At 54.1% G+C, this 915,847-nt stretch carries 857 protein-coding genes, 19 tRNA genes, 3 rRNA genes, 2 other RNA genes, 5 pseudogenes, 1 CRISPR repeat array and 1 riboswitch (1 of these 888 running past the window's edge); of the genes and pseudogenes, 465 read left to right on the top strand and 421 right to left on the bottom strand.

The genetic code is table 11. From position 1 onward, the window contains the following. Together purD and purH are read right to left on the bottom strand one after the other, a co-directional pair. Positions 1 to 1,144: the 5' portion of a phosphoribosylamine--glycine ligase gene (gene purD, locus ACMGGS_RS04710; protein WP_414165234.1), read on the bottom strand. It extends 149 nt beyond the left edge of the window; 1,144 of the gene's 1,293 nt are visible here — the first part of the coding sequence; the start codon lies at positions 1,142 to 1,144; its stop codon lies off the left edge, out of view. 15 nt (positions 1,145 to 1,159) lie between these two features. After that, positions 1,160 to 2,749, bottom strand: a complete 1,590-nt coding sequence (purH, locus tag ACMGGS_RS04705) for a bifunctional phosphoribosylaminoimidazolecarboxamide formyltransferase/IMP cyclohydrolase (RefSeq protein ID WP_414165233.1) — start codon at positions 2,747 to 2,749, stop codon at positions 1,160 to 1,162. A 561-nt stretch (positions 2,750 to 3,310) separates the two neighbouring features. On the opposite strand from purH, the gene ACMGGS_RS04700 reads away from it, so the two are divergent. The 6 genes from ACMGGS_RS04700 (at position 3,311) to ACMGGS_RS04675 (ending at position 8,956) form a co-directional block, all read left to right on the top strand. Further along, positions 3,311 to 4,852 (top strand): 16S ribosomal RNA (locus tag ACMGGS_RS04700). A gap of 70 nt (positions 4,853 to 4,922) precedes the next feature. Beyond that, positions 4,923 to 4,999: transfer RNA gene (locus ACMGGS_RS04695), tRNA-Ile, on the top strand. A 104-nt stretch (positions 5,000 to 5,103) separates the two neighbouring features. Next, positions 5,104 to 5,179: transfer RNA gene (locus ACMGGS_RS04690), tRNA-Ala, on the top strand. A gap of 175 nt (positions 5,180 to 5,354) precedes the next feature. Then, a 23S ribosomal RNA gene (locus ACMGGS_RS04685) occupies positions 5,355 to 8,261 on the top strand. 92 nt (positions 8,262 to 8,353) lie between these two features. Continuing rightward, positions 8,354 to 8,469: ribosomal RNA gene (gene rrf / locus ACMGGS_RS04680) — 5S ribosomal RNA — on the top strand. Together the 16S, 23S and 5S rRNA genes with 2 tRNA genes alongside form the textbook arrangement of a ribosomal RNA operon. A gap of 67 nt (positions 8,470 to 8,536) precedes the next feature. Next, on the top strand, positions 8,537 to 8,956 hold the full coding sequence (locus tag ACMGGS_RS04675) for a YjaA family stress response protein (RefSeq protein ID WP_414165232.1): 420 nt from the start codon (positions 8,537 to 8,539) through the stop codon (positions 8,954 to 8,956). Between the two features lie 15 nt (positions 8,957 to 8,971). Here ACMGGS_RS04675 and ACMGGS_RS04670 read toward each other — a convergent pair whose 3' ends face one another. After that, positions 8,972 to 9,412, bottom strand: coding sequence for an acetyltransferase (locus ACMGGS_RS04670; RefSeq protein WP_414165231.1), 441 nt, complete (start codon positions 9,410 to 9,412; stop codon positions 8,972 to 8,974). Between the two features lie 155 nt (positions 9,413 to 9,567). On the opposite strand from ACMGGS_RS04670, the gene metA reads away from it, so the two are divergent. From metA to ACMGGS_RS04640, 6 genes are all read left to right on the top strand, one after another. Beyond that, positions 9,568 to 10,497, top strand: a complete 930-nt coding sequence (metA, locus tag ACMGGS_RS04665; RefSeq protein WP_414165230.1) for a homoserine O-succinyltransferase MetA — start codon at positions 9,568 to 9,570, stop codon at positions 10,495 to 10,497. 271 nt (positions 10,498 to 10,768) lie between these two features. Then, the gene (gene aceB / locus ACMGGS_RS04660) at positions 10,769 to 12,370 is read left to right on the top strand and encodes a malate synthase A (protein ID WP_414165229.1); all 1,602 of its coding nucleotides are present in this window, start codon (positions 10,769 to 10,771) and stop codon (positions 12,368 to 12,370) included. Between the two features lie 29 nt (positions 12,371 to 12,399). After that, positions 12,400 to 13,704, top strand: a complete 1,305-nt coding sequence (gene aceA, locus ACMGGS_RS04655; RefSeq protein WP_414165228.1) for an isocitrate lyase — start codon at positions 12,400 to 12,402, stop codon at positions 13,702 to 13,704. 126 nt (positions 13,705 to 13,830) lie between these two features. Continuing rightward, positions 13,831 to 15,591, top strand: a complete 1,761-nt coding sequence (gene aceK / locus ACMGGS_RS04650; RefSeq protein ID WP_414165227.1) for a bifunctional isocitrate dehydrogenase kinase/phosphatase — start codon at positions 13,831 to 13,833, stop codon at positions 15,589 to 15,591. A gap of 192 nt (positions 15,592 to 15,783) precedes the next feature. Continuing rightward, positions 15,784 to 16,050, top strand: a complete 267-nt coding sequence (locus ACMGGS_RS04645) for a type II toxin-antitoxin system Phd/YefM family antitoxin (protein WP_414165226.1) — start codon at positions 15,784 to 15,786, stop codon at positions 16,048 to 16,050. A gap of 15 nt (positions 16,051 to 16,065) precedes the next feature. Then, entirely contained in the window at positions 16,066 to 16,359 is a 294-nt protein-coding gene (locus ACMGGS_RS04640; RefSeq protein ID WP_414165225.1) for a type II toxin-antitoxin system RelE/ParE family toxin, read from the top strand. 22 nt (positions 16,360 to 16,381) lie between these two features. On the opposite strand, the gene iclR is transcribed toward ACMGGS_RS04640, so the two are convergent. Beyond that, on the bottom strand, positions 16,382 to 17,209 hold the full coding sequence (gene iclR, locus ACMGGS_RS04635; RefSeq protein ID WP_414165224.1) for a glyoxylate bypass operon transcriptional repressor IclR: 828 nt from the start codon (positions 17,207 to 17,209) through the stop codon (positions 16,382 to 16,384). Positions 17,210 to 17,389: 180 nt separating this feature from the next. Here iclR and metH point away from each other — a divergent pair, with 180 nt between their 5' ends. The 3 genes from metH to ACMGGS_RS04620 all read left to right on the top strand — a co-directional run bounded on the left by metH (position 17,390) and on the right by ACMGGS_RS04620 (position 23,348). Continuing rightward, positions 17,390 to 21,073, top strand: a complete 3,684-nt coding sequence (metH, locus tag ACMGGS_RS04630) for a methionine synthase (RefSeq protein WP_414165223.1) — start codon at positions 17,390 to 17,392, stop codon at positions 21,071 to 21,073. A 36-nt stretch (positions 21,074 to 21,109) separates the two neighbouring features. Then, on the top strand, positions 21,110 to 21,565 hold the full coding sequence (locus ACMGGS_RS04625) for a hypothetical protein (protein ID WP_414165222.1): 456 nt from the start codon (positions 21,110 to 21,112) through the stop codon (positions 21,563 to 21,565). A 151-nt stretch (positions 21,566 to 21,716) separates the two neighbouring features. Continuing rightward, positions 21,717 to 23,348, top strand: a complete 1,632-nt coding sequence (locus tag ACMGGS_RS04620) for a Na/Pi cotransporter family protein (protein WP_414165221.1) — start codon at positions 21,717 to 21,719, stop codon at positions 23,346 to 23,348. 154 nt (positions 23,349 to 23,502) lie between these two features. On the opposite strand, the gene ACMGGS_RS04615 is transcribed toward ACMGGS_RS04620, so the two are convergent. Continuing rightward, complete coding sequence (locus tag ACMGGS_RS04615; protein WP_414165220.1) at positions 23,503 to 24,222, bottom strand: SDR family oxidoreductase; 720 nt, start codon at positions 24,220 to 24,222, stop codon at positions 23,503 to 23,505. A gap of 382 nt (positions 24,223 to 24,604) precedes the next feature. On the opposite strand from ACMGGS_RS04615, the gene ACMGGS_RS04610 reads away from it, so the two are divergent. The 3 genes from ACMGGS_RS04610 (at position 24,605) to ACMGGS_RS04600 (ending at position 27,572) form a co-directional block, all read left to right on the top strand. Continuing rightward, positions 24,605 to 25,468 (top strand): LysR substrate-binding domain-containing protein, encoded by an 864-nt coding sequence (locus tag ACMGGS_RS04610; RefSeq protein ID WP_414165219.1) that lies wholly within the window; start codon positions 24,605 to 24,607, stop codon positions 25,466 to 25,468. A gap of 124 nt (positions 25,469 to 25,592) precedes the next feature. Further along, the gene (locus tag ACMGGS_RS04605; RefSeq protein WP_414165218.1) at positions 25,593 to 26,360 is read left to right on the top strand and encodes an enoyl-CoA hydratase/isomerase family protein; all 768 of its coding nucleotides are present in this window, start codon (positions 25,593 to 25,595) and stop codon (positions 26,358 to 26,360) included. A gap of 90 nt (positions 26,361 to 26,450) precedes the next feature. Then, complete coding sequence (locus tag ACMGGS_RS04600; protein ID WP_414165217.1) at positions 26,451 to 27,572, top strand: alkene reductase; 1,122 nt, start codon at positions 26,451 to 26,453, stop codon at positions 27,570 to 27,572. A gap of 162 nt (positions 27,573 to 27,734) precedes the next feature. On the opposite strand, the gene ACMGGS_RS04595 is transcribed toward ACMGGS_RS04600, so the two are convergent. Next, positions 27,735 to 28,211 carry an N-acetyltransferase family protein gene (locus ACMGGS_RS04595; protein WP_414165216.1) on the bottom strand — a complete coding sequence of 159 codons (477 nt, stop codon included), beginning with the start codon at positions 28,209 to 28,211 and terminating at the stop codon, positions 27,735 to 27,737. 92 nt (positions 28,212 to 28,303) lie between these two features. Between ACMGGS_RS04595 and ACMGGS_RS04590 the strand changes: the two genes are divergently transcribed. Then, on the top strand, positions 28,304 to 29,236 hold the full coding sequence (locus tag ACMGGS_RS04590) for a LysR family transcriptional regulator (protein WP_414165215.1): 933 nt from the start codon (positions 28,304 to 28,306) through the stop codon (positions 29,234 to 29,236). A 248-nt stretch (positions 29,237 to 29,484) separates the two neighbouring features. Here ACMGGS_RS04590 and ACMGGS_RS04585 read toward each other — a convergent pair whose 3' ends face one another. Next, positions 29,485 to 30,465, bottom strand: coding sequence for a hypothetical protein (locus ACMGGS_RS04585; RefSeq protein ID WP_414166197.1), 981 nt, complete (start codon positions 30,463 to 30,465; stop codon positions 29,485 to 29,487). Between the two features lie 408 nt (positions 30,466 to 30,873). Between ACMGGS_RS04585 and rluF the strand changes: the two genes are divergently transcribed. Continuing rightward, positions 30,874 to 31,749: a 23S rRNA pseudouridine(2604) synthase RluF gene (gene rluF, locus ACMGGS_RS04580; RefSeq protein WP_414165214.1), complete on the top strand. Its 876-nt coding sequence runs from the start codon at positions 30,874 to 30,876 to the stop codon at positions 31,747 to 31,749. On the opposite strand, the gene ACMGGS_RS04575 is transcribed toward rluF, so the two are convergent. After that, on the bottom strand, positions 31,746 to 32,018 hold the full coding sequence (locus ACMGGS_RS04575; protein WP_414165213.1) for a DUF3811 domain-containing protein: 273 nt from the start codon (positions 32,016 to 32,018) through the stop codon (positions 31,746 to 31,748). The genes rluF and ACMGGS_RS04575 overlap by 4 nt on opposite strands. A 277-nt stretch (positions 32,019 to 32,295) precedes the next feature. Here ACMGGS_RS04575 and ACMGGS_RS04570 point away from each other — a divergent pair, with 277 nt between their 5' ends. After that, positions 32,296 to 32,634: a helix-turn-helix domain-containing protein gene (locus ACMGGS_RS04570; protein ID WP_414165212.1), complete on the top strand. Its 339-nt coding sequence runs from the start codon at positions 32,296 to 32,298 to the stop codon at positions 32,632 to 32,634. A 15-nt stretch (positions 32,635 to 32,649) separates the two neighbouring features. Here the strand turns inward: ACMGGS_RS04570 and ACMGGS_RS04565 are convergent, their stop codons facing one another. From ACMGGS_RS04565 to panS, 5 genes are all read right to left on the bottom strand, one after another. Continuing rightward, positions 32,650 to 33,408, bottom strand: coding sequence for a DeoR/GlpR family DNA-binding transcription regulator (locus ACMGGS_RS04565; RefSeq protein WP_414166196.1), 759 nt, complete (start codon positions 33,406 to 33,408; stop codon positions 32,650 to 32,652). A 49-nt stretch (positions 33,409 to 33,457) separates the two neighbouring features. Beyond that, a complete protein-coding gene (locus ACMGGS_RS04560) occupies positions 33,458 to 34,258 on the bottom strand; it encodes a Cof-type HAD-IIB family hydrolase (RefSeq protein ID WP_414165211.1) in 801 nt (266 codons plus the stop codon). Positions 34,259 to 34,281: 23 nt separating this feature from the next. Next, positions 34,282 to 35,121, bottom strand: coding sequence for a histidine biosynthesis protein (locus ACMGGS_RS04555; RefSeq protein WP_414165210.1), 840 nt, complete (start codon positions 35,119 to 35,121; stop codon positions 34,282 to 34,284). A 28-nt stretch (positions 35,122 to 35,149) separates the two neighbouring features. Continuing rightward, entirely contained in the window at positions 35,150 to 36,736 is a 1,587-nt protein-coding gene (locus ACMGGS_RS04550; protein WP_414165209.1) for a PTS sugar transporter, read from the bottom strand. 246 nt (positions 36,737 to 36,982) lie between these two features. Beyond that, entirely contained in the window at positions 36,983 to 37,921 is a 939-nt protein-coding gene (gene panS, locus ACMGGS_RS04545; RefSeq protein WP_414165208.1) for a ketopantoate/pantoate/pantothenate transporter PanS, read from the bottom strand. A gap of 284 nt (positions 37,922 to 38,205) precedes the next feature. Between panS and ACMGGS_RS04540 the strand changes: the two genes are divergently transcribed. Next, entirely contained in the window at positions 38,206 to 38,772 is a 567-nt protein-coding gene (locus ACMGGS_RS04540; protein ID WP_414165207.1) for a serine acetyltransferase, read from the top strand. Between the two features lie 48 nt (positions 38,773 to 38,820). On the opposite strand, the gene rtcR is transcribed toward ACMGGS_RS04540, so the two are convergent. Continuing rightward, positions 38,821 to 40,404, bottom strand: a complete 1,584-nt coding sequence (rtcR, locus tag ACMGGS_RS04535; RefSeq protein WP_414165206.1) for an RNA repair transcriptional activator RtcR — start codon at positions 40,402 to 40,404, stop codon at positions 38,821 to 38,823. 483 nt (positions 40,405 to 40,887) lie between these two features. Here rtcR and ACMGGS_RS04530 point away from each other — a divergent pair, with 483 nt between their 5' ends. Continuing rightward, positions 40,888 to 42,024, top strand: coding sequence for a slipin family protein (locus ACMGGS_RS04530; protein WP_414165205.1), 1,137 nt, complete (start codon positions 40,888 to 40,890; stop codon positions 42,022 to 42,024). Continuing rightward, a complete protein-coding gene (locus ACMGGS_RS04525) occupies positions 42,024 to 42,809 on the top strand; it encodes a DNA polymerase beta superfamily protein (RefSeq protein WP_414165204.1) in 786 nt (261 codons plus the stop codon). The genes ACMGGS_RS04530 and ACMGGS_RS04525 overlap by 1 nt, the downstream gene beginning before the upstream one ends. A 13-nt stretch (positions 42,810 to 42,822) precedes the next feature. Here ACMGGS_RS04525 and ACMGGS_RS04520 read toward each other — a convergent pair whose 3' ends face one another. The 20 genes from ACMGGS_RS04520 to ACMGGS_RS04425 all read right to left on the bottom strand — a co-directional run bounded on the left by ACMGGS_RS04520 (position 42,823) and on the right by ACMGGS_RS04425 (position 57,041). Next, positions 42,823 to 43,278 carry a hypothetical protein gene (locus tag ACMGGS_RS04520; protein ID WP_414165203.1) on the bottom strand — a complete coding sequence of 152 codons (456 nt, stop codon included), beginning with the start codon at positions 43,276 to 43,278 and terminating at the stop codon, positions 42,823 to 42,825. After that, positions 43,275 to 44,012, bottom strand: a complete 738-nt coding sequence (locus ACMGGS_RS04515; protein ID WP_414165202.1) for a DUF4376 domain-containing protein — start codon at positions 44,010 to 44,012, stop codon at positions 43,275 to 43,277. Before ACMGGS_RS04515 ends, ACMGGS_RS04520 begins: the two co-directional genes overlap by 4 nt. Continuing rightward, complete coding sequence (locus ACMGGS_RS04510) at positions 44,012 to 44,965, bottom strand: phage tail protein (protein WP_414165201.1); 954 nt, start codon at positions 44,963 to 44,965, stop codon at positions 44,012 to 44,014. The genes ACMGGS_RS04515 and ACMGGS_RS04510 overlap by 1 nt, the downstream gene beginning before the upstream one ends. A gap of 2 nt (positions 44,966 to 44,967) precedes the next feature. Then, complete coding sequence (locus ACMGGS_RS04505; RefSeq protein WP_414165200.1) at positions 44,968 to 45,684, bottom strand: phage tail protein I; 717 nt, start codon at positions 45,682 to 45,684, stop codon at positions 44,968 to 44,970. After that, positions 45,677 to 46,792, bottom strand: a complete 1,116-nt coding sequence (locus ACMGGS_RS04500; RefSeq protein WP_414165199.1) for a baseplate J/gp47 family protein — start codon at positions 46,790 to 46,792, stop codon at positions 45,677 to 45,679. The genes ACMGGS_RS04505 and ACMGGS_RS04500 overlap by 8 nt, the downstream gene beginning before the upstream one ends. Beyond that, positions 46,783 to 47,142 (bottom strand): GPW/gp25 family protein, encoded by a 360-nt coding sequence (locus tag ACMGGS_RS04495; protein WP_176918721.1) that lies wholly within the window; start codon positions 47,140 to 47,142, stop codon positions 46,783 to 46,785. Before ACMGGS_RS04495 ends, ACMGGS_RS04500 begins: the two co-directional genes overlap by 10 nt. A 99-nt stretch (positions 47,143 to 47,241) precedes the next feature. After that, the gene (locus tag ACMGGS_RS04490; RefSeq protein WP_414165198.1) at positions 47,242 to 48,027 is read right to left on the bottom strand and encodes a phage baseplate assembly protein V; all 786 of its coding nucleotides are present in this window, start codon (positions 48,025 to 48,027) and stop codon (positions 47,242 to 47,244) included. Between the two features lie 9 nt (positions 48,028 to 48,036). After that, positions 48,037 to 49,077 carry a phage late control D family protein gene (locus tag ACMGGS_RS04485; RefSeq protein ID WP_414165197.1) on the bottom strand — a complete coding sequence of 347 codons (1,041 nt, stop codon included), beginning with the start codon at positions 49,075 to 49,077 and terminating at the stop codon, positions 48,037 to 48,039. Next, complete coding sequence (locus ACMGGS_RS04480; RefSeq protein ID WP_414165196.1) at positions 49,065 to 49,274, bottom strand: tail protein X; 210 nt, start codon at positions 49,272 to 49,274, stop codon at positions 49,065 to 49,067. Before ACMGGS_RS04480 ends, ACMGGS_RS04485 begins: the two co-directional genes overlap by 13 nt. Further along, positions 49,274 to 50,227, bottom strand: a complete 954-nt coding sequence (locus ACMGGS_RS04475; protein ID WP_414165195.1) for a phage tail protein — start codon at positions 50,225 to 50,227, stop codon at positions 49,274 to 49,276. Before ACMGGS_RS04475 ends, ACMGGS_RS04480 begins: the two co-directional genes overlap by 1 nt. Further along, positions 50,227 to 52,512 (bottom strand): phage tail tape measure protein, encoded by a 2,286-nt coding sequence (locus ACMGGS_RS04470; RefSeq protein WP_414165194.1) that lies wholly within the window; start codon positions 52,510 to 52,512, stop codon positions 50,227 to 50,229. The genes ACMGGS_RS04475 and ACMGGS_RS04470 overlap by 1 nt, the downstream gene beginning before the upstream one ends. Positions 52,513 to 52,608: 96 nt before the next feature. Continuing rightward, positions 52,609 to 52,737 (bottom strand): GpE family phage tail protein, encoded by a 129-nt coding sequence (locus ACMGGS_RS04465; protein WP_176918715.1) that lies wholly within the window; start codon positions 52,735 to 52,737, stop codon positions 52,609 to 52,611. Further along, on the bottom strand, positions 52,697 to 53,014 hold the full coding sequence (locus ACMGGS_RS04460) for a phage tail assembly protein (RefSeq protein ID WP_414165193.1): 318 nt from the start codon (positions 53,012 to 53,014) through the stop codon (positions 52,697 to 52,699). The genes ACMGGS_RS04465 and ACMGGS_RS04460 overlap by 41 nt, the downstream gene beginning before the upstream one ends. A gap of 47 nt (positions 53,015 to 53,061) precedes the next feature. Beyond that, positions 53,062 to 53,586, bottom strand: a complete 525-nt coding sequence (locus tag ACMGGS_RS04455; RefSeq protein WP_176918713.1) for a phage major tail tube protein — start codon at positions 53,584 to 53,586, stop codon at positions 53,062 to 53,064. Next, a complete protein-coding gene (locus ACMGGS_RS04450; RefSeq protein ID WP_414165192.1) occupies positions 53,586 to 55,013 on the bottom strand; it encodes a phage tail sheath subtilisin-like domain-containing protein in 1,428 nt (475 codons plus the stop codon). The genes ACMGGS_RS04455 and ACMGGS_RS04450 overlap by 1 nt, the downstream gene beginning before the upstream one ends. Beyond that, positions 55,003 to 55,200: a hypothetical protein gene (locus ACMGGS_RS04445; RefSeq protein ID WP_194207245.1), complete on the bottom strand. Its 198-nt coding sequence runs from the start codon at positions 55,198 to 55,200 to the stop codon at positions 55,003 to 55,005. The genes ACMGGS_RS04450 and ACMGGS_RS04445 overlap by 11 nt, the downstream gene beginning before the upstream one ends. After that, positions 55,197 to 55,652, bottom strand: a complete 456-nt coding sequence (locus ACMGGS_RS04440; protein WP_414165191.1) for a Gp37 family protein — start codon at positions 55,650 to 55,652, stop codon at positions 55,197 to 55,199. Before ACMGGS_RS04440 ends, ACMGGS_RS04445 begins: the two co-directional genes overlap by 4 nt. A gap of 162 nt (positions 55,653 to 55,814) precedes the next feature. Further along, positions 55,815 to 56,132, bottom strand: a complete 318-nt coding sequence (locus ACMGGS_RS04435; RefSeq protein WP_176918709.1) for a hypothetical protein — start codon at positions 56,130 to 56,132, stop codon at positions 55,815 to 55,817. Between the two features lie 10 nt (positions 56,133 to 56,142). Further along, positions 56,143 to 56,751 (bottom strand): transglycosylase SLT domain-containing protein, encoded by a 609-nt coding sequence (locus ACMGGS_RS04430; RefSeq protein WP_414166195.1) that lies wholly within the window; start codon positions 56,749 to 56,751, stop codon positions 56,143 to 56,145. Between the two features lie 2 nt (positions 56,752 to 56,753). Beyond that, on the bottom strand, positions 56,754 to 57,041 hold the full coding sequence (locus tag ACMGGS_RS04425) for a putative holin (protein WP_414165190.1): 288 nt from the start codon (positions 57,039 to 57,041) through the stop codon (positions 56,754 to 56,756). Positions 57,042 to 57,630: 589 nt separating this feature from the next. Between ACMGGS_RS04425 and ACMGGS_RS04420 the strand changes: the two genes are divergently transcribed. Further along, on the top strand, positions 57,631 to 57,978 hold the full coding sequence (locus ACMGGS_RS04420; RefSeq protein WP_176918707.1) for a Mor transcription activator family protein: 348 nt from the start codon (positions 57,631 to 57,633) through the stop codon (positions 57,976 to 57,978). Positions 57,979 to 58,020: 42 nt separating this feature from the next. Here ACMGGS_RS04420 and lysC read toward each other — a convergent pair whose 3' ends face one another. Continuing rightward, entirely contained in the window at positions 58,021 to 59,382 is a 1,362-nt protein-coding gene (lysC, locus tag ACMGGS_RS04415) for a lysine-sensitive aspartokinase 3 (protein WP_176918706.1), read from the bottom strand. Positions 59,383 to 59,687: 305 nt separating this feature from the next. On the opposite strand from lysC, the gene pgi reads away from it, so the two are divergent. From pgi to psiE, 6 genes are all read left to right on the top strand, one after another. Next, positions 59,688 to 61,337, top strand: a complete 1,650-nt coding sequence (gene pgi / locus ACMGGS_RS04410) for a glucose-6-phosphate isomerase (RefSeq protein ID WP_414165189.1) — start codon at positions 59,688 to 59,690, stop codon at positions 61,335 to 61,337. A gap of 335 nt (positions 61,338 to 61,672) precedes the next feature. Beyond that, on the top strand, positions 61,673 to 61,915 hold the full coding sequence (yjbE, locus tag ACMGGS_RS04405; RefSeq protein WP_176918704.1) for an exopolysaccharide production protein YjbE: 243 nt from the start codon (positions 61,673 to 61,675) through the stop codon (positions 61,913 to 61,915). A 65-nt stretch (positions 61,916 to 61,980) separates the two neighbouring features. After that, positions 61,981 to 62,619 carry a YjbF family lipoprotein gene (locus ACMGGS_RS04400; RefSeq protein ID WP_414165188.1) on the top strand — a complete coding sequence of 213 codons (639 nt, stop codon included), beginning with the start codon at positions 61,981 to 61,983 and terminating at the stop codon, positions 62,617 to 62,619. Continuing rightward, the gene (locus ACMGGS_RS04395) at positions 62,616 to 63,353 is read left to right on the top strand and encodes a capsule biosynthesis GfcC D2 domain-containing protein (protein ID WP_414165187.1); all 738 of its coding nucleotides are present in this window, start codon (positions 62,616 to 62,618) and stop codon (positions 63,351 to 63,353) included. The genes ACMGGS_RS04400 and ACMGGS_RS04395 overlap by 4 nt, the downstream gene beginning before the upstream one ends. Further along, entirely contained in the window at positions 63,353 to 65,449 is a 2,097-nt protein-coding gene (locus ACMGGS_RS04390) for a YjbH domain-containing protein (RefSeq protein WP_414165186.1), read from the top strand. Before ACMGGS_RS04395 ends, ACMGGS_RS04390 begins: the two co-directional genes overlap by 1 nt. 323 nt (positions 65,450 to 65,772) lie before the next feature. Beyond that, on the top strand, positions 65,773 to 66,183 hold the full coding sequence (gene psiE / locus ACMGGS_RS04385) for a phosphate-starvation-inducible protein PsiE (RefSeq protein WP_103677341.1): 411 nt from the start codon (positions 65,773 to 65,775) through the stop codon (positions 66,181 to 66,183). A 90-nt stretch (positions 66,184 to 66,273) separates the two neighbouring features. Here the strand turns inward: psiE and malG are convergent, their stop codons facing one another. From malG to malE, 3 genes are all read right to left on the bottom strand, one after another. Further along, complete coding sequence (gene malG / locus ACMGGS_RS04380) at positions 66,274 to 67,164, bottom strand: maltose ABC transporter permease MalG (RefSeq protein WP_176920910.1); 891 nt, start codon at positions 67,162 to 67,164, stop codon at positions 66,274 to 66,276. Between the two features lie 14 nt (positions 67,165 to 67,178). Continuing rightward, positions 67,179 to 68,723 carry a maltose ABC transporter permease MalF gene (malF, locus tag ACMGGS_RS04375; RefSeq protein ID WP_414165185.1) on the bottom strand — a complete coding sequence of 515 codons (1,545 nt, stop codon included), beginning with the start codon at positions 68,721 to 68,723 and terminating at the stop codon, positions 67,179 to 67,181. A gap of 90 nt (positions 68,724 to 68,813) precedes the next feature. Then, entirely contained in the window at positions 68,814 to 70,004 is a 1,191-nt protein-coding gene (malE, locus tag ACMGGS_RS04370; RefSeq protein ID WP_176920908.1) for a maltose/maltodextrin ABC transporter substrate-binding protein MalE, read from the bottom strand. Between the two features lie 368 nt (positions 70,005 to 70,372). Between malE and malK the strand changes: the two genes are divergently transcribed. The 5 genes from malK to ubiA all read left to right on the top strand — a co-directional run bounded on the left by malK (position 70,373) and on the right by ubiA (position 75,496). Then, positions 70,373 to 71,482, top strand: coding sequence for a maltose/maltodextrin ABC transporter ATP-binding protein MalK (gene malK, locus ACMGGS_RS04365; protein WP_176920907.1), 1,110 nt, complete (start codon positions 70,373 to 70,375; stop codon positions 71,480 to 71,482). Positions 71,483 to 71,557: 75 nt separating this feature from the next. Further along, positions 71,558 to 72,895, top strand: coding sequence for a maltoporin (locus ACMGGS_RS04360; RefSeq protein ID WP_414166194.1), 1,338 nt, complete (start codon positions 71,558 to 71,560; stop codon positions 72,893 to 72,895). Positions 72,896 to 73,002: 107 nt separating this feature from the next. After that, on the top strand, positions 73,003 to 73,935 hold the full coding sequence (gene malM / locus ACMGGS_RS04355; protein WP_414165184.1) for a maltose operon protein MalM: 933 nt from the start codon (positions 73,003 to 73,005) through the stop codon (positions 73,933 to 73,935). A gap of 174 nt (positions 73,936 to 74,109) precedes the next feature. Continuing rightward, positions 74,110 to 74,646 (top strand): chorismate lyase, encoded by a 537-nt coding sequence (gene ubiC, locus ACMGGS_RS04350; RefSeq protein WP_414165183.1) that lies wholly within the window; start codon positions 74,110 to 74,112, stop codon positions 74,644 to 74,646. Further along, the gene (ubiA, locus tag ACMGGS_RS04345; protein ID WP_414165182.1) at positions 74,621 to 75,496 is read left to right on the top strand and encodes a 4-hydroxybenzoate octaprenyltransferase; all 876 of its coding nucleotides are present in this window, start codon (positions 74,621 to 74,623) and stop codon (positions 75,494 to 75,496) included. Before ubiC ends, ubiA begins: the two co-directional genes overlap by 26 nt. A gap of 130 nt (positions 75,497 to 75,626) precedes the next feature. Here ubiA and plsB read toward each other — a convergent pair whose 3' ends face one another. Next, positions 75,627 to 78,047, bottom strand: a complete 2,421-nt coding sequence (gene plsB, locus ACMGGS_RS04340) for a glycerol-3-phosphate 1-O-acyltransferase PlsB (RefSeq protein ID WP_414165181.1) — start codon at positions 78,045 to 78,047, stop codon at positions 75,627 to 75,629. A gap of 129 nt (positions 78,048 to 78,176) precedes the next feature. On the opposite strand from plsB, the gene ACMGGS_RS04335 reads away from it, so the two are divergent. From ACMGGS_RS04335 to ACMGGS_RS04325, 3 genes are all read left to right on the top strand, one after another. Then, positions 78,177 to 78,545 carry a diacylglycerol kinase gene (locus tag ACMGGS_RS04335; protein WP_414165180.1) on the top strand — a complete coding sequence of 123 codons (369 nt, stop codon included), beginning with the start codon at positions 78,177 to 78,179 and terminating at the stop codon, positions 78,543 to 78,545. 109 nt (positions 78,546 to 78,654) lie between these two features. Beyond that, positions 78,655 to 79,263 carry a transcriptional repressor LexA gene (gene lexA / locus ACMGGS_RS04330; RefSeq protein ID WP_176920901.1) on the top strand — a complete coding sequence of 203 codons (609 nt, stop codon included), beginning with the start codon at positions 78,655 to 78,657 and terminating at the stop codon, positions 79,261 to 79,263. 218 nt (positions 79,264 to 79,481) lie between these two features. Further along, positions 79,482 to 79,691 carry a CsbD family protein gene (locus ACMGGS_RS04325; protein ID WP_176920900.1) on the top strand — a complete coding sequence of 70 codons (210 nt, stop codon included), beginning with the start codon at positions 79,482 to 79,484 and terminating at the stop codon, positions 79,689 to 79,691. Between the two features lie 78 nt (positions 79,692 to 79,769). Here the strand turns inward: ACMGGS_RS04325 and zur are convergent, their stop codons facing one another. Then, positions 79,770 to 80,282 carry a zinc uptake transcriptional repressor Zur gene (zur, locus tag ACMGGS_RS04320; protein WP_414165179.1) on the bottom strand — a complete coding sequence of 171 codons (513 nt, stop codon included), beginning with the start codon at positions 80,280 to 80,282 and terminating at the stop codon, positions 79,770 to 79,772. A gap of 256 nt (positions 80,283 to 80,538) precedes the next feature. Here zur and ACMGGS_RS04315 point away from each other — a divergent pair, with 256 nt between their 5' ends. The 4 genes from ACMGGS_RS04315 to pspG all read left to right on the top strand — a co-directional run bounded on the left by ACMGGS_RS04315 (position 80,539) and on the right by pspG (position 82,746). Next, positions 80,539 to 80,856, top strand: coding sequence for a type II toxin-antitoxin system RelE/ParE family toxin (locus ACMGGS_RS04315; RefSeq protein ID WP_276159131.1), 318 nt, complete (start codon positions 80,539 to 80,541; stop codon positions 80,854 to 80,856). 69 nt (positions 80,857 to 80,925) lie between these two features. Continuing rightward, entirely contained in the window at positions 80,926 to 81,222 is a 297-nt protein-coding gene (gene nadS / locus ACMGGS_RS04310; RefSeq protein ID WP_414165178.1) for a NadS family protein, read from the top strand. Between the two features lie 134 nt (positions 81,223 to 81,356). Continuing rightward, the gene (gene dusA, locus ACMGGS_RS04305; protein WP_414165177.1) at positions 81,357 to 82,367 is read left to right on the top strand and encodes a tRNA dihydrouridine(20/20a) synthase DusA; all 1,011 of its coding nucleotides are present in this window, start codon (positions 81,357 to 81,359) and stop codon (positions 82,365 to 82,367) included. Positions 82,368 to 82,503: 136 nt separating this feature from the next. Next, entirely contained in the window at positions 82,504 to 82,746 is a 243-nt protein-coding gene (gene pspG / locus ACMGGS_RS04300; RefSeq protein WP_414165176.1) for an envelope stress response protein PspG, read from the top strand. Positions 82,747 to 82,911: 165 nt separating this feature from the next. On the opposite strand, the gene ACMGGS_RS04295 is transcribed toward pspG, so the two are convergent. Beyond that, the gene (locus ACMGGS_RS04295; RefSeq protein WP_414165175.1) at positions 82,912 to 83,895 is read right to left on the bottom strand and encodes a quinone oxidoreductase; all 984 of its coding nucleotides are present in this window, start codon (positions 83,893 to 83,895) and stop codon (positions 82,912 to 82,914) included. Positions 83,896 to 83,958: 63 nt separating this feature from the next. On the opposite strand from ACMGGS_RS04295, the gene dnaB reads away from it, so the two are divergent. The 8 genes from dnaB to ACMGGS_RS04255 all read left to right on the top strand — a co-directional run bounded on the left by dnaB (position 83,959) and on the right by ACMGGS_RS04255 (position 91,126). Continuing rightward, positions 83,959 to 85,365 (top strand): replicative DNA helicase, encoded by a 1,407-nt coding sequence (gene dnaB, locus ACMGGS_RS04290; protein WP_176920893.1) that lies wholly within the window; start codon positions 83,959 to 83,961, stop codon positions 85,363 to 85,365. 38 nt (positions 85,366 to 85,403) lie between these two features. Next, positions 85,404 to 86,483: an alanine racemase gene (gene alr / locus ACMGGS_RS04285; protein ID WP_414165174.1), complete on the top strand. Its 1,080-nt coding sequence runs from the start codon at positions 85,404 to 85,406 to the stop codon at positions 86,481 to 86,483. A 23-nt stretch (positions 86,484 to 86,506) separates the two neighbouring features. Further along, a complete protein-coding gene (pnuC, locus tag ACMGGS_RS04280; protein ID WP_414165173.1) occupies positions 86,507 to 87,064 on the top strand; it encodes a nicotinamide riboside transporter PnuC in 558 nt (185 codons plus the stop codon). Beyond that, the gene (locus ACMGGS_RS04275) at positions 87,061 to 88,071 is read left to right on the top strand and encodes an AAA family ATPase (protein ID WP_414165172.1); all 1,011 of its coding nucleotides are present in this window, start codon (positions 87,061 to 87,063) and stop codon (positions 88,069 to 88,071) included. The genes pnuC and ACMGGS_RS04275 overlap by 4 nt, the downstream gene beginning before the upstream one ends. A gap of 70 nt (positions 88,072 to 88,141) precedes the next feature. Further along, on the top strand, positions 88,142 to 89,335 hold the full coding sequence (gene tyrB / locus ACMGGS_RS04270; RefSeq protein ID WP_414165171.1) for an aromatic amino acid transaminase: 1,194 nt from the start codon (positions 88,142 to 88,144) through the stop codon (positions 89,333 to 89,335). A gap of 195 nt (positions 89,336 to 89,530) precedes the next feature. Then, positions 89,531 to 90,244 carry an acid phosphatase AphA gene (aphA, locus tag ACMGGS_RS04265; RefSeq protein ID WP_414165170.1) on the top strand — a complete coding sequence of 238 codons (714 nt, stop codon included), beginning with the start codon at positions 89,531 to 89,533 and terminating at the stop codon, positions 90,242 to 90,244. Positions 90,245 to 90,353: 109 nt separating this feature from the next. Next, positions 90,354 to 90,770 carry a secondary thiamine-phosphate synthase enzyme YjbQ gene (locus ACMGGS_RS04260; RefSeq protein WP_414165169.1) on the top strand — a complete coding sequence of 139 codons (417 nt, stop codon included), beginning with the start codon at positions 90,354 to 90,356 and terminating at the stop codon, positions 90,768 to 90,770. 2 nt (positions 90,771 to 90,772) lie between these two features. Then, on the top strand, positions 90,773 to 91,126 hold the full coding sequence (locus tag ACMGGS_RS04255) for an MmcQ/YjbR family DNA-binding protein (protein WP_414165168.1): 354 nt from the start codon (positions 90,773 to 90,775) through the stop codon (positions 91,124 to 91,126). A 1-nt stretch (position 91,127) separates the two neighbouring features. Here the strand turns inward: ACMGGS_RS04255 and ACMGGS_RS04250 are convergent, their stop codons facing one another. The 3 genes from ACMGGS_RS04250 to uvrA form a co-directional block, all read right to left on the bottom strand. Continuing rightward, on the bottom strand, positions 91,128 to 91,457 hold the full coding sequence (locus ACMGGS_RS04250) for a hypothetical protein (RefSeq protein WP_414165167.1): 330 nt from the start codon (positions 91,455 to 91,457) through the stop codon (positions 91,128 to 91,130). Positions 91,458 to 91,459: 2 nt separating this feature from the next. Beyond that, positions 91,460 to 91,900 carry a hypothetical protein gene (locus ACMGGS_RS04245; protein WP_414165166.1) on the bottom strand — a complete coding sequence of 147 codons (441 nt, stop codon included), beginning with the start codon at positions 91,898 to 91,900 and terminating at the stop codon, positions 91,460 to 91,462. Positions 91,901 to 92,042: 142 nt separating this feature from the next. Continuing rightward, on the bottom strand, positions 92,043 to 94,865 hold the full coding sequence (uvrA, locus tag ACMGGS_RS04240) for an excinuclease ABC subunit UvrA (RefSeq protein ID WP_414165165.1): 2,823 nt from the start codon (positions 94,863 to 94,865) through the stop codon (positions 92,043 to 92,045). A 248-nt stretch (positions 94,866 to 95,113) separates the two neighbouring features. On the opposite strand from uvrA, the gene ssb1 reads away from it, so the two are divergent. After that, positions 95,114 to 95,659 carry a single-stranded DNA-binding protein SSB1 gene (gene ssb1 / locus ACMGGS_RS04235; RefSeq protein WP_414165164.1) on the top strand — a complete coding sequence of 182 codons (546 nt, stop codon included), beginning with the start codon at positions 95,114 to 95,116 and terminating at the stop codon, positions 95,657 to 95,659. Between the two features lie 66 nt (positions 95,660 to 95,725). Here the strand turns inward: ssb1 and ACMGGS_RS04230 are convergent, their stop codons facing one another. Then, a complete protein-coding gene (locus ACMGGS_RS04230; protein WP_414165163.1) occupies positions 95,726 to 96,007 on the bottom strand; it encodes a YjcB family protein in 282 nt (93 codons plus the stop codon). Positions 96,008 to 96,820: 813 nt separating this feature from the next. Here ACMGGS_RS04230 and ACMGGS_RS04225 point away from each other — a divergent pair. Then, positions 96,821 to 98,410, top strand: a complete 1,590-nt coding sequence (locus ACMGGS_RS04225; RefSeq protein WP_414165162.1) for an EAL domain-containing protein — start codon at positions 96,821 to 96,823, stop codon at positions 98,408 to 98,410. Here ACMGGS_RS04225 and soxS read toward each other — a convergent pair. Next, positions 98,395 to 98,724 (bottom strand): superoxide response transcriptional regulator SoxS, encoded by a 330-nt coding sequence (soxS, locus tag ACMGGS_RS04220; protein ID WP_414165161.1) that lies wholly within the window; start codon positions 98,722 to 98,724, stop codon positions 98,395 to 98,397. The genes ACMGGS_RS04225 and soxS overlap by 16 nt on opposite strands. A gap of 85 nt (positions 98,725 to 98,809) precedes the next feature. Here soxS and soxR point away from each other — a divergent pair, with 85 nt between their 5' ends. The 4 genes from soxR (at position 98,810) to ACMGGS_RS04200 (ending at position 103,523) form a co-directional block, all read left to right on the top strand. Then, complete coding sequence (gene soxR, locus ACMGGS_RS04215) at positions 98,810 to 99,268, top strand: redox-sensitive transcriptional activator SoxR (RefSeq protein WP_414165160.1); 459 nt, start codon at positions 98,810 to 98,812, stop codon at positions 99,266 to 99,268. 47 nt (positions 99,269 to 99,315) lie between these two features. Next, the gene (locus ACMGGS_RS04210; RefSeq protein WP_414165159.1) at positions 99,316 to 99,984 is read left to right on the top strand and encodes a glutathione S-transferase family protein; all 669 of its coding nucleotides are present in this window, start codon (positions 99,316 to 99,318) and stop codon (positions 99,982 to 99,984) included. Between the two features lie 391 nt (positions 99,985 to 100,375). Continuing rightward, on the top strand, positions 100,376 to 101,725 hold the full coding sequence (locus ACMGGS_RS04205; protein WP_414165158.1) for an NCS2 family permease: 1,350 nt from the start codon (positions 100,376 to 100,378) through the stop codon (positions 101,723 to 101,725). A 151-nt stretch (positions 101,726 to 101,876) separates the two neighbouring features. Continuing rightward, on the top strand, positions 101,877 to 103,523 hold the full coding sequence (locus ACMGGS_RS04200; protein WP_414165157.1) for a Na+/H+ antiporter: 1,647 nt from the start codon (positions 101,877 to 101,879) through the stop codon (positions 103,521 to 103,523). Between the two features lie 206 nt (positions 103,524 to 103,729). Here the strand turns inward: ACMGGS_RS04200 and ACMGGS_RS04195 are convergent, their stop codons facing one another. Then, entirely contained in the window at positions 103,730 to 104,617 is an 888-nt protein-coding gene (locus ACMGGS_RS04195) for a LysR family transcriptional regulator (protein WP_276159110.1), read from the bottom strand. A 104-nt stretch (positions 104,618 to 104,721) separates the two neighbouring features. Here ACMGGS_RS04195 and ACMGGS_RS04190 point away from each other — a divergent pair, with 104 nt between their 5' ends. Both ACMGGS_RS04190 and ACMGGS_RS04185 read left to right on the top strand, forming a co-directional pair. After that, positions 104,722 to 105,132 (top strand): CidA/LrgA family protein, encoded by a 411-nt coding sequence (locus ACMGGS_RS04190; RefSeq protein WP_414165156.1) that lies wholly within the window; start codon positions 104,722 to 104,724, stop codon positions 105,130 to 105,132. Further along, the gene (locus ACMGGS_RS04185) at positions 105,125 to 105,814 is read left to right on the top strand and encodes an LrgB family protein (protein ID WP_414166193.1); all 690 of its coding nucleotides are present in this window, start codon (positions 105,125 to 105,127) and stop codon (positions 105,812 to 105,814) included. The genes ACMGGS_RS04190 and ACMGGS_RS04185 overlap by 8 nt, the downstream gene beginning before the upstream one ends. A 152-nt stretch (positions 105,815 to 105,966) precedes the next feature. On the opposite strand, the gene actP is transcribed toward ACMGGS_RS04185, so the two are convergent. From actP to acs, 3 genes are all read right to left on the bottom strand, one after another. Continuing rightward, positions 105,967 to 107,616: a cation/acetate symporter ActP gene (gene actP / locus ACMGGS_RS04180; RefSeq protein WP_414165155.1), complete on the bottom strand. Its 1,650-nt coding sequence runs from the start codon at positions 107,614 to 107,616 to the stop codon at positions 105,967 to 105,969. Beyond that, a complete protein-coding gene (locus ACMGGS_RS04175) occupies positions 107,613 to 107,927 on the bottom strand; it encodes a DUF485 domain-containing protein (RefSeq protein ID WP_176920872.1) in 315 nt (104 codons plus the stop codon). The genes actP and ACMGGS_RS04175 overlap by 4 nt, the downstream gene beginning before the upstream one ends. A gap of 74 nt (positions 107,928 to 108,001) precedes the next feature. Then, positions 108,002 to 109,960, bottom strand: coding sequence for an acetate--CoA ligase (gene acs, locus ACMGGS_RS04170; protein WP_414165154.1), 1,959 nt, complete (start codon positions 109,958 to 109,960; stop codon positions 108,002 to 108,004). A 414-nt stretch (positions 109,961 to 110,374) separates the two neighbouring features. On the opposite strand from acs, the gene gltP reads away from it, so the two are divergent. Next, entirely contained in the window at positions 110,375 to 111,688 is a 1,314-nt protein-coding gene (gltP, locus tag ACMGGS_RS04165; protein ID WP_414165153.1) for a glutamate/aspartate:proton symporter GltP, read from the top strand. A 63-nt stretch (positions 111,689 to 111,751) separates the two neighbouring features. Here gltP and ACMGGS_RS04160 read toward each other — a convergent pair whose 3' ends face one another. The 9 genes from ACMGGS_RS04160 to ACMGGS_RS04120 all read right to left on the bottom strand — a co-directional run bounded on the left by ACMGGS_RS04160 (position 111,752) and on the right by ACMGGS_RS04120 (position 121,240). Then, positions 111,752 to 111,904 carry a Hok/Gef family protein gene (locus tag ACMGGS_RS04160; RefSeq protein WP_176920869.1) on the bottom strand — a complete coding sequence of 51 codons (153 nt, stop codon included), beginning with the start codon at positions 111,902 to 111,904 and terminating at the stop codon, positions 111,752 to 111,754. A gap of 360 nt (positions 111,905 to 112,264) precedes the next feature. Next, a complete protein-coding gene (locus ACMGGS_RS04155; protein ID WP_414165152.1) occupies positions 112,265 to 112,417 on the bottom strand; it encodes a Hok/Gef family protein in 153 nt (50 codons plus the stop codon). Positions 112,418 to 112,743: 326 nt separating this feature from the next. Next, positions 112,744 to 114,891 carry a formate dehydrogenase subunit alpha gene (fdhF, locus tag ACMGGS_RS04150; protein ID WP_414165151.1) on the bottom strand — a complete coding sequence of 716 codons (2,148 nt, stop codon included), beginning with the start codon at positions 114,889 to 114,891 and terminating at the stop codon, positions 112,744 to 112,746. Between the two features lie 266 nt (positions 114,892 to 115,157). Further along, positions 115,158 to 116,087, bottom strand: coding sequence for an allose kinase (gene alsK / locus ACMGGS_RS04145; RefSeq protein WP_414165150.1), 930 nt, complete (start codon positions 116,085 to 116,087; stop codon positions 115,158 to 115,160). Beyond that, positions 116,071 to 116,766: a D-allulose 6-phosphate 3-epimerase gene (gene alsE / locus ACMGGS_RS04140; protein ID WP_414166192.1), complete on the bottom strand. Its 696-nt coding sequence runs from the start codon at positions 116,764 to 116,766 to the stop codon at positions 116,071 to 116,073. Before alsE ends, alsK begins: the two co-directional genes overlap by 17 nt. A 24-nt stretch (positions 116,767 to 116,790) precedes the next feature. Beyond that, a complete protein-coding gene (gene alsC, locus ACMGGS_RS04135; RefSeq protein WP_414165149.1) occupies positions 116,791 to 117,771 on the bottom strand; it encodes a D-allose ABC transporter permease in 981 nt (326 codons plus the stop codon). Next, on the bottom strand, positions 117,750 to 119,282 hold the full coding sequence (gene alsA / locus ACMGGS_RS04130; RefSeq protein WP_414165148.1) for a D-allose ABC transporter ATP-binding protein AlsA: 1,533 nt from the start codon (positions 119,280 to 119,282) through the stop codon (positions 117,750 to 117,752). The genes alsC and alsA overlap by 22 nt, the downstream gene beginning before the upstream one ends. A 75-nt stretch (positions 119,283 to 119,357) precedes the next feature. Further along, entirely contained in the window at positions 119,358 to 120,293 is a 936-nt protein-coding gene (gene alsB / locus ACMGGS_RS04125) for a D-allose transporter substrate-binding protein (protein WP_414165147.1), read from the bottom strand. A 56-nt stretch (positions 120,294 to 120,349) separates the two neighbouring features. Continuing rightward, the gene (locus ACMGGS_RS04120; protein WP_194207201.1) at positions 120,350 to 121,240 is read right to left on the bottom strand and encodes a MurR/RpiR family transcriptional regulator; all 891 of its coding nucleotides are present in this window, start codon (positions 121,238 to 121,240) and stop codon (positions 120,350 to 120,352) included. Positions 121,241 to 121,602: 362 nt separating this feature from the next. Between ACMGGS_RS04120 and rpiB the strand changes: the two genes are divergently transcribed. Beyond that, positions 121,603 to 122,052 (top strand): bifunctional allose-6-phosphate isomerase/ribose-5-phosphate isomerase RpiB, encoded by a 450-nt coding sequence (gene rpiB, locus ACMGGS_RS04115; protein ID WP_414165146.1) that lies wholly within the window; start codon positions 121,603 to 121,605, stop codon positions 122,050 to 122,052. 8 nt (positions 122,053 to 122,060) lie between these two features. Here the strand turns inward: rpiB and ACMGGS_RS04110 are convergent, their stop codons facing one another. Together ACMGGS_RS04110 and ACMGGS_RS04105 are read right to left on the bottom strand one after the other, a co-directional pair. Then, positions 122,061 to 122,522 (bottom strand): phosphonate C-P lyase system protein PhnH, encoded by a 462-nt coding sequence (locus ACMGGS_RS04110; protein WP_414165145.1) that lies wholly within the window; start codon positions 122,520 to 122,522, stop codon positions 122,061 to 122,063. Positions 122,523 to 122,731: 209 nt separating this feature from the next. Then, positions 122,732 to 123,067 (bottom strand): zinc ribbon domain-containing protein YjdM, encoded by a 336-nt coding sequence (locus ACMGGS_RS04105; protein WP_176918794.1) that lies wholly within the window; start codon positions 123,065 to 123,067, stop codon positions 122,732 to 122,734. A 522-nt stretch (positions 123,068 to 123,589) separates the two neighbouring features. Here ACMGGS_RS04105 and crfC point away from each other — a divergent pair. The 7 genes from crfC (at position 123,590) to ACMGGS_RS04070 (ending at position 132,387) form a co-directional block, all read left to right on the top strand. Continuing rightward, on the top strand, positions 123,590 to 125,932 hold the full coding sequence (gene crfC, locus ACMGGS_RS04100; protein WP_414165144.1) for a clamp-binding protein CrfC: 2,343 nt from the start codon (positions 123,590 to 123,592) through the stop codon (positions 125,930 to 125,932). Beyond that, positions 125,929 to 126,816 carry a diguanylate cyclase regulator RdcB family protein gene (locus ACMGGS_RS04095; protein ID WP_414165143.1) on the top strand — a complete coding sequence of 296 codons (888 nt, stop codon included), beginning with the start codon at positions 125,929 to 125,931 and terminating at the stop codon, positions 126,814 to 126,816. Before crfC ends, ACMGGS_RS04095 begins: the two co-directional genes overlap by 4 nt. 284 nt (positions 126,817 to 127,100) lie before the next feature. Next, positions 127,101 to 128,603 (top strand): glycine betaine/L-proline transporter ProP, encoded by a 1,503-nt coding sequence (gene proP, locus ACMGGS_RS04090; RefSeq protein WP_414165142.1) that lies wholly within the window; start codon positions 127,101 to 127,103, stop codon positions 128,601 to 128,603. 182 nt (positions 128,604 to 128,785) lie between these two features. Then, positions 128,786 to 129,529, top strand: a complete 744-nt coding sequence (locus ACMGGS_RS04085) for a GntR family transcriptional regulator (RefSeq protein WP_414165141.1) — start codon at positions 128,786 to 128,788, stop codon at positions 129,527 to 129,529. Between the two features lie 277 nt (positions 129,530 to 129,806). After that, a complete protein-coding gene (locus tag ACMGGS_RS04080; protein WP_414165140.1) occupies positions 129,807 to 130,739 on the top strand; it encodes a DUF6772 family protein in 933 nt (310 codons plus the stop codon). 10 nt (positions 130,740 to 130,749) lie between these two features. Then, positions 130,750 to 131,085: a hypothetical protein gene (locus tag ACMGGS_RS04075; RefSeq protein ID WP_414165139.1), complete on the top strand. Its 336-nt coding sequence runs from the start codon at positions 130,750 to 130,752 to the stop codon at positions 131,083 to 131,085. A 3-nt stretch (positions 131,086 to 131,088) separates the two neighbouring features. Then, complete coding sequence (locus ACMGGS_RS04070; RefSeq protein ID WP_414165138.1) at positions 131,089 to 132,387, top strand: MFS transporter; 1,299 nt, start codon at positions 131,089 to 131,091, stop codon at positions 132,385 to 132,387. Between the two features lie 30 nt (positions 132,388 to 132,417). Here ACMGGS_RS04070 and ACMGGS_RS04065 read toward each other — a convergent pair whose 3' ends face one another. The 5 genes from ACMGGS_RS04065 to ACMGGS_RS04045 form a co-directional block, all read right to left on the bottom strand. Further along, positions 132,418 to 133,773: an HlyD family type I secretion periplasmic adaptor subunit gene (locus tag ACMGGS_RS04065; protein ID WP_414165137.1), complete on the bottom strand. Its 1,356-nt coding sequence runs from the start codon at positions 133,771 to 133,773 to the stop codon at positions 132,418 to 132,420. Continuing rightward, the gene (locus ACMGGS_RS04060) at positions 133,760 to 135,946 is read right to left on the bottom strand and encodes a type I secretion system permease/ATPase (RefSeq protein WP_414165136.1); all 2,187 of its coding nucleotides are present in this window, start codon (positions 135,944 to 135,946) and stop codon (positions 133,760 to 133,762) included. The genes ACMGGS_RS04065 and ACMGGS_RS04060 overlap by 14 nt, the downstream gene beginning before the upstream one ends. Before the next feature lie 108 nt (positions 135,947 to 136,054). Next, the gene (locus tag ACMGGS_RS04055) at positions 136,055 to 137,407 is read right to left on the bottom strand and encodes a TolC family outer membrane protein (protein ID WP_414165135.1); all 1,353 of its coding nucleotides are present in this window, start codon (positions 137,405 to 137,407) and stop codon (positions 136,055 to 136,057) included. Between the two features lie 176 nt (positions 137,408 to 137,583). Next, the gene (locus tag ACMGGS_RS04050) at positions 137,584 to 139,050 is read right to left on the bottom strand and encodes a hypothetical protein (protein WP_414165134.1); all 1,467 of its coding nucleotides are present in this window, start codon (positions 139,048 to 139,050) and stop codon (positions 137,584 to 137,586) included. Beyond that, a complete protein-coding gene (locus ACMGGS_RS04045; RefSeq protein WP_414165133.1) occupies positions 139,041 to 142,178 on the bottom strand; it encodes a hypothetical protein in 3,138 nt (1,045 codons plus the stop codon). The genes ACMGGS_RS04050 and ACMGGS_RS04045 overlap by 10 nt, the downstream gene beginning before the upstream one ends. A gap of 121 nt (positions 142,179 to 142,299) precedes the next feature. On the opposite strand from ACMGGS_RS04045, the gene ACMGGS_RS04040 reads away from it, so the two are divergent. Further along, a complete protein-coding gene (locus ACMGGS_RS04040) occupies positions 142,300 to 142,599 on the top strand; it encodes a hypothetical protein (protein ID WP_414165132.1) in 300 nt (99 codons plus the stop codon). 369 nt (positions 142,600 to 142,968) lie between these two features. Here ACMGGS_RS04040 and ACMGGS_RS04035 read toward each other — a convergent pair whose 3' ends face one another. Genes ACMGGS_RS04035 through ACMGGS_RS04020 form a run of 4 tightly spaced genes read right to left on the bottom strand, consistent with a single transcriptional unit; the run spans position 142,969 to position 147,704 of the window. Next, a complete protein-coding gene (locus ACMGGS_RS04035; RefSeq protein WP_414165131.1) occupies positions 142,969 to 143,310 on the bottom strand; it encodes a tryptophan synthase subunit beta in 342 nt (113 codons plus the stop codon). 15 nt (positions 143,311 to 143,325) lie between these two features. Then, positions 143,326 to 145,281 (bottom strand): cyclic di-GMP receptor LapD, encoded by a 1,956-nt coding sequence (gene lapD / locus ACMGGS_RS04030; RefSeq protein ID WP_414165130.1) that lies wholly within the window; start codon positions 145,279 to 145,281, stop codon positions 143,326 to 143,328. A gap of 9 nt (positions 145,282 to 145,290) precedes the next feature. Beyond that, positions 145,291 to 145,989: a cysteine protease LapG gene (lapG, locus tag ACMGGS_RS04025; protein WP_414165129.1), complete on the bottom strand. Its 699-nt coding sequence runs from the start codon at positions 145,987 to 145,989 to the stop codon at positions 145,291 to 145,293. Between the two features lie 23 nt (positions 145,990 to 146,012). Continuing rightward, complete coding sequence (locus ACMGGS_RS04020) at positions 146,013 to 147,704, bottom strand: Mur ligase (protein ID WP_414165128.1); 1,692 nt, start codon at positions 147,702 to 147,704, stop codon at positions 146,013 to 146,015. 205 nt (positions 147,705 to 147,909) lie between these two features. On the opposite strand from ACMGGS_RS04020, the gene ACMGGS_RS04015 reads away from it, so the two are divergent. Further along, a complete protein-coding gene (locus ACMGGS_RS04015; RefSeq protein ID WP_414165127.1) occupies positions 147,910 to 149,337 on the top strand; it encodes a UDP-N-acetylmuramoyl-tripeptide--D-alanyl-D-alanine ligase in 1,428 nt (475 codons plus the stop codon). 104 nt (positions 149,338 to 149,441) lie between these two features. Here the strand turns inward: ACMGGS_RS04015 and phoC are convergent, their stop codons facing one another. From phoC to ACMGGS_RS03995, 4 genes are all read right to left on the bottom strand, one after another. After that, on the bottom strand, positions 149,442 to 150,188 hold the full coding sequence (phoC, locus tag ACMGGS_RS04010; RefSeq protein WP_276159076.1) for an acid phosphatase PhoC: 747 nt from the start codon (positions 150,186 to 150,188) through the stop codon (positions 149,442 to 149,444). Positions 150,189 to 150,460: 272 nt separating this feature from the next. Then, a complete protein-coding gene (locus tag ACMGGS_RS04005; RefSeq protein ID WP_414165126.1) occupies positions 150,461 to 151,825 on the bottom strand; it encodes an efflux transporter outer membrane subunit in 1,365 nt (454 codons plus the stop codon). A 3-nt stretch (positions 151,826 to 151,828) separates the two neighbouring features. After that, positions 151,829 to 154,936, bottom strand: coding sequence for an efflux RND transporter permease subunit (locus tag ACMGGS_RS04000; protein ID WP_414165125.1), 3,108 nt, complete (start codon positions 154,934 to 154,936; stop codon positions 151,829 to 151,831). Beyond that, a complete protein-coding gene (locus ACMGGS_RS03995) occupies positions 154,936 to 156,063 on the bottom strand; it encodes an efflux RND transporter periplasmic adaptor subunit (RefSeq protein WP_414165124.1) in 1,128 nt (375 codons plus the stop codon). Before ACMGGS_RS03995 ends, ACMGGS_RS04000 begins: the two co-directional genes overlap by 1 nt. Before the next feature lie 611 nt (positions 156,064 to 156,674). Between ACMGGS_RS03995 and ACMGGS_RS03990 the strand changes: the two genes are divergently transcribed. Beyond that, a complete protein-coding gene (locus tag ACMGGS_RS03990; RefSeq protein ID WP_414166191.1) occupies positions 156,675 to 156,830 on the top strand; it encodes a helix-turn-helix domain-containing protein in 156 nt (51 codons plus the stop codon). A gap of 19 nt (positions 156,831 to 156,849) precedes the next feature. On the opposite strand, the gene ACMGGS_RS03985 is transcribed toward ACMGGS_RS03990, so the two are convergent. The 6 genes from ACMGGS_RS03985 to aspA form a co-directional block, all read right to left on the bottom strand. Further along, positions 156,850 to 156,925: transfer RNA gene (locus ACMGGS_RS03985), tRNA-Phe, on the bottom strand. Between the two features lie 91 nt (positions 156,926 to 157,016). Further along, positions 157,017 to 157,592 (bottom strand): transcriptional regulator, encoded by a 576-nt coding sequence (locus tag ACMGGS_RS03980; RefSeq protein WP_414166190.1) that lies wholly within the window; start codon positions 157,590 to 157,592, stop codon positions 157,017 to 157,019. Positions 157,593 to 157,627: 35 nt separating this feature from the next. Continuing rightward, positions 157,628 to 159,367: a protein-disulfide reductase DsbD gene (locus tag ACMGGS_RS03975; protein WP_414165123.1), complete on the bottom strand. Its 1,740-nt coding sequence runs from the start codon at positions 159,365 to 159,367 to the stop codon at positions 157,628 to 157,630. Next, positions 159,343 to 159,666: a divalent cation tolerance protein CutA gene (cutA, locus tag ACMGGS_RS03970; protein ID WP_414166189.1), complete on the bottom strand. Its 324-nt coding sequence runs from the start codon at positions 159,664 to 159,666 to the stop codon at positions 159,343 to 159,345. The genes ACMGGS_RS03975 and cutA overlap by 25 nt, the downstream gene beginning before the upstream one ends. A 94-nt stretch (positions 159,667 to 159,760) precedes the next feature. Then, positions 159,761 to 161,062: an anaerobic C4-dicarboxylate transporter family protein gene (locus ACMGGS_RS03965; RefSeq protein WP_176919218.1), complete on the bottom strand. Its 1,302-nt coding sequence runs from the start codon at positions 161,060 to 161,062 to the stop codon at positions 159,761 to 159,763. Between the two features lie 113 nt (positions 161,063 to 161,175). Further along, a complete protein-coding gene (gene aspA / locus ACMGGS_RS03960; RefSeq protein ID WP_176919219.1) occupies positions 161,176 to 162,612 on the bottom strand; it encodes an aspartate ammonia-lyase in 1,437 nt (478 codons plus the stop codon). Positions 162,613 to 162,949: 337 nt separating this feature from the next. Between aspA and ACMGGS_RS03955 the strand changes: the two genes are divergently transcribed. Next, complete coding sequence (locus tag ACMGGS_RS03955) at positions 162,950 to 163,420, top strand: FxsA family protein (protein WP_414165122.1); 471 nt, start codon at positions 162,950 to 162,952, stop codon at positions 163,418 to 163,420. A 31-nt stretch (positions 163,421 to 163,451) separates the two neighbouring features. On the opposite strand, the gene yjeH is transcribed toward ACMGGS_RS03955, so the two are convergent. Further along, the gene (gene yjeH, locus ACMGGS_RS03950; protein WP_414165121.1) at positions 163,452 to 164,699 is read right to left on the bottom strand and encodes an L-methionine/branched-chain amino acid transporter; all 1,248 of its coding nucleotides are present in this window, start codon (positions 164,697 to 164,699) and stop codon (positions 163,452 to 163,454) included. A 230-nt stretch (positions 164,700 to 164,929) separates the two neighbouring features. On the opposite strand from yjeH, the gene ACMGGS_RS03945 reads away from it, so the two are divergent. The 3 genes from ACMGGS_RS03945 (at position 164,930) to ACMGGS_RS03935 (ending at position 167,398) form a co-directional block, all read left to right on the top strand. After that, positions 164,930 to 165,223, top strand: a complete 294-nt coding sequence (locus tag ACMGGS_RS03945) for a co-chaperone GroES (RefSeq protein WP_043081801.1) — start codon at positions 164,930 to 164,932, stop codon at positions 165,221 to 165,223. 43 nt (positions 165,224 to 165,266) lie between these two features. Next, positions 165,267 to 166,913, top strand: a complete 1,647-nt coding sequence (gene groL / locus ACMGGS_RS03940; protein ID WP_414165120.1) for a chaperonin GroEL — start codon at positions 165,267 to 165,269, stop codon at positions 166,911 to 166,913. Positions 166,914 to 167,044: 131 nt separating this feature from the next. Next, the gene (locus ACMGGS_RS03935) at positions 167,045 to 167,398 is read left to right on the top strand and encodes a DUF4156 domain-containing protein (RefSeq protein WP_176919223.1); all 354 of its coding nucleotides are present in this window, start codon (positions 167,045 to 167,047) and stop codon (positions 167,396 to 167,398) included. A gap of 44 nt (positions 167,399 to 167,442) precedes the next feature. Here ACMGGS_RS03935 and yjeJ read toward each other — a convergent pair whose 3' ends face one another. Together yjeJ and epmB are read right to left on the bottom strand one after the other, a co-directional pair. Beyond that, positions 167,443 to 168,303: a YjeJ family protein gene (gene yjeJ, locus ACMGGS_RS03930; protein ID WP_414165119.1), complete on the bottom strand. Its 861-nt coding sequence runs from the start codon at positions 168,301 to 168,303 to the stop codon at positions 167,443 to 167,445. A gap of 187 nt (positions 168,304 to 168,490) precedes the next feature. Beyond that, on the bottom strand, positions 168,491 to 169,519 hold the full coding sequence (gene epmB, locus ACMGGS_RS03925; RefSeq protein WP_414165118.1) for an EF-P beta-lysylation protein EpmB: 1,029 nt from the start codon (positions 169,517 to 169,519) through the stop codon (positions 168,491 to 168,493). 40 nt (positions 169,520 to 169,559) lie between these two features. Here epmB and efp point away from each other — a divergent pair, with 40 nt between their 5' ends. Both efp and ecnB read left to right on the top strand, forming a co-directional pair. Beyond that, positions 169,560 to 170,126: an elongation factor P gene (gene efp, locus ACMGGS_RS03920; protein WP_103678629.1), complete on the top strand. Its 567-nt coding sequence runs from the start codon at positions 169,560 to 169,562 to the stop codon at positions 170,124 to 170,126. Positions 170,127 to 170,350: 224 nt separating this feature from the next. After that, complete coding sequence (gene ecnB / locus ACMGGS_RS03915; RefSeq protein WP_049839023.1) at positions 170,351 to 170,497, top strand: lipoprotein toxin entericidin B; 147 nt, start codon at positions 170,351 to 170,353, stop codon at positions 170,495 to 170,497. 49 nt (positions 170,498 to 170,546) lie between these two features. Here ecnB and ACMGGS_RS03910 read toward each other — a convergent pair whose 3' ends face one another. Further along, positions 170,547 to 171,152 (bottom strand): response regulator transcription factor, encoded by a 606-nt coding sequence (locus tag ACMGGS_RS03910; protein ID WP_414165117.1) that lies wholly within the window; start codon positions 171,150 to 171,152, stop codon positions 170,547 to 170,549. A 255-nt stretch (positions 171,153 to 171,407) separates the two neighbouring features. Between ACMGGS_RS03910 and sugE the strand changes: the two genes are divergently transcribed. Then, positions 171,408 to 171,725: a quaternary ammonium compound efflux SMR transporter SugE gene (gene sugE / locus ACMGGS_RS03905; protein WP_414165116.1), complete on the top strand. Its 318-nt coding sequence runs from the start codon at positions 171,408 to 171,410 to the stop codon at positions 171,723 to 171,725. On the opposite strand, the gene ACMGGS_RS03900 is transcribed toward sugE, so the two are convergent. The 5 genes from ACMGGS_RS03900 to frdA all read right to left on the bottom strand — a co-directional run bounded on the left by ACMGGS_RS03900 (position 171,722) and on the right by frdA (position 175,653). Beyond that, a complete protein-coding gene (locus tag ACMGGS_RS03900) occupies positions 171,722 to 172,252 on the bottom strand; it encodes a lipocalin family protein (protein ID WP_414165115.1) in 531 nt (176 codons plus the stop codon). The genes sugE and ACMGGS_RS03900 overlap by 4 nt on opposite strands. A gap of 107 nt (positions 172,253 to 172,359) precedes the next feature. Then, complete coding sequence (frdD, locus tag ACMGGS_RS03895; RefSeq protein WP_414165114.1) at positions 172,360 to 172,719, bottom strand: fumarate reductase subunit FrdD; 360 nt, start codon at positions 172,717 to 172,719, stop codon at positions 172,360 to 172,362. A gap of 10 nt (positions 172,720 to 172,729) precedes the next feature. Continuing rightward, a complete protein-coding gene (gene frdC, locus ACMGGS_RS03890; RefSeq protein WP_414165113.1) occupies positions 172,730 to 173,125 on the bottom strand; it encodes a fumarate reductase subunit FrdC in 396 nt (131 codons plus the stop codon). Between the two features lie 10 nt (positions 173,126 to 173,135). Then, positions 173,136 to 173,870: a succinate dehydrogenase/fumarate reductase iron-sulfur subunit gene (locus ACMGGS_RS03885; protein WP_414165112.1), complete on the bottom strand. Its 735-nt coding sequence runs from the start codon at positions 173,868 to 173,870 to the stop codon at positions 173,136 to 173,138. Then, on the bottom strand, positions 173,863 to 175,653 hold the full coding sequence (gene frdA / locus ACMGGS_RS03880) for a fumarate reductase (quinol) flavoprotein subunit (RefSeq protein ID WP_414165111.1): 1,791 nt from the start codon (positions 175,651 to 175,653) through the stop codon (positions 173,863 to 173,865). The genes ACMGGS_RS03885 and frdA overlap by 8 nt, the downstream gene beginning before the upstream one ends. Before the next feature lie 297 nt (positions 175,654 to 175,950). Here frdA and epmA point away from each other — a divergent pair, with 297 nt between their 5' ends. From epmA to ACMGGS_RS03860, 4 genes are all read left to right on the top strand, one after another. Then, on the top strand, positions 175,951 to 176,928 hold the full coding sequence (epmA, locus tag ACMGGS_RS03875; RefSeq protein WP_414165110.1) for an elongation factor P--(R)-beta-lysine ligase: 978 nt from the start codon (positions 175,951 to 175,953) through the stop codon (positions 176,926 to 176,928). A gap of 163 nt (positions 176,929 to 177,091) precedes the next feature. Beyond that, complete coding sequence (yjeM, locus tag ACMGGS_RS03870) at positions 177,092 to 178,582, top strand: glutamate/gamma-aminobutyrate family transporter YjeM (RefSeq protein ID WP_414165109.1); 1,491 nt, start codon at positions 177,092 to 177,094, stop codon at positions 178,580 to 178,582. A 228-nt stretch (positions 178,583 to 178,810) separates the two neighbouring features. Beyond that, positions 178,811 to 179,377 carry a Panacea domain-containing protein gene (locus tag ACMGGS_RS03865; protein ID WP_414165108.1) on the top strand — a complete coding sequence of 189 codons (567 nt, stop codon included), beginning with the start codon at positions 178,811 to 178,813 and terminating at the stop codon, positions 179,375 to 179,377. Beyond that, positions 179,377 to 179,778: a hypothetical protein gene (locus tag ACMGGS_RS03860; protein ID WP_414165107.1), complete on the top strand. Its 402-nt coding sequence runs from the start codon at positions 179,377 to 179,379 to the stop codon at positions 179,776 to 179,778. Before ACMGGS_RS03865 ends, ACMGGS_RS03860 begins: the two co-directional genes overlap by 1 nt. Positions 179,779 to 179,810: 32 nt before the next feature. On the opposite strand, the gene mscM is transcribed toward ACMGGS_RS03860, so the two are convergent. The 3 genes from mscM to rsgA all read right to left on the bottom strand — a co-directional run bounded on the left by mscM (position 179,811) and on the right by rsgA (position 185,269). Next, a complete protein-coding gene (gene mscM, locus ACMGGS_RS03855) occupies positions 179,811 to 183,137 on the bottom strand; it encodes a miniconductance mechanosensitive channel MscM (RefSeq protein ID WP_414165106.1) in 3,327 nt (1,108 codons plus the stop codon). Positions 183,138 to 183,157: 20 nt separating this feature from the next. Continuing rightward, positions 183,158 to 184,120, bottom strand: coding sequence for an archaetidylserine decarboxylase (gene asd, locus ACMGGS_RS03850; RefSeq protein WP_414165105.1), 963 nt, complete (start codon positions 184,118 to 184,120; stop codon positions 183,158 to 183,160). Between the two features lie 96 nt (positions 184,121 to 184,216). Further along, on the bottom strand, positions 184,217 to 185,269 hold the full coding sequence (rsgA, locus tag ACMGGS_RS03845; RefSeq protein ID WP_176919238.1) for a small ribosomal subunit biogenesis GTPase RsgA: 1,053 nt from the start codon (positions 185,267 to 185,269) through the stop codon (positions 184,217 to 184,219). A gap of 129 nt (positions 185,270 to 185,398) precedes the next feature. Between rsgA and orn the strand changes: the two genes are divergently transcribed. The 4 genes from orn to ACMGGS_RS03825 all read left to right on the top strand — a co-directional run bounded on the left by orn (position 185,399) and on the right by ACMGGS_RS03825 (position 186,412). Next, complete coding sequence (orn, locus tag ACMGGS_RS03840; protein WP_103678616.1) at positions 185,399 to 185,944, top strand: oligoribonuclease; 546 nt, start codon at positions 185,399 to 185,401, stop codon at positions 185,942 to 185,944. A 191-nt stretch (positions 185,945 to 186,135) separates the two neighbouring features. Beyond that, positions 186,136 to 186,211 (top strand) — tRNA-Gly (locus ACMGGS_RS03835). Positions 186,212 to 186,235: 24 nt separating this feature from the next. Next, positions 186,236 to 186,311: transfer RNA gene (locus ACMGGS_RS03830), tRNA-Gly, on the top strand. A gap of 25 nt (positions 186,312 to 186,336) precedes the next feature. Then, positions 186,337 to 186,412: transfer RNA gene (locus tag ACMGGS_RS03825), tRNA-Gly, on the top strand. 270 nt (positions 186,413 to 186,682) lie between these two features. Here ACMGGS_RS03825 and queG read toward each other — a convergent pair. After that, a complete protein-coding gene (gene queG / locus ACMGGS_RS03820) occupies positions 186,683 to 187,822 on the bottom strand; it encodes a tRNA epoxyqueuosine(34) reductase QueG (RefSeq protein WP_414165104.1) in 1,140 nt (379 codons plus the stop codon). Here queG and nnr point away from each other — a divergent pair. From nnr to ACMGGS_RS03690, 26 genes are all read left to right on the top strand, one after another. Next, complete coding sequence (gene nnr / locus ACMGGS_RS03815) at positions 187,821 to 189,347, top strand: bifunctional ADP-dependent NAD(P)H-hydrate dehydratase/NAD(P)H-hydrate epimerase (protein WP_414165103.1); 1,527 nt, start codon at positions 187,821 to 187,823, stop codon at positions 189,345 to 189,347. The genes queG and nnr overlap by 2 nt on opposite strands. Next, complete coding sequence (gene tsaE / locus ACMGGS_RS03810) at positions 189,340 to 189,801, top strand: tRNA (adenosine(37)-N6)-threonylcarbamoyltransferase complex ATPase subunit type 1 TsaE (protein WP_414165102.1); 462 nt, start codon at positions 189,340 to 189,342, stop codon at positions 189,799 to 189,801. Before nnr ends, tsaE begins: the two co-directional genes overlap by 8 nt. A gap of 16 nt (positions 189,802 to 189,817) precedes the next feature. Further along, positions 189,818 to 191,176: an N-acetylmuramoyl-L-alanine amidase AmiB gene (amiB, locus tag ACMGGS_RS03805; protein ID WP_414165101.1), complete on the top strand. Its 1,359-nt coding sequence runs from the start codon at positions 189,818 to 189,820 to the stop codon at positions 191,174 to 191,176. 9 nt (positions 191,177 to 191,185) lie between these two features. Then, a complete protein-coding gene (gene mutL, locus ACMGGS_RS03800; RefSeq protein WP_414165100.1) occupies positions 191,186 to 193,030 on the top strand; it encodes a DNA mismatch repair endonuclease MutL in 1,845 nt (614 codons plus the stop codon). After that, positions 193,023 to 193,973, top strand: coding sequence for a tRNA (adenosine(37)-N6)-dimethylallyltransferase MiaA (gene miaA, locus ACMGGS_RS03795; RefSeq protein WP_414165099.1), 951 nt, complete (start codon positions 193,023 to 193,025; stop codon positions 193,971 to 193,973). Before mutL ends, miaA begins: the two co-directional genes overlap by 8 nt. Before the next feature lie 88 nt (positions 193,974 to 194,061). Then, positions 194,062 to 194,373 (top strand): RNA chaperone Hfq, encoded by a 312-nt coding sequence (gene hfq, locus ACMGGS_RS03790; RefSeq protein ID WP_176919246.1) that lies wholly within the window; start codon positions 194,062 to 194,064, stop codon positions 194,371 to 194,373. A gap of 73 nt (positions 194,374 to 194,446) precedes the next feature. Continuing rightward, on the top strand, positions 194,447 to 195,727 hold the full coding sequence (gene hflX, locus ACMGGS_RS03785; protein WP_176919247.1) for a ribosome rescue GTPase HflX: 1,281 nt from the start codon (positions 194,447 to 194,449) through the stop codon (positions 195,725 to 195,727). Positions 195,728 to 195,824: 97 nt separating this feature from the next. After that, a complete protein-coding gene (gene hflK, locus ACMGGS_RS03780; RefSeq protein ID WP_414165098.1) occupies positions 195,825 to 197,081 on the top strand; it encodes an FtsH protease activity modulator HflK in 1,257 nt (418 codons plus the stop codon). 2 nt (positions 197,082 to 197,083) lie between these two features. Continuing rightward, positions 197,084 to 198,088, top strand: coding sequence for a protease modulator HflC (hflC, locus tag ACMGGS_RS03775; RefSeq protein ID WP_176919249.1), 1,005 nt, complete (start codon positions 197,084 to 197,086; stop codon positions 198,086 to 198,088). 78 nt (positions 198,089 to 198,166) lie between these two features. Further along, positions 198,167 to 198,364 carry a DUF2065 domain-containing protein gene (locus ACMGGS_RS03770; protein WP_176919251.1) on the top strand — a complete coding sequence of 66 codons (198 nt, stop codon included), beginning with the start codon at positions 198,167 to 198,169 and terminating at the stop codon, positions 198,362 to 198,364. A 100-nt stretch (positions 198,365 to 198,464) separates the two neighbouring features. Further along, complete coding sequence (purA, locus tag ACMGGS_RS03765; protein WP_176919252.1) at positions 198,465 to 199,763, top strand: adenylosuccinate synthase; 1,299 nt, start codon at positions 198,465 to 198,467, stop codon at positions 199,761 to 199,763. Positions 199,764 to 199,929: 166 nt separating this feature from the next. Further along, the gene (gene nsrR / locus ACMGGS_RS03760; protein WP_414165097.1) at positions 199,930 to 200,355 is read left to right on the top strand and encodes a nitric oxide-sensing transcriptional repressor NsrR; all 426 of its coding nucleotides are present in this window, start codon (positions 199,930 to 199,932) and stop codon (positions 200,353 to 200,355) included. A gap of 38 nt (positions 200,356 to 200,393) precedes the next feature. After that, entirely contained in the window at positions 200,394 to 202,850 is a 2,457-nt protein-coding gene (gene rnr, locus ACMGGS_RS03755; protein ID WP_414165096.1) for a ribonuclease R, read from the top strand. Between the two features lie 372 nt (positions 202,851 to 203,222). Further along, on the top strand, positions 203,223 to 204,224 hold the full coding sequence (locus tag ACMGGS_RS03750) for a D-cysteine desulfhydrase (RefSeq protein ID WP_414165095.1): 1,002 nt from the start codon (positions 203,223 to 203,225) through the stop codon (positions 204,222 to 204,224). Further along, complete coding sequence (locus tag ACMGGS_RS03745; protein WP_414165094.1) at positions 204,221 to 204,946, top strand: aspartate/glutamate racemase family protein; 726 nt, start codon at positions 204,221 to 204,223, stop codon at positions 204,944 to 204,946. The genes ACMGGS_RS03750 and ACMGGS_RS03745 overlap by 4 nt, the downstream gene beginning before the upstream one ends. Positions 204,947 to 204,971: 25 nt before the next feature. After that, the gene (locus tag ACMGGS_RS03740; protein WP_414165093.1) at positions 204,972 to 205,973 is read left to right on the top strand and encodes a glycine betaine ABC transporter substrate-binding protein; all 1,002 of its coding nucleotides are present in this window, start codon (positions 204,972 to 204,974) and stop codon (positions 205,971 to 205,973) included. After that, on the top strand, positions 205,970 to 206,740 hold the full coding sequence (locus ACMGGS_RS03735) for an ABC transporter permease (RefSeq protein ID WP_103678521.1): 771 nt from the start codon (positions 205,970 to 205,972) through the stop codon (positions 206,738 to 206,740). The genes ACMGGS_RS03740 and ACMGGS_RS03735 overlap by 4 nt, the downstream gene beginning before the upstream one ends. After that, complete coding sequence (locus ACMGGS_RS03730; RefSeq protein ID WP_414165092.1) at positions 206,740 to 207,519, top strand: ABC transporter ATP-binding protein; 780 nt, start codon at positions 206,740 to 206,742, stop codon at positions 207,517 to 207,519. The genes ACMGGS_RS03735 and ACMGGS_RS03730 overlap by 1 nt, the downstream gene beginning before the upstream one ends. A 35-nt stretch (positions 207,520 to 207,554) precedes the next feature. Beyond that, positions 207,555 to 208,772, top strand: a complete 1,218-nt coding sequence (locus ACMGGS_RS03725; RefSeq protein ID WP_414165091.1) for a M20 family metallopeptidase — start codon at positions 207,555 to 207,557, stop codon at positions 208,770 to 208,772. A gap of 23 nt (positions 208,773 to 208,795) precedes the next feature. After that, entirely contained in the window at positions 208,796 to 210,358 is a 1,563-nt protein-coding gene (locus ACMGGS_RS03720) for an ABC transporter substrate-binding protein (protein ID WP_414165090.1), read from the top strand. A 12-nt stretch (positions 210,359 to 210,370) separates the two neighbouring features. Continuing rightward, positions 210,371 to 211,327, top strand: a complete 957-nt coding sequence (locus ACMGGS_RS03715; RefSeq protein ID WP_414165089.1) for an ABC transporter permease — start codon at positions 210,371 to 210,373, stop codon at positions 211,325 to 211,327. Then, on the top strand, positions 211,327 to 212,184 hold the full coding sequence (locus tag ACMGGS_RS03710) for an ABC transporter permease (protein WP_414165088.1): 858 nt from the start codon (positions 211,327 to 211,329) through the stop codon (positions 212,182 to 212,184). Before ACMGGS_RS03715 ends, ACMGGS_RS03710 begins: the two co-directional genes overlap by 1 nt. Further along, the gene (locus tag ACMGGS_RS03705) at positions 212,177 to 213,169 is read left to right on the top strand and encodes an ABC transporter ATP-binding protein (RefSeq protein WP_414165087.1); all 993 of its coding nucleotides are present in this window, start codon (positions 212,177 to 212,179) and stop codon (positions 213,167 to 213,169) included. The genes ACMGGS_RS03710 and ACMGGS_RS03705 overlap by 8 nt, the downstream gene beginning before the upstream one ends. Beyond that, positions 213,166 to 213,966, top strand: a complete 801-nt coding sequence (locus ACMGGS_RS03700; protein ID WP_414165086.1) for an ABC transporter ATP-binding protein — start codon at positions 213,166 to 213,168, stop codon at positions 213,964 to 213,966. The genes ACMGGS_RS03705 and ACMGGS_RS03700 overlap by 4 nt, the downstream gene beginning before the upstream one ends. A 95-nt stretch (positions 213,967 to 214,061) precedes the next feature. Continuing rightward, positions 214,062 to 214,793, top strand: a complete 732-nt coding sequence (rlmB, locus tag ACMGGS_RS03695; RefSeq protein ID WP_414165085.1) for a 23S rRNA (guanosine(2251)-2'-O)-methyltransferase RlmB — start codon at positions 214,062 to 214,064, stop codon at positions 214,791 to 214,793. A 282-nt stretch (positions 214,794 to 215,075) separates the two neighbouring features. Next, the gene (locus tag ACMGGS_RS03690) at positions 215,076 to 216,698 is read left to right on the top strand and encodes an isovaleryl-CoA dehydrogenase (protein WP_414165084.1); all 1,623 of its coding nucleotides are present in this window, start codon (positions 215,076 to 215,078) and stop codon (positions 216,696 to 216,698) included. Here the strand turns inward: ACMGGS_RS03690 and ACMGGS_RS03685 are convergent. The 3 genes from ACMGGS_RS03685 to bsmA all read right to left on the bottom strand — a co-directional run bounded on the left by ACMGGS_RS03685 (position 216,695) and on the right by bsmA (position 218,187). Continuing rightward, complete coding sequence (locus ACMGGS_RS03685) at positions 216,695 to 217,417, bottom strand: GH25 family lysozyme (RefSeq protein ID WP_414165083.1); 723 nt, start codon at positions 217,415 to 217,417, stop codon at positions 216,695 to 216,697. The two genes, ACMGGS_RS03690 and ACMGGS_RS03685, sit on opposite strands and share 4 nt — an antisense overlap. Positions 217,418 to 217,466: 49 nt before the next feature. Further along, entirely contained in the window at positions 217,467 to 217,730 is a 264-nt protein-coding gene (gene yjfN, locus ACMGGS_RS03680; protein WP_414165082.1) for a DUF1471 family protease activator YjfN, read from the bottom strand. Positions 217,731 to 217,875: 145 nt separating this feature from the next. Continuing rightward, complete coding sequence (gene bsmA, locus ACMGGS_RS03675; RefSeq protein ID WP_176919269.1) at positions 217,876 to 218,187, bottom strand: biofilm peroxide resistance protein BsmA; 312 nt, start codon at positions 218,185 to 218,187, stop codon at positions 217,876 to 217,878. A gap of 206 nt (positions 218,188 to 218,393) precedes the next feature. Here bsmA and yjfP point away from each other — a divergent pair, with 206 nt between their 5' ends. Beyond that, a complete protein-coding gene (gene yjfP, locus ACMGGS_RS03670) occupies positions 218,394 to 219,122 on the top strand; it encodes an esterase (RefSeq protein ID WP_414165081.1) in 729 nt (242 codons plus the stop codon). Here yjfP and ulaR read toward each other — a convergent pair. Next, the gene (gene ulaR / locus ACMGGS_RS03665) at positions 219,119 to 219,874 is read right to left on the bottom strand and encodes an HTH-type transcriptional regulator UlaR (protein ID WP_176919271.1); all 756 of its coding nucleotides are present in this window, start codon (positions 219,872 to 219,874) and stop codon (positions 219,119 to 219,121) included. The two genes, yjfP and ulaR, sit on opposite strands and share 4 nt — an antisense overlap. 121 nt (positions 219,875 to 219,995) lie before the next feature. After that, positions 219,996 to 221,060 (bottom strand): L-ascorbate 6-phosphate lactonase, encoded by a 1,065-nt coding sequence (gene ulaG / locus ACMGGS_RS03660; RefSeq protein ID WP_414165080.1) that lies wholly within the window; start codon positions 221,058 to 221,060, stop codon positions 219,996 to 219,998. 357 nt (positions 221,061 to 221,417) lie between these two features. Here ulaG and ulaA point away from each other — a divergent pair, with 357 nt between their 5' ends. The 10 genes from ulaA to rplI all read left to right on the top strand — a co-directional run bounded on the left by ulaA (position 221,418) and on the right by rplI (position 227,510). After that, the gene (gene ulaA / locus ACMGGS_RS03655) at positions 221,418 to 222,818 is read left to right on the top strand and encodes a PTS ascorbate transporter subunit IIC (RefSeq protein ID WP_414165079.1); all 1,401 of its coding nucleotides are present in this window, start codon (positions 221,418 to 221,420) and stop codon (positions 222,816 to 222,818) included. A gap of 11 nt (positions 222,819 to 222,829) precedes the next feature. Continuing rightward, on the top strand, positions 222,830 to 223,135 hold the full coding sequence (gene ulaB, locus ACMGGS_RS03650; RefSeq protein WP_176919274.1) for a PTS ascorbate transporter subunit IIB: 306 nt from the start codon (positions 222,830 to 222,832) through the stop codon (positions 223,133 to 223,135). A 9-nt stretch (positions 223,136 to 223,144) separates the two neighbouring features. Continuing rightward, positions 223,145 to 223,612 (top strand): PTS ascorbate transporter subunit IIA, encoded by a 468-nt coding sequence (ulaC, locus tag ACMGGS_RS03645; protein ID WP_414165078.1) that lies wholly within the window; start codon positions 223,145 to 223,147, stop codon positions 223,610 to 223,612. Between the two features lie 12 nt (positions 223,613 to 223,624). Further along, positions 223,625 to 224,275: a 3-keto-L-gulonate-6-phosphate decarboxylase UlaD gene (gene ulaD, locus ACMGGS_RS03640; protein ID WP_176919276.1), complete on the top strand. Its 651-nt coding sequence runs from the start codon at positions 223,625 to 223,627 to the stop codon at positions 224,273 to 224,275. Between the two features lie 9 nt (positions 224,276 to 224,284). Beyond that, positions 224,285 to 225,139, top strand: coding sequence for an L-ribulose-5-phosphate 3-epimerase (locus ACMGGS_RS03635; protein WP_414165077.1), 855 nt, complete (start codon positions 224,285 to 224,287; stop codon positions 225,137 to 225,139). After that, positions 225,139 to 225,825: an L-ribulose-5-phosphate 4-epimerase gene (locus ACMGGS_RS03630; protein WP_414165076.1), complete on the top strand. Its 687-nt coding sequence runs from the start codon at positions 225,139 to 225,141 to the stop codon at positions 225,823 to 225,825. The genes ACMGGS_RS03635 and ACMGGS_RS03630 overlap by 1 nt, the downstream gene beginning before the upstream one ends. A gap of 247 nt (positions 225,826 to 226,072) precedes the next feature. Further along, positions 226,073 to 226,468, top strand: a complete 396-nt coding sequence (gene rpsF / locus ACMGGS_RS03625) for a 30S ribosomal protein S6 (RefSeq protein ID WP_006686337.1) — start codon at positions 226,073 to 226,075, stop codon at positions 226,466 to 226,468. Positions 226,469 to 226,474: 6 nt separating this feature from the next. Continuing rightward, on the top strand, positions 226,475 to 226,789 hold the full coding sequence (gene priB, locus ACMGGS_RS03620; protein ID WP_176919497.1) for a primosomal replication protein N: 315 nt from the start codon (positions 226,475 to 226,477) through the stop codon (positions 226,787 to 226,789). A 4-nt stretch (positions 226,790 to 226,793) separates the two neighbouring features. Then, positions 226,794 to 227,021 (top strand): 30S ribosomal protein S18, encoded by a 228-nt coding sequence (gene rpsR, locus ACMGGS_RS03615; protein WP_176919496.1) that lies wholly within the window; start codon positions 226,794 to 226,796, stop codon positions 227,019 to 227,021. 39 nt (positions 227,022 to 227,060) lie between these two features. After that, the gene (gene rplI / locus ACMGGS_RS03610) at positions 227,061 to 227,510 is read left to right on the top strand and encodes a 50S ribosomal protein L9 (protein WP_176919495.1); all 450 of its coding nucleotides are present in this window, start codon (positions 227,061 to 227,063) and stop codon (positions 227,508 to 227,510) included. A gap of 61 nt (positions 227,511 to 227,571) precedes the next feature. Here rplI and ACMGGS_RS03605 read toward each other — a convergent pair whose 3' ends face one another. Further along, complete coding sequence (locus ACMGGS_RS03605; RefSeq protein WP_176919494.1) at positions 227,572 to 228,207, bottom strand: LysM-like peptidoglycan-binding domain-containing protein; 636 nt, start codon at positions 228,205 to 228,207, stop codon at positions 227,572 to 227,574. Between the two features lie 228 nt (positions 228,208 to 228,435). Between ACMGGS_RS03605 and fklB the strand changes: the two genes are divergently transcribed. Then, positions 228,436 to 229,056: an FKBP-type peptidyl-prolyl cis-trans isomerase gene (gene fklB / locus ACMGGS_RS03600; RefSeq protein ID WP_194207129.1), complete on the top strand. Its 621-nt coding sequence runs from the start codon at positions 228,436 to 228,438 to the stop codon at positions 229,054 to 229,056. A gap of 307 nt (positions 229,057 to 229,363) precedes the next feature. Then, positions 229,364 to 230,776 carry a D-serine/D-alanine/glycine transporter gene (gene cycA, locus ACMGGS_RS03595; RefSeq protein ID WP_194207128.1) on the top strand — a complete coding sequence of 471 codons (1,413 nt, stop codon included), beginning with the start codon at positions 229,364 to 229,366 and terminating at the stop codon, positions 230,774 to 230,776. A gap of 83 nt (positions 230,777 to 230,859) precedes the next feature. On the opposite strand, the gene ytfE is transcribed toward cycA, so the two are convergent. The 4 genes from ytfE to ACMGGS_RS03575 form a co-directional block, all read right to left on the bottom strand. Continuing rightward, a complete protein-coding gene (gene ytfE / locus ACMGGS_RS03590; protein ID WP_414165075.1) occupies positions 230,860 to 231,522 on the bottom strand; it encodes an iron-sulfur cluster repair protein YtfE in 663 nt (220 codons plus the stop codon). Positions 231,523 to 231,604: 82 nt separating this feature from the next. After that, positions 231,605 to 232,576 (bottom strand): DMT family transporter, encoded by a 972-nt coding sequence (locus ACMGGS_RS03585; RefSeq protein ID WP_414166188.1) that lies wholly within the window; start codon positions 232,574 to 232,576, stop codon positions 231,605 to 231,607. A gap of 72 nt (positions 232,577 to 232,648) precedes the next feature. After that, a complete protein-coding gene (locus ACMGGS_RS03580) occupies positions 232,649 to 233,473 on the bottom strand; it encodes an AraC family ligand binding domain-containing protein (protein ID WP_414165074.1) in 825 nt (274 codons plus the stop codon). 81 nt (positions 233,474 to 233,554) lie between these two features. Then, positions 233,555 to 234,403 (bottom strand): SDR family oxidoreductase, encoded by an 849-nt coding sequence (locus tag ACMGGS_RS03575; RefSeq protein ID WP_414165073.1) that lies wholly within the window; start codon positions 234,401 to 234,403, stop codon positions 233,555 to 233,557. A gap of 89 nt (positions 234,404 to 234,492) precedes the next feature. Here ACMGGS_RS03575 and ACMGGS_RS03570 point away from each other — a divergent pair, with 89 nt between their 5' ends. Then, positions 234,493 to 234,873, top strand: a complete 381-nt coding sequence (locus ACMGGS_RS03570) for a winged helix-turn-helix transcriptional regulator (protein WP_176919488.1) — start codon at positions 234,493 to 234,495, stop codon at positions 234,871 to 234,873. Positions 234,874 to 235,112: 239 nt separating this feature from the next. On the opposite strand, the gene ACMGGS_RS03565 is transcribed toward ACMGGS_RS03570, so the two are convergent. Continuing rightward, the gene (locus ACMGGS_RS03565) at positions 235,113 to 237,056 is read right to left on the bottom strand and encodes a bifunctional 2',3'-cyclic-nucleotide 2'-phosphodiesterase/3'-nucleotidase (protein ID WP_414165072.1); all 1,944 of its coding nucleotides are present in this window, start codon (positions 237,054 to 237,056) and stop codon (positions 235,113 to 235,115) included. 189 nt (positions 237,057 to 237,245) lie between these two features. Between ACMGGS_RS03565 and cysQ the strand changes: the two genes are divergently transcribed. Beyond that, positions 237,246 to 237,989, top strand: a complete 744-nt coding sequence (gene cysQ, locus ACMGGS_RS03560; RefSeq protein ID WP_414165071.1) for a 3'(2'),5'-bisphosphate nucleotidase CysQ — start codon at positions 237,246 to 237,248, stop codon at positions 237,987 to 237,989. Here the strand turns inward: cysQ and ACMGGS_RS03555 are convergent. Continuing rightward, the gene (locus ACMGGS_RS03555; RefSeq protein ID WP_414165070.1) at positions 237,979 to 238,536 is read right to left on the bottom strand and encodes a YtfJ family protein; all 558 of its coding nucleotides are present in this window, start codon (positions 238,534 to 238,536) and stop codon (positions 237,979 to 237,981) included. The two genes, cysQ and ACMGGS_RS03555, sit on opposite strands and share 11 nt — an antisense overlap. 323 nt (positions 238,537 to 238,859) lie before the next feature. On the opposite strand from ACMGGS_RS03555, the gene ACMGGS_RS03550 reads away from it, so the two are divergent. Next, positions 238,860 to 239,066 carry a DUF1107 domain-containing protein gene (locus ACMGGS_RS03550; protein WP_049838959.1) on the top strand — a complete coding sequence of 69 codons (207 nt, stop codon included), beginning with the start codon at positions 238,860 to 238,862 and terminating at the stop codon, positions 239,064 to 239,066. Positions 239,067 to 239,284: 218 nt separating this feature from the next. On the opposite strand, the gene ACMGGS_RS03545 is transcribed toward ACMGGS_RS03550, so the two are convergent. The 6 genes from ACMGGS_RS03545 to ACMGGS_RS03520 all read right to left on the bottom strand — a co-directional run bounded on the left by ACMGGS_RS03545 (position 239,285) and on the right by ACMGGS_RS03520 (position 246,880). Further along, positions 239,285 to 240,622: a CNNM domain-containing protein gene (locus ACMGGS_RS03545; RefSeq protein ID WP_176917263.1), complete on the bottom strand. Its 1,338-nt coding sequence runs from the start codon at positions 240,620 to 240,622 to the stop codon at positions 239,285 to 239,287. 178 nt (positions 240,623 to 240,800) lie between these two features. Beyond that, positions 240,801 to 242,348, bottom strand: a complete 1,548-nt coding sequence (locus tag ACMGGS_RS03540) for an MFS transporter (protein WP_414165069.1) — start codon at positions 242,346 to 242,348, stop codon at positions 240,801 to 240,803. 79 nt (positions 242,349 to 242,427) lie between these two features. After that, the gene (locus ACMGGS_RS03535) at positions 242,428 to 243,450 is read right to left on the bottom strand and encodes a Gfo/Idh/MocA family protein (RefSeq protein WP_414165068.1); all 1,023 of its coding nucleotides are present in this window, start codon (positions 243,448 to 243,450) and stop codon (positions 242,428 to 242,430) included. A gap of 10 nt (positions 243,451 to 243,460) precedes the next feature. Further along, positions 243,461 to 244,528: a Gfo/Idh/MocA family protein gene (locus tag ACMGGS_RS03530; protein WP_414165067.1), complete on the bottom strand. Its 1,068-nt coding sequence runs from the start codon at positions 244,526 to 244,528 to the stop codon at positions 243,461 to 243,463. Next, positions 244,525 to 245,709 (bottom strand): Gfo/Idh/MocA family protein, encoded by a 1,185-nt coding sequence (locus ACMGGS_RS03525; RefSeq protein WP_414165066.1) that lies wholly within the window; start codon positions 245,707 to 245,709, stop codon positions 244,525 to 244,527. The genes ACMGGS_RS03530 and ACMGGS_RS03525 overlap by 4 nt, the downstream gene beginning before the upstream one ends. 16 nt (positions 245,710 to 245,725) lie before the next feature. Further along, positions 245,726 to 246,880 (bottom strand): Gfo/Idh/MocA family protein, encoded by a 1,155-nt coding sequence (locus ACMGGS_RS03520; protein WP_414165065.1) that lies wholly within the window; start codon positions 246,878 to 246,880, stop codon positions 245,726 to 245,728. 190 nt (positions 246,881 to 247,070) lie between these two features. On the opposite strand from ACMGGS_RS03520, the gene ACMGGS_RS03515 reads away from it, so the two are divergent. Together ACMGGS_RS03515 and ACMGGS_RS03510 are read left to right on the top strand one after the other, a co-directional pair. Further along, positions 247,071 to 248,141 carry a LacI family DNA-binding transcriptional regulator gene (locus ACMGGS_RS03515; RefSeq protein WP_414165064.1) on the top strand — a complete coding sequence of 357 codons (1,071 nt, stop codon included), beginning with the start codon at positions 247,071 to 247,073 and terminating at the stop codon, positions 248,139 to 248,141. Between the two features lie 272 nt (positions 248,142 to 248,413). After that, a complete protein-coding gene (locus ACMGGS_RS03510) occupies positions 248,414 to 251,008 on the top strand; it encodes a hypothetical protein (protein ID WP_414165063.1) in 2,595 nt (864 codons plus the stop codon). 53 nt (positions 251,009 to 251,061) lie between these two features. Here ACMGGS_RS03510 and msrA read toward each other — a convergent pair whose 3' ends face one another. Continuing rightward, positions 251,062 to 251,700 carry a peptide-methionine (S)-S-oxide reductase MsrA gene (gene msrA, locus ACMGGS_RS03505; protein WP_194207112.1) on the bottom strand — a complete coding sequence of 213 codons (639 nt, stop codon included), beginning with the start codon at positions 251,698 to 251,700 and terminating at the stop codon, positions 251,062 to 251,064. 210 nt (positions 251,701 to 251,910) lie between these two features. Between msrA and tamA the strand changes: the two genes are divergently transcribed. From tamA to mtgA, 6 genes are all read left to right on the top strand, one after another. Continuing rightward, a complete protein-coding gene (gene tamA, locus ACMGGS_RS03500) occupies positions 251,911 to 253,644 on the top strand; it encodes an autotransporter assembly complex protein TamA (RefSeq protein ID WP_414165062.1) in 1,734 nt (577 codons plus the stop codon). Continuing rightward, positions 253,641 to 257,417, top strand: a complete 3,777-nt coding sequence (gene tamB / locus ACMGGS_RS03495; protein WP_414165061.1) for an autotransporter assembly complex protein TamB — start codon at positions 253,641 to 253,643, stop codon at positions 257,415 to 257,417. Before tamA ends, tamB begins: the two co-directional genes overlap by 4 nt. A 2-nt stretch (positions 257,418 to 257,419) precedes the next feature. Next, positions 257,420 to 257,764 carry a gamma-glutamylcyclotransferase gene (locus ACMGGS_RS03490; protein WP_176918076.1) on the top strand — a complete coding sequence of 115 codons (345 nt, stop codon included), beginning with the start codon at positions 257,420 to 257,422 and terminating at the stop codon, positions 257,762 to 257,764. Between the two features lie 132 nt (positions 257,765 to 257,896). Then, complete coding sequence (gene arcB, locus ACMGGS_RS03485) at positions 257,897 to 260,227, top strand: aerobic respiration two-component sensor histidine kinase ArcB (RefSeq protein ID WP_414165060.1); 2,331 nt, start codon at positions 257,897 to 257,899, stop codon at positions 260,225 to 260,227. 237 nt (positions 260,228 to 260,464) lie between these two features. Further along, positions 260,465 to 261,118 carry an isoprenoid biosynthesis glyoxalase ElbB gene (gene elbB, locus ACMGGS_RS03480; protein ID WP_414165059.1) on the top strand — a complete coding sequence of 218 codons (654 nt, stop codon included), beginning with the start codon at positions 260,465 to 260,467 and terminating at the stop codon, positions 261,116 to 261,118. After that, positions 261,115 to 261,843 (top strand): monofunctional biosynthetic peptidoglycan transglycosylase, encoded by a 729-nt coding sequence (gene mtgA, locus ACMGGS_RS03475; protein WP_414165058.1) that lies wholly within the window; start codon positions 261,115 to 261,117, stop codon positions 261,841 to 261,843. The genes elbB and mtgA overlap by 4 nt, the downstream gene beginning before the upstream one ends. On the opposite strand, the gene yrbL is transcribed toward mtgA, so the two are convergent. The 12 genes from yrbL to ACMGGS_RS03415 all read right to left on the bottom strand — a co-directional run bounded on the left by yrbL (position 261,840) and on the right by ACMGGS_RS03415 (position 270,375). Next, complete coding sequence (yrbL, locus tag ACMGGS_RS03470; protein WP_176918072.1) at positions 261,840 to 262,475, bottom strand: PhoP regulatory network protein YrbL; 636 nt, start codon at positions 262,473 to 262,475, stop codon at positions 261,840 to 261,842. The genes mtgA and yrbL overlap by 4 nt on opposite strands. A gap of 478 nt (positions 262,476 to 262,953) precedes the next feature. Beyond that, on the bottom strand, positions 262,954 to 263,226 hold the full coding sequence (gene npr / locus ACMGGS_RS03465) for a PTS phosphocarrier protein NPr (RefSeq protein ID WP_176918071.1): 273 nt from the start codon (positions 263,224 to 263,226) through the stop codon (positions 262,954 to 262,956). Further along, positions 263,223 to 264,074, bottom strand: a complete 852-nt coding sequence (gene rapZ, locus ACMGGS_RS03460) for an RNase adapter RapZ (protein ID WP_176918070.1) — start codon at positions 264,072 to 264,074, stop codon at positions 263,223 to 263,225. The genes npr and rapZ overlap by 4 nt, the downstream gene beginning before the upstream one ends. Before the next feature lie 45 nt (positions 264,075 to 264,119). Beyond that, the gene (ptsN, locus tag ACMGGS_RS03455; RefSeq protein ID WP_176918069.1) at positions 264,120 to 264,608 is read right to left on the bottom strand and encodes a PTS IIA-like nitrogen regulatory protein PtsN; all 489 of its coding nucleotides are present in this window, start codon (positions 264,606 to 264,608) and stop codon (positions 264,120 to 264,122) included. 57 nt (positions 264,609 to 264,665) lie between these two features. Continuing rightward, the gene (gene hpf / locus ACMGGS_RS03450; protein ID WP_176918068.1) at positions 264,666 to 264,953 is read right to left on the bottom strand and encodes a ribosome hibernation promoting factor; all 288 of its coding nucleotides are present in this window, start codon (positions 264,951 to 264,953) and stop codon (positions 264,666 to 264,668) included. Positions 264,954 to 264,975: 22 nt separating this feature from the next. Then, complete coding sequence (gene rpoN / locus ACMGGS_RS03445; RefSeq protein ID WP_414165057.1) at positions 264,976 to 266,409, bottom strand: RNA polymerase factor sigma-54; 1,434 nt, start codon at positions 266,407 to 266,409, stop codon at positions 264,976 to 264,978. A gap of 92 nt (positions 266,410 to 266,501) precedes the next feature. Next, a complete protein-coding gene (lptB, locus tag ACMGGS_RS03440; RefSeq protein ID WP_103676736.1) occupies positions 266,502 to 267,227 on the bottom strand; it encodes an LPS export ABC transporter ATP-binding protein in 726 nt (241 codons plus the stop codon). 6 nt (positions 267,228 to 267,233) lie between these two features. After that, entirely contained in the window at positions 267,234 to 267,788 is a 555-nt protein-coding gene (gene lptA, locus ACMGGS_RS03435; protein ID WP_414165056.1) for a lipopolysaccharide ABC transporter substrate-binding protein LptA, read from the bottom strand. Then, positions 267,757 to 268,332 (bottom strand): LPS export ABC transporter periplasmic protein LptC, encoded by a 576-nt coding sequence (lptC, locus tag ACMGGS_RS03430; RefSeq protein WP_414165055.1) that lies wholly within the window; start codon positions 268,330 to 268,332, stop codon positions 267,757 to 267,759. Before lptC ends, lptA begins: the two co-directional genes overlap by 32 nt. Continuing rightward, a complete protein-coding gene (gene kdsC / locus ACMGGS_RS03425; RefSeq protein WP_176918064.1) occupies positions 268,329 to 268,895 on the bottom strand; it encodes a 3-deoxy-manno-octulosonate-8-phosphatase KdsC in 567 nt (188 codons plus the stop codon). The genes lptC and kdsC overlap by 4 nt, the downstream gene beginning before the upstream one ends. A gap of 14 nt (positions 268,896 to 268,909) precedes the next feature. Next, entirely contained in the window at positions 268,910 to 269,896 is a 987-nt protein-coding gene (gene kdsD / locus ACMGGS_RS03420) for an arabinose-5-phosphate isomerase KdsD (RefSeq protein ID WP_414165054.1), read from the bottom strand. 38 nt (positions 269,897 to 269,934) lie between these two features. Beyond that, positions 269,935 to 270,375, bottom strand: coding sequence for a hypothetical protein (locus tag ACMGGS_RS03415; RefSeq protein ID WP_414165053.1), 441 nt, complete (start codon positions 270,373 to 270,375; stop codon positions 269,935 to 269,937). A gap of 93 nt (positions 270,376 to 270,468) precedes the next feature. Here ACMGGS_RS03415 and mlaF point away from each other — a divergent pair, with 93 nt between their 5' ends. From mlaF to murA, 7 genes are all read left to right on the top strand, one after another. Continuing rightward, positions 270,469 to 271,281 (top strand): phospholipid ABC transporter ATP-binding protein MlaF, encoded by an 813-nt coding sequence (mlaF, locus tag ACMGGS_RS03410; RefSeq protein WP_414165052.1) that lies wholly within the window; start codon positions 270,469 to 270,471, stop codon positions 271,279 to 271,281. Positions 271,282 to 271,288: 7 nt separating this feature from the next. Beyond that, the gene (mlaE, locus tag ACMGGS_RS03405; RefSeq protein WP_176918061.1) at positions 271,289 to 272,071 is read left to right on the top strand and encodes a lipid asymmetry maintenance ABC transporter permease subunit MlaE; all 783 of its coding nucleotides are present in this window, start codon (positions 271,289 to 271,291) and stop codon (positions 272,069 to 272,071) included. Between the two features lie 4 nt (positions 272,072 to 272,075). Next, positions 272,076 to 272,627 carry an outer membrane lipid asymmetry maintenance protein MlaD gene (gene mlaD, locus ACMGGS_RS03400; protein WP_414165051.1) on the top strand — a complete coding sequence of 184 codons (552 nt, stop codon included), beginning with the start codon at positions 272,076 to 272,078 and terminating at the stop codon, positions 272,625 to 272,627. 18 nt (positions 272,628 to 272,645) lie between these two features. Continuing rightward, positions 272,646 to 273,281: a phospholipid-binding protein MlaC gene (mlaC, locus tag ACMGGS_RS03395; RefSeq protein WP_176918059.1), complete on the top strand. Its 636-nt coding sequence runs from the start codon at positions 272,646 to 272,648 to the stop codon at positions 273,279 to 273,281. Beyond that, positions 273,281 to 273,574 (top strand): lipid asymmetry maintenance protein MlaB, encoded by a 294-nt coding sequence (mlaB, locus tag ACMGGS_RS03390; protein ID WP_414165050.1) that lies wholly within the window; start codon positions 273,281 to 273,283, stop codon positions 273,572 to 273,574. The genes mlaC and mlaB overlap by 1 nt, the downstream gene beginning before the upstream one ends. Before the next feature lie 124 nt (positions 273,575 to 273,698). Next, a complete protein-coding gene (ibaG, locus tag ACMGGS_RS03385; protein WP_103676726.1) occupies positions 273,699 to 273,953 on the top strand; it encodes a BolA family iron metabolism protein IbaG in 255 nt (84 codons plus the stop codon). A gap of 168 nt (positions 273,954 to 274,121) precedes the next feature. Continuing rightward, complete coding sequence (gene murA / locus ACMGGS_RS03380) at positions 274,122 to 275,381, top strand: UDP-N-acetylglucosamine 1-carboxyvinyltransferase (RefSeq protein ID WP_176918057.1); 1,260 nt, start codon at positions 274,122 to 274,124, stop codon at positions 275,379 to 275,381. A 43-nt stretch (positions 275,382 to 275,424) separates the two neighbouring features. Here murA and sfsB read toward each other — a convergent pair whose 3' ends face one another. Together sfsB and ispB are read right to left on the bottom strand one after the other, a co-directional pair. Next, positions 275,425 to 275,700, bottom strand: a complete 276-nt coding sequence (gene sfsB / locus ACMGGS_RS03375) for a DNA-binding transcriptional regulator SfsB (RefSeq protein WP_176918086.1) — start codon at positions 275,698 to 275,700, stop codon at positions 275,425 to 275,427. 186 nt (positions 275,701 to 275,886) lie between these two features. Beyond that, the gene (gene ispB, locus ACMGGS_RS03370; protein WP_414165049.1) at positions 275,887 to 276,858 is read right to left on the bottom strand and encodes an octaprenyl diphosphate synthase; all 972 of its coding nucleotides are present in this window, start codon (positions 276,856 to 276,858) and stop codon (positions 275,887 to 275,889) included. A gap of 257 nt (positions 276,859 to 277,115) precedes the next feature. Here ispB and rplU point away from each other — a divergent pair, with 257 nt between their 5' ends. From rplU to opgB, 5 genes are all read left to right on the top strand, one after another. Then, a complete protein-coding gene (gene rplU / locus ACMGGS_RS03365; RefSeq protein WP_176918055.1) occupies positions 277,116 to 277,427 on the top strand; it encodes a 50S ribosomal protein L21 in 312 nt (103 codons plus the stop codon). A gap of 19 nt (positions 277,428 to 277,446) precedes the next feature. Then, positions 277,447 to 277,704, top strand: coding sequence for a 50S ribosomal protein L27 (rpmA, locus tag ACMGGS_RS03360; RefSeq protein ID WP_000940593.1), 258 nt, complete (start codon positions 277,447 to 277,449; stop codon positions 277,702 to 277,704). A 127-nt stretch (positions 277,705 to 277,831) separates the two neighbouring features. Next, positions 277,832 to 278,803 (top strand): DMT family transporter, encoded by a 972-nt coding sequence (locus tag ACMGGS_RS03355; protein WP_194207092.1) that lies wholly within the window; start codon positions 277,832 to 277,834, stop codon positions 278,801 to 278,803. Beyond that, the gene (cgtA, locus tag ACMGGS_RS03350) at positions 278,800 to 279,975 is read left to right on the top strand and encodes an Obg family GTPase CgtA (protein ID WP_176918053.1); all 1,176 of its coding nucleotides are present in this window, start codon (positions 278,800 to 278,802) and stop codon (positions 279,973 to 279,975) included. The genes ACMGGS_RS03355 and cgtA overlap by 4 nt, the downstream gene beginning before the upstream one ends. 313 nt (positions 279,976 to 280,288) lie before the next feature. After that, positions 280,289 to 282,622, top strand: coding sequence for a phosphatidylglycerol--membrane-oligosaccharide glycerophosphotransferase (opgB, locus tag ACMGGS_RS03345; protein WP_414165048.1), 2,334 nt, complete (start codon positions 280,289 to 280,291; stop codon positions 282,620 to 282,622). 86 nt (positions 282,623 to 282,708) lie between these two features. Here opgB and dacB read toward each other — a convergent pair whose 3' ends face one another. Further along, positions 282,709 to 284,142 carry a serine-type D-Ala-D-Ala carboxypeptidase gene (gene dacB / locus ACMGGS_RS03340; RefSeq protein WP_414165047.1) on the bottom strand — a complete coding sequence of 478 codons (1,434 nt, stop codon included), beginning with the start codon at positions 284,140 to 284,142 and terminating at the stop codon, positions 282,709 to 282,711. A gap of 237 nt (positions 284,143 to 284,379) precedes the next feature. On the opposite strand from dacB, the gene greA reads away from it, so the two are divergent. Further along, the gene (gene greA, locus ACMGGS_RS03335) at positions 284,380 to 284,856 is read left to right on the top strand and encodes a transcription elongation factor GreA (protein WP_176918050.1); all 477 of its coding nucleotides are present in this window, start codon (positions 284,380 to 284,382) and stop codon (positions 284,854 to 284,856) included. A gap of 151 nt (positions 284,857 to 285,007) precedes the next feature. Here the strand turns inward: greA and yhbY are convergent, their stop codons facing one another. Then, positions 285,008 to 285,301 (bottom strand): ribosome assembly RNA-binding protein YhbY, encoded by a 294-nt coding sequence (gene yhbY, locus ACMGGS_RS03330; RefSeq protein ID WP_103676718.1) that lies wholly within the window; start codon positions 285,299 to 285,301, stop codon positions 285,008 to 285,010. 126 nt (positions 285,302 to 285,427) lie between these two features. On the opposite strand from yhbY, the gene rlmE reads away from it, so the two are divergent. The 18 genes from rlmE to ACMGGS_RS03240 all read left to right on the top strand — a co-directional run bounded on the left by rlmE (position 285,428) and on the right by ACMGGS_RS03240 (position 303,118). Then, positions 285,428 to 286,054, top strand: a complete 627-nt coding sequence (gene rlmE, locus ACMGGS_RS03325; RefSeq protein ID WP_176918049.1) for a 23S rRNA (uridine(2552)-2'-O)-methyltransferase RlmE — start codon at positions 285,428 to 285,430, stop codon at positions 286,052 to 286,054. A 102-nt stretch (positions 286,055 to 286,156) separates the two neighbouring features. After that, complete coding sequence (gene ftsH, locus ACMGGS_RS03320; RefSeq protein ID WP_194207088.1) at positions 286,157 to 288,070, top strand: ATP-dependent zinc metalloprotease FtsH; 1,914 nt, start codon at positions 286,157 to 286,159, stop codon at positions 288,068 to 288,070. Between the two features lie 109 nt (positions 288,071 to 288,179). Beyond that, positions 288,180 to 289,028: a dihydropteroate synthase gene (folP, locus tag ACMGGS_RS03315; RefSeq protein ID WP_414165046.1), complete on the top strand. Its 849-nt coding sequence runs from the start codon at positions 288,180 to 288,182 to the stop codon at positions 289,026 to 289,028. Next, complete coding sequence (gene glmM / locus ACMGGS_RS03310; protein ID WP_414165045.1) at positions 289,021 to 290,358, top strand: phosphoglucosamine mutase; 1,338 nt, start codon at positions 289,021 to 289,023, stop codon at positions 290,356 to 290,358. The genes folP and glmM overlap by 8 nt, the downstream gene beginning before the upstream one ends. A 660-nt stretch (positions 290,359 to 291,018) precedes the next feature. Further along, on the top strand, positions 291,019 to 291,729 hold the full coding sequence (locus ACMGGS_RS03305) for a type IV pilus major pilin (RefSeq protein ID WP_414165044.1): 711 nt from the start codon (positions 291,019 to 291,021) through the stop codon (positions 291,727 to 291,729). A gap of 84 nt (positions 291,730 to 291,813) precedes the next feature. Next, positions 291,814 to 293,703 (top strand): type II secretion system protein, encoded by a 1,890-nt coding sequence (locus tag ACMGGS_RS03300; RefSeq protein ID WP_414165043.1) that lies wholly within the window; start codon positions 291,814 to 291,816, stop codon positions 293,701 to 293,703. 26 nt (positions 293,704 to 293,729) lie between these two features. Next, positions 293,730 to 294,152, top strand: coding sequence for a TcpQ domain-containing protein (locus ACMGGS_RS03295; protein ID WP_414165042.1), 423 nt, complete (start codon positions 293,730 to 293,732; stop codon positions 294,150 to 294,152). 13 nt (positions 294,153 to 294,165) lie between these two features. Continuing rightward, positions 294,166 to 295,623, top strand: coding sequence for a type II and III secretion system protein (locus tag ACMGGS_RS03290; protein WP_414165041.1), 1,458 nt, complete (start codon positions 294,166 to 294,168; stop codon positions 295,621 to 295,623). Positions 295,624 to 295,634: 11 nt separating this feature from the next. Further along, positions 295,635 to 296,177: a pilus assembly protein gene (locus ACMGGS_RS03285; RefSeq protein ID WP_414165040.1), complete on the top strand. Its 543-nt coding sequence runs from the start codon at positions 295,635 to 295,637 to the stop codon at positions 296,175 to 296,177. Positions 296,178 to 296,180: 3 nt separating this feature from the next. Continuing rightward, positions 296,181 to 297,098, top strand: coding sequence for a hypothetical protein (locus ACMGGS_RS03280; RefSeq protein ID WP_414165039.1), 918 nt, complete (start codon positions 296,181 to 296,183; stop codon positions 297,096 to 297,098). Then, positions 297,086 to 297,742 carry a hypothetical protein gene (locus tag ACMGGS_RS03275; protein ID WP_414165038.1) on the top strand — a complete coding sequence of 219 codons (657 nt, stop codon included), beginning with the start codon at positions 297,086 to 297,088 and terminating at the stop codon, positions 297,740 to 297,742. The genes ACMGGS_RS03280 and ACMGGS_RS03275 overlap by 13 nt, the downstream gene beginning before the upstream one ends. Further along, on the top strand, positions 297,739 to 299,277 hold the full coding sequence (locus ACMGGS_RS03270; protein WP_414165037.1) for an ATPase, T2SS/T4P/T4SS family: 1,539 nt from the start codon (positions 297,739 to 297,741) through the stop codon (positions 299,275 to 299,277). Before ACMGGS_RS03275 ends, ACMGGS_RS03270 begins: the two co-directional genes overlap by 4 nt. Further along, positions 299,261 to 300,289: a type II secretion system F family protein gene (locus ACMGGS_RS03265; protein WP_414165036.1), complete on the top strand. Its 1,029-nt coding sequence runs from the start codon at positions 299,261 to 299,263 to the stop codon at positions 300,287 to 300,289. The genes ACMGGS_RS03270 and ACMGGS_RS03265 overlap by 17 nt, the downstream gene beginning before the upstream one ends. Continuing rightward, on the top strand, positions 300,289 to 300,474 hold the full coding sequence (locus ACMGGS_RS03260; protein ID WP_414165035.1) for a hypothetical protein: 186 nt from the start codon (positions 300,289 to 300,291) through the stop codon (positions 300,472 to 300,474). The genes ACMGGS_RS03265 and ACMGGS_RS03260 overlap by 1 nt, the downstream gene beginning before the upstream one ends. A 13-nt stretch (positions 300,475 to 300,487) precedes the next feature. Next, entirely contained in the window at positions 300,488 to 301,327 is an 840-nt protein-coding gene (locus ACMGGS_RS03255; protein ID WP_414165034.1) for a prepilin peptidase, read from the top strand. Next, positions 301,327 to 302,478: a M23 family metallopeptidase gene (locus ACMGGS_RS03250; protein WP_414165033.1), complete on the top strand. Its 1,152-nt coding sequence runs from the start codon at positions 301,327 to 301,329 to the stop codon at positions 302,476 to 302,478. Before ACMGGS_RS03255 ends, ACMGGS_RS03250 begins: the two co-directional genes overlap by 1 nt. 210 nt (positions 302,479 to 302,688) lie before the next feature. Next, positions 302,689 to 303,021, top strand: coding sequence for a preprotein translocase subunit SecG (secG, locus tag ACMGGS_RS03245; protein ID WP_049838900.1), 333 nt, complete (start codon positions 302,689 to 302,691; stop codon positions 303,019 to 303,021). Positions 303,022 to 303,031: 10 nt separating this feature from the next. Then, a tRNA-Leu gene (locus ACMGGS_RS03240) sits at positions 303,032 to 303,118 on the top strand. 132 nt (positions 303,119 to 303,250) lie between these two features. On the opposite strand, the gene argG is transcribed toward ACMGGS_RS03240, so the two are convergent. Then, the gene (gene argG, locus ACMGGS_RS03235; RefSeq protein ID WP_276158954.1) at positions 303,251 to 304,594 is read right to left on the bottom strand and encodes an argininosuccinate synthase; all 1,344 of its coding nucleotides are present in this window, start codon (positions 304,592 to 304,594) and stop codon (positions 303,251 to 303,253) included. 342 nt (positions 304,595 to 304,936) lie between these two features. Between argG and ACMGGS_RS03230 the strand changes: the two genes are divergently transcribed. From ACMGGS_RS03230 to ACMGGS_RS03170, 13 genes are all read left to right on the top strand, one after another. Continuing rightward, positions 304,937 to 305,013 (top strand) — tRNA-Met (locus ACMGGS_RS03230). Between the two features lie 207 nt (positions 305,014 to 305,220). Then, the gene (gene rimP / locus ACMGGS_RS03225; protein WP_176920756.1) at positions 305,221 to 305,673 is read left to right on the top strand and encodes a ribosome maturation factor RimP; all 453 of its coding nucleotides are present in this window, start codon (positions 305,221 to 305,223) and stop codon (positions 305,671 to 305,673) included. A gap of 27 nt (positions 305,674 to 305,700) precedes the next feature. Continuing rightward, positions 305,701 to 307,188, top strand: coding sequence for a transcription termination factor NusA (nusA, locus tag ACMGGS_RS03220; protein WP_176920757.1), 1,488 nt, complete (start codon positions 305,701 to 305,703; stop codon positions 307,186 to 307,188). 24 nt (positions 307,189 to 307,212) lie between these two features. Beyond that, positions 307,213 to 309,897, top strand: a complete 2,685-nt coding sequence (infB, locus tag ACMGGS_RS03215; protein WP_194207084.1) for a translation initiation factor IF-2 — start codon at positions 307,213 to 307,215, stop codon at positions 309,895 to 309,897. Positions 309,898 to 310,036: 139 nt separating this feature from the next. Then, positions 310,037 to 310,438: a 30S ribosome-binding factor RbfA gene (gene rbfA, locus ACMGGS_RS03210; RefSeq protein WP_276158950.1), complete on the top strand. Its 402-nt coding sequence runs from the start codon at positions 310,037 to 310,039 to the stop codon at positions 310,436 to 310,438. Continuing rightward, positions 310,438 to 311,382: a tRNA pseudouridine(55) synthase TruB gene (truB, locus tag ACMGGS_RS03205; protein WP_414165032.1), complete on the top strand. Its 945-nt coding sequence runs from the start codon at positions 310,438 to 310,440 to the stop codon at positions 311,380 to 311,382. The genes rbfA and truB overlap by 1 nt, the downstream gene beginning before the upstream one ends. Positions 311,383 to 311,532: 150 nt before the next feature. Further along, the gene (gene rpsO, locus ACMGGS_RS03200; RefSeq protein WP_176920761.1) at positions 311,533 to 311,802 is read left to right on the top strand and encodes a 30S ribosomal protein S15; all 270 of its coding nucleotides are present in this window, start codon (positions 311,533 to 311,535) and stop codon (positions 311,800 to 311,802) included. 245 nt (positions 311,803 to 312,047) lie between these two features. Further along, positions 312,048 to 314,183 carry a polyribonucleotide nucleotidyltransferase gene (gene pnp, locus ACMGGS_RS03195; RefSeq protein ID WP_414165031.1) on the top strand — a complete coding sequence of 712 codons (2,136 nt, stop codon included), beginning with the start codon at positions 312,048 to 312,050 and terminating at the stop codon, positions 314,181 to 314,183. Between the two features lie 108 nt (positions 314,184 to 314,291). Next, positions 314,292 to 315,176: a lipoprotein NlpI gene (gene nlpI, locus ACMGGS_RS03190; RefSeq protein WP_194207081.1), complete on the top strand. Its 885-nt coding sequence runs from the start codon at positions 314,292 to 314,294 to the stop codon at positions 315,174 to 315,176. A 105-nt stretch (positions 315,177 to 315,281) separates the two neighbouring features. Then, on the top strand, positions 315,282 to 315,362 hold the full coding sequence (gene yrbN / locus ACMGGS_RS03185; protein WP_100249910.1) for a protein YrbN: 81 nt from the start codon (positions 315,282 to 315,284) through the stop codon (positions 315,360 to 315,362). Continuing rightward, positions 315,355 to 317,292 (top strand): DEAD/DEAH family ATP-dependent RNA helicase, encoded by a 1,938-nt coding sequence (locus tag ACMGGS_RS03180; RefSeq protein ID WP_414165030.1) that lies wholly within the window; start codon positions 315,355 to 315,357, stop codon positions 317,290 to 317,292. The genes yrbN and ACMGGS_RS03180 overlap by 8 nt, the downstream gene beginning before the upstream one ends. A 139-nt stretch (positions 317,293 to 317,431) precedes the next feature. Beyond that, complete coding sequence (gene mtr, locus ACMGGS_RS03175; protein ID WP_414165029.1) at positions 317,432 to 318,676, top strand: tryptophan permease; 1,245 nt, start codon at positions 317,432 to 317,434, stop codon at positions 318,674 to 318,676. A gap of 35 nt (positions 318,677 to 318,711) precedes the next feature. Further along, the gene (locus tag ACMGGS_RS03170; RefSeq protein ID WP_414165028.1) at positions 318,712 to 319,425 is read left to right on the top strand and encodes a L,D-transpeptidase family protein; all 714 of its coding nucleotides are present in this window, start codon (positions 318,712 to 318,714) and stop codon (positions 319,423 to 319,425) included. Here the strand turns inward: ACMGGS_RS03170 and ACMGGS_RS03165 are convergent. From ACMGGS_RS03165 to ubiU, 3 genes are all read right to left on the bottom strand, one after another. After that, entirely contained in the window at positions 319,418 to 320,425 is a 1,008-nt protein-coding gene (locus ACMGGS_RS03165) for a luciferase-like monooxygenase (RefSeq protein ID WP_414165027.1), read from the bottom strand. The two genes, ACMGGS_RS03170 and ACMGGS_RS03165, sit on opposite strands and share 8 nt — an antisense overlap. A gap of 78 nt (positions 320,426 to 320,503) precedes the next feature. Further along, positions 320,504 to 321,382, bottom strand: a complete 879-nt coding sequence (locus ACMGGS_RS03160; protein WP_414165026.1) for a U32 family peptidase — start codon at positions 321,380 to 321,382, stop codon at positions 320,504 to 320,506. 8 nt (positions 321,383 to 321,390) lie between these two features. Next, on the bottom strand, positions 321,391 to 322,386 hold the full coding sequence (ubiU, locus tag ACMGGS_RS03155) for a ubiquinone anaerobic biosynthesis protein UbiU (protein ID WP_176919810.1): 996 nt from the start codon (positions 322,384 to 322,386) through the stop codon (positions 321,391 to 321,393). A gap of 218 nt (positions 322,387 to 322,604) precedes the next feature. On the opposite strand from ubiU, the gene ubiT reads away from it, so the two are divergent. Further along, positions 322,605 to 323,129 carry a ubiquinone anaerobic biosynthesis accessory factor UbiT gene (gene ubiT, locus ACMGGS_RS03150; RefSeq protein WP_414165025.1) on the top strand — a complete coding sequence of 175 codons (525 nt, stop codon included), beginning with the start codon at positions 322,605 to 322,607 and terminating at the stop codon, positions 323,127 to 323,129. After that, a complete protein-coding gene (locus ACMGGS_RS03145) occupies positions 323,123 to 323,626 on the top strand; it encodes a GNAT family N-acetyltransferase (RefSeq protein WP_414165024.1) in 504 nt (167 codons plus the stop codon). The genes ubiT and ACMGGS_RS03145 overlap by 7 nt, the downstream gene beginning before the upstream one ends. Here ACMGGS_RS03145 and ACMGGS_RS03140 read toward each other — a convergent pair. Further along, positions 323,613 to 323,888: a GIY-YIG nuclease family protein gene (locus ACMGGS_RS03140; RefSeq protein ID WP_414165023.1), complete on the bottom strand. Its 276-nt coding sequence runs from the start codon at positions 323,886 to 323,888 to the stop codon at positions 323,613 to 323,615. The two genes, ACMGGS_RS03145 and ACMGGS_RS03140, sit on opposite strands and share 14 nt — an antisense overlap. A 54-nt stretch (positions 323,889 to 323,942) precedes the next feature. Between ACMGGS_RS03140 and ACMGGS_RS03135 the strand changes: the two genes are divergently transcribed. Then, positions 323,943 to 324,386 carry a YhbP family protein gene (locus ACMGGS_RS03135; RefSeq protein WP_176919814.1) on the top strand — a complete coding sequence of 148 codons (444 nt, stop codon included), beginning with the start codon at positions 323,943 to 323,945 and terminating at the stop codon, positions 324,384 to 324,386. Here the strand turns inward: ACMGGS_RS03135 and ACMGGS_RS03130 are convergent. Continuing rightward, complete coding sequence (locus ACMGGS_RS03130; RefSeq protein ID WP_414165022.1) at positions 324,366 to 324,884, bottom strand: type 1 glutamine amidotransferase domain-containing protein; 519 nt, start codon at positions 324,882 to 324,884, stop codon at positions 324,366 to 324,368. The genes ACMGGS_RS03135 and ACMGGS_RS03130 overlap by 21 nt on opposite strands. 128 nt (positions 324,885 to 325,012) lie before the next feature. Between ACMGGS_RS03130 and ACMGGS_RS03125 the strand changes: the two genes are divergently transcribed. Then, a complete protein-coding gene (locus tag ACMGGS_RS03125; protein WP_414165021.1) occupies positions 325,013 to 325,660 on the top strand; it encodes an NAD(P)H-binding protein in 648 nt (215 codons plus the stop codon). Between the two features lie 75 nt (positions 325,661 to 325,735). After that, entirely contained in the window at positions 325,736 to 326,770 is a 1,035-nt protein-coding gene (locus tag ACMGGS_RS03120) for a permease (RefSeq protein ID WP_414165020.1), read from the top strand. 164 nt (positions 326,771 to 326,934) lie between these two features. On the opposite strand, the gene dolP is transcribed toward ACMGGS_RS03120, so the two are convergent. The 4 genes from dolP to ACMGGS_RS03100 are packed head-to-tail and all read right to left on the bottom strand — an operon-like array spanning position 326,935 to position 330,623. After that, positions 326,935 to 327,510 carry a division/outer membrane stress-associated lipid-binding lipoprotein gene (gene dolP, locus ACMGGS_RS03115; RefSeq protein WP_176919818.1) on the bottom strand — a complete coding sequence of 192 codons (576 nt, stop codon included), beginning with the start codon at positions 327,508 to 327,510 and terminating at the stop codon, positions 326,935 to 326,937. Positions 327,511 to 327,519: 9 nt separating this feature from the next. Then, entirely contained in the window at positions 327,520 to 328,110 is a 591-nt protein-coding gene (gene diaA / locus ACMGGS_RS03110; protein WP_103676689.1) for a DnaA initiator-associating protein DiaA, read from the bottom strand. A gap of 21 nt (positions 328,111 to 328,131) precedes the next feature. Then, positions 328,132 to 328,521, bottom strand: a complete 390-nt coding sequence (locus ACMGGS_RS03105) for a YraN family protein (RefSeq protein WP_414165019.1) — start codon at positions 328,519 to 328,521, stop codon at positions 328,132 to 328,134. After that, positions 328,479 to 330,623, bottom strand: a complete 2,145-nt coding sequence (locus ACMGGS_RS03100; protein ID WP_414165018.1) for a penicillin-binding protein activator — start codon at positions 330,621 to 330,623, stop codon at positions 328,479 to 328,481. The genes ACMGGS_RS03105 and ACMGGS_RS03100 overlap by 43 nt, the downstream gene beginning before the upstream one ends. A 61-nt stretch (positions 330,624 to 330,684) precedes the next feature. On the opposite strand from ACMGGS_RS03100, the gene rsmI reads away from it, so the two are divergent. Then, positions 330,685 to 331,548: a 16S rRNA (cytidine(1402)-2'-O)-methyltransferase gene (gene rsmI, locus ACMGGS_RS03095; protein ID WP_414165017.1), complete on the top strand. Its 864-nt coding sequence runs from the start codon at positions 330,685 to 330,687 to the stop codon at positions 331,546 to 331,548. Positions 331,549 to 331,636: 88 nt separating this feature from the next. On the opposite strand, the gene ACMGGS_RS03090 is transcribed toward rsmI, so the two are convergent. From ACMGGS_RS03090 to ACMGGS_RS03060, 7 genes are all read right to left on the bottom strand, one after another. Continuing rightward, the gene (locus ACMGGS_RS03090) at positions 331,637 to 332,410 is read right to left on the bottom strand and encodes a DeoR/GlpR family DNA-binding transcription regulator (protein ID WP_414165016.1); all 774 of its coding nucleotides are present in this window, start codon (positions 332,408 to 332,410) and stop codon (positions 331,637 to 331,639) included. Between the two features lie 111 nt (positions 332,411 to 332,521). Beyond that, on the bottom strand, positions 332,522 to 333,565 hold the full coding sequence (gatD, locus tag ACMGGS_RS03085) for a galactitol-1-phosphate 5-dehydrogenase (RefSeq protein WP_414165015.1): 1,044 nt from the start codon (positions 333,563 to 333,565) through the stop codon (positions 332,522 to 332,524). 45 nt (positions 333,566 to 333,610) lie between these two features. Then, entirely contained in the window at positions 333,611 to 334,987 is a 1,377-nt protein-coding gene (locus ACMGGS_RS03080) for a galactitol-specific PTS transporter subunit IIC (RefSeq protein WP_176919828.1), read from the bottom strand. A 4-nt stretch (positions 334,988 to 334,991) separates the two neighbouring features. Continuing rightward, positions 334,992 to 335,276 carry a PTS galactitol transporter subunit IIB gene (gene gatB / locus ACMGGS_RS03075; RefSeq protein ID WP_176919829.1) on the bottom strand — a complete coding sequence of 95 codons (285 nt, stop codon included), beginning with the start codon at positions 335,274 to 335,276 and terminating at the stop codon, positions 334,992 to 334,994. Between the two features lie 29 nt (positions 335,277 to 335,305). Continuing rightward, entirely contained in the window at positions 335,306 to 335,770 is a 465-nt protein-coding gene (gene gatA, locus ACMGGS_RS03070) for a PTS galactitol transporter subunit IIA (RefSeq protein ID WP_414165014.1), read from the bottom strand. 18 nt (positions 335,771 to 335,788) lie between these two features. Continuing rightward, the gene (gatZ, locus tag ACMGGS_RS03065) at positions 335,789 to 337,060 is read right to left on the bottom strand and encodes a tagatose-bisphosphate aldolase subunit GatZ (RefSeq protein ID WP_414165013.1); all 1,272 of its coding nucleotides are present in this window, start codon (positions 337,058 to 337,060) and stop codon (positions 335,789 to 335,791) included. A gap of 119 nt (positions 337,061 to 337,179) precedes the next feature. Continuing rightward, the gene (locus ACMGGS_RS03060; protein ID WP_414165012.1) at positions 337,180 to 338,034 is read right to left on the bottom strand and encodes a tagatose bisphosphate family class II aldolase; all 855 of its coding nucleotides are present in this window, start codon (positions 338,032 to 338,034) and stop codon (positions 337,180 to 337,182) included. A gap of 442 nt (positions 338,035 to 338,476) precedes the next feature. On the opposite strand from ACMGGS_RS03060, the gene ACMGGS_RS03055 reads away from it, so the two are divergent. The 3 genes from ACMGGS_RS03055 to ACMGGS_RS03045 all read left to right on the top strand — a co-directional run bounded on the left by ACMGGS_RS03055 (position 338,477) and on the right by ACMGGS_RS03045 (position 339,964). Continuing rightward, the gene (locus tag ACMGGS_RS03055; protein ID WP_414165011.1) at positions 338,477 to 338,788 is read left to right on the top strand and encodes an antibiotic biosynthesis monooxygenase; all 312 of its coding nucleotides are present in this window, start codon (positions 338,477 to 338,479) and stop codon (positions 338,786 to 338,788) included. Positions 338,789 to 338,841: 53 nt separating this feature from the next. Next, positions 338,842 to 339,297 (top strand): GNAT family N-acetyltransferase, encoded by a 456-nt coding sequence (locus tag ACMGGS_RS03050; RefSeq protein ID WP_414165010.1) that lies wholly within the window; start codon positions 338,842 to 338,844, stop codon positions 339,295 to 339,297. A 277-nt stretch (positions 339,298 to 339,574) separates the two neighbouring features. Further along, positions 339,575 to 339,964, top strand: coding sequence for a hypothetical protein (locus ACMGGS_RS03045; protein WP_414165009.1), 390 nt, complete (start codon positions 339,575 to 339,577; stop codon positions 339,962 to 339,964). Positions 339,965 to 340,617: 653 nt separating this feature from the next. Here ACMGGS_RS03045 and ACMGGS_RS03040 read toward each other — a convergent pair. Next, positions 340,618 to 341,280: an epoxyqueuosine reductase QueH gene (locus ACMGGS_RS03040; RefSeq protein ID WP_414165008.1), complete on the bottom strand. Its 663-nt coding sequence runs from the start codon at positions 341,278 to 341,280 to the stop codon at positions 340,618 to 340,620. Between the two features lie 278 nt (positions 341,281 to 341,558). Here ACMGGS_RS03040 and sitA point away from each other — a divergent pair, with 278 nt between their 5' ends. From sitA to ACMGGS_RS03005, 7 genes are all read left to right on the top strand, one after another. Next, positions 341,559 to 342,461: an iron/manganese ABC transporter substrate-binding protein SitA gene (sitA, locus tag ACMGGS_RS03035; RefSeq protein WP_414165007.1), complete on the top strand. Its 903-nt coding sequence runs from the start codon at positions 341,559 to 341,561 to the stop codon at positions 342,459 to 342,461. A 3-nt stretch (positions 342,462 to 342,464) separates the two neighbouring features. After that, positions 342,465 to 343,292 carry an iron/manganese ABC transporter ATP-binding protein SitB gene (sitB, locus tag ACMGGS_RS03030; protein WP_414166187.1) on the top strand — a complete coding sequence of 276 codons (828 nt, stop codon included), beginning with the start codon at positions 342,465 to 342,467 and terminating at the stop codon, positions 343,290 to 343,292. Next, entirely contained in the window at positions 343,289 to 344,146 is an 858-nt protein-coding gene (gene sitC / locus ACMGGS_RS03025; protein WP_414165006.1) for an iron/manganese ABC transporter permease subunit SitC, read from the top strand. Before sitB ends, sitC begins: the two co-directional genes overlap by 4 nt. Next, the gene (gene sitD, locus ACMGGS_RS03020) at positions 344,143 to 345,000 is read left to right on the top strand and encodes an iron/manganese ABC transporter permease subunit SitD (protein WP_414165005.1); all 858 of its coding nucleotides are present in this window, start codon (positions 344,143 to 344,145) and stop codon (positions 344,998 to 345,000) included. The genes sitC and sitD overlap by 4 nt, the downstream gene beginning before the upstream one ends. Before the next feature lie 199 nt (positions 345,001 to 345,199). After that, positions 345,200 to 347,008 (top strand): hypothetical protein, encoded by a 1,809-nt coding sequence (locus ACMGGS_RS03015; RefSeq protein ID WP_414165004.1) that lies wholly within the window; start codon positions 345,200 to 345,202, stop codon positions 347,006 to 347,008. Positions 347,009 to 347,166: 158 nt separating this feature from the next. Next, a complete protein-coding gene (locus ACMGGS_RS03010) occupies positions 347,167 to 348,003 on the top strand; it encodes a DMT family transporter (protein ID WP_414165003.1) in 837 nt (278 codons plus the stop codon). Positions 348,004 to 348,218: 215 nt separating this feature from the next. Then, the gene (locus ACMGGS_RS03005; protein ID WP_414165002.1) at positions 348,219 to 349,112 is read left to right on the top strand and encodes an NAD(P)/FAD-dependent oxidoreductase; all 894 of its coding nucleotides are present in this window, start codon (positions 348,219 to 348,221) and stop codon (positions 349,110 to 349,112) included. Positions 349,113 to 349,193: 81 nt separating this feature from the next. Here the strand turns inward: ACMGGS_RS03005 and ACMGGS_RS03000 are convergent, their stop codons facing one another. Continuing rightward, entirely contained in the window at positions 349,194 to 349,742 is a 549-nt protein-coding gene (locus tag ACMGGS_RS03000) for a winged helix DNA-binding protein (protein ID WP_414165001.1), read from the bottom strand. Positions 349,743 to 350,007: 265 nt separating this feature from the next. Here ACMGGS_RS03000 and ACMGGS_RS02995 point away from each other — a divergent pair, with 265 nt between their 5' ends. The 3 genes from ACMGGS_RS02995 to ACMGGS_RS02985 are packed head-to-tail and all read left to right on the top strand — an operon-like array spanning position 350,008 to position 352,740. Beyond that, on the top strand, positions 350,008 to 350,730 hold the full coding sequence (locus ACMGGS_RS02995) for a DUF969 domain-containing protein (RefSeq protein WP_414165000.1): 723 nt from the start codon (positions 350,008 to 350,010) through the stop codon (positions 350,728 to 350,730). After that, positions 350,727 to 351,713 carry a DUF979 domain-containing protein gene (locus tag ACMGGS_RS02990; protein ID WP_414164999.1) on the top strand — a complete coding sequence of 329 codons (987 nt, stop codon included), beginning with the start codon at positions 350,727 to 350,729 and terminating at the stop codon, positions 351,711 to 351,713. Before ACMGGS_RS02995 ends, ACMGGS_RS02990 begins: the two co-directional genes overlap by 4 nt. 31 nt (positions 351,714 to 351,744) lie before the next feature. Continuing rightward, positions 351,745 to 352,740, top strand: a complete 996-nt coding sequence (locus tag ACMGGS_RS02985; protein ID WP_414164998.1) for a DUF2891 domain-containing protein — start codon at positions 351,745 to 351,747, stop codon at positions 352,738 to 352,740. A gap of 105 nt (positions 352,741 to 352,845) precedes the next feature. Here the strand turns inward: ACMGGS_RS02985 and ACMGGS_RS02980 are convergent, their stop codons facing one another. Next, positions 352,846 to 353,493 carry a glutathione S-transferase gene (locus ACMGGS_RS02980; RefSeq protein ID WP_414164997.1) on the bottom strand — a complete coding sequence of 216 codons (648 nt, stop codon included), beginning with the start codon at positions 353,491 to 353,493 and terminating at the stop codon, positions 352,846 to 352,848. Between the two features lie 320 nt (positions 353,494 to 353,813). Between ACMGGS_RS02980 and ACMGGS_RS02975 the strand changes: the two genes are divergently transcribed. Both ACMGGS_RS02975 and ACMGGS_RS02970 read left to right on the top strand, forming a co-directional pair. Next, positions 353,814 to 354,791 carry a DUF1852 domain-containing protein gene (locus tag ACMGGS_RS02975; RefSeq protein WP_414164996.1) on the top strand — a complete coding sequence of 326 codons (978 nt, stop codon included), beginning with the start codon at positions 353,814 to 353,816 and terminating at the stop codon, positions 354,789 to 354,791. Between the two features lie 26 nt (positions 354,792 to 354,817). After that, positions 354,818 to 355,849, top strand: coding sequence for a methionine synthase (locus tag ACMGGS_RS02970; protein WP_414164995.1), 1,032 nt, complete (start codon positions 354,818 to 354,820; stop codon positions 355,847 to 355,849). 270 nt (positions 355,850 to 356,119) lie between these two features. Here ACMGGS_RS02970 and ACMGGS_RS02965 read toward each other — a convergent pair whose 3' ends face one another. Further along, positions 356,120 to 357,430, bottom strand: a complete 1,311-nt coding sequence (locus tag ACMGGS_RS02965) for a methyl-accepting chemotaxis protein (RefSeq protein WP_414164994.1) — start codon at positions 357,428 to 357,430, stop codon at positions 356,120 to 356,122. A gap of 252 nt (positions 357,431 to 357,682) precedes the next feature. Here ACMGGS_RS02965 and ACMGGS_RS02960 point away from each other — a divergent pair, with 252 nt between their 5' ends. Beyond that, positions 357,683 to 358,630: an alpha/beta hydrolase gene (locus ACMGGS_RS02960; RefSeq protein ID WP_414164993.1), complete on the top strand. Its 948-nt coding sequence runs from the start codon at positions 357,683 to 357,685 to the stop codon at positions 358,628 to 358,630. Positions 358,631 to 358,687: 57 nt separating this feature from the next. On the opposite strand, the gene ACMGGS_RS02955 is transcribed toward ACMGGS_RS02960, so the two are convergent. Further along, on the bottom strand, positions 358,688 to 360,988 hold the full coding sequence (locus ACMGGS_RS02955; protein WP_414166186.1) for a TonB-dependent siderophore receptor: 2,301 nt from the start codon (positions 360,986 to 360,988) through the stop codon (positions 358,688 to 358,690). Between the two features lie 379 nt (positions 360,989 to 361,367). On the opposite strand from ACMGGS_RS02955, the gene ACMGGS_RS02950 reads away from it, so the two are divergent. Beyond that, entirely contained in the window at positions 361,368 to 362,159 is a 792-nt protein-coding gene (locus ACMGGS_RS02950) for an MBL fold metallo-hydrolase (RefSeq protein ID WP_414164992.1), read from the top strand. Between the two features lie 60 nt (positions 362,160 to 362,219). Here ACMGGS_RS02950 and ACMGGS_RS02945 read toward each other — a convergent pair whose 3' ends face one another. The 3 genes and pseudogenes from ACMGGS_RS02945 to ACMGGS_RS02935 form a co-directional block, all read right to left on the bottom strand. Continuing rightward, complete coding sequence (locus ACMGGS_RS02945; RefSeq protein WP_414164991.1) at positions 362,220 to 362,861, bottom strand: TetR/AcrR family transcriptional regulator; 642 nt, start codon at positions 362,859 to 362,861, stop codon at positions 362,220 to 362,222. 41 nt (positions 362,862 to 362,902) lie between these two features. After that, positions 362,903 to 363,148, bottom strand: coding sequence for a YmjA family protein (locus tag ACMGGS_RS02940; RefSeq protein WP_414164990.1), 246 nt, complete (start codon positions 363,146 to 363,148; stop codon positions 362,903 to 362,905). 83 nt (positions 363,149 to 363,231) lie between these two features. Next, positions 363,232 to 363,306 (bottom strand): annotated as a pseudogene (locus tag ACMGGS_RS02935) (oxidoreductase); the annotation flags it as partial. 141 nt (positions 363,307 to 363,447) lie between these two features. Between ACMGGS_RS02935 and ACMGGS_RS02930 the strand changes: the two are divergent. Beyond that, the gene (locus ACMGGS_RS02930) at positions 363,448 to 364,209 is read left to right on the top strand and encodes an AraC family transcriptional regulator (RefSeq protein WP_414164989.1); all 762 of its coding nucleotides are present in this window, start codon (positions 363,448 to 363,450) and stop codon (positions 364,207 to 364,209) included. On the opposite strand, the gene leuA is transcribed toward ACMGGS_RS02930, so the two are convergent. After that, complete coding sequence (gene leuA / locus ACMGGS_RS02925) at positions 364,199 to 365,869, bottom strand: 2-isopropylmalate synthase (protein WP_414164988.1); 1,671 nt, start codon at positions 365,867 to 365,869, stop codon at positions 364,199 to 364,201. The genes ACMGGS_RS02930 and leuA overlap by 11 nt on opposite strands. A gap of 118 nt (positions 365,870 to 365,987) precedes the next feature. Next, on the bottom strand, positions 365,988 to 366,278 hold the full coding sequence (locus tag ACMGGS_RS02920; RefSeq protein WP_414164987.1) for a SelT/SelW/SelH family protein: 291 nt from the start codon (positions 366,276 to 366,278) through the stop codon (positions 365,988 to 365,990). Positions 366,279 to 366,498: 220 nt separating this feature from the next. Between ACMGGS_RS02920 and ACMGGS_RS02915 the strand changes: the two genes are divergently transcribed. From ACMGGS_RS02915 to ACMGGS_RS02895, 5 genes are all read left to right on the top strand, one after another. Beyond that, positions 366,499 to 368,871, top strand: a complete 2,373-nt coding sequence (locus tag ACMGGS_RS02915; RefSeq protein WP_414164986.1) for a TonB-dependent receptor domain-containing protein — start codon at positions 366,499 to 366,501, stop codon at positions 368,869 to 368,871. Between the two features lie 77 nt (positions 368,872 to 368,948). After that, the gene (locus ACMGGS_RS02910; RefSeq protein WP_414164985.1) at positions 368,949 to 370,001 is read left to right on the top strand and encodes a hemin-degrading factor; all 1,053 of its coding nucleotides are present in this window, start codon (positions 368,949 to 368,951) and stop codon (positions 369,999 to 370,001) included. Then, a complete protein-coding gene (locus ACMGGS_RS02905; RefSeq protein WP_414164984.1) occupies positions 369,998 to 370,816 on the top strand; it encodes a heme/hemin ABC transporter substrate-binding protein in 819 nt (272 codons plus the stop codon). Before ACMGGS_RS02910 ends, ACMGGS_RS02905 begins: the two co-directional genes overlap by 4 nt. Beyond that, the gene (locus ACMGGS_RS02900; protein ID WP_414164983.1) at positions 370,816 to 371,811 is read left to right on the top strand and encodes a FecCD family ABC transporter permease; all 996 of its coding nucleotides are present in this window, start codon (positions 370,816 to 370,818) and stop codon (positions 371,809 to 371,811) included. The genes ACMGGS_RS02905 and ACMGGS_RS02900 overlap by 1 nt, the downstream gene beginning before the upstream one ends. Next, positions 371,804 to 372,583 (top strand): heme ABC transporter ATP-binding protein, encoded by a 780-nt coding sequence (locus ACMGGS_RS02895; protein ID WP_414164982.1) that lies wholly within the window; start codon positions 371,804 to 371,806, stop codon positions 372,581 to 372,583. The genes ACMGGS_RS02900 and ACMGGS_RS02895 overlap by 8 nt, the downstream gene beginning before the upstream one ends. Positions 372,584 to 372,608: 25 nt before the next feature. On the opposite strand, the gene nadS (ACMGGS_RS02890) is transcribed toward ACMGGS_RS02895, so the two are convergent. The 3 genes from nadS (ACMGGS_RS02890) to garD form a co-directional block, all read right to left on the bottom strand. Then, positions 372,609 to 372,911: a NadS family protein gene (gene nadS / locus ACMGGS_RS02890; RefSeq protein WP_414164981.1), complete on the bottom strand. Its 303-nt coding sequence runs from the start codon at positions 372,909 to 372,911 to the stop codon at positions 372,609 to 372,611. A gap of 36 nt (positions 372,912 to 372,947) precedes the next feature. Continuing rightward, a complete protein-coding gene (locus ACMGGS_RS02885; RefSeq protein WP_414164980.1) occupies positions 372,948 to 373,271 on the bottom strand; it encodes a type II toxin-antitoxin system RelE/ParE family toxin in 324 nt (107 codons plus the stop codon). A gap of 216 nt (positions 373,272 to 373,487) precedes the next feature. After that, the gene (garD, locus tag ACMGGS_RS02880; RefSeq protein WP_414164979.1) at positions 373,488 to 375,059 is read right to left on the bottom strand and encodes a galactarate dehydratase; all 1,572 of its coding nucleotides are present in this window, start codon (positions 375,057 to 375,059) and stop codon (positions 373,488 to 373,490) included. Positions 375,060 to 375,467: 408 nt separating this feature from the next. Here garD and ACMGGS_RS02875 point away from each other — a divergent pair, with 408 nt between their 5' ends. The 12 genes from ACMGGS_RS02875 to tdcG all read left to right on the top strand — a co-directional run bounded on the left by ACMGGS_RS02875 (position 375,468) and on the right by tdcG (position 389,695). After that, positions 375,468 to 376,799, top strand: coding sequence for an MFS transporter (locus ACMGGS_RS02875; RefSeq protein ID WP_414164978.1), 1,332 nt, complete (start codon positions 375,468 to 375,470; stop codon positions 376,797 to 376,799). Between the two features lie 28 nt (positions 376,800 to 376,827). After that, positions 376,828 to 377,598 carry a 2-dehydro-3-deoxyglucarate aldolase gene (gene garL, locus ACMGGS_RS02870; protein ID WP_103676624.1) on the top strand — a complete coding sequence of 257 codons (771 nt, stop codon included), beginning with the start codon at positions 376,828 to 376,830 and terminating at the stop codon, positions 377,596 to 377,598. Between the two features lie 27 nt (positions 377,599 to 377,625). Then, entirely contained in the window at positions 377,626 to 378,516 is an 891-nt protein-coding gene (gene garR / locus ACMGGS_RS02865) for a 2-hydroxy-3-oxopropionate reductase (RefSeq protein ID WP_194207031.1), read from the top strand. 104 nt (positions 378,517 to 378,620) lie between these two features. Further along, a complete protein-coding gene (gene garK, locus ACMGGS_RS02860; RefSeq protein ID WP_414164977.1) occupies positions 378,621 to 379,766 on the top strand; it encodes a glycerate 2-kinase in 1,146 nt (381 codons plus the stop codon). A gap of 32 nt (positions 379,767 to 379,798) precedes the next feature. Continuing rightward, an RNA gene (rnpB, locus tag ACMGGS_RS02855) (RNase P RNA component class A) lies at positions 379,799 to 380,176 on the top strand. Positions 380,177 to 380,910: 734 nt separating this feature from the next. Next, on the top strand, positions 380,911 to 381,846 hold the full coding sequence (gene tdcA / locus ACMGGS_RS02850) for a transcriptional regulator TdcA (protein ID WP_414164976.1): 936 nt from the start codon (positions 380,911 to 380,913) through the stop codon (positions 381,844 to 381,846). 96 nt (positions 381,847 to 381,942) lie between these two features. Next, positions 381,943 to 382,932: a bifunctional threonine ammonia-lyase/L-serine ammonia-lyase TdcB gene (tdcB, locus tag ACMGGS_RS02845; protein WP_414164975.1), complete on the top strand. Its 990-nt coding sequence runs from the start codon at positions 381,943 to 381,945 to the stop codon at positions 382,930 to 382,932. A 22-nt stretch (positions 382,933 to 382,954) separates the two neighbouring features. Further along, positions 382,955 to 384,286: a threonine/serine transporter TdcC gene (tdcC, locus tag ACMGGS_RS02840; RefSeq protein WP_414164974.1), complete on the top strand. Its 1,332-nt coding sequence runs from the start codon at positions 382,955 to 382,957 to the stop codon at positions 384,284 to 384,286. 30 nt (positions 384,287 to 384,316) lie between these two features. Continuing rightward, positions 384,317 to 385,525, top strand: a complete 1,209-nt coding sequence (tdcD, locus tag ACMGGS_RS02835) for a propionate kinase (RefSeq protein ID WP_414164973.1) — start codon at positions 384,317 to 384,319, stop codon at positions 385,523 to 385,525. 25 nt (positions 385,526 to 385,550) lie between these two features. After that, complete coding sequence (gene pflB / locus ACMGGS_RS02830) at positions 385,551 to 387,845, top strand: formate C-acetyltransferase (protein ID WP_414164972.1); 2,295 nt, start codon at positions 385,551 to 385,553, stop codon at positions 387,843 to 387,845. A gap of 1 nt (position 387,846) precedes the next feature. After that, positions 387,847 to 388,242 carry an enamine/imine deaminase gene (locus tag ACMGGS_RS02825; RefSeq protein ID WP_414164971.1) on the top strand — a complete coding sequence of 132 codons (396 nt, stop codon included), beginning with the start codon at positions 387,847 to 387,849 and terminating at the stop codon, positions 388,240 to 388,242. Between the two features lie 88 nt (positions 388,243 to 388,330). Next, positions 388,331 to 389,695, top strand: coding sequence for an L-serine ammonia-lyase (gene tdcG, locus ACMGGS_RS02820; protein WP_414164970.1), 1,365 nt, complete (start codon positions 388,331 to 388,333; stop codon positions 389,693 to 389,695). A gap of 47 nt (positions 389,696 to 389,742) precedes the next feature. Here tdcG and ACMGGS_RS02815 read toward each other — a convergent pair whose 3' ends face one another. The 3 genes from ACMGGS_RS02815 to ACMGGS_RS02805 form a co-directional block, all read right to left on the bottom strand. Further along, positions 389,743 to 389,940 carry a hypothetical protein gene (locus tag ACMGGS_RS02815; RefSeq protein WP_414164969.1) on the bottom strand — a complete coding sequence of 66 codons (198 nt, stop codon included), beginning with the start codon at positions 389,938 to 389,940 and terminating at the stop codon, positions 389,743 to 389,745. A gap of 25 nt (positions 389,941 to 389,965) precedes the next feature. Then, on the bottom strand, positions 389,966 to 390,667 hold the full coding sequence (locus ACMGGS_RS02810) for a pirin family protein (RefSeq protein WP_414164968.1): 702 nt from the start codon (positions 390,665 to 390,667) through the stop codon (positions 389,966 to 389,968). A gap of 61 nt (positions 390,668 to 390,728) precedes the next feature. After that, positions 390,729 to 391,889, bottom strand: a complete 1,161-nt coding sequence (locus tag ACMGGS_RS02805) for an RNA-guided endonuclease TnpB family protein (protein ID WP_414164967.1) — start codon at positions 391,887 to 391,889, stop codon at positions 390,729 to 390,731. Positions 391,890 to 392,100: 211 nt separating this feature from the next. Between ACMGGS_RS02805 and ACMGGS_RS02800 the strand changes: the two genes are divergently transcribed. Beyond that, positions 392,101 to 392,997 (top strand): LysR substrate-binding domain-containing protein, encoded by an 897-nt coding sequence (locus ACMGGS_RS02800; RefSeq protein WP_176919877.1) that lies wholly within the window; start codon positions 392,101 to 392,103, stop codon positions 392,995 to 392,997. 68 nt (positions 392,998 to 393,065) lie between these two features. Here the strand turns inward: ACMGGS_RS02800 and ACMGGS_RS02795 are convergent, their stop codons facing one another. From ACMGGS_RS02795 to ACMGGS_RS02785, 3 genes are all read right to left on the bottom strand, one after another. Then, a complete protein-coding gene (locus tag ACMGGS_RS02795; RefSeq protein ID WP_414164966.1) occupies positions 393,066 to 393,425 on the bottom strand; it encodes a DUF805 domain-containing protein in 360 nt (119 codons plus the stop codon). Positions 393,426 to 393,630: 205 nt separating this feature from the next. Then, positions 393,631 to 393,999: a DUF805 domain-containing protein gene (locus tag ACMGGS_RS02790; RefSeq protein ID WP_414164965.1), complete on the bottom strand. Its 369-nt coding sequence runs from the start codon at positions 393,997 to 393,999 to the stop codon at positions 393,631 to 393,633. 112 nt (positions 394,000 to 394,111) lie between these two features. Next, complete coding sequence (locus tag ACMGGS_RS02785) at positions 394,112 to 394,471, bottom strand: DUF805 domain-containing protein (protein WP_414164964.1); 360 nt, start codon at positions 394,469 to 394,471, stop codon at positions 394,112 to 394,114. Positions 394,472 to 394,793: 322 nt separating this feature from the next. On the opposite strand from ACMGGS_RS02785, the gene yiaK reads away from it, so the two are divergent. Further along, positions 394,794 to 395,810, top strand: a complete 1,017-nt coding sequence (gene yiaK / locus ACMGGS_RS02780; RefSeq protein ID WP_414164963.1) for a 3-dehydro-L-gulonate 2-dehydrogenase — start codon at positions 394,794 to 394,796, stop codon at positions 395,808 to 395,810. 43 nt (positions 395,811 to 395,853) lie between these two features. Here the strand turns inward: yiaK and ACMGGS_RS02775 are convergent, their stop codons facing one another. The 10 genes from ACMGGS_RS02775 to ACMGGS_RS02730 all read right to left on the bottom strand — a co-directional run bounded on the left by ACMGGS_RS02775 (position 395,854) and on the right by ACMGGS_RS02730 (position 403,060). After that, positions 395,854 to 396,840 carry a glutathione S-transferase family protein gene (locus tag ACMGGS_RS02775; protein ID WP_414164962.1) on the bottom strand — a complete coding sequence of 329 codons (987 nt, stop codon included), beginning with the start codon at positions 396,838 to 396,840 and terminating at the stop codon, positions 395,854 to 395,856. A gap of 454 nt (positions 396,841 to 397,294) precedes the next feature. Next, complete coding sequence (locus ACMGGS_RS02770) at positions 397,295 to 397,687, bottom strand: DoxX family protein (protein WP_176919883.1); 393 nt, start codon at positions 397,685 to 397,687, stop codon at positions 397,295 to 397,297. A gap of 221 nt (positions 397,688 to 397,908) precedes the next feature. Next, on the bottom strand, positions 397,909 to 398,205 hold the full coding sequence (locus ACMGGS_RS02765) for a YqjK-like family protein (protein ID WP_414164961.1): 297 nt from the start codon (positions 398,203 to 398,205) through the stop codon (positions 397,909 to 397,911). Further along, entirely contained in the window at positions 398,202 to 398,600 is a 399-nt protein-coding gene (locus tag ACMGGS_RS02760; protein ID WP_414164960.1) for a phage holin family protein, read from the bottom strand. The genes ACMGGS_RS02765 and ACMGGS_RS02760 overlap by 4 nt, the downstream gene beginning before the upstream one ends. 2 nt (positions 398,601 to 398,602) lie before the next feature. Further along, positions 398,603 to 398,908 carry a DUF883 family protein gene (locus ACMGGS_RS02755; protein WP_414164959.1) on the bottom strand — a complete coding sequence of 102 codons (306 nt, stop codon included), beginning with the start codon at positions 398,906 to 398,908 and terminating at the stop codon, positions 398,603 to 398,605. A gap of 40 nt (positions 398,909 to 398,948) precedes the next feature. Beyond that, positions 398,949 to 399,317 carry a DUF1090 domain-containing protein gene (locus ACMGGS_RS02750; protein WP_276158876.1) on the bottom strand — a complete coding sequence of 123 codons (369 nt, stop codon included), beginning with the start codon at positions 399,315 to 399,317 and terminating at the stop codon, positions 398,949 to 398,951. 150 nt (positions 399,318 to 399,467) lie between these two features. Continuing rightward, entirely contained in the window at positions 399,468 to 399,851 is a 384-nt protein-coding gene (gene mzrA / locus ACMGGS_RS02745; protein WP_414164958.1) for an EnvZ/OmpR regulon moderator MzrA, read from the bottom strand. Then, positions 399,851 to 400,519: a DedA family general envelope maintenance protein YqjA gene (gene yqjA / locus ACMGGS_RS02740; protein WP_414164957.1), complete on the bottom strand. Its 669-nt coding sequence runs from the start codon at positions 400,517 to 400,519 to the stop codon at positions 399,851 to 399,853. The genes mzrA and yqjA overlap by 1 nt, the downstream gene beginning before the upstream one ends. Before the next feature lie 336 nt (positions 400,520 to 400,855). Then, positions 400,856 to 401,632 (bottom strand): transcriptional regulator ExuR, encoded by a 777-nt coding sequence (gene exuR / locus ACMGGS_RS02735; RefSeq protein WP_414164956.1) that lies wholly within the window; start codon positions 401,630 to 401,632, stop codon positions 400,856 to 400,858. A gap of 126 nt (positions 401,633 to 401,758) precedes the next feature. Next, entirely contained in the window at positions 401,759 to 403,060 is a 1,302-nt protein-coding gene (locus ACMGGS_RS02730; protein ID WP_414164955.1) for an MFS transporter, read from the bottom strand. A gap of 474 nt (positions 403,061 to 403,534) precedes the next feature. On the opposite strand from ACMGGS_RS02730, the gene uxaC reads away from it, so the two are divergent. The 3 genes from uxaC to ACMGGS_RS02715 all read left to right on the top strand — a co-directional run bounded on the left by uxaC (position 403,535) and on the right by ACMGGS_RS02715 (position 407,089). After that, complete coding sequence (uxaC, locus tag ACMGGS_RS02725) at positions 403,535 to 404,947, top strand: glucuronate isomerase (protein ID WP_414164954.1); 1,413 nt, start codon at positions 403,535 to 403,537, stop codon at positions 404,945 to 404,947. Positions 404,948 to 404,965: 18 nt separating this feature from the next. Further along, positions 404,966 to 406,453, top strand: coding sequence for a UxaA family hydrolase (locus ACMGGS_RS02720; RefSeq protein WP_276158870.1), 1,488 nt, complete (start codon positions 404,966 to 404,968; stop codon positions 406,451 to 406,453). A gap of 81 nt (positions 406,454 to 406,534) precedes the next feature. Next, a complete protein-coding gene (locus tag ACMGGS_RS02715) occupies positions 406,535 to 407,089 on the top strand; it encodes a YgjV family protein (protein WP_176919894.1) in 555 nt (184 codons plus the stop codon). Positions 407,090 to 407,105: 16 nt separating this feature from the next. Here the strand turns inward: ACMGGS_RS02715 and sstT are convergent, their stop codons facing one another. From sstT to ACMGGS_RS02690, 5 genes are all read right to left on the bottom strand, one after another. After that, on the bottom strand, positions 407,106 to 408,350 hold the full coding sequence (gene sstT / locus ACMGGS_RS02710; protein WP_414164953.1) for a serine/threonine transporter SstT: 1,245 nt from the start codon (positions 408,348 to 408,350) through the stop codon (positions 407,106 to 407,108). Positions 408,351 to 408,610: 260 nt separating this feature from the next. Then, positions 408,611 to 409,576, bottom strand: a complete 966-nt coding sequence (locus ACMGGS_RS02705) for a TerC family protein (protein WP_414164952.1) — start codon at positions 409,574 to 409,576, stop codon at positions 408,611 to 408,613. Positions 409,577 to 410,003: 427 nt separating this feature from the next. After that, positions 410,004 to 411,002, bottom strand: coding sequence for a Gfo/Idh/MocA family protein (locus ACMGGS_RS02700; protein WP_414164951.1), 999 nt, complete (start codon positions 411,000 to 411,002; stop codon positions 410,004 to 410,006). A gap of 100 nt (positions 411,003 to 411,102) precedes the next feature. Next, positions 411,103 to 411,795, bottom strand: coding sequence for a vancomycin high temperature exclusion protein (locus tag ACMGGS_RS02695; RefSeq protein ID WP_414164950.1), 693 nt, complete (start codon positions 411,793 to 411,795; stop codon positions 411,103 to 411,105). 89 nt (positions 411,796 to 411,884) lie between these two features. Then, positions 411,885 to 412,376 (bottom strand): M48 family metallopeptidase, encoded by a 492-nt coding sequence (locus ACMGGS_RS02690; protein WP_414164949.1) that lies wholly within the window; start codon positions 412,374 to 412,376, stop codon positions 411,885 to 411,887. 85 nt (positions 412,377 to 412,461) lie between these two features. Here ACMGGS_RS02690 and rlmG point away from each other — a divergent pair, with 85 nt between their 5' ends. Next, positions 412,462 to 413,598 carry a 23S rRNA (guanine(1835)-N(2))-methyltransferase RlmG gene (gene rlmG / locus ACMGGS_RS02685; protein ID WP_414164948.1) on the top strand — a complete coding sequence of 379 codons (1,137 nt, stop codon included), beginning with the start codon at positions 412,462 to 412,464 and terminating at the stop codon, positions 413,596 to 413,598. On the opposite strand, the gene ACMGGS_RS02680 is transcribed toward rlmG, so the two are convergent. The 4 genes from ACMGGS_RS02680 to ACMGGS_RS02665 form a co-directional block, all read right to left on the bottom strand. Continuing rightward, on the bottom strand, positions 413,595 to 415,613 hold the full coding sequence (locus ACMGGS_RS02680) for an FAD-dependent oxidoreductase (protein WP_414164947.1): 2,019 nt from the start codon (positions 415,611 to 415,613) through the stop codon (positions 413,595 to 413,597). The two genes, rlmG and ACMGGS_RS02680, sit on opposite strands and share 4 nt — an antisense overlap. 288 nt (positions 415,614 to 415,901) lie before the next feature. Continuing rightward, the gene (locus ACMGGS_RS02675) at positions 415,902 to 416,966 is read right to left on the bottom strand and encodes an ABC transporter ATP-binding protein (RefSeq protein WP_414164946.1); all 1,065 of its coding nucleotides are present in this window, start codon (positions 416,964 to 416,966) and stop codon (positions 415,902 to 415,904) included. A 13-nt stretch (positions 416,967 to 416,979) separates the two neighbouring features. Continuing rightward, complete coding sequence (locus ACMGGS_RS02670) at positions 416,980 to 418,353, bottom strand: phosphomannomutase CpsG (protein WP_414164945.1); 1,374 nt, start codon at positions 418,351 to 418,353, stop codon at positions 416,980 to 416,982. Between the two features lie 27 nt (positions 418,354 to 418,380). Then, the gene (locus ACMGGS_RS02665) at positions 418,381 to 419,436 is read right to left on the bottom strand and encodes a LacI family DNA-binding transcriptional regulator (protein ID WP_414164944.1); all 1,056 of its coding nucleotides are present in this window, start codon (positions 419,434 to 419,436) and stop codon (positions 418,381 to 418,383) included. A 173-nt stretch (positions 419,437 to 419,609) separates the two neighbouring features. Here ACMGGS_RS02665 and ACMGGS_RS02660 point away from each other — a divergent pair, with 173 nt between their 5' ends. Genes ACMGGS_RS02660 through ACMGGS_RS02630 form a run of 7 tightly spaced genes read left to right on the top strand, consistent with a single transcriptional unit; the run spans position 419,610 to position 426,152 of the window. Beyond that, on the top strand, positions 419,610 to 420,899 hold the full coding sequence (locus ACMGGS_RS02660) for an ABC transporter substrate-binding protein (protein WP_414164943.1): 1,290 nt from the start codon (positions 419,610 to 419,612) through the stop codon (positions 420,897 to 420,899). A gap of 9 nt (positions 420,900 to 420,908) precedes the next feature. Beyond that, positions 420,909 to 421,775, top strand: a complete 867-nt coding sequence (locus tag ACMGGS_RS02655) for a carbohydrate ABC transporter permease (RefSeq protein WP_194206997.1) — start codon at positions 420,909 to 420,911, stop codon at positions 421,773 to 421,775. Then, positions 421,776 to 422,603: a carbohydrate ABC transporter permease gene (locus ACMGGS_RS02650; RefSeq protein ID WP_176919916.1), complete on the top strand. Its 828-nt coding sequence runs from the start codon at positions 421,776 to 421,778 to the stop codon at positions 422,601 to 422,603. Between the two features lie 10 nt (positions 422,604 to 422,613). Beyond that, on the top strand, positions 422,614 to 424,200 hold the full coding sequence (locus ACMGGS_RS02645; protein WP_414164942.1) for an alpha-amylase family glycosyl hydrolase: 1,587 nt from the start codon (positions 422,614 to 422,616) through the stop codon (positions 424,198 to 424,200). Next, positions 424,181 to 425,239 carry a glycoside hydrolase family 130 protein gene (locus ACMGGS_RS02640; RefSeq protein ID WP_414164941.1) on the top strand — a complete coding sequence of 353 codons (1,059 nt, stop codon included), beginning with the start codon at positions 424,181 to 424,183 and terminating at the stop codon, positions 425,237 to 425,239. Before ACMGGS_RS02645 ends, ACMGGS_RS02640 begins: the two co-directional genes overlap by 20 nt. Beyond that, positions 425,240 to 425,947 carry a DUF1861 family protein gene (locus ACMGGS_RS02635; protein WP_414164940.1) on the top strand — a complete coding sequence of 236 codons (708 nt, stop codon included), beginning with the start codon at positions 425,240 to 425,242 and terminating at the stop codon, positions 425,945 to 425,947. It begins immediately after the preceding gene. Continuing rightward, a complete protein-coding gene (locus ACMGGS_RS02630) occupies positions 425,898 to 426,152 on the top strand; it encodes a DUF1861 family protein (RefSeq protein WP_414164939.1) in 255 nt (84 codons plus the stop codon). Before ACMGGS_RS02635 ends, ACMGGS_RS02630 begins: the two co-directional genes overlap by 50 nt. A 157-nt stretch (positions 426,153 to 426,309) precedes the next feature. Here ACMGGS_RS02630 and ygjG read toward each other — a convergent pair whose 3' ends face one another. After that, entirely contained in the window at positions 426,310 to 427,701 is a 1,392-nt protein-coding gene (gene ygjG / locus ACMGGS_RS02625) for a putrescine aminotransferase (protein WP_414164938.1), read from the bottom strand. Positions 427,702 to 428,120: 419 nt separating this feature from the next. On the opposite strand from ygjG, the gene ACMGGS_RS02620 reads away from it, so the two are divergent. Further along, on the top strand, positions 428,121 to 429,641 hold the full coding sequence (locus ACMGGS_RS02620; RefSeq protein WP_414164937.1) for a methyl-accepting chemotaxis protein: 1,521 nt from the start codon (positions 428,121 to 428,123) through the stop codon (positions 429,639 to 429,641). Here the strand turns inward: ACMGGS_RS02620 and ACMGGS_RS02615 are convergent. Beyond that, positions 429,638 to 430,159, bottom strand: a complete 522-nt coding sequence (locus ACMGGS_RS02615) for a PadR family transcriptional regulator (RefSeq protein WP_414164936.1) — start codon at positions 430,157 to 430,159, stop codon at positions 429,638 to 429,640. The two genes, ACMGGS_RS02620 and ACMGGS_RS02615, sit on opposite strands and share 4 nt — an antisense overlap. A 216-nt stretch (positions 430,160 to 430,375) precedes the next feature. Here ACMGGS_RS02615 and ACMGGS_RS02610 point away from each other — a divergent pair, with 216 nt between their 5' ends. Then, entirely contained in the window at positions 430,376 to 431,149 is a 774-nt protein-coding gene (locus ACMGGS_RS02610) for a siderophore-interacting protein (protein WP_414164935.1), read from the top strand. A gap of 33 nt (positions 431,150 to 431,182) precedes the next feature. Here the strand turns inward: ACMGGS_RS02610 and ACMGGS_RS02605 are convergent, their stop codons facing one another. The 9 genes from ACMGGS_RS02605 to ACMGGS_RS02565 all read right to left on the bottom strand — a co-directional run bounded on the left by ACMGGS_RS02605 (position 431,183) and on the right by ACMGGS_RS02565 (position 441,234). Further along, complete coding sequence (locus ACMGGS_RS02605) at positions 431,183 to 431,938, bottom strand: IclR family transcriptional regulator C-terminal domain-containing protein (RefSeq protein ID WP_176919924.1); 756 nt, start codon at positions 431,936 to 431,938, stop codon at positions 431,183 to 431,185. A 141-nt stretch (positions 431,939 to 432,079) separates the two neighbouring features. Next, complete coding sequence (locus tag ACMGGS_RS02600) at positions 432,080 to 433,087, bottom strand: HoxN/HupN/NixA family nickel/cobalt transporter (RefSeq protein WP_414164934.1); 1,008 nt, start codon at positions 433,085 to 433,087, stop codon at positions 432,080 to 432,082. Between the two features lie 12 nt (positions 433,088 to 433,099). Next, positions 433,100 to 433,759, bottom strand: coding sequence for a nickel pincer cofactor biosynthesis protein LarB (larB, locus tag ACMGGS_RS02595; RefSeq protein ID WP_414164933.1), 660 nt, complete (start codon positions 433,757 to 433,759; stop codon positions 433,100 to 433,102). Further along, positions 433,756 to 434,592, bottom strand: a complete 837-nt coding sequence (locus tag ACMGGS_RS02590; RefSeq protein WP_414164932.1) for a hypothetical protein — start codon at positions 434,590 to 434,592, stop codon at positions 433,756 to 433,758. Before ACMGGS_RS02590 ends, larB begins: the two co-directional genes overlap by 4 nt. 9 nt (positions 434,593 to 434,601) lie before the next feature. Continuing rightward, positions 434,602 to 435,864, bottom strand: coding sequence for a LarC family nickel insertion protein (locus ACMGGS_RS02585; protein WP_414164931.1), 1,263 nt, complete (start codon positions 435,862 to 435,864; stop codon positions 434,602 to 434,604). 21 nt (positions 435,865 to 435,885) lie between these two features. After that, positions 435,886 to 437,178, bottom strand: a complete 1,293-nt coding sequence (locus tag ACMGGS_RS02580) for an MFS transporter (RefSeq protein ID WP_414164930.1) — start codon at positions 437,176 to 437,178, stop codon at positions 435,886 to 435,888. 51 nt (positions 437,179 to 437,229) lie between these two features. After that, positions 437,230 to 438,546, bottom strand: coding sequence for a lactate racemase domain-containing protein (locus tag ACMGGS_RS02575; protein ID WP_414164929.1), 1,317 nt, complete (start codon positions 438,544 to 438,546; stop codon positions 437,230 to 437,232). 174 nt (positions 438,547 to 438,720) lie between these two features. Beyond that, positions 438,721 to 440,241: a UxaA family hydrolase gene (locus ACMGGS_RS02570; protein WP_414166185.1), complete on the bottom strand. Its 1,521-nt coding sequence runs from the start codon at positions 440,239 to 440,241 to the stop codon at positions 438,721 to 438,723. 84 nt (positions 440,242 to 440,325) lie between these two features. Beyond that, complete coding sequence (locus ACMGGS_RS02565) at positions 440,326 to 441,234, bottom strand: dihydrodipicolinate synthase family protein (RefSeq protein WP_414164928.1); 909 nt, start codon at positions 441,232 to 441,234, stop codon at positions 440,326 to 440,328. Positions 441,235 to 441,575: 341 nt separating this feature from the next. Between ACMGGS_RS02565 and ACMGGS_RS02560 the strand changes: the two genes are divergently transcribed. Together ACMGGS_RS02560 and ACMGGS_RS02555 are read left to right on the top strand one after the other, a co-directional pair. Further along, complete coding sequence (locus tag ACMGGS_RS02560; protein WP_414164927.1) at positions 441,576 to 442,676, top strand: glycerol dehydrogenase; 1,101 nt, start codon at positions 441,576 to 441,578, stop codon at positions 442,674 to 442,676. A gap of 225 nt (positions 442,677 to 442,901) precedes the next feature. Further along, the gene (locus tag ACMGGS_RS02555; protein ID WP_414164926.1) at positions 442,902 to 444,212 is read left to right on the top strand and encodes a diguanylate cyclase; all 1,311 of its coding nucleotides are present in this window, start codon (positions 442,902 to 442,904) and stop codon (positions 444,210 to 444,212) included. A 39-nt stretch (positions 444,213 to 444,251) separates the two neighbouring features. Here the strand turns inward: ACMGGS_RS02555 and ACMGGS_RS02550 are convergent, their stop codons facing one another. Next, positions 444,252 to 444,461 (bottom strand): tautomerase family protein, encoded by a 210-nt coding sequence (locus tag ACMGGS_RS02550; RefSeq protein ID WP_414164925.1) that lies wholly within the window; start codon positions 444,459 to 444,461, stop codon positions 444,252 to 444,254. Between the two features lie 19 nt (positions 444,462 to 444,480). Beyond that, on the bottom strand, positions 444,481 to 445,215 hold the full coding sequence (locus ACMGGS_RS02545; RefSeq protein ID WP_414164924.1) for an SDR family oxidoreductase: 735 nt from the start codon (positions 445,213 to 445,215) through the stop codon (positions 444,481 to 444,483). Positions 445,216 to 445,346: 131 nt separating this feature from the next. Here ACMGGS_RS02545 and ACMGGS_RS02540 point away from each other — a divergent pair, with 131 nt between their 5' ends. Then, positions 445,347 to 446,237, top strand: coding sequence for a LysR family transcriptional regulator (locus ACMGGS_RS02540; RefSeq protein ID WP_414164923.1), 891 nt, complete (start codon positions 445,347 to 445,349; stop codon positions 446,235 to 446,237). 6 nt (positions 446,238 to 446,243) lie between these two features. On the opposite strand, the gene ACMGGS_RS02535 is transcribed toward ACMGGS_RS02540, so the two are convergent. From ACMGGS_RS02535 to ACMGGS_RS02525, 3 genes are all read right to left on the bottom strand, one after another. Continuing rightward, the gene (locus ACMGGS_RS02535) at positions 446,244 to 446,687 is read right to left on the bottom strand and encodes a GFA family protein (protein WP_414164922.1); all 444 of its coding nucleotides are present in this window, start codon (positions 446,685 to 446,687) and stop codon (positions 446,244 to 446,246) included. Positions 446,688 to 446,987: 300 nt separating this feature from the next. Then, entirely contained in the window at positions 446,988 to 449,456 is a 2,469-nt protein-coding gene (locus tag ACMGGS_RS02530) for a membrane-bound PQQ-dependent dehydrogenase, glucose/quinate/shikimate family (protein ID WP_414164920.1), read from the bottom strand. Positions 449,457 to 449,686: 230 nt separating this feature from the next. Then, the gene (locus ACMGGS_RS02525; protein WP_414164919.1) at positions 449,687 to 450,430 is read right to left on the bottom strand and encodes a sulfite exporter TauE/SafE family protein; all 744 of its coding nucleotides are present in this window, start codon (positions 450,428 to 450,430) and stop codon (positions 449,687 to 449,689) included. 115 nt (positions 450,431 to 450,545) lie between these two features. Between ACMGGS_RS02525 and ACMGGS_RS02520 the strand changes: the two genes are divergently transcribed. Then, a complete protein-coding gene (locus ACMGGS_RS02520; protein ID WP_414164918.1) occupies positions 450,546 to 451,430 on the top strand; it encodes a LysR family transcriptional regulator in 885 nt (294 codons plus the stop codon). Between the two features lie 30 nt (positions 451,431 to 451,460). Here the strand turns inward: ACMGGS_RS02520 and ACMGGS_RS02515 are convergent, their stop codons facing one another. After that, positions 451,461 to 452,297: an oxidoreductase gene (locus ACMGGS_RS02515; protein WP_414164917.1), complete on the bottom strand. Its 837-nt coding sequence runs from the start codon at positions 452,295 to 452,297 to the stop codon at positions 451,461 to 451,463. 183 nt (positions 452,298 to 452,480) lie between these two features. Here ACMGGS_RS02515 and ACMGGS_RS02510 point away from each other — a divergent pair, with 183 nt between their 5' ends. Then, positions 452,481 to 453,371 (top strand): AraC family transcriptional regulator, encoded by an 891-nt coding sequence (locus ACMGGS_RS02510; protein ID WP_414164916.1) that lies wholly within the window; start codon positions 452,481 to 452,483, stop codon positions 453,369 to 453,371. A 129-nt stretch (positions 453,372 to 453,500) separates the two neighbouring features. Beyond that, positions 453,501 to 453,902, top strand: coding sequence for a RidA family protein (locus ACMGGS_RS02505; RefSeq protein ID WP_414164915.1), 402 nt, complete (start codon positions 453,501 to 453,503; stop codon positions 453,900 to 453,902). Here ACMGGS_RS02505 and ACMGGS_RS02500 read toward each other — a convergent pair. Beyond that, the gene (locus tag ACMGGS_RS02500; RefSeq protein ID WP_414164914.1) at positions 453,874 to 454,803 is read right to left on the bottom strand and encodes a LysR family transcriptional regulator; all 930 of its coding nucleotides are present in this window, start codon (positions 454,801 to 454,803) and stop codon (positions 453,874 to 453,876) included. The genes ACMGGS_RS02505 and ACMGGS_RS02500 overlap by 29 nt on opposite strands. A 92-nt stretch (positions 454,804 to 454,895) precedes the next feature. On the opposite strand from ACMGGS_RS02500, the gene ACMGGS_RS02495 reads away from it, so the two are divergent. Then, on the top strand, positions 454,896 to 455,729 hold the full coding sequence (locus tag ACMGGS_RS02495; protein ID WP_414164913.1) for an SDR family oxidoreductase: 834 nt from the start codon (positions 454,896 to 454,898) through the stop codon (positions 455,727 to 455,729). Positions 455,730 to 455,734: 5 nt separating this feature from the next. On the opposite strand, the gene ACMGGS_RS02490 is transcribed toward ACMGGS_RS02495, so the two are convergent. The 4 genes from ACMGGS_RS02490 to ACMGGS_RS02475 are packed head-to-tail and all read right to left on the bottom strand — an operon-like array spanning position 455,735 to position 458,215. Next, positions 455,735 to 456,058: a helix-turn-helix domain-containing protein gene (locus ACMGGS_RS02490; protein ID WP_176919940.1), complete on the bottom strand. Its 324-nt coding sequence runs from the start codon at positions 456,056 to 456,058 to the stop codon at positions 455,735 to 455,737. Between the two features lie 52 nt (positions 456,059 to 456,110). Beyond that, positions 456,111 to 456,566, bottom strand: a complete 456-nt coding sequence (locus ACMGGS_RS02485) for a PTS sugar transporter subunit IIA (protein WP_414164912.1) — start codon at positions 456,564 to 456,566, stop codon at positions 456,111 to 456,113. Beyond that, on the bottom strand, positions 456,566 to 457,930 hold the full coding sequence (locus ACMGGS_RS02480; protein WP_414164911.1) for a PTS galactitol transporter subunit IIC: 1,365 nt from the start codon (positions 457,928 to 457,930) through the stop codon (positions 456,566 to 456,568). The genes ACMGGS_RS02485 and ACMGGS_RS02480 overlap by 1 nt, the downstream gene beginning before the upstream one ends. A 3-nt stretch (positions 457,931 to 457,933) precedes the next feature. Beyond that, positions 457,934 to 458,215, bottom strand: a complete 282-nt coding sequence (locus tag ACMGGS_RS02475) for a PTS sugar transporter subunit IIB (protein ID WP_176919943.1) — start codon at positions 458,213 to 458,215, stop codon at positions 457,934 to 457,936. Between the two features lie 351 nt (positions 458,216 to 458,566). Here ACMGGS_RS02475 and ACMGGS_RS02470 point away from each other — a divergent pair, with 351 nt between their 5' ends. After that, the gene (locus tag ACMGGS_RS02470) at positions 458,567 to 459,433 is read left to right on the top strand and encodes an SDR family oxidoreductase (protein ID WP_414164910.1); all 867 of its coding nucleotides are present in this window, start codon (positions 458,567 to 458,569) and stop codon (positions 459,431 to 459,433) included. A gap of 138 nt (positions 459,434 to 459,571) precedes the next feature. Beyond that, the gene (locus ACMGGS_RS02465; RefSeq protein WP_414164909.1) at positions 459,572 to 460,177 is read left to right on the top strand and encodes a methylthioribulose 1-phosphate dehydratase; all 606 of its coding nucleotides are present in this window, start codon (positions 459,572 to 459,574) and stop codon (positions 460,175 to 460,177) included. A gap of 39 nt (positions 460,178 to 460,216) precedes the next feature. Here the strand turns inward: ACMGGS_RS02465 and ACMGGS_RS02460 are convergent, their stop codons facing one another. Further along, positions 460,217 to 460,759 carry a 1,2-dihydroxy-3-keto-5-methylthiopentene dioxygenase gene (locus ACMGGS_RS02460; protein WP_414164908.1) on the bottom strand — a complete coding sequence of 181 codons (543 nt, stop codon included), beginning with the start codon at positions 460,757 to 460,759 and terminating at the stop codon, positions 460,217 to 460,219. After that, entirely contained in the window at positions 460,756 to 461,445 is a 690-nt protein-coding gene (gene mtnC / locus ACMGGS_RS02455) for an acireductone synthase (RefSeq protein ID WP_414164907.1), read from the bottom strand. The genes ACMGGS_RS02460 and mtnC overlap by 4 nt, the downstream gene beginning before the upstream one ends. Before the next feature lie 307 nt (positions 461,446 to 461,752). On the opposite strand from mtnC, the gene ACMGGS_RS02450 reads away from it, so the two are divergent. Next, entirely contained in the window at positions 461,753 to 462,295 is a 543-nt protein-coding gene (locus ACMGGS_RS02450; RefSeq protein WP_414164906.1) for a stationary phase growth adaptation protein, read from the top strand. A gap of 252 nt (positions 462,296 to 462,547) precedes the next feature. Here ACMGGS_RS02450 and ACMGGS_RS02445 read toward each other — a convergent pair whose 3' ends face one another. Continuing rightward, on the bottom strand, positions 462,548 to 462,733 hold the full coding sequence (locus ACMGGS_RS02445; RefSeq protein ID WP_414164905.1) for a YlcI/YnfO family protein: 186 nt from the start codon (positions 462,731 to 462,733) through the stop codon (positions 462,548 to 462,550). 304 nt (positions 462,734 to 463,037) lie between these two features. Between ACMGGS_RS02445 and ACMGGS_RS02440 the strand changes: the two genes are divergently transcribed. Next, the gene (locus ACMGGS_RS02440) at positions 463,038 to 463,478 is read left to right on the top strand and encodes a hypothetical protein (protein ID WP_414164904.1); all 441 of its coding nucleotides are present in this window, start codon (positions 463,038 to 463,040) and stop codon (positions 463,476 to 463,478) included. A gap of 55 nt (positions 463,479 to 463,533) precedes the next feature. Here the strand turns inward: ACMGGS_RS02440 and ACMGGS_RS02435 are convergent. Then, a tRNA-Ile gene (locus tag ACMGGS_RS02435) sits at positions 463,534 to 463,609 on the bottom strand. A gap of 125 nt (positions 463,610 to 463,734) precedes the next feature. Here ACMGGS_RS02435 and mug point away from each other — a divergent pair. Next, positions 463,735 to 464,241 carry a G/U mismatch-specific DNA glycosylase gene (mug, locus tag ACMGGS_RS02430; protein WP_414164903.1) on the top strand — a complete coding sequence of 169 codons (507 nt, stop codon included), beginning with the start codon at positions 463,735 to 463,737 and terminating at the stop codon, positions 464,239 to 464,241. Positions 464,242 to 464,290: 49 nt separating this feature from the next. Here mug and ACMGGS_RS02425 read toward each other — a convergent pair whose 3' ends face one another. The 4 genes from ACMGGS_RS02425 to rpsU all read right to left on the bottom strand — a co-directional run bounded on the left by ACMGGS_RS02425 (position 464,291) and on the right by rpsU (position 469,043). Then, positions 464,291 to 464,854, bottom strand: coding sequence for an NADAR family protein (locus ACMGGS_RS02425; protein WP_414164902.1), 564 nt, complete (start codon positions 464,852 to 464,854; stop codon positions 464,291 to 464,293). Between the two features lie 60 nt (positions 464,855 to 464,914). Then, the gene (gene rpoD, locus ACMGGS_RS02420) at positions 464,915 to 466,756 is read right to left on the bottom strand and encodes an RNA polymerase sigma factor RpoD (protein ID WP_194206936.1); all 1,842 of its coding nucleotides are present in this window, start codon (positions 466,754 to 466,756) and stop codon (positions 464,915 to 464,917) included. A 208-nt stretch (positions 466,757 to 466,964) separates the two neighbouring features. Beyond that, entirely contained in the window at positions 466,965 to 468,710 is a 1,746-nt protein-coding gene (dnaG, locus tag ACMGGS_RS02415; protein WP_414164901.1) for a DNA primase, read from the bottom strand. Positions 468,711 to 468,827: 117 nt separating this feature from the next. Continuing rightward, positions 468,828 to 469,043 (bottom strand): 30S ribosomal protein S21, encoded by a 216-nt coding sequence (gene rpsU, locus ACMGGS_RS02410; protein WP_001144069.1) that lies wholly within the window; start codon positions 469,041 to 469,043, stop codon positions 468,828 to 468,830. A 236-nt stretch (positions 469,044 to 469,279) separates the two neighbouring features. Between rpsU and tsaD the strand changes: the two genes are divergently transcribed. After that, positions 469,280 to 470,293, top strand: a complete 1,014-nt coding sequence (gene tsaD, locus ACMGGS_RS02405; protein ID WP_414164900.1) for a tRNA (adenosine(37)-N6)-threonylcarbamoyltransferase complex transferase subunit TsaD — start codon at positions 469,280 to 469,282, stop codon at positions 470,291 to 470,293. Positions 470,294 to 470,552: 259 nt separating this feature from the next. Here tsaD and ureG read toward each other — a convergent pair whose 3' ends face one another. The 9 genes from ureG to plsY form a co-directional block, all read right to left on the bottom strand. Continuing rightward, on the bottom strand, positions 470,553 to 471,170 hold the full coding sequence (ureG, locus tag ACMGGS_RS02400; protein WP_414164899.1) for an urease accessory protein UreG: 618 nt from the start codon (positions 471,168 to 471,170) through the stop codon (positions 470,553 to 470,555). Between the two features lie 9 nt (positions 471,171 to 471,179). Next, on the bottom strand, positions 471,180 to 471,854 hold the full coding sequence (locus ACMGGS_RS02395; RefSeq protein WP_414164898.1) for an urease accessory protein UreF: 675 nt from the start codon (positions 471,852 to 471,854) through the stop codon (positions 471,180 to 471,182). Continuing rightward, entirely contained in the window at positions 471,855 to 472,307 is a 453-nt protein-coding gene (ureE, locus tag ACMGGS_RS02390) for an urease accessory protein UreE (RefSeq protein WP_414164897.1), read from the bottom strand. Between the two features lie 9 nt (positions 472,308 to 472,316). After that, the gene (ureC, locus tag ACMGGS_RS02385; RefSeq protein ID WP_414164896.1) at positions 472,317 to 474,020 is read right to left on the bottom strand and encodes an urease subunit alpha; all 1,704 of its coding nucleotides are present in this window, start codon (positions 474,018 to 474,020) and stop codon (positions 472,317 to 472,319) included. Then, positions 474,013 to 474,333: an urease subunit beta gene (locus ACMGGS_RS02380; RefSeq protein WP_414164895.1), complete on the bottom strand. Its 321-nt coding sequence runs from the start codon at positions 474,331 to 474,333 to the stop codon at positions 474,013 to 474,015. Before ACMGGS_RS02380 ends, ureC begins: the two co-directional genes overlap by 8 nt. A 9-nt stretch (positions 474,334 to 474,342) precedes the next feature. Beyond that, the gene (locus ACMGGS_RS02375) at positions 474,343 to 474,645 is read right to left on the bottom strand and encodes an urease subunit gamma (RefSeq protein WP_176918590.1); all 303 of its coding nucleotides are present in this window, start codon (positions 474,643 to 474,645) and stop codon (positions 474,343 to 474,345) included. A 9-nt stretch (positions 474,646 to 474,654) separates the two neighbouring features. Continuing rightward, positions 474,655 to 475,482 carry an urease accessory protein UreD gene (locus tag ACMGGS_RS02370; protein WP_414164894.1) on the bottom strand — a complete coding sequence of 276 codons (828 nt, stop codon included), beginning with the start codon at positions 475,480 to 475,482 and terminating at the stop codon, positions 474,655 to 474,657. Positions 475,483 to 475,602: 120 nt separating this feature from the next. Further along, on the bottom strand, positions 475,603 to 477,069 hold the full coding sequence (locus ACMGGS_RS02365; protein ID WP_414164893.1) for an MFS transporter: 1,467 nt from the start codon (positions 477,067 to 477,069) through the stop codon (positions 475,603 to 475,605). Between the two features lie 270 nt (positions 477,070 to 477,339). After that, positions 477,340 to 477,978: a glycerol-3-phosphate 1-O-acyltransferase PlsY gene (gene plsY / locus ACMGGS_RS02360; RefSeq protein WP_176918593.1), complete on the bottom strand. Its 639-nt coding sequence runs from the start codon at positions 477,976 to 477,978 to the stop codon at positions 477,340 to 477,342. Between the two features lie 107 nt (positions 477,979 to 478,085). Here plsY and folB point away from each other — a divergent pair, with 107 nt between their 5' ends. Together folB and bacA are read left to right on the top strand one after the other, a co-directional pair. After that, positions 478,086 to 478,454: a bifunctional dihydroneopterin aldolase/7,8-dihydroneopterin epimerase gene (gene folB / locus ACMGGS_RS02355; RefSeq protein WP_414164892.1), complete on the top strand. Its 369-nt coding sequence runs from the start codon at positions 478,086 to 478,088 to the stop codon at positions 478,452 to 478,454. A gap of 96 nt (positions 478,455 to 478,550) precedes the next feature. Beyond that, entirely contained in the window at positions 478,551 to 479,372 is an 822-nt protein-coding gene (bacA, locus tag ACMGGS_RS02350; protein ID WP_103677026.1) for an undecaprenyl-diphosphate phosphatase, read from the top strand. Positions 479,373 to 479,382: 10 nt separating this feature from the next. On the opposite strand, the gene ACMGGS_RS02345 is transcribed toward bacA, so the two are convergent. Both ACMGGS_RS02345 and ACMGGS_RS02340 read right to left on the bottom strand, forming a co-directional pair. Next, positions 479,383 to 480,624 carry a multifunctional CCA addition/repair protein gene (locus tag ACMGGS_RS02345; protein WP_414164891.1) on the bottom strand — a complete coding sequence of 414 codons (1,242 nt, stop codon included), beginning with the start codon at positions 480,622 to 480,624 and terminating at the stop codon, positions 479,383 to 479,385. Positions 480,625 to 480,691: 67 nt separating this feature from the next. Next, positions 480,692 to 481,312, bottom strand: coding sequence for a TIGR04211 family SH3 domain-containing protein (locus tag ACMGGS_RS02340; RefSeq protein ID WP_176918596.1), 621 nt, complete (start codon positions 481,310 to 481,312; stop codon positions 480,692 to 480,694). Positions 481,313 to 481,541: 229 nt separating this feature from the next. On the opposite strand from ACMGGS_RS02340, the gene ACMGGS_RS02335 reads away from it, so the two are divergent. The 4 genes from ACMGGS_RS02335 (at position 481,542) to glgS (ending at position 487,600) form a co-directional block, all read left to right on the top strand. Then, the gene (locus ACMGGS_RS02335; protein ID WP_414164890.1) at positions 481,542 to 482,843 is read left to right on the top strand and encodes an inorganic triphosphatase; all 1,302 of its coding nucleotides are present in this window, start codon (positions 481,542 to 481,544) and stop codon (positions 482,841 to 482,843) included. Positions 482,844 to 482,864: 21 nt separating this feature from the next. Further along, positions 482,865 to 485,723, top strand: coding sequence for a bifunctional [glutamate--ammonia ligase]-adenylyl-L-tyrosine phosphorylase/[glutamate--ammonia-ligase] adenylyltransferase (gene glnE, locus ACMGGS_RS02330; protein WP_414164889.1), 2,859 nt, complete (start codon positions 482,865 to 482,867; stop codon positions 485,721 to 485,723). A gap of 52 nt (positions 485,724 to 485,775) precedes the next feature. Further along, on the top strand, positions 485,776 to 487,209 hold the full coding sequence (hldE, locus tag ACMGGS_RS02325) for a bifunctional D-glycero-beta-D-manno-heptose-7-phosphate kinase/D-glycero-beta-D-manno-heptose 1-phosphate adenylyltransferase HldE (protein WP_414164888.1): 1,434 nt from the start codon (positions 485,776 to 485,778) through the stop codon (positions 487,207 to 487,209). 208 nt (positions 487,210 to 487,417) lie between these two features. Continuing rightward, positions 487,418 to 487,600 (top strand): cell surface composition regulator GlgS, encoded by a 183-nt coding sequence (gene glgS / locus ACMGGS_RS02320; RefSeq protein ID WP_176918600.1) that lies wholly within the window; start codon positions 487,418 to 487,420, stop codon positions 487,598 to 487,600. 39 nt (positions 487,601 to 487,639) lie between these two features. Here the strand turns inward: glgS and ubiK are convergent, their stop codons facing one another. Further along, the gene (gene ubiK / locus ACMGGS_RS02315; protein ID WP_414164887.1) at positions 487,640 to 487,942 is read right to left on the bottom strand and encodes a ubiquinone biosynthesis accessory factor UbiK; all 303 of its coding nucleotides are present in this window, start codon (positions 487,940 to 487,942) and stop codon (positions 487,640 to 487,642) included. 117 nt (positions 487,943 to 488,059) lie between these two features. Beyond that, positions 488,060 to 488,208, top strand: a riboswitch (FMN riboswitch). Positions 488,209 to 488,299: 91 nt separating this feature from the next. Between ubiK and ribB the strand changes: the two genes are divergently transcribed. After that, a complete protein-coding gene (ribB, locus tag ACMGGS_RS02310) occupies positions 488,300 to 488,953 on the top strand; it encodes a 3,4-dihydroxy-2-butanone-4-phosphate synthase (protein ID WP_414164886.1) in 654 nt (217 codons plus the stop codon). A gap of 81 nt (positions 488,954 to 489,034) precedes the next feature. Here the strand turns inward: ribB and ACMGGS_RS02305 are convergent, their stop codons facing one another. Together ACMGGS_RS02305 and zupT are read right to left on the bottom strand one after the other, a co-directional pair. Next, complete coding sequence (locus tag ACMGGS_RS02305; protein WP_414164885.1) at positions 489,035 to 490,021, bottom strand: IS110 family transposase; 987 nt, start codon at positions 490,019 to 490,021, stop codon at positions 489,035 to 489,037. Positions 490,022 to 490,294: 273 nt separating this feature from the next. Next, the gene (gene zupT / locus ACMGGS_RS02300) at positions 490,295 to 491,068 is read right to left on the bottom strand and encodes a zinc transporter ZupT (protein ID WP_414164884.1); all 774 of its coding nucleotides are present in this window, start codon (positions 491,066 to 491,068) and stop codon (positions 490,295 to 490,297) included. 195 nt (positions 491,069 to 491,263) lie between these two features. Between zupT and ygiD the strand changes: the two genes are divergently transcribed. Then, entirely contained in the window at positions 491,264 to 492,052 is a 789-nt protein-coding gene (gene ygiD, locus ACMGGS_RS02295) for a 4,5-DOPA dioxygenase extradiol (RefSeq protein ID WP_414164883.1), read from the top strand. Between the two features lie 329 nt (positions 492,053 to 492,381). On the opposite strand, the gene ACMGGS_RS02290 is transcribed toward ygiD, so the two are convergent. From ACMGGS_RS02290 to tolC, 3 genes are all read right to left on the bottom strand, one after another. Beyond that, positions 492,382 to 493,542, bottom strand: a complete 1,161-nt coding sequence (locus ACMGGS_RS02290) for a glutathionylspermidine synthase family protein (protein ID WP_414164882.1) — start codon at positions 493,540 to 493,542, stop codon at positions 492,382 to 492,384. 5 nt (positions 493,543 to 493,547) lie between these two features. Beyond that, the gene (locus ACMGGS_RS02285; protein WP_176918435.1) at positions 493,548 to 494,219 is read right to left on the bottom strand and encodes a DUF1190 family protein; all 672 of its coding nucleotides are present in this window, start codon (positions 494,217 to 494,219) and stop codon (positions 493,548 to 493,550) included. Positions 494,220 to 494,360: 141 nt separating this feature from the next. Beyond that, the gene (tolC, locus tag ACMGGS_RS02280) at positions 494,361 to 495,797 is read right to left on the bottom strand and encodes an outer membrane channel protein TolC (protein ID WP_414164881.1); all 1,437 of its coding nucleotides are present in this window, start codon (positions 495,795 to 495,797) and stop codon (positions 494,361 to 494,363) included. A 204-nt stretch (positions 495,798 to 496,001) separates the two neighbouring features. On the opposite strand from tolC, the gene nudF reads away from it, so the two are divergent. The 5 genes from nudF to parE are packed head-to-tail and all read left to right on the top strand — an operon-like array spanning position 496,002 to position 500,400. Further along, positions 496,002 to 496,634, top strand: coding sequence for an ADP-ribose diphosphatase (gene nudF, locus ACMGGS_RS02275; RefSeq protein ID WP_414164880.1), 633 nt, complete (start codon positions 496,002 to 496,004; stop codon positions 496,632 to 496,634). Continuing rightward, positions 496,631 to 497,053: a DUF1249 family protein gene (locus ACMGGS_RS02270; protein WP_176918438.1), complete on the top strand. Its 423-nt coding sequence runs from the start codon at positions 496,631 to 496,633 to the stop codon at positions 497,051 to 497,053. The genes nudF and ACMGGS_RS02270 overlap by 4 nt, the downstream gene beginning before the upstream one ends. Positions 497,054 to 497,077: 24 nt before the next feature. After that, the gene (gene cpdA, locus ACMGGS_RS02265; RefSeq protein WP_414164879.1) at positions 497,078 to 497,905 is read left to right on the top strand and encodes a 3',5'-cyclic-AMP phosphodiesterase; all 828 of its coding nucleotides are present in this window, start codon (positions 497,078 to 497,080) and stop codon (positions 497,903 to 497,905) included. Further along, a complete protein-coding gene (gene yqiA, locus ACMGGS_RS02260; RefSeq protein ID WP_176918440.1) occupies positions 497,905 to 498,480 on the top strand; it encodes an esterase YqiA in 576 nt (191 codons plus the stop codon). The genes cpdA and yqiA overlap by 1 nt, the downstream gene beginning before the upstream one ends. A gap of 27 nt (positions 498,481 to 498,507) precedes the next feature. After that, a complete protein-coding gene (gene parE / locus ACMGGS_RS02255; protein ID WP_414164878.1) occupies positions 498,508 to 500,400 on the top strand; it encodes a DNA topoisomerase IV subunit B in 1,893 nt (630 codons plus the stop codon). 1 nt (position 500,401) lies between these two features. Here parE and ACMGGS_RS02250 read toward each other — a convergent pair whose 3' ends face one another. Then, complete coding sequence (locus ACMGGS_RS02250) at positions 500,402 to 501,250, bottom strand: AraC family transcriptional regulator (RefSeq protein WP_414164877.1); 849 nt, start codon at positions 501,248 to 501,250, stop codon at positions 500,402 to 500,404. A 163-nt stretch (positions 501,251 to 501,413) separates the two neighbouring features. Here ACMGGS_RS02250 and ACMGGS_RS02245 point away from each other — a divergent pair, with 163 nt between their 5' ends. The 3 genes from ACMGGS_RS02245 (at position 501,414) to ACMGGS_RS02235 (ending at position 505,930) form a co-directional block, all read left to right on the top strand. Beyond that, positions 501,414 to 503,240 (top strand): DUF2264 domain-containing protein, encoded by a 1,827-nt coding sequence (locus tag ACMGGS_RS02245; protein WP_414164876.1) that lies wholly within the window; start codon positions 501,414 to 501,416, stop codon positions 503,238 to 503,240. A gap of 225 nt (positions 503,241 to 503,465) precedes the next feature. After that, on the top strand, positions 503,466 to 504,728 hold the full coding sequence (locus ACMGGS_RS02240) for an oligosaccharide MFS transporter (protein WP_414164875.1): 1,263 nt from the start codon (positions 503,466 to 503,468) through the stop codon (positions 504,726 to 504,728). 11 nt (positions 504,729 to 504,739) lie between these two features. Then, entirely contained in the window at positions 504,740 to 505,930 is a 1,191-nt protein-coding gene (locus ACMGGS_RS02235) for a glycoside hydrolase family 88 protein (protein ID WP_414164874.1), read from the top strand. Between the two features lie 157 nt (positions 505,931 to 506,087). Here the strand turns inward: ACMGGS_RS02235 and ACMGGS_RS02230 are convergent, their stop codons facing one another. The 4 genes from ACMGGS_RS02230 to qseB all read right to left on the bottom strand — a co-directional run bounded on the left by ACMGGS_RS02230 (position 506,088) and on the right by qseB (position 509,132). Beyond that, a complete protein-coding gene (locus ACMGGS_RS02230) occupies positions 506,088 to 506,402 on the bottom strand; it encodes a putative quinol monooxygenase (RefSeq protein WP_176918446.1) in 315 nt (104 codons plus the stop codon). 36 nt (positions 506,403 to 506,438) lie between these two features. Next, positions 506,439 to 507,020 carry an NAD(P)H-dependent oxidoreductase gene (locus ACMGGS_RS02225; protein ID WP_414164873.1) on the bottom strand — a complete coding sequence of 194 codons (582 nt, stop codon included), beginning with the start codon at positions 507,018 to 507,020 and terminating at the stop codon, positions 506,439 to 506,441. A gap of 106 nt (positions 507,021 to 507,126) precedes the next feature. After that, positions 507,127 to 508,476, bottom strand: coding sequence for a quorum sensing histidine kinase QseC (gene qseC, locus ACMGGS_RS02220; RefSeq protein WP_414164872.1), 1,350 nt, complete (start codon positions 508,474 to 508,476; stop codon positions 507,127 to 507,129). Then, a complete protein-coding gene (qseB, locus tag ACMGGS_RS02215; RefSeq protein ID WP_414164871.1) occupies positions 508,473 to 509,132 on the bottom strand; it encodes a quorum sensing response regulator transcription factor QseB in 660 nt (219 codons plus the stop codon). The genes qseC and qseB overlap by 4 nt, the downstream gene beginning before the upstream one ends. A 143-nt stretch (positions 509,133 to 509,275) precedes the next feature. Here qseB and ACMGGS_RS02210 point away from each other — a divergent pair, with 143 nt between their 5' ends. From ACMGGS_RS02210 to ACMGGS_RS02190, 5 genes are all read left to right on the top strand, one after another. Beyond that, complete coding sequence (locus ACMGGS_RS02210; RefSeq protein WP_414164870.1) at positions 509,276 to 509,674, top strand: YgiW/YdeI family stress tolerance OB fold protein; 399 nt, start codon at positions 509,276 to 509,278, stop codon at positions 509,672 to 509,674. Between the two features lie 118 nt (positions 509,675 to 509,792). Beyond that, a complete protein-coding gene (gene parC, locus ACMGGS_RS02205) occupies positions 509,793 to 512,051 on the top strand; it encodes a DNA topoisomerase IV subunit A (protein WP_414164869.1) in 2,259 nt (752 codons plus the stop codon). 176 nt (positions 512,052 to 512,227) lie between these two features. Next, entirely contained in the window at positions 512,228 to 512,965 is a 738-nt protein-coding gene (gene plsC / locus ACMGGS_RS02200; protein ID WP_414164868.1) for a 1-acylglycerol-3-phosphate O-acyltransferase, read from the top strand. Positions 512,966 to 513,025: 60 nt separating this feature from the next. Continuing rightward, the gene (gene ftsP / locus ACMGGS_RS02195; RefSeq protein WP_414164867.1) at positions 513,026 to 514,438 is read left to right on the top strand and encodes a cell division protein FtsP; all 1,413 of its coding nucleotides are present in this window, start codon (positions 513,026 to 513,028) and stop codon (positions 514,436 to 514,438) included. Between the two features lie 140 nt (positions 514,439 to 514,578). Further along, entirely contained in the window at positions 514,579 to 516,750 is a 2,172-nt protein-coding gene (locus ACMGGS_RS02190) for a YgiQ family radical SAM protein (protein WP_414164866.1), read from the top strand. Positions 516,751 to 516,791: 41 nt separating this feature from the next. Here the strand turns inward: ACMGGS_RS02190 and ACMGGS_RS02185 are convergent, their stop codons facing one another. From ACMGGS_RS02185 to ACMGGS_RS02170, 4 genes are all read right to left on the bottom strand, one after another. Further along, entirely contained in the window at positions 516,792 to 516,914 is a 123-nt protein-coding gene (locus ACMGGS_RS02185) for an LPP leucine zipper domain-containing protein (RefSeq protein WP_414164865.1), read from the bottom strand. Beyond that, entirely contained in the window at positions 516,911 to 517,459 is a 549-nt protein-coding gene (locus ACMGGS_RS02180; protein ID WP_414164864.1) for a hypothetical protein, read from the bottom strand. The genes ACMGGS_RS02185 and ACMGGS_RS02180 overlap by 4 nt, the downstream gene beginning before the upstream one ends. A 153-nt stretch (positions 517,460 to 517,612) precedes the next feature. Further along, complete coding sequence (locus ACMGGS_RS02175) at positions 517,613 to 518,080, bottom strand: HIT family protein (protein ID WP_414166184.1); 468 nt, start codon at positions 518,078 to 518,080, stop codon at positions 517,613 to 517,615. Beyond that, positions 518,080 to 519,069, bottom strand: coding sequence for a DUF3828 domain-containing protein (locus ACMGGS_RS02170; protein ID WP_414164863.1), 990 nt, complete (start codon positions 519,067 to 519,069; stop codon positions 518,080 to 518,082). The genes ACMGGS_RS02175 and ACMGGS_RS02170 overlap by 1 nt, the downstream gene beginning before the upstream one ends. A gap of 157 nt (positions 519,070 to 519,226) precedes the next feature. On the opposite strand from ACMGGS_RS02170, the gene ACMGGS_RS02165 reads away from it, so the two are divergent. Then, the gene (locus ACMGGS_RS02165) at positions 519,227 to 519,682 is read left to right on the top strand and encodes a carboxypeptidase regulatory-like domain-containing protein (RefSeq protein ID WP_414164862.1); all 456 of its coding nucleotides are present in this window, start codon (positions 519,227 to 519,229) and stop codon (positions 519,680 to 519,682) included. Here the strand turns inward: ACMGGS_RS02165 and dkgA are convergent. Together dkgA and yqhD are read right to left on the bottom strand one after the other, a co-directional pair. Next, positions 519,667 to 520,494: a 2,5-didehydrogluconate reductase DkgA gene (gene dkgA / locus ACMGGS_RS02160; protein ID WP_414164861.1), complete on the bottom strand. Its 828-nt coding sequence runs from the start codon at positions 520,492 to 520,494 to the stop codon at positions 519,667 to 519,669. The two genes, ACMGGS_RS02165 and dkgA, sit on opposite strands and share 16 nt — an antisense overlap. A 101-nt stretch (positions 520,495 to 520,595) precedes the next feature. Further along, positions 520,596 to 521,759 carry an alcohol dehydrogenase gene (gene yqhD, locus ACMGGS_RS02155; protein WP_414164860.1) on the bottom strand — a complete coding sequence of 388 codons (1,164 nt, stop codon included), beginning with the start codon at positions 521,757 to 521,759 and terminating at the stop codon, positions 520,596 to 520,598. Between the two features lie 172 nt (positions 521,760 to 521,931). On the opposite strand from yqhD, the gene ACMGGS_RS02150 reads away from it, so the two are divergent. Next, a complete protein-coding gene (locus ACMGGS_RS02150; RefSeq protein WP_414164859.1) occupies positions 521,932 to 522,831 on the top strand; it encodes an AraC family transcriptional regulator in 900 nt (299 codons plus the stop codon). A 32-nt stretch (positions 522,832 to 522,863) separates the two neighbouring features. Here ACMGGS_RS02150 and yghB read toward each other — a convergent pair whose 3' ends face one another. Next, complete coding sequence (gene yghB, locus ACMGGS_RS02145) at positions 522,864 to 523,523, bottom strand: DedA family general envelope maintenance protein YghB (protein ID WP_194206879.1); 660 nt, start codon at positions 523,521 to 523,523, stop codon at positions 522,864 to 522,866. Between the two features lie 132 nt (positions 523,524 to 523,655). Then, complete coding sequence (gene metC / locus ACMGGS_RS02140) at positions 523,656 to 524,843, bottom strand: cystathionine beta-lyase (protein ID WP_414164858.1); 1,188 nt, start codon at positions 524,841 to 524,843, stop codon at positions 523,656 to 523,658. A gap of 249 nt (positions 524,844 to 525,092) precedes the next feature. Between metC and exbB the strand changes: the two genes are divergently transcribed. Further along, positions 525,093 to 525,827: a tol-pal system-associated acyl-CoA thioesterase gene (gene exbB, locus ACMGGS_RS02135; protein WP_414164857.1), complete on the top strand. Its 735-nt coding sequence runs from the start codon at positions 525,093 to 525,095 to the stop codon at positions 525,825 to 525,827. 6 nt (positions 525,828 to 525,833) lie between these two features. Next, the gene (gene exbD / locus ACMGGS_RS02130; RefSeq protein WP_176918470.1) at positions 525,834 to 526,259 is read left to right on the top strand and encodes a TonB system transport protein ExbD; all 426 of its coding nucleotides are present in this window, start codon (positions 525,834 to 525,836) and stop codon (positions 526,257 to 526,259) included. 229 nt (positions 526,260 to 526,488) lie between these two features. On the opposite strand, the gene ACMGGS_RS02125 is transcribed toward exbD, so the two are convergent. The 3 genes from ACMGGS_RS02125 to ACMGGS_RS02115 form a co-directional block, all read right to left on the bottom strand. After that, positions 526,489 to 527,385, bottom strand: a complete 897-nt coding sequence (locus tag ACMGGS_RS02125; protein WP_414164856.1) for an SDR family oxidoreductase — start codon at positions 527,383 to 527,385, stop codon at positions 526,489 to 526,491. A gap of 88 nt (positions 527,386 to 527,473) precedes the next feature. Next, complete coding sequence (locus ACMGGS_RS02120) at positions 527,474 to 527,947, bottom strand: cytoplasmic protein (protein WP_414164855.1); 474 nt, start codon at positions 527,945 to 527,947, stop codon at positions 527,474 to 527,476. Beyond that, the gene (locus tag ACMGGS_RS02115; protein WP_414164854.1) at positions 527,928 to 528,332 is read right to left on the bottom strand and encodes a hypothetical protein; all 405 of its coding nucleotides are present in this window, start codon (positions 528,330 to 528,332) and stop codon (positions 527,928 to 527,930) included. Before ACMGGS_RS02115 ends, ACMGGS_RS02120 begins: the two co-directional genes overlap by 20 nt. Positions 528,333 to 528,432: 100 nt before the next feature. On the opposite strand from ACMGGS_RS02115, the gene ACMGGS_RS02110 reads away from it, so the two are divergent. Both ACMGGS_RS02110 and ACMGGS_RS02105 read left to right on the top strand, forming a co-directional pair. Further along, the gene (locus ACMGGS_RS02110) at positions 528,433 to 528,936 is read left to right on the top strand and encodes an ESA_00282 family adhesion-associated protein (protein ID WP_414164853.1); all 504 of its coding nucleotides are present in this window, start codon (positions 528,433 to 528,435) and stop codon (positions 528,934 to 528,936) included. A gap of 202 nt (positions 528,937 to 529,138) precedes the next feature. Beyond that, the gene (locus ACMGGS_RS02105; RefSeq protein WP_414164852.1) at positions 529,139 to 530,776 is read left to right on the top strand and encodes a methyl-accepting chemotaxis protein; all 1,638 of its coding nucleotides are present in this window, start codon (positions 529,139 to 529,141) and stop codon (positions 530,774 to 530,776) included. Between the two features lie 45 nt (positions 530,777 to 530,821). Here ACMGGS_RS02105 and yghU read toward each other — a convergent pair whose 3' ends face one another. Both yghU and ACMGGS_RS02095 read right to left on the bottom strand, forming a co-directional pair. Beyond that, on the bottom strand, positions 530,822 to 531,688 hold the full coding sequence (gene yghU / locus ACMGGS_RS02100; protein WP_414164851.1) for a glutathione-dependent disulfide-bond oxidoreductase: 867 nt from the start codon (positions 531,686 to 531,688) through the stop codon (positions 530,822 to 530,824). A 40-nt stretch (positions 531,689 to 531,728) separates the two neighbouring features. Next, positions 531,729 to 532,286: a DsbA family protein gene (locus ACMGGS_RS02095; RefSeq protein WP_414164850.1), complete on the bottom strand. Its 558-nt coding sequence runs from the start codon at positions 532,284 to 532,286 to the stop codon at positions 531,729 to 531,731. Between the two features lie 153 nt (positions 532,287 to 532,439). Between ACMGGS_RS02095 and gss the strand changes: the two genes are divergently transcribed. After that, positions 532,440 to 534,302, top strand: coding sequence for a bifunctional glutathionylspermidine amidase/synthase (gene gss, locus ACMGGS_RS02090; RefSeq protein ID WP_414164849.1), 1,863 nt, complete (start codon positions 532,440 to 532,442; stop codon positions 534,300 to 534,302). Between the two features lie 39 nt (positions 534,303 to 534,341). On the opposite strand, the gene ACMGGS_RS02085 is transcribed toward gss, so the two are convergent. The 3 genes from ACMGGS_RS02085 to ACMGGS_RS02075 all read right to left on the bottom strand — a co-directional run bounded on the left by ACMGGS_RS02085 (position 534,342) and on the right by ACMGGS_RS02075 (position 538,687). Beyond that, positions 534,342 to 535,745 carry a DUF1996 domain-containing protein gene (locus ACMGGS_RS02085; protein WP_414164848.1) on the bottom strand — a complete coding sequence of 468 codons (1,404 nt, stop codon included), beginning with the start codon at positions 535,743 to 535,745 and terminating at the stop codon, positions 534,342 to 534,344. 149 nt (positions 535,746 to 535,894) lie between these two features. Continuing rightward, entirely contained in the window at positions 535,895 to 537,721 is a 1,827-nt protein-coding gene (locus tag ACMGGS_RS02080; RefSeq protein ID WP_414164847.1) for a glycoside hydrolase family 15 protein, read from the bottom strand. Between the two features lie 72 nt (positions 537,722 to 537,793). Next, complete coding sequence (locus ACMGGS_RS02075) at positions 537,794 to 538,687, bottom strand: SDR family oxidoreductase (RefSeq protein ID WP_414164846.1); 894 nt, start codon at positions 538,685 to 538,687, stop codon at positions 537,794 to 537,796. A 415-nt stretch (positions 538,688 to 539,102) separates the two neighbouring features. On the opposite strand from ACMGGS_RS02075, the gene ACMGGS_RS02070 reads away from it, so the two are divergent. Beyond that, the gene (locus tag ACMGGS_RS02070) at positions 539,103 to 539,954 is read left to right on the top strand and encodes a hypothetical protein (RefSeq protein ID WP_414164845.1); all 852 of its coding nucleotides are present in this window, start codon (positions 539,103 to 539,105) and stop codon (positions 539,952 to 539,954) included. Between the two features lie 93 nt (positions 539,955 to 540,047). Here the strand turns inward: ACMGGS_RS02070 and ACMGGS_RS02065 are convergent. Continuing rightward, positions 540,048 to 540,123 (bottom strand) — tRNA-Phe (locus ACMGGS_RS02065). A gap of 105 nt (positions 540,124 to 540,228) precedes the next feature. Then, positions 540,229 to 540,948, bottom strand: a complete 720-nt coding sequence (locus ACMGGS_RS02060) for a DUF554 domain-containing protein (RefSeq protein ID WP_414164844.1) — start codon at positions 540,946 to 540,948, stop codon at positions 540,229 to 540,231. Positions 540,949 to 541,455: 507 nt separating this feature from the next. On the opposite strand from ACMGGS_RS02060, the gene ACMGGS_RS02055 reads away from it, so the two are divergent. Continuing rightward, positions 541,456 to 543,588, top strand: a complete 2,133-nt coding sequence (locus tag ACMGGS_RS02055; RefSeq protein WP_414164843.1) for an ornithine decarboxylase — start codon at positions 541,456 to 541,458, stop codon at positions 543,586 to 543,588. A gap of 38 nt (positions 543,589 to 543,626) precedes the next feature. Here ACMGGS_RS02055 and ACMGGS_RS02050 read toward each other — a convergent pair whose 3' ends face one another. The 4 genes from ACMGGS_RS02050 to ACMGGS_RS02035 all read right to left on the bottom strand — a co-directional run bounded on the left by ACMGGS_RS02050 (position 543,627) and on the right by ACMGGS_RS02035 (position 548,534). Continuing rightward, the gene (locus tag ACMGGS_RS02050) at positions 543,627 to 544,349 is read right to left on the bottom strand and encodes a GntR family transcriptional regulator (RefSeq protein WP_414164842.1); all 723 of its coding nucleotides are present in this window, start codon (positions 544,347 to 544,349) and stop codon (positions 543,627 to 543,629) included. Between the two features lie 227 nt (positions 544,350 to 544,576). Further along, on the bottom strand, positions 544,577 to 546,835 hold the full coding sequence (locus ACMGGS_RS02045) for an alpha-xylosidase (protein WP_414164841.1): 2,259 nt from the start codon (positions 546,833 to 546,835) through the stop codon (positions 544,577 to 544,579). Between the two features lie 10 nt (positions 546,836 to 546,845). After that, positions 546,846 to 548,201 (bottom strand): PTS sugar transporter subunit IIC, encoded by a 1,356-nt coding sequence (locus ACMGGS_RS02040; protein WP_414164840.1) that lies wholly within the window; start codon positions 548,199 to 548,201, stop codon positions 546,846 to 546,848. A 33-nt stretch (positions 548,202 to 548,234) separates the two neighbouring features. Continuing rightward, positions 548,235 to 548,534 carry a PTS sugar transporter subunit IIB gene (locus ACMGGS_RS02035; RefSeq protein WP_414164839.1) on the bottom strand — a complete coding sequence of 100 codons (300 nt, stop codon included), beginning with the start codon at positions 548,532 to 548,534 and terminating at the stop codon, positions 548,235 to 548,237. A 260-nt stretch (positions 548,535 to 548,794) separates the two neighbouring features. Between ACMGGS_RS02035 and ACMGGS_RS02030 the strand changes: the two genes are divergently transcribed. Continuing rightward, the gene (locus tag ACMGGS_RS02030; RefSeq protein WP_414164838.1) at positions 548,795 to 549,673 is read left to right on the top strand and encodes an ROK family protein; all 879 of its coding nucleotides are present in this window, start codon (positions 548,795 to 548,797) and stop codon (positions 549,671 to 549,673) included. 46 nt (positions 549,674 to 549,719) lie between these two features. On the opposite strand, the gene mltC is transcribed toward ACMGGS_RS02030, so the two are convergent. The 3 genes from mltC to mutY are packed head-to-tail and all read right to left on the bottom strand — an operon-like array spanning position 549,720 to position 552,209. After that, positions 549,720 to 550,802: a membrane-bound lytic murein transglycosylase MltC gene (gene mltC, locus ACMGGS_RS02025; RefSeq protein WP_414166183.1), complete on the bottom strand. Its 1,083-nt coding sequence runs from the start codon at positions 550,800 to 550,802 to the stop codon at positions 549,720 to 549,722. Between the two features lie 45 nt (positions 550,803 to 550,847). Then, positions 550,848 to 551,123 carry an oxidative damage protection protein gene (locus tag ACMGGS_RS02020; protein WP_176917298.1) on the bottom strand — a complete coding sequence of 92 codons (276 nt, stop codon included), beginning with the start codon at positions 551,121 to 551,123 and terminating at the stop codon, positions 550,848 to 550,850. A gap of 27 nt (positions 551,124 to 551,150) precedes the next feature. Then, the gene (gene mutY / locus ACMGGS_RS02015) at positions 551,151 to 552,209 is read right to left on the bottom strand and encodes an A/G-specific adenine glycosylase (protein ID WP_414164837.1); all 1,059 of its coding nucleotides are present in this window, start codon (positions 552,207 to 552,209) and stop codon (positions 551,151 to 551,153) included. 148 nt (positions 552,210 to 552,357) lie between these two features. On the opposite strand from mutY, the gene trmB reads away from it, so the two are divergent. The 3 genes from trmB to ACMGGS_RS02000 are packed head-to-tail and all read left to right on the top strand — an operon-like array spanning position 552,358 to position 554,171. After that, the gene (gene trmB / locus ACMGGS_RS02010; protein ID WP_194208347.1) at positions 552,358 to 553,077 is read left to right on the top strand and encodes a tRNA (guanosine(46)-N7)-methyltransferase TrmB; all 720 of its coding nucleotides are present in this window, start codon (positions 552,358 to 552,360) and stop codon (positions 553,075 to 553,077) included. Beyond that, positions 553,077 to 553,403 carry a YggL family protein gene (locus tag ACMGGS_RS02005; protein WP_414164836.1) on the top strand — a complete coding sequence of 109 codons (327 nt, stop codon included), beginning with the start codon at positions 553,077 to 553,079 and terminating at the stop codon, positions 553,401 to 553,403. Before trmB ends, ACMGGS_RS02005 begins: the two co-directional genes overlap by 1 nt. 51 nt (positions 553,404 to 553,454) lie before the next feature. Further along, positions 553,455 to 554,171, top strand: coding sequence for a DUF2884 domain-containing protein (locus ACMGGS_RS02000; RefSeq protein ID WP_414164835.1), 717 nt, complete (start codon positions 553,455 to 553,457; stop codon positions 554,169 to 554,171). Between the two features lie 70 nt (positions 554,172 to 554,241). Here ACMGGS_RS02000 and ACMGGS_RS01995 read toward each other — a convergent pair whose 3' ends face one another. The 7 genes from ACMGGS_RS01995 to ACMGGS_RS01965 form a co-directional block, all read right to left on the bottom strand. Further along, a complete protein-coding gene (locus ACMGGS_RS01995; protein WP_414164834.1) occupies positions 554,242 to 555,600 on the bottom strand; it encodes a gluconate:H+ symporter in 1,359 nt (452 codons plus the stop codon). Between the two features lie 143 nt (positions 555,601 to 555,743). After that, positions 555,744 to 556,757, bottom strand: a complete 1,014-nt coding sequence (locus ACMGGS_RS01990; RefSeq protein WP_414164833.1) for a PdxA family dehydrogenase — start codon at positions 556,755 to 556,757, stop codon at positions 555,744 to 555,746. Between the two features lie 769 nt (positions 556,758 to 557,526). Continuing rightward, positions 557,527 to 558,663: a radical SAM family heme chaperone HemW gene (gene hemW / locus ACMGGS_RS01985; RefSeq protein WP_414166182.1), complete on the bottom strand. Its 1,137-nt coding sequence runs from the start codon at positions 558,661 to 558,663 to the stop codon at positions 557,527 to 557,529. Then, positions 558,656 to 559,249, bottom strand: coding sequence for an XTP/dITP diphosphatase (locus ACMGGS_RS01980; protein ID WP_414164832.1), 594 nt, complete (start codon positions 559,247 to 559,249; stop codon positions 558,656 to 558,658). The genes hemW and ACMGGS_RS01980 overlap by 8 nt, the downstream gene beginning before the upstream one ends. 7 nt (positions 559,250 to 559,256) lie before the next feature. Next, positions 559,257 to 559,547: a DUF167 family protein YggU gene (gene yggU / locus ACMGGS_RS01975; RefSeq protein ID WP_414164831.1), complete on the bottom strand. Its 291-nt coding sequence runs from the start codon at positions 559,545 to 559,547 to the stop codon at positions 559,257 to 559,259. After that, positions 559,544 to 560,110: a YggT family protein gene (locus tag ACMGGS_RS01970; RefSeq protein ID WP_414164830.1), complete on the bottom strand. Its 567-nt coding sequence runs from the start codon at positions 560,108 to 560,110 to the stop codon at positions 559,544 to 559,546. Before ACMGGS_RS01970 ends, yggU begins: the two co-directional genes overlap by 4 nt. Positions 560,111 to 560,128: 18 nt before the next feature. Further along, positions 560,129 to 560,833: a YggS family pyridoxal phosphate-dependent enzyme gene (locus ACMGGS_RS01965; protein WP_414164829.1), complete on the bottom strand. Its 705-nt coding sequence runs from the start codon at positions 560,831 to 560,833 to the stop codon at positions 560,129 to 560,131. A 17-nt stretch (positions 560,834 to 560,850) separates the two neighbouring features. Between ACMGGS_RS01965 and ACMGGS_RS01960 the strand changes: the two genes are divergently transcribed. Further along, a complete protein-coding gene (locus ACMGGS_RS01960; protein WP_414164828.1) occupies positions 560,851 to 561,828 on the top strand; it encodes a type IV pilus twitching motility protein PilT in 978 nt (325 codons plus the stop codon). Here the strand turns inward: ACMGGS_RS01960 and ACMGGS_RS01955 are convergent. Continuing rightward, positions 561,825 to 564,083 (bottom strand): FAD-dependent oxidoreductase, encoded by a 2,259-nt coding sequence (locus ACMGGS_RS01955; protein ID WP_414164827.1) that lies wholly within the window; start codon positions 564,081 to 564,083, stop codon positions 561,825 to 561,827. The two genes, ACMGGS_RS01960 and ACMGGS_RS01955, sit on opposite strands and share 4 nt — an antisense overlap. A gap of 70 nt (positions 564,084 to 564,153) precedes the next feature. Between ACMGGS_RS01955 and ACMGGS_RS01950 the strand changes: the two genes are divergently transcribed. Together ACMGGS_RS01950 and ACMGGS_RS01945 are read left to right on the top strand one after the other, a co-directional pair. Then, positions 564,154 to 564,843 carry an IclR family transcriptional regulator gene (locus ACMGGS_RS01950; RefSeq protein ID WP_414164826.1) on the top strand — a complete coding sequence of 230 codons (690 nt, stop codon included), beginning with the start codon at positions 564,154 to 564,156 and terminating at the stop codon, positions 564,841 to 564,843. Between the two features lie 241 nt (positions 564,844 to 565,084). Beyond that, positions 565,085 to 565,765, top strand: a complete 681-nt coding sequence (locus ACMGGS_RS01945; RefSeq protein ID WP_414164825.1) for a LuxR C-terminal-related transcriptional regulator — start codon at positions 565,085 to 565,087, stop codon at positions 565,763 to 565,765. Here the strand turns inward: ACMGGS_RS01945 and ruvX are convergent. From ruvX to metK (ACMGGS_RS01905), 8 genes are all read right to left on the bottom strand, one after another. Beyond that, entirely contained in the window at positions 565,762 to 566,178 is a 417-nt protein-coding gene (ruvX, locus tag ACMGGS_RS01940; protein WP_414164824.1) for a Holliday junction resolvase RuvX, read from the bottom strand. The two genes, ACMGGS_RS01945 and ruvX, sit on opposite strands and share 4 nt — an antisense overlap. After that, positions 566,178 to 566,741 (bottom strand): YqgE/AlgH family protein, encoded by a 564-nt coding sequence (locus tag ACMGGS_RS01935; RefSeq protein WP_414164823.1) that lies wholly within the window; start codon positions 566,739 to 566,741, stop codon positions 566,178 to 566,180. The genes ruvX and ACMGGS_RS01935 overlap by 1 nt, the downstream gene beginning before the upstream one ends. Positions 566,742 to 566,899: 158 nt before the next feature. Beyond that, positions 566,900 to 567,847, bottom strand: coding sequence for a glutathione synthase (gene gshB, locus ACMGGS_RS01930; RefSeq protein ID WP_176917314.1), 948 nt, complete (start codon positions 567,845 to 567,847; stop codon positions 566,900 to 566,902). Between the two features lie 12 nt (positions 567,848 to 567,859). Next, complete coding sequence (rsmE, locus tag ACMGGS_RS01925) at positions 567,860 to 568,591, bottom strand: 16S rRNA (uracil(1498)-N(3))-methyltransferase (RefSeq protein WP_414164822.1); 732 nt, start codon at positions 568,589 to 568,591, stop codon at positions 567,860 to 567,862. Between the two features lie 41 nt (positions 568,592 to 568,632). Continuing rightward, complete coding sequence (endA, locus tag ACMGGS_RS01920) at positions 568,633 to 569,340, bottom strand: deoxyribonuclease I (RefSeq protein WP_414164821.1); 708 nt, start codon at positions 569,338 to 569,340, stop codon at positions 568,633 to 568,635. Between the two features lie 93 nt (positions 569,341 to 569,433). Beyond that, the gene (locus ACMGGS_RS01915; protein ID WP_414164820.1) at positions 569,434 to 569,934 is read right to left on the bottom strand and encodes a SprT family zinc-dependent metalloprotease; all 501 of its coding nucleotides are present in this window, start codon (positions 569,932 to 569,934) and stop codon (positions 569,434 to 569,436) included. Between the two features lie 75 nt (positions 569,935 to 570,009). Beyond that, positions 570,010 to 571,404 carry a galactose/proton symporter gene (gene galP / locus ACMGGS_RS01910; RefSeq protein WP_194208334.1) on the bottom strand — a complete coding sequence of 465 codons (1,395 nt, stop codon included), beginning with the start codon at positions 571,402 to 571,404 and terminating at the stop codon, positions 570,010 to 570,012. Positions 571,405 to 571,805: 401 nt separating this feature from the next. Beyond that, positions 571,806 to 572,960 carry a methionine adenosyltransferase gene (metK, locus tag ACMGGS_RS01905; RefSeq protein WP_414164819.1) on the bottom strand — a complete coding sequence of 385 codons (1,155 nt, stop codon included), beginning with the start codon at positions 572,958 to 572,960 and terminating at the stop codon, positions 571,806 to 571,808. A gap of 649 nt (positions 572,961 to 573,609) precedes the next feature. Between metK (ACMGGS_RS01905) and yqgB the strand changes: the two genes are divergently transcribed. From yqgB to speB, 3 genes are all read left to right on the top strand, one after another. After that, on the top strand, positions 573,610 to 573,756 hold the full coding sequence (gene yqgB, locus ACMGGS_RS01900) for an acid stress response protein YqgB (protein WP_414164818.1): 147 nt from the start codon (positions 573,610 to 573,612) through the stop codon (positions 573,754 to 573,756). Continuing rightward, positions 573,749 to 575,722 carry a biosynthetic arginine decarboxylase gene (gene speA / locus ACMGGS_RS01895; RefSeq protein ID WP_414164817.1) on the top strand — a complete coding sequence of 658 codons (1,974 nt, stop codon included), beginning with the start codon at positions 573,749 to 573,751 and terminating at the stop codon, positions 575,720 to 575,722. The genes yqgB and speA overlap by 8 nt, the downstream gene beginning before the upstream one ends. A 247-nt stretch (positions 575,723 to 575,969) precedes the next feature. Further along, positions 575,970 to 576,890 (top strand): agmatinase, encoded by a 921-nt coding sequence (gene speB, locus ACMGGS_RS01890; RefSeq protein WP_176917322.1) that lies wholly within the window; start codon positions 575,970 to 575,972, stop codon positions 576,888 to 576,890. 213 nt (positions 576,891 to 577,103) lie between these two features. Here the strand turns inward: speB and ACMGGS_RS01885 are convergent, their stop codons facing one another. After that, positions 577,104 to 577,862: a M48 family metalloprotease gene (locus tag ACMGGS_RS01885; protein WP_176917323.1), complete on the bottom strand. Its 759-nt coding sequence runs from the start codon at positions 577,860 to 577,862 to the stop codon at positions 577,104 to 577,106. Positions 577,863 to 578,142: 280 nt separating this feature from the next. On the opposite strand from ACMGGS_RS01885, the gene tkt reads away from it, so the two are divergent. The 7 genes and pseudogenes from tkt (at position 578,143) to ACMGGS_RS01850 (ending at position 585,040) form a co-directional block, all read left to right on the top strand. After that, positions 578,143 to 580,134 carry a transketolase gene (tkt, locus tag ACMGGS_RS01880; protein WP_414164816.1) on the top strand — a complete coding sequence of 664 codons (1,992 nt, stop codon included), beginning with the start codon at positions 578,143 to 578,145 and terminating at the stop codon, positions 580,132 to 580,134. A gap of 305 nt (positions 580,135 to 580,439) precedes the next feature. Continuing rightward, positions 580,440 to 580,883: a PTS mannitol transporter subunit IIA gene (gene cmtB, locus ACMGGS_RS01875; RefSeq protein WP_414164815.1), complete on the top strand. Its 444-nt coding sequence runs from the start codon at positions 580,440 to 580,442 to the stop codon at positions 580,881 to 580,883. A 27-nt stretch (positions 580,884 to 580,910) separates the two neighbouring features. Further along, the gene (locus ACMGGS_RS01870; protein WP_414164814.1) at positions 580,911 to 582,311 is read left to right on the top strand and encodes a PTS mannitol transporter subunit IICB; all 1,401 of its coding nucleotides are present in this window, start codon (positions 580,911 to 580,913) and stop codon (positions 582,309 to 582,311) included. A gap of 2 nt (positions 582,312 to 582,313) precedes the next feature. After that, entirely contained in the window at positions 582,314 to 583,591 is a 1,278-nt protein-coding gene (locus tag ACMGGS_RS01865; protein WP_414164813.1) for a zinc-binding dehydrogenase, read from the top strand. Beyond that, positions 583,588 to 583,740, top strand: a pseudogene (locus tag ACMGGS_RS01860) (fructose-bisphosphatase class II); the annotation flags it as partial. The gene ACMGGS_RS01865 and the pseudogene ACMGGS_RS01860, both read left to right, overlap by 4 nt. Positions 583,741 to 583,826: 86 nt before the next feature. Beyond that, entirely contained in the window at positions 583,827 to 584,336 is a 510-nt protein-coding gene (locus ACMGGS_RS01855) for an MltR family transcriptional regulator (protein ID WP_414164812.1), read from the top strand. Next, a complete protein-coding gene (locus ACMGGS_RS01850) occupies positions 584,333 to 585,040 on the top strand; it encodes a nucleoside/nucleotide kinase family protein (protein ID WP_414164811.1) in 708 nt (235 codons plus the stop codon). Before ACMGGS_RS01855 ends, ACMGGS_RS01850 begins: the two co-directional genes overlap by 4 nt. Here the strand turns inward: ACMGGS_RS01850 and ACMGGS_RS01845 are convergent. The 5 genes from ACMGGS_RS01845 to ACMGGS_RS01825 are packed head-to-tail and all read right to left on the bottom strand — an operon-like array spanning position 585,000 to position 588,090. Further along, positions 585,000 to 585,683 carry an ABC transporter ATP-binding protein gene (locus ACMGGS_RS01845; protein WP_414164810.1) on the bottom strand — a complete coding sequence of 228 codons (684 nt, stop codon included), beginning with the start codon at positions 585,681 to 585,683 and terminating at the stop codon, positions 585,000 to 585,002. The two genes, ACMGGS_RS01850 and ACMGGS_RS01845, sit on opposite strands and share 41 nt — an antisense overlap. After that, positions 585,677 to 586,369 (bottom strand): ABC transporter ATP-binding protein, encoded by a 693-nt coding sequence (locus ACMGGS_RS01840; RefSeq protein ID WP_414164809.1) that lies wholly within the window; start codon positions 586,367 to 586,369, stop codon positions 585,677 to 585,679. Before ACMGGS_RS01840 ends, ACMGGS_RS01845 begins: the two co-directional genes overlap by 7 nt. Continuing rightward, entirely contained in the window at positions 586,351 to 587,064 is a 714-nt protein-coding gene (locus ACMGGS_RS01835) for an energy-coupling factor transporter transmembrane component T (protein ID WP_414164808.1), read from the bottom strand. Before ACMGGS_RS01835 ends, ACMGGS_RS01840 begins: the two co-directional genes overlap by 19 nt. Next, entirely contained in the window at positions 587,065 to 587,643 is a 579-nt protein-coding gene (locus tag ACMGGS_RS01830; protein ID WP_414164807.1) for an ECF transporter S component, read from the bottom strand. 21 nt (positions 587,644 to 587,664) lie between these two features. Further along, a complete protein-coding gene (locus tag ACMGGS_RS01825; protein WP_414164806.1) occupies positions 587,665 to 588,090 on the bottom strand; it encodes a PPC domain-containing DNA-binding protein in 426 nt (141 codons plus the stop codon). A 373-nt stretch (positions 588,091 to 588,463) separates the two neighbouring features. On the opposite strand from ACMGGS_RS01825, the gene epd reads away from it, so the two are divergent. The 4 genes from epd to mscS all read left to right on the top strand — a co-directional run bounded on the left by epd (position 588,464) and on the right by mscS (position 593,068). Continuing rightward, positions 588,464 to 589,483, top strand: a complete 1,020-nt coding sequence (epd, locus tag ACMGGS_RS01820) for an erythrose-4-phosphate dehydrogenase (RefSeq protein ID WP_414164805.1) — start codon at positions 588,464 to 588,466, stop codon at positions 589,481 to 589,483. A gap of 49 nt (positions 589,484 to 589,532) precedes the next feature. Then, positions 589,533 to 590,696, top strand: coding sequence for a phosphoglycerate kinase (gene pgk, locus ACMGGS_RS01815; RefSeq protein ID WP_176917334.1), 1,164 nt, complete (start codon positions 589,533 to 589,535; stop codon positions 590,694 to 590,696). A 102-nt stretch (positions 590,697 to 590,798) separates the two neighbouring features. Then, positions 590,799 to 591,878, top strand: coding sequence for a class II fructose-bisphosphate aldolase (fbaA, locus tag ACMGGS_RS01810; RefSeq protein WP_414164804.1), 1,080 nt, complete (start codon positions 590,799 to 590,801; stop codon positions 591,876 to 591,878). 314 nt (positions 591,879 to 592,192) lie between these two features. Continuing rightward, positions 592,193 to 593,068, top strand: a complete 876-nt coding sequence (gene mscS, locus ACMGGS_RS01805) for a small-conductance mechanosensitive channel MscS (protein ID WP_414164803.1) — start codon at positions 592,193 to 592,195, stop codon at positions 593,066 to 593,068. A 51-nt stretch (positions 593,069 to 593,119) separates the two neighbouring features. Here the strand turns inward: mscS and dctP are convergent, their stop codons facing one another. Beyond that, positions 593,120 to 594,100, bottom strand: coding sequence for a TRAP transporter substrate-binding protein DctP (gene dctP, locus ACMGGS_RS01800; protein WP_414166181.1), 981 nt, complete (start codon positions 594,098 to 594,100; stop codon positions 593,120 to 593,122). Between the two features lie 269 nt (positions 594,101 to 594,369). On the opposite strand from dctP, the gene argO reads away from it, so the two are divergent. The 3 genes from argO to ACMGGS_RS01785 all read left to right on the top strand — a co-directional run bounded on the left by argO (position 594,370) and on the right by ACMGGS_RS01785 (position 596,583). Then, positions 594,370 to 595,005 carry an arginine exporter ArgO gene (argO, locus tag ACMGGS_RS01795; protein WP_414164802.1) on the top strand — a complete coding sequence of 212 codons (636 nt, stop codon included), beginning with the start codon at positions 594,370 to 594,372 and terminating at the stop codon, positions 595,003 to 595,005. Positions 595,006 to 595,095: 90 nt separating this feature from the next. Then, entirely contained in the window at positions 595,096 to 595,854 is a 759-nt protein-coding gene (locus ACMGGS_RS01790) for an oxidative stress defense protein (RefSeq protein ID WP_414164801.1), read from the top strand. Positions 595,855 to 596,097: 243 nt separating this feature from the next. Further along, positions 596,098 to 596,583, top strand: a complete 486-nt coding sequence (locus tag ACMGGS_RS01785) for a type III toxin-antitoxin system ToxN/AbiQ family toxin (protein WP_414164800.1) — start codon at positions 596,098 to 596,100, stop codon at positions 596,581 to 596,583. Here ACMGGS_RS01785 and argP read toward each other — a convergent pair. Then, entirely contained in the window at positions 596,580 to 597,473 is an 894-nt protein-coding gene (argP, locus tag ACMGGS_RS01780) for a DNA-binding transcriptional regulator ArgP (protein WP_276158623.1), read from the bottom strand. The two genes, ACMGGS_RS01785 and argP, sit on opposite strands and share 4 nt — an antisense overlap. Positions 597,474 to 597,637: 164 nt before the next feature. Here argP and rpiA point away from each other — a divergent pair, with 164 nt between their 5' ends. Further along, on the top strand, positions 597,638 to 598,297 hold the full coding sequence (gene rpiA / locus ACMGGS_RS01775; protein ID WP_414164799.1) for a ribose-5-phosphate isomerase RpiA: 660 nt from the start codon (positions 597,638 to 597,640) through the stop codon (positions 598,295 to 598,297). 264 nt (positions 598,298 to 598,561) lie between these two features. Next, positions 598,562 to 599,794, top strand: a complete 1,233-nt coding sequence (serA, locus tag ACMGGS_RS01770) for a phosphoglycerate dehydrogenase (RefSeq protein ID WP_194208311.1) — start codon at positions 598,562 to 598,564, stop codon at positions 599,792 to 599,794. A gap of 29 nt (positions 599,795 to 599,823) precedes the next feature. On the opposite strand, the gene ACMGGS_RS01765 is transcribed toward serA, so the two are convergent. From ACMGGS_RS01765 to zapA, 3 genes are all read right to left on the bottom strand, one after another. Further along, positions 599,824 to 600,420, bottom strand: coding sequence for a 5-formyltetrahydrofolate cyclo-ligase (locus ACMGGS_RS01765; protein ID WP_414164798.1), 597 nt, complete (start codon positions 600,418 to 600,420; stop codon positions 599,824 to 599,826). A 15-nt stretch (positions 600,421 to 600,435) separates the two neighbouring features. Then, positions 600,436 to 600,619: non-coding RNA, 6S RNA (gene ssrS / locus ACMGGS_RS01760), on the bottom strand. Between the two features lie 41 nt (positions 600,620 to 600,660). After that, positions 600,661 to 600,990: a cell division protein ZapA gene (gene zapA, locus ACMGGS_RS01755; protein ID WP_049838699.1), complete on the bottom strand. Its 330-nt coding sequence runs from the start codon at positions 600,988 to 600,990 to the stop codon at positions 600,661 to 600,663. 168 nt (positions 600,991 to 601,158) lie between these two features. Here zapA and ACMGGS_RS01750 point away from each other — a divergent pair, with 168 nt between their 5' ends. The 8 genes from ACMGGS_RS01750 to ACMGGS_RS01715 all read left to right on the top strand — a co-directional run bounded on the left by ACMGGS_RS01750 (position 601,159) and on the right by ACMGGS_RS01715 (position 611,220). After that, positions 601,159 to 601,737, top strand: coding sequence for a UPF0149 family protein (locus ACMGGS_RS01750; RefSeq protein ID WP_176920983.1), 579 nt, complete (start codon positions 601,159 to 601,161; stop codon positions 601,735 to 601,737). 21 nt (positions 601,738 to 601,758) lie between these two features. Next, complete coding sequence (gene pepP / locus ACMGGS_RS01745) at positions 601,759 to 603,075, top strand: Xaa-Pro aminopeptidase (RefSeq protein ID WP_414164797.1); 1,317 nt, start codon at positions 601,759 to 601,761, stop codon at positions 603,073 to 603,075. Further along, on the top strand, positions 603,072 to 604,238 hold the full coding sequence (ubiH, locus tag ACMGGS_RS01740) for a 2-octaprenyl-6-methoxyphenyl hydroxylase (protein ID WP_414164796.1): 1,167 nt from the start codon (positions 603,072 to 603,074) through the stop codon (positions 604,236 to 604,238). Before pepP ends, ubiH begins: the two co-directional genes overlap by 4 nt. A 53-nt stretch (positions 604,239 to 604,291) precedes the next feature. Next, complete coding sequence (gene ubiI / locus ACMGGS_RS01735) at positions 604,292 to 605,494, top strand: FAD-dependent 2-octaprenylphenol hydroxylase (protein ID WP_414164795.1); 1,203 nt, start codon at positions 604,292 to 604,294, stop codon at positions 605,492 to 605,494. Positions 605,495 to 605,870: 376 nt separating this feature from the next. Next, complete coding sequence (gcvT, locus tag ACMGGS_RS01730; protein WP_414164794.1) at positions 605,871 to 606,965, top strand: glycine cleavage system aminomethyltransferase GcvT; 1,095 nt, start codon at positions 605,871 to 605,873, stop codon at positions 606,963 to 606,965. Between the two features lie 22 nt (positions 606,966 to 606,987). Beyond that, positions 606,988 to 607,377: a glycine cleavage system protein GcvH gene (gene gcvH / locus ACMGGS_RS01725; protein WP_414164793.1), complete on the top strand. Its 390-nt coding sequence runs from the start codon at positions 606,988 to 606,990 to the stop codon at positions 607,375 to 607,377. A 154-nt stretch (positions 607,378 to 607,531) separates the two neighbouring features. Next, entirely contained in the window at positions 607,532 to 610,405 is a 2,874-nt protein-coding gene (gene gcvP, locus ACMGGS_RS01720) for an aminomethyl-transferring glycine dehydrogenase (RefSeq protein WP_414164792.1), read from the top strand. A 71-nt stretch (positions 610,406 to 610,476) separates the two neighbouring features. Next, positions 610,477 to 611,220 carry an SDR family oxidoreductase gene (locus tag ACMGGS_RS01715; protein ID WP_414164791.1) on the top strand — a complete coding sequence of 248 codons (744 nt, stop codon included), beginning with the start codon at positions 610,477 to 610,479 and terminating at the stop codon, positions 611,218 to 611,220. Between the two features lie 157 nt (positions 611,221 to 611,377). Here the strand turns inward: ACMGGS_RS01715 and ACMGGS_RS01710 are convergent, their stop codons facing one another. Next, positions 611,378 to 612,811 (bottom strand): 6-phospho-beta-glucosidase, encoded by a 1,434-nt coding sequence (locus ACMGGS_RS01710; RefSeq protein ID WP_414164790.1) that lies wholly within the window; start codon positions 612,809 to 612,811, stop codon positions 611,378 to 611,380. Between the two features lie 115 nt (positions 612,812 to 612,926). Continuing rightward, on the bottom strand, positions 612,927 to 613,655 hold the full coding sequence (locus tag ACMGGS_RS01705) for a MurR/RpiR family transcriptional regulator (protein ID WP_414166180.1): 729 nt from the start codon (positions 613,653 to 613,655) through the stop codon (positions 612,927 to 612,929). Positions 613,656 to 613,926: 271 nt separating this feature from the next. Here ACMGGS_RS01705 and trhA point away from each other — a divergent pair, with 271 nt between their 5' ends. Continuing rightward, complete coding sequence (trhA, locus tag ACMGGS_RS01700) at positions 613,927 to 614,586, top strand: PAQR family membrane homeostasis protein TrhA (RefSeq protein ID WP_414164789.1); 660 nt, start codon at positions 613,927 to 613,929, stop codon at positions 614,584 to 614,586. A 40-nt stretch (positions 614,587 to 614,626) separates the two neighbouring features. On the opposite strand, the gene ygfZ is transcribed toward trhA, so the two are convergent. After that, positions 614,627 to 615,610, bottom strand: coding sequence for a tRNA-modifying protein YgfZ (gene ygfZ, locus ACMGGS_RS01695; RefSeq protein ID WP_414164788.1), 984 nt, complete (start codon positions 615,608 to 615,610; stop codon positions 614,627 to 614,629). 248 nt (positions 615,611 to 615,858) lie between these two features. Between ygfZ and sdhE the strand changes: the two genes are divergently transcribed. Further along, positions 615,859 to 616,125 carry an FAD assembly factor SdhE gene (sdhE, locus tag ACMGGS_RS01690; RefSeq protein ID WP_176920972.1) on the top strand — a complete coding sequence of 89 codons (267 nt, stop codon included), beginning with the start codon at positions 615,859 to 615,861 and terminating at the stop codon, positions 616,123 to 616,125. Then, positions 616,106 to 616,516 carry a protein YgfX gene (locus tag ACMGGS_RS01685; RefSeq protein WP_414164787.1) on the top strand — a complete coding sequence of 137 codons (411 nt, stop codon included), beginning with the start codon at positions 616,106 to 616,108 and terminating at the stop codon, positions 616,514 to 616,516. The genes sdhE and ACMGGS_RS01685 overlap by 20 nt, the downstream gene beginning before the upstream one ends. A gap of 10 nt (positions 616,517 to 616,526) precedes the next feature. On the opposite strand, the gene fldB is transcribed toward ACMGGS_RS01685, so the two are convergent. Further along, positions 616,527 to 617,048 carry a flavodoxin FldB gene (fldB, locus tag ACMGGS_RS01680; protein WP_414164786.1) on the bottom strand — a complete coding sequence of 174 codons (522 nt, stop codon included), beginning with the start codon at positions 617,046 to 617,048 and terminating at the stop codon, positions 616,527 to 616,529. A gap of 101 nt (positions 617,049 to 617,149) precedes the next feature. Between fldB and xerD the strand changes: the two genes are divergently transcribed. The 5 genes from xerD to lysS all read left to right on the top strand — a co-directional run bounded on the left by xerD (position 617,150) and on the right by lysS (position 623,330). Next, positions 617,150 to 618,046 (top strand): site-specific tyrosine recombinase XerD, encoded by an 897-nt coding sequence (xerD, locus tag ACMGGS_RS01675; RefSeq protein ID WP_414164785.1) that lies wholly within the window; start codon positions 617,150 to 617,152, stop codon positions 618,044 to 618,046. A 24-nt stretch (positions 618,047 to 618,070) separates the two neighbouring features. Continuing rightward, positions 618,071 to 618,784 carry a bifunctional protein-disulfide isomerase/oxidoreductase DsbC gene (gene dsbC / locus ACMGGS_RS01670; protein WP_176920968.1) on the top strand — a complete coding sequence of 238 codons (714 nt, stop codon included), beginning with the start codon at positions 618,071 to 618,073 and terminating at the stop codon, positions 618,782 to 618,784. A 5-nt stretch (positions 618,785 to 618,789) separates the two neighbouring features. Continuing rightward, the gene (recJ, locus tag ACMGGS_RS01665; RefSeq protein WP_414164784.1) at positions 618,790 to 620,523 is read left to right on the top strand and encodes a single-stranded-DNA-specific exonuclease RecJ; all 1,734 of its coding nucleotides are present in this window, start codon (positions 618,790 to 618,792) and stop codon (positions 620,521 to 620,523) included. A 181-nt stretch (positions 620,524 to 620,704) separates the two neighbouring features. After that, positions 620,705 to 621,803, top strand: a protein-coding gene (prfB, locus tag ACMGGS_RS01660; RefSeq protein WP_414164783.1) for a peptide chain release factor 2 whose coding sequence is annotated in 2 segments (ribosomal slippage) — positions 620,705 to 620,779 and positions 620,781 to 621,803 — 1,098 coding nt in all. Because the reading frame shifts where the segments join, the coding sequence is not laid out codon by codon here. A gap of 9 nt (positions 621,804 to 621,812) precedes the next feature. Continuing rightward, on the top strand, positions 621,813 to 623,330 hold the full coding sequence (lysS, locus tag ACMGGS_RS01655; RefSeq protein WP_414164782.1) for a lysine--tRNA ligase: 1,518 nt from the start codon (positions 621,813 to 621,815) through the stop codon (positions 623,328 to 623,330). A 49-nt stretch (positions 623,331 to 623,379) separates the two neighbouring features. Here the strand turns inward: lysS and idi are convergent, their stop codons facing one another. From idi to ACMGGS_RS01635, 4 genes are read right to left on the bottom strand one after another with little or no spacing between them, the layout of a single operon-like run. Further along, positions 623,380 to 623,928 (bottom strand): isopentenyl-diphosphate Delta-isomerase, encoded by a 549-nt coding sequence (idi, locus tag ACMGGS_RS01650; RefSeq protein WP_414164781.1) that lies wholly within the window; start codon positions 623,926 to 623,928, stop codon positions 623,380 to 623,382. 55 nt (positions 623,929 to 623,983) lie between these two features. Further along, positions 623,984 to 624,700: a DUF554 domain-containing protein gene (locus ACMGGS_RS01645; protein ID WP_414164780.1), complete on the bottom strand. Its 717-nt coding sequence runs from the start codon at positions 624,698 to 624,700 to the stop codon at positions 623,984 to 623,986. Between the two features lie 33 nt (positions 624,701 to 624,733). Beyond that, positions 624,734 to 625,315, bottom strand: a complete 582-nt coding sequence (locus tag ACMGGS_RS01640) for a UbiX family flavin prenyltransferase (RefSeq protein WP_414164779.1) — start codon at positions 625,313 to 625,315, stop codon at positions 624,734 to 624,736. A 10-nt stretch (positions 625,316 to 625,325) separates the two neighbouring features. Then, a complete protein-coding gene (locus ACMGGS_RS01635; protein WP_414164778.1) occupies positions 625,326 to 626,810 on the bottom strand; it encodes a UbiD family decarboxylase in 1,485 nt (494 codons plus the stop codon). Positions 626,811 to 627,026: 216 nt separating this feature from the next. Between ACMGGS_RS01635 and ACMGGS_RS01630 the strand changes: the two genes are divergently transcribed. The 3 genes from ACMGGS_RS01630 to ACMGGS_RS01620 all read left to right on the top strand — a co-directional run bounded on the left by ACMGGS_RS01630 (position 627,027) and on the right by ACMGGS_RS01620 (position 628,877). After that, a complete protein-coding gene (locus ACMGGS_RS01630; RefSeq protein WP_414164777.1) occupies positions 627,027 to 627,929 on the top strand; it encodes a LysR family transcriptional regulator in 903 nt (300 codons plus the stop codon). A gap of 93 nt (positions 627,930 to 628,022) precedes the next feature. Then, on the top strand, positions 628,023 to 628,724 hold the full coding sequence (actS, locus tag ACMGGS_RS01625; protein WP_414164776.1) for an amidase activator ActS: 702 nt from the start codon (positions 628,023 to 628,025) through the stop codon (positions 628,722 to 628,724). A gap of 79 nt (positions 628,725 to 628,803) precedes the next feature. Beyond that, positions 628,804 to 628,877: transfer RNA gene (locus ACMGGS_RS01620), tRNA-Gly, on the top strand. 71 nt (positions 628,878 to 628,948) lie between these two features. On the opposite strand, the gene ACMGGS_RS01615 is transcribed toward ACMGGS_RS01620, so the two are convergent. The 9 genes from ACMGGS_RS01615 to ACMGGS_RS01575 form a co-directional block, all read right to left on the bottom strand. Next, positions 628,949 to 630,859 carry a TIR domain-containing protein gene (locus tag ACMGGS_RS01615; protein ID WP_414164775.1) on the bottom strand — a complete coding sequence of 637 codons (1,911 nt, stop codon included), beginning with the start codon at positions 630,857 to 630,859 and terminating at the stop codon, positions 628,949 to 628,951. Positions 630,860 to 630,889: 30 nt separating this feature from the next. Next, positions 630,890 to 631,726 carry a hypothetical protein gene (locus tag ACMGGS_RS01610; RefSeq protein WP_414164774.1) on the bottom strand — a complete coding sequence of 279 codons (837 nt, stop codon included), beginning with the start codon at positions 631,724 to 631,726 and terminating at the stop codon, positions 630,890 to 630,892. A 128-nt stretch (positions 631,727 to 631,854) separates the two neighbouring features. Continuing rightward, a complete protein-coding gene (locus ACMGGS_RS01605) occupies positions 631,855 to 632,190 on the bottom strand; it encodes a hypothetical protein (RefSeq protein WP_414164773.1) in 336 nt (111 codons plus the stop codon). Between the two features lie 582 nt (positions 632,191 to 632,772). Next, positions 632,773 to 633,606 carry an alpha/beta fold hydrolase gene (locus ACMGGS_RS01600; protein WP_414164772.1) on the bottom strand — a complete coding sequence of 278 codons (834 nt, stop codon included), beginning with the start codon at positions 633,604 to 633,606 and terminating at the stop codon, positions 632,773 to 632,775. Positions 633,607 to 633,618: 12 nt separating this feature from the next. After that, a complete protein-coding gene (gene bla, locus ACMGGS_RS01595; RefSeq protein WP_414164771.1) occupies positions 633,619 to 634,485 on the bottom strand; it encodes a class A beta-lactamase in 867 nt (288 codons plus the stop codon). Then, positions 634,482 to 635,453, bottom strand: a complete 972-nt coding sequence (locus ACMGGS_RS01590) for a hypothetical protein (protein ID WP_414164770.1) — start codon at positions 635,451 to 635,453, stop codon at positions 634,482 to 634,484. Before ACMGGS_RS01590 ends, bla (ACMGGS_RS01595) begins: the two co-directional genes overlap by 4 nt. Before the next feature lie 2 nt (positions 635,454 to 635,455). Further along, entirely contained in the window at positions 635,456 to 635,848 is a 393-nt protein-coding gene (locus ACMGGS_RS01585; RefSeq protein WP_414164769.1) for a hypothetical protein, read from the bottom strand. Positions 635,849 to 635,859: 11 nt separating this feature from the next. Further along, positions 635,860 to 636,723 carry a subclass B3 metallo-beta-lactamase gene (gene bla / locus ACMGGS_RS01580; RefSeq protein ID WP_414164768.1) on the bottom strand — a complete coding sequence of 288 codons (864 nt, stop codon included), beginning with the start codon at positions 636,721 to 636,723 and terminating at the stop codon, positions 635,860 to 635,862. 7 nt (positions 636,724 to 636,730) lie between these two features. Next, entirely contained in the window at positions 636,731 to 637,870 is a 1,140-nt protein-coding gene (locus ACMGGS_RS01575) for a Bcr/CflA family efflux MFS transporter (protein ID WP_414164767.1), read from the bottom strand. Positions 637,871 to 637,963: 93 nt separating this feature from the next. On the opposite strand from ACMGGS_RS01575, the gene ACMGGS_RS01570 reads away from it, so the two are divergent. Continuing rightward, a complete protein-coding gene (locus ACMGGS_RS01570) occupies positions 637,964 to 638,728 on the top strand; it encodes an AraC family transcriptional regulator (protein WP_414164766.1) in 765 nt (254 codons plus the stop codon). 19 nt (positions 638,729 to 638,747) lie between these two features. Here the strand turns inward: ACMGGS_RS01570 and ACMGGS_RS01565 are convergent, their stop codons facing one another. The 5 genes from ACMGGS_RS01565 to ACMGGS_RS01545 all read right to left on the bottom strand — a co-directional run bounded on the left by ACMGGS_RS01565 (position 638,748) and on the right by ACMGGS_RS01545 (position 646,322). Further along, positions 638,748 to 639,533: a cytochrome d ubiquinol oxidase subunit II gene (locus tag ACMGGS_RS01565; RefSeq protein WP_414164765.1), complete on the bottom strand. Its 786-nt coding sequence runs from the start codon at positions 639,531 to 639,533 to the stop codon at positions 638,748 to 638,750. After that, positions 639,530 to 640,885: a cytochrome ubiquinol oxidase subunit I gene (locus tag ACMGGS_RS01560; protein ID WP_414164764.1), complete on the bottom strand. Its 1,356-nt coding sequence runs from the start codon at positions 640,883 to 640,885 to the stop codon at positions 639,530 to 639,532. Before ACMGGS_RS01560 ends, ACMGGS_RS01565 begins: the two co-directional genes overlap by 4 nt. Next, on the bottom strand, positions 640,878 to 641,363 hold the full coding sequence (locus tag ACMGGS_RS01555; protein ID WP_414164763.1) for a DUF1641 domain-containing protein: 486 nt from the start codon (positions 641,361 to 641,363) through the stop codon (positions 640,878 to 640,880). The genes ACMGGS_RS01560 and ACMGGS_RS01555 overlap by 8 nt, the downstream gene beginning before the upstream one ends. Continuing rightward, positions 641,363 to 644,338: a formate dehydrogenase subunit alpha gene (fdhF, locus tag ACMGGS_RS01550; protein WP_414164762.1), complete on the bottom strand. Its 2,976-nt coding sequence runs from the start codon at positions 644,336 to 644,338 to the stop codon at positions 641,363 to 641,365. Before fdhF (ACMGGS_RS01550) ends, ACMGGS_RS01555 begins: the two co-directional genes overlap by 1 nt. 154 nt (positions 644,339 to 644,492) lie before the next feature. Further along, the gene (locus ACMGGS_RS01545; RefSeq protein WP_414164761.1) at positions 644,493 to 646,322 is read right to left on the bottom strand and encodes a glycoside hydrolase family 15 protein; all 1,830 of its coding nucleotides are present in this window, start codon (positions 646,320 to 646,322) and stop codon (positions 644,493 to 644,495) included. Between the two features lie 418 nt (positions 646,323 to 646,740). Here ACMGGS_RS01545 and ACMGGS_RS01540 point away from each other — a divergent pair. The 4 genes and pseudogenes from ACMGGS_RS01540 to ACMGGS_RS01525 all read left to right on the top strand — a co-directional run bounded on the left by ACMGGS_RS01540 (position 646,741) and on the right by ACMGGS_RS01525 (position 650,883). Continuing rightward, positions 646,741 to 647,969 (top strand): annotated as a pseudogene (locus ACMGGS_RS01540) (PocR ligand-binding domain-containing protein). 15 nt (positions 647,970 to 647,984) lie between these two features. Further along, positions 647,985 to 649,037, top strand: a complete 1,053-nt coding sequence (locus ACMGGS_RS01535; protein WP_414164760.1) for a response regulator — start codon at positions 647,985 to 647,987, stop codon at positions 649,035 to 649,037. Positions 649,038 to 649,168: 131 nt separating this feature from the next. Next, positions 649,169 to 650,350, top strand: a complete 1,182-nt coding sequence (metK, locus tag ACMGGS_RS01530; RefSeq protein ID WP_414164759.1) for a methionine adenosyltransferase — start codon at positions 649,169 to 649,171, stop codon at positions 650,348 to 650,350. Positions 650,351 to 650,370: 20 nt separating this feature from the next. After that, positions 650,371 to 650,883: a BMC domain-containing protein gene (locus tag ACMGGS_RS01525; protein WP_414164758.1), complete on the top strand. Its 513-nt coding sequence runs from the start codon at positions 650,371 to 650,373 to the stop codon at positions 650,881 to 650,883. A gap of 85 nt (positions 650,884 to 650,968) precedes the next feature. Here ACMGGS_RS01525 and ACMGGS_RS01520 read toward each other — a convergent pair whose 3' ends face one another. From ACMGGS_RS01520 to ACMGGS_RS01450, 15 genes are all read right to left on the bottom strand, one after another. After that, positions 650,969 to 651,871, bottom strand: coding sequence for a permease (locus ACMGGS_RS01520; protein ID WP_414164757.1), 903 nt, complete (start codon positions 651,869 to 651,871; stop codon positions 650,969 to 650,971). Positions 651,872 to 651,973: 102 nt separating this feature from the next. Then, the gene (locus ACMGGS_RS01515) at positions 651,974 to 652,891 is read right to left on the bottom strand and encodes a glycyl-radical enzyme activating protein (RefSeq protein WP_414164756.1); all 918 of its coding nucleotides are present in this window, start codon (positions 652,889 to 652,891) and stop codon (positions 651,974 to 651,976) included. A 102-nt stretch (positions 652,892 to 652,993) separates the two neighbouring features. Continuing rightward, positions 652,994 to 655,543, bottom strand: a complete 2,550-nt coding sequence (gene grpM, locus ACMGGS_RS01510) for a glycyl radical diol dehydratase GrpM (RefSeq protein ID WP_414164755.1) — start codon at positions 655,541 to 655,543, stop codon at positions 652,994 to 652,996. A 158-nt stretch (positions 655,544 to 655,701) separates the two neighbouring features. After that, on the bottom strand, positions 655,702 to 656,001 hold the full coding sequence (locus ACMGGS_RS01505; RefSeq protein ID WP_414164754.1) for a BMC domain-containing protein: 300 nt from the start codon (positions 655,999 to 656,001) through the stop codon (positions 655,702 to 655,704). 24 nt (positions 656,002 to 656,025) lie between these two features. Continuing rightward, positions 656,026 to 657,534 carry an aldehyde dehydrogenase family protein gene (locus ACMGGS_RS01500; protein ID WP_414164753.1) on the bottom strand — a complete coding sequence of 503 codons (1,509 nt, stop codon included), beginning with the start codon at positions 657,532 to 657,534 and terminating at the stop codon, positions 656,026 to 656,028. Between the two features lie 48 nt (positions 657,535 to 657,582). Then, positions 657,583 to 658,368, bottom strand: coding sequence for a propanediol utilization microcompartment protein PduB (pduB, locus tag ACMGGS_RS01495; protein WP_276158575.1), 786 nt, complete (start codon positions 658,366 to 658,368; stop codon positions 657,583 to 657,585). Between the two features lie 21 nt (positions 658,369 to 658,389). Continuing rightward, positions 658,390 to 658,671, bottom strand: coding sequence for a propanediol utilization system shell hexameric protein GrpH (gene grpH, locus ACMGGS_RS01490; protein ID WP_103675147.1), 282 nt, complete (start codon positions 658,669 to 658,671; stop codon positions 658,390 to 658,392). A 185-nt stretch (positions 658,672 to 658,856) separates the two neighbouring features. Beyond that, a complete protein-coding gene (gene tdcD, locus ACMGGS_RS01485; protein ID WP_414164752.1) occupies positions 658,857 to 660,074 on the bottom strand; it encodes a propionate kinase in 1,218 nt (405 codons plus the stop codon). Positions 660,075 to 660,101: 27 nt separating this feature from the next. Beyond that, positions 660,102 to 660,602 (bottom strand): GlcG/HbpS family heme-binding protein, encoded by a 501-nt coding sequence (locus tag ACMGGS_RS01480; RefSeq protein WP_414164751.1) that lies wholly within the window; start codon positions 660,600 to 660,602, stop codon positions 660,102 to 660,104. A gap of 22 nt (positions 660,603 to 660,624) precedes the next feature. Next, a complete protein-coding gene (locus ACMGGS_RS01475; RefSeq protein ID WP_276158572.1) occupies positions 660,625 to 660,897 on the bottom strand; it encodes a EutN/CcmL family microcompartment protein in 273 nt (90 codons plus the stop codon). 2 nt (positions 660,898 to 660,899) lie between these two features. Then, entirely contained in the window at positions 660,900 to 661,613 is a 714-nt protein-coding gene (locus ACMGGS_RS01470; protein WP_414164750.1) for a flavoprotein, read from the bottom strand. 11 nt (positions 661,614 to 661,624) lie between these two features. Then, a complete protein-coding gene (gene pduL / locus ACMGGS_RS01465; protein ID WP_414164749.1) occupies positions 661,625 to 662,293 on the bottom strand; it encodes a phosphate propanoyltransferase in 669 nt (222 codons plus the stop codon). 101 nt (positions 662,294 to 662,394) lie between these two features. Next, complete coding sequence (locus ACMGGS_RS01460) at positions 662,395 to 663,510, bottom strand: 1-propanol dehydrogenase PduQ (protein WP_414164748.1); 1,116 nt, start codon at positions 663,508 to 663,510, stop codon at positions 662,395 to 662,397. Positions 663,511 to 663,743: 233 nt separating this feature from the next. Continuing rightward, positions 663,744 to 664,493 carry a hypothetical protein gene (locus tag ACMGGS_RS01455; protein WP_414164747.1) on the bottom strand — a complete coding sequence of 250 codons (750 nt, stop codon included), beginning with the start codon at positions 664,491 to 664,493 and terminating at the stop codon, positions 663,744 to 663,746. 224 nt (positions 664,494 to 664,717) lie between these two features. Beyond that, positions 664,718 to 665,947 (bottom strand): amino acid permease, encoded by a 1,230-nt coding sequence (locus ACMGGS_RS01450; RefSeq protein WP_414164746.1) that lies wholly within the window; start codon positions 665,945 to 665,947, stop codon positions 664,718 to 664,720. Positions 665,948 to 666,155: 208 nt separating this feature from the next. Between ACMGGS_RS01450 and ACMGGS_RS01445 the strand changes: the two genes are divergently transcribed. The 5 genes from ACMGGS_RS01445 (at position 666,156) to ACMGGS_RS01425 (ending at position 672,169) form a co-directional block, all read left to right on the top strand. After that, a complete protein-coding gene (locus ACMGGS_RS01445) occupies positions 666,156 to 667,337 on the top strand; it encodes an acetyl-CoA C-acetyltransferase (protein WP_414166179.1) in 1,182 nt (393 codons plus the stop codon). Between the two features lie 518 nt (positions 667,338 to 667,855). After that, a complete protein-coding gene (gene kduI, locus ACMGGS_RS01440) occupies positions 667,856 to 668,692 on the top strand; it encodes a 5-dehydro-4-deoxy-D-glucuronate isomerase (protein ID WP_414164745.1) in 837 nt (278 codons plus the stop codon). A gap of 61 nt (positions 668,693 to 668,753) precedes the next feature. Continuing rightward, positions 668,754 to 669,515, top strand: a complete 762-nt coding sequence (gene kduD, locus ACMGGS_RS01435; protein ID WP_414164744.1) for a 2-dehydro-3-deoxy-D-gluconate 5-dehydrogenase KduD — start codon at positions 668,754 to 668,756, stop codon at positions 669,513 to 669,515. Between the two features lie 448 nt (positions 669,516 to 669,963). Continuing rightward, a complete protein-coding gene (locus ACMGGS_RS01430) occupies positions 669,964 to 671,382 on the top strand; it encodes a sugar porter family MFS transporter (RefSeq protein WP_414164743.1) in 1,419 nt (472 codons plus the stop codon). 94 nt (positions 671,383 to 671,476) lie between these two features. After that, a complete protein-coding gene (locus ACMGGS_RS01425) occupies positions 671,477 to 672,169 on the top strand; it encodes an aspartate/glutamate racemase (RefSeq protein WP_414164742.1) in 693 nt (230 codons plus the stop codon). On the opposite strand, the gene ACMGGS_RS01420 is transcribed toward ACMGGS_RS01425, so the two are convergent. Continuing rightward, positions 672,156 to 673,082, bottom strand: a complete 927-nt coding sequence (locus ACMGGS_RS01420) for a LysR family transcriptional regulator (RefSeq protein WP_414164741.1) — start codon at positions 673,080 to 673,082, stop codon at positions 672,156 to 672,158. The two genes, ACMGGS_RS01425 and ACMGGS_RS01420, sit on opposite strands and share 14 nt — an antisense overlap. 115 nt (positions 673,083 to 673,197) lie before the next feature. On the opposite strand from ACMGGS_RS01420, the gene lysA reads away from it, so the two are divergent. Beyond that, entirely contained in the window at positions 673,198 to 674,460 is a 1,263-nt protein-coding gene (lysA, locus tag ACMGGS_RS01415) for a diaminopimelate decarboxylase (protein WP_414164740.1), read from the top strand. Here the strand turns inward: lysA and ACMGGS_RS01410 are convergent. The 6 genes from ACMGGS_RS01410 to ACMGGS_RS01385 all read right to left on the bottom strand — a co-directional run bounded on the left by ACMGGS_RS01410 (position 674,421) and on the right by ACMGGS_RS01385 (position 681,206). Then, positions 674,421 to 675,467, bottom strand: coding sequence for a LacI family DNA-binding transcriptional regulator (locus tag ACMGGS_RS01410; RefSeq protein ID WP_414164739.1), 1,047 nt, complete (start codon positions 675,465 to 675,467; stop codon positions 674,421 to 674,423). The genes lysA and ACMGGS_RS01410 overlap by 40 nt on opposite strands. 140 nt (positions 675,468 to 675,607) lie before the next feature. After that, positions 675,608 to 676,576 (bottom strand): ABC transporter ATP-binding protein, encoded by a 969-nt coding sequence (locus tag ACMGGS_RS01405; protein WP_414164738.1) that lies wholly within the window; start codon positions 676,574 to 676,576, stop codon positions 675,608 to 675,610. Next, positions 676,573 to 677,553 carry an ABC transporter ATP-binding protein gene (locus ACMGGS_RS01400; RefSeq protein WP_414164737.1) on the bottom strand — a complete coding sequence of 327 codons (981 nt, stop codon included), beginning with the start codon at positions 677,551 to 677,553 and terminating at the stop codon, positions 676,573 to 676,575. The genes ACMGGS_RS01405 and ACMGGS_RS01400 overlap by 4 nt, the downstream gene beginning before the upstream one ends. Then, the gene (opp4C, locus tag ACMGGS_RS01395) at positions 677,550 to 678,497 is read right to left on the bottom strand and encodes an oligopeptide ABC transporter permease (protein WP_414166178.1); all 948 of its coding nucleotides are present in this window, start codon (positions 678,495 to 678,497) and stop codon (positions 677,550 to 677,552) included. The genes ACMGGS_RS01400 and opp4C overlap by 4 nt, the downstream gene beginning before the upstream one ends. Continuing rightward, on the bottom strand, positions 678,497 to 679,456 hold the full coding sequence (locus ACMGGS_RS01390) for an ABC transporter permease (protein ID WP_414164736.1): 960 nt from the start codon (positions 679,454 to 679,456) through the stop codon (positions 678,497 to 678,499). Before ACMGGS_RS01390 ends, opp4C begins: the two co-directional genes overlap by 1 nt. 46 nt (positions 679,457 to 679,502) lie before the next feature. After that, positions 679,503 to 681,206 carry an ABC transporter substrate-binding protein gene (locus ACMGGS_RS01385; protein ID WP_414164735.1) on the bottom strand — a complete coding sequence of 568 codons (1,704 nt, stop codon included), beginning with the start codon at positions 681,204 to 681,206 and terminating at the stop codon, positions 679,503 to 679,505. 338 nt (positions 681,207 to 681,544) lie between these two features. Between ACMGGS_RS01385 and ACMGGS_RS01380 the strand changes: the two genes are divergently transcribed. The 4 genes from ACMGGS_RS01380 (at position 681,545) to ACMGGS_RS01365 (ending at position 686,428) form a co-directional block, all read left to right on the top strand. Continuing rightward, complete coding sequence (locus tag ACMGGS_RS01380) at positions 681,545 to 682,879, top strand: PTS sugar transporter subunit IIC (protein WP_414164734.1); 1,335 nt, start codon at positions 681,545 to 681,547, stop codon at positions 682,877 to 682,879. A gap of 7 nt (positions 682,880 to 682,886) precedes the next feature. Continuing rightward, positions 682,887 to 684,314 carry a glycoside hydrolase family 1 protein gene (locus ACMGGS_RS01375; RefSeq protein WP_414164733.1) on the top strand — a complete coding sequence of 476 codons (1,428 nt, stop codon included), beginning with the start codon at positions 682,887 to 682,889 and terminating at the stop codon, positions 684,312 to 684,314. A 105-nt stretch (positions 684,315 to 684,419) separates the two neighbouring features. Further along, entirely contained in the window at positions 684,420 to 685,193 is a 774-nt protein-coding gene (locus ACMGGS_RS01370; RefSeq protein WP_414164732.1) for a GntR family transcriptional regulator, read from the top strand. Between the two features lie 254 nt (positions 685,194 to 685,447). Then, complete coding sequence (locus ACMGGS_RS01365) at positions 685,448 to 686,428, top strand: IS110 family transposase (protein WP_414162998.1); 981 nt, start codon at positions 685,448 to 685,450, stop codon at positions 686,426 to 686,428. Between the two features lie 315 nt (positions 686,429 to 686,743). On the opposite strand, the gene galR is transcribed toward ACMGGS_RS01365, so the two are convergent. After that, positions 686,744 to 687,751 (bottom strand): HTH-type transcriptional regulator GalR, encoded by a 1,008-nt coding sequence (gene galR / locus ACMGGS_RS01360; RefSeq protein ID WP_414164731.1) that lies wholly within the window; start codon positions 687,749 to 687,751, stop codon positions 686,744 to 686,746. Between the two features lie 414 nt (positions 687,752 to 688,165). On the opposite strand from galR, the gene aas reads away from it, so the two are divergent. Continuing rightward, on the top strand, positions 688,166 to 690,325 hold the full coding sequence (gene aas, locus ACMGGS_RS01355; protein ID WP_414164730.1) for a bifunctional acyl-ACP--phospholipid O-acyltransferase/long-chain-fatty-acid--ACP ligase: 2,160 nt from the start codon (positions 688,166 to 688,168) through the stop codon (positions 690,323 to 690,325). After that, positions 690,318 to 691,517, top strand: coding sequence for a lysophospholipid transporter LplT (lplT, locus tag ACMGGS_RS01350; protein ID WP_176920936.1), 1,200 nt, complete (start codon positions 690,318 to 690,320; stop codon positions 691,515 to 691,517). The genes aas and lplT overlap by 8 nt, the downstream gene beginning before the upstream one ends. Before the next feature lie 142 nt (positions 691,518 to 691,659). Here the strand turns inward: lplT and ACMGGS_RS01345 are convergent, their stop codons facing one another. The 3 genes from ACMGGS_RS01345 to mutH form a co-directional block, all read right to left on the bottom strand. Then, positions 691,660 to 692,700, bottom strand: coding sequence for an NADP(H)-dependent aldo-keto reductase (locus tag ACMGGS_RS01345; RefSeq protein ID WP_414164729.1), 1,041 nt, complete (start codon positions 692,698 to 692,700; stop codon positions 691,660 to 691,662). 123 nt (positions 692,701 to 692,823) lie between these two features. Then, positions 692,824 to 693,042: a YgdI/YgdR family lipoprotein gene (locus ACMGGS_RS01340; RefSeq protein WP_049838639.1), complete on the bottom strand. Its 219-nt coding sequence runs from the start codon at positions 693,040 to 693,042 to the stop codon at positions 692,824 to 692,826. A 130-nt stretch (positions 693,043 to 693,172) separates the two neighbouring features. After that, complete coding sequence (mutH, locus tag ACMGGS_RS01335) at positions 693,173 to 693,868, bottom strand: DNA mismatch repair endonuclease MutH (protein WP_414164728.1); 696 nt, start codon at positions 693,866 to 693,868, stop codon at positions 693,173 to 693,175. Between the two features lie 680 nt (positions 693,869 to 694,548). Between mutH and rppH the strand changes: the two genes are divergently transcribed. The 12 genes from rppH to recD all read left to right on the top strand — a co-directional run bounded on the left by rppH (position 694,549) and on the right by recD (position 712,851). Then, a complete protein-coding gene (gene rppH, locus ACMGGS_RS01330) occupies positions 694,549 to 695,079 on the top strand; it encodes an RNA pyrophosphohydrolase (protein WP_176920933.1) in 531 nt (176 codons plus the stop codon). A gap of 12 nt (positions 695,080 to 695,091) precedes the next feature. Then, positions 695,092 to 697,338: a phosphoenolpyruvate--protein phosphotransferase gene (gene ptsP, locus ACMGGS_RS01325; RefSeq protein ID WP_414164727.1), complete on the top strand. Its 2,247-nt coding sequence runs from the start codon at positions 695,092 to 695,094 to the stop codon at positions 697,336 to 697,338. 148 nt (positions 697,339 to 697,486) lie between these two features. After that, the gene (gene lgt, locus ACMGGS_RS01320; RefSeq protein ID WP_414164726.1) at positions 697,487 to 698,359 is read left to right on the top strand and encodes a prolipoprotein diacylglyceryl transferase; all 873 of its coding nucleotides are present in this window, start codon (positions 697,487 to 697,489) and stop codon (positions 698,357 to 698,359) included. 6 nt (positions 698,360 to 698,365) lie between these two features. Then, entirely contained in the window at positions 698,366 to 699,160 is a 795-nt protein-coding gene (thyA, locus tag ACMGGS_RS01315) for a thymidylate synthase (protein WP_414164725.1), read from the top strand. A gap of 298 nt (positions 699,161 to 699,458) precedes the next feature. Then, on the top strand, positions 699,459 to 699,923 hold the full coding sequence (locus ACMGGS_RS01310) for a prepilin peptidase-dependent protein (protein ID WP_414164724.1): 465 nt from the start codon (positions 699,459 to 699,461) through the stop codon (positions 699,921 to 699,923). Further along, positions 699,914 to 700,477 (top strand): prepilin peptidase-dependent protein, encoded by a 564-nt coding sequence (locus tag ACMGGS_RS01305; protein ID WP_414164723.1) that lies wholly within the window; start codon positions 699,914 to 699,916, stop codon positions 700,475 to 700,477. The genes ACMGGS_RS01310 and ACMGGS_RS01305 overlap by 10 nt, the downstream gene beginning before the upstream one ends. Beyond that, complete coding sequence (locus ACMGGS_RS01300; RefSeq protein ID WP_414164722.1) at positions 700,474 to 700,881, top strand: DUF2509 family protein; 408 nt, start codon at positions 700,474 to 700,476, stop codon at positions 700,879 to 700,881. The genes ACMGGS_RS01305 and ACMGGS_RS01300 overlap by 4 nt, the downstream gene beginning before the upstream one ends. Further along, positions 700,866 to 701,189: a prepilin-type N-terminal cleavage/methylation domain-containing protein gene (locus ACMGGS_RS01295; protein ID WP_414164721.1), complete on the top strand. Its 324-nt coding sequence runs from the start codon at positions 700,866 to 700,868 to the stop codon at positions 701,187 to 701,189. The genes ACMGGS_RS01300 and ACMGGS_RS01295 overlap by 16 nt, the downstream gene beginning before the upstream one ends. Before the next feature lie 12 nt (positions 701,190 to 701,201). Beyond that, complete coding sequence (gene recC / locus ACMGGS_RS01290; protein WP_414164720.1) at positions 701,202 to 704,570, top strand: exodeoxyribonuclease V subunit gamma; 3,369 nt, start codon at positions 701,202 to 701,204, stop codon at positions 704,568 to 704,570. Positions 704,571 to 704,585: 15 nt separating this feature from the next. Next, on the top strand, positions 704,586 to 707,474 hold the full coding sequence (gene ptrA / locus ACMGGS_RS01285; RefSeq protein ID WP_414164719.1) for a pitrilysin: 2,889 nt from the start codon (positions 704,586 to 704,588) through the stop codon (positions 707,472 to 707,474). Continuing rightward, positions 707,471 to 711,013, top strand: a complete 3,543-nt coding sequence (gene recB / locus ACMGGS_RS01280; protein ID WP_414164718.1) for an exodeoxyribonuclease V subunit beta — start codon at positions 707,471 to 707,473, stop codon at positions 711,011 to 711,013. Before ptrA ends, recB begins: the two co-directional genes overlap by 4 nt. Beyond that, entirely contained in the window at positions 711,013 to 712,851 is a 1,839-nt protein-coding gene (recD, locus tag ACMGGS_RS01275) for an exodeoxyribonuclease V subunit alpha (protein ID WP_414164717.1), read from the top strand. Before recB ends, recD begins: the two co-directional genes overlap by 1 nt. Before the next feature lie 9 nt (positions 712,852 to 712,860). Here recD and argA read toward each other — a convergent pair whose 3' ends face one another. Further along, positions 712,861 to 714,192 carry an amino-acid N-acetyltransferase gene (argA, locus tag ACMGGS_RS01270; protein WP_176920921.1) on the bottom strand — a complete coding sequence of 444 codons (1,332 nt, stop codon included), beginning with the start codon at positions 714,190 to 714,192 and terminating at the stop codon, positions 712,861 to 712,863. 228 nt (positions 714,193 to 714,420) lie between these two features. Here argA and amiC point away from each other — a divergent pair, with 228 nt between their 5' ends. Continuing rightward, positions 714,421 to 715,674 (top strand): N-acetylmuramoyl-L-alanine amidase AmiC, encoded by a 1,254-nt coding sequence (amiC, locus tag ACMGGS_RS01265; RefSeq protein ID WP_414164716.1) that lies wholly within the window; start codon positions 714,421 to 714,423, stop codon positions 715,672 to 715,674. A gap of 186 nt (positions 715,675 to 715,860) precedes the next feature. On the opposite strand, the gene ACMGGS_RS01260 is transcribed toward amiC, so the two are convergent. The 3 genes from ACMGGS_RS01260 to ACMGGS_RS01250 form a co-directional block, all read right to left on the bottom strand. Beyond that, a tRNA-Met gene (locus tag ACMGGS_RS01260) sits at positions 715,861 to 715,937 on the bottom strand. 47 nt (positions 715,938 to 715,984) lie between these two features. Next, positions 715,985 to 716,061, bottom strand: a tRNA-Met gene (locus tag ACMGGS_RS01255). A 47-nt stretch (positions 716,062 to 716,108) separates the two neighbouring features. Next, a tRNA-Met gene (locus tag ACMGGS_RS01250) sits at positions 716,109 to 716,185 on the bottom strand. Between the two features lie 206 nt (positions 716,186 to 716,391). On the opposite strand from ACMGGS_RS01250, the gene mltA reads away from it, so the two are divergent. Further along, the gene (mltA, locus tag ACMGGS_RS01245) at positions 716,392 to 717,507 is read left to right on the top strand and encodes a murein transglycosylase A (protein WP_414164715.1); all 1,116 of its coding nucleotides are present in this window, start codon (positions 716,392 to 716,394) and stop codon (positions 717,505 to 717,507) included. Positions 717,508 to 717,582: 75 nt separating this feature from the next. Continuing rightward, positions 717,583 to 718,386 carry a tRNA cyclic N6-threonylcarbamoyladenosine(37) synthase TcdA gene (tcdA, locus tag ACMGGS_RS01240; RefSeq protein WP_414164714.1) on the top strand — a complete coding sequence of 268 codons (804 nt, stop codon included), beginning with the start codon at positions 717,583 to 717,585 and terminating at the stop codon, positions 718,384 to 718,386. Between the two features lie 128 nt (positions 718,387 to 718,514). On the opposite strand, the gene csdE is transcribed toward tcdA, so the two are convergent. Then, positions 718,515 to 718,961, bottom strand: coding sequence for a cysteine desulfurase sulfur acceptor subunit CsdE (gene csdE / locus ACMGGS_RS01235; protein WP_414164713.1), 447 nt, complete (start codon positions 718,959 to 718,961; stop codon positions 718,515 to 718,517). Further along, positions 718,961 to 720,166, bottom strand: coding sequence for a cysteine desulfurase CsdA (gene csdA, locus ACMGGS_RS01230; RefSeq protein ID WP_414164712.1), 1,206 nt, complete (start codon positions 720,164 to 720,166; stop codon positions 718,961 to 718,963). The genes csdE and csdA overlap by 1 nt, the downstream gene beginning before the upstream one ends. A 192-nt stretch (positions 720,167 to 720,358) precedes the next feature. Here csdA and ACMGGS_RS01225 point away from each other — a divergent pair, with 192 nt between their 5' ends. The 4 genes from ACMGGS_RS01225 to rlmM all read left to right on the top strand — a co-directional run bounded on the left by ACMGGS_RS01225 (position 720,359) and on the right by rlmM (position 723,359). Further along, on the top strand, positions 720,359 to 720,586 hold the full coding sequence (locus tag ACMGGS_RS01225) for a YgdI/YgdR family lipoprotein (protein ID WP_103675203.1): 228 nt from the start codon (positions 720,359 to 720,361) through the stop codon (positions 720,584 to 720,586). Between the two features lie 347 nt (positions 720,587 to 720,933). Continuing rightward, positions 720,934 to 721,851: a glycine cleavage system transcriptional regulator GcvA gene (gene gcvA, locus ACMGGS_RS01220; RefSeq protein WP_176920917.1), complete on the top strand. Its 918-nt coding sequence runs from the start codon at positions 720,934 to 720,936 to the stop codon at positions 721,849 to 721,851. A 19-nt stretch (positions 721,852 to 721,870) separates the two neighbouring features. Next, entirely contained in the window at positions 721,871 to 722,266 is a 396-nt protein-coding gene (locus ACMGGS_RS01215; RefSeq protein ID WP_176920916.1) for a DUF423 domain-containing protein, read from the top strand. Further along, the gene (gene rlmM, locus ACMGGS_RS01210) at positions 722,259 to 723,359 is read left to right on the top strand and encodes a 23S rRNA (cytidine(2498)-2'-O)-methyltransferase RlmM (RefSeq protein ID WP_414164711.1); all 1,101 of its coding nucleotides are present in this window, start codon (positions 722,259 to 722,261) and stop codon (positions 723,357 to 723,359) included. The genes ACMGGS_RS01215 and rlmM overlap by 8 nt, the downstream gene beginning before the upstream one ends. 45 nt (positions 723,360 to 723,404) lie before the next feature. Here rlmM and xni read toward each other — a convergent pair whose 3' ends face one another. The 5 genes from xni to queF all read right to left on the bottom strand — a co-directional run bounded on the left by xni (position 723,405) and on the right by queF (position 729,829). Beyond that, complete coding sequence (xni, locus tag ACMGGS_RS01205; protein ID WP_414164710.1) at positions 723,405 to 724,160, bottom strand: flap endonuclease Xni; 756 nt, start codon at positions 724,158 to 724,160, stop codon at positions 723,405 to 723,407. A gap of 177 nt (positions 724,161 to 724,337) precedes the next feature. Further along, positions 724,338 to 725,705, bottom strand: a complete 1,368-nt coding sequence (locus tag ACMGGS_RS01200; protein ID WP_414164709.1) for an L-serine ammonia-lyase — start codon at positions 725,703 to 725,705, stop codon at positions 724,338 to 724,340. A gap of 52 nt (positions 725,706 to 725,757) precedes the next feature. After that, entirely contained in the window at positions 725,758 to 727,047 is a 1,290-nt protein-coding gene (locus tag ACMGGS_RS01195; protein WP_176919373.1) for a serine/threonine transporter, read from the bottom strand. A gap of 457 nt (positions 727,048 to 727,504) precedes the next feature. Beyond that, positions 727,505 to 728,869 carry a nucleotide 5'-monophosphate nucleosidase PpnN gene (gene ppnN / locus ACMGGS_RS01190; protein WP_194208237.1) on the bottom strand — a complete coding sequence of 455 codons (1,365 nt, stop codon included), beginning with the start codon at positions 728,867 to 728,869 and terminating at the stop codon, positions 727,505 to 727,507. 114 nt (positions 728,870 to 728,983) lie between these two features. Beyond that, positions 728,984 to 729,829 carry an NADPH-dependent 7-cyano-7-deazaguanine reductase QueF gene (gene queF / locus ACMGGS_RS01185; RefSeq protein WP_414164708.1) on the bottom strand — a complete coding sequence of 282 codons (846 nt, stop codon included), beginning with the start codon at positions 729,827 to 729,829 and terminating at the stop codon, positions 728,984 to 728,986. 68 nt (positions 729,830 to 729,897) lie between these two features. Between queF and syd the strand changes: the two genes are divergently transcribed. From syd to ACMGGS_RS01145, 8 genes are all read left to right on the top strand, one after another. Then, a complete protein-coding gene (gene syd / locus ACMGGS_RS01180; protein WP_414164707.1) occupies positions 729,898 to 730,443 on the top strand; it encodes a SecY-interacting protein in 546 nt (181 codons plus the stop codon). A 635-nt stretch (positions 730,444 to 731,078) separates the two neighbouring features. Further along, complete coding sequence (locus ACMGGS_RS01175; RefSeq protein ID WP_414164706.1) at positions 731,079 to 731,408, top strand: YqcC family protein; 330 nt, start codon at positions 731,079 to 731,081, stop codon at positions 731,406 to 731,408. After that, positions 731,408 to 732,187, top strand: coding sequence for a tRNA pseudouridine(65) synthase TruC (gene truC / locus ACMGGS_RS01170; RefSeq protein ID WP_414164705.1), 780 nt, complete (start codon positions 731,408 to 731,410; stop codon positions 732,185 to 732,187). Before ACMGGS_RS01175 ends, truC begins: the two co-directional genes overlap by 1 nt. A 15-nt stretch (positions 732,188 to 732,202) precedes the next feature. Next, a complete protein-coding gene (locus ACMGGS_RS01165; protein ID WP_414164704.1) occupies positions 732,203 to 732,652 on the top strand; it encodes a flavodoxin in 450 nt (149 codons plus the stop codon). 447 nt (positions 732,653 to 733,099) lie between these two features. Beyond that, on the top strand, positions 733,100 to 734,452 hold the full coding sequence (gene gudP / locus ACMGGS_RS01160) for a galactarate/glucarate/glycerate transporter GudP (protein ID WP_414164703.1): 1,353 nt from the start codon (positions 733,100 to 733,102) through the stop codon (positions 734,450 to 734,452). Between the two features lie 2 nt (positions 734,453 to 734,454). Further along, positions 734,455 to 735,795, top strand: coding sequence for an enolase C-terminal domain-like protein (locus ACMGGS_RS01155; RefSeq protein WP_414164702.1), 1,341 nt, complete (start codon positions 734,455 to 734,457; stop codon positions 735,793 to 735,795). Positions 735,796 to 735,812: 17 nt separating this feature from the next. After that, on the top strand, positions 735,813 to 737,153 hold the full coding sequence (gene gudD, locus ACMGGS_RS01150) for a glucarate dehydratase (RefSeq protein WP_414164701.1): 1,341 nt from the start codon (positions 735,813 to 735,815) through the stop codon (positions 737,151 to 737,153). A 79-nt stretch (positions 737,154 to 737,232) separates the two neighbouring features. Further along, on the top strand, positions 737,233 to 738,375 hold the full coding sequence (locus ACMGGS_RS01145) for a glycerate kinase (RefSeq protein WP_414164700.1): 1,143 nt from the start codon (positions 737,233 to 737,235) through the stop codon (positions 738,373 to 738,375). A 39-nt stretch (positions 738,376 to 738,414) separates the two neighbouring features. On the opposite strand, the gene barA is transcribed toward ACMGGS_RS01145, so the two are convergent. Continuing rightward, positions 738,415 to 741,162, bottom strand: a complete 2,748-nt coding sequence (gene barA, locus ACMGGS_RS01140; protein WP_414164699.1) for a two-component sensor histidine kinase BarA — start codon at positions 741,160 to 741,162, stop codon at positions 738,415 to 738,417. Between the two features lie 57 nt (positions 741,163 to 741,219). Between barA and rlmD the strand changes: the two genes are divergently transcribed. The 7 genes from rlmD (at position 741,220) to eno (ending at position 749,775) form a co-directional block, all read left to right on the top strand. Then, entirely contained in the window at positions 741,220 to 742,518 is a 1,299-nt protein-coding gene (gene rlmD, locus ACMGGS_RS01135; protein WP_414164698.1) for a 23S rRNA (uracil(1939)-C(5))-methyltransferase RlmD, read from the top strand. A 52-nt stretch (positions 742,519 to 742,570) separates the two neighbouring features. After that, positions 742,571 to 744,808: a GTP diphosphokinase gene (gene relA, locus ACMGGS_RS01130; protein ID WP_414164697.1), complete on the top strand. Its 2,238-nt coding sequence runs from the start codon at positions 742,571 to 742,573 to the stop codon at positions 744,806 to 744,808. A 171-nt stretch (positions 744,809 to 744,979) separates the two neighbouring features. Beyond that, positions 744,980 to 745,267, top strand: coding sequence for a type II toxin-antitoxin system ParD family antitoxin (locus ACMGGS_RS01125; RefSeq protein ID WP_414164696.1), 288 nt, complete (start codon positions 744,980 to 744,982; stop codon positions 745,265 to 745,267). Next, the gene (locus ACMGGS_RS01120) at positions 745,233 to 745,529 is read left to right on the top strand and encodes a type II toxin-antitoxin system RelE/ParE family toxin (protein WP_414164695.1); all 297 of its coding nucleotides are present in this window, start codon (positions 745,233 to 745,235) and stop codon (positions 745,527 to 745,529) included. Before ACMGGS_RS01125 ends, ACMGGS_RS01120 begins: the two co-directional genes overlap by 35 nt. 214 nt (positions 745,530 to 745,743) lie before the next feature. Continuing rightward, on the top strand, positions 745,744 to 746,535 hold the full coding sequence (gene mazG, locus ACMGGS_RS01115; protein WP_414164694.1) for a nucleoside triphosphate pyrophosphohydrolase: 792 nt from the start codon (positions 745,744 to 745,746) through the stop codon (positions 746,533 to 746,535). Positions 746,536 to 746,760: 225 nt separating this feature from the next. Then, complete coding sequence (pyrG, locus tag ACMGGS_RS01110) at positions 746,761 to 748,398, top strand: glutamine hydrolyzing CTP synthase (protein ID WP_414164693.1); 1,638 nt, start codon at positions 746,761 to 746,763, stop codon at positions 748,396 to 748,398. Positions 748,399 to 748,476: 78 nt separating this feature from the next. Beyond that, on the top strand, positions 748,477 to 749,775 hold the full coding sequence (eno, locus tag ACMGGS_RS01105) for a phosphopyruvate hydratase (RefSeq protein ID WP_176919364.1): 1,299 nt from the start codon (positions 748,477 to 748,479) through the stop codon (positions 749,773 to 749,775). A 51-nt stretch (positions 749,776 to 749,826) separates the two neighbouring features. Here eno and ACMGGS_RS01100 read toward each other — a convergent pair whose 3' ends face one another. Beyond that, positions 749,827 to 750,651 (bottom strand): MurR/RpiR family transcriptional regulator, encoded by an 825-nt coding sequence (locus tag ACMGGS_RS01100; protein WP_414164692.1) that lies wholly within the window; start codon positions 750,649 to 750,651, stop codon positions 749,827 to 749,829. A 168-nt stretch (positions 750,652 to 750,819) separates the two neighbouring features. Between ACMGGS_RS01100 and ACMGGS_RS01095 the strand changes: the two genes are divergently transcribed. From ACMGGS_RS01095 to queE, 3 genes are read left to right on the top strand one after another with little or no spacing between them, the layout of a single operon-like run. Then, positions 750,820 to 752,376 carry a maltose/glucose-specific PTS transporter subunit IIC gene (locus tag ACMGGS_RS01095; protein ID WP_414164691.1) on the top strand — a complete coding sequence of 519 codons (1,557 nt, stop codon included), beginning with the start codon at positions 750,820 to 750,822 and terminating at the stop codon, positions 752,374 to 752,376. Continuing rightward, positions 752,373 to 753,080: an N-acetylmannosamine-6-phosphate 2-epimerase gene (locus ACMGGS_RS01090; RefSeq protein ID WP_414164690.1), complete on the top strand. Its 708-nt coding sequence runs from the start codon at positions 752,373 to 752,375 to the stop codon at positions 753,078 to 753,080. Before ACMGGS_RS01095 ends, ACMGGS_RS01090 begins: the two co-directional genes overlap by 4 nt. Before the next feature lie 54 nt (positions 753,081 to 753,134). Beyond that, positions 753,135 to 753,806, top strand: coding sequence for a 7-carboxy-7-deazaguanine synthase QueE (queE, locus tag ACMGGS_RS01085; protein WP_194208221.1), 672 nt, complete (start codon positions 753,135 to 753,137; stop codon positions 753,804 to 753,806). 492 nt (positions 753,807 to 754,298) lie between these two features. Further along, positions 754,299 to 756,096: a CRISPR direct-repeat array (repeat unit 29 nt; unit sequence GTGTTCCCCGCGCCAGCGGGGATAAACCG). An 81-nt stretch (positions 756,097 to 756,177) separates the two neighbouring features. On the opposite strand, the gene queD is transcribed toward queE, so the two are convergent. After that, positions 756,178 to 756,540: a 6-carboxytetrahydropterin synthase QueD gene (gene queD, locus ACMGGS_RS01080; RefSeq protein WP_414164689.1), complete on the bottom strand. Its 363-nt coding sequence runs from the start codon at positions 756,538 to 756,540 to the stop codon at positions 756,178 to 756,180. A 302-nt stretch (positions 756,541 to 756,842) separates the two neighbouring features. Between queD and cysJ the strand changes: the two genes are divergently transcribed. From cysJ to cysH, 3 genes are all read left to right on the top strand, one after another. Further along, entirely contained in the window at positions 756,843 to 758,648 is a 1,806-nt protein-coding gene (cysJ, locus tag ACMGGS_RS01075) for an NADPH-dependent assimilatory sulfite reductase flavoprotein subunit (protein WP_414164688.1), read from the top strand. After that, a complete protein-coding gene (gene cysI / locus ACMGGS_RS01070) occupies positions 758,648 to 760,360 on the top strand; it encodes an assimilatory sulfite reductase (NADPH) hemoprotein subunit (protein WP_414164687.1) in 1,713 nt (570 codons plus the stop codon). Before cysJ ends, cysI begins: the two co-directional genes overlap by 1 nt. 220 nt (positions 760,361 to 760,580) lie before the next feature. Further along, complete coding sequence (gene cysH, locus ACMGGS_RS01065; RefSeq protein ID WP_414164686.1) at positions 760,581 to 761,315, top strand: phosphoadenosine phosphosulfate reductase; 735 nt, start codon at positions 760,581 to 760,583, stop codon at positions 761,313 to 761,315. 91 nt (positions 761,316 to 761,406) lie between these two features. On the opposite strand, the gene ACMGGS_RS01060 is transcribed toward cysH, so the two are convergent. After that, positions 761,407 to 762,450 (bottom strand): aminopeptidase, encoded by a 1,044-nt coding sequence (locus ACMGGS_RS01060; protein ID WP_414164685.1) that lies wholly within the window; start codon positions 762,448 to 762,450, stop codon positions 761,407 to 761,409. Positions 762,451 to 762,697: 247 nt separating this feature from the next. Here ACMGGS_RS01060 and cysG point away from each other — a divergent pair, with 247 nt between their 5' ends. The 11 genes from cysG to ACMGGS_RS01005 all read left to right on the top strand — a co-directional run bounded on the left by cysG (position 762,698) and on the right by ACMGGS_RS01005 (position 771,542). Next, positions 762,698 to 764,104, top strand: coding sequence for a siroheme synthase CysG (cysG, locus tag ACMGGS_RS01055; protein ID WP_414166177.1), 1,407 nt, complete (start codon positions 762,698 to 762,700; stop codon positions 764,102 to 764,104). Between the two features lie 9 nt (positions 764,105 to 764,113). After that, the gene (gene cysD, locus ACMGGS_RS01050; protein WP_414164684.1) at positions 764,114 to 765,022 is read left to right on the top strand and encodes a sulfate adenylyltransferase subunit CysD; all 909 of its coding nucleotides are present in this window, start codon (positions 764,114 to 764,116) and stop codon (positions 765,020 to 765,022) included. A 9-nt stretch (positions 765,023 to 765,031) separates the two neighbouring features. Further along, positions 765,032 to 766,459, top strand: a complete 1,428-nt coding sequence (gene cysN / locus ACMGGS_RS01045) for a sulfate adenylyltransferase subunit CysN (RefSeq protein WP_414164683.1) — start codon at positions 765,032 to 765,034, stop codon at positions 766,457 to 766,459. After that, positions 766,459 to 767,064, top strand: coding sequence for an adenylyl-sulfate kinase (gene cysC, locus ACMGGS_RS01040; protein WP_414164682.1), 606 nt, complete (start codon positions 766,459 to 766,461; stop codon positions 767,062 to 767,064). Before cysN ends, cysC begins: the two co-directional genes overlap by 1 nt. Positions 767,065 to 767,115: 51 nt before the next feature. Next, complete coding sequence (locus ACMGGS_RS01035; RefSeq protein ID WP_414164681.1) at positions 767,116 to 767,439, top strand: DUF3561 family protein; 324 nt, start codon at positions 767,116 to 767,118, stop codon at positions 767,437 to 767,439. 175 nt (positions 767,440 to 767,614) lie between these two features. After that, on the top strand, positions 767,615 to 767,926 hold the full coding sequence (ftsB, locus tag ACMGGS_RS01030; RefSeq protein ID WP_414164680.1) for a cell division protein FtsB: 312 nt from the start codon (positions 767,615 to 767,617) through the stop codon (positions 767,924 to 767,926). Positions 767,927 to 767,944: 18 nt separating this feature from the next. Beyond that, the gene (gene ispD / locus ACMGGS_RS01025) at positions 767,945 to 768,655 is read left to right on the top strand and encodes a 2-C-methyl-D-erythritol 4-phosphate cytidylyltransferase (RefSeq protein WP_414164679.1); all 711 of its coding nucleotides are present in this window, start codon (positions 767,945 to 767,947) and stop codon (positions 768,653 to 768,655) included. Continuing rightward, positions 768,655 to 769,134 carry a 2-C-methyl-D-erythritol 2,4-cyclodiphosphate synthase gene (ispF, locus tag ACMGGS_RS01020; RefSeq protein ID WP_176919348.1) on the top strand — a complete coding sequence of 160 codons (480 nt, stop codon included), beginning with the start codon at positions 768,655 to 768,657 and terminating at the stop codon, positions 769,132 to 769,134. Before ispD ends, ispF begins: the two co-directional genes overlap by 1 nt. Beyond that, positions 769,131 to 770,180: a tRNA pseudouridine(13) synthase TruD gene (truD, locus tag ACMGGS_RS01015; RefSeq protein ID WP_414164678.1), complete on the top strand. Its 1,050-nt coding sequence runs from the start codon at positions 769,131 to 769,133 to the stop codon at positions 770,178 to 770,180. Before ispF ends, truD begins: the two co-directional genes overlap by 4 nt. After that, positions 770,161 to 770,919 (top strand): 5'/3'-nucleotidase SurE, encoded by a 759-nt coding sequence (gene surE, locus ACMGGS_RS01010; RefSeq protein WP_414164677.1) that lies wholly within the window; start codon positions 770,161 to 770,163, stop codon positions 770,917 to 770,919. Before truD ends, surE begins: the two co-directional genes overlap by 20 nt. Beyond that, on the top strand, positions 770,916 to 771,542 hold the full coding sequence (locus ACMGGS_RS01005) for a protein-L-isoaspartate(D-aspartate) O-methyltransferase (protein WP_414164676.1): 627 nt from the start codon (positions 770,916 to 770,918) through the stop codon (positions 771,540 to 771,542). The genes surE and ACMGGS_RS01005 overlap by 4 nt, the downstream gene beginning before the upstream one ends. A 100-nt stretch (positions 771,543 to 771,642) precedes the next feature. Here ACMGGS_RS01005 and ACMGGS_RS01000 read toward each other — a convergent pair whose 3' ends face one another. Beyond that, on the bottom strand, positions 771,643 to 771,789 hold the full coding sequence (locus ACMGGS_RS01000; protein ID WP_414164675.1) for a peptidase: 147 nt from the start codon (positions 771,787 to 771,789) through the stop codon (positions 771,643 to 771,645). On the opposite strand from ACMGGS_RS01000, the gene nlpD reads away from it, so the two are divergent. Together nlpD and rpoS are read left to right on the top strand one after the other, a co-directional pair. After that, complete coding sequence (gene nlpD / locus ACMGGS_RS00995; protein ID WP_414166176.1) at positions 771,719 to 772,810, top strand: murein hydrolase activator NlpD; 1,092 nt, start codon at positions 771,719 to 771,721, stop codon at positions 772,808 to 772,810. The genes ACMGGS_RS01000 and nlpD overlap by 71 nt on opposite strands. Positions 772,811 to 772,870: 60 nt before the next feature. Then, complete coding sequence (gene rpoS, locus ACMGGS_RS00990; RefSeq protein WP_103675254.1) at positions 772,871 to 773,863, top strand: RNA polymerase sigma factor RpoS; 993 nt, start codon at positions 772,871 to 772,873, stop codon at positions 773,861 to 773,863. A gap of 48 nt (positions 773,864 to 773,911) precedes the next feature. Here the strand turns inward: rpoS and pphB are convergent, their stop codons facing one another. The 4 genes from pphB to ACMGGS_RS00970 all read right to left on the bottom strand — a co-directional run bounded on the left by pphB (position 773,912) and on the right by ACMGGS_RS00970 (position 780,385). Further along, entirely contained in the window at positions 773,912 to 774,568 is a 657-nt protein-coding gene (pphB, locus tag ACMGGS_RS00985) for a protein-serine/threonine phosphatase (protein ID WP_414164674.1), read from the bottom strand. Between the two features lie 100 nt (positions 774,569 to 774,668). Continuing rightward, positions 774,669 to 777,230 carry a DNA mismatch repair protein MutS gene (gene mutS, locus ACMGGS_RS00980; RefSeq protein ID WP_414164673.1) on the bottom strand — a complete coding sequence of 854 codons (2,562 nt, stop codon included), beginning with the start codon at positions 777,228 to 777,230 and terminating at the stop codon, positions 774,669 to 774,671. A 280-nt stretch (positions 777,231 to 777,510) separates the two neighbouring features. After that, positions 777,511 to 778,851 carry an MFS transporter gene (locus ACMGGS_RS00975; RefSeq protein WP_414164672.1) on the bottom strand — a complete coding sequence of 447 codons (1,341 nt, stop codon included), beginning with the start codon at positions 778,849 to 778,851 and terminating at the stop codon, positions 777,511 to 777,513. A gap of 22 nt (positions 778,852 to 778,873) precedes the next feature. After that, complete coding sequence (locus ACMGGS_RS00970) at positions 778,874 to 780,385, bottom strand: sulfatase-like hydrolase/transferase (RefSeq protein WP_414164671.1); 1,512 nt, start codon at positions 780,383 to 780,385, stop codon at positions 778,874 to 778,876. 156 nt (positions 780,386 to 780,541) lie between these two features. On the opposite strand from ACMGGS_RS00970, the gene ACMGGS_RS00965 reads away from it, so the two are divergent. After that, entirely contained in the window at positions 780,542 to 781,462 is a 921-nt protein-coding gene (locus ACMGGS_RS00965; RefSeq protein ID WP_414164670.1) for a LysR family transcriptional regulator, read from the top strand. 43 nt (positions 781,463 to 781,505) lie between these two features. Here the strand turns inward: ACMGGS_RS00965 and ACMGGS_RS00960 are convergent, their stop codons facing one another. Both ACMGGS_RS00960 and ACMGGS_RS00955 read right to left on the bottom strand, forming a co-directional pair. Further along, on the bottom strand, positions 781,506 to 783,191 hold the full coding sequence (locus tag ACMGGS_RS00960) for an arylsulfatase (RefSeq protein WP_414164669.1): 1,686 nt from the start codon (positions 783,189 to 783,191) through the stop codon (positions 781,506 to 781,508). A 191-nt stretch (positions 783,192 to 783,382) separates the two neighbouring features. Further along, positions 783,383 to 784,552, bottom strand: coding sequence for a hypothetical protein (locus tag ACMGGS_RS00955; RefSeq protein ID WP_414164668.1), 1,170 nt, complete (start codon positions 784,550 to 784,552; stop codon positions 783,383 to 783,385). Between the two features lie 628 nt (positions 784,553 to 785,180). On the opposite strand from ACMGGS_RS00955, the gene ACMGGS_RS00950 reads away from it, so the two are divergent. The 13 genes from ACMGGS_RS00950 (at position 785,181) to ACMGGS_RS00890 (ending at position 799,387) form a co-directional block, all read left to right on the top strand. After that, complete coding sequence (locus ACMGGS_RS00950) at positions 785,181 to 786,908, top strand: sulfatase-like hydrolase/transferase (protein WP_414164667.1); 1,728 nt, start codon at positions 785,181 to 785,183, stop codon at positions 786,906 to 786,908. Positions 786,909 to 786,967: 59 nt separating this feature from the next. After that, positions 786,968 to 788,194: an anaerobic sulfatase maturase gene (locus ACMGGS_RS00945; RefSeq protein ID WP_414164666.1), complete on the top strand. Its 1,227-nt coding sequence runs from the start codon at positions 786,968 to 786,970 to the stop codon at positions 788,192 to 788,194. A gap of 51 nt (positions 788,195 to 788,245) precedes the next feature. Beyond that, the gene (gene licT / locus ACMGGS_RS00940) at positions 788,246 to 789,079 is read left to right on the top strand and encodes a BglG family transcription antiterminator LicT (protein WP_414166175.1); all 834 of its coding nucleotides are present in this window, start codon (positions 788,246 to 788,248) and stop codon (positions 789,077 to 789,079) included. 149 nt (positions 789,080 to 789,228) lie between these two features. After that, entirely contained in the window at positions 789,229 to 791,094 is a 1,866-nt protein-coding gene (gene bglF / locus ACMGGS_RS00935; RefSeq protein WP_414164665.1) for a PTS beta-glucoside transporter subunit IIABC, read from the top strand. A gap of 12 nt (positions 791,095 to 791,106) precedes the next feature. Continuing rightward, positions 791,107 to 792,501, top strand: coding sequence for a glycoside hydrolase family 1 protein (locus tag ACMGGS_RS00930; protein ID WP_414164664.1), 1,395 nt, complete (start codon positions 791,107 to 791,109; stop codon positions 792,499 to 792,501). Between the two features lie 270 nt (positions 792,502 to 792,771). Beyond that, positions 792,772 to 793,206: a RidA family protein gene (locus tag ACMGGS_RS00925; protein ID WP_276158494.1), complete on the top strand. Its 435-nt coding sequence runs from the start codon at positions 792,772 to 792,774 to the stop codon at positions 793,204 to 793,206. A 3-nt stretch (positions 793,207 to 793,209) separates the two neighbouring features. After that, on the top strand, positions 793,210 to 793,884 hold the full coding sequence (locus ACMGGS_RS00920; RefSeq protein WP_414164663.1) for a DUF1028 domain-containing protein: 675 nt from the start codon (positions 793,210 to 793,212) through the stop codon (positions 793,882 to 793,884). 18 nt (positions 793,885 to 793,902) lie between these two features. Continuing rightward, complete coding sequence (gene argE, locus ACMGGS_RS00915) at positions 793,903 to 795,057, top strand: acetylornithine deacetylase (RefSeq protein ID WP_414164662.1); 1,155 nt, start codon at positions 793,903 to 793,905, stop codon at positions 795,055 to 795,057. Between the two features lie 180 nt (positions 795,058 to 795,237). Continuing rightward, the gene (locus ACMGGS_RS00910; protein WP_414164661.1) at positions 795,238 to 796,386 is read left to right on the top strand and encodes an ABC transporter ATP-binding protein; all 1,149 of its coding nucleotides are present in this window, start codon (positions 795,238 to 795,240) and stop codon (positions 796,384 to 796,386) included. A gap of 18 nt (positions 796,387 to 796,404) precedes the next feature. Further along, positions 796,405 to 797,388: an NAD(P)H-quinone oxidoreductase gene (locus tag ACMGGS_RS00905; RefSeq protein ID WP_414164660.1), complete on the top strand. Its 984-nt coding sequence runs from the start codon at positions 796,405 to 796,407 to the stop codon at positions 797,386 to 797,388. After that, entirely contained in the window at positions 797,385 to 797,999 is a 615-nt protein-coding gene (locus tag ACMGGS_RS00900; protein WP_414164659.1) for a glutathione S-transferase N-terminal domain-containing protein, read from the top strand. The genes ACMGGS_RS00905 and ACMGGS_RS00900 overlap by 4 nt, the downstream gene beginning before the upstream one ends. Positions 798,000 to 798,011: 12 nt before the next feature. Next, entirely contained in the window at positions 798,012 to 798,461 is a 450-nt protein-coding gene (locus ACMGGS_RS00895) for a type II 3-dehydroquinate dehydratase (protein ID WP_176919334.1), read from the top strand. Then, positions 798,458 to 799,387, top strand: coding sequence for a 2-hydroxyacid dehydrogenase (locus tag ACMGGS_RS00890; protein WP_414164658.1), 930 nt, complete (start codon positions 798,458 to 798,460; stop codon positions 799,385 to 799,387). Before ACMGGS_RS00895 ends, ACMGGS_RS00890 begins: the two co-directional genes overlap by 4 nt. Positions 799,388 to 799,399: 12 nt before the next feature. Here ACMGGS_RS00890 and ACMGGS_RS00885 read toward each other — a convergent pair whose 3' ends face one another. Continuing rightward, positions 799,400 to 800,362 (bottom strand): LysR substrate-binding domain-containing protein, encoded by a 963-nt coding sequence (locus tag ACMGGS_RS00885; RefSeq protein ID WP_414164657.1) that lies wholly within the window; start codon positions 800,360 to 800,362, stop codon positions 799,400 to 799,402. A gap of 343 nt (positions 800,363 to 800,705) precedes the next feature. On the opposite strand from ACMGGS_RS00885, the gene ACMGGS_RS00880 reads away from it, so the two are divergent. From ACMGGS_RS00880 to ACMGGS_RS00860, 5 genes are all read left to right on the top strand, one after another. Further along, the gene (locus tag ACMGGS_RS00880) at positions 800,706 to 801,737 is read left to right on the top strand and encodes a polyamine ABC transporter substrate-binding protein (RefSeq protein ID WP_414164656.1); all 1,032 of its coding nucleotides are present in this window, start codon (positions 800,706 to 800,708) and stop codon (positions 801,735 to 801,737) included. 53 nt (positions 801,738 to 801,790) lie between these two features. Next, positions 801,791 to 802,645: an ABC transporter permease gene (locus ACMGGS_RS00875; protein WP_414164655.1), complete on the top strand. Its 855-nt coding sequence runs from the start codon at positions 801,791 to 801,793 to the stop codon at positions 802,643 to 802,645. A 1-nt stretch (position 802,646) separates the two neighbouring features. Further along, positions 802,647 to 803,465 carry an ABC transporter permease gene (locus ACMGGS_RS00870; RefSeq protein ID WP_176919330.1) on the top strand — a complete coding sequence of 273 codons (819 nt, stop codon included), beginning with the start codon at positions 802,647 to 802,649 and terminating at the stop codon, positions 803,463 to 803,465. A 115-nt stretch (positions 803,466 to 803,580) separates the two neighbouring features. Continuing rightward, complete coding sequence (locus ACMGGS_RS00865) at positions 803,581 to 804,831, top strand: flavin-containing monooxygenase (RefSeq protein WP_414164654.1); 1,251 nt, start codon at positions 803,581 to 803,583, stop codon at positions 804,829 to 804,831. A gap of 64 nt (positions 804,832 to 804,895) precedes the next feature. Next, positions 804,896 to 806,059, top strand: coding sequence for an L-lactate dehydrogenase (locus ACMGGS_RS00860; protein ID WP_414164653.1), 1,164 nt, complete (start codon positions 804,896 to 804,898; stop codon positions 806,057 to 806,059). A gap of 85 nt (positions 806,060 to 806,144) precedes the next feature. Here the strand turns inward: ACMGGS_RS00860 and ACMGGS_RS00855 are convergent, their stop codons facing one another. The 7 genes from ACMGGS_RS00855 to ACMGGS_RS00825 form a co-directional block, all read right to left on the bottom strand. Next, positions 806,145 to 807,941 (bottom strand): thiamine pyrophosphate-requiring protein, encoded by a 1,797-nt coding sequence (locus ACMGGS_RS00855; RefSeq protein ID WP_414166174.1) that lies wholly within the window; start codon positions 807,939 to 807,941, stop codon positions 806,145 to 806,147. A gap of 91 nt (positions 807,942 to 808,032) precedes the next feature. Then, on the bottom strand, positions 808,033 to 810,189 hold the full coding sequence (locus tag ACMGGS_RS00850) for a putative bifunctional diguanylate cyclase/phosphodiesterase (protein WP_414164652.1): 2,157 nt from the start codon (positions 810,187 to 810,189) through the stop codon (positions 808,033 to 808,035). Between the two features lie 140 nt (positions 810,190 to 810,329). Further along, a complete protein-coding gene (locus ACMGGS_RS00845) occupies positions 810,330 to 811,616 on the bottom strand; it encodes an MFS transporter (RefSeq protein ID WP_414164651.1) in 1,287 nt (428 codons plus the stop codon). 93 nt (positions 811,617 to 811,709) lie between these two features. Beyond that, positions 811,710 to 812,171 (bottom strand): RidA family protein, encoded by a 462-nt coding sequence (locus ACMGGS_RS00840; protein WP_414164650.1) that lies wholly within the window; start codon positions 812,169 to 812,171, stop codon positions 811,710 to 811,712. 18 nt (positions 812,172 to 812,189) lie between these two features. Continuing rightward, positions 812,190 to 813,350 (bottom strand): M20 family metallopeptidase, encoded by a 1,161-nt coding sequence (locus ACMGGS_RS00835; protein ID WP_414164649.1) that lies wholly within the window; start codon positions 813,348 to 813,350, stop codon positions 812,190 to 812,192. Between the two features lie 18 nt (positions 813,351 to 813,368). Continuing rightward, positions 813,369 to 814,448 carry an alanine racemase gene (locus tag ACMGGS_RS00830; protein WP_414164648.1) on the bottom strand — a complete coding sequence of 360 codons (1,080 nt, stop codon included), beginning with the start codon at positions 814,446 to 814,448 and terminating at the stop codon, positions 813,369 to 813,371. Positions 814,449 to 814,464: 16 nt separating this feature from the next. After that, positions 814,465 to 815,136 (bottom strand): transcriptional regulator, encoded by a 672-nt coding sequence (locus ACMGGS_RS00825; protein WP_414164647.1) that lies wholly within the window; start codon positions 815,134 to 815,136, stop codon positions 814,465 to 814,467. Positions 815,137 to 815,704: 568 nt separating this feature from the next. Here ACMGGS_RS00825 and ACMGGS_RS00820 point away from each other — a divergent pair. The 4 genes from ACMGGS_RS00820 (at position 815,705) to ACMGGS_RS00805 (ending at position 817,490) form a co-directional block, all read left to right on the top strand. Further along, the gene (locus ACMGGS_RS00820) at positions 815,705 to 816,025 is read left to right on the top strand and encodes a hypothetical protein (RefSeq protein WP_414164646.1); all 321 of its coding nucleotides are present in this window, start codon (positions 815,705 to 815,707) and stop codon (positions 816,023 to 816,025) included. Positions 816,026 to 816,224: 199 nt separating this feature from the next. Next, complete coding sequence (locus ACMGGS_RS00815) at positions 816,225 to 816,467, top strand: hypothetical protein (protein WP_414164645.1); 243 nt, start codon at positions 816,225 to 816,227, stop codon at positions 816,465 to 816,467. A 386-nt stretch (positions 816,468 to 816,853) separates the two neighbouring features. Then, positions 816,854 to 817,054, top strand: coding sequence for a hypothetical protein (locus tag ACMGGS_RS00810; RefSeq protein ID WP_414164644.1), 201 nt, complete (start codon positions 816,854 to 816,856; stop codon positions 817,052 to 817,054). Positions 817,055 to 817,187: 133 nt separating this feature from the next. Next, entirely contained in the window at positions 817,188 to 817,490 is a 303-nt protein-coding gene (locus tag ACMGGS_RS00805) for a hypothetical protein (protein WP_414164643.1), read from the top strand. 153 nt (positions 817,491 to 817,643) lie between these two features. Here ACMGGS_RS00805 and ACMGGS_RS00800 read toward each other — a convergent pair whose 3' ends face one another. Next, positions 817,644 to 818,555: a LysR family transcriptional regulator gene (locus ACMGGS_RS00800; protein ID WP_414164642.1), complete on the bottom strand. Its 912-nt coding sequence runs from the start codon at positions 818,553 to 818,555 to the stop codon at positions 817,644 to 817,646. A 22-nt stretch (positions 818,556 to 818,577) separates the two neighbouring features. After that, on the bottom strand, positions 818,578 to 819,555 hold the full coding sequence (locus ACMGGS_RS00795) for an MBL fold metallo-hydrolase (RefSeq protein WP_414164641.1): 978 nt from the start codon (positions 819,553 to 819,555) through the stop codon (positions 818,578 to 818,580). A gap of 184 nt (positions 819,556 to 819,739) precedes the next feature. On the opposite strand from ACMGGS_RS00795, the gene treZ reads away from it, so the two are divergent. From treZ to ACMGGS_RS00780, 3 genes are all read left to right on the top strand, one after another. After that, complete coding sequence (gene treZ, locus ACMGGS_RS00790) at positions 819,740 to 821,527, top strand: malto-oligosyltrehalose trehalohydrolase (protein ID WP_414164640.1); 1,788 nt, start codon at positions 819,740 to 819,742, stop codon at positions 821,525 to 821,527. Next, the gene (gene treY / locus ACMGGS_RS00785; RefSeq protein ID WP_414164639.1) at positions 821,524 to 824,052 is read left to right on the top strand and encodes a malto-oligosyltrehalose synthase; all 2,529 of its coding nucleotides are present in this window, start codon (positions 821,524 to 821,526) and stop codon (positions 824,050 to 824,052) included. Before treZ ends, treY begins: the two co-directional genes overlap by 4 nt. Before the next feature lie 282 nt (positions 824,053 to 824,334). Further along, positions 824,335 to 824,679, top strand: a complete 345-nt coding sequence (locus ACMGGS_RS00780) for a nitrous oxide-stimulated promoter family protein (protein WP_414164638.1) — start codon at positions 824,335 to 824,337, stop codon at positions 824,677 to 824,679. Positions 824,680 to 824,892: 213 nt separating this feature from the next. On the opposite strand, the gene flhA is transcribed toward ACMGGS_RS00780, so the two are convergent. From flhA to hypA, 6 genes are all read right to left on the bottom strand, one after another. Further along, positions 824,893 to 826,968, bottom strand: coding sequence for a formate hydrogenlyase transcriptional activator FlhA (gene flhA / locus ACMGGS_RS00775; RefSeq protein WP_414164637.1), 2,076 nt, complete (start codon positions 826,966 to 826,968; stop codon positions 824,893 to 824,895). 77 nt (positions 826,969 to 827,045) lie between these two features. Continuing rightward, the gene (hypE, locus tag ACMGGS_RS00770; RefSeq protein WP_414164636.1) at positions 827,046 to 828,056 is read right to left on the bottom strand and encodes a hydrogenase expression/formation protein HypE; all 1,011 of its coding nucleotides are present in this window, start codon (positions 828,054 to 828,056) and stop codon (positions 827,046 to 827,048) included. Beyond that, complete coding sequence (gene hypD, locus ACMGGS_RS00765) at positions 828,053 to 829,174, bottom strand: hydrogenase formation protein HypD (protein ID WP_414164635.1); 1,122 nt, start codon at positions 829,172 to 829,174, stop codon at positions 828,053 to 828,055. The genes hypE and hypD overlap by 4 nt, the downstream gene beginning before the upstream one ends. Then, positions 829,174 to 829,446, bottom strand: coding sequence for a HypC/HybG/HupF family hydrogenase formation chaperone (locus tag ACMGGS_RS00760; RefSeq protein WP_414164634.1), 273 nt, complete (start codon positions 829,444 to 829,446; stop codon positions 829,174 to 829,176). Before ACMGGS_RS00760 ends, hypD begins: the two co-directional genes overlap by 1 nt. Further along, positions 829,437 to 830,309, bottom strand: coding sequence for a hydrogenase nickel incorporation protein HypB (gene hypB / locus ACMGGS_RS00755; RefSeq protein ID WP_414164633.1), 873 nt, complete (start codon positions 830,307 to 830,309; stop codon positions 829,437 to 829,439). Before hypB ends, ACMGGS_RS00760 begins: the two co-directional genes overlap by 10 nt. Before the next feature lie 3 nt (positions 830,310 to 830,312). Beyond that, positions 830,313 to 830,663 carry a hydrogenase maturation nickel metallochaperone HypA gene (hypA, locus tag ACMGGS_RS00750; protein ID WP_414164632.1) on the bottom strand — a complete coding sequence of 117 codons (351 nt, stop codon included), beginning with the start codon at positions 830,661 to 830,663 and terminating at the stop codon, positions 830,313 to 830,315. Between the two features lie 210 nt (positions 830,664 to 830,873). Here hypA and hycA point away from each other — a divergent pair, with 210 nt between their 5' ends. The 10 genes from hycA to hycI all read left to right on the top strand — a co-directional run bounded on the left by hycA (position 830,874) and on the right by hycI (position 839,504). Further along, positions 830,874 to 831,341, top strand: coding sequence for a formate hydrogenlyase regulator HycA (gene hycA / locus ACMGGS_RS00745; protein ID WP_414164631.1), 468 nt, complete (start codon positions 830,874 to 830,876; stop codon positions 831,339 to 831,341). 82 nt (positions 831,342 to 831,423) lie between these two features. Beyond that, complete coding sequence (locus tag ACMGGS_RS00740; RefSeq protein WP_414164630.1) at positions 831,424 to 832,032, top strand: 4Fe-4S dicluster domain-containing protein; 609 nt, start codon at positions 831,424 to 831,426, stop codon at positions 832,030 to 832,032. Beyond that, the gene (gene hycC / locus ACMGGS_RS00735) at positions 832,029 to 833,876 is read left to right on the top strand and encodes a formate hydrogenlyase subunit 3 (RefSeq protein WP_414164629.1); all 1,848 of its coding nucleotides are present in this window, start codon (positions 832,029 to 832,031) and stop codon (positions 833,874 to 833,876) included. Before ACMGGS_RS00740 ends, hycC begins: the two co-directional genes overlap by 4 nt. 2 nt (positions 833,877 to 833,878) lie before the next feature. Next, positions 833,879 to 834,805 (top strand): respiratory chain complex I subunit 1 family protein, encoded by a 927-nt coding sequence (locus ACMGGS_RS00730; RefSeq protein WP_414164628.1) that lies wholly within the window; start codon positions 833,879 to 833,881, stop codon positions 834,803 to 834,805. A 12-nt stretch (positions 834,806 to 834,817) separates the two neighbouring features. Next, positions 834,818 to 836,527, top strand: a complete 1,710-nt coding sequence (gene hycE, locus ACMGGS_RS00725) for a formate hydrogenlyase subunit HycE (RefSeq protein ID WP_414164627.1) — start codon at positions 834,818 to 834,820, stop codon at positions 836,525 to 836,527. A 9-nt stretch (positions 836,528 to 836,536) separates the two neighbouring features. Then, entirely contained in the window at positions 836,537 to 837,079 is a 543-nt protein-coding gene (hycF, locus tag ACMGGS_RS00720) for a formate hydrogenlyase subunit HycF (RefSeq protein ID WP_414164626.1), read from the top strand. Continuing rightward, on the top strand, positions 837,079 to 837,846 hold the full coding sequence (locus ACMGGS_RS00715) for an NADH-quinone oxidoreductase subunit B family protein (protein WP_414164625.1): 768 nt from the start codon (positions 837,079 to 837,081) through the stop codon (positions 837,844 to 837,846). Before hycF ends, ACMGGS_RS00715 begins: the two co-directional genes overlap by 1 nt. Next, positions 837,843 to 838,253 carry a formate hydrogenlyase maturation HycH family protein gene (locus ACMGGS_RS00710; RefSeq protein WP_414164624.1) on the top strand — a complete coding sequence of 137 codons (411 nt, stop codon included), beginning with the start codon at positions 837,843 to 837,845 and terminating at the stop codon, positions 838,251 to 838,253. Before ACMGGS_RS00715 ends, ACMGGS_RS00710 begins: the two co-directional genes overlap by 4 nt. A gap of 60 nt (positions 838,254 to 838,313) precedes the next feature. Beyond that, entirely contained in the window at positions 838,314 to 839,009 is a 696-nt protein-coding gene (locus ACMGGS_RS00705) for a class I SAM-dependent methyltransferase (RefSeq protein WP_414164623.1), read from the top strand. A gap of 39 nt (positions 839,010 to 839,048) precedes the next feature. After that, positions 839,049 to 839,504 (top strand): hydrogenase maturation peptidase HycI, encoded by a 456-nt coding sequence (gene hycI, locus ACMGGS_RS00700; RefSeq protein WP_414164622.1) that lies wholly within the window; start codon positions 839,049 to 839,051, stop codon positions 839,502 to 839,504. Positions 839,505 to 839,663: 159 nt separating this feature from the next. Here the strand turns inward: hycI and ACMGGS_RS00695 are convergent, their stop codons facing one another. Together ACMGGS_RS00695 and ascF are read right to left on the bottom strand one after the other, a co-directional pair. Further along, the gene (locus ACMGGS_RS00695; protein ID WP_414164621.1) at positions 839,664 to 841,091 is read right to left on the bottom strand and encodes a 6-phospho-beta-glucosidase; all 1,428 of its coding nucleotides are present in this window, start codon (positions 841,089 to 841,091) and stop codon (positions 839,664 to 839,666) included. Then, entirely contained in the window at positions 841,088 to 842,548 is a 1,461-nt protein-coding gene (gene ascF, locus ACMGGS_RS00690) for a PTS cellobiose/arbutin/salicin transporter subunit IIBC (protein WP_414164620.1), read from the bottom strand. Before ascF ends, ACMGGS_RS00695 begins: the two co-directional genes overlap by 4 nt. A 243-nt stretch (positions 842,549 to 842,791) precedes the next feature. Between ascF and ACMGGS_RS00685 the strand changes: the two genes are divergently transcribed. From ACMGGS_RS00685 to hypF, 4 genes are all read left to right on the top strand, one after another. Next, positions 842,792 to 843,805 carry a substrate-binding domain-containing protein gene (locus tag ACMGGS_RS00685; RefSeq protein WP_176919292.1) on the top strand — a complete coding sequence of 338 codons (1,014 nt, stop codon included), beginning with the start codon at positions 842,792 to 842,794 and terminating at the stop codon, positions 843,803 to 843,805. Between the two features lie 145 nt (positions 843,806 to 843,950). After that, entirely contained in the window at positions 843,951 to 844,496 is a 546-nt protein-coding gene (gene hydN, locus ACMGGS_RS00680; RefSeq protein ID WP_414164619.1) for an electron transport protein HydN, read from the top strand. Positions 844,497 to 844,532: 36 nt separating this feature from the next. Next, positions 844,533 to 846,683, top strand: coding sequence for a formate dehydrogenase subunit alpha (gene fdhF, locus ACMGGS_RS00675; protein ID WP_414164618.1), 2,151 nt, complete (start codon positions 844,533 to 844,535; stop codon positions 846,681 to 846,683). A gap of 10 nt (positions 846,684 to 846,693) precedes the next feature. Continuing rightward, positions 846,694 to 849,018, top strand: a complete 2,325-nt coding sequence (gene hypF / locus ACMGGS_RS00670) for a carbamoyltransferase HypF (protein WP_414164617.1) — start codon at positions 846,694 to 846,696, stop codon at positions 849,016 to 849,018. Between the two features lie 266 nt (positions 849,019 to 849,284). On the opposite strand, the gene norW is transcribed toward hypF, so the two are convergent. Together norW and norV are read right to left on the bottom strand one after the other, a co-directional pair. Continuing rightward, positions 849,285 to 850,418 carry an NADH:flavorubredoxin reductase NorW gene (gene norW / locus ACMGGS_RS00665; RefSeq protein ID WP_414164616.1) on the bottom strand — a complete coding sequence of 378 codons (1,134 nt, stop codon included), beginning with the start codon at positions 850,416 to 850,418 and terminating at the stop codon, positions 849,285 to 849,287. Further along, positions 850,415 to 851,863 carry an anaerobic nitric oxide reductase flavorubredoxin gene (norV, locus tag ACMGGS_RS00660; protein ID WP_414164615.1) on the bottom strand — a complete coding sequence of 483 codons (1,449 nt, stop codon included), beginning with the start codon at positions 851,861 to 851,863 and terminating at the stop codon, positions 850,415 to 850,417. The genes norW and norV overlap by 4 nt, the downstream gene beginning before the upstream one ends. 185 nt (positions 851,864 to 852,048) lie before the next feature. Here norV and norR point away from each other — a divergent pair, with 185 nt between their 5' ends. Further along, entirely contained in the window at positions 852,049 to 853,566 is a 1,518-nt protein-coding gene (gene norR, locus ACMGGS_RS00655; RefSeq protein ID WP_414164614.1) for a nitric oxide reductase transcriptional regulator NorR, read from the top strand. Here the strand turns inward: norR and gutQ are convergent. The 7 genes from gutQ to srlA all read right to left on the bottom strand — a co-directional run bounded on the left by gutQ (position 853,563) and on the right by srlA (position 858,663). Beyond that, entirely contained in the window at positions 853,563 to 854,528 is a 966-nt protein-coding gene (gene gutQ, locus ACMGGS_RS00650) for an arabinose-5-phosphate isomerase GutQ (protein ID WP_414164613.1), read from the bottom strand. The genes norR and gutQ overlap by 4 nt on opposite strands. Beyond that, a complete protein-coding gene (srlR, locus tag ACMGGS_RS00645; RefSeq protein WP_176920000.1) occupies positions 854,521 to 855,294 on the bottom strand; it encodes a glucitol operon DNA-binding transcriptional repressor SrlR in 774 nt (257 codons plus the stop codon). Before srlR ends, gutQ begins: the two co-directional genes overlap by 8 nt. 66 nt (positions 855,295 to 855,360) lie before the next feature. Beyond that, positions 855,361 to 855,720, bottom strand: a complete 360-nt coding sequence (gutM, locus tag ACMGGS_RS00640) for a transcriptional regulator GutM (RefSeq protein ID WP_414164612.1) — start codon at positions 855,718 to 855,720, stop codon at positions 855,361 to 855,363. Between the two features lie 246 nt (positions 855,721 to 855,966). Then, a complete protein-coding gene (gene srlD / locus ACMGGS_RS00635) occupies positions 855,967 to 856,746 on the bottom strand; it encodes a sorbitol-6-phosphate dehydrogenase (RefSeq protein ID WP_414164611.1) in 780 nt (259 codons plus the stop codon). A 17-nt stretch (positions 856,747 to 856,763) separates the two neighbouring features. Continuing rightward, on the bottom strand, positions 856,764 to 857,126 hold the full coding sequence (gene srlB, locus ACMGGS_RS00630; protein ID WP_414164610.1) for a PTS glucitol/sorbitol transporter subunit IIA: 363 nt from the start codon (positions 857,124 to 857,126) through the stop codon (positions 856,764 to 856,766). An 11-nt stretch (positions 857,127 to 857,137) separates the two neighbouring features. Continuing rightward, entirely contained in the window at positions 857,138 to 858,103 is a 966-nt protein-coding gene (locus ACMGGS_RS00625; protein ID WP_414164609.1) for a PTS glucitol/sorbitol transporter subunit IIB, read from the bottom strand. Beyond that, entirely contained in the window at positions 858,100 to 858,663 is a 564-nt protein-coding gene (srlA, locus tag ACMGGS_RS00620; RefSeq protein ID WP_194208155.1) for a PTS glucitol/sorbitol transporter subunit IIC, read from the bottom strand. Before srlA ends, ACMGGS_RS00625 begins: the two co-directional genes overlap by 4 nt. 253 nt (positions 858,664 to 858,916) lie before the next feature. Here srlA and mltB point away from each other — a divergent pair, with 253 nt between their 5' ends. From mltB to luxS, 17 genes are all read left to right on the top strand, one after another. Further along, positions 858,917 to 859,993 (top strand): lytic murein transglycosylase B, encoded by a 1,077-nt coding sequence (gene mltB, locus ACMGGS_RS00615; RefSeq protein ID WP_414164608.1) that lies wholly within the window; start codon positions 858,917 to 858,919, stop codon positions 859,991 to 859,993. Between the two features lie 270 nt (positions 859,994 to 860,263). Beyond that, positions 860,264 to 860,920 (top strand): metal ABC transporter ATP-binding protein, encoded by a 657-nt coding sequence (locus ACMGGS_RS00610; RefSeq protein WP_414164607.1) that lies wholly within the window; start codon positions 860,264 to 860,266, stop codon positions 860,918 to 860,920. Further along, positions 860,917 to 861,777, top strand: a complete 861-nt coding sequence (locus tag ACMGGS_RS00605; RefSeq protein ID WP_414164606.1) for a metal ABC transporter permease — start codon at positions 860,917 to 860,919, stop codon at positions 861,775 to 861,777. The genes ACMGGS_RS00610 and ACMGGS_RS00605 overlap by 4 nt, the downstream gene beginning before the upstream one ends. Before the next feature lie 15 nt (positions 861,778 to 861,792). Then, on the top strand, positions 861,793 to 862,671 hold the full coding sequence (locus tag ACMGGS_RS00600) for a metal ABC transporter substrate-binding protein (protein WP_414164605.1): 879 nt from the start codon (positions 861,793 to 861,795) through the stop codon (positions 862,669 to 862,671). 128 nt (positions 862,672 to 862,799) lie between these two features. Further along, a complete protein-coding gene (pncC, locus tag ACMGGS_RS00595; protein WP_414164604.1) occupies positions 862,800 to 863,297 on the top strand; it encodes a nicotinamide-nucleotide amidase in 498 nt (165 codons plus the stop codon). Positions 863,298 to 863,388: 91 nt separating this feature from the next. Beyond that, positions 863,389 to 864,453, top strand: a complete 1,065-nt coding sequence (gene recA / locus ACMGGS_RS00590) for a recombinase RecA (protein ID WP_414164603.1) — start codon at positions 863,389 to 863,391, stop codon at positions 864,451 to 864,453. Between the two features lie 132 nt (positions 864,454 to 864,585). Further along, positions 864,586 to 865,086: a recombination regulator RecX gene (gene recX, locus ACMGGS_RS00585; RefSeq protein WP_414164602.1), complete on the top strand. Its 501-nt coding sequence runs from the start codon at positions 864,586 to 864,588 to the stop codon at positions 865,084 to 865,086. 128 nt (positions 865,087 to 865,214) lie between these two features. Beyond that, positions 865,215 to 867,842: an alanine--tRNA ligase gene (alaS, locus tag ACMGGS_RS00580; protein WP_414164601.1), complete on the top strand. Its 2,628-nt coding sequence runs from the start codon at positions 865,215 to 865,217 to the stop codon at positions 867,840 to 867,842. A gap of 358 nt (positions 867,843 to 868,200) precedes the next feature. Further along, entirely contained in the window at positions 868,201 to 868,386 is a 186-nt protein-coding gene (gene csrA, locus ACMGGS_RS00575; protein ID WP_000906486.1) for a carbon storage regulator CsrA, read from the top strand. A 313-nt stretch (positions 868,387 to 868,699) separates the two neighbouring features. Beyond that, a tRNA-Ser gene (locus tag ACMGGS_RS00570) sits at positions 868,700 to 868,792 on the top strand. A 3-nt stretch (positions 868,793 to 868,795) separates the two neighbouring features. Then, positions 868,796 to 868,872, top strand: a tRNA-Arg gene (locus ACMGGS_RS00565). A gap of 62 nt (positions 868,873 to 868,934) precedes the next feature. Next, a tRNA-Arg gene (locus ACMGGS_RS00560) sits at positions 868,935 to 869,011 on the top strand. Positions 869,012 to 869,071: 60 nt separating this feature from the next. After that, positions 869,072 to 869,148, top strand: a tRNA-Arg gene (locus tag ACMGGS_RS00555). A 62-nt stretch (positions 869,149 to 869,210) separates the two neighbouring features. Then, positions 869,211 to 869,287, top strand: a tRNA-Arg gene (locus tag ACMGGS_RS00550). Positions 869,288 to 869,403: 116 nt separating this feature from the next. Next, positions 869,404 to 869,970 carry a fructose-1-phosphate/6-phosphogluconate phosphatase gene (gene yqaB, locus ACMGGS_RS00545; protein WP_414164600.1) on the top strand — a complete coding sequence of 189 codons (567 nt, stop codon included), beginning with the start codon at positions 869,404 to 869,406 and terminating at the stop codon, positions 869,968 to 869,970. A 147-nt stretch (positions 869,971 to 870,117) separates the two neighbouring features. Further along, complete coding sequence (gene gshA / locus ACMGGS_RS00540) at positions 870,118 to 871,674, top strand: glutamate--cysteine ligase (protein WP_414164599.1); 1,557 nt, start codon at positions 870,118 to 870,120, stop codon at positions 871,672 to 871,674. 225 nt (positions 871,675 to 871,899) lie between these two features. Then, positions 871,900 to 872,415 (top strand): S-ribosylhomocysteine lyase, encoded by a 516-nt coding sequence (luxS, locus tag ACMGGS_RS00535; protein ID WP_176919987.1) that lies wholly within the window; start codon positions 871,900 to 871,902, stop codon positions 872,413 to 872,415. 36 nt (positions 872,416 to 872,451) lie between these two features. Here the strand turns inward: luxS and ACMGGS_RS00530 are convergent, their stop codons facing one another. From ACMGGS_RS00530 to ACMGGS_RS00475, 12 genes are all read right to left on the bottom strand, one after another. Continuing rightward, positions 872,452 to 873,567, bottom strand: coding sequence for an AAA family ATPase (locus tag ACMGGS_RS00530; protein WP_414164598.1), 1,116 nt, complete (start codon positions 873,565 to 873,567; stop codon positions 872,452 to 872,454). Next, positions 873,564 to 874,271, bottom strand: a complete 708-nt coding sequence (locus tag ACMGGS_RS00525) for an RNA ligase family protein (RefSeq protein ID WP_414164597.1) — start codon at positions 874,269 to 874,271, stop codon at positions 873,564 to 873,566. Before ACMGGS_RS00525 ends, ACMGGS_RS00530 begins: the two co-directional genes overlap by 4 nt. A 230-nt stretch (positions 874,272 to 874,501) precedes the next feature. Next, positions 874,502 to 876,040 (bottom strand): multidrug efflux MFS transporter permease subunit EmrB, encoded by a 1,539-nt coding sequence (emrB, locus tag ACMGGS_RS00520; protein ID WP_176919984.1) that lies wholly within the window; start codon positions 876,038 to 876,040, stop codon positions 874,502 to 874,504. A gap of 15 nt (positions 876,041 to 876,055) precedes the next feature. Further along, the gene (emrA, locus tag ACMGGS_RS00515) at positions 876,056 to 877,228 is read right to left on the bottom strand and encodes a multidrug efflux MFS transporter periplasmic adaptor subunit EmrA (RefSeq protein WP_414164596.1); all 1,173 of its coding nucleotides are present in this window, start codon (positions 877,226 to 877,228) and stop codon (positions 876,056 to 876,058) included. 126 nt (positions 877,229 to 877,354) lie between these two features. Then, positions 877,355 to 877,885 carry a transcriptional repressor MprA gene (gene mprA, locus ACMGGS_RS00510; protein WP_176919982.1) on the bottom strand — a complete coding sequence of 177 codons (531 nt, stop codon included), beginning with the start codon at positions 877,883 to 877,885 and terminating at the stop codon, positions 877,355 to 877,357. A gap of 90 nt (positions 877,886 to 877,975) precedes the next feature. Then, on the bottom strand, positions 877,976 to 878,311 hold the full coding sequence (gene ygaH / locus ACMGGS_RS00505) for an L-valine transporter subunit YgaH (protein WP_414164595.1): 336 nt from the start codon (positions 878,309 to 878,311) through the stop codon (positions 877,976 to 877,978). Then, entirely contained in the window at positions 878,301 to 879,047 is a 747-nt protein-coding gene (locus ACMGGS_RS00500) for an AzlC family ABC transporter permease (RefSeq protein ID WP_414164594.1), read from the bottom strand. Before ACMGGS_RS00500 ends, ygaH begins: the two co-directional genes overlap by 11 nt. A gap of 101 nt (positions 879,048 to 879,148) precedes the next feature. After that, on the bottom strand, positions 879,149 to 880,318 hold the full coding sequence (locus ACMGGS_RS00495) for an MFS transporter (RefSeq protein WP_414164593.1): 1,170 nt from the start codon (positions 880,316 to 880,318) through the stop codon (positions 879,149 to 879,151). A gap of 127 nt (positions 880,319 to 880,445) precedes the next feature. Next, positions 880,446 to 881,441, bottom strand: a complete 996-nt coding sequence (gene proX / locus ACMGGS_RS00490; protein WP_414164592.1) for a glycine betaine/L-proline ABC transporter substrate-binding protein ProX — start codon at positions 881,439 to 881,441, stop codon at positions 880,446 to 880,448. Between the two features lie 68 nt (positions 881,442 to 881,509). Continuing rightward, on the bottom strand, positions 881,510 to 882,595 hold the full coding sequence (gene proW, locus ACMGGS_RS00485) for a glycine betaine/L-proline ABC transporter permease ProW (RefSeq protein ID WP_414164591.1): 1,086 nt from the start codon (positions 882,593 to 882,595) through the stop codon (positions 881,510 to 881,512). Continuing rightward, positions 882,588 to 883,790: a glycine betaine/L-proline ABC transporter ATP-binding protein ProV gene (gene proV, locus ACMGGS_RS00480; RefSeq protein WP_414164590.1), complete on the bottom strand. Its 1,203-nt coding sequence runs from the start codon at positions 883,788 to 883,790 to the stop codon at positions 882,588 to 882,590. The genes proW and proV overlap by 8 nt, the downstream gene beginning before the upstream one ends. Before the next feature lie 363 nt (positions 883,791 to 884,153). After that, positions 884,154 to 885,161, bottom strand: a complete 1,008-nt coding sequence (locus ACMGGS_RS00475) for a LacI family DNA-binding transcriptional regulator (RefSeq protein WP_414164589.1) — start codon at positions 885,159 to 885,161, stop codon at positions 884,154 to 884,156. A gap of 191 nt (positions 885,162 to 885,352) precedes the next feature. Here ACMGGS_RS00475 and ACMGGS_RS00470 point away from each other — a divergent pair, with 191 nt between their 5' ends. Then, positions 885,353 to 886,447 (top strand): 1,4-beta-xylanase, encoded by a 1,095-nt coding sequence (locus ACMGGS_RS00470; protein WP_414164588.1) that lies wholly within the window; start codon positions 885,353 to 885,355, stop codon positions 886,445 to 886,447. A 40-nt stretch (positions 886,448 to 886,487) separates the two neighbouring features. Here the strand turns inward: ACMGGS_RS00470 and nrdF are convergent, their stop codons facing one another. The 5 genes from nrdF to ACMGGS_RS00445 form a co-directional block, all read right to left on the bottom strand. Then, positions 886,488 to 887,450 (bottom strand): class 1b ribonucleoside-diphosphate reductase subunit beta, encoded by a 963-nt coding sequence (gene nrdF / locus ACMGGS_RS00465; RefSeq protein WP_414164587.1) that lies wholly within the window; start codon positions 887,448 to 887,450, stop codon positions 886,488 to 886,490. Between the two features lie 10 nt (positions 887,451 to 887,460). Beyond that, complete coding sequence (gene nrdE, locus ACMGGS_RS00460) at positions 887,461 to 889,605, bottom strand: class 1b ribonucleoside-diphosphate reductase subunit alpha (RefSeq protein WP_414164586.1); 2,145 nt, start codon at positions 889,603 to 889,605, stop codon at positions 887,461 to 887,463. Further along, positions 889,578 to 889,988: a class Ib ribonucleoside-diphosphate reductase assembly flavoprotein NrdI gene (nrdI, locus tag ACMGGS_RS00455; RefSeq protein WP_414164585.1), complete on the bottom strand. Its 411-nt coding sequence runs from the start codon at positions 889,986 to 889,988 to the stop codon at positions 889,578 to 889,580. Before nrdI ends, nrdE begins: the two co-directional genes overlap by 28 nt. Beyond that, on the bottom strand, positions 889,985 to 890,245 hold the full coding sequence (gene nrdH, locus ACMGGS_RS00450; RefSeq protein WP_414164584.1) for a glutaredoxin-like protein NrdH: 261 nt from the start codon (positions 890,243 to 890,245) through the stop codon (positions 889,985 to 889,987). Before nrdH ends, nrdI begins: the two co-directional genes overlap by 4 nt. 239 nt (positions 890,246 to 890,484) lie before the next feature. Next, positions 890,485 to 890,814: a DUF883 domain-containing protein gene (locus ACMGGS_RS00445; RefSeq protein WP_276158298.1), complete on the bottom strand. Its 330-nt coding sequence runs from the start codon at positions 890,812 to 890,814 to the stop codon at positions 890,485 to 890,487. A gap of 162 nt (positions 890,815 to 890,976) precedes the next feature. On the opposite strand from ACMGGS_RS00445, the gene ACMGGS_RS00440 reads away from it, so the two are divergent. Next, positions 890,977 to 891,327 (top strand): DUF2002 family protein, encoded by a 351-nt coding sequence (locus ACMGGS_RS00440; RefSeq protein WP_176919544.1) that lies wholly within the window; start codon positions 890,977 to 890,979, stop codon positions 891,325 to 891,327. A gap of 10 nt (positions 891,328 to 891,337) precedes the next feature. Here ACMGGS_RS00440 and alaE read toward each other — a convergent pair whose 3' ends face one another. Together alaE and ACMGGS_RS00430 are read right to left on the bottom strand one after the other, a co-directional pair. Further along, on the bottom strand, positions 891,338 to 891,787 hold the full coding sequence (gene alaE / locus ACMGGS_RS00435) for an L-alanine exporter AlaE (protein WP_414166173.1): 450 nt from the start codon (positions 891,785 to 891,787) through the stop codon (positions 891,338 to 891,340). A 442-nt stretch (positions 891,788 to 892,229) separates the two neighbouring features. Beyond that, the gene (locus tag ACMGGS_RS00430) at positions 892,230 to 892,409 is read right to left on the bottom strand and encodes a hypothetical protein (protein WP_414164583.1); all 180 of its coding nucleotides are present in this window, start codon (positions 892,407 to 892,409) and stop codon (positions 892,230 to 892,232) included. 173 nt (positions 892,410 to 892,582) lie between these two features. Here ACMGGS_RS00430 and ACMGGS_RS00425 point away from each other — a divergent pair, with 173 nt between their 5' ends. Then, positions 892,583 to 892,741 carry a YqaE/Pmp3 family membrane protein gene (locus ACMGGS_RS00425; RefSeq protein WP_103678479.1) on the top strand — a complete coding sequence of 53 codons (159 nt, stop codon included), beginning with the start codon at positions 892,583 to 892,585 and terminating at the stop codon, positions 892,739 to 892,741. 17 nt (positions 892,742 to 892,758) lie between these two features. Here the strand turns inward: ACMGGS_RS00425 and ACMGGS_RS00420 are convergent, their stop codons facing one another. Next, a complete protein-coding gene (locus tag ACMGGS_RS00420) occupies positions 892,759 to 893,298 on the bottom strand; it encodes a 2-oxo-tetronate isomerase (RefSeq protein WP_414164582.1) in 540 nt (179 codons plus the stop codon). A 203-nt stretch (positions 893,299 to 893,501) separates the two neighbouring features. Between ACMGGS_RS00420 and ACMGGS_RS00415 the strand changes: the two genes are divergently transcribed. Together ACMGGS_RS00415 and lysM are read left to right on the top strand one after the other, a co-directional pair. Then, positions 893,502 to 893,897 carry a YdeI family stress tolerance OB fold protein gene (locus tag ACMGGS_RS00415; RefSeq protein ID WP_414164581.1) on the top strand — a complete coding sequence of 132 codons (396 nt, stop codon included), beginning with the start codon at positions 893,502 to 893,504 and terminating at the stop codon, positions 893,895 to 893,897. Between the two features lie 221 nt (positions 893,898 to 894,118). Then, positions 894,119 to 894,559, top strand: a complete 441-nt coding sequence (gene lysM / locus ACMGGS_RS00410; protein ID WP_176919539.1) for a peptidoglycan-binding protein LysM — start codon at positions 894,119 to 894,121, stop codon at positions 894,557 to 894,559. Between the two features lie 269 nt (positions 894,560 to 894,828). Here lysM and fhuE read toward each other — a convergent pair whose 3' ends face one another. Further along, the gene (fhuE, locus tag ACMGGS_RS00405; RefSeq protein WP_414164580.1) at positions 894,829 to 896,985 is read right to left on the bottom strand and encodes a ferric-rhodotorulic acid/ferric-coprogen receptor FhuE; all 2,157 of its coding nucleotides are present in this window, start codon (positions 896,983 to 896,985) and stop codon (positions 894,829 to 894,831) included. Between the two features lie 284 nt (positions 896,986 to 897,269). On the opposite strand from fhuE, the gene zigA reads away from it, so the two are divergent. From zigA to ACMGGS_RS00390, 3 genes are all read left to right on the top strand, one after another. Further along, positions 897,270 to 898,496 carry a zinc metallochaperone GTPase ZigA gene (zigA, locus tag ACMGGS_RS00400; protein ID WP_414164579.1) on the top strand — a complete coding sequence of 409 codons (1,227 nt, stop codon included), beginning with the start codon at positions 897,270 to 897,272 and terminating at the stop codon, positions 898,494 to 898,496. Positions 898,497 to 898,585: 89 nt separating this feature from the next. After that, positions 898,586 to 898,945 carry a hypothetical protein gene (locus ACMGGS_RS00395; RefSeq protein ID WP_414164578.1) on the top strand — a complete coding sequence of 120 codons (360 nt, stop codon included), beginning with the start codon at positions 898,586 to 898,588 and terminating at the stop codon, positions 898,943 to 898,945. 19 nt (positions 898,946 to 898,964) lie between these two features. Further along, on the top strand, positions 898,965 to 900,149 hold the full coding sequence (locus ACMGGS_RS00390) for an NAD(P)/FAD-dependent oxidoreductase (protein ID WP_414164577.1): 1,185 nt from the start codon (positions 898,965 to 898,967) through the stop codon (positions 900,147 to 900,149). Between the two features lie 29 nt (positions 900,150 to 900,178). Here ACMGGS_RS00390 and ACMGGS_RS00385 read toward each other — a convergent pair whose 3' ends face one another. From ACMGGS_RS00385 to ACMGGS_RS00360, 6 genes are all read right to left on the bottom strand, one after another. Next, a complete protein-coding gene (locus tag ACMGGS_RS00385) occupies positions 900,179 to 900,895 on the bottom strand; it encodes an oligogalacturonate-specific porin KdgM family protein (protein ID WP_414164576.1) in 717 nt (238 codons plus the stop codon). Positions 900,896 to 900,985: 90 nt separating this feature from the next. Beyond that, a complete protein-coding gene (aztD, locus tag ACMGGS_RS00380; protein ID WP_414164575.1) occupies positions 900,986 to 902,224 on the bottom strand; it encodes a zinc metallochaperone AztD in 1,239 nt (412 codons plus the stop codon). A 36-nt stretch (positions 902,225 to 902,260) separates the two neighbouring features. Continuing rightward, entirely contained in the window at positions 902,261 to 903,208 is a 948-nt protein-coding gene (gene aztC, locus ACMGGS_RS00375) for a zinc ABC transporter substrate-binding protein AztC (RefSeq protein WP_414164574.1), read from the bottom strand. A gap of 57 nt (positions 903,209 to 903,265) precedes the next feature. Beyond that, on the bottom strand, positions 903,266 to 904,108 hold the full coding sequence (gene aztB / locus ACMGGS_RS00370; protein ID WP_414164573.1) for a zinc ABC transporter permease AztB: 843 nt from the start codon (positions 904,106 to 904,108) through the stop codon (positions 903,266 to 903,268). Then, entirely contained in the window at positions 904,109 to 904,810 is a 702-nt protein-coding gene (gene aztA, locus ACMGGS_RS00365) for a zinc ABC transporter ATP-binding protein AztA (protein WP_414164572.1), read from the bottom strand. 187 nt (positions 904,811 to 904,997) lie between these two features. Then, the gene (locus ACMGGS_RS00360) at positions 904,998 to 906,971 is read right to left on the bottom strand and encodes a PhoX family protein (protein ID WP_414164571.1); all 1,974 of its coding nucleotides are present in this window, start codon (positions 906,969 to 906,971) and stop codon (positions 904,998 to 905,000) included. Positions 906,972 to 907,152: 181 nt separating this feature from the next. Between ACMGGS_RS00360 and ACMGGS_RS00355 the strand changes: the two genes are divergently transcribed. Together ACMGGS_RS00355 and ACMGGS_RS00350 are read left to right on the top strand one after the other, a co-directional pair. Beyond that, on the top strand, positions 907,153 to 907,590 hold the full coding sequence (locus ACMGGS_RS00355) for a hypothetical protein (RefSeq protein WP_414164570.1): 438 nt from the start codon (positions 907,153 to 907,155) through the stop codon (positions 907,588 to 907,590). Between the two features lie 186 nt (positions 907,591 to 907,776). Continuing rightward, positions 907,777 to 908,337 carry an Ail/Lom family outer membrane beta-barrel protein gene (locus ACMGGS_RS00350; protein ID WP_194208118.1) on the top strand — a complete coding sequence of 187 codons (561 nt, stop codon included), beginning with the start codon at positions 907,777 to 907,779 and terminating at the stop codon, positions 908,335 to 908,337. 63 nt (positions 908,338 to 908,400) lie between these two features. On the opposite strand, the pseudogene ACMGGS_RS00345 reads toward ACMGGS_RS00350, so the two are convergent. The 8 genes and pseudogenes from ACMGGS_RS00345 to ACMGGS_RS00310 all read right to left on the bottom strand — a co-directional run. Beyond that, a pseudogene (locus ACMGGS_RS00345) lies at positions 908,401 to 908,532 on the bottom strand (secretion protein HlyD); the annotation flags it as partial. A gap of 304 nt (positions 908,533 to 908,836) precedes the next feature. Continuing rightward, positions 908,837 to 909,166, bottom strand: coding sequence for a TA system toxin CbtA family protein (locus ACMGGS_RS00340; protein WP_343178703.1), 330 nt, complete (start codon positions 909,164 to 909,166; stop codon positions 908,837 to 908,839). 20 nt (positions 909,167 to 909,186) lie between these two features. Next, positions 909,187 to 909,504, bottom strand: a complete 318-nt coding sequence (locus tag ACMGGS_RS00335; protein WP_343178702.1) for a type IV toxin-antitoxin system YeeU family antitoxin — start codon at positions 909,502 to 909,504, stop codon at positions 909,187 to 909,189. Positions 909,505 to 909,521: 17 nt separating this feature from the next. Beyond that, complete coding sequence (locus ACMGGS_RS00330; RefSeq protein WP_343178701.1) at positions 909,522 to 909,743, bottom strand: DUF987 domain-containing protein; 222 nt, start codon at positions 909,741 to 909,743, stop codon at positions 909,522 to 909,524. Between the two features lie 8 nt (positions 909,744 to 909,751). Further along, positions 909,752 to 910,234 (bottom strand): JAB domain-containing protein, encoded by a 483-nt coding sequence (locus ACMGGS_RS00325; RefSeq protein WP_414164569.1) that lies wholly within the window; start codon positions 910,232 to 910,234, stop codon positions 909,752 to 909,754. A gap of 8 nt (positions 910,235 to 910,242) precedes the next feature. Continuing rightward, a complete protein-coding gene (locus ACMGGS_RS00320; RefSeq protein ID WP_414164568.1) occupies positions 910,243 to 910,704 on the bottom strand; it encodes an antirestriction protein in 462 nt (153 codons plus the stop codon). Between the two features lie 93 nt (positions 910,705 to 910,797). Further along, positions 910,798 to 910,890 (bottom strand): annotated as a pseudogene (locus ACMGGS_RS00315) (DUF905 family protein); the annotation flags it as partial. A gap of 367 nt (positions 910,891 to 911,257) precedes the next feature. After that, entirely contained in the window at positions 911,258 to 912,145 is an 888-nt protein-coding gene (locus ACMGGS_RS00310) for an AraC family transcriptional regulator (RefSeq protein WP_144812388.1), read from the bottom strand. 136 nt (positions 912,146 to 912,281) lie between these two features. Here ACMGGS_RS00310 and ACMGGS_RS00305 point away from each other — a divergent pair, with 136 nt between their 5' ends. From ACMGGS_RS00305 to ACMGGS_RS00295, 3 genes are all read left to right on the top strand, one after another. Continuing rightward, complete coding sequence (locus ACMGGS_RS00305; protein WP_144812391.1) at positions 912,282 to 913,025, top strand: SDR family NAD(P)-dependent oxidoreductase; 744 nt, start codon at positions 912,282 to 912,284, stop codon at positions 913,023 to 913,025. Between the two features lie 13 nt (positions 913,026 to 913,038). Beyond that, a complete protein-coding gene (locus ACMGGS_RS00300) occupies positions 913,039 to 913,440 on the top strand; it encodes a VOC family protein (RefSeq protein WP_144812394.1) in 402 nt (133 codons plus the stop codon). A gap of 81 nt (positions 913,441 to 913,521) precedes the next feature. Beyond that, on the top strand, positions 913,522 to 914,517 hold the full coding sequence (locus ACMGGS_RS00295; protein WP_414164567.1) for a saccharopine dehydrogenase family protein: 996 nt from the start codon (positions 913,522 to 913,524) through the stop codon (positions 914,515 to 914,517). A gap of 51 nt (positions 914,518 to 914,568) precedes the next feature. Here ACMGGS_RS00295 and ACMGGS_RS00290 read toward each other — a convergent pair whose 3' ends face one another. Both ACMGGS_RS00290 and ACMGGS_RS00285 read right to left on the bottom strand, forming a co-directional pair. After that, complete coding sequence (locus tag ACMGGS_RS00290; protein ID WP_180256370.1) at positions 914,569 to 915,309, bottom strand: SDR family oxidoreductase; 741 nt, start codon at positions 915,307 to 915,309, stop codon at positions 914,569 to 914,571. Continuing rightward, entirely contained in the window at positions 915,306 to 915,788 is a 483-nt protein-coding gene (locus tag ACMGGS_RS00285) for a nuclear transport factor 2 family protein (RefSeq protein ID WP_144812405.1), read from the bottom strand. The genes ACMGGS_RS00290 and ACMGGS_RS00285 overlap by 4 nt, the downstream gene beginning before the upstream one ends. Positions 915,789 to 915,847: the final 59 nt, after the last annotated feature.

The following is a 915,847-nucleotide window of genomic DNA, read 5'->3' as shown; positions in this document are numbered from 1 at the left end:
CACCGTTGGCCAGAACCTGATCGTTATCCGCAAGCTTCGTTCCGGCATGGAAAACTTTGCCGCCGGCCACTTCTTCCAGCGGCAGACCGTGGATCACATCGCCGGTGCGATAATCACCCGGATAGCCACCCGCCGCGATCACCACGCCCAGCGCTGCGCGTTTGTCCCATTCTGAGGTTTTCTCGTCCAGCTTGCCTTCGCAGGCGGCGAGACACAGATCAACCAGATCGGACTCCATACGCAGCATGATGGGCTGGGTTTCCGGATCGCCAAAGCGACAGTTAAATTCGATAACTTTCGGGTTGCCCTGCTTGTCGATCATCAGCCCGGCGTAGAGGAAGCCGGTGTAGGTATTGCCTTCGGCTGCCATACCTTTCACCGTTGGCCAGATGATCCGTTCCATGGTGCGCTGGTGAACGTCGCTGGTCACCACCGGTGCAGGGGAATAGGCACCCATACCGCCGGTGTTTGGACCGGTGTCGCCATCGCCCACACGCTTATGATCCTGACTGGTGGCCATCGGCAATACGTGCTCGCCGTCAACCATCACGATAAAGCTGGCCTCTTCGCCGTCAAGGAACTCTTCGATCACAATCCGGTGGCCGGCGTCGCCAAACGCGTTGCCTGCCAGCATGTCGTGAACGGCGGCTTCTGCCTCGTCAAGCGTCATCGCGACGATAACGCCTTTCCCTGCCGCAAGACCGTCAGCTTTAATCACGATCGGCGCGCCTTTTTCACGCAGGTACGCCAGCGCAGGCTCAATGTCGGTGAAGTTCTGATATTCCGCCGTCGGGATAGCATGACGGGCGAGGAAATCCTTGGTAAAGGCTTTGGAGCCTTCCAGTTGGGCGGCACTTTCTGTAGGGCCAAAAATCTTCAGACCCGCGGCGCGGAAGGCATCGACCACGCCGATCACCAGCGGCGCTTCCGGGCCGACGATGGTCAGGTCAATCTTCTCGTTTTGCGCGAAATTCAGCAGTTCAGGAATATCTGTCGCGCTGACGGCGACATTTTGTAGCACTGGTTCAAGCGCCGTGCCCGCATTGCCCGGCGCAACGAATACGGTTTCAACCAGCGGCGACTGTGCCGCTTTCCACGCCAGCGCGTGCTCGCGTCCGCCGTTACCAATTACTAATACTTTCATCGTCTGCTCCGTGGATTAATGGCGGAAATGGCGCATATCGGTAAAGATCATCGCAATGCCATGTTCATCGGCGGCGGCAATCACTTCTTCATCACGGATAGAACCGCCAGGCTGGATCACGCAGCTTACGCCCACGGCCGCCGCGGCATCAATACCATCGCGGAACGGGAAGAAGGCATCGGAGGCCATCGCAGACCCTTTTACTTCCAGCCCTTCATCGGCGGCTTTAATCCCGGCGATCTTCGCAGAGTAAACACGGCTCATCTGGCCTGCGCCGATGCCGATGGTCATCTTCTCTTTAGCGTAAACAATGGCATTGGATTTAACGAACTTCGCCACCTTCCAGCAGAACAGCGCATCGCGCAGCTCTTGTTCGGTCGGCTGGCGTTTAGTGACCACGCGCAGTTCGCCTTCTGTCACCATACCCAGATCGCGATCCTGAACCAGCAGGCCACCGTTAACACGTTTGAAATCCAGGCCAGGCACGCGCTCCGCCCACTGACCGCAGGTCAGGACGCGCACGTTCTGTTTGGCGGCGGTGATTTTCAGCGCCTCGTCGGTTGCCGAAGGGGCAATGATCACTTCCACAAACTGACGGGAAATGATGGCCTGCGCCGTGTCGGCATCCAGCTCGCGGTTGAACGCGATGATGCCGCCGAACGCCGAGGTCGGGTCGGTTTTGTACGCGCGATCGTAGGCATCCAGAATAGAGGTACTGACCGCCACGCCGCACGGGTTGGCGTGCTTAACGATGACACAAGCAGGCTCGTTGAATTCTTTGACGCACTCCAGCGCCGCGTCGGTATCTGCAATATTGTTATAGGAGAGTGCCTTACCCTGCACCTGCTGCGCGGTCGCCACGGAGGCCTCTTTGACACTCTCTTCTATATAGAAGGCGGCCTGCTGGTGGCTATTCTCGCCGTAGCGCATATCCTGCTTTTTAATAAAGTTCAGATTCAGGGTACGCGGGAAGCGGCCTGATGCTTCTTTATTGTCGCCGTGATAGGCCGGAACCATGCTGCCGAAGTAGTTGGCAATCATACTATCGTAGGCGGCAGTATGTTCGAAGGCTTTGATAGCGAGGTCGAAGCGGGTATCAAGGGTCAACGACCCCTCATTACTGTCCATTTCATTAATAATGGCGTCGTAGTCGCTGCTCTTCACCACGATAGCGACATCTTTATGGTTCTTGGCAGCGGAGCGCACCATGGTCGGGCCGCCGATATCAATATTCTCTACGGCGTCTTCCAGTGAACACCCTTCACGAGCAACGGTCTCGGCAAACGGATAAAGGTTAACGACCACCATATCAATAGGCGCGATCCCGTGTTTTTCCATAATGCCATCATCCTGACCGCGACGGCCAAGGATACCGCCGTGTACTTTTGGATGCAGGGTCTTCACGCGTCCATCCATCATTTCCGGGAAACCGGTGTAATCGGAAACTTCAGTCACTGGCAGACCTTTCTCTGCTAACAGCCGGGCGGTGCCCCCTGTAGACAGTAGCTCCACACCGCGTGCGGAAAGTGCCTGGGCGAATTCGACGATACCGGCTTTGTCAGAAACACTGAGCAGAGCGCGGCGGACTGGACGACGTTGTTGCATGGTAAATCCCCTGGATTTGCAAATTACAGAGAGCGTTAGGTGAATTTTCTCGTAAAAACTCAGCTAACGCCCCAGGCGGGGCATCCTTCATTTTGCGCGAGCATTGTAACGAAAACGTTTGCGCAACGCTCGCGAATTTTCGTCCTTTTAACGATCTGTGGATAATTCTGTGTGTAAATGGGTATAACCAGGTGTTTTGCTGTGGAATGCAGCAGTCAGTCATTTTTCTGTAATTTAGGGGTTGCGGGCGCTCGAGAACTCCCTATAATGCGCCTCCATCGACACGGCGGATGTGAATCACTTCACACAAACAGCCGTTTCGGTTGAAGAGAAAAATCCTGAAATTCAGGGTTGACTCTGAAAGAGGAAAGCGTAATATACGCCACCTCGCGACGGTGAGCTGTAAGCCGCGTCGCAACTGCTCTTTAACAATTTATCAGACAATCTGTGTGGGCACTCGAAGATACGGATTCTTAATGCCGAAAGGCAAAAAATGAATACCAAGTCTCAAGAGTGAACACGTAATTCATTACGAAGTTTAATTCTTTGAGCATCAAACTTAAATTGAAGAGTTTGATCATGGCTCAGATTGAACGCTGGCGGCAGGCCTAACACATGCAAGTCGAACGGTAACAGGAAGCAGCTTGCTGCTTCGCTGACGAGTGGCGGACGGGTGAGTAATGTCTGGGAAACTGCCTGATGGAGGGGGATAACTACTGGAAACGGTAGCTAATACCGCATAACGTCTTCGGACCAAAGAGGGGGACCTTCGGGCCTCTTGCCATCGGATGTGCCCAGATGGGATTAGCTTGTTGGTGGGGTAACGGCTCACCAAGGCGACGATCCCTAGCTGGTCTGAGAGGATGACCAGCCACACTGGAACTGAGACACGGTCCAGACTCCTACGGGAGGCAGCAGTGGGGAATATTGCACAATGGGCGCAAGCCTGATGCAGCCATGCCGCGTGTATGAAGAAGGCCTTCGGGTTGTAAAGTACTTTCAGCGGGGAGGAAGGCGATAAGGTTAATAACCTTGTCGATTGACGTTACCCGCAGAAGAAGCACCGGCTAACTCCGTGCCAGCAGCCGCGGTAATACGGAGGGTGCAAGCGTTAATCGGAATTACTGGGCGTAAAGCGCACGCAGGCGGCGTGTCAAGTCGGATGTGAAATCCCCGGGCTCAACCCGGGAACTGCATTCGAAACTGGCATGCTAGAGTCTTGTAGAGGGGGGTAGAATTCCAGGTGTAGCGGTGAAATGCGTAGAGATCTGGAGGAATACCGGTGGCGAAGGCGGCCCCCTGGACAAAGACTGACGCTCAGGTGCGAAAGCGTGGGGAGCAAACAGGATTAGATACCCTGGTAGTCCACGCCGTAAACGATGTCGACTTGGAGGTTGTGCCCTTGAGGCGTGGCTTCCGGAGCTAACGCGTTAAGTCGACCGCCTGGGGAGTACGGCCGCAAGGTTAAAACTCAAATGAATTGACGGGGGCCCGCACAAGCGGTGGAGCATGTGGTTTAATTCGATGCAACGCGAAGAACCTTACCTGGTCTTGACATCCACAGAACCTGGCAGAGATGCCGGGGTGCCTTCGGGAACTGTGAGACAGGTGCTGCATGGCTGTCGTCAGCTCGTGTTGTGAAATGTTGGGTTAAGTCCCGCAACGAGCGCAACCCTTATCCTTTGTTGCCAGCGGTCCGGCCGGGAACTCAAAGGAGACTGCCAGTGATAAACTGGAGGAAGGTGGGGATGACGTCAAGTCATCATGGCCCTTACGACCAGGGCTACACACGTGCTACAATGGCATATACAAAGAGAAGCGACCTCGCGAGAGCAAGCGGACCTCATAAAGTATGTCGTAGTCCGGATCGGAGTCTGCAACTCGACTCCGTGAAGTCGGAATCGCTAGTAATCGTGGATCAGAATGCCACGGTGAATACGTTCCCGGGCCTTGTACACACCGCCCGTCACACCATGGGAGTGGGTTGCAAAAGAAGTAGGTAGCTTAACCTTCGGGAGGGCGCTTACCACTTTGTGATTCATGACTGGGGTGAAGTCGTAACAAGGTAACCGTAGGGGAACCTGCGGTTGGATCACCTCCTTACCTTAAAGAACCGCCTTTGAAGTGCTCACACAGATTGTCTGATGAAAAACGGGCAGTAAAAAATCTCTGCAGGCTTGTAGCTCAGGTGGTTAGAGCGCACCCCTGATAAGGGTGAGGTCGGTGGTTCAAGTCCACTCAGGCCTACCAAATTTTCCCTGAATGCTGCGTTGTGGCAACGCTCACATACATAAGTATGCTTCGCGTCACCACGCCTTGCCTCAGGAAAAATTCCGGTGAGCGAGATTTACGATGGGGCTATAGCTCAGCTGGGAGAGCGCCTGCTTTGCACGCAGGAGGTCTGCGGTTCGATCCCGCATAGCTCCACCATCCTTTACTGTCCGAAACAAGAAAACTTCAGAGTGTACCTGAGAAGGTTCACTGCGAAGTTTTGCTCTTTAAAAATCTGGATCAAGCTGAAAATTGAAAAACACTGAACAACGTGAGTTGTTCGTGGGTCTCTCAAATTTTCGCAACACTGAAGTGAAACAGCTTCGGGTTGTGAGGTTAAGCGACTAAGCGTACACGGTGGATGCCCTGGCAGTCAGAGGCGATGAAGGGCGTGCTAATCTGCGATAAGCGCCGGTAAGGTGATATGAACCGTTATAACCGGCGATACCCGAATGGGGAAACCCAGTGTGACTCGTCACACTATCATGTCATGAATACATAGTGGCATGAGGCGAACCGGGGGAACTGAAACATCTAAGTACCCCGAGGAAAAGAAATCAACCGAGATTCCCCCAGTAGCGGCGAGCGAACGGGGAGGAGCCCGGAGTCTGAATCAGCATGCGTGTTAGTGGAACGGTCTGGAAAGTCCGGCGGTACAGGGTGATAGTCCCGTACACCAAAATGCACATGCTGTGAACTCGAAGAGTAGGGCGGGACACGTGGTATCCTGTCTGAATATGGGGGGACCATCCTCCAAGGCTAAATACTCCTGACTGACCGATAGTGAACCAGTACCGTGAGGGAAAGGCGAAAAGAACCCCGGCGAGGGGAGTGAAAAAGAACCTGAAACCGTGTACGTACAAGCAGTGGGAGCCTCTTTTATGGGGTGACTGCGTACCTTTTGTATAATGGGTCAGCGACTTATATTCTGTAGCAAGGTTAACCGTATAGGGGAGCCGGAGGGAAACCGAGTCTTAACCGGGCGTTAAGTTGCAGGGTATAGACCCGAAACCCGGTGATCTAGCCATGGGCAGGTTGAAGGTTGGGTAACACTAACTGGAGGACCGAACCGACTAATGTTGAAAAATTAGCGGATGACCTGTGGCTGGGGGTGAAAGGCCAATCAAACCGGGAGATAGCTGGTTCTCCCCGAAAGCTATTTAGGTAGCGCCTCGTGAACTCATCTTCGGGGGTAGAGCACTGTTTCGGCCAGGGGGTCATCCCGACTTACCGATCCGATGCAAACTGCGAATACCGAAGAATGTTATCACGGGAGACACACGGCGGGTGCTAACGTCCGTCGTGAAGAGGGAAACAACCCAGACCGCCAGCTAAGGTCCCAAAGTCATGGTTAAGTGGGAAACGATGTGGGAAGGCCCAGACAGCCAGGATGTTGGCTTAGAAGCAGCCATCATTTAAAGAAAGCGTAATAGCTCACTGGTCGAGTCGGCCTGCGCGGAAGATGTAACGGGGCTAAACCATGCACCGAAGCTGCGGCAGCGACGCTTATGCGTTGTTGGGTAGGGGAGCGTTCTGTAAGCCGTTGAAGGTGGCCTGTGAGGGCTGCTGGAGGTATCAGAAGTGCGAATGCTGACATAAGTAACGATAATGCGGGTGAAAAACCCGCACGCCGGAAGACCAAGGGTTCCTGTCCAACGTTAATCGGGGCAGGGTGAGTCGACCCCTAAGGCGAGGCCGAAAGGCGTAGTCGATGGGAAACGGGTTAATATTCCCGTACTTGGTGTTACTGCGAAGGGGGGACGGAGAAGGCTATGTCGGCCGGGCGACGGTTGTCCCGGTTTAAGCGTGAAGGTGGGTGTTCCAGGTAAATCCGGAACGCTGTTAACACTGAGGCGTGATGACGAGGCACCACGGTGCTGAAGTGACAAATGCCCTGCTTCCAGGAAAAGCCTCTAAGCATCAGGTAACACGAAATCGTACCCCAAACCGACACAGGTGGTCAGGTAGAGAATACCAAGGCGCTTGAGAGAACCCGGGTGAAGGAACTAGGCAAAATGGTGCCGTAACTTCGGGAGAAGGCACGCTGGTGCGTAGGTGAAGTCACTTGCTGATGGAGCTGAAACCAGTCGAAGATACCAGCTGGCTGCAACTGTTTATTAAAAACACAGCACTGTGCAAACACGAAAGTGGACGTATACGGTGTGACGCCTGCCCGGTGCCGGAAGGTTAATTGATGGGGTTATCGCAAGAGAAGCTCCTGATCGAAGCCCCGGTAAACGGCGGCCGTAACTATAACGGTCCTAAGGTAGCGAAATTCCTTGTCGGGTAAGTTCCGACCTGCACGAATGGCGTAATGATGGCCAGGCTGTCTCCACCCGGGACTCAGTGAAATTGAACTCGCTGTGAAGATGCAGTGTACCCGCGGCAAGACGGAAAGACCCCGTGAACCTTTACTATAGCTTGACACTGAACATTGAGCCTTGATGTGTAGGATAGGTGGGAGGCTTTGAAGCGTGGACGCCAGTCTGCGTGGAGCCGACCTTGAAATACCACCCTTTAATGTTTGATGTTCTAACCTGGCGCCATAATCTGGTGTGGGGACAGTGTCTGGTGGGTAGTTTGACTGGGGCGGTCTCCTCCTAAAGCGTAACGGAGGAGCACGAAGGTCAGCTAATCCTGGTCGGACATCAGGAGGTTAGTGCAATGGCATAAGCTGGCTTGACTGCGAGCGTGACGGCGCGAGCAGGTGCGAAAGCAGGTCATAGTGATCCGGTGGTTCTGAATGGAAGGGCCATCGCTCAACGGATAAAAGGTACTCCGGGGATAACAGGCTGATACCGCCCAAGAGTTCATATCGACGGCGGTGTTTGGCACCTCGATGTCGGCTCATCACATCCTGGGGCTGAAGTAGGTCCCAAGGGTATGGCTGTTCGCCATTTAAAGTGGTACGCGAGCTGGGTTTAGAACGTCGTGAGACAGTTCGGTCCCTATCTGCCGTGGGCGCTGGAAGACTGAGGGGGGCTGCTCCTAGTACGAGAGGACCGGAGTGGACGCATCACTGGTGTTCGGGTTGTCATGCCAATGGCACTGCCCGGTAGCTAAATGCGGAAGAGATAAGTGCTGAAAGCATCTAAGCACGAAACTTGCCCCGAGATGAGTCTTCCCTGAGACTTTAAGTCTCCTGAAGGAACGTTGAAGACGACGACGTTGATAGGCCGGGTGTGTAAGCGCAGCGATGCGTTGAGCTAACCGGTACTAATGAACCGTGAGGCTTAACCTTACAACGCCGAAGCTGTTTTGGCGGATTTGAGACGATTTTCAGCCTGAACCAGATTAATCACTGCGCGGATGCGGGGTGATAAACAGAATTTGCCTGGCGGCAACAGCGCGGTGGTCCCACCTGACCCCATGCCGAACTCAGAAGTGAAACGCCGTAGCGCCGATGGTAGTGTGGGGTCTCCCCATGCGAGAGTAGGGAACTGCCAGGCATCAAACAAGAAAAACCCCGACCAACTGGTCGGGGTTTTTTGCTATGCATCTGTCAGATGAAAAGGGATGATGATGTCTGATTTCTATATCCGTATCTATAAAAATAAAATGATCGTCCGTAACCTGGATAGTAAGCAGGAAGCTACTGGCGCAGGACAATTTAGCAACCAGCGCATACTGATCGCTGACTTTCTTCAGGCTGCGGATTTACTTTCTGGCCTGTTCCAGAAAGTGACGCTTTCCTCAGGGTTATTTTCATTTTTTAAAACTGGCCAAACGCGTATTGTAGTTCAGGCTATGGAAATGAATGAAGGGGGCCTCTCTCCTGTAGAGGACAGAGCAATTATGGAAATGACTCTTTTTGCTTTACGTAAAAAATGCCGCTTCCTGCTAGTGTTTGATGGAGATATTCCATTAAAGGATGATGAAGTCCTTACAAAAATGACCACAAAGAAAGCCGCTCAGACAAAGAATATCGCCCGTTAAATTATCTCTGATCCCTTATCTTTGATACCGTAAATGCAGCAGCGGATAAGGCCGTCCCAGGTCATCCTTTTCTGAACGTCCCGTCACGCTAAACCCCATCTTTTTATAAAATCCTACCGCCTGATGATTTTGTTCATTCACGTTGGTGGTCAGTTCTGGTGCCAGCGATAGCGCATGCTCGATCAGCAACCTCCCCACGCCCTCGCCACGAAAATCAGGATCGACAAACAGCGCATCCATATGCTGAGCCGTAAGTAACATAAATGCTACCGGCTTATCTTTCTCTGTAGCCGCCACCCACAACGGTGCTTCAGGCAGAAAAGCCCGCACTAATTCTTCCAGCTCCGCCCGGTAGGCGGGTGTAAGGAAATCATGCGTGGCATCGACCGAGCGACACCAGATATCCGCCAGCATATCTACTTCGTCATGCCGGGATCGGCGGATCTTAATAACCATATTCTCTCCTTTTTTACCTGCTTATATTCTAACGTAAACACCGCCTTGAAACTTTCTCACCTTCAGCCTGCGCGCTCGACATTATGGATATTTCTGGGTATTGTCAGCTATCTGGATGTCTAAACGTTTAAACGTATGCAGTGAGGATATAAGTTATGCCGATTCGGGTGCAGGACGAGCTACCAGCCGTTAATTTTTTGCGTGAAGAAAACGTCTTTGTGATGACGGCATCGCGCGCTACCGGTCAGGAAATTCGTCCGCTGAAGGTACTCATTCTTAATCTGATGCCGAAAAAAATCGAAACGGAAAACCAGTTTCTGCGCCTGCTGTCAAACTCGCCGCTGCAGGTGGATATCAAACTGCTGCGGATTGACGCACGTGAATCGCGTAATACGCCGACAGAGCATCTGAACAACTTCTACTGCAACTTTGATGAGATTTGCCACGAAAATTTTGATGGCCTCATTGTCACTGGTGCACCGCTGGGCCTGGTCGAATTTAACGACGTTGCCTACTGGCCGCAGATCAAACAGGTGCTGGAATGGGCCAAAGATCACGTTACCTCAACACTATTCGTCTGTTGGGCGGTACAGGCGGCCCTCAACATTCTCTATGGTATCCCGAAGCAAACCCGCAACGACAAACTCTCAGGCGTCTACGAACATCATATTTTACACCCGCATGCACTGCTGACACGTGGTTTTGACGACACGTTTCTTGCACCGCATTCACGCTTTGCGGATTTCCCGACGGCACTCATTCGTGATTACACCGACTTAGAGATCTTTGCTGAAACGGATAGCGGAGATGCTTACCTGTTTGCCAGCAAGGACAAACGTATTGCCTTTGTCACCGGCCATCCTGAATATGATGCCAGTACGCTCGCCGGTGAATACTTCCGCGATGTAGAAGCCGGCCTAAGCCCGGACGTTCCGTACAACTATTTTCCGAAAAACGATCCCCAGAATAAACCTCATGCCACATGGCGAAGCCATGGCAATCTGTTATTTACTAACTGGCTCAACTACTACGTTTACCAGATCACACCATACGATCTGCGCCATATGAATCCTACGCTGGAATAATCCTCCACTCTTTACGATCCTAAAGCGTTTCAGCACGCTATTTAAGGCACCTTCGGGTGCCTTTTTCATTTCCGAAAACCACTTCAGTCTTTGTAATAAATTTATCTCTTTTTTTATCAATATGTTGAATGTTATTTAAATTTAAAATGGAAATAGTTTTTGATTTTAGAATTTATTTAAGTAGTCTTGATTGTGCTGAACGAAAAACCGACAACGATCTTCCGTTCGCACGGTAGACGATCCTGGATCAAAAACGACGAGGAGCAGCGCAATGACACAACAGGCAGAAACCGCAGATGAACTGGCCTTTAGCCAGCCTTACGGCGAACAGGAAAAGCAAATCCTGACGCCGGAAGCCACAGAATTTCTCAGCGAACTGGTGACCCGGTTTACGCCAAAACGCAATCAACTTCTTGCCGCACGCGTTCAGCAGCAGCGGGATATTGATAACGGTACGTTGCCGGATTTTATTTCGGAAACCGATTCCATTAGAAATAGCGACTGGACTATTCGTGGTATTCCGGATGATTTACAGGATCGTCGCGTCGAGATCACTGGCCCGGTCGAGCGCAAGATGGTGATTAATGCCCTGAACGCCAACGTGAAAGTGTTTATGGCCGATTTCGAAGATTCACTGGCTCCCGACTGGAACAAAGTGATTGATGGACAAATTAACCTGCGTGACGCGGTTAACGGCACCATCAGCTATGCCAACGAAGCCGGAAAAATTTATCAGCTCAAACCTGACCCGGCAGTGCTGGTTTGTCGCGTTCGCGGTCTGCATCTGCCTGAAAAACACGTTACCTGGCGCGGCGAAGCGATTCCTGGCAGCTTGTTTGACTTTGCGTTGTACTTTTTTCACAACCACAAGGCGTTGCTGGCAAAGGGCAGTGGCCCCTATTTCTATTTGCCCAAAACACAGTCCTGGCAGGAGGCCGCGTGGTGGAGTGAGGTTTTCAGCTATACCGAAGATCGTTTTAACCTGCCGCGCGGCACCATCAAAGCAACGTTATTGATTGAAACCTTGCCTGCCGTCTTCCAGATGGATGAGATCCTGCACGCCCTGCGCGATCATATTGTAGGCCTGAACTGTGGGCGCTGGGATTATATCTTCAGCTATATCAAAACGTTGAAAAACTACCCGGACCGCGTGCTGCCTGACCGCCAGGTCGTCACCATGGACAAGCCTTTCCTCAGCGCCTATTCGCGTCTGCTGATCAAAACCTGCCACAAGCGTGGTGCATTTGCGATGGGCGGCATGGCGGCGTTTATTCCCAGCAAAGATGCTGTGCGTAATACACAGGTGCTCAACAAAGTGAAAGCGGACAAAGCGCTGGAGGCGAATAACGGTCACGATGGTACCTGGGTTGCTCATCCCGGTCTGGCAGATACGGCGATGGCTATTTTCAACGATGTGTTGGGCGCGAACAAAAACCAGCTATCCGTTACCCGTGACGACGATGCGCCGATCACCGCCGAACAACTGCTGGCTCCCTGCGAAGGCGAGCGTACCGAAGAGGGGATGCGCGCCAATATTCGCGTGGCGGTGCAATACATCGAAGCGTGGATCTCGGGCAACGGCTGCGTGCCGATTTACGGTCTGATGGAAGATGCTGCAACGGCGGAAATTTCCCGTACCTCGATCTGGCAGTGGATCCATCACGAAAAAACGCTGAGTAACGGCAAACCTGTCACTAAATCCCTGTTCCGTCAGATGCTGGCGGAAGAGATGCAGGTGATTCAGGAAGAACTCGGTGAGCACCGCTTCAGCAGCGGGCGCTTTACTGACGCTGCGCGCCTGATGGAGCAGATCACCACTTCAGATGACTTAATCGATTTCCTGACCTTGCCTGGCTACCGCCTGCTGGCGTAATTCACCCTACAAAAATGGAGCATCTGCATATGAAAACTCGTACCCAACAAATCGAAGAATTACAAAAAGAATGGACACAACCGCGCTGGGAAGGCATTCGTCGCCCGTTTAGCGCGGAGGAAGTGGTGAAATTACGCGGCTCGGTGAATCCGGAATGCACGCTGGCGCAGCTTGGCGCGGCTAAAATGTGGCGCTTACTGAATGGTGAATCGAAGAAAGGGTATATCAACAGCCTCGGCGCGCTGACCGGCGGTCAGGCATTGCAGCAGGCGAAAGCCGGGATCGAGGCGATCTATCTTTCTGGCTGGCAGGTGGCAGCGGACGCGAACCTGGCTGCCAGCATGTACCCGGATCAATCGCTGTATCCGGCAAACTCGGTGCCGGCGGTGGTGGATCGGATCAACAATACCTTCCGCCGCGCGGATCAGATCCAGTGGTCGTCCGGTATTGAGCCAAACGATCCGCGTCATGTGGATTATTTCCTGCCGATCGTCGCTGATGCGGAAGCCGGTTTTGGCGGCGTGCTGAACGCTTTCGAACTGATGAAATCGATGATTACCGCCGGTGCAGCGGCGGTGCATTTCGAAGATCAGCTCGCCTCTGTGAAGAAGTGTGGGCACATGGGCGGGAAGGTACTGGTTCCGACGCAGGAAGCGATTCAGAAACTGGTCGCCGCGCGTCTGGCGGCTGACGTGATGGGCGTTCCGACGGTACTGATCGCCCGTACCGATGCCGATGCGGCGGATTTGATCACCTCCGACTGCGACGCTTATGACAGCGAATTTATCACCGGTGAGCGCACCAGTGAAGGGTTCTACCGCACTCGTGCAGGTATTGAACAAGCGATCAGCCGCGGTCTGGCCTACGCGCCGTATGCCGACCTCGTATGGTGTGAAACCTCCACGCCGGACCTGGAGCTTGCCAGACGTTTTGCTGACGCTATCCACGCGAAATACCCCGGCAAACTGCTGGCCTATAACTGCTCGCCGTCGTTTAACTGGCAGAAGAATCTGGACGATAAAACCATCGCCAGCTTCCAGCAGCAACTATCAGAGATGGGCTACAAGTACCAGTTCATTACGCTGGCGGGCATTCACAGCATGTGGTTTAACATGTTCGACCTGGCGCATGCCTACGCGCAGGGCGAAGGCATGAAGCACTACGTTGAGAAGGTTCAGCAGCCGGAGTTTGCTGCCAGCAAAGAAGGCTACACCTTCGCGTCGCACCAGCAGGAAGTGGGCACCGGCTACTTTGATAAGGTAACGACCATTATTCAGGGTGGAGCTTCTTCTGTTACCGCGTTGACGGGTTCCACGGAAGAATCGCAGTTCTGAGCACCCCCTCTCCCTGAAAAGAGGGGGGAACCAACCTGACTCCCGCAGAGTCAGGCACCGGAGCCGCTTTCTCTCTCTCCCTCAGGGAGAGGGGGGATGAGGGGAAGCCCTTAAACAGGAGCCACGATGACGCGAAGCCTGGAATTACTCATAGCGCAAACCATCCTGCAAGGCTTCGACGCGCAGTACGGTCGTTTCCTGGAGGTCACCTCCGGCGCGCAACAGCGCTTTGAACAGGCGGACTGGCACGCCGTTCAGCAGGCGATGAAAAACCGTATTCATCTCTACGACCATCACGTCGGCCTGGTTGTCGAGCAGTTGCGCTGCATCACCGATGGCAAAAGTACCGATGCAGAATTCCTGCTGCGGGTAAAACAGCACTATACCGCCTTACTCCCGGATTACCCTCGCTTTGAGATAGCGGAAAGCTTCTTTAACTCCGTCTATTGCCGGTTATTTGACCACCGCTCGTTAACACCCGAGCGGCTTTTTATTTTCAGCTCCCAGCCAGAACGCCGCTTTCGCACCATTCCCCGTCCGCTGGCGAAGACCTTCTCCCCTGAACACGGCTGGGAGACGCTGCTGGGTAAAATGTTAAGCGATTTACCGCTGCGTTTACCCTGGCAGGATCGCCTGCGCGATGTGGGCTACATTATCGCGCAACTGACGGAAACGTTCGGCGATGAGCTATTGTGCCAGGCGCATCTGCATATCGCCAATGAACTTTTTTATCGTAATAAAGCCGCGTGGCTGGTGGGTAAAATAGTCACCCCGACGGGCACGCTGCCCTTTTTGCTGCCGATCCACCGCTCGGATGACGGCGAACTCTTTGTTGATGCCTGTCTGACAGGTAGTGACGAGGCCAGCATCGTGTTTGGTTTTGCCCGCTCCTATTTCATGGTTTATGCACCGCTGCCTGCCGCGCTGGTCGAGTGGCTGCGGGAGATCCTGCCGGGCAAGACCACTGCCGAACTGTACATGGCGATCGGCTGCCAGAAGCATGCAAAAACCGAAAGCTACCGTGAGTATCTGGCTTACCTCGCCAACACCGACGAGCAATTTATTGAAGCGCCAGGCATTCGCGGCATGGTGATGCTGGTGTTCACCCTGCCGGGCTTCGACCGGGTATTCAAAATCATCAAAGATAAATTCGCCCCGCAAAAGGAGATGTCTGCGGCGCACGTGCGCGCCTGCTATCAACTGGTCAAAGAGCACGATCGCGTCGGGCGCATGGCGGATACCCAGGAGTTTGAAAACTTCGTGCTGGAGAAAAGGCAGATCTCTGCGGCGCTGATGGCGCTTTTACAAGAAGAAGTGCCGGAAAAAATCGCCGATCTCGGCGATCGCATTGTTATCCGCCATCTTTATATCGAACGCCGTATGGTGCCGCTGAATATCTGGCTGGAGCGGGTAGAGGGTCAGCAACTGCGCGATGCGATTGAAGAGTATGGCAATGCTATTCGGCAGCTTGCCGCCGCCAACATATTCCCCGGCGATATGCTGTTTAAAAACTTCGGGGTCACCCGTCACGGTCGCGTGGTGTTCTACGATTACGATGAAATTTGCTATATGACGGAAGTGAATTTCCGCGATATCCCGCCGCCGCGCTACCCGGAAGATGAACTGTCCAGCGAACCCTGGTATAGCGTCGCGCCGGGTGATGTCTTTCCGGAAGAGTTTCGCCACTGGCTGTGCGCCGATCCGCGTATCGGTCCGCTGTTTGAAGAGATGCACGCCGACCTTTTTCGCGCCGACTACTGGCGGTCGTTACAGGCGCGTATCCGCGAAGGTCATGTAGAGGATGTGTACGCCTATCGCCGTCGGCAGCGGTTTAGCGTGCGCTACGGCGCGACGGAACCTGCGCTTTTGCGAGCCGCTTTCCAGTAATGAAACGGGTGGCTGGCACTTTACCCTTTGGCACCGTATCGTCGTCTGTAAATCGCGGGTGCAGGTATTTGAGATGCTAACAACGAGGTGCAGTGCAGGCGGGTTAACGATGATTTCACTGGAGTCGTCAACATCTTCTTTCTATTATGTCTGTATTGGACATTCAAGCCATTTTAGACGGGAGAAGAATGTATGCACGTTATGCCCGCGCAGCAAGCCAAGAACCAGTTTGGAGATTTATTGATGAAAGCCCAGCATGAACCGGTGGAGATCAGCAAACACGGTAAGCGAGTGGCCGTAGTTATTTCCCCTGAAGAATATGATCGTTTTACTGAACTCAAATTACAGAGTCTGAAAGCCGTTCTGGCTGAATCGCTGGCGCAGGCCGAGAAAGGGGAGCTACACAGTATTGACGACGTATTTGGCCCCTTAACTCAGGATGAACTAAACGGTCATTGAGGGCAAAGCTAAGGGATGAGCGTTAAATTTACGACTAAAGCTAAAGAGCATATTCGCGCAATCAGAATTTATTCAACGCGTCGTTGGGGAAAGGAAGTTGCAGAAGTCTATTCCTCCGTCATTCGCGCGACGATAACAGGAGTTCTCGACAGACATCCCTCTCCCGGGCGTGACCGCAGCGACGATCTTTTTCCCGTTATCCGCAGCTTTCCAGTAGAAAGCCATATTATTTATTATCGTGAAGTCGCGACAGGTGTTCTCGTTCTGGCGATATTGCATGAAAAGCAGGATCCACATCATTCTCTGTAACGTTGTGCCAGAGATGCAAAAATCACCGCACTCCGCCATAGGCCAGCGTTACCTCTTTCGCCGCCTTAATCACCATCGCACCAAACTCGGTCACCCGGTCATCGGTAATACGCGATATTGGCCCCGAAATAGAAATGGCCGCAAACGGTTCGCGATGTTCGTCATAAATACACGACGCCACGCAGCGCAGGCCGAGCGCGTGCTCCTCATCATCGAAGGAATAGCCGCGTTTGCGCGTCTGGGCGAGATCTTCCTTCAGATGCAGCGGCGACACCAGCGTGGCATGCGTATACGCATGTAGCCCCTGACGATGCAGCAACCCGGTCACCTGCTCTTCGCTTAATTGCGAAAGAAACGCTTTCCCCGCGCCAGACGCGTGCATCGGCAGCTTACCGCCGATGGGAGCCGACATACGCATCAGCTGCGTACACTGCACCTGATCGATAATAATGGCCTGATGATCGCTCTGATCGAGCACCGCCAGGTTCACCGTCTCGCCGGAGTCTTCCATCAGCGCGCGCAGGATCGGGTGAACAATCGCCAGCAGATTACGACTCTGCAAAAAGCTGCTGCCGACCATAAAAGCATGCGCGCCCACGGACCAGTGTCCCAGTTCGCCGACCTGACGGACAAAGCCAAGCTGCTGCATGGTGGTCAATAAACGGTGCGTCGTGGAGTTGGGTAAACCAGCCTGCTGCGCCAGCTCGGTCAGCGCGACGCTGCCGTTGGATTCAGCAATCCACTCCAGCAGCTTTAAACCGCGCGTCAGAGACTGAACCTGGCCGGTTGCCTGTTGTGCGGTGGCGGGGGCGGGCTTTCTGCCGCGTTTTGCGGGGACGGGGGCAACCATAAGCAACTCCTTTTCTGTATCGTGGAAATCATTTTCGTTTTATTTGAGTATAATGCAACAACAACCATGCTCATCGGATGAGTGTGAATGAACTTGTCTCATGTTCAGGACTGTTCTCTTTTCCGCCTGCACGCTTTGTGCCAGTATGGCGTGTTACGTTGAGCGTTGTCGGGAGCGAGTGTGAGCAGCAAAGTGGAGCAACTGCGTGAGCAGTTAAACAAGCGTATTCTGGTTCTGGATGGGGGCATGGGCACCATGATCCAGGGCTACCGTCTGGATGAGCAGGATTTTCGCGGCGAGCGCTTTGCCGACTGGCCGTGCGATCTGAAAGGCAATAACGACCTGCTGGTGCTCAGCCAGCCAGAGACTATCGCCGCTATCCACAACGCCTACTTTGAGGCGGGTGCGGATATTATCGAAACCAACACTTTTAACTCGACGACCATCGCGATGGCGGATTACCAGATGGAATCCCTGTCAGCGGAAATCAACTTTGCCGCGGCAAAACTGGCGCGCGCCTGCGCCGACGAATGGACTGCCCGCACGCCGGAAAAACCGCGTTATGTCGCAGGCGTGCTTGGTCCGACTAACCGCACGGCGTCTATCTCTCCGGACGTGAACGATCCGGCGTATCGCAACATTACTTTCGATCAGCTGGTGGCGGCGTATCGGGAATCCACCAAAGCGCTGGTGGAAGGCGGCGCGGATCTGATCCTCATTGAAACCATCTTTGATACGCTCAACGCCAAAGCCGCCATTTACGCGGTGAAAGAAGAATTTGAAGCGCTGGACGTGGAACTGCCGATCATGATCTCCGGCACCATCACCGACGCCTCCGGCCGCACGCTCTCCGGCCAGACGACCGAAGCCTTTTATAATGCCCTGCGCCACGCCGACGCGCTCACCTTCGGCCTGAACTGCGCGCTGGGGCCGGACGAACTGCGCCAGTACGTGCAGGAACTCTCGCGCATTGCCGAATGCTATGTCACCGCGCACCCGAACGCCGGGCTGCCCAACGCCTTTGGTGAATACGATCTCGACGCCGACACCATGGCGACGCAGATCCGCGAATGGGCGGAATCGGGCTTCCTGAACATTGTCGGCGGCTGCTGCGGCACGACGCCGGAGCATATCGCCGCCATGAGCCGGGCGGTTGAAGGCCTGCCGCCGCGCCGGTTGCCGGATATTCCGGTGGCCTGCCGTCTTTCCGGGCTGGAACCGCTGAACATCGGCGACGACAGCCTGTTCGTCAACGTCGGTGAACGTACTAACGTTACCGGCTCCGCCAAATTCAAGCGCCTGATTAAAGAAGAAAAATACAGCGAAGCGCTGGATGTGGCGCGTCAGCAGGTGGAAAGCGGCGCACAGATTATCGATATCAACATGGACGAGGGGATGCTTGATGCCGAGGCGGCAATGGTGCGTTTTCTCAACCTGATTGCCGGTGAGCCGGACATCGCCCGGGTGCCCATCATGATCGACTCCTCCAAATGGGAGGTCATTGAAAAAGGGCTGAAGTGCATTCAGGGCAAAGGCATCGTTAACTCTATCTCAATGAAAGAAGGCGTTGAGCCGTTTATTGAGCATGCGAAAAAGGTGCGCCGCTACGGTGCCGCCGTGGTAGTGATGGCCTTTGATGAAGTCGGCCAGGCGGATACCCGCGAGCGTAAAATCGAGATTTGCCGCCGCGCCTATAACATCCTGACCGAAGAGGTGGGCTTCCCGCCGGAAGACATTATCTTCGACCCGAACATCTTTGCGGTTGCCACCGGCATTGAAGAGCATAACAACTACGCGCAGGATTTTATCGGTGCCTGTGAAGACATCAAACGCGAACTGCCGCACGCGCTGATTTCCGGCGGCGTCTCCAACGTTTCCTTCTCGTTTCGTGGCAACGACCCGGTGCGCGAAGCGATTCATGCGGTATTCCTCTATTACGCTATCCGCAACGGCATGGATATGGGCATCGTTAACGCCGGGCAACTGGCGATTTATGACGATTTGCCTGCCGAGCTGCGCGACGCGGTAGAGGACGTGATCCTCAACCGTCGCGACGACGGCACCGAGCGACTGCTGGAACTGGCGGAAAAATATCGCGGCAGCAAAACCGACGAGACTGCTAACGCTCAGCAGGCGGAATGGCGCTCCTGGGACGTGAAAAAACGTCTCGAATACTCGCTGGTCAAAGGCATCACCGAGTTTATCGAGCAGGACACCGAAGAAGCCCGCCAGCAGGCGACGCGGCCGATTGACGTCATCGAAGGTCCACTCATGGACGGTATGAATGTGGTCGGCGATCTGTTCGGCGAAGGTAAAATGTTCCTGCCACAGGTGGTGAAATCCGCCCGCGTGATGAAACAGGCGGTGGCCTGGCTCGAACCCTATATTGAAGCCAGTAAGGAGAAAGGCTCCAGCAACGGTAAGATGGTCATCGCGACCGTAAAGGGTGACGTGCACGACATCGGCAAAAACATTGTTGGCGTGGTGTTGCAGTGTAATAACTACGAAATTATCGATCTCGGCGTGATGGTACCGGCAGATAAGATCCTCAAAACCGCGAAAGAGGTCAATGCGGACCTGATCGGCCTCTCCGGGCTGATTACCCCCTCGCTGGATGAAATGGTGAACGTGGCGAAAGAGATGGAGCGTCAGGGCTTTACCATTCCGCTACTGATTGGCGGCGCGACCACGTCCAAAGCGCATACTGCGGTGAAAATCGAGCAGAACTACAGCGGTCCGACGGTTTACGTACAAAACGCCTCCCGCACTGTCGGTGTGGTGTCGGCATTGCTGTCTGATACTCAACGTGATGAGTTTGTCGCCCGTACCCGTAAAGAGTACGACACCGTGCGCATCCAGCATGGACGCAAGAAACCGCGCACGCCGCCGGTGACGCTGGCGGCAGCGCGTGATAACGATCTCGCATTTGACTGGCAGAGTTATACTCCGCCGGTCGCGCATCGCCTGGGTGTGCAGGAAGTCACCGCCAGCATCGACACCCTGCGCAACTATATCGACTGGACGCCGTTCTTTATGACCTGGTCGCTGGCGGGGAAATATCCACGCATCCTCGAAGATGAGGTGGTGGGCGAGGAAGCGCAGCGCCTGTTTAACGATGCTAACGCCATGCTCGATCAATTAAGCGCAGAGAAATCACTCAACCCGCGCGGCGTGGTGGGACTCTTTCCTGCCAACCGCGTGGGCGATGACATCGAAATCTACCGCGACGAGACGCGCACGCATGTGCTCACCGTCAGCCATCATCTGCGTCAGCAGACGGAAAAAGTCGGCTTTGCCAACTACTGCCTGGCCGATTTCGTGGCACCGAAACTGAGCGGCAAGGCGGATTACCTCGGTGCCTTCGCCGTCACTGGCGGGCTGGAAGAAGACGCGCTGGCAGAGGCTTACGACGCGCAACACGATGATTACAACAAGATCATGGTCAAAGCGATCGCCGACCGCCTGGCGGAAGCCTTTGCTGAATATCTGCACGAGCGGGTACGTAAAGTGTACTGGGGCTATGCGGCGCACGAAAACCTCAGCAACGAGGAGTTGATCCGCGAGAACTACCAGGGGATTCGCCCCGCGCCGGGTTATCCGGCCTGCCCGGAACATACCGAGAAAGGGACTATCTGGCAGTTGCTGGGCGTAGAAGAACATACCGGCATGAAGCTCACTGAGTCTTTCGCTATGTGGCCGGGCGCCTCGGTCTCTGGCTGGTACTTCAGCCATCCCGACAGCAAATACTTCGCCGTGGCGCAGCTCCAACGCGACCAGGTTGAAGACTATGCGCGACGTAAAGGCATGAGCGTGGCCGACGTCGAACGCTGGCTGGCACCGAATCTGGGGTACGATGCGGATTAATCATTAACGGATCACCAGCCTGAAAGGAAGCACACTATGCGTTTAAAAAAGGGCATTTATATTTTTTGGGGCACCATGGATCTACTGGCGCTGGCGAGCTATATCGCGCTGGCGATCTACAGAGACCGGATCCCTTTTATCACCGACATTGTTCATTTTCGGGATTCAGTGACCAGCTATGGCGCTGGCGGCGGGCTGGTCGTGTGGATACTGACATTGTTTGCGTTCGGCTTTGTTCTGAAGATAACGCTGTTCTACTCGGCATGGTCGTTTATCGGTAAAAGAGACATCAACACCCTGTTTTTCATTATTCAGGAAGGGATGCGGATTATCACCTTCACCGGCTCCATTCCTCTCCTTACGTTGCTGATATATTCCACGGGAGTCAGCGGTGTTGGGGTCACGCTACCAACCTTCATTGCGGTGGAAATACTTAAAATAGGCTCTGTCGTCTGGTGCAAAACGGCTAAAAGCCTGCCTGCCGCGAAATAGCGTCTTACAACAAATGAGGCGTTCTGTAACCGTCTTGTCACTTTATTACCGTTAACCACTTATACTGAGGTAAGCGCCTCGCTGAACACGCGCGGCGTCTGCTCGTTTTTGTATGAAGGACACTAATAACAATTAAGGAGGCACTCCTTCCGTGTTAATCCTGCTTCACCTGCTTTCTGCCGTCGCCCTGCTGGTCTGGGGCACCCACATCGTGCGCACCGGCGTCATGCGCGTCTTCGGGGCGCGATTACGTACCGTACTTAGCCGCAGCGTTGAGAAAAAACCGCTCGCTTTCAGCGCGGGTATTGGCGTGACCGCGCTGGTGCAAAGCAGTAATGCCACCACCATGCTGGTCACATCGTTTGTCGCGCAGGACCTGGTGGCACTCACCCCGGCGCTGGTGATTGTGCTGGGCGCTGACGTCGGGACCGCGCTGATGGCGCGTATTCTTACTTTCGATCTCTCGTGGCTATCGCCGCTGCTTATTTTTGTTGGCGTGATTTTCTTCCTCGGACGTAAGCAGTCGCGCGCCGGACAACTGGGGCGTGTAGCCATCGGCCTCGGCCTGATTTTACAGGCGCTGGAGCTTATCGTGCAGGCCGTTACGCCTATCACCCAGGCCAACGGCGTGCAGGTTATCTTTGCCTCTCTTACCGGCGATATCATGCTGGACGCGCTGATTGGTGCGGTCTTCGCCATTATCAGCTACTCCAGTCTGGCGGCCGTACTCTTAACGGCGACCCTGACCACGGCAGGCATTATCTCCTTCCCGGTGGCGCTGTGCCTGGTCATTGGCGCGAACCTTGGTTCCGGCCTGCTGGCGATGCTCAACAATAGCGCCGCCAATGCCGCTGCCCGCCGGGTAGCGCTGGGAAGCTTGTTATTTAAGCTGGTGGGAAGTCTGATTATCCTGCCATTCGTGCATATGCTGGCGAATGCGATGGACAATCTGCCGTTGCCGGAAGCCGAAATGGTGATCTACTTCCACGTCTTCTACAACCTGATCCGCTGCCTGGCGATGGTGCCTTTCGCAGGCGTCATGGCGCGTTTTTGCGAGCGGGTGATCCGCGACGAACCGGAACTGGATGCGCGCCTGAAGCCGAAACATCTGGATACCAGTGCGCTGGATACGCCAACCCTGGCGCTGGCCAACGCCGCGCGGGAAACTCTGCGCATGGGCGACGCGATGGAGCAGATGCTGGACGGCCTGAAACAGGTGATGCACGGCGAACCACGCCAGGAAAAAGAGCTGCGCAAACTCGCCGACGATATCAACGTGCTCTATACCGCCATCAAGCTCTATCTGGCGCGGATGCCGAAAGATGAACTGGCGGAGGAGGAGTCCCGGCGCTGGGCGGAGATTATTGAGATGTCGCTCAACCTTGAACAGGCCTCGGATATTATCGAACGTATGGGCAGCGAAATCGCCGATAAATCGCTGGCCGCGCGGCGGGCATTTTCCCTGGAAGGCGTAAAAGAACTGGATGCGCTTTACGAGCAGCTTCTTAATAACCTCAAACTGGCGATGACCGTCTTCTTCTCCGGCGACGTCACCAGCGCCCGCCGCCTTCGCCGCAGTAAACACCGTTTCCGCATCCTCAATCGCCGCTACTCGCACGCGCACGTTGACCGCCTGCATCAGCAGAACGTGCAGAGCATCGAGACCAGCTCGTTGCACCTTGGGCTACTGGGCGATATGAAGCGTCTGAACTCGCTGTTTTGCTCGGTGGCTTACGGTGTGCTGGAACAGCCCGACGAAGATGATGAGCGGGATGAGTATTGATAAAGAGCTTATCCAGCGCTGCTTTTGATTACCCGCCCGGCGGCGCTGTCGCTTGCACGGGCCTACGGTTGCCGCCCTGGCTCATTTTGTAGGCCGAATAAGCGCAGCGCCATCCGGCATTCAACGCACCGATCGCCCCAGAATATTTCAGGTGTTAAAACAGTAAATTGCCTATTGATGCACCACCATCAACATATAACGTTTGCCCGGTTATAAAAGCCGCATCCTCCGACATAAGAAAGGCAATGGTTGCTGCAATCTCATCCGGTTGCCCGAATCGCTTCATGGGGACGCCCGCAAGATATCGCTCTTCTCCCGCACTTCCTGGCGGATTGTTTGCCCGAAATAGTGCCGTTTCAGTGGGGCCTGGCGCAACCGCATTCACGGTAATGCCGGTCTGTGCGAGTTCCAGCGCCCAGTTACGGGTAAAACTGATCAGGGCCGCTTTTGCGGCGGCATAAGCGGTTCGCTCAACGCTGCCGAGTACGGTAAGACTGGAGATATTGACAATTCGGCCCCAGCCCCGATCTTTCATACCCTCCAGAATGGTCTGAGTTCCCTGTATTGCCGGATAGAGGTTGACTCGCATAACGTCTTCAAATGAGGCTAAATCCACTGTCTCAAGGCGCTGCGGCTTAACCAGACCAACATTGTTTACGATGCCATCAAAGGCGAATCGTTGACGTAATTGTTCAAAAGTCTTTTGGGTTTGTTTAACGTCTGCAAGATCTGCTCTGATCAGAGTTCCAGGAAAATTATCACTGACATTTCGTGCAATTCCCACAACCTGATAGCCTGCTTCGACGAGACGCTGGGCCAGTGCCAGGCCAATGCCTTTGCTGCCACCAGTGATTAAATACGTTCTCTTCATCATTCACTCCGGTTAATAAGCGCAGTTATCTCTCGCGAGAGAAAAAAGGGGATTAGAGGCTACGAATATGTCGCAGCGAAGGCAGCCTGTCTTACGGGGTTGGTTGACAGACATAGTCTGGATTCACTTCTGATATCTTCCTGGTCAATGACAGGCGAGCAGATACGGCAAGCATCCCGCTATCACCCCGTTAAACAGAGGTAAATTGTTCTTTAACGATTGATACAAACCGACCCGATAATCAGGCAACGCGGCGGGCCAACGATTGTTGTCAGCCATTTCCGCTGGCTGTGAAAGATATTGGACGGCCTGCACAAGGAATGGAAGATATGCTGCTGGGATAACATTTATTCTTCAGGGGAATGAAATGGATCGCTTTCAGGCAATGGCAACGTATATCCGGGTTGTGGACACCGGCTCCTTTTCTGCGGCTGCAAGGCAGCTCAATATCGGTCAGCCTGCGGTATCTAAAATCGTCGCCCAACTGGAATCGCGGTTACAGACGCGTTTGCTGACCCGATCGACCCACGGTTTGACCCCAACCGAAGCCGGGCAACGCTATTACGAGCGGGCACAGGCCGCCTTGCAGGAAGCCGACGAGGCTGAACTGGCGGCCAGAGGTGCCGGAAAAGGGTTATCCGGTAAATTGCGGATTTCAGCAGCAACAACGTTTGCCAGGCTGCATATTATTCCCCAACTCCCACGGTTTTTGGCGGAACACCCGGAACTGGACGTCGACGTCATTCTTGATGATCGGGTAATCGATCTGATTGCCGAAGGCATAGATGTGTCGCTGCGCATGGGAAATTTACCCGATTCTGGTGTGGTAGCACGCAAGCTGGCTACAGGACCCCGATCGGTGATGGCTACACCCGGTTATCTCACGAAAAAAGGTGAACCGAAAACACCGGCCGAACTCGCAGAACATGAGGCGATCCTTTATACCCCACAGCCCAGTCTCTGGTCATTCACCCACCAGGAGGCGGTCGTTTCCATCGCCGTGAATGGACGCATTCGTGTTAGCGCCGCTGAGGGGCAACGTGCTGCCGTGCTGAGTGATATGGGGTTATGTATTGCTTCCGACTGGATGTTTGCAGAGGAGTTAAAAAATGGCACCGTTCGCAAGGTGCTGACGTCATGGCAACTGCCCTCCATAGATCTGTGGGCCGTTTTTCCTGGTGGACGACTGGCGAGTGCCAAAGCAAGGCAGTTCGCTGGCTTTGTCGAATCCGTCATGGCGGAAAAGTGAAAACAGCTTATTCCATAGCGGAATAGTTATTATCTAATTTTGAGGCGATCCCATTCCACTGGGAATGAAATATTGTTGTTTCACGGCCAGCCATTCCGGACTGACAACAACGAGGATTGCCATTATGTCAACGTTTGAAACTTATCGTAACGCCTTCTCCAGTGCTCGTCTGACCCGAAAACCGAACGGCGTACTGGAGGTAAAATTCCACACCGACGGTGAAAAACTGATCTTTAATGGTCATACCCATGAACAGTTTGTTGCCTTATTCCACGCCATCAGCGAAGACCGGGAAAACCGGGTGGTGATCCTGACCGGGTCGGGTGATGCCTTTATGGACGCTATTAGCCCGGAAGGTTTCGATTTCTTCAGTCCATCAGGTTTCGACAAAATTTTACGCGAAGGCAGAAAAGTGCTCAGCAACATTCTGGATATCGACGTCCCGATGATTACGGCGCTAAATGGCCCGGTATTGCTTCATAGCGAATATGCACTACTGACCGATATCATACTGGCCACGCCAGAAACGGTTTTTCAGGACAAACCGCATTTCGAATTCGGGATTGTACCCGGTGATGGTGTACACATCTTGTGGCCGGAAGTCATCGGCTCGATTCGCGGTCGCTACTTCTTGCTCACCCGCCAGGTACTTGATGCAGAAACGGCGCAAGACTGGGGTGTGGTTAACGAAATCGTGCCTGCAGATCGCCTCCTTGCCCGCGCCCATGAAATTGCAGACGGTATTGCGGCTCTTCCGCCACTGACCTCACGCTATACCCGTATCGCCTTGACGCAACGACTGAAACGCCTCTTAGAAGAAGGGATTGGATACGGACTGGCTCTGGAAGGGATAAGCGCAGCTCAGGTTGCCCACACCATGGCCCAGCAGTGAGCCACCCACATCCCCGACTCATCGAATTTATTATTGCAGTGGGAAGGTGTTTCCTGTTGGGAGGCTCCAGGTCACTGCGGAGGAGAAATTATGAACGCGTTACTCTCACCCGTTACAGCAGGAAAACTGCAGCTGAATCACCGTGTCGTCATGGCACCCACCACGCGAATGAGAACCGTGCAAGGCGGCGTACCTGGGGACCTTATGATTGAATATTACCGCCAACGTGCGAGTCAGGGAGGTCTTCTCATTGCGGAAGCCACGGCGATTTCTCCCTTTGCTAATGCTTATGAGGATGCGCCAGGCATCTTTACTGACGAACAGCAGGCGGGATGGCAGCGTTTGGTGGACGCCGTGCACGCTCGCGGCAGCCAAATTGTGCTTCAGCTCTGGCATCCCGGCCGCCAGTCGTTGCCAGAACTGTCATCAGGACACCAACCCGTAGCCCCTTCGGCACTCATCGCAAAAGATACTTATGGCGTAGTTAAAAATGAGCAAGGGGCCTATGAGGGCAAGCTTTTCCCTGTTCCACGTGCGCTGGACGTGGATGAGATTCAGGATCTTATGAATGAGTTACGACAGGCTGCTATTCGAGCCAGAGACGCTGGATTTGATGGGGTAGAACTCCATGCCGCTAATGGCTATTTGCCTGAGCAGTTTCTACTTGATGGCAGTAACCAACGCACCGATAGCTATGGCGGTACCCTTGAAAATCGGGCGCGCTTTTTGCTTGAGTCAGTTGGCGTCCTGACTGATATCTGGGGCACGGGACGCGTTGCAGTGCGTATTTCGCCAGGCGGTATTTATGGTGATATGCATGACAGCGATCCCATGGCAACGTTCCGTTATCTGGTCGAACAGTTGAACCGGTTTGAGCTGGCTTATCTGCACATTATTGAACCCCGCATTGTAGGACCGGAAGATCGGAACGCAGGCTATTATGAAAACCCGGTTGCCAGCCGTGATTTGCGCGCGTTTTATCAGGGAACAATCATTGCGGCGGGAGGGTTCAAGCCAGAGGATGCAGAAGATACCCTGCAAAGGGGGGAGGCCGACCTGATTGCCTTTGGCCGCCTTTTTACCTCAAATCCCGATCTTCCGGATCGGATTCGACACGCGTTCCCTCTCACGGCATACAATCGTGACGCTTTCTTTGGTGGAGACGAACGAGGCTATAGTGATTTTCCTGTGTTTACGTCTGTAGAGGAGTAATTGAATCGCCAGCAACGTAATGGGCTGTCAGGCGTGATCGAATATCTGGTATTCCAGTGTAATACCAGATCGCTTGAGGAGCGCGTTAATAAGAGTACAGACGGGATAAATGTAGAAAAGAAGACCCCGCTTCGACGGCGTCTTCTCACTATTAAGGTACTTTTATTCGGCAAATTTCAGCAGGGCTTCACCATCAAGGCGATAGCGTACCCATTCAGACTGCGGCAATGCACCAATGCTCAGGTAAAAATCAATGGCAGGCTGGTTCCAGTCCAGCACGCTCCATTCAAGGCGGCCGCACTGTCGTTTCACGGCGTATTGCGCGATATTTTTCAGCAGCGCTCTTCCCGCCCCCTGGCCACGATAATCAGGTGAAATGTACAAATCTTCCATATAGATACCGTTACGCCCGAGCCATGTGGAATAGCTGGTGAAGAAAACGGCATACCCTACGGTTTTACCTTCAATCTCACAGATCAACGCTTCGGTTTTACTACCTGCACCAAAGAGGGTTTCCCGGATCTCGTCTGGCGTGGTGATCACTTCTTCTGGCGCTTTTTCATACACAGCCAGTTCATAGATCATATCGTAAATTGCCGTTGCATCTTCCGGGCGGGCCTGGCGAATTGTGATACTCATTAGTTTTCCTGTCATTTCTGAATGGTGTCGACATTGATGGCGTTAAGCATAAGGGTTATTGTCAGGAGAATTAAGTGCAATGAAATCACTAAATGATGAATATTATGCATCCAGCATTAAGGCGGCTTGATTTAAATCTTCTGCCTGTTTTTGACGCGATTTATCGTCACCGTTCCGTTCGCCTGGCAGCGGATGAACTGGCGATGAGCACCTCGGCACTGAGCCATGCGCTGTCGAGGCTGCGTATCACGCTCAATGACCCGTTATTTTACCGGGAAGGGCACCGTATGTGCCCCAGCGTGTATGCTACACAGCTCGCGCCTTCTATTGCTTCGTCACTGAAATTCCTCAATCAGGAGCTGACGCCGCAAACGGAGTTTGCAGCCGCCGCTAGTACGGAGTGTTTACAGATTGCGATAACAGATTTCACCGCGTTTTGTATTTTCCCTGCCCTGATGCACAAACTGCAGCACGAAGCGCCCGGCTTGCGCTTTGAACTACTCTATCTGCCGCACAGCCCGGCGCTGACGGAACTGCTGGCGGGCGAAGTGGATCTGGCGCTTGGATTCAGCACGTCGGATGATATCCGGCATCCGGAGCTGGACGAGATCGGCTGGTTCGAAGATGAGTATGTCGTCATCAGCAATACCAACCGAACACAGCTGACGCTGGAGGATTATCTTGCCGCACGGCATCTTGTTGTGACGCCCTGGAATGAAAAGCGGGGCGTTCTGGATTTACAGCTCGAGCAAATGGGATATACACGGCAGATAGCGATCAAAACACCGTCTATGCTCAGCGCGCCGTTTATTGTTGCGCAAAGCGACCTGCTGATGGCCATCCCCCGTTTTGCCGCGGAGAAGTTGATTCCGGCAATGAATATCAAGATTTTTCCATTGCCGTTCGCAATACGCTCGTTTGACGTGAAAATTTATTCCCATAAAAGGAGTGGTCAGCGAGGCGCGACTAACTGGCTGAAAGCGAAGCTGCAAACGCTGGCAAAAGAGGTTAATTCAGGATGGTGAATGTGCCGGGGGCATGGGGGCCTTACAGGAGGTCGTTGACCTTTGCGGTGGTGAAAGGGTGCGAACATAAATGCCCTTTCGGGCATTTATGTTTTGCTTGCGATAATCCTGATATGACTGGTTAAAATGCCATGTCGTCACACAAGCATTAATGGAAAAACAGTGCAATCAGGATAATGATTGGAATGGGTACACCTAAAAAGAACAGTAATAATGAGCGCATTTTAAACCCCTCGTATAATTAAAGATTATAAATCACGTTGACGGCCACCGAAGGTCGCACACAGGCTGGCTACGAAGGCACCTGCCAGTAAAGAAATGAATGTCCAGAGCATGAGATAACTCGTGGCTTTGCGTGCGGTATCGGCAGCTTGCTGCGCTTTCGCCTTCGTTTCTTTTAATTTAGCCTGGGCTTTGTCATAGGTGCTCTGTACCCGTTGTTCAGCCTCTTGCTGACTGATACCCGTATTTTGAGCAATCAACTGCGCGACATACTGACGATCTTCCTGGGGTAAGGCGCCGGTGGTAATGCTGTTAGCAAATATACCGGTCACTTCACCTAATTGTGCAGGGGAAACGGGTTGATGAACTGCAGGTGGCGTTGCAGGAGCAGCTGGCGAAGCGGGATCGGCAGCATTGTTTGCCGGTGTGGCAGGATTGTTCGCCCTGAACAGCGAGTTAACGAAATAATTCATCGACGACCCCTGTGCTCCAGACGATCCGTCCGCCATACTCGCTGCACCAGCCGCCGTGGTCGCCGCTGCCCCGCCGGCGACGGTACCCACGACTTTAGCGCCTCCTCCAATGATGGAACCCACCGTGCTCGTTAATAGCGCAGCAGATATCAGCGCCGCCACAGCCCATGTCAAAAAACCATGCGCGGTATCGCGGAAATAAACTTCGTCGCGCTGTGTATCGACCCATTTCGTGCGCAGTCGTCCGGATAAATAGCCTCCCATACCCGACGCAACAATTTGAGTAAACGTCAGCCAGGCGATAGCAGCGATACCCACCGTACCGGCGTCAAGCCCGCGACTTTCCCAGGGCGAAACGGACGTAAGACCTAAACCGGCACCCAGCATAAGCAAAATCAAAGAGAGGGATGCCGCTGCTGCCGCGCCGGCAAAAATGGCACCCCATGATACAGCGCTGCTGCTCGTGGCGGGCAGGGGCAGACGAGCATCGGGATACGTGTTATTAATTGTGTCGTGTTCGTGGATGTGAGTCATAGCTGTTGTCCTTTGATTAATCTTTGCGTTCGGAACCAGGAACTGTTTGAAGAAACAGGAAACATAATCACCTTCAACACTTAGGCTCTTCATGAGCCGGATGATGCCATTTATAAAAAGGAGGGCTATAAACGTAAAAAAAGTAAAAACCAAATATCACAATGGAAATTTATTCCATGTACTAAGGATAGTAGATGATTTTTTGCTAAAGGGATTTTGAACTTTAAAAATCCGTTACCCTTTAAGAGGGCGAGCGAGAGTCATTACGAGACACCATCGATTTCCTCATGAATAGTCCCTGCCCCCTCAATCGAAAACATCACAAACCGCATTTAACGAACAGAACCTGCACGCGACGGTTTTTCCTCCCCTTCAGGTGCGGTATATTTCGCTTTTACAGGAGAATTTATGCTGCCCGACTCATCCATCCGATTAAATAAATACATTAGTGAAAGCGGCATCTGCTCGCGCCGCGAGGCGGATCGCTTTATCGAACAAGGCAATGTCTTCATCAACGGCAAGCGCGCCACCATCGGCGATCAGGTGAATCCTGGTGATGTGGTCAAGGTTAATGGCCAGTTGATTGAGCCGCGCGAAGCGGAAGACCTGGTGTTTATCGCCCTGAATAAGCCAGTGGGGATCGTCAGCACGACGGAAGACAGCGAGCGCGATAACATTGTCGATTTCGTTAACCACAGCAAGCGCGTGTTCCCGATTGGCCGTCTGGATAAAGACTCGCAGGGGCTGATTTTCCTCACCAATCACGGCGATCTGGTGAATAAAATTCTGCGCGCCGGTAACGATCACGAGAAAGAGTATCTGGTGACGGTGGACAAGCCGGTTACCGACGAGTTTATTCGTGGAATGGGCGCGGGCGTGCCAATCCTTGGCACGGTGACGAAGAAGTGTAAGGTAAAAAAAGAAGCGCCGTTTGTGTTCCGTATCACTCTGATTCAGGGGTTGAACCGCCAGATCCGCCGCATGTGCGAACACTTTGGCTATGAAGTGACGAAGCTTGAGCGCACGCGCATTATGAATGTCGGCCTGTCAGGCTTGCCGCTGGGTGAGTGGCGCGATCTGACCGATGATGAGCTGATCACCCTGTTTAAGCTGATTGAGAACTCATCTTCAGAAGCAAAACCAAAGGCAAAAGCAAAGCCGAAAACGGCGGGCATCAAGCGACCAGTGGTGAAGATCGAAAAATCCGCTGAGAAAGAGAAAGCGCGCCCGGCCGCAAACGGTAAACGCTTTACCTCGCCGGGACGCAAGAAGAAGGGACGTTAACGTCTGCCGCGCGTTGGCGTGCTCGCCGACCAGGAAAACGATGCTTCTGTATCGGGTTTATAAGCCTGCTTTTTCTTCACCTGGCGGGCTTTTTTCGCTTCTGCTTCTCGCTGCACCATTAACTTATCGATGTACTCTTTCTTCACGCTGTTGGTCTCTGCGTTGGTCAGCAGGCGGCCGTGCGCAATACGGGCGCGGTCGAGCAGCGTTTTCAGTTCGCGCTGTTCACGCTCAGTCATCTCTTTTTGGGTAATGCGGGGGAGTGCCATGTGGGTGCCCTCATTCAGCCGGATGAGCCCAGTGTACGGCAATAAAACTCCTCCTGAAAGCGCCTCGCAAATTACATTTTTCTGAAGTGAAGGATAACTCCGGTTGCAGTAGGGTATTCAAAGCCTCAGGCCACATCCTGAGCGGAGGAAATAACTTTTTTAAGCGTATAAAATTTTATACAGTGAGGTATTATAAAACGCAGCGAACATCAGGCCGTGATAAACATATCGCTAAGGTCCGTTATCAGGCGGTGCAGCAGGAATACAGGAGTCAAAAATGAGTCATATCATTGATTGTAAGATTCGTCATGTTACTACTGAAGAAGCCAATATCTTCACTGAGCTGGGTTTTAATGAAGCAGAAGCCAGCCAGCTTCATGAGGATGCTGAAAGAGAAGTTGAACAGCTTATCGCGCTTAAACGGCACCTTATGCAGGAGATTACTGGCTGGATTGATGAGAATCATTTAAAACAGACGGAAGCTGCCCGAAAATTAAACATTTCCCGACCTCGCGTGTCTGACGTGGTTAACCAGAAAACGAATAAATTCACCCTGGATGCGCTGGTTATGATGCTGGTAAAACTGGGCAAGCCTGTATCGGTGCAGGTTGGCTAGTGTATCTGAGCATATTTACTCCGCCAGCCGCACCTTCCCGGTAAAATCCTGATGAGTATAACCCGTTGTTTTAAAGCCTTTATCCGTGATGATGTTATCAATCTCTTTCAGGGTCGCGATACACATCACACCGTCCTGACCAAATTTGGTATGGTCGGCAAGGATCACCGATTTTTTGCTCATCGTAATCATCGCCTTTGCGACATAGGCTTCGTCAAAGCTTTTCACCAGCACGCCGTGCTGAGGGGAAATACCGCCAGCGCCGATAAAACAGATATCGGCATGGATAGCGTTAATTTGCTGGCAAACCGATACACCCAGGTTGGCACGAAAATGGTAATCATATTCGCCGCCTAATACATAAACCCGGGCCTGAAGGTTATGTTCTTTTATTTTATCGGCGATTAAGGCGGAATTAGTAATCACCGAAAAAGCGATTGGTGGTAAGTGTTCGGCGAGAATAAGATTGGTGGTGCAGGAATCAATAAACAGCGTATCCCGCTCGCTGACCATGCTGGCGGCCAGTTTAGCAATCGCCATTTTCTCTTCACGATGGGCATCAATGCGAGCGCTGAAAGCATCTTCCTGAACTACCTGCTTTTTGACCGCGCCGCCGTGAATTTTGGTAATTTGGCCTTCGGTCTCCAGCAGGGAGAGATCGCGGCGAATGGTCTCTGACGTGACGTTTAGCGTTTCCGATAATTTAATAACGGTCACTTCACCGAATTTGTTTACTTCATCAAGAATATGTTTTCTTCTTTTTATCGGGTTCATCATGGTCCGCCAGCGTCATGCTTTGCCGCATGGTAACTGGATGCGCAGGTCAACGCAACCACTCCAGCGCCCGGACGATACCCTCGTCATCATTGGTGCTGGTGACGTAGCTGGCCTGCTTTTTTACTGACTCCGGCGCGTTGCCCATCGCGATACCGATGTCGGCTGCGGCAAACATACTGACATCGTTTTGCTGATCGCCAATCGCCACAACCTGCATCGCAGGGAGTGATATTTGGCGGATAAGTTGGCTGACGGCATAGCCTTTATTTATTTCTGCGCGTTGAATATCAATATAATTTCCACCGGTAATTGTGGCATTAAATCCAGACGGAAGATGGTTATTAATATCGGTATTGAGCTGATTTATTTTTGACTGCTCCGCCACAACGGTGATTTTATAAATATCAGAGCGATCAAAAAGCGCACCGGGCACGGCGGAGAGAAGCGGGAGCATAAATAATTCGGCCTCATAGGTCGTCCATGGCGCAACGGGCCGATCGTAACGGTGATAAATCGCCTTTGCGCTAAAGAAATGGTGCGCATAGCGGGAAAGGGAAATATGTCGGTCGATATCCCGTAAATCCATGCAGGAGAGCGCGGCCGAATGCGTAATACGCTGCTGCGCCACCTCCAGGATCTGTCCGCCGTTAAATCCGGCACACCAGCTAAACAGCGCGTCAACATTTTGCTGTTGTAACAGACGCACTATTGAGGATACCGGTCTGGCAGAACAGGCGGCAAGCTGACCGCCGCGCTGGTGAAACTCCACCAGCGCCTGACGTGTAAGGGGACTAATTGTCTTCTGCGACGTCAGTAACGTTCCGTCCAGATCGGTGACCAGCAACATATTTCCCATCCCTGAAAGACAAATTAATGGGTGATAAACGGCGTAACGGCCTGTTTAGCGGCGTTGCAAACCATATTGTCGATGGCTGTGCCGACCACCAGAATATTGACGCCGGTATCTTTAAACGCTTTGGCATTGGCGACGTTAATGCCACCCTCCGCCAGCGTCGGCACGCTTACCGCGCCCACCAGCGCCTTAAGGCGATCTTTAATGGTCTGGGGGATATCACCCGCCGCTACACCTTCATAGCTCATGCCGGTCATCAGACCGATCATATCGACGCCAATGTCTTCCATCCGTTTCGCCACGCTGGCCACTTCTTCCGGCGTGCGTGCTGCAATACCGAAGGTGTGCAGGTCGTCCGGATGACCAATGTAGGCATCGACGGTCAGGCCGTACTGGTGGGCGAGATCCACGATATCCTGCAAATCGTCCCAGTCAGATTTATGCGTGTGTAACCCATCGGCCCCGGCGCGGGCAATCTCCAGGATCTCCGTTTCGCTAAGCGGGACGGGCAGGGTTTCAGTAAAACCGCCTGCAATGCCGACGGTGATGAAGATATCGTCCGGGACGACATTACGCACGCCCTGTACCGCCTCGGCCATTTGACCGTTGGTGATTTCATGGCGGATCTGCTCCGCTGCGTGCATATTGCTGACGCCTTTGTGGCCGCGCGCCAGCGCCAGGGCCGGATGGTTCGGCTCCAGCAGCTTAACGCCTGCTTCGCAGACCGCCTTCGCCAGGCGAGCATCGTCGCCGGTGATCCCTGTACTGAGGATGGTTTGCCCGCCGTGCAGCGCGATGGCATCTTTGACTTTCTGTAACGCTTTGGCGCGTTTTTTATTCATATCGCCTTTAAACATGGTGTACCTCTGGTGTTGGTGCATGAACTTAGTGAGTTGCCGTAACGGATTCTTTCTGTACGACAGCCTTAAAACGGTTGGCAATAATGGTGGTGATACAGGTCAGCAACATGATGGTGAACATCACGATCGCCATCTGTAGCGCATTGCTGGACAGGAACGGTGAGGCGAACGCAGGCACATACGCCACGCCTTTGACGTTAAAGAAGCCCAGCATCATGCCGCCGAGGCCCGCCCAGACGATGGCGGAGCCGAAGACGATTTTGTTGGCGAACATGAACGGGTAGGCGGATTCGACAAAGGTGCCGAAGCCCAGGTTGATGAGCAGGCCGGGCGTGGCGACCGCTGCTTCGCTTTTTTCACGCGGTGCGATGACGTTGGCAAGATTAATACCGGCAGCGACCATCACCAGGCCGACCATATCCACCGCGCCGAGGAAGCTGACCCCGGATTTTTCCATCTCCAGCAGTACCAGCGGCAGGATCACCGCATGATAGACGCCGCCGAGAATGGCAGGCCAGATAACCAGTCCCGCCAGCAATCCGGCCAGCACCGGGCTGAACGCCAGCGTGCTTTCGATCGCCAGTTTGATGTAATTACCCGCACCCAGCGCCAGCGGACTCAGCAGATAGTGCATGATCAACCCGGCGGCAAGGCCCGAGATCCCGCCCGCCACGATGTTGACGGTGGTCATCGGGAAGCGCCAGTTCAGACACAGTTCAAACAGCCAGCGGACAAAAATACCCGCCAGCAGACCGCCGATGATGCCGCCGATCAGGCCGCCTTCAACGGAGAGCACCCCGGCGACCACCCCGGAAACAATAGAGACTTCATCCAGCTCGGAAATTTGTTTTGCCGCGAGCACGGCGACGAGCACCGGCAAGCCTTTCAACAGGATCTCAAAGATATCGTTGAGTTTTTCCAGCCCCGGAATGTGGCTCAACGCCAGAACGATCGCCATGGCAATAAAGCCCGGCAGGGCAGGGATCATAATGCTGCGGATATTAAATCGCTTCAGCAGGCTTTTACCGGAACCGCCCTGTGAAGGGGACGCGCTGCCCAACTGCGGTTTGTACTTGATGCCCCAGTGTTTACACAGCGACGCCACGAAGGAGACGGCGCGGGTACGGCTGGTGGTGCCGGTCGTGCCGGATGTGGCGACCACGTTCGCGCCTTTTGCCGCCACCAGCGCCATGGAGGTGCCGCCGGTGCCGACAATCGGGGTTTTCATCTCAACGGCAGCGGCAAAAACCGCCTGGTTGGCACTCACCGGATCGGCGCTCATCACCACGATCCCGTCGATCTCGCCGTTGCGGATCATGTCAGCGATCCGTCGATCGCTTTCCACTACCGAGGCGTTCACTTCCGAGAGCTTGCCCTGAAAGATCCGCTGTGGTTTTTGTTGGTTTTCTGTGGTTAATGCAAAAACTGACGCTGGCGTCGTCGGTTTCGCGACGTCCATTGACGCTTCCGCTGCGATAAACTGCACGGCGGCGACATTGACACCTGCGGCTTCACACTGCTGGTAAATTTCCTGGAGCAGCTTTTCTGGCTCTGCGCCACCCAGGTTGTAGAGGTTGCCTCCACTGCTTCCAATAATCGCAATTTTTTTCATAGCGGCCTCGAAGATAGGGTAAGGGTTTTATCTGTGTTGTAGTGAAATCATAATCCCAATTAAAACAAACTAAATCAACATAAATTAAACGCTAAAAGCCGGTTAATAAAAGTCATTTTTAATTTATCTTATTGAATATAAATAAATAATTGTTTTATTTGTTTTGTGTTGTATTTTGTGGTTTTGTGATGGGGTTCAAAAGAAAAGCGGCAAAAATGGAGGGAGATCCCCTCCATCGTGGCGGGATTAATGTTGCCTTGCCGCTTTAGGTTTCTCATTAATTGGCCTACCCGACCAGTAGCCAGCCAGCAGCGAACCGGAAAGATTGTGCCAGACAGAGAACAGCGCGCCAGGAAGCGCGGCCAGCGGCGAGAAATAGATTTTACCGAGCGCGGCAGCGAGACCGGAGTTCTGCATCCCGACTTCTATTGCCAGCGTCCGGCAGGTGGATTCATCGAAGCCGAACAGCTTGCCACCCCAGTACCCGCCAAGCAAACCGATAGCGTTATGCAGGATCACCGCGACAATAACGACCAGTCCGACTGAGGCAATATGGCTGGCGCTACCGGCAACCACGGCGCTAATAATTGCCAGAATACAGAGCATTGAAAAAGCGGGAAGGTAAGGTTCTACCGCCCGTACCACGCGCGGAAACAGGTGATGGACAATCAGACCGAGCGCTATGGGGATCACCACAATCTGTAAAATACTGACCAGCATTCCCATTACGTCTACCTGAATATGCGCATCCACATACAGACGAGTCAGCAACGGTGTGGCCACCACGCCGACCAGCGTCGACACCGAGGAAATCGTGACGGACAGCGCCACGTCGCCTTTTGCCAGATAAATCATCACATTCGACGCCGTACCGCTGGCGACGCTACCCACCAGCACCATCCCGGCAGAAAGATCCGGCGGCATCTTAAACAGCATTGCCAACAGCCACGCCGCCAGCGGCATTACCAGATAGTGCAAAAAAATACCCGCCGCGACAGGCGCAGGGCGTGACAGCACCCGCTTAAAATCGGCGATGTTCAGATGCACACCCATGCCAAACATAATCAGCATTAGCAGCGTACTGACCCACGGGCCGATAGGGACGAACGTCGCGGGCGTGTAATACGCGATAACGGAGAGCAGCAGCGCCCATAGCGGGAACAGCCGGGTCAGTATAGAGAGCATCTTGTTTTCCTCAGGGATGTTGTGCGTTGTGTTTTTTATAAAAAAGCCGGGATCAAGCCCGGCCATAGGTATTGTTTATCGTGTGAGGAGATTTTATTCAAACAAATTATGATGAAGAGGCTTCATGATGCTCGCCCGGCTATCTGTTGCTGTGGTTCAACCTACCATCACTTTGTTCTTGCAGGTATTGCTAAAGAGCGTATTGTCATCTAGCTTTATTCAGCTGTGAGCATGTAAAAGTAATAAGCAACCGTATCAGAGAATACGTTGCTGGAAAAAAAAGAATGAAACTTATTTATATCATTTTGTTTTTGTTGTCTAAAAAAAGCGCCGTATTAAAGCAGTTCTGGCGCGCAGAACTAGCCCCTAAGGGAAATATTAATTTCTTTCGTCTCTATCTGGCACATCGTAACCGAAAACGGCATTTTTTATTATGGTGGCGTCTCGCCAGCCAGATGTATATGAAGGGTAACAAGCAACAAAAGCGGGTAGCAAAAAAAATACACTGGTCACTACAACAACGCTACGCTTCAGATATCAGTTTGAGAGCCTCAATTGGTGTGAATCCAAAGTTTATTCATCTGACAGGAGTGGTGATTTCCGGTAAGGCGACCATTGGTGATAATGCGGTAATCTATCAACATGTCACTATTGGTCTGCGTAATGATACCGATGCATCAGCCGCCCAGATTGGCAATAATGTCAATATTGCTGCCGGAGCCTGTATCCTGGGAGAAATAAAAATCGGTAATAATGTGAAAGTCGGCGCGATGTCGCTGGTCTTAACGGATATTCCCGATTGGGCGACCTATGTTTGCCAGATGCAGCCTAGGATCATACCTGCAATATAAAAATCAGGGCCGCGAAAAGTACCGGCCCTGTATTTTGCCTCACCGTCTTTATATTGTTTCCCGCACACTTTCCCAGCTCAATCCAAAGCGTGCCAGATATTTGCGCAGGCGATCGGCGTCATTCGGATTGCTTTTCTTCTGCCGCGAGACGGCAAACAGCATCCTTCCGGCTTCCGAGAGCGAATGGCACTGGCGACAAACGCGGATCACCGTCTCCAGTTGGCTCTGCTCAAAAAGGTCGATCTCTTCGCTTATTGTCGGAAGGGAGATCTGTGATGAGGGCTGCCAGCTTTGTTTCAGGCGTAGGATCTCTTCTTCAACCAGTTCCATGGTGATCCGTCCCTGCTCGGCAAGCGTAGCCATACGGGCGACGGACGAACCCAGTTCGCGGAAATTCCCTCGCCAGGCGGCCTGTGGCGAACGGGCGAAATGGAGGTAACGCTCGCGGGCCTCTTTATCAAAGCGGACCTGCATCTGACGGTCAGTCGCGAAACGTTGCAGTTCATACTCAACGTTGGGCGCAATATCTTCCCGCCGTTCCGCCAGGCTGGGCAGGGCAAAAGTCCACATATTAATTCGCGAATAAAGATCTTCCCGGAAGCGACCCTCGGCTACCCACGTCTGCATATCGCGATGGGTCCCGGCGATGAGCTGGAAGTCGCTATGAACTTCTTTATCTGAACCAAACGGGAAAAACGTTTTCTCCTCTATCGCTTTCAGCAGCATGGCTTGTTCATCAAGGCCCAGTTCCGCAATCTCATCCAGAAACAGCACGCCGCCGTCAGCTTCGCGCAGCAGACCCGTACGCGGCTGGAGCGCACCGGTAAACGCCCCTTTTACATGACCAAACAGCGTCGACATCGCGTTATCACCCCGCAGCGTGGCACAGTTCACTGCCACCAGTTTACCCGCAACCAGATGGCGCGACTGGCGTAGCTGATAAATTCGTTTTGCGAGGAAGGACTTACCCGCACCCGTTGGGCCGGTGAGCAATATCGGCGCATCGGAACGTAAGGCCACTCTCTCAATCTGATCGATCATCCGGTTGAACGTTGCGTTGCGGGTATCAATTCCACTTTTCAGGAACGAGACTGACTGTTGTTGTTCGCGCTGAAAACGGCTGGTCAGCGTGCTGTAACGGCTGAGATCGAGGTCGATAATTGAATACGTTCCCGCCGCGCGATTGTCGTCCTCGCGATTTTTTAGCGGGCCAGTTTGCAGCAGGCTGGCGGGAAGATAGCGCGCTTCCGTCAGCAGGAACCAGCAAATCTGCGCGACGTGCGTGCCGGTAGTAATATGCACCAGATACTCTTCGTTCTCGGTATCAAAAGAGTAATGGCTGGCAAAATCGAGGAATGCCGCATAAACCTCTTCAAAATCCCACGGATCGTTAATAGCGACGGTATGCGTACGTACCTCAGTTTGCGGGGAGACCTCCTGGATATCCTCCCGAAGCTGTTCCGTCATTCCCCGGTCTTTGGCCTGGTAGAGTAGCTCCAGGCGATCGACAGGCAAATCGGGCTGCTGACATAGCCCCACCGTTGGCCGCCATTTCACCCAGCGATTAGCCCGTTTACCGCGTTTATCCAGTACCGTACCAATGACGCCAATCACTACCCGCCGCTTTTTCATTCTTATCCTTAAAGATAAATAGCGCTTTTAAAAGATAAATTAAGCATAGCACCTGGATTCAGATTCTTAAATCCTGAAAAAATAAAAGACTTAAATATCAATTTATTAAAAATTTTATTCAACAAAATCGCATTCTGGCACGCTTCTGGCAAAAGTCTATCCGTCAGCACGCCGGGATACGCAGGGGTTACCGCCCCGCCGGCGCTCCGGGAACGACACGGGCCGTTATCCTGGGAGCGTTCCGCCAGCGGAAAGACATTTGCGAAAAGTCGGTTAACTCGGGTTCGATTCCCGTATTCGCCCAACAGGTGAACACTGGTTGTTTACATAGGCAGTACCCGGCAGTCCGCAGTCAGGATTGCCTCAGGTTGAGGTCGGTAATGATGCCGGGTCGTCGGCAAAATCGTCAGGTAACGGATGGCGATCCCCCGTCGGCTTCGCAGCTGCACCCGCCTCAGCATTGATAAACGCAGGGAGTATAAAATGAATAAAAAAATGAAAATTCGTAATGGTCAGTTAGGGTTACTGGCAAAAGAGGGTGATTACTATCAGATTCTGGAAGCGGGCGAGCATCGTATGCCGTGGTTTACCACCCCGGACGTGACGCTGATTGCGCGTGATGGCAGCGAGGTCCCGGCTGATTTGGCGGACACGCTGCGTCGTTTCCATCCGGAGTGGGTGGACAAATATTGCCTGGTTGCAGATACCACAGAGAATGAAGCCGCCGCGCTTTATTCACACGGCGTGCTGCTGGAGATTATCCCGCCCGCCTCCCGCCGTTTGTTCTGGCAGGATAGCGAGAACCTGCGCCTGGTAAGGATGGATACTCGCGATGTTCACGTCCCGGCGGAAATTATGCAGGCGGTTTTACAGCCTCGCGCTCGCGATAAAGCGGTGAAAGGACGCGACATTATCCTGACGGTCAACGTGCCCGCGTGGCATGCCGGCGTCTTGAAAATCGACGGAGAAACCCAGGCGTTACTGCCGCCGGGCCTGACCGCGTACTGGAAAGTGAACCATCTGGTAGAAGCGGAAATCGTCGATTTGCGTCTTCAGGTACTGGAAGTGGCCGGTCAGGAAATTTTAACGCGGGATAAAGTGAATTTGCGCCTGAACCTGGCGGCGAACTGGAACTATAGCGATGTTTTGCAGGCGTTTAGCCAGTTGACGAAGCCGGTGGATCATCTCTACCGGGAATTACAATTTGCGCTACGCGAAGCGGTAGGCACCCGCACGCTGGATGAGCTGCTGGAAAATAAGCAGATTATCGATGATGTGGTGAGCGCGCAGGTGGCGGAACGCATGGCGTCCTTTGGTATGACCGTCGCCTCGCTGGGCGTGAAAGATGTTGTGCTGCCGGGCGATATGAAAACCATTCTGACAAAGCTGGTTGAGGCGGAGAAATCGGCCCAGGCCAACGTTATCCGTCGACGGGAAGAGACGGCGGCGACCCGTTCGCTGTTGAACACGGCTAAAGTGATGGAGAGCAACCCGGTGGCGTTGCGTCTGAAGGAGCTGGAAACGCTGGAACGCGTGGCAGAACGCATCGATAAAATCTCTGTTTTCGGCGGCCTTGACCAGGTGCTGCACGGCCTGGTGAATATAAAAGGAGAAGCCTGATGAACGGCGTCAGTGAGGCAATGCAGGCCCGCGTAAGGCGGGTGCTGAGTGAAGTTGAGCAAAAATACGCGGTAAAAGTGCTTTATGCCTGCGAGTCGGGCAGCCGTGGCTGGGGATTCGCCTCCCCGGACAGCGACTACGATGTGCGATTTTTATATGTGCATACGCCCGAGTGGTATCTGCGCGTGGAGGCTGCGCGCGATGTGATCGAGCTGCCGATAGATGATGAGCTGGACGTTTGCGGCTGGGAATGGCGTAAAGCGCTTGGCCTGTTGAAAAATGCCAACCCAACGCTTATCGAGTGGCTGGACTCGCCCATCGTTTATCAGCAGGAGCCGCCGACGATATTAACGCTCAAGTCGCTGGTCCCTCAATGGTTCTCACCACTGCGCGCGCGCTGGCACTATTACTCCATGGCGCGGAAAAACTTTCGCGGCTATTTGCAGGCGGATGAGGTACGGTTAAAAAAATACTTCTACGTGCTGCGTCCGTTACTGGCGGTACGCTGGGTGGAAGCGGGGAAGGGCGTGCCGCCAATGCGTTTTGCTGAGCTGCTGGCGGGAAGCGATCTGGACGGCGCGTTACGTCAGGAGATTGATGAACTGGTGGAGCGTAAACAGCGCACCGGGGAAGCCGAATATGGCCCGCGCCGCCCGCGACTGCATGCGTTTATTCGCGCGGAACTGGCTCGGGGAGAGATCCCGCCTGTGCTTCCGGATAGCCGGGAAGGCGATGTCGGAGAACTGGACCGATTGTTGTATCAGACGGTAATGCGCCGGGCATAAAGCCCGGCGTTATTTATGGACGGTATTGCCAGCTGCTGACCAGGGCATAGAGGTGACTGGGCGAATAGCGCCAGCTTTCTTTTAACTGCAAGAATTCCGCACAAAACTCGCTGCAAAATAGCCGGTCCTGACGTTGTTTATTGCAACATAGCAGGCCCAGCGCCCCCCGCCAGTCATAGCGCTTGCCGCAGTGTTGGCGAAAAAACGCCTCTACCTCCTGCAAACTGACGTGAAGCGGCAGTTTATCCCACTTATTCTCCGGTAATGGCATCAGCTTGCCGCGTACTCCTCTGTCACGCAGAGATGACGAGTAATACAGGTATTCATTCTCACCGCGAGCCACGGCCAGCTCGCAGTGGGAATAGATGCCGCGCGTTACTTTGCGCGTCACCCAGTCAGCAATTCTGGCGATCCCCCGGTGCTCAGCCCGGCCTTTGTAACAGGCGAGCCAGACAACTGTTTCACTCATGGCTGCCAGCCTGTTGAATAGTCATACTTCATCACCGCCTGGATATCTTCCAGCGCCTCGACGGCGGCAATATGCCGCTGCGCGTTGGCGAACAGGCGCATGTCGTGATCCATCGTGACAGACTCGAACTGTGCGGCAATCTCGTTGGTTAAGGCAATCAGACCGTTATTTTTGGTCTGCCACATTAACCCTTTCGGGATTTGCTTTGCCTGACCCATTTTGGTCAGCGACAGTTGCTGGATACGGCTGTTGGCATCGCTGTGGAAATGGTTGCCGTCGATGATGATGTAGTCGGCGGTGATGGCGTCGCGCTGGGCTTTAATGGATCGTATGACCTGAGCTTTTGCCTGAGCTACCGCTTTTGCATCTGCGATCCACTTTTCTCCGTCCCATCGTGAGTAGGGAGATACCGGAGCTAGCGTTGTGGTCTGCGCCGGATATCCTCCTGGAATTGTGATTGCCACTGTCTTACCGGTTTCAGTGCTATAGACAGTTTCACCCCGGTGGTCTGCGAGATACTCCCACGCGGCCAGATCGGCGGTACGGCATATGGCATAGCCTTCACGTTGCTCAGGTGGCGCATCAGTACAGGAGTTTGCCGGGATTCCCTGACCATCAGACAAATACTCTTCGGATGAAGATAAATATTCGCGGGTTACTCCGTTATAATGAAATACGTTGATATAACCATTCGACTTAGCGAGCTTATTATTATTTAATTGTGTTTTTTTCATTATGCTACTCTCACAATAAAGTTAAATGCGATGTTGCGAGGACGAGTTTCATTCCCTCCAAACATGCCAATAACTTTATTTTCTCCTAAAGTACCTTGTGTATTTATTGAGCCTCTAATTTCACCCCGGACTGGATCACCGTCATCATTAATTGTAGTGAGAGATGCCGTTGTGCGAATAGAGTGATTATGACTGGCAAAAGCATCAGGTTGCGCACTTAATACAGAGCGCCACAGATCAACCCCGCGCCCATCATCCCAGCCGCGTAAAAACTCGCCACGCAAATCAGGCAACGTACCGGAAGGATAAGCAAGGGCTAACTTAGGGTATTTATTCTTATCAAATACCGCACCATTACATTTAAGCCAGCCTTCCGGTGGTATTGCCTGTGGCCACGGAAGTGGAAGCCCAACCGGAATATATTTGTCGATCTCTGCCTCAATCAAATACTGCGAATGAGGATCTGCCGCCGCAATATGCTCTGCCATTGTCTGATCAACATATTCCCTCGTTGCCAGCACGATCGACGGATCGACCATCAGCGTCACGGCTGCCGCGTTCGTTACCTCCATCACCGCGCGGATCACAATCTGCTTGCTGGCCCCGGCGGGCAGCAACGGCTTATAGGTTTCCGGGAATTTACCAATCGCAATAAGCGTGCCATCAACGTCCAGCAGGCCGACTTCACGGATATACCAGCCACCCACGGCTTCCGGGAGAACCGCTTCGGCGATAACCCACGCCGGGTTGTCTGGAGCGATTTTCAGGGTATTAAGCTGACCTCGCCACACTTCATGGACGACTTTCGTCTGGCTTTCCTGCGGTTCGACGTACTTGCCGTTACCATCGCCGACAACCATCGTTTGCAGACAGATCTGCTTTTGTTCTGCCAGCGCGGCGGCAATCTTCGATTTCCCCGCGGTGGTTAATATTGTAAAAAATTCACTAGCCATAATTACTCCGGGTAAACAGACATAATTTCGGTACTCCAGTACCCTGCGCCTACAGAAACAGACAGGGGTTGCGTAATACGATCGGGTTGATAAGGCAGCAGCAGGGTATATTCCACGGTGCTGCATCCCGTCGCGGTATAAATAATGGAAGACTGACTGACACTCTCCGCGATGGGCGGTAATACGGTGATAACTTCACCGCCCTGGGTGGCGCAGCCGATAATTGGTAGCTGACTCTGGTTTATTAACCAGATAATTACCGCTTCCAGTTTCGAACGAACGTTTTTATATTCATGAATAAGCGCCACCAGCGCATTAAATTCACTTTCATTTAAACCCCGGTCGATTAATTCAATTTCAATCTTAAAAAAATACGCTTTCCCCCCATACTCAAACCACTCAGCAATGGTGCCCGGCAGCGATAATATTTCCAGCACGCGGCGGACGGCCCAGGGCGTGCCTTTATATTTGTGCAGTTCAATCGCCTGCTTAATCAGTTCGCGCTTTTCCTGCTCATCGCTGGCGAATAGCCAACCTTCCAGCCCCTGCACGTGGAACTGTTCCGCCAGCGACGGCAGGGCAGAGGCATCGACCAGATCCACCAGATAAACCAGCAGCGCCGTCAGATCGAGTTGGGCAAAACGTTCAGCGGCGATATTCGCCAGAATCGAAAAGCGTTCATCGCTGGCCAGCGGTGGCGGCAGGAGTAATTTATCCATCGCTGACTCCGGCAATCGTCACGTCGATAGCGGTACACTCCGCCCACTCGTGCGCCTGCAATACCTTTTTGGTCGGCAACTCCAGCGCCACGTCGTAAACGCCATTCACCTGAAGCACTTTGATGATCTGATTTGGCACAATGTCCTGGCCTAATCGGGTCTGGCGCTGTTGCGTCCATGTGCTGATGGCCTCGCGTGCGGCGGCAAGCGTGGTCTGCTGATCGGCGGTAGTAAACAGCGTCAGCCGGGCGCGGATTTGATAAGCCACGCGCGGCGCGCGTTTTGCGCTCACCTTGTCGGTTAGCGGGCGCTTTTTCTCCTTACTCACTTCCCGCTCGATCTGCTCAAGCAGTTCCGCGCCCGGCAGGCCGTTCAGGGTCAGCGGATAGATCTCCACGCAGCCTTCTTCCAGCCCTTCATCCGGTCCCAGCACCGCCACGTCGATAATCGACTGGCTGACGGAGAGCGTATGAAAGCGGTAGGCACCATAGCTGCCCGCGTTACTGAAACTTTCCGGTGCCAGCTGGATACGCTCACGCAACGCATCGTCGCGCTCTTCGCCACAGCCGCCGGTTGACGCGGTCAGGTTGGTGACGCTGATATCGTAGCTGCCGATGTTGTCCACCAGCGCGCTTATCTGCGCAGGCTGCCAGCCGTTGCCTGATTCACCGGTCGCCACGCACGTCGCGGTAACGGCCACGCTCAGGCTGCCGGATGGGAGCCGCACATCCTCATCGGTGGCGAACATGACGCTATCCGACGCGCTGGCGCGGGTTCCCTGCGGAATGAGAATGTTGCTTCTGCTGGCCGTCGCGACAGAAAACTGCAATGTCGTTTTTGCAGCCTGAGCGGGCAGACGGTGAACGCCCACCAGCTCGCCCAGATAATCCAGCATGGGCGCGCGGGAATACGCGACCAGGTTTTGCTTCGCCGCCTCCTGAATGGCGATACGGACAAGATTTTCACGATAGGCAAACAGGTCGATGAGCAGTCGCTCCGCCTGTGCCGGGTAGAGTTTTTTACCGCTGGCGTCTTCGTATTGCGCAATCATCTCACGGGTGATTTGCGCCGGATCGCGGTCGATAAAATCGGGTTCGGCTATCGCCATAATACCTCCGTAGCGTTGATTACGCCGTCTGCGGCGCGCCATTGCACATGCAGCGTCAGATGTTCGCCGTTAATCGTCGGCGTGACCTTCAGCAGGCGACAGCGGGGTTCCCACAGGCGGATCGCCTCCACCGACTCCCGGACCACGTGCGGAATAGCACGCTCGATGGGGTAATCGATATAGCGCCACAAATTGCTGCCAAAAAGCGGCCTGTGGGGATCGCTGCCACACGGCGTGCGCAGAATGATGTGTATTGCCTGATGAATATCATCCAGCCCACAGACGTATTCTTCAGGACGCTGCAAGGCGGGTTGCCAGTGCAGGGTTGAGGGTCGTGTTTTCGTGTTCATGAGGTTATTTTCGCCCGGCAAGGCGAACGGTGATATTAAAGTGCTTTAGGAAAGGGATTGATTAAAAAAAGAAAAACCCGCCGTTGCGGCGGGTGAAGATTAATGGGAGTGATGGTTTGAGTTACCACCGCTATCAATGAGTTTGCCGCTGGCGCTGACGTTGCCCAGAACGTTGACGTTACCGGTGATGATGGCGCTATTTCCGCTGCCGCCACTGCCTGCCATACCGCCCAGCCAGGTCAGTTTTTTCATTACCGTCACATCGCCGGTAAACGTACTGAGCGGGGCATCGACGGTGACCTCCAGCGCCCTGATGCCGGTGCGAGCCGATTCCACGCTGACATCCATCGCTTTCACGCCCACGGTGCTGGCTTCCACGCTGACGTCCATCGCCTTAACACCCACGGTACTGGCTTCCACGCTGACGTCCGTGGCCTTCACGCTCACCGTGTCAGAGGTCACGCACACCCGCTGCGCATTGACCTCTACCAGAGGTGAGGTCAGGCTGGTGCTGTCCTTCACCTCAATCACGATTTTTTCAATGCCGCCATTGATGGTGAGTTGATGCAGCTTACGGTCGTATTCAAAAGCCGCCCCATCGGAAAACTGTACATAACGTTTGTCGCGCGAGGCCAGCGGCGGCGTGTCGACGGTGGAATAGACCGCCCCCAGCACCACACCGTCCTCGCCGTTACTGTCGAGCAGCACTTCAACCTGCTCGCCTGGATCGGGTAGCCAGTAGTCTTTATTATCCTGCGAGTTGCGGTGCAGGATGGGCAGCCAGTTGCTCTTCAGGTTATCGCACTCCGGCAGAGTCACCCTGACGCGCACGGTCGCCTCATCAATATCGCTGATAATCCCTGTCTGGCGGGTAACGCCTTTCATATTAACTCCTTACTGGCTGGTGGCCGGTCCGCGTGAAATGTCGATTTCTGTGGTATAGCCGCTGCGGGTGAATTTATGCATCGACTTGTCGATCAGCCACTGACCGGACAGAACGCCAAACTCACTCAGCTCGATTTTATTGCCCGCCGTCAGCTGCGGGCAGCCCATCATGGTGAGTGTGCCGGTCTGCTGATATTCGTTATGGCTGTCCAGTGCCGCCGTCGCTTTGGCCTGCGCCGCGCCAGCATCCGGGGCGCGGCTGTTGAGCTTCAGGGTGTCGGCACTGGTTGACGCCCCGCGCGCCGAGGCTTTCTCCTTACTGTCGTGGGTATAGATAACCAGCTCTTTTTTCTGGCTATTCTGATGCTGTACGGTGGCATTTTTGTAGATACGGTTGATGGTATCTTTAAACGTATAATGGGTGACATCCGTGCGTTTGAGCGTTCTCAATGGAGCCAGGCAGCGCAGCGTCGGCAGATGGGCAAAGATCAGCTCCTTTGCCGTCACTTTCACGGTGTAACCATATTCGCTTGCCAGACGCCGGAGAAACGCCACGTCGGTTTCCGCGTACTGCGTTACCCTGTCAATCGTCAGCGGCGCGATTTGACCGACCAGCGTTAAGCCATGCTTTTGCGCGATGCGGCTGGCGATGGCGGAAAGCGTGGTTTTCTCAAATCCCTGACTGTTTTTGGTGCGCAACGCCTTGCTGACTGAGGTGGCGATCCCATCAATATTGATTGTCGAGGGCGGGGCGGCGATATCAATTTTATCAATGGTGTAAATCCCGCAGTTGAGCAGATCTTCGCCCTGATAGCCCAGATGCAGCGCCAGCGTATCGCCTTTTCCGGGATACCATTCGTTCAGCCAGCGGCCGGCGGTATCTTCCAGCGTAATGGCGATCACATCGGATTCGTTTTTGATACTGTCGCTGTAGCTGATGCTGGTGACGTACGGCGCAATGTCCCAGGTAATATCTTTATGCCCGTACCAGAGCGTAAAAATGGGTGTCAGAGTGGCGGTCACGCCGCCGGACACGGTTATCTCAGCCATGGCGGTAGCTCCTGGGTGGTTTGTGTGACGCTAATAACCGGGATGATTAACCGCACACCTGACGGCAATAGCGGAACGATGGCAACGTGTGGATTGGCCGCAATGATGCGCTCATAGGCCAGCGCATCGCCATAATAGCGCCAGGCGAGATTATCCCAGCGTTCGCCGTCTGTCGTGACATGTTCAAGGTAGCGCATTACAGACTCCTCGTAATATCGGCGGCGGCAAGCTGACTCACGGCAGGCGAGGTTTGCCGTACCGTACTGCGAGCCTGGTTCACCAGCGATGTCGCGCTGTCGTAAGTTTCCCCCGCCACGCTGTCGGTGATCGCCTCAAACAGCGATTCGGCGTGTTTGATAAGCGTGGTCGCGTCGCTGGCGCACTGACGGATACCCGGCAGGCTTTTCATCAGCTCCTGGACTTTTGCCGCCAGGGCTTTTGGCAGCGCCGCCAGCGTTTGCCAGTCCAGCGGCTGCTGAAAAAGCGCCTCAATTCCGTCGATGCTTTTCTTTAGCGAGGCGATGATTTTGCTGCATTTTTCCTTCAGCGCTTTGGCTTCCTTCACCAGTTCCTTCACCTTATTAATCGTCTTTTTGATGTCATCAATGGCATCGGCGATATCATCAAGCATCTCTTTGGCTTCGCGCATACCCTCCTCAATCATGCTCATCAGGTCATCGAACCAGCTGTCGTTGAGATCGGGAAAATCATCCAGCATCTCGTCAATATTCGGCTCCTGCGTGGTGATGGCGGGAGGCAACAGCGGATTTTTTGGATCGCCGATGTACTCCTGCAATGTCAGATTTCCGCTCTGGGCAATGACGTTGCCGTAAGGGTCGGTATGCTTGTGGGTGGCCGTCAGCTCGGTAATCACAAACCAGCCGCGATACTCACCGTTACCGAACACCAGCGCCATCGCCTGATGCGCCGTCATCGCGCTGCGCAGGCGGTTCATCTCCGTCGCTGGCTGGCAAAACTGGCTGTGAAAGCTAAATTGCAGGGTGATTTTTTCCAGCTTATCGCCAATAAATTGCACGCCCGGTTTGCCTTCAATACGGGCATGACTGGCGTAATCCACACCCGTCGAACTTTCAAAATTGTCCCAACAGGCGACGACTTTGAATTCAATGTCTCCTAATACCGCATACATCAGGCGTACTCCCGGCGCTGTTTTTGCACCATTATGTCGTTGACCATTCGCTCCAGTTCCCGTCGGCTCAGCGCCAGCACGTTGTGAACATCCCCGGCGGCATTCGCGCCGTTCCCTTGCACCGTGACTTGTGGAGAAAAATGAACCTGGACATTGCCCGGCGCACGCGGAGGTCGCGGCAAGGATGTCGCAGCGGATTTTTCCGCCAGGGCGAGAGAGGTTGCTGGAGTTTTCGTTGCTGGCGGACTGACGGGATGTGACAGCAGCATTCCGGCCACGCCGGGCAGGGGAGCTACGGCAACCGGTTTTTCTATCCTGATGCCCAGCGTGCTTTTCGCCCAGTCAGGGATCTGGTCTTTCATCTGTGCAATCGCATCCTTCAGGAACGGCAGCGCGTTCAAAATACCGTCGATCAGGCTATTGAGCAGGTTGCTGCCGAATTCGCTAAAACTGGCGGGCAATTCAATACCAAACCAGTCCATCACGCTGGCGAACGCGCGGTAAAAAACACCCAGCGGCGACCAGTCATAAATCAGCCCTGTGATGCCCGCCAGACCGCCATCGAACGCCGTTTTGATCCGCGCCCAGACGCCGGAAAAGAAAGCGCAAAGCGGTTCCCAGTAGCGATAAATCAGGTACGCCGCGCCCGCAATGGCGGTGATAGTTAAGCCGATGGGATTCATGAGCAGCGCCCGTCCCAGCCAGATAAATGCCTGGCCGACCCATTTCAACGCGCTGACCAGCTGTCCTCCCAGCAATGTTGCCAGCGTCTTCGCGCCGTTACCCAGCGATTTCAGGAACGTCAGTGCGTTGCTGACACTGCCGCCCAGCGCCAGGCTGGCTTTCACCTTCAGGAAAATATCGATCAGGTTAATGAACGGTGAGGCGATAAGGTTTGCCCCCAGCCTGAGGATGTTCAGCGCACCGTTGAACAGCCAGATAGCGCCAGCCATTTTGGCTATTCCCTGTACCAGCGCCGGATTTTCCCGTAGCCAGGCGCTGAACTGGCGAACGAGCGGCGTGAGGGTTTGCGCCAGTTCACCCACGGCGGGCAGTAGTTGCAGGCCGACGGTGAGCCACAGATCGTTTAACGCCAGCTGTAACGCTTTGGTTTGTTCTTTTGATGATGCCATTCTGGCAGTGAAATCATCGTCGATCAGGTTCTGACTCGTGGCCTGCATCGCGTCGGCCTTTAACTGGCGATACTCGTCCATACTCGCCAGCATCGGGGTGATAAATTCCAGCGCCTGCGCGTCGTCGAACATGGCATTCAGATTGAATTGCGTCGAGACGGCCTTCACCGCGTCGCCGCGGGCAGCGAGATCCTCAATCTTCATAGTTTGTTTTAACGCATCAAGGATGTGCGGGTTCATTTTATCCAGTTGCATCTGCACGATATGCGTCATCGCTTCCGTGACGCCAACGCCGTTCTGCTGATGTTCCAGCAGGGAACCCCGCAAATCCACGCCCTGACTGGCGAACCAGCTATCGGTCTTTTTCGAGAAGGTCGCTTGCAGAAAATGGTCGTAATGCTCTGCCGCCACAGCCGCGTTCGGCGCATTTTGCATGGCGATTTGCATTGTCGCTGCCAGCGTGGCGAGACCTTCAGTCCCCGTCGCCATCGTTTTAGGGGCAAAGTGAGCGATCCACTGCGTTTGTTCCGCCACAGAAATGCCGCTGTTTTTGCTGACGCTGAACAGCATATTCTGCGCGGATCGAAAGTCAGCAGGATCGATGTTTAGCTGGCTGCGGGTTGCGATGGCCGCCTGCGCCCAGCTCTCTGCGCTATCGCGGGTGGCGGTGGCGGCTTTGGCGATATCAGGCATATAGCGGCTAAGATCCTGTAATGAGGTGATACCGCCTTCCATCATTGAGGACGCCGCGTCTTGCAAAGCCTGCTGATCCTGATTGAAATCCATACTCCAGTTGCGAAGACTCAGACTTAAGGCATCCCGTGTCCCGTCATCCATGCCGCCTTTACGCGCCATATCGACCATCTTGTCCTGAAAATCGTAAGGCAAGGCCCAGTCAGGAGCGTCAATAGTCAGGAGTTTGCCGAATTGCCCGGCGAAACGTTGCGATTTTTCCAGCAATTCGACGCGCTGCTGACCGTTCTCTTCCCGGCGAAAGGCGGAGTCGGTAAGTTGTTGCGTCAGTTGGGTCATTTTACGTTGCTCGGTACTGAGCGAGTACAGCATGTTGGCATTGAGTGAGCCGTAACGGGCTATTGCCTGCGTCAACGTCTCATTACGCGCCTGAAGCTGAGTAATAATATCGTTGGCCAAAATGGTTTCTCATTTAAGTTGATGGCCCGGTAACAGGCTTGCCGGAAAGAGACAGGAGTAGAGTAAACCGGGCACAGGTCAGGAAACCCGCAGGTATTACTCCTGCGAGTCGTATTCGTGTTTAATTTGTGCGCTGGCTTCATCCAGCCAGCCGGTGAAATCGTCGACCGTCAGCGCGTCTATTTCACTGGGCGGAAAGCGAAACCATCTCGCCAGTAGCGCCATCGCCTGCCACAGCTGCTGCGGATCCTGTAGCCACGCTAAGCATGGCCTGAAATCGTTTCTGCAATGCCTGATAGTCCAGCAGATCCATCTCCGCCAGATCTTCCGGCACCAGTCCGGTCATTGCCGCCATTAGCGGTTCATCCCACTCTTCCGGCTTGTCGCTGGTGCGGCGCGCGGCGCGCATATCTTTAACCTTCAGGCGGCGCAGGGTGAGTTTTTCAATGCGCTCACCAGCTCCGGAGGTAAACGGGAACTGCAGGCTATATTTTTCGTTCATGATATTTATCCTGATGTAGTGGAATTCGGGGCCGCAGCCCCGAAATATTAGCCGCCGATGTTATTGCGGTAGGCGCTTAATTGATCCGTGCCGTTTACGCGGAAAATATTCGCCAGATAATCCAGTTCAAGAAGCGTTTCACCGTCTATCACCTGTTTAATATACGTGCAGCTAAAACCGCTGCTAATATCCGGATTTTCGTTCTGTTTAAACGTACCCAGAGGGTTCTTTTTAAACATCACCGTCATGTGAGTAACCAGCGCCAGTTGATCGGCTTTCCCCTGCGAGTTATAGCAGTCGATACTGGAACGGCACTGTAATGCCACCGCTTTCCACGGGTTCGCCGTTTTACGCATCACGTCCGGATAAAACGCGTTCCACTTAATTTCACCCTCCAGTTTGTCAAAACCGGCAGGCAGTTCGATTTTGCCAACCATCCCCAGCGCTTTATGCTCCTGCATAATCATGCTGATATCCGGTAATTTAATTTCGCTCGCGCGACCTAAAAGGTTATTACCGTCGAGATAAATATTGGCGTTAGTAATACGGTTGATTTGAATTTTTCCGGCCATTAGCTATTGCTCTCCAGAGAGACTAAATATTCAGAGGTAATTTCAGTTTCAAACGTCAGGCGTTCCAGCGGCGGTGGCGGCGTGAATTTGTAGCTCAACAGCAGGTGCCCGGCCGCCAGTTCAGTCTGCGGATTACGTGCCGGGTCGTACCAGCATTCAAAGCCCAGCAGTGCGCCGTCGGCAATCAGCTTGCGACCCCAGGTATTTACCGACTCGGTCAGGGCGTCGATCAGCGCCTGATTAATGGGCATATCCATATACTGCTGGCTGAAATAACGAATCGATTCGTTAATCACGTCGCCGGTGCGGCGCACGTTTTCAAAGTTGCGCATATGGGTGACGGTCGGCCAGGCGGCGGTACGGTTGCCCCACAGACGCAGGCCGGAGCCATAGCTGTTGAAGACGGTGGTAATACCGTTTTCGTTAAGCTGATTCACTTCGCTTTGCGGATCGTCGATCATCGCCGACAGCGAACGCTCGGTACCGGTAATGCCCTGAATTTCCTGGTTGGAGTTGCTCCACCAAAAGCCTTTTTCCATATCGATTTTGGCGCGCAGCCCGGCAGCGCGGGAAGAGAGCGGCTCCAGCACGTCGGCATTGGTGGTGCTGTCATACACTTTGACGTGCGGATAACACAGCCGGGCGCGGTCGGAACTGGTGTTGAAGTTGATAGCGCCTGCCGGACCGCGGCCTGCCAGCACCTGCTGGAAGGTGGTGCCGATAGGCGCATCAATGTAGGCGATGGCACCCAGTTTTTCCGCCTGGGCGATAAGCTCGGCGGAGACCGATTTCTGGGTGCAAAAGACTGGCGCAATCAGGATCTTGGGGTAAAAACCATACTGGTTCCAGGTATCCTGCAACAGTTTCATGCCGGTGCGATCGCCCGCCGTGTTTACTGCGCCAATGATGTCGGCAGCGGTGACTTTAGTCGGATCGGCATAGGTATAATTTACATATGCCTTCGTGCCGGGTTTCAGGTTAGCGCCCATGACAGTGATATTACCGGTCAACATATCAACAGTGTAATCCGTGTCTTTGATATAAGGGCTTCCAGCATTGGTACTCCGGCCAATACTCATGGTTTGCAGCGCGCCATGCTTCAACTGAATCCGACCATTATCATCGACCGTGACGGACTCGCTGGTAATAGTCGTTTTATGGGTTTTCGGATCCAGCACGTTAATCACCACTACCGTACCCGCGCCATGATCGTAAATGGCTTTCAGCGCCTGGGGAATGGTGAAATTCGCCAGCGCTGGACCAAACTGCGCCACATCGCTTTCCGATAAACAGAGCGTCGGCTGGTTGGCAGGGCCGCACGGTGCGGTGCCGATCAGCGCAATCACCGCCGATTTCACCGCTTTAATCGGGCGCGGCCCGGTTTCAATTTCAATGGTTTCGACGCCGTGCAGATAATTAGCTGCCATGAACAATTTCCTCTTCGTTTGTTTCTGCTTCTTCCGTGACAACCGGTGCCAGATGACGACGTGCAATCATCGTCATCACCCACTCATTGTCTTCAGGGAGTTCCACTTCACTCTCGGGCCAAAGTAAGATTTCCTGACCGTCAGCAAGCGTGACGCCGCTTGCCGGGCCGCTGTAGATATATTTCATTGCATTTCCTCGTAGTTAACCTGTGTGAGCACAGGCAAATCTTTGCCTTCCTGACAGGGGATAAAAACCGTTCTGATGGCCAGCTCCAGCGTGTAACGCCAGAATCCGTTTGAGGCACCGTTGCACGTCTCGCCAACCAGCCACAGCGGGCATTCACCCTCCGCAAGCGCAAGACCGCCCAGTACCTTTCGCACCCGATCCAGCGGGTTCAGCGGGCTATGCGCCTCTGGCGTAATAACCGTCGCCAGAATGTGCAGCGTTTGTATTTGCACCCCGACATCGGTGGATTGCGGCGGGGTGAAATCCGAACCGGGGTAGCTCAGTACGACCGTGTCTCGCGGCTCGTCCGGCGCAAACGCCGACGGGCAGAACGGCATAAACTGAGTTGCCAGTTCAGGTAATGCCTGCTGCAATTGCGTAACGATGGCATTAATAACGGCGGGTGTTTCCATCTGTGGTTCTCCTTAATATGCGGATGATATAACCAGGTCAGCCGCCTTAATTCGCAGGTATTATTACGTTGAGGAGAAGTAAATTCTTTTAATGCAGGTTAGGAAAACTATTTAAAGATAATAAAAAATCCCTGCGGTAAAAACCGGCAGGGATTTGACGGGTTATAACGGTGCGCTACGCTGTAATAGCTCAATTTTATTATATAGCGCATCCAGCTTGGCTTCGATAACGGCCTGGCCACGGAGATAATCATCTCTTCTGACATAATGCAGCGGTAATTCTCCCCGAAATTCCAGAAATTCTCTTTCCAGCTTGGCCCAGCCTGTCTCTGACTCGCGCCTCGCTAATTCCAGCGCTTCGAACCGTTCATTCAACCTTTTTTCTATTTGTGAAAGCAACAGTTTTCCGGCACCAAACATCAGCCCGACGAAAGACAGTAATAGTGAAATGATTTCCCAGAAATCAACGGTGAGTTCCATTTTTCTCCTTCTATAATGGCGTACAACTGGAAGTTCCCCACTGCAAATATTGTGGGGCATGCTGATAAAGTATTTTTTTCGGATAATCTCGATTTTCGCGCCAGTTATTTTTACTGCGCCCGGCATTGACGCGCTCCACCTGATCGAACCAGATAAGCGCATTAAGTCCTTTTGTCGTAGCCAGCTTCTTATCGCGATTAACCCAACCCTGGCCGCCGTTATAAGCACTTAACGTGAAGGCCATTCGCTGACAGTCATCCTGCGCGGCGGTGTTTTGCCAGAGATAGCGATCGTACTGAACCAGCGTTCGTATCGCCCAGCCTGGATTCATCGGCGCGTTTTCCCGTAGCTGGGGATAACGCTCACTCATCCAGCGTGCGGTGGCCGGCATAAATTGCGCCATCCCCTGAGCGCCGACCGGAGAGCGCGCGTCGGGACGCCAGCCTGATTCCTGTTGAAATTGCCCGGCAAAATCGGCAACGGGGGCGTTCAGCCCCCATATCTCCCGTGCGGTGCGGATAAGCTCGCTTCGCCAGGCCTGCGCGGCCCTGGGGGGCTGTGCGGCGCAGGGGGGCAGCACCCATAACGTACATAATACGCACAGCCCTTTACGCCACATCACTACAGCCCCACAGCGACGGCAAGACACACCGCTGCGACGATGATGGCCCGGCGGATCATGGCGGCAGCGCAGCACAGCGACTCTTCCCACGGGCAGAACGAGTCCGGACGCGCCCACGGGAACAGGCTGCGATCGAGCCAGTAGCCCAGCACCGCCGACAGCGAGACCAGACTGAGTTTATAAATGACCACCGGCATCTGCGGCGCGGATATCCAGCCAATAAGGACAAACAATATAACGGCGGCGATCAGCCAGCCGGACAGCCGAGGGAACGTGAATTTCTGCATAGAGACCTCCTGATAATAGAGGCATGAGTATCGCGTGTTGCCATAGATGAAGAGCGGAAATAACTTTAATAAATAACTTTAAAAAATGTATTAGCGAATAACGTAACAAAAAAACCGGGCGTTAATTAATAAAAAATCCAGCCGTAGCGCCAGCGGGGCCGCCGATGTGGCCGATAGGGACATCGCCGCCACAGCGCACAAGGCAGAGAGGTGCGCTACGCCTGCCTGTTTCACCTAACCCTTTAATTATGCTGTCTATTTATAGAGGGCGCGGAAATGCCTTTGCGAGTTTAAAAAAGTGTTGGCGCGGGTTGCATGACAAAAAAATTTCAGATAAAAGACTGTATATGCATACAGTATGGTGTAAAATACCCTTATCGGTGAAGGGCTGTTGCGCAGGTGAATATAAATATTAATTATCAATCAAATGGCAATATTTATAATTTACCTGAATAGCTCGCACCAACCACTGAAAATATATATTCATTTTAATGATGTTTTGACCGGTGGCGTAAGGCACCTGTTTCTGTACTGTTCATGCAACAGAAGTAGCGGATTAAACGTGGTGCAAGCAATATGGAGATTAAATATGATGCATAAATCACAAGATATAGGGCGGTTGCCAGAAATTATCAGCGATCTGGCTTTTCATGCCGCGCAGGTGCTTATTGAAAGCATGAATATAGACAGCGCATCGGCAAAAAACGTCGGTCATGCCATTGCGGACAGAATGATGCGCAACTGGGGCGGGCAAAGCATTTACTTCCCGAAAGGGGTTTCTGGCAAAGCGTCCGACAGGGATTACCAAATCTACAGCGAATGCAATGGTCGTAACTATGCGGAACTGGCGAAGAAGTATAATTTGACGTTGCAGTGGATCTACAAAATCGTGAAGCGGGTCCACACGGAAAAGCAGCAGAAGCAGCGTATGCTCTGAACCGGGCATGGCGTATAGCCGTCGCTATACGCCAGCGGGCGCTTACTCAAACAAATTATAATGCAGCTTCTGCACCACCTGCTCGGCTTCCGCGCCCGGCACCAGGAAACACAGGTTGTGGCTGGATGCGCCGTAGCAAATCATACGAATGTTAAACGGCTCGAGCACGCCAAATACCTCTTTGCCGACGCCGCAGGCTTTGGACAGATCGTTGCCAATCAGTGCCACCAGCGCCAGGTTTTCTTCTACTTCCACGCGACACAGCGACGAGAGTTCCGTCAGCAACGCCTGGGTCAGTAGCGTATCGCCAGTTGAGGTGGAGCCGGTGGTATCCAGGGTCAGTGCGACGCTGACTTCTGAGGTGGTGATCAAATCCACCGAAATGTTATGCCGCGCCAGAATACCAAACAGTTCGGCGAGGAAACCGTGTGAATGCAGCATATTCAGGCTGTGCAGCGTTAACAGCGTCTGTTTACGTCTTAGCGCCAGAGCGCGGAACAGCGGGGGGTTTTGCGTTTGATTGCAGACCAGCGTGCCGCCGGCTTTAGGATCTTTGCTGGAACCTACAAAGACCGGAATGTCGCTGCGCACGGCCGGCAGCAGCGTCGCCGGATGCAACACTTTTGCGCCGAAGGTCGCCATTTCTGCCGCTTCTTCAAAGGCAATCTCATCAATACGCCTTGCGGCGGGGACCACGCGTGGATCGGTGGTGTAGATGCCCGGCACGTCGGTCCAGATATCGACGCGCGTCGCATGCAGCGCCTCACCCAGCAGGGCAGCGGTATAGTCGCTGCCACCGCGGCCAAGGGTGGTGGTGCGGCCTTTGGTTTCGCTGCCGATAAATCCCTGAGTGATGGTCAGCCCTTCCTGAAGCCGCGGCGCAAGCAGCTGCGCGGTTAGCTCAGCCAGCGTCACGACGTCCGGCTCGGCGCGGCCAAAGCGATCGTTAGTGCGCATCACTTTACGCACATCAAACCACTGCGCCTGAATGCGACGCTCGCGAAGGATCTCAACGAACAGCAGGGTGGACATCAGTTCACCGTGGCTGACCAGTTCGTCAGTGAGCGCCGGCGAGGTCGCCAGCGAGGCCGCCTCCGCCAGGGTGGTAATGTTCTCCAGCAGACGCTCGATCTCTTCGCGAATAATATTCGGCTGCGTCAGACGCTCAAGGATATCAAACTGAATTTTGCGCAGGGCATCGAGTTTAACGAAGCGTTCCCCGGCCTCCAGTCCCTCAGCCAGAGACACCAGCAGATTAGTCACGCCCGCAGAAGCGGAAAGCACCACCAGACGAACGCTGGGATCGGCAAGTACCACATCCGCACTATGGTTCATGGCGTCAAAATTAGCCACGCTGGTGCCGCCGAATTTGGCGACAACGAGCGGGGAAACAGCAGTAGTCATAACAACCTCGCGTCAGGGGATGAAAAAGCGACCTTGGCACAAGGGCAGAACGATCACCGGTCCATGTGCAAATACCTTATTCATAAATAAAAGGTGTGCCGGGTGATGTCAACGCCGGGGTTATGCGGATTTTTCATGCAGCCCCACCCATCAGAAAAATCACTAATAAAGGCTATACTTTCCCTGTCCTTTTTGACCGTTCTTGCCCCTGAGCCTGGGCAATGGCATAAAAACCATCACAATTTTCCGCGACTGGCGCTACAATCGACCGCAGTTACAATTCTCATCTCAGAAGAGTATTGCTCATGAAAAACATTAATCCGACGCAGACTTCTGCCTGGCAGGCATTACAGAAACACTACGATGAAATGAAGGACGTGACGATCGCGGATCTGTTCGCGAAAGACGCCGATCGTTTCAGCAAATTCTCCGCCACGTTCAACGACTTGATGCTGGTGGACTTCTCCAAAAACCGCATCACCGAAGAGACGCTGGCGAAACTTCAGGATCTGGCGAAAGAGACCGATCTGGCCGGTGCCATCAAATCCATGTTCTCCGGCGAGAAAATCAACCGCACCGAAGACCGCGCCGTGCTGCACGTCGCGCTGCGTAACCGTAGCAACACGCCGATTATCGTTGACGGCAAAGACGTGATGCCGGAAGTCAACGCGGTGCTGGAGAAGATGAAAACCTTCTCTGAAGCGATTATCTCCGGTGAGTGGAAAGGCTATACTGGCAAGCCCATTACTGACGTGGTGAACATCGGTATCGGCGGCTCCGACCTCGGTCCGTTCATGGTGACTGAGGCGCTCCGCCCGTACAAAAATCATCTGAATATGCACTTTGTTTCTAACGTCGATGGGACTCACATCGCTGAAGTGCTGAAAAAAGTGAATCCTGAAAGCACCCTGTTCCTGGTGGCCTCTAAAACCTTCACCACCCAGGAAACCATGACCAACGCCCACAGCGCGCGCGACTGGTTCCTGAAAACCGCAGGCGATGAAAAACACGTGGCGAAACACTTTGCCGCGCTCTCCACTAACGCGAAAGCCGTCGGTGAGTTCGGCATTGATACCGCCAATATGTTCGAGTTCTGGGACTGGGTCGGTGGCCGTTACTCCCTGTGGTCGGCGATTGGTCTGTCGATCATTCTCTCTGTGGGCTACGACAACTTCGTTGAGCTGCTGTCCGGCGCGCACGCGATGGACAAACATTTCTCCACCACCGCTCCGGAGCAGAACCTGCCGGTACTGCTGGCGCTGATCGGCATCTGGTACAACAATTTCTTCGGCGCGGAAACCGAAGCTATCCTGCCGTATGACCAGTATATGCACCGTTTTGCCGCCTACTTCCAGCAGGGCAACATGGAATCCAACGGTAAATACGTTGACCGTAATGGCAATGCCGTCGATTACCAGACCGGCCCGATCATCTGGGGTGAGCCTGGCACCAACGGTCAGCACGCGTTCTACCAGCTGATCCACCAGGGCACCAAAATGGTTCCGTGCGACTTTATCGCCCCGGCCATCACCCACAACCCGCTGTCCGACCATCATCCGAAACTGCTGTCTAACTTCTTCGCCCAGACCGAAGCGCTGGCGTTTGGTAAATCCCGCGAGGTTGTAGAGCAGGAGTACGCCGACCAGGGTAAAGATCCGCAGACGCTGGAGCATGTGGTACCGTTCAAGGTGTTCGAAGGTAATCGCCCGACTAACTCCATCCTGCTGCGCGAAATCACCCCGTTTAGCCTCGGTGCGCTGATTGCGCTCTACGAGCACAAAATCTTTACGCAGGGTGTGATCCTGAACATTTTCACCTTCGACCAGTGGGGCGTAGAGCTGGGTAAACAGCTGGCTAACCGCATTCTGCCGGAGCTGAAAGAAGATAAGGCCGTCGACAGCCACGACAGTTCGACCAATGGCTTAATTAACCGTTATAAAGCCTGGCGCGGTTAATAAATACCATCAAAAAATACCGGCAAATTGCCGGTATTTTTTTATCGGATAATTCTTCTTGCAGGCTCCTTCCCCGCTTCCTTATTTGTGAGCATAATCTGAAAAGTATTTATGTATCCGCCATCACACTCTGTTCTTTTAGGATTATCCGTATATTTGTTGTTTTTAATCTCTTTGATTTATAATGATTTTATATTTAAAAAATATTATTTTCTCTGATTTCACTTAAATCTAACCCCTATTTCTTCACGATAACTCCTCAATTCGGGTTGTGTATACTCGAATCCGCCTGGATATTTCAGGCACCTCCATTCATTCAATGAAGGGAAATTGATATGCGTAAAATCCTGTATGGCATTCTTGCCATAACCGCCTGCGCGGCAGCGACCGCGTATGCAGCACCGGTTCAGGTCGGTGAGGCCGCAGGTTCGGCGGCGACGTCTGTCTCTGTGGGGAGTTCCACCACAAGCAGCGTCAGCCCCGTAAGCTCGGCCGTGGGTGTCGCTCTGGCGGCAACGGGTGGTGGTGATGGTTCCAATACCGGGACTACAACCACCACGACCACCAGTACCCGCTAACACCGGGTACATTAACCATAACCACACTTCGGTGTGGTTATTTTGCCCCTCCGGAGAGAAGAGTCGTGAAGCGACCAGCGCTCATTATGATTTGCCTGCTACTCCAGGCCTGTTCATCGACCACAAAAGGGTTGGGAGACTCGTTGTGGAACAGCCTGTTTGGTACACCTGGGGTCCACCTCACGGACGATGATATTCAAAACATGCCTTATGCCAGCCAGTATGTGCAGCTCAACAATGGCCCGCAGCTGTTTGTGGTGCTCGCTTTCGCCGAAAACGGGCAGCAGAAATGGGTGACGCAGGATCAGGCCACGCTGGTGACCCAGCACGGGCGTATTGTTAAAACCCTGCTTGGCGGCGATAACCTGCTGGAAATGAACAATCTGGCCGCCGACCCGCTGGCGAAGCCGAATCAGATCGTTGACGGGGCCAGCTGGACCCGAACGATGGGCTGGACTGAATACCAACAGGTACGCTACGCCACCGCTCGTTCCGTCTTTCACTGGCAGGGTACCGACAGCGTTGTGGTTGGCGGTGAAAGTACGTCTGTACGCGTTCTCGATGAAGAGGTGGAAACCGATCAGGCCCGCTGGCACAACCAATATTGGGTAGACAGCGAAGGGCAAATTCGTCAGTCGGTACAGTACCTTGGCGCGGATTTTTTCCCGGTTAAAACCACATTAATCAAGGCGGCGAAACCATGAAAAAACATGTGATTGCGTCGCTGATGATGAGCCTTGTGTCCTCCCTGGCGATGGCGGCAGGTACGGTACAGGTTTACTCCCCGCCGGGTGCGCAACCGAAAACGCTGAGTGGCGCGGAACGTCTTATCGATCTTGTCGGACAACCGCAACTGGCGAATAGCTGGTGGCCGGGCGCGGTGATCGGCGAGCGTCAGGCCACCGCCGTAGCACAACAGCAGCATCAGGCGTTACTGGCGCGTCTGGCGACAGTGGCGAGTGAAGAGAGCGGTGATGACAAGGCCGCTATTGACGCGCTGCGCCAGCAGTTGATGGCAGTAAAAGTAACCGGCAGACAGCGGATTAACCTCGACCCGGATACCGTGCGCGTCAACAACAGCGGTAATCCGCGGCTGGAAGGCGAGTACAGCCTGTGGGCGGGGCCGCGTCCCACGTCGGTAACACTTTTTGGGCTGGTCAGCCAGCCGGGGAAAAAACCGTTTACGCCTGGCCGTGATGTGGCCAGCTACCTGGACGGCATCAACGTGCTGAGCGGCGCTGACCGCAGCTACGCATGGGTTATCTATCCTGACGGGCGTACGCAAAAAGTGCCGGTGGCGTACTGGAATCATCGTCACGTAGAGCCGATGCCGGGCAGCACAATATTTGTCGGCTTTGACGATTCGTTATGGAGTCAGACGCCGGATGAACTCAATGCGGATATTGTTCGCTCCCTGACGCAGCGGGTACCTGAATAATGAAAAAAACCTGGCTATATAGTTTGCTGGCGTTGAGCGTCAGCGCGGCCTGTCACGCAGAAACGTATCCGGCCCCCATTGGCCCCTCGCAATCCGACTTTGGCGGCGTAGGGCTGTTACAGACGCCGACCGCGCGTATGGCGCGGGAAGGGGAGCTGAGCCTTAACTACCGTGATAACGATCAGTATCGCTACTACTCCGCCTCAGTACAGCTGTTCCCGTGGCTGGAAACCACGCTGCGTTATACCGACGTGCGTACAAAGCCCTACAGCACCGTTGAGTCCTTCTCCGGCGATCAGACCTATAAAGACAAAGCCTTCGACGTCAAACTGCGCCTGTGGGAAGAGAGCTACTGGCTACCGCAGGTCTCCGCTGGCGCGCGTGATATCGGCGGGACCGGGCTGTTCGACGCGGAATATCTGGTTGCCAATAAAGCCTGGGGACCGTTCGACTTCTCGCTGGGGCTGGGCTGGGGCTACCTCGGCACCAGCGGCAACGTCAGCAACCCGTTCTGCTCGGTGAGCGACAAATACTGCCATCGCGACAACAGCTACAAACAGGCAGGATCGATGGATACCGGCGAAATGTTTCGCGGTCCGGCCTCCCTGTTCGGTGGGGTAGAGTACCAGACGCCGTGGCAACCGCTGCGCCTGAAGCTGGAATACGAAGGCAATAACTATCAGCAGGATTATGCTGGTCGGCTGGATCAGAAAAGTAAGTTTAACGTCGGGGCCATCTACCGCGCGACCGACTGGGCCGACGTTAACGTCAGCTACGAGCGCGGCAATACGTTGATGTTCGGCGTTACGTTGCGCACCAACTTCAACGACTTGCGTCCGAAGTATAACGACAACGCCCGTCCGCAATATCAGCCGGAGCCGCAGGACGCCATCCTGCAACATTCGGTGGTAGCGAATCAGCTTACACTACTGAAATACAACGCCGGTCTGACCGATCCGCAAATTCAGGTGAAAGGCGATACGCTGTACGTCACCGGCGAGCAGGTGAAGTATCGCGACTCGCAGGAAGGCATTGAGCGCGCTAACCGGATCATTATGAACGATCTGCCGGACGGCATTCGTACCATCCGGGTGACTGAAAATCGCCTGAATATGCCGCAGGTGACAACGCAAACCGATGTCGCCAGCCTGAAGCGTCATCTGGAAGGCGAGCCGCTGGGGCAGGAAACGCCGCTGGCGCAACAGCGCGTCACGCCGATTGTGCCGGAGAATACCGAGCAGGGCTGGTACTTCGACAAATCGCGCTTTGATTTCCACCTCGACCCGGTACTTAACCAGTCCTTTGGCGGCCCGGAAAGCTTTTACATGTATCAGCTCGGGGTAATGGGCACCGCCGATCTGTGGCTCACCGATCATCTGTTAACCACCGGTAGCGTGTTTGCCAGCGTGGCGAATAACTACGACAAGTTTAACTACACCAATCCGCCGAGCGACTCAAAGCTGCCGCGCGTGCGTACTCACGTTCGCGAATACGTTGAGAATGACGTGTATGTGAATAACCTACAGGCCAACTACTTCCAGTACCTGGGTAATAATTTCTATGGTCAGGTATACGGCGGCTACCTTGAAACTATGTACGGCGGCGCGGGGGGCGAGGTGCTGTATCGTCCGGTAGACAGCAACTGGGCGGTCGGTCTGGATGCCAACTACGTTAAGCAGCGTGACTGGCGCAGCGCGCAGGATATGATGAAATTCACCGATTACAGCGTTAAAACCGGCCATCTGACCGCCTACTGGACGCCACCGTTTGCCCAGGACGTGCTGGTCAAAGCGAGCGTCGGGCAGTATCTTGCCGGCGATAAAGGCGGCACGCTGGACATCGCCAAACGCTTCGACAGCGGCGTGGTAGTCGGCGGTTACGCCACCATCACCAACGTTTCAGCGGATGAGTACGGGGAAGGGGATTTCACCAAAGGCGTGTATGTTTCGGTGCCGCTGGATCTGTTCTCATCCGGCCCAACCCGCAGCCGTGCAGCGATTGGCTGGACGCCGCTGACGCGTGATGGTGGACAGATGCTGGGACGTAAGTTTGATCTGTACGGCATGACCAGCGACAAGAGCGTGAATTTCCGCTGAGTCTGTTGCGGATAATCTGGCCGCGGTGTTGCAATGCCCGGTGGCGGCTTCGCCTTACCGGGCCTACGTGAAGGTACTACCCTAATCGTAGGCCCAATAAGCACAGCGCCACCGGGCAGCAAGGTACACAGCCAGCGTCAGAGCATTTCCCCCATCGTAGGCGCGGTAAGCGTAGCGCCACCGGGCAGGTTCACCCACTGCAATAACGTCGTTCTCCCGCCACGCCTTTACGTTGCCTGAACAAAACCAGGATAAAAAATGTAGATCTGGATCACACTTTTGCGCTATACCTGAGCCTGGTATTTTTAGCAAAAGGTGCTGCTATGTCATCGCTACCCCGCCCGGCCGTGGAGTTTATCTCCACCATTCTCCAGACCGTCCTTAATCTGGGGCTGTTAAGCCTCGGCCTGATTCTGGTTGTCTTCCTCGGCAAAGAGACGGTGCATCTGGCGGAAGTGCTCTTTGCGCCGGAGCAAACCAGCAAGTATGAGCTGGTCGAGGGGCTGGTGGTTTACTTCCTTTACTTCGAATTTATCGCGTTGATCGTCAAGTATTTCCAGTCCGGCTTTCACTTCCCGCTGCGCTATTTCGTCTATATTGGCATCACGGCGATTGTCCGGCTGATCATCGTCGATCATACCTCGCCCCTTGATGTGCTGGTCTACTCCGGTGCGATCCTGCTGCTGGTGATCACGCTGTGGCTGTGCAATACCAAACGGTTAAAACGCGAATAAAAAAAGGGCGCTCCGAAGAGCGCCAACAAAGGTCACAAGTAAAGATCATTGAAAAGTTGAGGGTTTTGCAGTGGCTTCGAACGATGAAACTTAACCTTTCACACCGCCTGCCGTCAGGCCGTTGACCAGCCAGCGCTGAGCCAGCAGGAACACGGCGGTAATCGGGATGGCGGAGAGTACCGCCGCAGCGGCGAAGTCACCCCACAGATAGTTTTGCGGGTTGAGATACTGCTGCATTCCGACCGCCAGCGTATAGCTGTTCACATCACGCAGCAGCAGCGAGGCCACCGGCACTTCGGTGATGGCGGCGATAAACGACAGAATAAACACCACCGCCAGAATCGGCACCGACAGCGGCAGCAGTACCAGACGGAACGCCTGCCACGGCGTTGCGCCATCCAGCGACGCCGCTTCTTCCAGCGAGCTATCGATGGTTTCAAAGTAACCCTTAATCGTCCATACATGCAGCGCGATACCGCCAAGATAGGCGAAGATCACCCCGCCATGCGTGTTCAGGCCGATAAACGGAATGTACTGCCCCAGACGGTCAAACAATGCGTACAGGGCCACCAGCGACAGTACCGCCGGGAACATCTGGAAAATCAGCATCCCTTTCAGCAGCGTTGCTTTACCTGGAAAACGCATACGGGCAAATGCATAGGCGCAGGTGGTGGACAGCGCCACGATGCCAATTGCCGTAATACCCGCGATTTTTATCGAGTTCCACAGCCATAACAGCACCGGGAAGGGCGGCGGCGTCACGCGGCCATCCGCATGTTCCACGCTGAAGCCGAGCGCCAGCCGCCAGTGCTCCCAGGAAATGCTCTCCGGGATCAGACTGCCGGTAGCGAAGTTACCTTCACGCAGCGAGATGGCGATGACCATCAGCAGCGGAAACATAATTGCCGCGATAAATACCAGCAGCAGCAAGTGCGTCACGAATAAACGTAATTTTTGCGATTTGGGTTGGACCATGGCCATTATCGTTATCTCCCTTAATCAAACTTCATGCGCGTGGCTTTCAGATTCACAATCGCCAGTGCCCCGACCAGCAGGAAGATCAGCGTGGCGATAGCGGCCGCCAGGCCGAAGTCCTGACCACCGCCGCCTTCAAAGGCGATGCGGTAGGTATAGCTCACCAGCAAATCGGTATAACCGGCTGGCGTCGTGGTGCCGAGGCGATCCGGCCCGCCGTTGGTCAACAGTTGGATCAGCACGAAGTTGTTAAAGTTAAACGCGAAGCTGGCGATCATCAGCGGCGTCAGCGGTTTGATCAGCAGCGGCAGCGTGATTTTAAAGAAGTTCTGGAATGGTCCCGCGCCGTCCATTGCCGACGCTTCGTATAAATCGTCCGGAATGGCTTTCAGCAGGCCCATGCACAGGATCATCATGTAGGGATAACCCAGCCAGGTATTGACGATGACGATCATCGCGCGGGCGGTAGTTGGATCGCTGAACCAGGCCGGTTTGATGCCGAATAGCGCGCTGAGCATCATGTTGATTTCGCCAAAGCTCTGGTTAAACAGCCCCTTAAATATCAGAATCGAGATAAACGACGGTACCGCGTAGGGCAGGATCAGCAGCAGGCGGTAGACCGCTTTTCCTTTCAGCGACTCCCATTGTACCAGGCAGGCCAGCACCATGCCCACCGCGACGGTGAGCAGCACAGTCAGTACCGAGAAGACCACCGTCCAGACGAAAATCGCGAAGAACGGTTTCTGAATGCCTTCGTCGGTAAAGACGCGCATAAAGTTATCCCAGCCGATAGTCACGGTATAGCCGGGGCTTAATTTCTCATCGCCCCAGTTACCGTCGGCGTTAAGCGCCTGATAGTAGCCGATATCGTTATTAGGACGGTATTTAACGCCGCTCTGATTGTTAGTCAGCGTCCCGTCGCTGGCCTCGGTATACAGGGGCCGCGTGCCGGAGAACTGGCGCAGCGAACTCATAATCACATTCGTTTCATCAGGCAGCACGGCGGTAAGCTGGGTCAGCGCCTGGCGATTCTGGGTAATCACGCGCAAATTAGCCCGATCAACCGTTGGCAGGGCCGCCACTTCCTTCAGGGCGATTTTCTGCTCGCCGCCAAAAGTGAAGGCGTCGGAGAGATAATTTTTTCCGGTTTCGCCGTCGGTCAGCGCAAGTTGCCATTTGGTCTCCGCCGGATACAGTCCGAAGTTGTAGGTTTTACCCGCCTGATAAGAGCGGTCCATCAGCACCTGCTGCGCGCGCTCCTGGGTCAACTGGTTGGTGCTGCTGTAGTTGGTAAAGGCGATGGCGATAGTGCAGACCAGCGGGAACAGGACAAACAGCCCCATCCCGGCCATGCCAGGATAAACATAGCGCCACGCGTACGTTTTACGATTAGCGAAAATATACAGGCCAGCCGCGCTTAAAATCAGCGTCATGATGGCGAACAGGTACTCCCCCTGGGCGTACATTAAAACAACAAGGTATCCCACCAGCAGCGCCAGCAATCCAATCACTGACCATTTCAGCGTCTCGCTTTGCCACCAGTGTTTCTTTTTAACGACATCCATGGGGATCGTCCTCTACAACAATAATTCGTCCTGGCAGAAATGCCTTATCAGGCCCACAACGTCTGTAGACCTGATAAGGACACAACAGCCTTACTTCGTAATACGACCCTGAGCATCTTTCAGCGCGGCATCCACCGTCTGACGACCGCTGGCCGCATTGATCACCGCCGTGCGAACCGCGTACCAGAAGGCCGCCATCTGCGGAACGTTCGGCATGATTTCGCCTTTCTGGGCGTTATCCATGGTGGCGGCAATGCGCGGATCTTTCGCTAACTGATCCTGGAAAGATTTCAGCGCCACGGCACCCAGCGGCTTGTCCTTGTTCACTTCATCCAGACCCTGATCGGTCAGCAGGTAGTTTTCCAGGAACTCTTTCGCCAGCTCTTTGTTCGGGCTGGCGGCATTGATGCCCGCGCTCAGCACGCCAACGAACGGTTTAGACGGCTTGCCTTTGAAGGTCGGCAGCAGCGCGACGCCGTAGTTCACTTTGCTCTTATCAATGTTGGACCACGCCCACGGACCGTTAATGGTCATTGCCGTTTCGCCTTTATTAAAGGCGGCTTCAGCGATGGAGTAATCGGTATCGGCGTTCATGTGTTTGTTTTTAATCAGATCGACCAGGAAGTTCAGGCCCGCTTTCGCGCCCGCGCTGTCCACGCCGACGTCTTTCACGTCATATTTGCCGTCAGCAAATTTGAACGCATAGCCGCCGTCAGCAGCGATAAGCGGCCAGGTGAAGTACGGTTCCTGGAGGTTAAACATCAGCGCGCTCTTACCTTTCGCTTTAAGCGTCTTATCCAGCGCCGGGATCTCTTCCCAGGTTTTCGGCGGATTGGGTACGAGGTCTTTGTTATAAATCAGCGACAGCGCTTCTACCGCAATCGGGTAAGCGATCAGCTTGCCGTTATAGCGCACGGCGTCCCAGGTGAAAGGATAGAGTTTGTCCTGGAACGCTTTGTCTGGCGTAACCTCTGCCAGCAGACCGGACTGAGCGTAGCCCCCGAAACGGTCGTGCGCCCAGAAGATGATGTCCGGGCCATCGCCAGTCGCGGCAACCTGCGGATATTTCTCTTCCAGTTTATCCGGGTGTTCAACGGTCACTTTAATGCCGGTATCTTTTTCAAACTTCTTACCCACTTCAGCAAGGCCGTTATAGCCTTTATCGCCGTTGATCCAGATAACCAGTTTACCTTCTTCGATTTTGGCGAAAGCTGAGGCGGAAAGCATCATCGTCGTCAGTGCCGACAGTGCGAAGATGCGTGCGCCAGTTTTGATATTCATATATCCCGTCCTTATGGTCGTTACTCGTGGATACGCTCAGGTGGCTTGACGATGCTCAGTCTCCGGGTTTGACAAGCCCTTTCCATCCTCCCTGGCTCTACGCCCCACCGCTTCGTTCTGTGATCTCTGTTGCATAAATTTGAGTTATGAGTATCAGCGCACATAAAAACGCGCCGATTTTTGTTGGCCGCATCACGAAAATAGCCGCAGGGCCGCACGCCCGGTCTCAGAAGCACTCTCCTCATCCTCCCAACTCCTCCCCCATAAAAAAGAGAGGGGGTGGAGGATTTGCTGCGTAAATGTTTGGCCCATAGTCAGCCCATCTTGAATGTTTCTGTTGATGACAGGTTGTAACGAAGGGAGAGGGCATGGCGAGCGTACAGCTACGGAATGTAACGAAAGCCTGGGGCGACGTGGTGGTATCAAAAGATATCAACCTCGAGATCCATGAAGGTGAATTCGTGGTCTTTGTCGGACCGTCAGGCTGTGGGAAATCAACGCTGCTGCGCATGATTGCCGGGCTGGAAACCATCACCAGCGGTGATTTGTTCATTGGTGAAACCCGCATGAATGATGTCCCGCCGGCCGAACGCGGCGTGGGTATGGTGTTTCAGTCCTATGCGCTCTATCCCCATCTCTCCGTTGCCGAAAATATGTCGTTTGGCCTCAAGTTGGCGGGTGCCAAAAAAGAGGTGATGAAGCAGAGCGTTAATCAGGTAGCGGAAGTGCTCCAGCTTGCGCATTTGCTGGAACGTAAGCCGAAAGCGCTTTCTGGCGGGCAGCGTCAGCGCGTGGCAATTGGCCGCACGCTGGTGGCGGAACCGCGCGTGTTCCTGCTCGATGAACCGCTCTCGAACCTTGACGCTGCGTTGCGCGTGCAGATGCGTATTGAAATTTCCCGCCTGCATAAGCGTCTGGGCCGCACGATGATTTACGTCACCCACGATCAGGTCGAAGCGATGACGCTGGCCGACAAAATTGTGGTGCTGGACGCCGGTCGCGTGGCGCAGGTGGGCAAGCCGCTGGAACTGTACCACTACCCGGCAGATCGTTTCGTCGCGGGTTTTATTGGCTCGCCGAAAATGAACTTCCTGCCGGTGAAAGTTACGGCGACCGCTATCGATCAGGTGCAGGTTGAACTGCCTAACCGTCAGCATGTCTGGCTACCGGTCGATAGCGCCAACGTTCAGGTGGGCGCAAATATGTCGCTCGGTATTCGCCCTGAGCATCTGCTGCCCAGCGACATCGCCGATGTCACCCTGGAAGGCGTGGTTCAGGTCGTCGAACAGTTAGGACACGAAACACAGATCCATATTCAAATCCCCGCCATCCGTCAGAACCTGGTGTACCGCCAGAATGACGTGGTGTTGGTAGAAGAGGGTGCCACATTCGCTATCGGCCTGCCGCCAGAGCGCTGCCATCTGTTCCGTGAGGATGGCACTGCATGTCGTCGGTTGCATCAAGAGCCGGGCGTTTAAGCATTCCCATTAAATACGCAAAGTCTGTAAAGAACGATGCGTAATAAAAGAAAAGCAATGATCTCAGGAGATAGAATAATGACTACTCTGCGCAAACTTCCACTGGCGATCGCCATTACCGCGGGCATTCTCTCTGCCCACGCTGGTGCCGTCGATTTTAAAGGTTATGCTCGTTCCGGCATCGGCTGGACCGGCAGCGGCGGCGAACAACAGTGTTTCCAGGCAACCGGTGCACAAAGTAAATACCGTCTTGGTAACGAATGTGAAACCTATGCCGAAATTAAGCTGGGTCAGGAAGTGTGGAAAGAGGGCGATAAGAGCTTCTACTTCGACACCAACGTAGCCTACTCCGTCGCACAACAGAATGACTGGGAAGCTACCGATCCGGCCTTCCGCGAAGCCAACGTGCAGGGTAAAAACCTGATCGACGCGCTGCCAGGTTCTACTATCTGGGCCGGTAAGCGTTTCTATCAGCGTCATGACGTTCACATGATCGACTTCTACTACTGGGATATTTCAGGTCCTGGTGCCGGTATTGAAAACATCGATCTGAACGGTATCGGTAAACTCTCTTTTGCCGCCACGCGTTCGCAGGAAGCAGGTGGTTCCACCTCCTTCAGCAGCAATCATATTTATGACGCCACCAAAGATACCGCCAACGACGTGTATGACGTGCGTTTGGCCGGTCTGGAAACCAACCCGGACGGCATGCTGGAATTTGGTGTGGATTATGGCCGTGCTAACACCACTGATGATTATCAACTGGCCGACGGCGCATCAAAAGATGGCTGGATGTTCACCGCTGAACATACCCAGAGCATGATGAAAGGCTTCAACAAATTTGTTCTGCAATATGCCACTGATGCGATGACCGCGCAGGGCAAAGGTATTCCGCAAGGCTCCTGGACCGATGATGACATCGCAACTGACCGTAACGTCAACAACGACGGTTCTCTGTGGCGTGTAATTGACCACGGTGCGATTACCCTTGCTGACAAATGGGACCTGATGTACGTCGGTATGTACCAGAAAGTCGATCGTGATGACGACCGTGGTACCGACTGGTACACCGTGGGCGTGCGTCCGATGTACAAATGGACACCGATCATGAGCACCCTGCTGGAAGTCGGTTACGACAACGTGAAATCGCAGGAAACCGGCGATCGTAACAGCCAGTACAAAATCACCCTCGCGCAACAATGGCAGGCTGGCGACAGCATCTGGTCTCGCCCGGCACTGCGTGTATTCGCGACCTATGCGAAGTGGGATGAAAACTGGGGTTATGCCAAAAACAGCAGCGGCGACATCGGTCGCTCAGCGATCAGCGACTCCACCGGTAACGGCCAGTTCTCCAACAGCCGCGGCGACGACGATGAGTTCAGCTTCGGCGCACAGATGGAAATCTGGTGGTAATACCGCATTAATCTGACATAAAGAGGGGCGCAAGCCCCTCAACGTCTTAAGGGTTGGCGCGCTATTGCCTGGCCACCGCTACACCCGGGTACTTTGAGGTGATAACAATGAAAATGAACAAAAGTCTCGTTGCACTCTGCCTGACGGCGGGGTTACTGGCAGCGGCTCCGGCAGTCAGCCTGGCTGAGGTCAACTACGTACCGCAAAACACCGCTGCCGCACCGGCTATTCCTGCCGCCGCCCTGCAGCAGCTCACATGGACACCCGTCGATCAGTCAAAACAGCAAACTTCGACCATCGCTTCCGTTGGGCAACGTCTTGACGTTGCGGGCATTACTGGCCCGGTTGTTGCCTATAGCGTGCCGGCGAATATTGGTGAACTGACCTTAACGCTGACCAGTGAAGTGAACAAACAAAGCAGCGTCTACGCGCCGAACGTGCTGATCCTCGATCAGAACCTGACGCCGTCAGCGTTTTTCCCCAGCAGCTATTTTACCTATCAGGAACCGGGTGTGATGAGTGCCGACCGCCTTGAAGGGGTGATGCGCCTGACGCCTGCGCTGGGACAACAGAAAATCTACGTGCTGGTCTTTACCACTGAAAAAGATCTCCAGCAAACCACCACGCTGCTGGATCCGGCAAAAGCCTACGCCAAAGGTATCGGCAACGCGGTACCGGATATTCCCGATCCTGTCGCTCGTCATACCACCGATGGCATCGTGAAATTGAAAGTGAAAACCAATAACAGCTCCAGCGTGCTGGTCGGCCCGCTGTTTGGTTCATCAAATCAGGGGTCGGTGACCGTCGGTAATACGGCAGCGCCTGCCTATAGCGCAACGGCCGCTGCGCCAGTTGCCGCGCCAGCCGCGAAAAGTGAGCCGGTTCTGAATGATACCGAAGCTTACTTTAATCAGGCCATTAAACAGGCTGTTGATAAAGGCGATGTCGATAAGGCGTTGAAACTACTTAACGAAGCAGAGCGTCTGGGGTCTACTTCAGCGCGTTCCACCTTTATCAGCAGTGTAAAAGGCAAGGGGTGATTGTTGCCCCACAATGCTGATGTTTAGGCTTAGCCTTTCGGTGCGTCCTTCGGGGCGCACTTTTTTTGCTGGCATCACCGTGTTACATATCTGTTGCGCTTTTGCATCTAACCCGCCCCCCATCACACTTTTCTGCGTTACAATGCTTTCAGGCTATGTACCGGAGAAACAGGCATGTCACATCCTGCGCTAACGCAATTGCGTGCGCTGCGCTATCTTGATCTTATCCCTCCGCTAAAATCCGCACTGCGAGAGTGGTTATTGCTGGAAGACTCGATGACCAAACGGTTTGAACAGCAGGGGAAAACGGTCAGCATCATCTTACTCCGCGAAGGGTTTGTTGGCCGGGAAGAGATTGCCGAAGAACAGGCACTGTTGCCGGATGAACCGCGCTACTGGCTACGGGAAATTATTCTTTGTGCAGACGACATTCCCTGGCTGGTGGGGCGCACCGTTGTGCCGGAGTCAACGTTAAACGGTCCTGAACTGGCGCTGCAAAAACTGGGTAAAACGCCGCTGGGCCGTTATCTTTTTACTTCATCAACCCTGACACGTGATTTTATCGAAGTCGGGATGAGCGACGATCTGTGGGGACGGCGTTCGCGGCTGCGGCTTAACGGTAAGCCCTTATTACTCACCGAATTATTTTTACCGGCATCACCGATTTACCAGAAGGAAGAGAGAAATGGAGTGGAGTCTGACGCAGAATAAGCTGTTGGCATATCACCGCCTGATGCGTACCGACAAACCTATTGGCGCGCTGCTGTTATTGTGGCCGACGCTATGGGCGCTATGGGTGGCGACGCCGGGCCTGCCACCGCTGTGGATCCTGGCCGTTTTTGTCGCTGGCGTCTGGCTGATGCGCGCGGCAGGCTGTGTGATTAATGATTATGCCGATCGTAAAATCGACGGCCATGTGAAGCGCACCGCCAACCGACCGTTGCCCAGCGGGGCCGTCAGTGGCAAAGAGGCGCGAATATTGTTTGCGGTGCTGGTGTTGTGCTCCTTTCTTTTGGTCCTGACCCTGAACCGGATGACCATCCTGCTTTCGGTTGCTGCGTTGCTGCTGGCGTGGGTGTATCCGTTTATGAAACGCTATACGCATTTGCCGCAGGTGGTACTGGGGGCGGCCTTCGGCTGGTCGATCCCGATGGCGTTTGCCGCCGTCAGTGAAACGCTGCCGCTGAGCTGCTGGCTGATGTTCCTGTGCAATATTCTCTGGGCGGTGGCCTACGATACGCAGTATGCGATGGTCGATCGCGATGATGACCTGAAGATCGGCGTGAAGTCGACGGCGATCCTGTTCGGGCAATACGATCGGCTGATTATTGGACTCTTACAGGTGGCAGTGCTGGCGCTGATGATCGCTATTGGCTGGCTGAATGGGCTGGGCAGCGCATTCTACGCGGCGGTGTTCGTAGCGGGCGTGCTGTTTGTGTATCAGCAGAAGCTGATTGTGCATCGTGAACGTGATGCCTGCTTTAAGGCGTTTATGAATAATAACTACGTCGGGCTGGCGCTGTTTGTCGGGCTGGCGGTGAGTTACTGGTCGTTCGCATAAGCCTTATTCGCGTAAACCTGCCGGGTGGCGGCTTCGCCTTACCTGGCCTACGAAAGCTGAAATTTCAACGGGTTATGACGTGTGGTTTGGATTCGCCGGGTGACGGTATCACCAACACCCGGCGTTTTTATCACTCGCCCTGCGCCGCGCTCTCAATCGTCAGGCGCACATCCGAGGTAATCAACTCTGCCAGCATCTGATAAACCTTCATGGTTTCTGCCGGTTCCGCATCTCCGGTATCGCTGATATAGCCCTCATCACGCAGCGTCAGCACCAGAGAGCTGAAGACCGCTTTATCGAAGAACTCCGGTGCGTTGATGCCGTGCAGCACGGACAAACGCTGTGCCACGGTGCGACTCTCTTTCTCCAGCGTGCCACGGTTGATCGACGGATTAGCGCTGAGCAGCCAGAAGGTAATCGCATAGCGCTGTAGCGTTTCACGCGCGCCTGCCGCCAGCAGTTGCAGCGTCCGGGCGCGGGCCGGATTGATACGGAATTCCGTTTCCTCGGGGGTAATCAGCCCCTGACGCGCCATCTCTGCCGTCAACGCGTCAATCACCCCTGCCACTTCGCGGGTATCCCAGCGCAGGAACAGTTCGGCTTTCAGCATCGGGTAAAGTAATTCCACATGGCGCAGCAGGGCGTCACGCGAAATCTGCCGGTGCTGAGTCACAATGGCGGCAATCAGCGATGGCAGCATCAGCATATGCGTGATGTTATTGCGATAGTAAGTCATCAGAACCGCCTGCTCGCGCGGCAGAACGATGATATCGCCGATGGTGTCTTTCTCGACCTGGAACTTATTCATCTGCAACGCATGCTCGATAAGTTCGTTAGCGGTGGCGACAGGCGCGGTAGAATCCGGCGCATAGGGCACATTACGTAACAGGTCGAGATAGCAATCCAGTTGCTGCGTCAGTTGCTCACGGGTCAGGGAGCGCTGACGGGAAGCCAGCAGCGCGGTACAGCACAGGTTCATGGCGTTAGCCGCCCCTGCATTGTTAATGCGCACCATCAGATCGGCGGCGATGCGGTTAACGGTCGGCGTTAGCCAGGCCGGGCGCACCGCTTCAATTGGATCGATGGATTCTCGCCACTCAGGCACATGGTGATTAAGGTAGGTCATCAGCGGCATTGGTTCGCCGAAGTTGACGTAGCCCTGACCGAGATTACGCAGCTTGCTCAAACCACGCATCATTTGCAGCAGGTTTTCTTTCTCTTTCGTCGCGCCACGCAGCTCTTTGGCGTAAGTGCCCACTTCCATCACATGCTCATAGCCGATATAAATCGGCACCAGAGTGATGGGGCGCGTCCCGCCACGTAGCATCGCCTGGATGGTCATCGACAGGGTGCCGGTTTTTGGATCCAGCAGACGGCCAGTACGTGAGCGACCACCCTCGACAAAATACTCAACGGAATAGCCACGGCTAAACAGCTCACCGAGATATTCGCGGAACACCGTCGAATAGAGCTTGTTACCCTTAAAGGTTCGGCGAATAAAGAACGCGCCCAGGCGGCGGAAAATCGGCCCGGCAGGCCAGAAGTTCAGGTTAATGCCCGCGGCAATATGCGGCGGCACCAGCCCCTGATGATAGAGCACGTAGGAGAGCAGCATATAGTCCATATGGCTGCGGTGGCAGGGCACGTAGACAATCTCATGACCATCATGCGCCAGTTGCCGCACGCGCTCGGCGTTATGCACGTTAATCCCTTGATACAGACGGTTCCACGTGAAGCCCAGAATACGGTCGGTCAGGCGGATCATTTCATAAGAGAAGTTAGCGGCAATCTCTTCCATCAGCGCAATCGCATTCTGCTGCGCTTTTTCATGAGAGATTTTTTTGCTGCGTGCTTCGTCTTCTACCGCGCGGGCAATCGCTTTGGACGCCAGAAGCTTATTAAACAGATCCTGACGGGCAGGCAGACGCGGTCCCACGGCAGCCAGACGCTGACGGGCAAAGTGCATACGCGCAACGCGTGCCAGCTTTTGCGCAATGATTTTATCCGTTCCGTGCTCGTCTGCCATACGCCGCAGAGAGACCGAAGGGGAGAAGCGGACAAAACTGTCGCGCCCCAGCCAGGACACGGCGAAAAACTTTTGTATGCCATTGAGCATGCGCAGCGGCGGATTAACCTCGCCCTTCTCACGCCCCGGTGAACGGCCAAACATCACCGACACCGGCACCATCTGCACGTCCAGACCCGGATTGCTGCGATGCAGATCCAGATAGTCATGGAAGAGTTTGATAGACTCTTCTTTCGGCGTGTAGTAGGTAAACACACGCGGTCCGCCGTGAATAAAGACGTAGCGCGGCAGCAGGGTGCCGTCGACCTCCAGCGGCTCCAGGGGATCGGGGAGATCGTGTGCCAGGCACTGCGTGCGCAGCGTCAGCAAATCCGCTTTTGAGTTATAAGGCAATACGTACATAATCGGGCGGGAGGTATCCAGACCCAATTCCTGCGCGGGTTCCGCCGGAATAGACTTGCTCTTTACCAGCACGCTTAATGGTAAATTCAGTAATTTGTAGTAAATTCGTGGCCAGCCGGACATAAACGATGTGAAGCCTCTGGTTAATCATGCAAATGCGCTGCAAGGATATCAGAAAGTGAACCGATTTTCTGAGCTTACGCAGGACGCGCGCTATATCATTGACGCTAATAATGTAAAAAGGTTCTTTTAATGGCCAATAATACCACCGGATTGACCCGGATTATCAACGCAGCGGGTTATTCCTGGAAAGGATTTCGTGCGGCATGGATTAACGAAGCCGCTTTTCGGCAGGAAGGCGTGGCCGCCATTGTGGCGATCATTATCGCCTGCTGGCTGGATGTGGACCCCATCACGCGTGTCTTGCTGATAGGTTCGGTGCTGCTGGTAATGATCGTGGAAATTTTAAACAGCGCAATTGAAGCCGTCGTGGACCGCATCGGCACGGAACGGCACGAACTGTCGGGCCGCGCCAAGGACATGGGATCGGCGGCGGTGCTGCTGGCGATTATCGTCGCGCTTATCACCTGGGTGACCTTATTGTGGTCGCATTTCCGCTGAAGGTCGCAAAAGTAGAAAAGTCTCTTATTTTTCGTGCCATTGGTGGTTCCAAAATCGCCGTTAACTGTATATACTCACAGCATAACTGTATATACACCCAGGGGGCGGAATGAAAGCGTTAACGGCCAGGCAGCAAGAGGTGTTCGATCTCATTCGGGATCACATCAGCCAGACAGGCATGCCACCGACGCGTGCGGAAATTGCGCAACGTTTGGGGTTCCGTTCCCCAAACGCGGCTGAAGAACATCTTAAAGCGCTGGCGCGGAAAGGGGTGATTGAGATTGTCACCGGCGCATCACGTGGTATTCGTCTGCTGATTCAGGAAGAAGAAGGTATTCCGCTTATCGGTCGCGTGGCTGCCGGTGAGCCGCTGCTGGCGCAGCAGCATATTGAAAGCCACTATCAGGTTGACCCGTCACTGTTTAAACCCAACGCCGATTTTCTGCTGCGCGTTAGCGGGATGTCGATGAAAGACATTGGTATTATGGACGGCGATTTGCTGGCAGTGCACAAAACGCAGGACGTGCGTAACGGTCAGGTTGTTGTCGCGCGTATTGACGAAGAAGTGACCGTTAAGCGCCTGAAAAAACAGGGCAACGTCGTTGAACTGCTGCCTGAAAATAATGAATTTTCACCGATTGTGGTTGACCTGCGTAAGCAAAACTTCTCTATTGAAGGACTGGCTGTGGGCGTGATCCGCAACGGCGAGTGGCTGTAATCTCGTCCTGATTTCTGCGGTACTGTGGGTGCCGCAGGATTTCCTCTTCATTTTCTGAAACCTTCCCGGCCTTATGATGCTTCACAGGGTTAAATATTCTTAATTCCCCGCAGGGTACAGGATCCTCATCTACACTTATTCTTACGTTCAGCAGAAAACATAGCTTATCTGGACGACAGAATTCGAATGATTTGTACCCCAACAATGAGGACATAATTATGAATAAAGACGAAGTCGGCGGTAACTGGAAACAGTTCAAAGGTAAAGCGAAAGAACAATGGGGCAAACTGACCGATGATGATATGACTGTCATCGAAGGTAAACGTGACCAGCTGGTTGGTAAAATCCAGGAACGTTACGGTTACCAGAAAGATCAGGCGGAAACCGAAGTAAAAGACTGGGAAACCCGTCACGATTACCGCTGGTAGTAGCGCACTCAGCTAACCCCTGAGAAGTCCTACCCGAAGGTACATGGAGGTACCACCCCACAAAGAGCCGTGCTGAAACTAGCGCGGCTTTTTCTTGCTTTGAATACTGTGGTCGTGATGACATTCGCCGGGATGACGACAGGCTTCAACCTCAGCACAATCTGCACACAGACCGTGTGCTTCGATCACATTATGACGTAAAGCAAATCCCATCCGCGCTGCCAGCGCATGCATGATATCTTCCACGCCATCGGCACCTTCCTCTTTCACGACGCCGCAGCGGTCGCAGATGAACATCGCCGAAGTGTGGTTGTGATCGAAGAGATGACACAACACGTAGCTATTGGTCGATTCCACCTTATGCACAAAACCCTGCTCAAGCAGAAACTCCAGCGCACGATATACCGTCGGCGGTTTGGCCTGTGGTTCTTTGTCGCGCAGCAGGTCAAGCAGATCGTAGGCGCTAATTGCCCCCTGTTGCAGGCTCATTAACCGCAACACTTCAAGGCGCTGCGGGGTCAGGCGCACATTGCGTTGCACGCACAGCTTTTCAGCTTGCGCTAACATCTCCTGCGAAGTGGTCTTGTCCATAGCGTCCTCGGGTGGGGTGGGCAGAAGCCTATTTTATCATGTTCTGCTGAAAGTCAGAAATGAAGGCTGTTTACATGGCAGTCTCACTCAAAAGACTGGTCATAACAGATTAGTACGGACTGCACGCTTTCATGTTACTCATGAGCAAGCAGTAAATTAACGGCATACATATATGTACTCAGTACACTAAAATATTTGATGTGTGTACGGCGTACATGTAAAATAGCGTTAAAGTTACAATAGCGCAGGAACAGGGATGTTTACTTTTATTGAGCTTCATGGGTTCAGTAAGCGGCGGCAAGCTTTTTTACCAGATGATGAGTTCCGTGTGTTTCAGGAGCTGTTGATTGAAGATCCTGAAACCGGAGATGTTATTGCCGGGACGGGCGGTTTCCGCAAAATCCGCTGGAGTCGCCCCGGAATGGGTAAACGCGGCGGTGTACGGGTAATTTATTATACTGTGACGCGTAAAGGGCGGATTTATCTGGCCCTGATATACCCCAAAAATGAGCAAGATGATTTATCAGAAGATCAAAAAAGAGCGCTGAAGCAATTATCCGACATGCTCGTATAAGGCTGAGGTTCTGTAACTTCTCATAGGGCAATAGGGCCGATGATGCATCAACGGGGAGATGAGGTACAGATGAAAGACGAATTATTTGCCGATCTGCTAGCGAGTGCAGAAGAGATGGTAAGAATTGAAAAAGGTGAGCAAACGCCAGCACCGGAACACGTTCATACGTTTAGTGCCATTGATGTCAAAGCGATACGTGAGGCGACGGGTTTAAAGCAGCAGGATTTTGCGATGGCGGTTGGCGTGAGTTACGATCTGGTAAAAAGCTGGGAAACCAGGCGGCGTCAGCCAACGGGGGCACCGAGAAAGCTTCTGCTTTTACTGGAAATGAATCCTTTTATTATTAATCAGCTTAAAACGATTTAATTCTACGTTGAGCCTGCGCGTGTAATGCGGCCAGCGTTATACCTTTTCTCTATGTTATAGTAGACGGCTCGACCTGTAACACAGAGAGGTTTCTCTCTGCTCAGGGTTATCTCATTCTGCCAATGACGTCAAAAATGCACCTGAATCCAAATCCTGGCATCGCCAACGCTTCTTTCCCCGCCCACCGTTTCTCCATCGCGCCGATGCTCGACTGGACGGACAGGCACTGCCGTTATTTCCTGCGTCTGCTTTCCCGCCATACGCTGCTGTACACGGAAATGGTCACGACAGGCGCGATTATTCACGGTAAAGGTGATTATCTGGCCTATAGCGAAGAAGAACACCCGGTCGCGCTCCAGCTTGGCGGCAGCGATCCGGCGGCGCTTGCGCAGTGCGCGAAACTGGCAGAGGCGCGTGGCTATGATGAAATCAACCTCAACGTGGGTTGTCCTTCAGACCGCGTGCAAAACGGTATGTTTGGTGCCTGCCTGATGGGCAACGCCGCGCTGGTCGCGGATTGTATTAAGGCGATGCGCGATGTGGTTTCCATTCCGGTGACGGTGAAAACGCGTATTGGCATCGACGATCAGGATAGCTATGAGTTCCTGTGCCAGTTTATTGATACCGTTTCCGGCAAGGGCGAATGCGAGATGTTTATCATTCACGCGCGCAAAGCCTGGCTTTCCGGGCTGAGTCCGAAAGAAAACCGCGAAATCCCGCCGCTGGATTATCCGCGCGTTTACCAGCTGAAGCGCGATTTTCCGCACTTAACCATGGCGATCAACGGCGGTATTAAATCGCTGGAAGAAGCCAACGCGCACCTTCAGCATATGGATGGGGTGATGGTCGGGCGTGAGGCGTACCAGAACCCGGGGATTCTGGCATCGGTGGATCGGGAAATCTTTAACGCCACCGGCGCAGATGCCGATCCGGTGGCGATAGTCCGCGCCATGTACCCGTACATTGAACGCGAACTCAGCCAGGGAACGTACCTCGGGCATATCTCACGGCATATGCTGGGGCTATTTCAGGGGATCCCCGGCGCGCGCCAGTGGCGTCGTTACCTGAGTGAAAATGCGCACAAGGCAGGAGCCGATATTGACGTGCTCGAGCAGGCACTGAAGCTGGTGGCGGATAAACGCTAATCTTCACTACAATCTGGTCAATTTCACCACGCCTCGCATACCTTATGCGGGGCGTTTTTATTGATAATCAAGAGGTTAAACTTGGCACGATTTTTGTAAATATAACGATATCAAGGCATTTTTCGGGGAGATCGTCATGCTGGAACTACTTTTTGTTAGCGGATTTTTTGTCGTGCTGCTGATGACGGGCGTATCACTGCTGGGCATCATCGCTGCGCTGTTCGTGGCGACGGCGTTGATGTTTGTTGGTGGCCTGTTCGCGCTGGTCATTAAATTGCTGCCATGGCTGTTGCTGGCGGTCGCGGTGGTATGGGTGATCCGAACGATAAAGGCGCCAAAAGTACCGCAATATCAGTGCAATAAGCGCTCTCGTTACTAAGGAATGTGCAGAGGATCACAACCCCAGCACTTTTGCTTAGAATCGCATAGGCTTTGCTTAGCAAATCTGTCACTATTCTCCGTCTAACGAATTCATCGCGCTGTACCCTACATACGGCCGAACTAAAAAAAGTAAGGGCTTCCCTCGTGGAAGCCCTAAACTTTTCTAGGGGATCAGCAGGCTTGAACCTTGCGTCGCCCGGCTTTCCAGCGTCTCATGCGCTTTTTGCGCATCCTTCAGCGCAAATTTTTGCGCCTCAGCGACATCCACTTTAATCACGCCGCTGGCGATCAGTGAAAACAGCTCATTGCTGGCTTCGGTCAGTTCCTCGCGGTTAGTGATATAGCCCTGAAGGGAAGGGCGCGTTGCGAACAATGAACCTTTCTGGTTCAGGATGCCAAGGTTAACCCCGGTGACCGGGCCTGAAGAGTTACCAAAACTCACCATCAGTCCGTGGCGTTGCAGACAGTCCAGCGAGGATTCCCAGGTATCTTTACCTACCGAATCGTAAACCACGCGCACTTTTTTACCCTCGGTAAGCTCTTTTACCCGCTCCACCAGGTTCTCTTCGCGGTAGTTAATCACCTGCCACGCGCCCGCCTGCTTCGCCCGCTGCGCTTTCTCCGCCGAGCCGACCGTACCGATAAGCTTCGCGCCCAGCGCTTTCGCCCACTGACAGGCAATTAGCCCGACGCCCCCGGCAGCAGCGTGGAACAAAAACACCTCATCCGGTTTAATTTCATAAGTTTTGCGCAGTAAATAGAATACTGTCAGCCCCTTAAGGAACGAGGCTGCCGCCTGCTCAAAGGAGATGGCATCCGGCAAAATAGCCGCTTTATCAGCAGGTACGTTGTGTACCGAGCTGTAAGCGCCGAGCGCGGACTGCGCATAAACCACACGGTCGCCGGGCTTGATATCGGTTACGCCGCTGCCGACTTTACTGACTACGCCCGCCGCCTCGGTGCCTAATCCGCTGGGCAATGACGGCGGCGGATACAGACCGCTGCGAATATAGGTATCGATGTAGTTGATCCCAATAGCTTTATTCTCTACCTGAATCTCGTTCTCTGCCGGATCGCCCGGCGTAAACTCCACCGCCTGCAACACTTCCGGCCCGCCGTGCTTGTTAAATTCGATACGTGTTGCCATGCTTCCTCCTGAACAATGTGATAATCTTTCGACCCATTCATCATCTCGGTAACTCCATTCACTATGGCAGGAAATAAACCCTTCAACAAACAGACTGAACCTCGCGACCCGCAGGTTGCCGGGTTAAAAATGCCCCCGCACTCGATTGAAGCGGAACAGTCGGTGTTGGGCGGTTTAATGCTGGATAACGAACGCTGGGACGATGTCGCCGAACGTGTAGTGTCGGACGATTTTTATACCCGGCCGCACCGGCATATTTTCACCGAAATGGGGCGTTTGCAGGAGATGGGGAAACCCATTGACCTGATCACGCTTGCCGAGTCGCTGGAACAACAGGGACAGCTGGACAGCGTCGGCGGCTTCGCCTATCTGGCGGAACTATCAAAAAATACGCCAAGTGCGGCGAACATCAGCGCTTATGCGGATATCGTGCGTGAACGTGCTGTCGTCCGCGATATGATTTCGGTGGCCAATGAGATTGCCGATGCGGGTTACGATCCGCAGGGCCGCAGCAGCGACGAACTGCTGGATCTCGCCGAATCCCGCGTTTTCCAGATCGCCGAGAACCGCGCCAATAAAGACGAAGGCCCGAAGAGTATCGATCAGATCCTCGACGCCACTGTCGCACGTATTGAGACCCTGTTCCAGCAGCCGCACGATGGCGTCACCGGGGTGGATACCGGCTATCAGGATCTGAATAAGAAGACCGCCGGCCTGCAACGCTCGGATTTGATCATCGTGGCGGCGCGTCCGTCGATGGGGAAAACTACGTTTGCGATGAACCTCTGCGAAAACGCGGCGATGTTGCAGGATAAGCCGGTGCTGATCTTTAGTCTGGAGATGCCCGGTGAGCAGATTATGATGCGTATGCTGGCATCGCTTTCCCGTGTCGATCAGACGCGCATTCGTACCGGTCAGCTTGACGATGAAGACTGGGCGCGGATCTCCGGCACGATGGGTATCCTGCTGGAAAAGCGCAATATGTATATCGACGACTCCTCCGGCCTGACGCCGACGGAAGTCCGCTCCCGCGCACGGCGTATTTTCCGCGAGCATGACGGGCTGAGCCTGATCATGATCGACTACCTCCAGCTGATGCGCGTGCCGTCGCTGTCCGACAACCGTACCCTGGAGATCGCCGAAATCTCCCGCTCGCTGAAGGCGCTGGCGAAAGAGCTACAGGTGCCGGTAGTGGCGCTGTCGCAGCTTAACCGCTCGCTGGAGCAGCGTGCCGATAAACGCCCGGTGAACTCCGATCTTCGTGAATCCGGCTCTATCGAACAGGACGCCGACTTAATCATGTTTATTTATCGTGATGAGGTATATCACGAGAACAGCGATCTCAAAGGCATCGCGGAAATTATTATCGGTAAACAGCGTAACGGTCCCATCGGTACGGTGCGTCTGACCTTTAACGGGCAGTGGTCGCGTTTCGATAACTACGCCGGACCACAGTACGACGACGAATAATTCAGCCAGTAAAAGCAAACACTTATCAAGGAACACACATGCAAGCGGCAACTGTAGTTATTAACCGCCGCGCTCTGCGACACAACCTGCAACGCCTGCGCGAACTGGCCCCCGCCAGCAAGCTCGTTGCGGTGGTGAAAGCGAACGCCTACGGACACGGTCTCCTGGAGACCGCGCGAACGCTCCCCGACGCTGACGCTTTCGGCGTCGCCCGTCTCGAAGAGGCCTTACAGCTGCGTGAAGGTGGCATTACTCAGCCAGTTTTGCTGCTTGAAGGCTTTTTCAATGCCGCCGATCTGCCGACCATCGCCGCACAGCATCTGCACACTGCCGTTCATAATCCCGAACAGCTTGAGGCGCTGGAAAGTGCCGATCTCAGCGAACCCGTTACCGTATGGATGAAGCTGGATACCGGTATGCACCGCCTCGGCGTGCGGCCGGAAGAGGCCGAAGCGTTTTATCAGCGTCTGACGCAGTGCAAAAACGTGCGCCAACCGGTGAATATCGTCAGCCATTTTGCCCGTGCCGATGAGCCTGAGTGTGGGGCCACAGAGAGACAGCTCGATATTTTTAATACGTTCTGCGAAGGTAAACCGGGGCAGCGCTCTATCGCCGCCTCGGGCGGCATTCTGCTGTGGCCGCAGTCGCACTTTGACTGGGCGCGGCCGGGCATCATTCTCTACGGCGTCTCGCCGCTGGAGCAAAAACCCTGGGGGCCAGATTTTGGCTTCCAGCCCGTCATGTCGCTCACCTCCAGTCTGATTGCCGTGCGCGAACATAAAGCGGGCGAACCTGTGGGCTACGGCGGCACCTGGGTGAGCGAGCGGAATACCCGTCTTGGCGTGGTAGCGATGGGCTACGGCGACGGTTATCCACGCGCCGCACCGTCCGGTACGCCGGTGTTGGTCAACGGTCGCGAAGTGCCGATTGTCGGGCGCGTGGCGATGGATATGATCTGCGTTGATTTAGGCCCGGAAAGCGCCGACCGTGCAGGGGATACCGTGATCATGTGGGGTGAGGGTTTACCCGTCGAGCGGATTGCTGAGATTACAAAAGTAAGTGCTTACGAACTTATCACGCGGCTGACGTCGCGGGTAGCGATGCAGTATATCGATTAATCCTGGCTTTCCAGGGAGGGAAAATGTCCATACCGGAAATCGCCGCCTGCCTCAGCTATGCCATTTCAGTCTGGCTGGCGGCGCGTAACAGTGTTCACACCTGGTGGACGGGCATTATCGGTAGCGTGCTGTATGGCTGGGTATTCTGGTCGGTGCAACTTTACGCCGATGTGACGCTACAGGTCTTTTTCATCGCCACCAGTATTACTGGCTGGCTACACTGGCTTAAAGGCCAGCACGGCAAGGTGCTTCCCATCAGGAAGACACATATCGGCCATCTTTTCCTGCTGTTCTGCGGTGCTGTTCTCGTCGCCGCAGGATACGGCCTCTTATTGCATACCTTCACTAACGCCTGGTCGCCGTGGCTGGATTCCTTAATCCTCACGTTCAGCGTGCTGGCGCAGTTTATGCTGATGGGCCGACGTCTGGAAAACTGGTACGTCTGGCTTGCCGTGAACACGCTGGCAGTCCCGTTGTATGCGTATCGGGGATTGTCCCTGACGGCGGGGCTGTATCTGGTTTTCTGGTTTAACGCCTGGCACGGTCTGTGGAAATGGCGTAGAGAGCTGAGAAGGCAATGAAGCGCTTCGCCACCGGTCTTATTGTCGGCAAGTTTGCGCCGCTGCACTGCGGCCATGAGCGGCTGATTAACGCCGCGCTGGCGCAGTGCGACACGGTACTGCTGCTGAGTTATTCGGTGCCTGAACTGCCGGGCTGCGAGCCGGAAAAGCGGCAACGCTGGTTGCAACAGCGTTTTCCTCAGTGCCGGTCAATTGTACTGATGCCTGAGCGAGTGAAGGCGTGGCAACTCCCTGCGATCCCTCATAACCAAGATAGCGCGGATAGCCATCGACACTATGTCGCCACGGTATGCGAGCAGGTTTTTCAGCAACATCCGCAGGTGGTATTTAGCGGAGAAGATTATGGCGATGGCTTTGCGGCGGTGCTCAGTGAGCGTTTTAACCAGCCGGTTACACACGTCAGGCTACAGCGCGGTGCGGAGCCTGACGCGCCGTCCGGAACGCTGATCCGCGCCGATGTTCACCGCTATCATGCGATGCTGCCGGACGAGGTCTACCGTGATTTTGTCCTCCGCATTTGCCTGCTGGGTGGCGAATCCACCGGTAAAAGTACGCTTTCAAAAGCGCTGGCAGAGGCGCTGAATACTACTTTCGTCGCCGAATTTGGCCGTGAATACTGGGAACAGAAACAGGAGGATTTAGGTTATCACGACCTTCTGCATATCGCCCGTACCCAGGTACAGCGCGAAGAAGCCGCACAGCCAGCGCAGTATCTGGTCTGTGACACCTCGCCGCTGACGACCCTGTTCTATACGCTTCATCAGTTCGGCCATGCGCCGCCAGAACTTCACCGTCTTGCAGAACGGGATTACGCCTTGATTGTCCTGTGCGATGCCGATTTCGATTTTGTGCAGGACGGTACGCGGCAGGGCGAGGATTTTCGTCGCCTGCAACAGGCGTGGTATGAGCGGGAACTAACGCGCAGAAAGCTACCGTTTATTCGCGTCCGTGGTCCGGTTTCTGAGCGGATTACGCAAATTCTGACGCACCTGGCGACGCTACATTAAACGCTGTTATCTCTCTGCAGGCTGGTTTATTGTGTAATTCACTCAGACCGTAAACCTGGAGAACCACCACGTGTTTCAGAAAGTTGACGCCTACGCTGGCGACCCGATTCTCTCCCTGATGGAACGCTTCAAAGACGATCCGCGCAGCGACAAAGTCAATCTCAGCATCGGCCTTTACTACAACGAAGATGGCATTATTCCGCAGCTACAGGCGGTGGCTGAAGCCGAGGCGCGTCTTAATGCGCAGCCGCACGGCGCATCGCTTTACCTGCCGATGGAAGGTCTGAATAGTTATCGTCACACCATTGCCCCCCTGCTGTTTGGTGTCGATCATCCGGTACTGGCGCAGCATCGCGTAGCGACCATTCAGACCCTCGGCGGCTCTGGTGCGCTGAAAGTCGGGGCAGATTTCCTGAAACGCTACTTCCCGAATTCTGGCGTCTGGGTCAGCGATCCGACCTGGGATAATCACGTGGCCATTTTTGAAGGTGCCGGATTCAGCGTAAAAACCTATCCCTGGTTTGACGATACCACCAAAGGCGTTCGCGTTAATGCGCTCATCGAAACGCTGAATACGCTGCCCGCGCAGAGTATTGTCCTGCTGCATCCGTGCTGTCATAACCCTACCGGATCCGATCTCACCAATGAGCAGTGGGATGCGGTAGTAGAGGTGCTGAAGGCCCGCGAGCTGATCCCGTTCCTCGATATTGCCTATCAGGGCTTCGGTGCGGGTATGGAAGAGGATGCGTATGCGATCCGCGCGATTGCCAGCGCCGGGCTGCCCGCTCTGGTCAGCAATTCATTTTCCAAGATTTTCTCGCTGTACGGCGAACGTGTCGGCGGGTTGTCGGTAGTCTGTGACGATGCTGAGTCGGCGTCTCGCGTGCTGGGTCAGTTAAAAGCGACCGTGCGTCGCAACTACTCCAGCCCGCCGAATTTCGGTGCGCAGGTGGTCTCGACGGTGCTGCGTGACGCCGGGTTAAAAGCCAGTTGGCTGGCAGAGGTTGAAGAGATGCGCCTGCGGATTCTGACGATGCGTCAGACGCTGGTCACGGTGCTAAAAGAGGCCGTGCCGGGACGCAACTTCGATTACCTGCTGCAACAGCGTGGCATGTTCAGCTATACCGGTCTGAGTGCAGCCCAGGTTGATCGCTTGCGTGATGAATTTGGTATTTACCTGATTGCCAGCGGACGGATGTGCGTCGCCGGACTGAATACACGCAACGTTCAGCGCGTGGCACAGGCCTTCGCTGCGGTGATGTAAGCGCTCACTTACCTACTGCCGGGACGCGAGATCTGACAGGAGCTTGTCAGACCTCGCGCATTACTGCCTTTTGATCCCGCACAACCAATGCCGATAAAACCCTTTCTTTCGCCTGCCGCTAAGGTTAAGGTCTGAACAAGCGCACAATAACTGCGCACGCTAACAACATAAAAAATAGGGACTTAAGGGAAACGTATGCGCAAAATTATCATGGCGCTGAATGCCGCCTGCCTGGCTCTGGCACTTAATGGCACTGTCGTCGCCCGCGCCTCCACGCCTTCTCCGCTGTACACAGGCACCAACGTTGCCAGACTCGCTGAACAAGCGCCTGTTCACTGGGTTTCCGTGGCGCAAATCGAAAATAGCCTGACGGGACGCCCGCCGATGGCCGTGGGTTTTGATATCGACGATACCGTGCTGTTCTCAAGCCCTGGCTTCTGGCGCGGTAAAGAAACGTATTCGCCCGACAGCGAGGACTATCTGCACAATCCGGCCTTCTGGGAAAAAATGAATAACGGCTGGGATGAGTTCAGTATCCCTAAAGAAGTGGCGCGCGCGCTGAATGCTATGCATGTTAAACGCGGCGACCGTATTTACTTCATCACCGGACGCAGCCAGACCCAGACCGAAACGGTGTCAAAAACGCTACAGAACGATTTTTCTATTCCGGCGGCAAACATGAATCCGGTCATTTTCGCGGGCGATAAAGCAGGCCAGAATACCAAAACCCAGTGGTTACAGGATAAGCAGATCAAACTGTTCTACGGCGATTCTGATAACGACATGACTGCCGCGCAGGAGACGGGCGCGCGGGCGATCCGTGTGTTACGCGCCTCCAACTCGACCTACAAACCATTGCCACAGGCTGGCATGTTTGGCGAGGAAGTGATTGCTAACTCCGAATATTAACGTTCGCATGTGAATTGCTGGCTTTTTAAACAAAAAGACGCCAAAGGGTTTACCTTTTGGCGTCTTGCTGCACACTTAGAGAGGTTCATCTTTCTGACTGGAGCAGCTTATGTGGTATCAGCAAACCCTGACATTACGCGCGCAACCGCGTGGATTTCACCTGGTGACGGATGAAGTGCTGGGGCAAATTCACGATCTATCACGCGTTAACGTCGGCTTACTGCATCTGCTGCTTCAACACACTTCCGCCTCCCTGACCCTCAATGAGAACTGCGATCCGAGCGTTCGCCGCGATATGGAACAGCATTTTCTCAAAGCCATCCCCGATAACGCCCCGTATGAACATGATTATGAAGGGGCAGACGATATGCCCTCGCATATTAAATCGTCAACACTGGGCGTTTCTCTGCTGCTGCCGGTGAAAAACGGGCGCGTGCAACTCGGCACCTGGCAAGGGATTTGGCTGGGAGAACATCGTATCCACGGCGGTTCGCGTCATATTATCGCGACCCTGCAAGGAGAATAATCATGACCGATTCGGAACTCTTACAATACTGTATGGCAAAACCGGGCGCGGAGCAGAGCGTACACAGCGACTGGAAAGCCACGCAGATCAAAGTCGCGGATGTCCTTTTTGCGATGGTCAAAATAGTGGAAGAACGCCCGGCCGTTTCTCTGAAAACCAGCCCCGAACTGGCTGAGTTATTACGTAACGAACATAAAGATGTTCGACCCAGCAAGCATCTCAATAAAGCCCACTGGAGCACGGTATACCTCGATGGCACATTGCCGGCTTCGCAGATTTATTATCTGGTGGATGCCTCTTATCAGCAGGTCATCACGACGCTGCCGGAAGATAAACGTAAACTGCTGGCACTCTGACTCAGAGTGCGGCAATCAGCGTTGCCAGTGCGAGATCAAGCAGGCGGATGACAATCGACTGAATGCGACTGCGGAGAGCGATTTCCGCATTATTCGCGCGCAGGCGGGCGATGTCGCGCTGCCCCTCCAGTAACACGATCAGATCATCCTGAGTAAGCCAGCCACGTGCTTTTTCACGCAGTGCCAGTGCGATCAGCGTCCCGGCATCGCGTATTCCGGCATCTTCATCGCGGGCGGCAAGATTAAGCAGGGTGATGAATTCTGTGGCCGCTGTGCCTAAGCTTGCAGGCTGTTCTTTGGCGTTGGTTAAAAGCGTATTAAGCGATGGCATCTTTATTTCTCCGGATGGCAGGCGGAACCGGGTCGCAGACATTCGCCTTCAATAGCCAGTTGCCATGCCTGCCGGGCCTGCTGTGTGAACAGCCTTGCCTGAACTTCTGTCAGCGCGCTGTTTTGTCGGATTACCCGCGCATGCAGGCGAAAGTAATTTTCTTCCAGCAGGGTCAGATTTTCTATCCGCAGCGGATCGTTAAGCGTTGCCGCCAGCATCAGCGCCTCATCAAAGCCCTGACGGAGTTCACTATCGTCCCGGGCAATAATGTTTGTATCCAGCGGCGCGGTGGCCGCATCGGCGATAAAGTGCAGATGCGACGTTTTCAGCCCTTCCAGTTGCTGATGGGCCTGAGCGTTGTAGTTATCGGTTAGCGAGCAGGCCGACAGCAAAAGGGCGCAGCATACGGCGGCGCATCGGGTGATCCAGTGATAGCAAAGCATGATCGTTTCCGGCGGTGAACAGGTGCGGCAATCTCATACCAGCCGGGGTGACGGGGCAAATCATAAAAGCTCACGGGGGAGAAATGAGAACGGATGAGGAAAAATGATGCCGCTTCCCGGAGCGGGAAGCGGCACAGGACGATCACAACATCGGTTTAAGGAAACGCGCGGTGTGCGAAGCTTCGCACTCTGCCACTGTTTCTGGCGTACCGGAGACGAGGATCTCGCCGCCGCCGCTGCCGCCTTCCGGACCGAGGTCGACCACCCAGTCGGCGGTCTTGATGACATCAAGGTTATGCTCAATCACCACGATGGTGTTGCCCTGATCGCGTAACTGGTGCAGCACTTCCAGCAGTTGCTGAATATCGGCAAAGTGCAGACCGGTGGTCGGCTCATCAAGAATATACAGCGTCTGCCCGGTACCGCGCTTCGACAGCTCACGCGCCAGCTTCACGCGCTGGGCTTCACCGCCGGAAAGCGTTGTCGCCGCCTGACCGAGACGGATGTACGACAGGCCAACGTCCATCAGCGTTTGTAACTTACGCGCCAGCGCCGGTACGGCATCAAAGAACTCACGCGCTTCTTCGATGGTCATATCCAGCACTTCGTGGATGCTTTTGCCTTTGTACTTCACTTCCAGCGTTTCACGGTTGTAGCGCTTGCCTTTACACTGATCGCACGGCACATAAATGTCCGGCAGGAAGTGCATCTCCACCTTAATGACACCATCGCCCTGACAGGCCTCGCAGCGCCCGCCGCGCACGTTAAAGCTAAAACGTCCTGGCGTATAGCCACGTGAACGGGATTCCGGCACGCCAGCAAACAGTTCGCGCACCGGCGTAAAGACGCCGGTGTAGGTCGCCGGGTTAGAGCGCGGCGTGCGACCAATCGGGCTTTGGTCGATGTCGATAACCTTATCGAAATGCTCCAGACCTTGTACATCACGGTACGGCGCCGGTTCGATGATGGTTGCACCGTTCAACTGACGCTGAGCAATCGGGAACAGCGTATCGTTAATTAGCGTCGATTTACCGGAGCCGGAGACGCCAGTCACGCAGGTAAACAGCCCTACCGGCAGCGTCAGGGTGACATCTTTCAGGTTATTGCCGCGTGCGCCGGTTAACCGCAGCACTTTCTCCGGATCGGCTTTCACCCGCTCCTTCGGCACCTCGATTTTGCGCTTGCCGCTCATGTACTGACCGGTTAACGACTCGGGCACCGCCATGATAGCGTCCAGCGGTCCTTCAGCCACTACCTGACCACCGTGAACGCCTGCACCAGGGCCGATATCAATCACGTGATCCGCTGCGCGAATCGCGTCTTCATCATGCTCGACCACAATCACGGTATTACCAAGATCGCGCAGGTGAACCAGCGTCCCTAACAGACGTTCGTTATCGCGCTGGTGCAGGCCGATAGAAGGTTCATCCAGCACGTACATGACGCCCACCAGGCCCGCGCCAATCTGGCTTGCCAGACGAATACGCTGCGCCTCGCCGCCAGAAAGCGTTTCCGCCGAGCGTGAAAGCGTCAGGTAGTTCAGACCGACGTTCACCAGGAATTTCAGACGATCGCCAATCTCTTTGAGCACTTTCTCAGCGATTTTCGCCCGCTGACCGGACAGCTTCAGGTTAGTGAAAAAGTCCATCGCATGACCGATGCTCATATCAGAGATGGTCGGGAGCGCGGTGTTTTCAACAAACACATGGCGCGCTTCCCGGCGCAGACGCGTCCCTTCGCAGGTCGCACACGGGCGGTTGCTGATGTATTTCGCCAGTTCTTCACGCACCGCGCTGGATTCGGTCTCTTTATAGCGACGCTCCATATTATGCAGCACGCCTTCAAACGGATGACGGCGCACGGAAGTATCACCGCGGTCGTTCATGTATTTGAATTCAATAGACTCTTTACCGGAACCAAAGAGAATGACCTTCTGCACGCTGGCGCTCAGGCTGCCCCACGGGGCATCGACGTCGAATTTGTAATGCTCCGCCAGCGAGCGCAGCATCTGGAAATAGTAAAAGTTACGGCGATCCCAGCCGCGGATCGCACCGCCCGCCAGCGACAGCTCCGGGTTTTGCAGCACGCGATCGGGATCGAAATACTGCTGTACGCCCAGCCCGTCACAGGTTGGACACGCGCCCGCCGGGTTATTAAACGAGAACAGGCGCGGTTCAAGCTCGCGCATGCTGTAGCCGCAAATCGGGCAGGCAAAGTTGGCGGAGAAGAGTAGCTCTTCCGCTTTGGGATCGTCCATATCGGCAACGATGGCCGTGCCGCCGGAGAGATCCAGCGCCGTTTCAAAAGACTCGGCCAGACGCTGAGAGAGATCGTCACGTACCTTAAAGCGGTCGATCACCACCTCGATAGTATGTTTCTTTTGCAGCTCCAGCGAGGGCGGGTCCGAGAGATCGCAGACTTCGCCGTCAATCCTGGCGCGGATATACCCCTGACTGGCGAGGTTTTCCAGCGTCTTAGTGTGTTCGCCCTTACGCTCTTTGATGATGGGCGCGAGCAGCATCAGCCGCTTTTCCTCAGGCTGTGACAGCACGTTATCGACCATCTGGCTGACGGTTTGCGCGGCCAGCGGCACGTCGTGATCCGGACAGCGCGGCTCGCCCACACGAGCAAATAGCAGACGCAGGTAGTCGTGGATCTCGGTAATCGTCCCTACGGTAGAACGCGGGTTATGCGACGTTGATTTCTGTTCAATAGAAATCGCTGGCGATAAGCCTTCAATATGATCGACATCCGGCTTTTCCATCAGCGACAGGAACTGACGCGCATAGGCGGAGAGGGACTCGACGTAGCGACGTTGCCCTTCAGCGTATAACGTGTCAAAAGCCAGAGAAGATTTGCCAGAACCCGAAAGCCCGGTGACGACAATCAGTTTGTCGCGAGGGATGACGAGGTTGATGTTTTTTAGATTGTGGGTACGTGCGCCCCGAACTTCTATCTTATCCATTCACCTTTCCCGGTAGCCTGATTTGTTTGAAGGACAAACGGCGTTTTTTTGCAACTGAAACGGCTAATTATGACACAAATTAACCTGAATGAATATACAGTATTGGAATGCAACTTCCATGCAGATGTGCAAAAATGTCATCAGGAAGTTGTTTAACGGAATCGACTTCACAAGGTATCAAAGCGTGGTCTGGTAATGTTACAATCGCGCGTTTACACTCATTAAGAACGTTTTCAGGAGACACAATTATGGCCAGTAGAGGCGTAAATAAGGTGATTCTCGTCGGTAATCTGGGGCAGGACCCGGAAGTACGCTACTTGCCGAGTGGTGGCGCAGTTGCCAACTTCACGCTGGCTACTTCCGAATCCTGGCGTGATAAGCAGACCGGTGAGACGAAAGAGCAGACGGAATGGCACCGCGTGGTGATGTTCGGCAAGCTGGCGGAAGTAGCCGGTGAGTATCTGCGCAAAGGTTCTCAGGTGTATATCGAAGGACAGTTACGTACCCGTAAATGGACCGATCAAAGTGGTCAGGAACGCTATACCACGGAGATTAACGTCCCGCAGATTGGCGGCGTGATGCAGATGCTGGGCGGACGTCCGCAGGGCGGCGGCGCACCGGCAGGCGGCGGGCAGCAGGGCGGTTGGGGTCAGCCTCAGCAGCCTCAGCAGCAGTCTCAGGGCGGCAACCAGTTCAGCGGCGGCGCGCAGTCTCGCCCGCAGCCACAACAGCAGGCAGCCCCGACACAGTCCAACGAACCGCCGATGGACTTTGACGACGATATTCCGTTCTAACCACGCGATACCCCGACCAGTTCCTTTACAGGGGCTGGTCAGTTCATTGCGTTGACCAGAGAATCATCAGGTCATGACAACAGGCCATTCCGGTGGCATTTGTCCCATCGTTTCAACCATCACGTCTTTTACATTTCCCCAAATCACAGATACATCAGCCATCGTGATCCCCAGCAGGTTGGTCGCGAACCAGCAGGCGGCAATCATACCCAGCAGCGTGCTTATCACCGCCAGGCCGATATAATCCGCTTTGCGGAACTGAATGTTCAGGGTGCTGGCTAAAAACATCAGCCCGGCGCTTACCAGAGGCCAGCGCAGCAACACGACGCTGGTAGTAATGGTAGCCATGAAATCTATCCTCAGTGAAAAATGACATGCCTTCGGCCAGCAGCCCGGCCGGGAGGCGCAGACTGTCGTCAGACAGGGAAATTTTTATGAAACGGCGTTCCTGTATCACAGGATTTGTGAACTATATCACATTTGTTGTTTTATTCGCCAGAAAAAGAACCGCCTTCCTGCTTGTCAAGGGCCAGGAAAAATGTCATACGTAGTGTTGAAACTCCGCTATAGTGTTATCTGATTTCTCAATTAAGTGATGGCGAAGAATTAAGCTACAATAAAATGTTTCGCCCTATAACTGTTTTATAAAATGTTGCAACACAGATTGTTATGCGTCACGTTAACTTTTTAGCACGCCTTTAACCGTGGGCTTTTTAATTCTGTTGGCATTTTTTTTGCTCGAATTTTTATGCTTTTCAACGCTGCATATATTTTTTTGTAATTTAACGAATACTTAATTACCACACTCTTTATCTTTGGCGAATATCCTCCAAAAGTTGTATCTCTAATTCAGCATTTATGCTGCATAAAAGGGCACTCATCAACCAGTTGATGCAGAACTATACAATACGCTTTCGTCCTTAGGCTGACTTCTCCTGTTTTAAACAACACCATGTACATTTTCTCCTCTCCTTAATAAAAACGTGGCCTCCACTTTAAGTTTGCCTTACGGAAAAATATTATCGTCATCACTAAATATTAGGTTTTTGCGATAAAAAGTCGGTTGCTAATGTCGTATGATTCATGCAACGTAATCACTTCTTTTATCAAAGTATCCATTTTGGAGCTCAGGCACATAAAATGCAGGGATATTAGGCTGAAATGAACCATAGCGTGCAACGCAAGGTGCTGAGAGTCCTCGGGATCATCATGGTAGTTTTACTGCCGGTGATGCTTGCGCTATGGTTTGCTCATTTAAGAGCCGTTTCAGAAACACGTGACCAGCTACGCTCATTTGCGCAACTTGCGCTCAATAAAACGGAAAAAGTAATTCGTCAGGCCGATCTGGCACGCGATGCCGCAGAGCAATTCCGCGGCGACATTTGCAGCGTCCGGCATCAGCAACAAATGCTGAATATCGTTCATGGCCGACTATACGTTGATGATTTAATCTACGCCAAGGGCGATCATTTTTTATGCTCGACGTCTCTTCGTCCTGCACAGCCATATCTGATGCCGAGACAGAATTACTGGCGCAAGCCTGATATCTTTATTTACTACTACCGTGATACCCCTTTTTACCCTGGCTATAAAATGAACTATATGCGGCGAGGGAATTATGTTGCTGTTATTAATCCGCTCTCCTACAGTGAAGTTATCTCGGAAGATCAGTCGCTGGCGTATGGTGTATACGATACGGTCACTAACGCGTTTTTTTCGGTAAGTGAACAGGCCGATCCCGCGATATTAAAAAAACTGCTACTTAATAAAGACTACACCTTTCAGTACAACGGGCGTTTTTATACTATTGCGCGATCTGAGCGACGGCCAATCGCTATTATTGTCTCAACAATTTCATCTCGCTTTCATGATAATTTCTACCATCAGGCATCGCTCACGCTCCCGCTGGGAATGATATGCAGTATTCTGATCCTGCTGGTCTGGGCGCGAACGCACCGGGAGTTTAACTCCCCGCGCCGTCTGCTACAGCGCGCGCTTCAGAAACGCCAGCTTCGCCTGCACTATCAGCCTATTATCGATATCAAAAATAACCAGTGCGTTGGCGCAGAAGCGCTATTGCGCTGGCCAGCGTTTGAAGGGCAGGTAATGAGTCCGGCAGAATTTATTCCGCTGGCAGAAAAAGAGGGGCTGATTGAGCATGTGACGGATTACGTTGTGGAAGAAGTGTTTACCGATTTAGGCGAGTTTCTCGCCGCGCATCCGCATCTCTATATCTCAATCAACTTATCGGCTTCGGATTTCCACTCTTCACGTTTAATCGCGTTAATCTCTGATAAAGCACAGAAATATTCGGTACTGGCCCAGCAAATCAAAATTGAAGTGACCGAGCGTGGGTTTATTGATGTGCCAAAAACGACACCGGTTATTCAGGCGTTTCGTCAGGCAGGCTATGAAGTGGCAATTGATGATTTCGGCACCGGCTATTCTAACCTGCACAATCTCTACTCGCTCAATGTCGATATATTAAAAATCGATAAATCATTTATTGATACCTTGAGCACCAATAATCTGATTGCTGAGCATATTGTTGAAATGGCACAGAGCTTGCGCCTGAAAACCATCGCCGAGGGTGTAGAAACGGCGGAGCAGGTGTCCTGGCTGTTGAAGCGTGGCGTGCAGTATTGTCAGGGCTGGCACTTCGCGAAAGCGATGCCGTCGCACGAGTTTATTATCTGGCTCCAGCAACCGATAAGACTGCTGAAGCCGCGTAAGCGTCACGCCGAAATCTGATGGCGATAGTCCGTCGGCGTGCGATCAAACTCGCGGCGGAACACGCGGGAAAAGGTCTGCTGGGAGACATAGCCCAAATCCATCGCAATATCAAAAATCGGCCGCTGCGTGGTACGCAACGCCTCCGCTGCCATCAATAAACGCCGCTGACGAATATAGTCACCCAGCGTCTGATGCATCACCGCACGGAACATCCGTTGCAAATACCACTTCGAATAGCCTGATTTTCTGGCCACTATATCGATGTTAAGTGGTTGATCGATATGCTCATCAATCCATTCAATCAGCGTTTGAATAATTTCACGATGCGACATACAGCGTCCTCTTCTCATCATCAGATTCGTCGTTTTCTCTGCGGGCGAGTATAATTCCTCAAGTTAACTTGAGGTAAAGCGGTTTATGGAAAAGAGATCACCCCGTATTAAAGCGATGCTGACGCCCGGCGAGGTTGCCAAACGTAGTGGCGTCGCCGTCTCGGCCCTGCATTTCTATGAAAGCAAAGGGCTGATAAAGAGCGTGCGCAATAGCGGCAATCAACGGCGTTACTCGCGTGATGTGCTGCGATACGTAGCGATTATCAAGATTGCTCAGCGTATTGGCATTCCACTTTCCACCATTGGCGAGTCGTTTGGCGTGCTGCCGGAAGGGCATAATCTGAGCGTCAGAGAGTGGCAGCATCTTTCATCCCAGTGGCGAGAAGAACTGGATCGGCGCATTCATACGCTAGTGGCGTTGCGCGATCAACTGGATGGCTGTATCGGCTGCGGTTGTCTTTCCCGCCGTGACTGTCCGCTGCGTAACCCCGGCGATAAACTGGGCGAAGAGGGGACCGGCGCACGGCTGCTGGAGGAAGAATAAAGGCCAAACCTCTCCTATAGTTAACAGCTTAACGACAGGAGAAAATTATGCTGAAGGTGCACCATCTGAATCAGTCACGCTCACAACGCGTGCTCTGGGCGCTTGAAGAATTAAATCAGCCCTATGAGATCGTGCGTTACGAGCGCGAAAAAACCATGCTCGCCCCGGAATCCCTTAAAAAGGTGCATCCGCTGGGCAAATCGCCGGTACTGGAAGATGATGGGCTGGTCATCGCGGAGTCCGGCGCTATCCTGGAGTATCTCGAAGAGTATTACGATCCCACGCACCAGCTCCAGCCGCAGGATAAGGCGCAGAAATTGCAGTATCGCTTCTGGCTACATTATGCCGAAGGATCGCTGATGCCCCTGCTATTGATGAAGCTGGTTTTCGGACGGCTGGGTAAACCTCCCGTACCGTTCGGGCTGCGCACGCTCGGCAGCGCGTTAGGTCAGGGCGTGCAGAAAGCGTACCTGAATAAGCAGATTGAGACGCACGCGCGTTTTATCGAATCTGAACTGGCGCACAAGCCGTGGTTTGCAGGTGACGACTTGAGTATGGCGGACGTGCAGATGAGCTTTCCGGTATTTGCGCTGCTATCGCGTGGCGGTATTGAGCATTTGCCGAATCTGCATGCCTGGAAAAAGCGGGTAGAAATGCGTCCAGCATGGAAACACGCTATCGAAAAAGGCGGGCCGTTCACCTTGCCAGGCGAATAGCTTTTTCTAATGGCAAAAGGCCGTTCCTCAAATTGAAAATAATCCGCAATAAAAATGTTGCCAGTTTGCGCATAAACGATAACGTTTGCGCATCCACTGGCGATTTCTTCACCGCCATAAGCGAATCTTAGCAAAATGCTGCAAAGTTCAGTTGAAAAAGGCGGGTTAAACGCTGGATAATCGTTTGCCTTTTATTTAGTGGACGGATGAGCGTCTTCATTTGCCCACTCAATAACATTTGTTAAGCCGTTTTGTTTGCGCGGAGTTAAACGTTTGCTTTTTACGGTGCTTCTTTACCGTAACGCAGCACAGGGAGATGACGTTTACCTGGCAGTGGATTGTCCACCACGCTAACCAACGAAAGATAAAAAATTCTCAGGGGATGTTTTCTATGTCTACGCCTTCAGCGCGTACCGGCGGTTCACTCGACGCCTGGTTTAAAATTTCTGCCCGTGGCAGCTCCGTTCGTCAGGAGATTCTGGCGGGGTTAACCACCTTTCTGGCGATGGTGTACTCTGTCATTGTGGTGCCAGGGATGTTGGGTAAAGCGGGCTTCCCGCCTGCTGCCGTGTTTGTAGCAACCTGTCTGGTGGCGGGCGTTGGCTCTCTGTTAATGGGCCTGTGGGCCAATCTGCCGCTGGCAATTGGCTGCGCTATCTCTCTGACCGCCTTTACCGCGTTCAGCCTGGTGCTGGGTCAACATATCAGCATTCCGGTGGCACTGGGTGCGGTCTTCCTGATGGGTGTACTGTTTACCATTATTTCAGCGACCGGCATTCGTAGCTGGATCCTGCGTAACCTGCCGCAGGGCATTGCACACGGTACCGGGATTGGTATCGGTCTGTTCCTGCTGCTGATCGCCGCCAACGGCGTGGGTCTGGTCATTAAAAACCCGCTGGACGGGCTGCCGGTCACACTGGGGCATTTCGCCAGCTTCCCGGTGATCATGTCGCTGATTGGTCTGGCGATGATTATCGGTCTCGAAAAACTGAAAGTACCGGGCGGCATTTTGCTGACCATTATCGGTATCTCTGTCGTCGGTCTGCTGTTTGATCCGAACGTCCATTTCTCGGGTATTTTTGCCATGCCGTCGCTGAGCGATGAGCACGGTAACTCGCTGATTGGTAGTCTGGATATTATGGGCGCGCTGAATCCGGTAGTACTGCCAAGCGTGCTGGCGCTGGTCATGACCGCCGTTTTTGACGCTACCGGCACCATTCGCGCGGTAGCCGGACAGGCGAATTTGCTGGATAAAGACGGGCAGATCATCAACGGCGGCAAAGCGCTGACCACCGACTCCCTGAGCAGCGTCTTCTCCGGCCTGGTGGGCGCGGCTCCGGCAGCGGTCTATATCGAATCTGCGGCAGGGACGGCGGCGGGCGGCAAAACCGGCCTGACGGCAATTGTGGTCGGCATTCTGTTCCTGCTGATCCTGTTCCTCTCTCCGCTGTCTTATCTTGTTCCGGCCTATGCGACTGCACCGGCGCTGATGTACGTTGGCCTGCTGATGTTAAGCAATGTGGCACGCATCGACTTTGCGGACTTTGTTGATGCCATGTGCGGCCTGATCACCGCCGTCTTTATCGTCCTGACCTGTAACATTGTGACCGGCATTATGATCGGTTTTGCGGCGCTGGTGATTGGCCGTATCGTGTCGGGCGAATGGCGTAAACTGAATCTCGGCACTGTGATTATCGCGCTGGCGCTGGTTATTTTTTATGCGGGTGGCTGGGCTATTTAAGTCGATAACCTTTTCCATATCCAAAACGGGTGGCTCAGGCTGCCCGTTTTTGTTTTTTAAGGTACATCCTGTTTCCCTTACGTTGACCACAATGTTTTACTATTAAGAGTGCGCAGTGCGCTTGATTCCACACAAAGCAAACAGGGACAGCATGGAAATATTTTTCACAATACTGATTATGACGCTTGTGGTCTCGCTCTCCGGAGTGGTGACCCGCGTTCTTCCTTTTCAAATCCCGCTCCCGCTAATGCAGATCGCCATCGGGGCGCTGCTGGCCTGGCCGACGATTGGCCTGCACGTCGAGTTTGACCCGGAGCTTTTCCTCGTATTATTTATTCCGCCGCTCCTGTTTGCTGACGGCTGGAAGACACCGACGCGCGAATTTCTTGAACATGGACGTGAGATTTTCGGCCTCGCGCTGGCGCTGGTATTGGTCACCGTTGCGGGTATCGGTTTCCTCATTTACTGGATGGTGCCGGGTATTCCGCTGATCCCGGCCTTCGCGCTGGCGGCCGTTCTGTCACCTACCGATGCCGTGGCACTTTCCGGCATTGTTGGCGAAGGGCGTATTCCGAAAAAAATCATGGGCATTCTTCAGGGCGAAGCGCTGATGAACGATGCTTCTGGCCTGGTATCGCTGAAATTTGCCGTCGCGGTGGCGATGGGCACCATGGTCTTTACCGTAGGCGGTGCTTCCGTTGAATTTCTGAAGGTGGCGATTGGCGGCCTGCTGGCCGGTTTTGTTGTCAGCTGGCTGTACGGGCGATCGTTACGCTTTCTCAGCCGCTGGGGCGGTGATGAACCGGCTACCCAAATCGTATTGCTGTTCCTGCTGCCGTTTGCATCCTATCTCATTGCTGAACACGTGGGCGTATCGGGCATCCTGGCGGCGGTGGCGGCAGGGATGACCATTACACGTTCCGGTGTGATGCGCTCTGCACCACTGGCCATGCGCCTGCGTGCCAACAGCACCTGGGCGATGCTCGAGTTTGTGTTTAACGGCATGGTATTCCTGCTATTGGGCCTGCAATTGCCGGGTATCCTCGAATCCTCGCTGGCCGCTGCTGAGAGCGACCCGAACGTCGAAACCTGGATGCTATTCACCGATATTGTGCTGATTTACGCCGCACTGATGTTCGTGCGTTTTGGCTGGCTGTGGACGATGAAAAAATTCAGCCGCCGTTTCCTGAAGAACAAGCCGATGGAGTTTGGATCGTGGAGCACTCGCGAGCTATTGATTGCGTCGGTAGCTGGCGTGCGCGGGGCCATTACCCTGGCGGGTGTGCTCTCCATTCCGCTATTACTGCCGGACGGCAGCGGTTTCCCGGCGCGTTATGAACTGGTGTTCCTCGCGGCAGGCGTGATCCTCTTTTCGCTGTTTGTCGGCGTGATTGTCCTGCCGATGCTGCTCCAGCGAATTGAAGTTCGCGACCATGCTCAGCAGCAGAAAGAAGAGCGGCTGGCTCGTGCCGCGACGGCGGACGTGGCGATTGTCGCCATTGAGAAAATGGAAGAGCGTCTGGCCGCCAATATGGAAGAGAATATTGATGACCAGCTTCTGCGCGAAGTGAGTTCGCGGGTGATTGGTAATCTGCGTCGCCGCGCCGACGGGCGTAATGATGTGGAACACTCATTCCAGGAAGAGAATCTGGAGCGCCGTTTCCGCCTGGCCGCGCTGCGCTCTGAGCGGGCCGAGCTTTACCATCTGCGTGCAACGCGGCAGATCAGCAATGAGACGCTGCAAAAGTTATTGCACGATCTGGACCTGCTGGAAGCGCTGCTGGTGGAAAGTAAATAACTTCTGAATCGCCGGGTCTTCCCCGGCGATTGAGGTTGATGACAAACCTGTTTGGCTATGGTGCACGCTGTTTTGCCGGGTGGCGGCTTCGCCTTACCCGGCCTACGAAAACCTACAATATCAGCAGGTTACACCACAAACGTAGGCCCGGTAAGCGTAGCGCCACCGGGCAAAATTCCACGAGATCACGTTTGTCAGCAGTCTGATTATTTCTCAGGTAGCCAGAACCCTTCGCAACAGGCCAGCCACGCTCTCGCACTGTGCGACAAATAGACACCTTCACGCCAGATCATGCCCAGTTGCCAGCTCAGCTCGCTTTGCAGCGGGATCCAGCGCAGCGTATCTTTATTCAACCGCTCACAAATCGGCTCGGGTAAAATCGCCAGTCCCACGCCTGCCTGCACCATGGCGGCCAGAAAATCCCACTGCCCGCTGCGTACAGCAATTTTTGGCTTCGCCTCATGCCGATCGAAAAGATGCATGAGCTGGCGGCTAAGGGCAAAATCCTCGTTGTAAATCAGCAGGGGATGCGCAGCGAGCTGGTGGGGCGAAATCGACTGACAGTTCAGCCACTCACCCGAGCGGGGAACCAGGACGCATAACGGATGGCTAAAAAGCGGCAATGTCGTCAGCCCGCTCTCTTCCTCTACCGGCAGCGCGGTCATGGCGACGTCAAGCTCGCCGTTCATGACCGCCTGCTGCACCGTCAGTCCGCCAAATTCAGAAATTTTTAACTCAACGCCAGGATAGCGCTGGCGAAACAGACTGATGGGGCCGGCCATCAGTACGCCCACCATCGGTGGGATGCCAAGCCTCAATAAGCCTTTATTGAGATGATTGATGTCACTGAGTTCCGCCTCTAACTGGTTAAATTCATCGAGGATCGCCAGCCCTCTCTCAAACACCACGCGCCCGGTGTCAGTCAGCAACAGCCTGCGCCCGTCGCGGATCAGCAGCGTGCAGTTAAGCTCATCCTCCAGATTCTTCAGCATCTTACTGATGGTGGGCTGGGTGACAAAAAGCCGCTCCGCCGCACGGGTGAAGCTCTGCTGGCGTACCACTTCGACAAAATAGCGTAGCGTTCTCAGATCCATGGTTATTCCTTAAAACTATGGGCGCGATGATTTTAATTCATTTTTTTCATCGCCAGCCGCTCACTATAATGCTGGCTCTGATTATATTCCCAGGAATTCTCTCCATGGCTGTGGCCACCAGGCGCGTTGTGCCTGCTCTTTTTCAACACCTGCAGACTCCGGTGCAGGTTCTACTGTACGCCGGTTTTTTTGTGATTGCTGAGTATCTCGTCGCATGGCTGCATTTACCTTTGCCCGCCAATCTGGTGGGCATGCTGATGCTGCTCGTGCTGATTGCCTGCCGGGTGATCCCGCTGGCATGGATCCGTGCTGGCTCACGTTGGTTGCTGGCGGAAATGCTGCTCTTTTTTGTTCCGGCAGTAGTGGCGGTGGTGAATTATGTCCAGCTTCTGATGGTCGACGGCTGGCGTATTTTTGCGGTCATAGCCCTGAGTACGCTAATGGTCCTCGGGGCGACGGCCTGGGTGGTAGATCGGGTGTATCACTATGAAATGCGCAGGCTGAATGATGAATAATCTTCTGCTGAGCCTGATTTGTCTGGCGATGACGCTGGGACTGTATTACGCCAACAAACGGCTGTATCGCCGTTTTCATAAGCTACCGCTGATGCCGCTGGTATTGACGCCCGTTCTGCTGGTATTGATGCTGGTGGTAGGCCATATCTCGTATCAAAACTATATGGGCGAGTCTCACTGGCTGTTGTGGCTACTGGGACCGGCAACCGTCGCCTTCGCCGTTCCGGTTTACGATAACCTGTCGATTATTCGTCGCCACTGGATGTCGCTGTCGGCGGGGGTGATTACCGCAACGGTTGTCGCGGTAACCAGTTCAGTCTGGCTGGCGCGACTGTTTATGCTACCCGATGAGATCCAGCGTAGCCTGGCGGTTCGTTCCGTTACTACGCCGTTTGCACTGGCAGCCGCAAGACCTCTGGGCGGGCAGCCGAATCTGGTGGCACTCTTTGTGGTGGTAACAGGCGTGTTTGGCATGGCGGTCGGAGACATGCTTTTTCTGCGTCTCTCTATTCAGGCCGGGATGGCCAAAGGCGCGGGATTCGGGGCTGCCTCGCACGGTGCCGGCACGGCGCGGTCATGGGAGTTAGGCCCGCAGGAAGGGGTTATCGCCAGCCTGGTGATGATGCTTTCAGGGATACTGATGGTGCTGATTGCGCCGCTGGTTGCCTGGATGATGTTCTGAAACGCCCCGGCCAGATAGCCGGGGCGATGAGCGTAATTAATCAGACCGCTGACAAAGTGGGCTGTCAGGGGAAACACCGGGACTGGGTTCCCGGCGGGAGGCCCAACCCGCTGGTCGCCCCGTGTTCCACGGACGGTTTGTCATCAACCTCATTAATGCGCTTTACCCTGCTCAATACCAATGCCGGTCTGAGAACGGATAAACTGCGCGCGAAACTGGTCGCGCTCCAGTTTGCCGGTCGCCGTGTTATCGGTCGCGGAGAAGACCCAGATGCCGATAAAGGCCACGGCGATAGAGAAGAGGGCCGGATATTCATACGGGAAGATGGCCGTTGTGTGACCGAGGATCTGTACCCAAATGGTGGGGCCAAGGATCATCAGGATCACGGCGGTCAATAAACCCAGCCAGCCACCAATCATCGCCCCACGCGTAGTGAGTTTCGACCAGTACATCGAGAGCAGAATGATCGGGAAGTTACAACTGGCGGCAATGGAGAACGCCAGTCCCACCATAAAGGCGATATTCTGGTTCTCAAACAGGATCCCCAGCAGGATCGCCACCACGCCCAGTACCAGCACAGTAATTTTCGATACTCTGAGTTCATCGCGTTCTGATGCACCTTTGCGGAACACGTTAGCGTACAGATCGTGTGATACCGCCGATGCGCCTGCCAGCGTCAGCCCGGCTACTACCGCCAGAATGGTCGCGAAGGCCACTGCTGAGATGAAGCCAAGGAACAGGTTGCCACCCACCGCATTCGCCAGATGCACCGCCGCCATGTTATTGCCGCCAATCAGGGTGCCCGCCGCATCTTTAAAGGCCGGATTTGCGCCCACCAGCATGATCGCGCCGAAGCCAATAATAAAGGTCAGAATGTAGAAATAACCCATAAAGCCGGTGGCGTAGAACACGCTTTTCCGCGCCTCTTTGGCATCGCTCACCGTAAAGAAACGCATCAGGATATGCGGCAGACCCGCTGTGCCGAACATCAGCCCCAGCCCCAGCGACAGCGCGGAAACCGGATCTTTTACCAGCCCGCCCGGACTCATGATAGCTGCACCTTTCGGGTGTACCGCCATCGCTTCAGAGAACAGGTTACTGAAGCTGAAGCCGACATGTTTCATCACCATAAAGGCCATAAAACTGGCACCGAACAGCAGCAGCACCGCTTTAATGATTTGTACCCAGGTGGTTGCCAGCATGCCGCCGAACAGCACGTACATCACCATCAGTACACCGACCAGTACCACCGCAATGTGGTAGTTAAGGCCGAATAATAGCTCGATTAACTTCCCTGCGCCGACCATCTGCGCGATCAGATAAAGCGCTACCACCACCAGCGAACCGCAGGCGGAAAGAATACGGATAGGGCCTTGCTTCAGGCGATAAGAGGCGACATCTGCAAAGGTAAAGCGCCCGAGATTACGCAACCGTTCGGCAATCAGAAACAGGATAATCGGCCAGCCGACCAGGAAGCCGAGCGAGTAGATCAGGCCGTCATAACCGGAGGTGTAAACCAGTGCGGAGATGCCGAGAAATGAGGCCGCCGACATAAAGTCGCCGGCAATCGCCAGCCCGTTCTGGAAGCCGGTGATGTTACCGCCCGCGGTATAATAGTCGTTACGCGAGCGCACCCGCTTTGAGGCCCAGTACGTAATATAAAGCGTAAAGGCGACAAAAATCAGGAACATGATTATCGCCTGCCAGTTTGTTGGCTGGCGCTCTACCGCACCAGTAATCGCGTCGGCAGCATTAGCGGCAAAAGGAAGCGTGGCGGCGAGCGCGGTCAGGATCCTCTTCATGATACGTTTACCTCGCGGATGACGGCATTATTCAAACGATCGAATTCACTGTTGGCGCGCCAGACATACACGCCGGTCAGTACGAATGAAATGACAATGACGCCGATCCCGATGGGAATGCCGCGCGTCACGCTGGTGCCGGCATGCAACGGCGTGCCCAGCCAGCCGGGGGCAAAGGCGATAAGTAAAATAAAGCCGACGTAAATAACCAGCATAATCAGCGAGAGAATAATGGCGAAACGCTGCCGTTTTTCGATCAACTCCCTGAAATGCGCACTGCTTTCTATCCGCTGATAAATGGTGTCATTCATCACAGAGTCTCCAGAGGTAGGGTAGGTTTTGTTTTAATAACCCTCTCCCGTATCGGGAGAGGGGAGAGGTCTGATTAAGACGGCATCGCCAGGTTCTGCTTCTCTTCGAGCAGTTTTTCCACTACGCCAGGATCGGCCAGCGTTGAGGTATCACCCAGGTTGCTGGTATCACCGGCGGCGATTTTGCGCAGAATACGACGCATGATTTTGCCGGAGCGCGTTTTCGGCAGCGAATCGGTCCAGTGCAGCACATCCGGTGTCGCCAGCGGGCCGATCTCCTTACGCACCCAGTTGCGCACCTCGGTGTACAGCTCCGCTGACGGTTCTTCGCCGTGATTGAGGGTGACATAGGCGTAGATTGCCTGACCTTTAATATTATGGGGAATGCCGACCACCGCCGCTTCGGCGATTTTCGGATGCGAGACCAGCGCGGATTCGATCTCTGCGGTGCCCAGGCGGTGCCCTGAGACATTCAGCACATCATCCACGCGCCCGGTGATCCAGAAGTAACCGTCTTCATCGCGACGCGCGCCGTCACCGCTGAAATAACAGTTTTTAAAGGTCGAGAAGTAGGTTTGTTCGAAACGTTCGTGGTCGCCAAACAGCGTGCGCGCCTGACCAGGCCAGGAGTCGACGATCACCAGGTTGCCTTCGGTTGCCCCTTCCTGCGGATTGCCTTCATTATCGACCAGCGCAGGCTGGACGCCAAAGAACGGCCGGGTAGCGGAACCGGCTTTCAGTTCAATTGCACCCGGCAGCGGCGTGATCATGAAACCGCCCGTTTCGGTCTGCCACCAGGTATCCATCACCGGACATTTTTCATTGCCGATCTTTTTCCAGTACCACTCCCAGGCTTCCGGGTTAATCGGCTCGCCGACGGACCCCAGAATACGCAGCGAAGAGCGATCGGTGCCTTCGGTCGCTTTATCCCCTTCCGCCATTAATGCCCGGATAGCGGTAGGCGCGGTATAAAGGATATTGACCTGATGCTTGTCAACGACCTGAGACATGCGCGCCGGGGTCGGCCAGTTTGGCACACCTTCAAACATCAGCGTAGTGGCACCGCAGGCCAGCGGGCCGTAGAGCAAATAGCTGTGCCCGGTGACCCAGCCGACATCGGCGGTGCACCAGTAAACCTCACCAGGATGGTAGTCGAACACGTATTTAAAGGTGGTAGCAGCATAAACCAGATAGCCCCCGGTGGTGTGCAGCACCCCTTTCGGCTTACCGGTGGAACCGGAGGTATACAGAATGAATAGCGGATCTTCTGCATTCATCTCTTCTGGCTGATGCTCTGCGCTGGCGTTTTCAACTACATCACTCCACCACAAATCGCGCCCTTCCTGCCAGTCGATTTTGCCACCGGTACGCTTAAGCACAATGACGTGCTCAACGCTTTTTACGTTCGGATTTTTCAGCGCGTCATCGACATTTTTCTTCAGCGGGATGCTGCGTCCGGCGCGCACGCCTTCATCGGCAGTAATGACCAGACGCGAACTGGAGTCGATAATGCGTCCGGCAACGGCTTCGGGTGAAAAACCACCAAAAATAACAGAGTGCACCGCGCCGATACGGGCGCAGGCCAACATGGCTACTGCGGCTTCTGGCACCATCGGCATATAGATAGCCACAACATCGCCTTTTTTTATTCCCAAATCGACCAAAGTATTGGCAAAGCGGCAAACGTCTTTATGCAGTTCACGATAAGTAATGTGCTTGCTCTGGCTGGCATCATCGCCTTCCCAGATGATTGCGGTTTGATCGCCGCGCGTCTGTAAATGACGATCGAGGCAGTTGGACGCCAGATTTAGCGTGCCGTCCTCGTACCATTTAATTGAAATATTGCCAGGCGAAAAAGAGGTATTCTTTACCTTTTGATAAGGCGTGATCCAGTCGAGGATTTTGCCTTGCTCACCCCAGAAAGCATCAGGATCGGTAATAGATTGCTGGTATTTCTCTTTGTACTGCTCCGGGTTTATCAGGCAGTTTTCCGCAATATTTGCGGGAATGGCGTGTTTATGGATTTGGCTCATGGCTTTTTTTCTCCTTGTAAGATGTTAATGATATGTCACATAAACGTTAATTACAGGAGGGGGGATAAGCTTTGTTTATTTTTTGGGCGGCAGATCACGCATTAAATGTAGTGTTTGAAAAAACAGCAAACGGATCTTTGAAGGTTAATAGTTTATAGAGGGAATTATTAAAAACCCAGTAATAGATTATTTATTTATAACAAAAGGTTATAGAACGTAACAGCCCATAAACTGACTTAACATCTGCATTCTGCTCCAACCAGGCTACAGGGAAAGGGTTGCGCAGCATAGGCAGCAAGTGGTACTGATGTTACGCGCTAAAAATCCTAAAAAAGGACGCGACACAATTTCACACCGTTCACCCGGCCTCATTCACATTTTGCATGAGGCGGCTCGTTAAGGAAGTTCGTTATTATGAAAATTTTTAAACTCAGCCTGGCATGGCAGATTTTGCTGGCCCTTGTGCTGGGCATCCTGCTGGGGAGCTATTTGCATTACCATAGCGATAGCCGCGAATGGCTCATTGTTAACCTGCTCTCACCGGCCGGTGATATCTTTATTCACCTCATCAAAATGATAGTCGTCCCTATTGTTATTTCCACTTTAATTGTGGGGATTGCGGGCGTGGGCGATGCAAAACAGCTTGGCCGTATCGGCGCAAAGACGATTCTCTATTTCGAAGCGATCACCACAATCGCCATCGTTATTGGTATTACGCTGGCGAACGTGTTTCAGCCGGGCGCGGGTATTGATATGGCGCAACTGGCCACGGTGGATATTTCAAAATACCAGAGCACGACGGCGGAAGTACAAAGTCATGCGCATGGTTTGATGGGGACAATCCTGTCACTGGTGTCGACCAATATTATCGCCTCGATGGCGAAGGGCGATATGCTGGCGATTATCTTCTTCTCGGTGTTGTTTGGTCTGGGGCTTTCTTCGCTGCCTGCCACGCACCGCGAGCCGCTGGTCACCGTATTTCGCTCGATTTCAGAAACCATGTTTAAAGTGACCCATATGGTGATGCGTTATGCGCCGGTCGGGGTATTCGCGCTCATTTCGGTGACGGTGGCTAACTTTGGTTTCGCCTCGCTGTGGCCGCTGGCGAAGCTGGTGATCCTGGTGCATTTTGCCATTATCTTTTTTGCGCTGGTGGTGCTCGGCGCAGTCGCCAGGGTGTGTAAGCTCAGTATCTGGACGCTGATCCGCATTCTGAAAGACGAGCTGATCCTGGCTTATTCGACCGCCAGTTCCGAGAGCGTTCTGCCGCGCATTATTGAGAAGATGGAAGCCTACGGTGCGCCAGCGTCTATTACCAGCTTCGTGGTGCCGACCGGCTACTCCTTTAACCTCGACGGCTCAACGCTTTACCAGAGCATCGCGGCAATCTTTATTGCTCAGCTTTACGGTATCGATCTCTCCCTCGGCCAGGAAATTATCCTCGTGCTGACGCTGATGGTCACGTCGAAGGGCATTGCTGGCGTGCCGGGCGTTTCTTTTGTGGTGCTGTTAGCCACGCTTGGCAGCGTCGGTATTCCACTGGAAGGACTGGCCTTTATTGCCGGTGTGGACCGTATTCTCGATATGGCGCGTACCGCGCTTAACGTGGTAGGTAACGCGCTGGCCGTGCTGGTTATCGCCAAGTGGGAACATCAATTTGACCGTAAAAAAGCGCTGGCCTACGAGCGCGAGATGCTGGGCAAATTTGATAAGACTGCCGATCAATAATTAAGGGGTGCATTAAGACCTCTGCTCCAGACAAGCACAGGCGGGTTTTCCCGCCTGTTGAGTTTAACCAGCCGTACAGGCTAATTTCGCCGCCACCTCCTGATGCTCGCTCTTTATTGTTAACTCGCATAATCTTCCGCGATTAATAAAGGTAAAGATCACTATGGTCAGACAAACCACGAATAACATGGCTAACACATATCGCAATGGCGTCATGCCTTTTACTCCTTGCAAACCTAAGGGTAAGAGGCTAATCTCAACTTGTTGGGAGTTGAGGGATAGCCTCGGGTTAATGGAAACATTGCCCGGGGCTTTCTGCTTTCTGTCCCTCAATCATGCTTAAGACAGAAAGCCTTAAGCACCCGCGAAGTATGATATTCTTTTTAATCAGGAATTAAAGAAAAAGCGCAATGTAATTTACGCGGTGAAAATATACATTATTTTCTGAATCAGGTTCACAAATATATTATATATAGGGTGAATACTTTCTGTGGGACTTAATAGAAATAAAAATAGAACGGGTGCATTAAGACCTCTGCTCCAGACAAGAACAGGCGGGTTTCCCCGCCTGCTGAGTTAACCAGCCGTACAGGCCAGCTTCGCCGCCACCTCCTGATGTTTACTCTTTATCGTTAACTCGCAAAGCCTGCCGCGATTAATAAAGGTAAAGATCACTATGGTCAGACAAACCACAACGAAAATGGCTAACACATATTTCAATGGCGTCATGCCTTTTACTCCTTGCAAACCTAAGGGTAAGAGGCTAATCTCAACTTGTTTGGGGTTGAGGGATAGCCTCGGGTTAATGGAAACATTGCCCGGGGCTTTCTGCTTTCTGTCCCTCAATCATGCTTAAGACAGAAAGCCTTAAGCACCCGCGAAGTATCATATTCTTTTTAATCAGAAATTAAAGAAAAAGCGTAATGTAATTTCTGTAATACAATTACATTTAACCGTAATGATGCTCGCAAAAATAAATTATCAATAAATACTGTAAATAAAAAAGCGGCGAATATTATCGCCGCTTTTATTATTACTACTCGTAAGCCGAAACGTTAGCCCATTGCGCTCTCGCGCAGGCTGGCTTTCAGTTTGTTATACTCATCAATCACATACTGCTCGGCAGCCTGCTGATCGGCAATCCGCTCAACGTTAACCGCGCAGTATTTGTACTCCGGCGTTTTGGTAATCGGGCTGAGGTTTTCAGTGACCAGCTCGTTACAGGCACCAATCCACCACTGGTAGGTCATGTAAATCGCCCCTTTGTTCGGACGATCGCTGACCTGCGCACGAGTGATGATCCGACCCTTACGCGAGTTAACCCACACCAGCGCTTCATCCTCAATGCCCAGACGCGCCGCGTCGGCAGTGTTGATTTGCGCATAGCCCGGTTCATCTGCCAGCGCGGCCAGTGCAGCACAGTTGCCGGTCATTGAACGACAGGAGTAGTGGCCGACTTCACGCACGGTGGAGAGCACCATCGGGTACTCGTCGGTGAGTTTGTCGATCGGCGCAACCCAGTCGCAGGTGAAGAACTGCGCCAGACCGTTCGGAGTGTCGAACTTCTCTTTAAAGAGATAAGACGTTCCCTGGTCGGTATCCGACGTGTCGCGGCACGGCCACTGGATATAGCCCAGTTCGCCCATCTTCTCGTAGGTCGCCCCGTAGAAATCCGGGCACAGGTTGCGCAACTCATCCCAGATCTCCTGGGTGTTGTTGTAGTGCATCGGATAGCCCATGCGGGTGGCGATTTCACTGATGATCTGCCAGTCGGTTTTCAGATCCCACTTCGGCTCAACGGCTTTAAAGAAGCGCTGGAAGCCACGGTCAGCGGCAGAGAAAACGCCTTCATGCTCGCCCCATGACGTAGACGGTAAAATAACGTCTGCGGCAGCGGCGGTTTTAGTCATGAAGATATCCTGCACGATGACCAGTTCCAGATCTTCGAAGCCCTTACGCACGGCGGACAGTTCCGCATCGGTCTGGAGGGGATCTTCACCCATGATATACGCCGCGCGTACTTCACCATGCGCCGCCCTGTGCGGCAGCTCGCTGATGCGATAGCCGGTATGTGCGGGTAGACTTTCTACGCCCCATGCTTTAGCGAATTTTTCGCGATTTTCCGGGAATTTAACGTACTGATAGCCCGGATAGGTATCCGGCAGTGCGCCCATGTCGCACGCGCCCTGAACGTTGTTCTGACCGCGAACCGGGTTAACGCCCACGCTCGGCTTGCCAAGGTTACCGGTCAGCATTGCGAGACTGGTCAGGGAACGCACGGTTTCCACGCCCTGATAGAACTGGGTTACTCCCATGCCCCACAGGATCGCCGCGCTTTTCGCGCCGGCATACATCCGTGCCGCCTGACGAATGTCGTGCGCGCTCACGCCGGTGATATCCTCAACGGATTCCGGAGTATAGCCTTCGACAATCTTGCGATACTCTTCAAAACCTTCGGTACGATTGGCGATAAACGCCTGGTCATACAGGTTTTCTTCAATAATGACATGACCCATGGCGTTGAGCAGCGCGATATTCGAGCCGTTTTTCAATGCGATGTGCATGTCAGCAATGCGCGCGGTTTCAATTTTGCGCGGATCGCAGACGATGATTTTTGCCCCGTTGCGTTTAGCGTTAATCACATGATTCGCCACGATGGGGTGAGAGTCTGCCGGGTTGTACCCAAAGACGAACACTAAGTCCGTGTTATCAATTTCATTGATGGCATTACTCATTGCGCCGTTACCGACCGACTGGTGCAGACCTGCAACCGATGGGCCGTGTCAGACGCGTGCGCAGCAGTCGACGTTGTTAGTACCAATCGCCGCGCGCGCAAATTTTTGCATTACATAGTTGGTTTCATTACCGGTACCGCGAGAGGAGCCAGTGGTCTGGATTGCGTCCGGACCGTATTTCGCTTTGATGGCGCTCAGTTTGTCTGCAACATAATTCAGCGCTTCATCCCAGGACACGGATTCCAGCTTGCCGCCACGCTGGCGACGGATCATAGGGGTTTTCAGGCGCGGGGTCAGGATCTGGGTATCGTTGATAAAATCCCAGCCGTAATAGCCTTTCAGACACAGAGTACCCTGGTTGGTTTTCCCCTGCGCCGCCTCCGCCCTGACGATTTTGCCGTTATCGACCACCAGATTGATTTTGCAACCTGATGCGCAATACGGGCAAACCGTGACGACTTTTTTCATCGGTCATGCTCCAGTTAATCAAATCGCGTCTACGCGCTTGTCGTCCCCATTATGCATCTTTTATGCCATATTTTTATTGGGGGTATTCACCGATATTACGCCTGGAATTTGGTCAGAATGCTGACGAAAAACAGGATGTCGTCATATTTGACGTGTCGAAAAGCTGACCGTGTGACAGAAGGCATACCAAAATCGCTGCGCAGACTGACAAAACGTCAGTCTGCTACAAACATGCACCGGGGAGAGGGCGGAAGAGCCTCAGGCCATTACCCGAGCGCGGCGGCGGGTTGTGCTAAATAGCGGCTACGGGCCAGCGTTGCGGCTCCCAGCGCACCATTGAAAGCGGAGGATGAAGCCGTAATGAAGCGCACCGCCTGATACGGCAGCGGTCGGCGAAGATGGGCGCCAGTCAGCGCGATCAGCGTCTCACGCGGAAAAGCGGGCATATCCATAACACCGCCGCCAAGGATCACCGCATCCGGATCGAACAGGTTGATGCTGGTGGCGATAGCGCGGGCGGCATGCTGCAGGAGGTGCTGAACAAACGGCTCTTCAGCGGCGTGGATAAACAACTCGCCGAGTTCGTAACCGCGCGGTTGCTGTAAGTACCAGCGTTGCAGCGCCACGCCGGAACATACGGTTTCGAGACAGCCGGAATTGCCACATCCGCAGCGTAGTGTCATATCACCCTGCGGAATATGCCCCAGTTCCCCCGCGACGCCGTGCGCGCCGGTCCATGGCGCGCCGTTCAGCCAGATAGCGAATCCCATGCCGGTCCCTAAGTACGCTGCCAGCACCTGTTGATCCTGGAGGGCATTTTCCTGCACGTCGAATGACAACTGAAGATTCACATCGCGGGTAAACGTCACCGGACAACCCAGATCCTGCTCCAGCCGGTCGGCGAGACCTCGCAGTTCATCCATCTTCAGCGGCAGGTTGGGCGTGGAAATAATCGTGCGCCCGTCTTTACCGACCAGCGCAGGAAACCCCATCACCAGGCCATGACAGCGGGCAGAAAAGGCCTGTAGCTGAGCCTGAATCAGCGAGACGATCCCTGGCTGAACGCCAGCGGCAATCACTTCCGCCGTGCGGCGTTTCTCGCAGTGCAGTACCGTGCCTTCCTCATTTTGCAGGCAAAACCGGATATGGGTTGCTCCCATGTCCACACCTGCGACAACGCTATGCTCTTCTCGCATGAGGGAGAACCTCGTTTTTCGCCGCCAGAATATGTTCGACCATTACTGCCCAGGCATCATTAATTTGTTCAGCGTGATTAAACAGCCCTGACGTGCCGACGATAAATACGTCGGCACCCGCTGCCATCAGCTGCTGATAAGTGCCCTGATTACAGGAGCCGTCGACCTCAATCTCATAATTCAGACCTTCGCGCTCACGCCAGGCTTTCAGCTCGCTAATTTTCGCCAGCATTTCCGGGATAAATGGTTGACCAGCAAAGCCAGGATCGACCGTCATTACGGTGATCTTATCGGCCTTATGAATGTAGTATTTCATGGCCTCCACTGGCGTTTCCGGGTTAAGGATCAGGCCAACCTTCATATTGTGGCGGCGGATCTCTTCGATCAAACGGAACGCCTGACCGTTGATGGTCTCCGGATGCAGGGTAATAAAATCCGCGCCGGCGCGCGCCAGCTGGCCGATATAATCCTGCGGGCGGGTCACCATCAGATGACAATCCAGCGGTTTGCTGGCGAGCTTTTTCACCTGGCTGACGAAAAACGGCGAGAGCGTCAGGTTGGGGACAAAGTGACCGTCCATAATATCAATATGGAAGTAGTCCGCGTGCTGGTCGATAAATTCAATCTGCTCCTGAAACTTCAGCAGATCCATACACATCAGAGAGGGGGAAATTTTCATCATTAACTCCTGGATACGACGCGTTTATTTGCTAATCAGTCTGTCGAGAGCAACAGCGGCAATGATCAGCCCGCCCATCACCACCAACTGATAATAAGTTTGTACTTGCAGGATATTCAGCCCGTTGTTGATGGTGCCGATAATCAGCCCACCAATCACCACCGAGAAGATGCGGCCCTTGCCGCCGAAGAAACTGGTGCCACCAATAATGGCGCTGGCGATGGCATAAGTTTCAAAACCCATCCCCGCCAGCGGTTCCGCAGCGCCCAGCCTTGCAGTGGAGACCACCCCCGCCAGCCCTGCGCAGACGCCGGAGATAATGAACACCACCAGAATATGAAACTTCACATCAATGCCGGAGTAGAACGCCGAGTTTTTATTGCCGCCGAGGGCGTAAATATTGCGTCCCAGCCGCATACGGGTGGTGAGGAACCACAAAATAAGCGCCACGATCAGCGAGAAAATGACCGGTACCGGTATGCCGATTACGCTGGCGGCAAAGAAGTTAACGAAATCAAATGAGAAACCGTACACCGAGTTGGCGTCGGAGATCACCAGCGTCACACCGCGGAAAATCGCGTTAGTGCCGAGGGTGATAATAAACGGGTGCAGCCCGGTCCAGTTCACCAGACAACCGTTAATCGCCCCCAATGCGCCCCCGACCAGCACGCCGCCGATCAGCGCCGCGAGGAACGGATCGACGCCAGCGAGCATCAGTTTGGCCGTCACCATGCCGGAAAGTGCCAGAATCGCGCCAACCGAGAGGTCGATGCCTGCGACCAGAATGGCGAAAAACTCTCCCATCCCAATTAAGACGGTCACTGAGCTTTGCACGAAAATTTGCGTAATATTGTTCGCGGTCAGAAAGTATTCCGACGACAGCGTGCCGAAAATCGCCACGATAATCGCGAGGATGAAAAAGGTGCCGTACTTATCCCAGAACAGCGCGAAGTTAAACGGCTTTTTGCCGTCCACGTCGCCTTTTACTCTTGTGGTAATGCCCATGCCATAATCTCCTCTTCGCTCATATCATCGCGATTGGTCAGGATTTGCGTCAGTCGCCCTTCACAGAACACCGCGATGCGGTCGCAAACGGCGATGATTTCAGGAAGTTCAGATGACACCATCAGGATGACTTTTCCCTCGTCAGCCAGTTGCCGCATCACTTTGTAAATTTCTGCTTTCGCGCCGACGTCAATACCGCGCGTCGGCTCATCAAAAATAAGGACTTCCGGATTGCAGTTGAGCCATTTGGAAATCAGCACCTTTTGCTGATTGCCGCCGGAGAGTTCGGTAATGTTCTGATCGACAGAATGGCATTTCAGCGCCAGCAGGTTGCGCTGCGCCTCGGCGGTTTTATGCTCATCAGCCTCGCGAAACAGGCCCATCGCGCCTTTATAACCGCCGTTCTTCAGGCTGCGGCTAATCGCCATGTTCTGCGCAATAGAGAAGTTGGGGAAAAAGCCGTTATCGCGCCGGCTTTCGGTGATATAGCCCATCCCTTTTTTCAACGCGTCGAGCGGAGAGCGGGGAGAAATGGTCTGTCCGTTCAGGCGAATTTCGCCGCTGCTGCGTTTATCCACGCCGAATAAGCAGTCCATCAGTTCGGTACGCCCGGAACCGACCAGCCCGGCAAAGCCGAGGATCTCGCCGCGGTTAACGCTAAAGGAGATATCGCGCACCTTTTTCTTATCCCGACTGGTAACGTTTTTTACCTCAAAAACGGTATCGCGCTCGACGTTGCCGGTATTTTCTTTCATCACGTTAAAACGGTTTTGCAGTTCGCGACCGACCATCAGGCGCACGATATCGTCATTGGTGACGTCGCTGACTCTGCCGCTGCACACGCTGCTGCCGTCTTTCATCACCGTGTAGCGATCGCAGATACGGCGGATTTCCGCGAGCTTATGCGAGATATAAACAATTGCCGTGCCTTCTTTACGCAACTGGTTCATGATCAAAAAGAGATAATCCACTTCTTTATTAGTGAGTGATGACGTCGGCTCATCCATAATGATGACTTTTGCGTCCAGCATTAACGTTTTGGCAATTTCCAGCATCTGCTTATGGCTGATGGATAAATTTGCCACTTTTTCATCAAGATCCACTTTCAGGCCAATACGCAATAACATCATTGCCGCGCGTAAACGCATCTCTTTCCAGTCAATAACATTAATGCCGCAGATTTTCTTCGTCAGATGGCGGCCGATATAAAGATTCTCCAGCACCGTTAATTCATCAATGACGCTGAGTTCCTGATAAATGATGCCGATGCCAAGCTGAGCCGCCAGTTTATGATCGAGCTTGTCGTAATTGACGTTATTAATCGTAATGATGCCTTTGGTCGGGTCGTGTATTCCCGACAGGACTTTCATTAATGTCGATTTACCCGCACCATTTTCACCTAATAGTGCATGGATCTCATGAGTATAGATCGTTAAATCAACCGATTTTAAGGCGTGAACCGGACCAAAAGATTTGCCGATCCCCGCCATGGAAATATATGGCGTGACCATAAGTCGCCTCTACACAATACAATATTGGCTAAATTCCCCAGGCCGGAGAAGTATCACCCCGGCCTGGCAACAGACTTACTTTGTGACCAGAAGAGAATCCACAGTCTTAATTTCCGGTGATTTATCCAGCGGGATCACTTTGCCGGTTTTGGCTGCATCAACCATCAGCTTCAGGCCAGTGGCACCGATATCCGCCGGATTCTGTGCCACCGTAGCGGTCATCTGTCCGCCATCGACCATCTTACGGGCTTCCGGGATGCCGTCAGTGCCGACCACTAATACCTTTCCGGTCTTACCCGCGTTGGCAACAGCCTGCGCCACGCCCATCGCCATCGTGTCATTCGCGCAGTAAAACGCTTTCAGGTTCGGGTTTCGCTGCAGGACGTTGGTGGCGACGTCGAGTGCTTTGATGCGGTCCCAGTCAGCAGGCTGGCTGGCCACCAGTTTAATCTGGCTGGCTTTTTTGAACGCGCCTGTTGCGCCGTTACGACGGGCTTCACCGGACGCGTTTCCGGCCTTACCCTCAATAATCGCCACTTCACCGCCTTCAGCGCCCAGTTTATTGATAATAAATTCTGCGCCTTTCGCGCCAACAGCAACGTTATCGGTGGTGACGAAGCCTTCGACATTACCACCCGCTTTTTTCAGGTTGTCCATATCGATTTTTTCATCGAGATTGACCAGGTAGATCCCTTTTTTCCACGCGCGGGCTACCGGCATCACCAGATTAACAGAGGAGAGAGGCGCAAACGCAATGCCTTTATAATTCTTGTTGCTTAGATCTTCGAATAACTGTAATTGCGACTGGAAGTCGCCTTCTGATGGTGAGGCAAAAATATCAACGCTGACGCCAAGCGTTTTGGCTTCATCTTCAATTCCCTTTTTCATATCCACCCAAAATGGGTTAGATAATGTTTTTAATACCACAGCGTATTCGGCAGCCGCAAACGCGCTGGTGGATAACATTAGGCCCACGGCAGCACCGCTGAATAATTTCAGATATTTATTCATAACAATGATCTCAATGGTAGGGTAAAGGTGAGTCCATCCTGTCGATGGACTTTATTTTATTTCAGCGCGCCTGGTGAAAAGTAATCAACAATTGCGCCAGTTTTTTTCATATTTAATGTTGCCTGTTCAATGTTTTGTTGCGCCACAGAAACAAAGAATGCATCTAATAAGGTTAACTGTAATATCCGCGCCGAGGCGTTACGCCCTAATAACGGCGTCTCTGGTGCAGGTGAGCAAATAATAAAATCTGCCAGTTTGGCAATCGGCGAGTGATAGCTATGGGTAATACAAATGATCTTCGCACCATTCTTCTTCGCCAGTTCGGTGGCCGATTTTAAATCGCTGGTCCGCCCGGAGTGGGAAACCACCAGTACCACGTCACCTTCCTTCAGCAATGAGGCCGACATCATCATAATGTGGGCGTCCTGGTAAGACTGACAGCGCACGCCAATGCGTAAGAATTTATGATGAATATCGGCACAGATAGCGTTCGATCCACCCACCCCATACAGATCGCGCTGCTTTGCCTGATAGAAAAACCGTGCCGCCCGGTGGATCTCATCCACATTGACGATCGACTGCCCTTCCATAATGGTGCGCAGAGTAATATTAAAGACTTTATTGACCACATCCAGCGGGGCTTCATCAAAGGCAAGCTCAGCGGGCAGAACCTGTTCAGACTGAGAGAAATAGTCCACCAGCGCGCTGCGCAGATTACGAAAACCGCTGAATCCCAGCAGTTTCGATACCTTCACGATCATCGCTTCCGAGACCATCAACGCTTCTGCCACATCTTTTATCGCTGGCGCGTCGCTCAGGTTACCCGGTGACAGCAACCAGTCCACTATCCGGCTTTCATTTCCGGTCATGCCTTCCTGCTTCATCCGCAGGTAAGGGGCCAGGCCGATGCCATTGGGAAGTCCTTGATCAAATTCTGTCTGACTCATTGCTCTGTGTGTCCTTGAAGTGAAGACATCACTATATCACCACAGCGGAAACAATAAATATGTCGGTGACTTCACAAAAATATTAAATTCATAAAGTTTAATTATTTGTGAAGTTTTGAGTTCTGGGGGGGGGGTTTATTTTGATAATAATTCGTTTTAATTCATGATATTGAGTTCAATTTAATCATGGCTGATAGCGGCTTAAACTCTCTAAAATCTCATGAAACAGGCTTGATTTGTGAAATTTTGGCGTGTAGAACAGGCGTCGGCCCCGGTGTTTTTGGGGATTTTATCAACAATGTACCGGTCTTAAATCACAAACTACACCGGGCCAGTAAAGTTTGACGTAAAGCGAGGCAAAGATGAACAAATTGGCGTTGGGTTGCGATCATGTCGGCTTCATCCTTAAACAGGATTTGCTGGCACATCTTCACAGCAAAGGCATTGAGGTTATCGACAAAGGCACATGGTCGGAGGAGCGCACCGACTATCCGCGCTATGCCAGCGCCGTGGCGGAAGCGATCATACAGGGCGAGGTCGACGGTGGGTTGCTCATCTGTGGTACCGGCGTGGGGATATCAATTACCGCGAATAAATTTCCCGGTATTCGGGCAGTCGTGTGTAGCGAACCGTATTCTGCGCAGCTTTCCCGCCAGCATAATAATACGAACGTGCTGGCGTTTGGCTCACGCGTGGTCGGACTGGAGCTGGCAAAAATGATCGTTGATGCCTGGCTGGCGGCGGAATTTGAAGGTGGCCGACATCAGGCGCGGGTGCAGGCTATTTCAGAGATCGAACAGCGACGCGAATAGCATCATCATTATTTTGTGCCACCCGTTTCAACACAGGTAGCGCGTGGGATCGCCATCAGTCGTTCGCCGCTCGTCAGGATCAGATCGATACCCAGCGGCATTGACAAAGGGCGTTCCATTAACGCATGCAGTAAGCACGCCGGCAGTTTCGGCGCGACCATTCGCTCCTCTGCGATCCCACTTCCGGTCAGTCGCAGCATATGCCCACCGCTGAGGCTGGCAACGTCTAAAATCAGCATGGCGTTACCGTCAAAGCGCAAATTCTGCTGCACGACATGATGACTGGCGGTAGCGGGTAACCAGACAGGGGTATCGCTACCGGCAAGCGCCATCAGTCGATTTGCCGTCGCGAGATCGAGCGGATGGTCCAGCGAAATAATCACGCCCGGCTCGCTCAGCGCTTTCATTAAGCGACGGGAGCCTGGCGGGGTGGTCTGCGCGGGCAGGGTAAACGCGGTTTGTAGGGTCATACATTATCTCCGCCAACCAGGGTCAAAAGTCATTCCGGCTGGCTGGCGATTTTACGGCACGGTGACGAGATCATTATTAAATGTGTCGCCTGCTGAGAGGCACATTTATCGTGACAGTTTAAGATGACGGTTTGGTTACGGCGGCATGACCGGGAGATGAAGCCTGGCGGGGAAAGTATCAGGCGGACAGGGCATGCCCGCCTTGAGGATCAGTTCTTTTTCACAAACTCGGATTTCAGCTTCATCGGGCCAAAACCGTCGATTTTACAATCAATGTTGTGATCGCCTTCCACCAGGCGAATATTTTTCACTTTGGTGCCGATTTTCAGCATAGAAGAGCTGCCTTTCACTTTCAGATCTTTCACCACCGTCACGCTGTCACCATCCGCCAGCAGATTGCCATTGGCGTCTTTGACGATCAGCTGGTCGTGATCCTGCGCAGGCTCGGCATCGTTCCATTCATGGGCGCATTCCGGGCAGATGAACATACCGTTATCTTCATAGGTGTATTCGGAATTGCATTGTGGGCAATGGGGAAGTTGCATGTTTTGATCCTCATAAGTGCTTGCAAAACTGGCAGTTAGCCAGGAAAACCCGGCATTTTGCCGGAAAAGGCGGCAATTATACCCTAAATTCCATACTTTTGTTGATGCTATTGTTGGATCTTTATGCGGCGGTTAGCTGCTGTGAAGAGCCGTCCCGACAGCAAAGAGAATTTTTATGGCCGGAAATTGCTACCCTCCACTATTTCAGATATGGTGAGGCTACGCCTTTTCCTCAATAAGAGTGCGATTTCTTGCCAACTACTACTGCCTCTGCGCGTGGTCAGATATACATAGATATATCCGGGTGTTTATTAAAAATGAGCTACGCTGAACATTTTCCTGCCTTTTGAGGAGTATGCTATGTATTGCTCGTCCAGCTTCAAAAAAATATATTAGCTAATGCCAGCGGGTATTATGACGTTAAAACTATTTGCCATATAAAAATTATAGAAATCTAAAATTGGTAATAAAAAGTCTGACAAATAAAATCAATAAAATTTGCGTTAAGGGAAGACTTTAACCATGAACACACAGACAATCTATGAATTAAGCCAGGAAGCTGAACGCCTGTTGCAGCTCGCGCAGCATCATTTACAGGCGATAAAAATTCCGCTCCCCGAAGCCCTGGATAACGTGCCTACTACTAATGGTAGCCAGTATCAGCATCATTTTAGTGCACGAGGCGTAGAGACTCAGCAAGCCGCATTAAATAACGAATTACGTAAAATTACCCGTCTGGAAATGGTACTGGCGATTGTCGGCACAATGAAAGCCGGTAAATCCACTACCATTAACGCTATTGTCGGTACGGAGGTTTTACCTAATCGTAATCGTCCAATGACGGCATTACCCACCCTCATTCGCCATACTTCAGGTCAGAAAGAGCCTGTTTTGCATTTCTCGCATGTTGCTCCCATTGAAAAGCTGATGCATGAGTTACAGGGTAGCCTGAGGCTGGTTGAGCGGGAAACGCTGGCTCAACACCTTGAAATCGATAAAGATATGGCATTGCTATTAGAAAGTATTATTAACGGCGTGGCATTTGAAAAACATTATCTTGGTGCCGAACCTATTTTTCACTTTCTAAAAAGCCTCAATGACCTCGTCAGACTATCACGAGCGTTAAATGTTGATTTTCCCTTCTCTGATTATGCCGCGATTGAGCATATCCCGGTAATTGAAGTTGAGTTTATTCATTTATCCGGGCTGGAAACCCATCCGGGGCAACTGACGTTGCTGGATACGCCAGGGCCAAATGAGGCCGGACAACCACATCTGCAAAAAATGCTTAATGAGCAACTGGCGCGCGCCTCAGCAGTGCTGGCGGTGATGGACTACACCCAGCTTAAGTCGATTTCGGATCACGAGGTGCGACAGGCGATCTCTGCCGTGGGTAAATCGGTTCCGCTCTATGCGCTGGTGAATAAGTTCGATCAAAAGGATCGTAATAGCGACGATGCCGAGCAGGTGCGTGCGCTCATCTCCGGTACACTGATGAAAGGAATGATTGCACCGGGACAGATCTTCCCCGTCTCTTCCATGTGGGGTTATCTGGCCAATCGCGCACGTTACGAGCTGACAACATACGGTAAGCTGCCCAATCCGGATGAACAACGTTGGGTGCAGGATTTTGCCGAGGCGGCGCTTGGGCGGCGCTGGCGTACTGCCGATTTGGATGATATTGAACATATCCGCCATGCCGCCGATCTGCTGTGGGAGGACTCGCTTTTCGAACTGCCGATCATGAGCCTTCTGCATGCGGCGCACGCCAACGCGTCTCTCTATGCCTTACGATCCGCCTCACATAAATTGCTGAACTATGCGCAAAGCGCCCGGGAATATCTTGAGTTCCGCCATCAGGGACTGACAGTCACCTTCGAGGAATTGCAGCGTAGCATTACCTTACTGGAAGAGGACATGGCGCAATTGCGGCTGAAGCACGAAGACGTCCGTGATGAGATCAACCATGAAGTTGAGCAGTTGCTCGCCACGGTGACCGATTTTGTTGGCAGGCAGCAGCGCGAGACCCGGCGCGAGATTGAAGAGAGTTTCAGGCCAGTGCGTTTGCTTAGCCTGGGGAGCCTCAGTCATGGCGACTTCCGTCAGGATAATGAGACCGGACACAAGCAACTGGTGCTGAGTAACGAAGGCCAGGCGCAGATTATGCTGAGTAAAGTTCGGATGGCTTGTGAAACCACGCTCGCGGCGGCACAAGAAACGGCATCACGCGAATTAACGTCACGTTTTAGCCAGTTAGAATCCACCTTGACGCGCACGCTCAACGATACGCTGCGGCCCATAGAGCAACGGGTAAAACAAGAACTCAGTCAATCGGGTTTTGGCGTGCGGATCGGTATGCCTGCGTTTCAGACCAGTAACGTGAGTTTCAATGCGCCACAATTATTTAACGATGTCATTGTTGCCGAAGAGAACGACGGTGACGCGCCGACACGGACGTCTGGCATGCGAGAAGCAGTGTCGCGCTGGCTGAATAACCCCAACTGGGGCTGGGATGATTATGTTATTTCCACAACGCGCTATATCATTGACCTGACTGCGCTGGAGAAAAAACTTACCCGCCACGTTGATGATTTTTACACGCAACTCATCACCACCGTAACCACGCAAGTGGCGCTTTCCGTCTCGTCAGGAATGAATGCCTTTTTCAATGAGTTTTCACAAACGCTCAGCGGATTACAAAACAGTTTGCAGGACAGTCTGGCCTTGCGTCAGCAGCGTGAATCGACGGTCAAGGCATTGCATCAGCAACTGCAACACAGTTTGACCACCGTGCGGTGGATCCAGGAGGACGCGCGTTTGCTGCGCGACGATATTCAAACTCTTTTTGCGGCTGAAAAACCATGAATACGCCATTACTGGATGGGCCTGCGCGCCCGCTTGAATCTGTTCATGCAAAATTTATCGTCGAACTGGTATTGGGGATTGATAATCCCCGGCAGACGGCAATTGCCCCTCAGCAGTTACGTTTTCGCGAACGCTTAATGAGTGACATCATGGTTCAGGCACAACTCCGATCCTGGACAATGGTGGATGCGCTCAGTGAAAATCCGGCGATGCGGGTGGGGCTGGCGGATAAGCTGGCCAGCACGCTGGATCCAGGTTATCTGGCGTTAACTAAAATGGGACACCATCTGCATATCCTGCAACAAAAGGGCAATGAGACGCCCGGCGTGCTGCAACTCTATGCCACTACGGGTGAGCGTTTTCTCCGCCGTGCAGAACATAAACAGCGTGCATTATCCCGGCGCGGTCTGATGGTGCAGGCGGGTGAACATAGTGAGCAAGTTTTTACCCGATGGCATGCCGGAAGCTACAGCGGTTGGTCGCTGGCGGGCCGCTGTTTCGTCGCGCTGGAAGAACTGCGCTGGGGGGCGTTCGGCGATGCCTGCCGCCTGGCAACCGGGGAGGCGAAAGCGCTACTGATGGATAATTTGCGCGCGACGGCCACTCAGTACCTGGCGCAAAGCATTAACGCCGCGCCCGCTACACGTCATTTTTATCATCAATGGCTGAGCACGCCGGTGACTCCCGCACCGATGGATCATAAAGAGATGCTGTGCTGGCTTGGCAGCGCCTGCGACAGCGAGCGGCACCCGGTGAGCTGGTCGGTCACGCAGACCTGGCAGACTATCGCGCTGGGCATGCCGCGACTATGTTCAGCCATGCGACTGGCCGTAGCTATGGTCGATGAAATTTTTCAGGAGGAAAATTTTTTCGCCGGCGCATAAGGCCGCTTCTCATCTTATTTTTCGCAACACGATAAACCCCGTTAAAGTACCTGACTGAATTTCGTGAAGTTGATCACGTTTTTAAACGCTGGTAGGGTAGATGCATTATTCATGGCGTGAATGTGTTTGGTTGTGCAGGCTTTGGTCAGCCAGCATAAGTAAACCTGCTACGCTTGAAGTGTGGATTGACGATCATGAAGCACCGCTCGCGAACAACCGCCGTCGTCAAAGGTTGACGATGCGTTTGCGTTGCTCATTCAGGGCGAAAGTTAACGAGGATAACTATGCTTAAAAGGAAAAAAGTAAAGCCAATCACCCTGCGCGATGTCACCATCATTGATGATGCCAAACTGCGTAAAGCAATTACCGCAGCTTCGCTCGGTAATGCGATGGAGTGGTTTGATTTCGGCGTTTATGGATTTGTCGCTTATGCGTTGGGTAAGGTCTTTTTCCCGGATGCCAACCCCAGCGTGCAGATGATCGCCGCGCTCGGGACCTTCTCTGTTCCCTTCCTGATTCGCCCGCTGGGCGGCCTGTTCTTCGGGATGCTTGGCGACAAATACGGTCGGCAAAAGATACTCTCTATCACCATTATTATCATGTCGGTCAGTACGTTCTGCATCGGCCTGATCCCCTCCTATGAATCGATTGGCATCTGGGCTCCGATACTACTGCTGCTCTGTAAGATGGCGCAGGGCTTCTCCGTCGGCGGCGAATACACCGGCGCGTCCATCTTTGTGGCCGAATACTCTCCCGACCGTAAACGTGGGTTTATGGGCAGTTGGCTGGACTTCGGTTCCATCGCCGGGTTTGTGCTCGGGGCAGGGATCGTGGTGCTGCTGTCGGCCATTGTGGGTGAAATTAACTTCCTTGACTGGGGCTGGCGTATTCCGTTCTTCCTGGCGCTACCGCTGGGTCTGATTGGTCTCTATCTGCGTCATGCGCTGGAAGAGACACCGGCATTCCAGCAGCATGTCGATAAGCTTGAACAGGGCGATCGTCAGGGGCTGCAGGAAGGTCCGAAAGTGTCCTTTAAGGAAATCGCTACCAAACACTGGCGCAGCCTGCTGACCTGTATTGGTCTGGTCATCGCGACCAACGTGACCTATTACATGCTGCTTACCTACATGCCGAGCTACCTGTCGCATAACCTGCACTATTCGGAAGATCATGGGGTGCTGATTATCATCGCTATCATGATCGGCATGCTGTTTGTTCAGCCCATTATGGGACTGCTGAGTGACCGTTTTGGCCGTCGTCCCTTCGTGCTGTTGGGTAGTATCGCGCTGTTTGCTCTGGCCATCCCGGCGTTCATCCTGATCAATAGTGATGTCCTCGGCTTGATCTTTGCCGGTCTGCTGATCCTGGCGGTTGTGCTGAACTGCTTCACCGGGGTGATGGCCTCAACGCTGCCGGCGATGTTCCCGACGCACCTGCGTTACAGTGCGCTTGCCAGCTCGTTTAACATCTCGATCCTGATTGCCGGTCTGACGCCGACGCTGGCCGCCTGGCTGGTGGAAAGCACGCAGAACCTGATGATGCCGGCGTATTATCTGATGGTCGTCGCGGCGATTGGCTTGATTACCGGCCTGACCATGAAGGAAACTGCGAATCTGCCGCTAAAAGGCGCTACGCCTGCGGCGTCTGACCTCCAGGAAGCGAAGGAAATTCTTCAGGAGCATCACGATAACATCGAGCAGAAAATTGAAGATATCGACAAAGAGATTGCCGATCTTCAGGAAAAACGTTCGCGTCTGGTGCAGCAGCACCCGGAGATTAACGACTAAATCGTTCGCTTTTCTAGTCAACAAAGCCCGGCCGCGCGCCGGGCTTTTTCGTTTCTGCCGCCTCTGTAACATCTCGCATTAGCTATTATGGATAGAATTTGCGATGATAAAAAGAGAAGTGGACGGACCACAAATAAGGATTTGGTCAGTCCAGACGGTAAGCCTAAGCGAGCGTGACAACCATGAGATTATACCAGGAGATTGGGCAAAAATTACGCGATGCCATCCAGAAGGGCGCTTATAAAGCCGGGGACAAACTTCCCGCCGAGCGTGACATTGCGGCTCAGTTTAGCGTCAGTCGTAGCGTGGTCAGAGAAGCACTTATCCTTCTTGAACTAGAGCACTGCGTGGAAATTCGCAAAGGGTCCGGCGTATATGTCCTGCCAGCATCCTCCACGGTTGTACCGTCTGAGGCATCGGATAGCATCAGTTGCGGCATCTTTGAACTGCTTCAGGCCCGGCAGCTTCTGGAGAGTGAAATTGCCGGATTTGCTGCTCTTCAGGCTACTAAGAATGACATCGTTGAACTGCGTAAAGCCGTTGAACTGGAGCGGGAGCAACTCTCCTCCGGCATCATCGCCGACGATACTGATGAGCATTTTCACTATCTGGTCGCTATGGCGACGCAAAACGCCGCGCTGGTGGCTATTGTCCAGGAAAGCTGGAAGCTGCGTCATCGTTCTGGCATGTGGCAGAACCATCACCATGATACCAGTGATTTTAGCGCGCGCTGGGCGTGGTTTGAGGATCGGCTGCGTATTCTGCAGGCTATCCAGCATCGCGATGCTGCTGCCGCAAAACAGGCGATGTGGCAGCATATCGAAAATGTGAAGAACAAAATGCTGACGCTGGCGGACCTTTCCGCTGCGGATTTTGACGGTTATCTGTTCACTTCTACGCCGCTGGAAAATAAAAAATCGCTGTAACGGTATTATTGGTCAGGCCAAAATGGTGTTGTACGCTAAGTTGACTGACCAATTATGTGCCCCGCCTCACACTCTGCGCCTAAGCGCCTTTACCGCTGGCAAAAACCTCTATTAAGCTCATTTTATCGCCTTCACCCGGTTTAGCCGATCATCTGGAGAGTAATACTATGCGCTATTAATATCGTCCTGAATAAATCTTTTCCCGTTAGTTATTTCTTTGGCGAATTTGCTTTGTTAAGCGAAGGGCTGCCCTGTATTCATTATAAGAGAATGGCCTATGACCGATTACGCGCTCTCTAAATATTTACCGCTTAGAAATATAATTACTTTCGATAATTTTAATCATGGCCATTGCGGCTGGTTAGATCTGCGGCCTAATTTTGTTAAAGCCGGTTTCGCGCCGCATTCGGAAGAAATCGACCTTATTCATTGGGGACCGACAATGCTTTCCTCCGCCACGTTTCCAATGATGGGAACGCATGGCGCAATGAGCGGTAGCCGCTCCCTCAAGTTAACGACCCGGGCCAATAGCGCGCCCATCGACCAGCCGCCCGCGCCGGGCAGTATGGGGCTGGCGATTAAACGTATGGCGGTTCCCGGCAGCCTGCATCTACTCCAACTCGAAGCCTGGTTTACCTTTACGCCGGAGCCTTCCGTGGCCGGACTTGGCGACCGCGATGTGCGCGCCTTTGGCTGCTTTATCGATCTACAAAGCCAGCAAAACCGCTGGATGCCGGGAGTGCGCTATGTCAACAGCGCCGATGGCGAATACATTAAGCGCTGGCAATATTTCCGGGTTAATGAGGGTGTCGATCACCGCCGCTGGAACTATGGCCACGACGGCTGGCATAAGGTCGGCGTTGACAGCCAGTGGTATGGGCAGCGCCAGGCGGACGGGTCCGCCGATGGTTTTCAGTGGATTGAGGATGGGCATCAGGATCTGGTCGCTAATGAAGCCGATGATAAAATTAACTGGATGTATATGCGTTTAACGGTGGACGTATCCCGCAGAGAATATGTGGAATTACAGTGCATGGATAAGGTTATGGATCTCCGGGGAAAACAACCGACGCTGGCACCGGAATATAAAGGCATTACCGGTTTGCTTAATCCGGTATTTTTTATTGAAACGGGCGCTAACCGACGCGTTTTTCTTTATCTGGATTCCGTGGTTTTATCCACCGATGATTACCTTAATCGTCAGGCGTGAGGATGAATTAATGAAAGAGTTTTATACCTCGGTCGTGGAATTACGCCAGCCGATTAAAAATAGCTTTTTAACTGAACCTTACGAATGCGGGTGGGCAAACGAAGCGCTGTTTTTTTTGACCATTCATCCGGAACAGGCGGATTTCACGCAAATAGTGGTCAGGCCAAAAATATCGCCTGACGGGATCCACTGGCTTGATGCGCCCGGTGAAACTGCAGTTGTCGATAAACCAGGGATGATTGCCATTGCTCAATCTCATTTTGGCGGTTGGCTGTGCCTCGAACTTTCGCTATCAGGTGAGGCGCAGACGGCCATGATCACATTACATCTCGCACTGAAGGGGTAAGCCATGTCTAATGCAAAACGTTCGGCGCTGGCCTCTACTGTAGGCACCGCGCTTGAGTGGTATGATTTCGCGCTTTATGGCATGGCCAGTGCGCTGATATTCCCTTATGTCTTCTTTCCGGAAATGAGCGGCGCATACGGTATTCTGGCCTCGTTTGCCACCTTCGGCGTGGGGTTCTTTGCCCGACCTTTCGGCGGTCTGATCGTGGGGTCGCTCGGCGACAAACTGGGACGACGGGGCATGCTCTTTTTCACCCTGGTATTAATGGCGGTGTCCACCACGCTGATTGGTTTGATTCCGGCTTATCACACCATCGGTCTGTGGGCACCGATTCTGCTGGTCATTTGCCGCCTGGGGCAGGGTTTCGCGGCGGGCGGGGAGTATTCCGGCGCAGTATTGCTTTCAGCGGAACATGCCGGGAAAAAGAACCGCGGGCTGTTTGCCTCCATTCCGGGGGCGGGTAATGCGCTGGGATCGATCATTGCCAGCCTGGCGATCATCGCCGTCCAGCAGATGCCGCGTGAAGAGATGATTAGCTGGGGATGGCGCGTTCCGTTTGTCGCCTCATTCATTATCGGGATTGTGGGGATTTGGATCCGAACCGGCGTGGCGGAAAGCCCTGAGTTTAAGGCGGTTAAAGCCACGGATGCCCCTAAACGTCTGCCGCTGGTCGAAGTATTTCAGCGTAAACCGCGCAATTTTATCGGCGCTTTCCTGTTAAGCATCGGACCTAATGTTACCTCCTATCTTCCCTCGGCATTCGCATTGACCTATCTGGTCGTCCATGTCGGCGTGGATAAAAGCGTCGGCGTCATGGGGGTGATGATCTGCAATTTCATTAAATTCATTACCGTCCCTGCCGCAGGAGCCTTCAGCGACAAATTTGGCGCCAGAAAGGTTTTCCTGGCCGGTGCAGTGGGGCTGGGCGTATTGATTGTGCCATTTTTCCTGCTGCTGAATACCGGCGAGCAGGGGCTTATCTGGCTGGGGATGTTCCTCATCTACTGCGCCTGTAATGACGCGATGCTGGGCGCGCAGGCGGCGATGCTATCGGAAGCTTTCCCCGCGCATATACGTTATACCGGAATGGCGGGCAGTCGCGAGCTGGCCGGGGCGGCGGCCGGCGGGACGTTGCCGTTTATCGCCGTCGCCCTGCAAAGCAGTGCGGGCGGTGCCTGGTGGCCTATCGCGTTTTACGCCATTGTACTGTCGGTGCTGGCCGCCGTGGGGGCACTGATGCTAAGTCATGGCGACGATAACCATGATGAACTGCGCGTGAAAGGAGCAGTCACCGATCATTAACCGTTGATGCCCGGCACGCCGGGCATCGCCTTAACGCTCGCGAAACGCTTCCGCTCTGGCGCGCAGGATTGGTTTCATCAGGTAAGCAAGGATGGTTTTCTTGCCAGTGATAATATCCACTGAGGCGACCATGCCGGGAATGATTAACAGTGGCTTGCTGTCGCTGCCAAGATGGTTTTTATCGGTACGCAGGCGGATCACGTAGTAGCTTTTACCGTCTTTATCCGTCACCGTATCAGGGCTAATTTGCTCAAGCTTGCCTTCCAGGCCGCCATAAATGGTGTAGTCATAAGCGGTAAATTTGACGATCGCCCGCTGCCCTGGATGCAGGAAGGCGATATCCTGCGGACGGATTTTGGTTTCAATCAGCAGCGTGTCATCCAGCGGCACAATCTCCACCAGGTCATTGCCTGGCTGGATCACGCCGCCGATAGTATTCACTAACAGCTGCTGCACGATACCTCTCACCGGCGAGGTGACCAGCGTGCGGTTGACCCGATCTTCGATCGCCTTGCCCGACGCCTCAATCTTACTCAGATCGGTACGCGCTTCATTCAGTTGTGAAAGGGCATCGCTGCGGTAGCGGCCCCGGGTTTCGGCGATTTTACTCTGGATCTCTTTAATTGCCGCTTCTGCGCCAGGGATCGAAAGCGTTACAGAATCAAGCTGGCCGCGCGTATCGACCTCAGAGCGCTGGAGACGCAGCACTTCTACTTTGGATATCGCGCCCTTAGCCACCAGCGGTACAGACATGGAGATTTCCTGCTGGAGCAGGCGCAGACTGTTACGGAACTGGGCCTGTTTAGCTTTATAATCAAGCAAATCCTGCTTTTTCTGCACCAGTTGCTCGTTTAACCCGGCAATTTCATCCTGAATGCGTTTATTAACGCTGTTAAAGAGGTCGATTTCCCCCTGAGCAATGTCCGGCGCTTGTTTGACGATCTCCGGATTAAGCGTCAGCGTTTGCTGGTCGTTTAACTGTGCGTTAAGACGCTGGATGCGTGCCTGCAACGACAGCCGGTCCGCTTCCGTCTCCCCGGCGTTGGATTTGAATCGCGTATCGTCCAGGCGCAGCAGCGGCGCGCCAGCCTGTACCACTTCCCCTTCATGGACAAACACCTGCGCCACAATTCCGCCCTCCAGGTTTTGCACTTTTTGCAGCCGGGAGGAGGGGATCGCACGTCCTTCGCCGCGCGTCACTTCATCAATGCTGGCGAGCGAGGCCCAGATAATCAGCGCCAGAAAGAAGGCGAAAATTGCCCATAGCGTAATACGCACCACGCGAGGCGAGTCGTCCAGCAGAGCCTTATTCACTTCACTGGTGGAGAACTGATTCGCTTTTTTATCGCCGGAGAGCCAGCTCAGCAGACGGTTAGCGGTTCGCATGGATCTGTCCTTTTTTCAGCGCGCTCATCACGCTCTCTTTCGGTCCGTCGGCAATAATTTTACCGTTATCCAGAATAATCAGCCGATCAACCAGCGACAGCAGGGAGGCGCGATGCGTGACCAGCAGCAGGGTTTTTTGACTGACCAACGTTGCCAGTGCTTTTTTAATCAGATCTTCGCTGGTGTTATCCATTGAACTGGTGGGTTCGTCCATCAAGAGCACGGGAGGATCGAGCAGCAGCGAGCGCGCAAGGGTCACCGCCTGGCGCTGACCGCCGGAGAGATTTATCCCGCGTTCGCCCACCTGCATACTGTAACCAGACGGGTGGCGGCGGGCGAACTCGTGGACGCCGCTGATTTGCGCCGCGCGCAGCATGGTTTCTTCATCGACATAGCTCGCGCCGAAGACCAGATTGTCGCGTAGCGTACCGCTGAACAGATGCACATCCTGCGGCGCATAGCCGATGTTATGCCGCAGATCGTGCACGTCAATTTGCCGGGCATCGATACCATCAATCAGCACGCTGCCCGCATCCGGCTGGTAAAAGCCGAGCAGCAGCTTCGCCAGCGAGCTTTTACCCGATCCGCTGCGCCCGATAATCCCCACCTTTTCACCGGGGGCGATACTCAGCGACACATTGACCAGCGCGGCATTCTGGTTATCGGGATAGCTGAACGTTACGTCGCGCAACTCAATCGCGCCGGAGAGCGTTTCGCGTTTTAACGGCACCTCAACCTGCTCACTTTCCTGTTCCAGCGACATCATGCGGTCGATGGTCGTTTTGGTCATACTGGCGCGCTGGTAGCGGGTGACCAGGCTGCAAAGATGGCTGACCGGGATCATCGCGCGGCGGGTCAACAAATAGCAGGCAATCAGCCCGCCCATGCTCAAATTGCCGCCGATAATGATATAGACCCCGGCCACCACGATACTTACACCGCAGACCTGCTGCAGCCAGGTAGTGAAATTCACCGCCACGTAAGAGAGGGACTTCACCCGCATCTCCAGCTTGCTGAGCTGACCGATTATCTGCTCCCACTGGTACTGGCGATCGCTCTGGGCGTTATTGATCTTAATGGCATCCAGGCCGCTCAGCGTTTCAATCAGCATTGCCTGGCGCTCGTTGGCGAGCTTATAGGTTTTTTCGATCGTGGACAGTAGCGGGCGTTGAATAGCCCAGTTCACCAGCAGCGCGACGGGATAAGCCAGCAGCGGAATAAACACCAGCGGGCCGCCAATGATGCCAATTACCAGCAGGATCAGCAGGGTAAAGGGCAGGTCAATCAGCGCAGTCAGCGTTAGCGATGAGAGAAAATCGCGCAGCGACTGGAATTCCTGAAAATTCTGCGCGAAGCTGCCGACGCGTTTGGGGCGCGTCTTTATTTTCATTCCCAGAAGACGTTCAAACAGCGCGGCGGAAACAATAAGATCGGTCTTTTTCCCCGCCAGATCGAGGCAGACACTGCGTAAAATCTTGAGGATAAAATCAAACACAAACGCAATCGTAATGCCAATCGCCAGCACCCACAACGTAGCGGTGGCCTGATTGGGTACCACGCGATCATAGACGTTCATCACGAACAGCGGTGTCGACAGGGCGATGATATTAATAATAAAACTGGCGACTACCGCATCTACATACAGCAAGCGGGAGAGCTTTAACGTATCCCGGAACCAGTTCTTTGTGCGCGGGATCGTCGCGGTCGGCTGGGTATCATACTCATGCTCCGGCTGGATAAAAATTGCCTTGCCTGCATAGTTTTCCGCAAGCGTCTCGCGCGGCACGCGGATCTCGCCGCCTTCCGTTTCACTCGGCAGCAGACGCGCCTGACCCTGTTCATCCCACCCGAGCAGCACGGCGGCGCGATCGTGGGTTAACAGCACAATGGCCGGTAGCGAAAGCGCGGTTATCTTCTCAAGCGGACGCTGGATCGCCCTGGCTTTCAGCCCGGCGCGCTGCGCCGCGCGGGGAAGCGTACTGAGCGTCAGGGTATGCGCCGACAGCGGTAGACCGGCAGTAAGTATCGTCCTTGTTGTCATAATGCCGTGCAGCTTGCACATCACCAGCAAACAATCTAACAGCGGATCGTCATGATGCTGTCGCGGGTCGTTTTTTATTGCGTTATCAACAGGAGCGTCTGAGATATCCTGGATATCGGGGTAAGCAGCCATAACCTGACCTTTATTACCGTTGGCAGATCCAACGCAGGCATAAGTAAAAACGGGTTATTTCCGCAGCCAGTACGTGAAATAACCCATCAGATCTTTTTAATATAAAATTTATTTAAGTTCCGGTAACTCGTTTTTTGACGTTTGCATATTATCCAACGGCTGTGCGGCGGATGGCGGTTGGATATTTAGCGTTTTCAACAATAAACCGGTCCGGGCGCTAATACGATAGGTATTAAACATCTCGGTAAATTGTAACTCAACATAGCGCCGCTGGGCGGTAAAGACTTCGTTCTCACTGTCCAGCATATCCAGCAGAGTACGATCGCCGAGGCTAAATTGTTCCTGGTAGGCGGTACGCACGGTCATACTGCGATCCGCATACTCTTTAGCGATCGGCACCTGTTTCTCGGCGTTTTGCAGTGCGTTCCACGACAGACGCAGCTCTTCATTCAACTGGCGCAGGGCGTTATTGCGGATGTCTTCCGCCTCTTTCATTTTATAGGCGTAGGAAGTCAGGGTGGCCTTATCGCTGCCGCCGTTATACAGGTTGTAGCGCATCCGCACCATTGCCTGCCACTCCTGATCGTGACCGCGCGTGCCGTCGATATTGTTATTCATTGTCCTGCCCACTTCCATGTTCACATCAGGATAAAAGCGGGACTTCTGGGCTTCATACTGCTGATGGGTCGCCTCGACGTCTGCCGCTGCCTGTTTTAACAGCGGGCTGTTTTCCAGCATGTCGCGCTTCGCTTCTTCCAGCGACGCGGGCACCGGGAACTTCATCGGCATGGTCAGATCGACTGGCTCGGTGCCGGTAACGCTCTGATAATTGGCCTTCGCGTCTTCCAGATTGGTCTGTTCGGTCAACAGGTTGTTCCGGGCCTGCGCCAGACGAGCTTCCGCCTGTTCATAGTCGGCCTGACGGCCAACACCCTGCTCGGTACGCAACCGAATCTGATCGAACACACGTTCGTGATTTTTCAGATTCTCTTCTGCCAGCGTGACCATTTTCTGCCGCATCAGCACGCCAATATAAGTCTGCACGGCGGTCAGCGCGGTATTTTCGCTGGTATTCAGCACCGTCCAGGCGCGTGAGTTTACCGTCGCTTTCTGGCGGGCAACCTCGCTGGTGGTCGCAAAACCGTTAAACAGGTTCTGGGTCAGCGTAATGCTGGATTCACTGCGGTTCAGATCGCGCTGATGATCGCCTTGCGCGCGCGTGGTGGCGTTATCTGTCTGCTCCCAGCCAGTTCCAGCCTGTACATCCAGCGACGGCAGATAACCGCCCTGCGCCGAACGCAGATCCTGATCCGCGGAATAACGGCTATTGGACGATGAGCTGACTTCCGGATGCCAGGCCAGCGTATCTTTAATCGCTTTTTCGAGCGTCGTGGCATGTGCCGCACTCAGCGCCAGCAGCGAAAGGGATATCCCCGATAATAATTGGCTGCGATATTTCATAGGTCGTCCTTTGCTAACGATCATTTCCCTGAGTAGTGGCCTTTGCCCATCAGAGATGATGTCTTCAGATAATTAACTTTTCATTCCCTGTTCTGATAAAACAGGGAGGATTCATGCCCAGGCACCAGCCTGGATGCCGTTATCCTCTCCGCCAGGTGGGATAACGGCAGATATAATCAACTGTGCAGTTCTTCCGGTTTCGCTATCAGGTTTTCGACCAGCGACTCGTCAACGGCATGATAGCTTTCGGCGATACTCGCATCAGGCACCGCAGGTATATTTGCCTCCACACCCGCGCTGTGATCTGTCTCTGCTGCTGGCCCCGGTTCGATCGTCGGGATCAGAGTGGTGAGATCTTTGCCGTCATCCGCATCGCTGACGACATCGCTGAGCTGGATCGGATCGTCCGCTGTCAGGATCGAGGCGACAGCGTGATCGGCCTCAGCGTGGTCGCCTGTCGCCGTCTGGGCATGCTCTGGGGTAGTGGCGTGATCGTCCTGACCATCGTCCAGCAGATTGCTAAGCGAGGTATCCTCAGGCGTGGCCGTCTGTGTTTCTGGCGAGGTCGTTGCGGTGCTGATCGGCTGTGGATCCTGGCTCAGATGTAGCTCGCTATCATCAATTAGCCCGGCGGTCTGATGATCTTCCTCAGCCGTTACTGGCTCGTTCTGCGTTGCCTCATGACTGTCACTTTGCGTTTCCGCCTGGCGACTGTGATCGTCCGTTTGCTCGTGGGTATCTGCATGATCGTGTGACGTGTCGGTACTATCTTCATGCGACATCATCAACGTATGGGCGGTCGCATCACTATGATGCTCATCGGCGGTGACTGCCGAATCGCTGTTATCATAATGGGTGCCGTTTTCACCATTAATGGTAAATTCAGTTTGATGCTGATCGGCTACGGTAGAATCAACGCTCAGCGTGATATCGCCCAGCTTGCTCTGACCCTCCGGCAAATCCACCGTCAATTGACCATCAAACGTCGAACCGTTCAGCGTCAGGGTATAGACACCGTTATCCCAGCTCACCGCACTATGATTACCGGTAAATGTCGCCCCTTCAGGAATACCGGTGAGGGTAATCTGGGTGAGATGGGCATCCGTGATATCGCTGGTCAGCGCCAGATGAATATCCACGGTGATATGCTGAACCGTGTTGGTGGTTACCGTCGTCGTTGTGGTTCCCGACGACGAGGTTGTACCGTTGCCAAAAATCACGCCTTCAATATGGTTGGCATTTTCATACAGCCCCTTACCGGTGGTTTTATCGGTAATTTTCAGGCCGTCATAAGTGTTATTCTGCGTGCTGGCATTATTATTCGAGCTATAACTAACGTTGTAATTCTCGCTATTTCCCGAAACAAAAATATAGTCTTTTCCGGCATCGCCCTGCGCAACACCGCCGTTACCGGTAATGCCCTTCAGTTCCCTGAACTGCGCCTGACTCGGCTGCCAGTCACCCTGCTGGTAATAGCCCCCGGTATGGCCGCTAACGACAAAAATATCGCTATAGCCTTTGGCGGCGTCGTCGGTGTTCGCATTACTGGACTGATCGTAATATTTAATCTGCGAAGCGTTATCGTGTGCAGGCACGCTATCGCCCGCGATTTTGCCATCCGGACTGGTCGGGGTTAGCCACACCCGAACGTTTGAGCCAATGGCAACAATCTTGCCATCCTGAATATCGAAACCGTTGGGATCCTTGCTGCCACCATTGATATGGATGACTTCACTGCCTGTTTGTACCGTGTTTTGGGCAACGTCGACTTTGACGTCGAGATCGGTGTGGGAGTCGGAATCGGCGTCGGCGTCGGCATCGGCATCGGCGTCCGCGTCGGCATCTGCGTCAGAATCTGCATCGGCGTCAGCATCAGCGTCCGCGTCGGCATCCGCATCGGCGTCGGAATCTGCATCAGCGTCAGCATCTGAATCGGCATCAGAATCGGCGTCGGCGTCCGCATCAGAATCCGCGTCGGCATCAGCGTCTGCATCTGAATCGGCATCGGCGTCGGAATCTGCGTCCGCATCGGCATCCGCGTCAGAATCAGCGTCTGCATCCGCATCGGCGTCCGCATCAGCATCTGCATCTGAGTCGGAATCGGCATCAGCGTCTGCATCGGCGTCGGAATCGGCGTCCGCATCGGCATCTGAGTCAGCATCTGAATCGGCATCTGCATCCGCGTCAGCGTCCGCATCTGCATCCGCGTCAGCGTCGGCGTCCGCATCAGCATCCGCATCTGAGTCGGAATCGGCGTCCGCGTCGGAATCTGCGTCTGCATCGGCGTCGGCGTCCGCATCAGCATCAGCGTCTGCATCGGCGTCAGCGTCGGCATCAGAGTCTGAATCAGCGTCTGCATCTGCGTCGGCGTCGGCGTCTGCGTCGGCGTCTGCGTCGGCATCAGCGTCAGCATCTGAATCGGCATCGGCGTCGGAATCTGCGTCCGCATCGGCGTCAGCGTCAGCATCTGCGTCTGCATCGGCGTCCGCATCAGCATCCGCATCTGAATCGGAATCGGCATCAGCGTCCGCGTCAGAGTCTGCATCTGCATCGGCATCGGCATCCGCATCTGCGTCAGAATCTGCATCGGCGTCAGCATCAGCGTCCGCGTCGGCATCCGCATCGGCGTCGGAATCTGCATCAGCGTCAGCATCTGAATCGGCATCAGAATCGGCGTCGGCGTCCGCATCAGAATCCGCGTCGGCATCAGCGTCTGCATCTGAATCGGCATCGGCGTCGGAATCTGCGTCCGCATCGGCGTCTGCATCAGCATCCGCATCTGAGTCGGAATCGGCATCAGCGTCCGCGTCTGCATCTGAGTCGGCGTCAGCATCGGCGTCGGCATCTGAATCAGCGTCAGAGTCTGCATCTGAGTCGGCGTCAGCATCGGCGTCGGCATCTGAATCAGCGTCGGCGTCGGCGTCGGAATCTGCGTCCGCATCGGCGTCTGCGTCGGCATCTGAATCAGCGTCGGCATCAGCGTCAGCATCTGAATCGGCGTCTGCGTCGGCATCGGCATCCGCGTCAGAATCAGCGTCTGCATCCGCATCGGCGTCCGCATCAGCATCTGCATCTGAGTCGGAATCGGCATCAGCGTCTGCATCGGCGTCGGAATCGGCGTCCGCATCGGCATCTGAGTCAGCATCTGAATCGGCATCTGCATCCGCGTCAGCGTCGGCATCTGCATCCGCGTCAGCGTCGGCGTCCGCATCAGCATCCGCATCTGAGTCGGAATCGGCGTCCGCGTCGGAATCTGCGTCTGCATCGGCGTCGGCGTCCGCATCAGCATCAGCGTCTGCATCGGCGTCAGCGTCGGCATCAGAGTCTGAATCAGCGTCTGCATCTGCGTCGGCGTCGGCGTCTGCGTCGGCGTCTGCGTCGGCGTCTGCGTCGGCGTCTGCATCGGCGTCTGCATCGGCGTCTGCATCGGCGTCTGCATCGGCGTCCGCATCAGCATCAGCATCCGCATCTGAGTCGGAATCGGCATCAGCGTCGGCATCTGAATCGGCATCGGCGTCGGAATCGGCGTCCGCATCGGCGTCAGCGTCAGCATCTGCGTCTGCATCGGCGTCCGCATCAGCATCCGCATCTGAATCGGAATCGGCATCAGCGTCCGCGTCAGAGTCTGCATCTGCATCTGCATCTGCATCGGCATCCGCATCAGCGTCAGCATCTGAATCGGCATCGGTATCGGCATCCGCGTCTGCATCGGCGTCCGCGTCGGCATCAGAATCCGCATCGGCATCAGCGTCTGCATCTGCGTCGGAATCGGCGTCTGCATCTGCGTCGGCGTCGGAATCGGCGTCTGCATCAGCGTCTGCATCGGCGTCAGCGTCGGCATCAGAGTCTGAATCTGCGTCTGCATCGGCGTCAGAATCAGCATCCGCGTCTGCATCTGTGTCGGCGTCTGCATCGGCGTCGGAATCGGCGTCCGCATCAGCATCAGCATCAGCATCAGCATCAGCATCTGAATCGGCATCGGCGTCGGAATCTGCGTCCGCATCGGCGTCTGCGTCGGCATCTGAGTCAGCATCTGAATCGGCATCTGCGTCTGCATCGGCGTCCGCATCCGCATCAGCATCTGAGTCGGAATCGGCATCAGCGTCCGCGTCAGAGTCTGCATCTGCATCCGCATCAGCATCTGAATCGGCATCTGCATCAGCGTCGGCATCAGCGTCAGCGTCGGCATCAGAGTCTGAATCTGCGTCTGCGTCTGCATCGGCGTCAGAATCAGCATCCGCGTCTGCATCTGCGTCGGCGTCTGCATCGGCGTCCGCATCAGCATCAGCATCCGCATCTGAGTCGGAATCGGCATCAGCGTCGGCATCAGCATCTGAATCGGCATCGGCGTCGGAATCTGCGTCCGCATCGGCGTCTGCGTCGGCATCTGAGTCAGCATCTGAATCGGCGTCGGCGTCGGCGTCGGCATCTGCGTCTGCATCGGCGTCCGCATCAGCATCCGCATCTGAGTCGGAATCGGCATCAGCGTCCGCGTCAGAGTCTGCATCTGCATCCGCATCCGCATCCGCATCAGCGTCAGCATCTGAATCGGCATCGGCATCCGCATCTGCGTCTGCATCCGCGTCTGCATCGGTGTCCGCGTCGGCATCAGAATCCGCATCGGCGTCGGCATCAGCGTCTGCATCGGCGTCAGCGTCGGCATCAGAGTCTGCATCAGCGTCAGCGTCGGCATCAGCGTCTGCATCCGCGTCAGCATCAGCATCTGCGTCAGAGTCGGAGTCACTGTCGGAGTCCGAGTCACTGTCAGCATCCCCATCATCCGCATCCAGCAGCGTTAGATCTTCTGGCGGCGTACCATCAGGAAAATCAAGGCCGACGGTGGGGTAACCGGCGGTGGGATCGATGATCTCAGCGGTAAGATCGAGGACGACATGCGTATGGGATCCGCCGCCGCTTCCGCCAGTGATGGGAGTATTATTATCTGTTTGTGGACCTGCAGCAGGGGCTTCGAGTGTTTGTGTCGGGTCCTGACCGTCAGCGATGGCCTGCTGGAGGGCGGCGATGTCTGTTTGCTGATCGGTGACAGAGTGGGTCGAAACGGCTTGACCATCCCAGGTGGTGTCGCGGCCAAGATCGAGGGTTTTGCCTCCGTCCAGAGAAATAGTGACGGCACCAGATACGCCTGTTTGTACCTGTTCACCTTCAACAAGGCGATCGCCTTCGACCAGTAAACGTTTGCTCCCGTCGGGAGCGACTGCGAATACTTGTCCGATTACGGATTTGATGATCCCCGCCACGTTGCTCATGTCACTTTCCTCTATAACTTGCCGCTCACCAATCATTCCGTTTGGTTTTTGAGCATACCATACCAAAAGGTTACTAATTAAGCATGGCTAATATCTTATGTAGTTCAAAAAAAGTAACACTTCTCTAACGGATTTTTTTTGATTCAAGTAAAGTTTTGGTTAAGTTGTTAATGGAATGGGGAAAGTTAAGGGGGAAGGATTAAAGTGATTGTAAATTTTTGTTAGCAGGCTAAGAAAGCGCTGATGAGGAATACGCCTTTTTAACCTGCTTACGATAGAGAGAATGTAGTAGTGCTAAATTAAACTTTCATCTTCATCAGCGATCAATCCTTCGAGACCGCTTAATGTTCGACGTGCCTGCGCCCGGCTTATGAGCTTCGTTTGTGCGGCTGGCGGCAAGTCGGTAATGCTAATGATGCCTTTACTCATCAGCACTTCAATCAGGTCTTCCAGTACGCGGACCATCTCAAGATCGCTTTGCTGCAACTGTAATAACGTCGCTGCTCTGGCTTCCTGCTTTTTATACCACTGGCCGAGTTCAGAGGTGAGATCGGCACTCTGCTCAGTCATCCCGGTAAACGGTTCATCCTCAACCCGGATAACACGACCTCCGGTGTCACGCTCGATATAGTGCATGATCAATCTCCTTGATTAGCGGGTTAAGGTGCTGACATCGGCAAAGTAGCGGCCCATAGCACCGTAGAGACCTATTTTCTCCAGCACAGCGAGTTCGCCCTCCGTCTCAACCCGTTCGGCAATCAGCGGCAGGTTAATTTGACGGGTGGCCCAATAAATAGCTTCAATAAAAAGCTTCTTATCCGCTTCGGTATCTATATTACGGATATAGCTGCCGTCCACTTTGATCCATGCCAGTCCCCATTGCGGCAGGTTGCCGACAAGGTGAAAGCGTCCACCAAAGTGCTGGAGACCCAGGCGACAGCCGGTCTCGCGCAGCTTCTTCATCAGGATGCTGACGCGCTCGGGATCAGGCAGTTCGTTCTCATCCAGTTCGAGCGTCAGGCGAGCGGCGAGATGCGGTACCTGTTTGAGAGGGTGTAGCAGGGCGTTCAGGCTCGCGTCATCCGCCACGCTTTCACCGCTGATGCTCAGCGCCAGACGATCGTCGTTTTTCTCCATCACACGTAGCGTCTGCTTCAGCATAACCAGATCCATGCGACGGCCCAGCGCTAAACGGTGGATCCACGGCATAAACCGGCCCGCTGCGATTATCTCGCCATCCGGCGTTTTGATGCGGGCGAGGATCTTATGATGGATAGCGATATGCTGATGGTTGCATTCATAAACCGGCTGGGCAAACAGTTCGAACGACTCGTTTTGTAGCACCGATGTCAGACGTGTGTGCCAGACATGGTGATCGTCTTCAGGCTCCGCATCGGTTTTCGCCAGCGGATCGCCATTGTGGGTGGCAAAGTAACGCATCTCGGTCTCGGCCATCGCCAGTGCCTGATCGGCCTGAGAAAGCACGGCCTGCGGGGTATCGCCATAGTGAAAAGGCACCTGGGCAAAATGCGCAACAGGTGTGACGTCACTCATTCCCGTTTCATGCAGCGCCTTAAGCTGGGTGCTAAGCATGTTGACCAGCGTCTCCATCTCCTGCGGCAAAATACCCGGCACGATAAGGGCGAATTCACCGCCCCGCACGCGGGCCAGCAGGCTGCCAGCGTGGAAAAAACGCTGCTGGATCTCCATCAGAAGATGGGCAATAGCCTGTAAAAGCGCATCGGTCCTGGCACCGCCTGTTCGCTGGTTGAGACCCGCCAGATCCTGAACACGCAGCAGGATCAGGTGCCCGGAGGCTTTCTCCTCATCGCTCAACCGTGACTGTAAGTGGATGTCAAAGGCCCGGCGGTTGCTGACGCCGGTGAGCGGATCGTGGTACGCCTCCTGGCGCAGGGTCTCCGTGCGCTGCGCCTGCTCGCGGAAAAGCGCCTGAAGCTGAGTAACCATCATGTTCATGGCGTCGACCACCCGACGCAGCTCGGGCGTTTTGGGCAGTGCCGACAGGTTGAGAAACTCCCGGCGGCTGATGGCAATCGCCTGTCCGACGATGTAGTTCAGCGGACGCAGGCGGCGACGCAGCAACAGGATCATGCCCAGTACGCACAGCGTGCTACAGCCAACCAGCCACAGAAAGCTGGCGATGGTGCTGTTCCACAGGCGCGCCAGCGCAAACATCGGATGGCTGACCACTTCAACGCGTGCCGCCTGGGTCCAGCCGCGCATCACAATGGCGTCACCCATTCCCGGATTCAGCGCCACCAGCTTCACAAACCACTGGGGTACGCTGGCGCTCTGCGGCGTGTCGCTGCGTTCAATAATCGCCTTACCGGTTTTAACGTCGATGACCCGGATACTGTAGAAGTAGCCGCTGTCAAAAATAGAGTTGACCATCAGTTCGGTCATGGTCGGATCGTCGATATGCGTAGTTAACGACAATCCCAGCGCGGTGGCGGCATCCTGCGCATGTGCGCTGAGCTGGTTACGATATTGATCGCGCGAACTCTCCAGCGTCACCACAAAGTTGCCGCAGAAAAGAATAAACGTAAACAGACATATACCAATTAGTAGCTGTTTATAAAGGGACATGGCTACTTCCTATTCATTAAGTTCAAATCCTTCTGCACGCATTCTGGTGAGAAGATCCTGCCAGCGGGAAAGGCGTTTGCTGTCACCTACACGTTTATTTCCGCCAGCCTGCGGAAGCCATAATCCTTCACCGTTAAAGGCATATACGGGAAGCAGATCGGTTCGCTGAGTGGCGGGTAAAATAGCCGTTTTCAGGTTATCAAGAACAAGGGGGATCGCATCCGGCGTGGAATACCAGGTGACGACCATATGCGCCTGATTTAGCGTTAACGCTTTAACATAAGTAATACGTAGCTGGTTAGCAGGAACCCCCATTTCACGTAATGTGAAATACTTCGCGATCGCGTAGTCCTCGCAATCTCCTGCGCCTTTGCGTAAAAACTCAATGGGTGTGGCCCAATAATCCTGTTGATGCCAGACTACACTATCATCGCGAAAATCCATCCGCGTATTAAAGAACTGATTAACCAGCGTTAATTTCTCCTGCACGCTGGCAGGCGGCGGATTTTTTAGCAGCGCGGCCCATTCATTAATACGCTGCTGCGCCGCCAGAGACGCCGGGCCATAAAGATCGCGAGTGCGAAGCGTAATAGCATTGAAATCCCAGCCCGCACCAAGCCCACACGAAACGATAAGCAGCGCCACTACCCAGAACGATAACCATCGTTGCCGGAAAGGGGCAGGCTGAGTACCACGGCATCGGTTCATCGATCTTTTTCTGGGCAGGTGAGTCAGCGAGTATAGTCTGGCTCTGCCGCTTCGTTCAATGTCGGTGAACCGCTGCGGTGATATTTGTGATACGCCACGTAGCCGGAAAGGTAATGTTCGACATCGTCTATTCTGACGCGATAGCTATGGTGGCGAATAAAAAAACTGCCGACGATGCGTGACGGATTTTTAAAAAACATTGCCAGCTCCGGCCAGAAAAAACCGTTTGCCAGATAGCGTGCGCGTATTTCCAGCGCCTCATAAAACGCTGTTAGCGGAAAACCCTTCAGTAAATGCTTATGCTCTGAATCCGCCAGACGCGTCAGCATCCGCGAGGCCGCCATCATTAATTCCAGCAAGGTGGGATAGGTGGTAATACGGTGACGAACAAAATCGAGATGATGGCGGACGTTATCCAGGCCGAACTGGTAATAGCGTTCCAGCGGACGATAAAGCGTCAGTTCGTTAATACAGTAGCTCAGCCAGTGATCGTGCGCCTGCCAGTGTTTTTGCCCGATAAAATAATCCACCGCCCGTTCAACCATCACCAGCCAGCGAGGTTCCTGGGTCAATCCGTACAGGCGCATTAAGGCAAAGGCGGCTTCACCGTCGTAATAGATAATACGGTGTTCCGCTTTGACAGAAAGGTCGGCAGCATGCAGGACGTGGACAAAACCGCCGGTCTGCGGATTTTGCATCGCGGCAATACCGTTTGCCAGCCGGTGCATCTGTGCCAGAAAACGCGTGTCGCCGGTTAAATCGGTGTATTTGGTCATCGCCAGAATCGTTACCGCATTGCCGCCCAATTTAATTTCATCGCCGGTATCGATCAGAAAGTCCGCCTCGCTGCCGTCTGGCAGGGTATACGTCTTAATAAGCTGTGTGGAGAGATCGTCCAGCGCCCGGCTGATGGCGGCAAGATGCGCGGGATCGCGCGTTTCTTCCCAGCCTTCCAGCAGCGCATACGTCGAACTGGCGTGTCGTAACGTGTTATAGGTGGGAATGGGACGATCAAAGCAGGGAAACCAGCCGTAATCGTAGCGTCCTGATTGTTTGACCTGCCTTGCCAGATAGTCGGTGCTGCTGTGGATCATCTTTTCCAGCGCATTCTCCTGCCAGTCGGGAAGCTGGCGATAACCGGAGTTCTTGCCTGATGATTCAATGGGATAAATTTCTTTGCCGTCCGTGAATACCGCACGGGTGGTAAAGCGCCAGAGCAGCTGATCAGCCTCTACAGGCCAGTGCAATTCGTGGTTAAAACGACGACGTGAAAATGAGGCCAGATTAACGGCATTTGGCGTTGCGACGCCTTCTTTTCCCTGGTAAAGCAGCGCCCCGGCGGCAATTTCCTGCTCAAGAATGGCGTGGGTAAAAGACGGATCAAAACTCAACCCAAAACGAAAGTAATTGCGTTTTGTTTTGCTGAGTTTGTGTTGTAACGTCTCCCAACGCAGCGCCTCAATACTATTAACACAATCCACACGCAGCCAGACAGGTTCGTTTGTCTGCCGTTTTTGCCAGCGCTGAAGCGCCTGCGCACCGTTCTGCCAGGCCAAATCAAAGTTCGCACCCTGCGCAATATGCGTATGCGCACGCGCTTTGCCATCACTGAGACTGAAAAAAATGACCAGCGCCGGGTAAGGGGCGGGCAGCGCCGTAACGTTCAGTTTTTCAGCGGCTGGGCGAATGCGCGCCAATAAATGACTCAATGACATTTCAACTCCTGGCATTCCGTGCGAGAACTTTTGATTTTGCCGGAAGTTATAACACACATTAATATATTGAAATATGACTGCCCGCAATATCCGGCGATGTCAGGCTCTCGCCAGCGCAGAGAGAAGCGGTTATTCTGGCAGGTATTATTCATGATATTAATATATTAACGTTGCTACGCCGGGACGTGAATAAAGAGGATTTGCCGTGGGCGAACACGCTATATCGGGTGAAGCAGCGATCGTTTCTGCATTCTGGACAGCCAATGATGTTGCGCTGGCGACCTCAGGTACCTGGGTACGTCATCCTCCCGAAGGCTGGGCGGCAACCGGACTTTCTATTTTTGCGCCCGCGATCCTGCCTGGTAATATGGCTATGGTCCGTTCAGCCACGGATAATTGCGGCATGCTGGCAAGCGTGGTCGCCAGAATGGCCACGCCACCATCCTGCATTATCACTACCGATCCACAGTCGATTAAAATGGAGCATATCCCGCTGCTTCAGGTTGCCGATGGAACAGAAGCCCTGCTGGCGATGGGCCGCTATGCGCGTAACAAGATGAGCGGTAATGTAATTGGCGTTACTGGCAGCGCGGGCAAAACGACCACGGTGGCCATGCTGGCCGCCGCGCTATCAGCATGGGGGCCAGCAGGGCAAAGTCGGCTTACGGCTAATCTCCCACGCGGCGTCGCCTGGAACCTGGCGTCTATTCCTTGGGATACATCGAATGTGGTCATTGAGATGGCCATTGGCCGCATGGGTGTCAGCTCGCGCATGGCGCGGCCAAAAGTGGCGATCTTCACGAATATTCAGCCAGCGCACCTTGGAGAAAAACATACGTTGCGGGATGTGGCCCTAACCAAGAGCGCCATATTCCAGGGCATGACGGCAGGTGATATCGCCATTCTGAACCGCGATATGGCGGAGTGGGAAACGGTCCTTGAGAAGGCATTAAGCCGCAAGCTTAGGGTGCTAACCTACGGCTATCATCCTGAGAGCGACAGCCGGTTACTTCATTATAATGCTGCGGGAAATCAGGTGGCGGCACAGATTAACGGACAAACGTTAAACTATTCATTGTCCGCAGCCGGACAGCATATGGCTATAAATAGCCTTGCAGCGCTCACCGCCGTCGCGGCACTGGATTATCCTCTGGAACCCGCGATTGAAAAAATAATCTCTTTTATGCCGCTGGCCGGACGGGGAAGGGAAGTTACAGCTGAAGTTAGCGGTTGTGTTTTCACCATAATTGATGATGCCTATAATGCCAATCCCGGTTCAATGCAGGCCGCGCTGGAGAACCTGAGTGAAAAGCCGCTGGCAGGCCGCAGGATAGCGATACTGGGTGAGATGGCAGATCTGGGTATGAACGCGGTGAGTTATCATACCGGGCTTGCGGAGAGGGTTAACCACAGTAATATCGACCGTGTTTATCTCATCGGCGAACATTACGCGGAATGCTGGCAGGCGCTCGATGAAAATAAAAAAGGACGCTTTTTTTCGACTGTCGATGAAATAAAAGCGGAGTTATTAACTCTGATCCAGCCGGGTGATACCGTATTGTTTAAAGGTTCGCACAGCGCGAATACGCATCAATTAGTGGAATGGATGATGGCGAGAAATGAGAAACGCTGACCAATAATAAACCGGACGTATAGTCCGGTTCAGACTGCTGACAACGTGGATGGTCGCCCCGTGTTCCACGGACGGGTTGTCATCAACCTCGTTTATCATGACGGTTATTGTTTTGCGAAACCCGAAAATTCCTGCTTTGCCTTCTCAAGCTGTTGCTGGAACTGCGGGTTGGAGTGAAGTGTCGCCACAATCGCCGAACCGACAATACGTGCCGCATCAACATCACTTTGCCAGTGATAGCCGCAGATCACCCGGCTTTGCCCTAACTCATAACCGCGCTTCAAAATCTTGTCCTGATCGGGCGGATTAATTTCTGTCAACACCAGCGCCGTTGCCCAGCCAATCGACGTATGTCCGGAGGGATAAGAGCCGTTAGTTGACAATTTTTCCTGATCTTTAGTATTACAGGTCGGGACGCCATAAAAAGCGAACGGCCTGATGCGCATATATTTTTCTTTCGCGCCACGGGTCGCCAGATCGCCCGCGTCTTCAATCATATTGGTTAATAGCTTATAGATCTCCGGTGAATCTTTTTGGGTAATGGGGTGCCCAAACGCTTCCGAAAACGCATTAGCAACGCCGCCAGCAGCAAGATCGGCATCCGCCGCTGCCTGCTTTCCGCGCTCGGTATTACGCAGCAGACGACCTTTTTCGTACATCGCCTGATCGTTCAGAAACTGAATACTGCCCGCTTCCGGCGGTGGGGGTAAAAGTGCCAGGCTATTAATCGCCTGATCGTTTTTCAGATAATATAAGTCAGGTTTGGTCGTAGCATCGTCGCCCGGTGAGGATAATGCGAAAACGTTAAAAGATAATAACGAAAGTCCCAGTGGTAATAATAATTTTTTCATAATAGCCCTTTGCATTTTGTCGTTTTATCAGCTGGTCTAGTGTAGCTTTTTTAGCAAAATGAGCTGTGACTATGGTCTCAATTGAAACAAAACTGTAACAATAAAGCAAAGATAGCAAGCTTATTATTTTATATTGATGAACTTGCGACGGATCTTCGCCCTCAATTGCGATAAGAAATTAATTGAGGTAACCACGGGATATATTTGCGCTACCCGGATAAGCATCTTCTTTTCTGCAAGGGGGATGCCGGGCGTTAGCGCCCGGCGAAAGGTTAACTCACGCCGCCGCCCAGCGATTGCCAGAGGGTGATGCGGTTCTCCAGATCGGTCTGTTGCAGGGAGATAAGCGTTGTTTGCGCTGACCACAACGTCCGCTGAGCAGTTAGTACCGAAAGATAATCGCCGACGCCAGCCTGATAGCTTTTCGTAGCGATATCCAGCGCTTTTTGTTCGGCGGCGACGTATTGCTCCTGCGCATCCAGTTGTTCGCCCAGGGTTTCCCGCCGGGCCAGCGCATCGGCCACATCCTTAAAGGCGCTCTGAACCGATTTCTCGTAGGTGGCAATTAGCCCTTTTTTCTCTGCTTCGGCGTAGCGTAGCTGCGCCAGATTGCTGCCGCCGGTGAACAGGGGCAGGCTCACCGATGGCGCAAACGACCAGATCTGCATACCGTGGCTGAACAACGATGAAAGCGAATCGCTGCCGACGCCCGCGCTGGCGGTAAGTGAGATTGTCGGAAAGAAATTTGCCCGCGCGGCACCGATATCGGCGTTAGCACTTTTAAGATTATGCTCTGCTTCCTGGATGTCCGGACGGCGCAGCAGTACCGAGGAGGAGACGCCAGCCGGGACCAGATTTATGCTGTTGCTGCCGAGACTTTCCAGCGTGCCGGGCAGCAGGCTGTCAGGAACGGTATCACCTGCCAGCAGGTTCAGGGCATTTTTATCCTGAGCTACTGCGGTGCGGTATCTGGCGACGCTGGCGCGCGCCTGCTGGTAAACGCTCTCCGCACTGCTTAAATCGCCCGCCGAGGCGGTGCCGACCGCCATCTGGCGGGCGACGATCTTACGTGAGTTATCCGCGCTGTTCATCGTCTCCTGCGCCAGCGCAAGATTGCTGTTGTCCGCCGCCAGGGCGATCCAGGCGGTGGTCAGATCGGCAATCATCGTCAGACGGGTATTCTGTGCGGTGTATTCGCTGGCAAGCCAGGTTTCCCGCGCGGCCCGCGACAGGCTCTGATTACGGCCAAACAGATCCAGCTCAAAACTGGAAACCGCGCCATCGGCTTGCGCCGAAGACGTGATGCCGCTGGCGATGGTTTTACTTCGCGTATGGCTCAGCTCTGCATCAACCGTCGGAAATAACGACGCGCGGGTTTCGCCGTATTCCGCGCGTGCGGCCTCAATATCGGCAATGGCTTTTCGTACATCGCGGTTGCTGGTCAGCGCGATGCTGACCACTTTTTTCAGGCGGGCGTCATTTACCGCCTGTTGCCACTGGCTAATGACGGTCGTTGACTCGCCGTGGACTCCCGGCAACGAGGCGGGAACCGGCGCGGCCGGGCGTTCATAATGCGGATCGAGAGAGACACAACCCGCGGTCAGGAGCGCGACGAATAATACGGTAAAACGAAACATAATTTACTCCTGAGGAGGCCGCTGGCGGGTGAAGAGACGCCTCACCAGAACAAAAAACAGAGGAACAAAGAACACTGCCAGCAGCGTCGCTGTCAGGGTGCCGCCGATAATCCCGGTACCGATAGCCACGCGGCTGTTCGCGCCAGCCCCGGTGGCGATCGCCAGCGGCAGTACCCCGGCGATAAATGCCAGTGAGGTCATTACAATAGGACGCAACCGGGTTTGCGCTGCCCGCAACGCGGCGCGTGAAAGCGAATAGCCTTCATCAACCGCCGCTTCGGCGAATTCAACAATCAGAATAGCGTTCTTCGAAGACAGGCCGATGGTGGTGAGCAACGCCACCTGGAAATAGACGTCGTTACTCAGATCACGCATCCACGCGGCGACGGCCGCGCCGAGCAGCCCCAGCGGGATCACCATAATGACCGAGAACGGCACGGCCCAGCTCTCATAGAGCGCCGCGAGACACAGGAACACGACCAGGATGGAGATGGCGTACAGACTCATCGCCTGGCCGCTGGCCAGTTTCTCCTGTAACGACAAGCCGCTCCATGCCCAGGTGGAACCCGCAGGCAGACTGTCGGCCAGCGCCTCCATCTTATCCATTGCCGAGCCGGAACTGGCACCGCTGGCATTCTCACCCTGGATTTCAAAGGCGGCGGAGCCGTTATAGCGGATCAGGCTTTCCGGACCGTATTCCCAGTGGGTAGTGGCGAAGGCGGAGAAGGGCGTCATACTATCGTCGCTGCCGCGCACATACCATTTGCCCAGATCTGACGGCGCGGAACGGGAGTCACTGTCGCCCTGAATATAGACTTTTTTCACCCGTCCACGGTCGATGAAGTCGTTAACGTAGGTGCCGCCCCAGGCGCTGGAGAGGGTGTCGGTTACGTCGCTCAGCGACAGCCCCAGCGAAACCGCCTTGTTATTGTCGATATCCACCTGTAACTGCGGCATCTGCGGCAGATCGTTGGCGCGTACCGATTGCAGTTCCGGACTTTTGTTGGCGGCCTCAAGCAACTGGCTGCGTAATTTCATCAGGCTGTCACGGTCGGTCGCCCCGCTGGCCATCAACTCGAACGTGAAGCCGTTGCTTTGTCCGAGACCCTGTATGGCGGGCGGCGTCATGGCGTAAAGCGAGGCGTCGCGAATACTGCCCAGTTCGCTGGTGGCGCGTTGGGCAATCGCCTGAGCGGTATTCTCATCCCCTTCGCGTTGCGACCAGTTTTTCAGCGCCACAAAGGCCATGCCCGCGTTTTGTCCGCTACCGCTGAAGCTGAAGCCGTTGACCGTAAAGATCACGTCGGTATTGGCTTTCTCTTTGGTCAGGAACCAGTCGGTGACCTGGCGGCTCACTTCTGCGGTACGTACCGCGGTGGCACCCGCCGGCAGGGTATACTGAACCATTACATCGCCCTGATCCTCTACCGGCAGGAAGCTACCCGGCAGTTTCCACATCGCCAGCGCCATTGCGCCGCAGAGCAGAAGAAAGACCGCCATCATCGCCGCCGAACGACGCAGACCGCGCAGGACGCCATGTTGATAGCCATTTTCGGTCCGCCCCCACAGGCGGTTAAACGCACCGAAAAAGCCTTTAGTGTGGGGACTCGAGTGGCTCAGCAGCGAGCCGCACAGCGCAGGCGTCAGAGTCAGCGCTACGACAACGGACAGCATCATGGCGGAGATAATCGTCACGGAGAACTGGCGATAAATCACCCCGGTTGATCCGCCGAAGAAGGCCATTGGCAGGAACACCGCCGACAGCACCAGCGCGATGGCAATCAGCGCGCCGGAGATTTCACCCATCGATTTCTCCGTGGCTTCCCGGGCAGGCAGCCCTTCGTCGCGCATAATACGCTCGACGTTTTCTACCACGACAATCGCGTCATCCACCAGCAGGCCGATCGCCAGCACCATCGCAAACAGCGTCAGGGTATTAATGGAGTAGCCGAACAGGGCCAGCACGCCGAAAGTACCGAGCAGCACTACCGGCACCGCCACCGCCGGGATCAGCGTGGCCCGCAGATTTTGCAGGAACAGATACATTACGCAAATCACCAGAATGATGGCTTCAAACAACGTCTGAATGACATCTTCCACCGAGATTTTAATAAACTCGGTATTGTCCTTCGGATAGGCGACGGCATAGCCCTGCGGCATCTGCCGCTGGAACTCGGTAACCTTGTTTTTCACCAGTGTAGCGGTATCCAGCGCATTGGCACCGGGCGAGAGCATGACCGCCACGCCCGCTGACGGATGACCGTTCAGTTTTGCGCTCGAACTGTAATCTTCACTGCCAACTTCAACACGCGCGACGTCCCTTAGGCGGACCACTGAACCGTCCGACTTGCTCTTGACGATGATGTTTCGGAACGCATCGGCATTTTGCAGGCGCGACTGCGCGCGAACGGTCGCGGTCAGTTGCTGAGAGCTGGAGGAGGGCAGCGCGCCGATTTTACCGGCGGAGACCTGAACGTTCTGCGCCTCAAGCGCCGTTTCTATATCGGAGGGCATCAGCGCATAGGACGCCAGCCGGGTCGGGTCCATCCAGATACGCATTGCGTATTCCGAACCGAATACTTGCAGGCTGCCGACGCCTTCAACGCGCGCCAGCGGATCCTGTACGTTACTGACCAGCCAGTCGGCGATATCGGAACTGGTGGCTTTGTCGCTCTGGTCGTAGACCGCCGCGATCAGCAGGAAGTTGCTTTGTGATTTGACCACCGTGACGCCGGATTGCTGAACGGCGCTGGGCAGACGTGATTCCGCCTGCTGCACCTTATTCTGCACCTGGACCTGGGCAGTGTCCGGGTCGGTGCCCTGCTCGAAGGTAACGGTAATATCCACCGTCCCGTCAGAACTGCTGGTCGAATTGAAGTAGAGCAGGTTATCCAGCCCGGTAAGCTGCTGTTCGATCACCTGGGTGACGCTGCTTTCCAGCGTGTCAGCAGAAGCACCGGTATAGGTCGCGGAGATCTTTACCGCTGGCGGCGCGACGTCAGGGTACTGGGCGACCGGCAAGGTATTTATCGCCAGAACCCCGGCGAGCATAATCAAAATCGCGATAACCCAGGCGAAGACCGGACGTCGCACAAAAAAGCTGGAGAACATCAGGCTTTGCCTCCGCTGTTTTTCACTTCAACGGCGTTGACCTGCTGCCCGGCTGTGACTTTACCGGTGCCTTCGACAATCAGTTTATCGCCGCTTTTCAGCCCGTTAATCACCAGCCACTTATCGTCATACGTCTCACCGGTTTCCACCGTACGCTGTTCTACTTTGTTGTCCGCGTTGACGACCAGAGCGGTGGCGTCACCTTTCGCATCGCGGGTAATGCCCTGCTGTGGTGCGAGGATGGCGTCGTTCATGATCCCTTCATCAATGCGGGCGCGAACGAACATGCCCGGCAACAGAACATGCTGCGGATTAGGGAAAACGGAGCGCAGCGTGACCGAACCGGTAGACTCATCCACCGCCACTTCGGTCAGCGCCAGGCGTCCCTTTTCGCTATAGGTACTGCCGTCTTCCAGAATCAGCGAGGCGTTGAGGGTATCGCTGCTGCTGGCGAGACTTTGCTTGCGCAGATGCAGGAGATCGACGCTGGAGCGGGTGAGATCGACATTCATGCTGTCAAGCCCGCGGATCGTCGCCAGTGCGGTATCCTGATCGGCGGAAACCAGCGCGCCAGGGGTCACGGAGGAGATGCCGATGCGCCCGGCTATCGGCGCAGTGACGGTGGTCCAGTTGAGATTAATGCGTGCGCTCTCCAGCGCTGCCTTTTTCGATGCTACGCTGGCTTTGTCCTGCTCGCAGGTAGATTGCGCGTCGTCCGCATCCTGACGCGATACGCCGTTGTCTTTTACCAGCGCCGCGTAGCGCCGGGCTTTCTGGCAGTCGGACACGACCAGCGACTGAGCCTGCGTCAGGGCCGCGGCGGCTTCGTTGTAAGCCGCGCGATAGCTCGACGGATCAATCTGGTACAGCGGTTGTCCGGCCTTGACCTCGTCGCCTTCGGTGAATAACCGCTTCTGGATAATGCCGCCGACCTGCGGACGCACTTCGGCGCTAAGTGCGGCCGTGGTGCGCCCGGTCAGTTCGCTGACTACGTGAACGGCCTGACCCTTCAGGGTAACGATGCCGACTTCCGGGGTTGACGGCGTCTGAGCCGTTGTCTGAGCGTCATCACATCCGCTAAGAAGAAATAATGCCGCGACTGCGATGGGGTAGAAGGTAGACTTCATTCTGTATTCTCTGGATAAGCGACGTCAGCGTAGCGGCATCTGAGAGGAGAATTTTCCTCCGTTCCGACGTCCAGCGTTGACAAAAAAAAAGCGCATTTACGAAAGCGAAGGCGGGAAATACCCGTGCTGCTATCCTGTCGCGTTTTTTTGGATCGTAATGACGCTACTCATAAAAGTTTCTGATTATTATTGCCGCTGCCTGGCGACGTAATTTCAAAAGTAAGTAGAAATTTTAAAGGATTATTTAGGTAAATTTTTAAGGAGTAAAAATGGAGGAATTAAGGATTTTTTATGAAGAGGGGTAGATATGGGGGGGGGTGAGCGTTGAATAGAATATTTCGAGTGGAATAATCTTAAATTAAAAAATATTTAGCTTGTTGGCTGGTTGTCACGCCTGCGGTGGACGGGCTTGTCAGGCGCGGCGCGGGGGCAAAGAGGCTAACAGCACACTATGTTGTTAAGGATGGCATAAGCGAAATAATTGGGAAAGCTATTTATTGCGGCAGTGTATTATAAAACAGTCCAATAGTTAACAGGGATAGTTATTCGGGATTATATATTAATGTCTACGTGGCAAGCGTTGTATACTGTCAAGTGTTTGAGCTTATCGGATTAATAGTGGACGCCGCTGGCCGAAGGGCGAAAGGGTAATCGCTAAAGAGTCAGGTGTTGTGCCTGAAAAAATCTGGCCTTCGCGCTATGGTCTGCCAGAGAAGGCATACATATCCGGGTTGCCGTTTCCCAAAACGCAAAAAACCAGCCCGTAGGCTGGTTTTTCTGGAATAGTGGTGCCCGGACTCGGAATCGAACCAAGGACACGGGGATTTTCAATCCCCTGCTCTACCGACTGAGCTATCCGGGCAACGGGGCGCATTAAACCGTAATCCCCGATTCGCGTCAATGAAATTTCGCTAAATCTCGTTTGTTTGCTTAACTTTGCGGCAAAAAGCCGCTTACGTCAGCGCACCACCCTGGCGACACTGGGCAAAACGCAGCACATCTTCTGCCAGACGCTGAGCGGTGTCGACATCGGTCTGGCTGCGATTCACCAGCATACGGCTCAGGCAGCCTTCGAGAATCAGTTCCATTTGCTTCGCCACCATCGCCGGATCGTCCACTTCCAGTTGGGTTAATAGCTCGTGGCTGAAGTCGTGCGCCGCCTGTTTTTGCTGATCGGCCAGTTGATGAATCGGGTGACCCGGATCCGGGTAAAAGGTACAGGCGGCGATAAACAGGCAGCCCGGATAGCGATGATTGCTCACGCATTCGGTCAGCGCGCCGTAGCGGGCCAGCAGTTTTTGTTCAGTGGTTAGCTCATCATTATGGATAAGCTGCCTGCGCCAGGCGTCGACCTGCTGGCTGAGATAGCGTAATACGTCGTAGAGCAATGCTTCCCGGTCAGGCCAGAAACGCTGTAACTCTTCCAGCGGATAATCAAGGCGCTCGGCAACCATCTCAAGCGTGGTGCTGGCTATCCCTCTTATCTCAAGTAATTTAAGGGCTTCTCCCAGGACGTCTTCACGTTGCACGATGTTCTCCTCCATTTTGTCCCCTGAAGTGTCGTTTACCGGGGCAGATTCTGCAAATGCGTATAAAAGGCCGACGCGTCCATAAAACCGGTTACCCGGCTTTCAGGATGCTCTTTGCCTTCGGCGTCGAAAAACAAAATTGTCGGTAATCCCAGTACGTTAAGGCGTTTTAACAGGGCGATATCTGCGGCACTATTGGCCGTCACGTTAGCTTGTATTAATGCGCTATGACTTAACACCTGACGGACCTGCGGATCGCTGAATGTGTATTTTTCGAACTCTTTACAGGCGACGCACCAGTCGGCGTAGAGATCCAGCATCACCGGTTTGCCCTGCGCCGAGGCCAGCGCCCGATCCAGTTCATCTACACTGGCGATACGGGTAAAGTTCAGATGCGCCTGCTCAGTCGCGGCGGGTGCGCCAAAGGCCCAGTCCTGTAGCGGACGAGCGCAGATAAAGGCTGCGCCGAGAAAAACGATTTGTATCACGCGCATCCAGGAACGCTGCGCCTTCAGGCTGGTAATGAAGGCCCAGCCGAAGAAAGCCACGCCGAGCAGCGCCCACAGGCGTGATCCCCAGATATCGCCGATGATCCGCTCCAGCAGGAAGACGGGCAGGGCGAGAATAATAAAACCAAATGTGGTTTTAACCTGCTCCATCCACGGTCCGCTTTTCGGCAGCAGTCGGTTGCCGAAGACGGTGACGACAATCAGCGGCAGGCCCATGCCCAGCGCGTACAGATACAGCGTGCCGCCGCCGAGCCACAGGTTACCGCTCTGGGCGATGTAGAGCAGAATAGCGCTAAGTGGTGCGGTGGTGCAGGGGGAACAGATCAGTCCGGCAATCGCGCCCATGGCAAATACGCCGCCGGGAGAACCTCCCCGCTGACGGTTACTCATCAGCGTCAGACGCGTCTGGAGCGAGGAGGGGAGTTGCAGGGTGAACAGGCCGAACATGGAGAGCGCGAGCAGGGTGAAGACGATCGACAGGCCGATCAGGACATACGGGTGCTGAAGCGCCGCCTGGAATTGCAGGCCCGCTGCCGCGACGACCAGGCCGAGCGCGGTATAGGTGAGCGCCATTCCCTGAACGTAAATAAAGGCCAGCAGCAGGGCGCGGGAGGTGGAAAGCCGTTGCTGACCGCCGAGGACGATGCCGGAGATCAGCGGGTACATTGGCAGAACACAGGGGGTGAAGGCAATGCCGATGCCGATCAACAGCGCCCACAGGGCGGTGAAGGGGAGGTCTGTGCTTTTCTGCGGCGAGGAAGCGGCATCGGCGTCGTTGCTTCCCCTCACCCCGGCATCTGGAGTAATGGATCCTGACTGCCCTCTCTCCTCAGAGAGAGGGCGTACCTCGCTCACCGGCACTACTCTGGTCTCCGGTGGATAGCAGAACCCCGCAGCGGCGCAGCCCTGGTAGGTCACCGTCAGCGTCGCGCCTTTCCCGGCGGAGCGAATCGTCACCGGGACCGACAGTTGCTGGCGGTAAATCTCACTTTTACCAAAAAACTCATCCTCATGGCTTTCGCCTGAGGGAAGGGCGAGCGGCGCCACGTCCGCCTGCGCAGCGGTAACGTTAATCTGCTGGCGATAAAGGTAATAGCCCTCTTTCACCTGCCAGTTAAGCGTGAGATCGTGCTGATGCTGCTGAAAATCAAAGGCAAATGCCTGGTCGACCGGAACAAAGTTTGAACGCCCGGGGGCGTCAAAAAGCCCGGCAAAAGCGGATGTGCTGCACAGCAGCAGGATCAGCGTAAGGATGCGTTGAGCCATGAGAGGTAATCACTGTCTCCGTGAAGAACGGGTAAAACCAGAAGTTCGGGGGTCTGAAACGGGTGATGCGCTTTCAGGCAATCCAGCAGCGCCTGTTGATGGGCAGGAGAAGTTTTGAGCACCATCTGTACCTCATACTCCTGCTCCAGCTTACCCTCCCAGTAATACAGCGACGTCGCGCCGGGAAGGAGCGTAACGCAGGCGGCGAGTTTATCGCCCAGTGCTTTTGCGGCTAAATCCTGGGCGGTGGCTTCATCCGGGGCGGTACAGAGTACGATAACGGCGTCGGGCGTGGTCATCATCAACCTCGTATCAGGGAAAAGAGGCACTATACCACGGCGAGGGAAAAGGGTTTATCGCGCGGGCCATCCGATGGCCCGCGTTTAACAACATTTACAACAGAATGCCGCCGATAATGAATCCCAGGATCACGCACAGCGAGATGGCAATAACGCCCGGGATTAAAAATGCGTGGTTAAAGACGTATTTGCCGATGCGCGTCGAGCCGGTATCGTCCATTTCTACCGCGGCCAGCAGAGTTGGATAGGTGGGCAGCACAAACAGCGCGGAGACCGCTGCAAACGAGGCAATAGCCGTCAGCGGGCTGACGCCGAGCAGCAGCGCGGCAGGCATCAGCGCTTTGGTGGTCGCCGCCTGTGAATACAGCAGGGTGGCGGCAAAAAACAGTACCACTGCCAGCAGCCACGGATAGTTGTTCAGCAAATCGCCCGCGACCGCCTGGATATCGCTAATATGATGCTTAACGAAGGTATCGCCCAGCCACGCCACGCCAAGCACGCATATACAGGCACTCATACCCGATTTAAAGGTCCCGGCGTTAAGGATCTCCCCGGTATCGACTTTACAGCTCAGGCAAATCAGCGTTGCAATGGTCAGCATAAAGACCACAATCGCTTCGTTACGCGGCAGGATCGGATTGGCAATAAGGCCCACCGTCGGGCTGATGGCGGTGGCATACAGCATCACCGCAATAATGCCGATCAAAAACAGCATCACGGAACGTTTGGCGTGCGGCTTGAGTGTGAAAACCTGGCTGCCGCGCAGTTTGATTTCGCCTTTCGCCAGCCGCTCCTGATACACCGGATCGTCTTTTAGCTCGGCACCGAGGAAGTTACATACGATGGCGGTGAGCATCACGGCGATTAGCGTGACCGGAATACAGATTGCCAGCAGCGTCAGGTAGCTGACGCCCAGCGGCTCCAGAATACCGGCGAAGAACACCACCGCGGCGGAGATAGGCGAGGCGGTAATAGCGATCTGCGAAGCGACAACGGCGATAGATAGCGGGCGCGAAGGGCGAATACCCTGTTCTTTCGCGACCTCAGTGATCACCGGTAATGTGGAAAACGCGGTATGCCCGGTCCCTGCCAGAATGGTCATAAACCACGTTACCAGCGGTGCGAGGAAGGTGATGTACTTCGGATGCCGCCGCAGCATACGCTCTGCCAGGCTGACCAGAAAATCCATCCCGCCAGCGACCTGCATCGCCGCAATCGCCGCGATCACCGCCATAATGATTTCAATCACATCGAACGGGATCGCGCCGGGGGTAATTTGAAAAAAAAGCGTCAGGACGAGGACGCCCAGTCCGCCGGCAAATCCAATGCCGATGCCGCCGAGGCGCGCACCGAGATAAATTGCCAGCAGGACGATAACGAGTTCTGCACCAAACATATATGCCTTCTCTATTTTTAATAAGTTGATATTAAATTGTTGTAATTAGGTAAATGCAAGCAACAAAAAAGGCACGTCATTGCTGACGTGCCTTCATGGTTAGCCAAAAACTGTTACTGTTCGCTTTCATCAGTATAACGTTTTGCTTTATAGGCCGGATGCATCAGGTTCTGAGCCGAGAAGATATCGTCCAGCTCAGCCTCAGTAAGCAGCCCGCGCTCCAGGACCACTTCACGCACGCTCTTGCCCGTTTCAGCGCAAATTTTACCGACGATGTCGCCGTTATGGTGGCCGATGTATGGGTTCAGGTAGGTGACAATCCCGATGGAGTTGTAGACATAGCTTTCGCAGACGGCTTTGTTGGCCGTGATACCGTTGATGCATTTTTCCAGCAGGTTGTAGCAGGCGTTGGTGAGGACGTGAATGGATTCAAACATCGCCTGCCCAATCACCGGCTCCATTACGTTCAACTGGAGCTGACCGGCTTCTGAGGCCATGGTCACGGTGGTGTCGTTGCCGATCACTTTAAAACAGACCTGGTTCACCACTTCCGGCACGACCGGGTTCACTTTTGCTGGCATGATGGACGAGCCAGCCTGCAACTCTGGCAGGTTAATTTCGTTCAGCCCGGCGCGCGGGCCGGAAGAAAGTAGTCGCAGGTCGTTACAGATTTTCGACATCTTCACGGCTAGGCGTTTCAGTGAACTGTGAACCATCACGTAAGCACCACAGTCGGAGGTCGCTTCGATCAGGTCTTCGGCAGGGATCACCGGTAGGTTGCTGACTTCAGCCAGCTTCTGCACCGCCAGCGCCTGATAACCGTCCGGGGTGTTCAGACGCGTACCGATGGCCGTTGCGCCCAGGTTCACTTCCAGCAGAAGTTCAGCGGTGCGCAGCAGGTTTTTCGTCTCTTCATTGAGCAAAACGTTAAAGGCATGGAATTCCTGGCCGAGGGTCATCGGCACCGCGTCCTGAAGCTGGGTACGGCCCATTTTCAGCACGTCCTGAAACTCAACGGCTTTCTTCTCAAAACCTTCACCAAGCTGATGAATGGCGTCGATCAGTTTGACGATAGAGGCATAGACCGCGATGCGAAAACCGGTCGGGTAAGCATCGTTAGTCGACTGGCATTTATTAACGTGGTCGTTAGGATTGAGGAACTGGTACTCACCTTTTTGATGGCCCATCAGCTCCAGGCCAATGTTCGCCAGCACCTCGTTAGTATTCATGTTGACGGAGGTTCCTGCGCCGCCCTGATAGACGTCAACCGGGAACTGATCCATGCATTTGCCATTGTTAAGAACTTCATCACAGGCGGCGATGATGGCGTTTGCCACATTTTTCGGGATGGTCTGTAGCTCTTTGTTGGCCAGAGCCGCTGCTTTCTTCACCATCACCATACCGCGCACAAATTCAGGGATATCGCTGATTTTGCTGTTACTGATGTAGAAGTTTTCAATCGCTCTCAGAGTGTGAACGCCATAGTAGGCATCCGCTGGTACTTCCCTGGTGCCCAACAGGTCTTCTTCGATACGAATGTTGTTTAACATGTAAGCCTTCTCTTTCAAGCTGCCAATGATTACACCAAATACGCAGTATTTATGTGGGTATGCGTATTTTCTGACCGACGATTATCTCCTGAATCGGCCCGGTGCCCACGATCATATGCTGATAATAGCGAATTGCAGTAATCTGGATCACTTAATATGCGTGGGATCGCAAGATAATTATTGATGTGTGAAATATGTCACTCCCCGAGAGGGGGGACCGAAAATAGGCGGGCAATTTGGTTGAACTTTGGTGATTCGCCTCCATCTCATAAGGATGCGTTTTGCAAACCCATTTTGGCAGAGGCTCACTTGCCGCTGCCCACCACAGGAGAAGCCAGTGCGCTGGATACCTTTACTTGCTGTTTTTCTTTACGTTTATATCGAGATTTCGATTTTCATTCAGGTCGCTCACGTCCTGGGTGTGCTGTTAACATTGCTGCTGGTGATTTTCACCTCATTCATCGGCATGTCGCTGGTGCGTAATCAGGGGTTCAAGAACTTCCTGCTGATGCAACAGAAGATGGCGGCGGGAGAAAGCCCGGCCAGTGAAATGATTAAAAGCGTTTCGCTGATCATTTCCGGACTGTTGCTGGTGCTGCCGGGCTTCTTTACCGACCTGTTAGGATTGCTGCTGCTGTTACCGCCGGTGCAAAAGCATCTTACCTTGAAGCTGATGCCGCATCTGCGTTTTTCCCGCACGCCGGGCGGTGGTTTCAGCGCCGGAACCGGTGGGGGCAATACGTTTGATGGGGAATATCAGCGTAAAGATGACGAGCGCGATCGGATTGAGCATAAAGACGATCGCTAACGGGCCTGGATATCTCAGGCCCGTTAAACGATTATGACGGCACCACAATGGCGCGTTTTGGCAAAAACAGCCACAGCGCGGCCAGCACGATAATGGCATACAGGCTTTTCCATCCCACCATCGCCAGTAGCAGCAGGCACAGCAGGCTGCCGATCACCGCCAGCGCCCGATAACGTCCTTTCAACAAACGGCAGCCCGCCAGCATGCACAGCAGATAAATGATGATAAAGATGCCGTTGGCATAGACGATCAGCGCATCCAGATTAATTTGCAGCCCGTAAATCGCGATGGTGCAGATGACGCAGCAGCCCAGCACGGCATTGAGCGCGTTGATCGGCAGCTGTTTTTTTGACAGACGGGCAAGCGGGCTATGCGGTTTATACAGCGCCTGCGACCAGACCAGTCGCGCGAAGCTCTGAATGTAAATATTCAGGCTGGCGAAGCAGGCCAGATAGCCAATAATGCAGGCCACCCACTGCGCCTTAACGCCAAAAAGCTGGACGACGATGGCGGGTAACGAGGCGGCGGCAGCGCGATCTTCGCCATACGCGTTAAAGTGCAGAACCACCACGGTGCAGGCCCAGTAGACCGTCCCGGCCAGCAGTAATCCGATCATCAGCGCCCGCGGGAAATCGCGTTCCGGGTGTTTGAATTCTGAGGCCAGATGGGCAAACGCTTCCAGCCCGACAAAACACCAGAACATCACGGCCAGGGCGGAAAACAGCGCCGGAGCCTGAATGTCCTGCGGGGCAGGGAAGGGGATTTGTGCCAGAGGAATGTCGCCAAACCACCAGATAGCCACAATTAGTGCAACGATCAGCAGTGCCACCAGGCTTTGCAAATTGGCGCTGGAGCCTGCGCCACGCGTGCCGATAAACCAGATGAGTGCGAGGGTGATCAGTTCGGCAATAAGCAATTGCCAGCCATACCAGCCAAACATTGCCTGCCAGAACCCGGCGGCGATATGTAGCGCAGCGGGGAGTCCTACCGGAATAACCGACAAAAATAGCCAGCCGGTAACGCGTTCAAGACGCGGACCAAACGCCATGCCGACAAAGTGCGCCACGCCGCCTGCGCTGGGAAAATGGCGCCCCAGAATGGCGAAGACGATGGCAATCGGAAAAACCAGCACAATCAGCACGGGCCAGGCCCATAAACTGTTATCCCCCGCGACCAGAGCCGCCAGCGCCGGAACGGCAAAAACGCCGGTTCCCAGCAATGATGTGGAAAGTAACCCCACGCCCTGAGCCAGCCCCAGCTCCTGTTTTAATCCAGACATCAACCTGTTCTCAATTAACGATTTACGCGTAACTGATGGTATCACACTCCGTCTGGAGCGCCCTGGCGTCGTAATACGAAGCGATTAATCGCCGGGAATAAATTTTTTTTTCGTCTCCCCCCTTGAAGGGGCAAAAAGCGACCCCCATCTCTCAGGCACCAGTCGGAGAAGCCTGTGGCTCTCTGACGTCATCCATAACTGATAAAGACTTTCTCAAAGGAGAGCTATCAATGAGTATTCGTCCGCTACATGATCGTGTGATCGTCAAACGCAAAGAAGTTGAATCCAAATCGGCTGGCGGTATCGTTCTGACCGGTTCTGCAGCAGGCAAATCAACTCGTGGCGAAATCATCGCTGTCGGTAAAGGCCGCATCCTGGAAAACGGTAATGTGCAGCCGCTGGACGTTAAAGTGGGCGACATCGTGATTTTTAACGATGGCTACGGTGTGAAATCCGAGAAGATCGACAATGAAGAAGTGTTGATCATGTCCGAAAGCGACATCCTGGCAATTGTTGAAGCGTAATTCGCGAACGACACTGAACATACGAATTTAAGGGAAAGAAAAAATGGCAGCTAAAGACGTAAAATTCGGTAACGACGCTCGTGTGAAAATGCTGCGCGGCGTAAACGTACTGGCAGATGCAGTGAAAGTTACCCTCGGCCCGAAAGGCCGTAACGTAGTTCTGGATAAATCTTTCGGTGCACCGACCATCACCAAAGATGGCGTGTCCGTAGCACGTGAAATCGAGCTGGAAGACAAGTTCGAAAACATGGGCGCGCAGATGGTGAAAGAAGTGGCCTCTAAAGCGAACGACGCTGCGGGCGACGGCACCACCACCGCGACCGTACTGGCGCAGTCCATCATCACTGAAGGTCTGAAAGCCGTGGCTGCGGGTATGAACCCGATGGACCTGAAACGTGGTATCGACAAAGCGGTCTCTGCGGCAGTTGAAGAACTGAAAGCGCTGTCAGTACCGTGCTCTGACTCCCGGGCCATTGCTCAGGTAGGTACCATCTCCGCTAACTCCGATGAAACCGTTGGTAAACTGATCGCGGAAGCGATGGACAAAGTCGGTAAAGAAGGCGTAATCACCGTTGAAGACGGTACCGGTCTGCAGGACGAACTGGACGTAGTTGAAGGTATGCAGTTCGACCGTGGCTACCTGTCTCCTTACTTCATCAACAAGCCGGAAACGGGCGCAGTAGAACTGGAAAGTCCGTTCATCCTGCTGGCTGATAAAAAAATCTCCAACATCCGCGAAATGCTGCCGGTTCTGGAAGCTGTGGCCAAAGCAGGCAAACCGCTGCTGATCATTGCTGAAGACGTTGAAGGCGAAGCGCTGGCGACCCTGGTAGTTAACACCATGCGTGGCATTGTAAAAGTGGCTGCGGTTAAAGCACCGGGCTTCGGCGACCGCCGTAAAGCGATGCTGCAGGATATCGCAACCTTGACTGGCGGTACCGTTATCTCTGAAGAGATCGGTATGGAACTGGAAAAATCCACTCTGGAAGACCTGGGCCAGGCAAAACGCGTTGTCATCAACAAAGACACCACCACCATCATCGATGGCGTGGGTGAAGAATCTGCTATCCAGGGTCGTGTGACTCAGATCCGTCAGCAGATCGAAGAAGCTACTTCTGACTATGACCGTGAAAAACTGCAGGAGCGCGTAGCGAAACTGGCAGGCGGCGTGGCAGTGATCAAAGTCGGTGCTGCAACCGAAGTTGAAATGAAAGAGAAGAAAGCCCGCGTTGAAGATGCTCTGCACGCGACTCGTGCTGCGGTAGAAGAAGGCGTGGTTGCTGGTGGTGGTGTTGCGCTGATCCGCGTAGCCTCCAAGCTGGGCGAACTGCGTGGTCAGAACGAAGATCAGAACGTGGGTATCAAAGTTGCGCTGCGCGCGATGGAATCCCCGCTGCGTCAGATCGTACTGAACTGTGGTGAAGAGCCGTCAGTAGTGGCTAACACCGTGAAAGCGGGCGACGGTAACTACGGTTACAACGCGGCAACCGAAGAATACGGCAACATGATCGACATGGGTATCCTGGATCCGACCAAAGTGACCCGTTCTGCTCTGCAGTACGCGGCATCTGTGGCCGGTCTGATGATCACCACCGAGTGCATGGTTACCGACCTGCCGAAAAGCGATGCGCCTGACTTAGGTGCTGCTGGTGGTATGGGCGGCATGGGTGGTATGGGCGGCATGATGTAATTGCCCTGCACCTCGCAGAAATGAATAAACCCCCGGGCAGAAATGTCCGGGGGTTTTTCTTTTGGTCATCTTTTTAGTATAACATTTACACACGGACAGGTTTGTCCCGCTAATTGATAACGAGGAATAACATGCGCGTAAAAGTCTCAGCAGGGATCGTGGGTGTAGCGTTACTGCTGGCAGGTTGTAGCGCCAGTAACGATCTGACCGCCGGTGGGCAGAGCGTTCGCTTTGTTGAAGATAAGCCGGGTGCGGAGTGCCAGTTGGTCGGCACCGCGACGGGCAAACAAAGTAACTGGCTGTCTGGGCAGCACGGCGAAGAGGGCGGTTCAATGCGCGGCGCGGCAAACGCACTGCGTAATGAAGCGGCACAGATGGGCGGCAACGTGATTTATGGGGTGAGCAGCCCAACGCAGGGAATGTTGTCGAGCTTTGTACCGACCGCCAGCGAAATGCAGGGCCAGGTGTATAAGTGCCCGAACTGATTGCCGTTATGCTATGCCCCCACGAGTGGGGGCATGTTAACGCATCAGGCGGAGGCTTTCTGCTTAACGCTCATGCGCAGCTGATACAGCGCACGCATACACTGCTCTTGTGAGAGCGGATGCGCGTTATTCGTCGTGATGGTTCTGACAAATACCTGGCAGGGTTTGTCTTTCAGCTTGCTCAGACGGCGGCTGTAACCCAGCAGGCGACGTGAGATGGCTTCGGCCTGTTTGGTTTCTGATTTACTGCGCGTTTTAACTACCGTGCCGCACTGCTGTTGTTTACCTTCTTCATCGGTATACTGATAAATCATCGCCAGGTAGTGATTGAAAAGCTGTAATTTCCATTCCGGCTGCTGATAGGTGTCATATTCCAGACTTCCATTCTCCAGGCAGTCGACATCATATAACGGCAGGAAGTCGAGCAGAGAAGACAGACGCAGCGACAGCTCGCGCATTTTTGCATTATTTATTGCATGAATAATTGCCTGCACGATTAACGCAATCTGTAGTTCGTTAATTTCGACGTCCAGTATATCGCCGCCGTGAAGGCTCAATTTGAAGAGTAAATTTTCGCCTTTATTGTCGCAAAGTTCCAGGTTGTCTACGCGCTGCGAAACATCAGCATCGCGCAGCTCCTCTACGGTGAGCGTCGGAATACTGGCATGCATCTTTTTGATAACGGCATCACGGGCTTTAGCCAGTACCTGCCGCTGTTCTTCTGGCCTCTGGCTGTGCTGCCAGAGGCGATGTTCCAGCGCGATAAGCAGGTCTCTGAGCACCAGAGCGGGAAGAAAGAGCGTGGTTTCTTTATTTCTTGGCTGTTTAATTTTAAACGCCAGCGCCACAAACGTATCACCCTGACGGATAACTCCGGTATTCATTCCTTTAATATTTATCGCCATTGCGGTTCTCCCTAACCATTTATATAGAAAATAGTTAAAAGTTATTAATAATTAAATTGTATATTTAAGGTCAGTATTATGGGGTGGCATTTTAAAGCACTGAGACAAGAATACAATGACCAATTGTGCTCAGACTGACCTGCTAGTCAGCCTGAATACATTGATTAAATAATTAAATAAAGAAAATTTATTTCTGTCGTAAATGTAAATCAATCGGCGTTTTGCTGGGTTCGCCGCCAATTTCACGTGCCAGTTTCGGTACCATATAACCGGAAATCAGCGTCAACAGTTCACGCATAATCGTTCGCGCTTCCTCATCGCTGACCAGAAAATGCGCCGCTCCCTGAACTTTATCCAGCACGTGAAGATAGTAGGGCATCACGCCAGCATCAAACAGCGCATTGCTTAACGCGGCGAGCGTTTTTGCATTGTCGTTGACACCGCGCAGCAGGACGCTCTGGTTCAGCAGCGTGACGCCTGCCTGACGCAGCGTCGTCATTGCCGTGCGAAAATCTGCGTCAATCTCGTTAGCATGATTGATATGGTTGACCAGCAGGATTTGCAGCGATGAACGGGCAAAACGTGCCGCCAGGGTATCCGTGATGCGAGCAGGGATCACAATGGGCAAACGGCTGTGGATGCGCAGACGTTTAATATGCGGGATGGCCTCAAGGGCAGAAAGTAGCCAGTCCAGTTCGTGATCTTTCGCCATCAGCGGATCGCCGCCGGAGAAAATAATCTCATCCAGTTCAGGATGGGCGGCAATGTAGTCCAGCGCGGTTTGCCAGTTACGCTTGTTCCCTTGATTATCGGCATAAGGGAAGTGGCGACGGAAGCAGTAGCGACAATTAACCGCACAGCCACCTTTTACCAGCAGCAGCGCACGATTCTGGTACTTGTGCAGCAAACCGGGTACCACGCTATGCTGCTCATCCAGCGGATCGGCGCTGAAACCAGGCATGACGATAAACTCGTCCTGCGAGGTAAGTACCTGACGTAGCAATGGATCATGCGGGTCGCCTTTCTGCATACGCGCCGCAAACGCACGGGGCACGCGCAGGGCGAACAGGCGTTTTGCCTCGATTCCTGCGAGCAGGGCGTCATCAGCGTCTATATTCAGAAGACGCAAAAGTTCATCGGGATTGGTAATAACATCGGCAAGTTGCGTTAACCAATCTTCTCGGGACGGGGTATTTAGGGTTACAATATGCGCCATTTTGTGGCTTAGCTACCATTTAACAATTTCAGAGGGCCTTATGGCGACTTACTATAGCAACGATTTTCGTGCTGGTCTTAAAATCATGTTGGACGGCGAACCTTATGCGGTCGAAGCCAGCGAATTCGTTAAACCAGGTAAAGGTCAGGCGTTTGCACGCGTTAAGATGCGTCGTCTGCTGACTGGCACCCGTGTAGAAAAAACCTTCAAGTCTACCGATTCCGCTGAAGGCGCTGACGTTATCGATATGAACCTGACTTACCTGTACAACGACGGTGAGTTCTGGCACTTCATGAATAACGAAACCTTCGAACAGCTTTCTGCTGACGCAAAAGCCATTGGCGACAGCGAAAAATGGCTGCTGGACCAGGCTGAATGCATCGTGACCCTGTGGAACGGTCAGCCTATTTCCGTGACTCCGCCAAACTTCGTTGAACTGGAAATCATTGAAACCGATCCAGGTCTGAAAGGCGACACCGCCGGTACTGGCGGTAAACCCGCTAAACTGTCTACCGGTGCCGTGGTGAAAGTTCCGCTGTTCGTCCAGACGGGCGAAGTGATCAAAGTGGATACCCGCTCTGGTGAATACGTCTCCCGCGTAAAATAATGCGCGTTGTGCCTGCGGGCGTTGGAGGATTTTTGACGTAAGCAGGCATATCGTTCTGGCGCGGCATCAGGCTGCGCCGGCTTGTTTACCCGCCTCTTTTGCTGGTCTGTCGCTTCGCTTCTTCAAAGACTCCTAAAAATTTCTTTCTGGCCGCCATTTTTCAGGATTTTGTCTATGCTTAAGTTGCTATACACAAATAACACTGGTGAATAAAGGAAGAAACTATGTTTAAGAAAACAATTGCTGCGATCTTTTCAGTGCTGGTGCTTTCTTCAGTATTAACCGCCTGTAACACCACCCGTGGGGTAGGCGAAGATATTTCTGACGGCGGTAGCGCAATCTCTGGCGCAGCAACCAAAGCTCAGCAGTAAGGTTATTCAGCGATAAAACGCCATACGGTACGGCTTTTTAGTCGTACCGTTATGACGTGCGTTCAATTATTCTTTCACCTGGGGATAAGAAAGGTGAAAATCGATTATCCATCCGCAGCTTAAGACGAATATTCCGTTTATAGGTATATACCGTTTTCCCACTAATACTGAGCATTCCGGCAATAAGCGGATTGCTGACGCCTTCCAGCCATAACGACAACACTTTCTCTTCCTGACGCGTTAATAACGGGCTGATGGTATGGGTATAGTTCAGCCACGGGCGCGAGCTTAACGCTGACTCAATCATATTGGTAATGTGCTGCAGCTGGGTTTTCTTCGACAGCGTTACCAGCACCGCTGCGTGATGGGTATAATTGCGCGTGGGCCGGTACTGGAGCAAAATCACCTGGCTACGCTCCCCGCAGGCGGCGAAGATGGAGGTAATCAACTGGGTCTGCGAAGGATCATCCTGAAAACCGCTTAAATCTGCGATAACCAGGCTGGGCTGCCAGTGTTCAATATGCTCTCTCGCTAAAAGAAGACTATTCAGACTGGTCACCATGACTGGCGAGGTAAACGTATGTCCCTGCGTCAGCCATTTCTCAAGCCCATGGCGGCTAAACTGGCAGCGGTCAATGATCAGAATTTTATACATAGGGTTTTCATAATTAGAAGACAACGATACCTGGTATCGCAACGGCAATGACGTCATCATAATAAAGAGTAGAAAAGATAAAGGTGGGATTTACGCTGCGAAATAGACGTATTTCTGACAATAAGGCGGCAAATAACACTTAAGTTAAATTATTGAGTTTTTATTCCGGGCAGGTAAAATAACCTCTTCAAACAGCCTGGCGGGACGACCCCTCAGTGCTTTCAACAATGGGGACGGCCCCGAACTGGAGCCAATATGTCCTGGTTAATTCTTGTTATTGCTGGTCTTCTGGAAGTGGTTTGGGCGATTGGGCTGAAATATACCCATGGTTTCAGCCGCCTTATGCCAAGCATTATTACCCTTGTCGCTATGTTTTTCAGCTTTGCCTTGTTGGCATGGGCAATGAAAACGCTACCGGTCGGCACTGCTTACGCGGTATGGACCGGCATTGGCGCGGTCGGTGCGGCCATCACCGGCATCCTGTTATTTGGTGAGTCCGCAAACCCGGCGCGTATCTTAAGCCTTGCGCTGATTGTCGCCGGGATTATTGGCCTGAAACTCAGCACCCATTAATGCGGCTGATCGACCCAGATTAGCTTCTCAACGGCAAAACCCTGCCGGGTCGCGGTATCCAGCATCTGCTCCTTCATTTCTTTAGAAATGGTCGGCGTTCTGGAGAGGATCCACAGATAATCGCGATCCGGCCCGCATACCAGCGCGTGTTTGTACTCTTTATCCAGCGCGATAATATTGTAGCCGCCGTAGAACGGGCCAAAGAACGAGACCTTCAGCGCGGCCCGGCTCGGATCGCCCGTAAAATAAGCTTTCCCTACCGATTGCTGCCACATCCCCCGATCCGGATTATAGCCACGGTTAATGACCCGCAGACCGCCGTCGTCGCGCAGGCTGTAAGTCGCCGTAACCCGCTCTAATCCGCGTTCAAAACGGTGATCGAAACGGGCGATTTCATACCAGGTGCCAAGATAGCGCTGGGTGTTGAAATTATTAATGACGGTGACGCCCGCAGGTGGCGTGGGGGAACTACAGGCAACCAGCAAAAACGCAGCGGTAGCAGTGGCGACAACAGGCAGCAAACGCATGGTATTTTCCTTGCAGGTTTTTAAGCTAAGTGTAGAACCTGGCGGAAAAAATTGCTGTGCGGGAAAATAAAAATCGCCCTCTCATTTTTAATAAGAGGGCGTGTGGATCACATAAAAATGACGCCAACCAGCGTCACGATAGTCAGGATAGCGGCCAGACCATAAAAGACCCACTTGCCGTTAGGAACATGGATTTTCAGGTCGTGCATCATATGGTGAATACGATGCAGGCCACACCACAGCGGCAGAGCGATCATCAGAAAGATAAACGCCCGTCCGATCAGGCTATGGGCAAAAGCCAGCACCCGGTCGTAGCCGAGGGCATCGCCAGGATAAAAGCCCAGTGGTAGCAGAAAGCCAACCAGCAGTATGATGACGGGTGCGACAATGGCACACCACATACCGCCTGCGCCAAAGAGTCCCCAGAATACCGGTTCGTCAGAACGTTTTGGATTGGGATTAATCATCGGAGTCTCCTTACCAGAACAGGGCAACGGCTAAAATAACGACGGTGACAATTATCGTCACCACCCACAGTCCGGTGATCACCGGCGCTGGCCCTAATTTTTCATCTTTCACAATGATATTGGCGGCTTTCGGTGCCAGCTCAAACCAGGTTTTGGTATGAAGCAAGGCTGCTGCCAGTGCAATGACGTTAAGAATGATGATGACTGGATTTTGCAGGAAACCCACAAACCCGGCCCAGTGTTCCGGCCCGTGCTTGAGTGCAAACAGCCCGTAGATCAGCTCAATGCTGAACCAGACCGCCATGATCGCCGTTCCTTCACGCAGCATATAGAAGCGATAAAACGGCAGGTTTTTCCACCAGTTCGTCGGCATTGGCCGCACGTAGGCTTTGCGTTTAGTCGTCATAGTGCACTCCTTAGCGTGGTTTCAGGGTGGCGATAAGAAAGTCTTTCGAGCTTTCAACTTTACCCTGCTGAATGGCGGCAGCCGGATCGACATGTTTCGGGCAGACTTCCGAACAATAGCCCACAAACGTACAGGTCCAGACACCGTTCTGGCCGTTAAGCTGCGCCATACGCTCTTTCTTACCGTGGTCGCGGCTGTCTTCGTTATAGCGATGCGCGAGGGTAATCACCGCCGGGCCGATGAATTCCGGATTCAGCCCGAACTGCGGACAGGCGGCGTAGCACAGGCCACAGTTGATGCAGCCGGAGAACTGGTGATACTTCGCCATCTGCGCCGGGGTCTGTTTGTTGGGACCCTGATCCGGCGTGCGGGCGTTGCCGATAATATAGGGTTTAATCGCTTCCAGGCTTTCGATAAAGTGCGTCATATCGACCACCAGATCGCGCTCGATAGGGAAGTTGCCCAGCGCTTCCACTTTCAGGCCGTGGGTGTAATCGCGCATAAAGGTCTTACAGGCCAGCTTTGGCACCTTGTTTACCATCATGCCGCAGGAGCCGCAGATCGCCATTCGGCAGGACCAGCGATAGCTCAGGTCGGGCGCAAGGTTATCTTTGATATAGCCCAATGCATCCAGCAATGAGGTCTGCTCATCATAAGGCACGTCGTAGAAAGCACTGTGGGGCGCAGTATCCGTTTCCGGGTTATAGCGCACCACCTCAACTTTCATTGTTTGCATCTCAGCCATGCGTGGTCTCCTTCTTCTCGGCGGCTTCCGCTTCTGCACCGTAAACCCGTTTTGCCGGCGGCAGAGTGGTGATCTTCACGTCGCTATAGTCCAGGCGAGTGGTGCCGTCCGCGTCGCGGAAGGCGAGGGTATGCTTGAGGAAATTCACGTCATCACGCTCGGTACAGCCTTCATCAAGACGCTGATGCGCCCCGCGCGACTCTTTACGGGCAATGGCCGAGTGCGCCATACATTCCGCCACGTTCAGGCCGTGCCCCAGCTCAATGGTGTAGAGCAGGTCGGTATTGAACACGCTGGAGGTATCGGTAATGCGCACCCGTTTAAAGCGCTCCTGAAGTTCCGCCAGCTTATCGACGGTTTTCTGCATTAGCTCCGGCGTGCGGTAAATGCCGCAGCCTTCTTCCATCGACATGCCCATCTCATCGCGGATTTTCGCCCAGTTTTCCGTACCTTGCTGATTAACCAGATTTTTCAGACGCTGCTCAACATCGGCGGTCTGCGCATCAAGCGCACCATCACGGGCCGCACCGACTGACGCCGCACGCGCCATCGCCTGCTCGCCCGCCAGTTTGCCAAACACCACCAGCTCCGCCAGTGAGTTAGAGCCGAGACGGTTAGCGCCGTGCAGACCAACAGAAGAACACTCACCCACGGCGAACAGCCCCTGAATGCGGGTTTCACAGTGCTGATCGGTTTCAATACCACCCATGGTGTAATGTGCGGTAGGGCGTACCGGGATCGGATCTTTCACCGGATCGACGCCAACATAAGCTTTTGCCAGCTCGCAGATAAACGGTAAACGTTCGAGAATTTTTTTCTCGCCGAGATGACGCAGATCGAGATACACCACGTCGCCACGCGGCGTCGCGATAGTGTTACCTTTACGCCATTCGTGCCAGAACGCCTGAGAGACTTTGTCGCGCGGACCCAACTCCATATACTTGTTTTTCGGCTCGCCGAGCGGCGTTTCCGGCCCCATGCCGTAATCCTGAAGATAGCGATAGCCGTCTTTATTGACCAGAATACCGCCTTCGCCACGGCAACCTTCGGTCATTAAGATCCCGGAACCCGGCAGGCCGGTCGGGTGATACTGGACGAATTCCATATCCCGCAGCGGGACACCGTGCGAAAGCGCCATGCCCATGCCGTCACCGGTCACGATGCCGCCGTTGGTGTTGTAGCGGTAGACGCGGCCCGCGCCGCCGGTCGCCATGACCACGGCGTTGGCACGAATTTGTACCAGTGTGCCTTCCATCATGTTCATCGCCACCAGGCCGCGTGCTTGTCCGTCATCCACAAGAATGTCGAGAACAAAATGCTCGTCAAAACGCTGGATTTGGGGGAATTGCAGGGAGGTCTGGAAGAGGGTATGTAGCATATGGAAGCCGGTTTTATCGGCGGCAAACCAGGTACGCTCAATTTTCATGCCGCCAAAGCGCCGGACGTTGACGCTACCGTCAGGCCGACGACTCCACGGGCAGCCCCACTGCTCAAGCTGGGTCATTTCCGTCGGGCAATGATGCACGAAGTAGTCCACCACATCCTGCTCGCACAGCCAGTCGCCACCGGCCACGGTGTCGTGGAAATGGTACTCAAAGCTGTCATGATCCTGTGTGACCGCAGCCGACCCCCCTTCGGCGGCAACGGTATGGCTACGCATGGGATAGACTTTTGAGATCAGTGCGATTTTAGCGTCAGGCCTGGCCTGTGCTGCGGCGATAGCAGCACGTAATCCCGCACCGCCCGCGCCTACAATGGCAATATCGGCTTGAAAAGTATGCACGACGTTCCTCCAGATTATTGTTATTTTGCCGCGCGCCCGACGGGCGGCAGCAAAAACGTATCCACTGCTCCTTTATAGGTAAAGCAGTATACCCGTGGCGAAAGAGGGGAAATTTGACGCGTTCGATTTTTTTGCGGTTCTTTATGATGATTTATCACTATTCCTGATGAATTTATCGCTTTTGTGCTCTCTATGAATTATTCGTGTTGTTGGCCGGGCGATGCGCTGTACAAAATTTGTCTCCGGGGGGAGGAACGAGTAGACTTCGTGCCCTTAGCAAAAAACGGAGACAAAACCATGAGCGAGACGGCAACCTGGCAGCCGAGCGCATCCATTCCTAACCTGTTGAAACGTGCAAAAATTATGACCGAAATCCGTCGTTTTTTTGCCGACCGGGGCGTACTGGAGGTGGAGACGCCCTGCATGAGCCAGGCGACGGTAACCGACGTTCACCTGTTCCCGTTTGAAACCCGTTTCGTCGGTCCTGGCCATTCTCAGGGGATGAATCTGTATCTGATGACCAGCCCGGAATACCATATGAAGCGCCTGCTTGCCGCGGGCTGCGGGCCGGTATATCAGCTTTGTCGTAGTTTCCGTAATGAAGAGATGGGACGTCACCATAATCCTGAGTTCACCATGCTGGAATGGTATCGTCCGCACTATGATATGTACCGCCTGATGAACGAGGTTGATGACCTCCTGCAACAGGTGCTGGAATGTCCGGCGGCGGAAACGCTCTCCTATCAGCAGGCGTTTCAGCGCCATCTGGAAATCGATCCGCTTTCTGCCGATAAAACCCAGCTGCGTCAGGCGGCGGCGAAACTCGATCTCAGCAATATCGCCGATACCGAAGAGGATCGCGACACGCTGCTGCAACTGCTTTTTGCAATGGGCGTTGAGCCGCATATCGGGAAAGAGCGTCCGGCGTTTATTTATCACTTCCCGGCAAGCCAGGCGTCGCTGGCGCAAATCAGCACTGAAGATCACCGTGTGGCAGAGCGTTTTGAGGTCTATTTTAAAGGGCTTGAGCTGGCGAACGGCTTCCATGAACTGACCGACGCGCGCGAGCAGCAGCAGCGTTTTGAGCAGGATAACCGCAAGCGCGCAGCGCGCGGTCTGCCGCAGCAGCCGATTGACGTCAATTTGCTGGAAGCGTTAAAAGCAGGATTACCTGACTGCTCCGGCGTGGCATTAGGCGTGGACCGCCTGGTGATGCTGGCGCTGGGCGCGGAGACCCTTGCCGACGTGCTGGCCTTCAGCGTTGACAGAGCCTGATCTCTCGCCCTCTTATTTAGCATGGAAATAAAAATTTCCAGTGCTAAAAACTGCCATTATCCGTTTACATGGGGCATCTTTCTGGTTTGCCCCATAAAGTCACAATAATCATCCGGTCTTCTGCTACCATCCGCCGCTGCTACAACCCTTATGGATGGTTTTTATGACCCAACAATTAAAAAAGATGAGCCTGATCGGGCTTATCCTGATGATATTTACGTCCGTTTTTGGCTTTGCCAATAGTCCTTCCGCCTACTTATTGATGGGCTACAGTGCCACGCCGTTTTATATCTTTTCCGCGCTGTTTTTCTTTATCCCGTTTGCGCTGATGATGGCTGAAATGGGATCGGCGTATCGCAAAGAAGAGGGCGGGATCTACTCCTGGATGAATAACAGCGTCGGGCCGCGTTACGCTTTCATTGGCACGTTTATGTGGTTTTCCTCCTACGTTATCTGGATGGTGAGTACCGCGGCTAAAGTATGGGTGCCTTTTTCCACCTTTCTCTTCGGGATGGACAGAACCCAGGTATGGTCCTTTGCTGGTTTGAGTTCCACGCAGGTCGTGGGTGTACTGGCAATACTGTGGATGCTAGTGGTGACATTGGTGGCCTCGAAAGGGATCAATAAAATCGCGCGAGTTACGGCGGTGGGGGGCATCTCCGTGATGTGTCTTAATCTGGTGCTCCTGCTGGCCAGCATTGCGATCCTCTGTTTAAACGGCGGGCACTTTGCTCAGGACGTTAATTTTGTGGCTTCGCCCAATCCTGGTTATCAGTCGGGACTGGCGATGCTTTCTTTTGTCGTCTTTGCCATCTTTGCGTTTGGCGGTATTGAAGCCGTGGGCGGACTGGTGGATAAAACGGAAAAGCCGGAAAAGAACTTCGCCAGGGGGATCGTGTTTGCCGCCGTGGTGATTTCTATTGGCTATTCACTGGCGATATTCCTGTGGGGCGTAAGCACCAACTGGCAGCAGGTGCTCAGCAATAGCAGCACTAACCTTGGCAATATTACCTATGTCCTGATGAAAAGCCTTGGCGCGACATTAGGCCAGGCGATGCACTTATCGCCGGAAAGCGCGATAGTAATGGGAACCTGGTTTGCCCGCATCACCGGCCTGTCGATGTTCCTGGCCTATACTGGCGCGTTTTTCACCCTGATTTATTCGCCGCTGAAAGCCATTATTCAGGGCACGCCAAAAGCGCTGTGGCCTGCGCCGATGACCCGCCTTAATCAAAGCGGTATGCCCGCGAATGCGATGTGGATGCAGTGCGCGCTGGTATGCCTGTTTATTCTGCTGGTCTCCTTTGGCGGCGACACCGCCTCGGCGTTCTATAACAAACTGACGCTAATGGCGAACGTCTCCATGACATTGCCATATCTGTTCCTCGCGCTGGCGTTTCCGTTCTTTAAAGCGCGTCAGGGGCTGGATCGTCCGTTTGTGATCTTTAAGAGCCGTATCAGCACGCTGCTGGCAACTTTTATCGTGGTGTTGATAGTGGCCTTCGCCAATATCTTTACTGTTGTTCAGCCGGTCATTGAGGCTAACGATTGGAGTAGCGCCCTGTGGATGGTCGGTGGGCCGATCTTCTTCTCGCTGCTGGCGATGGGGATTTATGAGAATTATCGTTGCAAGAGGGTGAAACAGCCTGCCTGACCGGATAGTTTAATGTGAACGTTCGGCAGATATTTTCTGCCGAACGTTACATTGCCCTTTTCTGGTGTTTCCTCGCAAAAAAAGCGTCAACGAGTTTACTGTATACTTTTTATTGGAAGTGGACTCATAGTTATCAACAGCGCCATTGACCCGTCGATTGACTGCTCTTTGACCATTATCCATAATGCCCATATAAATTACCTCAGTGGTAATGTCAGGAGGTTGTATATGTATAGCGAAGCGAAAACTGCACAGATGGCAGGTTATCTCCTGTTCAAACGTGGTGGCCGCATGGCATATATCAAGCTCATGAAACTGCTTTATCTGGCCGATCGTGAGTACATGATCCGCTATGGCGAATCAATGACGGGCGATCGCGCCGTCTCGATGAATAATGGTCCGGTATTATCCCGAACTTATGATTTGCTGAAATCGGGTAGCCCGTTTGAAGAGTCTCCATGGGACGACTGGATCGCCGGGGAGTCAAATTACGAAGTCTCGGTTAAAAAGCATGTCCATGGTGTTGACGACGAGGCTTTTGATGAGATGAGCCTCGCAGATAAAAAGATCCTCGATAAAGTGTTTGATGAGTATGGACATTATAAGCGGTTTGAACTCTGCGAGCTGACGCATCGGGTATGCAAAGAATGGCAGGATCCGCACGGTTCTTCCGCACCCATTAGCCCAAAAGCAATTTTTATGGCGGGCGGCAAATCAGAAAAGGACGCAGATTTCCTTGTTGAAAGAATGCGCGAACGGGATCAGCTTAAACAATTTAGTAGTGAGCTTGCGTAATGGCGTACTCACCTTACAGGCAAGGAACGATACTTGCTCCTGTGGGTGGGAAAAATCATTTGCATGTCGTGTGTAATAACCCTGTCTACTACCCAATTTATGGTTGTGATTCGATTCTGGTCGTTAACATCACAACCGTTTATCCTGCCCCGGCGCATCACGATCCTGCATGCCTTTTATACAAAGGCGAGCATCCTTTTATCGTGCATGATAGTTACGTTTATTATGCGGATGCGATTGTCTGGAAAGTGCCTAATGTAGTATCCAGGGAGCAAAGCGGTGAGTTAATCCAGCATGCGGATATCACAAATGATGTTTTTCAACGTGTTCTGGATGGTTTTCAGCTCTCGGATTTTACGTCCGGCAAAATCCTGAAATTCTTTCATCAGTATTGCCAGTAAGCCTGCCCCATAGCAGGCTTACTGAGTGTCAATTACACGCTCCCCGCCGGACGCGTCCCTTTACCCGCCGAGGTCAGCGTGCGTCCGGTTTGTCGCCCCGAAAGGGTTTCCAGCCGCATCTGGAACGGCGGGAACGGCATATCAATACCGTGCTCGCGGAAGCCCGCCAGAATCAGCTGGTGGATTTCGTGACGCAGCGGCATCCGGTGGCCCATTTCGGCGGCGTAAATACGCAGCTCGAAAATCTGAATGCCCTGCTGGAGATCAACCAGGAAGACTTCCGGCGCCGGGGTATCAATGACCAGAGAGCAGCGCTGCGCCGCCGTCAGCAGAATTTGCGTCACTTCTTCACTGTTTGCCTCTGACGGGGCCGGGATAGTGAGTACCACGCGGGTGACAGAGTCCGACAGCGACCAGTTGATAAACTGCTCGGTGATAAACGCCTTGTTTGGCACGATGATCTCTTTGCGGTCCCAGTCGCTGATCGTCGTTGCGCGGGTGTTGATTTTGGTCACGCTGCCGGTCAGGTCGCGGATGGTCACCGTATCGCCGATGCGGATCGGCTTCTCAAACAGGATTATCAGGCCGGAAATAAAGTTGGCGAAAATCTCCTGTAAACCAAAGCCGAGACCCAGACCTAACGCGGCAACCAGCCATTGCAGCTTCGACCACTCAATGCCGATCATTGAGAAGCCCACCAGACCACCGACCAGCATTAACAAATATTTGGTGATGGTAGTGATGGCATAGCCGGTACCCGGCGCAAGTTCCAGATGCTGAAGCAGCGCCAGTTCCAGCAGGGCGGGCAGGTTGCGCACCAGTTGGGTGGTGATGATAAACACCAGGATGGCGATCAGCACGGCGCCGAGGGTGATAGGCTCAATGCTCTCCACGCCCTGAAGCGTGGAGGTGACGTCCCAGAGGGTAATATTTTCCAGGAAGCCAAACGCCGAGTGGATTTCCGACCACAGCACAATGACGGAGAGCAGCGCAATCAGCATCAGGATCGAACGTACCAGACGCAGCGACTGGGTACTGATGGCATCCAGATCCAGCTCGCTTTCGTCGATTTCTACCGCGCCTTCCAGGCTGGTGGCGTGCGGCGTCTCCTCTTCACCACGCGCACGCTGCGCCAGGATCTCGGCGCGGCGGTGCCGGGCGCGATCGAAGGCCAGACGGCGGCGTTGGATCAGCATCCAGCGGCGAATGATATGGTAAATCACCAGCAGCAGGAACCAGATGGCGACCGAAGTTTCCAGCCGCGCCAGCAGCGCCTGCGCTGTGGCCAGATAGCCCACCGCCGCCGCCAGGATGGCGATCAGCGGCGCGCCCATCATCAGGTTCCACAGCATGCTGTTGACCATATTGTCGCCGTTGCCCTCTTTGTCGAGGTACAGCGGAATACCCGCGCGTTTCAGGCTAAGTGTGACAATCGCCAGCGCGCCGCAAATCAGGATAAAGCACAGGCGTCCCAGCGAGGCGGAGAACTCCCGATCGTTGAGATTATCAAACATAATCAGCGCCATGATCAGCGGCACAATCAGCCCGATACTCATCAGGTAATAGCGCATTGCGCGCGCCACACGGTTACGCGGCCAGCCAAAGTGCGCCACAAACAGACCGGTCGGGCGGGCAAACGTCGCGCAAATCATCACTACCCATAGCAGCGGTACCGTGGCGGTAACGCCGTTACCGATGGCGACCGCCAGCGGATAAGGCCAGGCCTCGCGCAAGCCATAGCCCAGCGTTGCCCACAGCACCGGCAGCGGGGAGGCCACCAGTATCGACCAGAATACCGTGCGCAGGGTCAGCCAGAAGTGATCCTGCGTCACCTTGCCAACGCGTGAAGAGGAGCGTTCGAGGAAACGGGTAAAATGCCGACGCGAATAAATACTAAAGCCAACCAGCATCAGCGCGCCAAACAGCGGCAGCAGCGTCTCTTTACTGGTCAGCATCATGATGCTGGCTTTGCCCAATTGGCTGACCGTATCCAGCGAGATGAGGCGGCGTAAATCCTGCACGACCTCAATAGGCCAGGAGATGGTCAGCGGGTTAACGTCTGAGGTCCAGAAAAGGTAACGGTGGGTGGCTTCGTTGACCTCTTTCAGCGCATCTTCAAGCTGGCTATTGGTGACTTTCAGCTTGGTCAGTTCCAGAATCAGCGTATCGCCGCCCTGTAATAGTGAAGAGAGCAGTTCACGCTGGGTGCGCAACTGCGCCTCCAGGATCCGGTTTTGTTCCGCGCTCAGCGGCTGGCCGTCTGCCTGATGCATCTGGCGAAGCTGGGCCTGCTTGTTCAGCAGATCCTCATAGCGCATCCGGTGGACGCGTAGCTGAGCCATTTCAGTATCAAGCTGCTGCGGTTTTGGCATCTCCGGCAGACGCGCGACCTGGGCGCGCAGGGCATCGCCCAGCATATTGGACATCCCCAGCCACTGCGCCTGTTCGCGCAAGGTGTTAAGTGCCTGGCGCACCTGAAGCGTTTGGTTAGTCGCCTGACGCTGCTGCGACGCAACTAAATCCATTCGCTGCGCCTGCTGGTTCAGCGCCTGCGACAACTCGCGGTTAACGGCGAACTGCTTAACAATATCCGGCGGCAGGTTAGCGCTGTTTTCCGCCAGCAGTTCGGTACTTTCGAGCGCTTTTTCCGCTTCGCGCTGGCGCTGGCTGTTCACCTGGTTGCGCAGCGTCTGCAAGTACGCATCTAACTGCTGGCTCTGTTTTTGTGCCAGCTCGGAGCGCAGACGCGAAAGTTCCTGACGGTTATTGGCAGAAAGCTGCGCCAGTTCCAGTTCATCGACCAGCGCCTTGAGTCTGGCGGATTCCGCCTGCGCGGCGAGGCTTTGCGCCTGGGTGAGCGCGGCGTTGCCATTTTGCGTGCCTGCGCGGCGTTCGACCTCGTTGAGCTGGCGACGGGCGTCGGTCTGCTGCTGAGGAAGCTGGTTCAGGGAGTCGGCGATTTCACGCGCCCGTTCCTGCTCCTGCTGTGCCTCACGACTTTTATCCAGAAGCTGACTGCTGACCTGAAGGATTTCCTGATTCAGCGCGTCGGTGGACATCCCGGCGGGCACGTCGCGCGGTTCATCACGCAGGCTGTTAAGCTGGGCGCGCAGGGTTTGCGAGAGTTTGGGGAAGTTATCGATAACCTGCTGATATTGCTGCGCGCGCTCAAGCGAGCCTTTTCGCTCCTCAAGCGCGTTAAGTGCAGACTGGAGCGCCTCAACGGCTTCAGGCTGGGCGGGTTTCGCCGCCTTTGCCTGCTCCAGTTCCTGGGTTATCTGTTTAGCGTCGGGGGCCGTCGCCGCGTACGCCCCCATACTGAGGCACCAGGCCATCAGAAAAGTGATAATCAGGCGCACGGAAAACCCTTTATGTTGAATTAAATATCGTCTCGCTTGTCGTCAACCAACGGGCTGGCGTCCAGCTCGGCGTTGACTTCTTCTTCCGGCAGCGGGGCAGGTTCAGGCTGGACCTGCGCTTCCGCAGAGACCGCCAGCGGTTGACCGATTTTAGTCACCGACAGACTGTGCAACGTCTCAACCAGGTTAACTTTACCCGGCGCAAACAGGTTGATCACTGTTGAACCGAGCTTAAAGCGACCCATCTCCTGACCTTTCAGTAGCGCCACGGAACCGTCACTTTCACCCTCCGGCCAGGTCCAGCGCTTGATGATACCTTCACGCGGCGGCGTGATGGTGCCTGCCCAGACGGTTTCAATGCTACCAACAATAGTCGCGCCCACCAGAATTTGCACCATCGGGCCGAATTCGGTGTCGAAAAGGCAGATAACGCGCTCATTTCGCGCAAAAAGGTTAGGCACGTTTTGCGCGGTAAGATGGTTAACGGAGAACAGATCGCCCGGCACGTAAATCATCTCGCGCAGGATACCGTTACACGGCATATGAACGCGGTGATAGTCGCGCGGCGAGAGATAGGTGGTGACAAATGAGCCGTTACGGAACTGGTCAGCCAACGAGTAGTTACCCGCCAGTAATGCTTCCAGCGAATAATTATGCCCTTTGGCCTGCAAGATTTTGTCGTTTTCGATGTTACCTAGCTGGCTGATCACGCCATCGGCTGGCATTACCAGCACGTTAGGATCGGTATTCAGCGGACGAACTTCATCGCGCAGCGGGCGCACGAAGAAATCATTAAACGAGCGATAGCTGGCGGTATCGGGCTTCTGCGCCTCTTTCATATCGACTTTGTAGTATTTGACGAACAAGTCGATAACCAGTTTGGTCAGCCAGCCAGCGCGTTTACTCGCGCCCCAGCCCGCCAGGCGAGTGAGCCACAGTTTCGGCAGAATGTATTGCAGCGAAAGTTTAAGATCGTTTAACACGATAGCCTCCAGGCCTTTGTTTTGTCGTTCCTGTACCCGCCGGGTGTGCGGGTCCATGAAAAAAGGGGACGATTTTAGCGATGCTAAGCATAAATGTCAGTTATCGGTTTCAGAAAAGTTTTTACGCGTCTTTACCTGCGACATGCTTTCCAGAATACGGTGATAATTGTCAAAACGGCTCTGCGCAATTTCTCCTTTCTCTACCGCCTCGCGAATGGCGCAGCCGGGATCGGTATCATGTTTACAGTCGCGATATTTGCACAGACCTAAATAGTCGTGGAATTCGACAAAACCCTGAGTGATTTGTTCTGGCTCCAGATGCCAGAGGCCGAACTCGCGCACGCCGGGAGAGTCGATCACGTCGCCGCCGTGCGGAAAGTGGTACAGGCGCGCCGCCGTGGTAGTGTGCTGGCCCAGGCCGGAGTTGTCGGAAACGTCGTTAGTCAGGATCTCAACCGGTAACCCTAACAGCGCGTTCAGCAGGCTGGATTTGCCCACGCCAGATTGCCCGGCAAAGATGCTGATACGATCGGTCAGCGCCTCTTCCAGCGGTTTCAGCCCGTCCTGGGTATAGCTGGATACCATCAGTACGCGATAGCCAATATGGCGGTAGATATCCATCTGCTCATTCACAAAACGCATGCCGTCGTCATCCAACAAATCGATTTTGTTGAGGACGATGATCGGCTCCACCTCCAGCGTTTCACAGGCGACAAGGTAGCGATCGATAATGTTGACTGATAATTCCGGCAGGATCGCCGAGACGATAACAATCTGGTCAATGTTGGCGGCAATTGGTTTCACGCCATCGTAAAAGTCCGGGCGCGTCAGGACGGAGGTACGCTCATGCACTGCTTCCACGATGCCTTTGACGTTGACGCCTTCCGCCGCCGCTTTTCCCGGACGCCAGACGACGCGGTCTCCGGTCACCAGCGAGCGAATGGTGCGGCGAATATTGCAGCGGTGGGTTTCACCGTCGGCAGATTCAACGTCAACGTGCATGCCAAAGCGGCTGATGACGATGCCTTCCGCCGGCTCGCCAAACAGATTGTCATCATAATCAGGCTTCTCCGCAGTCGTGGTAAGTCGGCGCTGATGATTCGCTTTTACGCGGCGCTGCTGACCTTTGGAGAGTTTATTTTTACTCAATCGTACTGACTCCTGGTCGCCCGTCAGGGGCAAAACCTCTATGATACATGCTATCGATTAAGATTGCCGACCCGTCATCCGTCATAACGTTAACGAGTCTCGAATATAAAATTATGGGTGGAAAATAGCATGAGTGCAGATGAAAACAACCTGATTTGGATCGATCTGGAAATGACCGGGCTGGATCCCGAGCGCGATCGCATCATTGAAATTGCCACCCTGGTGACCGATGCGAATTTAAACATCCTCGCGGAAGGCCCGACGATTGCGGTGCATCAGTCCGACGCACAACTGGCATTGATGGATGACTGGAATGTGCGCACCCATACCGGCAGCGGGCTGGTTGAGCGGGTCAAAGCCAGCCAGTTCGACGACCGGGCCGCAGAGCTTGCCACGATTGCGTTTTTGCAGCAGTGGGTTCCGGCAGGCAAATCGCCGATTTGCGGTAACAGCATCGGCCAGGATCGCCGTTTTCTGTTTAAATATATGCCGGAACTGGAAGCTTATTTCCACTATCGCTATCTGGATGTCAGCACCCTGAAAGAACTGGCACGTCGCTGGAAGCCGGAAATTCTGCCGGGCTTTACCAAGCAGGGTACTCATCAGGCGATGGATGATATCCGCGAATCCGTGGCCGAACTGGCGTATTACCGCGAGCATTTTATTCAATTATAAGCATTAAACGGCTCTGTATCGCCCGACGCGCTTGCGAAGGGCGAAATTTGACGCTAAATTGTACGCCTTGCTGATAAAAGCAGCACTCAGGCGGGAAAGTTGAAAAATTGCGGTTCGGGGGCTTGCAGCATAAAGGATTTCTCGTATAATGCGCCTCCCGTACCGATGCAGAATTTGCAACGTTACACAGAGCGGGAATAGCTCAGTTGGTAGAGCACGACCTTGCCAAGGTCGGGGTCGCGAGTTCGAGTCTCGTTTCCCGCTCCAAATTTGAAGATGTACACCACCCAAGCGGGAATAGCTCAGTTGGTAGAGCACGACCTTGCCAAGGTCGGGGTCGCGAGTTCGAGTCTCGTTTCCCGCTCCAAAATTTGATGATTTACACCACCCAAGCGGGAATAGCTCAGTTGGTAGAGCACGACCTTGCCAAGGTCGGGGTCGCGAGTTCGAGTCTCGTTTCCCGCTCCAAATTTCACCTTAAGAACAAATTATCCACAGCGGCAAGGCCCGTTGAATGGGGTATTTGTCACTTCTGACAAACTTCTGTGAACAGACTTATCCACAGGTTGCGATCGTCGACGGTTTGCTGATAAATGTTCAAAATGTAAATTATTTCTTGATAACTCAATGAAATATATAAATAAAATAATATTTCAAAATGTTAATTAGATCGCTTGACGAATTTTTGCGTGTTGAATACCAATAGGTTTTTAATTTTATACACACGCTGTGAATGAATCAGGCGTCGCGCGGCAGTCCTTTTTCAACCACCCGTACCAGCCGCTGTTTTTTCGGCAACTGCACTTCCACTACGCAGGCATTTCGCTTCTCGATTTGCTGCGCAATCGCCCATTCTATGTGTTCGTCGAGAAGTGGGTGCCCACCCCGGCGCGATTCCAGCGCCTGAATATTGGCTTCATCCCACGGTGCATTTCCCAGTGCGACGGCAATATTTCGCAGCCAGCGCAGATGGCCGATACGGCGAATTGCCGAGCCTTCGGTGACTTTCAGAAACCAGGCCTCGCTCCAGGCAAACAGTTCGATCAGTTCCGGCGCGTGCAGCGATTTGCGCGGACTGAAATCCTCTTCTTCGGTAAGCTGCGAATAGCGGTTCCACGGACAGATCAGCTGACAGTCATCGCAGCCGTAGATCCGGTTGCCCATCAGCGGACGGAATTCTTCAGGAATAGCACCTTCCAGTTCAATCGTCAGATAGGAGATACAGCGCCGGGCGTCTACGGTATAAGGTTCAACAATCGCCCCGGTAGGGCAGATCGTCATGCAGGCGACGCAGCGGCCGCAGCCTTCTTCGACAGGGCTATCGACAGGAAGCGGTAAGTCAATTAACAGTTCGCCGAGAAAGAAGAACGATCCGGCATCGCGGCTAAGGATAAGTGAGTGCTTACCTGTCCAGCCCAGCCCGGCTTTTTCCGCCAGCGGACGCTCAAGCAGAGGCGCAGAATCGACAAAAGGTCTAAAATTCAGCGACGCGCACTGTTCCTGAATTTTCTCCCCAAGCTTTTTTAAGCGATTGCGCAGCAGCTTATGGTAGTCGCGCCCCAGCGCGTAGCGGCTGACGTAGCCAAGAGAGGGATTTTTCAGCGTGCGGGCGAAAGCAGCGTTGGCGGGCAGATAGTTCATCCGCACGCTAATGACGCGAAGCGTACCGGGCAAAAGCTCATGCGGACGGGCGCGCATCATGCCGTGACGCGCCATCCACTCCATTTCGCCGTGGTACTGCTTATCGAGCCACGCCTGTAGTTTCGGTTCGCTGGCGCTCAGGTCGGTATCGGCAATACCGACCTGCTGGAACCCGAGTTCAGTGCCCCATTGTTTAATATTTTGCGCTAACTGATTGAGATCGAGGGGCTGAGACATGACGGACCATAAGATGAATACAAACCGCGCAAGTATACCACACACTGTCTGGCCTGCGCAGGCGTTGCCGCACCTTGAACAGGAGGCGGCGGATGCATTAGGGATTACGTTATACGAGTTGATGCAACGTGCGGGTCTGGCGGCCTTTACGCTGGCGCGGGAGACGTATCCGGCTTCCCGCCACTGGCTGATTCTTTGCGGCGCTGGCAATAACGGCGGTGATGGCTATGTGGTAGCGAGGCTGGCGCAGGCGGCGGGCATTCAGGTCAGCCTGATTGCGCTGGAAAGCGAGAAGCCGCTGCCGGAAGAGGCGGAAAGCGCGCGTGACGCCTGGCTTAACGCGGCCGGGACGATCCATGCACCGGATGTCGCCTGGCCGGAAGGCATTGATGTCATCATTGATGGCCTGTTGGGAACCGGATTACGCAGCGCGCCGCGCGAGGCGATTGCCGCGCTGATTGACCATGCCAATAACCATCCGGCTCCCGTAGTGGCGCTGGATATTCCCTCCGGACTGCTCGCCCAGACGGGGGCCACGCCGGGTGCGGTCATTAACGCCGCCCTCACCATCACCTTTATTGCGCTCAAGCCCGGTCTGCTGACCGGCAAAGCCCGTGATGTCGTAGGGCGTCTGCACCACAATGCTCTTGGGCTGGAAGGCTGGCTGGCCAGTCAGGAAGCGCCCTATAACCGCTTTGATGGCGCACAGCTGGCCGACTGGTTGAAGCCGCGCTGCCCGACCTCCAACAAAGGCGATCACGGCAAGCTGCTGATTGTCGGTGGCGACCACGGTACAGCAGGGGCGATCCGTATGACCGGCGAGGCGGCGTTGAGAGCCGGAGCCGGGCTGGTACGCATCTTAACCCGTAGCGATAACATCGTTCCCATCCTCGCCGCGCGACCAGAATTGATGGTCCAGGAACTGACGCCGGAGGCGCTTGACGATAATCTGGAGTGGGCGGACGTAGTGGTGATTGGTCCGGGCCTCGGACAGCAAAAATGGGGCAAACAGGCGCTGCATAAAGTTGAGAATTTTCGCAAACCGATGCTGTGGGATGCGGATGCGTTGAACCTGCTGGCAATCAACCCCGATAAACGTCACAATCGCTTGCTAACTCCGCATCCCGGCGAGGCTGCCCGCTTATTAAATACCAACGTGGCGGAAATTGAGAGTGATCGCTTACTTTCTGCGCAGCGTCTGGTAAAACAGTATGGCGGCACGGTAGTCCTGAAAGGGGCGGGGACGGTGATCGCCAGCCATGAAGGTTCGCTGGGCATTGCGGATGCCGGCAACGCTGGCATGGCGAGCGGCGGAATGGGAGACGTGCTGTCCGGTATTATCGGTGCACTGCTAGCCCAACAATTGCCGCTCTATGAGGCCGCCAGCGCGGGATGCGTGGCGCACGGCGTCGCGGCTGACAAACTGGCGGCGCGCCACGGTACGCGTGGCATGCTGGCTACCGATCTTTTTTCCACGCTTATGCGTGTAGTTAACCCGGATGTGATTGACCCTGAACATGATTAATCGAGTGATTCCTTTACCCGACGAACAAGCAACGCTGGACCTTGGCGAACGTGTCGCTAAGGCCTGTAATGGCGCAACGGTGATTTATTTGTATGGCGACCTTGGCGCGGGCAAAACGACCTTCAGCCGCGGTTTTTTGCAGGCGCTGGGCCATCGCGGCAACGTAAAAAGCCCGACGTACACGCTGGTGGAGCCGTATACGCTCGACGCATTGATGGTGTATCACTTCGATTTATATCGCCTTGCCGACCCGGAAGAGCTGGAGTTTATGGGCATCCGTGACTATTTTACCGACGAGGCAATTTGTCTGGTGGAGTGGCCGCAGCAGGGAACGGGCGTTCTGCCTGAACCGGATATAGAAATACACCTGGAATATCAGACGCAGGGTCGTGAGGCGCGTATTGTGGCGGTCTCCGCATCAGGTAATTCGCTGCTGGCGCGTGTAGCCGGTTAACCTTAAGGGTGACGGGATGATGTATCGTATGCATAAGTGGTTGGTAGCACTGTTGGTTGTGCTGTGCGCGCAGGCCGGAGCGGCAAGCTTGTCCGATATCCAGGTCTCTAATGGCGATAGCCAGGCCCGTATTACCTTTAGTTTTATCGGCGATCCCGAATACGCTTTTTCACAGCAGGGCAATCGCACGGTGGCGCTGGATATTAAGCAAACCGGGGTGATCCAGGGGCTTCCGCTTCAGTTCAGCGGCGACAATCTGGTGAAAGCGATCCGTTCCGGCACGCCGAAAGATAACCAGTCGCTGCGGCTGGTCGTCGATCTCACGCAAAACGGCAAAACGCGCGCGGTGAAGCAGCAAAACGGCGGTAACTATACCGTTGTCTTTACCATCAACGCCGATGCGCCGCCTCCGCCGCCCCCAGTCGTGACGCAACCACGCGTTGCGCCACCGGTCGTCGCGCAAACTCAACCTGTTCAAACCGCGCGGCCTGTGCAATTGACACAGCCGGCGAAAAATCCGTTTAAAACCGACAACGACCGCATCACCAGCGTTACTAACAGTAATACCGTGACGCGCCCTGCCATGCGCACGCGTACAGCGTCGGGTGATAAAGTGATCATTGCGATTGACGCCGGTCACGGCGGCCAGGATCCGGGGGCGATTGGACCGGGCGGTACGCGTGAGAAAAACGTTACCATCGCTATCGCGCGTAAACTGCGCACGCTGCTCAACAACGATCCAATGTTCAAAGCGGTGTTGACCCGCGACGGCGATTACTTTATCTCGGTGATGGGCCGTTCAGACGTGGCGCGTCAGCAGAATGCTAACTTCCTGGTGTCGATTCACGCCGATGCCGCGCCAAACCGCGACGCCACCGGCGCATCGGTCTGGGTGCTGTCAAACCGTCGCGCCAATAGCGAAATGGCAAGCTGGCTGGAACAGCACGAGAAGCAGTCTGAACTGCTCGGCGGCGCGGGCGACGTGCTTGCTAATAGCCAGTCCGATCCCTACCTGAGCCAGGCGGTGCTGGATTTACAATTCGGCCATTCGCAGCGCGTCGGGTATGATGTTGCCACCAATATGCTGAGCCAGCTCCAGCGCATCGGTTCGCTGCACAAGCGGCGGCCTGAGCACGCCAGCCTCGGCGTATTGCGCTCGCCGGATATTCCTTCCGTGCTGGTGGAAACCGGATTTATCAGCAATAACGGCGAGGAGCGACTGCTCGCCAGTGATGATTATCAGCAGCAGCTTGCCAATGCAATTTATGAAGGGCTGCGTAACTACTTCCAGGCGCATCCACTCCAGCCGGGTCCGCAGAGTGGGGCAGGCCAGGTGGCCAGCGCGTCATCGCCTGCCGGGATGCTACTTAACTAAGGAGATTTCATGCCGATTCAGGTTCTGCCGCCGCAGCTTGCAAACCAGATTGCCGCAGGTGAAGTGGTTGAACGCCCTGCATCGGTGGTGAAAGAGCTGGTAGAGAACAGTATCGATGCCGGTGCCACTCGTATTGATATTGATATTGAGCGCGGCGGCGCAAAGTTAATTCGCATCCGTGATAACGGCTGCGGTATCAAAAAAGACGAACTGGCACTGGCGCTCGCCCGCCACGCCACCAGTAAGATCACCACCCTTGACGATCTGGAAGCGATTATCAGCCTCGGCTTTCGCGGCGAGGCGCTGGCGAGTATCAGTTCCGTTTCGCGTCTGACCCTGACCTCACGCACGGCGGAGCAGCAGGAAGCCTGGCAGGCCTACGCGGAAGGGCGGGATATGGAGGTGACGGTCAAGCCCGCCGCTCATCCGGTGGGGACGACGCTGGAAGTGCTGGATCTGTTCTATAACACGCCCGCCAGGCGCAAGTTCATGCGCACCGAGAAAACCGAATTTAATCATATTGATGAGATTATTCGCCGCATCGCGCTGGCGCGTTTTGACGTCACCATTAACCTCAATCACAACGGTAAAATGGTGCGCCAGTACCGGGCCGTACAGCCGAACGCGCCGAGAGAGCGGCGGATGGGCGCGATTTGTGGGACCGCGTTTCTCGAACAGGCGCTGGCGATTGAGTGGCAGCACGGTGATCTGACGCTGCGCGGCTGGGTGGCCAATCCGCAGGGCACGACGGCGGCGCTGGCGGAGACGCAATACAGCTACGTCAACGGGCGTATGATGCGCGATCGCCTGATTAATCATGCGATTCGCCAGGCCTGCGAGGACAAACTGGGTATCGATCAGCAGCCCGCCTTTGTGCTGTATCTCGAAATCGATCCCCATCAGGTAGATGTTAACGTGCATCCTGCCAAGCATGAGGTGCGGTTCCACCAGTCACGGCTGGTGCATGATTTTATTTACCAGGGCGTGTTAAGCGTCTTACAGCAAAGCCACGATATTCCATTGCCGCTGGCAGATGAAAATACCCCTGCGCCGCGTCACGTACCGGAAAACCGCGTCGCTGCCGGTCGCAATCAATTTGCCGAGCCAGCTCCGGCGCGAGAAGCCCCCGCAGCACGACCTTCTGCCCCTTCAGGCAATGGCGGCGGCGCAAGCTGGCCTAACGCGCAGCCGGGCTACCAGAAAAAGCAGGGAACACTCTACCGGGAGCTGCTGCAAACGCCTGGTACGCAACGCGAGGTCCGCGAACCACAACCCGCCGCGCCAGTGCTGGAAGGCCACAGCCAAAGCTTCGGCCGGGTGTTAACCATCCTGCATACTGAATATGCACTGATGGAGCGGGAAGGGAAGCTCTGTTTGCTCTCGCTGCCAGTGGCAGAGCGCTGGCTAAGACAAGCGCAGCTAACGCCGGGCAAAAACGAGATTTGCGCCCAGCCGCTGCTGATCCCGCTGCGTCTGAAAGTATCTGCACCTGAAATGACGGCGCTGAAGGCGGCGCAGCAGTCGCTGGCGACATTGGGTATTGAATTTCAATCAGATGCGCAATATGTGACAATTCGCGCCGTGCCTTTACCCTTACGGCAACAAAATTTACAAAACTTGATTTCTGAACTGATAGGCTACCTGGCGCAGCATACGACACACCATGTGGACGATATCGCCCTGTGGCTTGCGCGTAACCTGGCCAGCGAACATAGCCAGTGGAATATGGCGCAGGCTATCTCGGTGCTGGCAGATGTAGAACGTCTCTGCCCCCATTTAGTGATGTCGCCGCCGGGCGGATTATTACAACCTGTAGAGATACACACGGCGATGAATGCCCTGAAAGATGAGTAACGTGAGACAAGCAGAACTGCCGCAGGCAATTTTTTTAATGGGGCCAACGGCTTCCGGTAAGACCGCGCTAGCGATTGAGTTACGTAAAGTTTTGCCAGTAGAGTTGATAAGCGTCGACTCCGCCCTTATTTATCAGGGAATGGATATCGGGACGGCGAAACCGAGCAAAGAAGAGCGTCGCGCTGCGCCGCACCGTTTAGTAGACATTCTCGATCCTGCCCAGGCGTACTCCGCGGCCGATTTTCGCCGCGATGCGCTAAAAGAGATGGCAGAGATCACCGCAGCGGGCCGTATTCCGCTGCTGGTTGGCGGTACCATGTTGTATTTTAAGGCCTTACTGGAAGGGTTATCACCGCTGCCTTCAGCGGACCCGAGCGTCAGGGCGAAAATTGAACAGCAGGCCGCAGAGCAGGGATGGGACGCGTTACATCGGCAGCTCCAGACAATAGATCCGGTTTCGGCCACGCGTATTCATCCAAATGATCCGCAAAGACTTTCCCGGGCACTGGAAGTTTTTTTCATTTCGGGTAAAACTTTAACGGAACTGACGCAAACGTCAGGAGAGGCTCTGCCTTACAAGGTGCATCAGTTTGCCATCGCTCCGGCGAGCCGCGAACTGCTCCATCAGCGCATTGAGCAGCGTTTTCATCAGATGTTGGCTTCAGATTTTGAAGCAGAAGTGCGAGCGCTTTTTGCTCGTGGAGATTTGCATACGGACATGCCTTCCATTCGTTGTGTGGGATATCGCCAGATGTGGTCATATCTTGAAGGTGAAATATCATACGATGAAATGGTTTATCGAGGTGTTTGCGCCACGAGACAGTTAGCAAAACGCCAGGTCACCTGGCTGCGCGGCTGGGAAGGGGCTCACTGGCTGGATAGTGAAGAACCGGAACAGGCACGTAACAAGGTGTTGCAGGTAGTTGGTGCTAACGCTCATTGAATGTGTACAATTGAGTCGTATCGTGCGCAATTTGCAGAATCGTAAGGTTCTACGTACAAAACAAGCATACATATAAGGAAAAGAGAGAATGGCTAAGGGGCAATCTTTACAAGACCCGTTCCTGAACGCATTACGTCGTGAACGCGTTCCGGTTTCTATTTATTTGGTGAATGGTATTAAGCTGCAAGGTCAAATCGAATCTTTCGATCAGTTCGTGATTCTGCTGAAAAATACGGTAAGCCAGATGGTGTATAAGCACGCTATCTCTACCGTGGTTCCATCCCGTCCGGTATCGCATCACAGCAACAACGCTGCGGGTGGCACTGGCAGCAACTATCATCACGGTAGTAACGCGCAGGGTTCTTCTGCGTCCCAGCAAGACGGCGACGATAACGAGTAAGTTATTCGCTGTTTTCCAGGCAGGGGAGCTTGTTTTTTCAGGTTCCCCGCTGGTTATTAATGAGGGTTTACGCTTGTTTGACCGTTATGATGCCGGTGAGCAGGCGGTACTGGTACACATCTATTTTTCGCAAGACAAGGATATGGAAGACCTACAGGAGTTTGAATCTCTGGTCTCTTCCGCCGGTGTCGATGCAACTCAGGTGATTACCGGTAGCCGTAAAGCACCGCACCCCAAGTATTATGTTGGTGAAGGTAAAGCAGTTGAAATTGCGGAAGCCGTAAAAGCGACTGGCGCGTCAGTCGTGCTGTTTGATCACGCCTTGAGTCCGGCCCAGGAACGTAACCTGGAACGCTTATGCGAATGCCGGGTTATCGACCGTACCGGTCTTATCTTAGATATTTTTGCCCAGCGCGCCCGTACCCACGAGGGTAAATTACAGGTCGAGCTGGCACAGTTGCGTCATATGGCAACACGCCTGGTGCGTGGCTGGACGCACCTTGAAAGACAAAAAGGCGGTATTGGTTTGCGCGGCCCGGGGGAAACCCAGCTCGAAACCGACCGCCGTTTACTGCGCGACCGGATTATTCAAATCCAGTCACGGCTTGGCAAAGTGGAAAAACAGCGTGAGCAAGGGCGTCAATCACGCATTAAAGCCGATATTCCGACCGTTTCATTAGTGGGTTACACCAACGCTGGAAAATCGACGCTGTTTAATCAGATCACGGAATCACAGGTATACGCGGCAGATCAGCTCTTCGCCACCCTGGACCCGACGCTGCGCCGTATCGACGTCGTGGATGTTGGCGAAACCGTGCTGGCGGACACCGTTGGATTTATCCGCCATCTGCCACACGATCTGGTCGCGGCGTTTAAAGCGACGCTGCTGGAAACGCGTCAGGCGACGTTGCTGCTGCACATTATTGATGCCGCTGACGTTCGCGTGCAGGAAAACATAGACGCGGTGAATACCGTGCTCGATGAGATTGACGCGCATGAAATTCCCACCCTGCTGGTGATGAATAAAATCGATATGCTGGAAGATTTCGAGCCGCGTATCGATCGTGATGAAGAGAATAAACCGGTTCGCGTCTGGCTTTCTGCACAGACCGGAGCGGGTGTACCGCTGCTTTTCGAGGCTTTGACTGAACGGCTTTCCGGCGAAATAGCGCAGCATACGTTGCGTCTACCTCCGCAGGAAGGGCGTCTGAGAAGCCGGTTTTATCAGCTTCAGGCAATAGAAAAAGAGTGGCTCGAGGACGACGGCAGTATCAGTCTGCAAATTCGCCTGCCCATTGTTGACTGGCGTCGACTCTGTAAACAAGAACCTGCTCTGGTTGAATATATTATTTAACCCGGCCGAAGTTATTTTCCCTCTTTTAGAGGATGCCCGGAACGTGCAGCACAGATGCGACGGGTATATCACCGCATAACAAATATGGAGTACAGACATGGCGTGGAACCAGCCCGGTAATAACGGACAAGACCGCGACCCCTGGGGAAGTAATAAACCTGGCGGCAACCCCGGTGGAAATGGAAACAAAGGCGGTCGTGAACAGGGACCGCCCGATCTGGACGATATCTTTCGCAAGCTGAGTAAGAAACTCGGCGGCTTCGGCGGTGGCGGAAAAGGAACCGGCGGCGGTGCGCCGCAGGGACCTCGCGCTCAAATGGGCGGCCGCATTGTCGGTATCGTTGTCGCGGCAGTAGTTATTATCTGGGCGGCCAGTGGTTTCTATACCATTAAAGAAGCGGAACGCGGCGTGGTAACGCGCTTTGGAAAATTCAGCCACCTGGTTGAACCGGGTCTGAACTGGAAACCAACCTTTATTGACGACGTTACCGCCGTCAACGTCGAGGCTGTGCGTGAACTGGCGGCGTCCGGCGTCATGCTGACCTCAGACGAAAACGTAGTGCGCGTTGAGATGAACGTGCAGTACCGCATCACCGATCCGCGTCGTTATCTGTTCAGCGTCACCAGCGCTGATGACAGTCTGCGTCAGGCCACGGATAGCGCATTACGCGGTGTGATCGGTAAATACACCATGGACCGTATTCTGACCGAAGGTCGTACCGTGATTCGTAGCGATACCCAGCGCGAACTGGAGGAGACCATTCGTCCGTACAATATGGGTATTACTCTGCTGGACGTTAACTTCCAGGCCGCACGTCCGCCGGAAGCCGTTCAGGCGGCGTTTGACGATGCGATTTCCGCCCGTGAAAACGAGCAGCAATCCATTCGTGAAGCAGAAGCGTACAGCAACGAAGTGCAGCCGCGTGCTAACGGGTCAGCGCAGCGTATTCTGGAAGAAGCCCGCGCGTACAAAACGCGGACGGTGTTAGAAGCGCAGGGTGAAGTCGCACGCTTTGCCAAGATGCTGCCGGAATATAAAGCCGCGCCGGAAATCACCCGCGAGCGTCTGTATATCGAAACCATGGAAAAAGTCCTTAGCCATACCCGCAAAGTGCTGGTTAACGACAAGGGCGGTAACCTGATGGTTCTGCCGCTGGATCAAATGCTTAAAGGCAACAGCGCGTCTTCCGCAAAGAGCGATCGCAGTGGCGCGGATAACGTTCTGCGTCTGCCACCTGCGGCTTCAGGCAGCAATAGCGGTGCCAATAAATCATCGTCTGCCGAACAGGGCGATATCATGGATCAACGCCGCGTGAATGCGCAGCGTAATGACTACCAGCGTCAGGGGGAATAACGATGCGTAAGTCTGTTATTGCGATTATCATCATCGTGCTGGTAGTGCTTTATACCTCATTGTTTGTGGTGAAAGAAGGCGAGCGTGGGATCACCATGCGCTTCGGTAAAGTACTGCGTGACGACGATAACAAACCGCTGATTTTCGAACCGGGCCTGCACTTTAAGGTTCCGTTTATCGAATCGGTGAAAACACTCGATGCCCGAATTCAGACCATGGATAACCAGGCCGATCGTTTTGTAACAAAAGAGAAAAAAGACCTGATCGTTGACTCCTATATCAAATGGCGTATCAGCGACTTCAGCCGTTACTACCTGGCAACCGGTGGTGGCGACGTTTCTCAGGCAGAAGTGCTGCTGAAACGTAAGTTCTCTGACCGTCTGCGTTCTGAAATTGGTCGTCTGGATGTGAAAGACATCGTTACCGACTCCCGTGGTCGTCTGACGCTGGAAGTCCGTGAAGCCCTGAACTCAGGCTCTGCTGGTACGGAAGACGAAGTGGCCACGCCGGGCGCAGATAACGAAATCGCCAAGGCAGCCGAGCGCGTTGCGGCGGAAACCAACGGTAAAGTCCCGGTGGTGAATCCGAACAGTATGGCGGCGCTGGGTATTGAAGTGGTTGATGTGCGGATCAAGCAAATCAACCTGCCGACTGAAGTCTCCGAGGCGATTTACAACCGTATGCGCGCCGAGCGTGAAGCGGTCGCGCGTCGTCACCGTTCACAGGGTGAAGAAGAGAAAGAGAAAATCCAGGCTGCAGCGGATTACGAAGTTACCAAAACGCTGGCAGAAGCCGAGCGTCAGGGCCGCATTATGCGCGGTGAAGGTGATGCTGAAGCCGCTAAGCTGTTCGCCGATGCGTTCAGCCAGGACCCGGATTTCTACGCCTTTATCCGTAGCCTGCGCGCTTACGAGAAGAGCTTCGAAAGCAATCAGGACGTGATGGTAATGAGTCCGGACAGCGATTTCTTCCGTTATATGAAGACGCCGACTAACGCGACGCGTTAATATCGCGTTAGTGACGGTTCGATAAAAACCACCGTCTCTCTTAGTGAGGGCGGTGGTTTTCTTTTTATTGGGATAAAAATGAACTCAACAATCTTACTGGCCCTCGCGTTGGTTTTAGTCCTCGAAGGCCTGGGTCCAATGCTTTACCCTCGCGCCTGGCGCAAAATGATCGCCGCCATGACCCAGCTACCGGACACTATTTTACGCCGTTTCGGTGGCGGACTTGTGGTTGCTGGCTTTGTGATCTACTACATGTTGACGAAAACGATTGGCTGATCAAAAAGTGGCCTGATTTGCTGTTTTTGGGGTGCAAAAAGTGCTGATTAACCTAAAAAGCGGTGGTAGAATCCATTTTTAAGCAATCGGTGATTTTAAAATGGGTAACAACGTCGTCGTACTGGGCACCCAATGGGGTGACGAAGGTAAAGGGAAGATCGTCGATCTTCTGACTGAACGGGCTAAATATGTGGTGCGCTATCAGGGCGGTCACAACGCAGGCCATACTCTCGTAATCAACGGTGAAAAAACCGTTCTCCATCTTATTCCATCAGGCATTCTCCGCGATAACGTCACCAGCATCATCGGTAACGGCGTTGTGCTGTCGCCTGCTGCGCTGATGAAAGAGATGAAAGAACTGGAAGACCGTGGTATCCCGGTTCGTGAGCGTCTGTTGCTCTCTGAAGCCTGCCCGCTGATCCTCGACTATCACGTCGCGCTGGACGTGGCGCGTGAAAAAGCGCGCGGCGCGAAAGCCATCGGTACGACCGGTCGCGGCATCGGCCCGGCTTATGAAGATAAAGTAGCCCGTCGCGGTCTGCGCGTTGGCGACCTGTTCGACAAAGCCACCTTCGCCGACAAACTGAAAGAAGTGATGGAATATCACAACTTCCAACTGGTGAACTTCTACAAGGTTGAGGCCGTTGACTACCAGAAAGTGCTGGACGATGTGATGGCAATTGCCGACATCCTCACCGCGATGGTAGTTGATGTTTCCGATCTGCTGGATCAGGCGCGTCAGCGCGGCGACTTCGTCATGTTCGAAGGCGCGCAGGGCACGCTGCTGGATATCGACCACGGTACCTATCCGTATGTGACCTCGTCTAACACCACCGCGGGTGGCGTGGCGACCGGTTCCGGCCTGGGTCCGCGTTATGTTGATTACGTGCTCGGCATCATTAAAGCGTACTCCACTCGTGTGGGTGCCGGTCCGTTCCCGACCGAGCTGTTTGATGACACCGGCGAGTTCCTGTGCAAACAGGGTAACGAATACGGTGCCACCACCGGTCGTCGTCGTCGCACCGGCTGGCTGGATGCGGTTGCGGTAAAACGTGCGGTGCAGATCAACTCCCTGTCCGGCTTCTGCCTGACCAAGCTGGACGTGCTGGACGGACTGAAAGAGGTGAAAATCTGCGTCGGTTATCGTATGCCGGATGGCCGCGAAGTCACCGTTACGCCGCTGGCTGCCGACAACTGGGAAGGTATCGAGCCAATTTACGAAACCCTGCCGGGCTGGTCTGAGTCGACGTTTGGCGTGAAAGAGCGTAGCGGCCTGCCGCAGACGGCGCTGGACTACATTAAACGTATCGAAGAACTGACCGGCGTTCCGGTTGATATCATCTCTACTGGTCCGGATCGTACCGAGACCATGATCCTGCGCGATCCGTTCGACGCATAATCATTATTGATGACTGGCCTGCGACGAAACGCGCAGGCCAGATAAGCAAAGCCCGCCCTGAACTTCTGCTTTTTGTCCCCTCGATCAAATAAATTAGCGGCCTGACGGTTGGCTGGTTTATCATCACTGCTATAAATATCCGCTTTTCCCCTGTTTTGAGGTTGATGTGCAGTTAACGAGTTTTACCGATTACGGATTGCGTGCGCTAATCTATATGGCATCGCTGCCGGCCGGACGAATGACCAGTATCTCCGAGGTTACCGAGGTGTATGGCGTATCCCGTAATCATATGGTCAAAATAATCAATCAGCTTAGTCGTGCCGGCTATGTCGCCGCCGTGCGGGGAAAAAACGGTGGGATCCGGTTGGGCAGGCCGGCTGAAACTATTCGTATCGGTGATGTTGTGCGTGAACTGGAGCCGCTGACGCTGGTGAACTGTAGCAGCGCATTTTGCCACATTACGCCAGCCTGTCGTCTGAAGCAGGCGCTTTCACAGGCCGTGCAGAGTTTCCTTAAGGAACTGGATAACCTCACGCTGGCCGATTTGGTTGAAGAAAATCAACCGCTTTATAAATTATTACTGGTGGAGTAACGATTATCGCCATCAGCGCTGACAACGGAGGAACCGCTATGTCACAAGATCCTTTCCTGAACCGCGAAGCAGAAAAATACGCGAACCCTATCCCGAGCCGGGAATTTATCCTCGAACATTTAACCAAACGTGAAAAACCGGCCAACCGCGAAGAGCTGGCGGTTGAACTCAACATTGAAGGCGAAGAACAAACCGAAGCCCTGCGTCGCCGTCTGCGCGCCATGGAGCGCGATGGACAACTGGTTTTCACTCGTCGTCAGTGCTACGCCCTTCCGGAACGTCTCGACCTGCTTAAAGGCGTGGTGATTGGTCATCGCGACGGCTTCGGCTTCCTGCGCGTAGAAGGACGCAAAGACGATCTCTACCTCTCCAGCGAGCAGATGAAAACCTGCATCCACGGCGATCAGGTTCTGGCGCAGCCGCTGGGCGCTGACCGCAAAGGCCGCCGCGAAGCGCGTATTGTGCGCGTGCTGGTGCCGAAAACCAGCCAGATTGTTGGCCGCTACTTTACCGACGCGGGCGTCGGCTTTGTGGTGCCGGACGACAGCCGCCTGAGCTTCGATATCCTGATCCCGCCGGAAGAGGTGATGGGCGCGCGCATGGGCTTCGTGGTGGTGGTCGAACTGACCCAGCGCCCGACCCGTCGCACCAAAGCCGTGGGTAAAATTGTCGAAGTCCTCGGCGATAACATGGGCACCGGCATGGCGGTCGATATGGCGCTGCGCACGCATGAAATTCCTTACATCTGGCCGCAGGCCGTTGAAGAGCAGATTGCCCACCTGAAAGAGCAGGTGCCGGAAGAGGCCAAAGTGGGCCGCGTCGATCTGCGCAACCTGCCGCTGGTCACTATTGATGGCGAAGACGCCCGCGACTTTGACGATGCGGTATACTGCGAGAAAAAACGCGGCGGTGGCTGGCGTCTGTGGGTGGCGATTGCCGACGTGAGCTATTATGTGCGTCCGCCAACCCCGCTCGATCAGGAAGCGCGTAATCGCGGCACCTCCGTTTACTTCCCGTCGCAGGTCGTTCCGATGCTGCCGGAAGTGCTCTCTAACGGCCTGTGCTCGCTGAACCCGCAGGTTGACCGCCTGTGTATGGTCTGTGAGATGACCATCTCCTCGAAAGGTCGCCTGACCGGCTTTAAATTCTACGAAGCGGTGATGAGTTCTCACGCACGCCTGACTTATACCAAAGTCTGGCATATGTTGCAGGGTGACCAGGATCTGCGTGAGCAGTATGCGCCGCTGGTCAAACACATCGAAGAGTTGCACAACCTCTACAAGGTACTGGATGTCGCTCGCGAAGAGCGCGGCGGGATCTCGTTTGAAAGCGAAGAAGCGAAGTTTATCTTTAACGCCGAACGCCGTATTGAACGTATCGAGCAGACGCAGCGCAATGACGCGCATAAGCTGATTGAAGAGTGCATGATCCTGGCGAACATCTCGGCGGCACGGTTCGTTGAGAAAGCCAAAGAGCCTGCGCTGTTCCGTATCCATGACAAACCGACCAACGAAGCCATTACCTCCTTCCGTTCTGTGCTGGCGGAGTTGGGGCTGGAACTGCCGGGCGGCAACAAGCCGGAGCCGCGCGATTATGCGGAGCTATTGACGTCAATTGCCGACCGTCCCGATGCAGAAATGCTGCAAACCATGCTGCTGCGCTCGATGAAACAGGCGATTTACGATCCGGAAAACCGTGGTCACTTTGGCCTGGCGTTATCGTCATATGCTCACTTCACTTCGCCAATTCGCCGTTATCCGGATTTGTCACTGCACCGTGCCATCAAATATCTGCTGGCGAAAGAGCAGGGCCATGAGGGCAACAGCACCGAGACTGGCGGTTATCACTACTCCGTAGAAGAGATGCTGCAACTGGGCCAGCACTGTTCCCTGACCGAGCGCCGCGCCGATGAAGCGACCCGCGACGTTTCTGACTGGCTGAAGTGCGACTTTATGCTGGATCAGGTAGGCAACGTCTTCCCCGGCGTGATTGCCAGCGTCACCGGTTTTGGCTTTTTTGTCCGTTTAAGCGATTTGTTCATCGACGGTCTGGTACACGTCTCCTCGCTGGATAACGACTACTACCGCTTCGACCAGGTCGGGCAGCGCCTGATTGGTGAATCCGGTGGCCAGACGTACCGTCTCGGCGACCGCGTGGAAGTGCGCGTCGAAGCGGTCAATATGGACGAACGTAAAATCGACTTTTCGCTGATTTCCAGCGAACGTGCGCCGCGTAATGAAGGCAAAACCGCACGTGAAAAAGCCAGAAAAGGCGCACCGGCTAAAAGTTCCGGCAAGCGTCGCCAGGCTGGCAAGAAAGTCAATTTCGAGCCGGACAGCGCGTTCCGTAGTGGGAAGGGTAAAACCAAACCTAAAGCGGAAAAAGCGGGTGAAAGCAAAGGCGTAAAGAAGGCGAAAAAACCGTCGGCGAAGACGCAAAAAATCGCGGCGGCCACCAAAGCCAAACGCGCGGCGAAAAAGAAAATCGCTGAATAACCTGCTTAATAACCCTCTTCCAGCGAAGAGGGTTAAATCGTGTGCAATACAGGCTAACAGGGGAAACGGCGGGATTGGGTTCCCGGAGGGAGGCCCAACCCGGCGGTCGCCCCGATGACCACGGACGGTTTACCACCCACTTCACTCTCTTCCAGCAAAGCGGATTATTCTTTTTTGATTGAAGCTATTCCATTCCGCCATAAATAATGGCTTGCTTCCCGCCGTCTCCGCCCTTATCTCAATTCCGGCAATGGATATTTTTTATTATTGATTAGCCGCTGAAACCAGATGTGTATAGTGAATCCCATGTTATTCGTTGACCCGATGAAAAAGTGCGGGCGTTAAATAGAATGTGATTTACAAGGAGCTATTATGCATCTGGCCCGATTTCCGCGCCTTTCCCTCGGTCATTTCCCGACACCTTTAGAGCCTCTTGATAATTTAAGCAAATTATTGGGTGGCCCGAAAATATGGATTAAACGCGACGACGCGACCGGCCTTGCCACCGGCGGTAATAAAACCCGCAAACTGGAATTTTTGCTGGCGGATGCGCTGCAAAAAAAAGCCGATATTGTTATCACCCAGGGTGCGACGCAATCTAACCACGTGCGCCAGACCATTGCCGGGGCGGCGACGCTGGGGCTGAAGGCGAAAGTGCTGCTGGAAAAACGCGTGACGGACTTTGGCGAGGATTATCAGCGCTCCGGCAACATCCAACTGGACCTTTTGCTGGGCGGGGACATTGTCGCTCACCTGCCGGGCGGCACCGATATGCAGCAGGCGATGGAAGAATATGCCGCCGAACTGCGCGAACAGGGGCATAACCCCTATGTCATTCCCGGCGGCGGCTCCAACGCCATCGGCGCACTCGGCTATGCCGCCTGTGCTGAAGAACTGTTGTATCAATCCTCGCAGCTACGTCTGCGCATCGATCATGTGGTCCATGCGACCGGCAGTACCGGCACACAGGCCGGGCTGGTCGCGGGATTCACCGCCACCAATAGCCATATCCCGGTACTCGGCATCAGCGTGCGTGCGCCGAAAGCGAAGCAGGAAGAGAACGTCTGGAATCTGGCGTCGCGCACCCGCGAACTGCTGGGCGTGCCGGGCGATCTTCCCCGCGAAACGGTGGTGGCGAACAGCGATTACGTTGGCGATGGTTACGGCCTGCCAACCGAAAGCATGCTGGAAGCGCTGCGTCTGCTGGCGCAGCACGAAGGTATCCTGCTCGATCCGGTTTACTCCGGCAAAGGCATGGCGGGCCTGATTGACCTGATCCGCAAAGGCCATTTCCGCAAAGATGACAATGTGGTGTTTATCCATACCGGCGGCTCGGCAGGCCTGTTTGGCTATCGCCAGGTATTTGAACGATGAGCCAGCCGTTTCTGCTCGGCGTGCTGGGCGGCATGGGGCCGCTGGCCACCGTTGACTTTCTGTCTACGCTGCTGGCCGTAACGCCCGCCGCCAGTGACCAGCAGCAGATCCCGACGGTGGTCTGGAACGTGCCGCAAATCGCCGATCGACAGAAAGCGCTGGCGGGCAGCGGCCCGTCGCCGCTACCGCAGCTACTGACCGGGATTGCAAAACTGAATCAGGCAGGCGCGACCCATATTGTCATCCCCTGCAATACCGCCCATCACTGGTATTCCGCGTTAAGTGACGTTAGCCGCGCGCCGTTGCTGCATATCGTGGAAGCGACTATCGCCGCCGTGGTGGAGGCCAGCCCTGTCTCGCAGCGAATCGGCATCATTGCTACCAAAGGTACGCTGGACGCCGGGTGGTTTCAGCGCGGCCTGCAGCAGCACGGCATCACGCCGATTGTGCCTCATGACGCTGAGCTGGAGACATGGTTTGTTCCCGGCTGTTATGCGGTCAAACGCGGCGATCTGGCTGAAGGCGGCGCGGCTTTTCTGCATCAGGCGAAAGCACTGTTTGAGCGCGGGGCGGAAAAGCTGATCCTCGCCTGCACTGAAGTACCCGTCGCGTTGCGGGCGGTAAACGCGCCGTTCTTACCGCTGACGTTCGATCCCGCTCAGGCACTGGCAGAGCGATGTTCGAAAATATGGCAGGACTACCGCACCACTTATTTAACGTAACTGAATACATCTCAAAGGATAAAAAATGAAAAAAAGTCTCTGCTTATTAATTGCAGCGGGTGGATTATGGGCCAGCGCCAGCTTTGCACAAACGCCGCCGGAAGTTCGGGTGGCCTACAGCGGTGGCTCGCAGGTATTAATGCTGGCAAAAGCGGACGGCTCGCTGGATAAAGCGCTAAACAGCAAAGTGAAATGGGTGCAATTTGCTTCCGGCGCGGACGCATTAAGTTATTTCGCCAGTAATGCCATTGATATTGCTAATTTCGGCTCCAGCCCGGCGACCGCTGGAATTGTGCGTAAATTGCCGGTGGAAATTATTGGGGTGTCCGGCGTGATTGCCAGTTACGAGCGGTTAATTGGCAAAGACGGCATCAATAATATTAAAGATATCGAAGGTAAACGCGTGGCTTATCCGCCAAATTCCACCGCGCAATATGCGCTGGAAGCGGCGATCAGCGTCAATAAACTCGACCGTAGCAAAATTACCCTGCTGCCGCTGCGTCCGGCGGAAATGGTTGCAGCATGGAAACGCGGAGATATCGATGCCGGCTACGTCTGGGCACCCTTTGCTCAGGAGCTGGAAACCTCCGGCGGCCATCAGGTCTTCGCCACCAAAGACCTGCAAAAAGACGGCTACCTGATTTACAACAACTACGTGGTGCGTAAAGCCTTTGCCGACCAGTATCCGGAAACGGTCAGCGCGTTCCTGCGCGTCCATCAGCAAAAAGTGGACGAGTTTAAAAAAGATCCTGAGCGTGCGGCAGCCGTTGTGGCGAAAGAAGTGGGCGCGCCGGTCACCACTGCCGCCAATACGCTGGGTGGGCTGGAATACCCGACCCTGAGCGAGCAGGGTACCGCCGCCTGGCTGGGCAACGGTACGCAGACCACCGGGAGCGGGATCGGCAAAGCGCTGACCAAAACCTCCAGCTTCCTGGCAGGCATTGGTGAGATCCGCAAACGTGATATTCCGGCCAACTGGGACACCGCCATCAACTCGCGTTACATCCGGGAAGCGGCAGCAAAATGAGATTAGGTCAGCATGTCGCTATCAGCGTGGTGTCGGTAGCAATCTTTTTTAGCCTCTGGCAGATAGCCGCTACCCGGCAGTGGGTAGACCCGCTGCTGCTGCCGTCGCTGACGGATATTGGCTTAACCGCGGAGGAACTGCTGGCGGACGGTTATCGTCAGGTACCGTTATGGGAGCATATTGCCGTCAGCCTGGCGCGCGCGCTCAGCGCCTTTGCGGTGGCGATTGTTATCGGTATTCCGCTGGGGCTGCTGATGGGAATGTCCGACGGCCTGTCCGCCGTCCTCAATCCCTTCGTGCAGTTCCTGCGTCCGCTGCCGAAAATTGCGCTGATCCCGCTGGCGGTGGTCTGGCTGGGCATCGGCGAAGCGTCGAAATTCTTCCTGATCTTCATCGCCACTTTCTTAAGCGTAGTGGTGGGTGCCAGCGCGGCGGTAGAACGTATTGGTCGTTCACGAATTCGTGTGGCGCAGACGCTGGGCGCGACGCGGCGGCAGATCTTCCTGCGCGTGGTGCTGCCGGATGCGCTGCCGGAATTGTTCACCACCGTCCGGTTGTCGATCGGTATTGGCTGGACGTCATTGATTGCCGCTGAAATGGTCGCCGCCAGTTCCGGGCTGGGCTGGATGGTGATCAACGCCAGCTCTTATCTGCGTACCGATATTGTCATGCTCGGTATTTTGCTGCTCGGCGGTATTGGCTATCTGCTGGATTTATTACTTCTGGGGCTGCAACGGCTGTTTGTACCCTGGGCGGGGAAAGAGTGATGACGAGTCAAATCGCGCTGGAAAAGGTGTCGCTGACCTTTGCGGCAAAGCCGCAGCCGCTGAACGTGCTGGAGGACGTCTCGCTGACGTTGACGAAAGGGGAGTTTGTGGTGCTGCTGGGGCCGTCAGGCTGCGGGAAATCCACCATTCTCAACCTGGTCGCCGGGTTTACGCGCCCGGACAGTGGAAAGGTGCTGGCCGGAGGGAAGCCGGTACAGCGACCGGGGCCGAACCGGGGAATGATTTTCCAGCAGCCGAACCTGTTTCCGTGGCTGTCGGTGCTGGATAACGTCACCTTCGGCCCGCGGCTGGGTCGCTATAACAAAGATGAAGTGAATGCCCTGGCGCGGGACTGGCTGGCGCGCGTGGGACTGAAAGGCTTTGAAAACCATGCGCCGTGGCAGCTCTCCGGCGGCATGAAACAGCGGGTGGCGCTGGCGCGCGCCTGGCTTCCCGGACCGGAAGTGCTGCTGCTGGACGAACCGTTCGGCGCGTTAGATGCGCAGACACGCCTGATGATGCAGGAACTGCTGTACAAAGCGTGGCTTGATACCGACACCACGCTGCTGTTCGTCACGCATGACGTGGACGAGGCGCTATACCTCGCCGATCGCATTCTGATCATGTCAGCGCGTCCGGGCAAAATCGTCGAGGAGATTGCCCTGCCGTTTGGGCGCGAACGCGACATTGAAACCTTTGCGGAACACCCGCAGTACGGCGAGATCAAACATCACGTTCTGCACCGCGTCCGTCAGGAGGCAAAGCGTCATCTGAGTTAATCCGTCAATCAACTGTTATACCTGAGGTGGAAGCAATGAGCACAAGCGAATTACAAGCCCGTCTGGACCAGAGTATTGATCAACACCGCGACGACTATATTGCGATTTCGAAAGATATCCATGCGCATCCGGAAACCGGGAATAACGAATATTACGCCAACGAGGTATTAACGGCGCTATTAAGGAAACACGGATTCACCGTCACCTCCAACGTCGCCGGGCATGAAACCGCTTTTTATGCGGTAAAAGAGAGTGCAAAACCGGGGCCGACCATCGCCTTTCTGGCGGAGTATGACGCGCTGATCGACATCGGTCACGCCTGTGGTCATAACATCATCGGCGTTACCAGTATCGCCGCGGCGATTGCACTGAGTGAGACGCTGGATCAGACCGGCGGCAAGGTGGTGGTGCTCGGCACGCCTGCCGAAGAGGGCGGACTGCGCGGCAAGGGCGGTATCAACGGTAACGTCAAAGCGCGCTTTGTTGAGCATGGTTTTCTGGAAGATGTCGATGTGGCGCTGATGGTCCATCCGTCCGGAAAAACGCGGCTCACCGGTCCGTCGCTTGCCAACAATCACCTCTATTTTCATTTCTACGGCAAGCCCTCACACGCGGGCAGTTCGCCGCACAAAGGGGTTAACGCGCTGGATGCGCTGGTGCTGCTGTACAACGGCATTAGCGTGCTGCGCCAGCAACTTCCAGACGGCGTGCGGGTGCACGGCATTATCACTAACGGTGGACAGGCACCGAACGTGATCCCGGAATATGCCTCAGGACATTTTTACATTCGTGCCGCCACCCGCGAGCAGGTCATTGAACTGGAACCGCGTATCCGCGCCATTGCGGAAGGTGCTGCGCTGGCGACCGGCACCACGGTCAAAATCGAACATCAGGTCGGCCCGCGCGATTTTCGTATCAACCATGCGCTTAACGCCGTGCTACTGGACGAGTTCACCGCCGCCGGAGAGCACGTCGATCTGAAGGAGAAAGAGGGGCTGGGATCGACCGACGCGGGCGACATCAGCCATGCGGTGCCGACGGCCCATCCTTACATCAAAATCGGTCCTGACGATTTGATTGGTCATACCGTGGCGTTCCGCGAGGCGGCCAACTCCGCCAAAGGTTATGAAGCACTGATTACTGGTGCGCAGGTGCTGGCGCGTACCGGGCTGCGTCTGCTGACCGAGCCTGCGCTATTGCAGGATGTGAAAGACGAATTTGCCGGACGTAAGACGGCAACGCGGGCTGCATAACCTCTGACCGGAGCACGATGATAATGAAAATGCTGTTTTCTGCCGCCGCGCTGATGCTGGCGGCGGTTTTACCCTGGGAAACCGCGCAGGCGGCAAATGTAGACCGCAATGCGACGCTGAATATCGCCTACGGCAACCGTCCCGGCACGCTGGACCCGTATCTCACCACCAATAATGCGACCTCGGATGTGGATCGGCATATTTTCGAAACCCTGTTCACCATCAATGCCAAATTTGAACCGGTGCCGGAGCTGGTGCAGAGCTACACCCTGAGTGACGATCGTAAAACCTATACCTTCGTGCTGCGCGACGGCATTCACTTCCACGACGGGCAGTTATTGACCGCCGACGACGTGGTGGCTTCCATGAATCGCTGGCTGGCGACCTCAACGCAGGGGAAAGCCAACTTGCCCGGCGTACAGTTCGTTAAAGTGGATGACAAAACGGTGAGCCTGACGCTGCCCGCGCCCTCGTTAATCACGCTGAACGTGCTGGCGGATGTGAAAAACATCGCTGCGATTATGCCAAAACGCATTATCGACGCGGCGAATAGCAGTAAAAAACCGGTGACTGAACTGATTGGCACCGGCCCTTATAAGCTGGCGGAGTTTAAGCAGGGCGATTACCTGCACCTGACCCGCTTTGACCAGTATGTCTCGCGCAGCGAACCGGCGAGCGGCCTTGCCGGGCAGAAAAAGGCAGATGTTAAGGATATCTGGTTCCGCTATATCACCGACGAATCTACCCGTCTGGCGGGGGCGATGACCGGCGAATACGATCTCGTTTTTCAGTTGCCGAAAGACAATATCGAAACGCTGCAAAGCGCGCCGGATATTTCGCTCTTCCAGCCGCAGAGTGGCGGATCGCTGATCACCTATCTGTTCAATAAACATCAGGGGCCATTCGCCAACGTTAAACTGCGTCAGGCGTTTAACCTCGCGCTGGATGTGCATCAGACGCTGCTGGCGGGCTACAGCGATCCGCGCTTCTTCAAAGAAGATCCGTCGCTGGGCTTCCCGGATCAGGTGGACTGGTATAGCGAAGCGGGCAAGCCGTACTGGAATCAGCACAAGCTGGACGAGGCGCGCAAGCTGGTGCAGGCGTCCGGCTATAAAGGCGAAGAGGTGGTGATCATCGCCACTAAAGAGTATGCCGAACTGTATAACCTGGCGATTGTCGCCCAGCAAGTGTTGAAGCAGATCGGCGTGAAATCGCGTCTCGACGTGTATGACTGGCCGACCGTGCTGCAACGCCGGCAGGACCCGAAAAACTTCGATCTCTGCGCGCTGGAATTCTCCATGCGTCAGGTGCTGCATCAGTATCCGTTCCTCGACTCGCGCGCGAAATTCCCCGGCCTGAGCAACAGTCCGGAAATCGATGCCACGCTGGACGCCATCAAACAAGCGCCGTCGCTGAAAGAGGCGAAAGGTCTGGTGGATCAGCTTAACGTCCAGCTCTGGCAGTATCTGCCGGTGATAGTGCTGGGACGCACCTCTCCGGACGCGGTGGCGATCAAAAACAACGTGAAGGGGTATCAGGATTTGATTGGTCCGGTACTGTGGAACGTTAGCGTCAGCAAGCCCTGACCGGAGCACACGATGAAAGGGTTCCTTTTTCACCGTCTGCTGGCGCTGCTGCCGGTGCTGTTTGTGGTCTCGGTAGTCGTGTTTTGCCTGGTGCATCTGGCACCGGGCGATCCGGTCATGGTGATCCTCGGCAACGATGCCAGCCCCGGCGATATTGCCGCGCTGCGTCAGCAGATGGGGCTGGATAAACCCATCATGGTGCAGTTTCTTCACTGGTTCAGCGCGGTGCTGCGGGGCGACCTTGGCCACTCGCTGTTTCTGGATACCAGCGTGATGGGATTATTTTTGCAGCATCTCACGCCGACGCTGGCACTGGCGCTTTACGCACAGCTTATCGCGCTCACTTTAGGGCTGACGGGCGGCGTGGTCAGCGCCTGGCAGCACGGCAGATTAACGGACAGAGTCATTCGCGCGCTGGCGACGCTCGGCATGTCGGTGCCGGGCTTCCTGCTGGGGCTATTTTTGATTTTTGGCTTCGCGGTACGGCTGCGCTGGTTTCCGGTGGTTGGCTATCGCTCCACCAATGACGATCTGTTGCTGAACCTCTGGTATCTCACCCTGCCAGCCATCGCGCTGGGTTTTCGCATCGCCGCGCTGATCGCCCGTATGACGCGGGCGGTGATGCTGGATGTATTGCAGGAAAACTTTATTAATACCGCCCGTGCGAAAGGCGTCCCTGAACGGCTGGTGCTGTTGCGCCATACGCTGAAGAATGCGCTGATCCCGATTTTAACTATCTGCGGTGAGTCGTTCGCCGGGCTGGTCACTGGCACTATCGTCATCGAAAGCGTGTTTGGCATTCCCGGCGTCGGATCGCTGATTGTCGATTCGATCGAACGGCGCGACGTCACCGTGATTCAGGGGGTAGTGCTGATGATCACCGTCTGTTATGTGCTGATCAATCTGGCGGTGGATCTGCTGAGTTATTTCGCCGATCCACGCCTGTCTGTTGAGGGGGAGCAACAGTGATGTCCTCACGTAATCATACGCTGTGGATCTGGCCGATCCTGCTGGCGGCAATTGTTATCCTGTCGTTTTTTGCCAGCGCGATAAGCTCATGGGACCCCTACGATATCGATCCGCTGAGCCGTCTGAAGCCGCCGGATGCTACCCACTGGTTCGGCACCGATAATTTTGGTCGCGACCTCTTTGTGCGCGTGGCGCTGGCGGTGCGGGTCTCGCTCTCCGTGGGCGCGGCGGTGGCAGTTATTTCCGGCGTGATCGGCATGGCTATTGGCCTGCTCTGCGCCTGGTATCGTCCGGTCGATCGCATTTTAATGCGGGTGTGTGACGGATTGTTTGCCTTTCCTTCACTGCTGCTGGCGATCGCCATCGTCGGCGTGCTGGGGCCGAAAATCTCCAACGTGGTGCTGGCGTTGTCGCTGGTCTATGTGCCCTGCATCGCCAGGGTGATCCGCGGCGCGGCAATGGTGATCAAAGAGAAAAATTTTATCGAGGCACTGCGGGCGCAGGGCGCATCGGCTTCGCGCATTATCTGGCTTCACCTGCTGCCGAATGTCATTTCACCGTTTATCGTCCAGGTGAGCTGGGTGTTCTCGGTGGCAATACTTACCGAGGCGGCGCTAAGCTTCCTCGGCTCCGGCGTGCCTGCGCCGATGCCGAGTCTGGGCAATCTGTTGCTGGAAGGAAAAGCGGTTATTTTCACCGCGTGGTGGATGACCTTCTTCCCTGGCATCGCCATTGTGTTACTAATCCTGGCGCTGAATATCATCGGCGACGATCTGCGCGACAGCGCCGATCCGGGACTGAAACCATTGCCGCGCCGCATACTGCGCCGCTTAAAACGAGGAGATCAGCATGGCTGAGACGCTGCTCCAGGTTGACAATCTACGGGTTAATTTCGCCACCCGGCGCGGCGTAGTCGCCCCGGTACGCGGGGTCTCGTTTCAGGTGAACGCCCATGAAACGCTGGGTATTATCGGCGAATCCGGCTGCGGCAAAAGCGTCACCGCGCAGGCGCTGATGGGGCTGCTGTCGCCGCGTACCAGTCGTGTCGATGGCGCGATTACCCTGGCGGGGCGACCGCTGCATTCACTGTCATTAAAAGCACGCAGACGACTGAGCGGGCAGGAGATGGCGATGATCTTTCAGGATCCGCTCTCCAGCCTGAATCCGGTGCTGACCATTGGTTTTCAGATCGATGAAAGCCTGCGGCTGCATACCGCGCTGAATCGCGCAGAGCGACGGGAGAAGATCCTCGCCCTGTTACAGCAGGTCGGCATAAACGATCCTGAACGCTGCGCCAGCGCCTGGCCGCATGAGCTTTCCGGCGGGATGCGCCAGCGGGTGATGATCGCCATAGCGATCGCCAGCTCGCCCGCGTTATTGATCGCCGATGAACCAACGACGGCGCTGGATGCGACGATCCAGGCGCAAATTCTCGATCTGCTGGATGAGATCAAACGGCAAACCGGGATGGGGATCGTCTTTATCACCCACGATCTCAGCGTTGTTGCCCGGCTATGTCAGCGTGTCGTGGTGCTGTATGCCGGAGAAGTGGTTGAGGAAACCGATGTGCTGACGCTGTTTGCTAATCCGCGTCACCCTTATACCCGTGCGCTGCTCGCCGCGCGTCCTTCGGCGGACAGCCAGCCGAAAACCGCGCTGCGGGAAATCCCCGGCCAGGTGCCCTCGCTGCATAAGCCGCCGTCAGGCTGCGCCTTTGCCGACCGCTGTCCGCTGGCGCAGCCGCGTTGCCGGGGGCAGGGACCGGCGTTACGGCCATTCGATACCCCCGCTCATCAGGTACGCTGCTGGCGGGCCGATGAAACCGGAGCATTACTGTCATGAATACACCGCTATTAACCGTGCGCAATCTGTCAAAAACCTTTCAGCGCCGTGGACAGAAGATGCTGGCGGTAGATGACGTCAGCTTTAGCCTCCAGCCGGGGGAGACCTGGGCGCTGGTGGGCGAGTCCGGCAGCGGGAAAAGCACGACCGGACGGCTGCTGCTTGGCCTGACGCCTGCTTCCGGCGGTGAGGTGATATTTGAGGGCGTCTCGCTGCTCTCACAGCGCGCCGCGCAATGGCGCAGCGTGCGCAAAGATATGCAGATGATTTTTCAGGACCCGCTTTCCTCGCTCGATCCTAAACGGACCGTCGGCTACAGCCTGGAGGAGCCGCTAATTATCCACGGTATTAAAAACCGTCAGCGGGCGGTGGCGGAAATGTTGACGCAGGTCGGGCTGAATGCGGAGGATGCCCGGCGCTATCCGCATGAATTCTCCGGCGGTCAGCGTCAGCGTATCGGGATTGCACGGGCGCTGATCCTCAAGCCGAAGCTTATTGTTTGTGACGAACCGGTCTCCGCGCTTGATGTATCAATACAATCGCAGATCCTCAACTTACTGATGGCGTTGCAGCGGGAGTACGGCCTGGCCTACCTGTTTATTTCTCACGATCTGAACGTGGTGCGCCACATCGCCGATCGCGTTGGCGTTATGCATCGCGGTAAAATCGTCGAGCAGGGCGACAGTGAGCAGATTTTCGCCCGTTCCACCCATCCCTATACTCGTTATTTGCTCAATGCGATCCTGCCCGCGCATCCGCCGGGAATGGATGCCGCCCGCCTCGCCGTCAATGGTTAACGTCCGCAGGGAGTCGACCTGCGGGCGATGTCGGTTATAATGGGCGAGTAATCACCCGATAACCCGGCGCAACCCGCCTAAAATGAGTACCTTTGATGAGTGAAATGATTTACGGCATCCACGCGGTGCAGGCACTGCTGGAGCGCGCACCGGAGCGTTTTCAGGACGTTTTTATTCTGAAAGGACGTGAAGATAAACGTCTGCTGCCGCTTATTCACGCGCTGGAAGCCCAGGGCGTAGTGATCCAACTGGCGAACCGTCAGTATCTGGATGAGAAAAGCGAAGGTGCGGTGCATCAGGGGATCATTGCGCGCGTGAAGCCGGGCCGTCAGTATCAGGAGAACGATCTGCCGGATCTGATCGCCTCGCTTGAACAGCCTTTCTTTTTGATCCTCGATGGCGTTACCGATCCGCACAATCTCGGAGCCTGCCTGCGCAGCGCCGATGCGGCGGGGGTGCACGCGGTGATCGTTCCGCGCGATCGCTCGGCCCAGCTTAATGCTACGGCGAAAAAAGTGGCCTGCGGTGCGGCGGAGAACGTGCCGTTGATCCGCGTGACTAACCTGGCGCGCACCATGCGTTTGTTGCAGGAAGAGAATATCTGGATCGTCGGCACTGCGGGCGAAGCGGACCATACGCTTTATCAAAGTAAAATGACCGGCCCGATGGCGCTGGTGATGGGCGCGGAAGGCGAAGGTATGCGCCGTTTGACCCGCGAGCATTGCGATGAGTTAATCAGCATCCCAATGGCGGGCAGCGTTTCATCGCTCAACGTATCGGTTGCAACCGGGATTTGCCTGTTTGAAGCGGTGCGTCAGCGCGGTTAATAGCAGGGCGCTGGCGGGCGGTAACCTGCCCGGTGGCGCTGCGCTTACCGGGCCTACGATCGGTCTCCTCGTCCAACCTACGTACGCCGATTTACACGCACAAATCTTTCGCCCGTAGGCCGGGTAAGGCGCAGCCGCCACCCGGCAGGTTTACACGTATGACGCTCCCGCGCAGCGCAACCGCCAACCACACTGTCATCCTTTTTCTGTGACCTTTCTCCCACGCCTGTCCTTCCCGACTGTCCATAATTATCTCCATCATGCCTGAAGGAGGAGGATGCCATGTCCTGGCAAACGCATACCGTTTTTAATCAACCACTTCCCCTTAATAACAGCAATTTATTCCTTTCCGATGCGGCGCTCCGTGAAGCCGTGGTGCGCGAGGGAGCGGGATGGGACAGCGACCTTCTTGCCAGCCTTGGTCAGCAGCTCGGTACTGCTGAATCGCTGGAGCTTGGACGTCTGGCGAACCATAACCCGCCGGAGCTATTGCGCTATGATCAGACCGGTGCGCGGCTGGATGACGTGCGTTTTCATCCGGCGTGGCACATCCTGATGCAGGGACTGTGCGCCAATCGGACGCACAATTTGCCATGGCAGCCGGAGGCGCGCAGCGGATCGTTCGTGGCGCGGTCAGCGCGCTTTATGCTGCATGCGCAGGTGGAAGCGGGGACGCTGTGCCCTGTTACCATGACCTTCGCCGCCACGCCGCTATTACAACACACCCTGCCACCGCTCTTTAAAGAGTGGTTATCGCCGCTGCTCAGCGATCGCTACGATCCGCACGTGCTGCCAGGCAGCCAGAAGCGCGGGCTGCTAATCGGCATGGGCATGACCGAAAAGCAGGGCGGTTCCGATGTGCTCAGCAATACCACGCGCGCTGAGCCGCTGGATGATGGCTCCTGGCGGCTGGTGGGGCATAAATGGTTTTTCTCGGTGCCGCAAAGCGATGCGCATCTGGTACTGGCGCAGGCGAAAGGCGGCCTTTCCTGCTTTTTTGTCCCGCGTTTTCTGCCGGACGGCCAGCGTAACGCCATCCGCCTTGAGCGCCTGAAAGACAAACTCGGCAACCGCTCGAATGCCAGTAGCGAAGCGGAGTTTCTGGACGCTGCGGGCTGGTTGATTGGTGAAGAGGGCGAGGGCGTGCGGCAGATCCTCAAAATGGGTGGCCTGACCCGCTTTGACTGCGCGCTGGCAAGCCACGGCATGATGCGACGCGCGCTCTCGATAGCGCTGTATCACGCGCATCAGCGACAGGCATTTGGTAAGAGCCTGATCGACCAGCCAATCATGCGTCAGGTACTGAGCCGGATGGCACTACAGCTTGAAGGCCAGACCGCGCTGATGTTTCGTCTGGCGCGCGCCTGGGACCATCGACATAGCGCAGAAGAAACGCTGTGGGCGCGGCTGTTTACGCCGGCGGCCAAGTTTACAATCTGTAAAGCGGGGATCCCGTTTGTCGCGGAGGCGATGGAAGTGCTGGGCGGCGTCGGCTACTGCGAGGAGAGCGAATTACCCCGGCTCTACCGCGAAATGCCGGTTAACAGTATCTGGGAAGGTTCCGGGAATATTATGTGCCTGGACGTCCTGCGCGTGCTGGCAAAACAGCCGGGCGCGACGGATCTACTGGATGAGGAGTACGCGGCGGTAAAAGGCCAGGACCGGCATTTCGACCGCGCCTGGCGGCAGCTTCAGCAGCGGTTACGCAGGCCGCTGGAGTCGCAGGGGCGAGAAATCACGCAGCAGTTATCTTTACTGGCGACAGGAGCGCAGCTTCTGCAACATGCCTCGCCGCCGTTAGCGCAGGCATGGTGCCAGATGATGCTGGATACCCGCGGTAGCGCCCTGCTTAGCGAACAGGTGCAGGACGACGTGCTGCTACGGGCGACGGGCGGCACGATTTAACGCCGGAACAGGGCATCGAATTGCGCCTGGCTGCCCTGAAACACGTTCAGATCGACAACGGTATTAATGCCCTGAACATGGCCGCGATTAGCATACTGCCAGAAGGTCCATTGCCGGTCGTAAGGCAACGTCGGCTGTCGCCAGATATCACGGATCCATAGCGGATGCGCCAGGAAATCCTGCTGCAAATAGTTGTCGTAAAATTCGCGCGTCGCGTAGAGGATCGCTTTCTGCTGATAGACCTGCTCCAGTTTAGCGGTCATGACGCGTAGCGCGGCGGTGACCTGCTCGTGATTTTGTGGGATGCAGTTTGCGCCATATTCAAGGTCGATCACGGGCGGCAGCGCATTTTTAACGACAGGAACCGTGGCAATAAAATTTTGCGCCTGCTGTTCGCCGGAGGTACAGAGGGAGAAAAAGTGATAAGCGCCGGTTACCAGACCGCTGGCGCGGGCATTTTGCCAGTTCTGTTGAAAGGCGGGATCGCGAAACGAGCTGCCTTCAGTCGCTTTAATAAAAACAAACTGAACCTCACGCGGATTTATTTGTGCCCAGTCAATAAGGTTCTGATGATGCGAAACATCAATGCCCTGAATGGGCCACTGCTGGCGAGAGGGATAATTAAAACGCAGCCAGCCTTGGTAGAAAGCCGTTTTGATAAGCCATCCGCAGGCGATAAACAATAAAAGCGCTGCCAGCCCGCGTCCATAGCGGTTCATAAACTCTCACATCCATGGTGTTATTTTGCTTTTTATACCCTGTCATTCCTCAGGCGTAAAGAATCGCCTGCACGCGCCAGTTGTCCGGATTCTGCTCTTCATACATCTGGACAATGCGATACCATGATGCGCCCTGCTCGTCTGCTTTACGCGCGACCACGCGTTCGACATCCTGCGGGTTGCCGGTAATATTATTGACCGAAATCAGGCCAATTTCGTTGAGGCCGGTAACGCAATCCGCGCTGGCAAATTCAGCCGACTGCGCCGATGCGCCCGCAAATCTTAATGAGGGCAAAGCAAACGTTCTTTTCATTCTTCGCTCCTTTTCACTACCCCAACGTTTAGCGAGGCGCTCCGTCGCGGGTGTTAATCCTGTTATCCAGTGTGAACATCATTTTGCACAGGAATTCGTGAATGGACGCAAAGCAGTGTAAATATCAATAAAGAGTCATAACCTCTTATTTACGATAAAGAATTGCCTGCGAATACCACTGTGCCGGGAAGATAGTGTCATCGACCATAATAATCACGTAGTAATCCGCTTTGGCGGCAACCGCTTTAGCTCTTATCGCATCTTCTGCATCCATTGGCGAACCATAAATCATTACGCTAACCGTACCCATCCGCTGCAATCCCTGAGTCTGGTTACGCTGGATCTCCTGAGGAGAATCGGTCACTGGTGGCGGCGCTTTAGGAGTTCCTTCCAGCACGCTACAACCGCTCAACAACGTAATCAGTATTAACGGAGCAATACGACGCATAATTTTCATAACTCGTCTCCTGATAGCCCTAGTGTAGTGGGAATTGCCCTTGCATTTAGGGGAATGTTCCCAATTTGTTACCCCTGCCGCTATTTTCGAATGAAAATAGTTGAAAAATGTAAGCCACTTCTCAACATTCTGGCGCAGGCGTTTGTTTCTGCGCCTTGCTTATCAGGCGGGTGCATGGCATACCAGCATAAAAGAGGAGTAAATCTATGATTGAACTCGACGTGCGCATGCTGGCCGATATTGAAATATTACATGCTTTTCCTGCGGGTAAAGGAGATCAGCCTTTGCCCTGTATTGTGTTTTATCACGGCTTTACGTCATCGAAACTGGTTTATAGCTATTTTGCCGTGGCGCTGGCGCAGGCCGGATTCCGGGTGGTGATGCCGGATGCCAGTGAACACGGGGCGCGTTATCGCGGGGATGAGCAGGGGAGAATGAGCCATTTCTGGCAAATTTTGCAGAAAAACTTCCATGAATTCAGCGCACTTCGCGAGGCGATATTGCAACAGGGCTGGGTCGACGGACAGCGGCTGGCGGTGGCGGGCGCGTCCATGGGCGGGATGACGGCGCTGGGACTGATGACACAGCATCCGGATATTGCGTGCGTTGCTAGCCTGATGGGGTCCGGTTATTTTACCCAACTCTCCCGCACGCTGTTTCCGCCGCAGGAAGCCGATTTTGCAGCGCAGCAGGACGCGCTGGCCCGCTGGGACGTGACGCAGCAACTGGCCACGCTTGCCGACCGGCCTTTGCTGCTCTGGCATGGCGATGCAGACGATGTTGTCCCGCCGATAGAAACGCAGCGTTTACAGCAGGCGCTGGTGGACGCCGGGCTGGATCAACATCTGACCTGTCAGTGGCAGGCCGGCGTGCGTCACCGGATCACGCCGGAAGCGCTGTCCTGTACGGTCGATTTTTTCCGGCGTCATCTTTAAACGCGGGTCACTTTGACGCCCTGAGCTTCCAGCTTTTTGAGGATCTCCGGGTCGGCATTTTTACCGGTGATCACCTGGTCAATTTGCGCGGCCTGGCTAAACAGCATCCCCGCGCGTTCACCCACTTTACTGCTATCCACCACCACCACCAGTTTGCCCACGACGTTAAGCATCTTCTGCTCGGCCATCGCGGTCAGCATATCGGTCTTATACAGCCCTTCGGCAGTCAGCCCCTTGCCGCTGGTAAACATCCAGTGTCCGGCATACAGACTGTTTTCATTATCCTGCGGGCTGAGCGTAATCGAGTGGCTCTTATTGTACTGGCCGCCCATGATAATGACGCTCTCATGCTCCTGATCGATAAGATAGTTAGCCAGCGGCAGATAGTTGGTAATGATCTGCACCGGTTTGCCGCACATTTCGTGCCCGAGCAAAAAGGCCGTCGACCCGCAGTTAATCACCACGCTTTCGCCGGGGTTCACCAGTTGCGCTGCCGCTCTGGCGATCCGCACTTTTTCGTCGTGATTCTGCGCCTGGTGAATGTTTCTTGGCGACCAGCGCGGCCGCTGTTGGCTAATGGCTTCTGCGCCGTTTCGGACTTTTTTTAATTTGCCGCTCTCGTCGAGCTTGTTGATATCTCGCCGGGCGGTTGCCGGAGAGATCCCAAGCCGGGCGATGACCTGTTCTACCGTCACGAAGCCAGACTGCGCCAACTGATCCAGTAAAATTTGATGTCTTTGCGCTTCCGTCATGAGCTATTCCGATTAAAAATGATGGGTAAAGATAATATTTGAAATAGCCTGAAATTGCTAAGCATAAGTTGAGATGGATATTTATAAAGACGCTGCGCGCGGCAGCGTCTTTGCGGACCCATTACAGGAATGATTTGAACGGTAAATCAGGCTCAATGGTAAAGCAGTCATCGAAGCCGCGCGGATAGTGATACTCAAAGTTGTCCTTATCCAGCGGCCAGGTAAATTTGCCGCCCACCTGCCAGATAAACGGTTTAAAGCCGTATTTCAGACGATCTTTTTTCATCTCCCACAGCACGCGCAGCTCCTGCGGATCGGCCTGGAAGTTTGACCAGATATCATGGTGGAACGGAATGACCACTTTGGCGTTCAGCGCTTCTGCCATACGCAGCATATCGACGCTGGTCATTTTGTCGGTAATGCCGCGCGGGTTCTCGCCGTAGGAGCCGAGCGCAACGTCGATCTGATGCTCGTTGCCGTGCTTCGCGTAGTAGTTGGAGTAGTGGGAGTCCCCGCTATGGTACAGCGAGCCGCCTGGCGTCTTGAACAGGTAGTTTACCGCGCGCTGATCCATACCGTCCGGCAGCACGCCTGCTGCACTTTGATCGGCTGGCAGGGTGATTAACGCCGTGCGATCAAACGCATCAAGCGCATGGATTTCGGTATCTTTGATTTTCACCACGTCGCCGGGTTTCATCACAATGCAGCGCGCTTTCGGTACACCCCAACTGATCCACAGATCCACACAAGTTTGCGGTCCAATGAACGGCACGTCATCCGCGCAGTTCTGCATCACAGCCGCCGCGACGTTCACATCAATGTGATCGTTATGATCGTGGGTAGACAGTACCGCGTCGATCTGGCGGATAGCGAAGGGATCGAGCACGAACGGGGTGGTGCGCAGGTTCGGCTGCAACTTCTGGACGCCCGCCATACGCTGCATCTGATGGCCTTTTTTCATCAGCGGATTGCCGTGGCTCTGCTTGCCGGTGCCGCACCAGAAGTCGACGCAGATATTCGCGCCGCCTTCAGACTTCAGCCAGATACCGGTACAACCCAGCCACCACATAGCAAAGGTTCCCGGCGCAACCTGTTCCTGTTCAATTTCTTCGTTCAGCCAGCAGCCCCATTCCGGGAAGGTGCTGAGGATCCATGATTCACGGGTAATGGTTGTCACTTTACTCATTGTACCGCTCCTGTTTTCATAATAAATCATATGGTGATTAGTTTTGATTTATACTGACATCGTTAGATCACCTTTGCAATGCAAAAATTTCTCATGACGACGCATTTTTGCCGTGCAGGAACTTTGTTAAAAGGATGTTTCATCTGTGGATTGATTTTATTTTGTTGTTTAATTTATTGATTTTATTGGTATTTAATATTGTCATCTATAAATCTTACAAAGAGAAAGGAAATAAAGTGCGGGATGCGTCACAAATAATCAAGTACAATCTTTTTGTGATTACTTTTGATTGCTAGAGTGGCTGCACATTATGCACTACGTCGACAACGCGCAGTGCCCGCACTTTTGGAGAGCGTTATGGAGATCCTCTACAACATCTTTACCGTCTTCTTTAATCAGGTGATGACCAATGCGCCGCTATTACTGGGTATTGTCACTTGCCTGGGTTACATCCTGCTGCGCAAAAGCGTCAGCGTGATCATTAAAGGCACCATCAAAACGATTATCGGTTTTATGCTGTTGCAGGCGGGGTCCGGCATCCTGACCAGCACCTTTAAACCTGTTGTCGCCAAAATGTCTGAGGTGTACGGCATTAACGGCGCGATTTCTGATACCTACGCTTCAATGATGGCAACCATCGAACGTATGGGTGATGCCTATAGCTGGGTGGGGTATGCGGTGCTGCTGGCCCTGGCGCTGAATATTGGCTACGTGCTGCTGCGCCGGATCACCGGCATCCGCACCATCATGCTGACCGGGCACATCATGTTCCAGCAGGCCGGGCTGATTGCGGTGTTCTTCTATATTGCTGGTTACTCCATGTGGACCACCATTATCTGTACCGCAGTGCTGGTGTCGCTGTACTGGGGGATCACCTCCAATATGATGTACAAACCGACCCAGGACGTAACTGACGGCTGCGGTTTCTCCATCGGCCATCAGCAGCAGTTCGCCTCGTGGATTGCGTATAAAGTGGCTCCGTATCTGGGGAAAAAGGAGGAGAGCGTTGAGGATCTTAAGCTGCCGGGCTGGCTGAACATCTTCCACGACAACATTGTCTCCACCGCCATTGTGATGACAATTTTCTTCGGCGCCATTCTGCTCTCCTTTGGGATCGATGTTGTTCAGGCGATGGCGGGTAAAACCCACTGGACTATCTATATCCTGCAAACCGGCTTCTCCTTCGCGGTGGCGATTTTCATCATCACCCAGGGCGTGCGTATGTTCGTCGCCGAACTGTCAGAAGCATTTAATGGTATTTCTCAGCGCCTGATCCCCGGCGCGGTGCTGGCGATTGATTGCGCCGCGATTTATAGCTTTGCGCCAAATGCGGTGGTGTGGGGCTTTATGTGGGGCACTATCGGCCAGCTGATTGCCGTGGGTATCCTGGTCGGCTGCGGCTCTTCCATTCTGATTATTCCCGGCTTTATCCCGATGTTCTTCTCTAACGCCACCATCGGCGTGTTCGCTAACCACTTTGGCGGCTGGCGCGCGGCGCTCAAGATTTGCCTTGTCATGGGCATGATTGAAATCTTCGGCTGCGTGTGGGCGGTAAAACTGACCGGCATGAGCGCCTGGATGGGCATGGCGGACTGGTCGATTCTGGCACCGCCGATGATGCAGGGCTTCGCCTCTGTTGGCATCGTCTTTATGGCCGTCATCATCGTGATCGCGCTGGCTTATATGGTCTTCGCAGGGCGCGAACTGCGCGCTGAAGAAGACGCTGAAAAACAACTGGCAGAAACCTCTGCTCAATAAGGAGTTTGATTATGACCGTACGTATTCTGGCTGTGTGTGGTAACGGGCAAGGCAGTTCCATGATCATGAAAATGAAGGTGGACCAGTTTCTGACCCAGTCGAAAATTGACCATACCGTCAACAGCTGCGCCGTCGGCGAATACAAAAGCGAATTGAACGGCGCGGACATCATCATCGCCTCCACGCATATCGCCGGGGAAATTACCGTCACGGGTAATAAATATGTGGTAGGCGTGCGCAATATGCTGTCGCCTGCGGATTTCGGCCCGAAACTGCTGGAAGTGATCAAAGAACATTTCCCGCAGGACGTGAAGTAAGGACGCGCCATGAGATTACGTGATTCGCTGGCAGAAAATAATTCCATCCTTCTCCAGGCTGAGGCGAATACCTGGCAGGAGGCGGTGAAGCTCAGTGTCGATCTGCTGGTGAAAGCAGATGTGGTAGAGCCGCGTTACTACCAGGCCATTCTTGACGGCGTAGCGCAGCACGGCCCGTATTTCGTCATCGCGCCGGGGCTGGCCATGCCGCATGGCCGACCGGAAGAGGGCGTCAAAAAAACCGGCTTTGCCCTGGTGACGCTGAAAAAACCGCTGGTGTTTAACCACGAAGACAACGACCCGGTCGATATCCTGATCACCATGGCGGCGGTAGATGCCAACACGCATCAGGAAGTGGGGATTATGCAAATCGTTAATCTCTTTGAAGACGAAGCCAACTTCGACCGTTTACGCGCCTGCCGCACCGCGCAGGACGTTCTTGATTTAATCGACCGCACTAATGCGGTAACCGCTTAAGAGGGAATTGAAATGTCACTACCTATGTTGCAGGTTGCGCTGGATAACCAGACCATGTCTTCCGCCTATGAAACGACCCGCCTGATTGCGGAAGAGGTGGATATCATCGAAGTCGGCACTATTCTTTGCGTCGGTGAAGGCGTGCGCGCCGTTCGTGACCTGAAGGCGCTCTATCCGCACAAAATCGTGCTGGCAGATGCCAAAATCGCCGACGCGGGCAAAATCCTCTCCCGGATGTGTTTTGAAGCGAACGCCGACTGGGTAACGGTAATTTGCTGTGCCGATATCAATACCGCCAAAGGGGCGCTGGACGTGGCGAAAGAGTTCAACGGCGACGTGCAAATCGAACTGACCGGCTACTGGACCTGGGAGCAGGCGCAGCAATGGCGCGACGCGGGCATTCAGCAGGTGGTCTATCACCGCAGCCGCGACGCGCAGGCCGCAGGCGTGGCGTGGGGCGAGGCGGATATCACCGCCATTAAACGTCTCTCTGAGATGGGCTTCAAAGTGACCGTTACCGGTGGCCTGGCGCTGGAAGATCTGCCGCTGTTTAAGGGCATTCCGATCCATGTCTTTATCGCCGGTCGCAGCATTCGTGACGCCGCCGATCCGGTAGAAGCGGCACGTCAGTTCAAACGTTCCATCGCCCAGCTATGGGGTTAAGGAGCGGTTATGCTGTCGAAACAGATCCCGCTTGGCATTTATGAAAAAGCGCTCCCCGCCGGGGAGTGCTGGCTGGAACGCCTGCGGCTGGCGAAAACGCTGGATTTCGATTTTGTTGAGATGTCCGTCGACGAAACCGATGAGCGCCTTTCTCGTCTCGACTGGACCCGCGAGCAGCGCCTGGCGCTGGTGAGTGCAATTGCGGAAACCGGCGTGCGCGTTCCTTCCATGTGCCTGAGCGCCCATCGCCGTTTCCCGCTGGGCAGCGAAGATGATGCGGTGCGGGCGCAGGGGCTGGAGATTATGCGTAAAGCCATTCAGTTTGCGCAGGATGTCGGCATTCGCGTCATTCAGCTTGCAGGATACGACGTCTACTATCAGCAGGCCAATGACGAAACGCGCCGCCGTTTTCGCGACGGCCTGAAAGAGAGCGTTGAGATGGCGAGTCGCGCGCAGGTGACGCTGGCGATGGAGATCATGGATTATCCGCTGATGAACTCGATCAGCAAGGCGCTGGGCTACGCGCACTATCTCAATAATCCGTGGTTCCAGCTTTATCCGGATATCGGCAATCTGTCGGCGTGGGATAACGACGTGCAGATGGAGTTGCAGGCCGGGATGGGACATATCGTGGCGGTGCATGTGAAGGACACTAAACCCGGCGTATTCAAGAACGTGCCGTTTGGTGAAGGCATTGTCGATTTCGAACGTTGCTTTGAGACGCTGAAAGAGACGGGCTATCGCGGGCCGTACCTGATTGAGATGTGGAGCGAAACCGCTGACGATCCGGCACAAGAAGTGGCGAAAGCGCGTGACTGGGTGAAAGCGCGAATGGCCAACGCCGGTTTAGTGGAGGCAGCCTGATGCAAAAGCTAAAACAGCAGGTGTTTGAAGCCAACATGGATTTGCCGCGCTACGGCCTGGTGACTTTTACCTGGGGTAACGTCAGCGCGATTGACCGTGAGCGTGGCCTTATCGTCATTAAGCCCAGCGGCGTAGCGTATGAAACCATGAAGGCGGAAGACATGGTGGTGGTGGATCTCAACGGGAACGTGGTGGAGGGATACTGGCGTCCCTCCTCGGATACCGCTACCCATCTGGAACTGTACCGCTGCTATCCGTCGCTCGGCGGCGTCGTGCATACCCATTCGACGCACGCGACGGCATGGGCGCAGGCAGGGCTGGCGATCCCGGCGCTCGGCACCACGCACGCGGATTACTTCTTTGGTGATATCCCCTGTACGCGAGCCTTGAGTGAAGACGAGGTACAGGGCGAGTACGAACTCAACACCGGCAAAGTGATTGTGGAAACGTTGGGTACGCGCGAACCGCTGCATACGCCGGGAATAGTGGTGTATCAACACGGTCCATTTGCCTGGGGCAAAGATGCGCACGATGCGGTGCATAACGCTGTCGTCATGGAAGAGGTCGCGCGGATGGCGTGGATTGCGCGGGGTATCAATCCGCAGCTTAACCCCATTGACAGCTACCTGATGAACAAACATTTCATGCGCAAGCATGGTCCGAACGCCTATTACGGGCAGAAGTAATCAAGCGCTCCGGAGGCGTTCACATTCCTGGAATGTAACTGGTCAGGCTCCGGAGCCTTCCTTTGTTTAATGTAAACTGCTCGTCCCCTCAGCTTTGTCGAATTAAAGTGCGTAATGCGCTTGAGTTTACGCAGGGACGCAAGTACTATTACGCGTCATTTTTCAGCCGACCTTTAACACGTTCCTTGCCTCCATGGGCCTCGGCTGACCCAGACAGGAGGCTGAATAATCCGTAAGGAGCAATTCGATGCGTCATTACGAAATCGTTTTTATGGTCCATCCTGACCAGAGCGAACAGGTTCCGGGTATGATCGAACGCTACACTGGTGCAATCACTGCAGCAGAAGGCACGATTCACCGTCTGGAAGACTGGGGCCGCCGTCAGCTGGCTTACCCGATCAACAAACTGCACAAAGCACACTACGTTCTGCTGAACGTTGAAGCGCCGCAGGAAGTTATCGATGAGCTGGAAACAAACTTCCGCTTCAACGACGCCGTTATCCGTAGCATGGTAATGCGTACTAAGCACGCGGTTACCGAAGCATCTCCGATGGTTAAAGCGAAAGACGAGCGCCGTGAGCGTCGCGATGATTTCGCTAACGAAACCGCAGATGATGCAGATGCTGGGGATTCTGAAGAGTAATTTCTGATGACCAACCGTCTGGCGCTCTCCGGCACCGTGTGCAGGATGCCCCTTCGAAAGGTCAGCCCATCAGGAATTCCTCATTGCCAGTTCGTGCTTGAGCATCGTTCTGTGCAGGAGGAAGCCGGGTTTCACCGGCAGGCGTGGTGCCAAATGCCCGTTATTATTAGCGGACACGAAAACCAGGCCATTACTCACAGTATAACGGTCGGCAGTCGCATAACCGTTCAGGGGTTCATCTCTTGCCACAAGGCAAAGAACGGCCTGAGCAAAATGGTTCTGCATGCCGAGCAGATTGAATTGATAGATTCTGGAGACTAGCCATATGGCACGTTATTTCCGTCGTCGCAAGTTCTGCCGTTTCACCGCGGAAGGCGTTCAAGAGATCGACTATAAAGATATCGCTACGCTGAAAAACTACATCACCGAAAGCGGTAAAATTGTCCCGAGCCGTATCACCGGTACTCGTGCAAAATACCAGCGTCAGCTGGCTCGCTGCATCAAGCGCGCTCGCTACCTGTCCCTGCTGCCGTATACCGATCGTCATCAGTAATCGGCCGCTGTCTATTAACGACTTTAAGAGGATAAGGTAATGCAAGTTATTCTGCTTGATAAAGTAGCAAACCTGGGTAGCCTGGGTGATCAGGTTAACGTTAAAGCGGGCTATGCTCGTAACTTCCTGGTACCACAGGGTAAAGCTGTTCCTGCTACCAAGAAAAACGTTGAGTTTTTCGAAGGCCGTCGCGCTGAACTGGAAGCCAAACTGGCTGACGTTCTGGCTGCTGCCAATGCACGCGCTGAGAAAATCAACGCACTGGAAACCGTTACTATCGCGTCTAAATCTGGCGACGAAGGTAAACTGTTCGGTTCCATCGGTACTCGCGACATCGCTGACGCTGTAACTGCAGCTGGCGTTGACGTAGCTAAGAGCGAAGTTCGTCTGCCGAACGGCGTTCTGCGTACCACTGGCGAGCACGAAGTGAACTTCCAGGTTCACAGCGAAGTGTTTGCTAAGCTGACTGTAAACGTAGTTGCAGAATAAGTTTTTATTCTGAAACACGCGTAAAAACGCCGACCCCCGGGTCGGCGTTTTGCTTTTCTGATTACTGCGCGCGAATAAAATTGCCGTCTGGCTGGCGGGTAAACAGCGCCTGCTTACCGTCCCCCATATCAATCGTCAGGCCGGTCACTACGCCGCTGGCATTCTGACGAATCTTCACCATCTGACCTGATTGCAACGTGCTTAACGGCTTGCCTGCACCTTCCACCCTTGCCATCGCATACACATCCGTTGCCGGAAGATTATGGTCGCGGAACACCTGCGCCAGCGTTTTACCTGATTCTACGCGGTACGCACGCCACTGCTGGTCGATACCCGGCGTCGGTTGCTGCTGTTCTGGCGGCGGCGTTTGCACCTGCGCCTGATCGTCAGGCTGCTCCTGCACTGGCTCTGGCGCGACGGGCGCAACTGCACCCGGATCGTTAGACGGTGTGACGAGCTGAGTCTGCATTGGTTGCTGCTGCTGGGGCGGCGGCTGGATATCCAGTTGAGCATCCCGTACCACGGGCTGTGTCGTGCTGTCGTCGCCAGACGGAAGCAGGAAGCCGATGACGACCAGCACGGCGGCAATAATAATCCCCCGACGGTGCATCGGCGGGAGCGGATCCATGAGGCGAAAGTGATCCGGTGCATGCCAGATCCTCGCCAGGGTAGATTTTACGTCAACGCGCCCGGGCATGGCTTTCCTCCTGCTCCGCATATTTTAGTCCTGTACCATCAGTATAGTTGGCTAACTGCCTGATGTACGCAGCAAAGAAGGATTATGCGACATCAGAATGGGAAAACGCTTACGCGCACATTGTTTCTGTTTCGCGGCGATTTGTCATCATTCCTGCGACAAAGTTTTACCCGATGCGACGTGGCTGCTATGCTGCCCGCTACTTAAATTGTATGAAAAGGAAAGACGATGACGACCCCAACGTTTGACACCATCGAAGCGCAGGCAAGTTACGGTATCGGTTTGCAGGTAGGCCAGCAGCTTAGCGAATCCGGCCTGGAAGGACTGTTACCGGAAGCGCTGGTTGCGGGTATCGCAGATGCGCTGGAAGGCAAACACCCGGCCGTGCCGGTCGATGTTGTGCATCGTGCGCTGCGTGAAATTCATGAGCGTGCGGACGCGGTACGCCGCGAGCGTTTTCAGTCAATGGCGGCAGACGGCGTTAAGTACCTGGAAGAAAACGGCGCGCGCGAAGGCGTTAACAGCACCGAATCCGGCCTCCAGTTCCGCGTGATTACCCAGGGCGAAGGCGCGATCCCGGCGCGTACCGACCGTGTGCGTGTGCACTACACCGGTAAACTGATCGACGGTTCCGTATTCGACAGCTCCGTCGCCCGTGGCGAACCGGCAGAGTTTCCGGTTAACGGCGTGATCCCCGGCTGGATTGAAGCCCTGACCCTGATGCCGGTCGGCTCCAAATGGGAACTGACCATTCCGCAGAACCTTGCCTATGGCGAGCGCGGCGCTGGCGCATCCATTCCGCCATTCAGCACCCTGGTGTTTGAAGTCGAACTGCTGGAAATTCTGTAAGGTCGATTCGCCTCCTCTTTCTGTGAAGGGGGAGGCGCTAACAGCGCAAGATGCTTAAATCAGAAAGATACTGGTGTTTTATCTTGCAAATACATTCATCAGGTGTATTTTTGTGAGCTGTTTATCACTATCTCAGTGATATAACACTCACTTTAAACATAAATTTAACATTAACGCCATTTCCAGGTATTCATCCCTCCGATTCTTCCCTACTATCGATGGATCCCTTAGCGGGAACGTCAAATAAGACACATTAAAGGCCATCAGAGCCAGAACAACACAGACAGGTACACAGGAAGATAATCACATGGTAGATCAGATAAAAGCCGTTGCTGACGAACAGGCATCCGGCGAGCAGTCTCTGCGGCGTAATCTCACGAATCGACATATCCAGCTTATCGCCATCGGCGGCGCGATTGGTACCGGCCTGTTTATGGGGTCGGGGAAAACCATCAGCCTCGCCGGACCGTCGATCATTTTTGTGTATATGATCATCGGCTTTATGCTCTTTTTCGTCATGCGGGCAATGGGCGAACTGCTGCTGTCGAATCTCGAATATAAATCCTTCAGCGACTTTGCGGCAGACCTGCTCGGCCCGTGGGCTGGCTATTTTACCGGCTGGACCTACTGGTTCTGCTGGGTCGTTACCGGCATGGCGGACGTCGTGGCGATCACCGCCTACGCCCAGTTCTGGTTTCCCGGATTGTCAGAGTGGGTGGCCTCGCTGGCCGTGGTCCTGCTGCTGCTGGGGCTGAACCTCGCCACCGTAAAAATGTTCGGCGAGATGGAGTTCTGGTTTGCGATGATCAAAATCGTCGCTATCGTGGCGCTGATTATTGTCGGTCTGGTAATGGTGCTGATGCACTTCCAGTCGCCGACCGGCGTTGAAGCGTCCTTTACCCATCTGTGGGATAACGGCGGCTGGTTCCCGAAAGGGATTAGCGGCTTCTTTGCCGGATTCCAGATTGCGGTCTTTGCCTTTGTCGGGATTGAACTGGTTGGCACCACGGCAGCAGAAACCAAAGATCCGGAGAAATCCCTGCCGCGCGCGATCAACTCGATTCCGCTGCGCATTATTATGTTCTACGTGCTGGCACTGATTGTGATTATGTCCGTCACGCCGTGGAACTCGGTCGTACCGAATAAGAGTCCGTTCGTGGAGCTGTTCGTGCTGGTGGGCCTGCCTGCGGCGGCGAGCATCATCAACTTTGTGGTGCTGACCTCGGCGGCCTCATCGGCGAACAGCGGCGTGTTCTCCACCAGCCGTATGCTGTTCGGGCTGGCGCAGGACGGCGTGGCACCAAAAAGCTTTGGTAAGCTCTCGAAACGCGCGGTTCCGGCCACCGGTCTGACCTTCTCCTGCATCTGTCTGCTGGGTGGGGTGGTGCTGATTTATGTGAAGCCGGATGTGATTACCGCCTTTACGCTGGTGACGACGGTGTCGGCGATCCTCTTTATGTTCGTCTGGACCATCATCATGTGCTCGTATCTGGTCTATCGCAAAAAGCGTCCGCATCTGCATGAACAGTCGAAGTTTAAAATGCCGCTTGGCAAGCTGATGTGCTGGGTATGCATGGCCTTCTTTGTGTTTGTGCTGGTGTTGCTGACGCTGGAAGCCGATACCCGTGAGGCGCTGCTGGTCACCCCGCTGTGGTTCGTGGTGCTGGGGGTATTCTGGCTGCTGATAGGGAAAAAGCGGCTGGCGAATTTGCGCAAGTAAATCTGTTGTGCTTTGACCAACAGGCGCAATAAAAAAGGCCGCTTATCGGGCGGCCATCAATAAGGTGCTCTCGGGCACCTTTTTTATTCGCCCGCCAGCGCGCGCGGGAACAGCACGTTATTTTCGAGGCTGATGTGCTCCATCAGATCGTCGATCATTTCGTTAATCCCTTTATACATCGCCTTCCAGGTGGTGCAGGCTTCCGGCGGCGGCGTCACGTTCTGGGTGACATGTTTGATCACCTCCACCAGCTCGCCCGCATCGACATGTTCGCTTTCCATCACGTTAATCGGACCTGCGGCCTGGCGGCCCATACCTTGTTTGATCATCGGGAACAGGATCTGCTCTTCTTTCATCATATGGCTGGACAGCTCATCATGCAGGGCGGTCAGGTACTTGGTCAGGCCGCGCGGGACGTTCGGTTTATCCGCATGAACGCGTTCCACTTTGGTGGCCTGAAGGATCAGTTCAGGAAGCTGTTCACGGTGTCTGTCGTGATAGCGCACGATAATGTGATCGATGATTTCCGCCAGCGGGACGACACGCCAGTCTTTCTCAATGGGAAGTTCGGCCAGTTTTGCCAGTTCGGTTTCGATAACCGCGACATCCAGCTCCTTGCGTAATGCCGCGCGTGCCAGCGTCTGTTTACCGCCGCAGCAGTAGTCCATATCGTATTTACGAAACAGCGCGGAGGCGCGCGGGATAGAGAGCGCCAGCTCACCTAAAGCCTGGTCACGGTAGGTCATAGCAGTTACCTCATCATCAAAAATATAAGATGCATTTTAAATGCATCTTTAAAGATAAGGAATACTCCTTTGGGATAGTGAGCTAGTTTATTTCGTCGCTCAGGCGCTGGAGGGAGGGTTTCTCTGGCTTTGCGCGCACCGCCAGCACCACGCCGATCGCCAGCAGAATGATACCGCTGAAGGTCAGGAGCGGCGGCAGACTCTGACGCAGCAGGAAGGTGTACAGCAGCCCCGCCAGCGTTTCGAAGACGATTAGCGGGCCGACAATCACCGTCGGTAGCCGCTGGCTGGCAACGTTCCAGCACAGCGCGCCGACCCATGAGCAGAGGATGGCAATGGCGATCATCAGCGTGATAAAGACCGCCGGACGTGGGCCGAAGGGCAGGACGAAAGCATCTGCCTGACCACTCAACCACAGGCAGGCGGCGATATAGCCTGCCAGTGATACCGGCAGTGTGACCAGCGCCTGGGCGGTGGCCCACATCATCGGATTTTTGTCCGGGTTCTCCCGCAACCAGCGGGCATTATGTAACGCATACCATGCCCAGCACACGACCGCGACCAGCGCGAGGCCGACTCCCGAAGCGTAACGTCCCCAGCTAAAACCGGGCAGGCCGTGACGCAGTTCAGCAATGTTGACGCACGTCAGGCCGATGGCGATGCACACCAGCGCCGGAGCCAGTTTTATCCAGGGCAATTTCCCGTCGCGCTGGCTATAAAGCAGGTTGGCAAACACCGGGATCACCACCGGCAGCGTGCCAATGATCATCGTTGAAACCGGCGCGCCGGTGCGCTGGATGGCACTGGCGAGGCAGGCGTAATAGATCAGGTTGCCCATCAGGGTCAGCGCCAGCGCGGTGAGCCAGTCGCGACGGGAAAGCTGTTTTAACCTGGCGCGACCCAGCCAGGCCAGCGGCAGAGCAATCAGGCCCAGCGCCAGATAGCGCCCCATTGATTGTAGTACGGCGGGGTATTCCGGCACGATCAGCGGCCCGACAAAAATTAATCCCCACATCAGTCCTGCCAGTAAGGCATACAGCACGCCGCTAATCATCATCACTCCCGTTTCTCAATGAAGGGCAAGTGTAGACGCCAGGCGCAGTGGAATATTGTATGAGATTGCGCATCAGCGCCGGGCGACCTGTTTTTGGTAGCGTACCGGCGTGATGCCGTAGCGGTGAGTGAAGGCACGAGTCAAATGCGACTGGTCGGTGAGTCCGGTCGCCGCCGCGACCTGCGCGGCGGGCATGCCGTGGGTAAGAAAGTTTTTAGCCCGCCACAGGCGGATCGCCATCAGCATCTGGTGCGGCGTCACGTGAAAGTGCGCTTTGAACTGGCGCTGAAAATGATACGGGCTAAGCGCCACGACGTGCGCCAGTTCATCCAGCGTTACCGTGCGCATATAGTTATCGTGCAGATATTCCCGCGCACGCTCAAAGCGGTGATTGCTTTCGTGGACTACCGGCGAATGACGGGCATAAGGGCGGAAGGTGTCGATCAGATCCAGAAGCTGTCCTTTCTGCGCCAGCGGATCGTCAGTTTGCCACAGGGCGTGTATTAAAGTGCAGATCTGGCGGGAGCGTAATGGATCGAGGCGCGTCACCTCATCAAACCACCAGTGACGGATGCCGGTCACCTCTTCAAGCAGGTCAGGATCGAGATACATCATCCGGTAGCGCCAGCCGTCCGCCGTTTCCGCTTCGCCGGTATGCAACTCATCCGGATTCATGGTGACGACGGAGTTCACGGGTGCAACGTGCTGCGTACCGCGATAGCGGAAACGCTCCGCGCCGGATTCAATCGCGCCGATACCAAAGGCTTCGTGGGTATGAGGTTCAAAGGCGTAGCGTGAGATATGGGCGTGATAAAGCTCGACGCCGGGCACCTGCGCCAGATGGCGAAAGCGGGCGCGGTCTCTCTCATCGCTGAACTGTTCGGGTACGCCTTGCACGGGGTTACTCCACGCGGACCATTTCTCTATTATCGAAGATGGTCCGCGCGGTGGCTACAAAAATTAACCCGTTTTTAACATTTACAGAATCGCTTTGACGCTCTCCGCCAGCGGCGTGGTCGGACGGCCAATCAGCTTGCTCAGGGTATGGCTGTCATCAAACAACCCACCTTTCGATGCACCGACGTCAGAATCTGCCAGCATGTCCGCCAGCGCGGCAGGCAGGCCCACACCTTTCAGCGCGGCGGCAAAATCCGCTTCGCTAAGGTTCTGATACGCCACCTTTTTACCGCTCTGCTTGCTCAGCTCTGCCGAAAGCTGACTCAGGGTCCAGGCGTCATCACCTGCCAGTTCATAAACCTTACCGGCATGGCCATCTTCGCTGATGACACGGGCAGCAGCAGCGGCATAGTCAGCACGGGTGGCAGCGGCAATTTTGCCTTCCCCGGCTGCACCGATAAACACGCCGTGCTCCAGTGCAGCCGGAGCGCTGGCCAGATAGTTTTCGCTATACCAGCCGTTACGCAGCAGCGCATAAGGAATGCCGGACACGGCCAGCGCTTTTTCGGTGGCAACGTGCTCAACGTGCAGTCCGAGCGGAGATTTGTCGGCATGCAGCAGGCTGGTGTAAGCAATAAATTTAACCCCGGCAGCAGCAGCGGCGTTAATCACGTTCTGATGTTGAATCGCGCGCTGGCCCACTTCGCTTGAGGAAATTAACAGTAGTTTCTCGATGCCGCTCAGGGCGGCAGTAAGGGCGGCTTCATTGTTGTAATCCGCCTGGCGGACAACCACGCCCTGCTGCTGGAGGGCGTCGGCTTTTGCCGGATTACGCACAATCGCCACCAACTGACTGGCCGGGACGGTTTTCAACAGGTCGTTAATCACGAGCTGGCCAAGATGACCAGTAGCACCGGTAATTGCAATCATGGGATCTTCCTTCTGTTTTGCCTTGTGTTGGATCACGCTAACACTTAAACTTACTTTTAGTAAGTACGTACAAAAAGGTTAGTATGAAGATGGCAAATTTGACTCTCAGCGAACAACTGCGCAACGGCAATTTATTTGCGGAGCAGTGTCCGTCCCGCGATGTGCTTAAACATGTCACCAGCCGCTGGGGCGTGTTGATTCTGGTGGCGCTGCGCGACGGCACCCACCGGTTCAGCGACCTGCGCCGCAAGATGGGCGGCGTCAGTGAAAAAATGCTGGCGCAGTCGTTACAGGCGCTGGAGATGGATGGCTTCGTGAACCGGGTGTCATACCCGGTAGTGCCGCCGCACGTCGAATATAGCCTGACGGCGTTGGGTGAGCAGGTGAGTGAAAAGGTGGCGGCGCTGGCGGACTGGATCGAATTGAACCTGCCGGAAGTGCTGGCTACACGTGATGAACGCGCGGCGTAGAGGCTGGAGCCTGATGTTGTAGGCTGGGTAAGGCGAAGCCGCCACCCGGCAAAATGCGCCACAATAGCCGGCGATGCGTTACCTGCCCGGTGGCGCTGCGCTTACCGGGCCTACGGGTGGAACGGCGTAGGGATTCCCATGCAGGGAATGGTGTGTGATGCTTCTGTAGGCTGGGTAAGGCGAAGCCGCCACCCGGCATGTAAGGCTCAGGAGCCGCGATAGACTCCTGAGCCTTACATCTATTTGCTTAAATCCAGCTGATAAATTGCGAAACCAATATCATCGGTCGCCACCTGATGCATTGGATACTGGGCCTTCTCTTTAATAAACGCCGCCGCTTTCTCTGATGGCGAGGTTTCAAAGCGAATATCCAGCGTCGTGTCGCTGTGGATCGGTGCCAGACGCCAGTTATTATCCGCTGCCGGATGAATTTCTCCTGCACGTTTCGACTCCGCGCCAATCCATGCCGCCAGCACCGCGCGGTTTTCATCCGGAGAGGCAAACGCGATATGTTCGTCGCCCGTACCGGCAAACTTGCCGCCGTAAGCGCGGTAATTATTGGTCGCCACCAGGAAAGTAGCGTCTGGATCGATGGGCTTGCCGTTATAGGTCAGATCCTTGATACGTTCCGCCTGCGGGTTCACGCTCTGGCACTCACCGTCGTAGCGGGCAGGCTGGGTTACATCAATCTGATAATTCACGCCGTCAATAACGTCGAAATTGTAGGTGCGGAAATCGTCCCAGTTAATCAGCGCCTGCGGCTTGCTGCTGTGCGGATCGATTTGATTAAACTGCCCGGCTGAACACTCCAGCCACTCCTTCACCTCTTTACCGCTGGCTTTGACCACCACCAGCGTATTTGGATAGAGGTAAAGATCGGCCGCGTTACGGAAGGTCAACTGCCCCTTTTCCACCTCGACAAAGCTTGCCGGATCGTTTTTCCGCCCGCCCGCTTTAAACGGTGCGGCAGCAGAAAGCACCGGCAGCTTCGCCAGATCCGGATCGCCCTGAATAAAATGCTCAACGTAGGCTTTTTGCGCGTTGTTCACCACCTGAACGGTCGGGTCGTCCTGTACCAGCGACAGATAGCTGTACATATTGTCGGCGGATTTGCCGATTGGCTGGCTGACAAACTCGCGGGTGGCATCATGATCGGCTTTCAACACCTCGACCAGTTTTGCATCTTCTGCGGCCAGTGATTTTTTCGCCGCCGCGTCGTAAATCGGTCGCGCTTCCGCTTTCGCCTGGCTGACCTGCCATTTTCCGCTGTCGTTATTTACTACCAGATCCACCACCCCTAAGTGATCGCCCCACATGCCCGGCATCACCGCCGGTACGCCGTTAAGCGTGCCTTTTTGCAGATCGACGCCTTTAATAGCGGCAAAATCCTTCGACGGGAAGACCGCGTGGGCGTGGCCGAACATAATGGCATCCACGCCGGGCACCTCGCTCAGGTAATAGACGGAGTTCTCCGCCATCGCCTGATACGGGTCGGCGGACAAACCGGAGTGAGCAATCACTCCCACAATATCTGCGCCTTTCTTGCGCATTTCCGGCACGTATTTGCGCACGGTTTCAGTAATATCATTCACCGTCACCTTGCCGGAAAGATTGGCTTTATCCCATGTCATGATCTGTGGCGGCACCACGCCGATGTAGCCAATGTGCAGCGCATGCGTTTTGCCTTCCTGATCCTTAACCTGCGTCTCTTTAATCAGGTACGGCGTAAACAGCGGCTGTTGCGTTTTAACATCAATGACGTTGGCGTTAACGTAAGGGAATTTCGCTCCGGCCAGCGCGGTTTGCAGGTAATCGAGACCGTAATTAAATTCATGATTGCCGAGGTTGCCCACGGCGTAATCCAGCGTGTTGAGCGCTTTATACACCGGGTGAACATCGCCCTTTTTCAGCCCCTTTGCGGCGGCATAGTCGCCCAGCGGACTGCCCTGAATGATGTCGCCGTTATCCACCAGCACGCTATTGGTCGCTTCGCTGCGGGCGACATTAATCAGCGTCGCCGTGCGGACCAGTCCGAATTTTTCCGTCGGGGCATCTTTGTAGTAATCAAAATCCATCATATTGCTATGCAAATCAGTGGTTTCCAGGATGCGGAGATCCACCGTTGCCGCATTCACGCTCGCCGCAATCAACGTAGCCAGGAGCGTTACACTAAACTTAATCATCAGAGACATCCTTTTTGATCTGAGGCACAAAAGAAAATGTATATACATTTTGTTGCTGACAGAAGTGTGAATCTTGCCATGTATTTTGATAACAAAAATGTAACTGTTATCACAGATGGCGAATTATTTTCGGATAGGGTATAAATAAAACAATGAGTTAATACCACTATCGTATGAGAGAGGTGGAAAATGCTACAACAAATATGCGAGCTTGCCCGGCATGCAGGTGATGCCATCATGCAGGTTTATGACGGCGTTAAACCGATAGAAGTGACCAGCAAGCAGGATGATTCTCCGGTAACGGCGGCGGACATTGCGGCGCATAACGTAATTATTGAGGGACTGAAAACGCTGACGCCGGATATCCCGATCCTGTCGGAAGAAGATCCGCCTTCATGGGATGTGCGCCAGCACTGGCAGCGTTTCTGGCTGGTCGATCCGCTGGATGGCACTAAAGAGTTTATCAAGCGCAACGGTGAGTTTACCGTCAATATCGCGTTGATTGAGCAGGGCAAACCGGTACTGGGTGTGGTGTATGCGCCCGTGCCGAAAGTGATGTACAGCGCCGCCGAAGGTAAAGCATGGAAAGAAGAGTGCGGCGTGCGTAATCAAATCCAGGTACGCGATGCGCGTCCACCGCTAGTGGTGATCAGCCGCTCGCACTCTAACGATGCCGAGTTACAGGAATATCTTCAGCAACTGGGTGAGCACCAGACGACCTCAATCGGTTCCTCGCTGAAGTTTTGCCTGGTGGCGGAAGGGCAGGCGCAGCTTTATCCACGTTTCGGGCCAACCAATGCCTGGGATACTGCCGCAGGTCATGCGGTCGCGGTTGCCGCCGGGGCGCACGTTCACGACTGGCAGGGAAGGACTCTCGACTATACACCGCGTGAATCCTTCCTCAATCCTGGCTTCCGCGTTTCTATTTACTGAGCAACTGACGCAGCAGGTTCACCACCTGCTGCACTTCCTGCTGAGTCAGTGCGCCATCTTTTGCCCAGCGGACGCGGCCTTCCTTATCCAGCACCACCACCGCAGATCCTTTTTCTTCCAGTTGCCACGCCTGACGGGCGGCACCGTCACTGTCGACAATAAACTGCGACCACGGGTAGAGCTTTTTATTGCTCTCAATGCTGCTACGCACAAACATTGCTGAGCCGGGGATCGCATCATCAGTGTTGATGATGGTGGTGGTCTGATAGTTATCATGCGGGAAATTCGCCGCTTTGATCGCTTCGACCAGATTGGCATTTTTCTCTTTCGCCGACGTGCGGCCCGCGATGTGTTGCAGCAGCCGCACTTTTCCGGCGAGCTGCGAGCTATTCCAGTTTTTATAGCTAAACTTGTCGTTACTCAGGATGAGTTCGCCACGGTCGGCGATGCCAACGGGCGGCACACGCTGGTTATCTTTAAAGTTATGAGCGGATGCCATCATCGGCAGTATCAGGCACAGGGAGGCCATCAGCGTTCGTAAAGTCATGGAGCTTCCTTTTTATAAGCAGGTGATCCGACCACTTGCGGCGGAATGTTAATAATATGTGCTATTTTTAACCTTTTCCCGCAAACAGGGTGCCAATTTGCGGTAGAGCGCACATATTCGAAAAAAAATGAAGGCTTATACTGCCTTTGTCCGATGTCTGAAAAGAAAATTCTGATTAATTGTAATCAAACGGTAAATAAACTTATGCATGCTGGGTCTCCCGGTCGTTCTGGTCTATAGTCATAGGGCATTAAATTTGCGTCTTAACCAGTTGGGCCAAATGTGGCACCACAAGGGCGTAATCTTCAGCAGGAGTTAAAAGAATGAAAATTTTCCAACGCTACAACCCGCGTCAGGTGGCGAAGTACGTGAAGATCCTGTTCCGTGGACGGTTGTACATCAAGGACGTAGGCGCTTTTGAGTTTGATAAGGGTAAGATCCTTATCCCCAAAGTGAAGGACAAGCAGCATTTGTCTGTGATGTCTGAAGTCAATCGTCAGGTTTTGCATTTGCAAACTGAGATGGCGTAATCAACGTGCTATGCAGTAAAAAAATATAAGCAGTAAATAAAAACGGCCCCAGAAGGGGCCGTTGATGTTTCTGGCAAACCTGTTTTGCTATTGTACGTGCCGTTTTGCCGGGTGGCGGCTTCACCTTACCCGGCCTACGAAAACCAGCAATATCAACAGACTAGTCGCAGTTCGTAGGCCTGTGCAAGCGAAGCGCCGCCAGGCATAATTCCACGATATTACGCTGCGCCTTTCTCTTCAGCGTCCGGCAGTTTCGGGGTCAGAACCGTCGGCCTACTGTCGATGCGCGTCACCAGCAACTGATCGATACGGTAGTTGTCGATATCCACCACCTCAAACTTAAAGCCGGAGAATTTAACCGAGTCGGTGCGTTTGGGGATCTTACGCAGCATGTACATCATAAAACCGCCGATGGTTTCATAGTTGCCGGACTGTGGGAAATCGTCGATATCCAGCGCCCGCATCACGTCATCGATCGGCGTACCGCCGTCAATCAGCCACGAGTTTTCATCGCGAGCGACAATCTGCTCTTCCATGCCCTGACCGATCAGATCGCCCATCAGCGTGGTCATCACATCATTCAGGGTGATGATACCTACTACCAGCGCGTATTCGTTCATGATGACCGCAAAATCTTCACCCGCCGTTTTGAAACTTTCCAGCGCTTCGGAGAGCGTCAGAGTATCCGGCACAATCAGCGTATTGCGGATTTGTAAGCCGCTGCTCAGCGCCAGGCTTTGATTGGCCAGCACGCGGTTGAGCAGGTCTTTTGAATCAACATAGCCGATGATATGGTCGATATCTTCTTTACAGACCAGGAACTTAGAGTGCGGATGTTCCGAGACTTTCTTCTTCAGGCTCTCTTCATCTTCATGCAGATCGAACCACACTACGTTTTCACGCGAAGTCATCGAAGAGGGAACGGTACGTGACTCCAGTTCAAACACGTTCTCAATCAGTTCATGTTCCTGTTTACGCAGCACGCCCGCCAGCGCGCCCGCCTCGACGACCGCATAGATGTCATCAGAGGTGATGTCATCTTTACGCACCATCGGCAGTTTGAACAGACGGAAAATGTTGTTTGCCATGCCGTTAAAGAACCACACCAGCGGCGTGAAGATAAACAGGCAGAAGCGCATCGGGTTGATGATGCGCAAAGCCACAGCTTCAGGCGAAATCATACCGATGCGTTTCGGGGTCAGGTCGGCGAACAGAATAAACATGCCGGTGACGAGGGAGAAGGAGATGATAAAGCTTAGCTGCTCGGCCATTTCCGGGGTGACAAAGCGGATCAGGACGTTGTAAAACGCCGGTGAAAACGCGGCATCGCCGACGATACCACCAAGAATGGCCACGGCGTTAAGGCCAATTTGTACCACGGTAAAGAAGGTGCCAGGGTTCTCCTGCATTTTCAAAATGCGTTGAGCGTTGATGTTGCCGTCATCGGCAAGGAGTTTGAGTTTTATCTTTCGTGAGGCGGCAAGCGAGATCTCAGACAACGAGAAGAATGCACTCACGGCTATCAGGCAAAGTATTACTAAAATACTGTTTAACATATCTTATCCAGCCATAGGCCAGATCCTCGGAAGGGAAGTTTGAATGACACGATAAGCCGATCCGAAGGCACTGGATCGGCAATTTCCCCGCTAGTATAGCGTAAGGGAGGGGAGGGCTGCCAGAGGGGGAAAACGCCCCAACATCGTTGTCAGGGCGGTTAACGTGGGGTTTTCCGTATTATTCGAGCGCGGACAGACTCGTTTTTCCGCTAAACTGGCGGCTGGCTTCCCCGCCCCAGACCTTGTCGTACTCATAACCGGTAAGCAGTTTGATCACCCGCCGGGTCTCACCGTCACAGTCGCGATAGTCACCACCTAACTTACGCCGGGCGATCTCTTTGATCAGCAGCTTGTGCGTTTCACGGGTGAGTTTGAATTTGTAAGTGGTATAAAAACTTACCGCCAACAGCGCGGTGGTGGCAAAAATCATCAGACCAATAATCGCATGCAGAGCGCTTTCTGGCTGCATACCGCTACCTTTCACAAAACCGGCTTCCTGCAACACAATGCCGATAATAAGGATTGCCAGCGCCACCGTACTTTTGCGCGTCAGGACCATCACGCCCGCGAAAATACCTTCCCGCCGCTGTTGGGTGACCATTTCATCAATATCCGGGATAAAACTGTAAATATTCCATGGGATATAATAAAGCCCGGCTCTGGCGACACCCAGCACGATAAATACGCCGGAAAGCAGCAGGGTGGGAACGCTAATTTTGGTCAGATACACGGTAAATAAGAATGCCAGCACAAAGACGATGCAGCCGTAGGCCAAACGCAGTGCGCCCGATGGCGTAACATTAAAACGATTAAGTAATTGCATAAATCCGAAAGTGCCCGGCACGGAAGCAAAGGCGGCAATACTTAACCAGCCGGAAACGGCAGAGGCATCCTGGTTCAGACAGTACACCACATAATAGGTAAATACTGAGCCGAAAACGTCCATCGCGGTGAACGAGAAAATATAAATAATAATATGCAGGCGGAAGGCGCGGATGCGGAACGATGACAGCAGATCCAGCACCAGATATTTCAGGTGATTAAGCAGGCCGCTACTGCGGTTAACCTCCGGCTGAAAATGTCCTTCCTCCTGCACATCTTTGGCTTCCCAGGTACACCACCAGGTAGAAAACACCGCCACGCAGAAGATGACAGAAAAGAGCAGGCCGGTCAGCGTGTAAGTAAACGAGTTATCTTTGCCGGTAAACTGCATAATCAGGCCCGGCACCGACACCGCCAGAAAACCGCCCAGTTGCGAGCAGATCATGCGCACGCCGGAAAGACGGCTGCGCTCGTTATAGCGGTTGGTCATCTCTGCGGCCAGGGTTTCCCATGGCACAAGTACCATTGCCGATAACAGTTCGATAGAGAGATAGGTTCCCAGATAATACCAGTAACCCATATCCGTGACCCATAATAAGGCATAGAGGAACATTAACGGGGAACTGATGAGCAGAAAAAACCGACGTCTGCCGAATTTTTTGCCAAGCCAGGTATTGCCAAAGTTATCGGTAATATAGCCCATGATTGGGCTAAGTATTGCATCAATGATCCTGGCAACAGCGAATATTGATCCGGCCTCCAGAACCGATAGTCCGCAATAGGTGGTGTAGAAAAACAGAAGCCATGTTCCAATAATAGCGAAGGCACCTCCGCCAAATAAATCCGTCACGCCGTAGCCGATAGCTACGCCATAACCGACTCTTCTTTCAGTTGGTTTAACCATTTTTTTATTTCCAGATTGATGTAGGGTTTATAGCGCCCGGCCAGAGACAGGGCACGCTTTAACACTGGAATTGATGATATTAATAATTAATGCTAATCCATCGCCTTAATTGTGAGGAACGATATATTGCTTCCACAATATGTATGGATTTCGCTGCCTGATTAATATTGATATAGTTGCTATCTCCTCCATGTTGAATAGCCTGATAAAATTGTTCAATTGCCTTTTGATGGCCTATGCCCCAGTAATTTTTGCCGTTACCCGTGGGCGGATTATCATTGGTGAGGGAGATCCGCTCGCCATCAGCAATCTGCCACAGCGTATTATCCCTGAGTTGCAACATGCCTTTTTCACAATGGATTTCCAGCAGCAGCGGGGAATCCGTGGTGTGGTTATTGGTGGCCCAGAATAAACCGCGTGCGCCGTTATGCAGAACAAAGGTCGCCATCGCGCTGTCTTCGGTTTCGATAGTACCGGCCAGCGGACCGCTATCGACCACGCCCTTGACGCTATCGATGCCTCCGGCGAACCACTGCATTAGATCCAGCGTATGAATCGCCTGATTGATCAGCAGACTCCCGCCTTCGGTGGCAAAGCGTCCGCGCCACGGGCTTTCGGTGTAGTATCCTCCCGAGCGCGACCAGGTCAGCGCCGCTTTGATGCTGAGCATTTTCCCCAGCACGTTGGATGCCAGCACATCACGGATCGCCCGGCTGGTAGGGTTGTAACGGTTTTGATAGCACACGCCCAGTATGCCCGATGCGCGATTAGCTGCTTCGGCAATGTCAGCCACTTCCAGGCTATTCATTCCCACCGGCTTTTCGCTGAAAACAGTTTTTCCTGCGGCCAGCGCGTCGAGGATCATGGTTTTATGCAGATAATGCGGGGTACAGATATGCACCACCTCAATGCGTTGATCCTGCAACATCTCCCGATAGTCCTGATAAAAATGACAGCCATAGGTCGCCGCCAGCGCTTGTCCCTTTATGATATCGGTATCCACGATGGCGTGCAGATGCGCGCCCGGCGTGTGCCGCAGTGCCTCAACGTGACAGATATGAATGGCACCACAGCCGATAATCGCCGCATTTATCGCCCTCATGATTGACTCCTTAGCGGCCCGCGTTGGCCAGCATCTGCGCTTTGACGCACAGTTCGGCGGCTTTAAAGGTGTGTGCCTGGCTCATGGCATTTTCTGTACGGTTGAGGCAGTCTTTAATCAGTTCACCGAAGAACGGGAAGCCGACCTTACCCGCTACCGGATAGCGGAATTCGCCCTCTTTATTGACCAGATACACGACATCCTGCTCCCCGCGTGTGATGTCGACATATTTGCGGATCTCAATGTAGCCTTCGGTGCCCAGCAGCGTCAGGCGTCCATCTCCCCAGCTCGACAGTCCATCCGGCGTAAACCAGTCACAGCGGAAATAGCCCGTTGCGCCGTTGTCGCCCGCCAGCATCGCATCGCCGAAATCCTCGAACTGCGGATACTGCGGGTGGTTGATATTGCGCACCTGGCTTGCCACTATTCGTGCGTCGCTATTGCCGGTATAAAACAGGAATTGCTCGATCTGGTGGCTGCCGATATCGCAGAGGATGCCGCCAAAAAAGGCTTTCTCGTAAAACCAGTCGGGACGGCCCTGGCCTTCGCGATGCGGACCGGTGCCAAGGGTCTGAATAACCTGGCCTATAGCACCCTCCTGCACCAGTTGCCCGGCAAACACTGCGCTCTCAACGTGCAGACGTTCGCTGTAGTAAACCGCATATTTCCGTCCAGTTTCGGCAACTTTACGTTTTGCCGCATCCAGTTGAGCCAGCGTGGTCAGCGGGGCTTTATCGGTAAAATAATCTTTTCCGGCGTCCATGACTTTCAGGCCCAGCGCACAGCGCTGCGACGGGATCGCCGCGCCAGCCACTAACTGCACGCTGTTGTCGTTAAGGATGGTATCCAGCGAGTCGGCAATGTTTACCTGCGGATACTGATGAACAAAAGCATCGACTTTGGCCGGGTCCGGATCGTAAACCCACTTCAGCGTCGCGCCCGCTTCGATAAGCCCGTTGCACATCCCGTAGATATGGCCGTGATCCAGCGCGGCGGCGGCGATAATAAACGCGCCTGCTTCTACCACCGGCTGTGGTTTACCCTTCGGGGCGTAATTCATTCCATCATTGAGGCTCATTTTCGTGCTCCTGTATCGAGATCTTTACCCAGCGGAATAGCGCCGACTTCGCTGAAATTTTCTACCGAGGCGGCTTTTTCATAAAAATGGGGTGCCAGCGAGAGGAGGCCGCCGGTTTGGTAATAGGGATCGTCAGTGCTAATGGGCAGCGACACGATCTGGCGCGTGATCGACGATTTATAAATAGCGGTAATGATTTCCAGCGAGCGCTTGCCCTGGACACCATCAATCAGCGGGGGGATATCCTGGCTGATGGCGCTGAGCAGGTTATCGATTTGCCCGCTATGTAGCGTCCACGTCAGCGCTGGCGTGGTGTGAAACAGATCGTTGAGGCGGCCTTCACGCTGAACATCATGCTCTGTCTGCGGGAAACCGTTATCGGCAGAAACGCTGGCCCAGACGTCCCATGGCGCGGAAATACGCGCTTTGTCACCCTGAATGACGATTTTCTGATCTTCACCGTGGTGCACCACCGAGGCGGTAAGTTGAGTCAGCGCGCCGCTGGGGTAGCGGAAAATGGCGGCGGAGAGGTCTTCCACTTCGGCGTTGTCGTGCGCGACGTTAGTCATCATCGCCACCACTTCTGACGGGAAGCCCAGCATCCACTGAATCGCATCAATATGGTGAACGGCGTGATTCAGCGTGCAGCCGCCGCCTTCTTTTTCCCAGGTGCCGCGCCACCATAGATCGTAATAGCAGTGACCACGCCACCAGAACGAATCTACCTGCGCATGGCAGATGTTGCCGATCTCGCCAGAATCCACGGCTTTTTTCAGCCGCCAGAAGGCATCGGTAAACCGGTTTTGCGCGATGATGGAGAGAATTTTGCCACTTCGTTGTTGTGCCGCGATCATCGCGTCGCACTCCTGCAGCGAGGCCGCCATCGGCTTTTCACAGAGCACATGCTTCCCGGCGTCCAGCGCGTGAATGGCGATCTCCGCATGGACGTAAGGGGGCGTGCAGACGTCAACAATATCTGCCTGCGCTTCGGCGTCCAGCATCGCTTCATGGCTGCTGTACACGGTCGCCCCGGTTAATCCGTAACGCTGCTTTTTCTCCTCGGCTTTTTCCGGATAGATATCAACCAGCGCGATGATCCGGCAGCGGTCGGCAAACTGCAAATAGCTCTGAATGTGGTTGTGGGAAATATTGCCGGTGCCCACAATAGCGACGTTCAACATGCGATGTTCTCCTGATTTACCAGCTGCCGGAGGCGTCCAGCGTGCGATTTTCGGATGATTTTTCAATGGACGTGGCGATGTGCTCCTGCAGCAGCGACAGGTAGCGAGCTTCATCAATCGGTAGATCAACCCAGTCGTCCAGCCAGGTAGAAAGATGCATGGCGTTAGAGAGCGTCAGGCCGTTGATCCCCTCCTGACCGGGCGCGATAAGCGGCGTCCCGCGCAGCACGGCGGCGGTAAAGTTGGCGGTAATGACGTGATGTTCGCTGCATTCCGCTGCGGTTGGAATAGTGACTTCCCAGCACTCCGGCTCGCCAAAACCATTCTGCCAGCGGGCGTTGAAGGCCGTTTCAGACTCGCGCAGCCGCCAGAAACGCAGCCGGCCTTCTTCGACGACAATCTTGCCGCGATCGCCGGCGATCTCCAGACGATTGGTACCCGGCGCTTCGGCGGTGGTGGTAATAAATACGCCCGTCGCGCCGTTGGCATATTCGGCATAGGCGGTGACCTCATTTTCAACTTCGATCTGCCGGTGTTTGCCGAACTGGCAAAAAGCACGAATGCGTACCGGCATACCGACCAGCCACTGCCATAAGTCGAGTTGATGCGGATCCTGATTGAGCAGCACGCCGCCGCCTTCACCCTTCCACGTCGCACGCCAGCCGCCGGAGTTGTAATAGCTCTGCGAGCGATACCAGTTGGTGATGATCCAGTTAGAGCGGCGGATCTCGCCGAGTTCGCCGCTATCAATCAGATCTTTCACTTTCTGATAAAGCGGGTTGGGGCGCTGGTTGTACATGATGCCGAACACCACATCGCTGCGCCGGGCAAAGTCGTTCATCTCACGCACCTGCGCGGTATAAACGCCCGCCGGTTTTTCGCACAGCGTATGAATACCGTGGCGCATCGCCAGCATGGATAGCTCCGGGTGCGCATAATGCGGGGTGGCGACGATAACGGCATCAATTAGTCCGCTTTTTAGCATTGATTCGGCATCGCTAAAAAGCGTGACGTTTTCACCCACTAACTGACGTATGGCCTCATGTTTTGTCGGATCGTTGTCACATACTGCGGTCAGGCGGGCTTCGGGCACCGTACCTGCCAGTAAGTAACGGGTATGGACAGTACCAATGTTGCCCACGCCGATAATGCCGAAACGAACGCTTTTCATGTCACATCCTGCATCGCTGAAGTTAACAATGTCTGGAAAATAGAAAAGTGCATCGGTGAGGACAATGACAATTTGTGAGAATGCTCGCAGGGATGAGACAAAATTGTCCTTTGCGTGGTGAAAGCGCTTTAAAATCATGCGATTGTTTCTGCAAAATTTTGCAGATATTGATTGCGAGCGGGGTCACATTATGGCTGGCAGGCTAAAAATGAATCAAATCGCAGCGGCAACCGGCTACTCCATCAGTACGGTTTCGCGGGTGTTAAATGGCAAATCGTATACCAGCGATAGCGCGCGTGAAGCGATTGTTCAGTGTGCCCGAGACCTGGGGGTGCTGGATGAACTGACAACCGGCCGGTTATATGTGAAAAGCATCGCCGTCTTCGCCCCGCAGCGAACGTTTAACGCGCGCGGTGATATTTTTTATCTTGAGGTGACGAAGGGAATTGCCGAAGCGACAGCCGCCCAGAATGTGTATTTAAGTTATTACGGTCTGGAAGAGCAGCGCCCGGATCTGAAACTGTTTCTCGAAAAAGCCGGTGATAAAGATATTGATGCCATCATTATTATTGGCACCGATGATACGACAATTTTTAAACTGGCGGCCACGTTGAACAAACCCTGCGTGCTGATTAATTCTATCGACCGTGAGATGGCGCTGGACTGTGTTTCTCCCGATCATCGGGCTATCGGTTTTAGCGCAGCACGATATCTGTTTGAACGTGGTTATCGGCAGATCCTCTCGGTAACCTGCCTGCGCCGGGAAACATTGCATATGCGTCTGGAGGGAATTAAAGAGGCTTACCGTTATTTTCACCAGGCGTTCGATCCGCAACGCGATTTAGCGATCACCGAGACGTTTGCGCCGCACGAAGCTGAAGATGCAATAAATACCTGGCTGGATTCCCATCCCAGGGAGCACTGGCCGGAAGCCATTTTATGTGGCAGCGTGGAGATGGCGGGGGGCGTGATGCGTGCGCTGGAACGGCATAATTTACAGGTGCCTGAGCAGGTGTCGTTGATGCTGACGGACTTTGCCTGGCATCTGGAAAAAAAAATGGGGCGATCGTTGACGGGCATCGCCGTTCCCTGCCGCGAGCTGGGTATGGAAGCGGTTCATCTGTTGCAAAATCGACTCAACCGCCCTCAGGCCGCTGTGTTTAATTTGTTGTTACAGGGGAAAGTGGCGGAATACGGCACTGTATTAAACGCGACCCGTTTTGCCGCACGGGCAGAGCAAGTTATACCTTCCGATCACTGAGGCGTTTTTATAAGCGGGTTGGAGGAAGGTGTGGCAGCCTGTCCCGGTGGCTTTCCTCATTTTAAATCATATTTGTTCTCACTTTTATCATAATAATAAAATCAACTCTCATCAGATTAAATATATTTAAAGTCCAGTGTTAATATTAAATCAAAGAAACTCATCTTGCTGAGAATAGCAGTGCATTTTTCTTTCTTGTTGTTTATAAATAAAAGTGGCTGGATGCATAACGTATTCATTTCTTGACGTTGACTATTTATAAAGGATAAAAAATGCAATTAGACGCTACACTTAATTTTAGTAATGATACCTGGTATCCGACGCTTGATATCACCGGATTCAAGGCCGTTTCTGCTGCGGGTATCGATATAAAAGAAAAAATGGTTCTGACGTTTAGCGCGCCGGGGAAAATTACCGAGGGCGATATTAACGTTTCGACTAACCCGTGGATCGCATTAAAAACCCAGATCGAATCCAGCGAAATTTCCACCGGGATTTACGATATCAAATTAACCATTACGGCTGCCGATGGTAGCGCCATTGGCAATGCTATTTCGCAAATCCATATGGGCGTTAATGTGTCTTCCGATACCGCCCCGAAATGGGAAACGTTCCGCAATTCTTTCACCTTCGCGGCGGATGAAGAAACTCAGGTAGACGGAGAGCTGGTAGTTAACTGTGCCGCGTTTCCTGCCGGGCTTGAAGACACGGCGCTTCAGCTGGTACTGGTGCGCGGTGAAAAAAGCGAAGTGCTGCATCCTGAAGCGGGTGCGACCTCTTTCGCCATCTCTGCCGGTACTTACAGCGCCTCGGTGGCCGAACTGCGCACAGCGGATGGCACGGTGCGGGCAGCGGTGGCGTTAAGCACCGCTGAACTGACCATTGCTAAAGGCCAGCGTACCCCGCTGGATATTACTTTCGCGCCGGCGCAGCGTAGCACCACCCTGGAAATTGCCGTGGATTTACCCGCGGCTCACGCGTTGCATAATGAAGATCTGAGCGTGGTTTATCTGGAAAATGGCGTCGAAAAACAGCGCTATATCATGCGAGCCGGGCAGAAACAGCGTCTGGAACAATTGCCGATTAATGGCCATTACAGCGTGCGTATTGATGATGTGAAGCTGAACAATATCCACTACACCGTTGATGCCATGAACGGCGCGCTGGACAACCGGTTCCATGCGCTTACCGTCACCAGCGCGCAGATCCGCCAGAGTGATGACGTTCAGGCCGGCTCCGCAAAACTGACCATTAATGTTAACGCTGAGAAAACCGTTGCCGCCGCTTTTGATCTGCGTCTGGTGGACGCCGCACGTCAGTATCACTTTACCGACCTGCCGATGCAAACGGGCAGCCACGCGCCGTCCGTACTGCTGGCGCAGGGCGTCTATCAGATTGCTTCCGGCACCCTGATCCATGACGGCATTGTGCATTATATTGACGTCGCACCCCAGGTACTGCGCGTTGAAAATAACGCGTCGCAGACGTTAACCGTGACCATCACCGAAGGCGCAAACCTGCGCGTAAAAGGTTTCCCGGATTTCCTGAGCTTTGGTGGCTGTGCCGATATGTCACCGTCCAACGTCGATGATCTGGCTGAAGCGCGCATCGCCTCCGTATTCAAATATTCCGGCGATGACGGTATGGGTGATGCTTCTGGCTATCTGGATCCGGCCAAAGAACCCACGCCGAAAATCATTGAAATGGCGCGTAATGTTTCCGCTAAAACCGGTGAAAGCGTGCTGCCGGTGATGGTGTCCTACACCTGTAACCTGTCATTGGGTGATGTTGAGACCATTATCGACGATCCGCTTCGCCACGAGTTCAGCTTCGCTAACTTCATTCAGGCGCTGAAAATGGCGCAGGCCATGAAAGATGACGAGCATCCGGTCCCGGCGGGCTTTATCGTCAACCCTGACTACCTCGGCGAATGCCAGAAATACGGTTTCTCCCCGGATTATCCGATTCCGGTCCGTCAGCCGCTGTCTAAAGCGATGGCGCATCATGGCGTTAATGTTGCTATCCCGGCAGGCATTACCGATACGCTGAAAGGCTACATTAAAGGCGTGAACTGGCTGGTCCGCGTGGTCGCACCGGATGTGGTACTTGGCTGGCAGATCAACCTGTGGAGCGTCGGTGGCTCGCAGTGGGTCTACAATGATTTCACTTACGATGATGTGTTTGATCCGATTGATGGCACTAAAAAGCGCATGACCATCGATCCTGCGCTGGCGGGCAAACTCTCTGCCGAGTATGCGCTGCTGGTCGGGATTTTTGAAGAAACCGAATATACCGGCGCTAATGGTGTCTCTGCTGTCGCTAAAGGCGCGGATTTTATGGCGGTTGACCGCTATGAAGCCGATGACCTCACCGCACGTGCCTACAAAAACGGCTACTGCTACTCTCCGTTCGAGTGGGATCGTACCTTTGATTACTGCGCGTCACTGAGCCGTCACTTACGTCAACCGGTCCTGCCGTGGCAGATGCCGGCAAGCCGTCTTGCCAGCGTGAGCGAAGACGTGGGCGAACTAGAAGAGCAGTTCTGGGGCACCGGCGGCAGCTATCTGATGGGCCATCCGGAAATCGGCAGTTCAGTGTCAGCGATTAACCCGCGCCTGCTGAATGTCGAATTCCTTGATGTTCATACCAGCATGATGGGCCACAACCCGCAGGAGCTGTTCAGCCGCCATGAGTGGGATTTCTCCGCGCCGAAATATCAGGATTTCCCGTCGCGCGGCATTTTCCATGTCCAGGTCGGCGGCGGTGCTACCACTGGCGTCGTGAGCGCGGTAAACCGCAACAGCAGCCGCTGGATGCGTGCGAAGCTGAAAGCTTACCGTGATGCGCCAGTGAAGTTCGGGAAGTAATTTGTTTTGATGTATTGTTACCCGCCGGAGGGCGGGTAACGCTTTTCAGGATCTTATGCCTGCGGTGGCAGGCACACTCCAATCCCACCAATTCCGCAATACCCGTACGGGTTTTTATGCAAATACTGCTGATGATCGTCTTCTGCATAGTAGAACGGCGTGGCGGTTTTAATCTCGGTAGTCACATGGCGCTCGTCACCCGCGGCCTGCATTGCCGCCTGAAAACGCTCAAGGCTGGCGTGAGCGGCAGCGTCCTGTTCAGGCGTTAACGGATAGATCGCGGAACGATACTGCGTGCCATGGTCGTTGCCCTGGCGCATCCCCTGGGCCGGGTCGTGATTTTCCCAGAACACCTGCAACAGCTGTTCATAGCTGATAACGTTCGGATCGTACACTACCCGCACCGCTTCAGCGTGGCCGGTCTCCCCGGAACACACTTCTCGATAGGTCGGGTTAGGCGTATAGCCGCCACAATAGCCCGCCGCCGTGCTGTAAACGCCGGGCAGCACCCAGAACAGGCGTTCAACGCCCCAGAAGCAGCCCATCGCAAAAATGGCGATCTCCATGCCGTCCGGCACGTTGGTCATTGAGTGTTGATTGACCGCGTGAAGCGTTGCAACCGGCATAGGCGTATTGCGTCCGGGCAGCGCATCGGCCTGAGAAACAAACTCTTTTTTGTCGAATAAACTCATGATGCTGTTCTCCCGAAACAGAAATTGTCGTTAGGGTTGTAACGAGGCGTGTCTTTTAACACAATAAATATGCTGAATCAGACTAGATTTAAACATAAGAAATATTTGGGGTGTTGTCTGTTTTTCAAGTCCTCTTGTTAGGACTTTGTTACGATATGGGCGGTAGTTCGTTTCCAGTAGGGGTGGAGACAAGGATATTCAGGAGAAAATGTGCCACAGATCCGCCAGTTATGTTGGACCAGTTTACTGCTGCTTAGCGGCGCGGCCAGCGCCGCTAATGTCCGTTTGCAGGTAGAAGGGCTGACAGGCCAGCTACAAAAAAACGTTCGTGCCCAGCTTTCCACCATCGAGAGCGATGAAGTGACGCCTGACCAGCGCTTTCGCGCACGCGTGGATGACGCCATCCGCGAAGGGTTAAAGGCGCTGGGCTACTACGAACCGACCATTGATTTTGAACTGCGTCCGCCGCCGGAGAAAGGACGGCAGGTGCTGATTGCCCGCGTCTCGGCTGGCGAGCCGGTGCGCATTGGCGGCACGAATGTGATCCTGCGCGGTGGCGCGCGGACCGATCAGGATTATCTCGATCTCCTCAATAAGCGCCCGGCCACCGGGACCGTGCTGAACCATGGCGATTACGAACGTTTTAAAAAAGGGCTGACCAGCGTCTCGCTGCATAAGGGCTACTTCGACAGCGAGTTTAAAAAAAGCCAGTTGGGCGTCGCGCTCGACCGTCATCAGGCTTTCTGGGATATCGATTACGACAGCGGCGAGCGCTATCGCTTTGGTGCGGTGACCTTTGAAAACTCGCAAATCCGCGATGAGTATTTACAGAACCTGGTGCCGTTTAAAGAGGGCGACTACTACCAGTCGAAGGATCTGGCTGAACTCAACCGGCGGCTCTCGGCGACCGGCTGGTTTAACTCGGTGATCGTCGCGCCGGAGTTCGATAAAGCGCGTAAAACGAAGGTGCTGCCGCTGCACGGCGTCGTCTCCCCGCGCGTGGAAAATACCATTGAAACCGGGGTCGGCTACTCCACCGACGTTGGGCCGCGGGTAAAAGCGACGTGGAAAAAGCCGTGGATGAACTCGTATGGTCATAGTCTGACCACCAGCGCCAGTATCTCCGCGCCGGAACAGGTGCTGGATTTCAGCTATAAAGTGCCGCTGCTGAAAAATCCGCTGGAGCAATATTATCTGGTGCAGGGCGGCGTTAAGCGTACCGACCTGAACGATACCGAAGCCGATTCCACGACCCTGGCGCTGTCGCGCTACTGGGATCTGTCGAGCGGCTGGCAGCGCGCCATTAACCTGCGCTGGAGCCTCGACCACTTTACCCAGGGTAATGAAACCCATACCACCATGCTGCTCTATCCGGGCGTAATGATCAGCCGGACCCGCTCGCGCGGCGGCCTGATGCCGACGTGGGGCGATTCCCAGCGTTACTCCATCGACTACTCCAACACGGCGTGGGGATCGGATGTCGATTTCTCGGTCTTCCAGGCGCAGAACGTCTGGATCCGCTCGCTGTATGATAAGCATCGCTTTGTGGTGCGCGGCAATCTGGGCTGGATCGAAACCGGCGATTTCGATCGTGTGCCGCCGGATCTGCGCTTCTTCGCCGGAGGCGATCGCAGTATCCGTGGCTATAAGTACAAGTCAATTTCACCGGAAGACAGCGACGGCAAATTGAAAGGTGCCTCAAAACTCGCCACTGGATCGCTGGAGTATCAGTACAACGTGACCGGCAAATGGTGGGGCGCGGTCTTCGTCGACAGCGGCGAGGCGGTGAGCGATATCCGCAAGAGCGACTTTAAAACCGGCACCGGCGTTGGCGTGCGCTGGCAGTCGCCGGTCGGGCCGGTAAAACTCGATTTTGCCGTGCCGGTGGGCGATAAAGATAAGCACGATTTACAGTTTTACATCGGTCTGGGGCCAGAATTATGAGTTTATGGAAGAAAATAAGCCTCGGCGTGCTGATTTTTATCCTGCTGTTGTTGGGGACCGTGGCGTTCCTGGTGGGGACGAAAAGCGGTCTGCATCTGGTCTTCAGCGCGGCTAACCGTTGGGTGCCGGGACTGGAGATCGGTCAGGTGACGGGCGGCTGGCGTGATTTGACCCTGAAAAATATCCGCTATGACCAGCCCGGCGTGGCGGTGAATGCCGGGCAGGTGCATCTTTCTGTTAGCCTTGCCTGTCTGAAGCAGAGCAGCCTGTGCGTAAACGATATTGCGCTTTCGGATATCAACGTGACGGTGGACACCAAAAAAATGCCGCCTGCCGCGCAGAAGGAAGAAGAGGATAACGGCCCGCTCGATCTCTCCACACCGTATCCCGTCACGCTGAGCCGCATCGCGCTGAACAACGTCAATATTAAAATCGACGATACCACGGTGTCGGTGATGCACTTCTCTTCCGGGCTAAACTGGCAGGATAAAAATCTGACCGTTACGCCAACCTCGTTGCAGGGGCTGCTGATTGCGCTGCCGAAGGTGGCGAAAGTCGCGCAGGAACAGGTAGTTGAACCGAAAATCGAACACCCCAAACCGGACGAAAAACCGCTGGGTGAAACGCTGAAAGATCTCTTCTCGAAACCGGTATTGCCGGAGATGACCGATGTTCATCTGCCGCTGAATCTGAATATCGAAGAGTTTCGCGGCGAACAGCTACGTCTGACCGGCGATACCGATATCACCGTGCGCACGATGCTGCTCAAGGTCAGCAGCATCGACGGCAATACAAGACTGGATGCGCTGGATATTGATTCCAACCAGGGCACCTTAAACGCGACCGGCACTGCGCGGCTGGCCGATAACTGGCCGCTCGATATTACCCTGAATAGCACGCTGAACGTCGACCCGCTGAAGGGTGAAAAGGTGAAGATTAAGGTCGGCGGCGCGCTGCGTGAACAGCTTGAGCTTGGCGTCAACCTCTCCGGCCCGGTCGATATGGTGCTGCGGGGGCAAACACGCCTGGCGGAGGCTGGCCTGCCGCTAAACCTTGAGATCGTCAGCCAGCAGCTTTACTACCCGTTTACCGGCGAGAAACAGTATCAGGCCGATAATCTGAAACTCAAACTGACCGGCAAAGCCACCGACTATACGCTGTCGTTCCGCACGGCGGTGAAAGGTCAGGAGCTGCCCCCGGCCACGATCACCCTCGACGCGAAAGGCAACGAGCAGCAGATTAATCTCGACAAGCTCACCGTCGCCGCACTACAGGGTACGACCGAGCTGAAGGCACTGCTTGACTGGCAGCAGGCGATCAGCTGGCACGGCGAACTGGCGCTGAAAGGGATTAACACCGCGAAGGAATTCCCGGACTGGCCGTCGAAGCTGGATGGTCTGATCAAAACGCGCGGCAGCCTGTACGGCGGCAGCTGGCAGATGGACGTGCCGGAGATGAAAATCACCGGCAACGTGAAACAGAATAAGGTTGTGGTTGAGGGGGCTGTCAAAGGGAACAGCTATCTGCAATGGACGATCCCTAAATTGCATCTGGCGCTGGGCCGTAATAGCGCGGACGTAAAAGGCGAACTGGGCGTCAAAGATCTCAATCTGGATGCCACCATTGACGCGCCGGGACTGGATAACGCGCTGCCGGGACTGGGCGGCACCGCTAAAGGCTTACTGAAAGTCCGCGGCACCGTCGAGGCCCCGCAGCTGCTGGCGGATATTACCGCACGCGGCCTGCGCTGGCAGGAGCTTTCCGTGGCGCAGGCGCGTATCGAAGGGGATATCAAATCCACTGATCAGATCGCCGGGACCATGAACGTGCGCATTGAACGTATCGTGCAGGGCGATCTGAACGTTCGATTGCTGACGCTGGAGGCGAAGGGCAGTGAGAAACAGCATCAGCTTCAGCTACGCATGCAGGGCGATCCGGTGTCCGGCCAGTTGGATCTGGCGGGTAGCTTCGATCGTCAGACGCAGCGCTGGAAGGGTACGTTAAGCAATACGCGCTTCCAGACGCCGGTCGGGCCGTGGGCGCAGAATCGCGCCATCGCGCTGGATTACCGTAATCAGGAGCAGAAAATCAGTATCGGGCCGCACTGCTGGACTAACCCGAACGCTGAGCTGTGCGTGCCGCAAACCATCGATGCGGGGGCGGAAGGCCGCGCGGTCGTTAATCTCAACCGCTTCGATCTGGCGATGCTGAAGCCATTTATGCCGGACACCACCCAGGCCAGCGGGATCTTTAGTGGGAAGGCCGATGTCAGTTGGGACACCACCAAAGAGGGATTGCCGCAGGGTCAGGTATCGCTGTCCGGGCGCAATGTGAAAGTGACGCAAATGGTCAACGACGCGCCGCTGCCGGTGGCCTTTAGCACGCTGAACCTGAACGCCGAACTGCGCAATAACCGCGCGCAGCTGGAATGGCTGATGCGCCTGACCAATAACGGCCAGTTCGATGGGCAGGTGCAGATCAGCGATCCGCAGGGACAGCGTAATCTTGGCGGCAACGTCAATATTCGCAACTTCTCGCTGGCGATGGTGAATGCGATTTTCTCCCGCGGCGAGAAAGCGGCGGGGACGCTCAACGCCAACCTGCGGCTGGCAGGCAATGCGCAAAGCCCGCAACTCTTCGGTCAGATGCAGCTTAACGGCGCGGAACTTGATGCTAACTTTATGCCGTTCGATATGCAGCCGAGCCAGCTGGCGATGAACTTTAACGGCATGAGCTCGACGCTTCAGGGCGTGGTGCGCACCCGTCAGGGTGAAATAGCCCTGAATGGCGACGCGGACTGGAGCCAGATCGACAACTGGCGCGCGCGTATTGCGGCCAAAGGTAGCCGCGTTCGCATCACCGTGCCACCGATGGTGCGCCTGGACGTGTCGCCGGATATCGTCTTCACCGCCACGCCGCAGTTGTTTACCCTCGACGGCAGCGCCGACGTGCCGTGGGCGCGGATCGTAGTTCATGAGTTGCCGGAAAGCGCGGTGGGCGTCTCCAGCGATGAAGTGATGCTGAAAAACGATCTCCAGCCGGAGGAGCCGAAAACGGCGGCGATCCCTATCAACAGTAATCTGGTTATTCACGTCGGGAATAATGTTCGTCTGGATGCGTTTGGTCTGCGGGCCAGGCTGACGGGCGATCTGAAAGTCGCGCAGGATAAGCAGGGGCTGGGCCTGAACGGGCAGATCAATATTCCGGAAGGCCGTTTTCGCGCCTATGGTCAGGATCTGATTGTGCGTAAGGGGGAACTGCTGTTCTCCGGGCCGCCGGATCAGCCGCTGCTGAATATCGAAGCCATCCGTAACCCGGAATCGACGGAAAATGACGTGATTGCCGGCGTGCGCGTCACCGGCACCGCCGACGAGCCGAAAGCCGAGGTGTTCTCGGATCCGGCGATGTCGCAGCAGGAAGCGCTCTCCTATCTGCTTCGTGGTCAGGGACTGGACAGCGAACAGAGCGACAGCGACGCGATGACCTCAATGTTAGTTGGGCTGGGGGTTGCACAAAGTGGGCAGGTTGTGGGTAAAATCGGGGAGACATTTGGCGTAAGCAATCTGGCGCTGGATACCCAGGGGGTAGGCGACTCCTCCCAGGTGGTCGTCAGCGGTTATGTGCTGCCGGGTCTACAGGTGAAATATGGTGTAGGTATTTTTGACTCACTGGCGACTCTCACGTTACGCTATCGGTTGATGCCTAAGCTATATCTTGAAGCGGTGTCTGGCATAGATCAGGCACTGGACCTGCTCTATCAGTTTGAGTTTTAGCAATGCGAATATTTGTCTACGGCAGTTTACGAAGTAAGCAAGGCAACAGCCACTGGATGACCAACGCTCAGTGGCTGGGCGATTACAGCATCGATAATTACCAATTGTACAGCCTGGGCCACTATCCAGGCGCGGTGCCCGGCGAAGGCACGGTACTTGGGGAGGTTTATCGAATTGATGCTGCAACGCTTGCCGAACTGGATGCGCTACGCACAAAGGGCGGCGAATACGCACGTCAGTTGATCCAGACGCCTTACGGGAGCGCATGGATGTATGTCTATCAGCGGCCTACGGAAGGCTTAACGCGGATAGACAGCGGTGACTGGTTAGACAGACACCAGAACTAACCCTCGCGCCGCCTTCGGGCGGCGTTATTTTTTACGCTTCCCTGCGACTCTCGCCCACATTTTTTAACCAATCTTCAACCTGTTGCTCAAAATTCGGTATGATTGGGCCATGCTGGGGTGAAGGAACCTTTTATGAAACAAATCCGTTTACTGGCGCAATATTACGTCGACCTGATGATGAAGTTGGGGCTGGTGCGATTCTCCCTGCTGCTGGCACTGGCGCTGGTGGTACTGGCTATCGCTGTGCAGATGGCGGTTACGATGGTGCTGCGCGGACAGGTCGAGAGTATTGATGTCATCCGCTCTATCTTTTTTGGTCTGCTCATCACGCCGTGGGCGGTCTATTTTTTATCGGTGGTCGTTGAGCAACTGGAAGAGTCGCGGCAACGTCTCTCCCGACTGGTGCAAAAACTGGAGGTGATGCGCGAGCGCGATCTCAAACTGAACGTCCAGATGAAGGACAACATCGCCCAGTTGAATCAGGAGATTGCCGATCGCGAAAAGGCGGAGGCCGAGCGCCATGCGACCTTCGAGCAGCTTAAAATCGAAATGAAAGAGCGTGAAGCGACGCAAATTCAGCTTGAACAGCAGTCAAGTTTCCTGCGCTCTTTCCTTGATGCCTCCCCCGATCTGGTATTCTACCGTAATGAGGATAAAGAGTTTTCCGGCTGTAACCGCGCGATGGAGCTGTTAACCGGGAAAAGCGAAAAACAGCTCATCACGCTTAAGCCCCAGGATGTTTACCCTCCCGATACGGCGGAGAAAGTGCTCGAAACCGATGAAAAAGTTTTCCGTCATAACGTCTCGCTGACCTATGAGCAGTGGCTGAGTTATCCCGATGGTCGCCGGGCCTGTTTCGAGATCCGTAAAGTGCCCTATTACGATCGGGTCGGCAAACGGCATGGTCTGATGGGGTTTGGCCGCGACATTACCGAGCGTAAGCGCTATCAGGATGCGCTGGAGCGCGCCAGCCGCGATAAGACCACCTTTATCTCCACCATCAGCCATGAACTGCGTACGCCGCTCAATGGCATCGTGGGGCTGAGCCGTATTCTGCTGGATACCGATCTGACCAGCGAACAGGAAAAATACCTCAAGACTATTCACGTTTCCGCGGTCACGCTAGGGAACATCTTCAACGATATTATCGATATGGACAAAATTGAGCGGCGCAACGTGAAGCTCGATATTCAGACGGTGGACTTCACCGGTTTCCTTGCCGATCTGGAGAACCTCTCCGGCCTGCAGGCGCACCAGAAAGGGCTGCGCTTCGTGATGGAGCCAACGTTGCCGTTGCCGCATAAAGTGACCACCGACGGTACGCGACTGCGCCAGATCCTGTGGAACCTGATCAGCAATGCGGTCAAGTTTACTCAACAGGGCCAGGTAACGGTACGTGTGCGTTACGATGCGGGCACGACGCTTCATTTTGAAGTGGAAGATTCCGGTATCGGTATTCCGCAGGAGGAGCTGGATAAAATCTTTGCCATGTATTATCAGGTCAAAGGTAGCAATGGCGGTAAACCGGCCACCGGTACCGGCATTGGTCTGGCGGTATCACGGCGGCTGGCGAAAAATATGGGCGGTGATATCACCGTCGCCAGCCAGCCGGGTAAAGGCTCGGTGTTTACCCTGACGGTGAACGCGCCAGCGGTGGCGGAAGAGGTCGAAGATGCGTTTGACGATGACGACCTGCCGCTGCCCGCCCTGCACGTGCTGTTGGTCGAAGACATTGAACTGAACGTGATCGTCGCGCGGTCGGTGCTGGAAAAACTCGGTAACAGCGTGGATGTCGCCATGACCGGAACGGCGGCGCTGGAGATGTTTAAACCGGATGAATACGACCTTGTGCTGCTGGATATCCAGCTTCCGGATATGACCGGACTGGATATCTCACGTCAGCTTACCCAGCGCTATCATCGTGACGAACTGCCGCCACTGGTGGCGTTAACCGCCAATGTCCTGAAAGATAAACAAGAATATTTTGATGCCGGGATGGACGATGTGCTGAGCAAACCGCTGGCAGTTCCGGCATTAACTGCCATGATTAAAAAGTTCTGGGACACCGCTGACCACGAGGAGAAAACAGTGACTTCCACGGATAATGGTAAAACGCAAAATCTGTTAGATACCGAGATGCTGGAGCAGTACATCGAGCTGGTCGGGCCGAAGCTCATCACCGACGGCCTCGCTGTTTTTGAAAAAATGATGCCGGGCTACCTGAGCGTGCTGGAGTCGAATCTGACCGCGCGCGACCAAAAAGGGATTGCGGAAGAAGGGCATAAGATTAAAGGCGCGGCGGGTTCCATCGGCCTGCGTCACCTGCAACAACTGGGGCAGCAGATCCAGTCTTCCGATCTTCCGGCGTGGTGGGATAATGTTGGGGAATGGATTGAAGAGATGAAGCAGGACTGGCAGCACGATGTCGGCGTTTTAAAGGCCTGGGTAGCCGAACGCGGATAAAAAATGACCCCGGCCTGGCCGGGGTGCGCTAATACTGCGCCAACACCAGGGAAATCGTGGCTGCGCCTGTTTAATTAGCGTTCTTACACAAGGCACAGCAGACAAACTTGGGCCGCACGCTCATTAAGATAGCAAATATTAAATTATTTGTTACATGAATCAGTTAAATATGTGAAGCACAGCGGTTAAATCATATCTTCTAATGAGATCTAATCGGTTGCAAAAAGGAATAGCACGATGAAAAAAATAGGCGTGGTTCTGAGTGGATGCGGCGTTTATGACGGAACAGAAATCCATGAAGCGGTGATTGCCCTGCTGGCGATCGCCCGTAACGGCGCACAAGCGGTCTGCTTTGCACCGGACAAAAACCAGACGGACGTGATCAATCATCTTACCGGCGAAGCGATGGCGGAAAGTCGCAATGTGTTAATTGAGGCAGCGCGTATTGCCAGAGGCGATGTGCAACCGCTGGCGCAGGCACAGGCGGCGGAGCTGGATGCGTTAATCGTCCCCGGTGGTTTTGGCGCAGCGAAAAATCTGAGCAGCTTTGCCGCTCAGGGCGCGGCGTGCCAGGTTGATCACGACCTGCAAGCGCTGGCGCAGGAGATGCATCGTGCCGGTAAGCCACTGGGTTTTATCTGCATTGCGCCTGCCATGCTGCCGAAAATTCTCGCTATTCCGCTGCGCCTCACCATCGGTACCGACATTGATACCGCTGAAGTGCTGGAAGAGATGGGCGCGGAGCATGTGCCGTGTCCGGTGGACGACATCGTGGTGGATGAAGAGAACAAAGTTGTCACTACGCCCGCTTATATGCTGGCGGAAAATATTGCCGAGGCGGCCGCGGGCATTGAAAAACTGGTTACGCGCGTGCTGGTTCTGGCGGAATGAGAAAAGGGCGCTCCTCGCTGTTTGTGTTGCTTCGCCGCGTTGTGATACGCACGATGCTGGCTCTCGTCCTTTTCTGGGGCGGGGGCATTGCCCTGTTCAGCGTCGTTCCGGTACCGTTTTCTGCCGTAATGGCTGAGCGCCAAATCGGTGCCTGGCTGACGGGAGATTTCGGCTATCTGGCTCACTCTGACTGGGTGGATATGGATGATATCTCGCCCTTTATGGGACTGGCAGTCATTGCGGCGGAAGATCAGACCTTCCCCCGGCACTGGGGCTTTGATGTCGCCGCGATTGAAAAAGCGCTGAGCCACAATCAGCGCCATGAAACGCGGATCCGCGGCGCATCAACGCTCTCGCAGCAGACGGCGAAAAATGTGTTTCTGTGGGATGGCCGAAGCTGGCTGCGCAAAGGGCTGGAAGCGGGGCTGACAGTGGGCATTGAAACGGTGTGGAGTAAAAAACGGATCCTGACGGTGTACCTCAACGTGGCTGAATTTGGCAGCGGGGTTTTTGGCGTGGAAGCCGCGGCGCAGCATTATTTCCACAAGCCCGCGAGCAAATTAACGATGTCCGAAGCCGCGCTGCTGGCTGCCGTTCTGCCTAACCCGATTCGCTTTAAAGCCGATGCGCCCTCAGGCTACGTGCGCAGCCGTCAGGCGTGGATTTTGCGCCAGATGCGCCAGTTGGGCGGCGAATCGTTTATGGTTCAAAACAGACTGCACTAAGCCTGATGTGACGTTAGCGTAACGGGCATGCTGCCTTTCTGACTATCATCACAGGTTCCCAGTGCCGCGACCAGCGCGGGCTGCTGCATAAAACGTTCCCATAGCCGCGCCTGCTTACGGTGGCAGAACCAGGCAGACCAGCTGGCCAGCGGAATCAACGTGCTTTCACCAATATTGTCACAGACCACCGGGACTATTTCCGACTCGCTGATCCGGCGGCAGAGAATATTTTGCGGTTTCAGGGTCATGGTAACAATGTGATTATCATGCAAATAACGCTTTAGCGTTTTTAATGCTTCACGCAGCAGGGCTGCATCGTGCTGATAGCGGCACTGGTCGGCAAATGCTTTCAGCGTCACAGAAGGTTTGCCGTCGAAATCCGTGATGATGTCATAGACATACCCCGTACCCAGGTCGGTTTCTACCGTTCCGTAATACTGTGGAATGCCACTCCAGTCCTTAAGATAGCGTGAAAGATGCGCGTAGTAGCGCAGCTCACGCTTAATTTCTTTAAGACCGCTCTGGTCAGCGTTATAGATAATTTTAATGCAGCGTTGAGCATTTTCCGGGTGCGCATAGCACTGGCGGTGCCGTCCGGTCCCCAGCGGGGTTTGGTCAGATAAGTAAATCATAAAGCCGTCCTGAAAATATTTGCTCACACCTCATCAGTATGAATGAGGGACTTAAATGGAACCTCAACGGGCAAGTTAAGGTTTTCTTAAGGTTCACTCCGAACCAAAAAAGAGCACGGAATGTACAAATTTCCACCCTGGCTGCTGACCTGAGAGGCAATTGCAGTCGTCTGGTGTTGCCGGCGCGCCTGTTGAAATCGGCAGCAACCCCTCTGAAAGGCAAGTGAGATAATATTTTTCCTTGGTAGTTTAATAAGCGATTTAAAAAGAGAGAATTGCTAATACAGTATTTTTAATTAAACACAGGATAAGAAATGAGACGTGAGGATGCTATGGCTAGTTACTGAAAATACCGAAGTTTTTCAATAAAAGTACGGAAGCGGATAAATAAATCTGAGCGTTATTTTGATGGTGAATATATTAATGAAAAAACATTGGTGGATATTATATAATTGCCCGCACCTGGCGGGACAGGCAATTAATCTTCGTCAAAACCCGAATTAAATAGCGCGATAACTGCCGCCAGCGCTTCCACTTCCTGCGGACCGGTGGCTTCGATCTCGATCTGGCGTCCTTTAGCGGAATCCAGCATCAGCAACGCAATGACGCTATTGGCCTCCGCCTCCGCGCCTTCATCATTACGCAGCAGCACTTCCGCATCAAAGCCCTGCATCAGTTCAAAAAGCTTCATAGCCGGGCGGGCATGCATACCCAGCTTGTTGGTGATTTCAACAATCTGCTTGACGGTCATTTACGTTTTTCCAGCGTGCGATGGCGGGACTGAACGTTCTTACCGCGCGAGCGGAAATAGTCGGCCAGCTGCTCGGCAATATAGACGGAACGATGTTTACCGCCGGTACAGCCAATCGCCACGGTCAGGTAGCTGCGATTGTTGGTTTCCAGCATCGGCAGCCACAGCTCCAGGTAGCTTCGCGTCTGGTAGATAAAGTTATGCACTTCGGTGTGTCGGTCGAGGAACGCCGCTACAGGTTTATCAAGACCCGTCATCGGACGCAGTTTCGGGTCCCAGTGCGGGTTTGGCAGAAAACGCACGTCGAACACGTAGTCGGCATCAATCGGGATGCCGTGCTTGAAGCCGAAAGACTCAAACACCATCGTCAGTTCACGTTCACGCTTGCCGAGCAGCCGGGTACGCAGCATTTCCGCCAGCTCGTGCACCGACATCTCAGAGGTATCGACGATCAGATCGGCACGCGAGCGCAGCGGTTCCAGCAGATCGCTCTCCTGATCGATAGCGCTCTCCAGCGACAGGTTTTTGCTGGAAAGCGGATGCAGACGACGAGTGTCGCTATAGCGGCGGATCAGCGTGTTGCGATCGGCATCAAGGAACAGAAGCTGCGGTGAAAACGCCTCTGGCAGATTTTGCATCGCCTGCTCAAAAATTTCCGGCGATTCCGGCATATTACGCACGTCGATGCTGACGGCGGCGGACGTTTGACGGTCAACCAGACTTTTCGCCAGTTCAGGCAACAGCACCACGGGCAAGTTATCGACGCAGTAAAAGCCCATATCTTCCAGCGCCCGCAGAGCAACGGATTTTCCCGAGCCTGAGCGACCGCTGACGATCATCAGTACCATGTACCGTTTCTCCTCAGTACAGCAAAGGGTAAAGCAAGATCCCTGCTACACATCATCACTATGTTCAGTTTCGGTGATGATCTGATACAACTCTTCATCACTTTGCGCCGCGCGAAGACGGCGACAAATGGTTTTATCCGCCAGCCGTTTTGCCACCAGCGAGAGGGTATGCAAATGCGTTTTCGTCTGGTCGGCAGGTACCAGCAGGGCAAACAGTAGATCCACCGGCTGATTATCAATGGCATCGAAGGCAATCGGCGTTTCCAGTTGCACAAAGACCCCAACCGCACGCAACGTGTCTTCTTCCAGCTTGCCATGTGGAATGGCGAGGCCATTACCGATACCGGTACTCCCCATCTTTTCACGGGTGAGGATCGCCTCAAAGACTACCTGCGGTGGCAGGCTCAGCTGCTTTGCTGCCAGCTCACTGATAATTTCCAGCGCACGCTTTTTGCTCTGGCAGTGAACGTTACTGCGGGTACATTCCTGGTTAAGGACAGTGCTTAGTTGTAGAGCTGAATCATTATTTATCATAATTTCACCTAAGCGTCGCCTGACGCACTACGTGACATCAGGCGAGCACCGGGACAATCAATGTTGTTTCAGTTTATCTTTATGTTTGGTTAGCTGTCGCGCCAGTTTATCAATTAAACCGTCGATAGCCGCGTACATGTCCTGCCCTTCCGCACTGGCATGAATTTCCCCCCCGTTGACATGCAGGGTGGCATCCGAAATGTGAGTCACTTTCTCCACTTTTAACACAATGTAGACCTGATTGATGCGGTCAAAATACTGCTCCAGCTTAGCAAATTTCGTGCTGACAAAATCGCGGAGTGCGTCAGTAATCTCGACATTGTGTCCAGTGATGTTGAGCTGCATAGTGTCTTCCTTATCGGTTAGGTCACACCAGCTGTTTACGCTGGTTAGACGGCGGAATGGATAAAGACTCTCGATACTTCGCAACGGTGCGGCGTGCCACCATAATCCCCTGATCCGACAGCATGGTCGTTAGCTTGCTGTCGCTCAGCGGTTTGGCGGGATTTTCCGCAGCGATCAACTTTTTCACCAGCGCGCGGATCGCCGTCGACGAGGCTTCGCCGCCGCCTTCGGTATTCACATGGCTGGAGAAAAAATATTTCAGTTCAAAAATGCCTCGCGGACTGTGCAGATACTTCTGGGTGGTCACACGGGAAATGGTGGATTCATGCATCTCGACGGCCTGGGCGATATCGGCCAGCACCATCGGTTTCATATATTCTTCGCCCTGTTCAAAGAACGCCTGCTGCTGCTCGACGATACAGCGGCTGACGCGCAGTAGGGTGTCGTTGCGGCTCTCCAGGCTTTTAATCAGCCATTTCGCTTCCTGAAGATTGCTGCGGATATACTGGTTATCCGCATCGTTACGGGTGCTGCCGCCCATCGCCGCGTAGTGCTGATTGATCTGCAAACGCGGAATGCTGTCGGAATTCAGCTCGACCACCCAGTGACCGCTGACTTTGCGTACCAGCACATCCGGAATGACATATTCCGGCTCGCCGGTCTGGATCGACTGACCCGGACGCGGATCCAGCGACTGAATAAGATTCACCGCCTCTTTCAGCACCTCTTCCTTCAGGCGCGTCACGCGCATCAGAGTGCGAAAATCATGGTTGGCGAGCAGATCGAGATGGTTGCTGATGATCAGTTGCGCTTCGGCGATCCAGGGGGGCGTTTTGGTAAACTGTGAGAGCTGGATTAGCAGGCAGTCGCGCAGATCTTTCGCGGCGACGCCAACCGGATCGAACCGCTGTACGCGCTTTAGCACGGCTTCCACTTCGTCCAGACCGATATCGCCATCACCCATGCTTTCGAGGATGTCTTCAACGGAGATAGTCAGATAACCGGTGTCGTCAACCGCATCGACAATCGAGGTCGCAATCGCGCGATCGGTGTCGGAGAAGGGGGTCAGCTCGACCTGCCACATCAGGTAATCCTGAAGCGACTGGGTGGTTTCGCCCTGATAAACGGGCAGTTCGTCATCCTGATAGTCCACGCCGTTACCGGAAGGGGTGCCGGCGGTGTAGATTTCATCCCAGCTGGCGTCCAGAGGAAGCTCCTCCGGCATATCTTTTTGTTCCAGCGCGTCAACGCTGTCCAGCGCTTCGTTGTCCGGAGATTCTTTGGCGTCTATCTCATCGTGAAGATCGGTTTGCTCAAGCAGTGGATTACTTTCCAGTGCCTGTTGGAGTTCTTGCTGTAATTCCAGCGTCGACAGTTGCAGCAAGCGGATGGCCTGTTGCAGCTGCGGCGTCATGGCAAGCTGTTGACTAAACCTTAATTGCAAACCTTGCTTCATATTCAGAGCGATTTTCTCCCGAGTTGAGATCACTGACTTTTTACACTTCATCCTTCAGGTCGCACCATGAATGAGGAAGTGTCTACACCGTATCAGAGTCTGAAGTCTTCCCCAAGATACACGCGCTTAACTTGTTCGTCTTTAAGGATTTCGTCTGGCGTACCGTGGGCGATCAGATGGCCTTGACTCACGATGTACGCTCGTTCACAGACGGCTAACGTTTCACGCACGTTGTGATCGGTGATCAGAACGCCGAGGCCGCTGTCGCGCAGGTGCTCGATAATGCGTTTGATATCGATAACGGAAATCGGGTCAACGCCCGCAAACGGTTCATCCAGCAGGATAAATTTAGGATTCGCTGCCAGCGCACGGGCGATTTCCACGCGGCGACGTTCACCACCGGAAAGGGCCTGGCCGAGGCTGTCACGCAGATGCTCGATATGAAACTCTTCCATCAGCTCGTTCGCGCGGTCTTCCCGCTGTTCTGAGGTCAGATCGTCGCGAATTTGCAGGACGGCCATCAGGTTATCAAACACGCTGAGGCGGCGGAAAATGGACGCTTCCTGCGGCAAATAACCGATGCCGCGACGCGCACGGGCGTGAAGCGGCAGCAGGCTGATGTCTTCATCGTCGATAATGATATTGCCCGCATCGCGCGAGACGATACCCACGACCATATAGAATGTGGTGGTTTTACCCGCACCGTTAGGGCCAAGTAACCCGACAATCTCACCGGATTTTACGGTCAGACTAACGTCTTCCACCACCCGGCGGCCTTTATAGGCCTTCGCAAGGTTCTTTGCAGTTAATGTTGCCATATTGGATTAGTTACTCTTTTTCTGAGCCGGGGTCTGATTGTTGCTTTTATCTTGCAGTTGCGACGGTACCAGCACGGTGGTGACGCGTTTGCCTTTTTCGCTGAACGCCTGCATTTTCTGCTCTTTCACCAGATAGGTAATTTTGTCGCCTTTAATATTGCTGTCGACCTGCTCAAGGAACGCGTTGCCGGTGAGAACCACGAAATCATTTTGCAGCTCGTAGTGCATCTGCGACGCGCGGCCTTTAACCGGTTTGCCGTTGTCCTGCATCTGGTAGAAGGTTGCCGGATTACCGTAGCCGTCGATCACTTCTTTGCCTTTCTCACCGCCAGGACGGGTAACAACCACTTTTTCGGCATTAAGTTTGATCGTCCCCTGAGTAACGATGACGTTACCGGTGAAGGTGACGATATTGCCCTGCATATCCAGCGACTGCTGATCGGACTCAATATGAATGGGCTGATCGGTATCGCCCGTTTTCGCCAGCGCGGGAAGACTGGCGGCCAGAAGCGCACTGGTCAGTACAAGCTTAAGGCTGAGTTTGTGTGTTTTGGATTTCATATGAGGTTCTAACCTTTTCAATCAGCTCGGCGGTTTTGTTGCGTAAATTTCCGCGCATTTTCAGGCCGCTGGAATTAAATGTCGTGCCGTATAACGTCACTAAATCATCAGAGGTCACATCCTGCGTGATCAGGTTGATTTTGGCGTTATCCGTCGTAATTTTGCGTAGTTGAGCGTCCGGTGTCAGGGCGTTTACCTCAACGTGGCCGTAAAGATACAGCATCCGGTCATTAGTCAGCTTCGCTTTATCCGCTTTTACAGACCAGGTTTCGGTTTTATTGGTGTCATACGTCGTCAGCAGCGGCTGCGTAAACCAGGTAATTGCCTGGTCGGAAAAATACTCCACGTGCTGCGCGATCAGATGATAATTGAGCGCGCCTTCCGGGCTGTATACCACGGTATCGGTATGCTCACTCCGGTAGGTTGGGTCATTTGACGACACCACGCTTTCTCCGGTGTCATCTTTGCTCACCAGATTCACACCGATTAAAATCAGTGCGATCAGCGACAGCAGAAGGATAACCCAACGTCTGGTTTTACTCATATCGATTGCCCTTTGGCTTCATCAAGCTTGCCCTGCGCCAATAGTAGCAAATCGCAGACCTCGCGTACCGCTCCGCGTCCACCGTTAATGCGCGTGATATAATCTGCCCGCGGGATCAACAACGGGTGGGCATCCGCCACCGCAACGCTTAGCCCAATTTCGGCCATCACTGGCCAGTCGATCAGATCGTCGCCCACATAGGCGACCTGATCCGGCGACAGCGCCAGTTTTTCCAGCAGTTCGCGATAGGCCAGCAGTTTATCCGACTGCCCCTGATAAAGATGCGTAATGCCGAGCGTGGCGCAACGGTCTTCTACCAGTTTAGCTTTTCGCCCGGTAATAATGGCAACATCAATACCGGAGGTGAGGGCGCAACGTATGCCGTAGCCGTCACGCACGTTAAACGCCTTTAACTCTTCGCCATTATTGCCCATATAGATCAGCCCGTCGGAAAGCACGCCGTCCACATCAAGGATTAACAGGCGGATTTTTTTTGCCTGCTCCAGCATCTGTGAACTCACCGGCCCATAGCAGGTTGCCACAGAGGCACCAGCATTACTCATTCTTTTATCCTTTCTTACACTACGCCAGCGCGCAGCAAATCATGCATATGTATCACACCCAGCAACTGCTCGCCATCGGCAACCATGACGCAGGTGATGTGACGGGACTGCATCAGGTTCAGCGCATCCACCGCCAGTGTGCCAGGGCGAATACGGATACCGCCCGGCGTCATCACATCGGTAATGTTCAGGCTACGCAAGTCTTCACCATTATCAAAAATACGGCGCAGGTCGCCATCGGTAAAGATGCCTTCGATTTTCATATCATCGCCGCAAATGACCGTCATGCCGAGGTTTTTACGCGTAATCTCCAGCAACGCATCGCGCAGGGAGGCGGATTTCGCCACGCGCGGGATCTCATTGCCGGTGTGCATTATGTCGTTCACCCGCAGCAGCAGTTTGCGACCCAGCGCGCCGCCTGGATGGGAAAGCGCAAAGTCTTCCGCGGTAAAACCACGTGCTTTCAGTAACGCAACGGCCAGCGCATCGCCCATGACCAGTGCGGCGGTCGTGCTGCTGGTCGGCGCGAGGCCCAGCGGGCAGGCTTCACGCGGTACTTTGACGCACAGATGGATATCCGCGGCACGACCCATGCTACTTTCAGGACGGCTGGTCATGCAGATTAACGGCACGCGCAGACGTTTGAGCACCGGGATCAGCGCCAGGATTTCGTTCGACTCGCCCGAGTTTGACAGGGCAATGACGATATCCTGTGGTGTCACCATACCTAAATCACCGTGCGCCGCTTCCCCCGGATGAACAAAGAATGATGAAGTGCCGGTGCTGGCGAACGTTGCCGCCATTTTCCTGCCAATATGGCCGGATTTACCCATGCCCATCACCACGACTTTGCCCGTACAGTGAAAAATGCTCTCGCAGGCCCGACTGAAATCCTCATTAATAAAGCGATCGAGTTCGGTCAGGGCTTCGCGTTCAATCTCCAGCACCTCTTTACCGACCTGCTGAAAGTCAAATCCCGGCGGTAACGCTAATTGCGACATAGTACGTGTCCGTTTTAATCCATAAAAATCGGCGGTGGTCATATAGCAAACTGACCATTCAGTAAAATCCGCCCGTTGAAAGGCTTTGCCTGTCTGTCATTTTCCCGGCAGACGGGCGATTTTAACAATGAATAGCAGAGTACAGCCAGCCCCGGCATAAAAATGCCGTCTATCCTGAAGGGATTGCTGTCATCATTCGCCGTCTTTGTCCGCAAACATACGATTAACAGTAGCGACAATTTGTGTCGCAGGATATCAGAATGCACGGTAAATAGGTGCAGTAAAGCCCCAACAACGGGACGGTTAATGACCAGGAGTAAACCGATTCTTAACGCAGGTGACGTGAAAAGCATCATATCGACTTTCTTCAGGTATAATCCCCGGCTTGCTGCATCAAACTGAAGCGGCATGGAAAAATGGAAAGGTTTCACGGTTTTGACGTTATGTGCCGTCCACGTAAAACGCATATCAGCTTTCACGCCTTCAGCAGGTAAGATTCTGTAAAAATGCTGGGGTTGCGGTTTTATTAAGCTTCATGCTTCCTCCGGGAAGTCTAATGAAAGGAACAATCGATGAGTCAGACTATGGCGAATCTGGTCGACATCAACGGCGTGAGTTTTTCACGAAGCAACCGCCTGATTTTCGACAATATCTCGCTGTCGGTGCCTCGCGGGAAGATCACTGCGATCATGGGACCGTCAGGGATCGGCAAGACGACGCTGTTACGGCTGATCGGCGGCCAGATCCCCCCTGATTCCGGGGAGATCCTCTTTGACGGCGAAAATGTGCCGGATATGTCACGTTCGCGTCTTTATACCGTGCGTAAGCGCATGAGTATGCTGTTTCAGTCTGGCGCACTGTTTACTGACATGAACGTATTCGATAATGTCGCCTATCCGTTGCGCGAACATACGCATTTGCCCGCGTCCTTGCTGAAAAGTACGGTGATGATGAAGCTTGAGGCTGTGGGATTACGCGGAGCGGCTAAACTGATGCCATCAGAACTCTCGGGCGGTATGGCTCGCCGTGCGGCGCTGGCCCGTGCGATTGCGCTGGAGCCGGACCTGATCATGTTCGATGAACCTTTTGTTGGCCAGGACCCTATTACCATGGGCGTACTGGTGGAATTGATTTCTGAACTTAATAGCTCGCTTGGCATTACCTGCATCGTGGTCTCACACGATGTGCCGGAAGTGTTGAGCATTGCTGATGATGCCTGGATCGTGGCGGATAAAAAGATTGTTGCTCACGGTAGCCCGCAGGCGCTACAGGATAACGCTGACCCCAGAGTGCGACAATTTCTGGACGGTATCGCAGACGGCCCGGTGCCGTTCCGCTATCCCGCAGGCGACTATCACCACGATTTACTCGGCACAGGGAGTTAAGCTACTCATGCTGTTAAATGCACTGGCTGCGCTCGGACATCGCGGTATCAAGACGATATCCACCTTCGGGCGCGCCGGGTTAATGTTATTTAATGCTCTGGTCGGCAAGCCAGAGTTCCGCAAACATGCGCCATTGTTAGTGCGCCAGCTTTATAACGTTGGCGTACTGTCGATGGTGATTATTCTGGTTTCCGGTGTTTTTATCGGTATGGTGCTGGGGCTTCAGGGATATCTGGTGCTCACTACCTACGGTGCGGAAACCAGCCTTGGAATGCTGGTAGCGTTGTCGCTGCTGCGCGAACTGGGGCCGGTGGTCGCTGCGTTGCTGTTTGCCGGTCGCGCAGGCTCCGCGCTGACGGCGGAAATTGGCCTGATGCGTGCCACTGAACAGCTCTCGAGCCTGGAGATGATGGCGGTCGATCCGCTGCGCCGGGTGATCTCGCCGCGCTTCTGGGCCGGGGTGATCTCGCTACCGCTGCTGACCATTATTTTTGTCGCGGTGGGCATCTGGGGCGGATCGCTGGTCGGCGTAAGCTGGAAGGGTATTGACGCCGGGTTTTTCTGGTCTGCGATGCATGACGCCGTCGACCTGCGTCTCGATCTGATCAACTGCCTGATTAAAAGCGTCGTGTTCGCTATCACGGTTACATGGATTGCGTTATTTAACGGTTATGACGCCATCCCTACTTCCGCCGGGATAAGCCGGGCAACGACGCGTACTGTTGTTCATGCTTCGCTGGCCGTTCTTGGTCTGGATTTTGTGCTGACTGCACTGATGTTTGGGAATTGAGTTCATGCAAACGAAAAAGAGTGAAATCTGGGTAGGTATCTTTTTGCTGGTTGCGCTGCTGGCGGGACTGTTTATTTGCCTGAAGGCGGCAAACGTCACCTCACTGCGTACCGAACCCACTTATCGCGTTTACGCTACTTTCGATAACATCGGTGGTCTGAAAGCCAGTTCGCCGGTACGTATCGGCGGCGTGGTGATTGGGCGCGTGGCGGACATCACCCTCGATCCAAAAACGTATCTGCCGCGCGTCGCGCTGGATATCGAAGATCGTTATAACGAGATCCCGGATACCAGCTCGCTGGCCATCCGCACTTCCGGCCTGTTGGGTGAGCAGTATCTGGCGCTGAACGTGGGTTTTGAAGACCCGGAGCTGGGAACGTCTATGCTTAAAGAAGGAAGTACGATTCAGGATACGAAGTCCGCGATGGTGCTGGAAGATCTGATCGGACAATTTCTTTACAACAGCAAAGGCAGCGACAATCAGAATACCACCGATGCACCGGCAGCCGCTGACGGCCATACTGATGCCGCTGCCCCCGCAGGTACGACGAATTAATTTCAGGAGAAGCGAGACATGTTCAAACGTTTATTAATGGTCGCAATGCTGGTTATTGCGCCGCTTACGGCAGCCACCGCCGCCGATCAGTCGAATCCTTATAAATTGATGGGCCAGGCCGCGCAAAAAACTTTTGACCGCCTGAAAAATGAGCAGCCTAAAATCCGCTCGAACCCGGACTACCTGCGCGATGTCGTCGATCAGGAACTGCTGCCTTATGTTCAGGTAAAATATGCCGGGGCGCTGGTGCTGGGCCGCTACTACAAAGACGCGACGCCTGCGCAGCGCGAGGCCTATTTTGCCGCGTTCCGTGAGTATCTGAAACAGGCTTACGGTCAGGCGCTGGCGATGTATCACGGTCAGTCTTATCAAATCGCGCCGGAACAGCCGCTGGGCGACGCGACGATCGTACCTATCCGCGTAACCATTGTTGATCCGAACGGTCGTCCGCCGGTACGCCTGGATTTCCAGTGGCGTAAAAACTCCCAGACCGGAAACTGGCAGGCGTATGACATGATTGCTGAAGGCGTTAGCATGATCACCACCAAACAGAACGAGTGGAGCGATCTGCTGCGCACGAAAGGTATTGATGGTTTGACTGCCCAGCTTCAGTCGATTTCTCGTCAGAAAATTACTCTGGATGAGAAGAAATAATGACGCAGGTACTCAGCTGGACACGGGACGGTGACAGGCTGGCGTTAGTGGGTGAACTGGATCAGGACGTGCTTAATCCGCTGTGGGATGCGCGCGAGGAGGCGATGCGCGGCGTTACATGCATCGACCTGAGCCAGATTTCCCGCGTTGATACTGGTGGACTGGCGCTGCTCATCCACCTGGTTGCTCTGGCCAAACAGCAGGGCAACACCGTTTCACTCGACGGCGTTAACGAGAAGGTTTACACCCTGGCACAGCTTTATAATCTGCCGGACGATGTTCTGCCTCGTTAGCATTATCAGTCCGTTAAATCCGATAGCCTCGCCTGTTTTACCTGCGAGGCTTTTTGCTATTTAAGACAGCGCCACTTTGCTCTAAGATGTTGGGCTGTTTTACTACCAGATGATACTAGAGCCCATGGAAAATCATGAAATTCAGACCGTGCTGATGAACGCACTCTCTCTTACGGAAGTCCACGTTTCCGGCGATGGCAGCCACTTTCAGGTGATTGCCGTGGGTGAGCTTTTTGACGGCATGAGCCGGGTTAAGAAGCAACAAACGATTTACGCGCCGCTGATGGAATATATTGCGGATAACCGCATTCATGCGCTGTCGATCAAAGCGTATACGCCGCAAGAATGGGCGCGCGATCGCAAACTAAACGGTTTTTAAGCTGCGGGCGAAAGCCTGTAGTGACACAAATTGCTGACAGCGCTCCCTGCTGGCCAGTCACCGGGCTACATCATCGTTGATATCCAGGCCGGGTAAGCGCAGCGCCAACCGGCAAAAAGCATAGCGGTGTTATTAGCCTTATCAACGAATTTAAAAGAGACACGATCAATGGATAAATTTCGAGTTCAGGGGCCTACCCGGCTTCAGGGCGAGGTCACCATTTCTGGTGCCAAAAATGCGGCTCTGCCGATCCTCTTCGCCGCACTGCTGGCAGAAGATCCGGTTGAGATCCAGAACGTACCGAAGCTAAAAGACGTCGATACCTCAATGAAGCTGCTCAGCCAGCTGGGGGCAAAAGTGGAGCGTAACGGCTCCGTTCATATTGATGCGGGTGACGTCAATGTGTTCTGTGCGCCTTACGATCTGGTGAAAACCATGCGCGCTTCTATCTGGGCGCTGGGTCCGCTGGTGGCACGTTTTGGTCAGGGCCAGGTGTCTTTGCCGGGCGGCTGTACCATCGGGGCACGTCCGGTCGATCTGCATATTACCGGCCTGGAACAACTGGGCGCGACCATCAAGCTGGAAGAGGGCTATGTGAAGGCTTCCGTTGAGGGTCGTCTGAAAGGCGCGCACATCGTTATGGACAAAGTTAGCGTCGGCGCGACCGTGACCATTATGTCGGCGGCTACGCTGGCAGAAGGTACAACGGTAATTGAAAACGCCGCGCGCGAGCCGGAAATTGTTGATACCGCCAACTTCCTTAACACCCTGGGCGCGAAAATTACCGGTCAGGGCACCGATCGTATCACTATCGACGGCGTCGCTCGCCTCGGTGGCGGCGTATACCGCGTTCTGCCGGACCGTATTGAAACCGGGACCTTCCTGGTGGCGGCAGCGATTTCCGGCGGTAAAATCGTTTGTCGTGGCGCGCAGCCAGCAACCCTCGATGCGGTGCTGGCGAAACTGCGTGAAGCGGGCGCGGACATCGAAACCGGCGAAGACTGGATTAGCCTGGATATGCACGGCCAGCGCCCGAAAGGGGTTAACGTGCGTACCGCGCCGCATCCGGGTTTCCCGACCGACATGCAGGCACAGTTTACGCTGCTGAACCTGGTGGCTGAAGGCACGGGTGTGATCACAGAAACGGTCTTCGAAAACCGCTTTATGCACATTCCGGAACTGATCCGTATGGGCGCGCGGGCGGAAATCGAGAGCAATACCGCCATTTGTCATGGCGTGGCGCAGCTTTCCGGTGCGCAGGTGATGGCGACCGATCTGCGTGCCTCCGCAAGCCTGGTACTGGCGGGGTGTATTGCTGAAGGCACAACGGTTGTCGATCGTATTTATCATATCGATCGTGGCTATGAGTGCATTGAAGACAAATTGCGCGCGCTGGGCGCGAAGATTGAACGGGTGAAGGGCGAGTAATTCACGACATCCTGCGCAGCCCCTGCGGGGGGCTGCGGCAAGATTACTTTTTGCGTCTTGGTCGACGCATCAGGGTGGTTCTGTCGATAAACGCGTGCGTAACGGGATCGTGATAGCGGGAAGGCCATACTACCCACGGCTCTGTGCCCAGCGCTTTAGCGATAAGCAATTCTCCCTTTGGCCATGGCCTTGCCAGCGTATTGGCCAGCGTGGAAGAACTTAACCCGTTTTCACGCGATACTGCCGCCATTGATGTCCCTCTTTTGTGCAGTCCGGCGATGATATCTGCCGGATGCCAGTCAATGAACTTCTCCATAATATCTCCCTGTGAATGTCGTCTAAGCATCAACACGATCAGCGACAGGACTACTATAACTTCAGGTAAGATAGAGTTCTAAAAAGTTCGAGTAAATAACTTTAAATTCAGAATATATTTAGATTTCTGGCAGGCATCGGGGGTTTTAAGGGTTTACTGGAATTTTCCCGCGCTTTTGCGCGGGAGAGATTAATGGTCGCGTTGAACAGCCATGTGCGCGAGAGCAATCAGCGCTTCACGCCACGGATTATCGGGAATGACCTGGAGGGCAGCAATGGCTTTATCCGCTTCTTCTTCCGCACGCTGACGCGTCCACTCCAGCGATCCGCAGGCCGCCATCGTTTCCAGCACCGGCTCAAGCAGATGACGACCGTTACCCTGTTCAATGGCTGAACGGATCATCGCTGCCTGCTCAGGGTTACCATGTTGCATTGCATGTAGCAGTGGCAGCGTAGGTTTACCTTCGTTGAGATCGTCGCCAACATTTTTCCCCAGCGTCTCGCCATCGGCGCTGTAATCCAGCAGATCGTCAATCAGCTGGAAGGCCGTTCCGAGATAGCGGCCATAATCCTGCAACCCGCGTTCTTCTTCCGGCGTACAACCGGCCAGAATACCGGAGCATTGCGATGCTGCTTCAAACAGGCGAGCCGTTTTGCTGTAGATCACGCGCATATAATTTTCTTCGCTGATGTCCGGATCGTTGACGTTCATCAATTGCAGGACTTCACCTTCGGCAATGACGTTAACCGCTTCGGACATGATATCCAGCACTTTCAGCGAGCCGAGGCGGGTCATCATCTGGAAGGCGCGGGTATAGATAAAATCGCCGACCAGCACGCTGGCAGCGTTACCGAACGCGGCGTTGGCCGTCGCTTTGCCACGGCGCATGTCGGATTCATCCACCACATCGTCATGAAGCAGGGTCGCGGTGTGGATAAACTCGATTAATGCCGCGACCGTGATGTGGGCATCGCCCTGATAGCCCACGGCGCGTGCGGCCAGGACTGCAATCATCGGACGGATACGTTTTCCGCCGCCGCTGACGATGTAATGTCCCAACTGGTTGATCAGCAGTACATCTGAGGTGAGCTGCTCAAGAATGGTTGCATTGACACCCGCCATATCCTGCGCGGTTAACTCATTGATTTTATCTAAATTCATCGCAAAAGCCGGGCTTAATGTCCTGTTTACCACATGTCAAAATGGGATAACAAAGGTTTAATGATGGAATAGTAGTGTGGATTGTACTGTAAAAATGCGCCAGAGAAACGTTGTCGTGATGGTTGTGTTTTTTTTCTGCATGGAGTGATGATCGTACTTGTCAAAGGCTCGCGTTTTGCGTAATATTCGCGCCCTATTGTGAATATTTATAGCGCACTCTGTATCACACAAAGATGTGCGCGAAAGCGGAGTTTTTTATGTACGCGGTTTTCCAAAGTGGTGGTAAACAACACCGAGTAAGCGAAGGTCAAACCATTCGCCTGGAAAAGCTGGACATCGCAACTGGCGAAGCTGTTGAGTTCGCTGAAGTTCTGATGATCGCAAACGGTGAAGATGTCAAAATCGGCGTTCCTTTCGTTGATGGCGGCGTAATCAAAGCTGAAGTTGTTGCTCACGGTCGTGGCGAGAAAGTTAAAATCGTTAAGTTTCGTCGTCGTAAACACTATCGTAAGCAGCAGGGCCATCGTCAGTGGTTCACTGATGTGAAAATTACTGGCATCAGCGCCTAAGACCTGAGGAGAGATTTAAATGGCACATAAAAAGGCTGGCGGCTCGACTCGTAACGGTCGCGATTCAGAAGCTAAACGTCTGGGCGTAAAACGCTTTGGCGGCGAAGCAGTTCTGGCAGGTAGCATCATCGTTCGTCAACGTGGTACTAAATTCCACGCTGGCACCAACGTTGGTTGCGGCCGTGACCACACTCTGTTTGCTAAAGCAGACGGTAAAGTGAAATTCGAAGTTAAAGGCCCGAAAAACCGTAAGTACATCAGCATCGTTGCTGAGTAAGTTTCTCGTGGTCCGGTAACGGATTAAAGCCCCGCAACGTGTTGCGGGGCTTTTTACATTCGACGGCCGGTAAATATGCTCGTGAAGCCGCACCAGCGGAAAACGAGCCATTGCAGGGAAAACGGGCATGAAGCAACAGGCAGGCATTGGTATTGTTCTGGCGCTCACCACAGCTATGTGTTGGGGAGCGTTACCGATAGCAATGAAGCAGGTGCTGGAAGTGATGGAACCGCCCACCGTGGTGTTTTATCGCTTTTTGATGGCGGCGATTGGGCTGGGCATCATTCTGGCCTGCAAGGGACGATTGCCTTCTGTGCAGTTATTCCGTAAACCACGCTGGCTGCTACTGCTGATTATCGCGACCTGTGGGCTGGCGGGTAATTTCATCCTGTTCAGTTCTTCCCTGCAATATTTAAGTCCGACCGCCTCACAGGTGATCGGCCAGCTTTCCCCCGTCGGCATGATGGTCGCCAGCGTGGTGGTCCTGAAAGAGAAAATGCGCGGTACCCAGGTTTTTGGCGCAATTATGCTGCTAAGCGGGCTGGGCATGTTTTTTAATACCAGCCTGGTAGAAATCTTTACCCGTCTGACGGACTACACCTGGGGCGTTATTTTCGGCGTGGCGGCGGCCTCGGTATGGGTCACTTACGGCGTGGCACAGAAAGTGTTATTACGTCGTCTGGCATCACCGCAGATCCTGCTTTTATTGTACATTTTGTGTACAATGGTGTTATTGCCGTTGGCGAAGCCTGGGGTGATAACGCAATTAAGCCACTGGCAACTGCTGTGTCTGCTCTTTTGCGGGCTTAACACCCTGGTGGGCTATGGTGCGCTTGCAGAAGCCATGGCGCGCTGGCAGGCGGCACAGGTTAGCGCATTGATTACCCTGACGCCGTTATTTACCCTGTTATTTTCAGATTTATTATCACTGGCCTGGCCCGATTTCTTCGCCAGACCGATGTTAAACCTTTTAGGTTATCTCGGTGCGTTTGTCGTGGTTGCGGGCGCGATGTATTCCGCCATTGGTCATCGTCTGTGGGGGCGGTGGCGTAAGCGTGATTATCCCGCTCAGGCGAATGATTTACGGAGAGTAAAATGAAGTTTGTTGATGAAGCATCCATCCTGGTAGTTGCAGGTGACGGCGGCAATGGTTGCGTGAGCTTCCGCCGCGAAAAATATATTCCCAAGGGCGGGCCGGATGGTGGTGACGGCGGTGACGGCGGTGATGTCTGGCTGGAAGCGGACGAAAACCTTAACACGCTGATCGACTACCGTTTTGAAAAGTCTTTTCGCGCTGAGCGTGGCGAGAATGGTCAGAGCCGCGACTGTACCGGTAAACGGGGCAAAGACGTCTCGATTAAAGTGCCGGTAGGGACTCGCGTTATCGATCAGGGCACCGGCGAGACGATGGGCGATATGACCAAACATGGTCAGCGTCTGATGGTCGCCAAAGGCGGCTGGCACGGCCTCGGCAACACCCGTTTTAAATCCTCGGTCAACCGTACGCCACGTCAGAAAACGATGGGGACACCGGGCGACAAGCGTGATTTACAGCTGGAATTGATGCTGCTGGCGGATGTGGGCATGCTGGGTATGCCGAACGCCGGTAAATCGACCTTTATCCGCGCGGTATCCGCAGCGAAGCCGAAAGTCGCGGATTATCCGTTTACTACGCTGGTACCCAGCCTTGGTGTGGTCCGTATGGACACCGAGAAGAGCTTCGTGGTTGCTGACATTCCAGGGCTTATCGAAGGCGCGGCGGAAGGTGCCGGGCTGGGTATTCGCTTCCTGAAGCACCTTGAGCGTTGCCGCGTGCTATTACATCTCATCGATATCGATCCGATTGACGGTTCCGATCCGGTGGAGAACGCCCGCATCATTATCGGCGAGCTGGAAAAATACAGCGAAAGCCTGGCCTCTAAACCACGCTGGCTGGTGTTTAACAAAATTGACCTGCTGGATAAAGCGGAAGCCGAAGAGAAGGCGAAAGCGATCGCTGAGGCGTTGGGTTGGGAAGATAAATTCTACCTCATCTCTGCTGCCAGCCAGACCGGCGTGAAAGATCTCTGCTGGGATGTGATGACCTTCATCATCGAAAATCCGATTACGCAGGCGCAGGAAGAGAAGCAGCCGGAAAAAGTCGAGTTCATGTGGGACGATTATCATCGCCAGCAGCTTGAAGAAGCCGCTGTTGAGGACGATGACGAAGAGTGGGATGACGACTGGGACGAAGACGACGAAGAAGGCGTTGAGTTCATTTATAAGCGTTAATGATTAGTGCCATAAACCCTTCCCAGGGAGTTGCTCCTGGGAGGGGATATTTAAGTGTTTTATAAAGCTCAACTATAAATAACAATAAAAATGCATTATTTTTAGTGAAGATTTTTTTATAAGTCATTCACTGGGTGTATTGAATTTGGTTATGTATTCTCAATTTATATAAATAGAGGGATCACATAACTGATTTTATTAATAAAATCCTAAAAAATGTCTCCAGTGTAGGATACTCTGATATTTAGCAGTAAACTTTCTTCCTTACCCAGACGTGAGCAATACGTCGGATGTCTTTAAGGAAGAAAGGATAATGTCTTTTTATTTTCTCGGTTTCTCTTTTCTCTGTCTGGTATTGTCAGTTATCTTGTTACGTTACAAGGCTAAACGGACTATTTCTTTATTGTGTTTATTTTTTTTAGCATCTGCTATAACCGTTTTTTTAAATTCGTTTTGGATCGTATGTCAGCGATTTACAGGGGACGGTGTTAACCAGTCAGTGCTTTATACATTGGGTAACTCTCTTGAAGGTGCCGATTTCAGCGACTTTGTCATACCCATAACGCTGGCTATCATAGGCAGTGGGGCTGTTTTTGTTCTGCTTTACTTGCTGCTTTGTTACAAGCTTCCGATACGAAAACGACATAGTCTGTACTCTGTGCTGGCCTGTTTACTCGTTGTGGTTTCCGTGCTCACCTCGCCGACCATTCCACAGATTAGTGGTAGCACCCTGTCATTAAAAACGATAGATGGCTCTGATTTCAACAAATACTATGTTAAACAAGAGTCTATTATTGATAACCCTAAATATAATTTGGTGTATATATATGGGGAGAGTCTGGAAAGAACATACTTTGATGAAACGATTTTCCCTAATTTACTTCCCGATTTGAATGACATAAGAAAAAATAGCCTGGATTATTCAAATACACAACAAATGCCCGCGACAGATTTTACTATTGCTGGAATTGTCGCTTCGCAGTGCGGTATACCATTATTTAAACCTACGGCTTTTAGCGATACCAATGTGGTGAGTAGCTTTTATCCAACGGCTATTTGCCTTGGAGATATTTTAAAAAAATCGGGTTATGAAAATTGGTTTTATCAGGGGGCAAACCTACTTTTCGCAGATAAAGATGCATTTTTCAGAACGCATGGAATTAGCCACATTTGGGGACTGGCTGAGTCTGGTATGCAGGATGATTTCTCAATTCAAAACAACTGGGGCCTCTATGATAATATCGTATTGGATAAAGCCTGGGATAAATATAAAGAGCTGGCGGCTTCTGGTAAACGTTTTGCGCTCTTCACTCTAACTCTTGATACGCATCCGCCAAGAGGTTATATCTCCCCCGGTTGTAAAAAGAATAATTATCACATGGGGGGTGAAAAAGTAGATGCACTTAGCGCAGTGCTCTGTAGCCAGGAGGATATTGCACGTTTTGTTAACAGGATTCAGTCATCGCCCTGGGCGAAAAACACCATCATCGTAGTTTCTTCCGATCATCTGGCCATGCCTAATATGGCTGTCGCGGTTGATTATTTGAATAAGCATAACCGTCGCGATCTTTTTTTCATATTGGGTGATAGCATAAAACCAGCTATTCAAAACCAGGGGCGAAGCCCGCTTGATAATGGTGCCACTGTTCTGGAAGTATTGGGGGGCGCGCGCGCGATTGGTTTAGGGCGAAGTTCATTAAGTGAAAAGTCACTCTTTGAGACTATTAACGATTTCCAGAGTAAACTTTATGCATGGGGTGACAGTATTCGTGCTTTGTGGGGGAACCCTAAACATATCGATCATTTTGTTGTTGATGTTAGCAAGAAAAAACTCTCCTTTGACGGCTTTTCTTACAATTTACCGGTAGTGTTCGAAATTAAGCCGGATCAAGTTTTACCTGTCGTTGATGATGAAGGTAAAAAAAGTTCACTACGGACAGCATTGGCGTATTTACCTGAGGGGGCGCAATTCCTTTGGGTTGATAAGTGCTTCCTTGCTGGCAATATCTGGAAATCTAGCCTTGCGCTTTCTACAGACTGGTGCGTTACTCAGGGTAGGACCGGTGGAAATGTCAGCGTCGAGAAAATCGATAGTGAGATATATAAAGGAATCGTTACTGACGATCATCAACCTACGAACACAGCACGTTATCGTAGGGATCAAATGCAATTGCAGATTGCACCAGAGGATATCAGATACTCATCTGACTCGTTTAAACTTGCGCTGGAAGGGCAGCCTCATTTTATTGAAAATATGATGGGGTTAAGCTACCAGGAGCCATGGGGACGCTGGTCAGATGCTTTAATGGCACCGTCGGTCTTGTTGCTTTATAGATATCCATTTCCACAAGAATTTGACGTGGTGATTAAAGCTAAAGCTTTTGGTGGGAATGTGAACAAACCAATCGCAGTAAAGATTGGTGACCAGACACAATATGCGAGTTTCGGCAGCGAACCTACAACAGTTAAACTTCACTTTACCGGCGATATGTATACACGCTTAATGACTATTACTCCGCCAGAACCACAATTGAGCCGTCAGGGCAGCATACTGGGATCGTCCAGCGTTTCTCCTGTCCGTAAGTTAGGTATAGGGCTTATAGAGTTAGAAATTGTACCAGTGGTGGAAAAGACGCTAAAAAATTGAAGATTGCCGGGAGCCAGCATATTTACGCTTAAACAATGTGCTGGCATCCCGGATGCATGTCTCTGACAGGAACAACATGCTGATAATCAGTTATTCTGGTAAATATCCTTATACAATCGGCTCTCAAACCGCACCAGCGGGATGCGACGATTGCGTTGGTCTGAAGGCTCTACCGCATAGCCTGAAAGATATTGCACGAACGCCATACGCTGGCCGCTGGCGGTGGTAATAAAGCCCGCCAGGTTGTACACCCCCTGCAACGATCCCGTTTTAGCCGAGACCTTTCCATCGACGCCTGCCTGATGCAGACCGGCACGGTACTGAAGCGATCCGTCATAACCTGCCAGCGGAAGCATCGAAATATAATTCAGCTCGTTATCGTGCTGGGCGATGTATTGCAGCACCTGGATCATGGTGGCAGGAGCGAGCAGGTTATGGCGCGACAGGCCAGAACCGTCGGCAATGATGGTGTTGCCAATATCGACGCCTACCTGCTGACGCAGGATCTGCCGTACCGCGTCGGATCCTGCACGCCATGTGCCCGGCACATTGAAGCGCGAATGACCAATCATGCGAAATACCGTATCTGCAATCATGTTGTCCGACTTTTTCAGCATAATCTTAAGCAGATCATGCAACGGTGCCGACTGTTTACTGGCAATCACCGTACCCGGTTCATTGACCTGGGTCTGACGCAGCAAATTCCCGCTATAGGTGATCCCGGCCTGCTTCAGCTCGTCTCTGAGGATGGCACCGGCATAGCTTGCGCCGTCCTGAATCGCAAACGCCAGCGGCAGCGGCTCGGCACGCTGCGGCAGACAGCCGGTCAGCGTGAAGCGGTTTAATTCGCCTGGTACGACATCCAGCTCGCAATACTGCGCATCAGCTGAGCCGCGCGCCAGGGTGCGCACCTGACTAAACATGGTCACCGGATAGAACGAGGCGACGCGAATAAACGCCATATCACCCGCTTTTTGGCCGCTATAAAGCGACACGGAGAAGCAGTTCCGATCAACGATGGCGGCGGCAGGCGGCGCGCTAAAGCACTGGGTCATGTCGTTCCACGGCCAGCCTGGTGCTTTATCGTGGCTGGCAAAAATTGAGGTGTCGATCAGCACGTTGCCCTCAATTTTCTGTACGCCCGAATTTTTCAGAACGGCGACCATATTGCGCAGATCCTGACGCTTCAGGGTGGGATCTGCGCCGAAACGCGCGATCAGGTCACCTTTCAAAATGCCGTTATCTACGCTACCCTTGCTCTCCAGCGTAGTGGTAAAGCGAAAGTCTGGCCCCAGCTGTATCAGGGCTGCCAGAGCCGTAATCACCTTCTGGGTACTGGCTGGCAGCGCCATCTGTTGCCCGTGATAGTCGATCTCTGGCGTCGAGGCTCCGACTTTTTGTACCATAAGCGCCAGGTTAGCACCTGCCGGGAGCTGGTTTACATACTCCTCAACATTCGCTGCCTGAACGCAGAACGCTATACTGGTAGTCAATCCGATGATAAATCTGGAAAATCGCATAATCTCGCGCTAACAACCTGGAAACAAGCCGTCATACTACGGCGCAACACCCTGCAAAGTAAACGATGACCCATAGTGAACTTCAGGGTAAAATGACTATCAAATTGAAAAATTGCTGCTGACCTGGGACTTTGCTTCCGGGTCAGTTTTCTTTTGCTTCTGTCCTGGTGCTTTATGGCCGGACAAGTGGGGGCGGCAGTTTGCGGTCTCCTGAAGGAACGATGAAGAGGTATAATAATGCAAGCTATTCCGATGACCTTACGAGGTGCAGAAAAACTGCGTGAAGAACTGGATTTTCTGAAGTCTGTTCGCCGTCCTGAGATTATCGCGGCGATTGCCGACGCGCGTGAACACGGCGATTTGAAAGAGAACGCAGAATATCACGCCGCGCGCGAGCAGCAGGGCTTCTGTGAAGGCCGCATCAAAGATATCGAAGCTAAGCTGTCTAATGCGCAGGTTATCGATATTACTAAAATCCCCAACAATGGCCGCGTGATTTTTGGAGCTACAGTGACGGTTCTGAACCTCGATAGCGATGAAGAACTGACTTACCGTATCGTGGGCGATGACGAAGCCGATTTTAAGCAAAATCTGATTTCTGTGAATTCGCCAATTGCCCGTGGTCTGGTGGGTAAAGAGCAGGATGATGTTGTGGTCATCCGCACGCCGGGTGGCGAAGTGGAATTCGAAATTCTCAACGTAGAATATCTTTAAGCGCGGCATAGCGTCTGGATGTTGACGTATTGTAAAGATAAGAAAAAGGCCGCATAGCGGCCTTTTATCAACGTGAAGAGCATGGCATTTTGCTCGTCTACCCGTTAAATCCCTCGTTTTACACAGAAATCGTGTCTAAATCAGGATACTATTAACGAGGCAGCGAGATTTTACGCTCTGCGGTCGGGCGATAGAGTACCAGCGTTTTACCGATGACCTGTACATTACAGGCACGGGTTTCGCGCACGATAGCGTCCACGATCAGGTTTTTCGTTTCGCGATCTTCCGATGCGATCTTCACCTTAATCAGTTCGTGGTGCTCTAACGCTTGTTCAATCTCGGCCAGTACCCCTTCGGTCAAACCATTGTTGCCAAGCTGAACGACGGGCTTGAGCGGATGCGCCAGACCTTTGAGGTGCTGTTTTTGTTTAGTACTAAGATTCATCGTATATTTTTACTTACGTTGGGATTGAAAACGGGTCATTCTACCGCCATCTCCCATATATCGCCAAATTGCAGCGTAGAAATTTACGCTTCAGGCTACGATGAGCTATCCCAACGGGAATGTTAAATGACAGGTAAAAAGCGTTCTGCCAGTTCGAGTCGCTGGCTTCATGAACACTTTAGCGATAAATATGTTCAACAGGCACAGAAAAAGGGGTTACGTTCCCGTGCCTGGTTTAAACTTGATGAAATACAGCAAAGTGACAAACTTTTTAAGCCGGGAATGACGGTAGTCGATCTCGGTGCTGCCCCAGGAGGCTGGTCACAGTATGTGGTCACGCAAATTGGTGGCAAAGGCCGCATCATCGCGTGCGATCTTTTACCTATGGATCCTATCGTTGGTGTGGACTTCCTTCAGGGCGATTTTCGTGATGAACTCGTGGTGAAGGCGTTACTGGAGCGTGTCGGTGACGAAAAGGTTCAGGTAGTCATGTCCGATATGGCACCAAACATGAGCGGGACACCTGCTGTAGATATTCCGCGCTCAATGTATCTGGTGGAACTGGCGTTACAGATGTGTCGTGACGTCTTAGCGCCGGGCGGCGGTTTTGTAGTGAAGGTATTTCAGGGCGAAGGTTTCGATGAGTATCTTCGGGAAATTCGTTCTCTGTTTACGAAAGTGAAAGTTCGTAAGCCGGACTCTTCGCGGGCACGTTCACGCGAAGTGTACATTGTAGCGACCGGGCGAAAGTAATAGCCGGTTGATTTCAGGCGAAAGTTTGAAAGACGCTGGATATAGAGTATCCTGACGCTGTTTTTAACACAGTTGTAATAAGAGGTTAATCCCTTGAGTGACATGGCGAAAAACCTAATTCTCTGGCTGGTCATTGCCGTTGTGCTGATGTCAGTATTCCAGAGCTTTGGGCCCAGCGAGTCTAACGGACATAAGGTGGATTACTCTACCTTCCTGCAAGAGGTCAACCAGGACCAGGTTCGCGAAGCTCGTATAAACGGACGTGAAATCAACGTTACCAAGAAAGATAGTAACCGTTATACGACCTACATTCCGGTTAACGATCCTAAACTGCTTGATAACCTGCTAACCAAAAACGTGAAAGTGGTTGGTGAACCGCCTGAAGAGCCGAGCCTGCTGGCTTCTATCTTCATCTCCTGGTTCCCGATGCTTCTGCTGATTGGGGTCTGGATCTTCTTCATGCGTCAGATGCAGGGCGGCGGTGGCAAAGGTGCCATGTCGTTCGGTAAGAGCAAAGCGCGCATGCTGACGGAAGATCAGATCAAAACCACCTTTGCTGACGTCGCGGGTTGTGACGAGGCAAAAGAAGAGGTGGCTGAGCTGGTTGAATACCTGCGCGAGCCGAGCCGCTTTCAGAAACTGGGCGGTAAAATCCCGAAAGGCGTCCTGATGGTCGGCCCTCCGGGTACCGGTAAAACCCTGCTGGCGAAAGCTATCGCGGGTGAAGCGAAGGTGCCGTTCTTTACCATTTCCGGTTCTGACTTCGTGGAAATGTTCGTCGGTGTCGGTGCATCTCGTGTGCGTGACATGTTCGAACAGGCCAAGAAAGCGGCACCGTGCATTATCTTCATCGATGAAATCGACGCCGTAGGTCGCCAGCGTGGTGCAGGCCTGGGTGGCGGTCACGATGAACGTGAACAGACGCTGAACCAGATGCTGGTTGAGATGGATGGTTTCGAAGGTAACGAAGGTATCATTGTTATCGCCGCGACTAACCGTCCGGACGTACTGGACCCTGCGCTGCTGCGTCCGGGCCGTTTCGACCGCCAGGTTGTAGTCGGTCTGCCGGATGTCCGTGGTCGTGAGCAGATCCTGAAAGTGCATATGCGTCGCGTGCCGCTGTCCCCGGACATTGATGCGGCAATCATTGCGCGCGGTACGCCGGGCTTCTCCGGTGCGGATCTGGCAAACCTGGTGAACGAAGCGGCACTGTTTGCTGCTCGCGGCAACAAGCGCGTCGTTTCCATGGTTGAGTTCGAAAAAGCGAAAGACAAAATCATGATGGGTGCGGAACGTCGCTCCATGGTGATGACGGAAGCGCAGAAAGAATCCACCGCGTATCACGAAGCGGGCCACGCGATTATCGGTCGCCTGGTGCCGGAACACGATCCGGTGCATAAAGTGACGATTATCCCGCGCGGCCGTGCGCTGGGTGTGACCTTCTTCCTGCCTGAAGGCGACGCGATCAGCGCCAGCCGTCAGAAGCTGGAAAGCCAGATCAGTACGCTGTACGGCGGCCGTCTGGCAGAAGAGATTATTTACGGCGTTGAACATGTTTCTACCGGTGCGTCGAATGACATTAAAGTCGCGACCAACCTGGCACGTAACATGGTTACCCAGTGGGGCTTCTCTGAGAAGCTGGGGCCGTTGTTGTACGCAGAAGAAGAAGGTGAAGTGTTCCTTGGCCGTAGCGTTGCGAAAGCGAAGCATATGTCTGATGAAACCGCGCGTATTATCGATCAGGAAGTGAAACTGCTGATTGAACGTAATTACGACCGTGCTCGCCGTCTTCTGAATGACAACATGGACATCCTGCATTCGATGAAAGATGCGCTCATGAAATATGAGACCATCGATGCACCGCAGATTGACGATCTGATGGCGCGCCGCGATGTGCGTCCGCCAGCAGGTTGGGAAGATGCCGGTAGCTCAAGCAACTCTGACAACAATGGTACGCCTCGCGCGCCGCGTCCGGTGGATGAACCTCGCACACCGAACCCGGGTAACACCATGTAAGCGTATTTGGGCGACAAATACGTCGCCCACTGTAGTACTCTAAAGCCCTGGAGCATCGCTCCGGGGCTTTTTCTTTTCAGCAAGCAGACAAACAATAACAGGAGTTTTCATGAAACTCGTTGCGCAAGGCTCGACGCTCGATCTGGCCTGGCCTCATGTGATGGGCATTCTTAACGTTACGCCTGACTCTTTCTCTGATGGCGGCACGCATAATTCGCTGATTGATGCGGTCAAACATGCCAATCTGATGATTAACGCCGGGGCCACAATTATCGATGTTGGCGGAGAGTCAACGCGACCCGGTGCGGCGGACGTGAGCGTCGAGGAAGAACTCACCCGGGTGATCCCGGTCGTGGAGGCGCTCGCGCAGCGTTTCGAAGTGTGGATCTCGGTAGATACCTCTAAACCGGAAGTGATCCGCGAAGCGGCGAGAGTGGGCGCTCACATCATTAACGACATCCGCTCCCTGAGCGAACCGGGGGCGCTGGAAGCGGCGGCAGAGACCGGTCTGCCGGTTTGTCTGATGCATATGCAGGGCCAACCAAAAACCATGCAGAATGCGCCGTATTACGAGGATGTTTTCGCTGAGGTCAATCGCTACTTTGTTGAGCATATCGCCCGCTGTGAAGCCGCCGGGATCGCAAAAGAGAAATTGTTGCTCGACCCGGGCTTCGGTTTCGGTAAAAATCTCACACACAATTACACCCTTCTTGCACGTTTATCTGAACTGCATCATTTTGGTCTGCCGCTGTTAGTCGGTATGTCGCGTAAATCGATGGTAGGCCAGCTCCTTAATGCTGGCCCTTCTGAGCGACTGAGCGGCAGTCTGGCCTGTGCAGTCATTGCTGCAATGCAAGGGGCACAAATTATCCGCGTACATGATGTAAAAGAGACCGTTGACGCGATGCGTGTAGTGGAAGCGACATTATCAGCTAAGGAAAACAGACGTTATGAGTGAACGTAAATATTTTGGTACCGATGGGATCCGTGGTCGTGTAGGCGACGCGCCAATCACGCCTGATTTTGTGCTTAAGCTGGGCTGGGCCGCGGGCAAAGTGCTGGCGCGCCACGGTTCGCGTAAAATCATCATCGGTAAAGATACCCGTATTTCTGGCTATATGCTGGAGTCGGCGCTGGAAGCGGGGCTTGCCGCCGCAGGACTTTCCGCCTCGTTCACCGGACCCATGCCAACGCCTGCTGTCGCCTACCTGACGCGCACCTTCCGCGCTGAAGCCGGTATCGTTATCTCTGCGTCCCATAACCCTTATTACGATAATGGCATCAAATTTTTCTCCATCGACGGCACCAAACTGCCGGATGAAGTCGAAGAAGCTATCGAAGCGGAAATGGAGAAAGAGATCACCTGCGTGGACTCGGCTGAGCTGGGTAAAGCCAGCCGCATCGTGGATGCTGCCGGGCGCTACATTGAGTTTTGCAAAGGGACTTTCCCGAACGAACTGAGCCTTAATGAATTAAAAATTGTCGTCGACTGTGCCAACGGCGCAACCTATCACATTGCGCCGAACGTTTTCCGCGAATTGGGTGCAAAAGTGATCGCCATGGGGTGTGAACCTGATGGCGTGAACATCAATGAAAAAGTGGGTGCCACCGATGTTCGCGCGTTGCAGGCACGCGTGCTGGCCGAAAAGGCGCATCTCGGTATCGCCTTTGATGGCGACGGCGACCGCGTCATTATGGTTGACCATGAAGGTAATCGCGTGGATGGCGACCAGATTATGTATATCATCGCCCGTGAAGCGCTGCGTCAGGGCCAGCTTCGCGGCGGTGCCGTCGGGACGCTGATGAGCAATATGGGCCTCGAGCTGGCGCTTAAGCAGCTTGGAATTCCTTTCACCCGCGCAAAAGTGGGCGACCGCTATGTGCTGGAGAAAATGCAGGAAAAAGGCTGGCGTATTGGCGCGGAAAACTCCGGCCACGTTATTCTGCTGGATAAAACCACCACCGGTGACGGCATCGTGGCAGGGCTACAGGTCGTGGCGGCAATGGTCCGTAATCATATGAGCCTGCACGATTTGTGTAGCGGCATGAAAATGTTCCCGCAAATCCTGGTGAACGTCCGTTTTACCGCTGGTGGCAGCGATCCGCTTGAGCATGAGACGGTGAAGGCAGCGCTGGCTGAGGTCGAGGCGACGCTGGGCAATCGTGGACGCGTACTGCTGCGTAAATCGGGTACTGAACCTCTTATCCGCGTAATGGTAGAAGGGGAGAACGAAGCGCAGGTTACCGAGTTTGCCAATCGTATTGCGGATGCGGTTAAAGCGGTCTGACAGATTAGCAGCCAATAAGTCGTTTATTGAATGCGATGAATATTTATTAAAAGCCCATAGCATGTATGGGCTTTTTTCAATAAAGAATATGTATATTATTTTATTGATGAATTTGTTTGCTGTCTGTTTTTTGCTTTTCACTTTTTTTATGAAATCTGGCTAAACTAATTTTTACAAGTCCATTACTTTTTCTGATGAAGATTATCGCTGATTAATACGGGATCACCTTCTCTCATATAGTGCGCCGCGTCTTAATTTTTAAGGATTATGGCAGTGTGTGGTTTCATCTCGTCTGCGGCATTCCCTTAGTCCTTTTAAGGGGAAATCTCATGAAAAATAGTGTGTTAAAAGTAACTATCTACTCCTCCTCAACATGACAGCTATTTGCTGGTCATAACTATTCTTAATAAATAAAGAATTATTTCTTGTTTGTATTTATATGATTCATGTTATAAATATTTTGTTGTGTAAGATATACTTAATTATATGTTAAGTTAAAATCACGATATTTGTTTCAATATTATGCTATAAATAACATCCATTAAGGGAATATAAATTTATTCTTAAAAAACGCCTGCAATCTTTCAAAGTGTTTCTTGACTGCCTAGACTGTTGCACGCCGGGAAGTTACCCGGGGTTTAATTTTTTAAGGAAAAAAGAATGAACACGTTAGTTTGGGACTTGAAAGGTAAAATGAACCGCAAAGCGGCAAAATTACAAGAGATGAGAAAGCAGCGCGGTGTCACCCTGCTGGAAATCATCATCGTTCTGGGGATTATCGGTATTATCGCTGCGGGTGTGGTCATTCTGGCGCAGCGTGCCTTTACCGCGCAGGATCTGTCTGACATTCAAAATAATGCCAACAGCATCCGTACCTCAATGGTTGAAGCATTTAAAGATGAAGGTAGCTACCCGGCATCAGATACTATTGTTGGATTGACCAAGTCAACTATCGCAGCCTCCACCTCTAAAGCACCAATCGTTACCCTGGTAAAACTGGGTAAAATCTCTCCGGATGAATCTTTCAACGGTATCTCTAACGATGCATTCCAGTTAGGCAACGCATCACTGGACGGTACCTCGTCTCAGAACAAAGCATTTGTGCTGGTTGTTAACGGTCTGGAGACTGAGGAATGTCGTAACCTGATCTCTGAAATGGGCAATCAGTGGGATTATGTTGAAGCCCTGGACAGCGGTGCAGCTGCGGGTGGCGACGTATCTGGTATTGATGGTAAAAATATTAGCGTTACAAAAACCGGTGCGATTCTGAAAACGTTGGTTTCAGGAGAGATCAAAGCAGATGAGATTACGGCATCCGGTGTCTGTGACGGTCCAGGTGCAAGCAACGGTGTTATCTTCGGTAGCAAGTAATTTTAGATTACTAAGTTGCTGAGTCATAAAACGAGCCCCCTTTACTAATGGGGGCTTTATGAATCATTTTTAAAGGCCCTGAAAATGCGCAGTAGAAAGGACTCTGGTTTCAGTTTACTCGAGATCATCATTGTACTTGCCATCATTGGCGGTATTTTGGTGAGCTATACCTACTACGCACGTAAAAAAGCAGTAAGCACTGCCCAGCAGAATGTGGCTAATGCATTAGCTGCCGAGATGAAGGGGGTTATTAACTTTGTCCGCGATGATAAAGTTGCCCTTGTGAAAGGTTCACAACCTAAAGATGAAGATATAACCAATCCGCTCTATGATGATTCAGGTTCTGTCGACCCTGCCTATGCCTGGCGTGTAACGAATGATATTAATGTAATCGATACTGGCAATGTGAGTGACTATTTTTTATGGGGTGATGGAAATAATAAAAATAAACAGCAACGCTACTACTTTCTCAGTAGCAAATGTAGCGTCAACTTAAAGTCTGAGTATGCCTTTGACAAAGAGTATCTGCCTTGTTTTATGGCCAATACAGCGACTAACTCTTCGGCTGTTATTGAGCGGATAGGCTTTGCTGGCGGAACAACTTCAGCACATGACAGAGATGTCAACCGTATTGATGTTATTGTTGAATTTAAAAAAGAAGAGAAAAATAGTAATTATCAGTTTGCAGATTTCGCTCCGCACTTTTCTGAAGCGTTTGCCTCCTCAAATATAAGTGCAACTCACGCTATCGTCGTTCATCGCAACTCAGCGACAGAAAACTGGAAACTTGTTGTTAAGAAAAAAGATAATAAAACGCCAGTTGAGCTGGGTGCCGTGGCCAGCAATATGGATGCATTAACGCAATATACCAGCGGCGAGTTTGGTATACGTTTTACATTCGATTTAAATGACAATACCAACGGTAGTGGCGGCGGCGGCGGTGCAGCCTGCTGGAGTTCCGGTGACGTTAAGCTTTGTTACAACAAAGATGAAGGGCAAGGCGAGCACGGCGAAGATGCGATACTCTCGCTGGACATGACGGATAAAAACAATACGAATAATAATGACATGGCAGGCACCCTTAAAGCCAATGTCGTCATGGAGAATACGTCACGGCGGGTTTATGTATTTAAGCGTACAGGATACAACAGCGCGTTTGAATTAGATCAAGACGGCAATCCACAGCGTTATACCTATACTGACAAAGACGGTAACACCTATGAAGGTGACTTCGTCATGAATGATGAAAATGCCAAAGATGATATCCCAGATGGTGGTTATACCAATTACGAAGTCTATACCACCAGGACATATGACGCTTTTGAATTATTAACGCCGGTTACAAGCGAATACCACGCCTTCAGAAATACAGGCAAGGACGTGACAGGCCGTGATAATTACGCTCCCTCGTATGACGACAGTCAGCTACCGGATCAGGATAATAATGATTACGGCGCGATTCGAATTCCAGTGCAGAGCTGTCCACAATTGAAGCAATCTATCGCACTGAGAGACGATCGTGGACAAGCTATCCTTGATGGGCAGGGGAATCCTAAAAAAGTAGATGTTATTCGAAAACTCTATCCACGCCTGAGCGCCTCGGTATCTTCAGTCGCGGCTTATAATCTTGACGGTACTTTGTCAGATGATCCTTCTCAGACACGTAACAAGCTTGACCGCTCAAAAATTGTCAATCAATTTAGTGGCGTTGCAACCCAGGTTGAATTTACGTTGAATAATGACACTTATCGTCCGGGTTCAAGTGGAATAAATACAGGTGAGCATGTTGTTATTGAGGATACAAAGTATCTCTGGATCGTTACTGCTTCCGTTGGATTTTATGATGCTAATACAGGTAATGGCGTAACGCTTGTTAACCCGCCGAGCGTTGGGTATACCATTTCAAGATGGTGTAGTTCTATTCCACAACCAGGTACGCCAGCGGATTTGCTAGACACTTACGAATATAAATAGGGATGTTTTATTTAAAGGATGGAAAAATGATGATAAAAAAATATTGTCTATTATATGCTTGCCTGATGACGCTTACGGGTTCCTTAAGTAGTGGAGCATTTGCTGACGCTCAGATTACAGCGTCCTCATCGCAGCCTGCTGTATCGACAACTCCGGTAAATCCCTTTAGCGGCAGTTATACTTCTTCGCCTGCTCCATATGCCCGGGGACTGATATTGCATGAAAACCAGTTGCTAAGTCAGGAAATAAAGAGCTGGGTAGCGAGTAATGGCTATAAACTTTTTTGGAATAGTAAAAAAGATTATCTTATTTACAATACGATAAGTATAGTCGGGAAAACAGATGACGAAATATTACAGGCGCTGGGCGATCTTTTTTTCTCCGAGAATTATGGCTTAGTTGTTAAAAAATACGAGAAAAACCGCGTGATCGTTGTTGATGAAATGTAAGTGGACAGAACTCATGAAATTGAAAATAAGTGTATTATTGCTGGCTTTTCTGGCGCAAGGGTGCGTAAGTGATTTTAATGAAAAATATGATGCTGATAAAAAAGTAGCGCAGCAAACTAATGATACTACCACTTCGGACTCAGCTAAGATCAAACCCTATGTAAAATACGATTCTGCATTTCTCGGCAAAAAAGTTCAGTATAGCGTCGAGCAGCAAAAAATCATGAGTAAGCATGTGAAAATCGCTTCATATGAACCTTCCTCGTTATCTACCATTATGGAGGCAGTATCCGCGCAAACCGGGATCAGTTTCCGAATAAATGCTTCGTCCATCGGTGGTAAATCGGGAGCAGGCGATAACACATGGGATATCCCGCGTTCCGTTCAGTTTGACGGTACCTTTGAAGATTTTATGAGCTATATAAGCTCACTTTACGATGTCAGTACATCCCTGGATAATAATAATGTTCTGAAGATTAACGTTTACGAAACTTATGTTATCCGTCTGGATTTTTATGGTGAGAATAATAAATCAGAAACGACACTCGATCTTTCTGGTAACGAAGCAACATCCAGCGGCGGTTTAACCGGTAAATCTGAAACGAAGTTTGAATCCTCGTTCTGGGATGACGTTGAAGACATGGCCAAAAACTATGTAACCTCTGGAAACTACAACTTATTCAAAGATTCCGCAATTTTGATGGTGAATTCCCGTCCATCAGAATATGAGGCGTTAAGTAGAGCGCTGGATAAATATAAAGCAGACAACACCCGTCAGTTTATTGTTACTTATCGTATTTATATTCTTGATAAAACAAAAGAGAAGAGCTTAGGCGGCGGGTTGGATCTCAGTTTTGCTGATGCCCATAACACTATTAATGTTAACAGTAGCATATTTGAGAATCTGGCAGGTGGGCTTTCTGCCGGATGGAAAAATAGCCATATGGACATCAACGCTGGTCTGGATGCACTTTACAAGCTTACAGGAAGTGAATCTTTGCAAAGCGGTTCATTTATTACGCGTAATAACATGGCTGTACCAGTGAATATGACCCAGTCACAATTTTATGTTTCAAGCCGGACTCGAACCACTGATGATAATGGTGAAGTGAATGTGGATGTTGAAACCTCTGAAATCGTGACCGGTACAAGCTTCATTATTACACCTCGCGTGCTTTCTGACGGTCGAATTGAAGTGGTTAGCGGGTTTACAAAGCGCTTCCTGAATTCCATTAGTGAGTATGATGATGTGCAGTTGCCTAATGTAAGCACAACAGAATCATTTAACTCCTCAATTATTAAACCCGGTGATCTGCTGGTAGTGGGAAAATTTGAAGTCAAAGATTCAAAAGATAGCTTACAGTATCAGGTATTGGGCGCGGACGATGGAAACAATGAAGGCTCTGCTACGGTACTGATGGTAGTCGGTGTAGATTATTATCGTCAACCTATTACGTCTCGTGATAATTAAATGGTTTTATTATGAATAACATTCTGTTGAAAAATAATATATTAACTGGACTTTACTGGGAGCCGGAAAGTTTAAGTTATTTGCAGCCTGCTGAGCAGGCTTCATTTCGCGGAATGATGAAAGCTAACCGTCGTTTGACCTATACTGATGCCGCGGGTATGCCTGCGCTGGGTTACAGCACTAAAATTTCAACCCTATATGAGCCATTTGCACTTTATGTCAAGGAACTTTACGGTGATGGAATTTATTTCTTTCATGAAAGCAATAGCTCCACTTACTTCCTGATAATTAACGAAGGCAGGATTATTAGTGGAACGGACTGTTTTATTAGTAAAGCGCTTTTTGACGAGCTAATGAAACATCAGGCTGGCTATGAACATCTTGAAGTGACTCCTCTGGAAGAGGTGCAGATCAATACTGTAGTTGAGCGCTGTGTTGCCCGGCAGTTGGCAATGAAACGACGCCGGCGTTTCATTATCGGTTCTATTTTCCTGGGGGGCGTTGTGCTTTTGCTCCTGTTGGCACTGGTGCTTCATTTTATTGTGGCAGGATAAGTTATGCTGGAAAATCTCTATTTCTGGAAACGTGGAGGCGGTGGAGCGTCAGGGCGTAAAACATGGCTTACGATTATCGTCTCTTTACTTTTAATAGGCGCAGTGGGTGCGGGTGGCTGGTATTATTTTGTGATGCTGCCCGCACAAAAAGCACGTGAAGAGATGCTTGCGCGCCAGCGTCAGGCTGCCCAAAAGTTGCAGAATGATATTGCATCAGTTAACACTTTCTATACAACCTCCCTGGAAGGTGCGAGTATTGACTACGCCATAAAATTTTTGACTGAGGTGCGCACGAGTTCTCAAGGTTTCGATATTCTTAATCTGAAGTATGAGCGGTTTAAATGCGATATTAAAAACTGCTCTTTTGGTTATGAGTTTCGGAAGGGACAATTACTCGTTTTGCCACAAAAAACGTTCTGGAATAAGGTGTATAAGCCTTCTGTGCCGGCGAATAAGAATAAAAATAAGGATAAGAACGATTTTGAGTTTAAAAATATCGCTTCAAAACTCAATGTTAACTATCTTCAAAAGCCTTATAAAAATAAGAAAGAATTGCATTTGCATCCCTGTGAGGACGTTGTGTCATATATTTTAGCTTATAACTCATTTGTTAAAAGTACAAAAAACAGTCGTACAGAAAATAAAGGAAAAACGGTAGGCGAAATTGTGATCAAGGGTATGCCTCAAAGCTCAGTGAGTGCCCTTGAGTCTCAGCTAACTGGCAAAGTCAAACCTTATGGATTAATGGCCGGTAAATGGGAACTTGAAGTCGTCGACGAGGGAGGCGAGGTTCACAAGAGCATAATAAATATGCAGAAAATGCTACTGAAGCAGGCATACCGTGATGCTTTTCTCATTAAACGGATTGAGTCTACAAATAAAGGAATTAAAGTTTCAGGAGGTCTGGTATGCAAATCCTAAAGTTAGTGGTGTTAATGAGTACACTTTCACTCGTCATAGAAACGGCTAATGCTACGCCGACAACGGATCTGCCGCAAGCGCCTGCATCTGATGGTCAGATTAAAACAGATGCGGCTGGAAACCGTTCCGTATCCGCTAATAATGCCGCAGACTCAGCTACGGAGGCAGATAAAACTACGTCAGTTGCCGCTGCGGCAGCAAAAGACAAGCCATCGGGTACGGCCATGTCGGCTGAGAGTGATGTAGAGGATATTAATAGTCTAATTGTTCAGGACCGCCTGGCCACGATTGTTGAGGATGATTTTACCTTTGAGCAGGCGCGCCGCCGGTTGGCAAATGAAGTTGAACTGGAAAAGATGCGTAGTGAGCTTCGCAAATTACGTGGCGAAGATAAGGTGGTGCGTCCACAACCCGTTCAGGCGCAGCCCAGTGAAACGGCCGCAAAGGTGCAACCAAAGGCTGCTATTGATATGCCGCGTGTCATTCTTGAGGCTGAAATTGGCGGTTCACGACGTATAGCCGTTACGGACGGTAAAACATTGCGCTATGTTCGAACGGGAGAAATTTTCTCTATAGGTGAAAATAAATTTAAACTCGCGAATGACAAGAAAACAGTCACGCTTGTTGAAGGCGCTGCACAGTGAGCCTGGAGTTTGTACGTATTTCGTCCGATGAGCTGTTAAATGATAAATGGACTTATATCGAATTCGAGGGCGTTGGTTTTACGGCCATGACCGAAGAATCTGAATATTTGTTAGTTTCTCATATTCAGATCAGCGATCTCTTTACGTACCAGATTCAGGTGGCAAGGCTGATTTCTCAGCACAAACGGCAGGTCATTGGCCTGGCGCTGGTGCAGGAAGAGGACTTTTACCGTGTGATTGAGCATGTTTCGCTAAAGCAACTTAATGAAGCGAATAAAAGCATTGATATCACTGATACGCAAAAACAACTGGCTACGATTTTACAGCGAGCAGTAAGTATGGGCGCAAGTGACCTGCACATCACCCGAAATGATGTGCTGGCACAGTTTGAAGCGCGTATTAACGGCGTGCTGATGCCCTTTATGCAAATAAAGTCTCATCTATGCGATGAATTGGTCTTCGTATTATATAACGTAGAAGCTACAACGCGTGATACCACCTGGAACCGCGCGATACCACAGAGTGCCAATATACTTTATAGCCTGAGCGGTAAGCCCTACCGTTTTCGCTATGCGCACTTCCCGATCTTTGGCGAGACGCCGGATTGCTATCATGCAGTATTGCGTATCATTCCATCGGGCCTGCAAAAGGGCAATATCGGTTCTCTGGATAAAATTGGTATCTCTGCTGAAGAAATTGAGGATCTTAAGAAGATCCTTTCTAATCCTTATGGTGCCTATGTTATTGCCGGAACAACAGGCTCTGGTAAATCCACGACGTTGAAAAATCTGATGGAATGGTTGCAGATAAATCGTTATGACGATCGTGGCTGTTTTTTGACCGTCGAAGATCCGGTTGAATATCAGATTTATGGCGCAAAGCAAAGTTCTGTCGTCAGCGTTGAGGGCGGAGGGTTTCATGCAGCAATTAAATCAGCACTACGTCGTGACCCTGATGTACTGATGGTGGGGGAAATCCGTGACAATATTTCAGCTAATGCGCTTGCTGGCGCGGTTGAGAGCGGACACTACTGTTTTACTACCGTACACGCCGGAAACATTGTCTCATTGCTACAGCGTATGTCAGCGTTAGGGATCGGTAGTGACAAGCTTTCCACACCGGGATTCATCGCAGGGCTGCAATGTCAGAAACTTGTGCCCGTGCTTTGTGATAACTGTAAGGTCGAACTGGGAAAACGCACCATTTCGGGAAGAGAATTTACGCTCTATACCGCAGGCGAAAAAGGATGTCTCCAGTGCAAAAACAGCGGAATTAAAGGCAGACAACTGGCAATGGAATACTTCCTGCCTACCTATGACGAACTAGCTGCTATTGCAAAACAGGAATGGTTGAACACCTATACGTTGTGGCGCAATAAACGGCAGGCCGCGAAAGGCCTGGCGGAAGGATTTGAGATTCGTGAAAAAGTAATGGCGCATGTCCTGAAAGGGCGTGTTGACGCCAACTGGTACGCCATGGAATTCGGAACGTTAGCGGAAGAAGAGCTGGAGGTGCTCGTTGAGAAAATTCGGTAAAAAACAGCGTATATATATATACCAGTTTTGCGCTGATATGGTTAAAGCTGGTTTGCCGCTTTTTGACTCCTTGCAAAAATTGCAACAGGAAGGCCGTCCTTTATTGGGAAAAGGTTTCAGTAATAAGCTGGCAGATGTTCTCATGAAGATGAAACAGGAAACTTCTGTGTCATCGGTTTTTTCCGGTATGGTACCTAATTCGGAATTAAGCGTTATTACTGCGGCTGAAAAAAGCGGCAGTCTGGCGGATGGTTTTTTGACGTTGGTTGCAGTTATTCACTATAATGATGAATTACGCAAAAAAATTATCGGCGCAATGGTTTTCCCGTTAATTATGATTACCCTGTCGCTGGTAGTCATTGCTGGATACTCGCAAAAGGTCTTCCCGGCGTTTGCTTCTGTCGTACCTGTAGAGACCTGGCCTGCCGTAACACAAAATTTGTATAAATTTGGCACTGCTTTATATCAGGGGTTATGGCTAAAGATTTTGATTGGTTTTGTGGCTTTGATTTTTGCCATTAAAATAACTATGGCAAATTTTAGCGGGCCAGTAAGGAATAAATTTGTTGACAAGCTTTTGCCATTTTCTACCTATCGACAGCTTACTTCTTCAATATTCCTTAACAATCTGTCATTAATGCTGAGTAATAATATTCCTCTCACTGATGCGTTGTCTATCATTCGCCTCAATGCTAATCGTTGGTTGCGTTGGCATCTGGATGTGATGATCGATAATATGGCAAAAGGCATCCATTACAGTAAAGCATTAGCTTCAGGTCTAATGGGTGTCGAAGAATTGTTAAATATCAGCCTGTATGCAGAGTTGCCCTCTTTTAATGATGTATTGCGCTCGGTATCGGAACGTTCACGGGAACGTATACAGGAATATATTAAAAAGCTTTCTGGATTATTAAAAAACCTGGCAACGATTGTTCTGGGAGGGTGCGTTATTTGGGTGTTTATTGCCCTTTTTGCACTCATGGATACATTGTCGAAAACGGCAGGAAGATAATGGCCAAAAAATTCCATGTAAATACAGTCATGGCGCTTGCCTTTACAGCGGCATTATTTACATCCTCAAACTCATTGGCAAGCGCCATCTATGGTTTTGGCTCAGGCCCAGGGATTACGCCGAAGGCGCATATTGATCCGCTTAGTGCGGAACAAATAAAACGCATTCCTGCAAGCTGTTTATAAGAGGATAAATGAGATGCGCATGGAGGCGTTTTTTTCACCTTATTATCCATGGCTGGCATTAGTACTGGGGTTACTGATAGGTAGTTTCTTAAATGTGGTTATTTATCGGCTGCCCATCATGCTATTACGAGAGTCGGCTGATGAAAATGCTTTGAAGACGCTACCCAATGTTAATCTCTGGTGGCCATCTTCACATTGCCCTGTATGCAAGACCAATATCAAACCCTGGGACAATATCCCGGTATTCAGTTGGATTTTTCTACGAGGCAGGTGTCGGTGCTGTCATTGTGCTATTCCTTTTCAGTACCCTTTAAGTGAAGCACTTATCGGCATCGGCTATTTTTTGCTGGTACTGCTGTACTATCCCGAGCATAGCCTGACGCAACTGGCGTTCCTGGCGCTTTTCGGTAGTCTGCTGTATACGCTGGCAATGATCGATCTGAAAACCTTTTTACTGCCTGACTGTCTGGTTTTTTTGCTGTTATGGGCAGGGTTGATCGCCTCGGTAAGAAATATTATTCCCGTCTCGCCGCGCGATAGCGTTATCGGTGCTGTGATTATTTGGGGATTTACATGGCTGATGGCGAAAGGATACACCTGGCTCACACATCGTGAAGGCTTTGGCTATGGTGACGTGAAATTATTTGCTGCCTGTGCGGTCTGGGTGGGCAGTGATTATGTCGGACATTTGATGCTAGGTTCCGCCGTGCTGGGAGTGATATTCTTTGCGCTTCGCCTGCTGATGCGAAGGAATACCGTTCAGCAACCAGGCGAGGACGAACGCTATCTGCCTTTCGGCCCGGCGATCGTAATTACCGCATTCCTTATTATGCACATGGAGGTGCTGATTTAATGTCCTTTTTGCTTTTATCTGGTGCGCTGTTGACCGCGAATCCTGTTTATCGCATTGAGCCTGAATGTTATTACTCTACTTATGCGGCACTCATGCAAGCGAGAAAAGCGGATACTTTCCGCACGGGGCTGGGCATACTGGCCCCGCTCGACTCCGTTACGTGTTATCGCGACGCGACAGGGATTGAACTCGCTACAATAGCCGACTATCAGGCAGCTTTCAGGATGCCGCAACCTCTGGCGCTTATTTCAGAGGAAGATCAGCAATCCTTTGACGCTGCGCGGCTCTTTATAGTGAAAGAAAGTGTTACGCCGGAGGCAACAGAGGACGATGTTGAGGCAATTGCACAGGCAGAGTCCTCTGTAAACAATCAGGACCTGACGCTCAGCTCCAGTGATGAAGATGTGGGAAGCAGTGTTTTCAGCGTCATGAATGCGACGGTTCCAACGATGAGCGCGCCACCCCCCGTCTGGAAGCCGTTATTGAGCCAGCATGCGCAATCAGGGCGCTTCATTTTTCCGTTGACGACACCTTTGAATGTGACATCGCCTTATGGGCTTCGTTATCATCCAGTCATTCATTCGTTCATGCGTCATGAAGGGACAGATTTCCGGGCCGCCAATAACAGCGAAGTAATGTCAATCGCTGATGGGGAGGTAGTGGAAGCAAGTTACGGTCCCGTAACCGGTTTCTATATTACCATTCGCCACGCGGACGGCTGGAGCAGTCGGTATCTGCACTTAAATCAACTAAAAGTCTTCAAAAATCAGCACGTCAAAAAAGGCAACGTGATCGGCCTTTCCGGAAATACAGGGCGAACGAATGGTCCGCACCTGCATCTGGAAATCAGTCATAACGATCGGTTGCTGGACCCTATGAAGGTATTATTCGAACAACGTCAGTCATCTTCACCTGTTTCAGCGCCTGCGCCTGTTGCTGCGCCTGAGCCCATTGATATGACGCCCAAAATAGCGGTAGTGTCAGGAGAGGGCGATAACCTACAAATAGGCGTCCGCATTGGCAGGTCGGTGTCGATGTACAATCCTAAAGAGATTATCGAAACCGATGAGGGGAACTGGCGAATAGTTAAAAAGTTTGGCAAATACAAGCTGCTGAAGGTGCAACCGGCAGTTGCAGATGAAGCCCATTAAGGCAGGTGCGCTTTATTGCCTTGTTTTTGGTCGATTTAAATCCGCTTTGCTGTTTTTTTCCGCATTCGATACAATGCGTTGAAATTGCCCTTGCGAAGGTCATTCGCTTTGGTTAGTATTCACACCCGCTTCAGTGGGAAAGCGTAACGCCTCCCGCGATATTGGTCGAAGCAATTGGTATGCGGCAACTCCGCAAGGAACAGGTTAATTATGTACGAAGCTCTTTTGGTAGTTTTCCTTATTGTGGCAATCGGCCTTGTAGGTCTGGTTATGCTACAGCAGGGTAAAGGCGCTGATATGGGAGCCTCCTTTGGAGCTGGCGCTTCTGGTACGCTGTTTGGTTCAGGTGGTTCTGGTAACTTCATGACCCGCATGACGGCTGTGCTGGCGACGTTGTTCTTCATCATTAGTCTGGTGCTTGGCAATATCAACAGCAACAAGGCCAATAAAGGAAGTGAGTGGGAAAACCTGAATGCGCCGGCGAAAACCGAGCAAACTCAGCCAGCTGCTCCGGCTCAGCCGACCAGCGATATCCCGCAGTAAGTATTTCAGTACCGAGGTGGTGGAATTGGTAGACACGCTACCTTGAGGTGGTAGTGCCCTAACGGGCTTGTGGGTTCGAGTCCCATCCTCGGTACCAAATTCCGAAAGAAAGACGCTGAAAAGCGTCTTTTTTTTCGTCTGGATCTGGAAAGATTGTTGCTGTTAGATAAGGCATGCAGACAGTCATAAAAAAAGCCGCTTTCGCGGCTTTTTCATTTTATCCGGACGTTTATTTCCCTTTATTCTCCAGATTCTCCACCTGCGGTACGCCGCTGGTAGACGATGCGGAGAGCAACCCTGACTGGGCATAACCGAACAGCTTCTCGCGGGTATCGGTGATGTCCAGGTTACGCATGGTCAACTGACCAATACGGTCATCAGGTGAGAAGACGGAATCGCCTTTTTCCATGGTCAGACGCTCTGCTTTATAGGTCAGATTGTCCGAAACCGTATTCAGGATGGAGTAGTCGTTACCGCGACGCAGTTCCAGGGTTACTTCGCCGGTGATCTGGCTGGCAACCCAGCGTTGCAGGGCATCACGCAGCATCAGCGCCTGAGAATCGAACCAGCGGCCCTGATACAGCAGACGACCCAGTTGGCGGCCGTGCGCGTGGTACTGCTCGATGGTATCTTCGTTATGAATACCGGTCAGCAGACGCTCATAGGCGATATGCAGCAGCGCCATCCCCGGGGCTTCATAGATCCCACGGCTTTTAGCTTCAATGATACGGTTTTCAATCTGATCGCTCATGCCCAGACCGTGACGACCGCCGATGCGATTAGCTTCCATCATCAGTTCAACATCGTCAGCAAAGGTTTTACCGTTCAGTGCCACCGGATGACCATGTTCGAAACGTACCGTCACTTCTTCCGCCGGAATTTTGACGTTCTCATCCCAGAACTTCACGCCCATGATGGGGTTAACGATTTTCACGCTGGAGTTGAGGAATTCGAGGTCTTTCGCTTCGTGCGTCGCACCCAGCATATTAGAGTCAGTGGAATAGGCTTTTTCGACCGACATTTTATAGTCAAAGCCACAGGCAATCATAAATTCAGACATCTCCTGACGTCCGCCCAGCTCATCAATAAAGTCGGTATCCAGCCACGGCTTATAGATTTTCAGTTCAGCGTTGGTCAGCAGACCATAACGGTAAAAACGTTCGATATCGTTACCTTTATAGGTACTGCCGTCGCCCCAGATATTCACGCCATCTTCTTTCATCGCTGCAACCAGCATGGTCCCAGTGACAGCCCGGCCCAGCGGGGTGGTATTGAAATAGGTCAGGCCGCCAGTCGTGTTATGAAATGCACCACATTGAATGGCGGCGATACCTTCGGCAACCAGCTGTTTACGGCAGTCGATCAGGCGAGCGTTTTCTGCACCATATTCTTTCGCGCGGCGAGGAATTGCATCATAATCCTCTTCGTCCGGCTGGCCCAGGTTTGCCGTATAGGCATAAGGGACCGCCCCTTTTTGTCGCATCCACAGCAGTGCTGCGCTGGTGTCCAGACCGCCAGAAAAAGCGATACCAATACGTTGACCTGCCGGAAGATGTTTGAGAATCGTCGTCATAAAATAAACCCTGCCTGGTAGACTATGGAGAAATCATCTCTGATACTGAATGCATGTTTATGCAAAATAAATGAGTTTTCATTTAAACACCTTTTGCCGCATATCGAAAGTGATTCATGAAGATTTCGCTAAAAAATCCTACACCGCTACCTTTACTCTATGCACAGTACGCGCGTTTTTATGCCAGTTAAAAAGCACGGGCAACAGGCCGTGGGCGCGCCTTGACACAAACCGCTATTTTTCCCTATAATACAGACCGGTTTTACGTCCCGTCTTCGGTACCAAATCCCAGCATTATTTGCATTTTCTACTCAAAACGCGTAGAATTTGCCACGTTTCAGGCGCGGGGTGGAGCAGCCTGGTAGCTCGTCGGGCTCATAACCCGAAGGTCGTCGGTTCAAATCCGGCCCCCGCAACCACTTTCCCTTAGAGTTCTTTTTCAAATAGTCTGTGAAGACGTTGGCCTTCGTAGCTGAATTTGAAAAAAATTCTTTCGGAAGGTTCTCCAGGCCGCAGTTGCGGCTATAGGGTTCAGTTATCTAAAGCCCCGATTTATCGGGGTTTTTTGTTATCTGACTACAGAATAACTGGGCTTTACGCCCTTTTTTTATGTCTTGGGGGTGGGCTTGTCCACATTAGAGCAAAAATTAACAGAGATGATTACAGCACCGGTTGAAGCATTGGGCTTTGAGCTGGTCGGCATCGAATTTATTCGCGGTCGCACATCGACACTGCGCATCTATATTGATAGTGAAGATGGCATCAATGTTGATGATTGTGCTGATGTGAGCCATCAGGTGAGTGCCGTAATGGACGTTGAAGATCCCATTACCGTGGCCTACAACCTGGAAGTCTCCTCACCTGGCCTTGATCGTCCTATGTTTGTCGCTGAACACTATACGCGTTTCCTGGGTGAAGAGGTGGCGCTGGTCCTGCGCATGGCGGTACAGAACCGTCGTAAGTGGCAGGGCATTATTAAAGCGGTAGACGGTGAGATGATCACGGTTACGGTTGATGGCAAAGATGAAGTGTTCGCGCTGAGTAACATCCAGAAGGCGAACCTGGTTCCCCACTTTTAACAGTCTGGATTGAGGTGAAAGGCCCCGATGAATAAAGAAATTTTGGCTGTTGTTGAAGCCGTTTCCAACGAAAAATCGCTGCCACGCGAGAAAATTTTCGAAGCGCTGGAGAGTGCACTGGCAACGGCAACAAAGAAAAAATATGAACAAGAGATCGATGTTCGCGTAGAAATCGATCGCAAAAGCGGCGATTTTGACACCTTCCGTCGCTGGGTTATCGTTGAAGAAGTGACCCAGCCGACCAAAGAAATCACCCTGGAAGCGGCGCGTTTTGAAGACGAAAGCCTGAACGTGGGTGAATACGTTGAAGATCAGATCGAATCTGTCACCTTTGACCGTATTACGACCCAGACCGCTAAACAGGTTATCGTGCAAAAAGTACGTGAAGCTGAGCGCGCGATGGTTGTCGATCAGTTCCGTGAACACGAAGGTGAAATCATTACTGGCGTGGTGAAGAAAGTAAACCGCGACAACATCTCTTTAGATCTTGGTAGTAATGCTGAAGCCGTGATCATGCGTGAAGACATGCTGCCGCGTGAAAACTTCCGTCCCGGCGACCGTATTCGTGGCGTACTCTATTCAGTACGTCCGGAAGCGCGCGGTGCGCAGCTGTTTGTGACGCGTTCTAAGCCGGAAATGCTGATTGAACTCTTCCGCATCGAAGTGCCAGAAATTGGCGAAGAAGTTATTGAGATCAAAGCAGCGGCTCGCGATCCGGGTTCACGTGCGAAAATCGCGGTGAAAACCAATGATAAGCGTATCGACCCGGTCGGTGCCTGCGTAGGTATGCGCGGTGCCCGTGTTCAGGCGGTATCAACCGAGCTGGGCGGTGAGCGCATTGATATCGTTCTGTGGGATGACAATCCGGCACAGTTCGTCATTAATGCCATGGCTCCGGCAGACGTGGCTTCTATCGTTGTGGATGAAGACAAACACACGATGGATATCGCGGTTGAAGCGGGTAATCTGGCGCAGGCGATTGGCCGTAACGGTCAGAACGTGCGTCTGGCCTCGCAGCTCAGCGGTTGGGAACTCAACGTGATGACCGTTGATGACCTCCAGGCGAAGCATCAGGCTGAAACCTATGCCGCGATTGAGACGTTCACCAGACACCTCGACATTGACGAAGAGTTTGCCACCGTTCTGGTTGAAGAAGGTTTCTCAACGCTGGAAGAACTGGCCTACGTGCCAATGAAAGAACTGCTGGAAATTGACGGCCTTGATGAATCGACCGTTGAAGCACTGCGTGAGCGTGCTAAAACCGCACTGGCCACTCTGGCACAGGCTCAGGAAGACAGCCTTGGTGATAACAAACCGGCTGACGACTTGCTGAATCTGGAAGGACTGGATCGCGCAATGGCCTTCAAACTGGCTGCCCGTGGTGTTTGTACGCTGGAAGATCTCGCCGATCAGGGCATTGATGATCTGGCTGATATCGAAGGTCTGTCCGACGAGAAAGCTGGTGAGCTGATTATGGCTGCCCGTAATATTTGCTGGTTCGGTGACGAAGCGTAATAAACTGTAGCAGGAAGGAACAGCATGACAGATGTAACTTTAAAAGCGCTGGCCGCAGATAAACAGATTTCCGTGGATCGCCTGGTACAGCAATTCGCTGATGCAGGCATCCGCAAATCTGTTGACGATTCTGTGTCCGCACAAGAAAGACAAACCTTACAGGCCCACCTGAACCGTGACCAGGGTGCAGGCCCGGACAAGTTGACATTACAGCGTAAAACGCGCAGTACTTTAAACATTCCCGGTACCGGCGGGAAAAGCAAATCGGTACAAATTGAAGTCCGCAAGAAGCGCACCTTTGTGAAACGTGACCCGCAAGAGGCAGAACGTCTCGCGGCGGAAGAGCAGGCGCAGCGTGAAGCGGAAGAGCAAGCCCGTCGTGAGGCTGAAGAAGCAGCCAAACGCGAGGCGCAATTGAAAGCTGAGCGCGAGGCCGCAGAACAAGCTAAGCGTGAAGCCGCTGACAAAGCGAAACGTGAAGCTGCGGAAAAAGACAAAGTGAGCAATCAACAAGACGATATGACTAAAACTGCCCAGGCTGAGAAAGCCCGCCGTGAGAACGAAGCTGCGGAACTGAAGCGTAAAGCTGAAGAAGAAGCGCGTCGTAAGCTGGAAGAGGAAGCGCGTCGCGTAGCTGAAGAAGCTCGTCGTATGGCTGAAGAAAACGAGAAAAACGGCGTTCAGGTAACTGAAGTTCCTGAGGACTCCAGCGACTATCACGTCACTACGTCTCAGCATGCTCGTCAGGCTGAAGATGACAATGACCGTGAAGTTGAAGGTGGCCGTAGCCGCACGCGTACCGCGAAAGCCGCGCGCCCGGCTAAAAAAGGCAACAAGCATGCCGAATCAAAAGCCGATCGTGAAGAAGCGCGTGCAGCGGTTCGTGGTGGTAAAGGCGGCAAGCGTAAAGGATCTTCTTTACAGCAGGGCTTCCAGAAACCCGCTCAGGCTGTTAACCGTGACGTTGTGATTGGTGAAACCATCACCGTTGGCGATCTGGCAAACAAAATGGCGGTCAAAGGCTCTCAGGTCATCAAAGCGATGATGAAACTGGGCGCAATGGCAACCATTAACCAGGTCATCGACCAGGAAACCGCACAGCTGGTTGCCGAAGAGATGGGCCACAAAGTTATCCTGCGTCGTGAAAACGAGCTGGAAGAAGCAGTAATGAGCGACCGTGACACTGGCGCTGCGGCTGAACCGCGTGCACCGGTTGTGACCATCATGGGTCACGTTGACCACGGTAAAACCTCTCTGCTGGACTACATTCGTTCAACGAAAGTGGCCTCTGGCGAAGCGGGCGGCATTACCCAGCATATCGGTGCTTATCACGTTGAAACTGAAAACGGGATGATCACCTTCCTGGATACCCCGGGCCACGCCGCGTTTACCTCTATGCGTGCTCGTGGTGCGCAGGCAACGGATATCGTTGTTCTGGTTGTTGCAGCAGACGACGGCGTGATGCCGCAGACCATCGAAGCTATCCAGCATGCGAAAGCAGCGCAGGTGCCGCTGGTGGTTGCCGTGAACAAAATCGATAAGCCAGAAGCCGATATGGATCGCGTTAAGAACGAACTGTCTCAGTACGGCGTTATGCCGGAAGAGTGGGGCGGCGAAGCGCAGTTCATCCCTGTTTCTGCGAAAGCGGGTACCGGTATTGATGACCTGCTGAACGCTATCCTGCTTCAGGCTGAAGTTCTGGAACTGAAAGCCATTCGCAATGGTATGGCGAGCGGCGCGGTCATCGAATCCTTCCTCGATAAAGGTCGTGGTCCGGTTGCGACCGTCCTGGTTCGCGAAGGTACCCTGAACAAAGGCGATATCGTGCTGTGTGGCTTCGAGTACGGTCGCGTTCGTGCGATGCGTAACGAACTGGGTCAGGAAGTGCTGGAAGCGGGTCCGTCCATTCCGGTAGAAATCCTCGGTCTGTCTGGTGTTCCGGCAGCGGGTGATGAGGTGACGGTCGTTCGTGACGAGAAAAAAGCGCGTGAAGTGGCACTGTATCGTCAGGGCAAATTCCGTGAAGTTAAACTGGCTCGTCAGCAGAAATCGAAACTTGAGAACATGTTCGCCAACATGACCGAAGGCGAAGTTCACGAAGTGAACATCGTGCTGAAGGCTGACGTACAGGGTTCTGTGGAAGCGATCTCCGACTCCTTACTGAAACTGTCTACCGACGAAGTGAAAGTAAGAATCATCGGTTCCGGCGTAGGTGGTATCACCGAAACCGACGCGACCCTGGCTGCGGCATCCAACGCTATCCTGGTTGGCTTCAACGTTCGTGCCGATGCTTCTGCTCGTAAAGTGATTGAGTCTGAAAGCCTGGATCTGCGTTACTACTCCGTCATCTATAATCTGATCGACGAAGTGAAAGCGGCAATGAGCGGCATGCTGTCTCCGGAACTGAAACAGCAGATCATCGGTCTGGCTGAAGTGCGCGATGTGTTCAAATCACCGAAATTCGGTGCAATCGCGGGCTGTATGGTTACCGAAGGTACTATCAAACGTCACAACCCGATCCGCGTTCTGCGCGACAACGTGGTTATCTATGAAGGCGAGCTGGAGTCCCTGCGCCGCTTCAAAGATGACGTTAACGAAGTCCGTAACGGTATGGAATGTGGTATCGGCGTGAAGAACTACAACGACGTTCGCGTTGGCGATATGATCGAAGTGTTCGAGATTATCGAGATCCAACGTACCATCGCATAATCTTCGTTATGCCCGGTGGCACTGCGTTTACCGGGCCGATACTTAGAAGATTGTTTTGCGTAGGCCGGGTAAGCGAAGCGCCACCCGGCAATAATTTCAAAAGGGGCTGATAGCCCCTTTTTTGTCTGGAGAGTTTATTATGGCGAAAGAATTTGGTCGCCCGCAGCGCGTGGCGCAGGAGATGCAAAAAGAGATCGCAATCATCCTGCAACGCGAAATCAAAGACCCGCGTCTGGGCATGATGACCACCGTATCCGGTGTCGAAATGTCCCGCGATCTGGCCTATGCCAAAGTGTTTGTGACTTTCCTGAACGATAAAGATGAAGCCGCGATTAAAGCGGGCATCAAAGCGTTGCAGGAAGCCTCTGGTTTCATCCGTTCTCTGCTGGGGAAAGCGATGCGCCTGCGTATCGTGCCGGAACTGACCTTCTTCTATGATAACTCGCTGGTTGAAGGGATGCGCATGTCCAACCTGGTGACCAGCGTGGTGAAACATGACGATGAGCGTCGTGTGAACCCGGACGACAGCAAGGAGGACTAATGAGTCGTCCTCGTCGTCGTGGTCGCGATATCCACGGTGTACTGCTGCTTGATAAACCGCAGGGCATGTCCAGCAACGATGTACTGCAAAAGGTAAAGCGGATTTATAACGCCAACCGGGCCGGGCATACCGGCGCGCTGGATCCGCTGGCCACCGGCATGCTGCCGATTTGCCTCGGCGAAGCGACCAAGTTTTCTCAGTACCTGCTTGACTCCGACAAGCGCTATCGCGTCATTGCTCGCCTGGGTCAGCGCACCGACACCTCCGACGCTGACGGTCAGATCGTGCAGGAGCGCCCGGTTACGTTTAGTGCGACAGCGCTTGAGGCCGCGCTGGACTCCTTTCGGGGTGATATCCAGCAGGTGCCGTCGATGTATTCGGCGCTGAAATATCAGGGGCGGAAACTGTACGAATATGCGCGTGAAGGTATTGAAGTTCCGCGTGAAGCGCGCCCGATCACGGTTTATGAGCTACAGTTCATTCGCCATGAGGGTAACGAGCTTGAACTGGAAGTTCACTGCTCAAAAGGGACGTACATCCGTACTATCGTTGACGATCTCGGTGAAAAGCTGGGCTGCGGCGCGCACGTTATCTTCCTGCGTCGACTGGCAGTCAGCAAGTATCCGGTAGAGCGGATGGTGACGCTCGAACACCTGCGTGAACTGGTCGAGCAGGCTGAACAGCAAGCCATCCCGGCGGCCGATCTGCTGGATCCGCTGTTAATGCCAATGGATAGTCCGGCTTCGGACTTTCCTCGGGTCAATATTCCTGCCGTTGTCGCAGGCTATTTTAAGCAGGGGCAACCCGTGCGCGCTTCTGGCGCACCGCTAAATGGTCTCGTACGGGTGACGGAAGGTGAGGACGCCCAGTTTATCGGGATGGGCGAAATTGATGATGAAGGTCGCGTTGCGCCTCGTCGTCTGGTTGTAGAGTATCCGGCATAATGTCGCTCCGTCTTGCGATAACAAGGCGCTGCGAGTAGAATATTGCCGCTTAATGTCCGGTAAATTGTTTAACAAGCTAGCGGGCATGACTATGGGGTTGCTGAATTAGAGATTGGCACCCTTTCATTCTTTTAAATCTGGAGTTCTATAATGTCTCTAAGCGTTGAAGCTAAAGCACAAATCGTTTCTGAGTTTGGTCGTGGTACTAACGACAGCGGTTCTACCGAAGTTCAGGTTGCCCTGCTGACTGCACAGATTAACCACCTGCAGGGTCACTTTGCAGAGCACAAAAAAGATCACCACAGCCGTCGTGGTCTGCTGCGTATGGTTTCTCAGCGTCGTAAACTGCTCGACTACCTGAAACGTAAAGATGTTGCACGCTATACCGCGCTGATCGAGCGTCTGGGCCTGCGTCGCTAAGTCTTGCGAGTTTCAGAAAAGGGGCCTTCAGGGCCCCTTTTTTCAACCGGACCGCAGCAATTCGCTGGAAACTAATGTATTGTTGCTATGAATGATCTTCCGTCGCAGAGGTTCGCGCGGCTAATGAGAGGCTTTACCCGAAGAGCGGGTTAGGGTTGTCATTAGTCGCGAGGATGCGCAGAAGATCGGATGTTAACGACAGCATACCGTGGGTGTGCTGCCACTTATTAAGAAAGGATATTATTTTGCTGAATCCGATCGTTCGTAAATTCCAGTACGGTCAACATACCGTTACGCTGGAAACCGGGATGATGGCGCGTCAGGCCACTGCTGCCGTCATGGTTAGCATGGATGACACCGCAGTATTCGTGACCGTAGTAGGGCAGAAAAAAGCCAAAGCGGGTCAGGACTTCTTCCCATTAACGGTTAACTATCAGGAGCGTACCTACGCTGCTGGTCGTATCCCGGGTAGCTTCTTCCGCCGTGAAGGCCGTCCGAGCGAAGGCGAAACCCTGATCGCGCGTCTGATTGACCGCCCGGTTCGTCCGCTGTTCCCGGAAGGCTTCGTCAACGAAGTTCAGGTTATTGCCACTGTCGTTTCCGTTAACCCGCAGGTTAACCCGGATATCGTGGCGATGATCGGTGCTTCCGCCGCGCTGTCTCTGTCTGGCATTCCGTTTAACGGCCCAATCGGCGCTGCACGTGTGGGTTATATCAATGACCAGTACGTACTGAACCCGACTCAGGACGAACTGAAAGAAAGCAAACTGGATCTGGTGGTAGCGGGTACTGAAGCTGCCGTGCTGATGGTTGAATCTGAAGCTGAACTGCTGAGCGAAGATCAGATGCTGGGTGCCGTGGTCTTTGGTCACGAGCAGCAGCAGGTTGTTATTCAGGCGATCAACGATCTGGTGAAAGAAGCCGGCAAACCGCGTTGGGACTGGCAGCCAGAAGCTGTTGATGCTGCGCTGAACGCCCGCGTTGCTGCCCTGGCGGAATCTCGCCTGAGCGACGCTTACCGTATCACCGATAAACAAGAACGTTATGCTCAGGTTGATGTTATCAAATCTGAAGTTATCGCGAACCTGGTTGCCGAAGATGACGCGCTGGACGCTAACGATCTGGGCGACATCCTGCACGCTATCGAGAAAAACGTCGTTCGTAGCCGCGTACTGGCAGGCGAGCCGCGTATCGACGGTCGTGAAAAAGACATGATCCGTGGTCTGGACGTGCGCACTGGCGTACTGCCGCGTACTCACGGCTCCGCGCTGTTCACCCGTGGCGAAACGCAGGCGCTGGTTACCGCGACCCTGGGTACGGCACGTGACGCACAGAACCTCGACGAGCTGATGGGCGAGCGTACTGACAGCTTCCTGTTCCACTACAACTTCCCTCCGTACTCCGTGGGCGAAACCGGTATGGTTGGCTCGCCGAAGCGTCGTGAAATTGGTCACGGTCGTCTGGCGAAACGCGGCGTGCTGGCAGTGATGCCAGAAGCAGACAAATTCCCGTACACTGTACGTGTGGTGTCTGAAATCACCGAATCCAACGGTTCTTCTTCCATGGCTTCCGTGTGTGGTGCTTCCCTGGCGCTGATGGATGCAGGCGTGCCGATTAAAGCGGCCGTTGCGGGTATCGCGATGGGTCTGGTGAAAGAAGGCGACAACTTTGTTGTTCTGTCTGACATCCTCGGCGACGAAGATCACCTCGGCGATATGGACTTCAAAGTAGCGGGTTCCCGCGAAGGTATCTCTGCGCTGCAGATGGATATCAAAATTGAAGGTATCACCAAAGAGATTATGCAGGTTGCGCTGAACCAGGCTAAAGGTGCGCGTCTGCACATCCTGGGCGTGATGGAACAGGCGATCAACGCACCGCGTGGCGACATTTCTCAGTTTGCTCCGCGTATCCACACTATCAAGATCAGCCCGGACAAGATCAAAGACGTTATCGGTAAAGGCGGTTCTGTTATCCGCGCTCTGACCGAAGAAACCGGCACCACCATCGAAATCGAAGATGACGGCACCGTGAAAATCGCGGCGACCGACGGTGAAAAAGCGAAATTCGCTATTCGTCGTATCGAAGAGATCACCGCAGAAATCGAAGTGGGCCGTATCTACAACGGTAAAGTGACCCGCATCGTAGACTTTGGCGCATTTGTTGCCATCGGTGGCGGTAAAGAAGGTCTGGTTCACATCTCTCAGATCGCTGACAAGCGCGTTGAGAAAGTGACTGACTATCTGCAAATGAACCAGGAAGTTCCGGTGAAAGTTCTGGAAGTTGACCGCCAGGGCCGTATCCGTCTGAGCATCAAAGAAGCAACTGAGCAGTCTCAGCCTGCGAACGCACCGGAAGCTCCGGCTGCTGAACAAGGCGAGTAAGGTTGCCATTGCCCTCTGCTACGGCAGAGGGCTAATTCGTTGGCTGGACGCCTTGTTTGCCACTGGGGAACGGGACGTTCATCCTTTTGTTGTCTTCGGGAGTGGGAAATGAAGCCTTTTTTGCGCTGGTGTTTCGTGGCAACAGCTCTTACGCTTGCTGGATGCAACAGTTCCAACTGGCGTAAAAGTGAAGTCCTCGCAGTACCATTGCAACCGACTTTACAGCAGGAAGTGATTCTGGCACGCATGGAACAAATTCTTGCCAGTCGGGCTTTAACCGATGACGAACGCGCACAGCTTTTATATGAGCGCGGAGTGTTGTATGATAGTCTCGGTCTGAGGGCATTAGCGCGAAATGATTTTTCACAAGCGCTGGCAATCCGACCAGATATGCCAGAAGTATTCAATTACTTAGGCATATATTTAACGCAGGCGGGCAGTTATGATGCCGCCTATGAAGCGTTTGATTCTGTACTTGAGCTTGATCCAACTTACAATTACGCGTACTTGAATCGCGGTATCGCCCTCTATTACGGCGGTCGCGATAAGTTAGCGCAAGATGATCTGCTGGCGTTTTATCAAGACGATCCCAATGATCCTTTCCGCAGTCTGTGGCTTTATCTTGTTGAGCAGAAGCTTGATGAGAAGCAGGCAAAAGAAGCGTTGAAGCAACGCTTTGAGAAATCGGACAAAGAACAATGGGGATGGAACATTGTCGAGTTCTACCTGGGCGACATTAACGAATCCGCGTTAATGGGACGACTCAAGGCGGACGCAACGGATAACACCTCGCTCGCTGAGCATCTCAGTGAAACCAACTTCTATTTAGGTAAGTATTACCTAAGTCTTGGGGACAAGGACAGCGCTACGGCACTGTTCAAACTGGCGGTGGCTAACAACGTTCATAACTTTGTTGAGCACCGATACGCATTGTTGGAATTATCGCTCCTGGGCCAGGAGCAAGATGACCTGGCAGAATCGGACCAGCAATAGCTGACGAACATACATTAGCCCGAATTTTTTGATTGCCATCACCTTTGCGGGTGAGGGCGTTGTTGTTCGTTAATACACCTACTTTGAGCCGGTTCACACTTTTCAATGAAAATTGCAGATCAATTTCATGATGAGTTATGTAGACTGGCCGCCATTAATATCGAGGCACTTGTACTACATGGCTGAATTCGAAACCACTTTTGCAGATCTGGGCCTGAAGGCTCCTATCCTTGAAGCCCTTAACGATCTGGGTTACGAAAAACCATCTCCGATCCAGGCAGAGTGTATTCCTCACCTGCTGGGCGGCCGTGACGTTCTGGGTATGGCCCAGACCGGTAGCGGTAAAACCGCAGCGTTCTCTTTACCGCTGCTCAACAATCTTGATTCCGATCTGAAAGCACCTCAGATTCTGGTGCTGGCACCGACCCGCGAACTGGCGGTTCAGGTAGCTGAAGCAATGACGGATTTCTCTAAACACATGCACGGCGTGAACGTGGTAGCCCTTTACGGTGGCCAGCGTTATGACGTGCAACTGCGCGCCCTGCGTCAGGGGCCACAGATCGTCGTCGGTACGCCGGGTCGTCTGCTGGACCATCTGAAACGCGGCACGCTGAACCTGTCCAACCTGAGTGGTCTGGTACTGGACGAAGCCGATGAAATGCTGCGTATGGGCTTCATCGAAGACGTTGAAACCATCATGGCGCAGATCCCGGCTGACCATCAGACCGCGCTGTTCTCCGCGACCATGCCGGAAGCGATTCGTCGCATTACCCGCCGCTTTATGAATGAGCCGCAGGAAGTGCGCATTCAGTCCAGCGTAACCACTCGCCCGGACATCAGCCAGAGCTACTGGACGGTGTACGGCATGCGTAAAAACGAAGCGCTGGTACGTTTCCTGGAAGCGGAAGATTTTGATGCGGCGATTATCTTCGTTCGTACCAAAAACGCGACTCTGGAAGTGGCTGAAGCGCTGGAGCGTAGTGGCTATAACAGCGCCGCGCTGAACGGTGACATGAACCAGGCGCTGCGTGAGCAGACCCTGGAGCGTCTGAAAGACGGTCGTCTGGATATCCTGATTGCCACCGACGTTGCGGCTCGTGGCCTTGACGTTGAGCGTATCAGCCTGGTCGTCAACTACGACATCCCGATGGACTCCGAGTCTTACGTTCACCGTATCGGCCGTACCGGTCGTGCGGGTCGTGCCGGCCGCGCGCTGCTGTTCGTTGAGAACCGCGAGCGTCGTCTGCTGCGCAACATCGAACGCACCATGAAGCTGACTATTCCGGAAGTGGAACTGCCGAACGCAGAACTGCTGGGCAAACGCCGTCTGGAAAAATTTGCTGCTAAAGTTCAGCAGCAGCTGGAAAGCAGCGATCTGGATCTTTACCGTGGACTGCTGGCGAAAATCCAGCCGACCGCAGAAGGTGAAGAGCTGGACATCGAAACGCTGGCTGCCGCGCTGCTGAAAATGGCGCAGGGCGAACGTACTCTGATCGTACCGCCTGATGCACCGATGCGTCCGCGTCGCGAGTTCCGTGATCGTGATGACCGTGCTCCGCGCAGCGATCGTAACGATCGTGGCCCGCGTGGCGACCGTCCGGAACGCGGTGGTGAAGACCGCCCGCGTCGCGAACGTCGTGAGGTTGGCGATATGCAGCTGTACCGCATTGAAGTGGGCCGTGATGATGGCGTTGAAGTTCGTCATATCGTTGGCGCTATTGCTAACGAAGGCGATATCAGCAGCCGTTACATCGGTAACATCAAGCTATTTGCGTCTCACTCCACCATCGAACTGCCGAAAGGCATGCCGGGTGAAGTGCTGCAACACTTTACGCGTACCCGCATTCTGAACAAGCCGATGAACATGCAGCTGCTGGGCGATGCTCAGCCGCATACCGGTGGCGAACGTCGTGGCGGTGGTCGTGGCTTTGGTGGCGAGCGTCGTGAAGGTGGCCGTAGCTTCGGTGGTGAACGTCGTGAAGGCGGTGCCCGTCCGGAAGGTCGTCGTTTCAGCGGCGAGCGTCGTGAAGGTCAGGGTCGTGCGCCGCGTCGCGATGATTCTGCACCGCGTCGTGACGACTCCTCCAGCCGTCGCCGTTTCGGTGGCGATGCGTAATTTACGCTAACATCGTAAAGTAATCTGTACAGCCCCGGTCTCAACCACCGGGGCTTTTTTTATTCCATTTGTACTCGTGTACTGGTACAGTGCAACACGCTTCACCAGGAGAAGTGATTTTTACCGGAGAAAAAACCAGATGGCTACGCTTACGACCACACAAACCTCAACCTCGCTGCTCAGCGGCGTGGTGATCATCGGCGGCACGATTATAGGTGCAGGCATGTTCTCTTTGCCGGTGGTGATGTCCGGGGCATGGTTCTTCTGGTCGCTGGCGGCGCTGGTCTTTACCTGGTTTTGTATGCTGCATTCCGGTCTGATGATCCTTGAGGCAAACCTGAACTACCGTATTGGTTCCAGCTTCGATACCATCACCAAAGATTTACTCGGCAGGGGCTGGAATGCGGTGAACGGTGTTTCCATCGCCTTCGTGCTGTACATTCTGACCTACGCCTATATTTCCGCCAGCGGCTCGATTCTTCATCATACCTTCGCGGAGATGTCGCTGAACGTGCCGGCGCGCGCGGCGGGCTTTGCCTTCGCCCTGCTGGTGGCGTTTGTGGTATGGCTGAGTACCAAAGCGGTCAGCCGGATGACGGCGATTGTGCTGGGGGCGAAGGTGATTACCTTCTTTCTGACCTTCGGTAGCCTGCTGGGGCATGTCACACCGACGACGCTGTTTAACGTGACCGAAAGTCACGCCTCCTACACGCCGTATCTGCTGATGACGCTGCCGTTTTGTCTGGCCTCCTTTGGCTATCACGGTAACGTGCCAAGCCTGATGAAATACTACGGCAAGGACCCGCGCACCATTATCCGCTGCCTGGTCTACGGTACCCTGCTGGCGCTGGGCCTCTATATCGTCTGGCTGCTGGGGACGATGGGCAACATCCCGCGTCCGGAATTTATCGGCATCGCGCAAAAGGGCGGCAATATTGATGTCCTGGTTCAGTCGCTGAGCGGCGTGCTGAACAGCCGCAGCCTGGATCTGCTGCTGGTGATTTTTTCCAACTTTGCGGTCGCCAGCTCCTTCCTCGGCGTAACCCTGGGACTGTTCGATTACCTGGCGGATCTGTTTGGCTTTGACGACTCCGCCAGCGGACGCTTTAAAACCGCGCTGCTGACCTTTATCCCGCCGGTAATTGGCGGCCTGCTGTGGCCGAACGGTTTCCTGTACGCCATCGGCTATGCCGGACTGGCGGCAACCATCTGGGCGGCGATCGTCCCGGCACTGCTGGCGCGCGCCTCGCGTCAGCGCTTTGGTAGCCCTAAATTCCGCGTCTGGGGAGGCAAGCCAATGATTGCGTTGATTCTGCTTTTCGGCGTCGGCAATGCGCTGGTGCATATTCTGTCGAGCTTTAATTTACTGCCGGTTTACCAGTAAGTTAGCGTGCCTTCAGCAATAGCGGGAACGAAAAGATGGGACGCAACGGCTTACTCTGGCTGGTACTTTGTGCCGCCATCATTGCGGCAGGCGTCCATTTTTTCTGGCCTGTCCCGCAGGATAAAACCGTTTTCCTGCCTGAGGAAAAGCCCGCGCCGGTGACGCCGTTACCGCCGAAAGGAATTCATCCCGGCGACCGTCTCTTTATCAGGATTTTAAAAGCAGAAGATAAACTGGAGCTATGGTCGAGCGCCGGAAATAGACCCTACGATCTCTATAAAACCTGGACGATCTGCGCCTGGTCTGGCGGGTTAGGGCCTAAACGGAAGGAAGGTGACGGCAAAAGCCCCGAAGGATTTTACGCCACCAACAAAGGATTACTGAATCCGCGTAGCCGCTACCATCTGGCCTTTAATATCGGCTATCCCAATGCCTTCGATCGGGCCAATGGCTACACCGGGAGTTTTATTATGGTGCATGGCAACTGCGTCTCCGCGGGCTGCTATGCGATGACTGATTCGGGTATTGAGGAAATATACGCCCTGGTGGCCCAGGCGCTGAATAGCGGACAAAAAAGCGTGCCGGTGCATATTTTCCCGTTCGCCATGACCGCTGAAAATATGCGGCGGGCGACGAAATGGCCGGACTACGCCTTCTGGCAATCTCTTAAGCCAGGCTATGACTACTTCGAAAAAAATCACCGGCTTCCGATAGTCAACGTCGAAAACCGGCGATACCGTATTAACTAAGTAGTTCTTCCTTCACTTCCATCGCCAGATCGAATGAATGCAGTCGCGCCTGATGATCGAAAATCTGGCCGTTGACCATAATCTCGTCCGCGTCGGTTTCGCGCAGGATGGATTGCAGACCATGACGGACCTTCGCCTTATCGCCCACCAGTGACATACTCAGCGCCTGCTGCACACCGTATTGCTCGGACGGCGACCAGAAGGTGTCCATATTCTCAATCGGCGGTGGAAGCTGGCCGGTCTCCCCGCGACGCAGTTTAACGAACGCCTGCTGCATCGAGGTAAACAGGAACTCGGCATCGCGATTGCTGTCGGCGGTGACGATATTAATACACACCATCGCGTAGGGTTTTTCCAGCCGCGCAGAGGGCTTGAAGTTGGTGCGATAGAGATGCAGCGCCTGGAACAGCATATCCGGCGCAAAGTGCGAGGCAAAGGCGAAAGGCAGGCCGAGCTGGGCGGCAAGCTGGGCGCTGTACAGGCTGGAGCCTAACAACCACACCGGGATTTTCTCACCGTAGCCCGGAACCGGACGTACCTGCGGGTGAGGATCGTGGGCGTCAAACCATTCTACCAGCTCGTTAACATCGCGCGGGAAGTTATCGATATCGCCGCTCATATGGCGGCGCAGGGCGCGCATCGTCGGTTGATCGCTACCCGGTGCGCGGCCAAGACCTAAATCAATACGTCCCGGATAGAGCGTATTCAGCGTGCCGAACTGTTCGGCGATCACCAGCGGCGAATGATTTGGCAGCATCACGCCGCCGGAGCCAAGATGTAATGTTGTCGTATTGGCCGCCAGATAGCCAATCAATACCGAGGTCGCCGCGCTGGCGATGCCGGTCATATTGTGGTGTTCCGCCAGCCAGTAGCGATGATAGCCACGCTTTTCCGCCAGCTGTGCCAGCGCCAGTGAATGCGAGAAGGCTTCTCTGGCTGAGGAGCCTTGCGGGATCGGTGCGAGATCCAGCACCGAAAAGGGGATCTGTTTATCAGTCATAACGGCTCACTTTGTTACCGGTTAATCTTTTAATACTGCATTAAGATTTCATTATAGTTGTTAACAAAGTGAGCTTTTTTACGCTTGCAACTCCAGGCCAGCCAGCCGTTTCCAGTAACCATTGCAATCGCTGTGCGGCGCAAGCGCAAGCGGTGCCTCACCCGTTTCATTAGCCCGGAAGGCGTCCAGCATGGCAAACGTCTCGGTGCCCAGCGGTGACAGACGGACCATATCCACCAGACCTTTCATCGACGTCAGTTCATTGCCGAGGTTATACACATAGCCGCTCATGGTCTGAATGCCGTTAAGCACGAAGACCTGCTGATTTTCCTGCGACAGCACGCTGCGCCCGTTAGGATACTTAATGCAGCAGGTTTCACACTCATCTTTCGGGCGGTCTTCTGAACGGGCGGTAAAACAGCGCGCAGAATACGCCAGCGGCAGATGACCATAGCTAAGGACTTCAACCTCAAACTGCTGGCGAATCCCCAGATCGTCGCACTGAGTGAGCAGATTAATCAGCCAGTCGCGGGAGAGTTCCACCGGCATACACCAGCGCACCATGCCCTGTTTCAGTAACAGGTTCAGCGTCACCGCGTTATAGCAATTGAGCGCGTGCCCGGCGACGAACGGCAACTTACGTTCGGCGCACAGATTCACCACGCCCAGGTCGCTGGCTTCCAGCAAAAACTCGCCGTTGTCGACGTAACGCTTCAGCTCGCCCAGTTCTGACGACGCCTGCACCAGCGCCAGTGTCGAAAGCACCACCTGCTTACCGCTGCCTGCCAGTGATTTCGCCATCTCCAGCCAGTCGCCGACTTTGGTCGCCCGACGTTTGCTGCATACCGCTTCACCGAGGTAGATGGTATCGGCGCTGCTGCGGGCGGCCTGCTGATAAAAATCTTCCAGCGTCTCTTTTGACCAGTAATAGAGCACCGGTCCGAGTGAGTATTTCATATGATTTCCTACTGCCATTTACGGTGATACGCGCCGAGGGTGGTCTGCGTGCCTTCGGACATCGCGCCCAGCGTCTCCATCCATGCGCGTTGCGGGGCATAATCCTGCGGCGAGGCTATGCAGCGATCGATAGCCTGCCGCCAGACTTTCGTCACCTGGCTGACGTAAGCCGGGCTGCGCTGGCGTCCTTCGATCTTCACCGAGGCGATATTGGCGGCCAGCAACTCCGGCAGCAGTTCCAGCGTGTTGAGGCTGGTCGGCTCCTCCAGCGCATGATAGCGCTCGCCATCGACCAGATAACGGCCTTTACACAAGGTTGGATAGCCCGCGTTTTCTCCGTCCTGATAACGGTCAATCAGCACTTCATTCAGGCGAGACTCCAGTCCCTGCGGGGTTTGCTGCCAGCGGACAAAGCGCGCGGGAGAACAGGCCCCGACAGTATTCGGCGACTCGCCGGTCAGGTAAGAGGAGAGGTAGCAGCGACCCTCCGCCATGATGCACAGGCTGCCAAAGGCAAACACTTCCAGCGGAACCGGCGTTACGCGGGCTAGCTGCTTTACCTGATGAATGGAAAGTACGCGCGGCAGCACCACGCGGGCCACGTCGAAATGGCGATGATAGAAACGGATTGCCTCTTCATTGGTGGCTGATGCCTGGACTGAGACGTGGCGCTCAATATGCGGATAGCGTTCAGCGGCATACTCAAGCATTGCCAAATCGGCGAGGATCAGCGCATCGGCTCCTAACTGGGCCGCCATATCCACCGCACGCTGCCAGCGGGCATAGCCGTCCGGGTGAGCAAAAGTGTTAATAGCGATGTGCAACTTGCGGCGATGCTGATGTACGAAGCTTACGGCTTCCTGTAATTTTTTCTCGGTAAAGTTAAGCCCGGCAAAGTGACGGGCATTGGTATCATCTTTTAGCCCGATATAGACCGCGTCAGCGCCGTTTTCGATAGCCGCCTTAAGCGCCGGAAGATTGCCAGCGGGACAGAGAAGCTCCATAAAATTTCCTGAACGTTGCACCCCTTGCGGGTCGCAAATTGTTAACGAACTGGAATTTTAGTTAACCTGACCGCGACAATTTTTGATTTGAGGCAGTTAATCGCGTATTGATGATGCCAATAATAACGTCTTCATAACGTAATTGTTGATTTACGCCGCCATGTCGTTTATCTGATATGGCAGAATGATGGAATTATTGGATTGAGGGAGTAAAGCTCGTGTTGGATAAACTGCGTTCACGCCTGGTTCACCTTGGCCCGTCTTTGATGAGTGTGCCAGTAAAACTGACGCCCTTTGCCCTTAAGCGTCAGGTGCTGGAACAGGTGCTACGCTGGCAATTTCATCAGGCGCTGGCGGACGGGGAGCTGGAGTTCCTTGAGGGCCGCTGGCTGAGTATTGAGGTGCGCGACATCGGCCTCAGATGGTACACCTCCGTTGACCACGGGCGTCTGATGGTCAGTGAAACGGCTGAAGCCGATGTCAGCTTCAGCGCCGATGCCAGCGATTTGCTGATGATCGCCGCGCGTCGTCAGGATCCTGATACGCTTTTCTTCCAGCGCCGTCTGGTCATTGAGGGCGATACCGAGCTGGGGCTGTATGTGAAGAACCTGATGGACGCCATCGAACTGGAGCAGATGCCAAAGGCATTGCGCACGATGCTGCTGCAACTGGCGGACTTTGTTGAGGCGGGGCTGAAAACGCCGCCGGAAACCCCAAACAGATCGGTAGGTGAACCATGCTGATTCGCGTTGAAATTCCCATTGATGCGCCGGGTATCGATGCCCTGTTACGTCGCACCTTTGCAAGCGATGCCGAAGCCAGGCTGATTCACGATTTGCGTGAAGACGGTCTTCTCACCCTGGGGCTGGTCGCTACCGATGACGAAGGACAGGTGGTTGGCTATGTGGCGTTCAGTCCGGTCGACGTCGAAGGCGAAGATTTGCAGTGGGTAGGGCTGGCACCGCTGGCCGTCGATGAACAGTACCGTGGGCAGGGGCTGGCGCGCCAACTGGTGTATGAAGGACTCGATTCCCTGAATGAATTTGGCTACGCTGCCGTGGTGACGCTGGGCGAGCCGGCATTTTACAGTCGCCTGGGGTTTGAATCCGCATCGCAGTACGATTTACGCTGCCGCTGGCCTGGTAGTGAAGATGCGTTTCAGGTACACCGCCTCGCCGATAACGCGCTGGAGAATGCGCATGGGCTGGTTGAGTATCACGAGCACTTTAATCGTTTTTGATCAGGCTGGTTAGCGGAATATCTCCGGCGACGAGGCGCTCTTTCTGGCGCTTCGTCAGCTGCTTTATCCGGTACTCCAGGCGTAATGCCAGCGACCGTTCACCCACCTCTTCAGAAAACGCCAGCGTTAGTTCACCTTTTCCGCGCAGGGCTTTTGCGCCTTTCCCTGTTTGATGCTGCACAAAACGACGCGCGACATCGGTGGTGATGCCAGTGTACAGCGCATTCTTTTGCGTTCGGATGAGATACAGATACCAGCACACGGTGTCATGTCAGTATGTTAAGGTGAAAGCAACATAACATAAGGGAGAGCCAGGATGGAAACGCTTGCTGCTATTAGCCGCTGGATTGCCAGACAGCATGTTATTACCTGGTGCGTGGCCCGCGACGGCGAATTGTGGTGCGCCAATGCGTTCTACATTTATGACGCGCAAGATGTCGCTTTCTATGTGCTAAGCGAAGATAACACCCGCCACGCGCAAATGAGCGGACCTCGCGCTCCTGTCGCCGGCACCATCAATGGGCAACCGAAAACCGTGGCGCTGATCCGTGGCGTGCAGTTTAAAGGTGAAATTCGGCGTCTGGAGGGGAAGGAAAGCGAGGCAATACGCGCCCGCTATAACCATCGCTTTCCGGTGGCCAGAGTGTTATCTGCACCCGTCTGGGAAATCCGCCCTGACGAGCTAAAGTTCACCGACAACACGCTGGGCTTTGGTAAAAAACACTACTGGCTACGCGACTCAGGCTCCGAGCAGACGTAATGCTTCCCGGTTAAAGGCAGGCAAATCATCCGGCGTGCGGCTGGTGACCAGTTGATCTTTGTCCACCACCACTTCCTGATCGAAGAATTCGGCTCCGGCGTTTTTCACATCAATCACGATGGGCTTAACGGCGGTGAGCTTGCGGCCGCGTACCACTTCGGCGCTGATCAGTAGCTGCGGGCCGTGGCAAATGGCGAACACCGGTTTGCCGCTGTTGACGAACTCGCGGGTAAAGGTGACAAAGCGGTCATCGCCGCGCAGAGAATCCGGTGAATGCCCGCCGGGCAGCAGCAACGCATCAAACTCTTCCGGGCTGACGTCATCAATGCTCTTGTCTATCTTAATACTGGCTTCGCCCTGTTTACCTTTTACGGTTTTACCGGCTTCTTTCTCAATGGTGATAACCTCATGCCCGGCCTTTTTGTAGGCCTCTGCCGGAGAGGTAAATTCTGAATCTTCAAACTCGTCGGTGATCAAGACCGCTATTTTCTTGCCCATACTTCCTCCGTTGTCTGGTTTCAGATCATTTCTCTGAAAATGGTAAATACTTACCGTAGACAGTTAAGTGTGGTGCAGACCCGCGAGATTGCAACACGGACAAATCCGCATATCGGAAGGAGAGCGTAATGAGTCAGGTTTTACTCACCGGTGCGACCGGGCTGGTCGGCGATCATTTGCTGCGCATGTTACTCCGGGAGCCACGAATTGACGGTATCGCCGCGCCGACGCGACGCCCGCTGAAGGATATCTCCGGCGTCTTTAATCCTGTCGATCCGCAGTTGACCGATGCGCTGGCACAGGTGACGACGCCGGTGGATATCGTTTTCTGCTGCCTCGGAACCACCCGGCGGGAAGCTGGCTCAAAAGAGGCTTTTATTCATGCGGATTATACGCTGGTGGTGGATACCGCCCTGACGGGCCAACGTCTGGGAGCAACGCATATGCTGGTGGTCAGCGCAATGGGAGCCAATGCCAGTTCACCGTTTTTCTATAATCGGGTAAAGGGCAAGATGGAAGAAGCGCTGATGGCCCAGCACTGGCCGCGGCTGACCATCGCCCGTCCTTCCATGCTGCTGGGCGATCGTGAAAAACACCGGACGAATGAATCGCTGCTGGCCCCGATTTTTAAACTGCTGCCGGGTAACCTGAAATCGATCAATGCGCGGGATGTAGCACGGGCTTTACTTGTCACCGCGCTGGCAGATGAGGAGGAATCGGTGACGATTCTTTCATCGTCTGCGTTAAGAGAAATTGCGGCGCGTAATAACGATTAATAATTTCCATAAATATTTCGACCAGCGTACTATGCCCCGGCTTATCTAAAACCATAAATTTTCCCGGGGAATGTTATGACTGGTCAGTCTTCATCTCAATCGGCTCTGTCACGTCAGTGGTGGAAGCCTGCGCTTTTTTTTCTCGTTGTTATTGTCGGCCTCTGGTATGTGAAATGGCAGCCTTATTACGGTAAAGCATTCACTGCCGCCGAAACCCACAGTATCGGTAAATCTATCCTTGCTCAGGCCGATTCCAGCCCGCTTCAGGCGGCGTGGGATTATGCATTGGTCTATTTTCTCGCGGTATGGAAAGCCGCCGTACTCGGTGTGATCCTCGGATCGCTGGTACAGGTGCTGATCCCGCGTAACTGGCTGCTGCGCACCCTGGGCCAGCCTCGCTTTCAGGGAACGTTGCTGGGGACGATTTTTTCGCTGCCCGGCATGATGTGCTCCTGCTGCGCGGCACCGGTGACTGTCGGGCTGCGCCGTCAGCAGGTGTCGATGGGCGGCGCACTGGCATTCTGGATGGGTAATCCGCTGTTGAACCCGGCCACGCTGGTGTTTATGGGATTTGTGCTCGGCTGGCAGTTCGCGCTGGTGCGCCTGGTCGCCGGACTGGCGATGGTGCTGATTGTCGCCACGCTGGTGCAGCGCCTGGTGAAAGATACGGCGCAAACCACCACGGTCACGATCCCGGACGCCACCGTGGAGGGAAGTTTCTTTTCCCGCTGGGGACGGGCGCTGTGGACGCTGTTCTGGAATACCATCCCGGTTTATATTCTGGCGGTGCTGGTACTGGGTGCGGCCCGCGTATGGCTATTTCCGCATGCCGATGGCGTGGTGGGGAATACCTTCTTCTGGGTCGCGGCGATGGCAATTGCGGGCTGTCTTTTTGTGATCCCGACTGCCGCTGAAATCCCGATTGTGCAGACCATGATGCTGGCTGGTATGGGCACGGCTCCCGCGCTGGCGTTGTTGATGACGCTACCGGCAGTCAGCCTGCCATCGCTGGTGATGCTGCGTAAAGCGTTTCCGACAAAGGCGCTGTGGCTAACCGGGGGGCTGGTGGCCGTGGGCGGCGCGATTGTGGGGGGTATTGCGCTGTTATAAGGTCATGCCGGATGACCTGTCGCCGCTATGGCATCGTTGTCATGCCGGGTGGCGGCTGCGCCTTACCCGGCCTGTGGTCTGGTGCTGTTCGTAGGCCCGGTAAGCGAAGCGCCACCGGGCATGAGAGGTACAGCCTCACAACGAGGCCATACTGCAATGTACTATTACTTAATAAACGTAAACGCGGTCGTGACGTGTTTCACGCCGCTCACCCGGCTGGCCATATCCGCTGCGGCTTTCGCTTCGGCATCCGTCACCAGCCCCATCAGGAACACTTCGCCGTTTTCGGTCGTTACCTTCACGTTAGAGGATTTCACCTGATCGCTCGCCAGCAGCTGTGAGCGGACCTTGGTGGTGATCCACGTATCGTTAGACGCGGTCCCTAAACCAATCGGGCTGCCCTGGCGGATCTCGTTAAATACTTCCGTTGCGCCGTCCACGCCCATCGCGATCTGCTTAGCACGCGAGGAGAGGTCGCTATTCGGTGCCTGACCGACCAGCAGGACCTTGCCCTGATACGCCGTGACGTTAATGCGCGCCTCTTTCTTGATTTGCGCGTCTTTAGCCAGCGCGCTATTGACGCGGAGTTCCAGCGTTCCATCGTCTACCTGAGTGCCCACGGTGCGAGGATCGGTTGCCGCTTTGGTTCCCACGGCGGCCGTGCCGACAACCGCCGCAGCTACGCACCCCTGCAAAAGCAGCGCGGAAATAAGGACTGCGAGGGGCGAAAATGCCTTCATGTGTACTCCTTAATCGTCCTGGTGAGGAAATAGCGTATTATCAATTAGATCGCATAAACAGTTGACCGTTAACATGTGCATCTCGTGGATGCGCGCACTGCGGTGAGAAGGGATGCGAATTTCAACATCCTGCGGTCCCAGCAGCCCGGCCAGTTCACCGCCGTCGTAGCCGGTCAGGGCAACGATGGTCATATCGCGCGTGACCGCCGCTTCCACCGCTTTCACAATATCGCGGCTATTGCCGCGCGTTGAAATAGCCAGCAACACATCTCCGGCATGGCCCAACGCCCGAACCTGCTTGGCGTAGATCTCATCATGTAAACGATCGTTAGCAATCGCGGTTAAGACCACGTTATCGGTATTAAGTGCCATTGCGGGTAAACCTGGACGTTCAGTCTCGAAACGGTTGATCATGCTGGCAGCAAAATGCTGTGCGTTGGCGGCGGAGGTTCCATTACCACAGCAGAGAATTTTGTTGCCGTTAAGCAGCGACTGCACCAGCGTCATAGCCGCGCGGGAAATGGCATCAGGCAGCGCTTCCGCCGCGGCAATTTGAGTCTGAATGCTTTCAGTGAAGCACACTTTAATTCGTTCGAGCACAGTATCCCTTAACTATCAGGTTTATTCGCCAAAGGCGTTTTTTAGCCATTCAACGTGGCTGCCGTCGCAGGCTACCACATCAAACCGGCAATCCACAGTATCAAAACTCCCATTCTGACGGGCGAGCCACCAGCGGGCAGTCTGTAATAATTTGTGTTGCTTGCTTCTGCTCACGCTGGCGGCCGCACCACCGTAAAAGGTGCTGCGGCGATAACGGACCTCAATAAAGACCGTCACCGTCCCGTCACGCATGATCAAATCAATCTCACCACCGCGCATCCTTACGTTGGCGGCGATAAAACGCAATCCTTTACCTTCAAGCCAGCGACGCGCTTTTTGCTCCCACACGTCGCCGATTTGCTTACGGGTTAATTCGCCGGAACGATCTGTCCCTGTTGGTATTTGAGCCATGATAACTTCCTGTTAATCACACAATCGCTGCTGGCGGTCAGATCGCCGGTGTTGCCGCTGAGTTCAAAACCCTGGACCTGACGCATCTGCGAGAAATTATTCGCCAGCGACCAGGCGTCTGCGCCCATCGCATACAGACGCGCCAGCGAATAGTCGTTATGTACCGCCGCCAGCGCCTGTCGCATCAATTCCGGATTACTGCCCGCCAGCATCGGGATTTCACTGTATTGCAGGCCTTCCATTTCCAGACGGAAATCCGCGCCTGCGGTGCCCTGCGCGCTACGTGAACTGGCGTACAGCGTAACCCCGCTCTGGCTGCCGTTGCGCATGGCGATCATCGGTTTGATGAAGCCAATTTCTTCCGGCGTTGCCAGAATATAAGCGGCATCCACGCGACCACCGGAGATTTCTGCATCCGTTGGCGGTGCCGGGATAGTCAATCCGGCAATCGTCACGCTCTGCTGCGGCTGACTGGCGTTTACCGGGCTACCGGTTAAGGCAATCCCGGAACCGCCGTTGATGCCTGCACGCAGTTCGGAAGCAGAACCAAATTTCTGCTCCAGCACCGTGCCGCCGCCCTGTTTCTGCCATTCGTCAGCAAACGCATTCGCCACCCGATCGCCCAGCCCGCTGCGCGGGATCAGCACCAGTGGAGCCTGTTTGCCCTGCTGGTGGATAAAACGTGCGGCATCGCGCGCTTCGTCTTCCGGAGATAGCGCGAAGTAACAGATATTAGGGCGATTTTCCACCGCTTCCGGCTGGTTAAGCGCCAGTACATTCAGGGACGTATTGCTCTTCACCAGTTCATCGACGTTGTTCTTCAGCAACGGCCCCACCACGAGGCTGGCACCATCCTGCTGGACCTGTGCCAGGATCTGACTTAAGGGCTGAGAAGAGGTGTCGTAGATTTTCAGTTCGGCAGAGGGATTGGCCGATGTGGCGGCAACGGTCGTCGTTTGTGGTGCCGGAGCCGGTTGGGCTGGCACAGGCGACTGATCTGGCGTGGCTGCCTGAGTTTCGGCAGGCGTCGCGCTTTGCGTTGCCGGAGCCTGAACCGGTGCTGCCGCCTCGTTGCCCGGAGCCTGTACCGGCGTCGCTGCTTCATTTCCCGGAGCTTCAACCGGTGCCTGCTGTGCGGTGGTCAGATCGTTAACTTCCGCCTGTGATGGGCTGATGACGCCGTTATCCGTCGAGGCCGCCTGCGCAACCTGTTGCGGCACCGCGCTTCCGTCAACCTGGGTCGCGCCGTTTTTCGCGGCTTCAAACCCTTGCTGTATCGTGCGACCATAAATAGCCGCCTGGCCGTTTAATGGCAGCAGGAGGGCAATTCGGTTGGTAGACGCGGGTTTAAAATTCTGCACATTCACCAGCTGGGACGGTAGCATTTTCGCCCCCGGATTTTGCGGATAGCGTTTCTGCCAGTCGGCGATCCCGGCTTTCATCATGTCCGGATCGTTGCGGTTATCAAACCAGACGCGCTGCAAGTCCAGCCAGCCCTGTAATACGTTTTCGTTAGCATTGATGACCAGGGCCTGCGCCTGTTCCGGCGTCATCGCGGAGAGCGTCTGCCAGGTTGCGTCGATATTGGCCTGTTTCTCTTTCGCTGCCAGCAGCGGCTCCTGGGCAATCAGCGAACGCAGCAGTTCCAGAGAGGGTCGTCCCTGAAGACTGGTGATAGCGGCCTGCCAGAAGCGGATCTGTTGATTTTTATCTAAATCCGCCGGATTTATTTTCCCCATTAGCGCCTGCGCGCCGGGATAATCCTGCTGGGATACCTTCAGTTCCGCTGCCAGTAACGCCTGTTCACGACGCTGAGCATCGCTTAATTGCGACGGTAACTGATTGAGAAGTTCCATCGCTTGCTGGCTCTTACCTTCCTTCAGCAGGGCACGAATGGCGAGTAATTGCCAGTTGGTCTTGCTATTATCTGAGCTTTGCTGCATCTGCTGCAGGTAATAGCCGGAATCAGCCTGCGCCGTCCCCTCAAGGTGGGCCGTGCTCTGATCGGGCGTTTGGGTGCCACAACCAGCGAAAATCAGGGCTGCCAGAATGACCGGCAGACCGCGAGCGGCTTTCGAACGAAGAAGCGTTGACAGTACCATACTGTATCCAGTGATATTTTTATTCGATGCTCAATATTAAATCGGCAATACGGACTAAACAATGAAACAACACCAATCGGCGGATAATTCTCACGGTCAGCTCTACATTGTACCGACTCCCATCGGTAATTTAGCTGATATCACGCAACGTGCGCTCGCCGTATTGCAGGATGTTGACCTGATTGCAGCGGAAGATACGCGCCATACTGGCTTGCTGCTTCAGCATTTTGCCATTAACGCCCGTCTGTTTGCACTGCACGATCACAACGAGCAGCAAAAAGCCGAAACGCTGGTGGCGAAGCTGAAAGAAGGGCAGAACATCGCGCTGGTGTCGGATGCCGGTACGCCGCTGATTAACGATCCCGGCTATCACCTTGTGCGTACCTGCCGCGAAGCGGGCATTCGCGTCGTCCCGCTGCCCGGTCCGTGTGCCGCCATCGCCGCGTTGAGCGCGGCGGGGCTGCCGTCCGATCGCTTCTGCTACGAAGGGTTTCTGCCCGCTAAATCAAAAGGCCGTCGCGATGCGCTGAAAGCCATCGAGGAAGAGCCGCGCACGCTGATTTTTTACGAGTCCACCCATCGCCTGCTGGAAAGCCTGGAAGATATCGTGACCGTGCTGGGCGAATCCCGCTATGTGGTGCTGGCACGCGAGCTGACCAAAACCTGGGAGTCCATTTACGGCGCGCCGGTTGGCGAACTGCTGGCGTGGGTGAAAGAGGATGAAAACCGCCGCAAGGGCGAGATGGTGCTGATTGTCGAAGGCCATAAAGCGCAGGAAGATGACCTGCCCGCCGATGCCCTGCGCACGCTGGCGCTGTTGCAGGCCGAGCTGCCGCTGAAAAAAGCAGCGGCGCTGGCAGCCGAAATTCACGGCGTGAAGAAGAATGCGCTGTATAAGTATGCGCTGGAGCAGCAGGGAGAATGATGGCTGTGTATCAGATAAGTGCAGCGTAATCCGCTATGAAAGTTTGTCAGCAATCCCCTGGCCGGGCATCACTGCCCGGTCAGGGGATTCAGACCACTTTCAGTTCAACATGGGTTTGTTCCAGCGCCTGACGATCTTCCGCGCTGATGCTCTCATCGGTGATCACACAGTCAATTTTTTTCATCGGTAAGACCTGGTTAAAGCCGCGACGGTTAAACTTGGTGGCGTCGAGAACCGCGACGACCTTATGCGCGGCGGCAGCCATGACGCCGCTGATGGAGTAACCTTCATTAAACGTCGTAATTCCGTTGGTGGCATCTATCCCGTCCGCGCCCACAAACATCAGATCGGCGCTAATTCCCTGTAGCGAACGCTCCGCGATGGTGCCATGCATGGAATGGGTTTTATGGCGCACGGTGCCGCCGCACACCACCAGGGTAATGTCTTTATTGTCTGAGAGGGTAAACGCTGCAGGCAGGTTATTGGTAATCACGGTGATATTGGTATTTTTTGCCAGCGCTTCTGCCACCAGCAGCGTCGTGCTTCCGCTATCAAGGAGAACGGTCATGCCTTCTTCAATCATGGCGGCTGCGGCCTGGGCAATGCGCTTTTTCGGATCGCTGGCGAGCTGATAACGCTCCTCCAGAACCACTTCCTGATTGTCGTTTTCGATTAAGTTAGTACCGGGCCTGGCCGCGCCGCCGTGGAAGCGCGTGACTAAGCCTTTATCTTCCAGTAAACGCAGATCGGCGCGGATAGTGACTTCAGAAATGCCAAAGGTATTCGAAAGATCCAAAACCAGTACGCTGCCTTGCGAATTAACCAGATCGACGATTTTATTCCTTCGCTCAAATGAGTTCATGTTAATTTGCCTGATGATTAGCTGACTTTAGTTTAATCGAAGGGTAGTGAAAGGTGAACGCCAATCTTCGAAAGTAAGTGTGAGCCAGCTCAGGTTGCTGGCTCGTATTGGTTAAGCGAGCTTGAGGATAATCTTACCCTGCATTGGCGCACCATTGAGCGCCTGGACTTCTTTGGCGAAACTTTCTGCATTTCCAGTGTGGGCTATCAACGGCTTCAACTGGAGTCTTTTTTCACTCAGCAGCCGCGCCGCCGTTGCCCACTCTTCGCCAGGCCACGGACCGGAATAGTTCATCCAGCTTCCCAGCACCGACAGCTCTTTGCGCAGGATCTGCCCGAAGACCGCGGAGGTCAGGGTCAGATCGTGATGCAGCGTGCCGACCAGCGCCAGCTGCGCGCGCGGTCCGGCGATTTCGATAGCCAGCGAAACGGTTTGCGGCGTACCCGCGGTCTCCAGCACCAACTGATCAAACTGAATCTCCGTCAGCGCCGTGTGGATCTCCTGTCCGCTCATTTTCCGGCTGTTAAATACGTGGGTCGCGCCCAGTTCTTTTGCCAGCGCCAGCTTCTGCGGATTGATATCGATCGCCGTTACGCTTTTTGCGCCAAGTTCGCGTGCGCACTGGAGCGCCAGCAGACCAATCGTTCCGGCACCGACAATAATGACGTTTTTCCCTTCGCAGCCCTGCGCCAGATGAAAGGCGTGCAGCCCCACGGTGATCGGCTCGATAAACGCGCCATCGTCAATCGGCATAGCGGCAGGCAGGCGGAACAGGTTGGCGCGTTTTACCACCACGTATTCGGCGTTACCGCCCTCGCTGCGCGATCCGACAAACTGATACTGTTTGCAGAGCGAAAAATACTCCCGCTGGCACTGAGGACAGTGAAAGCAGGGCAGCAGCGGAACGCAGGCCACCGCGTCGCCCGGCGCAAGGTCGGTAATATTTGCGCCGCAGGATTCAACATAGCCGCTAAATTCATGGCCCAGGGTAATAGGATAATAGTGCGCCCCGTGGGCGAAAATACGCGGAATATCGGAGCCGCACAAACCTGAACTGACGACCTTCACCAGTACGTCATCATCGGTTTCTAATTTTGGCATGGGGCGTTCTTCAACGCGCACGTCTCCCTCAGCGTGGATCACCACTGATTTCATAAGATCCTCCAGAAATGTAAAGGGGAGCGAAGGCCCCCCATAAGATTAAGAAGCGGTCTGGCTCTGTTGCGCGATAGCGGCTGCTTTTTCTGCCGCGGCGAAGTTGCGCGCTCTGCGCCAGGTGAGCAGGACGCCCAGTACATAAATGATGGCAATCACGGCGAAGCCCAGTATGTTCTGCCAGGTGAAAAGCTGGATCAGCAGCCAGGTAATCGGTGAACCGCCCTGGTCCATTGACGCTACCATGCCGCCCGCTTTCAGCGCGCCCGCGTTGGCGGCAAGCTGAGTATGCAGGCCGATAGTCTGCGTGGCGATCCACAGGGTAATGCCCATAATAATGACCCCGGAGATCAGCGTGCGGAACAGGTTGCCCTGATGCACCGCCACCGCCATCGCCACGAAGAAGCCGATAGTTGCCAGGTCGCCGAAGGGCAGTACCTGGTTGCCCGGCACCACGACGGCCACCAGGATGGTTAACGGGATAAAGATCAGGCTGGCGGAAACCACAGAGGTATGGCCGAGCAGCAGTGCCGGGTCCAGGCCAATCAGGAATTCCTGACTACCAAATTTCGCCTGAAGACGTTTGCGTGCCTGTTTTGCGATAGGCGTCAGACCATCCATAATCGGTTTGATCACGCGTGGCATTAACAGCATGACCGCCGCGGTTTTCACCGCCAGTTGCAGCACGCCCTTCACGTCGTAACCCGCCAGCAGACCGATCACAATCCCCATAATGAAGCCAACGGTCACCGGTTCGCCAAAAGGACCGAAGCGTTTTTGCACGTCGTCAGCGCTGAAGTGAATACGGTTCAGTCCTGGGATTTTGTCGATGATAAGGTCAACCAGCACCGCAATCGGGCCAAGGTAGGCCGAGCTACCGTGCGGAATCGCGATACCCTCCAGGCCAAAGTAATCCCGCGTGTCTTTGGCAAACCAGTCGCCCAGCTTGTAAACAAACGCCGCGTGAACCACTACGCCCAGAATGCCAATCCAGTACGATCCCGTTGCCAGATGCAGCATTGCGCCCGTAAAGGTCATGTGCCAGATATTCCAGATATCGACGTTCACGACGCGGGTCATACGGGTGACCAGCATCAGGATGTTGACGCCAATGGCAACAGGTATCGCCACCAGAGCAATTTGTGACGCCCAGGTCATCGGAGACGATCCCGGCCAGCCAATATCAACGACGTGCAGGTTGATCTGGAACTGCTCCGCCATCGCTTTCGCGGCGGGTCCGATGGAGTCGAGCATCAGACCGATAACCAGCCCGATCCCGACGAAACCAATCCCGATATGTAAACCACCCTTAAAACAGTCCCCAAGCTTCATTCCCAGCAGTTTTGAGAAAATGATGATCACAATCGGCAGCATCACCGTTGGACCTAAGTCGAGGATATAACGCATTATTTCGCTAAACATAACGTTACCCCACGAGGATGCTCAGGATTTTCTGTTGCAGTGCTTCAATCCCGACGCCAGAGATGAAAGGCATACCGTGGACCACCGGGATGTCGCCGAAGGTCCGGTCTACTTTGGCCGTAGTACAGATGAGATCGGCACCGTCCATATAGGTTTCAATCTCATTGACGCGGCATTGCACCAGGTCAAGCGTGATATTATTCGCTTCACACAGTTCTTTAATTTCTTCTGCCGCCATTGTCGAGGTTGCAACCGCACCGCCACAGGCCACAATAACTTTACGTTTCATAGGGTATTCCTTTTATTATCAGTATGTTGTTAAACCTGAGCGCACGGCTCAGACTCCAGGATCGTTTTCCGAAACAGCGTGGCCAGGTCGTCATCGGATGCTGCCAGCAACGCGTCCAGCGTATTCGGATTTTGTAGCTCACTAAATAACCGACGCAGCAGCTTCAACTGCGCGGTTGGGTTTTCAACAATCAGCGCGATAATCAGAGAGACGGCAATTTCTCCGTCGTCATCCGCGCGTTGAAAATGCACCGGATTATCCGGCCGAATCAGATAAATGGCGGGCGATTTCGCATGTACCGCCTCGCAATGCGGGATCGCAACGGCATGATTTTCCAGGGCGATGCCGGTCGGGAAATTGGCTTCCCGCTCGATCAGCGCCTGTGGGTACGTTTCATGCACGACTCCCTTCGCAAGCATCTCTTCCCCAATATGTTCCAGCGCCTGTTGGCAGGAGCTGAAATGAATACCGGTGCGAACAAACAATTGGCTCATAAATCCTCTTTATGACAGTCAGGCTACTTCAGAAGAACAACCGTAACGGTAAGCACGCAGGACATCCTGGATCTTATCGAGGATAAGATTGTGCGGCGTCGCGGTAAGTTCGCTCATTGCCAGGCGTTCAAACTGCACCGGCATATACTGGCTGATAAGCCCCAGCGGCAGGGTGGTAGCGCTGAGGTTTGCCACTAACTTTTCTACACTCTGGCGAATACGCGGATGCGGCCAGTAGTAACGAATGCGATCGGAGAGGCTGAAGTGAATATCGACCATCGCCTGACTCCAGGTCGGACGATAATACTTTTTCCAGTAGCCCGGCTCGTTCAGCATGACTTCATCAATAACGTCCAGTACCTGACTGCGATGTTCCGGCGCGATAAGTTCGTTTTCCATCTGCGCCAGCGCAAAGATCGCTTCACGCAGGGCGAACGTTAGCGCCGGACCCACTTTGAGAATGGCAAAATGGTCACGTACCAACGCACGATAGGCGTAGCGAGTCTGGTAATCCGTTGAGTGCGCTTCGTATACCATCGGCGTGTCTTTAATCCAGCGAGACAGTGCCTGCGCACCCTGCGGCTGATAATGGATAATCTGGGTGTGGTCGAACTCGACGCCGGGCTGTACCACGATAGCAATCACGCGATTGAGCGCTTCATCCAGCCCCAGCGCGCGGAATGCCACCTGATGAGTTTCCAGCGTGCGGGCGGCATCTTCCGCCCGGGTAACGTGCACCGTACCGATGGTACTTGCTTCACCGCCAGGCACAGGCACTTCAGTACCAATCACGTAAGTCAGATGACGTTTCTGCTCTGTCGTTGCGGTTTGTTCAGCGACCAGGCAAAGCTGCGCGGCACGTTCTGCGACCACTACCGGATCCAGTGGCACCGGGTCGTCAGCGCAGGACATTGACGCATCCAGATGGATTTTGCTGAACCCTGCGGCCACGTAAGCGCGGATCAGTTCGAGCGATTTTTCCATCGCTGAGGCAGCATTTTCATTTTGCCAGCAGTTCGGGCCGAGATGATCACCGCCGAGGATAATACGTTCATGCGGAAAACCAACTTCATCGGCGATCTTATAAACAAAATCGCGAAAATCGGCGGGTTGCATGCCGGTATAGCCGCCGAACTGATTGACCTGATTGGACGTGGCTTCGATTAACACTTTATTTTGCGTCTGTAAGTCAAAGCGCAGTGCGGCTTCGATGACCAGCGGATGCGCAGAGCAAACGGAACAAATACCGGTATGCTTACCCGCTTTATGGTCAGAAATAATTGCTTTCATTTTGATCTCCGTTTACTTATGTTTATCTTCATAATCTTTTGAATTTGAGGCAAAGAGAAAGTGCAGCATTCGTGATCGCGGTCGAAAAAAATGTCTGCAGTTACGCTTTGTCGTGGCGATCACAGCTTTCCTTCGCAGCCGCAGTCGGCAATCACTTTCTTCACCACCTCTTTCATGGCGGCTTTGGCCGGAACCATGTAATGCCGTGGATCGCTGGCGTCCGGATGGGCAAGGAAGTACGCTTTGAGCGCGTCTGAAAAAGCGATTTTGAGTTCAGTGGCGACGTTCACTTTGCAAACGCCGCGCGAGATGGCCTGGCGGATATCATGAGTGGGAAGCCCGGAAGCGCCATGCAGTACCAGCGGCACCTCAACGATGCTGCGGATTTCCGTTAGCCGTTCGAAGTCGAGTTTTGGTTCTGCGGTATACAGGCCGTGGGCCGTGCCGATCGCGACCGCCAGTGAATCAATGCCGGTTCTTTCAACAAATTCACGTGCCTGCTGCGGGTTGGTGTAGAGCGCATCCTTACCTTCCACCACCAGATCGTCTTCCTGCCCGCCCAGCCGACCCAGTTCGGCTTCAACGCTAACGTCATAGCGGTGGCAGTAATCCACGACGCTTTTCACCAGCGCTACGTTCTCTTCGAACGGCAGATGGGAACCATCAATCATCACCGAACGCACGCCAGCGAGAACCTTCGTTTCGATATCCGTTATTTTTTCATGATGATCCAGATGGATCGCCAGCGGCTGATTGAACTGGCTGGCTAACGCCCCCGCGATCGCCACAATATTTTGGCTTCCCGCATAGCTGAATGTGCCAGGTGTACCCGCGACGATCAGCGGCGAACGCAACTCTGCGGCGGTTTCTACCACCACCTGCAATGTTTCAAGATTGTGGATATTGAATGCGGGCACTGCATAGCCTTCACGCTGCGCTTTTTGCAGCATTGTTTTGGTTGATATGATGTACATCCTGCCTCCGAAACCTTTCGTTTGTTTTCTTCGAAAGAAAATATAGGGTTTTGGAGATTGTTTTTGTGACGAATGTCTAATAAAGAAAAATATCGAAAGTAAAAATAAGATTTCGAAGGTTGAGAGATGAACGATGATTGTTATGTGGCAGCTGGCGCTAACACGGAGCCATATAAGTCCAGCACGACCACAGGTGCAAAACGCTTTATTGTGGACTGACTCCTGTGCAGGAAAGAAGGCGTTCGTCTGCACCTGTCACCGGGCAGACAGGTACGCGGAGTAAAGTCCGCCTGGAGCAAGAAAGGGATTTGCAGGCCGCATTCAAGTCTGTCCTGTCACAATAAATATATTTCAAGCTACGGAGGCATGCTCTCCAAAAAATACGCAATAGTGTGTTTGCCGGTGGTATGGTTATATTCTTGTCACTAATGAGGAAAAGCTAATGATTGTAAGAACCTGGCACGGATGTGTTCCACTTGAGCATGCGGAAGGTTTTGCGAAACACCTCGCGAAGACAGGTGTGGAGCATTCAAGAAGTATACCGGGGAACCTGGGTGCGTTCGTGCGTAGTGAGACCCAGGACGACTGGGAGCATTTCTTTCTGGCAACTTACTGGCAGGATCTACAGTCAGTGAAGGCATTTGCAGGAGAAAACTATCACGTAGCGGTGACTTACCCCGATGACGACGAATTCGAATTACTTTCTGATCCCTACGTTTTTCAGCATGTCGTGGAAGCTGTTTCACCACTTTAGCCTTATTTCCGGGACACTCCGGGCCTGACGGATACTATTAAAAGGATATCGGCATGGTAACAGTAGAGAAATCAGATCCACTTTCTCCAGACTCTTGTCACTTAATAGAAAAACTGTCAGCAGAACTGGCCTCTATTACTGGGGATAGTGGTAAAAGCAATTTCACAACAGACTCAATGCATGAGGACAGGGCTTTGTGGGCATTGGCAAGGGACAGTAGGGGAAATGCAATAGGCTGCGGAGCCATTCGACCGTTAACTGAAAATATAGCTGAACTCAAAAGGATGTTTTCGGACCGTAGCGCTCCCGGCATTGGTAATGCTTTGCTCACTTTCCTGGAAACATCCGCGAAGAGTATGGGATATAACGAACTCTGGCTTGAAACCCGACATGTTAACCATAAGGCTGTAAATTTTTATAAGAAAAACGGATACATACGCATAGGGAATTACGGACCATACATAGGTCGGGAAGAGGCGGTATGTTTCGCGAAGTCATTGCAAGGCTGACATAAAATTTATGCAACATAAGCTCGCCATGCTCATTGCCTGCATTAAAACCGCTTGTCAAAGTCCGCTTTGAGCGAATTTCTGGCTTTGGCAGCTGTCTCCACTCCATAACCCTGCGCTACTGAAAATCGGGGAATGGCGGACAACCTTGATCATGATATCCTATTCAAGGATGAACTATCGCAAGCAGTGTGCTCCCTGTAGTCGCGTGACACACAAAACGCTGCGCTTATTTAGTCTACCCTGTTAGGGGTATCATAACTTTGAAGAGGAAACTATGATCCAATATTTTTCTGAGAAAAACACCCTTGAAAATAGAGCGTTACAAATATGGCAAATTCTTATCGGATTCGCTTATGAGCGTAAGATAACTACATATGGAGAGATTGCTGATATTCTTGGTTATAAAGGCGCAGGTACGATGGATCGTCAACTGGGGCATATTCTTCACTTTTGTGCTCAAAACAAATTACCACCGTTAAGTGTATTGGTTGTAAATTCTGAGACAGGATTACCTGGAGATGGGTTTGATACGACTGGTAATTTACATAAACAGAGAGAGAAAGTATTTAATTTTGACTGGTTTGATATTATTCCACCAATGCCAACTGAGTTTGCTTTAGCGTGGGAAATAGCAGAACAAAACGGCTTTAGTGTTCACTCATAAAAACCCGATGCAATTGATGGTAATACTCCCAACTTACTGATTAGCTTTATCAGATCAGACTTAATTTGACCGGCTTCTTTGATGGAACACAATCAAATCTGATTGTCTGTTGCCGGAGAAGTAGACTTCCTGGTATATGGCGATTATCATCTTATGCCAGGGAAAATATGATTGTTAAATATTGCGGAAGTTTCCACCTGGATACTGTACTCATCATTAATAAATGATAGTACCATTTTTTCATAAAATGCTTGAGTATTTTTGAGTGTAATTTATTGACATGAAAATATGCATGCACGTCGGATGATAAATAAACAGAAGTACGCCTATAATTCGGTTACAGCACTCCCTTCAATGAAGGTGTAAGTATTCCATCCAGGCGGGCCATGTACTTTAGAAATCTGTCTTAACGAACCTTAGCGTTTGTGAAGTCAGCCTATGGCACGGAACGGATAAACAGAGGGCAACTGTAGGTCCTTACTGAGCGAAAAGCGGACATTTCAATGCAAAATGAAGATACTGTTATTTTTAGCTATCTCATGACTGAGAAAAATTTCGGTTAGTTTCGAAATGAGCGCACCATTGTTAACATCATCGGCACGCTCGTTAAGGAAGGCAGTCACGCTAGTGAGGGCGTGACATAATAATCAGGACTACTCGTCTTCTTTACCGTAGTAAAGCTTACCGAGCTGAATGAGAGGACGGCCCTGGGATTTGCGGTGCAGGTTGCTGTCACGCAGTGAATAAACGCAGCCGCAGTATTCCTGCTGGTAAAACTGCTCGCGCTTGCTGATTTCAATCATGCGCGACGAACCGCCCTGTTTGCGCCAGTTATAGTCCCAGTAAACCATACCCGGATAGCGCGCGGCGGCTCGCTGTCCGCAGTCGTTGATTTGCTGCATATTTTTCCAGCGCGAGATGCCCAGTGAACTGCTGATGACATTAAATCCATTTTCAGCGGCATAGAGAGCGGTACGTTCGAAACGCATATCAAAACACATCGTGCAGCGGATACCCCGCTCCGGCTCCCACTCCATGCCCTTTGCGCGTTCAAACCAGTTGTCCGTGTCGTAATCTGCGTCGATAAACGGTACGCCGTGCTGTTCAGCAAAGCGAATATTCTCATTCTTACGGATGAGATACTCTTTTTGAGGATGAATGTTCGGGTTGTAGAAGAAAATAGTGTAGTCAATTCCTGAGGCCTGGATCGCCTCCATCACCTCCCCGGAACATGGAGCACAACAAGAGTGCAGCAGCAGTTTGTCTGCATTGTTCGGGAGTTCCAGTTTAGGGCGTTTGAAATCAGCGACGGTCATAAATTTATTCGTTGGGCTAATAAGATTTGCAGAGAGTGTAGCATCAGAGCATCGCTATCGGGAGTGGCGGTACTAATATCGAAATGGCTGCGATTGGAGTGTTCACCCTCCGGGGACTGAGAACAACAGCAGTGGCCGACATTATCTGCTGTTTTTTCGCAGTATCTCACTGACATACCTCCGTAATGATAATTATTTTCAATAAAACATAGCCTGTGCTATATAAGATAGCACAGGCTAATTTTGATTTTCTTTTAATCACTATGGAGACTTATACAATGCGCCCCCTGAAAGGATTAAACGTGTTATTGCTCTGCGCACTCTGGGTGTCAACCCATGCCTTAGCTGCTGAAAAATTTAAAGTTATTACGACATTTACCGTGATTGCGGATATGGCGAAAAATGTGGCAGGCGATGCAGCCGATGTGGCATCAATCACCAAACCTGGCGCGGAAATTCATGAGTATCAGCCTACTCCTGGCGATATTAAACGTGCGCAAGGGGCGCAACTGATTCTTGCCAACGGCATGAACCTGGAATTGTGGTTCCAGCGGTTTTATCAGCATCTTGAAGGTGTACCAGAAGCCATTGTCAGTACAGGTGTAACACCTGTCGGCATTACCGAAGGACCCTATGACGGTAAGCCTAACCCTCATGCATGGATGTCACCTGACAATGCTCTGATTTACGTTGATAACATCCGTGATGCGCTGATGAAATATGATCCGGTGAATGCGCAAACGTACCAGCGCAATGCGGATATCTATAAAGACAAAATTACGCGAACCCTGGAACCCTTGCGTAAACAGATTACGGAGATTCCTGAAAATCAGCGCTGGATGGTCACCAGCGAAGGGGCTTTTTCTTACCTTGCGCGGGATTTGGGTCTGAAAGAGCTGTACTTGTGGCCGATTAATGCCAATCAGCAGGGGACGCCGCAACAGGTACGAAAAGTGGTTGATATGGTGAAGCAAAACCATATCCCGGCGGTCTTCAGCGAGAGCACGGTTTCCGATAAACCGGCGCGTCAGGTGGCGCGCGAAACAGGCGCGCATTACGGCGGTGTGCTCTACGTCGATTCGCTGAGCGTGGAAAACGGCCCGGTGCCGACGTATATCGATCTTCTGAATGTCACCACCCGTACCCTGGTTCAGGGGATTAAGGACGGGGCAAAGGAGTAAATGATGACGAAGCTTGCGGGAATTGTCGTTAATGGCGTGACAGTAACCTGGCGCAACGGGCATACCGCACTGCGCGACGCATCTTTTACCGTGCAGAGTGGCTCCATTGCTGCACTGGTGGGAGTAAACGGTTCCGGAAAATCGACATTGTTTAAAGCGATTATGGGATTCGTGCGTCTGGTCGCCGGACAGATATCTGTTCTGGGTCTTCCAACACGGCAGGCGCTACGAAAAAATCTGGTGGCCTATGTCCCTCAATCGGAAGAGGTGGACTGGTCGTTTCCGGTACTGGTAGAAGATGTGGTGATGATGGGACGCTATGGCCATATGGGCATGTTGCGTATCGCCAGAACGCGGGATCGCCAGATTGTTACCGATGCGCTGGGACGTGTTGATATGCTGGATTTTCGCGAACGACAAATCGGAGAGCTTTCTGGTGGGCAAAGGAAACGTGTCTTTCTGGCACGTGCGATTGCCCAGCAAGGGGAAGTTATCCTGCTGGATGAGCCTTTTACCGGCGTTGATGTGAAAACAGAAGCCAAAATCATCAGCTTGCTGCGTGAGTTACGCAATGAAGGCAAAACGATCCTGGTCTCGACTCACAATCTGGGGTCTGTCACCGAGTTTTGTGATTATACCGTGCTGGTCAAAGGCACTGTTCTGGCAAGCGGACCGACAGAAACCACATTCACAGCAAAAAACCTTGAACTGGCCTTTGGTGGTGTACTCCGTCATGTCGCGCTGAGTGGCTCAGAGGAGAAAATGATGACTGACGACGAGCGTCCTCTTGAGGGGCATCGTTCACTGGCGGCGCAGCGGGAGGAGAGATGAACGCATTACTGGAACCCTTTGGATATGAATACATGCTCAATGCGATGTGGGTTTCCGCAATGGTGGGAGGACTGTGCGCTTTCCTGTCATGCTATCTGATGCTTAAAGGCTGGTCTCTGATTGGCGATGCGTTGTCACACTCTATTGTTCCGGGGGTGGCAGGAGCTTATATGCTGGGTCTTCCGTTTTCTCTGGGGGCTTTTTTTTCTGGCGGACTGGCCGCGGGCAGCATGTTATTGCTTAACCAGCGAACCAGGCTGAAAGAAGATGCCATTATCGGCCTTATTTTCTCATCCTTTTTTGGACTCGGGCTATTTATGGTGTCACTTAACCCAACATCGGTGAATATTCAGACCATCGTACTGGGTAATATTCTCGCAATAGACCCGGCAGATATTCTGCAACTCACCATTATTGGCGTGGTCTCGGTCATCATCTTATTTTTCAAATGGAAAGATTTAATGGTGACCTTTTTCGATGAAAATCACGCCCGAGCCATCGGATTGCATCCGGCCAGACTAAAAATACTCTTCTTCACTTTGCTGGCTGTATCGACAGTTGCAGCCTTACAAACGGTTGGCGCATTCCTGGTTATCTGTCTCGTGGTGACTCCGGGCGCGACAGCATGGCTGTTGACTGACCGTTTTCCGCGTCTGCTTATGATTGCTGTGGCTATCGGTAGTCTGACCAGTTTTCTCGGCGCGTGGGTCAGTTATTATCTGGACGGCGCGACCGGAGGCATCATCGTGGTAGCACAAACGCTGCTGTTTCTTCTCGCTTTTGTCTTTGCCCCCATCCATGGGGTACTGGCAAATCGCCGACGTGCGCGCCAGACGCGGGAGGTCCGTGCATGATGGCATTATTACTGGAACCATTACAGTTTACCTTTATGACCCACGCACTGCTGATTTCGGTGGTGGTAGCCATACCTTGTGCACTGCTGTCAGTTTTTTTGGTACTAAAAGGTTGGGCGCTAATGGGAGATGCGATGAGTCATGCTGTTTTTCCCGGCATTGTGCTCGCCTGGGTGCTGGGCTTGCCACTGGCAGTGGGCGCATTCGTCGCCGGAGTATTCTGCGCTATCGCGACGGGGTACCTGAAAGACAACAGCCGGATTAAGCAGGATACTGTGATGGGTATTGTTTTTTCTGGCATGTTTGCTACCGGTCTGATTTTGTATATTGCGGTTAAACCCGACGTTCATCTGGATCATATTCTTTTCGGCGACATGCTAGGGATAACCGTCGGCGATATTATCCAGACGACGGCCATTGCCGGGCTGGTCACACTCGTTATCAGCCTGAAATGGCGGGATTTTTTGCTGTTCTGCTTTGATCCTCAGCAGGCACAGGTAAGTGGGTTGCGTACGAAGTGGCTGCACTATGGCCTGCTGTGTATGGTTTCGCTTACCATTGTCGCCACGTTAAAAGCAGTGGGGATCATTCTGTCTATTTCTCTGCTGATTGCGCCTGGAGCCATTGCGCTACTTTTGACCCAACGCTTTTATATTGCGCTCCTTCTGGCTGTTGTTCTATCGGTACTTGTCTCGATGACCGGCGTCTGGCTATCGTTTTTTATCGACAGTGCGCCAGCACCAACGATTGTCGTTTTATTTGCGGCTGTCTTTATCCTGATATTTACCGTTACCAGCATCAGCGCACGTACAAAGAGGAATGCTGATACACGTGAACTGTTATCATCCGATTAATACCATAACCGGGTAGTAATGTCCGCTTCTGGCACAGGGAACCCCACATTCTCCAGACACTCCCGAATTCTAAAAAAATCAAAGCCGTCAATGAAAATTCAGGTAGTTGTCCGATCCTGAATCGAACGGTGATAATACAAAAAATGCAATGAAGTTTGACACTCGCTTCAGGTGTTAAATATGAATTTCAGGAGCAGGAATGAAACGAGCGATATATTTACTGTCTGTTATTACTCTGGCGCATTCAGCCTGGGCTGAAACGCGTAACGTAACCAGTGAATGGCAACTCGCTAAAGAAGGCCAGAAGACTGCCTGGCTACTCGACTGGCCAGCAAATCCCGGAGAAAAATTCACCCTTCGCTACCCTGACGGTAAGCCCTATCTTCAGGCTACCTTACAAGATAATAACCATGAAGATTTGCTCGCAAGCGAAAACATGACTGGAAAATACCGCTTCTATTATCCTGATGGAAAAATAAAAAAAGAGGGTGAGTGGGATAAAGAGGGAACCTCTGTTGGTTTAGAAACGACCTATAATGAGAATGGCTCTCCCAAAGAAGTAAAACGATATCTCGACGGCGGATGGTCCATCAATGAGAGAACGTATTATAAAAACGGCCAGCTTAGTTACGAGGGGCTTAATTATGATGGTGAGAAATATAAAGAATCAAAGTATTACTATGATGATGGCAAGATTAAACAAAAAAATTATACCAAAACCATAAAGAACATCGAAAAAGAAATGGACGATTACTTTGATGAAAATGGGAAATTAATAAAACGTATTGAGAAATATGGCAAGGATCCCTCGATAACGATCACCTATGGCGTAGATGGCAAAATTGTAGAACGAAACACCCTCATGACTGGCATGGCCCGTAGCAAAACTGAAACCTTTAACAGTGAAGGTCAACTGACTGATTTAACACAATATATGACAAAGGGCAACTTACAGCGAGAAGGGGAGCAAATCAATAGTTATGAGGGACAAACAACCTATTCTACTTATAAAAATGGGGTAAAAGAAGGGGAAGAAAAAACGGTAAAAGATGGCAAGGTTGTTCGTTACTCTCAATTTAAGGCGGGTAAGGAAACGGGAGACAGTTTCGCATTTGACGATGTTGCGAATGTTATTTTTTTCGAGAAGCACGCTTCAGACAAGCAAAAAACCGTTAGTTATAGTGTAGGGCTTGAGTATATTACATATGATGACAAGGGAATGCCGCACGTTAAGATCCCTTTTAATATCGACTCACGGGTTCTGCCGAAACCTGGCACCGTATGGGAATATAGTTCAGATGGCAAACACAGCAGCGCACTGAAATTAATTACATCGGATGATAAGACGGCAACCTGGCGGACAGACCATGGTGAAATAAAAGAAAATCTCGATACCTACACCTGGATCATGCCGAATCAGCCACAGCAGGATCGACAAATTCTCTCATTTCCGTTGACGCCGGGTAAGGAGTGGAAGAACAGCTACCAGACCCGGGTAACCGTGCCATGGGATAAAGGGCAGGAGTGGGGATATACCTATAAAGCGACGTCTTTATCAAAAATTGCAGGCATCGAGAAAATCACGGTTGCAGGCGGGACCTTTGATACGCTGCTGGTTACCCGTACTATCCACTGGACCAAATCCAGTCCACAGCATACTGGCACATTCGGGTCGGAAATGACCTGTGATACAAAAGCGTGTGAGGTCTCGGGCTATACCGCTGAGACGATATGGTACGCACCTGAAATTGGCCGGGCGGTGATGAAAGCGGTTGAAATTAGCGGCTCGCCTCAGGTGCTTATGAACAATGCAAGCAGCATGCTGGAAAGCGGTAACGTGCTCATTTCTGAACTGACCTCGTTTGGTCCCGCGTCAGTTAAAGATAAGCCAGCCCCAGAAATCCACTATGCGCATCAGGTTTCAGGGAATGCATTCAGCCAGGGGTTCCCGCTGATGCAGAATAACACCTGGGAGTTCTTAATGATCCATAGTCCGATGATTGAGTAGGCTGAGACGCTGCTTTCCGGGGCGGCTGATGGCAGGGACGCCATTCGCTCCTACGGGATATTAATCCCTCACGACGTGCTAATATCTGTCAGACTCATCGCTACAATACTTTGTGTAATAAAATAGTTACTTTAAATAAGACTTCATCAGGATATCTTATGCAAAACCTTAGATCTGTAGCTAATATTATGCTCTCTGCTCTGATGTTCGCTCTGGCAGGGGTTATTGTTAAATATGTATCTTCTGAAATGGATATTTTGTCATTAGTTTTCTGGCGTAATATGTTCAGCTTTATATGCGTGGTGTTGGTAGGGTTTTTCTCGGGTCAGCTCAGTTTTAAATCTGAAAGAAAAAGTACGCACGCGCTGAGAGCACTTTTTACATTCTTTGCACTCCTGACCTACTTCTATGCTGTCCAAAATACCGAGCTGAGCACAGCAGTGTTGCTTCAGCAGACATCGCCAGTATTTGTTCCCATTATTGCATTTCTGGTCCTCAAGAGATTGTCAGATCGCTATGTTTGGACAGGCACCATGATTGGTTTTCTTGGCGTAGCATTTACGAGCGGCGTGGGTACCCATAACCTCAATAAGGGTGATCTGTCAGGCATCATTTCGGGAATAATGGGCGGCGCTGCAACGATAACTATCTGGCTGATGTCAGATACAGAATCGCCATATCGACAGATGCTTTTTTTCTCACTATATACGCTGATATATTCGCTGGTTTTCCTTCCCTGGGTATGGGATTCATTTACTCTTTCCCTTCTCCCATTTTTGATAGTTCTTGGCATTGTTACAACCCTGGCGCAATTTTTTCTGTCGGTTGCATGTTCATATGCCTCAACGGATAAAATTGTATCCTGGACGTATATGTCCGTGGTATTTGCTGCACTGTTTGGTTACGTTGGCTGGGGTGAAAAATTAACCACAGGCATGCTTGCGGGAATGCTGCTGATAATTATTGGCGCTCAAATAAGCCAGAAACGCGTTTAGGATATGCTTTTTTAAACGGCCCTTGCTCGATTTGACGTGCAGACCACGTTTTCTCGAACCATCAATGCTGTCTTCCCATCTTCTATCCGGCCTGGATTTCTGCCGGGGTTGCGGTGTAATCTTTTTCGTAATATCGTAAGTTACATGAAAGGCATCGCCCTGACCGTGTGGCATTGTCTGTTGCTCATATAAACCTGTGGTTACGGAGGTTAAAAATGAAATATGACGTAATTATTATTGGCGGCAGCTACGCTGGCATGGCAGCTGCGCTACAACTGGTGCGCGCCCGACGTCAGGTCCTTATCATTGATGCCGGGGAGCGACGAAACCGGTTTGCCAGCCACTCGCACGGGTTTATTGGGCAGGATGGCGTTGACCCGTCGGTGATTTTTGAAAAAGCACGCGCACAAGTCATGCGTTACCCCACTTTGCGCTGGCAGCAGGGACGCGCAAAAAAGGTAACGGGTAAAAAAGAGTCGTTTCTGGTACAGACACTCACAGGGGAAAGCTTTGCATCCCGTCGTGTACTGTTTGCTACTGGGGTAAAGGATCGTCTTCCTGAGATTGACGGTTTACCGCAGCGCTGGGGGCAACATGTATTTCACTGCCCATACTGTCATGGTTACGAACTCAATCAGGGACACATCGCGGTTATTGCCGCAAGCGATATGGCTGCGCATCAGGCGCAGATGGTGGCGGAATGGGGGAGTGTTACGCTGTTTACCAACGATGCTGTTGAGCTGAGTGCAGAAGTCCATGCGGATTTACGTCAGCGTGGCATTACCGTTGAGGCCACGCGAATTGCGCGTCTGGTCAATGATGCAGATATTGAGCTTGTTGACGGCCGCCTGTTACGTTTTGCCGGAATCTTCACCGCTCCCCGGAACCAGCCAGCCACCAGCATTGCACAAACGTTGGGTTGTGAACTGGAAGAAACCCTGTTTGGTACGCAGATCCGCAGTGATGCTACGAAGGAAACCTCCGTCCCCGGTGCATTTGCCTGCGGCGACGTGGCGCGCGTGCCGCATTCGGTCTCCCTGGCTGTTGGTGATGGTGCCTGGGCAGGCGCAACCGTTCACCGGTCACTGATATTTGATCTTCCTGCGTAAATCGAGGCAGCGTTGGGCCGATTACCCTCACCCTGACATGGCCGGACTACTTTCCGGCCGCAGAGGCTGTCTCACGAGAGGCTATAACGAGGCTGCGGCACGCGCGGCCGTTTCATAGATTGACGAGATGCTGCGCAGCAATTGCGCGGTATCGCCGATCGAAGGGCCGGAAATGCCGCTTTCCATCTGGATGGCAATCAGGCAGGTTTCACGCACTTCCCGGTATTTCATACACAGTGCCTTTCCCTCTTCGCTGGTCGAGTAATAGAGTTCTTTTCCTACTTTTTCACTGATGACATAACCCGCTTTCGCCAGCTTTTTCAGCGCATAGTTGACGACATGGGTATCCTCGACATTCAGTACGAAACAGATATCCGCCAGCTTCTTCTTGCGATTACGGTGGTTCACATGATGGAGAAGAGAAACGTCAAATGCTCCCATATCTGACTCGCCCGCAGCGGTCATGCAGCGCACCATCCATTTGTTGAACGCATTACTGGTCATGATCAGCGCGTATTCCAGTTCCGATAATTCCGCGCAACGTTCGGAAACCAGATGGCGTGAGGAAACGATACGGCTGTCGCTTATGTCTTCGCTATTGCCTGATGTAGAAACACGTTTTGAGGTCATAACAGTCCTTATCCTCCTGGAATCATCTGCATTAAAAATAACGATTAATCGACAAAATAAACACATTTTATTTATAAATTATTTACATATCTTAGTCATTACGATATAGCTTTTAACGCAAGCTGTTGTTGGCGCGGCGTTCACGTCGCCTTGCACAAAGACATCACTTCGTTTGCCGCCATGTGCCAGTCTTCGCCCTCCGGTGCGGAGCAGGAGAAAAATCGCCTTCAGCGTGCAACGTTCATTTCAGACAGGGTAAATATCTATGGACAGTTCTACGCTATTGCCGCTTATCGGGATACCGGTTGTGGTTATTGGTTTTGCACTGCGCTTCAATCCGCTGCTGGTAGTCGTTGTCGCCGGGCTTACCACAGGGTTGTTAGTTGGCATGGATTTGGGAATGCTGCTTGAGACCTTTGGTGAAAAGTTCGTCAATAGTCGTTCGCTGGCAACGTTCATTTTGATTCTTCCGGTGATTGGGCTGCTGGAGTATTACGGGCTGAAAGAGCGCGCCCAGGCCTGGATTGCGAAAATCGCCAGCGCGACGTCGGCGCGTATTTTGATGCTCTACTTTGTCGCGCGTGAAGGAACCGCAGCGCTGGGATTGATGTCGCTTGGCGGGCACGCCCAAACAGTGCGTCCGCTGCTGGCACCAATGGCGGAAGGCGCGGCATTAAATGAATACGGTGAATTGCCGCAGCACATCCGCGATAAGATCAAAGCCCATGCCGCCGCGTGCGACAATATTGCCGTGTTCTTTGGCGAAGATATCTTTATTGCATTCGGTGCAGTGCTGTTGATTGACGCCTTCCTGAAAGAAAATGGCATCCAGGGCATTGAGCCGCTGCATATCGGCCTGTGGGCGATTCCCACCGCAATTTCGGCTCTGATCATTCACATGACGCGCCTGATGCGCCTTGATGCCAGTATTCGTCGTGACGTCATGGCATGGCGATCCGAACAGAGTACGCAGGAGGCCACCCAATGAGTACGCTGATTTCTATTAACCGCGTTTACTACCTGATTGGTTTTGTGGTCATGCTGCTGGTGATCATGACGTTGCGCGATCGCGGCAATCCTAAGCGATTCACTACGGCGCTATTCTGGTTTTTGTTCGGTGGAATTTTTCTGTTTGGTGACCTGATGGTTCAGGAGCTGGGCAAGTCGCTGGCTTACCGGATTATTGGCGGTGCCGTTATCGCCATTGCGTTACTGGCAGGCTTTGGGCTGGTCGGAAAAGGGCATTACAAAATGTCGACCGAACCAGAGCGCGTGGCCTCGTCAAACCGCCTGAAAAACTGGCTCTTTTTACCTGCCCTGATGATACCGGTGGTGACCGTGCTGGGGACGTTGTTTTTGAAAGGCGTCTCGATCGGTGGCGTTTTCTTACTCGACCAAAAACAGCTAACGCTGGCGTCCCTGTGTGTTGCCTGTGTCGCCGCCATTCTGACGGGATGGTGGCTGACGGGCGGCACGCCACTGCATGCCATCCGTCAGTCTCGTCGATTAGTGGACACGATTGGCTGGGCCGTGATCCTCCCGCAAATGCTTGCCATGCTTGGTGGGGTGTTTGTGGTGGCGAATACGGGCGACTCGGTGCAAAAGGTCGTGAGCCTGTTTGTCAATCCAGATAGCCGCTTTATGCTGGTGGTGATTTACTGCATCGGCATGGCACTTTTCACCATGATTATGGGTAACGCCTTTGCCGCTTTCCCGGTGTTGAGTGCCGGTATCGCGCTGCCGTTTTTGGTTAATTACCATCACGGCGATCCGGCTCCTTTGCTGGCGATAGGAATGTACGCGGGTTACTGCGGCACATTGATGACCCCAATGGCGGCGAATTTTAATATTGTTCCCGCGGCATTGCTTGAACTGAAAGATAAATATCAGGTCATTAAGATCCAAATCCCTACCGCGCTGACGCTGCTGGTAGTCAATGTGTTTTTAATGTATTTCCTCGTGTTTCGCTAAGCGAGGCGCGGTAATGTTCTGAGGAGTGGTTATGCCATTAACACAACATCAGGCTGACGCCTTTGCCCAAATGCCTTTAGCCTATTTGCGTCAGGAATACCCGAATCACATTATGCATCTGCTAAATGATGATAGTGATGTTCTGCCGCCTCGTGAGCTGCATCCTGTTTTCTATGGCTGTTTCGACTGGCATTCGGCGGTGCACGGCTACTGGCTGCTGCTGCGCTGCCTGCGACTCTATCCGACGCTATCGTGCCGGGAAGAGATCATTGCGCTGTTCGAAGAACATATTACTGAACAGAAGGTGGCACAGGAGCTGGCCTATTTTACCGCGCCGTTCCGTGCTTCATTTGAGCGCCCTTATGGCTATGGCTGGTTGCTGGCACTGTCGCAGGAGTTGCAGCAATCCTCTTTGCCGCAGGCCAAAGAGTGGCACCGAACGCTGGAACCGTTAACCCAGGATATTCGAGCCAGGCTTATCGATTATCTCAGTAAGCTTACGTACCCGATCCGCGTTGGCACGCATTACAATACGGCATTTGCACTGGCGCTGGGCCTTGATTATTCCTGCGCGCTGAACGATGAGGCGCTGAAGAACGCTATTATTGATGCGGCAAACCGCTTCTACGCCGCCGATACGCATTATCCGGCGCATTATGAGCCGGGCGGTGATGAATACATTTCGGGCGCATTAACGGAAGCGTTGTTAATGAGCAAAGTGGCAAAAAATTTCCCGCAATGGTTCGATTCGTTCCTGCCGGACATTGCTTCAGTTGATGCCCTGATGAACCCTGCGCAGGTGAGTGACAGAACCGATCCTAAAATCGCGCATCTTGATGGCCTGAATCTGAGCCGCGCCTGGAGTATGAAGCACATTGCGAAAGCGTTGCCTGAGAGTCATGTTGCGCAAAAGGCGCTGAACGACGCTGTCTCACGTCACCTGTTGGCGAGCCTGGAACATGTGGTGGGTAGCCACTATAGCGGCGGACACTGGCTGGCCAGCTTCGCGCTCCTGGCTCTGGAGTAAAGTTAGTCGTGAGCGCAAACGGAATGTGACTATCGGCCAGATTCCGTCTCGCGCACAGGCTCTCGCCCCAGTTTTCGCTTGTTCACCGTCCTGATGGCGCGGTATTTATATCTGATGCAGGTCAGACGTCGGCCAGTGGTTGCGTATGACCTGGCTTACGCAGGGATGACGTTCTGTTTCACTTAACGAGGCAGTAAACGCCGCTCTGGATGTGCGCAGATGATCGCGCGTTTTCCCCCAGCGGGTCACAACACAGGCCAACATCTCAAGACCTCCGGGCGCTTGCGGAGACCATGCCGGTGTCGCTTGGAAAATATCGCTAAACGCATCCCACTGCTGATGTAGCCTGCGGGTGGCACCTTCCACCAACTGATTATATTGTTCTTCTGTACCTGAGAGCAGCCACCGTTCCGGATAATCAATAATCCCCACCGATGCATAACAATTAGTACCTATATAGATCAGTCCCCGCATCTGTTGTGCGCGTATAGAGGGCACCGTCGATAAAATGCCAGAATCACGATATTCCAGTCCGAGGAAGATCATGATGGCAGCGCTCTCCGTCAGCACTGAACCATCGGGAAGAACCAGCGTGGGAATTTGCATTAAAGGATTGAGCTGACGTAATGCGTTGCGATTCGCGTCTTCCTCCCACGAGCTTGCTTTAACTAAGCGATACTCTGCTCCGCACTGTATCAGCGCCATCTCTATTGCCGCCGAACCAGAACGTTCTGTCCCGTAAAGCGTATACATAGCCTTCTCCGCTCACCGATCGTACCTGTAAGCATAGTTCTCATCGGCGGATAGCGTCGGTTGGCCTTTCTGTCAGCCCTGTTCATGTGATCTTCCAGAGGCCTGGTATAAATCGTGTGTAACGGGCCTGTGCCAGCACACTGGCTCCGATCATGAATATGACTCATGGTGTAATGAAATTTAGTCGCTTTCGCTCGACCTGTGGCTCTGGCATAAAATAAGAGTATTAACTTATTAGTAACATGACGACTGAAAAAATAATCCCCGTAAAGTAATAGCAACGTCGGTTTTCATGTCAGAATTCAGGATGCGCCATAACGATGAACAACGATTTTACATTTACTATCAAGAGTAGTCTTTTCGATGAAAATTATAACCCTTCAGAAAATACGCGTATTACGACCAACTTCGCGAATTTAGCCAGAGGGAAAGATCGTCAGCAGAATTTGCGTAACACTCTGGTGATGATTGACAATCGCTTCAATGCATTAGCGCATTGGGATAACCCTAAGAGCGATCGCTATTCGGTAGAGCTTGAAATCATTTCTGTAGAAATGCATTTTGTCGAGAGTGACGAAAGCTTCCCTGCCATTGAGATATTGAAAACCAGTATCGTTGATAAAAAAACGCAGGAGCGTATTGAAGGCATTGCAGGCAACAACTTTTCATCTTATGTGCGGGATTATGACTTTAGTGTGGTCTTGTTGGAACATAATAAGAATCGATCCGGATTTAGCACACCAGATAACTTTGGCGATCTGCATGGTAATATATTTAAGTCTTTCGTTAACTCAACAGAGTACAAAGAGAAATTTAAAAAATCACCTGTGATATGTTTAAGCGTTTCCAGTAAAGACATTTATCATCGGACCGGAAATACTCACCCGATACTCGGTATTGAATACCAGACAGATAATTCTTCGCTGACTGAAGAATATTTCAGGAAAATGGGATTGCAGGTTCGCTATTTCATGCCTGAACATAGCGTTGCACCATTGGCATTTTATTTCTCTGGTGATTTACTCAGGGATTACACCGATCTGGAGCTTATTAGCACCATCAGTACGATGGAGACGTTCCAGAAAATTTATCGACCTGAAATTTACAACGCTAACTCTGCGGCGGGGCAATACTATCAACCGGACCTGAATAATCAGGATCATTCATTAACAAAAATTGTTTATGACCGGGAAGAGCGCAGCCAGTTAGCGGTTGAGCAGGGGAAATTTACGGAAGAGCACTTCATCAAACGTTACAAGCATATTCTTGAACAGTGGTCTGCTCATTACACGCGTTGAATTACCGGAATAAAAGGTTATCTGATATGAAAAAATTGTTACCCACGTCGACTGCTGGCAGCTTACCCAAACCTTCCTGGCTGGCGCAACCTGAGACACTTTGGTCCCCCTGGAAGTTACAGAATGAAGAGTTGTCAGAAGGAAAACAGGATGCTCTGCGTCTGGCGCTCGACGATCAGCTCCGGGCGGGGATTGATATTGTCAGCGATGGCGAACAAACGCGTCAGCACTTTGTCACCACGTTTATCGAGCATCTCAGCGGCGTTGATTTTGAAAAACGCGAGGTCGTTAAAATCCGCAATCGCTATGATGCGAGTGTGCCGACCGTTGTGGGTGCGGTGGCCCGTCAAAAACCTGTTTTTGTTGAGGATGCCCGTTTTTTACGTCAGCTAACCACGCAGCCTATTAAATGGGCCTTGCCAGGGCCGATGACGATGATCGACACGCTGTATGATGCGCATTATAAAAGCCGCGAAAAATTAGCCTGGGAATTCGCGAAAATTCTCAATCAGGAAGCCAGAGAATTAGAGGCGGCTGGCGTTGATATTATCCAGTTTGATGAGCCTGCATTTAACGTCTTCTTTGATGAAGTTAATGCGTGGGGGATCGCGGCTTTAGAAAAAGCGGTTGAAGGTCTCAAGTGTGAAACCGCTGTCCATATTTGTTATGGCTATGGCATTAAAGCCAACACCGACTGGAAAAAGACGCTGGGGTCCGAGTGGCGACAATATGAAGAAGCGTTTCCTAAACTGCAAACGTCTTCTATCGATATCATCTCCCTGGAATGCCATAACTCGCATGTGCCAATGGATCTGCTCGAACTGATTCGCGGTAAAAAAGTCATGGTGGGAGCCATTGATGTGGCAACCAATACTATAGAAACGCCAGAGGACGTCGCCGATACATTACGCAAAGCGCTTCAGTTTGTGGATGCCGATAAACTTTACCCGGCGACTAACTGCGGTATGGCTCCGTTATCTCGTCGGGTCGCTAATGGCAAACTGAATGCTCTGAGCGCAGGGGCAGAAATTATCCGCAGAGAACTCGCGAATCAATAACGCTGCCAGAGAGTCGAGCATATAAAGGAAACGTTCATGGTGACAGGCGATCTGAATAATCGCCTGTATTCAGCTTTCGGCAGATGAACAAATGGGTTTGCTTAGCATGATTGACGGTCTGCACAACCTCAACGCCTGCGGACTCGACATGCCCGTAAAACCGCAGCGCCCCTGAACAATGTGATGAGCAATAGCCAAAACGGTAAGGAGACTCTGGTCTTGCCGGGTCAATAGCCGGCAGCGACATAACCGACATCATCACGGCGCCGGTTATGCCGCTTTTACCGAGCGGGCAACATCCATAACGGCACTCTCCACGCCCTCTGAATTTTTCTGAATGCTGGCGATTACTTCACCCGCTTCGCGCATAAGTGCCACCCCCTGACCGGTGTTTTCAAGGCTGCTTTCAATGCCCTTAAGCACTTCTTTTGCAAGCTGGTTGTTCGCCGCAACAACCCGTTCGATCTCTTCGGTGGCGCTACTGACACTGGCCGCCAGATTTCTTACCTCCCCGGCGACAACCGCAAAACTTCTCCCGGATGCGCCTGCTTTTGCAGCCTCAATGGCGGCGTTAAGCGCGATAAGTCTTGTCTGCATGGCAAAACTGCGGATGGTTTCGACCATACCGTCAATGCTGTCAGACTGACTGTTAAGGCGGGACACATCGGCGGAGACGACGTTCATCCCCTGCGCAATTCTGTTAATCATCCGTATGCTGTTCTCGATAACATCGGCCCCTGCCTGCGCGCTTCCACGGGTTTGCACTGCCATATCCCAGGCGTGGACGGCCGCGTCCTGCTCCCGTTTATTACGCAGAACCTGCTCCGTGACGTCGGAAGCGAACTTGGTAATTTTGTACAGTTTTCCATCGCTATCAAAGACCGGATTGTAGGTCGCCCGGAGCCAGAGCGGTTCGCCACGACGATTGAGGCGGGCAAACTGACCGGAGAAAAATTCCCCCTGATTAAGCCTCTGCCAGAACTGTCGATACTCCTCACTTTTGTAAAGCGTTGCGGAGCAGAACATTCGGTGATGCTGTCCGAGTACGTCATCTCTTTTATAACCGGTGGTCTGCAGGAAATTTTCATTCACCTCCAGCACATGACCCGCAGGATCAAATGAAATGACGGCCATTGAACGGCTAATGGCATTGATGATCGATTCCTGCTCAAGCGCTGACATCATGCGATCGGAGATGTCGGCGGCAATTTTGATAATTTTAAATACATTGCCGCGCCGATCGGTGACGGGAATATAACTGGCCTCAAGCCATACCGGGCGGTTTCCCCTGGCCAGCCGCAGAAATTTATCACTGAAGCTTTCACCGGCGGCAAGACGCTGCCAGAAGTGGCGATATTCTGGTGAGTTGACCAGCGAAGGTGGGCAGAACATGCTGTGATGATGACCGATGATGTCATCGGCCCGATATCCCATTGTTGTCAGAAAAAGCGGACTCGCCTTCTGAATAATCCCGGCAGGACTAAACTCAATGACAGCCATTGCTTGCCCGAGCGCGTTAAACGATGCCGCCGGGCGCGGGCGCGTAAAGGAGAAAAAATGTTTCAGTAAATTCAATGGCATCAGGTACACCGGGTAAAGTAATCACTGTGGTACTTATCGGCAGCCTTGCGGTCTGCATTATGTATTGCTGTAATCGTTGGCGCTGATTAACATTGGCAAAGGTTAATTTGATAAGAAATCAGTTTCCGAAAACAACGCTTTATCAGGAGCGTGGTTACAGCATAGAGCAGGTCTGCCCGTTGTACAGTTTGTACTGCATCATCCTGTCCAGGCCGTTGTATATATTCACCTGTTAAAAAGGAAGGCACATTGATGTACAGCCGCAAGTGTCAAAACGGTAACCTGCGCAGGGTGCTGTTTTCGGCGATCTCTTGCATCGTTCTTCTGTACGGCGCGAAAGGGTATGCTAAACCGGATATGAAGCCTCTGGGGCCAAATATCGCCGATCGGGGTTCGGCGTTTTATCATTTCAGGGTTGAACAATTCGATTCCGCCGATGGAAAAAGACATTACAGGGTCTGGACGGCTATTCCGAATAAAAAACCAGCGGCATCAGGTTATCCCGTTCTTTATATGCTTGATGGTAATGCGGTGATGGGACGCCTGTCGGAAACGCTGCTTAAGCAACTGGCAGAAAAAACGCCTCCTGTCATCATCGCGATTGGCTACCAGACCAACTTGCCCTTTGAGTCAAACAGCAGAGCCTGGGATTATACGCCTGCCCGGGAAGGGAAGAATGGTTCGCAGGTGGAGAACGGCCGCAACCGTCGTGAGATGGGGGGAAGCAACGACTTCCGTCAGTTGCTGGAGCAGCACATTGCGCCGACAGTCGAGCAGGGGGTTAACATCAATTCTGAGCAGCGCGGCCTGTGGGGGCATTCTTACGGCGGCTTATTCGTTCTCGACTCATGGCTGTCCTCATCGTTCTTCAGGCATTACTACAGTGCCAGCCCGTCGCTGGGACAAGGTTATCTCGCTTTGTTAAACCGGTTAACGGCAGTCGATAAAACGCGTTATTGCCATAAACATCTGTTTTTCATGGAAGGTGCGGCGTCCCCAGGGAAAAACGTACAGACTCAGGCGCCTGACATCCTCCCACGCATTCACGATATCGTTGCCAGACTCCAGCGTGACGGGATCCCGGCGGACTATTGGGATTATCCTGGCCTGACGCACGGACCGATGTTTGACGCCTCTTTTAAGAGCGCGTTACTGGATATGAGTACCGGGAAAGCGGGTGGATCCGCATCCTGTGATTAATCCGTTTGGTATCAAAGGAGGCGGCGTGAAGGGGAAACCCCTGCGCCGCCTTAATCATCAGAAGTGCAGGCCTAACTGCATATAATAGGTGCGGCCCGGCTCGTTGTAAGTATTCGCTCCGGCCCCCCACAGATACGCGCCCGTTGTTGCATTACCGGTACTTTGGGCATTGCCTTCGCGGAAATGGCGCTTATCGAACAGGTTGTCGATTCCCGCCGTAACGTCCATATATTTCGTTACCGCCCAGGTAGCGCTTGCCCCTACCAGCGCATACGGCGAGACCTGGCGGGTTTCACTACCGGACGTGCGAATGCCCTGATAATTATATTTTTTCGGCTTCTGTCGGCCATACCATGTCAGCGTTCCCTGAACCGACAATTCATTGCTTGCCTGCCAGTTTAGCGTTGAGTTGATCGTATATTGAGGAATGACCGACAGGTAATCATTGTTCCTTTTGTTTTTATTCTCAATAATATACGTCAGGTTGTTATTCATTTTCAGGGTATCAGTAATCGGGAAGTTGAGCGTGCCTTCCAGCCCCTGCACAACAGCATTGGGTACATTTTCCCATTTAAAAATATTTGCCGAACCGTTGTTATATTCCGGCGTATACCCTGCTTCAATTTTGTCATGGTAGTCATTGCGGTACCAGGTCAGTCCGGCCTGCACGTCATCGTGGTTATATTCAATACCGATTTCTTTATTGACGCTGGTTTCTGCTTTCAGATCGCTATTGCCCTGTAAATAGCAGGCACCGCCGCCGTAGCAGCCCTGACCTTTGCTGAATAACAAATAGTTAGGGTTGGTCTGGTAGAGATTCGGCGCTTTCCATGCGCGGGCGATGCCCAGTTTCAGCGTGAAGTCGCTGTTCAACTCCTGAGACAGGTTCAGCGATGGACTCCAGTTACTGCCGCTCACATCCTGGTGATTAAAACGGATCGCGGGCGTCAGACGGGTGCTGTCTGTTAACTCAATATTATCTTCCGCAAAAATGCCGTAAATATCCGCTGAGCTGTATTGGCTTCGCCCGGTATCACCAATTCCATCAACCGAGCCTCCTCCGCTGGTGGATTCAGTATTGGAGGCCGGATCTTTCATTGCCTGATGGTTAAATTCCCCGCCAAACGTCAGGGTCTGATTAACCCACAGGTCAACCGGAATATTAATTTCCGAGTGCAGGTTGGTGTCATACAGTGAAATGGTCGAGAACCCTTCATTTGTAGGGCTAAAAATTCCTGCGATCCCGCCAGAGAGACCTTCGTTAAGACGAGAATTTCGTGTTTTTTCAAACTGAATATAGTTATTGGTGGTGACGCCGCTATCCCATGCGCCGGTATATTTCAGATTGAGCGTCTGGCGGTAAAGTACATTGGTTTCTTTACCATAATATTTTTTCACCAGCGCATTACTGTTGGTATTTTGCGTATCGCCAGCATACAGGTTTCCCTGGCGGCTGTAGCCTGCGCCCAGTTCCAGCGCCTGCATCGGCATAAATTCCCAGCGCAGGGCTGAATTAATGTCTTTATTAATAAAGCCTTCACGGCCCGAAGGATAAGTCCCCGCATAGGTGCCAATACGCGGTGTGGTATGGCTTTCGTTAATATCCTGCGCATCTGCCTGCGTTTTATTCCAGTTGCCGTAGAGACGCAGGGTCAAATTATCAGCCAGCGCACCGCTTAAACTGCCGTTGTAGCGTTTGGTGCTGCCTTCGGATTTATGCTGGGGAACGTTGTAATAGGTGTTGAGGTTGCCGTGCCACTCGTCCGTCGCGGGTTTGGTAATAATATTGACGACACCACCCATAGCGCCGCTACCGTACATTGCCGCCGCCGGGCCGCGAATGACCTCGATGCGGTCAATCATTTCTGGCGGTACCCAGTTGGTGTCGCCACGTGTATCACGTTCATCGCTCCAGCCATAGCGCACCGAGTTACGACTGGATACAGGCATACCATCGATCAGGATCAAGGTGTTCTCCGGACCCATACCACGGATATCAATCTGGCGATTATTACCGCGCTGGCCGCTATTGGAGTTCCCGGTGAGATTCACACCCGGCATGGTGCGGATAATCTCAGAAACGTCACGCTGAACTGGATTTTTTTTGATAGCTTCGCTGTCAATGATCGAGACGCCAGGCGCCTGTAACGTCTGCTCTTTGGCCGTTACTACCATTGTTTCACTACTGTTTTCTTCCTGCACGTTGGTCGCCAGTTTTTCACTCTGTTGATCCGCGTGCGTTTGTACTGTTTCCTGATTTACCGTCGTATCTGCGTCGTTAGCATTTGCCAACGGTACGACAAGATTACCTGCCATCACGGTACCCAGAAGCGATAATCGATACGCATTTTTTATCATCATAGTAGCCACTTACCCTTTAAAATTTGCGCAAAATAATTTATTGGTAATGATTTTTATTTGCAATAAAATAATGATTATCATTATCATATTTGGTAGTGGCTGTTATTGTTAACCCTGTTTTAAGTCCTGGGAATTCACTGCGCTGGCCTGTCACCTTAGCGGCGGTCAGGGTGCATATAAAGGATCGTCAGGATCAACTCACGTGTTTATGGTCTATGGTTCGGTAATGATAAATCCAAAAGGCTAAGGATATTCGTGGTCCTGTTGACGGAGGTTAAGGCGGTTTTAACGAGGCCGATCTGCCTTATTCGTCTGAAGAACCCGCTGACTTAGCACAATCTTTGAAACGCACTACCTGACCAGAGAGAGCAAGTGAATGATTACGTTATGTAAAGCCTGCGGCACCTCTTTCGAAGCCACCGATGTCTTACCAGCACAGTGCAAAATTTGTGAGGATGAGCGCCAGTTTGTGCCGGTGACAGGACAGGCATGGATCGGTGTAGACCGTTTAATGGCTTCACATTCAAATAAATGGCAACAGCACGAACCTTATCTCCTTAGCCTCAAAACCGTGCCGAATTTTGCGATTAATCAGCGCGCTTTTATTTTGAGGACGCCGGAGGGGAATATTCTCTGGGACTGTATTGCTAATCTCGACGATGCCACAAAAACGTTGATCGCTGCGCTCGGAGGGCTTAAGGCTATTGCTATCTCCCATCCGCATTACTACACCACCATGCAGGATTGGGCCGCCGAATTTGGTGCGCCGATTTACCTTCATGGCAGCGATAGCGAGTGGATTATGCGCGACAGCCCCTGGATCACGCTCTGGGAAGGCGACACCCTGACGCTGGCGACGGATGTCAGGATCATACGCCTCGGCGGGCACTTTCCCGGCGGGAGCGTGCTTCACTGGGCGCAGGACGGTGGGGGGCTGCTGGCAGGTGATATCCTTCAGGTCACTCCCGGCGCGGATGCCGTCTCCTTCATGTGGAGCTACCCCAATATGCTGCCGCTGCCAGCCGCAACCATTAAGGATATTATGCTTCGCTTGAACGCCGTAAGGTTTTCAAAACTCTACGGCGCGTTTGAAGGGCAGAATATAACGGAAAATGCGGAGGACATTGTGCGTCGGTCAGGTGAAAAGTATATTGCCTGTCTTCGTTAATTGAAGGTTGGTGGATGTAGGCTTTTACACGGATATCCGGACACAGAGCGTTTATCATCGTCATCTGCTCATGCTGGACGCGCCCTTTAGCGACATCAAGTACGACTGGCACATCTGGATCAATTGCCTTTGCAGTATAGCCACGGTGGCCTCAGGCAGGTTCATTTCAAACGTATTGCGCACGGCTCCAAAAATCACGGTGATCAGTATCAGACTCACGCTCTCGATATTCACCAGATTCATGTCTGATGCGCTTCGCAGCATCGCGGATACGGCGACATTGACGCGGCGTCGAAAGGCATCAACTAATGGGCCGTTATCCAGTTCTGCAATAGAAAGATATAACGCCCGCGTAACTTCAGGTCGTTCCGTTTTGGCGCGCCAGTAGGCTTCAATCAGCCCCTCCACCATCGGTGATACGGGCAGGCCGTAGAACGTCAGGCACGCCGCCTCGACTTTTTCGGCAAGGGCTTCCAGATAGCGCTCATTAAGTACGTATAGCAGCGATTCCTTATGCGGAAAGTACTGATACATGGTGCCCACCGAAACGCCAGCCCGTTCTGCCACGCGCGTCGTGGTCAGGCGCTGGGGTCCCTCAATGACTAAAAGCTGAATAGCCGCCTCGAAAATGGCGTCCAGCGTCGCCGTTGCCCGCGCCTGACGCGGCCTTTTCCGGGGAATAAGTGAGCGTGGTTTAGTCATTTCAGAATGCGAACCCTCAAGCTAACGAACGCGCCCGCGAATTACTCATTACCCCATTGATTGAGGAACGTGGCTATTTCGTCAATACGTCGCTCGTTAATACCCGCTTCGCTGGCCATCTCTCTCTGCGCTTCTTCACTGATCTCCTCGTTATTCATTAAACGGGTGATCAGCAGTTGAAAATAGTGTGCAAGGGGATCGCGTTCAGCGTCTTTCACTGGCTCTGCGCATTCGGTCGCGTACTCATCGGCGATGTCATAATACTTCAGTGGGATTTCATTGTTCATACAGGGTCTCCGGAAGTTAGGTTTACGTCAGGGGCGTCGCCTGACGTCAATAATACCATTCTTATCATCATGCGGCGTTCACGTTAGTAGTGAACCAGTCCGCCGTCCACTGCATACTGACTGCCGGTAACGTAAGAGGCATCGTCAGAAAGCAGGAAATAGTCACCTCATGTTTCCGATCGTGTTCACGGGTTGTTTACCCGCGCTGATAAAAAGTATGATGCCGGACGTCATAATAATAAGCATCTTATAAGAAACACCCAACGACAGCCGGTTAAAAAGTGAATGAGGCTGACTAAATGACCCGACAGCGCGATTTTGATTTTTCAGGTAGATCGGTGATCCCTTATGCACATGACTACCAACATGGCGATTATGAAAGCTGGCACACGCACAGTTGCGCTCAGCTTATTCATACGTTGAGCGGGGTCATCCGCATTGAGACCCGAAACGGTTTTTGGGTGGTCCCGCCGTCGCGAGGCGTATGGATCCCGGCACATATGCCGCATGCCCTGCATATTACTGGTGAAGTGAAGGCCAGAGTACTTTTTGTCGAACCGCTGGCCAGAGCAGATCTGCCGGTTATCTGCCAGGTGGTAAGCGTCAGCGATCTGCTGCGGGAGCTTATCGTTTCTGCACTGCATCTTCCTGCCGATTACCCACCCGCAAGCCGCGCTGAGCGCATTCATGAGCTGATGCTTGATGAGCTACGCCTGATGGATACGCTGCCGTTTCACCTGCCGGAGCCAGCTTCCGAACGTCTGAGGCAGCTTTGCCAGGCCGTGCGCGACGCGCCGCATGAAACGTGGTCTGTTACCAGAGCAGCCATAAAAATCAGCGCCAGCGGGCGTACACTCAACCGCCATTTTTATCAGCAAACCGGCATGCAGTTCAGTGAGTGGGTGAGGCGGGCTCGTCTTCTGCATGCCCTGACGCGTCTGGCGCAGGGCGAGCAGATCACCCGGGTGGCACTGGATTCCGGTTATGCCAGCCCCGGCGCGTTCAGCGTGATGTTTCGGCGGGTAATGGGCGTCTCGCCCAGTGATTACTTTAGCCAGTGACGAAATCCTCCGCCGCATTCAGCATAGCCTGTAGTGAGGCCCGACTAATATCACTGTCAATACTGACGCCCCATGCACATTTTCCCGTCCGGTCCTGGCAACACACATAGGCGACAGAGCGGCTGTCGCTACGTTTACCCAGCGTATGTTCCTGATAACTAACAATCTCAAGCTCTGCTTTTACTTCACGACAAAGCGCCGTGAGCGCCGCAGACAGGAAGCCATTTCCTTCGCCTTGCAAACTCAACCGCTTACCCTGGCAGATAATCTCGGCAGAAAGGGTGGTACGCTGATCGGGATGGTTGTTACAGTTATATTTCTCTAACCGAAGCGGGGGCGCGTCAACAAGCCCATATGACTGGCGAAAAAGCGCCCAGACGGCCATTTGCGACATCTCTTTTTCTCCGCGCTCCGCGGCTTCCTGCACGCGAAGGCTAAAGGCCTGTTGCAGCTGGCGAGGCAGAACAAGATTGTGATTTTGCTCCAGAAGCCAGGCTGCGCCGCTTTTGCCTGACTGGCTATTTACCCGAATGACGGCTTCATAGCTGCACCCTATGTCTGCCGGATCGAGTGGCAGATAGGGGATTTGCCAGAGCGTATCCGGTGAGTGTTGTCTTGCCGCGAAACCTTTTTTGATCGCGTCCTGGTGAGAGCCAGAAAACGCTGTAAATACCAGCTCACCTGCATAGGGATGGCGCGGCGCAACGGGCAACTGATTACACTCTTCGACCACTTCAACGACCTTTTTCATCTGGCTAAAGTCGAGGCCGGGTGAAATTCCCTGGGTATAAAGATTTAGCGCCAGCGTTACCAGATCTGCATTCCCCGTCCGTTCGCCGTTTCCGAAGAGACAGCCCTCAACACGTTCCGCGCCTGCCAGTAATGCAAGCTCAGCACAGGCAATCCCTGTCCCACGATCGTTATGGGGATGAACGCTTATACACACCTGCTGGCGGCGTGAGAAATGACGGCAGAAATACTCTATCTGATCGGCATAAACGTTAGGCATACTGACTTCAACCGTCGCGGGGAGATTGATAATCATGGGACGGGAATCATGCGGATCCCACACCGCCGCAACGGCCTCACAAATTTGCAGGGCAAACTCAGGTTCGGTAAAACAGAACGTTTCAGGGGAGTACTGGAAGGTCCATGCCGTTTCCGGCGTTTCATCGCATAACTGGCGAATTTGCCGCGCCGCGCTGACGGCAAGCTGAACAATTTCATCGCGAGTTTGACGGAACACGATATCCCTGAACAGCGGTGCCGTCGCATTATATAAATGCACGGTCGCCTGATGAACGCCGCGCAGTGATTCAAACGTTCGCGCAATCAAATCTTCCCTTGCCTGGGTTAATACCTGGATATTTACATCGTATGGAATACGCTGTTCTTCAATCAACGATCGCACAAAATCAAAGTCTGTTTGCGAGGCTGAAGGAAATGCGACCTCGATTTCCCGAAAGCCGCAGGCAACTAACAGATCCCAAAATTTGCGTTTCCTGGCACCGTCCATCGGTTCAGCCAGCGCCTGATTACCATCACGTAAATCGGTAGATAGCCAGCGCGGAGGACGGGTCAACGTATTATTCGGCCATTGCCTGTCGCTGAGGCTTACTGGCGGATGGGGTGTGTATTTGAGGGAAGGATTCTTCAGCATACCGGGTTTCCTTTTAACTAAGAGACCCCAGTGTCATGCTAAATCTGCCGGAAAACTCACCAGAAGATGACAACCTGTTATTCAAACAGGACAACTGTAGCTCCGCGCTGAATCACTATTATTCCCGATCGTCTTTCTTCTCCACATGTCCCAGCGCTTTCTCCGGAAAACAATAGTCCCGCACCCGGCGTTTTAACTCTGCCGCATCGGGAAAGCCGCCGTCCTGCTTGCGATCCCAGATAACGTGACCATCAACATCGATAACAAAAATCCCGCCGGTGCCGGGGATCAGGCGCACAGAATCGAGATCGGTACTAAACGTTTGCAGCAACTCCTGCGCCATCCAGGTGGCGCGTAGCATCCAGTTGCACTGGGAACAGTACTGCAATGTGACGGCGTTTTTGCTCATTTTTTCTCTCATTTTACCAGGAGGGCATAGCACACAATTTACGATTAATGGGTCACAAATGTGAAGACTTTGTGAAGTTGTTGCAAATGATAATACTTATCATTAGTATTCGTTTCATAATTTATAACAGTACGCGTTTTTTTGGTTAGTGCTTTTTCAATCAGCCAGTGGAAGTGAAATGTGAGCCTCATACTAATAAAATTAAGGTTTACAAGACATTATGCATACATCGCACATTTCTCCTCAACGTTTCAGGAAGAGCGTTCTGGTGACGTCATTACTCACAGCGCTCTATCAGACTGCGGCTTTCGCGGCTGATACCGGTACTTCAACGACTACCGCAAAAAATACCGCGCAGGATTCGGCTGACGAGATGATTGTCACCGCGCCAGCGCCGGATCTGAAAGCGGGAAGTACGCATTCACTCAGCGCCCAGGACCTGCAAAATAAAGGCGCAAACGACTTTGGCTCTATTATGCGTTATGAACCGTTAATCAGCGCGACCGGGGCCAGTGGAGGTTCCGGCAACGGCAAAAGCGGCTTTGACCGTGGCGGTTATACCGGCTACAACATTCGTGGGCTGGAAAGTAATCGCGTTGGCATCGATGTCGATGGGATCGCGCAGCCGGACGCCACTGGACGCAGTTACGTTAGCCGATCAGGATTGAACACGTTCGGCATTGGCCGCGATTACATCGATCCGTATATGTATGGCAATGTTGATATTGAATCCGGCGCGACCTCTACCGAACAGGCCAATACCTCTATCGGCGGCAATGTCTCTTTCCGCCCAAAATCCGCTGACGATTACCTGCATCCGGGAAAAAATACCTGGTTTGGCTACCAGAGTGATTACGACTCTGCCGATCGCAGTTGGCACAATGGCGTGACCGGTGCGGCGGGGGATGAAACCCTGCGCGGCGTGTTTGTCTACAGCCGTCGTGACGGTCAGCAAACCCGCAACAACAGTGATACAGTGGATGCGTACCCGGCTAACTGGCACTCTGATGCGATGATGGCCTCCGGTATCTGGCAGCCGAACGATGAGCACAAGCTGACCGGTACACTGGATTACTACCACAAAACCAACCATACCCATTACGACTCCTGGAACAGCAGCGGCAGCCAGATCCTTGGTGATGCCCAACAGACCAGCCAGACCCGTCGCTGGGGCGTCAGCCTGAAAGATGACTGGACGCCAGTGAATGACTGGCTGGACAGCATGTCGACCAAAGTCTACTACCAGCATACTGAAGCGCATGACCGCACTTATATGCCGGACAGCATTACTACCGCCATGCAGACGGTCTATTCAGACTATGACACCGATACCTGGGGCATTCAGAATGCGCTGGCGAAAACGCTGGGACGCCACGATCTGAGCGCCGGGTTTAACGTCAGTACCACGGAAACGAAGCGTCCGTTCAGACAGTCTCCAGCGCCAACGGCGTACAGCGAAATTATGCAGCCGGAAGCGGACAGCAAAAGCTATACCCTCGGTGCCTTCGTGCAGGATCAGATTAATTTCGACGCGGGTGGTCACCATTTCGCCGTCATCCCTGGCGCACGTGTCGTCCATCAGTCAATGAAGCCGGATAATCTCTCCAGTCTGACGACGAACAGTAACGTTCTGGATGAGTCTGAAGTCTCGACGTTATATGGCAAAAATACCGATACCCAACTGTTACCGTCACTCACCTTCCAGTACGACATCACTCCGCGCCTGATGACGTACCTGCAATACAAACGCGGTGCGCAGTTCCCCAATGCCAGCCAGCTCTATGGCTCCTGGAATCTTGGCTCCAGCTACGCAGGCAGACAGCAATATGCGCTGATTGGTAATACCGATCTGAAAACCGAAACCAGCGATAACGTTGAGTGGGGCATGAAAGGGGACGTGACCGATGGCATCACCCTGCGCACCGCGCTGTTCTATAACGCCTATAAAAACTTTATCGCCTATACCCGTTACTCGCGCGCCGGGAATCCGGACCGGTTCACCAACGTTCCGTCCAATATTTACACCACCTATCAGGCGGAAAACCGGGATAAAGCCTTTATCTACGGCGGTGAAATTAGCGCTAAATTTAACTTTGGCACCTGGTTTGAAGAGGTGAATGGCCTGAGTGCGACGCTCGCCTATGGTTATACCGAAGGAAAATCAAAATCCAGTTATATGGGGGATAAATACATTGATCTGGACAGCGTCGCGCCGATGAAAGCGATCGCTGGCGTTGCGTGGGACGATCCGGCGAAACGGTATGGCACAGCGTTGACCGCCACCTTCGTGAAAGGCAAACGCGCCACCGCGACCAGTCGTGAGTCTTACACTAATACCGGTTCGACGATCGCCGACTCCACCAATGAGTACATGCGGGTGCCAGGCTATGGTCTGCTGGACTGGACGGCGTACTGGCAGGTGGCGAAGAACGTCAGACTCAACGGCGGCGTCTATAACATTACCGACCGTAAATACTGGGATTACCTGAGCAGTCGCACCATTGAGGAGTCCACCCGTCAGGATGCGTATGACAAGGCGCTGGCGGTGATGCCGGGTCGTACCTGGCAATTGGGTGTTAACGTAGACTTCTGATTAAGACGTCATCCTTAATCCTTACTCCCCCCGGTATCGCTGCCGGGGGTTTTTAACCTTATCAGGAAGCGAACACTATGTCTGTTTCATCAAAAGATGTATCCGCCATCTGGCAGCAATATCAGACCATTAAAGCGCAGGATCCTGCAAAATACGCCCGTGATATCGCGACTGAGATGACCATCAGCGAAGCGGAATTAACCCACGCACGCGTGGGGTACGATGCCGTGCGTTTAACGGGCGAAATGCGCGAAATCCTCGCCGCGCTGGAGCTGGTGGGAGACACAAAATGCATCTGCCGTAACGAGTACGCCGTCCATGAACACACCGGCAGTTTCACCAATCAGCATCTCGGTGAACGCGCCGGGGTGGTGCTGAACCCGCGCGCGCTCGATCTGCGTCTGTTTATCAGTCAGTGGGCCAGCGCCTTCAGCCTGCGTGAACAAAGTCCGCGCGGCGAGCGTCAGAGCATTCAGTTCTTCGATCAGCAGGGCGACGCGGTACTGAAAGTCTACGTCACAGCGCAGACCGATCTGGCGGCGTGGAGCGAAGTGGTCGCTCGTTTCGCCACGCCTGACGAACTGCCACTGGTGATCACCGCCGCCGTGGCCGAACCGCATTCGCAAAGCGCCGACGGCGCGGCGCTGGATCGGGAATGGCGGGCGATGACCGATGTGCATCAGTTCTTTGGTCTGCTGAAAAAACACAATCTCTCACGCCAGCAGGCTTTTCGCCTGGCAGGCGACGATCTTGCCTGTCAGGTGAGCAATGACGCGCTGCCGCGCCTGCTGGACACCGTCTTACAGCAGGGTAACGAGATTATGATTTTTGTCGGTAATCGCGGCTGTGTACAGATCTTCACCGGCGCGCTGGAAAAACTGACCCCGATGAAAGGCTGGATCAACATTTTCAATGAAAACTTCACTCTGCACCTGCGTGAGGCGGGAATTGCGGAAAGCTGGGTAACGCGCAAACCGACCGCCGACGGCCATGTCACCAGTCTTGAACTGTTCGCCGCGGATGGTACGCAAATCGCTCAGCTTTATGGTCAGCGCAGCGAAGGCCAACCGGAACAAACCCAGTGGCGAGCGCAGATCGATGCGTTGAGCAATGAAGGGCAAGCGGCATGAAAAAAATACTGATGCTGCTGGCGGCGATCCCGCTGGTGGCGAGCGCCGCTGCGCAGAACGTGGTGACGCTGGGCGGCGATATTACCGAAATTGTTTACGGACTGGGCGCGCAGTCGCAGCTTGTCGGGCGCGACACCACCAGCACCTGGCCTGCCGAGGTGAATAACGTGCCGGATGTCGGCTATGTTCGGCAACTCAATACTGAAGGCATCCTGTCGCTGCGCCCGGATATCGTGCTGGCAAGCAACCAGGCGCAGCCGTCATCGGTATTACAAAAAGTAGAGGAGAACCACGTCAGGGTGGTGAACGTCCCCGGCGGTTATTCGCTGACGGCGATTGATAAGAAAGTCGCCGTCATCGCCGACGCGCTCGGCAAAAATGCCGAAGGCGAGCGGCTGCGGCAAAAACTGAAGGCGCAAATCGCTGCGCTGCCGACATCGCCAGTCAATAAGCGCGTCCTGTTTCTGTTAAGCCACGGCGGGATGGGAACGATGGTCGCCGGCCAGGAAACCGCCGCCGATGGCGCGATCCGCGCAGCCGGGTTACAGAATGCCATGCAGGGCTTTGCGCACTATCGCGGTCTTTCGCAGGAAGGCGTCATCGCCAGCCAGCCGGATCTGATCGTGATCTCTGCCGACGGGGTTAAAAGCATGGGTGGGGAAGAGAACCTGTGGAAACTGCCAGGGCTGGCGCAGACCCCTGCAGGGCGTAATAAGCAGGTAATGATTATTGATGATATGGCCCTGCTTGGTTTTGGCATACGCACGCCGCAGGCGCTGCTCGATCTGCGTCAAAAAGCGGAGCAACTGCCCTGATGAACCGCGCCGTGGTGTGCTCACTATGGGGAATGGTGTTATTGCTGGTCGGCCTGACGCTGGTGGCAACCACCCAGGGGGCGATGGCGTTGCCGTTAAAGAGTCTGTGGCATCCCGGCGGTGACGCGCTGCGCCAGATCTGGCTGACCATCCGTTTGCCGCGCGTGCTACTGGCGCTGGTGGTCGGCGCGGCGCTGGCGCTCTCCGGCTGCGTGATGCAGGGGCTGTTTCGCAACCCGCTGGCCGATCCGGGACTGCTGGGGATTAGCAGCGGCAGCGCGCTGGCGGTGGCCTGCTGGCTGGTATTACCGTTGCCGGTTCCCGCGCTGGTGGCGCTCTATGCGCCGATGCTGGCAGCGTTTATCGGTAGCCTGGCGGTGATGGTGGTGATTTTTCTGCTCAGTAAGGCCCGCGATAATTCACTGTCGCGCCTGCTGCTGGTGGGAATTGCCATTAACGCGCTGTGCGGCGCTGCCGTTGGACTGCTGTCATGGCTAAGCAACGATGCCCAGCTTCGCCAGCTCTCGCAGTGGGGAATGGGCAGCCTCGGTCAGGCGCAGTGGTCCACGCTGCTGGTGGCAACCACGCTTATTTTACCCTCGGCGATGGCGGTATGGTGGGTTGCCCGCCAGCTTAACCTGCTGCAACTGGGCGACGAAGAGGCGCATTACCTGGGCGTCAATGTTCCGCGGCTGCAACGAGTGATGCTGCTTTGCAGCGCCTTACTGGTGGCGGCAGCGGTGGCGATCAGCGGGATTATCGGCTTTATTGGTCTGGTGGTACCGCACCTGATGCGCATGTGGCTGGGGGCCGATCACCGCGCGCTGGTGCCGGGATCGCTGCTGGCGGGGGCCATCCTGCTGCTGATTGCCGATACCGCGGCCCGCACCGTTGTCGTGCCAGCGGAGATGCCGGTAGGTCTGATCACCAGCCTGCTTGGTGCGCCCTGGTTTCTGTGGTTGATCTTCCGCCAAAGGAGAACGGAACATGGATAACACCTTAGTCGCCGCCCATTTACGTCTGCAACGCGGGCAGCGATGGCTGATCGATGATGTCTCGTTAATGCTTGCCCGCGGTGAACTGGTTGCGCTAATCGGCCCCAATGGTGCGGGGAAATCAACGCTGTTGCGACTTCTGACCGGGTATTTGCCCGCGGATCAGGGGGAATGCTGGCTGGCGGGGCGCTCGCTGAAACAGTGGCCCGCCCGTGCGCTCTCCCGTCGCCGTGCGGTGATGTTGCAGCAAACGCAGCTGCGTTTTGACTGGCCGGTGGAGGCTATCGTCGCTATGGGACGTGCGCCCTGGGGAACGCGGCATGAAGCGGAGATCGTCCGCGAGGTCATGGCGTTGACCGGCTGTGACGATCTGGCGGGTCGCAACTATGCCACCCTCTCCGGCGGCGAGCAGCAGCGGGTGCAGCTGGCGCGGAGCCTGGCGCAACTGTGGAACGACGGCGCGCCCGAGGGCTGGCTGTTTCTTGACGAGCCAACCTCGGCGCTGGATCTCTACCATCAACAGCAGCTATTACGTTTACTGAAAAAACTCACCGCCAGCGGCAAACTGCACGTCTGTATCGTACTACACGATCTTAATCTGGCGGCGCTATGGGCCGACCGCGTGCTGCTGTTAAACCGGGGAAAACTGGTTGCGCAGGGGACGCCACAGCAGGTAATTCAAACCGATGTCATCGCGCAATGGTATGGCGCAGAGGTGCAGGTAAATCCGCATCCCGGTAACGATACGCCGCATGTTTTTCTGTGTTCGTAGTTGGCAGTGTGCCGAAGACCCTGGTTCAGGCGCTTATAGCGCGCAGCGTGTTGATAATACCTGGCTGCTGCTCTATGAGCCTGAGCATTTTTAATGCAATCCCTGAAGGGATACGCCGTTGCTGTTCCCAGCTACGTACAAGATCAACGCTTGCGCCGATCATATCCGCAAATTCTGCCTGTTTCAGCGCGGCATGAGTGCGGATCTTTTTTACATCTGGCAGAGCATGGCGGTGGATGTTCTCAGGGGCCGGAACGCGTTCACCTTTTTCAATGGCGACCATCTCTTCAAGGCTGCTAACAAGATCTGTAAATAATTTCTGTTCCATTGATTTATCCTCGTTATGAAGAGCGAAACGGCTTTATTACTCAACCAACTGTGTAAATTTTTTCATGATCGCTTTTTCAGCCGGGCTTAAATCGTCCTTTGCATTTTTAGGGTAGATAAGCAAAAGGTAAAGCCTTCCGCTGGCTGTACGCACATAGTAAATCACGCGTACTCCACCTTGCTTACCCATGCCCTGACGGTTCCAGCGGATTTTTTTACAACCTCCTGTTTGAGAAATCGTGTCGCCATATTCATGGCCTTCAAGCAAAAAGGTTTGCAGCTCCCGGAATTCATCATCTTCCATCAACGACTTACGCGCTTTACTGAATGCAGATGTTTCAATAAATTCTATATAGACCATCCCTGTGTCTCCCTGTCATCCCTGAATCCATATTACTGGTACCCCGTACTAATATCAACAGGATATTAGTACGGGGTACTATTTAAAGGGGGTATCATAAGACAAGGCGGTATCTGAAGGGGGTTTTGAATTAATAATACTTTTTGGCAATAGCGCTATGATGAAAACCCCCGGCAGGTCTCCCTGCCAGGGTTAGCATTTAGCATGAAGGGTTTATCACGTCACCGGAGCCGGGTTAAACACCGCCAGCTGGTTATGTAAGCCCCACTGATCCGAGAAGGTTTTTTTCCGGCCGCTGGCCACGTCCAGAATAAAGTGGAACAGCTTCCAGCCCACATCCTCAATCGTCTCTTCGCCGGTAGCGATGGTGCCCGCGTTGATATCCATCAGATCATACCAACGGTTTGTCAGTTCGGTGCGAGTCGCCATCTTGATTACCGGTACCGCTACCAGTCCGTAAGGTGTACCACGACCGGTGGTGAAGACCTGCACGGTGATCCCGGAGGCGACCTGCTGAGTACCGCAGACAAAGTCGCTGGCGGGGGTTGCCGCGTAAATCAGGCCGCGTTTTGTTGGACGCTGGCCGGGCGACAGCACTTCGGAAATCGCGCTTTTACCAGACTTGGCAATTGAGCCGAGGGCTTTTTCCACCACGTTGGCCAGACCGCCTTTTTTGTTCCCCGGAGACGGGTTGGCGCTGCGGTCGGTTTTACCCATATCAAGATAGTTATCGTACCAGGCCATCTCTTCCAGCAGGCGTTTGCCCACCTCTTCATTGATGGCGCGTGGCGTTAACAGGTGGATCGCATCGCGGACCTCGGTGACTTCAGAGAACATCACCGTCCCGCCACAGCGGATCAGCAGGTCGGACGCGTAGCCTACCGCCGGGTTCGCGGTGACGCCGGAGAAGGCATCGCTGCCGCCGCACTGCATACCGACCACCAGTTCAGACGCCGGGCAGGTCTCGCGCTGGCGCTGGTTCAGTTTTTGCAGATGACGCTCGGCAACGACCAGAATATCGTCCACCATTGATTTAAAGCCGACGTGATGTTCATCCTGCAAACGGACAATACTGGCATCGTCAACCGGAATGGCTTTGACATCTTCCGTTCCCTGTAACAGACGCTCCGGCTGAAGTTTTTCACAGCCGAGGCCGACCACCATCACTTCACCACCAAAGTTCGGGTTCAGCGCAATGTTATGGATCGTGCGAATCGGGATAATCGCCGCCGGCGCGTTGATCGCCACGCCGCAGCCGTAAAGGTGGTTAAGACCAACCACGCCATCCACGTTCGGGTATTTCGGCAGCAGGTCGCGCTCAATGAGTTTTACGACATAATCCACCACGCCCGCCACGCAGTGAACGCTGGTGGTAATGCCAAGCAGGTTTTTGGTGCCGACGCTGCCGTCCGCATTACGATAACCTTCAAAGGTATACCCTTCCAGTGGTGGAAGCGGTTCAGGTACTTTGGTCGCCAGCGGCAGCGTATTCAGCGGCGGTGCTTTTGGCAGTTCGACGGTGGATTCATCAATCCAACTGCCTTTCGCCACGTCGCGCACAGCATAGCCGATGACTTCACCGTAGCGAATGATTTCGCCGTGGACGGGAATATCCACCAGCGCTACTTTATGGCCCTGTGGAATATGTTCAATGAGTTCCAGCCCATTGGGGAAACGTGTGCCCGCTTTCAACCCGTTATCATTGACAATAATCGCCACGTTATCGGTGTCGTGCACTTTAATATAGAACGCCGAAGGCGACTGCTGTCTAATTTCGATGTCGGCCATTGTCCAGTATTCTCCAGCAAATGTAGATAATAAAAAACGGTAAACTGAGCGTTTTAGAAAAAGGATAAAAGATAAAACCTCAATATTATGCGATTAAGAATGCACTGACTTTGAAATTAAGAATGTGATCCAGATCACTCATTCTCGCGATGGGGCGTGGCGCAAGGCGGGCAATGATTAAATCTGTGCATTAGCGCCCAGGAGTATGTGCATATGCCATAAACATTTGCCTTGTGATATTGATTAATTAGTCAAATACACAATGTATATTAGGGGCTGCCTGATTATACTGATTGCCAATTACATTGTGTCTGATCTGTTTATTGAGATACCTGCATCAATAAATAATCAGTAATCTCACCTGATAAAAATAAATAAACAGGTGTCTCCGTACCCGAGGATAAATTAATGTCGCTGGATACTGCTATTACCTCTAAAAGAGGTATCCCTACCCGCTATATAATACTGCTAATTATCTTTATTGTGACAGCAGTTAACTATGCGGACCGTGCCACGCTGTCGATTGCCGGGACCGAGGTCGCGAAAGAATTACATCTTAGCGCTATCTCGATGGGCTACATCTTCTCCGCATTCGGCTGGGCTTACCTGCTGATGCAAATCCCAGGTGGCTGGCTGCTGGACAAATTCGGTTCGAAGAAAGTCTATACCTATAGCCTGTTCTTCTGGTCACTGTTTACCTTCCTGCAAGGCTTTGTGGATATCTTCCCGTTGGCCTGGGCCGGGATGTCTATGTTTGTCATGCGCTTTATGCTGGGCTTCTCCGAAGCGCCTTCCTTCCCGGCTAATGCCCGTATTGTGGCCGCCTGGTTCCCGACCAAAGAGCGCGGTACTGCGTCAGCACTGTTTAACGCCGCACAGTACTTTTCTCTGGCGATTTTCTCGCCGCTGCTTGGCTGGCTGGTCTTCGCGTGGGGCTGGGAACATGTCTTTACCGTGATGGGCGCGATTGGTTTTGTGCTGACCGCCGTGTGGGCGAAGTTCATTCATAATCCGACTGACCATCCGCGTATGTCTGCTCAGGAACTGGATTACATTACGAAAGGCGGCGCGGTGGTTGATATGGACCACAAAAAGCCTGGCGTAACAAACTCCGGTCCGAAACTGCACTACATTAAACAGTTACTGACCAACCGGATGATGCTGGGCGTATTTTTCGGCCAGTATTTCATTAACACGATTACCTGGTTCTTCCTCACCTGGTTCCCGATTTACCTGGTGCAGGACAAAGGTATGTCGATTCTGAAAGTGGGCCTGGTGGCATCTATTCCGGCGCTGTGCGGCTTCGCTGGCGGCGTGCTGGGCGGCGTCTTCTCTGACCACCTGATCAAACGTGGGGCAACGATTACCCTGGCACGTAAATTACCAATTGTGCTGGGAATGCTGCTGGCATCAACGATTATTCTCTGTAATTACACCAATAATACCACCCTGGTAGTGGCACTGATGGCGCTGGCCTTCTTTGGTAAAGGCTTTGGTGCGCTGGGATGGCCGGTTATCTCCGATACCGCGCCGAAAGAAATTGTTGGCCTGTGTGGTGGCGTGTTTAACGTGTTTGGTAACGTTGCGTCTATTGCCACCCCGTTGGTCATTGGTTATCTGGTGAGTGAACTGCACTCATTCAACGCTGCCCTGATATTTGTCGGCTGTTCAGCACTGATGGCGATGATTTGCTACCTGTTCATTGTTGGCGATATCAAGCGTATGGAACTCCAGAAATAATTCACGGTTAAGTTACAAGGTATAAGCGATGAATAACGACATTTTCCCGAACAAATTCAAAGCTGCGCTGGCCGCGCAGCAGGTTCAGATTGGCTGCTGGTCCGCGCTGGCAAGCCCTATCAGCACCGAAGTGCTGGGTCTGGCCGGGTTTGACTGGCTGGTTCTGGATGGCGAACATGCGCCAAACGATATCTCCACCTTCATTCCGCAACTGATGGCACTGAAGGGCAGCACCAGCGCCCCGGTGGTCCGCGTACCGACGAACGAGCCGGTGATCATCAAGCGTCTTCTGGATATCGGGTTTTATAACTTCCTGATCCCGTTTGTAGAGTCGCAGGAAGAAGCGGCGCTGGCGGTAGCTTCTACCCGTTATCCGCCGGAAGGCATCCGTGGTGTCTCCGTGTCTCATCGCGCCAACATGTTTGGCACTGTGCCGGATTACTTCGCGCAGTCCAATAAGAACATCACCATCATCGTACAGATCGAAAGTCAGCAGGGCGTGGATAACGTTGACGCCATCGCGGCGACCGACGGCGTAGACGGCATCTTTGTCGGACCGAGCGATTTAGCCGCTGCGCTGGGCCACCTTGGCAACGCGTCTCACCCTGACGTTCAGCAGTGCATTAAACAGATTTTCGCCAGCGCGAAAGCCCACGGCAAACCGTGCGGCATCCTGGCACCAGTTGATGCCGATGCGCGCCGCTATCTGGAAATGGGGGCCACCTTTGTTGCTGTCGGCAGCGATTTGGGCGTCTTCCGCGGCGCAACGCAGAAATTAGCTGATTCCTTTAAGAAATAACCACCACCGAAAAAAGAGAGAGCAATTATGACCATTAAAGTAGGTTTCATTGGCCTGGGCATCATGGGCAAACCAATGAGCAAAAACCTCATTAAAGCCGGTTACTCGCTGGTGGTTTCTGACCGTAATCCTGAAGCCGTCGCTGAACTGGTGGCTGCAGGCGCAGAAACCGCTACCACGGCTAAAGCCATTGCTGAGCAGTGCGACGTGATCATTACCATGCTGCCAAACTCCCCGCACGTCAAAGACGTAGCGCTGGGCGAAGGCGGCATCATTGAAGGCGCGAAAGCCGGCACTGTGCTGATCGACATGAGTTCTATCGCGCCACTGGCGAGCCGTGAAATCAGCGACGCGCTGAAGGCGAAAGGCGTGGATATGCTGGATGCGCCGGTCAGCGGCGGCGAACCAAAAGCCATCGACGGCACCCTGTCGGTGATGGTTGGCGGCGATAAAGCGATTTTCGATAAATACTACGACCTGATGAAAGCGATGGCCGGATCGGTGGTTCACACTGGCGACATTGGCGCAGGTAACGTGACCAAACTGGCAAACCAGGTGATCGTGGCGCTGAATATTGCCGCTATGTCCGAAGCGCTGACTCTGGCGACCAAAGCGGGCGTTAACCCGGATCTGGTATATCAGGCGATTCGCGGCGGTCTGGCGGGCAGCACCGTGCTGGATGCGAAAGCGCCGATGGTGATGGATCGTAACTTCAAACCGGGTTTCCGTATCGATCTGCACATCAAAGATCTGGCTAACGCGCTGGATACCTCTCACGGCGTGGGCGCGCAACTGCCGCTGACTGCCGCGGTAATGGAAATGATGCAGGCGTTGCGTGCAGACGGTCACGGTAACGACGACCATAGCGCCATCGCGTGCTACTACGAAAAACTGGCGAAAGTCGAAGTCTCTCGCTAACAACGTATTGCCCGGCGGCGCTTGCTGCCGGGCCGACAGAATGCGCCTTTGTGGGCCGGAAAGATCAATACCCTCCGGCGTTGCGTGGTAACAGGCTACTCACTATGAAAATCGTAATCGCCCCAGACTCTTATAAAGAAAGCCTTTCTGCCAGCGAGGTAGCTCAGGCGATAGAAAAAGGATTTCGGGAAATCTTTCCTGATGCGCAATATGTCTCTGTTCCGGTCGCTGATGGAGGGGAAGGGACGGTTGAAGCGATGATCGCCGCAACGCAGGGCACAGAATATACCGCTCAGGTTACCGGGCCGCTAGGCGAGCCCGTTGACGCCTGCTGGGGCATTTCCGGCGACGGTAAGACCGCGTTTATTGAAATGGCGGCCGCCAGCGGACTGGCGCTGGTTCCTCCTTCGCAGCGCAATCCGCTGGTGACGACCTCCCGCGGCACCGGCGAGCTGATTTTGCAGGCGCTGGAGCACGGCGCGAGAAATATTATTATCGGCATTGGCGGCAGCGCCACCAACGACGGCGGCGCGGGCATGGTGCAGGCGCTGGGAGCAAAACTTTGCGATGCTAACGGCACGGATATCGGCAACGGCGGCGGTAGTCTGATCGGTCTTAATTCCATTGATATTACACAACTGGACCCTCGCCTGCGCGAGTGTACGATCCGTGTAGCCTGCGACGTGACCAATCCGCTAACGGGCGAAAAAGGCGCATCGCGGGTATTCGGGCCGCAAAAAGGGGCAACCGAAGAGTTGATCGTCGAGCTGGATCGCAACCTCGATCATTACGCGGACGTGATCAAAAAATCCCTGCGCATCGACGTTAAACAGGTCCCCGGCGCAGGCGCGGCGGGCGGTATGGGCGCGGCGCTGATGGCGTTCCTTGGCGCGGAGCTGCGTAGCGGGATTGAGATCGTCACTCAGGCGCTCAATCTCGAAGAACACATTCACGACTGTACGTGGGTGGTGACAGGCGAAGGGCGGATCGACAGCCAAAGCATTAACGGTAAAGTGCCGGTCGGCGTGGCGCAGGTCGCCAAAAAATACCATAAGCCGGTGATTGGCATTGCCGGTAGCCTGACCAAAGATGTCGGTATCGTACATCAGTATGGTATTGACGCTGTCTTCAGCGTGCTGACCAGCATTAGCACCCTGGAGGATGCGTTCAGGGGGGCATTCGATAATATTTATCGCGCTTCCCGTAATATTGCCGCGACGCTTCAGGTGGGAATGTTGACCGAAAGGTGACAGCAGAGTGGAAACCCTCTATACTGCGCGCCGAAGCTGACCAGACAGTCGCCGCTTCGTCGTCGTCCTCCTTCGGGGGAGACGGGCGGAGGGGAGGAAAGTCCGGGCTCCATAGGGCAGGGTGCCAGGTAACGCCTGGGGGGGAAACCCACGACCAGTGCAACAGAGAGCAAACCGCCGATGGCCCACGCAAGTGGGATCAGGTAAGGGTGAAAGGGTGCGGTAAGAGCGCACCGCGCGGCTGGTAACAGTTCGCGGCACGGTAAACTCCACCCGGAGCAAGGCCAAATAGGGGTTCACAAGGTACGGCCCGTACTGAACCCGGGTAGGCTGCTTGAGCCAGTGAGCGATTGCTGGCCTAGATGAATGACTGTCCACGACAGAACCCGGCTTATCGGTCAGCTTCAACCATTAAAGACGCCCGCAGGAGAGATCTTGCGGGCGTTTTACTATGTGCCGCGGCATGATGAATGACTGTCCACTCCACTCTCTATGAAAAGAACACGGCTTATCGGTCAGCTTCAACCATTCAGTAAAATGCCCGCAGGAGAGATCTTGCGGGCGTTTTGCTTTGTGCTGGCGGCGTTTCGCTTGCACAGGCCTACGGAGCGTGAACAACGTGTTACCAGTGATGATTTGTAGGCTGGGTAAGGCGAAGCCGCCACCCGGCAAGAAGGGTAAAGCGCTATCCATAATGTAAATAAAGTGTTTAATTTTAATTAAATAAGATGATAATTATTATTACGGAAGTGAAAAATCCAGCGCCTAAAAATGTGATCTATTACAGTTTTATCATCGAATAATCGAATTTAATTAATATTTTTGATTATTTAAATTTTATTTTATATGCGTCTGTGAAAAACGCGATTAATTGGTTTAAATATAATCCGCTCAGCTCATTTATTTGTACTCTACCATAAAATAGTTATCGCCATAAAATATTTTCATCTTAGCTTTTTTTATTGATAAAAATCAGATAAAAGTTAGATTTTATTCAGTTAACTCATTGATTTTGAATGATTTTAAAATTAAATCCCGCATTAGAAATTGTAATCCAATACTATTTTGTGAGTAACAGCACATACCGCCGTCGCCATAATTACGTAAACTTAGCCGCAAGATGTAACGAGATGAGTTAAGCATTATGGAAAACTTTACCTTACCGAAAACACAACACCTCGTCGTATTTCAGGAGGTTATTCGCAGCGGCTCAATTGGTTCGGCGGCGAAACAGTTAGGATTAACTCAACCTGCGGTCAGTAAAATTATTAGCGAAATAGAAACCTACTTTGGCATCGAATTAATCGTACGTAAAAACACCGGCGTGACGTTAACCAGCGCCGGACAGGTGGTGCTGAACTACTCGGAGTCCATCACCAGGGAAATGAAAAACATGGTCAGCGAGATGAACAGCATGAGCAGTAGCGGCGTGGCCGATGTCTCGTTTGGCTTCCCGTCGCTGATTGGCTTTACCATCATGTCCAGCATGATCCAGACATTCCAGCAGACGTTCCCTAAAGCGCAGGTCTGCATGTACGAAGCGCAACTCTCCTCATTTCTACCGGCGCTGCGTGATGGACGGCTGGATTTTGCCATCGGCACGCTGAGCGATGAAATGAAACTTCAGGACCTGCACGTCGAGCCGCTTTTCGAATCAGAGTTCCGGCTGGTGGCCAGCACCGCACGAACGTGCACCGGCCCCACCACGCTGGGGTCATTGAAAAACGAACGCTGGATCTTGCCGCATACCGATATGGGATATTACAGCGAACTTCTCACCACCTTACAAAATAACGGCATTGATAACGAAAACATCATTAAAACCGATTCTGTTGTTACCATTTATAACCTTGTACTGAATGCGGGTTTCCTGACCGTCATTCCCTGCGACATGATTGCCCCCTTCGGTTCAAACCAATTTATTACACTCACCATTGAAGACGTCCTTCCTGTGGCGCGTTATGCGGCGGTGTGGTCGAAAAACTATAGATTAAAAAAATCGGCCTCATTTCTCGTTGAGTTAGCAAAAGAGCACTCCTCTTTTAATTATTCCCGGCGACGACAACCCGATGCATTATAAAACCAATCGTCTTTAATTTAACGCATTACTGAATTTTAGATCTGACTCATCAGATCGACGGCTACATTATATCTGAATTTATCTTAAGAGGTTATTATGCACATTACCTACGAACTTCCTGTCTCTATTGAAGACGTTCTTGAAGCGAAAAAAAGACTGGCCGGCAAAATTTATAAAACGGGAATGCCGCGCTCTAACTATTTTAGTGAGCGTTGCAAAGGCGAGATCTTTTTAAAATTTGAAAATATGCAGCGTACCGGTTCCTTTAAAATTCGCGGCGCGTTTAACAAACTCAGCTCGTTAAGCGATGCGGAACGGCGTAAAGGCGTCGTGGCCTGTTCGGCGGGCAACCATGCCCAGGGCGTTTCGCTCTCCTGCGCGATGCTTGGCATTGACGGCAAAGTGGTGATGCCGAAAGGCGCACCGAAATCGAAAGTTGCCGCCACCTGCGACTACTCGGCGGAAGTCGTCCTGCACGGCGATAACTTCAACGACACCATTGCTAAAGTCAGCGAAATTGTCGAACTGGAAGGGCGGATATTTATTCCACCGTATGACGATCCCAAAGTCATTGCCGGGCAGGGGACGATTGGTCTGGAAATTATGGAAGACCTGTATGATGTCGACAATGTCATTGTGCCGATTGGCGGCGGTGGTCTTATTGCCGGTATTGCTATTGCTATTAAATCAATAAACCCGACGATTAAAATTATTGGCGTGCAGTCTGAAAACGTTCATGGCATGGCCGCCTCTTATTATGCCGGAGAAATTACCACCCACCGTACCAGCGGAACTCTGGCGGACGGTTGCGATGTTTCCCGTCCCGGCGCGATTACTTATGAAATCGTTCGCGAGCTGGTCGATGAAATTGTATTGGTTAGCGAAGATGAAATTCGTAACAGTATGGTGGCCTTAATTCAACGCAATAAAGTTATTACCGAAGGCGCAGGTGCCCTGGCCTGTGCCGCATTATTGAGTGGCAAACTTGACAGTTATATTCGCAACAGAAAAACGGTCAGTATTATTTCTGGCGGCAATATCGATCTGTCACGCGTTTCGCAAATTACCGGCTTAGCTGATGCTTAATTACTTTTGCTGAGGATATAACATGAGTACCACTGATAGTCTCGTTACTGGTCAGACAACACCCTCGTCATGGCGTAAATCTGACACCACCTGGACCCTCGGATTATTCGGCACGGCTATCGGTGCCGGGGTTCTCTTCTTCCCGATTCGCGCAGGCTACGGCGGTTTGATTCCGATCCTGTTAATGCTGGTGCTGGCGTACCCTATCGCCTTCTTCTGCCACCGTGCGTTAGCCCGGCTGTGTCTGTCCGGCAGTAATCCGTCAGGTAACATTACCGAGACGGTGGAGGAACACTTCGGTAAAACCGGCGGCGTGGTCATTACCTTCCTCTATTTCTTCGCCATCTGTCCGCTGCTGTGGATCTACGGCGTGACGATTACCAACACCTTTATGACCTTCTGGGAAAACCAGTTGCAAATGATGCCGTTAAACCGCGGTGTTGTCGCACTGTTCCTGCTGCTGCTGATGGCGTTCGTGATTTACTTCGGTAAGGATCTGATGGTCAAGGTGATGAGCTTCCTGGTCTTCCCGTTCATTGCCAGCCTGGTGCTGATTTCACTGTCGCTGATTCCCTACTGGAACTCAGCGGTGGTCGATCAGGTTAATCTCAGCGACATTTCGCTCGTCGGGCACGATGGCATTCTGGTCACCGTGTGGCTGGGGATTTCTATCATGGTCTTCTCTTTTAACTTCTCGCCGATTGTCTCGTCGTTCGTGGTCTCAAAACGCGAAGAGTACGAACAGGAATTCGGCAGAGACTTCACCGAGCGCAAATGTTCCAGAATCATCTCCCGCGCCAGTATGCTGATGGTTGCCGTGGTGATGTTCTTCGCCTTTAGCTGCCTGTTCACCCTCTCGCCGCAAAACATGGCTGAAGCGAAAGCGCAGAATATTCCGGTGCTCTCTTATCTGGCGAACCACTTTGCCTCGCTGTCCGGTACTAAATCAACGTTTGCCACCGTGCTGGAGTACGGCGCGTCAATCATTGCCCTGGTCGCGATTTTCAAATCCTTTTTCGGCCACTATCTCGGCACCCTGGAAGGGTTAAATGGCCTGGTGCTGAAGTTTGGTTACAAAGGGGATAAAACCAAAGTTTCCACCGGCAAGCTCAACCTGATTAGCATGGTCTTCATCATGGGTTCCACCTGGGTGGTGGCCTATGCGAACCCGAATATTCTCGACCTGATTGAAGCGATGGGCGCGCCGATTATTGCCTCCTTGCTCTGCCTGCTGCCGATGTACGCGATTCGTAAAGCGCCATCGCTGACAAAATACCGTGGCAAGCTGGATAATATTTTTGTTACCGCGATTGGCCTTCTGACCATTCTGAATATTGTTTATAAACTTTTTTAATCCGCGTATTCAGGATTAACGGAGTCTGAAATGAATGAATTTCCAGTTGTACTGGTGATTAATTGTGGATCATCATCGGTTAAGTTTTCGGTTCTTGACGCAGCAACCTGTGACGTATTATTAGCAGGGATTGCCGATGGTGTTAATTCCGAACAGGCTTTTTTATCGGTTAATGGCGGTGAGCCAAAAAAACTCGCGCATTATTCTTATGAAGGAGCCTTAAAAGCCATTTCCAGTGAACTGGAAACGCGTAATTTAATCTCCAGCGTGGCCTTAATTGGCCACCGGGTAGCTCACGGCGGCGATGTCTTTAAACGCTCGGTGATCATTACCGACGCGGTGATTGAACAAATTCGCCAGGTTTCTTCTCTGGCCCCGCTACATAATTACGCCAATCTGAGCGGAATGGCGTCAGCGCGGACGCTGTTTCCCGGCGTCCCGCAGGTAGCGGTGTTTGATACCAGCTTTCATCAGACGCTGCCGCCCGAAGCATATCTCTACGGCCTGCCGTGGAGGTATTACGAAGAGCTGGGCGTGCGGCGCTACGGTTTTCACGGCACCTCACATCGGTACGTCTCTCAGCAGGCGCACGCGTTGCTGGATCTTAGCCCGCAGAACTCTGGGTTAGTGATTGCTCACTTAGGTAATGGCGCCTCTGTCTGCGCGGTGCGTAACGGACAGAGTGCCGATACCTCAATGGGGATGACGCCGCTGGAAGGGGTGATGATGGGCACCCGCTGCGGCGACGTCGATTTTGGCGCAATGGTGTGGATTGCCGGGCAAACCGGTCAAACCCTCAGCGACCTGGAACGGGTGGTAAACAGTGAATCCGGCCTGTTGGGGGTTTCCGGCATTTCCTCTGATTTACGAGTGCTGGAAAACGCCTGGCATGAAGGAAATACGCGAGCGCAGCTGGCGATTAAAACCTTCGTCCACCGTATTGCCCGTCATATTGCCGGTCACGCGGCGGCGCTTCATCGCCTGGACGCTATTATTTTTACCGGCGGTATTGGGGAAAACTCATCGCTTATTCGTCGTCTGATCATTGAGCATCTGAGCGTATTTAACGTTGAGTTAGATCTGGTTAAAAATAATCTGCCTAACGCCTCCGGTGAACGAATTATTTCGCTGAAAGACTCATGTGTTCGCTGCGCTGTTATTCCGACCAATGAAGAGAAAATGATTGCGCTGGATGCGCTAAGTTTAGCGGAAATTAATGCCGCTGTGGAATATGCCTGATTTATTTGTAGAGAGAGTAGTATTCATGAAGGTAAATATCGATATTAACGATATGCATTTTGCCGATGCATGGCGAGATTTTCACGGCGCTGAATGGAAAAGTGAAATTAACGTTCGCGATTTTATTCAGCAAAACTATACGCCTTATGAGGGTGATGAATCATTCCTCGCAGACGCCACGCCAGCCACGGCGGCATTGTGGGAAAAAGTCATGGCGGGTATTCGCATTGAGAACGCGACCCATGCGCCGGTCGATTTTGATACCAATGTGGCGACGACCATCACTGCCCATGACGCGGGGTATATTGACCAGACGCTGGAAAAGGTTGTCGGCCTGCAAACGGACAAACCACTTAAGCGTGCGCTGCATCCTTTCGGCGGCATCAACATGATCAAAAGTTCGTTTGAGGCCTACGGGCGAGAAATGGACGCTGATTTTGAGTACCAGTACACTGCGCTGCGTAAAACCCACAACCAGGGCGTATTTGATGCCTATTCGCCGGATATGCTGCGCTGCCGTAAATCGGGTGTGCTTACCGGTCTGCCGGACGGCTACGGGCGCGGGCGTATTATCGGTGACTACCGCCGCGTGGCGCTGTATGGCATCCGCTATCTGGTGCGCGAGCGCGAGCTGCAATTCGCCGATTTACAGTCAAAGCTGGAGTGGGGAGACGATCTCGAAGCGACCCTGCGCCAGCGCGAAGAGCTGGCGGAGCATCGCCGTGCGCTGCTGCAAATTCAGGAGATGGCCGCGAAGTACGGCTGCGATATTTCCCGCCCAGCCTGTAACGCGCAGGAAGCGGTACAGTGGCTCTATTTTGCCTATCTGGCGGCGGTGAAATCCCAGAACGGCGGTGCAATGTCGCTGGGGCGTACTGCGACATTCCTGGATATCTATATTGAACGCGATCTGCGTGCCGGAAAGCTGACGGAGCAACAGGCGCAGGAGCTGATCGACCACTTCATTATGAAGATCCGCATGGTACGTTTTCTGCGTACACCGGAATTTGACTCGCTGTTTTCCGGCGATCCGATTTGGGCCACGGAAGTGATTGGCGGGATGGGGCTGGATGGCCGCACGCTGGTGACCAAAAACGCTTTCCGCTATCTGCATACCCTGCACACCATGGGACCTGCGCCGGAACCCAACTTGACGATCCTGTGGTCAGAAGCGTTACCGATTGCCTTCAAGAAATACGCGGCGCAGGTATCCATTGTCACCTCATCGCTGCAATACGAAAACGACGACCTGATGCGCACGGATTTCGCCAGCGATGACTACGCCATCGCCTGTTGCGTCAGTCCGATGGTGATCGGCAAGCAGATGCAGTTCTTCGGCGCGCGCGCCAACCTCGCCAAAACGCTGCTGTACGCGATCAACGGCGGTGTCGATGAGAAACTGAAAATCCAGGTCGGGCCAGAAACCGCGCCGTTGCTGGATGAGGTACTGGATTACGACACGGTGATGCAGAGCCTGGATCATTTTATGGACTGGCTGGCGGTGCAGTACATCAGCGCGCTGAACATCATCCACTTTATGCACGATAAATACAGCTATGAAGCCTCGCTGATGGCGCTGCACGATCGCGACGTCTACCGCACGATGGCCTGCGGTATTGCCGGGTTGTCGGTGGCGACGGATTCATTGTCAGCCATCAAATATGCCACGGTAAAACCGGTGCGCGACCATACCGGTCTGGCGGTGGATTTTGTGATTGAAGGTGAGTACCCGCAGTACGGCAATAACGATGAACGCGTGGACAGCATTGCCTGCGATCTGGTCGAGCGCTTTATGAAGAAAATTAAAGTGTTGCCTACATATCGTAATGCGGTTCCTACGCAGTCAATCCTGACTATCACCTCTAACGTGGTCTACGGGCAAAAAACCGGTAACACGCCGGATGGACGCCGCGCTGGCACGCCGTTTGCGCCAGGGGCGAATCCGATGCACGGTCGTGACCGGAAAGGGGCTGTCGCCTCGCTGACCTCGGTCGCTAAGCTGCCGTTCACCTACGCCAAAGATGGCATCTCCTACACCTTCTCCATTGTTCCGGCGGCGCTGGGCAAAGACGACAGGGTACGGAAAACCAACCTGGTGGGGCTGCTCGACGGTTACTTCCATCATGAGGCAAATGTAGAAGGCGGACAGCATCTCAACGTTAACGTGATGAACCGCGACATGCTACTGGCGGCGATTGAACATCCGGAAGCCTATCCCAACCTGACCATCCGCGTGTCCGGTTATGCGGTGCGGTTTAACGCTCTGACCCGCGAACAGCAGCAGGATGTGATCTCTCGTACTTTTACTCAGGCGATTTAAGATGAAAAAGAGCATTGCAACAAAACGTGCACCCGGCGCGATCGGCCCCTACGTACAAGGGATCGACCTGGGCAAGCTGGTGATCACCTCGGGGCAGATCCCGGTTGATCCTGAGAGTGGGGCGATCCCGGAAGCGGTGGCCGATCAGGCGCGTCTGAGCCTGGAAAATGTGAAGGCGATAATCACCGCCGCCGATTTAACGGTGGGGGATATTATTAAAACCACCGTTTTTATCAGCGATATGAACGACTTCGCCACTATCAATCAGGTTTACCAGCAGTTTTTTGATGAGCATCAGGCGACCTATCCGACGCGCAGTTGCGTGGAGGTGGCCCGCTTGCCGAAAGACGTGAAGCTGGAAATTGAAGCTATCGCCCTGCGTGGTGACACGCTGTAACGCGAAGTTTGTCGTGGGCTGCGCGTTCCGCCAGCCCACGTTTTAACACCGATTTTGCTTCCCCGGTTATCTCGTTGAGGTGATGAACATGATTAGCGCGTTCGATATTTTTAAAACTGGTATTGGGCCTTCCAGTTCTCATACGGTCGGCCCGATGAATGCCGGCAAATGTTTTATCGAAGCGCTGGAAGCGCTCGGGCTGGTGACGCAAACGACGCGGCTGGTGGTCGATCTGTATGGTTCGCTTTCTCTGACCGGAAAAGGCCATGCCACGGACACGGCAGTGATCATGGGACTGGCGGGTAATCGTCCACAGAACGTTAATATCGACGCCATCCCCGGTTTTATTCAGCAGGTGATGCAGAGCGGCACTTTGCCGATTGCAGATGGCCTGACATGTGTTGCGTTTTCCCCTGCCGACGACGTTGTTTTTCATTCAGAAACCTTGCCCCGCCATGAAAATGGGATGCGTATCAGCGCGTGGCGCGGTGAAGAACGTTTGTTGAGTAAGACGTATTACTCCATCGGCGGCGGTTTTATTATCGAAGAGGCGGACTTCGGTCAGGATCGTCAGGTTGACGTGCCGGTGCCGTTTGCCTTTCGTTCCGCAAGCGAATTGCTGACGCTGTGCGAAACGCACGGTCTGTCCATCTCTGGCCTGATGCTGCAAAACGAATTAGCCCTGCGCAGTAAAGACGAGATTGACGCGCAGTGTGTCAGCCTGTGGGAGATTATGTCTGCCGGTATTCAGCGCGGGATGAATACGGAAGGCGTACTTCCTGGCCCGCTAAAAGTGCCGCGTCGCGCGGTCGCATTGCGGCGGATGCTGGTCTCCTCCGACAGCCTGTCCAGCGATCCGATGAACGTGATCGACTGGATCAATATGTTTGCCCTCGCCGTCAGCGAAGAGAATGCGGCGGGTGGGCGGGTCGTGACCGCGCCGACCAACGGGGCCTGCGGGATCATCCCGGCGGTGCTGGCCTACTATGATAAGTTCAGACGCCCTGTCAACCCCGGTTCGATTTCCCGCTACCTGCTTGCCGCCGGAGCGGTAGGGGCGCTGTATAAAATGAACGCGTCTATTTCAGGGGCGGAAGTGGGCTGTCAGGGGGAAATCGGCGTAGCGTGCTCGATGGCGGCGGCGGGGCTGGCGGAGCTTCTCGGCGGTAGTCCGGCACAGGTCTGCGTCGCGGCGGAAATCGCCATGGAGCATAACCTCGGGCTGACCTGCGATCCGGTGGCGGGGCAGGTGCAGATCCCCTGTATCGAACGTAACGCGATCAATGCGGTAAAAGCCGTGAACGCGGCGCGTATGGCGCTGAGGCGCACCAGTGAACCGCGCGTCTCACTCGATAAGGTGATCGAGACGATGTACGAAACCGGTAAAGATATGAACGCCAAATACCGGGAGACATCGCGCGGCGGGCTGGCGATCAAAGTGGTGTGTGCGTAATGCGTTGCGCCTGCACCCGCGCAGGATGGCGCAACCCGGACGGGTAATTATACCGTTCGGCTTAGCGCCGTGCTGTCCGGGATAACGTCTTCTTCCGCCAGCCTGCCTTCGGCGTCCACGACGATCGCCTCCAGTTCGCTCAGCATCTCTTCATAGCCAAAGGCTGGAGGCACGGCAACCATCGCCGGTTGCGTGACGGGAACAGGGTTAATCGCGGGACGTTTTTTAGTTGTTTTTTTGCTCATGGGTTTACTCACTTGCTGAGTGGATCTATACCGGTAAATCTATCAGTAATGCGCGCAGTGGCGTATCGGCAACCAGCGTTATGTTAGCCTCATCACGAATAAAAGCGCCATCGCCGCAGGTCAGCGTCTGATTTTCCTGCTGCTGGGTCTGTGCATGGAACGTACCATGAATGGATTGCAGATAGGCGCGCGGTCCGTGGATCTGAAAACTGAGCTGTTCGCCTTTCTCCAGTTCAATATGATGTACCCACACCTGCTGGCGCAGTTGCAGACTCTCGTTGCTCCCTTCCGGAGAAGCCAGCAGTTGTTGTGCGGTATCGGTAAGGGCAATTTTTTGCAGCGGCGGATTCTCCCGTTCCGGACAGGCATCCAGCCAGAGCTGCATACGCGTCAGCGACTTATCTTTACTCAGGTTATGCTCGCTGTAACTGACGCCGGGCTGAGTGGCGATCAGTAGTGCTTCACCGGCTTTTGCCTGAACATGGCTGCCTTCGCTGTCGCGGTATTCCGCCGTGCCTTCCAGAATAAGATTAAGGATATCCACTTTTGGGTAGGTGCGCGGCTGGAAAGATGCGCCGGGGGCCAGCACTTCCTGGTTTAGTACGCGCAGGGAAGCGTAACCCAGCAGTTTCGGGTCGAAGTAGTGTCCAAAGGAAAAGGTGTAGCGGGCCTGTAGCCATCCGAAATCTGCCTGCCCACATTGTTTAGCGGTTCGGGTAGTAATCATAATTCTTGACCTCTCTTTACAGTGACTGCTCCCCGCCGTAAACGACGAGGCTTCCCACTTCTCAGGCTGCAACTAGCATCGCGCCAGACTTACGCAAGCCTCGGTAGGCTTTGACGACAAGTCCTGCCGCCATTAATTCTGTTATGCCCTTGTGCCGTATGTTGAACGCCGCGTTTATATCGCGGTCATGAGCGGCATTACAGCCGGGGCATTTCCATTCGCGCACCTTTAGCGACATTTCCGGCATCCTGTGACCGCAACAATGGCACGTTTTCGAGCTGGCGAACCACTGATCCAGTTTGACCAGGTGAACCCCTGCCGATTCTGCTTTGTAGGCGAGTTTAGCCACAAATCCAGACCATGCCGCATCCCCGATATGACGGGCAAGGCGACGGTTTTTCATCATGTTTGCTGATTTCAGCGTTTCCACAATCACCGCTTGATTTTCGTCGATAATTCGTCTGGAAAGTTTGTGCTGGAAGTCTGCCCGCGCATTGGCTACCCGTTCGTGTTGCGCGGCAAGGCGTAAGCGAGCTTTGTGACGGTTTGCGCTACCCAACTTCTTACGGGATAGCGCCTTGCTGTCACGGCGCAAGCGGCGGTAAGCGTTGACCAGGTGGCGGGGGTTAGCCACCTTTCCGCCATTACTGGCGATCAGATAGTGCGACAACCCCAAATCATAGCCCGTTACTGCGGTTATGTATGTCGGCTTTGCTGCCGCTTCCTGCCCGTCGTCAGCGAGTATTGAGGCGTAGTATTTTCCCGCTGCGTTGCGGGTGATCGTGATGCTGGAAACCCTGCCGACAATTTCACGGTGAATTTTCGCCCGGACAGGCGGGATTTTTGGCAACCGGATAGCGTCAGTTAAAACCTTCCCGTTGGGATGGTAACTGGATTGCCTGCCGCGTTTACTTTTGAAAGTGGGGAGTTTAGCCCGCTTCTGGAAAAAGTTAGCAAATGCCCTGTCCAGATTGATCACTGCCTGCTGTAGCGCCAGGGAGTCATATTCTTTGAGCCAGCTATAGCGGCGTGATTTCTTCGCCACTGCCAGCAACGGCTTTATATCGCGTGCTGGCCTGAGCGAAACGCCGTGGCGCTGGTACATATAACGGCTGATATGGAGGGCTTTATTGTACGCGAACCGAACCGCCCCGAACTGCGCATTTAAGAATGCGGCTTGCTCGTCGGTTGGGTAAAGGCGCACTTTGGTAGCGCTTTTCATATCAGGCTCCGCATTACTATCTGGTTATTTATACACCATACCACGCTTTACTTTTTGATAGTGGACAAAAAATAGGTGGCTCCCCTTATATCTCCGCCCGATTGGGCGAGGGGTTAAGGAGTATTTGCTAAACTCATGTTAAAGCGATGGACGCTTCAATGTAAGCCAGATATTCTGCCCGGTATGTTCAAATTTCCTGAACGAGAGCGAAATGGCTAAAGATAGAGCACTCACGCTGGAAGCCCTGCGCGTTATGGATGCCATCGACCGTCGCGGCAGCTTCGCCGCCGCCGCCGATGAGCTGGGACGCGTGCCTTCTGCCCTGAGCTACACCATGCAAAAGCTGGAAGAGGAACTGGATGTGATCCTGTTCGACCGTTCCGGCCACCGTACCAAATTTACCAACGTCGGGCGAATGCTCCTTGAACGTGGCCGCGTGCTGCTGGAAGCCGCTGACAAGCTGACCACCGATGCCGAAGCGCTGGCCCGTGGCTGGGAAACGCATCTGACGCTGGTTACTGAAGCCCTGGTGCCCACTCAGGACATTTTCCCGCTGGTGGAGAAGCTGGCGACGAAATCCAGTACTCAGCTTTCTATTATTACCGAAGTGCTGGCCGGAGCGTGGGAACGCCTTGAGCAGGGGCGGGCGGATATTGTTATCGCGCCAGATATGCATTTCCGCTCCTCGTCTGAAATCAACTCCCGCAAACTCTATAAAGTGCTGAACGTGTACGTTGCCGCGCCGGATCATCCTATCCACCGCGAACCCGAGCCGCTCTCCGAAGTCACCCGCGTGAAGTATCGTGGCGTTGCCGTTGCCGATACCGCCCGCGAACGTCCAGTTTTGACCGTTCAGCTTCTCGATAAGCAGCCGCGCCTGACGGTCAGCTCGATTGAAGATAAACGCCAGGCGTTATTAGCCGGGCTGGGCGTCGCCACCATGCCCTACGCGCTGGTGGAGCAGGATATTGCGGAAGGACGTTTGCGCGTGGTCAGCCCGGAATATACCAGCGAGATTGATATTATTATGGCCTGGCGGCGCGACAGCATGGGCGAGGCTAAAGCCTGGTGCCTGCGTGAAATTCCGAAATTATTTATGGGACGCTAGCGTTGCGGTAATAAAAATATAATTTAAAGCGAAATAAAAAGGCATCGATTAACGATGCCTTTTTACTGTTATTTATTTACGCTGTATTTTGGATCGTTACCGAAGCGGTTGGTACCAGCGGTGCCATTCTGGCATGTGAATACAAAGAGTATTATCCAGCCAATAACAGGGAGAAGCATAAGAAACGCCCAAAAACCAGAGCGGTCGGTGTCGTGCAGTCGACGTACTGTTACGGCAATATTGGGAAGAAGGATTGCCAGGCTATAAACATAGCTAAGCCACATGATTTCCATTCCCATCACAATTTGAATGACGTTGAGAATTGTACTTATAATGCCGCTAATCAATGCGAACATCCAAAATTCCTGACGTCGTGCACGTCCGGAAAAACCCACATAGTTCTTTAAAACTCCAATATACCAGTTCATATCAACTACCCTGTACAATGAAAATTGTACGGAGTGTATTCTTTTTTTATGCGATTAACATCGCTTAAAAATATTTTTAGGACGATATAAAGGTTTTGATAATTATAATAAATATTGCGAGTTCAACCTATTGGTTTATATTATTAAATGTGTATAAAATACCCGCGCTGTTTAAAAGGCTCCTCCTGATGGAGGAGCCGAGCCATTACCATGAATTAAGCTTAGGATCGGGTCCGAAACGATTATCGCCTTTGGTACCGTCCTGGCAGTTGAAAATCAGCATGACCAGCCAGCCGACGACCGGGATAAGCAGTAACAACAGCCACCATGCCGAACGGTCGGTGTCATGCAGGCGACGAAACTGTAACGCCCACCAGGGTAAAAATATCAGCACGCCGTAAATGGTCGTCAGGATGCCTTCCCCACCGGCACGCTGCCAGCCGAGCAGCTTATCCAGCACGCCGAGCACAAAGGTCAGAATGATATTGACCAGCACGAACATCCAGTACTCTTTACGTCGCGCCCGGCCGCCAAAACCAATGTAGTTCTTCAGAGCTTTAAGATACCAATCCATTTCAACCTCAATCAGCTATCAATCATTTGTTTTATAAGCATTAATATAATATTAATCGCTTTTATGGAAATGGTGAAATTATTTAGCTGAGTGATATGTTGAGGCGGTGGCACTAATATGGGAGCCGACCGAAGCGGTTTTCCCCTTTACTACCGGGAAGCAGCGACAGCGTGAGGGTGAACAGAATGCCGCCGAGAGGAAGCTGACCCAGCAACAAAATCAGAATAACCCACCATCCGGACCAGTTGAGATCGTGCAGTCGGCGAATATGTGAACAGACAACGGGAATGAGCAGCAGGAGGCCCAGAATGATCCATATCGGCAAAAATTTGAATAATAGATGAAGAGGCAGAAACCATTCTATAAGGATCGGGATAGCAATCAGCGTGACATTAAAACAGGCGTACTCCCGGCGATGCCCCCGGCAATCCCACGTGCAGTAGTTTTTCAGGCAATACCAGAACCATTTCATGATGACGTCCTTTTCGCAAACTGTCAGGCAGAGTAACTTGATGAGCCTGAATAATAAAGGGATTCGCATTGCGGGGTTAGCGTTTATGTCAGTGATCTGTGGATGCGTTTATTGCGGCCATCTCAACCCGGATGAATAAAATTCCCGCAAGCTGCTGCTTTCTTCAGCACTAATTTTGTGAAGCAGGGCGTATTTTTGTTTTCACATACTTGTATGGTAGAGAGTCTGGCAGTAGCCTCATTTCATCAAGCAGAACCCGTTGCCGTAATGAGTACTTTGCGCCGATATGGCGATAAATCCCCTGGTGATAAAAGGATCCCTCATGCCATTAGTTCCCTTCGATGAAATGAAACAGACCGTCAAGCAGGCTTTCCTGAACGCTGGCCTCAATGAGGTGCAGGCCGATACCTGTGCGCAAATTCATACTGAAACCAGCTGTGACGGGATTTTCTCGCACGGACTAAATCGGGTCGCCCGATTTGTTGATTACGTGCAAAAAGGCTGGATTGATATTCATGCCGAGCCAGCGCTGGTGAAATCGTTGGGCAGCTTTGAAATCTATGACGGTCAGCGCGGGCCTGGCATTACTAACGCCTTGTTCGCCGTTGACCGCGCAATGGCGCTGGCGACCGAACATGGGATGGGGCTGGTCGGCTTGCGTAATACAACCCACTGGATGCGCGGCGGCACCTACGGCTGGCGAGCGGCGAATAAGGGATTTGCCGCCTTATGCTGGACCAATACCGAATCCTGTATGCCTGCCTGGGGAGCGAAGAACACCCGTCTGGGAAATAACCCTTACGTTATGGCGGTGCCGATGAAAGAGGGGGCGCTCATCCTGGATATGGCAATGTCGCAATATGCCTACGGTAAGCTGCAGGTCACGCGTCTGAAGGGCGAAAAATTGCCGTTTCCGGGAGGCTTCGACAAAGAGGGCAACCTGACCGATGAGCCAGGCCCGATTGAAGAGTCAATGCGTATCCTGCCGACCGGCTACTGGAAAGGCTCCGGCATGGCAATCGTACTTGATGCGATGGCGGCCTTCCTGACAGCGGGCGCACCCACCAATGAGATTGATAAAATTCAGCAGGGGAGCTGCACCGGGGCCAGTCAGGTCTTTATGGTGTTTAATCCCGAACATTTCGGTGGCAAAGAATTCAGCGAGAACATGGCCGCCAGCATCGCGGAATACGTTAAATCTTCAGAGCCTGCGGAAGATAACGGCGAGGTGTTTTATCCGGGAGAAAGGGAAGTAAGCCGCCGTGCCCGCCATCGTGCAGAAGGCATTCCGGCAGATGACAGCGTATGGGCGGAAGTGCAGGCGCTGGCGCAACGCTGAGCGGCACGCGCGGCGAGTGTCATTCGCCGCGCGGCTGGCCGGGTTAAGCAAATCGACTATCGCGGCCGTGCGGTTCATCCAGATCCTGCCATGGCCCGATGGAGATAATTCCCGTCGGGTTGACCGTTTTATGGCTGCGATAATAGTGGTTACGAATGTGGGCAAAGTTGACGGTTTCCGCAATGCCCGGCGTCTGGTACAGATCGCGCAGAAAGCCGTGAAGATTGAGGAAATCGCTAATCCGGTGCTTATCGCATTTAAAATGGGTGGCGTAGACGGGATCAAAGCGGATCAGCGTGGTCCACAAACGAATATCGGCTTCGGTTAGCCGATCCCCGGTCAGATAACGATGCTGCCCCAGGATCTGCTCCAGACGGGCCAGTGCCGCAAACACCTTTTCCACCGCCTCGTCATAAGCCTGCTGGCTGGTGGCAAAACCTGCTTTATACACCCCGTTATTCAGATCGTCGTAGATCCAGCTGTTCAGTTCGTCGATTTTCTCGCGTAACGCGGCAGGATAGTAATCGCCTGCTTTGGCCCCCAGCGCGTCAAACGCTGTATTGAACATGCGAATAATTTCTGACGATTCATTGCTGACGATGGTCTGATTCTTTTTGTCCCACAGGATCGGGATAGTAACGCGGCCGGTGTAGTGTGGATCGGCGTGCAGATAAAGCTGGTAGAGAAAATCATGATGATAGAGCTGGTCGCCGGTGGCATCCGGAAAATCATCGCCAAAGGTCCAGCCATTTTCCAGCATCAGCGGATGTACCACGGACACCGGAAGGAAAGGTTCCAGCCCTTTTAGTTTGCGCACGATCAGCGTGCGATGCGCCCACGGGCAGGCGAGGGAAACATACAGGTGGTAACGATCTTTTTCTGCCGCGAAACCGCCCTCTCCGGAAGGACCCGGCGCACCGTCAGCGGTCAGCCAGTTGCGGTAAGCAGACGCGGAACGTTTAAATTTACCGCCTGTGGATTTGGTATCGTACCAGGTATCCTGCCAGACACCGTCTACAAGTTGTCCCATCTTTTCCTCCGTTATAAAGCCGGTTTGCGCAGGCTTGCCATCAACCTGGCGTCCGGTGCGTAATAATGCCCGGCGGCGCTGACGCTTGCACGGGCCTACGATCTGGCGTCCTGTGTGTAATAATGCCCGGCGGCGCTGACGCTTGCACGGGCCTACGATATGGCGTCCGGTGCGTAACAATGCCCGGCGGCGCTGTGCTTGCACGGGCCTACGATCTGGCATCCGGTGCGTAATAATGCCCGGCGGCGCTGCGCTTGCGCGGGCCTACGATCTGGCGTCCGGTGCGTAATAATGCCCGGCGGCGCTGCGCTTGCACGGGTCTACGATCTGGCATCAACCTAACGTTCAGCGCGTAAAAAGCGTAGGCCGGGTAAGCGAAGCGCCACCCGGCATTATTGCGCTACAGGCTTAACGTATCCCCAGCCCTTACGATATTCATTTCAGTATAGAGCGCTTACCACTTTTTATTCAGCAGGCGGTCGATACTAAACGCGCCCGGACCGGTGATCGCCAGCAGCAGGAAGCCGCCTGCGATGGTCAGGTTCTTCATGAACATCAGTGAGTTCACGCCTTCCGCAAAGTTACTGTGGAAAATAAACGCCGTCAGCAGCGTAAAGCCTGCGGTAAACAGGGCCGTGGTACGGGTCAGGAAACCGAACAGGATAGCCAGACCACCGCCAAACTCCAGCAGGATAGTCAGCGGCAGCAGGAACCCTGGTACGCCCATCGCTTCCATATATTGCTGAGTCCCGGCGTAACCGGTAATTTTGCCCCATCCTGCGGTGATAAACAGAATTGGCATCAGAATTCTTGCTACTAACACGCCAACATCTTCTAATTTTTTCATTTTGCTCTCCCGGAAACCTTATTTTCTCAATAGTGTTATTAGCCAGCAATACTGGCGTTTGCCGCCGATATGCTGTCGATGGAGAGAATCATAAGCGGGAGTGATAACGATTGTTAGCAAGGAAAACTGTCAATCTTCTTCAAAAAATATGAGTAATGGCATCTTAATAAAAAAGCCCGCGTGCGTTGCCGCAGGCGAGCTTGATATGTAAGAGTAATGGACTATCGCAGGCGCTGATTACGGATCGTCGTTTGTACGAGACGCCATGCGCTCCAGATACCGAAGCCACGTTTCCCCCAGCGCACTAAGAAACTGGGATTTCGCACGCTCCAGATGGCCATCACGCTACTGCCTACCAGCGCCCAGGCGCGAAGATTAAGCAGCGTATTCCAGCCACGATCATAGCCTCCGGTCACTTCCAGCCAGTCGCGGCGGCTGGAGGATAAATCCAGCCGTTGCTGTTGGATCTGACTGAGCAGCCAGGCCTTACGCTGTTGGCGTTCCAGCTTACTACTCAAGACTTATCCTCCTCCAGCAAAGAACGGTCATTAGCCAGTTCCTGACGGGTATGACGTAAGAACGTGGTGCGACGCGCCTTAACCAGCGTCCATATACCTCCGCCTATGGCCAGCAGGAGCAGAACGGCGGTGGTGCCTATCATCACATTCAACCGATATTGCGGATCGACAGCCCAAATAATTAATACCATCAGACTCATCAGGCCAAAGGCGGCGAAAAGCATTGTCAGTCCCAGCATCAGCAGTAACTGAAAGAGATTTGCTTTCTCTTCTTCCAGCTCTACCACTGCCAGCCTCAGCCGCGTTTCCACCATCTCGATAATGATTGAGACGATCCGCTGCCCGATCCCCAGCACGCTTTTTCCGGGCCCCTGTGCTTGACGATAATCAGCCATAATTATCGACGCGCCAGTAGAACACCCAGCACCACCCCAATGGCAGCACCGATGCCTACACTGGCCCACGGATTTTCACGCACGTACTCATCGGTACGCTCGGCCGCAACGCGGGTCTGTTTTGCCAGCGCGTCGCCGGTTTCGCCCAGGCTCTTACGGCTGTCTTTCAGCGCGCGTTCTGCTTTGCTGCGCAGCTTGCTCATTTCTTCTTTGGATTTATCGCCTGAAGAGCTAAGCACTTCTTCCAGCGTATCCGTAAGGGATTTCAACTCGGCGCGCAGATGATCGGTATTGGTGTCTTTAGACATAATTTTTCTCTCCAGGTGAGTAAGTTAAATTTCCGTAAACTCAATAATCCCGCGATTCCAGCGCTTTCAGTTCATCCTGCGCTTCCTTGAGTTTATTTTCGCGTTTCGTTACTTTTTCCGCATCGCCTTTCTGTCTGGCTTCCTTCAGATCCTCTTGTCGTTCAGCCACTTCTTCTTTCTGATCGGCAATTTTCTTCTGATGGTCGGCGCGTAACTGACTGTCACTACAGTTCGCTTTAACTTCGCTCAGCGCTTTCTTCAGGCCAGTGATACGGCTCTGATTGTTATGCTTTTGAGCGTAGCTAATTTCACGCTGTATATCCTGTTCCTTTTCCTGACAGGGGGTCTGTGCCCAGGCACCTGCACTGATGGATAAAAGAGCAAAAGCGGTAACGATGCGGTATTTCATAAATGAAAGCTTCCATAATGTTGCGGCGCATTGGGACTGTGCCTGCGCGTCCAGGCCAAAAATGATGTGATTGCCTTGCGCATACTTAAGAATAGTAAGTAAACGAGAAATCACCAAAATAAGTTAAAAGATTCAGAAAGGTGGAAGAAATTAGCCGAATCGACGTGAGGTATCCCGCAGACGGGTAAGCCACATCGTCGCCTGATCGTCTTCATCCTGCTGAGCGATGATGTATCCGTGAGGGAGCGAACGATCGAGCACTTCTTTCGCTGCGGCGCTCTGGGCACTGGAATCAAACTTGATAAGCAGGGTATCTGCATGCGGGGTGATACTTTTGAAACGAATGCCGTTGGCATCAAGCTGATGCCAGACAGAGAAACCGTCAGGGACGCTAACGCCCTGACTTGACGGACGAATAGCCAGTGTTGATTCATGGCGCTGAAGCGTAACGCCTGCATAAAACAAGCAGGTGAACAGAGTCAGCGCGCCAAGACTCCAGGTCAATCGGCGTAGTAGCGTATGTTTAATTGCCATCACTTGTCCTCAATCTCCCGGTGTTTCTTCTTCCAGAGAACCACCAGCGAGCCGATCAGGCCAAATACCAGCAGCACTACCGGCAGCAGCATCAGGCAGGACATGAGCTTATCTTCGTACTTGAGAAAGACCGGGGTCTTACCCAGCAGATAGCCCAGCGTTGTCAAAATAAGTACCCACAGCAGGCCGCTAACCCAGTTGAAAAACTGGAAACGGGCGCTGCTCAGGCCGGAAATTCCGGCGATAGTTGGCAGCAGCGTCCGCACAAACGCGATAAAGCGGCCCATCAGCAGCGCGGAAAGCCCGTGCTTATGAAAAAGATGGTGCGCCCGCTGATGATAGTGCGCAGGCAGGTGTGATAACCATTTTTGCACCAGCCGGGTATTACCCAGCCAGCGCCCCTGAATATAGCTGAGCCAGCACCCGAGGCTTGCCGCCATGGTCAACAAAATAATGGTTTGCGGATAGCCCATTGCCCCTTTGGCTATCAGGACACCGACCAGCACCAGTAAGCTATCGCCCGGCAGAAAAGCCGCAGGCAGTAATCCATTCTCAAGAAACAGGATCACAAACAAAACAAAATACAGCATCCCAATCATGGATGGATTCGCCAGCGTTTCATAATCCTGGCTCCAGAGGGCATGCATCAACTGAGTAAAAAGTTCCATTCAATATTCCTGGTACATCGGTTAACGTCGCGATGGAACGCGGTTTAACTACAGGGCGACCTTTTATTTATCGTAAGCGTGGCCGCGACAAACCCGTTCGGACGATTCCTTGTCATTGAGCGAGGTGAGCAATAACTCACTCACAAAAGTGCAAAATGCATCTAATTGTAACAAAGGTGCGGAAATTCGTCACAGTAATTACAGTGCATTGAGGTTTGATTTTGCTTGCTGGAACCGATTCAGGCGAGGAGTTTTACACTCTCTGACACAATAAGTGCTTTGCTTACCAGAAAGCGGCTCGGCAGGCCGCGAATGACCTGCCGGGGGCGTGGGAAATTATTTTGTGCTGACCAGCGCGGTATCAAGATGAACCACCGGATTTTCGGCGAAAAGATAACGGTCAGCGTTAAATTCAAAGTCGTCGCTGGTTTCGTTAAACAGCATCTGCTTGGTGTTTTCAAGATGCTGCCACATTGCCAGTTTTGCCGCGTGCGGATCTTTGCGGATCAGCGCTTTGAGGATCTGATCGTGATCGTCACACCAGTTATCGACGGTGCGCAGATCGATATGGTCGTGCAGCTTTTTCCAGTACGGGTTATGCACACGCTGGGTCCACATTTTTTCGACGATGGCGGCCAGCGCCGAGTTCTGCGTAGCGAGCGCCACCTGAACGTGGAACTGAAGATCCCACTCAGAGTCGCGGAAGCATTTCTCTTTACGCGCCATTTCCTGAATTTCCATCAGCTTCATGATGTCCTGTTTCGTCACCTGCGTGGCGGCGAATTCGGCAATGTTACTTTCAATCAACTGACGCGCCTGTAACAGTTCAAAAGGACCGTAGTTGGCAAATTCCTGAGTTTCGTCGGGGACGTGGTAGTGCTTTGCCTGATTAGAGATGACGTGGATACCGGAGCCTTTGCGCACCTCAACGTAGCCTTCTACTTCCAGCATAATGATGGCTTCACGCACTACCGTGCGGCTGACGTTTTTTTCATCAGCAATGAAACGCTCAGCAGGCAGTTTATCGCCCACTAAATAGACACCTTGCTCAATACGCTGCTTAAGGTCGGCGGCAAGCTGTTGGTATAGACGACGTGTTTCGGTAATTTCCATTTGTGCTCCGGACGGAATAAGGCACCTTTATTTGTTATACCACTTTTACGCTTCTGGCACCACTACGCGACAAAAAAGCCGCCCTTAACAGGCGGCTTCTGTGGTTTACATCAGGAGTGAAAATAATCAGTTTTGGGTTGCCGGATCGTTCCTCGGCGGGGACTGTATAATCTCAGCAGCCGGTTTATTTTTCAGTACCGTCCAGATAACCAGCGCACCGAGAAGATCGAACACTGCCAGCACAGCGAACAGCGGGCTGAAGCCGATAGTATCCGCCAGCGCACCGACCACCAGCGCAAACATCGTACTTGCCATCCATGCTGCCATCCCGGTCAGACCGTTTGCCGTCGCCACTTCGTTACGACCAAAGACATCGGAAGACAGGGTAATCAGCGCGCCGGACAGTGACTGGTGAGCAAAACCACCGATACACAGCAGACCAATCGCCACGTACGGGCTGGTGAACAGACCGATCATGCCTGGGCCAATCATCAGCAGTGCGCCCATAGTGACGACCATTTTACGCGACACAATCAGGTTCACGCCAAACCAGCGCTGGAACAGCGGCGGCAGGTAGCCCCCGACGATACAGCCGAGGTCAGCAAACAGCATTGGCATCCAGGCAAACATGGCGATCTCTTTCAGGTTAAAGCCGTAGACTTTAAACATGAACAGCGGGATCCATGCGTTAAATGTTCCCCATGCTGGTTCCGCCAGAAAACGCGGCAGGGCGATACCCCAGAACTGACGGGTGCCGAGGATCTGCCAGACGGACATTTTTTTACCGTTATTGGTCTGATGCTGGGCTTCCTGGCCGCCAATGATGTATTCGCGTTCTTCTTCAGTTAATTTTTTCTGATCGCGCGGATGTTTGTAGAAAATCAGCCACGCCATTGCCCAGACAAAGCTCAGTACGCCAGAAATAATGAACGCCATCTGCCAGCTGTGCATCACAATAGCCCAGACCACCAGCGGCGGAGCAATCATCGCGCCAATAGAGGAGCCGACGTTAAAGTAGCCTACGGCAATAGAACGCTCTTTCGCCGGGAACCATTCGGAGCTGGCTTTCAGACCGGCGGGGATCATTGCCGCTTCTGCCGCACCGACCGCGCCACGCGCCAGTGCCAGACCGCCCCAGCTGCCTGCCAGCGCGGTTGCGCCACAGAAAACTGCCCAGGCAATAGCAAAGAAGGCGTAGCCAATTTTAGTGCCCAGAATATCCAGCACATAACCTGCTACCGGCTGCATCACGGTATACGCTGCTGAATAGGCCGCGATAATGTAAGAGTATTGCTGCGTGGAAATATGCAGTTCTTCCATTAATGTCGGTGCGGCAGCCGCCACGGTATTACGTGTCAGGTAGCCCAGAACGGTGCCCATAGTCACCAGAGCGATCATATACCAACGTAAACCTTTAATTTTACGCATTTAAAACCTCTTCGTTATGGTATGTCCGCATTTGACGCGGTCACATCTCAGTCGTTGTCATGGGATGTGCTAGTAATGGAGAGCCGTAGCGGAGACATACACCGGCACGACCTGCTCCTTGCTATGTAAAGACTTCATAAGTCATCGGCGTCCATACCGGTAAATCTGATGAACACGTCATCAAGAATGCATTCATTGACGCTATGTGTTGCGACGGCAGAAAGATAACTTGTCATACAACTTTAAAAGGTGAGTGCCGTCACAAATGTGTGAATCTTTGTAAGGATATTGATTTGTGCAATAAAAGCCTTTCAAAGCAACGAGTTGACATTGTTTTACTCCCCAGGGAGTAGTTTTTTTATCCTTTTTTATTGATCTAACTCACGAAAATATGCTCGGACTGTAGAAATTGGTGTGATAACTTTGTCAGCATTGAACATATGCATCAGACGCACTCTCTGAGAGGAAGATGAAATGACCCCGTTTATGACCGAAGATTTCCTGCTGGATACTGAATTTGCCCGCCGTCTCTATCACGACTACGCCAAAGACCAGCCGATTTTTGACTTTCACTGCCACCTGCCGCCGCAGCAGATCGCTGAGAACTACCGCTTTAAAAACCTGTATGATATCTGGCTGAAAGGCGACCACTACAAATGGCGCGCGATGCGCACCAATGGCGTGGCCGAACGCCTGTGTACGGGCGATGCCAGCGATCGTGAGAAGTTTGACGCCTGGGCCGCTACGGTGCCGCACACTATCGGCAACCCGTTATACCACTGGACGCATCTGGAGCTTCGCCGCCCGTTTGGTATTACAGGTAAGCTGCTTTCACCATCTACTGCGGATGAAATCTGGGAACGTGGTAATGAACTGCTGGCGCAGGACACATTCTCTGCCCGTGGAATCATGCAGCAGATGAATGTGAAGATGGTCGGCACCACCGACGATCCGATTGATTCTCTGGAGCATCACGCCAGCGTCGCCAAAGACACCAGCTTTACCGTTAAGGTGCTGCCGAGCTGGCGTCCTGACAAAGCGTTCAACATCGAACAGGCGACGTTCAACGACTACATGGCGAAGCTGGGTGAAGTTTCCGATACCGACATCCGTCGCTTTAGCGATCTGCAAACCGCGCTGACCAAACGGCTGGATCACTTTGCCGCTCACGGCTGTAAAGTCTCCGATCATGCGCTGGACGTGGTGCTGTTTGCGGAAGCGAGCGATGCCGAGCTGGACAGCATTCTGGCGAGCCGTCTCTCCGGCGAAACTCTGAACGAGCATCAAGTCGCCCAGTTCAAAACCGCCGTACTGGTATTTCTTGGCGCAGAATATGCCCGTCGCGGCTGGGTGCAGCAGTACCATATCGGTGCGCTGCGCAATAACAACCAGCGCCAGTTCAAACTGCTGGGGCCGGATGTTGGCTTTGACTCCATCAATGACCGTCCGCTGGCGGAAGAGTTGTCCAAACTGCTGAGCAAACAGAACGAGCAAAATCTGTTGCCGAAAACCATTCTGTACTGCCTGAACCCGCGTGATAACGAAGTGCTGGGCACCATGATCGGCAACTTCCAGGGAGAAGGGATGCCGGGCAAAATGCAGTTCGGCTCTGGCTGGTGGTTTAACGACCAGAAAGACGGCATGGAACGTCAGATGACCCAACTGGCGCAGCTTGGTCTGTTAAGCCGCTTCGTGGGCATGCTGACTGACAGCCGTAGCTTCCTCTCCTACACCCGTCACGAATATTTCCGTCGCATTCTGTGCCAGATGATTGGTCGCTGGGTCGAAGCAGGCGAAGCCCCGGCAGATATTCAGCTGCTGGGCGAGATGGTGAAAAATATCTGCTTTAACAATGCGCGTGACTACTTCGCCATTGAACTGAACTAAGCCTTGAGGTTGGTTGATATGCAATACATTAAGATCCATTCGCAGGACAACGTCGCCGTCGCGCTGGCTGACCTGGAAAACGGTACCGAAGTGACCGTTGACGGTCAAACCGTCACGCTGCGTCAGGACGTGGTGCGCGGGCACAAATTTGCCCTTAGCGCCATTGCGAAAGGGGAAAACGTCACAAAATATGGTCTGCCTATTGGTCATGCGCTGACGGATATTGCGCCCGGGGAACATATCCACGCCCATAACACGCGCACTAACCTCAGCGATCTGGACGAGTATCGCTATCAACCTGATTTTCAGGCTGAAGAAGTACAGCCTGCGGATCGTGAAGTTCAGATCTACCGTCGCGCCAACGGTGACGTTGGCGTGCGTAATGAACTGTGGATCCTGCCGACCGTTGGTTGCGTCAACGGCATTGCCCGGCAGATCCAGAACCGTTTTCTGAAAGAGACCAACGACGCGGAAGGCACCGACGGCGTTTTCCTCTTCAGCCATACCTACGGCTGTTCGCAACTGGGCGACGATCACATCAACACCCGCACGATGCTGCAAAACATGGTGCGTCACCCGAATGCGGGCGCGGTACTGGTGGTTGGTCTCGGCTGTGAAAACAACCAGGTCGATGTGTTCCGCGAAACGCTGGGTGATTTCGACCCTGAGCGCGTGCATTTTATGGTTCTGCAACATCAGGAAGATGAAATTGAAGCGGGCCTGGAGCATCTGCATCAGCTTTACGAGGTGATGCGCCACGACAAGCGCGAGCCGGGCAGGCTGGGTGAGCTGAAATTTGGTCTGGAGTGCGGCGGTTCAGACGGCCTTTCCGGGATCACTGCCAACCCGATGCTGGGGCGCTTCTCTGACTATGTGATTGCCAACGGCGGGACGACCGTACTGACCGAAGTACCGGAGATGTTCGGCGCTGAGCAACTGCTGATGAGCCACTGTCGCGACGAAGAAACGTTTGAAAAGCTGGTGACCATGGTCAACGATTTCAAACAGTATTTCATCGCCCACAACCAGCCGATTTATGAAAATCCGTCGCCGGGCAACAAAGCGGGTGGTATCACGACGCTTGAGGATAAATCGCTGGGCTGTACGCAGAAAGCCGGTTCCAGCCAGGTGGTTGACGTGCTGCGCTACGGTGAACGTCTGAAAACCCACGGCCTTAATTTGCTGAGTGCGCCGGGCAATGATGCCGTGGCTACCAGCGCACTGGCCGGGGCAGGGTGCCACATGGTGCTGTTCAGTACCGGTCGCGGCACGCCTTACGGCGGATTTGTTCCGACCGTAAAAATCGCCACCAACAGTGAACTGGCGGCGAAGAAAAAGCACTGGATTGATTTTGACGCCGGGCAGCTTATTCATGGCAAAGCCATGCCGCAGTTACTGAGCGAATTCGTCGATACCATCGTCGACATCGCCAGCGGCAAAAAAGCCTGTAACGAGCGCAACGATTTCCGCGAACTGGCGATATTCAAAAGTGGCGTAACGCTGTAATTATTTGTAGTTAGCATTTTAAAACGGCGTTTCATATAATGAAGCGCCGTTTTCTTTTCTCTATCCGCTAAGGATGTTGTCATGACCGCGTATTGGCTGGCCCAGGGCGTCGGCGTCATCGCCTTTCTGATTGGTATCACCACCTTTATCAACCGTGACGAGCGACGTTTCAAGCTTCAGCTTGCCGTCTACAGTTCGGTGATCGGACTGCACTTTTTCCTGATGGGCGCTTATCCGGCGGGCATGAGCGCAGAACTGAACGCCATTCGCACCGTTATCTCCCTGCGCACCCGCAGACTCTGGGTGATGAGCGTGTTTATCGCTCTGACTCTGATCCTCGGCTTCAGCAAACTGCATCATGCGATGGAACTTCTGCCGATTATCGGCACCACCGTCAGTACCTGGGCGCTGTTCCGCTGCAAAGGGTTGACCACCCGCTGTGTGATGTGGTGCTCAACCGCCTGCTGGGTCGCGCATAACTTCTGGCTGGGATCGATTGGCGGCACGCTGATTGAAGGCAGTTTTTTGATTATGAATGGGCTGAACATCATTCGTTTCTGGCGGATGCAGAAACGCGGTATCGATCCGTTTAAGATTGAAAAACGCGTACAGGAAGAAAGCCCCTCCGCCCGGTGACGGAGAGGCTATATCATTAACTGCGTAGGGCGTTGTTCGCCAGACGTTCGTCTTCCGCCTGGCACGCCGCCGCGGTGAACAGCACATCGGTAGAGGAGTTCAGCGCTGTTTCACAGGAATCCTGCAGGACACCGATAATAAACCCGACGGCCACCACCTGCATGGCGATATCGTTGGGGATGCCGAACATATTGCACGCCAGCGGAATAAGCAGCAGGGAGCCGCCCGCCACGCCGGACGCTCCGCAGGCGCACAGGGAAGCCACCACGCTCAGCAACAATGCTGTCGGCAGATCCACCGGCACACCCAGCGTGCTGACCGCCGCCAGAGTTAATACCGTGATGGTGATCGCCGCGCCTGCCATGTTAATGGTTGCGCCCAGCGGAATAGAGACGGAATAGGTATCGCGGTCCAGATTCAGCTTCTCGCACAGCGCCATATTGACCGGAATATTGGCGGCGGAACTGCGGGTAAAGAAGGCGTAAACGCCGCTTTCACGCAGGCAGGCAAACACCAGCGGGTACGGGTTACGACGAATTTTCCAGAACACCAGCAGCGGATTAATCACCAGCGCGACCAGCAGCATGCAGCTAATCAGCACCACCAGCAGGTGCGCGTAGCCCCACAGCGTTGCAAAACCGGTGGTAGCCAGGGTTGATGAGACCAGACCAAAAATCCCAATCGGCGCAAAACGAATAACCAGACGCACCATAAAGGTGACGGCACTGGACATATCGTTGACCAGATTTTTGGTGGTCTCGTTGCCATGGCGCAGGGCAAAACCCAGGCCAACGGCCCAGACAAGAATGCCGATATAGTTCGCGTTAAGCAGGGCATCGATCGGATTCGCGACCATGCTCAGCAATAAGCCGCGCAGCACTTCAACGATGCCCGTTGGCGGCACAATATCGTTCGCACTACTGGCGAGATGGAGCGTTGAGGGAAAGACGAAGCTGAATACCACGGCGGCCAGCGCGGCGGAGAAGGTTCCCAGCAGGTAGAGGAACAAAATCGGGCGAATAGACGTTTTTTGCCCGTGCTGATGATTGGCGATTGATGCCATGACCAGCATTAATACCAGCACTGGTGCGACGGCTTTAAGTGCACCGACGAACAGCGTGCCCAGTAAACCGACGGCAATCGCCGCTGGTTGTGAAATCCATGCCAGTATAATACCCAGTACAAGACCTACTAAAATTTGTTTAACCAGGCTCCCTTGAGCTAAACGCTGGAATAGCCCCGGAGTACGTTGCGTCGTCATTTCTTGATCCTTTCATTATGTTGTTGCTCATCCTTTGTGCGCTCTGATGGCGCATCTTTCAGGATGTAACAAAGTGTTTGCCTGGTCGAGTATAAGGAAAGATCAAACTTCGGGAAGCGAAATATGCTGGGTTTTATGCGGGGATCATGTTTTATAACTTTTATTTAACAAGAATGTGACATATTGAACAAAAAGCCCGCACAGCGTCTGCTGACGGGCTTTTGCTTTCGTCCTGAAAGGGCATCTCCTGCCTAAAATGATTACCCCAACTGTTGCTTATCGCGCTGATGGTTCACCCACAGATTAATCAGCAATGTGAGTACCAGAATACCAAACACAACGCCCAGCGAGACCGCAATCGGGATATGGTAGAAGTCGACAATCAGCATCTTAATGCCGATAAATACCAGAATGATCGACAGCCCGTATTTCAGCATTGAGAAGCGTTCCGCCACGCCCGCCAGCAGGAAGTACATGGTGCGCAGGCCGAGGATCGCGAACAGGTTGGAGGTCAGCACAATAAAGGGATCGGTGGTGACCGCAAAGATCGCCGGGATGCTGTCCACCGCGAAGATCACGTCGCTGAGTTCGACCAGGATCAGTACCAGCAGCAGCGGTGTGGCAAACAGCAGACCGTTTTTACGCACGAAGAAATGCTCGCTCTCAATTCGATCTGTCATGCGTAAATGGCTACGTAGCCAGCGCACCACCGGCTTTTCGCCGATCCCACTTTCATCTTCTTTCGCCAATGCCATTTTGATCCCGGTAAACAGCAGGAAAGCACCGAAGACGTACAGCAGCCAGTCAAACTGGGTAATCAACCAGCTACCAGCGAAGATCATGATGGTGCGCAGGACGATCGCCCCGAGAACGCCGTAGATCAGCACGCGACGCTGTAGCACGGCGGGCACGGCAAAATAGCTGAACAGCATCAGCCAGACGAAAACGTTATCCACCGCCAGCGCTTTTTCGATCAGATACCCGGTAAGGAACGCCAGCGCCTGCGGATCGGCAACGGCCCGCCCTTGCGTGGTGGCGAGATACCACCAGAACGCGGCGTTAAACAGCAGGGAGAGTGAGACCCAGACCAGAGACCAGATCGCGGCCTGTTTCATTGACATGGTGTGTGCGCCGCGACGCCCCTGTAACAGGAGATCAATAGCCAGCATAATCACCACAACCACCGCGAATCCGCCCCACAACAGCGGTGTGCCGACAGTATTCATAGAGCAACTCCTTTACGCATAAAAACAAAAACGGCTGAGGTCAGAAGACGTCAGCCGCTGCGCGTTTATGCATAGACCTCGCCTTCCGGCAAGGTCTCACTTACAACTCCAGCCTGCGCTGTTTGCCTGCCCGATGGCGCTATGCTTATCGGGCCTACGTGGTAGAGACCGGCTGGCGCTATGCTTATCGGGCCTAGATGGTGGAGACCGGATGGCGTTATGCCTGGCGGATCTGCTTTTTGTAGGCCGGATAAGCGAAGCGCCATCCGGCAGACGTCAGCGTGACTTAAGTTGCCCGGTAACCGGATACGGATTTCCGCATCGTAATGACGATCCACCGGCAATGAAGTTACTCCCCTTTGCAGGTAACAAATTATGACAGGGCATTCATCTGGTCAATGCCCCGCAACCTGCCTTTTACACAGTTTTACGCGGTCGCCTGCACATTGACGTCATCCGCCGGGAAGACAACCCCGGTCTGGCGGCGGATTTCCGTCTGCAATGTCGATGTGGTTCGACTGACAGCCAGTCCCGGATGATTAACCTCACCGGTCTCCACCAGGCGTGCAAAAACCTCAGCCTCGTAAAGCATGGTATTGATGTGCTGCGGCTGCGTCAGATCCTGCGCTTTGCCACCGCGCGGTACAAAGGCCACGTTCTGACACTCGGAGAGTTTTTCGATCACCAGCGATCCATTTTCGCCCTGAATTTCGCTCGCCAGCACAGAGTCACTCACCTTTGAATGATGCAGCGTGACGTCAAAATCACCGTAATTCATGACCACCGTACCGTGCGCATCCACGCCGCTTTCCAGCAGACTGGCGGACGCCTGAACGCTGTGCGGTTCACCCCACAGCGCGACCGCTGACGCCAGACAGTAAAAACCGATATCCATAATCGAGCCGTTAGAAAAGGCCGGATTAAAGGTATTCGGGTTTTCGCCGTCCAGATAGCGCTGGTAGCGGGAAGAGTACTGACAGTAATTAATAAACGCCTTGCGGATCTTGCCCACCTTCGGCAGCGACTGTTGCAGCAGCAGAAAGTTAGGCAGGCTGGCGGTTTTGAAGGCTTCAAACAGTACTACCTGATTTTCGCGCGCCACGGCGATAGCCTCCTCCACCTCACGCAGATTTGATGCCAGCGGCTTTTCACAAATCACATGCTTCTTATGGCTGAGGAACAATCGCGTTTGCGGGAAGTGCAGGGCGTTGGGGCTGGCGATATACACAGCGTCAAAAGCGTCGCTGTTAGCCATTTCTTCCAGCGAGGTAAACAGGTGCTCCACCGGGTAATCACTGGCGAAATGCTGCGCCTGCTCAAGGCTGCGCGAGTAAACCGCGGTTAACGTGTATTTACCGGTTTCATGGGCGGCATCGACAAACTGACGGGTGATCCAGTTTGTGCCAATGACTGCGAAACGTATCATAAACGAATATGTACTCCATTGTGTGATCCTGCCGCCAATGTAGCATGACGACATGACAAAACGAGTGCTCCATAGCGCATAACGTTATATCCATCCCGATTTACTGGACGGGACAGCCGCTTTTAGCGTTGGAACCAATCGTGACGGTTGGGCCAAGATATTTTGGCTGGCGGTGCAATATTTTGGCATCCAGTACCGCGCTGACTCGCGCCAGTTTCTCCCGCATTTGGGTATATCTGCCGTGCCTGTCGGTTAAATCCTTCGCGTTAAAGCCAATGGCATCAATACCATACTGCTGCGCCAGCCAAATCGCCCGCTGGTTATGAAACTGCTGAGAGACAATGATAAAACGATTTTCACCAAAAACTTTTTGCGTGCGGACAACGGAGTCGAGCGTAGAGAAACCAGCGTAATCGCAGTAGATCGCTTCTGAAGGAACGCCTTTCGCGAGCAGTGCCTTACGCATCGCAGAAGGTTCGTCATAATGTACTTTGCCGTTATCGCCGCTTACCAGCAGCCATTTGACCTTACCTGCTTTATATAGCTCGGCAGCGGCGTCAATACGTCGGGTAAAGTAGCGGTTGCCGGGCTTTGCGCCGAGCACCAGCGCCAGTTTGCGGGCAGGAAGATGGTCAGCACGATCGTAAAGCCGTCCCTGAGTGGAGGCGATCATAGTGTGACTGGCGTAGACAATCAGTCCTCCCGCCGCGATGACCACCACCAGCAGTAGAATAAAAAAATAGCGGTTAAAAATAAAATGAGAGAGTGCTGTAGCTATCCGTCTTGCGTTCATTGTTCATTCCTTATCATTCCCTGTGACAGAGAATAAACTGGAATGCGCAAAACACACGCAGAAGATTAAAATCAATTCTGTTTTCGGACTCATGGCTGCGCCAGATGCGTCAGCCACAGACGGGTGTCAAACTCCAGTTGGTGATACTGCGGTTCCATATGGCAACAGAGCTGGTAAAACGCTTTGTTATGTTCTTTCTCTTTCAGATGCGCCAGTTCGTGTACCACGATCATTCGCAGGAACGGTTCCGGCGCGTTGCGGAACACGGTGGCAACGCGGATTTCAGCTTTTGCTTTTAGCTTGCCACCCTGCACGCGAGAGATAGCCGTATGCAGACCAAGGGCGTTTTTCAATACGTGGATCTTATTGTCATACATGACTTTATTGATCGGCGGGGCGCTACGCAGATACTGACTTTTCAGATCCTGAGTATATTGCCAGAGCGCTTTGTCGGTGGCGATCTCGTGGCTATCGGGATAGCGCTTTTGTAGCACCTCGCCGAGCCGCTGTTCAGCAATAAGCGTGCGGACCTGGGAAAGCAAGTTTTCCGGATAGCCCTGTAGATAGTTAAGATTGCTCATCAATGCCCCACGCTGCCAGTAAAAAAGAGTATACTCACGCACCCTTTTAGGGATAACACCGAAATTTTACCATTCTGGAGGGCCGATGAGCCACATAGACAACGGTTTCCGTTCACTGGATCTTAAACGCTTCCCCGAAACGGATGACGTCAACCCGCTACAGGCGTGGGAAGCGGCGGATGAATATCTGCTGCAACAGTTGGACGATACCGTCATCAGCGGCCCGGTCCTGATCTTTAACGATACCTTCGGCGCACTGAGCTGCGCGCTGGCGGAACATAAGCCGTTTAGCATCGGTGATTCGTATTTAAGCGAACTCGGTACACGGGAAAACTTACGCCACAATGAAATCGAAGAAGGGAACGTCACTTTTCTCGACAGCACCGCGCCTTACCCGCAGGCACCGGGTATCGTACTGATTAAAATCCCGAAAACGCTGGCCTTACTGGAGCAGCAGCTTCGCGCCCTGCGTCTGGTCGCCACCGCCGAAACGCGCATTATTGCCGGGGCCAAAGCGCGGGATATTCATAACTCCACGCTGGCGCTGTTTGAAAAGATCCTCGGTCCGACGACAACCACGCTGGCGTGGAAAAAAGCGCGTCTGATCAACTGTACCTTTACTGCGCCAACGCTGGTTGACGCGCCGCAAACCCTGAGCTGGACGCTGGAAGGCACGCCGTGGACCATCCACAACCACGCTAACGTCTTCTCCCGTACCGGTCTGGATATCGGCGCGCGTTTCTTTATGCAACACCTGCCGGATAACCTGGAAGGCGAAATTGTCGATCTGGGCTGCGGTAATGGCGTGATTGGCCTGACGCTGCTCGATAAAAACCCCGAAGCGACGGTGGTGTTTGTCGATGAATCGCCGATGGCGGTGGCGTCAAGCCGTCTGAACGTGGAAACCAACATGCCGGATGCGCTGGATCGCTGTGAGTTTATGATCAATAACGCGCTCTCCGGCGTCGAGCCGTTCCGCTTTAACGCCGTACTGTGCAACCCGCCGTTCCACCAGCAGCACGCGCTGACGGATAACATCGCATGGGAGATGTTCCACCACGCGCGCCGCTGCCTGAAGGTTAACGGCGAGTTATATATTGTGGCCAACCGTCATCTTGACTACTTCCACAAGATGAAAAAGATTTTCGGTAACTGCGAAACGATCGCCACCAACAGCAAGTTTGTGGTACTGAAATCGGTGAAGCTGGGTCGTCGCCGCTAGATCTCAAGTGCCAGCCGGGTGCCCTGCGCAATCGCGCGTCGGGCGTCCAGTTCCAGCGCCACGTCGCAGCCGCCGATAAGGTGTACCGTCTTACCCATCGCCCGTAGCGGCTCTGCCAGATCGCGGCGCGGCTCCTGACCGGCGCAGATCACGACATTATCAACGTTCAGCACCTGCGCTTCACCGCCGATCAGGACGTGTAATCCCTCATCGTCGATCTTCTGATAGTTGACGGATGGGATCATCTTCACGCCGCGTGCCAGCAGCGTGGCGCGGTGGATCCAGCCGGTCGTTTTCCCCAGACCTTCACCCGGCTTGCTGGCTTTGCGCTGGAGCATGACGATCTGCCGTGGGCTTTTCGGCAACTGTGGACCTTCCGGGCGCAGACCGCCGATCTGATGCAGGCTGGTGTCGATCCCCCATTCTACGCAGAACTCAGCAATGTTCTGGCTGGTGGGATCGCCGGGCTGACTCAGATACATTGCGGTATCAAACCCGATCCCGCCGCAGCCAATAATCGCCACCCGTTCGCCGACCGGAACTTTGTCGCGCAGTACATCGAGATAAGTGAGGACCTTCGGGTGATCAATGCCGTCAATCGGCGGGATCCGCGGTTCAATGCCGCTGGCGAGGATCACATCATCGAAGAGATGCAGATGATCCGCTGTGGCGATATGGTTGAGCTGAAGTGCCACGCCGGTAACGTCGATCATCCGCCGATAATAACGCAGCGTTTCATAGAATTCTTCTTTGCCGGGGATCTGTTTGGCAACGTTAAACTGACCACCGATCTCAGCCTGCGCATCAAAGAGCGTCACGCTGTGGCCGCGCGCGGCGGCGTTAACCGCAAAGGCCAGTCCCGCCGGACCCGCGCCGATCACCGCCAGGTTTTTCTTTATGGCGGCGGGGACGATGGGCATCAACGTCTCATGGCAGGCACGAGGATTGACCAGACAGGAGGTGACTTCGCCCGCGAAGATCTGATCCAGACAGGCCTGATTGCAGCCGATGCAGGTGTTGATCTCATTCGCCCGACCGGCCCGGGCTTTGGAGAGGATCGCCGCATCGGCGAGAAAAGGGCGCGCCATAGAGACCATATCGGCGTCGCCGCGCGCGAGGATTTCCTCGGCCACCGAGGGATCGTTGATGCGGTTGGTGGTAATCAGCGGGATCGTGACTTTACCCTTCAGTTTGCGCGTTACCCAGCTAAACGCCCCGCGTGGAACCGGCGTGGCAATGGTTGGGATACGCGCTTCATGCCAGCCAATACCGGTGTTGATGAGGGTGGCGCCCGCCGCTTCAATCGCCTGTGCTAACTGGATGGTTTCTGCCAGCGTGCCGCCGTTTTCCACCAGATCGAGCATCGACAGGCGATAGATAATAATAAACTCCTCGCCGACGCGGGTGCGAACGGCACGCACCACTTCAGTGGCAAAACGCATCCGCCGGGCGTAATCGCCTCCCCACTCATCATCACGCTGGTTGGTACGTGCTGCGAGGAATTCGTTAATCAGATAGCCTTCGGAACCCATCACCTCCACACCATCGTATCCGGCTTCACGCGCCAGCGCCGCACAGCGGGCAAAATCGTCAATCAACGCCAGGATCTCGCCGTGGGTAAGTTCGCGCGGCGTAAAGCGGTTAATCGGTGCCTGAAGAGGTGAGGGAGCGACGAGGTGTGGCTGATAGCTGTAGCGCCCGGTGTGCAGGATTTGCAGGGCAATTTTTCCGCCTTCCTGATGGACTGCATCGGTGATCGGGCGATGATGCGCAAGCTGGCTGGCATCGGTTAATACCGCGCCACCCTGCATCGTCACGCCGGAAAGCGCCGGGGCGACACCGCCGGTGACGATCAGCGCTACCCCGTGGCGGGCGCGTTCCGCATAAAACGCCGCCAGCCTTTCCGCGCCGTCGGGACGCTCTTCCAGACCAGTATGCATGGAACCCATTAATACCCGATTTTTCAGGGTGGTAAAGCCCAGATCGAGCGGAGCGAACAGCGACGGATAGCTCATAATTGCGTCCAGTATGTAAAATTATTGTTATGTGGTCGGATGAGTTACTAATTTAGCGGGCGCAGCGAAAAAGGGAAAAGATCTGTGTGGTGATTGTGATGGGAATCAAAGATCGCCGACTACGGGTGGCCCCGGCGTTGCAATGCCGGGCGGCGGCGGCGCCTTGCCCGGCCTACACATGAGTGAACGTTTGTTAATCATCGATCTCGTAGGCCCGGTAAGCTTGCGCCACCGGGCAGAATGGGCACGGTGCCAGACACAGACAGGCAACCTGCCGATGCCAGCGCCTCAGGGCAGCCGTTTCCCCAGGCTATCAAACAGGTGCAGATGCTGCTCAGCAATCGATAAATTCAGCACTGTTCCCTGCGGGAAACTCAACTGGCGAAAGGATTTCAGGCAGACTGAATGGCCGTCAAGATCCAACCACACCAGCGTGGAATCCCCCTGTAGCTCGCACAGTCGCGTGCGTGCCGTTAGCGTGAACTCGCCGTCGCCCTCATACTGTAAATGCTCCGGGCGCAGCGCGACGAACAGCTTGTCTCCTTCCCGCACTCCCTGCGGCGCGCGGCGTAACGGCAACGTTAAATTATCCGTGACCTGCAATGCGCCTTCCCGCCACACCGCAGGCAGCACGTTGATTTTCGGCGTACCGATAAACTCCGCCACAAACAGGTTGGCGGGCGTGTTATACAGCTCCAGCGGCGTGCCGACCTGCTCAATTTTACCTTTGTAGAGCACCACGATGCGATCCGCCAGCGTCATCGCTTCCACCTGATCGTGCGTCACGTAAACCATAGTGTTGTGCAACGTATTATGCAGTTGCTGGATCTCCTGGCGCATCTCCACGCGCAGCGCGGCGTCAAGGTTTGACAGCGGTTCGTCGAACAAAAACAGCTCCGGCTGCTGGACGATAGAGCGGCCAATCGCCACACGCTGACGCTGGCCGCCGGAGAGGTTTTGCGGCAGGCGATCCAGCATCTCTTCCAGCTTCAGCATCCGCGAGGCCTGCTGGATGCGCGTGTCGATCTCTTCTGCAGACGTTTTGATGTTCTTTAACCCGAACGCCAGGTTCTCCCGCACGGTCATGTGCGGATAGAGCGCGTAGGACTGAAAGACCATGGAGAGATTACGCTTGCCCGCCGCCAGCCGGGTGACATCATTTTCGCCCATCATGAGCGTTCCTCCGTCCGGCAGTTCCAGCCCGGCGATGATGCGTAGCAGGGTCGATTTACCGCAGCCGGAAGGGCCAACGAGAACGATAAATTCACCGGAGGCGATCTCCAGCGACAGGTTTTCAATAATGGTCGATTTATCGTATTTCTTATGAATGTTACGTAAGGTGAGGGCCGTCATAATGCATCCTTTCTTATTGCTGGCTCAGAGTAATAATTTTTTGTAGTTCATGGGTTTTTTGCGCAAGCAGCGTGGGATTGCCACGTGTTTCCACATTCAGTCTTAACAGCGGCTCGGTATTAGAGGCGCGCACATTAAAGCGCCAGTCGGCAAAGTCCATGCTTAATCCATCCACATTGCTACGCGTTGCCGTTTGAGAGGCATAATGCGCAGCAATACTTTCCAGCACCGTTGCCGGAGAGGCGACGGTCAGGTTAATTTCACCGGAAACGGGATAGCGTTCCAGCGCCTCCTGAACGTAACGGGAGAGCGGTTGGTTGCTCTGGCCAAGGATAGTGAGCATTAACATCAGCGGGATCATGCCGCTGTCACAGTAGCCAAAATCGCGGAAATAGTGGTGGCCGCTCATCTCGCCGCCGTAAATCGCATTTTCTTCCCGCATTCTTGCTTTGATAAACGCGTGGCCGGTTTTACTGATCACCGCCTGGCCGCCGTGCTGTGCAATGGTATCCAGCGTGTTCCAGGTGAGACGCGGATCGAGAAGAATCGTGCTGCCGGGAGCCTGCTGTAAAAAGTGACTGGCAAACAGGCCGACCAGATAATAGCTTTCGATAAACTCGCCGCGTTCATCAAAGAAAAAACAGCGGTCGAAATCGCCATCCCATGCCACACCAAAATCGGCCTGATGCGCCAGTACCGCCTCGCAGGTGACGCGACGGTTTTCTTCCAGCATCGGATTCGGAACGCCAGCCGGAAAGTGGCCGTCAGGACGATGGTGAATCCGAATAAAATCGATTTCAATCCCCTGGACGCGCAGCGCGGTATCAATAGAATCCAGCGCCGGACCCGCCGTACCATGCCCGGCATTGACGACCACGCGCAGCGGGCGCTGAGGTGTATGCGGGAGATAATGCAGCAGATGAGCGACCCAGGCCGGGCGATTATCAACGGTGAGCAGGCTGCCCCGGCGTTCGCTGTGCCGCCACTGATTGCGTTCGGCGAGCCGTTTAATCTCCAGCAGGCCGTTGTCGTTACTGATGGGGCGGCCATCCTCGCGCACCAGCTTCATGCCGTTATACTGCGCGGGATTGTGGCTGGCAGTAACCTGAATCCCGCCATCGGCTTTCAGCTCGCGGGTGGCAAAGTATATTTCCTCTGTCCCGGTTTGTCCGAGGTCAATGACGTCAGCGCCGCTAAGGATCAACCCTTCCGCCAGCGAGGCTTTGAGTTCATCGGAGCTAAGACGCACATCGGCACCTATCACTACCCGGCGAGGCTGGAGCCAGTTCGCGTAAGCACGTCCAATACGAAAAGCGATCTCCGGTGTCAGCGTCACGCCGATTTCGCCGCGAATGTCATAGGCTTTGAAACAGTTCAGTTCATCCATAATCTGCTCTTTAGTGGTGGGAGTAACTCAGGCCGACTCCCGAATAATGAGCTGATGCTCCAGCTCGTAATGGGTAATCGGCCCGTTTTGTAACAGAAGCTCAACCGCAACCTCGCCTTTTTTCGCCGCGTCCTGGGCGATGGTCGTCAGCGTCGGACCGTCGGTATCAAGGGTTAAGTTATCGAAACCGGTGATCGCCACCTGTTGCGGAACGGCAATGCCGTGCTGCTGACAGTGGTGGATCGCGCCCAGCGCAAAGCGGTCAGAGAGGCAAATCAACGCGGTAATGTCAGGATGCGCCGCGAGCAGCGCCTCGGCGGCCTGCGCACCGTGCGCTTCATCGTGACGGGTTTCGTACAGCCAGCAGGCGGCAGGGGCAATATCATGAGCAATAAAGGTTTCCCGGCAGGCATTGACGCGGGTGACCATGACCAGGTTGTCGCCCGTGACTGCCAGGCTTAAGTCACGCATTCCCCGTGAGTTTTTACTGGCGGAGAAGGAGATAATGCCAAAATTGCGGTGCCCCTTGTCGATCAAATAACGGGTGATTTCCGCCATCGCCCCGGCGTTATCAATCGACACGCTGCTGTATTGTGGCAGGCGAAAATCCAGCGTCACCACGGGAAGCTGACGCGCCAGCGTCTGCTGAATGACAGCTTCATTATTGTGGGTGGCATTGAGAATATAACCGTCCACGAGCGTCGTAATCGGTGCGATTTCCGCCTGCTGACGCTTGCGTAGCGGGATCAGCACCAGGTTCTTATCCAGCTTCTCGCACTGGGTGGCAATCCCCCGCATCAGACTGATATCGTGCGGATCAATAAACACATAGCTCATCGAATCATTGAAAATGACGCCAATGGTGTCTGACTTACCGGTGCGCAGCGCCCGCGCCAGTTTATCCGGGCCTTTAAAGCCGATTTCTTCGGCGTAACTAAGAATTCGGTTGCGTAAATCAGTCGAAAGCTTTTCCGGGTTGTTCCAGGCATTCGAGACGGTGGTATGGGAAATGCCCAGCGCCTTTGCCAGTGATTTTGTCGTAATTTTATCTTTATTTTTCATTTTGTTAACGTTATATGCCAATAATTGTTATTAACTGCTTGTCTGAAATCACGGTTGCTAAGTTTAACGTTAAACAAAAAGCAAAATGTGACGTGTTTAACGTTAAACATAAAAAACTGGTGCTAGGTTACGCAACGTTCTAACGAGCAGGAAGAATCAGGAACACCTCTTACTCAGAGCCAGGGAGATTAATTGTGAAAGTTGCAACAGTAGCTAAATGGACGGCTTCAGCACTTCTCAGTCTATGTATCGCAGGTTGCGGACCGGATGAAAAACCCGCTGCCAGCGAGGGTGCAAAAACTCCGATCAAAATGTGGGTTGCCCCGAACGAAAATGAAGAGGCCTTCTGGAACACGATGGTGAAGGAGTGGAACCAGGACCCGTCTCATACCCCCGTTGAATTTACCGCCATCCCGGCAGCAAGCAGTTCTGAAGAAGCGATTATGAACGCGCTGGCTTCCGGAACTGAGCCAGACCTTTCCAGTAATATTTTTATCGGCTTCGCCAGTCAACTGGTGGAAGTGGGCCAACTTGAAGATTTATCCAAAATGCCGGGCTATGACGAACTGGTGAAGAATCGTCATATGGAAGCCCTTCTGCCAGCGTGGAAACTGAATGGGCAACAAAACGTTTTACCGCTTTATGTGAATCCTATCGTCTGGTGGTGGCGTGGCGATCTGCTGCAACAGTACGGTGTGGATCATGTTCCGACCACCTATGACGAGCTGTATTCGCTGGCAGAAAAACGCACGGCGGATAACAAAGGCTATGTGATCCAGATGACCGCCGGAAAAAACTGGTGGGAACGCTGGTTTGATCTGATCCCGCTGTACTACGCGCAAAGCGGTGGCAAAAGCTATGTCGCCGACAATAAGGCACAGTTTAACGATGATGCTGGCGTTGCCGTCCTAAATTTTATGGGCAAGGTGTTTGCTAACAACTGGAGCAGCTATGACTTTACCGCCGCCGACGATCCGCTGGCGACCGGTCAGGTGCTGGCCTCTGCGCGCGGCCCGTGGGATATCGCTCGCTATCGTAAGCAATATCCTGAGATCCTCAAGAGCATCAAAATCGGTCCAATGTTGACGCAGCAGGGCACCGCGCATCCGCATACCTTTGGCGACAGTAAGGGGCTGGTCATTTTCAGCACCAGTAAACATAAAACCGACGCCTGGGCCTTTATCCAATGGGTCTATAGCAAGGCGGAGCACGATCTGACCTGGCTGGAAACCACGGGTATGCCGCCCGCACGCTCCGACCTGATGACTAACCCCATTTTTGTCGATTACTTTGCTAAAAATCCGCTGGAAAAAGAGATCGCCTCTTACGTTGATGTCGCGCTGCCGCCGGTTGCCACCACGCAGACCACGGAAATCCAGCGCAGTATGACGCAAATGCTTGAGCAGGTGATCTTTAAGCATACGGACGCTACGCAAGCGCTCAATCAGTCTGCCACGGAAATCGACGGACTGCTGAAAAAATAAGAGGGATCTATGGCAGGATATGATTCACGTACCGGGGGCCTTCTGGCCTCCTCATGGATAGGGTACTCGCTGCTATTCTGGTTCTACCCGCTGGCCTGGCTGGTGGTATTGAGCGTTACCCAGTGGCAGTTTATTGGTACGCCGAAATTTACCGGGTTACAAAATATTATCGGCGTGATGCACGATAAGCTGTTCTGGAAATCGATGCTCAACGTGGGTCGTTTCCTGCTGTATTACTTGCCGATCGTTTTTGTCGCCTCGCTGCTTTTTGCCGCGGGCCTGAAACGTATTAAATACGGCAAGGGCTTTATCGCCCTCAGTTTTTTGCTGGCGAATATCTCTTCCGGCGTGGCGTACTCTATCGTCTTCTCGAAATTATTTAGCGAATTCGGGCCGGTAAATCATTTCTTACAGCAGTGGTTTGGCGTCTCGGTCCCGTGGTTTACCAACCCCGATTGCGCCATGTTATCCATCGCCCTGATCGTCACCTGGAAATTCGTCGGCTATTACGGGCTGATCCTCTATTCCGGAATGCAGGCCATTCCGGGCGATATCTACAGTGCGGCGCTGCTTGATAAAACCGGACGCTTTAAACAGGGCTGGGCGATTACCCTGCCGATGATGAACGCGCAAATAGTGATGGTCATGGTGCTGGCGATTACCGTCGCCTTCAGTATTTTCACCGAGCCGTATCTCATTACCGGCGGCGGTCCGCTGGACAGCACTACCAGCCCGATGGTGGTGATGTACGAAATGGCCTTCCAGAAAATGAAGCCCACCTGGGCGGCGGCGATGTCGATTATTGTGGCGGCGTGCAGCTTCCTCATTATCTGGCTGTTCAGAAAACTGTTTGAAAAAAATATAGAGATCGTGTGAATGAAAAAACTCACGCCACTAAGTTTGATAATCCACGTCGCCATGTTGTTACTGGCGTTGACCTGGCTTTATCCGTTTATCTGGATGGTCATTGCTTCGTTAAAACCGACGGCGGAGATCTATACGACATCGCTCTTTTCCGGGCATCTGTCGTTCGACAATTACACCTTCCTGTTTGATAACAGCAACCGGGCGGATAAACCTTTTTTACGCACCCTGTTTAACTCGTTATTTGTATCGCTGACCATTACCGCCTGCGTGACCGTCACATCAATGCTGGTGGGCTACGCGGTGGCAAAAACGGAATTTCGCGGCAGGAACGCCTTTAAAAACCTGTTAATCGTGCAGATGGTTTTCCCGGCCTTTATGTTCATTATTCCGCAGTTCGTCCTGATGCGGGAACTGGGATTAATCAACAGCTACAGCGCGATGATCCTGCCCTATGCGATGAGCGCGTGGGGGATCTTTATGGTGTCGCAGAGCTTTAAGGGCACGCCGAATGATTATCTCTACGCCGCCCGCCTCGATCACGCCAGCCTGTGGGGCATTCTGCGCCACGTCATGATGCCGCTGAATAAGGCCATTCTGGCGATTGTCGCGCTGTTCACCTTCTCAAGCTCGTGGGACAACTTCCTCTGGCCGCTGATCGTGATGCGCGAGGCGGACAAAATGCCGTTCTCCGTGCTGCTGGCGACGTTTAGCAAATCCTACGGCATTTATCTGGGGCCGGTGCTGGCAGGCGCGGTGGTGCAGATGCTGCCGATCATTATTCTGTTTATTCTGTTCCGGAAATATTTCCTGCAGGGTATGTCGCTGTCGCTGAAATAAGGAGGTTGACGTGAACACTACTCCCTGGTGGCAGCAGAGCGTCTGCTATCAAATTTATCTGCCGTCCTTCTGCGACGGCAACCACGACGGCCTCGGCGATTTTCCGGGGCTGCTGACCCGGCTGGATTATCTGGCGGAACTGGGCGTGGGGGCCATCTGGATCACGCCGTTCTACCCGTCGCCGCTGGTGGATAACGGCTACGACATTAGCGATTACTGCGCGGTAGACCCGCGTTTCGGCGACATGGGTGATTTCCGCCGCGTGGTCGCGGGCTGCCACGCGCGCGGCATTCGGGTGATTATCGATCTGGTGGTTAATCACGTCTCGTCGGAGCATCTGTGGTTTAAAGACGCGTGGAATAATCCCGCCAGCCGCTATCGCGACTACTTTATTTTTACCGACCAGCCGAATAACTGGCAGTCGTTTTTTTCCGGCAGCGCCTGGACGGCGGAACCGGATACCGGCCAGTACTATTACCATAAATTCGCCCCGCAGCAGGTGGATTTGAACTGGGCGAATCCGCAGGTAGAACGTGAAATTCGCCAGGTGATCGACTTCTGGATTGCGCAGGGTGTGGATGGTTTTCGCTTTGACGTCATTAACTTCCTGACCACTGACGGCATTCTGGCGGATAACCCCGAAGAAAACGGCGAGCAGCGCCATGATCACGACATTAACCAGCCGGGGATTATCGGCGCGCTCCAGCGGCTGTGTCGCTACGTGCGTCAGCGCGGTGATGTCTTCCTGATTGGCGAAATTGGCAGCGAGGATCTCAGCGTGCTTCGCCGCTATCAAAGCCCGCAGTTAATGGACGTCGTCTTTAACTTTAACCTCGGCAGCCAGAAAACGTTCGATGCGGCGCGGCTGTTCGCCGAGCTGGACGCGATGCGACAGCAGCAGTCCGGCCTGCCGACGCTGTTTTTCTCCAGCCACGATATGTCGAGGATGATCAGCCGCTTCGGCGAAAGTGAGCGCGATGTTGCCCGCGCCAGGGCTGTTCTCGCCCTCCAGCTTACCGCCAGCGGCGTGCCCTTTATATTCCAGGGCGAGGAGCTGGGGCTGACCGATTATCGTCCGCAGTCTATTGGGCAGGTGTTTGATATTCAAGGGCGGACCCATTATCAGACCGCGCTCGACAACGGCATGGCACCAGATCAGGCGCTGGCGGTGGCCGTGGCGCAGTCGCGCGACGGTTCGCGCGCGCCGCTGCCGTGGAGCGACGGCGATTATGCCGGGTTCTCCAGCGTAGCGCCGTGGATGCCCATTGATGCCCGCACGCAGGCGCTGAACGCGGCCGCGCAGCAGCAGGATGCCGCTTCGCTCTGGCATGAGTACCGTCAGCTTATCGCCCTGCGTAACGCCACCGATGCGCTGCGTCAGGGCCGCTATAGCACGCTTGAATTGACCCACTCCTGCATCTGGTTCTCCCGCGAGACGGCGGAGGAACAGGTGTGGGTGGCGATTAATTTCGGCGAACCCGTTCTTAATCCCTGGCGCGATATTGCCGCTGACATCCTGAGCGGCGACGATGCGACGTGGATAGCTAAAAACCAGTTTTTAATCAAAAGGAGTCGTCATGGAAAGGCACAGTCATAATCCTCTAATCGTTCCGGCGGATGTTGTTCCTTCACAGCCGTATCTGAAAGTCGAATGCGCCTTTAATACCGGCGTGACGGAGTACAACGGCGAAATTATTCTGCTACTGCGCGTGGCGGAGAGCGTGGTGAACGACGATCCGCAGCAGATCGTAGTGCCGCTGCTGGAGAAAGGCGTGCAGGGATGGACGGTGACGACGCGGGCCTTTGACCGCCGTGACGATCGCTATGACTTTAGCGATCCGCGCGTCATCGTGCTGAAAAGCGACCCGGCGCAGGTCTGGCTGACCTCCATGTCGCACCTGCGCCTGGCACGCAGCACTGACGGCGTTAACTTCCGTATCGACACCCAGCCGTTTATCACCGCAGACACGCAGTACGAAGAGTTTGGCTGCGAAGATGCGCGCATTACCCACATCGACGATCTGTGGTACATCAACTACTCGGCGGTCTCTTCGCTGGGCATCTCCACTGCGCTGGCGGTGACGAAAGATTTCGTCACGGTGGAGAAAAAAGGGCTGATCCTCTGTCCTGATAACCGCGATGTCTGCTTCTTCCCGGAAAAAGTCGGCGGCAAATATCAGGCCCTGACGCGCCCGGCACCGTGCCATTTTGGGCATCCGGAAATCTGGATTTGCGAGTCGCCGGATATGTTGCACTGGGGTAATCATCGCCATCTGCTCGGGCGCTCCGGCGACGCGTGGGACTGCCGTAAATCCGGCGGCGGCGCGCCGGTGATCAAAACCGATCGCGGCTGGCTGGAGATTTATCATGGGGTAGATGCCGATCAGCGCTACTGCCTGGGCGCACTGCTGATGGATCTCAACGATCCGACAGTTATTCTCGCGAAATCGCCGGTGCCGCTGCTGGAGCCGACCGCGCCGTATGAGCGTGAAGGCTTCTTTGGCAACGTGGTATTTACCTGCGGCGCGCTGGTGCGTAATGACGTGCTGCACGTCTGGTACGGTGCGGCGGATGAGAAAGTGGCGCTGGCAACAATGCCGCTTGATGCGCTGTGGAAACATCTGGGACTGGCATAAATGCGCGCGCCGGTTGACGCGTTGTTTCGCGACTATCTGGCGCGCCGACGGCCTTCGGCGCGGGGGAAAATACGCTTTCATGGCGTAAATGGATTTGATGTTTATAATCCGACCGCGCCGTTTTATGACGGTGAACGCTGGCTCATTGCCGCGCGGGTAGAGAAGCGCGACAGTGAGCGCTCAGAGGTGCGCTTTTTTCACTGGCAGGGTGGGGATGAGGCGTGGTTGTTGCCAGATGCCCCGATATTTCCGCTTCAGGATCCGTTTGTCTGCCGGATAGACGGTCAATTGGTGCTGGGCGGCGTCGAGGTGGAATTTGCTGCCGATGGTAGTGTGTCGCGCTGGCGCACCCAGTTCTGGCGAGGTCCGACGCTCGACCAGCTACGGTTACTGAGTTGTGGCCCGTGGGGAATGAAAGATATTCGCCTGGTACAACTGGCAGATGCCCGTATTCTGGTGTTTACCCGCCCACAGGGGCAGCCCGGCGGGCGCGGAACGATTGGCTGGATAATTATTGACAGCCTGAGCGAGTTAACGGCGCAGACGATGTCCCGCGCAACGCTGCTGGGGCATGTTGACGAAAACGACTGGTGCGGAGCCAATGAAGCGCATCTGCTGGCGGATGGGCGCGTCGGTATGCTGGCCCACGTGGCCCGGTTTGACGCGCAGCAGCAGCGGCACTATTTACGCAGCGTCGTTTATTTTTGATCCTGAGTCCGGCGTAAGCTCACCGATAAAAATCATCGCCTGTCGGGATGATTTCCTGCCCGGTGACAGCAAGCGCGACGATTTACGCGATGTGGTGTTTTCCGGCGGGCTGTATGGCTTGCCGGGAAAAGAGGTACAGTTGTTTTGCGGCACCAGCGATTGCGAGGTGCAGTGGCGGAGTGTGGTGGATCCTTTTCAGGTTTGAGCGTTGAGCGAGGCCTGCCGGGTGGCGGCTGCGCCTTACCCAGCCTACAAAAACAGCATCGCAACATTGTAGGCCCGGTAAGGCGCAGCCGCCACCGGGCATGACCACGCCATACCGACGTAAATTATCCCCCGGCGAAACCGCCGGAGGGATAAACTTACTGCTCCGCTTCCGGCTCCTGCTGCGTGGTCTGAAGGGCAGCCAGCGCATTACCTGCCGCCTTCAATACCACTTCACACTGCTCAACGGTCAACGTCAGCGGCGGTTCAATGCGAATGGTCTTCGAGTTGTTCAGCGTGCCGGCCACCAGAATATGCTGGCGGAACATCTGGCTGGCAAACTGATACCCCGTATCACCATCGACAAACTCAAGCGCCATCAACATTCCTTTCCCGCGCGCATCCTGAATCAACCCCGGATACTGGCGGACGAGAAGTTTAAAGCCGTCCAGCAGCATATCGCCTTTCTGCTCGGCCTGCGCGGGCAGGTTCTCCTCCAGCAGAACGTTAATGGTTGCCAGCGCCGCCGCGCAGGCCAGCGGATTGCCGCCAAAGGTGGTGGTGTGCAGGAACGGATTATCAAACAGCACCGAAAACACTTCTTCAGTGGCAATGGTGGCACCAATCGGCATAACCCCGCCGCCGAGCGCTTTTGCCAGACATAAAATATCCGGCTGGACGTTCTCATGTTCGCAGGCGAACATCTTTCCGGTACGGCCCATGCCGGTCTGCACTTCATCCAGAATTAGCAGCGCGCCAAACTCATCGCACAGCTTACGCACGGCAGGCAAATAGCCTGGCGGCGGCAGGATCACGCCGCCTTCACCCTGAATGGGTTCCAGGATCACCGCCGCCACATCGTCGCCGGTTTTCTGGCATTCGCTCAGCATCAGGCGCATAGCGTCAATATCCCCAAAGGGAACGTGACGGAAACCCGGCAGCAGCGGCATAAACGGTTTGCGGAAGGTGGATTTCGCCGTAGCCGACAGTGCGCCCAGCGATTTACCGTGGAACGCGCCGCTGGCGGCGATAAAGGTAAATTTGCCGCGCGGTGACTGGTACGCTTTGGCGAGTTTCAGCGCCGCCTCGATAGATTCGGTGCCGCTATTGCTGAAGAAGCTGTATTTCAGTTTGCCAGGCGCGAGTGCCGCCAGCGTTTTTGCCAGCATCGCCCGTAAAGGGTCGAGCAGTTCCTGGCTATGAAGAGGTTGTTTAGCGAGCTGATTCTGTACGGCGGAAACCACAACCGGATTACGGTGCCCCACGTTAAAAATGCCAAAACCACCGAGGCAATCGACAAACTCCTGCCCCTGGGTGTCGACAAGCGTATTCAGACTTCCCGCTTGCCACTCTACGGCTCCGTAATCCCCGCCAGCGGTAACAGATTTTCGGTACTCTAAAAAACCTGGATTTACATGCTCTTTGAAGTAGTCAATCACCTCTCGGTTAAGTGCTTTCATCTCCTCATGATCAAGCGTGCGCTTTTCAATGAGATTCAGTGCGTGCGCGGTGCAGGCTAACGCCGATGCGCTGGAAGGTAGTCTGTTCAAAATAAGCTCCGGGGGCGCGCGTATCACATGATACTGATTTAAGTATTGCAGGGATTGCGCCACTTCGGCGGGCTTAGCAGAAATCAGGATAAACACCAGGTAAAAGCAGAATAGTACGATATTTAATCGTACCGCTTATCATCAGGCAAAGGTTCCGTCTGAAAGTAAAAAGGAAGAGGGTAAGGGAATCAGGCGGTTGCGCCAGAATGAGGCGCAGGTTGCACCAGCAATGAGCATAGATTTGAACTATTTCACTATGAAAATATTAAAAATCAATGAATTAAATAATCCTGCAAATAATGAGGTTTAATCGCAAATTGCGATCTAAATCAAATTTAACAACTAAAGATAAAATAATTATCGCCGACATAACATTACACCAAAAAATTAACATCCAATCACATGCAAAGGATGCAGCTATGTCTACCTCTTCTGTTGTTACCCAACGTGAGCATCTTCTGGACGACAACACGACACTAATGTCTACCACCGATCTGCGCAGTATTATCACTCACGCCAATGATACTTTTGTTCAGGTCAGTGGGTTTTCACTTCAGGAACTGATGGGGCAACCGCACAATCTGGTGCGTCACCCGGATATGCCTAAAGCGGCATTTGCTGATATGTGGTACACGCTACAGCAGGGCGAGCCGTGGACCGGCATCGTCAAAAACCGCTGCAAAAATGGCGACCACTATTGGGTGCGGGCTAACGTGGCGCCGATGGTGCGCGACGGTAAAATTACCGGTTACATGTCGATTCGTACAAAAGCTCAGGCGGATGAGGTGACTGCTGTAACGCCGCTGTATCAGGCGCTGAAAAGAGGCCGCTGCAATAAGCGGATCTATAAGGGAAGGGTTATCAATAAAGGCGTCACCGGGCGGCTGAATGCCCTGCCGCTGCGCTGGCGTGCGCGTAGCGTGATGGCGGTCCTTTTTCTGGCGCTCGCGGGCGCGTTGATTGCCAGCGGTGCGCCCCCGTGGTCGGTTCTCTACAGTGCTTTGCTGGTCATACTGGGCTGCGCCTGCTTTGAATGGCAGATTATCCGGCCGGTGGAAAAGGTTGCACGAGAGGCGCTGAGCGTGGCAACCGGCGAGAAAAGCAGCGTTGAGCCGTTTCAGCGTAGCGATGAGTTAGGACTAACCCTACGTGCCGTCGGGCAACTGGGACTGATGAGTCGCTGGCTAATGAACGATGTCGCCAGCCAGGTGGCCAGCGTGCGCAATGACAGCGTCATAATGGCAAAAGGCAATGATGAACTGAACGAGCGCACCCGGCAAACGGTGGTGAATGTCCAACAGACGGCGGCGACCATGAGCCAGATGGCCGCGTCGGTGCAACAGAACTCCACGACAGCCGCTGCCGCCGATAAACTCTCCAGTGCTGCCAGCAGTGCCGCGACCGACGGCGGTAAGGCGATGGAGACGGTGGTAAAAACCATGGATGAGATCGCCAGCAGCACTCAGCGCATTGGTTCCATCACCACTCTGATTAACGACATTGCCTTTCAGACCAATATTCTGGCGCTGAATGCCGCCGTCGAAGCGGCGCGCGCAGGTGAGCAAGGTAAAGGCTTCGCGGTAGTCGCAGGGGAAGTGCGCCATCTGGCAAGCCGGAGCGCCAACGCCGCCAATGATATCCGCAAGCTGATTGATGCCAGCGCCAGCAAAGTGCAATCTGGTTCCGATCAGGTTCATGCCGCCGGGCAGACCATGGAAGACATTGTGTCACAGGTGCAAAACGTCACCCGGCTGATCGGCGAAATCAGCAGTTCGACCGCCGAGCAGGCAACGGGGCTGGCCGACCTGACCCGTGCCGTGGCAGAGCTGGACGCCATTACCCAGAAAAATGCCGGGCTGGTGGAAGAGAACGCCACCGTTTCGGCGATGGTGAAGCACCGTGCCAGCCGCCTGGAAGATGCCGTCGCCGTGCTGCATTAATCCAGTTGGGAGATCTCCAGCGCCGCGCGGTCAATAATGCCGATGATGTGCTTAAGCTGCGCAGCACTGATTTCTCCCTGATTCACTTTTAAATCCAGCACGGCCTTAAAGTTATCTATCGCGCGTTTCATCTGTGGATTTTTGCGCAACTCATAGCCCACGCAGCGCGCTTTGATCCGCTCATGGATCTGAACTAACTGCTCGCGATTCCTCTCCAGCCACTGCTGACCCATCATGGTGATAGCGATTTTTTTACGCCCGCCGTCTTCGTCGGTGATGGTTATCAACTGCTGATCCTGTAACAGGTCGAGCGTCGGGTAAATCACCCCCGGACTTGGGACATAATTACCCAGCGTCAGATTTTCAATTTCTTTGATGATCTCATAACCGTGGCTGGCGTTACGCCGCAGCCTGTCGAGGATCACCAGCCGTAGTTCACCGTGACCAAAGAAGCGCTGGCGGCGTCCGCCGCCGCGCGCGTGCGGATGCTGTTCGCCATCCTGAGCAACGTGTCGCATAAAAACTCCTTACGTATTTTGATATATCTAATTTATATCTAATATGGGTTTTAATGCAAGACTAAATGAGCACATCATATTAATTTTACTGGTCTTTTAAAGGTGGAATGAATGTTACCTTTGTGTATCAAAAAACGCTTGATCTTTTGCTAACTAACAATCATTATCATTTAAAAATAAGATTAGATATATCGGAAATCCACAAAAGGCGACATTATGAGCGAAAAATCTCCTTATCCACGGCGCGTGCGCAATGAACTGCGTTTTCGCGAACTTGACGTAGTGCGCGTCGAACGTATCAACACGGGCTTTCAGCGCATCGTGCTGGGCGGCGAGGCGCTGGATGGCTTCTCCTCGCAAGGGTTTGATGACCACACTAAAATTTTCTTCCCGGCGGAGGGGACGCGTCTGATCCCACCCACGGTGACGGATGAAGGCATTATCTGGGCTGAAGGTATTCGTCCCACCGCGCGTGATTACACGCCGCTCTACGATGCTGAGCGTCATGAGCTGGCGCTGGATTTCTTCATTCACGAGGGCGGCGTGGCGAGCACATGGGCGGCTAATGCCCGCGTCGGAGATACGTTAACGATTGGCGGGCCGCGCGGATCGCTGGTGGTGCCGGAGGATTATGCCTGGCAGCTCTACGTCTGCGATGAGTCCGGTATGCCAGCCCTGCGTCGTCGGCTGGAGGGGTTACAGCGTCTGACCCGGCGTCCGCACGTTGAGGCGATCGTCAGCGTGAACGATGCGGCGCTGAAAGAGTATCTGGCGCATCTTGCCGATTTCAACATCGAGTGGATTATCGGTCACGATGAGCAAGCCCTTGCGGCGCGTCTGGCGCAGTTCACGGTTCCGCGTGACGATTACTTTATCTGGCTGACCGGCGAAGGCGAGACGGTGAAAAAGCTGTCGACGGTGTTTGATAGCCAGGAGCTTGACCCGCAACGGATACGCAGCGTGGCCTACTGGCATAAAAAAGGGGAATAGCATGTCAGCCCCGCAGGGCTGACCACGACAGGATCACAGCATTTTAGCGGAGAGATCGCGGCAGGCGTTCATAATCAACTGGGAGATTTCAGCGATCTTCTCTTCGGGAAGCTGAAGCTGCACGCCGCAGGCGCTGATCGCCGCGATAACATTATGTTTATGATCGAAAACCGGCGCGGCGATGCAGAACACCCCCGGACAATCTTCTTCGTTATCATAAGCCCAGCCCCGATTTCTGATGCTGGCAAACTCCGCCATCAAATCGCTTTTTTTGGTGATGGTGGTATCGGTGTAGCGGGGCAGATTTTCATCCGGTAGCAGCACGTCAATTTTCTCTTCCGGTAACCACGCACACAATGCTTTACCGACGCCAGAGCTGTGAAGCGGTAATTTTTTCCCTTCCCAGGTGCGAATACCAATCGGATGGTTACTTTCCAGTTTCAGAATATAGATGGGAGAGAGATCGTCCAGCACGCCTAAATGGCAGGTGAGGCCGGTTTGATTACGCACTCTTTCCAGAACCGGTAGCGCGATATTACGAATATCGAACTGCTCAAGCGACTTATTACCCCACTCATACAGTTTAAGACCCAGATAAAAACGGCCTTTTTCCTGACGCAAAATGTGATGAACGGTTAGGGCGTTAAGCAGAGAAGAGGTGCTGCTTTTAGGTAAGGAGAGGTCCTGCTGGATCTGGCTGAAGGTCGCACCCGGCGAAGCAAAAAGATAGTTGCAGATCCTGATGGTCTTATCGAGTGCGGGAACAGAGGTGGTTGAATTTGATAGCATAATTAAGTTCAATAGCCAGCCAGAAGAATACGCAATATTATACTCCAATTGATGAGCATAGTTATACTGGCTTTAAACTCCTTTGCAATACGATTGATGGCCGACTGCGGACATTTTCCCGCAGTCGGTTAAAGCAGATAGTCAGTTTACCGGCAGGGCGTCGTAGTTTTTCCAGCGGTAGTTGAGGACGGAGACAATCCAGCAAACGATAAATATGCCAATGACCCAGAAACCCGCGTCACCTAAACTATCATTCATTGTATTAATCCATTCCCAGAATTTACCCTGCAAATTGAATTTATCAACCACTAAGCCTAATGCCTCCAGTCCGCCAATAAAGAGGGCAATAATGACCGATGTCCCGGTAATCGTCATATTATAGTAGAGCTTTCTTTGCGGCTTATTAAAGGCCCAGCCGTAGGCGTGGATCATCAGTAAATTATCAACGGTATCAATTAATGCCATGCCGCTGGTAAATAGCGCCGGGAAGACAAGGATCGCCCATATTGACATGCCGGTTGATGCGCCGGTGGCGGAAATTGCCAGCAGGCCCACTTCCGTGGCGGTATCAAACCCGAGGCCAAATAAAAAGCCAACGAAATACATATGCCAGCTTTTATTTACCAGCCTGAAGCTTCCGGCCATGATCCGGCTCATCAGGCCACCGGAGGCGAGGTTCAGCTCCGTTGAGGCCAGCGTTTGCCCCTGTTTCACCTTTTTGAAGCACTGCCAGACGCTGCGCAGGATCATCAGGTTAACCAGCGCCAGGACGATCAGGAAGGTAGCGGAAACCAGCGTACCGATAATGCCGCCATAATCATGCAGCCAGCCCATCTGCTGTTGAAAGGCGGTGGCAGTGACGGCAATCGCCACGGTGGCGAGGATCACGATGCTGGAATGCCCGAGCGAGAACCATGCGCCAACGCCCGGCGTATACTTATTCTGCTGGAGCATTTTGCGCGTTACGTTATCAATAGCCGCGATATGATCGGCATCCACCGCATGACGCAGGCCGTAGCTCCACGCCAGCAACGCGGATGCCATTAACGTGGTGTTATCGTGAAACAGATAAAAGGCCCAGACCCAGGAAAACAGGTTAGCCAGGACCAGTACGGCGATGAGCATAATAGCCCGGGGATGAAGTTTCATGACGTTTTCTCCTCAGGTCGCCGCAAACTGCTGATAAATACGGATGGCTGCCGTGGCGGCACCGTAGCCGTTATCAATGTTCATGGTCATCACCCCACCCGCGCAGCTTGCCAGGCAGGCGTTCAGCGCCACCTGTCCACCAGCGGAAATACCGTAGCCCACGGAGGTGGGAACGGCGATCACCGGGGCGCGAACCAGCCCGGCCACCACGGTCGGCAGCGCAGCTTCCATCCCCGCCACGGCGATAATAATTTTGTACCGCTGTAACTGCGCCAGATGTTGCTGTAAACGCCATAATCCGGCAACGCCCAGATCCTGATGTAGCTGGCAGGAGATGCCATGGAAATTCAGCGTGAGCTGGATCTCTTCACAGACCCGGCGATCGGATGCACCGCCGGAGATCACACCGATGACGGCTTCAGCGGTGAGCGGCGGATTTTCACCGAGAATGGCGCACTGCGCCGTGGGAAACCAGTTCAACTGGTGTTGATCCTGCTCGTCAAGTTGCTGGTACGTTTCTGGCGACAGGCGAGTCAACAGTAATCGCTGCTGCTGCTGGCGGGCCATCGCCAGAATAGCGGCGATTTGATCGCTGTCTTTATATTCGCACAGCACAGCTTCGCTGATGCCGCAGCGCGCCGTGCGCTGGAAATCCATAATAATGTCTGTCATTGCCCCGCTCGCACACTCTTATCCCCGATAAACGCGCTGCCCTGCGTATAGGGCGCAAAACGCACCGACGCATCAATGCCGCTTTCGCGCGCCATCGATTCGACGCAGGTAATATGGTCCGCTTTATTTTTCGCATCCAGCCCGTCAAGCGTTGACCCGGCGAGTTCGACCACCAGCCCGTCTTTACGAATACGCAGGCGAACGGTTTGCTCAGGAAAATGCTGGCGCAGATAGCTTTCCGCGCGGTCAATCAGAGAGAGCTGGGCGGTGTTGATGCGGATCCCGGTTTCAATCCGGCTCGACAGGCAGGGAGACGCCGGGAGATCCTGGAGATCGGCAAGCTGAAAATGGGCGGCAATTTGACGGATCATAGCTTTATCTATCTGGCATTCAACGTAAGGATGGCGCACGCCCTGCTCCTGAGCGGCAATCAGCCCCGGACGGAAATCACCGAGATCGTCCATATTGGTGCCGGTCATGATGTGGCCGTGGTTGAATTTTCCCAGCTGGCAGTAAAGACCGCTTTTGCAGTAATAGCAGCGGTTTAACGGGTTACTTTGATACATTTCCTGATGGATTTGATCGGAGACGATCTCCTGATAATTCCACTGCCAGCGCGCGGCATAATCGCGGACCCGGCTACCGTCTTTTTGCGATACGGCGGGTGACGTAGCGTGAACAATCAGCGCGTTATCGCCCAGGCAGCGACTGGCTATCCATGACAGCAGCATACTGTCGATACCGCCGCTGACGGCTATTGTACAGCGTTCGGTTGCGCGCAGACATTCTTCTAATAGCGAAATTTTATGGAGAATTTCCCGATCTGTATTCACGTTATGACCTTATTTGCTGACGAGATGATTTTCTATTGTGGCTTTAATGTACTGGCGCTGATGATGGCTCTGCGAAGAGAGGCACAGGCTGTCAGCCTCGACTTTGCAGCTCTCTTCGCCGTTGGGACGACGTGCGTATTTCACCGGCCATTCTTGCTGTTCATGGGCAATCACTTCATGTCGACGCGGCAGGGTGTAGCGGGTAACGGGATGAAAACGCACACCCAGCGTCGAGGTCTGGTTAAAAATGGCCTGGCACACGTCATCCAGTTGCGGTGCGCGGCAGAGGATCTCCAGATGGGTGACCCAGCGCTGTTTTTTGCCTTGCCCGGCGTAGGTGGTCAGGTCGATAACCGCCTCATGCTGGCGTAACTGATCGATGGCGATAGCCAGGAGTTCCGGCGTCATATCGTCAATGTCACACTGCACCGCGATAATGCTCTCCTGTTGCAGGGTGGCGGCGCGCTGGGTAAACGCGCAGACGCGCAGAACGTTGGCACACAGGGCAAACTGGCGGTTGCCGAAGCCATAGCCGGTAGCGCTACTGCTGCCATGAACTGGCGCGAAACGCGGCTTAAGCCACGCGAGGATGGCGGCACCGGTAGGTGTGATCCGCTCGCCGGGCTGGCCGTCGTCAAACCATGAAAAGCCATCGAGCAGGTTAAGCGTGGCGGGCGCAGGGACAGGAATTTTGCCGTGCGCGCAGCGGGTCATGCCGCCGCCCCACGGCAGGGAAGAGACAGACCAGCTAGTAACCTGACTGTGATGAATAAGGAAAGCGGCGCTGACGATGTCAATTAACGCATCGGCTGCGCCCACTTCATGCAGATGTAATTGCTCAAGGCTGGTGTTGTGAACGGCACACTCGGCCTGAGCCAGCAGGGTATAAATCTCCCTGGCACAGCGGGCGATATCGTCCGGCAGTGCAGCCCTGTCGAGGCGCTGCATCACATCCTGCCAGCGATAGTGGTGATGATCGTGAGCAGCAGGAGCCAGCACACCCGATGGCCGTCTGGCGGGGGTAAAGACCAGATGCGTTTTATCGCTCACCACGCTATTGCCCATAACCACCTGAAAACGCTTGCCGGTTAACCCTTTGTCCATCGCGTCTTCCAGTCGGAAACTCGCGTTAAGTGCAAGGGTTAAGCCGGACAGCATGTCCTCAAGCGGTAAGCGGAGGTCGGGAAACGCATCCAGCATTGCGGCGGCAAACATATCGCCGGCAATCCCGCCAATAACATCAAGGTGAATATGCATCCTGGTGCTGCTCACGAATTAATACTCCTGAAAATCTTATTTATTTGTCTGCGTGCTCAATTGAGCAGAACCTTTTTTACCCAGCGCCATAATCGCCAGCGCGCCCAGCACGACAATAGAGCCGATAGAGACTAAACCTGCTGCCGGTGAGCCAACCAGGTTTTCAGCATGCACACGAATAAGCGGTGCGGCAAAGCTGAAAAATGCGCCAAACATATTAATAAAACCGATACTTACTGCCAGTGCACTACCTGAAAGCAGGCTGGTCGGGATCGCCCAGAATACCGGCTGGCAGGCGAAGAACGCCGTTGCCGCGAGGCACAGAGCAATAATAGCGGCGTAAGGGCTTACAAAAGCAGAAGCCATTAATGCCAGACCACCGATGCAGAAGGTAATTGCTGCGATTTTACGACGTTCCTGAATTTTGTCTGAATAGCGCGGAATAAAGAACGTGCCGAATAATGCACACAGCCAGGGAACCGCGGTAATGACGGATGTCATGAAATTCACCGAGCTGCCCATAATTGACGCAACCTGGGTTGGCAGGAAGAAGATCAGGCCATATACGCCGCACTGGATGGTGCCGTAAATCACGGCCAGGTGCCAGACGCGCGGGTTTTTCAGTGCCTCACCAATGGTGGCGCTGGATTTGCTGCTTTCCTCTTTTGCCAGCTGCTGTTGCAACGTTTCGCGCTCTTTAGCATCCAGGAAGCGGGCATGGGCCGGGGTATCGTCCAGATAGGAGAATGTCCACGCGCCTGCGGCTACCGCCAGGATACCTTCAATAACGAACATCCAGAACCAGCCCGGATGGCCCAGCCAGCCGTGAAGCTCCAGCAGCGCGCCGGAAAGCGGAGAGCCAAAGGCCATTGCCAGCGGAGCACCCATATAAAACAGGCCCATCACGCTCGCACGGTTAGCCTGCGGGAACCACTGGGAGGTGAGGTAGATCATGCCAGGGAAGAAGCCCGCTTCGGCAATCCCTAACAGAACGCGTACCGTCAGGAACTTCGCCTCGCTATCAGCAAAACCCATCGCTACGGACAGTGCGCCCCAGACCAGGGTGGTCATGCCGATCCAGCGGCGGGCACCAAATTTACGTAAGCAGAGGTTAGCGGGTGCGCCGAGGAAGGCGTAAACCACAAAGAAAAGCCCTGCACCCAGCGCATAGGCTTCATTACTCAGGCCAATATCAACCTGATAGGTTTCTTTCGCAAAACCGATATTGGATCGATCCAAAAATGCCAGAATATACAGCATCAGCATAAAAGGAATAAGCCGCCACTTCGTTTTACTGACAATAGAGGGTAGTGCTGTGGATATTGACATAATGACTCCTGTCGTATAAATAATTTCCCGTCAAAAGGGGTTTTTTAATAATTAATGATGCTTATCTTTTCCTGAAATATTTCCCAGATCGACGAGGTTGTCCTGTTCATCAAACTGGAACTGCGCCGGGCCAGAAATAATTTCAATATTTTCATTTTTCATGGCGTCGTCGAGCATATTGGCTGAAATATACATATCGTCGATATGTAAGGTATTGGCGATACGGACCATGCGGATTTCAGTACGGCCATCCAGAATAATGCAGGTTTTCAGCGCGGCCTGAATCGCTTCTTTATCGGAAGAGAGGATCACGGGCACAAAGCCGTCACGGGCTAAACGTGAGGTAATAACGTTCGGATAGGTTTCCTGCAAATCGACTTTATCAAACAGGCGCTGGGTACAATAATCGGCCCAACCCATGCCGGTGGCATTGCCGCCGCTCTGCTCATGCAGATCGAGGACCGCAATACGATCCGGACGGATGGAGGCGATTGGCTCCACGTAAGGTGTCGGTGCGCGGCCCATGACGTGACCGTCCATGCCGCCGCCGGAGTAGATTTTGCCCATCAGGTCGATAATCACCACGTCCACGTTTTCAAACATAATGCGTGGGAAGTAGCTTTTGGATTCGGCCAGCAGCGCTTTTTCACGCTCTTCCAGGCGGTTTGCCGGAATGGCTTCGATTTTAACCACTTTGTCGTAGGCGTTTTCAATGGTGCCTACGCCAAATAAAAAGGGCGTATTGGCAATTTTAACGCGCGCCATATCAAGAATGTTTTTCGCCATATTGCCGAAACCATACGTATGGCAGGCGTCCGCCCCTTCCTGTTTGCCAAAGCCGATGGTGATCATTTTCAGAATGCCGCTTTCCATGGGCGCAGTGAAAGCGTTATGCGCTTTGATACGGTTGATGGCGATAATACCGTCGGCCTGCATGGCATTTTTATCCATCAGCACGTCCAGGCCATTTTCTATCTCGCCAACTTTTACCGTTTCCATGGAGGAGCGAATTTCACAGCCCAGCGTGGCTTCGGTGATGCCAAGATTTTCCAGTACGTGCAACTGACCCGCCGCGGTAGCGCCGCCGTGACTGCCCATCGCCGGAACCGCAAAAGGATGCGCGCCTAATGCTTTCAGTTCCGCAACGACCGCCCGGGCAATTTCAGCGATTTTATCCACGCCGCGACTTCCCACGCCCACGGCAATGGTCATACCGGGTTTAATGGTTTTACGAATATCCGGATGGCTAAACTGCTGGTGAATCGTCAGCGGAATATCCGTTATTTCTTCCGGGGAGGGAAAATGCTGTTTTATTTTCACCATATCCGGTAATGGCACATCCTGTAATAATTTTTTGACGAATGACATAGTCGTAGTCCTTGTAAACTGGAAATGTATAAAATGAACGCTGATCGGCATTCACTCGATCTGATTACAGTGAACGTCAATAAAATATGCAGCTTATTCTTAAGGTAATAATGAGGCGACCATACAAAAGACCTCCTCATTGTATTTATACGTTATCGATTAATTCCGGTAATATTACATAATGGCGTTCATGGTCCACGGCACAAATTCCAGGCCACCGTAGCCAAATTTTTCGCTTTTTGTTTTCTGCCCGGACGCCATTGCCAGCACCAGTGCATATAAACGCTCACCCGCCTGAGCAATGGTTTCTGTACCTTCGGCCACGTCGCCACAGTTGTGGTCCATATCTTCCTGCTGACGCTGCCAGAGCGCATTGTTGGTGGCGATTTTCAGGGTCGGCGTAGGCTTGCTGCCAAAGGCCGAGCCGCGGCCGGTGGTAAAGCACAGGAGGTTTGCGCCGCCGGCGATTTGACCGGTTACCGCCATCGGGTCGTACCCTGGGGTATCCATAAAGACCAGGCCTTTCGCCGTCACCGGTTCAGCATACTCGTACACTTCAACGAGGTTTGACGTGCCGCCTTTCGCGATGCCGCCCAGCGATTTTTCCAGCACCGTCGTCAGTCCGCCCTCTTTGTTGCCGGCAGAGGGGTTATTGTTCATCTCGCTTTTGGTTCTGGTGCAGTAATCTTCCCACCACGCAATGCGATCAACTAACTTCTGGCCCACTTCTGGCGTCACTGCCCGGCGGGTTAGCAGGTGTTCCGCACCGAAAATTTCTGAGGTTTCGGAAAGGATTGCGGTGCCGCCCTGCTGGACGATTTTGTCTGCAACGTAGCCGAGTACCGGGTTGCCGGAAATCCCGGAGTAGCTGTCTGAACCGCCGCACTCCAGCGCGAGAATAATTTCGCTGACCGGCACTGGTTCACGCGTCACGCTATTGGCTTGCGGCAGCATGGCATTAATGATTTCAATGCCTTTATCAATGGTTTTCTGGGTGCCGCCGGTTTGCTGGATGGTCATGCTGTGCAGCAGTTTGCCTTCTTCAAGGCCCTCCGTGCGGATCAGATCTTTAATTTGGTTGGATTCGCAGCCCAGGCCGATGATCACCACCCCGGCGAAATTAACGTGCCGTGCGTAGCCGCTTAGCGTCCGGCGCATGACGGTCATGGTTTCGCTGTCAAAACCATACGCGCAGCCAAAGCTCTGGGGCAGGGCGACGACGCCATCGACATTCGGGAAATCAGCCAGGCCCACTTTTTTGTAGTGATCTTCAATGGCGCGGGCAACGGTGGCGCTACAGTTAACGGAGGTCAGAATACCGATGAAATTGCGGGTCGCCACGCGGCCATCAGCACGACGGATGCCCATAAAGGTGTCAACGCGATCCGCTTTGGGTAATTCAACGGTATCCACACCAAACGCATAATCGCGGGAAAAATCACCCATGCTTAAATTATGGGTGTGGATATGGTCGCCTGCTTTAATGTCTCTTGACGCAAAGCCAATGATTTGACCGTAACGCTTCACCGCATCGCCGGCGGCAATATCGTGGAGGGCGATTTTGTGTCCTGCCGGAATATCCTTATTCACGGTAAGATTTTCATGCGGCAGGAAGGTCTCTTTCGCTACCGGAAAGCGTGCAACGACAACATCATCATTGTCGTTAATTTTAATGACTGGATAAGGTGTGTTCATCGTCATGGGTCCCTTAGTTTCCTGTTTTTTCAGGCTACAGACGATGCTGTAGCCTGAAAGACGCAGAGCATATCGTCCGATGGCTTACTTAATGATGCCTGCTGAACGCAGGATTGATTTTGCCTGCTCTGTTTTTTCTGCCGACAGTTTTTGCGTTGGCGCGATGACCTCCGTTGAAATATCGGTGCCTGCCGCTTTGATACACTCTTTAATGACGCCAAAGAACGGCGACTCTATAGCGTAAAGCGAAGACAATTTCGCCAGCGTGCGCTGCTTTTCAAACGCCTCTTCGTAGTTTTTTTCGACAAACGCTTTATAAATACCGCCGGTAATATGCGGGGCAATGTTAAAGGTGGCCGGAATACCGCCGTGACCGCCAAGGATCAGCGTATCGAGCATATATTCGTCATAGCCGGAGAAAATAATAAAATCACGGCGGAAAGCATGAACGCGATTGATAATTTCACGGGTATGACTGATGTTATCAATGGTATCTTTGATGCCCACGATATTCGGCACATCGCGCGCCAGGCGTTCGATAACCTCAAGGCCGATATCCTGCCCGGTTAAGGCGGGGAAGTTATACAGTAAAACCGGCGTCTTCAGGCTTTCTGCAACCTTGCGATAGTGATGGTAAATAAAATCAGCATTTAAGACGGCATAATAAGGATTCACCACCAGAACGGCGGCGGCGCCGTGTTCCTGCGCGTGCAAACCGTATTCAATCGTTTCATCGGTTCCCGGCGCGGCAATGCCAATCATCACCGGTACGCGGCCCGCAACGTGTTTCAGTGCAAACTCGGCTACGTCGAGACGCATCTGATGAGTCATGTGGCAAAACTCACCGCCGCTACCGAGGATCAGCATGCCGTTAGCGCCATCATTGATGACTTTATCAAGCATGCGTGCCATGCCTTCACGGTCAAGCTGGCCGTCGCGGTTTACGATGGTGGGAACGGGCGGGAATATCCCTTTAAATTGATCAAGATTCATTTTTAAACTGCCATCCTTGTTGTTCTGCATGGAGAACCATTGTTCAGTGTCAGGAATTATTTACCTATTCAGAAATCGGTGCAATAGATATTTTGAGCCGGAATGTAACGGATAGTATTTATGTGATCTGCTCCACTTTATATATTAGATGTTAATATTTTACGAATAATTAACCTTGATAATTCACGCAAATGAATTGGCGTTTCTCATATATTTAATGAATGATGCGGTGAGGAATTTTTTATTCTGCTGTTGACGGGATTTAAATATAGAGTAAATATAAAAGTCATTAAGAACTCTGGTTCCTTATGTGGAACTGTAATTATTTATAAGGAGATTTTATGATTACTACCGCTATTTTCCCGGGACGCTATGTACAAGGTGCTGGCGCGATTGAACACTCTCTTGCTGATGAAATTCTGCGCCTTGGTAAAAAAGCACTGGTACTGCAGGATCCGGTTGTTCATCAGAAGTTGGGTGACAAAATCGATGGCGCACTAAAAGGTAAGCTGGATTATCAGGTTGAAATCTTCAACAGCGAATGTTCTGACGAAGAGATCGAACGTATCTGCGGTCTGGCGAAAGCCTGCGGTGCAGAAGTTATCGTCGGCATTGGCGGCGGTAAAACGCTGGATACCTCTAAAGCCACTGGCGCGACCTTAAAACGTCCGATTGTGATTGTGCCTACCCTGGCATCAACCGATGCACCGTGCAGCTCTCTGGTGGTGATTTATACCCAGGAAGGGCAGTTTAAACGCTATCTGATGATCCCGCGTAACCCGGACGTGGTGCTGGTTGACTCCGGCGTTATTGCTCAGGCGCCGGTACGTTTCCTGCTGTCGGGCATTGGCGATGCGCTGGCCACCTGGTTCGAAGCGGAAGATTGCCGCGTTAAACTTGCCGGTAACATGACCGGTCGCCCTGGCCCGATGTCAGCATACGGCCTGGCACGCATGTGTTTTGATACGCTGCTGAAATATGGCGTACAGGCAAAAAATGCCTGCGAACAGCAGAAGGTCACGCCTGCGCTTGAACACGTTATCGAAGCTAATACGCTGCTTTCCGGCCTTGGCTTTGAAAGCGGTGGTCTGGCGGCGGCGCATGCCATTCACAACGGTCTGACCGTGCTGCCGCAGACTCACCGTTACTGGCACGGTGAAAAAGTCGCATTCGGCACCCTGGCAATGCTGATGCTGACCGATCGTGATCCAGAACTGATTAATACCGTTTATCGTTTCTGCCTGGAGCTGGGTCTGCCGACCACGCTTGCGGATATCGGCCTGGAAAATGTCAGCGATGCCGATCTGATGAAGGCGGCCGAGGCTTCCTGCCAGGCTGGCGAAACCATGCACAACGAGCCTTACGACGTTACGCCGGTCAATGTGCTGGCGGCAATGCGCGCAGCAGATGCAGAAGGCCGTCGCCTGAAAGCCGCTCGCTAAGACGCACTCTGGCCCGGCCGGTTTATGCCGCCGGGCTTTTTTAATTCTCCCGCTTACCTTCTTTTATCCCTTCACCTCGCCTTCAAAAAGCAAAAGCAGCAAATAAATAAAGAATATTTATATTCATCACATCAATGATTGCTATTCTCGCCTTGCGCTTCCCTGTATCTTTATAGCGTCTGTTGCCCTGACCCGGTTTCCATTTAACGCACTTTGAGCATGCTCATGATGAATGAAAAAACACGTCCTTATTTTCATGAGGTGAATGAGGAGCATCTGTTCGATCTTCTCAATCATAATTCTGACTGGCTATGGGAAGTGGATGCCGAAGGTCGCTATACCTGGGTTTCCGGGGTAGTGACCGAGTTGCTGGGCTACCCGCCAGAAGAGGTTCTCGGTCGGACGCCGTTTGATTTTATGCCGCCCGATGAAGCCGAACGGGTGGGGCTGGCGTTTATGGACATCGTGACGGCGAAAAGAGCCTTTTCCGGTCTGGTGAATCGCAACCGACGGGCAGACGGGACCATTGTGGTGCTTGAGACCAGCGGCATACCGTTATTTGACGAGCAGGGAAATCTCAGCGGCTATCGCGGCATTGACCGTAATATTTCTACGCTCGGCGAGCGCGTACTTCAACTGGAAACCATTTACGACACCACGCCCGTTGCGCTGTGCATGATCGATTTACACGGGCGCATCGTGATGTCGAATAAAGCGATGACCCGCCTGCTCGCCAGCGCACCTTCTAACGCGGTAACCGACTATTTCCCTGATGTTATGCCTGAATGCTGGCAGCAGTTTTTGCAGGATTTCAGCGGCGCGAGCCATGGCGCGGACATCCCGAGCCGGGAATTAATGTTTGCCGAGCGCTATTATTACACCCAGCCGGTGCCAGTCTATGACGCGATGGATAACGTGGTCGGCCTGTCGGTGACCTGGGTGGACATCACCGCCCGCCGCCTGGCGGAACAGAAGCTGGCGAATGCCAACCTGGTATTAAAGCAATTCGCCCAGTTGGATCATCTCACCGGACTGTTTAATCGCCGCCATATGGATGAGTTTTTGATCCAGCAAATTGCCCATGCGCTTGAACAAGGATTGCCGCTCTCAATCTGCCTGGCGGATATCGATTTTTTCAAAAATTTCAACGACAGTCAGGGACACCAGTCCGGCGATGATTGCCTGCGGGCTGTCACCAAAGCGCTGGTATCGGCCAGCCTGCGTCCAGAAGATAATATCAGCCGCTACGGGGGCGAAGAATTTCTGGTGATCCTGCCGCGTACCGACATCCACGGGGCGCTGATCGTCGCCGAACGGCTACGCGCCAGCGTGGCGGCGCTCAATATTCCGCATGTTTCCAGCCCGACCGGGTTTGTGACCATCAGTATTGGCGTGGCGACGCTGTACGATGCAAAGGCGATTTTTGGTGAGCAGCCGCTGCACAGCATTGCCAGCGAGCTGATTTATCAGGCGGATACGGCGCTCTATAAAGCCAAAAAACAGGGGCGCAACCGGGTGGTTAGCGGCGCAGAGTAATGAGACATGCCCCGGCTAACCCGCCGCCGGGGAGATGATTTAGCTGGCTCTGTATTCTTGTGGAATGCTGAAAGGCTCATCAGCACGGTAATAACCGCCATCTTTCACTTCCTCAATTAACACCATGGTGTGCGCCCTGGCATGTTCAGAGAAGTATTCGACCAGCAGGTCGGTGATCCGATGACCAATCTCGGCTTTTTGTTCCGCGCTCAGCGCAGCTTCCGGGGTTTTGATATTAACAAAAGGCATAATATTCTCCTCAAATAAATCAGATCACGCCACCATTGACGCGAATAACCTGACCGTTGATCCAGCCGCTTTCCTGACTGACCAGAAAACGCACTACCTGCATGATGTCCTGCGGTTCGCCGAGGCGGCCCAGCGGGTTCATATTTTTGATACGTTCAACCAGCTCGTCGCTTTTACCATTAAGGAAAAGATCCGTTGCCACCGGGCCGGGCGCAATCGCATTAACCGTGATGCCACGCGATCCCAGCTCTTTGGGCAGGATATGGGTCAGGGCTTCGACGGCGGCTTTAGTTGCGGCATAAACGCCGTACTGCGGCTGGTAAAGCCCCACCACGCTGGAGGAAAAGTTAATAATCCTGCCACCTTCGTTAAGGCGTTTTGTGGCTTCCCGCATCAGGCGAAACGGCGCGGTCAGGTTGATGGCAATCTGGCGCTCAAAGCTGTCATCGTCCGTAGCGGAAATCGCTGAGAGTTCCATGATGCCCGCGTTGTTGACCAGAATATCAACCTTGCCAAAGGTGTTTTCCGCGGCAGTGAACAGGATTTGCGCCGCGTCAGCGTCTGCAATGTTGGCCTGCACGGCACGTGCCTGGCCGCCTGCGGCACTAATCGCGGCCACAACGGCATCTGCCTGTTCGCTGCTACGCGAATAGTTAACGATGACCGCGATCCCATCAGCCGCAAGGCCGCGAGCAATTTCAGCGCCAATCCCGCGAGACGCGCCCGTCACAATGGCGACTTTTGTATTCTGCATACCTGTGCTCCCGTTGATGAATAATCGTCTGAAACACTATAGCTGTCGGATTATTAAAAATAATCGTCTGTAAATTGACATGATAATTCATCTGTCACTAATAATAAGAGAGTTAACGAGAGGGAACCCATTTGGACAAAATTCAACAGCTACAGCTTTTCGTGCGCATCGTGGAAGGGGGCAGCTTTTTGCAGGCGGCGCAGGAGCTGGGGATTGCCCGCTCCACTGCCACCAATGCCATCAAGCAACTGGAGCAGGAAACGGGCGCACAATTACTGGCGCGTACCACGCGTGCGGTAAAACCGACGCCGGAGGGCGAGGAGTTTCACCGCCGCGCCAGGGCAGTGCTGGGGGATATCGAAGACACCTGGACCGTGTTTCGTAATGCGACACCGGGCGGCCATCTACGCATCAACGCCTCCGGCCTGCTGACGCGCACGTTTCTGGTGCCGCGGCTGCCTGATTTTCTCCGCCAGTATCCGGATATCGTCATTACCTTTGGGCAAACGGATCGTCTGGTTAACCTGGTGCGTGAAGGGATCGACTGCGTGATCCGGGTCGGCGTGCCGGAAGACAGCAGTCTGCGGCTGCGTCGGCTGGGCCATCTCCCGGAAATGACCTGCGCCAGTCCGGCCTATCTCGCCGCTCACGGCATGCCGTACAGCCTGGACGATCTGGCGGGACATAACATGATCGGCTTTGTGTCATCGCAGACCGGGGAAGTGATGCCGCTGAATTTTATCCGCGATGGCCGCACGGAATCCCGGCGTCTGCCAGCCCGGGTGATGACCGATAATTCCGATACCGCCGCCGCGCTGGCAGCGCAGGGGCTGGGGCTGATTCAGGCTCCGCGTTATCGCTTCGAAGAGCAGCTACGGCGCGGCGAACTGGTGGAAGTGCTCGCCGCGTATCCGCCGGGTTCCTTACAGGTCAACGCCATCTATGCCGGGGAACGGCGGGCTTCGCGGCGTCTGGACGTGTTCCTGAACTGGGTCAGCGATATCTTTGCCGGAGCGTTATGAAGTGAATCAGGTTTCGGGCTGTTCTTTTTCCGCCGGCTGGAAAATCAGGGTGCCCGCCAGCAGGGAAACACCGTTGTTGTCGTTAGGGTGATTTACGCCGTCATAAACGGGAACGGCAGGGAAGTCGAACGGGCTAACGCCTTCCAGGCAGGCGACGTTAATGCCAAATTGATTGGGGTTGGAGCGCCGCTGGTGATGGGTATAGATGCCGCAGCGTGAACAGAAGAAGTGCTGTGCGGCCCCGGTGTTAAAGTGGTAGCGGGTGAGCAGTTCTTCGCCGCGAAGAAAGGTAATGCCACCCGCTTCGGCGGAGACCACCACCGCGCCGCGCATCCGGCAATAGGAGCAGGTACAGCGGCGAATGGTGTTTAAGCCGTCGCTCAATTTAACCTCAAATTGCACCGCGCCGCAGTGGCACTGACCGTGATGAGACTGAGTTGATGTCGTCATATGCTTTCTCCTGCGTGGATAAGTGGGGATGATTTCGCATGGCCCCCGGTGGATGATGTGCCTGGCGGCACTGCGCTTGCACAGGCCTACAAAAGGTGGACCGTTATCTGTTAATTCCACACGGGCGGCATGACTGCGTGCCGTTTTGCCTGGCGGCGCTGCGCTTGCACAGGCCTACATATTCCAGCGCAATATATTGATATCTGGTGGTTTTGTAGGCTGGGTAAGGCGAAGCCGCCACCCGGCATTTTTCCACGGTGCCCATGCTAAGCGCGCCATCCCGGCGCGCTTTTTAATCAACTACTTTTTCTCCGGCAGCGCCCAGGCGAGAACATAATCCCCGGCTGGCGTCTCCATAAAATGGTGTCCCCCCGCCGCAATGACCACATACTCACGTCCATTCTGCGTATATATCATCGGGTTCGCCTGGCCCCCCGCAGGCAGCGGAGCGCTCCATACGGTTTCACCGGTATTAATATCAATCGCCCGGATCAAATCATCCGTGGCGGCAGCAATGAAGATCAGGCCGCTGGAGGTCACCACCGAACCGCCGTTATTCGGCGTACCGATATTGATCGGCAACCCGGTCGGCAGGCCGAACGGCCCGTTACGGCGCGCGGTGCCAAGCGGACGATCCCACACGGTGCGACCATCACGCATATCAATGGCGCGAATGCCACCGTAAGGCGGTTCCTTACACAGCATCCCGGTCACCGGCAAGCGCCAGCCCGCATTCACGTTCACCGCATAAGGGACGCCGATTTGCGGATCGCCTGCGCCTTCGGCATGGCCTTCATCGTGCGGATTATGGGTAATTTCATCGCGCGGTTTCCAGCCCAGCTTGTCGGCTTTGGCGCGCGGCACAAGGATATTGTAGTTCGGCATATCATTGTAATTGGCAATGATTAACCCGCGCTGAGGATCCACCGCCACGCTACCCCAGTCCGAACCGCCGTTATAGCCCGGATACTCAATCGTATGACGATCGGATTCCGGCGGCGTGTACTGACCTTTATAGCCCGCTTTCTGGAACTGAATACGGCACACCAGCTGATCGAGAGGCGTTAACCCCCACATATCCTGCGGCGTCAGATCGGGCTTGCTCAGATGATGGAACAGCGAGTAGGGCTGCGTAGGCGAGCGCGCTTCCGGCTCGACGCCGCCGCCGGGAACCGCTCGTTCTTCAACACCAAACAGCGATTTCCCGGTACGACGGTCGAGCACATAAATCTCGCCCTGCTTAGTAGGCACGATAATCGCCGGAACAACGCCGTCTTTGCCGGGGTAGTCCACCAGCGTTGGCTGTGAACCCTGGTCGTAATCCCAGACGTCTTTATGCGCCGTCTGGAACGACCAGACCGGAAGCCCCGTGTCGATATTGAGCGCCGTTACCGAGACGGCATATTTATCTTCCGCTCCGGTGCGCGAGCTGCTCCAGTAGTCGCCTGAGGCGTTCGCCACTGGTAAATAAATCAGCCCTAATTTGTCGTCGCCAGTGAATGAGGTCCAGACATCCGGCGAGCCGCGTTTGTACGCATCAGGACCGGTTTTCGGCGTGCTGTCATCGGGATTCGCCGCATCCCATGCCCATTTGAGTTTCCCGCTGCGCACGTCGTAGGCTTTAATCACGCCAGGCGGGCCGAATGCGCGCTGGCCGTCGATGGTCTGGTGACCGACCACCAGCGTGTCGCGGATCACCACCGGCGCGGAGTTGATGGCGACATAGCCATCGTAAATTTCGCCCATATCCTCGGCGAGATTCACCGTACCCTGATTGCCGAAATCACGGCACACTTCGCCGGTTTTAGCATCCAGTTCAATGATACGTGCATCCAGAGTGCCTAAAATAATCCGCTGTTCGCACATCGCACCGGTAGTCGCTACGGCAGGCGTGGCGGCAGAAGCATTCTCCCCGGTTGAAATATGGCTGTTGGTTTGCGCATCAAACCAGGTCAGTCCACGGCAGGCCGCGGTATAAGGAATCGATTTGTCGCTGACTTTCGGATCGAACTGCCATTTCTTTTTACCGGTAGCGGCATCGAGGGCGAAAACCTGATTGTGCGGCGTACAGGTGTACAGCGTGTCGCCTATCTTAATCGGCGTATTTTCGCCGCCCCAGCGCGCTTTGGGCAAATCGCCGGTGCGGAATTGCCAGGCGAGTTTCAAATCCTTCACGTTATCGGGGGTGATCTGGGAGGCGTTGACGAAGCGCTGGGAGGCCAGCGAGCCGCCGTAGGTATACCAGTCGCCCGCATCGGGCTGCGAGGCTTTACCGGTTCCCGTATCCGCCACGTAAGAGTGCGCCCCGGCCGCCGGAACGTTGGTTGCAGGCGTGGTATTCAGGGCGGTAAACGGAAGCACTGCCGCAACAATAAACGCCAGAATAAAGACGCCCGCCAGCGAGCGGGATAGCGCACGGCTGATGCCGGGTTTCAGGCGCGGAAGCTGGAAAGCAAACACGATGCCGAGCAGCAGCATAATGTCGAAGCGCGGAACCCAGCGCCAGTAATCGAGTCCGGACTCCTGAATAGTCCAGATTAGCGTGCCAATAAACACCAGCGCAAACCAGTACACGGCGCTGGTTCTTCTGGCAAAAATCAGCGCGCCAGCGATGATGCAGCCGATGCCTGCCAAAAGGTAATACCAGTTTCCACCTAACACCACTAACCAGCCGCCGCCAATCAGCATGGCCGCGCCGAACAATATCAGTACGGTGGCAAACAGGATATTCCAGACTGACAGTCTGGGTATTCTATTTGAAGTCTCCAAAGTCTTTTCCTTATGCCATATTAAAAATGCGTAAATTTACAATTTATAATGTCTGCATTTGTAAAGTTAGTTGGTTTGACTTATAAATCAATACGCGCAAAGCAATACGTTACTTTTTGTTGAGGAACAGTTTATTTGCGGCAGATAATCTCCTGATAAAACAATAAACTGACTTTAATTAATAATATTATTTCTGAAAGTAACTATTTAGAACTGGTCCTATTATGCGGTTAAAACAGCAAAGTTTTCAGGGTTAATTCCACTCCCAGTAATATTAAAAAGAGTAAGAAACATTTTCTGAATGTTTTGGCGCTGATTTTCGATCTTATTTTTTGCCCCAGCCACATCCCGATTAATGCGGGGAATAGGGAAAACAATGACAGCGATAGTTGGTTAATGTGATACGCACTCTGCGCATAAAGTCCGGCAGCGAGCGCGACGGTAGAAACCGTGAAAGAAAGCCCCAGCGCCTGCACCAGTTCATCTTTAGGTAAATTGAGCGTCTGAAGATAAGGTACCGCTGGCATCACAAATACCCCGGTCGCGCCGGTGATGATGCCGGTACTTGCGCCAATGGTAGGTGACAGCCAGCGCTCATGCTTTTTCGGCACGTTAAAAATGGGTGCATACAGCGCGTAAGCCGCGTAAACGATCAGCGCCGCGCCGAGGAGAAAGCCGGATATGCCTGCGTCGATACTGATTAAAAGCCTTGAGCCTGCAAGCGTTCCGGCCACGACAAACAACATCATCAGCCATAGCCTTGACCACAGAGCCATAAACGCCGGACCAGAGAAAAGTTGCCAGACGTTGGTCACCAGAGAAGGAATTATCAGCAGCGCTGCCGCCACGGGCAGTGGCATAAAGGTGCCCAGCAGTCCCATCGCCACCGTCGGCAATCCCATTCCCGTCACGCCTTTTACCAGCCCGGCGGCTATAAAGATGATGATCACATTGAGATAGTGTATTTCGCTCATCCGGTTATCTTTTCAAAGTGAAAGAACCGTCATTGAAACACCCGTTATCGGTGGGGCACAATGTGGATTATTCTCCGTAGGCTCCGGCAAAACCGAAGGCAAAAGGACGATCGTAATGAGACTGGATCTGGCTGATTTACAGTTGTTTATCTGTATCGTCGATGCGGGCAGCATCACCCAGGGGGCGATAAAAGCGCACCTGGCGCTGGCTTCCACCAGTGAAAGGCTGCGGCTGATGGAAGAGGATGTTGGCGTGCCGCTGCTGATGCGTCATCCGAGAGGCGTGACATTAACCGACGCCGGGGAAACGCTGGCGAAGCATGCCCGTCAGCTTCTGGACCAACAGCAGCAACTCAGGCGGGAATTAAAAACGTTCACATCTGGCGCGCGCGGCACGCTAAAGCTGTATGCCAATACCTCGGCGTTAACCAACTTTCTCCCGGCGCGGCTCGCACCGTGGCTGGCGTCACATCCTGAACTGCATATCGAGTTAGAGGAACGCACCAGCGCCGATATTATCTCCCTTCTTTCAACCGGCTCTGGTGATGCGGGAATTGTGTCTGATGCGGTGGACGGCAATGGCTTAATAGCGGAACCTGTCGCCGACGATCATCTGGTATTCATTATTCCCGGCGACCATAAACTCCATAACAAACAGGCGGTCTCCTTCGCAGATATTATTGCTGAGCCTTTTATCGGGCTTTATCCGGGAAGCGCGCTTCAGGATCACATTCATAGTCATGCCAGGGCGCTGGGACATGATCTCGCGATCAGGATCAGAATGAGTACCTTCGAAGGCCTGTTTGAAATGGTGGATAAGGGCATCGGGTCCGGGATAGTGCCTGCGGTGATGGCTGATAAATATCAATCGCGCTTTCATTATCATCAGCTTGCGCTGACCGATAGCTGGGCCAGACGAAAATTATGTATTTGCTACCGCTCGCGGAAAGCGCTGAATCCGGCAATGAGAACGTTAATCGACCATCTCAAAACACGCTGAACGTGCGCCGCATGACGCGGCGCAGAAAAATTAGTCCTGATGATCGGTTGAGGCCGACAGGTGTTGCCAGCGCTCAATCTCAGCCTGGCGCAGGGCCAGATCGTCACGCGCCATTTTCAGCGCATCCGAACCGAGCAGCAGGTGCAGCGGCGGTTCTGCGGTATTCGCCAGTTCGACAATCGCCGCGCCGAACTTCACCGGATCGCCGAGCTGCTTGTGGTTAAAGTTCTTATACAGTGTTTCTGCCTCCTCACGGGCCTGCGCATAATCCTCAATCGGGCTGCCGGAAAAACGCACCGAACGGTCATCGAGGAAATCGGTGCGAAACATACCCGGCTCCACGACGGTGACGTGAATGCCAAACGGTGCTATATCGCGGGCAAGGTTGATGCTGAACCCCTCGACTGCGAACTTAGAAGTCCCGTACAGGGTACAAAAATCAAAACTGACCAGTCCGCCAATCGAACTGATATTGATGATATGCCCGGAACGCTGGCGGCGCAGCACCGGCAGCACGGCGCGGGTCATACGCATCAGACCATTGACGTTGGTTTCAAGCTGACGCTGAATATCCTCTTCCGGCGTCTCCTCGAAAAGGCCCAGTTGACCGTAGCCTGCATTGTTGACCAGGACATCAATCGTGCCAAAACGCGCCAGCGCGGCGTTCACCACCGCGAGCGGTGCCGCAGGATCGGTGACGTCCAGCGGCGTTAGCAGCAGACGGTCGGTGTGTTGGGTGAACGCGCTGCTGGCACTGCCGATGTCGCGGGCCGTCGCGACCACATTATCGCCTGCCGCCAGCGCCGCGCGCGCCATCTCCAGCCCGAGTCCGCGTGATGCGCCGGTAATCAGCCATGTTTTGCTCATAATGACTCCTGATATTTTGTGGATGTACGGATGATGTTGCAGGCTCCATGCTAGTGAGATACAGGAGAGCAAAACAGGCGCATTCCTCTCTGATGATTGCCTGATTGTATTTATAGCGTTCACTTTGTGGTGAATAAACGGCAGTATGATTGCTCAATCATTACTTACGGTGGAGACAGGGCGATGTATGAGATGGTGTCGTTACTTAACAGGCTGGCACCGCAAGAGGGATATACCTGCTCGCGACTGGATAACGTGCGCTTTATGCGATCCAATCGCTCGCTGGCGCGCACGTTGGTGGTATATGAGCCGTGTATCGTGATTGTCTGTCAGGGGCATAAACGGGGCTATCTGGCGAACCGGGTCTACCATTACGATCCGCAGCATTATCTGGTCCTGTCGGTGCCGCTGCCGTTCGCAACCGAAACCGAGGCCAGCGCAGACGAACCTCTGCTCGCCGTGGCGATAACGCTGGATCTGCGCGTGTTGTCAGAACTGGCGCTGGCGCTGGACCGCCCGGCGACGTCAGTGGATGCCGCCCCGGAGGGGATTATTTCAACGCCGCTGGATGGGCAACTGGCGGATACCACGCTACGCCTGCTGCGCGCGCTGGCCTGCCCGGAGGAAGCCAGTATTCTGGGACCGCAGATCGTGCGTGAACTGTATTACCGGGTGCTGATTGGCGATCGCGGGAACGCCATTCGCGCGGCGCTGGCCCATCACGGTCAGTTTGCCAGCATCGCCCGATCGCTACAGCGTATTCACGGCGACTGCGCACAGCCGCTGCCGGTTAACACGCTGGCCGGCGACGCCGGATTGAGCATCCCCGCTTTCCATAAGCATTTCAGGCAGGTCACCGGCACCTCGCCGCTGCAATACATCAAGTCGATACGGCTTAATCAGGCGCGGTTACTGATGATTCGCGATAACCTGACCGCCGCTGCCGCCGCGTTTCGGGTGGGCTATGAAAGCCCGTCTCAGTTTAACCGTGAGTTCCGCCGCCAGTTTGGCCGCAGCCCGGGGGAGGAGGCCAGAGAGATGAAGGCGGCGTTCGCGTTGTTTCCCCCGGTGTAAACGCCTTCGCTATATAAACCGATCGGTGAATTATCTTCACCAGCGCATCCCACTTTGCAGGCATAGGGGTGGCACGCGCCGGCATTTATTATCCCCTTAACACGGTTTTGTGTTGTAAAAGGGGTCCCTATGAAAAAGCCAGAAGATGTCGTCTTTCCTGCCGGACGGCAGGTGCTGTATGAGCAGAATCGTTATTCCCCGGCGGTGAAATCCGGCGGTTTTTTATTTGTCTCCGGGCAGGTGGGTAGTCGTGAGGACGGCTCGCCCGCGCCTGAGCTGGAGCAGGAGATCCGCCTGGCATTCGATAATTTATCTGAAGTGCTGATGGCGGCGGAGTGTACCTTCGCCGATGTAGTGGATGTTACTGTTTATCTGGTCGACCCGGAAACCACGCTCGACACGGTCTGGAAAGTATTACCGGACTACTGGGGCGACGCTCCCTGGCCGACGCTGACGGGCGTAGGGGTCACCTGGCTGTATGGTTTCCGTTTCGAAATCAAGGTCATTGCCCGGCTGCCGGAGGGCGGCTGACTCGCGTCTCTTTAATTAAATCGATTAACGCCCGCAGGCTGGCGGGCATATGGCGATTAGCGGGAAACCACAGGCACAGGCCTGGGATCGGCGGGCACCACGGCTCCAGCACCGTCACCAGTCTGCCGTCATCCAGTGCCGCCCTGGCGTGCATCTCCGGAACGAGCGCGATGCCCAGGCCGTTGAGCGCCGCGTCCACCATCAGCGGCGAACTGTTCAGCGTCAGCGTACCGGGGACGTCCAGCGCAATACTCTGCCCGTGGCGGGCAAATTCCCAGCGATAGCGCCTGCCGCTGGGTAATCGCTGGCGGATGCAGCGATGATTCGCCAGTTCGTCCGGTGTCACAGGGGCAGGGTGCCGGGCCAGATAGCCCGGCGACGCCACAGCCAGAAAACGCACGTCCTCGCCAAAACGCACCGCCACCATATCCGCGGGCACGTCTTCTGCCAGACGAATACCCGCATCAAAGCCCTCCGCAACGATATCCACCAGCTTGCCATCGACCACCAGGTCCAGTTCCACGCCGGGATAGCGCGCCTGATACGTTGGCACCACCGTATGCAGTAATAAGTAAATTGCCTCTTCGCCGCCGTTAATACGCAGCGTACCCAGCAGGCTGCCCTGTGCATCCGCAGCCTCTTCCAGCGCCTGCTCCAGCCCGCTCAGATGCGGGGTGATACGGCGCAATAGCTGCTCCCCGGCCGTGGTCAGCGAGACGCTGCGGGTCGTCCGATGCAGCAGGCGAACGCCGAGGCGCGCTTCCAGAGCGCGAATGGCATGACTCAGGGTAGAGCGGGTAACGCCGGACAGATCCGCCGCGCGGCGGAAACTGCGCTGTTCCGCTACCGCCATAAAGGCTTTCAGATCGGAGAGCGTTGGGGTCTTCACTGGTGATTTCATTTCACCTCTCCATGCTATTTGGTGTGTCTTATCATACCAGTGATAGTGCCATAACCTGTTCCGGTGAGTTAACGACTTTTACGGAGCACAGCATGAACATGAAAACCTGGTTTATTACCGGCACCTCCAGCGGGCTGGGACGATTGATGACGGAGCGCCTGCTGGCGCGTGGCGATAACGTTATTGCCACCCTGCGCAAACCCGGCGCGCTGGATGAACTGCAGGCAAAATACGGCGAACGGCTGCGCGTTGTGCTGCTGGACGTTACAGATAGCGCCGCAATACGCCATGTAGTGACGCGGGCATTCGAAGAGGCCGGACGCATTGACGTTCTGGTGAGCAATGCGGGATACGGCCTGTTCGGTGCGGCGGAAGAGGTCAGCGACGCACAGATTGCGCGGCAAATTGCCACTAATCTCACCGGTTCAATACAGCTTATTCGCGCGGCGCTGCCGTATCTGCGCCAGCAAAAGGGCGGGCGTATCGTGCAGATCTCGTCAGAGGGCGGACAAATGGCCTGGCCCAACTTCAGCCTGTATCACGCGACCAAATGGGGAATCGAAGGCTTTATTGAAGCCGTGGCGCAAGAAGTGGCCCCGTTCGGGATTGACTTTATGCTGGCGGAGCCGGGACCCACGGAGACGAACTTCGCTGCGGGGGTAGATATCGCCGAGCCGCTGGCCTGCTATGACGACACGCCAGCCGGTGAGGTGCGGCGCGGGCTGGCGGCGGGGACGATTGCCATTAACGGCGATGCGGCGAAAACCGTGGACGCCATCATTGCCGCCGCAGATGCAGAGCGCGCGCCTTTCCGCCTTGCCCTGGGCAGCAAGGCATATCACTCCATTCGGGAAGCGTTAAACGGACGGTTACAGGTGCTGGAGGACAATAAAGCGGTCGCGCTGAGCGTGGATAAGAATGCGTAAACGGCTCAAGGCCCTTTTTTCGTCGGGCCTTTCACCGCTTTCATCTCGTATTCGCTCTCCGGGTCCATTGCGTTGACGGCTTTTTGCAGTTCCGTCAGGGCAAATTTGAGGGAAGCGACCTCTTCCCTCAATGCCTGAATCTCCTGCTCCTGGGTCAGCGAGCGGCTGTTTTTCGGGAACGCATGCAGCACATCTTCTTCATGAAACATCCGGACCTGGCGATTATCGACGGTAACCAGTTGATACTTCAGCCGTCCGCTGTTGATGGCGTTATAGATGGTCTTACGGCTGACCATCGTTAGCTCAATGACATCGCTGATTCGAAGCATCTTTTTCCTTTGCGTTCCCGGCGTCAACACAGTAAACCCGACAGAAGGCAGTTTACCGTGTGATGACGGCGTTGGTGAACTCTTTTGCGATGTCCTCCGGGGCGAGTTCACACAAATAATCCACCTGTGCTTTATCGGCTAACAGGGCAAACAGCGATTGAATGATCGCGACCTTTTCGCAAGTGGGATCGATCGCCATCATGACAATAATCTCCGGTTTGACGGCCTCATCAGGTTCATCCGTCCGCTGAAATTCAATGCCGCTGTGGTTGATGCCAATAGCAAAGCTAGTCTGGTTCACATGCTCAAATTCGGTATGCGGAATGGCGATGCTATGGGTTTCCATAAAGATCCCGGTGGGGTAAATCTCTTCTCTGGCTAACACGCCGTCGGCAAAAGAGGCTTTCACCAGCCCCTGTGCCTCCAGCGTGGCCGCTAACTGCCGCAGGGCATCGCTCCGGCTAATGGGATCGTTGAAAATCAGTACGCGTTCGGGGCTAAATAACATTATGCTTCCTCCTTCTGCGCCGCTTCCGCCATCAGGATATTTTCCTGTTGCAGCTTGCGCCGGTTCCACAGCACCAGGCCAAGGGTACACAGGCTGAGCACCGCGACGCCCGCCACTTTAAAGTAGAAGCTCTGGATAATGACCCACGGCAGCATCGCGCCAGCGTAGTCCACGCTGCTGATGCTGGTGGTACCCTGCGGCAGAGAGAACCCGGTACTGACGGCGGTACTGGTAACGATGGGTGCCAGATTCGTACCAATCAGCAGCGCCAGACTCAGGGTCAGCAAGCCGGTAAGCAGGGTGCGGAACATATCTCCCCGGCAGACGGCGGTCACCAGCACAAAGGCGAAAGGCAGCCCGGTCAGGGAGGCGAACGGCAGGAACTGATTGCCCGGCACGATGGCCGCCAGCACCAGCATCACCGGGATCATGAGCATGGAAACGGAGAGAGTAACCGGATGGCCAACGCTCACCGCCGAGTCCAGGCCAATGGCGATTTTGCCAAACGATCCGGCGCGCGCCTGGGCAATTTCCTGAATACGTTCGCTGATCGGATAAACCCCTTCCATTAGCATCTTCGCCATCCGGGGAATAATGGTCATTACCGCCGCCATGGTAATGGCGGTCTGTAAAATCGCTTTGACCTCAATACCGGCAATAATCCCCAGCAGCGCCCCGATAATGGCGCCGAGCGAGGCCGGATCGCCTAAAATAGACAGCCGTTTCTGAATGGATTCAGTATCAATCTTAATATCCCGGACTACCGGAATACGGTCGACAATGGCATTAACCAGCCATGCCGCAGGCACAAATGACGCTGAGAAACCGTGGGGTACCGAAATAGAGGGCAGGTTCAGGTACTTTTCCACGTCGTTACTGGTCCGGTCCGCAATGACCATTGTAATAATACAGTTTATTCCGGCGGCAAAAACGCCGAGCCACAAACTGCCGGTAATAACCGTGACCAGAGAGCCGGTAAAGGCGTGGTGCCAGAGATTCCAGACGTCAACGTTTAATACCCGGGTAGTGCGGGTATAGAGCATCAGCATATTAATCGCCACGCACACCGGGATCACCAGCGCCCCGACGCGGGTGCCCATTGCCACTGCGGCGGCGGCGGGCCAGCCGACATCCAGCACCGAGAAGTTCAGGCCAAAACGTTCGACAATGGCGTGGCTGACCGGCGTCAGCGAATCAATCATCAGGTTGACGGTAATACTTAAACCAATAAACCCGATCCCCACCATTAAACCGGCTTTAATCGCCCTGGACACTGGAATACGTAGCAGCAGCCCGAGGATCATAAAGATAAGCGGCATCATCACCGATGCCCCTAAATTAACGATATAGTCGACGATAAACATAAATTATTCCTCGGCGAGAATATGTTCTTTCACGCTGCTGAAGACCTTATCCACGCCCATACCGGTTAACAGCGGCAGCGCATTAATCACCGGAACAGAAAGCGAAACGGGGGAAGTAGAAACAATAAAATCCAGATCGTCTCGTGTTTTCGCTTCCGCTACTGTGCCCTGAGAAATTCTGACTTTATCGAGCAGATTTTCCTTTTTCAGGAAATCCTGCAGTTTATTTAAGGCAATCGTACTGGTGGCCACGCCAGCGCCGCAACAGATCATCATATGCTTCATTGGTAATCCCTCGTGTGTTTGTTAAGAGAGATTAAAGCATGTGATGAAAACCAGATGTGTGATCAGTGTGTAATTTTACACACTAAGTACACAAAAGTGCGCGCTTAGCGATTTTACCCGGCCAGACAGTCCCGGATTCGACGTAATAAAACCTGAGTGGCAGCCTGCAAAATCACGGCAATCAGCCTTGCGAAACCTCTCTGCTTTGGCTGCTTACCTCAGGAAATACGCGGGATCTGGCACGATGACCTCGGTGGATAAACGCTGCACAGGAATGCGAATAGCGAAGGTGAATAATTCATCGCATTATAGCTATACGACTTATCAATCCGGATTAACGGGAGAGACACGATGCACGTATTTGTTACCGGGGCTGGCGGTTGGCTTGGCTCCACGATTGTTGAAGAGTTGCTGAACAACGGGCATCAGGTATCCGGTCTGGTTCGGGCAGATGAGCAGGCAGCCCGATTAACGGCGGCTGGTGCGCAGGCGGTTAAAGGCTCGCTTGATGACGTTGAGGTACTGAAACAGGCGGCGGCGAACGCCGATGCGGTGATCCACACGGCGTTCAACCACGACTTTTCGCGCTTTATTGAAAACTGCGAGCAGGACAGGCGGACCATTGAACTGCTGGGCGACGCGCTGGCCGGGTCCGATCGCCCGCTGCTGGTGACCTCCGGTCTTGCTGGCCTGGCGAAAGGCGCGACGGAGCAGGATCTCCCTAATCCGGCATCGCCGCGCAAATCGGAAGCGGCAGCCAGAGCACTTCATGCGCGAGGCATTCATGCTGCCGCTGTGCGTCTGCCGCCATCGGTACACGGTATCGGCGACCACGGTTTTCTGCCGATCCTGATCCGTCTGGCGCGGGAGAAAGGCATATCGGCCTGGCCGGGTAACGTCGATAACTGCTGGTCCGGCGTGCACCGCCGCGACGCGGCACGGGTCTATCGCCTGGCGCTGGAGCAGGGTGTGACGGAGCAGATTTACCACGCGGTCGCCGAGGAATCGATCCCCCTGCGGACCATTGCTGAGACCATTGGCCGCAACCTCGGATTACCTTCCGGCGAACGGGAGCCAGAACACTTTGGCTGGTTCACCATGATGGCGACGGCGAATATGGCGGTCAGCAGCGAACATACCCGTCATTTACTGAACTGGCAGCCGCAGGAAGCGGATTTGCTGACCGATCTGAACCATCCCTCTTACTACTCCCTCTGATAGTTTTCAGGGAGCCGCCCGCGCGTGGCTCCCTGTAACCGTTTTATAACAAATATTGTCCAGCCGAGTCAGGGATGCTACTATCGGGAAAATAGCCGTTTAGACGGCTAAAAACCATTATGTATTCGAGGAACCGTTATGTGGCAAGAGAGACTCGCGCAACTGGTCGCCACCTGTCACTGGATTGGGGCGAAAGGCTGGGCACCGGCAACTGGCGGTAATATGTCGGTACGTCAGGATGCGACCTGGTGCTGGCTCAGCGAGTCGGGGCGCGACAAAGGCAGCCTGACCAGTGACGACTTTTTACAGGTCTCTATCACCCACAATACCGCGCCCTCGGGGCGTAAACCCTCCGCCGAGACCGGCCTGCATACTTTGATCTACCGTCTGTTTCCGGAAGCCAACGTGGTACTGCATGTGCATACCGTCAACGCTACCGTGCTGTCGCGGCTTGAAACGAGCCAGACGCTGACGCTTCAGGGTTACGAGATGCAGAAAACCCTTACCGGTCAGCACACTCATCTGGACGCCGTGCCCATCGCGATTTTCGATAACGATCAGGATATTGACGCGCTGGCCGCCCGTATTGAGGACCATGCGCAGACCCATCCGCTGCGTTACGGCTTCCTGCTACGCGGCCACGGCCTGACCTGCTGGGGGAAAGATATCGCTGAAGCGCGCCGCCAGCTGGAAGGGCTGGAGTTCTTGTTTGAGTGCGAGCTTTTGCGCCGCCGTTACGCATAAATACAGCGCCCGACCATGTGGCGGGCGAGCGCTGTAACATCAGGGCAGGCGAGGGTAGGCATCGGCGATCGCGTCGCCGGTAAAATTCGCGACCCAACCTTCCGGATTATCGAAAATGCGGATAGCGGTAAAATTCGGTTCAGATCCCATATCGAACCAGTGCGGTGTCCCGGCTGGCACCGAGATCAAATCGTTTTTTTCACACAGTACCTGATAGATCTCATCGCCGATATGCAGGCAGAACAGCCCTGCACCTTCGACGAAGAAACGTACTTCATCTTCGCCATGGGTATGCTCGTTGAGGAACTTCGCCCGCATCGCCTCTTTCTGCGGATTATCAGCGCGCAGGCTGATCACGTCCCAGCTCTGGTAGCCTTTCTCGGCCACCAGCTTATCAATCGCGTGCTGGTAAGCATTAATGACGGTCTCAGGCGTCGGGGTATCTCCCAGCTGGCGGTCGGCCTGCCAGCGTTCAAAACGCACACCTTTCGCATTAAGCTGCTGCTGGATCTCTCCGGCGTCGGTGCTGTGCCAGACGTGCTGGCTGGCGTCTTTATCGGAAAAAATGGTTAATGCGCTCATGAGGGGATCTGCTCCGGATGAATGTCGTCAAAACGCTGAACCTGCGGATGATGGCTGGCCGGATCGCGATCCTCGCGCACCAGTTGTAACGTGCGTAGCCCTGCCGCTTCCGCTGCGTCGAGTTCCTGGTGAATATCGGACAGAAACAGGATCGACGCCGGGGGATGCCCCAATTGTTCAGCAATATTACGGTAGGACTGCGCTTCACGCTTCGCACCGATCCGCGTATCAAAATAGCCGCTGAATAAATGAGTAATATCACCTTCGTCGCTGTAGCCAAATAACAATTTCTGCGCCGCAACGGAGCCTGAGGAATAAACATATAAATCAACAGACTGTGACTTCCATTTCTCCAGCGCGGGCAATACGTCCGGATAGAGATGGCCGGTAAAATCGCCGTTAACGTAGCCTTCCTGCCAGATGATCCCCTGTAACGCCTTCAGCGCCGTTGACTTACGATCTTCATCCATAAAGGCAAACAGGGTTGCTGTCAGTTCCTGCGCCGTCGCCGCTGGCTGGTGGATTTCTTCGCGCAGATTATCGAGGATCGTTTTTATGGGTTCGGCGTACTGCTGCGCGTTCACAAACGCCGCCAGCCTCTCGCGGGCATAGGGGAACAGCACATCATGCACAAAGCGAATGTCGCTGGTGGTACCTTCAATGTCGGTCACAATAGCGCGGATCATGGTCTCTCCAGAGTGGGCGTTGCGCCGTGCCAGGCACAAGCAGAATATTTTTTTAGTCATCTGGACGTCTACGCGTCCTGAAAGGGAAAGGTTAACATTGTGTTATGGGAGGTTCAATAAGGGGAGGGGCAAGGGAAGTGAATCTCAACAAAACGTGCGGATGCGCTTCATGAAACGACGAATATTTAAAATCCGTTGTGCATTCCATCTTTCTTACCTTACATAAGGTTGTGCTAGCATACTCTCTGAAAAAGTAGGGTTAAAATTTAAGCTGGCCGTATGGTCAGGAGATCAGGGAACGGTAGCTGTGAAAACCGAAGAAGTTCAGAAATGGAAGGCTTTTGAGCATCCGGATGGAGCAGCCCGCGATCTGTCATTTCTGGATGCTCATGACGTCATCTATCGCCACTGCACTGAGGGAAAGGCAGACCGGGTTTATAAATTTTTCGTGACCTACTCCTTTCACTGTTTTTGTAAGGGTTACGAGCATCAGACGGAAAAGGTAAAGGCATCGCTAATGTACTTTGCCCCAAAAGACAAACGTCCATTTTGTGAGCGGCGCTATAAACTTGCCCGGCTGTATTTACGCCAGATTGTCGAGGGTTTAGATCGTTGTAAAGTAATACACGCAGGCTATGGTAACTATGCTGTTGTAGAAGTTGAATTGCCTGACAGGGAAAAGGGCTTTTACTTCGTCGTGTTCAGCGCGTTCAGGGAGAGAAAAAAGCTTCGCTTGCATATTACCAGTGCTTATCCTGTAACCAAAAGGCCCGGCGGCCAAAAGGTAAGCTTTTTCACTATTGCACATAACTTGTTGTGTGGTAGGTCACTTCCACACCCTCCAAAATAACAAAACCCACCTTAAGGTGGGTTTCGCCAGGTACATAACCTGGTATTCAGAAGCGCCATTACCGGACTTGGCCTGGACCACTTTCATGGTTGCGGGATGTCTGAATTATTCATTCAGTCTGCTGCATCCGTTAAGGAAGTTGCCTTCCTTGTCCTCATAGTAGTTATCTATTATCCAGTTTGCAACTATTCTGTTTAATGTGAATTTGATGCGGTAGATCTATCCATCACTGCATCGATCGCCTTCATCCTTTCAGTCTTGCGATGGCGCAGTCTTATTACGACGCTGACGGCGTTTTATCTCACCTTTTACTGCCGCCACAATAAATTGTGCTTTCGTTTCCCCCTCATCAAGGCTGGCTTCCATCTCTGAAACTACCTCATGCGGGAACCTGGCATTTAATTGTTGTGACTTATTGTTGATTGAACCTGTTGCCATTACGAGATCTCTTCAGCGTGGGGACGATTCAGTATACCAAAAAAAGATAAACTTAAAAGTTGAAGTGCGATTCACCAAGGTGTAGTCTGGATACACAGGTGCGATTCACCTGTAAAAAACGAAGCCCGGCAGTGTGGGGACACTAACCGGGCGTCTGACCACAACATTACACGAGGTAATGCTATGGCTTCCGCTAATAGTACCATATCCGCTCGCCCTGAAAATCGTGTGTTTATCTTTGTGACGGTGTCTTTTTGCGATGTACTTCCTGTTTTTGGCAGCATGCCAGTCCCGGAGGCACATCATGCATAATCTGATAACCACTCCGATCCCGACATCCGCAGATTTATTCCAGGTGGCTGACCTGTGTACCGCTTTTGCTGCTGAGCTGGTGGAAAGCAAGGATGTTACTCAACGTCTGGCGCTATCGGGGCGTTTGTCTTACGCGCTGACTGCCTTACGCCTGCTATGTGATGCCGATTTTCCGGCGCACCTGAAAGAACAACTGACGGTAGATGAGTTGCCCACGCCATGCTTCCCGGATTGTTGGATAGATTCCTGGCTGCTGGTGGAATACGCGCAGAGCTTAACCCAGGCGCTATTAAGCTGTACCCTGCCTTATACTGTGACGGTGCATTTAACCGGGTTGCTGCACGACTTGATTATTCTGATGGCTGACTATCTGAAGCAGCCTTACCTGGAACGAGAGACTGCCAATGCGCAATCTTCGAAAGCAGACAGCTAAAGCGTGAAGAGAAAAACAAAAGGGCCGGAGATTTCTCTCCAGCCCTTGCTGTATCTGGTGGCCCCTGCTGGACTTGAACCAGCGACCAAGCGATTATGAGTCGCCTGCTCTAACCACTGAGCTAAGGGGCCGTGGCGGGGAATTATAAAGTAACTCGGCAAGGCAATCCAGCCATAAACACCCGCTTGCTGTTTTTATAAACAATGGCTTTTCAATCCCTTATACTTTCACTTCGATCTATTCATCCGGAGTAAGCATGATCAACGATATCCTGGCACCCGGGCTGCGGGTGGTGTTCTGCGGCATCAATCCGGGGAAGTCCTCGGCGCATACGGGTTTTCATTTTGCCCATCCTGGCAACCGGTTCTGGAAAGTCATTCACCAGGCGGGGTTTACGGAACACCAGCTTAAGCCGGAAGAGGAGCAACATCTGCTGGATACGCGCTGCGGTATTACCATGCTGGTGGAGCGGCCGACGGTGCAGGCGAGTGAGGTGAATTTACACGAGCTGCGCACGGGCGGGCGTGAGCTGGTGAAAAAGATTGAAGACTACCAGCCTCACGCGCTGGCGATCCTCGGCAAGCAGGCATTCGAGCAGGCGTTCAGCCAGCGCGGGATCGCGTGGGGGAAACAGCAGATCACCATCGGGGCGACGCAGGTCTGGGTGCTGCCCAATCCCAGCGGGCTGAACCGTGCCACACTGGATAAGCTGGTGGAGGCGTATCGTGAACTGGATGAGGCGTTAATCGCGCGGGGAATGTAAGAAAGCGGTTGCCTGCCTCACAACGACATAAAGCAGGAAACCAGCGCGATTACTCAGACGCCAGACGATCCCGCACGGCCATCAGGGCAAATCCCAGCAGGTTCTGGCCTTTCCAGCGGGAAGGCGTCCCGGCGTCAGAGTGATCCTTCGCCAGCCCAATACCCCAGATTTTATCTACCGGGCTGGCTTCAACCAGTACGCGGGAGTGGGTATTAAGCAAGAATTTTTTCAGCGCCGGGTGCTGAGCAAACTTATGGTAATTGCCTTCGCAGACCAGATCGAAACAGGCTGACTGCCAGAGAGCCTCGTCAAAGCCTGTCACCTGACGGCCCAGCTTTTTGGCCTCACCGGGCGTGGCGGCGTGCAGAATTTTGCCGAGCGTCGCGTCATCACCAAACAGCCGCGCTTTCCCGGCCATCATCCAGTGTTCAGCCGTCGCGTAGACGACACCGTCGCAGGTAAAAGGCGAACCCTGCCACCACTGGCTGAAACAGGAGGCGGTGATTTCTCCGCTGGCGGAAGGCTGATGGCCCCAGAACCAGAGGTATTTAACCTGCTCGCCTTTATCCAGCGCGCAGAGCAGGGCGGAGAGGGAATAACATCCTTGCGGCATACAGAACTCCAGTTAAAAAAAAGCCCTCGCGAGGAGGGCTTTGTTGAAGGACGGAAGTGATTAATCGTCGAGGAAGCTACGCAGCACTTCAGAACGGCTCGGGTGGCGCAGTTTGCGCAGCGCCTTCGCTTCGATCTGACGGATACGTTCGCGGGTGACGTCGAACTGTTTACCCACTTCTTCCAGCGTGTGATCGGTGTTCATATCAATACCGAAACGCATACGCAGCACTTTCGCTTCACGGGCGGTCAGGCCAGCCAGCACGTCGTGCGTGGCAGCACGCAGGCTCTCTGTGGTAGCAGAATCCAGCGGCAGCTCGAGGGTAGTATCCTCGATGAAATCACCCAGATGCGAATCTTCATCGTCGCCGATCGGCGTTTCCATGGAGATAGGCTCTTTGGCAATTTTCAGCACTTTGCGGATCTTATCTTCCGGCATCAGCATGCGTTCAGCCAGCTCTTCCGGCGTCGGCTCGCGGCCCATCTCTTGCAGCATCTGGCGAGAAATACGGTTGAGCTTGTTGATGGTCTCAATCATATGCACCGGAATACGGATGGTGCGCGCCTGGTCTGCGATAGAGCGGGTGATCGCCTGACGGATCCACCATGTTGCGTAGGTGGAGAACTTGTAACCACGACGGTATTCAAATTTATCTACCGCTTTCATCAGACCGATGTTGCCTTCCTGGATCAGGTCGAGGAATTGCAGGCCACGGTTGGTGTATTTTTTGGCGATAGAAATAACCAGACGTAAGTTCGCTTCAACCATCTCTTTCTTCGCACGGCGGGCTTTCGCTTCACCGATGGACATGCGACGGTTGATGTCTTTCACCTGCTCAATGGTCAGGCCGGTCTCTTCTTCAATCAGATGCAGTTTTTGCAGGCTACGATGCACTTCATCGGAGACATCATGCAGCTTCTCAGACCACGGCTTGTTCATCGCGATAGCGGCGTTGAACCAGGTTTCGCTGGTTTCGTTGCCGGTGAACAGCGTGATGAAGTTTTTCTTCGGCATTTTGCACTGTTCGACGCACATCTTCATGATCAGGCGTTCCTGGGTACGCACACGATCCATCATGACGCGCATGCTATTAACCAGGTAATCGAACTGTTTTGGCACCAGGCGGAACTGTTTGAAAACTTCAGACAGTTTCAGGATCTCTTCCTGCGACGCGGCGTTGCTGCGGCCTTTTGCCTTAATGGTGTCGCGGGTGACGATGTACTGCGTGCGCAGTTCACCGAATTTCTCGCGCGCCAGCTCAGGATCGATGCTGTTGTCGTCGTCGCTGCTGTCGTCGTCTTCTTCCTCGTCTTCGTCTTCGTCATCCATTTCTTCGCTGGAAAGTTCAGAACCGACGTGCGTTGCCGTCGGGGCCAGGTCTTCCTCAGCGTTCGGATCGACAAAACCGGTAATCAGATCGGAAAGGCGAGCCTCTTCCGCTTCAACGCGATCGTACTGCTCCAGCAGATAGGTGATCGCTTCCGGATATTCAGCAACGGAGCACTGAACCTGGTTGATACCGTCTTCAATACGCTTGGCGATGTCAATTTCGCCTTCACGGGTCAGAAGTTCAACGGTACCCATTTCACGCATATACATGCGGACCGGGTCAGTGGTGCGCCCGATTTCGGATTCAACGCTGGAAAGTACCTGCGCAGCCGCTTCTTCCGCATCTTCGTCAGTATTGTTTGAGTTTTCAGCAAGTAACAGATCGTCGGCATCCGGTGCTTCTTCCATCACCTGGATGCCCATATCGTTAATCATCTGGATGATGTCTTCGATCTGATCTGAGTCGACGATATCTTCCGGCAGATGGTCGTTGACCTCGGCATAGGTCAGATAGCCTTGCTCCTTACCACGTTGGACAAGAAGCTTCAGCTGTGACTGCGGGTTTTGCTCCATAAGACGGTATCCACACTTAATTCATGAGGTTGGTGTCGGTCGGCGAAACGAACCGCCAACATAATACATTTCATCTTTCACGTTGCGCTGAGGCAGGCGAAACGACGGCCTGTATGACTAATGAGGGCTTGCTTATATTTTTGCCGCTGCCCTTCAGTGCGGCTGTCGGGATCTACCCGAACGATATTCGGCACTTAAGCCGTTAAATTCATTTTTTTTCCAGGGCCTGTCTGATTTCCCAGAACTCCCGGCGTTCTTCGCTGTTCAAACCATGCGTCCGATCACGAGCAATTAACTCTTCCTGACGTAGCTTGAGCAACGAATCAAACATATGGTTAAGCGAGTCGGTGAACGTTTTTTCTGCAATCTCTTTATCTGCTATATCGTCCCACATCGACAGTTTTTCAAGGGTCGCCGCTTCATTCGTGCCACGATAATGTTCTAAAAGTTGCCCGGTGGTCAGGCCAGGCTGTGACAAACAAGTGTTGACCAATTCGGCAAATAAGCCAAGTCCGGGCAGCTTACTTTGGTCCAGATCTGCCAGCGGTGGCACCAGCGGTGCGAGATCCGGGTTTTGCAACAGCAGTCCTATCAGTATACGCATGGTCGTGCGTTTTAGCTGAGGCGGCGGGCGTACCGCGCCACTTTCTGCCTGTTTTGGCATTAAACGATCAAGCTGACTGTCGTCGAAAATACCTAACTTCAGCCCCAGCGTCTGACGTAGCTGAATGCGATGAGCGTCGCCCGGCACCTGGTTAATCAGCGGTAGCGCGAGTGCTGCAAGCTGCGTACTGCCATCCGGGGTGCTTAAATCGACCTGCGGCAGCAGGCTATTAAACAAAAACACCGACAGCGGCTGAGCGTGTTCCATCCGCGCTTCAAACGCGTCTTTGCCTTCTTTACGTACCAGCGTATCCGGGTCTTCACCGTCGGGCAGAAACATAAAGCGCAACTGCCGACCGTCAGTCATATACGGCATCGCGGTTTCCAGCGCGCGCCAGGCGGCATCGCGTCCGGCCCGGTCGCCGTCATAACAGCAAATTACGTTCTGCGTCGAACGGAACAGCAGCTGAATATGATCGGCGGTGGTTGAAGTGCCCAGCGACGCAACGGCATAATTAATGCCATACTGCGCTAGTGCGACGACATCCATATAGCCTTCGACCACCAGCAGACGCTGCGGTTCCGCCGCGTTCTGTAACGCCTCATAAAGGCCATATAACTGGCGGCCCTTATGGAAAATATCGGTTTCCGGCGAGTTCAGGTATTTCGGCGTATCATTACCCAGGACGCGCCCACCAAACCCGATCACCCGGCCACGCTTGTCGCGGATGGGGAACATCACCCGGTCGCGGAAGCGGTCGTAACTGCGTCCCTGATCGTTAGTGACCAGCATCCCCGCGTCGATTAACGACTGACGGTTTTCACTGTTGCCACCAAAACGCTTTAACGCGTTATCCCAGCCCGGAGGTGCATAGCCGACGGCAAATCGAGCAATGACGTCACTGCTTAAACCACGTTTTTCCAGATACTGACGCGCGGGGTCTGCGGCGGGATGCGTAAGGGATTGCTGATAAAACGCATTCAGGCCATCCATCAACTGATAAAGGGTCTGCCGTTGATGACGCTCAATCTGCGTTGGCCCGCTACCTGCTTCATACGGAATTTCCATGTTGTGCATGGCGGCCAGTTCTTCAACGGTTTCGACGAACTCGAGCTTGTCGTAGTTCATCAAAAAGTCGATGGCATTGCCGTGTGCACCACAGCCGAAGCAGTGGTAAAACTGCTTATCACCATTAACGGTGAAAGAGGGGGTCTTTTCGTTATGGAACGGACAGCACGCATGAAAGTTCTTGCCCTGCTTTTTGAGCTTCACCCGCGCGTCGATGAGATCGACGATGTCGGTGCGCGCCAGCAGGTCATTGATAAATACGCGTGGGATTCGTCCAGCCATAAGCCCCGTACAATTTTTACCAACTCGTAAACGAAAATAAGCCGCGCATTCCTTCCGGAAGCACGGCCTTACAACTACAACTCGGTCTGTTAGATGAGAGCGCTGGCTCTCAAATCATTAGTACAGACGAGTACGGCGTGCGTTTTCGCGAGCCAGTTTCTTCGCGTGACGTTTCACAGCAGAAGCTTTAGCGCGTTTACGTTCGGTAGTCGGTTTTTCATAGAACTCACGACGACGAACTTCCGCCAGAACACCTGCTTTCTCGCATGAACGTTTGAAGCGACGCAGTGCTACGTCGAACGGCTCGTTTTCACGTACTTTAATTACCGGCATGTAACTCTCACCTTTAATAAATTCGGTTTGCCGCTGGCATCAACGCCAGCTTATTTCAAAATGGTGCGGAATTTTACTGCAAATGCTGCTGCTTTGTAAAGCACCGAAGCGATTTTGAAAGGGACTTTTATAAGGGAGAGGAGTATACACGAGGCTAACTGCTGCGGCGAACAAAGTTTTACATCACCCCGCGTTGGCCCTACACTGCGCGGTAGTGAAAAGAGGTAAAACAAGCCATGCGTGTACTGGGTATTGAAACATCCTGCGATGAGACCGGCATCGCCATTTACGACGACGAAAAAGGTCTGTTAGCCAACCAATTGTATAGTCAGGTGAAATTACACGCTGACTACGGCGGCGTGGTGCCGGAGCTGGCCTCCCGCGACCATGTGCGTAAAACCGTGCCGCTGATTCAGGCGGCGCTGAAAGAGGCCGGGCTGACGGCGAAAGAGATTGATGCGGTGGCGTATACCGCAGGCCCGGGTCTGGTTGGCGCGCTGCTGGTTGGCGCAACGGTCGGGCGTTCGCTGGCCTTTGCCTGGAACGTGCCGGCGATTGCGGTACATCATATGGAAGGACATCTGCTGGCCCCGATGCTGGAAGACAATCCGCCAGAGTATCCGTTTGTTGCGCTGCTGGTTTCCGGCGGACATACCCAGCTTATCAGCGTGACCGGCATCGGACAGTATGAACTGCTGGGCGAGTCGATTGACGACGCCGCCGGTGAAGCGTTCGATAAAACCGCTAAGCTGCTGGGACTGGATTACCCCGGCGGCCCGATGCTGTCGAAAATGGCCGCGCAGGGGACGGAAGGGCGCTTTGTGTTCCCGCGTCCGATGACCGACCGTCCGGGGCTGGATTTCAGCTTCTCCGGCCTGAAAACCTTTGCTGCGAATACTATTCGTAACAACGACGCGGACGATCAAACCCGCGCCGATATCGCCCGCGCGTTTGAAGATGCGGTGGTCGATACCTTAATGATTAAGTGCAAGCGCGCGCTGGATCAGACCGGGTTTAAACGTCTGGTGATGGCGGGCGGGGTCAGCGCCAACCGCACCCTGCGGGCGAAGCTGGCAGAGATGATGCAAAAACGCCGCGGCGAGGTGTTTTATGCACGACCGGAATTTTGTACCGATAACGGCGCGATGATCGCCTATGCGGGAATGGTGCGTTTTAAAGCCGGAGCGACAGCGGATCTCGGCGTGACCGTGCGCCCGCGCTGGCCGCTGGCCGAACTGCCTGCGGCGTAAGCTGGCGTAATGCCGGGTGGCGGCTTCGCCTTACCCGGCCTACAAAGTGCACAATATCAATGAGTTGCACATAACCTGTAGGCCCGGTAAGCGCAGCGCCACCGGGCAGAATCGCGCCGGATGCTTCAGCGTTGTTTTGCCGGGTGGCGGCTTCGCCTTACCCGGCCTACAAAATCCACAATATCAGCGGCTTACATAATAATCGTAGGCCCGGTAAGCGCAGCGCCACCGGGCATTTTGACCAGCCGGAGCCAGCGCTTTACCCCTTCAGCATCCCTTTATCTTCCAGAAACGCAATAATCTTCTCCAGCCCGTCGCCGCTTTTCAGGTTGGTGAACGTCCACGGTCTTTCGCCGCGCATGCGCAGCGTATCGCGCTCCATCACCTCCAGCGATGCACCGACATACGGCGCGAGATCGGTTTTGTTGATCACCAGAAAATCGGACTTCGTGATCCCCGGTCCGCCTTTACGCGGGATCTTTTCGCCTTCCGCCACGTCGATCACGTAAATCGTCAGATCCGCCAGTTCCGGGCTAAACGTGGCGCTGAGGTTGTCGCCGCCGCTCTCGACGAAGATCAGCTCCAGATTGCCGAACTTTTCGCTCAGCGCTTCCACCGCCGCCAGATTCATCGACGCATCTTCGCGAATCGCCGTGTGCGGACAGCCGCCGGTTTCTACGCCGACAATGCGATCCGGCTCCAGCGCGCCCGCTTCGGTCAGGATGCGCTGGTCCTCTTTGGTATAAATATCGTTAGTGACGACCGCCAGCTGATAGATATTGCGCATCGCCTTGCATAAGGCTTCCAGCAGCGCGGTTTTGCCGGACCCGACCGGGCCGCCAACGCCGACGCGTAACGGATGTTTGGTGTGTGACATGTTCTCTCCTCAGGAACGGAACAACCGCGAATATTGAGTTTCATGGCGTGCAGAAGCGATGGCGGTCAGCGGTGTGGCCGATCCAATATCAGCCTCCTCACGCAACAACGCTTCTTCCATGCCTGCCGCATAGCGCTCAGACAGAGAGAGGATCAGCTGCTGCGCCGCCTGCTGGCCGAACGGCACCAGTTTGACGCCCGCCATCACCGCACTTTCGATCCAGCTATAGCCGAGACTGAGCGCCAGCGCGTTCAGATCGATCCGCCAGCGCACGCCGAGCCAGGCCATGCCGCACAGCTGGCTTTGCGCGAACAGCGCGCGCCACGCCGGGGTACAGTCAGGTTCCCAGTCGCTCACCAGACGGGTAAAGGCCGCGCCGCGATTGCGCTCCTCTTCCCGCAGTTCGCGCGTCTCGCGGCAGGCCAGCAGATACGCCGTCCAGCGTCGGGCCTGGTCGATATCCTCTTCGGCGCAGGCGTGGTACAGACGAGCGAAAATGGGCAGATCCACGCAAAAGAAGCTGTGTTCCATCTGCTGTATCTGCCAGCGTTTAAAAGCCTCGCTATCGGCGACCCATCCCGCTTCTGTCGCCCATTCCAGCCCCTGCGACCAGGTAAAGGAACCAACCGGCAGGCTGCTGCTGGCAAGCTGCATCAGGCGCAATAATCGTACAGACTCGATCATTTAGTGCGCGTGCGAATGTGCATGCGCCTCGCCGGAATACGCCCCGGCCTCTGGCTCAAAAGGCACCTTTGCGAATGTGACGTCCAGCGCGAACTGGCGCAGCATATCGTCCAGCACGTGATCGTGGTGGTAGCGCAGTTCGCCCGGCAGGATCTGCAGCGGAACGTGACGATTGCCGAGGTGATAACAGGCTCTGGCAAGCAGGAAAGGATCGTCGCAGCGCACGACGGAGACCGGTTCATCGGCGGCGATCACTTCAACCATCTCCAGCCCGTCGTCGCTGCTGAGCACATCGCCGCCGCGCAGCAGCAAGCCGCGCGGCAGTATCAGTCCGGCTTCGCGCCCGTCGCTGAGCGTCACTTTGGCCCGGCTTTTCACCCGCACGTCGATGGGGAGCGTTACCGTCGCCGTAATCCGGGCGGGGGCGTCAATCCGCGTGGTTAAATAGAGCATAGCGACTCCTTAAAACAGAAAATAGCGTTGTGCCATCGGCAGCATGTCCGCTGGCTCGCTGGTAATGAGTTCCCCGTCAATGCGCACCTCGTAGGTCTGGGCATCAACGGTAATGTTGGGTTGCAGATTGTTATGGATCATGTCGCGCTTTTTCACCGTCCGGCAGCCTTTCACCACGCCGATGGTGCTCTGTAAATTCAGCTGCTGCGCCACGCCGTTTGTCCGCGCCGCGCCGGAGATAAACGTCATCCGGCAGGCGTGACGGGCGGCTCCCAGCGCGCCGAACATCGGCCGGTAGTGCACCGGCTGCGGCGTGGGGATTGAGGCATTGATATCGCCCATCGGCGCGGCGGCAATCATCCCGCCTTTCACAATCGTCGCCGGTTTAACGCCAAAAAAGGCAGGCGACCAGACCACCAGATCAGCCAGTTTCCCCGCTTCGACAGAACCAACTTCATGGGCGATACCGTGGGTCAGCGCCGGGTTAATGGTGTATTTAGCGATATAGCGCTTCACGCGGAAATTATCGTTATCGCCCCTCTCCTCGGGCAGCGCGCCGCGTTGAACTTTCATTCGGTGCGCCACCTGCCAGGTACGCAGGATCACTTCACCGACGCGCCCCATGGCTTGCGAGTCCGACGAGGTCAGCGAGAACGCGCCAATATCGTGCAGCACATCCTCAGCGGCGATGGTCTCCCGGCGGATGCGCGACTCGGCAAACGCCACGTCCTCGGCGATATCCGGGTCAAGATGATGGCAGACCATCAGCATATCGAGGTGCTCGTCGATGGTATTGACGGTATACGGCAGCGTCGGGTTAGTGGAAGAGGGCAGTATATTGGGGTGTGCGCAGGCGGTGATAATATCCGGTGCGTGGCCGCCGCCCGCGCCTTCGGTATGAAAGGTATGGATGGTGCGATCGCCTATCGCCGCCAGCGTATCTTCGACGAAACCGGACTCATTAAGCGTATCGCTGTGCAGCGCCACCTGAATATCCATTTCATCCGCTACCGTTAGCGAGCAATTAATCGCGGCGGGCGTCGCGCCCCAGTCTTCATGAATTTTCAGGCCGATAGCCCCCGCCGCAACCTGTTCGCGCAGGGTTTTCGGGTTTGAACCGTTGCCTTTACCAAGCAGACCGATATTTACCGGCAACGTATCCGCCGCCTGCAGCATACGGGCGATGTACCACGGGCCGGGGGTACAGGTCGTCGCATTAGTCCCTGCCGCCGGACCGGTGCCACCGCCGATCATGGTGGTCACGCCGGAGATCAGCGCTTCCTCAGCCTGCTGCGGACAGATCCAGTGAATATGCGTATCCACGCCACCCGCGGTGACGATCTTCCCTTCAGCGGCGATCACCTCCGTCGCCACGCCAATCGGGATCGTCACATCGGGCTGGATATCCGGATTACCTGCCTTACCGATCCCATAGATCCGGCCATCTTTGACGCCGATATCCGCTTTGACAATCCCCCAGTGATCGATAATCAGCGCGTTGGTCAGCACCAGATCCACGCACTCGCTGGCGGGCATTTGTCCCTGACCCATGCCGTCGCGGATCACCTTGCCACCGCCAAATTTCACCTCTTCGCCGGGCGTGGTAAAGTCTTTTTCCACCTCGATCCACAGCTCAGTATCCGCCAGCCGCACTTTGTCACCGGTAGTGGGACCGAACATATCGGCCCAGGCCTGGCGAGAAATTTTAGTCATGGTCTGCCTCCAGACGGTCCATTACCTCACCGCGAAAACCAAAGATGCGCCGTGCGCCCGCCACCGCCACCAGCGTCACCTCGCGCTTTTGTCCTGGCTCAAAACGCACTGCCGTACCGGCGGCGATATTCAGCCGATAGCCTTTGCAGCGTTCGCGATCGAATTTCAGCGCCGGGTTGACCTCGTAGAAGTGATAGTGCGATCCGACCTGAACGGGACGATCGCCGTGGTTTTCAATCACCACGGTCAGGGTCGGACGGCCTGCGTTGATTTCGATCTCGCCGCGCTGGATTTTATATTCGCCTGGGATCATGCTTCCCCCTCAACTAATCGGATGATGAACGGTGACCAGCTTCGATCCGTCCGGAAAGGTGGCTTCCACCTGAATATCGGGGATCATCTCCGGAATACCTTCCATTACCTGATCGCGGGTTAAGACATGGCGGCCGTCTTCCATCAGCGCCGCCACGCTTTTGCCGTCGCGCGCGCCTTCCATAATAAAGGCGCTGATCAGCGCCACCGCTTCCGGATAGTTGAGCTTCAGACCGCGGGCGAGGCGTCTTTCTGCCACAAGCGCGGCAGTGAATAACAGCAGCTTATCTTTTTCTCTTGGCGTCAGTTCCATAGGGATCTCTTATGTCTGCCAGATACGGGGGAGTACGGGCGGTTTTTGCAGCAGGTGAGGGCGCATAAAACGCCAGATGTCGCGCATCACCCGCTGGCAAATCAGATTATCATCGCTTAAAAAGCGTACCGTCAGAAGGCCATCCGTCAGCGTTGCACCCGCAAACGCACCCAACGCCGCAAGCTTTTCGCGTACACCTTCCAGTAGCATTTCAGTGGCCGGGTAAAACAGCAGCGTGCCGATCCACGGTTGATTCGCGACGGGCGATAGATCGCCGTCCGCCAGGTGCAGACGTTCAATCAGCAGCGGCAGGTCGTCTTTCCACACTTCCAGCCGGTTGTCCAGTTGCCCACGGCTAAAAGACTCGCCGATGACCGGGCGGCCAAGGCACTGCAGATCCCACGCCAGCAGGCGTGAACCGGTGCTGAGATGAAAAACGGTTTGCACACGGGCCTGCGCACCGGGGAAAAAAATGGCATCCTGCGGCAGCCATTCCAGCGTGGCGTCAGGGGCGAGATGAAAGTGCTGATTCAGTCGGGCCGTAGCGCCGGCGCTGCGATAAAATTTGCTGGCACCGGGCATGGTTAGCAACACATGGCTTTTGTCATCAAGAGTGACGGTAATATCCAGTTCATCGCCGCCGACAATCCCGCCGGGGGGATGCAGCAGATAGAGATGGCAGGTGTCGCCTTCAGGATAAAACGGGCGCTGTACTGTGAGCGGGCCGATGTGGCGGGCGGAGCGCAGAAGAGTTTTTTCCGCGATATGACAAAACTGCAACGCAAGCGATGCCTGCCAGCCTTTATATATTTTATCAGTGACCTGGGTAACAACCATGCTGCATCCGTCCGCTCGCGATGTCCTGCTTCAGTATGCCCTGGCGGAAATCAACGCGGTCATACAAGTCGCTTATGGATGGATGACAAAACGGCGCATTTCTGCGCCGTTGGAGGAGGGTTACCGATAATCTTCGGCGTCGATATCGTAGCCTGACGGCTCCCAGCGGATCGCCAGTAACGACACCAGACCAATCAGCGGGGCGAGGGCGATGATCCAGAATACGGCGGTATCCAGCGAGGCCACCAGCAGCGGGAACAGGAACAGCGACAACGTGGAGCTGCTGCGCATCAGCGTCTGGTTAAGACCCACGCCGACGCCGCGCAGCGAAGTCGGGTAGCTGAGGGAGGCGAACGCCATGGTATGCGCGCCCGGTCCAAATCCCTGGCCGAATAAAAATAGCGCCAGCATCGCGACTGAGGCCACCCCTTCCGCCGCGCCCTCCGGCCGGCCAATCAGCGCCAGCACCAGCAGCGCAATGAGTTGACAGGCATAGCCGCCGAGCGACATCCGCCATGCGCCAAAACGCGGTACCAGACGCACGGCCAGCAAGCCGCCCACGAAGGCAAATAGCAGGTTCAGCGCCAGGGAAATCAGAATGGTGGTGAGCATCGACTGCACGAAGAAGCTGGAAATGATCACCGGCAGACCAAACGCCACGGCGTTATAGGCAAACGACGAGACGACCGACAGCAGCGTCGCCAGCGTGGTGCGGCGTAAATACACGCCGCGAAACAGATCCAGATAGTTTTGCCATTTGGCCTTGTTAACCACCGGCGCAGGCCGATCCAGCGCATCCTGCGGAACGTGAGCGTTAATGTTGTAGGCCTTGCGCAATATCGATGCAGCTTCTTTCAGGTTGCCCTGATTTGCCGCCCACACCGGAGATTCGCTCATATAGCGGCTACGAATGGCGATAATCACCAGCGCGGGAATGGCCCCAAAGCCGAGGATGATCCGCCATAGCCAGTCGCTGTGGCTTTCCGGCAGCACGGCATAGAAGAAGAGCACCAGCAGGTAGGAAATGCTGATGGCGGCGTACCACGTCGGACACCACATGGCGACGCTGGCAGCTTTGTTGCCGGGGCCTTTCAGCCTGGCGAACTCGCTCAGGAAGGCCATGGCTACGGGAAGGTCGATACCCACGCCTAACCCCATCACAAAGCGCGCGCCGGCGAGGGCGTATTCGTTCGGCGCAAAGGCGCAGGCAATCGCGGCGACCACGAAGAAGATCATGTCGGCCATAAACACCCGATAACGGCCGATTTTATCCGTGAGATAACCGCCAATTAAGGCTCCTACAATCGCGCCGAAGGTAATGGCGGACGCCACCATCCCGGTCCCGGCAGGCGTCAGGTTAAACTCGCGGGTAATGTCTTTGATGCCAAACGCCAGCGCGCCGAGATCGTAAGCGTCGAGGAAAATGCCACCCAGCGCGATGCCGATGACGATCCGGGCGTTAGCGCGTCCCTGGGATCCGGCGTTTACCAGTTGCGTGACATCAGAGGCGTTCCGTACCCATTTAATGTCGCCGCCGGGGGTGCCACCCGCCGTCGCAGCGGTAGCGGATTCAGTAATTTCAGTCATTTTTATGTAGTTGTGTTGGCGATGTGTTGTGAAAGAGTACCCAGCAGAAGAAAGTGAGCTAAATCACATTTGGTTATAAGTCATAACGGAAGTGCAACAAAGGGGGGTTGTAACGCAAGGGGCCGACGCTGGCGTAATACCGGATGCGTCTTATCCAGCCTGGGAAGGGGAAAAGACATACGTCATGGAGGCGTAATGCCGGATGGGATAGTCATTTCTTATGGCGGCGTGATGTCGGGACATTTTGTAGGCCTGATAAGCGAAGCGCCATCAGGCATTACGCCCGCCATCCCCATCCGCGTCTTTTTGCTTTCTCTTCTTCAGCCGGGTCCAGATTTTGGTCTCCTGACGACGCCAGAGCCGCTGGATGTTGTCGTGATGACGTAGCAGGATCAGGCATGAAAGCATTGACACCGGAAAGGTGAACTCCGGTCTGAACCACCAGACGTAGAAGGGTGCGATCAATGCGCTGACGATAGCACCCAGCGAGGAGTAGCCGCTCAGCAAAATCGTCAGCAGCCAGGTTCCGGCCATTACGCCGGTTAGATCCCAGCCGATAGGCGCAATGGCACCGAAGGCGGTCGCGACGCCTTTGCCACCGCGAAAATGGAAGAAGACCGGCCAGATGTGTCCGAGGCAGGCGGCGATCGCAATTAACCCCAGCCAGAACGGCGCAAGGCCCAGAGCATACGCGCCCCAGACGGGAAGCATGCCTTTTAAGACATCAAAAATCAGTACGGTTACGGCTGCTCCCTTGCCGCCAATTCGTAAGACGTTGGTCGCCCCTGGATTACCGGAACCGCTGTCGCGCGGATCGGGTAAACCTGCAATGCGGCAGACCAGAATGGCGCTGGAAATTGAGCCGCAAAGGTAGGCGAGGAAAATCATTCCAGGCGCGATTGCACTCATAACGCTGTTCCGTTTAGAAAAAATCGGTTTATTCTCTGCATCTGTGGATAATACGCATAATTCGCCGGAAGTGGTATCCGGTTTAGCCAAAAAGCAGGCAGGTCACGATGGATATTGTATTTATAGAGCAACTTTCGGTAATCACCACTATTGGTGTGTATGACTGGGAGCAAACTATCGAACAAAAGCTCATGTTCGATATCGAAATGGCGTGGGATAACCGTAAAGCGGCCACCAGTGATGATGTCGCCGACTGTCTGAGCTACGCCGATGTCAGCGAGCTGGTGGTCAGCCATGTGGAAGGTGGGCGCTTTGCGCTGGTCGAGCGCGTCGCGGAAGAAGTTGCGACTCTGCTACTGGAACGTTTTCCGTCACCGTGGGTGCGCATCAAAGTCAGTAAGCCAGGGGCGGTGGCGCGCGCGGCAAGCGTTGGCGTAATCATTGAGCGTGGCAATATTCCTAAAGAAAACATTTAAATAAAGTATTATTAAACCCAGCGCGATAATGCTGGTCATAATGCAGGATTATTTTGGGTACAGACTTCATTCATTTATCTTTTAGGGGTTTACTTGATGAGCGATATGCATTCGCTGCTGATTGCGGCGATATTGGGCGTGGTCGAAGGATTGACGGAGTTCCTGCCTGTTTCCAGTACCGGTCACATGATTATCGTTGGCCACCTGCTGGGCTTTGAAGACGAAACGGCGAAAACGTTCGAGGTCGTGATTCAGTTAGGGTCGATTCTGGCAGTGGTGGTGATGTTCTGGCGTCGTCTGTTTGGCCTGATTGGTATCCATTTTGGCCGCAAGCCGCAGCATGAAGGGACCGGAAAAGGTCGCCTGTCGCTTATTCACATTCTCCTTGGGATGATCCCGGCGGTGGTGCTGGGTCTGGTATTCCATGACACGATTAAATCGTTGTTTAACCCGATTAACGTGATGTATGCGCTGGTTGTCGGTGGCCTGTTACTGATTGCCGCCGAGTGCCTGAAGCCGAAAGAGCCGCGTGCGGTGGGCGTGGACGATATGACGTATCGTCAGGCGTTTATGATCGGCTGTTTTCAGTGTCTGGCGCTGTGGCCAGGGTTCTCCCGCTCCGGGGCGACTATCTCCGGCGGGATGCTGATGGGCGTCAGCCGCTATGCAGCATCTGAATTCTCATTCCTGCTGGCGGTGCCGATGATGATGGGGGCCACCGCGCTGGATCTCTATAAGAGCATTGGTTTTCTGTCGGTTGCGGATATCCCGATGTTTGCCGTGGGCTTCATCACCGCCTTCGTGGTGGCGCTGATCGCCATCAAAACCTTCCTGCATATCATCAAACGGATTTCGTTTATTCCGTTCGCCATCTACCGCTTTATCGTGGCGGCAGCGGTTTACGCGGTCTTTATGTAAGATCCGGCCCTCAGCCTTCCGGTTGAGGGCAGTTTTTATCCTTCCACTGCGCCACCGCCCGAATGCGGCGTCGGGTTAACTCTTCACGAATTTCCGGCCCCTGAAATCCTGCCTTCACCACCTCGCTTACCGGTACTGCACGGGCAACCTCCCAGGCGGCGCGTAGCTGGCGTCCTTGCGGATACGCATTGCTTTCAAACCCGGTACGCCCCCGCACGTCGGCTTCGCTGGTTAGCGCGATCTGCTCCACGCGCTGCGGCTTGCGCCAGGCATCGATGGAATCGAACAGCTTGACGATGGTTTTCGGCTGTAGCAGCGGGAAGGTATGGATCAGGTCGTGATACTCCGCCACCAGCTTCGCTAAATCGCGAATGTCGTTCGGCACCCGCAGACGCGTGCAGATCGCGTTGACCAGACGGACGCCCGCCGGACCGTGACCATGATGCCGCGGCCACAGTTCTTTGGGCGTCAGACCCTTGCCGAGATCGTGGCACAGGGTGGCGAAGCGCACATCAATCTCCGGGCTGAGCATCGCCGCCATAGAAAGCGTCATCAGGGTATGGATGCCGGTATCGATTTCCGGATGCCATTTGGCTGGGGCGGGAATGCCAAACAGGATGTCCAGTTCAGGAAACAGCACTTTCAGTGCGCCGCAGTCGCGCAAAACCTGAAAATAGACCTGTGGATTACGCGTGCCGAGGGCACCTTCCGTCTCTTTCCACACCCGCTCGGGCGTCAGATGTTCCAGTTCGCCCGCGGCGGTCATCTCACGCATCAGCGCCATCGTTTCATCGGCGATGCGAAAACTCAGGTGTGCATAGCGCGCGGCGAAGCGTGCCACGCGCAGTACGCGCAGTGGATCTTCACTGAAAGCGGGGGAGACGTGGCGCAGGAGGCGGTTTTGCAGGTCCGCCTGCCCGTGATACGGATCGATAAGGTTGCCGTCGGTATCCTGGGCGAGCGCATTAACCGTCAGGTCGCGACGCTGTAAATCGTCTTCAAGGGTGACGTCCGGAGCGGCGTAGCAGGTAAAACCGGTGTAGCCGGAACCGGATTTACGCTCGGTACGGGCCAGCGCGTACTCTTCGTGGCTTTCAGGATGGAGGAACACGGGAAAATCGCGGCCTACCTGCTGGTAGCCCGCGTCAAGCATTTGCTGCGGTGTAGCGCCAACCACGACCCAATCCCGGTCTTTAATCGGTAGCCCTAATAACCCGTCCCTGACTGCGCCACCGACCAGATAACTCTTCACTACACCTCTCCTCACGCATTGTCTTTGCCGAATCATACGTAAGTGTAGAGGAGAAGGCGAATTTGGCTTAATTCATCCAGCGGTCTTTGCGCTTGCGGCTTGGGATCATATGCGGCAGCACCAGCCCCAGGATCAGCCCGATACCCAGCACACCGCCGCCGTACATAAACCACTGCATAATGATGGTGCGCTGCTTGTCATCAAGCTGCAAATTAGCGGCGCTAACCTTTTTCTGCGCCACAATAAGCTCATTCTTAAGCTTCTGGTTTTCATCTTTCAGGCCGTTAATGACGCTGTCACTCTGCGCCACTTTTTGCTGCATTTCAGCGGTGCGCTGATTCCAGGTGGTGTCGATACCGTTCAGCTTATCGGTCAACGTTTTTACCTGATTTTCCAGGTCCGGCACGCGCGAGCGCAGGCTCGGCTCGGCATTCAGCTCTTTCAGCGGGATCCACGCGGTACGGCCGCTGCTGTCGCGCACCTGACCATAATTGGTGCCCGCATCCGTCTGGAGCAGGGCGACTTCTTCGCCGGCATTTACTGTGCCAACGAGACGATAATTATCTCCGGGGCCGCTACGTACCCAGGTGTTCAGTTCATCCGAAACGTAACGCTTTTCTTCACCATGAGAGACGGTGGAAACGCTGAGCGTCAATAAAGTTAAGGCAATAAGGCGTAATTTAGGCATTAGATCATCGTTATTGTCATGGAAGTGGAACGAATGTCGTGGCAACAGTCTGACGACGTAATGGCGTAAGCAGCAATCGGAATCATCCGGGTCGGGAAGTCAAACTTTTCTGCCTTCAACACGCACAGTTCATGGTATTTTGCCGCAAAATACTATCTACTGACAAAAAAGATGCGCGTAAGTTCGTGCTAATTGTCTTTCGTATCAACGTAATCATAAGAATTCAGCTATGGCTCAAGAAATCGAATTGAAGTTTATCGTTAACCATGACGGCGTTGAGACGCTGCGCAACCACCTGAACACGCTGTCGGCAGAGCACGTTCCTGCCAGCCCGCTGCTCAATATCTATTACGAAACGCCGGATAACTGGCTGCGTCAGCATGATATGGGGCTGCGCATTCGCGGCAATAATGGCCACTATGAAATGACCATTAAAATCGCCGGACGCGTGGTCGGCGGCCTGCATCAGCGTCCGGAATACAATATCGAACTGAGCCAGCCGGAGCTGGATTTGGCGCTTTTCCCGGCTGAAGTCTGGCCGCAGGGCGAACTGCCTGCGCATCTGGCGGAGCAGGTGCAGCCGCTGTTCAGTACCGACTTCCAGCGCGAAAAGTGGCTGGTGGAAGTAGGCGAGAGCCGGATTGAAATCGCGCTGGATCGCGGTGAAGTTAAAGCTGGTGACGTGCAGGAGCCGATTGGTGAACTTGAGCTGGAATTACTGTCCGGTGAAACGCAGGATCTCCTGAAGCTGGCGCGCCAGCTGGTGAATCTGGAGGTGCTGCGTCAGGGAAGCCTGAGCAAAGCGGCGCGTGGTTATCACCTGACGCAGGGCAACCCGGAACGTCCGCTCAGGCCGCTGACGATTTTAAGCGTGCCGCGCAAGGCCAGCGTTGAGCAGGCGTTCGAGGCGGCGCTCGAAAAAGCGCTCTCCCAGTGGCAGTATCACGAAGAACTGTGGGTGCGCGGCAATGCGGCGGCGAAAGCGGGCGTGCAGGCGGCTATCAGCCTGATCCGCCATACGCTTACCCTGTTTGGCGGTATCGTGCCGCGTAAAGCGAGCGCTCGCTTACGTGACCTGCTTACGCTGTCGGAGGCGACGCTGGCGTCAGATGTGTCGGCGGAAACCGCTGCCAGCAGCGCCAACATCGCGCTGGCAAAACTCAATCTGACCGAGTGGCTGATTACCCGCGGCTGGCAGCCATTCCTCGACGCAAAAGCGCAGGCGAAATTTGCTGACTCTTTCAAACGCTATGCGGATATTGCGCTCTCCCGCCATGCGGCGGAACTGCGTAAAACCTTCGCGTATCCGTTGGGTGACAGCTATGGCGATCAAATCCCCCGTCTGAGCCGCGATATCGACAGCATCACGCTGCTGGCGGGAAATTACGATCCCGTTGTGGCCCAGGCCTGGCTGGAGAACTGGCAGGGTCTGCTGCACGCCATCAAAAAACGCCAGCACATTGAAATCGAACACTTCCGCAATGAAGCGATGGCGATGGAGCCGTTCTGGTTACACAGCGGTAAACGTTAATTCAGGCAAAGGACAGACTCCATGATGCCGCTTTCTTCAGCGTTACAGCAGCACTGGCAGACGGTGCTTGAGCGCCTGCCGGACGATTTTCCGGTGCAAACGTCCGGCGAACAAACGCAGTTAGTGCTCACTTTCAGTGATTTTGTTCAGCAAAGCGTGGTGGCGCATCCAGAGTGGCTGGCCGCGCTGGAAAGCCATCCACCGCAGGCGGATGAGTGGCGGCATTATGCACCGTGGATACAGGACGCGCTGTCATCAGTGAACGATGAAGCGGCATTGATGCACGCGCTGCGCCTGTTCCGTCGCCATATGATGGTGCGTATTGCCTGGGCGCAGGCGCTGATGCTGGTGAGCGAACAGGAAACCCTCCAGCAGCTCAGCGCGCTGGCGGAAACGCTGATTGTCGCCGCCCGCGACTGGCTGTATACGGCCTGCTGCCGGGAGTGGGGCACGCCGTGCAATGCCCGTGGCGAAGCGCAGCCGCTGCTTATTCTCGGCATGGGCAAGCTGGGCGGCGGCGAACTGAATTTTTCCTCGGATATCGATCTGATTTTTGCCTGGCCGGAGAAGGGTACGACCCAGGGCGGGCGTCGTGAGCTGGATAACGCGCAGTTTTTCACCCGCCTCGGACAGCGGCTGATTAAAGCGCTGGATCAGCCCACCCAGGACGGCTTTGTTTATCGCGTGGACATGCGGCTGCGGCCCTTTGGCGACAGCGGCCCGCTGGTGCTGAGTTTTGCGGCGCTGGAAGATTATTATCAGGAGCAGGGCCGCGACTGGGAGCGCTATGCGATGGTCAAGGCCCGCATCATGGGCGACAACGACGGCGTTTACGCCAGCGAACTGCGCGCCATGCTGCGGCCGTTTGTCTTCCGTCGCTATATCGACTTCAGCGTTATTCAGTCTTTGCGCAATATGAAGGGCATGATTGCCCGTGAAGTCAGACGGCGCGGCCTGAAAGACAACATCAAACTCGGCGCCGGCGGCATTCGTGAAATTGAGTTTATCGTTCAGGTTTTCCAGTTAATTCGCGGCGGACGCGAGCCGTCATTGCAGCTTCGCTCGCTGCTGCCGACGCTGTCGGCGATTGCGGCATTGCATTTGCTGCCGGAAGAGGATGCCACGGCGTTACGCGAAGCGTACCTGTTTTTACGTCGGCTGGAAAACTTGCTGCAAAGTATTAACGATGAACAGACCCAGACCCTGCCGGGGGACGATCTCAACCGGGCGCGGCTGGCGTGGGGCATGCGCCTTGCCGACTGGTCAACGCTGGAAGCGACGCTGACACAGCATATGCGCCGCGTGCGCCAGGTCTTCAACGAGCTAATCGGCGATGATGATACCGACACTCAGGAAGAGCAGCTGTCGGAAAACTGGCGCGAACTGTGGCAGGATGTGTTGCAGGAAGAGGATGTCACGCCAGTGCTGGCACACCTCAGCGATGCTGACCGTCAGCGGGTAGTGGCGCTGATCGCTGATTTTCGCAAGGAGCTGGATAAGCGCACCATTGGCCCGCGTGGTCGGCAGGTGCTGGATCACCTGATGCCGCATCTGCTGGCCGATGTCTGCTCCCGCGACGACGCGCCGATCCCACTGTCACGGTTAATGCCGCTGCTCACCGGGATTGTGACCCGCACCACCTATCTCGAACTTCTGAGCGAGTTTCCCGGCGCGCTCAAACATCTGATTACCCTTTGTGCCGCCTCACCGATGGTGGCCAGCCAGCTGGCACGTTATCCGCTGCTGCTCGATGAACTACTCGATCCCAATACGCTTTATCAGCCGACCGCGACGGATGCTTATCGTGATGAGCTGCGCCAGTATCTGTTGCGGGTGCCGGAAGAGGACGAGGAGCAACAGCTTGAAGCGCTGCGTCAGTTTAAGCAGGCGCAGTTGCTGCGTATTGCGGCGGCGGACATCGCCGGTACGCTGCCAGTGATGAAAGTGAGCGATCACTTAACCTGGCTGGCGGAGGCAATGATTGACGCCGTGGTTCAGCAGGCGTGGACGCAAATGGTCGCCCGTTACGGGCAACCCGCTCATCTTCGCGAGCGTGAAGGCCGTGGATTTGCTGTCATTGGCTACGGCAAGCTCGGCGGCTGGGAGCTAGGCTACAGTTCCGATCTCGATCTGGTCTTTCTGCATGATTGTCCGATTGACGTCATGACCGACGGTGAACGCGAGATCGACGGTCGACAGTTCTATCTGCGGCTGGCCCAGCGCATTATGCATCTGTTCAGTACCCGCACCTCCTCCGGCATTCTGTATGAGGTGGATGCGCGTCTGCGGCCTTCCGGCGCGGCAGGTATGCTGGTGACTACCGCCGAAGCCTTTGCTGATTATCAGAAAAACGAGGCGTGGACCTGGGAGCATCAGGCGCTGGTCCGCGCCCGTGCGGTGTATGGCGATCCGCAGCTTAACCAACAGTTTGACGCTATCCGCCGCGAGATTTTGAGCGCGCCGCGCGAGGGCGAAAAACTGCAAACTGACGTGCGCGAGATGCGTGAGAAAATGCGCGCCCACCTCGGCAATAAACACCGCGACCGTTTTGATATCAAAACCGACGCGGGCGGCATCACCGATATTGAGTTCATCGCGCAGTACCTGGTGCTGCACTATGCGCATCAAAAACCGAAGCTGACCCGCTGGTCAGATAACGTGCGCATCCTGGAGTTGCTGGCGCAAAACGACATTATGGATGAGCAGGAAGCGCAGGCGCTGACGCAGGCCTATACCACCTTGCGCGACGAGCTACACCACCTCGCGCTTCAGGAGCAGGCGGGGCATTTGCCGCCGGATGCCTTTATGGCAGAACGTGCTCAGGTCAGCGCCAGCTGGCAGAAGTGGCTGGTGGAGCCGTGCACATCAGAACAGGTGTGATATTATCGCGCGCAACAAAACGTATGACTGATGAATCTCTCAGGAGACAGGAATGAAAGTAACGCTGCCAGAATTTACTCGCGCAGACGTCATGGTGGTCGGTGACGTGATGCTGGATCGCTACTGGTACGGGCCAACCAGCCGTATTTCACCGGAAGCGCCGGTGCCGGTCGTGAAAGTGGATACCATTGAGGAGCGTCCTGGCGGCGCGGCGAACGTGGCAATGAACATTGCCTCGCTGGGGGCAGCGTCACGGCTGGTCGGTCTGACCGGGATCGACGACGCCGCACGTGCGTTGAGTAAATCACTGGCTGACGTTAACGTGAAGTGTGATTTTGTTTCCGTCCCGACGCATCCGACCATCACCAAACTGCGCGTGCTGTCGCGCAATCAGCAATTAATCCGCCTCGATTTTGAAGAAGGCTTCGCTGGTGTCGATCCGCAGCCGATGCACGACCGCATCCAGCAAGCGCTGAAGCATGTGGGCGCGCTGGTGCTCTCTGATTATGCAAAGGGCGCGTTAGCGAGCGTTCAGCAAATGATCGCCCTGGCACGGCAGGCGAACGTTCCGGTGCTGATCGACCCGAAAGGCACTGAATTTGAGCGCTACCGTGGCGCGACGCTACTCACGCCTAACCTTTCTGAGTTTGAAGCGGTGGCGGGGAAATGCCAGAGCGAAGAGGAACTGGTTGAACGCGGCATGAAGATTATTGCTGATTTCGACCTCAGCGCACTGCTGGTCACGCGCTCCGAACAAGGGATGACGCTGCTGCAACCGGGTAAAGCGCCGCTGCATATGCCGACCCAGGCGCAGGAAGTCTATGACGTCACCGGCGCAGGCGACACGGTGATCGGCGTGCTGGCGGCAACGCTGGCGGCGGGAAATTCGCTGGAGGAAGCCTGCTACTTCGCCAATGCGGCGGCTGGTGTGGTGGTCGGCAAGCTCGGCACCTCTACGGTTTCTCCCATTGAACTGGAAAACGCGGTGCGCGGCCGTTCGGAAACCGGCTTTGGCGTGATGGACGAAGCGGAGTTACAGGAAGCGGTCGCGGCGGCGCGCAAGCGCGGCGAGAAAGTAGTGATGACTAACGGCGTATTCGATATTCTGCACGCGGGTCACGTCTCCTACCTCGCCAACGCCCGCAAACTGGGCGATCGTCTGATTGTCGCGGTCAACAGCGACGCCTCCACCAAACGGCTGAAGGGCGACTCTCGTCCGGTCAACCCGCTGGAACAGCGGATGATCGTGCTGGGCGCGCTGGAAGCGGTGGACTGGGTGGTTTCTTTTGAAGAAGACACGCCGCAGCGCCTGATTGCCGGGATCCTGCCGGATCTGCTGGTGAAAGGCGGCGACTACAAGCCGGAAGATATCGCCGGCAGCAAAGAAGTGTGGGCCAACGGCGGCGAGGTGCTGGTGCTTAACTTCGAAGACGGCTGCTCGACGACCAATATCATTCGCAAGATCCAGAAAGACAGCCACCAGTAGGCGCAATTCCCCGGTGGCGCTGCGCTTATCGGGGCTACAGATTACATCAAACGTAGGCCGGATAAGCGCAGCGCCATCCGGCATTATTTTCTTCCCGCATAAACAATCGCGCACTTTTTACCCACTCAGATCAATTTTGTTTCACTCTCTCCTGCACCTTTCAAAATTTGACCTACGCTTAAAAAAAATCATGGGAGATGCGGTAGAAATGAACGAACAGGACTTGTACTCGGTACAGAACTTTGACTTTCTGGCGCGGAGTTTTGCCAGGATGCAAAGGGAAGGACGCCAGATTGATATCAGTAACGTCACCGGCAATATGGATGAAGAACAGCGTAGCTGGTTCTGCCAGCGCTACGAGTTTTATCAACGCCAAACGGTATGCGAATAAACAGAATGGCCCGCTAAATACGGGCCATTTTTTTGGCAGTTATTCCTGCGGATCGACCGGGGGAATCGCCGGAGCCGGTTTCACTTCCGTCGGCACGTTCTGCGAACGGCTCTCCAGCTCGCTCAGGCGTTGCTCAAGCAGCGCCAGCTTCTCACGGGTACGCAGCAGTACCTGCGTTTGTACGTCAAACTCTTCACGACTGATCAAATCCAGACGGGTCAGCTGCGACTGAAGCACCTGACGGATTTTCTTCTCTACATCGTCCCCGAAGTCCCGGATCCCCTTCGGCATCGATTCATGGACCTGGCGGGCGATTTGTTCAATTTTTTTCGGGTCAATCATTGTCGTTTCCTGATCTGATAGGCTCTGCAATCATTGTAGTTTGAGAAAGCCACTCTATAAACAATTGTTTGAAGTGAATGGATTGCCCAAAGTGGTTAACAGCGTTATAGTTGCCGTGCTTATTCTCAGGGCGGGGTGTAATTCCCCACCGGCGGTAAATCGACGCTTGTCGAAAGCCCGCGAGCGCTTCTGGCTTTGCCGGAAGGTCAGCAGATCCGGTGTAATTCCGGGGCCGACGGTTAAAGTCCGGATGGGAGAGAGTAACGATCCAACAGGCCCGGCCTGCGCACGTTATTTTTTTGACTCCTAAGACTGCCCTGATTCTGGTAACCATAATGTTAATGAGGTTTTTTTACCATGAATCAGACTCTTTTTTCTTCTTTTGGTAATGCGTTTGAGCGTGTAGAACAGGCTGTTGCTGCGCTGCGCGAAGGCCGTGGTGTGATGGTGCTGGACGACGAAAGTCGTGAAAACGAAGGTGATATGATCTTCGCGGCAGAGACCATGACCACCGAACAGATGGCGCTGACCATTCGTCACGGTAGCGGCATTGTGTGCCTGTGCATTACCGAAGATCGTCGTCAGCAGCTTGACCTGCCAATGATGGTTGAAAACAACACCAGCGCCTACGGCACCGGTTTCACCGTCACCATCGAAGCCGCTGAAGGCGTTACCACCGGCGTTTCTGCCGCCGACCGTATTACCACCGTCCGTGCTGCGATTGCCGATAACGCAACCCCTTCCGACCTGAACCGACCGGGCCATGTGTTCCCGCTGCGCGCGCAACCGGGCGGCGTGCTGACCCGCGGTGGTCATACCGAAGCAACGATCGATCTGGTGTCTTTAGCGGGCTTTAAGCCGACAGGCGTATTGTGCGAGTTAACCAATGATGATGGGTCAATGGCGCGCGCGCCGGAATGCATCAAATTTGCGCGCGAGCATAATATGGCCGTCGTCACCATTGAAGATTTAGTGGCGTATCGTCAGGAACACGAGAAAAAAGCCAGCTAAGATCGGCAACCCTGCCCGGTGGCGCTGCGCTTACCGGGCCTGTGGTTTGAGACGTGGCAGTTGTAGCTACCGTCTTGAACGTCAAGCGGTAGCTGCATAATTTTCATCCCAGGGAAGCCGCGTTTTTAACACGCCGAAGCACAGATGCACCTGTTTGCGCATGACGGCCCCCAGCGCGGCTTTCTTTGCCTTGCCCTTCGCGACCAGCCTTTCATAGACAGCCTTTGCCTGCCTGTTCCAGCGGCTCGCGCTCAGGGCTGCCACGTACAGCTTAGCCCGCACACCTGATGGTCCTGTTTTTGACATATGTGGTCTGCCACGTACTGAGCTTCCCGATGTTTTCTCTACCGGGTTGAGCCCCAGATACGCCGCTACCTGTGAGGCGCTTTTGAACGTTCCGTCTTTCAGCAGTGCCAGCATTTCCCGCCCGACCTGATCTTTCACACCCTTGATCGATTTCAGTAAATCAAGATCGGCCTTCAGCCCCGGATCGTTATCCGTATGATCGGTTATGAGCTTTTCTATCCGGGCCAGTTCGTCATTCAGCCAGCTTTTCGTCCGCTCCAGTGAAAGGATGACTTCCCGTGGTGTGGATGTGGAAGTCGCTTTTTCCAGCCGGTTCACCGTACGCTGCACATCCTCTCTCAGGGCATTCCGCTGCCGCAGCAGAGCCCTCAGTTTGCGCACTTCGGGTGAAGGCGGAACCCAGATATTCGGGTGTTTCAGCGCGCCATAACAGGCCAGTACGAATGCATCGACAGCATCATTCTTGTTGAGGATATCCATCCCGCAGGCAAATTCGCGGACACGATGTGGGTTGGCCATGCAGACCCTGACGCCAGCCTCATGGAGGCCATACGCCAGATTTTCATGATAGATACCCGTCGCTTCCAGCACGACCGTCACGCTTCCCGGAACGCATTTTTGTGCGTTCAGCCAGTCGACAACCCTGCGGGCCACGGCGGGTTCATTGTTCAGAACCTTGTGCTTTTTTTTGCCGCCGGGGCCGGCAACAAGCAGACAAAGATCGATTTTATTTTTACTGACATCAATACCGAGAGTACACACAGAACACCTCCTTTCACCTGAGCCAACACGCCATTCCAGCCTTGTACATACGAAGTCAGTGCTTCTGGTTACCGTACGGATTTTGAGTGACGTGAAAGGTGAAACGGGAGGCTTAAGCTACATCGGAAGATCGGTGTCTTCAGGCCGGATACAAGCTTCTCCCGTTTCAGATAGCTGACAGCTAATCAGCTATCTGTTCAGGATACAAGGCCGGATAAGGCGAAGCCGCCATCCGGCATTACCGGACACGGTACTTCCCGGCGATAACATCCCTCAACCGAACCCAATTGTTTGCAGCAGCACCAGACTTAACCCCATCACTGACATCCCGCACAGCACGCCATAGCTCGGATTATTATGCGGGTCGATTTCCTTCGCCAGCGGCATCAATTCGTCCACTGACAACGCCACCATGATCCCTGCCACAGCAGCCATAATCGCCGCCATCACTATTGGCGACATCATGCTGCCAAGGATCAGCCATGCCAGCACCCCGCCAAGGATTTCCGCAAGACCCGAAATGCCCGCCCAGAAAACGGCTTTCCCCCGCGAACCTGTCGCGGCGTATACCGGACCGGCAACCGCCAGACCTTCCGGAATATTATGTAGCGCGACGGCCAGCGCGATGCCAAAGCCCAGCTCCAGATTGTTGCTCGCCGTAACATAGGTGGCGATACCTTCCGGGAAGTTGTGCAGGCTGATGCCCAGCGTCAGCAAAATCGCGGTGCGGCGGATTTTTCGTGTAGGGGGGAGCGCACTGTCCTGCATCAAATCCTGCGGATGGGAGTGGGGAAGGAGGCGATCCAGCCCGTAGTAACCCAGCAGACCGGCGATAAACATGCCGTAGCCCAGCACCGGTGGCATATTTTCAGTTGCCAGAGCCGCTGGCAGCATTTCCATCAGCGAAATAAGCAGCATGATCCCGGCGGCAAAGCCGAGCGAAAATGCCAGTAAGCGGTTAGAAGGCTTCTGGCCCAGTACGCCGAGGATCGCACCGATAAAGGTGGCTGCGCCGGCAAGCACGGTCAGAATTAAAGGTACTGACATTGGCTACTCCTTTTGATAATGATTCTCATTCATGATAGAGGCATCTTCCATAATGTTCGAGAGGGTATGCCCGGCCTTTAATAATCCTTACATTCAAAATTTCTGACGATCATCATCATGGTTATCTGAGTTCATGAGATGTAAAAAGAGCGTAGTGTGATGTTATCAAATTATACTCTTTGTAAGGATATCATCATGTCCCGTTCCCGTATGCCAGCACTTTTTTTAGGCCATGGTAGCCCGATGAATGTGCTGGAAGATAATCGCTATACACGTACCTGGCAGCAACTGGGTGAAACCTTACCGCGTCCCAAAGCCATCGTCGTGATCTCCGCCCACTGGTTCACGCGCGGCACGGGCGTGACGGCGATGGAAACGCCGAAAACCATTCATGATTTCGGCGGGTTCCCGCAGGCGCTGTACGATACGCACTATCCGGCACCCGGCTCGCCAGAACTGGCCGAGCGGCTGGTTGAATTACTCTCGCCGGTGCCGGTTACACTGGATCGAGAAGCGTGGGGGTTTGACCACGGCTCGTGGGGCGTGCTGATCAAGATGTACCCTGAGGCGGATATCCCGATGGTGCAGCTCAGCGTCGACAGCACTAAACCGGCGGCCTGGCATCTTGAGATTGGCCGTAAGCTGGCGGCGTTACGTGACGAAGGCATCATGCTGGTCGCCAGCGGCAACGTGGTGCATAACTTGCGTACCGTACGCTGGCATGGCGAAAACACCCCGTATCCGTGGGCGACATCGTTTAATGAATATGTGAAGGCGAATCTGACGTGGAAGGGCGCGGCGGAAGATCATCCGCTGGTTAACTATCTGGATCATGAAGGCGGCGCGTTGTCGAACCCGACGGCGGATCACTTCCTGCCGCTGCTGTACATTCTGGGCGCGTGGGATGGCGAGGAACCGGTGACCATCCCGGTGGACGGAATTGAAATGGGCAGTTTGAGTATGTTGTCGGTGCTGGTGGGATAACCGGACGGGTGTAGAGTTGATGGGAGGATACATGGAGCAGAGGTGGTACTTCCGTTCACCTCAATTTCCCGGGATCAACTGAATTACCGCGTCGGTGAACGTGCCAGGGCTCCCGGCCCGTAAATCGCCGCTTCGCGGTTCCCTCGTCTTATTCCTTCCGGCTTCGGGTCGGGCGCGAGCTTTACATCCTGTAAAGCACACGCCCTCGACGCGCGTCGCCCCGGCCTCCAGGAAACGACTCGGCGATTTACAGCCGGACACAACCCGCGCTGTACTATCCCGGTCTGGCATTACTCTGTTATTTACTGTAAGAACGCTATTCTAAGAACTCACTCCACAAAAATATGCGGATAGAACCGTGACAGATCCTGCGTAATCAGCGCGCGATCCTCCCGAATCCCAATCCCCGCAGGCTGGTCGTTAATCAGCCAGCTGCCGATCAACACATAACTGTCACCAAATTTTGGCAGCGGATAAAACTGCTGGACGATCATGCCTTCTTCGCCATACGGTCCTTCGACCTCTTCAATGGTCTTACCGTTTTCCACAATCGAAACGTTAGCCCCTTCACGTGAAAAAATCGGCTTAACGACGAATTTGTCCATCGGCGGATGATCGTCTTCCGCAAAGTACGCAGGCAGCAGGTTCGGGTGATCCGGGAACATTTCCCAGAGCATCGGTAGTAGCGCTTTGTTGGAGATAATGCTTTTCCACGCGGGTTCCAGCCAGCGCACGCCGGCATCTTCCAGCTTGGTGGAAAACACCTCGCGCAGCATATATTCCCACGGATAAAGCTTGAACAAATTCGCAATGACCTGATCCTGCAAATCGCTAAACTGGCCTTTTTCACCAAGCCCAATGTCTTCGATATACAGAAATTCCGTGGCGACGCCCGCTTCGGCGGCGCAATCCTGGAGATATTGTACCGTGCCGCGATCTTCAACCGTATCGCGACAGCAGGTCAGATGCAGAAGCTGGAAGCCATGCTGCTCGCGCAGTTCGGCAAAACGTTCAATGATCTTTTCCTGCAGACTATTGAACTGGTCACTCCCCTGCGGCAGATTGCCCGCATTCAGTTGATCCTCCAGCCACAGCCACTGAAAAAACGCCGCTTCATACAGCGAGGTGGGCGTATCGGCGTTATTCTCCAGCAGTTTGGGTTCGCCAGTGCCGTCCCATGCCAGATCGAGGCGCGAGTAGAGCGAAGGCTGATGGGTTTGCCACGACTGGCGGACAAAGCTCCAGGTATGCTTCGGGATACGGAATTTGGTCATTAACGCATCGCTGGCGATGACCTTATCGACCACTTTCAGGCACAGCTGATGCAGTTCTGCCGTAACCTCTTCCAGTTTGTCGACCTGTGCCAGCGTCAGTTTGTAGTAAGCGTCTTCACACCAGTACGGTTCGCCATACATGGTGTGAAAATTAAACCCGTATTCGGTGGCCTTTTCTCGCCAGTCCGGGCGTTCGGTAATGCTGATCCTTTCCATGCCGATCAGCCGCCCATTGAGCGGGAAGAACTGCCCGACGCGCTACTACGCTGCATCGCGGACTGCTTCGCTACCGACTCACCAAAGCCGCCGCGAGTAATCGTTGAGGTGGTCGCCGGTTTCGGAGCCATTGCGGTTTTCGGCACGTTCATCGTGCGACCCGGCTGGGCGGCACCGTAATTTTTACCGCTGGCATCGGTGTATTGACCGTAGGCCGGGCTGGCCGGGTTACGCGAGCTAAACAGCGGCTGCTGGGCAAAACCGGCACCGCCGCCCATCAGGCGGCCCATCATATAACCCGCCATCAGCGGCATCCAGAAACCGCCGCTGGACTGCGTCTGCGCCTGGTTTTCCGGTGCCATACCCGCCTGCGCCGGAGCCTGCTGGCACTGGCCTTCACCGAATTCAGCAACGCAGTCTTCCCGCGTAGCGTATTTCGGCGCGGTCCGTTCGGCTTCTTTCAGCGCGTTGTTATAGGCGGTGGTACATTCTGCGCTCTTACCAGGATTAGCCGAAGAACAGTCGTCGGCGTTGAGATAAGTCGATACCGTTTCGTCGCTTTTCTCACAGCCCGCCAGCATAAATACGGCGCTTACGGCAAAGGCGACAGGGGTAAGATGGCGCGCGCTCCAGCTTTTGCGGAACGTGGCGTGATTAATTGTTTTTGTCCGTTTCATAGTTGTCTTCCAGACCCAGAGGTAATGCGTGATGAATACTGCTCAGGATAGAGGATGGGGGGTTGAAAATGAAGCGGGAAGGGGATCTTTACGTTGCCTTACGTTCAGGCAGGGACTGGCGTCCCCGCCTGGCGGGGTTGCTTAACGGCGAGCGGAAGCAGGCTGAACTGCCGTACCAGAATAGCCGTCCGCACTGGCTGCCTGCGAGGCATCTTCCGGTGCTACGCTTTCCGGCGTGGTCGGCACGGTTTTACCCAGTGCGCTGTTCAGCGAAGCCAGATCCTGCTCATTCAGTGTGCCGAGGGCATTTTTGATATTAAGCTGATTGATCAGGTAGTTATAGCGAGCGCTGGAGAGCTGCTGCTTGGCGTTATATAGCGTGGTAGTCGCGTCCAGCACATCGACGATAGTACGCGTACCAACGGAATAACCGGCTTCTGACGCATCCAGAGAGCTTTGCGCAGAGACAACCGCCTGCTTATACGCATTAATACTACTGATTGACGCATTAATGTTGTTATAAGAGGAACGCACGTTCTGCACGACGCTACGGTGCGCGCTTTCAAGCTGCTCGCTGGAGCCGACGAAGTTATACTGCGCCTGTTTCACCTGAGAGTTGACCATCCCGCCCTGATAAATCGGCAGCGAGAAGTTCAGACCGACCTGATTCTGGCCTGCATTGTTATCATCGTATTGAGAGCCGGTCGCGCCACGGGTTTTGGAACCGCTATACGAGGTATCGGAAACCCCCGTTGAGGCGGTTAAACCCAGCGTTGGCAGATGGCCATCCTGCGCCTGACGAATTTGTTCGCGCGCCAGATCCTGATTCAGACGCGCCTGCAACAGCGTCAGGTTGCGGTTTTCAGCTTCTTTCAGCAGACTATTTACCGCCTGCGGACGTGCCGTTTTGAAGTTATCGACATTAAGCGATGCCAGTTCAGGGTAGTAATTACCGGTCACCTGGCGCAGGGATTCTACTGCGTTATCCAGATTATTACGGGCAGTGACTTCATTTGCCAGCACGGTATCGTACTGTGAACGGGCGTTCTGCACGTCGGTAATCGCCACCAGCCCGACGTTAAAACGCTGGGTGGTCTGGTCTAACTGACGATAGATGGCCTGTTTCTGCGCTTCAGTATAGGAAAGCGCATCAATGGCGCTTAATACGTTAAAATAGGCGGTAGCCGTATTCAGGATCAGCGTTTGCTGATCGGCCTGCCAGGTCACATCCTGAATACCGGCTGATTTTTCTTGCAGCGTCAGGGCGCGCCATTTCGACATATCAAAAATGGTCTGCGTTAATTGCAGAGAGGCGCTTTTTGAAGTGGTATCCAGGCCATTACTATCGCGAAAACCATTGCTGTAGTTATAATCTGCACCCAGACCAAGCTGAGGCAGCAAAGGGCTACGCGCTTCGTTGATTTTTTCGAATGCCGCATCGCGATCGGCTGCTGACTTACGCAGGTCCGGGTTGCTTAAACGCGCCTGCTGATAAACCTGCAACAGGTTTTCTGCCTGGCTCACTGCGCTGAAGCCGGTCAGGCTCAGGCCGATAAGGATGGGGAGCAATTTCTTCATTTGCATTCCTTGTTGAGAAGCATTTTTAGCGCTAAACAAATTCAAAAAATAATCGCCGATTGTAGCAGAATCTGCCAGTCTCAAAGGTTGGCGTTATGTGCCATCCGACATTAATGGGCACCAATCTACCATAGAGTTTGTGAAACCGTAGTTAAACTGGCGAGAAATCCATAATTTCATCACTATTGTCACCCGGAGATAATCATGACCAGACAAAATGGACTGGCGGTAACTTACACAAAAAATGATATAGAAATTATTGCACGCGAAACACTGTATAGCGGTTTTTTTTCGCTCGATTTATACCGCTTTCGCCATCGTCTGTTTAACGGGGAAATGAGCGGTGAAGTGCGGCGTGAAATTTTTGAACGCGGCCACGCTGCCGTCTTGCTACCCTTTGACCCGGTGCGCGACGAAGTGGTATTGGTGGAGCAGATCCGTATCGCCGCTTACGACAGCAGCGAAAGCCCGTGGTTGTTAGAACTGGTCGCCGGAATGATTGAAGAAGGCGAGAGCGTAGAACAGGTTGCACGCCGCGAAGCAGTCGAAGAAGCTGGTCTCGACGTGGGTCGGGTGAAAAAATTTATGAGCTATCTGGCAAGTCCGGGTGGCACCAGCGAGCGCCTCTCCTTAATGGTGGGGGAAGTGGACGCCACGACGGCGGAAGGGATTCACGGTCTGGCTGATGAAAACGAAGATATTCGGGTTCATGTGGTAAGTCGGGAGCAGGCTTATCAGTGGGTTGAAGAGGGGAAAATCGACAACGCAGCGTCAGTCATCGCCCTGCAATGGCTACAACTGCACTATCAAGAGTTAATGAATGAGTGGAAAAAATGAAGCGTTATACACCTGATTTCCCCGAAATGATGCGTCTGTGCGAAACCAATTTCGCCCAGCTCCGCCGCCTGTTGCCGCGTAACGATGCGCCGGGCGAAACCGCAAGTTATCAGGTGGCCAACGCGCAGTACCGGTTAACGATACAGGAATCTACCCGCTACACTACGCTGGTAGAAATTGAACAAACCGCGCCCGCCGTCAGTTACTGGAGCCTGCCATCCATGTCGGTTCGACTGTATCATGACGCTATGGTCGCGGAAGTGTGTTCAACTCAGCAGATCTTTCGTTTCAAAGCGCGGTATGATTATCCGAATAAAAAGTTGCATCAACGCGACGAAAAGCATCAAATTAATCAGTTTTTAGCCGACTGGCTACGATATTGTTTAGCACATGGAGCGATGGCGATTCCGGTTTTATAGCGTCGTTAAACCTAAGGACACCATTTGGAAAGCCTGTTAACGCTTCCTTTGGCTGGTGGGGCCAAAGTGAAGATACTGCAAATCACTGATACTCACCTGTTTGCCCAAAAACACGAGACGCTACTGGGTGTGAATACCTGGGAAAGCTATCAGGCGGTCCTGGCCGCCATTCATGCTGAAAAGCGTGAATGCGATCTCATTGTGGCGACAGGGGATTTAGCTCAGGATCAGTCTGCTGCGGCCTATCAGCATTTCGCTGAGGGTATCGCAGGCTTTGCCGCACCCTGCGTCTGGCTGCCGGGAAATCATGACTTTCAGCCCGCCATGTACAGCGCGCTTCAGGACGCGGGAATTTCCCCGGCAAAGCGGGTATGGGTGGGCGACCACTGGCAAATTCTGCTGCTCGATAGCCAGGTGTTCGGCGTGCCGCACGGCGAGCTGAGCGAATTCCAGCTTGAGTGGCTGGAGCGCAAACTGGCGGAATCCACCGATCGGCATACGCTTTTGCTGCTTCATCATCATCCGCTACCGGCGGGATGTGGCTGGCTCGATCAGCACAGTCTGCGCAACGCGCAGGAGCTGGATAACGTGCTGGCGCGTTTTCCCCGCGTGAAGCACATGTTGTGCGGGCACATTCATCAGGAGCTGGACCTCGACTGGAACGGTCGCCGCATGATGGCAACACCTTCTACCTGCGTTCAGTTTAAGCCGCATTGCGCCAACTTTACGCTGGACACCATTGCTCCCGGCTGGCGCTGGCTGGAGTTACATGACGATGGCACTCTGATAACGGAAGTCTGCCGTTTACAGAGCACGCAATTTAGCCCGGACACCGGTTCAGAAGGATATTGATGTCTACGCTTCTTTATCTGCACGGCTTTAATAGCTCGCCGCGTTCGGCGAAGGCCACCGCGTTGCGGGAGTGGCTAACGGTACACTATCCTGAGATCCGGATGGTGACACCACAGTTGCCCGTTTTCCCGGCACAGGCCGCAGAACTGCTGGAGTCGCTGGTGCTGGAGCTGGGGGGGCAACCGCTGGGTATTGTCGGCTCGTCACTCGGGGGATATTACGCCACCTGGCTGTCGCAGTGCTTTATGTTACCGGCAGTGGTCGTCAATCCGGCCGTGCGTCCTTTTGAACTGCTGGCGGATTATCTTGGGCATAACGAGAATCCCTACACAGGCCAGCAATATGTGCTAGAGTCTCGCCATATTTACGATCTCAAAGTGATGCAAATCGACCCGCTGGAAGCGCCGGATCTTATCTGGTTATTACAGCAGACCGGGGACGAGGTGCTTGATTACCGTCAGGCGGTGGATTATTTTGACGCCTGCCGCCAGACCGTCGAAGAGGGCGGCAATCACGCATTTGTTGGCTTTGACGATCATTTCTCACAGATTATCGATTTTCTGGGCCTGCGCTAAGCAGCCAGAACGACTTACGAAAACACCATGACGCAATCATATAACGCTGATGCCATTGAGGTACTCACCGGGCTTGAGCCGGTTCGCCGCCGTCCGGGAATGTATACCGACACCACTCGCCCTAACCACATGGGCCAGGAAGTCATTGATAACAGTGTCGATGAAGCACTGGCGGGCCACGCGAAGCGCGTGGACGTCATTCTGCACGCCGATCAGTCGCTGGAAGTCATTGACGATGGCCGCGGTATGCCGGTGGATATTCACCCGGAAGAGGGTGTCCCGGCGGTTGAACTGATCCTCTGTCGTCTGCATGCGGGCGGCAAGTTCTCCAATAAAAACTACCAGTTCTCCGGTGGTCTTCACGGGGTGGGGATTTCCGTTGTCAACGCCCTGTCGAAGCGCGTGGAAGTGACGGTTCGTCGTGACGGTCAGATTTACCAGATCGCGTTTGAAAACGGCGACAAGGTGGAAGAGTTAAAGGTGGTCGGCACCTGCGGAAAACGTAATACCGGCACCAGCGTTCATTTCTGGCCGGATGAAAGCTTTTTCGACAGCCCACGCTTCTCTGTCTCGCGCATGACGCACCTGCTGAAGGCCAAAGCGGTGCTTTGCCCCGGTGTGGAAATCACCTTCAAAGATAACGTCAACAACACCGAACAGCGCTGGTGCTATGAGGATGGTCTCAACGACTATCTCAGCGAGGCGGTAAACGGTCTGCCGGTGCTGCCGGAAAAACCGTTTGTCGGCAATCTGGCGGGCGACACCGAAGCCGTCGAATGGGCGCTGTTATGGCTGCCGGAAGGCGGCGAGCTGCTGACCGAGAGCTACGTTAACCTGATCCCGACCATGCAGGGCGGCACCCACGTTAACGGTCTGCGTCAGGGGCTACTGGATGCGATGCGCGAATTCTGCGAATACCGCAATATTCTGCCGCGTGGCGTGAAGCTTTCCGCAGAAGATATCTGGGACCGTTGCGCCTACGTGCTGTCGGTCAAAATGCAGGACCCGCAGTTTGCCGGGCAGACGAAAGAGCGACTTTCGTCTCGTCAGTGCGCGGCGTTTGTCTCTGGCGTGGTGAAAGACGCTTTCAGCCTGTGGCTAAACCAGAACGTACAGGCCGCAGAAATGCTGGCTGAAATGGCGATTTCCAGCGCTCAGCGTCGCCTGCGTGCGGCGAAAAAAGTGGTACGTAAGAAATTGACCAGCGGTCCGGCGCTGCCGGGGAAACTGGCGGACTGCACCGCGCAGGATCTCAACCGCACCGAGCTGTTTCTGGTGGAAGGGGATTCCGCAGGCGGCTCGGCCAAGCAGGCGCGTGACCGTGAATATCAGGCGATCATGCCGCTGAAAGGCAAGATCCTGAATACCTGGGAAGTGTCCTCCGACGAAGTGCTGGCTTCGCAGGAAGTACATGATATTTCGGTGGCCATCGGTATCGATCCGGACAGTGAAGATCTCAGCCAGCTGCGCTACGGCAAAATCTGCATTCTCGCGGATGCGGACTCCGACGGACTGCACATCGCCACGCTGCTGTGCGCGCTGTTTGTGAAGCATTTCCGCACCCTGGTGAAACACGGCCACGTTCACGTTGCGCTGCCGCCGCTGTATCGTATCGATCTCGGTAAAGAGGTGTACTACGCGCTGACGGAAGAGGAAAAAACCGGCGTGCTGGAGCAGCTTAAACGCAAGAAAGGCAAGCCGAACGTTCAGCGTTTTAAAGGCCTGGGCGAAATGAACCCGATGCAGCTACGCGAAACGACGCTCGATCCGAACACCCGTCGCCTGGTGCAGCTGACCATCAGCGACGAAGACGACCAGCGCACCAACGCGATGATGGATATGCTGCTCGCCAAAAAACGCTCTGAAGACCGCCGTAACTGGTTGCAGGAGAAAGGCGACCTGGCAGAGATTGACGGCTAATTCACCGGTGGCTTTTCCGGTACTGCAAGGGGGTCTCACCGATCCCCTTTTTAAACGATGTTATAAACCAGGTGACATCGGAAAAGCCGACCTGACAGGCGATCTCGCCGATGCTCAATGTGCTGTGTAAAAGCAGCTCGCAGGCCTTGCGCAGGCGGATGGTATTAAGATAGTCGTGAATATTCTCCCCCGTTTCCAGATGAAAGCGGCGGGAGACGTAGCTGCGTGACTTTTGCAGATCCTGCGCCAGCCTCTCCAGACTAAACTTATGCCGATAATTCTCTTCCAGCCAGAACATTACCTCACTGGCAATCCCCCGATGGCTCTCCGGCATCTTCTCCCGATCCTGCGGCAGCATACTGAATAACATGATCAGCAGACAGGCGACATTTTCCGTATTCAAACCGGTCTCAGCCGCCCTCTGCGCGTAGCGGCTAAACAGAGCATCAAGATGCGAATGTATTTCGCTGAGATCGGCAACAAACGCCTGGCCGCCGCGCGCGGAGAGCGCCAGCAGCCAGCTCTGGTTTTGTGGGAAGTCGCGCAGCGTTTTGGCAATGACATGTTGATCGACATGAATGATGGTCCGGCGATAGCTGTCCTGCGCCTGTTCGTCTACCATCACTTTATGAATGGTAAACGGTGGAAAGAAAAACATTCGCCCCGGCCGCATGGTGTACTGGCGGTTATTGACCATCACCACGCCGAAACCCTCCTCCACATACAACACTTCCAGACACTGATGCCAGTGATGGTAGCGAACGGTATTCGCAAAAAGGCGGCTAAACGAAACGACAGTATCGTTCAGCGCAATCAGCTCCAGACGTTCGGCATTCCAGTTTTCACTCATGTGCAACCAAATTAAATTTTCACGACCTGTAATTCATAAATAAACCACTATTTTAAATTTTCTCAATAGGTGGTTCAGTTAAATAATCCAGTTGTGACGTGGGTAACATTTCTGAGAGGTCGCGATTCTCTATGCTTTAGCCACTTTCGTAGAGGACAAACCAATGGCTACGGCGAAAAAAGAAAAATCAATATCGTTGTCTTCACGCGACGACGTTATCGCGGCACTGGTCTCGATGCTTGATGCGCTGGATAAGCAATTTCCTGCCGACAGCGCGCAGTTTCCGCTGGGCAATACCTGCGCGCATTACGACGTAGGGATCGCCAATATGGAAGGCCTGTCACGTGCGTTATGGGGGCTTTTCCCGCTGCTGGCAGGTGGTGTCGAAACGGCGTTGAGCCGGAAATATTTAGATGCCATCCGGCTGGGCACCGATCCAGAAAGTGCAGACTACTGGGGCGAAACCGGGCCTTACGATCAGCGGCTGGTGGAGATGGCGGCCTATGGTCTGGGGCTGGCTTTGCTACAGGATAAGCTCACCGACGCCTTTAGCGAGCGCGAACTGCGCAATCTGCATCGCTGGCTGGATCAAATCACCGATGCTGAAATGCCGGACAGCAACTGGAATTATTTCGCCATCATTGTGCAACTGGGCTTTAAGCGCGCCGGGCTGCCGTGGGATCAACAGGCGGTTGAGCGCCGCTTTAACCAGATGGAAGCCTACTATCTTGGCGACGGCTGGTACTCAGACGGTCCCGGCAGACCGAAAGATTATTACATCTCGATGGCGTTTCATTTTTACGGCCTGATTTACGCCACCCTGAATGCGGAAGACGATCCCGAACGCGCCGCCGTATTGCGCGAGCGCTCATGTCGGTTTGCCGAAGATTTTATCTATATGTCAGCCGCAGATGGCGCGTCTGTGCCTTTTGGCCGCAGCCTGACCTACCGTTTTGCGATGGTCGCCTTCTGGAGCGCGGCGGCGTTTGCCGGGCTGGATGTGCTCACGCCGGGCGAAATCAAAGGCGTGATCCTGCGCCATCTGCGCTGGTGGCTGGAAAAGCCGATTTTTGACCGCGACGGCATTCTGACGCTGGGGTTCGCTTATCCCAACCTGGCGATGTGCGAAGACTATAACTCGCCCGGCTCGCCGTACTGGGCGCTGAAGGTTTTCCTTATTCTTGCGTTGCCTGCGGAGCATCCATTCTGGCAGGCGGAGGAGAAAGCGCTGCCGGAGCTGGCTGAGACCCGCGCTATTGCGCATGCCCAGCAGATCCTGATGCATAGTGAGGCATCGCAGCATGTGGTCATGCTGACTTCCGGGCAACTGGAACTGAACAACTACGTTAATACCGAAGCGAAATACACCAAATTCGCCTACTCCAGCCGCTTCGGTTTCACTATCGAGCGCGGACGCTACGGAATAAAACACGCCGCCTGCGACAATATGCTGCTGCTCAGTGAGAACGACGATTACTTCCGCGGCCGCCGTGGCTGTGAGGCGGTACAGGTGCATGCGGACTTTATCTTCTCGCGCTGGTCTGCGTGGAACGATGTTCATATCGACAGTTGGCTTATCCCCTGCGGCGAGTGGCACCTGCGCGTGCATCGGATCGACAGTGCCCGTCGGTTAACCTGCGTGGAAGGGGGCTTTGCGGTAATGAAAGCGACGCCGCGACTTACAGATGACGGCTGTTTGGTTCAGGCGGCGAACGGTGCCAGCACCATCCGCTGTCTTGCAGCGCAAGGAAAACGTCAGGCGGATTGCATTATTACCCCCCCGAACAGCAGCGTGATGTTCGCCGAATGCGCCGCCATTCCGGTGTTGCGCGGCGAGGTTCCGGTGGGCGTGAGCTGGCTCTATGGTGCGGTGGCGGCCAGCGGCGACAGCCGTAAAACCTTTGCGCAGGTGCCGGACCTGACGATCGACAACCGGAAGATGATCGCCACCGATCCGGCAAGCGGGAAGCGGGTCGCCATACCGCTGTGAGCCCGGCGATGTCCTGCCCGGTGGCGCTGCGCTTACCGGGCCTACGCTGGAGAACGGCCTGGACGTTTTTGTAGGTCGGATAAGGCGAAGCCGCCATCCGACAAGAATACGACGCTGTGGTCAATGATGAGTTACGCGCCCCCATTCCTGGGGTGAGGGTGGCCTGACCCGGCAAAAAACCAACACATTGACTTTACTATCTACTCTATTTTCGTCGAGGAAAGTATGGAAAATACGCCAACGAAAAACAGAGCTGAATATTATAAAATCAGCTCCTTTATCTTTCTCTATTTTTTTACCTGGTCTGCAAGTATTGGTTTGCTGGCCATCTGGCTGGGGCAAAAAGCAAATTTAAGCGGCACTGAAATCGGTACTGTCTTTGCGGTTAATGGTATCTTCTCGGTGATCCTGAAGCCTGTCTACGGCTATATTCTCGATAAAATCGGCATGAGTAAATATCTGCTCTATTTTGTCGTCATGATGTCAGCATTAATGGCCCCGTTCTTTATTTATGTTTACCAGCCGCTATTAATCTCAAATACGCTGGCAGGCATTATTGTCGGGGCGATTTACCTGAGCTTCGCCTGGTATGCTGGCGTTGCCGCCTGCGAATCTTACTCCGACCGCTTCAGTCGTCTGAACGGCATGGAATTCGGTCAAATTCGTATGTGGGGATCGCTCGGCTGGGCGGTGGCATCCTCGTTCTCCGGACTGCTGTTTAATCTCTCGCCGGCGTATAACTTTATCCTCGGCAGCGTGGCATCGATCATTATGCTGATCGTCTTAATCAGCCTGAAGGTCAACGTGAATTCGGCGCAGGCAGGGGAAGTCCTGGCGAAACAAAAAATTGTGCCGGCTGATGTCTGGCAACTGCTGAAAAGCCGCAAATTCTGGGCCTTTTGCCTGTATGTCGCAGGCGTCGCGTGGATGATGTTTATCGCCGAGCAACAATTCTCGCGCTATTTCGTCACCTTCTTTGATGACGTTCATCAGGGCAACGCTATTTTCGGCTACCTCGGTACGGTGCAGTCCGGCATGGAGTTCATCATGTATATGGTGATCCCGTTCTTCGTCAATGCTGTCGGTGCGAAGCGCGGCCTGCTGCTGGTGGGGGCACTGGTGGGTGCGCGTCTGATTATTTCCGGACTATGTGATTCTCACCTGCTGATTTCTATTCTCAAACCGCTTTACGGTCTGGAGATTTGCCTGCTGCTGGTCTCGGTATTTAAATATATCGCCGAGCATTTCGATAAGCGCGTTAACGCGACCATGTATTTACTCGGCTATCAGGCAATGCTGTATGTCGGTAATGTCGTGGTCTCTTCTCCGGCGGGCATATTGTATGACCGCATTGGCTTCGAGCACACCTATATCATTATGGGAGCTACGGCGCTGTTCTTTACGTTTATTTCTGCTTTCACGCTTTCCGCCTGCCAGGCGCGGGGGCGAGCAAAATATGATGTCGCTGAAAATAGCACTGTTAAATAAGGAACCGAAATATGTTAAATCACATCGCCGAGGAAAGATTACGTGAATGTCCGGATGCGCCATTAGATCCGCAGGCGCTGAAAGATCAATTAAACTCAGCACGTCATCACACCCTTGAACTGATTCGCCGTCATTTAACGGAATTCGGTGAAAAATTTCCGGCAGAAGCCTGCGTTAATGGAAAATATCCGCTAACGGATAACGTGGAGTGGACCACGAGCTTCTGGACCGGACAGCTTTGGCTTGCATGGGAAATGAGCGGTGAGGATGCGTTTCGTCAGATGGCCGAGAAGCACGTGCGCTCTTTTGGCGTGCGTATTGCCAGCCGCCACGATACCAATACACATGACCTGGGCTTTCTATACACGCTCTCCTGTATGGCAGCCTGGCGGCTGACCGGCAATCGGGAGGCCCGCGGCTTTGCGTTACAGGCGGCAGAGGCGTTGCTGGAGCGCTTTCATGCAAAGGCGCATATCATTCAGGCGTGGGGCGATCTTAAGGATCCTGAGCAGGCGGGACGGATGATTATCGACTGCAATATGAACCTGCCGCTGCTGTACTGGGCGACTGAGCAGACCGGCGATCCGCGCTATGCCGAGGCGGCGAAAGCACACGTGATGCAGGCGGCCAACTACCTGATCCGCCCGGATGCTTCTACTTTTCACACTTACTATATGGATGTTGTTACCGGCGAAGCGCGCTATGGCAATACGCAGCAGGGTTATGCGGATGACTCCTGCTGGTCGCGCGGCCAGGCGTGGGGAATTTACGGCTTCCTGCTGAGTTATCTGTATACCGGCGATAAAACCATGGTGGCGCTGTCGAAGCGGCTGGCGAACTATTTCCTCAACCGCCTGCCGGACGACGGCGTGTGCCACTGGGATCTGGCGCTGGTCGGCACCGATGCGCTGCGCGACTCCTCCTCGGCGGCGATTGCGGTGTGTGGGCTACTGGAGCTGGTGAAACAGTTGCCGGTAACCGATCCGGATCGCGAAACGTATCAGCAGTGGGCGCTGAAAATCTTCTCTTCGCTGACGGAAAACTACCTCACCGGGCTGAATGAGCCGGGGAACGGCCTGCTGAAGCATTCGGTTTATCATCTTGCCAGTGATAAAGGCGTGGACGAGTGCTGTAGCTGGGGGGATTATTTTTACGTGGAGGCGCTGGTCAGGATCACGCAAAGCTGGAAGTTGTACTGGTGAGGCCATGCCCGGTGGCGCTGCGCTTACCGGGCCTACGGTAAGCTGGTGGGGTCATGCCCGGTGGCGCTGCGCTTACCGGGCCTACGGTATAGAGCATGGCAGTTATCGTAGGCCGGGCAAACGCAGTGCCGCCCGGCAAACGAGGCAGAGCGCCGGATTAAACCCCTTGCTCCAGAATACGTATATGGGTCTCCAGGACGCTGCCTTTCACCGCCTCGCCGTGCGCTTTCATGTGCGGCGTTTGCAGGTGTGCTTCAAGGTGGGCCACGCTTTCCCACTGCTCCAGCATGATGATGGAATCCGGGGCCGTGGTCTGGAAACTGACACCTGCCGCATGATCCACCAGCGGCGTATAGCCGTGACAACCCTCTTCCTGAAGAACGAGAGGAATGGTTTTGGCAAACTGGTCCAGCACTGCCTGACGATGATGCTGGCCTGGACGGGTACGAATTTCAGCAATGACTGTCAACATGATTTACTCAACTCCTTGTGCAATTAATCCCCACATTTAACCAAAAATCGCCGCCAGATGCTTGCGATATTCTGCGATATCGCGCGGAACATCAGGAAGTTTGATCACGTCGTTGGCAATAAAGGTTGGCAGCGGTTTGAGGGCCAGGAACTGATTGGCTTTATGGAACGGCAGGTATACGCCGTCCACGCCGACGCCATGGAAAAACTGCTCTTTATCGGTAAAGGCGTCCATCGGCGCGTTCCAGGTCAGGGAAAGCATATATTTTTTACCGTGCAGCAGGCCGCCGGAGCCATATTTTTTACTGGCGTCGGAACGGGTGCGCCCGTCGCTGGCGTACAGCGAGCCGTGACCTTCGGTGAACACATCATCAATGTACTTTTTCACGGTCCACGGCGCGCCCATCCACCAGCCCGGCATTTGCCAGATAATCGTGTCGGCCCACAGGAAATTCTGCACTTCCTCTTTCACGTCGTAGTCGCTCTCCGCACGCACAACGCGGACCTGATGACCGGCATCGCGCAGGTAACTTTGCGCGACATCCGTCATCGTATCGTTAAGCTGGCCGTTGGAGTGAGCGAACTTTTTCGCACCGTTAATAATCAGAATGTTGCTCATTATAGGTTCCTGATGAATTGCATTTGCCCGCTATAGTACGTCAGCGCATAAAACGATGAAATTAGCAAAATGTGCAAAGACTTTTGCTTTTAACGCAATAATCAGATCACCAGCGTACCTGCACCTCAAACCCGCCGCCGGGCGCGTGGTCGAAAGACACCGACATCTGATGCAGCGCCGCGATGCGCTGAACAATCGACAGCCCCAGCCCGCTCCCCGGCTCATCCTGACCGGGCGGGCGGTAAAAACGCTCGCCAAGGCGCGCAAGCGTGTGGTTATCAACGCCGGGGCCGTTATCCCGCACCATAAAGCACTGGCTATCCAGGGTGATAGTGACGCGGCTACCCGGCGGACTATAGCGCACGGCGTTATCAAGCAGGTTGCGGACCAGCAGGCTCAGCAGCAGCGGCTGTCCGGTATGCGTGACGTTTTCTGCGTTATGTTGCAGACCGACTTCTACGCCCGCCTGATGCGCGGGATGATAAATATCCATTACCGCCGATTGCAGCAAATCTGCCAGCGCAATCGGCTGCACGTCGTCAAGATTGTCCAGCGAATCCAGTCTTGAGAGGGTAAGTAGCTGATCGACCAGGCGGGTGGCGCGGTCGATCCCCGCATGCAGCTGCGCCAGCGCTTTTTCCCGCGCCTGCGGATCGTCCATCGAAAGCTGGGCCACCTCCGTCTGGACCTTCAGCGCGGTCAACGGGCTGCGCAGTTCGTGTGCCGCATCAGAAGTGAACTGACGCTCACGGGTCATCATCTCGTGCGTGCGATAAAACAGATGATTCAGCGCATCCACCAGCGGGCGAACTTCGCTGGGAACGCCTTTGGTGCTCAGGGTGTCCGCCGTTTCCGGCGCGCGGCGGCGCAGGGTATGGGTTAATTTCCTCAGCGGAGCCAGTTCGCGGTTCAGGAGCACGATTAACAGCAATAGCATCAGCGGCAGGGCAATCAGCCACGGGGTAAGCTGCGAGGTAATAATCTTCAGCGCCATCTCCTCACGATATTCCCACTCCTGACCCACCACGATGCGATAGCGGTTATCCGGCGTCGTCAGCCACAGAAAGCGCCATTTGTCATCGTCGGTATTAAGATAGCCATCCTCAAAACCGTCCTGATGATAATTAAACGGAATATCGCGGCCGTTTTCGCCATCATGCAGTACCATCACGCCGTCGGGCGTATAGATTGTGAAGGCCATCACGTCATCATCATAATGACCGTTTTTAACCCTTCTTGAGGGGATCAGCGGCGGTTGCGGCGAGCGGATCTCGTTAAAATCCATCGCGCTGATGCGCCGGGCAAACTGTAACTGCTGGGTATCAAACAGGGTATTAAGCTGCTTAGTGGTTTGATGCCAGGCGACCAGACTGGCACAAAACCAGGCGGTTAGCGCCAGCAGTAAAAAAAGCAGGGTTAGCCTGAGGCCCAGGCTCAGGCGTCGGGTAAACATCATGCGTCACCTAGCGTATAGCCAATGCCGTGAACAGTACGGATAAACTCGCTGCCGATCTTACGCCGCAAATGATGGACATGCACCTCAACGGCATTGCTCGACACTTCGTCATCCCAGGAATAAAGCTTCTCCTCAATCAGCTTGCGCGGCAGCACGCGTCCAACATTGCGCATCAACAGTTCAAGCAGCGCAAACTCTTTGGGCTTCAGGGACAACGGCTCCCCGGCCAGCGTTGCCATCAGACTGCCGGGATCGAGCGTCACCTGACCGTGGCTCAGCTCGCTGCGGGATTTGCCGTGAGCGCGGCGGATCAGCGCTTCAAGGCGGGCGGCAACCTCAATTAAAGCGAAGGGTTTACACAGATAATCATCTGCGCCAAGCCGCAGCCCCTCGACGCGCTGCGTCAGGGCATCGCGCGCGGTAAGGATGAGTACCGGTTCGTCATGCAGCTTCTCACGCCACTCGCGCAGAATATCCAGCCCGTCCATACCGGGCAGGGTGAGATCGAGGATCACCGCATCGTAAGGTGCACTGTACAGCGCCGCTCGCCCCTCTTCGCCCTGGGTAAACCAGTCAAGGCTAAATCCCATTTTCGCCAGCCCGGCTTTTAAGCCATCGCCGATCAGCTTGTCATCTTCTATCAGCAAAATACGCATCAGACTCTCCGTGTTAATCCATCCACCCGCTTTGACCTTCTCACACTGAACGTGTTGCGGAGAATTATATTTCGTCCGCTTAAGAAGTTGTTAAGCATTACACTGTTTAATGAAGATGAAATAAACTGAAGGGAGAGAATCACATGAAAAAATTTGCTGCAATGGCTGCTGTTCTGGCGCTCTGTACTGCTCCGGCGTTTGCTGCCGATCAGGGCGGGTTTAACGGGCCAAATGCGACGCAGAACGCCGCGCAAAACGGTGGATTCAAAGGCCCGAACAGTAGCGCGATTACCGTCGAAAACGCCAAAAAGCTCAATGACGACGCGCCGGTGACGCTGCGCGGTACGCTGGTTGAGCGCGTGGGCGACGAGCTGTACCTGTTTAAAGACGCTTCCGGAACGATTAACGTCGATATCGATGACAAGCGCTGGAACGGCGTCACTATTACCCCGCAGGATAGCGTTGAAATTCAGGGGGAAGTGGACAAAGGCCGCAACTCCATTGAGATTGACGTGAAACACATTAACAAAGTCGCTAAATAATTCCCCTTCGGGCCGGTTCTCCGGCCCTTTTCTTTGTGACTCAACGCGGCAGATAGGGTAGTATCTGCGGCAATATTGCCCCATAAATAGCCGGGTGTAAGTTGAGGAATCACAATCAATGAGCGATATGGCAGAGCGCCTTGCGCTGCATGAATTCACAGAAAACGCCTACCTGAACTACTCCATGTACGTCATCATGGACCGGGCATTGCCGTTTATTGGCGATGGCTTAAAGCCGGTGCAGCGCCGCATCGTTTACGCGATGTCGGAACTGGGGCTGAATGCCAGCGCGAAATTTAAAAAATCCGCCCGTACTGTCGGTGACGTTCTCGGTAAGTACCATCCGCACGGCGACAGCGCCTGCTACGAAGCGATGGTGCTGATGGCGCAGCCGTTCTCTTACCGCTATCCGCTGGTCGATGGCCAGGGGAACTGGGGGGCGCCGGACGATCCGAAATCCTTTGCGGCGATGCGTTATACCGAATCGCGCCTGTCCAAATACGCCGAGCTGCTGCTAAGCGAGCTGGGGCAGGGCACCGCCGACTGGGTGCCGAACTTTGACGGCACGATGCAGGAGCCGAAAATGCTGCCTGCGCGTCTGCCGAATATTCTGCTTAACGGCACTACCGGCATTGCGGTAGGGATGGCGACGGATATTCCCCCGCATAACCTGCGTGAAGTGGCGAATGCGGCGATCAAATTAATTGAGCAGCCGAAAACCACGCTCAACGAACTGCTGGATATCGTCCAGGGGCCGGACTACCCGACCGAAGCGGAAATCATCACCTCGCGCGCGGAAATTCGTAAAATTTACGAGAACGGGCGCGGTTCGGTGCGCATGCGCGCGGTATGGAAAAAAGAAGATGGCGCGGTGGTGATCACCGCACTGCCGCATCAGACCTCCGGCGCGCGCGTGCTGGAGCAGATCGCCGCCCAGATGCGCAACAAAAAGCTGCCGATGGTCGATGACCTGCGCGACGAATCGGATCACGAAAACCCGACGCGTCTGGTGATCGTGCCGCGCTCCAACCGGGTGGATATGGATCAGGTGATGAACCACCTGTTCGCCACGACCGATCTGGAAAAAAGCTACCGCATTAACCTGAACATGATCGGCCTCGACGGTCGCCCGGCGGTGAAAAACCTGCTGGAGATCTTAAGCGAATGGCTGGTGTTCCGCCGCGATACCGTGCGCCGCCGCCTCAATCACCGTCTGGAGAAAGTGCTTAAGCGCCTGCATATCCTCGAAGGTTTGCTGGTCGCGTTTCTCAACATTGACGAAGTGATTGAAATCATCCGCACGGAAGATGAGCCGAAACCCGCGCTGATGTCGCGTTTTGGTATCAGCGAAACCCAGGCCGAAGCGATCCTCGAACTGAAACTGCGCCACCTTGCCAAACTGGAAGAGGTGAAAATTCGCGGCGAGCAGAGCGAGCTGGAAAAAGAGCGCGATCAGCTGCAGGGCATTCTGGCGTCCGAGCGCAAGATGAATACTCTGCTGAAGAAAGAACTTCAGGCTGATGCCGACGCGTTCGGCGACGATCGTCGTTCACCATTGCAGGAGCGTGAAGAAGCAAAAGCGATGAGCGAGCACGATATGTTGCCGTCTGAACCGGTGACTATCGTCCTGTCGCAGATGGGCTGGGTGCGTAGCGCCAAAGGCCACGATATCGACCCGCAGGGGTTGAACTACAAAGCAGGCGATAGCTGGAAAGCCTCGGTAAAAGGTAAGAGCAATCAACCGGTAGTGTTTATCGATACCACGGGTCGCAGTTACGCTATCGATCCTATCACGTTGCCATCGGCGCGCGGGCAGGGCGAGCCGTTAACCGGCAAACTGACGCTGCCGCCAGGAGCGACGGTTGAGCATATGCTGATGACCGGCGACGAGCAGAAACTGCTGATGGCGTCGGACGCGGGATACGGCTTTGTCTGCACCTTCAACGATCTGGTCTCGCGTAATCGCGCGGGTAAGACGCTGATTACGCTGCCGGAGAACGCGCACGTTCTGCCGCCGCTGGTGATCGAAGATGAATCCGATATGCTGCTGGCGATCACTCACGCCGGACGGATGCTAATGTTCCCGGTCAGCGACCTGCCGCAGTTGTCGAAAGGGAAGGGCAACAAGATCATCAGCATTCCTGGTGCTGAAGCGGCTGCCGGTACAGACGGCCTGGCGCATCTCTTCATCTTACCGCCGCAGAGCACGCTGACCATCCACGTCGGCAAGCGCAAGATCAAGCTGCGTCCGGAAGAGTTGCAGAAAGTGGTCGGCGAGCGTGGGCGTCGCGGTTCGCTGATGCGCGGCCTGCAAAAAATCGACCGCGTGGATATCGACTCTCCGCGCCGGGCGAGCGCAGGCGATAGCGAAGAGTAAGTCCTGATATCCCCTTCCGGCAATGGAAGGGGATGCGGTTAAAAATTGCCGCAAAACCGTTGTTAATTCACCCGTTGCGATTAACAATACCCATTTTGGGAACCTGCAATTCACCACATACTGTTTCGCATAACGGTAACGTATAATTCTAAGCGAAACGGGTGTCAGAGGTAGCTATGCTTTCAATTTTGCGTTTAATTGTTGTGGTCATCTACAGCATCCTGGTATGCGTATTCGGCTGTATTTACTGTCTTTTTAGTCCGCGTAACCCAAAACACGTTGCCACCTTCGGCCATATGTTTGGTCGTCTCGCGCCGGTGTTTGGTCTGAAAGTGGAGCGTCGACTTCCGCCCGATGCCGCAAACTTTGGCAACGCTATCTATATTGCTAACCACCAGAACAACTACGACATGGTCACGGCATCCAGCATCGTGCAGCCGCCGACCGTCACCGTAGGCAAAAAAAGCCTCGTCTGGATCCCGTTCTTCGGCCTGCTGTACTGGCTGACCGGCAACCTGCTGATCGACCGTAATAACCGTTCCCGCGCGCACAGCACCATCGCCGCCGTGGTCGATCAGTTCAAAAAGCGCCGTATTTCCATCTGGATGTTCCCGGAAGGAACGCGCAGCCGGGGGCGTGGCCTGTTACCGTTCAAGACGGGTGCCTTTCATGCGGCGATTGCGGCAGGCGTACCGATTATTCCGGTTTGCGTGTCGAATACTTCGAATAAAATCAAGCTTAACCGGCTGAATAACGGACTGGTGATTGTTGAAATGCTGCCGCCGATCGATACGCGTAACTGGAGTAAAGATCAGGTTCGCGATCTCGCCGCGTACTGCCGTGAAATCATGGCCGCTAAAATTGCAGAGCTTGATCAGGAAGTCGCCGAGCGGGAAGCGGCAGAGAAGCGTTAATCCGGTTTTGTCCGGCGGGAAATGGATCCCTTTTACCTCTTTTTTCTCTATGGAGCACATATGTCACTCAGTCGGCGTCAGTTTGTTCAGGCATCAGGGTTGGCGCTTTGCGCCGGTGCGGTGCCGCTGAGGGCAAACGCTGCCGGGCAGCAGCAGGCTTTGCCGGTTCCTCCGTTGCTGGAGTCCCGTCGCGGGCAGCCGATCTTTCTGACGCTACAGCGTTCGCACTGGCCGTTTACGCCGGGTACGCGGGCGCCTGTCTGGGGCATTAACGGGCGCTATCTCGGGCCGACTGTTCGCGTCTGGCGCGGTGATGACGTTAAGCTCATCTACAGCAACCGGATGACTGAGAACGTTGCCATGACCGTTAGCGGTCTACAGGTCCCTGGGCCGTTGATCGGCGGCGCGGCGCGGATGATGTCGCCCAACGCGGACTGGGCACCCGTGTTACCCATTCGCCAGAACGCTGCGACACTGTGGTATCACGCCAACACGCCGAACCGCATGGCCGAGCAGGTGTATCAGGGCCTGGCCGGAATGTGGCTGGTGGAAGATGAAATCAGTAAGTCGCTGCCGATCCCGAGCCACTATGGCGTGGATGATTTTCCGATCATTATTCAGGATAAACGGCTGGATAACTTCGGCACGCCGGAGTACAGCGAGCCGGGAAGCGGCGGATTTGTGGGCGATACGCTGCTGGTGAACGGCGCGCAAAGCCCTTATGTCGAAGTCTCTCGCGGCTGGGTACGCCTGCGCCTGCTGAATGCGTCTAACGCTCGTCGCTATCAGTTACAAATGAGTGATGGGCGCGCCATCCATGTGATCTCCGGCGATCAGGGTTTTCTGCCTGCGCCCGTCTCGCTCAAACAGCTTTCGCTGGCACCCGGCGAGAGACGTGAGATCCTCGTGGATATGACCAACGGCGACGAAGTCTCCATCACCTGTGGTGAAGCGGCGGGCATTATGGACCGTATTCGCGGCTTCTTTGAGCCGTCGAGCATCCTGATTTCAACCCTGGTACTGACGCTACGTCCGACGGGCCTGCTACCGCTGGTCACTGACAGCCTGCCGCAGCGCCTGCTGCCGGCGGAGTTGATCAGCGGCGCACCGGTGCGCAGCCGCGATATCAGTCTCGGCGACGATCCGGGCATCAATGGTCAGCTCTGGGATCCACAGCGGATCGATATTACTGCCCAGCAGGGAACCTGGGAGCGCTGGACGGTGCGTGCCGATGAGCCGCAGTCTTTCCACATAGAAGGCGTGATGTTCCAGATCCGCAACGTGAACGGTGCAATGCCGTTCCCGGAAGACCGGGGCTGGAAAGATACCGTCTGGATCGACGGTCAGGTGGAACTGCTGGTCTATTTCGGTCAGCCATCATGGGCGCATTTCCCGTTCCAGTTTGCCAGTCAGATACTGGAGATGGCGGACCGGGGATCGATAGGGCAATTACTGGTGAATCCGGCACCGTAAAGTTTTCTTCAGAGCCTGTCTGTAACAGGCTCTGGTTCGGCAAGGCATCTCCGAACCATTACTGCAAAATCTCCCTTCATTTGTCGGTGGTATTCGGCTTATAATCCACGCCCTTTGATTATTTTTTCCCCGGAAGCATTATGAGCGCAATATCCCTGATCCAGCCGGATCGTGACCTCTTCTCCTGGCCGCAGTACTGGGCGGCCTGCTTTGGCCCCGCGCCATTTTTGCCGATGTCGCGCGAAGAGATGGATCAACTTGGCTGGGATAGCTGCGACATTATTCTCGTCACCGGCGACGCGTATGTCGATCACCCGAGCTTCGGTATGGCGATTTGCGGGCGAATGCTGGAGGCGCAGGGCTTCCGGGTGGGGATCATCGCCCAGCCGGACTGGAACAGCAAAGATGACTTTATGCGCCTCGGCAAGCCGAATATTTTCTTTGGCGTGACGGCGGGCAATATGGATTCGATGATCAACCGCTATACCGCGGATCGCAAGCTGCGCCACGACGATGCCTATACACCGGATAATGTGGCGGGCAAGCGTCCGGATCGCGCAACGCTCGCCTACACGCAGCGCTGCAAAGAGGCGTGGAAAGACGTGCCGGTAATTCTCGGCGGTATTGAGGCCAGCCTGCGGCGTACCGCGCATTATGACTACTGGTCTGATACCGTGCGCCGCTCGGTGCTGGTGGATGCTAAAGCCGACATGCTGATCTTCGGCAACGGCGAGCGTCCGCTGGTGGAAGTGGCGCATCGTCTGGCGATGGGCGAGCCGATTAGCCAGATCCGCGACGTGCGTAATACCGCGATTATCGTTAAAGAAGCGCTGCCGGGCTGGAGCGGGGTGGATTCCACGCGTCTCGACACGCCAGGTAAGATCGACCCGATCCCGCATCCGTACGGCGACGATCTGCCGTGTGCGGATAACAAACCGGTCGCGCCGAAAAAGCAGGAAGCGAAAAATGTCACCGTGCAGCCGCCGCGCCCGAAGCCGTGGGAGAAGACCTACGTCCTGCTGCCTTCCTTCGAGAAAGTGAAGGGCGACAAAGTACTGTACGCCCACGCCTCGCGTATTCTCCATCACGAGACCAATCCAGGCTGTGCGCGGGCGCTGATGCAGAAACACGGCGATCGTTACATCTGGATCAACCCGCCCGCGATTCCGCTCTCGACCGAAGAGATGGACAGCGTGTTTGCTCTGCCGTACCAGCGCGTGCCGCATCCGGCGTATGGCACCAGCCGCATTCCGGCGTATGAAATGATCCGCTTCTCCATCAACATTATGCGCGGCTGTTTCGGCGGCTGCTCGTTCTGCTCGATCACCGAGCATGAAGGGCGCATTATCCAGAGCCGCTCGGAAGACTCCATCATCAATGAGATCGAAGCGATCCGCGATTCTGTACCGGGCTTCACCGGGGTGATTTCCGATCTCGGCGGGCCGACGGCTAACATGTATATGCTGCGCTGTACCTCGCCGCGCGCGGAACAGACCTGTCGTCGGCTGTCGTGCGTGTATCCGGAAATTTGTCCGCATATGGATACCAATCATCAGCCGACGATCGACCTTTACCGTCGCGCCCGCGATTTGCAAGGCGTGAAGAAAATCCTGATCGCGTCCGGTGTGCGTTACGATCTGGCTGTGGCTGACCCGCGCTACATCAAAGAACTGGCGACGTATCATGTGGGTGGCTACCTGAAAATTGCGCCGGAGCACACGGAAGCGGGTCCATTATCGAAGATGATGAAGCCGGGGATGGGCAGCTACGATCGCTTTAAGGAACTGTTTGACACCTATTCGAAGCAGGCGGGTAAAGAGCAGTATCTGATCCCCTATTTCATCTCCGCACATCCGGGCACGGAGGATGAGGATATGGTCAACCTGGCGCTGTGGCTGAAGCGTCACCGCTTCCGCCTGGATCAGGTGCAGAACTTCTATCCGTCACCGCTGGCGAACTCAACGACCATGTATTACACCGGCAAAAACCCGCTGGGTAAAATCGACTATAAGAGTGAAGACGTGGTGGTGCCGAAAGGCGATAAACAGCGTCGGTTGCATAAAGCGCTGCTGCGCTATCACGATCCGGCTAACTGGCCGCTGATCCGTCAGGCGCTGGAAGCGATGGGCAAAAAGCATCTGATCGGCGGACGCCGCGAATGTCTGGTGCCTGCGCCGACCCTTGAGGAGATGCGCGAAGCACGGCGGCAGAACCGCAATACGCGTCCGGCACTGACTAAGCATACGTCGGTGGCGCATCAGCGGCAGGGGCTGGCGGCGAATAAAAAACGCGTGAAATCGGCGGGGCGTTAAGAGGTTGGCCCGGCAGCGTTTTTGCCGGGCAGATCGTTTTATTACAAACGCGGCGGATTGGTGTATACCCTGCTACTGATCCGCCATTGCGCTCTTGCCGCTTCATCTTTTGCAGACTGAACTTCCGAGCGCAGTGCTTCTACGTCCTGCTGTAATTGACTCACCTTTGCATCCAGCGTTTGAATCTCTTCAGCCAGAAACCTTTTTCGCGCTGTATTTCATCTTTATTGGCGTAAATCGCAGCATGTTCAAAACCTAAAATAGCGTAACCCCGTAAGCGTACTTTTTTCTGATGGTATTTATCAGGATTGGCCAGTAATTCAGAAATAGCAACATCTTCTACCTTGTGACTATTAGTCGCTAATTGCGGGGCTAATAATAGTTTCGATTGCGTGTCATCACGAAGTTGCCACATCAGAGAAGGCAATGGATCGTCGAGGTTATCAACATCTGTCAGCAGCCAGCGATCGTGCGGTTTAAAAAGCTGAATCTTCATCGAACGCGAGCGTTTTTTCTCGTTCAGGGTAATGTGTGCCTCGGCAAATCGATTGCTATAAGGCAATACATGACGTATTTCGACGGAGATATTGTCCGGGTTATTACATAAACATAGCGCATTAGGCAGGGTGCTAAAAAGCGGTTTACTGGCGACGGACGCAGTGCGGTGGTTCTCTAACATTTCACCACGCAGCCCGATGTCATAATTCATCCGATCCTCCGGTGAGTGATAAATACGCGTAATCGCCTGCTCAGGCGTTTCACTGCACCATGTGGCCTGGCTAAAGACGCCTGGCGCCAGCAGGAAAAAACGTAGCCGCCAGTTTTTCACGGGCCATTCCTTGTCGTCTGCGAGCCCGGCACATCATTCCGCTACCGTCAGCTGCCGAATACGAGCTGCCAGCGCTGCCAGTTTCTCATCGTCCGCTCGCTCACAGTCGTGTGAAGAAAGATAGCCTTCGTACTGCGTAAAATACGTCGTCTTTCGCGCCTCGATCGGCTTCCACTGCGTCATATCGCCGGTGCCGTGCATCGGGCTGAGTTTACTGTGAACGTGATCCACGCCGAAGCCTTCAAAAAACATTCCGCTACGGCCCACGTTAGGGAAAGCGCGATCCAGCAGTTTCGCCACCTTCTGCGTGGCGAGGGCTAAATTTGCCAGCGCCTGCGGTGGCAGATCGAATGCATAGCTCGGATAGTGTTTTTTCGGGATCACTACCGTAAAACCTTCGGTGTTAGGAAAGATGGATAGAAACGCCAGATGGTGATCGTCTTCCCAGATTTTATGGCAGGGGGCTTTACCTTCAGCTATCTGGCAAAAAATACAGTTCATCATTGTGTCTCCGTTGATGATTTATGCTGGTTAATAACATTTTGCATCCGTTGAACCAGACTACTACTGCCAGAAGGAATAATGTCGTCAATAATCCACTTATCACTGATGCGATGCAGAATAAAGTCCTGCTCCTTATGCTGTTGATCATTAAGTGAAAAATGAACCCGAACCCTGACGACATCCGCTTTTTTTCTAACAATACTGATATTTTCTACCTCAGGATGCTGGTCAAAATTGCAATCACAAATCGGATTGTTTAGCAGATATTCTGGATAGTCATCTCCGGATTCGTTAGAGATTACATACTGATATTTATACACAGTATCAATGAATTGTGCGGAAATTACGGCGTTCCATGGCCAGGTATTATCATTACTTCGGGAGAAAAGTTCCCGGATAAAATCCTGTGGCTGCGCTTTTTGCAATGAAGCCAGAACAGAAAGCGTTGTTTGGTTACTGTTATTTAGCTCTTGCCAGATACTTACATCGTCCTTAACCACGTCATCAACCAGCCAACGGTTATTTTCTGCTACCAGTTTTAGAGTCTGCGTAACGCTCTGTTTGCCATCCCGGAAAGGGCGAAAGCGTACCACAACGTTAGCGTGAATGGCGTCAGGCTGGTGGACGTTGACGTCTTCCAGTACCAAATTCTCATAATCCTGGCAGGCACAAATGGGATCGGCATCAAACCAGCCGATATCGCCCGGAGGGGTAAGCCTGCTATTGAGCTGAATAGCCCCTTCCATCCGCGCAGAAGTAATGGATTCAAAAACGCTGGGCTTAGAATCGTTACTATAGGATTGATATAATTGCCTGACGGTCTGCTCCGGCGACACTGGCGGTGTTTTCGCCAGCGTGGAAACACTAAAAATGAGGCATAGTAAGAGAAAGACCAAACACTTTATATTCAGGATCTTTTGCTTCAATGTAGGGAAGTTTACTTTTATCCGTTCGACCTGTGCATGTTCTGCATCTGTAAGTTGCATCGGGATTCTCTATATATGTTGGTCAGGAATAATTGCAGGCTATCTTGCAACGCCCTAACCCCGGCAGGAATGAATGATTTCTGAAAAGCGCACGACTCATTGACTTAACAACCGAAACGGTAGTCAATAAAGAGGGATTAATGACGCGAGAAAAAGGATGCAAAAACGATTTTGTCTGGGCCTTATATTAGTCGCCCTGCTGCAAAGCGGGTGCGTAACGCACTATCAAAGTCAGCCGATGGTGGAAGGGAAGCTGCTGGATAGTCACGGACAGCCGCTGGCGGGCGCAAGTGTGACGTATTCGAGCAATGCCGGAGAGACAAGCGCCTTGTCTGACAACAACGGACGTTTTTCCTTTCCTGCGAAGCATAAATGGGTTTTTTTCCTGCCAATAGGGCCGATGGACTGGGTACATCGTGCGGGGCTGCATTTTCAGACGGCAACGCAGCGGTATGACTATCTTGCCGCAGGCGGTTTAGGCAATGCACATGAGCTGGACGGGGTGGAAATTGGCGTTATTTGCCAGTTGCCGGCAGCGACAGAATTGTCGCCGCCGGAAGTGTGTCATCGGGTTGATATTAACAAGGTGACGGGCAATCAGCCGCCGAACTGATCCGGGTCTGGTCCCAGACGTTTACCCTGATCGAGTTTGGCGATTTCGCCCAATTCATCTTTGTCGAGGCGGAAGTCCCAGACGTTGAAGTTCTCCACGATACGGGACGGCGTGACCGATTTCGGGATCACCACCAGACCGTTGTCGAGGTGCCAGCGGATCACGATCTGCGCGGGGGTCTTGCCGTATTTATCAGCAAGCTGGCGGATCACCTTCTGATCGAACACACCTTCGCCGCCTTGCGCCAGCGGACTCCAGGATTCGGTCTGGATCTTATGCGTGGCGTTCCACGCATGAAGCTGGCGCTGCTGAAGCAGCGGATGCAGTTCGATCTGGTTGATCACTGGCGTAACGCCCGTTTCATCAATCAGCCGTTGCAGATGGTTGATCTGGAAGTTGCAGACGCCAATGCTTTTTACCAGCCCCTGTTTTTGCAGATCGATCATCCCTTCCCACGCCTGTACATAGCGATCGATAGCCGGAACTGGCCAGTGCATCAGGTACAGATCCACATGATCGAGTTGCAGCTTGTCGAGACTCTCCTGCAAGGCTTCGGCAGGTCGTTTTTGATCGTCATTCCACAGTTTAGTGGTAACGAAAATCTCGTCGCGCGGAACGCCCGCGCTCTGTAACGCTTTCCCTACACCGTCTTCATTTTTGTACGCGGCAGCGGTATCAATGGAGCGATAGCCCACTTCCAGCGCTTTATGAATGGCCTGGACTACCTCGTCATTGCCTGCTTTCCACACGCCGAGACCCAGTTGTGGCATTACGTTGCCGTCCTGAAGTTTGATTACGCCTGGATGTGTCATGCATTCCTCCTTATTAGAAACTCGCCGGAGCGATCCCGGCGAAGTTGTGTGCATTAAGTCTGGACGAAAAAGTCAAAAACGAAAGTCGGGAGATAAAATGGTTAGCGTGCCGCTTCGTAAATACGACGACTTACGTCCAGGGTAATATCGCCGTGCTCGCCCAGCGCGGTCATGCCGTGTTCTTCCAGTTTTGCCAGCAGTGCCGGGATGGAACTGCCGTCCAGGCCATAGCCGGAAAGGCGGGTCGGCACGCCGAGCTGCTCGAAGAAATTGCGGGTAGCGGCGATGGCGGCGTCAATACGCTCGTCTTCGCTGCCGCTGGTGATGTTCCAGACGCGCTCGGCATATTGCAGCAGCTTGCCGCGTTTGGCGTCACGTTTTTCACTCCACAGCGCAGGCAGAACGACCGCCAGAGTTTGCGCGTGATCGAGGCCGTGCATCGCGGTTAGCTCATGGCCGAGCATATGGGTGGCCCAGTCCTGCGGCACGCCTGCGCCAATCAGACCGTTCAGCGCCTGGGTCGCCGCCCACATCACGTTAGCGCGTACGTCGTAGTTTTCCGGCTCCTGAAGCGCTTTCGGGCCATCTTCTACCAGCGTCAGCAGAATGCCTTCGGCAAAACGGTCCTGAATTTTCGCGTTCACCGGATACGTGATGTATTGCTCAACGGTATGCACAAAGGCATCAACCACGCCGTTGGCAACCTGACGCGGCGGCAAGGTGTAGGTGTAAACCGGATCGAGCACGGCGAAGACCGGCTGAACGAAAGGCGAATGGAATGCCTGTTTGTCGCCGGTGGTTTTACGGGAAATCACCGCGCCTTTATTGGACTCGGAACCGGTAGCCGGGAGGGTCAGTACGGAACCCATCGGGATGGCGCTGCGAATGTCGCTGCCGCTGGTTTGCAGAATATGCCACGGATCGACGCCGTCCGCATAGTGTGCGGCCGCGGCGATGAATTTAGTGCCATCAAGCACGGAACCGCCGCCGACCGCCAGCAGAAAGGTGATGTTCTCGTCGCGGGCGATTTTCACCGCCTTCATCAGCGTTTCGTAAGACGGGTTAGGCTCAATGCCGCCGAACTCACGCACGTCCAGCCCGGCCAGCGCGCTGTGAACCTGATCCAGTACGCCGGTTTTTTTAACGCTGCCGCCGCCGTAGGTAATGAGGACGCGGGCATCAGCGGGGATTTGATCGCGCAGGTCGGCAATCGCGCCTTTGCCAAACAGAATGCGGGTCGGGGTATGCAGAGTAAAGTTATTCATTGCTCGTTCCCTTAAGGAGATAAAAAACTGAGGCTTTCATTGTGGTCTTGCGGTGGCCAGCTCTCAATGCATATTCCTGCTGTTGTCTTGCCCATTTCTCCATAACGCTGGAGAAAGGCGTTAAATACGGGCAGACTAAACAGGTGAAATTGCGCCCCGGAGGTAACCGGTTATGAACCGTCAGGAAATCTGTCAGCAGCTTACCGAAAAAATTAACCTGCTAAAAGATAACGAAAAATCGCTCAGCGCGCTGCTGCCAGACGTGCGTCTGCTGTACGGTACGCAGCCCGGCACTCGCACGCCGGTGATGTACCAGCCGGGGATCGTATTTCTCTTTTCCGGCCATAAAATTGGCTATATCAATGAGCGTGTATTTCGTTATGACGCCAATGAATACCTGCTGCTCACCGTCCCGTTGCCGTTTGAATGCGAGACATATGCCACACCCGAAATCCCGCTGGCCGGTATCCGCCTGAACGTCGATATATTACAGTTGCAGGAACTACTGATGGACATCGGCGAGGACGAGCGTTTTCAGCCGGGCGAGTCGGCAAGCGGGATTAACTCCTCCGTGCTGACGGATGAGATCCTGTGCGCCGCCGAGCGGTTGCTGGATGTGATGGAGCGCCCGCTGGATGCGCGTATCCTTGGCAGGCAGATTATCCGCGAAATTCTCTATCACGTATTAACCGGCCCGCGCGGCGGGGCGCTGTTGGCGCTGGTCAGCCGGCAGACCCATTTCAGCCTGATTAGCCGGGTTTTAAAACGAATTGAAAGCCATTACACCGAGAATCTGAGTGTCGATCAGCTTGCTGCCGAAGCGAATATGAGCGTATCGGCGTTTCACCATAACTTTAAGTCGGTAACCAGCACCTCGCCGTTGCAGTATCTGAAGTCGTACCGGCTGCATAAAGCGCGGATGCTGATGATCCATGATGGAATGAAAGCCAGCGCGGCGGCGATGCGGGTAGGCTATGAAAGCGCATCGCAGTTCAGCCGCGAATTTAAGCGCTATTTTGGTTTGACACCGGGTGAAGATGCGGCGCGGATCCGAATGATTCAGGGAATGTAGCCGGGCAGGTTCAGCCGCCCGGCGCGGGAACATCAGGCGTTACAGTATTTCTTTTTGACGACGAGGATAATGGTCCCCAGCAATCCGGCGACCAGCAGGAAAATTGGCAGGATCATCAGGAAGGTCATTACCTGGTCCTCATGACGCTTCACAAACGGGATCATGCTTAGCGCATAGCCAAAACTGGTGACAACCAGCACCCATAGCAGGCCGCTCAGCCAGTTAAAGAACTGAAAGCGCCGGTTTGACAGACCGGAGATACCCGCCATCGTTGGCAGTAACGTTCTTACAAATGCCAGAAAGCGTCCGGCCAGCAGGGCCAGCAGGCCGTGGCGGTCGAACATGCAGGTGGCCCGCTGATGATATTTATCAGGAAGCTGGGCCAGCCAGCCTTTTACCACACGGGTATTTCCCAGCCAGCGGCCCTGAGCGTAGCTTAGCCAGCAGCCAAGGCTTGCCGCCGTCGTCAGAATGGCAATGGTGGGAACAAAGCCCATAACGTCTCTGGCAATCAGCGCCCCGGCCAGCAGCAGCAGGCTGTCTCCGGGTAAGAAAGAGGCGGGTAGCAGACCGTTTTCCAGAAACAAGGTGGCAAACATGACCAGATAGACGACACCAATAATGTGCGGATTTGCCAGGGCAGCAAAATCATGCTGCCAGAGCGCGGCGACGATATTATGAATAACAGCCATGAACTTTCCCGTGAAACAGCATCTATTCGACGATTCTATCCCTTATTGGTCCGGGCGTTGTTGATCCCGGACGCAGCATTGCAGACTTTTCCACTATTGAGTTGCGAAAAGATGTGCGTCCTGGCCCTATTATTACACGATCCGCGTGAACCCCGCTGCTAAATCAGCAAGAAGATCGTCAACATTTTCCAGTCCAATATGGACGCGGATAAGCGTACCGTCAAAATCCACTTCGCCGTCGGGACGAATAGCGGCAATATGCTCGGGCTGATTCGCGAGGATCAGCGATTCATAGCCGCCCCAGGAGTAGGCCATACTGAATAATGAAAAGTTGTCGAGATAGTCCGCCAGCTCCCGATCGTTCAGCCTTTTTCTCAAAACAAACGAGAACAGTCCGCTGCTGCCGGTGAAATCGCGCTTCCAGAACTCATGGCCTTTGCTACCGGGCAGGGCGGGGTGATTGACCTGCGCCACCTGCGGGTGAATGGCAAGCCACTCGGCAATTTTCAGACTGCTTTCATGGTGCTGGCGCAGGCGCACGCCGAGGGTCCGCAGGCCACGGCTGGTCATATAGGCGGTGTCCGCATCGACCATCTGCCCCATCAGATAGGCGTTTTCGCGCAGTTGATCCCAACAGCGGGCATTGGCAACGGCAGTTCCTACCATGGCATCAGAATGGCCAATCAGATATTTAGTACCCGCCTGGATGGAGATATCAATACCGAAATCGAGCGCCTTAAACAGAATGCCCGCCGCCCAGGTGTTGTCGATCATAATGATGGCATTCGGTGCCACGCGTCTGACCGCTTCTACGATAGCCGGAACGTCATGGACTTCCATGGTGATGGAGCCGGGGGATTCCAGAAACACGACTTTGGTGTTGGGCTGCACGCTATCGGCAATCTTCGCGCCAATCAGCGGATCAAACCAGGTCGTCGTGACGCCCAGCTTGCCGAGAATGTTGGTGGCGAAATCCTGAGTCGGTTCATAAGCGGTATTGGTGATAAGAATATGGTCGCCCTGTTCAACAAAGGCGAGGAGGGTATTGGCGACTGCCGCCGCACCGCACGGAAAGAGCGCACAGCCCGCGCCGCCTTCCAGTTCGCACATCGCTTCCTGCAGTGAGAAATGGGTCAGCGTCCCGCGACGGCCATAGAAAAGTTCGCCTTTCGCCCGGTTGCGGGTGGCGTGTTTTTTCGCTTCTACCGTTTCAAACACCAGCGATGAGGCGCGCTGGATCACGCTGTTTACCGAACCCTGCGTATATTTTTTGCTGCGCCCCGCATTCACCAGGGCGGTATCAATGTGCTTCTCTGACATGTCGCTCAGCCTGTTTTATCCATCTGGACGTCTAAATTAACACGATTACCGTATTATGCATCCGCCTGGCGACATATTCAGAATAAAAATTTCCCTTAATTCGGCTGACCGCTTTTTTACTGCGTAAGCGCAAGGAAAATGAGCGGAATTTACGGCAATATGTAAATACTAATGAGAACTACTATCAATTCGACACTGTTTTGATATTATTATGCTCAGATTTTGTGACTTGTGTCCTGGAGATTGAGAGTGGGTAATAATTTGATGCAGACGGATCTCTCCGTTCTGGGTATGTATCAACATGCCGACATCGTGGTTAAGATTGTGATGATTGGCCTGATCCTGGCATCGGTCGTCACCTGGGCTATTTTCTTCAGCAAGAGCGCGGAAATGCTGGCGCACAAGCGTCGTATCAAGCGTGAGCAGCAGCAGTTAGCGGAAGCCCGCTCTCTGGATCAGGCCAGCGAAATTGCCGCCTCCTTCCACAGCAGAAGTCTGAGCACCCGTCTGCTTTATGAAGCACAGAACGAGCTGGAACTTTCCGCCGGTTCATCCGATAACGAAGGCATTAAAGAACGTACCGGTTTCCGTCTGGAACGTCGCGTGGCGGCGTTTGGCCGCCATATGGGACGCGGGAATGGCTATCTGGCGACCATCGGCGCGATTTCTCCATTTGTCGGCCTGTTTGGTACGGTGTGGGGGATTATGAACAGCTTTATCGGCATCGCCCAGACCCAGACCACTAACCTGGCGGTTGTGGCGCCGGGCATCGCGGAAGCGCTGTTAGCGACGGCGATTGGCCTGGTCGCGGCAATCCCGGCGGTGGTGATCTACAACATCTTCGCCCGCATGATCGGCAGCTATAAAGCGACGCTCGGCGACGTTGCCGCGCAGATCCTGCTGCTTCAGAGCCGCGACCTCGATCTGGATGCCAGCAACGCTGCGCAACCGGTTCGTACTACCCAGAAACTTCGCGTAGGGTAATGCAGCATGGCTTTGCATCTTAATGAAAATCTGGATGATAACGGCGAAATGCATGACATCAACGTTACGCCGTTTATCGACGTGATGTTGGTTCTGCTGATCATCTTCATGGTAGCGGCCCCGCTGGCTACCGTTGATGTGAAGGTGAATTTACCGGCATCGTCCAGTCAGCCGCAGCCACGTCCGGAAAAACCGATTTATCTGTCGGTAAAAGCGGATAACAGCATGTTTATCGGTAACGATCCGGTGACCGATGAGACGATGGTGAATGCGCTGAATACGCTTACGGAAGGTAAGAAAGACACCACCATTTTCTTCCGCGCGGATAAAACCGTGGATTATGAAACGATGATGAAGGTGATGGATACCCTGCATCAGGCGGGTTATCTGAAGATTGGTCTGGTGGGCGAAGAGGTGACGAAGGCGAAGTAAACGCCTTTGTCCTTGTCCGGCATCTGCATCGTGATTTCCCCGGTGGCGCTTCGCTTACCGGGGCTACGATTTGGTTGGATCCCGGAGCTGTGATTTCCCCGGTGGTGCTTCGCTTACCGGGGCTACGGTTTTGCTGTTCTGAGGAACGTGTTACGCAATGGAATGTAGGCCCGGTAAGCGCAGCGCCACCGGGCAGGTTGAGCGCAGGGCTATCATCGCCCTGAGGTTATCACCCCAAATGCTCCCCACCGCAAACGCCGTGAACTTCAGCGGTCACATAGCTCGATTCATGACTTGCCAGATAAACGTAAATCGGTGCCAGCTCCGCAGGCTGCCCTGCACGCTTCATCGGCGTCTGCTGGCCAAACTCAGGCAGTTTCTCCTGCGGCTGACCGCCAGAGATTTGTAGCGCGGTCCAGATAGGGCCTGGTGCCACGGCGTTGACCCGAATCCCTTTCTCCGCCACCTGCTTCGCCAGCCCGCGGGTATAGTTGAGAATAGCGGCTTTAGTCGACGCATAATCCAGCAGATGCGGGCTGGGCTGATAGGCCTGAATTGACGAGGTGGTAATAATACTCGCGCCCGGCGAGAGCAGCGGCAGGGCTTCCTGCGTGATCCAGAACAACGCAAAAACGTTCACCGCATACGTTTTCTGGAACTGCTCGCTGGTCAGATCGGCAATCTTCTCAATAGCAACTTGCTTCCCGGCGACCAGCGCCAGCACATCCAGCCCACCCAGCGCTTCACGCGCTTTATGCACCAGCGAGCGGGCAAAGTTTTCATCGCTCAGATCGCCTGGAATGAGCACCGCTTTGCGCCCGGCAGCTTCAATCAGCGCCTTAACATCCTGCGCATCTTCTTCTTCCGCAGGCAGATAGTTAATCGCCACGTCAGCGCCTTCACGCGCGTAAGCAATGGCGGCAGCGCGTCCGATGCCCGAATCGCCCCCGGTTACCAGTGCCTTACGATCTTTAAGACGTCCGCTGCCAACATAGCTCTTTTCACCGCAATCCGGTACAGGCGTCATTTTGGCCTGCACACCCGGCGAGGGCTGTTTCTGCTTCGGATATTCACCGGTGTGATATTGCGTCGTGGGATCCTGTGGGGTAGTTTGATTCTTCGGCATAAATACGCTCTCCATCGTTGCTTACGGATGAATTAAGCGTAGTCGCCATAAGTGACATAAGGGAAATAATCGGGGTTTTCTGTACCCGTCAGGCGGGATCGTTTGGCGAGGCTGACGGTGGCGTTGTGGAAGCCGGCGCTTCAGCCTCAAGGGGGACAATCCTGACATTCGACGTACGGTAATTGCCGTCAGAAAGTTTACGTGTCAGGCCAAGCGTGGCGGTTTCGCGTGCACGTAAATGCTGATAGCTGGCTTCAATGCTGTCAAAAATTTTCTCTTTCAGGTCCGGGCGGCGGGCGATGATTTCATTAATCACCGCGCCATAAATTTCTTCTTTTACCTGATAAGCGTAAATCTCGCGGCGGTTTTGCCATTTCATCTTCACCAGCGCGGCGGGGATCGAAACCAGCGCTTTGGCCGTATTCTGGATGGTGGCATTTTTATCGCTGATGAGCACCGCAAGATTGTGCTTTAAGATAACGTCATCGCTTTTTGTATCGTCTAAAGTCAAATAAACGTCTTTGCTATCATATTTTTTCACGTTATTCGTCCTCCAGATCATAAAACATAGGTGCAATTTTCTCACGGGTAATCAAATTAAGCCAAATGTCATTTCCGGACTCATTAATTTCCAGCGTTTTATCTGCCAGAATTTGACTTAATTCTTGTGCTGAAAAGTCGCCGTCGGCTTGTAACTCATTAAGGACATGACAAAAAGTCTCAATTTTGACAACGCGGAACAGGCGGTCTTTTATATGGCGGTCGCGTTCTTCCAGAAGCATATTTCTGGAAAAACCGTTACGACCTATTGAGGTTAATATGTCATTCTCAAGCTCAGCGAGGGTTCTTTTTCCCTGAGTTAAACTGGCGCTATTTTCTGCTTCCTCACTCTCTTCCCCAGCCGCGGATGTGTGAAAGCGAGCCGGGATAAGGGTCTCGGGTATCATGTAAATTCCTTAACTTTCAACACCATGAGGAGCATTTTACTGTGAGGCTCGTTGACAATAACATGGCGCACTTTTAAAATCAAAAAAAATGGAGCGCGCCATGAACAGTATTATTTATTTAGTGATTGCACTGCTATTGCTCACCGCTATTATTCTCTTACTGATGACAGAGTTCAATAAAAGACCGGTGGAAAGTGAAGAAGAATCCCCCTTGCCGGTACCGGCAATGTCAAAACAGGAGGGGGAGGACCATTTTTCTGTGCTGATGAACGCAATTACTCCGGTGTGGTACTGGCGGGTAAACCATGAATATATTGACTTTTTACATGCCACTATTAAGCGAATGGACGTTACGCAAATAAAATCCACGCCGGGTTTATTTGATGCTCAGCGCCGCTGTAGCGATCTCAATTCTGCGGTTTATAAATATTACGATAATCTGAAACAGCGCTGTCAGAACGGTGAGAAAGTGCCGCGTACGGATTTGGATGTCGTCAACCTTCAGCAGTGCTTTCGCGAGTTTAGTATGGATGCCTATCCCACGCTGGTCGCACTCGTCTGGCCGGAATATCAGCGCCCGTTTGTGAAGCCTTACCTTGTTTAACCCTGATAATCAGAAGGTCATCTGCCCAGAATAACTTAGGCCAGATGAATATTTTAGTGTGTAGCGTCACTGAATGCTGTTTAACTAAAAGTAATATTTACAAAAAATAATCACAAAAGGTTATAAATTTTCGCCGCCTTGCCGATAACAGGAGGTAAGAACGCCCTGTGGGCGTAATCCTACCAAAGGCAAAGGAATCTCTATGCGACTTCTTCGTAACCTCACTATCCGTCTCGTCATGCTGTCGATTCTGGGTATCTTCTGCGTGCTGTGGTCCGGCGTCGGCCTGTACAGCGTCGTCTCCCTGACAAAGGTCGCAGAAGGCAATGATACTGACCGGCAACTGGTAAAACAGATGACGCTGTTAAGCCAGGGCAATGACCAGTATTTTCGCTTTGTCACCCGCCTGAGTCGGGCCATGGAAACCAAAGCGGCAGGCGGGACAACGGATTTTACTTCCGCGCAGCAGGCGCTGGACACCATGCGCAAGAGACTGGATGAGCTGAAGGCTATCTCGCCCGGCCCGATGGATGCGCAAATCTCCGCTGAAGTCATTCAAAACTGGCAGGCGCTGCTGGAGCAGGGCGTTGTGCCGCAAATGCAGCGAGCGCAGCAGGGAACGGTTGAGGAATACCGCGCTCAGGCTAATGACATCACCCCACCGCTGAGCCGTGCGTTTGGCCTGAGCGCCGAGAAGTTTAATGCGGCGGGCGCGTCAACGCTCGATCACACCCGTATTATGGTGGATGACCGCACCAATAAGACCCGGATTGCCATTATTGCCGCCGTGGTTGTCGGTATTCTGCTGCTGATTTTTTCCGATCGCTATCTGGTGACGATGCTGGTGAAACCGCTTGAGCGCATTCGTCAGCAGTTCCGCCAGATTGCGCAGGGCGATCTCAGTCAGCCGATAGAAGACATGGGACGTAACTGCGTCGGACAACTGGTGCCGTTGCTGAAGACAATGCAGGACAGCCTGCGCGAGGCGGTCAGCAATATTCGCTCCGGCAGCGAAAATATCTGGCGTGGGGCGACAGAAATTGCCACCGGCAATAACGATCTCTCTTCCCGCACCGAAGAACAGGCCGCAGCGCTGGAAGAAACGGCGGCCAGCATGGAGCAGCTTACCGCGACGGTAAAACTGAATGCCGATCATGCCCGCCAGGCCAGCGAGCTGGCGGACGTTGCCTCTACCACCGCCAGTGAGGGCGGGGAACTGGTCGGCGAAGTGGTCGATACGATGGTTGGGATCTCAGCCAGTTCGAAGAAGATCGCCGAAATTACCGATGTGATTAATAGTATTGCTTTCCAGACCAATATTCTGGCGCTCAACGCGGCGGTGGAAGCGGCGCGTGCCGGTGAGCAGGGCCGTGGGTTCGCCGTGGTCGCCGGAGAAGTGCGTAATCTTGCCAGCCGCAGTGCCGGTGCAGCGAAAGAAATTGAAGCATTGATTGCTGATTCCGTTACCCGCGTGGAGAAAGGTTCACGCCTGGTTTCCGATGCCGGAACCACGATGGAAGCGATTTTGCGGGCGGTGCAGGAAGTGACGACCATCATGAAACAGATTGCCGCCGCCACCGATGAACAAAGCAAAGGCATCTCGCAGGTCGGCATTGCGATTGCGCAAATGGACAGCGTAACGCAGCAGAACGCCTCGCTGGTGGAACAGGTCTCGGCAGCGGCATCGTCCCTGCGGCTTCAGACAGAAGATCTGCGCAGCTCGGTACAGACGTTCCGTCTTTCCGATGAGCCAGTGTCGCAGGCGGTAGCGCCTTCAGACACGCCGCGTTCACCGCGCACGGTTAAGCCTGCGGCAACGGAAGAGTGGGTAGCGTTTTAATTTAACTAAAACGTCCCGCCAGCTTGCGCCGGCGGGACGGCATTATCAGGACTGACGCTTATCTTCGGTTTGGGTGTCGAAGTCGCTGGCGTCGTGGCGTTCGTGAAGCTGTTCGTTAAGCGGGCCGTTGGTGCGGTTAACGATGCGTCCGCGTTTTACCGCCGGACGGCTGGCGACCTCGTTGGCCCAGCGCAGCACGTTTTTATAGCTGCCCGCGTCCAGGAATTCAGCCGCATCGTAGACGTTGCCGAGCACCACGTTGCCATACCATGGCCAGATGGCCATATCCGCGATGGTATATTCATCACCTGCGACGTATTTATGCTTCGCAAGCTGTTTATCCAGCACGTCTAACTGACGCTTCGCCTCCATCGTGAAACGATCGATGGCATACTCAATTTTGACGGGCGCATAGCTGTAAAAGTGGCCGAAGCCGCCGCCGAGGAACGGGGCCGATCCCTGGAGCCAGAACAGCCAGTTCAGCGTCTCGGTACGGGCGGCCAAATCTTTTGGCAGGAAAGCGCCATATTTCTCTGCCAGATAAACCAGGATCGCCCCGGATTCAAAAACACGAGTCGGCGGCGTGGTGGAATGATCGCGTAGCGCCGGGATTTTGGAGTTCGGGTTCACCTCCACAAAACCGCTGGAGAACTGATCGCCTTCGCCGATGCGGATCAGCCACGCATCGTATTCCGCGCCGGTTACGCCTTTTGCCAGCAGTTCCTCAAGCATTATCGTGACTTTCTGCCCGTTTGGCGTGCCCAGCGAATAGAGCTGGAGCGGATGCTTTCCGACCGGCAGTTCCTTTTTATGCGTTGCGCCAGACACCGGGCGGTTGATATTGGCGAATGCGCCGCCGCCCTGCTGATTCCATGTCCATACTTTTGGGGGTTGATAGTTATTTTCTGACATGTTGCCTGCCTTATTTGTGTTGTGGAGATGAATACTACCGTCAGGCCAGAAGACGCTCTGCCCAGACGCTGATGTCGTCGCCGCTGCCTAAATCCGCCTGCACCAGTCCGTTGACCATAAAGGTCGGAGAGACGTGGATGCCGTTCTGGCGGGCATATTTACAGTGCCACTTAATCTCGTTCTGCAACGCCGGACGGGCAAAGGCTTCCGCCAGGCTGACGCCGCTGTAATTCTCAATCCGCGCAATCATTTCCTGCGGCGTGGCGTCCATATTTGGACCGGCGCAGTGATCGGTAAACTCAAACGCTTCCCGGTGATCGGCTACGGCCTGCATCACTTTATGCGCCGCCTCTCTGCCGTCCGGCAGCGTCGACGCGGCCAGAATGCAGCGCACAATCACCCCGGAAAAAAGATGCCAGGGCTGCGATTGCAGGCGGATCTTCACGGTGATCTTATCTTCGCCTGCCAGTTCCAGTAGCGCGTTTAGCTTATTAAAAGCACGCACGGAAAACGGACAGGTCGGTTCAAGAAAAACCTCAAACGTCCGCGGACCATGGCCCCATTCCAGCGGCTGCGCGACATAATGCTGTTGGTTCATTTTCGACTCCTGATGATGAATGACAACGCGTGAATTTTTCCTTCGTCGGATCATGGTAGCGGGTAATGAGGTGTATGATAAGTCGACGTCTGTTTAGTTAGCACAAAGAGCAGGGTGCATTCTGCTCAGGTGTATTACGTTAAGGTAAGGTTCATGAGCAACGGAATTACCCATCAGGATGCCCCGTTTGGGACATTACTCGGCTACGCCCCCGGCGGCGTCGCCATCTACTCGTCAGATTACAGCTCCCTCGACCCGAAATATTATGCCGATGACGCGGCCTTCCGCAGCTATATCGACAATGAATATATGGGACACAAATGGCAGTGCGTGGAATTCGCCCGCCGATTTTTGTTTCTGAATTACGGTTTTGTTTTTACCGATGTCGGTATGGCGTGGGAGATCTTCTCCCTGCGCTTTTTGCGTGAGGTGGTCAACGACAATATCCTGCCGTTACAGGCGTTTGCCAACGGTTCCCGCCGCCCGCCGGAAGCGGGCGCGCTGCTGGTCTGGCAAAAAGGTGGCGAGTTTAGCGGAACCGGACACGTGGCAGTAATTACTCAACTTCACCAGAATCGGGTCAGGATCGCCGAGCAGAATGTGATTCACGCCCCGCTGCCGCCCGGCCAGCAGTGGACCCGCGAACTGGCGCTGGTAGTGGAAAACGGCTGCTATACCCTTCGTGATACCTTTGACGACACCACGATCCTGGGCTGGATGATCCAGACTGACGAGACCGAGCACAGCCTGCCGCAGCCGGATATTCGCGGCGAGGCGCTAACCATCCGCGGCGCACGGCTGGAAGATAAAACGCTGTTTGAGGGGAAATGGCTCGATGAGCAGGATCCGCTACAACGCGCCTATGTGCAGGCCAACGGCCATGTGATTAACCGCGATCCGGCGCAGTATTTTACCATCACCGATACTGCCGAGCAGGAGCTGATTAAGGCTACCAACGAGCTGCATCTGATGTATCTTCATGCCACGGACAAGGTAATGAAGGACGATAACCTGCTGGCGCTGTTCGATATTCCCAAAATCCTCTGGCCGCGTCTGCGTCTGTCGTGGCAGCGTCGCCGCCACGACATGATCACCGGACGGATGGATTTTTGTCTGGATGAGCGCGGACTGAAGGTTTACGAATACAACGCGGATTCGGCTTCCTGCCATACCGAAGCGGGGCGCATCCTCGAACGCTGGACGGAGCTTGGCTATAAAGGCAACGGTTATAACCCTGGCGAAGATCTGCTCAACGAGTTAATTGGTGCCTGGAAACACAGCCATGCACGTCCGTTCGTGCACATCATGCAGGATAACGACATTGAAGAGGATTACCACGCGCAGTTTATGCAACAGGCGCTGGAGAAGGCCGGATTTGAAAGCAAGATCGTCCGCGGGCTGGATGAGCTGCGCTGGGATAAGGCCGGTCAGCTGATTGATGGCGATGGTCGGCTGGTGAACTGCGTCTGGAAAACCTGGGCGTGGGAAACGGCGATTGAGCAGGTGCGTGAAGTCAGCGATACCGAGTATGCCGCCGTGCCGATCCGCACCGGGCATCCGGCGCATGAGGTCCGGTTGATAGACGTCCTGCTGCGCCCGGAAGTGTTGGTCTTCGAGCCGTTGTGGACGGTGATCCCCGGCAACAAAGCCATTCTGCCGATCCTCTGGTCGCTGTTCCCGCATCATCGCTACCTGCTGGATACCGATTTTGTGGTCAATGACGAGCTGGTGCAGACCGGATATGCGGTGAAGCCGATTGCCGGTCGCTGCGGCAGTAATATCGATCTGGTGAGCCATCAGGAAGAACTACTGGATAAAACCAGCGGTAAATTTAGCGAACAGAAAAATATTTACCAGCAACTCTGGTGCCTGCCGAACGTGGCCGGAAAATATATCCAGGTCTGTACGTTTACCGTCGGGGGAAGCTATGGCGGAACCTGCCTGCGCGGCGATGATTCGCTGGTCATTAAAAAAGAGAGCGATATCGAACCGTTAATTGTGGTGAAAACGGCGTAAAGCTAAGCCCGGTAAACCGGGCTCTGCTTTTATTACGCATCAAGTCTGCGGAACGCTTTTAAAGCCGGTCAACATCAGCACCAGACTTTCCCGTGAGCTGGCCGGGTTGAATTCATAGTGGTTGCCATGACGATCGCCGCCGATATACCAGGAGATTTCGGTTTTCCCTTCCGCCAGCGCTTTACGCACGGCTTTATCCACATCGACCATGCGATACTCGCGGGAGTAGTTAAGATAAAGGATCGCATCGGAGCTGTACTTTACCGCCGGGCGGGTATTCCAGGTCACGGTTCTGGCGTTCCAGTCATTGCTGGTCGGGTAAAAGAAAATCTGATCCGCGCCGTTCTTCTCAACTTTGCCGCCGAAAATTCGAATACGGTATTTAAACAGCGCCGGGTCCACGCCAACAGGTAGCTGGGGGATTTTGAATTTCACCAGCGTCAGTGTTTCCGGATGCTGAGTCCGTCCACCGTCCTGCCAGTTATCCTGTATTGTGAGACTTTCCGGCGTCGCATTATGCTGATTCGGGTGGCTGCTGCTGACCGAGGTATTCTCTTCTGCTTTGGCATAGGCCCACGGTACGATAGTGCCGCAATCCAGGTTGTTGTTCATGCACAGTTCGGTCATAAACTGCGCCGCGTCTTCCGTCCAGCCGTTCATGAAATCAGCATGCGCGGTATAAATGCTTCCCCAGTGCTCTTCGCGACGGTCGCCGTGCATGGTTGGGTCCAGAGACAGCTGAACTTTAGCGGTATCCAGCGAGGTGATCTGTGGTAGCACATAAGCGATGTTCATGTTTACCGTTGGGACTTTCACCGGATAATCCGCCGGGCATTTGCCTTTAACATCATAAGCGGCATTGCTGTGGCCGTGCGTCGGTTTCAGGTTGACACCATCCCAGCAGTTGGGGAAGGCGATGCCAATATTAAATTGCACGGCATCACCCGCGCCGCGTAAGCCGCAGACTTCACCCGCTTTATTGGTGTAGCCTTTGCCGTTGGCGCATAAGAACGTGATATGTGAACTGGGGGCGGTTCCGTGGTGGTCGCCTGCCAGCAACTCCAGCCCGGCCGGGAACGGATGCAGCGGATATTTATCAACGCTAGTGGCCTGGTAATAGGTCTTCTGGTAGGCCGGTTTGACGACTTCGCCGTCGGGCAGTTTCATGGTCGGTGCCCAGTACGCTGAGCCGTCCGCCTGATTATCGCAGCTGGTCTGCGGATGCGCGCGCAGGGTCTGATAAGTAGAAACGGCATCCGTATGGATATTGCCGAAAAAGTCGTGCCACATGGCCTGGTTCGGTTTGCCAAACATCATAATGGCGTCATCGCCGAGAGTATGATGGTACGCACAAACCACGTGCGACTGCGGCCCGGCGTGGGCGGTAAAAGAACAAAGTGCGAGGGTGGACATCAGTCCGGTTGTGATAGCGGTAAGTTTCATCGTAGCGTTCCTGCTGTGTGTGAATATCAGCAGAAGTAGCAGGATGTACTTGATTTAACACATCATTAATTATCAATCAGTCTCATTTTAGCGTAATGAGAGAACAACCGGGACCGTCGCCGCCAGCCGGGCAACGGCCCCGGCTGCCGCTATGATGCGTGCTTATCGTAGTTAGTCATCGCCTGTGCGGCAAAGATCAGCGCCAGATGGCTCAGCCCCTGAGGCAGGTTGCCGGTCCAGGTATTGCTTCTGACATCGAACATCTCGTTGAAGGTCTCAACGTTGCCTTTATCACAAATCGTGTCGAGAATTTCTTCCATCGCTTGTTCAGCTTTGTTGATTTCCCCCATCTCCGCCCAGGCTTCGGCGAGCCAGAACGAACAGGCCACGAAGGTGTTTTCTTCTTTTTCCACGCCGCTGTAGCGGTAGAGCATCGCTCCGTCGTTGCCCAGCTCCTGGCGGATAGCGGCGTAGGTCGACAGCATTCGCTGCGGATTGACTTTTTTGCCGTAGCGGTGAACCAGCGCCAGAGAGGCATCAAGGCCGCCGTCGCTGCCGCGATAGAACAAATACGCCTGCTTACTTTCGGACCAGCAGTGGCTTTCTACCCAGTCGCGAATGCGGTCCCGCTCGCGTTGCCAGCGCTTGACCCAGGTCGGTTCAATGTACTTTTCCTCCGCCATCTTAACGGCCATATCCAGCGCCAGCCAGCAGGCCATTTTGGAATGCGTATAATGCTGAAGTTCGGGTAACTCCCAAATTCCGGAATCCTTTTGCCGCCAGCGGTCGGCGCAGCAGTTGGCCAGTTCTCCCAGCAAACGCGACGTGGAGAGATCCAGAACGTGTCCTGCTTCCACAAACTGCTGGGCGGTGGCGAGCATGTCGCCGTACATGCTGAGTTGGGTCTGATCGCGAGCGTTATTACCTATTCGCACCGGCGTCGAATCTTTATACCCCCGCAGCGGCGGATACGATTCTTCCGGCACCATATCGCCTTCCAGGGTATAGCAAGCGTGTAACTGGACACCGTGGCGCAGAATGGTTTGCGACAGCCACGAGAACGCGGCTTTACACTCCTCAAGCGCGCCGAGGAAAGCAAAGGCCTTAATGATCAGGCAGGCATCGCGGATCCAGGCATAACGATAATCATAATTTTTCTCGCCGCCGATCCCTTCAGGCAGCGAGGTAGTGGCTGCTGCCGCCAGCGCGCCGGTCGGTGAATACCAGAGGAACTTCAGCGCCAGCGCCGAGCGTCCCACATGTTTTTGATAGCGGCCTTCATAACTCAGGCTTCTGGCCCAGTCACACCACGCGATATGGCTGGTTTCGATGCGATTATCGATAGCGGAAAGAGGCGGAACGGCCAGTGGCTCTTTTTCGGTCACCAGCAAGGCGACCAGCGCGCGCGATCCGGCGGTTGTTTTCAGGCGACCGGTGATCTGCTCATCATCGGCAGAGGTAATCTCAACGTCATCGCTGGTACGCAGCATCGCCATCAGATCGGCAATATGATAAACGTCGCCCTGTTTGGTCTGCGCCATCCACGGCGAGCGGGTTTCGGCCCGTGTACCGAAGCGTAAGGCGAGATTCAGCGTGACCTCACCTTCAATGCCTTCAATCCGGCGCGCCAGTTCGCTCCACGGCAGACGTCCCGCCAGGGTGCTGTTAATGGATTCGGTCAGCAGCACCTTGCCGGTTTCGGTTTCGAAATGGGTTTCCAGAACGTTGCTGTCCTGACGATATTGACGGGTGACTTTATAGGAACCTTCCGGCTCAAGCTGAAAAAAACCGCCAATTTCCGGATCGAGCAGGCGGTCAAACAGGGGAGGGGAATCAAGGTTTGGAGCGCACCACCAGTCGATTGAGCCATCTGGTGCAATCAGCGCGACCGAGCGCCCTTCGCCGATTGCCGCGTAGTCGCCGAGTTCGGCAAATCCCTCCTTGCGGACGGGAGAATGGTATTCTGCGTTCTTCAATTTTTGTTATCCAGATTGATTCGTTCGGAAGACGTGGCCGCCGGACGGCAGCCACGGGACAGGAGATAACGCTTACAGGGTGCCGGTACCGCCGTCAGAGCACCATACCTGACCGGAGGTGTAGCTGCTTTCCGAAGAGGCCATAGTGACATACAGCGGCGCGATTTCCGCAGGCTGGCCCGGACGGCCCAGCGGCGCGCTGGCGCCGAACTGCTTCACTTTCTCCTGCGGTTGACCGCCGCTGGACTGAAGCGGCGTCCAGTATGGCCCCGGTGCCACGGCATTCACCCGGATACCATCTTTACCCAGCTGCTGCGCCAGTGACTTAGTAAACGCCACGATACAGGCTTTGGTCTGCGCATAATCCAGTAGAATCGGGCTTGGCTGATACGCCTGAACCGACGACGTGTTGATAATTGAGGCGCCACGCGGCAGATGTTCCACCGCAGCGCGGGTGATCCAGAACATCGCATAAACGTTAGTTTTGAATGTTGCGTCAAAATCTTCCGTTTTGAGCGTCTTAATTGATTCGTTGAACTGCTGGCGACCAGCATTATTAACCAGGATATCCAGCCCGCCGAGTTGGCTGACCGCCTCTTTCACCAGCTTCTCGCAGAATTCCTCTGAGCGGATATCGCCGGGAATAGCGATGGCTCTACGGCCTTCTGCTTCGATAAGCTTGATCACTTCCGCCGCATCAGACTCTTCTTCCGGCAGATAGTTAATGGCAACATCCGCGCCTTCACGGGCATAGGCAATCGCCACCGCACGGCCAATACCGGAATCACCGCCGGTAATCAGCGCCTTACGCCCGCTCAGACGGCCAGATCCCTGGTAACTAGTTTCACCGTGATCCGGCACCGGGATCATCTTACTGGCAAGGCCCGGTACGGGCTGCGGTTGCTCTACAAAGGGAGGAGTAGGATATTCCGGGGCGAGAGAGGTTTTTTTCGTTTGCTCAGACATGCTTACTCCTTAAACGTTGTGACTAGTGTTATTAAGCCTGGCATAGATGTGATGTTTGTCACGTTTATGGCGTATAAATTTCAGTACAAAAAGATGAAAATAATTCTTTATTGATGTAATGAATTGTTAGTTTTTTTAGGGTGATATGAGAAAATGGGTATTTAAAGTGATCTGATGGTCAACTCGCAAGTTTATAATTACGATGCGATAAAATAATTAATAATGATATTTTTATAATAATCGTTCACTAATACTATTAACTTGGTTGTAAGATATAATAATTATTTTATTTTTCCTGATTATGAATGGAAAAGATATTTGTGTTTATAATTGTGATGCCTGTCACTTTTTTATTTCGTGTGAATCTTCATTCTCATTTGGCTTTATAAATTTAACCGGATATCAGAGGTGTATTATGGAAGCTAAAAGCAATATTGACGTTCTGGTAAATGACTGGGTTGTTAACAACACAGAATCAGTTATTTTCTCTGAGGCAAATGATCAGAGTTTACCATTAATGAGTAATGCGCAGGCAGATACTGCGGGTGGCTCAGCTATTTTGATTGGTAATAAATCAGGTATTGCTCTTAAAGAAGCGGCCGAGTTAAAAGCCCTGTATAACAAGAAGGAACTCGACAAACTGGCTAAAAGCCTGGTTTCATCCCCGGCAAACTTTGTTACTACCGTCATGGGGATCTCTCAACAACGAACGCAGTGGGATCCATTAGCACAAGACCAAACCAAAAGTGCTGAGCAGTTTCATAACTATATTAAGCAAATAGTCGCTTTCCCACTCATGGTTATAACTAAGACCGATACAACACATGTCCATTATCAATCTGAAAACTATGATTCTTTAATTGATAATATATCTGATTTGTACACGGGCATTTCTGATAGTGATAAAAACAGCATTCGCAAAGGTGTCGTAAATCTGGCTAAGAGTTGTATGCAACGTGTTGGTGAAACGAGTTCTACCGTGCTCTTTACGCAAAGTACAATAACGGCTGACGATGTCGTCAAAGTTTATTTTTACTCTTCAGCTATTAAAATGGTAAGAAGCCACGAGTCAGGAAAATCAGCGCCATCAGATTCATTTAAAAGTGATGTTTCAGTAAGTAAAGTTGAAATATCTTTTAACAGAGCTGCGCTCACATTTTCAATCGCCAGAAAAATTTGTGAAGTTCTGTATAAAGGTGTCGATGATTGGCTGGCGGAGAACACTACACCAACTGATAAGACCCATCAGAATTACTGCTTCCACTAAAAAGATGGCGGGATCGATGCCCGGAGGGGCATCCTGGTCTGAGCATTTCCCCAAAAGCAAAAACCCGCCTTGTGGGCGGGTTCTTTAAATAAGTGGTGCCCGGACTCGGAATCGAACCAAGGACACGGGGATTTTCAATCCCCTGCTCTACCGACTGAGCTATCCGGGCAACGGGGCGCATTAAACCGTAATCCCCCTGCGGCGTCAATGAAAATTATCAAATCCGCTGCGAACTGCACATTATGCCAGCACATTGGCGAGATTGCAGCCGTTTTCAGGCGAATAATGTCGTCCACAGCGCGGAGAGCGGCATGGCGATAATCAGCGCCGGGAGCATATTGGCGACGGCGAACATCTTAATGCCGCAGATGCGCAGGCCGGTGGCCAGCAGCAGGACGCCGCCCACCGCGGAAAAATCGCCCATCATCGCGGGCGTAGTAAGCGGCAAAATGAGCGTGGCGCAACTGGCAAGCAAAAGCTGGATCGCCAGCATGGGAACGGAGATAGCCGATACGGCAATCCCCAGCGAGGTGGCGAAAATCACTGCCGTGAAGAAATCGAGGAAAGATTTTGCGATCAGAATACTCGAATCCCCCGTCATGCCTTCGTGCATCGCACCAAAAATACCGGTGCCGCTGGCGCAAAAAAGAATGATCAGCGCCACGAGGCTGTTCACAAAAGTCTCATGGGCACCGCTGGCCTGTAGTTCGGGCTTTTTCTTCTGCGCTATTTTCCGCAGGCCGTTAATCGCGCCGCTGATCCCTTTCTCCACATAGCAGATCTCGCCGATTAGCGTGCCAACCAGCGTCGCCAGCACCATCACCGGCAGGTTAACGCATTTTATTGTCAGTAAAATCCCAATACCCAGCGAGCACAGCCCGAAGGCGGAAGGCATGGAAACGCGCACGCGTTCCGGCAGGCGATGGCTGAGAAGCGCGCCCAACGCACCGCCGACCAGCACGGCGCTGGCGTTAATAAAAGGTCCGATTAGCACACTGTATCCTCACAAACATATCGCTTAACTATGCGATGAAAATGCATAGCCTGACGGAGACCTGCAGGAGCGTCTCCGGCTGGCGCGAAGAGTAAAATCGATAGCTCAGAGGGTAATATGTTAGCCAGACGGTTAAAAGAATTATCGTATTACGTTGCATTTTTAAGCCCGGCGGAGTGTTGCACCTGTCGGGGAAAGGTGCCATGATTGCGCGAATTTTCTCCATCTGCTTACGGGGCTGCCTGAGATGACATTACTGTCGCTACCTCGCCTGAGTCATCGCGCGCCGACGCGAGGGCTTCCCCGTACCATCCCATCCGTTCGCCTGCTCACCATGCGGTGAGGTCAACGCATGCTCGCTGTAGGACAACAGTAAAATCAGACGCGATCTGTTTTTACTGATGTCTGGCGGTCGGAGCTGGTTACCAGTCAGACCCTGACGTTTCGTTGGATAAGGCCTGCGCTTTATCCGGGGTTTTTATTCTCCCGCAAGGGTTATTTACGCCTATGAACACAATGAAAATTGCCGCCAGCGCCGCGCTGGTCTCCACGCTTTCCACCTCACGTGATGTCGTGACGCTGGACAGTACCGATTTCACCGATGTGGCGGCAGTCGTCATTACTCCGGCAGACAGTCGCAGCGGCATTCTTGCGCTGTTAAAACGCACAGGCTTTCAACTGCCGGTATTTTTATTCTCTGAGGAAGGCCAGCTTCCCGACGGCGTAGTGGCGGCGATTACCGGCAGCGCGCAGGAGTGGCTGGAGGTGGAAGCGGCGGCGTTACGCTACGAAGAAAATCTGCTGCCGCCGTTTTTTGATACGCTCAGCCAGTACGTCGCGATGAATAACAGCACCTTTGCCTGTCCGGGCCATCAGCATGGGGCGTTTTTTAAAAAGCATCCCGCCGGGCGGCAGTTCTTTGACTTTTTTGGCGAGAACGTGTTTCGCGCCGATATGTGTAATGCGGACGTTAAGCTGGGCGATTTATTGATCCACGAAGGATCGGCCAAGCACGCGCAGAAATTTGCCGCCAAAGTGTTCCATGCGGACAAAACCTACTTTGTGCTTAACGGGACGTCCGCCGCGAACAAAGTGGTGACTAATGCGCTGTTGACTCGCGGCGACCTGGTGCTTTTCGACCGCAATAACCATAAGTCGAACCACCATGGCGCGCTGATCCAGGCAGGCGCAACGCCGGTGTATCTGGAAGCCGCGCGTAATCCGTTCGGCTTTATCGGCGGTATCGACGAGCGCTGTTTCAATGATGGCTACCTGCGTGAGCTGATCCGTGAAGTGGCACCGGAAAAAGCCGACCAGCCGCGCCCGTTCCGCCTGGCGGTGATCCAGCTTGGCACCTACGACGGCACCATCTACAACGCGCGGCAGGTGGTCGATAAAATCGGCCACCTGTGTGATTACATTCTGTTTGACTCGGCGTGGGTCGGCTACGAGCAGTTTATTCCGATGATGGCCGAAACCTCTCCGCTGCTGCTGGAGCTGAACGAAAACGATCCGGGCATTTTTGTGACCCAGTCGGTGCACAAACAGCAGGCCGGATTCTCCCAGACCTCGCAGATCCACAAAAAAGATAACCACCTGCGCGGCCAGGCGCGTTTTTGCCCGCATAAGCGCCTGAACAATGCGTTCATGCTGCACGCCTCGACCAGCCCGTTTTACCCGCTGTTCGCGGCGCTGGATGTGAATGCCAAAATCCACGAAGGGGAGAGCGGCCGCCGTCTGTGGGCGGAGTGCGTGGCGCTTGGCATTGAAGCAAGGAAAGCAATTATTGCGCAGTGTAAAATGCTCAGGCCCTTTATTCCGCCGGAGGTGGACGGGCGGGCGTGGCAGGAATATCCCACGGAGGTGATTGCCAGCGAACGCCGCTTCTTTAGCTTCGAGCCGGGGGCCGCATGGCACGGTTTTGAGGGCTACGCCCGCGAACAATATTTTGTTGATCCCTGCAAGCTGCTGCTCACCACGCCAGGTATTAATGCCGAAAATGGCGAGTATACCGGGTTTGGCGTGCCGGCGACCATTCTGGCGCACTATCTACGCGAGAACGGGATCGTGCCGGAAAAATGCGATCTTAACTCGATCCTGTTCCTGCTGACGCCCGCCGAAAGCGCCGAGAAAATGGCGCAGCTGGTGGCGATGCTGGCGCAGTTCGAACACCATATTGAGGATAACACGCCACTGGCCGATGTCCTGCCGACCATCTATAACAAATACCCGGTGCGCTATCGCGACTATACGCTACGCGAGCTGTGCCAGGAGATGCACGATCTGTACGTCAGTTTTAACGTTAAAGATCTGCAAAAAGCGATGTTTCGCAAAGAGAGCCTGCCAACCGTGGCAATGGGCGCGCAGGAGGCGAACAGCGAGTTTATACGCGGTAACGTCGAACTGGTGCGTCTGAGCGAGGCCGAAGGGCGCATTGCGGCGGAAGGCGCCCTTCCGTACCCGCCGGGCGTGCTGTGCGTGGTGCCCGGTGAAATCTGGGGCGGGGCAGTACAGCGATATTTTCTGGCGCTGGAAGAGGGCGTCAATTTACTGCCGGGCTTCTCGCCGGAATTGCAGGGGGTTTACAGCGAAACCGACGCTGACGGTATCAAACGGCTGTATGGCTACGTGCTGAAATAGTCTCCTGATGGAGCAGGTCTGATGCGGACCTGCTCTTGTTAACTGTTAATATTCACGTTTTGTAATTCGTAGCGGTCATGACGATAATGGATGATGCTGTATTCAAATGGCAGACCGTTATCAAGATAAGTCACCTGCTCAATTTCCATTATCGGATCGACGATATCAATCTCCAGGTTTTCCACTTCGAGCGGATTAGCCCGACAGGCGCGAATAACCTGATGTTGGCTCTGAATGCGGAAATGGGTTTCGACTTCAATATGCTGATAAATGGAGTCCATCAGATTATCAATACGAATACCGGGAATGATCTTGATGGGAATTTCGGTGTATTCAATACACCACGGCTGTTTATCGATATAGCGAACGCGGCTAAAGTGATAAACAAAATCCGTCTCTTCAAGATAGAGATTTTTTATGGTTTCAGGCTGTGGATGCGCCACGCAAAATTCAATGAGCTTTGACGATACGGCGTCGTCCTGATGCGCGGCAGTGAAGCCAAACGGTTTTGATGCCGCAGGCGCGCTGGCGACCAGCGAGGCGGCACCTTTAACAAATGAACCGACGCCGCGGCGTTTTATGATTAAGCCGTCGTTAACCAGCAAATCCATAGCTTTTTTTACGGTGATGCGGCTGGCGCAGTATAAGTCGCCCAGCTCTTTTTCAAGCGGCAATTGCTGATTGATTCCATAATAACCAGTGATGATTTTATTTCTTAAATCATTAAAGATTATCTTATATTTCAGTGAATTGTCGCGCATCGGGTATTCTTCGTCCGTAAATCACTGCACTATACCATCAAACCGGCAGTAATCCAGCGCCGGGAGAGCTTCTCTCCCGGGGGACATCGTTAGTAATCGAATCCATTGTTATCGTGCAGCGCTTTAAACCCGTGACCGTTTTTTTTAATCAGTCGGCTGCCCATTTACAGCATCGCCAGCGCATCCATCGCCGCATTATAAAAATCAACCGCCTGCTCAAGTGAGTATTACCGAACGTTTTCAAATGTCACCGTGCCGGGGTAATCACAGCACAGAGTATTATTATTCAGCGTCCAGCAATAGCGGCTGCGGTTTTCATCCACCAGTATGCCGCTTCCCTGAGAAATATCGCCGTATCCCTTCAGCACTACAGGGATCGTGTTAAAGGTTTTCATCTGCGCTGTATTTTCTGCAAAGGCCGGAATGATCGCCCCTTCGCGGATATAAATCGGAATGTCATCAAGGGTGATATCAACGCTGAGCACCCGTTGACCGTCAAACCAGCGTTTTTCATGCAGCGAGTACCAGCGGCCTGCGGGGAGATAAACGCGTCGCTGGCGCTGTCCTGGCTCCAGCACCGGAACAACCATAATGTTTTCGCCGAGCATAAACTGATCGTCAATCGCGTGGACGAAAGGATCGTCTGCAAATTCCAGCGCCAGATGACGCATGAGTGGCAGACCTTTGTCCTGCGCTTCACAACCGAGTGCCAGCAAATATGGCAGCCAGCGATAGCGAAGCTGGCTGTAACGCCTGACAATATCGACCGCCTGCTGCCCAAAATGCCACGGCTCGCGTGGGCTGACGCCGTGGTAGCGCGCCAGAGAACACAGCATCCCCATCTGCGACCAGCGGATGTAAAGCTCTGGATCGACGTTCTGCCCTTTGAAACCGGCGATGTCGCTGCTCCAGTAACATTCGCCGCTAAAACCAACGCTCAGGCCGCCGCGCAAAGTATGCTTGAGTCCTTCAAAGGTGGACTCCACATCGCCTGACCAGGTACCGGCAAAGCGTCCACAGCCGAGAAAGCCCGGCCGTTTCCAGACCAGGGCGGTGCCGTGAACGTCCTGGGTGGCTTCATAACACACTTTCGCATACAGCCAGATATAAGCGTTATGCATATCCTTGCCGCTATAGCCGTTGTAAAACAGCGCATCTTCAGGGATCCGATCGGCATAATCGGGCTTCAGCGCTTTCAGGCCACGGCGCAACAGCGTAATCAGGTGCGCTTTCCACCAGTTATAGGCCTGCGGATAAGTCAGATCGGGAATACCAATTTCACTGACGTTGCGCCGGTAAACGTGGGCAATGTCGCCGTTCAACGTTTTGACCAGATAACCTTTTTCCAGCGCCTCACGATAGATATCGGTGCCGGGCGGCAGGTAGGGGTTGATCCACACTGAGCAGGCGACATGATCTTTTTCAAGATCGGCAAAAAAGGCTTCCGGCTGCGGAAAATGGGCATGACCCCACTCGAAGTCGCAGCAGTCGACCCAAAAATCTTTATACCAGTAGTGCTTGCCCCAGTTGACGTCCAGATGCAGGACATCAAAGGGAAGCTGGTGCTCCTCAAGCTGCTTTTTAATGCCCAGCACCTCTTCCGCGCTCTGATAAGCGCAGCGGCTGTACCAGACGCCCAGCGTCCACGGGGCAGGCAGTTCGGGTTTGCCCTGCATTTCAGCCAGCCTCTGTACCAGCGCTTTTAATGAATCGCCGAAAAACAGGTAGCCGCGCAACAGGGCGCTTTCGCTCAGCGCGCTGGCGGATTCAAAACAGAAGTGGCCGATTTCCCAGTGGGTGCGTCTGGCAGTCGCCAGCATGATGCCGTATCCGGCATCGCTCAGTAAAATCGGGTGCGCTTTATAGCTCAGATCCGTTGAGTTGGTAGCGCAGGCATCCATCACATAGCTGGTGACGCGAGACTGCGATTTTTCAACGGGACCAAATTTTTCCCCCAGGCCGTAGAAATGCTGACCGTTTTTCATCTCCCAGGATAAAAACGTGTCGGTCTGGCCCTGCGCGTTAATACGAATACCCAGCCCCGGCGTCACCGGCTGGCGTGAGACTTTCTTGCCCGACAACGTAAAAAACGTGTCTCCCCGCCGCACCTGCATCGAGAAAGGGGAGAGGGTGAGCGTCACGTTGAGTTCACCGTAGTGGAGTTGCGCCTTCTCGCTACTCTGCCGGACGGTAAATGCCTGTCGCGGCCATTCCGTCACTGGCAAATAAAACGCTGGCATTTCATGGCCGATTGGTAGCGGACTAAATTCAAACGCCAGCGTGCCGTCAGTCAGCGCGGCCAGCGTTAAACAGGCCGCCTTACCGCTGGTCATCGTTAACATAATGTCGACGCTATGCTCGTTTTCAACGATCGCTGTCGCATCGGTAACATAATCGTAATGATAGCCATCGTGATAAAAAAGACGGTCGCTATTCTGGTAATCCCAGCCGTTGATGGCCCGGTTGATAATATGTTCTTCCATCATCTTTTCTCATTTATTCCGCGGCTTTTTCGTTAATCGAATTAGCAATTTTGACAAAGGGCATATAGATAGCGGTCATCACCACAATCACTAAAAGCTGATAAAGTCCCCCTGAAATTTGCCCGGAGAAAAGTATTCCGGAGATAACGGGTGGCACGGTCCATGGAACATTGTTGGTAATAATGGGGAGCAGACCCATGTTGGTCAGCAATACTGCGCCGAAGAAGGGGAGCACCCAGCTCAGTACATAGGGAATAAACATCACCGGGTTTAAAATAATCGGCAGGCCAAAGTTAATCGGTTCGCTGATATTGAAAATGGCAGGAGCCAGCGCAATTTTTGCCGTGTTACGGTTCTCCATTCGCCGGGAGAAAAGGTAAACCGCAATGATTGGTGCAATCGTCATCCCACCGGATGACACAGTGGAAAAGTTAAAAAATAGCGTGGAATAGAGGTGGTGCGCTACGCCCATAATATTTTCATTGTCGTTGATGGTCCATGTCAGCCCGAATATTGGCCCCCAGACGGAGGTTGCATGAATACCAAACCATTGCAGTAGCGGCCCCGTGGTGACCGCCACAATTGCGAAGAACGGCGTCGATGCCACCGCCAGCGTCGGTTTTTGCAGTAGTGTTAGTAAAATCTCAGGCACTGAAGAGTTGAACCAGGCATGCAGCGTGGCGGCGATGACCACAAAAACAAGGAGAGTGAAACAGCCAGGGATCAATGATTCAAAACTGCGTGCGACCGCCGGAGGGACGCTGTCAGGCATTTTGATCGTATAATTCTTCTCCACCAGCCGGTTAAATATCCAGATGGTTAATCCTGAGACCAGCAGCCCGGTAAAAATACCTTCCTGTCCAATAAAACGGGTGTTGACGATGCCGCTCAGCGTGACGACCTGCTGGTTTACATCGTTAGTGGTAAACTCCCACGGCAGGCAGATAAAGAACGCGGCGATGGCGTAAAACACGCAAACAATCGGTTCTTTATTTTTAGGGAAAAAACGCCGGGTGCCAAAAAAGGTAAAACCGACAATAATCAGGATGACGTTAATCGCCATGGTACCGTTAATAAAATAATTACAGTAATGCTGCAGCATGACCATTCTGGCTGCCATGCCGGATGCCAGCCACATCTCGTCATCGCCGTAAAAAAGCGCCCCGAGTTTTAATCCGGCATGACCAAAAATAATACCGTTTGGGTCGAGAAAAACGGAGCTGATCATGATGGCGATACCGGCGATCATCAGAGGAACGCCGGTCATAATAAAAGTATCGCGTAGCGCCAGCAGCAGGCGATTGCCGGCAATTTTACTGATGCATTTTGTTAATCCGATCTGGACCGCGGATAAAGAGAGTATGGACATTAATGTAGCCTCATCCCTGGAAGATAAAAGAAATTACTTTTCCATTAATTCATCAATTCTGCTTTTCAGACGTTCGCCATTCATGTTGCCAAACTCCTGAATGCCTAACGTAAACACAATTTTATCCGGGTAGTCTCTTTCAACATCCTCCAGCGCCCAGGCGATTTGTGGACCCAGAATGATAATCTGCGTCTCTTCCGCCACATCGGGCAGGCTGGAATAGTCGTAGGCCTCGACCTGGTGGTGGATACCTGCGGCTTCATAGGCGGCCTGGAGCTTTTTCGCCATCATGCTGGTAGACATGCCAGAGTTACAAAAAAGTGAAATGTTCATCTGTTATTCCCTTCACATTAACAATTCATTCGCTATTATTGGTTTGCTTTATAAACTAAAAATACCCCGCTATTTTCATATGTAAATATCAATATTAATAAAAGATATGTCTTTTGTGATCGTTATCCTGATTTGATTCTTCAGCGTTTTTTTCTATTGAGAAGCGACGGTGGGTGGTGTAAATAATAAAAGTGTTCTGAATGCATTTTATATATTTTACGGATGAATGATTTTTGCGGAATTATATGATTGGGGGATGAATGGCAATTGTATTATTTGACTGGGGTGGGACTTCTGTAAAGCACGGGGTCTGGCAACAGGGGGCGTTAGTACAAACGGCATCGACGACGACGCCAGCAAACTGGCCAGCAATGAAAAGTACGCTTCTGAATATTCTTCAGCAATATCAGCACATCTATACAGTTGAAGGCGTGTCTGTGAGCGCGCCAGGCAACGTTGACCCGCAGGCTGGCATTATTGGCGGCTTAAGCGCTATCCCCTACATTCATCACTTTGCGATTGTGGATGAACTGACCGCATTATTTGATCTACCTGTTTGTATTGAAAACGATGCTAATGCTGCGGGGATGGCTGAAGCAGCGCTCGGCGCGGGCCAGGCGAAGTCACACGTATTATTTGTGATTGCGGGGTCCGGTATCGGCGGTGCTATCGTTAAAAATAAAATCCTGCAACGGGGAAGCCACAAATATGCCGGCGAGTTTGGCCTGATGACGCTGGATAACGGAAAAACCTTCAGTGAGCTGGGGACCGCCGTAGCAATGGCAAAACGCTATAATCAGCGCGTTGCAGTCACCAGCGCATTGAGCGGAGCAGAGGTCTTCCAGCTTGCGCGCGAGGGTGACGTGATTGCTCAACAGGAAGTCGAACAGTTTTATCACTGGATGGCCGTGGGATTGCTTAATTTGCAGGTCTGCTACGATCCTGACTGCATTATTATCGGTGGCGGTATCTCAGCAAATCAGGCCGTGTTTGCAGGCATTGAGCAGCGGTTGTGCGCTCTGGTGAGCGAAAAGGAGCTACAGGAATTTATGCCGGAAATCTGTTTATGTCAGTATGGCAGTGAGGCCAATCTTATCGGAGCGGCGGTTAATTTCGAGCAAAGAATGGCACGTGGATAAGCATTGCCGGGCAACCCCCGAATAGCAGAGGACCGCCCGGCTAATGTTACTTTCTGCGATACACCTTCTGCGCGCTATTAACTTTATACAAATAGCGACGCGACTCCGCCGACGGATGGCGGGTGGTAATGGTCTGGTAAAGATCGCCCGGCGACATGGTATTGATGATCGTCGCCGCCTGTACTTTATCCGCTGAGAACATCCGCAGCACGCTGCCTGCACCGCCATTATAAGCGGTGATAACCGCGTAGCGACGAGAGGTCGGGTTGCTGATACCGGCCAGATATACGTTGCTGAGCATTGCCAGATACGCGGTGCCGGTATCAATGTTGTTAGCCGGATCAAACAGATAGCTGCGGTCCGGCGTGCCGCCTTTACCCTGCATACGGAAGACATCTTTCCCGGCGCTATGCTGCACCACCTGCATCAAACCGAGCGCGTCGGAACGGCTGACCGCATATGGGTTGAAGGACGATTCAGTTTGCATGATGGCAAGGATTAACGACTCATCGACGTTATACTTGCGCGAAGCCTGACGAACCATACCGATATACTTATGCGCACGCTTATCAAGGTGGTTCGGCACCAGATTAATGGTAACGCTATAGACAATATGCAGGCCGTTATTGCGGCTTTTCATCCTGTTTTGCAGCAGGTAATCGGCAAAGCGCGCCGCGCGCCACTCCCAGCGGATCGGCTCGCCGTTATTATCGACAACCTGACCATATAGGAACGGCTCTTTGGAGATCTGAATATCATCGGCATCAGAATAGAGGTCGATGGAGCCAGGATCTTCACCGATCAGCAGCGTCTGGATAATCGCCTGGCGCAGACGTGCTGCCGGTTCAGTTCCGGAAATGGTCTCAATGGTGATCGTACCCTCATCAAAGTTGATGTGGCTACGCGTCTGATACTGATCGGTATACTTAACATAGTCCTTTGGACCAGCGACCAGTACCTCTTTATATCCCCAGATATTCTCAATGTTATGAGCGAACTGGCCCATCAGGATATCAAAACTGTTGGTGTCCTTGACCCAGGCTTCGTTAAACGTCTCACCCTTCTTCGTTGAATCTGAACAGGAGATGAGTAACGGCGCAAGAAGGGCTAGCGCTAAATATTTTTTCATCATTCCGGGAGCGTGTGTTGTGTTGTTGTGAAGGGCGCGAAGCCCTTATTTTTTGTCTTCCGGCGTGTAGCCTTCGATGTGCACGTCTTTGCCTTCAAACAGGAAGTTGATCATTTCCTGCTCCAGCAGCTTGCGGTGCTCCACATTCATCATGTTGAGCTTTTTCTCGTTGATCAGCATGGTCTGCTTCTGCTGCCACTGCGCCCAGGCCTCTTTCGAGATTTCGTTATAGATGCGTTTGCCAACCTCGCCCGGGTATAGCTGGAAATCCTGACCTTCAGCGTCACGTTGCAGGAAGGTACAAAAAATAGTTCTGCTCATAGGTAATCCTCGTTATCGGCCCGAGCGTTATGCGAGTGCTCCGGCGCGTAGCTGTTGTAACAGGCGCTCCACGGGTGCCGCCAGTCCAACTGACGGCGGTTGCGCTAAGTTATACCAGAGCGCGTTGCCTTCATCCATGCATGTATGGAAAGAGGACACGGGAAGCCACATTGGCACGATATCCAGATGGAAATGGCTGAAAGTATGGCGAAATGCCGTCATTTGGCGCAAATTATCGGCGCTAATCTGCCGTTGCGCCAGCCAGTCCCGCATTTCTTCCTCAGTGGCAAACTGCGGAAAGCAAAATAATCCTCCCCACAAGCCGCGGGGCGGCCGCTGCGCCAGATAAACCTCATCGCCATGCTGCATTAACAGCAGATAGCCGGTGCGTTCCGGCAGCGTCTGCTTCGGCTTCTTGCCCGGATACTGCGCCCAGCTATGCATGGCATACGCCTCGCAGCCGATATTTAACGGACACAGTTCGCATTTCGGTTTTGAGCGAGTGCAAACCATCGCCCCTAAATCCATCATCGCCTGATTAAACCGCTCGACGCCCTGTGCTGGCGTGACGTTTTCACTGACTGACCACAGGCGGCTCTCGACCTCTTTTTTACCTGGCCAGCCGGCAACAGCATAGCAGCGTGCCAGCACGCGTTTCACGTTACCGTCCAGAATCGGATAATGCTGACCCAGCGAGAGGGATAAAATCGCCCCGGCGGTGGAGCGCCCGACGCCGGGCAGGGCGCAGACTGCTTCAAACGTCTGCGGAAATACGCCGCCGTGCAGCGTGGCGACCTGCTGAGCGGCTTTATGCAGGTTACGCGCGCGGGCGTAGTAACCCAGCCCGGTCCACAGATGCAGCACTTCATCAAGCGGAGCTTCGGCCAGATCCGTCACCGTTGGGAAGCGCGCCATAAAACGCTCAAAGTAAGGAATGACTGTAGTCACCTGGGTCTGTTGCAGCATGACCTCAGAGAGCCAGACTTTATAGGGCGTCTTTTCGATTTGCCAGGGCAGGGTCTTACGCCCATATTTGTCGTACCATTCCAGCACCCGGGCTGAAAATTGCGAAGCTTGTAGGGTCAAAGCGGGCTTCCGAATTTGCGCTATCAGGGGCACAGATTCCAGCACAGCCGCGCGAAGCTGTAAATCGGATCTTTGCTATGCTTGCATCCGGCAACTAACTTTGGATAATGCCCGTTTTCCCGACGACTCTCACAAGCAGATTACTTTTATGAATAACGACGTCATTTCACCGGAATTTGATGAAAACGGTCGCCCGCTGCGCCGTATTCGTAGCTTCGTCCGCCGCCAGGGACGCCTGACCAAAGGGCAGCAGCACGCGCTGGATCACTACTGGCCGGTGATGGGCGTTGAATTCTCGGACGCGCCGCTGGATTTTGCCGAACTGTTTGGTCGCGATGCGCCCGTGACGCTGGAAATCGGCTTCGGCATGGGGGCCTCGCTGGTCACGATGGCAAAAGCGAAGCCGGAGCAAAACTTTCTTGGGATTGAAGTTCACTCGCCGGGCGTCGGTGCCTGCCTCTCCTCCGCGCATGAAGAGGGCGTGGAGAACCTGCGCGTGATGTGTCACGACGCGGTGGAAGTGCTGCACAAAATGATCCCTGACAATTCTTTAACTATGGTACAGCTCTTTTTCCCTGACCCGTGGCACAAAGCCCGTCATAATAAACGGCGTATCGTGCAGACCGAATTTGCAGAACTGGTTAAAAGTAAGCTGAAGCTGGGCGGCGTATTCCATATGGCGACCGACTGGGAAGCCTATGCGGAGCACATGCTGGAAGTGATGTCCGCGCTGGACGGGTATAAAAACCAGTCTGCCAGCAACGACTACGTACCGCGTCCGGACTCACGTCCGGTAACCAAATTTGAACAGCGTGGCCATCGTCTTGGTCACGGCGTATGGGACTTAATGTTCGAGAGGGTGAAATAATGGCAAAGCATCGTAGTCGTCGTCTGCGTAAAAAAATGCACATTGACGAGTTTCAGGAGTTAGGTTTTTCCGTCGCGTTCCGTTTTCCGGAGGGGACCACCGGAGAGCAGATCGATCAAACGGTTGACGATTTTATCAATGAGGTGATCGAGCCGAACAAACTGGCATTCGACGGTAGCGGCTACCTTGCCTGGGAAGGGCTGATTTGCCGTCAGGAGATCGGTAAATGTACCGAAGACGACCAGGCCGCCGTGCGTAAATGGCTGGAAGAACACCAGCTTGAAGAGGTGCGCACTAGCGAACTTTTCGACGTCTGGTGGGACTAAGTTATACGGGGCTGGCATATGCTGGCCCGTTTTGTCTCTGAGGGAGTAAGTATGATGCGTAAAGCGCTGCTGGCAGCGGCATTGACGGTGACGGCATTTGCCGCACAGGCAGACTACAAGTGTAGCGTCACGCCGCGCGACGACGTGATCCTCAACCCGCAAACGGTGCAGGTTAAAGGTGAGAATGGCAATTTAGTGATCGCGCCGGATGGCAGCGTCATGTTCAATGGCAAACAGTACAACCTGAGTGCCAGCCAGCGTGAGCAGGCCAAAGATTACCAGACCGATTTACGCAACGCTCTGCCGTGGATCGACGAGGGCGCGCGCAGTCGCGTTGAGAAAGGGCGAACCGCGCTGGATAAAATCATTACCCAGCAGGTCGGGGCCGATAGCAAAATGCGCAATCGACTGACCCAACTGGACGCACAGCTTAAAGATCAACTGAACAAGATTATCGAGCATCGTAGCGACGGTTTGACCTTCCACTATCAGGCTATTGACCAGGTTCGTGCCAACGGGCAACAGCTGGTGAATCAGGCGATGGGCGGTATCTTGCAGGACAGCATTAACGAGATGGGCGCGCAGGCGGTGACCAAAGGCGGTAATCCACTGCAAAGCGTGCTCGGCAACCTGGGCGGCCTGCAAACCGCCGTACAGAACGAGTGGAAAAATCAAGAAAAAGATTTCCAGCAGTTCGGTAAAGCCGTCTGCCAGCGGGTGATTTCGCTGGAAGACAGCCGGAAGGCGCTGGTGGGTGGATTGAAATAAAGCACCCTGTTCACTGCAATAAAAAATCCCCGAAACAGCGTCGGGGATTTTTTGTTTTTGTGATTCAGGATTACGCCCCGACGAACGCCCCCAGCGCGAGCACGCAGATCAGACCTACCACTGATTGTACCGTTACCAGCAAACTCCATGTGCGCAGGGTTTGCGGTACGGTGAGGCCAAAATACTCTTTAAACAGCCAGAACGCGCCGTCGCTCACATGCGAGAAAATCATCGCGCCAGTGGTTGTGGACAGTACCAACAGCGCCACGTTGGTATCAGGATGCGCGGCCAGGAGTGAGGCAACGATGCCACAGGAAGCGGAAACCGCCACGGTACCAGAACCCAGGGCGATACGGAAAACCACCGCGATAAGCCAGGCAAACAGCAGCGGCGGAATCGACCACTCGGTTGCCAGATGACTGATAATATCGCTCAGACCAATGGTGTTCAGCATATCCTTCAGGCCGCCACCAGCGCCAATAATCAGCAGCAGGCCGACAATCGGCACAATGCTCTTTTTGCAGATAGCGAGGATCTCTTCTGCCGCTAAGCCGGTGGCGCGCCCCATGAAAATCATCGCGTAAATCAATGCCAGTCCGAGAGTAACAATCGGGTTGCCGATGGCCTGAAAGATTTCCTGAATCAGCCCGGTTTTCGGCACGAAATTGATGCCGATAGTGCCGATAATCATCAGGAACGGCGCAATAAGCACGGTGGTCAGCGCCACGCCCAGCGAAGGCTGGCGAGTGGCGTTCTTTGCTTTACCTGAACCGTGAGCCGGGCCGGTTAAATCAAGCGGCGTGCCCACATCCATATGATGACGCATCAGGCGTGGGAAAAGATAAGCGCCGACGAGCAATACGGGAACGCTGATAATGACGCCATACAGTGTTGTTTCGCCAATATTAGCGTTATACGCCGTTGCCGCGATAATGGTTGCCGGTCCGGGCGGCAACAGGGCATGCGCAGTCATCAAACCGGCACACATCGGAATCGCAACTGCCAGCACGGAAACGTTGAGGCGTTTCATGATCGAGAAGACCAGCGGCACCATCAGTACGAAGGTCACTTCAAACAGGTTAGGCAAACCGATAATCAGCGACACCAGTCCTACGCTTAATGGCATCCATACGCGTTTTCTGTTACCGATAATTATATCGGCAATTTTGTCTCCGCCGCCTGACTGAACCAGTAATCCTCCCAGCATCGCCCCCAGACCAATGACTACTCCGGTTACCCCAAGCTGCCCACCGAAGCCGTGAGTAAAGGCCTTTACTGATTTGGTCACGCCCATGCCATTGACCATCCCCAGAAACAGAGATGAAATCAGCAATGCGAAAAAGGGATGTAATTTTAATTTAGTAATAAGGATAATCAGCAGGCCGATTGAAACGACTCCACTTATTACCACAAACGAGGTTGTGTCCACAGACTTTCTCCTTAAAAACCATACCAGTCCATAAATTAATGAAGAGAGTGCCCTGCGGAAGCATGGTTATATATTACCAGTGTCAGCATATTTTACGTTTAAAAAACTGGTCATTTATGAAAGAAATGACCAGGATATCTCTGCTATTTATATTTGTGAGTAGTTATTGCCATTTGGGCCGCCACGGAAATCGCTCTTTCTGTTGCCAGCGTTTTTGCCACGCCTTTCCCGGCAATATCAAATGCGGTGCCGTGCTCCGGCGTGGTAATAGCATAGGGGAGTCCGCCCGCGACTGTGACACCGATGTCAAAGGCATGCAACTTAGTGGCTATTTGTCCCTGATCGTGAAAAAGTGTCACCACCGCATCATATTCATGATTAAACGCATGTATGAATATCGTGTCACCGGGGACCGGGCCATAAATATCCATGCCTTTGGCCTGATATTGTTTAATTACCGGCATCAGCACCTCAATTTCTTCCCGGCCGCAGGTACCGCCATCCCCGGCATGCGGATTCAGCGCCGCCACGGCAATACGCGGACGATCATATCCGGCCATTTTTAAGGTGTCGTAACAAAGCTGAATGGAGCGGCCCACATTTTCCGGCGTAATATAGTTAACAACATCGCGGAACGGAACGTGCCCGGTGACGCGGAAAACCCACAAGTCGTCCAGCACGTTCAGCAGGCCACGCGGGCGATCCAGACAATCAAGCTGCTCTGCAAACAGGTAATGCTCATCTTCGACATGCCAGCCCCCTTTCTTAAACGCTTCTTTGTTCAGCGGGGCAAAAACAAAACCATCAATTTTTCTGTTTTTTAACAGAGACATACAACGAACCAGCGACTCGCCGGTAGCATGACCTGAGACGGTATCTATTGTTCCCATCACCAGGTTTTCAGGATTGTAGTTTTTTAGATCGATCAGCGGAACGGTGCCGTTTTCCCAGGTTGCCTCTGTCGGATCGGTGATGGTTTTGCAGGGAAAACGGACGCCAGCAATCTTCTGGCCAAGCGCCAGCACCCGCGCGTCGCCAATCAGAATGGGCCGGCAATAGTTACAGGCTGTTCCGTCGGCGATCACTTTCGCAACCAGTTCAGGCCCAATACCGGCGGCCTCGCCTAAAAAAATACCCAGTACAGGTTTTTGCTCCATTGTTCACCTCAGACTATATTTTTGTGTTCAAAGACGTGCTTAATTCATCCGTCGTTAAACCTATTAAACGTAACTGCGCACATAAACTGCCGGTAACAAAATAGTTTGTTATCGAAATAGTTATTATTGCCAGTGATATTATATCTAAACTTATTCCGCTATCAGGAATGCCGCACGCTAAAAGCCGCTATAGCCTCACCGGTTTTTATCGTCCGCACTAAGGAAATATTTTAAACAATATCGCCTTCAGGAATAATCAACGTAGATTACCTGTGCATGTTGAGCTTCTCTTCCTGATTAACGGTCTGAATCAGGTGGAGAGATATCTTTAAATTTACCATTATTCATTTTTACTATCTGTTCCATATATAGAACGCATGTTCTGTAAAAAGAATTATTTGCCTATTTAAAAAGGGAAGCAATAGCTATCTTTACGGAGGATTGTAACGATTAATGTTTATGTGATCTGCCTCACCTTGTGTATTTATTGTTAAGCTATTTACATTTAGCCTGGTAATTTAATGTTGGTGAATGCATTTATTATAAACAATTTATCTGGTGAATGATAAATGCTTCCTGATGAAGGATTTTGGGGAGGGTGATCGCAAAAATATAAAAAATGAGGCCCTTTTATCTATTGATGTTAACGATAAAACAACGTATTTGGCGGTTAACGGCAGCAATTTATATGTGCGTCTGGCAGCAGGATATTACCGATCTGCGCCGACGCGGGGTAATTAAATAATCCCGGTCGGCGCGGTAAAGAAGGTTAATCCGCGAGGAACAGTTCCAGCAGCGAGTTGAGGAACAGTTTGCCGTGTTCGGTGATCTGCCAGTGCGACTCGCTTTCGGTGAGATAACCCTGCGCCAGCGCCTCGTCAATCTGTGCACGAACGGCGGCTTCCGTCAGCCCGGTATAGCGCACAAACTCGGCGCGCGGCGCAGGTTCCAGCAGACGAAAGCGATTCATAAAGAACTCGAAAGGTTTATCCGCCAACTCCACGTCGCGCTGGCTTTCCAGATAGCGCCCCTGCATATAACCGCGCGGGTGACGCGTTTTGGTGGTGCGTAAAATGCATCCGTCCGGAAAGGTGACCTTACCGTGCGCGCCGCAGCCGATGCCGAGGTAATCACCAAAGCGCCAGTAATTGAGGTTGTGCTGACACTGATAGCCCGGCTTCGCATAGGCTGACGTTTCATACTGCTGATAGCCTGCGGCGCTCAACAACTGATGACCCTGCTCGAAAATATCCCATAGCGCATCGTCATCCGGCAGCACTGGGGGGCGAGAGCCAAACAGGGTGTTTGGTTCAATGGTCAACTGATACCATGACAGGTGCGGTGGATTCAGCGCGATGGCCTGACGCAAATCATCCAGCGCCTCGTCCAGCGACTGATCCGGCAGGCCGTGCATCAGGTCCAGGTTAAAGCTGCGCAGCCCAAGACCCGCCGCCAGCCGTGCGGCGCGTTTAGCTTCTTCCGGGCCGTGAATGCGCCCTAAGCGCTGTAACTTCGGTTCACTAAAACTCTGCACGCCGATGGAGATACGGTTAATACCCGCACGCTGATACTCCACGAAACGGTCCGCTTCCACCGTGCCCGGATTGGCTTCCATGGTGATTTCCGCACTGGACGCCAGCGGCAGGCGCGCACGCACACCGTCCAGCAGCGCCTGCATTGCCGGCCCGGACAGCAGGCTTGGCGTGCCACCGCCGATAAAAATGGTCGTAATCTCGCGTCCCTGCGCGTAAGCGACGTCGCCGTCCAGATCGCTCAACAGGTGTTGAACATAATCATCGTGCGGCACGTCGCCCTTCAGCGCGTGCGAGTTGAAATCGCAGTACGGGCATTTCTGCACGCACCACGGAATATGAATATACAGACTCAGAGGCGGTAAATTAGCGATCACGCAGGGCGTCCAGTAACAGTTTCAGCGCCTGCCCACGGTGGGAGATAGCGCTCTTCTCTTCGCGGGTCAGTTCGGCTGCCGTTTTGCCTTCAGAAGGCACGAAGAAAATGGGGTCGTAGCCGAAACCGCCTGCGCCCGCTGGCTGGCGGGTAATCACGCCGGACCAGCTACCGTGGCATACCAGCGGCGTCGGATCGTCGGCATGACGCAGATACACCAGCACGCAGTGGAACTGCGCCTGACGCTGGTCGTCCGGGATATCGTTCAGTTCTTCCAGCAGCTTTTCCAGATTCTGCTGGTCAGTGGCATCCACGCCGGAATAGCGCGCGGAATAAATCCCCGGCGCACCGCCCAGGGCGTGAACCGCCAGACCGGAATCATCGGCGATGGCGGGCAGGCCAGTGACCTGCGCGGCGTGGCGTGCTTTCAGGATCGCGTTTTCGATAAACGTCAGGCCCGTCTCTTCCGCGGACTCCACGCCGAGATCGGTTTGCGCGACGATATCAAGACCAAAATCGCTCAGCAGCGAGGCGAGTTCACGCACTTTACCGGCATTACCGGTCGCGAGGACAACTTTTTGCATAGGACATTTACTCTGTTAGCGCCGCGACTTCCGTCGGGATCTGTTGCGGATGAATAATCTTAACCTGTTTATGACGGCCCAGTTCGCCCTTTTCAATCACCACCTGGCTTTTCGCCACGCGAAACTGTTTGGCGAGGAATTTAACCAGATGGGTGTTAGCCTGACCGTCAACCGGCGGGGCGGTGATGGCGACTTTTACCTCGTCGCCATGCAGACCCACAATGCTGTCGCGGCTGGCTTTCGGCTGAATATAGAGCCGCAAAACCAGACCGTCTGAGCAGGTGATAACGGCACTCATAGTGCCATCCACAGCCCCGGCAACAGCATGTTACCCGTGCTTTGCAGTAATTCGGCGATGCCCATATTGATCATGTACAGCAGCAGCACCAGGATCATCGGCGAGAAATCGATACCGCCCATTGAAGGGAGCAGTCTGCGAATCGGGCGCAGCAGCGGATCGGCCAGTTGCATCAGCACAAACTCCACCGGACTACGGCCCTGACTCACCCAGCTCATGATCGCCATCAGCAGCAGTACCCAGAAAATCATCAGACCAATGGTTTTCAGCAGAATAAGGACGGCGGCAATCCAGATAATTGGCTGGAAGGTGACCACCATAAACAGCACGATAGCTTTGATAACACATAAAATAAACGCCAGCAGCAGTGAGGCGCTGTCAACAGGCCCCATCGACGGGATAAAGCGGCGTAACGGTCCGACGACCGGTTGGGTGATCTTGACGATAAACTGCGAAAATGGATTATAAAAATCGCAGCGTGCCCACTGCATCCAGACGCGTAGCAGTAGCACCATCGTATACAGTTCAATGACTGTTGAGAGCAGGAAAGTCAACGTCTTCATGGCGTTCCTCAGTTTTCCTTATTTTTTTGTGTAGTCGCGTGCACCGAAAATCGCGGTGCCGATGCGTACCATGGTGCTACCTGCCGCAATGGCAGCATCCATATCATCTGACATGCCCAGCGACAGGGTATCTACCGTGGGATAGCGTGTTTTTAGCCGCGTAAATGCTACAGCCATTTGGCCTGCAACCGCAAACTGCCTTACATAATCTGACTCTGGCGCGGGGATCGCCATTAATCCGCGCAGCGTCACGCCCTTTAATTCAACAATGGCATCCGCCAGCGCGTCGATTTCCGCCAGGGAGACGCCTGACTTACTCTCTTCATCGCTGATATTCACCTGAATCAAGACGTTAAGCGGCGGCAGATGCGCCGGACGCTGCTCGCTCAGGCGGCTGGCGATGCGCAGGCGATCAACCGTGTGGCACCAGTCGAAATGCTCAGCCACCAGGCGGCTTTTGTTGGACTGCAACGGCCCGATAAAGTGCCACTGCAACCCTTCCACGCCCGCTTCGCGAAAGTGGAGAATTTTTTCCACGCCTTCCTGCACATAATTTTCACCAAAGGCCCGCTGCCCGGCAGCGATGGCTTCTGCGACGGCGCTCGCAGGCTTGGTTTTACTGACTGCAAGCAACGTAACTTCTTCTGAAGCACGGCCGCAACGCGATGCAGCGGCGGAGATTTTATCCCTGACCTGTGCCAGGTTATGCGCAATGTCGTTCATTTTCAGAGGATGATGGTATGGATATGGAAGAAATCGTGGCCCTTAGTGTAAAGCATAACGTCTCGGATCTACACCTGTGCAACGCCTGGCCGCCACGCTGGCGACGGTCAGGGAAACTGGAACCTGCACCTTTTGCGTCCATGGACGTTGAAAAAGTGCTTAATGACTGTCTGGATGAGGCACAGATGGCGCAGTTCACTCGCGGGCAGGTCGATTTCGCCATCACGCTACCGTGCCAGCAGCGGTTGCGTGCCAGCGCTTTTATTCATCGTCAGGGCGCGTCGCTTGCGCTTCGATTGCTGCCCACTGAAACGCCGCACCTCGCCGACCTGGGTGTGCCCGCCGCGCTGCCGGAGTTATTAAATGAAGAGAGCGGGCTGATTCTGGTGACCGGGGCAACCGGCAGCGGTAAATCGACGACTCTCGCGGCGATGGTCGATCATCTGAATCATCATCTGGACGGGCATATTTTGACGCTGGAAGATCCGATTGAGTTTGTCCATCGCAGTCAGCGCTGTCTGATCCAGCAGCGGGAAGTCGGTCGCCATACCGACTCATTTGCTGCGGCGCTACGCGCGGCATTACGTGAAGATCCTGACGTCATTCTGCTCGGTGAGCTACGCGACAGCGAAACCATCCGCCTGGCATTAACCGCCGCAGAAACCGGACATCTGGTGCTGGCGACGCTGCATACGCGCGGGGCAGCTCAGGCGGTAGAAAGGCTGGTCGATGTCTTTCCCGCTCAGGAGAAAGAGCAGGTGCGCAGCCAGCTCGCCGGAAGCCTGTGTGCGGTGGTGGCGCAAAAGCTTCAATGTAGCCCGCAAAATACGCGGGTAGCGCTGTTTGAGATGTTAATTAATACGCCCGCCGTCGCTAATCTGATCCGCGAGGGCAAAACGCACCAGCTACCCGGTGTGATGCAAACCGGGCAGCAGATGGGGATGCAGACCTTTACGCAAAGCTACCAGCAGCGGGTAGCGGCCGGGCTGCTTTAGCGGACATTCAGTGAATAGATCGCCGGTAACGCGCCCGCGGTGGCAAGGATTTCCAGGCGGACCTCCTGTACTTCACGTGGCGAGCTTAATGAGTGATGGCAGGCCGAATGATGATTATCCGTGACTTCCGCCAGCAGAATATCGTCTGTCCACAGGCGGTAATGCGTGATGCAGTGCGGCGTCACCGCGTGATAGTGCCCCATCTGCACGGTTTCCATCGCGTTATCGAAATCGTTGTCCTGCACCAGCGTCAGGGTATTGAGGGTAATCGGCTGCGGCCAGCGCCAGCGCACGACCGGGCTGGCATCCTCTACGGCGGGCACCCACGCGTTTGTCTGCTGCTCGGGACGCAGGCGGCCATTAAGCAGGTTTTGCGCGCTGAAGCAGCGCAGCGGCGTGGCAAAACGCAGGGCGGGCATTATCTGATGCGGACGGCGGCGCGGCAGCCAGAAATCAAATTCATCCACGCCATAATCGCCGTCGGCGACCTGGCGCGACTGTTTCGCCACTCTGGCGTTCAGGCTATTAAACACGGTCATCAGGCCGGGGAGATGGCGGTCGGTCAGGGCGATCTCCACATTGGGCTGTGCGGCAAAGGCAATAAACAGGTACTGGTCACGGTCGCTTTGCCAGCTGAAATTGCAGCGGTAGTCGCGCTCACCGTCGATCTGTAATTCGCAGGAGGCGTGATGTATTTCCGGCGTAAAGTTACCGGCGCGCTCGCTACCGAGAAGCTCGATGGTAAGCGGCTGGGGATGAGCGCCGCGCAGCGTAAAGGTTAATTCGGGAAGCGTCTCTCCGGCGTTAATCGGCACCAGCAGCGCCATCCGTTCCGCCAGAGAATGCCACTGGCCGTTAGCCGGTAATGCGCTCAACTCCAGTTCGCTGCTGACCCGGACGCTTGCGCCCTGCGCCGGATCGCTGAGCCACTGGCGCGGAATATAAAAGCCGTTGGCCTGGAGCCGTTGTTGCAGCGCGCCGATGCGGTCGTGCTGCGCCAGTTCGCGCGGCATCAGTTGCTGCGTCTGGCACAGGGCGGCGGCCTGGCCGACGACTTCTCCCAGCAGGCCGCAGGTACACATCACGCGGGCGCTGCCAAAGGCAACGTGGGACGCGGAAATCAGGCGGCCGGTCAGGAACAGGTTGTCCAGCGAGCGGCTGTACAGGCTGCGCCAGGGGATCGTGTAGGTGCCTTTACTGTGAAACTGACGGCAGCCATCGTGGGTGCTGTATACGCCATCGGCCGGATGGAGGTCAATAGACCAGCCGCCGTAGCCTACCGCATCATAATGGTCGCGCTGCTCAATAATATCCTGCTGGCTCAGCAGATGATCGCCAACAAAGCGGCGGCTCTCCCGCTTGCCGGGGATCACGCCCACCCAGTCGATCGTCATGTTTTCCGCCTCGGGAAACTCGCCGGAGTTTTTAATATGATCCCAGACGCCCCAGACGATCTTCCACAGCTCCCATTTGATCTCTTCGCTTGCATGAACCGTATCCAGTCGGCCTCCCCATTCCAGCCACCACAGGTCGCAGCCATTAAGGGTGGAGGTCAGCCGCTTATAGCGCGGGATAGCGGTGATATCCTTGAGGGCGAAAGAGGGCGGGACGAAGTTCACCGGGGTGCTGGTCTGACGGGTATAAAAGTAGATGGAGTGGCCCAGCTTATGCCCGAAATTATCGCCCGGTGCCATTTTTTCGCCGAGTTCATCTATGTCCTCCGCGCCTTCACGAAACTCTGCGCCAGCCAGATAACCGAGCACGCCGTCGCCGGTAGCATCGCAAAACTGCGCCGCGCTTACCTCATAAAAGGTTTCGTTGATCGGGTTAAAGGCGCTGACGCTGGTGACGCGCCGGGCCTCTTTTTGTACGGCATAGATGGCGGTATTCAGCAACAGAGTCAGCCCCGGCTGGCGCTGCGCGATGTCCAGCAGTAGCAGATCGAACATCACCGGATTACCTTCCTTGTTGCGCCACAGGTTCTCTTCAAGGATCTCGCCCATGATCCCGCCTTCACGCGCCCAGCGATTATTATTGCCCATATGCGAAGTGGCACCGTTAGCCCACAGACGTACTTCGCTGGACGCATTCCCTCCCAGCACCGGACGATCCTGAATCAGAATGACGTCGATGCCCGCACGGGCAGCGGCAAGCGCAGCGCACAACCCCGCCAGTCCGCCGCCTGCGACCAGCAGGTCGGTGCGCAAAGATTGTGTCGGGAAAGCTCTGCTGTCGGTCTGGTTAAAGATTTTCATGGTCTTGTATCCTTCTCAACTGACGCTAGAATCTGTAGTTTGCTTAAGCCCGACGCGGACCATCACTGCTATGTCATCTCAACCGAATCAAAGCCTGATTGACGGCATTCGCTGTCTGCAATATCTGGTATCCAGCGGCCGCGCTATTGGCTGTCGCGAACTGGCACGTCTTATGGGCATTAACACGACCCGCGTAAATCGTCTGCTGATGACCATGGCGTCCATCGGGCTGACGAGGCAGGATGAACAGCGGCGCTATCTGCCGGGACCGGGCATTCATGCGCTGGCAGCGCAGGCGATACGCGGCTCCGCTCTCTTTTCTCAGGCGCTGCCCATTCTTGAACGTCATGCCCCACGCGATATCGTGGTCGCCATGGGGGTTCTGTGGGAGGATCAGGTGATCTACATTTATCACTCTGAACCCGGCCATCAGATCAGTCAGGCGCTGGCGGGATTTCATATGCTGCCCGCGTGGCAGTCGGTGATCGGCATGAGCCTGCTGGCAGCCGAACCCGACGACGAACTCAGCAAACGCTTTTTCGCCGAGCAGTGGCAGCAACTGGCTCCTCACCTTCGGCAGCAGCGCGAGCAGGGGAGCGTCATCTGGCACCACCAGGATGGTGAAGTCTCTATCGCTCAGCCGCTGGGCGCGCATTCTGCCGCGCTGGCCTTCGCCGGCATGTGGCAGCCGGACGCCGAAACCATTGCGGCGCGCCACCTTGAGCTACAAACGCTGGCAGCGCAGCTGATCGCCTTCTGATTTGTTTCTTTTATAGAAACACTGGTGGTTTTGCAATACCAGATGCCAAAAACGTGACCCGGATCGAGGGCCAGCCGCCAATGCCGATTAGCCCTCGTCCATCAGGCTGGCTTATTCCCCTTCAGACCCGGTGATAGGATTGCCTCAGGAATTCGCTTAAATCATGAGATGACCTTTGCGAGGCGAGGGAAGCGTCCGTGACGTTAATGGCGAGACAATCTACGTTTAAAGGAGAATCAGGATGTTTCAGCAGGATAGTGGATTAAGTGCACCGCAGCAGATGATTATTATTACATGCCCTTCCGTACAATCCCGGTCTTTTGCCAGTTATCTGACCGAAACGCTTTCTGTTCCCGTCCGTTTGCAGAATATCACCAAGCCGTTAGAGCAGCGTTTGCCAGACGGCTGCATCGTATTATTCGATATCGCCGTGTCGAATAAAAAATTAACCGGCATCTGGTGTGATATTTTGCAGACCCAAACCGATGATTTACGCGTTATCATTTTAAATAGTGCCCAGCAGCACACGCTTTTTGACATGGCGCGCTGGCCCACGCTGTGCGGGATATTTAGTTATGATGATAGTCAGGAACATATTCTTGCGGGTATTAAGGCGATAGTAAACGGCGAGGTGTCTGAATTGCCCGGTACTATCCAGGCATATACGGACGAGCGGGATAGCGATCGTTACGAGAATATTTCGCTTACCGAACGCGAATATGAAATTCTCAATGAGTTACGCTGCGGAGCGTCGAATGTGGATATCGCCCGCGCGCTGTTTATCAGCGAAAATACCGTGCGCACGCATTTGTATAATATTTTCCGTAAGCTCAACGTTAAAAACAGAACGCAGGCGGTAAGCTGGACAAATGCCTCCCTGCGTGACCAGACAACCCGGACCGCACAGGGTGCATTTAACTAAAAACCTTGTTCGAAGTAACTCTCCAGGATAATCACCGCCGAGGCAGAATCGACGCTGCCTTTATTCAGCGCGCGAAAGCCACCGTGTTCAAACAGGCCCGCGCGCGCTTCTACGGTACTTAACCGTTCATCGTGCAACGTCACCGTCACGCCGAATCTGCCGTGGATCCGGTTCGCAAATTTACGCGCCCGTGCCGTCAGCGGCTGTTCACTGCCGTCCATATTCAGCGGCAGGCCGACAATCACCGTGTCAGGCTGCCACTCTTTGAGCAGACGTTCGATGAGCGTCCAGTCGGGCGTACCGTCCTGGGCTTTAATGGCGTTCAGCGGGCGGGCGGTGCCGGTAATGCGCTGACCAATCGCCACGCCAATACTTTTGGTGCCGAAATCAAAGGCGAGAAGGGTGTCACTCATCAGGCGTGTCCCGCCTCGCCAGGCATGGTGTGGATATCAATACCAATCAGTTTTGCTGCTTCGCGCCAGCGATCGGCGATTGGCGTTTTAAACAGAATATTGAGATCCGCAGGCGCGGTCAGCCAGGCGTTATCCAGCAGTTCCTGCTCAAGCTGGCCTTTCTCCCAGGAGGAGTAGCCCAGCGCGACCAGTACATCGACAGGCTGATCGTGGGTACCCAGCGTTTCCAGCACGTCCCGCGAGGTGGTGATAACGGTATTATCGGAGATGCGAATACTGGAGGAGAAAGACGCGGGTGGCGTATGCAGGATAAAACCGCGATCTTCCGCCAGCGGGCCGCCGAGCAGGACCGGTTTATCCAGACGAATCGCCGGATCGCGCGGTTCAGGCGTAATCTTCAGTTTTTCCAGAACGCCTTCCACCTGCAAATTTTCCAGGGGCTTATTAATAATAATGCCCATTGCCCCCTCGTCGTTATATTCGCAGACATAGACCACAGAACGACGGAAGAGAGGATCCTGGAGCGCAGGCATGGCAATCAGAAAGTGATGCTGTAAATTCATTGTCAGAGGTTCGGTTTCCTGGTTCAAAAAAGCAACAACGCTCAGTATGCGGGGAAAGTACCACGCTGTCACTAGCCAGTGGAGGAAGAGCAGCGGGTTCCCTCCCGCGATGAGATGTTGCAAGGGCGGCGGTTTATTTCATCCGCCCGCAACGCAAATTACTTCGCCAGACGTTTTTCGATGGCGTCCATCAGCATCCCGGTAATCGAGACCGGGAACTGCGCTTCGATTTCGCGAATACAGGTCGGGCTGGTAACGTTCACTTCGGTCAGACGGTCGCCGATGATATCAAGGCCGACAAAAATTAGCCCTTTGGCTTTCAGCAACGGCCCCACGCGGCGGGCAATTTCCCAGTCGCTATCGGTCAGCGGACGTGGTTCGCCACGGCCACCCGCGGCGAGGTTGCCACGCGTTTCACCGCCCTGCGGAATGCGTGCCAGGCAGTAAGGGACCGGCTCGCCATCCACCACCAGTACGCGCTTGTCACCGTCAACAATGGCCGGAATATAATTCTGTGCCATGCAGTAGCGGGTCCCGTGCTCGGTCAGCGTTTCGGTGATCACGCCAAGGTTTGGATCGCCTTCCTTCACGCGGAAAATAGACGCGCCGCCCATGCCGTCCAGCGGTTTTAAAATGATATCAGTATGCTTCTGCCAGAACGCTTTCAACTGCGCCTTGCTGCGAGTCACCAGCGTATCCGGCGTCAGGTCAGAGAACCAGGCGGTATAAAGCTTTTCGTTACAGTCGCGCAGACTCTGCGGCTTGTTAACGATCAGCGTGCCTTGTTCTTCCGCGCGTTCAAGGATGTAGGTGGAGTAGATAAACTCAGTATCAAACGGCGGATCTTTGCGCATCAGGATGACATCGAGATCGGCAAGCTGGAGATCCTGTTCGCCGCTGAATTCGTACCATTTGTCGTAGTTCTGCTCAACGCTGAGCAGACGCGTGCGTGCACGGGCTTCGCCGTTGATCAGATAGAGATCGGACATCTCCATATAATGAAGCTCATAGCCGCGACGCTGTGCTTCCAGCAGCATAGCGAAGCTGGAGTCTTTCTTGATGTTAATGTTTGCGATGGGGTCCATCACGATGCCGAGCTTAATCATTCTTGTTCTCCGTTAGCCCAGGTCGCCAAAACGCACCTGTAAGGCGGTAATGGCGGTGAGCGCAGTGGTCTCAGTGCGCAGAACGCGAGGTCCCAGCAGAATATCAGTAAACTGGTATTGTGCGGTCATAGCAATTTCGTCGGCGGAGAGTCCACCTTCTGGTCCAATAAGCAGGCGTACCCGCTCAACCGGCAGCGGCAGCGTGTTAATGCTGGCGCTGGCGCGCGGATGCAGATTCAGTTTCAACCCCGCATCCGGCTCGGCGCACCAGGCTTCGAGATCCATCGCCGGACGAATCTCCGGGATCTGATTACGACCGCACTGTTCACAGGCAGCGATAGCGATTTTCTGCCACTGCTGGATCTTCTTGTTCAGACGTTCAGCATCCAGTTTAACGCCGCAGCGCTCAGAAAAAAGTGGCGTAATGAGGCTTACTCCCAGTTCGATTGATTTCTGGATAGTAAATTCCATTTTTTCGCCGCGTGACATCACCTGACCCAGGTGAATATGCAGCGGTGATTCACGATTATCGGCTTCGCGACTTTGCACGTTAACGACGACGTTTTTCTTATCGGCGCGGGTAATTTCAGCGTCAAAGACCTGGTTGCTGCCGTCAAAAAGCTGAACGGGCTGACCGGCGGTCATGCGCAGTACGCGACCAACATGGTTCGCGGCGTCGTCGCTGAGCGCGACGTCCTGGCCCACGCTTAGCGGGGCAGGGTGATAAATGCGAGGTTTACGCATAAAGCTAACAGTCCAGTAATGATAATACCCGCTAGTGTAGGTTAGCTCTTTTGCGCCTGGCAAGCGCGCTGGACATAAGGGTTGTGATTCCCCTGCACGCGCGCAATACGCTCGTCACGTTCGCATTCCCATTTTGTCACCGGGTAGAGTTTATCCCAGGCGGTAAAGAGTTGGGTCTGCTGGCGTGAAAGGCTGATTTTATACTGATCGCGCATATAAAAGTTGATGCGGGCAATGGCGCCACGAGCGCGTGCGGGTGGCTCGGCAAGTTTGTTTTTGAAATCGACCTTCATGGCGCACTGGCCATACTGGCCTTCGCCGCCGTTCCACTGGCTATACATAAAGTTGCCGCGATCGCCGTTTACTTCACCGACTGCCGGTTGCAGGTTATGCATATCGCTCTCCATCTTGCGATAGACGGGATCTTTAGTGCAGTTTTTCCGTCCGCCGTCCTGCCAGCACTGGCGCTGATGACCGAACTGCCACGCTGGCACCACATGTTCCCACTCCACGCGGCTGGCGCGATTGGCATTTTTACGCACTTTATAGCCGCAGGCTTCCAGGTCGATAACACCTTTCTTACCCTGCCAGTGAATCGGGCAGCCGCAGTAAAAATCACCGGGAACGTCAGCGTTGACCTTAACGCCCGCCGCTTTTGCCTGGGCGAAGCTGGTGATCTCTTTGGCGTGGAGTGGATTCACCAGTAAAGGAAGAAAAAGGAACAGGGAAAAACGACAGGTACGGTACATCGTGAACTCCATCTCAATAAGAGCACGCAACGTAACGAAAGCAGTTGTCAGATGCAATCAGGCAGAACAGAAAATTTCCGGATCGCGTTTAATTTACGCGTCGGCTACCAGCAGTTCGCCGCAGTGAACGCAACGGTAAGTCGCTTCACCGCGTACCACTCTGTTATGTCGGCGCACGGTAAGCTGATGCTGCTGGCACTGGCAGCGGTAAGGGAAGGTGTTGCGGCGCACTGATTCCAGCCCGAACTGATGGGTACGGCGGGCGGGAACGCAGAGCACGCTTTCCATCATCCATTTCCACTCTTTGCCATGCGGCGCAACGCGGCCAAAATGTTTCCATGTCAGCAAATGCGCCAGCTCGTGCGGTACGACCTCATCAATAAACGCCTGCTGATTTTCCTGCAATAGCACCGGGTTGAGGCGAATTTCATAGCTGTCGAGCCAGGCGGTGCCCGCCGTCGTGCCACGCTGCTGATAGACCAGCTTCGGCTCCGGATAGTGACGATCCAGTTTGTGATTGGCGAGGGCGAGTTTCTCCCGCAGGCTGCGCATAACGGCTTGCTGGATAGCGATGGGAAGACGGGAGGTTTTCATAACGCCAGAGGATAAAACGGCGGGGAAGGGAGTGCAATAAGAAGCTTCCTCCCTGGCGGGAGGAAGCATCAGGGCTTAGTTATGCGCGCCAATATCGCGCAGCTTACGACCTTTCATCAGGTTACGTTCGATGTGCTCCAGCGAGACGTGTTTGGTTTCCGGCACCAGCCACAGGGTCAGCAGGATAAACAGCACGTTCAGACCCGCGTACACCCAGAAGGTGTTGGCATTGCCCAGCGTATTGAGCATGGTCAGGAACGTTGCACCGACGATCATGTTGGCGATCCAGTTGGTTGCTGTCGAGCAGGTGATGCCAAAATCGCGCCCTTTCAGCGGCTGGATTTCAGAACACAGTACCCAAATCAGCGGGCCAGCACTCATCGCAAAACCAATGATGAACATCAGCAGCATGGCGATAGCAAAGTACTGCGCAGACGGTGAGTGAATACCGATATGCATCATCGTACCCAGGATCCCCATGCCCACGGCCATTACCAGGAAGCCCAGCGTCAGCGTCGGTTTACGGCCCCAGCGGTCCACCAGACCGATAGCGATGAAGGTCGCCAGCACGTTGGTTAAACCAACGATAACCGTGCCCCACATTTGCTCATTGGTATTGGTATACCCAGCCAGTTCAAAGATTTTCGGCGCGTAATACATGATCACGTTCATGCCGGTGAACTGTTGCATCACCTGTAACAGCACGCCAAGGAACACCGCGCGGCGGAAGTTGCTGTTCTCTTTAAACAGCGCCCAGCCGCTCTGTTTTACCTTCAGGCTTTCGCGGATCTCTTCCAGCTCATTTTTTGCTTCGGCGCTGGTATCACGCAGGCGCATCAGCACGCGTTCGGCATCGTGGAAGCGGCGTTTGGCGGCAAACCAGCGCGGGCTGTCCGGCAGGAAGAAGACGCCAATCAGCAGCAGGATCGCCGGGATGATAATCACACCCAGCATCCAGCGCCATGCGCCGCTGTAGCTGAACGCGGTATCAGAGAGATAAGCCCCTAAAATCCCGATGGTGATCATCAGCTGGTACATGGAAATCATGCTGCCGCGAATTTTTTCCGGCGCGATCTCTGAAAGATAGAGCGGCGCGGTATAGGAAGCGACACCCACCGCCAGGCCCAGCAGCACGCGGGAGATAATCAGCACTTCCACGTTTGGCGCGGCGGCAGAGAACAGCGAGCCGAGCACAAACAGTATCGCGCCAATCATCAGGCTTTTTTTACGTCCGAGACGGAAGGAGAGCCAGCCGCTGCCGACCGCACCCACAGCCGCGCCGAACATCATGGAACTCACCACCCATTCCTGGGTATGTGCGCTGATCTGAAATTCATTGGTGATAAAAGGTAATGCGCCTGCGATTACACCAATATCAAGGCCAAAAAGCAGTCCGGCCAGAGCGGCAAGGAAACAGACAAAAAAAGTCATCGCCTTGTTAGAACGCCCATGTTTTTTATTGTCAGGCATGGTGCCCTCCAGTTGTGGTATCAAATTTATTTGACCTGAATAGTAGGTCAGTACGCCGCTAAAATATGTGAGTTCAATCACATCAGTGTAATCGGTTACATAAGTGTCAAGAACGGTAAGTTTACAACCGGTTGAAACTATAGTCTTTATGTTGGAATTTGTAGCGTCTGTAGAATTAATTTCAGATTAAACCGAAATGAAATGTAACGAATGGCAAAATTTGCACAGACCGCAAAAAAACACCTTAAGTTATCAGATGAAAAGAGGTGTAATCGGTTTCATTATGCGGCTATGACGAGCCTGATCAGTATAGAACGTCTGCCGAAAAAGACAGATTATTCAACCAGAGAAAAGAAAAAAGCCAGCGCAAGGCTGGCTTTGTAGAAGAGGGGGATAGCCGATTATTTCAGGCCAGCCGCATCGCGTAGCAGCTGTGCTTTGTCGGTTTTTTCCCACGGGAAATGTTCACGACCAAAGTGACCGTAAGCCGCGGTCTCTTTGTAGATCGGGTGCAGCAGATCCAGCATCTGAATCAGGCCATACGGACGCAGGTCGAAGAACTCACGCACCAGCAGCGTTAACTGTTCGGTAGCGATTTTTTCGGTGCCGAAGGTTTCCACCATGATGGAGGTCGGTTCCGCCACGCCAATGGCGTAGGAGACCTGAATTTCACAGCGATCCGCAAGACCTGCGGCAACGATGTTTTTCGCCACGTAGCGTGCCGCGTAAGCCGCTGAACGGTCCACTTTAGACGGGTCTTTACCGGAGAATGCGCCGCCGCCGTGACGAGCCATGCCGCCGTAGGTATCGACGATAATTTTACGACCGGTCAGGCCGCAATCGCCCATCGGGCCGCCGATAACAAAACGTCCGGTTGGGTTGATGAAGAATTTGGTCGCGCTGTTCAGCCATTCGGTCGGCAGCACCGGCTTGATGATCTCTTCCATCACCGCTTCTTGCAGCGATTTCTGATCGATATCTTCTGCATGCTGTGTGGACAGAACAACGGCGTCGATGCCGACGATTTTGCCGCTGTCATACTGGAAGGTGACCTGGCTTTTTGCATCCGGGCGCAGCCACGGCAGGGTGCCGTTTTTACGTACTTCAGCCTGACGCTGCACCAGACGGTGTGCGTAGGTGATTGGCGCTGGCATCAGCACATCGGTTTCGTTGGTGGCGTAGCCAAACATCAGGCCCTGGTCGCCTGCGCCCTGTTCCAGCGGATCGGCACGGTCAACGCCCTGGTTAATGTCCGGGGATTGTTTACCAATCGCACTCAGCACGGCACAAGAGTTAGCATCAAAGCCCATGTCGGAATGCACATAGCCAATTTCGCGGACCGTATTACGGGTGATCTCTTCGATATCCACCCATGCGCTGGTGGTGATTTCACCGCCGACTAAAACCATGCCGGTTTTTACATAGGTTTCACAGGCGACGCGTGCTTTCGGATCTTGTTCGAGGATTGCATCCAGCACGGCATCAGAGATTTGGTCAGCGATTTTGTCAGGATGCCCTTCTGAAACGGACTCAGACGTAAAAAGGTGTTTTGCCATTTTTAATTTCACCCAAGGAGAAGTCGGTTTGCTCAAACTGCTATGCGGAGTAGTCATGGTGGATATCTCTACCAGGACGTGCAGGTTTATGGCACTGGCAGTCTGAGTGTTAATCTGTATAGATGGATTAACATCTGGATGGCTATTCTAGGTCAGTTCTTCGCCTGATTTCCAGTTTTTTTTGAGTTATGTCGCATTATCGGGCAAACGTGATGAAAACGTATTGTGGCTGCGTTGGCATAACGCTGATTTATGTTTTGCTTTTCATGAATAATCCAGGTATAAAACGCCGCGCGCGGCTTATATAAAAAGTGCACGACGAATCTGTTCGTGTCGCCACTTCCAGCCGGGTTAACACTTTAGCTTTGGCTTGTCGCTGACTGAACCGGTTGGCGTGGAGGTGATACGAAACAATGATCCATTGGACGCCGTTCGCGCAGCCGCACCGTTCTGGTGTGCGCTTATTTTCCGCCATCTGCATCTCATCTATGCAAACCTGCCGATGTTCCACCCATCTCGGTGCTTCTCAGGATTCAAGGGCTGGTCACCGTCTCTGAAATCTGAACAAGGGCGCTCTTGTTGAACAAGAGTTTTCTCGTGGTTTCTCCGAACCGTCATACCTAAGTTCAGGTACGTGTTTTACAATGATATGAACAAGAAACCGGTCGCGCAGTCGGTGCTTCAGTGTTTTCTGCTGAAGAATCAGACTGTTTATGGGTTGTTATCGCGCCTTTGGGCTGCGATAGTAGTTTGCTGTTTTACACTTTCGACACAATTTGAGGTTCGCTATGTCTGACGACATGTCTTCTTCGCCTTCGTCAGCAGGCGAACAAGGTGTACTACGTTCCATGCAGGAGGTTGCGATGAGCTCCCAGGAAGCCAGCAAGATGCTGCGCACATACAATATTGCCTGGTGGGGCAATAACTACTATGACGTTAACGAGCTGGGCCACATCAGCGTGTGCCCGGACCCTGACGTCCCGGAAGCGCGCGTTGACCTCGCCAAACTGGTGAAAGCCCGTGAAGCGCAGGGGCAGCGTCTGCCCGCACTGTTCTGCTTCCCGCAGATCCTGCAACATCGTCTGCGTTCTATTAACGCTGCGTTCAAGCGTGCGCGTGAATCCTATGGCTACAACGGCGATTACTTCCTCGTTTACCCGATTAAGGTCAACCAGCACCGTCGCGTTATTGAGTCGCTGATCCACTCCGGTGAACCGCTGGGTCTGGAAGCCGGTTCTAAAGCCGAGCTGATGGCGGTGCTGGCGCACGCCGGTATGACCCGTAGCGTGATCGTCTGTAACGGCTACAAAGACCGTGAATACATTCGTCTGGCGCTGATTGGCGAGAAGATGGGCCACAAGGTCTATCTGGTCATCGAGAAGATGTCGGAAATCGCTATCGTGCTGGATGAGGCTGAACGTCTGAACGTGATCCCGCGCCTGGGCGTGCGTGCGCGTCTGGCGTCGCAGGGTTCCGGTAAGTGGCAGTCCTCCGGTGGTGAAAAATCCAAGTTCGGCCTGGCGGCGACGCAGGTGCTGCAACTGGTGGAAACCCTGCGCGAAGCCGGGCGTCTGGACAGTCTGCAACTGCTGCACTTCCATCTCGGTTCCCAGATGGCGAATATCCGCGATATCGCCACGGGCGTGCGTGAATCGTCGCGCTTCTACGTTGAACTGCATAAGCTGGGCGTGAACATCCAGTGTTTCGACGTCGGCGGCGGTCTGGGCGTGGACTATGAAGGGACGCGTTCCCAGTCCGACTGTTCGGTGAACTACGGCCTGAACGAATATGCTAACAACATTATCTGGGCCATCGGCGACGCCTGCGAAGAGCACGGTCTGCCGCACCCGACGGTGATCACCGAGTCGGGTCGTGCCGTTACCGCGCATCACACCGTGCTGGTTTCCAATATCATCGGCGTGGAGCGTAACGAATACACCGTTCCCACGGCACCGACGGAAGATGCGCCGCGCGCGCTGCAAAGCATGTGGGAGACCTGGCAGGAGATGCATGAGCCAGGCACCCGCCGCTCCTTGCGCGAATGGCTGCACGACAGCCAGATGGATCTGCACGATATCCACATCGGTTACTCTTCCGGCACGTTCAGCCTTCAGGAGCGCGCCTGGGCCGAGCAGCTTTACCTGAGCATGTGCCACGAAGTACAAAAGCAGCTTGATCCGAGCAACCGCGCGCACCGTCCTATTATCGACGAACTGCAGGAGCGGATGGCGGACAAAATGTACGTCAACTTCTCGCTGTTCCAGTCGATGCCGGACGCATGGGGCATCGATCAGCTATTCCCGGTTCTGCCGCTGGAAGGGCTGGATCAGGTGCCTGAGCGCCGTGCGGTGCTGCTGGATATCACCTGTGACTCCGATGGCGCTATCGATCACTATATCGACGGCGACGGCATTGCCACTACCATGCCGATGCCGGAGTACGATCCAGAGAATCCGCCAATGCTGGGCTTCTTTATGGTCGGCGCGTATCAGGAAATCCTCGGCAACATGCATAACCTGTTCGGCGATACCGAAGCGGTTGACGTGTTTGTCTTCCCGGATGGCAGCGTGGAAGTGGAGCTGTCCGATGAAGGGGATACCGTGGCGGATATGTTGCAGTACGTGCAGCTCGATCCGAATACCCTGCTAACGCATTTCCGCGATCAGGTGAAACAAACCGATCTGGATACGGCATTACAGCAGCAGTTCCTCGAAGAGTTCGAGGCGGGGCTGTACGGGTACACGTATCTGGAAGACGAGTAATCGCAACCGCCCGGTGACGTGTGTTTACCGGGCAGGATAGCGCTAAGCCGCCTTCTGGCAAAAGGGCGGGTAACGAGATCTCGCCGAAATGGCGTTTGCTATACTCACTTGAACCCGGTTGAATTAACGGCGATAATTCGCGTCAACAAGCACTATACGAATCAATCCCTTTCTCGTCGGGTTTAACGACGCGGAAGGGATTTTTTTTCATATTTTTTACTGTATCGACTCTGCATGAGGTCAGAACATGAGCACTTTAGGTCATCAATACGATAATTCCCTGGTGTCTAACGCCTTCGGTTTCCTGCGTCTGCCGCTGAATTTCCAGCCGTATGACAGCGATGCCGACTGGGTGATTACCGGCGTTCCGTTCGATATGGCAACGTCAGGTCGTGCAGGGAGCCGTCATGGGCCGGGCGCGATTCGTCAGGTTTCCACCAATCTGGCGTGGGAACACTGCCGTTTTCCGTGGAACTTCGACATGCGTGAACGCCTGAACGTGGTTGATTGCGGCGATCTGGTGTATGCCTTCGGTGACGCGCGCGAAATGAGCGAAAAATTGCAGGCCCATGCGGAGCAACTGCTGGCGGCGGGTAAACGTATGCTCTCTTTCGGCGGCGATCACTTTGTCACGCTGCCACTGCTGCGTGCCCATGCGAAGCACTTTGGTAAAATGGCGCTGGTGCATTTTGATGCCCACACTGACACGTATTCTAACGGCTGCGAATTCGACCACGGCACCATGTTCTACACCGCGCCGAAAGAAGGGCTGATTGACCCGAACCATTCCGTGCAGATTGGTATCCGCACTGAGTTTGATAAAGACAACGGCTTTACCGTGCTCGACGCCTGCCAGGTGAACGATCGCACGGTTGATGACATCATCGCGCAGGTGAAACAGATCGTGGGCGATATGCCGGTCTATCTGACCTTTGACATCGACTGCCTGGATCCGGCGTTTGCACCGGGTACGGGGACGCCAGTGATTGGCGGCCTGACGACCGATCGCGCTATCAAACTGGTGCGTGGTCTGAAAGACCTGAATATCGTGGGGATGGATCTGGTGGAAGTGGCTCCGGCCTACGACCAGTCTGAAATCACCGCGCTGGCGGCGGCGACCCTGGCGCTGGAAATGCTGTACATTCAGGCAGCGAAGAAGGGCGAGTAAAGGTGTTGTGCCGGGTGACATTGTTTATCCGGCATAGCGCGGTGGTATAACGCTCAGGCGGAGGGCGTTTTGCCCGGTGGCGCTTCGCTTACGCGGGCCTACGGGTGGCTGGCGTTCAGACAGTGGGTATAACTGCCTGATATATCGGGTTTTGTAGGCCGGGTAAGGCGAAGCCGCCACCCGGCATTATTGCGCCAGACTCCCGGCTCAGCTTTACTTAATCCCGTCCGCCGCCATGCGGTCGCGAATATGCTGGGCGCGCGCTTCGGAGGCCGGGTGATCGTCAAACATCGAGCTTTGACGGCCCGCTTCCAGTTTCGCCAGTTTCTCAAAGCTTGTGGCCAGACCCGCCGGACTGATGCCGCGTTTGCGCAACAGATCGTAGGAGTAGTCGTCCGCTTCCGATTCCTGGCGCTGAGAGAACTGCGAGTTCACCAGTTTTTCACCTAAATCGCCCAGTTGCGACTGAGACAGGCTACCCACTACGCCGCCCGCGGAGGCTGCTGCACCCCGTACAGCGTTGGTGCCGAGCGCAACTTGCATCCCTTTTTTCACGTGACCCAGCGCAACGTGTCCCATCTCATGACCAATGACCGCTTCCACTTCGTTATCATTCATCATATCCATAAGACCGCTATATACGCGGATGCAGCCGTTGGCCATCGCAAAGGCGTTTACATCTTTAGTCTGGTAGACCTTGTAATTCACCGGCTGGCCATTAATGTTATCACCCAGCGCATTGGCGATGGTTGCCAGACGCTTGCTGTAGTCGCTGCTGGCAGGCGCGATTGACGCTTTGCCGTCCATCTCTTTACAGGCTTCATCGCTAAGCTCTTTCACCTGAGCGTCGCTGAGGGTATACGCCTGGAACGCTTCCGCGCCCGAACTTAAAAAACCGTTAGAGTCCATATTCTGACAGCCGGTCAGAGCGGTGGCGATCCCAAAGGCAAGCAAGGCTGAACGAATTTTCATTTATTCTCTTCCGCATGAGTGAATTATTTATTTTGGTAATATCCTGGTTTCAGGTGAACCAGTACCCGCCGTAAGTATAAAGAAAAGAACAACACCCGAGCGAGGAGATTGCGCAACCTGCGAGCGCGATCCGGAGATTTCTGAATTCATAAAAGGATGCTCCATGTACATGGCTTGTCGCTTGGGTTACATTGTTGGCACTTTTTTCCGGCGTAGCCCAAAACGCGCTGTCGTCAAGTCGTTGCGGGCATGGCCTTCATTTATCCGATCTGGAGTCAAAATGTCCTCACGTAAAGAGCTTGCCAATGCTATTCGTGCGCTGAGCATGGATGCTGTACAGAAAGCCAAATCCGGCCACCCGGGTGCCCCTATGGGCATGGCAGACATTGCCGAAGTCCTGTGGCGCGATTTCCTGAACCATAATCCGCAGAACCCTTCCTGGGCTGACCGCGACCGCTTCGTGCTGTCCAACGGCCACGGCTCCATGCTGATCTACAGCCTGCTGCACCTCACCGGTTATGACCTGCCGATTGATGAACTGAAAAACTTCCGCCAGCTGCACTCTAAAACCCCGGGCCACCCGGAAGTGGGCTACACCGCCGGTGTCGAAACCACCACCGGTCCGCTGGGTCAGGGTATTGCTAACGCGGTGGGTATGGCGATTGCCGAGAAAACCCTGGCAGCGCAGTTTAACCGTCCGGGCCACGACATCGTTGACCACTTCACCTACGCCTTTATGGGTGATGGCTGCATGATGGAAGGTATCTCTCACGAGGTGTGCTCCCTGGCCGGTACCCTGAAGCTGGGTAAACTGGTTGCCTTCTATGACGACAACGGCATCTCCATCGACGGCCACATTGAAGGCTGGTTCACCGACGACACCGCGAAGCGTTTTGAAGCCTACGGCTGGCACGTGGTACGTGGCGTTGACGGTCACGATGCTGAATCCATTAAGCGTGCGGTTGAAGAAGCACGTGCGGTGACCGACAAACCGTCACTGCTGCTGTGCAAAACCATCATTGGCTTCGGCTCCCCGAACAAACAGGGTACCCACGATTCCCACGGTGCACCGCTGGGCGATGCTGAAATCGCACTGACCCGCGAGCAGTTGGGCTGGAAACACGCGCCGTTTGAAATCCCATCTGAGATCTACGCGCAATGGGATGCCAAAGAAATGGGCCAGGCCAAAGAGTCTGCCTGGAACGAGAAATTTGCTGCCTACGCTAAAGCCTTCCCGCAGGAAGCCGCTGAGTTCACCCGCCGTATGAAAGGTGAGATGCCGGCTGACTTTGACGCGAAAGCCAGTGAATTTATCGCTAAGCTGCAGGCGAATCCGTCCAAAATTGCCAGCCGTAAAGCGTCGCAGAATGCCATTGAAGCCTTCGGTCCGTTACTGCCGGAATTCCTCGGCGGCTCCGCTGACCTGGCACCGTCTAACCTGACTATCTGGTCCGGTTCTAAGGCGATTAACGAAGATACCGCCGGTAACTACATCCACTACGGCGTGCGCGAATTCGGTATGACCGCTATCGCTAACGGTATCTCTCTGCATGGCGGCTTCCTGCCGTACACCTCCACCTTCCTGATGTTCGTGGAATATGCGCGTAACGCAGTGCGTATGGCAGCGCTGATGAAACAGCGTCAGGTGATGGTCTACACCCACGACTCCATCGGTCTGGGCGAAGACGGCCCGACCCACCAGCCGGTAGAGCAGGTTGCTTCCCTGCGCGTGACCCCGAACATGTCCACATGGCGTCCGTGTGACCAGGTGGAATCCGCGGTGGCGTGGAAATATGGCGTAGAGCGTCAGGACGGCCCGACCGCGCTGATCCTCTCCCGTCAGAACCTGGCGCAGCAGGAGCGTACTGAAGCGCAGCTGGCAAATATCGCCCGCGGCGGTTACGTGCTGAAAGACTGCGACGGTCAGCCGCAGCTGATCTTCATCGCCACCGGTTCTGAAGTTGAGCTGGCGGTTGCCGCTTACGAAAAACTGACCGCCGAAGGCGTGAAGGCGCGCGTGGTGTCCATGCCTTCCACCGACGCGTTCGACAAGCAGGATGCGGCTTACCGTGAATCCGTACTGCCGAAAGCGGTCTCTGCACGCGTGGCTATCGAAGCGGGCATCGCGGATTACTGGTTCAAATACGTGGGCCTGAACGGCGCTATCGTCGGCATGACCACCTTCGGTGAATCTGCCCCGGCTGAACTGCTGTTTGAAGAGTTTGGCTTCACGGTGGATAACGTGCTGGCGCAGGCAAAAGCGCTGTTGTAATCACATTTACACCAGAAACGGGTCGCGAAAGTGGCCCGTTTTTTTATGCGTGAGATCACTAAAATTAAATAGGGCAATCCTGTAAATGTGATCTGTATTGCAAATGCTATTTTTAGATTTTTTCGTTATTTGTAATTGAAATCACATGTATTCAGTTGCTATTTTATAACTTTTTGAATTTATTGCATTTAAAATACAGGGTTTACAGAATCTCCGCCCGAGTAGCCTCATTGCTTTCACTGCGTTCAACGAGTATTTTATTTTTACCGTAGAACGGTATCCGATAATAAAATAAGGGGCGCATTATGCGGCTAAGGGATTATTTCCCCGATGGGGCTATTGAAATAAAAGAGGCAGCAAAAGACTGGCAGCAAGCCATCGATTTTTCAATGGATGCATTACTCAGACATCAATATATTAATCCTGAATATATTCAGGCGATAAAAGATTCAACGCTCAGTAATGGGCCTTATTATATTCTGGCGCCGGGAGTGGCGATGCCACATGCCAGACCCGAATATGGTGCTTCTAAAACAGGACTGTCATTAATCTTACTTAAGCAGCCAGTGCAGTTTGACGACAATAATGAACCCGTTAAATTGCTTATTGGTCTGGCTGCTGCGCAAGCTGATTCGCATATCGGTGCTATTCAGGCACTCAGTGAATTACTGTGTGAGGATGAAACCCTGGAGTTAATGTTAAACGCTAATACGGCGACACAACTCAAGGATATTATCGCTCTCGCATAATTCTATTCTCCTTTACAGGATATTATCATGGAAAATAAGTCTGCTCGTGCAAAGGTCCAGGCTTTTGGGGGCTTTTTGACCGCAATGGTCATTCCGAATATCGGGGCCTTTATTGCCTGGGGATTTATCACTGCATTATTTATCCCGACCGGCTGGATGCCTAATGAGCATTTTGCCAAAATTGTCGGCCCAATGATTACCTATTTGCTGCCGGTTATGATAGGTGCTACCGGCGGCAGCCTGATTGGCGGTAAGCGCGGGGCGGTGATGGGCGGTATCGGCACTATTGGCGTTATCGTGGGTGCTGAAATCCCGATGTTCCTCGGCTCAATGATCATGGGGCCGCTGGGCGGTCTGGTCATCAAATATATCGATAAAGCGCTGGAGAAACGCATCCCCGCTGGCTTCGAAATGGTGATTAACAACTTCTCGCTGGGTATCGCCGGTATGGTGCTGTGCCTGTTGGGATTTGAAATCATCGGCCCGGCGGTCATTGTTGCCAATAACTTTGTTAAAGAGTGCATTGAGGCGCTGGTGCATGCGGGCTATTTGCCGCTGCTGTCGGTTATCAATGAACCGGCGAAGATCCTCTTTCTGAACAACGCTATCGACCAGGGCGTCTACTATCCGCTGGGAATGCAGCAGGCGTCAGTGAATGGTAAATCCATCTTCTTTATGGTGGCCTCTAACCCCGGTCCGGGTCTGGGTTTACTGCTGGCGTTCACCTTCTTCGGCAAAGGAATGAGTAAACGTTCCGCGCCAGGGGCGATGATTATCCACTTCCTCGGCGGGATCCATGAACTTTATTTCCCGTATGTACTGATGAAGCCGCTGACCATTATTGCGATGATTGCGGGCGGGATGTCCGGTACGTGGATCTTTAATTTGCTGGATGGCGGCCTGGTGGCCGGTCCAAGCCCAGGTTCTATCTTCGCGTACCTGGCGCTGACGCCGAAAGGCTCTTTCCTCGCCACCATTGCCGGGGTCTCGGCAGGCGCTCTCGTTTCCTTCGTCATCACCTCGTTAATCCTGAAGATGGAAAAAACGGCGGAAACGGAGTCTGAAGATGAGTTTGCCCAGTCGGCCAGCGCGGTGAAAGCGATGAAACAGGAAGGCGCATTTTCTCTGAGCCGCGTGAAGTTTATCGCCTTTGTCTGCGACGCCGGGATGGGGTCGAGTGCCATGGGGGCGACCACGTTCCGTAAACGTCTTGAGAAAGCCGGATTGAGTATTGAGGTCAAACACTTTGCCATCGAAAACACGCCGGAAGCGGCTGATATTGTGGTGACCCATTCCAGTCTGGAAGGGCGAGTGAAACGCGTTACGAATAAGCCGCTGGTGCTGATCAATAACTATATCGGCGACCCACAACTCGACACGTTATTTAATCAGTTAACCGCTGAACATAAAAACCGATCGCAGAGGTAAAAATGAAAACTAAAGTTGCTGCTATTTATGGCAAGCGGGATGTCCGCATCCGCGAATTCGACTTGCCTGAAATTACCGATAATGAACTGCTGGTCAGCGTGATTTCCGACAGCGTCTGTTTATCAACGTGGAAAGCCGCGTTACTCGGCAGCGATCATAAACGTGTGCCGGACGATCTGGAAAACCATCCGGCAATCACCGGCCATGAATGCGCAGGCATTATTGTTGACGTCGGTAAAAATTTGACCGGCAAATATAAAAAAGGCCAGCGCTTTGTTCTGCAACCGGCGATGGGCTTGCCGAGTGGTTATTCTGCGGGGTATAGCTATGAATATTTTGGCGGTAACGCCACTTATATGATTATCCCTGAAATCGCGATTAATCTCGGCTGCGTGCTCCCGTATCACGGCTCTTATTTTGCCGCCGCCTCGCTGGCGGAACCGCTGTGCTGCATTATTGGTGCCTATCACGCCAACTATCACACCACGCAATATGTTTATGAGCACCGGATGGGCGTGAAGCCGGGAGGCAATATTGCGCTGCTGGCCTGCGCCGGGCCGATGGGTATTGGCGCGATTGATTACGCGATTAATGGCGGCGTTAATCCGGCAAAAGTCGTGGTGGTCGATATCGACGAAAAACGGCTGGCGCAGGTGCAAAAACTGCTGCCGGTTGAGCTGGCCGCCAGCAAAGGTATTGAGCTGATTTATGTGAATACCACAGGCGTCAACGATCCGGTACAGGCGCTGCGTGCGCTGACCGACGATGCGGGCTTTGACGATATCTTTGTTTATGCCGCCGTGCCTGCGGTCGTGGAACTGGCCGACGAACTGCTGGCAGAAGATGGCTGCCTGAACTTCTTTGCCGGGCCGACGGACAAAAACTTCAAGGTGCCGTTTAACTTCTACAACGTGCATTACAACAGCACCCACGTGGTTGGCACCTCCGGCGGCTCCACGGATGACATGAAAGAGGCGATTGCCCTGAGCGCGTCCGGCCAGCTTCAGCCCTCCTTTATGGTCACCCATATCGGCGGACTGGATGCGGTGCCGGAGACGGTGCTTAATCTGCCGGATATTCCGGGCGGCAAAAAGCTGATTTATAACGGCGTCACCATGCCGCTGACGGCAATTGCTGATTTTGCTGAGAAGGGCAAAACCGACCCGCTATTTAAAGCGCTGGCTGAACTGGTGGAAGAGACCCACGGCATCTGGAACGAGAAGGCAGAGAAATATCTGCTGGCGCAGTTTGGCGTCGATATCGGGGAGGCGGCGGAATGATGTCACTGGCGTGGCCGCTCTTTCGTATTACGGAACAGGCGGCGCTTGCCGCCTGGCCGCAAACCGGATGTGGCGACAAGAACATAATTGCTGGCCTGGCGGTAATGACGATCTGCTTAAGGGGATCCATCGATACAGCGGCAAGAGGCATACGCAAACATTGCTTATTAATGGCGCTGACTGAACGTGTAATATAATAGACTCCCTACACTCCAGGTGATCTATCGAGAGACGAATGACGACGCTGACAGAAGATGATGTGCTTGAGCAGCTAAACGATCAGGACGATTTACGCTCCTTTATGGAAACTGCGAACGACATTTTGCTGCGGGCCATCAGGCAGTTTCTGCCGTCGTTATTCGTTAACAATGATGAAGAAATCGTCGAATATGCCGTAAAACCATTGCTGGCGCAGAGTGGGCCGCTGGATGATATTGATGTTGCGCTACGCCTGATATTTGCCCTCGGAAAAATGGATAAGTGGCTGTATGCCGACATCACCCACTTCTCACAGTTCGGCCATTATCTGTCGACACAGGCGCAGGTGCCGGGTTATGCGGATGAGCTAACCTGGGATTTTATCAGCAACATAAACAGTATTACCGATAACGCGATGTTATATAACGCGCTGAAAGCGATGAAATTTGCCGATTTCGCCGTCTATTCAGAAACGCGATACGTCGCGATGCTCAAAACGGCGCTGGTGCTGGCGGTAACGACGATAGTAAAGGAATTAACGCCGTGAAAATATCCCTGATGGTTAACGGGCTACGGACAGAAGTTGATTACGCAGAAAGTGAAATTGAGACCGTCCATAAACCGCTGCTGCGCCGCCTGGAAAATGTACGATCTACCTCACCTTATCCCCGCACGATTATTTTTCTCAGCGCCCCGCCGGGGACGGGAAAATCCACCCTAACGACCTTCTGGGAAACGCTCTCTCGCCAGGACCCGACGCTCCCGGCGCTTCAGACGCTGCCGATGGATGGCTTTCACCATTACAATCGCTGGCTGGATGAAACGGGGCTGCGACCTTTTAAAGGTGCGCCGGAAACCTTTGATGTGGAAAAGCTGGCACAGAATCTGCGGCAGATCCGCGAAGGTGAGGGACGCTGGCCGCAATACGACCGTCAGAAACACGATCCCGAGGAAGCGGCGATTCAGGTTACTGCGCCTGTCGTCATTGTCGAGGGAAACTGGCTGCTACTGGACGACGATCGCTGGCGGGCGCTGCGCGAGTTCTGTGATTTTTCGATCTTTATCAAGGCACCGCCGGACGTGCTCCGTCAGCGGCTTATTAACCGCAAAATCGCTGGTGGCTTGTCGGCACAAGAGGCACAGGCGTTTTACCTGCGCACCGATGGTCCAAACGTGGAACGCGTGCTGGCTGACAGCCTGCCCGCCGATCTTACGCTGGAGATGACGGCGGAAGGTGGCTATCGCTGCTAACCAGCATGCCCTGTTGCAGACGCACAACGCGCGGGAAGTGGCGGCGGGTAAAGTCTGCATCGTGGCTAATAGCCAGTACCGTGGTTCCGCGCTGGCGACAGGCGGCAAGCCAGCCCTCAAAAATGCCCAGCCAGTGTTCATCGAAATCACGGCTGGGTTCGTCCAGCAGAATGAGCGGCGGAGCCAGCGCCTCCAGCGAGGCCACCGCCACCATTCGCCGCTGGGCGATATGTAAATCCAGCGGATGCGCCTGTGCCACATCGGCTAAACCACATAACGCCAGCGCGGCGGCAGTGCGTTGCGCGATCTCCTGCGCAGGCCGCTTTTGCAGGCGCAGGCCAAATTCGACCTCTTTGTCCACCTGACTATGAAAAATCTGGTTTTCAGCTTCCTGAAACAGCACGCCAATCGCGGCGGCACGCTGCTGATTTTTCATGTATGCCAGCGGCATGTCGCGAAACGTCACGGAACCCGATCCGGGCGTTAACAGGCCAGCCATCAGCCGCAGAAGCGTCGATTTACCGGCACCGTTATCACCCGTCAGCGCCAGCCACTCCCCCTGCGTAATGTGGAGCGACAGCGCGCGCAGGCAGTCATCGTCTGCGCCGGGCCAGCGATAAAAAACGTTTGTGAGGGTTAACATATCTGTTCCAGTTCGCCGTCGCGTAGCTGCCAGCCATGCTGGCAATAATCAAGAAACAGTGTGCTTTTGCGTTCCAGAAGAATGACCAGCGCCTGCCGTTCAGCCGCCCAACGTTGCAGGCGCGCCAGCAATGTGCGCGCGGCCTGCGCGGTCAGGCGGCTAAAGGCTTCGTCCAGCAACAGAATGCGCGGCTGCATGGCCAGCGCGCAGGCGATCACCACGCGCTGGGCTTCTCCGCCAGAGAGCGCCACGGGGTGCCGGTAACGTAATGGCTGGCAGTCGGTGAGCGTTAACGCCGCATCTATGCGCGCCATAATGTCCGCTTCGCCCAGGCAAAGATTCTCCGGACCAAAGGCTACTTCCTCTTCAACGCTGAAGGTGCAGCCGGAGAGTTGCAGATAAGGGGACTGCTGGACCAACTGAATATGTTGCGCACGTTCAGCCAGCAACATCTGCCCCACCTCAATGCCGAGTAAAGAGGCGCGACCTTCTCCGCCATTATCAGGCGTCATAAACTCGGGGAACCAGCATCCTGCCAGCAATTGCGCCAGTGAACTTTTACCGCTGCCGTTACCGCCGGTAATCAGCACCATTCCCGGTTGGTCATAATGCCAGTTGAGCAGGCGAGTGTGTCGTTCCCCGTGCAACGGCCGAAAATAGAAATTTTCTAAGGTAATAAAGTCCAAAACTTTACTCCTGCTTCTGCCACGATGAGCGCGACCATTCCGTAACGGAACAGCGTTTGAAGGCGACTGTCCTTGGGCGCCCACAATGTCGTGCGCCGGGGATGCAGGCGAAACGCGCGCATATCAAGTGCCGTACCGCGCACGGCTAAATTATTCAGGGCGCTATGCGTGAGGGGAATAACCAACGAGGGCATGGCCCGCAGGCGCTGATACCAGCGGCCATCCAGCGGTACGCCCCGCGCGCGCTGCGCTTCGTGGATGGTGGCTAACTGTTGTTTAAGCTGTTCAATCACCAGCAGTGGCCCGGCGAACAGATAAGCCAGACCCGGCGGCAGGCGAGAGGCAAACAGCGCGCGAATAAAATGGCGAATGGGCACATATTGCATCCAGAACTGCGCGGTGGAGACGATAGCCATAATGCGCAGCCACAGCGTGATGGCATGCGCCCAACGGCTCGGGTCGCGTGGCTGACCGCTTAGCCAGGCGGTGAACCAGCCGCCATGGACCAGCCACAAACCCGCACCCAACGAGAGCATCAGCCACGCGACATAGCCAAACCGATGTCGGGTCGCGCGAAACAAAAGTAGCCCAAGAAAAGCCACCATGCTGTAACCCGTGAGAATCAGACCTGCAGGCAGCAGCAGCGTTGTACAGGCCGCCAGCGCCCACAGGGTCAGTGACGTAAACGGATGCATTTAGCGAACGGCCGCCGTATCTGAAAAGTGACGCATCGTGCGTTGCGGAAGCTGGCGCAGGAGCACCCAGACGATGATCGCGGTGAGTATTTTATCTATCAGATTGGCGCCTAGCACGGTGATGGCGACGGACTCAATCAGATTCTGCCCCATAGAGTGCATCCACGCGACGAACAAATCCGCGCCGCTGCCAGTCACGCCGCCAAACAGCCATGTACGCAACGGCACGGCAACCACCGTCACAGCCAGCGTGATAATAATGCCACTGATGATCACTTTAGGCAGGGTACGGAACCAGCCCGCCCGCGCCAGCCCGCCCGCAACCAGACCGATGACCATGGCTACCGGCGCAAACGCGGCGGCGACAGGATCGGTCAACAGCCCCCACAGCAGGTTAGTCAGCAGCCCGGTTAACATGCCGATCCACGGACCGAGCAGCACCGCGCTGATGAGCGTACCAATAGAATCAAGGAAAATGGGCAGCTTCAACATGCTGACCAGTTGACCGCCAATCATATTGATAGCGATACAAATAACGATTAATACCAGTGAGAGACTGGAAAAACGGCGCTGGGCCATGAAAACCTCTTATCAATGTCTTTATTTACGTGGTGTGATGACCAGTTCGTCATAGCCGGAAACGGGGCAGGGCTGGCGACTGAATGAGAGCGACGTTAGCTCGCCAATCACCAGTTCAAGCGTGGTACGCACGGTGCAGCCCGGCATCATATGTCCACCCAGCATGGCACCGTCTGGATCGGAGACGGCAAGGTGTAAATGTTCGCCGGTCAACTCCAGCGTGCCGTTCAGCGAAATCACTTCAAAGGTGCCGGTAAGCCGGGTCGTTTCCTCCCGGCCCGCATAGCGTAATGCCACATCGGTCAGGCTACCGGTACAGCCCGCAATCCAGCCGGCGTGAATGTGATTTTTTTTAATGAAAGCATGTAGCCCGGCAAAAACTTCCTGGCCAGGCAGAAGGCGAAGAGCGAAGAAACGCGCGCCATCAGGGGGGATTGAATGTTCCATTGTGAGATAACTCCGGGACCCGGACGTGCGGCGGATCTTATGCGTGTGAATCGGCTCGGTCTCTGATTTAAATCAGTAAATGTGACCGTGGACAAACAAATATTCGCGCTATGCTTTTGCGCCATTCCGCACAAGGAATAAATGTCCCTGTAACGCTGAGCGAAATGTGACGCAGATCAGATAAATGGTTCAACCCCGGCGGCAATAATTCCTTTTATTCCACAATTCACTTATCCTAGCTGAACCGTTTCAGTCGATTAAACGTTCGACAATTAACCAATCAGTCGCAGTTTGTGACAGGCAAGGTTTCCCTTAATGTGTAGCTGCATTACTCTGTCAGCTTCACGGAATCAGGGTGTTTTGCAGGAGATCTATGACCGTACGCGTAGCGATTAATGGCTTCGGTCGCATCGGGCGTAACGTGGTTCGTGCGTTATATGAATCCGGGCGTCGGGCGGAAATCACCGTGGTGGCAATCAATGAACTGGCGGACGCCGCAGGCATCGCGCATTTATTGAAATACGACACCAGCCACGGACGCTTTGCCTGGGATGTCCGTCAGGAGCGGGAACAGCTTTTCGTCGGCGATGATGCTATCCGTCTTCTCCATGAACGCACTATCGACGCCCTGCCGTGGCGTGAGCTTGGTGTGGATGTTGTGCTGGACTGTACCGGCGTGTATGGCAATCGCCAACATGGTGAGGCCCATCTGGCCGCTGGCGCGAAGAAAGTCCTCTTTTCTCACCCCGGCAGTAACGATCTTGACGCTACCGTAGTCTATGGCGTCAATCATGATGTGCTGCAAGCCGAACACCGCATTGTTTCCAACGCCTCCTGTACCACAAACTGTATCATTCCCGTTATTAAACTGCTGGATGATGCCTTTGCCATCGAGTCAGGCACGGTCACGACGATCCACTCTGCGATGCACGATCAACAGGTGATTGACGCGTACCATCCTGACCTCAGGCGCACGCGTGCGGCCAGTCAGTCTATTATTCCGGTTGATACAAAGCTGGCTGCAGGCATCGCCCGTATCCTGCCGCAGTTTGATGACTGTTTTGAAGCGATTGCCGTGCGCGTACCGACGATAAACGTCACGGCTATCGATCTTAGCGTTACCGTGAAGCAGCCGGTAAAAGCGTGTGAAGTCAACCTGTTGCTGCAAAAAGCAGCGCAGGGAGCATTTCATGGTATAGTTGACTATACGGAATTACCGTTGGTCTCAACTGATTTTAACCACGATCCGCACAGTGCCATTGTCGATGGCACGCAAACGCGGGTGAGTGGGGCGCACCTGATTAAGACACTCGTCTGGTGCGATAATGAATGGGGCTTTGCTAACCGAATGCTCGACACGACGTTAGCGATGGCAGCTATTGGTTTCAGGTAGGGCGCTTGTTGCGCCTGCAAAACTTTAAGAATCAACGAGAGGATTCACCATGTCTGTAATTAAGATGACCGATCTGGATCTTGCTGGTAAACGTGTTTTTATCCGTGCGGATCTGAACGTACCAGTTAAAGACGGGAAAGTAACCAGCGACGCGCGTATCCGTGCTTCTCTGCCGACTATCGAACTGGCCCTGAAACAGGGTGCTAAAGTGATGGTCACTTCTCACCTGGGTCGTCCTACCGAAGGCGAGTACAATGAAGAATTCTCTCTGCTGCCGGTAGTTAACTATCTGAAAGACAAACTCTCCAGCCCGGTTCGCCTGGTAAAAGATTACCTGGACGGCGTAGAAGTTGCTGAAGGTGAGCTGGTCGTTCTGGAAAACGTTCGCTTTAACAAAGGCGAGAAAAAAGACGACGAAGCACTGTCCAAAAAATACGCCGCGCTGTGCGACGTGTTTGTTATGGATGCTTTCGGTACCGCGCACCGTGCGCAGGCTTCCACTCACGGTATCGGCAAATTTGCTGACGTAGCCTGTGCGGGTCCGTTGCTGGCTGACGAACTGGAAGCGCTGGGTAAGGCACTGAAAGAACCGGCTCGCCCGATGGTCGCTATCGTTGGTGGTTCTAAAGTCTCTACCAAACTGACCGTTCTGGACTCCCTGTCTAAAATCGCTGACCAGCTGATTGTGGGTGGCGGTATCGCTAACACCTTCGTTGCCGCGCAGGGGCATAACGTGGGTAAATCCCTGTACGAAGCCGATCTGGTTGATGAAGCCAAACGTCTGCTGACCACTTGCGATATCCCGGTTCCGACGGACGTTCGCGTAGCAACTGAGTTCTCTGAAACGGCTACTGCAACCCTGAAATCTGTTAACGACATCAAAGATGACGAGCAGATCCTCGACCTGGGCGACGCTTCCGCTGAGAAACTGGCTGAAATTCTGAAAAATGCCAAAACTATTCTGTGGAACGGCCCGGTTGGCGTATTCGAGTTCGCTAACTTCCGTAAAGGTACTGAAGTCATCGCCAACGCGATTGCTGACAGCGAAGCGTTCTCCATCGCAGGCGGCGGTGACACTCTGGCGGCGATCGATCTGTTCGGTATCGCTGACAAAATCTCCTATATCTCTACCGGTGGCGGCGCGTTCCTCGAATTCGTGGAAGGTAAAGTGCTGCCAGCAGTTGCCATGCTCGAAGAGCGTGCGAAGAAGTAATCGTTACTACGGGCAGGGTTTCCTGCCCGCTGTTTTCTGGCCGTGCTGACACTCAGAACGGCAGATATTTTTCTCAGGCCCGACGATACAGGACTACGTAACATGTCTAAAATTTTTGATTTCGTAAAACCAGGTGTCATTACTGGTGATGACGTACAGAAAGTCTTCCAGGTAGCAAAAGAAAACAACTTTGCTCTGCCGGCCGTTAACTGTGTAGGTACAGACTCTATCAACGCCGTTCTGGAAGCCGCTGCTAAAGTTAAAGCACCGGTCATCGTCCAGTTCTCTAACGGTGGTGCTGCATTCATCGCGGGCAAAGGCGTGAAAACCGACGTTCCGCAGGGTGCTGCAATCCTTGGCGCGATCTCTGGCGCACATCACGTACATCAGATGGCTGAGCATTATGGCGTGCCGGTTATTCTGCATACCGACCACTGCGCGAAAAAACTGCTGCCGTGGATCGACGGTCTGCTGGACGCGGGTGAAAAACACTTTGCGGCTACCGGCAAACCGCTGTTCTCTTCCCACATGATCGACCTGTCTGAAGAGTCTCTGGAAGAAAACATCGAGCTGTGCTCCAAATACCTGACCCGCATGGCTAAAATCGACATGACGCTGGAGCTGGAACTGGGCTGCACCGGCGGTGAAGAAGATGGCGTGGACAACAGCCACATGGACGCTTCTGCGCTGTACACCCAGCCGGAAGATGTTGATTACGCGTACACCGAGCTGAGCAAAATCAGCCCGCGTTTCACCATCGCGGCGTCTTTCGGTAACGTACACGGCGTGTACAAGCCGGGTAACGTTAAACTGACCCCGACTATCCTGCGCGACTCTCAGGAATATGTTTCTAAGAAACATAACCTGCCGCACAACAGCCTGAACTTCGTTTTCCACGGCGGTTCCGGTTCTACGGCTCAGGAAATCAAAGACTCCGTCAGCTACGGCGTAGTGAAAATGAACATCGATACCGATACCCAATGGGCGACCTGGGAAGGTGTTCTGAACTACTACAAAACTAACGAAGAGTATCTGCAAGGTCAGTTGGGCAACCCGAAAGGCGCTGACCAGCCGAACAAAAAATACTACGATCCGCGTGTATGGCTGCGTGCCGCTCAGTCAACCATGATTGCCCGCCTGGAACAGGCTTTCAAAGAGCTGAATGCGGTAGACGTTCTGTAATTAACGCGTGTAAATTCATGTCGTTCAAAGGCCCGCGCAAGCGGGCTTTTTTATGGTTGATGGTAAAGCGTCCGTGGAAAGCGGGGCGACCAGCGGGTTGGGCCGCCCTCCGGGAACCCAATCCCGGTGTTTCCCCTGACAACTCCCTTTGCCGGCCCGCGCGCCGGTTTCTGTTGCGTATTCAACACACTAATCGCAGGGTTTTGTGATCAACTTGGCATTTTATCCGCTTTGTGTTTACCCTTTATTAACTTACTTTTCTCCTTTGGGGATGACTGACCTTTTTCTTTTTGGGTAACTATAAGGATGGCTGAATGGAAGATTTGAACGTTGTGGACAGTATTAACAACGCTGGCTCGTGGCTGGTAAACAATCAGGCGCTGCTGCTGAGCTATGTGGTTAACATTGTTGCCGCTATTGCCATTATCATCGTCGGGGTGATCGTCGCGCGCGTCGTTTCAAGGGCCGTTGATCGCCTGATGATTGCTCGTCATATTGACGCCACCGTCGCGGACTTTCTTTCTGCGCTGGTACGCTATGGCATCATTGGTTTTACGTTAATTGCCGCGCTGGGGCGGGTAGGGGTACAGACCGCCTCGGTGATCGCGGTGCTAGGTGCTGCCGGTCTGGCCGTCGGTCTGGCTTTGCAAGGCTCGCTCTCTAACCTTGCGGCGGGTGTGCTGCTGGTGATCTTCCGCCACTTCCGTTCTGGTGAATACGTCGATTTAGGTGGCGTGGCCGGGACCGTGTTGCACGTGCAAATTTTCTCCACCACGCTGCGTTCGGCGGATGGTCGCTATGTGGTGATCCCGAATGGTAAAATCATTTCCGGGAACATCATTAACTACTCGCGTGAACCGGTACGTCGTAACGAACTGGTCATCGGCGTCTCCTACGATGCAGATATTGACCAGGTGAGAAAGATCCTGACCGATATTATCGAATCCGATGAGCGTATTCTGAAAGATCGTGAAAAGACGGTGCGTATGAACGAGCTGGCTGCTTCTCAGGTGAATTTTGTGATCCGCATCTGGAGCCAGAGCAGCGATCTGCAAAGTGTGTACTGGGATGTGCTGGAGCGAATTAAGCGCGAGTTTGATGCCCAGGGCATTGAGTTCCCGTATCAGCAGATGGATGTGAACCTCAAGCGGGTGAAAAAGGAAAAAGAAGTCGACTTAGTGAAGCACTAAGCGGCGGTAAATGTTGTCGCCCCAATCATAAATGATGGGGCGACACTGGCTTTAACGGCGGGTTTCCGCAAGCAGTGCGCTCACTTTTTGCATCACCTCACCGGCATTATCTACCCCTTCGCTTTTTTGCTTCTCTACCCACTGCGCCTGAATCTGCGGGTAGTTGATGGCGTTCTGCCACGCGGTAAGTTCTTCTTTGTTCAGATAGCGAACATTTGCGCCTTCCTGCTCCAGCGTTTTAACCATTACCGTCAGATTATTATCCAGTGCCGCGCCCATGGCCTGTTGGGTTGTCGCCGCCGCACGTTGAATAGCCTGACGATCGCGCTCTTCAAGGCTTTCCCACGTCTTTTTATTCATCGTCAGCAGATACACGTGACCCAGCCACAGGGAAGGTGAGAGCAGGATATTCGGCGCGGCGCGTTCAGCGTGGATATCGTAACCACTATCCAGGTTGACCATCAGCCCGTCCAGCCGACCCTCCTGTAGCGCGGTGGTGATGCCGGTATTCCACGGCAATGTCACGGTTTTTGCGCCGGTATTATTTAAATACGCCTGATGCCAGAAGCTGGCTGTCCGCCAGGTCGTACCTTGTAAATCGGTTAAGGATTTCAGCGGCTTCGCGGTAAAAAAGCCCACCGGATAACCGAGGAAAAATTGCAGATTAACCAGATTATTGCGATCCAGTTCAGCGTTAAATTCCGGCATGTCATGATAAACGCGGCGGAAAAACTCGACCTGTTGCGCACCGTGATCCGGACCGATAACAAAACTCTTAAAGATTTGATGCAGCGGCAGCTGTCTGGCCGTGTACTCCGGCACCACAATGCCCATATCGGCTTTGCTGCCGTTGCTGATGGTCGCCAGCGCGTCGTAGCTAATCGACGTTTCGCCATTCCAGTGCGCTTCTACTTTGAGCCGTCCCTGCGACTCTTTTTCTATTGCCGCAAAGAATACATCGTTGATAAGCCGGGTACGCATACCGCCGTAGGGTTCATGGTCGGTATAGCGCAGCACTTTTGGGGCTGCCATGGCGGGCAGTGTGAGAAAAAGTAGCCCGAGTAATGTGGAGCGAAAAAGAGGAGGGAACATATCAAATCCTTTGAAGTGAAACGTGATGATAAGAGTGTACGCTTGCCGCCCAGGATTGCGCGAAAAAGCATCTTTATAAATTCTGAAAAGAGAGTCGTCCTGTTTCATATTATTAATGAAATTTATGGATGATTAAAATTTTCAATTTCCGCTAATAAAAACGCTGAGATATAGTCTGCGGTAAAGGCAATCAGTACGGGAATATCAACGTGTTATCTTATTATTTTCAGGGGCTTATCCTTGGGTCAGCTATGATCCTGCCGCTCGGCCCCCAAAACGCTTTCGTGATGAATCAGGGTATTCGTCGGCAATATCACATCATGATTGCCTTTCTGTGCGCGATGAGTGACATGGCGCTGATCTGCGCGGGCGTATTTGGCGGCAGCGCGCTGCTTATGCAGTCGCCCTGGCTGCTGGCCATTGTCACCTGGGGCGGGGTGGCATTTTTGCTATGGTACGGCTTCGGCGCGCTGAAAACGGCGATGAGCAGCAACCTTGAGCTTGCCAGCGCGGAGGTCATGAAGCAGGGAAGGTGGAAGATTATCGCTACTATGCTGGCGGTCACCTGGCTGAATCCACACGTCTATCTGGACACTTTTGTGGTGCTGGGCAGTCTCGGCGGACAACTGGAAAGTGTGCCGCGGCGTTGGTTCGCAGCGGGTACGGTCAGCGCCTCTTTTTTGTGGTTTTTCGGACTGGCCCTGCTGGCCGCATGGTTGGCTCCTCGCCTGCGCACGGCAAAAGCCCAACGCATCATCAATGGTGTGGTCGGCTGCGTGATGTGGTTTATCGCTTTTCAATTGGCGAAAGAAGGGGTGAACCATATTCAGGCGCTATTTAACTAAGCGTTGTCTGATGGACTTTCTGCAGGCAGGAGCTAAGCTTGCTCGCATGTGCTCTCTTAATGGGTGCTTAATGCAAATGGAGGTTCGACAGTGAAGTTTAAAGTGATGGCCCTCGCGGCACTGGTGAGTTTAGGCGCAATGTCGGCCTCGGCAAATGAATTGCCGAATGGTCCGCATATTGTCACTTCAGGGACGGCCAGCGTGGATGCCGTACCGGATATCGCGACCCTGGCGATTGAAGTGAATATCGCAGCGAAAGATGCGGCGTCAGCGAAGAAACAAGCTGACGATCGTGTCGCGCAATATCTTACTTTCCTCGATCAGAACGGGGTCGCTAAAAAAGACATTCGCTCTGCCAATTTGCGTACCCAGCCTGATTACGATTATCAGAACGGGAAAAGCATCCTGAAAGGGTATCGGGCGGTAAGAACGGTTGAAGTCACGCTGCGCGAGCTGGATAAGCTCAATGCGCTGCTGGATGGTGCGCTAAAAGCCGGACTGAATGAAATTCGTTCCGTGTCGCTGGGCGTGGCAAAACCTGAAGCGTATAAAGATCAAGCGCGTAAAGCGGCGATTGACGATGCAATGCGTCAGGCGCAGGAACTGGCTTCTGGCTTTAAAGGCACGCTGGGACCGGTTTATAGCGTGCGTTATCACGTCTCCAATTATCAGCCAAGCCCGATGGTGCGGATGATGAAAGCGGATGCCGCGTCAACAACCGCGCAGGAGAGCTACGATCAAGCTACCATCCAGTTTGACGACCAGGTTGATGTGGTGTTTGAGCTGGAACCGGCACAGGGGCAAACGCAGACAACTGCCACGTCGGAGACGCCGGAAAAAGCACAGTAATTTTACCGGAAAAGGGCTGTTTTTGCCTCGGCATGGAACAGTCTGGAACGGTTGACATTCAGTGCGAAAAGCTTATTCTTGACCGTACAAAGCAGCCGTTGAAAAACGGCTGTTTGGAACAACGGGTGATACGCTACCCTAAGTGCGACTTGAAAAAACAGGCGATACGCTGCCATTAAGTGCGACTTGAAAAAATAAAAAAGTGGCTTTTATAGCCACTTTTTTTGTTTGAAGGATAGTGAAATGGAATTCTATACGGTCAGCGATGCTTACATCGCCTGGCTCAAATCGATTGATAATCGTGTTCCTGATAATTACCAGGGAAAGCGTGCCTTCATCGGGATTGTCCTTGATATCAATGGGCATCAGTACCTTGCCCCCCTGACCTCATACAAACCAAAACAGGACAAGCTCAAAAACAGCTCTCCAACGATTTTTAAACTGCATGAGCGTAGCAATCCTGCAAATAAACTGGGTATGGTAAGCCTGCACAACATGGTGCCTGTACTTACTGACACCATTGAACTTCTGGATCTCCCCGGGCAACCAGAACCCTATCGAAAAATGCTTTACCGACAGTATGAGTTTATTAAACGGCATGCCGCTGAAATTAAACAGCGGGCTGCCAAACTGCATAAAATCGTCACCGTGGATAAACAGGCGTTCCTTTGCTCATTATGCTGTGATTTTGTCTTGCTTGAGCAAGAATACCGGAAGTATTCAACTTAAACCTGGCGCAGCACCCGGTGCCCGTGCTCCAGCAGGGCATCGGTCACTTTACGCATCATCCGGCTTTCTGGCGCAAAACGGTGCCAGTACAGCATCCGGCGTTGATAAAGACCCGGCGTCAGGTCAATCAGCTCGCCGCTTTCCAGTTCTTTCTCAATCTGCAGATGCGGGATCATACAACAGGTGGTGCCCTGACGCGCCAGCTGCACGAAGGCTTCCGATGAGTTAACGATATGGCAGGGCACGCTGCCCGGTGGTAAATCGAAATTTTGCTGAAGAAAAGCCTGATGCATATCGTCGAGATGATCGAAGGCGACGGCAGGGGCTTTCAGCAGGGCCGAGCGGGTGACGCCATTGGGAAAGTAGCGTGCCGCGAACTCTTTTGAAGCCACGAACAAATAATCCAGCGCGCCAAGCGGATCTACCAGACAGCTCGGCAGCGCCTGCGGCTGAATACTCACCGCACCCACCACTTCACCACGGCGTAAACGCTCCTGCGTCCGGGTTTCGTCTTCCACTTGTAAATTCAGGCGTATGGGCGAGTCCACCAGCACGGGGGCCAGCGCGGGCAGCAGCCAGGTTGCCAGACTGTCGGCGTTGACCGCCAGCGACAGCAGCAGCGGCGTCGAGCCGGTCTGTTCATCGCCCAGCCATTCATCTTCCAGCATTTCAACCTGACGCAGCAGCGCCAGCAGTTTTTGTCCCTGTTCCGTTGGCCGTGGTGGTACGGTACGCACTAGCAACGGCTGTCCAAACATATTTTCCAGTTGTTTAATACGCTGTGAGACGGCGGACTGGGTAATACATAGCTTCTGCGCAGCGCGTTCGAATCCGCGTTCACGAATGACCGCATCCAGCGCCTGTAACGTTCTGTAGTCCGGACGTTTCATGGATCTGTGTGGCTCCCTTATGGTTTTCTATCCAGCACTATGACATAAATTTGCCATAGATACAGACGAAATTATGTGCGCGGTTCTGTGACGCGGGTCGCAGGGACATCCCTGGTCCTTATGTTCTATAATGCGCGCAGGATAATCACTCCACAGGCAAAATTATGACGCAGGATGAACTGAAAAAAGCAGTAGGTTGGGCCGCCCTTCAGTATGTCGTACCGGGCACCATTGTCGGGGTTGGGACGGGGTCCACCGCCGCCCATTTTATTGATGCGCTGGGTACCATGAAGGGACAGATTGATGGCGCGGTGTCCAGCTCCGACGCCTCCACCGCTAAACTCAAAAGCCTTGGCATCACGGTATTTGATCTTAATGAAGTTGATCGTTTGGGCATCTATGTTGATGGTGCCGATGAAATCAACGGTCAAATGCAGATGATCAAAGGCGGCGGCGCGGCGCTGACCCGCGAAAAGATCATTGCGTCGGTTGCAGATAAGTTTATCTGCATCGCGGATGCCTCAAAGCAGGTCGATATCCTCGGCGAATTTCCGCTGCCGGTGGAAGTGATCCCGATGGCACGTAGCGCCGTGGCGCGTGAACTGGTCAAACTGGGCGGTCGTCCGGAATATCGTCAGGGCGTGTTGACCGATAACGGCAACGTGATCCTTGACGTTCACGGTATGGAAATCATCGATCCGATCGCCACCGAAAATGCCATTAACAGCATTCCGGGTGTCGTCACCGTGGGGCTGTTTGCCAACCGTGGCGCAGATGTGGCGCTGATTGGCACTGCCGATGGCGTCAAAACCATCGTGAAATGATCTGATGGGGGAGTTGCTCCCCCATTTAAAAAAATCCCGATCGCCAAATTTGGTGACATGTGTCACGTTTTAATGCTCGTGCTGACGTTTCTCCCCGCGTAATCTCTCACCACCAGCATTTTATGCTGTCATTTTCCTCTGAATGACATTCCCTCAAGTAGACGACGCAAACGTTCATATTGCCGCGATAGTTTTTTTTGATATGTTGCTTAGAGGGAGTTGTGTTTAGCTCAATATCAGTTAAGACAAAGACAGGGTCGGGAAATGGCAAAGGTATCACTGGAAAAAGACAAAATTAAGTTTCTGCTGGTTGAAGGTGTGCACCAGAAAGCGCTGGATAGCCTGCGCGCGGCGGGTTATACCAACATTGAATATCACAAAGGCGCGCTGAGCACCGAACAGCTGAAGGAGTCGATCCGTGACGCCCATTTCATCGGCCTGCGTTCCCGTACTAATCTGACGGAAGAGGTGTTTGCCGCGGCTGAAAAGCTGGTTGCGGTAGGCTGCTTCTGTATCGGTACCAATCAGGTCGATCTCAACGCGGCGGCAAAACGCGGCGTCCCGGTGTTCAACGCGCCATTCTCCAATACCCGTTCGGTGGCCGAACTGGTGATCGGCGAACTGCTGCTGCTGCTGCGCGGTATTCCGGAAGCGAACGCCAAAGCGCACCGTGGCGTCTGGAACAAGCTGGCGGCAGGCTCCTATGAAGCGCGTGGCAAAAAACTGGGCATCATTGGTTACGGTCACATCGGCACGCAGCTCGGCATTCTGGCGGAATCGCTGGGGATGTACGTCTACTTCTACGATATCGAAAACAAACTGCCGCTGGGCAATGCGACTCAGGTTCAGCATCTTTCTGACCTGCTCAATATGAGCGATGTGGTCAGTCTGCACGTGCCGGAAAACGCCTCCACCAAAAATATGATGGGTCCGGAACAGCTGGCGCTGATGAAACCAGGCTCACTGCTGATCAACGCCGCACGCGGCACGGTGGTGGATATTCCCGCGCTGTGCGATGCGCTGTCGCGTAAACATCTGGCCGGTGCGGCCATCGACGTCTTCCCGACCGAACCGGCCACTAACGCCGATCCGTTCACCTCACCGCTGTGCGAGTTTGATAACGTAATACTGACCCCGCATATCGGCGGCTCCACCCAGGAAGCGCAGGAGAACATCGGTCTCGAAGTGGCGGGCAAGCTTGCCAAATATTCCGACAATGGTTCGACGCTATCTGCGGTCAACTTCCCGGAAGTCTCGCTGCCGCTGCACGGCGGCCGTCGTCTGCTGCACATACATGAAAATCGTCCAGGCGTGCTGACCGCCATTAACCAGATCTTCGCCGCGCAGGGTATCAACATTGCCGCGCAGTTCCTGCAAACGTCGCCGATGATGGGTTATGTGGTTATTGATATCGAAGCGGAAGAAGATGTGGCGCAGCGTGCGCTGCAAAGCATGAAGGCCATTCCGGGGACCATTCGCGCCCGCTTACTGTACTAAGGCAACACACCCCCTCTTTAATGAGGGGGTTACCACTCCCATATTACAGAGGGAGTGACCACCGCAGGCAGCGGAATATCCCACTCCTCCACCGGTAGCGCGTCCACGCGCTGACAATCATGCGCGTAGCCCACCGGCTGTAAGCGATACTGCTGCCAGTTCTGCAAGGTACGATCGTAAAACCCGCCGCCCATTCCCAACCGCTGTCCCTGGCTGTCAAATGCAACCAGCGGCGTGACCAGCACGTCAAGCTGCGCCAGCGGCAATACATCACGCACGTCCAGCTTTGGTTCATGGATTTTCAGACGATTCACCACCAGCTCGCTCTGCGGATGGTAGTGCAGAAACAGCAAATTACCGGGACTAAAAGGGTGCAACACCGGAAGATAAACCCGCTTGCCTGCGCGCCAGAGTTGTTCAATCAGCGGACGGGTATCCAGTTCGCCATCAAAGGAGAGGAACAGCGCTACGGTATGCGCCATTACGACCGGCGGATACGCCATCATGCGAGCGGCAGCCTGTTGTGCGAGATGCGTTTGTTGGTCAACAGAAAGGGTACGACGACGCTGCCTGATATGGCGGCGAATTTCCTGACGCTGGAGTGACGTAACGGTAAGTTCAGTCATGGTAGTAAAAGAAGGGGAATCTCCGAGATGCCGCCGCAGGCTGTAACCCTTGAACCCTTGGTTCAAGGTGAATGTGTCGTCACGGTTTTAAGGCTTCTCGGACGAACCGAGCATGCTCACCAACCATGGAGCGCCACATTCTGTTGGTATGAAATATCGGCTCAGGGGACTGGCCCGCTTGCAAACATCTCAGAGAAATTTTGTCTTCACGATGACTCTACCATAGTCGATCGCAAAGTGTTATTCAAACTTTGGCCCCGATCTCTCGGATATGCGACCTTGCTCAAGTAATGCCTGTTCAATGGTCTGTTGCAGCATTCGAATACGTTGCTCCATGCTGGCAGCGTAATCGCGGGTTTTGGCCTTTTCCTGAGTTAATTCGTAGCTGATATTCAACGCGGCGATGAAAACCAGCTGCTCAGTATTTGTGACTCTAGTGCGTTCTTTCAGATCTTGCAACCGCTGATTCAGATCGTCCGCAGCCTGATTCAGGGCATCCCTTTGTTCAGGCGGGCAATTCACTCGCAGTGAACGGCCAAAAATATGGATATCGACGGGTTGTGCAGACATGCCACCTTCCTGCTGAATTGACTGCGCGGCCTTCGCGCCCGAATCCGGGGCTGGCGAAGGGGCGACACTATAGCTACCCTGGCGTGCAGATACAAGCCCTTTTCTGGTATCACCAGGGTCCAAAGTGGTAGCATAACATGAATCTTCCCCTAACGATGACGAATGCGCATGTCTATAAAGAATGAAATGCCTGGTTACAACGATGTGAACCAGTTACTGAACCAGCAGGGGGCAGGATTAACCCCGGCGGAAATGCACGGTTTGATTAGCGGGATCCTCTGTGGCGGCACCACGGACACCTCATGGCAGCCGCTGTTGCACGATCTGACTAACGAAGGTCTGGCGTTCGGCCACGAGTTAGCGCAGGCGCTGCGTAGCATGCACTCCGCAACCAGTGATTCGCTGGAAGACGACGGTTTTCAGTTCCAGCTTTATCTCCCGGAAGGGGATGATGTCAGCGTTTTTGACCGTGCCGATGCGCTGTCGGGCTGGGTAAACCATTTCCTGCTGGGACTGGGCGTGACGCAGCCGAAGCTGGATAAAGTCCCTGGCGAAACCGGCGAGGCGATTGACGATCTGCGCAACATTGCTCAGCTTGGCTACGATCTGGAAGAGGATCAGGAAGAGCTGGAGATGTCGCTCGAAGAGATTATCGAATACGTCCGCGTTGCTGCGCTGTTGTGCCACGATACCTTCACCCGCCAGCAACCGACCGCGCCGGAAGTGCGCAAACCGACCTTACATTAAGAAAATACTCAAGGAGGTATCATGACTCAGCAGGAGTTTCACCGTCGTCGCCAGGCGCTTCTGGCTCAGATGCAACCGGGCAGCGCGGCGCTGATCTTTGCCGCGCCGGAAGCCACGCGCAGCGCCGATACCGAGTATCCGTATCGCCAGAGCAGCGACTTCTGGTACTTCACCGGTTTTAATGAACCGGAAGCCGTGCTGGTGCTGATTAAAAGTGATGATACCCACAACCACAGCGTGTTATTCAATCGCCTGCGCGATCTGACGGCGGAGATCTGGTTTGGCCGTCGTCTCGGTCAGGATGCCGCGCCGGAAAAATTGGGCGTCGACAGAGCGCTGGCGTTCAGCGAAATCAACGCGCAGCTTTATCAATTACTCAACGGGCTGGATACCGTCTGGCACGCGCAGGGTGAGTATGCGTATGCTGACCAGATCGTCTTTAACGCGCTGGAAAAACTGCGTAAAGGCTCGCGGCAGAACCTCTCCGCGCCTGGCAATATCGCCGACTGGCGTCCGCTGGTGCATGAGATGCGCCTGTTCAAATCGGCGGAAGAAATTGACGTGCTGCGTCGCGCCGGGGAGATCACCGCGCTGGCGCATACCCGGGCAATGCAGCAATGCCGTCCCGGCATGTTTGAATACCAGCTGGAAGGGGAAATTCACCACGAATTTACCCGCTACGGGGCGCGTTACCCCTCGTATAACACCATCGTCGGCGGCGGCGAAAACGGCTGCATCCTGCACTACACCGAAAACGAAAGCGAACTGCGCGACGGCGATCTGGTGCTGATCGACGCGGGCTGCGAATACCGGGGCTATGCGGGCGACATTACGCGCACTTTCCCGGTCAACGGCAAATTTTCCCCGGCGCAGCGTGAAATCTACGACATCGTGCTGGAATCGCTGGAGACTGCGCTCAAACTGTATCGCCCGGGAACCACCATGCAGGACGTGACCACCGAGGTGGTGCGTATCATGATAACCGGGCTGGTCAAACTCGGTATTTTGCAGGGCGAGGTGGATGAACTTATCGCCAGCAATGCCCATCGTCCGTTCTTTATGCACGGTCTGAGCCACTGGCTGGGGCTGGACGTCCACGATGTCGGCGCGTATGGCGTTGATCGCTCGCGGGTGCTGGAACCCGGCATGGTGTTGACCGTTGAACCGGGGCTGTATATTGCGCCGGATGCCGACGTGCCGCCGCAGTATCGCGGGATTGGCATTCGCATTGAAGATGACATCGTGATCACCGCGTCGGGCAATGAAAATCTCACCGATCGCGTGGTGAAAAAAGCGGACGATATCGAGGCCTTAATGGCGGCGGCGCGCGAACAATGAGCGTGATTATTGTAGGCGGCGGCATGACCGGCGCAACGCTGGCGCTGGCGATATCACAGTTAACCCAGGGGGCGCTGGCGGTCCATCTGATCGAAGCGGTCGCGCCCGACGCTGCTGCCCATCCGGGCTTTGACGCGCGGGCCATCGCGCTGGCCGCGGGAACCTGCGAGCAACTGGCGCGTATCGGCGTCTGGCAGGCCATTGCCCGCAGCGCTACGCCGATTAATACGGTCCATGTCAGCGACCGCGGTCATGCGGGCGCGGTGATGCTGGACGCCAACGACTACGCGATTCCGGCGCTGGGGCAGGTGGTGGAACTCCATGACGTTGGCCAGCATCTGTTTACGCTCCTGCGTAAAGCGCCCGGCGTGACGCTGCACTGTCCTGCGAGTGTCGTCAGCGTAGCGCGCCGTCCGGAGGATGTTAGCGTCACGCTGGATAACGGTGAGACGCTGAAAGGGAGCCTGCTGGTGGCCGCCGATGGTTCTCGTTCTTCCCTCGGCGCGCAGTGCGGGATCCAGTGGCAGCAACAGCCGTATCAGCAGATAGCGGTAATTGCCAACGTCACCACTGCGCTGGCTCATCAGGGGCGTGCGTTTGAACGTTTTACGCCAGACGGTCCCCTCGCCATGTTGCCGATGTCCGCCGGGCGCAGTTCGCTGGTCTGGTGCCATCCTCTCGAACGCCGCGACGAGGTCATGTCGTGGAGCGACGCGCAATTTTGTGACGAATTACAGCGCGCCTTTGGCTGGCGGCTGGGGCGTATTACCCATGCCGGACAGCGGGCAACCTATCCGCTTGCGCTCACCACCGCTTCCGCATGCATTTCGCATCGGCTGGCGCTGGTGGGGAATGCCGCGCAGACGCTGCACCCCATTGCCGGACAGGGCTTTAACCTTGGTCTGCGCGATGTGATGAGTCTGGCGGAGACGCTGGCGCAGGCAGACGATCCCGGCAGCTACGCTACGCTCTGCCGCTATCGTGACCGCCGCAGCGCAGATAAAACCGCCACCATCGGTGTCACCGACGGGCTGGTACATCTGTTTGCTAACCGCTGGTTGCCGCTGGTTGTCGGACGTAACGTGGGACTGATGGCGATGGAAGGATGCTCTCCAGTCCGTGACATGCTGGCCCGCCGCACGCTGGGCTGGGTTACCCGCTAAGCTATCTTATTCAAACCATCTCGCCTGCCGAATCAGGCTTCAGGAGTAGAACTGTGCAAAGTGTTGACGTAGCGATTGTTGGCGGGGGAATGGTAGGGCTGGCGATTGCCTGCGGTCTTCAGGGCAGCGGCCTGCGCGTGGCGGTGCTGGAGCAAAAAGCGGTGCAAAAACCAGCGTTGGATGCGCCTCATGCGTTACGCGTATCGGCCATTAATGCGGCGAGTGAAAAGCTGCTCACCCATCTGGGCGTATGGTCTTCTGTTATCGAACAACGTGCCAGCTGCTATCACGGCATGGAAGTGTGGGAGAAGGACAGCTTCGGCCATATTCGCTTTGACGATCGCAGCATGGGCCATACCCATCTCGGACATATTATTGAAAATGATGTTATTCATTATGCGCTGTGGCAAAAAGCGCAGCAGTGCCAGGACGTGACGGTAATCGCCCCGGCAGAGTTACAGCAGGTGGCGTGGGGGGAGAACGAGGTTTTCCTGAGTCTGAAAGATGGCAGTATGATGACCGCCCGGCTGGTGGTGGGGGCGGACGGCGCTCACTCCTGGCTGCGCGACAAAGCCGATATCCCGTTGACCTTCTGGGACTATAACCATCATGCGCTGGTGGCGACCATCCGTACCGCCGAGCCGCATCAGGGCGTGGCGCGTCAGGTCTTTCACGGCGAGGGCATCCTGGCGTTCCTGCCGCTTAGCGATCCGCACTTGTGTTCTATCGTCTGGTCGCTGGCTCCTGACGAGGCCGCGCGGATGCAGCAGGCTGAAAACACAGCGTTTAATCAGGCATTAACAGTTGCTTTTGATCATCGTCTGGGGCTGTGCAGCGTGGAGAGCGAACGCCAGGTTTTCCCGTTGACCGGTCGCTATGCGCGCCAGTTTGCCGCGCACCGTCTGGCGCTGGTTGGCGATGCTGCCCATACCATTCATCCACTGGCCGGGCAGGGCGTTAACCTTGGCTTTATGGATGCGGCGGAACTGATCGGTGAACTGCGTCGTCTTAATCAGCAGGGTAAAGACATCGGGCAGTACATGTATTTACGCCGCTTTGAACGCAGTCGGAAGCACAGCGCCGCGCTGATGCTGGCCAGCATGCAGGGATTTCGCGAACTCTTTGCCGGACATAACCCGGCGAAAAAGCTACTGCGCGATATTGGCCTGAAAATGGCCGACACGCTGCCCGGCGTTAAACCGCAACTCATCCGTCAGGCGATGGGAGTAAACGATCTCCCTGACTGGTTACGTTAACTGGGTCACACTTTTCTTCCCGGCCTCTGCGCCGGGATATTTCACCTCGTTTGAGAAATTCTAATTTCACGCTTTTTTTCGCATTACTTTTAATAATGTCATCAATTTATGCCTGAGGAATTTTTGCCAGGTTTTCCATTTTTAATATTACTATCCGCGTAAAATAAACCCTCAAGTCACCTCTTTATCTGGCTGTTAATCTTTCTGGTAGTGTAAAACTCTGTAGGCTTTTACGTGCATTTTGGTCATAAGCTAATGTGATGACCTTCTTTAGCTTATGGTTTAACACGGGGTTCGGTGGTAAGTTCAGACCAAAGAGAACGTTTGCGTCGCCACCGTTTCGCTGGCGAAACCCGGCTGATTTGACGAGGAAAAGATGGCTCAACAGACTCCGTTATACGAACAACACACCCAGTGCGGCGCGCGGATGGTGGATTTTCACGGCTGGATGATGCCGCTGCATTACGGCTCCCAGATTGATGAGCACCACGCGGTGCGCACCGATGCCGGTATGTTCGACGTCTCGCATATGACTATCGTCGATCTTCGCGGTAGCCGTACCCGGGAGTTTTTGCGCTATCTGCTGGCCAACGACGTGGCAAAACTGACGAAACCCGGTAAGGCGCTTTACTCCGGCATGCTCAATGCGTCCGGCGGTGTGATTGACGACCTTATCGTCTATTACTTCACGGAAGAGTTCTTCCGCCTGGTCGTTAACTCCGCCACCCGTGAAAAAGACCTCGCCTGGATCACCCAGCACGCCGAAATTTACGCCATCGACATTACCGTGCGCGACGACCTGTCCCTGATTGCGGTCCAGGGGCCAAATGCACAGGCAAAAGCGGCCACGCTGTTTACTGAAGAACAGCGTCAGGCGGTGGCTGGAATGAAGCCGTTCTTTGGCGTGCAGGCGGGAGAGTATTTTATTGCGACCACCGGTTATACCGGCGAAGCAGGCTATGAAATTGCGTTACCTAACGAGCAGGCGGCGGATTTCTGGCGTGCGCTGGTCGACGCGGGGGTTAAACCTTGCGGGTTGGGCGCGCGCGACACGCTGCGTCTTGAGGCGGGCATGAACCTCTATGGTCAGGAGATGGACGAAGGCGTCTCGCCGCTGGCGGCAAATATGGGCTGGACTATCGCCTGGGAACCTGCCGATCGCGATTTTATTGGCCGTGAAGCGCTGGAATTGCAGCGTGAAAGAGGCACCGAACAGCTGGTCGGTCTGGTGATGACCGAAAAAGGCGTGCTGCGTAATGAATTACCGGTGCGCTTTACCGACGCGCAGGGTAACCCGCAGGAAGGCATTATCACCAGCGGCACCTTTTCCCCGACGCTGGGCTACAGCATCGCCCTGGCACGCGTTCCGGCAGGCATTGGCGACAAGGCGATTGTGCAAATCCGCAACCGGGAAATGCCGGTTAAGGTCACAAAACCTGTTTTTGTTCGTAACGGCAACGCCGTTGCGTAATGTACTTTTTGGAGAATGAGCGATGAGCAACGTACCTGCGGAACTGAAATACAGTAAAGAACACGAATGGCTGCGTAAAGAAGCGGACGGTTCTTACACTGTCGGCATTACTGAACATGCGCAAGAGCTGCTGGGCGACATGGTTTTTGTCGATCTACCGGACGTTGGCGCGACCGTTAGCGCCGGCGATGACTGCGCGGTGGCGGAGTCGGTGAAAGCAGCCTCCGATATTTATGCGCCGATTAGCGGTGAAATTGTCGCGGTAAACGACGCGCTGGGCGATTCCCCGGAGCTGGTTAACAGCGAGCCATATGCCGGCGGCTGGATTTTCAAAATCAAAGCCAGTGACGAAAATGAAATTGACGCGCTGCTGGACGCCACTGCCTACGACGCGCTGTTAGAAGACGAATAAGCCTTCATTGCCGGATAGCGCTGCCGCTTATCCGGCCTGCAAACCGGGTACGACGCCGAACAGGATACAACCCGTAGGCCCGGTAAGCGCAGCGCCACCGGGCATCTGGCCAAAGACAACCACGATTCACCGAATGTTTCAGGAACCCTCGCTCATGACCCAGACGTTAAGTCAGCTTGAAAACAGCGGCGCTTTCATTGAACGCCATATCGGACCGGATGCCACGCAACAGCAGGCTATGCTGAATGCCGTGGGTGCCGCGTCGCTGGACGCGCTGATCGGCCAGATTGTGCCAAAAGACATCCAGCTTGCTACCCCGCCGCAAGTGGGTGATGCTGCAACCGAACACGCCGCGCTGGCGGAACTCAGGACCATTGCCCGCCGCAATAAGCGCTTCACGTCTTACATCGGCATGGGTTACACCAACGTTCAATTACCGCCGGTGATCCTGCGCAACATGCTGGAAAACCCTGGCTGGTACACCGCCTACACGCCGTATCAGCCGGAAGTCTCTCAGGGCCGTCTGGAAGCGTTGCTTAACTTCCAGCAGGTGACGCTGGATCTGACCGGGCTGGAGATGGCGTCCGCCTCGCTGCTGGACGAAGCAACCGCCGCCGCAGAAGCGATGGCGATGGCAAAACGCATCAGCAAGCTGAAAAACGCCAACCGCTTCTTCGTGGCGGCCGATGTGCATCCGCAAACGCTGGACGTGGTGCGCACCCGTGCCGAAACCTTTGGTTTTGACGTGATTGTCGATGATGCGGATAAAGTGCTGGATCATCAGGATGTCTTTGGCGTACTGCTGCAACAGGTCGGCACCACCGGGGAAATCCACGATTACAGCGCGCTGATTGCCGAACTGAAATCACGCAAAATTATCGTCAGCGTGGCGGCCGATTTTATGGCGCTGGTGCTGCTGACCGCGCCGGGCAAGCAGGGCGCGGATATCGTCTTTGGCTCGGCGCAGCGTTTTGGCGTGCCGATGGGCTACGGTGGACCACATGCCGCTTTCTTTGCGGCGAAAGACGAATTTAAACGCTCCATGCCGGGGCGAATCATTGGCGTATCGAAAGATGCCGCAGGCAACACGGCGCTGCGCATGGCGATGCAGACCCGTGAGCAACATATCCGCCGCGAGAAAGCCAACTCCAACATTTGTACCTCGCAGGTGCTGCTGGCTAACATTGCCAGCCTGTATGCCGTTTATCACGGACCGGTTGGGCTGAAACGCATTGCCAGCCGTATCCACCGCCTCACCGATATCCTGGCGACCGGCTTGCAGCAAAAAGGTCTGAAACTACGCCACGCCCACTATTTCGATACCCTCTGCGTTGATGTCGCGGATAAAGCGGCCGTGCTGGCGCGTGCCGACGCGGCAGAAATCAACCTGCGCAGCGACATTCACAACGCGGTAGGCATCACCCTGGATGAAAGTACCACCCGTGACAACGTGCTGGCGCTGTTTGCCGTTCTCCTTGGCGACGATCACGGGCTGGATATCGACATGCTGGATAAAGACGTGGCTCATGACAGCCGCGCCATTCCCGTCGCCATGCTGCGCGACGACGCCATCCTCACGCATCCGGTCTTCAATCGTTATCACAGCGAAACCGAGATGATGCGTTATATGCACTCGCTGGAGCGCAAAGATCTGGCGCTGAATCAGGCAATGATCCCGCTCGGCTCCTGCACCATGAAGCTCAATGCCGCTGCGGAAATGATCCCTATCACCTGGCCGGAATTTGCCGAGCTGCATCCGTTCTGCCCGGCGGATCAGGCCGAAGGGTATCATCAGATGATCAACCAGCTTTCCGACTGGCTGGTCAAACTGACAGGATACGATGCGCTCTGTATGCAGCCGAACTCCGGCGCGCAGGGTGAGTACGCGGGTCTGCTGGCGATCCGCCACTATCACGAAAGCCGCAACGAAGGGCACCGCGATATCTGCCTGATCCCGAGTTCCGCCCACGGTACCAACCCGGCCTCCGCGCAGATGGCGGGGATGCGCGTGGTAGTAGTCGCCTGCGATAAAAACGGCAACATCGATCTTAACGACCTGCGCGCGAAAGCCGGGCAGTCGAGCGACAACCTTTCCTGCATTATGGTGACTTATCCGTCCACTCACGGCGTGTATGAAGAGACCATCCGCGAGGTCTGCGACATTGTGCACCAGTTCGGAGGACAGGTTTATCTTGACGGCGCGAACATGAATGCCCAGGTGGGCATCACCTCGCCGGGCTTTATCGGCGCGGATGTCTCCCATCTCAACCTGCATAAAACCTTCTGCATCCCGCACGGCGGCGGCGGTCCGGGTATGGGGCCGATTGGCGTGAAGGCGCATCTGGCCCCGTTTGTTCCGGGCCATAGCGTAGTGCAAATCGAGGGGATGCTCACTCGTCAGGGCGCGGTTTCTGCGGCACCGTTCGGCAGCGCATCCATTCTGCCGATTAGCTGGATGTACATTCGCATGATGGGCGCGGAAGGGCTGAAGCAGGCAAGCCAGGTGGCGATTTTGAATGCCAACTATGTTGCCAGCCGTCTGAAAGAGGCTTTCCCGGTGCTGTATACCGGCCGCGACGGTCGCGTGGCGCACGAATGTATTCTCGATATTCGTCCGCTGAAGGAGGCCACCGGTATCAGCGAGCTGGATATTGCCAAGCGCCTGATTGACTATGGATTCCATGCGCCAACCATGTCCTTCCCGGTAGCGGGGACGCTGATGGTCGAGCCGACCGAGTCAGAAAGCCAGATGGAGCTGGATCGCTTTATTGAGGCGATGCTGGCGATCCGCGCGGAAATCGATCGCGTGCAGAAAGGCGAATGGACGCTGGAGGATAACCCGCTGGTCAACGCTCCGCACACGCAGCGTGAGCTGGTGACAGAGTGGGCGCATAGTTATAGCCGTGAAGAGGCGGTTTTCCCGGCAGGTTCGGTCAATAAATACTGGCCGACGGTGAAGCGTCTTGATGATGTCTACGGCGATCGTAATTTATTCTGCTCCTGTGTGCCGCTGAGCGAATATCAGTAATAAAGGCTACAGTATGACAAGCCGGGTAAGCGCCAGCGCTACCCGGCTTTTTTTTATTTTCAGGAGGATAGATGGGCATTGCACTTGTGACCGGTGCCAGCCGGGGGATTGGACGCGCAACCGCGTTACAGCTGGCGGGTGAGGGCTATACGGTAGCGGTAAATTATCATCACAATATTCAGGCGGCGACCGGGGTTGTTGAAGCGATAGCTGAGCAGGGTGGCCGCGCGTTCGCCGTGCGTGCGGATATCAGCGATGAGTCGCAGGTGATGGCAATGTTTGATGCCATCGACCGTGCGGGGGAGCCGCTGACCGCGCTGGTAAATAACGCAGGGATTTTGTTTCAGCAGTGTACGGTTGAGGAGCTTGATGCCAGCCGCATCAATCGTGTGCTGGCGACAAACGTGACGGGATATTTTCTCTGCTGTCGTGAAGCGGTAAAGCGGATGTCACACCGGCACGGCGGGCAGGGTGGGGCGATCGTTAACGTCTCTTCCGCCGCGTCACGGTTAGGAGCACCGGGCGAATATGTCGATTACGCCGCCTCAAAGGGGGCTGTTGATACGCTGACCACCGGTTTGTCGCTGGAAGTGGCAGCGCAGGGCATTCGGGTTAACGGTGTGCGACCTGGCCTGATTTATACAGAGATGCACGCATCAGGCGGCGAGCCAGGGCGCGTGGACCGGGTAAAACCCGCGCTACCGATGCAGCGCGGCGGCCAGCCGGAAGAGGTGGCGCAGGCGATAGTCTGGTTGCTGAGTGAGAAAGCATCGTATGTGACGGGAAGTTTTCTTGAACTGGCGGGTGGGAAATAGGTGCCCGGTGGACGTTAATGCCCGGTGGCGCTGCGCTTACCGGGCCTACAACAGGTGCATAACGCACAAACATTTACGGGCCGCGTAAGGTGAATCAGCCGCCCGGCAAACGTGGCACTGTGGGTAACACCGCGCTACCCACGTGGCATAATCCGAATTAAAGGTGCTCGCCGTTACTGGCAATCACACCCTGATACCAGGCAAAGCTTTTCTTGCGTGAGCGGGACATATCGCCGGTGCCGTCATCATGCTTGTTGACGTAAATAAAGCCGTAGCGCTTGCTGTACTGGCCGGTGGTAAACGACACGCAGTCGATGCAGCCCCATGGCGTGTAGCCCATCAGATCCACGCCATCATGAGTAACGGCTTTGACCATCTCTTCCACATGCGCGCGCAGGTAGTCAATGCGATAATCATCGTTAATGCTACCGTCCTCTTCTACCTTATCGTACGCGCCAAAGCCGTTCTCAACGATAAATAGCGGTTTCTGATAACGCTCATAAAGCTCGCACAGCGCGTAGCGCAGGCCGACCGGATCGATCTGCCAGCCCCAGTCGGAGGCTTTGACGTGCGGGTTAGGCACGCTGCCCTCAAACCCGGAAATGGCATCGCCGCTGCCACCGTCAGCCTTCACTGCATTGGTCATGTAATAGCTGAAACCCAGATAAGCGCAGGTGCCCTCACGCAGGATCTGCTCATCACCTGCTTCCATCGCAATGCTAAACCCGCGACGTTCCCATTCATTCAACACATACGAAGGATAGTAGCCGCGCAGTTGCACGTCGGTGAAGACATAACGTTCGCGCATTGATGCCTGCGCGTACATCACGTCTTCCGGCTTACAGGAGAAGGGATACAGCGGCACCATCGCCAGCATACAGCCGACCTGCATCGCCGGATTAATGCGCCGCGCCGCCTTCACCGCCAGCGCGCTGGCAACAAACTGATGATGCAGCACCTGATACATGGTCTCTTCGGGATTGTCGTGGTCGGTATAGACGACGCCGGAACAGCAGTAGCCAAACAGCGGCGCGCGCCAGTTACGCTGGTTATTGATTTCGTTGAAGGTCATCCAGTATTTGACCTTGTTTTTGTAGCGCTCGAAAACCACTTCCGCGAAGCGAACAAAGAAATCCACCACCTTACGGTTGGTCCAGCCGCCATACTGCTGTACCAGATGCAGCGGCATTTCAAAGTGGGAAAGGGTGATCACCGGCTCAATGTTGTATTTAAGCAGTTCATCAAATACATCATCGTAAAACTGTAAACCTTCTTCATTTGGCTCCAGCTCATCGCCATTCGGAAAAATACGCGTCCAGGCAATAGAGGTTCGGAAACACTTAAAGCCCATCTCGGCAAAGAGTTTGATGTCCTCTTTGTAATGGCTGTAGAAGTCCACCGCTTCGTGATTCGGATAGTATTTGCCTGGCACCACCTGCCCGGTGATCTCACGCGGAACGCCGTGCGCGCCGCCGGTCAGCACGTCGCAAATGCTCGGCCCTTTGCCGCCCCGATCCCAGCCGCCCTCAACCTGGTGTGCGGCCACCGCGCCGCCCCACAGAAAATCTTTTGGTAACGTTAATTTTTTCATTCTGACCTCGATGTATTACGTTCTGCCTCCGAGTCTGGCAAAAGCGCTAATCAATGTCACGATATAACAAATAACGCGGGAGGTGATTTGTTACATCGAAAAAACAGGGTGTTTTTCACGGCAGTTTTTTTGCCAGCTTTCTCCCTAACGCCTCCAGAATATAAATGACCGGAACCTGAGTCGTAATATCATAGACGCCACCGATCCGCGTCTGGGATACATGCCAGGAAAGATTAAAATCTGCCAGTTTTGCCAGTCGCGACTGTTCATGGCTGGTAATTGTGAGCACCTTACAGTGATGCAGGCTGAACTGGCTGGCAAAACGCAGGATCTCCTCCGTTTCCCCGGAGACTGACAATACAATGGCCAGCGCATTTTTCGCCATGTCATTGGTGACCGGGAAATAAGGGTCGTCAATATGGTTACTGAATTTTCCGACGTTAGAAAAGAAGCGCGCGCCATATTTTGCCAGTGCTCCGGAGGTGCCTGCACCGACGAATATTATTCGTTCTGAAGAGAGAATAATATCGACCGCGCGATCTAATAATTTATCAAACTCGTCATTATTGACGCTTTTAAAAAAGCTGATAATTTCGCTGGCCCCAAAATTAGGTTGCTGCGGTTCGTTCTGCTCAAGATAGAGTTTAAAGCGCACGCGAAATTCCGAGTAACCTTCGCAGTGGAGCTTACGACAAAAGCGCAGCACCGTGGTCGTCGAAACTTCCGCCGCATCCGCCAGTTCGCGAATGGTCATATACATCACCGCGTCACGGTTTTTGATGACGTAGTGATAGACCTTCATCTCAAGGTTGTTAAGCGTGGCGATGGCGCTGTGGGTGAAGATGCTCACAATGATGATTACCCAGGATGAAAATGTTGGCGTTATTATGCCGTTTTACGACACGTTGCGGAAAGGATCGTGCGAACCGAAGCAGGTCATTGATTTTATTTAGTTAAAAACTAAACGGCTGTAAGGTGGATTTTACATTTATCTTTTTGATTTTAAGTTCATTATTTTTTTACTGTTTTATTTTAGCGAACAGGTGTTCACTGAAACTATTCTCAGCTACTCTGGTGAAGCATCGTGCATATCGTCCGTTCTTCCGGAGTTCACTATGGTTCGTAAGCCGTCAATGACGCAGGGATATTCACTGGCAGAGGAAATTGCCAACAGCATCAGCCACGGTATCGGGCTGGTGTTTGGTATTGTCGGACTGGTGTTGTTGCTGGTGCAGGCGGTGGCCAGTAATGCCAGCGCAACGGCGATTACCAGTTACAGCCTTTACGGTGGCAGCATGATCCTGCTGTTCCTCGCCTCAACGCTCTATCATGCCATTCCCCAGCCACGGGCAAAAATATGGCTGAAAAAATTTGACCACTGCGCAATCTATCTGTTGATTGCCGGAACCTATACCCCTTTCCTGCTGGTAGGGCTGGATTCGCCGCTGGCACGCGGGCTGATGGTTGTTATCTGGAGTCTGGCGCTGCTGGGGATCCTGTTTAAGCTGACCATTGCGCATCGCTTTAAAGTGTTGTCGCTGGTGACTTATCTGGCGATGGGCTGGCTGTCGCTGGTGGTAATTTATGAAATGGCCATCAAGCTGGCGGCAGGAAGCGTCACCTTACTGGCGGTGGGCGGTATCGTCTATTCGCTGGGGGTGATTTTCTACGTCTGCAAGCGTATTCCCTACAACCATGCTATCTGGCACGGCTTCGTGCTGGGCGGCAGCGTCTGTCACTTCCTGGCGATTTATCTGTATATTGGCAAGGTGTGAAAAGCCCCGGCAGCGCCAGGCGTGCCGGGGGCATTAAAACTCAGCTTTCTTCCAGCGAATACGGCAGCGGCTCGATACTTAGCGTATTGGCGTCATCAAGCACGCGGAAAACGCTGTCCGGCTCCATATCGTTATTCATCACCGCCTGAACCAGCAGACGTCCGTCGTCAAGCTGTACGGCAGCCAGCACGGTGCCGGTACGACGCCAGTTTTCGCCCATTTGCAGTTCCAGATCTTCTCCGGCTTCCGGTACGCGGCTGGCCTGGCCTGCCAGCGACCACAGCGCGCGTTTGTTCGCGCCGCGGAATTTGGCGCGGGCGACCATTTCCTGTCCGGTATAGCAGCCTTTTTTGAAGCTGATCCCACCCAGCGCCTGCAGATTAGTGGCCTGCGGAATGAACTGCCCACTATTAGCCGCGTCAATGACCGGTAGCCCGGCTTCAATGTTCAGCGCCAGCCACTGCTGGCTGTTATTCAACTGCGCTTCACCACGCAGGGCCTCGGTGACGCGCTGCGCCGTTGCTGCATCGGTCACCAGCAGGAAACGCTCGCCAGGATGAGCAAACCACAGCAGGGATGTTTCGCCCTCTGTCGTTACCTGTTTATCGGCATCCGGCAGTTCACTGAACAAATTCGCCAGCGCCGCGCGCGCCTGGAATCCGGCAATACCTAAAAGCACGGACTCATCGTCGGCCGCAATGGCGACTTTAGAAAACACCGCGTACTTTTTCAGTTCGGTAAGCTGCGCATCGCGCAGGCTGCGGCGTTCAATCCACGCAAAGCCACCAGCATGGTGAAAAAGACGCATGTTGCTCCACATCTTGCCTTTGGCATCGCAATGCGCGGCCAGCAGATGCTGATGTTCCGTCAGGGCAGCCACGTCAGCCGTCACCTGACCCTGTAAATATTTTTCGCTATCCGCGCCGGTAATGGTCGCCAGCGCCCAGTCGTCCAGCGTCATAAGCGTCAGCGGCAGACGCGCAGAGGCGGAAGGCTGGCGCGGAGGAAACGGAGTAAAAGCCATAATGTTGTCCTGGTTGCGTAACGCGAAGTAAGAATATAACTCATGGTAAAAGAGCCAGTTGCCATTGCAAGCGCTTTTAACGCGCCTTTTGTGCCGTTTTTGCGGCGCAATGGGAAATGCAATTATGGAGAAATGATTAATTTTGCAGGATTTTAAGTGGAATCAGGCTCGCAGGGCACAATAATCCTGTAAAGTAAGTTGATAAAACGCGTTACACTAATCTGATATAGCGACGCAGGATTGAAAACATGGATATTAGTAACAAAGCCCGTATCCACTGGGCGTGCCGCCGCGGTATGCGCGAACTCGATATTTCCATCATGCCTTTTTTCGAATACGAGTACGACACGCTGAGTGACGATGACAAACATCTCTTCATTCGCCTCCTGGAATGCGACGACCCGGATTTATTTAACTGGTTGATGAATCACGGTAAACCCGCTGACACAGATCTACAACGCATGGTGCAATTAATTCAAACACGGAATCGGGAACGTGGTCCTGTGGCAATCTGATTTACGCGTCTCATGGCGCTCACAGTGGCTATCGCTTCTGCTTCATGGCGTGGTCGCTGCTCTGGTTTTACTCATGCCGTGGCCGTTAAGTTACATGCCGCTATGGCTGCTGCTGTTATCGCTGGTGGTGTTTGACTGCGTGCGTAGCCAGCGGCGCATCAATGCCTGCCAGGGGGAGATCAAACTGATGATGAATTCCCGCCTGCGCTGGCAAGGACAGGAATGGGAAATTACCGGCGCACCCTGGATGCTGAAAAGCGGCATGATGTTGCGACTGCGCAAATTGGGTAGCCGTCGGCGGCAGCACCTGTGGCTGGCGGCGGATAGCATGGAAAGCGGTGAGTGGCGCGATCTGCGCCGGATGTTAATGCAACAGCCAGCGCGGCGTTAATGACGCAGGCTCAGGAGAATTGCTCTGCCATCTCCATAAGGATCTGCTCGCACCACGTCTGGATGCGCTCATCGCTGAGATCGTATTGATTAGTTTCATCCAGCGCCAGACCAACGAACAGTTTGCCCTCGGCGATAACCGGTTTTGGGCTGGTAAATTCGTAGCCTTCAGTGGGCCAGTAGCCGATGAACTTCACACCATTCATCGCCAGTTGATCGTGGAGCATACCGAGCGCGTCAAGGAACCACTCGCCATAGCCCAACTGATCGCCCATGCCGTAAAGGGCAACGGGTTTGTCCTTCAGATTTAGCGTGCTGAGCTGATCCCAGATGGCTTCCCAGTCTTCCTGAATTTCGCCAAAATCCCAGGTAGGGATGCCCAGAATGAGGACATCATACTGCTCCATCAGCGCGGGGGAATCATCTTTCAGGTTGTGCAGCGTGACCAGTTCGGGGCCGATAATGTCGCGAATTTTCTCCGCTGCCATTTCGGTGTAACAGGTGCTTGAACCGTAAAAAAGACCAATGTTCATGGCGTAAACGTCTCAATTCTTCTCATGACTTTGCGCTCAGTGTACCAGAAACGTGAAGTAATCAGGCATAATGCAGCAGCAGAAGCGGTAAAGAGGCACCGATGGAACAGGATCTTGCACGTATAGAACAGTTTCTGGATGCGCTCTGGCTGGAGCGCAACCTGGCGGAGAATACGCTCAGCGCCTATCGACGCGATCTGACAATGCTGGTGGAATGGCTGCATCACCGCGAGTTATCGCTTGAGCGTGTACAACATGGGGATCTTCAGTCGTTGTTGGCGGAGCGTCTGGCGGGGGGGTATAAAGCCACCAGTTCGGCACGGCTGCTGAGCGCCATACGGCGGTTTTTTCAGCATCTGTACCGTGAAAAGATCCGCGCGGACGATCCCAGCGCGCTGCTGGCTTCGCCAAAGCTGCCGCAGCGGCTGCCAAAAGATTTATCCGAGCAGCAGGTCGAACGTCTGCTGCAAACGCCCGTCACCGACCTGCCGCTGGAGCTGCGCGACAAAGCCATGCTGGAAGTGCTGTACGCCACCGGGCTGCGCGTCTCAGAGCTGGTAGGGCTGACCATGAGCGATGTCAGCCTGCGACAGGGCGTAGTGCGGGTGATCGGCAAGGGCAATAAAGAGCGGCTGGTGCCGCTGGGCGAAGAAGCAGTGTACTGGCTGGAAACGTATCTCGAACATGGGCGGCCCTGGCTGCTGAACGGCGTCTCCATTGATGTCCTGTTTCCCAGCCAGCGCGCGCAGCAGATGACACGCCAGACCTTCTGGCATCGCATTAAGCATTATGCGACTCTGGCCGGTATCGACAGCGAAAAACTGTCCCCGCACGTGCTGCGTCATGCCTTTGCCACCCATTTACTTAACCACGGCGCGGATTTGCGCGTCGTGCAAATGCTACTGGGCCACAGCGATCTTTCCACGACGCAAATTTATACCCACGTAGCCACTGAACGCTTACGGCAGTTACACCAGCAGCATCATCCGCGCGCGTGATTGCCTGACATAAAAGGATAAGTTATGAAAAAAGGTTTATTGATCCTATCGCTGCTGACCACAGCGTTTACCGGTATGGCTCAGGCTGACGATGCGGCGATCCAACAGGCGCTGGCGAAGCTCGGCGTGCAAAGCAGCGATATTCAGCCTGCGCCTGTCGCGGGCATGAAAACCGTCCTGACCAACAGCGGCGTGCTGTACGTGTCTGACGATGGTAAGCATATGATCCAGGGGCCAATGTATGACGTCAGCGGTGCACAGCCGGTTAACGTTACCAATCAGCTGTTGATGAAGCACCTGAACGCGCTGGAAAAAGAGATGATCGTCTACAAAGCGCCGCAGGAAAAATACGTCATCACCGTCTTTACCGACATCACCTGCGGCTACTGCCACAAGCTGCATGAAGAGATGAAAGATTATAACGCGCTGGGGATCACCGTGCGCTACCTCGCCTTCCCACGCGCAGGTCTGCAAAGCCAGCCCGAGCAGGATATGAAAGCCATCTGGTGCGCGAAAGATCGTAACAAAGCGTTTGACGATGCGATGAACGGCAAAGGCGTGAAGCCTGCCTCCTGCGATATCGACATCGCCGACCATTATGCGCTCGGCGTTCAGTTCGGCGTCAACGGCACGCCCGCTATCGTGCTGAGCGATGGCAATGTGGTGCCGGGTTATCAGGGGCCGAAAGAGATGAAAGCCTTCCTCGACGAGCATCAGAAACAGACCAGCGGTAAATAATTCGCGTGAAACAACCGATACAACTCCGCCGCCGCGAGGTGGATGAAACAGCGGATCTTCCTGCCGACCTGCCTGCGCTGCTGCGACGGCTCTACGCCAGCCGTGGTGTAAAAGGGGCGCAGGATCTGGAGCGAAGCGTCAAAGGTATGCTGACCTGGCAGCAGTTGACGGGGGTCGAGAAAGCGGTCGATATGCTCTACAACGCACTTCGCGAAGGACTGCGTATCGTCGTGGTCGGTGACTTTGACGCCGACGGCGCAACCAGCACCGCACTGAGCGTACTGGCGCTGCGGGCGCTGGGCTGCGAAAGCGTGGCGTATCTGGTGCCGAACCGTTTTGAAGATGGTTACGGCTTGAGTCCGGAAGTGGTCGATCAGGCGCATGCCCGTGGCGCGCAGATGATCATGACCGTGGATAACGGGATCTCTTCCATCACTGGCGTCGATCGGGCGCATGCGCTGGGGATCCCGGTGCTGGTCACCGATCACCATCTGCCCGGTGACACGCTCCCGGACGCCGAAGCGATCGTGAATCCCAATCTGCGCGACTGCGATTTTCCGTCGAAATCACTGGCGGGCGTTGGCGTGGCATTTTATCTGATGCTGGCCCTGCGTGCCCATTTACGCGAGCAGGGCTGGTTTGAGACGCGCGGTATTGCTATGCCGAATCTGGCCGAGCTGCTGGATCTGGTGGCGCTGGGCACGGTGGCTGACGTGGTGCCGCTTGATGCTAACAACCGTATCCTCACCTGGCAGGGCCTGAACCGCATCCGCGCCGGTAAATGCCGTCCCGGTATTAAAGCGCTGCTGGAGATCTCCCGCCGCGAGCCGCACCGTTTAGCCGCCAGCGACCTGGGGTTTGCGCTGGGGCCTCGTCTGAATGCGGCGGGGAGGCTGGACGATATGTCGGTCGGCGTCGCGCTGCTGCTGTGCGAGAACATCGCCGAAGCCCGCGTGCTGGCGAGCGAGCTGGACGCCCTTAACCAGACGCGCAAAGAGATTGAGCAGGGGATGCAAATCGAAGCGCTGGCGCTGTGTGAAAAACTGGAGCGCAGCCGCGAGGCGTTGCCCGGTGGGCTGGCGATGTATCACCCCGAATGGCATCAGGGGGTGGTTGGCATACTGGCCTCGCGGATCAAAGAGCGTTTTCACCGCCCGGTGATTGCCTTTGCACCCGCGGGCGACGGCACCCTGAAAGGCTCTGGCCGCTCCATTGCCGGCCTGCATATGCGCGACGCGCTGGAGCGTCTGGATACCCTCTACCCGGATTTGATTATTAAATTCGGCGGTCATGCGATGGCGGCGGGGCTTTCCCTTGATGAGACGCGCTTTGACGAGTTTCAGCAGCGCTTTGGCGAGCTGATTACCGAGTGGCTCGATCCGGCATTATTGCAGGGCGAGGTGGTCTCCGACGGCCCGCTTTCGCCTGGCGATATGACGCTGGAAATTGCTGAGATGCTGCGCGATGCCGGGCCGTGGGGGCAAATGTTCCCGGAACCCCTGTTTGACGGGCGTTTTCGCCTGCTGCAACAGCGTATTGTTGGCGAGCGTCACCTTAAAGTGATGGTCGAACCGGTTGGCGGCGGTCCGCTACTGGACGGCATTGCGTTTAATGTCGATACCTCCTGCTGGCCGGATAACGGCGTGCGCGAGGTTGAACTGGCTTACAAACTCGATATTAACGAGTTTCGCGGCAATCGCAGCCTGCAAATTATCATCGATCATATCTGGCCGATGTAGCGCCTGAAATTCACCTTCTGCTGCAAACCCCGGCGCATGATTATCGGTCGCCTGCCGGGGTTTTCTGGCTTACGCCCGGATACATCCCGAATAATTTTGTGTGTATAAAAAAAGCCGTGAATTGGGTACAATCTCACCCTTATAACTGCATTTTGGCACGTTCAATAAAAGAAACCTGACTATGTTTGAAATTAACCCGGTAAAAAACCGCATTCAGGACCTCACAGATCGCTCCGGCGTTCTTAGGGGGTATCTTTGACTATGATGCGAAGAAAGAGCGTCTCGAAGAAGTAAACGCCGAGCTGGAACAGCCGGACGTCTGGAATGAACCTGAACGCGCGCAGGCTCTGGGTAAAGAACGTTCCTCCCTCGAAGCCATTGTCGAAACCCTGGATCACATGTCTCAGGGTCTGGAAGATGTTTCCGGGCTGCTGGAACTGGCTGTTGAAGCCGACGATGAAGAAACCTTCAATGAAGCCGTTGCCGAACTTGACGTGCTGGAAGAGAAACTGGCGCAACTTGAGTTCCGCCGCATGTTCTCCGGCGAATACGACAATGCCGACTGCTACCTGGATATCCAGGCGGGTTCCGGCGGTACGGAAGCGCAGGACTGGGCCAGCATGCTGGAGCGTATGTACCTGCGCTGGGCAGAAGCGCGCGGTTTTAAAACCGAAATCATTGAAGAGTCTGAAGGCGAAGTCGCGGGTATTAAATCCGTGACCATCAAGATTTCCGGCGATTACGCCTACGGCTGGCTGCGTACCGAAACCGGCGTTCACCGTCTGGTACGTAAAAGCCCGTTTGATTCCGGCGGCCGCCGTCATACCTCGTTCAGCTCCGCCTTTGTTTATCCGGAAGTGGACGACGACATTGATATCGACATCAATCCGGCCGACCTGCGTATTGACGTCTACCGCGCGTCTGGTGCGGGTGGTCAGCACGTTAACCGTACCGAGTCCGCGGTGCGTATTACGCACATTCCGACCAACACGGTGACCCAGTGTCAGAATGACCGTTCCCAGCATAAAAACAAAGATCAGGCCATGAAGCAGATGAAAGCGAAGCTTTATGAACTGGAAATGCAGAAGAAAAATGCTGAGAAACAGGCGATGGAAGACAACAAGTCTGACATTGGCTGGGGTAGCCAGATCCGTTCTTATGTCCTTGATGACTCCCGCATTAAAGACCTGCGCACCGGGGTTGAAACCCGTAACACGCAGGCGGTGCTGGATGGCAGCCTGGATCAATTCATCGAAGCAAGTTTGAAAGCAGGGTTATGAGGAACCAAAATGTCTGAACAAAACGTACAGAGCGCTGACGCGGCGGCCGATCTTAATAATGAACTGAAAGCGCGCCGCGAGAAGCTGGCTGGCCTTCGCGAGCAGGGAATTGCCTTCCCGAACGATTTTCGTCGCGACCACACCTCAGACCAACTGCACGCTGACTTTGATGCGAAAGAAAACGAAGAGCTGGAAGCGCTGAACATTGAGGTGACCGTTGCCGGCCGCATGATGACTCGCCGTATTATGGGTAAAGCCTCGTTTGTTACCCTTCAGGACGTTGGCGGCCGCATTCAGCTGTATGTTGCCCGTGACGATCTGCCGGAAGGCGTTTATAACGAGCAATTCAAAAAATGGGATCTCGGCGACATCCTCGGCGCAAAAGGCAAGCTGTTCAAAACCAAAACGGGCGAACTGTCTATTCACTGCACCGAACTGCGTCTGCTGACCAAAGCGCTGCGTCCGCTGCCGGACAAATTCCACGGTTTGCAGGATCAGGAAGCGCGCTACCGTCAGCGTTATCTCGACCTCATCTCTAACGATGAATCCCGCAACACCTTTAAAGCACGTTCGCAGATCCTGGCGGGTATTCGTCAGTTCATGGTCGGCCGTGGTTTTATGGAAGTTGAAACCCCGATGATGCAGGTGATCCCAGGCGGAGCGTCTGCGCGTCCGTTCATCACCCATCACAATGCGCTGGATCTGGACATGTACCTGCGTATCGCGCCGGAACTGTACCTGAAACGTCTGGTGGTCGGTGGCTTCGAGCGCGTATTCGAAATCAACCGTAACTTCCGTAACGAAGGCATTTCCGTTCGCCATAACCCAGAGTTCACCATGATGGAACTCTATATGGCGTATGCAGATTATAAAGATCTGATCGAGCTGACCGAGTCTCTGTTCCGCACTCTGGCGCAGGATGTTCTGGGCAAAACCGAAGTACCTTATGGCGATGTGACGTTTGATTTCGGCAAGCCGTTTGAAAAACTGACCATGCGCGAAGCAATCAAGAAATACCGTCCGGAAACGGAAATGGCCGATCTGGATAACTTCGACTCTGCCAAAGCGATTGCCGAATCTATCGGCATTAAACCAGAGAAAAGCTGGGGTCTGGGCCGTATCGTCACCGAGATCTTTGAAGAAGTAGCAGAAGCACACCTGATTCAGCCGACCTTCATCACTGAGTATCCGGCAGAAGTATCTCCGCTGGCGCGCCGTAATGACGTGAATCCGGAAATTACCGACCGCTTTGAGTTCTTCATTGGCGGGCGTGAAATCGGTAACGGCTTTAGCGAGCTGAACGATGCGGAAGATCAGGCGCAACGCTTCCAGGATCAGGTTGACGCAAAAGCAGCTGGTGACGACGAAGCGATGTTCTTCGACGAAGACTACGTGACTGCTCTGGAACACGGTCTGCCGCCGACCGCGGGTCTGGGTATTGGTATCGACCGTATGGTCATGCTGTTCACCAACAGCCACACCATCCGCGACGTTATCCTGTTCCCGGCGATGCGTCCGGTGAAATAAGTCTGCTGTAGTGAAGATGCGCCCCGGCGTTTAGCGCGCCGGGGCTTTTTTATGTCTGCCGGATAAAGCGTTTCAGTGCAGCGCGTGCATCGGCATAAGAGGATTGTTGTACCATCCATGGGCTAAACGCCCACGGCGTCGCCGCAAGCGCACTGAACATTTCATCCAGCGCTACCCACTGGTAATCCATCACCTCGTCAGGATTCAGCTTTATATCGCTCACCGCCCGCGCGGCATAAACCGGGCAAAACTCATTTTCCACAATGCCGGAAGGGTCGGTTTCACAGTAGCGGAAAGCCGGATAAACCGGTGTTGGATCGGCAATCTCGACACCCAGCTCAAAGCGGCAGCGGCGGGCAATCGCCTGTTCAAAGGTTTCGCCTTCCTGAGGGTGACCGCAGGCCGAATTGGTCCACACGCCGGGCCAGGCTTTTTTACCGAGGGCGCGGCGCGTGACCAGAAGCTGTCCTTGTGCATTGAACAGCCATGAAGAGAAAGCAAGATGCAAAGGCGTTGTCGCCGTGTGCGCCGCGTACTTTTCCAGCGTGCCGGAGGGGCGATCCTGCGCATCCAGTAAAATGACGTGTTCCCTGATCATGGATACTCCTGAAGGAAAAAGGGACCCGAAAGATTCTCCCGGGTCACCACGGAAATCAGGCGACCAGCGTAGCCCAAAAATGCGAGAAAGGCATTACCAAAACCAGCCCTGGCAGCATATTCGCGACAGGGAAAAGTTTAATATTACAGATACGCAGTCCGGTTGCGACCATCAACAGGCCGCCAGCGCAGGAAAAATCGGCCATCATGGCCGGGGTAATCATTGGCAGGATGAATACAGCAAGCATGGCAAGAGCGACCTGAATAATGACTTGTGGAATGGCAATCGTCATGACCGAATAACCCAGCAGAGTAGCAAAAATACCCGCCGTAAACAGATCGAGAATCGTTTTAATATAAAGGATGGACGGATCGCCGCTCATTCCTTCCGTCATTGCGCCAAAAATACCGGTGCCGCTGGCGCAAAACAGAACCAGAATGGCAACGAATTTTTCGGTAAATTCTTCGTGGGTTAAGCCTGGCACCGGCGGAAGGATCTTATTAATAATTCCCCGGGTAGAACCTGCGGCTTTCCCGATGCCTTTTTCCAGGTGCAGAAGCTCGCCGATAATGGCACTGAGCACCATTGCCAGAACCACGGCGGGCATATATTTTACTTTTAATACCAGCGTAATACCAAGACCGACCGAGCAAAGCCCGAACGTCATCGGCAGCGCCGTTTTAACGCGTTCAGGAAGTTTTCCTCCGGCGAACGCGCCCAGCAGCCCGCCGATAATTACCGCCGAGCCATTTACATAAGGACCAATTAACATTTTAAATTTTCCTGTGGAAATACATCCTGAAAATTAACGATCGTAATTAAGTTTGCCTTCTCCCCAGCGTGGGATCGTATTTATCTCGAGATTAAAGAGATCGAGAGCGCGACTGACGCTATGGGTAATAATGGCATCCACCGATGACGGGCGCTGATACAGCGCCGGAACGGGCGGGAAGATGATCCCGCCCATTTCGGTTACCGCCTGCATATTGCGTATATGACCCAGATTCAGCGGCGTTTCCCGCGCCAGCAGCACCAGACGCCGCCGTTCCTTTAGCACCACATCCGCCGCCCGGGTCAGCAAATTATCGGTAAGCGCGTGCGCGATGGCTCCCAGCGATCGCATGGAGCAGGGAGCCACCAGCATTCCCAGCGTTTTAAAAGAGCCGCTGGAAATTGACGCGCCCAGATTGCCAATGGAGTGCACAACGTCAGCCATCGCCATCACCTCATCCAGCCGATAATCTGTTTCCAGTTCACAGGTTTTTTCCGCCCCTTTCGAGACGACCAGATGAACCTCCAGCGGCAGAGGCTGAAGAAGTTCCAGTGCCTTAACGCCATACTGGAAACCGGATGCGCCGCTGATGCCGATGATGATGCGTGGTTTCATGTCGGTCCTCTTATTCGAAATCTGGCAGGAAGCGTTTCACGTCAACGTGCTGGAATTTCGAACGCTCAAAGTTATGTCTCAGGTGGAACGGCACGGTGCAGTCGAAAATCGTTTTACAGGACATCCCTTGTTGCAGGATGGACGGGCTGTATTCCGGCACCTGCGACGGATCCAGCGGATGACAGCGCACGCCGGGGATAAAAACCGTATCCACATCGCCCTGATAGCGCGTTTGCATCGCCCACATCACATCATCGCTGTCGAAAATGTCCACGTCCTCATCGACTAAGATCACGTGTTTCAATTCAGGGAAGGCGGAGAAGGCCAGCAGGGCCGCCTGACGCTGACGACCTTCATCCACGGGAGACGATTTTTTAAATTGCAGCACGGCGAGTAGCTTACCGCCGCCGGCAGAGTGAGCGAAAACATTGAGCAATTTACCCGGCATCGCGCGTTCCACCATATCGAGAATGCTGGCCTCGGTCGGGATCCCCGCCATATTGACGTGCTCCTCGCCTGGGCCGACGGTGGTGCGCCAGACCGGATTTTTACGATGGGTGACGGCTTTCACCTTAATCACCGGGATCGCCTCTTTGGCTTCGCCGGTATAGCCAGGAAACTCCGGCATTGCTCTGCCCGTATTGGTATTTTGATCTTCCCGCACGCGCACATTAGGCAGCAATTCGCCTTCAATCACGATCTCGGCATGCGCAATCGCTTTTTCGTTGATGGTAAGACATTGCACCATCTCTACCGCCTTCCCGCGGAGCGCGCCGGCAATGCTTAACTCATTAAAACCCAGTGGGGTCGTCGGCGGTTCAAAACAGGCGGCGACTTCAATAGCGGGATCGACGCCGATGCTGATGGAAATCGGCAGCGGTTTGCCCGCCGCCTCCGCTTTCATACGGAAAGCATCAATATGACGCCCCGGCGTCAGCCACATCGAAAGCTCGTCGCGGCTCTGTACGCACAGCCGGTGAATGGTAATGTCGGATTCATGCGTATCGGGATCGGAGGCGTAGCACAGCCCCATGGTGATGTAAGGACCGGCATCCTCCTCGGTATTGGTGGGGGCGGGCAGCAGTTTACGCAGGTCGAAATCCGCATCGCTTGCCAGATGCACTACCTGCTGGCATACCGCCGCATCCTGCACCGTCACCGGAGCGATGGCGCGTTGTACCGAGTCCTTCAGTAAGTGGCCCAGCTTCTCCGGCGCACAGTTCAAAAAATGGCTGACGCGTTTACGCGAACCGTTCAGGCCGATGGCAACGCTGATGTTGTCAAATCCTTTGATTTTATTAAACATCATTACCGGGCCGTTTTTGCGGGTAGGGCGCTGACAGGTGCCGCCTGCGCCGACGTAACGGTATACGCCGGAAAGCTCTGCGTTTGGATCGACTTCGGTATCGGTTTCTACATACTCGCCGGGCAGCGTTTTAAGTAACGCAAGCGCGGAACGTAAATCATGAACGTGATTATTATCTGAATTTGACATTGTTGTTCCATCCGTAAAAGAAAAATGGCTGTGGGTACACTATTTTTTTGCGGGGACTAAAACAAATACCGTTTACCGGAGGCTACATAGATCAAAAAAGTTAACTTTGCCGGAATGTTAATTTTTTATTAATTAACTGCGTTTTGTACTCATCCAGAGAGGCCGTTTACTTTTTTCGGGGAAGTGGGATACTGACTCGCAGCAAAGAGAGGAATTATGGATCTTAAAAGGCTGCGTTATTTCTGTCGGGTAGTAGAGCAGGGTTCGGTAAGCCAGGCGGCAAAAGCGCTTAATATGGCTCAGCCACCGCTGAGTAAACGTATTCAGGAACTGGAAGAGGAACTTAACGTTGCGCTGTTTATTCGGCGGGGAAATCGTATTGAGCCAACGGAAGCGGGATACTTTCTCTATCGTAAAGCCTGTGAAATATTACGTCAGGTTGAAGATACCGCGCGTGAAACGGTGGAAATAGCTCACCAGGATAAATTTCGCCTGCGGATAGGCTTAACGCATCTGTATCAATCCTATTTTAAGCCCCTCCTTCTCGAATTATATAAGCGAAATCCTCACGCTGAGATCAATATTTCCGTTACCGATTCCAGCCATCTGGAAACCATGCTGAATGAAGGGACGGTCGACATTGCACTCATTCAGCGGCCTTATCGCAGCGAAGGTTACGATTTTGTCTCATTCGATCCCGTCAGGCTGGTGGCGGTGATCAGCAAGCAGTGTCTGGCGGAAAAACCGCAGGAACCCTTCGACTATCATGCGCTGGCGTCGTTTCCGCTGGTATTGCTACATCGTGCAAAAGACTCCGGGACTTACGAGATACTGCTCGATCTGTTTCGTAAAGGCGGCGTCACCCCCGATGTCATTATGCATATCACCCAGCCGGGGGTGATCCTCGACTGGCTGGAATCCGGGCTGGCCGCCGCGACGTTGCTACCGTCATCAGAAGTCGATGCTGATAAACTATCGCGCTGCCACGTTGTCGATCTCTTCCCCTCGCCGCAAATTTTCTATCCGGCGCTGGTGAAAATACCGGGGATGCCATGGCTGCCGCAAATAATGGAAATCATCACGCGCGGCTATCCTTTTCAGCCGATTAAGACGGTTTAACGTCGCTAACCATTGGCATCTTTTCACAGGCTGCTATCATAAGCACCCTGACTCACACCGTATTGAGGATCTGTTTTGCGCGCAGGAAGCCTGATGACTCGTTCTTTTCGCCCAATGTGCTGCCTCGCGGTGGCGCTGTTTCTGGCTGGCTGCTCGGGGAGTTCTGACTCCGACGGCAACATTTATACCGTTAAGCGCGGCGATACGCTTTCCCGCATCTCACGTCTGACCGGCACCAGCGTGCAGGAACTGGCGCGGATGAACAATATTTCTCCGCCTTACACCATTGAAATTGGGCAGCGCCTGAAGGTGAACGGTACCGCGACTGCCGGGAAAAAGTCTTCCAGAAGTACGAAGACCGCCTCCCGTCCCACGCTGCCGCCTGTCTCCTGGCCGCCGGTGGGCGACCGCTGCTGGCGCTGGCCGACCAGCGGGAAAGTGATTTTGCCTTACTCATCAGCGGATGGCGGCAACAAGGGTATCGATATTACCGCGCCGCGTGGTCAACCGATTTATGCGGCGGGTTCGGGTAAGGTGGTGTACGTCGGCAATCAGCTCCGCGGTTATGGCAATCTGATTATGATTAAGCACGGTGAGAACTACATCACCGCCTATGCGCATAATGACACGCTGATGGTGAATAACGGGCAGAGCGTGAAAATCGGCCAGCAGATTGCCACGATGGGCAGTACGGATACGGATTCCGTGCGGCTGCATTTCCAGATCCGTTACAAGGCCACGGCCATCGATCCGCTGCGTTATCTGCCGCCGCAGGGCAGTAAACCGAAATGCTGACGGTGAATTAATCGCCAGTCAGACAAGCGGTCCCTTGCTAACATGAGCGTAAGGTTTATAATACCTTACGCACCTCAAAGCGGGCGTAGTTCAATGGTAGAACGAGAGCTTCCCAAGCTCTATACGAGGGTTCGATTCCCTTCGCCCGCTCCATTTTTCCCAATCCCTCTTAGCCTCAGAACGTCCCTCCCTGGACCTTCCTCTACTTTGCCAATAAACCGTTTCTACCTTTTCATCGCCTCAACCAGTCTTTGCCGGTCGGATTTGCTTAAATTCCCCGCCAGATTATCCAGATCCTGCTGACTTAGCTGCTGTGGCAAATAGGGCAGCAAAAAGATCGCTGCTGATAACCGGCTGTCGCCCGTCCCGTCAAGCATATTAACGGCGTCATCGACGCTGATTTTAGCGGGCAAGACGCTGCCCAGTGCTTCTATCGTGCGACGACGGGTGCTGTTCTTGGTCGGGCCTAAAAGCGTCAAAATCGAGGCGCTATCCTGATCTTTGGCAAGGCGCGGAACCAGCAAATAAACGCCGTTGTACCACGAATCATTCATGCCTTTTAACATGGCTTCCGTATCGCTTCCTTTCAGGCCAGCAGCTAAATACGGTGCCACCGCTTCCAGACCGCGTGAACGGGAGCTGTTTTGTGTACGGCCCAGCAACTGCGCGCCTTCAGCCGCCGTCAGATTTTCCGGCAGCCTTGGCGAAAGCGTATAAAGCGTGGAGGTCCAGCTATCATTAGTATTTTCGAGCAGTTTCAGCGTACCGGAAAGCGTCAGCGTATTCGCGAGCGCGGGCTGCATCGCTTCAATGGTATTGTTGCGCTGGCTGTTATTGATGGACGTCAGCAGCATACCGAAACTGTCTTCCGGGAGCGGTTGCGGCAGCAAATTCACCAGCGTGCGAATGGCTCCACTGCGGCTGTCGTTCATTGGCCTGAGGATTTTTTCGACAACGGCCAGGTTAAATGGCGCAACGCCTTTCGGGGCCAGACTCTCAAGCATTCTTGCACGGCTGGAGGATGACGAGGTTCCCAGCAGTGCCAGAACCTCTTCATCTTTAAGATTGTCGGGTAACGCCGGATTTAGCGTATTGACCGTAGAGGCCCAGCTATCGCCAGTTAAATTCAATAACTTCAACGCGTCAGCAACAGCTATGGGTTGCTCGGTAAAGGGCAGTAGTTTCTCGATCAGGTTGCTACGCTGGCTATTGCTGGTGCCGCTCAGCAGCGACAGCATTTGTCCGGCGCTAAGCTTCTGACTTTCCATTAGCGGACTTTTTTGTAATGCCTCAACGCGGTCACTTGCTCGCAATTGTTTCGTACTGGCTACCAGCGCGCCGATGTCGCCCGGGGCGGCATCTTCTTCAGGTGCGGCGGAGACAGTAGGCGTGGGCGGCGGAGTCACCGCGTTTACTTCGCTGCGCTGCGGTTGTTCGGCAACAGCTGGCGCTGGTTTCGCGGCAGGAGGCGCAGTTTGCGGGGCCGTGGCTGACTGAACGGTCTGCGTCTGAGGCGCATCATCCTGCGAGGTCAGGGTGACAACGCCCGCAATCGCTAACAGCGCCACAGCACCGACGCCCATATAGATTTTGTTACTGGATTTCGGCTTCTGTGGGGGAGCCTTCTCAGCAGGTTGTTTTGGCGGGTCGTTAACGTCCCTGGATTGGGCACTTTTTGTCGGTGCCGGTTTATCGACTACCACCGCAGGTTTCGCACTGGACACATTCAGCTCGCTGGCGGCAATCTGGCGGAGAAGCGACTCCGTCAGTCGGGTCATGGTCCCTTCATAGTTAGCAAACAAATCAAGGAACTGGGCATTAGTCAGGCTATATTCCAGCGCATTACGTGGAACAACGTCCTCAATTCGCACCGGTATCATCGGTTTGCTTTTGCCGCTGGCAATCGCCATTTCACGCGGAATTTCTTTGGAGTTATTGGCGTGATCGCTAAATAACAGCACCATCGCTGGCGCGGCTTCAAGGGCATCGACGATAGATTTCTGATAATCCGCACCTGGTTCAATGTCACGAGAGCTGATCCAGCAGGGAACGCCCCGTTTTTCCAGGTCGGCAATCAGTCGGTATGCCCAGTCCCGGTCGCGGGAAGAGTGGCTAATAAAAATAGGTGATGACATGTCTATCTCTTTCCTGAAATCAAAATAAAGTCATAACGGCAATTTGCTGGAGCTGGTGAAGATGTACCACTTATCCCTGTCGTCCAACACTATCTCAAGGAACTGCTTAACCTCTTTGCGCAGCGCGGCCTCATCGGCCAGTAAACGCTGCTCGTTAACAACCAGCCCTTGCGCGAAGTTATCCAGTAATAGTTTTGTCTGGTGGCACTGCTGCGCTAATTTTTCATATTCAGCCGTTGAGGCAATGCCGTGACAGCATGAGCCTAACGCGGGAAGAATGGCGGAAAGCGCAGAGAGCGCAGCAGAGTGGACAAAAAAGTGCGCCAGACAACAGACCAGCGTCAGAATAAAACTCCATTTGGCAATGGCGTGCAGACGGTGCTGGATAAAATGATATTCGCTTGTTTTCTGCGCATTATAAGCTTGTTGCCCGGCCAGCAGTATCTGTAAACGGTGCATCATGGCTTCGGCAGAAGGAATGGAGGTTGCCAGCACGGCCTCAGGAATTTGATACTTACGGATCACATTATCTGGCTTAAGCCAGGCGATCGCGTCCTGATAACGTAATATTTCACTTAGGGTGCGATGCCGCTGCCAGTTGCCCCGCCAGTTCTGAAACAGGACACGACCAGACCCGTTATCTTTATTCGACATGCCGGAGACATAAATGGCGACGATTAACGCAATCGCGATCAACTCCAGTAATACGAATATAAAGCCATAATGATGGAGCGTTTCCTCCCCGAGCATTCCAGAAATAGGAATGACGGCGAATACCACAGCAAGGAATCCAAGGGTATAACTCAGCAGAACGCCGCCACGGAATAAGCAGCTGTAATGATGCGATTGCTCTTCATGCCAGTTCAAATCGTGCCATTCATCTGTATAAAGAGTCGAGGGAGTTTCTTCGCTATGATTTGTCTGTGGGTGGCTGTGTTTCTTTAAATAAGCGTTATGCCAAATTGAAATCTGTTTAAGCGTAAAATGTAAAGGGTTCATTTATCCTGTACCACGTCCAAAGGTATTAATTTGCGTTTAGTCGCTGTTTTTCTTTTGCCTAAAGCCTGAAAATAACGATATTGCTTTTCATTAACTGAGGCTTTCAACACAGTGAAATCCTGAAAAAGCTGGGTAATCTGCGCGGTGCCGCCCATCCCCTGTGCCGGGTTGCCGTTCCAGGCGGAAAAAAGCACATCGGACTGATTGGCGATATACACACCCACGCTAAGGTATTGAAAATCACGGCCAGCAGCATCAGGTTGCACTTCGCTCTCCGTGAGCCAGGGGCAGCGCGGTAGAGTAAAAACCGTTTGTGCCTTTTCCAGCAGCATATGAAATTCCCCGAGGGAATCTGGAAAGTCACGTTCGTAATTTTTTTGCTCAAGGGGAAGCGGCACGCTATAAGGAATACCTAGCTGTATTAACGCCCGGGCAAAAATACGGTCTGCGCCTTCCGCCAGCGGTGTTAAACCGCCTATCGGCTTACCGCTGGTAAGTAATATCTCGCCCTGGCGTAATATTGTTTGAAACAGATTATCAGGATGCGGTATACGCCGATGACCGGTAATTCCCCAGACTGATTTTCCCTCGACAGACATACGCTGCCCCTTGTCTTAATTAGGCTATTCCCCTGACAGATTACAGGATGCTATTGACATTACAACTGCCAAAGTCAATAGTTTTTATCTGTATTCTGGGGTGTTACGTATCGTTAAGCAGGCTGATGCCTGATAGTAATATTGAGTCAGCGATAGCTTTGCAGGAACAGCATCGTATCCCGATTATTGAAAAATTTACTTTATATCCCCGGGGGATTCCCGGCGCAGTCCATTTTTTTCCGTGATATCGACCTGAACCTTATTGAGCTGATGGCGGCCGATCGCTAACCAAATGTTGTACCTCACTACAGAGATTCACCCACTCGACTTTCCTGTTACGCGCCGGGCCAGTTCATTGAACGCGGCAAGAACCTCTGCCGGATTTTCAATCCACGGAAAATGGCCCGCCCCGGGGATCGTACGCCAGAACACATTCGGGGTTTGAAAGTGAGCCTGTGACCAGCCTGTCTGAGTGACGATGCGATCCTCGCTTCCCGCCAGCACGAGAACGGGCAGAGTATGCGGCCACCATGTTGCACGGTAGACGGTGTCAAAGTTGGCCGCTGACCATGCAATCGCCGCCCCGTTATACGGCATTCTCGCCAGTAGTTCCCGGCCAGCCTCCACGCCATCCGCCGTGAAGTTCCACTCAGCCGACGCTACCGCAATGGCGGCAATATTCTCATCCTGCGGGGCGGCCTCATAGTACGCCGTTGTCCGGTCCACTTCTGACAATGGGTGCTGCGTGGACATCGTGATAAATGCCTGATGCCAGGACGCGTCAGGCGCGCTATCCAGCAGGGCGATACCGATAATTTCTTTCTCCAGCGCGGGCACGGATAATAAATACATTCCCCCCGTAGAGTGCCCCGTCATGACGACATTTGGCAGCGCCTTCGCCGCTTCGATGAGGACATCGGGCCAGCCGGCATAAGGGTCTTCTGCCATTCCCGGCGGCTGGCGATTATTGCCGTCGCCGGGAAGATCGACCAGCCATGATGTGCCGGGCACGTCCAGTAAATGCACCAGTTCCATAAGGCTTTCAGAGCCGATACCGGGTCCGCCCGGCAGGAAAAGCCAGTTAATGTCTCCCGGACGGCTGGCGTACTGCCGCAGTCGCACGCCTGATGGCGTGTAAATCGTCTTCATGATGCTCGTTCCTTACTCCTGGCGGGACGGCAACGCGCTAAAAAGCTGTCTGCCAATATCGGCAATTGCTGCATCCGCCGCCTTCATCGACGCACTGGTTTGCGTAATATAAATCGCTACGTAAAACGGCGGTTTCTGCGGCGGATAAACGGCGGCAATAATCGCGCGTGAGCCGTGACCACCGGCCCCGGTTTTATCGGCGATGGCCCAGCCTGCTGGCAGCGCGGCGCGTAACAGTGCGTCTGCGACTTTATCGTCCCGCATCCAGTTATCCAGCGTGGTTCGGTCAGCCTGAGCCAGAACGTCTGAGGTTAAAAGTTTCTGCAATGCCAGCGCCATACTTTGGGGGGTTGAGGTATCCCGCGCATCGCCGGGCGTCGCTTCATTCAGCGTGGGTTCGGTGCGATCCAGACGGGTAACGTTATCGCCGATGCTGCGCATAAATTGCGTGACCGCCGCCGGACCGCCGAGATACCTGAGCAGGCGATTGGCGGCGGTGTTATCGCTATAGCTCACCGCCGCTGAACATAAGGTTCGCAGGGAAAGGGTGGAAGGCGGCAGATAATTTTTGGTGATCGGGGAATACGCCAGCAGTTCATCGGGTTGCAGGGAAACCTTCTCCTCCAGCGAGCCGCCGCTGTTGCGCAGCTTATCAAGCAGAGCGGCGCATGCCAGCACCTTAAAGGTGCTGGTCAGCGGAAAACGCTCATCCTGACGCCAGGTAAAAACGGGTGTACCCTTGGCATCCACTACGGCCATTCCGATTCGGGCGTTCAGGCGCGTCTCCTGTTGTTTGATAACATCGCTCATACTGGCTGCCCGCGCGCAGGGAACCAGGGCAAACAGGATGAGCGCTACGGCACCAACGATACGTTTCATTTTTTAATGTCCTGTGGAGAACGGTCAGCAGCAAGCCAGGGCGTCGAGGCGCTCCAGAAAATAATATCTGCCCCGAGGTAGTCCGTCGCAAAGCGGGTAAATTCTTCACGAGTAAATGGCCTGCCGGTCTTCGGGTTTTTATACGTCAATGTCGGCTCCTGCACCGCCATGGCGACTAAAGGCAGTTTGTCTTTATAGCGATGAAAAAAAGGATAGGCGTTTTTCATCTGTGCCTGACGGCCGGGAATAACATCCGGTCCGCCAAGCCCGATGCCATGCTCGTGCGCATATTCAAACAGACGCGCCATATAACGGTGGTCGTTATTCCATTCACAGGGCCAAAAATTAACATACTGCACCACGATACTTTTTTTGAAAGCATCGCGGGCTGCGGCCAGGTTTTCCATTTCCGCCTGAAAATAAGCGTCGCAGCTGTAGCCGGAAGGAAGCGGCTTTTCGGCGATATCAATGGCCGTTTCTGGCAGATTAATGCCATAAACTTCGCCATCGAATTCCTTTGCCAGGGCACTCAACAGCGCCTGGTAGCGCTGGCGCACCGCCGTATTCCACTGCGTTGCCACCCAGCCGCTGCTTTTTGCCTGACCTTCGCCGGGATTATCAACCTGAGCGGCAAGACCGCCGCCGTAAAGAGGATCGTGCAGCAAATATGCCGGCACATTTCTCGCTTCAGGGGTAAAAAAACGGTCCTGAATCTGGATAAACAACTTCTTATTCAGCCGTTGCGCCAGCGTCAAATCCCGGCGGATAGCCGAGAAATCATAGCGATCTTTCGCTGACTCCAGGCTTTTCCAGTCATAGACCAGTTGTACACCGGCAATATCCGGACGAGACAACAACGCCTGCTGTGAGGGCAGGGCGTCTGCCGTGGTATATAAAAAATTCGCTGGAGCCGCCTGGGCTGCGCTGAAAAACAGCATCATAAGTGGCGTTAAGAGATTTAACCTCATCGTTAATCGTCGCTGCGATATAAGGAGCCTTGACCACGCCGCGCCCGCGCCCACAGTTCGTCGTCATCCAGTGAGGTCTGAATAAGCTCAATAGGGACTCCGGCATCATTAATCATGGCGACAAGGTAATCATCAATCGGCTCATAGGGTCCGAGAATAACCTCTTCGCCTTCAATGGCCCGCGCCAGATCGTTGACCTTAAATGCCACATGCGGCACGGTTTTTATCAGCGGATGCAGAGGGGAATCATCGGTAAAACGGTGCCACTGCACGCGAAAGTTACCCGGATTATCGGTGGTATACATCCCGGCTTTTTCACTGTGTACACCGGTAGTATCACCGTCCTGAACGGGAATACCGAAATGGTGGAACTGATACTGAATGTCTTTTTTCATTGTTGTTACCTTCAGGGTTTTGAAGCTGATGCCGCACGCAGCGCCGCGTTGAATTTTTTCTCTGCGTCATCCACGACGCGCGGCAATAAGCGCGGATCGACAAAAACCTGCTTATCCCCTTTTTGCACCCGTTCCTCACGCTGCATGACCTGAGTGACTTCCGGATGATTTGGCAACACGATGTCCGCGTTCAGAGCGCGCAGGCGGGCGAAACTACGCTGATAATCGGCAACAATTCCCGGATAGCTACGGTTGCCGATTAAGGTATTGCCCGCCACGCTGATACTACAGGGAAAAACCACGTTGACAGGTTTTCCATCGAGCGTTGAGCGCATGGTCCAGGTGGTGCAGCCCTTTGAATGACCCGGCGTCAGGATGGCTTTCAGGCTGACGTTCCCCAGACGGATAACCTCACCATCATGAAGCGTGTGATCGACGTTCACCGGCGGGAAAAAGGCATTACCGTAGAGGTTATCCCCTTCATGCTGACCTTTTTCCAGCGCGGGCACGTCGGCATCCATCGCATAAAAGGTTGCGCCGGTATCGCGCTTAAGCGCCGCCAGTCCCGCCGCATGGTCGAAGTGCGCGTGGCTGTTGATTAACACGTTAACGTCCTGCAAGGAAAAGCCGAGCGAGCGGATATTCTTCTCAATAAGCGGGATATTCTGCGCCAGCCCCGGATCGAGCACAATGGCCTGCTGGCCTGACACAATCAGCCAGGTCGTTAAACCGTGCGTGCCAATATAAAAGATATTGTCGGTGACCGGAAAGGGGGCCACAGTCTCCGTCCAGTCCGCAGGCTGTGGCGGCGGGGCGACTGCCCATCCCGCAGAACTGCTCAACAATGCAGACATGAATAACGTTTTTTTCAGCATATAAACATTACCTCTCAGTGAGTAGTGGTAAATAAAGCCAGACAACGATAGCGCATAACACGGCGCTGACCGTCAGGGTGACGCCCAGTGCTTGCCCCCAGCCGGAAAGTCCCAGCCCCAGCGCAATCAATACATAATAAAACAGGCCGAACAGTGCCCCCGCTGAGCCGCGGCAATCCGCATACGCGCTCAGCGCCGAGCCGAGCGCCACCGGGATCGCCATGGCAAACGCCATCGTCACCAGCGCCATCGGCAGCAGGAAAAGGAGAGTATGGCTGAGTAAAAGCACTCCGGCGCTGCCTGCGATATTCAAAAGACAGGCGACGATGACGACCAGAGGCAGGCGCTCACCCTGGCTGAGCAAGGAGCGGTTTACCAGCGAGCCAATGATCGAACCGGTTGCGAGCGCAATACCGCTATAGCCAAAAGCCTGTGCGTTAAGATGCAGCCGCGCAAAGATAAACGGTGCCAGACTGTAATAGCTGAACAGGCTGACATTAAACGCGGCGACGAGCAGGGCCGCCAGCCAGATTTTTTTATCCTGGACCATTCGACGGGCGACAGAACAAAACGAAACGTCAATATGCTGCGCCGGACGCGTCTCCGGAACGACCCACAGGCTACCGGCCAGCAGCACAAAAGCCAGCAACGCCAGCGCGAGAAAAACGCCGTGGAACCCCCAGCGGGATGCCAGTTCGCCGCCAACAGCTACCCCGATCGCAGGGCTGATGGCCAGAGCGATACCGATAAACGAAAAAATACGCGCAAGCTGATGCCCCTGAAAACGGTCGCGCAGCAGGGTTTGCGTGACCACCGATCCGGTGGCGGCCCCAAAGGCGGCAATCACTCTGGCGATGAGCAACAGACTGAAGTCACTGACCATTAACGCCATCACGCTGCCGAAGATATATATGCTTAACCCTGCCAGCAGAGCAGGTCTGCGCCCCCGCAGATCGCAGAGACGACCCCAGAACAACACGCCGACGGCAAATCCGACGAAATAGACCGACAGCGTTTGTGCCGCGTGCTCAGCATCAACCGAAAAACCCGCGCTGATGCTGGTCAGCGCCGGGCTATAAATGGTTTCCGCGATTTGCGGAAACATTAAGAGTGCGGCGATCATCACCGTTGCCGAACGGCTGAACATAGACACCTCCTGAAGAAAAGAGGCGCTATTGTAGGTAAACCGTTTTTCGCACATTATAAACATAGTGACTAAAAATAGCGGAAATCGGACAATATGGCCTGGCTGAGCAGCGACGCGGTATTTAACCCGGATACCCTGAATAATTCGGTGATCGGGATTTATGCTGAACTGGGCGACCATGATTCAGGATTGCACCAGCATGCGATGGCGCAAATGCTTTTCACCCGGCAGGGCTGCATACGCCTTACGCTCAATGACGGCGAGTTGCTGTGCCTGCTGCCGCCCACGCGCGCAGCGTGGATACCGGCAGGCGTCAGTCATCGCGCGGAAATGAAAAATAGCGTCGCCTATCGTTCCGTCTGGTTTCAACCGCATTGTTTTCTTTCACTCCCGAGCGAACCGGCCATTCTTAACGTATCGCCCTTACTGCGCGAGCTGCTTGAGCGCATTTCCGAACAGCCGTGGGATACCCGCTGGGACGAGGCGCCTTTTTGTCATCTTGCCGCGTTGTGCTGCGGTGAAATGGGTGCGGCTGCTCATGAGCCAATGATGCTTGCTCTGCCTAAGGATAAGCGTCTGGCGCACCTTTCCGGCACCACATTGCCGCCAACGTTGCAGCATCTGGCGGCCCACAGCGGAGCCAGCGAAAAAACGATTAGCCGAATTTTTCGCCGGGAAACCGGCATGTCTTTTCAGCAGTGGCGACAACAGTGGCGGCTGATGAAAGCGGTGGAACTGCTCTCAACCGGTCAGCGCATCACTGATACTGCGCAGGCGCTGGGGTTTGCCAGCGACAGCGCCTTTGTCAGTTTTTTCCGTACCATGACGGGGACGACGCCCGGAAAGTATTTCTCATAGCTATCATCATTTTTGCTCTTTATTTCACCTTTCCTCTGAACATCCAGAACACCAGGCTGTGATACAGCACCACCATCGGGATCACAAACGCGCTTCCCCACAGGACAAATCGCTGACTTTGCGCCGGGGCGGAGGCGTTTAAAAGCTGCATAAACATGGCGATTAACCTGGCTGATATATTTTCCGGCAATAGCCAGTAAAGCCCGCCAACGACCAGCAACCATAGCGGCAGCCCGAGACAAAAGAGTTTTACGCACTTATTGCCAGCCCTGCCGCCAAGCCGCCAGCGCAGCCACAGGCAGCCAGCCAGACCATAACCCCCGATGAAGATGCATCCGCCCAGTAGCGGGATGGGATGCAGCCAGGTAAAAGCGGTTGCCCGCGCGTTTGGGTCCAGCAAACAGCCCGCCATGGCGCCCTGGGTAAACGCGGCCACCGTGGAGGCAATAATATGCATAATATCAAGAAGCTGACGCGTGGAGGCACTGACATGGCTGCGATACTCCAGCGCCACGGCACGGAGTAATAACGTAAGCACCATGATAAAAACCGGCAGATATAACGCGGTAAAAATGTCGGCGTAAATCGCGGGGAAAAGCGCAATGAGCCCGGCGGCGAAGAGCACCAGCCAGGTCTCGTTGGCATCCCAAAGGGGGAGGATAGACGCCGCCATCCGCCGCCGATCGTCGTCATCGTGGAACAGGGCAAACAGCATACCGGTGCCGAGATCGGTGCCGTCCAGCGCCACATACATTAACAGCGTGAAGGCCAGCAGGCTGGCGCTGAGCAGCTCGGGCGACATCATGCACCTTCTCCTTCTCCAGGCCCGCGAGACGACGCTTCATAATGCGCCGCGTAGTGGAAGAAATAACGCAGGCCAAACGCAAAGACCGCGCTATACAGCACCACGATGCTCGCGGCCGAGGCGATCATCCACTCCAGCGGTATCGCGGAAAAGCCCGCGGCGGTACGCACCCGCTCCCAGACGAGCCACGGCTGGCGTCCCGTCTCGGTGACGACCCAGCCTGCCAGCATGGCGATAAAGCCAGACGGCGTGGCCAGCATTAGCCATAGCATAAACCGCGGGGCGTGAAACAGACGGCGGCGCAGGCGCAGGACCAGCGCAATGAGCGCGGTGAGCAGCATCAGCAGACCCAGCCCCACCATGATCCGGAACGCGAAAAAAACGATCGCGACGGGGAGTAAATCCTGTGCCGGGAATTCGCTCAGGCTGCGGATATGGCCGCTGAGATTATGCCGCAGATAGAGCGAGGCGATATCGGGGATCGCCAGCTCAAGCGCGTTGCGCTGCTCATCCTGCAAGGGGAGCGCAAACAGCCGCATCGGTTCGCCCTGGTTCGCGGGCGGCGGTTGCCATGCGCCTTCCATTGCTGCCACCTTCTGCGGCTGATACGCCAGCGTATTTTCGCCGTGCAAATCCCCCACCACCACCTGTACCGGCATCAGCACCAGCGCTGCCCACATAGCAGAGGAGACCATCAGCCTGGCCGACGCGGGATCGCGCTTACGCCTGAGTCGCCAGGCCCCGGTACCGGCAATCAGGAACGCCGTACCCAGCAGCGCGGCAAGCACCATATGGCTGAGCCGCCAGGGAAACGAGGGGGCCAGCAGAATGCTTATCCAGCTCTGCGGATGATAAATACCGTGCTCGATGTAATAGCCCGTCGGCGTATGCATCCATGAGTTAGCAGCGAGGATCCAGAACGCGCTGATCTCAGCGCCCAGTGCGACCAGGCAGGTAATCGTGAAGTGAAGACGCGGCCCGATACGGTCGATGCCGAAATACATCGCCCCTGCCAGCGCGGATTCGAGAAAAAACGCGATCAGCACCTCGTAGAACATCAGCGGGCCGATGATCCCGCCCACCTGCCGGGAAAACGGCCCCCAGTTGGTGCCGAACTGAAATTCCATTACCACGCCCGATACCGCGCCGACGGCGACCGTGAGAATAAAGATTTTCAGCCAGAAGCGGTACAGCGACATATAGCGCGGTTCGCGTTTCCACAGCCACATTCCCTCGGCCCATACCAGCCAGTGAGAGAGGCCGAGGGTGAATGCTGCCAGCACGATATGCATCCCGATAGTCAGGGCGAACTGCCCGCGGGAAAGCAGCAGGACCAGATCCTGATCAGGCATTGCTGCTTTTACCGGAATAGCGCGTAATGGGCTTGTCCGGTTCCTCCTGTAATGCGCTGGAAAATGCCTGAACGGCGTGAAAGAACGGCGCTGCTTTTTGCCAGGTGTCTTCGTCACCAAGCATTTTGATAAAGCCGGTTACGCCGGGAGCGGCTGATTTTTTCTCCGGCGCATCGTGTTTCTCCGTCATTGCCTGTACCCCACGGGTTAACGCCTTCAGCAGATGGTTAAACTGCTCCGGCGGGATTTTGGACAAGGCGACCAGCAGCAGCGACAGGTTCTGTACGCCAGTCTGCGTGCCGGGCTGGTTCAGGCCGTCCACCACGATTTTGGCGATTTGCGTATTGGCTTTCACCATGTCGTTGGCAAGACGTAAAAAACCGTGATGGTGCAGGTTTTCCAGTAAATCGCTCAGCGCGTCGCCTGCAGAGGGCTGCGTCTGCGCCGGGGGAACCTCGTAATTCATGCGTTCTGCCATCAGCTTTTCTCCGGATGTGACGTGTGTTGTGGGGGAAGGGTGTAGGTTGGCTGCTGCCATTTCACCTCAACGGGGAGGTGATCCAGCGGAGTACGCTGGCCGTAGCGGAAGTTATCTTTGGTTAGCGGCGATCCCTGTACCGGGCGATCGATTTTTTGCATCGATATCGCAATTTCTTTATACGCGGGAGTATTGACGTGCGGATCGTGATGCTCGCCGGTCAGCCCGTTAACGCCGGGCTGACCGTGATGGATGGGAATGAACAGCACGTTGCCGCCGGTGCGTTCGGTAATCAGCACCCGCACTTCCAGCGCGCCGCGCCGGGAGGTCAGGCGTACCCAGTCTCCTTCCTGTAATTGCCGCTCGGCGGCAAGCGTGGGGCTAACCTCGACAAACCACTCCGGCGATAGCGACAGCAGACGACCGCCGCGCCCGCTCTGGTTCGTCGACTGAAAATGCTCCAGCATGCGCCCGTTATTGAGCAGCAAATCGTACTGCGCATCTGCGGTCTCCTGGGGTAACCGCCACTCAAGAGGATAAAGGCGGGCTTTTTTATCCGGGAATTTGAAGCCATCGGTGTACAGCAGCGGTGTGCTGGTGCCGTCCGGCTTGACAGGCCACTGCTGGGACTGCCAGCCGCTGAGCTTGTCATAGCTAACCCCCGCAAAAGCGGTGGCGATGCTTGCCGCCTCCCGCATAATCTCCTTCGGATGCCGGTAGTACCAGGGGTGCCCCAGCCTTGCGGCCAGATCGGTGAGAATTTTCCAGTCCGGACGGGAATCCCCCAGCGGCGGTAGTACCTCATAGAAGCGTTGAATACGGCGTTCGGTATTCACAAAGCTGCCCTCTTTCTCCACCGACGGGCAGCCCGGAAGCACCACGTCGGCGAATTCCGCCGTGCGGCTCATGAAAATATCCTGTACGACCATAAACTCCAGGCGGGTAAAGGCTTCATGAACGTTATGCGAGTCGGCGTCAGAGAAGGCGGTCTCCTCGCCGATGATATACATGGCTTTAATCTTACCTTCATGGGCCTGCTGCACCATCAGGAAGTTATCCGCGCCGGCGTTATCCGACAGCGCCTGCGGTGAGACGCCCCAGGCGTTGGCCCATTTTTCGCGCATCTGCGGATCGGTGACTTTCTCATAGCCGGGATAAACGTTGCTCAGGCAGCCAAAATCGCTGGCCCCTTGCACGTTGTTATGGCCGCGCATCGGGTAGCCGCCGGTGCCGGGGCGACCGTAATTGCCGGTCACCAGCAGCAGGTTTGACAGCGCAGTGCTGGTGTCCGCGCCGTGGCTATGCTGGGTTATGCCCATTGCCCACAAAATACAGACCCGCTTCGCCTGGCCGATCATTTCCGCCACCTCGCGCAGCGCCTGCGGCTCCAGACCTGTTAGCTGGCTGACGAACTCCAGCGTGAAAGGCTGCAAACTCTTCTGATATTCCTCTGTACCGTTAACCTGCTCGCGCAGAAAGGCGTCATCGGCGTAACCGTGATCGAACATATAGCGCGACATACCCGACGCCCAGGCCAGGTCGGTTCCCGGACGGATACGCAAATAGAGGTCGGCGCGCTCGGCCATCTCATGTCGGCGCGGATCGACCACCAGCAGTTTTTGCCCGTTGTGTTTGTGCGCATGTTTAATGCGCGAGGCGATCACCGGATGGTTTTCTGCCAGGTTACTGCCCACCAGCACAATCAAATCCGCCTGCTGTAAATCGGTAATGCTGCCCGCATCGCCGCCGTAGCCGACGGTGCGAAACAGCCCTTCGGTCGCCGGGTTCTGGCAGTAGCGCGATGAGTTATCGACATTGTTGGTACCGAAAATCAGGCGGGCGATTTTTTGCGTCAGGTAAGCCTCCTCGTTGCTGGCTTTGCTGGAGCCGATAAAGCCGATGCTGTCGCCGCCGTGCTCGCGGGCGATGTCACCGAGTTTGCGCGCCACCAGATCCAGCGCCTCATCCCAGCTGGCAGGCCGAAAGCGGCCATTTTCGCGAATAAGCGGCGTGGTCAGACGTTCGTCACTATTGACAAAATCCCAGCCGAACTTGCCCTTCACGCAGGTAGAGATGCTATTGACCGGCGCATCCGCCACCGGCTGCACTTTCAGAATGTGACGATCGCGAGTCCACATTTCAAAACTGCATCCCACGCCGCAGTAGGTACAGACGGTTTTGGTTTTTTTAATTTCCTGCTGGCGTAACGCGACGTCGATTAGCGATACCCCGGTAATTGGCTCCATCCCGATACTGTTTTCCAGCGTTTTTACAAAATCAATTAACGGACGTTTCAGGTCCGTCGGCATACTGGTGAACGGCCCGGCATCGGGCTGCATGGTTTTTTCCAGCAGCGCATTACACGGACATACCGAGACGCAGTGCCCGCAACTGACGCAGCTCGATCCAGCGATGCGCTCCCCACCATCCCACAGCACGCGCGGATGCGGCTGGTTAAAATCAATGCTCAGAGTTTCATTGACCTCGACGTTCTGGCACGCCTCCACGCAACGTCCGCAGAGAATGCACTGGTCCGGATCGTAGGTGTAAAACGGGTTAGAGTGGTCTTTATCGGCAGGCTTGGGTTGATAAGGGTAAAACTGAATCGGCATATGCATATCGGCGACGGTATTATGCAGCGTACAGTCGCCGGTGTTGTGTTCGCAGACGGTACAGTACAGCTCGTGGCGGTTGAGCAGGCGATCCATCCCCTCCTGCTGCGCTGCCAGCGCGTCGGCAGGCTGCGAGTGGATCTCCATGCCGTCATGGGTGCGTAAGGTACAGCCACGGGTCAGCTCGCCCTGATATTCCACCCAGCAAACATCGCAGGTTTGCAACGGCGGCAGGGCAGGGTGGTAGCAAACGTGCGGCAGTGTCTTCTCATGCTTAGCCAGAAAATCAATGAGCGGCTCATCGGCCATGCCGCTCAGTTTTTCGCCATTCCAGTGGATCGTGCAGGGAGTACCGCTGGGCATTTCAGACCTCCGAAAGCCGCGCCATAATCGGCGGCGCGGGTGCGACATTGGTCTAAATGAGCTTAGTCAGTTCTGTCCGGCGCCGGATGCTTTACCAAAGTTTACATTACAAAGCGCGGGGTTTTAGGATTAATCCTGGTGGTGAGGCCGTGACTTACGGCTGCCATAACTGCTCTTTTCCGGACAGCTTTTTATTCAGGTAATACGCCGCGCTGATCAGCGCCAGATGGGATAATGCCTGTGGAAAATTGCCCAGCGCATGTCCCCAGGCGTCAAATTCTTCCGCATATAGCCCAAGATGATTGGCATATTTCAGCGCTTTTTCAAACTCTTCCCGTGCTTCACCCAGCCGGTCCGCTCTGGCGAGGCATTCGATATACCAGAATGAACAGGCGACAAAGTAGCCTTCTTCACCGTGGAGAGAATCCGCAGGCGTCTCACTGGCAATATAGCGACGCACCATGCCATCGCGCACCAGCTTGCGCTTAATCGCGTCGAGGGTGGCAAGCCAGTCGGGATCTTTGGCGCTGACGAAACGCAGTAATGGCATCAGGAGCATTGAGGCGTCCAGATCGGTGCCGTGACGGGTGGAGGTAAAATGGCCTCGCTTCTCGTTCCAGAAGTTTTCCCAGATATCTTCCCGGATGGCCTGCCGCGCGCTTTCCCAGCGCTGATACGGCATGGAGAGCGATCGCTTTGCGCCGAGGCGTAGCGCGCGATCCAGAGCGACCCAGCACATCAGTCGGGAATAGAGAAAATGCTCGGCTTCACCGCGCATCTCCCAGATCCCGGCATCGGCGGTATGCCAGATATCGCAGACGTGATCGACCAGTTTGATGACGTGCTCCCAGGCGCGATGGGGGATACCATCGCCATATTTAGTCGCCAGATAGAGGGTATCCAGCAACTCACCATAAATATCCAGTTGCCGCTGTTTATACGCGTCATTACCGATACGAACCGGCACCGACGCGCAATAGCCTTTCAAATGCGTGAGTTCTTCCTCATTCAGTTCGGTGCTGCAGTCCATACGATACATCACCTGTAATTTTTCAGGATCGAAGCGGCTGGCTTCCATGCAGCGACCCACCCAGCGGCCAAAATCGGCGGCCTCATCGACATAGCCCAGCCGGATCAGGGCATAGCAGCTAAAGGAGGAGTCACGTATCCACGCGGCGCGGTAGTCCCAGTTACGTTCACCGCCGAGCAGTTCAGGCAGCCCGAACGTAGCCGCCGCCGCAATGGAACCCTGCGCTTTTGAACTGAGCAATTTAAGCACCAGCGCCGAGCGGATCAGGATTTCATGCCAGCGCCCTTTGTATTTATTTTTATCCACCCATTGCTGCCAGTACGCTAACGTCTCCTGCTGACGCTGTATGACATCCTGTTTTTTCCAGCGCTTCACCTCATCACCGCCGAGAATGAAAAACGCCTCTTCACCCGCACGCAGGGTAAACGTGCTGTTCAGGAAGCCCTCTTTTTCCATTAACGGGATGGACGTTTTCAGGGTGATTTTATCGTCGTTCTCACCCTGCCAGACCACGAACGTCTTATTAACCTGCGGTGAGGGGGCGTGTCTGCCGTAGTCGAAGTTCACCCGACAGCGCAGGGTAATGCTGGCCTCTCCCTGATCGACCCGCAGACGGCGAATGATGCAGGGCAGTGCGTCGTGACTCTCTCTGATCGGCATAAAATCGGTTAATTCGACGATAGCGCCCTCAGAGAGCCAGCGCGTTTGTAACAGGTTACTGTCAGGCAGGTAAGACTGGAGGGAGCGCCACTGGTCGCCGTCCGGCGATAACGTAAAAACGCCCGCCCGTTCGTCATCCAGCAGCGAGACAAACAGAGAAGGGCTGTCCAGATTGGGCCAGCACAGGAAATCGATAGCGCCATCGGAAGTAATTAACGCGCAGGTGCGCAAATCACCGATGATCCCATGGTCGCCAATAGGCCTTAACGATTGTTTGTACTTATTCTTTTTCATATGAGAAAGAGCTTAGTACAGTGGGTGATAATTGAACAAGCTGCACAGCAATTTTTGACAAGTTACCTGGCAGGATGGAGTGGACATACGTTGATAGCATTAATGATAAATAATAAGCGCACTTACAAAGGAGAGGAATAATAATCAGACTTAATATTAATATGTAAATTACGTTGATAAATAATAGCCAGGTGAACTGTGGGTTTAGCGAGAAATAAAAGTTATACGGTTTATATCGGATGTATAACTATAAGGCATCGGCGCTATTTTTGTTGTGTTTTTTAAACAAATATAAAACATATTGTTATTGATTTTTACAAACCAATAACAACTAAATTTGGCTTTGTGAGCAGTTTCATAAATTTCACTTATCAGGTCGGGTATCATTTTTAACATAGTTGGCGAAAAGGCGGGCATCATGAATACAAACTATAAATTACATGAATTTCTTGATGTTGATCGTCTGCAAACGCTGCAAGATAATTTCAGTAAGTCAATGATGATTGCGCTGGTGGTTGTCGATCAGGAAGGCGTACCGGTTACCCGCCCGAGCGGATTTTCAGATTTTTGTGCCCGCTCCAGAATGAATACGTCATTGGCGCGCCATTGTTACGACAGTGACAGCGCCGGGGGGAGGCGGCAATGAAGGCAGGGAAACCTGTGGTTTATCGCTGCTACTGTGGTTTTGTAGAATTTGCTGTTCCTATCATGATTAACGATCATTACCTTGGCGCATTCATTTCAGGGCAGGTAAAAGTCGAAGAAGAAAAAGAACAATCTATTCCTTATATCCTTGATAACAATCGGTTGTGGCAGGAAAATCCGTGGCTTACCGATTTACACCATCAGTCGCAGCGAATGCCTTATGAGCGATTTGAGTCAACAGCGACGACGCTGCTTCATGTGGCCTCTTACCTCGTTGAACAGGCGCATACCAATAATATTCAGCGTGAGTTGCGGCAAAAAGATCTGGAATTAACCAATGAACTGCGTAAGCGTGTTGAGATTGAGCGCTCGTTGCATGAGGCAGAATTCAAAGCATTATCTTACCAAATCAGCCCACACTTTCTGTTTAACGTTCTAAATACTATCGGTCGTCTGGCCTTTCTCGAAGATGCCAACCGCACAGAAACCATGGTGCATGATTTTTCTGACATGATGCGTTATTTACTACGCAAGAATAATAATGGTTTAATCACCCTTGGTCAGGAAATGAATTATGTTAATTGCTATATGGCTATTCAAAAAGTCAGAATGAACGACCGTTTTGATTATATTTGTCAGATTCCTGAGCAATATAATAATGTCATTTGCCCTTTTTTGATCCTCCAGCCGTTAATGGAGAATTTCTTTAACTATGTCGTAGAGCCACGGGAAACTAAAAGTCAGATTATGCTGCGAGCGACTGACGATGGCAAGGATGTAATTATAGAAGTTATCGATAATGGTGATGGTATTTCTGCAGAAGGTATACAGCATATCCTCTCAGGCAACCAGAACCGACAAAAGGGAGGGATTGGTATTCATAATATTAAAAACCGTCTGCAACTTCTTTTTGGTGAAAGTTATGGTTTACAAATTACCAGTGCGCATAAGCCAACGCTGGGCACAACGATAAGAATGCGATTTCCTCTGTTACCCGCCTGATACCGGAGCGTGAGAATGTATAATATTGTTATTGTGGAAGATGAGTCGATTGAGCTGGAGTCGCTGAAGCGGATTGTCTCCCGATGCGTTGACAACGCTGTTATTCATGAAGCGTCAACGGGGAATAAGGCTATCCAACTTATTGATAACATGAGTAAGATAGACATGATGTTTGTGGATATTAATATTCCACTGCCAAACGGTAATCAGGTTATTGAGTATCTCAAGCAAAAGAATACCGATACCAAAGTTATCGTGACGACGGCAAATGATGATTTTGACATTGTGCGACATATGCTCAGTCTTAAGGTCGATGATTATCTGTTAAAACCGGTAAAGCAAAGCACGCTGACTGAGACCATACTAAAAACGCTCCAGATAGATGAAGCCAAAGCAACCGAAACGCGTGCATTAAGGCAAAATATCAGTGACCTGATAAACCACTGTGATTTTCCTGGCTGGCACACGTTTTTATTCAGCATTCTGGATGCTGCCTGGTCTGGTCGGGCACTCGGTGATGAGCGTTCAAAAACGATAATCAATATTCTGGAGTTAACACAGCAACATCTCGCCAGCCTTGGTGAAAAATTCGTACCATGCCGCAATAAAATTACTGGTATTGCTCAGGCTATTCATCATCAGGGAGTGACAACACAAAATTACTGGCAGATTATGAATCAACTGCTTGACGTCAGTGCGGCTATTTTTGATTTAATATTTAAAAGCGTTAATAGCAATATGGATTTTGTTGCCCGAGCGCAGTTTCATATTCAGAGAGGTATTCTTAATAACATTACGCTTGATGATATCGCGGCTAAAGCATTTGTCAGTCCCTGCTATTTAAGTCGTGCGTTTAAAAAGAGTACTGGCGCAGGTTTTTCTAACTATATTACAATGCGCAAAATAATGCTTGCGAAGTCGTTACTGCAATTTAGTGATTTGAAGGTCAACACTATTGCACTTGAACTCTCCTGGCAGGATGCGAATTACTTCTGTCGTATTTTCAAAAAAGAGACCGGGATCGCGCCGTCCGATTATCGCCGGGCTGTGTCGGGTGAAGCCTGTTAAGCCAGTAAGAACTTTTTTGCACTATTTTAGGTAGCCGCGCAAGAAAATCCGCTATACCGGCAAGATTGTGTCCTCCCTCGTTAAGGTGGGGCCGCTAAGATGAAATACTCTCTTAATACAGTGGCCCAGCCGTGGAAGATTTTCTTTTTACCTCTGAATCCGTTGCCGAAGGGCATCCAGATAAAATGGCCGATCAGATTTCAGACGCCATTCTGGATGCTTATCTGTTAAAAGATCCGACGGCTAAAGTAGCATGTGAATGTTTACTGAAAACAGGCGCGGTCGTCGTGGCAGGTGAAATCTCGTCAGACGTTAATATTGATATAGAATACGTGATACGCGCCACGGTTAAATCTATCGGTTATGACCACTCCGCAAAAGGGTTCGATGCTACGACCTGTGCCGTTATCAGCATGATCGGCAAGCAATCGCCGGATATCGCCAGCGGCATTCACGCTCTTGATCCTGAGCTTATCGGCGCGGGCGATCAGGGGATCACCTTTGGCTATGCCTGCAATGAAACACCGCAACTGATGCCTGCAACGCTGTTGTATGCCCACCGGTTGATGGAGCGTCAGGCGCTTTTGCGTAAAACGAATCGCCTTAGCTGGCTGTTACCGGATGCTAAAAGCCAGCTTACGTTGCGTTATCATGAGGGGCAGATCCTTGAGGCGGATACTGTGGTGGTATCCACACAGCATCGTCCTGAGGTTGCACTTGCACAGCTACGTGAAGCCGTTATCGAAGAGATCATTAAGCCCGTGCTTCCGGCGCGGTGGCTGACAGGAGCCACACGCTTTTTGATTAATCCTGCCGGACCGTTCGTTTACGGTGGACCTGCGGCGGATTGCGGTCTGACCGGACGGAAGATCATTGTCGATACTTACGGCGGTGCGGCTTGCCATGGCGGCGGCGCTTTTTCCGGAAAAGATCCCTCTAAAGTCGATCGTTCTGCGGCCTACGCGGCACGCTATGTGGCAAAAAATATCGTTGCTGCCGGGCTTGCGGCGCGATGTGAAGTGCAGCTCGCCTGGGCGATTGGCGTTCCGACACCCGTATCACTTCGTATCAATACTTTCGGTACTGCCCGGCTCGATCAACAACAACTGATTGCGCTGGTGCTACGCCATTTTGATTTGAGCGTGTACGGCATCATCAAACAGCTTGATTTGCTGGCACCACGCTATCGGCAGACGGCCTGTTATGGCCATTTTGGTCGCGACATTTTCCCATGGGAAAGCACTGATAAAGCAGCGCTGTTGCTGGATGCGGCAGGCTGCCATCGCACTCGTCATCTCACAAATTATATTTGAAGGTATCACAGGAGAAAGATATGTCCGGGCAGAGTTTAGGCTTAATTGAAACCGTCGGCCTGGCGGTGGCGGTAGAAGCGGCTGATGCCGCCATGAAATCCGCCAATGTTGAATTGATGGGATATGAATTAAGTAAAGGCGGCGGATTAGTCACCGTGAAGCTCACAGGCGAAGTGGGGGCGATTAATGCGGCCGTCGCGGCGGGTGTCGCTTCTGCCAGTAAAATTGGCAGCGTGTTTGCGTGGAAAGTTATTGCACGCACGGCGACGGGTATTGAGAACATGCTGAAATCGGATGAAACCTGCGGCCTGGAAACACAGGCACCTGTCGTCGCGTCTGAAGATCATCAAAACATCATCCCGGTATGGAATCTGGATGCTGCTAAGGAATCGTCGTCATGCGCAGAACTGACTGATGAAAAAGAAGAAAAAGCCTCTGCTGGTGCTGAAGAAATAACCACCAACGTTGAAGAGGATAACGGAAAAAAAGAAAGCCAATCAACGCGTCCGCGAGCCAGGAATACGCGGCGCTAAACCAGCACTTTTATTACGCCGCCTGAGGGCGGTTTTTTTATGCGATTCGCCGGAGAGCCAGCGGGTTAGCCACTGGCCCGGGGGATCAGAACAGCGGCACCATGGCGAAGAAACCGATCATGGCGAGAATATTAATCGCGCTGGTCATCAGGGCGATAGTCATCGCCGGAGGATCGATATGCGTATCGCCATGGATCAGAAACAGGCGCGACACCAGTTCCCCAATCAGGGCGCAAATAATGCCGGTGAGCGCAGCCCATAGCACACTGTGCGAAGCAACGGCAGCGAGCGCCGCCGGTAGCGCGATGTGGTGAGAGACCGGAACCTGGGTATTAAAGTGCAGGAAAATTAGCGACGTTGCGGAAATACCAAAAGCCAGTAATGCACCATTCACGCCAAATTTTATTCCCAGATAGCCGGCCAGCAAGCCCATTCCCAGACCGAGCACCGACAGCTGCGGAATACGGCTGTGATAGGGCATCCAGCATTTATCCTGCGGGGGATAGCAGCGACGAATACCGGCATCGGGTTTTCCCATCAGACCCGTTTTGCCGAATACCAGACGCGTAATTATTCCAGAAATCACGACCGTTAATGCGACGGTATCGGTCCAGGCGCTGCCCGAGGGGAGGGCAAACTGATTCAGTCCCCATGCAATAACGTAGCCCAGCGCGCCAAAAATGCCCCCTACCAGCAGGACGTCATACGCGCCCAGTCCGCTAAGTCCTGCGGTGATATCGCGTCCTGAAGCCAGTTTTCCTCGCTTCGCGGCCCAGGCTGTCGCGGCTACCCCGGCGGCAAACCCGCCGGTATGCGGACCAAACATCCCAAAAGGAAAGTCGATAAAATGGGTAGAACTGCCGGTGGTAATTTGTGCAACGGTCATGGCAATAACCAGTAATCCGACAAATTCAAATGCCGCCAGTGCGCCAATGGCTGCACCAAAAATGCCGCCGCCAAAGGCAACCAATATATCTAAAGCATTCATTAATAATAACCTCGGTAATATATAGGGTAAGTAAGATTCAGAGAAACTAATGACAGGTGTTTATTTTTATTTTGCCCGGAATAACATTATTCCGGGAAGCGCTTAGCCGCCGATATGACAGTGAAAACCCATCGATTCAATGAGCTTTTTCAGTCTTTCAACGTTTTTTTCAGCTAATGATGGGGTGTCGCCCATCGGATAAATTCTACCTAAAAGCGTATATTTATTTTCACCAAACGTATGATAGGGAAGTAAATGAATGGTATCGACGCCCGACATTAATTTGGCAAATTCTGCGATACTGCGTATTTCTTCTTCATTATCATTAACCCCCGGGACCAGGGGAATACGGACTATGACTTTCGTGATAAATGAGATGCGCAGAAGGTTTTCCAGGATTCGGTTATTATTCACGCCGGTATTGTGTTCATGAACCGCAGGGTTAATCGCTTTAATATCCGTTAACGCCAGGTCTATCCACGGAAAAACATCCTCTACGACCTCTTTGGTGGTAAATCCGGTCGTTTCGATCGCGGTATGCCAGCCTTTTGCCTTACAGGCTTTCAGCAATTCACGGGCGAATTCAGGCTGAGCCAGCGGCTCGCCGCCTGATAACGTAACGCCACCGCCGGATCGGCGAAACAGATTCTCCTCTTTTTGCAGTTCACGAATGACCTCATTGACGGTCATGCGTTTGCCTTTCATTTCCAGTGCCTGCGTCGGGCAGACCTTGGTGCATTCACCACATTGCACACAACGTTCACGATCGACAAAAGACGGATTGGTCGGGGAGAGGGCATTTTGAGGACAGACCTCAATACATTTTCCACAGCGGATACAATCATTCTTTTTAAAAAGTAATTCAGGCTGTGGGCGCTGCGACTCCGGATTACTGCACCATTTGCAGGCCAGAGGACATCCTTTAAAAAAAGGGATTGTGCGAATGCCGGGACCGTCGTGCAGGGAATAGCGCTGAATGTTGAATAAAACGCCTTCCGTATCGTATTCGACTCTATTCATAACATCACTCGTCATAAAGGCGGCGTAGCAACATCAGGTCAGCCGCCGAAAATCGGCTTTAAAAAAGGCCATGGCAAAACCATGGCCCTCAGGCAGGATTGATCAGAACTGCTGTTCGGTACGGCTGATAATGTCGTCCTGAACTTCTTTCGCCAGCACCACAAACTGAGCGCTATAACCCGCCACTCGCACCACCAGATCCTGATGCTGCTGCGGATTTTTCTGCGCTTCCAGTAGCGTATTGCGATCGATAACGTTGAACTGAACGTGCATCCCTTTCTTGTCGAAATAGTTACGTACCAGCCCGCCGAAGTGATGCAGACCTTTCTCTCCTGCCAGTGAAGACGGCAAGAACTTCTGGTTGTATAGCGTGCCATTAGAGGCGATAAAGTGATCCAGTTTGGCAACCGAGTTGGCGGCAGCAGTAGGACCCTGAGTATCCTTACCCTGGCGAGGCGAAACACCATCGGCCAGCGGCTCTTTCGCCAGACGACCATCCGGCAGCGCACTGACATCCTTGCCAAACAGCACGTTTGCGGAAACCGGATAGATCCCGGCCTGGAAGCGTCCACCACGTGGGTTGGTGTATTTCTCCACTTCCTGACAGTAAATCAGTGCACACTGGCGGGCGACGAGATCCACTTCATCGATATCGTTACCAAAACACGGCGTGTTCTCCAGAATATGACGGATCTCTTCGAAGCGAGAATGCGTACCTGACGGTGCGGCGCGGGTGCTGGTACCGGAAAGCTGACGGTAGACCTCGTTTTTAATCGTCGCCGGATCGAGCGAGCCATCACGCTCAATAATCCCTTTCACAATGGCGTAAATTTCCTGTTCGCCCAGCGAAGACTTCGCCGGGGCGCTCTGCGGGCTGCTTCCAGTCGGATAGCCAAAGTTGGCATCCAGCGCACTTTTCAGTTCCTGCAACGTCAATCTGCGGTCTTCAAAAACCTGTTTCTGAATGGCATAAACCGAGTCGCCGGTATCAGCGATGCCAAACGCCTGCGGGCCGGTAAAGTTATAGATCGCGCCACCTTCCTGAAGTGATTTCCCGCGTCCGATACAATCATCCACCATCGCAGACAGGAAAGGCAGCGGACAGCGTTCTCCGTGGGCGATATCCACGCTGTTACAGGCTTCAACCAGCTGATGAACAAAGTGCGCCATCTGTTGTTTAAACGCGCGGTAGAAGTCATCGAGGCTGGTGTACTGCGTCAGTTCACCGGTTGCCGGGCCGAGTTGTTTCGTGCCTGAGCGTCCATTATTCAGCGTGATTTCCAGTACTTTCGCCACGTTGAAGAATGCCGCATCGTGCCATCCCTCAGTACGATGGGGAGCCTGCGGCTCTACGCAACCAATGATGCAGTAATCGCGCGCGTCACGCAGTGAGACGCCCCGGTTCTGGAGCGCCGGAATAATGACTTCGTCGTTATACATGGCCGGGACGCCAAGGCCGAGACGTACCAGTTCACAGGCGCGGAAAAGGAACTCATCCGGTGTGCCTTGCCAGACACGAATGGAGAAAGAGGGCTGAGGCAGACGCACATGTGCCGTCGCTTCCATGCACATATAGGTCAGTGGGTTGGTGGCATCACGACCATCTTCTGTCTGGCCGCCCACACACAGGTTCTGGAACACGGCGTAGCCTGCGAAAGCCTGAGCTGAGACTTCATCACGAGTTTTGTTGATATCATTGAGTTTGATCCAGCAGCAGTCCACCAGTTCCTGCGCGAACTCCTGGCTGATGGCGTTGTCTGCCGCCAGGTAAGGATACATATACTGGTCGAAGCGTCCGGGGGAAATAGAATGGCCGCTGGATTCAATTTGCAACATGCTCTGAATAAACCAGAAGGTCTGACAGGCTTCCCAGAAAGTAGTGGCACCGTATTCCGGCACGCGGGTACAGTTTTTCGCAATCTGCTCCAGCTCGCGTTGACGGGTCGGATCGCGTTCTTCGCGTGCCAGGCGGGTTGCCTCCTGAGCGTAGCGGTGGGCAAATGAAATCGCTGCCTGATAACTGAGGATCACCGCATGATAAAACTGCTCTTTCTTGATGTAGTCCGGCGCGCTGCGGTCCAGATTTTCCAGCGCGCGGGTCACTTCATCAATAATGCCACGAAAGCCGATTTTCAATATTTTGCCGTAATCGACGCTAACGTGACCCACACCGCCGTAAAAATAGTTACCGACGGTAAATACGCCATTACCCATGCTCTCTTTGGTCGCCTCAGACATATAGGACGCGGCCAGCGAGCTGGTCGTTTTTCCCGGCCAGTATTTAAATGCCTGATGCAGGTCTTCTGCGGTTTTTTTCGGAATAATGAAGGGGTCAGCGATACGATGTTCCATCGTCTCAAATTCTTTTTCTACCCAATCATAGGAGAACTCCGGACAAATTTCAGTTGAGCGCGGATTAATAGTGACTGCGCCAACAATCAATTCATCCGGGCGGATCGTCACCGGCAGTTCATTGAATATTTTCTCGACCACTTTTGCCCGACGCATAATGGCAGGAAGATGTTCATTCTCTTTATATGCTTCGGTTGCCAGCACTGCACGCTCAGATTCTACGTAGGGTTTAGCATGCAGGATCATATTTTTCAGTCTTACAACACGTTCAGTCGGATTATTAAAGCCTTTCTCTAACATACAATAACTCCCGAAATGATATTGGCGTGATGCGTTTATCACGCCGGAATTTTTTACCTGACAGCAATGCCGGAATACGCTTGCAAAATGATGAGACGGTCTGGTGCTGAACTATTAATAACGCTGCTATTACGGATCCGGGTTATTAACAGGCACTCTTAGAATATAGTGCTGTCATCCTCGATAATGCGTATTGCTTCATTGACTGCGGCGACTTCACCGAATATTGCCAGGGTCGTAATATGTTGCGGGCAACTACCAAAGATTTCCGACACCGCAACATTGGCGCTTTTGCTTGCCCGATCGGCGAAAAAGTAGAGATCGGGTACGGGCAGCATAATCAACCCGATGGCATCAATACGAAATCTGTCCAGCCGATTACGGGACTCCGAAGGCATACGCCGCTTCAGCATGGCCAGCGTTTCCGGAGTTGGAGCATTGATAATGCGTGTTTTCATCTTTGGATTACCCGTCCGCTTATGTCAGCGAATATTCAACGCTTCAACCATAACGCACCGGCGATGTCTGGCGAAGGTGCGTGCCGAGGTAAGCCCTTCACCGGTCGGCCCGGCGATAGTGAACGTGGCATGTCCTTCGCCGCTAACGCCAATGCCGGCATAGGACGGACCATTTTTGACAAAAATGGTGGTCTGGATCAGGCGCGCCATGCGGGTGAGTTTTTCAACGTTGGTTGAATGCATCATGGCGGTGTGGCGATTGCCATGCTCCACTTTGACCGCCAAATCGATGGCTTCATCGACGTTTTCAACCCGAACCACAGGGAGAATCGGCATCATTAATTCATGCACCACGAAAGGATGATCGCGTTCCGTCTCGATCAGGATAACCTTGACCTCCTCCGGCGCATCAATACCGATTTTCTGCAGGATATAGCGGGCATCTTTGCCGACGAAAGCGGTATTCGGCCCGGTCCCTTTTTCATTCAGCACCAGCGACTGTAATTGCTGGATATGCTGCTTGTCACACAGCAATAGTGCGCCACTTTTCTTCATGCAGTGGATGAGATAATCCGCCACTTCATTAACGACGATGACCTCTTTTTCGGCTACGCACGGCAGGTTATTGTCAAAACTACAGCCGTTAATAATATCTCTGGCCGCTTTCTCAATATTTGCCGTTTCATCCACCACGGCGGGTGGATTGCCTGCACCTGCGCCGACGGCTTTTTTGCCTGATGACATAACGGTTTTGACAATTGCCGGACCGCCGGTGGCAACCAGCATATTAACGCGAGGATCGTTGATTAACGCCGTGGTGTTTTCGATCGACGGTTTGCTCACCGTTACGACCAGGTTGGCCGGGGCGCCGAGTTGCGCCAGCCGCTGATTGATCAGCGCTACGCAATGCAGAGAAACGTTGCGCGAGCGCGGATGGGGACTGAAAATAACCGTGTTGCCTGCTGCCAGCATACCGATGGAATTATTGATAATGGTTTCCGTCGGATTCGTCGTCGGTGTGATAGAACCGATCACACCAAAAGCTGAATATTCCGTTAACGTCAGGCCGTTATCGCCGCTCTGCGCACAGGTGGCCAGGTCTTCAATTCCCGGCGTTTTTTGCGCGGCGACCCGGTTTTTCACCAGTTTATCGGCGTAATTGCCCATCCCGGTTTCTTCTACCGCCATGCGCGATATCGTCTGCAATACATCGTCCTGAAGGAAAACAGCGCGGATGCCGTCAATAAAGTTAGCCCGATCCTGCATGGTGCAGTGGCGGTACTGGATTTGTGCCTGTTTGGCAGCGGCAATCGCCTCGTCCATCGTGGCAAATGCGCCATCGCCCGTATCAGATGACGTACCGGCATCACCGTGTTGACGGCTGGCCAGCACGCTGGCAACGATCGCCTCAATGCTGTCGCGGTCGGGCGGTGTTGTCGAAGCCGACGCGCTGCTGGTGACGGTCTCAGGCGTGGTTTTCGTGTATTTACTCAGCACGCGAGAGACAGCCTGAGTAATTTCAATGTCGTTCATGCAATTTATTCCTTACTTCACATCGCGTCAGGCGCAGGGCAACACGCCTCAAATATAGGGCGTGGTCGTCGATTTAATCGGCGCAGGATCTAAGGTGGACAGAAGTTGCAGCCCAACCTCTCTTGCCGCAATCACGGCCTGGCGCACCGCGCCGGAATCGCCTGCGAAGGTAAAGATCACTTCATTGCTGAAGCTGGTGCCTTTGCCGGGACTGGCATAGCCGACCGGATCGACTACTGCGGCTTTCGCTGCCGCATCGGCGACAACAATACCAATTGCGGCAGGACAGGCGCAGGTCATACCGAAAGCTTTACCTAATGGCGCATCGAAAGCTTTATTCAGCGCATAACTGGCGCGGGCGGTGTACTGAAACTCCAGATGCCCCGCCGGGGAGCCGTAGACGTCACCCATGGTCCGTTCAATTTCCGCTAAGGCGACTTCAATAGCACGGCGAACATCAGAGACATCAGCAGCGCCGAACACGATCATACATCCGTGTCCGCCACCGCCTTCAGTGTCGCGAGCAAGCTCAATGGCGAGGATCTCACTATTAGTCGCTTTGATTGCTTCGTCTGCGGCAAAAATATGCGGGCCAGCGCCCGTGCGGGCACCAAGAATACCGATTGAGCGATATTTCTTGTCGATATTCATCACTTCATGTAATTGATGATCGACGTTGGCAATCACCAGCCCAATAGTATGACCGAGGGCGGTGCCGACAAATTCTGTTAAACCACAACCGGTAATGCTGGCGGCGGTTTTATTATTTGTGGTGCTGCCGGTCTGCTTATTCATTACTTCAGATATAATCTGTTCAACAAGATTATCTCTCATGGTCAGTATCCTCAGTCTTTATTAACTGACAGCTTTCGGCAGGATTTTTTCCACTTCAATATGTGGGCGTGGAATAACATGTACGGAGACCAGTTCACCGACTTTAGTGGCTGCGGCAGAGCCTGCATCGGTTGCTGCCTTTACCGCACCAACATCACCACGGACCATGACGGTAACCAGGCCAGAGCCGATTTTTTCGTATCCGACGAGCATGACATTTGCGGATTTAACCATGGTGTCTGCAGCTTCAATGGCGGAGACCAGACCTTTTGTTTCAACCATACCTAATGCTTCTTGTTGCATATCAACCTCAATATTTCCGGTAAGAGTAAAGGCAAGTAATGAAATAACCGATGAAGGTTTAATTCATATACATCATTAATTCATGCACTACGATAATATTGCGTTATGGACAAAATGTTTTGCCCGCCAGAGAGATTTTCTTGTTTTCCATTATTGTCGCGGACAATAAAATCCTCTTTGTTGCATCATTCGCTAACGGCAGCAGACAGGGTCGATGCAATGGCGGCGGCGTCCTGGGCGATCATTTTTTCTTCATTTGTGGGGATCACCGCGACAAGCGGGGAACCGGGCAGGGAGATCACGCCATCACGACCGGCATACAGGAATTCATTCTTTTTGCTGTCCAGCGCAATGCCAAATACTGCCAGCTTTTGCGCGGTCAACTCACGTACCAGTGCAGAATTTTCTCCGATGCCGCCGGTAAATATCAGCGCATCAAAACGGTGTAGCGAGGCGAGATGAGCACCTAAGTGACGGGCCAGACGATGCACCATCACCTCAATGGCCAGCGCAGCGCGCTCATCGCCCTGACGTCGCGCTTCCTGTAACGTGCGGCAGTCACTGGAAAGGCCGGAGATCCCCAGCAGCCCGGATTCGTTATTCACCATCTTATAGACGGCTTCGAAGGATTGTCCGCTACAGCGGGCAATATAGGCTGCCGCGCCAAAATCCAGATCGCCGCAACGTGTTCCCATCACCAGTCCCTCAAGCGGCGTCATGCCCATGGAGGTATCCACGCTGATACCGTTCTTCACCGCGCAGACGGATGAACCATTGCCGAGATGCGCAATAAGAATACCGTGATCGTCAGGATCGAGATCGAGACGCTTTACCGCTTCTGCCGCGATAAATCGGTGCGAGGTACCGTGGAAACCATAGCGTCTGACCTGGTGATTGTGCTGATATTCCAGCGGGATCGCATAGGTATAAGCGGCGGGAGACAGCGTCTGGTGGAAGGCAGTATCAAAGACGGCCACCTGCGGCAGAGCGGGAAGCAGCGCCATAGCCGCCTCAATGCCAATCAGGTTTGCCGGATTATGCAGTGGGGCCAGCGCTGACAATTCGCGGATGCGGGCGATAACCTGCGCATCAATGAGAACCGACTGTTGAAAATCGCTGCCGCCGTGAGCAACCCGATGACCAATGGCGTAAAGACGCGGCAACAGCGCCATATCATCCAGCCGGGCGAATAACGCTCTCAGCGCCTGATGATGACTGGCCTCACTCAGCGAGTGCGTGGTTTTATGATCCGCACCGGCTTTAAAAGTGATACAGGCGTCTGCCAGTCCCAGCTTCTCGGCCAGACCGGAAAGGAGGGGGGCATCTTCATCAGGAGAGATCACCGAAAATTTGAGTGAAGATGAACCGCAGTTGATAACCAGAACCAGTGATGCTAACGACATAACGACCTCAGCGCGTAGTAAGCGCAATTAATGAGAGGATGTAAGGGGAAAGTGCTGCTGACTAAAGCGCTGTAATGTGGCACTGGCGATAGCAATATCTTGCTCGACGCTACCGCCACTGATACCGATGCCGCCTAACAGAACACCCTCAGACCAGCAGGGTAACCCGCCGCCGAAGCAGCAAAGCCCTGCCTCGTGCTGGAGTCCGTACAGGCTGGAACCCGGCTGTACTTCTGCCGCCAGTGCGTGCGTCGGCATTTTAAGGGCCACGGCGGTCCATGCTTTTTGCTTGGCAAGCGTGTGGCTGATAAGTAACGCATTGTCCATGCTAAAGAAATAACGCTGATGACCTGTAGCATCGACAAGGCTAAAAACAATGGGCACCTCATACGCCTCAGCCACTTCAAGGGCACATTTTGCCAGAGCGGCAGCATCCGCCAGACTTAGCGAAAGCTGGCGCGGAGAGAGCTGGCGTGCGATAGCATCACGGATACGTTGATCAAGTTCGGCATTCGGTTCATGGAGCATGATATTTCCTCCTGTCTGCCCGTTACTGGTCATTCAAATCGACAGAATCAACGATGCCAACGATCGACGCATCAATGACCGAATGTTCTTTACTGTTACTCATGCGTGCCGAACTGCCGGTAGTCACAATCACGATTTCACCATTGCCTGCACCGACAAAATCCACGGCCACCTGAGCGGTGCCGGTGGGCTGATAACGCTCGTCGAGACGCGCAACAATCAGTAGCTTTGCGCCATTAAGCGAGGCATGTTTGGTGGTCGAGACAAGCGCTCCGGTCACTTTTGCCAGATACATACTTACTCCTTAAGACGTTGAACGATGGCAATGCCCCGGTCCCGGATTTCATCACGGGCGGCGGGAGTAATTAACGTGTTACCACCAATATGAAGGGTGTCACCGCTGGGATGCTGTCGCACATCACTCAGCGTAAGCAGTCGTTTCTCCGGGCTGACGGGCGCAGGTTGACCGATAATCGTGCAGCCGTATTCCATCAGAATGGCGGCATAATTTGCCAGTCGCGCCCGCAGGGCAGGGGCAAAATGCGTGGTTGAGTCGTGGCGGCATTCGGCATTCAGCGTGACAATAACCGGCTTATTTTGTGCAAGTGCGTAAAAGGCCCAGCGGCACACCAGGTTATCGCGAATGCCGAGAGCTATTTTGCTCATACTGTTGGTAGAGAGCGCTGGCAGGTACAGCCCCCAGTCATTGTCGGTGACAGCGCCGGGTTCACAATTATCGCAAAGTACATCAATTCCGCGTTGTGTCAGCGCATCCAGGCAGGTTGCCTGTAGCGCAGAGTGGGAGGCGCTACAGGAAAAAGCCAGCCGTAAACAATAGCCGCTGTGAGTCAGCGCCATCAGGCAATCCAGGGTGGCGGGTAGCGTCGTCAGATCGTCACCGCTTATGATCACGTGCATGATTTTGCTATTGGCCTGCAATCGCTTTTTTCGACGCATCAACAGGTCGTCGATAATGGTATCCAGCAGTTGCGACAGATAATGCTGATCCATGGCTTTCTTCCTTAACGGCCCTGCGAACGGGTCGATACCCGCGTGACGCAATCGCCGTTGCGCAAACCAAAGCCATTGGCCTCTTCAACATCAATGTGCATTTCCAGTACGGCATCGGCGCTGACGCGGACCACGACGTGACTCAGGACGCCCCCGCGATGGCCGTCAATGCGGACATCGATTTCCATGCCGTCACGCAGCGCATGTGCTTCGGCGTCCTGTGGAGAAATATGAATATGCCGCCAGGCGACAATGGCACCGTCCGTTTTCACTACCCGTCCATTGGGACCAATGATTTCAATGCCTGGTGAATCCTGCAGGTCGCCAGACATTCGCACCGGGGCTTTTACGCCCAGAGCGAAACCGTCAGAAACGGAGATTTCAATTTGCGTGGCGCTGCGTAATGGTCCAAGTACCCGCACTTTATGCAATTCGCCTTTGGGGCCTCGCAGCGTCACCGTTTCTTCCGCAGCATACTGACCGGGCTGTTTTACGGCTTTCATTCGGGTCAATGTCGACCCGTAGCCAAACAGGACATCCATATCTTCGCGGCTTAAATGCACGTGGCGATTGGAAATGCCGACGGGAATTGTCAGCGCGTCTGCGGGTTTTGTAGACGCGGCCAGTTCCTGAAGAATTTGTTGGGTGATCCATTCGGCTTGTTGCTGGTTGTAATTCATAATATCAATGACCTGAAAGTGTGTAATAGCGCGAGCCTGAGACCAGGCCTTTGTGCGTTTTGCTGTTTACCTTTGCAAGATGAAGGCAATCTTGTCCGGATTTAGCGGGCAATACGCGTGAGTAACCGATCAATATCCGCCGCCACGGGTTTACAGGGATTGCTGGTGGTACAGCCGTCTGCCAGCGCTGCGGCAATCAGTGCCGGGCGAAATGATTCAACGGTCTGCATCGTGACAGACAACCCGGCGAGCGTTGCCGGAATACCAAAATGACGATTAATTTCATGGAGACGGGCGACAAGATTATTCAAGGTTTGCTGCGGTGTATCTGCGTGGATACCCATTACCGCCGCGCATTGCAGATAACGTTCGACGGCATACGGCGAGCGCTCTGCGTTAAACTCGATAATAAGCGGCAGCAACATCGCGTTAATTTTGCCGTGAGGAATATGTAGCATGCCGCCTATTGCATGGGCCATCCCGTGTACCAGGCCCAATCCGGCGGAATTAAAGGCCATTCCCGCCATGCAGGAGGCGTTATGCATATGCGTACGGGCATCAAGATTTTTTTCGTCATCGAAAACGGTCGGTAGATGTTGCCAGACCAGAGCAATAGCTTTTTCCGCCAGCGCATCGCTAAAATCATTAGCCCCGACAGAGACCAGAGCCTCAATGGCATGCGTCAGCACATCCATCCCGGTATCGACCGCCACCTGGCGGGGAACTGATAACACCAGATGAGGATCAAGAATGGCGCAGTCCGGCACCAGTTTATCGTCAATAAGCGGATATTTTCGCCCATTATCGGGATCGGAAATAATGGCATACGAGGTGACTTCCGAGCCGGAACCGCTGGTAGTGGGGATGGCGATAAGCTCAATGGTATGCTGAGGGAAATATTCTTCTAGGGTGACCTTGATGCCTTTGGCAGCATCCAGTGATGAACCGCCGCCCAGCGCAATGATCACGTCCGGCTTCATGCTTTTAAACTGTGATGCACCCGCGCGCAAAATATCAATGCTGGGATCGGGCGTGACATCGCTGAAAATAGAAACCGAAGCCTGAGGCATCTCATTGATTAAATAGCGCGTCTTACCTGACGTCGCCATAAAATTATCGGTCACGATAGCGACTTTTTTATGGTTCAGACGGCGCAAAGTGCTAATCGCGTCTTCACCGAAATAGACGTCAGGGATGGAAAAAAAGTAACTCGCCATTGGTTAACAACCCTATCCTCAAATAATAACCCGCTGACAGGCGCCGGGTCTGGAAAGAGATTGCATGTTGTCATGGAAGATAAAAGAAGACGCTGGCTCTGCTTGTGCTAAGTCAGGATTATGTTGCTGTTATTGGTAAAAATTGACAAAAAAATACAGCGGGAGAGCGGAGGAACGCAAATGATAAATCACGCAGAAATACACTCTTCCCCACTTTGTGCCGCGATTAACGATTAATTAATGGATGGCGTCACGGAGCGGTCTGGTCCGCAAAGCATGACGGATTTTCCGTCGGCCATACTGTTGTAGAAGTGTTGCTGCATCCCGATGCTGATGCCTGCACCACACCACATTAAATGATGCTCATGGCGGCTACTGATTTCGGCAGGAGCGTCGCTGACGGTGGAGGACACTTCAACGCTAAAACCCTGACCGTATAACCGAATTGCTTCCAGCCAGATTTCGTTATCATCTTTCACGCTAACCGCTTCCAGAAACAGGGGCGTATCACCTTTCCGGCTGGAGGCGCGTGTCAGCGAGTCCGCGCGTTGAACGATGCACTGGTGAAAACGTTGCAGACGGCGGCGGGAACCTTCACGGATATCTTCCTGAAGCCAGCGGTTTAGTGGACGCAGTAAGGAATTAATCACGTCATTACTACTGTAATCGCTCACAATATTGCGGAAATAGCGTGACAGGGCACGATTGGAGCCAAACTCCAGTAGCCAGAGTAATTCGCCTTTTAACGCTACCCAGCCGTAAGAGTGCAGGGGAATACCTGACTGACGGCTTTGGCGAATTTGACGAAGCGTCGCTCCACTCGCTGTCTGCATTTTTAACGTGCGAATGTCCTCAAGCTGCTTTTCATTCCAGCCTTCAGAAAATTCGCCAGCGCTAATCAGCCCGTAACGATACCAGCGTCGCAGGTTGGAAGGGTGAATGCCGGTAATGATGCAGACGTTATCTGTAGAATGGTATTTCATATTAAGCCCCCTTAAAGGGATGCCGTCAGATGAAGGATCATTATGGACTCGTCTGTCTAAAATTAATACAGTGGATTATGCTGATTACAAAACTTCACGCGATTTTCCGCATTCCATGCATTAAGAAGCAGATAAATATGACGTTTTAATTAAAATTAAAAAATTATATTAAACAGAATAGTGGGTATCTGCCCGACACTGACGCTCGTCGGGCAGCAGATAAATTAGCTGAAAAACATCACCGAAACGCAGAGCAATCCAACGATCAGCGTAATAAGATTAGCCAGTGAACGGTAAGGTTTTAGTGATGCGATCAGGTAAGTGGAAAGCGTTGGCATAATGAACAGGATCACCGCTATCAGCGGCCCGCTGATAGCATAAATCATGGAAATCGCATTCGGGTTAATACAGCACACGACGAACGTTGTCAGTGAAATGAGGATCACCGACATCGCCCGATTAAATGCCCGGTTTTTTTTAATTCCCACATAGCCTAAAGCAGATTTGACGATTTCGGTCGCGCCTTCGATAACACCAAAATAGGTGCCAAGGAAGGATTTAGACATCGCTATCACCGCCACCACAATGCCCGAAATGGCCAGCCAGGCCGGTGAATCAGGCATCGCGGAGAGGGCGGATAAAATAGTCACGCCTTCCTCTCTGGCGGCATTAATATAAGAGGACGGAATCGACAGCAGACAACTAAAAACAAAAAACAGTACGCTCAGGCAGATAATCAGGTAAGCCACCTTCATAATTTTTTTGCATTTATCCATAGCCTTCTCACGATATTTTTCCTCTCTGTCGATGGCAAATGTGGAAATAATCGGCGTATGACTAAAAGCAAAAACCATCACGGGAATAGAGATCCACACCTGATGCAGTGTATGGCTATCGAAGGTGATTTGACTGGTGAGTAAAGACGGCTGCCAGTGGCCAGTCAGATAGACCGACAGGAACAGGAAGTAGGCGATGAGTGGAAAAACCAGTAGTCCCATCACCCGGATCGTGGCATGACGCCCCATCAAAAAAATTGCATTCAGCACTACGACAACGCCCAGACTCACCAGCATTCGCACGCCGGTCGTCACCTCCCGGTATTTCGCGACCTGCTCGCACAGCGAGTTAGTAATGGCGACCGCATAGATCAGGATGACCACAAAAAAGGCGACAAAATAGAGTGCAGTGATCGCACTGCCGATTTTCCTGCCGTAATAGTGGGTTACCGCTCCGGTGATGCCTTCACCCGCGGGAGTCTGCGCAGAGAGGATAAACTGACACAGTGCTTTATGCGGCCAGTAGGTTAATGGATAGGCCACCAGGGCGGTAATAAGCAGCACCACGGCACCGGCAGATCCAAGTTGAATGGGAAGAAATAGCGTCCCGGCACCCACAGCCGTTCCATATAGCGCGAAACTCCACAGAGTCTCTTCTTTTGACCAAAATTTCGACATTAGTTAGTTTTTAATAGCATGTAAGGGATAAAAAGAAGCGCAACTTACCATAATTCTGCGGCTAAGTGGCATATTGGCAGGAAGGGCGGACGCTACGTGCAAATTAAATTAACAATCTATTGTGATAAATCTCACTTATTTAAAACAATTAAAATAAGAGATATTAACAATGCACTACTATAGCGGGGGATTTTTCGCTGAGGTCATCATGAAAGAGGTGGTTATCGTAGGGGCGGTTCGCACGCCCATTGGTTGTTTTCAGGGCACGTTATCGCGCCTTTCCGCCGTCGATCTGGGCAGCACGGTCATCAGAGCGCTGATCGAACGCAGCGGCATTCAGGCGCACAATGTGGATGAAGTGATCCTCGGCCAGGTATTGACGGCAGGAGCGGGACAAAATCCGGCCCGCCAGTCAGCGCTGAATGGCGGATTGCCCAATACGATTTCTGCCATAACCATCAATGACGTTTGTGGCTCAGGGCTTAAGGCCCTGCATCTGGCAACCCAGGCTATCCAGTGTGGTGAAGCGGATGTCGTCATAGCCGGAGGCCAGGAAAACATGAGCCGGGCGCCGCATGTGCTCACCGACAGCCGCACCGGCGCACAACTGGGGAACAGCCAGCTCATTGACAGTCTGGTACACGATGGACTGTGGGATGCCTTTAATGATTATCATATGGGCGTGACGGCAGAAAATCTGGCGCGGGAATATGGTATCAGCCGCGAGTTACAGGATGACTGGGCGCTACGATCTCAGCACAAGGCGCGTCTGGCTATCGATTCCGGACGTTTTAAAGATGAGATTGTCCCGGTTGCCACCGTGCGTGCCGATGGCACGAGCGTGCTGGTGGATACGGACGAACAACCGCGCACCGATGCCAGTGCCGAAGGGCTGGCGCAGCTTGTTCCGGCCTTTGATCTTACCGGTTCGGTGACGGCGGGTAATGCCTCCTCCATTAATGACGGCGCAGCGGCAGTGCTGATGATGAGCGAAGCAAAAGCCCAGGAACTTAATCTGCCGGTGCTGGCGCGCATTCGGGCCTTTGCCAGCGTCGGGGTGGACCCTGCCTTAATGGGGATTGCGCCGGTCTATGCTACCCGCCGCTGCCTGGAAAGAGCAGGCTGGGCACTGGGCGAGGTGGATTTACTGGAGGTCAATGAAGCCTTTGCCGCGCAGGCCATTTCGGTCGGTAAAATGCTGGAGTGGGATGCCAGCCGGGTCAATGTTAACGGCGGCGCTATTGCGCTGGGTCATCCGATTGGTGCCTCAGGATGCCGTATCCTGGTGTCGCTGGTGCATGAAATGATCAAGCGTCAGTCCCGGCGCGGCGTGGCCACGCTCTGTATCGGCGGCGGTCAGGGCGTCGCCCTGGCTATCGAACGCGATTAGATTTTCCCTTCCCCCAGCCCAAAAAAAAAGCCCTCAATAATAATGAGGGCAAAGGCCAGTTACAGAAGTTCTCATTTTCACTCATACGTTGCTACTGACAGCTAGCTATGACCGTATTTAAAAGCTGGTATTAATTTATCGAAACATCGTTTCATAATCTGTGACGCTTAACGCATTTTGCAAGAATTTCCTTATAACAGCTTTCACGTCTGGCATTTCTGTGATGTGTGGCCAACTTGTCTTTATTTCTTTGCCAAATTTTTAGCCTCCGCTGTTTTTTTATCAAGGTTATTTAACTGATTGTAATTTATGATTTTACTTCTTTGCTCTCCGGGCCGTGTTGACCATTTTTGCGATCATAGCGACATTTCCGAACTTTAGTTGCAAAAAATTGAAACGTTGTTTTATTTATAATTGAAAAGACGTTTCAGGAGGGCTAAGATGGAGACATCAACAGAGCGAAACAGGCTTTCGCTTCGCGAGCCAGTATGGCTCACCGATTCTCTTCTGGAGGTAACGTGGACATCAGACAAAGCATCCACAGCGATCATGCTAAGACCCTGGATACTCAGGGGCTGCGCAAAGAATTTTTAGTCGAAAACGTGTTTGTGGCCGATGAGTACACCATGGTGTACAGCCACATTGACCGTATTATCGTTGGCGGCATTATGCCGGTGGCGAAGACGGTTTCTGTAGGTGGCGAAGTGGGTAAACAGCTTGGCGTCAGCTATTTTCTGGAACGCCGCGAACTGGGCGTGATTAACATTGGCGGCCCTGGCACGATTACCGTTGATGGCACCTGTCATGAAATCGGTCATCGCGACGCGCTGTACGTCGGTAAAGGGGCGAAAGAAGTGGTGTTCGCCAGCGTTGATGCGGCAAAACCGGCCAAGTTTTACTACAACTGCGCACCGGCTCATACGACCTATCCAACCAAAAAAGTGACGCCAGCGGATGTCGCGCCCGTCACGCTGGGAGATAACCTCACCAGTAACCGTCGTACCATCAACAAATACTTTATTCCGGATGTGCTGGAAACCTGTCAGCTCAGCATGGGCCTGACCGAACTGGCACCCGGCAACCTGTGGAATACCATGCCGTGCCATACCCATGAGCGCCGTATGGAAGTTTATTTCTACTTCAATATGGATGAAGACACCTGCGTGTTCCACATGATGGGGCAGCCGCAGCAAACGCGGCACATCGTAATGCAAAATGAGCAGGCGGTGATTTCTCCAAGCTGGTCGATTCACTCCGGCGTTGGCACCAAAGCCTATACCTTCATCTGGGGCATGGTCGGTGAAAACCAGGTCTTTGATGATATGGACCACGTAGCAGTAAAAGATTTGCGCTAGTCGCGCTGGCATCGTCATAGTTTGCCTGTTGTGACAGGCTCTGAAAGATAAGGAACGAAAAATGATTCTGGAAGCATTTTCTCTGCAAGGTAAAGTCGCGGTGGTATCCGGATGCGATACCGGTCTGGGTCAGGGGATGGCACTGGGTCTGGCCGAAGCGGGCTGCGATATTGTCGGTATCAATATCGTTGAACCGACAGAAACCATTGAGCGGGTAACCGCGTTAGGCCGCCGCTTCCTCAGCCTGACCGCCGATCTGCGCCAGATTGACGGTATTCCGGCACTCCTGGAACGCGCTGTGGCCGAGTTTGGTCATATTGATATTCTGGTGAATAACGCGGGTCTGATCCGTCGTGAAGACGCGATCAACTTTAGCGAAAAAGACTGGGATGACGTCATGAACCTGAACATCAAAAGCGTGTTCTTTATGTCACAGGCGGCGGCGAAGCATTTCATCGCGCAGGGCAAGGGCGGCAAAATCATTAACATTGCCTCCATGCTGTCGTTCCAGGGGGGCATTCGCGTCCCATCCTACACCGCATCAAAAAGCGGCGTAATGGGCATTACCCGCCTGATGGCGAACGAGTGGGCGCAGCATAACGTCAACGTCAATGCGATTGCGCCGGGCTATATGGCGACCAACAATACGCAGCAATTGCGTGCCGATGAGCAGCGTAGCGCGGAGATCCTCGACCGTATCCCGGCGGGCCGCTGGGGCCTGCCAAGCGATCTGATGGGGCCGATTGTTTTCCTCGCCTCCAGCGCGTCTGATTACATTAACGGTTATACCATTGCCGTAGACGGCGGCTGGCTGGCACGTTAATTATCGTAGTGCCGCCGGCGTCATGCCGGATGGCGGCTTCGCCTTATCGGCCTACAAATGTCGCAGTATTATGTGTGACAGCGAAATGGTAGGCCCGTGCAAGCGCAGCGCCGCCGGGCAAAAGCCGCGTTAACCCTCGCAGCCAATACGTTTAAACCTCGCCCCACCGGCGGGGTTTTTTGTTTCTTATATAATCAAAGTCCATATGCCAGTTAGCGTAATATCCATGCCTTTTCCAGCGGTCATTTCTGTGTTGATATTTAAATCCATATAAATCATAAAATTAAAAATAATTTATTAAATACAATTGTTTTTTAAAATTGTAATATCCATCACATAACATGACCTCATAGCCATTTAATCCATATATACGCTTTTTCTTGCCTGACAGCTCAATTGATTCATCTCGTAAATTGATTTCATCTTCTCTCGGTTCAGGCAGGAAAAAATGACTTCAATCAGCCACGATTCAACGGCGGTGCCGCGCGCATTACGCGATACGCGTCGAATGAATATGTTTGTTTCGGTGTCGGCTGCGGTCGCCGGGCTGCTGTTCGGTCTGGATATCGGCGTCATTGCCGGTGCGCTACCGTTTATTACCGATCACTTCGTCCTCACCAGCCGACTTCAGGAATGGGTGGTGAGCAGTATGATGCTCGGCGCAGCGCTGGGCGCGCTGTTTAACGGCTGGCTCTCCTTCCGGTTGGGGCGTAAATACAGCCTGATGGCGGGAGCGATTCTGTTTATCGCCGGGTCGCTCGGCTCAGCGTTTGCGCCGGGCGTGGAGGTGCTGATCGCGGCACGCATTGTGCTCGGGGTGGCGGTGGGGATCGCCTCCTATACCGCGCCGCTGTACCTGTCAGAAATGGCCAGTGAAAACGTGCGCGGTAAAATGATCAGCATGTATCAATTGATGGTCACCCTGGGTATCGTGCTGGCCTTTTTGTCCGATACGGCCTTCAGCTACAGCGGTAACTGGCGCGCGATGCTGGGTGTGCTGGCGCTCCCGGCGATTCTGTTGATGATACTGGTGATCTTCCTGCCTAACAGCCCCCGCTGGCTGGCAGAAAAAGGTCGGCATATTGAAGCGGAAGAGGTGCTGCGGATGCTGCGCGACACCTCGGAAAAAGCGCGCGAAGAACTCAATGAAATCCGTGAAAGCCTGAAACTGAAGCAGGGCGGCTGGAAGCTGTTTAAGGTTAACCGCAACGTGCGTCGTGCGGTGTTTCTGGGCATGCTGCTTCAGGCGATGCAGCAGTTCACCGGCATGAATATCATCATGTACTACGCGCCGCGTATTTTTAAAATGGCCGGGTTTACCACCACCGAGCAGCAAATGATCGCCACGCTGGTTGTCGGGCTGACCTTTATGTTCGCCACCTTTATCGCTATTTTTATGGTGGATAAATCCGGGCGTAAACCAGCGCTGAAAATTGGCTTTAGCGTGATGGCGCTGGGAACGCTGGTGCTGGGCTACTGCCTGATGCAGTTCGATCAGGGCACCGCCTCACCGGGCCTGTCGTGGCTCTCCGTAGGGATGACCATGATGTGTATCGCGGGCTATGCAATGAGCGCCGCGCCGGTAGTATGGATCCTGTGCTCTGAAATCCAGCCGCTCAAATGTCGCGACTTCGGCATTACCTGTTCAACGACGACCAACTGGGTGTCGAACATGATCATCGGGGCCACCTTCCTGACGCTGCTCGACAGTATCGGCGCGGCCGGAACCTTCTGGCTCTACACGGCGCTGAATATTGCTTTCGTCGGCATCACGTTCTGGCTGATCCCGGAGACCAAAAACGTCACTCTCGAGCATATCGAACGCAACCTGATGGCGGGTAAAAAACTGCGCAATATCGGCAACTGATCCTGTTCATTGCGGGAGCGCGCGCCAAAAGGCTGGTAAGTCGATGGCAACTTTGCTTCACTGTCGTTTTGGTGCGCGTGAAAGGATAAGTGAGATGAAAACCATTGGCCTGCTGGGCGGCATGAGCTGGGAGTCAACGATCCCCTATTATCGTTTAATCAACGAAGGTATTAAGCAGCGTCTTGGCGGACTGCACTCTGCCAGCCTGTTACTGCACAGCGTGGATTTCCATGAGATCGAAGCGTGTCAGGCCAGCGGCGAGTGGGAAAGGGCCGGGGATATCCTGGCGCAGGCGGCGGTGGGGTTACAACGCGCCGGAGCTGAGGGGATCGTACTGTGTACCAATACTATGCACAAAGTGGCGGAGCAGATTGAAAATCGCTGTTCGCTGCCGTTTTTGCATATCGCTGACGCCACCGGGCGGGCGATTGCGAAGCAGGATCTGCGGCGGGTGGCGCTACTCGGCACCCGCTATACCATGGAGCAGGATTTTTATCGCGGACGGCTGGCGCAGCAGTTTGCGATTGAAACCCCGATCCCGGAAGCGGAAGATCGCCTGCGTATCAACCAGATTATCTTTGATGAGTTATGCCTCGGCACCTTCACTGAGGCCTCGCGCGATTACTACCTTCAGGTGATTCAGCGTCTGGCGGAGCAGGGGGCTGAAGGGGTGATTTTCGGCTGCACCGAGATTGGTCTGCTGGTCCCCGCCGAACTCAGCCCCATTCCGGTGTTTGATACGGCGGCTATCCACGCGGCGGATGCGGTTGATTTTATGCTCTCGTAAGCATCGCCTCCAGCGGTGCGGTAATCCGTGGCAGACTGGCTTGCAGATGGTCGGTAAAGGCGTCCACCAGCGCCGAGGCCGGACGATGCAAAGGGCGGATCAGGCTGACGGTGAATGGTACGTCGATGCTAAAAGCCCGCACCGCCACGCCGGTTCCGGCATAGTCCAGTGCGGTCAGCGGGTTGACGACCGAGATCCCCGCGCCCGCTCGCACCAGCGCGCAAATTGATGCGGCGCTGTGCGTCTCCACCACCATTCGCCGTTTCACCTGATGGTCGCTGAACAGCGCATCCAGTAGCTGACGATAGCTGTCGGTGCGCGACAGGCTGATGTAATTTTCACCGTGAAAATCGGCTGGCGTCAGTACGTCGCGGGTCGTTAAGGGGTGATCCTGCGGCAATACGCAGACTTCGTTAAGCGTCAGCAGCGGCGTGCGTTCGCTGCCGGCTGGCGTGTGCAGCGTTTCGGTCAGCCCGAGATCGTGGCGCTGCGCCGAGAGCCACTCCTCCAGCAGCGGCGACTCCTGCGGCACAATATTCAGGCTTACATCCGGATAACGCGCCAGAAAAGGCGGGATCAGCACCGGCAGGAATGACTGCGAAAACACCGGCAGGCAGACAACGGACAGCTCGCCCTGACGAAACTCGCGTAAACTTTCCGCGGCGCTGACAATGCGATCCAGCCCGTACCACGAGCGCTGCACCTCTTCAAACAGCCGTAATCCCTGTACTGTCGGATGCAGTCTGCCGCGGGTGCGCGTAAATAGCGTTAGCCCCAGCACCTTCTCGAAGCGCGCCAGTTCGCGACTGACCGTCGGCTGCGAGGTATGCAGCATCAGCGCGGCCTCGGTAAGATTCCCGGTGGTCATCACCGCGTGAAAGATCTCGATATGGCGTAAATTGACGGCGGGCATGTTGGCTCCTGAGAAATAAACCCATATCATTTTTGCATAAACTGACGACAAAACGATATTTTTTATTCGCTTCTTGCTGTGGCGTAATGGAAAAAAATCCCGAATGGAGTCAACCATGCCGCGCGCTCTGCATACCACCGACAGCGATTTGAACGCTGAAAACCTGTTACGCTTACCCGCTGAATTTGGCTGCCCGGTCTGGGTCTACGACGCGCAAATCATCCGCCGTCAGATTGCCCTGCTGAGCCGTTTTGACGTCATTCGTTTTGCGCAAAAAGCCTGCTCAAATATTCATATCCTGCGCCTGATGCGCGAGCAGGGGGTCAAGGTGGATTCGGTGTCGCTGGGCGAAATCGAACGCGCGCTGGCGGCAGGTTACGATCCGCAGACCCATCCGGACGATATCGTATTTACCGCCGATCTTATCGACAGCGATACCCTGGCGCGGGTGCATGAGTTGCAGATCCCGGTTAATGCCGGGTCGATTGATATGCTCGAGCAGCTCGGGCAGGTCTCGCCGGGCCATCGCGTCTGGCTGCGGGTGAATCCGGGCTTCGGTCACGGACACAGCCAGAAAACCAATACCGGCGGCGAAAACAGCAAACACGGGATCTGGCACGGCGATCTTCCGGCGGCGCTGGCAACGATCCGCCAGTACGGCCTGCATCTTATCGGCATTCACATGCATATTGGCTCGGGCGTGGATTACGGCCACCTTGAACAGGTCTGTGGCGCGATGGTGCAGCAGGTGATTGATTGCGGTCAGGATCTGGAGGCGATCTCAGCAGGGGGCGGGCTGTCGATCCCGTATCGCGAAGGCGATGAGTCGATCGATACCGATCACTATTTTGGCCTGTGGAACGCTGCGCGGGAGCAGATTGCCCGTCACCTGGGCCATGCGATTAAACTGGAAATTGAACCGGGACGTTTTCTGGTGGCTGAATCCGGGGTGCTGGTGTCCCAGGTGCGGAGCGTTAAAGCAATGGGCAGCCGTCATTTTGTGTTAATTGACGCCGGATTTAACGACCTGATGCGTCCGGCCATGTACGGCAGCTATCATCATATTACTGCGCTGGCAGCAGATGGGCGGGATCTGCGCGAGACCCCGCTGCTGGAGACGGTGGTTGCCGGGCCGCTGTGTGAGTCCGGCGATGTGTTTACCCAGCAGGAGGGCGGCAAAGTTGAAACCCGCGCGCTGCCAGCGGTCGCGCCGGGCGATTATTTGGTCCTGCATGATACCGGGGCTTATGGCGCGTCGATGTCGTCGAACTACAACAGCCGCCCGCTACTGCCGGAAGTGCTGTTTGACGGCGGAAAAGCGCGTTTGATCCGCCGCCGTCAGACCATTGATGAGCTGCTGGCGCTGGAACTGCTCTGATTAAAATACGGCCCCGTCGTGACGGAATCACGTAACACCAGTTTACCAGTGAATGGCGGGATCGGCTCCAGCGGCTGCCCGCCCACCAGCTTGATCGCCTGATCGATCGCCGTGACAATCATAGTGTCGATGGGCAGATAAACCGTCGACAGCCCGGGTTCCAGCCAGCGGGCGCTGGGAGCATCGTCAAAGCCGAACAGCGAAATATCCTGCGGAATGTGTAACTCTGCCTGGTGTAGCGCTTTTGACGCGCCCAGCGCCATATCATCGTTGCAGGCAAACAGCGCGCTGAACGTTACGTTTTCTGCCAGCAATTCCTGACACAGCTCATAGCCACGCGTCATACTGGCATCGCCGTATTTGATCTTACGCTCATCCTGAGCAATACCGTGTTTTTCCAGCGCCTGGCGATAGCCCATCAGGCGCGCCTTGCCGGTCGGGGTGTGGATCGGGACAGTGATACAGGCGATGTCCCTGTGGCCCTGAGAAATCAGATACTCTACCGCCTGAAACGCGGCGTCCTGCTGCTCAAAGAATACGCAGCGTTCGCGCGCGGAACTGACGTCGCGATTGATGACGATCAGCGGCATCGGCAGCGAGGTAATCAGCGAAGTCATCGTCTTTTCGCTCATAAAACGGGTATAAAGCACGATGGCATCGCAATGGCGATCGGCCAGCATCTGCACCGCCTGTTCTTCGCACTCCGGCGTGTCATGGCCGTCGGTCACAATCAATTGTTTACCATACGATTCCGTCTGGCGCGCCGCCTGTTGCAGCAGGCGGCCAAAATAGAAACCATCAAAGGTTGATACCACCAGGCCAATGCTATTACTGGTGCGATTAGCCAGCGAGCGGGCGAGAAAGTTGGGGCGATAGCCCAGCTCTTCCATGGCCTTAAAAACCTGCTGACGGGTGCTCTCTTTCACCTGACCTGTGCCGTTCAGTACGCGGGAAACCGTCGCTTTCGACACCCCGGCGCGTAGTGAGACATCCAGCATTGTTGCCATTATTTGTTCCTGATGCCACATGATAGCCGCAGTTTAACATAGACATTGTGGGGAAAAAGAACGCGTGCTCCAGGATTGTACTTTGATCAACATTCGTCCTGGTGACAACGCATTTCCCCGGCGTTGTCATGGAAAAGTGCTTATTTTCTGACCAGATGGCAGGCCACGCGGTGCCCGTTGGCCACTTCCCGCAGGGCCGGAATTTCACTATGACAGCGAGCCACGGCATACGGACAGCGGGAGGAAAAACGGCAGCCGGACGGCGGTTTTGACGGATCGGGGATTTCTCCGCGCACTGCGGCCACCGGTTCACGACCCGGTTCCAGTGTTGGCACGGCGGCCAGCAGCGCCTGAGTGTAAGGATGTAGCGGCTGGCTGAACAGCGCATCGCGGCTGGCGGTCTCGACTAACTGGCCCAGGTACATTACCGCCACGTCATCGCACAGATGCTCCACCACGCCCAGATCGTGCGAAATAAACAAAAACGTCACGCCGCGATCGTCGCGCAAATCAGAAAACAGATTGATGATCTGCGCCTGAATCGACACATCCAGCGCCGAAATCGGCTCGTCGGCAATAATAAAATCCGGATTGAGGATTAACGCGCGGGCAATGCCGATGCGCTGCCGTTGACCACCGGAAAACTCGTGCGGAAAGCGGTTATAGTGCTGTGCCGACAGCCCACAGATTTTCATTACCTCAATCACTTTCTCCCGCAGTTCGCGACGGGTGCAAAGCTGGTGTTCAAGCATCGCTTCGCCAATGGCATCGCCGATACGAATACGCGGGTTCAGCGAACTGTACGGATCCTGAAACACCAGTTGGATCTTCGGGCGCAACGCCCGTAGCTCGCGAGGGGAGAGATCGTGCAGATCCTGACCGCGATATTTTACGCTGCCTGCCGTTTTATCATACAGCCCGAGCAGCGTGCGTCCGACGGTCGTTTTGCCGCTGCCGGATTCGCCCACCAGGCCAAAAATCGTGCCCTGGCGGATGTTAAAACTGACGCCATCAACGGCTCGTAGCTGCCCGGTTTCCTGACCGAACAGGCCGTCCCGCAGCGGGAAATGCTTTTTCAGCCCGTCGACTTCAATAAGGTACTCGCTCATGACTGTGCCTCCGGTAAACCGCTGTAAAAGCACGCGGCCTGACGTGTCTGGCCGACCAGCGGCGGAATGCCCTGGCGACAGCGGTCGGTGGCGCGCGCGCAGCGATCGGTAAAGGCGCAGTAAGGCGGCAGGGCTGCCAGATCCGGCACCTGACCGGGAATGGAGTACAGACGCCGACGGCGCTGGCCTGGCACCGGACGCGAGGCGATCAATCCCTGCGTGTAAGGGTGGAGCGGCTCGCGCAGTACATCAGCCGTTGCGCCCTGTTCGACAATACGTCCGGCATACATCACTACCACCTGTTCCGCCATCTGGGCGATGACGCCCAGATCGTGAGTGATCAGCATGAGCGCCATATGATGCTCGCGCGCCCGATCGCGCAGCAGGCGTAAGATCTGCGCCTGCACCGTCACGTCCAGTGCGGTGGTCGGTTCGTCGGCGATCAGCAATTTCGGCTGGCAGCTTAGCGCCATCGCGATCATCACCCGCTGGAGCATGCCGCCGGAAAGCTGGTGCGGATAACTGTTCATCAAACTTTCTGCGCGTGCCAGTCCTACCCCGGCGATCAGCTGGATCGCGTGCTGCCAGGCCGCTTTCGGCGTCTCGCCGCGATGGCGGATCAGCGGCTCGCAAAGCTGATCGCCAATGGTCAGTACCGGGTTGAGCGCGCTCATCGGCTCCTGGAAGATCATTGCCAGTTCGTTGCCGCGAATATCGGCCATCTTTGCAGGTTTGAGGCGTAAAAGATCCTGCCCCTGAAAACGAATTTCTCCCCCGTCGAGACGCGCCGCCTGCGGTGGCAGGAGACCCATCAGCGACATGGCGGTCACGCTTTTACCGCAGCCGGATTCACCGACCACGCCCACGGTTTGCCCGGCCTGAATCGAAAATGATACATCCTGTACTGCCCGCACGCGGCCCTGTTCAGCGGCAAACGACACACAGAGACGATCAAAGGTAATTAACGGCTCGCTCATTTCAGGCTCCGTTTCATTTTGGGATCGAGGGCATCGCGCAGGCCGTCGCCCAGCACGTTAATGGCGATCACCGTAATAAAAATCGCCATTCCCGGCGGCATCCACAGCCAAGGACGGCGCTGAAAGTCGATCAGGCTGTTGGCGGCGTCCATCATATTGCCCCACGACGGGGTGGGCGGAACGACGCCGAGACCGAGATAGCTCAGCGCGGACTCGCTGAGAATAGCGTTGGCCACCGCCATGGTCGCCATCACCACCAGAATCGGAATGGTGTTCGGCAGCAGATGACCAAACAGGCGGCGGCATGCCGACAGGCCAAGCACCTGGGTTGCCAGCATAAAATCGCGCTCGCGCAGGGAGAGAATTTGTCCGCGCACCAGCCGCGCCAGCTTCGGCCATTCCAGCAGGCTCAGCATCACAATCACCATGTAAATGCGCGAGTCCGGGGAGAAATCCAGTTCCGACAGCATGGCACCGGCGACAATCAGCAGCGGCAGGCTGGGAATGGTCATCACCAGATCCGCCAGCCGCATGATCAGCTTGTCGGTAATACCGCCCACATAGCCTGAGACGGCCCCGAGCAAATAACCGAGCGCCACCGACAGCAGCATGGTCAGCAGGCCGATAATTAACGAAATCCGGCCAGCCAGCAGCAGACGGGTATACACATCGCGACCGAGAAAATCGGTGCCGAGCCAGTGCTCCGCACCCGGCGGTTTGTTGATCATCAGGACATCGGTGGCATCATCTTTCCACGGTGACCAGATCGGACCCAGCACGCACCAGATTGCCATCACGATTAGGGTGAGCAGACATAGCATGGCAAGATGATTACGCCGCAGCACACGCCAGGCCTGACGCCACGGAGAAGGCGTCACCTGTGAGAGCGTCGGGATCTCCGCCTTACGCAAGCGACGATTGGTGGAGAACAGAGAATTGAGCATCACGACCTCACCCGAATGCGCGGGTCGGCCCACGCGTAGAGCACGTCGGCAAGCAGATTGCCGAGAATGGTTAATACCGCCAGGAAAAGCGTAAAGCCCATCAGCACCGGATAGTCGCGGGCGGCCAGCGAATCAATATGGATATGTCCGGCACCCGGCCAGTTAAACACTTTTTCGGTAATGATGGCCCCGGAAAATAATCCTGGCAGCTCAAAGCCGAGCAGAGTGATAATCGGCAGCAGCGCATTGCGCAGGGCGTGCTTAAAAATCACCGTCCGCTCGCGTAACCCTTTGGCACGGGCGGTGCGGATAAAATCCATTTTCACCACATCCAGCATACTGGCACGGAAATAGCGAGTCAGGCTGCCCGCCTGCAACATCACCAGCGCCAGCACTGGCAGGATCAAATGCGCGGCCACCTGCATCATCCACGCCCAGCCGCTGTCGTCGCTGCCGGTATTGGTCATCCCGCCCACCGGCAGCCAGTGCAGATCGACCGCGAACCACTTAATCAACAGCAGGCAGAGGAAAAAGGTCGGAAACGACATGGCGGCGAACACCGCCACGCTCACGACATGATCGAATAGCGAGTTGGGTTTTAGCGCTGAGACAATGCCAACCGCCAGACCGATGCCCCAGTAAAACACCAGCGCCACGCTTGCCAGCAGGAAGGAGTTCCAGATGTACTGATTCAGCAACTGGCTGACCGGGATTTGATACTGCAATGAAAATCCTAAATCGCCCTGTAATAGCTGGCCCAGCCAGTGCACATAGCGGCTCAGCAGCGGCTGATCAAGACCATAAATAGCCTTAAGTTCGGCGGCTCGGGCGGCGGTCAGGGTGATATTGCCGTCAATAAAATCGCCGGGGGTTTTGGCGAACAGCATAAAGATGATAAACGAGGCGAGCAGCAGCATCGGCAGAGTTTGCAGCAGCCGCCGCAGGATAAAATTTCTCATGGTTTTCTCACGGCCGCCGCCCGGCAGAAGGGCGGCGGCGACGGCATTACTTGACGATTTTCACATCCGGCAGGCTGCCGGTCAGGCCGTTGTAGATATCCGGCTTAAAGCCGGTAACCCGGGCGCTGCTAGCGGACAGAATTTTGCGGTTGCCGAGCAGAATGACCGGCGGATCGTCAGCCAGCACTTTGTAGAGCTGGTGGTAAATCGGCTTACGTTTTTCCACATCAAGCGTGGCGTTGCCTTCGTTAATCAGCTTATCGACATCAGGATTGTTATAGCCTGACTCTTTTGCCTCGCTGCTGTAGAAATCCCATACCCCATCGTGCGGATCGTTCAGGGTGCTGGTACTGAACGACGCCAGATCGTAATTACCAGACTTGCGCTGCGCCATCAGGGCATTGAAATCAACCACCTGCGGTTTTAACAGCACGCCAATCTGCTGCCAGTTTTCTTTGGCGATCGGGATCAGCGCGTCGTTAAGCACCTTTTTGCTCACCAGCAGCGTCAGTTCAAGGCGTTTGCCGTCTTTCACGCGGATACCGTCCGCACCCGGCTTCCAGCCCGCCTCATCCAGCAGCTTTTTCGCCTGTGCCGGATCGTATTTATACGGATTCACCCCGTCCGGGTTGTACGCCCATGAAATCGGCGCGATAGGTTCAATGGCGACGGTACCGTACCCCTGATACACCACGTCGATCAGCTTCTGGCGATCCAGGCCGTAAATCAGCGCCTGCCGTACTTTGGCGTCTTTCAGCGCCGGACGACGAACGTTAAATTCCACTTCACTGTAATCGCTGGAGCCGTACAGGTTAATATTGGCAAAGCCCAACAGCTTAAGCTGTTCAATGTCATCCGGGCGCGAGGTGAAGGCGTCGTAATCCGTCTCGCCGGTCTGGAACAGCTGGAAATTGGTGGACGGATTGGTCACGCGATAGATAAACCGCGGCGTCGGCGGCGTACCGCGCCAGAAATGGATATTGGCGTGGAAACGGATCTCCTGACCGGGAATGTACTTATCATAGACATAAGGACCGTTACCCAGCGGCTTGCCGTGCAGGGTGCGCAGATAATCGAGATTACCACGCTGATAATTCTTGCCGTAATACGCTTTCGACAATACCGGCCCGCCGATTTTTGCCAGCGTGGTTGCGCCAGGCTGCGTAGTGGTCACTTCAATGGTCAGCGGGTCGATCACTTTCAGGCCGCTAACGCTGTCGGCTTTCCCGGCCTTATATTCTGCGCCACCGGCAATGTTGGCGAGCGTAATATCGGTATCGCCGTCGTATTTCGGATCGGAGAGGACAGTCAGCGTAAAGGCGACATCCTCAGCGGTGAGCGGCGAACCGTCGCTGAAGGTCAGATTTGGGCGCAGCTTAATGGTATAGACTTTGCCGTCCGGACTAACGGTCCAGCTTTCAGCCAGCCCCGGCACCAGTTTGCCCTGGCTGTCCCAGTCAATCAGACGGGAGAAAATAACGTTAGTGACGTTCTCGTCCCAGCCGTTCACAAAGAAATAGGGGTTAAAAATCCCCTGCGGTTCAGAGATCCCGGCGACGACTGTATCTTTACGCAGCTTTGCCGCCGGCGGCACCTGGCTGGCATCGGCGGCTGGCGTGATCCCTTCTTTTAAAATGTCATCCGCACTGGCGAGAGAAGAAAAGGCAATCGAGCCGCTGAGCAGCGCGATGTGTAGCGCAAGAGCAAAGCGTGTGGGTCTTGTGGTGAGTGTTTTCAGTAACCTGGCCAAAAGTATGTTCCCTCGTCAGATAGGTGCGATAAACATTTACAAATAATGACGAACGATAAGAGCCGTCCCGCACCCTGTCTAACAACGAAAAGATATGGCCTATAGCGATTTATCCTTAGAAAAAAGATGGAAAAGCATAGCCAGAAAATGAATGACGCATCGGATGCGTAAATGTGGTATGCCAATATGAAATAACTGGCTTATCTGGAATACCGCTATTGATGTTGCGACCGCAATCACAGAACTTTTCGCGTTACCTGACTATTTTTGGTATGCCAAATGGGCGTGAGCTGTCCCCATTTCGATAACAGGCCCCTAAAATTCTGAGGTATTACCCGATGGCATTTCAGGAAAAAATGATCGACTCGCTGGGCAGTTTCGCGACCAAATTCAACAGTTACCGCTACATCATGGCGATCAAAGCCTCCTTCATCACGCTGATGCCGGTAATTATTGTCGGCGCATTTTCGGTGTTAATTTCCAACATGGTGCTGGATCCTAAAAACGGTCTGGCCAGCTTTCAGTCGCTGTCTTTCCTGGCAGCACTCAAACCCATCACCGGTGCCATTAACTACGCCACCCTGAACTTCCTCAATATCGGCGCAGTGTTTTTGATCGGCATTGAGCTGGGCCGAATTAACGGCATTAAAACGCTCTTTCCCGGCCTGCTGGCAGTGATCTGCTTTATCTGCGTGACGCCCACAACCGTGGAGATGATGGTCGACGGGCAGATGCACGAAGTCAAAGACGTGCTGCTGCGCCAGTTCTCCGACACCCGCAGCCTGTTCCTCGGCATGTTCATCGCCATTCTGTCGGTTGAAATCTACTGCTGGCTGGAAGGGCGGCCGGGGCTGAAGATCAAAATGCCGGACACCGTGCCGCCGAACGTCTCCGCCTCGTTTTCCGCGCTGATCCCGGCGATCATCACCACCACCGTTATTGCCACCTTCGGCTTTGTATTCCATCAGATCACCGGTATGTACCTGTACGATGCGGTGTATCAGGTGGTGCAGCAACCGCTGGAGCGGGTGGTGCAAAGCCTGCCGGGGATCCTCCTGCTGATGTTTGTCGCCCAGCTGTTCTGGGTGATCGGCATTCACGGCAACCAGATGATCAAACCGATCCGCGAGCCGCTGCTGCTGGGAGCGATCACCGTTAATATGAGCGCTTTTGAGCAGGGCAAAGAGGTGCCGAATATCATTACCATGCCATTCTGGGATGTCTATATGAGCATCGGCGGTTCCGGCCTGACCATTGGTTTGCTGATCGCGGTGATGATCGCCACCAAACGCAAAGAAATGCGCGAGATCGCCAAGCTCTCCATAGGCCCTGGCCTCTTTAATATCAACGAGCCGGTGATTTTCGGCATGCCGATCATGCTGAATCCGATTCTGGCGATCCCATTCATTATTACGCCGCTGGTCACCGGTTCTATCGGCTATTTTGCGACTGTGACGGGATTTGCCGGGAAAGCCGTGGTAATGGTGCCGTGGACCACACCGCCGTTGATCAACGCCTGGCTCTCCACTGCCGGATCGATGGGCGCAGTGGTGACTCAGCTTATCTGCATTATTACGGCGGTGATCATTTACCTGCCGTTCGTCAAAATCGCCTCCCGTCGCGCGGAACAGGCGCAGTTGCTGAGTGAACAGCAGGCTGCTGCTACTAAATGAGGATCTTATGAGTACAAAGACGTTAACCATTCCTGAGGATTTTATTTTGGGCGCGGCAGCTTCCGCCTGGCAGACCGAGGGCTGGAGTGGCAAAAAGGAAGGGCAGGATTCCTGGCCCGATCTCTGGTACAAGAACGACCGCCACGTCTGGCATAACGGCTACGGTCCGGCGGTGGCGACTGACTTTATCAACCGCTTCCGTGAAGATGTCGCGCTAATGAAGGACGCCGGGCTGACCCATTATCGCACCTCGATTAACTGGTCGCGCTTTCTCACCGATTACGAAAACGGCACGGTAGACGAAGAGTACGCCGCGTATTACGACCAGCTTTTTGATGAGATGCAGCGCCATGGCATCGAGCCGATGATCTGCCTGGAGCACTATGAACTTCCGGGCTATTTACTGGAAACTTACGGCGGCTGGGCATCGAAAAAAGTTGTCGAACTGTACGTGCTGTATGCCCAAAAAGTGTTTGAACGCTATCATCAAAACGTGACGCGCTGGTTCACCTTTAATGAACCGATCGTGGTGCAGACGCGGGTTTATCTCGACGCGCTGCGCTGGCCGTATGAACAAAATACCGGCACCTGGATGCAGTGGAACCATCATAAAACGCTGGCGACGGCGAAAGTGGTGAAGCTGTTTCGTGAGCAAGGATATCGCGGCACGGTAGGCTGCATCCTCAATCCGGAAGTGACGTATCCACGCTCGCGTGCGGCGCATGACGTGCGGGCCGCTGAGATTTACGACCTGTTTTATAACCGGGTGTTTCTCGACCCGCTGGTGCATGGCGAATATCCCGCCGAACTATTCAGGTTACTGGAGCAGCATAATGTCGCGTGGGAATATACGGCGGACGAGCTGGCGATCATCCGCGACAATACCGTCGATGAACTGGGCATCAACCTTTACTATCCGCACCGGGTAAAAGCGCCGTCCCGCGCCTGGCATCCGCAGACGCCATTCCACCCGGCGTATTATTACGAGCCTTTTGACCTGCCCGGTCGACGAATGAACGCCTCGCGCGGCTGGGAGATTTACCCGCGCATTATTTATGACATGGCGATGCGCATCAAAAACGAGTACCGCAATATACCGTGGTTCGTGGCCGAAAGCGGGATGGGCGTGGAGAATGAAGCGCAGTACCGTAATGCGGATGGAATGATTGAGGATGATTACCGCATCCGTTTCATCAGCGAGCATCTTTATTATACGCTGCTGGCGCGGGAGGACGGGGCAAACTGTCAGGGCTATATGCTGTGGGCCTTTACCGACAACGTCTCGCCGATGAACGCGTTTAAAAACCGCTACGGTCTGATTGAAATCGACCTTGATAACCACCGCGCCCGGCGGGCAAAAAAATCCGCTTCGTGGTTTCGTCAGTTGCGCACAAGTCACCAGCTTACGCTGACCATCGACGATGAGGATAAGTAGCCTCATCACTGAAGTGAAAACCCCCGAAACGGCGTGAAATTTGGTAAACTTGTCCACGTCCGGGCCTTCCCGGACGTTAACGTCAACGTATGCACAGGTGATAGTGTGGAGAAGGCCCTCGTCCCGCCGGAAAAGAAACCTTACCAGGAAATTGGTGAAGATTTACGTGCGCAGATCGTGCAGGGGCGCTACCCTCCCGGCTCGCGGTTACCGCCTGAGCGCAATATCGCCGAAACCTATGGTGTCAGCCGAACTATCGTGCGTGAAGCGCTGCTGATGCTGGAGCTTCAGGGCACGGTCGACATCCGCCAGGGGTCCGGAGTGTACGTTATGCGCGTACCCTGTGAAGAAGAAAACGAAGAGGAACGTCTGCTCAACAGCGACGCCGGGCCGTTTGAAATCCTTCAGGCCCGACAACTGCTGGAAAGCAACATCGCCGCCTTCGCCGCCCGGATGGCGACCCGCGCCGATATCGACAATTTGCGCCGGATCATTGAGCAGGAACAGCGAGCGATCGCCACCAACGACACCAGCCAGGACAACAGTAAGATGTTTCATCTGGTGCTGGCCGGGGCGTCGCAAAATCAAATGCTGCTGATGACGGTCGAAAACATCTGGCATCAGATGGACGGCAACCCGCTGTGGCAGCAGTTTAACGCCCATATTGCCAGCCGCACGTATCGCCTGAAATGGCTGGGCGACCGCCAGACTATTCTCGCCGCCCTGCGCCGCCGTGATGTAATGGGGGCATGGCAGGCCATGTGGCAGCACCTGGAAAACATTAAAAACAGCCTGCTGGAGTTGTCCGACGAGGATGCGCCGGATTTTGACGGCTACCTTTTTGAATCGGTGCCGATTTTTCAGGGGAAGCTGATGTGAGGGGCTGGCTGTCAGCCGTTGTGTCGCGATAATGCCGGGTGGCGCTTCGCTTACCCGGCCTTGTATTATCCTTTCTGAGCAGAGAGAGCCGGCCAGTTCTCACTGCCATGCAGTCCGCATGCCGGACCCGGCCTCAGGCTCAAAGCCTGTTTTGTAGATCTATGCAGCGGACTGCCCTTCTCCACAGGTGACAAACCGGACAGTATCATGGACCGGTTTTCCCGGTAATCCGCATTCACAAGGTTGGTCTCACTATGGAACAGGAACTGCATTTTATTGGTATCGATGTCTCTAAAGCGAAGCTGGATGTTGATGTGCTGCGGCCCGATGGCCGTCACCGCAGTAAAAAGTTTGCCAACACCCCGAAGGGCCACGATGAGCTGGTCCGCTGGCTGAACAGCCATCAGGCTGCGCCTGCACATATCTGTATGGAAGCCACCAGTACGTACATGGAAGACGCCGCCGCGCATCTCAGCGATGCGGGGTTCACGGTATCGATCATCAATCCCGCCCGCGGTAAAGCCTTCGCACAGAGCGAGGGACTGCGCAGCAAAACGGACGCCGTCGACGCCCGGATGCTGGCAGAGTTCTGCCGCCAGAAGCGGCCTGCTGCATGGCAGGCGCCTCATCCGGTTGAACGGGCGCTGCGGGCACTGGTGCTGCGCCATCAGTCGCTGACGGACATGCACACCCAGGAGCTTAACCGGCTGGAGACAGCGCGGGACGTTCAGATGCCGAGTATTGACGCGCATCTTCTGTGGCTTGATGCCGAACTGAAACGTCTTGAAAAACAGATAAAGGACCTGACGGATGATGACCCGGATATGAAGCACCGCAGGAAGCTGCTGGAAAGTATCCCGGGTATCGGGGAAAAGACGTCAGCGGTGCTGCTGGCGTACATCGGTCTGGAAAACCGGTTCGGCGGAGCGAGACAGTTCGCGGCCTTTGCGGGACTGACGCCCCGCCATCATGAATCAGGGAGCAGCGTGCGCGGCGCAGGCCGGATGAGTAAGGCGGGCCATGTGTCGCTTCGCAGGGCGCTGTACATGCCGGCGATGGTGGCAGTAAGCAAAACGACCTGGGGGCGGGCGTTCCGTGACCGTCTGGCAGCTAACGGCAAACGGGGAAAAGTCATCATCGGGGCGATGATGCGTAAACTGGCGCAGGTGGCATACGGTGTGCTGAAATCGGGCGAGTCGTTCGACGCGTCCAGGCATGTACCGGTAGCGGCTTAACCGGGTCGTGAAAGGAAAAAACAGCGCCTGACGGCGCTGTGGTTGTCATGCCTGTAATCCGGGAAACCGGAAGCTAAAAAAACTTGCGGGCTATAACAGTATCTACGATTCATTGACGCTACGGGTTGTGCTTTACCTGTGGGCCGGGTGACGCTTCGCTTACCTGGCCTACGATTCATTGACGCTGCGGGTTGTGCTTTACCTGTGGGCCGGGTGGCGCTTCGCTTACCTGGCCTATGATTCATTGACACTGCGGGTTGTGCTTTACCTGTAGGCCCGTGCAAGCGCAGCGCCGCCGGGCAAAGCCGCTATGGATTATCCCTCGTTCAACGTACTCACCGATTGCCGGCGTACCAGCGTCGGGTTAAATAAATGCGTAATTTCCGGTAATGGTCGATTTTCAGACAGCGCCAGCGCCAGCTCTGCGGCCTGAGTCGCCATCGTCACGATAGGGTAGCGCACGGTAGTCAGCCGGGGACGCACGTAGCGTGAGATCAGCACATCATCAAAACCAATCAACGATATTTCTCGCGGGACGTCGATGCCGTTGTCATTGAGCACGCCCATCGCACCGGCGGCCATCGAATCGTTATAACAGGCAATCGCGGTAAAATTTTTGCCACGGCCCAGCAGTTCAGTCATCGCCTGTTCGCCGCCGCTCTCGTCCGGTTCGCCGAAGGTGACCAGCCGATCGTTGGCAGGCAGGCCGCTCTCTTTCAGCGCATCGTAGTAGCCCTGCAGACGATCTTCTGCATCGGAAATCGCGTGATTAGAGCACAGGTAGCCAATACGCGTATGGCCCTGCTGGATCAGATGGCGAGTGGCAAGCCACGCACCATAACGATCGTCCAGCGCTACACAGCGATCTTTGTAGTCCGGCAGAATACGGTTGATCAACACCATGCCGGGGATCTGCTTCATCAGCCCTACCAGCTCGGCATCGGGGATCATTTTGGCATGCACCACCAGCGCCGCGCAGCGATGACGCATCAACTGTTCAATGGCCTGACGCTCTTTATGCTCGTCGTGATAGCCATTGCCGATCAGTAAAAAATTACCGGTATGGTAAGCCACCTGCTCGACGGCTTTAACCATGGCACCAAAAAAAGGATCGGACACGTCTCCAACGACCAGACCAATGGTTTCCGTTGCCTGCTGCGCCAGCGCGCGTGCGTTGGCATTCGGATGATAGGACAGGGATTCCATTGCCGCGAGTACGGCCTGACGAGAGGTATCGCTGGCTTTAGGCGAATTATTAATAACGCGTGAAACGGTGGCGACAGAAACGCCTGCGAGTCGGGCTACATCTTTTATGGTCGCCATACTTTGCCTTAGTGGGTAAACGTTTACATCACAATAAGTTTTACGGAAAAACGGCCGTACTTCAAGGAGATTAACTTAACACGCCCGGCCATAGCGGCCTGTGATCGCCGTCAGTAATGTTATCGTTACTGGTATTCATTTTGCTGATGAAATGAGAAAAAGCTAATTAATACCTTTGGTTACACTTTGCGCAAGGATGTTGCGATTGACCGCTGGTGAGTTCGGGGCGGGGATTGCTACTCTGATTATCCCAGAGGTATTGATTGGTGAGATTTTTTGGTACGACCTTCGTACTTGACTCTTACACCGGCCTGCGCAGATGCGCAGGTTTTTTTTCGCCTCCATTTTGTTGCCGCGCCTGTTATGCTATTCCTTTGGCTTGCACACCTTTATTGTCATGCAAAGGGAGTTGATATGCTTTTGGGTTTTTTCCGCCAGCTGTTTCAAATCATGTTCCGGGTAAAAGTCACCGGTGATGCCCGTGCGCTACACCAGCAAAAAATACTGATCACCCCTAATCACGTCTCCTTTATTGACGGTATTTTGCTGGCGCTGTTTCTGCCCATTCGTCCGACCTTCGCGGTCTATTCCTCTATTAGTCAGCAGTGGTATATGCGCTGGCTCAGGCCGCTGATTGATATTGTACCGCTCGACCCGACCAAACCGATGTCCATCAAGCACTTGGTGCGCCTGATTGAACAGGGACGACCGGTGGTGATCTTCCCGGAAGGGCGCATTTCCGTTTCCGGCTCGCTGATGAAGATTTACGATGGGGCGGCGTTTGTCGCGGCGAAAGCGGACGCAACGATTGTACCCGTGCGTATTGAAGGGGCCGAACTCACCTTCTTCAGCCGTCTGAAAGGGCTGGTGAAACAGCGCCTGTTCCCGCGCATCGCTATTCACATCCTGCCGCCGACCCACATCCCGATGCCAGACGCGCCGCGCGCCCGCGACCGCCGTAAAATGGCGGGCGAAATGCTGCATCAAATTATGATGGAAGCGCGTATGGCCGTGCGCCCGCGCGAAACGCTGTTCGAAGCGTTGCTTTCCGCGCAGTACCGCTTTGGCGCGGGTAAGCACTGCGTGGAGGATATTAACTTCCAGCCGGACAGCTACCGTAAGCTGCTGACCAAAACGCTGTTTGTGGGGCGTATCCTGGAAAAATACAGCGTCCAGGGCGAGAGAATCGGCTTGATGCTGCCTAACGCGGGTATCAGTGCCGCGGTGATCTTCGGCGCGATTTCTCGCGGCCGCGTACCGGCGATGATGAACTATACGGCTGGCGTCAAAGGGCTGACCAGCGCGATCACCGCTGCAGAAATCAAAACGGTGTTCACCTCGCGTCAGTTTCTCGATAAGGGCAAACTGTGGCACCTGCCGGAACAGCTTAAGCAGGTTCGCTGGGTTTTTCTCGAAGATTTAAAAAGCGACGTCACGACGGCTGACAAGCTGTGGATTTTTTCGCATTTGTTGATGCCGCGGCTGGCTCAGGTGGAGCAGCAACCGGAAGATGCGGCGGTGATCCTCTTCACTTCAGGTTCAGAAGGTAATCCAAAAGGCGTCGTTCACAGCCATAAAAGCATTCTGGCCAACGTCGAGCAGATCAAAACGATTGCCGACTTTACCGCCAACGACCGCTTTATGTCGGCGCTGCCGCTGTTTCACTCCTTCGGCCTGACCGTAGGGCTGTTCACGCCGTTGCTGACGGGCGCAGAAGTGTTCCTGTATCCGAGTCCGTTGCATTATCGCATCGTGCCGGAACTGGTTTACGACCGCAACTGTACCGTGCTGTTTGGCACCTCAACCTTTCTCGGCAACTATGCCCGCTTCGCCCATCCGTATGATTTCTTCCGCCTGCGCTATGTGGTAGCGGGCGCAGAGAAATTGCAGGAGAGCACGCGCCAGCTCTGGCAGGATAAATTTGGCCTGCGCGTGCTGGAAGGCTATGGCGTGACCGAATGTGCGCCGGTGGTTTCAATTAATGTGCCGATGGCAGCGAAACCCGGCACCGTCGGGCGCATTCTGCCAGGGATGGACGCGCGTCTGCTGGCGGTGCCGGGCATTGACGAGGGCGGAAGGCTGCAGCTTAAAGGACCAAATATCATGAGCGGCTACCTGCGGGTGGAAAACCCTGGCGTGCTGGAAGCGCCGACGGCGGAAAACCACAATGGTGACGTTGAAACTGGCTGGTATGACACCGGTGATATTGTCGCTTTTGACGAGCAGGGTTTTGTCCGTATTCAGGGCCGCGCTAAACGCTTTGCCAAAATAGCCGGAGAGATGGTGTCGCTAGAGATGGTCGAGCAACTGGCGCTGGCGGTATCGCCTGACAAAATGCATGCCACCGCCATTAAACAGGATGCCAACAAAGGTGAGGCGCTGGTGCTCTTTACCACCGACAGTGAACTGGCGCGCGACAAGCTGCAACAGCACGCCAGAGCGAATGGCGTTCCTGAACTGGCCGTTCCACGCGATATCCGCTTTATTAAACAGATGCCGTTACTGGGCAGCGGTAAGCCGGATTTCGTGACCTTAAAAAGTATGGTTGATGAGGCAGAGCACGCCGATGAGTGAGTCAGTACACACTAACACTTCGCTGTGGTCGAAAGGGATGAAGGCGGTAATCAGCGCTCAGTTCCTCTCGGCATTCGCAGATAACGCACTGCTTTTTGCCACCCTGGCGCTAATGAAGGAGCTGTTTTATCCGGACTGGAGCCAGCCTGTTCTGCAAATGGTGTTTGTAGGCGCTTACATACTTTTTGCTCCCTTTGTGGGACAAATTGCCGACAGTTTTGCCAAAGGACGGGTGATGATGTTTGCCAACGTCCTGAAACTGATTGGTGCGGGCAGCATCTGCTTTGGCATCAACCCTTTTATCGGCTATACGCTGGTTGGCGTGGGCGCGGCCGCTTACTCACCGGCGAAATATGGCATTCTCGGCGAACTGACTACCGGCGATAAGCTGGTGAAAGCGAATGGCCTGATGGAGTCGTCCACCATCGCCTCCATTCTGCTGGGGTCGGTCGCGGGCGGTGTGCTGGCGGACTGGCACGTGATGGCGGCACTTGGCGTCTGTGCCGTGGCCTATGCCGGGGCGATAGTCGCCAATGTGATGATCCCGAAACTCCCTGCTGCGCGACCGGGGCAATCCTGGCGCTTTACGCCCATGACCCGCAGCTTCTTTAGTGCCTGCCGGGTACTGTGGACTAACCCGGAAACGCGTTTTTCACTGGTCGGCACCAGCCTGTTCTGGGGAGCCGGCGTGACGCTGCGTTTCCTGCTGGTGCTGTGGGTGCCGGTCGCGCTGGGCATCGTGGATAACGCCACGCCAACCTATCTGAACGCGATGGTGGCGGTCGGTATTGTCGTTGGTGCGGGGGCGGCGGCGAAGCTGATCACGCTGGAAACCGTGGCGCGCTGCATGCCCGCCGGAATTTTGATTGGCGTGGGCGTGGTCTTCTTTGCTCTCCAGCATACGCAGTTGCCTGCTTACGGATTGTTGCTGCTAATCGGCGTCATGGGCGGCTTTTTTGTGGTGCCGCTGAATGCGCTGTTGCAGGAGCGCGGCAAGAAAACCGTCGGCGCGGGGAACGCTATTGCGGTGCAGAATCTCGGTGAAAACAGCGCCATGCTGCTGATGCTGGGGCTGTATTCGCTGGCGGTCAAAGTGGGTGTGCCTATTGTCGGCGTGGGCGTGGGGTTCGGTGCCATCTTTGCGCTGGCGATTACCGCACTGTGGATTTGGGGACGTCGCCGCAAAGGGTGAACGCAATGCCGGATGGCGCTGCGCTTATCCGGCCTGGGGGCATTACCTCTTCAGACACGGTGGGCGGTGTCGGGGGATGGTAATGCCGCGTAATCAGGCAGTTGTAGGCCCGGTAAGCGCAGCGCCACCGGGCATGTCACGCTTACGGTGCCGGATAGGTATACACCCGATGCACCGCCTCAATCTCCGCCAGCACTTCTTCGCTTAACTCAAGATGCAGACTTTCCACATTGGCCTTGAGCTGTTCCATCGTCGTGGCTCCCAGCAGCGTGCTGGCGACAAACGGCTGACGGCGAACAAAGGCCAGCGCCATTTGCGACGGATCAAGACCGTGGCGTTTAGCGATCTCCACATAAGCGGCAACCGCTTTCTGTGCCTGCTCGCCGCTATAGCGGGTAAAGCGGCTAAACAACGTATTCCGCGCACCCGCAGGCTTCGCGCCGTTGAGGTATTTGCCGCTCAGCGTACCGAACGCCAGGCAGGAATAGGCCAGCAGTTCCACGCCTTCAAACTGGCTCACTTCGGCCAGACCCACCTCATAACTGCGGTTAAGCAGGCTATACGGATTCTGAATAGTCACAATGCGCGGCAGATCGTGCTTATCCGCCAGATGCAAATAACGCATTACGCCAAACGCGGTTTCATTCGACACGCCGATGTAGCGAATCTTCCCGGCACGCTGATACTCGGTCAGCGCCTCCAGCGTTTCCAGTAGAGAAACCACCGGGGCGGAATCCGTCCAGCTATAGCCGAGTTTGCCAAAACAGTTAGTGGCGCGCTGCGGCCAGTGAACCTGATACAAATCGAGATAATCGGTTTGCAGCCGCTTCAGACTCTGATCCAGCGCTTCACGGATATTTTTACGATCCAGGGCCTGATTCGGGCGAATACCGCTGTCGCCGGTGCGACTCGGACCGCTCACCTTTGAGGCGATAACCAGTTTTTCTCGGCTGCCATGCTTCGCCAGCCAGTTGCCAACGTAGGTTTCCGTCAGTCCCTGCGTTTCCGGGCGCGGTGGAACAGGATACATCTCAGCGACGTCAATCAGGTTGATACCCTGACTCACGGCATAATCAAGCTGTGCATGGGCGTCGGCTTCGCTGTTTTGTTCACCAAACGTCATGGTGCCCAGCCCCAGGGTGCTAATCTCAAGCGAGCTGTGGGGGATACGGTGATAGTGCATAGCCGAATTCCTTTTTTATGTCACGTCAGGAGCTTCCCGACAAAGGAATATAAAAATGGCAGAGGCAAAGAGAAAGGGAAAGTAAAAAATCATAAAGGTCAGCGGATGGCTGACCTTCAGCGGTTAACGTTCAATAATCTGTGAAATTTCATCGCGGTTAATTTGTACCGAATTACCCTGCTGATCGTGGTAGCTCACCAGCCCGGTATCATTATCAACTTCCGGCTTGCCGTCGGTGAGGATCATCCGACCATCTTTGGTTGCCATGACATAGTCGCTGCTACAGCCTGACACTACACAGGCCAACCCTACAGCTGAAATCAATACTCCCCATTTTTTCACCGTTGTTCCCCTCATCTGACCGATACTGTTATCAGTCTAGTAATAACGCAAAAGGTCGGCAGAAAAAAAGCAGTAAAATCTTAAATCTTAATGATATGGACGCCGATCAAAAAAATCAGAGGGTTATGCCTTACTCACTGACCAGTAAAAAATGCCGCGCCAGCAGGGCGGCAGTAAAATTTTTCTTCAGATAGAAGCCGCGTGGCAGGGTAAGAATCGGTTCTCCGCGCGCGCCGATGGCTTCGGTCAACGCCCGGCTATTTGCTGCTTTCGGGCGTAGCTGTAGCACCTCGCCGTGACGGGCGGTAATACGCTCCACCTGACCCAGCACGATCAAATCCATCAGCTCTTCCCAGTCCATGCGTAACTGACTCTCTTCCTCTTCATTCGGCGTCCAGAGCAGCGGCGAACCGACGCGACGTTCGGCCAGTGGGATAGTGCGCTCACCTTCAACCGGGATCCACAGCACCCGCTTCAGCTTATGGCGAACGTGGCTGGTTTCCCAGCTTACGCCGCTATTGCCGGTCAGCGGCGCGACGCAGACAAACGTGGTCTCCAGTGGACGCCCGCGACTGTCTATCGGGATGGTTTTCAGCTCCACGCCCAGCGCGGCAAAATCCTGTTCCGGCTTGCTACCGGCGCTCGCGCCCAGCCAGACCTCCAGCAATACGCCGATCCAGCCTTTATCCCTTTTGAGATCCTGAGGAACAGGCAAACCCGCCAATGCCGCCAGTTCGCCAAGCGAGTACCCGGCAAGCCGCTGCGCCTGCATTAATAACTGCGCTTGCGTTTGTGGTGGAGCGATCAGCGGCGAGAACGATGACATAATCACAACCTTGGTTAAAAAATAAACAGTGATGTTACCCACTGTGCACAGAGTTTAGCTTTTTCTTTTTAGCGGCAACAGCCCTATGATTTTTAGCTATTTTTTTTCCATTATTTTGCCGATGACGGCGTCCAGAAAAGGGTTTTCCAAATCTGGTCACTGGCAATGAACAGGATCTTACACCATGTTATCCACAGAAAAATGGGATAACTGTTAAAAACCCGCACTACTGTTTCCATTTACAGCCTTGACGTAGGACGAAAATCGAATTTTTACACAAAAAGTGACTAACTTATTGGCACAATCTGTGGATAAAACCCACGCTGTTCGATCTTTCATCAGTGCGTTGATCCCCCGCGTGATATACATCACAATTTTGTTTTCCACACGGCGGATCTGTTAGTTAATCTGTTGAATATAGGCATTTAAATTTTGCAGCCTAAAAAAGCTTTATTCGGAGTAGTCTGGGTTTTCCCACGTTAATTCCATACTTCTTCACAACTCTATCCACAGAAAAAGTGCATAAAATTGCTGTTTATGCCCTTCGGCTGTTTATAACTTCAATAATTTTTGTGAGTTATTCAGTCGTTATCCGGTTATTCTCCTGTAAGAGAGTGGTTTACCGTTTCCGATGAGTGTGAAACAATCATTCACATTGAAGATTAGTTTGAGGTAGTCCGGTGATTGATGACGATGGCTACCGCCCGAATGTCGGTATTGTAATCTGTAACCGCCAGGGTCAGGTCATGTGGGCGCGGCGGTTTGGTCAACACTCCTGGCAATTCCCTCAAGGGGGAATTAATCCAGGAGAGACAGCCGAGCAGGCGATGTACCGGGAGCTGTTTGAAGAGGTTGGCCTGAGCCGCAAAGATGTGCGGATCCTGGCATCAACCCGCAACTGGTTGCGTTACAAGTTACCGAAACGTTTGGTGCGTTGGGACACAAAGCCGGTTTGTATCGGCCAAAAACAGAAGTGGTTTCTGTTGCAGTTAATCGGCAACGATGCGGATATCAATATGGATACCAGCAGCACGCCAGAGTTTGATGGCTGGCGCTGGGTCAGTTACTGGTATCCGGTACGTCAGGTAGTCTCGTTTAAACGCGACGTCTATCGTCGGGTGATGAAAGAATTTGCCGCTATGGTGATGTCGCTTCAGGAGAGTGTTCCTAAGCCGCAGCCCGCGCCGGCATGGCGACGTAAAAGAGGTTAAGCCACGCTTATTATGCTCACCCGATTACGAGAAATCGTTGAGAAAGTTGCCAGCGCTCCGCGCCTGAGCGAGGCGCTGGATATTCTGGTAACCGATATCTGCCTGGCGATGGAGACGGAAGTCTGTTCGGTCTACCTGGCCGATCATGACCGGCGTTGTTATTATCTGATGGCGACGCGCGGCTTAAAAAAACCGCGTGGTCGCACCGTTACGCTCGCCTTTGACGAGGGCGTAGTGGGGCTGGTAGGCCGTCTGGCCGAGCCTATCAACCTTGCCGATGCACAAAAGCACCCCAGCTTTAAATATATTCCTTCCGTAAAAGAAGAGCGTTTCCGCGCCTTCCTCGGCGTGCCGATCATTCAGCGGCGTCAATTGCTTGGCGTACTGGTGGTCCAGCAGCGTGAGCTGCGCCAGTATGACGAAAGCGAAGAATCTTTCCTTGTTACGCTTGCCACCCAGATCGCTGCGATCCTGTCGCAATCGCAACTGACGGCGTTATTTGGGCAGTATCGTCAGACGCGTATTCGTGCGCTCCCGGCATCGCCAGGCGTCGCTGTCGCCGAAGCGTGGATGGATACCACGCTGCCGCTGATGGAACAGGTTTACGAAGCCTCGACGCTGGATACCGCTTCCGAGCGCGAGCGATTAACCGGCGCGCTGGAAGAGGCTGCCAACGAGTTTCGTCGCTACAGCAAACGTTTTTCTGCCGGTGCGCAGAAAGAGACGGCGGCGATTTTCGATCTTTACTCACACCTGCTCTCCGATGCGCGTCTGCGCCGCGAACTGTTTGATGAAGTCGACAGCGGTGCCGTGGCCGAATGGGCGGTCAAAAAGATCGTCGAAAAATTTGCCGAGCAGTTTGCTGCCCTCACCGATGGTTATCTGAAAGAGCGCGCTGGCGATTTGCGCACGCTGGGACAGCGCCTGCTGTTCCATCTCGACGATACTATTCAGGGGCCGAATACCTGGCCCGAACGTTTCGTGCTGGTGGCGGATGAACTGTCGGCGGCAACCCTGGCTGAACTGCCACAGGATCGCCTCGCCGGGGTGGTGGTGCGCGATGGCGCGTCCAACTCTCATGCGGCGATTATCGTGCGCGCGTTGGGCATCCCTACCGTGATGGGGGCAGATATCCAGCCGTCGGTGCTGCATCGCCGCACGCTGATCGTCGACGGCTATCGTGGTGAGTTGCTGGTCGATCCTGAGCCGGTACTGCTGAAAGAGTATCAGCGCCTCATCAATGAAGAAAACGAGTTAAGCCGCATTGCGGAAGATGACGTTGAACGTCCCGCCGAGCTGAAAAGCGGCGAAAGGGTGAAGGTAATGCTTAATGCCGGTCTCAGTCCCGAGCATGAGCAAAAGCTGGGCCGCCGCATCGACGGCATTGGCCTGTATCGCACTGAAATTCCGTTTATGCTGCAAAGCGGATTCCCCTCGGAAGAGGAGCAGGTGGCGCAATATCAGGGCATGCTGCAAATGTTTAACGACAAGCCCGTGACGCTGCGCACCCTGGACATTGGCGCGGACAAACAGCTTCCGTATATGCCCATTAGCGAAGAAAATCCGTGCCTCGGCTGGCGCGGCATCAGGATCACCCTCGATCAGCCGGAGATCTTCCTCGTGCAGGTTCGCGCCATGCTGCGTGCCAATGCGGCGACCGGTAATCTCAGCATCCTGCTGCCGATGATCACCAGCATTGACGAAGTCGACGAAGCGCGGCGGCTGATTGAGCGCGCCGGGCGCGAAGTTGAAGAGATGATCGGTTACGCGATCCCCAAACCACGCATCGGCGTGATGCTGGAAGTGCCGTCAATGGTCTTTATGCTGCCGCAACTGGCGAATCGCGTGGATTTTATTTCCGTCGGTACTAACGATCTGACCCAGTACATTCTGGCGGTCGATCGCAACAATACCCGGGTGGCGAATATCTACGATAGCCTGCATCCGGCGATGCTGCGCGCGCTGGCGATGATTGCCCGTGACGCTGAGCAATACGACATTGACCTGCGCTTATGCGGTGAAATGGCGGGTGACACGATGTGTGTGGCTATTCTTATTGGTCTCGGCTATCGCCATCTTTCCATGAACGGGCGCTCGGTCGCGCGAGTGAAGTATTTGCTGCGGCATATTGATTTCGAAGAGGCGCAGACGCTGGCGAACCGAAGTCTGGAAGCGCAACTGGCGACAGAAGTCCGTCACCAGGTTGCCGCGTTTATGGAACGGCGCGGGATGGGCGGGCTGATTCGCGGCGGGCGATAAACTCGCTATACAGATCTTTTACAACTTCGCGGTCATCTCCCTCATACGCCTGTGCTATGATTCGCTCCTTTGGAGCGCCTGCTATCGACGGGCGCGTGTCATTACCGCTGTCCACTTTCGGCGGAATAACAATCACTTGTGGTGACAGATGAATAGTGGCTATCTGCGTTTCCCGGATTTTGATCCGGTGATTTTTTCCATTGGACCGGTCTCCCTGCACTGGTACGGCTTAATGTACCTGGTGGGATTTGTGTTTGCGATGTGGCTGGCAACCCGCCGCGCCAATCGTCCCGGCAGCGGCTGGAATAAAAACGAGGTTGAAAACCTGCTGTATGCGGGCTTCCTCGGCGTTTTTCTGGGCGGTCGCATTGGCTATGTGCTGTTTTATAATATGCCGCTGTTTCTGGAAAACCCGTTGTATCTGTTCCGCGTCTGGGACGGGGGAATGTCGTTCCACGGCGGCCTGATCGGCGTGATCGTGGTGATGTTGATTTTCGCTCGCCGTACAAAGCGCAGTTTCTTCCAGGTGGCTGATTTCATCGCACCGCTGATCCCTTTTGGCCTGGGTGCCGGGCGTCTGGGCAACTTTATTAACGGTGAATTGTGGGGCCGTGTGGACCCGTCCTCGCCGTTTGCCATGCTGTTCCCCGGCTCACGCGGGGAAGATCTCGGTCTGTTACCTGCGCATCCGGAATGGCAGTCCATTTTTGATACTTATGGCGTGCTGCCGCGTCATCCGTCTCAGCTCTATGAGCTGGCGCTGGAAGGTGTCGTGCTGTTTATCATCCTGAACCTGTTTATTCGCAAGCCGCGTCCAACCGGCTCGGTATCCGGCCTGTTCCTGATCGGCTACGGTGCATTCCGCATCATCGTTGAATTTTTCCGCCAGCCGGACGCGCAGTTTACCGGCGCGTGGGTGCAGTACATCAGCATGGGACAAATCCTCTCCGTGCCAATGATTATTGCCGGTATCGCGATGATGGTCTGGGCGTATCGCCGACCGCAGCAACAACTTTCCTGAGGCAGCATGAAACAGTATCTTGATTTAATGCAGAAGGTGCTCGACGAGGGCACCCCGAAAAATGACCGTACCGGTACCGGGACGATCTCCATTTTTGGTCACCAGATGCGCTTTAATCTGCGTGAAGGCTTCCCGCTGGTTACCACCAAACGCTGCCACCTGCGCTCGATTATTCATGAGCTGCTGTGGTTTTTGCAGGGTGATACTAACGTCGCTTATCTGCGTGAAAACAAGGTCTCCATCTGGGACGAATGGGCGGATGACGAGGGCAATCTTGGACCGGTCTACGGTAAGCAATGGCGCGCCTGGCCGACGCCGGATGGCCGTCACATTGACCAGATCACCACGGTTATCAACCAGTTGAAAAACGATCCTGACTCTCGCCGCATCATCGTTTCGGCCTGGAACGTCGGCGAGCTGGATAAAATGGCGCTGGCTCCGTGCCATGCCTTTTTCCAGTTCTACGTAGCGGACGGCAAACTCTCCTGCCAGCTATACCAGCGTTCGTGCGACGTGTTCCTCGGCCTGCCTTTCAATATTGCCAGCTATGCGTTGCTGGTGCATATGATGGCGCAGCAGTGCGATCTTGAGGTCGGGGATTTTGTCTGGACCGGTGGTGATACCCATCTTTACAGCAACCACATGGATCAGACGCATCTCCAGCTTAGCCGCGAGCCACGTGCGCTGCCAAAACTGGTCATCAAGCGCAAACCGGACTCTATCTTTGATTATCACTTTGATGATTTTGAGATTGAAGGCTACGACCCGCATCCGGGGATAAAAGCGCCGGTCGCTATCTGATTGACAGTGCCTGATGGCGCTGCGCTTATCAGGCCTACATATCCGTGCAACGGGTTGATATTGTAATATTTTGTAGGCCGGATAAGGCGAAGCCGCCACCCGGCAAAGCGGCGCATAAAATAGCAAATCAGGTTTGTCATCAACCTCTAACGGCACCTCACGGTGCCGTTTTGTATTTCTGAAGCGGCTTTCCCGTTTTTTTGCAATCCGCTGCAACAGCGTAAAAATCTCTCGTACCGCCTCGTAAAACGCAAAACCTCGTCTCGCCACCTTGCCTCAGTGGTCGCACACTGGCGCCATGAAACGAGAACAGGGCTATACGCTCATTGAAACCATGATAGTGATTACCATCGTTGCGATCCTCAGCGCCGCAGGGCTATACGGCTGGCGCGGCTGGCAACAGCAACAACGTTTATGGCAAACCGCAGTCCAGGTGCGCGAATACCTGGTGTTACTGCGCGACGACGCGAACTGGCATAACCGTGACCGCCTGCTTGCCATACATAAAGAAGGCAACCACGAGTGCCTGGTCAGCGCCGATGTCGAAGGCTGTCCATCCGGCGATCCGTGGACCCTGCATCCGCAATGGTCCGAGGTTCGGCTGACTGATATCACACCGGGGCTGGCCTTTTTCGGCCTGCGTAATACCGCCTGGGCCGGACATGTTCGACTGCAAAGCCAGGCCGGGAGCTGGATAGTTGTGGTCTCCGGCTGGGGCCGGATCCGTTTATGTCAGCCTGCTCAGGAGAACACATGTCTGTAGCGCAGCGGGGGTTTTCACTTCTCGAAACGCTGATCGCCATGGCTGTCAGCAGCCTGCTACTGCTCGGTGCATCGCGCTTTTTGCCGGGATTACAGCGTGCTGCACTATTGCAGACCCGTCATCAAATGCTGGAGGATGAACTGTGGCAGCGCGTCTACACGGTGGCAAAACATCTTCAGCGCGCAGGCTACTGCCGTGGCGAATGCGCAGGAGAGCCGCTAATTATCAATCGGCAGGGAGCCTGTGTGCTGGTGAAATGGGATGCTAACAGTAACGGGTTGTGGGATGACACGCTTGCTGTCACCTCGGACGTTACCGGCTTTCGTTTGCAAAATGGGGCGCTGGAGACGCTACGCGGTGCGTCCTCCTGCGACGATAAAGGCTGGGACAAAATGACCGATCCGCAAACGCTGCGCATAACGCGCTTTGAGGTAGTCCGCTATAACAGCCCCGGTTTTGCGCCGGAACTGACGGTAATCCTGGCCGGGCAATCAGTCACTATCCCTCCGCAGACGGCGTCGGCGACGTATAGCGTAACGGGATATAACCTGTGAATCGCCAGTGCGGGATGTCATCGCTGGCGCTGGTGCTACTCCTGCTGGTGCTGGGCAGCCTGATGCTTCAGGGGCTGAATCAACAACAGCGAGCGTTGTACACGCGCGTGGCGGTGGAAACGCGAGCGTTGCGTGAGCAGGCCAGCGTTCACTCTGCATTGCAATGGGGCAAGATGCAGCGCTGGCAGGTGAACGCGCCGCTGCAATGCGTGCAGCAACCCGCGCAGTCGTGGCAGGTATGTTTGCGCAGATTGAGCGATGACTCGCTGCTGCTCATTGCCGCCAGTGGTTCCATGACCCTCTGGCAATCTGGTGAGGTGAGCCATGACGAGGCGCATTTTTCCCCGTACGGCTGGAGTGATTTTTGTCCCTTGATGGAGAGCGCACTATGTCGAATTCCCTGAACAGACAGAAAGGGTTTAGTCTGCCGGAAGTATTGCTGGCGATGGCCCTGATGATTCTGGTCGTCACCGCCCTGGCCGGTTATCACCGCGCGCTGGCTACTGGTTCGGCTGCGCTTAACCAGTATCGCCAGCTCTGGCGCAGTGCCTGGCAACACACCAGGCTTCAGGATGGATCAACTGAAGATGGCTGGCGGGTCAACCGCGTGAAGACAACACGACAAAGATGTGTCAGCATCAGCGTCACACTTACCACTCCGGTGGGTAAACAGGGGCAAATGACGCGATGGCATTGTCCGGTCAGTCAGTAGTCGGGAGCAACTATGTTAAGGGTCTACCACTCCAATCGTCTGGATGTGCTGGAAGCATTGATGGAGTTTATCGTCGAGCGCGAGCGTCTTGACGATCCCTTCGAGCCTGAAGTCGTGCTGGTCCAGAGTACCGGCATGGCGCAATGGCTGCAAATGTCCCTTTCCCGGCGTTTTGGCATTGCGGCGAATATCGATTTTCCGCTTCCGGCGAGCTTTATCTGGGATATGTTCGTTCGCGTCCTGCCGGACATTCCGGGCGAAAGCGCGTTTAATAAACAAAGCATGAGCTGGAAACTGATGACTTTGCTGCCAGCGCTTATCGACGGTGATGAGTTTGTGATGCTGCGCCACTATCTCAGCGACGATACTGACAAACGCAAACTGTTTCAGCTCGCCTCGCGGGTGGCCGATCTCTACGATCAGTACCTGGTCTACCGCCCGGAATGGCTGACCCGCTGGGAAGCCGGAGAGCTGATTGATGGTCTTGAGGAGAGTCAGCGCTGGCAGGCTCCGCTGTGGAAGGCGCTGGTAGAACACACGGCCGCGCTGGGCCAGCCGCTGTGGCACCGCGCCAATTTATATCAGCGTTTTATCCGCACGCTTGAACAGGCCAGCGAGCCACCTGCGGGCCTGCCATCGCGAGTATTTATTTGCGGCATTTCCGCGCTGCCACCGGTCTATTTACAGGCGTTGCAGGCGTTGGGTAAGCACGTCGACGTGTTTATTCTGTTCACCAATCCGTGTCGCTACTACTGGGGCGACATCAAAGACCCGGCATTTCTGGCGCGGCTGGTTGCGCGTCAGCGCAAGCATCATCGTGAGCAGCGAGAACTGCCGCTGTTTCGTGATACCCAGCAGGCGGCAGGGCTGTTTAACGATGACGGTGAGCAGGATGTAGGCAACCCGCTGCTGGCCTCATGGGGCAAGCTCGGGCGCGACTATATGTACCTGCTGGCCGGGCTGGAGCGCTACGAGGAGCTGGACGCGTTTGTCGATATCGCGCCGGATAACCTGCTGCATAACCTGCAATACGACGTACTGGAATTACAGAATGCAGCCGTGCCGGGCAGGACGGCAGAAGAGTTTGCGCGCAGCGACAGGAAACGCAGGCTGGAACCCGACGACCGCAGCCTGATGATCCATGTCTGCCACAGCCCGCAGCGGGAAGTGGAAGTTCTGCACGATCGCCTGCTGGCTATGCTGGAAGAGGATCCGACTCTGACGCCGCGCGACATCATTGTGATGGTGGCGGACATCGACAGCTATAGCCCCTTTATCCAGGCAGTATTTGGTAGCGCGACGGGCGACCGTTATCTGCCTTACGCCATTTCCGATCGCCGGGCGCGGCAGTCTCATCCGGCGCTCCAGGCCTTTATTAGTCTGCTGTCGCTACCGGACAGCCGCTTTGTGTCGGAAGACGTGCTGGCGTTGCTGGACGTTCCGGTGCTGGCGGCACGCTTCAATATCAACGAAGAAGGGCTGCGTTATCTGCGCCAGTGGGTCAACGAGTCCGGCGTGCGCTGGGGAATGGACGATGACAACGTGCGCGAGCTGGAGCTTCCCGCCACCGGGCAGCATACCTGGCAGTTTGGCCTGACGCGTATGCTGCTCGGCTACGCCATGGAGAGCCATGAAGGGGAGTGGCGCTCGGTGCTGCCTTACGATGAGTCCAGCGGGCTGATCGCCGAGCTGGTAGGGCATCTGGCATCCTTGCTCATGCAGCTTAACATCTGGCGACGTGGGCTGGCGCAGGATCGTCCGCTGACGGAATGGCTTCCCGTTTGCCGTGAAATGCTCAACGACTTTTTTCTGCCGGATCAGGATACCGAAGCAGCGCTGGCGCTAATTGAGCAGCAGTGGCAGGCGATCATTGAACAGGGCACAGGTTCACATTACGCCGAGCCAGTGCCGCTTTCACTACTGCGCGACGAGCTGGCCCAGCGGCTGGATCAGGAGCGCATCAGCCAGCGCTTCCTCGCCGGGCCGGTCAACATCTGTACCCTGATGCCGATGCGCTCGATTCCCTTCAAAGTGGTCTGTTTGTTGGGGATGAACGACGGGGTCTACCCGCGCACGCTCTCACCGCTTGGTTTTGACCTGATGAGCCAGAAACCGTTGCGCGGCGATCGCAGCCGTCGTGACGATGACCGCTATCTGTTCCTCGAAGCGTTGATGTCGGCAGAGCAGAAACTGTATATCAGCTATATCGGCCGCTCGATCCAGGATAACAGCGAGCGTTATCCGTCGGTGCTGGTACAGGAACTGGTGGATTATATTGGCCAGAGCCACTATTTAGCGGGAGACGAAGACCGCAACTGCGACGAGAGTGAACAGCGGGTAAAAGAACACATTATGCATCTGCATACGCGAATGCCGTTTGACGCCGAAAACTTCAAAACCGACGAACGGCAAAGCTACGCCCGGGAGTGGCTGGCGGCCGCCAGTCAGCAGGGCGAGGCGCATTCGGCGTTTATTCAGCCATTGCCGCCGTTGAGCATCGATACCTTGCCTTTTGACCAGCTACAGCGCTTCTGGGCGCATCCGGTTCGTGCTTTCTTTCAGCAGCGGCTGCGGGTGAACTTCCGTGAGGAAGAGAGTGAAATTCCGGATGCAGAGCCTTTCACCCTGGAGGGATTAACCCGCTACCAGCTTAATCAACAGTTGCTGAATACTCTGGTTGACGAAGAGGATGCGGATAAAATGTTCCGCCGCTATCGTGCGGCAGGACAACTGCCTTACGGCGCGTTTGGTGAAATTGTCTGGGACACGCAGCTTCAGGAGATGCAAACGCTGGCCGACCGCGTTATTGAGCACCGCCAGCCCAGCCAGAGTAGTGAAATCGATCTGCAATGTGGCGGGATTACCATTACTGGCTGGCTACAGCAGGTCCAGCCTGACGGCCTGCTGCGCTGGCGTCCTTCGCTGCTCAGTGTTTCACAAGGAATGCAACTTTGGCTGGAACACCTTGTCTACTGTGCCTGCGGTGGGACCGGTGAAAGCCGGTTGCTGGTTCGCAAAGACGGTGAATGGCGCTTTCCGCCCCTTGCGTCAGAGCAGGCGCAGGCATTTCTCGACGAACTGGTTGCAGGTTACCTCAAGGGAATGACCGAGCCGCTGCTGCTGCTACCGGAAAGTGGGGGCGCGTGGATAAAAGCCTGTTACGACGTGGCAAATAATGCCATTTTAAGAGACGACGAGACGCAGTTGAAAGCGCGCAGCAAGTTTCTTCAGGCGTATGAAGGGAATATGGTCGTAAGCGGCGAGGGCGCAGATATCTGGTATCAGCGCCTGTGGCGCACGCTGGAGCCGGAGTACTACGAAGCGATTATTGCGCAGGCCGAGCGTTACCTGCTGCCGATATTTCGCTTTAATCAGTCATAATGATGAGGTCCGTGAATGCCTATTAGCAGCACCTGGTTAAAAGCATTGGTTGTGTTACTTGCCCTTTGGGTAAATGTCGGTCAGGCAAACACAGGATGGCAGCCGGTACAGGAAACCATCCGTAAAAGTGAAAAAGATCCCCGCCAGTATCAGGCTATCCGCCTCGATAACGGTATGGTGGTTCTGCTGGTTTCTGATGCGCAGGCGGTTAAGTCGCTCTCGGCACTGGTACTGCCGGTCGGATCCCTTTCCGATCCAGAGTCTCATCAGGGCCTTGCTCACTACCTCGAACATATGACGCTGATGGGCTCCAAAAAGTACCCGCAGCCGGACAGCCTTGCAGAATTTTTGAAAATGCATGGCGGCAGCCATAATGCCAGCACCGCGCCGTATCGCACCGCGTACTACCTTGAGGTGGAAAACGATGCGCTGGAAGGGGCGGTCGATCGCCTGGCGGACGCTATAGCGGCTCCGCTGCTGGCAGAGAAATACGCCAGCCGCGAGCGCAACGCCGTGAACGCCGAACTAACTATGGCGCGTTCCCGCGACGGGATGCGTATGGCCCAGGTGAGCGCCGAAACCATTAACCCGGCGCATCCCGGTTCACACTTCTCCGGCGGGAATCTGGAAACGCTGAGCGACAAACCCGGCAATCCGGTGCAAAAGGCGCTGGTAGAGTTTCGCGATCGCTATTATTCGTCCAACCTGATGAAAGCCGTGGTCTACAGCAATAAACCGTTGCCAGAGCTGGCGCGGATTGCGACCGAAACCTATGGCCGGGTGCCGAATAAAAACATTACCCGCCCGGAAGTCACCGTCCCGGTGGTGACCGATGCGCAAAAAGGGTTGATCATTCATTACGTTCCCGCGCTGCCGCGTAAAGTGCTGCGCGTGGAGTTCCGCATTGATAACAATACCGCCCAGTTCCGTAGCAAAACCGATGAGCTGGTGACGTATCTGATTGGCAACCGTAGCCCCGGCACGCTGTCCGACTGGTTACAGGAGAAGGGGCTGGTCGAAAGCATTCGCGCAGATTCTGACCCCATCGTTAACGGTAATAGCGGCGTGCTGGCCATTTCCGCTACGCTGACGGATAAAGGCCTGGCGCACCGTGATGACGTCGTTGCCGCCATTTTCAGCTATCTCAATCTGCTGCGTGATAAAGGCGTTGATAAACGCTATTTCGATGAGCTGGCGCACGTGCTGGATCTCGATTTCCGCTATCCGTCGATCACCCGCGATATGAGCTACGTGGAATGGCTGGCCGATACCATGATCCGCGTGCCGGTTGAACATACGCTCGACGCGGTAAACATTGCCGATAAGTACGATCCTGAGGCCGTGAAAGCGCGTCTGGCGATGATGACGCCACAAAATGCGCGCATCTGGTATATCAGCCCGAACGAGCCGCATAACAAAATGGCTTACTTTGTTAATGCGCCTTATCAGGTCGATAAAATCGGTGACAAGACTTTCGCTGACTGGCAGCAAAAAGCCAGCGCCATTGCGCTTAAGCTACCGGAACTGAACCCCTACATCCCTGATGATTTCACCCTGATCAAGCCGGATAAGCAGTACCAACATCCGGAGCTTATCGTCGATGAGCCGGGCCTGCGCGTGCTGTACATGCCGAGCCGCTACTTTGCCAGCGAGCCGAAAGCCGACGTGTCGGTGGTGCTGCGTAATCCTCAGGCCATGGACAGCGCCCGCAATCAGGTAATGTTCGCTCTGAACGACTATCTGGCAGGCATCGCACTGGATCAGCTAAGCAATCAGGCATCAGTCGGCGGCATTAGTTTTTCCACCAATGCCAACAATGGTCTGATGGTGAATGCCGACGGTTATACGCAGCGATTGCCGAAGCTCTTCGAAACGCTGCTCGATGGCTATTTCAGCTTTACACCTACCGAGGAGCAGCTTGAACAGGCGAAATCCTGGTATACGCAAATGCTGGATTCGGCTGAGAAAGGTAAAGCATATGAACAGGCGATTATGCCGGTACAGATGCTGTCGCAGGTTCCGTACTTCCAGCGTGAGGAGCGGCGCGCGCTGCTGCCGTCCATCACCCTGAAAGAGGTCATGGACTACCGTGAAAAACTGAAAACAGGCGCGCGTCCGGAATTCCTGATCCTCGGTAATTTGTCCGTTGAGCAGGCAAAAACGCTGGCGCATCAGGTACAAACACAGCTCGGCACCCAGGGTAACGAGTGGTGCCGCAACAAAGAAGTGGTGGTCGATAAATCGCAGTCAGTGATGTTCGAAAAAGCGGGCAGTAGCACCGACTCCGCGCTGGGCGCGGTGTTTGTGCCGGCGAAAGTTGACGAATACAGTAGCGCTGCCGCCAGTGCATTGTTAGGGCAGATCGTGCAACCGTGGTTCTACAGCCAGCTGCGTACCGAAGAACAGCTGGGCTACGCGGTGTTTGCCTTCCCGATGAGCGTCGGACGCCAGTGGGGGATGGGATTCCTGCTGCAAAGCAACGACAAGCAGCCCTCGTACCTGTGGGATCGTTATAAAGCGTTCTTCCCGACCGCAGAAGAAAAACTGCGGGCCATGAAGCCGGAAGAGTTTGCACAGATCCAGCAGGCGGTGGTGGCGCAGATGCGCGAAGCGCCGCAAACGCTGGATGAAGAAGCCTCGAAGCTCAGCAAAGATTTTGATCGCGGCAACCTCAGTTTTGACTCGCGTGAAAAAATTATTGCTCAGGTAAAACTGCTGACGCCACAAAAATTAGCCGATTTCTTTCATCAAACGGTGGTGAAGCCGCAGGGTATGGCGATATTATCTCAGGTTTCGGGCAGCCAAAGCGGAAAAGCAGAATATGCCCGTCCCGACGGCTGGAAAACCTGGGAGAGCGTCAGTGCGCTACAGCAATCCCTGCCTTTGTTGAGAGAGAATGAATGACCGATACCGCTGAGAACCTTGATCCGCTGCGCCTGCCGCTTATCGGTGAGCGCCTGATTGAAGCCTCAGCGGGTACCGGAAAAACCTTCACTATCGCCGCTCTGTACCTGCGACTTCTGCTGGGACTGGGCGGCGAATCTGCTTTTCCCCGTCCGGTTAACGTCGAGGAACTGCTGGTCGTTACCTTCACCGAAGCTGCCACCGAAGAACTTCGCGGGCGTATTCGCAGCAATATTCACGAATTGCGCATTGCTTGCCTGCGTGAAACCACCGATAACCCGCTCTACGCCACCCTGCTGGCAGAAATTGCCGACAAACAGCAGGCGGCTGACGTCCTGTTGCTGGCAGAACGGCAGATGGACGAGGCGGCGGTGTTTACCATCCACGGCTTTTGCCAACGCATGCTCAGCCTTAACGCCTTTGAATCCGGGATGCTTTTCGAACAGCAGCTGATCGAAGATGAATCGTTGCTGCGTTACCAGGCCTGTGCGGATTTCTGGCGGCGTCATTGCTATCCGCTGACGCGCGATATCGCCCAGGTGATCCACGCCTCGTGGAAAGGGCCGCGCGAACTGCTGGCGTCCATCGATCGTTATCTTCAGGGCGAAGCGCCAAAAATTAAAACCCCGCCGGGCCAGGAGGAAACGCTGCTCGTTCGTCATCAGCAGATCCTTGAGCGGATCACAGCAATCAAAACGCAGTGGCGCGAGACGGTGGCAGAACTGGAAGGCATTCTGGAAAACTCCGGCATAGACAGGCGCAAGTTCAACCGTGGCAACCAGGGGAAATGGATCGACAAGATCACCGCCTGGGCGGAGGAAGAGACCACTACCTACCAGTTGCCCGACGCGCTGGAAAAATTTACCCAGTCATTTTTGCGTGAGCGCACCAAACCGGACGGTGTGGTGCCCGAGCATCCGCTATTTGACGCCATTGAAACGTTGCTGGGCGGTACGCTGACGCTCGACGATTTAGTGATTGCTCAGGCGATGGTGGAGATCCGCGAGACGGTGGCGCGGGAAAAACGCCGCCGGGGCGAGCTGGGTTTTGACGACATGATCGGACGTCTGGCGACGGCGCTGTACAGCGAAAGCGGCGAGGCGCTGGCCGCTGCGATCCGTCAGCGTTTTCCGGTCGCCATGATCGACGAATTCCAGGACACCGATCCGCAGCAGTACCGTATTTTCCGCCGCATCTGGCGACAGCAGCCTGACACGGCCCTGTTGCTGATTGGCGATCCGAAACAGGCGATTTACGCGTTCCGTGGCGCGGATATTTTCACCTACATGAAAGCCAGAGGCGACGTCAGCGCCCACTATACGCTCGGCACCAACTGGCGGTCCGCGCCGGGAATGGTGGAGAGCGTTAACCGGCTCTTCAGCCTGACCGATAACCCGTTTATGTTCCGCGATATCCCGTTTAAGCCGGTCAATGCCGCCGCGAAAAATCAGGGCCTGCGTTTTGAGCTGAACAGTGAGATACAGCCCGCGATGAACTTCTGGCTGATGCCGGGCGAAGGCGTTGGCGCGGGGGATTATCAGACCACCATGGCGCAACTCTGCGCGGCGCAAATCCGCGACTGGCTGATTGCGGGCCAGCAATCGCGTGCACTGTTATGGCGTGGCGAGAGCTCGCGCCCGGTGCGCGCCTCGGACATTACCGTGCTGGTGCGCAGTCGCCAGGAGGCGGCGCTGATCCGCGATGCGCTTAACGTGCTGGCGATCCCCTCGGTCTATCTCTCCAACCGCGACAGCGTATTTGAAACTCCGGAGGCGCAGGAGCTGCTGTGGCTGCTCCAGGCGGTGCTGGCACCCGAGCGGGAAAATGCCCTGCGTAGCGCGCTGGCGACTGCCATGCTGGGGCTGAACGCGCAGGATATCGAACGGCTCAATCTGGACGAACACGCCTGGGATGCGGTCGTCGAAGAATTCACTGCTTACCGCCAGCAATGGCAATTGCGCGGCGTGATGCCGATGCTGCGCACGTTGATGTCTCAGCGCAATATCGCCGAAAACCTGCTGGCAACCCCCGGCGGCGAGCGACGCCTCACGGATATCCTGCACATCAGCGAACTGTTGCAGGAAGCGGGGACGCAGCTGGAAAGTGAATATGCCCTGGTGCGCTGGCTGGCACAGCATATTGCCGAGCCTGACACCAATGCCGCCAGCCAGCAGATGCGTCTGGAAAGCGATAAGCATCTGGTGCAGATCGTGACGATCCACAAGTCAAAAGGGCTGGAGTATCCGCTGGTGTGGCTGCCATTTATCGCCCGCTATCGCAAGCAGGAACAGGCGTTTTATCACGATCGCACCTCGTTTGAGGCGGTGCTCGATCTTAATCACAGCGATGAGAGTCTGGAGCTGGCGGAGGCTGAACGTCTGGCGGAGGACCTGCGCCTGCTGTACGTGGCGCTCACCCGGGCAATCTGGCATTGCAGCCTGGGTATTGCGCCGTTAACCAGTCGGCGGAGTGATAAACCCGGAGAAACCGATCTTCATCACAGCGCGCTGGGTCGTCTGATCCAGAAAGGTGAAGCCAGGGATGCCGCCGGGCTGGCTACCTGCCTGCATGAGCTTTGCAGCGAGGATATTGCGCTTCGTTCTCCCGATGCGCCGGATAATAGCCGCTGGCAGGCTCCGCAACCCCCGCAGGATGCGCTTGCCGCGCGTCTGGTTCGCCGCAGAATGGCAGATGAGTGGCGCGTGACCAGCTACTCCGGCTTGCAACAGCGCGGGCACAGCGTGGCGCAGGATCTTCTGCCACGGCTGGATATCGACGCGGCAGGCCCCGGCGAAATCATTGATGAACCGGCGCTGACGCCGCACCAGTTTCCACGCGGCGCATCACCGGGAACCTTTCTGCACAGCCTGTTTGAAGATCTCGATTTTACCCGTCCTGTCGAGAGTGAGTGGGTGCGGGAAAAACTTCAGCTGGCGGGGTTTGACGAGCAGTGGACGCCGGTGCTGACGACGTGGATTGCGACTATTCTCGCTGCGCCGTTAACGCCAGAGGGCATTTCGCTCAGCCAGCTCACGGCAAAAGAGAAACAGGTAGAGCTGGAATTTTATCTGCCGATTAATCAAATGCTCGACGCGCCGACGCTGGATGCGCAGATGCGGCGTTTTGATCCGCTCTCCGCAGGCTGTCCGCCGCTGGACTTCCGTCAGGTGCGCGGTATGCTCAAAGGGTTTATCGATTTAGTGTTTCGCCACAACGGGCGTTACTACCTGCTGGATTACAAATCCAACTGGCTTGGCGAAAGCAGTGAAGCTTATACGCAGGCGGCGATGGCGCAGGCGATGCAGGCGCATCGCTACGATCTGCAATATCAGCTCTATAGCCTGGCGCTGCACCGCTTCCTGCGTCACCGGCTGGCAGACTATGATTATGAACGCCATTTTGGCGGCGTTATTTATCTCTTTTTACGCGGTATTGATGGTCAGGATCTGCAGCAGGGTATTTTTACCACCCGGCCCGATCCGCAACTTATCAACGCACTTGATGACCTGTTCGCCGGAGAAAAAGAGGAGATGGCGTAATGCATTTACAGCGACTTTTACTGGATGCCGTCGCGCATAAGCTCCTGCGTCCGCTGGACGTGCAGTTTGCCATTATGGTGGCGGAGCGCGAGCATCCGGCGGTCATGCTGGCGGCCGCTATCCTCAGCCGTGACGCAGGTGAGGGACACGTTTGCCTGCCGCTGTCACGGCTTGTACCGGATGAGCGTTTGTCCGGCAAAGCCCGCGAGCTGTGGACGCAGCTTTTCGCCTGTGCCGACGTCCCCGAAGACTGGGCCGCGCTGTTAGCAACGTCGGCAGCGGTCAGCACAGGCGACGATCCTGCGCCGATGATCCTTCGCGGCGAGCGGTTGTACCTAAACCGCATGTGGCGTAATGAGCTCAGCGTTGCCCGCTTTTTTAGCGAACAAAATCAGCCGATGGCGGTGGATGAAGCACAGCTGGCTGAGATCCTCAACGCGCTGTTTCCGCCGTCTGACGAGGTGGACTGGCAAAAAGTGGCGGCGGCAGTGGCACTGACCCGGCGTATTTCCGTCATTTCCGGCGGTCCCGGGACCGGTAAAACCACCACGGTGGCTAAACTGCTGGCGGCGCTGGTTCAGATGTCGCCCGATGAGAAATGCCGCATCCGCCTTGCGGCGCCGACCGGTAAAGCGGCGGCCCGTCTGACTGAATCCCTCGGATCGGCACTGCGTCGGTTGCCGCTGACCGACTCGCAAAAAGCCATGCTGCCCACCGACGCCAGCACCCTGCATCGCTTGCTCGGCGCACAGCCTGGCAGTCAGCGGATGCGTTATCACCCAGGCAACCCGCTGCATCTTGATGTGCTGGTAGTGGATGAAGCCTCCATGATTGACCTGCCAATGATGTCGCGCCTGATTGACGCATTACCCGCACACGGAAGGATTATTTTTCTCGGCGATCGCGATCAACTGGCCTCGGTCGAGGCGGGTGCGGTGCTGGGAGATATCTGCGCCTGGGTTAATGGCGGCTACACGCCCACCCGCGCGGCTGAACTTTCGCGGCTGACGAGCGCGACAGTGCCGGCAGGCGAAGAGAGCGGCGCAAGCGCACTGCGCGACAGCTTATGCCTGCTGCAAAAAAGCTACCGTTTTGGCAGTCATTCCGGCATTGGTCAACTGGCGAGTGCGGTTAACCGCGGTGATAAACGCTCGCTGAAAACCGTCTGCACCCAGGGATTTGAAGATATCGCCCTTAAGCCATTGCGCACCCAGGAAGAATATCAGGCCATGCTGGAAGACGCGTTAAACGGCTATACGCACTATCTGACGCTGCTGCGTGAAAAAGCTCAACCCGACGCGATACTGGCGGCATTTAGCGAATTCCAGCTTCTCTGCGCGTTGCGTGAAGGGCCATATGGCGTAAGCGGACTTAATGGTCAACTTGAGCAGACGCTGGCGCGTAAGCGTCATGTGTCTTTACCGCGTCACTCCCGCTGGTATCAGGGACGTCCGGTGATGATTGCACGCAATGACAGCGCGCTGGGGCTGTTTAATGGCGATATCGGCGTGGCGCTGGAGGGCGAGCAGGGGATGCGTGTCTGGTTCCCGATGCCCGATGGCACGGTCAAATCCTTCCATCCGGGTCGCCTGCCGGAACATGATACCGCCTGGGCGATGACCGTCCATAAATCTCAGGGATCGGAATTCGACCACGCGGCGCTGATCCTGCCCGCACAAAGCGTCCCGTTAGTCACCCGCGAACTGGTTTACACTGCCATCACCCGCGCTCGTCAGCGTCTGTCGCTGTATGCGGACGACACACTGCTGGCGCAGGCCGTCGTTACCCGCACCGAACGGCGCAGCGGGCTGACGGCCTTCTTTGAGGCGATACGTTAATCTCCGGGATCAGGCGAGATCGGCCATCAGCACTTTTGAGCGGCGCTGATAGTTGTACATCTCTTTCTTACTTTCCGGCAGCAGATCGATATCCACTGGCGTAAAGCCACGCTCCTGGAACCAGTGGATACTGCGGGTGGTTAACACAAACAGCTTATCGAGGCCCATCTGTCTGGCCTGAGAGGCGACTCTGTCGAGCAGCACTTCGCCGCGCGAGGAGCTACGGTAGTCCGGATGCACCGCCACGCACGCCATCTCGCCGATCCTTTCTTCCGGGAACGGGTAGAGCGCGGCACAGGCGATGGTCAGGTTATCGCGCTGGATAATCGTAAATTTGTCGATCTCCATTTCCAGTTGTTCACGGGAGCGGCGCACCAGGATGCCCTGCTGTTCCAGCGGGCGGATTAACTCCAGAATGCCGCCAATATCATTAATGGTGGCGCGGCGGATCTGCTCGGCGCTCTCCATTACGATTTGGGTGCCGATACCGTCACGCGAGAACAGTTCCTGCAACAGCGCGCCGTTTTCCTGATAGCTGATCAGATGGCTGCGGCGCACGCCGCTGCGGCAGGCTTTCAGCGCCCCACGCAGGAAACGCACAGTGCCGGAGTAGTAATCCCCCTCGGCTTCCAGCGTTTCCACCCGCGCCTGCGCTTCGTTGGGGAACAGTTCAGAAATGATCTCTCCCGCCTCGTTGTACACCCCTTGAGAGGAGCAAAAGCCGATCATCTTTTCGGCCTTCAGTTTGATTGCCAGTTGAGTGGCGATCTCTTCTGAGGTCAGGTTAAAACTCTCCCCGGTGACGGAGACGGCGACCGGCCCCATCAGCACGATGGCACCGCTGTCCAGTTGGCGATGAATCGCTTCTTCATCAATACGGCGGATGCGACCGCTGTGGCAATAATCCACGCCGTCATCCACGCCCAGCGGCTGAGCAATGATGAAGTTACCGCTGACCACATTGATATGCGCGCCCTGAAGCGGCGTGTTATTAAGGCTCATGGAAAGGCGAGCGGTGATATCCAGTTGCAACAGTCCCGCTGCCTGCTTGACCAGTTCCAGCGTTTTAGCGTCAGTCACCCGGGTATTCTTATGGTATACCGGCTCATGATGATGCGCGGCCAGGTTAGCATCTATTTGCGGACGTGCACCGTAGACCAGTACCAGGCGAATGCCGAGACTGTGCAGCAGGCCAATGTCATTAACAATGCTGGAAAAATTCTCGTGCTCAATGGCTTCACCGCCCAGCATTATGACGAACGTCTTTCCCCGATGCGCGTTAATATAGGGCACGGAATGACGAAATCCCTCTACCAGTTCGGTTCTACGCTCCTTCACCACGGCAACTTCCTCAATGAATTATTATTCGAAATTAGTGTATTTTTATTCTGTTTTTCCCTTCAGCGCAAGTCAAAATCAGCCCGCGAGTTAGAAATTTCTCAAGCGAAACGCGGTCCGAAAAAGAATGTTTACCCTTTTGGGGGTGACAGCGTATGCGCCATTAGTTAAAGTTTCCGGTCAATTTGGATGTTTTTATAAACAGTTACGATAATTTTGCCTGGGAATTGCATGTCGGGAAGCAAATCAGCACTAAGCCGCCGTCGTTTACTGCAGGGCGCAGGGGCCATGTGGCTATTAAGCGTAAGTCAGACCAGTTTCGCTGCCGTAAGTCAGGTTGTGGCAGTGCGCGTCTGGCCTGCGTCGACCTATACGCGCGTGACGATCGAATCCAACAAAATGCTAAAGTACCGCCAGTTTGCCCTGAGTAACCCCGAAAGACTGGTGGTCGATCTGGAAGGCGTGAATTTGAACTCGGTGCTGAAGGGCATGAGCGCCCAGATCAGCAGTAACGATCCGTTTATTCAGTCTGCGCGCGTAGGGCAATTTGATCCGCAAACCGTGCGCATGGTGTTTGAACTCAAGCAGAATATTAAACCGCAGCTGTTCGCGCTGGCACCGGTGGCGGGTTTTAAAGAGCGCCTGGTGATGGATCTCTATCCGGCGAACGCGCAGGATATTCAGGATCCGCTGCTGGCGCTGCTCGAAGATTATAATAAGGGCGATCTGGAGAAACAGGTGCCGCCAGCGCAAAGCGGTCCGCAGCCGGGTAAGGCCGGGAAGGACAGGCCGATTGTGATTATGCTCGATCCCGGACACGGTGGCGAAGACTCCGGCGCGGTAGGAAAATACCGCACCCGGGAAAAAGACGTGGTGCTACAAATCGCCCGTCGCCTGCGTGCGCTGATCGAGAAAGAAGGCAATATGAAAGCCTTTATGACGCGCAACGAAGACGTCTTTATCCCGCTGAAAGTGCGCGTGGCAAAAGCCCAGAAGCAGCGCGCCGACCTTTTTGTCTCTATCCACGCTGACGCTTTCACCAGCCGCCAGCCGAGTGGCTCCTCGGTGTTTGCGCTGTCAACGAAAGGCGCAACCAGTACCGCCGCCAAATACCTTGCCCGGACCCAGAACGCCGCCGACTTAATCGGTGGCGTAAGCAAAAGCGGCGACCGCTACCTCGACCACACCATGTTCGATATGGTGCAGTCCCTGACCATCAACGACAGCCTCAAGTTTGGTAAAGAGGTGCTGAATAAGCTCGGCAAGGTCAATAACCTGCATAAGAACAGCGTCGAACAGGCGGGCTTTGCGGTGCTCAAAGCGCCGGATATTCCGTCGATTCTGGTGGAGACTGCGTTTATCAGTAATATCGAAGAAGAGCGTAAGCTGAAAACGGCAGCGTTCCAGCAGGAAGTGGCTGAATCTATTCTGGCCGGGATTAAAGCTTATTTTGCGGACGGGGCGACGCTGGCGCGGCGAGGGTAAACGTCTGGCAGTATTCATAACCGCCTGATGCCTTGAAATAGCAGATATTGTCGGCCGGGTAAGGCGAAGCCGCCACCCGGCAAAGAGAGGGCAATACTGCTGTTCATAAATAACAGACGTAAAAAAACCGCAGGCTGAATCAGCGTTGCGGCTCCATGATCTTCATATTGTCGGACGCGTAAATATTGGTTGCGGGGGCCGGATTTGAACCGACGACCTTCGGGTTATGAGCCCGACGAGCTACCAGGCTGCTCCACCCCGCGTCCGTCTGTTACTTATCAATTAAGTAACGTTTTACTGCACAATGTGTTGGTTGCGGGGGCCAGATTTGAACTGACGACCTTCGGGTTATGAGCCCGACGAGCTACCAGGCTGCTCCACCCCGCGTCCGTCTGTTACTCTTCCATCGAGTAACGTCTTTCTTCACATTGTATTGGTTGCGGGGGCCAGATTTGAACTGACGACCTTCGGGTTATGAGCCCGACGAGCTACCAGGCTGCTCCACCCCGCGTCCGTGGAAGCGCACTATACTCTGCTGCCGTTTTCATGCAACCCTTTTTTTAACCAGATCATAAATTTGATGAGTATGTGGATAAAAACAGCGCAAAGCGGTTCGTTTTTTGCACGGAATTTGTATCAGGGTGCGTATGCGCATTTCAATAGGTTCAGGGGTTTGTTATCTTCATTCGGCATTCAGGCAACTAAAAGATGAGAACAATGAAAGGACGTTGGGCAAAATATCTTCTGACGGGGGCGGTGGTAACCATGCTAGCCGCGTGTTCTTCAAAACCCACCGATCGCGGTCAACAGTATGAAGACGGAAAGTTTACCCAGCCGTTCTCTCTGGTAAACCAGCCTGATGCGGTCGGCGCTCCGATTAATGCGGGTGACTTCTCCGAGCAGGTTAGCCAGATCCGCAGCGCCTCGCCGCGTCTCTATGGTTCCCAGAGCAATATCTATAACGCCGTGCAGGACTGGTTACGTTCCGGCGGCGATACCCGCACCATGCGCCAGTTTGGTATTGATGCCTGGCAGATGGAAGGGGCCGATCACTACGGCAACGTGCAATTTACCGGCTACTATACGCCTGTCGTACAGGCGCGGCATACGCCTCAGGGGGAGTTTCGCTATCCTATCTACCGTATGCCGCCGAAGCGCGGAAAACTGCCGTCGCGTGCGAGCATTTATGCGGGTGGCCTGAGCGACAGCTACGTGCTGGCCTACAGCAACTCGCTGATGGATAATTTCATCATGGACGTGCAGGGCAGCGGGTACATTGATTTTGGCGACGGTTCACCGCTGAACTTCTTTAGTTATGCCGGTAAAAACGGCTGGCCTTATCGCAGCATCGGCAAAGTGCTGATCGACCGCGGCGAGGTGAAGCGCGAAGATATGTCGATGCAGGCCATCCGCCACTGGGGAGAAACCCACAGCGAGGCTGAAGTGCAGGAACTGCTTGAGCAGAACCCGTCGTTCGTCTTCTTTAAACCGCAGTCGTATGCGCCGGTGAAAGGAGCCAGCGCGGTGCCGCTGATCGGTCGCGCTTCCGTTGCCTCCGACCGCAGCATTGTTCCGGCGGGGACCACGCTGCTGGCGGAAGTGCCGCTGCTGGATAACAACGGCAAGTTTAACGGCCAGTATGAGCTTCGTCTGATGGTGGCACTGGATGTGGGTGGTGCCATTAAAGGTCAGCACTTTGATATTTATCAGGGGATTGGCGCCGATGCCGGGCACCGCGCGGGCTGGTATAATCACTATGGCCGCGTTTGGGTGCTGAAAAGCGCGCCGGGTGCGGGCGGTGGCCTGACATCAGGTAACGTATTTAGTGGTTAACCCTTCTCGCCCTCTCCCGGTGGGGAGAGGGCGAACCATGACTCCGCAGTTTATGTTTTTACATTCCGAGGTTTTATGTCTGTAGTAATCAGCGATGCCTGGCGTCAACGTTTCGGCGGCACCGCACGTTTATATGGTGAACAGGCGCTCCAGCTTTTTGCTGACGCGCATTTTTGCGTGGTGGGCATTGGCGGTGTCGGCTCCTGGGTGGCGGAAGCACTGGCACGCACCGGCATCGGGGCGATCACCCTGATTGATATGGATGACGTCTGTGTCACCAACACCAACCGGCAGATTCATGCGCTGCGGGAAACGGTGGGCGTGGCAAAAGCGGAGGTGATGGCTGAGCGGATCCGGCAGATTAACCCGGAATGTCGGGTAACCGTCATTGATGATTTTGTAACGGCGGATAACGTCGCAGGCTATATGAATCAGGGCTATAGCTATGTCATTGATGCTATCGACAGCGTGCGCCCAAAAGCCGCGCTAATTGCCTTTTGTCGGCGTAATAAAATCCCGCTGGTCACCACTGGCGGCGCGGGCGGACAGATTGACCCGACGCAAATTCAGGTCAGCGATCTGGCGAAAACCATTCAGGATCCGCTGGCGGCAAAATTGCGCGAGCGGCTGAAAAGCGATTTTGGGGTAGTGAAAAACAGCAAAGGTAAGCTTGGCGTGGACTGCGTATTTTCTACCGAAGCGCTGGTTTATCCACAGTCGGATGGGTCAGTCTGCGCGATGAAAAGCACCGCAGAAGGGCCAAAGCGGATGGATTGCGCCTCAGGTTTTGGCGCAGCGACCATGGTGACGGCAACATTTGGTTTTATCGCCGTTTCGCACTCGTTGAAAAAGATGATGGCGAAAGCCGCACGGCAGTGATGATTTTGCCGGGTGGCGGCTGTGCCTTACCCGGCCTGAGGAATTCTTCAATATCAACGAGATGGGTACTTGTAGGCCCGGCAAGCGCAGCGCCGACGGGCAGGTAGCACACCATTGGTATCGTAAGGTCACTCAACGCTCAATGCAGCGGCACGTACCGCTTCGCTAAGCGCATTTAACCCCTGATTACGCGAGGCGCTGAGCTGGCTGCGTAAGCCCAGTTCATCAAACAGCGCCAGCGGATCCCCCGCCAGCAGTTCTGCGGCGTGTTTTCCCTCTGAGGCGGTCAGTAACACCGCCAGTAGCCCGCGCACAATACGGCCTTCACTGTCACCGAAGAAATGCAGTTTCCCTTCCGGCGACACGGTGTAACCCAGCCAGACGCGATTCTCACAGCCGGGAATTTCACGCGCCTGCGCTTTAAGATCGTCCGGCAGCGCGGGAAGCTGTTTTCCCAGCAGAATTAACTGTCGGTATTTCTCTTCCCATTGCGTCAGCGGCAAAAAGGTCGTTTTCAACGTCTCTTCGGTAACCGTCGCGCCAAAAGGATGGCCGGCAAAAGCAGGGCTAGTCATTAATCCCCCAGGATTTCAAGCGCACGGTCAACGGCGTTAACCAGTGCAGTAACGTCATTTTGCGTATTATAGGGCGCAAAGGAGACCCGCAGGGTGCCGTCGACGCCAAGTGCCGCCAGCAGCGGCTGGGCGCAGTGTTGACCGGCGCGCAGGGCAATACCGTATCCGGCCAGCAGCGTCACCATATCGCTATGATGAATACCAGCAAAGTTAAAGGCCAGCAGGCTGGAATCCTGCACGCGGAAGGAGGTAAAGCCCGGTCGTTTTGCCAGCGCATCTTCGGCAAGCGTTGCCAGTCCACGACTCCAGCTTTCTGCCTGGGCGATATCCGTTCCTTCCAGCCATTCCAGCGCAGCGCTTAGTCCGATGACACCAGCCACGTTGGGGGTGCCGGCTTCAAGGCGATAAGGCACCGGCTGGGTTTTATATCCGGTAAAACTGACCTCGACGACCATCTTGCCGCCGCCCAACCACGGCGACATGCTCTCGAGCAATTCACTTTTGCCGTACAGTGCGCCGATGCCGTTGGGGCCATAAAGCTTATGGCCAGAGAAGGCGTAAAAATCGATATCCAGCTTCTGTACGTCAGCCGGGAAGTGAACCGCGCCCTGCGCGCCGTCAACCATCACTACCATGCCTGCGCGATGCGCGATCTCAATCGCTTTCGCCAGATCGGGACAGCCGCCGGTGACGTTCGACATCTGTCCCAGCGCCAGAACACGGCTGCGCGGAGTGATAATTTCTACTAAACGTGCCACGTCAGGCAGGTGGTCCGCGCCAAGCGGCAATCTGACAACTTTTGCGCCGGTCTGCTCGGCAACCATCAGCCAGGGAACAAAATTGGCATGATGCTCTGCTTCGCTGACAATGATTTCATCACCAGGTTTCAGGCGTGGGCGAGCATAGCACTGGGCCACCATGTTAATGGCTTCGGTCGTTCCACGGGTCCAGATGATATCTCTGCCTGACGGCGCATTAAGCAGGCGCGCAACCCGATCGCGCGCGGCCTCATAACGCTCGGTCAGACGCTGGGCTTCAGCGAACTGACTGCGATGCACGTTCCCTGCGCTCAAACTATAAAACTGCTGCGTGGCATCAATAACCGCCTGCGGTTTTAGCGCGGTCGCTGCGCTATCAAGGTACACGCCTGCATCGGCCAGCGCCGGAAATTGCGCGCGAAATTGCGCAGGATTGAACGTATTCATGGCATTCCTCATCGTAAGACCGGGATCGTCGCGCAATTCACTTCCCGGCGCAAGCATGTTGAAAACCATCAGAATTGTCCTGTAATCCTGGCAGGTTTTTCATGGTGAGTTATGCTGATAACTGTTAGGTGAATGTTTTAGCCTGTTACTAAATGATGGTTCTATAGCATTAATTGCTAAAAGGAGAAGAAGATGAAAAAGACTGCCGCAATTATTTCTGCCTGTATGCTGACGTTTGCCCTGAGCGCCTGTTCTGGTCCGAACTATGTAATGCATACCAACGATGGCCGGACTATCGTTTCTGACGGGAAACCTGTCACCGATAATGATACCGGGATGATCTCCTATAAAGATGCTAACGGTAACAAACAGCAGATTAACCGCTCTGACGTGAAAGAGATGGTTGCCCTGGAGAAATAAGTCAGAATTCAGGCAAAAAAAAGCACCGCAATTTGCGGTGCTACATTAATCACTATGGACAGACAGGGTAAATGTACAGGAAGTGAAAAGGGTAGCCTGGCTACCATGGTCTGAAGAGCAGACCAAATGCAAACACAACAACACAACATCACAACCGTAAGCCAAAAGTTCATCAGAACACGCATTCCAACAAAACTTTTCGTTCCGGCTCAGGAAGTGCGGCCACTATAGGTATTTGCTGGTAGAAGCTCAACGGACAAATTATAATGGCTCAGATAAAAAAAACTAATAGGTAGCGTCCTGTTTCCTGTTTGTTAATTTGCATTAACATTTGAGCCAGAATCACTATGTCAAAGCGATTACCCCCTCTGAATGCATTACGTGTATTTGATGCTGCCGCGCGTCATTTAAGCTTCACTCGTGCCGCCGATGAGCTTTTTGTGACCCAGGCCGCGGTGAGTCATCAAATCAAGTCTCTTGAGGATTTCCTGGGGTTAAAGCTCTTTCGCCGACGCAATCGATCGCTTTTGTTGACCGAGGAAGGACAGAGCTATTTCCAGGATATAAAAGAGATATTTTCGCAATTAACCGACGCAACACGTAAACTGCAATCACGCAGTGCCAAAGGGGCGCTGACGGTTAGTTTATTACCCAGTTTCGCTATTCACTGGCTGGTCCCCCGCCTCTCAAGCTTTAACTCAGCTTATCCGGGAATTGACGTCAGAATCCAGGCGGTCGATCGTGAAGAGGATAAACTGGCGGACGATGTGGACGTGGCGATTTTCTATGGGCGCGGCAACTGGCCTGGCCTGCGCGTTGAAAAACTATATGCCGAATATTTACTCCCGATTTGCGCACCGGTATTGCTAACCGGCGATAAGGCATTGAAAACGCCGGCAGATTTAGCGCAACATACGTTATTGCACGATGCCTCTCGCCGCGACTGGCAAACCTATACCCGGCAACTCGGGCTTAATCATATTAATGTGCAGCAGGGACCTATCTTCAGCCACAGCGCTATGGTGTTGCAGGCGGCAATTCACGGGCAGGGTATTGCTTTAGCCAATAATGTGATGGCCCAGTCCGAAATTGAGGCTGGCCGCCTGGTGTGCCCTTTTAATGATGTCCTGGTCAGTAAGAATGCGTTTTATCTGGTTTGTCATGACAGCCAGGCAGAACTGGGTAAAATAGCCGCTTTTCGTCAGTGGATCCTGGCGAAAGCGGCAAGTGAGCAAGAAAAATTCCGCTTCCGTTACGAACAATAAATGACTGTAGGGTAATAACATGACCAGCCGTTTTATGCTGATTTTTGCCGCCATTAGCGGTTTTATTTTTGTGGCGCTGGGCGCGTTTGGTGCCCACGTGTTAAGTAAATCAATGGGCGCTGTTGAGATGGGCTGGATCCACACCGGCCTTGAGTATCAGGCGTTTCATACGCTGGCAATTTTCGCGCTGGCGGTGGCGATGCAGCGCCGGATTAGCATCTGGTTTTACTGGAGCAGCGTATTTCTGGCGCTGGGAACCGTCTTATTTAGCGGCAGCCTTTACTGTCTGGCGCTCTCGCATTTGCGCCTGTGGGCGTTTGTGACGCCGGTTGGCGGCGTCTGTTTTCTGGCTGGCTGGGCGTTGATGTTAGTGGGTGCGATTCGCCTGAAGCGTAAGGGTATTGTTCATGAATAAGCTGATTCTATTGTGCCGCTCCGGGTTTGAGAAAGAGTGCGCAGCGGAAATCACCGATAAAGCGGGCCGCCGTGAAATCTACGGCTTCGCGCGAGTAAAAGAAAACTCAGGTTACGTTATTTTTGAATGTTATCAGGCCGAAGATGCCGACAAACTGGCGGCGGAATTACCTTTTAGTTCGCTGATTTTCGCCCGCCAGATGTTTGTTGCCGGTGAGCTGCTGCAAAATTTGCCACCGGAAGATCGTATTACGCCGATTGTTGGCATGTTGCAGGGCGTGGTAGAGAAGGGCGGCGATCTGCGGGTTGAAGTCGCGGATACCAATGAAAGCAAAGAGCTGATGAAGTTCTGCCGCAAGTTCACCGTGCCGCTGCGTGCCGCGCTGCGCGAGGCGAAAGTGTTGACCAGCTATGAATCGGCCAAACGTCCGGTGGTACACGTTTTCTTCATTGCGCCGGGCTGCTGCTATACGGGCTACTCTTACAGCAATAACAATTCCCCGTTTTATATGGGCATCCCGCGTCTCAAGTTTCCGGCCGATGCGCCGAGCCGCTCCACGCTTAAACTGGAAGAGGCGTTGCATGTGTTCATCCCTGCCGATGAATGGGACGAGCGACTGGCTAACGGCATGTATGCAGTCGATCTGGGAGCATGCCCCGGGGGCTGGACGTATCAACTGGTCAAACGCAATATGTGGGTTTATTCAGTCGATAACGGTCCGATGGCGCAGAGCCTGATGGATACCGGACAGGTCACTTGGCTGCGTGAAGACGGCTTCAGGTACAAACCGACGCGTAATAATATTTCGTGGATGGTCTGCGATATGGTCGAGAAGCCCGCTAAAGTCGCCGCGCTGATGGCGCAGTGGCTGGTTAACGGCTGGTGTCGTGAAACCATTTTTAATCTTAAGCTGCCGATGAAAAAGCGTTATGAAGAGGTATCGCATAATCTGGCGTATATCGAGGGAAAACTGAGCGAGAACGGCATTAATGCTCAGATCCAGGCGCGCCAGCTTTATCACGACAGGGAAGAGGTGACGGTGCACGTGCGTCGCATCTGGGCCGCGGTGGGCGGTCGTCGCGACGAACGTTAGTTTTTTGGGGTCGCCCTTTCGCGAAACGTCAGGGCGGCAATAGGATTACTTGCGCAGCCGAAGCTGCTGCAAATTACCATCAATCTGTAAATCTGAACGTAACCGCGCGATATCCCGGCAGATGAAGGCCATTTCGCGGTTGTCCTCCAGTTTCTTACGCCACTTCTGCGGTACCTCGTCAAGGCGGGCGTAAATCTCTTCCAGCGTTTTAAATTCCGTCAGCAACTGCGTGGCACTTTTCGCGCCGATGCCTGCCACGCCCGGCACCTTCGAACTGCTGATACCGGCAAGTCCCCAATAGTCGGGTAGTTGCTCCGGCGTAACGCCAAATTCGGCGGCGATGAAGGGCGCATCCAGCCAGCGTTTCTGGAAATAGTCACGAATGCGAATGGTCGGGGAAAGTAGCTGGCAGTAGCCTTTATCGGTCGAAACGATCGTGGCTTCATGCCCGGCCTGCGCCACTTTGACGGCCAGCGTGGCGGCGAGATCGTCGGCCTCGTTGCCCGCGGACTCCCAACTGCGCACGCCGCTGCGGGCGAAGGCGGCGCGAAGCTGCGGCATTTCACTCTGCAAATCGTCCGGCATCGGTGCCCGGCCGGCCTTGTAGTCAGGCAGTTTCTGATGACGCCAGCTCACGTTGCGTGCTTCATCATCGAAGACCGCCACCGCGTGCGTCGGCTGGCTATGAATAATCAACTGTTCGAGGGCGTGCTGGCAGGCGTCTACGCACGGCGATCCCTGTACCGCATGAATACGGCGGATCAGATTCAGCGCATCGACAATAAGTAAATGAACGGCCACGGGTATCCTCCTTTAAACCTGGCGTCAGGGTATCACCGTGAAACAGGAGAGGCTATAAAGCGAGAATAAATCAGGAAGATGCCTCGCAAAACGAGGCATCATAGCATTGGCAAAGCGACTTCGCAGGGGAAACGGCGGGATTGTGTTCCGTTACCCACGGTAAGCGCCATGCCACCGTTAATCGCAGGTCACAATCTTCATCGCCAGCCCGCCGCGCGAGGTTTCACGGTATTTGGCGTTCATGTCCTTGCCGGTCTCGTACATCGTCTCAATGACTTTATCGAGACAGACGCGCGGCTCGCTGGTGCGACGCAGCGCCATGCGGGCGGCATTGACCGCTTTTACCGCGGCAATCGCGTTACGCTCAATGCACGGCACCTGTACCTGACCGGCCACCGGATCGCAGGTCAGACCGAGGTTGTGCTCCATGCCGATCTCCGCGGCGATGCATACCTGACCAGGACTGCCGCCCAGCAACTCCGTCAGACCTGCCGCCGCCATCGAGCAGGCCACGCCGACCTCGCCCTGACAGCCGACTTCCGCGCCGGAAATAGAGGCGTTCATCTTATACAGCGAGCCAATCGCACTGGTGACCAGCAGGTAGCGGGCCAACGAGTTGGCGTTCACTTCACGGATAAATTTATTGTAATAGGCCAGCACGGCCGGAACGATGCCACACGCGCCATTGGTCGGCGCAGTCACCACCCGTCCCCCGGCCGCGTTTTCTTCGTTGACGGCCAGTGCGAACATATTGATCCAGTCCACCACCGCCATCGGATCGCTGGTGGTTTTATCCTGGCTTACCAGCATCCTGCGCAGGGCGGCGGCGCGACGAGGCACCCGCAGCTTGCCCGGCAGAACGCCTTCGGTAACGCTGCCGTGTTCAATTCCGCCGCGCATCACGTCCCATACGTTATTGAAGTGCTGTTCCAGCTCTTCTTTGCTGTGCAGAGCAAGTTCGTTCTGCATCATCAGGCCGGAGAGCGACAGGCCGCTGTCGCGACAGTGCTGTTGTAAATCCGCTGCGGTTTTATACGGATACGGCACGCTGACCGGCGCGTCGGAAGACTGACCGAAGTGTGCTTCATCGACGATAAAACCGCCGCCGATAGAATAATACGTCTGGCTGTACACCGCGTTTTCCCCGGCCAGGGCGGTAATACGCATCCCGTTTTCATGCAGCGACAGGTTGTCGGCATGGAAATTCATGCACTGGTCGACCGGGAATTCCACTTCATGCTGACCATGCGCCAGCAGCAGGCGTCCGTGGGTATTCACATCCTGGATAAACGCCGGGATCGCCGCGATATCCACGCTGTCCGGCAGATTTCCCGCCAGCCCCATGATAATGGCGATATCGGTATGGTGGCCTTTACCGGTCAGAGAAAGAGAACCGTAGACATCCACCACCACGCGGGTGACATCGAACAGCAGGCCCTGAGCAATCAGGTCGTCGGTAAACTGTTTACCCGCTTTCATCGGGCCGACGGTGTGCGAACTGGAGGGGCCAATGCCGATTTTGAAAATATCGAAAACGCTAATCATAATGCGTCCACTGAGGTAATGAAGCGCGCCACCCGAAGATGGCGCGGGGGAGTTAACTGAACAGGGAGTAGAAAATCGCAGACATGGCGACCAGACCCATCAGCACCACAAAGGCATTGCTGATATGGCCGCTGTATTTACGCATGGCCGGGACTTTCTGAATCGCGTACATCGGCATCAGGAACAGGATCATGGCGATAATCGGCCCACCCAGCGTTTCGATCATGCCGAGGATGCTTGGGTTCAGCGTTGCCACAATCCAGGTCGTCACCAGCATAAACAGCGCGGTAAGGCGGTTCAGCTTGTTGATCTCAATAGACTTACCTTTACCACGCAGGGTTTTAATAACCATGCCGTTAAAGCCTTCGCGCGCGCCAAGGTAGTGGCCGAGGAAGGATTTAGTGATAGCAATCATCGCAATGATCGGGGCCATCCAGGCAATCAGCGGCGCGTTAAAGTGGTTCGCCAGATAGGACAGGATGGAGATGTTCTGTGCTTTAGCTTCCGCCAGATCCGCCGGGGAGAGGCTCAGCACGCAGCTAAACACGAAGAACATCACCGTCAGCACCATCATGATGTGAGCGAAGGCCAGAATGCGGGAGCATTTTTTCTCCGCGTCCACGCCATATTCTTCACGTTTTGCCACGGCAAAAGAGGAAATGATCGGCGAGTGGTTGAAGGAGAAAACCATCACCGGGATCGCCAGCCACAGCGTCATCCACAGGCCATTACCGGTAGGGGTAACAGACTCGAAAGAGAGCGAATCGAATGCCGCGCCGCTCCACTGTGGGATCAGGTACAGCGCCAGCAGCATCAGGGCGAAGACAAACGGGAAGACCAGGATACTCATCGCCTTAACAATCATCTGCTCGCCGAAGCGCACGATGGTCATCATACCGACAATCAGGATCAGCGACAGGATCGCCCGCGGCGGCGGGGTCATCATCAACTGGTGCGTCATAAAGCTTTCGACGGTGTTGGTGATGGCGACGCTGTAGACCAGCAGGATCGGGTAGATAGCGAAGAAGTAGAGCAGGGTAATCAGTTTACCTGCGCCGATACCAAAGTGCTCTTCTACCACTTCGGTAATATCTTCACCCGGATTTTTACCGGACAGCACGAAGCGGGTCAGGCCACGGTGCGCAAAGAAGGTCATTGGGAAGGCAAGGATCGCCATGATAATCAGCGGGATCATCCCGCCAACACCTGCGTTGATTGGCAGGAACAATACGCCCGCGCCAATCGCCGTGCCGTAAAGGCCCAGCATCCACATGGTATCTGTTTTACGCCATGTACTCTGCGCTTTGGCAGAGGTGATGGTGCTGGTTTGAGTGGTTTCCATCTGTTTCTCCTGAGGAAGCTAAAATTCAATTTACTGGTCAAATTCAATGCAAAATTGGGTATGTGTAGTATGAAATTCGTCAGGTAAGCGATTTTTTATAATTTTTTGCCGTAACTATTTTCGCGGCGAAAGATACATTTATGTTATCAATGCATCAGTGATCCCGATCGCAATTACAATAATCTACTTCTTATGTGTGGTTATTTAGACCATTTATCTGCCATTTTTTACCCTTATAGCGTTTATGGGCGCAAAGGCTAGCATCCGCAGGACGCTTTTTGAAAGTCGTGGAGGGAACTAACGATATTTGCACTGTAAAATGCGTTTTTTATGGCGTTTTGGCGGGCGTAAATATAATTAAATCAAATAAATCACCACCATTTATCCCGATTAATGGGTTCAGGAAGCATAATAAAACGGCAAGGAATAAGGGCGACCTATGGGTCGCCCTGGAGGATTATTTGCAGATTTCGTAGCAGGGGATGTAGGCGGAGCCGGGGAGCTTCATACGATGCTGCGCGACAAAGCCCTGGAGCAGGTCGTCCATACGGCGCATCATCTCGCTGTCGCCATGAATTTTGTAAGGACCGTATTTCTCAATCGCCCGAATACCGACTTCTTTCACGTTGCCCGCGACGATGCCGGAGAAGGCGCGACGCAGGTCCGCCGCCAGGACCTCGACCGGCTGGTCCGGGTACAGTTTCAGGTTCGCCATGTTTTCATGCGACGGCTCGAACGGCAACTGAAGGTCCGGCGCAATACGGATTGACCAGTTAAAGCTGTAGGCGTCGCCAGTTTCACGGCGGCACTCTTTCACCAGCGGCATCGCTTTTTTCATCTGCCGCGCCACTTCGGCGGCGTCATCAATGATGATTTGATAGTGACGACGGGCCGCCTCGCCCAGCGTACTGACGATAAACTCATCCAGCACGCGGAAGTAGTCGGCGCTCTCTTTCGGCCCGGTGAGGATCAGCGGCAGAACTTGATCTTTGTTAGCCGGATTCATCAGAATGCCCAGCAGATAGAGCAGTTCTTCCGCTGTACCCACGCCGCCGGGGAAGATAATGATCCCATGTCCAATGCGCACAAACGCTTCAAGACGCTTTTCGATATCGGGCATGATAATCAGTTCGTTGACCAGCGGGTTTGGCGGTTCAGCGGCAATAATGGATGGTTCGGTCATGCCAATAAATCGCCCGTCTTTATAGCGTTGCTGCGCGTGGCCGACCGCTGCGCCTTTCATCGGCGCTTCCATCGCGCCCGGTCCGCAGCCGGTGCAAATATTCAGCTCACGCAGACCCAACTGGGTGCCGACGCGGCGCGCGTACAGGTACTCTTTTTCGTTGATCGAGTGACCGCCCCAGCACACGACCATGCTCGGCGCTTCGCCAACGTGCAGCGCCCGGGCGTTGCGCAGGATCGAGAAAACCAGGTTGGTGATGTGAGCCGAGCTTTCGAGGTCGAGATCGGGATAACGAACGGTGTTGTGGATCTGGCCGTAGACGAAAAGGATATCGCGCAGGACGGCGAACAGGTTGGCCTGTAACGAGCGGATAATTTGCCCGTCAACAAACGCCTCTTCCGGGGGATTGATTAACTCAAGTTTGACCCCGCGCTCGCGGCGCAGGACGTTGATATCGAAATTCTCAAAACGTGACAGCAACTCTTTACTGTTATCGGTGAGACTCCCTGAGTTAAGAACGGCAAGTGAACAGTTACGAAACAGTTGATAAATATCGCTGCTGGCCGTGCGTTTAAGCATGTCAACTTCCAGTTGCGACAACATATCCATTGAGCCAAGGGGGCTTACATGTGTAATCAAGTGAACTCCTTATGGGGCGATAATCGCCGCTCCCTGTGATTACAATAGCCCCCACGACCCGGTTTTCACAACCCGCGATCGGTGCAAGATCGCAGTTATGAACAAAATATTCATCTACTGACGTACCAGCCTGCCAGTCGCAGGGGTGAAGTCGGTATTAGTACGCCAGGGGTTAATATCCAGCCCGCCCCGGCGCGTATAACGCGCGTAAACGCTGAGCGTTTCCGGCTGGCAGAAACGCTGAATATCATTAAAAATGCGCTCCACACACTGCTCGTGAAACTCATTGTGATGGCGGAACGAGACCAGATAGCGCAGCAGCTTTTCCCGGTCGATGGCCGGGCCGCGATACTGGATCTGCACCGAACCCCAGTCCGGCTGATGGGTGATCAGGCAGTTGGATTTCAGCAAATGGCTGACCAGTGATTCTTCTACTACCTCGCCGCCAGCCGCATTTTTAAGAAAGTCGGCGTTAAATTCATAGCTCTCAATCTCAATATCCTGACCGTCGATGCATACACCGTTGAAGGGCGCGATGGGCTGGCCTTCCAGTTCATCAAGATGATACAGCGTGACCTGGACGTTACCCTGTGCGCAGGCGCTCAAATCACGCGCCAGCGTGGCCTGGACGTCCTCCCAACTGGCAAAACGCGTCTGGTTAAAGCTGTTCAGATAGAGCTTAAAGCTTTTCGATTCCACCAGGTTGAGGCTGGCGTAGTCGAGTTGCACCTGGCCGACCGCGACCTGCGGTAAGCCTTTCGCGTTCAGCCATGAGAGTTCATACAGCGTCCAGATATCCCCCCCGTGAAAGGGCAGATTGTCCGCACGCAGGCCCAGCGGATCGCGATTCAGGCTTCTTGGCACGCCCTGTAATAACGTCGCGTCGTAGGTGTCACGGTAACGGGTGGTTTTACCGAGGGTCAGGCCGGAAAGCGCCTGATGGTTTTCATAGGAAGACATGTTTCACCGTTATAAAGCAGGTACACTATCGCACAAGTGTATCCTGGCCGACGTAAAGAGAGAAATCAGTGGACCCACAAACTGCACAGGCGCTGAAAGCGTTTACCCAACGTTATTGTGATGCATGGCGGCACGAGCATACCAGCTGGCCGCAGAGTGAGGCGCTTCACGGCGTGCCTTCGCCCTGCATTGTTTCCTCCACCGACCATATGGTGCTCTGGCAACCGCAGCCATTTGACGGCGAACCCGGCCTCAACGCGGTTGAGCGGGCGATGGATATTGTGATTCAGCCCTCAGCGCAGGCTTTTTATACGACGCAATATGCTGGTGACATGCCGGCGCGGCATGGCGCAGAAACGTTCATGCTGTTGCAAACGTGGAGTGCGGATGATTTCCGTCGTGTTCAGGAGAATCTAATCGGACACCTGGTAACCCAGAAACGCCTTAAGCTTTCACCGACGCTCTTTATTGCGACGCTGGATAGCGAACTGGAGGTCATTTCGGTGTGTAATCTGCGTGGTGAGGTGGTACTGGAGACGCTGGGAACCGCTAAACGTCGCGTTCTCGCCCCTTCGCTTACGGATTTTCTTAGCCAACTTGAGCCAGTGTTGTAAGCCATTGCCCCAGGTAGCTTGTAAGAGATCTCTCACACTGCCTGTGAGAGATCGCAGAGAATATGTTCTTCCATAATTTGTCCAGATCATGATTAATACAATATTAATCATAGAGATAGTTTTTTCATTACCGCTTTTAAGTAAAACTTTTCTTAAGGCATTGTCTTAAGACTAGTTGTAAGACGCTAAGGAATAGACGATTCTATGTCCGTCGACAGGGAGTCGCAAACGAAGCGAACATCAGGATGATGACGCTTCACAGGGACACACCAGGATGGTGCTTCAGGGAAGGCTTCAGGATGAAGTTAAGGGATATGCAGGACGCATAGTAAGGACACCTCCAGGAAGGAGAAAGTGAGCCGGACAGGATGCCCGGTGGGTCAGGATGGCCAGGGACTCACTTAAGGAAAAGTGCTATCGCATCGGGGTGGTGTGAGCAGGACGCAGTGTTTAAGGATGAACAGGTCAGGAGACCAACAGGAAAAGTTGTCATGGATGAGCAGGGAGCATCATAAAAAGTAGCGGGATGGCTGCGAAACGAACCGGGGGCACTGTTTAACAGTGCCCCCTTTTTTTTGTTTCTGCGTAACTAATGCTATCCTTCGCGCCAGATTTTTAGAGTCTATGAGGTTTCCATGACACTCCACGATAGCGTGCGTGAGCAGTTGCATATCATTGAAGCGCTGCTGCGTAAACATGACCACTGGCAGGCCAGCGTGCCGGACGCCAGCGCATTTGAAAGCACTCAACCGTTCTGTATGGATACGCTGGAGCCGCTTGAATGGCTACAGTGGGTGCTTATCCCGCGGATGCACGCGCTGCTGGAAAGCGGCCAACCGCTGCCGCAGTCTTTTGCCATTGCGCCCTATTATGAGATTGCTCTCGATGCCAGCCATCCATTGCGCGATGAGGTCGTCTTCGAACTTCAGCAACTGGACGCCTTTTTTACGGATGATAACGCCTGATGCTGGAGATCCTCTGGCAGGACGAGTGGCTGGTGGCGGTTAATAAGCCCGCCGGCTGGCTGGTGCATCGCAGTTGGCTGGATCGCGATGAAAAAGTGGTGGTGATGCAGACGGTGCGCGACCAGATTGGTCAGCATGTTTTTACCGCGCATCGTCTGGACCGGCCCACCTCCGGCGTGCTGCTGATGGGGCTGTCAAGCGAAGCCGGGCGCCGGCTGGCACAGCAGTTTGAGCAGCATCAAATCCAGAAACGCTATCATGCCATCGTGCGCGGCTGGCTGACGGATGACGCGGTGCTGGATTATCCGCTGGTCGAAGAGCTGGATAAAATCGCCGATAAATTCGCTCGTGAGGATCGGCAGCCGCAGCCGGCGGTAACGCGCTATCGCGGGCTGGCAACCGTCGAAATGCCTGTCGCCACCGGACGCTATCCGACGACCCGCTATTCGCTGGTCGAACTGGAACCGGAAACCGGGCGTAAACATCAGTTGCGTCGCCATCTTGCGCATCTGCGCCATCCAATCATCGGCGACAGTAAACATGGCGATTTGCGTCAGAACCGCAGCGCGGCGGCGCATTTTGGCTGTCAGCGTTTGATGCTGCATGCCAGCCAGCTTACGCTGACGCATCCGTTTACCGGCGAGCCGCTGATCCTGCGTGCCGGGCTGGACCCGGTGTGGATGGACGCGCTGACCCATTTCGGCTGGCGCACGCTTCTCCCCGATAATGAAAGGGTTGAGTTTCCGCCGGATACCTACCAGGATAGTGCAGACGCATAATCAGGGAGTTAACAAATGGCGGAGATTGGGATTTTTGTCGGCACCATGTACGGCAACGCGCTGCTGGTGGCGGAAGAGGCTGAGGCTATCCTTAATGAACAAGGGCACCGCGCTCGGGTGTTTGAGGATCCGCAGCTGGCAGACTGGCAGCCTTATCAGGAAGGCTACGCGTTAGTGGTGACGTCCACCACCGGACAGGGCGACCTGCCGGACAGCATTGTGCCGCTGTATCAGGGGATCCACGATAAACTCGGCCATCAGCCGAAGCTGCGCTATGGCGTTATCGCGCTGGGTGACAGCACCTATTCGCACTTCTGCGGCGGTGGTAAAAAGTTCGACCAGCTGCTTCAGGAGCAGGGCGCTCAGCGCATCGGCGAAGTGCTGATGATTGATGCCAGCGAAGATCCCGAACCTGAAACGGTTTCCAGCCCCTGGGTGGAACAGTGGGGCGCACTGTTAAAGTAGAAGCGCCGCTCTCTCCCTGGACAGAGCGCGTATAGCCAGACTAAATCGAGTTAGCTTCAGGCAAATGCCAGTAAAACCCTTTGCAATAAAGGGTTTTTAACGGACAATTACCCCACGTCAAGCGAGCTATTTCACACTCCTGCAAACCCCTTTTCCTTACCCGGCGTTAATATGCGCCTGATTTTCAATTCCGTGAAGTATCGCCCACTGCATTGGGCTAAAGCCATAAATCCCCGTTTGAGTCCTGATGAATGCTGTGCGCATGCACGGTGAGGCCCCACCACTCTCGTCATACACTTTTCTGGCTAGTCAAAAAAGAGCAGTAAAACGGGCGATAACGACCCTTAGTTAAAAAACTGCGAAAACACTAACACGTCATTCTGATTACCCTACGGTTGTGCTGTTCAGAATGAGCGTAGCTACAGGCTATGATTCAGGAGTACAACAATGAGTTCATTAAGCAATACGGCGAGCGCCGCTGAAAAGCGGACCAATGCTCGCTACTGGATAGTGGTGATGCTGTTTATCGTCACCTCGTTTAACTATGGCGACCGCGCCACGCTCTCTATCGCCGGCTCCGAGATGGCGAAAGATATCGGGCTTGATCCGGTCGGCATGGGATACGTTTTCTCCGCCTTTTCCTGGGCATATGTTATTGGTCAAATACCGGGCGGCTGGCTGCTCGACCGTTTTGGCTCAAAACGCGTTTATTTCTGGTCCATCTTTATCTGGTCGATGTTCACCCTGCTGCAGGGGTTTGTCGATATTTTCAGCGGCTTCGGCATCATCGTCGCGCTGTTCACCCTGCGTTTTCTGGTCGGCCTGGCGGAGTCGCCTTCCTTCCCCGGCAACAGTCGCATCGTGGCGGCCTGGTTTCCGGCGCAGGAGAGGGGAACGGCGGTCGCTATTTTTAACTCCGCGCAATATTTTGCCACCGTCATCTTCGCCCCAATCATGGGCTGGTTAACGCATGAAGTGGGCTGGTCGCACGTCTTCTTCTTTATGGGCGGGCTGGGCATCATCCTCAGCTTTATCTGGCTGAAAGTGATCCACGAGCCGAATCAGCATCCGGGCGTAAACAAGAAAGAGCTGGAGTATATTGCTGAAGGCGGCGCGCTGATCAATATGGATCAGAAGAGTAACAAGCAAAAAGTGCCGATGAGCGTCAAGATGGGGCAGATCAAACAATTGGTCGGGTCACGCATGATGATCGGCGTCTATCTCGGTCAATACTGTATTAATGCCTTGACCTACTTCTTTATCACCTGGTTCCCGGTGTATCTGGTGCAGGCGCGCGGGATGTCGATCCTGAAAGCGGGCTTTGTGGCTTCGGTTCCGGCGATCTGCGGCTTTGTCGGCGGCGTCCTGGGCGGGATTATTTCCGACTGGCTGATGCGGCGTACCGGCTCGCTGAATATTGCCCGTAAAACGCCTATCGTGCTCGGTATGCTGCTCTCGATGGTGATGGTGTTCTGTAACTACGTCGAAACCGAATGGATGATTATCGGCTTTATGGCGATGGCGTTCTTCGGTAAAGGTATCGGTGCGCTGGGCTGGGCCGTCATGGCGGACACCGCACCGAAGGAAATTAGCGGTCTTTCCGGCGGTCTGTTCAATATGTTCGGCAACATCTCCGGTATCGTGACGCCTATCGCTATCGGTTACATCGTCGGCACAACCGGCTCCTTTAACGGCGCGCTGATTTACGTCGGTATTCACGCGCTGGTGGCGGTACTCAGCTATCTGGTACTGGTCGGCGATATCAAACGTGTCGAGTTGAAACCCGTAGTGGAGAGATAACCATGACAACGCAATCAAGTCCTGTTGTAACGGATATGAAGGTCATTCCGGTGGCCGGTCATGACAGTATGCTGCTGAACATTGGCGGCGCGCATAATGCGTACTTCACCCGTAATATCGTGGTGCTGACGGATAACGCCGGGAACTCCGGCGTAGGCGAAGCGCCCGGCGGGGAGGTGATCCTGAAAACGCTGACCGATGCCATTCCAATGGTGGTGGGTCAGGAAGTGGCGCGTCTGAATCAGGTGGTACAGCGCGTCCACAAAGGCAACCAGGCGGCGGATTTCGATACCTTTGGTAAAGGCGCGTGGACCTTCGAACTGCGGGTGAACGCGGTTGCCGCGCTTGAAGCGGCGCTGCTCGACCTGCTGGGTAAAACCCTCAACGTGCCGGTATGCGAACTGCTCGGGCCGGGGAAACAGCGCGATGCGGTAACCGTGCTCGGTTATCTGTTTTACGTCGGCGATCGGAGCAAAACCGATCTGCCCTATCTGGAAAGCACGCCGGGCAATCATGAGTGGTATCACCTGCGCCACCAGGAGGCGCTGAACAGCGAGACGGTAGTGCGTCTGGCAGAGGCGTCTCAGGATCGTTACGGTTTTAAAGACTTTAAGCTCAAAGGTGGCGTGCTGCCGGGCGAGCAGGAAATTGATACCGTTTGCGCGCTGAAAAAACGCTTCCCGCAGGCGCGCATTACCGTAGACCCCAACGGCGCATGGCTGCTGGATGAAGCCATTGCTTTATGTAAAGGGCTGAACGATGTGCTGACCTACGCCGAAGATCCGTGTGGTGCCGAGCAGGGCTTTTCCGGCCGCGAAGTCATGGCCGAGTTCCGCCGCGCCACCGGCTTGCCCGTCGCCACCAATATGATCGCGACTAACTGGCGTGAAATGGGACATGCGGTGATGCTTAACGCCGTCGACATTCCGCTGGCCGATCCACACTTCTGGACGCTCTCCGGCGCGGTGCGCGTGGCGCAACTGTGCGACGACTGGGGCTTAACCTGGGGCTGCCACTCCAATAATCATTTTGATATTTCGCTGGCGATGTTTACCCATGTTGGCGCGGCCGCGCCGGGCACGCCGACCGCCATTGATACTCACTGGATTTGGCAGGAGGGCGATTGCCGTCTGACCAAAAATCCGCTGGAAATAAAAGACGGTAAAATTGCCGTCCCGGACGCGCCAGGGCTTGGCGTGGAGCTTGACTGGGAGCAGGTACAGAAAGCGCATGAGGCTTATAAAAAGCTTCCTGGCGGCGCGCGCAATGATGCTGGCCCGATGCAGTATCTGATCCCCGGCTGGACATTTGACCGTAAACGTCCTGTTTTCGGCCGTCACTGATTAAAAAGGATGAAACAATGACTTCGCAAACTTCTACCCCTGTCGTCACTTCTATGCAGGTTATCCCGGTCGCCGGGCACGACAGTATGCTGATGAACCTGAGCGGCGCACACGCGCCTTTCTTTACCCGCAATATTGTCATCATTAAAGACAACTCGGGCCACACCGGCGTGGGCGAGATCCCCGGCGGCGAAAAAATCCGTCAGACCCTGGAAGAGGCTTCTCAACTGGTCACCGGTAAAACGCTGGGCGAATACAAAAATATTTTAACGGCGGTACGCAATAACTTCGCCGATCGCGATGCGGGCGGCCGCGGATTGCAGACTTTCGATCTGCGCACCACTATTCACGTGGTCACGGGTATTGAAGCCGCATTGCTGGATCTGCTGGGTCAGCATCTGGGCGTTAACGTCGCGTCGCTGCTGGGCGAAGGCCAACAGCGTAACGAAGTTGAAATGCTGGGCTACCTGTTTTTTGTCGGCAATCGTAAAGCGACGCCGCTGCCGTACCAGAGCCAGCCGGATGAAAAATGCGACTGGTATCGTCTGCGTCACGATGAGGCCATGACTCCGGCGGCTGTGGTGCGTCTGGCGGAAGCGGCGTATGAAAAATACGGCTTCAACGATTTTAAACTCAAAGGCGGGGTGCTGGCGGGCGACGAAGAGGCACAGTCCATCGTGGCGCTGGCAAAACGTTTCCCTGAAGCACGTATCACTCTCGATCCGAACGGTGCCTGGTCGCTCAATGAAGCGATTAAGATCGGCAAATACCTGAAGGGATCGCTGGCCTACGCCGAAGATCCGTGCGGCGCGGAGCAGGGCTTCTCCGGGCGTGAAGTGATGGCGGAATTCCGTCGCGCTACTGGCCTGCCGACGGCGACCAATATGATCGCGACCGACTGGCGGCAAATGGGGCATACGCTGTCCCTGCAATCGGTGGATATCCCGCTGGCGGACCCGCATTTCTGGACCATGCAGGGTTCTGTTCGCGTGGCGCAGATGTGCCATGAGTTTGGCCTGACCTGGGGTTCGCATTCCAATAACCACTTTGATATTTCACTGGCGATGTTTACCCATGTCGCTGCGGCCGCGCCGGGCAAAATCACCGCCATTGATACCCACTGGATCTGGCAGGAAGGCAACCAGCGGCTGACGAAGGAACCGTTCCAGATCAAAGGCGGAATGGTGCAGGTGCCGACGAAACCGGGCCTCGGCGTGGAGATCGATATGGATCAGGTGATGAAGGCGAACGAGCTGTATCAAAAACACGGTCTGGGCGCGCGCGATGACGCGATGGGGATGCAGTATCTGATCCCCAACTGGACATTTGATAATAAGCGCCCGTGCATGGTACGCTAACCCCTGCGGGACCGGTCCCATGACGACGGTCCTTCTCCCGGCCTACGCGTAACAACGTCAACATGCAAAAGGATGCTTTATGAAAATAGTGATTGCACCGGACTCGTATAAGGAAAGTTTGAGCGCGCTTGAGGTGGCGACCGCCATTGAGCGTGGTTTTCGTGAAATCTGGCCTGAGGCCGATTACGTAAAACTTCCGGTTGCAGACGGCGGTGAAGGCACCGTTGACGCCATGATTGCCGCCACCCAGGGACGGCTAATCCATGTTGATGTTACCGGCCCGCTGGGAGAGCAGGTTAATGCGTTCTATGGCATTTCTGGCGACGAGCAGTGCGCTTTCATTGAAATGGCGGCGGCGAGCGGGCTAGAGCAGGTTCCTCCCGTGCAGCGTAATCCGCTAAAAACAACCTCCTGGGGAACCGGCGAGCTGATCCGTCATGCGCTGGATAACGGCGTCCGGCACATTATCATCGGTATCGGCGGCAGCGCCACCAATGATGGCGGGGCCGGTATGGTTCAGGCGCTGGGCGCAAAACTCCTCGATCAGGACAATAACCCTATTGCGCCCGGCGGCGGTGCGCTGGAGACGCTGGCGCGCATTGATATTCGCGAGCTGGACAGCCGTCTGGCCGACTGTCACATTGAGGTTGCCTGCGACGTCAGCAATACGCTGATCGGCGAACAGGGTGCCTCGGCGGTGTTTGGTCCGCAGAAAGGAGCGACAAAAGAGATGATCGCGCGGCTGGATAGCGGGCTGGAACACTATGCGCAGCTTATTGCCCGCGATCTGGATATTCAGGTGCTTGAACTGGCAGGCGGCGGCGCGGCGGGCGGTATGGGCGCGGGCCTGTATGCGTTTTGCGGCGCACAGCTGCGTCAGGGTATCGAAATTGTTACCGACGCGCTGAAACTGGATGAGCAGATCGCCGATGCCGATCTGGTGATCACCGGTGAAGGGCGCATTGATAGCCAGACTATTCATGGCAAAGTGCCGGTTGGCGTCGCCCGCATTGCCAAACGCTACAACAAACCGGTGATTGGTATTGCCGGTAGCCTTACCGCCGATGTTGGCGTGGTACATGAACACGGTCTGGATGCGGTATTCAGCGTTATTTATACCATCTGCACGCTGGAAGAGGCGCTGGACAACGCGGCGGAGAACGTGCGGATGAGCGCGCGAAATATTGCCGCCACGCTCAAAGCCGGGCAGAGCCTGGCATAAATTCAACGGGCCGGGATCCTCCGGCCCATATCGCTGGCGCTAACCTGACGCCAACACCTTTTCCGCTTCCCGCGTAACGTTCTCCATTTCATCCAGCAACTCCAGCAGTTCAGGCTCCAGCTCCGCAGCCGGTGTCCCGCTGCGCAACTGTTGTTCAATCAACTGGCACAGGTTTTTCAGACAGGGAACACCGCTGTAGCCGCAACTGCCGTGCAATTTATGGATGATATCCACCAGATGCATCTCCTCGCCCGCAAGCTGGCGATTAACGTTCTGACGAACTTCCTGCAGGAACTGCACCAGCATCTGTAGCATTTCACGGGCGAGATCGGCTTTGCCCGCCGCCTGGCGTAGCGCCAGCTGCCAGTCCAGGGTGACGTTCTGATTGACGGTTATCTCCACCGTCTCCGGCGGCTTAACGGCAATATGCGGACCGGGTTTATAGCGCAGCAGCAACTGATGCAGCTTGCTCTCTTCAATCGGCTTCGCCAGATAATCATTCATCCCGGCGCTTAATAGCTTTTCGCGTTGACCTGCCATCGCGTGCGCGGTGACGGCGATGACCGGGGTTTGCTGCTGGTGAGGCAACTGGCGGATAAGTTCGCAGGCGCGTATGCCGTCCATTTCCGGCATCTGAATGTCCATCAGGATCACATCGAACGGCATCTCTTTTGCCCGATTGACCGCCTGCTGACCGCTGTCGCATAGCTCGACGTGCTGCACCAGATCGTCCAGCAGCGCGCCGATCAGCTTCAGGTTGGCGGGATTATCGTCCACCGCCATCACCGACATCGCCAGTTTTTTATCTTCGACGGCAGGCACCGGCACCTGATTAATGCGGCAATATTCCATCAGGGCAGGGAGCAGGCGAACCGATGTCAGGGGTTTGAGCAGGCAGGCCGCCGCGCCGTCCTGCTTCAGCGCTTCGGCATTGACCTGCGCATGACACGGCAGCGCCAGCAGCAGGTAATCGGTCATCTTACGGGCACGAATCAGTTTGTCATGATGCATGCTCAATTCGCGAATAGAAACCGGCACCCCGGCCAGCAGGATATCGTAGTGATCTTCCGGCAGGGCGGCGAACGTTGGGCTGTAGATCACCTCCAGCGGCGTGGAGGCCAGCAGGTCCATCGTCGACTGCGCGGCGGTGGCGTTGGCCTCAATATAAGCAAGGCGTTTTCCGACCAGGTAGTGCGTTACCGGCGGTTCAGAAATCACATTAGGATTCAGATCCAGACTAACGTGGAACCAGAAGGTCGACCCGCGATTCGGCTGGCTGTGAAAAGAAATATCGCCGCCCATCTCGTTGACCAGCCGCTGAGTGATCGCCAGGCCCAGCCCGGTGCCGCCGTGACGGCGCGAGATGCTGGCGTCGGCCTGGCGAAATGCCTGGAACAGCCGGGACTGATCCGCTTCCGGAATGCCTATCCCGGTATCGCGGATTTGGATCTCTAACTGAACGTTGGTGTTACTCACCGCCCGCTTATCCACAATGACGTCAATATTACCGTGCTCGGTAAACTTAATGGCGTTGCCCAGCAGGTTGGTGATCACCTGTTGCAGACGTAGCGGGTCGCCGATAACATTATCCGGTACGTCATTTTTAATACTTAACGTCAGCTCCAGTCCTTTATCGTGCGCCGAGTGCGCCAGCAGCGTTACCACCTCATCCAGCAGGTTACGCAGCGGAAAGGGAATGCTCTCCAGCAGCAGCTTTCCGGCCTCCAGCTTGGAGAAGTCGAGCACGTCATTAATGATCGTCAGCAGATTATTTGCCGAACGCTCAATAGTGTTGAGATGGTCGCGCTGGGTCGGATTCAGTTCGGTTTTCAGCGTCAGGCGGGTAAAGCCGATGACACCGTTCAGCGGCGTGCGTAGCTCGTGCGACATATTAGCCAAAAACTCGGATTTAATGCGTGCCGCTTCCTGGGCGCGTTTTTTGGCAAGGCCCAGTTCAACATTCTGGATCTCCATCTGTTCAAGCGTTTCACGCAGATCGGATGTCGCCTGATCGACGTTATGCTGCATCTCTTCATGGTAGGCCGCCAGCGACATCGCCATTGAGTTAATGCCATTCTTCAGCATATCCAGTTCGCCCAGCATAAAACCTTCGACGCGACTGTCGAGTTGGCCGCGGCGAATGCGGTCCACGGTATTCACCATATTGCGAATGGGGCCGGTCACGTCACGCATTAATCGCCAGCCAAACACCAGCGCGATGCCGATACAAAACAGCATCATCATGCTGGAGATAAAAATCTCTTTGTATTGCTGTAGCCGTACTGATTTGAGATCCAGCTCCAGCGCCACGTAGCCCAGCATATTATTCGCCGTTTTGGCATCTGAAATGGGGGACTCGTCAGGCGAGTAGCTTTCAGAAAGAATCGGCGTGCGCAGGATCATCGTGTCGCCCTTGCGCAGCACGCTGAGGCGACGCGGCAAGGCATCTCCTTTTGGTAACTGCAGCACCCCGGGGTCGAGGTGAGAATTCGAGGTGACAAAGAGCTGGTTATGCTCATCATAAACAGAAATCGCCCGTACAATATCGGAATGGCGACGATGTAACACGCTGATAAGCTGGCCAATCGATTCGCGATTTTGCAGATTCATTCCGTATTCACTGGAGACCGCCAGAGGCTCAATAATACTGGCACCGGCGTCTTCAAGCTGACGCTGCAGGTCGTTATAGCGATGCACGACAAAAAAGATACTCAGCAGCAAACCGATCAGGACGGTAGGGGCCAGGATCAAAATCATCATGCGAGCGCGCAGGCTGTAGTTGGTCATGGAGTTCCGTTATGGGACAATTAGCGTCATTATGTTTGATTGAGAAAAATCTCTACGATGGCGCAATTCTACTCTGCAAAACGGCGCGTGACGACGCGTCAGATCATAACTGTGACGGTAAATGACCTGGACCCTTTCGGCCAGGGCGTCGCGCGCCACAACGGTAAAACCTTATTTATTCCGGGCTTACTGCCTCAGGAAAGCGCGGAAGTCGTTATTACCGACGATAAAAAACAGTATGCCCTCGCGCAGGTAAAACGGCGGCTGAACGAGAGTACCGAGCGTGTTACGCCCCGCTGCCCGCACTTCGGCGTATGTGGTGGCTGCCAGCAGCAGCATGCGAGCATTGACCTGCAACAGCGCAGCAAACGGGCGGCGCTCGCCCGGTTAATGAAACGCGAGGTCGACGAGATCATTGCCGGCGCGCCGTGGGGATATCGGAGGCGTGCGCGGCTGGGCCTCAACTGGCAACCGAAAACGCAGCGCCTGCAGATGGGGTTTCGTAAAGCTAACGCCAGCGACATCGTTGATATTACGCAATGCCCCGTATTGACGCCCCGTCTTGAGGCGCTGCTTCCTTTAGTGCGCGAGTGTCTGACCAGCCTGGCGTCGGCGCGTCGGCGCGGTCATGTCGAACTGGTGCTGGCCGATAACGGCCCGCTGATGGTGCTACGCCATGTCGCGCCGCTTAGTGCTGCCGATGTCGAAAAACTGGAACGCTTTTCGCATTCTCAGGACCTTGCGCTGTACCTTGCGCCACAAAGCGAGATACTGGAACCGTTAACGGATAAAGAACCGTGGTATCAATCAGAAGGGCTACGCTTAACGTTTAGCCCGCGGGACTTTATTCAGGTCAACGACGGCGTTAATCAGCAGATGGTGGCCACCGCCCTGGACTGGCTGGGCATTCAGCCCACCGATCGCGTGTTGGATCTGTTCTGCGGCATGGGCAACTTTACGCTACCGCTGGCGCAGCGTGCGGCAAGCGTCGTTGGCGTGGAAGGCGTGGCGGCGCTGGTGGCGAAAGGTCAGCAGAACGCCGCACAAAATGAATTGCATAATGTGACGTTTTTTCATGAAAATCTTGAAAAGGATGTTACACAACAGCCGTGGGCACAACACGGTTTTGATAAAATACTGCTCGATCCGGCGCGCGCAGGCGCACCCGGCGTCATGCAGCATATTATAAAATTAGCGCCGCGCCGCGTGGTGTATGTTTCCTGCAATCCCGCGACGCTGGCGCGTGACAGCGAGGCGCTGCTTGCAGGGGGGTACCACATCCGGCGACTGGCAATGCTGGATATGTTCCCGCACACTGGGCATCTGGAATCAATGGTGTTGTTTGAGCATCAATAAATAGCGTTGGCTTGCCGAATCCGGCAGGCCCGGTCCCTGAAAGGAGAGGACGATGGTTGCGGTAAGAAGTTCACATATGAATAAAGAGGGTGAGTTTGACCCGAAAAAATGGATCGCCAGTCTGGGATTATCCAGCCAGCAGTCGTGTGAACGCTTAGCCGAGACCTGGGCCTATTGTCGTGAACAAACGCAGGGGCATCCTAACGCCGATCTCCTTCTCTGGCGCGGCGTAGAGATGGTCGAAATCCTCTCTATGCTGAGCATGGACACAGACACTCTGCGCGCGGCGCTGCTGTTCCCGCTGGCGGATAACAACGTCGTCAGCGAGGAGGCGTTGCAGGAGGCCGTGGGTAAGCCGGTGGTGTTGCTGATCCACGGCGTGCGCGATATGGCGGCAATCCGCCAGCTCAAGGCCACCCATACCGATTCCGTCTCCTCCGAACAGGTGGACAACGTGCGGCGGATGCTACTGGCGATGGTGGATGACTTCCGCTGCGTGGTCATCAAGCTTGCTGAACGGGTAGCGCACCTGCGCGATGTGAAAGACGCGCCGGAAGATGAGCGCGTGCTGGCCGCCAAAGAGTGCACCAACATTTACGCGCCGCTGGCGAACCGTCTGGGCATCGGCCAGTTGAAATGGGAGCTGGAGGACTACTGCTTCCGCTATCTGCATCCGGCGGAGTACAAACGCATCGCTAAACTGCTGCACGAACGCCGTCTCGACCGCGAACAGTACATTGATGAATTCGTCGGCCATCTGCGCGCCGAGATCAAAACCGAAGGCGTGAAGGCGGAAGTATATGGCCGACCTAAGCACATCTACAGCATCTGGCGCAAAATGCAGAAGAAGCATCTTGCCTTTGATGAGCTGTTTGACGTGCGCGCGGTGCGCATCGTGGCCGAGCGGCTGCAGGACTGCTACGCCGCGCTGGGGATAGTGCATACTCACTATCGCCACCTGCCTGATGAGTTTGACGACTACGTTGCTAATCCAAAACCTAACGGCTATCAATCCATTCATACCGTGGTGCTGGGGCCGGGCGGTAAAACCGTCGAAATTCAGATCCGTACCAAACAGATGCATGAAGACGCCGAGCTGGGCGTCGCTGCGCACTGGAAATACAAAGAAGGCACTGTTGCAGGCGGCACGCGTACCGGACATGAAGACCGCATTGCCTGGCTGCGCAAGCTGATCGCCTGGCAGGAAGAGATGGCCGATTCCGGCGAGATGCTCGACGAAGTGCGCAGCCAGGTCTTTGACGATCGCGTCTATGTCTTTACGCCGAAAGGCGACGTGGTGGATTTGCCGGCAGGCTCCACGCCGCTGGATTTCGCCTACCACATCCACAGCGATGTGGGGCATCGCTGCATCGGGGCAAAAATTAGCGGGCGCATCGTGCCCTTTACCTATCAGTTGCAGATGGGCGATCAGATTGAAATTATCACCCAGAAGCAGCCGAACCCAAGCCGGGACTGGCTGAACCCGAACCTCGGCTACGTCACAACCAGCCGGGGCCGAGCCAAAATCCACAACTGGTTCCGCAAGCAGGACCGGGACAAAAATATTCTCGCCGGGCGGCAGATCCTCGACGATGAGCTGGCGCATTTGGGCATCAGTATGAAAGAGGCCGAGAAATTCCTGCTGCCGCGCTACAACTTCAACGAGATTGAGGAACTGCTGGCGGCCATTGGCGGCGGGGACATCCGCCTTAACCAAATGGTCAATTACCTGCAGGCGCAGTTCAACAAACCGAGCGCGGCGGAGCAGGATGCGGCGGCGCTTAAGCAGCTTCAGCAGAAAACCTACGCGCCGCAGAACCGTAGCGGTAAAGACGACGGTCGCGTGGTGGTGGAAGGCGTCGGCAATCTGATGCATCACATCGCCCGCTGCTGCCAGCCGATCCCGGGCGATGAGATCGTCGGCTTTATTACCCAGGGGCGCGGCATCTCCGTGCATCGTGCGGATTGCGATCAGCTGGCGGAACTGCGCTCGCACGCGCCGGAACGTATTGTGGATGCGGTCTGGGGCGAAAGCTACTCGGCAGGCTATTCGCTGGTGGTGCGCGTCACCGCCAACGATCGCAGCGGCCTGCTGCGCGACATCACCACCATTCTGGCGAACGAGAAGGTTAATGTGCTGGGCGTCGCCAGTCGCAGCGACACCAAACAGCAGCTTGCCAGCATTGATATGACGATTGAGATCTATAACCTTCAGGTATTGGGCCGGGTACTCAGCAAGCTGAACCAGGTGCCGGACGTGATTGATGCGCACCGGTTGCATGGGGGGTAACATCCGCGCGAAGGTGGCTGCACTAACGTAGCGGCTTTACTATTTCATTTCAGTAGAGTCGCTACATAGCAACGTCATCCCCGGTGTAATAACAACGGCGGATGCATTTTGACGTACATTCCATTTCCGGTGTACTCTTATGTAAGATTTATACTTACAGTGGAGGCTGTTATGGCCAGAACAATGACAGTAGATCTTGGTGATGAGCTACGGGAGTTTATTGAATCGCTTATTGAATCAGGTGATTACAGAACACAAAGTGAAGTTATCAGGGAATCTCTTCGCTTGCTGCGGGAAAAACAGGCTGAGTCACGACTTCAGGCGTTACGTGAACTTCTGGCTGAAGGTCTGAACAGCGGAGAGCCGCAGGCCTGGGAAAAGGATGCCTTTTTACGGAAGGTCAAATCAGGGATGAGTAAATCAGATGAGATTGGTAAAGTTAACACCAAAGGCCAGTGACGATCTGGAAAATATCTGGCATTACGGCTGGCAGCATTTTGGCGAAATACAAGCCGATCGATATATTAATCATCTGTCAGAAATATTCAGCATTATGAGTGCCAATAACATTGGCACGCCTCGACCTGAACTGGGTGAATACATTTATGCCTTACCGTTTGAAAGGCATATTATCTATTTTATACAATCAGTTACGGAAATTATCGTGATACGTATTCTGAGCCAGAACCAGGATGCTGGTAAGCATGTAAATTGGTTATAGCCTTTTATTTAAAAAATAAGTTATACCCTATGTGATATTGGTTAAGGTTTTATGTATCTATTGCATTTGTGTTGAACGAAGGCTTGCCGAAGCAGAAGCCTCCGGTGTGGCGGGATTAAAATAAAAGCGATCGGGATGATTCATAGCGAATGCGTAAGGTGGATACGTTACAATCACCTCCATTGTGCATAACCGATTAAAAATGATGACAACAATGACGCAAATAGACCGCCTGCTCTCCATCATGCAACGCCTGCGCGACCCGGAAAACGGCTGCCCGTGGGATAAAGAGCAAACCTTCGCCACCATCGCCCCTTATACCCTGGAAGAAACCTACGAAGTGCTGGACGCCATTGCCCGCGAAGACTTTGACGATCTGCGCGGCGAGCTGGGCGATCTGCTGTTTCAGGTGATCTTTTACGCTCAGATGGCTCAGGAAGAGGGGCGCTTTGATTTTAATGATATCTGTGCGGCGATTAGCGACAAGCTGGAGCGCCGTCATCCGCATATTTTTGGCGATGCCGCGGCGGGAAGCAGTGACGAGGTGCTGGCGCGTTGGGAACAAATCAAGCGCGACGAACGGGCGCAAAAAGCGCAGCATTCCGCGCTGGACGATATCCCTCATAGCTTCCCGGCCCTGATGCGGGCGCATAAAATCCAGAAGCGCTGCTCGACGGTAGGCTTTGACTGGACTTCGCTCGGTCCGGTTCTGGATAAAGTCCATGAAGAGATCGACGAGGTGATGCAGGAAGCGCAGCAGGCCGTTGTCGATCAGGCCAGAGTGGAAGAAGAAATGGGCGATTTACTGTTTGCGACAGTCAATCTCTCCCGTCATCTTGGGGTTAAAGCGGAAGTGGCGCTACAAAAAGCCAATCTGAAATTTGAGCGCCGTTTTCGCGAAGTAGAGCGCATCGTCGCGGCGCGTGGCCTGGAAATGACCGGCGTTGACCTGCAAACGATGGAAGAGGTCTGGCAGGAAGTAAAACGCCAGGAATATGATCTCTAACGATTTTCGCCATCAAGCGCGATTTGTGTGATTTTTTAAATAACAAGCGCTTGATTTGCGTCAAAAACATTTCCCCAAAAATGGCTATTTTCTCACTCCTTACATCGTTGGGCATGGCAGAAGAGGAGGGAGAATGAAAGTTTGTGGCGCTCGCCATGTTCGGGTATACTACTGTCCCGTCCTGGTTATTCCATCGTCTTTTAAACCTAACTTCTCAGGTTCAGCATGACAACGAACTATATTTTTGTGACCGGCGGGGTCGTTTCCTCTCTGGGTAAAGGCATTGCCGCAGCCTCCCTCGCAGCCATCTTAGAAGCCCGTGGCCTCAACGTGACCATGATGAAACTGGATCCGTACATCAACGTCGATCCGGGCACCATGAGTCCAATCCAACACGGGGAAGTGTTCGTTACTGAAGACGGCGCTGAAACTGATTTGGACCTTGGCCACTATGAGCGTTTCATTCGCACCAAGATGAGCCGCCGTAACAACTTCACCACGGGTCGTATTTACTCCGACGTTCTTCGTAAAGAGCGCCGTGGCGACTATCTGGGCGCGACCGTTCAGGTTATCCCGCACATCACCAATGCCATTAAAGAACGCGTGCTGGAAGGCGGCGAAGGGCATGACGTGGTGCTGGTTGAAATCGGCGGTACGGTGGGCGATATCGAATCGCTGCCGTTCCTCGAAGCGATTCGCCAGCTGGCGGTTGATATTGGTCGTGAACACGCGCTGTTTATGCACCTGACGCTGGTGCCTTATATGGCCGCCGCCGGGGAAGTCAAAACCAAACCGACGCAGCACTCCGTTAAAGAACTGCTCTCTATCGGTATCCAGCCGGATATCCTGATTTGCCGTTCCGATCGTGCCGTTCCGGCCAACGAACGCGCGAAAATTGCTTTGTTCTGTAACGTTGCTGAAAAGGCCGTTATTTCCCTGAAAGATGTCGATTCCATTTATAAAATCCCGGGCCTGTTGAAATCACAGGGGCTGGACGATTATATTTGTAAACGATTCAGCCTGAACTGTCCGGAAGCAAACTTGTCTGAATGGGAACAGGTCCTCTATGAAGAGTCCAACCCGGCAGGCGAAGTCACCATTGGTATGGTCGGCAAGTACATTGAACTGCCGGATGCCTATAAATCGGTGATTGAAGCGCTGAAGCATGGCGGCCTGAAGAACCGCGTTTCTGTCAATATCAAGCTGATTGATTCGCAGGATGTAGAAACGCGTGGTGTTGAGATCCTCAAAGATCTTGATGCCATCCTGATCCCCGGTGGTTTTGGCTACCGTGGCGTTGAAGGCATGATTACCACCGCAGGTTATGCGCGTGAGAATAATATCCCTTACCTCGGCATTTGCCTGGGTATGCAGGTTGCCCTGATTGAATTTGCTCGTAATGTGGTGGGCATGGACAACGCCAACTCAACGGAATTTGTGCCAGACTGTAAGTACCCGGTCGTGGCGCTGATCACCGAGTGGCGTGATGAAGAGGGTAACGTTGAAGTTCGTTCTGAAAAGAGCGATCTGGGCGGCACGATGCGCGTAGGTGCACAGGCTTGCCAGCTTACGGATGACAGCCTGGTGCGCAAACTGTATGGCGCATCGACGATTACCGAACGCCATCGTCATCGTTACGAAGTCAACAACATGCTGTTGAAACCTATTGAAGCTGCGGGCCTGCGCATTGCGGGCCGTTCCGGTGATGATCAGTTAGTCGAGATCATTGAGGTGCCGAACCATCCGTGGTTTGTCGCCGGCCAGTTCCATCCGGAATTTACTTCTACGCCGCGTGATGGACATCCGCTGTTTGCCGGTTTTGTGAAAGCCGCCAGCGAATACCAGAAGCGTCAGGTGAAGTAAAAAAGTTAGAACGGCAACGCCCCAGGAGGGGCGTTGTTTGTCTGGAGTTTTAGTTTAACTTGTACTGAGGAAAACCTAATGTCCAAAATCGTTAAAGTCATCGGTCGTGAAATCATCGACTCCCGTGGTAACCCGACTGTTGAAGCCGAAGTACACCTGGAAGGTGGTTTCGTTGGTATGGCAGCTGCGCCGTCAGGTGCTTCTACTGGTTCCCGCGAAGCGCTGGAACTGCGTGATGGCGACAAATCCCGTTTCATGGGTAAAGGCGTAACCAAAGCAGTTGCTGCGGTTAACGGCCCGATCGCTCAGGCTGTTCTTGGCAAAGATGCCAAAGATCAGGCAGGCATCGACAAGATCATGATCGATCTGGACGGTACTGAAAACAAATCTAACTTCGGTGCAAACGCCATCCTGGCGGTGTCTCTGGCTAACGCCAAAGCTGCTGCTGCCGCGAAAGGTCTGCCGCTGTACGCGCACATCGCTGAACTGAACGGCACCCCGGGCAAATACTCTATGCCGGTTCCGATGATGAACATCATCAACGGTGGTGAGCACGCTGATAACAACGTCGACATCCAGGAATTTATGATTCAGCCAGTTGGCGCTAAATCCCTGAAAGAAGCCGTGCGTATGGGTTCTGAAGTGTTCCACAACCTGGCTAAAGTGCTGAAAGCGAAAGGCATGAACACTGCTGTTGGTGACGAAGGCGGCTATGCGCCGAACCTGGGTTCTAACGCAGAAGCGCTGGCAGTTATCGCTGAAGCAGTTAAAGCCGCTGGCTACGAGCTGGGTAAAGACATCACTCTGGCGATGGACTGTGCAGCATCTGAATTCTACAAAGACGGTAAATACGTTCTCGCTGGCGAAGGTAACAAAGCCTTCACTTCTGAAGAATTCACTCACTTCCTGGAAGAGCTGACCAAACAGTACCCGATCGTGTCTATCGAAGACGGTCTGGACGAATCTGACTGGGAAGGTTTTGCTTACCAGACTAAAGTTCTGGGCGACAAAATCCAGCTGGTTGGTGACGATCTGTTCGTAACCAACACCAAAATCCTGAAAGAAGGTATTGAGAAAGGCATCGTTAACTCCATCCTGATCAAATTCAACCAGATCGGTTCTCTGACCGAAACTCTGGCTGCGATCAAAATGGCGAAAGACGCTGGCTACACTGCCGTCATCTCTCACCGTTCTGGCGAAACTGAAGACGCTACCATCGCTGACCTGGCTGTGGGTACCGCAGCAGGCCAGATCAAAACCGGTTCTATGAGCCGTTCTGACCGCGTTGCTAAATACAACCAGCTGATTCGTATCGAAGAAGCGCTGGGCGAAAAAGCACCGTACAATGGTCGTAAAGAGATCAAAGGCCAGGCGTAATCCTGTACTTTTGCTCTTAAGAAAAACCCGCTTCGGCGGGTTTTTTTATATCTACAAAAGCAGCGGCAGCGTTGCGCTGGCCGTTTGCTGGCTGCTATCACCGTAACGCGTATCAAGCGACATTAACGAGGTGATGGCCAGCTCCACCAGCAGCATCGCTCCCACTTTGGCATTAAGTGCGCCCGCGCTTAACGGTCCTTCCGGCTTCGCTGCTACCAGCAAAATATCGCTGAGTGATGCCAGCGGGCTACGCGGCGTATTACTGATTGTCAGCACTTTCGCGCCGCGTTTACGCGCCAACTTCACGACATGCAACAGGTCGCGCGTTGAGCCAGAACTGGAGATCGCGACGACGACATCCTCGCCGCCGAGCGCGGTGGCGCTCATCGCTGCCCGGTGCATGTCGCTGAATAGCTGGCCGGCTTTACCGAGGCGCAGCAGCTTGTAATGCAGATAATCACCAATAATTGCGCTGGCGGCGACCCCATAAATCTGGACCGAACGTGCCTCATGCAGTGCCAGCGCCGCCTGTTCCAGCATGCTGCGATCCAATAGCTTTGCCGTATCGCGCAACGCCTGCACCGACTCATCGACCAGATTGTCGATCTCATCACCCTGCGTGCGGGGAGCCTGCGAGCGCTGCACGTCCAGCGCCAGCGCCATTTTAAATTCGGTATACCCTTTGCAACCCAACGCCCGGCACAGGCGCGTGACGCTGGCTTCGCTGGTCTCGCTCTCACGTGCCAGTTCGGTGATGGTCAGATAGAGCACCCGCGACGGATCGGTCAGAACGTAATCTCCCAGTTTTTGCTGGGTGGGACTATAGCCCGATACGCTCTGCCGAAGCCTGAGCAGCACATTTTCGTTTTCAGCCATGCCTGTATTCCTTGATGCTTTCCTGTCGTTAAGTGTGGCGGAAAGCGGGGGCAGGACGCCAGTCATTTTAAAAAAGTATGATCAACCTCCGCTTTATTGATGATAATTTTCAGTATTAATTATTTATATGGTAAAAATTTTCAACAAGACGTCAGGCGGAGAAAAAAGATGACAATATTTAGCGGAGCCTCTTCCGGAGGCTGGTTTGAAAAAGCACAGCGGTTTGGTAAATCCTTTATGCTGCCGATTGCGGTATTACCTGCGGCGGGACTGCTGCTGGGTATCGGCGGCGCGCTGTCGAACCCGAATACGTTGACGGCTTATCCTTTCCTTGACGTAGGCTGGCTACAGGCCATTTTCACCATCATGAGCAGTGCCGGCGCGATTGTCTTCGCCAACCTGTCGGTCTTGTTTGCGGTTGGGGTCGCGGTCGGTCTGGCAAAAACGGATAAGGGCACGGCAGGGCTGGCGGCCTTACTGGCATTTTTGGTAATGAATGCCACCATTAACGCGCTGTTGACGCTGACGGGAGACCTGGCACAAACCAATCCCGGCGCGGTCGGACAGGGCATGGTACTGGGGATTCAGACCCTGGAAACCGGCGTTTTTGGCGGCGTGGTCATCGGGCTGGTGACCTGCGCATTACACCATCGGTTTAATAAAATCGCTCTGCCGCAGTTTCTCGGTTTCTTCGGTGGCTCGCGATTTGTGCCGATCATTAGTTCGCTGGCGGCGATTGTCGTCGGAGCGATCATGACAGTGGTCTGGCCGCACTTTCAGAAACTGATTTTTGGTCTCGGCGGGTTGGTGGATGCCACGGGGTATCTGGGCACGCTGCTGTATGGCTTTATCCTGCGCATGCTTGGCCCGTTCGGCCTGCATCATATCTTTTATCTGCCATTCTGGACCACCGCCCTCGGCGGTAGCGAAATCGTCAACGGCCAACTGGTTGAAGGCACGCAGCGGATTTTCTTTGCCCAGCTTGCCGATCCGAATACGCAGCAGTTCTACGTCGGCACCTCGCGCTTTATGTCCGGCCGCTTTATCACCATGATGTTTGGCCTGATCGGTGCCTGTTTGGCGATGTATCACACGGCGAAGCCTGAAAATAAAAAGCGCGTGGCCGGGCTGCTGCTGTCAGCGGCGCTGACCTCGTTCCTGACCGGCATTACGGAGCCTATCGAGTTTTCGTTCCTGTTTGTCGCCCCGGTGCTGTACGTCATTCACGCCTTTTTTGACGGGCTGGCGTTTATGCTGGCGCATATTCTGCACATCACCATCGGGCAAACCTTCTCCGGCGGCTTTATCGACTTCATCCTGTTCGGCATTTTGCAGGGCGAAGCGAAAACCCACTGGCTGTATGTGCCGATGGTGGGGATCCCGTGGTTCTTCCTCTACTACTTCACCTTCCGCTTTTTGATTACCCGTTTTAATTTCCTGACGCCAGGACGTGAAAAACAGGAGACCGAAACGGTAAGCGTCAGCGGCAGTGAACGTGCTCAGGCGATTGTGGCGGCGCTGGGTGGACAGGAAAATCTGGAAGAGGTGGATTGCTGTGCGACGCGCCTGCGGATAACGGTGAAAGAGAGCGGAAAAGTCGATGAGGCGGCGCTGAAAGCGACGGGCGCACGCGGTGTGATCCTGCGGGGCAACGGCGTCCAGGTGATTTACGGCCCGCACGTAACGATTATTAAAAATGAAATAGAAGAGATGCTGGTGGTATGAACATGATGTTAGAACAAATCAAAGGCAAACTGGTGGTTTCCTGTCAGGCGCTGGCAAACGAGCCGCTGCACAGTCCGTTTATTATGTCGCGCATGGCGCTGGCGGCGCAGCAGGGCGGGGCGGCGGGCATTCGTGCCAATAGCGTCGTCGATATCGAGGCGATTAAAACCCAGGTCGATCTGCCGATCATTGGCATTATTAAACGCGACTATGCCGATAGTGAGGTTTTTATCACCGCGACGCTGCGAGAAGTCGACGAACTGATGACGGCGTCCCCGGAGATGATTGCGCTCGACGCCACGCAACGTCCACGTCCGGCAGGCGAAACGCTGGCTGTGCTGGTGACGCAGATCCGCGAACGCTACCCGCAGGTGTTGCTGATGGCGGATATCGCAAGCGTTGAAGATGCTGTGGTCGCTGCTGAGCTTGGCTTCGATTGTATTGGTACGACGCTATATGGTTATACGGCGGCGTCGGCAGGGCACAAGCTGGCAGAGAACGACTGTGCATTTTTGCGCGCGGTGCTGAACGCCGTCACGCAGCCGGTGATAGCGGAAGGCAATGTCGACACGCCGGAACTGGCTGCCCGCTGCCTCGAACTTGGTGCACATGCGGTGGTGGTCGGCGGGGCGATCACTCGTCCGCAGCAGATCGCCGCGCGTTTTGCAGCGGCGATAGCGCAACAGGGCGCGAATCGCACATGATCGTTACGCCAGGATCTGCGATAATTACGGTTTAGACGCGAAACCGAGATGATTATGCAGTACCCGATAAATGAGATGTTCCAGACCCTCCAGGGTGAAGGTTACTTTACCGGCGTCCCCGCCATTTTTATTCGATTACAGGGATGCCCGGTAGGCTGCGCCTGGTGCGACACGAAACACACCTGGGATAAGCTTGCGGATCGGGAAGTGTCGCTTTACAGCATCCTGGCGAAAACCAAAGAGAGCGATAAGTGGGGCGCGGCAAGCAGCGAGGATCTGCTGGCGATTATTGAACGTCAGGGCTATACCGCTCGTCACGTGGTGATCACCGGCGGCGAGCCGTGCATCCACGACCTGCTCCCCCTGACTATGCTGCTGGAGAAAAACGGCTTTAGCTGCCAGATTGAAACCAGTGGCACGCACGAGATCCGCTGCACGCCGAATACCTGGGTGACCGTATCGCCGAAAGTAAACATGCGCGGCGGATATGATGTCCTGGAGCAGGCGCTCCAGCGCGCGGACGAAATTAAACACCCGGTAGGCCGCGTGCGGGATATCGAAGCGCTGGACGAACTGCTTGCTGTTCTGAAGGACGATAAACCGCGTGTGATTGCACTTCAGCCGATCAGCCAGAAAGAAGACGCTACGCGTTTATGCATTGAGACCTGCATTGCCCGCAACTGGCGACTTTCAATGCAAACGCATAAGTATTTGAATATTGCCTGAAAGACTGGTACCTGAATAATTTAGTTGCCAGTTTCTGGCACATCAAATGGCGTGACATTGCTCAAAATGGATTGTACTGGCGGCTGCTGACCATCGCGGCCAGCCATTTTTGTTCCTTGCCGTGATATGACGCGGGCATTTAGCTCGTATTCCCTCACTTTATATTCTCCTTATTATCTCATGCCTTGGTTATACGCGTTAAGGGATAAACCTGTTCCTTAATCGGCACACATATATCCTCCTGAGAGCCGTATGGCACTTTTTGTCATGTCGGATACGGGATAAAAGATAGCGCATAGTTAATTTCAGAGCGAAAATTGCTTCATGTTGGTAATTTTAAATTAGGCCACAACGAATATTTTATTTTTTACTTTAAAATCAATGGTTTAATTGTTCTTTGATAAAATGGAATTGTGATTAATTTGATGGTTATATGTTGGTAGAGTGTGATCGTGGTTAAAAGTGTTTTTTAAACAAAGAGATAGAGTTAGAGTGTTCCCCGCGCCAGCGGGGATAAACCGCGACGCGCCAGCAAATCAAAGATGACATCAAAGTGTTCCCCGCGCCAGCGGGGATAAACCGCGCTGGGGTATTTCATGGCTGGCGCTGAGTTGGTGTTCCCCGCGCCAGCGGGGATAAACCGCAAATCTTAATGAATACATTATATTTTTTAATGTGTTCCCCGCGCCAGCGGGGATAAACCGCCAATAAAATCACATGCGTTAGTATAAAAAGAGTGTTCCCCGCGCCAGCGGGGATAAACCGCCTGAACTCTTCCAAAAAAAACATCACCCATGGTGTTCCCCGCGCCAGCGGGGATAAACCGAGCGTTGCTGTCAGCTCGCGGGGCAATATCGTGTGTTCCCCGCGCCAGCGGGGATAAACCGTACCGCAACATCACCGTAATAGCCTTTGAAACGTGTTCCCCGCGCCAGCGGGGATAAACCGTAATTTATTTGCTGATTTATGGAAAAAGGCTTGTGTTCCCCGCGCCAGCGGGGATAAACCGCGCCGGAAGTGATTGCGCCGCCGAAAGATGGCGTGTTCCCCGCGCCAGCGGGGATAAACCGCCGCTTCAATAGATTCGCCTTTTCAAACAATAGTGTTCCCCGCGCCAGCGGGGATAAACCCCTACTCCCCGGCTTCAACGGAAAAGGTTAGCCGTGTTCCCCGCGCCAGCGGGGATAAACCGAGTTTCATCTGAGACGTTATTCAAACACGGTAGTGTTCCCCGCGCCAGCGGGGATAAACCGGCGCTTGGACCGATCATGCAGTCAATCACCGGGTGTTCCCCGCGCCAGCGGGGATAAACCGCTTGGCGGCGATGTGGGTCAGTCATGGCGCGAGTGTTCCCCGCGCCAGCGGGGATAAACCGGTGCGGAAATGAATATATATGATGATAATCAAGTGTTCCCCGCGCCAGCGGGGATAAACCGCGAATCCGTATATTTCGATTTGTCACCCACACGTGTTCCCCGCGCCAGCGGGGATAAACCGAGATAATTTAGGGCTAGGGAGTGCCGCAGCATGTGTTCCCCGCGCCAGCGGGGATAAACCGGGCTGGACAATCGTCAATAATATTATCGGTGGGTGTTCCCCGCGCCAGCGGGGATAAACCGCCTGCAAATGCAGGATGCGAGAATGCGCCAGCGTGTTCCCCGCGCCAGCGGGGATAAACCGAGATAGCTGGCACTAACGACGATCTTATCCCTGTGTTCCCCGCGCCAGCGGGGATAAACCGTTTCCGTAAGCGTAGTTCCAGCCCAGCCCCGGGTGTTCCCCGCGCCAGCGGGGATAAACCGGGAGATCACCACACCAATGATCCGGGCGGTACGTGTTCCCCGCGCCAGCGGGGATAAACCGCGACGGGCGCTCTCTATATGATCCCCGCAACAGTGTTCCCCGTGCCAGCGGGGATAAACCGAGCGTTCCGGGGTTTCTCAGAAAACTGGTCGCGTGTTCCCCGCGCCAGCGGGGATAAACCGTTGTGCTGGCTTCGTTTTCACTAACACGCCTCGTGTTCCCCGCGCCAGCGGGGATAAACCGAGCTCGCCGCACGTGCGCAGTACGCACAATCAGTGTTCCCCGCGCCAGCGGGGATAAACCGATAATCAGGTTACGTTCACGCTCTATGTTCCGGCGTTCCCCGCGCCAGAGGGGATAAACCGCGTATATTTACTCAAATCTGGTTCCACTTTGTGTGTTCCCCGCGCCAGCGGGGATAAACCGTGCTGGGACCAGAAAGAGCTGTTGCCTGGCGAGTATTCCCCGCGCCAGCGGGGATAAATTATCGCTGTGACAGCGAGCTACAGGCAGATTGCCTACTCCCCGGCTTCAACGGAAAAGGTTAGCCTTACCGGCCAAAAAAATCTCACTCGCCGCGATACACGCAGCCCGCCGTACAGGTCTCTTTAATCATCACCGCGCTCAGCAGCGGAACTACAGGTTTAATCTGATCCCATATCCACTTCGCCAGCACTTCACTGGTGGGATTGGACAGCCCCGGAATATCATTCAGATAGTAGTGATCCAGACGATCGTAAGTCGGCTTAAATGCCGCTTTCAGTTCGGCGAAATCGATAATCCAGCCGGTATGCGGATCGACTTCACCGGTGATTTCAAGACGCACCATAAAGGAGTGTCCGTGCAGGCGGCCGCATTTATGGCCTTGCGGAACATGCGGCAGATGGTGAGCGGCTTCAAAGGTGAAATCTTTAAACAACGTGGTGGACATGATGAACTCTCAGGCTTACGAAAAACCGCCGCATAGTACCGGAAAGCACAATTTTTATCACCTCTTTAAACGGCGATAGCAACCGGGGTGAGGGTAAGTCATTGCAACTCTGATATTTACTTAGTTAAATCAACGGATTAGATAACCCGTTTTATTGTTAATAACTATCTGAAAATCAGGTTAGTAGATTTGGTTATTTATTATTTCCAACCCTTCTTTAATTGTTATTATCCAGGTCGTTAACCTTACATTCTCTTCTGTTTTTATTTGAAAACAGCTTTGCTACTGGAACATGACGACGCATGACGACACAGTCCCCACCTTCCGCTTTGCTTCCGCTGAACCCGGAGCAGCTGGCGCGCCTACAGGCGGCCACGACCGATTTAACCCCGACCCAGCTTGCCTGGGTGTCCGGCTATTTTTGGGGAGTGCTGAACCAGCAGCCCGGCGCTGTCGCGGCGACGCCTGCGCCGGTAGCAGAAACTACCACCATTACCTTGCTCTCAGCATCGCAAACAGGCAATGCGCGCCGCGTAGCGGAAGCGCTGCGTGACGATCTGCTGGCGGCCAAACTTAATGTTAACCTGGTTAACGCGGGCGACTATAAATTCAAACAAATCGCCAATGAAAAACTGTTGGTTGTCGTTGCCTCCACGCAGGGGGAAGGCGAGCCGCCGGAAGAGGCGGTAGCCCTGCATAAATTCCTGGCCTCTAAAAAAGCGCCGAAGCTGGCGAATACCGCGTTTGCGGTCTTTGGCCTCGGCGACACCTCTTATGAGTTCTTCTGTCAGTGCGGGAAAGATTTTGACGCCAGGCTGGCGGAACTGGGCGGTGAACGCCTGCTGGATCGCGTTGATGCTGACGTCGAATATCAGAATGCCGCCGCCGAATGGCGAGCGCGCGTAGTTGAGGTCCTGAAAGCCCGCGTGCCGAAAGAGACGCCAGCACAGGCTGCCGCCACGGCAACCGGCGAGGTGAATGAGGTTCACTCCAGCCCTTATACCAAAGAAGCGCCGCTGGTGGCGTCGCTCTCGGTGAATCAAAAAATTACCGGGCGTAATTCGGAAAAAGACGTTCGTCATATTGAAATCGACCTCGGGGATTCCGGTCTGCGCTATCAGCCGGGCGACGCGCTTGGCGTCTGGTATCAAAACGATCCTGCGCTGGTCAATGAACTGGTCGAACTGCTATGGCTGAAAGGCGATGAACCGGTCACGGTAGAGGATAAAACGCTGCCGCTGGCCGAAGCGCTGCAGTGGCATTTTGAGCTGACGGTTAACACTGCCAATATCGTTGAGAACTATGCGACGCTTTCCCGCAGTGAGACATTGCTGCCGCTGGCGGGCGACAAGGCGCAGCTTCAGCACTACGCGGCTACCACGCCGATTGTCGACATGGTGCGTTTTTCCCCTGCTCAACTGGATGCGCAGACGCTGATCGATTTGCTGCGTCCGCTGACGCCGCGTCTGTATTCTATCGCCTCTGCCCAGGCGGAAGCCGAAAGCGAAGTTCACGTTACCGTTGGGGTTGTGCGCTATGAGGTTGAAGGCCGTGCTCGTGCGGGCGGTGCCTCCGGCTTCCTCGCCGATCGCGTGGAAGAAGAGGGCGAAGTACGTATCTTTATTGAGCATAACGACAACTTCCGTCTGCCTGCAAATCCCGAAACGCCGGTGATCATGATTGGCCCCGGCACCGGTATCGCGCCGTTCCGTGCCTTTATGCAGCAGCGGGCCGCCGATGAAGCGCCGGGTAAAAACTGGCTGTTCTTTGGTAATCCGCACTTCACCGAAGATTTTCTCTACCAGGTGGAATGGCAGCGCTACGTTAAAGAGGGCGTACTAAGCCGTATCGATCTTGCCTGGTCTCGTGACCAAAAAGAAAAAATATACGTACAAGATAAACTGCGCGAACAGGGCGCAGAGCTGTGGCGCTGGATAAACGATGGCGCCCATATTTATGTCTGTGGCGACGCCAATCGTATGGCGAAAGACGTTGAGCAGGCTTTGCTGGAAGTGATAGCTGAATTCGGCGGCATGGACCTCGAATCGGCGGACGAATATTTAAGTGAGCTGCGCGTAGAGCGCCGTTATCAGCGAGATGTCTACTAATGAGCGAAAAACATCCAGGCCCACTGGTGGTCGAAGGCAAACTGGTTGATGCCGAGCGCATGAAGCTCGAAAGCAACTATCTGCGCGGCACCATTGCCGAAGATTTAAATGACGGTCTGACCGGCGGTTTTAAAGGCGATAACTTCCTGCTGATCCGCTTTCACGGCATGTATCAGCAGGACGATCGCGATATCCGCGCCGAGCGTGCCGAGCAGAAGCTGGAGCCGCGTCATGCGATGCTGCTGCGCTGCCGTCTGCCGGGGGGGGTGATCACCACTAAACAGTGGCAGGCGATTGATAAGTTCGCGGGCGAGAATACGATTTACGGCAGTATTCGCCTGACGAACCGTCAGACGTTCCAGTTTCACGGTATCCTGAAAAAGAACGTGAAGCCGGTGCATCAGATGCTGCATTCGGTTGGGCTGGACGCGCTGGCGACTGCCAACGACATGAACCGTAACGTGCTTTGTACGTCGAACCCGTATGAATCTCAGCTTCACGCTGAAGCTTACGAATGGGCGAAAAAGATCTCCGAGCATCTGCTGCCGCGCACCCGTGCCTATGCGGAGATCTGGCTCGATCAGGAGAAAGTCGCCACCACCGATGAGGAACCGATCCTCGGCCAGACCTATCTGCCGCGTAAGTTCAAGACCACGGTCGTGATCCCGCCGCAGAACGATATCGATCTGCACGCCAACGACATGAACTTCGTCGCGGTCGCGGAGAACGGCAAACTGGTGGGCTTCAACCTGTTGGTCGGCGGCGGTTTGTCCATTGAGCACGGTAATAAAAAAACCTATGCCCGTACTGCGAGCGAGTTTGGCTACCTGCCGCTGGAGCATACCCTGGCCGTGGCGGAAGCCGTGGTGACGACCCAGCGCGACTGGGGCAACCGTACCGATCGTAAAAATGCGAAAACCAAATATACCCTGGAGCGCGTTGGCGTCGAGACCTTCAAAGCGGAAGTGGAACGCCGGGCGGGCATCAAATTTGAGCCGATCCGTCCGTATGAATTCACCGATCGCGGCGACCGTATCGGCTGGGTAAAAGGCATCGACAATAAATGGCATCTGACGCTGTTTATTGAAAATGGTCGTATCCTTGATTATCCGGGACGTCCGCTGAAAACCGGGCTGCTGGAAATCGCGAAGATCCACAAAGGCGAATTCCGTATTACCGCTAACCAGAATCTGATCGTTGCCGGTGTGCCGGATAGCCAGAAGGCGAAAATCGAGAAGCTGGCGCGCGAACATGGCCTGATGAACGCCGTGAAGCCGCAGCGTGAGAACTCCATGGCCTGCGTGTCGTTCCCGACCTGTCCGCTGGCGATGGCCGAAGCCGAGCGCTTCCTGCCGTCGTTCACGGATAAAGTGGAAGCCGTACTGGAGAAACACAGTATTCCGGATGAGCATATCGTGATGCGCGTTACCGGCTGCCCGAATGGCTGTGGACGAGCGATGCTGGCTGAGCTTGGGCTGGTGGGCAAAGCGCCGGGACGCTACAACCTGCACCTTGGCGGCAACCGAATGGGCACGCGTATTCCGCGAATGTATCGCGAAAACATTACGGAACCCGAGATTCTCGACACGATCGACGAGTTAGTCGGGCGCTGGGCGAAAGAGCGCGAAGCGGGTGAAGGCTTCGGCGACTTTACGGTGCGTGCGGGCATCATTCGCCCGGTGCTCGATCCCGCAAGGGATTTCTGGGAGTAACCGGAACTGCGCCTTATCCGGCCTGTAAGTTGATTGTCTGAACAGGCGACTGCCATAAAAATGTAGGCCAGGTAAGCGCAACGCCGATGATAAATGTAGGCCGGGTGAGCGTAGCGCCGATGATAAATGTAGGCCGGGTAAGCGTAGCGCCACCCGGCAGAACGCCAAAAGTAGCTATACACCGGGTAATCTACTACGCCCGGCCAAAAGTGAGGAACCTATGTCCGTACTCGATCTAAAAGCCCTCAATGCATTACCGAAAGAGGATCGCGCGCAGGCGCTTGCAGACACTAATGCGCGGCTGGAAACCCTCACCGCAGAAAATCGCGTGGCGTGGGCGCTGGAAAATCTGCCCGGTGAATACGTCCTCTCCTCAAGCTTTGGCATTCAGGCGGCGGTCAGTCTGCATCTGGTCAATCATATCCGCCCGGACATCCCGGTGATCCTGACCGATACAGGCTATCTGTTCCCGGAAACCTACCGGTTTATTGATGAGTTAACGGACAAACTCAAGCTAAACCTCAAAGTCTACCGGGCGCAGGAAAGCGCAGCCTGGCAGGAAGCGCGTTACGGCAAGCTGTGGGAGCAGGGCGTTGAAGGCATTGAGAAATACAATGAGATCAATAAAGTCGAGCCGATGAACCGGGCGCTGGCCGATCTTAACGCCCAAACATGGTTCGCCGGTCTGCGTCGGGAGCAGTCTGGCAGCCGCGCTCATCTTCCGGTGCTGGGGATCCAGCGCGGCGTGTTTAAGGTTCTGCCGATCATCGACTGGGATAACCGTACGGTTTATCAGTATTTGCAAAAGCACGGCCTGAAATATCATCCGCTGTGGGATGAAGGTTATTTATCCGTGGGTGATACCCATACTACCCGTAAATGGGAGCCGGGAATGGCGGAAGAGGAGACGCGGTTCTTTGGGCTGAAAAGAGAGTGCGGGTTGCACGAAGGGTAATGCTTTATCCAGTGACGTTACGCTTATCGAGTCTGTAAGAGACCAGGCCTTTTCAGACCCGATAGGTGTATTTTCGCCATCGGCGAAAACGCTACCCTTTCCCCGCCTTCGCCAGCTCCTTCGCCAGCGGCAGCATCACTTTCACTACATCCCGACTGCGGTGCATAATCCGCCCGGGCAACGCCTTATCAATATACTGCTGGTTATCAAGACGCACGTCATGCCAGCTATTCCCCGCCGGAAAATCGCGTGATTTCTTACGCTGCTGATAGCCGTCTTTATTCCCCAGCGACCAGTTGGTTGCTTCAACCGACAGCACCGGAATGCCGGCCTTATCGAAAGGTTCGGCGTCATTACAGCAACTGGTGCCTTCAGGATAATCGGGATTTAGCCCAGGATTAATAGTGGCAGCGATACCATGTTTTCTGGCAATCGCCAGCGCCCGGTCGCGGGTAAGTTTACGTACGGCCGCGGGCGTGCTTTTGCCGCTATTAAAATAGAGTTTGTCGCCGACGATCAGGTTATCGAGATTGATCACCAGCAGGGTGTTCTTTTTCTCGGCGTCGCTCATCCGGGAAAGCAGGCTCTCCGCGCCGAGTTTGCCTTCTTCCTCACCGCTGGTAGCGATAAAGCGAATGCCGTATTGCGTGGGGATATTTTTCAGGGCGGCGGCGAGTTCGAGCATCACCCCCAGCCCGGCGGCATTGTCATCAATACCCTGTAGCGTCAGCCCGCCAAGGTTATGCGCAACATCCGCATCACTGTGCGGCGCGTAAGTATCCAGATGCGCCATAATCACGATCTGCTGTTTAACCCGTCCCTCATGGGCTGCGATTACCGTGCTGCCAGTGACGTTATGCCAGTTTTGCTGTTTATCGGCAGAGGTGTAGATATAGCGACTGTGAAACGTCCGTATATCGCTTTGATAACCCATCGCGGCAAACTGCTGGCGCACGTAATCCGCCGCCAGCATTTCTGCGGGCGTGCCGGTCATGCGACCAGGAAAATAAGTAGCAATATAACGAGCCTGAGTGCTGGCGAACTCTCCTGGAGGTGTCGATTTCGCCAATGCGGGGAGGGCAAAGCATACGCTGAACGCCAGGGCAGCCAGGCTGCGGCGCGATGCGGACAACATAAAATATCCTTAAAAAAACACAAAAAACTCGACGCTCACAGTATGAAACTGTGATCGACGTTACACAATTTGAAATCCTCCTAAAGTCCCGAAAACACGTGGGTTAAGCACTTTTTGATATTAGCTTTCCCTGTATGTTATTCCTTTGAGGAACTACTCATTCCATTTCGTAATTTCATTTGATCTAAAGCCACCTCTATAGTCCCCCTAATACCTGATGTTAGTGAGTCGTTACGCTGTGGAATACCTGCCCCTTTTTGCTGCCCTGAAAGATCGCCCCGTACTGGTCATTGGCGGCGGCGAAATTGCCAGCCGTAAAATCGCGTTTCTGCGCCGGGCAGGCGCCAAAGTGCAGGTGGTGGCTGCGCATCTCAATGCTGAACTGGCCAGCCTGGCTGAACAGCAGCAGATCCACTGGCGGGCGACGGAATTTGCTGAACCGCAAATCGACGAGGTTTTTCTGGTGATCGCCGCCACCAACGACGGCGAACTGAATCAGCGCGTATTCGCGGCGGCAAACGCCCGGCACCGACTGGTTAACGTGGTCGATAATCAGCCGCTGTGCTCGTTTATCTTCCCGTCGATTGTCGATCGCTCGCCGCTGCTGGTGGCGATCTCTTCCGGCGGTAATGCGCCGGTGCTGGCGCGCCTGCTGCGGGAAAAAATCGAGGCGCTGCTGCCGAAAGATCTGGGGAAGATGGCGGAGGTGGCTGGCCGCTGGCGCGAGCGTATTAAAACGCATCTTCACTCTACGGCAGAACGCCGACGGTTCTGGGAGCGCGCCTTTCGTGGGCGCTTTGCCAGCCTGATGGCGGCGGGGAATCAGCAGGCTGCGGAACAGGCGCTGGAAGAAGCGTTGCAACATCCGGCACGCGCGCAGGGTGAAATTATTCTGGTTGGCGCGGGGCCGGGCGATGCCGGACTGCTGACCCTGCGGGGGTTGCAGGTGCTCCAGCAGGCCGACGTGGTGTTTTACGATCATCTGGTGACTGAGGAAATTCGCGAACTGGTGCGCCGCGATGCGGAACTGGTCTGCGTGGGTAAACGTGCCGGTAAACATGCAGTGCCGCAGCATGAAACCAATCAGATGCTGATTGAGGCGGCGCGGGAAGGCAAAACCGTGGTGCGTCTGAAAGGTGGCGATCCGTTTATTTTCGGGCGCGGCGGAGAAGAACTTCAGGCCGCTGCCGCCGCGGGTATCCCGTTTCAGGTGGTGCCTGGCGTGACGGCAGCTTCCGGTGCGACGGCGTATGCGGGCATTCCGCTGACCCACCGCGAACATGCGCAGAGCGTCACCTTTGTGACCGGACATTATAAACCCGACAGCGCCCCGTTTGACTGGGCGCAGCTGGCGCAGAGCCGTCAGACGCTGGCCATTTACATGGGCACGATGAAAGCCGCGGAAATCAGCGCACAGCTTATTCAGCATGGCCGACATGAACATACGCCGGTGGCGGTGATTTCGCGCGGCACGCGTGCCGACCAAAAGGTCAGTACGGGCACATTACAACAACTCGAAAACCTGGCTAAAGATGCGCCGATGCCAGCTCTGCTGGTGATCGGCGAGGTGGTTAATCTGCATCACCAGTTGGCCTGGTTTCAACACACAACAGGTGCGGAAGCGTTCAGCGCGTCCGTGGTTAATCTGGCTTAAGGAACGGTTATGGATCAAAAACGACTGACTCACCTGCGACAACTGGAGGCGGAAAGCATCCATATTATCCGTGAAGTTGCCGCCGAGTTTTCTAATCCGGTGATGCTTTACTCGATTGGTAAAGACTCCAGCGTCATGCTGCATCTGGCGCGTAAAGCGTTCTATCCGGGGACGCTGCCGTTTCCGCTGCTGCACGTCGATACCGGCTGGAAGTTCCGTGAAATGTACGAGTTCCGCGACCGTACCGCTAAAGCCTATGGCTGCGAGCTGCTGGTGCATAAGAACCCGGAAGGGGTGGCAATGGGGATCAACCCGTTTGTGCACGGCAGCGCAAAACATACCGATATTATGAAAACCGAGGGGCTGAAGCAGGCCCTGAATAAATACGGGTTTGACGCTGCGTTTGGCGGCGCGCGTCGCGATGAAGAAAAATCGCGCGCCAAAGAGCGTATTTACTCTTTCCGCGACCGTTTCCACCGCTGGGACCCGAAAAACCAGCGCCCGGAGCTGTGGCACAACTATAACGGCCAGGTGAATAAGGGCGAAAGCATTCGCGTCTTCCCGCTGTCCAACTGGACCGAACAGGATATCTGGCAGTACATCTGGCTGGAAAATATCGATATCGTGCCGCTCTATTTAGCCGCTGAGCGTCCGGTGCTGGAGCGTGACGGCATGCTGATGATGATCGATGACGGGCGCATTGATTTACAACCGGGTGAAGTGATTAAGCAGCGAATGGTGCGCTTCCGCACGCTGGGCTGCTGGCCGCTGACCGGCGCGGTAGAGTCGCAGGCGCAAACGCTGCCGGAGATTATCGAAGAGATGCTGGTTTCCACCACCAGTGAACGTCAGGGGCGCGTCATTGACCGCGACCAGGCCGGCTCGATGGAGCTGAAGAAACGTCAGGGATACTTTTAAGGAGCCGCCATGAATACGACAATTGCGCAACAAATTGCCAACGAAGGCGGCGTAGAAGCCTGGATGCACGCTCAGCAATATAAAAGCCTGCTGCGTTTCCTGACCTGCGGCAGCGTGGACGACGGTAAAAGCACGCTGATTGGCCGCCTGCTGCACGATACGCGGCAGATTTATGAAGATCAGCTTTCCTCGCTGCATAACGACAGCAAACGCCACGGCACTCAGGGCGAGAAACTGGATCTGGCGCTGCTGGTAGACGGCCTGCAGGCCGAACGCGAGCAGGGCATCACCATTGACGTGGCCTACCGCTATTTCTCGACTGAAAAGCGTAAATTTATCATCGCCGATACTCCGGGGCACGAGCAGTACACGCGCAATATGGCGACCGGGGCATCCACCTGCGATCTGGCGATCCTGTTGATTGACGCCCGCAAAGGCGTACTGGATCAGACCCGTCGCCACAGCTTTATCTCCACACTATTGGGGATCAAACATCTGGTGGTGGCGATCAATAAGATGGATCTCGTCGATTATAGCGAAGAGACTTTTAACCGCATTCGCGAAGATTATCTGACGTTCGCGGCGCAGCTGCCGGGCAATCTGGATATCCGCTTTGTGCCGTTGTCGGCCCTGGAAGGCGATAATGTCGCCAGCGCCAGCGGCAACCTGCCATGGTACAGCGGTCCTACGCTGCTGGAAGTGCTGGAAACCGTTGAGATCCAGCGCGTGGTCGATCAGCAGCCGATGCGTTTCCCGGTGCAGTACGTTAACCGTCCAAACCTCGATTTTCGCGGTTATTCCGGTACGGTCGCTTCCGGGATCGTCAAAGTTGGTCAGCGGATCAAAGTCCTGCCGTCCGGCGTGGAATCCGCCGTGGCGCGCATCGTTACCTTTGACGGCGATTTAGAAGAAGCGGCGGCGGGCGAGGCCATAACGCTGGTACTGAAAGATGAAATCGACATCAGCCGTGGCGATCTGTTGCTGGATGCGCAGGAGTCGCTGCCTGCGGTACAACGCGCTTCGGTCAATGTGGTGTGGATGACCGAGCAGCCGCTGACGGCGGGGCAAAGTCTGGATATCAAAATTGCCGGCAAGAAAACCCGCGCCCGTGTCGATGCGATTCGCCATCAGTTCGATATCAATAACCTGACCCAGCACGCGGCGGAAAATTTGCCGCTGAACGGTATCGGTCTGGTGGATCTCACCTTCGATGAGCCGCTGGTGCTCGACAAATATCAGGACAACCCGGTGACCGGGGGGATGATCTTTATCGATCGCCTCACCAACGTTACCGTAGGTGCTGGACTGGTGCATGAAGCGTATGCGCAGGAGACCGCCGTGCCGTCTGAGTACAGCGCCTTCGAACTGGAGCTGAATGCGCTGGTGCGTAAGCACTTCCCACACTGGGGCGCGCGTGATTTGTCGGGAGGCAAATAATGGCGCAGCATGATGACAATGTCGTCTGGCATGCCCATCCGGTGACCGCAGCGCAGCGCGAGCAGCTACATGGTCATCGCGGCGTGGTGTTGTGGTTTACCGGGCTTTCCGGCTCCGGTAAATCCACCGTTGCGGGTGCGCTGGAAGAGGCGCTGCATCGTCTGGGCGTCAGCACTTATCTGCTGGACGGCGACAACGTTCGTCATGGGCTTTGCCGCGATCTCGGCTTCAGCGATGAGGATCGGAAAGAGAATATTCGCCGCGTGGGAGAAGTCGCCCGGCTGATGGTCGATGCTGGTCTGGTCGTACTGACTGCCTTTATCTCGCCGCACCGCGCTGAACGGCAGATGGTGCGCGAGCAGGTGGGCGAAGGACGTTTTTTCGAAATCTTTGTGGATACGCCGCTGGCGATCTGTGAAACGCGCGATCCGAAAGGGCTATACAAAAAGGCACGGGCAGGAGAGTTGCGTCATTTTACCGGCATTGATTCGGTCTACGAAGCACCGCAAAACCCGGAAATGCATCTTGATGGTGAACAATTGGTAACAAATTTGGTTAACCGATTATTAGACCTGCTGAGACAGAGCGATATTATCAGATCCTGATACGCAACCGGAAGAAGCCATCGTCCGGTTGGCCAGGCAACAGGATTAGATATGCGCAATAGCCAAAATTTAAGCATCACCACGACCGAGTCGCTGACGGCCGATGAAGAGACCACCTGGTCTTTTCCCGGGGCCGTGGTGGGCTTTATCTCATGGCTGCTGGCGGCAGGTATCCCCTTTCTGATTTACGGCCCCAATACGCTGTTTTTCTTCCTCTACACCTGGCCCTTCTTTCTGGCGCTAATGCCCGTCGCTGTCGTCGTCGGTATCGCGCTTTATTCTCTGCTGAATGGTAAATTTCTCTATACTGCTGTCGCCACAGCGCTAACGGTCATCGCGATGTTTGGCATTCTGTTTATGTGGCTGATGGGGTAGAGTCTTCCCAACGCTGAATGATGATTCAACAACGCAATTCGCCTCACTGTTACGTGGCATACTTACCTGTGGGTAAAATATGGTACATTTGGCGCGGTTACGCGGTGTCGCCTGCCGCCGGGGTAGAGTCCTCGGGCGAGTTATGGGATGATGATGCCGTTTTTCAGGGGGCAGGATGGGTAAACTAACGCTGATATTGCTGGCTTTACTGGTCTGGCTACAGTATTCGCTGTGGTTTGGCAAAAATGGATTACATGATTACAGCCGCGTCAGTGATGATGTCCAGGTGCAGCAAACCACAAACGCAAAATTAAAAGCGCGCAACGATCAACTCTTTGCTGAAATTGACGATCTTAACGGGGGTCAGGAAGCGATTGAAGAGCGTGCGCGTAATGAACTGAGTATGACCCGACCGGGCGAAACCTTTTATCGTCTGGTGCCGGATGCGTCTAAACGCAATCTGGGCGCAGGGCAAAATAACCGATAACAAGCCCAGGAACGCAAGATGGCAGCAACTTTTCCGGGCGTTTGCGCCGTGGTTCCGGCAGCCGGGTTTGGCCGCCGCATGCAGACGGAGTGCCCGAAACAATACCTCTCAATTGGTAACAAAACGATTCTCGAACATGCGGTGGCGGCGCTTCTGGCACATCCTCGCGTACAGCGGGTGATCATCGCCGTGACGCCTGGCGATACGCGCTTTCAACAGTTGCCACTGGCGAACCATCCACAAATTACCGTTGTCGACGGCGGTAGCGAGCGCGCCGATTCCGTTCTGGCGGGTCTGAAAGCCGCAGGCGACACCCGCTGGGTACTGGTGCATGACGCTGCGCGCCCCTGCCTGTGTCAGGAGGATCTGGAACGCCTGCTCGCGCTCAGCGAAACCAGCCGCGTGGGCGGTATTCTGGCCGCGCCGGTGCGCGACACCATGAAGCGCGGCGAGCCGGGGAAACCGGCCATCGCCCACACTGTCGATCGCAACGATCTCTGGCACGCGCTGACCCCGCAATTTTTTCCCCGAGAGCTGTTAACCGACTGCCTGACCCGCGCGCTGGATGAAGGTGCAGTGATTACCGATGAAGCCTCTGCGCTGGAATACTGCGGTTTTCATCCCGAACTGATCCCCGGTCGCGCGGACAATATCAAAGTGACCCGCCCGGAAGATCTGGCGCTTGCCGAATTTTATCTCACCCGATTTCACCACCAGGAGCAGACATAATGCGAATTGGACACGGTTTTGATGTGCACGCTTTTGGCGGCGCAGGCCCGATCATCATTGGCGGCGTGCGCGTCCCTTACGAAAAAGGGCTGTTGGCCCACTCTGATGGTGATGTTGCACTCCATGCCCTGACCGACGCGCTGCTCGGCGCGGCGGCGCTGGGCGATATCGGTAAACTGTTCCCGGATACCGATCCGGCATTTAAAGGCGCTGACAGCCGTGAACTGCTGCGTGAGGCGTGGCGACGGATCCAGGCGAAAGGCTACACGCTTGGCAACGTTGACGTCACCATCATTGCCCAGGCCCCAAAAATGCTGCCGCATATTCCGCAAATGCGTATTTTCATCGCCGAAGATCTCGGCTGCCATATGGATGATGTCAACGTCAAAGCGACTACTACGGAAAAACTGGGCTTCACTGGCCGTGGCGAAGGCATCGCCTGTGAGGCGGTGGCGCTGCTGCATAAGGCGGCCAAATGATCGACGTGGAAAATCTGACGTATCTGCACGGCAAGCCGCAGGGGCAGGGAGTGCTGAAAGCCAGCCCGGAAGATTTTCTGGTGGTGGAAGATCTTGGTTTTGCGCCGGACGGTGAGGGCGAGCATGTCCTCGTGCGGATCCTGAAAAACGGCTGCAACACGCGTTTTGTCGCCGATGCGCTGGCGAAATTTCTTAACGTTCCGGCGCGCGAAGTCAGCTTTGCCGGGCAAAAAGATAAGCAGGCGGTGACGGAACAGTGGCTATGCGCCCGCGTCCCTGGCAAAGAGATGCCGGATCTCAGCGCCTTTCAGCTTGAAGGCTGTCAGGTACTGGAGTACGCCCGTCACAAACGTAAGCTGCGTCTCGGGGCGTTAAAGGGCAACGACTTCACGCTGATCCTGCGCGAAGTCTCCCGGCGTGACGAGGTTGAACAGCGTTTACAGGCCATTCAGAGCGCAGGCGTGCCTAACTACTTCGGCGTACAGCGTTTTGGCATCGGCGGCAGTAATATTCAGGGCGCATTACGCTGGGCACAAAGCGGCGGACCGGTCCGCGATCGGAATAAACGCAGTTTTTGGTTGTCGGCGGCCCGTAGTGCGTTGTTTAATCAGATAGTCAGCGCACGTTTGAAAAAACCAGACTTTAATCAAGTTGTTGACGGCGATGCGCTACAATTAGCGGGGCGCGGGAGCTGGTTCGTGGCCGCCTCTGAAGAACAGGCCGAACTTCAGTCCCGCGTGGATAACCACGAGCTGATGATCACGGCGTCCCTGCCCGGTAGCGGCGAATGGGGTACGCAGCGTGAGGCGCTGGCCTTTGAACAGGCCGCTATTGCAGAAGAAACGCTGTTACAGCAGTTGCTGATGCGTGAAAAAGTCGAGGCTTCACGGCGCGCCATGCTGCTCTATCCGCAGCAAATGAACTGGAACTGGTGGGATGACGTGACCGTAGAATTACGCTTCTGGCTTCCGGCAGGCAGTTTCGCCACCAGCGTGGTCAGAGAACTTATTAATACTTCAGGTGATTATGCGAATATTGCTGAGTAACGATGACGGCATCCACGCACCAGGCATTCAGACGCTGGCGAAAGCGCTGCGTGAATTTGCCGAGGTGCAGGTGGTGGCCCCCGATCGTAATCGCAGCGGCGCATCAAACTCGCTGACGCTGGAATCTTCGCTGCGTACCTTTGAGTATGAAAACGGTGATATTGCGGTCCAGATGGGCACGCCAACGGACTGCGTTTACCTGGGGGTGAATGCGCTGATGCGACCGCGCCCGGACGTGGTGGTCTCTGGGATCAACGCCGGGCCGAACCTTGGCGATGATGTTATCTACTCCGGCACCGTCGCGGCGGCGATGGAAGGGCGTCACCTTGGTTTCCCCGCGCTGGCCGTCTCACTGAACGGCCATAAACACTACGATACCGCGGCGGCGGTAACCTGCACGCTTCTGCGCGCGCTCAGCCGTGAGCCGCTGCGCACCGGGCGTATTCTCAATATCAACGTGCCGGATCTGCCTTTAGATCAAATCAAAGGCTTTCGCGTGACCCGCTGTGGCAGTCGCCATCCGGCCGATCAGGTGATCCCGCAGGAAGATCCGCGGGGTAACACCCTGTACTGGATAGGCCCGCCCGGTGAAAAGTTTGACGTTGGTCCGGACACGGACTTTGCTGCGATAGATGAGGGCTATGTTTCCGTCACGCCGCTGCACGTGGATTTAACCGCGCACAGCGCGCGTGACGTCGTTTCTGACTGGCTAACGCGAGCAGGAGCAGGCACGTCATGATAAGCAAACGCGTTCAGAGCCTTCTCGATCAACTACGTACTCAGGGTATAAAAGATGAGCATGTGCTTGAGGCCCTCGCTCTGGTCCCGCGTGAAAAGTTTATCGATGAAGCGTTTGAACATCAGGCATGGGAGAACGTCGCGCTCCCTATCGGCCAGGGACAGACTATTTCTCAGCCCTACATGGTAGCGAGAATGACCGAGCTGCTGGAACTGACGCCCGAATGCCGGGTGCTGGAAGTCGGCACCGGATCCGGATATCAGACGGCAATCCTGGCGCATCTTGTCCATCACGTCTGTTCCGTTGAGCGGATTAAAAGCCTGCAATGGCACGCACGGCGTCGCCTGAAACAACTCGATCTGCATAATGTCTCCACCCGTCATGGCGATGGCTGGCAAGGCTGGCACGCGCGTGCGCCTTTTGACGCCATTATTGTGACGGCCGCACCGCCTGAAATTCCTGCGGCATTGATGTCGCAGTTAGCTGATGGCGGCGTACTTGTATTGCCCGTTGGCGATGAACACCAGTATCTGAAGCGGGTGTGCCGACGGGGAGATGAATTTATTATTGATACCGTTGAGGCAGTGCGCTTTGTTCCTCTGGTCAAAGGGGAACTGGCCTGAGACCCGGATTTATCCTGGTTATTTCATGAGATTTCAGCGTATGGTGAACCTGTTTTCAGTGTTCACGCCGCTGCCTTGCACGGTTTTAAGTCACTGGTAGTTAACCTATTCCTGGGGGATAAATGAGCACGGGAAGCCCAAAATTCACCGTAAGCCGCGTGGCGGCATTATCACTGATTTCACTTTGTCTGGCAGGCTGCGGTAACTCGGACAGTACCCCGGCACCCGTAAGTTCTGTCGGTGGCAACGCGCCCGGCACCTCCAGTGCCGATTCCGGGATGCTCATCACGCCGCCGTCCAAAATAGGCAATTCAACTCCGGCACCGCAAACGCCGCAGATCCAGCCTGTTCAGCCAGTGCAACCCGTACAGCCGCAAACCATGCCGGCGCAACCTGCTGCGCAACAAAATGTGCAGGTTGAAAACGGTCATATTGTTTACAACCGCAAATACGGCAACATTCCCAAAGGCAGCTATACCGGCGGCAGCACCTATACCGTTAAGCGCGGCGATACCCTGTTCTATATCGCGTGGGTGACCGGGAACGATTTCCGCGATCTGGCGCAGCGTAACAACGTGGCGGCACCGTATGCTCTGAACGTCGGACAGGTGCTCCAGGTGGGCAATGCCTCCGGTACGCCAATCACTGGCGGCAACGCGGTGACGCAGGCGGACGCAAATGCACAAGGAATTGTCTTAAAACCTGCACAGAATTCAACCGTGCCTGTTGCATCCCAGCCAACAATTACATATTCTGAGGACTCAGGTGAACAAAGTGCTAACAAAATGTTGCCTAACAACCGCCCGACGAGTACACCCGTCACGGCACCTGTTACGGCCCCATCTACCGTCAGCACAACTGAGCCGACAGCCAGCAGCACGACCACCAGCTCGCCTATCTCCACCTGGCGCTGGCCGACTGATGGCAACATTATCGAAAACTTCTCTGCCACCGAAAACGGCAATAAAGGGATCGATATCGCAGGTAGCAAAGGTCAGGCTATCATCGCGACCGCAGATGGTCGTGTTGTATACGCCGGGAACGCCCTGCGCGGTTACGGTAATCTAATCATCATCAAACATAACGATGATTACCTGAGTGCCTACGCCCATAACGATATAATGCTGGTCCGGGAGCAACAAGAGGTCAAGGCGGGGCAGAAAATAGCTACCATGGGTAGCACTGGAACCAGCTCTACACGTTTACATTTTGAAATTCGTTACAAGGGGAAATCCGTAAACCCGCTGCGTTACTTACCGCAGCGATAATCAGGCGGGATACACTAACCTTGTGTGTGTCGTCCAGGGATCACGGGTAGGAGCCACCTTATGAGTCAGAATACGCTGAAAGTTCATGATTTAAATGAAGACGCGCAATTTGATGAGAATGGAGTAGAGGCTTTTGATGAAAAAGCCTTAGTTGTTGAGGAACCTAGTGATAACGACCTGGCAGAGGAAGAACTGTTATCGCAAGGCGCTACACAACGTGTACTTGACGCGACACAGCTTTACCTCGGAGAAATTGGTTATTCTCCTTTATTAACAGCGGAAGAAGAAGTTTACTTCGCCCGTCGCGCATTGCGCGGAGATGTTGCCTCACGTCGTCGCATGATTGAAAGTAACCTGCGTCTGGTCGTGAAAATTGCCCGTCGTTATGGTAATCGTGGTCTGGCGCTGCTGGATCTGATTGAAGAGGGTAATCTGGGGCTGATCCGTGCGGTTGAGAAATTTGACCCGGAACGTGGTTTCCGCTTCTCAACCTACGCGACGTGGTGGATCCGTCAGACGATTGAACGGGCGATCATGAACCAAACCCGTACCATTCGTCTGCCGATTCATATTGTGAAAGAGCTGAACGTTTATCTGCGTACCGCGCGTGAACTGTCCCATAAGCTGGACCACGAGCCGAGTGCGGAAGAGATTGCCGAACAGCTGGATAAACCGGTTGATGATGTAAGCCGTATGCTGCGTCTCAACGAGCGCATTACCTCGGTAGACACCCCGCTGGGTGGCGATTCCGAAAAAGCGCTGCTGGACATCCTGGCCGATGAAAAAGACAACGGCCCGGAAGACACCACGCAAGACGATGATATGAAGCAGAGCATCGTTAAATGGCTGTTCGAACTGAACGCCAAACAGCGTGAAGTGCTGGCACGTCGTTTCGGTCTGCTGGGTTATGAAGCTGCAACGCTTGAAGATGTGGGCCGCGAAATTGGCCTGACACGTGAACGCGTTCGTCAGATCCAGGTTGAAGGGCTGCGCCGTCTGCGCGAAATCCTTCAGGCGCAGGGGCTGAATATCGAAGCGCTGTTTCGCGAGTAAATAATATTATTCTAAAAGGCCACTCTGATGAGTGGCCTTTTTTATTATCTATTGCAATCGATAGAAGGCAAGCTTACCTGATTTTGCTGAGCCAGTATCAATATAGTGTTGATTTGCAAATAGTTGAATATGATCGAAAATCATATGGCCGAAAATAAAATGATCGGCCCCACCTATTATTTCACTCTTTTCGTCCAGCGATCTGAGAACGCGCTCTACTGACCATAAAACACCGTTAAGATCCACCGTCTTTCCAAATTGGTAATGCGTAGCCGGATAATCTGCATGAGCAATAACATATGTGCCGCTTTCATTTTCGGCTTCAATAATGTGAGGTCGCTGGTGAAACGTTAAAAGCAACGTTATCGCTTCTTGCTGTTCTTCTTGCGTCAGATCGAAAAACCATGCTCCGCCATTACCCAGCCACATATTGCCATCCTGCGTGGCAAAGGCCTCCAGCGCCATTGCCTCGTGATTACCCATCACTGAAATAAACCAGGGTTCATTAAGCAGTCGCAAAACGTCCATGTTTTCCGGGCCACGATCAATATTATCGCCAACGGAAATTAATAAGTCTTTTTCCCGGCAAAAGCCAATGTCGGCAAGGCGCGATTGCAATAGTGAATAGCAGCCGTGGATATCACCCACGACCCAGATGTGCTGCCAGTCTGATGAATTTATTTTATGGTAGCGTACAGAGGACATGGAATTTCCGATGAACATGAAACAGGCTGGTATTATAACATTTCCCGCATTCACTTATCAGCCATTGCCAGCCCGATGACCTCAGCCACCGGGCTGTCGTTTACACCAGACTCTTCAACCGATAAATCCATTCCAGCGCCTGACGCGGCGTCAGCGTATCCGGATCGAGGTTTTCCAGCGCTTCCACCGCCGGACTGGTTTCCTCGGCGGGAGCCAGCAGCGACATCTGCGTGCCGTCAACCTGAGTGGCCGCAGCATTGGGAGAGAGGCTTTCCAGTTCGCGCAGTTTTTGCCGCGCGCGCTTAATCACCTCTTTTGGCACCCCTGCCAGGGCGGCTACCGCCAGACCGTAACTTTTGCTTGCCGCGCCGTCCTGCACGCTGTGCATAAAGGCGATGGTGTCGCCGTGCTCCAGCGCATCAAGATGGACGTTGGCGACGCCTTCCATTTTTTCCGGAAGCTGAGTCAGCTCGAAATAGTGGGTGGCAAATAAGGTCAGGGATTTAATACGGTTTGCCAGATTCTCTGCGCAGGCCCACGCCAGCGACAGACCGTCGTAGGTTGAGGTGCCACGGCCGATTTCATCCATCAGGACCAGACTGTTTTCGGTGGCGTTATGCAGGATATTGGCCGTTTCGGTCATCTCAACCATAAAGGTCGAGCGGCCAGAAGCCAGGTCGTCCGCGGCCCCCACGCGGGTGAAGATACGGTCTATCGGACCGATCTCTACCTTTTGCGCCGGCACATAGCTGCCGATATAGGCCAGCAGCGCAATCAAGGCCGTTTGACGCATATAGGTACTTTTACCGCCCATATTCGGGCCGGTGATGATGAGCATCCGGCGCTGTGTAGACAGGTTCAGCGGGTTAGCGATAAAGGGCGTATTCAGCACCTGTTCAACCACCGGATGACGCCCTTCTTCAATACGCACTCCCGGTTTGTCACTGAACGTCGGACAGCAGTAGTTCAACGTCTCGGCACGTTCGGCCAGATTGACCAGAACGTCCAGTTCGGCCAGCGCGGTGGCACTTTGCTGTAAATCGGCCAGATGCGGGAGCAGCAGGTCAAACAGCTCATCATAAAGTTGTTTTTCCAGCGCCAGCGCTTTGCCTTTGGAGGTGAGAACCTTGTCTTCATACTCCTTCAGCTCAGGAATGATATAGCGCTCAGCGTTTTTCAGCGTCTGACGACGCACGTAGTTGATGGGGGCCAGATGGCTCTGCCCACGGCTGATCTGAATGTAGTAACCGTGGACGGCGTTGAACCCGACTTTCAACGTATCAAGGCCGGTACGTTCGCGTTCGCGGATCTCCAGCCGATCCAGATAATCGGTCGCCCCGTCGGCCAGCGCCCGCCATTCGTCCAGCTCAGCGTTGTAACCCGGCGCAATCACCCCACCGTCGCGGACCAGTACCGGCGGCGCTTCAATTATTGACCGCTCCAGCAGTTCACGCAGTTCGCTGAACTCGCCCATTTTTTCCCGCAGAACCTGCACCGGAGCACTGTCAACGCTTGCAAGCTGACTGCGCAGTTCAGGAAGCTGCTGGAAAGCGTAGCGCATCCGCGCTAAATCACGCGGACGAGCGGTGCGCAGCGCCAGACGCGCCAGAATACGTTCCAGATCGCCAACCTGACGCAGCACCGGTTGCAGTTCGCCGGTATATGGCTGAAGCGCGCCGATAGTCTGCTGGCGGTCGGTTAACGTGCGGGTATCGCGCACCGGCATATGCAGCCAGCGCTTCAGCATGCGGCTGCCCATCGGGGTGACGGTACGGTCAAGCACCGACGCCAGGGTATTATCCACGCCACCGGCAAGATTCTGGGTGATCTCCAGATTGCGGCGCGTGGCGGCATCCATAATGATGCTGTCCTGCTGACGCTCCATGGTAATAGAACGAATATGGGGCAGGGCGGTGCGCTGAGTGTCTTTTACATATTGCAGCAGGCAACCTGCGGCACACAGGCCACGCGGCGCATTTTCGACGCCGAAACCAATGAGTTCGCGGGTGCCAAACTGCAAATTAAGCTGCTGGCGAGCGGTATCAATTTCAAACTCCCACAGCGGACGACGACGCAAACCACGGCGGCTTTCAATCAGCGACAGCTCGGCAAAATTTTCGGCATACAGCAGCTCCGCAGGATTGGTGCGCTGAAGCTCGGCCGCCATCGTTTCCCGATCCATCGGCTCGCTGAGACGGAAACGACCGGAACTGATATCCATCGTGGCATAGCCAAAGCCTTTGCTGTCCTGCCAGATGGCAGCCAGCAGGTTATCCTGACGTTCCTGTAACAGGGCTTCATCGCTGATCGTGCCGGGGGTAACGATGCGCACAACCTTGCGTTCCACCGGCCCTTTACTGGTCGCCGGATCGCCGATCTGCTCACAAATCGCCACCGACTCGCCAAGGTTGACCAGCTTCGCCAGATAGTTTTCTACCGCGTGGTGCGGTACGCCCGCCATCGGAATAGGTTCTCCGGCGGAAGCTCCACGTTTGGTCAGCGAGATATCCATGAGCTGCGAAGCACGTTTCGCATCGTCATAAAACAGTTCGTAAAAGTCACCCATCCGGTAAAACAGCAGGATATCCGGGTGCTGAGCTTTCAGCTTAAGGTACTGCTGCATCATTGGGGTATGGGCGTCGAAATTTTCTGGTGTACTCATCGGCTTATGATGTCCATTTTCTTAAATTTTAATGAGGTAGTGATGTTTTTTCTTTTTATGGAGTATCACGTGGCCTCATGAAGTTCCGGGTAAAACAGGCCCGTCAACATAGTGGCCGCCTGGCTGCATCTATATCAATGAATGCGTAGTGAGCATGATAACGGAGTATTCACAGCAGGAAAACAACAGGGCGAAGCACAAAGCGTTTGAAATGACTAAAAAGCTGATGCGGCAACAGAATGTTGCCGCATCAGAGATTACAGGCATGCCAGGATGGCTATCATTTATTGACGGATACTTTTCCCTTCTGCAAACCAGTTTTCGCTGCGAATACCAGCACTACAATCAGGCTAATGGACAGCATAACAACATTGACCAGCAAACCCATGCCAAAATCGCCGGTAAGATCTTTGACATAACCCATCGCGGTAGGGCCAAAAAAGCCGCCAAGGTTGCCGATAGAGTTGATAACGGCGATGCCACCTGCTGCCGCCGATCCCACCATAAATAAAGGGGGAAGCGTCCAGAATACAGGTAATACCGCAAACAGACCGGTAGAAGCCATCGTCAGGCCGATAACATTCAATAAGGCTCCTTTACTAAATGCCGTAATCGCAATACCGGCAATGGCCAGCAGCAGCGGCGCAACGATATGAAATACCCGCTCATTGCGACGATCTGAACGTTTACCCCACCAGAGCAACGCGATGACGGCACCGATATAAGGGATAACGGAAAGGAAGCCGGTAGCAACAAATGAAAAGCCTGCATTTTTAATCAACTGGGGAAGCCAGAAGTTGACCGTGGCATTGGTCATTGAAATACCGAGGAAAATAAGTGCCAGACTGAGCACCAACGGGTGAAAAAATATACGCGACACTTCAATGCTGGATTTATGCTTACGCTGGCTTAAATCTTCATCCAGCGCTTTGCGTGCGGCCCGTTTTTCCTCTGACGTCAGCCAGCTGACATCTTCCACTTTTTCCGGCAGGCGTAATAAAACAATAATGCCGAGAATAATGGCAGGGAAGGCTTCAATAATGAAAAGCCACTGCCATCCTTCAAGCCCGCTATGCGCTCCGCCCGCCAGAATTAAACCTGATACTGGCCCACCAATAATGGTTGCCAGTGGGTTGGAGAGCAGGAGAAAGCCCACAATCTGTGCGCGGCGTTTGTTAGGGAACCACTGGGTCAGATAATACAATATTCCCGGATAGAAACCGGCTTCAGCTGCCCCCAGCAGAAAACGCAGCGCCAGAAAAGATTTTGCATCCCACACAAAGGCTGTGCAGGCGGATAACAAACCCCATGTGATCATAATACGGGCGATCCAGCGTCGGGCACCTACCCTGGCTAACATCAGATTGCTGGGTACTTCAAATATAAAATAACTAATGAAAAAGATACCGCTGCCGAGACCAAAGGCAGTTGCGGATAAACCTATATCTTCACGCATGGTCAACGCAGCGAATCCGACATTAACCCGATCAAGAAACGCAGCGAAATAGCATAAGATTAAAAATGGCAATAATCGCCACGCAATTTTGGTGAATGTTTTTTGCGTTTCTTCATTGTCCGTCTGTAATTTGTCCATAGGCTTAAGGGAGGTTTCCTGTGACATAATGTTCTACCTTTTTATTGTATTAGCCGAAACCGACAACCTGTCCCGGATCGGACGAGGTGGCCAGCGGAGGAAAGTGAATACCGCGTTGACCGGACAGACCCCGATTGACGGGCGTCACAAATTCAGGTGCCTCGCAGCCGACAAATTCACCGTTTTTAATCCACGCCAAATCGCTGCCGTACAGTTCATGCAGCAAGTTTTCTTTCAGGCGAGCAATGACATCCTGCAATGCTTTCTGCGGGTAAAGATCGTGCTGCTCTCCAGGATCGTTGAGTAAATCAAATAGCTGGAAGTGGTTTCCTGCCGGATACCAGAGCAGTTTATAATGCCCGTCGGTTAACATTCGGGTCGCCAGCGCCCCTTCAAGGCTCTCACCATAGAAAGTGCTACGCCGCTGCTCGCCAGTCACAGGAAGACCGTCACAACTCTCCGGCACGTCAATATCACACAGTGTCAGCAGGGTCGGCATAATATCCTGTAACCCCACCAGGCGATTGTCTACGCTGCCGGGTTGAATACGCCTCGAGTTTGTTCTGTCCACGACAATCATCGGCACTTGCGCGGAACCCTGATAAAAATAACGTTTGGCGTACATACCATGATCGCCAAGCATATCGCCGTGATCGCTGGTAAAGACAATAATGGTGTCATCCAGAATGCCTTCTTCCCGCAGCGAACCAATCAGCAGGCGGATCTGGTGATCGATATGGGTACACTGTGCATAAAACGCGCGTCGCATATCGTTGTATTGCTCTGGCGGCAAAGGCGGTTTGAGCTGCTGGTTAATCGCGAGCGCATAGGGAAGATTTTCTGCCTGCGACCATTCACTTTGCTGGGGGCCATCTATTTCGCGCTGACGATACCGATCAAAATAGGCGCTGAGAGGCACAATCGGCGGATGAGGCTGAGTGTAGGAGACGTACCAGAATGCAGGGCGCGTAGGATCCCGACGACGGATATTTTTTGCTGCCGTCTCGGTGATCCAGTTCGTCATATGCAGCTTTTCGTCAAGATGCCACGTCCGCCAGCTGTATTCATTGTTACTCATGCCATGCATAAACTGCTGACCGGCACAGCCATTTTCCGCGAGGAAAATTTCATAATCGTCCACCCCTCCCAGATGACTACGTCCTTCCTCAGCAATAAAGGCTTCTTCGAAACCAATACGGTCACGCGTGGGATAAACATGCAGTTTGCCGGTTGCAGACGTCTGGTAACCGGCGCGGGTAAATACGCCTGCCAGCGTAGGCATATCCGGCATCGGCAGGGCGGGCTGGAAAATTCGATCGCCATGCTTTCTGGAGGTAGAGCCGGTCATAATCGTTCTGCGCGCAGGAATACAAATTGGACAGGGAGACCAGGTATTTGGAAAGTGGACTCCCGATCGCGCCAGATTATCAATAGTGGGCGTTTCAATAAATGGGTTGCCTGCAAAGCCGAACAAATGCCCTGGCCACTGATCCACGGTGATAAACAGCACATGGGGGCGTTTGGCTGGCGCGCTCGTCATCTGTTGGGTGTTCTCACTCATTTTTTATACTCTTTCAATAGGTTACAAATTTCATTAGCGGCAACGGAAAAGTTTTCCCTGGTGAATCGTTGCCATTAAAAAGGATATGTAATAAAAAATGAGCTACAAATTAGATTTGCTAATTATTCATCATTTAATTACAACCAGGTCACAGTTATGGATCAAAAAAATTTAATGTCATTTGTGGTGCTGGCTGAAGAGCTGCAATTCAGCCGGGCGGCCATCCGATTGCACATTACGCAGTCGGCGCTGAGCCAGCAAATTGCCCGTCTCGAAAAAGAACTGGGAGTGGTGCTTTTTGAACGTACCAAGCGCAGCGTGCGCTTGTCTGAGTGCGGACATGTTTTTTTACCGGAAGCCCAAAAAGTGATCGCTGATATGGCAAAAGCAGCCGAAACCGCCCGCCGCGCCGCGCGGGGACAGGTTGGAAAAATCGCCGTCGCTTATGTTGATGCCGCGCCATTCAGCTTACTTTCGCCAGTGGTGATGCAATTTCGTAAATCTTTCCCTGATGTTGAAATGGTGCTGCATGAAATGACCTCAGCCGAGCAATTTGATGCGCTGCAAAACGACCGTATTGATATTGGTTTATTACGGCCAATTTATGAGGTGGAATGGATGCGATCCCTGACCTTACTCCAGGAACCTTATGTCGTGGCGATGCATAAAGAACACGAACTGGCTGCGCAAAATGAGGTTCATATTCGGGCGCTTATTCAGGAAAAATTTCTTTTTACCTCGAAAGAAAAAGCAAAGTATATCTACAGTAACTGGGACGCTATATTTGCCCGCCACGGTATGTCGCCGATAGTGGTTCAGGAAGTCAATCAACTGCATGCCATGCTGAGCCTGGTAGGCGCTGGCATGGGGATGGCCTTTTTGCCGCTGTCTGTGGCGCAAAATAATAATCATGGGGTGGTCTACCGTCCCATAATGGGCATTGACTCACCCCATGCTCTGTTAAATGTTGCCTGGCGCGATGGCCGAAATAACACGCTGGTGAGTCATTTTGTCCATACCGCCCGGCAAGTCAGCGCCAGGGTAAAACGGGAAAAGGAATTACTAACGGCGCGATAAACGCGCCGCTATAAAAGACCAGCTGTACGTCTCTGGCAAACGATTATTTTGCGGAAAATCCATCTTCCATGCGGTTGAATTTATAGAAGAACGGAACAGGGTCAATCACGGATGGATTACTGTATTTCTGTGCTTCCTGCTGCCACAATTTTTTCAACTCTTCCAGCTTCTCAGGATATTTTGCCGCAACGTCAGTAGATTCTGAGTAATCATTGGCGGTATTAAATAACTGCCACTGGTCAGTCGCGTAATCAGTACCCATACGATGCATCGCCACTGCACGCCAGTCACCCTGTGTAATGGCCCGCTGACCGCGTAATTCGAAGTACTGAATATCGCGCGTTTTTGCCGTATCGGAATTAAACGTTGGCAGGAACGATTTTCCGGCAACCGGGATTTGTTTCACGCCTCCAATTTCGTTGGCAAAAGCGGTATCGGCGGCATCCAGGATGGTTGGAGCCAGGTCAATCACACTGACATACTGGTGACGAATTGCGCCCGGCGTCTGGATTTGTTTTGGCCAGGAGACGATCAACGGCGTGCGAATTCCACCCAGATAAGGCCACAATTTATAGCGACGGAAAGGCGTGCTCCCCGCGTAGGCCCACGGACGTTGATAAAGCATATCCGTATCAGGGCCGCCCGCGTCATCCAGGTGGGCATCCATTTCCGCAACGGTAGTCTTATCCATGTAAGCGTGACGGAAGCCCCCGTTTGGTCCTCCTTCGGATGCCGCACCATTATCGGTAATAAACATCACTACCGTATTATCAAATTGTCCGCTGGATTTAAGATATTCTACCAGTCTGCCGATTTGCTCATCGGTATGGGTAATAAAACCGGCATAGGTTTCCATAAACCGGCTGAAGACGCGTTTGTGCTGCTCATCCAGGGAATCCCATGCAGCATCGCCTTTCTCACGCGCAGGAAGAACGGTATTTGCCGGTATCACACCCAATTCTTTTTGCCGTTCGAAGCGTTCCAGACGTAATTTATCCCAGCCTTGGTTATATTTCCCCTTGTAGGCCTCAATATAAGACTTCGGAACCTGTAATGGGGAGTGCGCCGCGCCAAAAGCAAGATAAACGAATTTGGGTTTATCTGATTTTTGTTTAAAGGCGTCGATAGCATGATCAACCAGGTCGACAGAAAGATGATAACCGGGTTTATTGGGTTTAGGCAGTTCCTGGTTATTCTCTACCAGGTCAGGATGATATTGCGGAGAATGGCCGCTCAAAAAACCATAGTAATAGTCGAAACCTTTTTGTCTCGGCCAGAATTTCTGGTTACGCTCCGGCGCATCTTTATACTCAGGCGCGATATGCCATTTACCCAGCGCAAAAGTGGCATAGCCAGCCGTATGCAGCGCCTGCGCGACGGTTTGTGCATTCATCGGCATCTCACCGCTATTCGCCGGACCCGAACCTAACGGCGTATCCGGCGATGGCGCAGGCGTCCCTTTCGGCGGCAGTTCTTCCATATTTACCGTCTGATTATTACGTCCCGTCATCAACGCAGCGCGCGTAGGCGCACACATTGAACTGGTATCAAAGCGATTATAGCGCAACCCTGAATACGCCAGCAGATCGATATTTGGGGTTTTTATTTCAGAGCCAAATGCGCCGATATCACCATATCCCATATCGTCGAGCACAATCATGACCACGTTGGGTCGTTGAGGCTTTTCCGTTTTAGCAGGTGTCTGGCCTGCCGCAGTAAAAGACGTCATCAACATTCCTGCCACGGCAGTACTGGCGGCAAGGATACTCAGCAATGTCCTTTGGGGCGATCGCACAGCAGGCTTATCGTATGAATTTCCATTGTCCTGCTGCGTAATAAATATTTTTTCCTGCTTATTCTCAGAAAATGAAGTAACGAGGGTTCTCATTGTATGATGCCTTCTTAAAATTGTAACGTAGTTTAAAAATCCCACTGAAATTCAAGGCGGGTAATATCGTCAGCTTTTTCTTCCCAGGTCCAGGATAGCCAGGCACGCAGGTTTGGCGATCCAAACCAATATTCCAGTTGAGGGGTGAGGCTGGCACCGCCAAATTCATCCCAGGTGTTATAAAGAATGTAACTAAACCCGGAGGCTTTTTCGGGAAATATTTGCGCGCCAGCGGTAGCTGAATACCCGAGACCGCCTTTTGCCCAGCCGCGCTTTTTAATCAGCGCTTTAGATTCACTTTTATCCCGTTTTGAATAAGCGGTCTGACCGACAAAACGATATTGACCTCCGACGTTGGCGTAACCTGCCAGCGCCCAGGTATACAGTGATGTACTATCCCGTGCATATTTTGAATCCGCGTTTTTAATATCGCCTCGGTTAGTTGCTGTAATATCCACGTTACCCACAATGCTGGTGCTGCCAACCGTAACGGAAGGTTGACCGTTATGCATTGAAGCGTATACGCCATAGTCGCCAGGGCGATAGCTATAAAGATCGTCAGTTTGATAACCCAGATCCACCCCAACAATTTTCGATGTGCGGTCGTAGCTACCGGCAAGAAAGAGATTATCCGGAAATTGTTTTTTATAGAGGAATTTCCCGGCGTTTTTCACACCGGCATCGGCCTGGGTATCCAGTAATCCCTGCGATCCCATATCTACAGCGAAGAAACTCCAGGTCGCTGTATGTTTACCGTACATGAATGCACCAAGGTCATCATGCGAAATCCCCACTCTGAACTGTTCCCACTTGACATTATCGTCAAAGTCGTTGAATTCATTGATGGTCTTTCCATGAAGACGACTATAGTTCTCCTGACCGCGCATCCAGAAATCCCCGACCAGCGCCGTCTTTTCTGCAAAATAGGTCTTTCCACGGAGACGACCATTGAACTGAAGATATTCGGCATTGCGGGCATTTTCATTGGTATATGAACCTTTAAGACGAAAGGTGGCATACCAGCGCGAATCCTTCGACAGATCGGTTAACGCTGGAACGGTGCTTCCTTTTTTGTCGGAAAGGTAGTTTTCCACGACGTCATCGCGGATATTAGCCTTATTTGAATCAGCATATGCCAGGCCAGGAAATAGCATAGAGGCTATCATCAAAGTGAGTACAGAACGGGTTGTTTTTATAGTCATAATAATTTGCCAGGGGTATTTGTCCTTCCGAATGCCTGCGCAATAGTTGAGTCATTCGGGTCAACAATTATGAACACGATAGTGCGCTACAGAAATAGTCAGGGGAAATCAATTTCTGAGCGTGATTTAATTATGTGCGTTTTGTCTTGCTTAACTACCCAAAAGACAAAATCCTAATAAGTTAGCGATTAATAGTGCGATAACTTTTCTCCTTTTACAGTTGTCAGGTTTTGAGGCAAAAAAAAACCTAAATCGAAAAAGGCCTGATTACCTTTCTCGATTTAGGTTTTGCCTGCCTCAGGCAGTCACAATCCTTAATCTGCTGTCCTTATAAAACTATCAGATTCGGGATGCAAGATCTTTTTAACGATAATGACCAGTCTGTGAAGTAACGCATTATTAAATAATCTAATCAGGTTGGTCATAATGACTTATAAGTCATCCATTAACGCGATCAATATCACATTTTACACGATATGATGTTGTTAAGGAAAATCTGCATGTTAATCTCGCAGCAAGTTGGATTGTTACTGCATTTTCATGCGAGCAAAACCAGATAAACCTTCAATGTTTTTGATGAGAGGTTTATCTGGTTTTTTTTTGGGCTTTATCAGGAAGGACTAAAATAATGAAAAAAATTCTGGCCCCCTGTGTAATGGCCATGGTGATGACACAGCAGACCCTGGCAGCCGATTTTAGCGCTCAGGTCCAAAGCCAGCGTCCTAACATTGTGTTAATTCTGGCTGAAGACATGAACTCCCGGCTGGGCACTTATGGCGATCCCAACGCCATTACGCCAAATATTGATGCGCTGGCCAATGAGTCCGTTGTGTTTACCCATGCTTTCACCATGGCGGGCGTCTGTGCGCCTTCCCGCGCCGGGCTAATTACCGGCATGCCGCCGCAGGCGACCGGCCTGCTTCATATGAGAACCTCTACCTATACCCATCAATATCAGGGCGTACCGCCGTCTTATGTCAAGGCTTACCCGGAACTGATGCGGGCGAACGGTTATTTCACCTATAACGATACAAAAACTGATTACCAGTTTAGCGATGGACATGCGGATGTCGGCCCTTTTTCTATCTGGACCGCGCATGGTTCTTATGCCAGTCTTGACGACCTGATGGTGCCGGCTGCCTGGGAAAATTATGATTTAAAAGGGAAGCCTTTTTTTATCAATCTTAATCCACAAATCACTCATGAGTCAGGCATATTTACGGCTGAGAATGTGGCTGAAATTGAACCTGCGTTTAAAGAACTCCCTGCGTTATGGGATAAGTTACGTTCACATTATACTTTGCCTGATATTGATTCGGCTAAACTGAAAATCGATCCTTACTGGCAGGATACAGCGAAAGTGCGCAATGAGCTGGCGCTGTTTTATAAAAATATCAATGTCATGGATCAGCAGGTAGGTAATATCATCAACCGGCTTAAAAAAGATAAGCTCTGGGAAAATACGATTGTTATTTTTGCTGCTGATAATGGCGACGGGTTACCCCGGCACAAACGGGAAGGATATGATTCCGGAACACATGTTCCGTTAATTATTTATGTTCCGGAAAAATACCGTCCGGTGGGCTGGAAAGCCGCAGGTGAGAAAGACGACAAACTCGTTTCTTTTGAGGATCTGGCTCCCACCATTCTGGGTTTTAGCCGAACGGCGGTCCCTTTCTATATGAAAGGTATAAATCTGTCAGCAGATAATCCGCCAACCCGACAGTATATTTTTTCGTCCCGGGGACGCATGGATGATATCTATTTGCGGTCATATTACGTTCGTGACAGAAATTTCCAGTACGTGCAAAATATTGATAAAACGCCGAATGGCGCGAATATCGCTTTCCGTGATGTACTGGAAACAACCCGCACGCTGGCTACGGCACATAAGCAGGGCACACTTACTGCCGAACAGGAACAGTGGTTTGCCCCAAAACCGGCTGAAGAACTTTACGACTTACAAAAGGATCCGTGGCAGCTACATAATATGGCAGGTGAATCCGCTTCCAGATCCAGAATCGCGCTGTATCGTCAAAAGCTGGAGCAGTGGCGCAGTGAAACCAATGATACAGGCATCATTGCCGAAGATCAGCTGGTTAAAGATTTGCAGGATGCCAGCGGCCAGACTCGGGTCACCCTTCCTCCCGTCATGGAACGTAATCCCCTGACGCAAAAGGTGTATATCGCTAACCGGACCGACGGCGCTTCGATTGGTTATAGCTTCGATGGTAAAAACTGGGAACTGTATACCGGAGCTATAGCGGTTCCGCAGGAGGCCAGTACGCTATTTACTAAAGCGGTGCGCTATGGCTGGAAAGAGAGCGCGGTACAGCAATTACCCTTATCCAGATAACGGGGCATAACGGTAATGAGCACACCAGACAGCAGAGTGTTATCGCGAAGAGGTAAATAATGGGCCAGAAAATAACCAATTTTCAGTTAATGGCGAAACCGTCAGGTTCCGTATGCAACCTTGACTGCACCTATTGCTTCTACCTGGAAAAGGAGCATCTTTATCCGGAGCGCAAAAGCCGCTGGAAAATGGATGCCACGACACTGGAAAACTACGTGCGGAAAAACATTCAGGCGCAGAATAACGATGTCGTAGATTTTCTCTGGCAGGGCGGCGAGCCAACATTGATGGGGCTGGACTACTTTCGTGAAGCTGTCAGGCTACAAAATCAGTATCGGGGTTTTAAGCATATTAATAATTATTTTCAAACCAATGGCACAAATATCGACGATGAATGGGCGTGCTTCCTTAAAGAAAACAATTTCCTCGTCGGCCTGTCCATAGATGGCGACCGCATCAGCAATGATGCTTATCGTCTGACTCGATCGGGCAAAAGTACATTCGATGCCGTGATGAGCGGACTGGAGGCGTTAAAACGTCGTAAAGTTGAATTTAACACGCTTACCGTTGTAAATGCGGAAAACGTCAAGCGCCCATTAGATGTTTATAATTTCCTCAAAAGGATTGGCAGCCGTTATATGCAATTTATTCCGCTGGTTGAACGAGCGGCGGCAGAACCGGATAGCCACGGTCTGACGTTGATCCAGCCCGATTTTTCAGGGCAGTGCCGCGTCACGGACTGGTCGGTACCGGCGAAAGCCTGGGGACGCTTTATGAACCAGATTTTCGACCACTGGATTCAGCATGATATTGGCGAGGTGTTTGTGATGAACTTCGAGCAGACGCTGGCAAAAATGTGCGGCAACCTTAGCGCCTGCGTTATTAATGAAACCTGCGGCAGTAATCTCATCGTTGAGGCCAATGGGGACGTCTATTCGTGCGATCATTTTGTTTATCCGGAAAACAAACTGGGTAATCTTAACGAGGACGATTTACTGACGCTGGTGAACACGCCACAAAATATTGCTTTTGGGCAGAACAAAAAAACAGGTATCAGTAAAGATTGTCTCAATTGCATGGTACGTCCAGTCTGCAACGGGGGATGCCCTAAACATCGTTTTGAACTTTCCAGTGATGGCAGACCAAATAAAAATTATTTATGCGATGGATTTGCCAGCCATTTATTTCATGTCGTGCCCAAAATGAAAACATTATTATCCTTGCTGAATGCTGGAACGCCGCCAGGGAAAATTCGGCGTGAAATGAAAAGGCACTACTACCGTTGAGGATAACATTACGGATCCAGCATTTCTGGCTGGCCGTATTTTGGGACCATGATGAAAATCGCCAGAGTTCTTAATAATAATGTCGTCGTTGTTCTTGATGAGCAGCAGCGAGAACAGGTTGTCATGGGGCGAGGGTTAGCCTTTCAGAAACGCCCCGGCGACGATGTTGATGAAACGAAAATTGAAAAAGTTTTTTCTCTGCAAAATGGCGAAATGGCGCGCCACCTCGGGGAGCTGCTTAGCCAGATCCCGCTGGAGGTAATGACGACCTGCGATTGTATTATCCGACTGGCAGCGCAGCGTCTGGGAAAATTGCAGGAGAGTTTGTATATCACCCTTACCGATCACTGCTGGTTTGCCATTGAGCGGCATAAAAAAGGTATGGCCATTAAGAATGTGTTGCTCTGGGAAATTAAACGTCTTTATCCCAGAGAGTTTGAATTAGGCCAGCAGGCACGCGCGATCATCGCAAAAAGACTTCATGTGGAATTACCTGAAGATGAAGCGGGATTCATTGCTCTGCATCTGGTCACTGCGCAGCTTAATAGCGAAATGCCTGAGGTGCTGCACGTGACCCGGGTGATGCAGGAGATCCTTCAGTTGGTTAAATATCAGTTCCAGCTTGAATATAATGAAGAGTCACTGAGTTACCAGCGTTTTGTGACGCACCTGAAGTTTTTTGCTCAACGCATGCTCACTCGCGCGGTGGTGCCTGATGATGATGTGTCACTGCATAGCGCCGTCAAAGAGAATTATGCAAAAGCATGGAAATGCGCTGAAAAAATATCCCGACATCTGTTGTTAACGTACCAGCGTGAACTCACAACGGAAGAAATTATGTTCCTCGCCATTCATATTGAGCGGGTGAGAAAAGAGAGGCGTTAACCCTCTCCACAATCTGTTTAAAAAAGGATTGTTACTGCATCCAGCAGGCAAAACCTGAGCGCAGCTCGTTATCGAGTTGTTCTCGGGTTTTTTTATTTTTATTACCTGGTTAATGGGATACCGATGGGTATCAACGTAAGGAAAACAATATGAAATACCAAACTCTGGCGAAGGATATCCTCAGCCATGTGGGAGGACGCGAGAACATTGTCAGCCTTGTTCACTGTGCCACCCGGTTACGCTTCAGACTGAAAGATAATAAAAAAGCGGATGCTGAGAGCCTAAAAGCTAACCAGGATGTAATTATGGTAGTGGAAAGCGGCGGACAGTTTCAGGTCGTGATTGGCAACCATGTGAGCGATGTCTGGCAAGCGGTGCGCAATGAGGCTGGCCTGACGGAGGATACGCCGACTGCGGGCGAGGAGCAGGGAGATAAACCTAATCTTCTCGGGCGGCTGATCGATATTGTGTCTGGTATTTTCACCCCTTTTATCGGCATTCTGGCTGCGTCTGGGATCCTGAAAGGGTTATTAGCGCTCGCGGTAGTCTGTCACTGGCTGACCATCGACAGCGGCACTTATAAAATCTGGTTTGCGGCAAGCGACGCGCTGTTCTTTTTCTTCCCGATGGTGCTGGGCTACACCGCAGGAAAAAAATTTGGCGGCAACCCCTTTATCACTATGGTCATTGGTGGAGCATTAACGCATCCGTTGATGCTCCAAAGCTTTGAGGCCAGTCAGCTTCCCGGCGCGACGGTAGATGCTTTTCTGACTATCCCGGTGACCTGGTTTAATTACAGCGCCTCAGTTATTCCCGTCATTCTTGCCGCCTGGGTAAGCTGCTGGCTGGAAAAACAGGGGAATAAATACCTTCCGTCATCCGTGAAAAATTTCTTTACGCCGCTCATTTGCCTTGCCGTCACGGTGCCATTAACGTTCCTGGCCATTGGCCCGGTCGCAACCTGGTTGAGTCAGCTACTGGCGGGAGGCTACCAGATTATTTATGGCGTAGCGCCATGGCTGGCGGGGGCTGCAATGGGCGCGGTCTGGCAGGTGTGCGTCATTTTTGGTCTGCACTGGGGGCTGGTGCCGTTGATGATTAACAACTTGTCCGTGCTTGGGCAAGACTCAATGGTGCCCATGTTACTCCCGGCGGTGATGGGGCAAGTCGGGGCAGCGTTCGGCGTATTCCTGCGTACCCGCGATCCGCGTCAGAAAGTGCTGGCGGGATCCTCTGCAACAGCCGGTATTTTCGGTATTACTGAACCGGCAGTGTATGGGGTTAACCTGCCGCTGCGACGTCCTTTCATTTTTGGTTGCATAGCAGGGGCCGTGGGCGGCGCGATTGTCGGATTCAGTAACAGCCATGTGTATTCATTTGGTTTTGCCAACATTTTCACCCTTGCACAGATGATCCCGCCGGGTGGGGTGGACGCTACACTCTGGGGAGGGATCCTGGGGACGCTGGTTGCCATGGTGTTGAGTTTCATCCTTACGCTGGTAGCAGGTATGCCTGCGCGCGCGGTAACCGGCTCGTCGACGGTAAAACTCGTTGTCGGGGAAAATGAAATTTATGCGCCCATGAGCGGCACGGTGCTGGCCCTCGATCAGGTGCCGGATCGCACCTTTGCCAGCGGCCTGCTGGGTGAAGGTGTCGCCATTATTCCCTCTGGCACAACCGTCATTGCGCCTTTTGCCGGGGAAGTCGCCTCACTTTTCCAGACCCGGCACGCCATTGGTCTGCTGAGCGAGAGCGGTATCGAACTGCTTATCCACGTGGGTATTGATACCGTGAAATTGAATGGCGAACCTTTCATTGCGCACGTCAACGTCGGCGATAAGGTTCAGGCGGGCGATGTACTGCTTGAATTCGATCGTCAGGCCATACTGGCCGCTGGATACGATCTGGCCACGCCAATTATTATCAGCAATAGCGACAGCTATCACGGGGTGACGACAGTCGCTGGCACTGCCGTTGACGCGGGCATGCCACTATTAACCGTAAGTCGTGATTAACAGGAGAACACAATGAAAACGTTTCCGGAGAATTTCTTATGGGGCGGGGCGCTCGCTGCAAATCAGGTGGAAGGCGCATACCTTGCCGACGGTAAAGGGCTTTCCACTTCCGATGTACAGCCGAAAGGGGTATTTGGCGAGGTCGTCGAGCGCGTGGCGGGCGACAGCGGGATAAAAGACGTGGCAATCGATTTTTATCATCGTTATCCGCAGGATATTGAGCTGTTTGCCGAAATGGGTTTCAGTTGTCTGCGTGTCTCTATCGCCTGGACGCGCATTTTTCCTCAGGGCGACGAACAACAGCCTAACGACGCGGGGCTGGCATTTTATGACCGTCTGTTTGACGAACTGGCCAGCCACCACATTACTCCGCTGGTGACACTCTCACACTATGAAATGCCGTGGGGGCTGGTGAAACAGTACGGCGGCTGGGGCAACCGAAAGGTTATTTCCTGCTTTGAACGCTATGCGCGCACGGTCTTCAACCGTTATCAACACAAAGTAAAATTGTGGCTGACGTTCAACGAAATCAATATGTCGCTCCACGCGCCGATGACGGGTGTCGGCCTGCCTGAGACCAGTAGCAAGGCGCAGGTATACCAGGCCATCCATCATCAACTGGTTGCCAGCGCACTGGCGGTGAAAGCCTGTCATGAGATCATCCCTGATGCGAAGATAGGGAACATGCTACTGGGCGGTCTGGTGTATCCACTGACCTGTAAACCGGAGGACGTTTTCAGGGCGCTACAGGAGAATCATAGCTGGCAGTTCTTTGGCGACGTGCAGTGTCGCGGCGTTTATCCTGGCTATATGCGTCGTCTGTTCCGCGATAAGGGGATTGAGCTTGATATTACGCCTGAAGATTTGGAGGCGCTGAAATCCACCGTTGATTTTGTGTCATTTAGCTATTACATGACCGGCTGTGTAACTACGGACGAAGAACATAACAAGCAAGCGCGCGGCAATATTTTAAGTATGGTGCCTAATCCACATCTGGCCAGTTCGGAGTGGGGGTGGCAAATTGACCCCATTGGTTTGCGTACCTTACTAAACGAGCTTTGGGACCGTTATCAGAAGCCCCTGTTTATTGTGGAAAATGGGCTTGGCGCGAAAGATCACGTCAACGCAGACGGCAGTATCCAGGATGATTACCGCATCAGTTATCTTAACGATCATTTAGTTCAGGTCCGCGAGGCCATTGAAGATGGCGTTGAAATGATGGGGTATACCTGTTGGGGGCCGATCGATCTGGTCAGCGCGTCAAAAGCCGAGCTTTCTAAACGCTACGGCTTTATCTATGTTGATCGCGATGATAATGGCAACGGGACGTTAAACCGTAGCCGTAAGAAGAGTTTTTACTGGTATAAAGAGGTGATTGCCAGCAAAGGCGCAACGCTTAAGGAATAATTTATGTTGCGTCGCCGTCCTGTTTCTTAAATGTAATGCGGCAACGATGTTTTTTATCGCGCCTTACCCGGTCTCACTGATGCTTCTCAATGGGCAAGGTGCATAATAACCGGCCCTTTATGGCAGGAAGATAAAGGGCCTGATCGTTATAGTTAACGCGCAGCCGCAGGTATTCGCATTTTCTAAACTAACGCCTCAGATTATGCTGTTTTGTTTGCCGCGCCTGAGAAGGTATACCTTGCGGGGAATCCATTATCCTGGCAGGCAGACATGAGCACACACACCCGCATTCGCAAATTTAACACCAAAGAAACCTACCCGAATCAGTCGCTGGATAACGATCTTTGCCAGGCGGTTCGTGCAGGCAATACCGTTTACGTTCGTGGTCAGATTGGCACCGACTTCGACGGCAACCTGGTGGGGCTTGGCGATCCGGCTGCGCAGGCAGAGCAGGCGATGAAGAACGTTAAACAGCTGCTGGAAGAGGCGGGCAGCGATCTGTCACACATCGTTAAAACCACCACCTATATCATCGATCCCCGCTACCGTGAGCCGGTTTATCAGGTCGTTGGCAAGTGGCTGAAGGGCGTGTTTCCGATCTCCACCGGGCTGGTCATCTCCGGGCTGGGACAGCCGCAGTGGCTGATGGAAATTGATGTTATCGCCGTGATCCCGGACGAATGGCAGCCGCCGGCAGGAGTATAAATCATGACATTTTCGATTATCGGACGCTGTGCGCACACCGGGCAGATGGGTATCGCTATCAGCTCTTCCAGCATCGCGGTGGGTGCGCGCTGTCCCTGGCTGCGCAGCAAGGTCGGCGCGGTATCAACCCAAAACATCACCTTACCGGCGCTGGGGGCACGCATTCTTGATCGCTTGCAGCAGGGCGACCGTGCCGAAACTGCGCTGAAGGGTGGGCTGGATACGGATGACTATTGCATCTACCGGCAGGTCACCGTGATGACGCCCGACGGCCAAAGCGCGTTCTACAGCGGCGAGAAGACGCTGGGCGTCCACAACGCGCTGTCCGGAGAAAACTGCGTGGCGGCGGGCAATATGCTGGCGAGTCCGCAGGTTATTACCGCGATGGTGAACGCCTTCGAACAACATTCAGGGCATCTTGCCGACAGGCTCATTGCCGCGATGCAGGCGGGTCTGAAAGTTGGCGGGGAGGCGGGGCCGGTGCATTCGGCGGCGCTGTCGATTGTGGATTCTCCGGTCTGGCCGGTGGTTGATTTGCGCGTCGACTGGACTGACGCCGATCCCATTGATGAACTCAACCAGCTCTGGCAAGCCTATAAACCGCAGATGCAGGACTATATAACCCGAGCGCTCGATCCCCGCAGCGCGCCGGGTTACGGCGTGCCGGGCGACGAATAACTGCAAGGAGAGCTGATAATGACCAGTCGCGAACTGCTGGAGCACCTGGTGGCATTTGATACCACCAGCCGCGAATCTAACCTGGCGCTGATTGATTTTGTCCGGGGCTACTTAAGTGAACTCGGCGTCAACTGCGAGCTTATTCACAACGACGAGCGCAGCAAAGCCAATCTTTATGCGCGGCTCGGCCCGGCAGGGAGCGGCGGCGTTATGCTGTCCGGCCACAGCGATGTAGTGCCGGTTGACGGGCAGAACTGGAGCGTGCCCCCCTTTGCCCTGACTGAGCGCGACGGCAAACTGTACGGCCGCGGCACCGCAGACATGAAAGGCTTTATCGCCTGCGTACTGGCGGCGGTGCCGCATTTTCTTGCGCAGCCGCTGGCACAACCGCTACATCTGGCGATTTCGTATGATGAAGAAGTGGGATGCCTTGGCGTGCGTACCTTGCTGGACGCGCTGTCCCGTCGCCCGGAAAAGCCCGATATCTGCCTGATTGGCGAACCCACCGAATTAAAGCCGGTGGTTGGCCACAAGGGCAAGCTTGCCGTTCGCTGTGAAGTGCAGGGCGCGGCCTGTCATTCGGCTTATGCGCCGCAGGGCGTTAATGCCATCGAATATGCCGCGAAGCTTATCCACCATCTTACGCTGATGGGGCAACGGCTGACTGCGCCGGAACGGCAGGATGCGCGTTTTGACCCGCCCTTTACCACGGTACAAACCGGTGTGATCCAGGGCGGTCGTGCGCTGAATATCGTGCCAGCCGACTGTGTGTTTGACTTTGAGGTGCGCACGCTGCCGCAGGATGACGCGCAGGCGGTGGCGCTGGAACTGGAACGCTACGCGCAGCGCGAGCTACTGCCGCAGATGCACGCTGTCAATCGCGATACCGCGATCCGCTTTTCTCCCATCAGCGGTTATCCCGCTTTATACACCGCGGCACACAGCGCCGCCGCGCGGCTGCTTGCCCATCTTACCGGTTCTGAGGACTACAGCACCGTTGCATTCGGGACGGAAGGCGGATTATTCCATCAGGCTGGCATTCCCAGCGTGATATGTGGGCCGGGCAGTATGGCGCAGGGCCACAAACCCGATGAATTTATTACTGTCGAACAGTTGGACGCCTGCGATGCCCTTCTGCGCCGACTCGCCGCATGGATGTGTCAAAAAGCGTGAAACGATCGCAACAGAAATTACCACAGGGCGCGCCCAGGGCCGCCCTCCGTCCGCAAGACATCACCTTTTCGCTCTGCTTTCCCTTTTCCAAACGCCAGCTTCAGGAAGCACTAACCGCGTGATGCGCACTTACGCCGTATGCTGGTGGCAAGCATTTGATAGCCCGTTTCTGGAGATCCCATGGTAAGTGCAGAAGTCACCACATTCCCGCAGCCCGAAACGCTGCATCCGGCCGTGAACAACGCGAACATTGCCGTAAGGCTTGATGGCGTACTGAAACGCTTTGGCGACGCCATCGCCTTACACAAAATTTCCCTGACGATTGCGGAAGGGGAATTTATTACGCTGCTCGGACCCTCAGGCTGCGGCAAGACCACGCTGCTGAATCTGATGGCGGGTTTCGCTGAAGCAGACGGCGGCGAGATCTTCATTGATGGCGATCTGGTGACGGATATCCCGCCCTGGCAGCGTGAAATCGGCATTGTATTTCAGAACTACGCCCTGTTCCCGCATATGACGGTCGAGAAAAACGTGGGCTACGGCCTGCGGATGCGCGGTGTGCCAAAAGCCGAGATCGCCGAACGCGTTGAGCAGGCGCTGGCACTGGTGAAGCTTGCCGGTTACGGCCATCGCAAGCCACGCGAACTGTCCGGGGGGCAGCAACAGCGCGTGGCGCTGGCGCGTGCGCTGGTGATCCGCCCCAAAGTGCTGCTGCTGGATGAACCGTTCTCTGCGCTGGATAAAAACCTGCGCCTGTCGATGCAGGTTGAGTTGAAAGCCATTCAGCGCAAGCTCGGCGTCACCACCGTGTTCGTGACGCACGATCAGGGAGAAGCGCTGAGCATGAGCGATCGCGTAGTGGTGATGTCGGCAGGGCATGTCCGGCAGATCGGTACGCCGGATGCGATTTATCGGCATCCGCAGGACCCGTTCGTGGCGGGCTTTGTGGGCGATGTGAACATTCTGCCGGGGCGCTACGCCGGACGCGACGGCGCGGCAATGCTGGAGGTGGGCGGCAATGCGCTGCGTCTGCCCGCAGAACGCGTACAGGCCACCATTGGCGAGCGCCTTGACGTCTACGTGCGGCCGGAAAACATTCAGCTGGCACCGCTTAGCCCGCATTCGCTGTTCAGCGCCACGGTGATCGCTCACGTCTTTCAGGGCGATCATGTCGATGTGCATCTTGATGCCCCAGCGCTTGGCAGCGCCACGCTGTTTGCCCGCCAGTCCGGCCTGAATTCGCTGACCCGCTGGCCCGTCGGCAGCCTGGTCGGCGTCAATGTTGATGACGAAGGCGTGTGCGCGTTTAGCGCCGCGAAACAGGAATAAGCGCCGATGATACCTGAAATGATGAATGCAATAATTGCGCGCCAGCCGGGCGGCCCTGAGGTGTTAGAACTCGTGCAGCGGAAGGTGCCGCAGCCTGGCGCGGGTGAGGTGCTGATCCGCGTCGCCAGCGCGGGCGTGAACCGTCCCGATCTCCTCCAGCGTAACGGTATGCCGTTGCCGCCGGGAATAACCGATGTGCTGGGGCTGGAAGTGTCCGGCACCGTGGCGGCGCTGGGCGCGGGTGTTGATTATCCCGCCGTCGGTACCCCGGTGATGGCGCTGCTCAACGGCGGCGGTTATGCCGACTACTGCGTGGCTCGCGCCGATCTCTGTTTAACCGTGCCGCAAAATCTGCCGCTCGCGCAGGCGGCGGGCGTGCCGGAAGCGGCATTTACCGTGTGGCATAACCTGTTTGAACTGGGGCGTTTGCAACCGGGGGAAACCGTGCTGATCCACGGTGCGGCCAGCGGCGTGGGGACCTTTGCCATTCAATGCGCGCAGGCGTGCGGGGCGCGGGTGGTGGCGACGGCGGGCGGCGCGGAGAAGGTAGCGGCGCTGCGCCAGCTCGGCGTCTGGCGTGCCATCAACCGTCATAGCGAAGATTTCGTTGCGGTTATTGTTGATGAAACCCAGGGACGCGGCGTGGATGTGGTGCTGGATAACGTCGGGGGCGATTACGTGGCGCGCAACCTGAGCGTGTTAGCGCCGGGTGGTCGGCATGTCAGTCTTTCCTTTATGCAGGGGGCGAAGATTGAACTCGATCTGCAACTGGTGATGCGTAAGGGGCTGAGCCTGACCTCTTCCACGCTGCGCCCGAAAAGCGCAAGCGAGAAAATGCGACTGGCGCAGTGCATCAGCAAACATCTTTTACCGCTGATCGCCGCCGGTAAAATCGCGCCGACTCTGTATCAAACGCTACCGTTAGCACAAGCCGCAGACGCGCATCGTATCCTGGAAGCCAACGCCAACATCGGCAAAGTGCTCCTACAGGTGGCCTCATGATGCAGCTCTTCTTTGCTTCCACCTCCGCGTATGTGCGCAAAGTCATGGTGTGCGCGACAGTGCTGGGGCTGGCTGATGAAATAGAACGACTGGATTCCGCCGCGCATCCTGTGATGCGCGACGACCGTATCGCCACGTTTAATCCGCTGGCAAAAGTACCGGCGCTGCGCACCGAAAGCGGGATCTGTCTTTATGACAGCCGGGTGATTTGCGAATACCTCAACGCGCGTGCACAGGGCGATTTATTCCCGCAGAAAGGGGAGGCGCGCTGGCGAAGTCTGGCACGGCAGGCGCTGGGGGATGGGTTAATCGATGCGGCATTACTGGCGCGCTACGAGTTCAGCGCCCGTCCGCCTGAGAAGCAGTGGCAGGACTGGGCGGACGCGCAGCTGAAAAAAGTCGCCGCCGCGCTGGCGGACATTGAAAGTCAGGTCAGCGATTTTAGCGATCGGCCCGAGGATATTGGCCTCATTGCCATCGGTTGCGCGCTCGGCTATCTCGACTTCCGCTTTGCCGGACTCAACTGGCGCGCCAGCCATCCGCTGACCGCCGCCTGGTTCGCCGTCTTCGATGCGCATCCGGCCATGGCCGCGACCCGCCCGCAACTTTAATCAGGAGGATATATGTCACAGCAGATCTATTTTCTCAACGGGCCGAACGCCAATTTATACGGGCTGGATAAAAACGGCACTTACGGTAGCGACAGTTTTGCCAGCATTGGCGAGCGCTGTCGGCAACGTGCTGAATCCCACGGGATGACGTTGCAGTTCCGCCAGAGCAACCACGAGGGCGTACTGGTCGACTGGATCCAGGAAGCGCGTCAGAGCGCTGCGGGATTGATTATCAACGCGGCGGGCCTGACCTACAGTTCAGTACCCATTCTGGATGCATTGCTGATGTTTGATGGCCCAATCATTGAAGCGCATATGAGCAACATCTGGAAACGCGAGCCGTTCCGTCATCACTCCATGGTCTCGAAAGCGGCCACTGGGGTGATTGCCGGACTGGGCGTGATCGGTTACGAACTGGCGATCGATGCGGTGGTCAACCTGCTGGGGACGCGTGCCGTATGAGTACATTAGTGTTTTACAGCGAATTCGACAGCTTCGAAGAATGGTCGGCCTTACTTGCACCGCATCTGCCTGACGTGACGATTTGCCGCGCCGAAACGGTGCAAGACCCTGATGACGTGCACTATGCGCTGGCATGGAAACCGCCACAGGGTTTCTTCGCACCTTACCGTCATCTCAGGCTACTGGTGAATCTCGGCGCGGGCGTTGATTCACTGGTGGGGCGCGACGATCTGCCGGAGATCCCGATTGTTCGCCTGTCCGATCCAGATATGGCCCGTATGATGGCCAGTTATGTGCTGTTTGCCGTGCTGCGCTATGCGCGCGATATCCCGGCATTCGAGCGCGCGCAGCGTGAACAGCGCTGGCATTATCTGCATCCGCGCCCTCCCTCCGGCATTCGTGTCGGGGTACTGGGCTTGGGCGAGCTGGGCGCGTATGCGGCGCGGGAACTGGCGCGGCAGGGCTTTGACGTGCGCGGCTGGTCGCGTTCGCAAAAAGAAATTGCAGATATTCGCTGTAGCAGCGGACTGGGATCGCTGAATGATTTTCTCAGCCAGAGCGACATTCTGGTGGTAATGCTGCCTCTGACGCCACAGACCAGCGGCCTGCTCAGTGCAGAGCGGCTGGCGCACCTCCCGCAGGGTGCCGCGTTTATTAATGTGTCGCGCGGGGCGATTGTCGATCAGGCGGCGCTGACGACAGCGTTGCGTTCGGGACAGATAGCTGAAGCGACGCTCGACGTGTTTGACCGCGAACCGCTGCCGCCGCACGATCCGCTGTGGCAACTGGACAACGTGCTGATCACCCCGCATCTGGCGTCGGTTGCCCTGCCTGCCAGCGCCGCGCAGCAGGTCGCCGAAAACATTCAGCGCGCCGCACGCGGGGAACCGGTGACCCACCAGGTGTTCCCGGCGCGGGGGTATTAACGCGCGCCTGCGTTACGCCACCCGCACCACCTGCGGATCGAAATAGCTCGGTGCGGCCATACCGGGAATATACTGGTCGGAGATAAACATGCGGCAGCGCTCGGCGAAGGCATTCACCACCATTGAGTGCTGCGTATGGGCTACAGTAGCGTAACCGAGCCGCATCGGCCGGTTGATGCCCGCCAGCCGCACGCGGATCAGACGTTTGCCATCCTGGGAGAGATGCGCTTTCGGCCGCACGTTAGCGATACCGAACCCCACGCCGTTTGCTACCATCGCCCGCACCACTTCCATATTGCCGGAGCGCATCACCACATTCGGCGTAACGCCCGCCTCGCTAAACAGTCCAAGGAAATACTCCCGGCTCCACGGCATATCGAGCAATACCATCGGCATCGCCGCCAGATCCTGAATCGACACCGCCGGATGCGTCGCCAGCGGATGATGTTCCCCCACCATCACATACGGCGGCAACTGCGCCAGCGAGGTGAAGGCAATGTCACTGGCCGGGACTAAATCGTAGGTCAGGGCGATGTCGATATCGGCGGTGCGCAACTGTTTCAGCAACTGTTCATGATTGCCTTCCACCAGCGTAATGCGCACGCCGGGAAACGCGCGGCCAAAGCCGAACACCAGTTCCGGCGTCAGCATCGGGGCCAGCGTGTCCAGACAGCCCACCCGCAGCGGGCCGCGCACATTGTTCATCGATTCTGACGCAATAGTATAGAGGTTCAACATCTGCTCCAGAATGAGCTTTGCCTCCTTCAGAACCTGATGACCGATGGCGGTCAGCGACACCCCCTGGGCGTGATGACGGACAAAAAGCTGTACGCCCAGTTCAGATTCGATATGGGTGATGGCCGCAGAAATCGACGGCGAGGAGACGTGGATACGTTCCGATGCGCCAATAATGCTGCCAGCCTCCCCGGAGGCGACAAAATATTCCAGCTGACGCTGGGTGATGCGACTGAGCATGCAGGTTCTCCCGAGATCGCTGACGCAATCATGTCGCGCCAGTCATTCTAATAGTGCGAATTATCCTGCATTTATCATGCCAAAAGCCAAATAACAGCATAATCCCCTGCCTGGAGTGTGGTTTCTCTTTGTTTATGCCTTACCACGGGTTAAGAAAATCCGTTGCAACGCAGCGCCTTTTTTAGCATCAGAAATCCTGATGCAACGACGAGGAAAAGCCTGTTTTACGCCATCACCCGACCACGGCATTATCGATTTCACACCAGGGAACACCGTTTGCACCGTTTGGGCGCACCGGGTTTCAGATTGCTACAACAGCCATTTCATGCATGGGGATGAGAATATGTTGCGTAAGATTTGTGCCTTAACGTTGTTGACCACGAGCGTACTCAGTGCAGGCAATGCGCTGGCGGCTGACAAGCTGATCGTCAGCACCTGGGGCGGCGGTTTTAAAGATCTGATTGATGAGACCATCGCTAAAGAGTTCACCAAAGAAACCGGCGTAGAAGTGCAGTTTGTCACGGGCGGCACCATCGATCGTCTCAACAAAGCGAAGCTGGCAGGCGGTTCACCTGAAACCGATGTGACTTTTACCACGGCGCACGTGGGCTATCTGTATGCCAACTCGGGCCTGTTTGAAAAACTCGATATGAGCAAACTCCCGAATGCCGCGAATCTGGTGGAGCAGGCGAAAGTCAGCCCTTATCACCTCGGCGTATGGGGCTACGTTTACACCATCGGCTATCGTCCGGATCTGGTGCCAAAGGGCACCACCTTTGAGAGCTGGAACGATCTGTGGAAGCCTGAGCTGAAGGGGATGCTGGCGCTGCCGGACTGGGACCCGAGCCATATCATTGCGGTTTCCGCCAAACTCTCCGGCAGCGATGCGGCGCACTGGCAGCAGGGACAGGCGAAGATGAAAGCGCTGATCCCGAATATCAAATCCTTCTATACCGACGATGCTAACAGCCAGCAACTGATCTCCACCGGCGAAACGCCGGTACAGGTCATGCTGTCGATGAACGCCTACAACATGATGGCCGAAGGGGTGGACGTCAAACTGGTGATACCGAAAGAGGGGGCGATTTTGGGCGTCGATACCCTGGGTATCAACAAAGGCACCAAACATGCCGATCTTGCGTATAAGTTCATGAATATCGCCCTGAAGCCTGAAATTCAGCAGCAGGTGGCAAAGATTTACCACGGCAGTCCAACGGTCACCAATGCCCATATCGATCCTGAGCTGGCGAAACTGCCGGGCATGTTGACCACCCCTGAGCAGTGGAACGCCACTATCAACACCGATCCGCAACTGCGTGCCGAGAAAACCGCGGAGTGGCGCCAGTGGTTCTCTGAAAACATCATGTCTCATTGATCTACCGGGCGGCTTACGGGTCGCCCCAACCCTTTACGCAGGCAGCAACGTCTATGACGAGAAAACCGACATTTTTACCCTGGTTCATTATTCCCGCCACGCTTACCGCCATCGGACTGGTTATCGCGATGTTTGCGGTCATGCAGTTTAGCGTGCGCGCCTATATTCCCGGTTCGCTCGACGTGGGCGGATTTACCCTGGCGAACTTTACTGCCCTGTTCAAAAGCATCTATGCCGATGCCTTTATTAACACGGTCATGCTGAGCGCCAAAACCGCTATTTTTGGCCTGTTGATGAGCTATCCCCTGGCGTATGCGCTGGTGCGTACCCGCACGACGTGGATCAAATCGACGATTTTGATTATCGCGATTACGCCACTGTTTCTCGGCGAAGTGGTGCGCACCTATTCATGGATTATCGTGCTGGGTAACAGCGGCTTCCTGAATAGCCTGCTGCTGGCGACAGGCATTATCTCAACGCCTGTTCAGTTTATGTTTACCCAAACGGGGGTGGTGCTGGCGCTGGTACACGTCACCATGCCAATCATGGTGCTTATGCTGGCGACCGCGTTATCGCACATCAACCCGGATTACGAGAAAGCCGCCGCCAGCCTCGGCGCAGGCCCGATCAGCACCTTGCTGACCGTGACGATCCCTCTGTCGGTTCCCGGCATTATCGCCAGCCTGACGACCGCTTTTGCCTGGACCTTCAGCGCCTTCGCCACCCCGCAACTTATTGGCGGCGGACGCGTCAGCACCGTGGCAACCATGGTTTATCAACTGGGTTTCTCGTCGATGAACTTCCCGTTTGCCGCCGCACTTAGCATCGCCGGGTTAATCCTGACCGTTCTGCTGCTGCTGGCGCTGAAACGCATGACCCGATTCCTGAACGCGATGGGGGAGCACTGATATGACCCGTTCGATGAGCGATAAACTGACGACGCTGGCGGGCCGCCTGCTGGTCGCCGCTATTCTGATCTTTGTGATGCTGCCGACGATCGTGGTATTCATCTCCTCGTTCAGCAGCACCTCCGTGTTGTTTTTCCCGCCGAAAGGGTGGTCGCTGCGCTGGTTCGAGCGTGCGGTGAGCTACGACGATTTTCGTCACGGCTTCTTTTCCGGGCTGATTGTCACCGCCTGGGCATCGTCGCTGGCGGTGATCATCGGTGCCACGCTGGCGATAGCCATCGAACGCTATTCGTTCCCGTGCAAACAGGTACTGGAAGGGATCCTGCTGTCGCCGCTGTTTATCCCGCACTTCACCATTGGTCTGGGCCTGCTGATGCTGGTGTCGCAACTTAACCTCGGACGCGGCTATCCGCTGGTGATTTTCTGCCACATCGTGCTGGTATTGCCGTTTGTGCTGCGCAGTGTGTATGTGTCGCTAAAAAACCTTGAACAGCGCATTGAACTGGCTGCGGCCAGTCTCGGTGCCTCGCCGCTGCGTGTGGTATGGACCATCACGGTGCCGCTGATTTTGCCGGGGCTGTTTGGCGGCTGGCTGTTTGCCGCGATCCTCTCTTTTAACGAATTTACCGCCTCGCTGTTTATTACGACTCAGGCAACACAGACGTTACCGGTGGCGATGTATAACTACGTGCGTGAATTTGCGGACCCGACGCTGGCAGCCCTGTCGGTTATTTATATTGCCGTCACTGCGACCATGTTAGTCATTGCCAATAAATTTTTAGGTCTGGGGAAAGTATTAAACGTCGAAGTCAGACATTAATAAACAGGGAATCAATGCGCTTTGGATTTCCCGACGCGCTGTATTTAAAAAGCCTGATTGTCATTAATACGCCACCTGCTGAAAAGAGTGCGGCGATCATATTTAGGAATTCAACATGTCAGTAGAAAAAATTAATACCGTTATTGTTGGCGCGGGTCAGGCGGGGATTGCCATGAGTGAACATCTGGCGCTGATGGGCGTACCGCACGTGGTACTGGAGCGCAGCCGTATCGCGGAGCGCTGGCGCTCTGAACGCTGGGATTCGCTGGTGGCGAATGGTCCTGCCTGGCACGACCGTTTTCCGTCGCTGAAATTCGACAATATTTCTCAGGAGGCCTTCCCGCCGAAAGAACGCATGGCGCAGTATTTCGAAGACTATGCGAAGATGCTGGATGCGCCAGTACGCACCGGCGTTGACGTGCATCAGGTGACGCGACTGGCAGGACGCAGCGGATTCAGGGTGCTGACCTCTGCCGGTGAATTTGAGGCCGACAATGTGGTGGCCGCTACCGGCCCGTTCCAGAAACCCTCATTCCCGCAGATCGTGCCGCAAAGCGCCGGAGTGCAGCAGATCCACTCATCCGTCTATAAAAATCCGCAGCAGTTGCCCGCTGGCGGCGTGCTGGTGGTGGGCGCGGGCGCGTCGGGGACGCAAATTGCCGAAGAATTACGTCAATCGGGCCGGGATGTATATCTGTCGGTCGGCGAGCATTATCGTCCGCCGCGCGCTTACCGCAACCGTGATTACTGCTGGTGGCTGGGTGCGCTGGGCCTGTGGGATGAGGTAAAAATAAAGCCGAAGAAAGAGCACGTGGCCTTCGCGGTGAGCGGTTATGAAGGGGGGAAAACCGTGGATTTCCGCCGCCTGGCGCATATGGGCATTACACTGGTGGGCATCACTAAAAACTGGGATAACGGCGTGCTGAGCTTTGCCGGCGGGCTGGCGGAGAATATCGCTGCGGGCGATAAGGCCTACTTTGACGTGCTGCGCGACGCGGATGCTTATATTGAACGCAACGGGCTGGATTTGCCGCCGGAGCCGCAGGCGTGGGAACTGCTGCCGGACCCGGAATGTCTGCTCAATCCGCTGATGCAACTGGATATCGCTGCGGCAGGTATTACCACGATTATCTGGGCGACAGGCTTTAAATTTGATTTTAGCTGGCTGCAGGTGGATGCCTTTGACGAAAACGGTCTGCCGTTCCACAAACGCGGTATTTCCGCCGAGCGCGGTATTTATTTCCTCGGCCTGCCGAATCTGGTAAATCGCGCCTCCTCCTTTATTTACGGCGTATGGCACGATGCTAAATATATTGCCGATCATATCGTGTTGCAAAACGCCTATACCGATTACGTTAAGTCGTGATTTATTTTCATTATCGGCATGGCTAAATCATCGTTATTTAGCCCTCGTTTACTGGATAATTGATGTGACCATTACCTGTATTGAAGAGCTACGGCAACTGGCGCGTAAGCGGGTGCCGAAGATGTTTTATGATTATGTCGATGCCGGCTCCTGGAGCGAATACAGCTATCGCGCCAATGAAGCCGATTTACGTCGTCTGGAATTTCGTCAGCGGGTGGCGGTGGATATTACCGGGCGCAGTACGGCCAGCGTGATGGCTGGACAAAAGGTGGCGATGCCAGTGGCGATTGCGCCCACCGGCTTAACCGGCATGATCCATCCCGACGGCGAAATCCTTGCGGCGCGTGCAGCGAAAAGGTTCGGCATCCCCTTTACGCTCTCGACCATGAGCATTTGTTCGCTTGAAACCGTGGCGCAGGCGACGGATTATCATCCGTTCTGGTTCCAGCTCTACGTCATGCGCGATCGTCAGTTTGTCGCCAGTCTTATCGACCGCGCGAAAGCCGCAAACTGTACAGCGCTGGTTGTTACCATGGATCTCCAGGTATTTGGCCAGCGCCATAAAGACATCAAAAATGGCCTGTCGACGCCGCCAAAAATGACGCTGCGTAATCTGCTGAACATTGCCGGTAAACCGCGCTGGTGCCGCAATATGCTCGCCACCCGGCATCGTAATTTTGGCAATATCATTGGTCATGCCCGCGGTATTGATAACATCGATGCAATGGTGGAGTGGACCGCGCAGCAGTTCGATCCGGGCCTCTCCTGGCAGGATATCGAGTGGATCAAACGACGCTGGGGTGGCACGTTGATTGTTAAGGGGATTATGGATGTGGAGGATGCGCGTCTGGCGGTGGCGGCAGGCGCGGATGCGCTGATTGTCTCCAATCACGGCGGCCGTCAACTGGATGGCGTGTCGTCATCCATTAGCCTGCTGCCGGAGATTGTCGCCGCAGTCGGCAGGCAAATTGAAGTTCATTTCGATGGCGGTATCCGTTCCGGACAGGATGTGCTGAAAGCGGTTGCGCTGGGGGCGAAGGGGACCTATATCGGGCGCAGTATGCTGTATGGACTAGGGGCGTTGGGCGAAGAGGGGGTAACCCTGGCGCTCAATATCATCCGTAATGAATTCGATCTGTCGATGGCGTTTTGCGGTAAAACCCGTGTGGCGTCGATTGACGCGGAGATCCTGCGTAACCGCCCGACAATGTTTAGTGGTGCGATGTGATCCGGCCAGTTCATCCTGCCAGGGCCGGTCACATCGGCGAACGCCATGCATTACAGTGGCTTTTATACCCTCTTGCGCGTTTTCGTCAGGATTTTTTGCCGGGCAATATTTCATTCATGATCTGACTGGCGGTATCGGCCAAAACCTTCCCGGCAGAGCGATCCCCTTTAGCCATCGACGCCATAAAGGCTTTCGCCTGCTTCAGGGTGATATGCGGCGGCAGCGGGGCCACTTCCGGATCGGTTTTCACCTCCAGCACCACCGGACGATCGGCGGCTAACGCTTCCTGCCAGGCACTCTGCAACTGCTCCGGATCGTCAACGAAAATCCCTTTCAGCCCCAGCGACTCGGCGAAACGGGCATAGCCAACGTCGGGGATAGCCTGAGTTGCCTCAAAGCGTGGATTACCCTCCATCACGCGCTGTTCCCAGGTGACCTGATTAAGATCCTGATTGTTGAATACGCACACAATTAAGCGCGGATCGCTCCAGCCCTGCCAGTATTTCTGGATAGTGATCAGTTCCGCCATATTATTCATCTGCATCGCGCCGTCGCCGACCAGCGCGACAACCGTTTTGGCCGGATAAGCGAATTTGGCGGCGATGGCGTAAGGCACCGCCGCGCCCATGCAGGCAAGGCCGCCTGACAACGAGGCGCGCTGACCTTGTTTCACTTTGTAATCACGCGCGAACCAGTTGGCGCAGGAACCGGAGTCGGAAGTAACGATAGCGTCGTCCGGCAGCAGGGGGGACATTTCCCATACTACCCGTTGCGGATTGACCGGTTTAGCGGAGGCCATCGCCCGTTCCTCCAGCGTCTGCCACCACTCTTTTACCCCGCGGGCAATCTCTTCCTGCCAGCTCCTGTCATCTTTGTGCTGTAACAGCGGCAGTAGCTCACGCAGGGTTTCTGCTGAATCTCCGTGCAAATTGACTTCAGCCGGGTAGCGCAGCCCCAGCATCGCCGGATCGATATCCACCTGCACGGCGCGCGCCTGTCCCTCTTTCGGCAGAAATTCGGTCCACGGGAAACCGGTGCCGATCATCAGTAGCGTGTCGCAATTCATCATCATGTCATAAGAGGGTTTGGTGCCCAGCAGGCCAATCGAGCCGGTAATAAAAGGCGCGTCATCCGCCAGCACATCCTTGCCCAGCAGCGCTTTTGCCACGCCAGCGCCAAGGACGTTGGCCAGTTGCACCACCTCCAGCGCCGCGCCGCGTGCGCCAGCGCCCACAAGGATCGCCACTTTCTTCCCGGCGTTTAAAATATCCGCAGCTCGTTGCAGATCCTGTTGATAAGGCACCACTTTTGGCCGCTGGTAGCCCGGACCTGAATGGGTAAAACCGTGGACATGTGGCAGGTCCTGCCAGGGTTCTTCCTGGATATCCTTCGGCAATATCAGAACCGTCACGCCATTTTGGGCTACTGCGATACGCACGCCGCGATCCACCAGATGCCGTACCTGGCTGGGGGAAGCGACCTCCTGCACAAAGTTCGCCACATCGGCGAAGACGCGATCGAGATTCAGCTCCTGCTGATAGCTTGCCCCACGCGCGGTGGCTTCCGCCTGACCGGAAATAGCCAGCACCGGGACGTGATCCATTTTCGCGTCATACAATCCGGTCAGCAGATGTGTCGCACCTGGACCGCCGGTTGAGAGACATACCCCCAGTTCACCGGTGAATTTGGCGTGGCCTGCCGCCATAAACGCCGCCATTTCTTCATGACGCACCTGAATAAACTCAATGCCATCATCCGCCTTGTTCGCGCGTTGCAGGGCACCAAGCACACCGTTAATGCCGTCGCCGGGATAGCCGTAAATGCGGGTGACGCCCCATGCTTTCAGACGCTCGATAAAGAAATCGCTGGTCATTTTTGCCATCATTTTGCCCTTAACCTAAAAGTGAAACGTAAGTTAAGGATAGTTGACATCAACAGCCTGTGTGGCGGACCCAAATGGGCGGATGGTGACATTACCGCTGGAGAAATGTGTGGCGGAACGCGGTGGCAGGAAGCGGTCTTCCTAACAGATATCCCTGCACTTCGGGGCAATGGTGGCTTTTCAGGAACTGTAACTGCGCGGCGGTCTCCACGCCCTCGGCAATCACGCCCATGCCAAAACTCCGCCCTAAATACAGAATGGCGCGCACAACGGCTTCGCTGCCCGGGTCGGTATGGACATCGCGAATAAACGAACGGTCGATTTTCAGCCGGGTCATCGGGAAGCGCTTGAGGAAGCTGAGCGAAGCATACCCTGTGCCATAATCGTCGAAGGCCAGACCCACCCCTGATTGTCTCAGCGCCTGCAAGAGTTTCAGGGTGGCGGCATCATGACGCAGCAGAATGTTTTCCGTAATTTCCAGCTCTATTGCCTCGGGGGGTAATGAGAGTTGTGCCAGGACATCACTGACCACGTCGATCAGCTTACGGGAGCGAAACTGCGCTTCAAAGAGGTTAACCCCCATCCTGAAATGAGGAACGACAGCACGCCATTCGGCAGCCTGCACACAGGCTGTGCGCAGGATCCATTCGCCTATCGCTGGCGCAGAAGGTTTGTTGTTAAGCGTCTCAATAAACGACGGCGGCGTCAGCAGTCCGCGTTGCGGATGATTCCATCGCAGCAGCGCTTCTGCGCCAACCAGCGCCCCGGTGGTGGTGTTGAACTGCGGTTGATAGAAAAGCTCAAACTCATGGTTTTCGAACGCCTGTTTAAGTTCGCTTTTAAAACGGCGTCTGTTAACGGCGACATCACGAAATGCAGGCTCGAACAGGGCGTAACGTCCTTTACCTGCCGCTTTAGCACGATAGAGCGCCAGATCGGCGGCACTCAGCAACTCTTCCGGTCTGGTGGCGTGCTGAGGGGTGAGGGCAATACCCACGCTGACGCCTATTTCAATATGCTGCCCCGCAAACTCATAAGGTTCAGAGAGGGTAGCGATCAACTGTACCGCTGTAGATCGCACCAACCGCAAATCATTGTCGTTAAGCAGTACCACAAACTCATCCCCACCCAGGCGGGCAATGATGACGGCTTCGTTAAAATGTCCTTTCAGCCGCAGGCCAACGTCCTTCAGGACCGCATCGCCAGCCAGATGCCCCTGCGTATCATTGACCTCTTTAAAACCATCAAGATCGAGCAAGAGCATCGCACCGGGACGGGCTTCCTGCATAAAACTGACGACGCACTGCCTCCAGGCAGCGCGATTAGGCAGGTCGGTCAGGGCATCAAGCGAGGCCATTTTGAATAACCTGGCTTCATTTTCCTGGCGCTCAGTAATATCGCGGACAATGGCCCCCACATTAGTGAGCTGACCTTCGTGCCAGGTGGAGAGTGAAAACTCGGCTGGGAATTCAGTACCGTCCTTTCGTAATGCCGACAGCTCAATTGTTTTATCCGCCAGCGCAAGCTCTTGGCCGTGACGAAGACGTTCGATTTCGTCTTCATAAATACGCAGCCAGCTTTCCGGGACGATCACTCTGCTGCTGCGATTAAGCACTTCCTGAGCGGTATAACCGAACAAGCGTTCTGCTGAACGGTTCCAGAAGGTGATATTACCTTCCGCATTGGAGCAAATAATGGCGTCAGGGGAGGTTTCGGCAATTTTTTTAAAGCGGGACTGGCTGGCGCTGCGCAGCGATTCCAGGCGGCGCATTTCCATCCGCTCCATCACCAGTGCCGTAATATCCGTCAAATTCTGGCGATCGCTCTGGCTGAATGCCTCATGGGGTTGACTGTCGATCAAGCAGACAGTACCAATCTTTTCACCCGTGGGGGTCACCAGCGGTTTGCCCGCATAAAAACGAATAAAAGGCGCTCCAAGCACCAGAGGGTTAGTGGCAAAACGGGGATCTTTGACCGCATCAAGAATGACGAGGATCTCGTCCTGCATAATGGTATGCGCGCAAAAGGAGATTTCCCGGCTGGTTTCAGTAGCGCAGAAGCCTATCTGCGCTTTAAAAAACTGTCTGTCGCTTGCCACCAGCGAGACCAGGACAATCGGCACGTTAAATAACCGTGCAGCCAGCCCTGCCAGACGGTCAAAGTTTTCTTCCGGCAACGTATCCAGTTGTTGATAAGTCGCCAGCGCGTCCAGGCGCGCTTCCTCATTATCGGGGACGGGATAGGACATATGCCTGCAAATCTCCCTGGTATCCATCACATTTGGGGTTAACTGTCTTGATTATACTCTATAACCGAAAAGTAACCGCTTGATATGTAGGGTAGCTTGCGCGATCTTGCCATAAGATCAGGGGGCGATGCCCCCTTTTTTCATTGCCGTGTTACCGCAGGATCAATAATCGGTTTGTTGACCATAAAGAAGTACACCAGTGACGCCATAAAGGCGATAACCGATGACGCGACCAGCGCGAGCGTGAAGGAGCCTGTGTGATCGAGGATCATGCCAGTGACAATCGGTGCGAACGAGCCGCCGATAAAGCCGCCGAAGTTTTGAATGCCGCTTACGGACGTAACGAGTCGGGAAGGCACCGACACCAGAATCAGACCCCATGCCGAGGTGCCAGCAAAATGGATGGAAAACAGCGCCATACTGATACAGGCGACGGCGACAAAGGTGCTTTCCGTATAGGCCGCTGGCAGCGTAAATCCTGCAGCACACAGCAAGCCCAGGCAGATCATCCATTTGCGGCTTTTCATTTTGTCTGCGCCGCGCTTCATCACCCAGTCGGCCACGACGCCGTTGACCAGCATGCCCGCCGCACCGAACAGGAAGGGAATAGCCGCTACCCAGCCCGTTTTTTGCAGGCTAAGCCCACGGGACATTTCGAGGTAAGAGGGAAGCCAGGTGAGGAACAGCCAGACCATATAACCCACGCCGTTAAAGCCAATGATCATGCCCCACATCGATTTCTGTTTAAATAAACCCGCCCAGTCTTTTAAGGTGACTTTCTCTTTGCTGGAAGGCGGCGTCTCTGCTTCAAGATGCTGAATATCTTCCGCCGACAGCCCGGCGTCTTCGCGATTGCGATAGAAAATAAACCACAAAAGGGAAAGCACAATTCCGCTTACGCCGATGATGATAAACATCATCCGCCAGCCAAACGCCAGCATTAAGGCAATCAATAACGGTGGTGCCAGTGCCTGCGCCAGCGTCGAGGACATATTAACAATACCCATCGGTACGCCGCGTTTGCGAATGTTATACCAGTCATTGACGACTTTGACACCGGTAGGTAAATGCGGCGCTTCACCGATCCCCAACACCACCCGGGCGACAATCATCTGGCTAAAGGAACCGACAAACCCCAGTGCGGTCTGGGCCACGGACCACAGGAAAATACCAAACCCGTAGACTTTTTTTACACCGAATCGCTCCATCACCATCCCGATAGGAAGCTGGCAAAGCGCGTAGCCGAAGGAGAACACCGACAATAATAGTCCCATTTCCGTTGCCGTTAATCCCATCTCCTCACGGATAGTGGTATTAGCAATAGAAAGCGACGTTCTGTCGAGGAAATTAATAATACCCGCCACGAGCAAAAACAATAATGCCATAATTTGCAAACGCTTCAGGCGAGAGCTTGCTTGACTGGACATATATTATCCTTTTGATATGTGATATACGCCACTACTCCACCGAAATAGTGGCGTGGCAGGGACCCGGTTTTATTCCCGGAAGTAAAAATAAAATTAAGCGTTAATTTCGAGAATTAATTCAATTTCAACCGGTGTATCAAAGGGTAAGGCATTGGTTCCAATGGCCGAGCGCGCATGTCTTCCCGCGTCGCCAAATATTTCAATAAGCAGATCGGAAGCACTATTGATGACAAAAGGCTGATCCTTAAAGTCATCTGCACTTTGGACAAATGCCAGCATTTTGATACAGCCAGTGATCCGGTCCAGGTCACCAAGATACGCTTTCAGCGAAGAAAGAATGTTAATAATACACTGGCGCGCCGCGCTTTTTCCTTGTTCAAGAGATAAGCGCTCACCCAGACGGCCATGATAAATCAGCTCACCGTTACGGCGGCAATCGTTGCCGGAGGTATATAATAAATTTCCAACCTGTTTCACCGATACATAAGAAAATTTGGGTGTACCAGGCTCACTGAGTGTAATTCCCAGTTCTGCCAGACGGGCTTCGATTTTCATTACAATATTCCTGATAGTTTATTTCAATAAGGTTAATGCCAGTTGGGTGTAAATTTGCGCGGCCTGATGTAACTCCTCTATACGGACAAATTCATCTTTGACGTGAGCCTGGGCCAAATCTCCAGGACCCATAATAATGGTCGGAATATGACAGTCGACCGAGAAGAACGGGGCCTCACAGGTGGCGTCAAAAATAGTTTTACGGGCTGAACCGGTTATTGTCGTAACCGCCTTGCAGGCCGCCTCGACAAGCGGATGGGCGTCATCAATAGCGGAAGCGGGAATAAAAAGATAATTCTCCAGCGAATAATCCAGTTCACTGGTTAGTCCGCTTTTTGACAACGCGCTCAACACGCTGTCATTGATGTCGCTGCGTTTCTCATCCGGGAGCACCCGGCGGTCGATTTCAATGCTGCACGACTGCGGCACAATATTTGGCGCGCTGCCACCGTTAATGGTGGTAACCAGCATGGAGGCGTTGCCTAAAAGGGGATGCTGCATTTGCTTAACGCGTTGACATTCCTGAAGCAATTCGGGAAAAAGCTGTGCCATTTTGTCAATGGCGCTGTCAGGATGACGGGTTTTAGCGGCATGGCCCGCCGTGCCGTGAGTCGTGACTCGGGTACGGCTGACGCCCTTATGCGCGATGCACACCTCCAGAGACGTGGGTTCGCCAATAATGGCGTAATCCGCTTCAACACCCTGGGCAATAAAATGTGCCATGCCGAGGTTAACGCGCTCTTCATCAACGTTAAAAAGTAAGGTGATTTCACCGTTAAAAGCATACTGGCGGCGTTTGATCAGCAAGGCGGCATAGAGCATCGCCGCCACGCCAGACTTCATGTCTGCTGCCCCGCGTCCAATAATGCGCTCGCCGTCAATGACCGCAGCGAAAGGTTCAACCGACCATCCTGTCCCGCAGGGCACCACATCGGTGTGACCATTGAAAATAAGTCGCTTACCCGGCTGCTGTCCCTTCAGACGCGCGATCACATTAGGCCGACCCGGAACCACTTCCTGTACCTCGGTCTCAATACCTTCGCTGCGTAATAGGTCTGCGATATAGCGCGCTACCGAATTTTCATTTCCCGGCGGATTTTCCGACGGATGCTGTATCAGGCTGCAAAGAAGCGTGATCAGCTCCTGCTGTTCTTCAGCAGTTAATGGGATGTCAGTCATATTAATAATTCCAGCTAATTAAAAACTTTTTCCACGCGCATCAATGGTAATGATTTCGCTAAATACACCCTCACGGAAGGCATATATTTCATCCACCAAATTAGCGACCACACAACAATGATTGGGAATAATGTGGATCTGCTCGCCAATGGCCAGGTTATATTTTTGTGGATCGTAGCGCAAATAACCATGCTCCTCATTCAGCTTCACCAGTTCAATGTCCGGGTATTCCTGAATCAATCCGTAAGATCCCGGTGTTGCTGAGAGATCCGAGGTCAGCGATTTGGTTCCCGCATCAATGGTGGCGTAGCCGGGAAGCGGAATGCTGACAACCGTCGCGCAAATAGTCAGCGCACAATTTTCTGTTGTGTAAATTCCACCGTTGATGGCATTCATATCGCCAAAAATAAAGTTGCCAGCCCGCGATTCGGTAATGCCGCGAAGTTCGTCAGCATACCAGGAGGAGAGCGTTGAGCCGCCGGATAAATGGCTAATTTCAAATCCATTGGCATTAAGACGATCCCGGCTATCGATTAATAACCGGGCTTCCTGACGCGCTGCCCGCCGGATATCCTGCTCGGTATGATACTGATAAATCGTGCCTGCATAAGTAAATACACCATCAACGTTTAATCCTGGCAGGGCGGCAACCTGCCCGGCGAATGCCAGCAGATCCTCCGGCTGAATGCCTTCCCGGTGCGCACCAAAGTCAATGGCGATATCGATATTAAAAATCAGGCCATTTTTTACTGCCTCCCTTGAGAGTCCTTCGGCACCGGCCAGGCTATCGACGATGGTGCGAACCGTTATTTTGCGCGCCAGTTCAGCATAGCGTCGACATTTGTCCTCACCAATAAGCGGGTAGGCCAGCAGGATGGCGTTAATGCCTCCGGCAGCCATCACTTCCGCCTCAGAAAGCTTGGCGCAGGTGATGCCACTGGCCCCAAGCTGTTGCTCAAGCCTGGCCAGACGCACGGATTTATGCGTCTTAATATGCGGCCAGTGCTGAATTCTGTTGCGGGTGAGGCCGGATGTCATGGTCGTGATATTTTTCTCCATGATATCCATATCAAGTGCAACGTAAGGTGTGGTCTGCATTTATTCCTCCTGACAGTTAACTGTCTATAGACGGATCCTCCCCTCGTAATTCGCCCAGATAGGCATAGAGGGTGTATTTAGAAATATTGAGAAATTCGCAAATCCTTTCGCCAGATTTTTTGATAAGAAACACCCCCTTGTCGTCAAAAAATTTAATGGCGTTCAGTTTATCCTGGCGGGTCATATTGCTTACGGGAACATCAATCAGGGTCATACACTCAGCAATCAGGTAGTCGAGCAATTCGCTGACGTCTTTAACGAAGACTTCATTCACTTCCTTAGAGGATGTCGGCGCGTTATCCGGGCGACCTGCCATTTTGTTCAGCATTTTTTCAGCCTGCAAAATGTCGCTAATATCCAGATTGATACACAGGGCACCGATCACCTGTTTATGGTTATTTCGCAGGTACACCGAGGTAGAGCGCAGCGTTTTACCCTCGCGTGTTTTGGTAAAATAGTTGTGCCGATCGCCATTGACATCGCTGCCACGCAGCACTTCCAGTCCTAAATTACTGCTCGGATCGCCCACTTTACGCCCGGTAACATGACCGTTAATGATGGCAATGATGCTGCTTTCCAGCCCCTGAGAGTGGTCGTGTAATACCACTTCACAGTTGTCGCCAAACTGCCCGGCAATGCCTTCCATCATGGGAAGGAGGAAATCGAGACTTTCTTGAATGCTTTCCATATCGACCTGAAATTTAGTTAGATAAACAAACTTTTTGTATTGTATAGCGGCAATGCGTTCATCAGATCAATCAAAAAATGAGCAAAAAGAGAGTGCGATCACACTATAAGCCAAACGTTTTGTTTGAAATTCAATGATAAGAAAACTTTTTGTTTGGTGAGAATTTGAGGGTTTTAAGTAGGTTTTTCAAATGGATAGGGAGAGATTTTACATGATGCTGGCAATTCCGCAGCCTGAAGGAACACGGGCTTCAGGGGCTGACCGTTATTATGGTACGGTGATTCCCGTTCACGGTTTATTTCATCCCCTGTCATCATTAAAATAATGATGTGCTGAACCCACTGTTCCTCTGCTTATTATCCTTGCCTCGTAAAACCAGCTATTATTACAATAGGTTATTCACATAATGACGTCATCAGGCGGCGAAATATAACGGGTCAGGATAGTTCTTAAAATATTTTCAGCCGGTTCGGTTGCGTTATACTGATAATGACAGGAAGACATTTTACTATTGAAATGTTATTAGCGTAGGGAGTTTAGAACCGTATAAAACAGGAGAGATGTACTAGTGTCAATTTCTGATGGAGATAAAAAAGGTTATATCGCCATAGGCGAGGCCGTCATTAGCCATATCTTCGAAAAGGAAGAAGTGTCGCGAGAATCTCTGATACGAAGGCTTGAGCAGCAAGCCGGACAGGACATAAACGAAGATCATCTGGCTGAAATTGCCCAGGCGCGTAAGATCCTGGAACGACTGGAAGAGGCTGAAACGCCCGACGGTACTAATGTCGTGAATCTGGCGTCTTCACGCAATGCCGGGAGTATTCCTCCTTCTGACGCTAAGCCGGAAGATGAAGATGGCGAGCAAGATGAAGCCAAAAACGGCTGATCTTGCCCTATGTCCGGGGCACTTTTGGGTGCCCTGAAAAGTCATACTTCGGTCTGACAGGAGGGATTATGACATTGCCTGGATCAGGATTTACTGATTAAAAAGACGACTAATTTTTTCGGCTTGCTGGTCTTTGATATCGGCCCTCTATACACTGTCCCCAGTGTAGTACTTAACCTATTTTTTTGCGGGGTCAGCGATGGCAAAAACACATGAAGAAGTGGCGCCAGAATGTAAAGGTATCCTGTCAAGTTTGGGGTCGGCACACGAGGAATTGCTGGGGCGCATAGTGATAGAGATGCTGCGTGCCGGGATGCCCGTCAGCCGTAAGTCACTTTTTTTAAAACTTGCCTTTTTGATGAATGACACTGAAGCACCTTCTGAGACTCTGTTATATGAAGGTATTTTCCGTTTGTTACTGAATGCAGACCACACGCACTGATCGGGAGATTTATCGGCCTTTTCAGTGAACAGGCTGCTAATGAATTTTCCGGAGGCCCATTGCAAAACGTTGAGATTGAAAAAACATCGTGGATAAATGCGCCTGGGCAAAAGGTCAACGCGACACCGCTGCCGCCCGTTGCCGCTAATAATGCGTTAACGGCTCCCGTTTACACCGCTTCGGCCCGCCGGGTCGCAACACTAAACACTAACCACGTTTCCGTGCGTGCTGGACAGGCGCCTGCGCTGACGCTTTTGTAGTAACGCTACGGAGCGCAGGCTCCGCATATCTCATCTAACCCATTATTTTCCGTGGTAACCACGGAGGGCTACCCCTTTGCGCTTTGTCCAAAGGGGAGGGGCTTTATTTAACCTTCAGGAGACAATTTGGACAAAAATGACCGTGTTCTACTTGATTCTGCCAGGGAGATCCTCGGTGTTGCTGCCGTATCGGTACTTAAACAAGGGCTACGTGCCTCGCCAGCAATGCTTTATACCCTGATATTGTCATGGGAAGAACGTGCTGAAATGCATGAAAAGCCTGCTTATCAGCTAGCGTTGAAGATTTTGTCAAAAAAACTGAATTGATTAGATATCAATTTTCGATATCATCAATAGCTCAATAATCTGTTTTATCGTTTGCCATCAGTTAAGGTGACAATTTTATAATCGGTATATAACGACAGATTTCCAGACGCCGACTGGCGAAAAGGAGATAACCATGAGCAAAAGTCAAAAAGAGATGCTTTCAGACTTGCTTATCGGTGAGGCAGTAATGAGTCTGCTTGAGGCTGATGAGGACGTGACCTTTGCGGCGCTTTTACAGGCGTTAACTGATGCCAGTAACAGACCGGAAAATGAGGGACGACTGGAGGCGTATAATATGGCTATCGCTGACGTGAAAGCATATATCGCACCTCAACGCAGCGAGGGAAGTTCTGATGCCAGGTTTGACGTCACTGCGATGTCCGACAGTTGGTTACTGAATGGCCTGGCCTGTTGCTCAAATGACCGAAAGCATTAAATCCTCAATAACGCCTCCGCTCTGGCGGAGGCAATTTATTATCCGACCGGACTCATATAACCGTCTGGCATGTCTGAAATAATCTTGTTCACTCATTCACTATTATCAGGTACGGCGGATTCATTTCTGCGCCTGTATTTATGATATTCACGATTAAGCCTTTATTCCCGCCGCGCTAAAAATTTGTTTGCGTAACCATCGATTCGCTGCATCGTCATCGTTTTTGGGATGCCAGTATATGCTGATGGAAAGTGGTGAAAGCGTAACCGGTGTCTTAAAGAGATCCAGTGAATCCACAAAGCGCTGCAATAAGCGAGAGGGCAGCGTACATAACAGGTCGGTACTGGCAACAAGCGATGGCGCAGTGGCATAACTTTGTGTCGACATCACCACATTGCGCTGCAAGCCCTGCTCCGCCAGAGCGCGGTCAACAAAGCCCGTAAACGGATCGCCCTCCGATGACACCAGCAGGTGGGGAGCTGCGCAAAAAGTTGCCATATCAAGATATCCCTGACCCCGGGGATGGCCTTTACGCTGCGCCGTCACAAATTCATCTGTCAGCAACTGGCGACCAATCCACGAATCATGAGCGCCGGAACTGACGCCAATATAAACATCGACGTCTCCCTTCTCCATATCAGCCGACAAACGCTCCGGCTCCGGTAGGGAAAAGCGCAGCCTTACGCCAGGCGCGGCTTTCATTATCAGGTTTAAAAGATCGGCCCCCAGCATCAGCGCCGGATTTTCATGCAATGCGACCACAAACTTACGCTGGCTGCGCGCAGGATCAAACCCGCCAGGTTCAAGCAGGGCTGAAATGCCATGCAAAACTTCACTGACAAGAGGGCGTAGCGATTCAGCTCTCGGCGAAGGAATAACGCCGCGTCCATGCGGAGAAGGAATGAACAATCGTTCGCCAAAAATAGCGTGTAATCGGGCCAGCCTTGCTGACATCGCTGGCTGGCTGATACCCAGCCGACGCGCGGCGTGGGTAATATTTTTCTCAATCAATAACGCATCAAGCGTCAACAGAAGATCGATATTAATATCGGCGATCCGGGACATGGCATCATCCTGCCAGCGCGGGTTATTGCGCGGTGCGGTTTGTGTAGTTAACGGGGATCCAGTTATACCCGCCATGGCCGTTATCGGCAATGTGTCCTATTCCCGGCCAGGGAAGATGTGGCGCGGCAATCATCTCGCCCTGTCGGGCAAATTCACGGAATGCGTTTTTCCTGACCTTTGCCGCCTGCGGTCGATCTTCGTCATAGGTTATGGTGATCGAAGGATCGGGGAATTGCACGGCAGCAACATGGATAATATCGCCGACAAAAACGATTTTCTCACCGGCGCTATTCAGAGTGAAGAAAGCCGATCCGGGCGTATGCCCCGGATGCACGGTGCCGGTAATATCCGGTAAAAGCGTTTCAGTAGCGGAAAAGGTCTTTATTTTTCCCGCTTTCAGATAAGGCCCAAGCGCCCGTTGCGCAAAGTCAAAATGCTGTTGGTCATAGCCCGTTTTCTGCTGATTCTCATTATTAAAAAAGAAATCAATGTCTGGCTTTCCGACATATACCGTTGCATTGGTAAACACGCGCTGCCCGTCTTTTACTAACCCGCCTTCGTGATCGGAATGAGCATGGGTCAGCAATACCTCGGTAATATCTTCTGGACGAATCCCCCGTGTTGCCAGACTTTCAACCAGGCGGCCTCCCAGTCCCGGCCCAAATAATTGTCCTACACCGGTATCGACAAGAATTTTATGCCCGGGTAATTCAATTAAAAAAGCGTTTATCGAAACTTCGACAGGGTTGCTCTGATAATTTTTCGCCAGCAGACCGTCGATATGTTGCCGTGTGGTTTGTGTAAAAAGCGTATAAAGATCCTGCGGTACGGTGCCGTCGGTAAAAGACGTTATCTGCGCATCTCCAACCTGAATACGATATCCCCCTGCCTGTTGCGATAAAACGTGCTGTGGTCCGACACTTACCGCCAGGCTTGCAGAACTCTGAAGCAGCGCACCGCTAAATACCAGCGCACTCACGACTTTTTTGAGATTGTTCATTTCATAACCCCTTAGTGAAAAATACAGGGTAATAAGCCTGAAGGTATAAAAGAATCCTCAGGAAATGGATATGACCTATTCATATGCTGGATGACTCTGGCCGTCGACCGCCTGATGCGCGCATTTGAACTATGATTGATGCGATATCGTCTATGCTCACCTGCGAATTAAATGAGGCTATTGAATGGCGTCCAGATCTTTTCCTGAGAGTTGGGGAGCTGAGTTTATCGCTCCGGATAGAGTTCGATTTCGCCTCTGGGCTACCGCACACGACACCATCTCACTGCGGCTGGCGGGGCAGGATACGGCGATGACGCCGCTTGGCGATGGCTGGTTTACCTGTGAAGTGAGCGGCGTGGCTCCCGGCACGGAGTATCAATTTGTCCTCAGTGACGGCACTGCGATCGCGGACCCGGCGTCCAGGGCGCAGAAAGCTGACGTAAACGGACCTTCGCTGGTGGTTGATCCCAGTGGCTATGCATGGCAACACGCCGAGTGGGCCGGAAGACCGTGGGAAGAAACGGTGGTCTATGAACTGCATATTGGCACCTTTACGCCAGAAGGGACCTTCCAGGCCGCGATAGCCAGACTCCCCGAGCTGGCCAGCCTCGGCATTACCATGATTGAAGTGATGCCGGTCTCGCAGTTTAGCGGCAATCGCGGCTGGGGATATGACGGCGTGCTGCTCTATGCCACACATTCTGCTTACGGCACACCGGATGATTTCCGGGCGTTTGTCGACGCGGCACACGGGCACGGTCTCTCGGTGGTGCTGGATATTGTGCTCAACCATTTCGGCCCGGAGGGCAATTACCTGCCGCGGCTGTCGCCTGATTTTTTCCATAAAGAGCGGATGACGCCGTGGGGCGCGGGTATTGCTTATGATGTCGATGCTGCCCGCCGCTATATCACCGACGCGCCGCTGTACTGGTTAACCGCCTTCAACCTTGATGGCCTGCGCTTTGACGCTATCGACCAGATTAAAGACAGCGCCGACAAACACATCCTGATTGAAATTGCCGGGCGTATCCGCACTGAAATTCCTCAGCGGCCCATTCATCTGACTACGGAAGACAGCCGTAACGTGATTTTCCTTCATCCGCGGGAAGCGGACGGTTCAGCACCGCTGTTCACCGGGGAATGGAACGACGACTTTCACAACGCCGTCCACGTCTTCGCCACTGGTGAAACGCATGCTTATTATCAGGATTTCGCTGACCAGCCGGAAAAACAGGTGGCCCGCATCCTGGCCGAAGGGTTTGCCTATCAGGGAGAAGTCTCTGCGCAAACCGGTGAAACACGTGGCGTGGACAGCCGCGGACAGCCGCCGGTGGCCTTTGTGGATTTTATCCAGAACCACGATCAGGTTGGCAACCGTGCGCAGGGGGAAAGGCTGATCGCACTGGCTGGCGCTGAACGGACTAAAGTGCTGCTGGCAACGCTTTTATTGTCTCCGCACATTCCGCTGATGTTCATGGGTGAGGAGTACGGCGAAACGAATCCTTTCCTGTTCTTTACTGATTTCCATGGCGATCTGGCCCGTGCGGTACGCGAAGGACGGGCGCAGGAGTTTGCGGGTCATGCCGGGCATGAAGAGGGTAGCGTCCCCGATCCCAATGACGAAAAAACGTTTCTGCGCTCAAAACTTGACTGGCAGAAAGTGGAAAGTGAGGAAGGACAACGCTGGCTGGCGTTATGCAAAACGCTGCTGGCGCTGCGCCGGGAATCTATCGTGCCGCTGCTGGCTTCCGCTGGCGGACATGCCGGTAAGATCATCGCCACGGCGGAGGGCTTCCTCGCCGTAAGCTGGCGCTTTCCGGCCGGGACGTTATCTCTCGCGCTGAATATCGGCGAAGATCCGCAGCCGCTTCCTGACCTGCCCGGTAAGACCCTGTTTGCGCTGCCTGAAGCAGCCGAAACCCTCACCCGAAACGCAGTTATTGTTCGCCTTGCACAGGGAGACACGCAGTGAGCATTCCCACCTCGACGTATCGTATTCAGTTTCGTAACGGCATGACCTTTGACCGCGCCGCCGCGCTGGTACCTTATTTACAGCGCTTAGGTATCAGTCACCTGTATGCCTCGCCCATTTTTACCGCGACCGCCGATTCCACGCACGGCTATGACGTCACTAACGCCGGCGAGATTGAACCTTCCATCGGCGGTCGGGAAGGATTTGAACGCATGGTGAGCGCGCTGAAAAGCGCGGGCCTTGGCTTGATCCTTGATATTGTCCCTAACCATATGGCGGCCTCGCTGGAAAATCCGTGGTGGCGCGACGTGGTAGAACACGGCGAAAACAGCCGCTATGCGCGATATTTTGATATCGACTGGTCGCGCCGTCTGACCCTGCCTTTCCTCGGCGACACGTTTGAAGAGGCGGCGGCAAAGGGCGAAATAAGTATTAAGCGCGATCCGCAAACGCATAAACCAGCGCTTGCCTATTACGACAGCCTCTATCCGCTGACCCCGCAAAGCTGGCAGGGCAGGGAAGAGGCGATCCTGGCGCTCAGCGATCCCCGTGACATTGCCAGAGTGCATGATGAGCAGCACTACCAGCTCACCTGCTGGCGCGAGGCGGCAGGCAATCTCTCATACCGCCGCTTCTTTGAAATCACCGGTCTGGTCGGCGTGCGGGTGGAAGATAAAACGGTGTTTGACGATACCCACCGGCTGATCCTCGATCTGGTGCATTCCGGTGCCGTGGACGGGTTACGGGTTGATCATGTTGACGGGCTGGCCGATCCGAAAGCCTATCTGGATCGTCTGCGTGAAGAAGCCGGGCCGGAGTGTTACATCACGGTGGAGAAGATCCTCGGTAAAGGGGAACATCTGCCGGAGGACTGGCCGATTTCCGGCACGACGGGTTACGAGTTTATCGCGGCGCTTTCTGACGTGCTGGTGGACGATAGCAACATTGCTGCCCTGCGCCAGGCTTACGATCGTGTGGTCGGTGAGCCGGTTAATCTGAAAGCCGAACTGCGCGATGCCAAATTGCTGATGGTGGACAGAAATTTTGCCGGAGAGTTTACTACTTTGCTGAAGCTGGCGGTGGCACTTGCCGGGGCGGAAAACGCGGCACTTGAAGAAGAGGCTATTCGCGGCGCGCTGCGTGAATTGCTGGTGGCCTTCCCGGTCTATCGGACCTATGGCACGCAGGACGGTTTAACTCCCGCCGATGACGCGCTGCTGCAACGGGTCATTGCCCGTATCAGAATGGATGCCCACGCGCCGCACCCGGAGGCGCTGAATTTCCTGCGTCGCATCCTGAGCGGCGATCTGTCACAAGATGCCTCCGCTGACGCTGCGACATTTCGGACCCGTTTTCAGCAGCTTACCGGCCCGCTGATGGCGAAATCGGTGGAAGATACGCTTTTCTTCCGGCAGAACATGGATCTGGCGCTTAATGAAGTTGGCGCAGAGCCGCTGCCGCGCACCTTTTCGATCCATCGATTTCATAGCGAGATGCAGACCCGACTCGAACGGCAGCCGGACGCCATTTCGTCGACATCCACCCACGATACCAAACGTGGCGAAGATGCCCGCGCGCGGCTGTACGCTCTGACCGAAGCACCAGAACGGTGGGCTGAATGCGTGGAGCGCTGGCGTGGACTTAATCAGCATAAGGTCGCATTGCTGGACGATGGTCCCGCCCCACGGGCGACCGGTGCGTGGATGCTGTTTCAGGCGCTGGCTGGCGTCTGGCCGCCCACGCTCCAGCCGCAGGATGAGGCGGAGCTGAAGGCGCTGGAAGAACGGTTTGTGGTGTTCGTTGAAAAAGCGCTACGTGAGGCAAAGCTACGAACCGACTGGGGCGACAGCAACGAGGCGTATGAGAAAGCCGTGCTGGATTATACTCGCCACCTGTTGTCACCGGATAACCAGGCGTTCTTGCAGGACTTTACCGACGCGCTACAGCCATTCATCCGCGCGGGGCTGATCAATAGCCTTACGCAGGCGGTGGTGAAACTCGCCGCGCCGGGCGTGCCGGATATTTATCAGGGAAGCGAAACGCTGAATTTTAGCCTTGTCGATCCGGATAACCGTCGGGAGCCTGATTTTGTGGAGCTTGAACGTTTACTGGCGGAGGATGAACCGTTTGCCGCGCCAACGGAGGAAAGCTGGCGTAGCGGGCAGTTAAAACAGCATGTCACGGCCCGGCTGCTGCATCTGCGTCAGGAGAAACCGGCGCTGTTTCGTGAAGGGGCATATCTGCCGCTGGAGGCCACCGGCATACGGGAAGAGAATGTGCTCGCTTTCGCCAGGGCGGATGACGACGATGCGCTGATTGTTATTACACCTCGCCTGGCCTTTGACGAGCATCATGACAGCCTTGTCCATCATGCCCGCTGGGCCAACACCGCGATTGTGCTGCCTGAGCGCCTTACTGGTCAGCGGTGGCGGAACCTGCTGAGTGGTGAAACGGTTGATTTCAATGATCGCATTAACCTCGCCGCATTTGAGGGTGGGGTGTGCATTCTGCTGGTCAGAGTGTGAGGGTCTGAAAACAGAGCCGATGACAGCGTGGCATCGGCTGAGGTTGATGACAATCTGGTTTTGCTTTACGTGCCGTAATGCCGGGTGGCGGCTTCGCCTTACCCGGCCTACAGATCGCTGTTTAATATCATCACAAAAATGATCGAAGGCGAAGAACCTGTCGGGGCCCAGCGCATCCTGCCCGCCTCATTACGTCTACGGCGGAAAAGTACCGATTAAGGGGGAGTGGGTTGTGTTGCTGTGAAGGTGTATGATTAATACCTCTTTCAGAGGGCAACCGCCATGTCCGGTAAACGTATCGACCGTGAAAAACTGACTATCCGCAAGATGATTGCGCTGTATCAGCGTCGTTGTCCCGATGCGCTGCCTGATGAGGCTCATTATCAGGCGCTAAATGCCTATGCCGATAAACGGCTGGATAAGTGCGTGTTTGGCGAAGAGAAACCGGCCTGCAAGCAGTGCCCGGTACATTGCTACCAGCCGGCAAAGCGTGAAGAGATGAAGCAGATTATGCGCTGGTCCGGACCGCGAATGTTGTGGCGGCATCCGATTCTTACGGTGCGTCACCTGATTGACGACCGTCGTCCGGTGCCGGCACTGCCGGAAAAGGTTAAGCCGAAAAAATAGCCGCAAGGTCGCAACAGCGAGGTGATAAAAAACGGCGCGATGTTAACCCGGGTGTCGCGGTAATGCCGGGTGGCGGCTTCGCCTTACCCGGCCTACGAAAAAGCCATATATCAACTGGTTAAGCCTAGTATTGTAGGCCTGATAAGCGTAGCGCCATCAGGCATCCGTTCCCCACGTCCAGGCGACCGTCACCGCTCAATCGGCGTGTGGCAATTACGCCAGCGCGTCTTTATCAATACCTAAACGTTTCATCCGGGAAAGCAGGGTGGTCCGCTTCAGGCCCAGCCGCTGTGCCGCGCCTTTCGGCCCGGCGACAACGCCGTTTGTCTCTTTCAGAACGCGCAGGATCAGTTGATACTCATCCTCGCCGTTTAACGGCGTCTCAGCAACAGGTTCCGGCTGCGGATGCGAGGCAACGCTCAGTTCAGGTAGCGAGAGTTGCAGCACGCTTCCGCGGGTCAGCAGTACCGCCCGTTCAATCACGTTTTCCAGCTCACGCACGTTGCCAGGCCACTCCATCTGGGTTAGCAGACGCAGCGTCTCGGCCGGAATGCTGTCAATGTTGCGTCCCATCCGGCGGGCGGTCTTAAAGGTGAGCGCCTTGACCAGCAGCGGAATATCCTCCGGACGCTCGCGCAGCGGCGGCAGGTTAATGGGGAAAACGTTCAGGCGATAGTAGAGATCGTTACGAAACTCACGGTCGGCCACCATCTGCTGAAGATCGCGGTTGGTGGCGGCGATCAGCCGCACGTCGGTGCGAATAAGTTTATTGCTGCCGAGGCGTTCAAACTCCTGCTCCTGCAAAACTCGCAGCAGCTTTGGCTGAAGTTCCAGCGGCATATCGCCCACTTCGTCAAGAAACAGCGAGCTTTTATCCGCCAGTTCGAAACGCCCGATGCGCTGGGCGCTGGCACCGGTAAACGCGCCGCGCTCGTGGCCAAACAGATCGCTTTCCAGTAGCCCGGCAGGCATCGCCGCGCAGTTCATCTTCACCATCCGCCGCGCGTTGCGCCCGCTAAGATTATGAATGGCACGCGCGATGAGTTCCTTCCCGGTGCCGGTTTCGCCAAGAATCAACACGGTGCTGTCGCTCTGCGCCACCATTTCCACCTGGCGAAGCACGTTGTGCATGGCTTCGCTGCGGCCAATGATTTCGCCAAAGTCGCTGTCGACGTTGTTCAGTTGTTCGGTCAGCGCAAGGTTTTCATCGACCAGACGCTCCTTGAGGCGGTGGATCTCCTGGTAGGCCAGCGCGTTATCGACCGCAATTGCCACACGCTCGGCAATCTGCCGTAGCAGCTTCAGGTTGGCGGTGGTAAAGGCTTTTTCATCACACTGCGCCAGTTTCAGCACGCCCAGCATGGTGTCCCCCGACATCAGCGGCAGCAGGCATAACGTCTGCAACTGGTTATTCCACATCTCAAACAGCATCCGCTCATAGGGCGCAAGCGGGTCGCGCTCGTGCAGGTTCAGCAAGAGCATCTCTTTGCTTTTGAAGACGCGCTCGGAGAGGGTGCCCGCTTCGTCCACTTCGCTCTGGTCGTGAACAGGATTATTGGTGTCCAGGTAGTGCGTCGAGTGGATATTCAGCTTGCCCTTGCGGTTGCTGCGCAGCACGATGCTGATGGCGTCAATGCGGAAGTAGTAGTGGATCTCTTTCGCCACTTCGCTGACCAGCTCGTCCATATCCAGCCGGGAAAGCACCGCGTTGGTAATCGCCACCAGGATACGATAGTTATCGCGCTCCCGGCAAAGCAGGTCGTAGTCAACGTTATTGCTGACCCGGTTTTGGATCTGCTCCGCGACCACGCCGACAATCTGTGCCAGCGCGTGTAAACGCGAATATTCTTTTTCCGTCCACGGGCGGTCGTCGTTGCGGATAAACTCGCAGCCGCCGAAGATCCGGCCTTCCGCTGCCAGCGGCAGCAGACAGTAGTGACCAAACGGCTGATAAAGCGTACTGGCAAGCTGCGGCCAGGCATCGCTGAATTCCTGATAGCCGCAGTGCAGCGCTTCCGGGCGCGACAGTAACCGCCGCACCGGACCGTGGGCCAGCAGGGTTTCGTCTTCATATTCCTGGGCTTCGCCCGACATCCGTGTCGTATAGTACCTGGCGCGATGATTACCGTCGCGCCAGAGCACGAGAGCGGCGCGGTCGGCCAGCGCTGACTGCCTGGCAAGCTGCGCAAGCGTTTCGCTCAGCGCGGCGAGATCCGGCTGCTGTAAAAGAGTCCGGGTGATATCAAACAGCCCCTGCTGCCCGAGATCGCCCATCGGAGTATACGACATTGCTCTTACCCACAAAGCGCCGGTGAAACGGCGCGAAAGAAATTATAAAAATAGTGTAATGATATTCTGAACCGCGATTAACAGATCCGCGGTAATGGTTCGGCATGTGGCAAATCCAGCGTGCGTTTAACGCCGTACAGTCCGGTCAGGCGCACGCCTTTACGTTCAACAATTTCTCCAATAATAGCAGCCTCACGCCCCAGCGGGTGTGACTGAAGTTGCTCAAGCGCCTGTTGTGCGGCGTCGCGGCTGACGGCGATCACCAGTTTACCTTCGTTGGCAAAGTTAAGCGGATCCAGTCCCAGCAGTTCGCACACGCCGCGCACGGCCTCTTTCACTGGCAGATGCTGCTCCTGAAGTTCAATGCCACAGCCGCAGGCTGCTGCAAATTCATGGGCCACGGCATTAACGCCGCCGCGGGTAGCGTCGCGCAGTGCTTTCACGCCGGGCAGATGGCGCAGCGTCTGGATCAGCGGCGTCAATACCGCACAGTCGCTGGCGAGCGCCCCGTCCAGCCCCAGTTGTTCGCGCAGATTCAGAATGGTCGCACCGTGATCGCCCAGCGTGCCGCTGACCAGCAGGACATCGCCCGGCGTCAGCGTCTGCGCGCCCCAGTGAATATCCGCCGGGATCGCGCCGAGGCCCGCCGTATTAATAAACAGTTTATCCGCCGCACCGCGCGGCACCACTTTGGTATCGCCGGTGACAATAGCGATATCCGCCGCTTTTGCCGTTTGCGCCATGCTGGCGACCACGGCTTCCAGCGTCGCCATCTCCAGCCCCTCTTCAAGAATAAAACCGCAGGAGAGAAAGCGGGGGATCGCGCCGCTCACCGCTACGTCATTGGCGGTGCCGCAGACGGCGAGTTTGCCGATATTGCCGCCGGGGAAAAAAAGCGGGTCAATCACGTAGCTGTCGGTGGAGAAGGCCAGCCGATCACCCTGAGCGGTAAACTGCGCCAGACTAAGCCGCGCCTGGTCTTCCTGCTCCGTCAGCCACGGATTCGCGAAGGCCTGCATAAACAGGTCATTAATTAACTGCTGCATCGCCTGGCCGCCGCTGCCGTGGGCTATCTGGATCGTTTTCATACTTCACATTCCTGGCTTCGGTATTGATACCAGGCGGCACAGGCTCCTTCAGAGGAGACCATCAGCGCGCCAAAGGCACTTTGGGGATTGCAGGTATTGCCAAACAGCGGGCATTGATGCGGTTTGCAGCGCCCCGTCAGCACATCGCCGCAGCGTGCGCGCGGATCGTCGCTGGTTTCTTGCGGGGCCGGACGAAAGTGCGCCTCGGCGTCAAAACGCTGATAAGGTGCAGTGAGCTGAACGCCGGAGTCGGCAATCAGCCCCAGCCCGCGCCACTCGCTCTCGCCTTTGACGGTAAACACTTCGGCAATCGCGTCCTGCGCACGTTTATTGCCCGCATCGGGCACCACGCGTCGGTACTGATTTTCTACCAGGCTACAGGCTGCTATTTTCTGCTCAACCAGCATATTGACGCCTTGCAGTAGATCAAGAGGTTCGAAACCAGCCACTACCAGCGGACGCTGATAGCGTTCGGCGATAAAACCGTAGGCCTCTGTGCCTATCACCATACTGACGTGACCGGGAGCGAGAAACGCGTCAATGCCGTTATCGGGCTGATCAAGCAGGCTGCGCAGGGTCGGGATCAGCGTAATATGCTGACAAAAAAAGAAAAAGTTCTCAACGTTACGCGCCAGCGCCTGCTGAAGGGTAATGGCCGTGGCGGGCATCGTAGTTTCAAACCCCAGCCCGAAGAAAACCACCTTACGCGCTGGATTCTCCTGCGCCAGCCGCAGGGCATCCATCGGGGAATAAATAATACGAACGTCTGCGCCGCGCGCTTTAGCCTGCATCAGCGAGCCGTTTTTGCCCGGTACGCGCATGGCATCGCCGAAGGTGCAAAAAATAACCTCCGGACGGCAGGCGATCTCAATACAGCTATCGATCCGCCCCATTGGCAGCACGCACACCGGACAGCCGGGGCCGTGGATAAATTCGATATTCTCAGGCAGCAACTGGTCGAGGCCAAACTTAAAAATGGCGTGGGTATGACCGCCGCAGACCTCCATAATGCGCAGCGGCCGCGCGGCGGTGTAGTCCAGATGCGCCGCCCGGGCGCGCAGGTGAGCGATAAGCTGCATCACCTGTTCCGGCGCGCGGTATTCGTCAACGAAACGCATTATTGCTCCTCGCCGAACAGCAGCGCGCCGACATCCGGCTCGACCTCAAACATGTTTTGCAGCGCTTCCAGGGTGTCGCGTGCTTCCGCCTCGTCAATAATACTCATCGCAAAGCCGACGTGGACCAGCACCCACTGGCCGATACGCGACTGGCCTTGTTCGTCGCAGCTGCCTACCAGCGTCAGGTCTACATCGCGCTGTACGCCGCAGACCTCGACCTTTGCCTGGTTGCCGTCAATGGCGCGGATTTGTCCGGGAACGCCTATGCACATCGCTGCGCCTCCAGCCAGTTAAGCCAGTTTTCCATGCCTTCGCCGCTGGTGGCGGAAATGAGCATAATCTCAATGGCGGGATTCACTTCACGCGCGGCGGCAATGCATTTCTCGACGTCAAAAGTAAGATAGGGCAATAAATCCACCTTGTTGAGCAGCATTAACGAGGCGGCGGCGAACATATGCGGATATTTCAGCGGTTTGTCTTCGCCTTCGGTGACTGACAGCACGGCAACTTTACCGCGCTCGCCGAGATCGAAACTGGCCGGGCAGACCAGATTGCCAACGTTTTCGATAAACAGAATGCCGCCTTTCTCCAGCGGCAGGCGCGGCGCGGCGTCGGCGATCATCTGCGCGTCGAGGTGACAGCCTTTGCCGGTATTCACCTGAATGGCGGGAGTGCCAGTGGCGCGGATGCGGGCGGCATCGTTAACCGTTTGCTGATCGCCTTCTATCACCGCGCAGGGCACCCGATCCTTCAGCCGCAGCAGCGTTTCGGTCAGGAGCGTCGTTTTACCGGAGCCGGGGCTGGAGACCAGATTGAGCACCAGTTGCCCCAGTTCGGCAAAGCGGGCGCGATTTCGCGCGGCCAGCCGGTTATTTTTATCCAGCACGTTAATTTCCACTTCCAGCATTCGCCGCTGGCTGATACCAGGCGCGTGGGTGCCTGCCTCGCCGTGGCCATAATGCAAATCGCCACCTGCTAACTGTTGAGGCTGAAAATCCGGCGTTTTAATGCCGGTGATGGTTAACGTCGGGCGGGACGCAGGCGCAAAGGGCGCGCTGCGAAACGCGGAATGCGGGTTATGTTCATCGCCCTCTATATAAAGGTTGCCTTCACCACAACCGCATGTCGTACACATAATTTACTCCTGATCGATTTCAAGGCGCTGGATCTGCAAACCATCGTCGGCCACGATGCGCAGCGCGTCGCTCTCACACTGCGGACAGCGGCGAACATGCTGCGACACCAGATGTACATACTGCTGGCAGTGTTCGCACCAGCATTCCGCCTGTTGTTCTTCAACGTGCAGTTTACAGCCTTCCGCCAGCGTGCCGCGGCAGACCAGATCAAAACAAAAGGTAAGCGCGGCAGGTTCCACGCAGGAAAACGCGCCTACTTTGAGCCAGACGCCAGTCACGCGTTTCGCGCCGTGCGACGCGGCCTGCTGTTCAATAATTTCCAGCGCCCGCTGGCAGAGGGTGATTTCGTGCATAACGCCTCCCGTACAAGATGGCCTGTTAATGCAATAACGGTGCCAGTTACTGCTAATCGATCACGCAGACTGTCGGTGACGATGTCGAGATGACGAAATGACATGTCAATATAGCGAAGACATCTATATAAAAAGTCTATAAATCATAAAGTTAAAAACTGGCATGGAAAGTGCTTATCAGGCTGGTCTCTTTTAACCGGGTAACCTGACATGACTATTTGGGAAATTAGCGAGAAAGCCGATTACATCGCTGATCGACACCGCCGCCAGCAGGATCAGTGGCGTAACTACTGTAACTCTTTGGTTCAGGGGCTAACGCTGTCCAAAGCCCGCCTGCATCATGCAATGAGCTGCGCGCCGGAAAAAGATCTCTGTTTTGTACTGTTTGAGCATTTCACGATTTACGTCACTTTGGCCGCCGGATTCAACAGCCACACCATCGAATACTACGTTGAGACAAAAGAGGGTGAAGATAAGCAGTTGATTGCACAGGCTGAATTGACCAGCGACGGCAAGGTCGATGGCCGCATTGATAGTCGGGATCGTGAACAGGTTCTTGAGCATTATCTGGACAAAATCTCTGCTGTATATGACGGCTTGTATGCCGCGGTAGAAAACGATCTTCCTGTGGATTTACGCCAACTGGTGAACAAACAGGGACAGGCCACGCTGGCCTGAAGTTACGCATGTCGACAGGTGTCGAAAATGACATCTGTCGCCATGATTTCGTCAAAAATGACTATCACCTGAGGAATGCCTGGTGAATCGTTTTGTAATTGCTGACTCCACCGTCTGCATCGGCTGCCGCACCTGTGAGGCGGCTTGTGCAGAAACGCATCGTCAGCACGGCCTGCAAGCCATGCCGCGCCTGCGAGTGATGCGTAATGAAAAAGAATCTGCTCCGCAGGTATGCCACCACTGCGAAGACGCACCGTGCGCCGGAGTGTGTCCGGTCAACGCGATTACGCGTGTTGACGGTGCGGTACAGCTGAATGAGAGCTTGTGCGTAAGCTGCAAACTGTGCGGTATCGCCTGCCCGTTCGGCGCGATTGAATTTTCCGGCAGCCGACCGCTGCATATCCCGGCCAATGCTAATACGCCGAAAGCGCCGCCAGCACCTCCCGCGCCAGCACGCGTCAGTACGCTGCTGGACTGGGTACCGGGCGTGCGCGCCATTGCCGTGAAGTGCGATCTGTGCAGTTTCGACGAGCAGGGACCCGCCTGCGTAAGAACCTGTCCAACCAAAGCGCTGATGCTGGTAAACAACCGCGACATTACGCTTGCCAGCAAGCGTAAACGTGCGCTGACCATTAATACCGACTTCGGCGATCTGTCGCTGTTTCAGTCGCAGAGCGGGGAGGCGAAATGAACGCGGCGTCTTTAGTTAGCCAGGCGGTGCTCTGGTATGTCGCCAGCGCGGTGCTGGCGTTTGTGTTTTGCCGCTGGAAAGCGTTAAGCGGTGCGATTACCGGTATTGGCGGCGCGGTGGCGAGCGCGATGACAGCGGTAGCCGGGTTTATGACGCTGATCGCCTGGATATCCGCTGGTGCGGAAGGCGTGTGGAATGACATCGTCATCCCCGTTGTTCACGTAAACCTGCATCTGACAGGAATCAGCGCCGTGTGGCTGGTGGCGCTTGGCTTATCAGCGCTGTTCGTCAGCATATTTAACATTAGCTGGCATCATCATCCGCAGGCGAAATCTAACGGCTTGCTGATCAATGTGCTGATGGCCGCTGCCGTGTGCGCAGTCACCTCAAAAAATCTGGGTACGCTGGTGGTCATGGCCGAAATTATGGCGCTGTGCGCCGCCTTTCTGACTGGCTGTATGCAATCCGGCAAGTTGTGGTTTGTGCTGGGACGGCTGGGCACCATCCTGCTGGTGATAGCCTGCTGGCTGGCATGGCAGCGCTATGGTTCGCTGAATTTCGGCATTATTCACTCACGTGTTTTACAGCAACCGTTGGGCAGCGATATCTGGCTGCTGGGGGTTATTGGATTTGGCCTGCTGGCAGGGGTGATCCCGTTACATGGCTGGGTACCCCAGGCTCACGCCAATGCCAGCGCATCCGCGGCTGCCCTGTTTTCAACGGTGGTGATGAAAGTAGGCCTGTTTGGGATACTGGTATTTTCAACGCTGGAAATCAATGTGCCGCTATGGTGGGGTGTCGCGCTGCTTGTTCTGGGCATGTTGACTGCGTTTGTCGGCGGCCTGTATGCGCTGATGGAACATAATATTCAGCGTCTGCTGGCATATCATACCCTGGAAAACATCGGCATTATTTTGCTGGGTTTTGGGGTTGGCGTGACGGGAATAGCATTACGCTCACCGCTGATGACGGTGCTGGGTTTTACCGGCGGACTCTATCACCTGGTCAACCACAGTCTGTTCAAAACGACGCTGTTCCTTGGCGCGGGCGCGGTATGGTTCCGCACCGGCCATCGCGACATCGAAAAACTTGGTGGTATCGGCAAAAAAATGCCGCTGATTTCACTGGCGATGCTGGTGGGGCTAATGGCGATGGCCGCGCTGCCACCGCTGAACGGCTTTGCGGGCGAGTGGGTGATCTATCAATCCTTCTTCAAACTCAGCAGCAGTAACGTCTTTATTGGCCGCCTGCTTGGTCCGTTGCTGGCGGTAGGGCTGGCGATCACCGGTGCGTTAGCCGTGATGTGTATGGCGAAAGTCTACGGCGTCACTTTCCTCGGCGCGCCGCGCACGAAGGAAGCGGAAAATGCGACCTCCGCACCGTGGCTGATGACTGCCAGCGTGGTACTGGCGGCGCTGTGCTGCATCGTGGGCGGGGTGGCTGCGCCATGGCTGCTGCCGCTCATCGGAAATCTCTTCCGGTTGAATGCCGAGCCTACAACCTCCGTGGTTTCACAGCCGATGATCGCCCTGCTACTGATCGCCTGTCCGCTGCTGCCGTTCATCATCATGCTGATCTTCAAACGCGACCGCCTGGCGAACCGTTCTCGCGGCCCGGCCTGGGTCTGCGGCTACGATCACGAGCAAGCAATGGTGATTACCGCCCACGGTTTTGCCATGCCGGTGAAAGAAGCGTTTGCGCCGGTGCTTAAGCTGCGCAAATGGCTGAATCCGGTGCGCTTTATCCCCGGCTGGCAGTGCGACTGCTCCGCTATTTTGTTCCGCCGCATTGCGCTGGTTGAACTGGCGGTGCTGGTCGTCGTTGTGGTTACGCGAGGAGCCTGAAAATGACCTATGTTCTTGCTTTGATTCAGGCGCTGGCGCTGTTCGCCTTTGCGCCGCTGCTCTCCGGCATCACCCGCGTGGCGCGCGCCCGGATGCATAACCGTCGCGGGCCTGATGTGCTTCAGGAGTACCGCGACATCATCAAACTGTTGGGCCGTCAGAGCGTCGCTCCTGCCGCCTCCGGCTGGGTGTTTCGCGCCACGCCGTTTGTGATGGCGGGTGTGATGTTAACCATTGCCACCGCGCTGCCGGTGGTGACGGTCGCCTCTCCGTTGCCGCAGTTAGGCGATTTGATCACCCTTATCTATCTGTTTGCCGTTGCGCGTTTCTTCTTCGCCATTTCCGGCCTCGATACCGGCAGTCCGTTTACCGCCATCGGCGCAAGCCGTGAAGCGATCCTCGGCGTGCTGGTGGAGCCGATTCTGCTGCTCGGCCTGTGGGTCGCGGCGCAGGTAGCCGGCTCTACGCATATCAGCAGCATCACCGACACGATTTACCACTGGCCTGCCGCGCGCAGTATTCCGCTGATCCTCGCGCTGTGCGCCTGCGCGTTCGCCACCTTTATCGAAATGGGCAAATTGCCCTTCGACCTCGCGGAAGCGGAGCAGGAGTTGCAGGAAGGCCCGCTGTCGGAGTACAGCGGTAGCGGTTTCGGGGTGCTCAAGTGGGCCATTAGCCTGAAACAGCTGGTGGTACTGCAAATGTTCGTCGGCGTGTTTATCCCGTGGGGACAAATGACAAGCTTCAGCGCGGGCGGCCTGCTGCTGGCGATTGTAGTTGCTGTGGTTAAGGCCATCGTCGGCGTGCTGGTTATCGCGCTCTTTGAAAACAGCATGGCGCGTCTGCGTCTGGATATCACCGGGCGCATTACCTGGGCCGGGTTTGGTTTTGCCTTTTTAGCTTTCGTCTCCCTGCTGGCGGCGTTTTAAGAGAGTTTATTTATGTCTGAACAAAAAATCGGTCAACATTATCTCGCCGCGCTACACGAGGCTTTTCCCGGCGTGATGCTGGACGAAGCGTGGCAGACCAAAGATCAAATCACCGTCACCGTGAAAGTGAACTATCTGCCGGAAGTGGTCGAGTTTCTGTACTACAAACAGGGCGGCTGGCTGTCGGTACTGTTTGGCAACGATGAGCGCCCGCTGTGCGGTAATTACGCCGTCTACTACGTGATGTCGATGGAGCAGGGGACGAAGTGCTGGATCACCGTGCGCGTTGAAGTTGACGCCAACACGCTGGAGTTTCCCTCCGTCACGCCGCGCGTTCCTGCCGCCGTCTGGGGCGAGCGTGAAGTGCGCGACATGTACGGCCTGATCCCGGTTGGCCTGCCGGACGAGCGTCGCTTGGTGCTGCCGGACGACTGGCCGGACGATCTCTATCCGCTGCGTAAAGACAGCATGGATTATCGTCAGCGCCCCGCGCCGACCACCGATGCCGAAACCTACCAGTTCATCAACGAACTGGGCGACAAGAAAAACAACGTGGTGCCGATTGGCCCGCTGCACGTCACCTCCGATGAACCGGGCCACTTCCGCCTGTTCGTTGACGGCGAAAATATTATTGATGCCGACTACCGTCTCTTCTACGTCCATCGTGGTATGGAAAAGCTGGCGGAAACCCGGATGGGTTATAACGAAGTCACGTTCTTGTCCGACCGCGTGTGCGGTATCTGCGGCTTTGCGCACAGCACGGCGTACACCACCTCCGTCGAGAATGCGATGGGCATCGTCGTGCCGGAACGTGCGCAGATGATCCGCGCCATTCTGCTGGAAGTGGAACGTCTGCACTCGCACCTGCTGAACCTCGGTCTCGCCTGCCACTTTACCGGCTTTGACTCCGGCTTTATGCAGTTCTTCCGCGTGCGCGAAGCCTCCATGAAGATGGCGGAGATCCTGACCGGGGCGCGTAAAACCTACGGCCTGAACCTGATTGGCGGGATTCGTCGCGATCTGCTGAAGGACGATATGATCCAGACCCGTCAACTCGCGCAGCAGATGCGCCGCGAAGTGAAAGAGCTGGTCGATGTATTGCTCAGCACGCCGAACATGGAACAACGCACCGTTGGTGTCGGCCGTCTTGACCCGGAGATCGCCCGCGATTTCAGCAACGTTGGCCCGATGGTGCGCGCCAGCGGCCATGCCCGCGATACCCGCGCCGATCATCCGTTTGTTGGTTACGGTCTGCTGCCGATGGAAGTGCATAGTGAGCAGGGCTGCGACGTTATTTCGCGCCTGAAAGTGCGTATCAACGAAGTGTTTACCGCGCTGAATATGATCGACTACGGCCTCGACAACCTGCCGGGCGGCCCGCTGGCGGTTGAGGGTTTTACCTATATCCCCAACCGCTTCGCCCTCGGTTTTGCCGAAGCGCCGCGCGGCGACGATATCCACTGGAGCATGACCGGCGACAATCAGAAACTGTACCGCTGGCGTTGCCGCGCAGCCACCTACGCCAACTGGCCGACCCTGCGCTATATGCTGCGCGGCAACACCGTCTCCGACGCGCCGCTGATTATCGGCAGCCTCGATCCCTGCTACTCCTGCACCGACCGCATGACCGTGGTCGACGTGCGTAAGAAGAAAAGCAAAGTGGTGCCGTACAAAGAACTTGAGCGTTACAGCATCGAGCGTAAAAACTCGCCGCTGAAATAAGGAATCGCCATGTTTACCTTTATCAAAAAAGTCCTCAAAACCGGCACAGCGACGTCCTCTTACCCGCTGGAGCCGATTGCCGTCGATCCTAATTTTCGCGGCAAGCCGGAGCATAATCCGCAGCAGTGCATCGGCTGCGCGGCCTGCGTCAATGCCTGCCCGTCGAATGCGCTGACGGTGGAAACCGATCTCGCCACCGGCGAGCTGGCATGGCAGTTTAACCTCGGGCGCTGCATCTTCTGCGCCCGCTGTGAGGAAGTGTGCCCAACGGCGGCGATCAAACTCTCACAGGAGTACGAACTGGCGGTGTGGAAAAAAGACGATTTCCTCCAGCAGTCCCGCTTTGCGCTGTGCAACTGCCGCGTCTGCAATCGTCCTTTTGCGGTTCAGAAAGAGATCGACTACGCCATTGCGCTGCTTGCGCACAACGGCGACAGCCGCGCGGAACATCACCGCGACAGCTTTGAGACCTGCCCGGAATGCAAGCGCCAGAAATGTCTGGTGCCGTCCGACCGTATTGAACTGACTCGCCATATGAAAGAGGCCAGCTGATGAGCAATTTATTAGGCCCGCGTGACGCCAACGGCATTCCGGTGCCGATGACGGTGGATGAATCCATCGCCAGCATGAAAACCTCGCTGCTGAAAAACATCAAACGTTCAGCCTACGTTTATCGCGTAGACTGCGGCGGCTGTAACGGCTGCGAAATTGAGATTTTCGCCTCTATTTCGCCGCTGTTCGATGCCGAACGCTTTGGCATTAAAGTGGTGCCGTCGCCGCGCCACGCCGATATCCTGCTGTTCACGGGGGCGGTGACTCGCGCCATGCGTTCACCCGCGCTGCGCGCCTGGCAGTCCGCGCCGGATCCGAAAATCTGTATTTCTTACGGAGCCTGCGGCAACAGCGGCGGCATCTTCCATGACCTGTACTGCGTCTGGGGTGGCACTGACAAAATCGTGCCGGTGGACGTTTACATTCCCGGCTGCCCGCCGACGCCTGCTGCCACGCTGTACGGCTTCGCGATGGCGCTTGGCCTGCTGGAGCAAAAAATCCACGCCCGCGCGCCGGGCGAACTGGACGATCGGCCTGCCGATATTTTGCATCCGGATATCGTTCAGCCGCTACGCGTCAAAGTGGATCGCGCTGCGCGTCGTCTGGCGGGCTACCGTTACGGTCGCCAGATCGCCGACGATTATCTGCGCCTGGTAGGCCAGGGCGAGCACCAGGTGACGCGCTGGCTGGAAGCGGAAAACGATCCTCGTCTTACTGAGATCGTTACTCAACTGAATCAGGTCGTTGAAGAGGCGCGTATCCGATGAGCGAAACGGTGGTGTTCAGTCAGCTGAGCCGTAAATTTATTGACGAGAACGATGCGACGCCCGCCGAGGCGCAGCAGGTGGTCTATTACAGCCTGGCGATTGGTCACCACCTCGGCGTAATCGACTGTCTGGAGGCGGCGCTGACCTGCCCGTGGAATGACTATCTGGCGTGGATCGGCACCCTGGAAGCGGGCAGCGAGGCGCGGCGCAAGATGGAAGGCGTGCCGAAATACGGTGAAATCGTCATTGATTTTAACCATATTCAGATGCTGGCACGCGCGTTCGACAGCGCGATTGCTACGCAAACGCCGCAGCAGCAGGAATGGAGCAAACTGATGCTCAGCATGCTGCACGATATTCATCAGGAAAGCGCTATCTATCTGATGGTGAGACGCCATCGCGACTGACGCCACCCCCGTCTTCAGCTACTCTGATGATTCGGTTTATTTGACGGCGGGAGTATGACGATGAGCGTGAACGATTACGATGCCATGGCGGCAGACTACAGCGCCGACAATGAAAACAACGCCTGGAACGCGCTCTATGAACGGCCTGCTATTCTGGCGATGGCAGGCGACGTGGCGGGAAAGCGCGTCCTTGACGCCGGTTGCGGCGCTGGCGCGCACAGCGAGGCGCTGCTGGCCGGCGGCGCAGACGTTGAGGGCTGCGATTTAAGCGCCGGAATGCTGCGGCAAGCCAGACGACGGCTGGGAGAGCGCGTAACGCTAAAACAGGTGGATCTGACTCAGCCTTTGCCATACGCGGACAATCAGTTTGACATGATCCTCTCCTCGCTGGCTTTGCATTATCTTGAGGACTGGTCGCAGCCGTTGGGTGAGTTTCATCGCATTTTAAAGGACGACGGGCGGCTGGTATTTTCGACTCACCATCCGTTTATGGATCATGCGCAGAGCGGCGGCGTGGATTATTTCGCGACCTATACCTTCGAAGAAGCGTGGCAGCGCGGCGACCAGACCGTGACCATGCGCTTCTGGCACCGTCCGCTGGTGGCGATGTTACGCGCCATAGCACAGGCCGGTTTTCATATTGAGCAGATAGACGAACCGATGCCGCTGGCACAAGCGCGGGAGAAATTCCCCGACGCCTGGCGGAAACTAACAACCGCGCCGCGCTTTCTCTTTTTCGCATTGCGGAAAGCGTAGCGGCGTTCTTAATGAAATACATGTAGCGTGGAGAGAAGGGTGACTGACGTTTTATTGTGCGTGGGCAACAGTATGATGGGCGACGATGGCGCGGGTCCGCTGCTGGCGGAAATGTGCGCCGCTAACCCGCAGGGCGACTGGGTCGTCATTGACGGCGGCAGCGCGCCCGAAAATGATATTGTCGCTATCCGCGAACTGCGTCCGCAACGCCTGCTGATTGTCGATGCCACCGACATGGGACTGAATCCCGGCGAGATCCGCATAATCGACCCGGACGACATCGCTGAGATGTTTATGATGACTACCCACAATATGCCGCTCAATTATCTGATCGATCAGTTGAAAGAGGATGTTGGCGAGGTGATTTTTCTCGGCATTCAGCCGGATATTGTTGGGTTTTATTACCCGATGACCCAGCCGATCAAAGACGCGGTAGAAACGGTTTATGCCCGGTTGGCCGACTGGCAGGGAGAGGGTAGTTTCGCCCAGCTCTGAGTCGGCGGTATAATGCCCGGTGGCGCTGCGCTTACCGGGCCTACGTGCGATGTCATTATGGGTAGGCCGGATAAGGCGAAGCCGCCATCCGGCATCACAGCGCTGTTGTGGCCGCTGTGGGTTTCCTGCCCGGCAGCATAGTGCCACCGGGCAACTCCATCAATCCAAATCCGCCCCGTTGCTGGCAATCACTTTCTTATACCACCAGAACGATTTCTTGCGTTTACGATCCAGCGTGCCGTTACCCGCGTCGTCGCGGTCGACGTAGACAAAGCCGTAACGTTTGCTCATTTCGCCGGTGGAGGCCGCCACCAGGTCAATACAACCCCAGGTGGTGTAGCCGATAACCGGAATACCGTCTTCAATAGCTTCGCCCATCGCGCGGATATGCTCGCGCAGGTAGCTGATACGGTAATCGTCCTCGATCTCACCTTCAGCATTGATTTCATCGTGCGCGCCGAGGCCGTTTTCGACTAAAAACAGCGGCTTCTGGTAGCGGTCATACATCATATTCATGGTGATGCGCAGACCGAGCGGATCGATGCCCCAGCCCCATTCGCTCACCTGAATATGCGGGTTGCGCAGCGACTTAACGATATTCGCCGCGTTAGTGTTCTGTGCGTTCATATCCGCCGAGGCGCAGCGCGAGGCGTAATAGCTGAAGGAGACAAAATCCACGGTGTTTTTCAGGATCTCGTCGTCGCCCACCTCTTTGACAATCGTGATCCCTTTCTCCCGGAATACGCGCGCCGCATAGGCGGGATAAGCACCGCGCGCCTGCACGTCGATAAAGAACAGATTTTCCCGGTCCTTTTCCAGCGCCATCCATACATCTTCCGGCTTGCAGGAGTAAGGATAGAAATTACCGCCCGCCAGCATGCAGCCGACCTGGTTTTGCGGATTAATTTCATGAGCGATTTTGGTCGCCAGCGCGCTCGCCACCAGTTCGTGATGGGCGGCCTGATATTTCACCTGCTCCTGATTATCACCCTCTTCAAACACCAGCCCCGCCCCGGAGAAGGGGCTATGCAACATGATGTTGATTTCATTAAAGGTCAGCCAGTATTTCACCAGTCCGTCGAAGGCTTCAAAACAGGTGCGCGCATAGCGGGCAAAAAAGTCGACCATCTTGCGGTTGCGCCAGGAGCCGTATTCCGTCACCAGATGCATCGGCACGTCGAAATGGCACAGCGTTACCAGCGGTTCAATGCCGTACTTTCTGCACTCCTCAAAAACCGCGCGGTAAAAGGCAATGCCTTCTTCATTCGGCATCGGTTCGTCGCCGTTAGGGTAGAGGCGGCTCCAGGCAATTGAGGTACGGAAGACGGTAAAGCCCATCTCCGCCATCAGCGCGATGTCCTCTTTATAACGATGATAAAAATCAATCGCCTGGTGGCTCGGATAATATTCATCTTCGCGCAGGGTGAAGCGCTTCTCCTGCCCGAGCTTGACGGGCAGACGGTTCTTGCCGTGCGGGATCATATCGACGGTGGTTAACCCTTTACCGCCCTCCAGATACGCACCTTCAGACTGATTGGCGGCCATTGCGCCGCCCCATAAAAAATCGTGTGGGAAGGGAGATGTCATGCATTACCTCGCTCAGTGTCCATGTTGTGCATTTGATTTTTTTCAGATGCTGTCTTCTGGCGAACGTCTTCCTCGACCGGAATATCGTCAAAGCCCAGCACCAGGGTCAGAATAAAAGAGAGTACCACTGCCAGCGCCATCACGCCGAATACCCAGAATATCGTCATTGGCCTGGCGGGATCGAAAAACTGCACGCTGGTAAACAGCCCCGGCGCGGCCATCGAATGACTGGCCAGCCCGGCGATACCCGCCACCGCGCCGCAGATAAAGCCGCTGATCAGGCTGGCAATCAGCGGGCGTTTCAGGCGGATCGCCACACCGTACAGCGCGGGTTCGGAGATGCCCGCCATAATCGCCGATGCCGCCGCGGCCAGCGCCGTCTGCCGCAGTTCCGGGTTTTTGGTTTTCCACGCGACGGCCAGCGAAGAACCGCCGAGCGAAAGATTGGCACCAATTTCTGAGGGCATGACCATACCTTCTTTCCCGGTTTCGGCGATGGTCTGAATAATGGTCGGCGTAAAGACGCGGTGCATCCCGGTCATTACCAGCAGCGGCCATAGCGCGCCCATGATCGCCACCGACAGCCAGCCGAGATAATCGTGAACCGTATACACCAGCGCAGAAATCGCGCTGCCGATCCAGATACCGATCGGGCCGATAAGCAGGATCGCCAGCGGCGCGGCAATCAGCACGATCAGCATCGGTTTAAGGAAGTTTTTGGTGACGGCGGGGGTAATGCGATCCACCCAGCGTTCGATATACGACAGGCACCAGGTCATCACCAGCGCCGGGATCACCGTGTAGGTGTATTTCACCGCCGTTACCGGGATCAGCGCGAACTCCACGTGCTCGCCCTGGGCGGCTTTCGCCATCAGATCGATAAAGCTCGGATGCACCAGCACGCCCGCGATGGCAATCGCCAGCGACATGTTGGTTTTGAATTTCACCGCCGCCGACGCCGCCACCATCAACGGCAGGAAGAAGAATGCGCCGTCGCCGATGACCGTCAGGATGGTTAACGTCGGCGAGCCTTTTGTCAGCACGCCGGTCATCTCAAGGATCATCGCCAGCAGCTTGACCATCGAGCCGCCGATGATCGCCGGGATCAGCGGCGACATGGTGCCGATCAGCGCATCAAGGATCCCCGCGCCGATGCGCCGCAACGTCAGCGGCGGTTTACCCGCCGGTTCCACCGGCTGCATATTCTGCGGCAGCAGGCTGACCACCTCGCGATACGCCTGCGACACGGTGTTGCCGATAATCACCTGACACTGGTTGTCGTTGCGTACCACGCCAAGGACGCCGCTGAGGCTTTTCAGGGTGGCGCTATCAATTTGTGCCTCGTCTTTGACGACAAAACGCAGGCGCGTCATGCAGTGGGTGACTGCCGCGATGTTATCTGCTCCGCCCAGCGCGGAGACCACCGAGCGGGCCAGTGGCGCATAGTTCTTAGCCATCGGATCTCTGTCCTGTTTTTCATTAAACGGCAAGAGCGCCGTAGAAGAGTGATTAAATTTTGTATAGGAAACCGGTTCCACATTAGGGTGATGAGTTTGTATTTCTCAGGCAAGATCTAATTTTTTTATGTTATAGAATTGTGATGTAGATCGCTTTGCCCTGCATGACGCTCACCGGCCATCGCTGTAAATTGACAGTGGGTGAAGTACACTCGGCACATCTTATAAAAAGGGACGGGCGATATGGCGACGATGCTGGAAGTGGCGAAGCGGGCAGGGGTGTCAAAGGCGACGGTTTCACGCGTGCTGACAGGCAACGGTTATGTCAGCCAGGAGACCAAAGACCGCGTTTTTCAGGCTATTGAAGAGAGCGGCTACCGGCCTAATTTGCTGGCGCGCAGCCTGGCAACCAAATCCACGCAGACCATCGGGCTGGTGGTGACCAATACGTTGTATCACGGCGTCTATTTTAGCGAACTGCTGTTTCACGCCGCGCGGATGACCGAAGATAAGGGACGGCGATTAATCCTTGCCGACGGTAAACACAGTGCCGACGAGGAGCGCGAGGCAATTCAGTATCTGCTCGATCTGCGCTGCGATGCGATTATTATCTATCCACGTTTTCTGAGCGTGGATGAGATGGATGACATTATTCAGAGCCATAGCCAGCCGATTATGGTGATTAACCGCCGCCTGCGCCGTAACCGTAGCCATTGCGTCTGGTCCGATCAAAAAGCGTCAAGTTTTCACGCCGTCTCGCACCTCATCGCGCAGGGCCATCGCGATATCGCGTTTATTACCGGTTCGCTGGATTCGCCCACCGGCATTGAACGTCTTGCCGGGTATAAAGAGGCATTAGGCCAGAATAATATCGCCGTACATAACGCACTGATTGTAGAAGGAAAATGGACGCCAGCAACCGGCGCGGCAGGTGTGGAGACACTGCTTGCACGCCAGGTGCCGTTTTCCGCGCTGGTTGCCAGCAATGACGATATGGCGACCGGAGCCATGAAGCAGTTGCACCAGCAGGGAATACGCGTGCCGGAGCAGGTGTCGGTACTGGGTTTCGACGATACCGCATTGGCACCATATCTTATTCCTTCCCTGTCCAGCGTTAAAATCCCGGTGACGGAGATGATTAAAGAAACCATCAGCCGCCTGATTTTTATGCTCGACGGCGGTGAATTTAATTATCAGCAAACCTTTCCCGGCGAGCTTATCGTGCGCGATTCTCTCACTGCCGGGCCGCATGCCTGAACCTCGACAACTGTCATCGTCACTTCTGTCGATGACAGTAACAAAATCCTCTTCGAAAAATAAATTTCTTTAAAAATCAATTGCATAATAATTGGCGCGAATTATGCATCCTCCAGCGCGTTATCAGCCATTACTGGAGAGTTTGATGAACCGTTTCATCATTGCTGACGCGAGCAAATGCATTGGTTGTCGCACCTGCGAAGTCGCCTGCGTGGTATCCCACCAGCAGGATCAGGATTGCGCGGCCCTGACGCCGCAAAATTTCCTGCCGCGTATTCACGTTATTAAAGGGGTCAATGTTTCCACCGCTACCCTGTGCCGCCAGTGCGAGGATGCGCCCTGTGCCAATGTCTGCCCGAACGGCGCCATCAGCCGGGACAAGGGTTTCGTACATGTGATGCAGGAGCGCTGCATCGGCTGTAAAACCTGCGTTGTGGCTTGCCCTTATGGCGCGATGGAGGTGGTTTTGCGTCCGGTTGTGCGTAACAGCGGCAGTGCGCTGAACGTGCAGGCGGAAAAAGCCGAGGCCAATAAATGCGATCTCTGCCACCATCGTGAAGAAGGCCCGGCCTGTATGGCTGCCTGCCCAACGCACGCGCTGGTCTGCGTTGACCGCAACAAACTTGAGCAGTTAAGCGCGGAAAAACGTCGTCGCACGGCGCTGGATACTGCCACCTCCCTGATATTTTAAATCCCATTCATTTCACTTTTAACAGGTCTGTTACTGATGAAAAAAGTTACGAGCGTATGTCCTTATTGCGGCGCTGGCTGCAAACTGAAACTGGTTGTCGAAAATAATCGTATTATCCGCGCGGAAGCGGCGGACGGTAAAACTAACCAAAATGAACTTTGTCTGAAGGGCTATTACGGTTGGGATTTTCTGAACGATACCAAACTACTGACGCCACGCCTGACGCAGCCGATGATCCGCTATCAAAAGGGCGGCAAATTTACGCCGGTAAGCTGGGATGAAGCCATTCGCTACACCGCGAAACGGCTGAGTGATATCAAGCAAAAATATGGCCCGCGCGCCATTATGACCACCGGGTCATCGCGCGGGACCGGTAATGAAACCAACTATGTGATGCAGAAATTCGCCCGCGGCGTGCTGCATACTAATAATGTCGACTGCTGCGCTCGCGTGTGCCATGGGCCGTCCGTCGCCGGATTGCAGGAGACGCTCGGTAACGGTGCCATGAGCAACTCCATCGGCGATATCGAAAACTCGCGCTGTCTGCTGGTTTTTGGCTACAACTGCGCCGATTCGCATCCAATTGTGGCGCGCCGGGTAATTAAAGCGAAGCAGAACGGGGCCAAAATCATCGTTTGCGATCCACGCCGTATTGAAACCGCGCGCATCGCCGATCAGCATCTGCAAATCAACAACGGCTGCAATATGGCGCTGGTCAATGCGTTCGCTTACGTGCTACTGGAAGAAGAACTCTACGATAAAGAATATGTGGCGCGTTATACCACCGGGCTGGACGCGTACCGCGAGCAGGTGCAGGATTACGCGCCGGAAGCGGTGGAGCATCTGACCGGCGTGTCGGCGCAGCAGATCCGTCAGGCGATGCGTACCTACGCCGCCGCGCCGTCCGCCACTATTATGTGGGGGATGGGCGTGACGCAGTTCGGTCAGGCGGTAGACGTGGTGAAAGGATTGTCGAGTCTGGCGTTGATGACCGGCAATTTAGGTCGTGAAAACGTCGGCGTCGGTCCGGTGCGCGGGCAGAATAACGTGCAGGGTGCGTGCGATATGGGCGTATTGCCCAATCAGTTCCCCGGCTATCAGGATGTAGTTGATCCCGACGTGCGGGCGAAATTCGCCAACGCCTGGGGCATTGACGTCAATCAGATGGACGATAAGGTCGGCGTGCGGATCACCGAGGTGCCGCACCTGGCGCTGGAAGGCAAGGTCAAAGCCTACTACATCATGGGGGAAGATCCGCTCCAGACCGAGGCTGATTTAGGGTTGGTGCGTAAAGGCTTCGAAGCCCTCGATTTTGTGGTGGTGCAGGATATCTTTATGACCAAAACCGCCGAGCAGGCCGATGTACTGCTGCCCGCGACCTCCTGGGGCGAGCATGGTGGCGTCTTTACCTGCGCCGATCGCGGCTTCCAGCGTTTCGAAAAAGCCATTGAGCCGAAGTATAACGTCAAGCGCGACTGGGAAATCATCAGCCTGCTGGCCAGCGAAATGGGCTACCCGATGCATTACGACAATAACCAGCAAATCTGGGACGAAATGCGCGAACTGTGCCCGCTGTTCTACGGCGTGACGTATGAAAAAATGGGCGACATGGGGCACGTTCAGTGGCCGTGTCCGACGCTGGACCATCCCGGTACGCCGTATCTGTATGAAGGCAATAAATTCTCCACGCCGGATGGCAAAGGGCATCTGTTTGCCGCCCCGTGGCGCGCGCCTGCCGAGCGTCCTGATGAGGCCTATCCGCTGGTATTGTGTACCGTACGTGAAGTGGGGCATTACTCCTGCCGCTCGATGACCGGCAACTGCGCCGCCCTGCAAACGCTGGCTGACGAGCCGGGTTTTGTGCAGATCAATCCGCTGAACGCAGAGCAACTGGGCGTGCGGGACGGACAGCTGGTGTGGGTCGAATCCCGCCGTGGTAAAGTGATCACCCGCGCCAGCGTCAGCGAGCGTATTAATCAGGGCAGCGTCTATATGACCTACCAGTGGTGGATTGGTGCCTGCAACGAGCTGACGCAGGATAACCTTGATCCGATTTCCAAAACGCCGGAAACCAAATACTGCGCGGTAAAAGTGACGGCGATTGCCGATCAACGTCAGGCGGAAGAGTACGTGCAGACCACCTACAGCAACATGAAAGGACGGCTGTGCGAAGCGATAGCGGAGTAATCATAGCGCGATGAGTAACAGCGGCGTGCAAATCCGGGTGCGCGGTAAAGTACAGGGGGTGGGTTTCCGCCCCTTTGTCTGGCAGGTGGCGCAGCGGCTGGAGCTAAAAGGCGACGTCTGCAATGACGGCGCTGGCGTGGTGGTGCGGCTGCTGGGGGAGGGCGACGCGTTTCTTGCCCAGCTTCATCAGAACTGCCCGCCGCTGGCGCGTATTGATCGGACCGACATCCTGCCAATGCGTTGGGACGTTACGCCGGTAGATTTTACCATTCGCCAAAGCGCGGCGGGGAGCATGAGCACGCAGATTGTTCCCGATGCCGCCACCTGTCCGGCCTGTCTGGCGGAAATGAACGATCCGCGAGAGCGCCGCTACCGCTATCCGTTCATCAACTGCACCCACTGCGGACCGCGTTTCACCATTATTCACGCCATGCCCTACGATCGTCCTTTTACGGTGATGGCCGATTTTCCCCTGTGCCCCGCCTGCGAGGCGGAGTACCGTAATCCTTACGATCGTCGCTTTCATGCGCAGCCGGTGGCATGCGCAGAGTGCGGTCCGACGCTGATGTGGCGGCGTGCCGGGGAACCGGAAGCGCTGGAATCTGCGTTTTTGTATGACGGGGGAGAGGCGGATCAGGAGTCAGCCTTACGGGCGGCGGTGGCGCTACTGACCAGCGGCGGGATCGTCGCCGTTAAAGGGCTTGGTGGTTTTCATCTGGCCTGTGATGCGCGCAACGGGGACGCGGTAGCGCGGCTTCGCCAGCGCAAACGGCGTCCTGCCAAACCGCTGGCGGTGATGATCCCTTCAGCCGACGGCTTGCCGCCGCAGGCGCGCACGCTACTTTCAACTCCCGCCGCGCCGGTGGTGCTGGTGGAAAAATCCGGCCTAAACGACCTGAGCGAAGCGATTGCGCCGGGCCTGAATGAGGTTGGCGTGATGCTGCCCGCGACGCCACTGCACCATCTGCTGATGCAGGCGCTCGACCGCCCGCTGGTGATGACCTCCGGCAACCTGAGCGGTAAGCCGCCCGCCATGACCAACGCGCAGGCGCTGGCGGATCTGGCGGATATCGCCGACGGATTTTTACTGCATAACCGCGACATTGTGCAGCGCATGGATGACTCGGTGGTGCGCCAGAGCGGGGAGATGCTGCGCCGTTCGCGTGGCTATGTCCCGGACGCGCTGACGTTACCGCCAGGCTTTCACGACATCCCGCCAATGCTTTGCCTCGGCGCGGATCTCAAAAATACCTTCTGCCTGGTGCGCGGTGAACAGGCAGTGCTCAGCCAGCATTTTGGCGATCTCACGGATGAAGGCGTTGAGGCGCAGTGGCAACAGTCGCTACATCTGATGCAGGCCATCTACGATTTTACCCCGCAGGCGGTGGTCGCCGACGCGCACCCTGGCTATCACTCTTCGCAGTGGGCTGCCGCGCACGGCCTTCCCCATCAAACGGTACTCCATCACCACGCCCATATTGCCGCTTGCCTGGCCGAGCACCGCTGGCCGCTGGACGGTAGCGATGTGATAGCACTGGCGCTGGACGGCATTGGCATGGGCGAGAACGGCGCGCTGTGGGGCGGCGAGTGTTTACGGGTGAACTATCGGGAATGCGAGCATCTCGGTGGTTTGCCTGCCGTCGCGCTGCCCGGCGGCGATCTGGCGGCACGCCAGCCGTGGCGCAACCTGCTGGCGCAGTGTCTGGCGTTTGTGCCGGAGTGGGAGCGTTATCCGGAAACGGCGGGGGTACGGGCGCAGAACTGGCCGCTGCTGGCCCGGGCGATTGAGCGCGGGCTTAACGCGCCGCTGGCCTCCTCGTGTGGACGGTTGTTTGACGCGGTGGCCGCGGCGCTGGGCGGTGTAACGGCGTTGTCAGACGGAGAGGCTTCGCGGGCGGGCGGCATGTCGAATTTATTGAGCAAGGTATCGACTGCATTGAGCTACGAAGGGGAGGCGGCCTGCATGCTGGAGGCACTGGCCGCGACCTGTGATGAGGTTCAGCATCCGGTCTCAATGCCGGTGGCTGAAAACCAGCTCGATCTGGCAACCTTCTGGCGTCAGTGGCTTAACTGGCAGGCCACACCCGGGGAGCGCGCCTGGGCATTTCACGACGCGCTGGCGGCGGGGTTTGCCTCGCTGATGCGCCAGCAGGCGCAAAGGCGGGGGATTACCACGCTGGTATTCAGCGGCGGCGTGCTGCATAACCGTCTTCTGCGCGCGCGGCTTCGTTTTTATCTCTCTGACTTTGATCTGCTTTTTCCGCAGCAGTTTCCGGCCGGTGATGGCGGCATCGCGCTGGGGCAGGCGGTGGTCGCCGCAGCGCGGCTGGTGTAAGAATCTGCGGCCCCTGAGCCGGAATGCCTGATGGCGCTGCGCTTATCAGGCCTACGAGTCAGCTTCCGGCAGCAGTTTCCCGCAGCAGCTTCCGGCAGCAGTTTCCGGTAGCAGCTTCCGGCTGATGACGGAGGGGTTGCGCTGGGGCAGGCGGTGGTCACTGCGGCGCGGACGGTAAAGGTTTTGTAGGCCGGATAAGGCGTAGCCGCCATCCGGCATAAGCGCGACCGTTGTCAGCAACTTGCCCACCCGCCGCTAAAAATTGCTCACGCGGCCAGCGCTTTGAGCAAGGCAAACGCCTCTTTCATCCGATCTTCGCTGACCACAAACGCGCACAGCCGCTCATCCGCATCCATGCCTTTTGCCACCATCCCCTGCGCATCCACAGCAATTTGCCAGCGCAAATCTCCCCGGCGGGTATCTCCTGCCAGGTGCAGCGGCAGATCCGGAGTCTTCACCTTCACCAGCATCGCCGGAAGTTTAAGCTCGCCGCCCGTAGCGATCAGGGTCTTCGCCAGGCACATGGCGCTTAGCATAATGGGTTGCAGGAAGGGCAGCACCATGCCGTTAATCTCCGCGCAGTCTCCCAGCGCAAAGATAGTGGCGTCGCTGGTTTGCAGCGAACTATTAACCACGATCCCGCGGTTGACCGCCACGCCAGCGCGCCGTGCCAGCGTGGTTTCCGGGCGCAGACCTGTCGCGGCAATCACCGCATCCACCTCAATCACCCGCTGGCGGTCGAGGGTGGCGCGAATGCCGCAGGCGGTCTGCTCCAGCGAGACCAGCTGCGATTTCAGCAGCAGATGCACATCGCTTTCCGTCAGGCGATGTTGCAGCCGGCTGCTGACTTCCGGCGGCATCAGCGAGGCCAAAATGCTGGCGGCGCTGTCGATCAGCGTTACCGTCTTGCCGGCCCGGCAAAAATCCATCGCCAGTTCGGTGCCGATCAGTCCGCTGCCAACAATCAGCACCCGTTTCGCGTCGCGCAGCGTGGTTTGCGCCGCGCGATACTCCTGCTGGCTATTGAGCGTGAGCATCAGTTCATGGCCGGACACCGGCGGCACGAAGGCCGCCGCCCCGGTCGCCAGCACCAGCTTGTCGTACTGCCACTGGCGATCCTGACTCAACACACGGTGATTCGCCGCGTCGATATCGGTAATGCGGGTATGCGGAAACAGGCGCAGGTCGTACTGCTCGGCAAACTCACCTGCCGTTTGCAGCGTCAATTCGTCGGCGTGCAGGCCCCGGCTGATCACATGGCTGAGATCCGGTTTGTTGTACTCATCCATGCTGTCTGCCGCAATCAGCGTTAACGGTACGCTGGCGTCCTGCTTGCGAATATTTTTCACCAGCTGACGGGCCGCAAAGCCCGAGCCGATAATCACTATGCCGTGGTTCATACCGCCTCCGTCGCCAGTTCGTCGAAGACCTCTTTACCTAATGAGCATTCCGGGCACAGGAAATCCTCCGGCACGTCGCTCCACGGCGTACCGGGCGCGACATTCTGCATCGGTTCGCCGGTTTGCGGATCGTAGATCCACTGGCACACGCTGCACTGCATGCACGGGCCAGGGTCGGCTGCGGCAGCCGCGGCGCAGGCGCACTCCTCCTGCGGCGGAGTAATAACCGGTTTGGCTTCCGGCAGCGGAGCGAGCGCCCACTGGCGGGCGATATCGCGACCATGCTGACGGCACACTTCCAGCGCGTCGAGGTCCGGACGCCATTTGGCTTTCAGGCTGAGGGACATTTCCAGACCGGCATCCTGCAAACGGGTGGAGAGACGATCCACCGCGCCGCCGCTCCAGCCGTGAGAGCCAAAGGCGCTGGCGCGTTTGTTGCGAAAACGCAGGCCGGTGATCTCTTCGACCAGCCCGGCAATTTTCGGCATCATCACGTTATTCATCGTGGAGGTGCCCACCAGCACGCCTTTTGAGCGGAAGACGTTGGTCAGGATTTCGTTTTTATCGCTGCGGGCGACGTTAAAGATTTTGACCGCCACGTTAGGGTCCACTTCGTTGATACCCTGGGCGATGGCATCCGCCATCATGCGGGTGTTGTTCGACATGGTGTCGTAGAAAATGGTGATCCGATCTTCCTGATAATCCGCCGCCCATTTCAGGTACAGTTCAACGATCTGCGTCGGGTTGTCGCGCCATACCACGCCGTGCGAGGTGGCAATCATATCGACCGGCAGGTTAAAGCCGAGGATTTCAGTAATTTTGGGCGTCACCAGGCGGCTGAAAGGCGTCAGGATATTGGCGTAGTAGCGCTGGCACTGTTCGAACAGCTCGGTCTGATCGACTTCATCATTAAACAGGCGTTCGTCGCAGTAGTGCTGGCCAAAGGCGTCGTTGCTGAACAGCACCGCGTCGCCGGTCATATAGGTCATCATGCTGTCCGGCCAGTGCAGCATCGGCGTTTCAACAAAGATCAGCTGCTTGTCGTTGCCGATATCCAGCGCATCACCGGTTTTCACCACGTTGAAGTTCCACTCCGGGTGATGATGGTGGCCGTTAATGGAGTCAATCGCGTTGGCGGTACAGTAAATCGGGGTATCCGGAATATAAGACATCAGTTCGGTCAGCGCACCGGCGTGGTCTTCTTCCGCGTGGTTAATCACGATGTAATCGATTTTCGCCAGATCGATCTCCGCCCGCAGGTTCTGCACGAACTCGCGGCTGAATTTGTGATCCACGGTATCGATCAGAACGTTTTTCCCTTCCTGAATCAGATAACTGTTGTAGCTGCTGCCGCGCAGCGTTTTATATTCGGTGCCATGAAAATCACGCACTTCCCAGTCACGTTGCCCAACCCACTGAATATTATTTTTTACCAGAATAGTCATCACAACCTCTATCGTAAGCCAAATATTTATCAAAGATGTATAGCTATAATCAATAAGTGTGCCAGTTTTTAACCACTTGTTTTTAATAATAAATATATTTAATGCTTGTATTTTGAATGTCAAAATGACTATCATCATGACTGTCAATATGACAAAGATGATAGTCAAAAAGACAATGAGGTGGCATGGGCTTTTCGGTTGAGGTACTGGCGAAGATCGCCATCGAGTTACAGCGCGATATCGGCCATCAGGATCGTTTTGCACGACTGATCGCCACGCTGCGTCAGGCGCTGGGCTGCGATGCCTCGGCGCTGCTGCGCTATGAGGCGCACCAGTTTATCCCGCTGGCGATCGACGGGCTGGCGCAGGATGTGCTCGGGCGGCGGTTTGCGCTGGCCGGGCATCCGCGTCTGGAAGCGATTGCCCGCGCGGGCGACGTAGTGCGGTTCCCGGCAGACAGCGATTTGCCCGACCCTTACGATGGTCTGATCCCCGGTCAGGAGAGTCTGAAGGTACACGCCTGCGTCGGACTGCCGCTGTTTGCCGGGCAAAATCTGATTGGCGCGCTGACCCTCGACGGCATGTCCGCCGACCGCTTCGATAATTTCAGCGATGAAGAGTTGCGGCTGATCGCCGCGCTGGTGGCGGGCGCGCTGAATAATGCGCTCCTGATTGCCCAGCTTGAAAGCCAGAACGTGTTGCCGGGCGAGACGCGCGGTTACGGACAGACGGCGGGGCAGCAGATGATCGGCCTGTCGGACAAGATGACGCAACTGAAAAAAGAGATCGCGATTGTGGCGGCCTCCGATCTTAACGTGCTGATTGGCGGGGAAACCGGTACGGGTAAAGAGCTGGTGGCGAAAGCCATCCACGAAGGATCGCCGCGCGGGGCCAGCCCGCTGGTCTACCTTAACTGCGCAGCGCTGCCGGAGAGCGTGGCGGAAAGCGAACTGTTCGGGCATGTAAAGGGGGCATTTACTGGTGCGATCAGCAACCGCAGCGGTAAATTTGAGATGGCGGATAACGGCACCCTGTTCCTCGATGAAATTGGCGAGCTGTCGCTGGCGTTGCAGGCCAAGCTGCTTCGCGTATTACAGTATGGCGATATTCAGCGGGTCGGCGACGATCGCAGCCTGCGGGTTGACGTGCGCGTGCTGGCGGCGACCAACCGCGATCTGCGTGAAGAGGTGCTGGCCGGACGTTTTCGCGCCGACCTGTTTCATCGGCTGAGCGTCTTTCCGCTTTCGGTGCCGCCGCTGCGCGAAAGGGGAGACGACGTGGTGCTGCTGGCGGGCTATTTTTGCGAGCAGTGCCGCGCCCGGCTTGGGCTGTCGCGGGTCGTGTTAAGCCCCGGCGCGCGGGCGCATCTGCTGAGCTACGGCTGGCCGGGCAACGTGCGCGAACTGGAGCACGCCATCCACCGGGCAGTAGTGCTGGCGCGGGCCGCAAGAACGGGGGAAGAGGTCGTGCTGGAGGCGCAGCATTTTGCGCTGCATGATGAACCAGCCGCGCCCGCCGCCGCCAGCGTTCAGCCACCGACCGCTGGCGCGAATCTGCGTGATGCCACCGAACGCTTTCAGCGGGAGTTGATTACCCGCGCGCTGGGGCAAAGTGAGGGAAACTGGGCGGCCAGCGCCAGGCTGTTGGAAACGGACGTCGCCAACCTGCACCGGCTGGCGAAGCGCCTCGGACTAAAAGCCTAGAGGATGCCGGCCTGATAGAAATCCTGAAGGTTAATCGCGCCGGTGAGCTTGCCCTGCGCGTCCACCACCGGCGCGGCGGTAATTTTGCGCTTCATCAGGATCTCTTTAGCATCAACGGCGCGGCTGTCGGCCTGCAGCGTAATACCGCCCCGGGTCATCGCTCCACCGACTTCAGCGGTTAACGCACCGCCGCCTACCAGCCAGCGACGCAGATCGCCATCGGTAAACACGCCCTGTACCTGTGCGTCGTCGTCGCAGACCGCCACCAGCCCAAGCCCGGTACGGCTGAGTTCCATCATCGCGTCCATCACGCTGGTGGTCAGTTTCACCTGCGGGATTGCCGCGTCACGGCGCATCAGATGGTGGACCTTATTCAGCAACCGTGCGCCCAGCGCACCCGCCGGATGCGAACGGGCAAAGTCTTCCTCGTTAAAACCGCGTGCCTGCATTACCGCCATCGCCAGCGCATCGCCCATCATCAGGGTATTGACCGTGCTGGAGGTGGGGGCAAGATGCATTGGGCAGGCTTCGCGCTCGACGGAAATATCCAGCACCGCCGAGGCCGCCAGCGCCAGCGGCGAGCGGGATTTGCCGGTCATCGCCAGTAGCGTCACCGCCTTTTCCTGTAAGCGCGGGATAATCAGATCCAGCTCTTTGGCGCTGCCGGAATAGGAGATAAACAGCAGCACGTCGCGGCTTTCGATCATCCCCAGATCGCCGTGCAGCGCTTCCGCCGGGTGAACAAAAAAAGCCGGCGTGCCGGTGCTGGCGAGCGTTGCGGCGATTTTTTTACCAATATGCCCCGATTTGCCCATCCCGGAAACAATCACTTTTCCGGCGCAGTGGATAATAGTATTGGCGGCGCGAATAAAATCCTCGCCCAGCCGATCGGCGAGGCGGCTGGCTTCCTGTAGCTCCAGCTGTAACGTCTGACGGCCCGCGTCCAACAGAAACTCACTCATGCTCTTCTCCGGTAATAATCACTTCAACGCCTTTTTCTTCCAGCGCCTGCCGAAACGCCGGGGTAATGCCCGCGTCGGTGATCAGTTTATTAACGCGTTCCAGACCACAGACGATGTTGGGGCTTTTGCGGCCAAACTTTGAGGAGTCCGCCATCAGGATGATTTCACGCGCGGCGGCGCACATGGCGTTACTGACGCTGAAGACTTCATTGAAGGTCGTGACGCCCGCGTTCAGATCGATGCCGTCGGTCCCCATAAAGAGTTTGTCAAAGCTGAAATGCTGGAAGGCGTTCTCAGCAAGCTGGCCATGAAAGGAGGCGGATTTTTTGCGAAAGGTGCCGCCGGGCATCAGGATGGTTTGCTCATTATCCAGCTCCGACAGCGCATTGACGATGTGCAGGCTGTTGGTCATCACCGTAATGTTATTAAAGCGGCTCAGCAGCGGCACCATTTGCAACACGGTGCTGCCCGCGTCCAGAATGATGGAGTCGCCGTCGTGGATAAACTTCACCGCGCTTTCGGCGATCAGCGCTTTTTTATGCGTGTTGATCAGCGTCTTGTGATCGATAGGCGGATCGGCTTCATCTTTATTCAGCACGACGCCGCCATAGGTGCGAATGACGGTTCCCGCATTTTCCAGCATCACCAGATCTTTGCGGATAGTCGTGCCGGTGGTGTCAAAGTGCTGTGCCAGTTCCTCCACCGAGCATTTCCCCTGCTTTTGCAGATGCTCAAGGATAGCGGCCTGACGCTGACGTGGTTTCATAGACGTGGATACCCGAATTAAGTTGCGAAGTGATAATTTCGCAAGCTATTAGCGTTCACAACGAAATTACCCATGTTTCAGTTTAAGCGCCAATGATAGTGCATTCTGACAGAGCGGATCTTGTGGAAAGATCACATCAGGCTTTAATTCCTGGAGATATTTGCCCTCAAGCGCGGTAATTTTATCCGGACGGGCGAAAACGGTGAGGCCTCGCATCATCAGCGAGTCGCAGACTTTATCGTTTTTGTCGAGTGCGAGGGCGATAACGACTCTGGGCTTAAAACGGCCGCCGGAGCGCCCGACGCCGACGCGTCCCTGCTGGCAGAGCTTGTCGAAGGCGCGGTTAAAAAGCCAGATTTGCCAGCCGCCGAGGGCGAGCTGGCTAAGCCAGGCAATAATGGCGACGGTGATCAGGGCGGCAACCATAGTTAACTCCTCTTTTGTAGGGGGCCGAATAAAACGCCTTCGGCCTCCGGGGAAAGTCATGCCGGGCGGCGCTGCGCTTGCCCGGCCTACAAAGGTTCAAAACTCAATCGCTTACGATAATCTGTAGGCCCGGTAAGCGCAGCGCCACCGGGCAGGATACAGCGTCGGCCTGCGTCACCCTGTAGGCCCGGTAAGCGCAGCGCCACCGGGCATCGTGGCACACTGGCAGCGCCATCGGGCACACCCTTAAAACATCACCTGACCACCGGTAACGTTAATCGACTGCCCGGTGCAATAGGACGCTTGCCGGCTGGCATAAAACAGCAGCATATTCAGCACGTCCTGATAATCACAACCGCGCTTCAGCGGCACTTTGTCGATGTAATACTGCTCGACCTCGTCCGCCTTAATGCCCAGCTTGGTGGCGTACTGCGGAAGCAGAGACTGAAACATCGGTGACTTCAACAGGTTGCCCAGCATCAGTGAGTGAACGGTAATGCCATATTCCGCCAGATCCAGCGCCAGCGATTGCGTCAGCCCGACGCCGCCGAATTTTGCCGCGCTATAACCGGAATTATGCTTGCTGCCAACCTTGCCCGATTTCGAGTTGATCTGAATAATCCGCCCCTGAATACCGTCGCGGATCATCAGACGGGAGAACTCACGGGCGCAAAGGAAGTAGCCCACCAGATTCACCTGCAAGGAACGGTCAAAATCGCCCAGCGCGAAATCGCTGATAAACGCCGCTTTGGCAATCCCCGCGCTGTAGACCAGCAGATCGGTGCGGCCAAAGATTTCATCCACGCCGCGCGCCAGCGCCAGTACGCTATGCTCGCTGGTAGCGTCCGCGCCGAAGCCGTACGCCATCCCTTCGCCAAATTCGGCGTTAATTTCCTTCGCGACCGTGGCCGCTTTATCACTCTGAATATCCACCACCGCGACGCGGTAGCCTTCTGCGGCAAGCCCACGGCTCAGGAACGCCCCCAGGGTCTGTCCTCCACCAATGACAACGGCAACCTGACTCATACTTTTCTCCTCACAACTTAAGCGACAAATTTCAAAATACAGCCGGGGGCAATCGCCTCTGGCACAGGACCTGCAACGTGAACGGTGCCGGGATATTCCGCCTCATGCTCACCATCGAAACGCAGAGTGATATGCCCAAGCTCACGTAAATTCTGTTCGGCAACATCGCCTACGGCAGTTACGGCATAGTGCAGATCGCCCAGTTCGAACTGTGTGCCTGGCTTAAGTGTGCCGGTCAGCTCGCCGTGGCAGTGGATAAAACAGAACTCCACGATGTCGGCGGGCGCGCCCTCACGAAAGGTGATAAGCATGCGATCGTTGAGCGCATCCGCAGCGCACTGGCCAATCTGGGTAATGGTGGTCTGGTAAATCACAGTCATCTTCAGGCCCCTTAGTGATAGATAAATCCGGAAACAAACCAGGCGATTAAGACGGTCGGCGCGCCGGTAAGGAAACGGCTGACCAGCACCGACGGCACGCCGACGCGCACCGTGTCCTGACGTGCTTCGGCCAGCGACAGCCCCACGGGAATAAAGTCGCACGCCGCCTGGGCGTTAATCGCAAACAGGGCAGGGAGCGCCAGATACGGCGGAATATGTCCCTGTCCAATCTGCACACCAATCAGCACGCCGATAACCTGAGCGATAACTGCACCCGGCCCTAAGAACGGCGAGAGCAGCGGGAAAGAGCAGATCAACGCCAGCGTTACCAGCCCCAGTGGGTTACTGGCGAGCGGGGCCAGACCGTGCGCAATCCAGTCGCCCAGCCCGGAGGCCATAATGATGCCGATTAGCGCCGAGACGAAAGCCATAAACGGCAGGATGGTTTTCAGTACCGTATCGATGGTTTCACGGCCTGCCTGGAACAGGACCGCCACAGCCGAACCCATACCCATACCGACTTTTGCCAGCAGACCATCGCTCTGCTCGGTGATTTTTTTACTGCTGTCGTAATCCCGCCCTGCGGCGGCGGGGTTGCTCTGGATGGCGGACTCGCCCGCCCACGAGATGTTTCCTTCCCGCACGCCTGAGACGTAGATGTCTTCCAGAATGTACTGCGCCATCGGACCGGATTTACCGGTGGAGTGGATATTGATCGTCGGGATCCGCCGCTTCGGATACAGCCCGCAACGCAGGGTGCCACCGCAATCGATGATCGCCACGCCGATGTCTGCCTCCGGCGGCTCACCCTCTTTAAAACCGTCGACCGCCTGCCAGCCGGTCATCTCCACGAGTTTGTCGATAATGGCGGGACGCGTACCGGCGGTGATGTAAACGATCTTCTTACCCGGCGTGGCGTCAAGCTCCAGTGGGCCGCCCCAGCCGCCTGCACCTTTTTCTATACGGATACGTTTCATGATGTCGCTCCAGACAAACGCACGTTTTGTTCAAGTTGAATGCCCATTTTTTTCTCGAAAATGGAGGTCGTCAGATCGGTCACCCAGCCACGGAAGAAGTTAGTCACCAGTCCGACCAGCAGATAACTGACCGCCAGCGGGCCGAGCGGCAGACCCAGCGTGGTCAGGCCGTTGGCGATGCCGAGGTAAACAAACAGTTCGCCGGGATTGATGTGCGGAAACAAACCGTTCATCGAGTGGCAGCTATATGAGGCGGCAGCGTAATAGCTCGGCTTGTATTTTTCCGGCATGAATCGCCCCAGGCTCAGGGTCATCGGGTTACAAAACACAAAGGTGCCGATGCAGGGCAGCAGCAAATAACGTGAAACCGGATTTCCGGCGCAGCGCTCGGCGAAGCGTTCAATACGGTGCTGGCCGATGAAATTGATCAGCGCATTCATGATTACCAGCAGACTAATCAGCAGAGGCAAAATACCCGTCACCATCCCGGTAAATACTTCACCACCTTTCTGAAACAGTCCGATAAACCACTCTGCACCATGGGTAATGGCGTCAATCATTCTTCTCTTTCTCCTGTAGGGCTACGGTCTTGCTAAATGGTGGCCTATTTTAATCAGATCGAAAGATTTAAAAGTGTTAATTTGATCGCAAAATGAAAGATAAATATTTTAGTTTGAAAGATATTAAGAAAAGGGATGGGATCAGATTGTGCAGAAGCACTTTTTTGTTTGCAGGAAACACTACCGCTTCCTTGAGAGCTGGCGGATGTTTTACCATACTTGCCTTTGCTCAAATTCGTTGAATGGAACTCCCATGCTTAAGCGTCGTTACCTGGCTCTACTTCCGTTGATTACTTTGCTCGCTGCCTGTAGCAGCAAACCCAAAACGCCCGCCGCGCCTCCTGAAACGGTGGCTCCGTCTGGCGGTTTCCTGCTGGAGCCGCAGCATAACGTGATGATGCTCAGCGGTGACTTCGCCAATAACCCGGTGGCGGAACAGTTCATCGATAAAATGGTGAGCAAGCATGGTTTTAATAAGCAGCAGCTTCAGGAGATCCTGTCGCAGGCGAAGCGTAAAGATAACGTGCTGCGCCTGATGGACCGCCAGGCACCGACCACCTCGACGCTGCCGAGCGGCCCGAATGGCGCATGGTTGCGCTATCGGCAGCAGTTCATCACCCCGGATAACGTGCAAAATGGTGTCGTGTTCTGGAATCAGTATCAGGATGCGCTGACTCGCGCGTGGCAGGTCTACGGCGTGCCGCCGGAAATCATTGTCGGCATTATCGGCGTGGAAACCCGCTGGGGCCGGGTGATGGGTAAAACCCGTATTCTGGACGCGCTGGCGACCCTTTCCTTCAACTACCCGCGCCGGGCCGAATACTTCTCCGGCGAACTGGAAACCTTCCTGCTGATGGCGCGCGACGAGCAGGACGATCCGCTGGATTTGCAGGGGTCCTTTGCTGGTGCGATGGGGTATGGCCAGTTCATGCCGTCCTCATATAAGCAGTATGCGGTCGATTTTAACGGCGATGGACGGATTAACCTGTGGGATCCGGAAGACGCTATCGGCAGCGTCGCTAACTATTTCAAAGAGCATGGCTGGGTGAAGGGCGATCTGGTTGCGGTGCAGGCCAGCGGTCAGGCCGTGGGGCTGGAAAGCGGATTCAATACCAAATACAGCGTGTCGCAGCTTGCCGCTGCCGGCCTGACGCCGCTTCAGCCGCTGGGTAATCACCAGCAGGCCAGCCTGCTGCGGCTGGATATCGGCACCGGCTACCAGTACTGGTACGGCTTCCCTAACTTCTACACCATCACTCGCTACAACCATAGCACCAACTATGCGATGGCCGTCTGGCAGCTGGGTGAAGCGGTAGCGCTGGCGCGGTAGTTCAATAACGCTTCTTGTATGCTTCTTTCGCCCCGACATTCAGCGTCGGGGCGAAAACCCCCTTAGTTAGCCTGAAATATTTCGACATATTCCTCGCGGTAATCCTGATTTACATTTCTCTACAAACTCATTATTGTTATGTTATAACGTTATGAGGTATTCCATGCTTTCTTCCACGCTTTTCTCTTTTTCTGCCGTTACGCGCCTGCTATTCGCAGTCTTGCTATTAATCGTCCTGTGGTTAGCCGTGACCTGGGCGGTAGCCCTGCCATGATTGAACTTGATCACCTTGTGGTGGGCTATGACCGCCAGCCGATTACCGCCTCGTTAAGCGGCACGATTGAAACCGGCAGCATGACGGCTATTACTGGCGTCAACGGCTGCGGTAAATCGACGCTGCTGAAAACGCTGGCGGGCTTTATTCCTCCCGTCAGCGGTACGGTCCGTTGGTCGTCCGGGCGACCGGTGATTGGCTGGCTGGCGCAGCGTCACGCGCTGGAGTCGCAGTTTCCCCTCACCGTGCAGGACGTGGTGAGTATGGGGGCCTGGCCGCGGATCTCATTGTTAAAAGCGCTGGATCGCAACCTGCGAAAGCGTATTTCGGCGGTCCTTGAGCGCGTCGGCCTGAGCGCCATGGCCGGTGTCACCATCGATCGGCTTTCCGGCGGGCAGTTCCAGCGGATGTTGTTCGCCCGCGTTCTGCTCCAGCAGGCACCGCTGGTGATGCTGGATGAACCCTTTACCGGCGTCGATGAAATTACCCGGCAAGCCCTTATGACACTCATGATTGAAATGAATCGGCAGGGGCAAACCCTGCTGGCGGTACTGCACGACAGCCAGCGCGTGGCTAACTACTTTCCTGAAAATCTTCATCTGGTGGCTGAACAGGCGTACTGGGGCAGCACGCAGGGAGCGGCGTTTGCATGATCTGGCATCTCTTTTTTCAGCCGTTTGTTGAGTTTGGCTTTATGCGCCGCGCGCTGGTGGTGTGCCTGGCGCTTTCCATGAGCACGACGGCACTGGGCGTTTTCCTGCTTTTGCGGCGGATGAGCCTAATGGGCGATGCGCTTTCCCACGCCATTTTACCCGGCGTGGCGGTGGGCTATCTGCTCAACGGTATGTCGCTTCTGGCGATGAGCATCGGCGGGTTTATTGCCGGGATTGCGGTCGCGCTGATCGCCGGATGGGTGAGTCGCCGCACGCTGCTTAAAGAGGATGCCAGTTTTGCCGGGTTCTATCTGGGATCGCTGGCGCTGGGGGTGACGCTGGTATCCCTGCGCGGCTCCAGCGTCGATCTTCTGCATTTGCTGTTTGGCTCGATTCTGGCGGTCGATACCGACGCGGCTATTTTTGTCGCGGGTGTGTCCGGCATCACGTTAGTGTGCCTGGCGCTGTTCTATCGCGGGCTGGTGAGTGAAGCGTTCGACAGCGCCTGGCTACAGGTGAATGCCCGCTGGCTGCCCTCGCTGCTGCACGGCCTGTTTCTGGCGCTGCTGGTGTTGAATCTGGTGGCCGGTTTTCAGGTCCTCGGCACGCTGATGGCGGTGGGCGTCATGATGCTGCCTGCGGTCGCCGCACGCTGCTGGGCGAATACTCTGCCGGGGCTGCTGGTGCTGGCCGGAGCAGGCGGTGTCCTCAGCGCCTGGTTGGGATTGAGCCTCTCCTGGGGAGCCAATCTTCCCGCCGGGCCATCTATTGTTCTGACCGCCAGCGCCCTGTTTTTTATATCCGTTTTATTTGGCAGGCGTAGCGGGCTGGCAAGCAGTCTGCGCGCCATTTTTTAATAGCAAGGGGAAAAGATGAAACGTACAGGGGTCATTATTGCGCTGGCGCTCAGCGTCATGGCGCAGAACGCGATGGCGAAAACGCTGAATGTGGTTACCAGTTTTTCGATACTCGGCGATATTACTCAGCAAGTCGGAGGCGATCACGTTAACGTGAGAACGCTGGTGGGACCGGACGGCGATCCGCATACCTTTGAACCGTCGCCCCAGGACAGCGCGATGCTGAGCAAAGCCGACGTGGTGGTGGTTAACGGTCTTGGGCTGGAAGGCTGGCTGGACCGGATGGTCAAAGCCTCCGGCTTCCACGGCACGCTGGTTGTCGCCTCAGACGGTATCAAAACGCATACTCTGGAAGAGGACGGAAAAACCGTGACCGATCCGCATGCGTGGAATGATGTTGCCAACGGTGTGCACTATGCGCAAAACATTCAGGCCGCGCTTGAGAAGGCCGATCCGCAAGATGCCGACGATCTGAAAGCATCTGGTAGCCACTACATTACCCAGCTTCAACAGCTGGATAGCTGGGCAAAAACGCAATTTAGCGCGATACCGCAGGCGAAGCGTAAAGTGCTTACCAGTCATGACGCCTTCGGCTACTTTGGCCGTGCCTATGGCGTGACTTTCGTTGCGCCGCAGGGACTGTCCTCGGAAAGCGAGCCGAGCGCGGCGCAGATTGCACAAATGATTAAGCAGATTAAAGCCGACGGCGTGAAAGTCTGGTTTATGGAAAATCAGCTCGATCCGCGCCTGGTCCGACAGATTGCCAGCGCCACCGGCGCGCAGCCGGGCGGTGAGCTTTATCCGGAAGCCCTGTCCGCACCCGGCGGCGTGGCGGATACCTATGCGAAAGCGATGCGTCATAATGTTGAGGCCATCGCCAACAGCATGAAATAAAGCTTTAAAGGTCAGCCCCGGCTGGCCTTTTTTCTGAATCTTCCTCGTAAAATCAACTCGTCGCCCCCATCTCCTCCAGGAAAGTGCTATCTTGTTGTCCATTCTTTTCAGCATCGCGAGGCCCCCCCATGACCGAGGGCGAATTACGACAATTAAGTGAGCGGGTAGGGCTGGCGCTTAAGGCGCGCGGCGCAACAATGACGACTGCGGAATCCTGTACCGGCGGCTGGGTGGCGAAAGTGATTACCGACATCGCGGGCAGCTCCGCCTGGTTTGAACGCGGCTTTGTCACTTACAGTAATGAAGCGAAAGCGCAAATGATCGGCGTAAAAAGTGCCACGCTTGAACAGCATGGCGCGGTGAGTGAATCCGTCGTCGTGGAGATGGCGATTGGCGCACTGCGCGCCGCGCGTGCCGATTATGCCGTCTCCATCAGCGGCATCGCCGGACCGGACGGCGGCAGCGAAACCAAGCCGGTGGGCACAGTCTGGTTTGGCTTTGCCAGCGCCAGCGGAGAAGGCATTACCCGCTGTGAATGTTTCGCTGGCGACCGTGATGCGGTGCGGCGTCAGGCCACGGCGTATGCCCTGCAAACCCTATGGCAAAATTTTCTACAAAATACTTGATACTGTATGGCTATACAGTATAATTAGCGCAACAGAACAGTAATCCCCGGAGTGGTGTAAACCAGCTTCACCCGGTATGAAAGGAGTAATAATGGCTATCGACGAAAACAAACAGAAAGCGTTGGCGGCAGCACTGGGCCAGATTGAAAAACAATTTGGCAAAGGCTCCATCATGCGCCTGGGTGAAGACCGTTCCATGGATGTGGAAACCATCTCGACCGGCTCGCTTTCGCTGGATATCGCGCTGGGTGCAGGCGGTTTGCCGATGGGCCGTATCGTAGAAATCTACGGGCCGGAATCCTCGGGTAAAACCACCCTGACCCTGCAGGTCGTTGCCGCTGCTCAGCGCGAAGGCAAAACCTGTGCGTTCATCGACGCAGAACACGCGCTTGATCCGGTTTACGCACGTAAACTGGGCGTAGATATCGACAACCTGCTGTGTTCTCAGCCGGATACCGGTGAGCAGGCGCTGGAAATTTGTGACGCGCTGGCACGCTCTGGTGCAGTAGACGTTATCGTAGTCGACTCCGTGGCAGCCCTGACGCCGAAAGCGGAAATCGAAGGTGAAATCGGTGATTCTCATATGGGCCTTGCGGCACGTATGATGAGCCAGGCGATGCGTAAACTGGCGGGTAACCTGAAGCAGTCCAATACGCTGCTGATCTTCATCAACCAGATCCGTATGAAAATCGGTGTGATGTTCGGTAACCCGGAAACCACCACCGGTGGTAACGCGCTGAAATTCTACGCCTCCGTGCGTCTGGATATCCGCCGTATTGGTGCGGTGAAAGAGGGCGAGAACGTCGTCGGTAGTGAAACCCGCGTTAAAGTGGTGAAAAACAAAATCGCTGCGCCGTTCAAACAGGCTGAGTTCCAGATCCTCTACGGTGAAGGCATTAACTATCACGGCGAGCTGGTTGACCTCGGCGTGAAAGAGAAGCTGATTGAGAAAGCCGGTGCCTGGTATAGCTACAACGGCGACAAAATCGGTCAGGGTAAAGCGAATGCGATTACCTGGCTGAAAGAGAACCCGGCTGCGGCGAAAGAGATCGAGAAGAAAGTGCGTGAACTGCTGCTCAGCAACCCGAGCGACAAGCCGGACTTTGTGATTGATCCTAACGACGAAAACGCGGCTGAAGCGAAAGAAGATTTTTAATTCTTCGGTAAAGCTTGGGGGAGGCAACGTGAATGGCATCCTCCAGAAAATCAGGTAACATCGACGGATGTTAGTCACTAAAGGGCTGCTTAATGCGGCCCTTTTGCTATTTCAACGCTTGCAGGTTTTGCTATGACAGAGAATACCCCACGCCGCTCTGCGTATTCGCGACTCCTTGACCGTGCTGTGCGCATTCTGGCTATGCGCGACCACAGCGAGCAGGAGCTGCGCCGCAAACTGGCTGCGCCCATCATCACGAAACAAGGCCCTGAAGCATCAGACGCAACGCCTGAAGATGTGGATCGCGTCATCGTATGGTGCATCGAAAATCACTACCTCGATGACAGCCGTTTCGTACAGCAGTTTATCGCCAGCCGTAGCCGCAAAGGGTATGGCCCGGCGCGCATTCGCCAGGAGCTTAATCAGAAGGGCATTCCCCGCGAGGTAGGTGAACAGGCGATGCGGGAATGTGAGATTGAGTGGGCTGCGCTTGCCAAAGACCAGGCCGTGCGAAAATATGGCGAACCGTTGCCGACTGACTTTCCACAAAAAGTGAAAATCCAGCGCTTTTTGCTCTATCGCGGCTACCTTATGGAAGATATTCAGGATATCTGGCGAAATTTTACTGATTGACCGCATACGGGATTTTACTTCCCCGTCAAGAAAACTTATCTTATTCCCACTTTTTTCGGTAGCTGGCGTTGATGTGCATCAGGGCGATCGCCGGCTACGATATTCGTTAGCTTGATTTCAGGATAATTATGAGCAAGAGCACCGCTGAGATCCGTCAGGCGTTTCTCGACTTTTTCCACGGTAAGGGACATCAGGTAGTTGCCAGCAGCTCCCTTGTTCCTCACAACGACCCGACGCTGCTGTTCACTAACGCCGGGATGAATCAGTTTAAGGATGTTTTCCTTGGACTCGACAAACGTAACTACTCTCGTGCCACAACGTCTCAGCGTTGCGTGCGTGCGGGCGGTAAACATAACGACCTGGAAAACGTCGGTTACACTGCACGCCACCATACGTTCTTCGAAATGCTGGGTAACTTCAGCTTCGGTGACTATTTCAAACACGACGCCATTCAATATGCGTGGGAACTGCTGACCGGCGAAAACTGGTTTGCTCTGCCGAAAGAGCGTCTGTGGGTGACCGTTTACGAAACCGACGACGAAGCCTATGCCATCTGGGAAAAAGAAGTCGGCATTCCGGCTGAGCGCATTATTCGCATCGGCGATAACAAAGGCGCGCCGTATGCCTCTGATAACTTCTGGCAGATGGGCGATACCGGTCCTTGTGGTCCGTGCACCGAAATTTTCTACGATCACGGCGACCACATCTGGGGTGGCCCTCCGGGAAGCCCGGAAGAAGATGGCGATCGCTATATTGAGATCTGGAACATCGTCTTTATGCAGTTCAACCGTCAGGCTGACGGCACGATGGAGCCACTGCCGAAACCTTCCGTTGATACCGGTATGGGGCTGGAGCGTATTACTGCAGTGATGCAACATGTTAATTCCAACTATGAAATTGACCTGTTCCGTACGCTGATCGACGCGGTGGCAAAAGTCACCGGTGCCACCGATCTGAGCAATAAATCGCTGCGCGTGATTGCCGACCACATTCGCTCCTGTGCCTTCCTGATCGCCGATGGCGTGATCCCGTCGAATGAAAACCGTGGCTACGTGCTGCGTCGTATCATTCGCCGTGCTATTCGCCACGGCAATATGCTCGGCGCGAAAGACACCTTCTTCTACAAGCTGGTGGGGCCGCTGGTTGACGTCATGGGTGCTGCCGGTGAAGAGCTGAAAAGCCAGCAGGCGCAGGTCGAGCAGGTGCTGAAAACCGAAGAAGAGCAGTTTGCCCGTACCCTTGAGCGTGGTCTGGCATTGCTGGACGAAGAACTGGCTAAGCTGACCAGCGATACGCTGGATGGCGAAACCGCTTTCCGTCTTTATGACACTTACGGTTTCCCGGTTGACCTGACGGCGGACGTTTGCCGTGAGCGCAATATCAAAGTCGATGAAGACGGCTTTGAAGCGGCAATGGAAGCGCAGCGCCGCCGCGCGCGCGAATCCAGCGGCTTCGGCGCAGACTACAACGCGATGATCCGCGTTGACGGGACATCTGAATTTAAAGGTTACGACCACCTCGAACTGAACGGCAAAGTGACCGCGCTGTTCGTTGATGGTAAAGCGGTTGACGCTATCAGCGCCGGACAGCAGGCCGTAGTCGTGCTTGATGAGACGCCGTTCTACGGCGAATCCGGCGGTCAGGTGGGCGATAAAGGCGAAATCAAAGGCGCAGGCTTTAGCTTTGCGGTGGACGATACGCAGAAGTACGGCCAGGCGATTGGTCACCTCGGTAAACTGACGACCGGTTCGCTGAAAGTCGGCGACGCCGTACAGGCGGACGTTGATGAAGAACGTCGCGCGCGTATTCGTCGCAACCACTCGGCCACTCACCTGATGCATGCGGCATTACGTCAGGTACTGGGGACCCACGTTGCACAGAAAGGGTCACTGGTAAACGATAAAGTGCTGCGCTTCGATTTCTCGCATTTCGAAGCCATGAAACCGGCAGAAATCCGGGCGGTGGAAGATCTGGTGAATGCGCAGATCCGCCGCAACTTGCCGATTGAAACGAACATTATGGATCTGGACGCGGCGCGCGAGAAGGGCGCGATGGCGCTGTTCGGCGAAAAGTACGATGAGCGCGTGCGCGTGCTGAGTATGGGCGACTTTTCTACCGAACTGTGCGGGGGCACGCATGCCAGCCGTACCGGTGATATTGGCCTGTTCCGCATTGTGTCTGAATCCGGCACAGCGGCAGGTGTGCGTCGTATTGAAGCGGTGACGGGTGACGGTGCCATTGCGGCCCTGCACGCCGAAAGCGACCAGCTCAGCGATATTGCGCAACTGCTGAAGGGCGATAGCCATAATCTGAGCGACAAAGTCCGTTCAGTGCTGGAGCGGACGCGTCAGCTGGAAAAAGAACTGCAACAGCTTAAAGCGCAGGCTGCCGCTCAGGAAAGCGCAAGTCTTTCCAGTAAAGCGGAAGAGATCAACGGTGTTAAGCTGCTGGTCAGTGAACTGACCGGCGTTGAACCGAAGATGCTACGAACGATGGTTGACGATCTCAAAAACCAACTGGGATCGACAATAGTGGTTCTGGCAACCGTAGCGGAAGGTAAGGTTTCTCTGATTGCAGGTGTATCAAAAGATGTCACCGATCGTGTAAAAGCAGGGGAACTGGTGGGTATGGTTGCTCAGCAAGTAGGCGGTAAAGGCGGTGGGCGTCCGGATATGGCGCAAGCTGGCGGTACTGACGCGGCGGCTTTACCTGGCGCATTAGCCAGCGTGAAAAGCTGGGTAAGTACAAAACTGTAATAACTATAAGCAGTTGCGGACATCGCTTTCTGCCAGAAAGGCGTTCTGCAACTGCACTATTGCTATCCAGACCGAACAGATTGCAGTACGATGAGAACACAATGAATTTCAGGGGCCGGGTCTGTCTGGCTTCTGGATCGGGTGCTAACATCGTGCCTGCCACCTTTATCGGGACGGTTTTATAACGATAAAGTCAGGTTGAAGTTTTGTATATCGGCTAAACTTACGTTTAACAGATTGTGATGCCGTGACTGCTTACACTTTACGTGTTGGTCATCGCTTACTTTTTGGCGTTATATGACGGATAATGCCGGGATACAGAGAGACCCGACTCTTATAATCTTTCAAGGAGCAAAGAATGCTGATTCTGACTCGCCGAGTTGGTGAAACCCTCATGATTGGGGATGAGGTCACCGTGACAGTTTTAGGGGTGAAGGGCAACCAGGTACGCATTGGCGTAAACGCCCCGAAAGAAGTTTCTGTTCACCGTGAAGAGATCTATCAGCGTATTCAGGCTGAAAAATCCCAGCAGTCCAGTTACTAATGTTTTCGCGCCTTGCTGTCTGGTAAGGCGCGGATCCCTCTCGTTTCCGTTTTCTTCTCTTTTTCGTCTCCTCCCTGCTAAATATCCTCTTTTTTTGCTGCGCTTAACCGGGCGTAAACTGCTTGCGTCCGCAGAATTTCCCGTCGAAAAATCACTCTCTTTGCCGTTTTTGCAGGCTAATTGTGTGTGAAGTGTGCAAACGATAAAAGCTTGGGAAAAATTGTTTGACTTATAAGTCCCAGAAAGTAATATGTGCGCCACGCAGCGACGATGAGCAGAAACAAGTTCTTCGAAGCACTCGTAAGAGGCGTGTGGTGAGGTGGCCGAGAGGCTGAAGGCGCTCCCCTGCTAAGGGAGTATGCGGTCAAAAGCTGCATCCGGGGTTCGAATCCCCGCCTCACCGCCATTTGCATCCATAGCTCAGCTGGATAGAGTACTCGGCTACGAACCGAGCGGTCGGAGGTTCGAATCCTCCTGGATGCACCATCTTCATCAGTGTTACGGCAGGTTGAGTAACATTGAATCTGTAGTAAAGTAGTAATTCTGATGCATCCATAGCTCAGCTGGATAGAGTACTCGGCTACGAACCGAGCGGTCGGAGGTTCGAATCCTCCTGGATGCACCATCTCTTACCTGGTACGGTGTTATGCGGTACAGGTATCAGCAGTAAAGCAGTAATCCCGATGCATCCGTAGCTCAGCTGGATAGAGTACTCGGCTACGAACCGAGCGGTCGGAGGTTCGAATCCTCCCGGATGCACCATCTTCTTACCTGGTACGGCGTTACGCGGTACAGGGTATCAGCAGTAAAATAGTTATCCCAATGCATCCATAGCTCAGCTGGATAGAGTACTCGGCTACGAACCGAGCGGTCGGAGGTTCGAATCCTCCTGGATGCACCATCTCTCTCCCTGTTTACAATCTTTCCCCATCCTGATAATTCCTCATTCTGTCGTCAGCGACAAAAAACGCCAGGTACGCTACAGTATTACCCTGTCATTTGGTTGGTGAGAACACGATGTACGAGCGTTATGAGGGTTTGATTTTCGATATGGATGGCACCATCCTCGATACCGAACCGACACACCGTAAAGCATGGAATGATGTCCTCGGCGGCTACGGCCTGCGTTTTGATATGGCGGCCATGGTCGCGTTGAATGGTTCTCCTACCTGGCGTATTGCGCAGGCGATTATCGAACTCAATCAGGCCGATCTCGATCCTTACCAGTTGGCGCGCGAAAAGACCGATGCGGTAAAAGCGATGCTCCTTGATACCGTGCAGCCGTTGCCGCTCATTGAAGTAGTCAAAACATGGTATGGACGTCGACCAATGGCGGTGGGAACCGGTAGCGAGAGCGCCGTAGCGGAAGCACTGCTGGCGCATCTGAATCTGCGCCACTATTTTGCAGCGGTCGTGGCGGCCGATCATGTTAAAAACCATAAACCAGCTCCTGACACCTTTCTTTTATGTGCTGAGAAAATGGGCGTTGTTCCGGAAAAATGTGTCGTGTTTGAAGACGCTGATTTTGGTCTGCAGGCGGCGCGACTGGCGGGTATGGATGCAGTAGACGTCCGACTGCTTTAAATACCCCTGACTTTTAGTTTGAATAGCAACAATGGCTAATAGCGCTGTAGGGGTAACTAACGTTATTCTTGGGCGTTTGTTTCCGCAGGCATGGCATGGTAGCACTACTATGATTATTACAATGAATTCGACAGGCGGGAGGTCAATTTGATCCCGGACGTATCACAGGCGCTGGCCTGGCTGGAAAAAAATCCACAGGCAATAAAAGGCATTCAACGCGGACTTGAGCGGGAAACGCTGCGCGTAAATGAAGACGGTACGCTGGCAACGACCGGACACCCTGAAGCCTTAGGGGCGGCCTTCACGCATCAATGGATCACCACGGACTTTGCTGAAGCCTTACTGGAGTTTATTACGCCGGTAGACGGCGATATCCAGCACATGCTGAGCTTTATGCGTGACGTCCATCGCTATACTGCCCGTCAGATTGGCGAGGAGCGGATGTGGCCGCTGAGCATGCCGTGCTATATCGAAAATGGTCAGGACATCGAATTAGCACAGTACGGCTCCTCAAACATGGGGCGTTTGAAAACGCTTTATCGTGAAGGTTTAAAAAATCGCTATGGCGCGCTGATGCAGACCATCTCCGGCGTGCATTACAACTTCTCTCTGCCGATGGCCTTCTGGCAGGCGAAATGCGGCGTAACGGACGTTGAGAGCGGCAAAGAGCAAATCTCAGCAGGTTACTTCCGCTCGATTCGCAATTACTATCGTTTTGGCTGGGTGATCCCGTATTTATTTGGTGCGTCACCCGCCATCTGTTCCTCTTTCTTGCAGGGCAAACCCACCACGCTACCGTTTGAAAAAACCGAAAGCGGCATGTGCTATCTGCCCTGGGCGACCTCGCTGCGCCTGAGCGATCTTGGCTATACCAATAAATCGCAAAGCAATCTCGGTATTACGTTTAACGATTTGCAGACTTATGTGGCAGGGTTGAAGCGGGCGATTAAAACGCCTTCTGAAGACTATGCCAAAATGGGTCTACAAAAAGACGGTAAGTATCTGCAAATCAACAGCAATATTTTGCAGATTGAAAACGAGCTGTATGCGCCGATCCGTCCGAAACGCGTTACCCGTAGCGGGGAGACGCCGTCGGATGCGTTGCTGCGCGGCGGCATTGAATATATTGAAGTGCGTTCGCTGGATATCAATCCGTTCTCGCCGATTGGCGTGGACGAGCAGCAGGTACGTTTCCTCGACCTGTTTATGGTCTGGTGTGCGCTGGCGGATGCGCCGGAAATGAGCAGCGAGGAGCTGCTGTGTACGCGTACCAACTGGAACCGGGTGATCCTCGAAGGGCGTAAGCCGGGTCTCACGCTGGGCATCGGCTGCGAAAGCGCCCAGTTCCCGCTGGTGCAGGTCGGCAAAGATCTGTTCCGCGACCTGCGCCGTGTCGCGCAAACGCTGGACGGCATTGAAGGTTCTGACGCCTATCAGAAGGTATGTGATGAACTGGTCGCCTGTTTCGACAATCCGGAGCTGACCTTCTCGGCGCGTATTCTGCGCATGATGAAAGAGCAGGGGATTGGCGGGACGGGTAAACAACTGGCAGCAGAGTACCGCGCCACCCTGCGGGAAGAGCCGCTGGAAATCCTGAGCGAAGATGATTTTATTGCCGAGGGTAAAGCCTCATGGGAACGCCAGCGTGAGGCTGAGGCGGCAGATACTGAGTCGTTTGAAGCCGTTCTGGCGAGACATGCCTGATACAAAAGAAAAAGGCCACATCACTGTGGCCAAAATTTACATCTCTGAAATCAGGGATGATGATAACAAATGCGCGTCTTTCATATATTCAGACTCGCCCAGCTCTAAAGAGTTCATTTTAATTTAAAAAAAATTACGCTATCCACAGTGATGAGAAATTCAGAGTAAAAGGTTAAGTGTAACCTGCTGAATTTACAGACATAAAGATAGCATGGAGGAGACAGAATGCCGTTATTAGATAGTTTTACTGTTGACCATACTCGTATGGAAGCCCCAGCGGTGCGCGTGGCGAAAACCATGAACACGCCGCATGGCGATGCCATCACCGTGTTTGACCTGCGTTTCTGCATTCCGAACAAAGAAGTGATGCCGGAAAAAGGGATTCATACGCTGGAGCACCTGTTTGCAGGCTTTATGCGCGATCACCTGAACGGCAACGGTGTTGAAATTATCGACATTTCGCCAATGGGCTGCCGTACCGGCTTCTACATGAGCCTGATTGGTACGCCTGATGAGCAGCGCGTTGCCGATGCGTGGAAAGCAGCAATGGCCGACGTATTAAAAGTTCAGGATCAGAAGCAGATCCCTGAGCTGAACGTCTACCAGTGCGGTACGTATCACATGCACTCTCTGGCGGAAGCGCAGGACATTGCACGTCATATTCTTGATCATGACGTGCGCGTGAACAGTAACGAAGAGCTGAAATTGCCGAAAGAGAAATTGCAGGAACTGCATATCTAGTGGCTATCGGGCAGGGATATCTCTGCCCGCCTTGTTTTACGGGTCGGTAACCCGATACTCCACGCGCTGCGCCTCATCAGGCTGCGGCACCTCCAGCTTCGTTAACATCCGCTGTAAAACCGTCTCCGGCACCGCATGCTGTCGGTTCCTGTTCTGCTGCTTCCACTGCTGATATGGCACTTCCAGATAGACAATGTTGACCTCCGCGCCATAGGCGGTAAAAAGCGAGACTAATTGCGTGCGTAGCTGGCGGGTGATGTTCGTTGCATTCCAGACGAACGGCATTTTTTGCCGCAGCAATATCCGGGCCTCTTCTTTTGCCTGCTGGACGATACGCCCCGTCGCCGCCCGGTTTTCCGGCGTCACGCCGAGGCGACGGCGTATATCATCAAGGCTGATGACCGGCATACCGTGGCAGTGCGCCGCAATATAGCGATCTTTGCCCATCCCCGGCAGAGCGCTGAGCAAAATCACGTCGAAAGGCTGCTCAATCCACGGCTCGAAACCCGGTGCGCTGTCCGGGTGTGTCAGATAGTGCCAGCGGCTTGCGGGGGAAGGGAATGGACGTTCCTGACCCCAGCACTGCTGCTCCTGACAAAACAGTTCAAATAACGCGATGCGATCCAGAATTGCGTTTTTATCGGCGCACTCCCGACCTTCGACATCGGCGCGGGCCAGCATCGCCAGCAGCCGGGTGTCAACCCGCATCGCCGCGCTAAGCAGTAACCGTTCGGGGGCAGGGCGCTCAAGCAGCCATAGCGGAAGGCCATGCAGGCGTACCAGCGAGGCAATCTGTTCACGCAGCACAAACGGCGTGGGAATATCACGAAAGAGAATTTCTCTGGCGGTCAGTTCCCCTTTGCGCGCGTGACCAGGAGAGGAGATGCGTCCCTCTTCATCAATACGCGTGGTGCTGCGTTTTTCAACATCGTGCAGCAGCGCAGCGGCCCATAACAGCGCCTGCTGCTGAGGCTCCAGCGCCTGATAGCCGGCTTGCGCACGTAGCGCATCAAGCACCATTTCCGTATGAATGCCAACATTGCCTTCCGCGTGATGATGCGCGTCCTGGGGCACGTCGTGCATTTCTTCTACCCAACTGAATTGTTGGCGAAGGTCAGGCCAGCTTTGCGTCTGGCTCATCGTCCAGATCATGCTTTTTCTCCTGATTGAAATTCCCATGCCATTCGCGCACGCCGCCAGTGGCGTTTCCAGTGCTGGTCAGTTTTGACATGGTTTTTCCGCACGTATTTAAAAACGTTGTGGGCAAAATCCGCCACCGGGAAGGCGTCAGCGTTGCGACTCACGATACCTTCCATTGTGCAGGGCTGGCCGGTATGGACATCAAATGGCGAAAATGCGCCGCGGCTATCGGTATGCGCCAGAACGTGCTGACGCCATGCTGGCTCACTGTTCCCCGGCGGGTCAATGGTGATTTCCGGTACGCAGGGGAAATCAAACAGCGCGGCGTAGAACTTCACCTCTTCCCAACTCAACCATGTTTCATTGCAGCGCACGGCAAACAGGTAAAAGTCCTGCTCAAGCTGGTGATATTCAATGGAATGCACGGCATACAGATTTTCGCCAAACAGTTCCAGATCGCCCAGATCGTGTTTCAGCAACTGCCAGCGCTGGCGGATTTTATGCGTCCAGGCGGAGTCCGTCGGCGCGGCGTGCGAACGGGCGAAAACGCCGTGACGATTGAGGCAATTATTCTCGCCGTCCAGTTTTTCGGTGTGCACCAGGGAAGCGATTGCCTGCAAATCCTGCCAGTAGTGAGCGTTAATACGATCGTCGCTGGTGGTGCCGGGGGAGAAAGGATAGTGCCAGGTTCTCCCGTATTTTCGTTGGGTATTCATGATAATCCATTATTCGGTTTTTTAGTTGAGCTGACAGCGCGAGGAAAATCAGCGTGGCGATCCCTGGCATGGCGGTTAATCGGGCCAAGCGGGAGGGCAATCAGTGGAAAAACGACTGAGCGGATGGCTCAGCACCGGTTGAAAAGTGAACGGAAAGAGCGGGGCGGGGAGATAATACGCGGGTTAAAAAGTGATTGCAAAAAAAATGGGACCCGCAGATCCCATTATATTTAGTGGGCACCACCGCCACCACCGCCTGCACCAAACGGCGGTCTCGCAAACCAGACCAGCCCGAGCAGAAGAATAAATATCCCTGCCGAAATCCAGAAGATCTCGTTAGCGGAAATAATTAACCCCTGATTGGTAATTTGCTGCGCCAGCCAGCCGGACGCCTGCTGCTGCGTCATACCCAGTCCCTGAAGCTGATCGTACATCTGCTGTGCCTCAGGATTATACGGATTAACCGATTCGGTGAGCTGCGCATGATGCAACGATTCGCGGTTGGTCCACAGGGTAGTGGTGATTGAGGTGCCAATCGACCCGGCAAGGGTTCGCGTAAAGTTCGACAGACTCGATGCGGCGGCCAGGCGCTCCGGCGGCAGGCCGGAAAGCGTAATCGTGGTCAGCGGCATAAAGAAGCAGGCAACGGCAAAGCCCTGGATAAACTGCGGCCACGCCGAGGCACCGAAATCCATGCCGGGTTCGAAGGTATACGCGCGCCAGTAGAAGCAGACCGCATACATAATAAAGCTGAACGTCACCAGACGGCGCATATCCAGTTTATGTGCAAAGCGGCCGATAATGGGCGACAGGAGTACCGGGATCACGCCGACGGGAGCCGACGCCAGACCGGCCCAGGTGGCGGTATAGCCGTAGACCTCCTGCAATAGCTGCGGCAACAGGACAATCGCGCCAAAGTAGAGCATATAGGCCAGACTGATACACAGGCAGCCGATGGTAAAGTTACGCGACTTAAACAACGACAGATCGACAATCGGGTTATCGTCGGTCAACTCCCAGACGATCAGGAAGGCAATCGACACCACGGCGACTACCGTCAGCACGATGATTTCACTGGACGCGAACCAGTCCAGCTCTTTACCCCGGTCGAGCATGATTTGCAGACTACCAATCCCGAGCACCAGCAGCCCCAGCCCGACGCCATCAATTCGCCGTTGCTCGGTGCGGGTCTCGCGTCCGCGCAGCGATTGCAGGGTCAGCAGCACCACCAGAATGCCGATCGGTACGTTGATGAAGAAGATCCAGCCCCAGTGGTAGTTGTCGCTGATATAGCCGCCGAGGATCGGCCCGCAAATCGGCGCGACGATCACCGTCATCGACCACAGCGCCAGCGCGATGGAGCGTTTGGCGGGCGGGTAGTTACTCAGCAGCAGACTTTGCGACAGCGGGATCAGCGGCCCGGCTACAATCCCCTGAATGACGCGGAAGAAAATCAGCATCGTCAGGCTGCTGGACACGCCGCAGGCCCAGGAGGCAATCGCAAACGCCACCGTTGACCACAGGAACAGTTTTACTTCCCCGACGCGTTTTGCCAGCCAGCCGGTGATCGGAATGGAGATCGCATTCGCCACGCCGAAGGAGGTAATCACCCACGTTCCCTGGCTCAGTGACGAGCCAAGGTTCCCGGCGATAGTGGGGATCGCGACGTTAGCAATGGTTGAGTCCAGCACCTGCATGAAGGTCGCCAGCGACAGCGCGATGGTCATGATGACCAGCTGCGCGCCCTCCAGCGGTTTTTGCTGTTGCATTACGCTCACCTTAAATTACCCTGCGTTAGCCTGCACAATGTCATTAATGAGTTTGTTAACAGGTTCAAGGCTGATTTCGCGGGCGTTACTTTCGTATGCCGGATTTTTACGTGCCTGATTCGCCAGCATTTGTCCGTCGCGATTGGTCGTATCGACGGTCACCAGCGTAGACAGACCAATGCGCAGCGGATGGTCAGTAAGCTGTTTCTGGTCCAGTTCGATACGCACTGGCAGACGCTGAACCACTTTGATCCAGTTACCGGTGGCGTTCTGCGCAGGCAGCAGCGAGAAGGCACTGCCGGTGCCCATATCCAGGCCCACCACTTTACCGGTGTATTTGATATCGTCGCCATAGACATCGCTGATGACGGTCACCGACTGGCCAATACGCATATGCGCAAGCTGGGTCTCTTTAAAGTTAGCGTCTACCCACAGGTTAGTGGCGGGCACCACGGCCATCAGCGGTGTGGTTGGGCTAATCTGCGCGCCGGGCTGAACCGAGCGGCGGGAAACGTAGCCGGTCAGAGGGCTGACGATTTTGGTACGCTGCAACGCAAGCCAGGCATTACGCACTTCGGTCGCGGCCTGCTTCACTGCTGGCTGATCTTCAAGGCGGGTGCCGAGGATCATCGCCTGATTAGCATTGTACTGCTGAATCGCCACATCAAGCTGCGCCTGGGCGCTGGCAACGGCATCACGCGCATGTTGCAACTCTTCCCGACCAATCAGGTTGGCGGAGCCGAGCGGCACGCGGCGGTTGAGGTCGGTTTGCGCCTGAGAGAGCGCCGTTTTCTGCACGTTGATATTCGCCTGCAACTGCTTGCTGTTAATCATTTGCTGGCGGGTCTGGCGCACGCTGGAGGCGAGTTCGGTCTGCGCTTTTTCAAACGCCTGCTGAGCATCGGTCTCATCAAGAGTGACCAGTACGTCGCCTTTTTGCACGTAATCAGTGTTATCGGCCCAGACTTTCGTCACGCTGCCCGACACCTGCGCCATGATTTGCACCTGATTCCCTGCGACGTAAGCATCGTCGGTCTCTTCAAAATGACGAAGGACTAAAAACCAGTAAATTCCCCATGCCACGGCAATAATAATAAAGAGCAGGGTCAAAAGCAGAAGCAGGCGTTTACGCTTGCCCTTCTTCTTAACCGGTTGCTGCGGGGCTGGAATCGCCGCATTTTCGCTCATGTTATTCTCCACGATCTTATTATTTCACATCGGCTTATGCCGACCAGTTTGTCAGACAGGCCAGCAGTTCTGGCCTGCTGGCCTGTCAATTTCTTTTTAATCAGGATATGCGAGCGACACGAAACGTTAGCGCAACGCCTCGAGGATTGCGCCTTCTTCGTCCATCTGATCGAGACGGGTCAGAAGCTTACGCGTGATCTGCTCAAGCTGTTCTTGTTCGGTAGTGTTCAGCGCTGACCAGAGTTTGTTCAGGCACTGATGCTGAGGGGGAAGGACCTCACGTAAGAATTGATGGCCTTTCTCAGTCAGTTGCAGATGCAGACAACGGCGATCGTTATCACTTTCACGGCGTTCGATCCAGCCGCGTTTTTCCAGCTCATCGGCGATTCGGGTGGCGTTAGTACGAGATGATCCTAACGCACAGCTGAGTTCTGAAGGCTGAATACTGTGATCTTCCTGAGACTCCAGCGTGATTAGCGCCATAAATAACGTCTCGTTGATCCCCTGCGCTTTCAACATCTTATTGCGATTCTCGAGCAGTTTGCCCTGCATATGCATACACAGGCGAGTCAGAAGCACTTCCTTGAAGGGAAACTCTTCATAGCGACTGGCACGGAATTTTAGCATTTGTTCAATGGGCGTAAACGAACTATCCATTTGGGCATGACCTCATTAGTTTCAGCCGATATAATAACGACAGTGACAAATAAAGTAAATCCATTAATTACCTAAATTAATATTTGCCAATTATATATTCGTCAGCCATTTCCATGCGAATCCATAGGCGGCAGCGCTCAAGAGTGTTGGAATAATAATACTGCGGGTCTTATAGAAGCTGATACCCAGCACGGCAAAACCTACCAGGGTGGGCAGCAGGCGTTGTACATCAGCGATAACCTCCGGTGCGCTGGAGACCACCAGCAATGCACAAATAGAAGCGATGCCGATAGTATCGAGCAGAACACCGGACGCGCCGTGTTTTTCCGGGGCATGGCGACCTGATTGCAGGCGCAGCGGCAAATAACGAAACAGGTAATTCACGCCGCCCACCAGCAGACCGAGTAAAAGAACGCTACTGCTCATGCTTTTTCTCCTTCAGAGATGCCTGTATCAGTGCGGTCAGGCATCCGCAGGTAATGCCCGCCAGAATGGCGACAGGAATGGATACCAGGGTAACGCCTGCCAGCGAACCGATAAGGGCCGCGGTGACGCAAAGCGATTGTTTACGCTGAAAAGAGGCCAGCAGAAAGCTCATGAACAGGGCCGGGAGCATAAAACCCATCGCCGCTTCGATGGCGGGATACCCGGCCAGCAGGCCGTTGCCTGACCAGGCACCGATAATTGTTCCCAGCACCCAGGACGCCCATGAACAGAAGGCAATGCCGATCATCCAGTTCTCACTCCAGCGGCGATTGTCGCGCACCAGTTTAGCGGTGGCGGCGGCAAAGACTTCATCGGTGAGACCAAAGGCCCACAATGCCGTTTTAGGTTTACTGAGCCGGGTGGCAATCCGACTGCGCAGGGACGGGCCGTACAGAACGTGACGAACGTCCATCGCCATCACCGTCAGCGCCGCAATCCACAGCGAACTTCCCGCCGCCAGCATGGTAGTGATCACAAACTGGCTAGCACCGGCATAAATGATGCAGGAAAAAAAGAGACTCTCGACGGGCGAAAAGCCAAGCCGGGTGGCATTAAGGCCAAAGGCGAAGGCGACCGGGATATAACTGATTACGATGGGCAGACTGTCTTTGATCCCCTCAAACAGGGTGGCCTGATTAAGCGGAAAACGAGCGGAAGTGTGAGCGGGGCTTGCCATAGTTTGCTTGATTTATAACCGGGGTGATAATCACGTGAATTAACAGGTTATAACACCATACCAGACGGCGGGATGGGTTAACATCCCACCGCCGGACAAGATTAGTGAGCTGAACCGCGCCACCAGGCCAGCAAATTCAGTACCGCGATAACCGCGCCCGCCCCGCAGACGCCCGCCCAGCCCGCGTGTTGCCAGGCAGCGGCGGAGATCAGCGAACCTGCCGCGCCGCCGATAAAGTAGCTGGTCATGTAGCCGGCGGTCAGGCGATTACGTGCATCGGGTTGCACGCGGTAAATCACCGTCTGGTTGGTGATATGCACACCCTGAACGGTGAGGTCGAGCACCAGGATACCGATAATCAATGCGAGCACAGAGGCGTGACCGAACCAGATGGCTATCCACGACAGCAGCAACAGCAGCAGGCCGACGGTGGTTGTCAGATGGGCTTTGCCTTTGTCCGCCAGTCCGCCCGCGGGGCGTGCGCCCAGCGCGCCTGCGGCACCCGCCAGACCAAACAGACCAATCAGGCTTTCTGAATAGTTAAACGGCGGGGAGGCGAGCAGAAAGGCCATCGAGGTCCACAGAATGCTGAAGTTCGCAAAGGTCAGACAGCCGAGGATGGCGCGGGTGCGCAACAGCTTGTTGCGCAGAAAAAGGGTAAATACCGAGCCGAGGATCTGCGGGTAGTTAAGGTGGTTTTCCTGTTTTATTTTCGGAAGGCCGCGCCACAGGGCCAGCGCCATTAATGTCATTAACACGGCGGCCACCCAGTATACGGTGCGCCAGCCACCCAGATCGGCGAGAAGGCCAGCTACCGTTCGTGCCAGCAGAATGCCAAGCAGCAGACCGCTCATAATGGTTCCCACCACTTTACCGCGCTTTTCCGGTGTGGCGAGGGTGGCGGCCAGCGGGACGAGGATCTGCGCCACTACCGAAAAGAGGCCGGTCAGCGCGGTGCCGAGGAGCATCACCGCGAGTGAGTGGCTGCTGGCGGTAATTAACAAGCCAATCGCCGAAAGCAGCGTCATAGAGACAATCAGTTTGCGCCGTTCAAACATATCTCCCAGTGGAACCAGGAACAGCAGACCTGCCGCGTAGCCTAATTGAGCCACCGTGACGATAAATCCCGCCTGGCCGGGAGTCAGAGAAAACGCTCTGGCGATGGTATCAAGCAGCGGTTGCGGATAATAATTGCTGGCGACGGCAAGGCCGGTGGCGACGGACATAAGCACGATAAGCGTCGGGCTGAGCGCCTGATTCGATTTATTCATTGTTATCAGTAATGGTTAGTTAAGTTGTACCCATAATAACGAATGATTGATGATAACGGGGAGGGGCGCGTGTTGGATTGTGCGGTTGGGGTTATCCCCTCCCGTGCAGGAGGGGATATCAGAACGATTACTTCTGCGCGGCCAGCGCCTCTTTCACCCAGCCGTCGAACTGCTGCTGGTGGGCTTTGATCCAGCCGTCAACGTGGCCCTGAACATCGGCCTCGGACGCTTTACCTTCATGCATCATCGCGTTCTGGGCGTTGATATCTGCCAGCGGCAGTTTCATCAGCGAGAACAGTTTTGCCGCCGCCGGGTTTTTCTCCGCCCAGGCTTTGTTGGCGACGATATGCATGGTGTTTACCGGGAAACCATAGTTCGCGCCGTTCGGCAGTTTGGTATCGATATCTTTCTGCTCACCCGGCAACGAAGAGAACGGCACCTGTAACCAGACGACGTCTTTACCCGGCTTCATCACGTCGCTCACCCAGTATGGCGTCCAGGTGTAATACAGGATTGGCTTACCTTCTTTAAAGCGGGTGATGGTATCCGCCATCATCGCTGAATAGTTGCCGTGGCTGACATCAACCGTTTTTTCCAGATCGAAAGCTTTGTTCTGGTGGTTAATAACCGCTTCACAGCCCCAGCCCGGCGAGCAGCCCATCATGTCCGCTTTGCCGTCGCCGTTAGTATCAAAGATTTTGGCAATCTTCGGATCTTTCAACTGAGCGAGATTGGTGATTTTATACTGCTCGGCGGTTTTTTTATCGATCAAATACCCCTGCGCCGCACCGGTCACAAACACCCCTTCACGATAAAACTTTTTGTCGCCACCGGCGGCGGCATACATGTCGTCGTGCAGCGGTTGCCAGTTGACAGCAGTAAAGGTCGCATCGCCAGAGGCAATGGAGGTGTAGCCCACGTTATAGTCAACTTCGCTCGGCTTATTCACGGTGTAGCCGAGCTTCTCCAGCGCGCGGCTGACCAGCAGTGTCTGGAAGGATTCTTCAGAAATGGTGCTCTGCACCGGCTGAACGGTTACGCCTTTACCCGGCAGATCGGCCGCAAAGGTGCTGGTGGAAACAAGAGTGGCCAGGGCAGTGGCTAAAATCGTGCTATGTCGCATCGTTGTTCCTTTTTAATTGAGTGAGGTCGGGCAGGCCCGGCAGACGTTGCGCCGCCGGGCAAGGGTGATTATTTGATGAAGGGACGAGTGACTAAGCCCAGCGGGCCAGTCGCGTACCAGCGGCGATTACCCCGGCTGCGGGAATCGCGGCCAACGGCCTGAGTGAGACGGTCAAGAATGATGGCGAGGATCACGATCCCCACGCCGCCAACGGTCGCCAGGCCCATATCAAGACGGCCAATGCCGCGCAGTACCATCTGACCCAGACCGCCTACGGCGATCATTGAAGCAATAACCACCATGGAGAGGGCCAGCATCAGCGTCTGGTTGACGCCTGCCATAATGGTTGGCATTGCCAGCGGGAGCTGCACTTTAAATAGCATCTGACGCGGGCTGGCCCCAAAGGAGCGCGACGCCTCAATGAGATCCGCCGGTACCTGATTAATACCGAGGATCGTCAGGCGCACAATCGGTGGCAGGGCGAAGATAATGGTGACCACTACGCCCGGCACGTTACCGATCCCGAACAGCATGACGATAGGCACCAGGTAAACGAACGCGGGCGTGGTTTGCATCGCATCCAGCAGCGGACGGATAATTTTCGCCGCGCGCGGATTTCGCGCCAGCCAGATCCCCAGCGGCAGTCCCAGTATCACGCAGAACAGTAGCGCGGTAAGCACCAGCGCCAGAGTGATCATCGCCTGCGACCATGCGCCAATCGCGCCAATCGCAATCAGGGAGATCAGCGTCGCGACGCCCATGCCGAGGCCGGAAATCTGCCAGGCAATCAGGGTAAAGACGAGGATCGCCACCGGGGCAGGCATTCCCAGCAGCAGTTGCTGGAAACCGTTGAGGATATAATCCACCGGCACGCGAATGCCCTGGAATACCGGACGGAAATGGGTCACCACCCAGTCGATCCCCTGCGTCACCCAGCTATCAAGTGGGATCAGCGTCTTATGGAACGGATCCATAATATTGAAATGTTCAGGTGCTGGCGCAGGCGCGCTGGTTAGCCAGTCGGCGCTTCCACCACCGTCAGCGGGTGCGGCGGGCGCGCCCCAGGCATCGGCGGATTGTGCGGCACTGTCAGCGGATTGTGCTGCACTGTCTGCGGCAGGTGCGGTTTCCCACGGGTTATTTTGATCAGCCATTGGTAGCTCCCTCGCGATCTAAAGACTGTAGCAACATGCGTTTTGAGATGATGCCGAGGTATTGCTGCTCTTCATCCACTACGGGTACGGCACAGGGGGCCTGGCCCACGTGGGAAAGCAGTTCGCTGAGCGGCGTTTGCGCGTCCACCGCAAGCGGGGAGTCGATTAACGCCGCGTCGATACCCTGCTGCTGGCTGAGCGCCGCTTTCAGGGAGTCGATGGAGACAATGCCGACATATTTATTGCCGCGTTCAATCACATAACCGTATTCGCGATCTTCATCCTGTAATAATTTGAGCGCTGAACGCGGACCGAAGCCCGGCGTTTTACGAATCAACCCTACCGGACTACGGCGGGCAATATCTTTCGCACTGAAGACCTGACTTATATCCACACCACGGAAGAAGGTGCGCACATAATCATTAGCTGGATTATTGAGAATTTCATCCGGCGTGCCGACCTGAACCACTTCACCATTTTGCATAATGGCAATGCGATCGCCGATGCGCATTGCTTCATCCAGATCGTGAGAAATAAAGACCACGGTACGCTGATGCTTCGCCTGCAATTTCACCAGCTCATCCTGCATTTCGGTACGAATTAACGGATCGAGAGCGGAGAACGCTTCGTCCATTAACAAAATATCAGGATTGATAGCTAAGGCGCGGGCCAGCCCAACGCGCTGACGCATACCGCCAGAGAGTTCATCAGGGTAGCCGTGGGCATAATTTTCCAGGCCGACCTGACGCAGCGCATCCAGCGCTTTTTCCTGACGCTCCTGCGCAGAAACGCCTGCCAGCTCCATACCAAACGCGGTATTGTCCAGCACGGTCATATGTGGCATCAGTGCAAATGACTGGAACACCATCGCAATCTTCTTCCTGCGCACCTCGCGGAGTTCAGCATCTGAGATTTTGGCGATATCGACGCCGTCAATCAGCACTTGTCCACGGGTGGGTTCAATCAGGCGATTGAGAAGGCGTACCATTGTGGATTTACCCGATCCGGATAATCCCATGATGACAAATATCTCGCCTTCTTCAATGGCCAGACTCGCGTCTTTAACGCCAAGCGATAGCCCTGTTTTTTCCAGAATTTGCTCTTTCGAAAGTCCTTTCTCGATATATTTGAATGCGCGCTGTGGATGCTCACCAAATACTTTATATAGATTCTTAACTTCTAATTTAATTGCCATGCAATAAAAAGATTCCCGTTATTTGCTTTTGTCGATTTGCTACCTGTAAGAAATAATCACCGCGGTATACCCTAGCACACTGAGAATCTGTGGCAACCCTCACACTGCCGGTTGGCACGAATATTGCCGCACCAGGATCGGCGGCATTTCCCATGATATAAGGGCTGAGCGGGAATCGAATAAAGTTGATATTTTTTTAAAGCCACAGCAGAAGAGCGCCCTGAATCGGATGATTCTGACGATTATGCTTTGCACTATTAACCTTAACCTAAATTGAAATATATGTGTGATAAATATGCAATCTTTGGGAAATATCCGGCCAGGAAACAGGCGATATTTCCTGACGACTAATAATGACTATGGCTAACGCTGGGTCGACTGACGGACCCTCAGTTTTCCGGTCATCATCACCTGGGTGGCCGTATCTTCACCCTCACAAAGATATTCCACGGCGAGCCGCCCCAGCTCGGCGTAGGGAAGCTGAACGCTGGTTAATTCCGGCGCGAGCTGGCTGGTATAGCGCTGATCGTCGTAGCCGGCCACCATCACCTGCTGAGGAACGCTGATCTGCAATTCGGCCAGCGCCTGATAGCAGCCCAGCGCGAGCCAGTCGCTGGCGCAAAATATGGCGTCCGGCGGCGGTGAACACTGCATCAGTTGGTGGGTAGCGCACCGGGCTTCATTAAGCTGCCAGTTAGTACTGATGACCAGTGAAGGGTCGAACTCTATGCCTGCCTGTGCCAGCGCCGCCTTATACCCTTCCAGACGATGTTGCGAGGCGTCCATCCAGCGATCGCCGGTGATATGTGCAATGCGTCGTGCGCCCTGGCTGAGCAGATGACGAGTAACCTGTAACGCATTGGCGTAATCGTTTGGCAGAAACGTCGGCGCCATCGGATAGTTACGGTCATAGATATTCAGCAGCACCAGCGGGATACGGGTGCAATTGTCAAACGGTGCGAAATCAATCGCGCTGGTGATAGGGGACGCCAGGATAATCCCGGTGCAGCGCCGCTGTTCAAGCTGACGGATAATATGGATAGCCAGTTCGCCATCATCACCGTAGTCGTAAATGGTCAGCAGAGCGTTGTTGCGCCACGCGGCATCCCGGGCCTGATTAAACGCATCGACAAAAGGATCGTAGCCGGGCATGGCGTTGACCAGGATAGCAATTTCTTCCTGTCCCTCCAGTTGATGCGGCGAGGGAATTTTTTTATACCCCAGCTTTTGCGCAGTCACGATGACCCGCTGACGCGTTTCATCGCTGAGCTTAATGCTCTGTGAATTATTGAGGATCAATGACACCGTCGCCTGCGAGACTCCCGCCTCGCGAGCGATATCGTTCATGGTAATTTTTTCTTTCTTTTTCATAACCTTTGCCATCGGTTATCTGAATTCTGACCCACTATACCATAGCCTGACAGGGGATTTATGGCCGCAACCCTAAAAGCGAGGGAATGTGATCGTCATAACAATTACCTCATGGCGATGTTGCGGTTCAGGATGCTAAGTAATATTTATTAGCTAATAAATATTAATTACGAGCGATCACAGGAGAAATTATGCGTCAACAATGGAGTAAGGAGCAGGCAAATCGCTGGTATCAGCAGCAGGGATGGATGTGCGGATTTAACTATCTGCCGCGGACCGCTGTGAACTGGACAGACCTATGGCAGGCCGAAACCTTCGATGCGCAAACGATCGATCAAGAACTGGGCTGGGCGCAGGGCGTGGGTTATAACACCTTGCGTATCAATCTGCCGTTTATCGTCTGGCAGCACGATCGCGACGGCCTGATTAGCCGCATCGATGCTTTTTTAACGATAGCGGCGAAACAGGGCTTTCGTACCATGCTCACCCTGATGGACGACTGCGGATTCTCCGGCGATGAACCTTATCTCGGGCCGCAAAAAGCGCCGGTGCCCGGCAAACATAACAGCCAGGCCGCCGCCAGCCCGGGCCGTGACAAGGTGTGCGATTATGCGGTATGGCCGGAAATCGAACGCTATGTACGCGATATCATCCGCACCTTCCGCGAAGATGCGCGTATTGTCGTCTGGGATTTGTACAACGAGCCGGGCAACCGCGGCACCTTTGCCAGCGGGACCGAAGAGGTGCTGTACGATGAAAAGCTGGAGCGTTTTGCGCTGGAGTTGATGACGAAAACCTTCCAGTGGGCGCGAGACGAAGATCCTGTTCAGCCTTTGACCGTAAGCGCCTGGCATCTTTCGCAGGACCCGGCGCAGCCGGACGAGGAGATTTATCAGCATCCGGTCGATCGTGCCGCGCTGGAGCTTTCTGACGTGATCAGTTTTCACGCCTATGTCGGCACGGCAAAAATGGTTCGCGCGATCCGCCATGTGGAGCAATTTGGTCGTCCGCTGTTTTGCACCGAATGGCTGGCCCGTCACGTCGGCAGCACCTTTGAGGCGCAGCTACCACTTATGCATGGCTGTAACGTGGTGTCGTATCAGTGGGGGCTGGTACGCGGGAAAACGCAAACCTTTATGCCGTGGCCTGGCGTCCTGAAAGAGCAGGGTGATTACGCCCACCTCTGGTTCCACGATGTTTTCGATGAAAACGGGCTGCCGTTCCGTAAAGCCGAGCTGGAACTGGTATCACACCTGACACGCATTCCGCTTCATCCGCGTGCCTGATCCACCGCTGGGCATCAAAGATGCCCGGCAGGATTTATCATCAGAAATTCCAGTCTTCGTCTTCGGTTTCCACCGCTTTGCCCATCACATAAGATGAACCTGACCCGGAGAAAAAGTCGTGGTTTTCATCGGCGTTAGGCGAGAGCGCCGCGAGGATGGCCGGATTCACTTCCGCCATTTCTGGTGGGAATAACGCTTCATAACCGAGGTTCATCAGCGCCTTATTAGCGTTGTAACAGAGAAACGACTGAACATCCTCTTCCCAGCCCGTATCGGCATACAGATCGTGGGTGTAGGCCAGTTCGTTGTCATAGAGATCCATCAGCAGTTCGAGGGCAAAATTCTTCAGTTCCTCACGCTCTTCCGCACTGAGTCTCTCCAGCCCTTTCTGATATTTATAACCAATATAATAACCGTGGACCGCTTCATCGCGAATAATCAGGCGAATCAGATCGGCGGTATTGGTCAGCTTCCCGCGGCTGGAGAAATACATCGGCAGCCAGAAGCCGGAATAGAACAGAAACGACTCCAGAAACACGCTGGCGATTTTTTTCTTCAGCGGCTCGTCGGCGCGGTAGCGCTCCAGGATCAGCTGCGCTTTACGTTGCAACGGCGCGTTCTCTTCGCTCCACAGATAGGCGGCATCCACGTCCCTGGTCTGGCACAGGGTGGAGAAAATCGAGCTGTAGGAGCGGGCATGCACCGCCTCCATAAAGCTGACGTTCGACAGCACCGCCTCTTCATGCGGCGTGAGCGAGTCGGCCATCAGCGCCGGCGCGCCCACCGTGTTTTGAATGGTATCAAGCAGCGTCAGCCCGGTGAAAACGCGGATGGTAAGCTGTTGTTCCGCTGCGCTCAGCCCCTGCCAGGCGGGAATGTCATTCGACAGCGGCACCTTCTCCGGCAGCCAGAAGTTGCTGGTCAGACGGTTCCAGACCTCAAGATCTTTATCGTCGTGGATTTTGTTCCAGTTCACGGCGCTCACGCGCGACAGGCGATTCATCCCTTTCTCCTTACAGCGCGCATGACACGCAGCCTTCGATTTCGGTGCCTTCCAGCGCGAGCTGGCGGAGGCGAATGTAGTACAGCGTTTTGATGCCTTTCTTCCACGCGTAAATTTGCGCTTTATTGATATCGCGGGTGGTGGCGGTATCCGGGAAGAACAGCGTCAGCGACAGTCCCTGATCGACGTGGCGCGTGGCTTCGGCATAGGTATCAATGATTTTCTCCGCGCCAATTTCATAGGCGTCCTGGAACAGGGCCAGATTATCGTTGGTCATAAACGGGGCAGGGTAGTACACGCGCCCGGTTTTCCCTTCCTTACGGATTTCAATCTTCGACACGATCGGATGAATGCTGGAGGTCGCGTGGTTGATATAGGAAATTGAGCCGGTCGGCGGCACCGCCTGCAAATTCTGGTTATAAATGCCGTAGCGTTTCACATCCTCGCAAAGCTGCTGCCACATCGCGCGGGTGGGTAAGGTAATACCGGCGCGTGCAAACAGTTCGGCGACTTTCGTCGTTTTGGGCTGCCAGTCATTTTCGAGGTACTGTCGGAAATATTCGCCGCTGGCATAGCGTGATTGCTCGAACCCGGCGAAGCGCTGGTTACGCTCGCGGGCAATCATCATGGACGTATTCAGTGCGTGCCAGGTGATGGTGTAGAAATAGAGATTGGTGAAATCCAGCCCTTCCGGAGAACCGTAGGCAATACCTTCCCGCGCCAGGTAGCCGTGCAGGTTCATCTGTCCCAGACCGATGGCATGAGAGTCAGCATTGCCCGCCGCTACCGAGGGAACCGAGCGGATATGACTCATGTCGGAGACGGCGGTCAGGCCGCGAACGGCGGCTTCAACGGTACGGCCAAAATCCGGCGAATCCATCGTATGCGCAATATTCAGCGATCCGAGGTTGCAGGAGATATCATGCCCGGTCTGCGCGTAATCGAGATTTTCATCAAACGTGGAGGCGCTGTTGACCTGTAAAATCTCCGAGCACAGATTGCTCATGTTGATGCGCCCGGCAATCGGGTTGGCGCGGTTAACCGTGTCTTCAAACATAATGTACGGATAGCCGGACTCGAACTGGATCTCGGCCAGCGTCTGAAAGAAATCGCGGGCGTTAATGTACTTTTTACGAATTCGCTCGTCGGCGACCATCTCGTCGTAAAGCTCGCTGACTGCAATATCGCCAAACGGTTTGCCGTAAATGCGCTCTACATCGTAGGGCGAGAACAACGCCATCTGCGCATTCTCTTTCGCCAGGCGGAAAGTCACATCCGGGATCACCACGCCGAGCGAGAGGGTTTTAATACGGATTTTTTCGTCGGCGTTCTCGCGTTTGGTATCGAGGAAACGCTGAATATCCGGATGGTGTGCGTGCAGATAGACCGCGCCTGCGCCCTGACGCGCGCCGAGCTGATTTGCGTAGGAAAAGGCATCTTCCAGCATTTTCATTACCGGGATCACCCCGGAAGACTGGTTCTCAATGCGCTTAATCGGTGCGCCTGCTTCACGCAGGTTGGAGAGCAGGAAGGCCACGCCGCCGCCGCGTTTGGACAACTGCAGCGCCGAATTCACTGCCCGGCCGATCGACTCCATATTGTCTTCAATACGCAGCAGAAAACAGGAAACCAGTTCGCCGCGCTGTTGCTTGCCGCAGTTCAGAAACGTGGGCGTGGCAGGCTGAAAGCGACCGGACAGCATTTCGTCGGTTAGCTGCCGGGCCAGCGTGGTATCGCCCTGCGCCAGCGTCAGCGCCACCATCGTCACGCGATCTTCAAAGTGTTCCAGATAGCGTTTGCCGTCGAAGGTTTTTAGCGTATAGCTGGTATAAAACTTCCACGCGCCGAGAAAGGTCTGGAAACGAAAACCGCTGGCGTGCGCATGGGCAAACAGATCGACGATAAAGGCGCGGTCATAACGAGCCAGCACGCTGTCATCGTAATACCCTTCGCTAACCAGCCAGTCGAGGCGCGCGTCCTGGTGCGGGAAAGTGACCGTATTGGGCAGGACGTGGGCGCTGTAAAAGGCGTCCACCGCCTGACGATCTTTCTCAAACTGGATATGGCCTGCTTTGTCGTACAGATTCAGCATGGCGTTTAGCGCATGATAATCCGGCGCGGCCTGCGTTACGCGTTCTGCGGTTGTCGTTGCCAAAATTCGCTCACTCCTTTTCGCACGTTATCAATATCACGTTGGGTGCCCATCAGCTCAAAACGGTAAAGCCAGGGAACGTTGCACTTCTGAGAAATGACATCTCCCGCGCGCCCGTAAGCCTCGCCGAAGTTGCGATTTCCCGAGGCGATCACCCCGCGAATTAGCGCACGGTTATGTTCATCATTTAAAAATCGAATGACCTGACGCGGCACTGCGCCAGCGGTTCCGCCGCCGCCGTAGCTCGGCACGATCAAAATGTAGGGTTCATCTACCCGGATGCGCTCGCGCTCGTTCAGCGGAATGCGTACCGCAGGCAACCCCAGCCGCTCAATAAAGCGCAGCGTGTTTTCCGAGCTGCTGGAGAAGAAGACGAGGGTATTCATGCGCGGGCGGCGATGGGCGCGGCGCTAAGACGATTAATCATATCCGGGCGAAAGCCTGACCAACTGGTTTCTCCGGCGATGACCACCGGCAACTGGCGATAGCCCTGGGCGCGCAGCGTCTCAATTTCATTCGTATCGACATCCAGGTTAACCATCTCAAACGCCAGTCCGCGACTTTCCATCGCACGTTTGGTGGCGTGGCATTGAACGCAATCATTTCGAGTGTAAATAATAATACGCATGATTCGTATTTCCATTTAGAATGAGAGTGGCGGCGCGGATATCGCGTCGGGTTAGTGTTGCTTCATAAGATGAGATACTAGATGTAGCTAACTAAAAGTTCAACCATACAAGATATAGTATTTTTAGATAAGTTTTGCCTGGCTGATGAACGTAGCGTGGCAGGGCGCGCTGTTGCTGACGTGGAGCGGAAGGGGCATGAAAAAGAAAACCCCCGCAGGAGGGACCTGCAGGGGTTCTGTTAAAAAAGGGGTAATTAGCGGCGACGCAGGCTCAGCAGCGCGCCAAAGAAAATCCCGACGGCGGCGGCAGTACCGACGCTGCACCAGGGTTTTTCACGCAGAAACGTTCCTGCGCAACCTACAGCATCACGCGTTGCCTGACCCACACGGGTACGGCCATTGGCACGTGCACGCGTTTCTTTTAACAGCGCTTTCGCTTTACGACGCGCTTCTTCTGCTTCGCCTTTGGCATCACTGCCCCAGGACTTTAATACGGACTCAAGGCTATCCGCTAATTGATTAACGTCATTCTGGATATCCTGAACGCCATCATCTACATCGTTACGGTTCGGTCGATTAAACATGGGATCCTCCATTGATTTCGATGTGTTTTTAAGTGTAGACCACCTTTTTTGGCCCGGAGATTAAACGCAGCGCTAAAAACTCTTTTATGGACTTTTCTGAAAGCGGGGCTAATGCTGAATACGGTAAGGTGGCGATGCAGTAAAAGATAACGAGGATAAAATATGTATTTACGACCCGATGAGGTGGCGCGCGTTCTTGAAAGAATGGGATTTACAATGGATGTGGTAACGCAGAAAACCTATGGTTATCAGCGTGGTGAGGACTACGTGTATGTCAATCGCGAAGCGCGGATGGGAAGAACGGCGCTGATTGTCCATCCGACCCTGAAAGAACGTTGCATGACGCTTGCGGATCCGGCCTCGGATATAAAAACCTGCGATCACTATCAGCACTTCCCGCTTTATCTGGGAGGACACCGTGAGGAGCATTACGGTATCCCTCACGGCTTTAGTTCACGGATGGCGCTTGAGCGTTTTGTTAAAGGCGTATTCGGCGAGTATCAGCCGGGTTAATGCTGTTCCCTCAGGCTTTCGCCTGCTGGCATGCCGTGACGCGAAACAGACGGCGGCAGTAGTCCAGAAAGTAGCCATAAACCGCCCCCATCACCATAGAAATCACAATATTCGAGCTGACGGCCGCGACGATTTGCGGCCAGCCTGCGCCCACGGTCAGCAAAATCGCAATATAGACCGGTGACTGGAATGTCACATAAGCCACTACATCCGCCAGATTCTTAATCCATCCCGCCGGGCTAATGCGGCGCGCCGTGCGCATAATGGCATCACGATAAAACCCGTAAGGCCACGCAATAATAATGTTAACCGGGATTGCCACCAGCCGCGAAGAAAGCGACTGCTCAAACGTCATTCCGGAGAGGAATATCTCGATCAGCATATTGACAATGGAACAGTAGACCACCATTGCAAACGTGTCAGCCATCGCATGACGCAGGCGGGACTGCGCAGAGAACATCATTGTGCTCCTGAAGAAAAGGGAAAGTGTGATTATCAGCGGGAATCGCCGGTTCATTCGATGTGTATAGATTATATGGCTGGTTATAAACGCACAACTAGTGAAATATTTTTATTTATTTCTTTTTTATGGATAATTTGCTTTGTGGTTGGCTGTTTTTTGCGCGTTTCGTTATTTTCGTTGTTGGTGTGAGTTTATTGGCTTTAAATCAAAGAGTTAAGTACATGGGCTGTTTTAATGCATTTCAAACAATTTGCGCCGCTTCACATTTTTAGCAGAGTATCGGGATCAAAATCCTTGAGCGGGAAGTAAAGCATTTTTTACAGGATAAAAACGCGTTTGGCAGGAGATAATGCTGAAAATAACAATTGCTGGTTATGCGATTAAAGTGAATGGAAATGCAGTTCCGTGTTGCGGCGAGGTTTAGCCTCACCGCATGCGATCAGCAAACACCAAAATCGCCATCTTCGGTGTAGAGCACCACGTCAGCGGCCTTGAGCGTTACTTTATTGCCCTGCTCATCGTTTGCCGGGACGGCAACAATCTGGTCAGCATTAACTTCAATGATTTTTAATTTTGGGCCGCCAATGCGCGGCTGCACGATATCGCCCGTTGAGAACATACTTACTCTCCTGTGAGGTGTGGTTCATTGGTCAAAACATTAGCATAGTAACGTCAGGAAGGTAAAAGAGGGTAAAAAGGCAGGGCGCAACCTTCGCTGTTGACTACACTGTTTACGCTTAGAGATAAAATCTCTTTTTATACAATGGCCTGCTTTTTTATAGGGAGTTTTTTATGGGTTTTTGGCGCGTAGTGATTACGATCATTCTTCCCCCGTTGGGAGTACTTATTGGTAAAGGCTTCGGCTGGGCGTTTCTGCTGAATATTATTCTGACGCTGCTGGGTTATATTCCTGGACTCATTCACGCTTTCTGGGTGCAAACGCGCAATTAATGGGCAGCCTCAGGGGCTTACTCTGAGGCTTGCAGCAATTGCAGCACGCGGGCGAGAGCAACATTTACCGCCTGGTTAATGACCTCTTTGGGTTCACCGCTGAACTGCCGCGACTCGCTTATTACTGGCCGATCAAGCACTGACCAGGCAAACCAGATAAAGCCGGCGGGCGTACCGTCCGGTCCATCATCCGGACCGGCATAGCCGCTGACCGCAACGGAAAGGGGTTCACCCGAGACTTCCCTTGCCCCCAGCGCCATCTCTTCCACAGCCTGATAGCTGACAGCGGTATGTTCCGCCAGCGTCCGGGAATTAACGTGAAGTAACGTAATCTTTGCCTCATCGGTAAAGGTGACAAATCCGCAGCCGTAAAAATCAGGTGTGTCTTTTGCCGCGCAGAGCGTGGTGGCGATTTGCCCACCGGTACAGGACTCAGCGGTTGTCAGGCGTAAATTCTTTTGCGTAAGGACGCTACCCAGACGGTCTGTAAGTTGTTCAATGGAGAGCGAAGCAAGATCGTGTTGTTCAGTGGCAGACGGGCTTGTGGAATTATTCATTACGACCTTCATTGTTACCGGTTAATTTTCATTAATAACTAAGCTACCAAGTAATATAGCCAAAATTCCCACAGAGGCAGAGAAATAAGCCAGGATTGCCGCTTCGTTTAACCATGACGCTGGCGGCGATAACCTGCGAATTTGCAGGAATGAAAGATGACTGCCATGCTTAATACCTGACTCAAATAACCGGAGAGGCTCAGATGAATAAGAAAGCACTTTTCATTCTTCTTGGCTCATTGCTAAGTATTGGCGCTCATGCTGAAGAAAAAGGTGGGCTGAAACCGGGTGATGCTCCACCGCCGCCGCATGCAATGGATGACGGGTATCGTGGGGTTGAGGATGCGCGTATTTCGACCATCGAAAAAGCGAAGGCGATGCACGATGGCGCATCAGTATCATTTCGGGGTAACCTGGTGAAAAAGACCGGTGATGACCGTTTCCTGTTCCGCGATAAAACCGGTGAAATTACCGTACAAATTCCGCCGAGCGTCTTTGACGATCGCGAGGTTAAACCGGATCATCTGCTTACCGTGAGCGGTAGTCTGGATAAAAAACAGGATCCTCCTCTGGTGCGCGTCAGTCATTTAGAGAAATAGCAATACAAATTTTGCAGCAGAGACATCCTCTGCTGCAATGTATTAATCGGTTAAATTTTATACTCCTGAAAATATTATTTATCAGAATTAACTGATGAATTTATTTAACTACCATCACTATAACTTTTAGTCACAACTGTTTATTCATAAACGTTGCAGAATGTAGGATGGTTATTTTCTGCTACACTTTTGATATCTTCACTGCATATAACGAGGTAAAAATGGGACTGTTTAACTTTGTAAAAGATGCTGGCGAGAAGCTTTGGGATGCGGTATCCGGTCATCATGACGATCAGGCAAAAAAAGTTCAGGACCACCTGAGTAAAACCGGTATTCCTGACGCGGATAAAGTTAACGTACAGGTGACTGACGGCGCAGCCGTGGTCTCCGGTATTGCTCTGAGCCAGGAGGCCAAAGAGAAACTGCTGGTAGCGGTGGGTAATATCGCGGGTATTTCCAGCGTGGACGACCAGGTTAAAACTGATGCGCCGGCTAAAGAGAGCCAGTTTTATACCGTCAAATCTGGCGATACCCTGAGCGCTATTTCAAAACAGGTTTATGGCGACGCTAATAAGTACAATAAGATTTTTGAGGCGAATAAGCCGATGCTGAAAAGCCCGGAGAAAATCTATCCCGGTCAGGTATTGCGTATCCCTGAGTAAGTACCGTTGCCTGACTATGCCCGGCGGCGCTACGCTTGCACGGGCCTACGATTTTGCGTGGTACGTGGAAATTTGCCCGGCGGCGCGGTATTTTTGCGAGGCTGGGTAAAAGCATTATTGGCTGACATTGTTCACTTTGTAGGCCGGGTAAGCGCAGCGCCACCCGGCAAAACGCCTGCGAACTCCCCCTGAATAAACGCCTCCGGACGACTATCGCGTAAAGCCGAACGTCAATAACGTTCTCCCCGGCCACTGCCGGGGATCTGTCGTCAGAACGTATAAGACAAATTCACCGAGTAGTTCAGCGGTTCGCCATACACTTCCGAATCACCCAGCCAGGTGTAATAGCTGCGATCAAACAGGTTTTCAACGTTAGCCTGTACCGCCAGTTGTTTCGTCATCTGGTAGCGGGCAAACAGATTAACCAGCGGGAAACTGCCCTGTGATACGCGCTTCGTTTCGCCGTCCGGCGCGGTCGCATCTTTATATACCCCGTTTTGCCAGTTCGCCCCGCCGCCGATGGTGACATCCGGCAGCATCGGCAACTGATAGCGGGTGAACAGCTTGAACGTGGTCTGCGGCATATTGCTGTTAAAGCGGCCTGACGTGTCGCGTGCGACATAGCGCGTCGCGCCGAAGGTCATTTGCAGATTGTCGGTCACCGCGCCATTCAGTTCGAACTCAGCCCCTTTGCTGGTTGCCCCTTTTGCCGGGTAATACGCCTGCTCGCTGCCGCCATTAACAAACGATCCATCAATCGCCTGACCGACATTATCCTGCTCAATGCGGAACACCGCAAAAGTCGCCGTCAGGCGGCCATTTAGCCAGTCGGATTTCAGCCCGGTTTCGTAGCTTTTCCCGGTGACGGGTGAAAGATATTTGCCGCTGCTGTCACGTTTGGTTTGTGGCTGGAATATTGAGGTGTAGCTGGCATAGGCCGACCAGATATCGTTAATGTCATAGACCAGCCCGCCATACGGTGTGATATTGGTCTTGCTCATATCTCCGCTACTGCCGTTGGTGCTCCATTGTGTATAGCGCGCCCCGAGGATCAAGGAAAGCGGGTCGGCCAGCGAGAAGCGCGCGGCGGAGTAGGCAGATTTCTGCCGCACCACATCGTCGGCATTGAGATACCAGTCGCCCCATTCAGGGTCGATAACATCGCCGTTCCAGCTATTGTTAAAACGGCCCATCTGTTCACTATCGACTGGACCATCAGCACTGTAAGTGGCGTTATGCTGGCGACTATAGCTTACCCCGGCGACCAGTTCATGCTGGCGTCCGAGCAGGGAGAATGGGCCAGTCGCATAGGTATCTACTGAATCCAGCTTGCGCTTACCTTTATCTTTACTGCCGAAACCGCTGGTGCCTTCGCCGGTGATCATATCCGGGGAACCCATGACGTAGAGCAACTTGTCATTGAAATTCTCCTCCGCATGGGTGCCATTCACGCGCAGCGACCAGCCATTATCAAAGTTATGTGTGGCGTTAGCGAAGACTTTACGCGAATCCAGGCTGTAGCGCGCCCAGTCCGCCGAGGTGTTAGTGCTGCGATCGTAATGGGTACGCACGCCATTACTGTACCATGTCGGTAACCCGCCCCAGGTCGGATTGCCAGTATTGCTCTCCTGATAGTCGTAGCCCAGCGACAACGTGGTATTGTCGGATACATCCGCATCCACCACCCCGTAAAGAAATTTTTTGCTTTTATGATAGCGGTCCAGCCAGCCGTCCTGATCCTGATAGCCTGCGACAATACGTCCACGCACTGAACCCATCTCATTCAGCGGACCAGAGACGTCCGCCACGTAGCGCTGCTTATTCCAGCTTCCGTAACTGGCATTGACGTTGCCGGTAAAGGTTTTGCTGTCTGCATGTTTGCGGATCATATTGACTGATGCCGCCGGGCTGCCCGCGCCGGTCATCAGGCCCGTTGCACCGCGTACAACCTCGATGCGGTCGTAGATGGCGGTGTCAGACGCGGCATCACCATAGTTCCAGACGTCGCTGACGGAGGTCGGGATATCATCGTAGGTGTAGTTACTGATTTCAAAACCACGCGAGAAGTACGAGGATCGCTCGCTATCGACAATTTGCGATGAAATGCCGGTCGTGTTGTCCAGTACCTCGCCGATGGATTGCAGGTCCTGATCTTCAATACGTTGCTGAGTGATAACGCTAAATGACTGCGGAACGTCGCGCGGCGTCAACGTCATTTTTGTCCCCGCCTGGGTGGTGGGAACGTTGTAGTCGTGTTCGGTGTCGCTGTTTGCTGAATCGGTCGACCCTTCGACGACCATCTCTTGTTCAGGTGTTTTTACTTCCTCAGCGTGGGCAAGGGAAGGGGCAACAATGGCGTGAATAGCCAACGCCAGTAATGAAACGGTAATACCGGACGCGCCGGTTTCCTTGCTATCAAAAGACATACCTGGTTCCTGTCAGAAAGGATAATGCCGCTTCTTTTATTTTGGGGTGGTGCAACGTTCGCGTTGCATAAGGGGAAGAAGCTGACTATTTGAGAATGGCAATGATAATTATTACTCTTTACAATTACCAGCGCATATTTACATGCCGTTTACGAATCTACCGTAGTGCGGGCTTTTACCTGCTTTGACTGGCCTGAGTAACAATACTGGCACTGATCATTGTTATGTTATAACATAACAATAATTAATCGGATGTTCATGTATTGAAAGAAAAGGGGGTAAACATGTCAACTCTTACAGCAGGGAGCGGTAATCAACGGAGACTGCCCGTCACCGTACTTTCTGGTTTTTTGGGGGCCGGTAAGACAACGCTACTTAACCATATTCTCAATAACCGCGAAGGTAAGCGTGTAGCGGTGATCGTCAATGATATGTCTGAGGTAAATATAGACGCAGCGCTGGTCAGAGACGGCGGCGCTGAGCTTTCCCGCACGGATGAAAAGCTGGTAGAAATGAGCAATGGCTGTATCTGCTGCACGCTGCGGGAAGATTTACTGCTGGAGGTGAATCGGCTGGCGAAAGAGGGCCGTTTCGATCATCTGGTCATTGAATCCACGGGGATTTCTGAACCGTTGCCGGTGGCGGAAACTTTTACCTTTGCCGGTGACGACGGGCAAAGTCTTTCCAGCGTCGCCCGGCTGGATACGATGGTTACCGTGGTGGATGCCTTTAATTTTCTCAACGATTATGAATCGGTGGACAGTATCGGTGCGCGCGGGGAATCGCTGGGCGAAAACGATCGCCGTAGCGTGGTCGATTTGCTTATCGATCAGATTGAATTTTGCGATGTGCTGGTGCTGAACAAAACCGATCTCATTAATGATGCCCAACGAGAAAAATTAACCGCCATCCTCCGTTCGCTCAATTCACGGGCGAAAATTATCACTGCCCGGTTTGGTCAGGTTCCGCTGGAGCAGGTACTGGATACGGGGCTGTTCGATTTTGATAAAGCGGCAGAAGCGCCCGGCTGGCTAAAAGAACTGCGTGGCGAGCATACGCCGGAAACAGAAGAGTACGGGATCACCAGCTTTGTCTTCCGCGCCAGACGGCCTTTTCATCCGGCAAGATTCTGGCAGGTGATGGAAAATGCGCTGACCGGTGTCGTGCGTTCAAAAGGCTATTTCTGGCTGGCGAGTCGTGCGGAGTTCGCCGGATCGTGGTCGCAGGCTGGCGGCGTGGCACGTGAAGGGCTGGGCGGTATGTGGTGGGCCAGCGTGCCGAGGGATCAATGGCCGACGGATGAGGCGTCACTGGCGTATATCCGCGAAAACTGGCTGGAAGGCGTTGGCGATGCCCGTCAGGAACTGGTGTTTATTGGCATGGATATGAATAAAGCCTCTCTCACCGCCAGCCTGAATACGGCGTTACTGACCGATGAGGAGATGGCAGAAGGCCCCGCAAAATGGCGACACTACCCTGATCCGGTCGCGCCGTGGTTTGAAGATCAATAACGATGGCGCGGGTGTCTGAACCGCATTCCGCCTGAGGCCGCCTATACTTACCCCTGACTTAAACGTTTATCACGATGAGGAACACGACAATGGCCGCGAATAATAAACAGGACCGTATGCCCTATTTTATTTATCTGTGTGAGCAGCGCATTCTGGCGCAAAATATTGACGGCCATATTATTGATATCGGCGGGTACCAGACGGAAGAGGGCGGAATTTCCTGGCTCCTGGATGGCAACAAAGAGCAAGGCGAGGGGATAAATACGGAGCGGGAAGCGCTGGATGATATTGCCGGTAAAATCGACTTTCTGTTTCTTGACGGCCAGTTTACCAGCCTGCCAGATTTGTCGGCTGATTATGGCGATAAGCTGGAAACTGCCAGCGCGAAGCAGATTGTGCTGAATGAGCTGAGCGACGCATCCGACACGCGGCCGGATGCGGAACACTGATATCCTTACGGGAGGAACAATGACCGTAAAAAATATCGCCGTGATCGGCGCTGGCGTACTGGGTCTTTCCGTTGCCCGCTCGCTTGCCCGACAGGGAGCGAACGTCACGGTTTTTGAGCGCAGCCAGCCAGGTGCCGGAACAAGCAGCACGACCTTCGCCTGGATTAACGCTAACGGTAAAAATCCGCAAAGCTATCATCGCCTGAATGCGCTGGCGATTGATGAACACGTGCGTCTTCAGCAGGAAAATACCGCCCAGGGACGCTGGCTATTACAAACGGGCACTTTCGAGTGGGCTGGCGGAACGGCGGCGGAAGAACGGTTGAATGCCCGGGTTAACAAATTGATGGCGCTGAGCTATCCGGTGCAGTCCGTTACGCCGGAAGCGCTAAAACGCGCCGTGCCTGAAATTCGTATTGCTGCCGGTGCCGGCAAGATGTGGTACTTCCCTCATGAATGTTTATTAGTGCCGTCCGTATTTATGGCGGGACTGGTTGCAGAACTGCGTGCCCATAAGGTCACTCTGCAAACCGACAGCGACGTTTCAGACGTGCGGGAAAATAGCGCGGGGGCAACGTTAAAGCTGGCGGACGGCAGCGTATGGAAGGGTGACAGCGTTGTCATCGCCACGGGGCGCTGGTCGCCAGAACTGATTGCCAGACTGGGTCAACCGCTGGCGATGATAGATGCAAACCAGCCGAATAAAATCGCCTGCGGGTTTCTTGCTACCACTAAGCCGGTATTGACCCAGCTTCAGTCAAACTTGATCACCCCCGAACTTAACGTTCGGCCTGAAGGCGGCGGGCGACTGCTGCTTCAGGCACCTGATCTGGATGAGTATGCTAACCCCGCCAGCCCGGCGGCGGTTGACGGATTTATCGGGGAAGAAATGCTCAGGCGGCTGCGGCGTTTGTTTGACAATATGACATCGGCCCGTATCGACAATATTGCCGTCGGGCAACGCTCCCGACCGGCTGACGGCTTGCCGGGGCTGGGCTATATCTCTTCTCTGCGCCGCGTTTATTTAATGGTAACCCACAGCGGAATGACTCTTGCACCCCTGCTGGGCCGCCTGTGTGCCGACGAAATTATCCATGATACGCGCTCCCCGTTGCTGAGCGACTTTTCGCCACAGCGACTGCTGGGAAAAACGGCGGAACAGTTTCCGGCGTTCGCGACGCTTCATTATCCGGCTGCGCAATAATTCGGGCGGCGTCAGCCGCCCGTTACGCCTTAAAAGTTATACGTGACCCCAACACGATAGCGCGTCTGGCGTTCATCAGTGTATTTACTGCCGGAGACGTTACCGATGGCGACGTAAGGCTTCCAGTTTTTATCAACCGAATACGCCAGTTTAAGATCGTGCGACCATTGATAGCTTTTATTATTAGCGACCGGCGCAAAGAAGGCGGTGTTGGTTTTATGGTATTCCAGTTCGTAATCCAGACCCCACTGGCTCAGGAAGCGATACCCCAGTACGGAGGTAATGGTCACGCCGTTCTCCGAGGTCTCTTTTTCAGTATTCCTGTTTGCGCTATAGCGTTTATAAAACGGGCGATAACGCAATGACCAGTTTACATCTTCTGCAATATTGATAATGCTTTTAATATAGGGGCGATAGTTTGTGTAACCGCTGTCGGAAACAATATTCAGACCGCCTTCGAGAGAATAGATCTTGTTAAAGCCATACAGGTAGCTGGGCGTCACCTCAAAACCGTCGCTGGTATTTTCATGATAGATTTTATTATTTTCAGCATCAGTGTCGCCCGTTTTCCATTTCACCTCCGATGACAGCCCAAAGCCATTAGCAAAACGGTGAGAAAGTAATAGTCGGTCTTTATGCGTATTTTCTGCCCGGTCCTGCACTTCGTGACGATAATCAATGCTGAAGGCGAGCGCATGAGTACTTAAAAGCGCGGTGAGCAAGAGTGTTATCAGGTTAGTTTTCATTAAAAACAATTCCAGTGGCAAATTGAAAGCGAATATCAGCAAAGTAAAAAGGAGCAGACCTGCCGGGAACGCAGGCCTGAGAAGATAAGATTATTTTTCCTGTGAATTGTGATGGTCATGGTTATGACCGTGGACCATGCCGGAGCCGCCAACGGCAACGATATTAAACGGCTGACCGGCAACGTTAATTTCGCCCGTCTTTTTAAAGCTGTCGACATCCACCACGTCTATTTTGCTTTTCAGCGGGTCGGTGACGAAAATCTGTTTGTCCGCAACGGCAATACGCGGGCGCGGATCGTTCCAGTGACCGTCCATGGAATACGGTTCGGTTAACGTAACTGACTTGCTAATCTCGCCTTTTAAGACGTCGATCTGATGCAGTTTTCCATCCTCGGTAAAGACGTAAGCAAATTTCGAACGTACCGGGTCAACGACAAAATGAACCCGGCGGGTGGGCAGCTGTATCAGACGGAAGCTATCGGTTTCGGTCGGGTCGACCAGGATAATACGGTCCGGCCCGTAATTACCGATAAAATACTGCAGCCCTTTGCCGCCAATCAATGTTGAGGTGCTACCTTCCGGGAGGGAAGCGGCATAAGGAAGATGTTTAATGACCGGCACATCATCTTTCTGGGAAATCAGCAGAAGTCCCGTTTCGCAGGAGAGGGCAAAAATATCGCCCGAACCGGCTGAGCCATGCAGGCCCGGGCACGGAGCATCCTCACCCACTTTTTTCCCGTCAAGACCGACGACGCGCGCGCCAATCGGCCGTTTTGCGGCATCTTCAGGATTGGGAATAGAAACAACCGCATAGCGATCGTAAGGCACCGCGACGCCATGATGAGGCGCAACGACGTTAACCCGGATAATCTCTTTCTTACCGGCCAGTACCGCTTTTTCACTTAAGATTTCCGCGTTGTCTTCACCGTCGAACCACTGGGCGACTTTCCCCTGACGCTCAACAAAATGGCCCGGTTTTTTACCGGTTAAGGTCAACTCCAGCAGCCGCGGAGGATCAACATCAATATCCGCATGGTCGCCATGATCGTGAAACGCAATGCCGGACGATATCACGGAGACTTCGCCCGCGCTGCCCTGGATTGCGAATACGGTGGCGCCGCTTTCGCTGCGGGCTAAATTTGCCGGTCCTTTAACCGGAAAGGTCGCCATTTTACTGCTGTTCAGCGCGTCAATGACCGTCACTACCGGCTTATCGTGATCGGCAACGAATAACCGCCAGGCGTTGACCTCTTCATCGGCGTGCGCAGGCATTCCTGCGAGGCCGGCCATCAGCGCCGAAACAGACGCTGCTAATAAACGTTTTTTCATAATGATCTCCAGTATGTCAGTTATGCGGGCGAATAATTACCGGCGTGGTTTTCCGTTATTCACGGCGGTGGTAAGGGTTGTAACGTTATGCTCCATCATGGCGAGATAGGTGGAGGCGGGACCGGCGGGATCGGATAAGGCATCGGAATACAGCGTTCCGGCGACGCTAAGACCGGCTTCAGCCGCAATTTGTGCCACCAGACGAGGGTTGGAAATATTCTCTGCAAATACTGCCGATGCTTTATTTCGCTTAATCTCTTTTAAAATACCGGCAACGTCAGCGGCGGAGGCTTCCGCCTCGGTCGAGATCCCCTGTGGTGAAAGGAAGTGAATACCATAATCTTCTTCAAAATAGCGGAACGCATTATGTCCCACGACCACGGTGCGTTTGTCCTCGGGAATGGCGGCCATCGTTGTCTTTATTTTTTGCTGTAGTGCGTTCAGCTTACTGGTATAGGCGCGGGCGTTGTCCTGATAAAACGTGCAGCCGGATCGATCTGCGGCGCAAAAGGCATCGGCAATGTTTTTCACATAAATTTTGGCATTGGCGATGGATTGCCAGGCGTGTGGATCAAAAGGTGCGGCGTGAAAAACCGCCTTGCCCTCATAAAAATGATAATGACCGCCTGCCGGATCGCGAATGATATGCGCATCCTTCGTGGTCTCTGTTACCGGCGCGGATGTTTCGCTTGCCGCGATCAATCTCTTTATAAAGCCTTCAAACTGTAAACCGTTAATCAAAATAACATCGGCTTTAGCCATCGCAATCGCGTCGGCCGGAGACGGTTCGTACACATGTGCATCGCCGTTTGGACCCACAATGGTACGCAATGTAATACGATCCTGACCGATATTTTTCGCCATATCGCCAATAATCGAAAAGCTGGCAATAACGTTAATTTTTGCGCTGACCTGCCACGAGGTTAATAGCAGAAATAACAGCGGGACATACTGATAAAATGATACTTTTTTTGCCTTTTTCATTGGCAATTTCTCCTTTTATTTTCAATCATGACTAATGAAATAAGGGGTGGAATTCATTTAGTGCTTGCGCAGCATGATGCTCATCGCTGAAAAAAGATAAAAAACGCCTCCCGACAATATAATTGCCGGCCCGGAGGGCAGGGAAAAATGAAACGAGAGCAGCAGGCCAGCCAGGCAGGAGAGTATTCCCAGTAACGCTGACAGAATGCACATGGACGCGACGCGCTTTGCCCAAAAGCGGGCGGTCACTGCGGGTAATATCATTATCCCTACCGACAATAACGTCCCCAGGGCCTGAAAACCCGCCACCAGGTTTAACACCACCAGCGCCAGGAAAATAAAATGCACCGGCGATCCTAAGCCTGAAACGGAACGCAGAAACAAGGGGTCAAGGCATTCGGCAATAATTACCCGCCAGAAGATAAAAAAGAGGAGTAGCGTCGCAAACGCCACCGCGGAAATTAACAGCAGCGCATCGTGGTTTAACGCCAGAACGGTGCCGAAAAGCACGTGCATTAAATCAACGCTGGATCCCCGCAATGAGATAATCAGCACGCCAAGCGCCAGCGCAATCAAATAAAAAGCGGCCATTGAGGCATCTTCTTTTTGGATGGTTAAACGCGAGACCGCGCCAGCACTAAGCACCACCAGCAGGCCCGCGAGAAGACCGCCGAGGGTCATCGGCAAAATATCCAGGCCATACAGCAGAAAACCCATCGCCGCACCGGGAAGAATGGCGTGAGACATGGCGTCACCCATCAGGCTCATACGGCGCAGGGTTAAAAATACGCCCACCGGGCAGGCGCTTAATGAAAGCAGCACGGAGCCATAAAGCGCATTGCGCATAAAGCCGAATGCGGTAAAGGGAGCAACAAACCATTCATAAAGCCATCCCGTCATTCAATTCGCTCTCTTATCTGCGTGGTCATCATCTGTGCCTTGCTTAAGTACCGCCAGCGTCTCGCCCCAGGCCATAACCCTGCCGTTTATCATCAGGGTCTCTGGAAAGTGCTCGCGAACCAGGCTCATATCGTGGATCACCACCACCACGGTGCGTGACTGGGCGTGCCAGCGTTTGATCAGCGCCAGCATGTCGCGCGTTGTCTTCACATCAATGGCGTTGAAGGGTTCATCAAGCAGAATAAGATCCGCATCCTGAAGAATGACGCGGGCGAAGAGCGCCCGCTGAAGCTGGCCGCCGGATAACATCGCAAGCGGCTGATTTTCAAAACCGATCATTCCAACCTGTGCCAGCGCGTCCGAGAGGCGTTGACGATCCTGCTGGCGATGACGGCGAAACGGGCCTCGCTCGGGCCACAAGCCGAGCGAAACGATATCCCGCACGCAGGCCGGAAAGCTGCGGTCCAGCTCCGATAGCTGCGGCAAATAAGCGATTCGCGTCGGGTGATGAATAATGCATTCGCCGTCAGACGGCGGCAAAATGCCCGCGATCCCTTTAAGCAGCGTTGATTTACCCGATCCGTTAGGACCAACCACTGCGGTAAGCGACCCTTTGCGTACCGAGCCGGAGACGTTGTGTATTACCGAAAAGCCGTTATAGCCCAGCGTCAGATTTACCAGCTCTACTGCATCGCTATTCATACCAGACGTGATACCATACCGTTGTTTACGAATTGCAATGTTATAACATAACAATTTGCAATGTAAACGGTAAATGTCATTTCGTTAGCAGGAGGGAAAAAGCTACGGGCAGGAGGATATCTGGCAGTGCAACAGGTAAACGCCCCGGGCGGCTATCAGAACAGGATGCCCAGGGCGTGATGAAGATTTACAGGCCGATCATTCCGCCATCGGCTTTGGTAATCACCACTGTTGACGAGCGCGGACGCCCATTCGGATTGGCATCCGGCCAGTTAGACACCGCGCGAGGATTGGCCGGATCGGTCACATCGTCACCGCCTTCTCCGGGATGCTGAATATTGATAAACAGCGTGCGGTTATCCGGCGTAAAGGCAATCCCGGTGATCTCGCAGCCGCGCGGTCCGGTGAGGAATCGACGATATTCATTGGTGCCGGGAATGGTGGCGACCATCTGGTTATTGCCCATTCCGGCATAATCTTTCTGGTTGATGGTGCTGGAAGAGACGTCGGTCTGGATCCACAACACGCCGCGATGGTCGAATGACAAGCCGTCCGGGCTGCCGAACTCCGCGCCCTGCATCGATCCTTTGGCTTTGGCATCCTTATTATCCGTGCGTCCTGCCAGCACCAGGATATCCCATTTAAAGCGTGTGGCCGCCGGATCGCCGTTTTCTTCATTCCAGTGCATGATATGACCAAACAGATTGGCGGCGCGTGGGTTTGCAGCATCGGTGGGCGCTTTGCCCTCCATACCGCGATCGCTGTTATTGGTCAGCGTGCAATAGACGCTGCCCGTGCTGTGCGGATCCACGGCAATCCACTCCGGCCTGTCCATTTTGGTTGCGCCGACCGTATCCGCCGCCAGACGAGTTTTGATCAGCAGATCGCCCTGATTTTCAAAGCCGTTGCTCTTATCCAGTCCGTTCTCACCGAAGACCAGCGGCAGCCAGTCGCCGCTGCCGTCGTCGTTGAATTTAGCCACGTACAATGTGCCCGACTCCAGCAACTGCATTCCCGCCTCGCGGTTCGCTGAATCGTATTTTTTATCCGAAATAAATTTATAGATGTATTCGAATTTCTGATCGTCGCCCATATAGACAACCACACGGTTATCCGACGCCAGCGTTACCGCCGCGCCCTCATGTTTGAAGCGCCCCAGCGCGGTATGCTTACGCGGGGTGGAGGAGGGATTGTAAGGGTCGATCTCCACCACCCAGCCAAAGCGATTCGGCTCGTTTGGCGTTTTATCGACGTTAAAACGATCGTCCACTTCATTCCAGCGGTAGGAAGCGTCGGTGTCGCTAATGCCGTAGCGCTTCTCCAGCGCATTACGTTCTGCCTTCTTCACGAAAATATCGGACCAGTTTTCTTCGCAGGTGAGATAAGTGCCCCACGGCGTAAACCCGTTCGCGCAGTTCTGCATGGTGCCCAGCACCAGTTCACCCTGCGGATCGGCGGCGGTTTTCATCAGATCCTGCTGACGCGCCGGGCCGGTAAGCTGCATCGGCGTGTTAACGGTGATCCGTCGCGCATACGTTGAAGGGCGCACGACCTGCCAGTCGTTACCGCTCTTTTTCACTTCAATTACCGACACGCCCATCGCATTCTGCCCCTTGAGGGCTTTTTCGTGACGCCAGTTGGCAACGCCGTCTTTGAACAGCATCCCGTTATCAATATATTCATGGTTCATCGCCAGCAGGCCATGCGACGGATTATCTTCGCCCTGCGGCAGGCTAAACCAGGCCATGCCGTCATGGTGCATCCCGGCCTGCGCGGCCTGCTCTTCCGTGGTATTGCTGCCGTCCATTTTAAATTCAGGCAGGTTACCCTTCAGGCCCACCGCGTCACCCCAGCGGTAGAATGGGCGCGCAATATAGCCTTCCGGCACGATCACGGTATCGTCTGTCGAGAGCGGAATACTGGTAAATCCCAACGCGACGGCTTTTGCCAGCGGGGAAGGGCGGGTCAGCGCGGCGAAGGCGCTTTCCGTGCGCATCAGCGTCGGGAAGGAGACGGCAGCACCTGCGATTGCGCCCGCCTGTAAAAAGCGACGGCGGGAAAGGAAGACATCCGCCACCTCGGAGAATACCGGGTTAGCGCTGGGGTTACTGATATCTTCGCAGTGTTCTTTTTTGAATACGGAGTGTAATGGTCTGCTCATCGCGGCTTCCTGTCAGTTTGCCAGAGGGACAAAAGTTGCAGGCCATACTAGAAAACGTGTGTTACAGATTTATAACATTTGCGCAGATTAACGCCTGAGCGTCCGCCTGACGCTACCAGAAGCAGGGAGGGACGAACGGCTAACATCTGCTACGATAAACTTTTCACGCCCGGGGAGCCTCATGTCGTTACGTAAAACCATTACACTGGTCGGTTGCCTGCTTCTGTCCATGCTTTCAGGCTGTAAAAATCATCGGGTTGAACGTACCGTGGTCTATGAAAATACGGTTTACCACTGGCGAATCGATCACGTCGTAGATATCTTTTTACCCGACAATAAACGCCAGTACTACGAAGTATTTCTCAACGATCGCCTGCTTATCCTTCCGGGCCATACGTTCAACGATAAAAATGATATTCGGGAGTTTATTGCCGCAGGCGGTTTTGATATCGGCCACTGGCGGAATAAATCGATCGTGGTGAGCTTTGAAAATAGCCAGTTGCGTGACGGCCATGAAATACGCCTGATTCGTTCTGTGATGCTGACCCCGGTAAATGAGAAAGAGGTTATCGTGACGGATATGGTTACTCAACAGCAGGTTATTGCTGAGCTTAAGTAGGATAAAATAATTTTCCTACTATATTTCGTTGGGACGATCCTGCTATATATCCTCCTTTGAGATTAATCTGTATTTCAACCCCTTCACATAAAAGTAACAATAAGCTTCATTCAGTAAGTAATATTGTCATTTACTGAATGTGAAGCGGGATCAGGATAATTTCTGACAATATATAAAGGATAAAAAGTGAAAAAAATCTCTCTGGTCGTAATGCTTGCAGGCAGCCTGGCAAGCGGCATGGTGATGGCAGATAACCATTCAGTATCATTGGGTTATGCTCAAGGTAAAGTAGAGGGTTTCAAAAATATTCGCGGCGTAAATGCTCAGTACCGGTATGAATTTGATTCGCCATTCAGCGTGCTGGGTTCATTCACCTATATGAAAGGCGATGAAAAGCAGGATTACTATTATTATGGTGATGCAGTCCATAATGATATTGAAGCGAAATATTATTCTCTGCTGGCTGGCCCCGCGTACCGTATTAATGAATACGTGTCGTTGTATGCTTTAGGGGGTGTTGCCCGTACTAAAGTTGATGCCCATACCACCTGGCGTAATGCGGGCGACGGCTACGTCGGTCGTGAAAGCCTTAGCGAGAAATCTACCTCATTCGCTTATGGCGCTGGTGTCATTATTAACCCAGTTGAGAATTTAAGCGTTAATGTGGGCTATGAAGGAACAAATATCGATATCGACGGCGATCGTTCCATCAACGGGTTTAACGTTGGCGTAGGTTACCGCTTTTAAGCGATGAGCCACTATGCTGCCAGCGAATAACTGGCAGCATAGTGACTGGCACCACATACTTCTCTACCGCTCCCGCAGCGCCTCTTTGGCACGGTTAAAGGGTTTTATCAGGTAATCGACAATCGTTTTCTCCCCGGTTTTAATATCGACCGTCGCAATCATCCCTGGTGCGATAGAAAAACGGCGTCCGTAGTTAGTTAAAGCTGGCATCTTAGATAACAAAAAAGCCCGCAGGCTTGCGCCATGCGGGCTTTCGACTTCTACGGATGACTCTGGAATCATCTTCGAAGAATTTTGGTGGGCTGGCGGAGTCTGAATTTGTTATGTAACTTGTTGTTAAATAGATTATAATCTTCAGTTCAATTTTCATTTTGGTCCCATTGTTGGTCCTAAAAGAAAATATCAGGTTTTTTGCAGGGGAGGGGAGGGCAGAGTAGAAGTCTCTTCGTCTGTGTGATTAGCATTTTAATTTCCCTTAGTTTGCTCTAAATTTAAGCGTTTATTTCACGTTAGTTTTTAGCAAGCCGGTAGAGCGCCTTGCTCGCAGAATATCTACTACGGAAATATACGGGGTCTGCTCTTGCCATGAAAATCCCTTTCGGTCGATACGAACTAGTTCGTACTTATCCACCAGAAAGTTGACTGCATCGGCCAGGGTGATCCTTGCATCAATATGTTCCTTAATAACAGTTTCATCACTGAACGGCGTGTCGCTCAGTGTCAGGCCATAGTGCTGTTCCAGCAGACGTGTCAGTAACATTTGCCAGACAGCCACGGGCGACAGACAGGGCTTCGATGCCTGCGAAATTTTAGCAGATAGAGTTTTCATGCTTGCTCTCGTGAAATTAGTTAGCTTTGAGTGGGATAAACTGCGATGTATACGTAGCCGCAACTGCCAAGGGTGTCGGCTTCGCAGATAAAACCGTTGTGGTAAAGGGTGACGCAGTGGGCATGGCGAGGATTCATTTCACCAGTGGTCAGCATCGATTCCATCTGACTGATAAAATGCGGAAATGCCGCATCCAGCTTAAGACATTCGGCGTTACTAAACTTACCGGTGATACTGGCCCGGTCATCCAGATAGTGCAGCCGGTTGCCCTCCTGCACCAGACGTGCTCCCAGGCGCGGCGTGAAATCCCGCTGCAGGCCCCATCTAGTGTTGCTCATTTATAACCTCTTTATTGTCAGTTCAGGGTGATACTCATCAGACAGGTATAAGGTCCGTTGCGGTCCTGGCGGCGTTCGGCGTATATCGCCAGCACGCCGGGAATGTCAGGAACGGCCAGACCGGTGTAATGAAAGACACTACCGTGCCACTGGTATTTTCCAGTGCAGTAGCGAAATATTCGGGACTCGGGATGCTGGCGATATATCGTCATTTCCCGGCGTTTACTTATAATTTTCATGTAATACCTCACAGCAGACCGTGTTCTGCGAACGAATAGATTTGCCTGCCACCGACAATCAGATGGTCAGGGACGCGGATATCAACGAGCTGAAGTGCCTGCACCAAACGCTGCGTGATGGTCTTATCTGCCTGGCTGGGTGTGATGTCACCGTAGGGATGGTTGTGCGCAAATAACACTGCTGCCGCATTGAAGTACAGGGCGCGTTTGACCACCTCGCGGGGATGTACCTCGGTACTGCTAATAGAACCGGCAAACAGGGTTTCGTGGGAAATCAACTGGTTCTGCTGGTTCAGATACAGCACCATAAACTCTTCGCGCTCCAGTCCCGCCATTTTCAGTTTCAGCCAGTCACGGGCAGCCTGAGTAGAGGTGAATGCCACGCCTGTTTCGCGCAGGTGTCGATCAAGCAGTGTTAAGGCGCGTTTTATCGTGCGTTGTGCGGTTAGTGGAAGTATCGGACTTAGTGGGCTAAGTGACTGTTCCATCATGGGTATCCTTAATCAATAATGCGCAAAATGGCGCTGGATTCAGGGTGCTGCAGGGCGTAATCCCGCAGGCGGTAATAGTGCTCAGTCATGGCATCACATTCGGTGCGACAGGCGTGATGGCTGTATTCAATCAGACAGACAGCGATACCTGCGGCTTCCGCGCTCATTTGCGCACCATTGCCGTTCATGCCGTTGAACAGATGCCTTTTATCGTCAACGTCAGCATCAGGGGCCATAAACGCGCCGCCATTGCTGAGCGTGTAAAAGGACCAGATACCACTGTTGTACTCGTCACAGAAGCGGTCCATCCAGGCGAAAATGTGGGGTTCCAGCGTTATCCATTGTGGGATAGAGCCAAAGTACTGCGGCCAGAAGCAGATACTCTGTTCGTCGGGTATCTGCGTTACGGTCAGTTCAAATTCGGATTCGTTAGCAGCAGATGCGAGGTTGTTTTTTGTCGCTGTTGTCATGGGTATGTATCCGTCAATAAAAAAACGCCAGCGGCGATGGCTGGCGTATGCGGTAATAATGAGTGTTCGGGAAGATTAAATGTTGCTGGTAAATCATGCTGAGCCAGCAGATGGATACGTCCGTACGATGCCTGGCTTGCGGGTATAGCGGTTAAGACCTTCACCGGCATCCGGTTCAAAGTTCCATGCCTGCCCTAGTCGTCTTCAATGTTAACGCCGGTGATACTGGCAGGAACCAATGGCCCTGCTGCGCAATCAGCCGATACCCACTACGGTAGGTCATAAAGCGATTAGTGAAACGACTTCAAACCTTCAGAATTATTCATTACTACCCCCCTGAAAAATAATAAAAAAGCGGCAGAATCGTGAGATTCTGCCGTTAGTTATGTATGTTCAGAGGAATGATATATATCTGAATATTTTTATAATGCTGATAGGCCGTTTTGTGCCAGAAGCGGACATTACCGGCAATTGAGTTGATTTGATTTGTATATAGAGTGCTGTAGAGTTCTCATGTTTTTCTTTTCATAGAATTTCCCAGACACTAGCAGGTCTATGTGTTTCTGAGCCAAACTATATTTTTCTGATCTGATGAAGGCGAAAGGCCGAAATGACGTTCATATTCCCGACTGAATTGCGTATGGCTTTGGTAGCCGACAGCATGTGCTATGGCCGTGATGCTGTCGCCAGTTGTGGCTAACTTCAACCGTGCCTGCATCAGGCGAAAACGTTTTTGGTACTGGACAGGGCTGAGCGCAGTGATCGCCCGAAAGTGGCGATGAAATGCTGAAACGCTTAATGCCGCCATGGCGGCCAGCTCTTCTACCCGCACGGCTTGCATATAGTTTTGTTTCAGCCAGTTAATCACTTTATAGATCCTGGCAAGATGCGATTCTGGCGTGGCAATATCACGCAGCATCCAGCCCTGCGGCCCCTGAAGAACCCGGAATAAAATCTCTCGTTCATACGCGGGTGCTAAAGCAGGGATCTCCTCTGGCTTGTTGAGCAGTCGCAGCATTCTCAACCAGGCATCGAGCAATTCGGACGTAACCGGGGCGACAGAAAATCCGGCGTTATAAAGATGCGTTTTATCTGAACCCGGCATGCCATCCAGTAATTCAGCAATAATCTCAGGCTTCGGTGTCAGACTCACCGCAAGATAGGGCGCCCCGGTTCGCTCATCGGCAAAGACTTTGCCGACTGCGGGCAGATCCACCGACATCACAAAGTAAGTGGCAGGATTGTATTGCCAGGTTTTATCTCCCACCGTCATGCTCTTGAAGCCCGTGAGTATTAGATTAATCATCGGCTCATAGACAGCTGTAAGCCGGTGCTCAGGAATTTCCCCCTGTACCATCGCGACACGCGGTATAGCGGTTTCGGTGATTTTATTCCCGGCTTTTGAAGCCAACAGGCGCAGTTCAGCTAATTTTTTTTCCATCCTGTTTAAATAACACGGCATGGGATCGACAACAAGATTAAAGCAGGATTAGGCAAATATCAGAGAGGATTACAGGAGTCAGGGGCCGACGCAATGCGTAACCTTGAATAGGTTATTATTTCTGTCAGGAGTTTTTATGGAGCATGTTCTGATTACCGGCGGAAGCCGCGGCATTGGGGCCAGCACGGCGATTGAGTGTGCGCGTCGTGGATTTGGCGTTATCCTTACCTGGAACAGCAAGCCGGAAGCCGCCAGCCAGGTGGTTGAGCGTATTCAGGCCGACGGGGGACATGCGTTAGCGTTGCAGCTAAACGTAGAAGATGCCAATAGTTTTAGTCAGTTTCGTTCAAATCTCGAAGACGCAATGGAATCACACTGGGGAGCCAGAGCACTTCACGGGTTGGTCAACAATGCAGGATATGGTCTTTATAATCCCATAGAGACAGTCACTGAAGCGCAGTTCGACAGCTTAATGAACGTCCATTTGAAAGGGCCTTTCTTCCTTACCCAGACGCTGCTACCACTTCTACAACCGAATGCTGCAATTGTTAATCTCACCAGCGCCACCACCCGTGTGGCAACCGCCGGTGTAGCGCCGTATGCAACATTTAAAGGTGGCCTTGAGGTATTGACGCGCTATATGGCGAAAGAGTTTGGTGAAAGGAAGATCCGGGTCAATGCCGTGTCACCCGGTCCAATTCGTACTGAGCTGGGTGGCGGTTTAAGTGATGAATTCGAAGCATTGCTGGCTGGGCAAACAGCCCTTGGCCGAATTGGTGAGCCTGCCGACGTTGCCCGCGTCATCGCCAGTTTACTGTCAGCCGACAATGGCTGGATTAATGCCCAGACGGTAGAAGTCGCGGGTGGTTATATCATCTAATCGCGGAGCTTGTATGCTGGATCATATCTTTATTACCGTAAGCGATACTGAGCGCTCAATCGATTTTTATGAGCGTGTTCTGCCCCTTCTCGGCATCACTAACCGTCACGATTATGACGGCAGCAATGGCCCATCAGGCCATCCTGACCTCAAGGGGTTTGGTGCCAATGGCCGGGTGTTTTTCTGGCTCAGACCGGGAACACCTTATCCGCAGGCCGTTCATGTTGGCTTTGTGGCAGACTCCGAAACTATGGTCATTCAGGCTTATGCAGAGGCAATTGCGGCAGGCGCAGCAGGGATCCATCCGCCTGGTGCTCAGCTGCACTATGACCCGTGCTATTACGCCGCCCAGGTGAGAGACCCGGATGGATATAGTCTGGAGTTTGTCTATAAAAGCTGGCAGCACGGGCACTGAAAGCATGATGCTGCAAGGTAAGATCTGGGGTGTAACCCTGGCAATGCCAACTCTCATTACCTTTTAAAATGCAATAACTTTATGAAAAAACTCATGATTTACGGTGCGTCAGGCTATACCGGGGCGATGATTGCACGTCACGCGCTGGAAGCAGGTCTGACAATAATCATTGCCGGGCGCGATCGGGAAAAACTGGCATCGATAGCATCAGAACTGAAGGTCGCTTTCCGGGCTTTCAGTCTGGATGATCCTGACACTATTGATGCTGCTCTTGAGGATATTGATGTACTCATAAATTGCGCCGGTCCGTTTTTGTATACCGCGCGCCCGCTAATCAGTGCGGCAATCCGCCAGAAGGTCCATTACCTTGATGTGGCCGCCGAACTGGACAGTTACCAGCTTGCTGAAATCTTCGATGAAACCGCCGCAGCGGCAGGTGTGATGTTGCTGCCTGGCTGTGGCGGAAGCGTAGCAATGTTGGGATGCCTGGCGGCTCACGCCACCGCGCGGATCAAAAATCCGGTCCGTATATCGCTGGCACTGCATGTCACCGGAACGATGTCGCGTGGCTCTGCGGTAAGTGCTACTGAGAATATGTCCACCGACTGTCTGCTGCGCCGCAGTGGTCATCTGATAAAACGGGAGTCAACCGAGCTGAGAAATTTTGATTTTGGTAAAGGGCCGCAAGCCTGTTTTCCCGTAACGCTTCCCGATGTCATTACCATCTGGAAAGCAACGAAGATACCTGATATCGAGACTTTCGTATATGTTTCCGGCGAAGGGTTTCCGCAGGGCGATTTGTCTGATCTGCCCGATGGTCCGACAGCTCAGGAACGTGAAGCCAGCCGTTATCAGGCGGTTGCGGAAGTCGTCAATGCAGATGGCGATACCCTGCGTATGTTGCTGGATACATTGAATGGATATAGCTTCACCGCGCTGGCAGCAGCGGAAGCCGGGCGCAGAGTGCTAGCGGGAGAATGCCTTCCAGGCTTCCAGACCCCGGCGGGATTATTCGGCAAACACTTCGCCGAAACCATCGCCGATACCCGGATTATGTTATCTGAGAATTCGCGTTGAATAAAAAATAATAAGCTCCCCCACTTACACAAGGGAGCTTACGAATATTCCTTACCAGGGTTGTTGGCCTTGCGGGCCAAAGAATTTTCCCGTTGGGCCATCGGTTTCAGCCAGCGCCATTCTGATCGCGGACATCGCCCCCTCTTCCGGCGTGAGATCGCCGGTATTGCCATTGAGATCGGTTTTCACGTGCCCCGGTTCGACCACATTCACCTTAATGCCCTGGGCCGCTAACTCCTTAGCAAAACACACCGTAACCGCACTAAGCGCCACTTTCGAAGCACTGTAGCTAAGCAGATTTACGCTTGAATAGATTGATGACTCATCCGTAATCAGCGCCAGCGATCCCACGCCGCTCCCCAGCATAACCACCCTGGCCTGCTTTGCCGCCCGGAGCAGCGGAAGAAATGCCTGGGTTACCCGTACCGGGCCGAACAGATTAACTTCAAACGTCGCTTTCATATCGGATAAGCGTGTCTGAGTCGGCGTAGCTGAGGCATCAAGTAACACGCCTGCGTTGTTTACCAGTACATCCAGCCTGTCGGTGGCCGCAGATAAAGCGGCCGCTGCCTGCTGTACGCTCACGTCGTCTGCCACATCCATCATCAGCAATTGTACTGAGAGCCCTTCCGCCTGTAATTGCTCAATGGCTTCTTCGCCGCGCTGCTGATTACGAGCTGTGATCCAGACATGAAATCCCCGTTGCGCCAGTCCTTTTGCGATCGCAAGGCCAATACCTTTATTTGCTCCTGTGACCAGTGCTGTGCGCTTACCCGATGTGTTCACCGTCATAGGTTCGCCTCTGCATTCGTACCGCTGACATGAAAACGGAGATCCCCGATCAGATGAGGAACAACGGTACGATGTACAAACTGCCATTCACCGTCAATCAGCGCAAAGCGGTCTTTGTAATGGCCCGTGCATATCGGTTGCAGGGGGAAACCAGGCAGCTCCTGATGAACAGTAAAGTAACTGCTCGTTGAAGCCTCACCGCTGAGCGGATCTCCTTCAATAATAATATTGCTGACGGCATGCCAGGTGCGAGGTGTGCCGTCCTGGTGGCGCTGAATACCTGAGGTCAGAAATTGTTCAATTTCATCCCTGCCCGTAACCTGATGACCAGGTGCTTCCAGCGTGGTATGACGTAACAGTTCTGCAACCTGCTCGAATTTCCCACTGTCGAGCAGATAAGGGTAAGAGTTGATGAGGCGAGTAATGTCGCGTTCAGCCTGTAGTATCTGGAGCAAATCTGTTTCATTTTGCGAAGGCATAACAGTATTTCCTGTTGGTTGACGGAGAAATACAGGGGTGGTAACAGATAACTGTGCAC

This window comes from Superficieibacter sp. BNK-5, assembly GCF_047456055.1.
GTDB lineage: Bacteria > Pseudomonadota > Gammaproteobacteria > Enterobacterales > Enterobacteriaceae > Superficieibacter.
The sequence above is the reverse complement of the archived record's forward strand: the minus strand, read 5'-3'. Positions and strand labels throughout refer to the sequence as shown.

Bases quoted from the DNA above. Each gene is read 5' to 3' on its own strand.
- tsaD (WP_414164900.1), top strand. From the start codon at position 469,280: ATGCGTGTACTGGGTATTGAAACATCCTGCGATGAGACCGGCATCGCC.
- nadS (WP_414164981.1), bottom strand. From the start codon at position 372,911: ATGGAACAGAAATTATTTACAGATCTTGTTAGCAGCCTTGAAGAGATG.
- yqgB (WP_414164818.1), top strand. From the start codon at position 573,610: ATGAACAAGAAACCGGTCGCGCAGTCGGTGCTTCAGTGTTTTCTGCTG.
- truC (WP_414164705.1), top strand. From the start codon at position 731,408: ATGCTGGAGATCCTCTGGCAGGACGAGTGGCTGGTGGCGGTTAATAAG.
- ACMGGS_RS01215 (WP_176920916.1), top strand. From the start codon at position 721,871: ATGACCAGCCGTTTTATGCTGATTTTTGCCGCCATTAGCGGTTTTATT.
- ACMGGS_RS00910 (WP_414164661.1), top strand. From the start codon at position 795,238: ATGGTAAGTGCAGAAGTCACCACATTCCCGCAGCCCGAAACGCTGCAT.
- ACMGGS_RS00855 (WP_414166174.1), bottom strand. From the start codon at position 807,941: ATGGCAAAAATGACCAGCGATTTCTTTATCGAGCGTCTGAAAGCATGG.
- ACMGGS_RS02805 (WP_414164967.1), bottom strand. From the start codon at position 391,889: ATGAAAAGCGCTACCAAAGTGCGCCTTTACCCAACCGACGAGCAAGCC.
- ACMGGS_RS02170 (WP_414164863.1), bottom strand. From the start codon at position 519,069: ATGCAACTTACAGATGCAGAACATGCACAGGTCGAACGGATAAAAGTA.
- iclR (WP_414165224.1), bottom strand. From the start codon at position 17,209: ATGGTTGCCCCCGTCCCCGCAAAACGCGGCAGAAAGCCCGCCCCCGCC.
- ACMGGS_RS01450 (WP_414164746.1), bottom strand. From the start codon at position 665,947: ATGTCGAAATTTTGGTCAAAAGAAGAGACTCTGTGGAGTTTCGCGCTA.
- ACMGGS_RS02020 (WP_176917298.1), bottom strand. From the start codon at position 551,123: ATGAGCAGAACTATTTTTTGTACCTTCCTGCAACGTGACGCTGAAGGT.
- ACMGGS_RS03285 (WP_414165040.1), top strand. From the start codon at position 295,635: ATGAATAACATTCTGTTGAAAAATAATATATTAACTGGACTTTACTGG.
- ACMGGS_RS02635 (WP_414164940.1), top strand. From the start codon at position 425,240: ATGCGCGCGCCGGTTGACGCGTTGTTTCGCGACTATCTGGCGCGCCGA.
- mlaD (WP_414165051.1), top strand. From the start codon at position 272,076: ATGCAAACGAAAAAGAGTGAAATCTGGGTAGGTATCTTTTTGCTGGTT.
- ACMGGS_RS03530 (WP_414165067.1), bottom strand. From the start codon at position 244,528: ATGAGCCTCAATGATGGAATGAATTACGCCCCGAAGGGTAAACCACAG.
- ACMGGS_RS03575 (WP_414165073.1), bottom strand. From the start codon at position 234,403: ATGATTGCAATTACCGGTGCTACTGGTCATCTTGGCCAGCTCGTGATT.
- ACMGGS_RS01175 (WP_414164706.1), top strand. From the start codon at position 731,079: ATGACACTCCACGATAGCGTGCGTGAGCAGTTGCATATCATTGAAGCG.
- aztD (WP_414164575.1), bottom strand. From the start codon at position 902,224: ATGAAAAAACGTTTATTAGCAGCGTCTGTTTCGGCGCTGATGGCCGGC.
- rpoN (WP_414165057.1), bottom strand. From the start codon at position 266,409: ATGAAGCAAGGTTTGCAATTAAGGTTTAGTCAACAGCTTGCCATGACG.
- ACMGGS_RS01060 (WP_414164685.1), bottom strand. From the start codon at position 762,450: ATGTTGTCCGCATCGCGCCGCAGCCTGGCTGCCCTGGCGTTCAGCGTA.
- speA (WP_414164817.1), top strand. From the start codon at position 573,749: ATGTCTGACGACATGTCTTCTTCGCCTTCGTCAGCAGGCGAACAAGGT.
- ACMGGS_RS02930 (WP_414164989.1), top strand. From the start codon at position 363,448: ATGACCCGACAGCGCGATTTTGATTTTTCAGGTAGATCGGTGATCCCT.
- ACMGGS_RS03540 (WP_414165069.1), bottom strand. From the start codon at position 242,348: ATGGTTAAACCAACTGAAAGAAGAGTCGGTTATGGCGTAGCTATCGGC.
- ACMGGS_RS02690 (WP_414164949.1), bottom strand. From the start codon at position 412,376: ATGAGCAATCTTAACTATCTACAGGGCTATCCGGAAAACTTGCTTTCC.
- ACMGGS_RS01145 (WP_414164700.1), top strand. From the start codon at position 737,233: ATGAAAATAGTGATTGCACCGGACTCGTATAAGGAAAGTTTGAGCGCG.
- ACMGGS_RS03730 (WP_414165092.1), top strand. From the start codon at position 206,740: ATGACGAGTCAAATCGCGCTGGAAAAGGTGTCGCTGACCTTTGCGGCA.
- ACMGGS_RS02790 (WP_414164965.1), bottom strand. From the start codon at position 393,999: ATGGATTGGTATCTTAAAGCTCTGAAGAACTACATTGGTTTTGGCGGC.
- epmB (WP_414165118.1), bottom strand. From the start codon at position 169,519: ATGGCGCATATTGTAACCCTAAATACCCCGTCCCGAGAAGATTGGTTA.
- sugE (WP_414165116.1), top strand. From the start codon at position 171,408: ATGTCCTGGTTAATTCTTGTTATTGCTGGTCTTCTGGAAGTGGTTTGG.
- ACMGGS_RS00890 (WP_414164658.1), top strand. From the start codon at position 798,458: ATGAGTACATTAGTGTTTTACAGCGAATTCGACAGCTTCGAAGAATGG.
- bacA (WP_103677026.1), top strand. From the start codon at position 478,551: ATGAGCGATATGCATTCGCTGCTGATTGCGGCGATATTGGGCGTGGTC.
- ACMGGS_RS04245 (WP_414165166.1), bottom strand. From the start codon at position 91,900: ATGCTTTGCTATCACTGGATCACCCGATGCGCCGCCGTATGCTGCGCC.
- ACMGGS_RS02560 (WP_414164927.1), top strand. From the start codon at position 441,576: ATGATTACTACCGCTATTTTCCCGGGACGCTATGTACAAGGTGCTGGC.
- ACMGGS_RS03300 (WP_414165043.1), top strand. From the start codon at position 291,814: ATGCGCAGTAGAAAGGACTCTGGTTTCAGTTTACTCGAGATCATCATT.
- ACMGGS_RS01600 (WP_414164772.1), bottom strand. From the start codon at position 633,606: ATGAAGACGATTTACACGCCATCAGGCGTGCGACTGCGGCAGTACGCC.
- ACMGGS_RS03700 (WP_414165086.1), top strand. From the start codon at position 213,166: ATGAATACACCGCTATTAACCGTGCGCAATCTGTCAAAAACCTTTCAG.
- malE (WP_176920908.1), bottom strand. From the start codon at position 70,004: ATGAATATCAAAACTGGCGCACGCATCTTCGCACTGTCGGCACTGACG.
- dkgA (WP_414164861.1), bottom strand. From the start codon at position 520,494: ATGACACATCCAGGCGTAATCAAACTTCAGGACGGCAACGTAATGCCA.
- yjeJ (WP_414165119.1), bottom strand. From the start codon at position 168,303: ATGGCGATAAATATTAAAGGAATGAATACCGGAGTTATCCGTCAGGGT.
- ACMGGS_RS04230 (WP_414165163.1), bottom strand. From the start codon at position 96,007: ATGGCTACCATTACTACCAGCGTCGTGTTGCTGCGCTGGCCTCTGGTA.
- ACMGGS_RS01960 (WP_414164828.1), top strand. From the start codon at position 560,851: ATGGATATGGAAGAAATCGTGGCCCTTAGTGTAAAGCATAACGTCTCG.
- emrA (WP_414164596.1), bottom strand. From the start codon at position 877,228: ATGAGCGAAAATGCGGCGATTCCAGCCCCGCAGCAACCGGTTAAGAAG.
- panS (WP_414165208.1), bottom strand. From the start codon at position 37,921: ATGCTCTCTATACTGACCCGGCTGTTCCCGCTATGGGCGCTGCTGCTC.
- ACMGGS_RS04210 (WP_414165159.1), top strand. From the start codon at position 99,316: ATGCTGAAGGTGCACCATCTGAATCAGTCACGCTCACAACGCGTGCTC.
- ACMGGS_RS02285 (WP_176918435.1), bottom strand. From the start codon at position 494,219: ATGAAACGGACAAAAACAATTAATCACGCCACGTTCCGCAAAAGCTGG.
- trmB (WP_194208347.1), top strand. From the start codon at position 552,358: ATGAATAACGACGTCATTTCACCGGAATTTGATGAAAACGGTCGCCCG.
- ACMGGS_RS04040 (WP_414165132.1), top strand. From the start codon at position 142,300: ATGCGTATGGGATCCGCCGCCGCTTCCGCCAGTGATGGGAGTATTATT.
- ecnB (WP_049839023.1), top strand. From the start codon at position 170,351: ATGTTTAAGAAAACAATTGCTGCGATCTTTTCAGTGCTGGTGCTTTCT.
- mug (WP_414164903.1), top strand. From the start codon at position 463,735: ATGATCAACGATATCCTGGCACCCGGGCTGCGGGTGGTGTTCTGCGGC.
- amiB (WP_414165101.1), top strand. From the start codon at position 189,818: ATGATGTATCGTATGCATAAGTGGTTGGTAGCACTGTTGGTTGTGCTG.
- cycA (WP_194207128.1), top strand. From the start codon at position 229,364: ATGGTAGATCAGATAAAAGCCGTTGCTGACGAACAGGCATCCGGCGAG.
- ACMGGS_RS02105 (WP_414164852.1), top strand. From the start codon at position 529,139: ATGCGACTTCTTCGTAACCTCACTATCCGTCTCGTCATGCTGTCGATT.
- gatD (WP_414165015.1), bottom strand. From the start codon at position 333,565: ATGAAATCAGTGGTGATCCACGCTGAGGGAGACGTGCGCGTTGAAGAA.
- ACMGGS_RS02480 (WP_414164911.1), bottom strand. From the start codon at position 457,930: ATGTTTATCGTCGACTATATCGTTAATTTAGGGGCATCGGTGATGATG.
- lptA (WP_414165056.1), bottom strand. From the start codon at position 267,788: ATGAAATCCAAAACACACAAACTCAGCCTTAAGCTTGTACTGACCAGT.
- endA (WP_414164821.1), bottom strand. From the start codon at position 569,340: ATGTACCGTACCTGTCGTTTTTCCCTGTTCCTTTTTCTTCCTTTACTG.
- ACMGGS_RS01430 (WP_414164743.1), top strand. From the start codon at position 669,964: ATGACTTCAATCAGCCACGATTCAACGGCGGTGCCGCGCGCATTACGC.
- ACMGGS_RS03550 (WP_049838959.1), top strand. From the start codon at position 238,860: ATGAAAATTTTCCAACGCTACAACCCGCGTCAGGTGGCGAAGTACGTG.
- ACMGGS_RS02670 (WP_414164945.1), bottom strand. From the start codon at position 418,353: ATGGATGAACTGAACTGTTTCAAAGCCTATGACATTCGCGGCGAAATC.
- ACMGGS_RS04195 (WP_276159110.1), bottom strand. From the start codon at position 104,617: ATGGATCTGAGAACGCTACGCTATTTTGTCGAAGTGGTACGCCAGCAG.
- kduD (WP_414164744.1), top strand. From the start codon at position 668,754: ATGATTCTGGAAGCATTTTCTCTGCAAGGTAAAGTCGCGGTGGTATCC.
- ACMGGS_RS02700 (WP_414164951.1), bottom strand. From the start codon at position 411,002: ATGATACGTTTCGCAGTCATTGGCACAAACTGGATCACCCGTCAGTTT.
- ACMGGS_RS02510 (WP_414164916.1), top strand. From the start codon at position 452,481: ATGTATGAGATGGTGTCGTTACTTAACAGGCTGGCACCGCAAGAGGGA.
- ACMGGS_RS02640 (WP_414164941.1), top strand. From the start codon at position 424,181: ATGGAAAGGCACAGTCATAATCCTCTAATCGTTCCGGCGGATGTTGTT.
- ACMGGS_RS02490 (WP_176919940.1), bottom strand. From the start codon at position 456,058: ATGCTTCGAATCAGCGATGTCATTGAGCTAACGATGGTCAGCCGTAAG.
- ACMGGS_RS00415 (WP_414164581.1), top strand. From the start codon at position 893,502: ATGAATAAGAAAGCACTTTTCATTCTTCTTGGCTCATTGCTAAGTATT.
- alsA (WP_414165148.1), bottom strand. From the start codon at position 119,282: ATGGTCACGCCATATATTTCCATGGCGGGGATCGGCAAATCTTTTGGT.
- ACMGGS_RS03710 (WP_414165088.1), top strand. From the start codon at position 211,327: ATGTCCTCACGTAATCATACGCTGTGGATCTGGCCGATCCTGCTGGCG.
- speB (WP_176917322.1), top strand. From the start codon at position 575,970: ATGAGCACTTTAGGTCATCAATACGATAATTCCCTGGTGTCTAACGCC.
- ACMGGS_RS03105 (WP_414165019.1), bottom strand. From the start codon at position 328,521: ATGGCTCAAATACCAACAGGGACAGATCGTTCCGGCGAATTAACCCGT.
- gcvH (WP_414164793.1), top strand. From the start codon at position 606,988: ATGAGCAACGTACCTGCGGAACTGAAATACAGTAAAGAACACGAATGG.
- sdhE (WP_176920972.1), top strand. From the start codon at position 615,859: ATGGATATTAGTAACAAAGCCCGTATCCACTGGGCGTGCCGCCGCGGT.
- ACMGGS_RS04120 (WP_194207201.1), bottom strand. From the start codon at position 121,240: ATGAGTCAGACAGAATTTGATCAAGGACTTCCCAATGGCATCGGCCTG.
- dolP (WP_176919818.1), bottom strand. From the start codon at position 327,510: ATGAAGGCATTTTCGCCCCTCGCAGTCCTTATTTCCGCGCTGCTTTTG.
- ACMGGS_RS03050 (WP_414165010.1), top strand. From the start codon at position 338,842: ATGGTAACAGTAGAGAAATCAGATCCACTTTCTCCAGACTCTTGTCAC.
- ACMGGS_RS01915 (WP_414164820.1), bottom strand. From the start codon at position 569,934: ATGAAAACCTCCCGTCTTCCCATCGCTATCCAGCAAGCCGTTATGCGC.
- ACMGGS_RS00330 (WP_343178701.1), bottom strand. From the start codon at position 909,743: ATGAAAATTATAAGTAAACGCCGGGAAATGACGATATATCGCCAGCAT.
- gltP (WP_414165153.1), top strand. From the start codon at position 110,375: ATGAAAATTTTTAAACTCAGCCTGGCATGGCAGATTTTGCTGGCCCTT.
- ACMGGS_RS01970 (WP_414164830.1), bottom strand. From the start codon at position 560,110: ATGAAGACGTTGACTTTCCTGCTCTCAACAGTCATTGAACTGTATACG.
- ACMGGS_RS02165 (WP_414164862.1), top strand. From the start codon at position 519,227: ATGCAAAAACGATTTTGTCTGGGCCTTATATTAGTCGCCCTGCTGCAA.
- nudF (WP_414164880.1), top strand. From the start codon at position 496,002: ATGACCAGACAAAATGGACTGGCGGTAACTTACACAAAAAATGATATA.
- yghB (WP_194206879.1), bottom strand. From the start codon at position 523,523: ATGGCTGTTATTCATAATATCGTCGCCGCGCTCTGGCAGCATGATTTT.
- ftsP (WP_414164867.1), top strand. From the start codon at position 513,026: ATGTCACTCAGTCGGCGTCAGTTTGTTCAGGCATCAGGGTTGGCGCTT.
- ACMGGS_RS03515 (WP_414165064.1), top strand. From the start codon at position 247,071: ATGGCTGGCAGGCTAAAAATGAATCAAATCGCAGCGGCAACCGGCTAC.
- ACMGGS_RS00605 (WP_414164606.1), top strand. From the start codon at position 860,917: ATGATCTGGCATCTCTTTTTTCAGCCGTTTGTTGAGTTTGGCTTTATG.
- ulaR (WP_176919271.1), bottom strand. From the start codon at position 219,874: ATGACGGAAGCGCAAAGACATCAAATTTTACTGGATCAGTTGGCGCAG.
- ACMGGS_RS01460 (WP_414164748.1), bottom strand. From the start codon at position 663,510: ATGGCGAGTTACTTTTTTTCCATCCCTGACGTCTATTTCGGTGAAGAC.
- ACMGGS_RS02550 (WP_414164925.1), bottom strand. From the start codon at position 444,461: ATGCCTTTTGTTAATATCAAAACCCCGGAAGCTGCGCTGAGCGCGGAA.
- ACMGGS_RS02095 (WP_414164850.1), bottom strand. From the start codon at position 532,286: ATGAACCAACAGCATTATGTCGCGCAGCCGCTGGAATGGGGCCATGGT.
- alsK (WP_414165150.1), bottom strand. From the start codon at position 116,087: ATGCGAGAAGAGCATAGCGTTGTCGCAGGTGTGGACATGGGAGCAACC.
- yggU (WP_414164831.1), bottom strand. From the start codon at position 559,547: ATGAGTGCCGTTATCACCTGCTCAGACGGTCTGGTTTTGCGGCTCTAT.
- secG (WP_049838900.1), top strand. From the start codon at position 302,689: ATGTACGAAGCTCTTTTGGTAGTTTTCCTTATTGTGGCAATCGGCCTT.
- ACMGGS_RS02950 (WP_414164992.1), top strand. From the start codon at position 361,368: ATGATTACGTTATGTAAAGCCTGCGGCACCTCTTTCGAAGCCACCGAT.
- ACMGGS_RS04550 (WP_414165209.1), bottom strand. From the start codon at position 36,736: ATGAAAAAAATTGCGATTATTGGAAGCAGTGGAGGCAACCTCTACAAC.
- pncC (WP_414164604.1), top strand. From the start codon at position 862,800: ATGACCGAGGGCGAATTACGACAATTAAGTGAGCGGGTAGGGCTGGCG.
- csdA (WP_414164712.1), bottom strand. From the start codon at position 720,166: ATGAATACGTTCAATCCTGCGCAATTTCGCGCGCAATTTCCGGCGCTG.
- ACMGGS_RS02715 (WP_176919894.1), top strand. From the start codon at position 406,535: ATGACCGCGTATTGGCTGGCCCAGGGCGTCGGCGTCATCGCCTTTCTG.
- ACMGGS_RS00885 (WP_414164657.1), bottom strand. From the start codon at position 800,362: ATGCTCAGTCGCATCACCCAGCGTCAGCTGGAATATTTTGTCGCCTCC.
- ACMGGS_RS01870 (WP_414164814.1), top strand. From the start codon at position 580,911: ATGGAAAATAAGTCTGCTCGTGCAAAGGTCCAGGCTTTTGGGGGCTTT.
- mltA (WP_414164715.1), top strand. From the start codon at position 716,392: ATGAAAGGACGTTGGGCAAAATATCTTCTGACGGGGGCGGTGGTAACC.
- tdcD (WP_414164973.1), top strand. From the start codon at position 384,317: ATGAATGAATTTCCAGTTGTACTGGTGATTAATTGTGGATCATCATCG.
- ACMGGS_RS04515 (WP_414165202.1), bottom strand. From the start codon at position 44,012: ATGAAAAAAACACAATTAAATAATAATAAGCTCGCTAAGTCGAATGGT.
- ACMGGS_RS01845 (WP_414164810.1), bottom strand. From the start codon at position 585,683: ATGTTAACCCTCACAAACGTTTTTTATCGCTGGCCCGGCGCAGACGAT.
- nrdF (WP_414164587.1), bottom strand. From the start codon at position 887,450: ATGAATCGCCTGTCGCGCGTGAGCGCCGTGAACTGGAACAAAATCCAC.
- cysD (WP_414164684.1), top strand. From the start codon at position 764,114: ATGGATCAAAAACGACTGACTCACCTGCGACAACTGGAGGCGGAAAGC.
- ACMGGS_RS00840 (WP_414164650.1), bottom strand. From the start codon at position 812,171: ATGAAAATCGAAGCCCGTCTGGCAGAACTGGGAATTACACTCAGTGAG.
- ACMGGS_RS02570 (WP_414166185.1), bottom strand. From the start codon at position 440,241: ATGAACACACCTTATCCAGTCATTAAAATTAACGACAATGATGATGTT.
- ACMGGS_RS02070 (WP_414164845.1), top strand. From the start codon at position 539,103: ATGGAAGCTAAAAGCAATATTGACGTTCTGGTAAATGACTGGGTTGTT.
- gatA (WP_414165014.1), bottom strand. From the start codon at position 335,770: ATGAGCCAATTGTTTGTTCGCACCGGTATTCATTTCAGCTCCTGCCAA.
- mprA (WP_176919982.1), bottom strand. From the start codon at position 877,885: ATGGATAGTTCGTTTACGCCCATTGAACAAATGCTAAAATTCCGTGCC.
- ACMGGS_RS01155 (WP_414164702.1), top strand. From the start codon at position 734,455: ATGACAACGCAATCAAGTCCTGTTGTAACGGATATGAAGGTCATTCCG.
- actS (WP_414164776.1), top strand. From the start codon at position 628,023: ATGACTCGTTCTTTTCGCCCAATGTGCTGCCTCGCGGTGGCGCTGTTT.
- ACMGGS_RS03750 (WP_414165095.1), top strand. From the start codon at position 203,223: ATGCATCTGGCCCGATTTCCGCGCCTTTCCCTCGGTCATTTCCCGACA.
- eno (WP_176919364.1), top strand. From the start codon at position 748,477: ATGTCCAAAATCGTTAAAGTCATCGGTCGTGAAATCATCGACTCCCGT.
- ACMGGS_RS04455 (WP_176918713.1), bottom strand. From the start codon at position 53,586: ATGGCCGGAAAAATTCAAATCAACCGTATTACTAACGCCAATATTTAT.
- gutQ (WP_414164613.1), bottom strand. From the start codon at position 854,528: ATGAGTGAGTTTCTGTTGGACGCGGGCCGTCAGACGTTACAGCTGGAG.
- ACMGGS_RS02940 (WP_414164990.1), bottom strand. From the start codon at position 363,148: ATGAACAATGAAATCCCACTGAAGTATTATGACATCGCCGATGAGTAC.
- proP (WP_414165142.1), top strand. From the start codon at position 127,101: ATGCTTAAAAGGAAAAAAGTAAAGCCAATCACCCTGCGCGATGTCACC.
- ACMGGS_RS00805 (WP_414164643.1), top strand. From the start codon at position 817,188: ATGAGCAAAAGTCAAAAAGAGATGCTTTCAGACTTGCTTATCGGTGAG.
- fdhF (WP_414164762.1), bottom strand. From the start codon at position 644,338: ATGCCCAGCGGTACTCCCTGCACGATCCACTGGAATGGCGAAAAACTG.
- ACMGGS_RS02055 (WP_414164843.1), top strand. From the start codon at position 541,456: ATGAACACAATGAAAATTGCCGCCAGCGCCGCGCTGGTCTCCACGCTT.
- ACMGGS_RS02460 (WP_414164908.1), bottom strand. From the start codon at position 460,759: ATGAGCGCATTAACCATTTTTTCCGATAAAGACGCCAGCCAGCACGTC.
- dusA (WP_414165177.1), top strand. From the start codon at position 81,357: ATGCACCTGAATCCAAATCCTGGCATCGCCAACGCTTCTTTCCCCGCC.
- ACMGGS_RS02235 (WP_414164874.1), top strand. From the start codon at position 504,740: ATGTTAAATCACATCGCCGAGGAAAGATTACGTGAATGTCCGGATGCG.
- ACMGGS_RS03565 (WP_414165072.1), bottom strand. From the start codon at position 237,056: ATGATTAAGTTTAGTGTAACGCTCCTGGCTACGTTGATTGCGGCGAGC.
- mtr (WP_414165029.1), top strand. From the start codon at position 317,432: ATGGCTACGCTTACGACCACACAAACCTCAACCTCGCTGCTCAGCGGC.
- ACMGGS_RS02795 (WP_414164966.1), bottom strand. From the start codon at position 393,425: ATGAACTGGTATATTGGAGTTTTAAAGAACTATGTGGGTTTTTCCGGA.
- ACMGGS_RS01310 (WP_414164724.1), top strand. From the start codon at position 699,459: ATGAAACGAGAACAGGGCTATACGCTCATTGAAACCATGATAGTGATT.
- recX (WP_414164602.1), top strand. From the start codon at position 864,586: ATGACAGAGAATACCCCACGCCGCTCTGCGTATTCGCGACTCCTTGAC.
- ACMGGS_RS03015 (WP_414165004.1), top strand. From the start codon at position 345,200: ATGAAACGAGCGATATATTTACTGTCTGTTATTACTCTGGCGCATTCA.
- ACMGGS_RS00470 (WP_414164588.1), top strand. From the start codon at position 885,353: ATGCGTCAACAATGGAGTAAGGAGCAGGCAAATCGCTGGTATCAGCAG.
- ulaD (WP_176919276.1), top strand. From the start codon at position 223,625: ATGTCACTACCTATGTTGCAGGTTGCGCTGGATAACCAGACCATGTCT.
- ACMGGS_RS01570 (WP_414164766.1), top strand. From the start codon at position 637,964: ATGGCCTGGCTGAGCAGCGACGCGGTATTTAACCCGGATACCCTGAAT.
- ACMGGS_RS04465 (WP_176918715.1), bottom strand. From the start codon at position 52,737: ATGGCGCTACTGGCGAGATGGTTTCGCTTTCCGCCCAGTGAAATAGAC.
- ACMGGS_RS00430 (WP_414164583.1), bottom strand. From the start codon at position 892,409: ATGTTCTCAACGGGCGATATCGTGCAGCCGCGCATTGGCGGCCCAAAA.
- ACMGGS_RS01200 (WP_414164709.1), bottom strand. From the start codon at position 725,705: ATGATTAGCGTTTTCGATATTTTCAAAATCGGCATTGGCCCCTCCAGT.
- priB (WP_176919497.1), top strand. From the start codon at position 226,475: ATGACCAACCGTCTGGCGCTCTCCGGCACCGTGTGCAGGATGCCCCTT.
- ACMGGS_RS01635 (WP_414164778.1), bottom strand. From the start codon at position 626,810: ATGTCAAATTCAGATAATAATCACGTTCATGATTTACGTTCCGCGCTT.
- srlD (WP_414164611.1), bottom strand. From the start codon at position 856,746: ATGAGTCAGGTTGCCGTTGTCATTGGTGGAGGACAGACCCTGGGGGCG.
- ACMGGS_RS02810 (WP_414164968.1), bottom strand. From the start codon at position 390,667: ATGATTACTACCCGAACCGCTAAACAATGTGGGCAGGCAGATTTCGGA.
- ACMGGS_RS04605 (WP_414165218.1), top strand. From the start codon at position 25,593: ATGTCAACGTTTGAAACTTATCGTAACGCCTTCTCCAGTGCTCGTCTG.
- ureG (WP_414164899.1), bottom strand. From the start codon at position 471,170: ATGTCACACACCAAACATCCGTTACGCGTCGGCGTTGGCGGCCCGGTC.
- bla (WP_414164768.1), bottom strand. From the start codon at position 636,723: ATGCTGAAAAAAACGTTATTCATGTCTGCATTGTTGAGCAGTTCTGCG.
- ACMGGS_RS04390 (WP_414165186.1), top strand. From the start codon at position 63,353: ATGAAAAAAACCTGGCTATATAGTTTGCTGGCGTTGAGCGTCAGCGCG.
- ACMGGS_RS01645 (WP_414164780.1), bottom strand. From the start codon at position 624,700: ATGTTAATTGGTCCTTATGTAAATGGCTCGGCGGTAATTATCGGCGGG.
- ACMGGS_RS02945 (WP_414164991.1), bottom strand. From the start codon at position 362,861: ATGACTAAACCACGCTCACTTATTCCCCGGAAAAGGCCGCGTCAGGCG.
- ACMGGS_RS01475 (WP_276158572.1), bottom strand. From the start codon at position 660,897: ATGTATCTGGCAAAAGTGACCGGAGCGCTTGTCTCGACCACCAAACAT.
- ACMGGS_RS00685 (WP_176919292.1), top strand. From the start codon at position 842,792: ATGGCGACGATGCTGGAAGTGGCGAAGCGGGCAGGGGTGTCAAAGGCG.
- opgB (WP_414165048.1), top strand. From the start codon at position 280,289: ATGTCTTTTTATTTTCTCGGTTTCTCTTTTCTCTGTCTGGTATTGTCA.
- recC (WP_414164720.1), top strand. From the start codon at position 701,202: ATGTTAAGGGTCTACCACTCCAATCGTCTGGATGTGCTGGAAGCATTG.
- nnr (WP_414165103.1), top strand. From the start codon at position 187,821: ATGACGGACCATAAGATGAATACAAACCGCGCAAGTATACCACACACT.
- licT (WP_414166175.1), top strand. From the start codon at position 788,246: ATGAAAATCGCCAGAGTTCTTAATAATAATGTCGTCGTTGTTCTTGAT.
- ACMGGS_RS02815 (WP_414164969.1), bottom strand. From the start codon at position 389,940: ATGAGCAAAAAAACAACTAAAAAACGTCCCGCGATTAACCCTGTTCCC.
- ACMGGS_RS01405 (WP_414164738.1), bottom strand. From the start codon at position 676,576: ATGAGCGAGTACCTTATTGAAGTCGACGGGCTGAAAAAGCATTTCCCG.
- ACMGGS_RS04075 (WP_414165139.1), top strand. From the start codon at position 130,750: ATGAAAGAGTTTTATACCTCGGTCGTGGAATTACGCCAGCCGATTAAA.
- ACMGGS_RS00760 (WP_414164634.1), bottom strand. From the start codon at position 829,446: ATGTGCATAGGCGTTCCCGGACAAATCCGCGCCATTGACGGCAACCAG.
- ACMGGS_RS03165 (WP_414165027.1), bottom strand. From the start codon at position 320,425: ATGACTGATAAACAGATCCCCTTTTCGGTGCTGGATCTCGCACCGATC.
- frdD (WP_414165114.1), bottom strand. From the start codon at position 172,719: ATGATTAATCCCAATCCAAAACGTTCTGACGAACCGGTATTCTGGGGA.
- yjfP (WP_414165081.1), top strand. From the start codon at position 218,394: ATGATTGAACTCGACGTGCGCATGCTGGCCGATATTGAAATATTACAT.
- ACMGGS_RS01090 (WP_414164690.1), top strand. From the start codon at position 752,373: ATGAACATGATGTTAGAACAAATCAAAGGCAAACTGGTGGTTTCCTGT.
- ACMGGS_RS01100 (WP_414164692.1), bottom strand. From the start codon at position 750,651: ATGGCTGAAAACGAAAATGTGCTGCTCAGGCTTCGGCAGAGCGTATCG.
- ACMGGS_RS00730 (WP_414164628.1), top strand. From the start codon at position 833,879: ATGACCTATGTTCTTGCTTTGATTCAGGCGCTGGCGCTGTTCGCCTTT.
- arcB (WP_414165060.1), top strand. From the start codon at position 257,897: ATGAAACAAATCCGTTTACTGGCGCAATATTACGTCGACCTGATGATG.
- bglF (WP_414164665.1), top strand. From the start codon at position 789,229: ATGAAATACCAAACTCTGGCGAAGGATATCCTCAGCCATGTGGGAGGA.
- ACMGGS_RS04450 (WP_414165192.1), bottom strand. From the start codon at position 55,013: ATGGCAGCTAATTATCTGCACGGCGTCGAAACCATTGAAATTGAAACC.
- rplU (WP_176918055.1), top strand. From the start codon at position 277,116: ATGTACGCGGTTTTCCAAAGTGGTGGTAAACAACACCGAGTAAGCGAA.
- ACMGGS_RS04460 (WP_414165193.1), bottom strand. From the start codon at position 53,014: ATGAACGAAAAATATAGCCTGCAGTTCCCGTTTACCTCCGGAGCTGGT.
- ACMGGS_RS01980 (WP_414164832.1), bottom strand. From the start codon at position 559,249: ATGCAAAAAGTTGTCCTCGCGACCGGTAATGCCGGTAAAGTGCGTGAA.
- ACMGGS_RS00625 (WP_414164609.1), bottom strand. From the start codon at position 858,103: ATGAAACGTATCCGTATAGAAAAAGGTGCAGGCGGCTGGGGCGGCCCA.
- norW (WP_414164616.1), bottom strand. From the start codon at position 850,418: ATGAACCACGGCATAGTGATTATCGGCTCGGGCTTTGCGGCCCGTCAG.
- ACMGGS_RS01470 (WP_414164750.1), bottom strand. From the start codon at position 661,613: ATGGATCAGCATTATCTGTCGCAACTGCTGGATACCATTATCGACGAC.
- ACMGGS_RS00800 (WP_414164642.1), bottom strand. From the start codon at position 818,555: ATGTCCCGGATCGCCGATATTAATATCGATCTTCTGTTGACGCTTGAT.
- ACMGGS_RS04530 (WP_414165205.1), top strand. From the start codon at position 40,888: ATGAATAAAAAAATGAAAATTCGTAATGGTCAGTTAGGGTTACTGGCA.
- ACMGGS_RS02920 (WP_414164987.1), bottom strand. From the start codon at position 366,278: ATGAGCAAAAACGCCGTCACATTGCAGTACTGTTCCCAGTGCAACTGG.
- ACMGGS_RS02250 (WP_414164877.1), bottom strand. From the start codon at position 501,250: ATGAGTGAAAACTGGAATGCCGAACGTCTGGAGCTGATTGCGCTGAAC.
- orn (WP_103678616.1), top strand. From the start codon at position 185,399: ATGAGTGCAGATGAAAACAACCTGATTTGGATCGATCTGGAAATGACC.
- ACMGGS_RS04520 (WP_414165203.1), bottom strand. From the start codon at position 43,278: ATGAGTGAAACAGTTGTCTGGCTCGCCTGTTACAAAGGCCGGGCTGAG.
- queG (WP_414165104.1), bottom strand. From the start codon at position 187,822: ATGTCTCAGCCCCTCGATCTCAATCAGTTAGCGCAAAATATTAAACAA.
- ygaH (WP_414164595.1), bottom strand. From the start codon at position 878,311: ATGAGCAGTAGCGTTCTTTTACTCGGTCTGCTGGTGGGCGGCGTGAAT.
- ACMGGS_RS03885 (WP_414165112.1), bottom strand. From the start codon at position 173,870: ATGGCTGAGATGCAAACAATGAAAGTTGAGGTGGTGCGCTATAACCCG.
- ACMGGS_RS01715 (WP_414164791.1), top strand. From the start codon at position 610,477: ATGGGCATTGCACTTGTGACCGGTGCCAGCCGGGGGATTGGACGCGCA.
- ACMGGS_RS04110 (WP_414165145.1), bottom strand. From the start codon at position 122,522: ATGACCCTACAAACCGCGTTTACCCTGCCCGCGCAGACCACCCCGCCA.
- yjbE (WP_176918704.1), top strand. From the start codon at position 61,673: ATGCGTAAAATCCTGTATGGCATTCTTGCCATAACCGCCTGCGCGGCA.
- ruvX (WP_414164824.1), bottom strand. From the start codon at position 566,178: ATGAGTGACACCCTTCTCGCCTTTGATTTCGGCACCAAAAGTATTGGC.
- ACMGGS_RS02895 (WP_414164982.1), top strand. From the start codon at position 371,804: ATGGATAACACCTTAGTCGCCGCCCATTTACGTCTGCAACGCGGGCAG.
- ACMGGS_RS02440 (WP_414164904.1), top strand. From the start codon at position 463,038: ATGCATAATCTGATAACCACTCCGATCCCGACATCCGCAGATTTATTC.
- ACMGGS_RS04540 (WP_414165207.1), top strand. From the start codon at position 38,206: ATGAAACTTATTTATATCATTTTGTTTTTGTTGTCTAAAAAAAGCGCC.
- rpsF (WP_006686337.1), top strand. From the start codon at position 226,073: ATGCGTCATTACGAAATCGTTTTTATGGTCCATCCTGACCAGAGCGAA.
- ACMGGS_RS01005 (WP_414164676.1), top strand. From the start codon at position 770,916: ATGATAAGCAAACGCGTTCAGAGCCTTCTCGATCAACTACGTACTCAG.
- ACMGGS_RS02960 (WP_414164993.1), top strand. From the start codon at position 357,683: ATGTACAGCCGCAAGTGTCAAAACGGTAACCTGCGCAGGGTGCTGTTT.
- flhA (WP_414164637.1), bottom strand. From the start codon at position 826,968: ATGTCGTATACTCCGATGGGCGATCTCGGGCAGCAGGGGCTGTTTGAT.
- ACMGGS_RS00870 (WP_176919330.1), top strand. From the start codon at position 802,647: ATGACCCGTTCGATGAGCGATAAACTGACGACGCTGGCGGGCCGCCTG.
- ACMGGS_RS02750 (WP_276158876.1), bottom strand. From the start codon at position 399,317: ATGAAATACCGCATCGTTACCGCTTTTGCTCTTTTATCCATCAGTGCA.
- efp (WP_103678629.1), top strand. From the start codon at position 169,560: ATGGCGACTTACTATAGCAACGATTTTCGTGCTGGTCTTAAAATCATG.
- ACMGGS_RS03040 (WP_414165008.1), bottom strand. From the start codon at position 341,280: ATGACCGTCGCTGATTTCAAACGCCCTAAACTGGAACTCCCGAACAAT.
- pflB (WP_414164972.1), top strand. From the start codon at position 385,551: ATGAAGGTAAATATCGATATTAACGATATGCATTTTGCCGATGCATGG.
- gatB (WP_176919829.1), bottom strand. From the start codon at position 335,276: ATGAAACGTAAAGTTATTGTGGCCTGTGGCGGTGCGGTTGCAACCTCG.
- zapA (WP_049838699.1), bottom strand. From the start codon at position 600,990: ATGTCTGCACAACCCGTCGATATCCATATTTTTGGCCGTTCACTGCGA.
- ACMGGS_RS03000 (WP_414165001.1), bottom strand. From the start codon at position 349,742: ATGACCTCAAAACGTGTTTCTACATCAGGCAATAGCGAAGACATAAGC.
- ACMGGS_RS03280 (WP_414165039.1), top strand. From the start codon at position 296,181: ATGCTGGAAAATCTCTATTTCTGGAAACGTGGAGGCGGTGGAGCGTCA.
- ACMGGS_RS03125 (WP_414165021.1), top strand. From the start codon at position 325,013: ATGAGTCAGGTTTTACTCACCGGTGCGACCGGGCTGGTCGGCGATCAT.
- ACMGGS_RS04555 (WP_414165210.1), bottom strand. From the start codon at position 35,121: ATGTTTAAAGGCGATATGAATAAAAAACGCGCCAAAGCGTTACAGAAA.
- ACMGGS_RS02375 (WP_176918590.1), bottom strand. From the start codon at position 474,645: ATGGAACTGACGCCAAGAGAAAAAGATAAGCTGCTGTTATTCACTGCC.
- ACMGGS_RS00420 (WP_414164582.1), bottom strand. From the start codon at position 893,298: ATGAATAATTCCACAAGCCCGTCTGCCACTGAACAACACGATCTTGCT.
- ACMGGS_RS01615 (WP_414164775.1), bottom strand. From the start codon at position 630,859: ATGTCATCACCTATTTTTATTAGCCACTCTTCCCGCGACCGGGACTGG.
- kdsD (WP_414165054.1), bottom strand. From the start codon at position 269,896: ATGTCGCAATTAGCGTTACCGCCGGGATTTGACTTTCAGCAGGTCGGT.
- grpH (WP_103675147.1), bottom strand. From the start codon at position 658,671: ATGCAACAAGAAGCATTAGGTATGGTTGAAACAAAAGGTCTGGTCTCC.
- metK (WP_414164819.1), bottom strand. From the start codon at position 572,960: ATGGCAAAACACCTTTTTACGTCTGAGTCCGTTTCAGAAGGGCATCCT.
- ACMGGS_RS04070 (WP_414165138.1), top strand. From the start codon at position 131,089: ATGTCTAATGCAAAACGTTCGGCGCTGGCCTCTACTGTAGGCACCGCG.
- norV (WP_414164615.1), bottom strand. From the start codon at position 851,863: ATGACTATTCTGGTAAAAAATAATATTCAGTGGGTTGGGCAACGTGAC.
- rpsR (WP_176919496.1), top strand. From the start codon at position 226,794: ATGGCACGTTATTTCCGTCGTCGCAAGTTCTGCCGTTTCACCGCGGAA.
- ACMGGS_RS02465 (WP_414164909.1), top strand. From the start codon at position 459,572: ATGTGGCAAGAGAGACTCGCGCAACTGGTCGCCACCTGTCACTGGATT.
- ACMGGS_RS01710 (WP_414164790.1), bottom strand. From the start codon at position 612,811: ATGAAAAAATTAACGTTACCAAAAGATTTTCTGTGGGGCGGCGCGGTG.
- malG (WP_176920910.1), bottom strand. From the start codon at position 67,164: ATGGCCATGGTCCAACCCAAATCGCAAAAATTACGTTTATTCGTGACG.
- epmA (WP_414165110.1), top strand. From the start codon at position 175,951: ATGAGCGAGACGGCAACCTGGCAGCCGAGCGCATCCATTCCTAACCTG.
- barA (WP_414164699.1), bottom strand. From the start codon at position 741,162: ATGACCAACTACAGCCTGCGCGCTCGCATGATGATTTTGATCCTGGCC.
- ACMGGS_RS02370 (WP_414164894.1), bottom strand. From the start codon at position 475,482: ATGGTTGTTACCCAGGTCACTGATAAAATATATAAAGGCTGGCAGGCA.
- gudD (WP_414164701.1), top strand. From the start codon at position 735,813: ATGACTTCGCAAACTTCTACCCCTGTCGTCACTTCTATGCAGGTTATC.
- gshB (WP_176917314.1), bottom strand. From the start codon at position 567,847: ATGATTAAGCTCGGCATCGTGATGGACCCCATCGCAAACATTAACATC.
- ACMGGS_RS04200 (WP_414165157.1), top strand. From the start codon at position 101,877: ATGGAAATATTTTTCACAATACTGATTATGACGCTTGTGGTCTCGCTC.
- parE (WP_414164878.1), top strand. From the start codon at position 498,508: ATGACGCAATCATATAACGCTGATGCCATTGAGGTACTCACCGGGCTT.
- ACMGGS_RS00835 (WP_414164649.1), bottom strand. From the start codon at position 813,350: ATGACTGACATCCCATTAACTGCTGAAGAACAGCAGGAGCTGATCACG.
- hypE (WP_414164636.1), bottom strand. From the start codon at position 828,056: ATGAAAACGATCCAGATAGCCCACGGCAGCGGCGGCCAGGCGATGCAG.
- alsE (WP_414166192.1), bottom strand. From the start codon at position 116,766: ATGAAAATTTCCCCCTCTCTGATGTGTATGGATCTGCTGAAGTTTCAG.
- yqjA (WP_414164957.1), bottom strand. From the start codon at position 400,519: ATGGAACTTTTTACTCAGTTGATGCATGCCCTCTGGAGCCAGGATTAT.
- ACMGGS_RS02335 (WP_414164890.1), top strand. From the start codon at position 481,542: ATGGCTCAAGAAATCGAATTGAAGTTTATCGTTAACCATGACGGCGTT.
- ACMGGS_RS01455 (WP_414164747.1), bottom strand. From the start codon at position 664,493: ATGAAATACCATTCTACAGATAACGTCTGCATCATTACCGGCATTCAC.
- hflK (WP_414165098.1), top strand. From the start codon at position 195,825: ATGGCGTGGAACCAGCCCGGTAATAACGGACAAGACCGCGACCCCTGG.
- ACMGGS_RS00395 (WP_414164578.1), top strand. From the start codon at position 898,586: ATGGCCGCGAATAATAAACAGGACCGTATGCCCTATTTTATTTATCTG.
- aceA (WP_414165228.1), top strand. From the start codon at position 12,400: ATGAAAACTCGTACCCAACAAATCGAAGAATTACAAAAAGAATGGACA.
- ACMGGS_RS04395 (WP_414165187.1), top strand. From the start codon at position 62,616: ATGAAAAAACATGTGATTGCGTCGCTGATGATGAGCCTTGTGTCCTCC.
- ACMGGS_RS04480 (WP_414165196.1), bottom strand. From the start codon at position 49,274: ATGCGCTACCTTGAACATGTCACGACAGACGGCGAACGCTGGGATAAT.
- alr (WP_414165174.1), top strand. From the start codon at position 85,404: ATGCAAGCGGCAACTGTAGTTATTAACCGCCGCGCTCTGCGACACAAC.
- rpiB (WP_414165146.1), top strand. From the start codon at position 121,603: ATGAACAAATTGGCGTTGGGTTGCGATCATGTCGGCTTCATCCTTAAA.
- ACMGGS_RS03860 (WP_414165107.1), top strand. From the start codon at position 179,377: ATGGCGTACTCACCTTACAGGCAAGGAACGATACTTGCTCCTGTGGGT.
- garD (WP_414164979.1), bottom strand. From the start codon at position 375,059: ATGGCCGACATCGAAATTAGACAGCAGTCGCCTTCGGCGTTCTATATT.
- pphB (WP_414164674.1), bottom strand. From the start codon at position 774,568: ATGTCCTCTGTACGCTACCATAAAATAAATTCATCAGACTGGCAGCAC.
- proX (WP_414164592.1), bottom strand. From the start codon at position 881,441: ATGCGACATAGCACGATTTTAGCCACTGCCCTGGCCACTCTTGTTTCC.
- nlpI (WP_194207081.1), top strand. From the start codon at position 314,292: ATGAAGCCTTTTTTGCGCTGGTGTTTCGTGGCAACAGCTCTTACGCTT.
- hldE (WP_414164888.1), top strand. From the start codon at position 485,776: ATGAAAGTAACGCTGCCAGAATTTACTCGCGCAGACGTCATGGTGGTC.
- ACMGGS_RS04000 (WP_414165125.1), bottom strand. From the start codon at position 154,936: ATGTTCTCCAGCTTTTTTGTGCGACGTCCGGTCTTCGCCTGGGTTATC.
- ACMGGS_RS02760 (WP_414164960.1), bottom strand. From the start codon at position 398,600: ATGGCTGATTATCGTCAAGCACAGGGGCCCGGAAAAAGCGTGCTGGGG.
- ACMGGS_RS00610 (WP_414164607.1), top strand. From the start codon at position 860,264: ATGATTGAACTTGATCACCTTGTGGTGGGCTATGACCGCCAGCCGATT.
- uvrA (WP_414165165.1), bottom strand. From the start codon at position 94,865: ATGGATAAGATAGAAGTTCGGGGCGCACGTACCCACAATCTAAAAAAC.
- ACMGGS_RS01640 (WP_414164779.1), bottom strand. From the start codon at position 625,315: ATGAAACCACGCATCATCATCGGCATCAGCGGCGCATCCGGTTTCCAG.
- phoC (WP_276159076.1), bottom strand. From the start codon at position 150,188: ATGAAAAAATTATTATTACCACTGGGACTTTCGTTATTATCTTTTAAC.
- ACMGGS_RS02910 (WP_414164985.1), top strand. From the start codon at position 368,949: ATGTCTGTTTCATCAAAAGATGTATCCGCCATCTGGCAGCAATATCAG.
- ACMGGS_RS00305 (WP_144812391.1), top strand. From the start codon at position 912,282: ATGGAGCATGTTCTGATTACCGGCGGAAGCCGCGGCATTGGGGCCAGC.
- ACMGGS_RS02245 (WP_414164876.1), top strand. From the start codon at position 501,414: ATGGCTACGGCGAAAAAAGAAAAATCAATATCGTTGTCTTCACGCGAC.
- ftsH (WP_194207088.1), top strand. From the start codon at position 286,157: ATGGCGAAAAACCTAATTCTCTGGCTGGTCATTGCCGTTGTGCTGATG.
- ACMGGS_RS00710 (WP_414164624.1), top strand. From the start codon at position 837,843: ATGAGCGAAACGGTGGTGTTCAGTCAGCTGAGCCGTAAATTTATTGAC.
- serA (WP_194208311.1), top strand. From the start codon at position 598,562: ATGGCAAAGGTATCACTGGAAAAAGACAAAATTAAGTTTCTGCTGGTT.
- ACMGGS_RS01585 (WP_414164769.1), bottom strand. From the start codon at position 635,848: ATGAAAAAAGACATTCAGTATCAGTTCCACCATTTCGGTATTCCCGTT.
- rtcR (WP_414165206.1), bottom strand. From the start codon at position 40,404: ATGAAAAAGCGGCGGGTAGTGATTGGCGTCATTGGTACGGTACTGGAT.
- ACMGGS_RS01555 (WP_414164763.1), bottom strand. From the start codon at position 641,363: ATGGCAGAACGCATGAATTACGAGGTTCCCCCGGCGCAGACGCAGCCC.
- ACMGGS_RS03130 (WP_414165022.1), bottom strand. From the start codon at position 324,884: ATGGGCAAGAAAATAGCGGTCTTGATCACCGACGAGTTTGAAGATTCA.
- ACMGGS_RS02620 (WP_414164937.1), top strand. From the start codon at position 428,121: ATGTCTACCTCTTCTGTTGTTACCCAACGTGAGCATCTTCTGGACGAC.
- ACMGGS_RS02770 (WP_176919883.1), bottom strand. From the start codon at position 397,687: ATGAAAAAATTAGAAGATGTTGGCGTGTTAGTAGCAAGAATTCTGATG.
- dctP (WP_414166181.1), bottom strand. From the start codon at position 594,100: ATGGCAGCCCCAAAAGTGCTGCGCTATACCGACCATGAACCCTACGGC.
- ACMGGS_RS04105 (WP_176918794.1), bottom strand. From the start codon at position 123,067: ATGCAACTTCCCCATTGCCCACAATGCAATTCCGAATACACCTATGAA.
- rpsO (WP_176920761.1), top strand. From the start codon at position 311,533: ATGTCTCTAAGCGTTGAAGCTAAAGCACAAATCGTTTCTGAGTTTGGT.
- ACMGGS_RS02905 (WP_414164984.1), top strand. From the start codon at position 369,998: ATGAAAAAAATACTGATGCTGCTGGCGGCGATCCCGCTGGTGGCGAGC.
- ACMGGS_RS00960 (WP_414164669.1), bottom strand. From the start codon at position 783,191: ATGACGTCTTTTACTGCGGCAGGCCAGACACCTGCTAAAACGGAAAAG.
- hycC (WP_414164629.1), top strand. From the start codon at position 832,029: ATGAACGCGGCGTCTTTAGTTAGCCAGGCGGTGCTCTGGTATGTCGCC.
- dnaB (WP_176920893.1), top strand. From the start codon at position 83,959: ATGGCAGGAAATAAACCCTTCAACAAACAGACTGAACCTCGCGACCCG.
- ACMGGS_RS02270 (WP_176918438.1), top strand. From the start codon at position 496,631: ATGAAGCGTTATACACCTGATTTCCCCGAAATGATGCGTCTGTGCGAA.
- ACMGGS_RS01865 (WP_414164813.1), top strand. From the start codon at position 582,314: ATGAAAACTAAAGTTGCTGCTATTTATGGCAAGCGGGATGTCCGCATC.
- ACMGGS_RS01990 (WP_414164833.1), bottom strand. From the start codon at position 556,757: ATGGAGCAAAAACCTGTACTGGGTATTTTTTTAGGCGAGGCCGCCGGT.
- ACMGGS_RS03705 (WP_414165087.1), top strand. From the start codon at position 212,177: ATGGCTGAGACGCTGCTCCAGGTTGACAATCTACGGGTTAATTTCGCC.
- fdhF (WP_414164618.1), top strand. From the start codon at position 844,533: ATGAAAAAAGTTACGAGCGTATGTCCTTATTGCGGCGCTGGCTGCAAA.
- ACMGGS_RS01225 (WP_103675203.1), top strand. From the start codon at position 720,359: ATGAAAAAGACTGCCGCAATTATTTCTGCCTGTATGCTGACGTTTGCC.
- grpM (WP_414164755.1), bottom strand. From the start codon at position 655,543: ATGTTAGAGAAAGGCTTTAATAATCCGACTGAACGTGTTGTAAGACTG.
- ispF (WP_176919348.1), top strand. From the start codon at position 768,655: ATGCGAATTGGACACGGTTTTGATGTGCACGCTTTTGGCGGCGCAGGC.
- soxR (WP_414165160.1), top strand. From the start codon at position 98,810: ATGGAAAAGAGATCACCCCGTATTAAAGCGATGCTGACGCCCGGCGAG.
- aceK (WP_414165227.1), top strand. From the start codon at position 13,831: ATGACGCGAAGCCTGGAATTACTCATAGCGCAAACCATCCTGCAAGGC.
- ACMGGS_RS02040 (WP_414164840.1), bottom strand. From the start codon at position 548,201: ATGTCCATACTCTCTTTATCCGCGGTCCAGATCGGATTAACAAAATGC.
- gcvA (WP_176920917.1), top strand. From the start codon at position 720,934: ATGTCAAAGCGATTACCCCCTCTGAATGCATTACGTGTATTTGATGCT.
- ACMGGS_RS01525 (WP_414164758.1), top strand. From the start codon at position 650,371: ATGTCCGGGCAGAGTTTAGGCTTAATTGAAACCGTCGGCCTGGCGGTG.
- ACMGGS_RS04560 (WP_414165211.1), bottom strand. From the start codon at position 34,258: ATGTTGCTGGTCACCGATCTGGACGGAACGTTACTGACGTCGCAGAAG.
- ACMGGS_RS02985 (WP_414164998.1), top strand. From the start codon at position 351,745: ATGCCATTAACACAACATCAGGCTGACGCCTTTGCCCAAATGCCTTTA.
- ACMGGS_RS00845 (WP_414164651.1), bottom strand. From the start codon at position 811,616: ATGTCCAGTCAAGCAAGCTCTCGCCTGAAGCGTTTGCAAATTATGGCA.
- ACMGGS_RS04260 (WP_414165169.1), top strand. From the start codon at position 90,354: ATGTGGTATCAGCAAACCCTGACATTACGCGCGCAACCGCGTGGATTT.
- ACMGGS_RS01785 (WP_414164800.1), top strand. From the start codon at position 596,098: ATGGAATTCTATACGGTCAGCGATGCTTACATCGCCTGGCTCAAATCG.
- plsY (WP_176918593.1), bottom strand. From the start codon at position 477,978: ATGAGTGCAATCGCGCCTGGAATGATTTTCCTCGCCTACCTTTGCGGC.
- ACMGGS_RS03605 (WP_176919494.1), bottom strand. From the start codon at position 228,207: ATGCCCGGGCGCGTTGACGTAAAATCTACCCTGGCGAGGATCTGGCAT.
- ACMGGS_RS01295 (WP_414164721.1), top strand. From the start codon at position 700,866: ATGTCGAATTCCCTGAACAGACAGAAAGGGTTTAGTCTGCCGGAAGTA.
- ACMGGS_RS02580 (WP_414164930.1), bottom strand. From the start codon at position 437,178: ATGTCAATATCCACAGCACTACCCTCTATTGTCAGTAAAACGAAGTGG.
- ACMGGS_RS02290 (WP_414164882.1), bottom strand. From the start codon at position 493,542: ATGGAAAGGATCAGCATTACCGAACGCCCGGACTGGCGAGAAAAGGCC.
- rplI (WP_176919495.1), top strand. From the start codon at position 227,061: ATGCAAGTTATTCTGCTTGATAAAGTAGCAAACCTGGGTAGCCTGGGT.
- cysC (WP_414164682.1), top strand. From the start codon at position 766,459: ATGGCGCAGCATGATGACAATGTCGTCTGGCATGCCCATCCGGTGACC.
- garR (WP_194207031.1), top strand. From the start codon at position 377,626: ATGACCATTAAAGTAGGTTTCATTGGCCTGGGCATCATGGGCAAACCA.
- ACMGGS_RS00390 (WP_414164577.1), top strand. From the start codon at position 898,965: ATGACCGTAAAAAATATCGCCGTGATCGGCGCTGGCGTACTGGGTCTT.
- ACMGGS_RS02605 (WP_176919924.1), bottom strand. From the start codon at position 431,938: ATGCTATCAAATTCAACCACCTCTGTTCCCGCACTCGATAAGACCATC.
- gss (WP_414164849.1), top strand. From the start codon at position 532,440: ATGAGCAACGGAATTACCCATCAGGATGCCCCGTTTGGGACATTACTC.
- rlmD (WP_414164698.1), top strand. From the start codon at position 741,220: ATGGCGCAATTCTACTCTGCAAAACGGCGCGTGACGACGCGTCAGATC.
- hflC (WP_176919249.1), top strand. From the start codon at position 197,084: ATGCGTAAGTCTGTTATTGCGATTATCATCATCGTGCTGGTAGTGCTT.
- ACMGGS_RS01375 (WP_414164733.1), top strand. From the start codon at position 682,887: ATGAGTACAAAGACGTTAACCATTCCTGAGGATTTTATTTTGGGCGCG.
- opp4C (WP_414166178.1), bottom strand. From the start codon at position 678,497: ATGCTCAATTCTCTGTTCTCCACCAATCGTCGCTTGCGTAAGGCGGAG.
- hypA (WP_414164632.1), bottom strand. From the start codon at position 830,663: ATGCACGAAATCACCCTCTGCCAGCGGGCGCTGGAAATTATTGAACAG.
- kdsC (WP_176918064.1), bottom strand. From the start codon at position 268,895: ATGAGTAATGCTGGTGCCTCTGTGGCAACCTGCTATGGGCCGGTGAGT.
- ACMGGS_RS02005 (WP_414164836.1), top strand. From the start codon at position 553,077: ATGGCAAAGCATCGTAGTCGTCGTCTGCGTAAAAAAATGCACATTGAC.
- elbB (WP_414165059.1), top strand. From the start codon at position 260,465: ATGAAAAAAATAGGCGTGGTTCTGAGTGGATGCGGCGTTTATGACGGA.
- cysJ (WP_414164688.1), top strand. From the start codon at position 756,843: ATGACGACACAGTCCCCACCTTCCGCTTTGCTTCCGCTGAACCCGGAG.
- plsB (WP_414165181.1), bottom strand. From the start codon at position 78,047: ATGTCCGGCTGGCCACGAATTTACTACAAATTACTGAATTTACCATTA.
- aas (WP_414164730.1), top strand. From the start codon at position 688,166: ATGCTTTTGGGTTTTTTCCGCCAGCTGTTTCAAATCATGTTCCGGGTA.
- mlaF (WP_414165052.1), top strand. From the start codon at position 270,469: ATGAGTCAGACTATGGCGAATCTGGTCGACATCAACGGCGTGAGTTTT.
- ACMGGS_RS02365 (WP_414164893.1), bottom strand. From the start codon at position 477,069: ATGACTGAAATTACTGAATCCGCTACCGCTGCGACGGCGGGTGGCACC.
- ACMGGS_RS02655 (WP_194206997.1), top strand. From the start codon at position 420,909: ATGGCAGGATATGATTCACGTACCGGGGGCCTTCTGGCCTCCTCATGG.
- ACMGGS_RS04425 (WP_414165190.1), bottom strand. From the start codon at position 57,041: ATGCAGAAATTCACGTTCCCTCGGCTGTCCGGCTGGCTGATCGCCGCC.
- gudP (WP_414164703.1), top strand. From the start codon at position 733,100: ATGAGTTCATTAAGCAATACGGCGAGCGCCGCTGAAAAGCGGACCAAT.
- sstT (WP_414164953.1), bottom strand. From the start codon at position 408,350: ATGACGACGCAACGTACTCCGGGGCTATTCCAGCGTTTAGCTCAAGGG.
- lysM (WP_176919539.1), top strand. From the start codon at position 894,119: ATGGGACTGTTTAACTTTGTAAAAGATGCTGGCGAGAAGCTTTGGGAT.
- rsmE (WP_414164822.1), bottom strand. From the start codon at position 568,591: ATGCGTAAACCTCGCATTTATCACCCTGCCCCGCTAAGCGTGGGCCAG.
- ACMGGS_RS00865 (WP_414164654.1), top strand. From the start codon at position 803,581: ATGTCAGTAGAAAAAATTAATACCGTTATTGTTGGCGCGGGTCAGGCG.
- ACMGGS_RS03715 (WP_414165089.1), top strand. From the start codon at position 210,371: ATGAAAGGGTTCCTTTTTCACCGTCTGCTGGCGCTGCTGCCGGTGCTG.
- sitB (WP_414166187.1), top strand. From the start codon at position 342,465: ATGACGAAGCTTGCGGGAATTGTCGTTAATGGCGTGACAGTAACCTGG.
- ACMGGS_RS03060 (WP_414165012.1), bottom strand. From the start codon at position 338,034: ATGTACATCATATCAACCAAAACAATGCTGCAAAAAGCGCAGCGTGAA.
- ACMGGS_RS04430 (WP_414166195.1), bottom strand. From the start codon at position 56,751: ATGTGGCGTAAAGGGCTGTGCGTATTATGTACGTTATGGGTGCTGCCC.
- ACMGGS_RS04500 (WP_414165199.1), bottom strand. From the start codon at position 46,792: ATGGCGATAGCCGAACCCGATTTTATCGACCGCGATCCGGCGCAAATC.
- yrbN (WP_100249910.1), top strand. From the start codon at position 315,282: ATGAAAATTGCAGATCAATTTCATGATGAGTTATGTAGACTGGCCGCC.
- ACMGGS_RS02535 (WP_414164922.1), bottom strand. From the start codon at position 446,687: ATGACGACATCAACTCAGTCTCATCACGGTCAGTGCCACTGCGGCGCG.
- aphA (WP_414165170.1), top strand. From the start codon at position 89,531: ATGCGCAAAATTATCATGGCGCTGAATGCCGCCTGCCTGGCTCTGGCA.
- xerD (WP_414164785.1), top strand. From the start codon at position 617,150: ATGGAACAGGATCTTGCACGTATAGAACAGTTTCTGGATGCGCTCTGG.
- ACMGGS_RS04020 (WP_414165128.1), bottom strand. From the start codon at position 147,704: ATGTCATTGAGTCATTTATTGGCGCGCATTCGCCCAGCCGCTGAAAAA.
- ACMGGS_RS03520 (WP_414165065.1), bottom strand. From the start codon at position 246,880: ATGAAAAGCGTTCGTTTCGGCATTATCGGCGTGGGCAACATTGGTACT.
- ACMGGS_RS04080 (WP_414165140.1), top strand. From the start codon at position 129,807: ATGACCGATTACGCGCTCTCTAAATATTTACCGCTTAGAAATATAATT.
- ACMGGS_RS02520 (WP_414164918.1), top strand. From the start codon at position 450,546: ATGAGACTGGATCTGGCTGATTTACAGTTGTTTATCTGTATCGTCGAT.
- hypD (WP_414164635.1), bottom strand. From the start codon at position 829,174: ATGCGTTTCGTTGACGAATACCGCGCGCCGGAACAGGTGATGCAGCTT.
- ACMGGS_RS04155 (WP_414165152.1), bottom strand. From the start codon at position 112,417: ATGACGCCATTGAAATATGTGTTAGCCATTTTCGTTGTGGTTTGTCTG.
- murA (WP_176918057.1), top strand. From the start codon at position 274,122: ATGGATAAATTTCGAGTTCAGGGGCCTACCCGGCTTCAGGGCGAGGTC.
- ACMGGS_RS04420 (WP_176918707.1), top strand. From the start codon at position 57,631: ATGATGCATAAATCACAAGATATAGGGCGGTTGCCAGAAATTATCAGC.
- tdcA (WP_414164976.1), top strand. From the start codon at position 380,911: ATGGAAAACTTTACCTTACCGAAAACACAACACCTCGTCGTATTTCAG.
- ACMGGS_RS01750 (WP_176920983.1), top strand. From the start codon at position 601,159: ATGTCTATAAAGAATGAAATGCCTGGTTACAACGATGTGAACCAGTTA.
- plsC (WP_414164868.1), top strand. From the start codon at position 512,228: ATGCTTTCAATTTTGCGTTTAATTGTTGTGGTCATCTACAGCATCCTG.
- ACMGGS_RS03080 (WP_176919828.1), bottom strand. From the start codon at position 334,987: ATGTTTAGCGAAATAATGCGTTATATCCTCGACTTAGGTCCAACGGTG.
- exuR (WP_414164956.1), bottom strand. From the start codon at position 401,632: ATGGAAATTACCGAAACACGTCGTCTATACCAACAGCTTGCCGCCGAC.
- ACMGGS_RS00780 (WP_414164638.1), top strand. From the start codon at position 824,335: ATGTCCGGTAAACGTATCGACCGTGAAAAACTGACTATCCGCAAGATG.
- ACMGGS_RS01605 (WP_414164773.1), bottom strand. From the start codon at position 632,190: ATGCTGCTGGAAAAGGCACAAACGGTTTTTACTCTACCGCGCTGCCCC.
- pepP (WP_414164797.1), top strand. From the start codon at position 601,759: ATGACTCAGCAGGAGTTTCACCGTCGTCGCCAGGCGCTTCTGGCTCAG.
- glgS (WP_176918600.1), top strand. From the start codon at position 487,418: ATGAACGAACAGGACTTGTACTCGGTACAGAACTTTGACTTTCTGGCG.
- ACMGGS_RS03120 (WP_414165020.1), top strand. From the start codon at position 325,736: ATGACTGGTCAGTCTTCATCTCAATCGGCTCTGTCACGTCAGTGGTGG.
- rpoD (WP_194206936.1), bottom strand. From the start codon at position 466,756: ATGGAGCAAAACCCGCAGTCACAGCTGAAGCTTCTTGTCCAACGTGGT.
- yqhD (WP_414164860.1), bottom strand. From the start codon at position 521,759: ATGAATAACTTTACTCTGCATACCCCGACCCGCATTCTGTTTGGCAAA.
- gutM (WP_414164612.1), bottom strand. From the start codon at position 855,720: ATGGTTGCCGCCCTGATCACCGTCGCCATTATTGCCTGGCTTAGCCAG.
- ACMGGS_RS01945 (WP_414164825.1), top strand. From the start codon at position 565,085: ATGTTTCAGCAGGATAGTGGATTAAGTGCACCGCAGCAGATGATTATT.
- ACMGGS_RS01420 (WP_414164741.1), bottom strand. From the start codon at position 673,082: ATGCCCGCCGTCAATTTACGCCATATCGAGATCTTTCACGCGGTGATG.
- ACMGGS_RS03290 (WP_414165041.1), top strand. From the start codon at position 294,166: ATGAAATTGAAAATAAGTGTATTATTGCTGGCTTTTCTGGCGCAAGGG.
- ACMGGS_RS04595 (WP_414165216.1), bottom strand. From the start codon at position 28,211: ATGAGTATCACAATTCGCCAGGCCCGCCCGGAAGATGCAACGGCAATT.
- ACMGGS_RS03135 (WP_176919814.1), top strand. From the start codon at position 323,943: ATGGAAACGCTTGCTGCTATTAGCCGCTGGATTGCCAGACAGCATGTT.
- ACMGGS_RS00900 (WP_414164659.1), top strand. From the start codon at position 797,385: ATGATGCAGCTCTTCTTTGCTTCCACCTCCGCGTATGTGCGCAAAGTC.
- ACMGGS_RS02110 (WP_414164853.1), top strand. From the start codon at position 528,433: ATGAACAGTATTATTTATTTAGTGATTGCACTGCTATTGCTCACCGCT.
- mltB (WP_414164608.1), top strand. From the start codon at position 858,917: ATGCTTAAGCGTCGTTACCTGGCTCTACTTCCGTTGATTACTTTGCTC.
- ispD (WP_414164679.1), top strand. From the start codon at position 767,945: ATGGCAGCAACTTTTCCGGGCGTTTGCGCCGTGGTTCCGGCAGCCGGG.
- lapG (WP_414165129.1), bottom strand. From the start codon at position 145,989: ATGAACCGATGCCGTGGTACTCAGCCTGCCCCTTTCCGGCAACGATGG.
- ACMGGS_RS03740 (WP_414165093.1), top strand. From the start codon at position 204,972: ATGAAAAAAAGTCTCTGCTTATTAATTGCAGCGGGTGGATTATGGGCC.
- ACMGGS_RS01505 (WP_414164754.1), bottom strand. From the start codon at position 656,001: ATGAAAACACGCATTATCAATGCTCCAACTCCGGAAACGCTGGCCATG.
- ACMGGS_RS03725 (WP_414165091.1), top strand. From the start codon at position 207,555: ATGAGCACAAGCGAATTACAAGCCCGTCTGGACCAGAGTATTGATCAA.
- ACMGGS_RS02885 (WP_414164980.1), bottom strand. From the start codon at position 373,271: ATGGTCTATATAGAATTTATTGAAACATCTGCATTCAGTAAAGCGCGT.
- ubiK (WP_414164887.1), bottom strand. From the start codon at position 487,942: ATGATTGACCCGAAAAAAATTGAACAAATCGCCCGCCAGGTCCATGAA.
- ubiU (WP_176919810.1), bottom strand. From the start codon at position 322,386: ATGGAGCTTCTCTGTCCCGCTGGCAATCTTCCGGCGCTTAAGGCGGCT.
- lysA (WP_414164740.1), top strand. From the start codon at position 673,198: ATGCCGCGCGCTCTGCATACCACCGACAGCGATTTGAACGCTGAAAAC.
- ACMGGS_RS01885 (WP_176917323.1), bottom strand. From the start codon at position 577,862: ATGAAAATTCGTTCAGCCTTGCTTGCCTTTGGGATCGCCACCGCTCTG.
- ACMGGS_RS02705 (WP_414164952.1), bottom strand. From the start codon at position 409,576: ATGAATACTGTCGGCACACCGCTGTTGTGGGGCGGATTCGCGGTGGTT.
- ptsP (WP_414164727.1), top strand. From the start codon at position 695,092: ATGCTCACCCGATTACGAGAAATCGTTGAGAAAGTTGCCAGCGCTCCG.
- ubiH (WP_414164796.1), top strand. From the start codon at position 603,072: ATGAGCGTGATTATTGTAGGCGGCGGCATGACCGGCGCAACGCTGGCG.
- ACMGGS_RS03570 (WP_176919488.1), top strand. From the start codon at position 234,493: ATGGCAAATTTGACTCTCAGCGAACAACTGCGCAACGGCAATTTATTT.
- pgk (WP_176917334.1), top strand. From the start codon at position 589,533: ATGTCTGTAATTAAGATGACCGATCTGGATCTTGCTGGTAAACGTGTT.
- ACMGGS_RS03735 (WP_103678521.1), top strand. From the start codon at position 205,970: ATGAGATTAGGTCAGCATGTCGCTATCAGCGTGGTGTCGGTAGCAATC.
- tdcC (WP_414164974.1), top strand. From the start codon at position 382,955: ATGAGTACCACTGATAGTCTCGTTACTGGTCAGACAACACCCTCGTCA.
- pgi (WP_414165189.1), top strand. From the start codon at position 59,688: ATGAAAAACATTAATCCGACGCAGACTTCTGCCTGGCAGGCATTACAG.
- hycA (WP_414164631.1), top strand. From the start codon at position 830,874: ATGACTATTTGGGAAATTAGCGAGAAAGCCGATTACATCGCTGATCGA.
- ACMGGS_RS03865 (WP_414165108.1), top strand. From the start codon at position 178,811: ATGTATAGCGAAGCGAAAACTGCACAGATGGCAGGTTATCTCCTGTTC.
- ACMGGS_RS00920 (WP_414164663.1), top strand. From the start codon at position 793,210: ATGACATTTTCGATTATCGGACGCTGTGCGCACACCGGGCAGATGGGT.
- recB (WP_414164718.1), top strand. From the start codon at position 707,471: ATGACCGATACCGCTGAGAACCTTGATCCGCTGCGCCTGCCGCTTATC.
- ACMGGS_RS02180 (WP_414164864.1), bottom strand. From the start codon at position 517,459: ATGAATTATGACATCGGGCTGCGTGGTGAAATGTTAGAGAACCACCGC.
- ACMGGS_RS03935 (WP_176919223.1), top strand. From the start codon at position 167,045: ATGCGCGTAAAAGTCTCAGCAGGGATCGTGGGTGTAGCGTTACTGCTG.
- cutA (WP_414166189.1), bottom strand. From the start codon at position 159,666: ATGACCACGCCCGACGCCGTTATCGTACTCTGTACCGCCCCGGATGAA.
- ACMGGS_RS02970 (WP_414164995.1), top strand. From the start codon at position 354,818: ATGAAAAAATTGTTACCCACGTCGACTGCTGGCAGCTTACCCAAACCT.
- cgtA (WP_176918053.1), top strand. From the start codon at position 278,800: ATGAAGTTTGTTGATGAAGCATCCATCCTGGTAGTTGCAGGTGACGGC.
- ACMGGS_RS00335 (WP_343178702.1), bottom strand. From the start codon at position 909,504: ATGAGCAACACTAGATGGGGCCTGCAGCGGGATTTCACGCCGCGCCTG.
- sitD (WP_414165005.1), top strand. From the start codon at position 344,143: ATGATGGCATTATTACTGGAACCATTACAGTTTACCTTTATGACCCAC.
- ACMGGS_RS04640 (WP_414165225.1), top strand. From the start codon at position 16,066: ATGAGCGTTAAATTTACGACTAAAGCTAAAGAGCATATTCGCGCAATC.
- ACMGGS_RS02000 (WP_414164835.1), top strand. From the start codon at position 553,455: ATGATGCGTAAAGCGCTGCTGGCAGCGGCATTGACGGTGACGGCATTT.
- trhA (WP_414164789.1), top strand. From the start codon at position 613,927: ATGGTTCGTAAGCCGTCAATGACGCAGGGATATTCACTGGCAGAGGAA.
- ACMGGS_RS00705 (WP_414164623.1), top strand. From the start codon at position 838,314: ATGAGCGTGAACGATTACGATGCCATGGCGGCAGACTACAGCGCCGAC.
- ACMGGS_RS01400 (WP_414164737.1), bottom strand. From the start codon at position 677,553: ATGAGCGAGCCGTTAATTACCTTTGATCGTCTCTGTGTGTCGTTTGCC.
- ACMGGS_RS03945 (WP_043081801.1), top strand. From the start codon at position 164,930: ATGAGTATTCGTCCGCTACATGATCGTGTGATCGTCAAACGCAAAGAA.
- ACMGGS_RS04495 (WP_176918721.1), bottom strand. From the start codon at position 47,142: ATGAACACGAAAACACGACCCTCAACCCTGCACTGGCAACCCGCCTTG.
- ACMGGS_RS01855 (WP_414164812.1), top strand. From the start codon at position 583,827: ATGACGACGCTGACAGAAGATGATGTGCTTGAGCAGCTAAACGATCAG.
- dsbC (WP_176920968.1), top strand. From the start codon at position 618,071: ATGAAAAAAGGTTTATTGATCCTATCGCTGCTGACCACAGCGTTTACC.
- aspA (WP_176919219.1), bottom strand. From the start codon at position 162,612: ATGTTAAACAACATTCGTATCGAAGAAGACCTGTTGGGCACCAGGGAA.
- hydN (WP_414164619.1), top strand. From the start codon at position 843,951: ATGAACCGTTTCATCATTGCTGACGCGAGCAAATGCATTGGTTGTCGC.
- ACMGGS_RS03510 (WP_414165063.1), top strand. From the start codon at position 248,414: ATGCAATTAGACGCTACACTTAATTTTAGTAATGATACCTGGTATCCG.
- yiaK (WP_414164963.1), top strand. From the start codon at position 394,794: ATGCCATTAGTTCCCTTCGATGAAATGAAACAGACCGTCAAGCAGGCT.
- ACMGGS_RS01380 (WP_414164734.1), top strand. From the start codon at position 681,545: ATGGCATTTCAGGAAAAAATGATCGACTCGCTGGGCAGTTTCGCGACC.
- yjeM (WP_414165109.1), top strand. From the start codon at position 177,092: ATGACCCAACAATTAAAAAAGATGAGCCTGATCGGGCTTATCCTGATG.
- frdC (WP_414165113.1), bottom strand. From the start codon at position 173,125: ATGACGACTAAACGCAAAGCCTACGTGCGGCCAATGCCGACGAACTGG.
- rpoS (WP_103675254.1), top strand. From the start codon at position 772,871: ATGAGTCAGAATACGCTGAAAGTTCATGATTTAAATGAAGACGCGCAA.
- ibaG (WP_103676726.1), top strand. From the start codon at position 273,699: ATGGAAAATCATGAAATTCAGACCGTGCTGATGAACGCACTCTCTCTT.
- hycF (WP_414164626.1), top strand. From the start codon at position 836,537: ATGTTTACCTTTATCAAAAAAGTCCTCAAAACCGGCACAGCGACGTCC.
- ACMGGS_RS02980 (WP_414164997.1), bottom strand. From the start codon at position 353,493: ATGTATACGCTTTACGGGACAGAACGTTCTGGTTCGGCGGCAATAGAG.
- ACMGGS_RS04205 (WP_414165158.1), top strand. From the start codon at position 100,376: ATGTCTACGCCTTCAGCGCGTACCGGCGGTTCACTCGACGCCTGGTTT.
- ACMGGS_RS01500 (WP_414164753.1), bottom strand. From the start codon at position 657,534: ATGAACGACATTGAAATTACTCAGGCTGTCTCTCGCGTGCTGAGTAAA.
- idi (WP_414164781.1), bottom strand. From the start codon at position 623,928: ATGATCAGGGAACACGTCATTTTACTGGATGCGCAGGATCGCCCCTCC.
- ACMGGS_RS01565 (WP_414164765.1), bottom strand. From the start codon at position 639,533: ATGATGTCGCCCGAGCTGCTCAGCGCCAGCCTGCTGGCCTTCACGCTG.
- ribB (WP_414164886.1), top strand. From the start codon at position 488,300: ATGAATCAGACTCTTTTTTCTTCTTTTGGTAATGCGTTTGAGCGTGTA.
- ACMGGS_RS02990 (WP_414164999.1), top strand. From the start codon at position 350,727: ATGAGTACGCTGATTTCTATTAACCGCGTTTACTACCTGATTGGTTTT.
- ACMGGS_RS01095 (WP_414164691.1), top strand. From the start codon at position 750,820: ATGACAATATTTAGCGGAGCCTCTTCCGGAGGCTGGTTTGAAAAAGCA.
- ACMGGS_RS03635 (WP_414165077.1), top strand. From the start codon at position 224,285: ATGCTGTCGAAACAGATCCCGCTTGGCATTTATGAAAAAGCGCTCCCC.
- ACMGGS_RS00320 (WP_414164568.1), bottom strand. From the start codon at position 910,704: ATGACAACAGCGACAAAAAACAACCTCGCATCTGCTGCTAACGAATCC.
- hypF (WP_414164617.1), top strand. From the start codon at position 846,694: ATGAGTAACAGCGGCGTGCAAATCCGGGTGCGCGGTAAAGTACAGGGG.
- nadS (WP_414165178.1), top strand. From the start codon at position 80,926: ATGAAAGACGAATTATTTGCCGATCTGCTAGCGAGTGCAGAAGAGATG.
- yjfN (WP_414165082.1), bottom strand. From the start codon at position 217,730: ATGAAAAGAACGTTTGCTTTGCCCTCATTAAGATTTGCGGGCGCATCG.
- ACMGGS_RS00295 (WP_414164567.1), top strand. From the start codon at position 913,522: ATGAAAAAACTCATGATTTACGGTGCGTCAGGCTATACCGGGGCGATG.
- ACMGGS_RS03630 (WP_414165076.1), top strand. From the start codon at position 225,139: ATGCAAAAGCTAAAACAGCAGGTGTTTGAAGCCAACATGGATTTGCCG.
- ACMGGS_RS00360 (WP_414164571.1), bottom strand. From the start codon at position 906,971: ATGAGCAGACCATTACACTCCGTATTCAAAAAAGAACACTGCGAAGAT.
- ACMGGS_RS00945 (WP_414164666.1), top strand. From the start codon at position 786,968: ATGGGCCAGAAAATAACCAATTTTCAGTTAATGGCGAAACCGTCAGGT.
- ACMGGS_RS00525 (WP_414164597.1), bottom strand. From the start codon at position 874,271: ATGAATACCCAACGAAAATACGGGAGAACCTGGCACTATCCTTTCTCC.
- surE (WP_414164677.1), top strand. From the start codon at position 770,161: ATGCGAATATTGCTGAGTAACGATGACGGCATCCACGCACCAGGCATT.
- rapZ (WP_176918070.1), bottom strand. From the start codon at position 264,074: ATGGTACTGATGATCGTCAGCGGTCGCTCAGGCTCGGGAAAATCCGTT.
- ACMGGS_RS02695 (WP_414164950.1), bottom strand. From the start codon at position 411,795: ATGAACGCAAGACGGATAGCTACAGCACTCTCTCATTTTATTTTTAAC.
- lptB (WP_103676736.1), bottom strand. From the start codon at position 267,227: ATGGCAACATTAACTGCAAAGAACCTTGCGAAGGCCTATAAAGGCCGC.
- ACMGGS_RS01560 (WP_414164764.1), bottom strand. From the start codon at position 640,885: ATGCCTGATCAGGATCTGGTCCTGCTGCTTTCCCGCGGGCAGTTCGCC.
- ACMGGS_RS00325 (WP_414164569.1), bottom strand. From the start codon at position 910,234: ATGATGGAACAGTCACTTAGCCCACTAAGTCCGATACTTCCACTAACC.
- ACMGGS_RS04325 (WP_176920900.1), top strand. From the start codon at position 79,482: ATGAATAAAGACGAAGTCGGCGGTAACTGGAAACAGTTCAAAGGTAAA.
- lysS (WP_414164782.1), top strand. From the start codon at position 621,813: ATGTCTGAACAAAACGTACAGAGCGCTGACGCGGCGGCCGATCTTAAT.
- ACMGGS_RS01365 (WP_414162998.1), top strand. From the start codon at position 685,448: ATGGAACAGGAACTGCATTTTATTGGTATCGATGTCTCTAAAGCGAAG.
- tolC (WP_414164881.1), bottom strand. From the start codon at position 495,797: ATGAAGAAATTGCTCCCCATCCTTATCGGCCTGAGCCTGACCGGCTTC.
- malF (WP_414165185.1), bottom strand. From the start codon at position 68,723: ATGGATGTCGTTAAAAAGAAACACTGGTGGCAAAGCGAGACGCTGAAA.
- ACMGGS_RS02190 (WP_414164866.1), top strand. From the start codon at position 514,579: ATGAGCGCAATATCCCTGATCCAGCCGGATCGTGACCTCTTCTCCTGG.
- ACMGGS_RS00340 (WP_343178703.1), bottom strand. From the start codon at position 909,166: ATGAAAACTCTATCTGCTAAAATTTCGCAGGCATCGAAGCCCTGTCTG.
- psiE (WP_103677341.1), top strand. From the start codon at position 65,773: ATGTCATCGCTACCCCGCCCGGCCGTGGAGTTTATCTCCACCATTCTC.
- ACMGGS_RS02240 (WP_414164875.1), top strand. From the start codon at position 503,466: ATGGAAAATACGCCAACGAAAAACAGAGCTGAATATTATAAAATCAGC.
- fbaA (WP_414164804.1), top strand. From the start codon at position 590,799: ATGTCTAAAATTTTTGATTTCGTAAAACCAGGTGTCATTACTGGTGAT.
- yqaB (WP_414164600.1), top strand. From the start codon at position 869,404: ATGTACGAGCGTTATGAGGGTTTGATTTTCGATATGGATGGCACCATC.
- larB (WP_414164933.1), bottom strand. From the start codon at position 433,759: ATGACAGACATTATTATGGATTTCCAGCGCACGGCGCGCTGCGGCATC.
- alsC (WP_414165149.1), bottom strand. From the start codon at position 117,771: ATGGGCATTACCACAAGAGTAAAAGGCGACGTGGACGGCAAAAAGCCG.
- zupT (WP_414164884.1), bottom strand. From the start codon at position 491,068: ATGTCAGTACCTTTAATTCTGACCGTGCTTGCCGGCGCAGCCACCTTT.
- mzrA (WP_414164958.1), bottom strand. From the start codon at position 399,851: ATGGCAATTAAACATACGCTACTACGCCGATTGACCTGGAGTCTTGGC.
- ACMGGS_RS01445 (WP_414166179.1), top strand. From the start codon at position 666,156: ATGAAAGAGGTGGTTATCGTAGGGGCGGTTCGCACGCCCATTGGTTGT.
- ftsB (WP_414164680.1), top strand. From the start codon at position 767,615: ATGGGTAAACTAACGCTGATATTGCTGGCTTTACTGGTCTGGCTACAG.
- pspG (WP_414165176.1), top strand. From the start codon at position 82,504: ATGCTGGAACTACTTTTTGTTAGCGGATTTTTTGTCGTGCTGCTGATG.
- ptrA (WP_414164719.1), top strand. From the start codon at position 704,586: ATGCCTATTAGCAGCACCTGGTTAAAAGCATTGGTTGTGTTACTTGCC.
- lysC (WP_176918706.1), bottom strand. From the start codon at position 59,382: ATGACTACTGCTGTTTCCCCGCTCGTTGTCGCCAAATTCGGCGGCACC.
- ACMGGS_RS04615 (WP_414165220.1), bottom strand. From the start codon at position 24,222: ATGATGAAGAGAACGTATTTAATCACTGGTGGCAGCAAAGGCATTGGC.
- cysH (WP_414164686.1), top strand. From the start codon at position 760,581: ATGTCCGTACTCGATCTAAAAGCCCTCAATGCATTACCGAAAGAGGAT.
- ACMGGS_RS00495 (WP_414164593.1), bottom strand. From the start codon at position 880,318: ATGAATAAATCGAATCAGGCGCTCAGCCCGACGCTTATCGTGCTTATG.
- purA (WP_176919252.1), top strand. From the start codon at position 198,465: ATGGGTAACAACGTCGTCGTACTGGGCACCCAATGGGGTGACGAAGGT.
- yghU (WP_414164851.1), bottom strand. From the start codon at position 531,688: ATGTCAGAAAATAACTATCAACCCCCAAAAGTATGGACATGGAATCAG.
- rlmE (WP_176918049.1), top strand. From the start codon at position 285,428: ATGACAGGTAAAAAGCGTTCTGCCAGTTCGAGTCGCTGGCTTCATGAA.
- aztA (WP_414164572.1), bottom strand. From the start codon at position 904,810: ATGAATAGCGATGCAGTAGAGCTGGTAAATCTGACGCTGGGCTATAAC.
- ACMGGS_RS04485 (WP_414165197.1), bottom strand. From the start codon at position 49,077: ATGGCTGAGATAACCGTGTCCGGCGGCGTGACCGCCACTCTGACACCC.
- ACMGGS_RS01165 (WP_414164704.1), top strand. From the start codon at position 732,203: ATGGCGGAGATTGGGATTTTTGTCGGCACCATGTACGGCAACGCGCTG.
- tsaE (WP_414165102.1), top strand. From the start codon at position 189,340: ATGATTAATCGAGTGATTCCTTTACCCGACGAACAAGCAACGCTGGAC.
- ACMGGS_RS00895 (WP_176919334.1), top strand. From the start codon at position 798,012: ATGTCACAGCAGATCTATTTTCTCAACGGGCCGAACGCCAATTTATAC.
- ACMGGS_RS02340 (WP_176918596.1), bottom strand. From the start codon at position 481,312: ATGCCTAAATTACGCCTTATTGCCTTAACTTTATTGACGCTCAGCGTT.
- ACMGGS_RS00445 (WP_276158298.1), bottom strand. From the start codon at position 890,814: ATGTTTAATCGACCGAACCGTAACGATGTAGATGATGGCGTTCAGGAT.
- ptsN (WP_176918069.1), bottom strand. From the start codon at position 264,608: ATGATAAATAATGATTCAGCTCTACAACTAAGCACTGTCCTTAACCAG.
- ACMGGS_RS02575 (WP_414164929.1), bottom strand. From the start codon at position 438,546: ATGTCATTCGTCAAAAAATTATTACAGGATGTGCCATTACCGGATATG.
- ACMGGS_RS00355 (WP_414164570.1), top strand. From the start codon at position 907,153: ATGTCGTTACGTAAAACCATTACACTGGTCGGTTGCCTGCTTCTGTCC.
- fklB (WP_194207129.1), top strand. From the start codon at position 228,436: ATGACGACCCCAACGTTTGACACCATCGAAGCGCAGGCAAGTTACGGT.
- ACMGGS_RS04440 (WP_414165191.1), bottom strand. From the start codon at position 55,652: ATGGAAACACCCGCCGTTATTAATGCCATCGTTACGCAATTGCAGCAG.
- treZ (WP_414164640.1), top strand. From the start codon at position 819,740: ATGGCGTCCAGATCTTTTCCTGAGAGTTGGGGAGCTGAGTTTATCGCT.
- ACMGGS_RS03100 (WP_414165018.1), bottom strand. From the start codon at position 330,623: ATGGTACTGTCAACGCTTCTTCGTTCGAAAGCCGCTCGCGGTCTGCCG.
- ygiD (WP_414164883.1), top strand. From the start codon at position 491,264: ATGTCCCGTTCCCGTATGCCAGCACTTTTTTTAGGCCATGGTAGCCCG.
- bsmA (WP_176919269.1), bottom strand. From the start codon at position 218,187: ATGAAAATTATGCGTCGTATTGCTCCGTTAATACTGATTACGTTGTTG.
- purH (WP_414165233.1), bottom strand. From the start codon at position 2,749: ATGCAACAACGTCGTCCAGTCCGCCGCGCTCTGCTCAGTGTTTCTGAC.
- srlA (WP_194208155.1), bottom strand. From the start codon at position 858,663: ATGATTGACGCCATTACCCATGGTGCAGAGTGGTTTATCGGACTGTTT.
- ACMGGS_RS02425 (WP_414164902.1), bottom strand. From the start codon at position 464,854: ATGCCGCAAGGATGTTATTCCCTCTCCGCCCTGCTCTGCGCGCTGGAT.
- ACMGGS_RS03585 (WP_414166188.1), bottom strand. From the start codon at position 232,576: ATGATTAGCGGCGTGCTGTATGCCTTACTGGCAGGACTGATGTGGGGA.
- luxS (WP_176919987.1), top strand. From the start codon at position 871,900: ATGCCGTTATTAGATAGTTTTACTGTTGACCATACTCGTATGGAAGCC.
- rlmG (WP_414164948.1), top strand. From the start codon at position 412,462: ATGAGCCACATAGACAACGGTTTCCGTTCACTGGATCTTAAACGCTTC.
- tdcG (WP_414164970.1), top strand. From the start codon at position 388,331: ATGATTAGCGCGTTCGATATTTTTAAAACTGGTATTGGGCCTTCCAGT.
- ACMGGS_RS00285 (WP_144812405.1), bottom strand. From the start codon at position 915,788: ATGCCTTCGCAAAATGAAACAGATTTGCTCCAGATACTACAGGCTGAA.
- ACMGGS_RS04445 (WP_194207245.1), bottom strand. From the start codon at position 55,200: ATGAAATATATCTACAGCGGCCCGGCAAGCGGCGTCACGCTTGCTGAC.
- ACMGGS_RS00850 (WP_414164652.1), bottom strand. From the start codon at position 810,189: ATGTCCTATCCCGTCCCCGATAATGAGGAAGCGCGCCTGGACGCGCTG.
- ACMGGS_RS00975 (WP_414164672.1), bottom strand. From the start codon at position 778,851: ATGTCACAGGAAACCTCCCTTAAGCCTATGGACAAATTACAGACGGAC.
- lptC (WP_414165055.1), bottom strand. From the start codon at position 268,332: ATGAGTAAAACCAGACGTTGGGTTATCCTTCTGCTGTCGCTGATCGCA.
- ACMGGS_RS04035 (WP_414165131.1), bottom strand. From the start codon at position 143,310: ATGCACTATATCGAGCGTGACACCGGAGGTCGTGTTATCCGGGTTGAG.
- ACMGGS_RS04160 (WP_176920869.1), bottom strand. From the start codon at position 111,904: ATGACGCCATTGCGATATGTGTTAGCCATGTTATTCGTGGTTTGTCTG.
- ACMGGS_RS01545 (WP_414164761.1), bottom strand. From the start codon at position 646,322: ATGAAAAAGAATAAGTACAAACAATCGTTAAGGCCTATTGGCGACCAT.
- ACMGGS_RS02485 (WP_414164912.1), bottom strand. From the start codon at position 456,566: ATGTTATTTAGCCCCGAACGCGTACTGATTTTCAACGATCCCATTAGC.
- fhuE (WP_414164580.1), bottom strand. From the start codon at position 896,985: ATGTCTTTTGATAGCAAGGAAACCGGCGCGTCCGGTATTACCGTTTCA.
- ACMGGS_RS04475 (WP_414165195.1), bottom strand. From the start codon at position 50,227: ATGTATGCGGTATTAGGAGACATTGAATTCAAAGTCGTCGCCTGTTGG.
- ACMGGS_RS02445 (WP_414164905.1), bottom strand. From the start codon at position 462,733: ATGGCAACAGGTTCAATCAACAATAAGTCACAACAATTAAATGCCAGG.
- rsmI (WP_414165017.1), top strand. From the start codon at position 330,685: ATGAAACAACACCAATCGGCGGATAATTCTCACGGTCAGCTCTACATT.
- ACMGGS_RS01830 (WP_414164807.1), bottom strand. From the start codon at position 587,643: ATGGCCCAGCGCCGTTTTTCCAGTCTCTCACTGGTATTAATCGTTATT.
- tkt (WP_414164816.1), top strand. From the start codon at position 578,143: ATGTCCTCACGTAAAGAGCTTGCCAATGCTATTCGTGCGCTGAGCATG.
- ACMGGS_RS00795 (WP_414164641.1), bottom strand. From the start codon at position 819,555: ATGAACAATCTCAAAAAAGTCGTGAGTGCGCTGGTATTTAGCGGTGCG.
- glnE (WP_414164889.1), top strand. From the start codon at position 482,865: ATGATGCCGCTTTCTTCAGCGTTACAGCAGCACTGGCAGACGGTGCTT.
- lapD (WP_414165130.1), bottom strand. From the start codon at position 145,281: ATGTCCCTTTATAAACAGCTACTAATTGGTATATGTCTGTTTACGTTT.
- ACMGGS_RS00830 (WP_414164648.1), bottom strand. From the start codon at position 814,448: ATGCAGACCACACCTTACGTTGCACTTGATATGGATATCATGGAGAAA.
- zur (WP_414165179.1), bottom strand. From the start codon at position 80,282: ATGGACAAGACCACTTCGCAGGAGATGTTAGCGCAAGCTGAAAAGCTG.
- ACMGGS_RS04610 (WP_414165219.1), top strand. From the start codon at position 24,605: ATGGCAACGTATATCCGGGTTGTGGACACCGGCTCCTTTTCTGCGGCT.
- alsB (WP_414165147.1), bottom strand. From the start codon at position 120,293: ATGAATAAATATCTGAAATTATTCAGCGGTGCTGCCGTGGGCCTAATG.
- argE (WP_414164662.1), top strand. From the start codon at position 793,903: ATGACCAGTCGCGAACTGCTGGAGCACCTGGTGGCATTTGATACCACC.
- lexA (WP_176920901.1), top strand. From the start codon at position 78,655: ATGAAAGCGTTAACGGCCAGGCAGCAAGAGGTGTTCGATCTCATTCGG.
- rluF (WP_414165214.1), top strand. From the start codon at position 30,874: ATGCTGCCCGACTCATCCATCCGATTAAATAAATACATTAGTGAAAGC.
- ACMGGS_RS03090 (WP_414165016.1), bottom strand. From the start codon at position 332,410: ATGAACTCATTTGAGCGAAGGAATAAAATCGTCGATCTGGTTAATTCG.
- infB (WP_194207084.1), top strand. From the start codon at position 307,213: ATGACAGATGTAACTTTAAAAGCGCTGGCCGCAGATAAACAGATTTCC.
- soxS (WP_414165161.1), bottom strand. From the start codon at position 98,724: ATGTCGCATCGTGAAATTATTCAAACGCTGATTGAATGGATTGATGAG.
- ACMGGS_RS02975 (WP_414164996.1), top strand. From the start codon at position 353,814: ATGAACAACGATTTTACATTTACTATCAAGAGTAGTCTTTTCGATGAA.
- ACMGGS_RS01305 (WP_414164723.1), top strand. From the start codon at position 699,914: ATGTCTGTAGCGCAGCGGGGGTTTTCACTTCTCGAAACGCTGATCGCC.
- ACMGGS_RS02775 (WP_414164962.1), bottom strand. From the start codon at position 396,840: ATGGGACAACTTGTAGACGGTGTCTGGCAGGATACCTGGTACGATACC.
- ACMGGS_RS02120 (WP_414164855.1), bottom strand. From the start codon at position 527,947: ATGATCTGGAGGACGAATAACGTGAAAAAATATGATAGCAAAGACGTT.
- ACMGGS_RS03770 (WP_176919251.1), top strand. From the start codon at position 198,167: ATGAACTCAACAATCTTACTGGCCCTCGCGTTGGTTTTAGTCCTCGAA.
- qseB (WP_414164871.1), bottom strand. From the start codon at position 509,132: ATGCGTATTTTGCTGATAGAAGATGACAAGCTGATCGGCGATGGCTTA.
- ytfE (WP_414165075.1), bottom strand. From the start codon at position 231,522: ATGACCTACCGTGACCAGGCTTTAGGTGAGCTGGCGCTCTCTATCCCG.
- parC (WP_414164869.1), top strand. From the start codon at position 509,793: ATGAGCGATATGGCAGAGCGCCTTGCGCTGCATGAATTCACAGAAAAC.
- ispB (WP_414165049.1), bottom strand. From the start codon at position 276,858: ATGAATTTAGATAAAATCAATGAGTTAACCGCGCAGGATATGGCGGGT.
- ACMGGS_RS04590 (WP_414165215.1), top strand. From the start codon at position 28,304: ATGATGAATATTATGCATCCAGCATTAAGGCGGCTTGATTTAAATCTT.
- ACMGGS_RS02085 (WP_414164848.1), bottom strand. From the start codon at position 535,745: ATGAAACTTACCGCTATCACAACCGGACTGATGTCCACCCTCGCACTT.
- alaE (WP_414166173.1), bottom strand. From the start codon at position 891,787: ATGTTCTCTGCGCAGTCCCGCCTGCGTCATGCGATGGCTGACACGTTT.
- tamB (WP_414165061.1), top strand. From the start codon at position 253,641: ATGAGTTTATGGAAGAAAATAAGCCTCGGCGTGCTGATTTTTATCCTG.
- dnaG (WP_414164901.1), bottom strand. From the start codon at position 468,710: ATGGCTGGACGAATCCCACGCGTATTTATCAATGACCTGCTGGCGCGC.
- ACMGGS_RS03995 (WP_414165124.1), bottom strand. From the start codon at position 156,063: ATGAAGTCTACCTTCTACCCCATCGCAGTCGCGGCATTATTTCTTCTT.
- ACMGGS_RS02150 (WP_414164859.1), top strand. From the start codon at position 521,932: ATGAACCGTCAGGAAATCTGTCAGCAGCTTACCGAAAAAATTAACCTG.
- ACMGGS_RS04275 (WP_414165172.1), top strand. From the start codon at position 87,061: ATGAAGCGCTTCGCCACCGGTCTTATTGTCGGCAAGTTTGCGCCGCTG.
- ACMGGS_RS03525 (WP_414165066.1), bottom strand. From the start codon at position 245,709: ATGTTGAACGTCGCTATTGTGGGCACCGGCAATATTTCCCACAACCAC.
- ACMGGS_RS02525 (WP_414164919.1), bottom strand. From the start codon at position 450,430: ATGAGCGAAATACACTATCTCAATGTGATCATCATCTTTATAGCCGCC.
- ACMGGS_RS03745 (WP_414165094.1), top strand. From the start codon at position 204,221: ATGAGCCAGCCGTTTCTGCTCGGCGTGCTGGGCGGCATGGGGCCGCTG.
- hpf (WP_176918068.1), bottom strand. From the start codon at position 264,953: ATGCAGCTCAACATCACTGGACACAATGTCGAGATTACTGACGCACTC.
- srlB (WP_414164610.1), bottom strand. From the start codon at position 857,126: ATGACTGTGATTTACCAGACCACCATTACCCAGATTGGCCAGTGCGCT.
- folB (WP_414164892.1), top strand. From the start codon at position 478,086: ATGGATATTGTATTTATAGAGCAACTTTCGGTAATCACCACTATTGGT.
- ACMGGS_RS00950 (WP_414164667.1), top strand. From the start codon at position 785,181: ATGAAAAAAATTCTGGCCCCCTGTGTAATGGCCATGGTGATGACACAG.
- ACMGGS_RS02470 (WP_414164910.1), top strand. From the start codon at position 458,567: ATGCACGTATTTGTTACCGGGGCTGGCGGTTGGCTTGGCTCCACGATT.
- epd (WP_414164805.1), top strand. From the start codon at position 588,464: ATGACCGTACGCGTAGCGATTAATGGCTTCGGTCGCATCGGGCGTAAC.
- ACMGGS_RS03490 (WP_176918076.1), top strand. From the start codon at position 257,420: ATGCGAATATTTGTCTACGGCAGTTTACGAAGTAAGCAAGGCAACAGC.
- galP (WP_194208334.1), bottom strand. From the start codon at position 571,404: ATGCCTGACAATAAAAAACATGGGCGTTCTAACAAGGCGATGACTTTT.
- ACMGGS_RS03900 (WP_414165115.1), bottom strand. From the start codon at position 172,252: ATGCGTTTGCTGCCTGTTGTCGCCACTGCTACCGCTGCGTTTTTGCTG.
- ACMGGS_RS01825 (WP_414164806.1), bottom strand. From the start codon at position 588,090: ATGGAACATTCAATCCCCCCTGATGGCGCGCGTTTCTTCGCTCTTCGC.
- ACMGGS_RS04525 (WP_414165204.1), top strand. From the start codon at position 42,024: ATGAACGGCGTCAGTGAGGCAATGCAGGCCCGCGTAAGGCGGGTGCTG.
- mlaC (WP_176918059.1), top strand. From the start codon at position 272,646: ATGTTCAAACGTTTATTAATGGTCGCAATGCTGGTTATTGCGCCGCTT.
- pyrG (WP_414164693.1), top strand. From the start codon at position 746,761: ATGACAACGAACTATATTTTTGTGACCGGCGGGGTCGTTTCCTCTCTG.
- ACMGGS_RS03690 (WP_414165084.1), top strand. From the start codon at position 215,076: ATGTCCTGGCAAACGCATACCGTTTTTAATCAACCACTTCCCCTTAAT.
- ulaA (WP_414165079.1), top strand. From the start codon at position 221,418: ATGGAGATCCTCTACAACATCTTTACCGTCTTCTTTAATCAGGTGATG.
- proV (WP_414164590.1), bottom strand. From the start codon at position 883,790: ATGGCAATTAAATTAGAAGTTAAGAATCTATATAAAGTATTTGGTGAG.
- gcvT (WP_414164794.1), top strand. From the start codon at position 605,871: ATGGCTCAACAGACTCCGTTATACGAACAACACACCCAGTGCGGCGCG.
- ubiC (WP_414165183.1), top strand. From the start codon at position 74,110: ATGTCACATCCTGCGCTAACGCAATTGCGTGCGCTGCGCTATCTTGAT.
- ACMGGS_RS03170 (WP_414165028.1), top strand. From the start codon at position 318,712: ATGGGACGCAACGGCTTACTCTGGCTGGTACTTTGTGCCGCCATCATT.
- ACMGGS_RS01575 (WP_414164767.1), bottom strand. From the start codon at position 637,870: ATGTTCAGCCGTTCGGCAACGGTGATGATCGCCGCACTCTTAATGTTT.
- ACMGGS_RS00815 (WP_414164645.1), top strand. From the start codon at position 816,225: ATGGCAAAAACACATGAAGAAGTGGCGCCAGAATGTAAAGGTATCCTG.
- ACMGGS_RS01125 (WP_414164696.1), top strand. From the start codon at position 744,980: ATGGCCAGAACAATGACAGTAGATCTTGGTGATGAGCTACGGGAGTTT.
- aztC (WP_414164574.1), bottom strand. From the start codon at position 903,208: ATGAAAAAGGCAAAAAAAGTATCATTTTATCAGTATGTCCCGCTGTTA.
- galR (WP_414164731.1), bottom strand. From the start codon at position 687,751: ATGGCGACCATAAAAGATGTAGCCCGACTCGCAGGCGTTTCTGTCGCC.
- ACMGGS_RS04585 (WP_414166197.1), bottom strand. From the start codon at position 30,465: ATGACTCACATCCACGAACACGACACAATTAATAACACGTATCCCGAT.
- ACMGGS_RS01425 (WP_414164742.1), top strand. From the start codon at position 671,477: ATGAAAACCATTGGCCTGCTGGGCGGCATGAGCTGGGAGTCAACGATC.
- ACMGGS_RS02225 (WP_414164873.1), bottom strand. From the start codon at position 507,020: ATGAGCAACATTCTGATTATTAACGGTGCGAAAAAGTTCGCTCACTCC.
- ACMGGS_RS02965 (WP_414164994.1), bottom strand. From the start codon at position 357,430: ATGCCATTGAATTTACTGAAACATTTTTTCTCCTTTACGCGCCCGCGC.
- ACMGGS_RS00955 (WP_414164668.1), bottom strand. From the start codon at position 784,552: ATGACTATAAAAACAACCCGTTCTGTACTCACTTTGATGATAGCCTCT.
- emrB (WP_176919984.1), bottom strand. From the start codon at position 876,040: ATGCAACAGCAAAAACCGCTGGAGGGCGCGCAGCTGGTCATCATGACC.
- nusA (WP_176920757.1), top strand. From the start codon at position 305,701: ATGAATAAAGAAATTTTGGCTGTTGTTGAAGCCGTTTCCAACGAAAAA.
- ACMGGS_RS02680 (WP_414164947.1), bottom strand. From the start codon at position 415,613: ATGAGCTATCCGTCGCTGTTCGCTCCGCTCGATCTGGGCTTTACCACC.
- ACMGGS_RS02600 (WP_414164934.1), bottom strand. From the start codon at position 433,087: ATGAAACTTCATCCCCGGGCTATTATGCTCATCGCCGTACTGGTCCTG.
- ACMGGS_RS04005 (WP_414165126.1), bottom strand. From the start codon at position 151,825: ATGTTTCGTTTTACCGTATTATTCGTCGCGCTCCTGACCGCGGGTTGT.
- ACMGGS_RS02565 (WP_414164928.1), bottom strand. From the start codon at position 441,234: ATGAATCTTGATCAATTTAAAGGGATATTCCCGCCCGTTCCCACCATC.
- yrbL (WP_176918072.1), bottom strand. From the start codon at position 262,475: ATGATTTACTTATCTGACCAAACCCCGCTGGGGACCGGACGGCACCGC.
- garK (WP_414164977.1), top strand. From the start codon at position 378,621: ATGAAAATCGTAATCGCCCCAGACTCTTATAAAGAAAGCCTTTCTGCC.
- glmM (WP_414165045.1), top strand. From the start codon at position 289,021: ATGAGTGAACGTAAATATTTTGGTACCGATGGGATCCGTGGTCGTGTA.
- ACMGGS_RS03250 (WP_414165033.1), top strand. From the start codon at position 301,327: ATGTCCTTTTTGCTTTTATCTGGTGCGCTGTTGACCGCGAATCCTGTT.
- pduL (WP_414164749.1), bottom strand. From the start codon at position 662,293: ATGAATTACAACCAGCAACAAGCCGAATGGATCACCCAACAAATTCTT.
- ACMGGS_RS02615 (WP_414164936.1), bottom strand. From the start codon at position 430,159: ATGCGACACGTTGCTCAGGATGGCGAACAGCATCCGCACGCGCGCGGC.
- ACMGGS_RS04175 (WP_176920872.1), bottom strand. From the start codon at position 107,927: ATGAATGACACCATTTATCAGCGGATAGAAAGCAGTGCGCATTTCAGG.
- dacB (WP_414165047.1), bottom strand. From the start codon at position 284,142: ATGCGATTTTCCAGATTTATCATCGGATTGACTACCAGTATAGCGTTC.
- ACMGGS_RS00475 (WP_414164589.1), bottom strand. From the start codon at position 885,161: ATGAAAAAGAAAGAAAAAATTACCATGAACGATATCGCTCGCGAGGCG.
- ACMGGS_RS00965 (WP_414164670.1), top strand. From the start codon at position 780,542: ATGGATCAAAAAAATTTAATGTCATTTGTGGTGCTGGCTGAAGAGCTG.
- ACMGGS_RS02555 (WP_414164926.1), top strand. From the start codon at position 442,902: ATGATGAATGAAAAAACACGTCCTTATTTTCATGAGGTGAATGAGGAG.
- ACMGGS_RS01515 (WP_414164756.1), bottom strand. From the start codon at position 652,891: ATGAATAGAGTCGAATACGATACGGAAGGCGTTTTATTCAACATTCAG.
- ACMGGS_RS04565 (WP_414166196.1), bottom strand. From the start codon at position 33,408: ATGAACCCGATAAAAAGAAGAAAACATATTCTTGATGAAGTAAACAAA.
- mazG (WP_414164694.1), top strand. From the start codon at position 745,744: ATGACGCAAATAGACCGCCTGCTCTCCATCATGCAACGCCTGCGCGAC.
- ACMGGS_RS03295 (WP_414165042.1), top strand. From the start codon at position 293,730: ATGATGATAAAAAAATATTGTCTATTATATGCTTGCCTGATGACGCTT.
- recD (WP_414164717.1), top strand. From the start codon at position 711,013: ATGCATTTACAGCGACTTTTACTGGATGCCGTCGCGCATAAGCTCCTG.
- ACMGGS_RS00925 (WP_276158494.1), top strand. From the start codon at position 792,772: ATGAGCACACACACCCGCATTCGCAAATTTAACACCAAAGAAACCTAC.
- greA (WP_176918050.1), top strand. From the start codon at position 284,380: ATGCAAGCTATTCCGATGACCTTACGAGGTGCAGAAAAACTGCGTGAA.
- ACMGGS_RS02515 (WP_414164917.1), bottom strand. From the start codon at position 452,297: ATGAGCAAAACATGGCTGATTACCGGCGCATCACGCGGACTCGGGCTG.
- ACMGGS_RS03145 (WP_414165024.1), top strand. From the start codon at position 323,123: ATGCTGATTCGCGTTGAAATTCCCATTGATGCGCCGGGTATCGATGCC.
- groL (WP_414165120.1), top strand. From the start codon at position 165,267: ATGGCAGCTAAAGACGTAAAATTCGGTAACGACGCTCGTGTGAAAATG.
- relA (WP_414164697.1), top strand. From the start codon at position 742,571: ATGGTTGCGGTAAGAAGTTCACATATGAATAAAGAGGGTGAGTTTGAC.
- hfq (WP_176919246.1), top strand. From the start codon at position 194,062: ATGGCTAAGGGGCAATCTTTACAAGACCCGTTCCTGAACGCATTACGT.
- ACMGGS_RS04315 (WP_276159131.1), top strand. From the start codon at position 80,539: ATGTTTACTTTTATTGAGCTTCATGGGTTCAGTAAGCGGCGGCAAGCT.
- folP (WP_414165046.1), top strand. From the start codon at position 288,180: ATGAAACTCGTTGCGCAAGGCTCGACGCTCGATCTGGCCTGGCCTCAT.
- ACMGGS_RS00875 (WP_414164655.1), top strand. From the start codon at position 801,791: ATGACGAGAAAACCGACATTTTTACCCTGGTTCATTATTCCCGCCACG.
- ACMGGS_RS00905 (WP_414164660.1), top strand. From the start codon at position 796,405: ATGATGAATGCAATAATTGCGCGCCAGCCGGGCGGCCCTGAGGTGTTA.
- malK (WP_176920907.1), top strand. From the start codon at position 70,373: ATGGCGAGCGTACAGCTACGGAATGTAACGAAAGCCTGGGGCGACGTG.
- ubiA (WP_414165182.1), top strand. From the start codon at position 74,621: ATGGAGTGGAGTCTGACGCAGAATAAGCTGTTGGCATATCACCGCCTG.
- ACMGGS_RS02115 (WP_414164854.1), bottom strand. From the start codon at position 528,332: ATGATACCCGAGACCCTTATCCCGGCTCGCTTTCACACATCCGCGGCT.
- ACMGGS_RS04225 (WP_414165162.1), top strand. From the start codon at position 96,821: ATGAACCATAGCGTGCAACGCAAGGTGCTGAGAGTCCTCGGGATCATC.
- ACMGGS_RS03305 (WP_414165044.1), top strand. From the start codon at position 291,019: ATGAACACGTTAGTTTGGGACTTGAAAGGTAAAATGAACCGCAAAGCG.
- ulaG (WP_414165080.1), bottom strand. From the start codon at position 221,060: ATGAGTAAAGTGACAACCATTACCCGTGAATCATGGATCCTCAGCACC.
- mtgA (WP_414165058.1), top strand. From the start codon at position 261,115: ATGAGAAAAGGGCGCTCCTCGCTGTTTGTGTTGCTTCGCCGCGTTGTG.
- aceB (WP_414165229.1), top strand. From the start codon at position 10,769: ATGACACAACAGGCAGAAACCGCAGATGAACTGGCCTTTAGCCAGCCT.
- cysQ (WP_414165071.1), top strand. From the start codon at position 237,246: ATGCTACAACAAATATGCGAGCTTGCCCGGCATGCAGGTGATGCCATC.
- sitC (WP_414165006.1), top strand. From the start codon at position 343,289: ATGAACGCATTACTGGAACCCTTTGGATATGAATACATGCTCAATGCG.
- ACMGGS_RS04570 (WP_414165212.1), top strand. From the start codon at position 32,296: ATGAGTCATATCATTGATTGTAAGATTCGTCATGTTACTACTGAAGAA.
- ACMGGS_RS01120 (WP_414164695.1), top strand. From the start codon at position 745,233: ATGAGATTGGTAAAGTTAACACCAAAGGCCAGTGACGATCTGGAAAAT.
- ACMGGS_RS01935 (WP_414164823.1), bottom strand. From the start codon at position 566,741: ATGAATTTACAGCATCACTTTCTGATTGCCATGCCTGCGCTCCAGGAT.
- ulaC (WP_414165078.1), top strand. From the start codon at position 223,145: ATGAGATTACGTGATTCGCTGGCAGAAAATAATTCCATCCTTCTCCAG.
- ACMGGS_RS04435 (WP_176918709.1), bottom strand. From the start codon at position 56,132: ATGGAACTCACCGTTGATTTCTGGGAAATCATTTCACTATTACTGTCT.
- ACMGGS_RS02730 (WP_414164955.1), bottom strand. From the start codon at position 403,060: ATGCGTAAAATTAAAGGTTTACGTTGGTATATGATCGCTCTGGTGACT.
- ACMGGS_RS00425 (WP_103678479.1), top strand. From the start codon at position 892,583: ATGGGTTTTTGGCGCGTAGTGATTACGATCATTCTTCCCCCGTTGGGA.
- ACMGGS_RS00970 (WP_414164671.1), bottom strand. From the start codon at position 780,385: ATGAGTGAGAACACCCAACAGATGACGAGCGCGCCAGCCAAACGCCCC.
- ACMGGS_RS02800 (WP_176919877.1), top strand. From the start codon at position 392,101: ATGGCTAAAGATAGAGCACTCACGCTGGAAGCCCTGCGCGTTATGGAT.
- ureE (WP_414164897.1), bottom strand. From the start codon at position 472,307: ATGCTCTATTTAACCACGCGGATTGACGCCCCCGCCCGGATTACGGCG.
- ACMGGS_RS04055 (WP_414165135.1), bottom strand. From the start codon at position 137,407: ATGAAATATCGCAGCCAATTATTATCGGGGATATCCCTTTCGCTGCTG.
- bla (WP_414164771.1), bottom strand. From the start codon at position 634,485: ATGAAACGTATCGTTGGTGCCGTAGCGCTCATCCTGTTTGCCCTGGTT.
- ACMGGS_RS03685 (WP_414165083.1), bottom strand. From the start codon at position 217,417: ATGAACCGCTATGGACGCGGGCTGGCAGCGCTTTTATTGTTTATCGCC.
- ACMGGS_RS01965 (WP_414164829.1), bottom strand. From the start codon at position 560,833: ATGAACGACATTGCGCATAACCTGGCACAGGTCAGGGATAAAATCTCC.
- ACMGGS_RS02675 (WP_414164946.1), bottom strand. From the start codon at position 416,966: ATGACGGCCCTCACCTTACGTAACATTCATAAGAAATACGATAAATCG.
- thyA (WP_414164725.1), top strand. From the start codon at position 698,366: ATGAAACAGTATCTTGATTTAATGCAGAAGGTGCTCGACGAGGGCACC.
- ACMGGS_RS03180 (WP_414165030.1), top strand. From the start codon at position 315,355: ATGGCTGAATTCGAAACCACTTTTGCAGATCTGGGCCTGAAGGCTCCT.
- ACMGGS_RS00600 (WP_414164605.1), top strand. From the start codon at position 861,793: ATGAAACGTACAGGGGTCATTATTGCGCTGGCGCTCAGCGTCATGGCG.
- mutL (WP_414165100.1), top strand. From the start codon at position 191,186: ATGCCGATTCAGGTTCTGCCGCCGCAGCTTGCAAACCAGATTGCCGCA.
- ACMGGS_RS02075 (WP_414164846.1), bottom strand. From the start codon at position 538,687: ATGTCTGAGCAAACGAAAAAAACCTCTCTCGCCCCGGAATATCCTACT.
- ACMGGS_RS01835 (WP_414164808.1), bottom strand. From the start codon at position 587,064: ATGCATCCGTTTACGTCACTGACCCTGTGGGCGCTGGCGGCCTGTACA.
- ACMGGS_RS02650 (WP_176919916.1), top strand. From the start codon at position 421,776: ATGAAAAAACTCACGCCACTAAGTTTGATAATCCACGTCGCCATGTTG.
- mutH (WP_414164728.1), bottom strand. From the start codon at position 693,868: ATGTCATCGTTCTCGCCGCTGATCGCTCCACCACAAACGCAAGCGCAG.
- ACMGGS_RS01630 (WP_414164777.1), top strand. From the start codon at position 627,027: ATGGATCTTAAAAGGCTGCGTTATTTCTGTCGGGTAGTAGAGCAGGGT.
- ACMGGS_RS00695 (WP_414164621.1), bottom strand. From the start codon at position 841,091: ATGACATCTCCCTTCCCACACGATTTTTTATGGGGCGGCGCAATGGCC.
- proW (WP_414164591.1), bottom strand. From the start codon at position 882,595: ATGGCTGATCAAAATAACCCGTGGGAAACCGCACCTGCCGCAGACAGT.
- ACMGGS_RS02125 (WP_414164856.1), bottom strand. From the start codon at position 527,385: ATGCCGAAGAATCAAACTACCCCACAGGATCCCACGACGCAATATCAC.
- ACMGGS_RS04255 (WP_414165168.1), top strand. From the start codon at position 90,773: ATGACCGATTCGGAACTCTTACAATACTGTATGGCAAAACCGGGCGCG.
- yjeH (WP_414165121.1), bottom strand. From the start codon at position 164,699: ATGTCTGGATTAAAACAGGAGCTGGGGCTGGCTCAGGGCGTGGGGTTA.
- ACMGGS_RS04185 (WP_414166193.1), top strand. From the start codon at position 105,125: ATGAATAATCTTCTGCTGAGCCTGATTTGTCTGGCGATGACGCTGGGA.
- uxaC (WP_414164954.1), top strand. From the start codon at position 403,535: ATGACCCCGTTTATGACCGAAGATTTCCTGCTGGATACTGAATTTGCC.
- exbD (WP_176918470.1), top strand. From the start codon at position 525,834: ATGGCTTTGCATCTTAATGAAAATCTGGATGATAACGGCGAAATGCAT.
- mutS (WP_414164673.1), bottom strand. From the start codon at position 777,230: ATGAGTACACCAGAAAATTTCGACGCCCATACCCCAATGATGCAGCAG.
- ACMGGS_RS04490 (WP_414165198.1), bottom strand. From the start codon at position 48,027: ATGAAAGGCGTTACCCGCCAGACAGGGATTATCAGCGATATTGATGAG.
- ACMGGS_RS01195 (WP_176919373.1), bottom strand. From the start codon at position 727,047: ATGGAAACCACTCAAACCAGCACCATCACCTCTGCCAAAGCGCAGAGT.
- ACMGGS_RS02755 (WP_414164959.1), bottom strand. From the start codon at position 398,908: ATGTCTAAAGACACCAATACCGATCATCTGCGCGCCGAGTTGAAATCC.
- ygfZ (WP_414164788.1), bottom strand. From the start codon at position 615,610: ATGGCTTTTACTCCGTTTCCTCCGCGCCAGCCTTCCGCCTCTGCGCGT.
- ACMGGS_RS03160 (WP_414165026.1), bottom strand. From the start codon at position 321,382: ATGAAATACTCACTCGGACCGGTGCTCTATTACTGGTCAAAAGAGACG.
- ACMGGS_RS03055 (WP_414165011.1), top strand. From the start codon at position 338,477: ATGATTGTAAGAACCTGGCACGGATGTGTTCCACTTGAGCATGCGGAA.
- tcdA (WP_414164714.1), top strand. From the start codon at position 717,583: ATGTCTGTAGTAATCAGCGATGCCTGGCGTCAACGTTTCGGCGGCACC.
- ACMGGS_RS04645 (WP_414165226.1), top strand. From the start codon at position 15,784: ATGCACGTTATGCCCGCGCAGCAAGCCAAGAACCAGTTTGGAGATTTA.
- ACMGGS_RS00440 (WP_176919544.1), top strand. From the start codon at position 890,977: ATGTATTTACGACCCGATGAGGTGGCGCGCGTTCTTGAAAGAATGGGA.
- ACMGGS_RS04045 (WP_414165133.1), bottom strand. From the start codon at position 142,178: ATGCTGACAGTGACTCGGACTCCGACAGTGACTCCGACTCTGACGCAG.
- norR (WP_414164614.1), top strand. From the start codon at position 852,049: ATGGGCTTTTCGGTTGAGGTACTGGCGAAGATCGCCATCGAGTTACAG.
- ACMGGS_RS03965 (WP_176919218.1), bottom strand. From the start codon at position 161,062: ATGTTTGGTGCAGAACTCGTTATCGTCCTGCTGGCAATTTATCTCGGT.
- nrdH (WP_414164584.1), bottom strand. From the start codon at position 890,245: ATGGAAATACGAATCATGCGTATTATTATTTACACTCGAAATGATTGC.
- ACMGGS_RS04295 (WP_414165175.1), bottom strand. From the start codon at position 83,895: ATGGCAACACGTATCGAATTTAACAAGCACGGCGGGCCGGAAGTGTTG.
- ACMGGS_RS00715 (WP_414164625.1), top strand. From the start codon at position 837,079: ATGAGCAATTTATTAGGCCCGCGTGACGCCAACGGCATTCCGGTGCCG.
- ACMGGS_RS02210 (WP_414164870.1), top strand. From the start codon at position 509,276: ATGAAAAAATTTGCTGCAATGGCTGCTGTTCTGGCGCTCTGTACTGCT.
- leuA (WP_414164988.1), bottom strand. From the start codon at position 365,869: ATGCTGAAGAATCCTTCCCTCAAATACACACCCCATCCGCCAGTAAGC.
- ACMGGS_RS01480 (WP_414164751.1), bottom strand. From the start codon at position 660,602: ATGCTCCATGAACCGAATGCCGAACTTGATCAACGTATCCGTGATGCT.
- hycE (WP_414164627.1), top strand. From the start codon at position 834,818: ATGTCTGAACAAAAAATCGGTCAACATTATCTCGCCGCGCTACACGAG.
- ACMGGS_RS02175 (WP_414166184.1), bottom strand. From the start codon at position 518,080: ATGAACTGTATTTTTTGCCAGATAGCTGAAGGTAAAGCCCCCTGCCAT.
- aztB (WP_414164573.1), bottom strand. From the start codon at position 904,108: ATGACGGGATGGCTTTATGAATGGTTTGTTGCTCCCTTTACCGCATTC.
- cmtB (WP_414164815.1), top strand. From the start codon at position 580,440: ATGCGGCTAAGGGATTATTTCCCCGATGGGGCTATTGAAATAAAAGAG.
- npr (WP_176918071.1), bottom strand. From the start codon at position 263,226: ATGACCGTCAAGCAGATTGTTGAAATCACCAACAAGCTGGGTATGCAT.
- queE (WP_194208221.1), top strand. From the start codon at position 753,135: ATGCAGTACCCGATAAATGAGATGTTCCAGACCCTCCAGGGTGAAGGT.
- ACMGGS_RS03005 (WP_414165002.1), top strand. From the start codon at position 348,219: ATGAAATATGACGTAATTATTATTGGCGGCAGCTACGCTGGCATGGCA.
- ACMGGS_RS04675 (WP_414165232.1), top strand. From the start codon at position 8,537: ATGATGATGTCTGATTTCTATATCCGTATCTATAAAAATAAAATGATC.
- ACMGGS_RS00880 (WP_414164656.1), top strand. From the start codon at position 800,706: ATGTTGCGTAAGATTTGTGCCTTAACGTTGTTGACCACGAGCGTACTC.
- ACMGGS_RS02475 (WP_176919943.1), bottom strand. From the start codon at position 458,215: ATGAAGCATATGATGATCTGTTGCGGCGCTGGCGTGGCCACCAGTACG.
- gcvP (WP_414164792.1), top strand. From the start codon at position 607,532: ATGACCCAGACGTTAAGTCAGCTTGAAAACAGCGGCGCTTTCATTGAA.
- ACMGGS_RS01035 (WP_414164681.1), top strand. From the start codon at position 767,116: ATGCGCAATAGCCAAAATTTAAGCATCACCACGACCGAGTCGCTGACG.
- sitA (WP_414165007.1), top strand. From the start codon at position 341,559: ATGCGCCCCCTGAAAGGATTAAACGTGTTATTGCTCTGCGCACTCTGG.
- ACMGGS_RS02825 (WP_414164971.1), top strand. From the start codon at position 387,847: ATGAAAAAGAGCATTGCAACAAAACGTGCACCCGGCGCGATCGGCCCC.
- ACMGGS_RS02955 (WP_414166186.1), bottom strand. From the start codon at position 360,988: ATGATAAAAAATGCGTATCGATTATCGCTTCTGGGTACCGTGATGGCA.
- ACMGGS_RS00310 (WP_144812388.1), bottom strand. From the start codon at position 912,145: ATGGAAAAAAAATTAGCTGAACTGCGCCTGTTGGCTTCAAAAGCCGGG.
- ACMGGS_RS00825 (WP_414164647.1), bottom strand. From the start codon at position 815,136: ATGGAAAGCATTCAAGAAAGTCTCGATTTCCTCCTTCCCATGATGGAA.
- ACMGGS_RS02900 (WP_414164983.1), top strand. From the start codon at position 370,816: ATGAACCGCGCCGTGGTGTGCTCACTATGGGGAATGGTGTTATTGCTG.
- ACMGGS_RS00930 (WP_414164664.1), top strand. From the start codon at position 791,107: ATGAAAACGTTTCCGGAGAATTTCTTATGGGGCGGGGCGCTCGCTGCA.
- ACMGGS_RS01765 (WP_414164798.1), bottom strand. From the start codon at position 600,420: ATGACTGAACTTACCGTTACGTCACTCCAGCGTCAGGAAATTCGCCGC.
- ACMGGS_RS03260 (WP_414165035.1), top strand. From the start codon at position 300,289: ATGGCCAAAAAATTCCATGTAAATACAGTCATGGCGCTTGCCTTTACA.
- queF (WP_414164708.1), bottom strand. From the start codon at position 729,829: ATGTCTTCCTATGAAAACCATCAGGCGCTTTCCGGCCTGACCCTCGGT.
- lgt (WP_414164726.1), top strand. From the start codon at position 697,487: ATGAATAGTGGCTATCTGCGTTTCCCGGATTTTGATCCGGTGATTTTT.
- ACMGGS_RS02915 (WP_414164986.1), top strand. From the start codon at position 366,499: ATGCATACATCGCACATTTCTCCTCAACGTTTCAGGAAGAGCGTTCTG.
- pduB (WP_276158575.1), bottom strand. From the start codon at position 658,368: ATGAGAGATAATCTTGTTGAACAGATTATATCTGAAGTAATGAATAAG.
- actP (WP_414165155.1), bottom strand. From the start codon at position 107,616: ATGAAGAGGATCCTGACCGCGCTCGCCGCCACGCTTCCTTTTGCCGCT.
- srlR (WP_176920000.1), bottom strand. From the start codon at position 855,294: ATGAAACCACGTCAGCGTCAGGCCGCTATCCTTGAGCATCTGCAAAAG.
- metC (WP_414164858.1), bottom strand. From the start codon at position 524,843: ATGTCAGAGAAGCACATTGATACCGCCCTGGTGAATGCGGGGCGCAGC.
- ACMGGS_RS04510 (WP_414165201.1), bottom strand. From the start codon at position 44,965: ATGGCTAGTGAATTTTTTACAATATTAACCACCGCGGGGAAATCGAAG.
- ureC (WP_414164896.1), bottom strand. From the start codon at position 474,020: ATGACTAAAATTTCTCGCCAGGCCTGGGCCGATATGTTCGGTCCCACT.
- amiC (WP_414164716.1), top strand. From the start codon at position 714,421: ATGTCGGGAAGCAAATCAGCACTAAGCCGCCGTCGTTTACTGCAGGGC.
- crfC (WP_414165144.1), top strand. From the start codon at position 123,590: ATGAACACACAGACAATCTATGAATTAAGCCAGGAAGCTGAACGCCTG.
- gatZ (WP_414165013.1), bottom strand. From the start codon at position 337,060: ATGAAAGCAATTATTTCTGACCATAAAGCGGGTAAGCATACCGGTATT.
- qseC (WP_414164872.1), bottom strand. From the start codon at position 508,476: ATGATGTTTACCCGACGCCTGAGCCTGGGCCTCAGGCTAACCCTGCTT.
- ACMGGS_RS04085 (WP_414165141.1), top strand. From the start codon at position 128,786: ATGAGATTATACCAGGAGATTGGGCAAAAATTACGCGATGCCATCCAG.
- msrA (WP_194207112.1), bottom strand. From the start codon at position 251,700: ATGAGTTTATTCGACAAAAAAGAGTTTGTTTCTCAGGCCGATGCGCTG.
- csrA (WP_000906486.1), top strand. From the start codon at position 868,201: ATGCTGATTCTGACTCGCCGAGTTGGTGAAACCCTCATGATTGGGGAT.
- ACMGGS_RS04060 (WP_414165136.1), bottom strand. From the start codon at position 135,946: ATGGCTGCTTACCCCGATATCCAGGATATCTCAGACGCTCCTGTTGAT.
- ACMGGS_RS01410 (WP_414164739.1), bottom strand. From the start codon at position 675,467: ATGGCAACAATGCTGGATGTCTCACTACGCGCCGGGGTGTCGAAAGCG.
- ACMGGS_RS01390 (WP_414164736.1), bottom strand. From the start codon at position 679,456: ATGAGAAATTTTATCCTGCGGCGGCTGCTGCAAACTCTGCCGATGCTG.
- malM (WP_414165184.1), top strand. From the start codon at position 73,003: ATGAAAATGAACAAAAGTCTCGTTGCACTCTGCCTGACGGCGGGGTTA.
- ACMGGS_RS01590 (WP_414164770.1), bottom strand. From the start codon at position 635,453: ATGAGGTTAAATCTCTTAACGCCACTTATGATGCTGTTTTTCAGCGCA.
- rpmA (WP_000940593.1), top strand. From the start codon at position 277,447: ATGGCACATAAAAAGGCTGGCGGCTCGACTCGTAACGGTCGCGATTCA.
- garL (WP_103676624.1), top strand. From the start codon at position 376,828: ATGAATAACGACATTTTCCCGAACAAATTCAAAGCTGCGCTGGCCGCG.
- mscS (WP_414164803.1), top strand. From the start codon at position 592,193: ATGGAAGATTTGAACGTTGTGGACAGTATTAACAACGCTGGCTCGTGG.
- hypB (WP_414164633.1), bottom strand. From the start codon at position 830,309: ATGTGTACGACATGCGGTTGTGGTGAAGGCAACCTTTATATAGAGGGC.
- ACMGGS_RS02230 (WP_176918446.1), bottom strand. From the start codon at position 506,402: ATGTTGACAGTCATTGCTGAAATTCGTACCCGTCCAGGCCAGCATCAT.
- argG (WP_276158954.1), bottom strand. From the start codon at position 304,594: ATGACGACGATTCTCAAACATCTTCCGGCAGGTCAACGTATTGGTATC.
- ACMGGS_RS03355 (WP_194207092.1), top strand. From the start codon at position 277,832: ATGAAGCAACAGGCAGGCATTGGTATTGTTCTGGCGCTCACCACAGCT.
- ACMGGS_RS00290 (WP_180256370.1), bottom strand. From the start codon at position 915,309: ATGACGGTGAACACATCGGGTAAGCGCACAGCACTGGTCACAGGAGCA.
- rlmM (WP_414164711.1), top strand. From the start codon at position 722,259: ATGAATAAGCTGATTCTATTGTGCCGCTCCGGGTTTGAGAAAGAGTGC.
- ACMGGS_RS03275 (WP_414165038.1), top strand. From the start codon at position 297,086: ATGCAAATCCTAAAGTTAGTGGTGTTAATGAGTACACTTTCACTCGTC.
- mltC (WP_414166183.1), bottom strand. From the start codon at position 550,802: ATGAAAAAATATTTAGCGCTAGCCCTTCTTGCGCCGTTACTCATCTCC.
- pnuC (WP_414165173.1), top strand. From the start codon at position 86,507: ATGTCCATACCGGAAATCGCCGCCTGCCTCAGCTATGCCATTTCAGTC.
- ACMGGS_RS02505 (WP_414164915.1), top strand. From the start codon at position 453,501: ATGAAAAAGCCAGAAGATGTCGTCTTTCCTGCCGGACGGCAGGTGCTG.
- ACMGGS_RS01535 (WP_414164760.1), top strand. From the start codon at position 647,985: ATGTATAATATTGTTATTGTGGAAGATGAGTCGATTGAGCTGGAGTCG.
- ACMGGS_RS04190 (WP_414165156.1), top strand. From the start codon at position 104,722: ATGGCTGTGGCCACCAGGCGCGTTGTGCCTGCTCTTTTTCAACACCTG.
- ACMGGS_RS02610 (WP_414164935.1), top strand. From the start codon at position 430,376: ATGAGCGAAAAATCTCCTTATCCACGGCGCGTGCGCAATGAACTGCGT.
- ACMGGS_RS03045 (WP_414165009.1), top strand. From the start codon at position 339,575: ATGATCCAATATTTTTCTGAGAAAAACACCCTTGAAAATAGAGCGTTA.
- yhbY (WP_103676718.1), bottom strand. From the start codon at position 285,301: ATGAATCTTAGTACTAAACAAAAACAGCACCTCAAAGGTCTGGCGCAT.
- metA (WP_414165230.1), top strand. From the start codon at position 9,568: ATGCCGATTCGGGTGCAGGACGAGCTACCAGCCGTTAATTTTTTGCGT.
- ACMGGS_RS01950 (WP_414164826.1), top strand. From the start codon at position 564,154: ATGTCATCTCAACCGAATCAAAGCCTGATTGACGGCATTCGCTGTCTG.
- ACMGGS_RS02545 (WP_414164924.1), bottom strand. From the start codon at position 445,215: ATGCAGAATACAAAAGTCGCCATTGTGACGGGCGCGTCTCGCGGGATT.
- ACMGGS_RS00300 (WP_144812394.1), top strand. From the start codon at position 913,039: ATGCTGGATCATATCTTTATTACCGTAAGCGATACTGAGCGCTCAATC.
- ACMGGS_RS02785 (WP_414164964.1), bottom strand. From the start codon at position 394,471: ATGAAATGGTTCTGGTATTGCCTGAAAAACTACTGCACGTGGGATTGC.
- rbfA (WP_276158950.1), top strand. From the start codon at position 310,037: ATGGCGAAAGAATTTGGTCGCCCGCAGCGCGTGGCGCAGGAGATGCAA.
- ACMGGS_RS04095 (WP_414165143.1), top strand. From the start codon at position 125,929: ATGAATACGCCATTACTGGATGGGCCTGCGCGCCCGCTTGAATCTGTT.
- ACMGGS_RS03975 (WP_414165123.1), bottom strand. From the start codon at position 159,367: ATGGCTCAACGCATCCTTACGCTGATCCTGCTGCTGTGCAGCACATCC.
- ACMGGS_RS04335 (WP_414165180.1), top strand. From the start codon at position 78,177: ATGGCCAATAATACCACCGGATTGACCCGGATTATCAACGCAGCGGGT.
- ACMGGS_RS01520 (WP_414164757.1), bottom strand. From the start codon at position 651,871: ATGAATGCTTTAGATATATTGGTTGCCTTTGGCGGCGGCATTTTTGGT.
- ACMGGS_RS01955 (WP_414164827.1), bottom strand. From the start codon at position 564,083: ATGAAAATCTTTAACCAGACCGACAGCAGAGCTTTCCCGACACAATCT.
- tdcD (WP_414164752.1), bottom strand. From the start codon at position 660,074: ATGTCGTTAGCATCACTGGTTCTGGTTATCAACTGCGGTTCATCTTCA.
- rpiA (WP_414164799.1), top strand. From the start codon at position 597,638: ATGACGCAGGATGAACTGAAAAAAGCAGTAGGTTGGGCCGCCCTTCAG.
- ACMGGS_RS03535 (WP_414165068.1), bottom strand. From the start codon at position 243,450: ATGAGGGCGATAAATGCGGCGATTATCGGCTGTGGTGCCATTCATATC.
- argP (WP_276158623.1), bottom strand. From the start codon at position 597,473: ATGAAACGTCCGGACTACAGAACGTTACAGGCGCTGGATGCGGTCATT.
- ssb1 (WP_414165164.1), top strand. From the start codon at position 95,114: ATGGCCAGTAGAGGCGTAAATAAGGTGATTCTCGTCGGTAATCTGGGG.
- yqiA (WP_176918440.1), top strand. From the start codon at position 497,905: ATGTCTACGCTTCTTTATCTGCACGGCTTTAATAGCTCGCCGCGTTCG.
- mtnC (WP_414164907.1), bottom strand. From the start codon at position 461,445: ATGATCCGCGCTATTGTGACCGACATTGAAGGTACCACCAGCGACATT.
- rlmB (WP_414165085.1), top strand. From the start codon at position 214,062: ATGAGTGAAATGATTTACGGCATCCACGCGGTGCAGGCACTGCTGGAG.
- ACMGGS_RS01345 (WP_414164729.1), bottom strand. From the start codon at position 692,700: ATGCACTATCACCGTATCCCCCACAGCTCGCTTGAGATTAGCACCCTG.
- ACMGGS_RS02500 (WP_414164914.1), bottom strand. From the start codon at position 454,803: ATGAAATCACCAGTGAAGACCCCAACGCTCTCCGATCTGAAAGCCTTT.
- ACMGGS_RS03545 (WP_176917263.1), bottom strand. From the start codon at position 240,622: ATGTTAAACAGTATTTTAGTAATACTTTGCCTGATAGCCGTGAGTGCA.
- ACMGGS_RS02035 (WP_414164839.1), bottom strand. From the start codon at position 548,534: ATGAACATTTCACTTTTTTGTAACTCTGGCATGTCTACCAGCATGATG.
- ACMGGS_RS04505 (WP_414165200.1), bottom strand. From the start codon at position 45,684: ATGGATAAATTACTCCTGCCGCCACCGCTGGCCAGCGATGAACGCTTT.
- truB (WP_414165032.1), top strand. From the start codon at position 310,438: ATGAGTCGTCCTCGTCGTCGTGGTCGCGATATCCACGGTGTACTGCTG.
- csdE (WP_414164713.1), bottom strand. From the start codon at position 718,961: ATGACTAGCCCTGCTTTTGCCGGCCATCCTTTTGGCGCGACGGTTACC.
- ACMGGS_RS02030 (WP_414164838.1), top strand. From the start codon at position 548,795: ATGGCAATTGTATTATTTGACTGGGGTGGGACTTCTGTAAAGCACGGG.
- zigA (WP_414164579.1), top strand. From the start codon at position 897,270: ATGTCAACTCTTACAGCAGGGAGCGGTAATCAACGGAGACTGCCCGTC.
- ACMGGS_RS04600 (WP_414165217.1), top strand. From the start codon at position 26,451: ATGAACGCGTTACTCTCACCCGTTACAGCAGGAAAACTGCAGCTGAAT.
- cysN (WP_414164683.1), top strand. From the start codon at position 765,032: ATGAATACGACAATTGCGCAACAAATTGCCAACGAAGGCGGCGTAGAA.
- ACMGGS_RS02995 (WP_414165000.1), top strand. From the start codon at position 350,008: ATGGACAGTTCTACGCTATTGCCGCTTATCGGGATACCGGTTGTGGTT.
- ACMGGS_RS02720 (WP_276158870.1), top strand. From the start codon at position 404,966: ATGCAATACATTAAGATCCATTCGCAGGACAACGTCGCCGTCGCGCTG.
- ACMGGS_RS04250 (WP_414165167.1), bottom strand. From the start codon at position 91,457: ATGCCATCGCTTAATACGCTTTTAACCAACGCCAAAGAACAGCCTGCA.
- tdcB (WP_414164975.1), top strand. From the start codon at position 381,943: ATGCACATTACCTACGAACTTCCTGTCTCTATTGAAGACGTTCTTGAA.
- acs (WP_414165154.1), bottom strand. From the start codon at position 109,960: ATGAGCCAAATCCATAAACACGCCATTCCCGCAAATATTGCGGAAAAC.
- ACMGGS_RS04625 (WP_414165222.1), top strand. From the start codon at position 21,110: ATGCGTTTAAAAAAGGGCATTTATATTTTTTGGGGCACCATGGATCTA.
- lplT (WP_176920936.1), top strand. From the start codon at position 690,318: ATGAGTGAGTCAGTACACACTAACACTTCGCTGTGGTCGAAAGGGATG.
- truD (WP_414164678.1), top strand. From the start codon at position 769,131: ATGATCGACGTGGAAAATCTGACGTATCTGCACGGCAAGCCGCAGGGG.
- ACMGGS_RS04575 (WP_414165213.1), bottom strand. From the start codon at position 32,018: ATGGCACTCCCCCGCATTACCCAAAAAGAGATGACTGAGCGTGAACAG.
- queD (WP_414164689.1), bottom strand. From the start codon at position 756,540: ATGTCCACCACGTTGTTTAAAGATTTCACCTTTGAAGCCGCTCACCAT.
- ACMGGS_RS00385 (WP_414164576.1), bottom strand. From the start codon at position 900,895: ATGAAAACTAACCTGATAACACTCTTGCTCACCGCGCTTTTAAGTACT.
- mlaE (WP_176918061.1), top strand. From the start codon at position 271,289: ATGCTGTTAAATGCACTGGCTGCGCTCGGACATCGCGGTATCAAGACG.
- nrdI (WP_414164585.1), bottom strand. From the start codon at position 889,988: ATGAATACCCTCGTCTTCTTCTCCAGCAGCTCGGAAAACACGCTGCGC.
- ulaB (WP_176919274.1), top strand. From the start codon at position 222,830: ATGACCGTACGTATTCTGGCTGTGTGTGGTAACGGGCAAGGCAGTTCC.
- ACMGGS_RS04670 (WP_414165231.1), bottom strand. From the start codon at position 9,412: ATGGTTATTAAGATCCGCCGATCCCGGCATGACGAAGTAGATATGCTG.
- recA (WP_414164603.1), top strand. From the start codon at position 863,389: ATGGCTATCGACGAAAACAAACAGAAAGCGTTGGCGGCAGCACTGGGC.
- ascF (WP_414164620.1), bottom strand. From the start codon at position 842,548: ATGGCTAAGAACTATGCGCCACTGGCCCGCTCGGTGGTCTCCGCGCTG.
- ACMGGS_RS02875 (WP_414164978.1), top strand. From the start codon at position 375,468: ATGTCGCTGGATACTGCTATTACCTCTAAAAGAGGTATCCCTACCCGC.
- alaS (WP_414164601.1), top strand. From the start codon at position 865,215: ATGAGCAAGAGCACCGCTGAGATCCGTCAGGCGTTTCTCGACTTTTTC.
- ACMGGS_RS03010 (WP_414165003.1), top strand. From the start codon at position 347,167: ATGCAAAACCTTAGATCTGTAGCTAATATTATGCTCTCTGCTCTGATG.
- ACMGGS_RS02050 (WP_414164842.1), bottom strand. From the start codon at position 544,349: ATGCGCGACAATTCACTGAAATATAAGATAATCTTTAATGATTTAAGA.
- ACMGGS_RS04065 (WP_414165137.1), bottom strand. From the start codon at position 133,773: ATGCGAACCGCTAACCGTCTGCTGAGCTGGCTCTCCGGCGATAAAAAA.
- ACMGGS_RS02045 (WP_414164841.1), bottom strand. From the start codon at position 546,835: ATGATGGAAGAACATATTATCAACCGGGCCATCAACGGCTGGGATTAC.
- rpsU (WP_001144069.1), bottom strand. From the start codon at position 469,043: ATGCCGGTAATTAAAGTACGTGAAAACGAGCCGTTCGACGTAGCACTG.
- ACMGGS_RS03720 (WP_414165090.1), top strand. From the start codon at position 208,796: ATGAAAATGCTGTTTTCTGCCGCCGCGCTGATGCTGGCGGCGGTTTTA.
- ACMGGS_RS02380 (WP_414164895.1), bottom strand. From the start codon at position 474,333: ATGATCCCAGGCGAATATAAAATCCAGCGCGGCGAGATCGAAATCAAC.
- ACMGGS_RS03255 (WP_414165034.1), top strand. From the start codon at position 300,488: ATGCGCATGGAGGCGTTTTTTTCACCTTATTATCCATGGCTGGCATTA.
- ACMGGS_RS03555 (WP_414165070.1), bottom strand. From the start codon at position 238,536: ATGACTTTACGAACGCTGATGGCCTCCCTGTGCCTGATACTGCCGATG.
- rnr (WP_414165096.1), top strand. From the start codon at position 200,394: ATGTCACAAGATCCTTTCCTGAACCGCGAAGCAGAAAAATACGCGAAC.
- mlaB (WP_414165050.1), top strand. From the start codon at position 273,281: ATGACGCAGGTACTCAGCTGGACACGGGACGGTGACAGGCTGGCGTTA.
- miaA (WP_414165099.1), top strand. From the start codon at position 193,023: ATGAGTAACGTGAGACAAGCAGAACTGCCGCAGGCAATTTTTTTAATG.
- fldB (WP_414164786.1), bottom strand. From the start codon at position 617,048: ATGAACATTGGTCTTTTTTACGGTTCAAGCACCTGTTACACCGAAATG.
- ACMGGS_RS02395 (WP_414164898.1), bottom strand. From the start codon at position 471,854: ATGATCGAGTCTGTACGATTATTGCGCCTGATGCAGCTTGCCAGCAGC.
- cysI (WP_414164687.1), top strand. From the start codon at position 758,648: ATGAGCGAAAAACATCCAGGCCCACTGGTGGTCGAAGGCAAACTGGTT.
- ACMGGS_RS00530 (WP_414164598.1), bottom strand. From the start codon at position 873,567: ATGATCTGGACGATGAGCCAGACGCAAAGCTGGCCTGACCTTCGCCAA.
- ACMGGS_RS03910 (WP_414165117.1), bottom strand. From the start codon at position 171,152: ATGTATAAAATTCTGATCATTGACCGCTGCCAGTTTAGCCGCCATGGG.
- ACMGGS_RS00500 (WP_414164594.1), bottom strand. From the start codon at position 879,047: ATGGCAAGCCCCGCTCACACTTCCGCTCGTTTTCCGCTTAATCAGGCC.
- ACMGGS_RS02495 (WP_414164913.1), top strand. From the start codon at position 454,896: ATGAACATGAAAACCTGGTTTATTACCGGCACCTCCAGCGGGCTGGGA.